Raw genomic sequence first — 915,945 nt, 5'->3', positions numbered from 1 at the left:
GTAATCGCTGGCGCTGAACCAGATACGTTGTTCGTCTTCTTCAAGGCTCAGCTCGAAAAGTGTTCCCAACAGCGCCGGATAGCGCAGCGCCAGGCGCAAAGCGTCACCGAAGGTGGCACTGGTGAGCAGTGCATAACCGAGCATGCCGTAGGCCGACACATGCATGCGTCGGCCCAGTTCCAGGCCGATATCGCGCTGCAGCGCCACCGCATTGGCGCACACGCGCATCTCCTGGTGCGTGGTGATGCGCGTGTCGGCACGGTTCAGGTCGGTACTGTCAATGCCGCTGCCGGCCAAGAGCGTCTCGGTCGGTACACCTTCGGCCTTGAACGTGTCGAGTATCAGCGAGACGGCATTGAGGGTGGTCAGGTGCGAATGCAACATGGTGGGTTCCAGCCGGGGTTGCCAGGCTGGAGCAAGTTATGTGCCGATGCCCGGGTAATCAATCGGTACCGTTGGGGAAAAACAACGCTCGGGCCTGTGCCAGGCCGATGGTACTGCGATAGAAGGCGGTTTGCTGCTCGGCATTGAGCCCGTTTACATCGTCTGTTGCGCTGCCTAGTTCACGCTCAGCCGGGGTTTTAAGGCGTGCTGAAATAAATCGATCGAGCGAAGCTTGCGCACTTCTGTAATGGAACTGGGCATACCAGAGTACGGCTTTGCTGGACTTATCGGTGACGGTGTATTCATCCAAGTAATCCTTGGTGATACTTTTGAGGCGACGCCGCTTTCCGGCTTTTTTGATTTTGATCAAATCGTGGTTTTTGAGCCATTCAAGACCGGTGAGGGTCGGTGGCTGTTGCTTGATCATTTTCGCCACATGCACATCGGCCTGTTTGTACAGTGCTCTCGCCGCATCCTCGATTTTTTTGCGCTCTGCAACCGCAGGGTGCTGGGTAACTTCCGTGGCATTGAGTTTGGTCAGTGACTCGTCGATGTCTTCAGCCGCCTGCGCCAGTAATTCTGCATGCTGGCCCAGCATATATTCGACGCCAAGAGGAGTGCGTGAGGTATCGTTTGATCTGGTGGTGACGCGTGTTTGAAAGGCGGGTAACTCGTCCAACAGTTTTTGGCCACGACTCAGGCTGGTCTCGAGCGTGAACACGGGCCGTGGTGGTTGCGATGCGCTCGGGTCGACGCGCTGGGCCCACACCCCTGGCGTTTTTTCATGGAAGGTGGCGATGATCTTGCCAGTCAAGGGGGAGAGGATGTCCACGAGGCCGGTTTCAAGCCCCACTTTGTTTACACGAGGTTCGCCGATCAGGGTGCCGTTGTAGCGCGTATGGATGAATTTCTTTTCAGACCTTGGCTGCCAAAGCGGTGCTTTTGGCTTGCTGCGAAGCTGCTCCAGCTCCGAGTGCAGGGGAGCCAATTGAGCGCTGGCGCGGCTGGCGAAACCACGAAGCGATTCACGCAGTTTGGCGAGTGGTTCGGCGAGTATCTGCTCGGGGAATTCTAGCGCGATATCCTGCAAGCGTTCATCAACGAACTTGAACTGTTCCACCAGGCTGCCCAGCGTTTGGACGCGCTCGTCCAGGCGAGATTCACTGGTCTGTTTCAAGGTGTTGTGCAGGGTCTGTACCGCAATGTCGGCAGCGTCGGTGGTCTTGACGAGCATCTGCCAGGCATCCGCCTCCGTGCCAAGAGATTGCGGCCGCAGGCACAAGGCGCGTGCCATCGTCACTTGCAGTGCTTTCAAGTTGTCGCTGCCGTAAGGCATTTTGCAGTTGAGGATCAGTTCCATGCCGGCCTCACCCAAACCCCTGGCCTGGGCAAAACGTGATTGCGCGTAGTCAAGGCGCTCAATCATGTGCCGGTTCATTTCGGACAGTTGCTTGAAGTCCTCTATATGACTCGCTTGGGGGGATGAGGCGTGGGTCTCGAGGTGGTTCAGAACTTTCTCCAGTTGTGGCGAGAAGCTGGTTAGCTGCTCTCTGATATTCGCCTCGTTGAGTTCCAACTGGGCTTTCAAATAGCCGAGGGCTCTTGACTGGTAATCCATGACGGGGGAGAAGGCATTCAAGACCACCAACTGTTGCCGTGCATCCTCATAGCTTGCGCTCAGGCCACTGAGTTTCTCCAGATACGCCTGGCGCTTGGCCTGGGCGGATGTGCTCGGTGCTTGAGACATTTCCGTGTGGGCTTTTTGCAGCTCGCGCTGACTGTCCTTTTTGGTTTGCTCGAAGGCGGTCAGTTTTTCGCGCAGCTTGTTGGATTGCTCCTGGGCATGCTCTTTGGACTTTGCTGTCCGGCTTTCGAGACCGCCGCCGCTCAAACGCAATCGCGTGTCGACGAACCACTCGCCCTTGGCGTTGTGAAGCAACGGCAGGCCGGTGCGGTTCGGCTGGTTCGGATCGATGATAACCACTGTGCGCTCACCCTCCAGCTCCACCCTGAACCAGCGCTCGCCTGCCGGTGCGTAGTAATGCTGCCCATCCCGGTAAAGGTATTGATCGGCGCCCTCTTCGGTTATGGGGCCTTCAAGATTGGCGGGTTTGTCGATTTTGAAGGTGTCCAATGCCGCCCCCAGGCTTTTTGACGTTTTTTTGACCGCGCCAAGGGTGTACAGGGAGCCACTGTGGCCAGGGGGCGAATCATGGGCGTCCGGCATAGGCAATTGCTTCACGATGGCGGGGGCGCCGGGTGTTTTCGTTTCAACCCGGACGGGTGCGGCAGTCGGGCGGTTGCGCTGAGCGGCGTGCAAGGCGAGCGCCATACCCAGATTGAGCAGCACATCGGTCAGGGCCGACCACTGCGCCTGTTGATCGTCGTGTTCATGGGCTTCGACAAAGGCTTGCAGTTGGTCGACGATCTGCCAGATCCACGCCCCCGTGCTTGCAAAACGTCCAAGGAATGGCATTGAGGCATTGAAGAGCAGCCACCCGGCCTTCTTGAATGTGGCCCAGCGACTTTCAACGTTGGAGACCGATTCACGATCAGCCAGTTCAATCAGTGCATTGGCATTGCTATTAAACAGGGTTGTGAACAAATCACCCTTAAGTATGTCTTCGCCAAGGATCACGCGGTCGCTGTATGTCCAGATTTTGGAGGGGTTTGTCAGTAAATCCCCGACCATCCACGGCGAAGGCAGTGAACCGGGAAAAACATAATTGGTGTAGTCGTCACGCACCGAGTCCGGCAGCCAGGCGACAATCGAGTCGCGTAGGGTATGGGAGTGATTGATGGTGTAAATCAGGTTGGCCGGTGATGGGAATTGCATCAATACCGGCTCGAACAGCGGGCGATACAGCAGGCAGGGGCCGGCCTCTATCCGCTGCGGACCGATCACATACATGTTTTCCACCACATCGTGACTATTGGTAAGGCGGCGTGTTGTGGTGAAGCTCAAGCGGCGCATGACGATGGCCTGGCCGCCGAAGGTGCGGTCGCTGCTCTCAGACTGCAACACGGCCAGTACATAGTGATAGCCGCGTTCGTCAATCCCGGACTCCTTGCGGATCTTGTACTGTAAAGCCAGCATGGGGAGTTGAATACGCAGGTGTTGGGTGTACAGGTTCTTGCGGCGTGCCGATTCAGCCGCGTCATCCATCAGTTTGCTACGGATCAGCGTGGGGTAGGCAGTGCCGACATCAATACGAGTGATGAGTGTTTTGATGTAGTCGATGGTCATCCACGAGGGGATGGAGTTGTGTGAGTCCATCCTTAGGGTGATATCGCTGAAGAAGGGTAGGGCGATCAGGTTTTGCAAGGCGAGTTCGCCCAGGCGCAAGGTGGTGACCTCAATTTGGCCGGGTACAGGGAACAAACCCCAGACCACCTGTGTTCTGATCTCGACGCTGAACTTGTCCAGCGCCAGGTGTTTCTCCTTGGGATGCTCCTTCTCGATCTCGATTTTCAAACGGTCCAGCGCGTACTGTTCGATAGCCGGGATATCGTCCTGGTAGGTCTGCCCAGCGTTGCGGCGGTGTAAGGCAGCGAGGTCTTTGAGATGTCGCGAATAAGACGTCCGGTCCATGTTAGAGGCCCCGGCCAGCCAGTTCGGCAGCGTAGACTGATACCAATCAAGGTCGGGGCCTCTGGTGGTGACGTGCTCGATGTTTTTTGGCGGCACACTGACGACTGCGGCCGGCGTGCCATGGGTGGCGGTCACTTCGCGAGTGCTTTGAAGCTGCAGGGCGATCAGCTTGAACGCCAGATGATCGAAGTAGTTGTCATCCGGTTCATACAGACGCCACTCCAGGCGATCGTAAGCCTCGGCTCCTTCCAGTTGAGCCGACAGGGATGCGCCCAGCTTTTCCAAGGATTCGAACTTTTCGTACCCGCTGTCCAATGAGTAGCTGAGGATCAGGGTTTGCCCCTGCGATTTCCCCACCAGCACCGCGTTGAATACCAGGTCCGTGTGCTCGGTTTTCGTACCTCTCACCACATCGACATCCAGCAGATAGGCGCGGCTTTGGAACGGGTCCTTGGCGTGGCGAGTCGCCCGGTCCGGGGTGTGGAACAGGCCGCGGGCCATCGCGCAGTCTTCTTCGGTCCAGCCGTCGACATGCTGGACATTCCAGACATTGCGCAGTGTGCTGGACGCTGCTTGCCAGCGCGGGCCGTTGCCGACGCTTTCGCTCCAGAAGTTGACTAACTGCTCCTCGTAGGCCGTGGACATGACTCTGGCCAGAATATTGATGGTGTTGGCGATTTCTACGATACGTACCGGCAGATGCACCGCAGGTTCCAGCACCGGTTCCTGAGTCAGAAAGTGTTCGCCCTCGATGCACAGGGTTGCTACCCAGGTGATGGCCTGCCTGGCGAGGAGCGTGCTGAGCGATTGGTAATGGGTGGGGCCAGGTACGATCTTTTCGTCGATGAGTTCCCAGGTCGGTGTCCCCAGCAGGGTGGTGTCCGGGTCAAGATGCAGCAGTGGATACTGCTCTTGCAGGGACTGGCGCAGCAGGTCGCGGGCGGTTTCCGCGAACGAAGGGGCGACGTTGAGCAGGAGGGCGACCAATTTGCTCGTATTTTGGTCGTCGTCCTGTGAAGTGGAGCCTGAAGCGGTCATGGGGCAGCCCTGTCTTGTCTATGAATGGGCCCGAGGCGGGTGCTCGGGGTTGCCATGCTAGAAAGGCGTCAGTCAGGGCTGGGGGTGCTTATGTAGAGGGAGGCCTTCAGCTTGGCTTGGCAAGCAGGTCCAGCTCCACCAGGCGTCGCACTTCATCGCTGGCCAGGCCTGCACCCAGCAAGGCGTGCAGCTTGCCGAACGCCGCTTCGCGGGTCATGCCGCCGCCGGACAACACACCGACGCCCCGCAACCGACTGCCGGCTTCGTAGACATCCAACTCCACACCGCCTTCATGACATTGGGTGATGGCGACTACGACCACGCCCTTATCTTGCGCATGCTGCAGGCTGGCGAGGAATTGCGGGTTGTCGCTTGGCCCGGTGCCGCTGCCGAAGCACTCCAGGATCAAGGCCTGAATACCACTGCCGATCATTGCGTCCAGTTGCGCGGCACCGATACCGGGCACCAGCGGCAGCACGCCGACATTCGCCAAGGCTTTGGGTTGACGGTAGTTCAGCGCTGCCGGCAAAGATTCGGCGCGGGCGGCGTTCTCCTGGCGTTGCAAGGCTGCAAACGGATGGCGGCCAAAGCTGCGAATTTTCGCGCAACGGGTCGGCGCCATCAGCGCGCCGTGGAAGTACAGGTGCACACCTGCGGCCAGGCCTTGGCCCAATGCCGCCAGCGCGCCGCTGACGTTTTCCCAGGCATCGCTGTCCGGCACGCCGGCCGGCAACATGGAACCGGTGAACACCACCGGTGCCGGCAGGCACAGCAGTTGGAAGCTCATGGCCGCCGCGCTGTAGGCCAGCGTGTCGGTGCCGTGCAGGATCAGCACGGCGTCGCAGCCGTCGTCCACGGCTTCGACCACCGCAGTGCGCAGGCGCTGCCAGTAGTCGGGGTTCATGTTGGCGCTGTCGATCAGCGGGGCCATTTCCCGGAAGCGCCAGGCGGGCACGGGCTGGTCGGCAAGCTGTTGGCGCATGCGCGCTTCGAAACCGGACGCCGGGGCCAGGCCATTGGCGCTGGCCTGCATGCCAATGGTGCCACCGGTGTAAAGCACCATGACGTTGTGAGCTGGTTGCATGAAAAATCTCCTGAACGAAAAACGCCGCCGGGCCCAGAGCATGCCCAAGGCCGGGCGGCGTGTCATCTAGCGGTGATCAACGTTGCGCTTGAGCGCTCAGTTCAGCTGCCGGGGCCGCTTCGGTTTTCACCGGGTTCGCTGGCCAGGCCTTGCGGTCCAGGTCCAGGTCAGGAAACTGGCTGGAATCGAACACCGGGGTCTTGATGCCCGCCGCGCGTTGGTTGTCATAGTCGTTCAGGATGCGCATGGCGATCTTGAACAGGAACGCCAGGGCGAACAGGTTGACGAACGCGAGCATGGTCATGGTGATGTCGGCGAAGGCGAACACCGTGCTCAGGTTCTCGATGGAGCCCCAGAAAATCAGCACCAGCACCAACGCGCGATAACCCATCAGCACCTTGCGGTTGTTGCCGACCAGGAAGCGCAGGTTGCTCTCGCCCAAATAGTAGTTGTACATGATCGAGGTGAACACGAACAACGCCAGGGCCACCGAGATGAACATGCGGCCCCAGTCACCCACTACCGCCGCCAGGGAGTTCTGGGTCAGGGCAATGCCGTCGCCTTCAAAACCCGGGGTGTAGAAGCCGGACAGCAGGATCAGCAACGCGGTGCAGGTGCAGATCACGAAGGTGTCGAGGAACACGCTGAATGCCTGCACCACGCCCTGGGCGATCGGGTGTTCTACCGACGCCACTGCCGCCACGTTAGGCGCACTGCCCAGGCCTGCTTCGTTGGCGAACACGCCGCGCTTTACACCCATGATGATCGCGCTGCCCACCAGGCCACCGAAGGCTTGGTCGAGGCCGAAGGCGCTCTTGACGATGGTCGCGAGCATGGCTGGCACATGGTCGAATTGCAGCACGATCACGTACAGGGTCACGGCGATGTATACCAGGGTCTTGACCGGCACCAGCAGGTCGGCGATCGAGGCGATACGCTTGATCCCGCCAATGAACACCAGGCCCAGCAACACCGCCAGCGCCAGGCCGGTGTAGGTGGTGTCGAGGCCAAAGGCATTATTCAGCGAGTGGGTAACCGCGTGGGCTTGCAGGCCGTTGAAGGCAAAACCGAAGGTCACCAGCAGCAGGAACGCCATGACCATCCCCAGCCAGCGTTTGTGCAGGCCGTGCTGGATGTAATAGGCCGGGCCGCCACGGTAGGCACCTTCTGCATCGGTGCGCTTGTACAGCTGACCCAGGGAGCACTCGATAAAGCTCGAGGACATGCCCACCAACGCGGTGACCCACATCCAGAACACGGCGCCCGGGCCACCCAGGGTCACGGCAATGCCGACGCCTGCGATGTTACCGGCGCCCACACGGCCGGCCAGGCTGAGCATCAGCGCCTGGAACGAGCTGAGTTGGCCGGAGCTGCTTTTCAGGCTGTCTTTAAACACCGAGAACATGTGGAAAAAGTGACGCAATTGAACGAAACGCGAGCGGATCGTGAAATAACCGCCGAGCCCGACAATGAGCACGATCAGTACTTTCCCTGAGAGGAAGTCGTTGATGACTTCGAGCATGGAGTGTTCCTCGCTGATTTTTCTAATGGCAAACGCAGGACGGTGCGACGCATCGCTCGGCACCAGGCAGTGCGCGACGTTCGACCCCAATCCTTTTGCGGGTGTTGTTATTCATGCGGTTTCGCGCTGTACAGGACCTCGTTACCGACGATCTCTGACACGAAGAGGGGCGGCACTATACCTAGGCGAACGTGATCCGTCTGCTCGGCCTGATTAAAGGTTTCAGCGAAGCGGTGAGAGGGGAGGTGGGTAAGCGGTGCGATATTGGATTTTTTATAGGCGTCATAAGCAACCTCAAGGCAAAAAAAAGGGCCTGAAGAACGAGCCTTCAGGCCCTCAAAAGGTGAGAGGTGTCTAGTCTCTCAACCTGGTGAGCGGTGCAACAAACACTTAGGCCTTCAGCGGGACCAAGCGTGGAGCGATCATGTTTTCGGGGCGCAGGATGTCGTCGAGCATGGCGTCGTCGAGCAAGCCTTCTTCACGCACCAGTTCCAGCACACCGCGACCGCTTTCAAGGGCGATTCGCGCAATGCGGGTGGCGTTTTCATAGCCGATGTAGGGGTTCAGCGCGGTGACCAGGCCGATGGAGTGTTCCACCAGCTCGCGGCAGCGCGCTTCGTTGGCGGTGATGCCGACGATGCAGTGTTCGCGCAGCATGTCCATGGCGCGTTGCAGCAGGCGGATCGAGTCGAAGATCTTGAAGGCGATCAGCGGCTCCATCACGTTCAGTTGCAGTTGGCCGCCTTCAGCTGCCATGGTCAGGGCCAAATCGTTGCCGATCACCTGGAAGGCCACCTGGTTGACGGCTTCCGGGATCACCGGGTTGACCTTGCCGGGCATGATCGAGCTGCCTGGCTGGCGCGCCGGCAGGTTGATCTCATTGATGCCGGTGCGTGGGCCGCTGGACAGCAGGCGCAGGTCGTTGCAGATCTTCGACAGCTTCACCGCGGTACGCTTGAGCATGCCGGAGAACAGCACGAAGGCGCCCATGTCGGAGGTGGCTTCGATCAGGTCGGCCGCCGGTACCAGCGGCTGGCCGCTGATGGTGGCCAGGCGTTGTACGGCCAGGGCCTGGTAGCGTGGGTCGGCGTTGATGCCGGTGCCGATGGCGGTGCCGCCCAGGTTCACTTCGGTGAGCAGCTCCGGCGCCAGGGTTTTCAGGCGGGCCAGGTCTTCGCTCAGGGTGGTGGCGAAGGCACGGAATTCCTGGCCGAGGGTCATCGGCACGGCGTCTTGCAGTTGGGTGCGGCCCATTTTCAACACATGCCCGAACTCGACACCTTTGGCGGCGAAGGCCTGGATCAGGCTGTCGAGGCTGGCCAGCAGCGCGTCATGGCCCAGCAGCAGACCCAGACGGATCGCGGTCGGGTAGGCGTCGTTGGTCGACTGCGCCATGTTCACATCGTTGTTGGGGTGCAGGTACTGGTACTCACCCTTCTGATGGCCCATGGCCTCCAGCGCGATGTTGGCGATCACTTCGTTGGCATTCATGTTGGTGGAAGTGCCGGCGCCGCCTTGAATCATGTCCACCACGAACTCTTCGTGGAAATCGCCGCGAATCAGGCGGGCGCACGCTTCGCTGATGGCCGCGTGCTTGGCTTCGCTGAGCTGGCCCAGTTCGCGGTTGGCGTCCGCTGCTGCTTGCTTGACCATTGCCAGACCGACCACCAATTTCGGGTAATGCGAAATCGGAACGCCCGAGAGGCGGAAGTTGTTCACCGCTCGCAGGGTCTGGATGCCGTAATACGCTTGGGCAGGTACTTCGAGTACGCCAAGCAGGTCTTTTTCGGTACGGAAAGATGCAGCAGAGGACATGACGGAAATCATCTCGATAGGGACCCGGAACTGGCCGGAACGCTGTGAATGCTAGGCTTTTGAGAGTTTTTGGGCCAATGCTGTTAAACACTGGCCTATGCACAAACGGCATAATGCCGATGTGACCCGGTTACCATGACGGGCGTGTGTGCCAAAATGGTGCATTCCCCGTGGGAGGCAGTGATGAACCTTGAGAGCAAATGGCTGGAAGACTTCAGCGCCCTGGCGGCGACGCGCAGCTTTTCCCAGGCGGCGGAGCGGCGCTTTGTCACCCAGCCGGCGTTCAGTCGACGTATTCGCAGCCTGGAAGCGGCGCTGGGGCTGACCCTGGTCAATCGCTCACGCACGCCGGTGGAGCTGACGGCGGCGGGGCAATTGTTCCTGGTCACCGCGCGCACGGTGGTCGAGCAACTCGGTGAAGTGCTGCGCCATTTGCATCATCTGGAAGGCGGCCAGGGGGAGGTCATGCAGGTGGCGGCGGCTCACTCCCTGGCATTGGGTTTTTTCCCGCGCTGGATCGCCCAACTGCGCAACGAAGGTTTGAACATCGCCACGCGGCTGGTCGCCACCAACGTCGGTGATGCCGTGCACGCCCTGCGCGAAGGCGGCTGCGACCTGATGCTGGCGTTCTACGACCCGGATGCCGCGATGCAGATGGACGCCGAGATCTTTCCCTCGCTGCACCTGGGCAACACCGAAATGCTCCCGGTGTGCGCCGCCGATGCCGACGGCAAGCCGCTGTTCGACCTGGAAGGTGAGGGCAGTGTGCCGCTGCTGGCCTACAGCGCCGGGGCGTTCCTTGGCCGCTCGGTGAATCTGCTGCTGCGCCAGCGCGCCCTGCGCTTCACCACCATCTATGAAACCGCCATGGCCGACAGCCTCAAGAGCATGGCGCTGGAAGGGCTGGGCATCGCCTGGGTGCCGCAGTTGAGCGTGCGGGCGGAACTGGCCCGTGGCGAACTGGTGGTGTGCGGCGGGTCGCAATGGCATGTGCCACTGGAGATTCGCTTGTATCGCTGCGCGTTGGTGCGCAAGGCGAATGTGCGGTTGTTGTGGCGCAAGCTCGAGAGTGGCATCGCAGTAAGCTCCTCCGCATGAGCGGAGGAAGGTCAGTGATTGTTCGAACGGATGGAAGTAAAACGGTAAAAGCGCGGTCGGTATTAATCTTTACTGGCTAGATAATTCTTAATATTTTGCCGGTTGGCGGGGCTGAAAGTGTAAGTGCTGGAACTGCTACTGTGGGGTGCCATATAGGTATAAGTCTCAATATCCTCGTACCAGCTTCCGAATAGCCACCAAGCGTCGAGGAGCTTAAGGCCACCGGCCCAGCGGCGCTTGATATGCACTTCAGAGTCGTCATGTTTGGCCCCTAATAAATGACCGATCTCATGCGCGACGACTCCTGGCGAGACCAATGATGCGATGGCGAAAGTTCCGCCTTTGGTTTCCCCATATGTGCTCGCGACGCCTAAAACTTTATCGTTTAATTTGTCGTTGGTAACGAGAACGACTTTTGTCAACTCATTGGTTTCTAAGCCGTCGTTCGTCATTTTTTCGAGAACTTGAGCGCCGACAGTTTCCCAGCGTGTTGCAGCATCATCAAAAACGTCGCCTTTGTATTCCATGCTGCTTTGGGGCTCGCCCTGCGCGAAGACGACATTGATTTTCCGCTCTGCGAAGCTTTCCAGCTCTTTTACGACTGCGTGAAAATAATCAGCGTAAATGGTTTTTCGTTTTGGCTGCGCCACGTCATCATGAATAACAGCGATAATAGTAACGTCTTTTTTGGATGTGCCTTCGATTGTCTGAGTCATCCTTTAATCCTTTCAAGGAGTTAAAAGTTATTGATAGTGAATCAGGATGCCGGTGAGTTTATTGAATGAGGTCATTCCATCTGGCGGTAATTAATTCTCGACGGTACGTCGGTTTGGCGAGCGGACGTGAGTGTCGTGCTTTGGCGTGGGTTAGAGGCTGACCTTAGAGTCAATAAATCGCTCGGTAGCAATGAATGACAGATGGTCATCCCAGGGGCTGTTTATCTGGATTATTACGGTATACTGCGCGGCCTTCGGCCGGTCCAACCGGCCTTAATTCGTACACCAAGCCACGCCGGATTTCCCGCGTGGCTTGTTGTTTTTTGACGCGCCTGCGGGCGCCCAGAGAGAAGAGGCACGACGATGAGTGCATTGGTTGGCGTGATCATGGGCTCCAAGTCCGATTGGTCCACCCTTAGCCACACCGCCGATATGCTGGAAAAACTCGGCATTCCGTACGAAGTGAAGGTGGTCTCCGCCCACCGCACTCCGGACTTGCTGTTCCAGTATGCCGATGAAGCAGAATCCCGTGGCATCGAGGTGATCATCGCCGGTGCCGGCGGTGCGGCGCACTTGCCAGGCATGTGCGCAGCCAAGACTCACCTGCCCGTGCTGGGTGTACCGGTGCAGTCATCGATGCTCTCGGGCGTGGATTCGCTGTTGTCCATCGTGCAGATGCCGGCCGGCATTCCGGTGGCAACCCTGGCGATCGGCAAGGCCGGCGCGATCAACGCCGCGTTGTTGTCCGCCAGTATTCTGGGCGCCAAGCATCCGCAGTTCCATGCGGTGCTGAAAAAATTCCGTGCTGAGCAGACAGACAGCGTGCTGGACAATCCAGACCCACGCATCGCCTGAGGGTGTTGATTGATGAAAATCGGTGTAATCGGTGGCGGCCAACTGGGCCGCATGCTGGCTCTGGCGGGTACCCCGCTGGGGATGAACTTCGCTTTCCTGGACCCGGCGCCGGACGCTTGCGCTGCGGCTCTGGGTGAACATCTGCGCGCTGACTACAGCGACCCGGATCATTTGCGCCAACTGGCCGATGAAGTCGACCTGGTGACCTTCGAATTCGAAAGCGTCCCGGCTGAAACCGTGGCCTTCCTGTCGCAATTCGTGCCGGTGTACCCGAGCGCCGAAGCCCTGCGCATCGCGCGCGACCGCTGGTTCGAAAAGAGCATGTTCAAGGACCTGGGCATTCCGACCCCGGCCTTCGCCGATATCCAGTCCCAGGCGGACCTGGACGCCGCCGTCGCCAGCATCGGCCTGCCGGCCGTACTGAAAACCCGCACCCTGGGGTATGACGGCAAGGGCCAGAAAGTGCTGCGTACCGCGGCCGATGTGGTCGGTACCTTCGCCGAGCTGGGCAGCGTCGCCTGCCTGCTGGAAGGCTTCGTGCCGTTCACCGGTGAAGTCTCGCTGATCGCCGTGCGTGCCCGTGATGGCGAAACCCGCTTCTATCCGTTGGTGCACAACACCCACGTCAACGGCATCCTGAAAGTGTCTGTGGCCAGCACTGACCACCCGCTGCAGGCCCTGGCCGAAGACTATTCGAGCCGTGTGCTCAAGCAGCTGGATTACGTCGGCGTGATGGCGTTCGAGTTCTTTGAAGTCGACGGTGGCCTCAAAGCCAACGAAATCGCCCCGCGCGTGCACAACTCCGGGCACTGGACCACCGAGGGCGCCGAGTGCAGCCAGTTCGAAAACCACCTGCGGGCGGTCGCGGGCTTGCCATTGGGCTCCACGGCCAAGGTTGGCGAGAGCGCCATGCTCAACTTCATCGGCGTGGTGCCGCCGGTTGAGCGAGTCATGGCGATCGACGATTGCCATGTGCATCACTACGGCAAGGCCTTCAAGGCAGGGCGCAAGGTGGGTCACGCCAACCTGCGCTGCAAGGACCGCGCGACCCTGCAGGCGCAGATCCTCAAGGTCGAAACGCTGATCGCCGAACAATAAGCCGCGTCGCCGCGGGAACCATTGAGGCCCGATGTCCCTCTGATTGCAGGATGCCAAAGTCTGACTAGGCTTTGGCATGACTCACACCAATCAGAGGGAAATGCCATGGGTATCATCGGAACCATCTTTATCGGCTTGATCGTCGGCCTGCTGGCGCGTTTCCTCAAGCCTGGCGACGACAGCATGGGCTGGATCATGACCATCCTGCTGGGTATCGCCGGCTCCCTGGCTGCAACCTACGGTGGCCAGGCGCTGGGGATCTACCAGGCCGGTCAAGGCGCAGGCTTTATCGGTGCGCTGGTCGGTGCGATCGTGCTGCTGGTCATCTACGGCCTGATCAAAAGAAAGTAATCAGCCGACAAAGTCCTCTGCGCTGCGCAGGCGCAGAGGGCTAGAATGCTCGGCACTTGTACTTGCCGAGCCTCTCCATGCGCCGTCTTCTGTTGACTCTCCTCTTGCTGGGCTCAGGCCTGGCCCACGCCGGCGAACTGCCGGAAACCGACTGGCTCGAGCTGATGCCGCTGTCGGATCAGAAAGCCCTCGAAGCCATGCCCGAGATCGATCACAACTCGCCCGAAGCCCAAGGCACCTTTACCGACAAGGGTGGCCTGAAGCAGAGCAAAGGCTTGCCGGCGGTGATGTATTCCACCAAGACCGTGGCGGCCATGAACGGCAAGCACATCCGTATCGGCGGCTACCCGGTGCCGTTGGAAACCGATGCCAAGGGCCGCAGCACCCTGTTCTTTCTCGTGCCGTACCCCGGCGCGTGTATCCATGTGCCGCCACCGCCGCCCAACCAACTGGTGCTGGTGCGCTATCCCAAGGGGCTGAAGCTGGATGATATCTACACGCCGCTGTGGGTGACCGGAACCTTGAAGGTGGAGAAGGTGAATAACGACCTGGCGGACGCGGCGTATGCGCTGGATGCAGGGAAGGTGCGGGTGGTGAAGGAGTCCGATCTCTAACAGCCAACACATAACAATGTGGGAGGGGGCTTGCCCCTCCCACATTGTTGATTGGGTTTACAAAGGAATGCTGGCGATGCTCACGCCCAGGGTGTGGCTTTCGCCGGGTGCCAACGCCACCACGTCGTCCAGCACATTCGCCGTCTCGATGCACAACATCCCCTGCCAGCCATCGTCGGCCATGTCATCGAAGGCCTTGGCGCGTTCGGTCCATGGGTTCCAGATCACGGTCGATTTCGACCCTTCACTGGTGAGCTGGATGCGACGCTGCCAGTCCTTGTCGAGGATGCTCAGGCGGGCCGGTGTATCGAGGTAGATACGGTCAGTCTCGGCACTGAAGTGCAGCAGGCCGGACTGGGTTTTCTCGGTCCAGCCATCGGCGGTATCGATATAGGTCGCCCCCTCCACGCCTTCGACCTGCACGTTGCGCACATCGCTGACGGCGAAGTAGGTGTGCAATGCCTGACTGAAGGTCACGGTGTCAGTGCCGCGGTTATGGCTGGTGAGGTGGATATGCAGCTGGTCGTCCAGCACCAGGCTCAACCTCAAGTCGACCTGATGAGGCCAGCCAGGAAAACCGCCTGCCGGTACGGGCAGCGCAAGGTCCACCCGCAACGCCTGGCCTTCAAGCCTGGTTGCGGCTAATTCCCACAACGCCGTCCGCACAAAACCGTGGGCGCCGGCCGGCTGATCGCTTTGGCGCATCGCCTTGACGCTCTGCGGGTTGCGCTCGAATACACCAAACCACGGCCAGCACACCGGGACGCCGGTACGAATGCCTTTGCCCTGCTTGAACACCGCCTCGGGGTTCGGCCAGATCAGCGGCTGCTCGCCATCGCGCTGGTAACTGAAGAGATGCGCGCCCTGTTGGGCCACCCTCAATTCGGCGCCGTTGTGGCGGATGCGCCAGCAGTCCAGCTCGTCGATTTTCACGGTTTCAACGTGGGGCGTCGGCATAACAAAGCTCTCTCAATGGCAGGCAATGGGCAATGGGGCAATTGACCGTGAAACCCCGATGAGGTTTAACGCGCGCGCGACGGAACCGAGCGCGTGCGGCCGCTGCCGTCGATGGCGACGAACACGAACACCGCCTCTGTCACCTTGCGCCATTCGCTGGACAGCGGGTCGTCGCTCCACACTTCGACCATCATCTGGATCGAGCTGCGGCCGATTTCCAGGGCCTGGGTATAGAAGGACAACTGCGCGCCCACCGCGACCGGGACCAGGAATGCCATGCGATCAATGGCCACGGTGGCTACACGTCCGCCGGCCACCTTACTGGCCATTGCCGTGCCGGCCAGGTCCATCTGCGCGACCAGCCAGCCACCGAAGATATCGCCAAAACCGTTGGTTTCACGTGGAAGTGCAGTGATTTGCAGGGCGAGATCGCCTTGCGGGATAGGATCTTCTTGTTCGAGTTCGATCATGCCGAGGGCCTCTGACCCGTGACGCTTCATGGGTATTTCAAGTGGATAGCCGTCTTCTGGAAAAACGTTTCAGCACCAACATACACCGCTCGATGCGTTTCTCGTAAGGCGAACTAAAGGGAAACTCTGCCAAATCGGCTGGATGGCGCCCAACAACGTTTTGGCACAGCAGCCCGTCAAGACTGGGGTTCCTGCGCTTGCACGGGCGAGTATATCGGGACGCTGGCGCGACGACGACCACCTGAGGCTCATTTGGTCGGTAAATAGACGCTGTATCGGGGCTTTTGCGCGCAACTGTTTTCATAGCGCTGTGCTTTTTCAGGCGATTTGCTATCTTGCCAGACCCGCCGCAAGTCACGGGCGTGCAGTCCTTTACGCTGATTACTATAAGAGAAGCCTTGCCATGTCCTCCGTGCCCGCAAGCAGTGCGCAACCGTCGCGCCCGCTGACCCGCAACGACTACAAAACCCTGTCGCTGTCTGCCTTGGGCGGGGCGCTGGAATTCTACGACTTCATCATTTTCGTATTTTTCGCTACCGTGGTCGGGAAACTGTTCTTCCCCGTCGACATGCCCGAATGGCTGCGCATGATGCAGACCTTCGGCATCTTCGCCGCCGGCTACCTGGCTCGCCCGCTGGGCGGCATCATCATGGCGCACTTCGGCGACCTGCTGGGCCGCAAGAAAATGTTCACCCTGAGCATCTTCATGATGGCCGTGCCGACCTTGATCATGGGGCTGCTGCCGACCTACGCGCAGATCGGCCTGTGGGCACCGCTCCTGCTGCTGCTGATGCGCGTGATCCAGGGCGCGGCGATCGGCGGCGAGGTACCGGGCGCCTCGGTATTCGTCTCCGAACATGTCCCGCCACGTCACATCGGCTACGCCTGCGGCACCCTGACCAGCGGCCTCACCGCCGGTATTTTGCTGGGATCGCTGGTAGCCACCGCGATTAATACGGCCTATACCCCGGAGCAGGTCTCCGATTACGCCTGGCGAATCCCGTTCCTGCTCGGCGGTGTGTTCGGCCTGCTGTCGGTGTACCTGCGCCGCTGGCTGCATGAAACACCGATCTTCGCCGAGATGCAGCACCGCAAGACCCTGGCCGCCGAACTGCCGTTGCGCGCGGTACTGCGTGACCACCGTGGCGCCATTGTGCTGTCGATGCTGCTGACCTGGCTGCTGTCGGCCGGCGTCGTGGTGGTCATCCTGATGACCCCGACCGTGCTGCAGACCGTCTACCACTTCAGCCCCACGGTTGCGTTGCAGGCCAACAGCCTGGCCATCGTGACCCTGAGCCTGGGTTGCATTGCCTCGGGTGCCCTGGCCGACCGTTTTGGTGCCGGGCGTGTGCTGGTCACCGGTTGCGCGTTGTTGCTGGCCACTTCCTGGACGCTGTACCACAGCCTCATGGCCCACCCGGACTGGCTCTTCCCGCTGTACGCCTTGACCGGCCTGTTTGTCGGCACCATCGGTGTGGTGCCCTACGTGATGGTCAAAGCCTTCCCGCCGGTGGTGCGTTTCAGCGGCCTGTCGTTCTCCTACAACGTGGCCTACGCCGTGTTTGGCGGGCTGACGCCATTGGCGGTGTCGCTGCTGATGAAGGAAAGCCCGATGGGCCCGGCCTACTATGTCGCTGCCCTGTGTGTGATGGGGATGGTGGTGGGCGGGTATCTGTGGAAACGTTCCCGCTAAGCTTGATCGTTCCCACGCTCCCGCGCGGGAATGCCGCCTGGGACGCTCCGCGTCCCCCCGCTGCCGCAATACGCGAGCGTTGTGCAAATCCTCCCCCCCAATAGTGGCCTTTCATCTAACTGTCACATTGCAGACATAGAGTGTTCACACGGCCTCTCGATACTTGGCCCCGATCCAACTATCCCTATCTGCTAGGAGCAAGGCATGAAACTGAAACGTTTGATGGCGGCAATGACATTTGTCGCTGCTGGCGTCGCGACCGCCAACGCGGTGGCTGCTGGCGTTGACCCGGCGATCCCGGCTTACGTCAAGACCACTGGTGTGTCGGGCAACCTGTCCAGCGTCGGTTCCGATACCCTGGCAAACCTGATGACCCTGTGGGCCGAGGGTTATAAAAAGGAATACCCGAACGTCAACATCCAGATTCAAGCGGCCGGCTCTGCCACCGCGCCACCTGCGCTGACTGAAGGCACCTCCAACCTGGGCCCGATGAGCCGCAAGATGAAGGACACCGAACTGGCGGCCTTCGAGCAGAAGTACGGCTACAAGCCAACCGCTATCCCGGTAGCCGTGGATGCCCTGGCGGTATTTGTGCACAAGGACAACCCGATCCAGCACCTGACCATGGAACAGGTCGACGCGATCTTCTCCTCGACGCGCTTGTGCGGCGCTAAAGCCGACGTGAAAACCTGGGGTGACCTGGGCGTGACCGGCGACCTGGCCAACAAGCCGGTTCAACTGTTCGGCCGTAACTCGGTATCCGGCACCTACGGCTACTTCAAGGAAGAAGCCCTGTGCAAAGGCGACTACAAGCCTAACGTGAACGAACAGCCTGGCTCGGCCTCGGTCGTGCAGTCGATCAGCTCCTCGCTGAACGGCATCGGTTACTCGGGCATCGGCTACAAGACCGCCAGCGTGAAAACCGTGGCCCTGGCCAAGAAAGGCAGCACTGAGTTCATCGAGGACAGCGAAGAAAACGCCCTGAACGGCAAATACCCGCTGTCGCGTTTCCTCTACGTTTACGTCAACAAAGCTCCGAACAAGCCTCTGGCACCGCTGGAAGCCGAGTTCGTGAAACTGGTGCTGTCCAAACAGGGCCAGGAAGTTGTCGTGAAAGACGGTTACATCCCGCTGCCAGCCAAAGTTGCCGCCAAGGCCCTGGCTGACCTGGGTCTGAAAGAAGGCAACTAAGTAGCTGGGCTGGGTAAAACCGGCCTTCTGTAGGAGCGAGCTTGCTCGCGAAAAACGATAGGGCACCGTGGTTATTCAGAAACGACGCGTTATCGTTGACGATCTTCGCGAGCAAGCTCGCTCCTACAGAAACTTCTAATTTTTTATCCGCTGCCAGCCCTGCTTCGCGGCGGATTTCCTGCGTCACTGCATTGTCATCTTTCTGTCATACAGGATCGCTAGGGTGTGCGCATGAATGATCTGGCCAATTCCACCATGACGACAACTTCTCCCCCCAAGCGCATTGATTTCAATACGCCTGAGCTGCAACGCAAGCGCCGCATTCGCGCGCTCAAAGACCGTCTGACCCGTTGGTACGTGCTGGTCGGCGGCCTCGCCGTTCTCGGCGCAATTACCCTGATTTTCTTCTTCCTCGCCTATGTGGTCGCGCCCTTGTTCCAGGGTGCTTCGCTGACCAAGGAAGAAGCGCTCACACCGGCCTGGATCCAGGACGCCGGCAAGCCGCTGATGATTTCTCTGGAAGAACAGAACCAGGTCGCCATGCGGGTTTCCGACAAGGGCCAGGCGCTGTTCTTCGATGTCACTACCGGTGCCGAACTCAAGCGTGTCGACCTGGCGCTGCCGGCAGGCGCGAGCGTAGCGTCGATTGGTGAAGACCAGCCGGGCAGCCCGCTGGTGATCCTCGGCTTGTCCAATGGCCAGTCCCTGGTGTTCCGTCACACCTATAAGGTGTCATACCCGGACGGCAAGAAAACCATCACGCCTGCGATTGAGTACCCCTACGGTGAAACGCCTATCGTGCTCGACGATACCGGCCGCCCGTTGGAGCACGTCGCCCTCAATGCCACGGATTCGTCGCTGGTGGTTGCAGGCTCGGCCGGTTCGCACTTGAACGTGCTGACCCTGAGTCGCGAAGAAAACATGATGACCGGCGAAGTCACCAGCGAGCAGAAGCGTGTCGAACTGCCGCAAATGACCGAGCCGGTGAAGGCGATCTTCATCGACCCTCGCCAGCAATGGTTGTATGTGATCAACGGTCGCGCCCTGGCCGATGTGTTCAGCCTGCGTGACAAGAGTCTCAACGGCCGCTACAAGCTGCTGGAAGACGGCAATGCCGAAGTCACCGCCAGCACCCAGCTGGTGGGCGGCATCTCGCTGATCGTCGGTAACTCCAAGGGCGGTCTGGCCCAGTGGTTCATGGCCCGTGACCCGGATGGCGAGCAGCGCCTCAAGCAGATCCGGACCTTCCAGATGGGCACTGCGCCCATTGTGGAAATCACCGCTGAAGAACGTCGCAAAGGCTTCACCGCCCTCGACGCTTCCGGCCAGTTCGGCGTGTTCCATAGCACTGCGCACCGTACCTTGCTGGTCGATCCAGTGGTTGACGGCCAAGGCGTGTTCGGCCTGTCGCCACGGGCCAACCGCGTCATCGTCGAAGCCGGTGGCAAGCTGCAACCGCTGCTGCTCGACAACCCGCACCCGGAAGTCTCGTGGAGCGCGCTGTGGAGCAAGGTCTGGTACGAGAACTACGACGAGCCCAAGTACGTCTGGCAGTCGACCGCCGCCAACACCGACTTCGAGCCCAAGATGAGCCTCGCACCGCTGACCTTCGGTACGTTGAAAGCCGCGTTCTACGCGATGCTGCTCGCCGCGCCGCTGGCCGTAGCCGCCGCGATCTACACCGCTTACTTCATGGCCCCGAGCCTGCGCCGCAAGGTCAAGCCGGTAATCGAGTTGATGGAAGCGATGCCGACCGTGATCCTCGGCTTCTTCGCCGGCCTGTTCCTGGCGCCTTATGTGGAAGGGCATCTGCCGGGGATTTTCAGCCTGCTGATGTTGTTGCCAATTGGCATTCTGGTGGCTGGCTTCGTGTTCAGCCGTTTGCCTGATTCGATCCGTCTGCGTGTGCCGGATGGCTGGGAAAGCGCGATCCTGATCCCGGTGATCCTGTTTGTGGGCTGGCTCTCGCTGTACATGAGCCCGTACCTGGAAACCTGGTTCTTCGGCGGCGACATGCGCATGTGGATTTCCCATGACCTGGGCATCACCTACGACCAGCGCAACGCCCTGGTGGTCGGTCTGGCCATGGGTTTTGCGGTCATCCCGAACATCTACTCCATCGCCGAAGACGCGGTGTTCAGTGTGCCGCGCGGCCTGACCCTGGGCTCCCTGGCCCTCGGTGCCACGCCCTGGCAGACCATGACCCGCGTAGTGATCCTGACTGCCAGCCCGGGCATCTTCTCCGCGCTGATGATCGGCATGGGCCGCGCCGTGGGCGAGACCATGATCGTGCTGATGGCCACCGGTAACACGCCGGTGATGGAGATGAACCTGTTCGAAGGCCTGCGCACCCTGGCGGCCAACGTCGCAGTGGAAATGCCCGAGTCGGAAGTGGGCGGCAGTCACTACCGCGTGCTGTTCCTCTCGGCGCTGGTGCTGCTGCTGTTCACGTTCATCATGAATACCCTCGCCGAGCTGATCCGTCAGCGTCTGCGCAAGAAATACTCGTCGCTTTAAGAAAGGTAGAAGTCTGTGAAACAGAACTCCCTGAATGGATGGTTCAAGAGCGGCGCCCCCGGGGTCTGGATCAGCGGTGGCGCGGTGTCCATCGCGGTCATCATGACCATTGGTTTGCTGGCGGTGATTGCGGTGCGCGGTCTGGGTCATTTCTGGCCGGCCGACCTGATCCAGGCCAACTACAACGTACCGGGCCAGGCCAACCATATCGTCATCGGCGAAGTGGTGCAGAAGGAAGAAGTGCCGCGCGAGCGCCTGAAAAGCGCCGGCCTGCCGGTGCCCGACGAGGGCCCGGAGTTCATGACCCGCGAGCTGATCAAGGTCGGCAATCGCGACTTGAACGGCAATGACTTCACCTGGATCGTCGGCGAATGGTTGAAGGACCAGACCAGGCCGGTGCAGTTGATGACCATCGAGCGGCGTGAATGGGGCAACTTCTACGGCACCCTGGTCAACGTCAAGCAGGATGGCAAGATCATCGCCGAAGGCGAGGCCGCGTGGCCGGAGTTGCAAGCGCGTGTGGACCGTGTCAACACGCTCGCGGCTCAGCTCAAGAGCCTGGAAAAAACCGATATCGGCGCGATCAACGCCGGGCTGGAGCGCGTTCGCCTGCACGGTCGCAAGCTGGAGCTGGAAGGCAAGCTTGACGCCGCCGCCCAGGCTGACATGGACGCCGACCGCGCCGAACTGAATGCCCGCTACCAGGACATCGAAGCGCGCCTGGCCGACCTGCACGCCCAATTCAACCGCGACGCGCTGACGGCCCGGGACGGCAACGGCAAGGAAATCGAAATCGGTATCGGCAAGGTGGTGCACGCCTACCAGCCGAACGCCATGGGCACCCTGACCAAGATCGGCTTCTACTTCAGCAAGGTCTGGGAGTTCCTGAGCGACGACCCACGGGAAGCCAACACCGAAGGCGGGATCTTCCCGGCGATCTTCGGCACCGTGATGATGACCCTGATCATGGCGATGATCGTCACCCCATTTGGCGTGCTGGCGGCGGTGTACCTGCGTGAGTACGCCAAGCAGAACACCCTGACGCGAGTTATCCGCATCGCGGTCAACAACCTGGCGGGCGTACCGGCCATCGTCTATGGCGTGTTCGGCCTGGGCTTTTTCGTGTACGTACTGGGTGGCTCGGTGGACCGGCTGTTCTTCGCCGAAGCCCTGCCGGCGCCGACCTTCGGCACGCCGGGGCTGCTCTGGGCCTCGCTGACCCTGGCGCTGCTGGCGGTGCCGGTGGTGATCGTGGCCACCGAAGAAGGCCTGGCGCGGATTCCTCGCACCGTGCGCGAAGGGTCCCTGGCACTCGGCGCGACCAAGGCGGAAACGCTGTGGAAGATCGTGCTGCCGATGGCCAGCCCGGCCATGATGACCGGCATGATCCTCGCCGTGGCCCGTGCCGCCGGTGAAGTGGCGCCGTTGATGCTGGTCGGCGTGGTGAAGCTGGCCCCGTCGCTGCCGCTGGACGGCAACTACCCGTACCTTCACCTAGACCAGAAGATCATGCACCTGGGCTTCCATATCTATGACGTCGGCTTCCAGAGCCCCAACGTTGAAGCGGCGCGACCGCTGGTCTACGCCACCGCCCTGCTGCTGGTGATGGTGATCGCCACGCTCAACCTGTCGGCGGTGTGGATTCGTAACCACCTGCGCGAGAAATACAAAGCGCTGGACAGCTGACACGATCCAATGTGGGAGGGGGCTTGCCCCCGATAGCGGTGTATCAGAAACACATGTGCAAGCTGACACACCGCCATCGGGGGCAAGCCCCCTCCCACACTGGACCGCGCCATACACAGAATTTGAGTAAGCCGCCCCCGGCGGTTCAATGAAATGAATTGGTAGCACAGGGAGCATCCCATGCAACACGAAACCCATTCCCACGGCATCAACATGTCGGCCCTGGGACGCGACAAGCAAAGCCTGAGCCTGGCCCAGGAAACCGTGGCCATCGAAGTGCCGGGCCTGAGTCTCTACTACGGCGACAAGCAGGCGCTGTTCGACGTCAGCATGAACATCCCCAAGCAACGCGTGACCGCCTTCATCGGCCCGTCCGGCTGCGGCAAGTCCACGTTGCTGCGCACGTTCAACCGCATGAACGACCTGGTGGACGGTTGCCGCGTGGAAGGTGCCATCAACCTCTACGGCACCAACATCTACCGCAAGGGCGAAGACGTGGCCGAGTTGCGTCGCCGCGTGGGCATGGTGTTCCAGAAGCCCAACCCGTTCCCCAAGACCATCTATGAAAACGTGGTCTACGGCCTGCGCATCCAGGGCATCAACAAAAAACGCATCCTCGACGAAGCGGTCGAGTGGGCGCTCAAGGGCGCAGCACTGTGGGACGAGGTCAAGGATCGCCTGCACGAATCCGCCCTCGGCTTGTCCGGCGGCCAGCAGCAACGTCTGGTGATCGCCCGTACCATCGCCGTGGAGCCTGAAGTGCTGTTGCTCGACGAACCGTGCTCGGCCCTCGACCCGATCTCGACGCTCAAGGTCGAAGAGCTGATCTACGAGCTCAAGTCCAAGTTCACCATCGTTATCGTGACCCATAACATGCAGCAGGCCGCGCGGGTGTCCGATTACACCGCCTTTATGTACATGGGCAAGCTGGTGGAGTTCGGCGATACCGATACCCTGTTCACCAATCCGGCGAAAAAGCAGACCGAAGACTACATCACCGGTCGCTACGGCTAGGAAGCCGTGGTTCTGATTGCACTGACGCTGCGGTTCTCCGCACCTTACCGGACGCTCCAAGGACGCCAACATGATTAGCAAAGAAGGCCTTACCCACCACATCTCCGCGCAGTTCAACGCCGAGCTCGAGGAAGTGCGCAGCCACCTCCTGGCGATGGGCGGCCTGGTGGAGAAGCAAGTCAACGATGCGGTCACCGCGCTGATCGAAGCCGACTCGGGCCTGGCCCAGCAAGTGCGTGAGATCGATGACCAGATCAATCAGATGGAACGCAACATCGATGAGGAATGCCTGCGCATCCTGGCCCGTCGCCAGCCCGCGGCCTCCGACCTGCGTTTGATCATCAGCATCTCCAAATCGGTGATCGACCTTGAGCGTATCGGCGACGAAGCCACCAAGATCGCCCGTCGCGCCATCCAGCTGTGCGAAGAAGGCGAAGCGCCGCGTGGTTACGTGGAGGTGCGCCATATCGGCGACCAGGTGCGCAACATGGTGCGCGATGCCCTCGACGCGTTTGCGCGGTTCGATGCGGACCTGGCGCTGTCGGTGGCCCAGTACGACAAGGTCATCGACCGCGAATACAAGACCGCCTTGCGTGAGCTGGCCACCTACATGATGGAAGATCCTCGTTCTATCTCGCGGGTCTTGAGCATCATCTGGGTGCTGCGCTCGCTGGAGCGCATCGGCGACCACGCGCGCAATATCTCGGAATTGGTGATTTACCTGGTACGCGGCACCGACGTTCGGCACATGGGCCTCAAGCGCATGAAAGCCGAAGTTGAAGGCAACGCTGATCTTATCCCTAATGTTTCAGGCGAATCTGACGATAAGTAAGGTTGCCCGAGAAATTAACGCCCGGCCATTGGTCGGGCGTTTTCGTTTGCGGCGAGCGGAATTCATTGCGGATGGGGCGTAATAAGCCCTAACGTGACTGCAGAGTTTTGGCAAAATGCCATCAGTCAGGCGTACTGCCAGCCAAGGTTTTATAGGATGAAGGGTCGATGAGTAAAGTCAGTGTGTTGGTGGTGGATGACGCCTCGTTTATTCGCGACCTGGTGAAGAAGTGCCTGCGCAACTACTTCCCGGGGATCAAGATCGAAGATGCGGTGAACGGCAAGAAGGCGCAATCCATTCTGATGCGCGAGACGTTCGACCTGGTGCTGTGCGACTGGGAAATGCCGGAGATGTCCGGGCTTGAACTGTTGACCTGGTGCCGCGAGCAGGCCCATCTGAAGGCCATGCCGTTCGTGATGGTGACCAGCCGGGGTGACAAGGAAAACGTGGTGCAGGCCATCCAGGCCGGCGTATCCGGCTACGTCAGCAAGCCGTTCACCAACGAGCAGTTGCTGAACAAGGTCAAGCAGGCCCTGCACAAGATCGGCCGCCTCGACGCGTTGATCGCCAGTGCGCCGACCAAGATGAACTCGGCCTTCGGCAACGACTCCCTGAGCGCGCTGACCGGCGGCAAACCCGAAGCCGTCAAACCGGCGCCGGCGGCGGCCCCGAGCAAAGGCCTGCTCAACAGCGCGCCTGTGGCCGCCGCCCCGGCTGCGTCGCCTGCCGGCGGCCGTGGCCAGGGCCAGTTGCGCCTGGCCGGCGGCACCCAGCAGTGCGTGATCAAGGCGCTGAGCATCAAGGAAGCGTTGTTGGTGGTGCGTCGCGGTGAGGTCCTGCCCCAGGTCCTGGAAAGCGCCGTGCTCGACCTCGAACAGGGCGAGAATGCTGAAGTGGCACGCCTCAATGGCTACCTGCACGCCATCGTTGCCTACGAGCCCAGGCCCGACAGCGACTGGCTGCAACTGACCTTCCGGTTCATCGACCAGGATGCGCAGAAGCTGGACTACATCTCCCGCCTGATCGCCCGTGGCACCGCGCAGAAGCACTTCGTGCCGGGTGCGTGATCTACAGAGCACCGCCTGACCAATGTGGGAGGGGGCTTGCCCCCGATTGCGGTCTGTCAGTCAAAAATATGCTGACTGAAGCACCGCTATCGGGGGCAAGCCCCCTCCCACAATGGTAGTCAATCCAGCATCAGCACCTTGGCCAGCACGATCTTCGGCCCTTTCATCTTCTTGATGATGATCCGCAAGCCTTCGACCTCCAGCACTTCTTCCTCTTCCGGCACCCGTTTCAAGGTGTCGTAGATCAGGCCGGCCAGGGTTTCGGCTTCGATGTGGTCCAAGTCGATGCCGAGCAGACGTTCTACCTTGAACAGCGGGGTGTCGCCACGCACCAGCAGCTTGCCCGGCTGGTAGGCGAGGATGCCGCGTTCAGCCTTGCGGTGTTCATCCTGGATATCGCCGACCAGCACTTCCAGCACGTCTTCCATGGTCAGGTAGCCAATGATCTTGCCATCGGCTTCCTCCACCAGGGCGAAGTGCGCGCCGCCTTTGCGGAACTGCTCGAGCAACTGCGACAACGGCATGTGCCGCGACACGCGCTCCAGCGGGCGGGTCAGTTCGGCCAGGTTGAACGACTCGGGGATATGGTCCAGGGCCGCCAGTTCCAGCAGCAGGTCCTTGATATGCAACAGGCCCACGAACTCGTTGCGCACGGCGTCATACACCGGGTAACGGCTGAATTTGTGGCGACGGAACAGCGCCAGGATTTCCTTGAGTGGGGCGTTGAAATCCAGGGTGACCAGGTCTTCCCGGGAGTTGGCCCAGTCCACCACTTCCAGTTCGCCCATTTCCACGGCGGAGGCGAGTACGCGCATGCCTTGGTCGCTCGGGTCCTGGCCACGGCTGGAGTGCAGGATCAGCTTGAGCTCTTCGCGGCTGTAATGGTGTTCGTGATGCGGGCCGGGCTCGCCCTGGCCGGCGATGCGCAGGATCGCGTTGGCGCTGGCGTTGAGCAGGTAGATCGCCGGGTACATCGCCCAGTAGAACAGGTACAGCGGCACGGCGGTCCACAGCGACAGCAATTCGGGTTTGCGGATGGCCCAGGATTTGGGGGCCAGCTCGCCGACCACAATGTGCAGGTAGGAAATCACGAAGAAGGCGGCAAAGAACGACACGCCCTTGATCACCTCCGGCGACTCGACGCCTACCGCGCCCAGCAACGGCTCGAGGATGTGCGCAAACGCCGGCTCACCGACCCAGCCCAGGCCCAGGGAGGCGAGGGTGATACCCAACTGGCAGGCCGACAGGTAGGCGTCGAGCTGGCTGTGCACGGTGCGCAGGATCTGCCCGCGCCAGCCGTTGGTGTGGGCGATGGCCTCGACCCGGGTCGAGCGCAGTTTGACCATGGCAAATTCCGCCGCAACGAAGAAGCCGTTGAGCAGTACCAGGACCAGTGCAAAAAGAATCATGCCGAAATCGGCGAAAAGTGTCGCGAGGGTGATGCCAGGGGAAGGGTCCATGATGGGGTTTTGCAGGTTCCGTATGTTCAATAGGGGGGGAAGCGGGCCTGAAAGGCAGGCGCAAGTCGGCCAATGTAGCGGCTGACGGGGCGCTTGCCTAGTGGCTGCTGCCGGGCGGGGCCTGGAATACATTGCCCAAATTCATGCAAAACCAATGTGGGAGGGGGCTTGCCCCCGATAGCAGGGTGTCAGTCAACACATCTGCTACTGATACACCGCTATCGGGGGCAAGCCCCCTCCCACATTCAAATTAGTGCTGTGGCTGAGTTATTCGTCATTCCCGACGAGCTGCGACCGCGTTACCTGCGCCGGCGGAAAATGGCAGGTAAAGGTACTGCCATGCCCCAGCACGCTGCTGATCTCCAGGCGTGCCCGATGGCGCAGCAGCACATGCTTGACGATCGCCAGGCCCAGCCCGGTGCCGCCGGTATTGGAGTTGCGGCTGGAATCGACGCGGTAGAAGCGTTCGGTCAGGCGTGGCAGATGCTTGGCGTCGATACCGATGCCGGAGTCCTGCACGCTCAGGTGTGCCCCCTGTTCGTCGGCCCACCAGCGGATGCGGATGTTGCCCTTGTCCTGGGTGTACTTCACCGCGTTGAACACCAAATTGGAGAACGCACTGCGCAGCTCGCCTTCGCTGCCCTTGAGCAGCACCGTCGGGTCGGCGTCCAGGGTGATCTGCTGGCCGCGTTCGCCGGAGAGCGCCTGGGCGTCGTTCTTGATGGTTTTCAACAGGCTTTGCACCGCCACCGGGTGGTTATCGGAGGGGTAATCGGTGGCCTCAAGCTTGGCCAGCAGCAGCAAGTCATTGAGCAGGGTTTGCATGCGCGAGCCTTGCTGCTGCATCTGCTGCAGGGCGCGGCTCCAACGCGGGTTGATCTCGTCGACATTGTCCAGCAGCGTCTCCAAGTAGCCGCAGATCACCGTCAACGGCGTGCGCAGCTCGTGGGAGACGTTGGCGACGAAGTCCTTGCGCATCTGTTCCAGCTGATGGATGCGGGTCACGTCGCGCACTAGCATCAAGTGCTCATTGTTGCCGTAGCGCGTCAGGTACAGCTGGATGCGCACGCGATCGTTGGTGGGCGAGGGGATTTCCAGGGCCTCTTCGTAGTTGTCCTGCTCGAAGTATTCCTTGAAGCGCGGGTGGCGCACCAGGTTAGTCACCGGCTGGCCGCTGTCCTGGGGCGTCTTGAGGCCCAGCAGGGTCTCGGCGGCGCGGTTCCACCATTCCAGGTTGCCGTCGCTATCGAGCATGATCACCGCGTCCTTGAGCGCGGCGGTGGACTCCTGTACCCGGTCGATCACCGCCTGCAGGCGCCCGCGCACCCGTTGGTCGCGGCGCTGCAAGTGGTAAATGCTGTCGAACACTTCGCCCCACAGGCCGTAGCCGTCGGGCGGTGCTTCGTCGGGTTTGTGCTGGCGCAGCCATTCATGCAGGCGCAGCAGTTGCTTGAGGGTCCAGCCCAGGTACAGCGCGATGCCGATGGCCAGGCTCCAGCCGTAATAACCACTGATCAACCCGACCAGCAGGCAACCGGTGACGAGCAGGAGCATGTGGCGAATCAGGGTGCCATGCCAGTTTTGGTTCACTTGAACATGCGTCCTTGTCAGCTGTTAAGTCAGGCTCTTGAGTCTACAACCAGCTGGCTCAGCCCTTGGTAGAAAACCGGTAGCCCGTGCCGCGCACGGTTTGTACCAGATTCTCATAGGCATCGCCCAAGGCTTTGCGCAGACGGCGGATATGCACGTCCACGGTGCGCTCCTCCACGTACACATTGCCGCCCCACACCTGGTCCAGCAGTTGGCCGCGGGTGTAGGCGCGTTCCTGGTGGGTCATGAAAAACTGCAACAGACGGTATTCGGTCGGGCCCATCTCAGCCGGCTTGCCGTCGATGGTCACGCGGTGGCTGATCGGGTCCAGGATCAGGCCGTCGACTTCGATGGGGGCTTCGCCATCGGTCGGGCCGGCTCGGCGCAGCACGGCCTTGAGGCGCGCTACCAGCTCTCGCGGGGAGAAAGGCTTGGTGATGTAGTCATCGGCGCCGACTTCCAGGCCCTGGATCTTGTTGTCCTCTTCGCCCTTGGCGGTGAGCATGATGATCGGGATATCCCCGGTCAGCTCGTCACGCTTGAGGCGCCGGGCCAGCTCGATACCGGAAGTGCCGGGCAGCATCCAGTCGAGCAGGATCAGATCCGGCTTGCGGTCGACGATAATGGCATGGGCCTGCTGGGAGTTCTCCGCCTCCAGGCAGTCGTAGCCGGCCATTTCCAACGCAACGGCGATCATCTCGCGAATGGGCGCTTCGTCGTCAACAATCAGAATGCTCCTGCCAACCATGCTCAAAAATCCTCTTTGTCATTTAACTGTCTTGCGCCGCATTAGATAACGGAATTATTGCAGTCGTGTGACAGTAATTTAGTCCCTTGGGCAATTCACGGCACTCTGGACTACCCTTTGGGTCCGAATCCTGACAACCACAAAAGGAAGGTTCCGATGACTTACAGCACGATTTCCTGGAAAGCCCTGCTGGTAACGGCTGCGTTGACGCTGCCGGGCCTGGCGTTTGCCGCAGAACCTGCGATGACGAAAGACGGGATGCTGGTGGATCACAAAGGCCTGACGCTCTACACCTTCGACAAGGACGCCGACGGCAAGTCTGCGTGCAAGGACCAGTGCGCGACCAACTGGCCGCCGCTGAAGGCGGAGTCTACGGATACCAAGGCTGGCGACTGGACAGTGATTACTCGCGACGATCAGACCAGTCAATGGGCCTACAAAGGCAAGCCGGTCTACACCTACAAGGATGACAAGAAAGCCGGTGACAAGACCGGGGATGGCAAGGGTGGGGCTTGGCATATCATCAAGCCTTGACTGCGCGGCGCTGCTGAAATCATCGGGGGCAAGCCCCCTCCCACAGTTGATGGGTGAACACCTGCAAATGTGGGAGGGGGCTTGCCCCCGATGGCGTCGCTACAGCCACCGCAACCCTCTCAGCGAACCGCGTAATCCACCACAATCCCCACAAAAATCGCCAAACCGGCCCAGTGGTTGTGCAAAAACGCCTTGAAGCACTTCATGCGGTCCCGGTCCCGGGTGTACCAGAACTCCCAGGCAAAACAGCCTGCCGCCGCCAGCAGCCCCAAGTGAAACCAGCCGCCCAGCTCGAACCGAGCCCCGGCGAGCAACAGGCACACCAGCGCCAGGCCCTGCAGGGTGAGAATGATCACACGGTCAGCATCACCGAACAGGATCGCGGTGGATTTCACGCCGATCTTCAAGTCGTCGTCGCGGTCGGTCATCGCGTAATAGGTGTCGTAACCCACCGTCCACAACAGGTTGGCGATGTACAGCAGCCACGCCTCGGCCGGCAGATGCCCGGTTTCGGCCGTGAACGCCATCGGCATGCCCCAGGAGAACGCCGCGCCCAGCACCACCTGCGGGTAATAGGTGTAGCGCTTCATGAAGGGATAGCTTGCCGCCAGTGCCAGCCCGCCAAGGGACAGCAGGATAGTGCTGGCGTTGGTCAGCAGCACCAGCAGGAAACTGATGCCCATCAGCAGCGCAAAAAACACCAGCGCCTCTTTCGAACTGATCTTGCCGCTGACCAGCGGACGTTGCTCGGTGCGCTTCACATGCCCGTCGACCTTGCGGTCGGCCCAGTCGTTGATCACGCAGCCACCGGCACGGGTCAGTACCACTCCCAGCACGAAAATCACGATATTGAGCAGCGACGGCGAGCCCTTGCCGGCGATCCACAGCGCCCATAGCGTCGGCCACAGCAGCAGGTAGATACCGATGGGCTTGTCCATGCGCGTCAGTTGAATGAAATCCCAGGCCCTGGGGTTCAGGCGATTCAGGGATTTGAGCACACGTTGGTACATCAGCGGTTCTCCGAATGGTCATGCAGCACCTGCCACACACTCGGCAGGAAGACTTCCGCCACCAGCACGCTCAGCGCCCCGCGATCGAAGCGCGAGCGGCGCGCCCACAGCCCGTCGGCCTGATCCGCAGCGGGTAGCCAATGTGCCGGGTAATGGCACACCTCGATCGGCTGACGGGTAAAGGCGCGGTCGCAGAACAACAACTCGCCCAGCGACCGGCTGCCCAGCTCATCCATATGCAAGCCGTCGCCCTGCAATGCCCCGCGTGACGCGACACTGCGGGCAAACACCCAGGGTTGGCCATGCCCGCGCAAATACACCTCGCGTACCCAGCCGACAGTGGCAGGCGGCAGGGCCAGCGCCGCGCATTCATCGTCGCGCAACGGTTGCCAGCCTTCGAGCAGCGGCGTCACGCTGAAATTGCCGGCGGACAGCCCAGTCAGCCGCCGCGTCAGCGAGCCTTCATCGAACAGCCAATCGAGGGTCAAGGGCGCAGGCATCGGGCTCAGAAGGCTCTGGGGCAGCCATCGGCAAGCATCGGAAGGGGCGATTGAGTGCGGCACGGCAAGTCAATATTGGCAGCAAAAGAGGCGGCGAGCTTACCATGGCGTCCTGAACTTTTGCCGGGCTGAACCCGCCGTTTAAGCCAATCCTACTTGCATCTGCCGGCTGCGATCAGTACAAACGCCCTGAGCCGAGCGGCAGCGCTGGTCTATCGACCGTCGGCCAAGATGCCTGGACCCTGAGGAAGTACGTAATGAAAAAGTGGCAATGTATCGTCTGTGGCCTGATCTATGACGAAAAAGATGGCTGGCCGGATGACGGAATCGCTCCGGGCACCCTGTGGCAGGACGTCCCGGAAGACTGGCTGTGCCCGGACTGCGGCGTAGGCAAAATGGATTTCGAAATGATCGAAATCGGCTAATTTGAAGTTTACGAAACGTACTACAAGGAGAAAGGAATGAACTCACCTGTCGTGATCATCGGCACAGGATTGGCCGGTTACAACGTAGCCCGGGAGTTTCGCAAGCTCGACAGCGATACCCCCTTGCTGCTGATCACCGCGGATGACGGGCGCTCCTACTCCAAGCCCATGCTCTCCACCGGTTTTGGCAAGAACAAGGAAGCCGATGGCCTGAGCATGGCCGAACCTGGCGCCATGGCCGAGCAACTCAAGGCCGAGGTGCGCACCCACACCCGTATCAGCGGCATCGACCCGGGCCATAAGCGCTTATGGATCGGCGAAGAGTCGGTGACCTACCGCGACCTGATCCTGGCTTGGGGCGCCGAAACCGTGCGTGTTCCGGTCGAGGGTGACGCCGCCGAGCTGATTTTCCCGATCAACGATCTTGAAGACTACGCGCGCTTTCGCGCCGCCGCCGCCGGCAAACGCCGCGTGCTGCTGCTCGGCGCCGGCCTGATCGGCTGCGAATTTGCCAACGACCTGATCCTGGGCGGCTATGAAGTCGATCTGGTCGCGCCGTGCGAGCAGGTCATGCCGACCCTGCTGCACCCGGCGGCTGCGGCTGCGGTGCAGACCGGACTGGAAGGCATTGGCGCGCGTTTCCACCTGGGGCCGGTACTCAATCGTCTGCAACGCAAAGGCGATGGTCTCGAAGCCCATCTGTCGGACGGCGAAGTGATCCAGTGCGACCTAGTGGTCTCCGCCATCGGCCTGCGCCCACGCATCGACCTGGCGGCGGCGGCCGGCCTGCAGATCAACCGCGGCATCATGGTGGACCGCCACCTCAAGACCTCCCACGCCAATATCTACGCCCTGGGCGACTGCGCCGAGGTCGATGGCTTGAACCTGCTGTACGTCATGCCCCTGATGACCTGCGCCCGCGCCTTGGCCCAGACCCTGGCCGGCAACGCTACGGCCGTGAGCTACGGGCCGATGCCGATCACCGTGAAAACCCCGGTCTGCCCGCTGGTGGTCTCGCCGCCGCCACGGGGTAGCGAAGGCGTATGGAGTGTCGAAGGCGAGGGCGCCGACATCAAGGCCCTGTGCCGCGACGCCAGCGGTCGCCTGCTGGGCTATGCGCTGACCGGCAGCGCCGTGATGGAAAAACTGGCGTTGAATAAGGAACTTCCGCCACTGCTGGCGTAAATGTCGGTCGTTCTGTCGGAATCAGCCTCTTCTTACCCGTAGAAAGGTCGCGGCGAGGCTGGCGGAGCGTGCGACGGCATGCCATCCTCACTCCCGTCTGCCGCAGAGTAGAGCCTGCGGCGCCTTGGCGCTGCTCCACCAGAGAGCAGCACGGACATAACAACAAAAAACCGTCAAAGAGGCTTCACATATGCGTAAACCAGAACTCGCCGCCGCCATCGCTGAAAAGGCCGATCTCACCAAGGAACAGGCCAACCGCGTCCTCAACGCCGTTCTCGAAGAAATCACCGGCGCCCTGCACCGCAAGGACAGCGTCACCCTGGTCGGCTTCGGCACTTTCCTGCAACGCCACCGCGGCGCCCGCACCGGCAAGAACCCGCAAACCGGTGAGCCGGTGAAGATCAAAGCCAGCAATACCGTTGCGTTCAAGCCGGGCAAGTCGCTTAAAGACAGCGTCAACCCATAAGTTAAGCGGTACCGTCTCGAAGGGAGGCGGGGCGGTAAAGAAGATGGGCACGCCGACTGGGTTGGGTGCCCATTTTTTAATCGCGACGGTAATGCCGGTGACCGCAACCACTGCGCCAGTCGCTTGATCAATCGCGGATCCTGAAGACAGTGGACAGGTCGCACGTTGCCGGGAAGTGGCGTGATCAGAACCCTTCCTTTGGCAGAACCTTCTTAGCCGTAGAAGTAATCGAAGAAGCGTTCGAAGTTCTCTTCACCCAGCAACGGGCTGACTTCTTTGGTCAACAATTTTACAAATTTGGGGGAAAGCTCGTCGTCATCGTTGTAAATGTCAAAAATGTCGAATTTTCCATGAACAATTTCTATAGTTTTGGCGAACGCCAAGAGGAAATCAGCCAAGGAGTCGGCAATCTTGAACGGCTCGACGACATCGTAGCTCGCCCACACCGAAGTGCCGGGAGTATCCGTGACGGCGATAACCGGTTTACCGCCGCCAATATCGTCCATGAAAACCAGATACTGGGCGGGCCAATTCCCGTTTGCCTGGGTCTTGTTCGAGTCGCCAGCCCATTTATAGCCAACTTGGCCGTCTTCCAAGCTGCTCAAGTTGAAGAAGCATATCGGCGTCAAACCGGTTTCAACTTCAACATCAACTGGCTCGCAGTTATCGTAGAAATAATCGGTCTCTGCCGAGCGCGGCAACGTCTGCGGCCATTTTGCATTGGCTTGACTGCGCTTTTCGAAGCGGCCTTCGATATCGAATTTTTTGTGGACGCGGCGCAGTTCTTTAAATGCGTTGTCGAGGGCGCTCATGTTCTTCTCCAATGGGAAATCATTTACCACGGCCGGCTTTTCTGCCAGCGATAAAGGGGTCGGATTTATTTATAGTCCCTATCCGGATTAAATAGGTCCGTCCCCTTTATTGTTGTTTATTGTTCAGTCCCCTTTATTGTTCAGACTTGGATACCTTTGGAACAGTCTACGAATCGAAGACCTTTAAGCTGGGATGCTTCGCATTGCTGCTTGAACTGCGGGGAAACAAAGATGCGTTGTGAACTTTCCTTAGCTCTCACGATATGGTGATTGCCTAAGCTAGCAGGTGGCAGACTTTGAAGAGTGGTGAATCTCAGAGGACCATCCGGCATAAAGCTGAACATGGGACCATATTGAGAGTTATTCAAATCAATACAAGGAAGTATCTGGATCACATTGAATACATAGTAACCTTCCAGCTTTTCTTCTTTTAGATAAACGTTGGCAGGAAAAAGCTGAACGTCTGTCGGGAATTTGCGCAGTACGTTGGCCATTGCCTCGCTTACAAATTCAAGCGTGTCACTTTGAAGAAGATCGAAGGACATTAAGCGAGATGCGCTGATCTTATTTTTATTTCTAAAGGTTGGAGTGGTAGCAATTGATGATTGCTCTTCTCCACTAATAAACAATAGATGGTCGGGAGATTTTTTCTGGTCGTATTTGAACCAGTAAATTTCTGAATAATTTTCACTGATTTCTAATAGGTACATATTATTTCCCGCAGCGACCTGCTTGAGTTGAGTTTTTATTCAACCGAGTACGCCCATTGCGTAATCCCGACCTTTCAGAGCTGACAACCTCCCTCACTGCCTGCGCGTACTGGGCTTTTTTCCATTTTCCAGCCTTGCCCGCGAGGGATATTTCATTGAGTTGTGCCCGAACAGCTTTGTTGTAACCCGGATGTGAGCCTTTGTGAATAGTGCGATATTTGTGCTTGCCCTCTTCACTAGGCAAGTAAATGATGTTGGAAGTTTTGTGTATGTCGAATCCAGCCTTCTTCAGAGCAGGGTGATCAGCCAGCGATTGAGGAATAATATGGTGTTTCTGGAATCCATCGATTCCAGGCATATTTTTATAGTTCCAGTTAAACAGGCCCCATGGATCAACCCATGTAATTGGATTTGGCGCATATTGGTACAGGTTTATGCCGCCCAGAAAACTGATCGGATCTGGAGTCGTGAATCTCCCTATTTCGGGGTCGTAGAACCTGAGAGTGTTGTAGTGTAGCCCCGTCTCCCGATCCAGGTACTGCCCCTGGAACCGCAGGTTCTGCTCCTCGATGTAATAAGGCTCCCGCACCTCTTCCAGCGTGTTGCCCCACACCCGATAAGTCGCCTGCCAGACGCTGTGCCCATCGGCCTCGGTCAGTTGTTCCGGCAACCCGTTCAGGTCGTTGTGGTAGTAGCGAATCTTCTGTAGCGGGCCAAGGCCGTCGACGCGGGCCAGCGGTTCGTAGCCGTCATCATCGTAAACATAGAGGCTGGTCTGGCTGTATTTATGCTCCTGCAATAACCGCAGTCCATCCCACACAAACTGCGTTTCTCCCAGCGGATACCCGTCACTGCCATGCTCGGTTTTTTCGATGCGTCGGCCCAGCGGGTCGTAGGTCATTCGCACGACGGTGCCGTCATCGTTACGCACTTCAACCAAACGGCTTTCAGCATCGTAGGTAAACCGCTGCACGCCCCGCTTGGCGCTGCGCTTTTCAATCATCCGTCCAAACGCGTCATAGCGATAACGCTTGTCCTGATACGTCAGCAGCTTGTTATGCACCACCAACCCGGCACCCGCCTGCGGGCCGTCGAGCAGGTTGGCGGCGGCGTCATAGGCAAAGGTTTCGCGCTGGCCGTGCAGGCTATCCTGGCTGGCGATGATGCGGCCGGTGGCGTCGTAGTGCAGTAATTGGCGGTGTTGCGCGGTGGGTTGCTGGTCGAGTTTGCCGATCAGGTTGTCGGCGGGGTCGTACTCGAACTGCTTTTGCGCGGCTGCGGGCATCAACGATGGTTGGCTGGCAAGGCGGCGTTGGCGGGAGCGCAGGCGGCCGCTGCGGTCGTATTCGCTGCGGGTGCTGAGCTGGCCTTGGGTGCGCAGGACTTCGCGGTGCAGGCGGTCGCGTTCGAAATCGCTGATCACCTGGCCGTCGAGGTTAATCTGGTGCAGGTGGCCGCTGCCGTAATACAGGCGATTGAGCCAGCGGCCGTCGGGCAGTTGGGTCTGGATGAGGTTGCCGAGTTCATCGTAGTGGTGTTTCAGGGTACCGGCCGCGCTCCGTTCGACAAGCAACTGGCCAAGAGCGTCGTAGGCGAAGCCCAGGGCCTGGGTATTGCCTTGCAGATCGGTGAAAGTGACCGCCGTGAGCTGGTCCACCGCATCGTAGCTGTACTCGGTGCGGCCATCGTCGGTGACTTTCGCCACCAGCCGGCCGACAGAATCACGCTCCAGCCGGTGAACAATGGGGGCGGGTGGTGCCTCGGGGACTACCGCCAGGCCATTGCCGAAAGGCGCCGCAATGGCGGTTACCGTGGTGATGTTGTCCAGCAGGTCGTAGTCGTAGCGCTTGGCGCTGCCGTCCAGGTCCTGCTGCTCGGCCAGGCGGTCGGCGGCGTCCCAGGCAAACCGATAGCGCTCACCGTTCTCGTTGATCAGTGCTTGCAGGCGCCCGTAGCTGTCGTAGCCGAACTTCACCTGCCGGCCATGGGCGTCGGTGCGCTGGCTGACCTGGCCGCGGCGGTTGTGCTGGTAGAGCGTGGTGTGCCCGGCCGGGTCGGTATACCCCAGCAGTTGACCACTGATGTCGCGCTGGTACTGCTCGATACGGCCATCCGGCAATTGAGTGCTTAGCAAGCGCCCCTGAGCGTCGTAGCTGAATTGCGTGCGCTCACCCAGTGCATCGGTGATGACTTGCAGATAACCGCGCTCGTCGTAGCTGAAACGCGTCGGGTAACCCGAACAATCGATGTGCTCGACCAATTGCCCGAACGGGTTCCAGCGCAGTTTCTTGCTTTTGCCGGTCGCGTCGATGATCTCCACGATCTGGCCATGGGCGTCATAGCGGTACCGGGTGACGTAGCCCAGCGGATCTGTTTCGGCGATGCAGTTGCCGCGCTGATCGTAGCGATACTGCCAGCTGTTGTCGGCGGCGTCGGTCTCTACCAGCGGCAGTGCCCAATGCTCCAGCCACAAGGTCGAATCGCTGCGGCCCAGTGGGTCGGTTTCGCCGATCAGGTTGCCGGACTCGTCGTAGCTGTACTCGTAGCGCCCACCCTGCGGGTCGGTGGCGCTGAGCAATTGGCGCTCCTCGTTCCATTCGAACAGCCAGGTCTGGCCGAGATTGTCGCTGTAGCGAATGATCTGGTGCTGCGTATTCCAGTGCCGGGTGCTGACGCGCTGCAATCCATCGGTGATGCGGGTAAGGCCGGCGTTCAAGTCATAGTCGAATTGATACGCGTCGCCTTCATCCGTCCAGTGCCGCACCACGCGCCACTCCAGGCCTTCAACCAAAGCCCACTCATAGAAACAACGCAACCCGGTCGGCAACTGATGCTCCACCATGCGCCGGTCGCTGTCGTAGGCGAAGCGCCGCCGCACCTGCCCGGTGGCATCACGCACCTCGGCCAGATTGCCGGCGGTGTCGTAGCCATACCCAACAAGCGCCTCACGGCGTTGATCGGGATACACCCGTTCGATGCGACTGACCTGTTCGCCGTCGCGAATCAGCTCAACCTGCACCAGGTCGAAGGTATCGCGCAGCCGTACCAGGCGTCCGGCCTCGTCATAATCAATATGGATGCGGTTGTCGTTGCGGTCCCCCAACTGAGTCAGGCGCAGTCGTGACGGGTGCGTCGTAAGTTCAAAAAGACGGTACAGGCCATCATCGCTCTCAATCAGCAACTGCCCATTGAGGTGCCGCCGCACAGCGAGCCCTTCACCGGCGCTGAACACCGCGCCGCCCAAGGGAATCGAGCCCATGTCGATAGGGCGCCCTTGCTCGTCGGTGTATACAAGCGTCTCGCCGCCGTCGGGATGAGGCCGGATTTCGACGCAGACCTCATACGGCACGCTCCAGCCCGCGCCAAACAGACTGCCGGTGCGTTCGTCGCGGCTGTTATAGAAACGTTGCCAGTCAATCGGCAAGATGCCGGGCAGCACGAAGTCCAGCTCATCGACATCGCCCAATACCTTCGCACCCGTCGCCGCATGCACCGGATTCGACGAGCCCATGGCAGCATTCGCCATCGCTCCCATCGCACTGCTGACGGCCATCGAAGTGGCACCGCCGATCAGCATGCAGGGCAACTTGCTGAAGAACTTGCCCTTGCCACCCTTGAGCATCAGTAATGCCGTCACCGCCAGCCCCACGCCCGGCGTCTTGCCGCTGCGAATCTCGCGCACCACCACCGAACCACCGCCAATGGTCACGTTCGATGAGATCAACCCGGACGAAACCACGGTCGCATCACAGGTGGTGCGGTCACCGCTGCGAACCGCCGGTTGGCCGTTGATCGTGACCTTGTCCGAACCTTCGGCCAGGAACTGCGGCGGCATCGGCGGGTGTTTCATGCACACGACCAGGTCCAGCGGCTTGGGCACGGCACCTGGCGCAGGCGTGGCGACGGTCGGACGCCACATCTGCGAGAAGAAGCTCTCAGCCATGTCCAGGTAGCTGGCCTCAGGCGCCGGCGTCGGCTCTTCCAGTTCGGTACCCGCTGGCGCAACGTGAGAGCTGATTGCGCCGGCGGCGCGGGCGGCTGGGATGCTGTTGGTGAGCGTGTTGGTGGAACCGGTGAGAATGTTGGCCTGTACCGTGGGCGGAAACAGCGCATTGCTGAAGCTGTCGCATAAATTCGTCAGGCCTTTGTCTGCGCCCGTCTTGCTCATGGCCAGACCGACAATCGTGCCCACCACTGCGCCCAACAGGAAGCAGCCCAGCCCACCGGTGGCGACGGTAATGCCGGTGGCCGCGACCACTGCGGCAGTTGCTACAGCAGTAATCGCGATATTCGCCGCCACCTCCAGCACACCGCCGAGGATGTCGGCCATCATCGAAGTGTGGGAAAGCGCATCGCCCATCCGGGCCGCCCATAACGCGTCAGACATGCAGGCAGCTCATCAAGAAATAGCGTCGAACGACAGTGAATTTTTTATCAAGGACCAATGCGCCGCCTCGGCGTCACCCAGCGTGTCCGCCTTCACGTAGCTGAGGGCAAGCATCTTGCGCGTGCCTGGAATCACCAGTGCCAATTGATACTGGAACACCTTGTCATTGCCCTTGTTGAACTGGCTGCGCAATTCGATCCCTGCCACTTCTTGAGCCGCGCCCAAACGCACATCGACACCCGGTTGATAACGTAAATCCTGCACCTGTTTTTCCAGGCGCTGGAGTTGGTCATTGAAGTTGCTGTGCAGGGTTTCACCTTCTCCCAGCAAGCTGCGGCTGACGATCAGGGAGGTGCCCAGTTCGGGGAACTTGAGAATGTTGATCGTCGCATCCTGCAATTCGCCGGCAGGCAGTTGAAACTGGAATTCATTGATTCGATACGTCATGGCAAACAGGTCTCGTCAGGAGCTTTTAGGCGTGGGGAACGCGGCTTTGATATTGGCGTCGATGCTGGCTTTCACGCCCTGGCCATCCGGGGTGGCGCCCGCGCCGCCACCATTGTTCAGGTGCAGCAGGCCGCCGGTATTGAACTCGGCATCACCGCTGGCGTAGAAGCTGATTTGCACGCCGGTGAGGTTGATCTGCCCGCTGGCATTCAACTCCAGAATGCTTTCGCCACAGACCAAGCGCAGGTTTTCGCCCACTTCAATGACATAGCTCTGGCTGATGCTGTCGGTCTTGCGCTGGCCCACCGAGAGGATGTCTTCCTGCTTGACGATGCGCAGACGGTTATTGCCGATGGTTACTGTCTCGTTGTGGCCAATACTCTTATTCCGGTCATGCCCCACCGAATGACTCTCATCCACCTCCACCACGATGTCCTGGTTACGCTCGGCATGGATGTACAACTGCTCCACCCCCTTCTTGTCCTCCATGCGGATTTCATTGAAGTTGGCCGGCGTGCCGCCTTTGCTGGATCGACTTTTCATGCCGCTCTGGGTGGCGTTTTCCGGCAGGTCGTAAGGCACGGTCTGCTCGGCGTTGTACACCCGCCCGGTGATGATCGGTCGGTCGGGGTCGCCTTCGAGGAAGCTGACGATCACTTCCTGGCCGATCCTTGGAATCTGCATCGAGCCCCAGTTCTTGCCGGCCCAGGACTGCGACACGCGAATCCAGCATGAGCTGTTTTCGTTGGATTGATCGTGACGGTCCCAGTAGAAGTGCACCTTCACGCGGCCGTATTGGTCGGTCCAGATCTCCTCGCCTTTTGGGCCGACCACCAGCGCCGTTTGCGGGCCTTTGACCACGGGCCGATGGGTGGCGGGCAGGGTGCGGTAGCTCTGTTGCGCGGGGATGCAGGTCAGGCTGCTTTCGAACTGCGCCGAGCCCGAACCGCTGCCAGTTTCCAGGCTTTCCTGCACGATGTCGTAGCGGCAGCCGACGATCAGGTATTCGCGGTTCTGGTCCTGGCGGCTGAAGCCGGTGAGGCTGAACAAATGGCCCGAACCCAGGCCGCGGGCATTGCCGGCGAACTCGATCTGTTCGTGCAGGGTTTGCAGGGCTTCGATGCGGGTGCGCGCGTAGTGTTCGCCGTCGGCGCTCTGCACGTAGGTGCCGGGATAGTCATACAGCGGGTAGTCGCCGGCGGTGTGGGGACGCGGCATGGCCGAGCGCACGTCGATGCTCGCGCTGGGCCGCTGGAAGTCATAGTCGTTGAGCTCCAGCGAGCCGGGCTGCACCTCCTGCGCCAGGTGCCAGTTATGCATGTGGTCGCGTTCGCGCTGCTGCTCGTCCTTGGGGTAATACGGAATCGAGGCGTAGCCGGGCACCGTGGTGTGGGCGCCATAGGCGTCGGCCAGTACCAGCACATGACGGTCCTGCTCGTGACGGAAGAAGTAGTAGATGCCTTCCTGTTCCATCAAGCGGCTGACGAAATCCAGGCTGGTCTCGCGGTACTGCACGCAGTATTCCCACTCGCGGTACGGCCGGCTCAGGGCGTCTTCGAAGTCGGAAAAGCCCAGGTCGCGGAACACCTGCTTGATGATCTGCGGGATGCTCAGGTTCTGGAAAATCCGGCAATCGGAGGTGCGGCTGAGCAGCCACAGCCATGGGCGCAGCGTCACCTGGTAGCTGGCGAACTGGCCTTTGTCGATGTTCTGGCTGCAGCGCGCGACGATGCCGTGGAAGTGCCGTTCGCCACCGTCGGCCAGTTGCAGGCCCACACTCATCGGCTTGCCCAGCAACTGGTTGAGGTCGATGTTGGCGTCCAGGGACGTCAGTTGCAGCTCGTAGTTGAACAGCCGTCCCAACTCTTCGCCGCCGCCCATTTCATTGAGCAACAGCACATCCGGCCCGAGGGGGCTGGTGATCTGGGCCAGGCGTGAGGCTTGGTTGAATAGCATCGGGCGTCTCTTAATGACTAAATAACTGAAGAAACCGCATTCAAATGTGGGAGGGGGCTTGCCCCCGATAGCGGTGTGTCAGTTGATGCATCAGGTGACTGATTCGCCGCCATCGGGGGCAAGCCCCCTCCCACAGTTTTAACCGCATTCCGTCAGCCAAACTGGTAGTGCAGCTCATTATCCCGACTGCTGATCCGCACCCCCGCCAGCGCCTTGCCTTCGAGCATGCGCGTGAGGAATTCACGGCTCATGTCCGGCAGCAGGCTGTTGGTGAGGAGGGTGTCGATCATGCGCCCGCCGCTTTCGGTTTCGGTGCAGCGCGAGACGATCAGGTCGACCACCGCGTCGTCGTAATCGAAGGCGACCTTGTGGGTGTTTTCCACGCGCTTTTTGATGCGGTTCAGTTGCAGGCGAGTGATGGCCTTGAGCATCTCGTCGCTCAGCGGGTAATACGGAATCGTCACCAGACGGCCGAGCAATGCCGGCGGGAAAATTTCCAGCAGCGGCTGGCGCAGGGCCTTGGCGATTTCCTCGGGCGCGGGGATGTTTGCCGGGTCCTTGCAGACACGGGAAATCAGCTCGGTACCGGCGTTGGTGGTCAGCAGGATCAACGTGTTCTTGAAGTCGATCACCCGGCCTTCGCCGTCTTCCATCACGCCCTTGTCGAACACCTGGAAGAAGATTTCATGCACGTCCGGGTGGGCTTTTTCCACCTCGTCCAGCAGCACCACGCTGTACGGTTTGCGCCGCACCGCTTCGGTCAGCACACCGCCTTCGCCGTAGCCGATATAACCCGGTGGCGCGCCCTTGAGGGTCGACACCGTGTGAGCTTCCTGGAACTCGCTCATGTTGATGGTAATCACGTTCTGCTCGCCGCCGTACATGGCTTCGGCCAGGGCCAGGGCGGTTTCGGTCTTGCCCACGCCCGAGGTGCCGGCGAGCATGAACACACCAATCGGCTTGCTCGGGTTATCGAGGCCGGCGCGGGAGGTCTGGATGCGCTTGGCGATCATCTGCAGGGCGTGGTCCTGGCCGATGATGCGTTTCTTCAGGTGCTGGTCGAGGTTGAGCACCGTCTCCAGTTCATTGCGTGCCATGCGGCCCACCGGGATGCCGGTCCAGTCGGCGACCACCGAGGCCACGGCCTGGTAATCCACGGTCGGCAGGATCAGCGGGGTTTCGCCTTGCAGTGCGCTGAGGCGCTGCTGCAGGTCGACCAGTTGCTCGCGCAAGGCGTCGTCGCCACTGTCTACGGCGCCGGCTTTCTCGCGCAACGTCGCGCGGGTAGCGAGCAGTTCGTCCACCAGGGTTTTCTCTTCCGCCCAGCGGCTTTCCAGCGTGGCGAGGCGCTCACGTTCAGCGCTCAGCAGCGCTTCGCTGTTGGTCTGGCGCGCACCAATCGCAATACCGATCGCATGCTCGCGGGCGATGATTTGCAGCTCGGTTTCCAGCGCCTCGATACGGCGGCGGCTGTCGTCCACTTCGGCCGGCACGGCATGCAGGCTGATGGCGACGCGGGCGCAGGCGGTGTCCAGCAGGCTCACGGATTTGTCCGGCAACTGGCGCGCCGGAATATAGCGGTGGGACAGCTTGACCGAGGCTTCCAGGGCTTCATCGAGGATCTGCACCTGGTGGTGTTTCTCCATGGTCGAGGCCACGCCGCGCATCATCAGCAGTGCCTTGTCTTCCGAAGGCTCGGCGACCTGCACCACCTGGAAGCGGCGGGTCAGGGCCGGGTCTTTTTCGATGTGCTTCTTGTACTCGGCCCAGGTCGTGGCGGCCACGGTACGCAAGGTGCCCCGGGCCAGCGCAGGCTTGAGCAGGTTGGCCGCGTCGCCCGTGCCGGCGGCGCCACCGGCACCGACCAGGGTGTGGGCTTCGTCGATAAACAGAATGATCGGCTTGGGCGAGGCCTGCACGTCTTCGATGACCTGGCGCAGACGCTGTTCGAACTCGCCTTTCATGCTGGCGCCGGCTTGCAGCAGGCCCACGTCGAGGCTGCGCAGTTCCACGTCCTTGAGCGCGGGTGGTACATCGCCGGCGACGATGCGCAGGGCGAAACCTTCGACCACGGCGGTCTTGCCCACCCCGGCTTCACCGGTGAGGATCGGGTTGTTCTGGCGGCGCCGCATGAGGATGTCCACCAGTTGGCGAATCTCTTCATCGCGGCCCACGATGGGGTCAAGCTTGCCGCTGCGGGCCTGTTCGGTCAGGTCGACGGTAAAGCGCTTGAGCGCCTCCTGCTTGCCCATCGCGCTGGGGGCCATGGCGCCGCTGGCTTCGCCTGGCACGCCGGCATTGAAGCCGTCGCTGGCGCTCAGGGCATTTTCCGGCGAGTCGCCGACGTACTCGTCAAAGCGCTCGCTCAGGGCTTCGGGCTTGATCTTGTCGAACTCGGCAGACAAGCCCAGCAGCGCATGGCGCAGGCTCGGCGTTTTCAGAATGCCCAGCACCAGGTAACCGGTGCGCACCTGGCTTTCGCCAAACATCAGGCTGCCATACACCCAACCGCGTTCCACCGCTTCCTCCACATGGGACGACAGGTCGGTGATCGAGGTCGAGCCGCGCGGCAGGCGGTCCAGGGCCTCGGTGAGGTCACGGGCCACGCGTGCCGGTTCCAGGTTGAACTGGCGGATGATGCGGTGCAGGTCCGAGTCCTGCAGTTGCAGCAACTGATGAAACCAGTGGGCCAGTTCCACATACGGGTTGCCCCGCAGTTTGCAGAACACGGTGGCGGCTTCGATGGCCTTGTAGGCCACGCTGTTGAGTTTGCCGAACAGTGCGGCGCGACTGATTTCACCCATGCTCTGGATTCCTTGAGGTGGTGGCGTGGTCGGCGTAATGCCGGGCCAGGATTAGGTCGTTGGCGTCATGCGCAGGTTGGCCGAGCCAGGTATTGAAACCCAGGCGAAACTGGCCGTTGAGCTGCAGCGCCGGGACTTCAGGTTGTTGCAAAACCAGGTTCAAGTCCCAGTCCAGTTCATGGCCCAGGTACTCGGCCACCCAGGCCACCAGTTCGTTGAACGGCGGATGGCCGGGCAGCATGCCCATGTAGTCGTCGAGCTTGAGCGGGCCGAGGCGAATACGGAATTTGTGCTGGCGGTCCCACACGTGGCTGCCGAGGCAGAAATCCACGCCCAGCCGGTTGGCGCTCACGCCGACGCGGCTGCGTTCGGGCAATTCCAGCCATTGGCCAACGTACTCCTCGATCGCGACCGGCAGGCCGAAGTACTCGCTGAGGATGGCCTTCAAGCCATCCGGGTAGCGGGTTTGCGCCGACAGATGGCCGCTGTAATGCAGCTTTGCGGTATCGGGGATGAGCCCTTGATTGAGCAGGCTCGGCATCCCGCGGCCACTCAGGGCGGCGAGGCGCGCGGACCAGTAGTCATCGTCCGGTCGGTCATGGCTGACCGTCGGCCGTGCTTCGGCCCAGGCCCGGTAGAACAAGGTCAGCAAGCGATGGTGGAACACATCCAGGAACTGCTTGCTGGTGCTGTCGGCGTTGTTGCGCTGGCGCTCGCGCACGTATTCGGTGATATGCAGCGGCAACGGGCCGTTGGGGCCGCCGAGGCCGAAGAAGAATTGCTCCAGCCGCGCCGGCTTGCCGTCGCCGCCGGGGTCGACCGACGCCAGGGTGGCCGGGGCGAAGGTGCAGTCTGCCTGTTGCCCCAGGCGCAGCGGGTCATCGGCCAGGCGCAGGGAATGGCCCAGGCGCGGCAGGTCCGGCGATTCGCACTCGATACGCCGCAGCGCCTGGAAGAAGTCATATTCCCAGGGCTCCTGGTGCATCGCGTCCAGGGTACTCACAGGGTCGGACGCCGTCCGGGCTTGGCTTTCCATCGCATGATCTCGCCGCGTTCGGTGGTACGGATCACCGTCTCGGTAAAGCTGTTGATCGACACGTAGCGTGCCAGGAAGCGTTCCAGCACCGCACCGAGCAGAAACACCCCGGTGCCGCGAAACGCGTTTTCATCGAATTCCAGGGTGATTTCCAGGCCACGGCCAAACACGATCGGGCCGGGCATCGGCAGGCGTCGGGTCACGGCTTTGCTGCTGACTTCACGCAAGCCTTCAATCTGCAATTGCAGCGCGGCGTCGTTGCTGTCGCCATACAGGCGCAGCAGTTCGCGCAAGGCGCCGGCACCCTGGCCCTGTTCGCTCAAGGAGAGGTAATTGAGCGATAGCTGGCTGATCAGGCGCCACGCCTTGGCATCGTGGGCATGGCTGGCGCGCGGGCGGCTGGGGCCTGCGACGCAGCGCACAGAGAGCACCGGGGCACTGTCGGCCAGGGTGAAATCGGTCTTGCCGTTGCCCACGCTCATGAACAACGGCAAGTCACGATTGGTGCACAGCGCCGTCACGCCGAGCTGGCGCAGGTCATGCCGATACGGCGCCTGGCGGCTGTCCACCAGGCTGACGAAGGTTTCGCTGCCCACATAGGTGGAGCGCGGGCCGTTGCGCCGCTGGTCGCTGGACAGCACGCGCGGTTCACGGCGTACCGTGTAATAGGCCTGGTCGCGCCCATAGCGGGAGGGATCGCGCACGGCGTAAAACGGCAAGAACGGCTGCTCCGGTCCGGTGCCGTGACCGGTGATGCCGCTCAGGGAGTGAATCTCGAAATCCATCGGCCGTGTACGGTCGGCGATCACATGGTGTTCGTTGACCCGATCCGACAAGTGAATTCGGTCCACGCGCTTGGGGAACAGGTTGATCGCCGGCGTGCAGAACGGCAGGAACTGCGCCGCGCCGACGCTGCCTTCCAGGCTGGGTTCGTGACGGTCGAACAGCACGATCAGCTCCAGCTCCTGGCCGTCGCAACGCTTGACGGCACGGCTCAGTTCGGCGAATTCGACGAACAGGAATCGATGGGGCAGGGCGAAGTATTCCTGCAATAACCGATAGCCCTGGAACGCCCGCGCCACCACCGGCATGGCCGCGTCGGCATCGTCGAAACCGCGTGAACGCAAGGCATCCTGAGGCAGGCGCTCAACCCAATCGCCACCGGGCTTGCGCGCGAACACCGCGCAGGCGTTGCCCAGCAGTTGTTCGTAGAGGCGAAACGGCTGCTCATCGGCACCGCTGAGGTACAGCGGCAGGTTATCCAGATCGAGGCTGTTGAACGGCAATTCGGCGCCGGTGCGCAGGGTCAGGCGCAGGCCGGCCTTGGCTTTCGGTTCGCTGGCGGCCAGGCGGCCGAGCACGGCGGACGGGTTGCCGAAGTACTCGGCATTGCTGACCTGCAGCGGCCACAGCGTCACCGGGTGCGCGGTGCGGTACTCGCAGCAGGTCTGGGTTTCGCGGCCCAGGGCGGCGCGCAGTACGGTGTCGCGGGGCAGCGGGAAGCCGCCGGCGAGGGAGCCTTCGTCGGGGTCGGTCTGCAATTGCACCACGGTCATCGACGGCGTCGGTGCCAGGTAGTGCGGGTAGGCGATTTCCAGCAGGTTGTGGGTGAAGGTCGGGTACTCGGCGTCGAGCTTGAGCTGCACGCGGGCCGTGAGGTAGGCAAAGCCTTCGAGCAAGCGTTCGACGTACGGGTCGGCGCAGTCCATGCCGGACAGGGTCAGCCGACTGGCGATCTTCGGGTATTCCTTGGCGAACTCGGCGGCGCTTTCGCGCACGTGGTGCAGTTCCTGGTTGTACAGCTCCAGCAGGCGCGGGTTCATGGGCGTCTCCGCTGGTCGGCATTGACCACGCGCACATGCCCGGATTCCAGGTCCAGGTCGGTTTGCAGCAACAGGCGCAACGGCACCGGCTGGGCCCACAGGTCGCCTTCGATTTCGAAACTCAGGGCGTTGTGGTTCATTTCGCCCTGGCCGACACGGGCTTTGACTCGCAGCGTGTGGCGCAGGATGCGCGGCTCGAAGGTGGCAATGGCCTGGTAGATCAGGGCTTCCAGGGCCTTGATATCGACACTGGAAACGCTGTTGCCCGCCAGTGCCGGCAGGCCGTAATTGACCACCGAGGTACCGGCCGGAGTGTGCAGCGTGGCATCGGCATCGAGCAACGACGTGGTGTTGAGCAACCACGCCAGGTCGCGCAGTACCGAGGCTTTCAATTGGGTCAGGGACAGCACGCGTTTGTCGGCGCTTTCCTTGGGATTGGTTGGGTCGTCGTCGGTCAGCCGGTCCAGCAGGGACGGTTGCAGACGGTCGCGGGAAGCGATTTCAGTTACCACCAAAGCAGCTCCACGGACGGGTTGCGGGAGGGACAAAATGTCTGCAGCCGTGGCGCAAGGCCACGGCTGCAGGGGCTATCAGCGCTTGGTGTTGGAACGGATGTTCCAGCCAAACTTGATCGCGCCGCCGTCTTTGGTGCCGTCGGCTTTCTGCGGCTGGTAGTCGACCATCACCTGGGCGAAGTTCAGGGTGACGTTTTCGGTCAGGCGGTCATCGGTGCCCGAACCGCCGGTGCTCAGCGAGGTGACCAGCACTTCTTCCAGGTTGATCACCATGTACTCGACCTGGCTTTCGCCACCGGCCTTGCGCACGGTCAGTTTGACCTTGTCGATGTGCTTGCCGCTGGCGCAGTGCATCATCAGGTTCGGCGACGCTTTGTCGACGTATTTGGTCAGCGACAGGTCCTGGATATTCACCTTGCCCGCGCCACCGCCACCGCCCACATGCATGTTGCCGGACTGGGCCATGCCCCAGCTCCAGTTCAGCACGTCGATTTCGTCCTTGTGGGCCTTGTCCATGGACTCGCCCTTGATGTCGCCGATCTTGATGAAAATATCAACAGCCATGTTTTCTCCCTGTGTGGACTCAGCCACTGTATTTGGTGATCGTTCCCACGCTCTGCGTGGTAACGCATCCTGTGTTTTTGTGTGGGAGGGGGCTTGCCCCCGATGGAATCGACGCGGTCTGACTGGTAGACCGCGTCGTCTGCATCGGGGGCAAGCCCCCTCCCACAGGAGAGCTAGTTCAACCCAGGTTTAGGCGCTCTTGGCCGAAGGCAGCTTCGATACCAAACGCAACGACACCGTCAGCCCTTCAAGCTGGTAGTGCGGGCGCAGGTAGAACTTGGAGTTGTAATACCCCGGGTTGCCTTCGACTTCTTCCACGATCACTTCGGCAGCCGCCAACGGGTGCTGGGCCTTGGTGGTCTCGGTGGAGTGCGCAGGATCGCCATCGACGTAGTTGAGGATCCAGTCCTGCAACCAGCGCTGCATCTCGTCCTTCTCTTTGAAGGAGCCGACCTTGTCGCGCACGATGCACTTGAGGTAGTGGGCGAAACGGCAGGTGGCGAACAGGTACGGCAGGCGCGCGGCCAGGTTGGCGTTGGCGGTGGCGTCCGGGTCGTCGTACTCGGCCGGTTTCTGCAGCGACTGGGCGCCGATGAACGCGGCGAAGTCGGTGTTTTTCTTGTGCAGCAGCGGCATGAAACCGTTCTTCGCCAGCTCTGCTTCACGGCGGTCGCTGATGGCGATTTCGGTCGGGCACTTCATGTCCACGCCACCGTCATCGGTAGGGAACGTGTGCGCCGGCAGGTTTTCCACTTCGCCGCCGGACTCGATGCCACGGATGCGCGAGCACCAGCCGTAGTGTTTGAACGAGCGGTTGATGTTCACCGCCATCGCGTATGCGGCGTTGGCCCAGGTGTACTTGGAGCTGTCGGCGCCGTCGGTGTTTTCTTCGAAGGCGAAGGCTTCCACCGGGTCAGTTTTGGCGCCATACGGCAGGCGCGCGAGGAAGCGCGGCATGGTCAGGCCGATGTAGCGCGAGTCTTCCGATTCACGCAGCGAACGCCAGCCGGCGTATTCCGGGGTGGTGAAGATTTTGGTCAGGTCGCGCGGGTTCGACAGTTCTTGCCACGAGCCCATGCCCATCACGGTTGGCGACGCGGCAGCGATGAACGGGGAGTGCATGGCGGCGCAGACTTTCGACAGCTCGCCCAGCAGTTCCACATCCGGCGGCGACTGGTCGAAGTAGTAGTCGCCTACCAGGCAGCCGTAAGGTTCACCGCCGAACTGGCCGTATTCTTCTTCGTACATTTTCTTGAAAATCGGGCTCTGGTCCCACGCCGTACCTTTGAATTTCTTCAGGGTCTTGTGCAAGTCCGGCTTGGAGATATTGAGCACGCGAATCTTCAGTTGCTCATCGCTCTCGGTGTTGTTGACCAAGTAGTGCAGGCCACGCCAGGCGCTTTCCAGCTGCTGGAAATCCTGATGGTGGATGATCTGGTTGACCTGGGCCGTGAGCTTGGCGTCGATGGCGGCGATGATCGATTCGATCGATTTGATCGCGTCATTGGACACCAGGTCGGTTTGCGCCAGGGCCTGTTCGGCCAGGGTGCGCACGGCGGTCTCCACGGCTTCGCGGGCGCGCTCGGTCTTGGGCTTGAATTCCTGCATCAACAGCGAGGCGAACTCGCTGGTTTCTTCGGTGGCGCCCAGGTTGGGCGCGCCTTCGCGAACGGTATTGTCAGTCATGCTTACTGCTCCCCTGCAGGCTTGGGCGCACTGGCAAGAGCCTGGAGCAGTGCCGGGTCCTTGATCGCCTTCATGATGATTTCTTCAGCGCCGGTCTTGCCGTCCATGTAGGTCAGCAGGTTGGCCAGCTGGGTGCGGGCTTCGAGCAGCTGGTTCAACGAGTCGACCTTGCGCGCCACGGCGGCAGGGCTGAAGTCGTCCATGCTTTCGAAGGTGATGTCCAGGCTCAGGTTGCCTTCGCCGGTCAGCTCATTGGGTACGTGGAACGCCACGCGTGGCTGCATGGCCTTGAGGCGCGAGTCGAAGTTGTCGACGTCCACTTCAAGGAACTTGCGGTCGGCCACGGGTGCCAGCGGCTCGGCAGGTTTGCCGGCGAGGTCGGCCATCACGCCCATGACGAAGGGCAGCTGGACCTTTTTCTCGGCGCCGTAAAGCTCGACGTCGTACTCGATCTGCACTCGAGGCGCACGGTTGCGCGCGATGAATTTCTGAGAACTTTGCTTCGCCACGTTTGCTGCTCCTGGTCGCTTGAGCGACGGTGTTGTTACTGCACGGTCCGGCGGCCTACTCGCTGTCAGGGCCGCGCAGGTTTTCAAATTGGGACATGCCGTCGGGAATCAGATTGCGCACGATGGCCGCGAAATCGGCATGCACCAGATTCTTCGCTCGGTTCAACAGCACCGGCAGCGGGCTTGAAGGCTCGTGCCGGGTGTAATACGCAAGGATTTTGTCGAGGCTGCGCAGCACATCGTCGCGGCTGGCGATGTCGCCGACCGGACGCGGGGCTGCGGGGGCAGCGGCGTAGGCCAACGAGGGGGCGTTGTCTTCACTGACGGCCTCGGGTTCGCTGCTGCTGGCGGCGCCGGGCACCGCTTGATTGAGCAATTGCAGGGCCTGCTTGAGCGGTTGCTTCAAGGCACTGAGGTCCACGCCCTGAGCGGAACCGACCTGCTCGTTGACCTGTTGTTCGATCGCTTCGCAGGCGGCGCGCGCCGCAATCAGCGCATCGCGGGTGGCCTGCAGTTGCTCCGGATCGCTGTCGAGGAACGCGGCGTTGAGTTGCTGGGCGCCGAGTTGTTCATCGGGGAAGCTTAACAGGCCGCTGGCGTTGAGCGCCGCGCGCAGCGTCACGGGGCCGAAGGTGCGTGAGCGCGTGAGGATGCTTTCACGCAGCAGGCGGATATTGGTGTCGCAGGTCAGGCCGGTGAGAGCGTTTATGCGTACGGTGGGATCGTTATCGTCGTCGGCATCCAGGCGTGGGTGCAGGTCGGCCCAGTAATCGCGCAGCAACGCATCGATCAGCGTCAGCGCTTCGGCCAGGCCGGCCACGCCCTGGAGGGCGAGGGTGCTTTGCAGCAGAAAGTGGGTGATGCGCAGGTCTTTGCTGCGCTGCAACAGGTCGAGGCTCTGTTGCTGGATGCTGCGCCACTCCGGCGGCTCGGCGGGCAGGATCGAATCGCCCATGCTGCGCTCGGGCTGGCCCTTGGCATCACGTTCCAATTGCAGAAATTGCGCGTCATATTCCATGTCTTCGCCACAGGGCGAAGTCGCGGAAACGGCGGTGAGCAGCAACGGCACATCCACTGAATTCGATCTCCCTATCAGCCCGTTAGATGCCGGGCAATGCATGCATTAGTTGCGCGGTGAACTTTGCATGTTTTCTTGGTCATAGTCTCAGCGTGCCACTACCGTGACATCACTGATGTTCAAGAAGTTGTGCATTTTTGGTGTAGTACTTATGCGTTGTCAAGGTAAGCTATTCGCCCTCTGTGACAGATGTGCGGTGTTTAACAACCTGCGCGACTGATGGGTCGAACGGTGCGCCCCGCAGAGGATTTCTGTCATGCAAGCCGGATAAGATCAGCGATCATGCTGGCAAATGCGGATTTAAACGCTCGGTCCGACGACCTGGCGCCGATATTCAGGCAAGCGTAGCCTGATCTCGACCGCGCGCGGTGTATCAGCAAGGAGGCAAGATGTCGCTGTGTTTGACTATCACTAGTTATCACAAGATTACCCCAGGGCAGTGCGCCGAAAAGTCCATGAACCAGGGCTCGATGGCGATCGGCCGCAGTTCGGAAAATGACTGGGTATTGCCCGATCCCGAACGACTTGTCTCCTCGCAACATTGCGTTATTCAGTACAAAGACGGCCGTTACTATTTAACCGACAACAGTACCAACGGTGTGGAGTTGGTCAACGCCGGCATCCGGATGCGCCGTGGTAACAGCGAGCCGCTGCAGGATGGCGAGTTGATTCGCATCGGCGATTACGAAATCCAGGCGCGCATCGATTTCAATGTGCAGGCCGTCGACAGCCAGCCGTTCGCCGGTGATTCGCCGAACAGCTTTGAGGCGTTGATGGGCGCGGTGGCGAGCCCGCCCGCGCCGACTCCGATGATCGCGCCGCAGTTTCATGGCGCTTCGTCGATGGAGACCTTGCCGGACCTGTTCGATTTCCTCAGTCCCACTGCCGTGCCACCGCCCACCGTGGCAGACCACGTGCCCTCCGAGCAACATGACTTCCGTCCGCCGGCGCCGGTTGCCGAATTGCCGGCGGTGCCCGGTGCGGTCATTCCCGAAGACTGGGACCTGCTTGGCGACGCACCCGCGCCGCTCGCCGCTGTTACGCCGCCTACCACGCCGCCCCCTGCGCCGGTGATTGCGCCGCCGCCTGTGGTCGAGCCGGCCGCGCCGCCCGCCGGTGACGCCCAGCCACACGCCGACCTCTTGCAAGCCTTCCTGCGCGGTGCCGGCCTCGATCAGTTGCGTCTGGATCGGGCCGATGCCTGCGCCCAGATGGAAAACATCGGCCGCAGCTACCGGCTGATGGTCGAAGGCCTGATCGACGTGTTGCGTGCCCGCGCCAGCCTCAAGGGCGAATTTCGCATGCAGCAAACCATGATCCGCCCGGCCGAAAACAACCCGTTGAAATTCGCCCCGAATGCCGACGAAGCGTTACTGCTGCTGCTTCGTCACGGCAACCAGGCCTTCATGGCGCCGGACGCTGCCGTGCGTGACAGCTTCGACGACCTGCGCGCGCACCAACTGGCCGTGATGGCGGGTGTGGAAGCGGCGCTCAAGCACTTGCTGCTGCGCTTTGAACCGGCGCAGCTGGAAGAGCGCATGGGCAAGCCCGGCGGCCTCTCAAGTATTTTCAACGGCTCGCGCCAGGCCCAGTACTGGCAGCAATTCACCGAGCTCTACAGCAATATTTCCCGCGAGGCCCAGGAAGATTTCCAGGACCTGTTCGGCCGCGAATTCAGCCGGGCCTACGAAGCGCACAGTGCACGACAGCGACGCTGAACCGCGTCGCAGTAATGGATAAAACGGATAGCTAAACACGTCATTGAGGACGCAGGATGATTCCCAGGTTTTTACTTGCAGCCGCCACCGCGCTGCTGCTGACGGCGTGTGCCAAAGACGCGACCAAACCCGAAACCGCCGCTGAAGCTGAAGCGGACACGGCCGCCGTCGAGCTGCATTTTCACGCGATCGCCGGGCTCAACCCTGGTGCCAGCGGGCAGCCCGCGCCAGTTCGGGTGCGTATTTTCGAGCTGAAAAACGCCGCGACGTTCGCGCGCTCCGACTACTTCGCCCTGGCTGACCGTGCGCAATCCACGCTTGGCCTGGACCTGCTGGACCAGGACGAAGTGGTGATCCAGCCCGGCCAACAACTGAGCATTCAGCGCGACCTTGACCCGGCCACCCGGCAGATCGGCCTGCTGGTGGGCTACCGCGAGCTGGACCGTGCGCAATGGCGCGCCGTTATCAACGTGCCGCCACGCCAATACAGCGAATATCAGATCAGCCTCGATGTGCGTGCCGTGCGCGCCGACGTCGTGGCTACCCCCTCCAGCCCAGCCCAATAACAAGCAATCGGAGCCCCCATGTCCTGGAACAATCGCGTGGTCTGGTCGGAAGGCATGTTCATCGGAACGCAGCACTTCCAGCAGCATGACCGTTACCTGGAAAACCTGATCGACGCCCGCAGCCGCCCTTTGTCCGCGGGTGCCTGGGGTTTTTCCGAGTTGCTGATCGACCAGGGCCTGCTCGCCCAGGGCAAGCTGGCAATCGTGTCGGCCCGTGGCCTGCTGCCTGACGGTACGCCGTTCAATATCCCCCAGGACGATCTGGCGCCGAGTCCGCTGAACATCGACGACAGCCTGCGCGACGGCCTGGTGTACCTGGCCCTGCCGCTCAAGCGTGCCGGTGCGCGTGACACGGTGGATGAAGGCGAGGCGTTGGAAGCCGCGCGTTATGTGAGCCAGGTGCGCGAAGTGCGCGACGATAACGCGCCCTTCGAAAACCGCGCGCCGGTGGCCGTGGGTTCCCGCGCCCTGCGCCTGCTGACCGCCCAGGACGGCATCAGCGACTACGCCGCCATTGGGCTGGTGCGCATCAAGGAAAAGCGCGCCGACCGCGCACTGGTGCTCGACGACACGTACATTCCGCCCGTGCTGGATGTAGCTGCGAGCAAACCGCTGACGGCCTTTCGCAGCGAACTGCTCGGCCTGCTGCACCAGCGTGGCGAAGCCCTGGCTGGCCGCGTGGTTGCGTCGGGTGCCGGTGGCGCTTCGGAGATTGCCGACTTCATGCTGCTGCAATTGGTCAACCGCGCCCAGCCGCTGATCCAGCATGTGAGCCAGTTGAGTCCGTTGCACCCGGAGCGTTTCTTCAGTGAGCTGGTGAGCCTGGCCGGTGAGTTTTCGACATTCTCCACCTCTGGCCGCCGCCCTCAGGAATACCCGCAGTACCAGCACGACGACCTGGCCCTGAGCTTCACCCCGGTCATGGCCGCCCTGCGTGAGGCGCTGTCGATGCTGATCGACAGCAAGGCCACGCCGATTCCGATTGTGGAGAAAGCCTACGGTATCCATGTGGCGATGCTGGCCGACAAGACCCTGCTCGACAGCGCCAGTTTCATCCTCGTGGTACGCGCCGACGTGCCCGGCGAAACCCTGCGCGCGCGCTTCGGCCAGCAGAGCAAAGTCGGCGCGGTGGAGCACATCCGCGACATGGTCAACCTGCAATTGCCGGGCATCGGCCTGCTGCCATTGCCGGTGGCGCCACGCCAATTGCCCTATCACGCGGGCAGCACCTATTACGAGCTGGACCGCGGCAGCGAGCACTGGCAGCAGTTGAGCAATTCCGGCGGTTTCGCCTTCCACATCGCCGGGCAGTTCCCGGGCTTGAACCTGGCCTTCTGGGCGATCCGAGGATAATCTGCGATGCATCCCAATGATGATGACCGCACTCAGTTCATGCCGCGCCCGGGCGGCCGAGCACCCGAACCTGCGCGCGCGGAACCTGCACCGTTGTCGATGCCGGCCGCGCCGATGCTCACCGGCAAAAGCCAGGGCCTCAACCCGCTGGAAAGTGCCGCCGGCCCCTTGCTGGCCTTGCTGACGCGGTTGCGCAACACCATCGCGCACCCGGCGCCGGCCAGTTTGCGCGCGCAATTGCTGGCCTATCTGCGCCAGTTCGAAGAGCGCGCCGAAGCCGCCGGCGTGGCGCGCAACGAGGTGCTGCTGGCCCGATACGCGCTGTGCACCGCCCTGGACGAAGCCGTGCTGAGTACGCCCTGGGGCAGTACCAGCGATTGGGGCAAACAGAGCTTGCTGATCACCGTGCACAACGAAGCCTGGGGCGGTGAAAAAGTCTTTCAGCTGCTCGACCATTGCCTGCAAAGCCCACGGGAGCGCCTGTACCTGCTGGAGCTGCTGTACTTGTGCATGTGCCTGGGGTTTGAGGGCCGCTACCGCGTGATAAACGACGGGCGCAGTCAATTGGAAGCCTTGCGCGAGCGCACTGCCGCCGCGATTCGCAGTGCCCGTGGCGAACACGAGCGTGAGCTGTCGCCGCACTGGCGCGGCGTGACCGTGGCGCGGGATCGCCTGACGCAATTCATGCCGCCGTGGATCGCCGTGGCGATTGGCCTGGCGCTGTTGCTGGCGCTGCTGTTTGGCCTGCGCATGAAGCTGGCCTCGGATGCGGAGCCGGTGTTCAAGAATATCCATGCCCTGGGCGAGATCCCGGTGCAGGCCATCGACCGTCCGGTGGTGCAACCGAAAGTGATCGAGCGGCCGCGCCTGGCCGGCTTTCTGGCTGAAGACATCAAGGCCGGCCGCGTGGCCGTGGAAGACAAGGTCGACCGCTCTGTGGTGACGATTCGCGGTGATGAACTGTTTGCGTCTGCCAGTTCCAGCATTGTCGACGACTACCAGCCGCTGATGCTGCGCATCGCCGACGCCATCCGCAAGGTCAAGGGCCAGGTGCGCGTCACCGGTCACAGCGACAACCGTCCGATTGCGACGTTGCGCTTCCCGTCGAACTGGGCGCTGTCCGAAGCGCGGGCCAGGTCGGTGCTGGAGATTCTGGCGGCCAAGACCGGCCAAGGTGACCGCTTCAGCGCCGAAGGCCGCAGCGACACCGAGCCGTTGGCGACCAACAGTACTGCCGAAGGCCGTGCCCGCAATCGTCGGGTTGAAATCACCGTATTGGCGGAGGGCGTCGAGTGAAGGCGTTTTTCAGTTTCATGATTCGCTGGGTGATCCCTGTGCTGGGGTTGATCGCCCTGGGCCTGATCATCTGGTTTGTCGGGCCGTTGCTCGACGTATTGGTGCCCGAGGGACGCCGCTGGGCGCTGATCATCCTGGTGTTCGCGCTGTGGATTGCCTACCGCGTGTTGCGCATCATCCAGGCCCGCCGCCAGGCCGCCGAAGTAATGCGCAGCCTGGCCGCCGAAACCCCGGCCGACCCCAACAGCGTGGCCACCGCCGAAGAGCTCTCGACCCTGCGCCAGCGCATGGACGAAGCCCTGACGCTGCTCAAGAAAGCCAAGCTCGGCGGCGACGAACGGCGCAATCTGTACGAGCTGCCGTGGTACGTGATCATCGGCCCGCCGGGTTCGGGCAAGACCACTGCACTGGTCAATTCCGGGCTGCACTTCCCGCTGGCGGCGCAATTGGGCGCCGGTGCGGTGCGCGGCGTCGGCGGCACGCGCAACTGCGACTGGTGGTTTACCGACCAGGCCGTGCTGCTCGACACCGCGGGGCGCTACACCACCCAGGACAGCAACTCCACAGTGGATAAAGCCGCGTGGCTGGGCTTTCTCGACCTGCTGAAAAAACAGCGCTCGCGTCGACCCATCGACGGCGCCTTCATCGCCATCAGCCTGTCGGACCTGCTGCTGGGCACAGACGCCGAGCGCGCCGCCCATGCCGCTGCGATTCGCCTGCGCATCCAGGAGCTGTACACCCAATTGGGCGTGCGTTTCCCGATCTACCTGATGCTGACCAAGCTCGACCTGGTGCCGGGTTTCATGGAGTTCTTCGACAACCTGAGCAAGGAAGAGCGCGCCCAGGTGTGGGGCATGACCTTTGCCCTGGACGACGGCAAGCACAGCGACAGCCCGTTGGTGCACCTGCAAAGCGAATTCGCCGGTCTGGAACAGCGCCTTAACGAACGACTGGTCGAACGCCTGCAACAGGAACGCGATCCGGCGCGGCGCGACCTGATCTACGGTTTCCCGCAGCAATTCGGCGCCTTGAAGGACTGCCTGCAGAGCTTCCTTGAGGGCGTATTCAAACCCAATGCCTTTGAAGAGCGCGTGCTGTTGCGTGGCGTGTACTTCACCAGCGGCACCCAGGAAGGCAGCCCGATTGACCGCTTGATCGGCACCATGGCCCAGAGCATGAACCTGGACCGCCAGCACCTGGCGCGCCAGAGCGGCACCGGGCGCAGTTACTTCATCGAAAAACTCTTCACCGCCGTGGCCTTTGCCGAACGTGGCCTGGTCGGGGTGAACCCGAAAGTCGAGCGCCGCCGCAAGTGGCTCGCCCGGGGTGTTCTCGCGGCCACGGTGGCCTTTGTGGTGGTGGTCAGCAGCCTGTGGTGGGTGAGTTATCGCGCCAACCAGGCGTATATCGCCCAGGTCGATCAGAAGGTCGCACCCCTGGGCCAGACCGTGCAGAACCTGAGCCCGGCGCAGCGTGACGTAGTGGCCGTGCTGCCCTTGCTCAACGCGGTCAAGCACCTGGCCGGGGATTCGCCAAGCTGGTCAGAGGGGCTGGGGCTGTACCAGGGCGACATGCTCGAAGCCGAATCTGCAAGCGTCTATCGCAAGTTGCTGATCGCGGTGTTCGCCCCGCGCCTGGTCACGCGCATCGAAGAGCAACTGCACGGCGGCGGCAACTCGGACTTCCTCTACGAAGGCCTCAAGGCCTACCTGATGCTGGCCGACAATGAGCATTACGACCCGGACTTCATCAAGGCCTGGATCGCCCTCGACTGGGACCGCAACCTGCCACGCGACCTGCCGGCCGATCAGCGCCAGGCCTTGACCGGGCACTTGCAGGCACTGTTTGACCGTCACCCACCGAATGCGCGTCTTGACCCACGCCTGATCGACGACCTGCGCCGCCAACTGCAACAACTGCCGGTGGCCCAGCGTGTCTACGACCGGGTCAAGCGCCAGAAACTGCCTGAAGGGGTACCGGACTTTCGCCTCAACGAAGCGGCCGGCCGTGATGCCGCACTGGTGTTCAGCCGCAAGAGCGGCAAGCCGTTGGGCGAGCCGTTGAGCGGGTTTTTCACCGCCAAGGGCTATCGCCAGGCGTTTTTGCTGAGCAGCCTGAACCAGACCGGCACCCTGGCTGAAGAGCAGTGGGTACTGGGCCAGGCACAGGCCGACCAGCAGAACGTGGTGAGCCTGGCCGCCGATGTGCGCCGCCTGTATTTCCAGGACTATCAGCGCCAGTGGGACGCGTTGCTCGCCGACATCGACTTTGTGCCGATCACCAGCGTGGCCCAGGCGGCCGATGTGCTGCGGGTGATTTCCGGCCCCACCTCGCCGTTGAAGAAACTGTTGGTGGCAGTGGCAAAGGAAACTGACCTGCAGGCCGAAGAGCGCCAGTTGGCCGCCAAGGGCGTGCCGGTGGAGGGCGGCGTCGACAAGCTCAAGGAGCGTCTGGGCAGCCTGCTGGGCCAGGAGCAGCCGAGCGCCAGCGCGCCCGCAGCGGCGGATGATCCGGTCACCGCGCACTTTGCCGAACTCAACAGTATCGTCAGTAAAAACGAAGGCGAGCCGGCGGCTATCGACGGACTGCTGGCGGATATGAATGCGCTGTATGTGCAGGTCAGTGCAATGGTCGGTGCCAGCGGCGATGCGTTGCTTGGCGAAGCGAAGAACCAGGCGGCGGCTGCGGCCACGCGGGTCAGCCTGAATGCCGAGCGCCAACCGCCGTTGGTGCAGGGCATGGTCAAGTCGGTGGTCAATTCCACCACCAACAGCATGATGGGCGGGGTGCGTAATCAGCTGAACGCGGCCTGGGCCAGCGAAGTGGTCAACGTGTATCGCCAGTCCCTGGCCGGGCGCTATCCGATGTCGCCTGGCAGTGCGCGGGACGCAACCCTGGATGACTTCGGCCAGTTCTTCGGCGTCGGCGGGGTGATGGATAACTATTTCCGCAAGTACCTGCAGCCCTATGTGGATACCTCGGCGCAGACCTGGCGCTGGCAGCCGGGCGCGGCGCAGAAGCTCGGTATCGCGCCGGGCGTGCTGCAGACCTTCCAGCGCGCGGCGGCTATTCGTGATGCGTTCTTCAGATCTGGCGGCACGCAACCCATCGTGCGCTTCGAACTCAAGCCGGTGTCGATGGACCCTACCATCACCCAGTTCCTGCTGGACCTCGACGGCCAGCAACTGAGCTACGACCACGGCCCGAGCCGCCCGGTGGCGATGCAATGGCCGAACCCCGGCAGCATTGGCGTGGTGCGTATTTCCATCATGCCGCCGTCGGCCAGCGGGCGTTCCGGTGTGACGCTGGACGGCCCGTGGGCCTGGTTCCGCCTGCTGGAGCAATCGGACCTCACCCCCGGCAACTCGCCGGACCGTTTCAACCTGCGCCTGCGCGTCGACGGCGCGAGCATCGCCTACGAATTGCGCGCCAACAGCGCCTTCAACCCGTTCAAGAGCCGCGTGCTCAGCGGCTTCAGCCTGCCGGAGCGGCTATGACGACGCTGGGTTTCTACGGCAAGTTGGCCAGTCGCGGTGACTTTGTCAGCCGCGCCTTGCCCCAGAGTTTTATCGGCCCCTGGGACAGCTGGCTGGCGGCGGGGCTGCTCGCCAGCCAGAACAGCCTGGGCGGTGACTGGCTCAACGCTTACCTGGTCAGCCCGCTGTGGCGCTTTGTCTTGGCGCCCGGGGTGTGCGGACCGGATGCGGCGGCGGGTGTGGTTATGCCGAGCATTGACCGGGTCGGGCGGTATTTTCCCCTGGCCGTGGTGGTGTTGCTCGATCACGACACCAACCCCGCGTCTCTGGTCGGCGGGCCGGATGCCTGGTTTGAGCAGGCCGAAGAGCTGTTGCTCAGCACCCTGGACAGTGGCGCTACCTTCGAAAGCTTCAATACCGGCCTCGACGCCCTGGGCGTTCCGGCGAGTGAGCCGCGTGCGGTCGACAGCCGCTTCGCCGGCCTGCAGCGCGTGGCCGCCACCGAGCCCCACGGGCGCATGACCGCGCTGGCCGAACAAGCCTGCGAAGGTGCCAGCCTGTGGTGGGGACGCGGTTCGCAGCGTATTTCTCCCGGTTTATTACGGTGTCAGGGCTTGCCTGCCGCCAGCGATTTTGCGCAGTTTCTGCTCGGACAAGAAGGTGTGGTGTAGATGGGGGCGACTTACAAATCCGCGAGCAAAAGCCATGTGGGCATGGTCCGCCAGGTCAACGAAGATGCGTGCCTGGAGCTGCCGGAGAACCGCCTGTGGGTGGTCGCCGATGGCATGGGCGGGCACGCGGCGGGGGATTACGTCAGCAGCCTGATCGTCGACAGCCTGCGCGCCGTCCCGGTGGGGCGCTCCCTTGACGAATACGCGGCCGCCCTGCGCAACGACCTGATCCGCATCAACGCGGCGGTACGCGAAGAAACCGCCAATCGTGGCGTGACCATGATGGGCAGCACCGTGGTGGTGCTGGCCGCGCGCGGCTTGCGCGGGATGTGCCTGTGGGCCGGCGACAGTCGCCTGTATCGCCTGCGCGACGGTGAGCTGGAAAGTCTCTCGCGCGACCACAGCTACGTGCAGGACCTGCAAGACAGCGGCCTGCTCAGCGAAGCCGATGCCCGCGTGCACCCACGGGCCAATATCGTCACCCGCGCAGTGGGCGTGGAAGCGCAACTGGACGTGGCGTCGGTGGAGCTGTTGATCGCCCCCGGCGACAGCTACCTGCTGTGCAGCGACGGCCTGACCAAGACCGTCGAGGATCATGAGATTGGCGAAGTGCTCGGCCACGACGCACCGGATGAAATCGTGCGCAGCCTGGTGCACCTGGGGCTCAATCGCGGCGCGCCGGACAACATCACCACGATCGTTGTGAAGGTCTCGTCATGAAGATCGAGATTCCGGGCTACGTTATCGAAGGCGAGATCGGCGAAGGCGCCATGGCCAACGTCTACCTGGCGACCCAGCGCTCGCTGGAGCGCAAGGTGGCGTTGAAGGTGATGGCGGCGGCCCTGGCAGCCGATCCGACGTTCTGCGAACGCTTCCTGCGCGAGGGCAAGACCCTGGCGCGCCTGTCGCACCCGCACACGGTGACCATCCATGACATCGGCAATGTCGGCGAGCTGTATTACATGGCCATGGAGTACCTGCCCAACGGTACGCTCAAAGAGCGCATTGCCGCCGGGCTGACCCCGGAGCAGGGCGTGACGCTGATCCGCCAGATTGCCTCGGCGCTCGGTTATGCCCATGCCCAGGGGCTGGTGCACCGCGATGTGAAGCCGGCGAACATCCTGTTCCGCGCCGATGGCACGGCGGTGTTGTCGGACTTCGGTATCGCCAAGTCCCTGGACGACCGCACCCAGTTCACCCAGGCCGGTTTCGCCGTGGGTACGCCGAGCTACATGAGCCCGGAACAGGCACGCGGCCAGGAGATCGATGGTCGCGCCGACCTGTATGCGCTGGGCGTGGTGCTGTACGAGATTCTGGTCGGCGAGTTGCCCTACCGCGGAACCGATGCGCTTTCGACGGCGCTCGCGCACCTGACTGAGCCGTTGCCGGAATTGCCGGTGCACCACGGCCGTTACCAGGAGGTGCTGCGCAAGCTGTTGGCCAAGGACCCGGCGGAGCGTTATCCGGATGCCGACGCATTACTGCTGGCCTTGGACAACCTGCCGGCGGACTCGTCGGAGGCCACCTTGGTACGGCCGCTGCCGATCCCGCTGAGTTTTGACCTGGCGGGCATCACGCCTGTCACCGTCGACATACCCACCGACAAACCGCAGCCGCAGCCGATAGTGCGCCAACCGGTCGTGACGCCAACGCAGCACAACGCCCCGTCCGAACAGCGCCGTGGGCCGGTGTTGGCATTGGCCGCCGTGGCGGTTGCGGTGGCACTGGCCATCGGTGGTGCCAGCTATTGGTGGTTGAGCGGTAGCGATGAGCCTGCCCAACCACCGTCTGCCGTCGTTTCCAAGGTGACGCCGCCCGTCGCCGTCGCCGAAGTGGACGGTGGTCAACGTCCGTTGCTGATGGCCGGCAAGAAAACCCTGTTCCAGCGCGTGCTCAGCAAGCCCGGCGCCAAGCTTTCCAACGAGGCGGGCAGCGCGCCGGGCAAAGCCTTGCCAGCGTTTTCCGTGCTCTACGTCTACCAACGCAAAGACATCGACGGCAGCCCTTGGGTGCGTGTCGGCGCCGCTACCGATGGGCGCAGCGACGGTTGGCTGCCGGCCGCCCAGGTCAGCGACTGGAAGCAAAGCCTGGTATTGAAATTCACCGAACGCTCGGGGCGTGCGCCGGTGATGTTCCTGCGCCAGTCCGGCGAGGTGGAAAAACTGCTGGCCGATCCGGCTGCGGCGAAAAGCGCGTTGGCCAGGGCGCAGAACAACCGCGAGGACAACCAGCAAGTCCTGGCCCTGGAACCCACCGCCAGCGCGGTGCCGCAAAACCAGTTCTACCTGTTGCCGATCTTTGATTCCAAAGAGAGCTTCGACGAAAACGGCCAGCCGGTGCAGCTGCTTAACGTGGCGTCCATCGACCCTGGCAGCAGCGCAGTCGCCAAGCCGTCGGCGCCCGCAATCAATGCCCATGCCGACGCCTTCCGTACCGCCGTGGTGCTGGTGGTCGACACCACCGTGTCGATGCAGCCCTATATCGATCAAGTGCGCGATGTGGTCCACGAGCTGCAAACACGCATCGCCGAGCGCGGCGAGTTGGACAGCGTCAGCTTCGGCCTGGTGGGCTTTCGCAACAGCATCAAGAAAACCCCCGGCCTGGAATACGTGGCCAAAACCCTGATCACCCTCGATCAGGGCCGCGATCCGCAGCGTTTCCTCGACCTGGCGCGGCAGGTCAAGGCCTCGACGGTGTCCAGCCACTCGTTCAACGAAGACGCGTTTGCCGGGGTGATGCAGGCGGTGGACGGCATGGACTGGTCCGGCTACGGCGGGCGCATCATCCTGCTGGTCTCCGATGCCGGCGCGCTGCGCAAGAACGACCCGTTCGCGGCCACCCAGATGAACGAAGCCGAAGTACGTCAGGCGGCACTGGGCAAGCAGATCAAGATCTACGCGCTGCATCTGCGCACCGATGCCGGCAAGAAAACCCATGCTGGCGCCGAAAGCCAGTACCGCGTCCTCACCGCCGACGCCAACCCGCAGATCGGCGACCTGTACACCCCCGTGCCGGGCGGCGATGTGCGCAAGCTGGGCGAGCGCGTCGATGAGATCGGCACGGTGTTTGCCAACCTTGTGCATCAGGTGCGCAGCAACACGCCGCAGCCGGTGCCGTTACTCAGTGCCGCGCCGAGCCTGGCGGACAAATCCGCAGCCGTCGGTTATGCCATGCACATGGACTTCCTTGGCCGCAAGACCGCCAGCCAGGCGCCGCAACTGGTCAGCGCCTGGACCGCCGACCGCGACCTGACCAACCCGGCGCTGCCGGCGTTCCAGGTGTGCGTGATGCTGACCAAACTGCAACTCAACGACCTGCAACAGTCGCTGAAGTTGATCGTCGATGCGGCGCGCAAGACTCAAAGCTCGCCCAAGGACTTCTTCCAGGAAATCGCCAGCGCCTCGGCCTACATGAGCCGTGACCCGCAAGCCCTGCGCAAGGGCGGCAACCTGGCCGACGGCGGCCTGTTGGGCGAGTACCTGGAGGGGCTGCCGTACCGCAGCAAATCGCTGAACATGACCCAGGACCTGTGGTTGTCGTTGAGCGTGGCCGAGCAGGAGGACTTCATCGACGAGCTGGATTCGAAAATCCGTCTCTACGAGACCTTCCACAATGACCTGGCCAACTGGGTGCGGTTCGGTGATGCCGAGCCGGGCGATGCGTTGTACCGCGTGCCGTTGTCGACGCTGCCGTGATGCTGAGCCTGAACGCGGTGCACAAGAGCCGGGGCGTCGGCAGCCAGCGCTACAGCCTGATAATTCCGGCGCTGCACCTGCGCGCGGGTGAGCAACTGGCGATTGTCGGGCCCAGCGGCTGCGGCAAGAGCACCTTGCTCGATATGCTCGCACTGGTGCTGGCGCCGGACCGGATCGGGCAGTTCGAACTCAACCGGATCGACATCGATGGGCTGTGGCGCGCCGACCGGCAAACCGATCTCGCCCAGTTGCGCAGCCGGCTTTTGGGCTATGTGCTGCAAACCGGCGGGCTGGTGGAGTTTCTCGATGTACGCGGCAATATTGCCTTGCCCCGGCAGTTGCTGGGTTTGAAGGACGACGGCAGCGTGGTGCGCCTGGCCGAGCAATTGCAAATCAGCGATCAACTGCACAAGCGTCCGGCGGCGCTGTCGGTGGGCCAGCGCCAACGCGTGAGCTGCGCCCGCGCCCTGGCCCATGCACCGCAACTGGTGTTGGCCGATGAGCCGACGGCGTCGCTCGACCCGCTCAATGCCGAGCGCGTGATGCAAGCCCTGCTGGCCCAGGCCCGGGAACACCGCGCCGCCTGTGTGATCGCCACCCATGATGAACCCCTGGCCCGCGCCAGTGGCTTGCAGGTGCGCCGCATCGGTTGCCGTCGCGATGCCGACGGCGGTGTCACCGCCACGCTCGGGGAGGCCTGCTGATGCGCATCGGCCTGATGGCGTCCCTTGCCTGGCAGGACTACCGCAACGATGCGTGGCTGTCGGCCTGCTCGGTGCTGGCGCTGGTGGCAGTCATCGCGCCGTTGCTGGTGTTATTTGGCCTGAAATTTGGACTGGTTGGCAGTTTGACCCAACGCCTGGAGACCGACCCCGCAACCCGTGAAATTATTCCGTTGGGCGGCGGTCGATTCAGCAGCGCTTTCGTCGAGCAGCTTGGCCGGCGTAGCGATGTGGCGTTTGCCATACCGCGTACGCGGCAGATTGCGGCGACCGCACAAGTGGGTGCCCTGGTTTTGGAAATGCTGCCGACCGCGCCGGGTGACCCGCTGCTGGCCGGCTCGCCGATCCCTGAGGGCCTGGACCAGATCGTGCTCAGCCATACCGCCGCCGAGAAGCTCGCGGCGCGGCCCGGCGACTGGCTGGAGACGCGCTTTGCGCGGCAACTGGCGGGGCGCGTCGAGGCCCAGCGGACGCGGGTGCAGGTGCGCGCGGTATTGCCGTTGGAGGCCTTTGCCCGTGACGGGCTGTTTGCGGACCTGGCGTTGCTGGAGGCGGTGGAAGATTATCGCGATGGCCGCGCCGTGCCGGCGCTGGGATGGGCGGGTGACACCGTGGCGGTGGGCGAGCAGCGGGTGTACCCGGCGTTTCGCTTGTATGCGCGCGGACTCACCGACGTGGAACCGCTGCGCCTGTATTTCGCCGGGCAGAATCTGCTGGTGTCGACCCAGGCGCAGACCATCGCCCAGGTGCAGTCGTTGAGTCGTAACCTGTCGGTGGTCTTCTGGATCATCTGCGGGTTGGCCTTGGCCGGTGCGTTTGCGGCGACCTTCGCCGGCGCGTTGGCGGCGGTGGCGCGCAAGCGTCGGGAGTTGTCAGTGTTGCGCCTGCTGGGGTTTTCCACCGCCGCGCTGTTGCTGTTCGTGGTGCTGCAGGCGCTGTACAGCGCGAGTGTTGCCGCGGTGCTCAGTGCCGGGTTGTATGGCCTGGCCGAGGCGGGTTTGAATCGATTATTCGTGCAGGTGCCGGGCGAATACGCCAGTCATCTGTTGGCGCGTCACTACGGCTTGGCCCTGGCTGCCGCGCTCGGCGTCAGCGCCGTGGCGGCGGCGTGTGGGGGGTGGCGAGTGGCGCGTATCCAGGCTTCTGAAGGAATCAGAGATGTTTAAGTTACTGGGCGCCTGCGTGGCGCTGAGCCTGGCCTCGCTGGCCTGGGCCGATGAGGCAAGCGACAAGCTCGACAACCCCAAGCCGTTGCCTGACGACGTGAGCCTGCCACTGCCGTGCGAAGGCCAGATGGTGTTCCGCTACGCCTATGTGTTGGCCCAGGGCACCCTGGACGACCGCGAGGTCAGCCTCGGCTATCCCTTTGCCGAAGGCGAGGCGGGCTACCAGCAGTCGTTTATCTCCGGTTACCGGCGCGACTTCATCAACGGCCAGTTCACCCTCAAGGATCTGCCGAAAGACTGGAACAAGGTCATCGCGCCGCTGATGCCGAAGACCGACGCCAAAACCCCGCTCAAGCCGATGCTCTACTTCATCGGCAAGTACGAAGTGACGGCCCGCCAGTACGCCCAGGTAATGTCCCAGGCGCAGTCCCTGGCCAGCGGCGAGCCGGCCCCGGCCTGCGATGCGCCTGAGGGCATGGCCGGGCGTCTGCCCAAAGTGAAATTGTCGCGTTTCGAGGCCGAGCGTTTCTCGGCGGTGTACAGCGCCTGGCTGATGAAATACCACCGCGAGTTGCTGCCGGTGAGCGGCCGTGGCGCCTCGGCCGACGATGGCGGCCTGGGCTTTGTGCGCTTGCCCACCGAAGTGGAGTGGGAGTACGCCGCGCGCGGTGGCCAGGCAGTGAGTCGCCAGGATTTGGAAGGGCGCCTGTTTCCACGCCGCGTCGAGGGCAGCGAAAGCGACGGGCCACTGGGCGATTACGCCGTGTTCAACCAGGTCGCCGGTGGCACCGGGCAGGCCGCGCGGCTGATGCCCATCGGCACCAAATTGCCCAACCCGATCGGTATGTTCGACGTGATCGGCAACGCTGCGGAAATGGTCCAGGAATCCTTCCAGCTGGTGCACGCCGGGCGCCGCCAGGGCACCTATGGCGGCTTCGTGGTCAAGGGCGGCAATTACCTGGAGGGCGAAGGCACGTTGTTCACCGGCATGCGCCGCGAGTACCCGCTGTTTGCCGCCGACGGCACCGAGCAAAGCAATGAGACCACCGGGTTTCGCGTGGCGATTGGCGCGCTGTCGGCGCCGCGCTCACGCTACAAGGAACTGTTTGCCCAGTGGCAGAAAGAAGGTCGCCTGGCCTCGCTGACCGACGCCATCGACGACGCCCAGGACCCGACCAAGCGCCTGGACAGCATCATTGCCGCCAGCGTCGATCCCAAGCTGCAGGCCGAACTGGGACTGGTCAACGAAGAACTCAAGCGCAATGTGTCGCTGATCGCCCAGCAACGCGAAGAAGCGGCGGGCAACCTGATCCAGTCCGCTGCGTTGGTGGCCGAGACCATCAGCAACTACAACATCCGCCTGGCCAACCTGCAGAAGAGCCGCCAGCAGGCCGTGGATAACAAGGACGCGGCCAGCGCGCAGTTATTCGACATGGCCATTGCCAATGGGCGCAGCGCGCTGGATGGCGCAGTGGCGATTTATATCGACAACCTGGCCACCGGCACGCGCTACACCGATGCGGTGATCCAGGCCCAGTTTCAACGGATCAAGGAAGAGTTGGATCGCAAGCCGGTGCTCGGCAAGAGCCTGGTGACGCGCGCAACACTGTTCGTTCGCCATGTCGGCAACTACCGCAAGCAACAGCGGGCCGACCCGGCAACGATCTTGAAGGAATTGCTCGCAGCGAGCGGTCAGCGGTCTTGATCGTTGGCTGTCCGGCGAGCTTGGAAGGGACTCAGACGGCGGTGGGCCGTGCTGGGCAAGTCAAACTTAATAGAGATCACACCTATGCTTTTTTCCCGTAAGTCGGTTTCCAAGCGTCACCTGCTGCTGATCGCGGCCGGTTTCAGCACCGTGCTGACCGGTTGCGCTACGTCGCCTGCGTCCAAGGTCGCGTCGAGCACCAAGGTCGAGTACTACCCGAACTGCTACGAGCCGGTGCAGCACCTGCGCGCCACCGATTCGAACATGACCAAGTCGGTTGTGACCGGTGCCGCTATCGGCGCGGCCGGCGGTGCATTGCTCGGCGCCCTGACCGGCGACAAGGAAAAGCGCGGCCGTAACGCGGCTATCGGCGCAGCGGGCGGTGCCCTGGCGGGCGGCGCGACGGGCTACTACACCGAGCGTCAGAAGCAGATCGCCGATGACAACCAGCGCATCGCTTCCTACTCCACCGACTTCAACAAAAGCGCCTCCGACATCGACCGCAGCACCGCCTATGCCAAGGCTTCGCAGCAGTGCTACCAGAGCGCGTTCACCAAGCTGGTGGCAGACCGCAAGGCCAAGGCCGTCAACGACACCGAAGGCCGCAAGCGCCTGGCGGAAATCGTGGCAGGCCTGAAGGAATCCAACGACCTGATCGTTGCGGTCAACGGCAAAGCCAGCGAAGACCTGAACAACTACACCCAGGCCTACGAGAAAGACCTGCAGCAAGTGGGTGTGCAGCGTAACGACGTGGTCACCGTCGCCACTGCCGACACCACACCGGTCGCGCCGCCGGCCAAAGGCAAGAAAGTCGTCAAGCCGGCGAAAAAGAAAGTGCTGCCAGTGGTGCCAAAAGAAGCGGTGACCACCGAGAAGAGCATCCAGACCGTGCAGGCCAAGCAAGCTGAAAGCAAGCAGGTCGCCAGCGCCGGCAAGGCTCAGCTCGAAGGCAGCTGCCGCGATCCAAACCTGGCCGACTGGGCGCCGGTGCCTTGCCCTAACGTTTAAGCAACATGTTGCTATAAGCGTCAAACGCCAACCGATCTCCCGCTAAAGCGCGAGATCGGTGGCGTTCTTTTTGCAAATCGTTACACTGCTGCGGCCACTCAATAATTACACCGAGGCCGTGTGCATGAAATTTCGTCTTCTCCTGTGGGTGCTGGGCCTGATGATGGGCAAAGCCAGCCGCACCAATCCCGCCTTTCAGCAGCAGCTGGGTGACAAAGACCTGGCCTTCCAGTTGCAGACCCTCGACGGCAAGGTTGCCCGTCACTTCATCGTCAAAGACCAGCGCATCACCAGCCACTCGGGCGTACACCCGACGCCGGCGTTCGCGATTGCATTCAAGGATGCCGCCTACGGCTTCGCCACGATGCAGGCGAAGAACAAGCAACTGGCGTTCATGACGGGGATTCAGGACAAGTCGATCCAGATCAAGGGCAACCCGGCGCTGGTGATCTGGTTCCAGGGGTTGACCAAGTATTTGAAGCCGAAGAAAAAGAAGTAGGCTTTCAGGGAGACCGAGCTGGATTCATCGGGGGCAAGCCCCCTCCCACATTCGCCCGCATTCCACAGTTGGAACCCGGTCAAATGTGGGAGGGGGCTTGCCCCCGATAGCGTCCTCACAGGCTACCCAGACACAACAGGTTCGGATACTCGGCGCGTGCCCGTCATCTCACGGGTTTACTTGCCCTGAGACCGTGACTACTCGATCAGCCAGCAACTGTGCCAGTTCGATTAACTGCGTAACGCCCAGCAGTTCCTCTCGTTTCGGTCCTTCAAGGTCAAAGGCCAGGTCGCAACTCAGCGCATTGGCCGAGGCGAGTGTTTCGCTGAGGTTGACCAACAGATCTTCAGTGCTGATTCCATCGGCCACGGTAAATAGCCGCATGGGGGGATTTGGGGTGGGTTTGATCATGGTGAAACTCCGGAGATATTAAAGGAGCTGCCATTGATCGCCGCGACGCGATGGGGGTGGCAGCTGTACGCAGGTTCGCGGACCGACTCTCCAGAACATCGGCATACCCGAAGGTATCCCGCGCACAGCCGCCATAGCGCCGCACAGTAGACGACAAAAAAGCGCCAACTGAAAGGACACGATGACGCTTTGGCGTCTGAAGAAATACGGGCCGCGACGCCCGACCGCTGCGTGTGCAGCGGTGTACGGAGACTAGAGACGGAGTGTCCTAGGGACAACCTCAACGCCTTGTAAGACGTTTCTGTTTTTCCCAATACCTGGCCGAACGGACAGTTGTTTGGCTTTGCGCCAGCCAAGCTGAAGAAAAAGAAGTAGGCTTTCAGGGAGACCGAGTTGGATTCATCGGGGGCAAGCCCCCTCCCACAAACGGCCATATTTCAAGGCCAGAACGCGATCAAATGTGGGAGGGGGCTTGCCCCCGATAGCGGTTTTACAGGCTACCGATTCAGCCCTGACTGAACTGGGAGGCCAGTTCGCGGAGCAGCACCTCGGCATCCAGCACCTTGCCCACCACTTCCTCAGCCTTCTCACGGCTCAAGCCCAGGCGCTCAAGCAGCGCATCCGGAATCGCCTCATCCGGCCCGGACCCAATCCCCCGGCTACGCAACAGGCGCACGGCCAGGCATACCAGGTTCGGGTATTCAGCGTACTGCCCGTCATAGGTGGGGTCGTGCTGGAAGCGCAGGGCGGTGGACAGCTCGTCCGGCATGTCCCAGTAGCGCATCAACCACGCACCGATCTGTTCGCGGCTGATACCGAGCAGGTGTTGCTCGACATAGCTGTGGCACACATGCGGGTTGACCTCCAGGTGGCGGCAGATCAGTGAGAAGTGTGGCGGGAATACGTGGGCCAGCAGCAGGTAGCCGAAGTTATGCAGCAGGCCGGCGAGGTAGGTCAGGCCGGCTTCGGGGCGCTGGGCGCGGGGCATGGCACGGGTCAGGCCTTCAATCACGGCGGCGGTGTAGATCGACTGGTGCCAGTACGGCGTGGACTGGTGCGGACGGTCCTTGGGCAGGCTCAGGGTTTTACCCAGGGCCAGGCCCAGCGCCAGGTTGATCACCAGATCGAAGCCCAGCACCCGCACGATGGCGTCTTCGACCGAGCGGATCTTGCCCGGCGAAGCGTAGTAGGGTGACGCTGCCCAGCTCACCACCTGGGCGGCCAGGGCCGGGTCGGTTTCCACTACGCCGGTGATGTCATCGATGGTGGCGTTGGGGTCGACGCGCAGTTTGATGATCTTCTGCGCGGTATCGGCCAGCGGCGGGATCTCGATGGTCGCTTCCAGGCGTTGCTGAATACGGCGGGCGGTGAAGGCCTGCATCGCCTGGGTGATTTCCTCGCGGTCATCATTGGGGCGGTCGAGGTTGGGGCGAATCTTGCTCAGTGGCTCGCCGAACTGCGCGGCGCTGGCCTTGGTCAGCATGGTCTTGAAGTGCTCGCTGGCGATTTCCAGCAGCAGCCCGGCTTCGCCCGAATGCACCAACAGGCTCGGCTCGTTGAGCAGGCTGCCTTCATACAGGCAAGGCGAACTGGTGAGCGGTGGCAGGCCCGGCAGCAGGCTCAGTTCATGCTTGCCCATTATTCGCTCGACGCGCTCCGGTGCCACAGCGGTGAGGCGGCGCCCGGTGAGTTCGGTGAGGCGGTTGAGGTCGAGCAACTGGCTCTGGGGAAACAGCACCATGAGCGCGCCGACGGCATCTTCGAGCAGTACCGCCTGGACCTTTCGCGCAGGGTTCAGGCCAGGCTGTTCGATGACTTCCGTGTAGGGAATGGCGAGCTTTGCGAGCAGCGCCCGAATGACCGGCGGGGCGGTCAGTGGGGCTGTAGCGAGGGCGACTTCTGACATGGCCTGATCCAATTTCGTACAGTCACCGAAGTATAACCAGCTTGTTACACCTGTTGGTTGACTAACTTTGGTTTGTGATCGGGTGCGCGGCCCTTGTAGGAGCGTCAGACCTGGCCGTATTGCTGTCCATGCCGCAGCCAGCGGTTGAGCAACGGGCTGACATGCTCCGGCCAGCGCTCCAGCAGGGCTTGCGCTGCGTCGCGCACGGCGGGCAGCAGGTCGGCGTCGCGCATCAGGTCGGCGACCTTGAATTGCAACAGGCCGGTCTGGCGGGTGCCGAGCATTTCACCAGGACCGCGCAACTCGAGGTCTTTTTCGGCAATGACAAAACCGTCGTTGGTTTCGCGCATGATGCCCAGCCGTTGGCGGCCGATCTGCGACAGCGGCGGGTGATACAGCAGCACGCAATGGCTGGCGGCGCTGCCCCGACCGACGCGGCCGCGCAGTTGGTGCAGTTGCGCCAGGCCCAGGCGCTCGGGGTTTTCAATGATCATCAGGCTGGCGTTTGGCACGTCCACACCCACTTCGATCACAGTGGTGGCCACCAGCAATTGCAGGTTGCCGGCCTTGAACTCGGCCATCACCGCAGCTTTTTCGGCCGGTTTCATCCGGCCATGGATCAGCCCCACCTTGAGTTCGCCCAGGGCGCTGGTGAGGTCTTCATAGGTGGTTTCGGCGGCTTGGCAGGTCAGCTCTTCGGACTCTTCGATCAGCGTACACACCCAGTACGCCTGGCGGCCTTCGGCGCAGGCGCCGCGCACCCGCTCGATCACTTCGACGCGCCGCGTGTCGGTGACCAGCACGGTGTTGACCGGCGTGCGGCCGGGCGGCAGTTCGTCGAGGATCGAGGTGTCGAGGTCAGCGTAGGCGCTCATGGCCAGTGTGCGCGGGATCGGCGTGGCGGTCATGATCAACTGGTGCGGGTTCATGCGCCCGCCGACGCCTTTCTGGCGCAGGGCCAGGCGCTGTTGCACGCCGAAGCGGTGCTGTTCGTCGATGATCACCAGCGCCAGGTTCTTGAACTGCACTTCGTCCTGGAACAATGCATGGGTGCCCACCACCATGGGCGCGCCGGCGGCGATTTGCTCCAGGGAGGCTGCGCGGTTCTTGCCCTTGAGCTTGCCGGCCAGCCACGCGACTTCCAGCCCCAGCGGCTCGAGCCAGCGTTTGAAGGTGATGAAGTGCTGTTCAGCGAGAATTTCCGTGGGTGCCATCAGCGCGACCTGGTAACCGGCTTCCAGGGCCTGCAAAGCGGCGAGGGCGGCGACCACGGTCTTGCCCGCGCCCACATCGCCCTGGATCAGGCGCAGCATCGGTTCCTGCTGGCTGAGGTCGTAGGCAATCTCGTTGCCGACGCGTTGCTGGGCGCCGGTGGGGGCAAAGCCCAGGTTGGCCAGGTATTGCGCGGGCAGGCGCGTGGCCTTGGGCATCGCCGGAGCGCGCAGCGAGCGCATGCTTTCGCGCAGGCGCTGCTGGGACAGTTGATGGGTCAGCAATTCTTCGAAGGCCAGGCGATGCTGCGCCCAGTGATGGCCGAGGGCGAGTTCGTCGACATCGGCGTCGGCCGGCGGATGGTGCAGGTAGCGAATCGCGTCGGCCAGCGGTGCCAGTTGATAGTCGCGCGCCAGCTCCAGCGGCAGCCAGTCGGGCAGGCTTTGCGGGCCGAGCATCGTCAGGGTCTGCATGCACAACTGGCGCAGGCGTTGCTGGGTGAGGCCTTCGGTCAGCGGGTAGATAGGCGTTAGGGTAGTGTCCACCGGCGGCGGTTCATCGCCGGTTATGGCACGGTACTCCGGGTGGTAGATCTCCAGGCCCGAGGCTCCCGGCCGCGCTTCGCCGTAGCAGCGCACGCGGGTGCCGCGCTTGAGGCCTTCTTTCTGCGCATTGCTGAAGTGATAGAAGCGCAGGCTCAGGCCGCCGGTACCGTCCTGCAGGCGCACCACCAGGCTGCGGCGCTTGCCCATGACCACGTCGGCGCCGCTGACAGTGCCTTCGATCACCGCGTCCTGACCAGGGCGCAAATGGCCAATGGGCACGACCCGGGTGCGATCCTGGTAGCGCAGCGGCAGGTGGAACAGCACGTCCTGAAGGTTTTCCAGGCCGACCTTGGCTAGTTTCTCGGCCATGGCTTCACCGACACCCTTGAGTGCCGTCACCGGCACCTGCGACAGCTCTGTCATACCGTTACTTAGCTCGCAGCAGGCGGTTTGGCCACCGAGCACAAGCGGATCGAGTCGGCGAGGATCTCAATCGCCTTGGGGCGCGGGAAGCTGGCGCGCCAGGCGATGGCCACGGTGCGGAAGGGCACCGGTGGCGTGAGTGGGCGTACTTCGATCACGCCGGGGGCGTAGTGATGGCTGTCTACCGCCGACAACGGCAGGATCGAAATGCCCAGGCCGGAAGCGACCATATGGCGAATGGTTTCCAGGGAACTGGATTCCACCGTGGTGTGCTTGGCGCCGTCGTTGCCCTTGGTCAGGGTCGGGCAGGCTTCCAGGACCTGGTCGCGGAAGCAGTGGCCTTCACCGAGCAGCAGCAGGCTCTTGTCGTTGAGCAGACCGGCGTCGATGCTGTCCTTTTTGGTCCACGGGTGGGAGGCCGGCATCAGGACATAGAACGGCTCATCGTAGAGCGGCAGCGTCAGCACATCCGCCTCATTGAACGGCAGGGCGATGATGATCGCATCCAGCTCGCCGTTGCGCAGTTTGTCGCGCAGGACGTGGGTGAAGTTTTCTTCGATATACAGCGGCATCTGCGGCGCGACGCGGTGCAGCTGCGGGATCAGGTGCGGGAACAGGTAGGGGCCGACGGTGTAGATGGCGCCGACTTTGAGTGGCGCGGTCAGCTGGTTCTTGCCGGCCTGGGCCAGTTCGCGAATGCTTTGCGCCTGCTCCAGCACCTTCTGGGCCTGGGCAACGATGCCTTCGCCCACGGGGGTCAGGCGCACGGCGCTTTTGCTGCGCTCGAAAATCAGTACACCGAGTTCGTCTTCAAGCTTTTTCACGCCCACCGACAGCGTCGGCTGGCTGACGTGGCAGCGCTCGGCCGCGTGGCCGAAATGCTGTTCCTGGGCGAGGGTCACGATGTAGCGTAATTCTGTAAGAGTCATAGCGGGCGTCCATGAAGTTGCGGGCCAAGCATACCGGCTGCAATCGATAGACGCACGTTATCAGAACTTTGCTGGGGATTGAGCGTGGAGTGACGGAATTTTGCTGAAGCGAGCAAGCGAATGTGGGAGGGAGCTGGCCCCTCCCACATTGCCCGGCTAGCGGCGCCGCTTGTCGATGTTGTAAACGAACGGTGCGACGAGTTCCACACTGCCGTTTTTCAACAGGTCGGCTGGCGGTTTGGGCAAGGGTTGAGCCTTGCGGATCATGTCCAGCGTTGCGCGGTCCAGGTCGGCGTTGCCGGAGCGACCCTCCAACTCATAGGACAGCACATTGCCTTCGCCATCAACCACGAAGCGCAGGCGGTTCATGCCTTCCTTGCCACGCTGTTGCGCGCCCGGCGGGTACTTCTTGTACTTCTGCAGGTGTGCCAGCAGGGTACTTTGCCAGGATGCCTGGGCGGCCATCTGTTGTGCCGATGGGCCGGGGGCGGGCTGCGCAGATTTTTGCGCAGGCGCGTTGCTCGGAGGGGTTTCGCTCGGTGGCTCCTCGGAAGGTTTTTCCTTGGGCGGCTCGGGCTTCTTCTCCACCGGCTTGGGCGGTTGAGGCTTGGGCTTGGGCTTGACCGGCTTGGGCACCTGGATCGTTGGCTTGGGCGCCTCGGCCAGTTTCGGCAGAGGCAGCTCCTCGACCGGTGGCGGCGGTGGTGCAACGACCTTGGGCGGTGCCGGAGGCGGCGGTGGCGCCGGCAAGGGTGCCAGGTCGATGACCATAGCGGCCGGCGGCAACTGGATCGCCTGGGGCGCGGACCATTGGAGCGCGATGATGATCGCGACGGCATGCACGCCCAGCACGACTGCGAGGCTGGTGCCATAACGCGTCAGTTTGTGGCGCGTTGTGATCATTTCTTGGCTGCCGTCTCAAGTCCGACCAGGCCTACCTTGAGGTAGCCGGCTGCCCGCAGGGCATCCATCACGCTCATCAGGTCGCCATAGTCCACGCCCTTGTCGGCCTGGAAGAAGATCGTCGTGTCTTTCTTGCCCTGAGTCTTGGCGTCGAGCACCGGCCCCAGGGTTTCAGCCTTGACTTCTTCTTCACCCAGGAACAGACGTTGGTCCGCCTTCACGCTGAGGAAAATCGGCTTCTCCGGCCGTGGCGCCGGCTTGGCGCTGGAAGCGGGAAGGTCAACCTTGATATCCACGGTGGCCAACGGTGCGGCCACCATGAAGATGATCAGCAGCACCAGCATCACATCGATAAACGGTGTGACGTTGATTTCGTGGTTCTCGACGAGCTCGTCGTCGCCTTGATTCAAATGCAGGCCCATGGCCGATTACCCCACTTTCACCATGTGCGGTTGCGAGCTGCGCTCGGTAGGCAAGTGATCGAGGTCGCGGCTGACCAGCAGCAGCACTTCTGCCGAGGCATCCGACACCTGGGCCTTGTAGCCGGCAATCGAACGGGCGAAGACGTTGTAGATCACCACCGCAGGAATCGCGGCAACCAGGCCCAGGGCGGTCGCCAGCAGGGCTTCGGCGATGCCGGGGGCGACCACGGCGAGGTTGGTGGTCTGGGTCTTGGCGATGCCGATAAAGCTGTTCATGATGCCCCACACGGTACCGAACAGGCCGACGAAGGGCGCAGTGGAACCGATGGTGGCCAGCACGCCGGTGCCGCTGCTCATGTTACGGCCGCAGGCGGCAACCAGGCGCTCAAGGCGGAAGCTGACACGCTCCTTGATGCCTTCTTTTTCGCGGGTGTTGGCCGACAGGCGCATTTCTTCCAGCGCGTCGTGCACCAGGGTATTGGCCAGGGTGCCCTTCTTGGTCGCGGTCTCGCTCGCTTCCTTGAGGGTGGTGGCTTTTTTCAGGTGGACGATTTCAGTGCGCAGACGACGCTTGGCGCCCAGCAGCTCGAAGCCTTTGGCGATCCAGATGGTCCAGGTAATGATGGAGGCGATGGCCAGGCCGATCATCACGGCTTTCACCACCACGTCGGCATTCTGGTACATGCCCCACGGGGACAGGTCGTGTGCCATGCCCAGGGTGTTGTCTTCTTCCAGCACGACGCCGGTTTCGTTGGCAGGCGCTGCAGCCTGGGCCGGGTCGGTAGCGGTTGGCGCGGCGGCAGGCGCAGCCGGGGTCGCGGCATTCTGCTCGGCAGCGGTTGGAGCGGCAGGTGCGGTGGCATCAGCGAAAGCGGCGGTCGGCGCCAGCAGTACGCTGAACAGCATCGCAGCAATCGCACGCCAGGCGCGGGATGGGCTGTGACGCTTGGTTGGCGAAGCGGGGTTTGTATTACGTGTCATGCTGGCCGGACCTGAGTGAAAATAATGAGTGATCGTCCTGCCAGACCCCTGCGGGTCGAGGACAAATGGGCGGTTATTATTGCAAGTAATTCTTGTTAACTAAAGTGGCACTGTTACTTTATTTCGCTTTTTACTGGCCGTTGATCCTCTCGCGCGGCTAATCTGCGCCTTTGAGAATGGAGTTTTATGATGTCTGCGCCTTCTGTTGTGATTGCCGGTTGCGGCGATGTGGGTAGTCGGCTGGCCAGCCAATTGTTGGCCGGAGGATGGGAGGTTCATGGCCTGCGCCGCGACATTTCACGCCTTCCCGAGGGCGTTATCGGCATTGCCGGCGACCTGTTCAATAAAGACTGCCCTGAGACCTGGCCGATCAGCGGGGTGGATTACCTGGTGTATTGCGCCGCAGCCACCGACCACGACGAGGCCGGCTATCGCGCCGCGTATGTGCAGGGTTTGAAGCATGTGCTGGAGTGGTTGCAGGATTACGGCCAGGCGCCCAGGCATCTGTTGTTCGTGTCCAGCAGCAGTGTGTACGGGCAGCAGAATGGCGAGTGGGTCGACGAAACCTCTGAAACCCGGGCCAAAGGTTATTCCGGCCAGGTCATGCTCGAAGCCGAGCAGGTGGCGCTCAACAGCGGCATCCCGGCAAGCGTGGTGCGATTGACCGGCATTTACGGCCCGGGCCGTGAGTGGCTGCTGACCCAGGTCCGCCAGGGCTACCGCGTGGCGATTGACCCGCCTTTATATGGCAACCGGATTCACGCGGATGACGCGGCGGGTTTACTGGCGTTTTTGCTGCGTCATGTGGAGCAGGGCGGTTCGCTGGACAAGGTCTATATCGGCGTTGACGACGCGCCCGCACCCTTGGCCGAAGTGGTGGGCTGGTTGCGTGAGTATCTGGGCGTGACAGAGTGGTCCGAGGACGCCAGTGTGCGGCGCGCGGGCAGCAAGCAATGCAGTAATGCGCGGGCCAAGGCGCTGGGTTGGGCACCGACCTATCCGACTTACCGCGAAGGGTATGCCGCCATCCTCAAGGATTGAAACACCGTCTGGAATGTGGGAGGGGGCTTGCCCCCGATATCAGGGGGTCAGCCACCGTTGTCCTGGCTGATACACCGCTATCGGGGGCAAGCCCCCTCCCACATTTAGCTGCGTATCTGGTCGGTTATTACTTTTCAAGCAACCATTGGCGAGGGCCAGGCGTGAACTGCGGCACTTCATCCGCTTGCGCTGTGTTGATCGCCTGGAAAATTTCCAGTTGCTTGCCCTTGCGCGCAAAGATCCACGGATTGCCCACGCCGTTCAGTTGCAGCCAGATGCTGTCATAACCGCCGCTCATCGAGGCGCAATCGCCTGCCAGGCACAGGGAATAGCGGTCCACTCCAGGCAGGCCGACAATCTTGCCATCAGCCTGGAACTGTACGGTGGCGCCATTGCCGACACCGTCGGTGATCTTCCAGTCCCCGCCCATGTAGGCCGCATACAGCGCCCGCTCGAAGTTGGCGCCCAGTGGCGCGCCCTCCGGAGCCGGCTCCTTGGGGCGCATGAACAGTTGCTCAGGCTCATTGTCGTTGGCCACCTGCAGCAGCTTTTTGCCTCTGCGCTTGAGTTCGGTGGCAGCGCTGCCGTAGAACTCCACGCTCCAGGCGCCGGGCTTGTCAGTCAGCAACTTGCCTTCCGCTACTTCAAAACCGTTGTAGTAGCGTGCCTGCAAGGCCTTGGTGTTGACCTCCCATTCCAGGTTCGGGCCAAAGGTCTGCAAGGCTTCGCGCAAAGGGCCGCCCTTGGCTGCCGCATCGATGGCGGCCTGGTTGATCCAGGTCCCGCTGACATCCAGATTGGCAGGGTTGCTGGCACAGCCGCTGAGCAGCAGGGCGAGCAACGAAGAGGCTACAAGCGCTTTGCGCATGACTAAATCCTTCTGAAACAAAGTCGGCGCAGCGATTGAAGCTGCGCCGGGTGTTTTTACTCGATGACCAGAATCGCGTCCATTTCAACCTGCGCGCCCTTTGGCAGGGCAGCAACGCCGATAGCGGCGCGGGCCGGGTACGGCTGTTCGAAGTACTTGCCCATGATCTCGTTGACCTTGGCGAAGTGGCTCAGGTCGGTCAGGAAGATGTTCAGCTTGACGATGTCCTTGAACGAGCCGCCAGCCGCTTCAGCCACGGACTTGAGGTTTTCGAAGACCTGTACGGTCTGTGCTTCGAAGCCTTCCACCAGTTCCATGGTCTTTGGGTCCAGCGGGATCTGGCCGGACATGTAGACGGTGTTGCCCGCCTTGATCGCCTGGGAATAAGTACCGATGGCGGCCGGGGCTTTGTCGCTGGTGATTACTGTCTTGGTCATGAATGACTCCTTGTAATGGGCGATGGCTTGTTGGCAGGGTTATGCACGCATGCGGGTGATGCGAATCACCCCGGTCAGTGCGCGCAGCTTCTTGATCACGCGGGCCAGGTGCACGCGGTCGTGCACGCTGACCACCAGCTGGACCACGCTGATGCGCCCATCGCGTTCGTCCATGCTGATTTTCTCGATATTGCCGTCGGCCGCGTTGACGCTGCTGGCCAGCAGGGCGATCAAGCCGCGCTGGTGCTCCAGCTCCACGCGCAGCTCGACGTTGAATTCGCCGGTAACATCCTTGGCCCAGGAAAGCTGGATGCATTTTTCCGGGTTGTGACGGATTTCGGTGATGTTGCGGCAGTTGTCCAGGTGCACCACCATGCCTTTGCCCGCCGACAGATGGCCGACAATCGGATCGCCCGGGATCGGTGTGCAGCATTTGGCGTAGCTGAGCACCAGGCCCTCGGTGCCGCGAATCGCCAGCGGGCCTTCCGGGCTTGGCAACTGTTCGCCCTCGCCGAGCAGGCGGCGCGCAACCACGTAGGCCATGCGGTTGCCCAGGCCGATATCTTCCAGCAGGTCTTCGATGGTTTCCTGACGGTACTCGTGGAGCATCGCTTGCACGCGCTCCTGCGGGACCTTGTCCAGGGCGCTGTCGAAACCGTTGAGCACCTTGTTCAGCAGGCGTTCGCCCAGGCTGATGGACTCGGAACGGCGCTGCAGTTTCAAGGCGTGGCGGATGTGTGTGCGCGCCTTGCCGGTGACCACGAAGTTGAGCCAGGCCGGGTTCGGGCGTGCGCCGGGTGCACTGACGATCTCGACCGTGGAACCGCTCTGCAGCGGTTCGGACAGCGGCGCGAGGCGACGATTGATCCGACAGGCGATGCAGCTGTTGCCCACGTCGGTGTGCACGGCATAGGCAAAGTCGACCGCTGTGGAGCCTTTGGGCAGCTCCATGATGCGGCCTTTGGGCGTGAACACGTAGACCTCGTCCGGGAACAGGTCGATCTTCACGCTTTCGATGAATTCCAGGGAGTTGCCGGCACGTTGCTGCATTTCCAGCACGCCCTTGACCCACTGGCGGGCGCGGGCGTGGGTGCCCTTGGGCTGCTCATCGCCGCTGGACTTGTACAGCCAATGGGCGGCGATGCCGTTGTTGGCCATCTCTTCCATTTCGCGGGTACGGATCTGGATCTCGATCGGTACGCCGTGCATGCCGAACAGCGTGGTGTGCAGCGACTGGTAGCCGTTGGCCTTGGGGATCGCGATGTAATCCTTGAAGCGGCCGGGCAGGGGTTTGTATAAATTATGTACAGCGCCCAGCACGCGGTAGCAGGTATCGACCTTGTCGACGATGATCCGGAACGCATAAACGTCCATAATCTCGTTGAAGGCCCGGCGCTTGCCGCGCATCTTCTTGTAGATGCCGTAGATGTGTTTCTGCCGTCCGCTGACTTCGCCTTCGATCTCGTCGATCGCCAGGCAATGGCTCAGGGACTCTTCGATCTTGTTGACGATTTCCTTGCGGTTGCCCCGGGCGCGCTTGACCGCCTGGTAGATGCGCGCCGAGCGCATCGGGTGCATGGCCTTGAAGCCGAGGTCTTCGAACTCGATACGAATGGCATGCATGCCCAGCCGGTTGGCGATGGGCGCGTAGATTTCCAGGGTTTCCTTGGCGATGCGCCGGCGTTTTTCGCCGGAGAGCACTTCCAGCGTGCGCATGTTGTGCAGTCGGTCGGCCAGCTTGACCAGGATCACGCGGATATCGCGGGCCATGGCCATGGCCATCTTCTGGAAGTTTTCCGCCTGGGCTTCGGCCTTGGTCTCGAAATTCATCTGGGTCAGTTTGCTGACCCCGTCGACCAGTTCGGCCACGGTTTCGCCAAATTGCGCGCTGAGCGCTTCCTTGGCGATGCCGGTGTCTTCGATCACGTCATGCAGCATCGCGGCCATCAGGCTCTGATGGTCCATGTGCATGTCGGCAAGAATGTTTGCCACCGCAAGAGGATGGGTGACATACGCCTCACCGCTGCGACGGCGTTGGCCGTCGTGGGCTTGTTCGGCGTAGAAATACGCTCGGCGGACCAGGTTGACCTGATCGGGGCCGAGGTAGGTCGATAAGCGATCGGCGAGGGCGTCTATGCTCGGCAAAGTGTGAACTCCTGCCGAAGGCTGTGACCCCGCGCCGTGCTACGTCGACCAGGCATAGGCTTAGACGGCCTCGTTGGACTCGTCCTCGAACGCTGCAAACAGCGGTTCGTCTTCAACGATTTCAGCGTTGGCGATGAACTCGTAGCTCATCAGGCCTTCGGCGATTTCGCGCAGGGCCACAACGGTAGGCTTGTCGTTTTCCCACTGGACCAGGGGCTCTTTGCCGCCAGTGGCCAGTTGACGGGCACGCTTGGTAGAGAGCATGACCAGCTCAAAGCGGTTATCCACGTGTTCTAGGCAGTCTTCAACGGTTACGCGGGCCATGGTATTCCTCGGAGCGAATGCAAGATGCGCGCTGCCCGGTTGGGCGAGCGGACTGAGCAGTTTAAAAAATCACCAGCGTTTAGGGAAGCGCTGATTTTTCTCAGGCCCTCGCAAAACCGCTACAAGTGCCAATGTAAAGCCCTTGCAGCCGTTTTGGGAAGGGCCAATCAGCCGAGCAGTTCGGCGAGTAATTTGCCGAAACGCTGCTGTTGGCGCTTTTGCTGCAGCTGATTGGCGCGGAAAATCGCCTTCAAATCGTCCAGCGCGTGGGCAAAATCGTCATTGATGATCAGGTAGTCGTAGTCGACGTAGTGGCTCATTTCGCTGACGGCTTCACGCATGCGACCTTCGATGATCTCGTCACTGTCCTGGCCGCGGTTGGTCAGGCGCTGGTGCAAGGCTTCAAGCGAGGGCGGCAGGATGAAGATCGAGCGCGCCTTGGGCATCAGCTGGCGTACCTGTTCGGCGCCCTGCCAGTCGATTTCCAGAATCAGGTCATGGCCTTCATCCAGCGTTTGCTGCAGATGGCTTTGCGAGGTGCCGTAGAGGTTGCCGAACACTTCGGCGCGCTCCAGGAAGTCACCGTGTTCGATCATCTTGACGAACTCGGTACGCTCGACGAAGTGATAGTGCACGCCGTTCACTTCACCCGGGCGCATGGCGCGGGTGGTGTGGGACACCGAGATGCGGATCTGCTCGTCAGCGTCGGTCAGGGCCTTGACCAGGCTGCTCTTGCCCGCGCCCGAGGGGGCGGAAATGATGTAAAGGGTGCCGGTACTGTGGGTCATGGAGGTTGCCTTACTCAATATTCTGTACTTGTTCGCGCATCTGCTCGATCAACACCTTGAGGTTGACCGCCGCCGTGGTGCTACGCGGGTCGAACGCCTTGGAGCCGAGTGTATTGGCTTCGCGGTTGAGTTCCTGCATCAGGAAGTCCAGGCGCCGACCGGCGGCACCGCCGGACTTGAGCACGCGGCGCACTTCGAGGATGTGGGTGCTCAGGCGATCGAGCTCTTCGGCGACGTCGCTCTTCTGGGCCAGCAGCACCATCTCCTGCTCCAGGCGCACGGGGTCGAGGTCGGCCTGCATGTCGGCGAAGCGGTCCAGGACCTTCTGGCGCTGGGTGGCGAGCATCTGCGGGACGAGTTCGCGCAGGGTGACGACGTCCGCTTCGATCGACGTCAGGCGCTCGTTGATCAGCCGGGCCAGTTCGGCGCCTTCGCGCTCGCGGCCGGCCTTGAGTTCGTTCAGACCCTGGGTGAAGAGTGCCAGCGCCTGGGCGTTCAAGGCTTGCGGGTCGGCGGCGTCGGCCACCAGCACGCCGGGCCAGGCCAGGACTTCCAGGGGGTTCAGCGCGGCGGGCTGCTTGATCAGGCCGGCAATGGTTTCGGCGGCGGCGACCAGTTGCGCGGCGCGGTCGCGGTCCACCTGCAGCGGTTTGCCGGTGGTTTCTTCAGTAAAGCGCAGGGTGCATTCCAGCTTGCCGCGGGAAATACCCTGGCGCAACGCTTCACGTACGGCGCCTTCGAGGTCGCGGAAAGACTCGGGCAGGCGTAGATGCGGCTCCAGGTAACGGCTGTTGACCGAGCGCAATTCCCAGCTGAGGGTGCCTTGGGCGCCGGCTTTTTCGACACGGGCGAAGGCGGTCATGCTGTGCACCATGGAGGTACCTCGTGTTGGAGAAATAGAGATTGGCCAGGCCGACCTGTAGGAGCGAGCTTGCTCGCGAAAAACGCAAGGGCACCGCGCTGAATCAGGAAGACCCCGTAATCGTTGACGTTTTCGCGAGCAAGCTCGCTCCTACAGTCTGGAGGCGCAGGATTGTAGCGCAGTGGGAGGGGGGCGCCCAAATACGGGCATTCGTAACCGGATTTTTTAGAAGTGCCCCGAATCGGCTGGCGGCTCTATAATGCTCGGCAGTTTTTCGTCCTCAGTACAGGAATTCCCTATGAAACGTCCAAGTGGTCGCGCTGCCGATCAGCTCCGCTCGATCCGCATCACCCGCAACTACACCAAACACGCCGAGGGGTCCGTACTGGTCGAGTTTGGTGATACCAAGGTGATCTGCACCGTCAGCGTCGAGAACGGCGTTCCGCGTTTCCTCAAGGGCCAGGGACAGGGTTGGTTGACCGCTGAGTACGGCATGCTGCCGCGCGCCACCGGCGAGCGTAACCAGCGTGAAGCCAGCCGTGGCAAGCAAGGCGGGCGTACCCTGGAAATCCAGCGTCTGATCGGCCGTTCCCTGCGCGCTGCCCTGGACATGTCCAAGCTGGGCGACGTGACCCTGTACGTCGACTGTGACGTGATCCAGGCTGATGGCGGCACCCGTACCGCGTCGATTACCGGCGCCATGGTGGCCCTGGTCGACGCACTGAAAGTGATCAAGAAGCGCGGCGGCCTCAAGGGCGGTGACCCGCTCAAGCAAATGATCGCCGCCGTCTCGGTCGGCATGTACCAGGGCGAGCCTGTGCTGGACCTGGACTACCTGGAAGACTCGGCCGCCGAGACCGACCTGAACGTGGTCATGACCAGCACCGGTGGTTTCATCGAAGTGCAGGGCACCGCCGAAGGTGCGCCATTCCAGCCGGCCGAGCTGAACGCCATGCTGGCCCTGGCCCAGAAAGGCATGACCGAAATTTTCGAACTGCAAAACGCCGCACTGGCTGACTAAGCCGGCCCTCAGGAGAAGCGCGATGAATGACAGCCAGTTACCGGTTCCGGCACCGTCCAGGGAAGTACGCCAGTTGGCGATGTTGTGTCATTTCGCGGCGTTTGCAGGGTTGGTATTCCCCTTCGGCAGTTTGTTGGGACCGTTGATCCTGTGGCAGTTCAAGAAGGACGTGGACCCGCTGATCGATGATCAGGGCAAGGAAGCCCTGAACTTCCAGATCACGGTGGCGATCGCCTGGCTGGTGTGCCTGTTGCTGGGCTTCGTGGTCATCGGCTTTTTGTTGATGACCGTGCTGGTGATTGGCGCGTTGATACTGACGATCATTGCCGGTATCAAGGCGAATAAGGGCATCGCCTACCGTTATCCGTGGACTTGGCGCCTGATCAAGTAAACGGGTTGCCCACAAAAAAACCGACATCACTGTCGGTTTTTTTGTACCTGGAGAAAGACCTCAGATGGTCAAGGTCCAGTCGTAGTCCACGATCAGCGGCGCGTGCTGCGAGAAGCGCGGCTGGCGCGGCAGGCGTGCACTGCGCACAAATCGGCGCAGACCCGGGGTCAGCAGCTGGTAGTCGAAACGCCAACCCAGGTTGAGCATTTCGGCCTGTTCGTTATCCGGCCACCAGCTGTACTGGTCGCCTTCACGGCTGACTTCGCGCAGGGCGTCGACATAGCCCATGTTGCCGACAATCTCGTCCATCCAGGCCCGTTCCGGCGCCAGGAAGCCCGGGGATTGCTGGCTGTCGCGCCAGTTCTTGATATCCAGCTTCTGTTGCGCCACGTACAGCGAGCCACAATAAATGTACTCGCGACGTTTGCGTCGCTGTTTATCCAGATAACGGGCGAAATCGTCCATTAGCTTGAATTTCTGGTTCAAGTCTTCATCGCCGTTCTGCCCCGAGGGAAGCAGCAAGGTCGCGATGCTGACCTTGTCGAAATCGGCTTGCAGGTAACGCCCGTAGCGGTCGGCTGTCTCGAAGCCGAGGCCGCTGATGACCGCCTTGGGTTGCAACCGCGAGTACAAAGCCACGCCACCTTGGGTGGGCACTTCGGCATCGCAGGCATAAAGGAAGTAGCCATCCAGTTGGAAGGCTGGGTCGTCCAGTTCAAAGGCGGAGGCGCGGGTGTCCTGCAGGCAGATGACGTCGGCATTCTGTGCTTGCAGCCAACTGAGCAAACCACGCTCGACTGCAGCCTGAATACCATTAACGTTCACACTGATGATCCGCATAAATGGCCCCAAAAATCGCGTGCGTGTATGATACACGCCGTCCACCTAATTAGCTAAATCCGTGGTATCTGAGGCTTTTTTCATGCAGGCGTATCAACGCGATTTCATTCGTTTTGCCATCGATCGCGGGGTTTTGCGCTTCGGTGAGTTCACCCTCAAGTCCGGGCGCACCAGCCCGTATTTCTTCAACGCAGGCTTGTTCAACTCCGGCTCGGCCCTGGCTCAGCTGGGGCGTTTCTACGCGGCCGCCATTGTTGAAAGCGGTATTTCCTTTGACGTGCTGTTTGGTCCGGCCTACAAGGGCATTCCCCTGGCTGCGGCGACGGCGGTGGCCCTGGCGGAACATCATGGGCAGGACCTGCCGTGGTGCTTCAACCGCAAGGAAGCCAAGGCCCATGGTGAAGGTGGCAGCCTGGTCGGAGCCCCGTTGACCGGCGATGTGCTGATCATCGATGACGTGATCACCGCCGGCACCGCGATCCGCGAAGTGATGCAGATCATCGCCTCCCAGGACGGCGCCAAGGCCGCCGGTGTGCTGATCGCGCTGAACCGCCAGGAGCGTGGCAACGGTGAGTTGTCGGCGATCCAGGAAGTGGAGCGTGATTTCGGCATTCCGGTGGTGAGCATTGTGTCGTTGAACCAGGTGTTGCAGTTCCTGGAGGATGATCCGCAGCTCAAGCAGCACCTGCCGGCGGTCAAGGCATACCGCGAGCAGTTCGGCGTCTAAACCAGAAGTATTGCAGGCGCAGTCAAATGTGGGAGGGGGCTTGCCCCCGATAGCGGTGGATCAGTGCTGGATACTCCAACTGATACGCCGCCATCGGGGGCAAGCCCCCTCCCACATTTCTTTTCAGCGTTTTTAAGGACGCTTGCGATTACTGATCAGCGTACCCACACCCGTGTCGGTGAAGATTTCCAGCAGGATCGCGTTCGGCACACGGCCATCCAGGATCAACGAGCTGCCGACGCCGCCTTGCACGGCTTCCAGTGCACAACGAATTTTCGGCAGCATGCCGCCGTAGATGGTGCCATCGGCGATCAACTCGTCCACTTGTTGTGTGGTCAAGCCGGTCAGCACCTTGCCTTCCTTGTCCATCAGGCCGGCGATGTTGGTCAGCAGCATCAGCTTTTCAGCCTTCAATGCCTCGGCCACCTTGCCCGCCACCAGGTCGGCGTTGATGTTGTACGACTCACCGTTGGCGCCCACGCCGATCGGCGCGATCACCGGGATGAAGTCACCCTTGACCAGCAGGTTGAGCAGGTCGGTGTTGATGCCGATCACTTCGCCCACCTGGCCGATATCGATGATTTCCGGCTGGGTCATTTCCGGTGTCTGGCGCGTTACGGTCAGTTTTTTCGCGCGGATCAGTTCCGCGTCCTTGCCGGTCAGGCCAATGGCGCTGCCGCCGTGGCGGTTGATCAGGTTGACGATGTCCTTGTTGACCTGGCCACCGAGTACCATCTCCACCACGTCCATGGTCTGCGCGTCAGTGACGCGCATGCCATCGATGAAGTGACTCTCGATCGACAAACGCTTGAGCAGGTCGCCGATTTGCGGCCCACCGCCGTGGACGACAACCGGGTTGATCCCCACGGCTTTCATCAGCACGATGTCGCGGGCAAAGCCGGTTTTCAGCTCGTCGCTTTCCATGGCATTGCCGCCGTACTTGATCACCAGCGTCTTGCCGACGTAGCGTCGAATGTAAGGCAACGCTTCGGACAGGACCTTGGCGGTGTTGGCAGCGGCTTCGCGTTCGAGGGTCATTCAGGGCTCCGGTAGAAAAATCAGAACGGTAATTGGAGATCAGGGGCAACACGTTTCAACTGGACGTGAAAGACGTCCTTGATGCGCTGCAACTCAGCCTCGGTATCCGCCTCGAAACGCAGCACCAGCACCGGTGTGGTGTTGGACGCACGAACCAGGCCCCAGCCTTTGGCGTAATCGACTCGCACACCATCAATGGTGGTCAGGTTGGCGCCTTCGCCCCATTGCGCATCGTGCAATGCGTCAATGATGCTGAATTTGCTCTCCTCGGTCACATGGATATTGATCTCTGGCGTAGAAATATCATTCGGGAAGGTCTGAAACAGCGCTTGCGCGGTGGATTTTTCCTTGCTGAGGATCTCCAGCAGGCGCGCAGCGCTGTAAATGCCATCGTCGAAACCGAACCAGCGCTCCTTGAAGAATACGTGACCGCTCATTTCGCCGGCCAGCAAGGCACCGGTTTCCTTCATTTTCTTTTTGATCAACGAGTGACCGGTCTTCCACATCAGCGGGCGACCGCCGTATTCCTTGATCAGCGGCGTGAGGCGACGAGTGCACTTCACGTCGAAGATGATTTCGGCGTTGGCGTTGCGCGCCACCACGTCACGGGCGAACAGCATCAGCAGGCGGTCCGGGTACACGATTTCGCCGGTTTCGGTCACCACGCCTACGCGGTCGCCGTCGCCGTCGAAGGCCAGGCCGACGTCGGCGCCCACTTCCTTGACCTTGGCGATCAGGTCCACCAGGTTTTCAGGCTTGCCGGGGTCCGGGTGGTGGTTGGGGAAGTTACCGTCGACGTCGCAGAACAGGGGAATCACTTCACAATCGAGGGCTTCGAGCAATTGCGGAGCGATCACGCCGGCCGCGCCGTTGCCGCAATCCACCACCACTTTGAGGCGGCGGGCGAGTTTGACGTCGCGGGTGATTTCGTCGGAGTAGCGCTGCAGGATGTCGACCTTGGTGATTCTGCCGGTGCCGCTGCTCAGGTCGTTGGTTTTCAGGCGAGTGTGCAGGGCCTGGATCTGTTCGTTGGCGAGGGTGTCGCCGGCGATAACGATTTTGAAGCCGTTGTAGTCCGACGGGTTGTGGCTGCCGGTCAGCATGACGCCGGACTTGCCGGCCAGGACATTGGCGGCGTAATACAGCGCAGGCGTGGGCACCAGGCCGACGTCGCTGACATGGCACCCGCTGTCCGCCAGGCCCTGGATCAGTTGCTCCACAAGCTCCGGGCCGGACAGGCGACCGTCACGACCGACCGACACGTTCGGCTCGCCCTGGGCCAGGCTCTGTGAGCCGATGGCGCGGCCGATCCAGTAGGCGGTTTCGGCGGTCAGGGTCTTGGGCACCACGCCACGAATGTCATAGGCACGGAAGATGCTGTCGGGAAAGCTCGGGGCTACGCGGGCTGCGGTACTCATCGCGGGGGGAACTCCATCTGAAAGGGGGCAAGGCTGGCCTGATGTGGCTGGCCGGCAGGCTCAAACTGAAGGGTATGACGACGTTTTCGGCAGAGAGTTCGTGGTGTAAAAATGCCATCGGCGCTTCGGTCCTGCGCTCATTCCTGCGTAACCTATTGATTTTATTTAATAAAATCCGCTGATAATTTTCGCGCATTCTTCATCCTGAAAAACCTGGCGGTGGCGTCTGGCCGGGCAATTGCGCCCGGCCCTGTTCAGCTTAGTCAGTGACTGCCGGAATGCCCAAAACCACCTGCGCCGCGCTGGGTTTCGTCGAATTCCTGCACCAGTTCGAACTGCGCCTGGACCACCGGCACCAGCACCAGTTGGGCGATACGCTCGCCGACCGCAATGTTGAACGCGGTCTGGCCGCGGTTCCAGCACGACACCATCAATTCGCCCTGGTAGTCGGAGTCGATCAGGCCCACCAGATTGCCCAGCACGATGCCGTGTTTGTGGCCCAGGCCGGAGCGCGGCAGGATCAGGGCCGCCAGGCCCGGGTCGCCGACGTAGATCGACAGGCCGGTGGGGATCAGGATCGTCTGGCCCGGCTCCAGGACCGTGTCCTGCTGGAGCATGGCGCGCAGGTCCAGGCCGGCGGAGCCTGGGGTGGCGTAGGCCGGAAGGGGGAATTGGCCACCGATGCGTGGGTCGAGGATCTTGGCTTGCAAAGCGTGCATGGACATTAAACCTGGTTCAGCCGTTGGGCGATAAAAGAGATCAGTTGGCGGGCAATCTTGCCCTTGCTGGTCTGGGCGAAAACGGTGGCGTGCAACTCGCGGTCGATCACGCTGATGGCATTTTCCTCACTGTTGAAGCCGATGCTCGGGTTGGCGACATCATTGGCAACGATCAGGTCGAGGTTTTTGTCCTTCAATTTGCGCGCGGCGTAGTCCAGCAAATGTTCGGTCTCGGCGGCGAAGCCGACGCTGAACGGACGATCCGCACGTGTGGCGATGGTGGCCAGAATGTCAGGGTTGCGCACCATTTGCAGGAGCAGACCATCGCCGCTTGTAGGGTCTTTCTTGAGCTTTTGCGGTGCAACGACTTCCGGCCGGTAGTCCGCAACCGCTGCCGAGGCGATGAACAGGTCGCACGGAATCGCCGCTTCACAGGCCGCCAGCATGTCGCGGGCGCTGACTACGTCGATTCGGGTCACACGATCGGGCGTCGGTAAATGCACCGGGCCGGTGATCAGGGTGACACGTGCGCCTGCCTCAACCGCAGCTTCAGCCAGGGCGAAGCCCATTTTTCCTGAGCTATGGTTGGTGATGTAGCGCACCGGGTCGATGTTTTCCTGGGTCGGGCCCGCGGTGATCAGTACGTGTTTGCCGGTCAGGGCCAGGTGCTGGAAGCATTCGGCGGCACACAGCGCCAGGTCGGTGGCTTCGAGCATGCGGCCCATGCCGACGTCACCGCAGGCCTGGCTGCCGGACGCCGGGCCGAAGACCTTGAGGCCACGGCTTTGCAGGAGTTGGGTGTTGGCCTGGGTGGCCGGGTCGCGCCACATGGCCTGGTTCATCGCCGGGGCAATGGCGACGGTGGCGTCGGTGGCCAGTACCAGGGTGGTCAGCAAGTCATCGGCGATGCCCTGGGCCAGGCGCGCGATCAGGTCGGCGGTCGCCGGCGCGATGAGCACCAGGTCGGCCCATTTGGCCAGTTCGATATGGCCCATGGCAGCTTCGGCCGCCGGGTCCAGCAGGTCCAGGTGAACCGGGTGGCCGGACAAGGCCTGCATGGTCAGCGGGGTGATGAACTCACTGCCACCACGGGTCATGACCACGCGCACTTCGGCGCCCTGGTCCAGGAGCCTGCGAACCAGTTCCGCGCTCTTGTAGGCGGCAATGCCGCCGCCGACGCCGAGAACGATGCGTTTCCGATACAGACGCTGCATTGGTTTGCCTTTCCAGTTCAGTGAAGCCAGTTCAGTGACGCCTGCGATGACCCCTCCCCAGGTGAAATCGCATGCAAAAAAGAGGGCCTACGATAACACAGCGTCCGCCCGGCAACAGCGGCGCATACGGCGTACATCATGGAAAGGAGGTGGGATGAGTATTCGCAATTGGCCTGCTGCCGAGCGGCCGCGAGAGAAGCTGTTGGAGTGGGGCGCGGCCAGTCTGTCCGATGCCGAATTGCTGGCGATTTTCCTGCGCACCGGCGTATCCGGCAGGAGCGCCGTGGACCTGGCGCGCCATCTGCTGGCGCAATTCGGTGGGTTGCGCCCGCTGTTGGAGGCGAGCCAGGCGCTGTTCAATCAGCAGCTGGGCCTGGGGCCGGCGAAGTTTGCCCAATTGCAGGCGGTGCTGGAAATGTCCCGGCGCCACATGGCCGAGCGCCTGCGCAACGATTCGGTGCTGGAAAGCCCGCTGGCCGTACGCGAATACCTCAAGGCGCTGCTGCGTCATGAGTCTCACGAAGTGTTTGGCTGCCTGTTTCTCGACTCCAAGCATCGGGTGCTGGGTTTCGAGGCGCTCTGCGAAGGCACCATCGATACCGCCCTGGTCTATCCCCGGCAAGTGGTCAAGCGTGCGCTGGCGTACAACGCGGCAGCGTTGATCCTGTGCCACAACCATCCTTCGGGAAGCGTGGATCCAAGTCCCGCTGATCGAAAACTGACCAAAATTCTACAAAAGGCCCTGGAAATGGTGGACGTGCGGGTGCTGGATCACATCATCGTGGGCGATGGTGATCCGTTGTCGATGGCGGAATACGGATGGATGTAGGGGGCAGTTGCAAATTTAAAGCTGCAAGCCACAAGTCGGCTTGCAGCTTGCAGCTTGCAGCTTGCAGCTTAAGGCTTGACGCTGACCTTGGAATAATCCTGCCGGCCAAACGGGCTCACCTGATAGCCCTCGATATTTTTGCGTGTCAGGGCAAACGCCGTGGGATGCGCCAGGGGCAGCCACAGGGCCTGCTGCTGGATCTGCGCCTGGGCCTGCTGGTAGAGCTTGCTGCGCACGCCCTGTTCGCTGGTGGTCTTGCCGGCGCTGATCAGCTTGTCCAGCGCAGGGTCGCAGTAGCGGGCGAAGTTGGTACCGGATTTGACGGCTGCGCAGGAAAATTGCGGGGTCAGGAAGTTGTCCGGGTCGCCATTGTCACCGGCCCAGCCCATGAAGAGCAGGTCGTGTTCGCCGGCTTTGGCGCGGCGAATCAACTCGCCCCACTCGATCACGCGGATGTCGGCCTGGATGCTGACCTTGGCCAGATCGGCCTGCAGCAACTGAGCGCCAAGATTCGGGTTGGGGTTCAGCAGGCTGCCGGTAGGGCGGGTCCAGATCGTGGTTTTGAAGCCGTCCTTGAGGCCGGCGCGGTTCAGCAGTGCCTTGGCTTTGGCAAGGTCTTGTGGATAACCCGGCAAGTCCTTGGCGTAGCTCCAAGTATTGGGTGGGTAGACACCATTGGCCGCTTCGGCGGTGCCTTCGAATACCGCCTTCAGGTAGCTGCCTTTGTCAAAGGCCAGGTTGATCGCCTGGCGTACCTCGGGCTTGTCCAGTGGCGGGTGCTGGCTGTTGATGGCGACGAAGGCTGTCATGAAGGCGGCGGTTTTTTCCACCTTCAGCGCCGGGTCTTTTTCGGCCTCGCCCACATCCAGGGGCTTGGGCGACAGGGCGATCTGGCACTCGTCGCGATGCAGTTTCTGCAGGCGCACATTGGCATCCGGCGTGATGGCGAAGATCAGATTATCCACAGTCGGTTTGCCGGCGAAGTAGTCCGGGTTGGCCTTGTAGCGCACCACCGCATCCTTCTGGAAACGCACGAAAACGAACGGGCCGGTGCCAATGGGCTGGCTGTTGAGCTTCTCCGGGGTGCCGGCCTTGAGCAGTTTGTCGGCATATTCGGCCGGGTAGATCGAGGCAAAGCCCATGCTCAGCGCGGCAAGAAACGTGGAGTCGGCGTGATCAAGGGTGAAGCGCACGGTCAGCGGGTCGAGCGCGTCGATCTTCTTGATCAGCGCCGGCAATTGCAGGGATTGCGCGTGGGGAAAGCCGCTCTGGGCAATCTTGTGCCACGGGTTGGCCGGGTCGAGCATGCGTTCGAAGCTGAAGCGCACGTCTTCGGCCGTCAGGGTGCGGCTCGGGGTGAAATACTCGGTGCGATGGAATTTCACGTTGGGGTGCAATTTGAACGTGTAGGTCAGGCCATCCGGGGAGACGTCCCAGCTGTCTGCCAGGCTCGGCACCAGCTTGCCGGCGGTAGCGTCGTAGTCCACCAGACGGTTCATCAGCACATCCGCCGAGGCGTTGGTGGTGGTCAGCGAGTTGTACTGCACCACGTCGAACCCTTCGGGGCTGGCCTCGGTGCAAACGCTTAAATTGGTGGCGGCAACGGCCATCGGAGCGATGAAAAGGGGAGCTAGCAATAGCGGGAGGGCAGCGAGGCGCATATTCGGTTTCCTGTGCAGATCGAAGGCCCATCTGCGAGTGCAGTCTGGAAAAGCCCTACCGTAGTGGCCTGTTGATTAAATGACTAGCCCATTTTTGCCTGTGCTTTTGGCCAAAATGCTGTTTTGATGGCGCCTCAGCGCGTTTCAACGTGCAGGTCAGAGTGCTTGCAGGCGCTGAAAATCATTCTGTGCGACGAGCGGTCGGCTGTTACAGCGGCCCCTCCTGGCAACGGTTCAGGCGCCAATGGCCGAGATTTACTCAGGTAAAAACACACTCGCTGTTGTTGCACCTGGGTCTTTCTGGTATAAAGCAGCGCTCTTTTCTAGGGGCCCGGTTCCTTCGCTTGTAGGTGTAGCCGGTAAGACCCTAAAGAAACGCGGCGCCTGGCGCCAAATGACTGAGAGATTAAGCGGCCAACCCATGCCGGGTTGGGCATGTGGTTTTAGAGGGCTGAGGCATGTCGAGAGTCTGTCAAGTTACCGGTAAGGGTCCGGTGACTGGGAATAACATTTCCCACGCAAATAACAAAACCCGTCGTCGTTTCCTGCCGAACCTGCAGCATCACCGCTTCTGGGTTGAAGAAGAGAAACGTTTTGTTCGCCTGCGTGTATCTGCCAAAGGCATGCGTATCATCGACAAGCGTGGCATCACTGTCGTGCTGGCCGAAATCCGCGCCGCCGGCAAGATCTAAGGAGCTCTATCATGCGTGAATTGATTCGAATGATCTCTAGCGCCGGTACTGGTCACTTCTACACTACCGACAAGAACAAGCGTACTACCCCGGACAAGCTCGAAAAGAAAATGTTCGACCCGCGCGTTCGCAAGCACGTGATCTACAAAGAAGGCAAAATCAAGTAATTGATTTCCTTCCTTGTGAAAAAAAGCCCGTATCTCACGATACGGGCTTTTTTTTGCCTGGAATGCGCTGATCAGGCTTTCTGTTCGAACACCACGTAGATCTTGCGGCACGCTTCCAGCACTTCCCAGGTGCCGCTGAAGCCGGCCGGGATGACGAAGCGGTCGCCGGCGCGCAAGGTTTTGGCATTGCCTTGGGCATCGCGCAGTACGGAAACTCCCTGCACGATCTCGCAGTATTCATGCTCGGTGTAATTGACCGTCCACTGCCCGACTTCGCCTTCCCAGACGCCCGCGTTCATTTGCCCGCAGGGGCTGTTGTAGTGGTTGTAGATCGTCTGTTCAGGGTCGCCCTTGAGGATTTTCTCGGCGGCAGGGCGATAGCGATCGGGGGCGGTATTGGCTTGGCTGAAATCGACGATGTCCTGGATGCTCATGTGCTTATCCCGTCTGGCCTGCGTTTGGAGAGGCCAAAGTCTATGTTTATTAAAATGAACATCGCAAGGGCGTTTGCCGCCGTTATGTCAAATATATTGAAACATCCCCAGCCGCTGGTTTAGGGTGGCAAGTGCCTTGAGCCGAACAGCAGGCTGGCCAGGCAAGCATTCGTGGAGGCGCCGGGATCAATCTTCCAGGCCCTTGTATCCAATAAGAGGAGCAGACTTGCATGACCACCCTGACCCGTGTCGACTGGGAACAACGCGCCAAGGACCTGAAAATCGAAGGCCGCGCGTACATCAATGGCGAGTACACCGCCGCCGTTTCCGGTGACACGTTCGAATGCATCAGCCCGGTCGATGGTCGTCTGCTCGCCACCGTGGCCAGCTGTGACGCCGCCGACGCCCAGCGTGCCGTGGAAAACGCCCGTGCCACTTTCAATTCTGGGGTCTGGTCGCGCCTGGCACCGGCCAAGCGCAAGTCCGTCATGATCCGTTTCGCCGCGCTGCTCAAGGCCAATGCCGAAGAGCTGGCGCTGCTGGAAACCCTGGACATGGGCAAGCCGATCAGCGACGCGCTGAACATCGACGTCCCCGGCGCGGCCAATGCCCTGAGCTGGAGCGGCGAGGCAATCGACAAGATCTACGATGAAGTGGCGGCCACGCCCCATGACCAACTGGGGCTGGTGACCCGTGAGCCCGTCGGCGTAGTCGGTGCGATCGTTCCGTGGAACTTCCCGCTGATGATGGCCTGCTGGAAGCTCGGCCCGGCGCTGTCGACCGGTAACTCGGTAATTCTCAAGCCGTCGGAAAAGTCCCCGCTGACCGCCATCCGTATCGCCGCCCTGGCCGTTGAAGCCGGTATTCCAAAAGGCGTGCTCAACGTGCTGCCGGGCTATGGCCACACCGTGGGTAACGCGCTGGCGGTGCACATGGACGTGGACACCCTGGTGTTTACCGGGTCCACCAAAATTGCCAAGCAGCTGTTGATCCGCTCCGGCGAATCGAACATGAAGCGCGTGTGGCTGGAAGCTGGCGGCAAGAGCCCGAACATCGTGTTTGCCGATGCGACGGACCTGCAAGCCGCGGCCAACTCCGCCGCCAGTGCCATCGCCTTCAACCAGGGTGAAGTCTGCACCGCCGGTTCGCGCCTGCTGGTGGAGCGTTCGATCAAGGACTCCTTCCTGCCGCTGGTCATCGAGGCCCTCAAGGGTTGGAAGCCTGGTAACCCGCTGGACCCTGCCACCAACGTGGGCGCGCTGGTGGACACCCAGCAGATGAACAACGTGCTCTCGTACATCGAGGCGGGCCATGCCGATGGCGCCAAGCTGGTCGTTGGTGGCAAGCGCACGCTGGAAGAAACCGGTGGCACCTACGTCGAGCCGACCATTTTCGACGTTGTGACCAACGCCATGAAAATTGCCCAGGAAGAAATCTTCGGTCCGGTACTGTCGGTAATCACCTTCGACAGCGCCGAAGAAGCCATCGCCATCGCCAACGACACCCAATATGGCCTGGCGGCGGCGGTGTGGACCGCGGATATTTCCAAGGCGCATCTGACTGCCAAGGCGCTGCGTGCCGGTAGCGTGTGGGTCAACCAGTACGACGGCGGCGACATGACCGCTCCGTTCGGGGGCTTCAAACAGTCGGGTAACGGTCGCGATAAATCGCTGCATGCGTTCGACAAATATACCGAACTGAAGGCGACCTGGATCAAGCTGTAACCCTGCTGGAAACAGCGCAGGGCAACTGTGGGAGGGGGCTTGCCCCCGATGGCGGCCTCTGGGCCGATCAGGATGTTGGATCAGATCGAGTACATATCCGTTTCTGCGGTCACGGCTGCTAATGGTTCCGCTTTTACAGCGGCTCACTTTTGAAAAGCGCAAAAGTAAGCAAAACGCTCTTGCCCCACCACTCGGCACCTCGCCTGCGTTCGGCCAGCGTGGTTTAACGGGGCGCCTGAGATCAAAAGCAGATCAAGATCAAGAGCGACTCGCTTCGCATCGTGGTTACGGTTGAGCGCTACAGAGTTGTGTAGATACCTATGGCAATCGGGGGCAAGCCCCCTCTCACATGGGGTATACCTGATTTCTAGAGCATGCGCTCCAGGCCGACACTGGTGGCGAACCAGGCATTGAACCGTCGCCACCAACTACCGGGCTCCCGGGTCAGGGTGTGCAACTGGCCGTTATCTTCGGTCTCCCACACGATCTGCCCGTCCTGCAATTTCGCCTCGTAGCTCAGCGCCGGCGCCATCCCTTGCAGCGCCAGGTTGCGTACGTGCTCCGCCAGTTCCGGGCTGTCCACCAGTACGCCGACTTCGGTGTTCCACAGCACCGAGCGCGGATCGAAATTGAACGAGCCGATAAACGATTTTTCCCGATCGAAAATCATCGCCTTGCTGTGCAGGCTGGAGTCGGAGCCGTGCAAGCTGCCGCGACGAAACAGGTGCGGCCCGCTGCTTGCGCTGGGGTCGCCGGGTTGTCGACGCAGCTCATAGAGTTTCACGCCATGCTCCAGCAGCGCCTTGCGATAGGGCGCGTAGCCGCCGTGCACGGCGGGTACATCGGTGGCTTCAAGGGAGTTGGTCAAAAGGTTCACCGACACGCCCGCATCGGCGCGGCCCGTCAGGTACACCAGCCCGGGCGGCCCGGGAACGAAGTACGCCGAAATCATGATCAGCTCACGGCTGACGCCCTCCAGCTCCGGCGCCAGTTGCGTGGTGAGGAGCAATTGCGGGTCCGGGTCGGCCCTGGCCAGCACCTTGCTCGGGGCATCCCACAGCGCCTGGTTCCAGGCCCAGATCAACTCGCGACGCCAGATATCCATGCGCGGCTGGGTCTGGTAGGTGCGCAGGCGGTTATACAGGGCGTGGTTCTGCTGGCGCGATTGAGTCAGCGAGGCCTCCAGGCGCCCACGCGCGACAGCGAGGTCGATCCTGGAAGGCATCGTTGAGACAAACTCATCAATAGGCTTGCTCAGCGCGCTGTTCCAGTATTGATCGAAACTGTGACCCAGTTGCTCGGCCACCGGCCCGACACTGAGCATGTCGATATCGGTGAAATTCAGGTTGGGTTCGGCATCGAAATACTCATCCCCCAGGTTGCGCCCGCCCACGATCGCCACGCTGTTGTCGGCCAGCCACAGTTTGTTGTGCATGCGCCGGTGTTGCAGCGAGAGGTTGAACAGGCGCCCCATGGCACGTGTCACCCCGGTGCTGCGCCCCAGGTGCAGCGGGTTGAACAGGCGAATGTCGATGTTGGGGTGGGCGGCAAGCGTCGCGATGATCTGGTCGAGCCCGTCGCTGGTGGTGTCGTCCAGCAGGATGCGCACGCGCACGCCGCGGTCGGCGGCCTTGAGCAGTTCATCCACCAGCATGCGCGTGCTGATACCGTCATGCACGATGTAGTACTGCAGGTCGAGGCTGGTCTGGGCGTTGCGGATCAGTTCGGCGCGGGCCATGAACGCTTCGCTGCTGTTGGGCAGCAGGCGAAAGCCGGAGCGGCCCTGATACGGTGCCGCCTGGGCCTGGATCGAACGGCCGAAGGAGGACTGCGCCGCCGGTAGCGCATCACTCGGCACGCGCGGTGTGTAGGCCGTCGCGCAGCCACCCAGTGCCAGTGCTCCCAACAGGAAAAGCGGTAAAAGCCGTTTAATCATCAAGGAAGCGGCATCCAGGTCAGGCGTTTGTCGGCATATGACGGCAATTGCTCGGAAAAGGTCAGTTTGCCGCTTCGGCCAGCAGGGCGTGCGCAGCGGTACCGACCTTGCGCACCGCCTCTTCAATCTGCGGCGTCGGTTTGGCAGCGTAGTTCATACGCAGGCAGTTACGGTATTTGCCGGATGCAGAAAAGATGCTGCCTACGGCCACCTGGACGCCTTGGTCCATCAGCGTACGGTTGAGCTTGAGGGTATCGAAGCCCTCCGGCAATTCTATCCACAGCATAAAACTGCCCTGGGGCCGGCTGGCCCGTGTGCCCGCGGGGAAGTAGCGGCTGACCCAGTCGAGCATCAGGTCGCGATTACGCTGGTATTGCGTGCGCATCCGGCGCAAATGCGGTTCGAAATAGCCGCCCTTGAGAAATTCCGCAATCGCAATCTGCGGCTGGGTGGCGGTCGAGCCCGTGCTGATGTATTTCATGTGCAGCACCCGGTCCAGGTAGCGCCCCGGCGCGACCCAGCCAATGCGCAGGCCGGGCGCCAGGGTCTTGGAGAACGAACTGCACAGCAGGACGCGGCCGTCTTCGTCGAAGGATTTGATCGTGCGCGGGCGAGGGTAGCTGTAGGCCAGTTCACCATACACATCGTCCTCGATGATCGCCACGTCGAAGCGCTGGGCCAGAGTCAGCAGCGCGCGCTTGCGTGCCTCCGGCATGATGTAGCCCAAGGGGTTGTTGCAGTTGGGAGTGAGCTGGATAACTTTGATCGGCCACTGTTCCAGCGCCAGTTCCAGGGCTTCAAGGCTGATGCCGGTGATGGGGTCGGTGGGGATCTCCAGGGCTTTCATGCCCAGACCCTTGAGGGTCTGCATGGCGCCGTGGAAACTTGGCGAATCCACCGCAACGATATCGCCGGGCTCGCAAATCGCGTGGATGCTGGCGGACAGCGCCTCGTGGCAGCCGGTGGTGATGACGATGTCCTCGGCCGTCAATTGACAGCCGGAATCCAATGACAGTCGCGCAATTTGCTCGCGCAACTCCATACAGCCAAGAATGTTGTCGTAATACAGCCCGGGCAGATCCTGCCGGCGACTGACACGTGCCAGGCTGCGAAGCAACGGTTTGAGAGTGGGCGACAACACATCCGGCATGCCTCGGCCCAACTGTATGGTGTCCTTGCGCGGCACGGCACGAATCAATTCCAGCACCTGGTCCCACTGGGAAATCTCTACCGGCCGCTGGGCCGGGCGACCCACCTCGGGCAGCGCCGGCAGTTCACGGCCCGCCGGCACAAAATAGCCGGACTTGGGCTTGGGCATCGCCAGGCCATTGTCTTCCAGCAATCGATAGGCTTGCTGCACGGTGCTCAGGCTGACCCCGTGTTCCACACTCAACGCGCGTACGGAAGGCAGACGGTCGCCGGGGCGATAGAAGCCTTGTTCGATGCGGGTGCCCAGCAATTCGGCAAGGTTGACGTAAAGGGTCACGGCGGTCACTCCCAGCAGACCAGTACAGATAGGGGCAAAATACAGGATTCAGCCGTGCATAGGCAGTGTCTGTATGGATTTAATAAAGGGAGGCTGAATCTGTATTGGTTTTGCTCGCTCGCTCATTCTAGTCACTCAGGCGGCAAGCTAACGAGGGATGGAAAATGAATGGCATGAGCGATGTGCGGCTGGCGTTACATAGCCAGGAACTGGAAGCCGAGCAGGAGCGGGCGCCAACTCTGCCTGGCGAAAATCGGTGGAGCCTGTTCTGGCGCCACCGTCATACACGCAAGGCCTTGCTCACGCTGACGCCAGAGCAATTGCGCGATGTGGGGCTGACGGCAGAGCAGGCACGCCATGAAGGCTTGAAGGCTTTCTGGCGCGATTGATCAGACCAGTTCCTTGAGGCGGTGCCAGAGCATCCCCAGGGCCAGCAGCGGCGAGCGCAAGTGTTTACCACCCGGGAAGGTCATGTGCGGCACTTGGGCGAACAGGTCGAAGCGCCCTTGTTGCTGGCCGCTGATGGCTTCGGCCAGCAACCGGCCTGCCAGGTGTGTGGCGTTGAGACCATGGCCTGCATAGGCCTGGGCGTAATACACATTGGGTTGATCCGCCAGGCGCCCGATCTGCGGCAACCGATTGGCGCCGATGCCGATCATGCCGCCCCACTGGAAGTCGATCTTCACGTTGGCCAATTGCGGGAACACTTGCAGCATCTTTGGCCGCATATAGGCGCCAATGTCGCTCGGGTCGCGCCCGGAATAATGGCAGGCGCCGCCGAACAACAGGCGGCTATCGGCGGACAGGCGGAAATAGTCCACCGTTACCCGCTGATCGCACACCGCCATGTTCTGCGGCAACAGGCTGGCGGCTAGCGCTTCGCTCAAGGGTTCGGTGGCGATGATGTAGCTGCCGGCGGGCAATATCTTGCCACTCAAGTGCGGGTTGAGGTCATTGAGGTAGGCGTTGCAGGCCAGCACCAGCGTGCTGGCGTGTACCTGGCCCTGGGCGGTGTGCACTTTGACCTGCGCGCCGTAGTCGATGCGCGTCACCTCGGACTGCTCGAACAGCTTCACGCCCAACTGCTGCGCGACGCCGGCTTCACCCAGGGCCAGGTTCAGCGGGTGCAGGTGCCCGGAGCCCATGTCGATCATCCCGCCCACATAGCGGTCTGAACCGATCACGCTGGCCATCTCGCCGGCTTCCAGCAGGCGTACTGGATGGCGATAACCCAGGCTGCGCAGCTCTTCGGCGTCTTCGGCGAGGCCCTGCAGGTCGCGGGGCTTGTTGGCGAGGTCGCAGTAGCCCCAGGTCAGGTCGCAGGGGATCTGGAAGCGCTCGACGCGCTCGCGCACGATCTCCACCGCTTCCAGGCCCATCAATTTCATCTGGCGCACGCCGTCGGTGCCGATCACCTTGGCGAACTGGTCAAGGCCATGGCCGACGCCGCGAATCAGCTGCCCGCCGTTACGCCCACTGGCGCCCCAACCGATCTTGCGCGCTTCCAGCAGCACGACGCTGAAGCCGCGCTCGGCCAGTTCCAGGGCGGTGTTGAGCCCGGAATATCCCCCGCCAATCACGCAGACATCGGCGCGCACCTCACCCGTCAACGCCGGGTAATCGGGGTGCGGCACGCTGCTGGCGGCGTAGTAGGACGCGGTGTGCCGGGCGCTGGCGATCATGGGGGCCTCCCTGTTTGGAAAATTTGACGCAGGATACAACGGTCGGGCGAAGCTGTCTGCGCGGGGCGTTTTGAGTCAGAATCCACGCCTATTCGCCGTTCGGTGTGTGTTTCGATGAGTTGCAACAGTCAGAAAATCAGCGCGTTGCGTCGACAGATTCCTTCGTTCGAGTGCGTTCCCGGTTGCCACGACTGCTGTGGGCCGGTCACCACGTCGCCCGAAGAAATGTCGCGCCTGCCGCGCAAGACAGCTGCGGAGCAGGCAGCGGCCATGGATGAGCTCAATTGCGTGCATCTGGGGCCCAAAGGCTGCACCGTGTATGACGAGCGCCCGCTGATCTGTCGCCTGTTCGGCACCACCAAGACCTTGCCGTGCCCCAATGGCCGGCGGCCGGTGGAACTGATTCATCCACGGGTTGAAAAGCAGATTCACGCGTACATGGCGAGTACCCGACAGGTACTGGTGTAGCGGATTTACTTGGTGAGTGTGGGAGGGGGCAAGCCCTAATGCCGTCTGTAGGAGCGAGCTTGCTCGCGAAAAACTCACAGGCACCGCGTTCATTCAGAAAGCACGCGTTATCGTTGACCTTTTTCGCGAGCAAGCTCGCTCCTACAGAGGGCGGTGTAGGCTTAGCTGAATGGCATTAGGGCAAGCCTCCTCCTACATTTGATTGAGTTGTGTCAGGTTAATCGGGGATTGGCAGGTTCAGGCTCTCTTTCACCTCTTCCATCACGATGTAGCTCTTGGATTCGCGCACATGGGGCAATTTGAGCAGAATATCGCCGAGTAATTTGCGGTACGAGGCCATCTCGGAAATCCGCGCTTTCACCAGGTAGTCGAAGTCTCCGGACACCAGGTGACACTCCAGCACATGCGGCAGCTTGAGCACCGCGCGGCGGAACTCTTCAAACGTGTCGCCGGACTTGTAATCCAGGCTGATCTCGACAAATACCAGCAAGCTTCCTTTCAAGTGCTGCGGGTTGAGCCGTGCGTTGTAGCCCATGATGATCCCTTCGCGCTCCAGACGGCGGACGCGCTCGGTACAGGGCGTCGTCGACAGCCCCACCTTCTCGCCAAGCTCCGTGAACGAAATGCGCCCATCGGTTTGCAGGATGCGCAGGATATTGCGGTCGATCTTGTCCAGCTCCCGCTTGGTCTGGGTATTTGTACGCATAGGGGATACGCCTCTGTAAAAAGCATTTGTGCCGAGAATTGTCGCCAAATATAGGCATTTATATAGTGAAATGCACTGGTGATTGTTTCTTACACTGCGCCCATCATTGCTCGAATAACACACGTCAGCGGCTCTGCCCGTGATGAGGATATAAAAATGCGCGTTCTGGTCTTGGGTAGCGGCGTCATTGGCGTGACCAGTGCCTACTATTTGGCTCGAGCCGGCTTTGAAGTCGTGGTGGTCGACCGTCAACCCGCCGCCGCCATGGAGACCAGTTTCGCCAACGCCGGCCAGGTGTCTCCAGGCTATGCGTCGCCATGGGCCGCGCCGGGCGTGCCGCTCAAGGCGATCAAGTGGCTGCTGCAACGCCATGCGCCACTGGCGATCAAGGCCACCGCCGATATCGACCAATACCTGTGGGTGGCGCAGATGCTGCGCAATTGCACCGCCAACCGATATGCGGTGAACAAGGAGCGCATGGTTCGCCTCTCCGAGTACAGCCGCGACTGCCTTGACGAGCTGCGCGCTGAAACCGGGATTGCCTACGAAGGGCGCAGCCTGGGGACCACTCAACTGTTCCGCACCCAGGCCCAGCTCGATGGCGCGGCCAAGGACATTGCCGTGTTGCAGGAGTCCGGCGTGCCCTTCGAATTGCTCGACCGTGCCGGCATCGCCCGGGTCGAGCCGGCCCTGGCCAACGTCACCGACATTCTCGCCGGTGCGCTGCGCCTGCCCAACGACCAGACGGGCGATTGCCAGATGTTCACCACGCGCCTGGCCGACATGTGCAAGCAGTTGGGCGTTGAGTTCCGTTTCGAACAAGACATCCAGCGCCTCGATTTCGCCGGCGACCGCGTCAATGGCGTGTGGATCGATGGCACGTTGGAGACCGCCGACCGCTACGTGCTGGCGCTGGGCAGTTATTCGCCCAAGCTGCTCAAGCCGCTGGGGATCAAGGCGCCCGTGTACCCGCTCAAGGGCTACTCGCTGACCGTGCCGATCACCAACCCGGCGATGGCGCCGACCTCGACCATCCTGGACGAAACCTACAAAGTCGCGATCACCCGTTTCGACAACCGCATTCGCGTCGGCGGCATGGCTGAAATAGCCGGTTTTGACCTGTCGCTCAACCCGCGTCGGCGTGAAACCCTGGAGATGATCGTCAACGACCTTTATCCTCTGGGCGGCGATTTGGCCCAAGCCAGTTTCTGGACCGGTCTGCGCCCGACCACACCCGATGGCACACCGATTGTCGGTGGCACTCCGTTCAGGAACCTGTTCCTGAATACCGGCCACGGCACCCTCGGCTGGACCATGGCATGCGGCTCCGGACGTTTGCTGGCCGACCTGATGGCGAAGAAAACGCCGCAGATCAGTGCCGAAGGCCTCGATATCTCCCGTTACGGCAATCACCAGGAGTCCGCAAAACATGTCCATCCAGCGCCAGCTCACCAATGAACGCATGAGCCAGATCGTGGTTCACAACGGTACCCTGTACCTGGCGGGCCAAGTGGGCGACGACATGAATGCCGGCATTGAGCAGCAGACCCGTGAGACCCTGGTCAACATCGAGCGTTTGCTGGACCTGGCCGGCACCGACAAGACGCGCTTGCTGTCGGTGACGATCTATTTGAAAGACATCAATGCCGATTTCGCCGGTATGAACGCGGTGTGGGACAAGTGGTTGCCAAAAGGTGTCGCCCCGGCCCGCGCCACGGTTGAAGCCAAACTGTGTGAGCCGAATATCCTGGTAGAGCTGTCCGTCGTGGCTGCGCTGCCTTAATACACATCCCTCTTGCGGTGCCGATGTTGTCGGTCGGCACCGCTTTTCTTCACTCTGCCGCCTAGAAGCCTGCCGCCATGCGTCCTGCCCGTGCCCTGATCGACCTCCAAGCCCTGCGTCACAACTACCAATTGGCCCGCGAAGTCAGCGGGGCCAAGGCCCTCGCCGTGATCAAGGCGGACGCCTACGGCCATGGCGCGGTGCGCGTAGCCCAGGCGCTGGAAGCCGAGGCCGATGGGTTTGCGGTGGCGTGCATCGAGGAGGCCCTGGAGCTGCGCGCCGCCGGGATACGTGCACCGGTACTGCTGCTGGAAGGTTTTTTCGAAGCTGACGAGCTGGCGCTGATCATCGAGCAGGACCTGTGGTGCGTAGTGCATTCACTGTGGCAACTGGAGGCGATCGAGCAGGCCACGCTGGGCAAGCCGCTGACCATCTGGCTCAAGCTCGACTCGGGCATGCACCGAGTCGGCCTGCATCCCAAGGATTTCCAGGAGGCGTACAAGCGTCTGCTGGCCAGTGGCAAGGTCGCGAAGATCGTATTGATGAGCCATTTCGCCCGTGCCGATGAGCTCGATTGCGCAAGCAGCAGCGAACAAGTGGCGGTATTCGAAGCAGCCCGTCAAGGCCTGGCGGCTGAGGTCAGCCTGCGCAATTCTCCGTCCGTACTGGGTTGGCCGAGTGTGCCCAGCGACTGGGTGCGCCCTGGCATCATGCTCTACGGCGCCACGCCCTTTGGTGATGACCAGGCGATTGCCGCACGTTTGCTGCCAGTGATGACCCTGGAGTCCAAAATCATTTGCGTACGCGAACTGCCGGCCGGTGAGCCAGTAGGCTACGGCGCCAGGTTCGTCACGCCCAAGCCGATGCGTATCGGCGTGGTGGCCATGGGGTATGCCGATGGTTACCCGCGCCACGCGCCCACTGGCACACCGGTGCTGGTCGCCGGCCAGCGCAGCCAGTTGCTGGGCCGGGTGTCCATGGACATGCTGTGCGTCGACCTGACGGATGTGCCGCAGGCGGGGCTGGGTTCCACGGTGGAGTTGTGGGGCAAGAATATCCTCGCCAGCGACGTCGCGACCGCGGCTGAAACCATCCCCTATCAGCTTTTCTGCAACCTGCGCCGGGTGCCAAGGCTCTATTTGGGCGCTTGATCGCCAGGTACGAATGCCGCTGCCCAGGATTTAGGCCCAAGTGTTGTAAATACTGAACGCTGTCGCCATGATAACGCTCAATTACAACAAAGCCTGAATCCTAGGAGGCACCTGCATTGGACGTCGGCGAACGACTGCAATCCATCCGTAAACTCAAAGGTCTTTCCCAGCGCGAGCTTGCCAAGCGCGCGGGCGTCACCAACAGCACCATTTCGATGATCGAGAAAAACAGCGTCAGCCCCTCGATCAGTTCCCTGCGCAAGGTACTGGGCGGCATTCCCATGTCCATGGTGGAATTCTTTTCCGAAGAGATCCTCCATGAAATACCCACGCAGGTCGTCTATAAAGCCAATGAGCTGATCGACATCTCCGACGGTGCCGTGACCATGAAGCTGGTAGGCCGAGCGCACCCGAGCCGGGCAATCGCGTTCCTCAATGAAATCTACCCGCCAGGCGCCGACACGGGCGAAGAAATGCTCACCCATGAAGGCGAAGAAACCGGAATCCTGGTGGAAGGGCGCCTGGAACTGGTGGTCGGTCTTGAAACTTTTGTGCTCGAAGCAGGCGATAGCTACTACTTTGAAAGTACCAAGCCCCATCGTTTTCGCAATCCGTTCGACGTGCCGGCGCGACTAATCAGCGCAGCCACACCCGCGAACTTTTAAAACAGAAGGCGCCCTGCCAGCGTTGCAGGGTTCGCGCAGCTGTAAACCGTGAGGCTGAATCTCCCTTTATTTAATAGGGTTGTTTCGGCCGGGCGGGCTAACCGCTATACTTTCGCCGCCTGCGAAACCGTGGCCGCAGGCGTGAATAGCCACCATTGAGGGTGAACGCGTGAACCTAATTATGAAAATGCTGGCTGCACCAGCAACCGTACTGGCCCTGTGGGCTGTCAGCGCCCAGGCTGCGACCAACGATGACATCGCCAAGCGCCTGGAGCCTGTGGGCCAGGTCTGTGTCCAGGGTCAGGAATGCAAGGGGATGGAGGTTGCTGTGGCGGCGGGCGGCGGCGGCGGTGCCAAGACGCCGGATGAAGTGATCGCCAAACATTGCAACGCATGCCATGGCACTGGCCTGCTGAGTGCGCCGAAAATCGGCGATGCGGCAGACTGGGGTAAACGCGCCAAAGAGCAGGGCGGCCTCGACGGGCTGCTTGCCAAGGCCATCACCGGCATCAATGCCATGCCGCCTAAAGGCACCTGCGCCGATTGCTCGGATGATGAGCTAAAGGGTGCGATCGAGAAGATGTCCGGCTTGAAATAAACTGATCTTCGTCAAAACAGCCGCTTACGGGCGGCTTTTTTGTGCCCCAGATTTGTGTTTCAACACTGTTCTTTGCAGCAAAGACCCGCCACGCTCTGTCCAACCCCTAATCATGGAATGTTCAGGAGGGTCGGATGGTGCAGTTGTGTTCAATCGAGCAAGCAGTTGACGACGTACTGGCGCGGTTGCCGGCGCATATCCACATGGGCATGCCGCTGGGGTTGGGCAAGCCCAACCTGTTCGTCAATGCGCTGTACCGGCGCATCGCCAAGTTGCCTGAGCGGGCGCTGACCATCTACACCGCGCTGAGCCTGGGTCGCCCGTCCCTGGGGGACGGGTTGCAGAAGCGCTTTCTCGAACCTTTTATCGAGCGCGTGTTTGGCGATTATCCCGAACTGGATTTCCTCGCTGACCTGCACAAGGACAGCCTGCCGAAGAATATCCGCGTGCAACAGTTCTTCATGCAGCCCGGTAGCCTGCTCCACAGCGACTCGGCGCAGCAGGATTATGTCAGCAGCAACTACAGCCATGCCGCCCGTGATATCAATGCCGCCGGCCTGAACCTGGTGGCGCAACTGGTTGCCAGCAGCGCCGAGCATCCCGACCGCCTGAGCCTGAGCTGCAACCCGGATATCACCCTAGACCTGCTCCCCATGATCGCCAAGCGCCGCGAAGCCGGGGAAACCATTCTGGTGGTTGGCCAGGTTCACACTGAATTGCCCTACATGCCCGGCGATGCGGAATTGGGCATGGACGCATTCGACTACCTGCTCGACGAAAAAGACAGCACCACGCTGTTTTCCACGCCCAACATGCCGGTGGGGTTCCAGGACCATTTTATCGGCCTGCATGCCAGTACCCTGGTTCGCGATGGCGGCACCCTGCAGATCGGCATCGGCTCCATGGGCGATGCGCTGACCGCCGCCTTGCTGGCGCGCCAGGCCGACAACGAAGCCTATCGACTGCTGCTGACCGACCTGGATGTGTACCAGTGGGCGCCCTTGATCAGTCGTGAGGGTGGCGTCGATCCGTTCGCCCGGGGCCTTTATGGTTGCAGCGAAATGTTCGTCAACGGCATGCTGGTGCTGGCGGATGCCGGCATCATCCGGCGCAAGGTGTACCCGGATGTGGCGACCCAGGAGCAAGCCAATGCCGGGCTGCTCGACGATGCGGCGCAGCCCGATGGCATCTCCATCCATGGCGGTTTCTTCCTTGGCCCGCGCAGTTTCTACCAGCGCTTGCAGGAGATGAGCCACGCCAAGCGGCTGCAATTCAACATGACCCGCATCAGCTATATCAACGAGCTGTATGGCCAGGAAGAACTCAAGCGTTTGCAGCGCCAGGATGCACGATTCGTCAACAGTGCGATCATGGTGACGTTGCTCGGTGCCGGTGTGGCCGACCAGTTGGAAGATGGCCGCGTGCTCAGTGGCGTGGGCGGGCAGTACAACTTCGTTGCCCAGGGCCACGCGCTGGAGGATGCGCGTTCGATCCTGATCCTGCGCAGCTGGCGCGAGTCGGGGGGAGAGGTCAGTTCCAATATCGTCTGGGAATATGGCCATTGCACCATTCCCCGACACCTGCGCGATATCGTCATTACCGAGTACGGCATTGCCGACTTGCGGGGTCAGACGGATGCCAAGGTGATTGAAGCGTTGCTCAATATCACTGACTCGCGCTTCCAGGACGATTTGATCGAGCAGGCGCAAAAGGCCGGCAAGCTGCCCAAGGATTTCAAGCTGGACCCGCGTTTTGCCGACAACACACCGCAACGGCTCCAGGCGATTCAGGCCAGGCACCGACGCCTGTTCCCGGAGTACCCGTTGGGCAGTGACTTTACGGACGAGGAGCGGGACCTGTTGCGGGCGCTGAACTGGCTCAAGAGCAAATTCAAGCTCACGGAGATGCTGGAACTGGGCAAGGCGGCGCTGGACGCACCGGAGCCGGAGGCGTTTCCCGAGCACCTTGAGCGGATGCGCTTGGATCAGCCGGAGGGGTTCAAGGAAGACCTGTACCAGCGCCTGTTACTCGCCGGCCTCCAGGCCACCGCACACTAAACGCCAATAGCGAGCAAATGTGGGAGGGGGCAAGCCCCCTCCCACATTTTGAGCAGCGTTGATTCAGATGAAGGTCACCACCCCACCGGCCAGCGACTTCACCCGTGCCAGCGATTCAACCCGATAACCCTGCGCATCCAGCTCGGCACGGCCGCCCTGGAACGACTTCTCGATCACAATGCCCAAGCCGGCCACGGTCGCGCCGGCCTGCTTGATGATCGAAATCAGCGCCTGGGATGCCTTGCCGTTGGCCAGGAAGTCATCGATAACCAGCACGCGGTCGCTGCTGGTCAGGTGGCGCGGGGAGATCGCCACGGTGCTTGCGGTTTTCTTGGTGAAGGAGTACACCGTCGCCGACAGCAGGTTTTCGGTGAGGGTCAGGGACTGCTGCTTGCGCGCGAAGATCACGGGCACGCCGAGGTTCAGGCCGGTCATGATCGCCGGAGCGATGCCCGAGGCTTCGATGGTGACGATCTTGGTGATGCCCGAGTCCTTGAACAGCGCGGCGAATTCGTCGCCGATCAGTTTCATCAGTGCCGGGTCGATCTGGTGGTTCAGAAAGGCGTCAACCTTGAGTACCTGATCGGAAAGCACGATGCCTTCTTCGCGAATTTTCTTGTGCAGTGCTTCCACGGAAAGCTTCCTCTGATGGCGCAACAGGCGCCGAAAGTAGATTAAAAAGTAGTCGATTCTAGCGCTTTAACATCGCGCGTATATCGGCCAGGGCGCTGTTGCCGCGAACGGCCTTCACCTCGGTCGGGGTGTCGTCGTTGCCTTCCCAGGCCAGGTCATCCGGCGGCAGCTCATCGAGGAACCGGCTGGGGGCACAATCGATGATTTCGCCGTATTGCTTACGCTTGGCGGCAAAAGTGAAGGCCAGCGTCTGACGCGCGCGGGTAATCCCCACGTAGGCCAGGCGCCGTTCTTCCTCGATGGTGTCGGCTTCGATGCTGGAGCGGTGCGGGAGAATTTCCTCTTCCATGCCCATGATGAACACGTAGGGGAATTCCAGGCCCTTGGACGCATGCAAGGTCATCATCTGCACCCCTTCGGCGCCGTCTTCCTCTTCCTGCTGGCGCTCGAGCATGTCGCGCAGCACCAGCTTGCCGATGGCGTCCTCGACGGTCATTTCACCGTCTTCGTCTTTTTCCAGGGTGTTCTTCAGGGCTTCGATCAGGAACCAGACGTTGCCCATGCGATAGTCCGCGGCCTTGTCGCTGGAACTGTTGGTGCGCAGCCAGTTTTCATAGTCGATGTCCATGACCATGCTGCGCAGCGCGCTGATCGGGTCTTCGCCGGCGCACTGCTCACGGACCTTGTCCATGAATCGCTTGAAGCGCGACAGGCGATCGGTGAAGCGCGTGTCCAGGTGTTCGCCCAAGCCGATTTCGTCGGTAGCGGCGTACATCGAGATCTTGCGTTCGGTGGCGTAGTTGCCGAGCTTTTCCAGGGTCGTCGAACCTATTTCCCGACGCGGCACGTTGATCACGCGCAGGAAGGCGTTGTCGTCATCCGGGTTCACGATCAGGCGGAAGTAGGCCATCAGGTCTTTGACTTCCTGGCGCCCGAAGAAGCTGTTGCCGCCCGACAGGCGATACGGCACCTGGTGGTGCTGCAATTTCAGTTCGATCAGCTTGGCCTGGTAGTTGCCGCGATACAGGATCGCAAAGTCGCTGTAAGGGCGGTCGGTGCGCAGGTGCAGGCTGAGGATTTCCACCGCCACGCGCTCGGCTTCGGCGTCTTCGTTGCGGCAGCGGATCACACGGATTTCGTCGCCATGACCCATCTCGCTCCACAGTTGTTTTTCAAACTCGTGGGGGTTGTTGGAAATCAGCACGTTGGCGCAGCGCAGGATACGGCTGGTGGAGCGGTAGTTCTGCTCCAGCATCACCACTTTCAGGGACGGATAGTCGTCCTTGAGCAGCATCAGGTTTTCCGGGCGGGCGCCGCGCCAGGCATAGATCGACTGGTCATCGTCACCCACCACGGTGAACTGATTGCGCGTGCCGATCAGCAGCTTCACCAGCAGGTATTGGCTGGCGTTGGTGTCCTGGTATTCGTCCACCAGCAGGTAGCGCACCTTGTTCTGCCACTTTTCCAGGATGTCCTTGTGCTCCTGGAACAGTTTGACCGGCAGCAGGATCAGGTCGTCGAAGTCCACCGCGTTGAACGCCTTGAGCGTGCGCTGGTAGTGGGTGTAGACGATGGCGGCGGTCTGTTCCTTGGGGTTGCGCGCGGCTTCCAGGGCTTCGGCGGGCAGGACCAGGTCGTTTTTCCAGGCGCCGATCATGTTCTTGATCTCGTCGACGCCGTCGTCGCCCGCGTATTCCTTCTGCATGATGTCGGTCATCAAGGCTTTGACGTCGGTCTCGTCGAAGATCGAGAAACCCGGCTTGTAGCCCAGCCGCGCATGTTCCTTGCGGATGATGTTCAGCCCCAGGTTGTGGAACGTGCACACGGTGAGGCCACGGCCTTCGCCACCCTTGAGCAGGGTGCCGACGCGCTCTTTCATTTCCCGCGCCGCCTTGTTGGTAAAGGTCATGGCGACGATGTACTGGGCGCGGATGCCGCAGTTCTGGATCAGGTGCGCGATCTTGCGGGTAATCACGCTGGTCTTGCCGGAGCCAGCACCGGCGAGCACCAATAGAGGGCCGCCGACGTAGTTCACGGCTTCTTGCTGCCGGGGATTGAGTCGGGACATACAGAGTTCAGGGAGTCGTTATTCAAAAGGGCGGGCATTTTAACAGGCTGGCAAGATTCTGCTGCCTTAGAACGACGGTGTGACGTACCACTCGATCTAAATTTGCCGGTTTTGTTACTTTGCCGCAGGATGTCGTGGGTATCGCAACTATTTTTCACAGTCTGCGTGTTTGATAACACCTATCATTGGTCATGCATTTGTTATCGTCAGGCCGCACGTCATAATGCCCGCCGCCAACGAATTTTTGCAGAGTCTAGGGAGCTAGCTTGTCTACGCCTGTCGAACCCTTGCGTTTGCTGCTGCTGGCCGATACGCCGGCGTGGGCAGCGTTGTTGCGCGAGTGCCTGGCGCCGATGGGCGATGGGGCTGTGCTGATCAGTGCACCCAGTTGGGACTCGGTGAGTCGTCTGTTCGACGACGATCACGAAGCGGTGCTCTTGACCACGCCCAACCTGCAACCCGGTCCCGGTCGTTGCAGCCTGCCGTGTGTATTGCTGCTGGAACAGGAACCACTGGTTGCGCCGCTCGGCGTCAGCGATTGGCTGATCCATTCTGCGCTGGACGCCGGTACCTTGCGCCGCTGCCTGCGCCATGTGCGCGAGCGTGGCGTGCTGGAAAACACGTTGCAGCGCCTGGCCGAACAGGATCCGCTGACCGGTATCGCCAATCGTCAGGGTTTCCAGACATTGCTGGCGGCACGGCTGGCGGAAAACGAAGGCCGCGGCCTGGCCCTCGGCCATCTGGACCTGGACAATTTCCGTCACGCCAACGATGCCCTCGGTCACCAGGCCGGTGATCGCTTGATCCTGCAGGTGGTCTCACGGCTCAAGAGCCAGCTTGAGGCCGGTGATCAACTGGCACGCCTGGGCAGCGATGAGTTCGCGCTGCTGATCGACACCCGCCGTGCGCCCCAGCGCGCCGAATGGATGGCCGAGCGCATCACCGAAGTCATGGCCGAACCTTACTGGGTGGACGGCGAGAGCCTGCTGATCGGCTGCAGTTTGGGTGTGGCGCATGCCCGGGCCCGTGCCGGGGCCGACCCGTTGATGTGGCACGCCCATATCGCCATGCAACAGGCCAAAAGCACCCAGGGCTGTACCTTTCATATCTTCAACGAACGCATCAACCGCAACGCGCGCAGCCTGGCCGACCTGGAAAGCGAGTTGCGCCGTGCCTTGCGCCGCGATGAGCTGGAGCTGCATTACCAGCCGCGCCTGGACCTGGATGACGGGCATATCGTCGGCCTCGAGGCCCTGGTGCGCTGGCGTCATGGCGAGCGTGGCCTGTTGCCGCCGAGCGAGTTCGTGCCCCTGGCCGAGCAGAGCGGCCTGATCGTGCCGTTGGGTTACTGGGTGATTTCCCGGGCCCTGCGCGACATGCAGGACCTGCGCGAACGCGGCTTGCCGGCGTTGCACATGGCGGTCAACCTGTCGTTTCGCCAGTTCCAGGACAGCCAATTGCTCTCGACACTCAGCCGGCTGATTGCCGAGCGCGGCGTGGAAGCACAATGGCTGGAGTTCGAGCTGACCGAAACCGCCGTGATGCGTCGCAGCGACCTGGTCAAACAGACCATGGACGCCCTCGGCCGCCTCGGTGTGCGGTTTTCCCTGGATGACTTTGGTACCGGTTTCTCATCGTTTGTGCACCTCAACAGCCTGCCGATTGCCTTGTTGAAGATCGACAAGAGCTTCGTCGGTGGCATGGAAGAGCGCGAAGAGAATCGCAAGCTGGTACACGCCATGATCAACCTGGCCCATAACCTCAACCTGGAAGTGGTGGCCGAAGGCGTGGAAACCCCTGAGCAGCTTGAGCTTTTGAGACTGTTTGGTTGCGATCAGGCCCAGGGTTACCTGATCAGTAAACCGTTGCCGTTGGCTGAGCTGGTGGAATATCTGACGTCCGGCCAAAGCCAGCAGGCGTTGTCGGGCTGAGTACCCAATCCAACCTGTGGGAGGGGGCTTGCGCCCGATAGCGGTGTATCAGTCCACACATCGGTGACTGACAATCAGCAATCGGGGGCAAGCCCCCTCCCACAGGTCTGACCGAGCAGGGCTTTACTCTGTCTGTACCGCCTGAAAGGCAGGCTGTATGTCCGGCTCTCGCCGAATCATCCGCTTCATCTTCGCCTCGAACGCCCAGGTCAGGCTCACCGCCGCGCACGCCAACCCCAACGCCAGGCCCCACCACACACCGGTCGGCCCCCAGCCCAGGGTGAACGCCATCAACCAGGCCGAAGGCGCGCCGATCAGCCAGTAGCAACCGAGCCCCACCAGGAACGTGGTCTTGGCGTCTTTGAGGCCACGGATGCAGCCCATGGCAATGGTCTGCACACCATCGAACAGCTCGAACCAGGCGGCGACGGCCAGCAGGCTGACGGCCAGGACGATGACGTCATGAAACGCCGGATCGTCATGGTCGAGGAACAGCCCGATCAGCGGGTCGGCAGACAGCCAGAACACCAAGGCAAACCCCAGCATCAACAGGGCACCAAAGCCGATGCCGACCCGTCCGGCCATGCGTGCCCGCAGCAACTGCCCGGCGCCATAATGCTGGCCGATACGCATGGTCACCGCGTAGGACATCCCCGCCGGAACCATGAACGCCACCGAGACGATCTGCAGGGCAATCTGGTGCGCCGCCAACTGCGTACTGCCCATGGTGCCCATGCACAGCGCCGCAAACGCGAACAGCCCGACTTCCACCGCATAGGTGCCCCCAATCGGCAGGCCCAGGCGCCACAACTCGCGCAGGTACCGGGTATTGAGGCGCAGCAGCCCGCTGCTCAGTGGATAGGCGGCGTAGGTGCGGTTGCTGCGGATGTACCACATCAGTGCCAACGCCATGCCATTGGCGACGATGGCTGTGACCAGGCCAATGCCCATCAGCCCGAGTTTGGGCAGGCCGAACATGCCTTCGATCAGCGCGTGATTGAGCAAGTAGTTGACCACCGTGCCGCACAGGCTGATGACCATCACCGGGGTGGCTTTGCCGATGGCGCTGGTGAAGCCGCGCAGTGCCATGAAACTGAGATAGCCGGGCAGGGCGAAGGGCAGCAGGGTCAGAAATTGCCCGGCGGCCTGCACGTTGGTTTCGGTCTGGCCGAACATCAGCAGCACCGGCTTAAGGTTCCACAGCAGCAGCGCCGCCGCCAGGGCCATCAACCACGCAAGCCACAGCCCGGCCTGGGTCAGGCGGGTGGCGCCATCGATGTCGCCCGCGCCGTGACGGATGGCCACCAGGGTGCCCACCGCTGCAATCACGCCGATGCAGAAAATCGCCACGAACGAATAGCTCGCCGCACCCAGGCCACCGCCGGCCAGGGCTTCGGGGCTCAGGCGCGCCATCATCAGAGTGTCGGTCAGCACCATCAGCATGTGCGCCAACTGTGAGGCAATCAGCGGCCCCGACAGCCGCAGAATGGCCCAGAGTTCGGTACGTGCCGGATGCTGCATGATCATCACTCTCGACATGTCAGGGAGGTAGAGAAGGTTGATTCTCGGCGCTTTCAGCGCATTGCACAAAAGGATAAAAGCGATCGTTCGCATGATTAAAACTCATGCTTGATTGATTCTGGTAGGGTTTGGCCATTGCGCTGTCGGAGTCATCAAATGTCTCGTCGTCTTCCCCCGCTTTATGCCCTGCGGGCATTCGAGGCCGCGTCCCGTCACCACTCCTTCACCCGCGCGGCGCAGGAGTTGTCGATTACCCAGAGTGCGGTCAGCCGGCATATCCGTACCCTCGAAGAGCATTTCGCCTGCCGGCTTTTCCAGCGCAGCGGCCGTACCTTGCAACTCACGGAGGCGGCGCGCTTGTTGCTGCCTGGCGTGCGCGAAGGCTTCGCCGCGCTGGAGCGCGCCTGTCATACCCTGAACGCCGAAGATGACATCTTGCGCATGAAGGCACCGTCCACCCTGACCATGCGCTGGCTGTTGGCGCGGTTAAGCCGCTTTCGGGCCCTGCAGCCGGGCAATGAAGTGCAGCTCACCAGCGCGTGGATGAACATCGATGAAGTGGACTTCAATCAGGAACCGTTCGATTGCGCAGTGTTGCTCAGTAACGGGCACTTTCCGGCGGACTGGGAGGCCAGCCACCTGTTCGCCGAAATGCTGATTCCGGTGGGCGCGCCCAATCTGTTGGATGACGGACCTTGGGACGTGCAGCGGCTGGCAACGGCCGAACTGCTGCACCCGACACCGGACCGGCGTGACTGGCGTTACTGGCTGGAGCGTATGGGACTCACATTGCGGGTCTCGCTCAAGGGGGGGCAGGTGTTCGACACGCTGGAGTTGGGCATGATCGCTGCCGCGCGCGGTTATGGCGTGTCCATGGGAGACCTTTTGATGGTGGCCGAGGACGTCGCCCAGAAACGCTTGAGCCTGCCATGGCCAACGGCCGTCGCCAGCGGGGAAAGTTATTACCTGGTGTGGCCGAAAACCCGCCCCGGGGGTGAGCGCTTGCGGCGCCTGGCGGAGTTTCTGCAGGGCGAGGTGCAGGCGATGGTTTTGCCCGCTGTGACACGGCTCGAATGAAAGGGTAGGCACTCTCTGGTGCAATCGTTTGCGTGATACCCCTGTGAATCGCTCAAGTATTGTAAAAGCGCGCCGAAGTAGGTGTGTTGGAATCCTCGTGAACCAACGTTTCCCACTAGATAATTCGCCGAGCAGCGCTAAGAGATCAGGATGATCCTGGCCTCGGCTCAGGAGCTGTCATGTCTCAACCTCGCGCTCGGATCGCTTCGCAGTTAGGCCTTGCATTGGCCGTAATTCTGGCTGTCGTCATCAGCGGCAGTACCGTCTTCGCTCTACGCTCCCTCGATACCGCCAACCTCGCGACCCGCGAGGAACACCTGGCCAGCGAGGCGCGTTTGCTCGCCGACCAGCTCAATACCTTCCACAGCACCTTGCGCGAGAGCACTCAGCGTTTGAGCGGGCTGTTTGAAAAGCGCTTCGGTGCAGGTTTGAGCGTGCGTGCGGACCAGCCTGTTGCCGTGGCCGGTGTGCAAACCCCAAGCCTGTACCTGGGCAGCGAGTTGCTGAACAACAACTTCGGTGAAGTGGACGAGTTCAAGGACATGTCCGGCGGCGTGGCCACGGTGTTCGTGCGCAGCGGTGATGACTTCATTCGCATCAGCACGTCCTTGACCAAGCAGGATGGCAACCGCGCCATCGGCACCGTGCTGGATCGCCAGGGCCCGGCCTACCAGCGCGTGTTCAACGGGCAGGCCTATATCGGCCGGGCAGTGTTGTTCGATCGCTCCTATATGACCCAGTACAGCCCGGTGCGTGACGCCAGCGGAAAAGTCATCGCAGTGTTGTTCATCGGCTTCGACTACACCGACGAACAAAAAGCCCAGTTCGACAACCTCAAGCGCTTTCGTATCGGCCAGACCGGCTCCTTGTCGCTGCTGGATGAACAGAAGCATTGGCTGGTGCCGCCGGCCGGCGTGCAAGCCTTGGATCAAGCGGTCCCTGTGATGCTCGACTTGGCGAAGAAACCCGGTGAAGGCCGCTTCTGGAGCGACAAGAACGAAGATTTCTACAGCGTGTCGGTCCCCTTCGAGGGCGGCCCTTGGGCGGTCGTGGCAAGTATGCCCAAGGCCGAGATTCGTGCCGTGACGTGGGACGTGGGCATGCGCCTGGTCATTGGCAGCGTGCTGGCCATGCTGTTGGCTGTGGGGGCCACGGTATGGCTGTTGCGCAGCAAGCTTGCGCCATTGAGTGACCTGGTGCGTCAGGCTGAAGCGCTCGGCGCAGGTGATCTGAGTGCGCGCCTGAATGTCTCCAGCCATGACGAAATCGGCCAGTTGGCGCGCAGCTTCAACCAGATGGGAGAGGCACTGTCGACCATGGTTTCGCACATCCGCAAGGCGGCTGAAGAGGTCAACAGCCGTGCACAGGCGCTGTCCGGTTTGTCTGGCGGCGCTTATGAGGGCATGGAGCAGCAGTCCGGCGAGATCACCAGCATGGCCGGCGCGGTGGAAGAATTCAGCGCCACCTCGCTGAATATCGCCGACAACATGGGCAACACCGAGCGTCTGGCCCAGGAAAATGCCCAGCAGACCCGCATCGGGCGTGCCTCGATGGAAGAAGCCTCGTCGTCCCTGGAACATATCGCCACCGCGCTGAACAGCACCGCTACGGTGATCAACACCTTGGGTCAGCGCTCCCAGGAAATCGGCGGTATTGTCGGCGTGATTACCTCGATTGCCGAACAGACCAACCTGCTCGCGCTCAATGCCGCCATCGAAGCGGCCCGCGCCGGTGAGCAAGGTCGCGGCTTTGCCGTGGTCGCAGACGAAGTGCGCAACCTGGCCTCGCGCACCCGCCAGGCCACCGATGAAATTTCCGGAATGATCCAGAGCATCCAGCAGGAAACCGGCAATGCCATCAGTACCATGGAGCACGGCAACGTGCTGATGCAGGAAGGCCTGTCGCGCAACGCGGATGTGGCCTCGGCCCTGGCGCGCATCGACGAACAGAGCCGCTCGGCCGGTCAGCAGTTCGCCGCTATCACCACCGCCACTCAGGAGCAGAGCAGCACTGCGACGTTGCTCAGCAGTAATTTGCAGAGCATCGCACTGGCTAACAGTGAGCAGCGTGAAGTGGTGTCGAACCTGGCGATCACCGCCAAAGAGCTGGAAACCCTGGCGGCGGGCTTGCGGCATGAGGTGGATCGCTTCCGCTGAGCCACTCAAGAGCTCGCTGCCGGGCGGTATTGCAAGGCCTCTTGCAAATGGTGGCGAGCGATGGCGTCTTGTTGTTCCAGGTCCGCCAACGTACGCGCCACCTTGAGCAAGCGATGGGCTGCGCGCAACGACAGCGTCAGCCGCTCGCAGGCGTTCTCCAGCCAGCCTTCGTCGACCTTCGCCAGCGTGCAGTACTCGCGCAGCCCCGGCAGGTCGAGGAAGGCGTTGGCACAGCCCTGGCGTCGTTGCTGGCGTTCCCGTGCGTCGGCCACCAAGGCGGCCGTTTTCGCGGTGGTGTCCTCGGTCTGCTGTGCCGGGCTCAGCGCCGTGGCTTCCCGCGCCACCGTCAGGTGCAGGTCGATCCGGTCCAGCAACGGCCCCGAGAGCTTGTTGCGATAGCGCTGTATCTGTTCCGGCGTACACCGGCAACGGCCGCTGGGTTCGCCCATATAACCGCACGGGCAGGGGTTCATCGCCGCGACCAGTTGAAAGCGCGCCGGGAAGCTCACCCGGTCACGGGCGCGGGAAATCACGATATGCCCTGATTCGAGTGGCTCACGCAGGACCTCCAGGACCTTGCGGTCAAATTCCGGTAGTTCGTCGAGGAACAACACGCCGTGGTGGGCCAGGGTGATTTCCCCCGGTTGCGGCTTCGATCCGCCGCCGACCAGCGCAGGGCCCGACGCGGAGTGATGCGGCTGGCGAAACGGCCGGTGCGGCCAATGGCTCAACGGTGCCAGGCTGACCACCGATTGAATCGCCGCGACTTCCAGCGCTTCCTGTTCACTGAGCGGTGGCAGCAACCCCGGCAGGCGGCTGGCGAGGAGTGTCTTGCCGGTGCCGGGCGGGCCGCTGAACAGGATTTAGATTACCATTGGACCCATTAGACCTTTTACAGGAAAAGAGTCCCAAAATGCCCAAAATCTGGCCATATATTCGTTTTAGTAGCGAAGAACAAAAAAGAGGTGACAGCTTACGCCGTCAGAAGGAGCTGATAGCTCGGTTTGCAGCTCGACCTGAGATAGTCGCTGAGGGCGCTCAGATAGACGAGAGCCTGAATCTAAATGACCTCGGTGTTTCGGGATATACAGGAAAAAACCTGCTAAAAGGTCGTTTTAAAGCATTTTTAGACGCGGTAGATAGTGAAGTAGTCAAGGCGGGAGACTATCTTGCTGTAGAGGCATTAAATCGCATTACACGCTTAAACCCTCTTGAAAGTCTTCCAATCATACTAAGACTTGTTCAAGAAAAGGACGTGCGAATCGCCATAACTTCTAGCTCTCAAATTTATCGGAGAGGCGACGATATTAGCGCGCTCTATATCGCTATTGGGGAGTTACAGCGCGGCTACAAAGAGTCTCAAGAAAAAGGTATGAGGGTAAAAGAAGCTTGGAATAGTAAAAAAAGACGTGCAGCAGATTTTGGAGAGATCGCAACATCTAGAGTCCCATTGTGGTTGTCAGTTGACTCTATCAAGTTAGGGAGTGGTGACATCAAGAGGGTGATAAAGGAAATAGATGCCCGTGTGGCTGTGGTCAAAGAAATATTCCGTCTGTCAGATAGCAATATTGGAGCAGTTGCTACAGCCCGAATTTTAACAGAGCGGGGTGTGCCGACATTCACAAGAGAACACGCCAGAAAAAATAGTAACTATGGCGACTTTTGGCAAGTGACGTATGTTAGAAAGATACTTTCAAATAGAGCTGTCCTAGGGAATTACCAACCTATGCAGTGGTTGGAAGTTGGCGGGAAGCGTACCAGAGTAAATCATGGCCGCGAGATAGAAGGTTATTTTCCTCAGATAATCACACGAGAACTTTTTGATCGTGTTCAGATAAAGAAGGATGCTCGGAAGATTGAGGGGCAGGGAAACAAAGGGTTGAGATTTAGTAATCTCTTCACAAAAATAGCCTTCTGCTCTGCATGTGGGGCTGTTGCTCATCACGTTAACAAGGGGAAAGACACAAAAAAAGGGGGCAGATATCTAGTTTGTTACAGAGCTAAGTACGGTTCCTGCTCGTATAAATCATGGAAGTATGAAAAAGTTGAAGCTATGATTCTCAGCTATCTTGCAGAAGCAGATATCAAAAGCATAATGCGTGATGAGGACAAAGTCGAGCTACTCGTAAATGAGCGGTATAAAATTGAAAGTGAACAAGTAGCCATTGGCGAAATGCTCGATAATTTCAAACGTGACTTTAAAGAACTGAAGGGGCGAGTTTCTAATGTTGAAAGGGAACTAGCAATCGAAAATGAAGCAAGGCTTGCGGATATTAAGTCTCAGTTGCATGCTTTGGACGCTCGTATTCTAGAGGCTATCGAGCAGCAAAAGGCGGATTTGAAAAATGAGGTCAGGGCTCTGCAAGAGTTGGATGGTGTGGCTGATGAAAATAAGGTGTTCGAAATAAGGTCTAAGATAAATGCAAGGCTGAAACTAATAGTCGAAAGCATAATTTTAAACTTTGATTTGCAGGTTGCTGAAGTGAGATTCAAGAGCGGCATTGTAAGGCATGTTCATGAGCGCGGAGTTTTTGCAAATATATTACCGCCAGCGACACCTGAGCAAAGTGCGGAAGACATGAGGGAGATTGAAGAGTGGGCTAGTTTGAGCAATGAAGAGAAAAAAGCTAAATGGGCCAATGACGATTTTAAAATCGTTCCCTTGAAGATATAGGGCTGTCCAAATTTGGTATCAGTTGAGACTGTGCGAGATCTTGAAAAGATTAAAACATATGATAGGATTAAATTAGGTAGATTAAAAATGTGAATTTTTATCAACCCGTTGATGAAATTCTCACACTTTCCTGCGGAAAGACGCTTCGCTTGAGAGTATTTCACGGGTTCCTGCCGGAACGGCAGAAGCAAAAGAAAGATAACAAACCATGAGGACTTAATGAATGATATAAAAAATACTACTATGCTATGGAAACGAATGAATTACTCTGCCCAGCGAGGCAAAGTAAAAAATACTCCCGGCCTATCTCAGTTGAAAAGCTCACTTGACCATAGCTTACGCTTAGTCATGAAGAAGGAACTTGAATTTAATTTAGACTTGTCTGACCGGAACTTCATTCTTCAAAATAACAAGATGGTTAGGCTTGACAGTTTGACGCTTGCCGCTAGGCAAGCAATTGTCGATGAGATAATGAAATCGGTTCAGAATGATATAGAAACCTACCAAGATGTGTCAAAGCTCAAAGACGACCGCTCCAAATATGCCTACAAGCTCAAAAAGCTGTTAATCAAGGAGGATGAGCCGGAAGCAATCAAAACACTTATAAAACGCATTCTGGAAGACCAGAACGGTGCGTTATTACCTTCTCTGATTGATGAAGTCGATTCTATAGGTGTTAGGCGCGCAAACGACAAGAAAAATGCAATAGGTCGGTATATAGAACTACACAACAAGATCGTTGCGGCAGACAATAACTCACTGCACAAAAGCAAAACTGTGGTTCAGGAATGTTTTTTTAAATTCCCAGCCAGAAACAATATCGGCGAAGTAAAGCCTGTTGATTACCTTCGTATAATTTACGACTTTCACAAGAAATACTTGTCAGATTACGAGATAAAAGCTTGCGTTTTTCATGGTGATGAAGTGTCTAGTTTAGAGCAGATCAATAATGGTGTGCATCCTCATATATTCATATCAGGTAAGAATTCGAAGACTGGTCAATATGATCTAGTGCAGGCCCAGCTTGATTTAGTAAATAGATACCTTAAAGGCAAAGGTGAGCCTGCCAGAGCGAACAATTCATTCAGAGCATCACAGACAATAGGTGAGTCTTATCAGCGGCTTGTTTATGAGTACGTAAATAAAAGACTAACCAATTTTGGCTATGGAATAGAAGCATCTGTACATGAGAAGACAGACGCTCATAAGAAAAAGCTTGAGGCAATAGCAAAAGATGCTCACAAGGCAAAAATAATGAGGGACTTCAATCTATTGAGTATGTCAAAGAGCGAGTTGGCAAAAGCGGAGCAGCAAAAGAATGTTCTAACAACACAACGAGATCAACTTCGTAAAGATATAGCCTCTGATGATAGACTAAGGTTGAGACTTGTGAGAAAGAACAAACGGCTAGCAGAAGAAACCAACCTGATTATTTTAAACAACTTAGCACTTGAGAAAGAGTCCAATGATGCCAAAGCCGCCATTGAGGATTTAAATAATCAGAAACTTATACTGGAGAGCCAAAATAACTCTCTACTAGAAAATATTCAAACGAATGGAAAGGCTCTAGCTGACCAAGTTTGGGCGGTAGAAAAATCTATTGCTCTACTGGCTCATACAGCTAGTGAGCAGCTAGATATGAAGCGCGTATTTGCAGAGTTCAAGAGTGAAAATTTTAGAATGCTCTGTTCCCTATCTCCGAGTGACAGGGTTTATTATATGTATAACATGCGTGAGCGTTTAGAACGGGAGCATCTTGATATTTCGAGCGACAAAATACACACTAAAACCGATAGGTTTAAGCTACATATTTTGGACGCTTGCAATAGCCTGAAGAAACTAGTACCCAAAAGAAAAGCCAAAGCAAGGTTTCCAGAAATTTAATTTTTTGCGCTTAGGTATAAGAAAATTAGATGAAGATATATAAGTATAGAATGTAGAAAAGCCCGCTTTTCAAAAGTGGGCATATATAGTTTAAAGTTAACGGTTGGCTTTTTTTCTTGAGAATTCTGATTCTGCATTGGCTCTCTTCATGAACTCATCCTTAGAGGATTTACTTATTTTATACGTGCCATGACCTGTATATCCTACAGGGTAGTAAAGCTCAGCGTTATCACCCGCCCCAATGACCTTGACGCAAATAGCTTTGTCTGGCAGGTTCGTTACAGTAAAACCCGTTGTATATTTAAAATTATCGCAAACTTTTTCCAGCACTTCAGACCTCGCTGGAATTGCCCTTTGCATTGCATAAGTGAAATACTCTTTATTGCCATATAGCTCCTTTTTCTTCTCAATAATGAACCAGCATTTCTTGTTTATGTTTTCCTTTTCGCAGCCATCGTAGACCCAAAAGCCTGCAAATCGACCAAAATCAAGATTTACATCAGCTTGTGTTACTTCAGCTTTGGCTCCGGCAGAAAAAATAACAAAACTAATTGCTATCCACTTCATTATATTTTTCATGTTTCTTCTCTTGATGGTACGACGCGGTTTTTAGAAGTTTCCATCCTTTAACATCGTCTTAGATTTTTCATCGCTTCTTCTCATGAACTCCTCCTTGGATGACTTGATAATTTTGTATGTGCCGTGTCCAGTGTATCCGATAGGATAATAAAGCTCTGCTTGATCACCTGCGCCAATGACCTTAATGCAAATGGCTTTATCTGGTAGGTTAGTAACGGTAAACCCTGTAGTATATTTAAAGTCGCCGCATATTTTTTCTAACACTTCAGCCTTTGCAGGAATGGCTTTTTGCATTGCAAAGGAAAAATATTCCTTATTGCCGTAAAGCTCTTTTTTCTTTTCAATAATGAACCAGCATTTGCCGCTGATATCTTTTTTTTCACAGCCTTCGTACACCCAAAAACCCGCAAACCTGCCGAAATCTAGATTGATATCAGCTTGCGTCGTTTCAGCTTCTGCTACGGTAGCGAACAATAAGCTGCTCAGAATCATGGAGCTGGTCATCGCTTTCATCAGGCCCGCCTTTTAAATGATCGAATCTGGATTAATATTCTTTTTTGAATGGTTGGGGTGTCGGCGATTATTTGAGTCTCATATAAAGGACTAATAGAAGAATCGCTATAGTGCTCACCAAGAACAATATCTTTCGGAACGTCTTTGGTATCCGCTGTACAAGTATCTCAAGTAATAGAATAGGGATGAATAGAAAAGCAACCCCTATAAACCGCCACCATTGATAGTTATAGCCTAGCACGCACAATGCTAAGAGCCAGATCGTACCTAGCGTGTAAGTGATAAACGATATATCGTTCTCATCTAACAGGTCGGCAGCGTTCCACGGGTTAGAAATTTTTCCGTACCGCTTTTTTCGTTCAGCTAATCGCAGGTTTGCAGCAAATGCCTCTGCATATGTATCGTGCAAATAACCGTCGTTACTTATATATTTTCCATTGACCACGGGAGGAATATTTGACACTGGAGATTATCTCTATCGTTGATCCAGTTGCCGCACTGTAGGCGGGCTATCCGCTGCCGGGTTGCGTTAACACGCCACCCACGCGAGAGAATAACCAATACCTGCGCCTGCGGTATTTGGCTGCGAGGGAAGCTCGATCCCTTTGATGATTTACTATACTAAAAATGTCTATAGATGAGCAATAGCTATACGAAAGATGATCTTCTTGACGTGGCCCTAAGGTGCAAGTATCTGATTTTTATCAGGCTTTGCTATGACTCAAACAGCCGTAAAGGCGCTTGGAAAGCGTATCAAAGCTCTTCGCTTGGATAGGAAGCAGACTCAGGCCGGTCTCGCAGAGGCCCTAGGTTGCGAACCTATGACCGTTAGCCGTTATGAGCGGGGAAGCTATGCACCTAGCATTGAAGCACTAGAGCAAATCGCAGAGGCACTAGGGTGTACGGTGGAGGCATTTTTCGCTTCGCCTCCTTCACCTGCTGTAATGCAAGGACACGACGATCTTCGTCATGCGCTCTGCGATATCGCATATCACACCTCTGATGCAGCGGTCCTCAAAGAAATTTTAGAGAGTGCTCGCACAATTTTGTCACGTAGTAGTTAACCCCTCTATTCGCTTGCTCCGATACTATCTGAGAGTTTTTTTTGATCAATTCCCCACTGGCCGGAACTCTTCCGTCTGGCTTTTTCACACATTTCGCACAGTAAAATTTGACATGTCCGATTTATGTGCAATATTTATAAGAAATAAGGTCTAAGTTGATTACTTGGATTTGCAAAGATGTAGGTTTTCTTTGCTGGTGACGTATCTGGTTGTGACTAGTTGGTACGAAACTTATTAAAAAAAGCTGACAAACGGGGGTTCTTTCTTACTCAGCGACTCGCAGGCCACGTGAAAACGTGTTGGACAGAGTGAAAGACAGTAGCAAATCATACTGTAAGTGTCCAAAGTTATAGCGTAGATTTAACGACTATGACGATAGCAAATGCTATCCAAGGCCTACCCTAGAGCTTGAGTAAATTTTTTTTTGCTTGAGGTCTAGGGTAGGCAAACTATGGATAGCATCCCTCTGGGAGCTGACGCAGTCAGCTTTGTAGAAAGCTTTTAAAAGCAGTTATTCACTATAAAATATAGTATATAACTAAGATGAAAAAACTCTCTGGTCAAAACTTTTCTGCAATATATCCTGTCTCCTCACATTTTGTGCTTTTTTACGTGCGCAGACCGAAAGATGTTGTGGAATTATATGTAATCTGAATCTTTGGTTATCGTTTCATATGAGTTCAATACGAGTATTGACCCTATACTAGCCAGTTCTAAAGTGTTTTTCTTTTCGGTAATACGAAAGTGAGTCTAAAGAAAAATCCTGCCTATATGGGCCAAAATAGCACCGATAACAGATATCTTGCCTAGTGCCTCTAACGGACTTGGTTTTTGTAGATTGATAAAAAGTGACAATCTGCTCGTTTTGGTCTAGCTTTGTAACAGCTTAGGTGCTCTGTCTTGTTTTTTTAGCCGTTTAATTTGGGGGTGATATGAGTAATCAGGCCTTGGACTTGCTTATCGAATGTGAGCTACTCAAATCGAATGGTAATGTCATAGATATTTCAAAGGTTAGTAGTGAAGAGCTTAGTAGGCGATTTTCGCACTATGTTAATGCTAGGCAACATGCACTTAACTCTGAAATTGATAAGTATTCACCGGGCTCTAAACTGAGCGCCCAATTTAGTACTTGGTCTTCAAAGTTCTCAAAGGGAAATACTTTATCATCGTTGCTGGTATACGATAAAGTTGTTTTGAATGATCCATTAGTTTCTTCCGCAGATCATATAAGCATCGAAAAACTATCCCAAGGCCTAGAGTTTTTCAGTTGGCTTCATCCTTTAATTAGAAATGATCTGGTTTCTGTATATCCCATTGATTTTTATGATAAGCCGAGTAATAGCGTTCCTCTGTGGAGTTCTGAGGACGCATTTAGATCATCAATTAGTCCCGAAATTCATGATTTCGCTCACAGTCATGCGATTCTTAAGTCTGTAATACCAGATGATCGCGGAGGAATGTTAATCCTTAAGGAGAATGCACATGTTAAGCGGCGGACGGCATTGCATGTGGGTTTCAAGGATGACGTCTTGTATTCAGGCGTTGGGCTGTTTCTCCACCAAACTATGGAAAATGTTCGAAAAGGTGAAGGTAATACACTGTTATATGACCAAACGTGGGATCAAAACGCAGTGTTAGCCGAAGAAAAGTTTCAGCGCTGGGCTTATCAAGCAACAAACCAAGCTATCATAGCTAGATTGAAGGCAATATATAATCAGACTACGTTAGCCCATAGCCTAGGCCACACTTATATCACTGAGTCTAGTTTTGAATCGACTTTACTTTCTTTGTCCAACTCTAAAAGTGCAGAGGTCATTTCTCCCTGTGTAAGATTTTTCAATGTTAATGAGCAGTTTGTTAGCATCGAATCACCCAACACAATAATAGAACTTCGAGACAAATATTCGCACGCTTTTGATAGGTTCAACGGATCGTTGATCTCAGTCAGTCAGGAATTGAACGGGGTAAGCCCTGAACAGTTTGATCGCAAATGCAAAGCTCTTTTCCACAGTGAGGTTATGCCTCAGGTTGATCAGGTTCGCAGTGCGATAGGGCAGATCAGTTCGGGGTTAGCTAAGGGAACATTAGCTTCATTTTGTGGGATAGGACTTGCGATAAGCACTGGCTCTGTCGCGCCACTTATGACTTCGTTGCTCCTGTCGGCCGCCGCCGGAGCCGTGGAGGCTATTCCTGCTGTACGCGAATATCAACTTATGAGAACTCGGCCTGCATACGTATGGCATCGACTTATAAGGTAGTGGTTAGAATATTAATCTTTCTTGTCGATGCCTAGTAATGGGTTGGCATTTTGGTTGTGGTCAAAAGCTACGGGCGTGTAGTTAGTAATGTACGGCATAATGTTTTGGCAATTTGAAATGAAATGGTTTGCCATGCCCGCGTTTTGAGTCAAAGAGTGCATTTGCATGCCGAACCAGTTGTTGTTGTAATTTTGGTGCGTGGCTGCGCTGTTATTGTTGGCATTTATATTGAAGTTCGTATTATTTGTATGCTCGGTCGACTGTCGGCGTGCTTCAATTTCAGCGAGCTTAATGCTTTTTTCTGTATTCTCTTTCTGAAGTTCTATGTCGCACTTCACCTTCAGAGCGATCAGATCTGCATGCTTAATGATAAGCTCAATGTTATCAGGATGCTTTAAGATAGCTGTTTCAAGAAACTCAATACGTTTGATAAATTCTTCGTCGCTCATGGTGGTCCTCGCCTCGGCATGCCCCGGTTACCTGAAATAGATCATAGCAAGATGAAAAAATTCCAAGCGAAAAGTTATAAAAGTCTTTGCTTATTCGAAATGTTGTCGTATGCGCCATCTATTTTGTAGCTGTTTATAATCTCCGTATAGTTCGAAGGAGATTTCAAAGCCTCTTCAAGTAAACCTTTTTTTGATAGAGATACGTACAGCGCTGCTGAATATGCTTGGCAGTTAATAGAGCGCTCGTGATTGAATTCGATATCCGTAAAGCATTCATGTTGAAGTATACTGCTCGCAATAGTCTCGTTGTTGCTAAGGGCGTTTATATATAGCCAGTCATAAAATAGCGTCTTCGGTTCAAGAGGCCAGATTTTTTGATAAAACCTAAATTCGCTAAGACGGCCGCTAGTTTTTAAGCGCTCGTCTTTTTTGGCTTCTCTGGACGTTTTATCCAAGATGTCAACAAATGGGCCGCCATGTTCGAAAACTTTACTTGCTTGAAATGCACATTCGACACTAAACTTTCTATTATACTTTTTTGTTTCAATCATTAAATTGAATGCACTAGCATTTACACCTTCCTCAGTGAGCGACTTGGAGGATATTTCTAGGATATTGTCAATATTGAGTGTTTTTGAGATATTTTGGTGCAAAGAAGTGATGCTTCTTTGCTTTTGTGCAACTGAAAACCCCGGAAACCAGTCAAAAGTTATAAAGGTGGTTTTGACGAGATATTCGGAATTCGTCACTGGTATAAATACGGGTCTTTCAGCCATAGTCACCTCTGATAGAAATACTGTGCTCGAATTTTCCATGGAAACTGAGGAAAAGCTCCAGCCATTGCCTGTAGTGCAACCAAATCTTTGATCTTGTTTTTAGAAGTAAAGTTCAAATCAGTAATGTAGTTTGGCGGTATTATACCAGAAACCATGACTTCCGCCTGCACGTCAGTAGTGTCGTAACTATTCAGTTGTAATTGTTGCCTCATCTCCTCGCCCGCGAATAATTTTTCGAGCGCTACGGCACCTCGTAACTCGTTATCAGGTGTATCTTTTATGTATCTCGTAGCAGCGTTTGTCTCAGTGAATAAGCAATCGAGTTCCCATAGAATGTTTGGGCTTAACCTAATTACAGCCCAATCATCTGCCGGATAGTTCAACCTCATAGGGTAAAACATTTTGTAATTTGGAGAAGTAATAGACAGACAAGTCCTGTCTTCACGATCATCAAATCGATGGTCGTCATTATGTAAAAACTGAATGTGGTTGTTTCGCAGTGTGGAACGTGGAATTATCCCGTTCGTAAGAATGCTAGTTAGATTAGATACTCGGGTAAAATGAATTAAGTGTTCTATTTTACGCCTTTGAGCCACTTGCTGAACCATAAAACTTTCCTTGTTGTATAAGTGTGTCCAAGTTTCGACCAGCTTCGGAAACGAGCTTCCTCGGTCTCAACCTAATCCCGGCGAAAAGGAATGTCCATAGGCCACTACTATAGTCTTAGGAAAAATGGGTCCAATGCTACCTTTAAAGAAGCAGGTTATGCGCGCCTGCCGCCGCGATCAGCAAGGCTCGCTTGGCAGCCATTTGGCCCTGGACTTCGCTGAGGTCCGGGTAAGGTTTGTTCAGATACAGCAAGCCATCCGACCGGTAGGGCTCGATCGGCACATGCCCATTCAAATGCGCCACCACCTGTAGCAAGTGATCCACTGCAATCACCGTCAACCCTGACGCCAGGCACGCCTCCTCAGCGTTTGCCCTGGGCACTATCAAGGTGCGTCCGGCTTTGCGCGCCGCCAAAGCGGCCGGCAACACGCCTTTCACCGCACGTACTTCGCCGGACAGCGCCAACTCTCCCAGGCACTCAACCTCATCGAGCATCAACGCCGGCACCTGCACGCTGGCCGCCAGGATCCCCAGGGCAATCGCCAGATCAAAACGCCCGCCGTCCTTGGGCAGGTCGGCGGGCGCGAGGTTGAGCGTGATACGCCGCGCCGGGTATTGCAGGGCCGAGTTGAGAATGGCGCTGCGTACGCGGTCCTTGCTTTCCTTTACCGCAGTTTCCGGCAAACCCACCAGCGTAAGTGACGGCAACCCATTGGCCATGTGCACTTCGACAGTGACGGCGGGGGCTTCGACGCCGACCTGGGCGCGGCTGTGGACGATGGCGAGGGACATGCTCGATCCTTGAATAGGAGGCCGCTTCCTGCGGGTTCTTCAAGGGTAGACGAGGTGGGAATAAGGATGGCGGGGAGGTTTTACAGAACGTATCCAGGCCACGAAGTGAGGAAGGGGGCAAGCCCTGATGCTAAGGCTTTTTGTAGGAGCGAGCTTGCTCGCGAAAAACGTCAACGATAACGCGTGCTTCCTGAATGAACGCGGTGCCTATGAGTTTTTCGCGAGCAAGCTCGCTCCTACAGAGGGCGGCATCAGGGCTTGCTCCCTCTCACACTCATCGGGTTTATTCGGCCGATGGGGGCGTCAGCCGCGCTTCCAGTTCCGCCACCTTCGCTTCCAGGCTCTCCAGCCGTGCACGGGTGCGGGCCAATACCACCATCTGGCTGTCGAATTCTTCACGGCTGACCAGATCGAGCTTGCTGAAGCCACTTTGCAGCAATGCCTTGAACTGGCTTTCGATTTCGTTGCGGGGCAGCGGGGTGTCGCCGCTGAACAGGCGAGAGGCGTGGCCGCTCAGGGCGTCGAGGAAGTCTTTGGGCGCGAGCATGGGAAATATTCCGGAAAACAGTTGGCCGGCAGTGTATCACGCAGCGTCTATAGTCATTTCACGCCCCTGACGCGCACGCTTTTCGCGCATGGGGATGGGCGGTCGCGCACTGTTTTGATGCGCGTTGCCGCTGCCGAAACGCCCCGCGGGTGGGCATAAGGGGACAACGGACTGATTTCAGTGATTTTTACGGAGCTGGCAAGGTTTCTGCTTAGACGATCATGACCCATGCACTGATGCAGTCGCTGTGACGAATGCAGTGCGCCGACGGATCAGGGGTACAGGTTTCGTCACCAGTGGTTCGCTGGCGTCGCCACGGTAATACGCAGGCGACGATGCGTTACAAAGCCAGGCACTGCGCTTAGACTTGAGACGGGTTTGTTTTCCTGGGGCAAGTCCACCAATTCGGGAGAGAGTTTTCATGAAGCTAGTCACTGCCATCATCAAGCCGTTCAAGTTGGACGACGTACGCGAGTCACTGTCCGAGATCGGCGTGCAGGGCATTACCGTTACTGAGGTCAAGGGCTTCGGTCGGCAGAAGGGTCATACCGAGCTGTATCGCGGCGCGGAATACGTGGTCGATTTCCTGCCGAAGGTGAAGATTGATGTCGCCATTGACGACAAGGATCTTGACCGGGTTATCGAGGCGATAACCAAGGCCGCCAACACCGGCAAGATCGGTGACGGCAAGATCTTCGTGGTCAATCTGGAACAGGCTATCCGCATCCGTACCGGCGAAACCGATACCGACGCAATCTAAGCCGCCAAACCCCAACGCCCCAGGAGAAAAACACTATGACTCTGCGTAAATTCGCAGGGCTCGGAGCCCTGTTGTCCATCGTAATGCCAAGCCTTGCACTGGCGGCGGACGAAGTGGCGGCTCCAGTCCTCAATTCCGGCGATACTGCCTGGATGCTGACCGCCACCGCACTGGTGCTGTTCATGACCATTCCTGGCCTGGCGCTGTTCTACGGCGGTATGGTCCGCTCCAAAAATATCCTGTCGGTGATGATGCAGTGCTTCGCCATCACTGGCCTGATCAGCATCCTGTGGGTTGTCTACGGCTACAGCATTGCGTTCGATACCACCGGTATGGAACAGGGCGTCGTCAACTTCAACTCCTTCTTCGGCGGCATGGGCAAGGCATTCCTGGCGGGCGTCACTCCGGCCAGCATCACCGGGCCTGCGGCGCTGTTCCCGGAAGCGGTGTTCATCACCTTCCAGATGACCTTTGCCATCATCACTCCGGCGCTGATCGTCGGTGCATTCGCCGAGCGCATGAAGTTTTCCGCGATGCTGATCTTCATGGCCATCTGGTTCACCCTGGTCTATGCGCCGATTGCGCACATGGTCTGGAGCGGCAACGGCGGCCTGATGTGGGACTGGGGCGTGCTGGATTTCGCCGGTGGCACCGTGGTGCACATCAACGCCGGTGTGGCTGGCCTGGTGGCGTGCATCGTGCTCGGCAAGCGCAAAGGCTTCCCGACCACCCCGATGGCGCCGCACAACCTGGGTTACACCCTGATCGGCGCGGCCATGCTGTGGATCGGCTGGTTCGGCTTCAACGCCGGTTCCGCTGCCGCAGCCAACGGCACGGCCGGTATGGCAATGCTGGTCACCCAGATCGCCACCGCTGCCGCTGCGCTGGGATGGATGTTCGCCGAGTGGATCACCCACGGTAAGCCCAGCGCACTGGGTATCGCCTCGGGCGTGGTGGCCGGCCTGGTCGCAATCACTCCAGCTGCCGGCACCGTGGGCCCGATGGGGGCTCTGGTCATCGGCCTGGCAGCGGGTGTGGTGTGCTTCTTCTGCGCCACTACTCTCAAACGCAAGCTGGGATACGACGATTCCCTGGACGCCTTCGGCGTGCACGGTATCGGCGGTATCCTCGGCGCGATCCTGACCGGCGTGTTCGCGGCTCCATCGATGGGTGGCTTCAATGCCGCTACCACCGACATCGCTGCACAGGTCTGGATCCAGTGCAAAGGGGTCGGCTTCACCGTGATCTACACGGCGATTGTCACCTACGTCATTCTCAAGGTACTGGACATGGTCATGGGCCTGCGCGTCACTGAAGAGGAAGAGGCGGTCGGCCTCGACCTGGCGCAACACAACGAGCGCGGTTACAACTTGTAAATACACGAAAAAAAGATGCCCGGCTTGCCGGGCATTTTTTTGCCTGGCGTTTGTCTTTGACTATAAGTTGCATGGGTTTTCCATCGACTTTGTGGTGCGATCCACACGGCACTTTCATGGGTGCGAATGTCTTACAGGCATGTGGGCGTATTCGGCACTTTGTTTTTTTCCAGAGCGCGCTAGAATGCGCGCCGATGGGCGGAGAACTGTATGTGGCAACAGACCCTGATTACGCTGCGGGCCAAGCCCCGGGGCTTTCACCTGGTGACCGACGAGTTGCTCGCCGGCTTGCCTGAATTGAAGGCCTGTCGCGTGGGCCTGTTGCATCTGTGGCTGCAGCACACCTCGGCCTCGTTGACGGTCAACGAGAATGCCGATCCGGCGGTGCGCCGTGACTTCGAACGTTTTTTCAATCTGCTGATGCCGCAAGGCCAGGCGGGATTCGAACACAACGACGAAGGTCCGGATGATCTGCCGGCGCACTTCAAGGCCAGTCTCCTGGGCTGCCAGCTGAGTTTGCCGGTGAAGGCCGGCCGCTTGGCGATGGGGACCTGGCAAGGTGTTTATCTGGGCGAGCACCGTGATCACGGCGGTGCTCGTAAAGTCCTCGCCACCTTGCACGGTGAAGGGGCATAAGCCACTGGTGATCCAGTGGATGTTGATTTTTTTCCGGCGACCTCGACAGAGGATGAAGCTGGGCTATAACTAATCTGCTTTTCGCAAGTCATGAGGTAGAACATGAGCGACGATGATCTGGAAAACGACGACCTTGAAGTAGGTGACGAAGAGGACACTGAAGACAGTCTTGAAGTGGCGGCTGATGACGTTGCTGAAGACCTCGATGACAGTGCTGCCGACGATGCCACTCCCAAGGCCAAAGGCAAGGCCAAGGCTGCTGTTTCGGTAGACGAGCTGCCCAGCGTTGAGGCCAAGAACAAAGAGCGCGATGCCCTGGCCCGAGCGATGGAAGAATTCCTCGCCAAAGGCGGCAAAGTGGTCGAGGTCGAGCCCAATGTGGTTGCGGATCCACCGAAGAAGCCGGATAACAAGTACGGCAGCCGTCCCATCTGAGGTCAGCTGACTGCTTGTAAGAAGAAGCCCGCCGTCGCTGCGGGTTTTTTCATGCCTGGTGATTTGTTCAAGCCCTTGTGGTGATCCCAATGTGGGAGGGGGCTTGCCCCCGATAGCAGTGTGTCAGCCACCAGATGTATTAGCTGATCCAGCGCAATCGGGGGCAAGCCCCCTCCCACATTGGGATCTCCAGTGTTACTGCCAACCGCGCAGCAATGCCGGCAACTCCGTCAGGCTGCGAATCTCTGCATCCGGACGCTTTGGCGCTTCCCACGCCTTGCCTGTCGGGTTAAACCACACCGCCCGTAACCCCGCCTGCTGCGCGCCGGCGATGTCATCCCCGGGATGATCGCCCACATGCACCGCCGCACTGGCGTCCACGCCGCCGCGCTGCAACGCTTCTTCAAACAACCGCGCATCCGGCTTGGCGATACCGATGTCTTCAGCGCGCAGGGCAAAGTGGAAGTAGTCGGCCAGGCCTACGCGTTGTACGTCGGCATTGCCGTTGGTGATCACCCCCAGGAGGAAGTGCTGGCGTAGCGCTTTGAGCATGGGTTCGGCTTCGGGAAAGACCGTGAGCTGGTGCCGTGCATGAATGAACGCCTCAAAACACACATCGGCCATCTCGGTCGCTTCGGGCTGCGGATAGCCGGCCTCTTCGAACGCATGCAGCAATACGCGATGGCGCAGGACGCTGATGCGGTGTTTGAGTTCAGGATGACGCTGCAGTACCTGTTGGCGCAGGCTGACGAAATGCTCCAGGGGCAAGTCGCCGACCTTGGATGCGTTGACCGCCAACCACTCGCGCATTGACGCTTCGGCACTGATGATGACAGGTACGTTGTCCCAGAGCGTGTCGTCCAGGTCGAAGGTGATCAGCTTGATGCTCATGAGTCGCCGCCCTTGATGCGTTTGGCCCGTGGATGGGCGCTGTCGTACACCGTTGCCAGGTGCTGGAAGTCGAGGTGGGTGTAGATTTGCGTGGTCTTGATATCGGCGTGGCCGAGCAGCTCCTGGACCGCGCGCAGGTCCTGGGATGACTCCAGCATATGGCTGGCAAAAGAGTGCCTGAGCATATGCGGGTGCAGGTTTTGCCCCAGTTCACGTTCGCCGGCGGCCTTCACGCGCAGCTGAATGGCCCGTGGCCCCAGGCGTCGACCTTGTTGGCTGATGAATACCGCGTCGTCTTTCGGATTGGCCAGCGCCCGTAACGGCAGCCACAGCTGCAGGGCTTCGCGAGCCTTCCTGCCGACGGGCAGCACGCGCGTCTTGCTGCCTTTACCCAGCACCTGCACCAGCCCATCGGCCAGGTCCAGTTGCTCAAGATTCAGTCCGGTCAGCTCCGACAGGCGCAGGCCCGAGGAGTAGAACAGTTCGAGGATCGCCTGGTCGCGATGGGCAAGGAAGTCATCCTCGATTGCGCCATCCAGCAGTTGCAGGGCGCGGTCGGTGTCCAGGGTCTTGGGCAGGCGTCGCTCGCCTTTGGGCGGCGACAGGCCGTTGGCCGGGTCGTGGTCGCACAGGCCCTCGCGGTTGAGGTAGTGATAGAGGCCGCGCACCGCTGACAGCAGGCGCGACAGGCTGCGCGAGGACTGGCCTTGCTGGTGCAGCCGTGCGACCAGGCTGCGCAGGCCCTGGATATCCAGGGCTTTCCAGCTGGCAACCTGCTGTTTTTCGCAATAGGCCAGGACCTTGTTCAAGTCCCGCCGGTAGGCTTGCAGGGTATGAGGCGACACCTGGCGCTCGTTGCGCAGGTGAGCGCAGTAAGCGTCCAGTTGCCGTTCCATGGCTAGCGCACCGCGCGCAGGGCAGTGGTGAAACGCGGCAGGACGCGGCCCAGCACTTCGGCGATATAGGTCAGGAACAGGGTGCCCACCGAGCTTTTATAGTGCGCCGGATCACGGCTGGCGATGGCCAGTACGCCGTGCAGGCCTTGGTGGCTGAGGGCAACCACGGCGGTAGAGCAGATCTGTTTGCGCTGTTCGGCGCCGAACAGGAAATCCAGTTCATGCTCGCGCAGCGTACCGCTGATGGTCTTGCCTTCCGAAAGCAGGCCGCCGATAGCGGTCTGTGCTTCGCCACCGCTGACCCAGCGACCCACCGGCATCGGGTTGTCGCTGAACAGGATGAGGCTGACAAATGGCACCTGGAAGTCCTGGCGCAGGCTGTCTTCCACTGCCATCACGGTTTCTTCCAGGCTGGCGGCGTCCATCAAAGTCAGGATCAGGCGACGGGTCTTTTCGAACAGGCGATCATTGTCGCGAGCGACGTCCATCAGGTGCGAAAGGCGGTGGCGCATTTCGATATTGCGCTCGCGCAGGATCTTCATCTGCCGCTCCACCAACGACACGGTATCGCCGCGTTGGTGAGGGATGCGCAAGGCCGGGAGCAATTCTTCGTGCTCGACGAAGAAGTCCGGATGAGCCTCAAGGTACGCCGCAACCGCAGCGGCCTCCAGGCTTTCACTTGAGGTGACGGGGGCGGGTACTTGAGGCTTATCGGTCATTGGCTTGGCTCACTCATAGACGGACCTGTCCTTCGTATACACGCGTGGCCGGCCCGGTCATCATCACCGGGTGGCCGGGGCCTGCCCATTCGATGGACAAGCGTCCACCCGGCAGGTCGATCAGCAGCGGCGAATCCATCCACCCCTGGCTGATCGCGGCCACGGCAGCGGCGCAGGCGCCGGTGCCGCAGGCCTGGGTTTCGCCGGCGCCGCGTTCCCACACACGCAATTGCGCGCGGGAACGGTCGATCACCTGCAGGAAGCCCACGTTGACCCGCGCCGGAAAGCGCGGGTGATGTTCGATCTTCGGCCCCAGTTCGTGCACGGGAGCATTGTTGATGTCGTTGACGCGCAGCACCGCATGGGGGTTGCCCATGGACACAGCGGCGATATCGACCGTGTTGCCGTCCACGTCCAGCGCATAACTGAGGGCCTGCTCGGGCGCCTGGAACGGAATGTCCGCCGGCACCAGGCGTGGCGCGCCCATGTTGACGCTGATCTGGCCGTCACTGCGCACATCCAGTTCGATCACGCCGCCCTTGGTTTCGACGCGAATCTGGCGCTTGGCGGTCAAACGCTTGTCCAGCACAAAGCGCGCGAAGCAGCGCGCACCGTTGCCGCACTGTTCCACTTCGGAGCCGTCGGAGTTGAAGATCCGATAACGGAAGTCCACCTCCGGGTTGGTCGGCGCTTCCACCAGCAGCAGTTGGTCGAAGCCGATACCGGTATGGCGGTCGCCCCATTGTTTGGCGTGCTTGGGCAGGATGTGCGCGTGCTGGCTGACCAGGTCGAGAACCATGAAGTCATTGCCCAGCCCGTGCATCTTGGTAAAACGCAGCAGCATGGCTTACTCCGGCAGCGGGCTTTCGCCAGCATACAACTCGGCTACCGTCTCGCGGCGACGCACTTCAAACGCTTGATCACCGTCCACCAGCACCTCTGCGGCGCGGCCGCGAGTGTTGTAGTTGGAACTCATGACAAACCCATAGGCACCGGCCGAATGCACGGCCAGCAGGTCACCTTCTTCCAGGGCCAGTTGACGATCCTTGGCCAGGAAGTCGCCGGTCTCACAGATCGGGCCGACAATGTCGTACGCGCGCGCCTGGCTGTGGCGCGGCGTCACTGCCGTGACGTTCATCCAGGCCTGGTACAGCGCCGGGCGGATCAGGTCGTTCATCGCCGCGTCGACGATGGCGAAGTCCTTGTGCTCGGTGTGCTTGAGGTACTCGACCTGGGTCAGCAGCACGCCGGCGTTGGCGACGATATAGCGGCCCGGCTCGAACATCAGCGTCAGGTCGCGCCCTTCGATACGCTCGCGCACGGCCTTGATGTAGTCGGCAATCAGCGGCGGCTCTTCATCGCGATAACGCACGCCCACACCCCCACCGAGATCGATGTGATGCAGGTAGATGCCGCAGTCGCCCAGGCGGTCGATCAGCGCCAGCAGGCGGTCGAGGGCATCCAGGAACGGCGGCAGGGTGGTCAGTTGCGAGCCGATATGGCAATCGACGCCCAGCACGTCCAGGTTCGGCAATTGCGCGGCGCGGATGTACACGTCTTCGGCGTCGGCGATGGCGATGCCGAACTTGTTCTCTTTGAGACCGGTGGAAATGTACGGGTGAGTGCCGGCGTCGACGTCCGGGTTGACGCGCAGGGAGATCGGCGCGCGAACGCCCATCTCGGCGGCCACGACCTGCAGGCGCTCCAGTTCGTCGGTGGACTCGATGTTGAAGCAATGCACGCCCACTTCCAGGGCGCGACGCATGTCTTCGCGGCTCTTGCCGACGCCGGAGAACACGATCTTGTCGGCCTGGCCGCCAGCGGCTAACACCCGTTCCAGCTCGCCACGGGACACAATGTCGAAACCGGCGCCAAGGCGCGCCAGGACATTGAGCACGCCCAGGTTGGAGTTGGCTTTGACCGCGTAGCACACCAGATGCGGCACGCCTTCGAGCGAGTCGGTGAACGAGCGGTATTGCGCTTCGATATGGGCGCGCGAATACACATAGGTCGGGGTACCAAAGCGCTGGGCAATCGCGGACAGCGCCACGCCTTCCGCGAACAGCTCGCCGTCCCGGTAGTTAAAAGCGTCCATGGGGATCCCTTAGTAAGTGTCGTGCTTGTGCGCTTTGGACGGCTTTTGCGACGACTGCGCCTGTTCGTTCGGGTCTTTGCTGTCGTCAGGCAGGTACAGCGGTCCTTTCTGACCACAGGCACTGACGAGGCAAGCAACCGCGACGAGCGCAGCAAGGGAAGAGATCAGGCGCTTCATGGCGAAATCCTTGAATATGCATTAATTGCGCCCGAGTATACCGACCACCCGCCAGCTTGCCTATGCGCTGGAATACCCGTCCGGCGGGGGTTTGCCGAGATAGTCCGGAAGCGGGCTACGCTGGTTGAGGATATTTCGTACCGCCATCTGTGATGAAATCGGTATCCTTTGCAATCGGCGGGGCGCGTCCGTATCGTGCGGCGCTTGAGCAGAACCAGACACTTTCGAGGTTGCCACAATGAGTTTGACCGAAGCCCGTTTTCACGACCTGGTGGATGCGACCCAGCAGGCGCTGGAAGATATTTTCGACGACAGCGGTTTGGACGTGGACCTGGAAAACTCGGCCGGCGTGCTGACGGTCAAGTTCGAAAACGGCACTCAGTTGATCTTCAGCCGTCAGGAACCGTTGCGGCAGTTGTGGCTGGCGGCACGTTCCGGTGGTTTTCACTTCGACTACAACGAAGAAGACAACAATTGGCAATGCGATAGCAGCGATGAGCTGCTCAGCGAGATGCTGGCGCGTCTGGTTCTGGAACAATCCGGCGCCGAGCTGGATTTCGACGAGATTTGACCGTGAGTCAGCCTGCACTCACGCGCCCGCCCAAGCCGCTGTTCAGCAATGTCAGCCCGGCGGTGCCGTCACCTTGTATCAGTTTGTGTCGCCTGGACGAGCAGAAAGTCTGCCTCGGTTGTTTCCGCCATGTGGAAGATATCCGCGAATGGCGCTCTGCCGATGATGAGCGGCGCCGAGTGATCTGTGCCGAGGCCGAGCAGCGACGGGGCCGCGTCTGAGGTCGTCTTGTTTATTTGTGACGCTGTGGTAGTGTCCGGTTACGCCTCAACTCATCGAGGCCCGTGAGAACCCCGCCTTTTCCTGGCGGGGTTTTGCTTTTTTGTGCAGAAAAAAGGAGTCTGCCTGAATCATGACCACCGCACCGTCCATCATTCTCACCCGTCTTGACGTGCAGCGCCTGGAGCAACTGATCGACCGCCTGGGCGACGAGTTTCCCGGTGTTGAAGCGTTGCAGCACGAACTCGACCGCGCCGAAGAAGTGGTTGGCCACGATGAAGTGCCTGCAAGTGTCGTGACCATGAACTCCAGCGTGCATTGCCGCGAGCAAGGCAGCGGCAAGGATTACCACCTGACCCTGGTTTACCCGAAGGACGCGAACGCCGATGAAGGCAAGATCTCGATCCTGGCACCGGTGGGCAGCGCGTTGCTCGGCCTGCAAGTGGGCCAGCATATTGACTGGCCTGCACCGGGCGGCAAGACCCTCAAGCTTGAGCTGCTGAGTGTCGAAGGCCAGCCCAAGGACGGCGGCGCTTTTCCTCTTTAAATCTGGTCCAGTGCTTGATTGAGCGCCAGCTCAAGCTCGGCCTTGTAGCGCAGGTACAGATTGCTCGGGCTTTGCACGTCGCCAAGCAGACCCGACAGATCCAGATCGGTGATGTAGCAACGGTAACGCTCGGGTTCCCGGCGCCGCCCGACGATTTCCCGGGCGACCACCGTAAACAGCTGGTCGCCAAACTCCAATTCGGAAAATTCCCGCTGATTGCAGTACAGCGTAATACCCACCTGGCCGGGCGCAGCCTTGGCGATAATCGCTTGCACGTCATAAAACGGCTTGTTGGCGGGGTTTTGCGGAGCCGGCCTTGGTTCGACAAGACGAGCGCGGGCGTTGCCCGACGGCAGCAGTTGGTAATACGAGATTTGGACTTCGCCTAGCGGTTGTTGTGTGTCCAGAGGTGACAGCGCTTCGCGGCGATAGATGATCGAGAGCAGGAAACGCTGCAGCGGTGCCAACAGGCTTTGTTCATCATGGAACGGCAAGCGCTGCTGCCAAAGGGCATTGAATTCGTCGAGTACGTACAGCTCGGCGAAACCTTCATTGACTCGGTAGAACACCTGTATGCAATCGGCTGCACCCATGGGCAGCAGCAGCGCCAGGTCGTGGTCTTCCAGGGCCATGGCGTCCAGGTGCCACGGGCTGTAGCTGGCCAGCTCTTCACTGAGGTAGGCGATCAAGGCATCCTGGGTCGGCAGCGGTACATGGGTGGCTTGGCCGGGGATCAATTCCATGACGTGATAGTGCTGCTGCACCTGGAGCAGGTAGCGGTGATTGCCCTGGCCGAGCAGCAGGTTCTGCGCCGTGTCGAATACTTCTTCCACGCGCTGGGCAATGAACTGTGCCCGGTTGTGACAGAAGCAGCGCACCCGCAACCGGGGCAAATGATCCGGCGGCAGTTGGTTGAGGTAGTCGCGCAGACAGTCGAGCAGCGCATGGGGCCCGTCGTAGCGGCTGACCATCACCTCGTTCCAGCTATTGAGGGTGACCTGGTCCAGGGTCAGTACCAGATTCTCACGTACGCCGGCATAACTCAGCGAGTCGGTACGCTCGGTGGTCATCAGAATATTCAGGTCGCGGTGATGCTTGAGCGGGTCGACGCCGACGTTGATCAGCAACAGCACTTCTTCCGGCACCGCTGAACGTAACAGGCGAGTTTCATCGACGCTGACCATGGGCAGGGCGATGGTCTGTTGCAGGCTGCCCAGCAGGTTGAACAGCTCGAACTCGGTCATGTCGCTGACGCCCGGGTGCAGCGCCAGGCGCGTGCTGCTGTCGATCACACCGTTGCGATGGCACCAGGTCAGCATTTCCAGCAGGTCGCGGCTGCGCTTGATGGGCGCGAAGTGCTCCCATTCCAGGGCCGTGAGGTTGCCGTTGTACAGGCCCCAATGGTGCTGCCCCGGCTCCTTGCGGTTGGGTGCGTGCACCAGGGTCAAGGTGTCTTCGGCCAGGTCCGGGGCAATTCCGGGATTGATGAACTCCACCTTGCCGGCCTTGCGTTCAAAGGCCGCATACAAGCGACGGCCCAGCACATTGAGGTCGCGCCGGTTGATCAGGCTGACGGTCTGTTCAGTGCGGGCGAACTGGGTGAGGAAGCGATAACTGTAGTTCAGCTCGTTGACCAGGGCGCGGCGCTCGGAGGCGACCTGACGCACTTTCCATTGGCTGCGGCTGTCCAGCAGGGCCAGTTGGCGCGGGTCCCAGTTCCATTCATGGGCCAGGCGTTCCAGCAGCAGTCGTTGCCAACTGGCGGTGCGCTGGCCGGCGCTGAGCTTGCGGTTGACCTTCAGGTACAGGCTGCGCCGTACCAGTTCCAGGCGTTCCGGTTCATTGCGGGCCTTGAGGTATTCCTCGATGCGGCGGTAGACCACGATGTAGGGGTCCAGCTCATCCAGATCCATCTGATTGGCAAACACCGCGCGCTTGAAGCGCAGGCTCAGGCACTGCACATCGGGATGCTCGCTGGCGTAGACCTCGGTCAGCAGCAGCTTGAGCACCGATTTATAGGGCGATTCGATACCCTTGAACAATTGCCACAGCCCGGCACCGATGAACTCCCCCGGAGGAATGTGCGCCAAATGGCCCAGATCCAGAGTTTCGTCGGCGCGGATGAAACGTTTGGAAATCAGCGTATGGGTGAACTCGGTGTAGCGGCTTTCTTCATACACTGGCACCAGCCACCAGATCGGCGTGCGCCCGGCCAGCCAGATGGCCGTGCGGTAGAACTCATCCAGCAGCAGATAGTGCTGAGTGGTGCCGCAATCGTCGGAGCTCAGTTGCGTGTCCCGATCACCGAGCACAAAGCGCGTCGGTTCGATCAGAAAGAAATGGGCTTCGGCGCCCATGGTCTGGGCCCAGGCTTCCAACAACTGACACTTTTTGCGCAGCTCGGCCAACTCGTCGTCATTCAGGTCGGGCGCATGGCAGACCCACACGTCCATATCGCTCTGATCCGCCTGGGCCAACGTACCCAGGCTGCCCATCAGGAACAGGCCGTGGATCGGCGTTGGCGGGTTGCCGCGACGTGCCTTGTAGGAGAACGAGCGCGTCAGGCGCTGGGCTTCAGCCAGGGCCTGGGCATCGGGTTCGAAATTTGACAGCCCGGCCGGCGTGCCACTGGATACATAGCCTGGCAGTAAAGGGTGATTGACGTGGAAAAACAGCGGCAACAGCGTCAGCACGCTTTGCTGGCGCGGCGTCAGCCCCTCGACCGCCCGGGCCATACGGCCCTCATTGAGTGCCATGAAACGCGCACGCAATTGGGCCAGCACCTTGCGGTCGATGCCTTCGTCCAGGTCGGGGCGGATTTCATGGGTGCGGGTCATGTCGAACTCGGTGGCTCGCAGGGCCCGACGTGGGCGGCCGTGTAGGAGTTTACAGACAGTAGCGTAGGAGTTTTAGAGGAAATGGAGGTTGGCGGCAGAATTTTGTGAGCTGCGCAGCAACGCCCGTGGAATCCGCAGAGGGCGGACTCCATGGGCGGGGATCAGGGGTCAGGCGGCTTCTTTGGTGGAGGCGGTGGTCAAGATAGTCAGCAGGGTCTGGGCTTGCTCGGCGGCGTCCCGGCCAAGGCTGGTCAGGTAGCCTCCGTCCGGTTGGTCGATAAGCCCTTTGGCGTGGAGGCGCCTGGCAGCGGCAACGGCAGTGGGAGCGGCGGTCTGATGGACTTTCAGACCCTCCTTGGTGCTGTCCAGGGGGAAGAGTACAAGGATTTCCAGTTCGGCAACCAACTCAGGGGTATACGACATAAGGACTCCAGACTTTCTAAAATTTATTAGAGGCTAGCAGGCCATAAGGTGAACGCACTTTGCCGAACTGTCCAGCGTGTTGCCGCGCGGCTGGATTATTACTTTTCAGGCGGCAGCTCGGGCAGTGCCCGCAGCGCGGTTTCATACCATTGGGTATCAAAGGCGCGGTCCTCATCCAGCATCGCGTCAATCTCGAATGCCAGCACGTGGGCCATGAGATTCAGGATCTCTTCTCGCTCATAACCTACCAGTGTCAGCTTGTTGAACGTGGCCTTGGCCGCCGGTGGGTTGTCGCTTTCGATCTGGTTCTCGATGGCCTGGATCAGCGTGCTTTCGGTGAATTCTTCTTCGTCATTGTCGATATCGGTCGGCTCGCTCATGGCAGGCTCCTCAAGGAAAGGGCGCCAGTCTAACGCCATTCAGGCCGCTGATGCTGCTGGCAAGGCCCAGCCTCAGCGTCTATAACGCTTGCAGCCAACCCCGCACCCGGCCTGGAGGCTTTGCGATGCTCAAGCTTTATGGATTTTCAGTCAGTAACTACTACAACATGGTCAAGCTGGCGCTGCTGGAGAAAGGGCTGCCTTTCGAAGAGGTGCCTTTTTACGCGGGACAAACGCCTGAAGCCCTGGCGGTGAGCCCACGAGGCAAAGTGCCCGTGCTGGGTGTCGAGCAAGGCTTCATCAACGAAACCAGCGTGATCCTCGAATACCTCGAGCAGACACAGGAGGGGCCTGCGCTGCTGCCAGCCGATCCGTTCCAGCGTGCCCAGGTGCTGGCGTTGTGCCGGGAAATCGAGCTGTATATCGAATTGCCGGCGCGGGCGTGCTTCGCCGAAGCCTTTTTTGGCATGACGGTGCCGGAGGCGATCAAGGAAAAATCCCGCGCTGAATTGTTGCTGGGGGTCGGTACGTTAGGCCGGCACGGTAAGTTCGCGCCCTATGTGGCGGGAGAGCACTTCACGATTGCCGATCTGTATTTCATGTACAGCTTGAATCTGGCCTGTGGGGTGGGCGAAAAACTGTTCGGGCTGGACCTGCTGGCGCAGTTGCCGCAGGCGAAGGCGTTGCTGGGGCGTTTGAACGAGATGCCCAATGCGCAAAAGGTCGAGGCGGACAGGCTGACGGCGATGCCGGGATTTCTGGCGATGATTGCAGCAAGGAAATAATCAGATGTGGGAGGACACTTCCCCCCCGATAGCATACGTATCTACACACCACCGTAGCACCCAACCGTAACCACGATGCGAAGCGAGCCGCTCTTGATCTTGATCTTGATCTGCTTGTGATCCTAGGCGCCCCGTTAAACCACGCTGGCCGAACGCAGGCTTGAATCCGTGGGTAACCCGGCAGGACGCCGGGTTAGCCGCACTGGGCCAGGGATGGCCCATTGCGGCGGCCCGCGGATTCAAGCCTTCGTTCGGGTACACCGAGCCTAAGCGAGGTGCCGAGTGGTGGGGCAAGAGCGTTTTGCTTACTTTTGCGCTTTTCAAAAGTGAGCCGCTGTAAAAGCGGAACCATTAGCAGCCGTTACCGCAGAAACGGATATGTACTCAACCCAATCCAACATCCTGGTCGGCCCCGAGGCCGCCATCGGGGGCAAGCCCCCTCCCACATTTGGATTTGTGGGGTATCAGTAAGATAGTCGCAGGCTGCCGGAAAGCTCCCTCACCACAAGTTCGGCGTCACGCCAAAGTTGTGTAGATACCTATGCCCCGATAGCAGAGTGTCAGGCAACTCATGTGCTGGCAGACCCACCGCCATCGGGGGGCAAGTCGAATCGTCGCACCGCCCCCCCACATTTTTTAGCGACTGGCGAGCAGTGCCTGGCCACGCACGACTGCGGCCTTCACCTGCGCCGGCGCAGTGCCACCGATGTGATTACGGGCATTCACCGAGCCTTCCAGGGTCAGCACGGCAAACACGTCCTGCTCGATCTGGTCGCTGAACTGGCGCAGTTCTTCCAGGCTCATTTCCGCCAGATCCTTGCCGGTGTCCACGCCGTACTTCACGGCATGGCCAACGATTTCATGGCAGTCGCGGAAGGGCAGGCCACGACGCACCAGATAGTCGGCCAGGTCGGTCGCGGTGGAGAAACCACGCAAGGCTGCCTCGCGCATGATCGCATGCTTGGGCTTGATCGCCGGAATCATGTCGGCAAACGCACGCAATGAGTCGCGCAGCGTGTCGGCGGCGTCGAACAGCGGTTCCTTGTCTTCCTGGTTGTCCTTGTTGTAGGCCAGCGGTTGGCCTTTCATCAGGGTCAGCAGGCCCATCAGTGCGCCGAATACGCGGCCGCTCTTGCCCCGTACCAGTTCGGGGACGTCGGGGTTTTTCTTTTGCGGCATGATCGAGCTGCCGGTGCAGAAACGGTCCGGCAGGTCGATGAACTGGAATTGCGCGCTGGTCCACAGCACCAGCTCTTCGGAAAAGCGCGACAGGTGCATCATCGCAATGCTGGCGGCGGCGCAGAATTCGATAGCGAAGTCGCGGTCCGACACGCCGTCCAGGGAGTTACCGCCCACGGCATCGAAGCCCAGCAACTGCGCGGTGTACTCGCGGTCGATCGGGTAGGTGGTGCCGGCCAGCGCGGCGCTGCCCAGTGGCATGCGGTTGGCGCGCTTGCGGCAATCGACCAGGCGCTCGTAATCGCGGCTGAGCATTTCGAACCAGGCCAGCAGGTGGTGGCCGAAGGTCACGGGCTGAGCGGTCTGCAGGTGAGTGAAGCCGGGCATGATGGTGTCCGCTTCGCGCTCGGCCTGTTCCAGCAAACCTTTCTGCAGGCGGGTGATTTCCGCCAGGATCAGGTCGATTTCATCGCGCAGCCACAGGCGGATATCGGTGGCCACCTGGTCGTTACGGCTGCGACCGGTGTGCAACTTCTTGCCGGTCACACCGATGCGATCGGTCAGGCGTGCCTCGATGTTCATGTGCACATCTTCCAGGTCGACGCGCCAGTCGAACGTGCCGGCTTCGATCTCGCCCCGGATGGTGGTCAGGCCATCGATGATGCTGTCGCGCTCGGCGTCGGTCAGCACGCCGACCTTGGCCAGCATGGTGGCGTGGGCGATGGAGCCCATGATGTCGTGGCGGTACAGGCGCTGGTCGAAGTTGACGGAGGCGGTGAAGCGCGCGACGAAGGCGTCGACGGGTTCACTGAAGCGGCCGCCCCAGGACTGGTTGGTCTTGTCGGTGCTCATGAATTCGCTCGTGATCTGCTTAAAAGAGGCGTGAAGGTGTGCCGCCGATAATAACAGGGTTGCTCGCGGACGCGATGCTATGGGTGGACGGCAATTTATTTGTACAAAGGATGGCTAAGTGCCTTGCCGCCGACCGCATCCAGGACGAGACTGGGAACAGGACCTTATTGAAACGATATTTGACGATTGAGCATTATCGTCTCAGCGAGCGTCTACAGTTGGACTGAGAGTGTGTGAATGCACCAAAGTCGGGTCATGCGGTCAGAGCCCAGACTATCCATTGAAAACGGGGGTATTCGGATTGTGTATCAGCAAACCCTATGACAATGCGCGAAGTTGGCCGGTCTTGGGCGCTATTGAACAGGTCCGGGTAAATTTGGGTGCCACTCCAAGGGCACTTTTTGCCGCTTGCGCCAGTCTTAGCGTGGATCGCTGTGACGTCAGTCACCGCACCTGTCTACGCTATCCTTGTGCGAGACTCACGCAGGAATCCAGCGCTATATGAATGTCCTGATCGTTGATGACGAACCCCAAGCCCGCGAGCGACTGAGCCGTCTGGTCAGTGAGATCGAGGGTTATACCGTCCTTGAGCCGAGCGCCACCAGCGGCGAAGAAGCGTTGACGCTGATCGACAGCCTCAAGCCGGATGTGGTGTTGCTCGATATCCGCATGCCGGTCCTCGATGGACTGCAAGTTGCTGCCCGCCTGAGCGAGCGTGAATCGCCACCGGCCGTGGTGCTGTGCGCGGCGGAGGAAGAGTTTTCTGCGCAGACGCTGGAAGACAGCGGTGTCAGTTTTCTCGTCAAGCCGGTGGCTGGCGACGCGTTGCTCAAGGCCTTGAAGAAGGCTGAGCGTCCCAGCCGCGCTCAGCTCGCAGCCCTGACCCAGCCTGCCGCCCAGAGTGGCAATGGCCCGCGCAGCCATATCAGCGCACGGACCCGCAAGGGTATCGAGTTGATTCCCCTCGGTCAGGTGGTCTATTTTATTGCCGACCATAAATACGTGACCTTGCGTCACGAAGCGGGTGAAGTGCTGCTCGATGAGCCGCTCAAGGCCCTCGAGGATGAATTCGGCGATCGCTTCGTGCGCATCCATCGCAATGCGCTGGTGGCCCGCGAGCGAATCGAGCGCTTGCAACGCACGCCCCTTGGGCACTTTCAGCTATTCCTGAAGGGGCTCAATGGCGATGCCTTGATCGTCAGTCGGCGCCATGTCGCCGGCGTGCGCAAGATGATGCAGCAGCTCTAGCCCCGGGGCGGTGGCGAGCCCTGCAGTCCCGATCCCGGTGCGACGTGGCCAGGGAGGCCCCGCACTTGCTGATTCAAATCAAAGCGTATTTGCCTGAGCTGTTATTATCTGCCGTATCTATTCAGTACGGATTGATCCATGTCTTCTCGCGAAATCCGCATCGCCACCCGTAAAAGCGCCCTGGCCTTATGGCAGGCCGAGTACGTCAAAGCACGTCTTGAACAGGCTCATCCTGGTCTCAGGGTGACCCTGGTGCCCATGGTCAGTCGCGGCGACAAGCTGCTGGACTCGCCGCTGTCGAAGATTGGCGGCAAGGGCCTCTTCGTCAAGGAGCTGGAAACCGCGCTGCTGGAAAATGAAGCAGACATCGCTGTGCATTCGATGAAAGACGTGCCCATGGATTTCCCGCAAGGGTTGGGTCTTTTTTGTATCTGCGAGCGCGAAGATCCACGCGACGCCTTTGTTTCCAACACTTACCCATCCCTGGATGAACTGCCCCTGGGCAGTATCGTGGGCACCTCGAGCCTGCGTCGCCAGGCCCAGTTGCTGAGCCGTCGTCCCGACCTGCAGGTCCGCTTCCTGCGCGGCAACGTCAACACGCGCCTGGCCAAACTGGATGCGGGCGAGTATGACGCGATCATCCTCGCCGCCGCCGGCCTGATCCGCCTGGGCTTCGAAGACCGCATCACCCGCGCCATCAGCGTCGAAGACAGCTTGCCCGCTGGCGGGCAGGGCGCGGTCGGCATTGAATGCCGCACCGCCGACAGCGAAATTCACGCACTGCTCAAGCCGCTTGATCACGCAGACACCGAGGTTCGCGTCACGGCCGAGCGTGCCCTGAACAAACACCTCAACGGTGGCTGCCAGGTACCGATCGCCTGCTATGCCGTGCTTGAAGGTGAAAACCTGTGGTTGCGTGGCCTGGTAGGCGACCCGGATGGCGGCACGCTGCTGACCGCCGAGGTGCGCGGCCCGCAACGCGAGGCCACGGCCCTGGGCATTCAGGTAGCGGAGGAACTGTTGGACAAGGGCGCCGGCGCCATTCTGCAAAAAGTCTATGGCGAGGCCGGCCCGCAGTGACCCAGTGGCGATTGCTGCTGACACGGCCCGCCGAAGAGTCGGCAGCCCTGGCGGCGACCTTGGCCGATGCGGGCATATTCAGCAGCGAACTGCCGTTGCTGGAGATCAAAGCCTTGCCGGTCACGCCGGAACAACAGGCTGTCTTTGCGGCGCTGCAGCGTTATTGCGCGGTGATCGTGGTGAGCAAACCGGCTGCGCGTCTTGCCTTGCAACAATTGACCGCGCCCTGGCCGCGGCTATTGTGGTTCAGCGTGGGGGCCGCCACCGCGCAGATACTGGCCGATCATGGCCTGGACGTACACTATCCGCCAACGGGTGACGACAGTGAGGCCTTGCTTCAACTACCGGCATTGCGCGAGGCTGTCGCAGTGCCGGGTGCCAGGGTGTTGATCCTGCGCGGCGAGGGCGGTCGGGAGTTGCTCGCGGAGCGTTTGCGTGAGCGAGGTGTTAGTGTCGACTACTTGGAGTTGTATCGCCGTTTTCTTCCGGCCTACGACGCAGGGGCATTGACGCAACGCATCCAGTTGGAACGCTTGAACGGCCTGGTGGTCAGCAGTGGGCAAGGTTTTCTACACTTGCAGGCCCTGGCCGGCCCCGATTGGCCTGAGGTGGCGCAGCTGCCGTTGTTCGTGCCCAGTGCGCGTGTCTACGAGATGGCGCGGGCCGCGGGCGCAGAAAAAGTTGTGGATTGTCGCGGCGCGAGTGCTGCGGCTTTGTTAGTGGCGTTAGGGAGTAATCCCGTTCCCACTCTCTGATACGCAAAGGACGGATACGTGAGCGAAACAGCCTTGCCTAAAGATGAAGCTCAGCCCGCGCTCGATGCGCCGGTCGGAACGCCGGTCGCCGCGCCACGGCGTGGCAATGGCCTGGCAGTGGTCGCTTTGCTGCTTGGCGCCGCAGGCGTTGCCGCCGGCGGCTGGGGGATCTGGCAGGTCCGTGCCCTGCAAGCCGGCAGCCAGCAGCAACTGGGCCAGGTGCAGACGCTGGATGAACAATCCCAGAGCCTCAAGCAGAGCCAGCAACAGTTGGCGGCCCGCCTGGCGCAGTTGCCTGGGGCGGACGAGCTGGAAGAGCGTCGACGCCTGGTCGCCCAGTTGCAGGGTGATCAGCAGCGCCTGAGCCAGCGCCTGGAAACCGTACTGGGCGCCAGCCGCCAGGATTGGCGCCTGGCTGAAGCGGAGCATCTGATTCGTCTGGCCAGCTTGCGTTTGTCGGCTTTGCAGGACATCAACAGTGCCCAGTCGCTGGTCCAGGGCGCCGACGAGATTCTTCGTGAGCAGAGCGACCCAGGCGCATTCGCCGCGCGTGAGCAGTTGGCCAAGAGCCTGGCGGCGTTGCGCAGTACCGAACAGCCAGACCGCACCGGGTTGTACCTGCAGTTGGCGGCGTTGCGCGACCAAGTGGTGCAACTGGCGGCTATCGCTCCGGAGTATCAGCTCACGGAGCCGGCTTCCCAGGGCCGTCCTACCAGCGATACGGGTAACCAGTTGAGCCAATGGTGGGAACAGATATCCCGTTACTTCCGTATCGACTTCAACCCTGATGACAACATTCGTCCGCTGCTGGCGGGTCAGGGGTTGAATCAGGTGCGCCTGGCCTTGAGCCTGGCGCTGGAGCAAGCACAATGGGCAGCGCTCAACGGCGAGTCGGCGGTGTATAGCCGTTCGCTGGGTGAAGCACGCAGCGTGTTGCAGGATAACTTCAACCAGAACAACCCGCAGAGCAAGGCGATGCTGGCACGTATCGCCGAGCTTGAGCCCAAGGCCGTGTCGGTGGTGACACCTGATTTGGCCGCGAGTCTCGCGTCCGTGCAGGCGTACCTCGAGCGTCGCCATCTGTCTGCGGACGAAGCCAAGGCTTCGGCTGCCAAGCCTGCGTCCCAGGAGTAGAACCGATGAAGCGTTTCTATGTGATCCTGGTGCTGGCAATTGCGATCGCCCTCGCGCTGGCGGTGGGCATTTCGAAACACACCGGCTACGTGCTGATTACCTATCCCCATTTGCTGCATTACGAGTCGAGCTTGTGGGCCACCCTGGTGGCGGTATTTGCCATCGGTCTGGCGATCTACCTGATCCGAGTCCTGTTAGGCCTGGTCAGTGTTTCCGGTGGTGTGGTCAACCCGTGGTCGCGGCGCAATCGCAGCCGTCGCGTGCAGATCGCGATCGAGCAAGGCCAGATGGACCTTGCCGAAGGCCGCTGGGCCAGTGCCGAGCGTCACCTGCACCGCGCTGCGGAGGCCGAGCGCCAACCACTGCTGTACTACCTGGGTGCGGCACGTGCGGCCAACGAGCTGGGACGTTACGAAGAGTCGGATGCTTTGCTGGAGCGCGCCCTGGCTCGCCAGCCCCAGGCGGAACTGGCCGTTGCCTTGAGCCATGCGCAACTTCAAATGGATCGTGGCGATACTGAAGGCGCCCTGACCACCCTGCAGGCGATGCATGAGCGCCATCCTCACAACGCCCAGGTTCTGCGGCAATTGCAGCGACTGCACCAGCAGCGTGGCGATTGGTCGGCGGTGATTCGCCTGTTGCCTGAACTGCGCAAGGACAAGGTGTTGCCGGCCAGCGAACTGGCGGAATTGGAGCGCCGGGCCTGGGGAGAAAACCTCAATCTGGCTGCCCAACGTGAGGAGCATAGCGAAGCCGGCTTGCAGTCCCTTGATCGCGCCTGGGAGCAGCTGACCACAGCCCAGCGCCAGGAACCACAGCTGGTATTGGCTTATGCTGATCAACTGCGTCGGCTGGGTGCCGATGCCAGAGCCGAGGAAGCGCTGCGCGGTGCGATCAAGCGCAGTTATGACAGTCATCTTATTCGGCTCTACGGCCTGCTGCGCGGCAGCGATCCGGCCCGTCAGTTGAAATTTGCCGAAGGCTGGCTGAAGGATCATTCAGGTGATGCCAGCCTGTTGCTGACCCTGGGTCGTCTCTGCCTGCAGAACAGCCTGTGGGGAAAGGCACGGGATTATCTGGAAAGCAGCCTACTGGTGCAGCGCAATCCCGAAGCCTGTGCCGAATTGGCCCGTTTACTGGCCCAATTGGGTGATACCGAACGCAGCAACCAACTGTTCCAGGAAGGCTTGGGGTTGCTCGACAACCGCCTGCTGGCCTCACCGTTGCCAGCGCCTGTGCGCGCTTGAAGTAGGAAAGAACCAATGGATTGGCTCAGACGGATCTTCTGGCCAATCCTCTAACCCTTTGTAAACGCTCGGCTTAAGTGGCTCTGTAATCAATTCTTACGTCTTGTAGGGCGATTTCCTCGGCGCCTTGACGGAATCTCCTTGTCCGTTCGCGGAATTGTCCGCTCCAAGGCGTATTGAAAGGGGTCGGGCCTTTCCTCTACCGTAGCGACCTATCTCTTGCGGTGCGGATAAACAATGTCTTTGGCCCCCTTACGCTCCTTGTTTCTCCTGGCGTTCATGGCCGGTGCGCTGACGTTGGGCGTGTCTTTCTATCTCGAATATGGTGCGCTGTTACAGCCATGCTTTTTGTGCCAGGTACAACGGTTGTTCCTGGCCGTCTTTGTACTGACCAACCTGATCGCCGCCCTGCATAACCCTGGCCGCACCGGCGTGTGCCTGTATGGGCTGGCGAACATGGGGTGCGTGTTATTTGGTGCCGTCACCGCCGGGCGCCAAGTGCTGCTGCAGAACACGCTGTCAGATCAGATGCCCAACTGCTGGCCAACCCTTGATTACATGATTGAACACCTGTCGTTCTGGCAGGCTGCCCAGTCCGTCTTCAAGGGGACTGTCGATTGCGTCGAAATCAATTGGACGCTGTTTGACCTCAGCCTTCCGGAGTGGAGCCTGCTGTTTTTCCTGGCGATGCTGATTCTGTGGGGAATACTGCTTTCCCGGTTGTTGCCTGGCCGGCGTCACCTATCGCAAAGCGAGGAAAATTCTGTTCATGTGGTAGGACGGGATTAAACGCTTGTATGAACTTTCTCTCCTGCGTACCTTGAAGCCATAGTGATGCGGGCATAATCTGGCCCGCACGCGTTATCGAAACCGCTTGTCAGACGCGACCTCGTCCGATTGCCGCTTCAACCCTGAAGCATTGCGCGGGCACGGTGCAGCAGCGTCCCCCATAGGGAAGAGAGATCATCATGTTGGAACGTTGCAAGAATGCTCGCGAACGCTGGGGTGGCGTGCACACACTGATCGATAAGTGGTTGGATGCGCGTCGCGAATTGGTTCTGGCTTTTGACGAGTTGGGGGCCGAACCTGGAGCGCTGGCCGAGAAGCGTGAGCCGTTGCAGGACTTCTGCGTTGTACTGGTGGATTACGTTTCTGCCGGTCACCTGAGTATTTACACTCAACTCACCGAGGAAGCGGAAGCTTTCGAGGACGAGCGTGGTCTTGAGTTCGCTGAGACCCTTTACCCGCGCATCGATGTGATTACCGAAAAGCTGCTGGCTTTTAACGATCTGTGCGATGAAGGCAAGTGTGTCGCGGAAAAATTCAAAGAGCTGGGTGGTCTGTTGCACGAGCGTTTCGAGCTTGAAGATTGCCTGATCGAAGTGCTGCATAACGCCCACAAAGAAGAGCCTGCTCAGGTCTGATCGGGGCAATGCGATAAAAAACGGTGCGCATGACGCACCGTTTTTTTATGCGTCAGTGGCGGGTCCCGAGTAACTCGATGTCGAAGACAAGGGGTGTGTAGGGCGCAATCAATTCGCCTGCGCCGTCCGCGCCGTAGGCTTGGGCCGAGGGTATGACCAGGCGCCATTTCGCGCCTGTGGGCATCTGCTGCAACGCACTGCGCCAGCCACTGATCACGCTGTCCAAGCGAAACCACTGGGGCTGTGCGCTCTGGTCAAACACGCTTCCATCGGGCAGCCGACCCACATATTTCACCTGCACCTCATCAGTTGCCAACGGCTTGGTGCCCGTGCCCGGCGTCAACTCGGTGAGCAGGATTCCGTCCGCCAACTCATGCACACCCTTTGCAGCTTTTTCCTTCGACAAAAATTGCTGTTCGGCGGCGAGTGCTTTTTCGCTCTGCGGCGCTGGGTTGTCGATGGCGTTCTGTGCTTCGTGCTGTGCAAGAATCTGTTCGATGCGCGCGTTGTCCAGTGCCAATGGTTTGCCCTGGTAGGCTTGTTTGAGTCCATCGATCAGGGCCTGGATCTGCAAGTCGGGGACCTCCTGGCGCAAGCGTTCACCGAGGCTGGCCCCCAGGCTGTAGGCGAGGTCATGCTGATCTTGGACAGCGGTTTTTGGCGGCGATTGCTCGTCCGCATGGGCGCTGGAAATCGCCAGGGCAAGCACTACGAAAAGGTAACGCGACATGGGTGTCCTCCCGCCTGAAGTGCGACGGATTATGCCAGCGTAAATGGCTGAGCAGTGGTGCGCTTTTCTGTTATATCGATAAGAATTTTCGTACGTTGCAACGCAACGCAAACGATACTGTCAACATGCCCTAGCGGCGGTAAGAGCAGAGGGCTAGTATGAGCCGCACCCACGTCAGCCAGGAGGTAAACCATGTCGGCCAAACAGAAGCCTGTAAATACCCCGTTGCACTTACTCCAACAATTGTCGGGCAGCCTGCTCGAACATCTGGAAAGCGCTTGTTCCCAAGCCTTGGCCGATGCGGAAAAATTGCTCGCCAAACTGGAAAAACAACGCGGCAAAGCGCAAGAAAAGCTGCACAAATCCCGCACCAAACTGCAAGACGCCGCCACTGCCGGCAAGGCCAAGGCACAAGCCAAGGCCAAAGACGCTGTTAAAGAACTTGAGGACCTGCTGGACGCCCTCAAGGATCGCCAAGCCGAAACCCGCAGCTACATTTCCCAACTCAAAAAAGACGCTCAGGAAAGCCTGAAACTGGCTCAGGGCGTTGGTCGTGTGAAGGAAGCTGTCACCAAGGCGCTGGGTACTCGTACTCCGGCTAAAGCTGTCGCAGCCAGCGCGGCCAAGAAGCCGGCGAGCAAGGCTGTTGCAGCGAAGGCACCGGCTAAAACGGCCGCCAAGCCAGCTGCTAAAACTGCTGCTGCAAAACCAGCCGCCAAGCCTGCTGCCAAAACCGCTGCTGCAAAACCAGCCGCCAAGCCAGCCGCTAAGACCGCTGCTGCCAAACCAGCCGCCAAGCCAGCCGCTAAAACCGCTGCTGCAAAACCAGCGGCCAAGCCAGCCGCTAAAACCGCTGCTGCAAAACCAGCGGCCAAGCCAGCCGCTAAAACCGCTGCTGCAAAACCAGCCGTCAAGCCAGCTGCTAAAACCGCTGCTGCAAAACCAGCGGCCAAGCCAGCCGCTAAAACCGCTGCTGCAAAACCAGCGGCCAAGCCAGCCGCTAAAACCGCTGCTGCAAAACCAGCCGTCAAGCCAGCCGCTAAAACCGCTGCTGCAAAACCAGCGGCCAAGCCAGCTGCTAAAACCGCTGCTGCGAAACCAGCCGCCAAGCCAGCTGCCAAAACTGCCGCTGCGAAACCAGCCGCCAAGCCAGCTGCTAAAACTGCTGCTGCGAAACCAGCCGCCAAGCCAGTTGCTAAAACCGCTGTTGCAAAACCAGCCGCCAAGCCAGCTGCAAAACCGGCCGCCACACCCGCTGCCAAGCCTGCTGCTGCAAAACCAGCCCCTGCAAAGCCAGCAACTCCCGTAGCACCTGCCCCCACCCCGGCAGCGTCCTCCGCTCCAACCGCATCCGTCAGCAGCACTGCTGCACCGGCAGCGCCAAGCGTCACCCCAACCAGCGCTTCCTAAGCGCGGGTGACCACGACGCGCAGCTGCTGCAGCGCGTTGTGGTCAAGGTTGGCGGCTTCGGTCGCCAGGCTTTCAAGCCATTCATGTCGGCCTGTCACCTCGTTGGTTGGCCATGTCTGTGCAAGCGCTTCCAGGCGCGTCAGCGAGGCTCGCTCGGCCTCCAGCTCCAGCGCCTTGACGTGTTCTCGTAACTCGGCCAATTGCGCATCCTGTTGTGCCATCGCCCGCCATTGCACACGCATCTCTCGCAAGGGTTCGACGACACGCGTTCGCCACGGCCGCGCAAGCTGTTGCAGCGCCGCAACGCGCTCGGGCAGCCGCGCCACGCCACGTTGCTCCAGCCACGCACCACACAACAGCAGGCACACATCCGCGCCATGCTCCTGCAACCGCAGGCAAGCAGCCTCCACACCGGGGCGGGCATAAGTCGAAAGGGCAAAGCTCCACAGGTCAGCGCACATATTCACACCCAAGCCAGCGGTCAACGAAGCTGGTAGACTCCGCCGCCATTATGATCCGACTTCAAAGCCTAACATTACAGCGTGGCCCGCAACGTCTTCTTGAAGATGCCGAGCTGACCCTGCACGCCGGTCACAAAGCCGGCCTGATCGGTGCCAATGGCGCCGGCAAATCCACGTTGTTTGCCCTGTTGCTGGGTGAGCTGACTCCGGATTCCGGGGACTGCCTGCTGCCGGCCGACTGGCGCATCGCCCATATGCGCCAGGAGATCGACACCCTGGACCGCATTGCGATCGACTACGTGCTCGATGGCGACCTGCGTCTGCGCCAGGTACAGCACGACCTCGCCGCGGCGGAAGCAGCCCAGGATGGCGCCGCCCAGGCCCGCCTGCACTCGGAACTCGACAGCGCCGACGGCTACACCGCCGATGCCCGCGCCCGCAAGATGCTGGCCGGCCTGGGTTTTACCAACGAACAGATGGATCGCCCGGTCGCCGACTTCTCCGGCGGCTGGCGCATGCGCCTGAACCTGGCCCAGGCGCTGATGTGTCCCTCGGACCTGTTGCTGCTCGACGAACCGACCAACCACTTGGACCTCGATGCGATCCTGTGGCTGGAAGACTTCCTCAAGAACTATCAGGGCACCTTGTTGCTGATTTCCCACGACCGGGATTTCCTCGACGCCGTGGTCGACAATATCGCCCATGTCGAACAGAAGAAAATCACGCTCTATCGTGGCGGCTATACCGCCTTCGAGCGCGCCCGTGCCGAGCGTCTGGCTCAGCAGCAGCAAGCGTTCGAGAAGCAACAGGCGCAGCGCGCGCACATGGAAAGCTACATCGCCCGGTTCAAGGCCCAGGCCACCAAGGCCCGCCAGGCCCAGAGCCGGATCAAGGCCCTGGAGCGCATGGAAGAGCTGTCGGCGGCCCACGTCGATTCGCCGTTCGACTTTGTGTTCCGTGAGTCGGTGAAAATCTCCAGCCCCCTGCTCGACCTGTCGGATGCGCGCCTGGGTTATGGCGACAAGACCGTCCTGGAGAAGGTCAAGCTGCAGCTCATACCCGGTGCGCGGATCGGTTTGCTGGGGCCTAACGGCGCGGGCAAGTCGACGCTGATCAAGAATCTGTCGGGCGAGCTTGAGCCTTTGGCCGGGCGCCTGACCCGTGGCGAGAACACGGTGGTGGGTTACTTCGCCCAGCATCAACTGGACTCGCTCGATGCCAAGGCCAGCCCGTTGTTGCACCTGCAGCGCCTGGCGCCGAGCGAACGCGAGCAAACCCTGCGCGACTTCCTCGGAGGCTTCGACTTCCGTGGTGCGCGCATCGACGAGCCGGTGCTGAACTTCTCCGGTGGTGAAAAAGCCCGACTGGCCCTGGCCCTGATTGCATGGGACCGTCCGAACCTGTTGCTGCTCGACGAACCGACCAACCACCTGGACCTGGAAATGCGCCTGGCGCTGACCATGGCCCTGCAGGAGTTCAGCGGTGCAGTATTGGTGGTGTCTCACGACCGCCATCTGCTCAAGAGCACCACCGATAATTTCCTGCTGGTGGCCGATGGCAAGGTCGAAGAGTTTGATGGCGACCTGGACGACTACGCCCGCTGGCTGACTGACTATCGTCTGCGCAATGCGCCGGTGAGCAACACCCCGGTCAACCCGGACAAGACCGACAAGAAAGCCCAGCGCCAGGCCGCCGCCGCACTGCGTCAGCAGTTGGCCCCGCACAAGCGCGAAGCCGACAAGCTGGAGGCCGAGCTGGGCAAGGTGCATGAGCGCCTGGCCAGAATCGAAACCAGCCTGGGCGACAGCGCCGTGTATGAGGCCGCGCGCAAGGATGAACTGCGTGACTTGCTGGCCGAACAGGCCAGGCTCAAGGTGCGCGAAGGGCAATTGGAGGAGTCCTGGATGGAAGCCCTCGAATTGCTCGAAACCCTGCAAGCGCAGCTTGAGGCGCTGTCCTGATGGAAGCGTTGCAACTGCCCTTGCCGGCGCAGTGGATTGAACCCGTGTGGATCGGCGTGCAAATCCTGCTGATCCTGCTGGCCGGCTACCTTGCCCAGCGTTTTGTCGCCAAAGGCCTGACGCGCCTGGGTGAGCGCTACCCGTTCCCGCCGCAGTTGCTGATGCCGCTGCGCGGTGGCCTGCGCTGGCTGATCATGGGCAGCGCGCTGATCTTCGTGTTGGGCCGCCTGGGTGTATCTGCCACGGTGCTGTGGACGGCGCTGTCAGGCTTTGTGGCCGTGGCGGCAGTGGCGTTCTTCGCCATGTGGTCCGTGCTGTCCAATTTGCTGTGCGCCATTTTGATCTTCACCGTGGGTCCGTTTCGCCTCGGCGATATCGTCGAACTGGTGGACACCGTCGACAAGCCCGGCGTGAAGGGGCGCGTGGTGGCGATCAATCTGCTCTATACCACGCTGATCGAGGTGCAGGAGGCCGGCACCGACAGTGCGATGGTGCAAGTGCCCAACAGCTTGTTCTTCCAGCGTTCGGTACGGCGCTGGCCTGGTACGCACGTGTTCCCTGGCGACCGCTAGAGTCGCATTTTGTAAAAATTTATAGCCAGCCTTTGGTCGCCGGAGTTAGCTTAAGGCACAACCACAAACTCCCTTTCGAGGTGTGCTATGGCACTCGACACGTGGCTGGCTTTTCTCGTGGCCAGCTGGATCATTTCCCTTTCCCCCGGCGCAGGCGCCATCGCCTCGATGTCCAGCGGCCTGCAATACGGTTTTGTACGCGGCTACTGGAACGCCATTGGCCTGCAGCTGGGCCTGGCGATGCAGATTGCCGTGGTGGCGGGCGGCCTGGGGGCGATTCTGGCGACGTCATCGACCGCGTTCTACGCGATCAAATGGTTCGGGGTGGCGTACCTGGTGTACCTGGCCATCAAGCAATGGCGCGCCTTGCCGCTGGACATGAGCGATGACGCGGCGATACGTCCGATCGGCAAGCCGCTGGCGATGATGTTCCGCGGGTTCCTGGTCAACGCCAGCAACCCCAAGGCGCTGGTGTTCATGCTCGCGGTATTGCCGCAGTTCGTGAATCCGCAGGCGCCGTTGGCGATTCAGTACCTGATCATTGGCGCGACGATGATCAGCGTCGACATGATCGTGATGGCCGGTTACACAGGGCTGGCCTCGAAAGTCCTGCGCCTGCTGCGCTCGCCCAAGCAGCAGAAGCGCGTAAACCGCACGTTCGCCGGGCTGTTCGTCGGCGCCGCCGGTTTCCTCGCCAGCCTGCATCGCGCCACGGCCTGACTGAAGAAACCGAAGCAAATGTGGGAGGGGGCTTGCCCTCGATAGCGGTGGGTCAGTTGATGAGTATATCGGCTGACCCACCGCCATCGGGGGCAAGCCCCCTCCCACATTGGTTTTGTGGCGTGACGAAATAACACCTTGAGTCAAATCCGTTAAAGCTCAACAATAGTGTTACTTCGTATTTCCACTTGAGATTCATTCATGACTGCCCCTTTCCGCTTCCTTGCGTGGCTGCTGTTGCCGGCGCTGATGTCGTGCAGCTTCAATCTATGGGCCGCGACCGCCGAAGGCGCCCCGCAGGCGCTGCATTTGCTGGATTACATCGGTGCCGACTACCCGCCGACGGTAGAGGCGGGCAAGGTGGTGGACGACTCGGAATATCGCGAGCAGGTGGAGTTTCTTGGCGTGTTGCAGGGCCTGGTGGCTGATTTGCCGGATAAACCCGAACGCGCCGAGTTGATAAAAGGCGTCGATGAGTTGCTGGCGGTAGTCACCGCCCATGCAGACGGCGCAACGGTGGCCCATCAGGCGCGTCAGCTGGGCGCCAAGCTGGCCGTGGCGTATGAAGTCAGCCAAGCCCCGGCCATCACACCGGATCCGACACGCGGCGCGCCGCTCTACGCCCAGCACTGTTCGGTCTGTCACGGGACTGCCGGCGCCGGCGATGGCCCGGCCAGCGTGGGCATGACCCCGCCGCCCGCCAACCTGCGCGATGCCACGCGCCTGGATCGCCTGAGCCTGTATGCGATCTACAATACCCTGGGCCTGGGTGTCGAAGGCACCGACATGCCGTCCTTTGCCGATCAGTTGGATGACCGTCAACGTTGGGACCTCGCCACTTACATCGCAGGTTTCACGGCGGACCCGGCTGCGGCCAAGAGCGAACAGCCGTTCAACCTTGCCGATCTGGCGCGCCAGACGCCCAACGAAGTGCTGGCGGCAGACGGCCCTGCGGCGGCGGCGACCTTCCGCGCCCAGCGTGCACAACCGCCGCAGGTCAAGCGTGGCCCGGCGCAGTTGCTCGATTACACGTCCGCCACCCTGGACAAAAGCCTGGCCGCGTTCCGTAACGGCGACCACGAACAAGCCTATGACCTGTCGGTAGCCGCTTATCTGGAAGGCTTCGAGCTGGTGGAAAGCTCTTTGGATAACGTCGACGCCAATGTGCGCAAGGACACCGAGAAGGCGCTGATGGCCTATCGGCAGTCATTGCAGGACGGCCTGCCGATCGAGCAGGTGCAACAGCGCCTGGACGTGGCCAAGGGCAAGCTCGGTGAGTCTGCCGGCTTGCTCGGCGGCGACGGCCTGAGTTGGTCGTTGAGCTACATCTCCGGCTTGCTGATCCTGCTGCGCGAAGGCCTGGAAGCGATCCTGGTGCTCGCCGCGATCCTGGCCTTCCTGCGTAACACCGGCCAGCAATCGGCGGTGCGCAGCGTCAACGTCGGCTGGGGCCTGGCGCTGTTGGCCGGCTTGGCCACCTGGGCGCTGGCGGCGTATGTGATTGATGTCAGTGGCGCCCAGCGTGAATTGCTGGAAGGCTGCACGGCGCTGTTTGCCAGCGTGATGGTGCTGTGGCTGGGCGTTTGGATGCACGATCGGCGCCACGCCGCAGCCTGGCAGGACTACATCAAGAGCAGCCTGGTGGGCGGCGGTGGGCGCTTTGGTTTTGCGCTGCTGGCATTCTTCTCGGTGTACCGCGAACTGTTCGAAGTGATCCTGTTTTACGAAACCCTGTGGCTGCAAGCCGGCCCGGCCGGGCACGACGCGGTGCTGGCGGGTGGCGCCACCGCTCTGGTGCTGCTGGTGGGCCTCGCCTGGGTAATTCTTCGCGGTTCGGCGAAGCTGCCGCTGGCGCTGTTCTTCGGCATCAACGCGGCGCTGTTGTGCGCGCTGTCGGTGGTGTTCGCCGGGCATGGCGTCAAGGCGCTGCAAGAGGCGGGCATCTTTGGTACGCGGCCGGTGGCGTTTTTTGACTTTGACTGGCTGGGTATTCATGCCGATGCGTATTCGTTGAGTGCGCAGGCCGTGGCGATACTGGCGATCGTGGTGCTGTATGGCCGCAGTCGCCTGGCTGAGAAGCAAAGGGCGGCGAGCTGACTATGCGGGTCTGGATCGACGCTGACGCCTGCCCTAGGGCGGCAAAGGACCAAGTGGTGAAGTTCGCCCTCAAGCGTCAATTCGAGGTGGTGCTGGTGGCGGGGCAGAGCCAGATCAAGCCGGGCTTTTCTTGTGTGAAACTGATCGTGGTGCCCAGCGGCCCTGACGCAGCCGATGATTATCTGGTTGAGCACGCGGTGCCTGGCGAACTGGTGATCTGCAGCGACGTGCCCTTGGCTGATCGGCTGGTGAAGAAAGGCGTCACGGCCCTTGACCCACGAGGCAAGGAGTTCAGCCCGGCGAACATGAGCGAACGCCTGGCAGTGCGTAATCTGTTTACCGATCTGCGTGAGCAAGGCCAGATGGGCGGTGGGCCACCGCCCCATGGTGAAAAAGACAAGCAGGCGTTTGCCAACGCGCTGGACCGCCTGCTTACCCGTTTGATGAAGCCCTTGTAGGAGCGAGCTTGCTCGCGAAGAACGTCAACGATAACGCGGGCACTTTGGATGAACACGGCGCTCTCAGGTTCTTCGCGAGCAAGCTCGCTCCTACAGAAAGAAAGCGTCAGTCGTTTTCGTGGGTCAGTTCCAGTACCCGGTCCACGAGTTTATTGATGCCCGACGCCACCTCACTGATGTTCTTGCCCAGCATATACGCCGGCGTACTCACCAGCTTGCGCGCGGTGTCCTCGGCGATGTCCTCGACCGTGCATTCCTGGTGGGTGGCACCCATTTTGTCCAGGGCAGCTGCAGTGTCGGCATCGTTGCCGATGGTGCAGGTCACGCCTGGGCCGTAGATTTTCGCGGCCAGGGCAGGGGAAATGCAGATCAGCCCCACAGGCTTGCCGGCTTCGGCAAAGGCTTCGGCCAATGCCAGGACTTGTGGGTTGACGCTGCAGCCGGCGCCTTCCACGGCGAAATTCGACAGGTTCTTCGCCGCGCCGAACCCTCCGGGCACGATCAGTGCGTCGAAGTCGGCAGCGTCGGCTTCACCAATATCCTTGACCGCGCCCCGGGCGATTCGCGCCGACTCGACCAACACGTTACGCGATTCGGGCATTTCTTCGCCGGTGAGGTGGTTGATCACATGCAATTGCGCAATATCCGGCGCAAAACATTCCACTTGAGCGCCGCGCTGATCCAGGCGCAGCAGGGTGATCACGCTTTCCTGGATCTCTGCGCCGTCGTACACGCCACAGCCGGAAAGGATCACTGCAATCTTTTTGCTCATGGGCATTTCTCCTGATTCATGGCGTTAAATGTCTACTAATTTGTAACCTGTTGCCAATGGGAACTCACGCCACTGCCCCTAATCTTGCTGTAACAAAAAAAGACCGGACTAGCCCATGGACTTCGTGCCTTACGCGGTACCGTTTTTCATTGCGTTGATCGTGGTTGAGCTGCTGGCCGACCGCTGGCGCGGTGCGCGCAACTATCGAGTGGCGGATGCCATCAACAGCCTCAGCACCGGGGTGCTGTCCACCACGACCGGGTTGCTGACCAAAGGTGTGGGCCTTTTGACTTATGCGTTCGCCCTCAAGCACCTGGCGCTGATCGAGTTGTCGGCCCGGAGTGCCTGGACCTGGGTGTTTGCATTCGTGTTCTACGACTTCTGCTATTACTGGCTGCATCGCATGGGCCATGAGCGCAATATCCTCTGGGCTGCGCACTCCGTGCACCACCAGAGCGAGGACTACAACCTCACCACCGCGCTGCGTCAGACCAGCACCGGCTTCTTGCTGAGCTGGATCTTCTACCTGCCCCTGGCCGTGCTCGGTGTGCCGTTGGTGGTATTCATCAGCGTGGCTTCGCTCAACCTGCTGTATCAATTCTGGGTCCATACACGTCACGTTCCCAAGCTCGGCTGGTTCGAATGGTTCTTCGTCACCCCGTCCAATCATCGGGCCCACCACGCACAGAACGCTCTCTACATGGATCGCAACTATGGCGGGGTGTTCATTTTTTGGGATCGGCTGTTCGGCACGTTCCAGGAGGAAGATGACAACGAGCCGGTGATCTTCGGTGTGACCACGCCCCTGGCCAGCTGGAACCCGCTGTGGGCGAACCTGCAGTTTTATGCGCAGCTGTGGAACGACGCCCGCCGTACTGAAAGCCACTGGGACAAGCTGCGCATCTGGTTTATGCGCACCGGCTGGCGCCCCGCAGACGTCAAAGCCAAGTATCCGCTGGCCAAGCCGGACCTGGCCCGGTTCCGCAAATTCGAGGTGCCGCTGGACAGACGGCAACAGGTTTATGTCGCGCTGCAATTCGCAGTTTACGTGGGGTTTGGCAGCTATCTGATGAATATCGGCGAAGGTCTGCCCACGGAGGCGCTGGTCCTGGGCTGGGGTGCGATGGCGTTGGGGCTGTTCACGTTGGGGGTCGCGTTGGAGAATCGCCCGTGGGCGCTGAAGGCCGAGTGGGTGCGCCTGGGGCTGAATGTGCCGTTGGTAGGGCTGGCCCCGTGGGTCGGCCTGTGGCCCGCCGGCAACCTGGGCTGGCTGGGCCTGGCGAGCTACAGCGCGCTCAGCGTGATCGGCCTCTACTGCTGCAGGGGCCGGCTTACGCGTCTGGCGTCTTAGGCGTTTCGACCGGCGCGGGTTCGGCAGCGCGCCGAGCCTTGGCCTCGGCGCATGCCTCGCGGGCGATGCGGGCATTCTTGAAGCGGCGTCGCAGCCACAGGCCAAAACCCAGCACCAGCAAGGCGCCCAGCACCCACAGCTCGTATTTCTTGACGCTGCCGAGCATGCCTTCGAGCACTGCGCCGAAGTGGTAGGCCGCAGCCCCCAGCGCTGCCGCCCATATCGCTGCACCAATACCGTTAAGGATCAGATAGCGCAGGGGCGGGTAGCCGGACAGGCCAATCGCCACGGGCATGACCGTGCGCAAACCGTAGACGAAGCGAAAGCTCAGTACCCAGATATCCGGATGCTTGCGGATATGCTCCAGCGCCTTGTCGCCCATCAATTGCCAGCGCGGTTTGCGCGCCAGCAACTTGCGGCCGTGCTTGCGCCCCATGTAGTACCAAAGCTGGTCGCCGGCGTAGCTGCCGAAGAAGGCAACGACCACTACCAGGTTGATATCCATGTATCCACGAAACGCCAGGAAGCCTGCGAGTACGAGGATGGTCTCGCCTTCGAAGAACGTGCCGAGGAAGAGGGCAAAGTAGCCGAAGTCATGCAGAAATTGTTGAAGCATGGTCTAGGGTGCTGGCGAAATGAACGCGCAGCCTACGCCTTCACGAAGATTCATGAAAGTATCGAGATGTGTCACGAAGTGAACAATTCCTGTGTCAGTGCAGAATGTGACTACAGGTCGCATCGATAAGCACAACTGTCATTCGTTCGTCATAATGGCCGCTTATAACTGCACCGCTCGCCCGTAAACGCGGGCTCAGGAGTCTGTCGTGAGCTTTACCCCCGCCAATCGGCTGTTCCCCGCCACGCGTCTGCGTCGTAACCGTCGTGATGATTTTTCGCGCCGTCTGGTACGTGAAAATGTACTGACGACGAATGATCTGATCCTGCCGGTATTCGTGCTGGACGGCGAAAATCGCCGGGAAGCGGTGGCTTCGATGCCAGGGGTGGAGCGCTTGAGCATCGATCTGCTGCTTGAAGAAGCCGCGCATTGGGTGGCGCTGGGCATTCCGGCGCTGGCGCTGTTCCCGGTAACGCCCGCTGGGCTCAAGTCACTTGACGCGGCCGAAGCCTGGAACCCGCAGGGCATCGCCCAGCGCGCCACCCGCGCCCTGCGCGAGCGTTTCCCGCAGCTTGGGGTGATCACCGACGTAGCCCTCGATCCATTCACCACCCATGGGCAGGATGGCATCCTCGATCCGTCAGGCTACGTCGAGAACGACATCACCGTCGATGCGCTGGTCAAGCAGGCCTTGTCCCACGCGGCGGCAGGCGCCCAGGTGGTGGCGCCGTCGGACATGATGGACGGCCGCATCCAGGCGATTCGCGAAGCCCTTGAATTGGCCGGTCACGTCAATGTGCGGATCATGGCCTACTCGGCCAAGTACGGCAGCGCCTATTACGGCCCCTTCCGCGATGCGGTGGGTTCGGCCCTGAACCTGGGCAAGGCCGACAAGGCTTCGTACCAGATGGACCCGGCCAACAGCCAAGAAGCCCTGCACGAAGTGGCGGCCGACCTGGCCGAAGGCGCCGATATGGTCATGGTCAAGCCAGGGATGCCTTACCTGGACATCCTTTGCCGGGTCAAAGAGGAATTCAAAGTGCCGACCTTTGTCTATCAGGTCAGCGGTGAATACGCCATGCACATGGCCGCAATCCAGAATGGTTGGTTGAGTGAAGGGGTGATCCTCGAATCCCTGACAGCCTTTAAACGTGCCGGCGCTGATGGCATTCTGACCTACTTCGCCGCCCGCGCTGCCCAATTGCTTAGAGAGCAACAAGAGCCCTCACAGGAACACTCATGAATACCGAAGGACTTACAGAAGTTGCCGTAAAAGACGCTCATCCGGTGGTTGAACAAGTCGCCGAGACCCCGCCGGAGCTGGAGCCGGCCCCGCCTGCGGTGGTTGCCGAAGCGCTGGCGCCGGCGCCGGTTGCCGTGGTCACCAACCTGGATGACAGCAGCCTGTACATCCATCGCGAGCTGTCACAACTGCAATTCAACATCCGCGTGCTGGAACAGGCGCTGGATGAGTCCTATCCATTGCTGGAACGGCTCAAATTCCTGCTGATTTTCTCGAGCAACCTGGACGAATTCTTCGAAATCCGGGTCGCCGGCCTCAAGAAGCAGATTACCTTCGCCCGTGAGCAAGCCGGGGCCGACGGCCTGCAACCGCACCAGGCCCTGGCGCGCATCAGTGAGCTGGTGCACGGCCATGTGGACCGCCAATACGCGATCCTCAACGACATCCTGCTGCCGGAACTGGAAAAACATCAGGTTCGCTTCATCCGTCGCCGTCACTGGACCACCAAGATCAAGACCTGGGTGCGCCGTTACTTCCGTGACGAGATCTCACCGATCATCACCCCGATCGGCCTCGACCCGACGCACCCATTCCCGTTGCTGGTGAACAAGAGCCTCAACTTCATCGTCGAGCTGGAAGGCATCGACGCCTTCGGCCGCGACTCGGGCCTGGCGATCATTCCGGCGCCACGTCTGTTGCCACGGATCATCAAGGTACCCGAAGAGGTTGGGGGCGCTGGGGATAACTATGTATTCCTGTCGTCGATGATCCATGCGCACGCCGATGACCTGTTTCAGGGCATGAAGGTCAAGGGCTGCTACCAGTTCCGCCTGACCCGTAACGCCGACCTGGCGCTGGACTCCGAAGACGTCGAAGACCTGGCACGTGCTCTGCGCGGCGAGCTGTTTTCGCGGCGCTACGGCGATGCGGTGCGCCTGGAAGTGGCCGACACTTGCCCCAAACACCTGTCGGACTACCTGCTCAAGCAGTTCAACCTGGCCGAATCCGAGTTGTATCAGGTCAATGGCCCGGTCAACCTGACGCGCCTGTTCAGCATCACCGGCCTGGACAGCCATCCGGAGCTGCAATACAAGCCGTTTACGCCGCAGATCCCGAAACTGCTGCAGAACAGCGAGAACATCTTCAGCGTGGTGAGCAAGCAGGACATCCTGCTGCTGCACCCCTTCGAGTCGTTCACGCCGGTGGTCGACCTGTTGCGCCAGGCCGCCAAGGACCCTCACGTGCTGGCCGTGCGCCAGACGCTGTACCGCTCAGGCGCCAACTCGGAAATCGTCGATGCGCTGGTGGATGCTGCGCGTAACGGCAAGGAAGTCACCGCAGTGATCGAGCTGCGGGCGCGCTTTGATGAGGAGTCCAACCTGCAACTGGCCAGCCGTCTGCAAGCGGCCGGTGCGGTGGTGATCTACGGCGTGGTCGGCTTCAAGACCCACGCCAAGATGATGCTGATCCTGCGCCGCGAAGCCGGTGAGATCGTGCGTTATGCCCACCTGGGCACCGGCAACTACCACGCCGGCAACGCCAAGCTCTACACCGACTACAGCTTGCTGACCTCCGACGACGCCTTGTGCGAAGATGTCGGCAAGCTGTTCAGCCAGCTCATCGGCATGGGCAAAACCTTGCGCATGAAGAAACTGCTGCATGCGCCGTTCACCCTGAAGAAGGGCATGCTCGACATGATTGCCCGCGAGACCCAGTTTGCCCTCGACGGCAAGCCGGCGCACATCATCGCCAAATTCAACTCGCTGACCGATCCGAAGATCATCCGCGCGCTGTACAAGGCCAGCCAGTCGGGCGTGCGCATCGACCTGGTGGTACGTGGCATGTGCTGCCTGCGCCCGGGCATTGTCGGCGTCTCGCATAATATCCATGTGCGCTCGATCATCGGTCGTTTCCTGGAACACACGCGGGTGTTCTACTTCCTGAATGGTGGTGAGGAACAGATGTTCCTCTCCAGTGCCGACTGGATGGAACGCAACCTCGACAAGCGTGTGGAGACCTGCTTCCCGGTGGAGGGCAAGAAGCTGATCATGCGGGTCAAGAAGGAGCTGGAAAGCTACCTGACCGACAACACCCACAGCTGGAGCCTGCAGTCGGATGGGCGGTATGTACGCAACACACCGACCGGCAACCAGAACGCGCGCAGTGCACAGGCGACGCTGCTGGAGAAGCTGGGCAGCCCGATCCTGACGGTTAACTAGAGCCCAGCGCGGTGTGAAAATGTGGGAGGGGGCTTGCCCCCGATAGCGGTGTGTCAGTCGATGAATCTGTTGACTGATACTCTGCTATCGGGGGCAAGCCCCTCCCACATTTGGTTTGCGCTGTGTTTTAGCGCAGGTTCAGGCTGAACCCAACCCGCGTCAGCCACTCCGCTTCCTGGGCGAAGTCCGCCTGGGTCAGCTGGTTTTCGTCCAGCCAGCCTTTGGGGAACATCACTTCCAGGCTGTCGCCGTCGGCGCGCAGTTTCACCTGAGGCATTTCCTGGGTGCCACGGATGTGGTGGAACAGGATCGCAAAGCGCAACAGCGCGCAGAGGCGAATCAGCTTGATGCCGTCCTGGCCGAACTCGGCGAACTTGTCCTTGGGAATATTGCGACGGTGACCGCGCACCAGCAGCGCAAGCATCTGTTGGTCTTCCCGTGAGAATCCGGCCAGATCCGAGTGCTCGATCAGGTAGGCGCCGTGCTTGTGATAGTGGTAGTGGGCGATGTCCAGGCCCACTTCGTGCACCTTGGCGGCCCAGCCCAGCAGTTCGCGCCATACGCCGTTTTGCAGGTCCCAGTCGTCGGCCACCTGGTCGAAGGCATGCAGGGCTTTGCGCTCGACGCGAGCCGCTTGCTCCAGGTCGACGTGGTAGCGCTCCATCAGCGAACTGAGGGTGCGCTCACGCACATCTTCATGATGATGGCGACCGAGCAGGTCATAGAGCACACCTTCGCGCAGGGCGCCGTCACAGTGATCCATGCGTTGCAGTTCGAGGGCGTCGAAGATCGCTTCAAGAATCGCCAGGCCGGCTGGGAAGATCGCGCGGCGGTCAGGCTTGATGCCGTCGAAGTCGATCTTCTCGGCATCCCCCAGCTTGAACAGCTTGCGTTTGAGCCACGCCAGGCCTTCGGCATTCACCTCGCCAGCGCCATGGCCGCCGGCCTTGAGCGCCAGGCCGATGGCACGGATGGTGCCCGAGGAGCCGATGGCTTCATCCCAGCTCAGGCGGTGCAGGGCGTGTTCGATACTCATGATCTCCAGCCGCGCCGCCGTGTAGGCCTGGGCGTAGCGCGCCGGGGTGATCTTGCCGTCCTTGAAATAACGCTGGGTATAGCTGACGCAGCCCATCTGCAGGCTTTCGCGCAGCAGGGGTTCGAAGCGCTGGCCAATGATGAATTCGGTGCTGCCACCGCCAATATCCGCCACCAGGCGTTTGCCCGGTGTGTCGGCCAGCGTGTGGGAAACCCCGAGGTAAATCAGGCGCGCTTCTTCGCGGCCGGAAATAACCTCTACCGGGTGCCCGAGGATTTCCTCGGCGCGATGGATGAATTCGTTGCGGTTACGGGCTTCGCGCAAGGCGTTGGTGCCCACTATTCGTACAGCGCCAGGGGGCATGCCGTTGATCAGTTGCGCAAAGCGCTTGAGGCAGTCGAGCCCACGCTGCATGGATTCTTCATTGAGTTGACGTTCGTCGTTGATCCCGGCAGCCAGTTGCACTTTCTCGCCGAGCCGCTCAAGGATGCGGATTTCACCGTTCTGGGCCTTGGCCACGACCATGTGAAAGCTGTTGGAGCCCAGGTCGATGGCTGCGATCAGGGACAGATTCTTGGCTTGGGATTGCGGCATGGTTTGGGGATCTCGGTCGATAACCTTGTCATCGTGCCACGATCGACCGCTGGAGCCAACGCGTTGTGCTTCGGTAATTTTTCTGAAGCTGTCTGCGGGGATATCTTGTGAGATATGTAGGGTGATATCCCATCATAGCTGCTGAGTAGCGACTTAGTTTTGTAGGGAGTTTTAACTCTGGTTGTAGTAAAGCCGGTTTTTGATTATTCCTACAGAATAAGTTTGGTTATTCCAGTGATTAATTTGTCTTGGCCTACCTTTAAGTTGTTATTAGGTAGCCTGAAATTTTTACTGTTCTTACAGTGGCCGTAGTTTTATCCGATTCTTTAATGTGGCGCCAAAGCGACACACTGTCATCCGGCAATTGTGCCTTGGTGTTATCTATGTGTCGTTTTGGGTATCCGGGAAGATAAGGTGTTTGGCGATGGAGCCGCCATGACGACAACAGAAAGCACCTGATAACTTTAAGTGACAGGTCGAATATGAAGAAAATTGTTGGATTGACCCTGGGTCTCGCCTGCATGGCGGCAAACATCGGTGCCCATGCTGCCACCAGCGCCGAACTGATCGTCAGGGGCGTCATCAAGCCCGCTGCCTGCAACCTCAGCATGAGCGGCGGCGGCATTATCAACTACGGCGATATTCCCTCCGGTCAACTGTCCCAGACGGCGTTCAACGCGCTTGGCGAAAAAACCACGCCTATCACCGTCAGCTGTGGCAATACGCCGGCGCAGTTCGGGCTCAAGTTTGTCGACCTGCAAGCCGGCAGCAAGGTAACGGGCATACTCGCGGCACTCGGGGGAGGTTACACCGAGGCGCAGAACTTTGGGTTGGGCACCGTGGCCGGTCGCAAGACCGGTGGTTTTGCCGTGACTCTCAAGGACCTGCGCTCGCCGAGCGCAACGCTGTCTCCGATCATGCGCGTCAGCAGTGGCGCCTGGCAAAACAGCGATGGCAAGGTTGCACAGTCGCCTAGTCAATATTCCTGGCGCAGTGGTTCATCGCCCACGCCTGCCGCGATCTCCCAGTTGACCGGGACGATCACTGTGCGAGCGGTTATCAATAAAGGCCAGGACCTGGACCTGAGCCGCGACGTTACTCTGGATGGGCGCGCAACACTTGAACTGAGTTACATCTAAGCGACATAACGACAGTCGATCAAGAGGCTTGATGTTTCTGATCGACTGTTTTTTATGCGCGGCCGGCGATCAGCAGTCAACTTTAAGGTTGTGGGGAGCACAGTGTGTCCAGTCGTTCAGTGTTAAAAAATATGCGCTTATTATTTGCAATGTTGATGCTCTGTGTTGTCGGTGTTGCGGTGGCAGATGGCATGTTGCCCGAAACCACGGTCATTGTGCTGAACGAAGAACAGGGTGAAGCGACTATAAACATCAAGAATACCGACGCGGCGCCAGCATTACTGCATTCGGTAATAGAAAATGTGCCTGAAGATATGGAACCGCTCTTGATCGTGACGCCGCCTATTGCGCGGGTGGAAGCGGGAGAGACACAACTGGTCCGCTTTATCAGCACTTTGAAGGCACCGTTGAAGACTCAGCGGTTAAAGCGCGTAACTTTTGAAGGCATCCCCCAGGCGCGTGCTGCGGGCGGTGCGACCATTGGTATCACCCTGCGGCAGAACTTGCCGCTGATCCTGCATCCCCAGGGCCTGCCCGTTCATCACACGCCCTGGGAACTGTTGAAGTGGCGGAGCACAGGGCAACGCTTGTCGGTTCACAACGACAGCGCTTATGTGGTGCGCATGGCACCACAGATCCGGTTATTGCCACAGGGAACCCTGGCTACGTTGCCACGCACCTACATCCTGCCGGGCGAAGCGCTGGCGGTGAAGGTTGAAGGCCCCCTGCAGGGACTCACCGGCATTGAGATTCAGCCGGCCACGATCTACGGCTTTTCGGTAGAAAACTACCGGGCCCCGATCACTGCCGATGGGGGTTGATCAACCCATGACCAACCTGTCGAATCACCGAACTGGAACATCTTTACGCGCCCGCCGACCCACCCTGCTCGTGGGGGTCGCGACACTCTGGAGTTTGCCTGGCGTTGTCCCGGCGTTGGAGTTGGGCGAGGGCTTTGACCTGGCGGCATTGACCACGCACGGTATTGACCCGAAAGTCTCGGACTACTTTCGCACGGCGGCGCGCTTTCGCGAGGGCAACCAGGTGGTGGGATTGCAAGTCAATGGCAACCCGCTCGGGTTGGTGGACGCGCAGTTCGATGCCAATGGGCAGTTGTGCTTTACCCCGGCGTTGCTGGAAAAAGCCGGGTTGGTAAAGCCTGATGGGGTCGTGCGCAAGGGCGCCACCGCCGACCAGGCGTGCCATGACTTCCTGGGAGCCTTCCCCACCACCATGGTGCGGCTGCGCCCGGGCAACGACGAGGTGTCGCTGGTGGTGCCCACTTCATCATTGCGCGGACCGCAGTGGGAAGCCGGCGATTTTGCCCGGGGCGGGGCGGCGGCGCTGTTCAACTATGACGTGCAAGGTTTCGACAGCCATTCGCGCGGCGGGAACAACCGGTTCGTATCGGCCTACACCGAAGCGGGTTTCAACCTGGGCGATTGGATTGTTCGCAGTCGTCAACTCTATGTCTCCGATAATGGCGTGGCGCACAATGAGCACCTGTATGCCTATGCGCAGCGGGATATCGCCGCATTGCAGTCGACGTTCCAGGCCGGCCAGCTTTCCAGCAACAACCCATTGTTTGGCGGCATCCAGTTGTCGGGTGTGCAGTTTTCCCCCGACGGCCAGTCGCGCGTGCCGGCAGGTAGCAATAATGCCGTGGTGGAGGGTTTGGCCCAGAGCCAGTCGCGCATCGAGGTGCGGCAGTCCGGTGTGTTGATCCACAGTACGCTGGTGCCCGAGGGTCCTTTCCGACTGACCGGTTTGCCGTTGCTCAATGGCACGAGCGACCTTGAGGTCAGTGTGATCGACGTGCGCGGAGCCCGACGCAGCTTTGTGGTGCCGGCGGCTTCGTTCGCCGGTGCCGTGCCGGCGGCGCCTGGTTATTACTTTTCCCTGGGCAAGGTGCGTGAAGAAACGCAGGGGGAGGGCCCTTCGCCCATTGTCGCAATGGGCAGCGGGACCTGGGCGTTGGGGCGTGACTCATCCGCCGGTTTCGGCTTGTTGAGCAGCGACGAGTACTGGTCGGCAGGTGGCACGTTGAGCAGTGTGTTTTTCCAGCGGGTATCGCTGGGCGCGCGCCATAACCTGTCCCGCGACAGCCGTAATGCCGTGTCCGGTTCACGCAGTAGCGTATCCATGAGTACCCCGGTCTCCGCTGGCATCGATCTCAACCTCAGCGCCACCAGCCAGACCCGGGGCTATCGCGAGGTGGTCGAGGCGGGCCGGCCCTTCAAGGCCGATGTGCTGGAGTCGCGCTTCAAGAATCAATACACGGCGGGCGTGACATGGGTCGACCCCACCCTGGGGGCGTTCTCCCTGGGCTATACCCGCGGCGCTCAATTCGACGGGCAATCGAGCGAACACGTATTCGCGTCCTGGAACAAGTCGTTCCGCTACGCCGATGTTGCGCTGATTGCCGACTCCCAGGTCGGCAGCACCCAGTCCCGCCGTGACGCTGCGCGGGATCGGAGCCAGCGCGACACCGTGCGCGAGGATGACTTGTCCTTGCGGTTGCAGGTCAGCGTGCCCTTGGGCGTTGATCGTCGCGTGAGCAGCTATGTCAGCCGCCGTGGGGGGCAATCCCGTGCCGGTACGGCGCTCAATGAGCGGGTCAACGAGTATGTGAATTACGAGGTGGGCGTCGAGCGCGACCTCAGTGCGAGGGAGCAATCGGTGCGCGGCCAGGTCGATCTCACGCCGCGTTACACCCGAGTCGGTCTGGGTGCCAGTCGCGACCCATTGGGCACCAGTTATAACGGGCAATTGCAAGGTGGCGTGGTCGCTCACGGAGGTGGGATTACCTTCTCGCCTTACGCGGTACAGGACACCTTTGGTATTGCGTCGGTAGGCGACATTGGTTCTGCCAAAATCGACACCCCGCAAGGCCCCGTATGGACCGACTTCACCGGCCAGGCCGTGCTTCCAGGCTTGCCTGCCTACACCAACAGCCACATCGAAGTGCAAACCCAGTCCTTGCCAAAGCGCGTTGATTTGAAGAACGGCACCCGGGTGCTCGCCGCAGGGCGCGGTTCCGTCAACACGGTGGCATTCGATGTGGTGAAAGTGCGCCGTATGCTGGTCAACGCCACGGATGATCAGGGTCGGCCATTGCCCCAGGGAGCTGCGGTGTTCGGCAAGGGCGATCGTTTTCTGACCAGCGTGGTGGGCGAGGGTACGATCTTTCTCAATGACGTGAACGACTTGCAGGACCTGAAGGTTTTACTGCCGGACTCTGCCAGTTGCCTGCTGAACATTTCACCTGGAGGCCAGCCTGACAATGACAAGTTCTTCGAAACCACTGCGGCGGTGTGCCATGGTCGGTAAGCTCACAAGCATCGGCGCGGCGCTGTTCTGTACGGTGTTGCTGGCCCAGGAGGCGCGGGCCGAAAACTGCCGGTTGTCGTTGAGCCAACCGCGTATTGATTACGGTGTCATTCGCAGGGAGGCGCTGGCCGAGAGCGCTACGGTCACGCTCGGTACGCGATCGCTGCAGCTCAACGTGTTGTGTGTCGAGCCATCGGCAATGGCGTTGCGGTTTATCGGTGCCGCCGATGGGCAAACGTTTCGCTTCGGCCAGCAGGGCCGACTGCGGTTGAGCCTCAAGCATGCACAGGTGGATGGGCGTCCCGTCGAATGGGCGATGATGAGCCAGCCTGATGGCGGCGCGGGCGGGCAGTTATTGCCCGGACAGGTCCTGGTGGCCCGTGCCGCAGGGGGACTGGTGACAGGCCAACGCTTGACGGCCCAGGTCGACATCGACACCGACCTGCCCGCCAACGCCTTGCAAGTACGCAGTCAGACGCTGTTGGAAGGGCAGGGTAGTTTTGAACTGGTCAGCCCGGCTGTTCCACGGAGCCGATGAAGTTGGCGAGCTCGGGCGTTTGCGGGTTGGCAAACACGACCTTGGGGTCGCCCACTTCATGCACCTTGCCCTGGTGCATGAACACCAGCTTGTCACCGACTTCGCGGGCGAAGCGCATTTCGTGGGTCACCATGATCAGCGTCATGCCGTCTTTGGCCAGTTGGCGCACCACACTGAGCACTTCATTGACCAGTTCCGGGTCCAGGGCCGAGGTGATTTCGTCGCACAACAGCACCTTGGGCGACATGGCCAGAGCGCGGGCAATTGCTACACGTTGCTGCTGGCCGCCAGACAGGCGGTCGGGGAAGGCATCGAACTTCTCCCCCAGACCCACGCGTTCCAGCATCTGTTTAGCCAACTGCGCTGCCTTGGCCTTGGGTACTTTCTGCACCACCTGCGGCGCGAGCATGACGTTCTCGCCCACGGTCAAATGTGGAAACAGGTTGAACTGTTGAAACACCATGCCGACCTTCTGCCGCAGGCTGCGCAGGTCGGCGCGGGCGGCGTCGAGGTATTCGCCATCGACTTCGATCACGCCGTCGTTGATCGACTCCAGGCCATTGAGGGTACGCAGCAGGGTGGATTTACCCGAGCCACTGCGGCCGATGATCGCCACCACCTGGCCTTCTTCAACGGTCAGGTCAATGCCCTTGAGCACGTGGTGATCGCCGTAATATTTATGCAGGGCAGAAATTCTAAGCAGAGGCATGCAGTCTCCTTTCCAGGTAGCGCGCACTGAGGGACAAGGGGTAGCAGAGCAGGAAGTAACCGAGGGCCACGAGGCCGTAGACCATGAAAGGTTCGAAGGTGGCGTTGGCGAGCATGCCGCCGGTCTTGGTCAGCTCGGTAAAGCCGATGATCGAGGTCACGGCGGTGCCTTTGACCACCTGCACCGAAAACCCTACGGTCGGCGCCACGGCAATACGCAGGGCTTGGGGCAGGATCACGTAGCGCAGTTGTTCAAGGGGGTTGAGCGCCAGGCTGGCCGACGCCTCCCACTGCCCATGGGCAATGGACTCCACGCAGCCGCGCCAGATCTCGGCGAGGTAGGCGCTGGTAAACAGGGTCAGGGCGATGGCTGCCGCCAGCCACGGCGAGATATCCACACCGAGCAGGGCAACGCCGAAGAACACCAGAAACAGCTGCATCAGCAGCGGCGTGCCCTGGAACAGTTCGATATAGGTGCGCGCAACGTTGCGGGCGAAGGCCTTGTTGCTGATGCGCAGGATCATCACCAGCAAACCGATCAGCCCCCCGCCGACAAACGCCACCAGCGACAGCAACAGCGTCCATTGCAGGCCGGTGAGCAGGTTGCGCACGCTGTCCCAGAAGGAAAAATCACTCATCGACTGTTCCTCATCACAAAGCGGCGGCCGATCCAGTTGAGCAGCTGGCGAATCATCAGCGCCATGCACAGGTACACCAGAGTGGTCAGGGCGTAGGTTTCAAAGGCGCGGAAATTGCGCGACTGAATGAAGTTGGCGGCAAAGCTCAGCTCTTCGGTGGCGATCTGCGAACACACCGCCGAGCCGAGCATCACGATGATGATCTGACTGCTCAAGGCCGGCCACACCTTGCCCAGTGCCGGCAGCAGCACCACATGACGGAACGCTTCGAAACGCGTCATCGCCAGTGCGGCGGCGGCTTCCAGCTGCCCTTTCGGGACGGCCTGGATGCCGGCACGGATGATCTCGGTGGAATAGGCGCCCAGGTTGATCACCATCGCCAGCACTGCGGCTTGCCACTCCGTGATCTTCAGGCCCAGGGAAGGCAGGCCGAAGAAAATGAAGAACAACTGCACCAGGAACGGCGTGTTGCGGATCAACTCGACATACACACCGAAAAACCAGGCGAACGGCTGGATCTTCCACGCCCGCACGACGGCGCCGACCGTGCCCAGGGCCACGCCGAGGATGGCGCCGATGGCCGTCAGCTCAAGGGTGAACAACGCGCCTCGCAACAGCAGGTCGGTGTTGGCCAGCACCGGCACAAAGTCAAATTGATACGCCATGGATCAACTCCGGCTTAGAGGTCGGCAGGCAGGGGCTCTTTGAGCCATTGCAGCGCGTTCTTTTCCAGGCTGCCGTCGGCCTTGGCCGCGACCAGGATCTGGTTGACCTTCTCCAGCAACGCCGGCTCGTTCTTGTTCACACCGACGTACACCGGCGAGTCCTTGAGCTTCACTTTCAGCGCCGGTACGCGCTTGGGATTGCGTTCACTGATCGCCACCATCACCACGTTGCCGCTGGCGATCAGGTCGACCTGGCCGGCCAGATAGGCGGCGATGGTCGAGTTGTTGTCTTCAAAGCGCTTGATGGTCGCCTCCTTGGGCGCGACAGCCGTCAGCTCGATGTCCTCGATGGCGCCACGGGTCACGCTGATAGTTTTGCCCTTGAGGTCGTCGGTGCTGCTGACGGCGGCGTCAGGCGGGCCGAATACGGCGAGGTAGAAAGGTGCGTAGGCCCTGGAGAAGTCGATGACTTTTTCGCGCTCGGGGTTCTTGCCCAGGCTGGAGATCACCAAGTCCACCTTGCCGGTGGTGAGGAATGGGATGCGGTTGGTGCTGTTGACCGGGGTCAACTCCAACTTGACCTTGAGTTGGTCGGCCAACAGCTTGGCGGTGTCGATGTCCAGGCCGCGGGGTTTCATGTCGGGGCCCACCGAACCGAATGGCGGGAAGTCCTGCGGCACAGCCACCTTGAGGGTGCCACGGGCGACGATATCGTCCAGACCGTTGGCCTGGGCGGGTGCCTGGCTCAGCATCAGGCTGGCAAACAGGGCAGTGAGCAGGGCGCTGTAGCGCTTGGTCATGGCAACTCTCCGAGAAGGGCGAAGGAATTTTCTGAGTTTGCTCAGTGCACAGCCCATGCCAGCCCCCTTGGAAGAGGCTGCAAGGCACGCTGCCGTTGAGGTGTGATGGTCTTACTGGTCTGAACAGTGGTTGCGCTTTTCGCACCCTTTTCGGGCGCCGTGAAAAGCGCGCGAGCCCCTTTGGGGCGTGGCTTGCCGACAGACGTGAATAGCTTTACAACTAGCCACTCAGTTGACTGGAACCTTGAGTTTTCTATGAATTCCATCGCCCAAGCCGTACCGGAGGCGGCCCTGCAGGCCATCCGCAAACTGATCAAGGAGCGGGGCTTCGGGCCGGGCGATGCATTACCTTCTCAACGCGATTTAGCAGTGCGTCTGGGCGTGAGCCGGGCGTCGTTGCGGGAGGCGTTGTCGTCCTTGAGCGCCCTGGGGGTGGTCAGTGTGCAGCCGGGCAAGGGCGTGTTCGTGCAGGTACCGCAGCCGCCGTCCGAACTCGCCTGGCCGTTTGCAGCGCAGGCCACGCCGCTGGATATCTTCCAGTTGCGTTACGCCCTTGAAGGGTTCGCAGCCGGTTTGGCGGCGGTCACCTTGACCACCGACGAACTCGACAGCCTCCAGGACAATGTCGAAGCAATGCGCAAGGTGCTTAAGGCCGGTGACTTTGAAAGCGCCGCCCGGCTGGACTTCGAGTTTCATCGGCGCATCCTGCTGGCCAGCGGCAACCAGGCGATGGTGAGTATCCTGAGCGCCAGCGCCGAGGTCTTTCTGGAAAGCCAGAAACTACCGTTCATCCGGCCGGAACGCGCCATGGAAACCTGGCAGGAACATCGCAAGATTCTGCGCGCCCTGGCCCGGCGCACCAGTGCGGCAGCGCAGAAAACCATGCAGGAACATGTACGTAATGCGGCGATGCGCACGGGTATTGCCTTCGTCACACCTGTCTCGCCGTGAGCGGGCGATATTCAAAGTCATGCGCGGCCATAGCAACACTCAATCAGAGGCGGCTTCCTGAACGGGGGAAGGGCGGCTATGATGGGCAACGTTTTTTTTGCTTACAATCCGGAGACATCCATGAGCAACGATCTTATCAAGCACGTCACCGACGCGACCTTTGAGGCCGAAGTACTCAAGGCTGCTGGCCCGGTGCTGGTTGACTACTGGGCTGAGTGGTGCGGCCCTTGCAAAATGATCGCTCCGGTCCTGGACGACATTGCAACCACTTACGAAGGCAAGCTGACCATTGCCAAGCTGAACATCGACGACAATCAGGAAACCCCGGCCAAGCATGGCGTGCGTGGTATTCCGACCCTGATGCTGTTCAAGAACGGCGAGGTTGCGGCCACTAAAGTGGGCGCACTGTCGAAGTCTCAGCTGCAAGCTTTCCTCGACGCCAACATCTAAGCGTCGTCAAAAAAGCCCCGAAAATCTCGGGGCTTTTTCGTAAAACAGGGCTAGACGCTCCGAAATTCAGGTGGTACATTCGGCCCCGCACTGGTTTCTCCACTGCCCCCTGCAAGCCGTCGCCGACGCATTCCTTTTCGATTAGTACGCGATCCTGTCGCCTTCTCTGCGGCGCGGCCTCATTAAGCCAAAAGCTTAATTTCCCCCCTCCATAAATGATTACGTCATTCCTATATGAATCTGACTGAACTCAAGCAAAAGCCGATTACCGACCTGCTCCAACTGGCCGAAGAAATGGGCATAGAAAATATGGCCCGTTCGCGCAAGCAGGACGTGATTTTCTCCCTGCTCAAGAAGCACGCGAAAAGCGGCGAGGAAATCTCCGGTGATGGCGTGCTGGAGATTCTCCAGGACGGCTTCGGCTTCCTCCGCTCCGCAGACGCTTCCTATCTTGCCGGCCCAGACGATATCTATGTCTCGCCGAGCCAGATCCGTCGCTTCAACTTGCGCACCGGCGACACCATCGTTGGCAAGATCCGACCGCCGAAGGAAGGCGAGCGTTATTTTGCCCTGCTCAAGGTCGACACGATCAACTTTGATCGTCCCGAGAACGCGAAAAACAAGATTCTCTTTGAGAACCTGACCCCGCTGTTCCCGACCGTGCGCATGAAGATGGAGGCCGGCAACGGTTCCACCGAAGACTTGACCGGTCGTGTCATCGACCTGTGCGCCCCGATCGGCAAGGGCCAGCGTGGCCTGATCGTCGCGCCGCCCAAGGCCGGTAAAACGATCATGCTGCAGAACATTGCAGCGAACATCGCGCGTAACAATCCTGAAGTTCACCTGATCGTACTGTTGATCGATGAGCGTCCGGAAGAAGTGACCGAAATGCAGCGCACCGTGCGTGGCGAAGTGGTTGCCTCGACGTTCGATGAACCACCGACCCGCCACGTGCAGGTTGCCGAAATGGTGATCGAGAAGGCCAAGCGCCTGGTCGAGCACAAGAAGGATGTGGTAATCCTGCTCGACTCCATTACCCGTCTGGCCCGTGCCTACAACACCGTGATCCCGAGCTCCGGCAAGGTGCTGACCGGTGGTGTCGATGCCCACGCCCTGGAGAAGCCAAAGCGTTTCTTCGGCGCCGCGCGGAACATCGAAGAAGGCGGTTCGCTGACCATTATCGCCACCGCGCTGGTTGAAACCGGCTCGAAGATGGACGAAGTGATCTACGAAGAGTTCAAGGGTACCGGCAACATGGAACTGCCCCTGGACCGTCGTATCGCTGAAAAGCGTGTGTTCCCGGCCATCAACATCAACCGCTCCGGCACGCGCCGCGAAGAGTTGCTGACCGCCGACGACGAACTGCAGCGCATGTGGATCCTGCGCAAGCTGCTGCACCCGATGGACGAAGTGGCCGCTATCGAGTTCCTGATCGACAAGCTGAAAACCACCAAGACCAACGACGAGTTCTTCCTGTCGATGAAACGCAAGTAATACGGCGTTTCAGGTCCGAAAAATGGCGTCCCGCCCGGGGCGCCATTTTTTTTGCGTCGAGATTCATCGTTTTTTATGGCATAAGTGTCCGTTAAGTAACAAAAATTGTATCCGCGACTACGCTCACTCCTTTCGTCACAGACTGACCACAATTCTTATGACCACTCTTGCTTACCGCAGAGACATTGACGGCCTGCGTGCCATCGCTGTCCTCGCCGTCGTGCTGTTTCACTTCGGCGTTCCTGGCCTCACCGGCGGTTTCGTTGGCGTCGATGTCTTCTTCGTCATTTCCGGCTTTTTGATCACGTCCATTATTTGGCGTGAGCGTCAGGCCGGGCGCTTCAGTTTCATCGACTTCTGGGCCCGGCGCGCACGGCGCATCCTGCCGGCGCTGTTCGTAATGATTGCGGCCACACTCGCGGTGGGCTGGTTTCTGTTGGCGCCCAAGGACTACGAAGAGTTGGGGCGGTCTGCGCACTATCAGGTGACCTTTACCTCCAACCTGTTGTTCTCGCGCCAGCATGGCTACTTCGATGCAGCTTCTGACATCAAGCCCCTGCTGCACACCTGGTCGCTGGCGGTAGAAGAGCAGTTCTACATTTTCTTCCCGCTGTTGCTCACGCTGCTTTCAGCTCGCTTGAAGCACTGGCGCCTGGCGCTGTTCGCGGTGCTGCTGGGCTCGTTTGGCATGAGCGTCTGGGCGGTTGAGCACGAGCCGCAAAAAGCCTTCTTCCTGCTGCACCTGCGTGCCTGGGAATTACTGGCCGGTGCGATGCTGGCGGTGCTGCCCAAATATCAATGGCGCGCTTCGCCTGCCCTGGCCCAGGGGGTCAGCCTGGCCTCCATGGCACTGATCCTGATCGCGGTATTCGGTTACGACGCGAAAACCCCGTTTCCCGGTCCGGCCGCGCTGTTGCCGGTGCTGGGCGTGGTCGGGTTGATCTGGGCCAACGGGCAGCAATACACCTGGGTCGGGCGCCTGTTGAGTACGCGGCTGATGGTCGGTATCGGGCTGATTTCCTATTCCTGGTACCTGTGGCATTGGCCGGTGTTTGTGTACGCCAACTATGCCGCGGTGGATGGCTTGAGTGTCCTGGAACTGGCCGGCTTGATGCTGCTTTCGTTGGTGCTGGGCTACCTGTCCTGGCGCTTCGTGGAAACGCCGTTCCGGGAAAAACGCTTGCTGGCCTCGCGTAAGGCGATTCTTGCTTCAGCCGTGGTCGGCATTCTGGGGCTTGGTTTCACTGGCTTGGCGATCCGTGAATTCGACGGTGTGCCGTCGCGCTTGTCTGAGCAGGCGTTGATTTTCGCGAAGGCAAAGAAGTGGAGCCCGGAGCTGACGGCGTGTATGGCTGACAAGGACACGCCCGATGAGCGGTTGTTCTGCCATTTCGGTCCCAAAAGTCAGTCGGTCTCGGCGCTGGTGTGGGGCGACAGTCACGCCACCGCGCTGATTCCGGCGCTCAAAGAGGGCGCTGATCGCCATGATATCAGCGTGATTGAAGCCAGCTTTGCCGGCTGCATCCCCTTGGATGGCCTTGAGAACATTGCCCGGTGTGCGCATTTCAACCATCGCGTCGAGAAGGCGATGACCGAAAAGAAAATCAGCGATGTGGTGTTGGCGGCGCGCTGGAGCCTGTATGTCTACGGGCAAATGTCGGGTGACAAAGAGCATGCGCTCAAAGACCCCAGCACCGGCGAGTACGTGCAGGCTGTGGCTGAGCAACGCTTTGCCCAGGGGATGCGCGAGCGCATTCAGGCGCTGCGCGCTGCGGGGCACAGGGTCTGGCTGGTCAAGGAGGTGCCGCTGCAGGAAATCATCGTGCCTTACCGCCTCAGTCGCCTGGCAATGATGCACCGACCGTTTGACGGCGAAGGTCTGGACGTAGCCAAGCATCTCAAGCGCCAGGCGTTTATCAGCCAATTGTTCGATGAGCTGGCGGCCGCCGACAGCGGCGTCGCGGTGCTGGACCCGGCGCCCTCGCTGTGCGGCACCGATGGCTTGTGCCGGGTCGAGCTCAACGGGCGCGCGCTGTACACCGACGATAACCACCTGTCTGAAGTGGGCGCGCGGCATATCGAGGCCTTTATGGAACCGCTGTTCAGTTCACTGCAGTCACGGGGGCTGACGGCCAATTAAGCTGCCAGCCGCCTCGAGAGCAGGTAGGATGTACGCCTATTTTACGGGTGGCATGGTTAATGAAATTCAAGGATCTTCGGGATTTCGTGCAGCAACTTGAGCAGCGCGGAGAGTTGAAACGTATCCAGATGCCGATTTCACCGGTACTGGAAATGACTGAGATTTGCGACCGTACCTTGCGTAACAAGGGCCCGGCGCTGTTGTTCGAGAACCCGACCGGCTACGACATTCCGGTGCTCGGCAACCTGTTCGGCACACCCGAGCGCGTCGCCTTCGGCATGGGCGCCGAGGCGGTCAGCGAGCTGCGCGAGATCGGCAAGCTGCTGGCTTTCCTCAAGGAGCCCGAGCCACCCAAAGGCTTGAAGGACGCCTGGTCGAAGCTGCCGATCTTCCGCAAGATCATTGCCATGGCGCCCAAGGTGGTCAAGGACGCGGTGTGCCAGGAAGTGGTCATCGAAGGCGATGACGTGGACCTGGCCATGCTCCCTGTGCAGACCTGCTGGCCCGGCGACGTCGGCCCACTGATCACCTGGGGCCTGACCGTCACCAAAGGTCCGAACAAGGACCGCCAGAACCTCGGCATTTACCGCCAGCAAGTGATCGGCCGCAACAAGGTGATCATGCGTTGGCTGAGCCACCGTGGCGGCGCCCTGGACTTTCGCGAATGGTGCGAAAAACATCCAGGCCAGCCATTCCCGGTCTCCGTGGCGCTGGGCGCCGACCCGGCCACCATCCTCGGCGCAGTGACGCCGGTGCCGGACAGCCTGTCCGAGTACGCCTTCGCCGGCCTGCTGCGCGGCAACCGCACCGAGCTGGTGAAGTGCCGCGGTAACGATCTGCAAGTGCCGGCCACCGCCGAAATCATCCTGGAAGGTGTGATTCATCCGGGCGAAATGGCCGATGAAGGGCCTTACGGCGACCACACCGGTTATTACAACGAAGTCGACAGCTTTCCGGTGTTCACCGTTGAGCGCATCACCCATCGGATCAAGCCCATCTACCACAGCACCTACACCGGTCGGCCACCGGATGAGCCGGCGATCCTTGGCGTGGCGCTGAACGAAGTGTTCGTGCCGATCCTGCAAAAGCAGTTCCCGGAAATCACCGACTTCTACCTGCCGCCGGAAGGTTGCTCGTACCGCATGGCCATCGTCACCATGAAGAAGTCGTACCCAGGCCATGCCAAGCGGGTAATGCTGGGTGTGTGGTCGTTTTTACGACAGTTCATGTATACCAAATTCGTTATCGTCACCGACGACGATATCAATGCCCGCGACTGGAACGACGTGATCTGGGCCATCACCACGCGCATGGACCCCAAGCGCGACACGGTAATGATCGACAACACGCCGATCGATTACCTCGACTTCGCTTCGCCGGTGTCGGGGCTTGGATCGAAAATGGGCCTGGATGCCACTCACAAGTGGCCGGGTGAAACCACCCGCGAGTGGGGCCGGGTAATCGTCAAGGATGACGCCGTGACGGCTCGCGTCGATGCAATCTGGAAAGAATTGGGAATAGATTGATGCGCGTAACCCTGCAACCTTCCGGCGCGGTACTGGAACTGAACCCTGGCGAACGCATCCTCGACGGTGCGCGCCGCCTGGGCTATGAATGCCCGCAGGCGTGTCGCAACGGCGTATGCCACGTGTGTGCGGCGCTGTTGGTGGAGGGCCGTGTGCAGCAGAGCGGTGAGGTGCGTGATCATGGTGAGTTCTACACCTGCATCGCCGAGCCGTTGGAAGATTGCATTGTGTTGTGGGATGGCGTGCTGGCGCCGGGGGAATTGCCGGTGCGCAAATTGTCGTGCCAGTTGAGCGAATGCGTGGAAGTCGGCGGCGATGTGTGGCGCGTGCGGCTGCTCGCGCCGGCTGGCAAGGCGGTGCGTTACCACGCCGGGCAGTACCTGATGATCGAGCGTGAGAACGGCGAGAAGTCGGCGTTTTCCCTGGCCTCGGCACCTCACTCCGGCCGCGAGCTGGAACTGCATGTGCTGGCCCGTGAGGACAGCGCACGCAACCTGTTGGACCAGCTACAGCGCAACCGCATGGCGCGGATTGAACTGCCTTTCGGTGACACCCACCTGGCCCAGTTGCCGGACGGGCCGCTGGTGCTGATCGCCGCCGGCACGGGCATGGCCCAGATGCACAGCCTGATCGAGCATTGCCGGGCTTCCGGCTTCAAGCACCCGGTGCACCTGTATTGGGGCGTGCGTCGCCCGGAAGATTTCTACGAGATCGAGCACTGGGATCAATGGCAGCAACTGCCCAACCTGTTCCTGCACAAAGTCGTCAGTGACCTGTGCGGTTGGGAAGGGCGCTGCGGCTTGCTGCATGAAGCCGTGTGCGAAGACATTACCGACCTCAAGGCCGTGCACGTGTACGCCAGCGGATCACCGGCGATGATCTACGGCACGCTGGATGCGTTGGTCGACGCCGGTATGGATGCGCACCAGATGCGCGCTGACGTATTTGCCTACGCTCCACGTCCCTGACGTAATCAACGTGTGGGAGGGGGCTTGCCCTAATGCCGCCCTCTCCCTCTGTAGGAGCGAGCTTGCTCGCTCCTACAAACAGGGCTTCCCCCTCCCACATTGATTTACGCCCGTTCAGAATCTCAGACCAGTCGTCACCATCGCTGCATTGAACCCCAGCAACACCAGTTCTGCCGCCATCGGCCCGTAATGCGTGCCCACGGACGGAATGATGACGGGCGCCACGCCATAACGGTTCAGGGGGATCTTGTCACGGTACTTGCCGCGATAACCCTGGATCGCCCCACCCGTGACCTTCAGGTACACCGGGTAATCGGCCATGTCATAGCGCTTGCCGACGTATGCGTAGTAGGCGCGTTGCCTGAACGAGTTGCGAAAGGTCGCCGCGCCATAGACCAGGCCCGACGCTTCGTTGCGCTCCAGTCCCAGCAGGTTTTGCTGGTTGTTGTGCTCGGGGTCGGGCGCGAAATGCCGGGTGTAGACGCTGGTCTGCGCGTACCAGAAGCCTTTGTCGTCGTTTGCTGGTGGGGTCTCAGCTGCCAGTGCAGTGGTGGCCTGGGCCAGGAACAGCAGGCCAGGCAAGCGGATTTTGTGCATGGGCGGCCTCGATAGTCGATTGGATGAGCGGCTAAGTGGGTCGTGATGTATGCGGCATTTTGGCGGATTGCCCGCTGCTCAGGCTGAACCTTGGCTGAAAGCGCTCGGATCGCCGTCGCGGTGGCTGATGAGCGGGTGAGGGTGCTTATGCATTCGCTTATTCTTTTAAGGTATTTATTTTATTCGATGAATATCTTTAGGCTATATGTCAACGGACTACCGACTTCATCCACAGCCACCAATCACTGACCGCTACCGCCCGCCAGCCGGATCGATCGTACGAACTCTGAGCGTTGAAGTTCTATTAATTGATTCATAGGGAGCGGTATGGGGAGCTACAGAAAACACGCGTTATACACGGCGATTTTGTCGGCCAATTTGCTGACCACCGTGGGATTCAATCCCGTTCTTGCGGATGAAACGTCCGCCGTCGATGCGCCCCAACTGGGTACGGTCATCGTGACCGGCACGCGCGCCCAGGAGCGCACCGCCAGTGCTTCGCTGTCGCCAATCGATGTGATCTCCGGCGAAACCCTGCGCAGTACCGGCTCCGACGAGCTGGGCGCGGTGCTGGCGCGCCTGATCCCATCGATCAACTTTCCACGGCCGAGCCTGGTGGATGGCGCCGAGCTGGTACGCCCGGCGCAGTTGCGCGGTTTGTCACCGGACCAGGTGTTGGTACTGGTCAACGGCAAGCGCCGTCATACCAGTGCTTTCGTCAACCTCGGCGGTGCGGTGGGTCGCGGTTCGGCACCGGCGGACCTGAATGCAATCCCACTGTCGGCGGTGGACCACATCGAAGTGCTGCGCGATGGCGCGTCGGCACGTTACGGCTCCGACGCGATCGCCGGCGTGATCAATGTGATCCTCAAGCACGACGACCAGGGCGGTTCGATCTCCACTCGGTTCGGCGGGTACAAAAAAGGTGACGGCATCCAGCGTAATGTCAGCGGCAATACGGGCCTGGCATTGGGCGAAAACGGCTTTATCAATCTGTCGGCCGAAGGTGCCGACAACGATTACACCAATCGTGCCGGCAATGATTACCGCCCAGGCAGTGTCGGTTCCACCACCTACGGCCAGCGTGTATTCCGTCAAGGCGAGCCGGCCACCAATGAGGGCAAATTCCAGTTCAACTCGGAATATTCCTTCAACGATGCCGCCGAATTCTACAGTTTCGGCGGCTACAGCAAGCGCCGCGGCGAGACGGCAGCGTTCTACCGCGCCAGCAACGCTTCCAATAATATTGCGGCACTCAACCCCAACGGCTACCTGCCGCTGATCAAAGGCAACCTGGAAGACACCTCGCTGGTGGTGGGCCTGCGCGGGCTGCTCGCCTACGACTGGCACTACGACCTGTCGGCCAACTACGGCAAGAATCAGTACGAGCTCGGCACCGAAACCATCAACACCTCCCTGGGCCTGGCGACGCCGCGCAAATTCAACAACGGCACCCTGAGCAACGAGCAGAAGCAAGTCAGCCTGGACCTGTCCCGCGAGTTTGACCTGGGCTGGCTGCCGTACCCGGTCTCCGTGGCGTTCGGCGGTGAATACTTGCATCAGGGCTATGAAATCCAGGCAGGTGAGCCCGCGTCCTACTACCAGACCGGCAGCTCTGGCCTTGGCGGGTTCCGCGATGCCGATGCGGGGACCAGTACGCGGCATAATTGGGCGCAATACCTGGATTTGGAAACCAACTTCACCGAACAACTCAGCGCCTCGGCCGCCGTGCGCCATGAGGACTACAGCGATTTTGGCTCCAACCTCAGCGGTTCGCTGTCGGCGCGTTACGACTTCACCCCGCAAGTGGCGTTGCGCGGCAGCATTTCCAATGGCTTTCGCGCGCCGTCCCTGGCCCAGCAGAACTTCGCCTATACCTCATCGCAATTGATCGGTAATACGATCCAGGAGGCCGGCACGTTCCCGGCCAACAGCCAGGTGGCGCGCCTGCTCGGTGCCGAAGACCTCAAGGCTGAAAAGTCGCGTAACTACAGCCTTGGCCTGGTGCTGGAGCCTGCCGACGACCTGACGGTGACACTGGATGTGTATCGCATCGACATACGCGACCGCATCAGCCTGTCGTCCAACCTCACGCTCAATCCGGCGACGGTGGCCTACCTGCAAGCTAACGGTGTCGGCAATATCAACTACACCACAGCGCGTTATTTCACCAACGCCACCGACACCAGCACCGACGGTGTCGACCTGGTGGCCAACTATCGCTATCAGTTCGATAACGGTATCCGCTGGAACAGCACCGTGGGCTACAACTACAACCACACCAAGGTCACCGATGTGAAGGCCAACCCGGCCGTCCTCGACAGCCTGGGCGCCAACCTGGTGCGGGTGGACCGTCGCGAGCGCATCGGCTTGCTCGGCGACACCACGCCCCAGCACAAGCTGAGCCTGGGCAACGACTTCACCTTCGGCAATTGGGCACTGCACAGCAACCTGGTGCGCTATGGTGAGTTCACCAGCTACCAGGCGGACAAGGTCAACGACCAGACCTTCAAGGCGGCCTGGGTGCTGGACCTGTCGGCGGACTACAAGCTGAAGAACTGGACCTTCACCCTGGGCGGCGACAACGTCACCGACAAATACCCCGAGAAGGTCAATGCCTACGCCAGCAGCGGCGGCAACCTGGCCTACAGCACTTTTTCGCCGTACGGTTACAGCGGCGCGTTTTATTACGGTAAAGTCGCTTACAACTGGTAGCACACAGGAGGCGCAACGCTTTTCGCCATGACCGCCATTGAAACCGATCTTTTGCAGTTGGCTTACCCTCCGCGGCTCGATCTTGGGCCGCAACTCACTCACGAACAATTAATGAGCTCGATGCAGGCCACCATGGCCCGGCATAAGGGTGGGCCGGTCTGGCTGTTTGCCTATGGTTCGCTGATCTGGCGTCCTGAATGTTCGTCGAGCGAGCGGGTGCGCGCACGGGTTCACGGTTATCACCGTGGCCTGTACCTGTGGTCCCACGAGCATCGGGGTACGCCGGAGTTGCCGGGCCTGGTGTTCGGGCTGGATCGGGGCGGTTCGTGCAGCGGGTTTGCCTACCGCTTGCCGGAAGATCAGTTGGAGGCTTCGCTGTATGCATTATGGCAACGCGAAATGCCTTACCCCTCCTACAAACCGCACTGGCTCAGTTGCCGCCTGGAAGATGGCAGTCAGGTGCAGGCGCTGGGATTTGTGCTGGAGCGGCACTTGCCCAGCTATGCTGGCAACTTGCCCGATATCGTGCTGAACCACGTTCTGCAAAGCGCTTGCGGGCGTTACGGCACCACTCGCGATTATGTCGAGCAGACCGTGAACGCCCTGCGTAGCCACGCCATGCCAGATAAAAACCTGGAGGCGCGGCTCAAGCGGTGTGCAAAGGATTGCTCGGGCAGTTAGCGCGCCGAGCTGACGCTGTTGGTGTGCCACAGCGTCGGGATCAGGAAGGCGATCGCCAGCACGCACGCGCCAATCAGCAGCACGAAACCACCGTCCCAACCGAAGTGGTCCACGGTGTAGCCCATCGCCGCGCTCGCCGCCACCGAACCGCCCAGGTAGCCGAATAGGCCGGTGAAGCCGGCCGCGGTGCCGGCGGCTTTCTTTGGTGCCAGTTCCAGCGCCTGCAGGCCGATCAGCATCACCGGGCCATAGATCAAAAAGCCGATGGATACCAGCGCAATCATGTCGACCATCGGGTTGCCCGGCGGGTTGAGCCAGTAAACCAGGGTCGCCACGGTCACCAGCGCCATGAACACGATGCCGGTCAGGCCGCGATTGCCACGAAAGATCTTGTCCGACATCCAGCCGCACAGCAGCGTGCCCGGGATACCTGCCCACTCGTAAAAGAAATACGCCCAGGACGACTTGTCGACCGTGAAATGCTTGGCTTCTTTCAGGTAGGTCGGCGCCCAGTCCAGTACGCCGTAGCGCAGCAGGTAGACGAACACGTTGGCGAGGGCGATGTACCACAGCATTTTGTTGCGCAGCACGTACTTGACGAAGATTTCCTTGGCGCTGAATTCGTCTTCGTGGCTGGCGTCGTAGCCTTCCGGGTAGTCGTTCTTGTACTGCTCGATCGGCGGCAGGCCAACCGATTGCGGCGTGTCGCGCATGGTGATGAAGGCAAACGCCGCCACTGCCAGCGCCACCGTAGCCGGCACGTAGAACGCCGCATGCCAGTCATTGAACCAGGCCATGCCGAGCAGGAACAGCGGGCCGATCAGGCCGCCGCCGACGTTGTGCGCCACGTTCCACACCGAGACCACGCCGCCGCGTTCTTTCTGCGACCACCAGTGCACCATGGTCCGCCCACTTGGCGGCCAGCCCATGCCTTGGGCCCAACCGTTGATGAACAGCAAAATGAACATCATGGTCACGCTGGACGTCGCCCAAGGCGCGAAACCGAAAATGAACATCACCCCCGCTGACACCAGCAGGCCGAAGGGCAGGAAGTAACGCGGGTTGGAGCGGTCGGACACCAGGCCCATGAGGAACTTGGACAGGCCGTAGGCAATCGCGATGGCCGACATCGCCAGGCCCAGCTCACCGCGGGTGTAGCCCTCGTCGATCAGGTAGGGCATGGCCAGGGAGAAGTTTTTGCGCAGCAGGTAATAGCCGGCGTAACCGAAGAAAATACCGGCGAAGATCTGCCAGCGCAGGCGTCGGTAGGTACTGTCTATTTTTTCTTCAGGCAGGGGCGCCTGGTGTGCGGCAGGTCGGAAGAAAGCAAACATTCAAGGGCTCCAAATTTCTTGTTTTGACTGCGGATGCGAATGTTACAGTTTCGTTACCGAAAATAGCATCGCCTCTTATCCGCAAACACAGGAAATGGGAGCAATTGCATGTTCTCTTATGAACATGTCGCGAATAGGTAAGTGTGGGTCGTTGAGGATCAAATGTGGGAGGGGGCTTGCCCCCGATGGCGGTGTATCAGGTTAGTCATTGCTGGCTGACCCACTGCTATCGGGGGCAAGCCCCCTCCCACATTTGGGCTGCATTTCACCTCGGTCAACGGGTTTGGACGACAACCTTGCCCACAGCCTTGCGCTGCCCCAGATCATTGATCGCCTGGGCCGCCTGCTCCAGCGGATACACCTGCGATACCAACGGCTTCAACTTGCCCTCGCCGTACCAGGTGAACAACTGCTGAAAGTTCGCCGCATTATCTTGCGGCTGACGCTGGGCAAACGAGCCCCAGAATACGCCCACCACCGCCGCGCCCTTGAGCAGTGCCAGGTTCACCGGCAATTCGGGGATGCGCCCACTGGCAAAGCCCACCACCAACAAGCGGCCGTTCCAGGCGATCGAACGGATCGCCTGGTCAAACAGGTCGCCACCCACCGGATCGTAGATCACATCGGCGCCGTTGCCGTCGGTGAGGCGCTTGACCTCATCCTTGAGGTTGGCTTCGCTGTAATTGATCAACTCATCGGCGCCGGCGGCCTTGGCCACCGCGAGTTTGTCGGCGCTGCTGGCCGCGGCGATCACCCGGGCGCCCATAGCCTTGCCGATTTCAACGGCGGCCAGGCCCACGCCACCGGAAGCGCCGAGCACCAGCAGGGTTTCGCCCGGTTGCAGGTTGGCCCGCTGCTTCAGCGCGTGCATCGAGGTGCCGTAGGTCATGCTGAAGGCGGCGGCGGTGTTGAAGTCCATGCTCGGTGGGATCGGCAGCACGTTATAGCCCGGCACCGCCACCTGCTCGGCAAAACTGCCCCAGCCGGTCAGGGCCATCACGCGATCACCGACTTTCAAGTGGCTGACCTTCTCCCCGACGTCACTCACCACGCCCGCCGCTTCGCCACCCGGGGAAAACGGGAAGGGCGGCTTGAACTGGTATTTACCCTCGATGATCAGGGTGTCCGGAAAATTCACCCCGGCCGCGTGCACGTCCAGCAGCACTTCGTTCTTCTTGATCGCGGGGCTGGCGATCTCTTCCAGCACCAGGGTTTCGGCGGGGCCGAAGGCTTTGCACAGCACAGCTTTCATCGGACTATTCCTTTTGGCGTCGTGGCCGATAAGTGTAGGAGGGTACGCCCGTGGGTCAACAAGCATGCCCGCGCCTGATAAGCCCCCATAAGCTTGTGCTCAGCCTTGCTAGCGTTATGCTACCCGGCAACCGAATTCGAGGAATGAACTGTGAAAGCGTGGATCCTGTTGATGCTGGCCCTGACCTTGCCGATGGCAGCCCAGGCCGAAGAAGCCAAGGAAGGCGAGGCGCCGAAGGTCAGCTACATCAGCCTGACGCCGCCGTTCGTGGGCAACTACGGCCTGGATGGCACGGCAAAACTCAAGGTATTCAAGGCCGACATCGCTCTGCGCGTGACCGGCGAAGAAGCGGCAAAGTTGGTCAAGGCCAACGACCCGTTGATCCGCAACCAACTGGTGGCACTGTTTACCCAGCAGACCAACGAAGCCATGAGCACGGTTGAAGGCAAGGAAAAGCTGCGCCAGGAAGCGTTGAAACAGACGCAGCAGGTGATGAACGATGAGACCGGCAAGCCGATGGTGGAAGACCTGTTGTTCAACAACCTGATCATTCAGTAACCCTTCAACGCAACGCCAGGACTGCCGCCCACTGTTCGGCGGTGACCGGCATCACCGAGAGTCGGCTGCCTTTTTGCACCAGAGGCAGTTCGGCCAGCGCGGCCTGCTGTTTCAGGTAGCCCAGGCCCAGCACCTTGGCAAAGGTCTGCACGTGCGCGACGTCAATTGCGCTCCACGGGTTTTTTTCCGGGGTGGCCTTGGCATCGAAGTAGTGGCTTTCTGGCTCCAGCGCGGTGGGGTCGGGATAGGCCGCCTTGACGATTTTGCCGATGCCGGCAATGCCTGGCTCGGGGCAGCTGGAGTGGTAGAAGAAGAATTCGTCGCCCACCGCCATGGTCCGCAAAAAGTTGCGCGCCTGGTAATTGCGCACCCCGTCCCAGCGGGCTTCACCGAGCGTTTCCAGGCCTTTGATCGAGAGTTCGTCGGGCTCGGATTTCATCAACCAGTAGGCCATTTTTGCGCTCCTGAAAAAGGCATTGGGCAAGTTGTCGGGCAATCCCGTGACAAACCGACAGTCGGTTGGCGTCAAGGTTTGCGTGTTGGTTCACGTTACCGCAGAATGCCGGGCTTCAAGCTTGGCGCAGCTGCAACGGACTACTTTGGAACGTTGTTGTCATCGTGTACGAGATGCCTGAAGGGGGGCAATCGATGCAACGTAAACCGGATTTACTATGGATATTGGTTATTTTGTTTGGTCTGGGTGTCGTGACCACCGGTTATGCCCAGAGCCTGTGGTCGAACAAGACCGATGCACCGGTTGAGCTTTCGCCTGTGCAGCAGCAATTCAAGCGTTAATGCGATTTTAAAGCGTCGCTGATTCCAGCGACGTTTCTGCGACATACCATTGCTTATCGGTGACAGTGCACGCCAGCGGCACGTCCCAACTCGCCTGCGCCAAGCGATCGACTTGCTGACATTCATGGGCCAGCCCCAGCAGCGTCGGCTTGCGCCACGTGTTGCGCCTGGCGAGGTAAGCCAGGCTGCGGTCATAGAAGCCGCCACCCATGCCCAACCGCCCACCCTCATTATCGAACCCCACCAGCGGCAGCAGCACCAGATCCAGCGCCCACACCTTGCGTTGGCGGTGGGTATCGGCCCGAGGCTCGAGAATGCGAAAGCGGTTGGGCAGCAACTTATCCCCAGGCCGCACGCGCTGGAACACCATTTTGGTTCTCGGCCACGCACTCAGTACCGGCAGGTAGGTGGCCTTGCCCCGGCGCTGGGCAGCGCGCAGCAGCAGGCGCGGATCGATTTCACCGTCCGTCGGTAGATACAGGGAAATATGTCTGGCCCGGCGAAACAGCGGGTGCTGTGCCAGTTGCCGGTAAAGACCTTGCGCGGCCTGACGCTGCTCGCTCGGTGTCAGAGCGCGGCGTGCTTTGCGCAACAGGCGTCGAAGTTGCGGACGGGAAAGCGGCGCAGGTTCGGTCATGGCTGTTCGGCTCATAAAACAATGCCAGTCCGAAGACTGGCATTGAGTTTGGGAATTCAGGCTCCCCGGCAGAGCCGCTGTCGACTAAGCCCTTGAACCCGAAAGTTCAAGGTGGAAGAAGCAGTAGGCTTTAAGGCTTTCCGTCTAGCGGACATGCACACCAGCCCAACGTGCAACTTCCAGGGTAGTGCGAATCGGCTCCGGGACATCGCCGACTGGCAAACACGCCAGGGAGTGAGGCGAGTATACCTTAAACAGACTCGGCAATCAGCCCTTGGGTGCGTCGGAATCGGTGGAAAGCGCCAGGTCGACGCGTTCGAGCAGGTCACGCACCTGCTCGCGGGTCGAGCCGCTGGCCTGCGCGTCAGGGCGTTCCTGCTTGTGCAGCAGGTCGTGGGTAATGTTCAGCGCAGCCATGACGGCGATGCGGTCGGCGCCGATCACTTTGCCGCTGCTGCGGATTTCACGCATCTTGCCGTCCAGGTAGCGGGCAGCGCTCACCAGGTTACTGCGCTCCTCCTGGGGGCAGATGATCGAATACTCTTTGTCGAGGATCTGCACGGTAACGCTATTGCTTGAACTCATGAGTCTTGCTCCAGGGCCTTCAGGCGCGAAATCATCGATTCGACCTTACGCCGGGCGATTTCGTTTTTTTCAATGAGGTGAGCGCGTTCCTCGCGCCAGGTCTTTTCCTGAGCTAATAGGAGTCCGTTTTGACTCTTAAGTTGCTCGACCCGATCAATTAGCAGTTCGAGTCTGGCCATCAGCGCTTGCAGGTCGGTGTCTTCCATTGGGTTCCACTGGATTTTGTCTGATGAATGGCAACTTCAGGATAAACGATCTGACGCCCTCGATAGTCTTGGTGCGTCTGCCGGTGCTAGGATACAGCGCTCCATTCTAGACATTGCGCCGTCTGGCGCCTAGCTCACCATGCCCATTCAGAACTCCCCGTACGACGCTTTTTCCAAACTGCTGAGCACCAGCGGCCATCCTTGCTCGCCTGCCGAACTGCACGGCGTGCTGTTGGGCCGCAGTTGCACCGGCGTGGGCTTCGATGCCGACAACTGGCTGGCCGATGTGGCCGAGCTGCTGGAAACCGAACCGACCGAGAACGTGCGTAACGCGCTGATCGGCCTGCAAGAGATGGTCAAGGGCGAGCTGACCGGTGATGACGTCACCGTGGTCCTGCTGCTGCCGACCGACGACGCACCGCTCGCCGAGCGCGCCGCTGCACTGGGCCAATGGTGCCAGGGCTTCCTCCACGGTTTCGGCGTGAATGCCGGCGGCCTGGAACTGAGCACCGACGCCAAGGAAGTGTTGCAGGACCTGGCAGCCATCTCCCAGGTGCAAGACGCCCTGGAAGAGTCCGAAGACGGCGAGGGCGACTATATGGAAGTCATGGAATACCTGCGCGTTGCGCCGTTGCTGCTGTTCACCGAGACCAGGAAGTCCGCTGAACCTGCGGCGCCCAAGCCGTCGCTGCACTGAAAAAGGAAGCCCATCTGCCCATGATCCATATCCCCAAAGCGGAATACACCCGTCGCCGCAAGGCGCTCATGGCGCAGATGGAACCCAACAGCATCGCGATCCTGCCGGCTGCCGCCGTGGCGATTCGCAACCGTGATGTGGAACATGTCTACCGTCAGGACAGCGACTTCCAGTACCTGAGCGGCTTCCCCGAACCGCAGGCGGTGATCGTGCTGATGCCCGGTCGCCAGCATGGCGAGTACATAATGTTCTGCCGCGAACGCAACGCCGAACGCGAATTGTGGGACGGCCTGCGCGCCGGTACCGAAGGTGCGATCCGCGATTTTGGCGCTGACGACGCGTTTCCCATTACCGATATCGACGACATCCTGCCCGGCCTGATTGAAGGCCGCGACCGGGTGTATTCGGCCATGGGCAGCAATGCCGAATTCGACCGGCATGTGATGGAGTGGATCAACGTGATCCGCTCCAAGGCGCACCTGGGCGCCCAGCCGCCGAACGAATTCGTTGCCCTGGATCACTTGCTGCACGACATGCGCCTGTATAAATCGGCGGCGGAAGTGAAGGTGATGCGCGAGGCGGCGCGAATTTCCTGCGCCGCCCATGTGCGCGCGATGCAGGCCAGCCGTGCCGGCCTGCATGAGTTCAGCCTGGAAGCCGAGTTGGATTATGAGTTCCGCAAGGGTGGCGCGAAAATGCCGGCGTATGGCTCCATCGTGGCCGCAGGACGCAACAGCTGCATCCTGCATTACCAGCAGAATGACGCGCTGCTCAAGGACGGTGACCTGGTATTGATCGATGCCGGTTGCGAGATCGACTGCTACGCCAGTGACATCACTCGCACCTGGCCGGTCAACGGCAGGTTTTCGCCCGAGCAAAAGGCGATCTACGAGATTGTGCTGGCCTCCCAGGAAGCCGCTTTCGCGCAGATCGCGCCGAACAAGCATTGGAACCAGGCGCATGAGGCGACCGTGCAGGTCATCACGGCCGGGCTGGTCAGGCTGGGGTTGCTGCAAGGCGAGGTTGACGAACTGATCGCCAGCGAAGCCTACCGCGCTTTTTATATGCATCGCGCCGGCCATTGGCTGGGCATGGATGTGCATGATGTGGGCGAGTACAAAGTCGGCGGTGAATGGCGCGTGCTGGAAGTCGGCATGGCCTTGACCGTGGAGCCGGGGATCTATATTTCACCGGATAACCAGAACGTAGCGAAGAAGTGGCGTGGCATTGGCGTACGCATCGAGGACGACGTGATAGTGACCAAGCAAGGCTGTGAAATTCTGACTGGCGCGGTGCCCAAGACGGTGGCCGAGATCGAAGCGCTGATGGCGGCTGCCCGATGAGCCGGGTCAACCTGGCGATCATCGGCGGTGGCCTGGTGGGCGCCAGCCTGGCGCTGGCGTTGCAGGCCGGGGCCAAGGCGCGAGGGTGGAAAATCGCACTGATCGAGCCCTTCGCGCCCGGCGACAGCTATCAGCCGAGCTACGATGCGCGTTCCTCGGCGCTGTCCTTTGGTGCCCGGCAGATCTATCAGCGCCTGGGCGTGTGGCAGCACATTTCCCGTCGCGCCGAGCCGATCAAGCAGATTCATGTGTCTGACCGTGGACGTTTCTCCACCGCGCGTCTGTCAGCCCTGGAAGAGGGTGTGCCGGCCCTCGGTTACGTGGTGGAAAACGCCTGGCTGGGCCAATGCCTGTGGCAAGGCCTGGATAAGGAGGTGGTCAGCTGGCGCTGCCCGGCGGAAGTCACGCGCATGGAGCCGCTGCCTGATGGCTACCGCCTGACCCTCAACGATGAAACCGTGCTCGAATGCGACCTTGCCGTACTGGCCGACGGCGGCCGCTCGGGCCTGCGCGAACAACTGGGCATCGGCGTCAAGACGCGCCCGTATAACCAGAGCGCGCTGATCGCCAACATCACCCCGAGCGAAGCCCATAATGGCGAAGCGTTCGAGCGCTTCACCGATGAAGGGCCGATGGCCTTGCTGCCGCTGCCCGACAACCGCTGCGCGCTGGTCTGGACCCGCATGGGCATGGACGCCCAGCGTCTGGCGGGCCTTGACGAGCGCAGTTTCCTCAGCGAATTGCAGGGCGTGTTCGGCTATCGCCTGGGCACGCTGAAGCAGGTAGGCGCGCGGCATCTGTATCCGCTGACGCTGGTGGAAGCGGAAGAACAGGTCCGCTCGCACCTGGTGGTCCTCGGCAATGCGGCGCACAGCCTGCACCCGATCGCCGGGCAGGGTTTCAACCTGTCCCTGCGCGACGCCAACGCCCTGGCCGAAGCCTTGCTGGCCGGGCCTGCCGTGCCGGGCGACCTGGCGACGCTGCAGCGCTACCGCGAGCGCCAGCGCCTGGACCAGCAACTGACGGTGGGTTTCTCCGACCAGGTCACGCGCCTGTTTGGCAGCGGCCAACCGTTGGTGGCGCTGGGGCGCAACATGGGCCTGCTCGGCCTGGACCTGCTGCCGCCGGCCAAGCGCTGGTTCGCCCGCCAGGCCATGGGCCTGGGTACGCGCCCCGATGCGTAAGTGGCTGATCCAGCGCCTGGGCAAGGCGCGGCTGCTGCGCTGGGTGATGACGCTCTATCCGCCCTACCTGGGCGCCGGGGTCAGTGTGCAGCAGATGAGCGCCGACTTTCGTCACGTCAAGGTGCGCATGGGCCTGGGCTGGTATAACCGCAACTATGTGGGCACCCAGTTCGGCGGCAGCCTGTATTCGATGGTCGACCCGTTCTACATGCTGATGCTGATGGAGAACCTGGGCCGCGATTATATTGTGTGGGACAAGGCCGCCAGCATCGATTTCATCTCGCCGGGCAAAGGTCCGGTGTATGCCGAGTTTTCCATCGACGACGCCCTGCTCGATGAGGTTCGTCGACAGACCGCCGATGGCGAGAAATATTTGCCTCGGCTCAAGGTCCAGATTCATGACGGCTCCGGCACCCTGGTGGCGCGGGTCGACAAAACCCTTTACGTGCGGCGCAAGCCGCCAGCGAGACAGGCTTGACTATGGACATGCGCGCAGATGTGCTGATTGTCGGGGCCGGAATGGTCGGAAGCGCCCTGGCGCTGGCGTTGCAGGGCAGTGGCCTGCAGGTGTTGCTGCTTGACGGCAGCCCGCTGAGCGTCAAGCCGTTCGAACCGGCGGCGGCGTTTGAACCGCGGGTGAGTGCGCTGTCCGCCGCGAGCCAGCGCATTCTCGAACGCCTTGGCGTGTGGGACGGCATCGTCGAGCGCCGCGCCAGTCCCTATGGCCAGATGCAAGTATGGGACGGCAGCGGCACCGGGCAGATCCACTTCTCGGCAGCCAGCGTGCATGCCGAGGTGCTGGGGCATATCGTGGAGAATCGCGTGGTCCAGGATGCCTTGCTGGACCGCCTGCATGATTGTGACCTGGGGCTGCTGGCCAATGCGCGCCTGGAGCAGATGCGCCGTTCCGGCGATGAATGGCTGCTGACCCTGGCCGATGGGCGCAAGCTGCGCGCGCCGCTGGTGGTCGCCGCTGACGGCGCCAACTCCGCGGTGCGCCGCCTGACCGGCACCCCCACCCGTGAATGGGACTACCTGCACAACGCCATCGTCACCAGCGTACGCAGCAGCCAGCCGCATCAGCGCACGGCGTGGCAACGCTTCACCGACACGGGCCCGCTGGCATTCCTGCCGCTGGTGCGTGATGGGCAGGAGGACTGGTGCTCGATTGTCTGGTCGACCACGCCGGCGGAGTCTGAGCGTTTGATGGCCCTGGACGATGAGCGCTTCTGCGGTGAGCTGGAGCGGGCCTTTGAGCGGCGCCTGGGCACGGTGGTCAGCGCCGACCCGCGCGTCTGCGTGCCGTTGCGTCAGCGTCACGCCAAACGTTACGTGGCCGAGGGCCTGGCGTTGATTGGCGATGCGGCCCACGTCATCCATCCCTTGGCGGGGCAGGGCGTTAACCTGGGCTTTCTCGATGCCGCGGTGCTGGCCGAAGTGTTGCTGGCGGCGACCGAGCGTGGCGAGCGTCTGGCGGATGTGAAGGTGCTGAGCCGCTACGAACGTCGGCGCATGCCGCATAACCTGGCGCTGATGGCGGCAATGGAGGGCTTCGAGCGCCTGTTTCAGGCCGATCAACTGCCGCTGCGCTGGTTGCGCAATGCCGGGTTGAAGATCGTCGACCAGATGCCCGAAGCCAAGGCACTGTTTGTACGCCAGGCCTTGGGCCTGACCGGCGACCTCCCGGACCTCGCCAAACTGTAAACCGAAGTGCGGCCCCCTGTGGGAGGGGCTTGCCCCCGATGAGCATAGGTATCTACACAATTTTGGTGCGACACCGCACCTGTGGCGAGGGAGCTAACGCGTATCTACCTGACGCTCCGAGGTCCAAATGTGGGAGGGGGCTTGCCCCCGATGGCGGCCTCAGGGCCGACCAGGATGTTGGATCAGACCGATTACATATCCGTTTCTGCGGTAACGGCTGCTAATGGTTCCGCTTTTACAGCGGCTCACTTTTGAAAAGCGCAAAAGTAAGCAAAACGCTCTTGCCCCACCACTCGGCACCTCGCCTAGGCTCGGTGTGCCCGAACGCAGGCTTGAATCCGTGGGCCGCCGCAATGGGCCATCCCTGGCCCAGTGCGGCTAACCCGGCGTCCTGCCGGGTTACCCACGGATTCAAGCCTGCGTTCGGCCAGCGTGGTTTAACGGGGCGCCTAGGATCAAAAGCAGATCAAGATCAAAAGCCAGATCAAGAGCGACTCGCTTCGCATCGTGGTTACGGTTGGGCGCTGCTGGGTTGTGTAGATACCTATGCCCCGATGAGGCCGCCAGCCCTCACACATACCTCAAGCCGTGCAACATCTGGTAACGCCTCCATCAAGCGTTACCAAATGTGAGTCCTTATCATTTGCGCTCTTTTTGCAAATGAGAGACCGCACCCATGTTGGCATCCAAGCGCCTCCTGACTGCCCTGGCACTCACCCTGATCGGCAGCGCCACCGCGCAGGCCGCTGACGAAGTGGTGGTCTACTCCTCGCGCATCGACGAACTGATCAAGCCGGTGTTCGACGCCTATACCCGCAAGACCGGCGTACAGGTGAAGTTCATCACCGACAAGGAAGCCCCGCTGATGCAGCGCATCAAGGCCGAGGGCGAAAATGCCACCGCTGACCTGCTGCTCACCGTCGACGCCGGCAACCTCTGGCAGGCCGAGCAGATGGGCATCCTGCAGCCGTTCACCTCCGAGGTGATCGACAAGAATATCCCGTTGCAATACCGCTCTTCGGCCCATGCGTGGACCGGTTTGAGCCTGCGCGCGCGCACCATCGCCTACTCCACCGATCGGGTAAAACCGGGCGACCTGACCACCTACGAAGCCCTGGCCGACAAACAGTGGGAAGGCCGCCTGTGCCTGCGCACGGCGAAAAAGGTCTACAACCAGTCCCTGACCGCCACGCTGATCGAGACCCACGGCGCGGCAAAGACCGAAGAAATCGTCAAAGGCTGGGTGAATAACCTGTCCACCGACGTGTTCTCCGACGATATTGCGGTGCTGGAGGCGATCAACGCCGGGCAATGCGACGTGGGTATCGTCAACACTTACTACTACGGTCGCCTGCACAAGCAGAAGCCGGACCTGGCGGTGAAGCTGTTCTGGCCGAACCAGGGCGACCGTGGCGTGCATGTGAACCTGTCGGGCATTGGCTTGACCAAACACGCGCCACACCCGGCAGCGGCCAAGGCCCTGGTGGAATGGATGACCACGCCTGAGGCGCAGAAGATCTTCGCCGACGTGAACCAGGAATTTCCGGCCAACCCGGCGGTACCGCCGTCGGCCGAAGTGGCGACCTGGGGCAAATTCGTGGCCGATACCTTGCCGGTGGAGGTGGCGGGCAAGCGTCAGGCCGAGGCGATCCGCTTGATGGACCGCGCCGGTTGGAACTGAGTTTTTAAATCGCCGCCAATCAAAATGTGGGAGGTGGCTTGCCCCCGATGACGGCGTGTCAGTCTAATCACCGGTGTCTGACACTCCCTCATCGGGGGCAAGCCACCTCCCACACTGTTTTATGTCTGCTGTCAGACAGTCCATTCCCAGGGAATTTGCTTTTGGCCCACCCCGCCCAACGCCGCTGGTACCTGCCGGTCTTCACCATCGCCGCCCTGGTGCTGCTGCCGCTGAGCGTGCTGTTGCTGTCCTGGCAAAGCATCGATCAACAAATCTGGTCCCACCTGTGGGACACCCAGATGCCTCGCTTGCTGGGCAACACCTTGACCCTGGTACTCGGCGTCGGCGTTGGCGTGACCTTGCTGGGGGTGAGCCTGGCCTGGCTGACCAGCCTCTGCGAGTTCCCGGGGCGGCGCTGGCTGGATTGGGCGTTGATGCTGCCCTTTGCGATTCCGGCCTATGTGCTGGCCTTCGTGTTTGTAGGACTGCTGGACTTTGCAGGCCCGGTGCAGACCCTGCTGCGCGAAGGGTTCGGCGCGGGGCTGCGCCTGCCCCGCGTGCGCTCCACCAGCGGCGTGATCATCGTCTTGGTGCTGGTGTTCTACCCCTATGTCTATCTGCTGGCGCGTTCGGCATTCCTGGCCCAGGGCAAGGGCTTGATGGAAGCGGCACGGGTGCTGGGCCAGTCGCCGTGGCAGGCGTTCTGGCGCGTGGCGCTGCCCATGGCGCGGCCGGCGATTGGTGCTGGTGTCGCCTTGGCCCTGATGGAAACCCTGGCGGATTTTGGTGCGGTCTCGGTGTTCAATTTCGACACATTCACCACCGCCATCTATAAAACCTGGTACGGCTTTTTCAGCCTGTCCAGCGCCGCTCAACTGGCCAGCCTGTTGTTGCTGGTGGTGATGCTGGTGCTGTATGGCGAACGGCGCGCGCGTGGAGCGAGCCGGCCCGGCAACGAGCGCCCGCGCAGCAAGGCGCTGTATCACCTGCGTGGGGTCAAGGCGGCCGCGGCCAGCGGTTGGTGTGGCCTGGTGTTCGCCTGCGCGTTTGTGATCCCGATGCTGCAACTGGTGGCCTGGTTCTGGCAGCGCGGCCGCTTCGACCTGGATGAGCGCTACACCGGCCTGATCGTGCATACGCTGTACCTGGGTGGGATAGCGGCGCTGGTGACTGTCAGCGTGGCGCTGATACTGGCGTTCGCCAACCGCCTGGCGCCGACGCGGGCGATCCGCTCCGGCATCAGCCTGGCGAATGTCGGTTATGCCTTGCCCGGGTCGGTGTTGGCGGTGTCGATCATGTTGGCCTTCAGCTATCTGGACCGCGAACTGGTGGTGCCGCTGTCGGGCTGGCTGGGCGGCGCGGGCAAGCCGTTGCTGCTGGGCAGCCTGTCGGCGCTGGTGCTGGCGTATCTGGTGCGATTCCTGGCGGTCGCCTACGGACCTCTGGAAAACAGCCTGGCGCGTATTCGCCCATCGTTGCCCGAGGCCGCACGCAGCCTGGGCGTGAGTGGGCCACAACTGTTTTGCAAGGTGTATCTGCCGCTCCTGCTGCCCGGCACCCTGAGCGCGGCGCTGCTGGTGTTTGTCGATGTGCTCAAGGAAATGCCCGCCACCTTGCTGATGCGCCCGTTTGGCTGGGACACCCTGGCGGTGCGCATCTTTGAAATGACCAGTGAAGGGGAATGGGCGCGGGCCTCGCTGCCGGCGTTGACCCTGGTGCTGGTCGGGTTGTTGCCGGTCATCGGGTTGATTCGGCGCTCCGCACGACAAATCGGCTAGGTGCCAGTCCTACAGCTTGCGGCTACAATGCGCGGCATTCGGTGTGCTCCGTCTTTCGGATCGACCTGCTGTATGTGGCTGCGGGCCTTGTCGTTCAAGGTGTTCGGCGCAAGTGGCAGCTCTGCGCACCTTCGCCAAGCCCGGAAGGAGAAACCCATGGGACAGCGTACGCCTCTGTATGACCTGCATCTCGCCCTCGGCGCGAAAATGGTCGATTTTGGCGGTTGGGATATGCCTTTGCATTACGGCTCGCAAGTTGAGGAGCACCATCAGGTGCGGCGCGACTGCGGGGTGTTCGATGTATCTCATATGACCGTGATCGATGTCACCGGCCCCCAGGCCAAGGAATGGCTCCAGCACCTGCTGGCCAATGATGTCGATCGATTGCACGGCTGCGGCCGTGCGTTGTACAGCGCCATGCTCAACGAGCAGGGCGGGGTGGTGGACGACATGATCGTCTACCGTACCGAAACCGGATACCGACTGGTGGTCAACGCCGCCACCCGTGACCAGGACATGGCCTGGATGCAGGCGCAACTGGGCAGCTATCAAGTGCAGTTGCAGGAGCGCTCCGAGCTGGCCATGCTCGCCATTCAAGGGCCCCACGCGCGGCAGAAGATCGCCGAACTGGTGACCCAGTCCCGTGGCACCCTGATCCATCAGCTCAAACCGTTCGAAGGCCAGGCCGACGGCGACTGGTTTATCGCCCGCACCGGTTACACCGGCGAAGACGGTCTGGAAATTGTCCTGCCTGCCGACCAGGCGCCGGGGTTTTTCAACGACCTGGTGGGCGCCGGTATTTCCCCCATCGGTCTCGGCGCGCGCGATACCTTGCGCCTGGAGGCCGGCATGAACCTGTATGGTCAGGATATCCACCAGCAGGTGTCGCCCCTGGCGGCCAACATGGCCTGGAGCATCGCCTGGGAACCGGCAGGGCGCAATTTTATCGGCCGCGCCGCGCTGGAAGCGGAAAAAGCGGCCGGTGTGCAGTTCAAATTGGTCGGGCTGGTCCTGGAAGAACGTGGGGTTCTGCGTGCTCACCAGGTAGTTCGTATCGCCAATGTTGGCGAAGGGGAGATCACCAGTGGTAGTTTCTCACCTACGCTTAGCAAATCCATTGCCCTGGCGCGTGTACCGACGGCGACCGCCGACCGGGCCGAAGTGGAAATCCGCGGTAAGTGGTACCCGGTTCGAGTGGTCAAGCCGACCTTCGTCCGCCATGGCAAAACCTTGATCTAACTATTTTCCGGCAGGCCACTGGCCGCTGACATTTCTTCTTGAGGACACAGACTATGAGCAATATCCCTGCCGACCTGCGTTTTGCCGAAAGTCATGAGTGGGCCCGTCTGGAAGCCGACGGCAGCGTGACCGTCGGGATCTCCGACCATGCTCAGGAAGCGTTGGGCGATGTGGTGTTTGTTGAGCTGGCCGAGGTGGGTGCCACATTTGAAGCCCAGGGCCAGGCGGGGGTGGTTGAGTCGGTGAAAGCTGCTTCGGACATCTATGCCCCGGTTGCAGGCGAGGTGATTGCGGTCAACGAAGAGTTGGGTGGGAGTCCTGAGCTGTTGAACTCCGACCCCTACGGCGCCTGGATCTTCAAGCTCAAGCCAAGCAACGCGGCTGATCTGGAGAAACTGCTGGACGCTGCCGGCTACAAAGCCGCTATCGGCGAGTAAACACAGAACCCAATGTGGGAGGGGGCTTGCCCCCGATGGCGGAGTGTCAGTCTCCTCATCAGTGGCTGACCCACCTCAATCGGGGGCAAGCCCCCTCCCACATTAAGTAATCAGCCTGCTTTCAATATCGTTTTGACCGCCGCCACAGCCCGCTCCACATCCGCTTCCGTCATCGCCGTGAACATCGGCAACGACACGATCAATCGCCCAACACGCTCCGCCACCGGGAACATCCCTTCCTTGAAACCCTGTGCCCGATACAGGCTCAGCAGGTGGATGGGCGGGTAGTGATAGCCAATGCCGACGCCAAGGGCCTGCATCTGCTCCATAAACGTAGCGCGGGCGGGCAGACCATCCTGACGCTCCGGCAATACCAGTTGGAACAGGTGCCAGTTGCTGTTTTCGAAGTCCGCCGGCGGCAGTTGCGCGCCGTACTGTTGTTCAAAATCACTGCCGAAGCATTCGAAGTAGTGGCGTGCCAGGTTCTGGCGATGGGCGGTGATCTTCTCGATGTGGGCAAATTGCCCGAGGCCGATGGCGGCGGCGATATCGGTCATGTTGAACTTGCCGCCCAGCACGTCCACATCCAGGCCATCGAAACCGCTGCGGGTCACACCTTGCAGGCGGTATTTTTCGGCCAGGCGGGCTTCTTCAGCGTTGTTCAACACCAGGCAGCCGCCTTCGGATGAGGTGATGTTCTTGTTCGCCTGGAAGCTGAACGACACGAAGTCGCCGGTAGCGCCAATGCGTTCCCCGTCCCAGCTGGACCCCAGCGCCTGGGCGGCATCCTCGACGATGCGCAGCTTGTACTTGTTGGCCAGCGCATAGAGCATCGGCATATCCAGGGGCAAGCCGGCCAGGTAGACCGGGATGATCGCCTTGGTGCGCGGGGTGATCGCCGCTTCAACCTGAGCCAGATCGATGTTGCGGGTGACCGGGTCGATATCGGCAAAGACCGGGGTGGCGCCCACCTCGAGGATGACGTTGGCCGTGGCGACCCAGGAGATCGGCGTAGTGATGACTTCATCCCCAGGCCCGATGCCGGCGATGCGCAAGGCAATCTCCATGGTGCAGGTGCCGGAGTTGAAGGTGCGCACCGGGCGGCCGCCAAAGTATTCCGACAACTGCGCTTCGAATGCCTGCACCTTCGGCCCACTGGTGATCCAGCCGGAACGCAGGACATCGCCGACCGCCGAGATCGTGGCTTCGTCAATGGTAGGTTTGGAGAACGGCAGGAAAGGCTGTTGGCTCATGACGAAGAAGGCATCCGGTAGGCGATGAGTGATGGACGTGTGAGTCCTGCATGGTTGCACGGCTCGACTGAATATAGCCTGTCGCCCGTGAACGATTCGTCATGTTGCAGGCAAAAAAATGCCGCTTGAAAAAGCGGCATTTTTTACGCTGTAGTCGTTACTCGGTAACAGCGTTCTTCGCGAGGATGGCGTTGGCCAGTTCCATGTCCGTGGCCTGCAGGCCAGGGTTGTCGGCGCGCACTTTCTGCATGGCCGCCTCCAGGTACGGGCCGCGGATGCCGCCGTCGCTGGCGACGAAGCTGCCGGCGTCGTCCTGGGCGGCGACGACCATTTTGTGGTCCTTGAAGGTCAGGTAGGTCGAGCCGGTGGTGGCGCCCGACGAGATGACATTACGCCAGAAGCTGTCGGCCATGGCTGAGCCGACAGGGAGGGAGAGCACAGCGAGGGTTGCGACAGCATATTTAAGACGCATGATGGGTGACTCCGGTGGGTTATCTGTACGTTTTGATTGTAGTTAACCTTATCCAGTTCCATCACTGACTAAACAGTTTCAACCTTTAAAACCACGCCATCCTGCCCAATCACGCGGACTTGAGAGCCTACAGGGGCATCGGTACCGGTGACCATCCATACGCCATCGCCGACCTTGACCTTGCCCCTGCCGTCCACTATCGCCTGATGCACCACGAACGTGCGCCCGACCAGCTCTGAGCCGCGCTCGTTCAAGCCGGGCTGGTCGCTGGCCTTGGCGCTGCTGCGTTGGCGTCTCCACCAGTACACGGCCGTCAATATCGACAACAGGGCAAACAGCAGCAGTTGCCACTCAAGTCCAAGGGGCGGGACAATAAACTTGATCACGCCCACGGCCGCTGCGGCGATACCCATCCACAACAGGTAGCCTCCGGCACCGAACACCTCGAGAATCAACAACACGGTGCCCAGCGCCAACCAGTCCCAGAACGAAAGATGCTGCAGGAAATCCCACATGGTGGCGACCTCAGCCTTTCTTGTTGTCGAAGGTGGCTTTGACGATCTCGCCGATACCGCCCACGGCACCAATCACCTGGCTGGCTTCCAGCGGCATCAGGATAACTTTGCTGTTGTTGGCCGATGCCAGCTTGCCCAGGGCATCGATGTATTTCTGCGCGACGAAGTAGTTCACCGCCTGGACGTTGCCGGAGGCGATCGCTTCCGAGACCACCTGGGTCGCGCGGGCTTCAGCCTCGGCCTGCCGTTCACGGGCTTCGGATTCGAGGAAGGCGGCCTGGCGGCTACCCTCGGCCTCGAGGATCTGCGCCTGTTTCTTGCCCTCGGCGGTAAGGATCGCCGAGGCTCGCAGGCCTTCGGCTTCGAGGATCTGCGCACGCTTGATCCGCTCGGCTTTCATTTGCCCGGACATGGCCGCCATCAGGTCGGCGGGCGGGCTGATGTCCTTGATTTCGATACGAGTGATCTTGATGCCCCACGGCGCCGTGGCTTCGTCGACGGTGCGCAACAGCTTTTCGTTGATACCGTCGCGCTGGCTGAGCATGGCATCCAGCTCCATGGAGCCGAGCACCGTACGGATATTGGTTTGCAGCAGGTTGCGAATGGCATGTTCGAGGTTGTTCACCTCATACGCGGCCTGGGCAGTGTTGACCACCTGGAAGAAGCACACGGCGTCAATCTGCACGGTGGCGTTGTCGGCGGTAATCACTTCCTGGGGCGGGATATCCAGCACGCTTTCCATCACGTTGATCTTGCGGCCGATGCGGTCCATGACCGGGATGATGATGTTCAGGCCGGGCTTGAGGGTATTGGTATAGCGGCCGAAACGTTCGACGGTCCACTGGTAGCCCTGGGGCACCACCTTGAAACCCATGAACAGGATGGCAATGGCCAATCCCACGAAAAGAAGCAGTACGGTTCCGATCTGCATTGCGATTCCCTATCTGATGATGTCAGTGACACGACGTTCGGTCGATTGTAACGGTGTCGTCACGGATAAGGACGGTTTCATTGCCCAATGCACAAAGGATTTGTTTCTGAATCCCCAGGGGTAACCCTGAGGACTTCCGCCAGCGTCGTCAGCCCCGCCTTCACCTTTTGCATGCCGGCCATCCGCAGGCTGTGCATGCCTTGCCCGAGTGCGGCATGGCGCAAGGCCTGAACGTCGGCGCCGGGGGTGATCAGCGCCTTGAGGGTTTCATCCAGGACCATGATCTCGTAAAGCCCGGCCCTGCCCCGATAGCCACTGTCGCGGCACTCTCCACACCCGACCGCTGCGTAGACGTCGGCCACGCCGCGTTTGCAATGGGGGCACAGCACGCGCACCAGGCGCTGTGCCATGACGCCTATCAGCGTCGCCTTGATCAAATAATGAGCGATGCCCAACTCCTGCAAGCGGCTGATGGCGCTCGGCGCATCGTTGGTGTGCAGCGTTGACAGCACCAGATGCCCGGTCAGCGCGGCCTGGATCGCCATCTCGGCGGTCTCCTGGTCGCGAATCTCGCCGATCATGATGATGTCCGGGTCCTGGCGCAGCAACGCGCGGATACCGCTGGCGAAGGTCAGATCGATGTTGTGCTGCACCTGCATCTGGTTGAATGCCGGCTCGACCATTTCGATGGGGTCCTCCACCGTGCACAGGTTGACCTCCCGGGTCGCCAGTTGCCTGAGGGTGCTGTAGAGCGTGCTGGTCTTGCCCGAGCCGGTGGGGCCGGTGACCAGAATGATGCCGTTGGCCTGTTGGGTCATGATCTGCCAGCGCTGCTGATCGTCGGCGGACAGCCCCAGTTGATCGAAATCCTTGAGCAGCACCTGGGGATCAAAAATGCGCATGACCAACTTTTCGCCGAAGGCGGTGGGCAAGGTCGACAGGCGCAGTTCCACTTCAACGCCCACCGTTTTCGTGTTGATGCGCCCATCCTGGGGCTTGCGCTTTTCCGCCACATTCATACGCCCAAGGCTTTTCAGCCGGCTGACGACAGCGGTGGTGACCTGGGGCGGAAATTGGTAGACGTCATGCAATAGCCCGTCAATGCGAAAGCGCACACGTCCCTGTTCGCGGCAGGGCTCGATATGGATATCGCTGGCCCGTTGATCAAAGGCGTACTGCAACAGCCAGTCGACGATATTGACGATATGCGCATCATCGGCATGCGGCTCGCTATCGCCGGCGCCCAGGCTGAGCCGTTCGACAGTACCGGGGGGCGCCATTTGCTGGTCGGCACCGCTGACCGATCTGGCCAGACGGTAAAATTCATTGATACAGCGCTGGAGGGTTTGGGGGTTGGCCACCACGCGCTTGATCGAGCGTTTGAGTACCTGGGACAGCCCGGCCTCCCAGCCGCTGACATGGGGCTGAGCGCTGGCAACCGTCACGCTGCGCGCATCCACAGCCACTGCAAGAATGGCGTGGCGCTGGGCGAAGGCGTGGGACATCAGCGGCACCACCGTCGCCACGTCGATCTTCAACGGGTCGATGCGTAGATAAGGCTGATCGACGTGCCGGGCCAGCCACTGCGTCAGTGTTTCCAGGCACGTTCCTTGTGCGGCGATCAATTCCAGGGGGTGCCGGGCGCTGGCGGGAGCGGACGATAGTTGCCGCGCCGTCTCTGGCGTAATCAGTTGCTGCTCGATCAATGCAGGCAGCAACTGTTGCAGTTCCAGAGGGCGATCTTGCAGGACGGGAGACATGGAGGTTCCTGGCGTCGGGGTGTAATCCCAGGCTAGCCAGCTTCTGAACATTCTCCCTGGGCGTGTATTGCAGGCTTTTGCCGAGAGGCTGCCACCACGGCGTGGGGCCGCGCGCTACCTGCCGGCCACAGCTCGACGGAACACACGCTGATCAGGTTTCGAAACTTTTCACCGATCACCTGGGCGCGATGCCAGCTCAGGCCGTCCATCACGATGTCGATATGCAGCAGGTCGTCTTGCCTGTTCACGATCACCTGGCTGGGCGTGAGAAATTGCAGCGCGAAGTAATTGAGTACCCGGCACAGCACGTCCGGTTCCGCCTCTGCGGCAATCCGATAATGGGCCTCGCACTGGAGGCTATCGACAGCCCACGCATCGGCGCGGGTGACAGGGTGGACGGTTTCGACGGCGTGCATGCTGACTCTCCAGATTCGACTGGAGAAATTTTTACATTCGCCTTGGGAGATTTCTTATCTAAGATGCGCATGAATCGCACAAAATTGAATCATATAATTCAAGATAAGCGCCATAGAAGGTATTTTTATGCACAGTGAGTTGGACGTGTATGACCGCCGTATCCTGGCCCTGCTGCAAGAGGACGCGTCGCTCTCCAGCGCGCAGATCGCCGAACAGGTCGGCCTGTCCCAGTCGCCCTGCTGGCGGCGCATCCAGCGGTTGAAGGAAGAGGGCGTGATTCGCGGCCAGGTGACGCTGCTGGACCGCAAGAAAATCGGCCTCAACACGCAGATCTTCGCCGAGGTCAAACTCAACGCCCACGGTCGATCCAACTTCACCGAGTTCACCGAGGCGATTCGTGGCTTTCCGGAAGTGCTGGAGTGTTACGTGCTGATGGGGGCGGTGGATTTTTTATTGCGCATTGTTGCGTCGGACATCGAGGCGTACGAGCGGTTTTTCTTTGACAAGTTGTCGATGGTGCCGGGGATCCAGGAGGTCAATTCGATTGTGGCTTTGTCGGAGATCAAGTCCACCACCAGCCTGCCAGTATTGCGCTGACAGAGCCGGCCTCATCGGGGGCAAGCCCCCTCCCACATTGGAATGCATTTCCCTGTGGGAGGGGGCTTGCCCCCGATGGCGGTATTACAGACGCAGTAAGGTCTTCCAGGCCCGATTCTGATACACCGCAATCGCCTGGTGCATCCGCGCATCCAGCGACTCATCGGTAATCGGCTGGTTGGCCAGGTGCGCCAGCTTGTTCAGCTCGCCGTACAAGCGGTCCAGTTCCGGAATGTCCACCACGTGGCGCGCATGGTGCAGCCAGGCCTGGATGCGTTCGATGCGCGGCAATTGCTCGGCCAGGTCTTCGGGCTGCTGCTGGTAACGCGGCAGTTGCAGGGCAACGGCGTCATCGGCCAGCAGGCGCGGTAGCCAGTTGGTGATCTGCGCTGCGCCCTGACGGTTGCCACGCACGTTGCGCGCTTCGGTCCAGGTGCGGGCCAGCAGCCAGCGCGAGGTGTTCAGGGAGAACAGGCCCCAGCGCACATCCTGCAATTCTTCAACGAACTGCTCCGGTGCGGCTTTGCGAATGTCTTCATCATCGTCACCGGCCTGGACCAGCGGGCGCCAGTCTTCCAGCAACGCATCCAGGGCACTGCGCAACTCGCTGGTGGATTGGCGCGGCGCGGCCTGGCCGAGGCTGCCGATCAGGGCGCGCAACTCGCCGAGGTTCTCGACCCAGTCCTGCAACAGACGCCAGTGTCCATTGAAGCGATATTGCTCGGCCAGGCGCTGGCTGCTGCCCAGCAGATGCCACATGATCGCAGCGAAGGCGTCGTCCAACGGCATTTCGGCTTGAATCTGCGGTGCCGGCAGGCTCAGGGAATAGCTGCTGGCGTCGTACAGGCGATAGCCACGTTCGGCCTTGCTGATGTCACACGGCATCAGCGCCAGGGTTGCCGCCAGTTCGGCGGCCAGTTCCAGCAGGGCTGCCGGTTCGCCTTCGCGCAGTTCCAGTTCCAGCTCGCAGATTTCTTCCTTCTGCTTGCCGACCACCACATGGCCCAGGTCCAGGGCGGCTTCGATCACCACCTTGGCCTTGCCGCGACCCCAGGCGATTTCGGCGCGTTCGCGCACGAAGTCGGTGGTAAAGATCGGCTTGAGGGTCTTTTTGTCCAGCTCGGCCAGTTGCTCGGGCCAGCACTCGCCGTCGAGCTTCTTCACGTCGAGCTTGGCTTTGGGCAGGTCCCAGTTGTATTCGTTGCGTTCCGACAAGCCGGCAACACTCTGGCCGCGGGTCTTGAGGGTCTGGATGATGTCGTCACCATCCTTGCGCAGGCGCAGGGCCACCTTGGCCTGGGCCAGGTCGCGTTCGGGGGTGTCGAAGTACTGATTCATCAACTCACGGCGTTCCCAGCCACTTTTGTTGCGTTTTTTCAGTAGCGGGTGCTCACGCAGCGCGGCGAGTGTTTCGCGGCTGACGCGGAGCTTGATTTCGGTTTCTTTCTGCATGGCCGGAAAATCCAGGATCGGGAGCGCAGCCGGGGAAAAGTGTGGCTGCCAAGGTCGTGCAGTGTACAGGACTGAGCCCGGCAACGTGCCGCAACGGTTTATTGTGTCGTGCAGATGGCTCTATAGTGGGGCTCATCCGGGAAGTGGGAGACCGCGTATGCCGTTACCGTCCATGAAAGAGCAGTTCGCCGCGTTGATTGCCGCGCCGTCGGTCAGTTGCACTCAAGCGTCGCTGGATCAGACCAACCGCCCGGTGATCGATCTGCTCGCCACCTGGCTGGGCGACCTGGGCTTTGCCATCGACATCCAGCACGTCAGCCCCGGCAAATTCAACCTGCTGGCCAGCTTTGGCAGCGGCCCCGGCGGCCTGGTGCTGGCCGGTCACAGCGACACGGTGCCCTACGACGCGGCATTGTGGAAAACCGATCCGCTCAAGCTGACGGAAGTCGACGGCCGCTGGGTAGGACTGGGCAGTTGCGACATGAAGGGCTTCTTCGCCCTGGTCATCGAAGCCGTGTTGCCGCTGCTGGATCAACCGTTCAAGCAACCGTTGCTGATCCTCGCCACGTGCGATGAGGAAAGCTCCATGTCCGGCGCTCGCGCATTGGCCGAAGCCGGACGCCCGCTGGGCCGCGCGGCGGTGATCGGCGAGCCGACCGGTCTCAAGCCGATCCGCCTGCACAAAGGCGTGATGATGGAGCGCATCGACATTCTTGGCCAAAGCGGCCATTCATCGGACCCGAGCCTGGGCCACAGCGCCCTCGAAGCCATGCACGACGCCATCGGCGAACTGCGCGGCCTGCGTCTGGCCTGGCAACGCGAATACCGCAACCCGCAGTTCAGCGTGCCGCAGCCGACCATGAACTTTGGCTGTATCCATGGCGGCGACAACCCCAACCGCATCTGCGGCCAATGCTCCCTGGAATTCGACCTGCGGCCGTTGCCGGGCATGGACCCGCAGGTCCTGCGCGACGCCATCCGGCAGAAGCTGCAACCCCTGGCCGAGCGTCATCAGGTCAAGATCGACTACGCGCCGCTGTTCCCCGAAGTGCCGCCGTTCGAACAGCCGGAAGACGCCGAACTGGTGCGGGTCGCAGAGCGTTTGACCGGTCATCGCGCCGAAGCGGTGGCGTTCGGCACCGAAGCGCCTTATCTTCAGCGCCTTGGTTGCGAAACCCTGGTGCTTGGCCCTGGCGATATTGCCTGTGCGCACCAGCCGGGCGAATACCTCGAAATGTCACGCTTGACGCCTACAGTGCGTCTATTGCGGGAACTGATCGAACATTACTGCCTGAAACCCGCATAAATTAACCCCTGCCTGTTCGTACATAGAAGGAGAGTGAGCGTGTCGCCAAGCCTGTTCCGACGATAACCATCAGCCCGCTGTGCGCTTTCACGATTGATCCCTTTTTGGCTGCTTTTTATTACAGGCCCAGGTGTTATGCCCGACTACGTTAATTGGCTTCGTCACGCTTCGCCCTACATCAACGCTCACCGCGACTGCACCTTTGTGGTCATGCTGCCCGGCGATGGTGTGGAACACCCGAATTTCGGCAATATCGTCCACGACCTGGTGCTGTTGCACAGCCTGGGTGTGCGACTGGTACTGGTCCACGGCTCGCGTCCGCAAATCGAAGCCCGCCTTGAAGCGCGCGGCCTGGTTCCGGCTTATCACGACGGCTTACGCATTACCGATGCGGCAACCCTGGAGTGCGTGATCGACGCGGTGGGGCACCTGCGTATCGCCATCGAAGCGCGTCTGTCCATGGACATGGCCTCATCGCCCATGCAGGGCTCGCGCCTGCGGGTGGCCAGCGGCAACCTGGTGACGGCGCGGCCAATCGGTGTGCTCAAAGGCGTGGACTATCACCACACCGGCGAAGTGCGCCGGGTCGACCGCAAAGGCATCGGCCGCCTGCTGGACGAGCGCTCCATCGTGCTGTTGTCGCCGTTGGGTTATTCGCCCACCGGTGAAATCTTCAACCTGGCCTGCGAAGACGTCGCCACCCGCGCCGCCATCGACCTGGGTGCCGACAAATTGCTGCTGTTCGGCGCCGATCTCGGTCTTATCGATGAAAACGGCCGTTTGGTGCGCGAGCTGCGGCCGCAGCAAGTGCCGGCCCACCTGCAACGTCTGGGCAGCAACTACCAGGCCGAGCTGCTCGATGCCGCCGCCGAGGCCTGCCGTGGCGGAGTAGGGCGCAGCCATATTGTCAGCTATGTCGAAGACGGCGCCTTGCTCACCGAACTGTTCACCCGCGATGGCGGCGGTACGCTGGTCGCCCAGGAGCAATTCGAACTGGTGCGCGAAGCGGCGATCGAGGACGTCGGCGGTTTGCTCGACCTGATCAGCCCGCTGGAAGAGCAGGGCATCCTGGTGCGTCGCTCGCGCGAAGTGCTGGAGCGCGAGATCGAGCAGTTCAGCGTGGTCGAGCGCGAAGGGATGATCATCGCCTGCGCGGCGCTGTATCAGATCGCGGATTCGGATGCGGGTGAACTGGCGTGCCTGGCGGTGAATCCGGAATACCGCCATGGCGCACGGGGCGATGTGTTGCTTGAGCGCATCCAGACCCGGGCCCGGGCGCAGGGTTTGAAGACCTTGTTCGTCCTCACCACCCGCACCGCCCACTGGTTCCGTGAGCGCGGCTTCGTGCCGAGCAGCGTGGACCGCCTGCCGTCGGCGCGAGCGTCGCTGTACAACTATCAGCGCAACTCGAAAATTTTCGAGAAGGCTTTGTAAACCCGGCCTGGCAAACGATACATATCTAATGTGGGAGGGGGCTTGCCCCCGATCGCGGTCTGTCAGTGACTTATTAGTTAACTGACCCACCGCTATCGGGGGCAAGCCCCCTCCCACATTGGACTGCGTTTATTCTGTGATGAATTTATCGGTCACATAGGCCGAGTAGTCCGGCAACACCGTCTCCACCTTGCCCTGCTCCTTCAAGAACTTTGCCGTCTCCCCAATCGCTTTAGCCGTGCCGCCCTTGAGCAGTGCCTCAGTCTGTTGCGCCTGGGCATCCGGAAAGGTGGTGCCTGCCAACAACTCCGGAATATCGGCGGCATTGGAACCTGTCAATTTGGCGATTTTCTGCACTGGCTCCGAATCCACCGTCCAACGGTCTTTGTGTGCGGCATAGTCGGCGAATGCGTCCAGGGTGACCTTGGCAAACTTGGCCACGACGTCCGGGTGTTTTTCAGCGAAATCCTTGCGCGCCACCCACACTTCGAAGGTGGGCGCACCCCACTGACCCACCTGCGCTGCGTCTGTCAGCGTTTTGCCGGTCTTGCGGATTTCGCCGAGGGCCGGTGACCACACGAACGCGCCGTCAATATCACCGCGTTTCCACGCGGCGGCGATTTCGGCCGGTTGCAGGTTCACGACTTTGACTTGCCGGGTGTCCAACCCCCAATGCTTGAGTGCACCCAGCAGGCTGTAGTGGGAGGTCGAGACGAACGGCGTGGCAATGGTTTTGCCGATCAGGTCGACGGGTTTGTCGATACCGCTGCCGTTACGCACCACCAGGGCTTCAGAAGCATTGATTTGTGCCGATACGATAAACGCGACAATCGGCAGATTGCGTGAAGCGGCCGCCGCGAGCGGGCTGGAGCCCAGGTTGCCGATCTGTACATCGCCGGAAGCGATGGCCGTGACCACTTCCGGACCACTGTTGAAGCGGCGCCAGTCGATCTTTTCGCCAATGGCTTTTTCGTAGAGGCCGTCGGCCTGGGGGACTTTGCTGGGATCGATGCCGGTCTGGTAGCCGACAGTCAGGTTCGCCGCGTTGACACCAAAAGAAAGTAATACCGATACAAAAACTGTAACAAATTGACGGGAGGATGTGCGTTTGGCCATGATGGCGTCGCCTTTTTGATCGTGAGTGACGTATGCAACCGAACGTCAACACTAATCGATCTAAAAAAGCACTGGTAAATACCCTTTAGGAATTAGCTTATGGACAGGTTCGTCTACTCTGACCAGTCCGTTTCACGAACGCGCTTATTCCTGAATCGTATGAAAAAGAATGAAACAATTCTTTTTGGGTGTATGAAAAACTCATTACCCTGCAGGGACCAAATCAACTGCGATTAGACGAAGGTAGTAGACACACAAGGTTACGATTGACTTGGTGGTCACTATCTGGCGCTAATCGCGCATCTGTGGATCGAGGGCGTCAGACCCGAGACCAAAGAAATACAAAAATTAGAAATGAGAGGAGCGGTACATGAAGAAGTCCACCTTGGCTGTGGCTGTAGCGTTGGGCGCAATCGCCCAGCAAGCAGGCGCTGCCGGTTTCATCGATGACAGTAAAGTAACGCTGGGTCTGCGTAACTTCTACATCAACACTGACAACCGTGACTCGGCCGCAGGTACTGCTGCCAACAAGCGCGCCGGTGTTCAAAACAAGCAGGAAGAATGGGGCCAGGGCTTTGACCTGCGCTTCATCTCCGGTTACACCCAAGGCACCGTAGGTTTTGGTCTCGACGCCATCGGCCTGCTGGGTGTTCGCCTGGATTCCGGCGGCGGCACCAATGGCGCCACGGCCAGCTCCTACGGCGGCACCGTGTTCCCGAGCAAGTCCAATGGCGAAGCCGTTGATAACTACTCGAGCCTGGGCCTGACCGCCAAAGCCAAGATATCCCAGACCGAACTGAAGCTGGGCACGCTGCAGCCCAAGCTGCCGGTAATCGTGACCAACGACGGTCGTCTGCTGCCGCAGACCTTCCAGGGTGGCCAGATCACCAGCAACGATCTCAACAAAGACCTGACACTGGTTGCCGGTCAGATCGAAAAAGCCAAAGGTCGTAACTCCAGCAACGTCGACAACCTGTCGATTTCTGGTGCCAACTCCCGTGGCGTCAACTGGCGTGACAGCAACAAGTTCTACTACGCCGGTGGTGACTACAAGATCACCAAGGATCTGACTGCCCAGTACTACTACGGCAATCTGGAAGATTTCTACAAGCAGCACTTCCTGGGCCTGACCCATAACTGGGCCATCGGTCCTGGCGTGCTGAAGTCTGACCTGCGTTACTTCAACAGCTCCGATGACGGTAAGAACGGCCATGAGTCCGCCTACTTCTCCTCGGGCAACTACAGCGGTGTCAACTCCGGTCGTGGCAAGGTTGACAACAACCTGTACAGCGGCCTGTTCCTGTACACCGTTGCCGGTCATACCTTCGGTGGTGGTTACCAGGTCAGCAACGGCAGCAGCGATTTCCCTTGGTTGAACCAGGGTGACGGCTCGTCGGCCTACATTACTACCGACATGCAAATCGCCAAGTTCGCCCGTGCTGGCGAACGTACCTGGCAGGCTCGTTACTCCTACGACTTCGCCAAGGTTGGCGTGCCTGGCTTGACCGCTGGTGTTGTGTACCTAAAAGGTACTGACATCGACACCGTCAACGGTAGCCGTGCCGAGTTTACCGGCCAGTCCGAGTGGGAACGTGACATTACTGTTGCGTACGTTGTTCCGGAAGGCGTGTTCAAAAACGTCGGCGTGGCCTGGAAAAACGCCATGTGGCGCAACGATGTTGCTGCCGCGCGCGATCAGGACGAAAACCGTGTAATCGTCAGCTACACCTACGCATTCAAGTAACTGCGTAAAACCTTGCCCGGCGCAATGCCGGGCAGGGTGTCTTGCTTTTCAAGTCGGGCTCAACCCCCGCAAGCCCTTCCTGAACCCTCTTTGTGCAGCGTCTCAAGGCCTTCTCGAACCTTGGAAACGATGGTGCTCCTCAGTGCTGATCACGTCCAATGAACAGATTTTTAATATTCCTTTATCGTCTAGATGAATCGATATTTATTCTTTTTAAATTTGCTCCGATCCATGCACAGTGGGCTCCATAAGCACTCATCAGGAGCCACACCATGAGCCTAAGACTGGGCGATATCGCCCCCGACTTCGAACAGGATTCCAGCGCCGGCAAGATTCGTTTCCACGAATGGCTGGGCGATAGCTGGGGTGTGCTGTTTTCCCATCCGGCGGACTTTACCCCGGTGTGCACCACTGAGTTGGGCTTCACCGCCAAGCTCAAGGATGAATTCGCCCAGCGCGGCGTCAAGGCTATCGCCCTGTCGGTGGACCCGGTGGACTCGCACCACAAGTGGATCGAAGATATCAACGAAACCCAGGACACCGTCGTCAACTTCCCGATCCTGGCCGATGCCGACCGCAAGGTTTCGGACCTCTACGACCTGATCCATCCCAACGCGAGTGACACCCTCACCGTGCGCTCCTTGTTCGTGATCGACCCGAACAAGAAAATCCGCCTGACCATCACCTACCCGGCCAGCACCGGCCGCAACTTCCACGAAATCCTGCGGGTGATCGACTCGCTGCAGTTGACCGACAACCATAAGGTCGCCACGCCAGCCAACTGGCAGGACGGGGATGAAGTGGTGATCGTACCGTCGCTCAAGGATGAGGAAGAGATCAAGAAACGCTTTCCGAAGGGCTATCGCGCGGTGAAGCCATACTTGCGCCTTACCCCACAACCCAACCGTTAACGAAGGTCAAACCTGGAAACAGGACCAGTGTGGGAGGGGGCTTGCCCCCGATTACGGTGCCTCAGTTACCAAATATTTAGCTGACCCACCGCTATCGGGGGCAAGCCCCCTCCCACATGTTGAGCGCATTTCAAGCAGGGGTTTTCAGGCCATTTCGATGGCCTTTTTTTTTGCGTGGCGATCTGTTTCCTGCATATGTTTTTATGGAATAAACAAATGAATAAATAAGATTTAAAGATATATAAATCTACTGCTAAGGTCTGTTCCATCTTGGCGTCATCGCTACGCAGCGAACCGCCGACACTTGCTTAAGGAATTCCCTACATGCTGGTCGTAACACTTGGAGGCAGTCCCAGTCAGCGTTCCCGCTCAGGGGTCTTGCTGGAGAAAACCCGTCAATGGCTGCAGGATCAGGGCGTGGAAGTGGTGAGTTACCAGATCCGCGACTTCCCGGCCGAAGACCTGCTGCACGCACGGTTCGACAGCCCCAAGGTCATCGACCTGTTGCAGCAAGTGGCGAATGCCGATGGCCTGGTGATCGCCACGCCGGTGTACAAGGCGTCGTTCTCCGGTGCCTTGAAGACGGTACTCGACTTGCTGCCCGAGCGCGCCCTGGCCCACAAGGTGGTGTTGCCGATGGCCACCGGCGGCAGCATCGCGCACATGCTGGCGGTGGATTACGCCCTCAAGCCGGTGTTGTCGGCGCTGAAGGCGCAGGAATTGCTCCACGGGATTTTTGCCGAAGACAGCCAGATCGCCTACGGCGAAGGCAGTGCCCAGGCGCAGTTGGTGCCGGTGCTTGAACAGCGTCTGCAGGAAGCCCTGGAGCAGTTTTACAGCGCCATGGCCCGCCGCCCGAAGCCGCTGGACCCGCATGTACTGAATGAACGCTTGTTGAGTGCTCGCTGGAGCATTTGAGCCTTACCCCAACATCTGGAAACACTCACCTTACTCAGCCGCCAACGGCCAAGCAGGTGCAGCCAATACCCCATTCGCATATTTGGAGAGAGCGCCATGCGCACTGTCATTTTGCGTCGCGGTCTGGTCGCACTGTTTGCTGCGGCTGTGTCCTTCGGCGCCATCGTTCAAGCCCACGCCGCAGACACCCTGCGGATCGGTTATCAGAAGTACGGCACGCTGGTGCTGCTCAAGGCCAAGGGCTCGCTGGAAAAGCGCCTGGCTGCTCAGGGCGTGCAGGTGCAATGGACCGAGTTCCCCGGTGGCCCGCAACTGCTTGAGGGCCTGAATGTCGGCTCCATCGACTTTGGCGTCACCGGCGAAACCCCACCGGTGTTCGCCCAGGCCGCCGGTGCGGATCTGCTTTACGTGGCCTATGAGCCACCGGCGCCGACCAGTGAAGCGATCCTGGTGCCGAAAGACTCTACGATCAAGTCGGTGGCTGAGCTCAAGGGCAAAACCGTTGTCTTGAACAAAGGCTCCAACGTGCATTACCTGCTGGTGCGTGCCCTGGAAGATGCTGGCCTCAACTACACCGACGTGAAAACCGTATTCCTGCCGCCCGCCGATGCCCGCGCCGCCTTCGAGCGCGGCAGCGTGGACGCCTGGGTGATCTGGGACCCGTACCAGGCCGCCGCCGAGAAACAGCTGCAAGCGCGCACCCTGCGCGACGGCACCGGCATTGCCGACAACCACCAGTTCTACCTGGCCACCAAGCCTTACGCCGAACAGCACCCGGAGGTGATCAAGGCGCTGGTGGAAGAAGTGCGCGCCGTGGGCGAATGGTCCAAGGCCAACCCGCAGCAAGTGACTGATCAGGTCGCGCCGCTGCTCGGCCTGCCGGCTGATATCACCCTCACCTCGGTGAAACGCCAGGGCTACGGCGCGCTGTTCCTGACGCCGGAAGTGGTCGCGGCCCAGCAGAAAATCGCCGACGCCTTCTACCAGCTCAAATTGATTCCCAAGCCCTTGAGCATCAAGGACGTGATCTGGACCCCACCCGCCGCTGTTGCCAAAGCGCCGTAATCCGACTTCTTCAGGAGACAACTCCATGAGCCTCAATATTTTCTGGTTCCTGCCTACCCACGGCGACGGTCATTACCTCGGCACCGCCGAAGGCGCTCGCGCCGTCGATCACGGTTACCTGCAACAAGTGGCACAGGCCGCCGACCGCCTGGGCTTCGGCGGGGTGCTGATCCCGACCGGGCGCTCCTGCGAAGATTCCTGGCTGGTGGCTGCCTCGCTGATCCCCGTGACCCAGCGTCTGAAATTTCTTGTCGCGCTGCGCCCCGGGATCATTTCCCCGACGGTGGCTGCGCGTCAGGCGGCGACCCTGGACCGCCTCTCCGGCGGCCGCGCGCTGTTCAACCTGGTCACCGGCGGTGACCCGGAGGAACTGGCCGGCGACGGCTTGTTCCTCAGTCACGAAGAGCGCTACCAGGCCTCGGTGGAGTTCACCCGCATCTGGCGCCGCGTGCTTGAAGGCGAAACCGTGGATTACGACGGCGAGCACATCAGCGTCAAGGGCGCCAAATTGCTCTACCCGCCGGTCCAGCAGCCACGCCCGCCGCTGTATTTTGGCGGATCGTCCGAAGCGGCCCAGGACCTGGCGGCCGAACAAGTGGAAATGGTGCTGACCTGGGGCGAACCACCGGCAGCGGTGGCGGAAAAGATCGCGCAGGTGCGGGCCAAGGCCGACAAGCTCGGGCGCACCCTGCGCTTCGGCATTCGCTTGCACGTGATCGTGCGTGAAACCAATGAGGAGGCCTGGAAAGCCGCCGATAAACTGATCTCCCACTTGGACGACGACACCATCGCCCGCGCCCAGGCGTCCCTGGCGCGCTTCGACTCGGTGGGCCAGCAGCGCATGGCGGCCTTGCACGGCGGCAGTCGCGACAACCTGGAAGTCAGCCCCAACCTGTGGGCCGGGGTCGGGCTGGTGCGCGGCGGCGCGGGCACGGCGCTGGTGGGCGATGGCCCAACGGTTGCGGCGCGGGTCAAGGAATACGCGGACCTGGGCATCGACACATTTATCTTCTCCGGTTATCCGCACCTGGAAGAGTCGTATCGGGTCGCCGAGTTGCTGTTCCCGCACCTGGATATCGAACGTCCCGAACTGCCGAAAGGCGCCGGCTATGTCAGCCCGTTCGGCGAGATGGTGGCCAACGACATCCTTCCCAAAGCTGCATCACAGAGCTGAGGGGCGCCATGAACCTTGAGAAACTCAGCCATCGCGTGGCGCCCTGGGTGCTGCCGATTCTATTGCTGGCGGTGTGGCAGTTGTCGGTGACGGCAGGGTGGTTGTCCACGCGTATTCTGCCGGCGCCCAGTGCGGTCATCGAGGCTGGCATCCACCTGGTCCGCAGCGGCGAAATCTGGACGCACCTGGCTATCAGCGGCTGGCGCGCGGGCCTGGGCTTTGTGATCGGTGGCAGCATCGGCCTGGCCCTGGGCTTTATCACCGGCCTGTCGAAGTGGGGCGAACGTTTGCTCGACAGCTCGGTGCAGATGATTCGCAACGTGCCGCACCTGGCGCTGATTCCATTGGTGATCCTGTGGTTCGGGATTGACGAGACCGCGAAGATTTTCCTGGTAGCGCTGGGCACATTGTTTCCGATCTACCTGAACACCTACCACGGCATCCGCAACGTCGACCCGGCGCTGGTGGAAATGTCGCGCAGCTACGGTTTGTCCGGCTTCAGCCTGTTCTGGCAAGTGATCCTGCCGGGCGCGTTGCCGTCGATCCTGGTGGGCGTGCGCTTTGCCCTGGGCTTCATGTGGTTGACGTTGATCGTGGCGGAAACCATCTCGGCCAGTTCCGGCATCGGTTACCTGGCGATGAATGCCCGCGAATTCCTGCAAACCGACGTGGTGGTGCTGGCGATCGTGATGTACGCGATCCTCGGCAAGCTGGCCGACCTGGCGGCGCGTGGCCTGGAACGGGTATGGCTGCGCTGGCACCCGGCGTATCAAGTGAACAAGGGAGGTGCGGCATGACGGCTCAACAACCCCCGCGCCTGCTCAAGGGTATCCCCCTGGCGGTACGCAAGTTGCGCAAGTCCTTTGGCGCTCGCGAAGTGCTCAAGGACATCGACCTGCATATTCCTGCCGGCCAGTTCGTGGCCGTGGTCGGCCGCAGCGGTTGCGGCAAAAGTACCTTGCTGCGCCTGCTGGCGGGCCTGGACAACGCCAGTGGCGGCGAACTGCTGGCGGGCTCCGCGCCGCTGCACGAGGCGATCGAAGACACGCGGCTGATGTTCCAGGAAGCGCGCCTGCTGCCGTGGAAAAAGATCATCGACAACGTCGGCCTGGGCCTCAAGGGCAACTGGCGTCCCAGGGCGTTGCAGGCGTTGGAGGCGGTAGGCCTGGCCGAGCGTGCCGATGAGTGGCCGGCGGCCTTGTCCGGTGGGCAGAAGCAGCGCGTCGCCCTGGCGCGCGCCTTGATTCACCAGCCGCGCCTGTTGCTGCTCGACGAACCGCTGGGGGCGCTGGATGCCCTGACCCGGATCGAGATGCAGCAACTGATCGAAAACCTCTGGCAAAAACACGGCTTTACCGTGCTGCTGGTCACCCATGACGTCAGTGAAGCCGTGGCGATTGCCGACCGGGTGATCCTGATCGAAGACGGCGAAATCGGCCTCGACCTGAGCATCGACCTGCCACGCCCGCGCGCCCGTGGCTCACATCGCCTGGCCGCGCTGGAGGCTGAAGTACTCAACCGCGTGCTGTCGCTGCCCGGCTCACCGCCGGAACCCGAACCTGTTTCACCGCTGCCGACGCAATTGCGTTGGGCTCAATAACCTGTACAGGAAAACCATCATGACTATTAAAGCCATCAACGTGCGTAACCAATTCAAAGGCACCATCAAGGAAATCGTGGTGGGCGACGTGTTGTCGGAGATCGACGTGCAGACGGCCTCGGGCATTGTCACGTCTGTAATCACCACGCGCTCGGTGAAAGAGCTGGAGCTGGTGATTGGCAGCGAGGTGATTGCCTTTGTGAAATCGACTGAGGTGTCGATTGCCAAGCTGTGACTGCTTCAGACCGCTATCGGGGGCCCAGCCCCCTCCCACACTTTGACTGTATTCACAGATCTAAATGTGGGAGGGGGCTTGCCCCCGATGACGCCGGCCCAGCCAACACAAGACTCAGCGCTTGGGCAAGTAAGCCGGCAGATAAAGCCCCACATACGCATCAAACACCCGCATGCCTTCCTGCGCCATGCGCGGCGTAATCTGCCCATGCTGATGCACCGAGCGCGCATACACGCGGTCACTCAATTCAAGCGCCAGGGCGAACACATCCACATCGCTCGGTAGTGTCGGCACTTCAAAGTGGCGGTTGAATACCGTCAACATCAGATCGCCCAGTTCCAGGTCATGCTGACGATCCGCCTGGGTCACTTCAGTCAACCCATGCTGGGCCAGGATCAACTGGCGCGCGGCGGCGTCATGGCTGTAGATGGCGAGCATGCGCTGCTCGACGATGCAGGACAGGTCGCGCCAGGTCTTGAGCGAGTCGTGTTCGATGGGCGCCTGGATGGCCGCGCGAAAGGCGGCGTGCACATCGGCCGTCAACGCCTCGAGCAGTGCCGGCACGCTGGCGAAAAAGTGGTACACCGACGATGGCGGGATCTGCGCCCGTTCGGCCACGCTGTAGATCGACAAACCGGCCACGCCTTCGGCCGCCAGCAAGGCGCGGGCGGCGTCCAGGATCGCGTCGATCCGCGCTTGACTGCGGGCGCGGGGTTTGCGAGGGGCGGCGGTTGTCATGGAAGTCTCCTACAAGGCAGCGGGCATTGTATGAGCAGGAATCTTCGTTGTCTGCCAGACCGCCATCGGGGGCAAGCCCCCTCCCACAGTTAGATCTGTGAATACATTCAAGTGTGGGAGGGGGCTTGCCCCCGATGAGGCCGACTCGGACTCCCTGGATAACCCCATAAAAAAACGCCACAGACCCTCAAGCCTGTGGCGTTTCTTCAACACCGCAAACGCTTACACGGTATGCAGGTACCAGTTGTACTCAAGGTCGGAGATGGAGTGTTCGAACTCCTCCAGCTCGCTTTCCTTACAGGCGACGAAGATATCGATGTATTTGGGATCGATGTACTTGGCCATCACCTCGCTGTCGTCCAACTCGCGCAGGGCATCGCGCAGGTTGTTCGGCAGGCTCTGTTCGTTCTGCTCGTAGCTGTTGCCTTCCACGGGCGCGCCCGGTTCGATCTTGTTGGTCAGGCCGTGGTGCACGCCGGCCAATACCGAAGCCATCAGCAGGTAAGGGTTGGCATCGGCCCCGGCCACGCGGTGTTCGATGCGCACCGCATCGGACGAGCCGGTCGGTACGCGAATCGCCACGGTGCGGTTGTCCAGGCCCCAGCACGGCGAATTCGGCACGTAGAACTGTGCGCCGAAACGGCGGTAGGAGTTGACGTTGGGGCACAGGAACGCCATCTGGGCGGGCAGGGTCTCGAGCACACCGCCGATCGCGTGACGCAATGCGGCGTTCTGCTCGGGATCCTCGCTGGCAAAAATGTTCTTGCCGTCCTTGTCCAGAATGGAGATGTGCACGTGCAAACCGTTGCCTGCCTGGCCGGGGTAAGGCTTGGCCATGAAGGTGGTGTCCATCTCATGGTCGTAGGCGATGTTCTTGATCAGGCGCTTGAGCAGTACCGCGTAGTCGCAGGCCTTGATCGGGTCGGCCACGTGGTGCAGGTTCACTTCGAACTGCGCCGGGGCACTTTCCTTGACGATGGCATCGGCCGGGATGCCTTGCTCCTTGGCACCTTCCAGAATGTCCTGGAGGCAATCGACGTATTCGTCGAGGTCATCGATCAGGTAGACCTGTGTCGAATGCGGGCGTTTGCCGGAGATCGGCGAGCGCGGCGGTTGAGGGCGGCCGTTCACGTTCTCCTGGTCGATCAGGTAGAACTCAAGCTCGAAGGCGGCGCAGATGGTCAGGCCCATGTCGTCGAACTTGCTCACGACTTGGCGCAGTACTTCGCGTGGATCGGCGAAGAAGGGTTCACCTTCCAGTTCGTGCATGGTCATCAGCAGTTGCGCGGTAGGGCGCTTTTGCCAGGGTTCATTGCACAGGGTGTCGGGGATTGGATAACAGATTCGGTCAGCATCGCCGATGTCCAGGCCCAGGCCGGTGCTTTCCACCGTCGAGCCGTTGATATCCAGGGCAAATAAAGAGGCAGGCAGGTTAATGCCCTTCTCGTAAACCTTGTGGAGGCTGGTGCGTTCGATGCGCTTGCCGCGCACCACACCATTCATATCCGCAATTAGAAGGTCTACGTACAGAACCTCAGGATGATCCTTAAGGAACGCGTTCGCTTCGTTAAGCTGAACGGCACGCGGGGGTACCGACATGATGCAACACCTTTGTTGTTAAAAATATCAATCATTGATCTTTTCTGGTTTCAGTCAACCCGAACGGCATGCCGAAGTCAAGCGAGGCCTTTTTTGCCCTAAAAAAGCGCCGTGACGCCTTTTTTGGGGCTTTTTGGGGCGGTTTTTTGGGTTTCAGGGGCTTGGGACCAGCAGGCTTGAGCGGGCCGTGTTGTATTTTTTACGGGGGTGTTGTGTAAAAAAATGAACAAGGCTAAGCTCGATTCAAACCCATAACAGCAATAATACCGGGGTGCTTCATGTTTCACCTGCCGCCAATCGGCGTCTGCGCCTGCATCAGCCAGGTGTTGTCCGCAGTCCGTTCGTCCCGCGTGGATGCTCACGCAGCGGCCAATATTCTTGACGGTCCGTCCGATCTCCCCATTACCCATTCCTGCGCCGCTGACCGGCCCTCATTCGCCGTGCCGATCATAATTGTGCACAAGTTTTGGCGTGAGGAATGCAACGTTGCAGCAAATGGCAGGTAAGCTCCTACCCTGAATGAACACACGACGCGGATGCTGCGTCAACCAACGCCTGGCCTTTAACGGATGCCAGGAAACCCAGCCCAGAGGCATTTATGAGTAACAACCTCGACCAGCTCACCGATTGGTTGAAAGACCACAAGATCACAGAAGTCGAATGCATGATTGGCGACCTCACTGGCATCACCCGGGGCAAGATTTCGCCGACCAACAAGTTCATCGCCGAAAAAGGCATGCGCCTGCCCGAAAGCGTTCTGTTGCAGACCGTGACCGGCGACTATGTCGAAGACGACATCTATTACGAATTGCTCGACCCGGCCGACATCGACATGATCTGCCGCCCCGACCAGAACGCGGTATTCCTGGTGCCCTGGGCCATCGAGCCGACCGCCCAGGTGATCCACGACACCTACGACAAGCAAGGCAACCCGATCGAGCTGTCGCCGCGCAACGTACTCAAGAAAGTCCTCAAGCTCTACGCCGACCGTGGCTGGCAGCCTATCGTGGCGCCGGAGATGGAGTTCTACCTGACCAAGCGCTGCGAAGACCCGGACTTCCCGCTGCAACCGCCGATTGGCCGTTCCGGTCGCCCGGAGACGGGGCGCCAGTCCTTCTCTATAGAAGCCGCCAACGAATTCGACCCGCTGTTCGAAGACGTCTATGACTGGTGCGAACTGCAGGAGCTGGACCTCGATACCTTGATCCACGAAGACGGCACCGCACAGATGGAAATCAACTTCCGTCACGGTGACGCGCTGTCCCTGGCCGACCAGATCCTGGTGTTCAAGCGCACCATGCGTGAAGCCGCGCTCAAGCACAATGTGGCCGCCACCTTCATGGCCAAGCCCATGACCGGCGAGCCCGGCAGCGCGATGCACCTGCACCAGAGCATCATCGACATCGCCACCGGCAAGAACGTCTTCTCCAACGAAGACGGGAGCATGAGCCAGCTGTTCCTCAACCATATTGGCGGCCTGCAGAAATTCATCCCCGAGTTGCTGCCTTTATTCGCCCCCAACGTGAATTCATTCCGCCGCTTCCTGCCCGACACCTCGGCGCCGGTGAACGTGGAATGGGGTGAAGAAAACCGCACCGTGGGCCTGCGCGTACCGGATGCCGGGCCGCAGAACCGCCGCGTGGAAAACCGCTTGCCGGGCGCCGACGCCAACCCGTACCTGGCCATTGCCGCCAGTTTGCTGTGCGGCTACATCGGCATGGTCGAAGGCCATAACCCGAGCGCACCCGTGGTGGGCCGTGGTTACGAGCGGCGCAACCTGCGCCTGCCGCTGACCATCGAGGACGCCCTGGAACGCATGGAAAACAGCAAGACCATCGAAAAATACCTGGGGCAGAAATTCATCACAGGCTACGTCGCGGTCAAGCGGGCCGAGCATGAAAACTTCAAGCGCGTGATCAGTTCGTGGGAGCGGGAATTCCTGCTCTTCGCCGTCTGATGCGCCGGGCGCGCCTTCACATGGCGCGCCCTTCACCGAAAATTCCAGGAGATCGGTATGTCCAGCAACAACCCGCAAACCCGTGAATGGCAAGCCTTGAGCAATGATCACCACCTCGCGCCGTTCAGCGACTTCAAGCAATTGAAAGAGAAAGGCCCAAGGATCATCACCAAAGCCCACGGCGTTTACCTGTGGGACAGCGAAGGCAACAAGATCCTCGACGGCATGGCCGGCCTGTGGTGCGTGGCGATCGGTTACGGTCGCGATGAACTGGCCGACGCCGCCGCCAAACAGATGAAAGAACTGCCGTACTACAACCTGTTCTTCCAGACTGCCCACCCGCCGGTACTCGAACTGGCCAAAGTCATTTCCGACGTCGCACCGGCCGGCATGAACCACGTGTTCTTCACCGGTTCCGGCTCCGAAGGCAACGACACCATGTTGCGCATGGTCCGCCACTACTGGGCGATCAAGGGCCAGCCGAACAAGAAAACCATCATCAGCCGCAAGAATGGCTACCACGGTTCCACCGTGGCCGGCGCCAGCCTGGGCGGCATGACCTATATGCATGAGCAGGGCGACCTGCCGATCCCGGGCATCACCCACATCGCCCAGCCGTACTGGTTCGGCGAAGGCGGCGACATGAGCCCTGAAGAATTTGGGATCTGGGCCGCCAACCAGTTGGAAGAGAAGATCCTGGAACTGGGCGTGGACAACGTCGGTGCCTTTATTGCCGAGCCGATCCAGGGCGCCGGTGGCGTGATCGTGCCGCCTGACAGCTACTGGCCGCGCATCAAGGAAATCCTCGCCAAGTACGACATCCTGTTTGTCGCCGACGAAGTCATCTGCGGCTTCGGCCGTACCGGGCAGTGGTTCGGCAGCGATTTCTACGACCTCAAGCCACACATGATGACCATCGCCAAGGGCCTGACTTCCGGCTACGTCCCCATGGGCGGCCTGATCGTGCACGACGACGTGGTGGCCGTGCTCAACGAAGGCGGCGATTTCAACCACGGGTTCACCTACTCCGGGCATCCGGTGGCGGCGGCGGTGGCCTTGGAAAACATCCGCATCCTGCGCGATGAAAAAATCGTCAGCCGCGTGCATGAAGAAACGGCACCGTATTTGCAGAAACGTCTGCGGGAACTGGCGGACCATCCACTGGTGGGTGAAGTGCGCGGTGTGGGCATGCTCGGTGCGATCGAGCTGGTGCAGGACAAGGCCACGCGCAAGCGCTACGAAGGCAAGGGCGCCGGCATGATTTGCCGAACCTTCTGCTTCGAAAACGGCCTGATCATGCGCGCCGTGGGCGATACCATGATCATTTCGCCGCCGCTGGTGATCAGCAAGGCTGAAATCGACGAGCTGGTGACCAAGGCCCGCCAGTGCCTGGACCTGACGTTGGCGGCATTGCAGGACTGAGTAGATAAATGTGGGGGCCGGTTGAAAGGGGGCCCCCGAACTTGCCAGACTGTCGTCCTGTTTTGTTGCCCTTTGGCTGGGCCCGAAACATTCACAACGTGCGGCCCAAAAAGAAAAAATCGGAGCATCACCCAATGAAGGCATTAGGTTTGAAAAACGCTGGCAAGACCCTCCTCGCCTTGTCCCTGATGGGCGCAATGGCGGGCGCGGCCCAGGCGGACAATAAAGTCCTGCACGTCTACAACTGGTCCGACTACATCGCACCGGACACCATCGCCAACTTCGAAAAGGAGTCGGGCATCAAAGTGGTGTACGACGTGTTCGACAGCAACGAGACCCTGGAAGCCAAGTTGCTGGCAGGCAAGTCCGGCTATGACATCGTCGTACCGTCGAACAACTTCCTGGCCAAGCAGATCAAGGCCGGCGTGTACCAGGAGCTGGACAAGTCCAAGCTGCCTGAGTACAGCAACCTGAACAAATCCCTGCTCAAGGCCGTGTCGGTCAGCGACCCGGACAACAAGCACGCGTTCCCGTACATGTGGGGCTCGATCGGTATCGGCTACAACCCGGAGAAGGTCAAGGCCGCGCTGGGCGTGGACAAGATCGAGTCGTGGGATGTGCTGATGAAGCCGGAAAACATCGCCAAGCTGAAAAGCTGCGGCGTGAGCTTCCTCGATTCGCCGACCGAAATGCTGCCGATTGCGCTGCATTACCTGGGCCTGCCGACCGACACTCAGAAGAAAGCCGACCTCAAGCAAGCCGAAGACCTGTTCCTGAAAATCCGTCCTTCGATTGGCTACTTCCACTCGTCCAAGTACATCTCGGACCTGGCCAACGGCAACATCTGTGTGGCCGTGGGTTACTCGGGTGACATCCAGCAGGCCAAGTCCCGCGCGGCTGAAGCCGGTGGCAAGGTCAAGGTGGCCTACGACATTCCGAAAGAAGGCGCCGGCAGTTTCTTCGACATGGTCGCCATCCCGAAAGATGCTGAAAACGTCGAAGCCGCCTACGCGTTCATGAACTACCTGCTCAAGCCGCAAGTGATGGCTTCGATCACCAACAGCGTGCGCTTCCCGAACGGTAACGAGAAAGCCACCGCACTGGTCGACAAAGACATCACCAGCGACCCTGGCATCTATCCACCAGCGGACGTGCAGGCCAAGCTCTACGCCATTGCCGACCTGCCGGCTGCAACCCAGCGTGAAATGACCCGCAGCTGGACCAAGATCAAATCGGGTAAATAAGCCCTAAAACCTGTGGGAGGGGGCTTGCCCCCGATGGCGCTGTATCAGAAACACATGCGCAAGCTGACTGACACACCGCCATCGGGGGCAAGCCCCCTCCCACAAATAAATGACAGAAAGTTTTTGCCGGATCGGTTTATCGAGGGTAAGTTGCGCGCCGGTTTGTTGCCGGGCAACAACTTGGGCCCAACTATTTAAGAGGACCTCCACTTGCCAATTTCTTTATTTCGCAAAGCCTTGCTGGTGGGTGCAGGTATCACGCTGGCTGTCAGCGTGCAGGCCGCACCGACTGTGCATGTTTATAACTGGTCGGACTACATCGGCCCCGACACCCTGGCCAATTTCGAAAAGGCCACCGGCATCAAGCCCGTGTATGACGTGTTCGATTCCAACGAAACCCTGGAAGGCAAGCTGCTCGCCGGGCGTACCGGCTACGACGTGGTGGTGCCGTCCAACCACTTCCTGGGCAAGCAGATCAAGGCCGGGGCGTTCCAGAAGCTCGACAAGTCATTGCTGACCCACTACGCCAACCTCGACCCGGCGTTGCTCAAGCGCCTTGAGAAAAACGATCCGGGCAATGCGTACGCCGTGCCGTACCTGTGGGGCACCAATGGCATCGGTTACAACGTCAACAAAGTGAAGGAGGTGCTGGGTGTCGACAAGATCGACTCCTGGGCCGTGCTGTTCGAGCCGGAAAACATGAAGAAGCTCGCCAGCTGCGGTGTTTCATTCATGGATTCGGCGGATGAAATGCTGCCCGCAGTCCTCAACTACATGGGCCTGGACCCGAACAGCACCAACCCGGCCGACTACAAGAAGGCCGAGGAGAAGTTGCTCAAAGTCCGCCCCTACGTGACCTACTTCCATTCCTCCAAATACATCTCGGACCTGGCCAACGGCAATATCTGCGTGGCCGCCGGTTTTTCCGGCGATGTGTTCCAGGCCAGGGCACGTGCCGCCGAAGCGGGCAAAGGCGTGAACATCGCCTACGCGATTCCCAAGGAAGGCGGCAACCTGTGGTTTGACGTGCTGGCGATCCCCAAGGACGCCGCCAACGTCAAGGAAGCCCACGCTTTCATCAACTATTTGCTGCAACCTGAGGTGATCGCCCAGGTCAGTGATTACGTCGGTTACGCCAACCCCAACCCCGGGTCGGACACGCTGATGGAGCAATCGATACGCACCGACGCAGCGGTTTACCCACCGCAGGCGGTACTCGACCGGACATTCGTCAACGTCGAGCTGCCCCCGAAGGTGCAACGTTTAATGACCCGTAGCTGGACCAAGGTCAAGACGGGCAAGTAAGGCTCAAACTATCCAAGTTCGCTCACCTGGGGCGAACTGCAAATTTGTTGGGAGTTTCGTAAATGGCAGTTGCCTCCGGCGCCTATAAGAAAGCCCTCGAGGGCGACCAGACACCGAAGAAGGTGCTGGTCAAAATCGACCGGGTCACGAAGAAGTTCGACGAGACGATTGCCGTGGACGATGTGTCCCTGGAAATCAAGAAAGGCGAGATCTTCGCCTTGCTCGGCGGCTCGGGTTCGGGCAAGTCCACCCTGCTGCGCATGCTGGCAGGCTTCGAACGCCCGACTGAAGGTCGCATCTACCTCGACGGTGTGGACATCACCGACATGCCGCCCTATGAGCGGCCGATCAACATGATGTTCCAGTCCTACGCCTTGTTTCCGCACATGACCGTGGCGCAGAACATTGCTTTCGGCCTGCAACAGGACAAGATCCCCAAGGCCGAAGTGGATGCCCGCGTGGCCGAGATGCTCAAGCTGGTGCAGATGAGCCAGTACGCCAAGCGCAAGCCGCACCAGCTGTCCGGTGGTCAGCGCCAGCGTGTGGCATTGGCCCGCTCCCTGGCCAAGCGTCCGAAACTGCTGCTGCTCGATGAGCCGATGGGGGCGCTGGACAAGAAGCTGCGTTCGCAGATGCAACTGGAGCTGGTGGAGATCATCGAACGCGTCGGCGTGACCTGCGTGATGGTGACCCACGACCAGGAAGAGGCCATGACCATGGCCGAGCGTATCGCGATCATGCACCTGGGCTGGATCGCCCAGATCGGTAGCCCGATCGACATCTACGAAACACCTACCAGCCGCCTGGTGTGCGAGTTCATCGGCAACGTCAATATCTTCGACACCCAGGTGGTGGACGATGCCGAGGGCCACGCGGTACTCAAGTGCCCGGACCTGGACCGCGACATTTACGTGGGCTACGGCATCGCCACCTCGGTGGAAGACAAGTCGGTGACCTACGCGATTCGCCCGGAAAAACTGCTGGTCACCACCCAGATGCCGACCTGCGAGCACAACTGGTCCAGCGGCAAGGTGCACGACATTGCCTACCTGGGCGGCCACTCGGTGTTCTACGTGGAACTGCCGAGCGGCAAGCTGGTGCAGTCCTTCGTCGCCAACGCCGAGCGCCGTGGCCAGCGGCCGACCTGGGGTGACCAGGTCTACGTATGGTGGGAAGACGACAGCGGCGTGGTACTGCGCTCATGAACATGAAGAAATTCAAGCGGCGCTTGGATCGCATAATCCCCAATGGCAAGCAGGTGGTCATCGGGATTCCCTTCCTCTGGCTGTTCCTGTTTTTCGCACTGCCGTTCTTCATCGTGTTGAAAATCAGCTTTGCCGAAGCCGATGTGGCGATCCCGCCCTACACCGAGATCTACACCTACGTTGAGCAGAAGCTGCAAGTGGTGCTGAACCTGGCCAACTACAGCTTGCTGGCGGGCGACGAGCTCTACATCGCCGCGTACCTGGGCTCGCTGAAGATGGCCTTTTTCAGCACGCTGCTGTGCCTGCTGATCGGCTACCCGATGGCCTACGCCATCGCCACCGCACGCAAGGAAATGCAAACCGTGCTGGTGCTGCTGATCATGATGCCGACCTGGACCGCGATCCTGATCCGCGTCTATGCGTGGATGGGCATCCTCAGCAACAACGGCTTGCTCAACGGCTTCCTGATGTCCATGGGGCTGATCAACGAACCGCTGCAGATCCTCAACACCAACATCGCGGTGTATATTGGCGTGGTCTATTCGTACCTGCCGTTCATGATCCTGCCGCTGTACGCCAACCTGGTCAAACACGACCAGAGCCTGCTGGAAGCGGCGTCGGACCTGGGCTCAAGCACCTTCAACAGCTTCTGGAAAATCACCGTGCCGCTGTCCAAGAACGGCATCATCGCCGGGTGCATGCTGGTGTTTATCCCGGTGGTGGGCGAGTTCGTGATTCCTGAACTGCTCGGCGGCCCGGAAACCCTGATGATCGGTAAAGTGCTGTGGCAGGAATTCTTCAACAACCGTGACTGGCCGGTGGCGTCCGCCCTGGCGGTGGTGATGCTGGCGATCCTGATCGTGCCGATCATCCTGTTCAACCGCAGCCAGGCCAAAGAGCTGGAGGGCAAGATATGAAGCGCTTTCGTTTCTCCAGCTTCATGCTGGTCGTGGGGTTGCTGTTCATTTACCTGCCGATGCTGATCCTGGTGATCTACTCGTTCAACGAGTCCAAGCTGGTGACGGTGTGGGGCGGCTGGTCGATCAAGTGGTACGTGGGCCTGCTGGACAACACCCAACTGATGGGCTCGGTGGCGCGCTCCCTGGAAATTGCCTGCTACACGGCGGTGGCGGCCGTTGCGCTGGGGACGCTGGCGGCGTTCGTGCTGACGCGCATCAGCCAGTTCAAGGGCCGCACGCTGTTTGGCGGCCTGGTCACGGCGCCGCTGGTGATGCCGGAGGTGATTACCGGCCTGTCGCTGTTGCTGCTATTCGTGGCCATGGCGCAGATGATCGGTTGGCCTCAGGAGCGTGGCATCGTCACCATCTGGATCGCCCACACGACGTTCTGCGCGGCGTATGTGGCGGTGGTGGTGTCGGCGCGCCTGCGTGAGCTGGACCTGTCGATCGAAGAAGCGGCGATGGACCTGGGCGCACGGCCGTGGAAGGTGTTCTTCCTGATCACCATCCCGATGATCGCGCCATCGCTGGCGGCGGGCGGCATGATGTCGTTCGCACTGTCCCTGGACGACCTGGTACTGGCCAGCTTCGTATCGGGCCCAGGTTCGACCACCTTGCCGATGGAAGTGTTCTCGGCGGTGCGCCTTGGGGTCAAGCCCGAGATCAACGCGGTGGCGAGCCTGATCCTGCTGGCGGTGTCGCTGGTGACCTTCCTGGTGTGGTTCTTCAGCCGCCGTGCCGAAGAACACCGCAAGAAAGCCATCCAGCAAGCCATCGAAGAAGCCGCAGCGGATGGCTGGCAGCAGCCGGACAAGCGCCGCGCCCCGGCACCGGTCTAAAGCTGATGGGGGACAATGTGGGAGGGGGCTTGCCCCCGATGGCGGAGTGTCAGGCAAAGATTAGCTGACTGATCCACCGCTATCGGGGGCAAGCCCCCTCCCACATTTGATTGCATTTCAGGCTGGTTAAGCTGACCACGGCGACTGGCGAATCACCTCGACAAAGTTCATCGGCCTGAACCCCGGCTCCTGATCCACCAGCACATCGGTCTTCACGTTGCCAAACGTGGTCTGCGGACGATGGCGCAAGCCGTCGGCGAACGCGCAGATGATGCATTCCTTGAACCCCTCACCGCGTGGATGCGCATGCACCACCGCTTCGCGCTGCACGGTGCTGAATGCGGCGTAGTCCATGCCCAGCACGTCCATCTCCACCCCGGCAGTCACCAGCGCCACGGTAGGGCGCAGATGCTGCGGTACGCCCGGCGTGGTGTGCAGGGCGATGGACAGCCACACCTGTTCGATATCGTCGTCGCTCAGCCCATACGGCTTGAGAAAGGCGGCCGCCGCGTTGGCGCCGTCCACTTCGAAACGTTCATGGTCACTGCGATGACCCTCCACCAGGCCGAGGTCGTGGAACATCGCGCCGACGTACAGCAGCTCCGGGTTGTAGGCCAGTTGCTTGCGCTCACCGCTCAAGGCGCCGAACAGGAACACCCGACGGGAGTGGTGGTAGAGCAGGTCTGACTCAATGTCGCGGATGTACTCGGTGGTGGCCCTGGCCAGGGCGCTGTCGGGGATTTTGATGCCGGCGATGGTGGTGTTCATGGTGGCTCTCCTCTGGAAAGCGTCCAGTCTGGTTACGTAACCGCGATGGAGCCATCGCAACGATGGAGCGTTCTCGGCCAATGTGCCACCACATCGTGCCAAGGCAAAATCGGCTAGGGTAAGGCCTGCGACAATCCAAATGTGGGAGGGGGCTTGCCCCCGATGAGGGAGTGTCAGTCAGCACATGTGTGACTGACCCACCGCTATCGGGGGCAAGCCCCCTCCCACAGGGTATCCGTGTTTATTCAGTTGGAAAAAGGTGTGTCGCTTATGAGCAAAACCGTCGCCATCCTGATCTTCCCCGGCGTCCAGTCACTGGATGTGAGCGGGCCGATGGATGTGTTCTGCGAGGCCAACCGCTTCCTGGCGCCTGAAGAGCACTACCGCCTGGAAGTCATTGGCCTCGGCCACGGCACTATGGCGTGCTCGAACGGTTTGTCCTTGCAGGCGCACAAGCACTACAGCGAAGCCTTGCAGCCCTACGACCTGTTGCTGGTAACCGGCGGCCCGCAACTGCCCTTCGAGGATTTCGGCCACCGGTTTGATGAGTGGCTGCGCGGTGCCGCTTCCAGGGCACAACGTTTCGGCTCGATCTGCAACGGCGCGTTCACGCTGGCCCGCGCCGGTCTGCTGGACGGTAAAACCGTCACTACCCACTGGAATGACGCCGCCAACCTGGCCCGGTTGTGTCCCTCGGCTCAGGTCGAAGCCGACCGCCTCTACGTGCAGGACGGCAACCTCTACACCTCTGCCGGGGTTACGGCGGGGATCGACCTGTCGCTGTACCTGCTGGCCCAGGACCATGGCCCGGAAGTCGCATTGAGCGTGGCCAAGCGCCTGGTCGTGTTTACCCAGCGTTCGGGCGGCCAGTCGCAGTTCAGCCCGTTCCTCACGCCCCATGCCGAAGCCACCTCGGCGGTGGCGCTGGTGCAGTTGTACGTGCTGGCGAACCTGACCGGGGATTTGAGCATTGCCGACCTGGCCAGGGCGGCCAATATGAGCGCGCGCAATTTCTCCCGGGTGTTCGCCCGTGAAGCGCGGATCACGCCGGCGGAATTTGTCGAGAGGGCACGCGTGGACGCGGCGCGGGTGATGCTTGAAAGCACTCATGCGCCGCTCAAGACCGTGGCCTATCAATGCGGGTTTCGCGATGCCCAGCACATGCGCAGTGTGTTCAACCGTCGGCTGGGCGTGACGCCGCAGCAGTTCAGGCTCAACTTTGCCGTAAATGTGGGAGGGGGCTTGCCCCCGATGGCGGAGTGTCAGCCAAAGATTAGCTGACTGATCCACTGCTATCGGGGGCAAGCCCCCTCCCACATTTGATTGCATTTCAGGCTGGTTAAGGTGACCACCTCACCCCCTCCCATATTTTGACCCAGTGATACTCGGTTATCTGGCAGGCAACAGTTTCAAGGTGCCACGGGTATTCGCCGTGATTTCTTCTTCACTGAAATGCGCCTGCTCGTACCCGCCTTCGATATAGGTTTGTGCCTGGTCGCTGTAGTGCGCATCAAACGGCACGCCGCTTTGACCCACCGGGTTGATGGTCAGGGCATGGGCGGCGTCGGCGAAGTCGATCAGGCGGCGGGTCGAAGGGCCGTAGGTCACCGGCCAGGGTGCCGGGCCGATCATGGCGGTCTGGTTGTTCGGCACTTCGTGGCTGCCCGGTGCCGCGAAGGGGCCAACGTTGAAGAGTTTGTCCAATGGCTTTTGCATGCCCAGCGGGTGGCCGTGGGTCAGGGTGTGCGCTTTGCCCCACTGCCACTGGGACGGGTCATCGCCGAAGGTGGCTTTCAGATGCGCCAGGCTGTTGTCCCAGGCCCGCTTGACCGTGTCGGCCCGCGTGCCATTCCACCAGGGCGAATCCGCGGTGGCGGCCAGGCGGGGCAGGGCGGCGTCGATCACGCGGGTGCCGAGCAGCGTTTTGAACAGGGCGTCGCCCAGTTTCGGGTGGAAGGTCGCATCGGCAAGGTTGAACAGCAACTGGTTGAACAGGGTGGCACTGGTGGAATCCAGTGGGTAGTCGCCTGTCCAGCTTGCCAGTTGCTCCACCAGCTTCAACTGCGCCGGGTCTGTGACCACCTCGCGCAACACCGGCAACAACGGCGCCAGCAGTCGCGGGCCAAAGGCGGTGGTGGTGCCCAGTTGCAGGGCCTGGCTATTGTTCACATCCCATTTCACGCGGTTGTCGCTCAACTGCGCATTCAACTGCTGGCCACGGTCGGCGAGGTTGTAATAGCCGGGGATTTCCATGCCGCTGGGCGATGCCGGCTGGGCATTGGCGGAGACCACATAGCCGCGCGCCGGGTTTTCCTCCTGAGGGTTGGCGCTGAACGGGTAGAAGCCCAATTTATCGGCCTGGGCGGTACTGCCGTCAAGGATGAACCCCGGGTTGACGCCGGCCGGGCGTATCGGCAACTGCGCCGCCGCCCACCAGCCGATATCGCCTTTGGCATTGGCCCACACGATGTTCAGGCCCGGCGCCGATACCTTGGCCGCCGCTGCGCGTGCCTTGGCCAGGGTGTCGGCGCGGTTGAGCTGGTAGAAGCCTTCGAGGATCGGGTTCTCGGTGTCGAGGAACGCCCACCACATGGCAATCGGCGTGGCACCGGCCTGTTCACCGAGCACGTCATTGACGATCGGGCCGTGGGGCGAGCGGCGCAGGACGAGCGTGACCGGGGCCTGGCCCTTGACCTGGATTTGCTGTTCGCTGCTGCTCATGTCCACCCACTCGCCGTGGTACCAGACCTGGTTGGGGTTGGCCGGGTTGACCTTCTCGGCGATCAGGTCGAGGTCGTCGTTCTGGAACATGGTCAGGCTCCAGCCGAAATCCAGGTTGTGGCCCAGGAATGCCACTGGCACCAGCGCGTTGTGATAGCCATACAACTCAAAGCCCGGCGCCGACAGCTGCGCCTCGTACCACACCGACGGCACCGAAAAGCGAATATGCGGATCGCCGGCCAATAACGGTTTGCCGCTTTTGGTACGGTTGCCGCTGATGGCCCAGGCATTGCTGCCTTCCAGTTGCGGCAAGCCGTTGTCGGCCAGGGCCTGCTCGCTCAGGCGGGCGAGGGCGCCGAGGGTGTTCCAATCGGCGGCCGCCAGGTTGAGTGCGCCTTTGGGTTGCCAGTCCAGGTCGAACACCTTGAGGTAGTCGCTGCCCAATTGGTCGCGCACGTAAGTCATCACCGGTTCGGTACGAAAGGCTGCGGCGAAGCTGTAGGCCATATACCCGGCGACACTGATGGAGTCCTCGGCGGTGAAGGGCCGCTTGGGAATGCCCAGTACGTCGAACTCTATTGGGCTGGCGTGGCTGGCCTGGTATTGATTGATCCCGTCCAGATAGGCGTGCAGGGCCTTCCAGGCGTCCGAGTCAGGGTTCATGTGCTCGACGTAGCTCAGGGCACGCTCGCGAATGCGCAGGCTGCGAAACAGCTTGTCGGTCTCCAGCAGCTTGGGACCCAGCACTTCGGCCAGTTCGCCACGGGCCAGGCGGCGCATGATTTCCATCTGGAACAACCGGTCCTGGGCATGCACATAGCCCAGCGCGCGGTACAGGTCGGCTTCGTTCTCGGCGCGGATATGCGGCACGCCACGGTCGTCGTAGCGCACGGTGACCGAGCCTTGCAGGTGCGCCAGCGTGACCGTGCCCTGGCGGCCGGGTTGCTTGCTGTAGAGGTAGCCGCCGGCGCCAAGGGCGGCCAGCACAATCAGCACCACGAGAGCCTGCAAGACACGCTTCATCGACTTTCCTTTATCCAGATGGACGGACTACGGTTGCCCAGGCCACGAACAATAGCAGCCCACCGCCAGGGTGTGCGTGGCGTTGATTTCGCGCCCGGCTTGCAGGGCCTTGAGGATCGGCTCGATAAAGCTGTTGCCGGCATTGCAGGTCAACCCTTCGCTGTACGGGCCGAAATACGCGAGCTTGCCCGTACGGTCCCAAATGCCCACGGCCGGGCTGGCCGGTACCTGGTCGGCGCCGGGAAGGGCCTCGAGGGTTTTCATTCGGCGCAGGTTGTCCGGCAGGGCGCCGTGGCTGCCGGCTTTTTGCAGGGCATAGAACTCGACGCCTTGCGGTGCGTAGTGCTCGATCAGCTCACCCAGGTGTTGCTGGTTACCGACATTGCACGGGCAGGCCGGGTCCCAGAAGTGCACCAGGCGAATCGGGCCAGGGCCGCTGAGTGCGGCGGGCAGTTGCAGCGCATCGCCGGATAATACCGCCGTGTGCTCGCTGAAGGCGCGCAGGTAACGGCCCTGGAACCAGTCATACGCGGCCCACAGCACGCCGGCGCAGATAATCAGCACCAGGCTGGCGAACAGGGCAGTGCGGTAGGGTTGTCGCATTCAGAGGTATCCTCGCGGGTCGCGTAGCTTGCCATGCTTGTCCTGACAGATGAATATCGCAGCTCGATATTCATCTTCACCGTCAGTCTGGAAGCCTTTATGCCCGTCACCTTTGACCCTGATCATCTGCGCGAAAGCTTGCAGCCCCTGATGCATGCGCAGCCGCTGTCAGCCGAGGCGCGGGTATACCAGCGGTTCTACGGGTTGGACCTGCCGGCCCGCAAGGCCGTGAGCCGCCTGGGGCGTATGGAGGTGGCCGGGTTCGAGGTGGTTGCGCAGGTGTGGTGGCCTTCGGCGCCGGTGGCAACGATGTTCATGTTCCACGGCTTCTACGACCACATGGGGCTGTATCGCCATGCCGTGGACTGGGCGTTGGAGCAGGGTTTTGTGGTGATCGCCTGCGACCTGCCGGGCCATGGCTTGTCCAGCGGCATACGGGCCAGCATCGATGATTTTGCGGTGTACCAGCACGTGGTGCAGGCCTTGTTCGCCGAAGCCGCGGCGTTGCAACTGCCGCAGCCCTGGCACCTGTTCGGGCAAAGCACCGGTGGCGCAATCGTGATTGACCACCTGCTCAACCACGGCGACGAAAGCCCGGCCCAGGGCAAGACGTTTCTACTCTCGCCCCTGGTACGTCCGCGAGCCTGGGGTTGGTCGCAGCTCAGCTATTACCTGTTGCGCCCGTTCGTCAAAGGCATCGCGCGACGTTTCAGCGATAACTCCAACGACCCGGCATTCAGGCCTTTTCTCGAAGCCGACCCGTTGCAGCCGCGCCAACTGCCCACCGCCTGGGTGGGGGCGCTGGCGTGCTGGATCAAACGCATCGAAGCCGCACCCCGCAGCGCTCGGCGGCCAGTGATCGTGCAGGGTGAGGAGGATATGACGGTGGATTGGCAGCACAATCTACGTGTGTTGCAGGACAAGTTCGATCGGCCTGAGGTGTTGATGCTCAAGCGCGGCCGGCATCATTTGGCCAATGAGATTCCCGAGATTCGCGAGGAGTACTTCAATTTTCTTACGCAGCAACTGAAGTAACGCAATCCAAATGTGGGAGGGGGCTTGCCCCCGATGGCGGTGGGTCAGGCAAACATTTTTTGCTGAACCACCGCTATCGGGGGCAAGCCCCCTCCCACACTTTTATTACTGCGCCAGGCTTGAGGTGCTCTGGCCGACAGCCAATCCCGCACGGATGGCCGCCAGCGCCGCCTGGTAATACGCCTTACCCTCCGGCGATTCGGCAAACGTCGCGAACTCTTCCAGCTCCGGGTCAGACAAATCCCGATAGACGTACAGCAGCGTGTTATTCAGATCCTTGTCGATCTGCTGCATCAAGCGCTCACGCTGCCCATTCAACATGCCCTGGGCCTGACCGCCGCCCAGCAGGCCGGGGATCATCTGGCTCAAGCTGTCCGCCGCCACGCCGGCAATCGCCAGGCTGACTTCGGCGCCCGCTTCACGCGCGGGCAGGGCCTGGGCCAGGTGGCCGATGATCAGGCTGCGGGTAGCGTCGGCCTGGATTTTCGGCAGGCCCTGGGCGTTTTTCGCCAATTGGTCGCGACGCGTGGCGAGCAGCTCGGCGGCGACAATCTTGCGGCCCAGGGGGGATTGGAAAAACGCGAGGGCCGGTTTCGGGTCCGCCAGGTGCTTGCGCAATTGCGCTTCAGCACGCTGGTCCATGGCCTGGGCCGCGAAGCGTTTGCTGCTGTTGTCCACCAGCGCCTGGTACACCGCCGGCGGCAGGCTGTTGCGGTAGCGCTGCTGTGCGGCAGTGAGGGCGTCGTTGAAGTGCGCACGTTGTTCGGCCCAGCCGGCGACTTTGTACAACTGGTCATGGCCGTCTGCCCAGGCGGGTAAAACGCAGAACATCAGCAAGGAAAAAAACAAACGACGCATAAGGACTCCTGTCAGTCGGCCACTATTGTCCGTGTCGGGCGTAGGATTTGTCGAGAAGTCCTATCAGTCACCTGACTAAAGTGTATTCGGGCGCTCGACGGCGCTGTCCGATTCACAGGCGTATGGATACTATGCGCGCCATGCAAATACCCCTCGATCACCCGCTGCTGCAACGCATTGTCGACGACCTGGCCGAAAAAGGCTGGTCGCAGCAGAACGCCTTCCTGCCCCAGGCTCTGACCCTGGAGCTGGCGGCCGAGTGCCGTAAACGTGCGGCCGAAGGTGAACTGGCCCCGGCGGCCGTGGGGCGCGGGCCGGCCCAGGAAATTCGCGAGGGGATTCGCGGCGATCATATCCAATGGCTGGAAGAGGGCGACGCCGCCGTCTGCGACACCTACATGGCCGTGATGGACAGCCTGCGCCTGGCGATGAACCGTGGCCTGTTCCTCGGCCTGGAAGACTTCGAAAGCCACTTCGCGATGTACCCGCCCGGGGCGTTCTACCTCAAGCACCTGGACCGTTTTCGCGACGATGACCGGCGCATGGTCTCGGCGGTGATCTATTTGAATGACGCCTGGCTGCCCGAGCACGGCGGTCAGTTGCGCATGTACCTCAAGGGCGGCATCGAACATGACGTGCTGCCCGCCGGTGGCAGCCTGGTGGTGTTCCTGTCGGGCGAGGTGCCCCACGAAGTCCTGCCCGCCACGCGCGAACGCCTGTCCCTGACCGGCTGGTTTCGTAGGCGCGGCAACGAGCCGTTCTGAGCAGGCAAAAGGCTCCGACCCATCCCTCAAGTCGTGCCTGGAACAAAATGTGGGAGGGGGCAAGCCCCCTCCCACAGGGGTTATCGCGTATCCCCGTCGAGCCACTTCTCTTCCAGCGCCTTTAGCCGACCATCGTCCTTCACCCGTTTCAACGCCCCGTCCAGGCTGCTCTTGAACGCAGGGTTGCCCTTCTGAAACGGAATCGCCAGTTCAGGTTTGTCGTTATACGCGGCGCTGAAATCGAAACGATCCTTCAGCTCGGCAGTCATAGCGATATGGTTGATTGCCACGTCGTATTTGCCGGTCGCCACGCCGTTCAGCAGGTCGGCATCATCGGTGGTGATAAACGAGGAGCGAACGTCCATTTCCTTGGCCAGTTGCTCACCCAGCTCCACTTCAAAGCCGGTGAGTTTGTCGCCTTCCTTGAAATTGAAGGGCGGGGTATTGGCTTCGAGGGCGATGCGCAGTTCACCGCGATCGTTGACGTCGTCGATCAGCTCGGCGTGAGCCCAGGGGCTCAGAAGGGGAAGCAACAGTAACAGGCCAGGCGAGAAGCGCATGGTCACTCCTAAGGAATTCGGATGTACGAGGCGCTGTTCAGCATCGTTTTGCTATGGTGTTGAGTGCCTTGGACAGCAATTTGCCGCGAAGTTGTCATAACCCTACAGATTTCACAGAAAAACTGGAGAAGCGAATGAAAGCCCTTTTGTCCCGTGCAACCCTGGCCAGCCTGTTGCTGGGTGCTTCGATGTTGGCGACCGCCGCTGACGGTATCCCGCGTAGCGCTCCACCTGAAGGTGCCAAGGTGTTTATCGTTTCGCCGAAAGACGGCGCCACCGTCGATAAAACCTTTACCGTGAAATTCGGCATGGAAGGCCTGAAACTGGCCCCGGCCACCGATCAGACGCCCGGCACCGGCCATCACCACCTTCTGATCGACCAGAAAGAACTGCCGGATGCAAAACTGCCGATCCCGGCCACCGACACCGTGATCCATTACGGCAAGGCCCAGACCGAGACCGAATTGACCCTGACCCCCGGCAAGCACACCTTGCAACTGGTGGCCGGCGACAAGCTGCACATGCAGTTCAACCCGACGGTTGCCTCCAAAGTCATCACGGTTAACGTCAAGTAAGCGTTGTGCAGGCGAAAAAAAGGGAGACCCGCCGGGTCTCCCTTTTTTGTGCAGCGTTTAAAGCGTTAGAACAACACGCGGCTACGAATCGTGCCGTTGATGTGCTGCAGCTTCTCTTGCGCCAGGTCCGAGTACTCGGCGTCGACGTCGATTACCACGTAGCCGACCTTCTCGTTGGTCTGCAGGAACTGGCCGGAGATGTTGATGCCGTTTTCCGCGAAGACCTTGTTGATCTCCATCATCACACCCGGAATGTTCTGGTGGATGTGCAGCAGACGGTGCTTGCCAGGGTGAGCCGGCAAGGCCACTTCCGGGAAGTTGACCGACGATACCGAGGTACCGTTGTCGCTGTACTTGACCAGCTTTTCCGAGACTTCCAGGCCGATGTTGGCCTGGGCTTCAGCGGTGGAGCCGCCGATGTGCGGGGTCAGGATCACGTTGTCCAGGCCGCGCAGCGGGCTTTCGAAGATGTCATCGTTGGAGCGTGGCTCCACCGGGAACACGTCGATGGCGGCGCCGATCAGGTGCTTGTCCTTGATCGCGTCGGCCAGGGCGTCCAGCTCGACCACGGTGCCGCGTGCGGCGTTGATCAGGATCCCGCCTTTCTTGATCGCACGGATTTCCTTCTCGCCGATCATCCACTGGGTCTCGGCGGTTTCCGGAACGTGCAGGGTGACGATGTCGGACATGCCCAGCAGCTCGGTCAGGCTCGACACTTGCGTGGCGTTGCCCAGCGGCAGCTTGGTCAGGGTGTCGTAGAAGAACACCTGCATCCCTAAGCCTTCAGCCAGTACCGACAGCTGTGTGCCGATCGAACCGTAACCGACGATCCCCAGCTTCTTGCCGCGAATTTCGAAGGAATTGGCCGCGCTCTTGATCCAGCCGCCACGGTGGCAGGAAGCGTTCTTCTCGGGGATACCGCGCAGCAGCAGGATGGCCTCGGCCAGCACCAGCTCCGCAACGGAACGGGTGTTGGAGTAGGGTGCGTTGAACACCGCGATACCGCGCTCGCGCGCCGCGTTGAGGTCGACCTGGTTGGTGCCGATGCAGAAACAGCCGACGGCCACGAGTTTCTTGGCGTGGTCGAAGATCTCTTCGGTCAGCTGAGTGCGGGAGCGAATGCCGATAAAGTGCGCGTCGGCGATCTTTTCCTTGAGCTGGGCTTCCGGCAGAGAACTGGTGATGTACTCAATGCTGGTGTACCCGGCGGCTTTCAGAACGTCGACAGCCGATGGGTGGACGCCTTCCAGAAGAAGGAACTTGATCTTGCTCTTATCGAGAGAAGTCTTGCTCATCTGCGTAAACCTGTATCCCGGAGAAAAATGGCAGGGAATCGAGCAGCGCAAGCTGACCCGGACGGCAGGAAAGCCGTCACCGCAGAAACGCCCTTGGGCTCTGTCCTGCGGGGGCGGTATGCTAGCATACGCGCCCCGCTAAACACCTATTCCTGCGACGTGAAGCGTTCTCAGGATGACCATGAATTGTTCGAGAGTTCTGTCGATGACCCATCCTGCCCTGATTGATGAGCTGAAGACCCTGGTTGAGCCCGGCAAAGTGCTGACCGACGCCGACTCCCTGGAGGCTTACGGCAAGGATTGGACCAAGCACTTCGCGCCCGCGCCGTGCGCCATCGTGTTCCCCAAGACCACCGAACAGGTGCAGGCCATCGTCCGTTGGGCCAATAGCCACAAGGTGGCGCTGGTGCCGTCCGGCGGACGTACCGGCCTGTCGGCGGCGGCTGTTGCGGCCAATGGCGAAGTAGTGGTGTCGTTCGACTACATGAACCAGATTCTCGACGTGAACCTCACCGACCGCACCGCCAAGTGCCAGCCGGGCGTGGTCACCAAGCAGTTGCAGAACGTCGCTGAAGAACACGGCCTGTACTACCCGGTGGATTTCGCATCGTCCGGTTCCAGCCAGATTGGCGGCAATATCGGCACCAATGCCGGCGGGATCAAGGTGATTCGCTACGGCATGACGCGCAACTGGGTAGCCGGGATGAAAGTGGTCACCGGCAAGGGCGATGTGCTGGAACTGAACCGCGACCTGATCAAGAACGCCACCGGCTACGACATGCGCCAGCTGTTCATCGGCGCCGAAGGCACCCTGGGCTTTGTGGTGGAAGCCACCATGCGCCTGGACCGTGCGCCGAAAAACCTCACGGCCATGGTGCTTGGCACCACCGACTTCGACTCGATCATGCCGGTACTGCATGCCTTCCAGGGCAAGCTCGACCTGACCGCGTTCGAATTCTTTTCCGACAAGGCCCTGGCCAAGGTCCTCGGCCGTGGCGATGTGCCGGCGCCGTTCGACACCGAATGCCCGTTCTACGCACTGCTGGAATTCGAAGCCACCACCGAAGAAGTCGCCAATCACGCCCTGGAAACCTTTGAGCACTGCGTCGAGCAGGGCTGGGTGCTGGACGGCGTGATGAGCCAGAGCGAAACCCAGCTGCATAACCTGTGGAAACTGCGCGAGTACATCTCCGAGACGATTTCCCACTGGACACCGTACAAGAACGATATCTCGGTCACCGTTTCCAAGGTGCCGGCGTTCCTCAGCGAAATTGACGCAATTGTCGGCGAACATTACCCGGATTTCGAAATCGTGTGGTTCGGTCACATTGGCGACGGTAACCTGCACCTGAACATCCTCAAGCCGGAAACCCTGAGCAAGGACGAGTTCTTCGCCAAGTGCGCCACCGTGAACAAGTGGGTGTTCGAGACCGTCGCCAAGTACAACGGCTCGATCTCCGCCGAACACGGCGTGGGCATGACCAAGCGCGATTACCTGACCTACAGCCGCTCGCCGGTTGAAATCGAATACATGAAAGCAGTGAAAGCCGTGTTCGACCCCAACGGGATCATGAACCCTGGCAAGATCTTCGCTGTTTAACCGCCCCTGAAGGAGTCGTTTCATGAGCTACCAGCACAAGTACGTCGACGGCACCAACATCCACTTTCCGGTAGGCAAAGTCGTGTGTATCGGGCGTAACTACGCAGAACACGCCAAGGAACTGGACAACCCGGTACCCACCGAGCCACTGCTGTTCATCAAGCCGGGCAGTTGCGTGGTGCCGCTCGAAGGCGGTTTCGCCATTCCGACCGAGCGCGGTTCGGTGCATTACGAAGCGGAGATCGCCGTGTTGATCGGCAAGCCGTTGTCGAACAAGCCAAGCCGCGAAGAAGTGCTGGACGCCATCTCCGGCTTCGCCCCGGCCCTGGACCTGACCCTGCGCGACAAACAGGCGGAGCTCAAGGTCAAGGGCCTGCCATGGGAGATCGCCAAGTCGTTCGACGGCGCTGCGGTGATCGCGCCTTTCGTGGTGAGCAGCACCTTCGCCGACGTGACCGATATCGGCATTCGCCTGACCATCAATGGCGAAGTGCGTCAGAACGGCAACAGCGCGCAGATGCTCAACCCGATCGTGCCGATGATCCAGCACATGGCCGGCTGCTTCTCGCTGCAGGCCGGTGACGTGATCCTGACCGGCACACCGGCGGGCGTCGGACCGCTGAATGTCGGTGACAAGCTGGTGCTGGAGTTGTCGGGCGTGAACCGCTTCGAAAGCGTGGTGCGCTGATTATCTGCATACATGCTGTAAAAAATGTGGGAGGGGGCTTGCCCCCGATTGCAGTGTGTCAGCCAGCAAATCTGTGGCTGACACTCCGCTATCGGGGGCAAGCCCCCTCCCACATTTGATTGTGTACATCTGCCAAAACCGGTGTTTTTGCATTTTTTTCACACGCCACCCGGATAATCCCGATCCTGTGCTATTCCCTACCGCTGACTTTCCGGAAAAAAGCGCCCCATGGCCGTGCCTCTGCCCACTTCCAAACCTACGCTTCGCTCGCGCCTGACCATGCGCTGGTATTCCTGGGTGTTCCTGGCCGGTGCGATCCTGTACGGCATCGCCTGGGCCATGCACTGGGACGATCGGGGTGTGCTGTGGGTGCTGGAGGGTTTTGAAAGCCCGGCCGAACGCCGGGAAAGTGTGTGGCTGCCGGACTATCACGTGGTCATTGACGCCAAGCTGCTGCCGGGTATGGAGAAGGATGAGGCTTCGGATCTGTCCTATAACCCCCAGACCAAAACCCTGTTTTCCGTGATGGGCAAGAACCCGTTCCTGGTGGAACTGAGCCTGCAAGGCGATGTGCTGCGCAAGATGCCACTCAATGGCTGGAACAACCCCGAAGGCCTGACCGTCATGGAAAATGGCCTGATGGCTGTGGTCGATGAGCGTCAGCACAGCCTGACCCTGATCAAGGTCGACGCGGGCACCACGGCGTTGAACAAGGCTGACTTCCCCAGCTATGACCTCGGCCCGTCCAAGGATCAGAACAAAGCCTTCGAAGCCATTACCTGGGACAAGCGCAACCAGCAACTGGTGCTGGGCGAAGAGCGCCCACCGGCGCTGTTCACCTGGAAAAGCGATGGCAGCCAGACCCTGGCAGGCGACAAGCAAAAACTGGCCAGCACCGAACTCGACATGCGCAACCTCTCGGCGCTGGCGGTTGACCCGCGTACCGGGCATCTGCTGGTGCTGTCGGCCGACTCCCACCTGTTGCTGGAGCTGGACGAGAAGGGTGAGCAAGTCAGCTTCATGACCTTGCTGGGCGGTTTCAACGGCCTCAAAGACACCATCCCGCGTGCCGAAGGTGTGACCATGGACGAGAGCGGCACCCTTTACATGGTCAGTGAACCCAACCTGTTCTATCGTTTTGAGAAGCAGAAATAACGTACGTTTACGTCAGACATTTCTTAAATAGCGGCATTCGCCAGGCATCCCGGCGCGTTTAAGTTTAAATTCAGGCGACCTTGATATCTATTCGCCAGTTTTTCTCTCTGAGCCCGCCCCGATGCGTCGACTTGCCCGCCCCAAACCCGCTTTAGTCATCCTGATTCTGATTGCCCTGGTTGCCGCCGGGGTGGTTGCGCAGCAGTTTCGCTTGTTCGAGCGTGCCTGGTTCAATTGGCAGGTGTGGCATCAGCCAGCCAATGAACGCAGCATCGGCCTGGCGGATTACCGCGTCTCCCTGGAGGGCCAGGTGATCGAAGGGCTCGACGACGATGTGTCGGCCCTCACCTACGATCCGGTGCGCAAAAGCCTGTTTACCGTCACCAATAAAAACGCCGAGCTGGTCGAGCTGTCCCTGCAGGGCAAGATCCTGCGGCGGATTCCCCTGGTGGGCTTTGGCGATGCCGAGGCGGTGGAGTTCATCAGCGACAACATCTATGTGATCAGCGACGAGCGCCAGCAGCGGCTGATCAAAGTGCATGTGGATGACGACACCCAGTTTCTCGATGCCGCCGATGCGGAGCAGATGACCCTGGGCGTGCACATCGGCAGCAACAAGGGCTTCGAGGGCCTGGCCTATGACTCGGTGGGCAAGCGCCTGTTTGTCGCCAAGGAACGCGACCCGATGGTGATTTACGAGGTCCACGGTTTTCCCCATTTCAAAGCGGAAAAAACCTACTCGGTACACGTGATCAACAACCCCAAGCGCGATGCCGGGCTGTTTGTGCGCGACCTCTCTAGCCTGCAATACGACGAGCGCAGCGGCCATTTGCTGGCGCTGTCGGATGAGTCGTTCCTGGTGCTGGAGCTGGACATCGACGGTCGCCCGCTGAGCAGTCTGTCGCTGCTCAACGGGCGCCACGGCCTGAAAAAGCGTGTGCCCCAGGCCGAAGGCATCGCTATGGACGACGAGGGCACGCTGTATCTGGTCAGTGAGCCGAACCTGTTCTACGTGTTCAAAAAGCCCTGATCAGAACATCCACTGCACGCTGTGTTACATAAATCCAGCGTGGAGCACATACCAAATGTGGGAGGGGGCTTGCCCCCGATTGCAGTGTGTCAGTCAGCCTATCGGTACTGATATACCGCTATCGGGGGCAAGCCCCCTCCTACATTGGAACTGCCACATCGGAACTGCGGTGTTCTCAAGCTTTGAGGGTTTTCACGCCTTCCGGGGTGCCCAACAACAACACATCCGCCGGGCGCGCGGCGAACAGGCCGTTGGTGACCACGCCAACGATGGCGTTGATCTGCGTCTCCAGCTCCACCGGGTGGGTGATCTGCATGTTGAATACATCGAGGATGATGTTGCCGTTATCGGTCAACACGCCTTCGCGGTACACCGGGTCGCCGCCCAGTTTCACCAGCTCGCGGGCCACGTGGCTGCGGGCCATCGGGATGACTTCCACCGGCAGCGGGAACGCGCCGAGTACCGGCACCAGCTTGCTGGCGTCGGCGATGCAAATGAAGGTCTTGGCCACCGCCGCGACGATCTTCTCGCGGGTCAGGGCTGCGCCGCCGCCCTTGATCAGGTTGAGGTGTTCATCGCTTTCGTCCGCGCCGTCGATGTAGAACTCCAGGTCGCTCACGGTGTTGAGCTCGTACACCGGAATGCCATGGCCTTTAAGGCGTGCGGCGGTCGCTTCGGAGCTGGCCACGGCGCCATCGAACGCGCCTTTGTGCAGGGCCAGCGCATCGATAAAGCAGTTGGCGGTGGAGCCGGTGCCGACCCCGACGACGCTTTTGTCGTCGAGTTTGGGAAGGATTAAATCGACGGCGGCCTGGGCCACTGCCTGTTTGAGTTGATCCTGGGTCATGCGGGCTCCGGAACGGGCGGGGAGTTATCGAGGGCGGCGAGTATACCCCAACAAACCTTGGGATTCGTGTGGTCTCCCGGCCAAAAGCCGGGTTAGACTCCGTGGTCCTGCCCAACCCCCGAAGTAGATGCCTGCCGATGCTTGAACACTACGTCAAAAAGATCCTCACCTCGCGCGTTTACGACGTTGCCGTAGAAACACCCTTGCAGACTGCCCGCCAGCTTTCCGAGCGGCTGGGCAATCAGATTTGGCTCAAGCGCGAAGACTTGCAGCCGGTGTTCTCGTTCAAGATTCGCGGCGCCTACAACAAACTGACCCAGCTCAGCGCCGAGGAACGCGCACGCGGCGTGGTCACCGCCTCGGCGGGCAACCATGCTCAGGGCCTGGCCCTGGCGGCCAAGGTGCTGGGGGTCAAGGCGACCATCGTGATGCCCAAGACCACGCCGGAAATCAAGGTCGAAGGCGTGCGCTCCCGTGGAGGCAAAGTGGTATTGCACGGCGATTCCTTCCCGGAGGCGCTGGCCTATTCGCTCAAGCTGGTCGATGAAAAAGGCTACGTCTACATTCACCCCTACGATGATCCGCACACCATTGCCGGGCAGGGCACGGTGGCGATGGAAATCCTGCGCCAGCACCCCGGGCCGCTGGATGCGATCTTCGTACCGGTGGGCGGCGGCGGGCTGATCGCCGGTATCGCGGCGTACGTGAAATACCTGCGTCCGGAGATCAGGATCATCGGCGTCGAGCCGGACGACTCCAACTGCCTGCAAGCGGCGATGGCCGCCGGTGAGCGCGTGGTGTTGCCGACCGTGGGCATCTTCGCCGATGGCGTGGCGGTGGCGCAGATCGGCCAGCACACCTTCGACATCTGCAAAGACTATGTGGATGAAGTGATCACCGTCAGCACCGATGAAATCTGTGCGGCGATCAAGGACATCTACGACGACACCCGCTCCATCACCGAGCCGGCCGGTGCGTTGGGCGTGGCCGGGATCAAGAAGTACGTCGAGACCCGCGGCGTCAGCGGCCAGACCTTCGTCGCCATCGATTCGGGCGCCAACGTCAACTTCGACCGCCTGCGCCATGTAGCCGAACGTGCCGAGCTGGGTGAAGGCCGCGAAGCCATCATCGCCGTGACCATTCCCGAGAAGCCGGGCAGCTTCAAGGCGTTCTGCGAGGCGGTGGGCAAGCGCCAGATTACCGAATTCAACTACCGCTATCACACCGGCAGCGAGGCCCACATCTTCGTCGGCGTGCAGACCCACCCGGAAAACGATCCGCGCAGTGCGTTGATCGCAAGCCTCACGGACCAGGGTTTCCCGGTGCTGGACCTGACCGAAAACGAATTGGCCAAGTTGCATATCCGCCATATGGTGGGTGGGCACGCGGCAAAGGTCAGCGACGAGCTGGTGTTTCGTTTTGAGTTCCCGGAACGGCCGGGGGCGCTGTTCAACTTTCTTAACAAACTGGGCGGGCGCTGGAACATCTCGATGTTCCACTATCGCAACCACGGTGCGGCCGATGGCCGTGTGGTCGCCGGCCTGCAAGTGCCGGCGGACGAGCGCCACCTGGTGCCGGCGGCCCTGGCGGAAATCGGCTACCCGTACTGGGATGAAAGCGAAAACCCGGCCTACCAGTTGTTCCTCGGTTGAGCGACTAAGCTGACTGAGCGGCCTTCAAGGAATCGAGACTATGGAAACGCTGACCACCCTCAAGGTTATCCACATCGCCGCCACCGTGTTGCTGCTGCTCAGCGGCCTCGGCCTGGCGGTACTGGCCTGGCGCAAGCGCAGCGCCGGGCCGGCGGTGACTGTGCAACGGCCGTGGGCATTTGTGTGGCTGCTGATGGGTATTTGCCTGCTCAGCATGCCGTTCACCGGTTGGTGGCTGGTGCACCTGACCGGCTGGCCGCTGGGGCAAACCTGGATTCTGGGCTCCAGCATTCTCTATACGGTGGCGGCGTTGGCCTGGTTCTGGTTGGTGGCGCGGCTTAATCGGTTGCGCAAGGGCGAGGGCGGCAGCCTGAATTTCACTTTGGTGCTGGCGGTGGTGAGCCTGGTGGGGTTTGTGGCGATTGCCGGGCTCATGGGGGCCAAGCCGGTTTAAGGCTTGAGACCGCGTCGGCTGCATCGGGGGCAAGCCCCCTCCCACATTTGAAATGCGTTCCAAGTGTGGGAGGGGGCTTGCCCCCGATAGCGTTATCAGCTGCGCAGCGTAATCACCGGCCAACCACGCCGTTCAGCCTCAGCCCGAAGATTGGGATCCGGATCCACCGCCACCGGGTGCGTCACCTGCTCCAGCAACGGCAAATCATTCATCGAGTCGCTATAGAAGTAGCTGTCTTGCAGGCTATACCCGGTCTCTTCCAGCCAACGGTTCAAGCGCGTCACCTTGCCTTCGCGAAAGCACGGCACATCGGTGCTGCGTCCGGTGTAGCGGCCATTTTCCATCTCGCATTCGGTGGCAATCAGGGTTTCAACGCCCAGGCGTGCGGCTATCGGCGCGGTGACGAAACGGTTGGTGGCGGTGATGATCACCAGCTTGTCGTCGGCGGCGCGGTGTTTGGCCAGCAGTTCCAGGGCCTTGGGCAAGATGATCGGCTCGATGCAGTCGCGCATATAGTCGTTATGCCATTCGTCCAGCTGAGCCATTTCGGTGCGGCCGAGGATTTCCAGGCAGAAGTTCAGGTAAGCGGCGTTGTCCAGCGTGCCGGCCAGGTAGTCCTGGTAGAACTCGTCGTTACGGGCCTTGTAGGCCACCGGGTCGAGGATCTTGCGTTCACACAGGTAATCGCCCCAGGCGTGGTCGCTGTCACCGCCGATCAGGGTGTTGTCCAAGTCGAATAAAGCCAGGCGCATTGCAGTTACTCGCTGAAAAGTCTGTAAAAAGGCGTCCAGAATACGGTCTTTTCACAAGAGTGCACATAAGGTAAGAAGCCTCGTTGCCGCTGGAGGAAGCTTTGTGGAACAATGCGACGATATGCGTTTGCGAGGTTGTTGCCGTGATCGACCCCGATGGTTTCCGTCCTAATGTCGGGATTATTCTCACGAATGATGCCGGACAGGTGCTATGGGCTCGCCGAATCAACCAAGATGCCTGGCAGTTTCCTCAAGGTGGGATCAACCCCGATGAAACCCCTGAAGACGCCTTGTACCGTGAGTTGAACGAAGAAGTCGGCCTTGAGCGCGAAGATGTGCAAATTCTGGCCTGTACCCGTGGCTGGTTGCGCTATCGTTTGCCGCAACGCCTGGTGCGTACCCACAGCCAACCGCTGTGTATCGGCCAGAAGCAGAAGTGGTTTCTCCTGCGCCTGATCTCCAATGAGCAGCGGGTGCGGATGGATTTGACCGGTAAACCGGAGTTCGATGGCTGGCGCTGGGTCAGTTATTGGTACCCGCTGGGCCAGGTGGTGACATTCAAGCGCGAGGTTTATCGTCGCGCTCTCAAAGAGCTTGCCCCGCGCCTTTTATCGCGCGACTGACGACGGAGTTCGACCCCGAGCCATGCTCAATACGCTGCGCAAGATCGTCCAGGAAGTTAACTCCGCCAAGGATCTCAAGGCGGCGTTGGGGATTATTGTGTTGCGCGTCAAGGAAGCCATGGGCAGCCAGGTCTGCTCGGTTTACCTGCTGGACCCCGAGACCAACCGTTTTGTGCTGATGGCCACGGAGGGCTTGAACAAGCGCTCCATCGGCAAAGTCAGCATGGCGCCCAATGAAGGTCTGGTGGGCCTGGTGGGGACGCGTGAAGAACCCCTGAACCTTGAAAATGCGGCCGATCACCCGCGTTATCGCTACTTTGCCGAAACCGGCGAAGAACGCTACGCCTCGTTCCTCGGTGCACCGATCATTCACCACCGCCGCGTTGTCGGCGTACTGGTCATCCAACAGAAAGAACGCCGTCAGTTCGACGAAGGTGAAGAAGCCTTCCTGGTGACCATGAGCGCCCAGCTCGCCGGGGTTATCGCCCACGCCGAGGCCACCGGCTCGATTCGCGGCCTGGGGCGCCAGGGCAAGGGCATCCAGGAAGCCAAGTTCGTCGGCGTGCCGGGTTCGCCGGGTGCCGCCGTGGGTACCGCCGTGGTCATGCTGCCACCGGCCGACCTCGACGTGGTGCCGGACAAGACCGTCGATGACATCGACGCTGAGATCAAACTGTTCAAGACCGCCCTGGAAGGCGTGCGCGCGGACATGCGCAACCTGTCGACCAAGCTGGCGACCCAGTTGCGCCCCGAAGAGCGTGCGCTGTTCGATGTCTACCAGATGATGCTGGACGACGCGTCCCTGGGTAACGAAGTCAAGACCGTGATCAAGACCGGCCAGTGGGCCCAGGGCGCACTGCGCCAGGTGGTCACCGATCACGTCAACCGTTTCGAAATGATGGACGACGCCTACCTGCGCGAGCGTGCCTCTGATGTACGCGACCTGGGTCGCCGTCTGCTCGCCTACCTGCAGGAAGACCGCACCACCAACCTGGTCTACCCCGACAACACCATCCTGATCAGCGAAGAACTGACCGCCACCATGCTCGGCGAAGTGCCTGAGGGCAAACTGGTGGGCCTGGTCTCGGTATTGGGTTCGGGCAACTCCCACGTGGCGATCCTGGCCCGTGCCATGGGCATCCCGACGGTGATGGGCCTGGTGGACCTGCCGTATTCCAAAGTGGATGGTATCGACATGATCGTCGATGGCCATCGCGGCGAAGTCTTCACCAACCCCAGCGAATTGCTGCGCAAGCAATACGCCGAAGTGGTCGAGGAAGAGAAGCAGCTGGCGTTGGGCCTGGACTCATTGCGCGAACTGCCGTGCGTGACCATCGACGGCCACCGTGTGCCGCTGCTGGTCAACACCGGTCTGCTGGCCGATGTGGCCCGTGCGCAGCAGCGCGGCGCGGAAGGGGTAGGGCTGTACCGCACCGAAGTGCCGTTTATGATCAACCAGCGTTTCCCGAGTGAGAAGGAGCAGCTGGCGATTTATCGCGAGCAACTGCAAGCCTTCCATCCGTTGCCGGTGACCATGCGCAGCCTGGATATCGGCGGCGACAAGTCACTGTCGTATTTCCCGATCAAGGAAGACAACCCCTTCCTCGGCTGGCGCGGTATTCGCGTCACCCTCGACCACCCTGAAATTTTCCTGGTGCAGACCCGCGCCATGCTCAAGGCCAGCGAAGGCCTGAACAACCTGCGTATCCTGCTGCCGATGATCTCCGGCACCCACGAGCTGGAAGAAGCCCTGCACCTGATCCACCGCGCCTGGGGCGAAGTGCGCGACGAAGGTGCCGACGTGCCGATGCCGCCGATCGGCGTGATGATCGAAATTCCGGCGGCGGTGTATCAGGCCAAGGAGCTGGCGCGGCAGGTTGACTTCCTGTCCGTGGGCTCCAACGACCTGACCCAGTACCTGCTGGCCGTGGACCGCAATAACCCTCGGGTCGCCGACCTTTACGACTACCTGCACCCGGCCGTGCTGCAAGCGCTGCAACACGTCGTGCGCGACGCCCATGCCGAAGGCAAGCCGGTGAGTATCTGCGGGGAAATGGCCGGCGACCCGGCGGCGGCGGTGCTGTTGATGGCGATGGGCTTTGACAGCCTGTCGATGAACGCCACCAACTTGCCGAAAGTGAAGTGGATGCTGCGCCAGGTTGAATTGAGCATGGCCAAGGATTTGCTGGCCGAGCTGATGACCATCGACAACCCGCAAGTTATCCACAGCTCGCTGCAATTGGCGCTGAAGAATCTGGGGCTGACCCGGATGATCAACCCGGCTTCTGCGAAAACCCTTTAGACCTGCCAATGAACATCCAATTGTGGGAGGGGGCTTGCCCCCGATAGCAGTGTGTCAGTCAGAGTATCTGGTACTGATACACCGCAATCGGGGGCAAGCCCCCTCCCACAATTGATTTTCAGTGTGTTCAGAAATTGAGTTCGACCTCGCCCAAGCGGCCACCCTGCGGCCCGAAACTGCGCTCCACCATCCGCCGCGTGCCGTCGGCGTTCACAATCAGCGCCGTACTCGCCCGTGTTCCGTAACTGGGACTGGCGATAAACACACTCGACAGCAAGCTCTCGGTCGCCAAGCCGACGCCCGTATCCGGCAGCTCGGCAAACGGTGCGGTCTGCGGATCGCTCAAAATCTCCAGCAACGCCTGCGGTTGCGGATCGTCGAGGATTTCTGCGAGGGCCGCCCTGGCCTTGAGCAACTTCGGCCAGGGCGTATCCAGCCCGGCGTTGGACAAGCCATACACTCCGGCCCTCAAGCGCGTCGGCTCGGTTTCGTTGGCGTTGTAATGCCACAGCTCCTCCGGTGTGCCCACCAGCAGGTTGAACCCGGCGTATTCAATCGAACGTCCGTTAACGTCCGCCAGATAATCGCCAACTGGAAGCGAACCGCTGAGAAAACGCGCCACCAGCTCGCCACGGGATTTACGCGACGGTGGCTGGTGCGGGTCGCGGATATTGGTCAGCGCGGCAAAGCGCCCATCGGCGTTGACCCCCAGCCAGGTGCCGCCCGCTTCCTGGTCGCGACCGGCATAGACCTGGGGTAGATCCGGCCATTGCGCCAGGGGCAGGCTGGGCCGGGCATAGAACTCATCGCGGTTGGCCGCGACGATCAGCGGCTGGGCATGGCCCGGCCGCCAGGCAAAGACAATCAGGCACATCGGGCGATCCCTTATGTGTTTTTCCTCACTCTACCCACACAACCGCAGGCGTTCCATCGCAACGAAGTTGGGCCGCGCACCTTCCATCCGTTAACATGCCGGGCCGTTGGGTGTGTATGTGAACTTCTTAATTTGATCTCGCAGCTGTAACGCAGGCTTAATCGCGCATCGGCATGGTCCGATGCGTCATGACTAAATGTTTAACGAGGAGTCGCAATGCTGCCTTACCCGCAGATCGATCCGGTGGCCCTGGCCATCGGTCCGCTGAAAATCCACTGGTACGGGTTGATGTACCTGATCGGCATCGGCGGTGCCTGGCTGCTGGCTTCCCGGCGCCTGAACCGTTTCGACCCGACCTGGACCAAGGAGAAGCTCTCCGACATGGTGTTCTGGATGTCGATGGGGGTGATTGTCGGCGGGCGCCTGGGGTATGTGCTGTTTTACGATTTGTCGGCGTATATCGCCAACCCGACGCTGATCTTCGAGGTGTGGAAGGGCGGCATGGCGTTCCATGGCGGCTTTGTCGGCGTGATGATCGCCGCCTGGTGGTTCGGCCGGCGCAACGGCAAGTCGTTCTTCCAGTTGATGGACTTCGTCGCACCGTTGGTGCCCATCGGCCTGGGCGCCGGGCGCATCGGTAACTTCATCAACGCCGAGCTGTGGGGCAAGCCCACCGACGTGCCGTGGGCCATGGTGTTCCCGCCGTTCAGCGACCCGGCGCAACTGCCGCGCCATCCGTCGCAGCTGTACCAGTTCGCCCTGGAAGGTGTGGCACTGTTCCTCATCCTCTACCTCTTTTCGCGCAAACCACGCCCAACCATGGCGGTTTCCGGGATGTTCGCGCTGTTCTACGGGATCTTCCGCTTTATCGTCGAGTTCGTGCGGGTGCCGGATGCGCAGTTGGGCTACCTGGCGTGGGGCTGGCTGACCATGGGCCAGGTCCTCAGTATTCCGATGATCCTGGCGGGCCTGGGCCTGTTGTGGTGGGCGTACAACCGTCCGCAACCGCTGAAGAACGCCGCGCTTTAAATTCGAATGCCAGGACCAGGAGGTCCTGGCTTCAACGATACGGGTAATCACATGAAGCAATACCTCGAACTCCTGCACGACGTCGTGACCAATGGCCTGACCAAGGGCGATCGTACCGGCACCGGCACCAAGGCCGTGTTCGCCCGCCAGTATCGGCATAACCTGGCCGACGGCTTCCCGCTGCTGACCACCAAGAAGCTGCACTTCAAAAGCATCGCCAACGAGCTGATCTGGATGTTGAGCGGCAATACCAACATCAAGTGGCTCAACGAAAACGGCGTGCGCATCTGGGACGAATGGGCCACCGAAGACGGCGACCTGGGCCCGGTGTACGGCGAGCAGTGGACCGCCTGGCCCACCAAGGACGGCGGCACGATCAACCAGATCGACTACATGGTTCACACGCTCAAGACCAACCCCAACAGCCGCCGCATCCTGTTCCACGGCTGGAACGTCGAATACCTGCCGGACGAAACCAGGAGCCCCCAGGAAAACGCGCGTAACGGCAAGCAAGCGCTGCCCCCGTGCCACCTGCTGTACCAGGCGTTCGTGCACGACGGCCATCTGTCGATGCAGCTGTACATCCGCAGCTCCGATGTCTTCCTCGGCCTGCCCTATAACACCGCCGCGCTGGCGTTGCTCACTCATATGCTGGCGCAGCAGTGCGACCTGATCCCCCACGAGATCATCGTCACCACCGGCGATACCCACGCCTACAGCAACCACATGGAACAGATCCGCACCCAGCTGGCGCGCACGCCGAAAAAGCTGCCGGAACTGGTGATCAAGCGTAAACCGGCATCAATCTACGACTACACGTTCGAAGACTTCGAAATCGTTGGCTATGACGCCGACCCGAGCATCAAGGCTGAAGTCGCGATCTGACAGGCGATCCTGGCCAAAATGTGGGAGGGGGCTTGCCCCCGATAGCGGTGTGTCAGTACCCAATATTCTGACTGACATACCGCTATCGGGGGCAAGCCCCCTCCCACATTTTGATCTGTGTTCACTTGAGGCTAATGGCCGTGGCTTCTGCCCACGTGCGAGGGCTCGGCCTCGCTGGCCGCAATCCCGCCGCTGACTTCCAACTGCTGCAGGATTCCACACGGCTCCCCACCCCCGCAGCGCTGGCGCAGGTCCAGCAATTGCTCCTGCAACGCCAGCAGCCCATCGATCCGCGCCTTTACATGGTGGATATGCTCATCAATCAACGCATTCACGCTTTCGCACTGGTCCTGGGGGCTGTCGCGCAGGCTGAGCAGGCTGCGGATTTCTTCCAGTGTCATGTCGAGGCTGCGGCAGTTGCGGATAAAGATCAGCCGCTCGGTATGCGCCTGGGTGTACACGCGGTAGTTGCCGTCCGTGCGCGCGGGGGGCGGCAGCAGGCCTTCCTTCTCGTAATAACGGATGGTTTCCACCGGGCAGTCGGTGAGTTTGGCCAGTTCGCCGATCTTCATCGCAGCAATCTCCAAATGGGTGCTTGACCCTATAGTGGCTACAGGGTCTTTACTTGGCAACAGGCACCTTTCCGGACGCGACACCATGAGCGATTCCCTCCACACCCCGCACAAGCACGACCACGATCACGATCACGGCGAGCACACGCTCAAGCCGGTGCATGACCACGGCGGCGCCTGCTGTTCCGGCGCTCCGGCACCTGCGCGGGTGAAACTGAGCGACGCTCCCACCGCCGGCTCGCGCCTGAGCACCTTTCGCATCGAAGCGATGGACTGCCCTACAGAACAGACGCTGATCCAGAACAAACTGGGCAAGCTTGCCGGCGTGCAGCAGTTGGAATTCAACCTGATCAACCGCATCCTCGGCGTCACCCACGATTTGCCGAGCACTGCGCCGATCATCGAGGCGATCAAATCCATCGGCATGCAGGCCGACCCGATTGAAGAAGGCACGCCTGCCGCCGCGCCGCCCGCCAAGAAGCACTGGTGGCCGCTGGCTGTGTCGGGCGTGGGCGCGTTGGGCGCCGAGGTCCTGCATTTCAGCGGCATTGCACCGACCTGGGTGATCGCCCTGGTGGCGCTGGTGTCGATCCTCAGCGGTGGCCTCACCACCTACAAAAAGGGCTGGATTGCCCTGAAAAACCTCAACCTGAACATCAATGCACTGATGAGCATCGCGGTGACCGGCGCGGTGCTGATTGGCCAGTGGCCGGAAGCGGCAATGGTGATGTTCCTGTTTACGGTGGCCGAGTTGATCGAAGCCAAGTCCCTGGACCGTGCGCGCAATGCCATCAGCGGCTTGATGCAGATGACCCCGGAACAGGCCACGGTGCGGCAGGCTGATGGTTCCTGGGTGGAACAGGAGGTCAAAAGCATCGATCTTGGCGCCATTGTGCGGGTCAAGCCCGGCGAGCGCATTGGCCTGGACGGCGAGGTGACTGCTGGTCAATCCACCATCGACCAGGCACCGATCACCGGTGAAAGCCTTCCGATTGAAAAGACCGTGGGCGATAAAGTCTTCGCCGGTACCATCAACCAGGCCGGCTCCCTGGAATACAAAGTGACCGCAGCGGCCAACAACTCCACCCTGGCGCGGATCATCCACGCGGTGGAGCAGGCCCAGGGCGCTCGGGCACCGACCCAGCGTTTTGTCGACAGCTTCTCGAAAATCTACACCCCGGCGGTGTTCCTTTTTGCCTTGGGTGTGGCGGTCATTCCGCCGCTGTTCATGGCGGGCGTCTGGTTCGACTGGATCTACCGCGCCCTGGTGTTGCTGGTGGTCGCGTGCCCGTGCGCCCTGGTGATTTCCACCCCGGTGACCATCGTCAGCGGCCTTGCGGCGGCGGCGCGCAAAGGCATCCTGATCAAGGGCGGCGTGTACCTGGAGGGCGGTTACAAGCTCGACTACCTGGCCCTGGACAAGACCGGCACCATCACCCACGGCAAGCCGGTGCAAACCGACTATGTGCCGCTGTTCGACACCGTGCAGGACAGCGCGCCGGCCCTGGCCGCGAGTCTGGCGGGGCGTTCCGACCACCCGGTGTCCCTGGCCATCGCCAACGCGGCGGTGGATAAAAACCTGCCGTCCCACGTTGTGGATAACTTCGAGGCATTGCCCGGGCGTGGTGTGCGCGGTGACATCAACGGCGAAACCTACCATCTGGGCAACCACCGTCTGGTGGAAGACCTCGGGCTGTGCTCGCCGGCGCTGGAGGAGAAACTCTTCGCCCTGGAAAAACAGGGCAAGTCCGTGGTGTTGCTGCTCGACAAGTCCGGCCCGCTGGCCTTGTTCGCGGTGGCCGACACCGTCAAGGACAGCAGCCGCGAAGCCATCCGGCAACTGCACGACCTGGGCGTCAAGACCTTGATGCTGACCGGCGATAACACCCACACCGCCCAGGCGATTGCGGCTCAGGTCGGTATTGATCAGGCCCGAGGCGACTTGTTGCCCACCGACAAGCTGCAAGCGATTGAAACGCTCTACGGCCAGGGCTACCGCGTCGGCATGGTCGGCGACGGCATCAACGACGCGCCGGCCCTGGCCCGTGCCGAAATCGGCTTCGCCATGGCTGCGGCGGGCACCGACACCGCCATCGAGACCGCCGACGTGGCATTGATGGACGATGACCTGCGCAAGATTCCCGCATTCATCCGGCTCTCCAGGCAAACGTCGAGTATCCTCAAGCAGAACATCGCCCTGGCGCTGGTGATCAAGGCGATTTTCCTGGCGGTCACGTTCCTCGGCATGGCGACCATGTGGATGGCGGTGTTCGCCGACATGGGCGTCAGCCTGCTGGTGGTGTTCAATGGCCTGCGCCTGTTGCGCAAATAGACGATGAGAGGGCGGTGTGCTGAGTGCTGAGCTGAAGGCGTTTTACAAGGTCGCCCGCCTGGGCAGCATCACCCAGGCGGCGAAAAAACTCGGCCTGAGCCAGCCCACGGTCACCACCCAGATTCGCAACCTGGAAAGCCAATACGGCGTTGAACTGTTCTACCGTGGCGGTCGCCGTCTGACGGTAAGCGATGAAGGCGCGCGGCTGTTGCCGATGGTCAAGGCGCTGTTGCAGCAGGAAGCGGATATCGAGTTTTTCCTGCGCAACAACGGTCAGGTCCAGGGCGCCTTGCGCATTGCTGCGACGGCGCCGTACTACATCCTCGATCTGGTCAAAGCCTTTCGCGAACGCCTGCCGCAAGTGGAAGTGTCGGTGGAGATCGGCAACTCCCAGCAGGTGCTCGAAGCGCTGGACGACTACCGCGTCGATGTCGCCGCCTCGTCGCAACTGCTGGAGGACGCGCGCCTGGTGCGTCGTGTGCTGGGCACTGATCCTCTGGTATTGGCGGTGCATCGCAACCATCCGTTGGCCAGGCTTGATCATGTGCCGTTGACTGCGCTGGCCGGGCATACGCTGCTGATGCGTGAAGCGGGGTCCACCACCCGCAGGCTGACGGAAGACATGCTTCAGGGCGCTGGCGTCAGCTACGGGCCGCTGCTGGAAATCGGCAGTCGTGAGTCGATCCGCGAGGCCGTGCTGCGCAATATCGGCATCAGCATCATTGCGCGGCAGGAAGTGCCCCATGATCCGCAGCTGAAGGTGCTGACCCTCGAGAATGCGCCGCAGATTCCGGAGTATCTGTACTGCCTCAAGGAGCGCAAAGGTGCGCGGCTGCCGGCGGCTTTCCTTGGCCTGGCTCAGGAAATGTCGCCAATTTAGCCTTTGTGGCTGGCTTGAGGGCCAATCAGGGGCAAGCCCCCTCCCACATTTTGACCACATTCTCATGTTGGAACTCGGTCCACTGTGGGAGGGGGCTTGCCCCCGATAGCGGTAGACCAGGCGACTCACCTCCAAGAGCCCAACCCAAATCCACCAATACCCCTATCACGCCCTTTTGCCCTTCTGCCACATCAGCGAAGTATTCCCCCCCTAGCATGGCCTTCATCCGATCGATGAGGCGCCACCATGAACACAGCCCTGACCCACCCCGGCGCACCGATGAAGGTGCGCGGTCTCCAGAAACGCTTCGGCGCCTTTACCGCGCTCGATAACGTGTCCCTGGATGTCGCCGCCGGCGAACTGGTGTGCCTGCTGGGCCCGTCCGGCTGCGGCAAGACCACCATGCTGCGCTGCATCGCCGGCCTTGAGCGCCAGGACAGCGGCGAAATTTACCTGGGTGACCGCGATGTTTCCCGGCTGCCGCCCCAGGCGCGGGACTACGGCATCCTGTTCCAGTCCTACGCGCTGTTTCCCAACCTGACCGTAGAAGCGAACATCGGCTACGGCCTTACCGGCAGCGGTCGCGATGAGGTGCGCAAGCGTGTCGGGCAGATGCTTGAACTGGTCGGCCTGCTCGGCAGCGAAAAGAAATACCCCGGCCAATTGTCCGGCGGGCAACAGCAGCGGGTAGCCCTGGCGCGTGCCCTGGCGCCGGCACCTTCGTTATTGCTGCTGGATGAACCGATGTCGGCCCTCGACGCCCAGGTTCGCGAGCATCTGTGCACCGAACTGCGCCAACTGCAACGACGCCTGGGCATCACAACGCTGATGGTTACCCACAATCAGGACGAAGCCATGCTGATGGCCGACCGTATCGCCGTGATGAACAACGGCAAGGTCGAGCAATACGCGACGCCCCAGGACATCTACGACCGCCCGGCCACGCCGTTCGTGGCGGAATTTGTCGGCCAGGGCAATTGGTTGCCGTTCAGCCGCAACAGCGCCAGCCACGCCCAGGTCGGAGGGCTGAACATGCGCCTGGCCGACGACGCCGGCATGGCCACCTCCGGTCGCCTGTTCTGCCGGCCGGAAGCCATCAGCGTGAATCCGCCGGTGCATGAAGAAAACCTGTTTGCGGCCAAGGTGCGCGAGATCACGTTTCTGGGCAACCGCTGCCGCATGAGCTTCGAACTGGCGCAGCTGCCGGGCCACGCGTTGCTGGCCGAACTTGCGCCACACGACATGCCGCGCCTGGGCAGCCAGGATATCTGGGTGGCGTTGCCGCCGCGCAGCCTGCAGGTGTTTGCCTGAGATGGCTGCGATCATGAGCGTGCCGCTGCCGCGTCAGGCGGCCCGCGCCGAGTGGGGTGACCGCTTCTTCGTGGTCGGCGGCAAATGGCTGTGGCTGGGCCTGTTGGTGGTGGCGGTGCTGCTGCCGCTGCTGGCGATCTTCTGGCGTGGCTTCAGCAGCGAAGCCGGGCAGGGCGGCGGCCTGATCGCCGCACGGGAATTGCTGACCAGCGCCAATTTCCACTGGTTGCTGGGCAATAGCCTGAAAGTCTCCCTGAGCGTAGCCGCCATCGTCGTACCGTTGGCCTATCTGTTTGCCTACGCGCTGCAACGCACCTTGATTCCCGGCAAAGTGATCTGGCGCGGCGTGTCGCTGCTGCCCTTGATGGCGCCCTCGATGTTGCCGGGCATCGCGCTGGTGTATCTGTTCGGCAACCAGGGACTGTTGCGTGGGTTGCTCTCGGACAATATCTACGGCTTCTGGGGCATTGTGCTGGGCGAAGTGATTTACACCTTCCCACACGCCCTGATGATTCTGCTGTCCGCGTTGTCGCTGGCGGACGCGCGCTTGTTCGACGCGGCCTCCAGCATGGGCGCCAGCCCCGCCCGGGCCTTTCGCAGCATCACCTGGCCGGCCACGCGCCAGGCGGTGTTCGCGGCGTTCTGCCTGGTGTTTACGTTGACGATCACCGACTTTGGCGTGCCGGTGGTGGTGGGTGGGGATTACCAGGTGCTGGCCCTGGAAGCCTACAAGGCGGTGGTTGGTCAGCAACAATTCGGGCGTGGCGCGTTGATCGGCATGGTGCTGCTGTTGCCGGCGCTGTTCAGCTTTGGTGTGGATGCGTGGTTGCGCCGTCGTCACGGTGATGCCATGAGCGGCCGTGCCCAGGTCTTTCAACCGCTGCCGTCGCGTCCAAGGGATGGCTGCTACCTGGCCATCGTGCTGCTGATCTGCGCGGCCCTGCTGCTGGTGTTCGGCATGGCGGTGTATTCCTCGCTGGTCAAATTCTGGCCCTATAACCTGTCGCTGTCGCTCAACCACTATCAGTTCGAAGACACCGCCGGCGGCGGTTGGCTGGCCTATCGCAACAGCCTGACCATGGCACTGTGCACGGCGCTGATCGGCAGTGTGCTGATCTTCACCGGTGCCTATTTGTTGGAAAAAACCAAGGACCAAAAGGGCCTGAATCTGGCCCTGTGCCTGCTCAGCTTTGTGCCGATGGCCGTGCCGGGCCTGGTGCTGGGCCTGGGCTATGTGTTCTTTTTCAACCTCGGCGGCAACCCGCTGCATGTGTTCTACGGCGGCATGGCGCTGCTGGTGGTGTGCACCATTGCTCACTATCTGACCACTGCACAAATGACCGCCACCACCGCACTGCGCCAACTGGACGCCGAATTCGAAGCCGCCGCGTTGTCCCTCAAGGCGCCGCTCTACCGCCATTACCTGAAAGTGACGGTGCCGATCTGCCTGCCCGCGCTGCTGGACATTCTGCGTTACCTGTTCGTGTCGGCAATGACCACCGTCTCCGCTGCGATCTTTCTCTACAGCCCCGACACCATCCTCGCCGCCGTCGCCGTGTTGAACATGGACGACGCCGGCAATGTGGGCGGTGCGGCGGCCATGTCGACCCTGATTCTGTTCACCTCAGGCAGCGTTTCGTTGCTGCTGGCGTGGGCTTCACGTGGCGCCTTGCGCCGCTCCCAAGCCTGGCGCCAGACCGCGCCCGGGCAATGATCCTTCAAAGGAGGTATTCCATGTTCAAGCCCCTGGCGCTGGTCGCTGCCGTACTCACTGCATTCAGCCTGAATGCCTTCGCCAAGACTGAGCTGACCGTGTACACGGCCCTCGAAGCCGAACAGTTGAAGACCTACAAAAAGGCCTTCGAACAGGCCAACCCCGACATCGAGATCAAGTGGGTGCGTGACTCCACCGGCATCATCACCGCCAAGCTGCTGGCCGAGAAAGACCGCCCGCAGGCTGACGTGGTCTGGGGCCTGGCCGCCTCCAGCCTGGCGATACTTGACCAGCAAGGCATGCTCGATACCTATGCCCCGAAAGACTTGGACAAGATCGGCAAAAACTACCGCGACGCCGCCAACCCGCCGGCCTGGGTCGGCATGGACGTGTGGGCCGCCACCATCTGCTTCAACACCGTCGAAGCCGAAAAGCAGGGCCTCACCAAACCGGTGAGCTGGCAGGACCTGACCAAGCCTGAGTACAAGGGCAAGATCGTGATGCCCAACCCGGCCTCCTCCGGCACCGGCTTCCTGGACGTGAGCGCCTGGTTGCAGACCTTCGGCGAGAAGCAGGGCTGGCAGTACATGGATGACCTGCACCAGAACATCGGCCAGTACGTGCACTCCGGCTCCAAGCCGTGCAAGTTGGCGGCATCCGGTGAGTTCCCGATCGGGATTTCGTTTGAATACCCGGCCGTGCAGTTGAAGCGCCAGGGCGCACCGCTGGACATCATCCTGCCCAAAGAGGGCCTGGGCTGGGACATCGAAGCGACGGCGGTGATCAAGGGCACGACCCATGCCGAGGCTGCGAAAAAACTGGCGGACTTCTCTGCAAGCCCGGCGGCGATGGAGCTGTACAAGGACAATTTCGCCGTGCTCGCCCAACCGGGGATCGCCAAACCGCAGACCGAATTGCCTGCCGATTACGAGCAGCGGTTGATCAAGAACGACTTTGTGTGGGCGTCGAAGCATCGCGACAGCATTCTGGCTGAGTGGCGCAAGCGTTATGACGGGAAGTCGGAGAAGGTGGCGGGTCAGTAGGATTTTCGTTAGGGCTGATGGCCTCATCGGGGGCAAGCCCCCTCCCACATTTGAACCGTGTTCGCAGATCAAGTGTGGGAGGGGGCTTGCCCCCGATGGCGGTCTTGAAAACAGGACATCACTACATGACACACCACAGCGACTTATTAATTGTCGGCGCCGGCATCCTCGGCCTCTCCCATGCCTACGCCGCCGCCAAGCGCGGCCTCAAGGTCAAGGTCTTCGAACGCAGCGCCACGCCCCTGGGCGCGTCGGTGCGTAACTTCGGCCAGGCGCTGGTCACCGGCCAACCGCCGGGGCCGATGCTCGACCTGGCAAGGGAAAGCCGCGCTATCTGGGGGCATTGGGCGCAGGTGGCCGGCCTTGCGCTCAAGCGCAATGGCTCCTACCTGTTTGCCCGTACCGAAGCCGAAGCGCATCTGCTCGAAGCCTTTTGCCGCGGGCGTGCCCGCGAGCACGGCTACAACGTCGAGCTGCTGCAAGGCGCGGCCTTGAATGACCTGTACGCCGGCCAGTTCCGTCATCACCGCGCCGCGCTGCATGGCAGGGACGACCAGCAACTCTATTCACGCGAAGCGATTCCGGCGCTGATCAACTACCTGGCGCAAGCGCTGAACGTGGAGTTTCACTTTTCCACCCTGGTGCATGATGTCGAGCCGGGCCAGTTGCACAGCACGGCTGGGCGTTTTCGCGGCGAGCAGATCATTGTGTGTTCCGGTCACGACTACCAGACCCTGCTGGCCGATTCGATGGCCGCACTCAACCCGCAAGTCTGCCGCCTGCAAATGCTGCGGGCACGGCCGGCGCATGACCTGAACCTGCAACATGCCTTGCTGACCGGCCTCAGTTGCGTGCATTACGGTGCGTTTGCCGACTTGCCCGAGGCCGCCGCAGTACAGGCGCAGATCCTGCGCGAAACGCCGCACTTGCAGGCGCACGGGATTCACCTGCTGATCAGCCCCACGCCCCATGGCGAGTTGATCATCGGCGATTCCCATGATTACGGCAGCGATGCATCGCCCTTCAACGCCGAACAGGTCGATGACTGGCTGATCGAACTGGCCGAGCAGACCCTGGGCTGCAAGATCCAGGTGGTGGAGCGTTGGCAGGGTGTGTATGGCTCGCGTGGCCCCGCGCCGTTTTCATTTGTCCAGGCGGCTGCGGGCATCAGCGCCGCGTTGATGCATACCGGTGTGGGCATGAGCGTGGGCCCGGCGATGGCCGAGCGAAATATCACCACAGTGTGGGGGCCTGAGTGATGACTCGGGAGCGCTTGCTTGCCGAGCTGTTCGGCCTGTACGAACGCCATGGCACGGCGGATTACATCGGCGAGCCGGTGTCGCAGATCGAGCACATGTCCCAGGCCGCGCAGCTCGCGATGGCCGAAGGCTTTGACGATGAAGTGGTGCTGGCGGCGTTCTTCCACGATATCGGCCACCTCTGTGGTCAGGGTGGCGAGGGCATGGGTGGGTATGGCGTGCTCAGCCATGAGCGGCTTGGCGCAGATTACCTGCGCCGTGCAGGCTTCAGCGAACGCATGGCGAAATTGGTGGAATATCACGTACAAGCCAAGCGTTACCTGACCTTCAAGCAGCCGGACTATTACGCACAGTTGAGCGAGGCCAGCCGCCGCACGCTGGCGTATCAGGGCGGTGTGATGACCGCGCAGCAAGCACAGGCGTTCGAGCAGGACCCGCTCTGTCACATCAGCCTGCGCATGCGCCATTGGGACGAACAGGCCAAGCAGATGCACGTCTCGTTGTTGGACCTTGAAGTGCTCAAGGCCAAGGCCCTGCGACTATTGGCCGATCAGGACGCGTCCAGCCGCTGAGCCAGCGCCTGGATTTGCTCCTGACGCTCGGCCTGGTTCAACTTGGGGTGTGGGTTGAGCGACGACCATTGCGGATAGGCGCGGGCCCTGTTCAGCGCGTCCGGCAGCTTGCCTTCGCGCCAGGTCTTGTCCTGGGGCGTGTCGACTTTGATGCTGTGCATGGCCGCATGGCCGCGCAGGTTCAAGGCCTTGACCAACTGGCGCTGGCGCAGGGCGAGCAGGCGTAGCACGCTGTCGTCGACGGTCAGCTCGCGCTGGCCCTTGATCTTGCCGAGCAGGCGACTGCCGTAGCTGCGTGCGGTTTGCAGGGCGCCGCCGGCAATCGCGCCGGCCAGCGCGGCAGCGCCGAGGGTCAAACCGCCGACCAGCAGGTCCACGCCAGCGCCTGCCGCCGCGCCTGCCGCAATCCCGCCACCGACGCGCACGCCGAGTTGCTTGAGGGTTTGCGGATTGAACAGGTCGTCGCCCCAGCGCCCGTCCAGCAGCGGCAAGTCACTGGCGGCGGCGTCCTGGGGGCGAAAACCAAATAGCTTGAGTAACGCTTCCACACATTTCTGTTCGCGCTGGCGCACGGCGTTGCGTAAATCACTGATGGCTTGGGGTTCATCTTCAGTCACCACACTGCGACGACAGGCAGCGCAGTCGATCAACAGTTCGGCGATCAAGCGCGCGGCGCTTTGCTGGCGGGCCTGGCGCTGGGCCTCCTGGTCGACAATCAGCCGCTCCAACTGTGGCCGTGCAGTTTCCAGCAGCAGGGCCAGGCTTTCATACAATCGGCGCTCGCCATCTTCCGGCGGCGCCACACTGTCGAAACGCACCAGCGCATGCAGGCCGAGGCGGGCCAGGGCTTCGCGCCAGTCCGGTTCGCGGTGGTCGGCGCTGCTGACGAAATTGAGCACCGGCAGCAAGGGTTTGCCGCAACTGGCCAGCACTTGCAGCTCGTCACGGTACTTGGCCAGCACCGGCTCGCGGGCATCGATCACATACAGGCCGGCGTCCGAGGCCAGCAGTTGGCGCAGTACCTTGGCTTCCTGTTCGAAGCGTTGGCGCGCCTCGCTGCCCTCCAGGAACCGCGCCAGGCGTGCCGGACCATCGAGGCGTTCGCCGGGGCGGTCCAGGCGTTCCAGGTAGTCGAGCAGGGCGATGGCATCTTCCAGGCCGGGCGTGTCGTACAACTCCAGCAAGGCTTGGCCGTCCACCGACAAGCGTGCGCCCTCCACATGCCGCGTGGTGCTGGGGCGATGGGAGACTTCGCCAAAGCCGACATCGCGGGTCAGGGTGCGCAGCAGCGAGGTCTTGCCCACATTGGTATGGCCGACCACGGCGAGCTTCAGCGGTTTAGTCATGACCGGTCTCCAGCCAGTTCAGCGGCGCGCAATCGGCGAAGGGCAGCTCAAGCTGTTGCAGCGCGCTGTGCCAGTCGCCCAGGCGCTCGGCGTCCAGTGCCTGGCCGGGCGGCGCTTGCAGCAGCCACACGCGGGTGGCGGTGGCGCTGCGTGCCAGTTCGGCGATCAGCGCCAGGCTGCCACGGTCGGGCGAGCGGCGCGGGTCGCAGACGATGGTCAGGCGCGCCGGCGGAAAACGGCTGAGTTGTTCCAGCAATTTGTTGCGTGATTCGCGGCTGTCGAGGATGCCGGCGTTCTTAACGTTGGTGGCCAGTTTGGGCGGCCAAGGGTGTTGGTCGTCGAGTTCTATGGCGACCAGCAAGGCGCCGTCGCTCTCCAGCTCGCTCACGCCGCCGCTGACCTGGTGCAGGTGTTCGGGCGCCACATCGTTGACCCCAAGGCGCTCGCTGCTGGGCATCAGGTGTTCGCGCAGTTGGGCGTAGCCGGGCAGGTTGAGGTCCAGGCGCAACGCTGCGCGCCCGCGCTTCCATTGCCACAGGCACAGCAAGGCGAGGATCAACCGCGGCAGCAGCCCGTAGACCAGCAACACGCCGACCAGCCACGCCGCCCAGGCTTGGCGGGCGCTTTCGATATTCAGCGCGGAGTCGCCGCTGGCGCGGATCATCTCCACGGTGGGCACATTGAAACCGAGCAGAGCCGGGAGTGTGCCGAGGGCCTGGGTCACGGCGACAAAGGTATCGGCACCGAGAATGGTGGTTTCCCACACAAAGCCATAGCGGCGGGTGGCGAGCAGGGTCAGCAGTATCACCAGGGCGCTGAGCAAGGCCAGCAACCACAAGCTGTTGACCAGCACACCCACCGCCCAGCGATTGAGTTTTTGCCGCTGCAACAACAGCAGCAAAGCCGGGGCCAACTGCGCGGCTTTAGCGTCACGCGCCAGTTTCTCGCTGAGCCACAACCACAGCCGGCCAAGGCTGGCGCTGTGTTCGCCGGCAAACAGCAGGCCCAGGGCCCAACTGATCAGCAAGATCAGGTCCAGACCGAGCAGGCTGCCCAAGGCCCAGAATACATTCACCGGGGCCAGGCCATTGCCCAGCGCGGCGAACGCCAAACCGGCGCCGCTGATGACGGCGGCCGCCGCCAGTAACACCAGGGCCAGGCGTGCGCCTTGCAGCCAGCGGCTGAGCGCGGCGGCCAAACCATCGCGCTCGGCCAGGTGCAGCGCACGCTGCTGGATGCGTGTGGGCAGGTCACCCCCGGCGGTGCGGGCCAACCGGTTGGCTTCCAGGTCTTCCAGGGGGCCGGCGTGTTCTTCGCGCAGGCGCACGGTTTCTGTCAGCCAAAGTCTGTGCAGCGGGTTCAGTGCAGTCACGCGCCGTCCTGTCGTGTTGATGAGGTTGGAGCATAACTGCTGGCTCGCCGCTCTGGTATTCTCGTCGGCATGAAAAAAACTCTCCCTTTAAGCCTGATCGCAGCCCTCGGTGAAAACCGCGTGATCGGCGTCGACAACAGCATGCCCTGGCATTTGCCGGGGGATTTCAAGTATTTCAAGGCCACCACCCTGGGCAAGCCGATCATCATGGGGCGCAAGACCTGGGATTCCCTGGGCCGACCGTTGCCGGGGCGGCTGAACATTGTGGTCAGTCGTCAGACCGACCTGGTGCTCGAAGGTGCGCAAGTGTTTGCGTCACTGGAGGCGGCGATAGCGCGCGCGGAGGAATGGGCCAGGGCCCAGGGCGCGGACGAGCTGATGCTGATCGGCGGCGCGCAGTTGTATGCCCAGGGGCTGGAGCAGGCGGATCGCCTGTACCTGACCCGGGTGGCGTTGAGCCCTGAAGGGGATGCGTGGTTTCCGGCGTTTGATGCGAACCAGTGGAAGCTGGTGTCGAATGTGGAGAACCCAGCCGAAGGGGATAAACCGGCTTACAACTTTGAAGTCTGGGAGAAAGCTTAAAAGCATCGGGGGCAAGCCCCCTCCCACACTTGAATGTATTCACACATCAAAATGTGGGAGGGGGCTTGCCCCCGATAGCGCTCTATCAGACCTGCGCTAACTCAGCATGCTCATCGGCATCGAGCAACGCCTTGTCCGTCTGCCCCATGATCTGACTGGTAATCGCCCCCGCCGTCATCGAGCCATTCACGTTCAGCGCCGTACGGCCCATGTCGATCAGCGGCTCCACGGAAATCAGCAACGCCACCAGTGACACCGGCAAGCCCATGGCCGGCAGCACGATCAATGCCGCGAAGGTCGCACCACCGCCCACGCCCGCCACACCGGCCGAGCTCAGGGTCACAATCGCTACCAGCGTCGCGATCCACAGCGGGTCCAGTGGGTTGATGCCGACGGTCGGCGCGACCATCACCGCCAACATCGCCGGATAGAGGCCTGCACAGCCATTCTGGCCGATGGTCGCGCCAAACGAAGCGGCGAAACCGGCAATGGACTGCGGGATTCCCAGGCGGCGGGTCTGCGCTTCAATACTCAAGGGGATCGAGGCGGCGCTGGAGCGGCTGGTGAAGGCAAAGGTCAATACCGGCCACACCTTGCGGAAGAAGCGCAGCGGATTGACCCCGGCCAGCGACAGCAACAGGCCATGCACCACAAACATCAGGCCCAGGGCCAGGTACGACACCACGACAAAACTGCCGAGCTTGATGATGTCCTGCAGGTTGGAGCTGGCGACCACCTTGGTCATCAGCGCCAGGACACCGTACGGGGTCAGCTTCATGACCAGGCGCACCAGGCGCATCACCCAGGCTTGCAGGGTGTCGATGGCGTTGAGCACCTTCTGGCCTTTTTCCACGTCGTCCTTGAGCAGTTGCAGCGCGGCAACCCCCAGGAACGCGGCGAAAATCACCACGCTGATGATCGACGTCGGCTTGGCCCGGGCCAGGTCGGCGAACGGGTTGGCCGGCACGAACGACAGCAGCAATTGCGGGATATTCAGGTCGGCGACCTTGCCCGCGTAATCGTTCTGGATCACTTGCAGGCGCGCCATTTCCTGAGTGCCAGCGACCAGCCCTTCGGCGGTCAGGCCGAACAGGTTGGTCAGGCCGATACCGATCAGCGCTGCGATCGCGGTGGTGAACAGCAGGGTGCCGATGGTCAGGAAGCTGATCTTGCCCAGAGACGAGGCGTTATGCAGGCGCGCCACGGCACTGAGGATCGAGGCGAACACCAGCGGGATCACGATCATTTGCAGCAGTTGCACATAGCCGTTGCCGACCAGGTCGAACCAGCCGATGGAGGCCTTGAGTACTGGGTGACCGGCCCCGTAGATGGCGTGCAGCACCACACCGAACACCACGCCAAGCACCAGGGCGAACAGGACCTTCTTGGCCAGGCTCCAGTTCGTGCGGCCGGTTTGTGCCAGGCCCAGCAACAGGGCCACGAACACCAGTAAGTTGAGAATCAGGGGAAGATTCATTGAAGCTCCGTTGAGAAGGCAGCCAATCGCGTGAGCCTGCGATTGCGAACCGGGAAGCCTAACAGCTTGAAATATATTGATTTAATACCGATATGGAATGGTGACTGTCGTTTTTGGAATAAGCGCTTGACGCTCTGACGTACGACCGTGGCGGGATCAGGATGCACACGGTCGGGCTCGACACGGGAACTGTCACAGGGATTTGTTAGCGTCGATGTTTTTCACTCAGGAAGAAACGCTTATGAAGCTCGCGCCGAAATTGCTTGCCGCCGCGCTTTGCCTCGGACTCACCAGCCAGGTATTCGCCGCCACCGAGTTGAAACACTGGCCGGCGCCTGCCGCCAAACAGTTGAACGAGATGATCGCCGCCAACGCCAACAAGGGTAACTTCGCGGTGTTCGACATGGACAACACCAGCTACCGCTACGACCTTGAAGAGTCCTTGCTGCCGTACATGGAAAACAAGGGCCTGATCACCCGCGACAGCCTCGATCCGTCGCTCAAGCTGATGCCGTTCAAAGACACCGCCGAGCATAAGGAAAGCCTGTTCAGTTACTACTATCGCCTCTGCGAAGTGGACGACATGGTGTGCTACCCGTGGGTGGCCCAGGTGTTTTCCGGGTTTACGCTCAAGGAACTCAAGGTCCAGGTCGACGAGTTGATGGCCTCCGGCAAACCCGTTCCCGTCAGTTATTTTGAAGGCGATACGGTGAAAAAGTCCGAGGTGCAGCCACCGAAAGTCTTCACCGGCCAGGCCGAGCTGTACAACAAGCTGATGGAGAACGGCATCGAGGTGTACGTGATGACCGCCGCCTCCGAGGAACTGGTGCGCATGGTCGCCGCCGATCCGAAGTACGGCTACAACGTCAAACCCGAGAATGTGATCGGCGTGACCACCCTGCTCAAGGACCGCAACACAGGCGAACTGACCACCGCGCGCAAACAGATTGCCGCCGGCAAGTATGACGAGAAGGCCAACCTCGGCCTGGAGCTGACGCCTTACCTGTGGACCCCGGCGACCTGGATGGCCGGCAAGCACGCGGCCATCCTGACCTATATCGACGAATGGAAAAAACCGGTGATCGTCGGCGGCGACACGCCAACCAGCGATGGCTACATGCTGTTTCATGACGTGGATGTGGCCAAGGGCGGCATTCACTTGTGGATCAACCGCAAGGACAAATACATGACCCAGCTTAATGGCATGATCGCCAAGCATGCGGCGGCGCAGGCCAAGGAAGGGTTGCCGGTAACGGCGGACAAGAACTGGGTGATCGTCAAGCCGGAAGATATCCAGTAACAGGCTGAACGCAGTAAAAAATGTGGGTCTTGGGGGTTATCTCCAGGCAAAAAAATGCCCCGCCAGGTGCGGGGCATTTTCATGGGGGGACGGTTACAGACCGTCAAGCATCGCCTTGTTACGCACAGCACCTTTATCGGCACTGGTCGCCAGCAGTGCATACGCCTTCAACGCGGTGGTCACCTTGCGTGGACGTTTCTCCACCGGTTTCCAGCCCTTCTTGTCCTGCTCGACCCGACGCGCCGCCAGTTCTTCATCGCTGACCAACAGGTTGATCGAGCGGTTCGGGATGTCGATCAGCACCTTGTCGCCATCCTGCACCAGCCCAATCGCGCCACCGGCAGCGGCTTCTGGCGACGCGTGGCCGATGGACAGGCCCGAAGTACCGCCGGAGAAACGGCCGTCGGTCAGCAACGCGCAGGCTTTGCCCAGGCCTTTGGATTTCAGGTAGGACGTCGGGTAGAGCATCTCCTGCATACCCGGGCCGCCTTTGGGGCCTTCGTAGCGGATGATCACGATGTCGCCTTCTTTCACTTCGTCGGCGAGGATGCCGCGTACCGAGCTGTCCTGGCTTTCGTAGATCTTGGCGCGGCCTTCGAAGACGTGGATGGATTCATCCACACCGGCGGTTTTCACCACGCAACCGTCGAGGGCGATGTTGCCGTACAGCACGGCCAGACCGCCTTCTTGCGAGTAGGCGTGCTCGACGCTGCGGATGCAGCCGTTTTCACGGTCGTCGTCCAGGGTGTCCCAACGGGTCGACTGGCTGAACGCGGTCTGGGTCGGGATACCCGCCGGGCCGGCTTTGAAGAAGTGATGCACCGCTTCGTCGTCAGTCTGGGTGATGTCCCACTTGGCGATGCCTTCGGCCAGGGATTTGCTGTGCACGGTCGGCAGGTCAGTGTGCAACAGGCCGCCACGGGCCAGGGAGCCGAGGATCGAGAAGATCCCGCCGGCGCGGTGCACGTCTTCCATGTGGTACTTCTGGATGTTCGGCGCGACCTTGCACAGCTGCGGCACGTGGCGTGACAGGCGGTCGATGTCGCGCAGGTCGAAGTCGATCTCGGCTTCCTGAGCGGCGGCCAGCAAATGCAGGATGGTGTTGGTGGAACCGCCCATGGCGATGTCCAGGGTCATGGCGTTCTCGAACGCCTTGAAGTTGGCGATATTGCGCGGCAGTACCGACTCATCATTCTCGGTGTAGTAACGCTTGCACAGCTCGACGATGGTGCGGCCGGCCTGCAGGAACAGCTGCTCGCGGTCGCTGTGGGTGGCCAGTGTGGAACCGTTGCCCGGCAAGGCCAGACCCAGGGCTTCCACCAGGCAGTTCATCGAGTTGGCGGTGAACATGCCGGAGCACGAACCGCAGGTCGGGCAAGCGCTGCGCTCGTATTCGGCGACTTTCTCGTCAGACGCGCTGGAATCGGCGGCGATGACCATGGCGTCGACCAGGTCCAGGCCATGGGAGGCAAGCTTGGTCTTGCCGGCTTCCATCGGGCCGCCGGAGACGAAGATCACCGGGATGTTCAGGCGCAGGGCGGCCATCAGCATGCCGGGGGTGATCTTGTCGCAGTTGGAGATGCACACAATGGCGTCGGCGCAGTGGGCGTTGACCATGTACTCCACGGAGTCGGCGATGATCTCGCGGCTCGGCAGGGAATACAGCATGCCGTCATGGCCCATGGCGATGCCGTCGTCCACGGCGATGGTGTTGAATTCCTTGGCCACGCCGCCGGCGCGTTCGATCTCGCGGGCGACCAGTTGGCCCAGGTCCTTGAGGTGGACGTGGCCGGGTACGAACTGGGTAAACGAGTTGGCAATCGCGATGATCGGCTTCTTGAAGTCGTCATCTTTCATCCCCGTGGCACGCCACAATGCGCGCGCGCCGGCCATGTTGCGGCCGTGGGTGGATGTTTTTGAGCGGTAATCAGGCATTGGAGCACTCCGGGCGGCTAATCGGTATCAAAGGGGAGTGAGCTTCTATTGACGTCTGGAACACTCAGAAAATGGCCGTGTGTCCGGAAGTTGCCACTCGCGTCGCGGGATCGCCGCGTGCTTGGGCCTCGAGCTCATAAACCCGCCGGGGGATGACTGGCGATGAATAGGGCCGATTCTACACCGCTGGCGGCTGGAGGGAATGGGCGTCTACCTGTAGGAGCGAGCTTGCTCGCGAAGATCGTCGACGATAACGCAGTGCTATCAGGTAGCCAGTGGCGTCTATTTGTTTTTCGCGAGCAAGCTCGCTCCTACAAGGTGGTCGGCGTTAGCTATTGGGCAACAAACGGCACGTAATGCTCTTGATATACCGCGTCTCGACGATTGCCGGGTGCACCGGGTGGTCCGGGCCCTGGCCGCCGCGTTCGAGCATCTGGATGTTGCGGTCCAGGTGGCGGGCGCTGGTGAGCAGGATGTTCTGCAGGTCGTCTTCGGGCAGGTGCATGGAGCACGAGGCGCTGACGAGGATGCCGTCCTTGCTGAGCAGGCGCATGGCTTGCTCGTTCAGACGGCGGTAGGCGCCTTCGCCGTTTTTCATGTCTTTTTTGCGTTTGATGAAGGCCGGTGGGTCGGCGACGATCACGTCGAAGCGTTCTTCGCTGGCTTTGAGTTCCTTGAGCGCTTCGAAGACGTCGCCTTCGATGCAGGTCATCTTCTCAGTCACGCCGTTGAGCGCGGCGTTGCGCTCCACGCCGTCGAGGGCGAAGGCCGACGCGTCGACGCAGAACACCTCACTGGCGCCGAAAGCGGCGGCTTGCACGCCCCAGCCGCCGATGTAGCTGTACAGGTCCAGAACGCGCTTGCCTTTGGCATATGGCGCCAGGCGGGCGCGGTTCATGCGGTGGTCGTAGAACCAGCCGGTTTTCTGACCCTGGATGACTGGCGCTTCGAACTTCACGCCGTTTTCTTCCAGCGCGACCCATTCCGGCACCAGGCCAAATACGGTTTCGACGTAGCGGTTGAGGCCTTCGGCGTCGCGCGCGGCGGAGTCGTTCTTGAACAGGATGCCGCTGGGCTTGAGCACCTGGGTCAGTGCGGCGATCACGTCTTCCTTATGGGCTTCCATGGTTGCCGAGGCGATCTGTACCACCAGAATGTCGCCGAAACGGTCGACCACCAGGCCCGGCAGCAGGTCGGAATCGCCATAGACCAGGCGGTAGAACGGCTTGTCGAACAGGCGATCGCGCAGGGACAGGGCGACGTTCAGGCGGTGCACCAGCAGCGACTTGTCCAACGGCAACTTGATGTCGCGCGACAGCAGGCGGGCGCAGATCAGGTTGTTCGGGCTCATGGCCACGATGCCCAGGGTCTTGCCGCCGGCTGCTTCCAGGATAGCCTGGTCGCCTGCCTGGAAGCCGTGGAGTGGGGTGGCGGCCACGTCGATTTCGTTGCTGTAGACCCACAGGTGGCCGTTGCGCAAACGACGATCGGCGTTGGCTTTGAGACGCAGGCTTGGCAGGGACATGACGTCGCTCCGGAAAAAAGAGCGGGAGTATACCGTGTTGTGCATTGCTTGGCGGCGCCGCCGGACATGTGGGAGGGGGCTTGCCCCCGATAGCGGTGGGTCAGTCAGCTCATCTTTCACTGATATACCGCAATCGGGGGCAAGCCCCCTCCCACATTTGATCGAGTTTCAATCGGGCATTTGGGTGTCGGCCCGGTCTGCATAAGGGGTAGAATCCCCACCTAGCCCAGAGTGTGTACTTATGTCCCAAGAGCTTTCCGCCGAACAGATCCAGCAGGTCCTGCAAGGCATCAGCGTGCCGCCCCAGCCGCAAATCATGGTGGATTTGCAGATGGAGCAGTACATGCCCGACCCGGACCTGGAAGTGATCGCCCGGCTGATCGCCCAGGACCCGGGCCTGTCCGGCGCGTTGCTGAAAATCGTCAACTCGCCGTATTACGGCCTGAGCAACAAGATCGCCTCGATTCAGCGCGCGGTAAACCTGCTGGGCAGCCGCTCGGTCATCAACCTGATCAATGCGCTGTCGATCAAGGGTGAGATGAGCGACGACACCATCGTCACGCTCAACCGCTTCTGGGACACGGCCCAGGATGTGGCAATGACCTGTCTGACCCTGGCCAAGCGCACCGGCTCCCAGGCGATTGACGAAGCCTACGCCCTGGGCCTGTTCCACGATTGCGGCGTGCCGCTGATGCTCAAGCGGTTCCCGAACTACATGACGGTGCTGGAGCAGGCCTACGCCAATGCCGGCCCGGATTGCCGTGTGGTCGACACCGAGAACAACGCGTTCAACACTAACCATGCCGTGGTGGGTTACTACACCGCCAAGTCCTGGCGCCTGCCGGAGCATGTCACCGACGCCATCGCCAATCACCACAACGCCCTGGCGATTTTCAGCGATGAGTCGTCGCGCAACCCCGTCCTCAAGAACCTGCTGGCGATCCTGAAAATGGCCGAGCACATCTGTTCGTCCTATCGCGTGCTGGGCAACCAGGCCGTTGACCATGAGTGGGATGCGATCAGCCATCTGGTGCTCGATTACGTGGGCCTGTCGGACTACGACTTCGAAAGCATGAAGTTGTCGATCCGCGAACTGGGCGCGCACTGAGCTTTTCTTCCCGAGGTACACATGCCTGAGTTACCAGAAGTCGAAACCACCCGGCGCGGGATTGCCCCTCACCTGGAGGGCCAGCGCGTCAGCCGAGTGGTGGTGCGTGAGCGTCGCCTGCGCTGGCCGATCCCCGAAGACCTTGATGTGCGCCTGTCCGGGCAGCGCATCGTGCTGGTGGAGCGGCGCGCCAAGTACCTGTTGATCAACGCCGAAGTGGGCACCTTGATCAGCCACCTGGGCATGTCGGGCAACCTGCGCCTGGTGGAGGTGGGCATGCCTGCGGCCAAGCATGAACATGTGGACATCGAGCTGGAATCCGGCTTGGCCCTGCGCTACACCGACCCCCGGCGTTTTGGCGCAATGCTCTGGAGCCAGGACCCGCACAACCACGAGCTGCTGATCCGCCTGGGGCCCGAGCCGTTGACCGCGCTGTTTGATGGCGAACGCTTGTTCCAGCAGTCCCGTGGACGGTCGATGGCGGTGAAGCCGTTCATCATGGATAACGCCGTGGTGGTGGGCGTGGGCAATATCTATGCGACCGAAGCGCTGTTTGCGGCGGGGATCGATCCGCGTCGTACGGCGGGCGGTATATCGCGGGCGCGCTACCTGAGGCTGGCGATCGAAATCAAGCGCGTGCTGGCTGCAGCGATCGAGCGGGGCGGTACCACCCTGCGCGATTTTATCGGCGGCGACGGGCAGCCGGGGTATTTCCAGCAGGAACTGTTCGTGTATGGCCGGGGCGGCGAGGCGTGCAAGGTCTGCGGGAGCGAGTTGCGCAATGTGCTGCTGGGGCAGCGGGCGAGTGTGTTTTGTCCCAAGTGTCAGAGCTGATTACTGTGTGAGGGATGATATCGCTATCGGGGGCAAGCCCCCTCCCACATTTTGAATGTATTCACAAATCAAAGTGTGGGAGGGGGCTGCCCCCGATGAGGCCTTAACAGGCGCTAAAGAACCTCAAGCCTTACCGGTAATCTTCCGATACTTCTCCATCAACTGCTCTTCAGTCTCGGGATGCGCCTCATCCAGCGGAATGCAATCCACCGGGCACACCTGCTGGCACTGGGGTTCGTCGTAGTGGCCGACACATTGCGTGCACAGGTTGGGATCGATCACATAGATCTCTTCACCCTGGGAAATCGCAGCGTTCGGGCACTCGGGTTCGCAGACGTCGCAATTGATGCAATCGTCGGTGATGATCAGGGACATGAAAACTCCTGCCAGGGCTGTCAGCCAGGGCATTGAAAACGAATGCGCGCAATTGTGCCGCATTGGCGCCCGCAGTGCGAGCGGGCGCCGAGTGAGCGGTCTTACTTCTTGAAGCGCAGGGTGAGCGCGTCCGCCACGGCCGGGTGCACGAACTTGGTGATATCTCCGCCTAAAGCGGCGATTTCACGCACCAACGTCGAGGAAATGAACGAATAACGTTCCGACGGCGTGAGGAACAGGCTTTCCACGTCCGGCGCCAATTGGCGGTTCATGTTGGCCAGCTGGAATTCATATTCGAAATCCGACACCGCGCGCAGGCCGCGCAGGAACACATTGGCGTTCTGCTCCTTGGCAAAGTGCGCCAGCAGTGTCGAAAAGCCCACCACTTCCACATTAGGCAGGTGCCGGGTGACTTCACGTGCCAGCTCCACGCGTTGCTCCAGGGGAAACAACGGGTTTTTCTTGGGGCTGGCGGCAACCGCGATGATCACATGGTCGAACAGGCGAGAGGCGCGTTCGACCAGATCGCCATGGCCTTTGGTAATCGGGTCGAAGGTACCTGGGTACAACACTCGGTTCATCGCGTCGTCCTGGCGGAGTCCGTTGGGGAATCGGATGGTATCGCAGCCATCCCGGTCGGCCAAGTCGACTTATGGAGATAAATGCCGTGAATCGAACGGTTTTTCACGCTGTTTTCAGACGTTCGGCCAAGGCTGACGCCAGTTGGGCGCTCAGTCCATACACCGACAACTGGGGATTTGCCCCAATGCTGGTAGGAAACAGCGAGCCGTCGTGAATCGACAGGTTGCGCAATTGGTGGTGGCGCCCAAGGCTGTCGGCCACCGCGTTTTTCGGGTCTTCGCCCATGGCGCAACCGCCCATCACATGGGCGCTGCCCAGGGTGGTCCGATGCAATTGGAGGTTCAACCCATCAATTACGCTGCGCGCCTCGGCCAAGGTGTTCACGTAGCGGGCGTCGTGGTGCAGGGGCTTGACCGAGGTGGCGCCCGCCGCGAACTGAATCTCGGCCATGCTGTGAAAGGCCCGGCGCAGGCCGTCCCAGGTATAGGGCGAGACCTGATAGTCGAGCACCGGCGTACCGTCACCGCGCAGTTCCACTGCGCCGCCAGGGCTGTCGGGGTGAAAACCGTCGCGCAACAGCGCGAGCATGGCGTGGGTATGGGGCAATCGGCTCATGTCCAAGGCATTCTGCGCCCCGTAGCCGCCAAACAAGGTACTCGCCAGCCCTGGATGTAAGGGCGGTGCTTCTAGCTTGTAGGACATTTTACCGGTAGTGCCGTCCTGCCACTGGAAATGGTCGGAATAGATCGACTGCGGCGCCCCGTAGAACGGATTGATTACCTCGTCGAACAACCCGGCGGAGAAATTCACCAGGTGCAGGAAGGTGCGTTTGCCCAGCCGTGAATGCGGGTCGGGTGCGTTAGAGCGCATCAGCAGTGCCGGGCTGTTGATGCCGCCGCCCGAGAGTACGTAATGCTTGGCCTTCACGCTGATCCTGCGCCCGGTAGGCGCCACGCAGCGTGCGTCCATGGCCACGCATTCCAGGCTGCTGATCGTATCGCCGCTGTAGTTGAGGCGCTCGGCTCGGGCCAGGTAGAGCAGCTCGCCGCCTTTGTCCAGGGTGGCGGGGATGGTGGTCACCAGCATCGACTGCTTGGCGTTGACCGGGCAACCCATGCCGCAATAACCCAGGTTGAAGCAGCCACGCACATTGCGCGGGATCACGTGCCAGCTGTAGCCGAGCTTTTCGCAGCCTTTGCGGATCACGTCGTTGTTGGCGTTCGGCGGCAGGGCCCACGGCGCAATGCCCAGGCGCTGTTCCATGGTCTCGAACCACGGCGCCATTTCGGCGCTGCTATGGCCCTTCACCGCGTATTCGCTGGCCCAGTGGGCGAGGGTGGCATCGGGGGTGCGGAAGCTGGAGGTCCAGTTGATCAGCGTGGTGCCGCCCACTGCCCGGCCCTGCAGGATGGTAATCGCACCGTCCTTGCTCATGCGCCCGATCCCTTCCTGGTACAGGCTGGCATAGGCTTCGTCTTCCAGCAGCTTGAAATCGCTGCTGGTCTTGAGTGGGCCTTCTTCGATCAGCAGCACCTTGTAGCCGGCGGCGCTGAGAATTTCCGCGGTGGTGCCGCCACCGGCGCCGCTGCCGATGATGGCCACGTCGGCTTCCAGCGTCAGGTCGCCGTCGAGGGCGGCGCCATTGTGGGTTTTCCAGCCGCGGGCCAGGCCGTCGCGGAACAGATCGGGTACGGGCATCAGAGTCGTCTCTTTTTATTGTGAGGGATGCAGATCAGATCTTCGGCGGGCCGGGGTAGCCGCAATGGGCCCAGGACTCGGGCCGGAAGTACCAGGCCATGATCACCAGCTTGAGCAGCGAGCCCTGGCCCATGCGCAGCAGGTTCAGGTAGCTGTTTTCCCAGCGGTGCAGGAAGTTGCGGATCTGCTCGCTGCCGGCGTTTTCCCAACTGCCCCAGATGCCGGTCAACGGTCCTCGGGTGATGCCCAGGCTCAACACGTCGAACAGCTGTTGGGTGAGCTTGAACATTTCCGGCGACAGGTGCTGAAGGCTGTAGTCGAGCTTTTTCAGGGTGTCTTCCAACCCGGCGCTGACGGACTGCGCGCTGGCGGCGCCTTCCAGCAGCACCGGGATGACCGCGCGCAGGAACGGCAAGTCACTGGCGCGCAACATCGCAAAGCCGCTGGCCGGCGTGCTGCTCGAGCAGCCGCTGAGGCTGGCGCCCAGCCCGGCGGTGGCCAGGAAGGCACTGGCGCACAGGCCGATTTTCAAGACGCCGCGCCGCGACAGCGCAGGTATTTCAGTCAGGCTGGGATTCATTGTCTTTATTGTCCCGGTGGTGGCGGTTTCAGCGAATAAACAGCTTCTGGATCAACGTCTGGATGGATTTTCCGTAGGGCGGGTAGATCAACTTCGCCGCGTTCAGACGCTGTTTGACCAGTACGCCCTTGGCCTTGCTGAATGTCAGGAAACCTTCGCGACCGTGGTAATGGCCCATGCCGGAGGGGCCGATGCCACCAAACGGCAGGTCATCCTGGGCCACCTGCAGCAGGGTGTCGTTCAGGCACACGCCGCCGGAGTGGGTCTCGTGGAGCACACGGTCCTGTTCGCTCTTGTTGTAGCCGAAGTAGTACAGGGCCAATGGACGCGGGCGCCGGTTGATGTAGGCAAAGGCCTCATCAATGCCGCGATAAGGCACGATCGGCAACAGCGGGCCAAAGATCTCATCCTGCATCACCGTCATCTCGTCACTCACATTCAGCAGCAGGCTGTGAGGCATGCGCCGTGCCTGGCCCTGGTCGTACAGCGCAATCAGGGTGGCGCCCTTGTCGGTGGCATCCTTGGCGTAGGCATTGAGCCTGGCCAGCTGCCGCTCGTTGATGATGGCCGTGTAGTCCGGGTTGTCGGTCAGGGTCGGATAGAATCGGCGAATCGCATCGGAGTAAGCCTTGACGAAGCCGTCCACACGATCCTCCGGTACCAGCACATAGTCGGGTGCCACGCAGGTTTGCCCGGCGTTCAACGCCTTGCCGAAGGCGATACGCTCGGCAGCATCCTTGAGCGGCACATCGGCGGAGACGATGGCTGGCGATTTGCCGCCCAGCTCCAGGGTGACCGGCGTGAGGTGTTCGGCGGCCGCACGCATCACATGCTTGCCGATGCTGGTGGCCCCGGTGAACAGCAGATGATCGAACCGCAACCTGGAAAACGCCATGCCGACGTCGGCTTCGCCCAGCACCACGCACACCAGGTCCTCGGGGAAGATTTTCGCCAGCAATGCCTTGAGCAGTTCACCAGTGGCCGGTGTGGATTCGCTGAGCTTGAGCATCACGCGGTTACCGGCGGCTAAAGCCCCGACCAGCGGACCGATGGCCAGGTACAACGGGTAGTTCCACGGCACGATGACGCCGACCACACCCAGCGGCTGGTAGATGACTTTGGCTGACGCGGGCTGAAAGGCAATGCCTACAGCGCGGCGCGAAGGTTTCATCCAGCCTTTGAGGTGTTTGCTGGTGTAGTGAATGCCATGCAGACTGGGCATCAACTCGGCGAACAGGGTTTCGTCTGCGCTGCGATGGCTGAAGTCCTGGCTGATCGCGTTGATCAGCGCCTGGCGTTCATCGCTGAGTAAATCGCGCAGGGCCTTGAGCCATTGCTGACGTTGCGCGGCCGGCGGCATCGGGTTGGCGGCATAGGCGCGACGTTGCGCTTCGAACAGGCCCTGAAGGTGATCCAGCGCCTGGGATTCTTGCAGGTAGGCAACGTTGGCAGACATGGCGCGGTCCCGATTGTTATAGGTCTGCCTGGATTTTTAGAGTCATTGCTCTAAATTGTCAAATAACATTGCAGTAACATCCGGATTTAACCTGACCGGCATAGGCCGTAAGATGCCCCATCCCGTGTTTGGAAGCTGATCCCCTATGGCACCACGAGTAAAGACCAGCGAGCGCATTGTGCAAACCAGCCTGGAGCTTTTTAACCAGCAGGGTGAGCGCAGTGTCAGCACCAACCATATCGCCGCCCATATGGAAATTTCCCCAGGCAACCTGTACTACCACTTCCCCAATAAGCAGGCGATTATCGCTGTGCTGTTCCGCGAATACGAAGCCTTGGTGGACAGTTTCCTACGCCCGCCCCAAGGGCGCGCGATGAGGGTGGAAGACAAGCGCTTCTACCTGCAGGCCGTACTGGCCGGCATGTGGCGCTACCGCTTCCTGCACCGCGACCTCGAACACTTACTGGAAAGCGACCCGGAGCTGGCCACCGGCTACCGACGGTTTTCCCAGCGCTGCCTGATCCAGGGCGGGGCGATCTACCAGGGCTTTGTCGACGCCGGCATTCTTTCGATGGACCCGGTGCAAACCGAAGCCCTGACCCTTAACGCCTGGATTATCCTCACCTCCTGGGTGCGTTTCCTGTGCACCACCAATGAGAACTCCACCCATCTGAGTGCCGAGGCGATCAAGCGGGGGGTGTATCAGGTGCTAGTGTTGGAGGCGGGGTTTGTCACACCCCAGGCCAAAGAAGTGGTGGATGCGTTGTTCAAAGAGTTTTACGTGCCGTTGAACCAGGCGCTGGAAGAAGTGAAGTAGAACCTTTCCCCTTTGTATTCACAGGAGTCAGTCATGCCGCTTGCCCAACTGATCAGCCCCCAGCAACTGGCCGAGCGCCAGACGTCGGCAGAGCTGGTGATCCTGGATTGTCGCTTTGCCCTGGAGGACCCGGATTACGGGCGGTGCAGTTATGCCGAGGGGCATATCGAAGGGGCGCAGTATGCGGACCTGGAGCGCCACCTTAGTGGCCCGGTGATCAAGGGTGTGACCGGCCGTCATCCGTTGCCTGCGGCGGACACCTTCGCCGAACAGCTGCGAGCCTGGGGCATCAGTGCCGACACCGATGTGGTGCTGTATGACGACGGCCCCGGTGCCTATGCCGCCCGTGCCTGGTGGCTGCTGACCTGGCTGGGCAAGCGTGATGGCGTGTTTATTCTAGATGGTGGCCTCAAGGCCTGGCACAGCGCCGGTTTCCCCTTGAGCCTGGATGCTCCAGTGACTGAGCCGGGCACCTTCACCGGTACGCCGGATAATCGGCTGGTGCTGGATGCCGAGCATGTGCAAAAACGCCTGGGTCAGCCCGGCCTGACCTTGATCGACGCCCGCGCCCAGCCGCGTTTTCGTGGCGAAGTAGAGCCCATCGACCCGATTGCCGGGCATATTCCCGGTGCGCAGTGCGCGGCCTTCAATGAAAACCTGGGCAGTGATGGTCGTTTCTTGCCGGCCGAGCAGCTCAGGCAGCGTTTTGCCGCGCAGTTGCAGGGGCGCCCGCCGGAAGAATTGGTGGCGTATTGCGGTTCGGGGGTAACGGCGTGCCATAACCTGTTTGCGCTGAGCTTGGCGGGGTATCCGTTGGGCAAGTTGTATGCGGGGTCGTGGAGTGAGTGGATTACGGATCCTGCTCGTGAAATTGCGACAGGCGACTAAAGGCCAGATCTGCAAACCCAATCAAAGTGTGGGAGGGGGCTTGCCCCCGATAGCGGTGTGTCAGTCAGTACATCTGTTACTGATCCACCGCCATCGGGGGCAAGCCCCCTCCCACATGTTTAACCGTGTTGTGCCAGTAACCACTGGGGGATGCGGTGTTCCAGGTAATAGGCGGGACGCTTCAGCGAACCCTCTACAAACCCCACATGCCCACCCTTGGCCAACAGCTCAAACTCCGTGCATGCCGACAGTTCACTTGCCTCAGGGAGGCTGTGGGCAAACACAAACGGATCATCGGCCGCCTGGATAATCAGCGTCGGCGTGCGGATACCACCCAGGTAATACCGGCTCGAGGCCTGGCGATAATAGTCTTCGGCACTTAAGTAACCGTGCAGCGGCGCAGTCACACGCCCATCGAAGTCCCAGAAGGTGCGCATTTTCTCCAGTGAGCCCAGCGCCTCCAGAGTTTTGAGCCCCTCGTCACGGCCATCCTGCAGAAACTGGCGTTGCTTGACGCGGATGTACGCCAGCATCTCGCGCATGAAGTGCTTCTGGTAGATCCGCGAAAACCCCAGCCCGATGCGATCCGCGCATTGGTCCAGGCGAAACGGCACCGATACCGCTGCCGCGCCTTGCAGCCCCGAAGCTGCACCGGTTTCGCCCAAATGCTTGAGCAACACATTGCCGCCCAGGGAATAGCCCACCGCATACAGGGGCGCCAAAGGTCGCTTGGTGCGCAGATGAGCAATCGCTGCGGCCAGGTCTTCGCTGGCACCTGAATGGTAGCTGCGAGCCAACAGGTTCGGCTCGCCCGAGCAGCCGCGCCAGTTCAATGCCACGCTGGCCCAGCCTTGCGCGGCGAGGACTTTTTGCAGGCCGGCGACGTAAGGCGAATTGGACGAACCGGTCAGCCCGTGCAACACCAGCACCAGCGGCGCTTGCACGTCGTGGGGGCCGTGCCAGTCGAGGTCGAGAAAGTCGCCGTCTTCCAGCCACAGACGTTCGCGTTGGCGCTCGATGTGGGTGGTCGGGCGCCACAGCGGCCCCCACAGTGTTTGCAGGTGGGGGTTGCCGAGGCCGAAGGCGGGTTTGAAGCGGTCCACAGAGGGAGTCATGAAATACTCGCTGCCGGACGAGCTTGCCATGCCCCCCGTAGGAGCGAGCTTGCTCGCGAAAAACGTTAACGATCACGCAGCGCTATCAGGCAGCCCATGCCGCCTGTTCGACCTTCGCGAGCAAGCTCGCTCCTACAGGGCGCGGTGCCACAGCGCGTAATACACCCGCCCGGATTTCTGCTCCCGGTGCAGGCGCCAGCTGCCCGGCAGGCCGAGCGTCGACGGCGCGGTCTCGCTTTCAGTGTAGATCCACGCATCCGGTGCCAGCCATTGGCGTTCTTCCAGCAACGCACACACGGTCGGCAGCAGGTTCTGGTTGAACGGCGGGTCGAGGAACACCACGTCGTATTCGCTGGCGGCCTGGGTTTCCAGGTAGCGCAAGGCATCGGCGGTCTGGACCTGGCCATTGGTGCAGCGCAAGGTACCCAAGTGTTCCTTGAGGCTGGACACCGCTACATTGCTCGCATCCAGCGCCTGTGCCTGGGCCGCGCCACGGGACAGCGCCTCCAGGAACAACGCGCCACTGCCGGCAAACGGGTCGAGTACCTTGGCGCCGCCGATGTACGGCGCCAGCCAGTTGAACAGGGTTTCGCGCACGCGATCCGGGGTCGGACGCAGGCCCACGACATCGGGGAAGCTCAGCTTGCGGCTGCCCCATTCACCGCCAATGATGCGCAGTTGGCCCACACCGTTATGCACGTTGTGGACAGGTTTTTTCGGGCGAGATGAACTGGCCATTAATGCTCCGGAACCCCGAGCGGCTGCTCGGCGGGTTTATCAGTGGGGGGCGGTAGTGGCTTTTGCGCAATCGTCGGGCCGGCGGTCACGATGACCATCTTGTCGGCGCTCAAGTGTTTGTTCATTGCAGCCTTGACCTGCTCTACGGTCAGGGCCTGGGATTGTTTCATGAAATCTTCCAGATAGCTCAGCGGCAGGTTGTAGAAACCCATGGCCCCCAACTGCCCGACGATATCGGCGTTGCTGGCGGTGGACAGCGGAAAGCTGCCGGCCAGTTCGCGCTTGGCGTCATCCAGTTCTTTCTGGGTGGGGCCGTTTTTGAGGTAGTCAGCCACCACGTCTTCAACCAGACGCAGGGTGCCGCCGCTCATTTCGGCGCGGGTCTGCAGGTTGATCATGAACGGGCCGCGCACCTGCATCGGCGAAAAACCGGAGTACACGCCGTAGGTCAGGCCGCGTTTTTCGCGCACTTCGCTCATTAGACGGGTGCCGAAGCCTCCGCCGCCGAGAATCTGGTTGCCCAGGGACAAGGCCGCGTAATCCGGGTCTGCGCGGTCAATGCCCAGTTGGGCGAACAGCAGATGGGTTTGCTTGGAGGGAAACTCGATACGGCTCAGGCCGGCCTTGGGCTCCGTCGGCTGGGCAATCTTCGCCAGCGCCGGGCCCTTGGGCAATGCTGCAGAAACCTTGGCGGTCATGGCTTCGGCTTCGGCGCGGGTCAGGTCGCCGACCACTGCGATCACCGCATTGCCCGCCGCGTAGGCTTTGGCGTGGAAGGCCTGCATCTGTTGCACGGTAATCGCCGGAACGCTTTCAGGCGTGCCTTCGCTTGGGTGGGCATACGGGTGGTCGCCGTACAGGCGCTTGAACAGCTCGATACTCGCCAGCTTGGCGGGGTTCTGTTTCTGGTATTCGAAGCCGGCCAGGATCTGGTTCTTGATGCGCGCCAGTGAATCGGCGGGGAACGTCGGCTTGCCGATCACGTCATCGAACAGCGCCAGTGCGGCCTCGCGCTTGTCGCTGTCGCTCAGGCTGCGCAGGGACACCAGGGCCATGTCGCGGTAGGCGCCATTGCCAAAGTCGGCGCCCAGGCCTTCAAAACCGCTGGCGATCTGGCTGACGTCCTTGCCCGGCACGCCTTCGTTGAGCATGGCATTGGTCATCAAGGCCAGTCCCGGCACGTTGCCGTCCTGGCTGCTGCCGGCGGCGAACAGGATGCGCACGTCGAACATCGGCAACTCATGGGCTTCGACGAACAGCACCTTGGCGCCTTCGGCGGTGGTCCAGGTCTGCACATCGAGCTTGCGGTTGGTCGGCGCTTTACCGTCCAGCTCAGCCAGCGATTGCAGCTTGCTTGCCGATTGAGCTTTGTCCAGCGCCGGGCTGGCAACCGATTCGCTCGGGCGCAGGAAGTACACGGCACTGGCCGCGCACAGGGTAACGGCGATCAGGCCGGGCAGAATCAGGCGGCTGCTTTTGCGGTCACTCATGAGCGGTCTCCTCGGGCAAAACATGGGCGACGCTCAGACGTTCCCGGGTGAAATAGGTGCGCGCAGCCTTTTGGATATCTTCCGGGGTCACGCTTTGCAGGTCAGCAAGCTCGGTGTCCATCAGCTTCCACGACAGGCCGACGGTCTCCAGCGAGCCAATGGCCGTGGCCTGGCTGGTGATGGAGTCGCGCTGGTAAACCACGCCCGCTATCACCTGGGCGCGGATGCGCTCGAGTTCTTCGGCGGTAGGCGGCTTGGCCTTGAGCTCTTCCAACAGGCGCCACAGGCCGGCTTCGGCTTGGGCGACGGTCTTTTTCTTCTGCTGGTTAGGCGTGGCGCTCAGCATGAACAGCGTGTCGCCGCGGGTATAGGCGTCGTAATTGGTGGAGGCGGCGGAGACCAGTTCTTCACCGCGCTCCAGCTGCTCGGAGATACGCGCGCTGTAGCCGCCGTCGAGCAGGGCCGAGATCAGGCGCAGGGCTTGTACCGAGCGCTTGTCTTCGGCAGTCGCAAGGCCCGGCACGTTGAAACCGAGCATGACGCTTGGCAATTGGGTTTGCACGTGCAGGGTCAGCAGGCGCTCGCCGGGCTCGGCCAGCTCCAGCGGAATCTTGGCGGGCGGGACGTCGCGCTTGGGGATCGGGCCGAAGTAGCGCTGGGCCAGGGTTTTCACCTCGTCCGGCGTGACATCGCCGACCACCACCAGGGTCGCGTTGTTCGGTACGTACCAGGCCTGGTACCAGTGGCGCAGTTCCTCGACCTTCATGCGTTCCAGGTCGGCCATCCAGCCGATGGTTGGCGTGTGATAGCCGCTGGCCGGGAAGGCCATGGCCTTGAAACGTTCAAAGGCCTTGGACATCGGGTTGTCGTCGGTGCGCAGGCGGCGCTCTTCCTTGATCACCTCGATTTCGCGGCTGAACTCATCGGCCGGCAGGCGCAGGCTGGCCATGCGGTCGGCTTCCAGCTCGAAGGCCACGCCCAGGCGGTCGCGGGCCAGCACCTGATAGTAAGCGGTGTAGTCGTCACTGGTGAACGCGTTTTCTTCGGCGCCCAGGTCGCGCAGGATCAGCGAGGCTTCGCCGGGGCCGACCTTGGCGCTGCCCTTGAACATCATGTGTTCCAGGGCGTGGGACAAACCGGTCTGGCCCGGGGTTTCGTAGCTCGAGCCCACCTTGTACCAGACCTGGGAAACCACCACCGGCGCACGATGATCTTCGCGCACGACGACCTTGAGGCCGTTGTCGAGGGTGAATTCGTGGGTGGGTTGTGGATCGGCAGCCAAAGCTGAAAGGGGCAGACAAACTGTGCTGAGCAGCAGGCCTGCGGCGCGGCGGGCTAGAGCATTCATTCGTTTTTTAACCTGTTGGACTGCCCGCTTGGTCTTAGCGTCGGCGGGCGAGGAGGTGCTAGGATACCGATCCGACTTAGGGGCGGCCACTACGGCTGTCTTGTTGAGGCCCTATTTTGGCCTTCAAAATGTTGCGCATGAACGAGCTGGCTAAAAAACAGTCTGTTACGCATCGAATTTTATTTACCGAAGCGCCCCTTGGCGCGTCGCTACCTTGAGATAGCCGTCTCCATGTTTGGTTCCAACGACGACAAGAAGACCCCAGCTGCGGCTGGCGAGAAAAAAGGCCTGTTCGGATGGCTGCGCAAAAAGCCGCAGGAAACCGTCGTCGAACAGCCGCAGGTTCAACCCGAACCTACCCCTGAGCCTATAGTAGAAGCCGAGCCGGTTGCCGAAACGCCGGCACCGGTGGTGTTGCCTATCGCGGAGCCGGTGTTGCAGCCGGTGGTCGAGGCAGAACCTGCGCCTGAACCTGAACCCGAGCACAAACCGTGGCTGGAGCTGCCGGTAGCCGAGGAGCCGGTGGCGCTTGTCGAGGATGTGCAGGCTGAACACGTGACGCCGCCCATTCCTGTGGCGCCGCCGGTAGAGGTTGTCGTCACGGCGCCCCCAGCAGTCGAAATGCCTGCTGAAGTCCCTGCTGAAGTGCCAGCTGCAGTTGCCGTGCCTGGGGTCATCGAAGAGCCCGCCGCCCCCGCCGAAACCAGTAAAACCGGCTTCTTCGCCCGCCTCAAGCAGGGCCTGAGCAAAACCAGCGCCAGTATCGGCGAAGGCATGGCCAGCCTGTTCCTCGGCAAAAAGACCATCGATGACGAGCTGCTGGAAGACATTGAAACCCGCCTGCTTACCGCAGACGTGGGCGTCGAAGCCACCGCCGTGATCATCCAGAGCCTGACCCAGAAAGTCGCGCGCAAGCAGTTGACCGACGCCGACGCGTTGTACAAGTCCCTGCAGGCCGAGCTGGCCGCCATGCTTAAACCGGTTGAAGCGCCGCTGGTGATTACGCCGAAGAAACCTTTCGTGATCCTGGTCGTGGGCGTCAACGGCGCCGGCAAGACCACCACCATCGGCAAGTTGGCCAAAAAGCTGCAGGGTGAGGGCAAGAAAGTCATGCTCGCCGCCGGCGACACCTTCCGTGCCGCTGCCGTCGAGCAGCTGCAAGTGTGGGGTGAGCGCAACAAGATCCCGGTGATCGCCCAGCACACGGGGGCCGACTCCGCTTCGGTGATCTTCGATGCCGTGCAGGCCGCCAAGGCCCGTAACATCGATGTGTTGATCGCCGACACCGCCGGTCGCCTGCACACCAAAGACAACTTGATGGAAGAGCTGAAGAAAGTCCGCCGCGTGATCGGCAAGCTCGACGCCGATGCCCCCCATGAAGTGCTGCTGGTGCTCGACGCCGGTACCGGCCAGAACGCCATCAGCCAGGCCAAGCAATTCAACCAGACGGTGCAACTGACCGGCCTGGCCTTGACCAAGCTGGACGGCACGGCCAAGGGCGGTGTGATTTTCGCCCTGGCCAAACAGTTCGGGTTGCCGATTCGTTACATCGGCGTCGGTGAAGGCATCGACGACCTGCGCACCTTTGAAGCCGAACCCTTTGTACAGGCACTGTTTGCCGAGCGGGAGCGTTCATGATTCGATTCGAACAGGTCGGTAAACGCTACGCCAACGGGCATGTGGGCTTGCATGAGCTGAGCTTTCGAGTACGGCGGGGCGAGTTTTTGTTCGTCACCGGTCACTCCGGCGCCGGTAAGAGCACCTTGTTGCGCCTGCTGCTGGCGATGGAGCGTCCCACCACCGGCAAGCTGTTGCTGGCGGGCCAGGACCTGGCCACCATCAGCAACGCGCAGATCCCGTTCCTGCGCCGCCAGATAGGCGTGGTGTTCCAGAACCACCAGTTGCTGTTCGATCGCACGGTGTTCAACAACATCGCCTTGCCCCTGCAGATCCTGGGGCTGTCCAAGGCCGAGATCGTCAAGCGGGTGGATTCGGCCCTGGAACGCGTGGCGTTGTCGGACAAGACCGACCTCTACCCCGGCGACCTGTCCACCGGCCAGCAACAGCGCGTGGGTATCGCCCGCGCCATCGTCCACCGCCCGGCCTTGCTGCTGGCGGACGAACCCACCGGTAACCTCGACCCGCGCCTGGCGGCCGAGATCATGGGGGTGTTCGAAGACATCAATCGCCTGGGCACCAGCGTATTGATCGCCAGCCACGACCTGGCCCTGATTGCCCGTATGCGTCACCGCATGCTGACCCTGCAACGCGGCCGCCTGATCGGCGACGGGGAGGCCGGCGTATGAGTGCGACACGCAGCCCTAAAGTATCCGAACGCGTGGCGCCGAAACCGGCCGACCCGCAACCAAAAAAGAAAAAACGCGACGATGACGACGGTCCGGACTTCGGCACCCTGTTGCGTGCCTGGATCGAAAGTCACCGCGCCAGCCTGCTCGACAGTCTGCGCCGCCTGGGCAAGCAGCCGATCGGCAGCTTTTTCACCTGCCTGGTGATGGCCGTGGCCCTGAGCCTGCCGATGGGCTTGTCGTTGCTGCTCAACAATGTCGAGCGCCTGGGCGGTTCCTGGCAGCGCGCGGCGCAGATTTCGCTGTACCTGAACCTGGATGCCAGCACCCAGCAAGGCGAAGCGCTGCGCGACGAAATCAAGAACATGCCGGGCGTGGCGGAGGCCGAATACATCAGCCGCGACCAGGCGCTTGAGGAGTTCCAGCAACAATCCGGCCTGGGCGAGGCGCTCAAGGAGCTGCCGCAGAACCCGTTGCCGGGCGTGGTGCTGGTGACGCCGGACGAAGTGGACAAACCGGCCCTGGAAGCCCTGCGACAGAAACTTGCAGCGATGCCCAAGGTGCAACAGGCGCAACTTGATCTAGTCTGGGTAGAGCGCCTGGCCGCGATCCTCAAGCTGGGCGACCGCTTCGTGTTCGGTTTGACGGTGCTGCTGGTGTCTGCATTACTTTTGGTGATAGGTAATACCATTCGTCTTCATATTGAAAACCGCCGCACCGAGATAGAAGTGATTAAACTGGTCGGCGGCACGGACAGCTATGTGCGTCGTCCTTTTCTGTACATGGGCGCGCTTTATGGCTTCGGTGCCGGGGTTTTGTCCTGGGGCTTGCTGGCTTTTGGCCTGGACTGGCTGAACGATGCGGTTATCGGGCTGGCCGGCTTGTACGGCAGCGATTTCGCCCTGGCTGGGGTGCCGGTGGCCGATGGCCTGAGCCTCTTGCTTGGCGCGGTGCTGTTGGGGTATATCGGTGCGTGGATTGCGGTCGCACGGCATTTACGTGAGCTGGCGCCGAAGTAGTTAATGTCAGGGTAATGTAGTTTCGTTTGTATTGACCTTGTCAGCAGTTTAGGGAACTTGTCCTACGGTTCCCCGGTCAATTTTCGCAGTGCTGAACTGCACGAGTTATGTGAGTCGGAGGTTTTTTCGTATGACCACTTCTTTGCAACCTGCTTATGCCTTGGTCCCGGGTGCGAACCTGGAAGCCTATGTGCACACGGTAAACAGCATTCCTTTGCTGACGCCCGAGCAGGAGCGTGAACTGGCCGAGAGTCTCTACTATGAGCAGGATTTGGGGGCGGCTCGGCAGATGGTGCTCGCCCACCTGCGTTTTGTCGTACATATCGCCCGTAGCTATAGCGGCTACGGCCTGGCCCAGGCTGACCTGATCCAGGAAGGCAACGTCGGCCTGATGAAGGCGGTCAAGCGCTTCAACCCGGAAATGGGTGTGCGCCTGGTGTCGTTCGCCGTGCACTGGATCAAGGCGGAAATCCACGAGTTCATCCTGCGCAACTGGCGCATTGTGAAAGTGGCGACCACCAAGGCCCAGCGCAAGCTGTTCTTCAACCTGCGCAGCCAGAAGAAACGCCTGGCGTGGCTGAACAACGAGGAAGTCCACCGCGTGGCCGAAAGCCTCGGCGTGGAGCCCCGTGAAGTGCGCGAGATGGAAAGTCGCCTGACCGGCCATGACATGGCCTTCGACCCGGCTGCCGAGGCAGACGACGACAGCGCCTTCCAATCGCCGGCCAACTACCTGGAAGACCACCGGTACGACCCGGCGCGTCAACTGGAAGATGCCGACTGGAGCGACAACTCCAATCACAACCTGCACGAAGCGCTGGAAGTGCTGGACGACCGCAGCCGTGACATTCTCTACCAGCGCTGGCTGGCGGAAGAAAAAGCCACGCTGCACGACCTGGCGCAGAAGTACAACGTGTCGGCCGAGCGGATTCGTCAGCTTGAGAAAAGCGCGATGAACAAGCTGAAGTTGTCGATCGCTGCCTAAACCTGCTGGCAGCACTGGGTCAAAATGTGGGAGGGGGCTTGCCCCCGATTGCAGAGTGTCAGTCGACATCAAAGTGACTGACCCACCGCTATCGGGGGCAAGCCCCCTCCCACAGTTGTTTTGTATTGTGTCAGTTGGACCAGGGGGGCTTGCGGGAGTTATTCAGCTCAAGCAGGTAGCCATCGCCACCGAGTTGACTCATTTGCTGACGAATCCACGCCGCCCGCCGCGCTACATAGGCGGTCGGATGGCTGGCACTCCACACCCGCGGATTAGGCAATACAGCCGCCAGGTAACTGGCCTGTTGCCGCGAAAGCCCCTTGGCGCTCACGCCAAAGTGATGCCGCGCTGCCGCCTCTGCGCCAAACACGCCCTCATCCCACTCCACGCTGTTGAGGTACACCTCAAGAATGCGCTGCTTGGGCCACAGCACTTCGATCAACCCGGTAAACCAAGCCTCCAGGCCCTTGCGCAGATAGCTGCGGCCGGCCCACAGGAACAGGTTCTTCGACACTTGCTGGCTCAACGTACTGGCGCCCCGGATCGAACCGCCACGTTCGTTGTGCACGATCGCTGCCTGGATGGCGCCAAAGTCAAAGCCCCAGTGCTGCGGGAAACGCTGGTCTTCACCGGCCATCACCGCCACTTTGAGGTCATCGGAAATCTCGTCCCATGGCACCCAGCTGCGCTGCAGGTCAATGGGCTCGCCGTCGATCCACGATTCGACCTTGCGTTCCACCATCAGCGCGGTGAACGGCGGCGGTACGACGCGAAACAGCAGCACCAGCAGCACACTGCCGATGGCGAACCATTTCACCACGTTGAGAAAGCGTTTGAAGAAGATACGCAGCATAGAGATGGCTTGGCCGAACCCGTTGAGCGGGCCATTATACAGACCCTGCCCGATGAGTCTGACTGGAGTTCCTCATGCTGCGTAGCTTTCTGATGCTGGCCGCTTTTTTCGGTTTCACCGGTGTCGCCCTGGGCGCCTTCGCCGCCCACGGCCTGAAGAACCGCCTGAGCGCCGATTACCTGGCGATCTTCCACACCGGCGTGACCTATCAACTGGTGCACGCCCTGGCCTTGTTTGGGGTGGCCCTGCTGGCCGCGCATATTCCCGGGCGACTGGTCACCTGGGCGGGCATTTCGTTTGTCGTCGGAATTTTGCTGTTCTCCGGCAGCCTGTATGTGTTGACCACGACCGGCATCAGCAAACTGGGCATCATCACCCCATTTGGCGGCCTGGCCTTCCTGCTCGGCTGGTTCTTCCTGGGCTTGACGGCGTGGCGCTTGCAGGTTTGACCGCTTGACGCCTGGAGCTGACCTTCAGGTGCCAATCGCGTTAGAATGCCGGCCCCTAAAAACGATGGCGGCCCGTGGCATGCGCATTCAGTTGAACGGCGAACCCCTTGAACTGCCCGACGGTGAAACCGTTGCGGCCCTGCTGACCCGCCTGGATTTGACCGGGCGTCGTGTCGCAGTGGAGCTCAACCTGGATATCGTCCCGCGCAGCCAGCACGCAGGCACCGCGCTCAGCGAGGGTGACCAGGTCGAAGTGGTCCACGCCATCGGCGGCGGCTAGTCGCGCCGGCGGTAACGCATTCTGCAGAACCTCACCCCATTACGAGGATTTCCCATGAGCATCGTTCGTAGCGACAAGCCCTTTGTCCTGGCCGGTCGTACCTACCAGTCCCGTCTGCTGGTTGGCACCGGCAAGTACCGCGACATGGAAGAAACCCGTCTGGCCATCGAAGCCTCGGGCGCCGAAATCGTTACCTTCGCCGTGCGCCGTACCAACCTCGGCCAAATCGCGGGCGAGCCGAACCTGCTTGAAGTCCTGTCGCCGGACCGTTACACCTTTTTGCCGAACACCGCCGGGTGCTATGACGCCATCGAGGCCGTGCGCACCTGCCGCCTGGCCCGCGAGCTGCTCGACGGTCACAACCTGGTGAAGCTGGAAGTGCTGGCCGACCAGAAAACCCTGTTCCCGAATGTGATCGAAACCCTCAAGGCTGCCGAGACTCTGGTCAAGGAAGGCTTTGACGTGATGGTCTACACCAGCGATGACCCGATCATCGCGCGCCAGCTGGCGGAAATCGGCTGTATCGCGGTGATGCCGCTGGCCGGGCTGATCGGCTCCGGCCTGGGTATCTGCAATCCGTACAACCTGCAGATCATCCTTGAAGAAGCCAGGATCCCGGTGCTGGTGGACGCGGGCGTGGGCACGGCCTCCGACGCCACCATCGCCATGGAACTGGGCTGCGACGCGGTGCTGATGAACTCGGCCATCGCCCATGCCCAGCAACCGATCATGATGGCCCAGGCCATGCACCATGCAATCGTCGCGGGCCGCCTGGCCTATCTCGCCGGGCGCATGCCGAAAAAACTCTATGCCAGCGCCTCTTCGCCGCTGGATGGTCTGATCAAGTAAGAGCTATTGATGACTGAATCAAACGAAACGCCGAACACCCTGGAAGCAGGCGACGAGTCCAAGCACCGCCGCATCAAGAGCTTCGTGATGCGCGCCGGCCGCATGACCGAAGGCCAGCAAAAGGGCCTGGAGCAAGGCACGCCGCTGTTCGTATTGCCGCTGGCCGACGCGCCGGTGGATTACGACCAGGTATTCGGCCGTTCGGCCCCGCGCTCCCTGGAAATCGGCTTTGGCATGGGGCACTCCCTGCTGGAAATGGCGGCGGCCGCGCCGGATCAGGATTTCATCGGTGTGGAAGTGCACCGCCCAGGCGTCGGTGCGTTGCTTAACGGCGTGCTGACCCAGGGCCTGACCAATCTGCGCGTCTACGATTGCGACGCGATTGAAGTGCTCAACCGCTGCATCGCCGACAACAGCCTCGACCGCCTGATGCTGTTCTTCCCCGACCCCTGGCACAAGGCCCGTCACCACAAGCGTCGCATCGTCCAGGCTTCCTTCGCGGAACTGGTGCGCAGCAAGCTGAAAGTGGGCGGCATCCTGCACATGGCCACCGACTGGGAACCCTATGCCGACTACATGCTGGAAGTGATGAACGTCGCCCCCGGCTACCGCAACCTGGCCGAAGACGGCAAATGCGTACCGCGCCCTGCGGAGCGCCCGATCACCAAGTTCGAACGCCGTGGCGAGCGATTGGGGCATGGGGTGTGGGACTTGAAGTTCGAGAAGCTGGCCTGAAACCCGCTTCCGAATTTGAAATGCAGTAAAAATGTGGGAGGGGGCTTGCCCCCGATAGCGGTGTATCAGCCAAAGATTTGGTGACTGATCCACTGCAATCGGGGGCAAGCCCCCTCCCACATTGGTATCTGTGTTGGGCTGAGGTCAGCGGCGGTCGGCGACTACGCCAATCAACACCAGCACCACCACCAACACCGGCGCCAGGCTGTAGTTATTGAACTGGCTCAGACCCCGCACAATCCACGGTGTGGCATAGATCAGCGCCGCGCCGCTGCCGATCATGCACAGCAGGGCCATCAACGGCACGCGCAACGCACCGGCGATGCTGCCCAGGCGAGCTTCGACCCAGCCCTTGATATCGGCGCCGAACAGCACCAGCAGACAGCCGACCAGGGCCAGGGAGATTTCCGACAGGTTGCTACGGCTCCAGCGGGACACGGTGGCGAGCAGGTCGAGTACCAGATCCATTTGATTTCCTTAAAAAGCGTCAGCTCAAAAACGTCTGCAACAGGTCATTGAGAAAGAGTTGCCCGCGGTCGGTCGCCGCCAGGCGTGACGGTTCGACCCGCATTAAGCCACTTTGTTCTGCCTCGCGGCGGCCTTCGTCGAGGCTCGCCAGCTCAAGGCCGGTGCGCTCGGCATAGAGCCTGGCATCGACCCCTTCGGTGAGGCGCAGGGCGTTCATCAGGAATTCGAACGGCAGCTCTTCGTTGGTCAGCTCTTTCGCCCCGGCCTGGAAGCTTTTGGCCGGGTTGAGGTAGTCCTTCGGTGCGCGGGTTTTCCAGGTGCGCACGATGCGCCCGTCGGGGTGGCTGAGCTTGCCATGGGCACCGGCGCCGATACCGATGAAATCGCCAAAGCTCCAGTAATTGAGGTTATGCCGCGCCGGCCGCCCCGGTTGGGCGTAGGCCGACACCTCATATTGCGCGTAACCGTGCTCGGCGAGCAGCGCCTGGCCGGCTTCCTGGATATCCCACAGCGTATCGTCTTCGGGCAGCGCGGGCGGCTGGTTCCAGAAGACGGTATTGGGTTCTAGGGTCAGCTGGTACCAGGACAGGTGCGTCGGCTTGAGCGCAATGGCCTGGCGCAGGTCGCTCAACGCATCGTCCAGGGATTGGTTGGGCAAGCCGTGCATCAGGTCCAGGTTGAAGTTATCGAACCCGGCCTGGCGTGCCATATCCGCTGCACGTACGGCTTCGTCGCCATTATGAATGCGACCCAGCGCCTCGAGTTTTTCCTGCTGGAAGCTCTGGATGCCGATGGACAGGCGATTGATCCCCAGCTTGCGATAAGCGACGAACTTCTCTTGCTCAAAGGTGCCCGGGTTGGCTTCCAGGGTGATTTCGATATCGCCGGCAAACGGTATGCGCGCTTGCACGCCTTCGAGCAGCCGCCCCAAGGCTGCAACGCTGAACAGGCTGGGGGTGCCGCCGCCAAAGAAGATCGAACTCAGCGCTCTGCCGTAAACGGCGTGCAGGTCCTGGTCCAGGTCCGCCAGCAAGGCGTCCACGTACTCTTCTTCCGGCAGCACGTTACTTGCGGTATGGGAGTTGAAGTCGCAATACGGGCATTTGCGCACGCACCACGGAATGTGGATGTACAGCGCCAGGGGCGGCAGCACCGGCAGAGCCGCCCGGGGTGTTTGCGCGCCACCGTGGATCAGCGGCTGCGCAGAGGTGTTCTGGGTCATTTCAGGCCCAGGCGCTGGCGCAGCAACGCCATGGCGCGGGCGCGGTGGCTGATCTGGTTCTTGTCGGCCGGGCTCAGTTCGGCGCTGGAGACGTTGCGCTCCGGTACCCAGAACAGCGGGTCATAGCCAAAGCCATGCTCACCGCTGGCCGCATGCAGAATGCGACCGTGCCACAAGCCTTCGCACAGGATCGGCAGCGGGTCATCGGCGTGCCGCACCAGCGCCAGCACGCAGACGAACTGCGCGCCACGGTCGGCATCGGGCACGTCCTTGAGGGCGTCGAGCAGCTTGGCGTTGTTAGCCGCGTCGCCCTTGCCATCGGCGTAGCGTGCCGAATAGATGCCCGGCGCGCCGCCGAGGAAATCCACCGCCAGGCCCGAATCATCCGCCAAAGCCGGCAGGCCGGAGATCCGTGCAGCGTTGCGTGCCTTGAGGATGGCGTTCTCGACGAACGACAGGCCGGTTTCCTCCGGCTCTACCTGGCTGAACTCGCCAATGGAGCGCAGTTGCACGGACTCACCGAGCATGGCCTGCAGTTCCTTGAGTTTGCCGGCGTTGTGGCTGGCCAGTACGAGTTGGGTAAGGTTCATCATTCGGCCGGGAACAGTTCTTGGTTGAATTGGAAACCATGGGCCTTGCCACCGGTTTCAACGTTGATGGTGAACGTCTTGTATTCCCGTTGCGTCACCGAGTAGGGCGCGAGGTAGCTGATGCCGCCTTTCTCTTCGATTTGCTTGAAGGTGAGGATTTCGCTCTTGCCGCCCAGGTCCTTGATGGTACCGGTTACCTGGGCTGCGACCGGGGTGACGCCCTTGATCACGGTCACATTGATCAAGCCCTTTTCCTTGCTGCGCACGATGCCGACGTTCTGGGCGGTCTCGGGTGGCAGGAAGCTGGAGGTGAAGGTGTTGTAATGAACGGTGATATCGCCGAAGTCTTTTTTGCGGTTAGCGTCGATAGCGTCCGCAGCCATGGCGTTGGCGCCCAGGCAGGCGGTCAGTAGAAAAACAGCCAGACGATTCATGAGCGTCCCTCTTGATAATGATTAGACGGCAATTTTGTGGTCGGTCAGGCCAGGACTGCTGACCCGGTAGATACCAATTTCGCCCAACAGGTTGGGCCATAGCTTACTCGCCCAGCCGTGGCGGTGCTGTTGATCGACGGCAAGGCGGTTGATGACCTTGGCTTCACGCTCGCCACACAGGGCTTCGAAGTCTTCGAAGGTGCAAAAGTGGATGTTCGGCGTGTTGTACCAGGTGTACGGCAGGAAGTCCGACACCGGCATGCGGCCCTTGGTGGCCAGGTACCAGCGGCAGCGCCAGTGACCGAAGTTGGGGAAGGTGATGATGCACTGGCGGCCGACCCGCAGCATTTCATCGAGGATACGGTCCGGGTAGTGCACCGCTTGCAGGGCCTGGGTCATCACCACGATGTCGAAGCTGTTGCTGGCAAAGTTGCCCAGGCCCTTGTCCAGGTCCTGCTCGATCACGTTGATGCCCTTGGCCACGCATTGGGCGATGTTGTCCGGGTCGTTTTCCAGGCCGTAGCCGGTGACTTGCTTGTTGTCGCGCAGCCAGCTCAGCAGCTCGCCATCACCGCAGCCCAGGTCGAGCACGCGGCTGCCGGCGGGGATCCAGTCTTGGATGATTTCCAGGTCGGCTCTCATGGCGTTCTCCCAAAGCGTAAGCAATTCATATAAGCGCGATTCGGTTCATGTAATTGCTGAACGCCTGCAGATAACGGGGGATCGGAATCAGGAAGGCGTCGTGGCCCTGCGGCGCATCGATCTCCAGGTAGCAGACGTCTTTCTTGGCGGCCATCAGGGCGTCCACCAGCTCACGGGAGCGCGCCGGCGAGAAGCGCCAGTCGGTGGTGAATGACATCACGCAGAACTTGGCCGTGGCGTGCTCGAAGGTTTTCGCCAGGTCGTCGTCATGGTTCGCGGCCGGGTCGAAGTAGTCCAGCGCCTTGGTCATCAGCAGGTAGGTGTTGGCGTCGAAACGCCCGGAAAACTCCTCGCCCTGATAACGCAGGTAGCTTTCCACCTGGAACTCGACGCTGTGGAAGTCGTAGTTGAGCTTTTCGCTCTTGAGCCCACGGCCGAATTTTTCGCCCATGGAATCATCGGACAGGTAGGTGATGTGCCCGACCATCCGTGCCAGCATCAGGCCGCGCTTGGGGATCACGCCGGCTTCCTGGAACGAACCACCGTGGAACTCGGGGTCGGTGAGGATGGCCTGGCGCGCCACTTCGTTGAAGGCAATGTTCTGCGCCGACAACTTGGGGGCCGAGGCGATAGCCAGGCAGTGGCGCACGCGATCCGGGTAGGTGATGGTCCATTGCAGGGCTTGCATGCCGCCCAGGCTGCCGCCGATCACGGCGGCCCATTGGGCGATGCCCAGCCGGTCGGCGAGGCGCGCCTGGCTGTGCACCCAGTCTTCGACGGTCAGTACCGGAAAGTCGGCGCCGAAGGGCTTGCCGGTTTCCGGGTTGAGGCTGCTGGGGCCGGTGGACCCGTTGCAGCCGCCGAGGTTGTTCAGGCTGACCACGAAGAACTTGTCTGTGTCGATGGGCTTGCCGGGGCCGATGCAGCTGTCCCACCAGCCGGGTTTGCGCTCGTCGACGCTGTGAAAGCCTGCGGCGTGATGGTGGCCGGACAAGGCGTGGCAGATCAGCACGGCGTTGCTCGCCGTGGCGTTCAGTTGGCCGTAGGTTTCGTAGATCAGGTCGTAGGCTGGCAGCGAACGGCCACAGGCCAGGGCCAGCGGTTCGCTGAAGTGCGCCACTTGGGGCACCACCAGTCCAACGGAATCGGGGGGGAAGGCAGTTGGCATCGACCCTGCTCTCGTTTAAATGAGGCGTAAGTCTAAAGAGCGGGGGACCCAGCGGCAAGCAATGGTCTGCGCGCATTCAATTCAATACACAGATGCAAAATGTGGGAGGGGGCTTGCCCCCGATTGCGGTGGGTCAGCTACAAATAAGCTGACTGATCCACTGCTATCGAGGGCAAGCCCCCTCCCACATTTTCCAGCGTAGTGTCAGATCAGGCCGAACAGCTCTTTAGGCATGAACGCATAGAACGCCAGACGCGGAATCACCCAGCTCTGAATCAGCTGGATCGCGATAAACGCGAAGATCGGCGAGATATCCAGCCCGCCCAGGTTCGGGATCAGGCGACGGAATGGTGCCAATACGGGCTCGGTGATCTGATACACCAACTCGGCACCCGGACTGCGGCTGCCCGGTGCGACCCAGGAAAGGATCACGCTGATGATCATCGACCAGAAGATGATCTTCAAAAACAGCGAGAAAATGCCGATCAGCGCCCATGGCAGCAGCAGCACCGTAAAGGCCTGGTAGCCGTTGAGCATCAGGATCACCACAAACAGCAGGATCTGCAGCAGCAGTGCCAGTACCAGCGACGACATGTCCAGCCCGAACAGGCTCGGGATCACGCGGCGCAGCGGCTTGAGCAGGGGTTGGGTGGCCTTGACCACGAACTGGCACAGCGGGTTGTAGAAGTTCGCCCGCACCAGTTGCAGGATAAAGCGCATCAGCACGATCAGCAGGTACAGGCTGCCCAGGGTCTGGATGATGAAGACGGCAGCGTCATTGATTCCGAGCATGTTTGATTACCTTGGTAAGGGACGACTATTTGCCCAGTTGTTCGGCCATCTCGGCTGAACGATGTGCCGCGGCACCCAGTGCTTTTTCCACCAGGGCTTCAAAGCCCCCGGCCTGGAACGATTCGATGGCGGCTTGCGTGGTGCCGCCCGGAGACGTTACGCGACGGCGCAGCTCGGCCGCATCCACCTCGCTGGACACCGCCATCTTCGCGGCGCCCAGGGCGGTCTGCTCGGCCAGTTGCTCGGCAACGTCGGCGGGCAGGCCCAGTTTCACCCCGGCGGCGGTCATGGCTTCGATCAACAGGAAGAAGTACGCCGGGCCACTGCCGGAAACGGCGGTGACCGCGTCCAGTTGCTGCTCCTGTTCGAGCCACAGGGCAATGCCCACGGCGGATAACAGTTGCTGGGCTTGATCACGCTGCGCGGCGCTGACCTCGGCGGTGGCGTACAAACCGCTCACGCCCTGGCGCAACAACGACGGGGTATTCGGCATGCAGCGAACGATCGGTTGGGCGCCGAGCCAGTTGTTCATGCTGGCGCAAGTGATGCCGGCAGCGATGGACACCACCAGTTGATGGGCCTGTAGGCTCGGGCGCAGGCTTTCGCACACGGCTTTCATGGCCTGGGGCTTGACCGCCAGCAGGATCACATCGACGCCTTCGATGGCCTCGGCGTTGTCGGCAAAGGTTTCAATGCCGTGTTCGGCGCTGACCCGGGCACGGGTCTCGGCGCCCGGGTCGCTGGCGCGAATCTGCGCAGCGTCCAGGCCCTTGGCCCGCAGGCCGCCGATCAGGCTGGCCGCCATGTTACCGGCGCCGATAAAGGCAATACGCATGTCTTTCATGACAGGTCCTTAGCTAAATGAACGTCAGCCATTTCACGGCTGGCCGTAGTCGCGGGCACCAAACAGCGCGGTACCGATCCGCACCCAGGTGGCGCCTTGAGCGATGGCCGACTCGAGGTCGTGGCTCATGCCCATGGAAAGTGTGTCGAGCGGCAGGGCCAGGCTGCCTTGCAGCTCGCGTACCGCGGCGAACGCCGCATCCTGCGCCGCGCGATCTTCAGTCGGTTCGGGGATCGCCATCAAGCCCCGCAGCTTCAGGCGCGGCAGGGCGCTGATAGCGTTGGCCAGGGCCGGCAGGTCGGCGGGCGTACAGCCGGACTTGCTGGCTTCGCCACTGACATTGACCTGAATGCAGATATTCAGCGCAGGCAGGTCGGCAGGGCGTTGTTCGGACAGGCGTTGTGCGATTTTCAGGCGGTCCACGGAATGCACCCAAGCGAAGTTCTCGGCGATCGCGCGAGTCTTGTTCGATTGAATGGGGCCGATGAAGTGCCAACTCAAGGGCAGGTCGGATAATTGCGCCTGTTTGCCCAGGGCTTCCTGCAGGTAGTTTTCACCAAAATCATGCATCCCTGCGGCATAGGCTTCACGTACCGCTTGCGCCGGTTTGGTCTTGCTCACGGCCAGCAGGTGGATGCCGCTTGCGTCACGCTGCACGGCGTCGGCGGCGGCGCGGATGCGCTGGCTAACCAGGCCGATGTTGTCTGCTATCGTCGACATTCAAGTTGCGCCCGTGGATATGGAGTCCGCGGCATTCTACTGGAAATGGAAAGCCCTATGGATATCACTGAATTACTGACGGCCAGCGTGCGCCGTGGCGCCTCCGACCTGCACCTGTCGGCCGGCCTGGCGCCGATGTTGCGCATTGATGGCGAGGTCTGGCCGCTGGATGGCCCGGTGCTGGCCGGGTCGCAGGTAGCGGATTTATTGAGCCCTTTGCTCAACCAGCACCAACAAAAGGATTTCGAAACATCTCTTGAAACAGACTTTGCCTTCGAACTGCCCGGCGTGGCGCGCTTTCGCGTGAATGTGTTCCAGCAGGCGCGGGGCGTGGGGGCGGTGTTTCGCACCATCCCCAGCGACATCCAGAGCCTGGAAAGCCTTGGCCTGGGTGAGGTGTTCCAGCGTATCGCGCAGCTGCCGCGCGGCCTGGTGCTGGTGACCGGGCCCACCGGCTCGGGCAAGTCCACTACTTTGGCGGCGCTGATCGATTATCTGAATCGGCATCGACGCCAGCACATCCTTACGCTGGAAGACCCCATCGAATTTATCCACCGGCCGAAAATGGCGCTGATCAACCAGCGCCAGGTGCATCGCGATACCCACAGCTTCTCGGTGGCGCTGCGCTCGGCATTGCGCGAAGACCCGGACGTCATCCTGGTGGGCGAGCTACGTGACCTGGAAACCATCCGCCTGGCGCTGACGGCCGCTGAGACGGGGCACCTGGTATTCGGCACCCTGCACACCACCTCGGCGGCAAAGACGGTAGACCGGCTGGTGGACGTGTTCCCGGGCGGGGAAAAGGCCATGGTCCGCTCGATGCTGTCGGAGTCGCTGCAGGCGGTGGTGTCCCAGGTGCTGGTCAGGAAGATCGGCGGCGGACGTGTCGCGGCTCACGAAATCATGCTGGGCACGCCGGCCATTCGTCATCTGATCCGCGAAGACAAAGTGGCGCAGATGGTCTCGGCGATCCAGACCGGCGGGGCGCTGGGGATGAAAACGCTGGATATGAGCTTGAAGGCGCTGGTGAGCGAGGGGGTAATCAGCCAAGAGGAGGCGCGGGAGAAGGCGAGGGTGCCGGCAGACCTATGAGATTCAGCAAACAATGAAACCCAATGTGGGAGGGGGCTTGCCCCCGATAGCGGTGTATCAGCCAATGAATTTGTTGACTGATACTCTGCCATCGGGGGCAAGCCCCCTCCCACATTTACTGCATTTCAGCCTGGAATCAGCGCTGCACGATCCGCAGGGTGTTGTTCTGCTCTTTGGGCAGCACCCGCTTGGCGATCACGTAGTTCTTGTCCCAGAACGGCTTTTTCAGTGTATCGATGCTCACCGACTTGCCACGACGCGGCGCGTGGATAAAGCGGTCGTTACCCAGGTAGATGGCAACGTGGTTGACCTGGCGGCTCTTGAGCTTGAAGAACAGCAAATCGCCCGGCTTCAGATCTTTGCGATCAACTTTCAAGCCGTGGCCGGCCGCCATGGCGTTGGACGTACGCGGTAAATCCACCGCCTTGACGTCGTTGAACGCATATTTTACCAGGCCGCTGCAGTCGAACCCTTTACTTGGGCTGCTGCCGCCCCAACGATAAGGAGTACCGAGCACGTTCACGGCGCGGCTGAGGACATTGCTGCTCTGCTTGGTGTTCACGGCCAGCTGGGTGGAAAGCACTTTGCCGTGGGCCTTGCTCAGTTGAGTCGGGCGGCTGACGGTGGGCTTTGCCGATTTGGCGGTGCTGGGTGTGCTATGGACTTTAGGGGTAAAACCGTTAACGTTTGGAAGACGTTGCTCACGATTGGTGGCGTGGGCGGCCAGTGGCATTAATAGGCAAATGGTTAGCCATGTCTTGATAAATGGTCGCATTAGGCGTGGCTCATATGGGTTTGCGCGCAACTTTATAACAGCTTTTTGTGCTGTTCTCAGGCCGTTTGTCGACTGAGCCTTGGGGTCAAATTCGGAAAAAACGCGACGATTAGCCGCAATTGTCCGACACAAGTCAGGTGGCATAAGGGTTTGAGGGCAGAACGATACCATTTACCGTGCGTCGGGCGCCCGTAAAAAAGTCACAAAAAAAATGAACAAATTTATCTATTGAGTGAAAAGAGGTCCTTCATGAACACCTATCAACAGGTTGCTTCGCAGCAAGACACCCACAGCAAGGTGATCGGTTACCTGCTATGGATTTTCGGTTTCACCGGCGCGCATCGCTTCTATTACGGCAAACCGGTCACCGGGACGATCTGGTTTTTCACCTTCGGCCTGCTGGGTATTGGCTGGCTGATCGACCTGTTCCTGATCCCGGCCATGGACCGTGAAGCCGACCTGCGTTTTACCGCCGGGCCGATCGAATACAACGTGGCCTGGATTCTGTTGGCGTTTCTGGGCGTGTTCGGCGTGCACCGGATGTACCAGGGCAAATGGATCACCGGCCTGATCTACTTGCTGACCGGCGGTTTGTTCCTGATTGGGGTGCTGTATGACTTCTGGACATTGAACAGCCAGGTTTCGCTCCGCAATGCCGAGCGTAATGGCGGGCGCTGATCTCCCGGCCCTATAAAGAACCAAATGTGGGAGGGGGCTTGCCCCCTCCCACATTTTTTTACCGTGCCCGCTTCAAGCCTGGTAGCTGATCCGCCCATCCATCAGTGTGTAGCGCACCGTGGCCGGCAGGCTGTGACCAATGAACGGGCAGTTTTCGCCCCTGGACAGCCAGTGTTCCCCGGCAACCGTGGAACTGGCCGGGTCGAACAGCACCAGATCCGCCGCCGAACCCACCGCCAGCTTACCCGCCGGCAGGCGCAAGGCCTCGGCCGGGCCGGCGCTCAGGCGTGCCAGCAGCGTAGGCAGGTCCAGCAGGCCATCCTCCACCAAGGTCATTGCCAGCGGCAGCAGCAACTCGACGCTGCTGATGCCGGGCTCGGTGGCGCCGAACGGTGCCAGTTTGGCATCGCGTTCGTGGGGCTGGTGATGGCTGGAGATTGCCGAGACCACGCCTGACTTCACCGCCGCACGCAAACCTTCACGATCGGCCAGGGTACGCAGCGGCGGTTGCACGTGGTACAGGCTGGAGAAGTCGATCAGCGCCTCATCGGTCAGGATCAACTGGTACAGCGCCACGTCCGCCGTCACCGGCAAGCCACGGGCCTGGGCCTGGGCGATCAGCGCGACGCCGCGGGCGCTGGTCAACTGGCTGAAATGCGCGCGTACGCCGCTTTGTTCCACCAGCAACAGGTCACGGGCCAGGGCCACGGTTTCTGCGGTTTCCGGGATGCCCGGCAAGCCGAGGAAGCTGGCCACCGCGCCTTCATGGGCCAGGCCGCCTTCAGCCAGGTCGCGGTCCTGGGAATGAAAGATCACCGTCAGGTCGAACGTGGCCGCGTATTCCAGGGCCCGGCACAGGGTGCGCGTGCTGCGAAAGCTCTCCAGGCCGTTGCTGAACGCCACGCAACCGGCGTCGCGCAAGGCGATCAGTTCAGCCAGTTGCTCGCCCTCCAGGCCTTTGCTCAGCGCGCCCACAGGGAACACTTTGCAGTTGCCCGCTTCACGGGCGCGGTCGAGGATCAGCTCGGTGACCGCCGAGGTGTCCAGGACCGGCTTGGTGTTCGGAGGGCAGCACAGGCTGGTCACGCCACCGGCGGCGGCGGCGCGGGTTTCGCTGGTGATGTTGCCTTTGCGACTGTAGCCCGGCTCACGCAGGGCGACGTTGAGGTCCACCAGCCCGGGCGCGGCGACCAGGCCTTTGGCGTCAATGCTTTCGACTGCGCTGAAGCCTGCGGGCGCGGCACCGATGGCGATAATCTTGCCGGCGTCCAGGTGAAGGTCGGTGACTTGATCCAGGCCGCTGGCCGGATCGATGACTCGGGCGCCGAGAATGCTGAGCTTCACTGGGCGTTCTCCTGCTCGAATTGACGTTGCGCGGTTTGCCCGCTCATGGCCATGGACAGCACGGCCATGCGGATGGCGATGCCGTAGGTCACCTGGTTGAGAATCACCGATTGCGGGCCGTCGGCCACCGCCGATTCGATTTCCACCCCTCGGTTGATCGGGCCCGGGTGCATCACGATGGCATCCGGCTTGGCGCCGGCCAGGCGCGCGGTGGTCAGGCCGAACAGGCGGTAAAACTCGCCCTCGCTCGGCAGCAGGCCGCCGGCCATGCGTTCGCGTTGCAGGCGCAGCATGATCACCACGTCCACATCCTTGAGGCCTTCGGCCATGTTGGTATAGACCTTCACGCCGTACTGCTCGATGCCGATGGGCAGCAGGGTTTTCGGGGCGATCACGCGGATGTCCGGGCAGCCCAGGGCTTTGAGGGCCAGCATGTTCGAGCGCGCAACCCGCGAGTGCAGGATGTCACCGACGATGGCCACCGAGAGGTTTTCAAAGCCGCCCTTGTGCCGACGGATGGTGAGCATGTCGAGCATGCCCTGGGTCGGGTGGGCGTGGCGACCGTCGCCGCCGTTGATGATTGCCACATTCGGGCACACGTGTTCGGCGATGAAGTGCGCGGCACCGGAGTCGCCGTGGCGCACCACGAACATGTCGGCGGCCATGGCTTCCAGGTTGCGCAGGGTGTCGAGCAGGGTTTCGCCTTTGCTGGCCGACGAGGTGGACACGTTCAGCGTGATCACGTCAGCCGACAGCCGCTGGGCCGCCAGTTCAAAGGTGGTGCGGGTGCGCGTGGAGTTCTCGAAGAACACGTTGCAGATGGTCTTGCCGCGCAGCAGCGGGACCTTCTTCACCGCCCGGCCACCGACTTCGAGGAACGAGTCGGCGGTGTCGAGGATTTCGGTGAGCAGTTCGCGGGGCAAACCATCGAGGGACAGGAAGTGTTGCAACTGGCCCTGAGCATTGAGCTGCAGCGGGCGCTTGGCATCTAGAGGCGTCATCGCGGGGACTCTGTACAAGGCGGTTTAAAGGGCAAGGTCTTGCAGTTCGAGTTCGAGCGGCGTGGGACCGGACAATTTTACCCGCTGGTGGGCTTCCAGGGACAGTGTCGCGCCGACCACATCCGGGCTGATCGGCAATTCGCCGGCGTCCAGGTCCAGCAGGCATACCAGCGTGATACTGGCCGGGCGGCCGTAGTCGAACAATTCATTCATGGCCGCGCGGATGGTACGACCGCTCATCAGCACGTCGTCGATCAGCACCAGGTGCTGGCCTTCGACCTCGAACGGCAGCGCCGAGGGTTGCACTTGCGGGTGCAGGCCGTTCTGGCTGAAATCGTCACGGTAGAAGGACACATCCAGCGTACCCAGGGGCGAATCACTGCCCAGCGCCTCCAGCAAGGCCTGGGCCACCCACACACCGCCGGTGCGGATGCCAATGAAGCGCGGCTCGCTGATGCCACGGTGTTCCAGGTGCGCGTTGAGGCGTAACGCCATCTGACTGATCAGTTCGGCGGGATTGGGCAGGCTCATGGTGGCTCCTCATTAAGTGTGCAGGAGCGAGCTTGCTCGCGAAAAACCTCAACGATAACGCGTGAAGCCTGGATGTACGCGGTGCCTGTGAGTTCTTCGCGAGCAAGCTCGCTCCTGCAAAAGCGGCATAGCAACAAGCCGCGTCAGTCAGGATTCAAATAAAGCGGTGTTTTCATCCAGCCAGCCCTGCAACAACAGGGCGGCGGCGATGGCATCCACGGGGTTGTCGCGGTAGCTGCCTTTCTGTCCGCCACGGTCGCGTCGCTCGCCCTTGGCTTCAAAGGTGGTCAGGCGTTCATCGTGGGTATAGAAGGGCAGGTTGTAGCGGCCGTTGAGGCGGCGGGCGAATTTTTCGGCGCGCAGGCACATGTCGCTGGGCGTGCCGTCCATGTTCAAGGGCAGGCCGACCACCACTGCATCGGGCTTCCATTCCTTGATGAGGGCTTCGACCTGGTTCCAGTCCGGCACGCCGTTCTGGGCCTTCAATGTGCACAGCTCGCGGGCCTGGCCGGTGATGACCTGGCCGACTGCCACGCCGATCTGCTTGGTGCCGTAGTCAAACCCGAGAATCAAACGCAAGGCCATCAGGCGTGCCCCGCCTGGCTGGTCAACAGGCTGAGGTTGACCCGCAGCTTGGCGGCGGCCGCTTCCAGGCGCAGTTCGCTGGCGGTGTTGAACAGGATGTCGGCGTCGAAGGGGCAGGTCAGCCAGGCATTGCTGGCCAGTTCGGCCTCCAGTTGCCCGGCTTCCCAACCGGCGTATCCCAGGGTGATCACACTTTGCTCAGGGCCGACACCGTCGGCAATCGCGAACAACACATCCTGGGATGTGGACAGGGATACGCCCTCAAGGTCCACCGTGGCCTGGAATTTCGGCCCGGTGGGGTGCAACACGAAACCGCGATCGGTCTGCACCGGGCCGCCGATGTAGATCGGCACGCCCTGGCAACTGGCGGGAGGGTCGATTTCCGGGCGCAGTTGCTCGAGGATATCGGCCAGGTTCAGCGCCTGCGGGCGGTTCACCACCAACCCCATGGCACCATTGGCCGTGTGCTCGACGATGTAGGTCAAGGTCTGCGCAAAGTTCGGGTCGGCCATGTGGGGCATGGCGATCAGGAAATGGTGCTTGAGGTAGGTCGGGCTGACATTTTTCATGTCCGCTAGTGTGGCGTTGGAGGGGCGAACTGACAAGCTGAGCGTGACCCGAATAGAGCGCCGCCTGCTTTTCTGTAGGAGCGAGGCGGGCGGCTAGCCCTTGCTCGCGAAGGTCGTTAACGATGACGCAGTGCTATCAGGTAGTCCGCGCCGCCTATGCGTTTTTCGCGAGCAAGCTCGCTCCTACAGTGAAGGAAAGTGCCACAGTCAATTGCTGGACAGCCGATCGCCCCTGGCGAATTTCCAGGTACGGATGATTTCCAGGCGGTCCACGTCGTTCAAGTCGCCGGTAAAGGGCGCAAAGGGTGCGGCCAGGCGCACGATGCGCTGGGCGGCCTGGTCCAGCAGGGGCTGGCCGGATGACTCCAGCACCTGTACTTCATAGAGCGAACCGTCGCGGTTGATCGACACCAGCAGGCGCAAATTGCCGTAGATCTGCTGGCGGCGTGCCTCTTCCGGATAGTTGAGGTTGCCGATGCGCTCGACCTTCTTGCGCCATTCATCCTTATACCAGGCGCCTTTGTCGCGCATGGTCGAGGCGGCGTTCAAGCGATAGATGCGCGGGCGTTTGGCGTAGAGCTGTTGTTCGTGGGCCAGTTCGGCTTCCAGGCTGGAAATTTCGTCGGACAGCGTCGAGCTGTCGAATGTCGGCGCAGGCTTGACGGGCTCGGGGCTGGGCTCGGTTTTGGTCTTTTCGCGCTGGGTCGGGGCTTTTTGCGGCTTGGGCGCGACGGTGGTCACGGCAGCCTTGGGCGTCGCCTGTTTGACTTCCGGCCTGGGGGCCGGCGGCGGGGTGACTTTGTTGACCTTGTTGTCCTGGAAAGGCGCCACTTCGGTGGTCTTGGGCACGGCTTTCTTGTCGAGGGTGCCACTGCCTTGCTGGTTTTCCTGGGCGAGAAAGTCGGCCTTCTCGGGCTTTTTATCGCTCTTGAAGGTGGCGAGCGTGATTTCCAGGGTCTTGGTGATCTGTTTGGGTTCGACCAGGGTGAAACCCACGCCGAGAATCAGTGCAAGGTGAACCAGCGCCGCCAGGAACAGGGTAAATCCGAGCCGATCAGCCGGGCGCACGCCGCTGTGGGAGAGTTCGGGGGGCAGATCGGACGGGAGCGTCATGACAAAAAAACCAACATCGCGCGTTTCACAGGTGGCGCATGATAACGCAATGTTGGTGTGTGTCCGGCTGTTCTATGTCACTTGGCTTGTAGCTTGCGCTCAATGGCCGCCATGAGCATTTCGCCGATGTTCGTGCCAAATGCGTTATCAATCTCGCGAATACAGGTCGGACTGGTGACGTTGATTTCGGTGAGGTTCTCACCGATTACGTCTAGTCCTACAAACAGCAGGCCTTTTTCGCGAAGGGTCGGGCCGACTTGGGCGGCGATCCAGCGATCCTTGTCCGACAGCGGTCGCGCTTCACCACGGCCACCGGCGGCCAGGTTGCCACGGGTCTCGCCGGCCGCCGGGATGCGCGCCAGGCAGTAATCCACCGGCTCGCCGTCGATCATCAGGATGCGCTTGTCGCCGTCCTTGATCGCCGGCAGGTAGGCCTGGCCCATGATCTGCTGCGTGCCCAGCGCGGTCAGGGTTTCCAGGATCACCGACAGGTTCGGATCGCCCGCCCGGTGACGGAAGATCGAGGTGCCGCCCATGCCGTCCAGCGGCTTGAGGATCACATCGCCATGTTTGGCGGCGAATTCACGCAGCACGTCGGCGCGGCGGCTGACCACGGTCGGCGGCGTGCACTGCGGGAAGAGGGTGGCGAACAGTTTTTCATTGCAGTCGCGCAGGCTTTGCGGCTTGTTGACGATCAACACACCGGCGCGCTCGGCCTGCTCCAGCAGGTAGGTGGAATACACGAATTCCATGTCGAACGGCGGGTCCTTGCGCATCAGGATCACGTCCAGATCGCTCAGGGGGCTGTCGATTTCATCCTGCAGCTCGAACCACTTCTCGGGGTTGGCGAATACCTGCAACGGACGCATCCGCGCACGGGCCTCGCCGTCGCCCTGGTAAAGGTCGCGCTGTTCCATATAGAACAGGCTCCAGCCGCGGGCCTGGGCGGCCAGGAGCATGGCCAGCGAGCTGTCCTTTTTATAGGAGATGCTGGCAATAGGGTCCATGACAATGCCGACGCGAACGCTCATGGGTTATTTCCTCTGGCAAATAGGGCGCATAAAAGTGGCGTCAGAGTGGCGCTGCGGCTGTTGCGGGTCAAGGAAAAACCACCAGGCGAGTGCCTCGATAGATTGCGCCCGGAGACTGTGCTAAAAAGACTGCCACAGCGCAGCAGCCCTTGAATTCCAAGGCCTGCGGGGCTCATCCTGTGACACATCAGGCAGTACACACCGAAAACCGATTCGCTGTGGCGATGGTAGAGCAACTATGGAACAGCATTCCAACGCCTTGAGAGTGATGGTGATCGACGATTCGAAAACGATCCGCCGCACCGCCGAGACGCTGTTGAAGAACGTGGGGTGCGAGGTCATCACGGCCATCGACGGTTTCGATGCCCTGGCGCGAATCGTGGATCATCACCCGCACATTATCTTTGTCGACATCATGATGCCGCGCCTGGATGGCTACCAGACCTGTGCGCTGGTGAAGAACAACCCGGCGTTCAAGTCGATCCCGGTGATCATGCTGTCCTCCAGGGACGGCCTGTTCGACAAGGCCAAGGGGCGTACCGTGGGGGTCGATCAGTTTTTGACCAAGCCTTTCAGCAAGGAAGAACTGCTGGGTGCGATCAAGGCCTATGTGCCTGCCTTCGCCGCAGTAGAACAAGCACACTGACGCCGCCCCCGAGGGCCGGCGCCGACCAATGTAGTGGGGAAAACCATGGCACGTGTTCTGATCGTCGACGATTCGCCGACTGAAATGTACAAACTGACCGGCATGCTGGAAAAGCATGGCCACCAGGTCTTGAAGGCCGAAAATGGCGCGGACGGCGTGGCCCTGGCCCGCCAGGAAAAGCCCGACGCAGTGTTGATGGACATTGTGATGCCGGGCCTCAATGGCTTCCAGGCCACGCGCCAGTTGTCCAAGGAGCCGGAAACCAACGGCATCCCGATCATCATCATCACCACCAAGGACCAGGAAACCGACAAGATCTGGGGCGCGCGCCAGGGTGCCAAGGATTACCTGACCAAGCCGGTGGACGAAGAAACCCTGATCGCCACGCTGAACAAGGTGCTGGCCGGTTGACGGCACGCCATCATGACCGAGTCGCAAACCGCCTTTGAGCTGCTGCTGGACATTGACCGCCGCTGCCGCCTGCTGGCCGCCGACCTGCCGTCCCAGGAAACCCGCCTGCAACGCTGGAGCGGGATCGGCTTTCGCCTGGGGCAGCACTGGTATGTGGCGCCCATGGGCGAAGTCGCCGAGGTGTTGCATGAGCCGCGCTGCACCCTGATGCCTGGAGTAAAGCCTTGGGTCAAGGGCGTGGCCAACCTGCGCGGGCGCTTGTTGCCGGTGATGGACCTGGGCGGGTTTCTCGGTCGGGAACTGTCCAAGGCGCGCAAGCAGCGGCGGGTGCTGGTGGTGGAATACAACGATCTGTTTGTCGGGTTGCTGGTGGACGAGGTGGTGGGCATGCAACATTTTGCACTCGACGCGTGGATGGCGAGTACCGCCTCCGGCGCGCCGTTTATCCAGGGCCAGTTCGATGGCGACCCGCAGTGGCAGGTCTTCAGCCCCTTCGCCCTGGCCCAGGCTCCAGGCTTCATGGATGTGGCCGCATGAGCACCGTGACCCCGCCCAAGCCCCAGGCGGCCTCGCGCAGCCGCTCGCAGATCATCGTGCTGTTTATCGCACTGATCGTGTTCATCATGCTGTTGTTCGCCAACTTCGCGTACCTCAACACCCAGTCCACCTACGACAAACAGTACATCGGCCACGCCGGCGAGCTGCGGGTACTGTCCCAGCGCATCGCCAAGAACGCCACCGAGGCCGCCGCCGGCAAGGCGGCCGCGTTCAAGCTGCTGGGCGAGGCGCGCAACGACTTTGCCCAGCGCTGGGGCTACCTGAAAAAAGGCGATCCGCAAACCGGCCTGCCGGCCGCGCCCAGCGCCGTACGCGCCGAGATGCGCGCGGTGCAGACCGACTGGGAAGCCCTGCTGAAAAACACCGACGCCATTCTCGCCAGCGAACAGACCGTACTGTCGTTGCACCAGGTGGCCGCCACCCTCGCCGAAACCGTGCCGCAACTGCAGATAGAGTCGGAAAAGGTCGTCGACATCCTGCTCCAGCGCGGCGCCCCCGCGAGCCAGGTGGCGCTGGCCCAGCGCCAGTCGCTGCTGGCCGAGCGCATCCTGGGTGCGGTCAACACCGTGCTCGCCGGCGACGAAACCGCCGTGCAGGCCGCCGACGCCTTTGGTCGCGACGCCAATCGTTTTGGCGTGGTGCTCAATGGCATGCTCAACGGCAACCCCGGCCTGCGCATCACCCAGGTCGAAGACCCTGACGCCCGTGCGCGGCTGGGGGAAATTGCCGAACTGTTCGAATTCGTCTCGGGTTCCGTGGATGAAATCCTCGAAACCTCGCCGCAGTTGTTTCAGGTACGCGCGTCGGCGAGCAATATTTTCAACCTGTCGCAAACCCTGCTCGATGAAGCCTCGCACCTGGCCACCGGTTTCGAGAACCTGGCCGGCGGGCGCAGCCTGGATACCCTCGGCGGCTATGCGCTGGGGCTGCTGGCGTTGGCCTCGATCATCCTGATCGGCCTGGTGATGGTGCGCGAGACCAACCGCCAGCTGCGCGAAACCGCCGAAAAGAACGAGCGCAACCAGAACGCGATCATGCGCCTGCTGGACGAAATCGAAGACCTGGCCGACGGCGACCTGACCGTCACGGCCTCGGTCACCGAAGACTTCACCGGCACCATTGCCGACTCGATCAACTATTCGGTGGACCAACTGCGCGACCTGGTGGCCACCATCAACCTCACCGCCGGGCAAGTCGCCGGCGCGGTGCAGGACACCCAGGCCACCGCCATGCACCTGGCCCAGGCCTCGGAGCATCAGGCCCAGCAGATTGCCGAAGCCTCCACCGCGATCAACCAGATGGCCCAGTCCATCGACCAAGTATCGGCCAACGCCGCCGAGTCCTCGGCGGTGGCGGAGCGTTCGGTGGAAATTGCCAACAAGGGCAACGAGGTGGTGCACAACACCATCCACGGAATGGACAACATCCGCGAGCAGATCCAGGACACCGCCAAGCGCATCAAGCGCCTGGGTGAATCGTCCCAGGAGATTGGCGACATCGTCAGCCTGATCGACGACATCGCCGACCAGACCAACATCCTTGCCTTGAACGCGGCTATCCAGGCGAGCATGGCCGGCGATGCCGGGCGCGGTTTTGCGGTGGTGGCCGATGAAGTGCAACGGCTGGCCGAGCGCTCCTCGGCTGCCACCCGGCAGATCGAAACCCTGGTGCGGGCGATCCAGGCCGACACCAACGAAGCGGTCATCTCCATGGAGCAGACCACCACCGAAGTGGTGCGCGGTGCGCGGCTGGCCCAGGACGCCGGAGTGGCGCTGGAAGAGATCGAAGGCGTGTCGAAAACCCTGGCGGCGCTGATCCAGAGCATTTCCAATGCGGCGCAGCAACAGACCTCGTCGGCGGGGCAGATTTCGCTGACGATGAATGTGATTCAGCAGATCACCACGCAGACGTCGTCGGGTTCCACGGCGACCGCCGAAAGCATTGGTAACCTGGCGAAAATGGCCAGCCAGTTGCGCCGGTCGGTGTCGGGGTTCACGCTCCCGCCGCCCAAGCAGGTCGAAGAGTGAAATGCACTCCAAAAATCACCACAGTCCAAATGTGGGAGGGGGCTTGCCCCCGATAGCGGTCTGACAGTCAATAAGTGGGTCGCCTGACACACCGCTATCGGGGGCAAGCCCCCTCCCACACTTAATCTCCATGTGTTTCAAGAACACCAGCAACCCATGAATTCCAAGCGGAGCAGTTATGGTTGATCGGCACGACTACGTGGCCCTCGAATGGGTCAAGGGCGACATTGCCGAAACCCTGAAGCAGGCCCGTTCGGCGCTGGACGTTTACGTTGAAACCGGCGACGCCATTGAGGCGTGCCTGGCCGGCATCCACCAGGTACATGGCGCGCTGCAGATGGTCGAGTTCTACGGCGCGGCGCTGCTGGCTGAAGAGATCGAAGCCCTGGCCCTGGCGCTGCAGGCCGGGCACGTCGGCCAGCGCGACGAAGGTATCCGCCTGCTGCAACAGGCCCTCGGCCAATTGCCGCTGTACCTGGACCGTGTGCACAGTGCCCGTCGCGACCTGCCGCTGGTGGTGTTACCGCTGCTCAACGACCTGCGCAGCGCCCGCGGTGAAAGCCTGCTGTCGGAGACCAGCCTGTTCAGTCCACAATTGTTGACCATCGCGCCGCTGCCCGATGACGCACTGACTCAACGCACACCGCCGGACCTTCACCCGCAACTGCGCCAATGGCACGCACTGCTGCAACAGGCCCTGGCCGGGTTGCTGCGCGAGGACCACGGGCCGAGCAACCTGGAAGACATGGCGCGGGTCTTCGCGCGCCTGGAAGCGCTGTGCCAGGGCGCGCCGCTGTTGCCGCTGTGGCAGGTCGCCTCAGCGCTGGTCGAAGGCATGCTGACGGGCGTGATCGCCAACAGCCCGGCACTGCGCAGCCTGCTCAAGGCCAGCGGCAAGCAACTCAAGCGCCTGCTGGCGCAGGGCATCGGCGGGATCAACCAGCCGGCGCCGGATGAATTGCTCAAGAGCCTGCTGTTCTACGTCGCCAAAGTCACTCGGCCGACGCCGCGCATGCAGAGCCTGAAGGAACGCTACGGTCTGGATGAGGCTCTGCCCGACAGTGCCGTGGTCGATGCCGAGCGTGCGCGCCTGGCCGGGCCGGACCGCAACGCCATGGGCTCGGTACTCGGCGCCTTGTGCGAGGAGCTGGTACGGGTCAAGGAACGCCTCGATCTGTTCGTGCGCAGCGACCGCCAGCACACCCAGGACCTCGACCCGTTGCTGGCGCCGCTGCGGCAGATCGCCGACACCCTGGCGGTGCTCGGTTTCGGCCAGCCGCGCAAAGTCATCATCGACCAGCTTGCCGTGGTATTGAGCCTGGTCCAGGGGCAGCGTGAACCCAGTGACGCCGTATTGATGGACGTCGCCGGGGCGTTGCTCTACGTCGAGGCCACGCTGGCCGGAATGGTCGGCACCGTCGAACCGCAAAGCCGTGAAGACAGCCGCCTGCCGACCACCGACCTGACCCAGATCCACCAATTGGTGATCCGCGAATCCTGCCAGTGCCTGCGCCAGGCCAAGGAATTGGTGATCGACTGCATCGAGGCCGACTGGGATCGCCAGCGCCTGGAATCCCTGCCTGAGCTGTTGAGCCAGGTGCGCGGCGCCCTGGCGATGATTCCACTGCCCTGCGCGGCGAGCCTGATGCGTGGGTGTACCGTTTACGTCGATGAGCAATTGATGGTCAACGATAGCGCGCCCGAGCAGGCGCAGCTGGCGCACTTTGCCGATGTGATCAGCAGCCTGGAATACTACCTGGAACGCATGCTCCAGGACCCCGACGCTGCGGGAGAAAAGGTGCTGGAACTGGCCACCCAGGCCTTGAGCGCGCTGGGCTACCTGCCGGTGGAAAAGCCCTGGCGCCAGGCATTGGCTGCGCCCGAGGGTGCCTTGGTCAGCGACACTGCGCCAAGCCAATCCCGATTCGATGCGCTGGCCAGCCCCACCTCGCGCCTCAACCCGCCGGCCCTGCAACGGCCGGGCAGTTTGCAGCCGCCCCCGCCCGATGAAGAGCCGATCGACGACGAGTTACGTGAGGTCTTCCTCGAGGAAACCGACGAAGTACTCGAGGTGCTGCACCGCTACCTGCCCGCCAGCACGGACAAAACCGCCCAGGGCGAAATGCGCCGTGCCTTCCACACCTTGAAAGGCAGCGGCCGTATGGTCCGCGCCCTGGTCGTGGCCGAGCTGGCCTGGGCCGTGGAAAACCTGCTCAATCGCGTGCTGGAGCGCAGCGTGGCGATCGGCCCCGAGGTGCGGCAGGTGCTGGACGAAGCGGTGGCGTTGCTGCCGGAGCTGATCGCCGACTTCGCCACCGGCCGACAGCGCCAGCGCGATGAGGTCGACGCCCTCGCTGCCCGCGCCCACGCCTTGGCCAGCGGCGCACAGGTAGCGGTTGCCGAACCGCACGACCCGATGCTGCTGGAGATCTTCCGCAACGAAGCCCAGAGCCATCTGGACAGCCTCAACCAGTTCCTGCAACAGGCCGCCGAACACGTGCCGCTGCAGGTTACCGATGAACTGCAACGCGCCCTGCACACCCTCAAGGGCAGCGCCTACATGGCCGGCGTGTTGCCCATGGCCGAACTGGCGCGGCCCCTCGACCACCTGACCCGCGAATACAAGGCCCATCGCCTGCCGCTGGACCTGGATGAAGTCGAGCTGTTGCTGGAAGCCGAAAGCGTGTTCCAGCGCGGGCTGCGTGAACTGGACAGCCATCCCCTGGCGCCGATCAAGGGCGCGGCGGACTTGATCAAGCGCACCCAAAGCCTGTTGGACCAACAGCTTGAAGCACTGCTCAACGGCCCCAGCACCGGCCCGCACGTCAAGCGCGATCCGCACCTGATCACCAACTTCCTGGCCCGGGGCATGGACATCCTGCTCGACGCCGAAAGCCTGCTGCGTCGCTGGCAGCAACACCCCGGCGAGCGCCAGGAGCTCACCGCGCTGCTGGACGAACTGACCACCCTGGGCGAGGGCGCGCACCTTGCCGACCTGCACCCTATCGATCAACTGTGCGAAGCCTTGCTCGACCTGTATGGCGCGGTGGAAGAGAGCAGCCTGGCGGTCAGCGAACGGTTTTTCCATGAGGCCGAGCAGGCCCATGAAGCGTTGATCACCATGCTCGACCAACTGGCAGCCGGGCAGGAAATCAGCCCGGCGCCGGCACGGGTCCAGGCCCTGCGCGAATTGCTCGATGACGCCCTCGATCCGTCCGCCACCGGCCTGATCACACGTGACGGCAACCGCGCCCCGAGCATCGCCGAGCTGGGCGCCGCGACCGAGCAACTGAGCCGGCACACGGCGATGGACGACGAGATCGTCGACATCTTCCTTGAAGAGGCCGTGGATATCCTCGACAGCGCCGGGCAGTCCCTCAAGCGCTGGTTGCTGGAGCCCGAGGGCATGGCGCCGTTGTCCTCGTTGCAGCGCGACTTGCACACCCTCAAGGGCGGCGCGCGCATGGCCGAAATCGACGCGGTGGGCGATCTGGCCCAGGAGCTGGAATGCGTCTATGAAGGCCTGGTGGACCGTCGCTACAGCTACTCCACCGAGCTGTCCCAGGCACTGATGGCCAGTCATGAACGCCTGGCTTTGCAACTTGACGAGCTGCTCGGGCAGCAGCCGTTGAGCGACAGTGTTGAGCTGGTCGCCAGGTTGCGCGAACTGCGCCAGAGCAGTCTGCCGACGGCCCCGGTTGCAGCGCCGCAACCCTCGGGCGCCGACCCCGAGCTGCTGGATATTTTCCTCGAGGAAGCTGCCGATATTCTCGACAGTTCAGGCAGTGCATTGCTGCGCTGGCAGGCCGAGCCCGGCAACCGCCAGGAGGTCGAAACCCTGCTGCGTGACCTGCACACCCTCAAGGGTGGCGCACGCATGGTCGAGATCGGCCCGATTGGCGACCTGGCCCACGAGCTGGAGTTTCTCTACGAAGGGCTGTCCGCCGGGCTGCTGGCGCCGTCGCCCGAACTGTTCGCGTTGTTGCAGGGTTGCCATGACCGCCTGGCGCAGATGATCGACGCCGTGGCGGACGGCTTGCCGGTGGGCTCGGTGGACAAGCTGATCGAGCGCATCAAGAGCCTGGTGCACCCGGGCGAAGAGCCGGTGGTGCCGGTGGCGTTGCCGGCGGGTAAGGCGGAGACGGTGGTCGATCCGGCTGCCGACATGGTGAAGATCTCCGCCGAACTGCTCGACGACCTGGTCAACCTGGCCGGCGAAACCTCGATCTTCCGTGGCCGTATCGAGCAGCAGGTCAACGATGCGCGCACCGCGCTCACAGAGGTAGAAACCACCATCGAGCGCATGCGCGATCAGCTGCGCCGCCTCGACAGCGAAACCCAGAGCGGTCTTTTCAGTCGCCAGCAGGCCGAGGCCGAGCGCCTGGGCTACGAAGAGTTCGACCCGCTGGAAATGGACCGCCATTCGCAATTGCAGCAATTGTCCCGCGCGCTGTCCGAATCCGCCTCCGACTTGCTCGACCTCAAGGAAACCCTCGAGCGCCGCAACCAGGACGCCCACGACTTGTTGCAGCAACAGGCGCGCATCAACACCCAATTGCAGGAAGGCCTGATGCGCACGCGCATGGTGCCGTTCGAGCGCATGCTGCCGCGCCTCAAGCGCATCGTGCGCCAGGTAGCCGATGAGCTGGGCAAGGACGTGGAATTCGTGATCGGCAATGCCGAGGGCGAGATGGACCGCAACGTGCTGGAGCGTATGGCGGCGCCGTTGGAACACATGCTGCGCAACGCCGTCGACCATGGCCTTGAGTCCCGCGAGGTGCGCCTGCAGGCGGGCAAGCCAGAGAAGGGCCGCATCACCTTGGACCTGACCCACGAAGGCGGCGATATCGTCTTCGACATGCGCGACGACGGCGCGGGGGTGCCCCTTGAAGCCGTGCGCCGCAAGGCGATCAAGCGCGGCCTGCTCGACCCCGATCAAGAGATCAGCGACCGCGACGTGCTGCAGTTCATCCTGCAACCGGGGTTTTCCACGGCGGAAAAGATCACCCAGATTTCCGGACGCGGCGTGGGCATGGACGTGGTGCATGAGGAAGTGCGCCAGCTCGGTGGCTCGATGGTGATCGACTCGATCCCGGGCGTGGGCGTGCATTTCAGGATTCGCCTGCCGTTTACCGTGTCGGTCAATCGGGCCCTGATGGTGCAATGCGCGGACGATCAATACGCGATTGCGCTCAATACCATTGAGGGCCTGGTGCGTGTGCTGCCCCATGAATTGGCCGGGCACTACCAGCAGGACCCGCCGCGCTATGAATACGCCGGCCAACGCTACGAACTGTTTTACCTCGGCGACCTGTTGCACACCGTCAGTCGTCCCAAGCTGCTCGGCCAGTACCAGCCGGTGCCGGTGTTGCTGATGCAGTGCAACGAGCGGCATGTGGCGGTGCATGTGGATGCCATGGCAGGGACGCGCGAGATCGTGGTCAAGGGCCTGGGGCCGCAGTTTGCCGGGGTGCAGGGCTTGTCCGGCGCGACGATCCTGGGCGATGGGCGCGTGGTGCTGATTATCGACCTGTTGGCGCACATCCGCGCGCGACCACCGGCGTTGCCGGCGCAGTCGGTGGACACGCCACTGACCCTCAACGACCCGCTGAAAAAGCGCCCGCTGCTGGTGCTGGTGGTGGACGATTCGGTCACCGTGCGCAAAGTCACCAGCCGCCTGCTGGAGCGCAACGGCATGAACGTGCTGACCGCCAAGGACGGCATCGACGCCCTTGCCCTGCTCGAAGAACACACCCCGGACCTGATGCTGCTCGACATCGAAATGCCGCGCATGGACGGTTTTGAAGTGGCGATCCAGGTGCGCAACGACCCGCGCCTGATGCGCCTGCCGATCATCATGATCACCTCGCGCACCGGCCAGAAACACCGCGACCGCGCCATGGCCATCGGCGTCAACGACTACCTCGGCAAACCGTACCAGGAGTCGGTATTGCTCGAGAGCATCGCTTATTGGAGCAAGTCCCATGCTTGACCACCGCGCGAGCCAACTCACCGGGCTGTTGCTGCCGTTGGCTGATCGTCACCTGATCCTGCCGAATGTCGCGGTGGCCGAACTGATCGACTTCCAGCGCGGCGAACCGGCCAGCGATGCACCGCCGTGGTACCTGCGCGAAGTCACCTGGCGGGATCGGCACATACCCTTGATCAGCTTCGAAGCCGTGTGCGGCGAAGCCAGCGTGACCGGCGAACGCTCCAGGATCGTGGTGTTGAACACCTTGGGCGGGCGGCCGACGCTTAAGTTCATCGCAGTGGTGATCCAGGGCATTCCGCGCTCGTACAAACTCGACAGCGAATTGAGCTACGTGGACGTACCGCTGTGCCCGCTGGAACTGGCGGCGGTGCAGGTGGGCGAGCATGTGGCGAAGGTGCCGGACCTGATGGGGCTTGAAGCGCTGCTGGCCGAGTCCGGCCTGGCTTGAGCTTGAGACCTATGAAGATCGACTGTGGGAGGGTGCTTGCCCCCGATGACAGAGTGTCAGTTGATAAATCTCTGGCTTGCCCACTGCCATCGGGGGCAAGCCCCCTCCCACATTAAAGTATCGGTGTTTGACAGACTGCGGGTGGCTTCGGAATTTTCCTGCAAGATGTCGGGCTGTGCATGAACTTCTCGGGGGCTGCTATCAAATGTGGGAGGGGGCTTGCCCCCGATAGCGGTGTATCAGCCAGAAATGTGTTAGCTGACCCACTGCTATGGGGGGTAAGCCCCTCCCACTTTCTCCATTCTCAATCAATCCGCGCAAACCGCTCAATCACCGGCTGCTCCCGATGCTCGGCCTGCCACAAGTCGTAGGCACTCTGCATCGACAACCATAACTGGGCTGTACTCACACCGGCCCGTTCCAACCGGACGGCGAGGTCCGGGCTGACCGGGGCGTGGCCATGCAAATCCTTGAAAAAGTCTCGCGGGCGAAGCCAAGACGTCGTGCCATTTCAGTAATGGTAATGCCCAAGGCAGGAATTACATCTTCAAGCAATATTTCACCTGGGTGAGGTGGGTTGTGCATACCCATATCAATACCTCTACTCAGTGGTAGTCAAGATAGTCGACCAGTTCGACCTGGTCGTCGAACATCCGAAAAATGATGCGCCAGTTACCACTTTTCGGATGGGAAAGACTAGAGAGGCGAGTTCCGAGCAACAACCTGAAAAGCCTGTCGGAGCATTCTTTGCTGCCTATCGGAAGGATGACATTGGGTGTGGCCTTCGGATTTTTCCCGCAAGATTTTGGGCCATGCATGAACTTGTGGTGAGAAGTCCGCGCGCCTAGTCTTCGTCACGTCATCGCAAAAAACGGTGACACGGACGTGCAAGTCCGACGAAACTGTTTAGGCGTACGAACGCCCAGCCAACCACGGGCGTTTTTTGTGCTCGCTGCTTTATGGCGGCTGCGCGCAGGAGGTCTTCGGACCTGCTGGGTGTCCTAAACAGGCCCGGTCTTGCACACCTGCGCACGGTCGCCACCCTCATTCGCGTGCAAGCGAACGGTGGCGCTCCTTACTGACTGTTTAGGAGTTTCATCATGATCAAACCTACCCCCAATCCACCCCTCTTCACCGTAAACCCTCACCAAAACACCGAAACCCTGCTGGTCAACGCCAGCGAAACCCTGTCCTCCCTCAACGCGCTTACCTGCACCCTGGCCTTCGATCTGGACACCTCCCAGCGCGCCATCATGCTTGGAATTCAGCAGATGGCAGAGTTGGGGCAGTTGCTGGTCGATAGAGCGCTGGAGCAAGTCAGTCCTTCGCCGGAATTTTAAAGCGGTCCCAAATAGGGACTGATCGGTCCTTGATTGGGACCGCTATCTAACAGGCGCCACTGAGCAAATGTGGGAGGGGGCTTGCCCCCGATAGCGGTGTATCAGCCACATATCTATTAGCTGACCCACCGCAATCGGGGGCAAGCCCCCTCCCACATTTTTATCTTTGTTACTCCAGGCGTAATGGTTTGCTGCCCTGCTTGATTGATAGCCTCCACATTCACTCCTAAGGTACAGCCCACGACAGCAACCCCCCGTGGAGCAACCATGACAACAACCATCACCCCCGACTCGCGCTGGACGCGGCGGCGCGACGAGAAGCAGCGGCGGCTCGGGCTGGTCAAACAGTATGCAGACGGGGCGGTGTTGCCCAGTGACAAGATCGTCGAGGCCCTTGAAGCCTTGATCCTTCCCGGCGACCGTGTGGTACTGGAGGGCAACAACCAGAAGCAGGCCGACTTCCTCTCGCGCTCCCTGGCCAAGGCCGACCCGGCCAAGCTCCACGATTTGCACATGATCATGCCCAGCGTCGGGCGTTCCGAGCACCTGGACCTGTTTGAAAAAGGCATCGCACGCAAGCTGGATTTCTCCTTTGCCGGCACCCAATCCCTGCGCATCAGCCAGTTGCTCGAAGACGGCCTGCTGGAAATCGGCGCGATCCATACCTACATCGAACTCTATGCGCGCCTGGTGGTGGACCTGATTCCCAACGTGGTGCTTTCGGCCGGCTTCATGGCCGACCGCGCCGGCAACATCTACACCGGCGCCAGCACCGAAGACACCCCCGCGCTGATCGAACCCGCTGCCTTCAGCGATGGCATCGTGATCGTGCAGGTCAACCAATTGGTGGACGACGTCACCGACTTGCCGCGCGTGGACATCCCCGCCAGTTGGGTGGATTTCGTGGTGGTGGCCGACAAGCCGTTCTATATCGAGCCGCTGTTCACCCGTGATCCGCGTCACATCAAGCCGGTACACGTGCTGATGGCGATGATGGCGATCCGTGGCATCTACGAAAAACACAATGTGCAGTCGCTCAACCACGGTATCGGCTTCAACACCGCCGCCATCGAACTGATCCTGCCCACCTACGGCGAATCCCTGGGCCTGAAGGGCAAGATCTGCCGCAACTGGACCCTCAACCCGCACCCCACGCTGATCCCGGCGATTGAAAGCGGCTGGGTGCAAAGCGTGCATTGCTTCGGCACTGAACTGGGCATGGAAAACTACATCGCCGCACGCCCGGATGTGTTCTTCACCGGCCGCGACGGCTCGATGCGCTCCAACCGCATGTTCTGCCAACTGGCCGGCCAGTACGCCGTGGACCTGTTTATCGGCGCCACCCTGCAAGTGGACGGCGACGGCCATTCCAGCACCGTGACCCGTGGCCGCCTCGCCGGTTTCGGCGGCGCGCCGAACATGGGCCACGACCCACGCGGTCGCCGCCACGGCACACCGGCCTGGCTGGACATGCGCCACGATGATGCGCCCGAAGCCTTGCTCGAACGCGGCAAAAAACTCGTCGTGCAAATGGTCGAGACCTTCCAGGAAGGCGGCAAACCGACCTTCGTCGACACCCTCGACGCGGTGGAAGTGGCGCGCAAAAGCGGCATGCCCCTGGCGCCAATCATGATCTACGGCGACGACGTCACCCACCTGCTCACCGAAGAAGGCATCGCCTACCTGTACAAGGCGCGCTCCCTGGAAGAACGCCAGGCAATGATCGCTGCCGTCGCCGGGGTCACCGCCATCGGTATGCGCCACAACCCCAAGGACACCGCCCGCATGCGCCGCGAAGGCTTGATTGCGCTGCCCGAAGACCTGGGCATTCGTCGCACCGACGCCACCCGCGAGCTGTTGGCCGCCAAGAGCGTGGCGGACCTGGTGGACTGGTCCGGCGGCCTGTACAACCCACCCGCCAAATTCAGGAGCTGGTAGATGCGCGCCCTCAAACTGCATGAAGTGAGCCTGGCCGATCGCCTGGCGGATAGGGCGGTCGATGCGCTGATCGATGAAGCCGATCTCTCACCCAAACCCGCATTGGTGGACCGGCGCGGCAACGGCGCTCACACCGATTTGCACCTGGGCCTGATGCACGCCTCGGCGCTGTCGTTGTGGCCGATGTTCAAGGAAATGGCCGAGGCCGCCCTTGAGTTCGGTGAAGTCGGTGTGCCCCTGCGTGAAGCGCTCGGCCGTATAGGTCGTGAGGGCGAGCAAGCGATGCTCATCACCACCCACGGCGTAAATACCCATCGCGGCGCGATCTGGGCCCTTGGCTTGCTCACCGCAGCAGCGGCCCTGCAACCACGAACCGTAACCCTGACCGCAGCCAAACTGGCTCTGCTCGATGATCGCTTCGCCCCGCAACCCCTGAGCCACGGCGCCCAGGTCGCCCAACGCTACGGCGCACGCGGTGCCCGCCAAGAAGCACAGTTGGGCTTCCCTTCGGTGATGCAACGCGGCCTGCCGCAACTGCACAAGAGCCGCCAGCAAAACGCCGGAGAACAGAACGCCCGCCTGGACGCCTTGCTCGCGATCATGACCGAGCTGGCCGACACCTGCGTGCTCTACCGCGCAGGCTACGACGGCCTGACTGCCATGCAACAGGGCGCCCAGGCCGTGCTTGACGCCGGCGGCAGCGCAACCCTCGCCGGTCGCCGCCAGTTGCACGCGCTGGACCAACAACTGCTGGCCCTGAATGCCTCCCCCGGCGGCGCCGCCGACCTGTTGGCCGCCTGCCTGTTTATCGACCGCCTCGACGGAGCGTTGTGATGGAGACTTTATCCTTTGAATTCCCCGCCGGGCAGCCGCCAAAAGGCCGTGCGCTGGTGGGGTGCGTCGGCTCCGGCGACCTTGAAGTGCTGCTGGAACCGGGCACCGCCGGCACGCTTACCATCCAGGTACAGACCTCGGTGAACGGCGCCGAGCAACGTTGGCAGCACCTGTTCGAACGCATTTTCCAGGAGCAGACGCCGCCGGCCCTGAACATTGATATCCACGATTTTGGCGCCACGCCCGGTGTGGTGCGTTTGCGCCTGGAGCAAGGCTTCGAGGAGATCGGCCATGACTGATTGGCTCAACAAACACAGCTTCGTTGAACTCGGTGCTCGGCAGCGCGCCAAGGCGTTGCTGGATGCCGGCACCTTTCGCGAGCTGATCGACCCGTTTCAACGCGTCATGTCGCCGTGGCTCAGCCGCCAGGGCGTGGTGCCCCAGGCGGATGACGGGGTGGTCATCGCCAAAGGCAGCGTTGCCGGTCTGCCGGTAGTGATTGCCGCCATCGAAGGTAACTTCCAGGGCGGCAGCCTCGGTGAAGTCGGCGGCGCGAAGATCGCCGGAGCGCTGGAACTGGCCGCTGAAGATAACCGCAACGGCATCCCGACCCGCGCCGTGCTGCTGCTGGAAACCGGCGGCGTACGCCTGCAGGAAGCCAACCTGGGTCTGGCCGCCATTGCCGATATCCACGCGGCGATTGTCGACCTGCGCCAGTACCAGCCGGTAATCGGCGTGGTGGCGGGCAGTGTCGGCTGCTTCGGCGGCATGTCCATCGCCGCAGGGTTGTGCAGCTATCTGGTGGTCACCCGTGAAGCGCGCCTGGGCTTGAATGGCCCGCAGGTGATCGAGCAGGAAGCCGGGTTGGCCGAATACGACTCCCGCGACCGGCCGTTTATCTGGAGCCTTACGGGTGGCGAACAGCGCTTCAACAGCGGGTTGGCCGACCGTTATGTGGCCGACGATGTGGCGCAGATCCAGCAGACCGTCAGCGCGCTGTTGCAGCAAGGCGCGCCCGAACAACAGCGTAGCCGCCGCGCTGATTTTTATCTGGCGCGCCTGGCCGAACTGGATACGACAGCGCAAATCGAGCCGGCGACGGTGCGCGCGCTGTATCAGGGAGAACGCCCATGAGAGGTTTGCAGTGGTTTAACGCGCTAAGCGCCGGCGCAACGCGGGTGCAAGGCTTGCCTGACTCGCTCAGGATCGCCGATGGCCAGTTGAACGGCCAGAGCGTGCGTTTTCTCGCCGTGGTCACCGACCCGAACAACCGCTTCCCGCGCGCACGCAATGGCGAAGTCGGTTTGCTGGAAGGCTGGGGGCTCGCCAAGGCCGTCGATGACGCTATTGCCAGGGGTGACAAACGCCCGCTGATCGCCATCGTCGATGTGCCCAGCCAAGCCTACGGTCGTCGCGAAGAAGCCCTCGGCATCCATCAAGCCCTGGCCGCCGCCGCCGACAGCTACGCCCGTGCCCGTCTCGCCGGACACCCGGTGATTGCGCTGCTGGTGGGCAAGGCCATGTCCGGCGCGTTCCTCGCTCACGGTTACCAGGCCAATCGCCTGATTGCCCTGCGCGACCCCGGCGTGATGGTGCATGCCATGGGCAAGGCCTCGGCGGCGCGGGTCACCCTGCGCAGCGTCGAAGAACTCGAAGCCCTGGCTGCCAGCGTGCCACCGATGGCGTATGACATCGACAGTTATGCCAGCCTTGGGCTGCTCTGGGAGACGCTGACGGTCAGCCAGATTGAACAACCCACGGCAGACGACGTGGCACGGGTCAGCGATTGCCTGATGAATGCGATCAAGGATATCGATACCGCCGATCTGAGCGGGCGCCTGGGGGCGTCCAATCGTGCGGCGTCCAGCCACGTACGCCAACTGTTGCGGGAGCAATGGTGAACGCTCACGACTTGCTCTGGGGCATGACCCCGGCCCATCTGCCCGCCGATGCGCCTGGCTGGGTGGTGGATGCGCTCAGCGCCGGCCATCCGGTGGTGGTGCGTCGCGCCGTCGTCGCGCCGGGCCATGTGGCGGTCGGTGTACGGGGACGTTTGCGTGAGCAGCGGTTTGCCGCGCAGATGCCGATTGCCGCGGTACAACGGCGTGTGGTCCCCGAAGCCCTGCGGGACGTGACCTCGCCACGGGATGTGCCGGCGCTGCGGGCACTTGATCAACTGCGGCCGCTGTTGGCGCATAACGACTGGGGCGTCAGCGGCAGTGCCGGATTCGAATTGGCCAGCGGCATCGAAGCATTGCATGCCGCGAGCGATCTGGATTTGATCCTGCGCACCCCCGAGCCGCTTGAGCGTCACCAGGCGCACGCGTTATTGGCGATGCTCGATAGCGCACCGTGCAGCGTCGACCTGCAACTGCAAACCTCCTTCGGCGCTGTCGCCTTGCGCGAATGGGCGGGTGCATCACGCCGGGTGCTGCTGAAAACGGCCAACGGCGCGCACCTCGTAGTCGACCCCTGGCAGGCCGTGGCATGAGCAGCCTGTTGGTGTTTCCGGGGCAGGGCGCCCAGCGAGTCGGCATGCTCCAGTCGCTGCCCGTCGACGTCCTCGACGAGGCCAGCGCTGCCCTGGGTGAAGACGTGCGCCGGCTCGATTCGGCACAGGCCCTTGAATCGACGCGCGCCGTCCAGCTTTGCCTGTTGATGGCTGGCGTGGCGCATGCGCGTCTGTTGCAGCACACACCGGACTACGTGGCGGGCCTGTCCATCGGCGCCTATCCCGCTGCCGTCATCGCCGGCGCACTGGACTTTGCCGATGCCATCAAACTCGTCAGCCTGCGCGGCGAACTGATGCAAAGCGCTTATCCACAGGGCTACGGGATGACCGCGATCATCGGCCCGCAGTTATCCACCGTCGAAACATTGCTCGCCGAAATCCACAGCCCACAGACCCCGGTGTACCTGGCCAATATCAATGCCGATAACCAGACGGTCATTGCCGGCAGCGACGCGGCGATGCAGCGTGTTGCAGAACGCATCAAGGGCAACGGCATCGCCAGGCGCCTGGCGGTCAGCGTGCCGTCCCATTGCGCCTTGCTGGACGCACCGGCCAGGGTCCTCGCCCAGGCCTTCGTCCCGCTCAAGGCGCCGCGCATCACTTACCTGAGCAGCACCCGCGCGCGGCCTATCCACAACCCTGAGCAACTGCGCGATGACCTGGCCTTCAACATGTGCCGCGTCGTCGACTGGCGCGGCACCGTGCAAAGCGCCTACGAGCGTGGTGTGCGTCTGCAGATCGAACTGCCACCGGGCGCGGTGCTCACCGGCCTTTCCCGCCGCGTCTTCGAACAAGGCACGGTGATCGCCTGCGAGGGCGCGCGCCTGGATACCTTGCAGGCCCTGCTGCAAGAGGAGGAGCGCCGCCACCGATAAAGCACGACCCAAGGCTTTCGAAGCACAACAACAACAATTTCGAACGAGCACTTTGAGGACAACAACAATGATTATTTACGGTGTGGCATTGCTGGCGATCTGCACGCTCGCGGGCGTGATCATGGGCGACATGCTCGGCGTGTTGCTGGGGGTCAAATCCAATGTGGGCGGCGTGGGCATCGCGATGATCCTGCTGATCTGCGCGCGGTTGTGGATGCAAAAGCGCGGCGGCATGACCAAGGATTGCGAGATGGGCGTGGGCTTCTGGGGCGCCATGTATATCCCCGTGGTGGTGGCGATGGCCGCGCAGCAGAACGTGGTCACCGCCTTGCACGGCGGCCCGGTGGCGGTGCTGGCGGCCATCGGTTCGGTGGTGGTGTGTGGTTGCACCATTGCCCTGATCAGCCGCACGCACAGGGGCGAGCCTTTGCCGCCCGAAGAGCCGCTGACCCTCGCTGCAGGAGGCCGCTGATATGTGGGACCTCATCGAAAAAGGTTTGCAGCACAATGGCCTGATCACCGCGTTCGCCTTTGTGGGCGTGGTGATGTGGATTTCGGTGGTGCTGTCCAAGCGCCTGACGTTCGGGCGCATCCATGGCTCGGCGATTGCCATCGTCATCGGCCTGGTGCTGGCCTGGGTAGGCGGCACCATCACGGGCGGGCAGAAGGGCCTGGCGGACCTGGCACTGTTCTCCGGTATCGGCCTGATGGGCGGCGCGATGTTGCGGGATTTCGCCATCGTTGCCACGGCGTTTGAAGTGCAGGCCACCGAGGCGCGCAAAGCCGGGATGATCGGGGTGATTGCCCTGATGCTGGGCACAATCTTGCCGTTCATCGTCGGTGCGAGCATGGCCTGGGCCTTCGGCTATCGCGATGCGGTCAGCATGACCACCATCGGCGCGGGCGCCGTGACCTACATCGTCGGCCCGGTGACCGGCGCGGCGATTGGCGCGACCTCGGATGTGATGGCGCTGTCGATTGCCACCGGGTTGATCAAGGCGATCCTGGTGATGGTCGGCACGCCGGTGGCGGCGCGCTGGATGGGCCTGGACAACCCGCGTTCGGCGATGGTGTTCGGGGGCCTGGCCGGCACCGTGAGCGGGGTGACGGCCGGGCTGGCGGCGACGGATCGCCGTTTGGTGCCGTATGGCGCGCTGACGGCGACGTTTCATACCGGGTTGGGCTGCCTGCTTGGGCCTTCGTTGCTGTACTTCATTGTGCGTGGGTTGGTGGGCTGACATTCGGAATGTGTGGGGTCTGCACTGGCCTCATCGGGGGCAAGCCCCCTCCCACATGTTGACCGCATTCTCATGGTGGAACTCGGTCAAGTGTGGGAGGGGGCTTGCCCCCGATAGCGATCTCAAGCCTGGCGATTGGCATACATCCGACACTCCGCCAACAACGCCAGCAAGTTCGGATCGCGCTCCTTGGCCTTCAGGAACACCACGCCGATATGCTGCTGCAACCGATACCTGGGCTGCAGCGGTATCAGCTTCACGCGGTTCTCGTACACCGCCGCGATCCGCCCCGGCAACAGCGCATAACCCACCCCCGAGCTGACCATGCTCAGCAGCGTGAAGATGTCATTGACCTGCATCGCCACCTTGGGCTCGAACCCCGCCTGCTTGAATACCCGGTTGCCATCCTGATGGGTGGCGAAGCCTTGGGTGAGGGTGATGAAGGTGGCGTCGCGCACATCGGCCAGGTCAATTTCCTGCTCGCGGTCGAACGGTGATTCGGCCGGAGTGGCGAGAAAAATGTCGTCGGTAAACAGCGCGATCTGTTCGCAGTCGGGGTCGTTGGCGTGCTCATCCAGGGAGATAAGGATCGCGTCCACCTCCATGTTCTTGAGCTTGTAGAGCAGGTCGAAATTGGAGCCCAGGATCAGGTCGATATTCAGTTCGCTGCGGCGGATTTTCAGGCCCATGATCAATTGCGGCACGGTCTTGACCGTCAGCGAATACAGCGAGCCGAGCTTGAAACGTTCGGCGGAGAAACCGGCGGCTTCGCGGGTCAGGCGCACGCTGTCGACCACGTCGGCCACCAGCTTCTGCGCGCGCTCTTCGAGTACGTAGGCGCTTTCCAGCGGCGTCAGGTTGCGGCCCTCGTGTTTGAACAGCGGGCAGCGCAGGGCATTTTCCAGCGAATGAATGGCGCGGTGCACGCTGACGTTGCTGGTCTGCAATTCGGCAGCGGCGCGGGCCAGGTTGCCGGTGCGCATGAATGCCAGGAAGATTTCCAGCTTTTTGAGGGTGAATTCTTCGTCGATCAACATGGCCGTGGCTCTGGTTCGCATGCCCTCGATTGTGCCCGCAAAACGGCGCGGCGTCGTCGGAACGTCATAACGCGCTTGCACTCTGATGCGCAAGGCTGGACGCTTGTCCACGTGTGCTTGGAGTTACAGGAGGTCGGTGACAGATGTACCACGGAGAACGATTCAACGCCTGGAGCCATTTGCTCGGTGCTGTCGCGGCGTGCATGGGCGCTGTGTGGATGTTGGTGGTGGCGAGCCTGGATGGCAGCCCCTGGAAGATCGTCAGCGTGGCGATTTATGGCTTTACGCTGATCGTGCTGTACAGCGCCTCGACGGTGTACCACAGCGTGCGGGGGCGGCGAAAAGAGATCATGCAGAAGGTCGATCACTTTTCGATCTACCTGTTGATCGCCGGCAGCTACACCCCGTTTTGCCTGGTGACGCTGCACGGGCCGTGGGGCTGGACGCTGTTCGGGATTGTGTGGGGGCTGGCGGTGATCGGCATTTTGCAGGAGATCAAGCCGCGCTCCGAGGCGCGCATCCTGTCGATCGTGATCTATGCGGTGATGGGCTGGATCGTGCTGGTGGCGGTCAAGCCGCTGCTCGCCGCGCTGGGCACCGCAGGGTTTATCTGGCTGGCGTCGGGCGGGGTGTTGTACACCGTGGGCATTATCTTTTTTGCGTTGGAGGACCGCCTGCGGCACTCCCATGGGATCTGGCATTTGTTTGTGATTGGCGGCAGCCTGCTGCATTTTGTGGCGATCATGCATTACGTGCTTTGAGTGTAATAGGGGGCAAGCCCTAATGTCAGTCAGTGCTCAAAGCAGCGAAGATCGAATGTGGGAGGGGGCTTGCCCCCGATAGCTTTCTGTCAGATATAAATTATCTGGCTGACACACCGCTATCGGGGGCAAGCCCCCTCCCACAGTGGGCCTGGGGTGTTCTTAGAGGCGGTCGAGCAATTCACAGGCGCGACTGCCGAAAATCTCCAGCAGCTTGGCCAGCATATGCGGCGGTGGCTCGTTGGCGCGGGTCAGGGCGTAGAGGGTGATGGGCAGCGGTGGGGTGAGCGTGCGGATCTGGGTGGTGGCCGTTGAGGCACCCAGCGCGGTGAACGGATCGATCACGGTCAGGCCGGCGCCGGATTCGACCATCGCACGCGCCAGGGAATAGGTTTGCACCGAGATCGTCACCCGTGGCGGCGGGTCGATATTTTCCAGGTAGCTGCCCAGCTTCGCCGCCAGCGGGTCGGCGCTGGACAGGCCGATCAACGGCGCTCCGGCCAGCTCGGCCAACGGCAAGGGCTGATGCCGTTCGGCATCCGGCCAATAGCCTTTGGACGCCAGCGCCACCAGTACACCGTTGGCCAGCACTTGGGTAGTCAGCCCAGGATGGCCGGAGAAGTTGAGCGTCAGTGCCAGGTCGATCTCGCGCATCAACAGCTTCTGCACCAGTTCGCGGCTATGGTCGCTGGACAGTTCGCAGGCCATGTCCGGGTAATCGCGCTTCCATTCCAGGACTGACGGCGGCAGCAGCGACAGCGCCAGCGTCGGAATCGCGCCGATGCGAATACTCTGCCCAGGTTCGCGGCGCAAGCTGTTGGCCAGGCGCCTTACGGCTTGCAGGCTCGCGGTGACTTTCTCGACTTCGCTTTCCAGTGCCAGCGCTTCGGGCGTGGGCTGCAACTTGCCGCGTACCCGCAGGAACAGCGCAAAGCCCAACTGCAATTCGGCGTGCTGCAACACCTTGGTCACCGCCGGTTGCGAGACATGCAGCAACTGCGCGGCGGCGCTGATGGAACCCGTCTGGCGGATGGCCTGGAAGATTTCGATATGACGCAAGCGCATGACGAGTCCATAACCTTTATTTATAGGTGACCCATCTTTATTCATTGTCGGTGAGCTGTCACCTGCCTCTAGGCTTGAGCCTTCTTGAATCAACGGCGGAGGTTGGCATGGCTGCACAGGTTTGCATCATCGGCGGTGGAGTGATCGGCTTGGCGAGCGCGTATGCGCTGGTGCGTGCAGGCCATGCGGTGACGGTGATCGACGCGCGCGACAGCCTGGGCAGCGAAACCAGCTTCGCCAACGGCGGGCAGTTGTCCTATCGCTATGTGGCGCCGTTGGCGGATGCCGGCGTGCCGCTGCAGGCGATTGGCTGGTTGCTGCGCGGTGACTCACCGTTGAAATTGCGCCCACGGCTCGACCCCCGGCAATGGTGCTGGATGGCAGCCTTTATGGCCGCCTGCCGGGGTTCGGTGAATAAGCGCAATGCCGCGCACTTGTTGCGCCTGGCATCCCTGAGCCAGGCAACCTTGCAGCAGTGGCGCATCGATGACCGCCTGGAAGGTTTCGATTGGCGACGCAACGGCAAGCTGGTGACGTTTCGTAATGCCAATAGCTTCGAGCATGCGCGCAGCAAGGTCACCGACATGTTGCAGCAGCAGGTGCTGTCCATGGGCGATTGCGCGCGGCTGGAGCCGGCATTGGCGGCGGGTGATTTCGTTGGCGGTATCTACACGCCGAACGAGGAGGTCGCCGATTGCCATGCCTTCTGCCAACGGCTGGCAGCGCGGCTGGAGGCTTCGGGGCGCTGCACGTTTAGGCTCGGGCGCAAGGTCACCGGGATCCGCCATGCCGACGGCGCAGTGCAGGCCATCGAGTTGGGCAGCGAAGTGATGCCGGTGGAGCAACTGGTGCTGGCGGCCGGGCATCGCAGCGCCGACTTGGGCTTGCCGGGCTTGGCGCTGGCGCTGTATCCGCTCAAGGGCTATAGCCTGAGTGTGCCGATTGGCGCGCAGCATCGGGCGCCGAACCTGAGCATCACCGATTATGACCGCAAGATCGTCTACGCGCGCATCGGTCACCAACTGCGGGTCGCCGCCATGGTGGATATCGTTGGGTTCGATAGTCGACTTGAGCCCAAACGTCTGGCCCTGATGAAGCGTCAGGCCCTGGAGACATTCCCGCTGGCCGGTGACTACACCCACGCAGTCGAATGGGCCGGCATGCGCCCGGCCACGCCGACGGGGGTGCCGCTGATCGGTGCAAGTCGCTATCGCAACCTGTGGCTGAACCTTGGCCACGGCGCCCTTGGCTTTACCTTGGCCTGCGGCAGCGGCCAGCTGCTGGCCGAACTCATCGATCAGCGCACGCCTTCCATTGATATGCAGGGCCTGACGCCCTGCGCCGCCTGAACATCAAGATCGTTCCCACGCTCCGCGTGGGAATGCATCCCTGGACGCTCCGCGTCCGCATTTAACGTCGTAACGCAGAGCGTTACAGGCGGCATTTCCACGCAGAGCGTGGGAACGATCACTGGGAGGGTTAGAAGTCGCCCCACAATTGCTGAGCCACGGACAGCGCCACCACCGGCGCGGTTTCAGTGCGCAGAACCCGTGGGCCGAGGCGGGCGGCGTGGAAGCCGGCGCCTTGGGCGGTGTCGACTTCGCCGTCGGTCAAACCGCCTTCAGGGCCGATCAGGAAGGCCAGGCTTGAAGGCTTGGCATGGCTGACCATCGGCTCGGCCACCGGGTGCAGCACCAGCTTCAAATCCGCCTCTGTCTGTTTCAACCAGTCCGCCAGCAACAGCGGCGGGTGAATCACCGGCACCGTTGAACGCCCGCATTGCTCACAGGCGCTGATCGCCACCTGGCGCCAGTGCAGCAGGCGTTTGTCGGCGCGTTCGTCCTTGAGGCGCACTTCGCAGCGCTCGCTGAAAATCGGGGTGATGGCGTTGACGCCCAGTTCGGTGGCTTTCTGGATCGCCCAATCCATGCGTTCGCCCCGGGAAAGGCCTTGCCCCAGGTGGATGTGCAGCGGCGATTCGGCCTGGCCGTTGAAGCGTTGCGTCAGTTGCACGGTGACGCGTTTTTTACCGACTTCCAGCAGGCTGCCGAGAAACTCCTGGCCGGAGCCGTCGAACAGTTGCACGGCGTCGCCTTCGCTCATGCGCAGCACGCGGCTGATGTAATGCGCCTGGGCTTCGGGCAGCTCAAGGTCGCCGAGGCTCAGCGGAGTGTCGGTGAAAAAGCGGGACAGTCTCATTTCTGTTCTCTGGAAAAATTATGCATACACACGTTCTGTCTTCCTGTAGGAGCGAGCTTGCTCGCGAAAAACGTATACCCGACGCCGTAATGTGCCTGGAATACCTTCGCGAGCAAGCTCGCTCCTACAGGGATTTTGGACACTATCCCGGATCACGGAAACCTGGGTGAAAATCCTTCGGCACGGCAACGCTGACCTTGCTGTTGGTGGCGATATCGATGCCTTCACTCGCAACCTCGGCAAGGAAATCAATCTGCTCCGGCGTAATCACATACGGCGGCAGGAAATACACCACGCTGCCCAGCGGTCGCAACAACGCGCCACGCTCCAGGGCATGCTCGAACACCTTCAGGCCTCGGCGTTCCTGCCAGGGGTAGGGGGTCTTGGTCGCCTTGTCCTGCACCATCTCAATGGCCAGCACCATGCCAGTCTGGCGCACTTCCGACACGTGCGGGTGGTCCACCAGATGGGCCGTGGCGCTGCCCATGCGCTGGGCCAGGGCCTTGTTGTTTTCGATCACGTTGTCTTCTTCGAAGATATCCAGGGTCGCCAACGCTGCCGCGCACGCCAGCGGGTTGCCGGTGTAGCTGTGGGAGTGCAGGAAGGCGCGCAGGGTCGGGTAGTCGTCGTAGAAGGCGTCGTACACGTCATCGGTGGTGACCACGGCGGCCAGCGGCAGGTAGCCGCCGGTCAGGGCCTTGGACAGGCACAGGAAGTCGGGGCGGATGCCGGCCTGTTCGCAGGCGAACATGCTGCCGGTTCGACCAAAGCCCACGGCGATTTCGTCGTGGATCAGGTGCACACCATAACGATCACAGGCTTCGCGCAGCAGCTTGAGGTACACCGGGTGATACATGCGCATGCCACCAGCGCCCTGGATCAACGGCTCGACGATCACGGCGGCGACGCTGTCGTGGTGTTCGGCCAGGGTCTGTTCCATCGCCAGGAACATGGTGCGCGAGTGCTCCTCCCAGCTCATGCCCTCGGGGCGCAAGTAGCAGTCAGGGCTCGGCACTTTGAGGGTGTCGAGTAGCAACGCCTTGTAGGTTTCGGTAAACAGCGGCACGTCGCCCACCGACATCGCCGCGATGGTTTCGCCGTGGTAGCTGTTGGTCAGGGTGACGAAGCGCTTCTTGTCCGGCAGGCCACGGTTGAGCCAGTAGTGAAAGCTCATCTTCAACGCGACTTCGATGCACGACGAACCGTTATCAGCGTAGAAGCAGCGGGTCAGGCCTGCAGGCGTCATCGCCACCAGGCGTTCGGACAGTTCGATCACCGGCTGGTGGCTGAAACCGGCAAGGATCACATGTTCGAGCTGGTCCACCTGTTCCTTGATGCGCTGGTTGATGCGCGGGTTGGCGTGGCCGAACACGTTGACCCACCAGGAGCTGACCGCATCGAGGTAGCGCTTACCTTCGAAGTCTTCCAGCCATACGCCTTCACCGCGCTTGATCGGTACAAGGGGCAGTTGCTGGTGGTCTTTCATCTGGGTGCAGGGATGCCACAGCACCGCGAGGTCGCGTTGCATCCACTGGTTATTCAAGCCCATCGGTGATCTCCTCGAAGCGGTCCTGCAACCTGCACAGGCGAAACAATCGCGCAAGCCTATGCAATGGTGGCGCGGGTCACAAGCCATTGTGGGGAAATTCGCGGTAAATGCAGGACGGTCTGTCACGTTTCCAGGGAATAGTCTTAATCCCTCGTTAATTTATGATGCATAGCCTTCAGATCGCCTTTCTCGATATTTCGAAGCGAAATTTTCCGCTTTAATTCGATAGATAAAGCGCTAGTCTTGGGCACAGTTCTTACGGGATTAAGTACATGCAGTTACGCAACTCACCGGCCCGCTATGGTTGGGTCAGCATGGTTCTGCACTGGGGCGTGGCCCTGGTGGTGTTTGGATTGTTCGCCCTGGGCCTCTGGATGGTCGGCCTCGATTACTACAGCGCCTGGCGCAAAGACGCGCCGGACCTGCACAAGAGCATTGGCATCACGCTGTTCGCCATCATGCTGGTACGTATTGTCTGGCGCCTGGTCAGCCCGCCGCCGCCGCCGTTGGCCAGCTACAGTCGCTTGACCCGCATCGGCGCTGCTTTTGGTCACGCGTTCCTGTATCTCGGGTTGTTTGCCGTGATGATTGCCGGTTACCTGATTTCCACCGCAGACGGTGTCGGTATCCCGGTGTTTGGTCTGTTTGAAATTCCTGCCGTGGTTTCCGGTCTACCGGACCAGGCAGATACCGCCGGCTGGGTGCATTTGTACCTGGCCTGGGTGCTGGTGGTGTTCGCCGGCTTGCACGGCGTGGCGGCACTGAAACACCATTTTATCGATCGTGATGCGACCCTGACGCGAATGCTGGGGCGCAAAGCCTGATGTTCAACCTCGACTCACAAGGAATAGAAAACATGTTGAAGAAGACACTCGCCGCTCTGGCAATCGGTACTGCCCTGTTGTCTGCCGGTCAGGTAATGGCTGCTGACTACAAGATCGACAAGGAAGGCCAGCACGCCTTCATCGACTGGAAAATCAGCCATCTGGGCTACAGCTACATCCACGGTACCTTCAAGGACTGGGATGGCACTTTCAGCTGGGACGCGGCCAAGCCTGAAGCCAGCAAAATCGCCGTCGACGTGAAAACCGCCAGCCTGTGGTCCAACCACGCTGAACGTGACAAGCACATCGCCAGCAAAGACTTCATCGACGTGGCCAAGTTTGCCGACGCCAAGTTCGTGTCCACCGCCGTTAAACCCACCGGCGAAAAGACCGCTGACGTGACCGGCGACCTGACCTTCCACGGCGTGACCAAGCCGGTGACCTTCAAGGCCACCTTCAACGGTGAAGGCAAGGATCCATGGGGCGGCGAACGTGCCGGCTTCAATGCCAAGACCACGATCGACCTGAACGACTTCGGCGTGAAAGGCCCAGGCCCGACTTCGCAGACTGTCGACCTGGACATCACGCTGGAAGGCGTGAAGCAGAAGTAATGCTTGGTATGTAGGAGCGAGCTTGCTCGCGAAAACGTCAACGATGACGCGTGAAACCTGGATGTACGCGGTGTCTGTAAGTTCTTCGCGAGCAAGCTCGCTCCTACAGTTTAAAAGCAAAAAAAATGCCCCGTCTCGAAAGAGGCGGGGCATTTTTTATGGCGCTTTCAAACTCAGCGGTTGCGGGTCAGCAGCGCTGGTTTCTCACCACGAGGACGGCCAGGCAGTTGATCCAACTGCTCGGGTGTCGGGAAGCGATCCGCTTTCGACTCCTTGTGGATAATCTTCGGCGCCGGGCCGCCGCGCGGGTTTTGCACTGCTGGCTCGGACGAACGTGGCTGCTCGTCACGGGCCGGGCGGCGGTTGTTGCTGCGCGAGTCTTCGCGACGGGCCTGACCGTCACGCGGTGCACCGTTACGCGGGCCGCTGCGCTTGGCCGGCGGCGTACCGGTGGTGCCGCCGCTGCTGTTGCGCGGGCCATTCTGACGAGCGCCCTGTGGCTGGCCGCCACGTGGAGCGGCTGCGCCTGCGCCTTGTGCCGGGGCACCTGGGCGACGGCCACGGCCTTGTGCAGGCTTGGCCTGTGGCACGTAGTCGACGCGGTTACCGAAGTTATCCACATCGTCGTCGAGGAATTCGTCCGGAGCACGATCGGCTGCAGCACGTGGCGGCTGGCTCGGCTGGCGCTGTTCGCGGGCCGGAGTGCCTTCACGTGGCTTCTGCTCGCGGGCCGGACGTTCGCCACGGCTGCTGGTCGCGGTTTTTTCCTTGCCTTTGTCCTTGCCCTTGTCGCGACGGCCACCGCCACCACCGCCGCCGTTCGGGCCATCGCCCTTCGGACCGCGTGGGTTGCGTGGGTTACGCACGTCCGGACGCTCGCGCGCTTCTGGCTTTTCGGCCTCCACGGTGCTGGCATCGAAGCCCATCAGGTCGCCGTCGGCGATTTTCTGCTTGGTCATGCGCTCGATGCTTTTGAGCAGTTTTTCTTCGTCCGGCGCGACCAGGGAAATGGCCTCGCCCGAACGACCGGCACGGCCTGTGCGGCCGATACGGTGCACGTAGTCTTCATCGACGTTGGGCAGCTCGAAGTTGACCACGTGCGGCAGTTGGTCGATGTCCAGGCCGCGGGCGGCGATATCGGTGGCGACCAGGATGCGTACGGAACCGGCCTTGAAGTCAGCCAGGGCCTTGGTGCGTGCGTTCTGGCTCTTGTTACCGTGGATGGCAACGGCGGTGAGGCCATGCTTGTCCAGGTACTCGGCCAGGCGGTTGGCGCCGTGCTTGGTGCGGGTGAACACCAGCACCTGTTCCCACGCGCCGTGGGTGATCAGGTGCGCCAGCAGCGAGCGCTTGTGGCTGGCGGCCAGGCGGAAGACGCGTTGTTCGATGCGCTCGACCGTGGTGTTGGGCGGCGTGACTTCGATGCGCTCCGGGTTGTGCAGCAACTTGCCGGCCAGGGCAGTGATGTCCTGGGAGAACGTTGCCGAGAACAGCAGGTTCTGACGTTTGGCCGGCAGGCGGGCGAGCACTTTTTTCACGTCATGGACAAAGCCCATGTCGAGCATGCGGTCGGCTTCGTCCAGCACGAGGATTTCCACGTGGGACAAATCGACGCTGCCCTGGCCGCACAGGTCGAGCAAACGACCCGGGCATGCCACCAGCACGTCGACACCACGGGACATGGCCTGAACCTGAGGGTTCATGCCGACGCCGCCGAAGATGCAGGCGCTGACGAACTTCAAGTCGCGGGCATACAGCTTGAAGCTGTCGTGCACTTGGGCGGCGAGTTCGCGGGTGGGGGTCAGGACCAGTACGCGTGGTTGGCGCGGGCCGTGACGCTGGGATTTGTCCGGGTGACCGTTGGGGAACAACCGCTCCAGAATCGGGAGGGCGAAACCACCGGTTTTACCGGTACCTGTCTGCGCCGCAACCATCAGGTCGCGACCTTGCAACACGGCGGGAATGGCCCGCTGTTGCACCGGAGTAGGCTCGGTATAGCCCGCTGCCTCGATGGCGCGGACTAAAGCCTCGGAGAGACCGAGGGAAGCAAAGGACATGAGTAATCCTGTTTTAGTTAGGGCTTGGCCCAAAGGGATAATCTTGCCGGGCGTGAATGGCGCTTAGGGGAGCGTAATCCCGTCCGGTCCTGCTGTGTCTGGCGGGCACTCCACCGGCTCGCGCGGGCTGCAAAGCTGCGCTGTAGCGGGGTTGGGTGCCTTTTTCAAGACCCGAGCGGCCGGGCGTAAGCCTGGCGGAAAGGCCGGAGTATAACAGAGCAATCACTGTGCGCTGCTTTCCTGCTGCTCAACGGTGTATTCGGACGCGCTGATCGGGGCTTTTTGCGCAGAGATACCGCCGTATTTGGCGCTCAAGGCGGCGTAGGCCGGTTCTTGCTTGAAGCGCCTGAGCTCGGCGGCAAAGCGCTGGACCAGCAAATCCATGCCCGCGCCACGGCGTACGGCAAGAAACTGCGGCTGGCGGCTGATTACCAACGGTGCCTGGCTGACCTTGTCTTCCAGACCCAACGCCTTGATCACATGCTGGCCCACGCGTCGGTCAGTGACCACCATGTCGATGCGCCCCAGCATGAGCTTGCCGAAGTTGGCTTCATGGCTGGGGGCGGGTTCACGGGCGAAGGCATCGGACGCACTGAATGCTTCGCCATACAGGTAGCCGGGCGAGACGCCCACGGTCAGGCCGCGCAGGTCGTCGAGGGTGTTGGCGGGGTGGGGACGTTCGTTGGCGTAGAACAGCACGAACTCGACTTGCGACAAGGGTTCGCCGGGGTAGAGCAGCATGGCGTCGCGCTCGTGGCTGTGGAAAATATCCAGTGCGCCGTCGGCATGGCCTTGTTCAAGCATGGCCAGGCAGCGCTTCCAGGGCAGGAACTGCCATTGCACATCCACACCGAGGCGCTGGAACACGATCACCGTGGTTTCATAGTCCAGGCCACGCATGTTGCCGTTGTCGTCGTAGACGTAGGGCGCCCATGGTTCGGTGACAATGCGCAATTTCTCGCCATGAGCGGCCAGGCTCAGGCAAGTCAATAGCGCAGCAATCAGCAACTTCAAAATGACAGGCATTGCCTGAGGTTACGTCGCTCCCGGCATAAAGAGAAGCTCTGGCACGCGCTTTGGCGGGCGGCCTTAGTTTGCTGGCGCGTCCATCAGGTGGGCGTGGATCGCGGCGCGCCGCTCGCCGAGAATCAGGCGCACCACCGGGTTGGCGAACCAGTGTTCGAGCTGGTGCGCGTCAATCGGACGCTTCTGGCGTTCTTCCTGGTTTTGTCGCGCCTTGTCCCACCAAACCGGGCCACAGGCCTGGTCGAACTCGTTTTCGTGTTCGTAGCAACCGTAGAGGATTTCGCGAATGAACTGCTGCTGGTGCCTGGGCAGCAGCAGGGTAATCAGCTTGTACAGCATGCGCTGCAAACGCGGCGGGCGCGGCAGGTGCGCGGAGACCTGACGGGTGTCGGCCAGGGCCAGCGCGCTGGTGGGCGCAGCGGCGTGCTTGGCGATCCAGGCCTTGACCTTGGCGCGGAACAGCTGCTTGCGGCTCCAGTAATGGTGGATCAGGTCCGGGCACTCGCGCACGTTGACGGTGCGATAGGCCGCAATGGAGAGGCAGAACTCTTCCAGGGTGTAGGCACCCTGGGCGTGGGGAAACAGCTCATCCATCAACTCGATGGAGCGGTCGAGAATGTGCGCGTCCTGCTGGGTCAGGCCCATCACGCCGGAGTTGAGGGTCATCATGTCATCGTCGGCCACGCCCATATCGAGCAGGCGCTTGTAAAGCGCGGTGTAGAGAATGCTTTCGTGGTTATCGCCGTACTTGGTGTAGAAGGCGTTGCACAGCAGGGTGCCGGGCCGCACGCGCTCGAACAGGGCCATGGGCGAGCGGTGAAAAAACGTGTCGGTGTCGATCAGCAGCGCCACCGGCGATTCCTGCAGCACCTGGCGCAGCACCACGTGCTTGGTGCGAAAGTGATAACCGTGAGGTTCGCTCCAGCGTTTGCGGGTGGCTTCGTCCAGTGGGCGCACGCTTACCGGCAGCAGGCGATAGGGTTCGGGGTTGTCGCTGAATACCTGGATGTCCACGGCCGCATCGGGAGCGTCCTGCAGGAAGGCCAACGCGCTGGCGATGCTGAATACCGCTTCCTGATGGTAGGTCTCGGCGCCGAAGACCAGGTAGACCAGCTGCGGACGGGAAGTGGAAGACACTGTATTCATGGACTGCGGGGTTCCTTGGGGTACATAAAGCAACAACGTAAAACGACAAAGGCCCTCGTCTGAACGAGGGCCTTGGCACCATCGGACAAGCCTTAGCGTGGCAGCTTGAGGTTGTTCCAGATGGCCAGGCTGGGTTCAGCCTGGTTCAGGGTATAGAAGTGCAACCCTGGCGCGCCACCTTGCAACAATTGCTCACACATCTCGGTGATGACCTGCTCACCGAACGCCTGGATGCTTTTGACGTCGTCGCCATAGGCTTCCAGCTGCTTGCGCACCCAGCGTGGAATCTCGGCACCGCAGGCGTCGGAGAAGCGCGCCAGCTTGCTGTAGTTGGTGATCGGCATGATGCCCGGCACGATCGGGATGTTCACCCCCATGGCCAGTACACGTTCGACGAAGTAGAAATAGCTGTCGGCGTTGAAGAAGTACTGGGTGATCGCGCTGTTGGCGCCGGCATTGGCCTTGCGCACGAAGTTCTTGAGATCGTCTTCGAAATTGCGCGCCTGGGGGTGCATCTCCGGATAAGCCGCCACTTCGACATGGAAGTGATCGCCGCTTTCTTCGCGGATGAAGCTCACCAGGTCGTTGGCGTAGCGCAGCTCACCGCTGGCCATGCCCATGCCGGACGGCAGGTCGCCACGCAGGGCCACAATGCGCTTGATGCCGGCGGCCTTGTATTGGGTCAGCAGGCCGCGCAGGTCGGCTTTGCTGTCGCCCACGCACGACAAGTGCGGAGCGGCGGGAACGTTGACTTCACTTTCCAGCTGCAACACGGTGTTGATCGTGCGGTCACGGGTCGAACCGCCGGCGCCGTAAGTGCAGGAGAAGAAGTCGGGGTTGTAGCTGGCCAGCACCTTGGCGGTGGCCATCAATTTTTCATGCCCAGCATCGGTCTTGGTCGGGAAGAACTCGAAGCTGTAGCGACGGTCTTGGGACATGGTAATAAACCTATAAACTCAGATACCGGAAGTCATGCACCGATTTAATGTGGGAGGGGGCTTGCCCCCGATGAGGGTGTGTCAGTCGACATATTTGTTAACTGGCATTGCGCTATCGGGGGCAAGCCCCCTCCCACATTTAAAGCCCGCTCCCCACAGGGAGAGCGGGCAGCAGGTGTATCAGTAACGATAAGCGTGCGGCTTGAACGGGCCTTCAACGGTCACGCCGATGTAGTCGGCCTGGGTCTTGGTCAGTTGGGTCACCACGCCGCCGAAGCCGCGGACCATTTCGAGAGCCACTTCTTCGTCGAGTTTCTTGGGCAATACTTCCACGGTCAGGCGCTCGGCTTTCTGGGCCGGCGACAGGTCGGCGTACTTCTGCTGGAACAGGAAGATCTGCGCCAGCACCTGGTTGGCGAACGAGCCGTCCATGATGCGGCTTGGGTGGCCGGTCGCGTTACCCAGGTTAACCAGGCGGCCTTCAGCCAGCAGGATCAGGTAATCATCGTTCTGCGGGTCGAAATCACCCGCGCCGGTACGGTGAACCTTGTGTACCTGTGGTTTCACTTCTTCCCATGCCCAGTGCTTGCGCATGAAAGCCGTGTCGATCTCGTTATCGAAGTGACCGATGTTGCAGACCACTGCGCGTTTCTTCAGGGCCTTGAGCATGTTCGCGTCACAGACATTCACGTTACCGGTAGTGGTGACGATCAGGTCGATCTTGCCCAGCAGGGCCTTGTCGATGCTTGCTTCGGTGCCGTCGTTGACGCCGTCGATGAACGGCGACACCACTTCGAAACCGTCCATGCAGGCTTGCATGGCGCAGATCGGGTCAACTTCGGACACCTTGACGATCATGCCTTCCTGGCGCAGGGACTGGGACGAACCCTTGCCCACGTCACCGTAACCGATCACCAGGGCTTGCTTGCCCGACAGCAGGTGGTCGGTGCCGCGCTTGATCGCATCGTTCAGGCTGTGACGGCAGCCGTACTTGTTGTCGTTCTTGCTCTTGGTCACCGAGTCGTTGACGTTGATGGCCGGGATTTTCAGCTCGCCCTTGGCCAGCATGTCCAGCAGACGGTGCACGCCGGTGGTGGTTTCTTCGGTCACGCCGTGGACGCGGTCGAGGATCTGCGGGTATTTCTTGTGCAGCAGCTCGGTCAGGTCGCCGCCGTCGTCGAGGATCATGTTGGCATCCCAAGGCGCGCCATCCTTGAGGATGGTTTGCTCCAGGCACCACTCGTACTCTTCTTCGGTCTCGCCTTTCCAGGCAAATACCGGGATACCGGCGGCGGCGATGGCGGCAGCGGCCTGGTCCTGAGTCGAGAAGATGTTGCACGACGACCAACGCACTTCGGCACCCAGGGCAACCAGGGTTTCGATCAGCACGGCGGTCTGGATGGTCATGTGGATGCAGCCGAGAATCTTCGCGCCCTTGAGCGGCTGCTCAGCGGCGTACTTGCGACGCAGGCCCATCAGGGCTGGCATTTCGGATTCGGCGATAAAGGTTTCGCGACGGCCCCAGGCGGCGAGGGACATGTCGGCGACTTTGTAGTCGGTGAAATCTGCAGGCGTGTTGACAGCGCTCATGAAGAGCCTCCATTCGTAGTGTGCGAATGGGCGCCGTTGTGCGTTTAGTATCCAGCTGCAAGACCAGGCCGGACAACGCCCCATCCGAGCCTGACAGGCCAAGCCTGCTGCAGCGCCCCTCGGACAGGTGGCGGGAGAACGGTATCAACTGAAGATGACCGTTTTGAAACGGGGGCGATTATAGCCGTGTATGCGGCACTTCCCAAGCCTTTCTGTCGGCGGCATGAAGATCGCTCATGGGGGTGATAGTCAACGGCTCATAGAGCTTGGCCCCGGGCTCTGCCATGATGTTGCCCATCATTTCGCAACACGCTCTGGAGTGACCATGAACTTCCACACCCGCAAATGGGTAAAACCCGAAGACCTCAACCCCAATGGCACCCTGTTCGGTGGCAGCCTGCTGCGCTGGATCGACGAAGAAGCGGCCATCTATGCCATCGTGCAACTGGGCAATCAGCGCGTGGTGACCAAGTACATTTCCGAAATCAACTTCGTCAGCGCCTCGCGCCAGGGTGACATCATCGAGCTGGGCATCACCGCCACCGAGTTCGGGCGTACCTCCATCACCCTCACCTGTGAAGTGCGCAACAAGATCACCCGCAAGAGCATCCTGACCGTAGAGAAAATGGTCTTCGTCAACCTCGGTGAAGACGGCCTGCCGGCGCCCCATGGCCGCACTGAAATCAGATACGTGAAGGATCAGTTCAAGGAAGACAGTCTGTCCGAGTGACGACGTAGCGGTGTGATTTGCTTTACCAAATCATTCCGCAGGGATCATCCTGAGGCGCTTTCATCACTACTCAGGCTCACACCTTAGGAAGAGCCTGTGTATGAAAGTGTTCAGTTCAAGTGCCCGGATTCAGCACTCGTTGGATAAAGAGGTTCAGTCTGCGGCCACGGCCAGCGCGAAGACGCCTCTGCTGGAAGGGGTGGGCGAACGCAACGTGACGCTTCGGCGCGATAACCTGGGGCGGGTCGAAGTGATTTTATCGGCTGCGCCTGCCACGAGCCTTGTGCTCAGTGGCGGCGGGGCCAAGGGCATCGCTTTTTCGGGGGTGTTGCAGGCCCTTGCGCACACCGGAAAGCTGCAAGGTATCCAACTGGCCTGCGGCTCATCCGCCGGCGCGATTTCGGCGGCCTTGATTGCCAGTGGCATGGGGGCGGAAGCATTCGATAAGTTGTCCGATAGCATTGATCTGCCGAGTCTGCTCAATAGCAGGGATGCCGTGACGGCGTGGATGCAGGACGCCAGTGCCGCATTCGGCAAACTCATCGGCCGGTTGCCTGGCGCCGTCGGCAATGTGTCCCAGCTGTTGGTGACATTGTTGCCGCGTCTGCAAACCGAAGCCTGTCCTCTCGAAGAGATGATTCGTAATGAGTCGCGCCGGTCGCTGCTTGCGCATATCGCGCAAAGCCCTCGGGAAACCCGGCTCGCTGAAGTGATGAAGATTGCCGACAAATTGAGTGCCGGCGGCGCACCGACCTTCGGTGACCTTGAGGTATTGAACCGGCATATCCCCGCGATCAAGCAACTGAGCATCACCGGCACCGGTATGTTTGCTGGCCGCCCGCAGTTGGTGGTGTTCAATGCCCGTTTGACCCCGCAGATGGACATCGCCCGAGCGGCGCATATTTCCGGCTCCTTGCCGGTGGTGTTCAAAAGTCCCGTAGAACAAGGTCATGACTTCCAGGTGTCGGGTGAAATCACCGCGTTCAAGGACGGCGGCTTATTGCTCAATACCCCGGCGCCGGGTGTGGTGCAGAGGTCATTTCCTGACAGCCCCTTGAACAAATCTGAAGCGTTGATCGTCAAGTTTGAGCCCAGCGCGAGTGAGACACCGGCGCGAAGTGGCAGCTTTCTCAGCAGCGTGGCTGATCGCATCACAGGTGTTGCGCATTCGGCCGCTGAAGCTTTCCAGGAAAAAAAGCTCGAAGCGTTTGCCGATCAAGTCGTCACGTTGCCGCTGAAGACCGAAAAAGGTGATTTTCGAGGCCTGCTCGGCGGCACCGTCAACTTCACGATGCAGGACGGGCAAAAGCAACATTTGCAGGCCAAGGCACGTCAGGCGGTAGAGACGCATCTGGAACGTCGCTGCACGGCGCTTGAGCACCATGCCTTCCAGTCACTGGATGAGGCCGTGCTGGCCATGGATGATCGATTGCTTGCCGGCGTACAACCGGCGCTGCAAAACGATCCGGCCGCTGCGGATGTGCTGACGTTTAGAAACAACGCGCAGCAGGCGTTGCACGCCTTGGATGAGGCAATCACCGAAGCGAATAAGGCACAGGACACGCTGACATTCACGGCCGGTATTTTTTCGGGCATGCGTAACCTGGACGCGTTGGCCCAACGGCCTGAACAGGTCGACTGGTTGGCGCGGCGCCTTAACGTGGCAAGCCAGCGCAACTTTCAGCAATTGCTGCAAGTGGCGGCCAGGCAGATCGCCACCGGTTCACCGCCGGCGTCCAAGGTCATCGGCCACGCGGTCGCCGAGATGGGCGTGCGCGATATCGCGATGAAAGCAGATAACTTCACCCGGGAGGTGATCTACCCTTCGTTGTTCAGGCCAGGCCAACCCGAGGCCAATGTCGAACTGCTCCATCGTACGGCGCAAGACTTGGCGTGGGCAGCCACGCCCACCGAGTTCAACCGTGTGCTCGACACCCTCGGCGACAATTACAAATCACGTAATAAACCGTGGGATAAAGCGTTCAGTTCGACCACGGTGCAGATGGTCAACGCCTGGAGGATTCCGGTTTAGTTGCCTGGCCACTGAACAGCCACGGTGGCCGCGTGTCGTAGCTACACGCCCCCCCTTGGACTCCGGATAATCATGGCCACCGACGAAGCAGGCAAAACCCCCAACCTGTCGCAGGAAGAGCAGCAGGACGTAGACAAAAACCAGCCGCCCCGCGCCGCGGTGCTGCATGAAATCATCCGTACCCAGGGCGACCAGGAGCTGGAGCGCAGCGTCGCGGCGTTGTGGTGGTCTGCGCTGGCTGCCGGCCTGACCATGGGCTTGTCTCTCATGGCCATGGGATTGCTCAACTCACGCCTGCCGGACGGCGAAGCGTTCAAGGTCATCGCCAGCTTTGGCTATTGCGCCGGTTTCCTCGCGGTGATCCTCGCGCGCCAGCAACTGTTTACCGAAAACACCCTCACCGCCGTGTTGCCGGTGATGAGCAAGCCGACCCTGGCCAATGCCGGGCGCCTGTTGCGACTGTGGGCGGTGGTGCTGGTGGGCAACCTGTGTGGCACCCTGCTGGTGGCCTACGTGATGCTGCACCTGCCGATATTCGACACCAAGACCGACATGGCCTTCCTCGAAATCGGGCGCAAGATCATGGAAAACGACGCCGGCCAGATGTTCGCCAAAGGCATCGTCTCCGGCTGGATGATCGCCACCATGGTGTGGATGATTCCGTCGATGGAAAGCGCCAAGATGTGGATCATCATCCTGATCACCTACCTGATGGCGTTGGGCGATTTCACCCACATCGTGGTGGGCTCGGCGGAAGTGTCGTACCTGGTGTTTGCCGGTGAACTGTCGTGGCATGACTTCTGGCTGGTATTTGCCGGCCCCACCCTGGCCGGCAATATCATCGGCGGCAGCTTTATCTTTGCGTTGATCAGCCATGCGCAGATTCGCAGTGAGGGCAGCTTGCCGGACAAGAAGGCTGCGGACCCGAGGCATCCGCAGCAGGTCAGCAAAGATCAGTGACGTTCTTCGGCCGTGGCCTGGGGTTCACCCTGAGTCACGCGCTTGACCAGTTTGCCAATGCTCAGGCCCTGGAGCAGGATTGATGACAGCACCACGATATAGGTGATGCTCAGCAACAGGTCGCGTTCCGGGCCCAGTGGCAATGCCAGGGCCAGCGCTACCGAGACGCCGCCGCGCAACCCGCCCCAGGTGAGGATACGGATGGTGCCGCGCGGGACCTTGCGCCAGCGCCGCAGCAGGAGGATCGCCGGGGCCACGGTCAGCAGGCGTGACAACAGGATCGCCACCGCCAGCAAGCTCGCCGCCAATACGTGCAGCCAGTTGAACGGCAACAGCAGCAGTTCCATGCCGATCAGTGCAAACAGCAGGGCGTTGAGCATGTCGTCGAGCAATTCCCAGAAGCCGTCCAGATAGCGCCGGGTCATGTCGTTCATCGCCAACTTGCGCCCCAGGTTGCCGATGATCAGCCCGGCCACCACCATCGCAATCGGCGCGGAGACGTGCAGTTCGGTGGCCATCGCCGAGCCGCCGATCACCAGCGCCAGGGTCAGCATGACTTCGATCTGGTATTGCTCAATGCTCTTGATCATCAGGTACACGAGGTAACCGATCAGCCCGCCGAATACCACGCCGCCAATCGCCTCATGGGCGAACAGCATTGCGGTGGCGCCAACGGTCGGGGTTTCACCCAACTGCGCGATACCCAGCAACACGGTAAACACCACCACCGCCGTGCCATCGTTGAACAGCGATTCGCCGACGATAGTGGTTTTCAGCGGTTTCGAAGCGTTGGCGGTACGCAGCACGCCCAATACCGCAATCGGATCGGTAGGCGAGATCAGCGCGCCAAACAGCAGGCAATACAGGAAGCTCACGTGCCAGCCGAACAGGGCGAAGATGTAGTACGCCAGGCTGCCGATCACTACGGTGGCAATCAGTACGCCAAAGGTCGCCAACAGGCCGATGGGCCAGCGGTAGCTGCGCAGGTCGCTCAAGTTGACGTGCAATGCGCCGGCGAACAGCAGGAACGAGAGCATCCAGTTCATCAGCAAATCGCCGAAGTCGATCTGGCCGATCAGTTGCTGGATACGTTCTTCCAGGCCCGGATAGCCGATAAAACTGAGGCCTTGCAGGATCAGCGAAAACAGCAGCGCGGTGACCATCACGCCGATGGTCGGCGGCAGGCCGATAAAACGGAAGTTCACATAGGTGAGCAGGGTGGTGAGGCAGATGAAGGCGGCAACAAGTTCAAGCATCCGGGGTCCTTGGGACGGGGAGGTAGAGGCGCACAGCGTGCGTTGAGACGGTGTTTAGTATAAACAAGTGCAATTACCTGAAAGAACCTTTCGGCCGGTCACGGCTCATAGCTTGTGGGTGGGGCTGATCGGCACATGGGTGATGAAGCTTTGACTGCCTTGATAAATCTTAAAAGGGAATGACTGATGACAGTGGCTTTCTGGTGTGTGTTGATCGCAATCTTCCTGCCGTACCTGTGTACGGGTGTGGCCAAGTTCAGTGGCGGCAAGTTCGGGCCGCGCCATAACCACGACCCGCGCGCGTTCCTGGACACGGTCGAAGGCGTTGCCAAGCGTGCCCACAATGCGCAACTCAACAGCTTTGAAGTGACCCCGGCTTTTGCGGCGGCGGTGATTATCGCCCACCTGGCCGGTACGGCCGAGCTGGTGACGATCAATGTGCTGGCGGTGCTGTTTATCACCAGCCGTCTGCTGTACATCATTTGCTACCTGGCGGACTGGGCGATGTTGCGTTCGCTGGTGTGGATTGTGGGGATGGCGCTGATTGCGAGTTTCTTCTTTGTCTCGATCTGAAGCCTGACGCAGAATCTTGCGGGAGGGGGCTGGCCCCAATGCCAGTCGGTTGGCGCAGATCCCCTGTGGGAGGGGGCTTGCCCCCGATGGCGGCCTCTGGGCTGGCCGGGATGTTGGGTCGGACCGAGTACATATCCGTTTCTGCGGTAACGGCTGCTTAGGGTTCCGCCCTGACGGCGGCTCACTTTTGAAAAGCGCAAAAGTAAGCAAAACGCTCTTGCCCCACCACTCGGCACCTCGCTTGGGCTCGGTGTGCCCTCTCCGGCTTGAATCCGTGGGCCGCCGCCACGCGCCATCCATGGCGCGGGGCGGCTAACCCGGCGTCCTGCCGGGTTGCCCACGGATTCAAGCCTGCGTTCGGCCAGCGTGGTTTAACGGGGCGCCTGAGATCAAAAGCAGATCAAGATCAAGATCAAGGGCGACTCGCTTCGCATCGTGGTTAGCGTTGGGTGCTACCGCGTTGTGTCGATACGTATGGCTGTCAGGTGCCAGCGGGGGCATCCGGCACGTGCGGCAGCGGCGTACCCTTGGGCCATAGCATCCAGATCTGTCCCTGCTGCTTCATGTTCCCCGCCAACTCGCCTGCTGCTTCGCCTGTGCCCCAGAACAGGTCTGCGCGTACTTCCCCGGTGATGGCGCCGCCGGTGTCCTGGGCGGCGACGGGTCTGGCGATCGGTGAGCCGTCGGGTTTGGTGGTGGACAGCCACAACAGACTCCCCAGCGGAATCACCTTGCGGTCCACCGCCACGCTGTATCCCGCCGTCAAGGGCACGTTCAGCGAGCCGCGCGGCCCTTCATTGCTGTCGGGGCGGGCGCTGAAGAACACATAGCTGGGGTTGCTCGCCAGCAGTTCGGGAATGCGTTGCGGGTGTGCCTTGGCCCAGGCGCTGATGGCGGCCATGCTCACGTCTTCCTTTTTCAGCTCGCCCTGTTCGATCAGCCAGCGACCGATAGGGCGATAGGGATAGCCGTTCTGGTCGGCATAACCCACGCGCAGTTGACGACCATCGGCCAGTTGAATACGCCCGGAGCCCTGGATCTGCAGGAACTGCAGGTCCATCGGATCGGTCAGCCAGGCTATCGGTTTGGCGGTGGAGCCCTGGTTGTTGAGGGTGCCGGCATCGTCATACGGCTTGAGCACGCGGCCCTCCAGGCGACCGCGCAGGCGTTTGCCCTTGAGTTCAGGGTAGATGGCTTCCAGGTTGACGATAATCAGATCATCCGGAACGCCGTACACCGGCACATGGGCGGTGGCGGTTTCGGTCAGGCTGCCGGGGTAGACCGGCTCGTAGTAGCCGGTGATCAGGCCGTTCGGTGTGTTGTCGGCTGAACGCAGACCGAATACATCCAGACGCTCTTTGAGAAACCCGCGAACCGCCACGGCATCGCCCGGTACGCTGGCTGCCGCTGCGCAGGTCGCTCCCCAGACCGGGTCGGCCTTGAGGCGCTGACAGGCACTGCGCCAGGATTCGAAGCCGCCGAGCAAGTCGCTGTCGGAAACGGACGGCAGCGCTTCCCAAGGAGCGCTCACGTAAGTGGCAACGGCATGGGGTTGGGCAGCTTCTTCTTTGGCGGGCGTTTTGCCCGCATCCTGGCCCACGTCGCAGCCGGTCAGCAGCGCGATCATCGGCAGAGCCCACACCAGGCGGCTCCAGGGTTTCCAATTGTCATTCATGCACGTAATTCCTGAAGCGATTGCCCGGGCTTTATCGCGTTGGGCAACCCTTATTATTAATAGGGCTATTGGTCTTTGCGGACGAGGCGGGGATACTGGCCGCCGTTTCCCGTGACCCTGAGCCACCATGACTTTTAAACATATGACGGTTGTAGTGCTGGCCTGCCTGGCCTTGTCCGCCTGCGGCGGTGTTGACCCCAATTCGCCCCTGGGCCAGCGCAAGGCGATCTTCAAGCAGATGCTCAAGACCAGCGAAGACCTGGGCGGCATGTTGCGCGGGCGTATCCCGTTCGACGGCGCCCGGTTTGCCGACGGCGCGGTCAAGCTGGACGTGTTGGCCCATGAACCCTGGCAGCATTTCCCGAGCGTACGTGAAGACGACCACACCAGTGCCAGGGACGAAGTGTGGCAAAAGCAGGCGCAATTCCAGCAACTGGCTCGCGACCTTGAAGCGGCCACCGGTGAATTGGTGACCGCAAGCCGCGTCCAGCCCTATAAGGCCGGCAGCCTTCAACCTGCGGTGCAGAAAGTCGAAGATGCCTGCAGCGCTTGCCATAAGCAGTTCCGGGACCACTGACCGGTTTTACTGGTCGAGTTCTTCCACCGCATCCTGCAACTCCTTGCGCGATTCGGCGAGCTTGTCCTTGCGCTTGTTGATCTTGTCCGCATCGCCTTTTTTCATGGCCTTGTCGAGGTCGGCCTGACGGCGGCTGACTTCGTGCTTGGCATCGAGCACCTTGTTTTCGCGCTCTTTCTTCAGCGATGCGTCAGTGCAGTTGGCGGTGACCTCGCTCAGGGCTTTTTCCAGCCCGGCCTGTTGGGCACTGTTGCCATGGGCCTTGGCCTGTTCGATCTGGGTACTGATGGCTTGGCGCTTGGCGGCGCAGCCTGTCAGTTGGGGGGCTTCGTCGGCGGCCAGCAGCGGCGTGGTCGTGAAGCTTGCGAAGGTGAGTAACGCAAGAGGGGCAAGAAATTTCATATAAGGGCTCCAAGGTAGCAATCAGAGGGCCGGGCCGGTTTCAAAAACCGTCTATGCCGGCGCCATGTAATATTTCAGCCAATGCCTGTACCTGCGGGTCGCGGAAAAAAGCGCTCAGTTGCGCTGCGCGTCCCGGGCCGATGCCGTCAGAGGCCAGCCAGGCTTGGGTGTCTTTGGCGACCAGCGTATGCCAGTCGCCCTGCAGGTTGTTGCGCGCCGCGGGCGGCACCCCCAATGCTTTGAGCCATTGTGCAAAAGGCCGTTTGCGGGCGCTGTGAATACTGTCGAGCACCCGCGTACGGGTGCGTTCGCCGAAGCCATCAATGTTAGCAAGCTCTGCCGCATCCAGGGTCAACCAATCGAGAAAGCCTGCGATTAGACCGGCCTGGATCAATACGTTCCAGGTCTCACGCCCCATATGGGGCAAGGCCAGGCCCTGGTTGCTGCTCAGCCAGGTGAGGCGCGAGAGCAGTTGCTCCTCGCAACCAGGGTCCAGTTGCCAGCAACTCAAGGCATGAAAGTCGCGAGTATCGGGCACCGGCACTTCCACCCGGGTCTTGTTGCGCAGGACCACCTCGTCGAGCCGGGGAATGACCTGGCCGGCCAGGCTGATGGACACCTGGTCGCCGGGGCGGATGTCCAGGTTCTGCCAGTTTTTCAGCGAGCCTGCGCTGACCCGCCTGATTTGCCGATCATCCAGCCACACGGGGTCCAGTTCGAGAATCGGTGTGATACGCCCGGTACGCCCGATCCTGAACTGCACCTTGCGCACCAGCGCCAACGCCTTGCTCACCGGGTACTTCCAGGCCACGGCCCAGTAGGGTGCGCTGGCTTTCCAGCGTTTGGCCGGCGCGCGCGCCGCCTGATGCAACACCACGCCATCGCTGGCGAACGGCAGCGGATGGTTGTACCAATGCAGACGCCAACGCGCGGCATCGCTGATGCTGGCGATGGACTGGCTATACCGTTGGCTGTCGGTAAACCCCCACCGCGCCAGCGTGGCCAGGCGCTCGGTGAAGCTGGCCGGGCCCTCGGGCCAGGCCCACACGAACAGCCCGATCCCGCCTGCCTCGGTGTCGCTCAATTGCCGTCGGTTCATCAAGCCAGCCACTTTACTGCGCGCGTTGAGCCCGCCCTGTGCGGACTGTACGTGGTCGTCGAGGCGCCAGTAGAGCTCGCCTTGCAGTACCGCATCGACCGGCTCCGACAGTTGCTGGACGATACCCGGGATTCTGCGGGCGCCAGCGGACCAATCGTGACCGAGCAGGCCGTCGCCGCGGCTGATGAGTTGGTGCAAGCGGCCTTTGCGATACACCAGGGTCACGGCGACACCGTCGACCTTGGGTTGAATCCAGACGTCCTGTCGGGTGCTGAGCCAATCACCCACTTCGGATGCGTCCAACAGCTTCTCCAGCCCGGTATGGGCGACCGGATGGCGGACTGTGCCACGAGCGCTTGCCAGCGGGTTGTCAGCCCTGGGTGTGGGTTGCAGCGCGCATTTGCGCCAATGGGCCAGGCGACGCCGGGCCTGGTCGTACAGTTCATCGCTGATGGGGGATTGACCCTGTCGGTGGTAGGCGTCATCCCATTGGCTGACCTGCCTGGCCAACGTGTCGATTTGCGCTCGGACATCATCGGGGCAGTCTTCGGCCCAGGCCCGGCACGCTAGAAAGCTGATCAGGAAAATCATCAACAGACGCATCGTGAGCATCCTTGCTCGGAAAGGGTGCTCAGCCTAAGTGATCGGCACGGCCACAAAAAAGCCCCGACCGAGCGGGGCTTTTTACCGGGTGTTTCTGCTTGGGTGAACAGGCCGCCCCACGGGTGCGGCGCGTCGTTGTTATCCGTCTCGGCGCCGCGCTTTTGCTGGCCCGCGTCGACTTCGGCCGTGGTTTCAACGATTTTGTTGCAACCTTTGAGAAACAAAAAAGCCCCGCCGGGCGAACCCGGCGGGGCTTTGGCGGCCGCGAGCGATTACAGGCCGGCAGCGGTCCGCAGGTCGTTGGCGCGGTCGGTTTTTTCCCAGGTGAAGGTGGTGAAGGTGTCGTCGCCGACCGTCTTCTGCGCAGGGGTACGGCCGAAGTGGCCGTAGGCAGCGGTTTCCTGGTACATCGGGTGCAGCAGGTCAAGCATGGTGGTGATCGCGTAAGGGCGCAGGTCGAAGATCTCACGCACCAACTTGACGATCTTGTCATCGCTGATCTTGCCGGTGCCGAAGGTATTCAGCGAGATCGAAGTAGGCTGGGCCACGCCAATGGCGTAGGACACCTGGATCTCGCAACGTTCGGCCAGGCCGGCGGCGACGATGTTTTTGGCCACGTAACGACCGGCGTAGGCGGCGGAACGGTCAACCTTGGAAGGGTCTTTGCCCGAAAACGCGCCACCGCCGTGGCGAGCCATGCCGCCGTAGCTGTCGACGATGATCTTGCGACCGGTCAGGCCGCAGTCGCCCACCGGGCCACCGATGATGAACTGGCCGGTCGGGTTGATGTGGAACTGGGTGTCTTTGGTGAGCAGTTCGGCCGGCAGCACGTGCTTGACGATCAGCTCCATGACGCCTTCGCGCAGGTCGGCGTAGGACACGTCCGGATTGTGCTGGGTCGACAGCACCACAGCGTCGATACCGACGACTTTGCCTCCGTCGTAACGGCAGGTCACCTGGGACTTGGCGTCCGGGCGCAGCCACGGCAGCAGGCCGGATTTGCGCGCTTCGGCCTGGCGCTGGACCAGCTGGTGAGAGAAGGTGATTGGCGCGGGCATCAGCACGTCGGTTTCGTTGCTGGCGTAGCCGAACATCAGTCCCTGGTCGCCGGCGCCTTGATCTTCAGGCTTGGCGCGGTCGACGCCCTGGTTGATGTCGGGGGACTGCTTGCCGATGATGTTCATCACGCCGCAGGTTGCGCCGTCAAAGCCCACATCGGAGCTGGTGTAGCCGATGTCGGTGATCACGTCGCGCACGATCTGTTCCAGGTCGACCCAGGCCGTGGTGGTGACTTCGCCGGCGATGATCGCCACGCCCGTTTTCACCAGAGTCTCGCACGCCACACGGGCGAACTTGTCTTCAGCAATGATGGCGTCCAGCACCGCATCAGAAATCTGGTCGGCGATTTTGTCCGGATGCCCTTCAGACACGGACTCGGAGGTGAAAAGGGAGTATTCGCTCATCTCGATGTTTTCCTGATATTTACCGATGGTGAGTGTCGCCAGCCGGTCGCTGAAAATGGCGGACCTGAATCTGGAAACCATTACGTAAACCTACATAGAGGCTTTCCCCGGGAACGAGTCCCGCAGCGGAGGCCCAACGGGCCAGATCGTCCTGTTCAAAACCCAGCCAGAGATCACCGCAGGCCTCCTTGGCCCAACTCTGGTTGTGGCTGCATAAATCCGTCACCAGCAGGCTACCGCCGGGGTGCAACAGCCCGGCCATTTGCCTGAGCGCATCGGCCGGGGCGGCGAAATGGTGCAAGACCATGTTCAGCACCACGCAATCGGCCTGCAGGTGGGTGTCACTCAGGGCGTCTGCCAGTTGCAGGCTGACATTGGCCAACGCTTCGCGCTCGCACAACTGGCGGGCCAGTTCGAGCATCGCCGGGCTGTTGTCCAGTGCCGTCACCTGCCCGAAGCGTCGCGCCAGGTCCGGCAGAAAACCGCCGTCGCCAGGGCCCACTTCCAAGGCCGTGGCCTTATCACTGAAGCTCAGCTTGTCCAACAGCGCCAGTACGCTTTCGCGGTACTGGGGCAAGCCGGCGATCAGGTCCTGCTGGGCGCGAAACTTGTCGGCGACCCGGGAGAAAAAGTCCTGGCTGGCGGCGGCGCGTTGCCCGTGTACCTGGGCAATCCGCGCTTGCACAGCGCCGGGCAGGCTCAAATTGTCGACTTCTTCGAGCAAGGCCGCGTGCAATTTGCCGCCGAGCAACTCGGTGTGGGGCAGGGCGCGGCGGTAAAAAATCGCATTGCCTTCGCGGCGGGTGGCCACCAGGTCGGCCTGGGCCAGTACCTTCAAATGATGGCTCATGCCGGACTGGCCGATGGCGAAGATCTGCGCCAGTTCCAGTACGCCGAATGAATCATTGGCCAGTGCGCGCAATACGTTCAAGCGCAACGGATCACCCGCAGCCTTGCAAAGGGCTGCCAGTTCATCGCTGTCGGCGGGAAGCAGGGAGGGCACGGGTAGGTTCATAAGGCCAGCAGTCTAGTGACGGGTGGTAATCGCTGCAAGGTCAATATCAAAAAGTTTTGATATTGATCGATAAGTGGCAATTATAAGCAGCCGCTATTGCCTTTAGACGAACCCGCACAGGAATTCTGCAAGGGATCGGCGCGCAAACTGCAGGAAAACCTGCTCAAGTGACTATCTGTCATTGCCCGCAGGCGGTGGCTGAGGGAAAATGCCGGTCCTTTTTTCCGTTTCCTTATTCAAGCCCCCAGGAGATCAGCGATGCCCAGCCGTCGTGAGCGTGCCAACGCCATTCGTGCCCTCAGCATGGATGCCGTGCAAAAAGCCAACAGCGGCCATCCCGGTGCCCCGATGGGCATGGCGGATATCGCCGAGGTACTTTGGCGTGACTACCTGAAACACAACCCGAGCAACCCGTCGTTCGCCGACCGTGACCGCTTCGTGCTGTCCAACGGCCACGGCTCGATGCTGATCTATTCGCTGCTGCACCTGTCCGGCTACGACGTCACTATCGACGACCTCAAAAGCTTCCGTCAGCTGCACAGCCGCACCCCCGGCCACCCGGAATTCGGCTACACCCCAGGCGTCGAGACCACCACCGGTCCCCTGGGCCAGGGCCTGGCCAACGCTGTCGGCTTCGCGCTGGCGGAAAAAGTCCTGGGCGCGCAGTTCAACCGCCCCGGCCATGACATCGTCGACCACCACACCTACGTGTTCCTGGGTGATGGCTGCATGATGGAAGGCATTTCCCACGAAGTCGCCTCTCTGGCCGGCACGCTGGGCCTGGGCAAGCTGATTGCCTTCTACGATGACAACGGAATCTCCATCGACGGCGAAGTCGAAGGCTGGTTCACCGATGACACCCCCAAGCGTTTCGAAGCCTACAACTGGCAGGTAATCCGCAACGTCGACGGTCACGATCCGGAAGAAATCAAGATCGCCATCGACACCGCGCGCAAGAGCGCGCAGCCGACCCTGATCTGCTGCAAGACCACCATCGGTTTCGGTTCGCCGAACAAGCAGGGCAAGGAAGACTGCCACGGCGCCCCACTGGGTGACGCGGAAATCGCCCTGACCCGTGAAGCGCTGAAGTGGACCCACGGCCCGTTTGAAATCCCGGCCGATATCTACGCCGAATGGGATGCCAAGGAAAAAGGTCTGGCCGCCGAAGCCGAGTGGGACCAGCGTTTCGCTGCCTACTCCGCCGAATTCCCGGAGCTGGCCAATGAACTGGTACGCCGCCTGGCCGGTGACCTGCCTGCCGATTTCTCGGAAAAAGCCTCGGCCTACATCGCCGAAGTCGCGGCCAAGGGCGAGACCATCGCCAGCCGTAAAGCCAGCCAGAACACCCTGAACGCCTTCGGCCCGTTGCTGCCGGAGTTGCTCGGTGGTTCGGCCGACCTGGCCGGCTCCAATCTGACCCTGTGGAAAGGCTGCAAAGGCGTGTCGGCTGAAGACGCCAGCGGTAACTACATGTACTACGGCGTGCGTGAGTTCGGCATGAGCGCCATCATGAACGGTGTGTCCCTGCACGGTGGCCTGGTGCCTTACGGCGCGACCTTCCTGATGTTCATGGAGTACGCCCGTAACGCCGTACGCATGGCCGCGCTGATGAAGAAGCGTGTGATCCATGTGTACACCCACGACTCCATCGGCCTGGGTGAAGACGGCCCGACGCACCAGCCGGTCGAGCAACTGACCAGCCTGCGTACCACGCCGAACCTGGATTGCTGGCGCCCAGCCGACGCGGTCGAATCCGCCGTGGCCTGGAAGCACGCCATCGAGCGCAAGGACGGCCCTTCGGCGCTGATCTTCTCGCGTCAGAACCTGCAACACCAGGTGCGTACCGACGCGCAGATCGCCGATATCAGCCGTGGTGGTTATGTGCTCAAGGACTGCATCGGCGAGCCGGAGCTGATCCTGATCTCCACCGGTTCCGAAGTGGGCCTGACCGTCCAGGCCTATGACAAGCTGACCGCGCAAGGTCGCAACGTTCGTGTTGTGTCCATGCCGTGCACCAGCGTGTTCGAAGCCCAGGACGCGGGCTACAAGCAATCGGTATTGCCGCTGCAGGTCAGCGCGCGCATCGCCATCGAAGCGGCCCACGCTGACTACTGGTACAAGTACGTGGGCCTGGAAGGCCGCGTGATCGGCATGACCACCTACGGTGAGTCGGCGCCGGCGCCAGCGTTGTTCGAAGAGTTCGGTTTCACCCTGGAAAACATTCTGGGTCAGGCTGAAGAGCTGCTGGAAGACTAAGTCAGTCTGCGTTGTCTGCCCTGGCGCCATCGCGGGCAAGCCCCCTCCCACATTTGGATTGCGGTCCAATGTGGGAGGGGGCTTGCCCGCGATGGCGTCAGAACATTCAACACCGAACTAACCTTGATCGAGAACCCCATGCCCCAACCGCGTCCCTACAAAGTTGCACTCAACGGCTACGGCCGCATTGGTCGTTGCGTCTTGCGTGCGCTGTTCGAGCGAGGGGCGGCGGCCGGGTTTGAAATTGTCGCGATCAACGATCTGGCCGACATGGCCAGCGTCGAATACCTGACACGCTTTGACTCCACCCACGGCCGTTTCCCCGGCGAAGTGCGGATCGAAGGTGATTGTCTGCATATTAATGGCAGCTGCGTGCAGGTCTTGCGCAGTGCCACCCCTGAAGGCATCGACTGGAAAGCACTGGGCGTCGACCTGGTGCTGGAATGTTCCGGTGTCTATAACACCCGTGCCGACGGCCAGCGTTTTCTCGACGCCGGCGCACCGCGCGTGCTGTTTTCCCAGCCGATGGCCAGCGAGGCCGATGTCGACGCCACCATCGTCTACGGCATCAACCAGGATTGCCTGACCGGCGCTGAGCTGCTGGTGTCCAATGCCTCGTGCACCACCAACTGCAGCGTGCCGTTGTTGCGCCTGCTGGATCAGGCGATCGGCATCGATTATGTGTCGATCACCACGATTCACTCGGCGATGAACGACCAGCCGGTGATCGACGCCTATCATCATGAAGACCTGCGCCGTACGCGTTCGGCATTCCAGTCGGTGATTCCGGTGTCCACCGGCCTGGCCCGCGGTATCGAGCGACTGTTGCCGGAACTTGCCGGACGAATCCAGGCCAAAGCCGTACGTGTGCCGACGGTGAATGTGTCTTGCCTGGATATCACCCTGCAAACCGTCAGCGACACCGATGCGATGGAGGTCAACCGGATCCTGCGCGACGCCGCCACCCGCGGCCCGCTCAAAGGCTTGCTGGCCTACACCGAGTTGCCCCACGCCAGTTGTGATTTCAACCACGACCCGCATTCGGCGATTGTCGATGCCAGCCAGACCCGCGTTTCCGGCCCCAGGCTGGTGAACATCCTGGCCTGGTTCGACAACGAATGGGGCTTTGCCAACCGCATGCTTGATGTGGCAGAACACTATCTGCACATCGCCGCTAAACAACCTCAACAGTAACTCAGGAACTGCGACCCATGACCGTGTTGAAGATGACCGACCTCGATCTGCAAGGTAAGCGCGTACTGATTCGCGAAGACCTCAACGTCCCAGTCAAGGACGGTGTTGTCACCAGCGATGCGCGAATCCTGGCCTCGCTGCCGACCATCAAGCTGGCCCTGGAAAAAGGCGCGGCCGTGATGGTCTGCTCCCACCTGGGCCGCCCGACCGAAGGCGAGTTTTCCGCCGAAAACAGCCTCAAGCCGGTCGCCGAGTACCTGAGCAAGGCCCTGGGTCGTGACGTGCCGTTGGTCGCAGATTACCTGGGCGGCGTGGACGTGAAAGCCGGCGACATCGTGCTGTTCGAAAACGTGCGCTTCAACAAAGGCGAGAAAAAGAACAGCGACGAACTGGCCCAGCAATACGCTGCCTTGTGCGACGTGTTCGTAATGGACGCCTTTGGCACCGCCCACCGCGCCGAAGGCTCGACCCACGGCGTGGCCAAGTTCGCCAAGGTCGCTGCGGCCGGCCCGCTGCTGGCGGCTGAGCTGGATGCGTTGGGCAAGGCCCTGGGCGCTCCGGCACAACCGATGGCCGCCATCGTCGCGGGTTCCAAGGTCTCCACCAAGCTGGACGTGCTCAACAGCCTCAGCCAGATCTGCAACCAGTTGATCGTCGGCGGCGGCATTGCCAACACCTTCCTGGCTGCAGCGGGTCACCCGGTGGGCAAGTCCCTGTACGAGCCGGACCTGCTGGACACCGCCCGCGCCATCGCCGCCAAAGTCAGCGTGCCGCTGCCGGTGGACGTGGTGGTCGCCAAGGAATTCGCTGAAAGCGCCGAAGCGACCGTCAAGCTCATCGCCGACGTGGCCGACGACGACATGATCCTGGACATCGGCCCGCAAACCGCGGCCAATTTCGCTGAACTGCTGAAAGCTTCCCAGACCATCCTTTGGAATGGCCCGGTCGGCGTATTCGAGTTCGACCAGTTCGGCAATGGCACCAAAGTGCTGGCCAAAGCTATCGCTGAAAGCTCCGCATTTTCCATCGCCGGCGGCGGTGACACCCTGGCGGCCATCGATAAATATGGCGTTGCTGAGCAGATCTCCTACATTTCCACCGGTGGCGGTGCCTTCCTCGAGTTCGTCGAGGGCAAGGTACTGCCGGCCGTGGAAGTGCTGGAAACCCGGGCCAAGGGTTAAGGCGCGCGTGATCAGGAAAAGGAGCGTTCCCATGATCAAGTCGTTGGCACTGGTGATCGCAGCGGGCCTGTTGGCCGGCTGCGGCAGCACGCCGAGTGCGGCGCCCGAGGCGGACAAAACCTCGGCACCGCTTAAAAAAAGCTGCTACCAGGCTGACTGGCAAGCCGAGACCATGCCGGTGATCAACAAGCGCATCGGCAACGAACGGCTGGAGAAATACGACTCCGCGCCCAACGGTCAGGAACAGGGTTGCCCATAACGGGTCTGATCCACTAACCCACAGCAACGGCGGCCCCCGGTCGCCCTGCGAGGATTGGCAATGAAAGGCGTTTTCGCCCTGGCAGCCCTGGCCTTGTTGGCCGGTTGCAGCAGTATGGACATGTTCGGCAAGGCCTCAGAGCCTGCCGACAAATGGACGACCTGGACCTGCGACAGCAAGGCTGAGGTCAACTGGCGCTTTGCAAATGCGGCCCGTTCCGAAGTGGATGTACGCCTCGGCGGTTCGGATCAGGTTTACCGTCTCAAGCAGGACGTGGCGGCATCGGGCGTGCTGTACAGCGACGGCCGATTGGCGTTTCACACCAAGGGTGAGGAAGGCCTGGTTTATTGGGTTGCCACGGATGATCTGATTGGGCGCGGCTGCAAGGCCAACTGAGATCTGTCATGAGATGAGATCCAAATGTGGGAGGGGGCTTGCCCCCGATTACGATGTGTCAGTCAGCACTTGGGTGTCAGGCTGACCGCTATCGGGAGCAAGCCCCCTCCCACTTGATTCGGGTTCAACTTGGAATTTGCGTCGACTACACCAGCAAAAACGATTCAGCAGCACAAGGCTCAACCCCTTGATCTGCAATAACTTGAATAGCAGCCGCCGCTACGGCAGGCTTGCACGATTAACGACCCTCGACCGGGAGAGACAACACAATGGCACTTATCAGCATGCGTCAAATGCTGGACCACGCAGCCGAATTCGGCTACGGCGTCCCAGCCTTTAACGTCAACAACCTTGAGCAAATGCGCGCCATCATGGAAGCCGCTGACAAGACCGACTCCCCAGTGATCGTCCAGGCTTCGGCCGGTGCGCGCAAATACGCCGGGGCGCCATTCCTGCGCCACCTGATCCTGGCGGCCATCGAAGAATTCCCGCACATCCCGGTGTGCATGCACCAGGACCACGGCACCAGCCCTGATGTGTGCCAGCGCTCCATCCAGCTGGGCTTCAGCTCGGTGATGATGGACGGCTCCCTGGGCGAAGACGGCAAGACCCCAACCGACTACGAGTACAACGTACGCGTGACCCAGCAAACCGTGGCCATGGCTCACGCCTGCGGCGTATCGGTTGAAGGCGAACTGGGCTGCCTGGGTTCCCTGGAAACCGGCATGGCCGGCGAAGAAGACGGCATCGGCGCCGAAGGTGTGCTCGACCACAGCCAGATGCTGACCGACCCGGAAGAAGCCGCCGACTTCGTCAAGAAGACCCAAGTGGACGCCCTGGCCATCGCCATCGGCACCAGCCACGGCGCCTACAAGTTCACCAAGCCACCTACCGGCGACGTGCTGGCCATCGACCGCATCAAGGAAATCCACAAACGCATCCCCAACACCCACCTGGTGATGCACGGCTCTTCCTCGGTACCGCAAGAGTGGCTGGCGATCATCAACCAGTACGGCGGCGACATCAAAGAAACCTACGGCGTGCCGGTTGAAGAAATTGTCGAAGGCATCAAGTACGGCGTGCGCAAGGTCAACATCGACACCGACCTGCGCCTGGCCTCCACTGGTGCAATGCGTCGCCTGATGGCGACCAACCCGAGCGAATTTGACCCGCGTAAGTTTTTCGGCGCCACTGTGACGGCGATGCGTGATGTGTGTATCGCGCGTTATGAAGCATTTGGTACCGCCGGTAATGCTTCGAAGATCAAGCCGATCTCGCTGGAGGCAATGTATCAGCGGTATTTGAAAGGTGAGTTGAACGCTAAGGTGAACTAAGCCTCAAGCGTCTAACAAAGAAGCCCGCAGCGATGCGGGCTTCTTTTTGCCTTGGGTTTGATCAGGCGGCGTGGTGCGTATCGAAACCACGGTGTTCGATCACGCGGAACACATCACTGACATCCTGCACCAGAATGCGCGCCGTATTGGCCACATGGTTCAGGTCGCGCTCGGCGAAGTCCGGCAGGCTGGAGCAGGCCATGAGGTTGAGGTGTTCAAGGGCGGCGTTGAGGCGTTCGCGCAGGCAGGCGTGGAGGTCGAGCAGGGGGGCGTTGCTGTCGATCAACAGCACGGGGTAGTCGGTGGCGGTTTCGGTGCAGGGAGTGAAACGGCGAGGCGGAAGCTGTTGGGTCATGGCAAATATTCCTCATATCTGAAAAGGACTACCGCCATTCGCTGCGAAACGAATTGGGTGGTAGCTGTGTGCGGGTTCGCAGACCGAGGATACGAGGAACCCGGCAGACCCGAAGGTCTCCCACACACAGCCACCATAAAACAGACGACGGGCGCCGAAGCGCTCATCGTTGTATTCATGATGCTTGGTTACACACGTATCGTTAGGGCTGCGAAACCCTGTCGCTGTTCAAGTCCAGCGACGGAGCGAACTATAAGCGGCCATCTGTCTGGCCGCAACGGTACTGTAGGACGAACACCGGCCTCTCAGGCCAAGCAGGACACCTGTGGGAGGGGGCTTGCCCCCGATTGCGGTGTGTCAGCATACACAGTCGGCGGCTGGCCCACCGCTATCGGGGGCAAGCCCCCTCCCACAGTGGATTCAAGCGTCTGGACCTATCGGGAATGACCCTCGCGCTCATCGGACATGGCCTACTCGCATTGAGGCCAATCCATTACTCGTGAGCAGATGCCCGTCGGCAATTGCATCAGACGTATGGTGATTGAAATGTCCGTTATAACGGACATAATCAGATTAATTTCATTAAAAGTTCTGTATAGGTGACATTTTGCTCATCACTACTCCCCCGGCTTTTGGCGAGCGGCTCAGGCAACTGCGCCGGGCGAAGCACTACAGTCAGCAGCAACTCGCGGAAAAAGCGCGGTGCAGCCGTAAGACCATCATCGACCTCGAAGCCGGGGAAAACGTAGCCATGTACACCGCCTTCAGGGTGATCACGGCGTTGGGCATGGCATTGGAAGTGGTTGACCGGCGGATCGATCTCAAATCCCTTGCCGAACTGGTAGAGCACGATGAGTAAAATCAAGCGGCTTAACATTGCCACACCTCAAGGCAATGCGGGTGAACTGTCCAAGGGGTCGCAGTTTTCCTTCGCGTACGGGTCGGCTGAGGCGTCTCGTGAGGTGTCATTGGTCATGCCTTACGACCCGACGCCTACGGTCAGTAATGTTCTGCATCCAATTTTCGATATGAATGTGCCCGAAGGCTTTCTGGCTGATCAGATCAAGCGCCGCATGGCCAAGCATATGCAGGTGGACGAAATGCGCCTGCTGTCGATCATCGGTGGCAATCAGATTGGTCGGCTGAGTTATGAAAACCCCAAAGAGGCTTCCACGCCTGTAAAGGCACAGGTCGGGTTACAGGAGATTCTGTCTGCAGATACCTCCCAGGGTGTATTCGATTTTCTGGTCGACACCTACTTCGAGTCCGGGATTTCAGGGGTGCAGCCGAAAGTATTGGTACCTGATCTGGACAAGTTGACGGGCAGCCGCAAAACCATGCTCAGCTCCGATCTGATTGTAAAGTCCGGTGCTGATGAATATGCCCATTTGGCTCAGAACGAATTCCTTTGTTTGGAAGCAGCTCGTCTCGCCGGCTTGGAAACTCCGCGTTTCTGGCTGTCCGATCGTGGCGACCTGTTTGTCATGGAGCGCTTCGATCTGACGCTGGCTGGCAGGTTGGGGTTTGAGGACATGGCGGTGTTGCTGGGCCTGAACAAAGACCCCCACGACAACTACAAGTATTCCCAAAGTTACGAGACGCTTGCGGCAGTGATCCGGGAGGTGTGTCAGCAGGGTGATGTGCTGCGTGAACTAGAGCGTTTTTTCTCGTCTGTCTGCTTGTCGGTCATGGTGCGCAATGGCGATGCTCACCTGAAAAACTTCGGTGTGCTCTACACCCATCCGGGAGCCCCTGAAACCGTGCAGTTGGCGCCTGTGTTCGATGTCACAACCACCACCGCCTATGAACACTACAATCCAAAATCCGGTCAGGCACTAGTTGATCGCACGTTGGCGATCAAGATGAACAAAACCAAGGCGTACCCTGACCGTCAGCAACTGATTGAGTTTGGTCGCAAGCACTGTGGTGTAGCCGCCCCTGGTTTGATCATCGAGCGCATTGCCGAAGCGATGTCCGAGGCGCTTAGCGCCCATCAGGCGCGAGTTGATGTTGAGCTTTTTTCCACAATGCGCAAGGAGTGGGACGCGGGTCGTGCGATGGCGTTACACGACTCGGTGGCGTCGGGTATGCGACGCAAGCCGGTGGTAAAGCCTTTACATTAAGGCTCATGGAAAACCCGCAAGAATGCGGGTTTTGGCCTTCGGGTCAGGCGGCAGGTATATCAACCCACGCTGTTCAATCACTCGGAATACAAGCAGGACAACTGTGGGAGGGGGCTTGCCCCCGATTGCGGTGTGTCAGCATACACAGTCGGCGGCTGGCCCACCGCTATCGGGTGCAAGCCCCCTCCCACAGTGGATTCAAGCGTCTGGACCTATCGGGAATGACCCTCGCGCTCATCGGACATGGCCTACTCGCATTGAGGCCAATCCGTTACTCGTGATCAATATCCAACTTGGCAAACGTCACCCGTGCGCCTTCCTTGCTGTCCCCACTGTTGTCCTGCACATACACCCCCGCCTTGAAGTACAGCGGCTTGTCGCCCCAGGCCGCGCCGATGCGATCATTCCACTCGCTGTCGGCCGCGTTTACGCTGAGCAATCCGGCCTTGTTGAGGTTGATCACATAGGTAAAGCTTTTCTCCAGGGGCACGTTGGAGGCGACTGTGATGACCCTGCTTTCGGATTCATCCGGGCGCATGCGCACTTTGGCGACGATGTTGCCGGTCTGGGTTTTCTCCTTGAATTGGTACTCCAGCTTGATCAGTGGTTTCTGGCTGTCATAGGCATGGATCTGGCCGATCACGATCTTGCCGCTGGACGGCACCTGGTTGACGGTGAGTGTGGCGCGCAGGAAGTTGTCGGCCTCTGGGTAGGTCCAGTTGCGCAGGCGCCCGTCGGCGTAGGTTTCGCGCAGTTCGCTGCGCGGGTAGATGGCGTTTTCGGTGCGGGTGCCAGTGACGGGCGTCCAGAACTGCACATCGCTGCCTTCGGCCTGGAAGTACTGGTCATTGAAGCCGCTGAGCAGCTTCGGGGTTTCGATGGTCGTGGGCGGGGAGCCGACCGGAATGCTCAGGTTCCAGGTGGAAAGGTCGATCATGGTGTTGGCCTTTTGACGAGGGGTGAACGCTTTAGCCCGAGGGCTGCACAGGTTCTTTATAGGTGGTGTTAACCAAGTTGTTAAACACTGGATGGCAATTTATTGGCGTCAGAGGAATGCCAAAAAGCCATGTTGCCCATGATACGCGGGCTGCAGGGCCTTACCGTTAGTCGGCTTCCCCGGCTTTGATGCGATGATGGCATCGAGGTGACTTCTGCTTTTTTATAACCGGGGCTAGAGTGAGGCCTCATTATTTGTCCGGTTTTAAGTACCCGAAGTGACCGGTGCAGTTCCTTAAGGAAGAGACGTAGCATGGATTGCGCTCCAAACCTCGGCGACGGTCATTCAGTTCTCCTGGTGGTCGATGACTACCCGGAAAATCTCGTCAGCATGCGTGCCGTGTTACAGCGTGAAGACTGGCGAGTGATTACCGCGACTTCCGGTTTGCAGGCCCTGGAATTGCTGCTGGAGCATGACGTCGACCTGGTGTTGCTGGACGTGCGGATGCCCGGTATGGATGGCTTCGAGGTGGCGCGCTTGATGCGCGGCAGCCAGCGCACGAGCATGACGCCAATTATCTTTCTGACGGCCGATGCCCAATCGCCCGACGCGGTGCTCCAAGGCTATGCCAGCGGTGCGATCGACTATCTGTTCAAGCCGTTCGACCCGCATATTCTCAAGCCCAAAGTGCAGACGCTGTTGGAACATCAGCGTAATCGCCGTGCCCTGCAGCGCTTGAGCCATGACCTGGAGGCCGCCCGCGCCTTCAATGCCTCGGTATTGGACAACGCCGCCGAAGGGATTCTGGTGGTGGGCGAGGGCAGTGTGATCCAGTACGCCAACCCGGCTATCTCCAGGCTGCTCAATGCCACGATGGCCGAATTGCAGGGCGAGAGTTTCCTCAGTTTCCTGCAAAAGCCTCATGTACCGGCCTGGTTGGGGTTCCCGATGTACGAGGCCTATTGCAAAGGTCAAACGTGGCGCTTGCACGACGCCATCTTGCGCACCAGTCGCGGTCAACAGGTGCCGGTGGCGTTGTCCTGCGCGCCCTTGCCCGCAGAGCAGAAGGCAATGGTGGTGACGGTGCTGGACATGTCCGAGGTGCGCCACCTGCACCAGCAGCTTGAGTTCCAGGCGGTGACGGACCCGTTGACCGGGCTGCTCAATCGTCGGGGCTTCCACCAGACGGTGGAGACCATGTTGTCGCGCAGCGAGCGCAATGAGCAGTCGCTGGTGTTGCTGTACCTGGACCTGGATGGCTTCAAGCGCGTCAACGACACCCTGGGTCACGACGCCGGCGATCGCGTGCTGCGCTGGGTGTCCGAGCAGATGCAGGCGTGCCTGCGTTCCTACGACATTCTTGGGCGCATGGGCGGGGATGAGTTCACGGCATTGTTGGAGCTGGAATTCCCGGAGCAGGCCGCGAAAATTGCGGAAAAATTGATCGAGCGGGTGTCTGTGTGCCAGCAGGTCGACGGTTTGGAGGTGATGCTCGGCGTCAGCATCGGTATCGCGATCTTTCCGGACTGCGGTTCGGACCTGAGCGGCCTGCTGCGCGCGGCGGACATCGCCATGTACGAAGCCAAGCGCGCCGGCCGTCAGCAATATCGCTATTACGACCATGAAATGAACGGTCGAGCCCGCTCGCGCCTGATGCTTGAAGACAGTGTGCGCACCGCGATTCAAAACAAGGATTTCGTCCTGGTGTACCAGCCCCAGGTGTCGCTGGTGGATGGGCGCTTGCGGGGTGTCGAGGCGTTGCTGCGCTGGCAGCACCCGAGTGTCGGTGACGTGCCGCCGGGGTTGTTCCTGCCGCTGCTGGAAGAGGCGCGGCTGATCAGCCAGTTGAGCAGCTGGATTTACCAGCAGGTCGCTGCCCAGCGCCAGGTCTGGCAAGCGTCTTTCGATGATGAGCTGGTGTTGAGCGTGAGCCTGAGCAGCAGTCAGTTCAATACGCCCAACCTGGTCGGCCAACTGCGGCAGGTCATCGAACGGCACGGTTTGCAGGGGCGGCAACTGGAGGTGGAAATCAGTGAAGACTGCCTGATGAGCAACCTTGAGGAATCGACCAAGCAGCTCACATTGTTGCGTGAGCTGGGGGTGCGTATCGCACTGGATGACTTTGGCGCGGGTCGCTGTTCCCTGGCCCACCTGCGCGACCTGGCGTTCGACACCCTCAAGCTTGACCCGCAATTGGTGGCCCGATTACCAGGCTCCGCGCGGGATGCCGCAATGGCGCGCAGCATCATCGAGCTGTGCGGGCATTTTGAGGTGCTGGTGATCGCCGAAGGCGTGCAAAGCCTCGAACAGGCGCAGTGGCTCAAGGCCAACGGGTGTTCATTCATCCAGGGCACCTGGGCGGCGGCACCGCTGATGGCCGAGGACGTCGTCGGTTGGTCGCACCCTCACGCGCTGTGAATTCGCTACACTGGCGGCCGTCCGAATCACATTGCAGCCCCCATGACCGCGTTGAAATACCTTCAGGCCTATCCCGCCGCCCTTCAGGAACAAGTGCGCCAATTGATCGCCAAGGACCAGTTGGGCGCCTACCTGGAGCAGCGTTACCCCGAGCGCCACGCCGTGCAGAGCGACAAGGCCCTGTACAGCTACGCCCTGGCCTTGAAGCAGGAACACCTGCGCAATGCACCGTCGATCGACAAGGTGCTGTTCGATAACCGCCTGGACCTGACCCACCGCGCCCTGGGTTTGCACACCACGATTTCCCGGGTGCAGGGCGGCAATCTCAAGTCCAAGAAAGAGATCCGCATCGCCTCGCTGTTCAAGGAGGCGGCCCCTGAGTTTCTGCGCATGATCGTGGTGCACGAACTGGCGCACTTCAAGGAGTCGGACCACAACAAGGCGTTCTATAAACTCTGTGAACACATGATGCCGGGCTACCACCAGGTGGAATTCGACCTGCGGGTGTACCTCACCTGGCGCGATTTGCAGGGCAAGCCCCAATTACAAGGCGATTGACCATGGATGTGAGCAAGACCAAGAGCAGCTTTTACCGTCGCCTGTATGTGGCGTACCTGATCGACAGCGGGCTGGCCAGCAGCGTCCCGGCGCTGACTGAAGTGACCGGTATGCCGCGGCGCACCGCGCAGGACACAATTGCCGCACTGGCCGACCTGGATATCGTGTGTCAGTTCGAGCAGGAAGAAGGTGCGCGCAATCATGCCGGGGGTTATCGGATTCGCGAGTGGGGGGCGATTGATCGGGGGTGGATCGAAAGGAATCTGGCGTCGGTCAAGCAGGTGTTGGGTTATCCCTGAGTGATGTGGCGTCTGGGCTGACGCCATCGGGGGCAAGCCCCCTCCCACACTTTTGATTTGTGAACACAGTCAAAATGTGGGAGGGGGCTTGCCCCCGATAAGTCCCTCAAGCCCGCCGCATACCAATATGTGGAATACCGTCCTCGAGGTACTCCTCACCCACCACCCCAAACCCATACCGCCCGTAATACCCCTGCAAATGCGCCTGGGCCGACAAAAATATCGGCGTATCCGGCCAAACCTTTTCAATCTGCTCAAGTGCCTCGATCATCATCAAATGCCCCAGCCCGGTGCCCCGCGCCGACGGCGCCACTATTACCCGGCCGATCACCACATCGCCGCCCTGTGACTCCGGGTCGAGCAGCCGCAGGTAGGCCACCAGTTCATCCGCTTTCCAGGCCATCAGGTGGTGGGTATCGCCGGACAGGTCCTGCCCGTCGATGTCCTGGTAAACACACTGTTGCTCAACCACGAACACTTCGCCGCGCAGGCGCAGGATGGCGTACAGCTGTTCCTTGCCCAGATCGTCGTGATGTCTGCAGATCCAATCGACCGTCATGAGGTGCGCTCTTGTCAAAGGCTTGGCAGGGATAGTAAGTGCGACTGGCGCTGCTGTCCAAAGCCGGTCATTTTTGTGAATGGCGTCAATTTGCCATCATTCAGTGCATGCGTGCCTGACTTCTTTGTGCAATAACCAATGCAGGCTCATTGATGAGCTACTGTTATCAGGCCATCGCCTGCCCGCCAAGGATTTTAAGCATGCCGCGATTGTCTCGTGCCGTTGCTTTGATTGCAGTGTTGTTGCTGGCTCAACCGGTATTGGCGCAGCGTTTGCGCCTGGTGGCGGACGGTTGGCCTCCGTTTACCGATGTCACCCTGGTCAACGGCGGGCTGGCCACGGATATCGTCAGCACCGCGCTGGCTCGGGCCGGGTATGCCAGCGATTTTGAACAGGTGCCCTGGGCGCGTGCGCTCAAGGGTGTAGGCGATGGCCGCTACGACGTGCTGATCAACGCCTGGTACGACGATGCCCGCACGCAGTTGGGCGAGTTTTCCGGGCAATATCTGGTCAACCGTGTGCGCTTTATCAAGCGTCGTGACGACCCTGTCGATTATCAGGATCTGCAGCAGTTGCACGGCGAAAGCATCGCAGTAGTGCGTGGTTATGCCTATTCGGTGGCGTTCGACCAGGACACACAGTTACAGAAAGTGCCGGTGCATAACTTTGCCATGGCTGTGCGGATGCTGGCGGCAAAACGTGTGCGCCTGACCCTGGAAGATGAGTTCGTGGCGCGTTACTACCTGGCACGCGAGTCGCCGAGGGTGCGCAGCGCCGTGGAATTCGTGGGTGAACCGCTGAGCGAGAACAGCCTGCATATCCTGGTCAGTCTGAAGAACCCCGAGCATGCGCAGATCGTTGCCGGCTTTGATCGGGAGATCGCCAGAATGAAGGCGGATGGCAGTTATGCGAAATTGATGAAGGCCCATGGGATGTAGCGCCTGTACGGGCCTCATCGGGGGCAAGCCCCCTCCCACATTTGACTGTATTCACACATCTGAACCTGTGGACACAGTCAGTGTGGGAGGGGGCTTGCCCCCGAAGCGGCCTAAGCCGCGCGCGTATCTTTGATCAGATGCGCCGCCAGCGTACGCAGCGGCCCCAACTGCCGACAGATCAACGCCAACTGCGTCTGCACCAGCCGCTGGCCCTCATCGATCTCATCCGGCATCTGCTCAAGCTGCGCCGCCAACGCTTCCTCGTCATCACTCTGAATCGCAATCGGCTGTTTATTGGCCAGGCCGCTGGCGATCTCGTCAATGCTCGCCGCCAGGCTGTTGCCCGCGCCTTCGATCAACTGCTCACGCACGTCGGCCGGCAGTTGAGTGTCGCGGTGCGCGCCAAGGCCCGACAGATAGCTGAGCAGGGTGTGCGACAGCACCAGGAAGCGAAAGCCTACGTCGGCCTCCTTACGAAAGTGCCCAGGCTCCATCAGCATATTCGCCAGGGTGGTGGACAGCGCTGCATCGGCGTTGTGCGCGTTGCGACGGGCCAGGCGGTAAGCCAGGTCGTCGCTCTTGCCGGCGGCGTACTGCTGCATGATCTGGCGCAGGTAAATGCTGTTGCAGGTCAGGGTGTTGGCCAGAACTTTGTTCAGGCGCCGGCCTTGCCAGTCCGGCAGGAACAGGAACACCGCCAGGCCCGCGATCAGGCTGCCGAGCAAGGTATCGAACAGGCGTGGCAGGAACAGTCCGTAGCCGTCGCCCACCTGGTTGAAACAGAACAGCACCATCAGGGTGATCGCCGCCGTGGCCAGGGTGTAGCGCGTGGTGCGGTTGATAAAGAACACAAGGCCGGCGGCGATGGCGAACATCGACTGCACCACCGGGCTTGGGAACAGGTCGAACAGCGCCCAGGCCACGGTCAGGCCGATCGCGGTGCCGATGATCCGTTGGCCGAGCTTGCGCCGCGTCGCACCGTAGTTCGGTTGGCAGACAAACAGCGTGGTGAGGATGATCCAATAACCTTGGGAGGCGTGAATGGCGTGCAGCGTGGCATAGCCGACGGTCAATGCCAGGGACAGGCGCAAGGCGTGGCGAAACAGCAGCGAGGTCGGCGTGAGCTGGGTGCGCAGGCGCGTCCACATTTCCTTGAGGTTGCGTGGGGCCCGGTCCAGCAGGTTGCTGTCGGTGGCGTCGGCCAGGGCGTCGGGGTTGCTCGCGTCGCCGAGCAGGCGGTCGAGGGTGGACAGGTTGGCGGCCAGGGCGCGCAACGAGCGCAGCAGGCCGCGCCAGGCCGGGTTGCTCTGGATGCGCAGGTGTTCCAAGGAGGCATTCAAATCGCCCAGGGCTTCGGCAAAGCTGTCGTCATAAATGAACGGCTGGCGCAGTTGGATCGACTCGGCCAGGGCCTGGCAGGCCTTGCCTTGCTGGCGCAGCAAGCGTTGGCAGCGAAACAGCACGTCGCTGTGAAAGAAGGCCTCGGCCAGGGCGTTATACGGGTAGTGGGACGAACTGGCGCGCTCGTGGATGTCCTGGGCCAGGAAGTATAGCTTCAGGTAGCGGCTGACCTTCGAGCCCGGCCGCCCGTTGCCGACGCGGTGCAGGATGATTTCCTTCGCCGCATTCAATGCCGCGACCACCCGGCCGTTCTGCTGGGCCAGTTCCAGGCGGCGTGCTTCCACATCCAGTTGGCGGATCGGTTCGAACAATGAAGATTTGAGCTTGAGATAACGTCCCAGCTCGCGGAACAACCGCGCCAGGCTCTGTTGCACCGGCTGGTTGGAAAACAGCGCCTGCCACAGCACCGACAGCACGCCGTACCAGGCCGCGCCCGCCACCAGCAGCAGCGGCTCGTGCCAGAAATCACTGACGGCACCGCCGCGCTGGTCCACGCCGATCATGGTGTAGACAGACAGGATCAACGTGGCCGAGGCAATCGCGCCATAGCGTTCACCGAGCGCGCCGAGCATGGTCAGGCCAAACGTGGCCAGGGCCAGGGAGGCCGCGAAAATCCAGGGGTAGGGAAACAACAGCTCCACCGACAGCGCGGCGATGCTGAAACACACCAGCGTCACCGCCAGGGCGTTGAGACGGCCTTGCCAACTGTCATCGGTCTCGGCCAGGGCGCTGGCGATAATGCCCAGGAACAGCGGGATCAGCAGCGTCATTTCATCCTGATACCAGCACAGCGCCATGCTGCCGGTCAGGGCGATGAATACCCGAATGCTGTAGCTGAATTTATCCAGTGCCCACAGGCGTCGCAGGGACTGCTTGAACGAGGTCGATGACATGAAGTCGGGAGTCTTCCGGGACGATGTCGCTAAATTGAGCTATCAAGGACGCCACGGCAAGGGTGGTGATCACATCCAACAGAAAATTATTCCCACACACCCATTCTCAATGTGGAATGCAGTCAATGTGGGAGGGGGCTTGCCCCCGATAGCAGTGTGTCAGCCAGCTCATCAGGTGACTGACACACCGCCATCGGGGGCAAGCCCCCTCCCACATTTGACCGAGTACATCCTTCAGACGTATTGCGCGGCTGCGTAGCCCGACGCCCAGGCCCACTGGAAATTGAACCCGCCCAGGTGACCGGTCACATCCAGCACTTCACCGATAAAGTACAACCCCGGGCTTTTCAGCGATTCCATGGTCTTGGACGACACTTCCCGCGTATCCACCCCGCCCAGCGTTACCTCGGCAGTGCGATAGCCCTCGGTGCCCGCCGGTACCAGTTGCCAGTTGCCGAGCTTCTCGGCGATCTCGGCGATTTCGGCATGGGTGTACTGCTTCATCGGCTTGGACGCGAACCAGGTGTCCGCCAGCAGGTTGGCCATCTTCTTGGTGAAAATCTCGCCCAGCAGTGTCTTCAACTCGCTGTTGGGACGCTCGGCCTGTTGCTGTTGCAGCCACGTGTGGGCGTCGTGGTCGGGCAGCAGGTTGATCGCCACGGTGTCGCCGGTTTCCCAGTAGGAGGAAATCTGCAGGATCGCCGGCCCGCTCAAGCCGCGATGGGTAAACAGGATGTTCTCGCGAAAGCTCTGGCCGTTGCAGCTGACCAGGCAATCCACCGAGGTGCCGGACAGTTCGCCGCACAGCTCCTTGAGCTGATCGGTGATGGTGAACGGCACCAGACCCGCACGGGTCGGCAGCAGTTCATGGCCGAATTGTTTGGCCACTTGATAGCCAAAACCGGTGGCGCCGAGGGTTGGAATCGACAAACCGCCGGTGGCGATCACCAGGGATTCGCACTGCAACTCACCCAGGGTGGTCTGCAACTGGTAACCGCTGTCGAGCCTGGCGATTTCTTGGATGGAGGTGTCCAGGTGCAGGCTCACGCCGGTCTGGATGCATTCATCGAGCAGCATGCCGAGGATGTCGCTGGACTTGTTGTCGCAGAACAGTTGGCCGAGTTTCTTTTCGTGGTACGGCACGCCGTGCTTGGCCACCAAGCCGATGAAATCCCACTGGGTGTAGCGCGCCAGGGCCGACTTGCAGAAGTGCGCGTTGTGCGAGAGGAAGTTGGCCGGCTCTGTGTACAGATTGGTGAAGTTGCAGCGGCCACCACCGGACATCAGGATCTTTTTGCCGGCCTTGTTCGCATGGTCGATCAGCATCACCTGGCGCCCGCGCCCGGCGGCGGTCAGTGCGCACATCAAGCCTGCGGCGCCGGCGCCAATGATCACAACTTCGGTCGAGCGCAAAACGGTGTCCTCATACAATTTTGAATTTGACTACAGACCAATGTGGGAGGGGGCTTGCCCCCGATTGCAGGGTGTCAGTCAGTACATCTGCCACTGACACACCGCCATCGGGGGCAAGCCCCCTCCCACATTTGGATCTCTGTATAGCTTGAGATTTTTACAGGATCCGCACGCGCAACGAACGGCCTTTGATCTTGCCGTCGTTCAAGCGCTGCAGCGCCTGCTTGGCGATGCCGCGTTCCACGGCCACGAAGGCCTGGAAGTCAAAGATCGCGATCTTGCCGACTTGGGCACCCGGGATGCCGGCGTCACCCGTCAGGGCGCCGAGGATGTCGCCTGGGCGCACCTTGTCCTTGCGCCCTGCGGCGATGCACAGCGTGCTCATCACCGGCAGCAGCGGGCCACCGCTCTGCGGCTTGAGGTTGTCCAGTTGATCCCAGTTCAGCGGCGACTTCTGCAGTTGCTCGATGGCCTGGGCGCGGTGCGCTTCGGACGGTGCTACCAGGCTGATGGCGAGGCCGGTCTCACCCGCGCGGCCGGTACGGCCAACACGGTGAATGTGGATTTCCGAGTCGCGGGCCAGTTCGACGTTGATCACCATGTCCAGCGAGTCGATGTCCAGGCCACGGGCGGCCACGTCGGTGGCCACCAGCACCGAGGTGCTGCGGTTGGCGAACATCGCCAGGACCTGGTCACGGTCGCGCTGTTCCAGGTCGCCGTGCAGGCCGACGGCGGAAATGCCCTTGGATGTCAGGTGATCCACGGTTTCCTGCACCTGCTGCTTGGTAAAGCAGAACGCCACGCACGACGCCGGGCGGAAATGCGCCAGCACCTTGGTCACGGCGTCCATGCGTTCTTCCGGCGAGATCTCGTAGAACCGCTGTTCGATCTGATCGTCGGAGTGAAACGCTTCGGCCTTCACTTGCTGCGGCGCGCGCATGAACTTGGACGCCAGCTGCTTGATACTCACCGGGTAAGTGGCCGAGAACAGCAGGGTCTGGCGGCGTGGCGGGGTCTTGCTGATGATGTCTTCGATGGCGTCGTAGAAACCCATGTCGAGCATGCGGTCGGCTTCGTCGAGGATCAGCGTGTTCAAGCCGTCGAGTACCAGCGAACCCTTGCGCAGGTGCTGCTGGATACGGCCCGGGGTGCCGACGATCACGTGGGCACCGTGCTCAAGGGAGGCGATCTGCGGGCCGAGGGACACGCCGCCGCACAGGGTCAGCACCTTGATGTTGTCTTCGGCGCGGGCCAGGCGACGGATTTCCTTGGCGACCTGGTCGGCCAGTTCGCGGGTCGGGCACATCACCAGGGCCTGGCACCCGAAATAGCGCGGGTTGATCGGGTTCAGCAGGCCGATACCAAAGGCGGCGGTCTTGCCGCTGCCGGTCTTGGCCTGGGCAATCAGGTCCAGCCCCTTGAGGATCACCGGCAAGCTCTGCGCCTGGATCTGCGTCATTTCGACATAACCCAGCGAGTCGAGGTTAGCCAGCATGGCGGCGGACAGGGGCAAAGTATTAAAAGCGGTGGCGATGGTGGTCACGGGACTGGCTCTGCAAAACAAAATGTCGCGCAGTGTACCAGTCTCGTGGGAATTTCCCCGCAAGTTCTAGACGAGACGCCGGTCAGTGCTCGATATCATGCTCGCGGCTGACCACACGTTTGCCGTCTTTTGGCGACAATTGCAGGAAGATCGCCGCCGCCAGCATGGCCATGATGCCCACGGTGAGGAACGTCAGCTGGAACGCGCCGAGCACCGTGTTCACCCCATCGTTGCCGGCTTCGGCTGTGAACCCACCCAGCAGTGCACCGGCGCAGGCCACGCCCAGGCTCAGGGACAGTTGCGCCACCACCGAGAGCAAACTGTTGCCGCTGCTGGCCTGGGCGTCGTCGAGGTCGATCAGGGTCACGGTGTTCATCGCCGTGAATTGCAGCGAGTTGATGGCGCCGAGCACCGCCAGCATCGCCAGCAGCAGCGGGTAAGGGGTTTGCTCGCTGACCAGGCCCATGCTCGCCAGCATGGCGCCCAGGGCCAGCGTGTTGCCGGTGAGCACCACGCGATAACCCAGGCGCTCGATCAAAGGCCGGGCGATGGACTTGGCGAACATCGCCGCCGCCGCCAGCGGCAGCATGCTCATGCCGGCCTGTGACGGCGAATAACCCAGCGCCACCTGCAACAGCAGCGGCACCAGAAAGGGCAGGGCGCCGCTGCCCAGGCGCGCGAACAGGTTGCCGAGAATACCCACGGCAAAGGTACGGGTCTTGAACAGCACCGGCGAGAACAGGGCGTTGTCGATATGCCCGGCGCGCAGCCAATACGCCGCCAGGCACGCCAGCCCGCCGAACAGCAGCAACATCACCCGCAGGTGCGGCAGGTGCAGTTCGCCCAGGCCCTCCATGGCAATGGTGATCAGCACCATGGCCGCGCCGAACAGCAGGAAGCCGAGACCATCGAAACGGGTGCGCTCGCTGCCGCGCAGGTCGGGGATGAACTTCCACACGGCGTAGCAGCCGATCATGCCCACCGGCAGGTTGATCAGGAAGATCCAGTGCCAGGTCAGGTATTGCACCATCCAGCCGCCCAGGGTCGGGCCGAGCAACGGGCCGAGCAGGCCGGGGATGGTAATGAAGCCCATGATCCGCACCAGCTCGGAACGGGGGTAGGCGCGCAGCACCACCAGGCGCCCGACCGGCAGCATCAGCGCCCCGCCCAGGCCTTGGACTACCCGCGCACCCACCAGCATGCTCAAACTGCTGGACAAGGCGCACAACAATGATCCGATGCTGAACAGCAGGATGGCGCCAAAGAAGATTTTCTTGGTGCCGAAGCGGTCGGCGATCCAGCCCGACGCGGGGATCAGCAAAGCGACGGTGAGCATGTAGGCAATGACCACGCCCTGCATGCGCAGCGGGTTTTCCGCCAGGTCCCGGGCCATGGCCGGCAGCGCCGTGTTGAGGATCGTCCCGTCCAGCGACTGCATGAAGAAGGCAATCGCGACCACCCAGGGCAGCCAGCGGGCGGTCTTGGCGTCGAGAGGGGCACGATTCGGCATGGGGACCCTTTTGTTAGCAGGCTATGTGTCGGCGATTATGCGCCATTCGTCGCTGTTTTTCCCACTAGCGGTTCGTCTATAGCCGACAACGCGGCGTGCTCGCCCACCAGAAAATCCAGCAAGGCACGATGCACCGCCAGCGCCGCCTCGCGTGATTCCAGGTCGAGCAAATGGCCGGTGTGTTCGGCCACGGCGAAACTGCTGTGCCTCACGTAATCGCCGAACAACCGGGCTTCGGCGGCCGGGGTGTATTCGTCCAGCGTACCGTTGAGGAAGTGCACCGGCGTTGCAATTTGCCGGAGCGCCGGCAAGTAGTTGCCATCGCCCAGCGCCAGGACCTGATGGATATGGAACCGCGCCTGGCGATACTCGGTGGTGGCCATGTTCGACAGGTGGCGGTGGTTGTTGCGCTTGAGGCGCGGCGACAGGTATTTGCCGACCGTCTCGTTGAGCAGATGGCCGACGGCGGATTTGTCATCGGCCTCGATCAATACCCGCACGCGCTCTACATACTCCAGCATCGCCTGGTTGAGGTTGGGCGCCAGGGCCATCACCACCGAGCTTTCGATGGACGGCGGATTATGGGCCAGCGTCAGCAATGTGGAGATGCCGCCCCACGAGGCCGAGACCAGATGGTTGACGGCAAAGCGCTCCACCAGCGCGCGCAGCATCTGTACTTCGTCGTCCTTGGTCACCAGGTCCAGGTCGGTGTTGTAGTCACGCGAATAGCCGGAAAAAGGCAGGTCGAACAGCAGCACATTGAAATGCTCGGCCAGGCATTTGCTGGTGCGGGCAAAGGAGCGTGTGGTGGACAGTGCACCGTTGACCATCAACACGGTTTTCCTGTGCGGATCGTTGCCCAGTTGCTCTACGTGGACGTTGTAGTGCTTGTACAGCTTCTCTATGACAAAACTTCCCTGGGTCATTGCAGCACTCACTGTGGTGTGGCGGTATGCCATTAACTCTTATAACGAGGTTTTTTGCGGGCGACAACAGGGCTCCCCGGGAAGAGCACGAAGAAGGGAATTGGCGGTAGGAAGGGTTGAAACCGAGCTGTCTGAAACCAACTCAGGACAATGTGGGAGGGGGCTTGCTCCCGATAGCAGTGTGTCAGTCAGTACATCTGTCACTGATACACCGTCATCGGGAGCAAGCCCCCTCCCACAGGGTTTTGTATTTACAACGTCAGGGTCAGGCGTTTGACCAGGGCGCCTGGCAGCAAATTGGACGCGGTGTTGCGCTGGCCGTACGTACTGGCTGACAACAGCAGTTCTCGCTCGGCCGTCAACGCCTCCAGCTGTGAGCCCAGCAGGCTGTACACACTGTCATCAAAGCGCATGGTGCTGACCGGTGCCTTGATCTCGCCGTCTTCCACCCAGAACGTGGCGAAGCGGGTCATGCCGGTCAGGCGCGCCGCCGGCAGGTCGGAGTAGTTCAGGTACCACAGGTTGCTGATGTACAACCCGGTGCCCAATTGCTTGAGGATATCGGCCTGGGCCAGGTCGCCGGCGGCCATCTGCAGGGCGCTGGGGGACTCGTCGCTGCCGGCGCCGTTGGCATTGAGGCCATATTCGGCGGCGCTGCGCGAGTTGACCAGTTGGCCGTCGGCGCGGCCCGCATTGATCAACCTGACATCGCTGCGCGGGTAGCCTTCGCTGGAAAAGGCCTGGCTCAGTGAACCGCTGATCTGCTCGGTCACCGTCACCAGCGGGCTCAGCTGTTGTTCGCCGGCATACAGGCGTTGCAACGAGCTGCCTTTACTGGCGATGGCCTGCGCGGAAAAACCGCCCCAGGTGATGATGCTGATGAGCTCTTCGAGTGCCGCCGGCGCGAGGTAGGCGCGGTACTGTCCGGGCGCAAGCGGGTGCAGTGGCCGGCCCAAAAATTGGAGCTGATCGCGGGCCTGCTGGACGCGTCGGGCGAACTCGGCGCTGTCCCAGCTGTGCCCGGCATAGCTGGCCTTGACCGCTTCGCCATTGGCGTGGAACAGGCTGAAGTCGAAGTTGAAGCTATTGGCCTGGTGCCAGCCGAACGCCCCGTCGGAGCTGGCAAAGCCACGGCTGATGGGGCCGGCGGCATAGAAACCGACCAGGTCCACGCCTTCGGCGGCCTGGCTGATGTCTTGCAGCACCTGGGTCAGCTCCGGCAGGGGCCGCAGTTGTTCATTGTGGCTTTCCCAGGCGTTGTGATTCAGCAACAGGTACGGGTCCGGCGGCAGCAACGGCAAGGTTTCACGCAGCTGTTGCAAGCCATCGGCCAGACGCTGGCGATCCAGATCCGGCTCGCCGGACAGGGTAATGCCCAGGTCGGCGTGGCGGCCCTCGTTGATCAGCTTGAGGTTCAGGCTGGCCTGTTGCACCTGGCCGGCCTGGCGCACCTGTGCGTGGTTGAAACGCACGAATTCTGACGCTTCATCCGCATAGCCGAGGTGAAATTGCTCCTTGTCGGTGATGGCCTGCTTGAGCCAGTCCACCAGTGCCTTGAAATTATTCATCAGGCGTCCCCCCCGAATACATCGACGTTACTGAACACACAGGCCGGTGAGGCGTGGCCCACGCGGATCACCTGGTTGGGTTCGCCTTTGCCGCAGTTGGGCGTGCCTAATACCTTGAAGGTGCTGGCATCGCCGACCGCGCTGAGTTTGCGCCAGAACTGCGCGGAAATGGCGCGATAGTTGGGGTTCTTCACCACACCCTTGAGTTCGCCGTTTTCGATCAACCGGCCCCACTCACACCCGAACTGGAACTTGTTGCGCGCATCGTCGATGGACCACGAGCGGTTGGTCGACATCAAGATGCCGTGTTCAATACCGCCCACCAGTTGCGCGAGGTTTTTATCGCCGGGCTCGATATTCAGGTTGGCCATGCGATCGATGGGTGGGCGGTTCCAGCCGCTGGCACGGCTGTTGGCGACGCCTGGCAGGTTGGCGCGAAATTGCGACAACGCGCCGCCCAACGGTTTGAGCAGCAGCCCTTCACGGATCAGGAATTGCTTGCTGGCGCGGGTGCCGTCATCGTCATGGCTGTAGCTGGCGAGCTGTTCGGGGATGTCCGGGTCGAACGTCACGTTGAGCAGTTTGGAGCCATATTGCAGGTGGCCGAAATCGCTGGCCTTCACAAAACTGGTGCCGGCGTAGTTGCGCTCGTCGCCGAGGATGCGGTCCAGCTCCAGCGGGTGGCCGATGGACTCGTGGATCTGCAGGATCATCTGGTCGGGCATCAGCAGCAGGTCACGCGGACCCTGGGGCGTGTTCGGTGCCAGCAGCAATTGCAACGCTTCGTCGGCCACGCGCGGCGCGGCGCCGGTCAGGCCGAAGCGGCTGATCACGTCAAACCCGCCTTGCTGGCCGAAGTTGCTGCCGCCGAGGGTGCGGGTCTGGCTGTCGTTACCGTCGAAGGCCGTGACATTGACGCCGGGGAACACAAAGCGCTGGGCCTGGCGCAATTGGGCGCCGGCGGTGTTGAGGTAGATCTGTTCGACGGTGGTCTGGCCCAGACTCACATCCCAGCTGACCAGGCGCTCATCCCTGGGCACGGCAGCCGACTCATCGCCGAGCAGTTGGTAGCAGTCGCTCAGGGTGGGGAAGGGCTGGTCGAAGTCGGGCGACAGGTAGTCGGCAACGTCACTGGACACCGCTTGCTCGCGCAGGTCGAGCAGGGCGTGGGGCAGGATCTGCCGGGCTTGCTGCTCGGCGCGCTCGAGGGCGGCTTGCAGGCCGGCCAGGGAAATATCGTTGGTCGCGGCGTAGGCTTCCACGCCGTTGAGGCGCACGGTGAGCATGGCGCCTTCGTCGTGGCTCAGGTGCGGCGGTTCGGCGACGTTCTTGCGTACCGACAGGTACCGGCCGGATTCGCGGACATACCGCAGGGAGAAGAATTGGGCGGTGGTGCGCAGGGCACTGAAGTGTTTCTTGAGCGTGGCGTGGTGTTCGAACATGGGGCCTTCCTTGTGGGCGGCTCAGCGCGGGCAGGCCAACAGAGTAGGCCGGGGCTGGGAGCTGATCAAGGAAAGTGTAGGCGGGAGGTTTTGCAGTGTCTGGCAGGGCCTCATCGGGGGCAAGCCCCCTCCCACACTTGACCGCGTACTTCCTTTGGAACACGGTCGAATGTGGGAGGGGGCTTGCCCCCGATGGGAGCGCCGCCGTGTTTCAGTTACTGCGCAATTTCACGCATCGGCTTGCCACGCACCGGCGCATCGCCGGCCACGTAGTAGTCGGCGGTGCTGCGCGGCAGTGGCTGGCGGCCACGGATCTTGTCGGCGATTTTTTCGGCGATCATGATCGTCGGCGCGTTCAGGTTACCGGTGGTGATGATCGGCATGATCGACGCATCCACCACACGCAAACCCTGCATGCCGTGCACGCGGCCTTCGCCGTCGACCACCGCCATCTCGTCGGTGCCCATCTTGCACGAGCAGGACGGGTGGAACGCGGTCTCGGCGTGCTCGCGGATGAACTTGTCCAGCTGCTCATCGGTTTGCACGTCGATACCTGGGCTGATTTCGCGGCCACGGTAAGGGTCGAGCGCCGGCTGCTGCATGATTTCGCGGGTCAGGCGGATGCCGTCACGAAATTCCTGCCAGTCCTGTTCGGTGGCCATGTAGTTGAAGAGGATGCTCGGGTAGTCCCGTGGGTTCTTCGACTTCAGGTGCACGCGGCCACGGCTTGGCGAACGCATGGAACCCATGTGCGCCTGGAAGCCATGCTCTTTCACACCGTTGCTGCCGTTGTAGTTAATGGCGACCGGCAGGAAGTGGTACTGGATGTTCGGCCATTCGAATTCCGGGCGCGAACGGATAAAACCGCCGGCCTCGAACTGGTTGCTGGCGCCGATACCGGTGCCGTTGAACAGCCATTCGGCACCGATGGCCGGCTGGTTGTACCAGAGCAGCGAGGGGTACAGCGACACCGGCTGGGTGCAGGCGTACTGCAGGTACAGCTCAAGGTGATCCTGCAGGTTTTCGCCGACGCCTGGCAGGTCATGGACCACCGGGATGTCGAGGCTTTCCAGCAGCCTGGCCGGGCCGACGCCGGAGCGTTGCAGCAGTTGCGGCGAGGCGATTGCACCGCTGCACACCAGGACTTCCTTGCGTGCACGAGCTTCAACGCGCTCTTCGGCGGCGCCGATCAGGTAACGCACGCCGACCGCACGCTTGCCTTCGAACAACACTTTGTCGGTGAGGGCGTGGGTGACGATGGTCAGGGTCGAACGCTTTTTAGCCGTGTCCAGGTAACCGCGTGCGGTGCTGGCGCGACGGCCATTGGGCGTGACGGTACGGTCCATCGGGCCGAAGCCTTCCTGCTGGTAGCCGTTCAAGTCTTCGGTACGCGGGTAACCGGCCTGTACGCCGGCTTCGACCATGGCGTGGAACAGCGGATTATTGCCTGCTTTGGGCGTGGTCACGCTGACCGGGCCTTCGCCGCCGTGGTAGTCGTTGGGGCCGATGTCGCGGGTTTCGGCCTTGCGGAAATACGGCAGGCAGTCCAGGTAGGTCCAGTCTTCCAGGCCCGGCAGCTTCGACCAGTTGTCGTAGTCCATGGCGTTGCCGCGGATGTAGCACATGCCGTTGATCAGCGATGAACCGCCCAGGCCCTTGCCACGCCCGCACTCCATGCGGCGGCCGTCCATATGCGGCTCTGGATCGGTTTCGTAGGCCCAGTTATAGCGGCGGCCTTGCAGCGGGAAGGCCAGGGCGGCCGGCATCTGGGTACGGAAGTCGAGACGGTAGTCCGGGCCACCGGCTTCCAGCAACAGGACGGTGACGCCTTCGTCTTCGGTCAGGCGAGTCGCCAGGGTGTTACCGGCGGAGCCGGCACCCACAATGATGTAGTCGTATTCTTGGGACATTGGATGCACCCTCTTTGAAGTGTGGTCAGGTCGGGCCTCATCGGGGGCAAGCCCCCTCCCACACTGACTGTGTTCACAAGTTCAGATGTGTAAACACAGTCAAATGTGGGAGGGGGCTTGCCCCCGATGGCGGCCTCAAAGGCAATACAAGACTCGGGTCTTAAAACACCGAGGCGTAATCACCCAACTCAACCTGTACCGATTTGATGCGCGTGAAGTTGTTCAGCGAGCTGATCCCGTTCTCACGACCCACACCCGATTGCTTGTAGCCACCCACCGGCATCTTCGCGTCGGACTCGCCCCAGGCGTTGATCCAGCAGATACCCGCTTCCAGTTGATGAATCACGCGGTGAGCGCGGTTCAGGTCCTTGGTGACCAGGCCGGCTGCCAGGCCGAAGTCGGTGTCGTTGGCGCGACGGATCACTTCTTCTTCGGTTTCATAGGTGAGGATGCTCATCACCGGGCCAAAGATTTCTTCACGCACGATGGTCATGTCGTCGGTGCAGTCCGTGAACACGGTCGGGGCCACGAACGCGCCTTTGGCCAGGTCGCCGTCGGTCAGACGATCGCCGCCGCACAGCAGGCGTGCGCCTTGCTCTTTGCCCTTGGCGATGTAGCCCAGCACGCTTTCCATGTGGGCGAAGCTGACCAGCGGGCCGAAGTTGGTGTTGTCGTCTTGCGGGTCGCCCACACGGATGCGCGCAACACGTTCAAGAATCCTGGCTTCGAACGCTGCTTGCAGATGCTTGGGCACGAACACGCGGGTGCCGTTCGTGCAGACCTGGCCGGAGCTGTAGAAGTTGGCCATCATCGCGATGTCGGCGGCGCGATCCAGGTCGGCGTCTTCGAACACGATCAGCGGCGACTTGCCGCCCAGTTCCATGGTCACTTCCTTGAGCGACGAGCTCGAAGCGCTGGCCATGACTTTCTTGCCGGTATCGGTGCCGCCGGTGAACGAGACTTTCTCGATGCGCGGGTGCTCGGTCAGCCAGGTGCCGACTTCACGGCCGCTGCCGGTCAGGACGTTGAACACACCGGCCGGAACGCCGGCTTCGGTGTAGATCTCGGCCAGTTTCAGGGTGGTCAGCGAGGTGACTTCGCTGGGCTTGAAGATCATCGCGTTACCGGCGGCCAGGGCCGGTGCGGATTTCCACAGGGCGATCTGGATCGGGTAGTTCCATGCGCCGATACCGGCGACCACGCCCAGCGGCTCGCGACGGGTGTAGACGAAGGAGGTGTCGCGCAGCGGAATCTGCTCGCCTTCGATGGCCGGCACCAGGCCCGCGTAGTATTCCAGCACGTCGGCGCCGGTGACGACGTCGACGTATTTGGTTTCGGAGAACGCCTTGCCGGTGTCCAGGGTTTCCAGGGCGGCCAGCTCATCGTTGCGCTCGCGCAGGATGTCGACGGCGCGGCGCAGGATGCGCGAACGCTCCATGGCGGTCATCGCAGCCCAGATTTTCTGGCCTTTTTCGGCGCTGACCACGGCACGTTCAACGTCATCTTTCGTTGCGCGTTGCACTTGGGCGAGAACTTCACCGTTAGCCGGGTTGATGGCTTCGAAGGTGGCATCGCTGCCAGCGTCGCTGTAGCCGCCGTCAATGTAGAGTTTTTGCAGTTCGAAACGGGCCATAAAGTCCTCGCAAGTGCATAAGTGGTTGGCGCGGTTCGGGAGTTGAGCGGTTATGTGCTCTGACTCACCTGCTTGGCCAATTGGAAATCCATGTATTCGTGAGCAATGCGTTGCGCCTGCTCCGTGTCGAAAGCGTCTCCCGACAGGGCACCGCGCAACCATAAACCGTCGATCAGGGCCGCCAGGCCTCGGGCTGCGCTGCGTGCTTCGGGCAACGGCAGCGCACGGCGGAACTGGCAACACAGGTTGGAATACAGACGTTGATCGTTGATCCGCTGCAACCTGTGCAAAGACGGGTGGTGCATGCTGGAGGCCCAGAAGGCCAGCCAGGTTTTCATTGCCGGGCCGTTGACCTGGCTGGCGTCGAAGTTGCCGGCGACGATCACCTGAAGGTGGGCGCGCGGGCTGTCATCCTTCAACGCTTGTCGACGTGTGTGGATGTTTTCCATCAGCACGCTCATCAAGTACTGCATCGTCGCTGCGATCAGGCCGTTCTTGTCCCGAAAGTAGTGACTGATGATACCGTTCGAGACGCCTGCCAAACGGGCGATCAGCGCAATGCTGGCATCTCCCATTCCGACTTGATCGATGGCCGTCATCGTGGCTTCGATCAACTGCTGGCGGCGTATGGGTTGCATACCGACCTTGGGCATGTAGCACCTCTCCTTTGGCCTGCCGACAGGCGATCCACGTCCGTCGGCTTGAAGGCCAGTCTATTTTGTTTTGATTGAACGTTCAATCAACAAAGAATAAGCTCTGCGACAAATGGTCGCTGCCTACAGAAGTTTCCTACCTGAGAGCCGCGACCTCTGACACCTGCTAAAACCCCTGAAACAGGCCGTATCAGGGCTTGGGTACCGCTTCGGCGGGGTCCAGGATTTTCGGGATGTCTTTATAACACCCGTCCGTCGACTGCCGAAAAATCGATGTCCCGGGATAACCGTTGCCTTGTGTTTCTCTCTCGCACTGCCCGGAGCATCTGCGCCATGAGTTCTGCCTCTCTTATAAAAACCCCGCCGGAAAAGGTGCGGGTCAACGGTTGGGTGTTCTACACCTCCACCGCGTTGATTCTGTTGTTGACCGCCATCCTGATCATCGCCCCGCAGGAGGCCGGGCGCATGCTCGGCGTCGCCCAGGCCTGGCTGTCGAAAAGCTTCGGTTGGTACTACATGGTGGTCATCGCCGCCTACCTGGTGTTCGTGGTCGGCCTGGCGTTTTCGTCCTATGGCAAATTGAAACTGGGCAGCAAGGACGACACCCCGGACTTCAGCTACGGCGCCTGGGCCGGCATGCTGTTCTCGTCGGGCATCGGCATTTCGCTGCTGTACTTCGGTGCCTCCGAGCCGCTGGACCACTACTTCAACCCGCCCGAAGGCGCGGCTGCCAGCAATGGCGCGGCACGCCAGGCCTTGCAACTGACCTTCCTGCACTGGGGCCTGCATGGCTGGGCGATCTATGCGCTGGTCGGCCTGGCCGTGGCGTACTTCGCGTATCGCCATAACCAGCCGCTGGCCTTGCGTTCGGCGCTGTACCCGCTGGTGGGCGAGCGCTGGGTAAAAGGCGCGGCCGGCCACGCGGTGGACGGTTTCGGCATGTTCGTGACCTTGCTTGGTCTGGTGACGAACCTGGGGATTGGCGCGATGCAGGTGTCGTCTGGGCTTGAAAACCTGTTCGGCATGGCGCACAGCAACACCAACCTGCTGATCGTGATCATCGTGATGAGCACCGTGGCGACCATCGCTGCGGTGTCGGGTGTGGAGAACGGCATTCGCCGCCTGTCCAACCTCAACATCGTCTTGTTCAGCGGCTTGCTGATCTTCGTGCTGCTGTTCGGCCCCACGCTGCACTTGCTCAACGGCCTGGTGCAGAACACCGGTGACTACCTCAACGGTATCGTGCTGAAAACCTTCGACCTGTATGTGTATGAAGGCGACGGCGCCAAGACCGAACGCTGGATGGGCCTGTGGACCCTGTTCTACTGGGCCTGGTGGATTTCCTGGGCGCCCTTCGTGGGCATGTTCATTGCGCGTATTTCCCGTGGGCGGACCGTGCGTGAACTGGTGGCCGGCGTGCTGCTGATCCCGCTGGGCTTCACCCTGGCGTGGTTGTCGATCTTCGGCAACTCGGCGCTGGACCTGGTGCTGAACCACGGCGCCGTGGAGCTGGGCAAGACCGCGCTGGAACAACCGTCCATGGCGATCTACCAGTTGCTTGAGCATTACCCGGCGTCGAAAGTCGTCATCGGTGTGTCGATCTTCGTCGGCTTCGTGCTGTTCCTGACGCCGGCGGATTCCGGCGCGGTGATGATGGCCAACCTGTCGTGCAAGGGCGGCAACGTGGATGAAGATGCGCCGCACTGGCTGCGCATCTTCTGGTCGGCGGTGATTACCCTGGTGACCATCGGCCTGCTGTTCGCCGGCAACTTCGAAGCCATGCAGACCATGGTGGTGCTGGCGGGGCTGCCGTTCTCGGTGGTGCTGATTCTGTTCATGTTCGGTTTGCACAAGGCCATGCGCCAGGACGTGGCCATCGAACAGGAGCAGGCGCAATTGGCTGAACGCGGGCGTCGCGGCTTCAGCGAGCGCTTGACCGCACTGGACCTGCAACCGAGCCAGGGCACCGTGCAACGCTTTATGGACAAGCACGTCACGCCGGCGCTTGAAGAAGCGGCGACGGCGTTGCGTGAGCAGGGTTTGCACGTGCAGACGCTGCTGGGCAAATCCAAGCGCTGCATCGGTGTGCGGATCGAGATGGAGGAGGGCAACCCGTTTGTCTACGAAGTCAGCCTGGATGCCTACTCGTCGGCGCCGGCTGACTTGCCTGAAGAAGAGCGCACGCGTTATTACCGTGCCGAGGTGTACCTGCACAACGGGCCTCAGGAATACGACCTGATGGGCTTCACCCAGGAGCAGATCACCCGGGATGTGCTCGATCAGTTTGAAAGCCATCGGCAACTCCTTGGCCGGGTCTATAGCTGATAGTTGAAGCCTGATGGTGCCTTAAATGTGGGAGGGGGCTTGCCCCCGATGGCTGTGTATCAGTAACAGGTGTACTGACTGACACACTGCCATCGGGGGCAAGCCCCCTCCCACATTTTGCTTTGCAGTGTTTGCTAGCCCAGGTTCTTGCCCAGCAGGGCATGGTAGAGCTCACTGTCGCCGAGGATGCCCACCACCTTGTTGTTGTCATGCAACACCAGCTTGTTCCCCGTCTGGTAGCGAATCTGCAACGCATCGCGCATGCCGATGTTCGAGTCCACCAGGGTCGGTACGCGGCCCAGCCCTTCCACCGCTTGCCCCGGCGTCCAGTTCTGCAGGTTCATCGCCACGCCATTCTGCCGCGCACCCTGGATGGTGTTGCCTTCGGCCAGGTCCAGCCAGGAGTCGCCGCCCGGGTCCAGGCATACCGAACCGTTCACCCGCGTGCAGTTATCCAGCGTACGCATCAGGCTGCGCCCGCACAGCACGTTCAGCGGGTTGGTGTGGGCGACGAAGGTGCGCACATAGTCGTCCGCCGGGTTCAGCACGATCTCTTCCGGCACGCTGTACTGGATGATCTTGCCGTCTTTCATGATCGCGATGCGGCTGCCCAGCTTGAGGGCCTCGTCGAGGTCGTGGCTGACGAACACGATGGTCTTGCTCAGCTTGCGTTGCAACTCCAGCAGTTCATCCTGCAGGCCTTGGCGAATCAGCGGGTCGAGGGCGGAGAAGGGTTCGTCCATCAGCAGGATATCGGCGTCCATCGCCAGCGCACGGGCCAGGCCGACGCGCTGTTGCATGCCGCCGGACAGTTCGTCCGGCTTCTTGTTGCGCCATTGGCTCAGGCCCACCAGTTCGAGTTTTTCATCGACCAGCGTGCGCCGTTCCTTTTCCGGGCGGCCCTGCATTTCCAGACCGAAGCTGATGTTTTCGCGCACCGTCAGCCAGGGCATCAGGGCGAATTTCTGGAACACCATGGCGATGCGTTTGGTGCGCATCATTTTCAGCTCGGCGGGGGTGCAGGAGGCAATGTCGATCTGGCGACCTTCATGCTCCACAAACAGTTGGCCACGGCTGACCGTATTGAGGCCGTTGATGCAGCGCAGCAGGCTGGACTTACCGGAGCCCGACAGGCCCATCAGCACACAGATCTCGCCTTTCTCGATATCCAGGCTGGCGTTTTCCACGCCGACAATCTGCCCGGTCTTTTTCAGGATTTCGTTACGGCTCATGCCCTGGTCCAGCAGCTTGAGCGCTTCGCGTGGGTCTTTGGAAAAGATCACGTCGACTTTGTCGAATCGGATAATGCTCATGCATCACCCCCTACTTTGGCATCGGGTTGTTTGCAGATACGGTCGAGCATGATGGCCAGCAATACGATTGCCAGCCCGGCCTCGAAGCCCAGGGCGATGTCCGCGGTATTCAGTGCGTTGACCACTGGCTTGCCGAGGCCATCGGCGCCGACCAGCGCCGCGATCACCACCATCGACAACGACAGCATGATGCATTGGGTAATGCCGGCGGCAATGCTCGGCATGGCGTGGGGCAGTTCAATGCGCGAGAGCAACTGGCGGCGCGAGCAGCCGAAGGCCTTGCCGGCGTCCATCAACTCTTGCGGTACATCGCGGATACCCAGGTAGGTCAGGCGGATCGGCGCGGCAATCGCGAACACCACCGTGGAAATCAACCCAGGCACCACACCCAGCCCGAAGAGGGTCAGGGTAGGGATGAGGTAGACGAAGGTCGGCACGGTCTGCATCAGATCGAGCACCGGCCGCATCATGGTGTAGAACATCGGCTTGTGTGCGGCAACAATGCCCAGCGGCACGCCGATGACCACGCAGACCAGGGTGGCGAACAGCACCTGGGCGAGGGTTTCCATGGTTTCCTGCCAGTACCCCAGGTTGAGGATCAGCAGGAAGGAGGCAATGACGAACACCGTCAGGCCCCATTTGCGTTGAATAAAGTGAGCCAGCAGCGCAATCAGACCGATCAATGCCAGCGGATTGAACCAGGTCAGCGCAAACGTCACGCCGTGGATCATCGTTTCCAGTGTCGATGCGATTGCGTCGAAGTAGTTGGCACCGTGTTGGGTCAACCAGTCGACGAAGGCAGCGATGTACTGGCCTAGTGGGATTTTCTGTTCAGTCAGCATGGTAGTGAATGTCCACATGCGAAGGGGAATACATCCCGGGGCAGCGCACCGCCCCGGGGTCAGCGGGGGTTACTTGGCGAGGTAAGCCTTGACGGCGTCGAGTCCTGGTTTGCCATCGACGGTGGTGACACCGGCGAGCCAGGTGTCGAGCACTTGCGGGTTCTTCTGCAGCCAGGCCTTGGCGGCGGCGTCGGCCTTCATCTTGTCGTCCAGGACGTTACCCATCAGGGTGCTTTCCATGTCCAGCGTGAACACCAGGTTTTTCAGCAACTGGCCGACGTTGCTGCATTCCTGGGTGTAGCCCTTGCGGGTGTTGGTGTAGATGGTGGCCTGGCCGTAGTTGGGGCCGAACGAATCGTCACCCCCGGTCAGGTACTTCATCTTGAAGCGGGTGTTCATCGGGTGCGGTTCCCAGCCCAGGAACACGATGGCCTGGTTGCGCTTTGAGGCGCGTTCAACCTGGGAGAGCATCCCGGCTTCACTGGATTCGACCACCTTGAAACCGGCGGTCTTGAGGCCGAAGGCGTCTTTGTCGATCAACGTCTGGATGGTGCGGTTGCCGTCGTTGCCCGGCTCGATGCCGTAGATCTTGCCGCCCAGCTCATCCTTGAATTTGGCGATGTCGGCGAAGTCTTTCAGGCCCTTGTCATACAGCGCCTCGGGCACCGCCAGGGTGTATTTGGCGTTCTCCAGGTTGGCACGTACGGTTTCCACCGTGCCGGCATCGCGGTACTGCTTGATGTCGTTTTCCATGGTCGGCATCCAGTTGCCGAGGAAGATGTCCATGTTCTTGCCGTCGGCCAGGGACTTGTAGGTCACTGGGACCGAAATCATCGTGGTGCGCGGCTTGTAGCCCAGGCCCTTGAGGATTTCGCTGGTGGTCGCGGTGGTGACGGTGATGTCGGTCCAGCCGACATCGGAGAAGTTGACGGTCTTGCACTGTTCCGGTTCTGCGGCGTGCGCCATGACCGGCAGACTCAGCATGGCGGCCAACAACAACGAGGGTGAACCTTTCATCGGGGTAGACTCCTGTGTTTTTTCTGGCGGCATTCGCCGCGCTTTATAAGTGCTGCTATTGGAGTGTGCGTTGGACAGCTCTGGCACGGTGCCTTGCAAACGAGTCGTGACTGATCATGTACCAGTGAAAATCTGACGCCTACAGGGGGCGTCGTATCCAGTACAGGGAGGGTCGCATCCAGTACCGATGACGTCGCTTACAGATTTTTCCAAAGGTAAAACCGCTGTTTTTACCCTTCTGCACCGCAAAAAACGCCCAAAACAGGCCATTACACGCGAGCGACGCTGGTGAGCATGGATGCGTCGGTGTGAGACGCCGTGAGCGGCCACAAAAGCTTGATGATGCGGCCATCTGGGCGATCTGAGCGTAGCACCTCGTTCAAGCCTGGCCGTGCTTATCGAGGAGTTCTACCGCAATGGCTATCAGTGTTTTCGACCTGTTCAAGATCGGCATCGGGCCTTCGAGTTCTCACACCGTCGGCCCCATGCGCGCCGCCGCGCTGTTCGTTCAAGGCTTGCGCGAGCGTGATCTGTTGGACCAGGTTCGGCGCGTCGAGGTGCAACTCTACGGCTCCTTGTCGGCCACCGGTATCGGCCATGGCAGTGACACCGCCACCATCATGGGCCTGATGGGCGAATGGCCGGACGCAATCGACCCGTCGCAGATCGGCGTGCGTATCCACACGCTGCGCGAAACCGACACCTTGTTGCTCGATGGCCGTCTGCCGGTGCCGTTCGTATGGTCACGGGACATGCGCCTGCTCGACGAAAACCTGCCGTTCCATCCCAACGCCATGACCCTGGTGGTGTGGGGGGATGACGGCGAGTTGCACCGCGACACCTACTACTCGGTGGGCGGCGGCTTTGTGGTGGATGAAGCCCAGGCGCAAAGTGGCGTGGCCGATATGGACGGCACCGTACTGCCTTACGATTTCTCCAGCGCGGCCGAGTTGCTGCAGCTGTGCAAGACCCACAACCTGCGGGTCGCCGAACTGATGCTGGCCAACGAGAAAACCTGGCGCTCCGAAGAAGAAATCCGCAGCGGCCTGATGAAACTCTGGCGTGCCATGCAGGATTGCGTGGAGCAGGGCCTCAAGCACGAAGGCATCCTGCCCGGCGGTCTCAACGTGCGCCGTCGCGCTGCCAAGCTGCACCGCAGCCTGCAGGAACTGGGCAAGCCGAATGTGATCGGTTCGACCTTGAGCGCCATGGAGTGGGTCAACCTGTTCGCCCTGGCGGTCAACGAAGAAAACGCCGCCGGTGGGCGCATGGTCACCGCACCCACCAATGGCGCGGCGGGGATTATTCCGGCCGTGCTGCATTACTTTATGAAGTTCAGTGAAGAAGTGACTGAGGCCAACGTGGTCGACTACCTGCTCGGCGCGGCGGCAGTGGGTATTCTGTGCAAGAAGAACGCCTCGATCTCCGGTGCCGAAGTCGGTTGCCAGGGCGAAGTGGGTTCCGCCTGCGCCATGGCCGCAGCGGGCCTGGCCGAAATTCTCGGCGCCACGCCGGAGCAACTGTGCAACGCTGCGGAAATCGGCCTCGAACATAACCTGGGCCTGACCTGCGACCCGGTGGGCGGGCTGGTGCAAGTGCCGTGTATCGAGCGTAATGCGATTGCGGCGGTCAAGGCGATCAATGCGGCGCAGATGGCCTTGCGCGGCGACGGCCAGCACTTTATCTCCCTGGACCGGGTGATCCGCACCATGCGCGATACCGGGGCGGATATGCACGACAAGTACAAAGAAACGTCGCGCGGCGGGTTGGCGGTCAGTGCTGTTGAGTGCTGAGACCGCGTCGCCTGCATCGGGAGCAAGCCCCCTCCCACACTTGACCGCATTCCTACAGGATGTACTCGGTCAAATGTGGGAGGGGGCTTGCTCCCGATAGCGGTGGTCCAGGCGACACTGCTCACAAAGTGAACACCCCAACCAAAACCGCCACCTTTTAGCGCGTCGCAAATAGATAAGTAGCCTGCGAACGATTTACCCCTCCGTTACCCGTCCCCCGTGCTTTGGGTGACAGACTTTTCCTACGTCCGCAAAGCGCCTTCCCACAAGTGCTACCGTTCTGCTCACGGCCCTTGAACACCCATCCTGTGCGTTATATCCCACGTTTAATGCGCGGGCTTATATAGACGCGTCAACAGGTCGTTTTCAGGATTTGTTGAATGGCCATTCAAATTTAGGCATGGCATTTGCTCTATCAATTCAAAGCCTCTGTCCTTGCAAGGGATGAGCGCAATAACAAGAGCCTCGCCTGAGGCCATCACCTGCTTTGTGTGAGGAGATACTGTGATGACGTCGTCCAACTCCGGGGGCCAACCCCAGAACCGTGCGCCTCAATCCATCGGCTTTTTGCTGCTGGACAATTTCACGCTGATTTCCCTGGCGTCGGCCGTGGAACCGCTGCGCATGGCCAACCAGCTGTCCGGTCGCGAGCTGTATCGCTGGACAACCCTGAGTGTCGACGGCAACCAGGTGTGGGCCAGCGACGGCCTGCAGATCACGCCCGATGCCGCGATGCACAAGGCCCCGGTGCTGGACACGGTGATTGTCTGCGGTGGCGTCGGCATCCAGCGCACCGTCACCCGCGAACACGTGTCGTGGCTGCAAAGCCAGGCGCGTCAGTCCCGGCGTCTGGGGGCGGTGTGCACCGGCAGTTGGGCCCTGGCCTGCGCAGGTCTGCTCGATGGTTTTGATTGCAGCGTGCACTGGGAATGCCTGGCGTCGATGCAGGAAGCGTTCCCCCGCGTAGCCATGAGCACCCGCCTGTTCACCCTCGACCGCAACCGCTTCACCAGCTCCGGCGGCACCGCGCCGTTGGACATGATGCTGCACCTGATCAGCCGCGACCACGGCCGTGAACTGTCGGCAGCCATCTCCGAGATGTTTGTGTACGAACGCATCCGTAACGAACAGGATCACCAGCGCGTGCCGCTCAAGCACATGCTCGGCACCAACCAGCCCAAGCTGCAGGAAATCGTTGCGCTGATGGAAGCCAACCTGGAAGAGCCCATCGACCTGGACGAACTGGCGGTGTACGTCGCCGTGTCGCGTCGCCAGCTGGAGCGGCTGTTCCAGAAATACCTGCACTGTTCGCCGTCGCGCTATTACCTCAAGTTGCGCTTGATCCGTGCGCGGCAGTTGCTCAAGCAGACACCGATGTCGATCATCGAAGTGGCGTCGGTGTGCGGGTTTGTGTCCACGCCGCACTTCTCCAAGTGCTACCGCGAATACTTCGGCATTCCGCCGCGGGATGAGCGCGTAGGTTCCAACACCACCCAGCAAGTGGCGATGATGCCGATTCCGCAGGCACTGGTGTTGTCACCGCTGTCGGGGCCGATGTCGGCGTTGAGCCAGGCGCGCAATGAGTCGACGTTCGCCAGCGTAAGGCTCTGACACTGGCCGCTTTAAATTTTGTAGGAGCGAGCTTGCTCGCGAAAAACTCAAGATCGCTGCGGGGTGTCTGATTACCCGCGTTATCGTTGACGATTTTCGCGAGCAAGCTCGCTCCTACAGGGAGAGTGTCTCTCAGGCGCCAGAGTTCTGCTTGAACTGCATCAAAGCCGGCAACAACTGCTTATCGATCGCCTGCCGCACCGCCGGCAGAATCGTCGCCTTGCCGGTGTACATCTGTTCCACCATGCCCTTGAGCGCCTTGGCCCGCGCTTCGCTCAAACCGCGTACCGCACACTCGCATGCCTGCTCGGCCGTGGCACCGCTGGACACTTCAAAACCCAGCGAGCGCAGTTGGCTCAGCAGGTCATCCTGGTCAATCAAATCCGCGTGCATCATGACGTTTATCCTGGTGTAGGGAACGGTGATTGAGCTGGATTCTGGTAGGCCCCCGGCCGGTGGGCAAGCGTAGAATCGAGCAATGCCTCGGATGGCTATGAACAGGTCGTTTTCGGGTTACTCAGGCTTGCAGGTAATAGGCACACTGGCGCCAGGCACGCAGCTTGATGGTTTGGTCACCCTCGGGATGCACGGCTCACACAAGGCACCTCTGCCCCGATCCAGTCACGGCTGGTTCGGGGCTTTTTTTGCCGGCAAACCGATGACCCGGCCGAGCAGGGCGGGCCGTGGCAGCTCGGCCTGTGCAGCGCTGATTGCGGTGAGCTTGTGCAGCGTGGCCTCAGTGAACGGCGTTGCGTGCGGGCCGGCCAGGTCGACATGCAGCAGCATCTGTTCGTTGCCGGCCAGCTCCTTTTCATCACCCAGCAGATGCAGGCTGTGATAGAGGTGCAGGCGCTTGGCATCAAAGGCGATCAGTTGGGTGCGCACCTCGACCTCGGCCCCCAACTTGACTTCGTGCAGGTAGTTCAAATGCAGTTCCAGGGTGAACAGCGAGTGGCCGCTGGCTTCGCGGTTATCGCTGTCCAGGCCCAGGGTGTCCATCAACGCGTCGGTGGCGTAGCTGAAGATCAGCAGGTAGAACGCATCGCGCAGGTGGCCGTTGTAGTCCACCCAGGCGGGCTGAATTCTAGTTGTGTAGGTTTTTAATGCGGACATGGGGCTGTACTCGGTAAAAATGTGGGAGGGGGCTTGCCCCCGATGGCGGTTCGTCAGTGGCAGATGGGCTGGCTGACCCACCGCTATCGGGGGCAAGCCCCCTCCCACATTGTGTTATTCAGCGAAGGTCATGCCGTGTTTGGCTTTAGTAACCTTGACGGCCTCCAGCACCGCCAGCAGGCAATCATCACGATAGCGCTCCAGCGCCGAAATGCTGTGGCTGCCCAGTTGGTCGCTGGTGCCGGCAACCACATCGTCAATCAACGTGTCGGTCAATTCGGGCGCGGGCAGATACGTCCACGGCAACTGCAATGCCGGACCGAACTGCGCCATGAAGTGGCGCATGCCCGCGTCGCCGCCCGCCAGCGTGTAGGTGAGGAAGGTGCCCATGAACGACCAGCGCAGGCCGGCGCCAAAACGAATCGCATCGTCGATTTCACCGGTGGTCGCCACGCCATCGTTGACCAGGTGCAGCGCCTCGCGCCACAGCGCTTCCAGGAGCCGGTCGGCAATAAACCCAGGCACTTCCTTGCGCACGTGCAGGGGGCGCATGCCGAGGGATTCATACACCTTGATGGCGGCCTGGATCGCCTCCGGCGCGGTGCGTTTGCCGCCCACCACTTCCACCAGGGGCAACAGGTACACCGGGTTGAAGGGGTGGCCGACCACGCAGCGTTCGGGGTGGGTCGAATCCTCATAGAATTCGCTCGGCAACAGCCCTGACGTGCTCGAGCCGATCAACGCATCCGGCTTGGCTGCCGCGCTGATCTGGCGGTGTAATTGCAACTTCAGCTCCAAGCGTTCCGGGGCGCTTTCCTGGATGAAGTCGGCGTCTTTGACGCACGCTTCGATGGTGCTGACAAAGCGCAGGCGATCCTGGGAAGCGCCCGGGGCCAAGCCTTGTTTCTCCAACGCGCCCCAGGCATTGGCGACACGTTTGCGCAGCGCCGCCTCGGCACCGGGCGCCGGGTCCCAGGCCACGACATCCAGGCCGTGGGCGAGGGCGCGGGCTACCCAGCCGCTGCCGATAACACCGCTGCCCAGGGCGGCGAAGGTTTTGATTTCTGTGATAAAGCGCATGGGTGCATTCCTAAAGAGTTTGGTGATCCCCTGTGGGAGGGGGCTTGCCCCCGATGGCGGTGCGTCAGTCGATGCATTCGTTACTGATCCACCGCTATCGGGGGCAAGCCCCCTCCCACATTTTTTATCCGCGCTTGGTCAGGCCCATCTTCACGCGGCCTTCCGCCGGAGTCATGACCCGCGCCCCCAGGCGGCTGAGGATTTCACTGGCGCGCTCCACCAGTTGGCCATTGGTGGCGAGCACGCCCTTGTCCAGCCACAGGTTGTCTTCCAGGCCGACCCGCACGTTGCCGCCCAGCAGCACCGCTTGCGCTGCCATCGGCATCTGCATGCGGCCAATGCCGAAGCCGGCCCACACCGCGTCGGCGGGCAGGTTGTCGACCATGGCTTTCATGGTGGTGGTGTCGGCCGGGGCGCCCCACGGGATGCCCAGGCACAGTTGAAACAGTGGGTTGTCGAGCAGGCCTTCCTTGATCATCTGCTTGGCGAACCACAGGTGGCCGGTGTCGAAGATTTCCAGCTCGGCCTTCACGCCCAGCGCTTGAATACGCTTGGCGCCCGCCCGCAGTTGTGCCGGGGTGGACACGTAAATGGTGTCGCCATCGCCGAAGTTCAGGGTGCCGCAGTCCAGGGTGCAGATTTCCGGCAGCAGTTCCTCCACATGTGCCAGGCGCGTCAGCGGGCCGACCAGGTCGGTGTTGGGGCCGAAGTCCATCGGGTTCTCGCCGCCACCGATCTCCAGGTCGCCGCCCATGCCGGCAGTGAGGTTGACGATGATGTCGATGTCGGCTTCACGGATGCGCTCCATCACTTCGCGGTACAGCGCCACGTCGCGGCTGAACTTGCCGGTGTGCGGGTCACGCACATGGCAGTGCACCACGGTGGCGCCGGCCCTGGCGGCTTCCACGGCGGCGGCCGCGATCTGTTTGGGGGTGACCGGTACGTGCGGGCTTCTGGCGCTGGTGTCGCCAGCACCGGTGAGTGCGCAGGTGATGATGACGTCGTGGTTCATGAGGCGGTTCCTTACAGGCGTAGTGGTGCCATTCGCGGCCTCGAATGGCCGCGAAACGGTGGTTCGGAGAAGGTTATTTGCTGGTCAGTTTCAGGTTGGCGGCAGCGGGTTTGCCATCGAACGTGGTCACGCCTTGCAGCCAGCGCGCCTGGTCTTGCGGGTGATCCTTGAGCCACTGCCGGGCCGACTCGATAGGGTCCTTGTGATCCAGCAGGGGCTGCATCATCCGGCTCTCGTCGGCGGCGGTGAAGGTCAGGTTGGTCAGCAGCTTATGCACGTTGGGGCATTGCTCGGCATAGGCCGGCGCAGTGACTGTCCACACGGTGGCCATGCCTTCGTTCGGGCCCAGGGCGTCGTCGCTGCCGGTGAGGTAGGTCATGGCGACGTTGACGTTCATCGGGTGCGGCGCCCAGCCGAAGAACACCACGGCTTGCTTGCGGCGTACTGCACGGTCGACGGCAGAGAGCATGGCTGCTTCACTGGATTCAACCAGCTGGAACTTGCCCAGGCCGAACTGGTTCTTGGCGATCATCGCCTTGATCTGAGTATTGGCGCCCGAACCCGGCTCGATGCCATAGATCTTGCCGCCCAGCTCTTTCTCGAACTTGGCGATATCGGCAAAGGTCTTCAGGCCCTTGTCCGCCAGGTAAGTGGGGACGGCGAGGGTGGCGCGGGCGTCTTCCAGGCTCGGTTTGTCGAGCACCTTGACTTGCCCTGCGTCGACGAATGGCGTGATGGTCTGGGTCATCAGCGGGTTCCAGTAGCCCAGGAACAGGTCCAGGCGCTGGTCGCGGATGCCGGCAAAGATGATTTGCTGGGAGGCGCTGGTCTGTTTGGTTTTATAGCCGAGGCCGTCGAGCAACACCTGGGCCATGGCACTGGTGGCAATCACGTCGGTCCAGTTCACCACGCCCAGGCGTACGTTCTGGCATGAAGCGGCATCCGCTGCCATGACGTGGGTGCTCAAAATAGCGCTGACGCTGAGTGCAAGCACGCTGCGGCTGATCAGTCGGTTCATGGTGGAGCCCTCGGCAGGTCGTTATTGTGGGGTCCGGCGTCTTTGTGCGCCGTGCAGCCAAGTTACGTACCTTCGCCAGCGCCGAAACGCACAGCGGCGACCGGCTCTTGCACTGCAGCGACCTGCACGCTTGAATCCGCCCTTGAACGGGAGTATCACAGTGCCACGCTGGTCGTCCCACGAGAGCGCCATCATGTCCCAGGATTTTTATTTTTTGCTGATGCCGGGGTTCTCGGCCATCGGCTTTATCTCCGCCCTTGAGCCGCTGCGCGTGGCCAATCGCTTTCGTGGCGAGTTGTACCGCTGGCATGTATTGAGCGCCGACGGCGGGGCGGTGCTGGCGAGCAACGGCATGTCGGTCAACGCCGATGCCGCGCTGGAGCCGCTTAAAAAAGGCGCGACCTTATTGGTGGTGGCCGGCTTTGAACCCTTGCAGTTCGCTACGCCTGCCCTGGCGCACTGGTTGCGTCGCCTCGACCACGACGGTGCAACCCTCGGCGCCATCGACACAGGTGCCTGCGTGCTGGCCGAGGCGGGCCTGCTCGACGGCCACCGGCTGACCCTGCACTGGGAAGCGATCGACGCCTTCAAGGAGGCCTATCCGCACCTCAGCGTGACCCAGGAACTGTTCGAGATCGACCGCCGCCGCATCACCTGCGCCGGTGGCACCGCGTCCATCGACCTGATGCTCGACCTGATCGCCCAGGCCCACGGCCCGGACCTGGCAATCCAGGTCTCCGAACAATTCGTGCTCGGCCGCATCCGCCCGCGCAAGGACCACCAGCGCATGCAAATCGCCACCCGCTACGGCATCCATAACAAGAAATTGGTGCAGGTGATCGGCGAAATGGAGCAACACACCGAACCGCCCCTGAGCACCCTGGCCCTGGCCGAGGCGATCAAGGTCACCCGGCGTCAACTGGAGCGGCTGTTTCGCCTGCACCTGAACGACACGCCCAGCAACTTCTACCTGGGCCTGCGCCTGGAAAAAGCCCGGAAACTGCTGCGCCAGAGCGGCATGAGTGTGCTGGAGGTGAGTATTGCGTGCGGGTTTGAGTCGCCGTCTTATTTCACTCGCAGCTATCGCGCAAGGTTTGCGAAATGTCCGAGGGAGGATCGGCGACGGGAGGTGGTTTGATCGTTTTTTAGTCAATTAGGTATAAAAGCGGCCGGCACCGCGGATCAAATGTGGGAGGGGGCTTGCCCCCGATAGCGGTGGGTCAGCAGCACATAAGTGACTGACACACCGCCATCGGGGGCAAGCCCCCTCCCACAGTAGATTGTGGTGTGGCTTATTTTTTCAGCAGCGCCGAACACGCCGCCTTGTAGGCCTCATGCTGATACTTGTTCAGCGTCGCCGGCAATTCAAAGCTGTGCTTCTTGTTCTGCGCATTGATCGTCTGCGGTGACAGCAGCGTCACTTCAACCCCGTCCAGCAACTGAAACACCCCTTCAATCTTGAATGTCGTCGGGCCACCGGCGAATTCGCCTTTCTTGCTGCGTTTCTTGATCGCGATACGGGTGATGGCGTTTGCCTGCACGAATGCCTTCACCTGCGCGGCGAAGGCTTTGACGTTGGCGGCCTCATCATCGTCTTCAAGGGCGATTTTCTTGGTGGCCAGGGCGACGTGGGTCAGCGCCTGGTTGTCCAGTGAAGCGAGGGCGATGATGGCTTCGCTGCCTTTGATTTCGATGCCGCAGAGGGTCATGAGTGGCCTTGGTTCAGATTGAAAGGGGTGGGGATTGTCGCTTATTCCTGCCCAATCGACTCCAAAAACTCCGACCGCTCGTCACTCATCCGCGCCAGGCAATCGTTGTGCGCAATCGCATAGGCCTTGGTCCCGGTGACCGCCGGGAAAGTGTCCACCGCGCAATCGGCGTCGCGCAGTTTTTCCCATTTTTGCTGGGCGTCCTTCAGACGGGCGGTAATGTCCGCCAGTTTGGTCTTGTCGCTGCCATAGGTCGAACCCATGCGTTCGAGCAGGCCCTGATAGTTGTCCTTGAGCAACTGCTCGGCGGTGGTTTTGTTGTAGGTGGCGCATTCCAGGGTTTGCTGGTCGTTTTCGATGCCGTCGCACGGCGTGCTATCGGTGTCTTCGGCCGCGTGGACGCCGGTTGCGATGAGTGCCAAAGCCAGGAAAATCGATTTCATTGCGCCGTCTCATATCAGGTGATGCGGGAATTCTGGCTCAAGCGTAAGACAAAGAACAGCCGCCAGTCAGACCTCTCTTAACAGCCTTTGTCGTGGATTGACGCTTTCGGCAATTCCCCTGTCGTTTTTGCACCCGGCTCCGTCGGTCCCTGGGCATATGCTGGCCCCAAAGCGCCGGCAGACGATTCGGCGCATGAATCGCCAATAAGGGGACGCCTGATGAGCCCAGCCGAGTTGCACGCCGACAGCATCGTTATCGACGGTCTGATTATTGCCAAGTGGAACCGCGACCTGTTCGAAGACATGCGCAAAGGTGGCCTGACCGCCGCCAACTGCACGGTGTCGGTGTGGGAAGGCTTCCAGGCCACGATCAATAACATTGTTGCCAGCCAGACCCTGATCCGCGAGAACAGCGACCTGGTGATCCCGGTGAAAACCACCGCCGATATCCGCAAGGCCAAGGAGCAGGGCAAGACCGGCATCATCTTCGGCTTCCAGAATGCCCACGCGTTTGAAGACCAGCTCGGCTACGTCGAGATCTTCAAGCAGCTCGGCGTCGGGGTGGTGCAGATGTGCTACAACACCCAGAACCTGGTGGGCACCGGCTGCTACGAGCGTGACGGCGGCCTGTCGGGTTTCGGGCGTGAGATTGTCGGCGAGATGAACCGCGTGGGCATCATGTGCGACCTGTCCCACGTCGGTTCCAAGACCAGCGAAGAGGTCATCCTCGAATCGAAAAAGCCGGTGTGCTACTCCCACTGCCTGCCGTCCGGGCTTAAAGAGCACCCGCGCAACAAGTCCGATGAAGAACTCAAGTTCATCGCCGACCACGGTGGTTTTGTCGGCGTGACCATGTTCGCGCCGTTCCTGGCCAAGGGCATCGACTCGACCATCGACGACTACGCCGAAGCCATCGAATACACCATGAACATCGTCGGCGAAGACGCCATCGGTATCGGCACCGACTTCACCCAGGGCCATGGCCAGGATTTCTTTGAAATGCTGACCCATGACAAGGGCTATGCCCGTCGCCTGACCAGCTTCGGCAAGATCATCAACCCGCTGGGCATCCGCACCGTGGGCGAGTTCCCCAACCTGACCGAGACCCTGCTCAAGCGCGGCCACCCCGAACGCGTGGTACGCAAGATCATGGGCGAGAACTGGGTCAACGTCTTGAAGGACGTCTGGGGCGAATAAGCCAGACACCTATCGGCAACACCACCACGAATTTTTCTGGAGTTAAGTTTCCATGGCCAAGATCGCCCCGCAATTGCCTATCGAAGTCGACAGCGAAACCGGTGTCTGGACCTCCGACGCCCTGCCCATGCTGTACGTGCCGCGCCATTTCTTCGTCAACAACCATATGGGTATCGAAGAAGTGCTGGGCGCCGACGCCTACGCCGAAATCCTCTACAAGGCCGGCTACAAATCCGCCTGGCACTGGTGTGAAAAAGAAGCCGAATGCCACGGCCTGGAAGGCGTCGCGGTGTTCGAGCATTACATGAAGCGCCTGTCGCAACGCGGCTGGGGCCTGTTCAAGATCCAGGACATCGACCTGGACAAAGGCACCGCCAGCGTCAAGCTTGAGCACTCGGCGTTCGTCTACGTGTACGGCAAGGTCGGGCGCAAAGTGGACTACATGTTCACCGGCTGGTTTGCCGGCGCCATGGACCAGATCCTGCAAGCGCGCGGCAGCAAAATCCGCACTGTGGCCGAACAAGTCTACGGAGGCTCCGAAGAGGGCCACGATGATGGCCTGTTCACCGTAAAACCGTTGTAAGCCGAGGACCGTGCCATGGCTTTCGAAGCAATGTTTGCGCCGATCCAGATCGGCAAACTGACCATCCGCAACCGCGTGCTCAGTACCGCCCACGCCGAGGTGTATGCCACCGACGGCGGCATGACCACCGACCGCTATGTGAAGTATTACGAAGAGAAAGCCAAGGGCGGTATCGGCCTGGCGATCTGCGGCGGCTCGTCGGTGGTGGCCATCGACAGCCCCCAGGAATGGTGGAGTTCGGTGAACCTGTCCACCGACCGTATCATCCCGCACTTCCAGAACCTGGCCGACGCCATGCACAAGCATGGCGCCAAGATCATGATCCAGATTACCCACATGGGCCGTCGTTCGCGTTGGGACGGCTTCAACTGGCCGACCCTGATGTCGCCGTCCGGCGTGCGTGAGCCGGTGCACCGCGCCACCTGCAAGACCATCGAGCCGGAAGAGATCTGGCGCGTGATCGGCAACTACGCCCAGGCTGCGCGCCGGGCCAAGGCCGGTGGCCTGGACGGGGTGGAACTGTCCGCCGTGCACCAGCACATGATTGACCAGTTCTGGAGCCCGCGGGTCAACAAGCGCACCGACGAATGGGGCGGCAGCTTCGAAGGCCGCATGAAGTTCGGCCTGGAAGTGCTCAAGGCCGTACGTGCCGAAGTGGGTGACGACTTCTGCGTGGGCATACGCCTGTGCGGTGACGAGTTCCACCCGGACGGCTTGTCCCACGAAGACATGAAGCAGATCGCCAAGTATTACGACGACACCGGCATGCTCGACTTCATCGGCGTGGTGGGCTCGGGGTGCGATACGCACAACACCCTGGCCAACGTGATCCCGAACATGAGTTACCCGCCGGAGCCGTTCCTGCACCTGGCGGCGGGCATCAAGGAAGTGGTCAAGGTCCCGGTGCTGCACGCGCAGAACATCAAGGACCCGAACCAGGCCACGCGCATCCTCGAAGGCGGCTATGTGGACATGGTCGGCATGACCCGTGCGCACATCGCCGACCCGCACCTGATCGCCAAGATCAAGATGGGCCAGATCGACCAGATCAAACAGTGCGTCGGCGCCAACTATTGCATCGACCGCCAGTACCAGGGCCTGGACGTGCTGTGCATCCAGAACGCCGCGACCTCCCGTGAATACATGGGCGTGCCGCATATCATCGAGAAGTCCACCGGGCCCAAGCGCAAGGTGGTCGTGGTGGGCGCAGGTCCTGCCGGTATGGAGGCTGCACGCGTTGCCGCCGAACGTGGCCACGACGTAACCCTGCTGGAGAAGAAAGAGTTTATCGGCGGGCAGATCACCACGGCATCGAAAGCGCCGCAGCGTGACCAGATTGCCGGTATCACGCGCTGGTATCAGTTGGAGCTGGCACGCTTGAAAGTCGACCTGCGCCTGGGCGTGGCGGCGGATGCCGACACCATCCTCGACCTGCGTCCGGACGTGGTGGTGCTGGCCGTCGGTGGGCATCCGTTCATCGAGCAGAACGAACACTGGGGCGCTGCCGAAGGGTTGGTGGTGAGCAGCTGGGATGTGCTCGACGGCAAAGTCGCACCCGGCAAGAACGTCCTGGTGTACGACACCATCTGCGAATTCACCGGCATGTCGGTGGCGGATTTCCTTGCGGACAAAGGCTGCCAGGTCGAGATCGTCACCGACGATATCAAGCCGGGCGTGGCCATCGGCGGTACGTCGTTCCCGACTTACTACCGCAGCATGTACCCCAAGGAAGTGATCATGACCGGCGACATGATGCTGGAAAAGGTCTACCGCGAAGGCGACAAACTGGTGGCGGTGCTGGAGAACGAATACACCGGGGCCCAGGAGGAGCGGGTGGTGGACCAGGTGGTGATCGAAAACGGCGTGCGCCCGGACGAGGAAATTTACTACGCCCTCAAGCCAGGCTCGCGCAACAAGGGCCAGATGGACGTCGAAGCCCTGTTCGCGATCAAGCCGCAGCCGTGCCTGAGCGAGACGGGTGAGGGGTACTTGCTGTTCCGCATCGGTGACTGTGTGGCCCAGCGTAATACCCACGCTGCGATCTACGACGCCCTGCGCCTGTGCAAAGACTTTTGATGAGGTGAACGCGGTCAAATGTGGGAGGGGGCTTGCCCCCGATAGCGGTGGTTCAGCGACAGCTGTATCAACTGACACTCCGCCATCGGGGGCAAGCCCCCTCCCACATTCAAGGCCAGTTTCACAGTAGGCCTGTGTGGTCTTTGGGAGCTTCACCATGTTGAACACCTTGCTGCCTATTCTCTTGTTTGCCGCCCTGGGCCTCGCGGTCCTCGGTGCCTTGCGCCGGGCAAACATGTGGCGCCGTGGCCGCGCCTCCAAGGTCGACCTGCTTGGCGGCCTCTTGGCGATGCCTAAGCGCTACATGGTCGACCTGCACCACGTGGTCGCCCGCGACAAATACATTGCCAATACCCACGTCGCTACGGCGCTGGGGTTTGTGCTGTCGGCGTTGCTGGCAATCCTGGTGCATGGGTTCGGCCTGCAAAACCGTATCCTCGGTTACGCCTTGCTGCTGGCCTCGACCTTGATGTTTGTCGGCGCCATCTTCATGTACCTGCGCCGCCGCAATCCGCCTGCCCGCCTGTCCAAAGGCCCGTGGATGCGCCTGCCGAAAAGCCTGATGGCGTTTTCGGTGAGCTTTTTCCTGGTGACCTTGCCGGTGGCCGGCATTCTGCCCGCTGACTTTGGCGGCTGGCTGCTCGCTGCGCTGCTCGGCGTGGGCGTGCTGTGGGGCGTGTCCGAAATGTTCTTCGGCATGACCTGGGGCGGGCCGATGAAACATGCTTTCGCCGGCGCCCTGCACCTGGCCTGGCACCGCCGCGCCGAACGCTTTGGTGGCGGCCGTTCCACCGGTTTGAAACCGCTGGATCTGAGCGACAAGACCGCGCCATTGGGCGTGGAAAAACCCAGGGATTTTACCTGGAACCAATTGCTCGGCTTCGACGCTTGCGTGCAGTGCGGCAAGTGCGAAGCGGCGTGCCCGGCGTTCGCGGCCGGCCAGCCGTTGAATCCGAAAAAACTCATCCAGGACATGGTGGTCGGCCTGGCCGGTGGCACCGATGCCAAATTCGCCGGCAGCCCTTACCCAGGCAAACCGATTGGTGAACACGCCGGCAACCCGCACCAGCCGATCGTCAACGGCCTGGTGGACGCCGAGACCCTGTGGTCGTGCACCACCTGCCGCGCCTGTGTGGAAGAGTGCCCGATGATGATCGAGCACGTCGACGCCATCGTCGACATGCGTCGCCACCTCACCCTGGAAATGGGCGCCACGCCGAACAAGGGCGCCGAAGTCCTGGAAAACCTGATCGCCACCGACAACCCCGGCGGCTTCGCCCCCGGCGGTCGCCTGAACTGGGCGGCGGACCTGAACCTGCCGCTGCTCAGCGACAAGGGCAGCTGCGACGTGCTGTTCTGGGTCGGTGACGGTGCCTTCGACATGCGTAACCAGCGCACCCTGCGCGCGTTCGTCAAGGTGCTCAAGGCGGCCGGTGTGGACTTCGCGGTACTCGGTCTTGAAGAGCGCGACAGTGGCGACGTGGCGCGGCGCCTGGGCGACGAAGCGACGTTCCAACTGCTCGCCTCGCGCAATATCCAGACCCTGGCCAGGTACAGTTTCAAACGCATCGTCACCTGCGACCCGCACAGTTTCCACGTGCTGAAAAACGAGTACGGCGCCTTCAACGGCAACTACCTCGTGCAGCACCACAGCACCTTCATGGCCGAGTTGATCGGCGACGGCGCGCTGAACCTGGGCCAGCACAAAGGCACCAGCGTGACCTACCACGACCCGTGCTACCTGGGCCGCTACAACGGCGAATACGAGGCGCCGCGCCAAGTGCTGCGCGCGCTGGGTATCGAGGTCAAGGAGATGCAACGTTCGGGCTTCCGTTCGCGCTGCTGCGGCGGCGGCGGCGGAGCACCGATCACGGACATTCCCGGCAAGCAGCGTATCCCGGATATGCGCATGGACGACATCCGCGAAACCGGCGCCGAGCTGGTGGCCGTGGGTTGCCCGCAGTGCACCGCAATGCTCGAAGGCGTGGTCGAACCGCGCCCGCTGATCAAGGACATCGCCGAACTGGTGGCCGACGCGTTGCTTGAAGACGCCCTGCCGGCCAAGGCACCCCCCAAACGTGAACCTGCGGAGGTGCACTGATGAGCGACATTATCCGCCGCGACCCACGGGCCGAATGGATCGCCCGCAATCGCCTGCACCCGCTGCATGCGGCGATGCAGCCGGTGCAACAGAGTTGGATGGGGCCTAACGGCGTCATCCGCAAGAATGTGCACGGTGTGGGGTTTATCGGCCCCAACGGCATCAAGCGCATCGACCGCAGCGGCGCGCAACAGGGCGGTGCGGCCAAGCGTACGGCAGCGGTGCAAGTGCAACTGCCGCTGCATCAGGTTGCGGCGCCGGCGTTCTACATCAATGTGGTGCCGGATATGGTCGGCGGCCGCTTGAGCAGCCACGACCGCGATGTGCTCGGCCTGGCCCGGCAACTGGCCGGCAGTGACGGTGCCGTATTGGCCGTGGTGTTTGGTGAACACAAGGAAAATGCATTTGCCACCGCCGGTGTCGACCGCCTGCTGGTGCTGGACGGTCACGAATTCGACGGTTATTCACCGGAGCAACGCGTCCAGGGCCTGCGGGCTGTGGATAACCAGTTCAACCCGCGTCACTGGTTGCTGCCCGACAGCCGCAGCGGTGGCGGTGAACTGGGCCGCCGTTTCGCCGCCAGCCTCAAGGAACGCCCGGCCACGCGGGTGTGGCAGATCAAAGGCGAATCGTGTATCGGTCGCGCCGGCGCCGGCCAGGAAGATTTGGCGCGGCCGCTGCCACGCCTGATTCTCGCCGCCGTCGAATGCGCCGATCCGGTCAGCGAGACGCGCCATGAAGTGTTGCCCGTGGAGTTATCCACAACCCTGGCGCGCAGCCTGCCGCGTATCGAAGACCTTGGCGCGGTGGCAGTGGACCCGGCGGCGATTCCGATGGCCGAAGCCGAATTCATTTTCTCCGGCGGTAACGGCGTGAAGGATTGGGCGCTGTTCCACCAGACCGCCGCCGCCCTGGGCGCCACCGAAGGCGCTTCACGGGTCGCGGTGGACGATGGCTTCATGGCGCGCGATCGCCAGGTCGGCGCCAGCGGCACCTGGGTCACGGCGCGGGTGTACGTGGCCGTGGGCATTTCCGGGGCGATCCAGCACCTGCAAGGCATTGGTGCCTGCGACAAGGTGGTGGCGATCAACCTCGACCCCGGCTGCGACATGATCAAGCGTGCCGACCTGTCGGTGATCGGCGAAAGCGCCGCGATTCTGCACGCCTTGATCGCTGCGGTCGAGGCCTACCGCAACGGCGCCAAGCGCGATGCAGCCTAGGGACATGACCATGACAACCAATGTAATCAGCCTGGTATCCATCGGCGCCCATCCCACTTCCGGGCGCCCGCGCCGTGCCGAACAGGATGCGCGTGCCGTCGAGCTTGGCCTGCAAATGGCTGGGGATAAGTTGCAGGTGCTGCACGCCGGCGACATCAGCGAGCCGACCTTGCGCAGCTACCTGGGCATGGGATTGGCGCAACTGCATGTGCTGGAACAGCCGGCCGGTGCCGATGCGTTGCCGGTGCTGAGCGACTATCTGCGCGACGCCGGCGCCCAAGTGGTGCTGACCGGCAGCCAGGCGGAAACCGGTGAGGGCTCGGGCATGCTGCCGTTCCTGTTGGCTGAGCAACTGGGTTGGCCGCTGATTGTGGGGCTGGCTCAAGTCGAGTCCATCGACGCCGGCGTGGCCCATGTGCTGCAGGCGTTGCCACGCGGCCAGCGACGGCGCCTGAAGGTACGCCTGCCGTTTCTGGCGACGGTGGATAACGCCGCCCCCAAGCCGCGCCAGAGTGCGTACGGCCCGGCGCAACGTGGCGAGCTTGCCGCCCACGAGGTCGAGATTGAACCGGATGAGTTATTCACAGGCGCGCTGCTGCAACCGGCCAAGCCCAGGCCCAAGCGCCTCAAGGTGATCAAGGCCAAGAGCGGCGCTGATCGTATGAAGGCAGCGACGGCCAAGGCCAGCGGGGGCGGCGGGCAAGTGCTCAAGGGCGTAAGTGCTGAAGAGGGCGCGCAAGCCATACTCAAATTGCTCATAGAAGAAGGCGTCGTACGCTGATCCCCTGTGGGAGGGGGCTTGCCCCCGATAGCTGACGGTCAGTTGATAAAGCTGTAGCTGACCCACCGCTATCGGGAGCAAGCCCCCTCCCACAGAGTTATGGTGTTTACCCACAATCACTGTTGATCCGCCTGTGGATAACCTGTTTGCGGTTGTCTGCACCCCCTGTACATCAAGCCCTGCAGCCCGCTGTACGAAAAATAACCAGCCTAACTAGCGGTTTTTCCTCGGGTTTTTCCCGGGCTGAGACACAGACTTGCCCCCAAAGTCTGTTGGCGCTTCTGTGGATAAGATGTTCGCTGTCGGCTGAAGGCCTTATAAACAGAGGCTTTGATGGCTGTGATCAAAATATGATCAATTGTCGCATTTATCCCGCTAAATACCCCTGGATCCCCCGAGATATACCGCCTTGAGGTGGTTTTCCACAGAGTGGGCAAAGTTGCCCCCAAAGTCTGTTGGTGCTTCTGTGGATAAGGTGTTCGCGTACCGCTGCAGGGCACGTAGTTCGAGGCTTTCAATGGTTTGATCAAAAAACGATCAGGAGCGTGTTAAATCCATGAATATGAATAAGTCACGGATTTTCCTGGTTTAATTTTGAGGGCGGCCGGCAGTTGCCCACAATTGCTGTGGGTGGCTTTGTGGATAAGTTGTTGGGTAACCGCTGAAGCGCCCAGCCGCAGGGGGCTTGACTATTGTTGGTCAAATTTTGAACAGCTCAGACTCTTAATGTGGGAGGGGGCTTGCCCCCGATAGCGGTGCATCAGCCCATGAAGTTGCCGGCTGAACCACTGCAATCGGGGGCAAGCCCCCTCCCATATTTTATCCACGGTGTGTCAGTTACTCGTGCGCGGCCACGCCCTTGAGGTAAGGCGCAGGCGCTGCCCCCAGGTTGTTGAGCATGCGCTCGCTGTACCAATCCACAAAATTCACCACACCGAATTCGTAGGTCTTGGAGTACGGCCCCGGCTGGTAAGCGGTGGAGTTGATGCCGCGCTGGTTTTCTTCGGCCAAGCGCCGGTCCTGGTCGTTGGTGGCGTCCCACACCTGGCGCATGCGCTCCACGTCGTAGTCCACGCCTTCCACGGCGTCCTTGTGCACGATCCACTTGGTGGTGACCATGGTTTCCTGGGCGCTGATCGGCCACACGGTGAACACGATGATGTGGTCGCCCATGCAGTGGTTCCACGAGTGGGGCAGGTGCAGGATTCGCATCGAGCCCAGATCGGGATTTTTGATCCGGCCCATCAACTTGGCGCAGCCCTGTTTGCCGTCCAGGGTCATCGATACGGTGCCCTTGAGCAGCGGCATGCGCACGATGCGGTTACGCAGGCCGAAGCTGGCGTGGGCGTAAGGAATCTTCTCGGCATCCCAGGCGGCTGCGGAGGCGGCGACGTGGTCCTTGAACGCCTGGTCGGCGCGCGGGTCGGTGACGTCGTCCCACTCCAGCAGGGTTTTCAGCAGTTCCGGGTGCGAGGCGTTGCAGTGGTAGCACTCGCGGTTGTTTTCCAGTACCAGCTTCCAGTTGGCTTTTTCGAACAAGGTGGTCTGGATCGCCACCTTGGTGTTTTCCATGTCGTAGGGTTCCATGTAATGGTTGAGCGTCGACAGGAAGTCATCGATGGCCGGCGGGTTCTCGGCCAGGCTGATGAAAATGTAGCCGCCGGCGGTCTTCACGTTCACCGGTTTGAGGCCGTACTGCTTCATGTCGAAGTCGGCGCCCATCTCGGTGCCGGCAAACAACAGGCGACCGTCCAGCTCGTAGGTCCATTGGTGGTAGTGGCACACGAGCTTGGCAACCTTGCCCTTGTCGCTGGTGCACAAGCGCGAACCACGGTGACGGCACACGTTGTGAAACGCATGCACCACGCCTTCGGCGCCACGGATCACGATGATCGGGTTCTTGCCCACTTGCAGGGTCAGGTAGTTGCCCTTGGTGGGAATTTCGCAGGTCATGCCGGCGATCAACCACTCTTTCTGGAAAATTTCCTGCATGTCGATATCGAACAGCCGCTCATCAGAGTAAAACGGCTGCGGCAGCGAATAGGTGCGCTCGCGCTCTTGCAGCATCTGCGCGGTGGCCTTGCGTGCGGGTTCCAGCGGATCGCCCAAGCTTAAGGTTGCGGTGACGTCCATCGTGTGTGTCCTCATGGCCATTCTGTGTGGCCGGCGAATAGTGGCTGATCAGGTTTGCAGCAAGGCGTAAAGAACGCATCTTTGTTGGGAGCGAGTGTGGGCCCGGCGTGGGGTCGAACCTTATCCATGGGCGACATGGCCCAATCTGATCCCGACGCGCAAGCCCCTGTCGTTGGGGGCTGGTCGCGGTAAGTATGTGAATGTCGCAGATAGGTAAATGGGCGATTCGCGCGTTACGCAGAATCGCCACCATAAGGCCGAGCCTCGGCGGTGGAGAACAACATGTCCAATAATTTCCTGAACCCGGTAACCACCCAGACCTGGGCCAATGGTCGACACATTGTCCGTTGCGTCAAAGTCATCCAGGAAACCTGGGACGTGCGCACCTTCTGTTTCATGGCCGACCAGCCGATCCTGTTCTTTTTCAAGCCGGGGCAATTCGTCACCCTGGAGCTGGAGATCGAAGGCCAGCCGATCATGCGCTCGTACACCATTTCCAGTTCGCCGTCGGTGCCCTACAGCTTCTCGGTGACCATCAAGCGCGTGCCGGGCGGCCGCGTTTCCAACTGGTTGCACGATACGCTGCATGAAGGCCAGGAGCTGGCGGTGCACGGGCCGGTCGGGCTGTTCAATGCGATCGACTTCCCGAGCCCCAAAGTGCTGTACCTGAGCGGCGGCGTCGGCATCACGCCGGTGATGTCCATGGCGCGCTGGTTCTACGACACCAACGCCAATGTCGACATGACGTTCGTGCACAGCGCCCGTTCACCCAAGGACATCATCTACCACCGCGAGCTGGAACACATGGCGTCGCGGATCGACAACTTCAGCCTGCACCTGATCTGCGAAAAGCATGGTCTTGGGGAGCCCTGGGCCGGCTACCGTGGCTACCTGAACCACAAGATGCTGGAGCTGATGGTGCCGGACTTCCTTGAGCGTGAAGTGTTCTGCTGCGGCCCCACGCCGTACATGAGCGCGGTGAAGCGCCTGCTGGAAGCCGCCGGTTTCGACATGACGCGCTATCACGAAGAGTCCTTTGGCGCGACGCCAGCGGAAGCGCGGGCCGACGCGGTAGAGCAGGCTGAACAGGCGGCGGATGCGCCGGAAGTCGACCTGGCCGATCTGCACCAAGTGGAATTCATCGCCTCCGGCAAAAGCATTCGCGTGGCGCCGGGTGAAACGGTGCATGCGGCGGCGGCCAAGCTTGGGCTGCTGATCCCCAAGGCGTGCGGCATGGGTATCTGCGGCACGTGCAAGGTGATGAAGCTGGGCGGGGAGGTCGAGATGGAGCACAACGGCGGCATCACCGAAGAGGACGAAGCCGAGGGTTATATCCTGTCGTGCTGCAGTGTGCCGAAGGGCGATGTGCGTATCGAGTTCTGACAGGCGATCGTTCCCACGCGGAGCGTGGGAACGATCGGAGTGAAGGGTTACTGGGCGTAGATGTGTACGACGAAGTGCTGGCCTGAGGCTGTCAGTTCATAGACTTTGTCGTAGATCCTCAGCGTCCTCGACGGCTCGCGGATGGTGTCGCCGACCTTTGCGTATTTCCTGAACTCGTCCCAGTCGATAATGGTGGTGCTGATGGTGTTGTCGCCTTGCACCAGGGTATTGACGTTGCTTTGATATTCCATGATTGAGCTCTCCATTGGATTTGCAGCCGACTATTCGGCAGGCAATAAACCCGGAAGGTGGCAGTTATCGCTGCGTTTTCCTTGCGGGTTCCAAGAGGCTAGACAATGAAATTCGAGTGCGCTGCTGTCAGAAATATCAAAAAACAGACTCGGCAATCGGCCAGCACGCACCGTTCTGATTTCTACTTCAAGCGTTCATCACTTCCCTGATGTCGGCCGCCAATTCTCTTACACGCTCTTCTTCGGTATCCCACGCACACATGAAGCGCGCGCCGCCTTTGCCGATGAAGGTATAGAAGCGCCAGCCCTTGGCCGTCAGGGCGGCGATAGCCGGTTCCGAGAGTTGCAGGAACACGCCGTTGGCCTGCACCGGGAACATCAGTTCCACGCCGGGAATGTCTGCCACCAGGCTGCTGAGCAATTGCGCGCAGTGGTTGGCGTGGCGAGCATGCTTGAGCCAGGCGTCGTTTTCGAGCAGGCCCACCCATGGCGCGGACAGGAAGCGCATTTTCGACGCGAGCTGGCCGGCCTGTTTGCAGCGGTAGTCGAAGTCTTCGGCCAGCTTATGGTTGAAGAACAGGATCGCTTCGCCCACGGCCATGCCGTTCTTGGTGCCGCCGAAGCACAGCACGTCCACGCCGGCCTTCCAGGTCAGGTCGGCCGGTGAGCAGCCCAGAAACGCGCAGGCGTTGGAGAAGCGCGCGCCGTCCATGTGCAGGTTCAGGCCCAGCTCTTTGCAGGTGGCGCTGATGGCGCGGATTTCTTCCGGGGTGTAGACGCTGCCGACTTCGGTGGCCTGGGTGAGGGTGACCACGCGCGGTTTCGGGTAGTGAATGTCCTGGCGCTTGAGAGCGATCTCGCGGATCGACTCCGGCGTCAGCTTGCCGTTTTCGGTGCGTGCAGTGAGCAGCTTGGAACCGTTGGAGAAAAACTCCGGCGCGCCGCACTCATCGGTCTCGACGTGGGCGGTTTCCGAGCAAATCACGCTATGGTAGCTCTGGCACAGCGAAGACAGCGCCAGGGAGTTGGCGGCGGTGCCGTTGAAGGCGAAGAACACTTCACAGTCGGTTTCGAACAGATTGCGGAAACCGTCGGCGGCGCGGTGGGTCCACTCATCATCGCCATAGGCACGTTGATGGCCCTGGTTGGCTTGTTCCATGGCGGCCCAGGCTTCCGGGCAGATGCCGGAATAGTTGTCGCTGGCGAATTGTTGGCTCTTGTCGGTCATGGCCCATTCCTGTGGTCGATGTTGGTGCGCACTTTAACCAAGATTGGGAGGGGGGCGCACGCACTGTAAATGCAAAGTCGGTGGGGAATTATGCACGGTACTGACACCTTGCCTGTCGGACATGTCCGAGATGGCGCTTTGGACCTGCTCAAGTGGCTGGCGCTGCTGAGCATGGTGCTGGATCACCTGCGCTACGTGGGCCTGAGCCTCGATGGCTTGTATGTGCCCGGGCGCCTGGCGTTCCCTTGGTTTTGCCTGGCGATTGCGGCGAATGTGCACCGGGCTCGAAACGCCCCGGTGACCGGCCACTGGCGCTACTTGGGTTGGTTGCTGCTGTTCAGCGTGATCAGCGAAGTGCCGTATCGGATGTTCATCGAAGATGCCGATACCTTGAACGTATTGCCGACCCTGGCGCTGGGCCTGCTGGTTGCCCGAGGATGGCAGCACAAGGCGGTGGTTGATCGAGGATTGGCGCTGATCGCCGTCACAGTGGCGGCCGTGTTTTCAACCCAGTTGATGTTCGGTTTCTTTGGTGTATTGCTGCCGATGGCGATGCTGCTGGTGTTTCGCCGGCCCTGGTATTTCAGCGCGGTGCCGGGTTTGGTCTGCGTCGCTGCCAATCAATGGCAGATTCTGCTCAACAGCGGCAGCCTGGTGGCGATGCTTGGGTTGGCGACGTGTCTGGTTGCGCCGTTGGCAGGGTTGGTCTTATTGCGACATGCCAAAAATGTTTCGCCACCGGCCATGCGCCGTTGGGCCTATGCCCTTTATCCAATGCACTTCCTCCTGCTGCTCCTCGTCCGCAAGATCATCGCCTGACCCCTGTGGGAGGGGGCTTGCCCCCGATTGCGGAGTGTCAGTCACCGCATGTACGAGATGATCCACCGCCATCGGGGGCAAGCCCCCTCCCACATTTGTTCTGTGTCTCTGAAGGAATGTCGTAAACGCACCTTTGCGTGGCGTGCGCAGGCATTTGGCCCGCACGCGCCAGCCCTACCATCGCATCAAAGGGCCCTGCGAGGGCCTCAACAATACGAAAAGCTGGGAGAGACGCGATGTTCAGCAAACAAGACCAGATCCAGGGATATGACGACGCACTGCTGGCGGCGATGAATGCCGAGGAACAGCGTCAGGAAGACCATATCGAGCTGATCGCGTCGGAGAACTACACCAGCAAACGTGTGATGGAAGCGCAAGGCAGCGGCCTCACCAACAAATACGCCGAAGGCTACCCAGGCAAGCGCTACTACGGTGGCTGCGAGCATGTGGACAAGGTCGAGGCCCTGGCCATCGAGCGCGCCAAGCAGCTGTTCGGTGCCGATTACGCCAACGTGCAGCCGCACTCCGGTTCGTCCGCCAACAGCGCGGTGTACCTGGCGCTGATCAATGCCGGCGACACGATCCTGGGCATGAGCCTGGCCCACGGCGGCCACCTGACTCACGGCGCCAAGGTGTCGTCCTCGGGCAAGCTGTACAACGCGGTGCAATACGGCATCAACACCGACACCGGCCTGATCGACTACGACGAAGTCGAGCGACTGGCCGTGGAGCACCAGCCGAAAATGGTCGTGGCCGGTTTCTCCGCCTATTCCAAGACCCTGGATTTCCCACGTTTCCGTCAGATTGCCGACAAGGTGGGCGCGCTGTTGTTCGTCGACATGGCCCACGTCGCCGGCCTGGTTGCCGCCGGTCTGTACCCGAACCCGCTGCCCTACGCCGACGTGGTTACCACCACCACCCACAAGACCCTGCGTGGTCCGCGTGGCGGCCTGATCCTGGCCAAAGCCAACGAAGCCATCGAGAAAAAGCTCAACGCCGCCGTATTCCCCGGCGCCCAGGGCGGCCCGCTGATGCATGTAATCGCCGGCAAGGCGGTGTGCTTCAAGGAAGCGCTGGAGCCCGGCTTCAAGGCGTATCAGCAGCAGGTGATCGACAACGCCCAGGCGATGGCCGAGGTGTTCATCAAGCGCGGCTACGATGTGGTCTCCGGCGGCACCGATAACCATTTGTTCCTGGTCAGCCTGATCCGTCAGGGCCTCACCGGCAAAGAGGCAGACGCCGCCCTCGGTCGCGCCCACATTACCGTCAACAAGAACGCCGTGCCCAATGACCCGCAGTCGCCCTTCGTGACCTCGGGCCTGCGTATCGGCACCCCGGCGGTGACCACCCGTGGTTTCAAGGTGCCGCAATGCATCGAGCTGGCCGGCTGGATCTGCGACATCCTCGACAACCTCGGCGATGCCGATGTCGAGGCCAACGTGGCCAAGCACGTGTCTGCCCTGTGCGCTGATTTCCCGGTTTATCGCTGAGCGCGGTTTTGGAGTAATGACTATGCAACGCTACTCAGGCTTCGGCCTCTTCAAGCACTCCCTCAGCCATCACGAAAACTGGCAGAAGATGTGGCGCACGCCCACCCCGAAAAAGGTCTACGACGTGGTCATCGTCGGCGGCGGCGGGCATGGTCTGGCGACCGCCTACTACCTGGCTAAAGAGCACGGCATCACCAATGTGGCCGTGGTCGAGAAAGGTTGGCTGGGCGGCGGTAACACCGCGCGCAACACCACCATCGTGCGTTCCAACTACCTGTGGGACGAGTCGGCGCACCTGTACGAACACGCGATGAAACTCTGGGAAGGTTTGTCCCAGGACCTGAACTACAACGTGATGTTCTCCCAGCGCGGCGTGTACAACCTGTGCCACACCCTGCAGGACATCCGTGATTCCGAGCGCCGCGTCAGCGCCAACCGCCTCAATGGCGTGGACGGCGAACTGCTCAATGCCAAGCAGGTGGCCGACGAGATTCCGTACCTGGACTGCTCGAAGAACACCCGCTACCCGGTGCTCGGCGCCACTGTGCAACGTCGCGGCGGCGTGGCCCGTCACGATGCCGTGGCCTGGGGCTTTGCCCGCGCCGCCGACGCACTCGGCGTGGACTTGATCCAGCAGACCGAAGTGATCGGCTTTCGCAAGGAAAACGGCGTGTGCATCGGCGTGGAAACCAACAAGGGCTTTATCGGCGCCAAGCGCGTCGGTGTAGTGACCGCCGGTAACTCCGGGCACATGGCTTCGCTGGCCGGTTTCCGCCTGCCGATCGAATCCCATCCACTGCAAGCCCTGGTATCGGAGCCGATCAAGCCGATTATCGACAGCGTGATCATGTCCAACGCCGTGCACGGTTACATCAGCCAGTCCGACAAGGGCGACCTGGTGATCGGCGCCGGTATCGACGGCTACAACGGCTACGGCCAGCGCGGCTCGTACCCGGTGATCGAACACACCATCCAGGCCATCGTCGAGATGTTCCCGGTGCTCTCACGCGTGCGCATGAACCGCCAGTGGGGCGGCATCGTCGACACCACGCCGGACGCGTGCCCGATCATCTCCAAGACCCCGGTCCCGAACATGTTCTTCAACTGCGGGTGGGGCACCGGTGGCTTCAAGGCCACGCCGGGCTCAGGCAACGTGTTTGCCGCGAGCCTGGCCAAGGGTGAAATGCACCCGCTGGCCGCACCTTTCTCCATCGACCGTTTCCACAACGGTGCGCTGATCGACGAACACGGCGCTGCGGCCGTCGCCCACTAACAGGAGAACCACCTCATGTTGCATATCTTCTGTCCTCACTGTGGCGAACTGCGCTCCGAAGAGGAATTCCACGCGTCCGGCCAAGCGCACATCCCGCGCCCGCTGGACCCGAATGCCTGCACCGACGCCGAGTGGGGCGACTACATGTTCTTTCGCGACAACCCCCGTGGCCTGCATCACGAACTGTGGATTCACGCCGCCGGTTGCCGCCAGTATTTCAACGCCACCCGCGACACTGTGACCTACGAAATTCTTGAAACCTACAAGATCGGTGAGAAGCCTCAGTTCACCGCCAAGGCCTCTGGAGAGAAGGTATGAGCCAGATCAATCGCCTGTCCAACGGTGGCCGGATCGACCGCAATAAAGTCCTGACCTTCACGTTCAACGGCCAGAGCTACAAAGGCTTTGAAGGTGACACCCTGGCCGCCGCCCTGCTGGCCAACGGCGTCGACATCATCGGCCGCAGCTTCAAATACTCGCGCCCGCGCGGCATCTTTGCCGCCGGCGCCGAAGAGCCGAACGCGGTGCTGCAGATCGGCGCCACCGAAGCCACCCAGATTCCCAACGTGCGCGCCACGCAACAGGCGCTGTACCAGGGCTTGGTCGCCACCAGCACCAACGGCTGGCCGAGCGTCAACAACGACATGATGGGCATTCTCGGCAAGGTCGGCGGCAAGCTGATGCCGCCGGGCTTTTACTACAAAACCTTCATGTACCCGCAATCGTTCTGGATGACCTACGAGAAGTACATCCGCAAGGCGGCCGGTCTTGGCCGCTCGCCGACAGAGAACGACCCGGACACCTACGACAACTTCAACCGTCATTGCGACGTACTGGTGGTCGGCGCAGGCCCTGCCGGTCTCGCCGCAGCACTGGCGGCTGCGCGCAGCGGTGCGCGGGTGATCATCGCCGATGAGCAGGAAGAGTTCGGGGGTTCGCTGCTCGATTCCCGCGAAAGCCTGGACGGCAAGCCGGCCACCGAATGGGTTGCCAGCGTCCTCGCTGAACTCAAGACACTGCCTGACGTGGTGCTGCTGCCCCGCGCCACCGTCAACGGCTACCACGACCATAACTTCCTGACCATTCACGAGCGCCTCACCGACCACCTTGGCGACCGCGCGCCGATTGGCGTGGTGCGCCAGCGTATCCACCGTGTGCGTGCCAAGCGTGTGGTGCTGGCGACCGGTGCGTGCGAGCGCCCGCTGGTGTACGGCAACAACGACGTGCCGGGCAACATGCTGGCCGGTGCGGTCTCTACCTACGTGCGTCGCTACGGCGTGGCACCGGGCAAGAAACTGGTGCTGTCGACCAACAACGATCACGCCTACCGCGTTGCACTGGACTGGCTCGACGCCGGCCTGCAAGTGGTTGCGGTGGCTGATGTGCGCCACAACCCACGCGGTGCCCTGGTTGAAGAGGCTCGCGCCAAGGGCATTCGTATCCTCACCGGCAGCGCCGTGGTCGAAGCCCGTGGCACCAAGCGTGTGAGCGCTGCGCGAGTGGCTGCGATCGATGTTAAAGCCCATAAAGTCACCAGCCCCGGCGAGTGGCTGGACTGCGACCTGGTGGCCAGCTCCGGCGGCTACAGCCCGGTGGTGCACCTGGCTTCGCACCTGGGCGGCAAGCCGACCTGGCGTGAAGATATCCTTGGTTTTGTGCCGGGCGAAGCGCCGCAAAAACGCGTGTGCGTTGGTGGTATCAATGGCGTCTACGGCCTCGGTGATTCCCTGGCCGACGGTTTTGAAGGCGGTGTGCGCGCGGCCAGCGAAGCGGGTTTCGCCCCGGTTGAAGGCGTGCTGCCAAAAGCCCTGAGCCGCCTGGAAGAGCCGACCCTGGCGCTGTTCCAGGTGCCTCATGAAAAAACCACCGCACGGGCGCCGAAGCAATTCGTCGACCTGCAGAACGACGTCACCGCCGCCGCCATCGAACTGGCGACCCGCGAAGGTTTCGAGTCGGTCGAGCACGTCAAGCGCTACACCGCGCTGGGCTTCGGTACCGATCAGGGCAAGCTGGGTAACGTCAACGGTCTGGCCATCGCGGCGCGCTCGCTGAACGTGACCATTCCGCAGATGGGCACCACCATGTTCCGCCCCAACTACACGCCGGTGACGTTCGGTGCGATAGCGGGCCGTCACTGTGGGCACATCTTCGAGCCGGTGCGCTACACCGCGCTGCAAGCCTGGCACGTGAAAAACGGCGCCGAATTCGAGGACGTCGGCCAGTGGAAACGCCCATGGTACTTCCCACGCAACGGTGAAGACCTGCACGCCGCCGTGAAGCGCGAATGCCTGGCGGTGCGCGACAGCGTCGGCCTGCTGGATGCGTCCACCCTCGGCAAAATCGACATCCAGGGCCCGGATGCCCGTGAGTTCCTTAACCGTATCTACAGCAACGCCTGGACCAAGCTTGATGTGGGCAAGGCGCGCTACGGTCTGATGTGCAAGGAAGACGGTATGGTCTTCGACGACGGCGTCACCGCCTGTCTGGCCGACAACCACTTCCTGATGACCACCACCACCGGCGGCGCCGCCCGCGTACTGCAGTGGCTGGAAATCTACCAGCAGACCGAATGGCCGGACCTCAAGGTGTATTTCACCTCGGTCACCGACCACTGGGCGACCATGACCCTGTCCGGCCCCAACAGCCGCAAGCTGCTGGCGGAAGTGACTGATATCGACCTGGACAAGGACGGCTTCCCGTTCATGACCTGGAAGGAAGGCCTGGTCGGCGGCGTTCCGGCGCGGGTGTTCCGTATCTCGTTTACCGGCGAGCTTTCGTATGAAGTCAACGTGCAGGCCGACTACGCCATGGGCGTGCTGGAAAAGATCGTCGAGGCCGGCAAAAAGTACAACCTGACCCCGTACGGCACCGAAACCATGCACGTCCTGCGTGCCGAGAAGGGCTTCATCATCGTCGGCCAGGACACTGATGGCTCGATGACCCCTGACGACCTGAACATGGGCTGGTGCGTGGGCCGTACCAAGCCGTTCTCGTGGATCGGCTGGCGTGGGATGAACCGCGAAGATTGCGTGCGTGAAGAACGCAAGCAACTGGTGGGCTTGAAGCCGATCGATCCGAATGTGTGGCTGCCGGAAGGCGCACAGTTGGTGTTCGATCCGAAGCAGACGATTCCGATGAAAATGGTCGGCCACGTGACTTCAAGCTATGCGCACAACTCCCTGGGTTATTCGTTCGCCATGGGCGTGGTGAAAGGTGGCTTGAAGCGCATCGGCGAGCGGGTTTTTTCGCCGCAGGCCGATGGCAGTGTGATCGAGGCGGAGATTGTGTCTTCGGTGTTCTTTGACCCCAAGGGTGATCGGCAGAACATTTGAGTCGCCTGCATCGGGGGCAAGCCCCCTCCCACATGTTGAACTGCATTCCCCTGTGGGAGGGGGCTTGCCCCCGATGAGGCCATCAGCCTCACAACAGAATTCAGAACAGGTGCTTTATGACAGCAGCCAATGTTTACCAACAACGCCCCACCACCGGCGCCAAAGCCGAGTCGTCGCTGCACCATGCCGACCTCGCCAGCCTGGTCGGCAAGGGCCGCAAGAACGCCGGCGTGACCGTGCGTGAAAAGAAACTCCTCGGTCACCTGACCATTCGTGGCGACGGTCATGACGCGGCCTTCGCCGCCGGCGTGCACAAGGCCCTGGGCATCGAGCTGCCCGGCGCCCTGCAAGTCATCATCAAAGGTGAAACCAGCCTGCAATGGCTCGGCCCGGATGAGTGGTTGCTGATCGTGCCGAGCGGTGAAGAATTCGCCGCCGAGCAAAACCTGCGTGCCGCGCTGGGCGATTTGCATATCCAGATCGTCAACGTCAGCGGCGGCCAGCAGATTCTTGAGCTGAGCGGCCCGAACGTGCGCGACGTGCTGATGAAGTCCACCAGCTACGACGTGCACCCTGATAACTTTCCGGTGGGCAAGGCGGTGGGCACGGTGTTCGCCAAGTCGCAACTGGTGATCCGCCACACGGCTGAAGACACTTGGGAACTGCTGATCCGTCGCAGTTTCTCGGATTACTGGTGGCTGTGGCTGCAGGACGCCTCTGCCGAATTCGGCCTGAGTGTTCAAGCCTGAGGAATGACCCATGAGCCGCGCCCCTGATACATGGATTTTGACCGCCGACTGCCCCAGCGTGCTCGGCACGGTGGACGCGGTCACCCGCTATCTGTTCGAGCAGGGCTGCTATGTCACCGAGCACCATTCGTTCGATGACCGCCTCTCGGGCCGTTTTTTTATTCGGGTGGAATTCCGTCAGCCCGATGGCTTTGACGAGCAGGGTTTCCGCGATGGCCTGGCCACGCGCGGTGAAGCGTTTGGCATGATCTTCGAGCTGACGGCGCCGAACTACCGGCCAAAAGTGGTGATCATGGTCTCCAAGGCCGATCACTGCCTTAACGATCTGCTGTACCGCCAGCGCATCGGCCAGCTGTCGATGGACGTGGTCGCGGTGGTGTCCAACCACCCCGATTTGAAACCTTTGGCCGACTGGCATCAAATTCCCTACTACCATTTCCCCCTCGACCCCAACGACAAACCGTCCCAGGAGCGTCAAGTGTGGCAAGTAGTGGAAGATACCGGCGCCGAACTGGTGATCCTTGCGCGCTACATGCAAGTGCTGTCGCCGGAGCTGTGCCGCAAGCTGGACGGCAAGGCCATCAACATTCATCACTCGTTGCTGCCCGGGTTCAAGGGCGCCAAGCCGTATCACCAGGCGTACAACAAGGGCGTGAAACTGGTCGGCGCCACGGCGCATTACATCAACAACGATCTGGATGAAGGGCCGATCATCGCCCAGGGTGTGGAAGTGGTGGACCACAGCCACTATCCCGAGGATCTGATTGCCAAGGGGCGGGATATCGAAGGGCTCACGTTGGCGCGGGCGGTGGGGTATCACATTGAGCGGCGGGTGTTTTTGAATGCCAATCGGACGGTGGTGCTCTGACTGGCGCCAATCGGGGGCAAGTCGAGTCGTCGCACCGCCCCTCCCACATTTGAAATGCGTTCCCCTGTGGGAGAGGGCTTGCCCCCGATGAGGCCCTCACCCACAACACAAGAAACAGCATCTGTACCCAAGCACTTAACGCGCTGCCCACTCAACGGGCAACGCAGTTCCATAAAAACAACAGCGAGGTGAAAGCATGTCTGGTAATCGTGGTGTCGTGTATCTCGGCAACGGCAAGGTCGAAGTACAGAAAATCGACTATCCCAAAATGCAGGACCCGCGCGGCAGGAAGATCGAGCATGGCGTCATCCTGCGCGTGGTTTCCACCAACATCTGCGGCTCCGACCAACACATGGTGCGCGGCCGCACCACTGCCCAGACCGGCCTGGTGCTGGGGCATGAAATCACTGGCGAAGTGATCGAGAAGGGCAGCGACGTCGAGAACCTGAAAATCGGCGATCTGGTGTCGGTGCCTTTCAACGTGGCCTGCGGCCGTTGCCGCTCCTGCAAGGAAATGCACACTGGCGTGTGCCTGAGTGTCAATCCGGCGCGCCCGGGCGGTGCTTACGGCTACGTTGACATGGGCGACTGGACCGGCGGCCAGGCCGAATATGCGCTGGTGCCTTACGCCGACTTCAACCTGTTGAAACTGCCGGACCGCGACAAGGCCATGGAGAAAATCCGTGACCTGACCTGCCTCTCCGACATTCTGCCCACCGGCTACCACGGCGCCGTCACGGCCGGCGTTGGCCCAGGCAGCACGGTCTACATCGCCGGTGCCGGCCCGGTCGGCCTGGCCGCTGCCGCGTCAGCACGTCTATTGGGCGCTGCGGTGGTGATTATCGGCGACGTCAACCCGATCCGCCTGGCCCACGCCAAGGCCCAGGGTTTCGAGATCGCCGACCTGTCCACCGACACGCCATTGCACGAACAGATCGCCGCGCTGCTCGGCGAGCCGGAAGTGGACTGCGCCGTCGATGCCGTCGGCTTTGAAGCCCGCGGCCACGGTCACGACGGCGTCAAGGCCGAGGCCCCGGCCACCGTGCTCAACTCGCTGATGGGCGTGGTGCGTGTGGCGGGCAAGATCGGTATTCCGGGCCTGTACGTCACTGAAGATCCAGGCGCTGTCGATGCCGCCGCGAAAATGGGCAGCCTGAGCATTCGCTTTGGTTTGGGCTGGGCCAAATCCCACAGCTTCCACACCGGGCAGACGCCAGTGATGAAGTACAACCGCCAGCTGATGCAGGCGATCATGTGGGACCGGATCAACATCGCTGAGATCGTCGGCGTGCAGGTGATCAGCCTGGATGACGCGCCGCGCGGGTATGGCGAGTTCGATGCGGGTGTGCCGAAGAAGTTTGTGATTGATCCGCATAAGTTGTTCAGTGCGGCGTAACGCTTAAGGCAAGTGAAAAAGGGCGACCCGTGGGTCGCCCTTTTTAATGTGGGAGGGGGCTTGCTCCCGATGGCGGTGTGTCAGTCAATCGATGTACGACTGATCCACCGCTATCGGGGGCAAGCCCCCTCCCACATGGGTATTGTGGTGTTTGGGGATCAGCGGGTGGCCAGTGCGCCCTGGTAGACGGTCGGGCCAGTGGGTTGTTTGCTGATGGAGCCACCTTTGGTCTCCGAGCTCACCATCAACTCAACAGGCTTGCTGATGGTTTCCTGCTGGCGCGGGTTCAGGCCGATGATGCCCTTGCCGTCTTCCGGCAACAGGCCCAGGGACACGGGCGTGCCATCCTTGGGGATCGCCCACAGCTCCAGGCTCTGGTCCGGCGCAGGTGCCGTGGCGGCAATCGGCTGCACTTCCAGGTAATCCTTGTGAGCCATGATTTGCGCCGCCGGCTGCTGGGTCGTGGTCACCAACGTCGCCGCGGACTTGACGCTGTCCTGGGTGTAGAGCGCGCCACCAATACCGGCAACCACCACGGCGCAGGCGCCGATGAACAGGCGAGGGCGGCTCCAGAACGCAGGCTTGTGCTCAATCGCTTGGGGGTGGATCGCAGTCATAAGTCTCTTCCTGACAAATTTTGTAGTCAGTTCATGGACCCGCTTATGCCCAATGGGTTCCGGAACAACCGACGGGATACCCAGTCCAACGCCTGCTTTGCACCTATCTCCTGAGGTTGTCTTGATGAAGATTTCACGCGGTTTTGCCCTTTCCTGTCTGTTGACCCTGGCCGCCGGCCCGGTGTTCGCCGCAGGTTTCAGCCTTGGCGATGCAGCCAATGCCATTTCCGGCATGCAGGGTGGCAACAACAAGGCCGCTGCCGCCGCGCCCACGTCGGAGACGGCCGACCTGCTGACGGCCTTGACCTCGCAACTGAACATCACCCCCGAGCAAGCGGTGGGCGGCACGGGCGCCATGCTGGGCCTGGCCAGGAACAAATTGAGCGGCAATGACTTCTCGCAGCTGAGTAACAGTGTGCCGGGCCTCGACAAGCTGTCGGGTAATAACGCATTGGGCAGCCTCGGTGCCTTGAGCGGGATGCTCGGCCAGACCGGCGGCAGCAAGACCAGCGGCCTGGACGGCCTGTTGGGCAATGTGAAAAGCACCAATGACTTGAACACCGCCTTCAGCGCCTTGGGCATGGACAGCGGCATGGTCGGCCAGTTTGCCCCGGTGATCCTGAAATACCTGGGCGGCGAGGGGGCCAGCAGCTCCGTGCTGGGCAAATTGGCTCAGGCCTGGGGCACCGGCAGCTAAGGTTCCTCGCGCAGTTGTTCGATGCGCGTATCCTTTTCCATCCAGAGCTGGTTGACCCAGTTCTGGACGGTCTGGCGAAACGCCGGGTCGTTCTCGTAATCCCCTTGCCACAACGCCGGGTCCAGCTCGCGGGTACGGATATCCACGATCACCTTCGGCACCGCGCCGCTGATCAGGTCCCAGAACCCCGGAATCTTTTGTTGCGGATACACCACGGTCACGTCGAGGATCGCGTCCAGTTGTTCGCCCATCGCCGCCAGCACAAATGCCACGCCGCCCGCCTTGGGCTTGAGCAGTCGCGTAAACGGTGAAGCCTGTTGCTTGTGCTTGGCCTCGTTGAACCGCGTGCCCTCCAGATAATTGACCACCGTGACCGGCTGGCGCTTGAACAGCTCGCAGGCCTCTTTGGTGATCTTCAGGTCCTGCCCGGCCAGCTCCGGGTGTTTGGCCAGGAACGCCTTGGTGTAGCGTTTCATGAACGGGTAATCCAGCGCCCACCAGGCCAGGCCGAGGAAGGGCACCCAGATCAGCTCTTTTTTCAGGAAGAATTTGAAGAACGGCGTACGCCGGTTCAGCGCCTGGATCAATGCCGGAATATCCACCCAGGACTGGTGGTTGCTGATGACCAGGTAGGAGGTGTCACCCCGCAGGTTCTCACCGCCGCGAATATCCCATTGGGTGGGAATGCACACGGCGAAGATCAGCTTGTCGATCTCGGCCCAGGTCTCGGCGATCCACATCACCGCCCAAGACGCATAGTCACGCGAGCAGCCCGGCGCCACCAGCTTGAGCAGGGCGAACACCATCAAGGGGCCGATCAGGATCAGCGTGTTGAGCAACAGCAGCAGTGTGACCAGACAGCCGGTGAGCAGGCGGCGCATAAATAACTCTTGGAATCTTGTGGGCTTGCCATCATAAGCAAGGTGAGTCTAGAGGCCAAATCGCAAATGGCCGGACGAATGTTTCACAATGTGCCGGTTATGCTCGGTCATCCAACTAAGTGCTGTGTGTGCGGTCTAGAATTCGCCCACTTCTTTCGAGGAAATCATGCCGTGAAATTGCTCCTTGCCGCGTTTGCCCTAGCTATTCCCGTCCTGGCTGCTGCGCCTGCCATGGCCGCCGAACCGACCCTCTACGGTCGCTACGAATATATCCAATTGCCGGAAATCGGCCAGACCTTCAAGGCCAAGATGGACACCGGCGCACTGACCGCCTCGCTGTCGGCGCGTGACATCGAGACTTTCACCCGTGACGGCGACGACTGGGTGCGCTTCCGCCTCGGCGGCAAGGACGCCGACAACAAAGTCTACGAACACAAGGTGTCACGCATCAGCAAGATCAAGAGCCGCGCCGACGAAGATGACGACAAGGACGAAGCCAGCGTGGCCAAGCGCCCGGTGATCGATCTGGAGATGTGCCTGGGCGACGTCAAGCGTACCGTGGAGGTCAACCTCACCGACCGCAGCAGCTTCAACTACCCGCTGCTGATCGGCGCCAAGGCCTTGCGTGAATTCGGCGCTGCGGTCAACCCGGCGCGTCGCTACACTGCCGACAAACCGGACTGCTGACGGACCCCCATGGCGCATATCCTGATTGTCGAAGACGAAGCGGCAATAGCCGACACGCTGATATTCGCCCTGCAGGGCGAGGGCTTTTCCACCACCTGGCTGACACTCGGCCAGGCGGCGCTGGAGCATCAGCGTCATACCCCGGCCGACCTGATCATCCTCGACATCGGCCTGCCCGATATCACCGGCTTTGAAACCTGCAAGCAATTGCGTCGGTTCAGCGAAGTGCCGGTGATGTTCCTCAGTGCTCGCGATGGCGAGATCGACCGCGTGGTGGGGCTGGAAATCGGCGCCGACGATTATGTGGTCAAGCCGTTCAGCCCGCGTGAAGTGGCGGCCAGGGTGCGGGCGATCCTCAAGCGTGTCGGGCCGGGTGTGGCGCCTGCTGTGTTCCAGGTGGACCTGGAGCGCATGCAGATCCACTATCGCGGCCAGCCACTCTGCCTGACGCGTCACGAATTGCGCCTGCTGCAAAGCCTGCTGGAGCAGCCCGGACGGGTGTTCAGCCGCGAGCAACTGCTGGACGCGGTGGGGGTGGCGGCGGACGCCGGCTACGCGCGCAATATCGACAGTCATATCAAAAGCCTGCGCAGCAAACTGCGTAGCGTGAAGGCGGACGCCGAGCCGATCCAGACCCATCGGGGCCTCGGCTACAGCTACAGCCCGAGCCACAGCTGATGCGCCTGGGGCTGCGGATTTTCCTGGTGTACGCGTTGTTTATCGGCCTGACCGGCTACTTCGTGCTCAACACGGTGATGAAGGAAATTCGCCCCGGCGTGCGCCAGTCCACCGAAGAAACCCTGGTGGACACCGCCAACCTGCTCGCCGAAATCCTGCGCAATGATGTGAAGAACGGCACCCTCGGCCAGAGCCATTGGCCGCAGATGCTCAAGGCTTATGGCAATCGCCAACCCGGCGCGGTGATCTGGGGGCTGCCAAAAAACCAGGTCAATCACCGCATCTACGTGACCGACGGCAACGGCACGGTGTTGCTCGACTCCACCGGCGAAGCGATGGGCCAGGACTATTCGAAATGGAACGACGTGTACCTGACCCTGCGCGGCGAATATGGCGCACGTTCCACCCGCAGCGCGCCGGATGACCCGGCTTCGTCGGTGATGCATGTAGGCGCGCCGATTCGCGACGAGGGCCGGATTATCGGCGTGGTCACCGTGGCCAAGCCGAACAGCTCATTGCAGCCCTATGTCGACCGCACCGAGCGCCGCCTGTTGTGGTACGGCGCCGGGCTGGTGATTCTCGGCCTGTTGCTCGGCGCATTGCTGTCGTGGTGGCTGAGCAATGCGCTGCGGCGGTTGACGGCCTATGCCGAGGCTGTCAGCGAAGGCCGTCGCGCCGAGTTGCCCCATTACCGGGGCGGCGAACTCAAGCAGTTGTCCACCGCTGTCGAGCACATGCGCACACAGTTGGAGGGCAAGGCCTATGTCGAACATTACGTGCACACCCTGACCCACGAACTGAAAAGCCCGTTGGCGGCGATTCGTGGCGCGGCGGAGTTGTTGCAGGGCGATATGAGCCGTGAGCAGCAGCAGCGCTTTGTCGGCAACATCGACAGCGAAAGCGCGCGCCTGCAGCAGTTGATCGAGCGTTTGTTGAACCTGGCACAGGTGGAGCAACGTCAGGGGCTGGACGAACAATCGAGTATCGCGCTGGCGGGCCTTGTCGATGAGGTCCTCAAGGCGCAATGTGCCCGGATCGAAAGCGCCGGCCTGCAGGTCGAACAGTGCATCGGCGCCGATGTGCAGGTGTTTGGCGAGCCGTTCCTGCTGCGCCAGGCCCTGGGCAACCTGCTGGACAACGCCCTGGATTTCACTCCGCCCGGCGGCGCGCTGCGGTTCAGTGCGCAGGTGCGGCACAACGACGTTCAGGTCAGCCTGTTCAACCAGGCCGCACCGATCCCCGACTACGCCTTGCCGCGCCTGAGCGAGCGTTTCTATTCCTTGCCACGCCCGGCCAGCGGGCGCAAAAGCACCGGGCTGGGCCTGAACTTTGTCGAAGAAGTGATGAAACTGCACGGCGGCGCGCTGCAGGTCGGCAACGTACCCGGTGGCGTGCAGGCGGTGCTGCATCTGCACACAGTCTCCACATTACCCACATAAAACCCCCACACAGGCTGCCCAGACTCTCCCCATCAAAACAGGGAGAGACCCATGAACCGCAGCCTGCTTTTCAAACTTGGCGCGATTGCGCTGCTGATCCTGCTGTTGCTGATTCCGTTGTTGATGATCAACGGCATCATCAGCGACCGTCAGCAACTGCGCGACGGCGTATTGATGGACATCGCCCGCAGTTCCAGCTTCGCGCAGCGCCTCACCGGACCGGTGCTGGTGGTGCCGTTTCGCAAGACGGTGCGCGAGTGGAAGCTCAATGAAAAGCTCAACAAGCGCTATGAAGAAACCCGTGAAGAGCGCGGCCGCTTGTATTTTCTGCCGGAGCATTTTGCGCTCGACGGCCAGGTGCAAACCGAACTGCGTGCGCGGGGCATCTATCAGGCGCGGTTGTTCCACGCCGACAACCGCATCAGCGGGCGTTTCGAACTGCCTGCACAACTGGGTATCACGGAGAATTTCGCCGATTACCGCTTTGAGCCGGGGTTTCTGGCCGTGGGCATCAGCGATATACGCGGCATCGAAAACGCGCTGAAGCTGGAGCTGGGCGAACAACGTCTGGAATTTTCGCCGGGCTCTCAAGTCGACTGGTTGGGCGAGGGCGTGCATGTGATGCTGCCGGAGCAGGACAGCAAGAAGCCCGCCGCTGTGGAGTTCGCTTTCGACCTGCGCCTGCAGGGCACCGAACAACTGCAAGTGGTGCCCGTGGGCAAGACCAGTCAGGTATCGCTTGCCTCCAACTGGCCGCACCCGAGTTTTATCGGCAACTTCCTGCCGACACAGCGGGCGGTCAGCGACAAGGGTTTCACTGCCAAGTGGCAGACCTCGTTTTTTGCCACCAACCTCGAACAGGCCCTGCAAACCTGTCTGGACCGTCAAGGCTGTGAGGATTTCAACAACCGCAGCTTTGGTGTGAATTTCATCGACCCGGTGGACCAGTACCTCAAGAGCGACCGCGCAATCAAATACGCGCTGCTGTTCATCGCCCTCACGTTTGCCGGCTTTTTCCTGTTTGAAGTGCTCAAGAGCCTGGCGGTGCACCCCGTCCAGTACGCGTTGGTGGGTGTGGCGCTGGCGTTCTTCTACCTGCTGTTGCTGTCGCTGTCCGAGCACCTGGGCTTCGCCCTGGCTTACCTGCTATCGGCCAGTGCCTGCGTCGTGCTGATTGGTTTCTACGTGTGCCATGTGCTGCGCAGCGTGGCCCACGGCCTGGGCTTTTCGACGGGGTTGGCGGCGTTGTATGGCTTGTTGTACGGGTTGCTGAGTGCCGAGGACTACGCGTTGCTGATGGGCTCGCTGTTGCTGTTCGGCCTGCTGGGCACGGTGATGGTGCTGACGCGCAAACTGGATTGGTATGGGGTGGGCAAGCGCAAGGTGGAGGTGGAGCAATGATTGGGCTGCGCGAAGATCAGCAAATGAAGGCCAGGATGGTCACCTTCCTCACCAACGCCACCGTCCACTGTAGGAGCGAGCTTGCTCGCGAAGAATGCAAGGACGCCGCGTTTAACCAAGTGCCCCGCGTTATCGTTGACGATTTTCGCGAGCAAGCTCGCTCCTACAGGGGGGCTGTTAAATCGGCGGTTGGGTCTGCTGCATCGAAGGCCGCTGGCTGACCTCGGTGTACCAGGCGGCCAGCTTGGGGTTATCCGCGCGCCATTGCAGGTCCGGGTGGCGGAAGTCGAGGTAGCCCAGGGCGCAGGCCACGCTGATGGCGGCGATGTCGAAGTGGCTGGCCAGTTCGGCGATGGCGCTCTGCTCCAGCTCGGCCAGTGCGCGCCGCATCTTGTTGCGCTGCTCGTCCAGCCACGGCTCCCAATGCTTCTCCACCGGGCGCATCGCGGTTTCGTAGCGCACCAGCACGGCAGCGTCCATGATCCCGTCGGCCATCGAGGCCAGGGTCAGGCGGCGCCAGCGGGCCGAGCCGTCGCGGGGGATCAGCGGGTTGCCGACGTGCTGGTGGTCGAAGTAATCGAGGATCACCCGGCTGTCATGCAACACCGAACCGTCGGCCAGGCGCAGGGCCGGGATCTTGCCGACCGGGTTGCCTTGCACCACCTCGGCGTCCGGGTTGACCGGGGTGGGCAGGCAGGCGTGCAGGGCGACGCGGTCCTGCTGACCGGTCTCGCTCAACAACACGCGGACTTTGCGTACAAAGGGTGAAGCGGGGTTGTGGAACAAGGTCATGCTGGGGGCGGACATGGGCATTCCTCGAAATAGGCTGGGGTTAGCCTAGAGGGTTGCGGGGTGGCTGGCGAGGGGGATTTTCGCTGGAGCTTAAGGCCTCATCGGGGGCAAGCCCCCTCCCACATTTTGACTGTATTCACAAATCTAAGTGTGGGAGGGGGCTTGCCCCCGATGAGGCCATCAGCCACGCCGCCTGACCAACCCCCAGGCCCCAATGCCAGCCGGTATACCCAACCCCACCCAACTCAACGAATCCCACCACCCATCCCCCAGCAACGCCGCAAACAACCCGGCGGCGCTGAGCAGGCCGATCCCCAGCGGGATGCCAAACACCTTCCAGAAATTCGACTGCCGCGGCTTCATGCCTTGCCCGCCTTGCGCCGCACGCTCCATAAGTAAATCCCGCTGACCAGCACCACGATGGTCAGCACATCCAGCACCGCCCACAGGATTTTCATCGGCATGCCGCCGTAGTCACCGAAGTGCAGCGGCTGGGACATGCCCATGGCGTCCATGTACCACGGCCGTTCGGCGATGGCGGTGACGGCCAGGGTGCCGGCGTCGATCAATACCGGTGTGAGCAGATGGGAGGTGAGGTGCGTACTGCCCTTCATGAACACGGCGTAGTGATGTTCGCTGGAGAAGCGCGTACCGGGGAAGGCGATAAAGTCCGGTTGCATGCCGGGCGCAGCCTTGGCGGCGATGCTCAGCAAATCGCTGGCCGGCGCGCGTTGGGTCAGCGGCGGGGCGTCTTTATAGGGTTCGATCAGGGCGCTGAGACTGTCCTGGCGCCAGGCGGCGATGATCAGGTCGGCGCAGGCGCTGATCACACCGGTCACACCCACCACCAGCGCCCAGGTCAGGGTGACCACGCCGATCAGGTTGTGCAGGTCGAGCCAGCGCAGGCGGGTGGATTTGTCCTGGCGCACGGTGGCGAACTTCAAGCGGCGCATGAACGGCAGGTACAGCACCGTCCCCGAGACAAGCGCCAGCACGAACAGCAAACCCATGAACGCGAGCAACAGCTTGCCGGGCAGCCCGGCGAACATGTCCACATGCAGGCGCAACAGGAACAGGGTGAGCCCGCCGTTGGCTGACGGCATCTCCACGGTTTCGCCGGTGCGCGCATCGAGCATGAAGGTATGCGACGCATTCGGCTCGGTACCGGCCGTGGCGGCCAAGATCGCGATGACACCGTTCTTGTCATCCTCGTCCCAGGCCAGGTACTGCATGGCCTCGCCGGGGCGATGGGCCTGCGCTTTGGCCACCAGTTGCTCCAGGTTGAGCTGCGGCGTATCGGCGGGCATCTGCTTGAGCTCGGGTTCGTTGCCCAGCAGGTGATCGATCTCGTGATGGAACACCAGCGGCAGGCCGGTGAGGGCGAGCAGCAGCAAGAATACGGTGCAGATCAGGCTGGTCCAGGTGTGGATGAAGGACCAGCGGCGGATGGTTTTGCTTTTCATTTTCTCGCCTTCAGACACACCAAAGCCGTCCTGGTGGACGGCCCGGTTGTTAACTCAGCCGATTACCACTGGTAGGTGGCGCTGGCGACGACGCTGCGCTGGTCGCCGAAGTAGCAGTAGGAACCGTCACAGGTGGAAATGTAGTCCTTGTTGAACAGGTTGGTCGCGTTCACTTTCACCGACGCGCCCTTGAGGCTGTTGTCCAGGCGGCCGAGGTCGTAGTGCACGGCACCGTCGAATACGGTGTAGGCGTTGGCTTTGCCGGACCAGGTGTTGGCCTGGTCGCCGTAGGTATTGCCGGTGTAGCGGGCGCCAAAGCCGATGCCGAAACCGTCGAGGGCGCCGGTATGCCAGGTGTAGTCAGTCCACAGGGAGGCTTGCTGGTTAGGCATCAATTGCAGGCGGTTGCCTTTGAAGTCGCCTTTTTGCACTTCGGATTTGGCCAGGGTATACGCCGCGATCACCTTGAGGTTTTCGGTGACGTCAGAGATGGCTTCCAGCTCCAGGCCCTTGACCTTCACTTCGCCGGTCTGGTCGGTGAGTGACACGCCACCGGACTGGAAGCTGGTGACCAGCACGTTTTTCTGGGTGAGGTCATACACCGCCGCGCTCAGCAGCGTATTCGAGCCGGGTGGCTGATACTTGATCCCCAGCTCCCACTGCTTGCCCTCCGTGGGTTTATACGACTCGGTGGGGGAGACGCTGGCGTTGCTCGCCGGTTGGAACGATTCGGCGTAGGAGATATAGGGTACGAAGCCTGAGTCGAACACATAACTCAGCGCCGCGTTGCCACTGAAGTTCTTGCTGCGGTCGGTGTTGGTCGCATCGTTTTTGTTGAAGTACGTAGTGCCCTGGTGCACCCAGTCTTCACGACCGCCCAGGGTCAGGCGCCAGTTGTCCAGGGCCATCTGGTCCTGCACGTAGAGGCCGGTCTGGATGGTTTTCTGGTTGTAGTCATAGAACGCGGTGGAACGCGCCGGACGCACGACCGGTTGGGTATTGACCGGGTTGAAGATGTTGATCGTTCCGGCGAGGCCGAAAATCGACGTGTAGGAAGTGTCGGTGCGCTGATGGTCCAGGCCCAGCAACAGGGTATGGGTGATATCCCCCGTGGCGAAATCCGCCTGGAAGTTGTTATCCACCGCGAACTGGCCAATGTCCTCGTTCACGTTGGTCGATGAGCGGCTGATATTGCCGGCCGCGTCTGCTGGCGAGAAGGCGAACGAACCCACGGTCAGTTGCTGGAAAGCCAGTTCCGACTTGGTGTAGCGCAGGTTCTGCCGGAACTGCCAAGTGTCGTTGAAGCGGTGTTCGAAGGCATAGCCCAGTGCGTAGTAAGTGCGGTCGTAATACTCGTAATCCGGATCGCCGAGGTTCTTGTGGTGCGAGATGTCCCCCAGGGGCGATTTGATCTTGGTGCCCTGGATCGGCAGGAACTGGCTGGTGGTGCCGGTATCGTCACGGGTGAACTGCGACAGGAACGTCAGTTTGGTATCGGTATCGATATTCCAGGTCAGGCTTGGCGCGATGTTGTAGCGCTTGTTGTCGATGTGATCGACCTGGGTGCCGGCATCGCGCACCACGCCGCTGAGGCCGTACAGGAACTGGCCTTCGTCATCGATCTTGCCGGTGCTGGCAAAGTTGATCTGACGGTAGTTGTCGCTGCCGTATTGCACCTGGATGGCGCTGCTCTGTTCGGCGCTGGGGCGGCGACTGACCATGTCCAGCAGGCCGCCCGGCGGGGTCTGGCCGTAAACCGAGGAGGCCGGGCCGCGCAGCAGGGCGAGGCGATCGAGGTTCCAGGTTTCGGCTTTCGGGTTGGCGTACACACCACGGGGCAGGGGCAGGCCGTCGAGGAATTGGGTGGGTTCGAAGCCACGCACGCGCATCCAGTCGTAGCGGGTGTCGCTGCCGTAGCTGGCGGACACGATGCCGGGCATGTATTTGACCGCGTCGTCGAGGTTCTGCACGTTGCGGTCCTGCATCTGCTCGCGGGTCGCCACCGAGATGGAGCGCGGCGCCTCGACCAGGGCCGTGTCAGTCTTGGTGCCGGCAGCGGTGCGCTTGGCCAGGTAACCTTCCACCGGCCCCCAGGCGCTCTCGTAATTGCCTTGACCAATAATGCTGGTCTGCGGCAACGCCACGACACCGTCCGCAATCGCCACCAAGGTAAAGGTCCCGGCGCTGCTTTGCTCAAGCTGCAGGCCGGTCCCGCGCAGGGCTTCACGCAATGCGCCCTGCGCATCGAACTGGCCCTTGACCGGTGCCGAGGTCTTGCCGGCGGCCAGCGTCGGATTGAGGGTCAGCGCGAGGCCGGCCTGGCTGGCGATCTGGTTCAGGGTGGCGGCCAGTGGCGCGGCCGGCAGGTTGTAGGCGCGCACGCTGCTGGACTGTTCGGCGGCGATCAACATGGGGCTGATCAGCGGGGCGCCGAGGGCGATGGCCACGGCTAACAGGCTGGGGCGCAACAAAGTGTCTAGCGTGCGGGACATGGGCGGCTCCTGAATGGAAATATTTCTCAATTGCCTAGGTGCCGGACGAGAATCGGAAAGTGATAGGGCGGGGTGGAAATATTTTTTGGGTAGGGCCTGAGGGCGCCATCGGGGGCAAGCCCCCTCCCACATTTGACTGTGTTCACAAATCAAAAAGTGTGGGAGGGGGCTTGCCCCCGATAGCGATCTTCAGATGCCGCAGAACCTAAGGCCTACCCTTGACGGTCACCCACCACGGCGTGTGCTGCTCGATCCGCACCGGCAGGGTCGGCAACAGCGCATTGAGCGCCAGGGTGGTGTCGTGCAGCGGGAAGCTGCCGGTGATGCGCAGGTCGGCGACGCTGTCATCCACACCCAGATGGCCGCTGCGATAACGGCCGAGTTCGGCCACCACATCGCCCAGGCGGGCGTTGTCGACCACCAGCATGCCGCGGGTCCAGGCGTCGCTGGCCGGCGGCACGGCAAGCAGCGCGCCAAGGCCGTCGCTGCGCATCAGCACTTGCTGGCCGGCCTTGAAAATCCGTTCCTGAGGCAGTGCTTCAGGCTGGGCGGCCACCGCCGATTGCAGCACGCTCAGGCGCGTGGCGTGGTCTTCGCGCCTCACGATGAACCGCGTACCCAGCGCCCGCAGGTTGCCGTCGCGGGTCTGTACAGAGAATGGACGCGCATCGTCATGGCCGGTCTCGACCAGGATTTCGCCTTCCTGCAACACAATCACGCGGCGTTTATCGTCGAAGCGCACGTCAATGGCCGTGTGGGTATTGAGACTGATCCGGGTGCCGTCAGCCAGCTCAAGGGTGCGCTGCTCACCGGTGGCGGTGCGTTGATCGGCCAGCCAATAGTGGATGGGCACATAGCGCTCACCGGCAAACAATGCCAGCCCGCACACCAGCACAATGCTCGCCAGGCCACGGCCCAGTTTGCGCATGCGCTGGCGCGCACTGTCGTGGGAGTGCAACAGCGCGGCCCGCGCGGGGCCGGAAGCTGCGCTGAAACGCTGGTCGAGCATGCCCAGCTGGCGCCAGGCGCGGGCGTGTTCTTCGTCGCTGGCCAGCCACTTGGCGAACTCTTCCTGTTCCACCACGCCGCCGTCGCCGGAATCAAGGGACAGTTGCCAGGCAATCGCGGCGTCCAGCACGCGCGCCGACACCGGCTTGCCACTGATCAGGCTCATGATGGCTCGCCATACAACGCGATGTAGCACTGGCGAATGCCCTGGGCCAGGTACTGGCGCACGCGCGGTACCGACACACCCAGGCGCTGGGCGATGTCTGCATGGCCCAGGCCGTCGAGGCGGTTATAGAGGAAGGCGGCGCGGGCTTTGCTCGACAGTTTGCCGAGCAGGCGGTCGATGGCCTTGAGGTCTTCGAGGATCAGTTGCTGTGCTTCGGGCGATGGGTGTTCGCTTTCCGGGATCAGCATCAGTTCGGTGAGGTAAGCCTGTTCCAGGGCGGCGCGGCGGAAGTAGTCGAACAGCAGACCCTTGGCAATCGCTACCAGGAAGGCGCGCGGCTCGCGGGGTTCGCGCAGGCCGTCACGGCCGAGCAGGCGCATGAAGGTGTCCTGGCTCAGGTCTTCGGCGCGGCTCGGGCAGGCCACGTTGCGCCGCAGCCAGGCCAACAGCCAGCCACGATGGTCGCGATACAACGCGCCAACAAGCTCACTGTGTGGGGTCTGGGCCGACGACAAGGCATCACCGAATAAAGTTTAAACTAACGAGAATTATTCGCGATTGTGTCAGAGCAGTGATGTGGGCGCAATTGGCGTCTGTCGGGCAATGCCACTAAAACGATGGCGCCTGTTTACGCCGTCGCCATTGGCTCAAGCGCTCCTGCAGCGCCCGGGGCGTGTCGATGTGTTGCCGGCGTGCACGGCTGAACAGGATCAGCATCAGCTCCGCCGTGGCCAGTGCATCGGCGCTGGCGTGATGGCGCTCGCCCACCTGCAAGTTGAAATGGTTGATCCACTCATCCAGACCGGCCTCACGAATGTTCGCCTCGGGGCACAGCAGCGGGGCGATATCGGCCACATCGAGAAAGGGATGGACCAGGCGGTAACCCAGGCTCTCCTTGAGCGCTCGGCCCAGCATATGTTGATCGAACGGCGCATGGAAGGCCAGCAGCGGGCTGTCGCCCACGAACGCCATGAAATCGAGCAGTGCATCCACCGGGTCGCTGCCGGCCGCGATGGCGCTGGGGCCCAGGCCATGGATCAACACGCTGGGGCTGAGTTTGCTGGCGGTGCGTTGCAGGGTGCGTTCGAACATCTGCGAGAAATCCACTGCGCCGTCCTCGATCACCACGGCGCCGATGGACAGCACCTGGTCACGGTTGAGGTGCAGGCCGCTGGTTTCCAGGTCGACCACCACCCAGCGCTGGCTGCGCAAGGGCTCATTGCCCAGTGCGGCGGGCGCGGGCAGTTGGCCCAGGCGTAGCTGCTGCGCCGCATCGAGCCGCGGTTTTTTCGCGCGCAGCCAGCTGAACAGGCTCACAGCTGATACCGCAAGGTCAGGCTGCTTTGCAGGCGCTGGGCCTGACGCAGGGATTCACGCAGGATGCGTCGGTCCAGGTGATTGAGGCTGTCGGGATCGACGCGGTTGGAATACGGCAGGTTTTCCCGGGTCTGCATCTGATGCTGCTGCATGCGGGTTTGTTGAATGAAGTGGTAAGCCTCTTCATACGCCGCGCCGTCCAGCCGCTCGATCACCTGCCGGGCGACCAACTGGCGCAGCCGCTCCAGCGTATTGTTGGCGTGGATGCCATGGGCCAGGGCCAACACACGCGCAGCGTCCACGAACGGCGTGAGGCCCTGTACCTTGAGATCCAGGGTGGCCTTTTCCCCGCTTTTGCGCGTCAGCACAAACTCGCGAAAGCGCCCTACGGGTGGGCGTTGGCGCAAGGCATTCTCGGCCAGCATGCGCTGGAACAGCCGGTTGTCCGCCACCTGATCCAGAATGCCCTGGCGCAGTTGCTCGCAACCCTGCTCATCGCCCCACACCACGCGCAGGTCGAAATAAATGCTCGAACCCAGCAGGTTTTCCGGCGTGGCTTCGCGAATGAACGCGGCAAACCGGCGGGCCCATTCGGCCCGTGACAGGCACAGTTCTGGGTTGCCGGCCATGATATTGCCCTTGCACAGGCTGAAGCCGCACAGCGCCAGGCTCTGGTTGATCTGCTGCGCCAGGGGCAGCAGGCGCTCGCGAATCTCGGCGGCTTCCACGGCGTCTCGGGCCTCGAACAGGATGCCGTTGTCCTGATCGGTGTACAGCGTCTGTTCACGGCGGCCTTCGCTGCCAAAGCACAGCCAGCTGAAAGGCACGCCGGGGTCGCCTTTTTCCGCCAGGGTCAATTCGATGACCCGGCACACGGTGTGATCGTTAAGCAAGGTAATGATGTGGGTGATCTGCGTAGACGACGCACCGTGGGCGAGCATGCGTTCGACCAACTGGCCGATCTCGCCGCGGATCGCCACCAGTTGTTCCACACGGGACGCGTTGCGGATGGTCCGCGCCAGGTGCACCAGGTCGACGCGCTGCAGGGAAAACAGGTCGCGCTCCGAGACTACGCCGCACAGGCGCTGGTCCTGCACCAGGCATACATGGGCGATATGCCGCTCGGTCATGGCGATCGCCGCGTCGAACGCGCTGTGGTCCGGGCTCAGGAAGAACGGCGCCTGGGTCATATGACCGGCGATGCCCTGACTGAAATCACCGGTGCCGTCGGCCACTACCTGGCGCAAGTCACGCAGGGTGAAGATGCCCAGCGGCGCCTTGTGTTCATCGACAATCACAATGCTGCCGACCTGCTGCTCGTGCATCAGCCGCACCGCTTCGCGCAGCGCAGTGTCCGGGCTGCAGGTGACTGGGTGGCGCATGGCCAGCTCACCCAGGCGAGTGTTCAACGAGTATTGGGTGCCGAGGGTTTCCACGGCTTTTTGCTGCACCTGCTGGTTGACCTGGTCGAGCAGGCTGCTGACGCCGCGCAAGGCGAAGTCACGAAACGGGCTGGAAAGGGCGAACAGCTTGATGAACGCCATCTTGTTCAGTTGCAGGCAAAAGGTGTCTTCGCAGGCTTTGTGCTCGGTGCGGGTGGCGCGCTCACCGAGCAGGGCGGCGAGGGGGAAACACTCGCCGGTGGTGATTTCGAATGTGGGGTCTGTGGCGTCCGGCCGCTCGCCGACCACGCGGCCCTGCTTGACGATATAAAAATGCTCGACCGGCCCGCCCGACGGTTTGAGGATGCTGTCGCCGGGGCCATAGAAACGCAGTTGGCACTGCTCCACCAGAAACGCCAGGTGCGCATTTTCCATCTGGTTGAACGGCGGGAAGCGCTGCAGGAATTGCAGGGTGCCGTGGATGTTCTGCAACACGGCGGTTTTACCCGCCTGCGTGAAAGCATCAGCTTTACTCATAACAGTGACCGCAGTTTTTTTGTCGTTATCGTGCTGCATGGTCGACTGCTGCACGGCGGGTGCCCATTGGACGTAAGTCTAGGTCGGGGACCCCTGCGCAAAACTAGGGAAAAACCTTACATGACTATCGTCCAAAACCCGTAGAACACCCACTAGGCAAACTTTCCGACGAAGTGCACATTGTTCGCCCTTCCGCAGATGTCTGACGAGTGCTGGGAGATTGATAAGAATTTTTGAGAAACGTATGTCCGACCACGATATTTTGAGTGATGCCGAGCGCGAGGCGCTGAGCGCCGTGATGCTGGAGCCTGATTTACCGCCACAACGCGTGTTGATCGTGGACGACGACAAGGATGCGCGTGAACTGTTGGCGGAAATCCTCGGGCTGGACGGTATTCGCTGCATGACGGCTGACAACGGAGAGAGCGCGTGGGCGTTGTTGAAGTCGCACAGTTCCATTGGGTTGCTGATCACCGATTTGCGCATGGCGCCGAGCGACGGTTTGGAGTTGATCCGCCAGGTGCGCGAATCGCCCCGTGCGGCGTTGCCGATCATCATCATATCGGGGGACGCCGAAGCGCCGGATGTGATTGATGCGATGCATTTGAGCGTGGTGGACTTTTTGCTCAAGCCGATTGATAGCGAGAAGTTGGCGAAGTTGGTGAAGCGGGAGTTGGGGATGGATTCCTGATTTTTGTGGTGAGTGTGTTGGCCTCATCGGGGGCAAGCCCCCTCCCACACTTGAACTTCGCCGCGGTCAAAATGTGGGAGGGGGCTTGCCCCCGATAGCGCCAGTCCAGCCACCATAGCCCCCAAATAAAAAGCCCCGATCTCACGATCAGGGCTTTTTTCATTTACAGGCCATTTTTAGCCTTGAACTCCCGACGCCTGCGGTGCAGCACCGGCTCGGTGTAACCGTTAGGCTGTTTGGTCCCTTCAATCACCAGCTCCACCGCCGCCTGGAACGCGATGTTGCTGTCGAAATCCGGCGCCAGCGGGCGGTACAGCGCGTCCCCGGCATTCTGGCGGTCCACCACCGGCGCCATGCGCTTGAGGCTTTCCATCACCTGGGCTTCATTGACGATGCCGTGGCGCAACCAGTTGGCAATGTGCTGGCTGGAGATGCGCAGGGTGGCGCGGTCTTCCATCAGGCCCACATCGTTGATGTCCGGCACCTTTGAACAACCGACGCCCTGGTCGATCCAGCGCACCACATAGCCAAGAATGCCCTGGGCATTGTTGTCCAGTTCGTTGCGGATCTCTTCTTCGGACCACTCGGTATTTTGCGCCAGAGGAATCGTCAGGATGTCATCCACCGAGGCGCGTTCACGCTTGGCCAACTCGGCCTGGCGGGCGAACACATCGACCTTGTGGTAGTGCAATGCATGCAGTACAGCCGCCGTTGGCGACGGTACCCAGGCCGTGTTGGCGCCGGCCAGTGGGTGGGCGATTTTCTGTTCGAGCATCGCGGCCATCAGGTCGGGCATTGCCCACATGCCTTTACCGATCTGTGCGCGCCCTTGCAGGCCGGTGCTCAAGCCGATATCGACGTTCCAGTTTTCGTAGGCGCCGATCCACTTCTCGGCTTTCATGGCGGCCTTGCGCACCATGGCGCCGGCTTCCATGGAGGTGTGGATTTCGTCGCCGGTGCGGTCGAGGAAGCCGGTGTTGATAAACACCACACGTTCGCTGGCCGCCTTGATGCAGGCCTTGAGGTTGACCGTGGTGCGGCGCTCCTCGTCCATGATCCCGACTTTCAGCGTGTTACGCGTAAGGTTCAGCACGTCTTCGATACGGCCGAACAGCTCGTTGGTGAACGCCGCTTCTTCGGGGCCATGCATCTTCGGTTTGACGATGTACACGGAGCCTGTACGGCTGTTCTTGCGCGAGCTGTTGCCGTTGAGGCTGTGGATCGCCGCCAGGCTGGTGAGCAGGCCGTCGAGGATGCCTTCCGGCACTTCGTTGCCGTCTTTATCGAGGATTGCGTCGATGGTCATCAAGTGGCCGACGTTGCGCACGAACAACAGCGAGCGGCCGTGCAGGGTGACGTCGTTGCCATCCACGCCGGTGTAGACGCGATCAGGGTTCATGGTGCGGGTGAAGGTCTTGCCGCCCTTGGCCACTTCTTCGGCCAGGTCGCCCTTCATCAGGCCGAGCCAGTTGCGGTAGATCACCACTTTGTCGTCGGCATCCACGGCGGCGACGGAGTCTTCGCAGTCCATGATGGTGGTCAGCGCAGCTTCCACCAGCACGTCTTTGACGCCGGCGGCGTCGGTCTGGCCGACCGGGGTGCCGGCGTCGATCTGCAGCTCGAAGTGCAGGCCGTTGTGCTTGAACAGGATCGCAATCGGCTCGGCCGCCGGGCCCTGGAACCCGATCAGCTGCGCGTCGTCACGCAGGCCGCTGTTACTGCCGCCCTTGAGGCTGACGATCAGCTTGCCGTCGACGATCTTGTAGCCGGTGGAGTCGACGTGGCTGCCGGCGCTGAGCGGCGCGGCCTCATCGAGGAAGGCGCGGGCGAAGGCAATGACCTTGTCGCCGCGCACTTTGTTGTAGCCCTTGCCCTTCTCCGCGCCGTCGGCTTCGCTGATGGCATCGGTGCCATACAGCGCGTCATACAGCGAACCCCAACGTGCATTGGAGGCATTGAGGGCGAACCGGGCGTTCATCACCGGCACCACCAGTTGGGGGCCGGCCATGCGTGCGATTTCGTCGTCGACGTTTTGGGTCGAGGCCTGGAAGTCTGCGGCTTCTGGCAGCAGGTATCCGATGTCTTGCAGGAAGGCTTTGTAGGCCACCGGGTCGTGGGCCTGGCCGGCATGGGTCTGGTGCCAGGTATCGATGCGCGCCTGGAAATCGTCGCGTTTGGCGAGCAGGGCTTTGTTCTTCGGCGCCAGGTCGTGAATGACCTTGTCGGCACCGGCCCAGAACTGGTCGGCAGTGATGCCGGTACCGGGAATGGCTTCGTTGTTCACGAAGTCGAACAGGACTTTGGCGACCTGCAGGCCACCGACTTGAACGTGTTCAGTCATTGCTTGCCTCACTCTGCGGAGCTTATGCGCTTTTTCAGATTTTCATTATGTAGTGCACGGTTGGGCATACTACATGATGACTTGCGGTTGTGAAAATTAGACTAAATACGTCGTTTAGCGACCCACTTTGGTCGGACGGTCACAGCGGAGAATCGGATGTTCTCAAAAAACTATTGGATTGTTCCAGATAAATATAAAAATGGTACACGATTTGTTTTCGAGCTACCGCGCGTCCACCTTGTAGGAGCGAGCTGGCTCGCGAAAAACCTGAGCGTACCGCTGATTTCAGTTTTTTCGCGTTATCGTTGATGACCTTCGCGAACAAGCTCGCTCCTACAGGAATCGCACCCGAGGTATTTCCCCATGGATCATCTTGTACTCACAATTATTGCCGCCGACAAACCCGGCCTGGTTGAACGCATCGCGCACACCATCGCCGCCCAGGGTGGCAACTGGCTGGAAAGCCGCATGGCCCATATGGCCGGGCAGTTTGCCGGGATTCTGCGCGTCAGCGTTCCTGCAGAGAACCGTCAGGAACTGGTGGGGGCGCTGGAGGATTTATCCACCCACGGCATTCGCGTGCTGGTGGGCGAGGGCAGTTCCGGCCAGGCATCGGCCTCCAAATCGATTGTGATGACCCTGGTGGGCAATGATCGCGCAGGCATCGTGCGGGAGATCACTGCGCTGTTGAGCAAGCAGGGTGTCAACCTGGAGCGCTTGAGCACTGACGTGCGCCCGGCTCCGATGAGCGGCGATCCGCTGTTCAACGCCGAGGCCTTGTTGCAAGTGCCGTCAAGCCTGTCCCTGGAGGCGTTGCAGGCGTCCCTGGAAACCCTGGCAGACGATCTGATGGTGGAATTGCGCAACGATGAATGAGCACCCATGAGGTTATGCATGGAAATCTTGCATGGACCTGTGGATAACCTTTGGGTCAATGTCTGCAAGCCAGGCCGGCTAAGGCTTGCAGCGCTTTGAGCGTTTTTTGATCAGTGTTTGCGCACGCTCAGCCAGATATCCACGCTGTACACCACCAGGCCCGCCCAGATAAAGGCAAAGGCGGTCAGCGTGCTGGGCGCCAGGTGTTCGCCGAACAGCAGCACGGCTTCCAGCAGCACCAGGGTGGGCGCTACGTACTGCAAAAAGCCCAGTGCGGTGTAAGGCAGATGCCGCGCGGCGGCGTTGAAACAGACCAGCGGGATCAGCGTCACCGGGCCTGCGGCCACCAGCCACCAGGCCTCGGAGGTGCTCCAGAATTCCAGCTGTGCGCTGTGGGCCGTCGGGTTGAACAGCAACCAGGCGATGGCAATCGGCACCAGCATCCAGGTTTCCACCACCAGCCCCGGCAGGGCTTTGACCGGCGCCTGTTTACGGATCAGCCCGTAGAAGCCAAAGGTCAGCGCCAGTACCAGCGATACCCACGGCAAACTGCCCACTTGCCACACCTGTTGCGCCACACCGACCGCCGCCAGAACCACGGCCACCCATTGCAGGCGGCGCAGACGTTCGCCGAGCAGCAGCATCCCCAGCAGTACGTTGACCAGCGGGTTGATGTAGTAGCCCAGGCTCGCTTCCAGCATGCGCCCGGTGTTGACCGACCACACATACGTCAGCCAGTTGGCCGCGATCAACGAACCGCTGAGGGCCAGGATCGCCAGGCGCCTGGGGTTGTCGCGCAGTTCGCGAAACCAGCCCGGGTGTTTCCACACCATCAGCAGCAAGCCACCGAACAGTGCCGACCACAGCACGCGATGCACGATGATCTCGGCGGCGGGGACACTGGCAATGGCTTTGAAATAGAGCGGGAACAGGCCCCAGGTGATATAGGCGCTCAGGCCCAGGATGTACCCCTTGCGGGGGTTGGCGGCTTGCATGCGGAATCCTTGCTCGGACAGCTGACAAAGCGCGATTGTAAGGATATTTGTCAGGCAATGGGATCTGCTTTGCTCTATGTGGGAGGGGGCTTGCCCCCGATTGCGGTGGGTCAGCTACATAAAGGTTGGCTGATACACCGCTATCGGGGGCAAGCCCCCTCCCACATAAAGCGCAGCAGTCAGAAAAGCTTCAGCGGCTCTTCGTTGAGCGCCGACAGTTGCTCACGCAACGCCAGCACCTGGTCACCCCAATAGCGCTCGCTGCCAAACCACGGGAAGCTGTGGGGAAAGGCCGGGTCGTCCCAGCGCCGCGCCAGCCAGGCGCTGTAGTGCATCAGGCGCAGGGCGCGCAAGGGTTCGATCAGGGCCAGTTCACGCGGGTCGAAGTCGTGGAACTCCTGATAGCCCTCCATCAACTCCGACAGTTGGCCCAGGCATTCCTGGCGATCCCCGGCGAGCATCATCCACAGGTCCTGTACCGCAGGGCCCATGCGACAGTCATCGAGGTCGACGATGTGGAACATCTCGTCGCGGCACATCATGTTGCCGGGGTGGCAGTCGCCGTGCATGCGGATGTTCTTGTGCGGGGTGGCCTTGTAGACCTCTTCCACACGCTTGAGCAGGTCGCGCGCCACGGACTCGTAGGCCGGCAACAGGCTCTTGGGAATGAAGTTGCCTTCGAGCAGGGTGGTCAGGGAGTCGTGACCGAAGTTCTTCACGCCCAGGGCTTCGCGGTGTTCGAACGGGCGGGTGGACCCCACCGCGTGCAAGCGACCGAGCAATTGCCCGAGGCGGTACAGCTGGTCGAGGTTGCCCGGCTCCGGCGCGCGGCCGCCACGGCGTGGAAACAGGGTGAAGCGGAAACCCTGGTGCTCGAACAGGCTTGCGCCGTTGTGGATCAGCGGGGCGACCACCGGCACGTCGCACTCAGCCAGTTCGAAGGTGAAGCGGTGTTCTTCCAGGATCGCTTCGTTGGTCCAGCGCTGGGGCCGATAGAACTTGGCGATCAGCGGTTCGGAATCTTCGATGCCCACCTGATACACGCGGTTTTCGTAGCTGTTGAGCGCCAAAATGCGCGCATCGCTGAGAAAACCGATGCTTTCGACGGCGTCGAGGACCAGGTCAGGGGTGAGTGTTTCAAACGGGTGGGCCATGCGAACTCCTGCGCGCAGCAGGTCGCCGCGTCCGGCCGGGTATGGTAACGCACCGGGGCTGAGATAGGTGGTGGCTGTGCTATTGCTATCGGGGGCAAGCCCCCTCCCACACTTGATTTGTGAATACAGTTAAATGTGGGAGGGGGCTTGCCCCCGATGAGGCCCTTTCAGGCGCCGACAACCCCACCATCATCGCGCCGGATCGCCAGCACCGACGAACGCGGCTTGCCGTTCGGCAGATGCTCCGGCCACGTCGAGCCGCCGGTTTCGCCAGGGTGCTGAATACCCACAAACAGGGTTTTCTGATCCGGCGAAAAGCTGATCCCGGTGACTTCACACGCCACCGGCCCGACCATGAAGCGACGAATCTCCCCGGTGTGCGGGTCGGCGCACAGCATCTGGTTGTTGCCCATGCCGGCGAAGTCGCCCGCGTTGCTGTAGTCGCCGTCGGTGAGAATCCACAGGCGCCCGGCCTTGTCGAAACCCAGGCCGTCCGGGCTGTTGAACATGTTTTGCGGGTTGATGTTGGACGAGCCGCCCTTCGGCGAGCCCGCGTGTACGCCGGGGTTGCCGGCGACGACGAACAGGTCCCAGGTGAAGTCCGTGGCACCGTGGTTATCGGCGTCGGCTTTCCAGCGCAGGATCTGGCCGTAGACGTTCTTCTCGCGCGGGTTGGGCCCGCCCACCGGCTGGCCGTCTTCGCCGCGCTTGGCGTTGTTGGTGAGGGTGCAGTAGACCTGGCCGTCCATGGGGCTGACCACGATCCATTCCGGGCGGTCCATGCGCGTGGCTTTCACCACGCTGGCGGCCAGGCGGGCATGGATCAGCACTTCGGCCTGGCTGGCAAAGCCTGCGCCGGCATCGATGCCGTTTTTGCCGTGGGTAAGCTCGACCCATTGGCCCTTGCCCCTGGGATGATCGGCATCGCCATTGCCCGCGTCGAAGATCGCCACGTACAAGGTGCCGTGATCGAGCAAATCCTTGTTGGCTTTCGGGTTGCCGTGGTTGATCGGATCGCGGCTGACGAACTTGTAGATGAATTCGCCGCGCTCGTCATCGCCCATGTACACCACCGCGCGTCCGTCGCGGGTCTCGGCCAGGGCCGCGTTTTCGTGCTTGAAACGGCCCAGGGCGGTGCGCTTGACCGGGGTGGATTGCGGGTCGAACGGGTCGATTTCCACCACCCAGCCGTGGCGATTGAGTTCGTTGGGGTTCTTGGCCATGTCGAAGCGCGGGTCGTGCGGATGCCAGTTGATGTCCTTGCTGGCGGCGACCGCGCCGTAGCGTTTTTGCCCGGCGTCGAAGGCTTGCTGTGGGTTGCTGCTGCCGAAACAGTCGGTGAAGTTCTCTTCGCAGGTGAGGTAGGTGCCCCACGGGGTCTTGCCGTTGGCGCAGTTCTGGAAGGTGCCCAGGGCGTGCTTGCCGGTGTTGTCGGCGCTGGTTTTCAGCCAGTCGTGGCCGGCGGCGGGGCCGCTCAGGCGGATCGGCGTGTTGCCGTGGATGCGCCGGTTGTAGCGTGAATCCTGGACGAACTGCCAGGTATCGCCCTTGCGCTGAATTTCGATCACCGACACGCCTTCGCTGGCCAGGGCCTTGCGCACGTCTTCGGCCGATTGCGGTGCGCCGCCGTGGGCGTAGAGGTAGCGGTAGTTGGTGTATTCGTTGTTGATCGCCATCAAGGCACGGTTGTCATCGCCGGGGAAGGGAAACAGGCTCATGCCGTCATTGTTGTCGCCGAACTGCTGTTCCTGGGCCTTGGCCGTGCCGTTGCCGGAGGGGTCGAAAGCCGGCGCCTGGGTGCTCAAGGGCTGGCCCCAGCTGATCAGCACCGAGGCGCTGTAGCCAGGCGGCAGGGTAATGGTGTCGCTGGTGGCAGCGGCGATGCCGGTGAAGCCCAGCAACGGGCTGGCAGACGCGGCGTTCACGGCCAGGGCGCTGCGGCTGAGCAGGTTGCCACCCAGGAACATCGCCGCGCCGCACAGGGCGCCGGCGCCGATAAAGCGGCGACGGGTAAGGCCGACCATCTGTTCGAGGTCAGTGGCTTGGTTTTCTTCCAGCAGGCTCATGTCAGGCTCCTTACGGTTTTTGCAGACACCTTAAGGAGCGGGCGTGACGAAATTGTTGCAGTTTGATGGCGGGTGCTCGCTACACCGGGGTGCCGAGCAATACCTGGCCGGGGGCGAATTGCACCTGGATCGGCCGGCCAGGCGCGGCGTCGAGTGCGCTCAGTGCGGCGGGCTGCGCCAGGGCACACAGCACCTGACCGCTGGGCAGGCCGATGCGGACTTCGCTGGGGCCGTCTTCAGCGTCGAGAATCGTCTCGATGACACCGCTCAGGCAATTGTGTCCAAGTGTTGCGGTTTGCCCGATGGCCAATAATTCCAGCCAGCCGGCCTTGATCAGGGCCACCACTTCCACCCCGGGCTCCAGTTCCAGCCGTTGCGTGCTGTCGTGCGTGATGTGCGCATCCAGGTACAGGCCACCCGCCAGTTCCAGGCGCACCGTGTCATTACGCCCGTGGCGCTCGATGGCGCTGACTTGGCCATGCAGCTGATTGCGCGCACTGGTGCGCAGCATCAGGCGGCCCAGCAAATTGAAGTCGCGGGCTGCTTCGTCGGTGGCGAGCACCTCGGCTTGCAAGGCTTGCAGGCGTTGATAAAGGCGCAGCACGCGCTCACCTTCGCTTGTCAGCCTGGCGCCGCCACCGCCTTTGCCGCCGACGCTGCGCTCCACCAATGGCGTTTGCGCCAGGTTGTTCAGTTCATCGATGGCGTCCCACGTGGCTTTGTAGCTCAACCCGGCACTTTTGGCGGCGCGGGTGATGGACCCCTGTTCGGCGATATGCGCCAGCAACGCGATGCGCTGAGGGCGGCGGATGATGTGCTGGCTGAGCGGCGAGGGCAGGGACATGGGGATACGCCTGGCTGGAATGAGCGGACGTTGCCGCCCGGCGGCCTGGGAGTCAAGTCATGTGCCGGGTTTGGGCGTGCGGGCCAGGCAATACACATCGACCTGACGCGCACCGGCCTTCATCAATAACCGCGCCAGGCTGTGGGCGGTGGCACCGGTGGTCAGCACGTCGTCCACCAGTGCCAGGTGCCGGCCCTGCACCCAGGCGCCGGGTGCCAGGGCGAAGGCATTGAGCAGGTTGCGTTTGCGTGTTTTGGCGTCGAGGTCTTGTTGCGCGATGGTTTCCTTGGGGCGTAGCAACAGGTGTTCATCGCAGGGGATGTCCAGGTCGGCACTGAGCCAGCGTGCCAGCATCACGGCCTGGTTATAGCCACGCTGGCGCAGACGCTTGGGGGGCATCGGCACCGGTAGCAGGCAATCGGGGCGGCTGAGTTCGGCATTCTCGAACCGATGTTGCAGCAGTCGTCCGAGCAAGCGCCCCAGCAGGTGCCCCAACGGCCAGCGCGCCTGATGCTTGAACCGGCTGATCAGGCTGTCCACCGGGAAGCTGTAGGTCCAGGGCGCAATCACTTGTTGATACGCAGGCGGATGTTTCTGGCATTGGCCGCACACCAAGCCGTCCATGGGCAAGGGCAGGGCGCAGATGTCACAGCGCTCCATCAGCCACGGCAGTTCGGTTTCGCAGGCGATGCACACACAATCGTCGCTTCCAGCGCGCTCATCGCAGATCAAACAGGTTTGTACGCTTTTTAACCAGATGTAAACCTGGTGTTTGTGGCTTGGTTGACAGTGCATGAATCTTCCTTAAATATGCCGAGCATCCGTGTCGTACCTGTGGGTATTGCCCTTCCCGCAGCGTTAGCCAAAGCATAATCAAGGAATCGCCCATGAGCGCCAGCACCTCTGCCACCCTGCGTCACGATTGGTCTTTGGCCGAAGTCAAAGCCCTGTTCGTGCAGCCGTTCAATGACCTGTTGTTCCAGGCGCAGACCGTGCACCGCGCGCATTTCGACGCCAATCGGGTGCAGGTCTCCACCCTGCTGTCGATCAAAACCGGCGCCTGCCCGGAAGATTGCAAATATTGTCCGCAGTCGGGTCACTACAACACCGGCCTGGAAAAAGAAAAGCTGATGGAGGTGCAGAAAGTCCTCGAAGAGGCTGCCCGCGCCAAGGCCATCGGTTCGACGCGTTTCTGCATGGGCGCCGCCTGGAAACATCCATCGGCCAAAGACATGCCCTACGTGCTGGAGATGGTCAAGGGCGTGAAGGCCATGGGCCTGGAAACCTGCATGACCCTCGGCCGTCTCGATCAGGACCAGACCGCCGCGTTGGCCCAGGCCGGCCTCGACTACTACAACCACAACCTCGATACCTCGCCGGAATTCTACGGTTCGATCATCACCACGCGTACCTACAGCGAACGCCTGCAGACCCTGGCCTATGTGCGTGAGTCGGGGATGAAGATCTGCTCCGGCGGTATTCTCGGCATGGGCGAGTCCCTCGATGACCGCGCCAACCTGCTGATCCAATTGGCCAACCTGCCGGAGCATCCGGAGTCGGTGCCGATCAACATGCTGGTCAAGGTGGCCGGTACGCCGTTGGAAAACGCCAAGGACATCGACCCGTTCGACTTCATCCGCATGCTGGCGGTGGCGCGCATTCTGATGCCGCAATCCCATGTGCGCCTGTCGGCCGGCCGTGAGGCGATGAACGAACAGATGCAGGCCCTGGCGTTCTTTGCCGGCGCCAACTCGATTTTCTACGGCGACAAGCTGCTGACCACCGCCAACCCGCAGGCGGACAAGGACATGCAACTGTTCTCGCGCCTCGGGATTCTGCCGGAGGCGCGTGAAGAGCATGCCGACGAAGTGCATCATGCGGCCATTGAACAGGCGTTGGTGGAGCAGAAGAGCAGCGAACAGTTCTACAACGCCGCCGTTTAACCCAAATGCATTCCAAATGTGGGAGGGGGCTTGCCCCCGATGACGGTAGGTCAGCCAGCACCTGTGTTGACTGAGATACAGCCATCGGGGAAGCCCCCTCCCACCTTTCGAACCGCGCACACCCTGCTGAATCGAGGCCTGCATGTCTTTCGATCTCGCCGCGCGCCTCGCTGCCCGCCGTGCCGAATACCTTTACCGTCAACGCCCCTTGCTGGAGAGCCCCCAGGGCCCGGAAGTGGTGGTGGACGGCAAGCCTCTGCTTGCGTTTTGCAACAATGACTACCTCGGCCTGGCCAACCATCCACAGGTGATAGAAGCCTGGCGCGCCGGTGCGTCCCGCTGGGGCGTGGGCGGTGGCGCGTCGCACCTGGTGGTGGGGCATGCCACGCCGCATCATGAGCTGGAAGAAGCCCTGGCCGACCTGACCGGGCGCCCGCGTGCGTTGCTGTTTACCACCGGCTACATGGCCAACCTCGGCGCGGTCACCGCCTTGGTGGGGCAGGGCGATACCGTGCTGGAAGATCGTCTGAACCATGCGTCGTTGCTGGATGCCGGTTTGTTGTCCGGCGCACGGTTTACCCGCTACCTGCATAACGACGCCGCCAGCCTGGCCAAGCGCCTGGAGAAAGCCACCGGTAACGCACTGGTGGTGACCGATGGCGTATTCAGCATGGATGGCAACCTCGCCGATCTGCCGGCACTGGCCCGCGAAGCCAGGGCCAGGGGCGCCTGGTTGATGGTGGACGACGCCCACGGCTTCGGCCCGCTGGGGGCCAATGGCGCGGGGATCGTCGAGCATTTTGGCTTGAGCCAGGAAGACGTGCCGGTGTTGGTCGGCACCTTCGGCAAAGCCTTCGGCACCGCCGGTGCCTTTGTGGCGGGCAGTGAAGAACTGATCGAAAGCCTGATTCAATTCGCCCGGCCGTACATCTACACCACCAGCCAGCCGCCGGCGCTGGCCTGCGCCACCCTCAAAAGCCTGGAGCTGCTGCGCACCGAGCATTGGCGCCGCGAGCACCTCAACGGGTTGATCCGTCAGTTCCGCCAGGGCGCCGAGCAGATCGGCCTGGCGTTGATGGACAGTTTTACGCCGATCCAACCGATCCTGATGGGCGACAGCGCACGAGCCTTGCGCCTGTCGCAGATGCTGCGCGAGCGCGGGCTGATGGTGACGGCGATCCGCCCCCCCACCGTGCCCGCCGGCAGCGCCCGTTTGCGCGTGACATTGACGGCGGCCCACAGCGCAGCCCAGGTGCAGCTATTGTTAAACGCATTGGAAGCGTGTTTCCGGTTGTTAAACATCACGGAGCCCGAGCATGCGTGATCGATTGGTATTGCTGCCCGGCTGGGGCCTTGGCGTGTCGCCGCTGGAACCGCTGGCCGCGGCGTTGTACGGCTTGAATGAACACTTGCACGTACAGATCGAACCGTTGCCGGCCCTGGACTCCAGCGACCTGAGCGAATGGCTCGACGAACTGGATGCCACGCTGCCGGACAATACCTGGCTCGGCGGCTGGTCCCTGGGCGGCATGCTCGCCTCGGAGCTGGCGGCACGCCGTGCAGAGCGTTGCTGCGGATTGCTCACCCTGGCGAGCAATCCGTGTTTTGTCGCCCATGATGGTTGGCCGCAGGCGATGCCTGCCGAAACATTCGACGCGTTCCTCGCCGGCTGCCACGCCGACTCCCAGGTCACCCTCAAGCGCTTCGGCCTGTTGTGCGCCAAGGGCGCGGCCGACCCGCGCGGGCTCTCGCGTTTGCTGGTCAGTGGCGCACCGAATACCTCGCCCAGCGTGTTGATGCCCGGCCTGGAATTGCTTGCCCAATTGGACACCCGCGCCGCCTTGCAGGCGTTTCGCGGGCCGCAACTGCACCTGTTTGCCGGTCAGGACGGGCTGGTGCCCGCCGAAGCCGCCAGTGACTTGCTGGCGCTGCTGCCCGATGTGGAAATCGGCCTGATTGAACAGGCCGGTCACGCTTTTCTTCTGGAGGACCCCCACGGTGTGGCGGGGGCCATCCAGGCTTTTTTGCATGAGTGCGTCGATGACTGATCTATCCCACCCCCACCTGCCGGGCGCCTTGCCCGACAAGCGCCAGGTGGCCGCTTCGTTCTCCCGGGCTGCGGCCAGTTATGACAGCGTGGCCGAGCTGCAGCGGGCGGTGGGGCATGCCCTGCTCGCGCAATTACCGGCGGGGCTCGCGCCACAACGCTGGCTCGACCTGGGCTGCGGCACGGGCTATTTCAGCCGTGCACTGGGTGAGCGACTGCCAGCCAGCCAGGGCATCGCGCTGGATATCGCCGAAGGCATGCTCAACCATGCGCGGCCTGCTGGCGGCGCGCAGCACTTCATCGCCGGTGATGCGGAACGCTTGCCCCTGAAGACTGGCAGCTTCGAGCTGATGTTCTCCAGCCTGGCGGTGCAGTGGTGTGCGAACTTCGACGCAGTCCTCAATGAAGCCTTTCGCGTGCTGCAACCGGGCGGCGTGCTGGCCTTTGCCAGCCTGTGCGTGGGCACGCTGGATGAGCTGCGCGAGAGCTGGCGCGCGGCGGATGGCTGGGTTCATGTCAACCGTTTTCGCACCTTCGAGGCTTATCAGCAGCTGTGCGCCGCCAGTGGTTTTCGGGTGACCCGCCTGGAACGGCGGCCCCATGTCCTGCATTACCCGGACGTGCGCAGCCTGACCCATGAGTTGAAAGCATTGGGCGCACACAACCTCAACCCGGGGCGCCCGGGAGGGTTGACGGGGCGCGCGCGGATTGCGGCGCTGGTGCAGGCCTACGAGCAGTTCCGTCAGGCCCAGGGCCTGCCGGCCACTTACCAGGTGGTGTACGCCGTACTGGAGAAACCGCTATGAACGCCGCTTATTTCATCACCGGCACCGACACCGATGTGGGCAAGACCACCATTGCCGCCGGCCTGCTGCATGCCGCGCGCCAGGCGGGTAAAACCACGGCGGCGGGAAAACCCGTGGCGTCGGGCTGCCAGGTCACGCCCAAGGGCTTGCGTAACGCCGATGCCCTGGCGCTGCTTGCCGAATGTTCGTTGCCGTTGACCTATGCCGAGGTCAACCCGGTGGCGTTGGAACCAGCGATTGCGCCGCATCTGGCGGCCCGTGAGGCGGGCGTTGCGCTGACGGTGCAATCCTTGCTCCAGCCGATGCGACAGATTCTCGAGCACAACGCGGACTTCACGTTGATCGAAGGTGCAGGGGGGTGGCGCGTGCCGCTGGCCGATCAAGCCAACCTGTCGGACCTGGCCATTGCGCTCAAGTTACCAGTGATCCTGGTGGTGGGTGTGCGTCTGGGGTGTATCAGCCATGCGTTGCTCACCGCCGAAGCAATCGCACGGGATGGATTGCCGCTGGCCGGTTGGGTGGCCAATATCATCGACCCGAAGACCTCTCGTCTGGAAGAGAACCTCGCCACCCTGGCCGAGCGTTTGCCGGCGCCCTGCCTTGGACGGGTGCCGAAACTCAAGCATGCCGGGGCAGCCGAGGTGGCCGCTTACCTGGAAATGGACCTGCTTGACTGATTTTGCCTATCGCTAAGGCAATGTGCCATTAGTGTTTTTAACGGGCCTTTCGCCAGGATGTCTGGTTCAATTGGCCTTCACGATTCTCTAAAGGCAGGCTTACGCCATGGAAATCTCTGGAAGCAGCGCGTTTTATTCGGGCCTGAGCACCATCCAGGCCGGGCAGAACCGTGTCGACCAGGCCGCTGGGAAGATCGCCAGCGCGTCGACGACCCAGCCATCGGCCGCGCAAAGCGACCGTCTGCAAGCCAATGATCGTGCTCAGGCGTCCAACTCGGCGAGCAATATGGTCGAAATGGCCCAAGGCAAGTTTCAAGTGGAGCTGGGCGCGAAAGTCGCCAAGGCTTCGGACGAAATGCTCGGTACGTTGATCGATACCTACGCCTGATTCCCCTGAGGCATGACATTTAAAATGTGGGAGGGGGCTTGCCCCCGATAGCGGTCTGTCAGCCAGCATGTTCGTAGCTGACCTGCCGCCATCGGGGGCAAGCCCCCTCCCACATTTGTTTCGTGCCCTCCAGATGAACTCCTACACTCCATAGTCATGTGGCATCACGCCACAGGATTGGCCGTGCGCGCCATTGATCCGCATCAAGACAAACGGCATCGGGCCGACGCTTGACAACCCCAGGTCGTAAACGTATGTTTCAAACACCTGTTTGACCGCCATCATCCTTTCACGCGGTTGTTCATCCCAGATACATCAGCAGAGGTTTATCGCTATGCCTGACTACAAGGCCCCCTTGCGTGATATTCGCTTCGTTCGTGACGAACTGCTCGGTTATGAAGCGCACTATCAGAGCCTGCCGGCTTGCCAGGACGCTACCCCGGACATGGTTGACGCCATTCTCGAAGAAGGCGCCAAGTTCTGTGAGCAAGTGCTGGCGCCGCTGAACCGCGTGGGTGACATCGAAGGGTGTACCTGGAGCGAGTCAGGCGTTAAAACCCCTGCCGGTTTCAAAGAAGCCTACAAACAGTTCGTCGAAGGCGGCTGGCCAAGCCTGGCCCATGACGTGGAGCACGGTGGCCAAGGCCTGCCGGAGTCCCTGGGCCTTGCCGTGAGTGAAATGGTCGGCGAAGCCAACTGGTCGTGGGGCATGTACCCAGGCCTGTCCCACGGTGCGATGAACACTATTTCCGAGCACGGCACGCCGGAGCAGCAAGAGGCCTACCTGACCAAGCTGGTGTCGGGCGAGTGGACCGGCACCATGTGCCTGACCGAGCCGCACTGCGGCACCGACCTGGGCATGCTGCGCACCAAGGCCGAACCTCAGGCTGACGGTTCCTACAAAGTCTCCGGTACCAAGATTTTCATCTCGGCCGGTGAGCACGACATGGCCGACAACATCGTCCACATCGTACTGGCGCGCCTGCCGGATGCACCGGCCGGTACCAAAGGTATCTCGCTGTTTATCGTGCCCAAATTCCTGCCCAACGCCGATGGCTCAATCGGCGAGCGCAACGCGGTGACCTGTGGCTCCCTGGAGCACAAGATGGGCATCCACGGCAACGCCACCTGCGTGATGAACTTCGACGCGGCCACCGGTTACCTGATCGGCCCGGCGAACAAAGGCCTGAACTGCATGTTCACCTTTATGAACACCGCTCGCCTGGGCACCGCGCTGCAAGGCCTGGCCCACGCCGAGATCGGTTTCCAGGGTGGCCTGAAATACGCACGCGATCGCCTGCAAATGCGCTCCCTGACCGGTCCGAAAGCGCCGGACAAGGCCGCCGACCCGATCATCGTGCACCCTGACGTGCGCCGCATGCTGCTGACCATGAAAGCCTTCGCCGAAGGCAACCGTGCGATGGTGTACTTCACCGCCAAGCAAGTGGACATCGTCAAGTACGGCACCGATGACGAAGCCAAGAAACAGGCCGACGGCCTGCTGGCCTTCATGACCCCGATCGCCAAGGCGTTCATGACCGAAGTCGGTTTCGAATCCGCCAACCACGGCGTACAGATCTACGGCGGCCACGGTTTCATCGCCGAGTGGGGCATGGAGCAGAACGTTCGCGACAGCCGCATTTCCATGCTGTACGAAGGCACCACCGGTATCCAGGCCCTCGACCTGCTCGGCCGCAAAGTGCTGATGACCCAGGGCGAAGCGCTCAAGGGTTTCACCAAGATCGTGCACAAGTTCTGCCAGGCCAACGAAGGCAACGAAGCCGTCAAGGAATTCGTTGCACCGCTGGCGGCGCTGAACAAAGAGTGGGGCGAGTTGACCATGAAGGTCGGCATGGCCGCGATGAAAGACCGTGAAGAAGTGGGTGCCGCCTCGGTGGACTACCTGATGTACTCCGGTTACGCGTGCCTGGCTTACTTCTGGGCCGACATGGCACGCCTGGCCGCCGAGAAACTGGCCGCCGGCACCAGCGAAGAGGCGTTCTACACCGCCAAGCTGCAGACCGCGCGCTTCTACTTCCAGCGCATCCTGCCGCGTACCCGTACTCATGTAGCGACCATGCTGTCGGGCGCCAAAAACCTGATGGACATGAAAGAAGAAGACTTCGGCCTGGCTTACTAAGCCTTACCGGGTGCGGAAAAACCGTTTCCTTTCGGGGAAGCGGTTTTTTTGTGCATGTAAAGGCCGCTAACCAAGCATTGAAATGCGGTGAATGTGGGAGGGGGCTTGCTCCCGATGACGGTGGGTCAGTCACTTAAGTGTCGCTCAATTACCGCCATCGGGAGCAAGCCCCCTCCCACATGCGTTCTGTGCCGATCCGAAAAATGCGCGCTGGCGCTAAGGGTTTGATCAAGCGTGCCGTTACAGTGATGGCAATGTGATACAGGGCGGACTGGTTGTGTTTAACTGGTTGTGTAGAAGCACTATGCCACTATTTTTTGCGGTCGGAGTTCTACCCCTTGTTACGCGTGTCCGCTGTACGCTTCAGTCATTTCCTACCCTCGTTGCTGCTATTGCTGGCCGGGCTCTCGGCTGCCTATCTCAAGGACCTCAACGTTTTCTTCACCTCGCTGTTCAACGTGCTGCCGACCCTGGTGCTGTTGCTCGGCGGAGCGTACTGCGCGGTGTATCGGCGCCAGCGTGAGTTGTTCCTGATGATCACGGTGTACGTCGTCTATTTCCTGCTGGACACCCAGACCGATTTCTACCGCGACAATGGCCGCGTGCGCGAAGACGCCGCTGTCGTGTTTCACCTGTGCTGCCTGCTGCTGCCGTTGCTGTTCAGCGTGTACGCGCTGTGGCAGGAAAAGACTCACCTGTTCCGTGACTTCGTCGCGCGTTGCGCGGTGCTGTTGGCCGTCGGCAGCGTGGCATTTGCGCTGGAGCAACGTTACCCACAGGGCGTGCTGGACTGGTTGGCCGAGATTCGCTGGCCGGCGCTGCATGGCGCGTGGATGAGCCTGATCCAGCTTTCATACCCGATGTTTCTGATTGGCTTTATCACCCTGGCCGCCCAGTACTGGTATCAGCCGCGCCCGCTGCACGCTGCGCAATTGGTGGGGTTGCTGGGGATGTTCTGGATGCTGCCGCAGACCTTCATCCTGCCGTTTACGCTCAACATCATGTGCAGCCAGGTGATGCTGATGATCGCTGCCGGTGTGGCGCATGAGGCGTATCAAATGGCCTTTCGCGATGAGCTGACCGGCTTGCCGGGCCGCCGCGCCCTGAACGAACGCATGCAGCGGCTGGGGCGCAACTATGTGTTGGCGATGAGCGATGTGGACCACTTCAAGCGTTTCAACGATACCCACGGCCATGACGTGGGCGACCAGGTGTTGCGCCTGGTGGCGAGCAAACTGTCCAAGGTCAGCGGCGGCGGGCGCGCCTACCGTTACGGCGGTGAAGAGTTCGCCGTGGTGTTTGCTGGCAAGAGCCTGGATGAATGCCTGCCGCACCTGGAGGCGATCCGCGAAAGCATCGCCACCTATGCGATCAAGTTGCGCAACCCGGACCGCCCCAATGACGACCATCAAGGGCGCCAGCGTCGGGCCGCCAGTGGTGCGTCCAGTGTGTCGGTGACGGTCAGCATCGGCGTGGCCGAGCGTCAGGCCGAGCAGCGTAGTCCTGAAGAAGTGCTCAAGTGCGCCGATCAGGCGCTCTACGCCGCCAAGGGCGCCGGGCGCAATTGCGTGATCGCGGCCGGGCAGAACCGTCGCGGTGCGGTGCGCATGCAAAGCGCTGCCGGTTGAGTAATGGTGCTGTATTCAGCAGCGCTACAGTGATTGTTCGCGGCGTTGGCCGGCAGTAGGTTGAGTCCATCTGCCGCCGGAGACATTGCCATGCCCGAGTACAAAGCTCCCCTGCGCGACATGCGCTTTCTGATCGATAACGTGTTCGATTTCCATGGTCACTACGCGGCCCTGGGCGCGACGGACGCCAGCCCCGACATGGTCAGTGCGATTCTCGAAGAAGGCGCGAAGTTCTGCGAAAACGTCCTCGCGCCGCTCAATCGCAGCGGCGACGAGGAGGGCTGCCATTTTGACAATGGCGTCGTGACCACGCCCAAGGGCTTCAAGCAAGCCTTCGCCCAGTACGTGGAAGGCGGATGGCACGGCGTGGCAGCGGACCCGGCCTACGGCGGCCAGGGTTTGCCGCAGTCCCTCGGGCTGGTGCTGAGCGAGATGATCGGCTCCAGCAATACGTCCTGGGGCATGTACCCGGGCCTGACCCATGGTGCAATGTCGGCGATCCACGCCCACGGCACCGACGAACAGAAAGCCACGTACCTGCACAAACTCACCGCCGGCGAGTGGACCGGCACCATGTGCCTGACCGAAGCCCACTGCGGCACCGACCTGGGTTTGATCAAGACTCGCGCGGTTCCTCAGGCCGATGGCAGTTATGCGCTCACCGGCAGCAAGATATTCATCTCGGCCGGTGAGCACGACATGAGTGCCAATATCATCCATCTGGTGCTGGCCAAGCTGCCGGATGCACCGGCGGGGACCAAAGGCATCTCGTTGTTCATCGTGCCCAAGTTTCATGCCGATTCCGGCGAACGCAACGCCGTGCAGTGCGGCTCCATCGAACACAAGATGGGCATCAAGGCCTCGGCCACCTGTGTGCTGAACTTCGACGGCGCCAGGGGTTTCCTGATTGGCGAAGCCAACAAAGGCCTCAACTGCATGTTCACCATGATGAACCACGCGCGCCTGGGCACCGGGATGCAGGGGCTGTGCAATGGCGAGGCAAGCTTTCAGGGCGCGATCAAATATGCCGGGGAGCGCCTGCAAATGCGCTCGCTGACCGGCGCCAAGGCCCCGGACAAACCCGCCGACCCGATCATCGTGCATGCCGATGTACGTCGCATGTTGCTGACCATGAAAGCCTTCAACGAAGGCAATCGTGCGCTGACCTACTTCACCGCCCAGTTGCTCGATACCGCGCACCTGGGCAGCGACGCCGCCCAGCGCCAGGAGGCCGAGGACCTGTTGGCCTTCCTCACGCCGATCTGCAAAGCCTTCATGACCGAAACCGGGCTGGAGGTGACCAACCACGGTATGCAGGTGTTCGGCGGCCATGGCTATATTCGCGAGTGGGGCATGGAGCAACTGGCGCGTGATGCGCGGATTGCGCCGATCTACGAAGGCACCAACGGCATCCAGGCGCTCGATCTGCTGGGGCGCAAGGTGCTGGGCAGCCAGGGCAAGTTGCTGCGCGGCTTTACCAGAATCGTGCATAAGTTCTGTGTCGCCAATGCCGAACATCCGCAACTCAAGGCCCATGTCGAACAGCTCAATCAGTTGAACCAGCAATGGGGCGAGCTGACGCTGAAGGTCGGTACGGCGGCGATGAGCAATCCCGACGAAGTGGGAGCGGCGGCAATGGACTACCTGATGTACAGCGGCTACATCATCCTCGCCTACCTGTGGCTACGCATGGCGATTGCGGCGCAGGCGCACGACGACCCAGGGTTTGCCCAGGCCAAGCAGGCGACGTGTGACTTTTATTTCAAGCGCCTGTTACCGCGTACCACGATGCACAGGGCTGCAGTGGAGGCGGGCAGCGAATGCCTGATGAGCCTGCCGGCGCAGGCATTCGCATTGTAAATGTGCGGCAACAGCCTGGTTCGTGACTTACAAATACTTGTCGGTCACGAACGGACCCTATGTGTCTTAAAAGTTGTTCGGGTACACTCGGAGCCTGTAAAACCGATCCTATCGAATCACTTTTCACGTTCTCACGAGGTTTGCCATGGCTGATTACAAAGCGCCGTTGCGTGATATGCGCTTCGTCCTCAACGAAGTTTTTGACGTCGCCACCACCTGGGCGCAGTTGCCTGCCCTGGCAGACACGGTTGACGCCGAAACCGTTGAAGCCATCCTCGAAGAGGCCGGCAAGGTCACCGCCAAGTCCATCGCGCCGTTAAGCCGTGGCGGCGATGAGCAAGGCTGCCGTTGGGTGGACAGTGTCGTCAGCACGCCGGACGGTTTCCCACAGGCTTACGCGACCTATGCCGAAGGTGGCTGGGTGGGCGTCGGCGGCGACCCGGCGTATGGCGGCATGGGCATGCCCAAGGCGGTGTCGGCGCAGGTCGAGGAGATGATCAATTCGTCCAGCCTGGCGTTCGGCCTGTCCCCGATGTTGACCTCGGGCGCTTGCGTGTCGATCAATACCCACGCCAGCGAGGAACTCAAGGCCACCTACCTGCCGAAGATGTATTCCGGCGAATGGGCCGGTTCCATGTGCCTGACCGAAGCCCATGCCGGTACCGACCTGGGCATGATTCGCACCAAGGCCGAGCCGCAGGCGGATGGTTCCTACACAGTCAGCGGCACCAAGATTTTCATTACCGGCGGTGAACACGACCTGACCGAAAACATCATCCACCTGGTGTTGGCCAAGCTTCCTGGCGCACCGGCGGGGCCCAAGGGCATCTCGCTGTTCCTGGTCCCCAAGTTCATGGTGAACGCCGACGGCAGCCTCGGTGCCCGCAACCCGGTGACCTGCGGCTCGATCGAACACAAGATGGGCATCCAGGCCTCCGCGACGTGCGTGATGAACTTCGACGAAGCCGTCGGCTACCTCGTCGGTGAGCCCAATCGTGGCTTGGCGGCGATGTTCACCATGATGAACTACGAGCGCCTGGGGGTGGGTATCCAGGGCCTGGCTTCCGGCGAGCGCTCCTATCAGAACGCGATTGAATATGCTCGCGATCGGGTGCAAAGCCGTTCGCCACTGGGCGCACAAGCCAAGGACAAACCGGCCGATCCGATCATCGTGCATCCGGATGTGCGCCGCATGCTGCTGACCATGAAGGCGGCGAACGAGGGCGGTCGTGCGTTCTCCACCTATGTGGCCACGCAGTTGGACATCGCCAAGTTCAGCGAAGACGCTGCTGCCCGTGAGCGCGCCGACAACCTGGTGGCGCTGCTGACGCCGGTCGCCAAGGCGTTTCTCAGCGACCTGGGCCTGGAAACCACTGTGCTCGGCCAGCAAGTGTTCGGTGGCCACGGCTACATTCGCGAGTGGGGCCAGGAGCAATTGGTGCGTGACGTGCGCATCACCCAGATCTACGAAGGCACCAACGGTATCCAGGCACTGGATTTGATGGGGCGCAAGATTGTCGGCAGCGGCGGCGCGTTCTACACCTTGTTCGCCGATGAGATCCGCCAGTTCATCGCCAGTGCCGGCGCGCAACTGGGCGAGTTCACCCGCCCGCTCGGCGCGGCGGTGGACAACCTGGACGAATTGACCGCCTGGGTGCTGGACCGTGCCAAGACCAATCCGAATGAAATCGGCGCGGCATCGGTGGAATACCTGCACGCGTTTGGATACATGGCGTATGCCTATATGTGGGCACGCATGGCCAAGGCCGCGTTGGGCAAAGAGACCGAAGACGATTTCTATGCCAGCAAGCTGGGCACGGCGCGCTTTTACTTTGCGCGCCTGTTGCCGCGTATTCATTCGTTGAGCGCGTCGGTGAAGGCCGGTAGCGAGTCGCTGTTCCTGATGGATGAAGCACTGTTCTAGGGGCGAAGCGTGCGTGTAAGCAATCTCTTACATGACGTGCTGCTAATCGTCCTCTATCGCCAAATTGGATCCACGGATAATCTACTTCACATGGACGTCGCGCAGGAAGCGCAAAGCAACAACACGGACACGTAGGATTCTGCCAGGATGGCGGAGTGAAATGGATGTCAGGGAAACAGTCTGCAAAGCCCCGCTTCGGCGGGGTTTTCTTTTGCCCGCGAAAAAGTCAGGCGCCTGCCTGCGGGGCATTCATCACGTCTTCCAGCAACGTGCGCAGCAACGCCACCGTCGCTTGCTGGCGCTGCACGTCACGGCACACCAAACCGACTTTCAACGGCACCCTGGGTTCGCTCAAGGGTTTCCATAGCAGCGACTGGCTGTTGTGTTCGTCCTGGGAACGCCCCGGCAACACAGTGGCCAACTGCGTATGAGGCAGGCTGTCGAGAATCCCCGCCATGGTATTGAGCTCGGCCTGCACCTGCGGGCGTCGGCCCAGGTTGGCCAACTGACCCTGCCAGATCTGCCGTACCTGGAATTCCTCCCCCAGCAGCAACATCGGCAACTCCGCTGCCTGTTTCAGCGAGACCTTCTTGAATTCCCGCAAGGGATGTTGCTCAGGGATGACCACCTTCAATTCGTCCTCGTACAACAACACGCCATGCAGGCCTGGTTGGCGGGGTGGCAGGTAGCTGATGCCGATGTCCAGCGAGCCGTTGAGCAGCCGCCGCTCGATCTCAAGCCCGGTCAATTCGTAGATCTGCACGACCAGGTGCGGTTGAGCCTTGCGCACCCGCTCGAGCATTTGCGGCACCAGGCTGGTGTGCACGGTTTGCAGCACACCGATGGCCAAGGTGCGCATCGCCTGGCCCTTGAAGTTACGCAACGCCTCCACGGCTTGCTGCATGCCGTCGATCAGGGGCAAGGCGTGGTTGTACAGCGTGTGTGCGGCGAGTGTGGGGAGCAGGCGCTTGCTGCTGCGTTCGAACAGGCTCACGTCGAGGTTCTGCTCCAGTTGGCGAACCTGCTGCGACAAGGCCGGCTGGGAGATCGACAGACGCTCTGCGGCACGCCCTACGTGGCCTTCCTCATACACCGCGACGAAATAACGCAGTTGCTTGAAATCCATAAGATTTTCTTATCGAAAAAGCTGGAAAATCGAAATGGCCGTTGGCCTCCGAGCGGCCTAGTCTAGCGCCTATTCGCAGGGCTTAAAGGGCCGAATCGGGCAATGACTCACGTTTTTGGTAATGGCGTTTACATAGGCAAGACAAAACACCGCGTCGCGCTGTTGGTACTCGACACCTACCCAGGTGCGGTTGCTATCGGGGCTGAACTGTGAACCTGTTCCGGCGTCCGGCGCCCAGTCTTGACGACCTGGTACTTCATGCTCCGCCTGATGATTTTTCCAGCCAATGCCTGATGCCCACCGTCGCGCGTCCCTGCGAGGTGTTTGTCCAGGGTCAAGGCGCCTGGCTTTCGGACAGTAACGGCCGTGCCTACCTGGATTTCAGCCAGGGCGGCGGCGCCAACAGCCTCGGCCACAGCCCACAAGCGGTGCGCGACGCCATCACCGAACAGATGCAAACCGTGATCAACCCAGGCATGGGCTTGTACAACCGGGCGCAGCTCGACCTGGTTGATCGCCTGTGCCATCACACCGGCAGCGATCAGGCCTACCTGCTCAACAGCGGTGCCCAGGCCTGCGAAGCCGCAATCAAACTGGCGCGCAAATGGGGCCAACTGCATCGCGGCGGCGCTTATCACATCATTACGGTGAGCAACGGCTGCCACGGCCAGAGCTTCGCCGCGATGTCGGCTTCGGCCGTTGCCTGGGAAAACCGTTTCGAGCCGCAATTGCCGGGTTTCAGTCATGTACCCTTCAACGATCTGCCGGCTCTGCACGCCGCCGTCGATGCGCATACCGTCGCCATCATGCTGGAGCCGATCCAAAGCGCCGCCGGTGTCATCCCTGCGACCGAACACTACCTCAAGGGCGTCGAGCGTCTGTGCCGCGAACTGGGCATCCTGCTGATTCTCGACGAAGTGCAAACCGGGATCGGCCGCTGCGGCAGCCTGCTCGCCGAGCAGCAATATGGCATTCGCGCCGACATCATCAGCCTTGGCAAAGGCCTGGGCGGTGGGGTGCCACTGGCGGCGTTGCTGGCGCGCGGCACTGCCTGCTGCTTCGAAACGGGCGAGCTGGACGGTACCCATCACGGCAATGCGCTGATGGCCGCCGCGGGGATCGCGGTGCTCGAGGCCGTGTTGACCGACGGCTTTCTCGAACACGTACGCGAATCCGGCCTCTACCTGGCAGAAGGCCTTGCCCGCCTGGCCTACCGTTACGAGCATGGGCAACTGCGCGGCAACGGACTGATATGGGGCCTGACGCTGTCGGACGATTGCGCGGCTGCGGTAGTAAAGGCCGCGCTGCACGAAGGCCTGATCCTCACGGCTGCGCAGCCGGATTGTCTGCGTTTCACCCCCGCCCTGAACATCAGCAAGAACCACATTGACGAAATGCTCCTGCGCCTGGCCCGTGCCTTCTCTCGGGTACGCACTGCCCAACTGCAATGTCGCAAGGGCATTGCCGTCTGACCCCATTTCCTGAACCGTCTCGCGGGATACGCGGCGCCTCCAGCCTGATTCTTTTGGCTGGGGCGTTTTTTTGCGTGCTCGTTAAAGGATGGCCCAATGCCAGAAACCACTGAACCCTCACGAAGCGCCAATGTCGATTAGCTACACGGCTCACACGAGCCGATTTTCTGGAGCTGACCCATGGACATCATTCGTATCATCATCGCCATTCTGCTGCCGCCACTGGGTGTGTTCCTGCAAGTAGGATTTGGCGGCGCATTCTGGCTGAACATCCTGCTGACCCTGTGCGGTTACTTCCCCGGCATCATTCACGCCGTGTACATCATCGCCAAGCGCTGAGGCCATCAGCCTTTTGCGATGAGGCGTGAATTGCGCTCATTGCGAAACGCCAGCTGTTCAATGGTCTGGGTGGCATGTTCGGCTTCTTCCCGCGCTTGCAGGATAATGCCGTGCTGCTCGGACTTGCTGCACACCGGGTCTGCGTTACTCGCATCCCCGGTGAGCATGAAAGCCTGGCAGCGGCAGCCGCCGAAATCCTTTTCCTTCTCATCGCATGAACGGCACGGTTCGGGCATCCAGTCGTAGCCGCGAAAGCGGTTGAAACCGAACGAGTCGTACCAGATGTGCTGCATGCTGTGGTCGCGCACATTGGGAAACTGCACCGGCATCTGTCGGGCACCATGACAGGGCAGGGCGGTACCGTCCGGCGTGACTGTCAGGAAAATACTGCCCCAGCCATTCATGCAGGCTTTCGGACGTTCTTCGTAGTAATCCGGCGTGACAAAAATCAGCTTGCACGGGTGGCCTTCGGCTTCGAGCCTGGCGCGGTATTCGTTGGTGATGCGTTCGGCGCGCACCAGTTGTTCCCGGGTCGGCAATAACCCCACACGGTTGAGCTGTGCCCAGCCGTAGAACTGGCAAGTGGCAAGCTCGACAAAGTCCGCCTCGAGCGCGATACACAGCTCGATAATGCGGTCGATCTTGTCGATGTTATGCCGGTGGGTGACGAAGTTCAGCACCATCGGATAACCGTGGGCTTTCACCGCACGGGCCATTTCGAGTTTTTGCGCGAAGGCTTTCTTCGAGCCAGCCAGCAGGTTGTTGACCTGTTCGTCGCTGGCCTGGAAGCTGATCTGGATATGGTCCAGGCCGGCCTTTTTGAAGTCGCTGATCTTCTGTTCGGTCAGGCCGATGCCGGAGGTGATCAGGTTGGTGTAGAAACCCAGCTTGCGTGCTTCACCGATCAGCTCGGCCAGGTCCTGGCGCACCAGCGGTTCACCGCCGGAAAACCCAAGCTGCGCGGCGCCCATCTCGCGGGCCTCGCGAAATACCTTGATCCACTGTTCGGTGCTCAGTTCCTTGCCCTGCTCGGCAAAATCCAGCGGGTTGGAACAGTACGGGCACTGCAGCGGGCAGCGGTAAGTCAGCTCGGCGAGCAGCCAGAGCGGCAGGCCGATAGCGGGTTTTTCAGGCAAGGGTGATCCAGTGCTCGGCACGGGCGACCTCCATGAATTGCTCGATGTCATCACCGAGTTCCGGCACGCCGGGGAATTGCTGGTCCAGCTCGGCGATGATGGCGGCCACGTCGCGCTCGCCGTCAATCAGTCCACCAATCAGCGCGGCGCTGTCGTTGAGCTTGATCATGCCTTCCGGGTAGAGCAGCACATGGCCTTTCTGTGCGGGCTCGTATTGATAGCGATAACCTGGGCGCCAGGTCGGTTTTTTGCTGCGATCAAAACTCATAGGGTGATCCCTTTATGCCAGACCCGCTCTGCGGTCACGCTGTGGTACGGCGGGCGGTTCAGTTCGTAGGCCATGCTCATGGCGTCGAGCATGCTCCACAGGATGTCCAGTTTGAACTGGAGAATTTCGAGCATGCGCTCCTGGCCTTCACGGGTGGTGTAGTGCTGCAGGGTGATCGCCAACCCGTGTTCCACATCGCGACGGGCCTGGCCCAGCCGGGTGCGGAAATATTCATAGCCGGCCGGGTCGATCCACGGGTAATGCTGCGGCCAGCTGTCGAGGCGCGACTGGTGGATCTGCGGCGCGAACAGTTCGGTCAACGAGCTGCTGGCGGCCTCTTGCCAACTGGCACGTCGGGCGAAGTTAACGTAGGCGTCTACCGCAAAGCGTACGCCGGGCAGCACCAGTTCCTGGGAGCGCAGTTGGTCGGGATCGAGGCCAACGGCCTGGCCCAGGCGCAGCCAGGCTTCGATGCCGCCGTCTTCTCCGGGCGCGCCATCGTGATCGAGCAGGCGCTGGATCCATTCACGGCGGATTTCCCGGTCCGGGCAGTTGGCCAGGATCGCGGCGTCCTTCAGGGGAATGTTCACCTGATAGTAGAAGCGGTTGGCGACCCAGCCCTGGATCTGTTCGCGGGTGGCGCGGCCGTCGTACATCGCCACATGGTACGGGTGGTGGATGTGGTAGAAGGCGCCTTTGGCGCGCAGGGCCTGTTCGAATGCTTCAGGGGTCATCGGTGTATCAGTCATCTGAGGTCTCCTACAACTCAATGCTCATGCCGTCGTAGGCTACTTCGACATTGCGCCGCACCAGCTCGGCTCGCTCGGGGGAGTCTTCATCGAGGATCGGGTTGGTGTTGTTGATGTGGATAAGCACTTTGCGCTGCTTTGGCAACTGCTCCAGCACTTCGAGCATACCGCCAGGACCGTTCTGCGCCAGGTGGCCCATTTCGCGGCCGGTGCGAGTGCCGACGCCACGGCGCTGCATTTCGTCGTCGTCCCACATCGTGCCGTCCACCAGCAGGCAGTCGCTGCCTGCCATGATCTCCAGCAGCGGCGCGTCGACCTTGCCCAGGCCCGGGGCGTAGAACAGTTTGCCGCCGGTGCGCAGGTCTTCGACGATCAGGCCGATGTTGTCGCCCGGGTGCGGGTCGAAGCGATGCGGCGAATAAGGCGGCGCCGCACTACGCAGCGGCAGCGGGGTGAAGCGCAGGTTGGGGCACGCCTTGATGGTGAAGCTGGCGTCCAGCTCGATACGGTTCCAGGCCAGGCCGCCGTTCCAGTGAGTGAGCATGGTGAACAGCGGGAAGCCGGTACTCAGGTCTTCATGGACCATATCGGTGCACCACACCTGGTGCGGGCAACCCTCGCGCAGGCTCAGCAGGCCGGTGGTGTGGTCGATCTGGCTGTCCATCAGGATGATCGCGCCGATGCCCGTGTCACGCAGGGCGCGGCCCGGTTGCATCGGCGCAAAGCCCTGCAACTGCGCGCGGATGTCCGGCGACGCATTGCACAACACCCAGTTCACACCATCGTCGGAAATCGCAATGGACGACTGGGTACGCGCCTGGGCCCGCAGGCTGCCATCACGAAAACCTGCGCAGTTCACGCAGTTGCAGTTCCACTGCGGGAAGCCACCGCCGGCGGCGGAACCTAGAATCTGGACAAACATGGTCGCTCCATCAGCAAAGCTCAAAACAAAAACGCCCCGGGCGAACCGAGGCGTTGTAGTACCCAGCGAATTAACGGCTGGCGAAGTACATGGTGACTTCGAAACCGATGCGCAGATCGGTGTAGGCAGGTTTGGACCAGGTCATATTCATACTCCTATCAAGGGATGGGGATGTTCACTACCAAGTAGTACATATAGTCCACCTCCCATGGGAGATGTTCAGATATTGCGTGTGAATATTACGCAATTCTTTTCGAGTTAGCGCTGTCTTGAAAGAAAAAGCCTGTTGCAGGGTTGGCAAGGATCAATTGGCCGAGTGCCACGCCCGTAGGGTGCACGGCCCGTTGGCGAGGCAACGCCAGCCGCCTGTGGCGTCGTTCAACTGTTGAGCAGCGCGCTGTACATCTTGCCGCGAGCAGGTTTGTATCAAATCTTGTAATTGCTCCAGGTAGCCCGATGGTCGACCCGCCAGGTGCGCGTGCCACAGCAAGTCGGCGGCTTGGGTGATGGGCAGTGACTGGACCGTGAATTGCTGCGCCAGCGCCTCGTTACCCATATCGGTGCTGCGTTCGATCAATGATGGCAGTTGTGCCAGAAAGGTCTGCACCTGTTCGACGATTTCATCCAGGGAAGCGCTGGGGGACTGCACGCCGAACAGCAGGCCGGTTTGCCCATTGAGCTGTCGGATGCCGCTGAAAACCGCGTAGCCGATTTGTAGTTCAACGCGCAGGCGCTGATAGAACGGCCCTTGCAGCAGATGACCGAGCAAGCGCCAGGCGGCTTCATCGCTCAAGGCCTGGGTGGGTGTCGGGCAGAACAGCAACAGCGCTGCTTCGCCGGAATCGGTGTTTATCTCATGCCAGAGACGCTGGTCCTGGAGATTTTCAGGCGGATACTGAAGCGGTGCAGGCTGCCCAGGCAGTCGTGCCGAGGCGGTTTTGATGGCCGCTTCACAGGCTGCCGGTAAACCTGCGCCCAGCCCATGCCAACGCGCGGTGGCCCATGAGACAGGGGTTGCCTGGGACGTTGGCTGAACACCGGCGCAGCAACCGGGCAATGCCTTGAGCAGTTCGCGGATGGCGATCATCGGTGCCGAGGGCGGTGGCGGCAGATGTTCATCGGCAGTGGTCAAGCAGTGCGCCAGCGCTTCGAGCACGGCGGGCATGGGTTCGTGGACGCCAAGCATTTTTACCTGCCAGTCATTGGCGATGGTTTCGAAACACAACTCGACACCCGCCTGAGCGGCACGCTCGCGCAGCGGCTGCAACAGGTTTTCCAGACCGGCAGGCGCGCCGCAGTCAAATCGCCAGCGCAGGTACAGCGCGCCTTCGTCAGTGTCATTGGCCAAGGCCTGGCTGAAGGTCAGCGCCGCCAGGTCCCGTCGTCCCCGTGAGCGATCCTGGGCGAATGTGCGCAAGCCACGGTGGGCGCTGGTCTGGCCGCGAATCAAGCCGGCCCGTTCTTCCTTGACGGGCGGGCGCAGGAACGGGTTATTCGGTGGAAGCTGCCACCCGCGCGTGGCAGGCCGCAGATGCAAGGCGTCGAGCATGGCCTTGAGGGCTGCGAGGCTTTGCTCCGATAACTCTTCGGCGTCGTTGCGTGCCAGCGCCAGGGCGCCCTGGACCTGCTGCTGGCGCGCAGTGAGCAAGGCGAACTCTTCGCGTAACGGCGCCCAGTCGCTGTGTGCGAAAAAACTCAGCCAGTCGTACAAGAGCGCCTCGATCTGTGTGGTCGAGTCGCTTTGGCTGTCGAGGGTAAAGTCGATATCCAGCACGGCCTGTCCGCCAAAGTGATACGGCACCGAGGCGTGCACAGCCGTCGCCAGGCGTCGATCCTTGAGTTCAGCGAGTAAGCCGCCCGGCGCCGCACTGTTGAGCCAGGTGCAGAGAAACGCCAGCGCTTCGCGCGGTGCATCACAGGTGATGACCTGGTGCAGATGATGATCGGCAGCGTGCTGATAGCCCCGCGCTTGCCCGGCCATCAGCGCCGGTGGCGCAGCCTGGGGATGCAGCGGGCCAGGGCTCAACTGCGTACTGAATTGCTGCGCCAGCGCTTCCAGGTCTTTCTGGGATTGCGGGCCGGCCAGGCTCAATGTCATCTGCCCGCTCTGATAGAAGCGCTGATGAAATTCGCGCAGCGCCTGCTGAAAGGTCTCACGTTCCACTGGCAGGCTGTCGCGATTGCCCGCATGAAAGCCGCGCAGCGGATGATCAGCGGCCAGGCCCTTCAGCAAGGCTACCTGTTGCTGCGCCTTGGCATCCTGAGACCAGGCCACGAACTCCGCATGCAGCACTTCGCGCTCGCGCAGTTGGTCGTCAATGGCCAGGCGAGGGTGCGTAAGCATGTCGGCCAAGCGCACCAGCCCTTCGTCGAAGGTCGACACCGGCAGCTCGAAAAAGAACTCGGTGACGCGCTCCCGGGTGCTGGCATTCACTTGCCCGCCATGACGCTGCACGTAGGTCATCAGCCCTTCGCCTGCGGGAAAACGCTCAGTTCCCAGAAACAACAAGTGCTCCAGAAAATGCGCCAGCCCCGGCCATGCCAACGGCGCGTCATGACTGCCCGCCGCCACGCGTAAAACGGCGGCGCAGCGCTTCAAGCGCGGCGCATGGCGCAGGCAAAGGTGCAGGCCATTGGCCAAAGTCAGGTGCAGAGGGTGAGGGTGAACCGGCGCAGGCATGGGCACTTCCGAAACGGGGCAAGTGCCTATGCTAGCAAACCCGGTGGGTCAGGGCTTGTGCAGTGCGCCGTAAAGCTCGGGGCGACGGTCCTGCAAGTAGTGATTGGCGGCGCGGGCGTCGAGGATCGCTTGCCGCTCCAGCGTGCCGACGATCAACGTCTCATCCAGGCCCGCCTGGGCGATGCGCTGACCATCCGGCGCGGCAATGCTGCTTTGGCCGCAGTAGTGAATATCACCCTCGTGCCCGCAGTAATTGGCGTAGGCCACGAAACACTGGTTCTCGAACGCCCGCGCCCGCACGGTGACGTCGGCGACAAAGTCGAACGGCACCATATTGGCGGTGGGCACCAGAATCAGTTCGGCACCGGCCAGGGCCAGGCGGCGCGTGTTTTCCGGGAACTCCAGGTCGTAGCAAATCAGGAAACCCAGCTTCCAGCCGTTCAATTCCACCAACGGGAAGTCGTCGTCACCAGCGCTGAACATCGAATGGTCCAGGTCGCCAAACAGATGCGTCTTGCGGTAGTTGCACAGGCGTGTGCCGTGGGCGTCGATCAACTGCACGGCGTTGTAGACCTGGCCATCCTCGGCACGCTCCGGATAACCGTACAGGATCGCCAACCCGGCACTTTGCGCGATGTCGGCAATGGTTTGGGCAGACTCGCCATTCTGAGCCTCGGCCAAGGCGCCTGCTGCCTCGGCGCCAATGTTGTAGCCCGTGAGGAACATCTCCGGCAACACGAGCACATCGGCTCCCGCTGCTTCGTGCGCCAGTTGCCGCAGGCGTGTGAGATTACCGGCGACATCCAGCGGCAGTGGCGGGCACTGGTACAGGGCGACACGCATGTCAGGCTCCTTATTCGGGCAGGGCGATGGGCCCGATCTCGTCAAACACATCGCCGGGCCCCGGGTTTTCCGGGTGGGTGCTGCCGCCGAAGTGGGTCATGATGCCCCACACCGCGTTCAGCGAGGTCTGCACCGCGCCTTCAACCCAGGCCGGTGTCCAGGAAACGTCGTCGCCGGCGATAAAAATCCCACGTTGCTCGGCGGGCATGTCCTTCTGCATGAAGTGCGCATACATGCGCTGGTTATACCGATAGTGGCCGGGCAACGCGCCTTTGAAGGCACCGAGGAAATGCGGGTCGGCTTCCCAGGATACCGTGATGGGGTCGCCGATAATGCGCGCCTTGATGTCGACTTTCGGGTAGATCTTGGCCAGCGCGTCGAGTGCCAGCTTGACCCGCTTGTCGATGGGCTGGGGCAGCATTTTCAGCGCGTCGCTCATCCACGAGTAGGACAGGCAGATCACGCCCGGCTTGTCGTCGCCGTTATCGAACAGATAGGTGCCACGGGTCAGGCGGTCGGTGAGGGTCATGCTCATCAGGTCGCGGCCGGTTTGCGGGTCTTTGTCTTTCCAGAACGGGCGGTCGACCATGACGAAGGTTTTCGATGACTGCATGTAACGCGTGCGGTCCAGGGCCATCCACATTTTTTGCGAGAACAGGGTTTCGTCGCATTCGATCTGGGTGGTCAGCAGCCAGCTCTGGCAGGTGGTCAACACGGCGGCGTACTCGCGGGTGTCACCGTAGGTGTCGGTGACGGCGAAACGACCGTCGGCGGCGTGGGCGATGCGCTTCACCCCCGCCCGTGGCGCGCCTCTGTGCAATGAGCTCAGACTGGTACCGGCGGGCCAGTGGGCACAGCGCTCGGGTACGTGACGCCAAATGCCCATGGGCACTTGTGCCACGCCGCCAACCACCAGGTGCTGATGGTCGTCACAGTTGGTCATCACCACGCGGAAAATTTCCAGCATCGAGTTGGGGAAGTCCGAGTCCCAGCCGCCGGTGCCGAAACCGACCTGGCCAAAAACTTCGCGATGATGGAACGACAGCTTGGCGAACGCTTTGGAGGTGGCGACGAAGTCGTAGAAGGTGCGGTCGTCCCACAGCGGCACCAGCTTATTCCACAGCGCTTTGAGGCGCGGCACGTCGCGGTCGCGGATCGCTTGCTGGATATCGCTGAACTGTGACCCTGCTTCCAGGGCATCAGCCCAGGCGTCGGCCACTTCCTGGAACAGCGCAGGCAAGTCGGACAGTTTTTGCGCGTAGTGGGTCTGGCCTTCCAGATCGATAACGGTACTGCCGGATGCCGGCGTCAGCGGGTTGGGGAAGGGTTTGGTGTCCAGGCCCAGTTTGTCCACATAGTGATAGAAGGCGGTGGACGACACTGGAAAACGCATCCCACCCAGCTCGGCGATGATGCCTTCGGCGCCTTCAAAAGCCTGGGAGCGCAGGCGACCGCCCATCTTCGAGGCCTCGTACACCACCGGCTTCAAGCCCAGCTTCATCAGTTCGTAGGCCGCCACCAGCCCCGCAATGCCGGCGCCCACGATCGCCACTTCAGCGCCGTGATTGGCGGCAGGAATGCTGCCCAGGCCGGCGGGATGCTCGATCCAGTCATCAAAGGCAAACGGAAAATCCGGGCCGAAGATAGTGATGGGTTTTTTACCGTCAGTGGGGTGGCGATGGGGCTTGGCGATGCTGCTGGACGGAATGCTCATGGCTGACCTTACTGACGACTCGGCGGGAGAGGGCCCGTTGAGTATAGGAAAAGATGGCAGCCAGTTTAGGGAGCGTCACGCTCGTTAATAAGACGCAATGTGTCGTCGGATTGCACTTATTTTAGTCATTATGACGAATTATTTGGTCAGATAGGTTGCCCGCGGTCCAATTTGTTACTGAGAATGATCGAAGTCGTGGTTTTCTCCACCCCATCGACACTGCCGATCTGATCGAGCAATTGATCCAGCTGCTCCGGCGACTCAGTGCGCAGCCACGCCACATAATCAAACTCGCCGCTCACCGCGCACAACTGCTGGACCTGAGCCATTGCACTCAACCTGCGCAGCACCTCTTTGCCCGAGCGCGGCTGCACGGTAATCCCGACATAAGCCTGCAAACCGCCATCCGCCAAGCGCTGGCCCAGACGCACGCCATAACCGGTAATCACCTGGGTTTTCTCCAGGCGCGCCAGGCGCGACGTCACCGTGGTACGCGCAATGCCGAGTTGCCGGGCAAGCATGGCCACGCTTTCGCGAGCGTTGAGCTGCAAGGCGGCGATCAGTTGGCGGTCGATCTCGTCCAGGGTGGGCAAGGGGAGAAGCTCCAGTGCGGGGGTCGTGGGCATGCATGTTACAGGCTTGGTTCGGCTTACAGAACCGCTATGCCAGACGCACGAAAGCCGCGCAATGCGCGGCTTCTTTGGGCTCAAGTGCCACCCGCAACTGTGGTTTGGCCTCTCTGGCGCCTTATCTACTTTGAACTTATCCCAGACCCCATCCCCCTAAAGATTTGCAGATAACCCTGGCCCAGGCAGACCCTGGGTTTCCCACTTACACGCAAAGGTTTGGTGAGTTATGAAGAGTGAACAAGTCGAAGGCGTTACAGAGAAGCTTGCCGGCAAGGCACAGAGCGCCGTGGGTAAATTGTTTGGTGATTCGAAGCTGGAAGCCGAAGGTGCTGGACGCCAAGCTGCCGGGCAACTGACTCAGACTTATGGCGATGCGCTGGACAGCGTATCGACTTTCGTTAAGGAAAAACCGGTTGCTGCCATCGCGATTGGTGCAGTGGCTCTGTTGGTGCTGGACCGTTTGTTGCGCCGTTGAGGTGAGTGGGGCCTCCCACGCCTCTTAACAGGCTGCCAATGGTGGGCTGCTGCATTCCGTGAACTCGTTTGTTATGGATGCTCGCGGCACGCTGGCGGGAGGCTCAAGTCTCTCAGTAATGGTTGTTACTGCCTCGTAACAAAGGGGAGCCCGCCATTGCGGGCTTAGACTCGTTTTTTAGCCGTGTCGTAAATTTCGCTGTCACGACGAGCTCCGACAGCAACGATTAGAACCTCGATTTTCTTCCCATCGACCCGGTAGACGATTCGAGTGTCGCCCGTCCGGATTCTGCGACACCCAGCCAAGCTGCCGCTTAAAGGTTTTCCGCTTTTGTCAGGCTCGCCGTTTTCAATCCTGTCTTCAATCACATCAAGGATCCGGTTTGCCGCCGCAGAACCAAGCTTATCGAAATCTTCTTCTGTATCCGGGTGGTATATGACGACCCAAACCATCGCAAATCCTTAGTCTTTTCTGGCGTACCTAGTCCGCATATCTGCGTGGGAAATAGCCTTTTGTGGGTCGAAATTTGCCAATCGATCACGTGCCGTCGCTTCAATACGAAGGTCTTCAAGCTCATCAAGCATCTCTTGGTAAGCCTGGACGTTTACGATGACTGCTGCGGGCTCATTATCTTTGAACACAACCAGATGATCGGTGGTGCGGCTCGATACCTCTTTGAGCTTCGCACTGAATCCTCGAACCATCGCGGTAACCGATACGGCCTGATCAGCTCGCTCAAGCAACGCTGCCATGACTGTTACTCCATACGAAATACACATGAAACACAGATATGCATACGATGATGCGTTAAATACTGTGCGTTTACCTGCGTAAAGTATTGCGTAGCATTTCACGCTATTCAACCATTGGTTGAATATATTTATGTACGAAAAGTGGTGTTTTCGCTTCGTGTACTCGCAATGACTTCGGAGCTCATGGGATTCCCAACAAGGTTGGTAACTGAGCGGAATGAGGGCGTAGCGGAGAAAATGACAGTGGACGCTTTTTGGACACTTTTGGCTTTATGGAGCAATAGACAGAGCAAAAAAGGGGAATTATAAAACGACAAAGGCCACGTAATACGTGGCCTTGAAGGTGGTGGGCCCACACGGACTTGAACCTTTATGTGGTGCCTAAATTGTTCGTCAGCATACTGTCCGTCCGGTCTTGATCGCTGCAAACGTCAATAAATACTAGGGAATTTAGGCGTCCATTGATCATCTTGTCGTGCTTTAATAAATACAACCCAGGTGTTGTATTTGTACGACTCATTGCTATCCAAGCCTTTAGGTATGCGCTGAGCGGACTCCGGGAGAGATTGAGCCTGTGCGGTTGGCTACCCCTGCAACGTACCGAGCCGATCCTGGTCTCTGTTGGGATGGTTGTTTTGACTGCGCCCACTAGGCTTCATGCGGAGCGCTTTTGGATCAGATTCAGCAGCAACTGTCCATCGGGCATAGGAGACATCGTGCGCAAGAAGACGACATTTTTCTGTACCGCTTTCTTGATCTCTGCAGCTGAAATCGGCTTATCCAAGATGGTGAAATCCATCAATCGCTGAAAATGGCACTCTTCGAGATAGCCGTGATGCTCACGCTTTTCAGTTTCGCCAGTACCTTGGCCGAAGGCGACGATCCCCTTGCCATTTTCGTACAAGAAGACCACGTCACCTTTCTTTATACGGTCAATGTTGTACTTCCAAGGGGCATAAAAAGCTGCTGCGCTACCCTCGCTCAGCATACGGTCATGGTCTTCCAATGAGTGACGCTTGTTCGTATTCAGAAGGTGGAAGCTCGACGGTTCGAATAACTCGATGTCTACTGCCGCTTGCTCTTTGTCATCAAGCTTCAGAGCAGCCTTGGCAGCTTCAACCCCCTTCTCGAGCAGTTTCAGCATTGTCTCCTGACGACTCAGATCGAGCTGATCAGCCAGACCTTCGATAAAGGAGTAGAGCTCCTTGGGCATGCGGATAGATGCGGACGCCAGGTCATTCTTCGTCTTCGCGGCGTTTTCGATGAGCGAAATAATGTCGTTCATGGGATGGATCTCCTGTCAGATGCTACGAAGCATTCCATGGCAATAAAATAAAAGCAATTAGTGCTTTTCTACAAAAGCACACGAAGAATCTCGAAAAATGCAACCCAGTGTTCAGCGTTCATGCCTGCTTAAACACGCCTACCCGTGAGCCTTCCATCGGACAAGTGATCCTGGGTGGGGCAAACAGCAGCCAACCGCTTTCTCTAGGTGTATATTCATACAGTAATTCGCATGCTATGCCCTGTGGGGGACGCTAGGCATAACGCTGAAAAGGTGCTTACATCAATGCTTAATGTCATGTCGCCACCAGCAAGGATGAGGATTTAACTTGGCCACTCTTACGGATAAAGAAATCGAAGCCCTGAAAATCGAGAATTTCATTTTTCACGTGGTGCATCATCGAGCCGATGATCCGATCCTTTTTGACGACACCCCCTTAAGCACCTTCGAGCCGTTCTTCATTGACCGCATCAAAGAAACCCTCAAGGGCAATAAATTCTCTTTCGCTGAAATATCTCAAGTAAAGGCCAAATTGAATAGTTGGGAAAAGGGCGAGTCGAATTTTGTCGATATCTCCAAGAGCTTGGCGCGGCAATTTCATCGCCTTGGTGATAAACGGATGAAGTCAGGCGTGTTGATTGTAATTGGTTTAATTACAGGGGCTAAGAAGTTTTATTCCTTAAACAAGTACGACTCTGAAAAAGTTGTTACATTTGAAACTAAGGGCGCCCAGGCAATACTTCAGGCGGTTACTAACAACTTTACTGAATCACCAAAAGCGCTGCAGAAATCAGCTCTTATCGATTTGGATTCCAAGGACTCAGAAGTAGTGATCATTGATAAAATGAGCCGCTCAGGAATCAGTGATTTCTTCAAAGAATTCCTGGGAGTAGAGCGCCTCCGGAACTCAAAGGAAATGACGGTAGATTTGGTTAAGGCAATCAAAAAAACTGTAAGGACACACCTGGGTGATCTGCCGCCTGCTATCACATCGAAGGTCGCTGAGAAAGTCGTTGAGATTGCGAAAAAGCGTAAAGACTTTGAAGTCGACGAATTCTTCACAGATTTTTTTGGCATCAACGGCCAAGATGAAATCCGGGCGACCTTCGACAAGGAATTGGAAAGCCTAAATTTGACTGGTGAGGTGTTCTCCTATGATGAGGAAGAGCTACCTACCAATGAGGCAAAGAAATACGTAACAAGCGAAGGCATAACCATCAATATGCCTGCGCGGGCAAAGGGAAGCTTAACTATTGAAAATGGAAAGGATGAAACTGTTATTACTATTCGTACAAGTCGCTTGCGTGAATCATGAAACAGCTAGCGCTAGAACTTCGCAACTTCTTTGAGCGACTTACGGCGTCGGGTGGTTCTGCGCAGATTGAAACTACGCATATTTTTCGAATTGATGAAGTGAGCGTTACATCTTCCGGGTTTGTTCGAGAATTGAAAGATCTTGCCCTGCGTGTTTGTTCTATGGGCATCGGAAAGATAGAGCTTTTTGGAGAAGTTTCCGACAGCATCGAGATCAAGGATTTCGATTTGGAGGATGTGGAAGATGACAGGCTAACAGTCATCTTGGAAAAGCCAACGGATGATGGCTGGTGTTATTTCCTAACTTTAAAAGGTTTCGAAAACTGGTTGAGGACAAACCAATTTTCAGCACAGAACTCACAGAAAAAAATGTGCGTGTGGGTTGCAGGTGAAACCTTTGAATTTTCCACTCATCAGTTTCTAGTGAAAGAAATGGGTGGAGATAAAAATTTACCGACTGCCACTCAACATCCTGAAAAACCTTGGAAAATGGTACGGGATCTTACCCGCTCCCTTACCCCTCCGTCGCTTGAGCCATGGCTGCTGACTGTTGAGCCAATTGCTGAAAGCGAACCTTTTACAGCCTGGAAACGCGTGGCGGTGGAAAAGCTTTCCTTTTGCTTGCCAGCCGAGATTCGCAAGGAAGATGATGAGACTCATGTAATATTTCGAGGCGGGCGCTCACTCCCCATAGCTATAGACCAGCCTATTAACTGGGCTGATATCAATTTTGAAACACTCCACGACACCTGCCAGTGGATCTACTCCACCCCTAGGGAGTGTGAAACGAAATTCCAACTTTTCAACAACCACATTGCTATCAACTGGAACAGTGGGACGACGTGGCCCTCTGGCTCAACGCCACTCTTAAAAAATAGCCTCTCGGGGGCCAAGGAAGCGTTCGCCTTTCATCTCCAGGATCAGAGCAAGGAGGCTGTCAAAAGCCTGGGAGATCTGCGCAAGGGTTTGCAGGACGAGGTTAATAAGACACAAACTGCGACAAGGGATTTAATATCAGCGCTCTGGCGTGATTTCGCGGTGGCGGGTGTTGTTTTAGCTATCAAGACTCCGATAGCGACTACAGGCGTGGCCGATACAGCTACCACGATTCTGTATCTCGGTGTCTCTGCACTTCTCATATTGAGCATAGTTATCAACACTCTATCAACCTTGAGGTTTAACAGTCTTGCTGACAGCAGTAGAGAAGGATGGCGGAAGAAGATCTACAACTTCATGTCTGCCGACGACTGGAAGCGCTTGGTTGAAAAACCTATATCGTCCGGACGCACCGTTTACTGGCTCGCTTGGACTGTGTGTTTCTGTTTATACGCAGCCATTGTTCACTACTTCCTATCGCTTGCGGCACCTAACTTTGTAGCGAATCACATCGATTATTATTTTTTCTGCGCCTGGAACTACATCGCCGCTTTTTTTTAGTAAAACTATAAATGCACCTACGGTTGAATCTTTATGGTGCAGTATTACTGCGCGGATATTTAGAAGCTATGCCAGGAACCATTAGGGGCTTGCTTCCAAATCAGAAGATAGTCTGGGTGAGGTAGGGGGCTATAGCCATCATTGTCCGCATTCCTTTGCTCAGCGTAATGTACCCAAATAGGGTCATTAAGCCTAAAAATGGTGGTTAATGTGCCGTATTAGGGACATTAGCCTGGCTCGTCACACGGGGCATATCCACAGCGCTCGGCGTCCAGACGGCGGTTAATACTCTTAGTCGCTAGGCTCATGACAAGCCCAGCGCAACGTAGCTATCGACATGAATTGCCTAATAGCCAACGCACCACGTTCATTTCTGGCTTTCGACCCAGGCACGGTCAGCGCTGCCTCTACCTTGGCACGACTTGCTTCGTACATTGCAAATGCGTTGAACTCAGAATCAAGCAGTACCAAGAGCACAGTATCAAAGGGTTGTCGTAGATCAATTGCACCCATACGGCCCGTAATCTTTTGCGGGTTCAGGATACAGCGCCCCTTGATCTGGATTCTCGCGACGCCAACTTCCAGCGTCTCTGTAGCGTCGTAACCTGCCTGCCTTGCAGGATGTAGTAACAGGCCGAGTCTAGTGGCAGCTTCGTACTCTGCGATCTCGCCTGTCACGCCCAGCGGCTTGCCGGTCAGGCGATAGAATCTACGCGCGAGCACCTTGGCCTCTTTCAAGATCTCTAGGATTTCATCCTGGATCAATGCAGCCTGCTGAGGTTCGTTGCCATGACTGAGTTCAGTCATCTGCAAACGCCTCGAGCGCAGTGAGCAGCTTGGCAAGCTCAGTCAGGTTGGCTGCAGTCACGATGTCATATTCTCCTCGACTACTCAGCCGATACACCTCTCGAGCCTTTTTGACACGTTCCAGCAGAGGGACGACTATGCCTGACGCCCTTTCCAGAAACTCGTTGATGTCAGCCCGTGTCTGAGGAATTTTGTAGCCTTTGGCCGCGCTTGTGATAATCACGTCCGAATCGCGAAGCTTGGCGATGCCGCTGGAGCGGATCCTCTGGTCGTTGATATCTCCGAAGCCGCTATCTTTTAGGTGGCCGACTATTTCTGCGGTTGGCACGTAGTCTTTGGTGACGAATTCGCTTTGGAATCTCAGGAACCTCAAGATGCTCAGCTGCAGGCGCTCATCCTCATTAGGGTGCTCACCAGCCCTTTCGCTAAAAAGGTCAGCCTGGCGGAGAGCTTCTTGGTGTACCTGGTAGTCTGCATACCCAGATTCATCCGCCGGCGGCGGCAGAAGAGACTGGTACTTGGATGGCCACTCAAGCATTCCAAGGGTCAGGCTTCGTAGAATCTTTTTGTAGGCAAGAACTGCTTCTTCCGATGCTTTCTCTTCGTAGATCTGAATCGCCCCTAGTTTCGTAGACACCTCCAAGCCTTAAAATGAGGCCCATTAGGAGGTGCCATGAGCAACCAGCGTTATCCCGAAGAATTCAAAATCCAGGCGGTCAAGCAAGTGACCGAAAAGCAGCTTCCTGTCTCGGAGGTGGCTGCACGATTGGGTGTGTCTGTGCACAGCCTCTATGCCTGGGTTAAGCGCTACACCAAGCCTCAGGAACAGCGCGTTGAGGAGGATGATCAGAGCGCTGAGGTTCGTCGTCTACGTGCCGAGCTGAAACGGGTGACGGAGGAGCGAGACATCTTAAAAAAGGCCGCCGCGTACTTTGCCAAGGAGTGCGGCTGAAGTACGCCTTTATTAAGCAGCAAGCGGGTCATTACGCGATTCGACGGCTTTGCCTGACGCTCAAGGTTCATCCCAGCGGCTACTACGCGTGGCTATCAGAACCAAAATCTGCGCGAGCCAAGGACGATCAGCGACTGCTTGGATTGATCAAACACTCCTGGCTGGAAAGCGGTGGCGTTTATGGCTATCGAAAGATCCATGATGACCTGCGAGAGGTTGGTGAGAGCTGTGGCCGTCACCGGGTGGCTAGGTTGATGCGCCTTGAAGGTTTACGTTCTCAGACTGGGTATCGACGGAGGCCTGGAAAATACGGCGGTAAGCCAGCCGTTGCCTCACCGAACTTACTGAAGCGCCAATTCGATGTCAGAGAACCCAACAAAGTTTGGGTCACAGACATTACCTACATCCGAACATATGAAGGCTGGCTGTATTTGGCCGTGGTGCTCGATCTGTTTTCACGCCAGATCATTGGTTGGTCAATGAAGTCGCAGATGACCAGCGACGTAGCCATTGATGCACTGCTGATGGCGGTTTGGAGACGTAAGCCGAAGCAAGAGGTGATGATCCACTCGGATCAAGGCAGTCAGTACAGCAGCTCAGACTGGCGAAGCTTCTTGAAAGCTAACAACCTGGTAGCCAGCATGAGTCGTCGAGGTAATTGCCACGACAACGCTGTGGCGGAGAGCTTTTTCCAGTTGCTGAAGCGGGAACGGATCAAGCGTAAAATCTACACTACACGCCAGGATGCTCGAGATGATGTGTTCGATTACATCGAGATGTTTTACAACCCAAAACGACGCCACAGTTTCAACAATCAGCTGTCACCGGTAGAGTTTGAAAAGCGTTACGCAGCGAGCCTTGAGAGTGTCTAGAAAACCCGGGGCGATTCAGTACGTTCCGTACATATGCCTAAGTGAATGGGGACTGATACCAGACACGTCCATCAAACCTGCTTTCTGGGCGTATTTCTTGAAGGTTTTGTCGCGGCTGCTTCTATCGCTAGCGAAAAAAGGCCTGGCGTCAGAATTCTGAAACACAAAATCATGGTCTACGCTAGAGTTGTATTCCAGAGCCAAATACTTTTCCAAACTTTCCCAAAATATCTTGGCGAATGGTTCAATCATGTAAGTCAGCTCCGTGTCACGGCCTTTCCATGAGAGAAGCTTATATTCGCTTTCAGTAATGCCGGGGGTCTTCCTGGCAAATGGGTCTCGAAGGAAGACTGCAAACGTATCAGCATCGATGTCGGGCATTCTGATTTGGAGCGTCTCGCTGGTACGAGCACCGGTCGCAGCGAGCAGGGCGTAGAAAGTCATGTCCCGATAAAAAGTTTTTGACCTCCTTGGCTTCGCCTGCCTAACCAAGTCAACGGATCGCTCGATGGGGTAGGCGATAGTCTTGAATCCCTGTTTGTCGTTCTTTCTGTCCCTGCGCTTCGCCTGCGGAAATAGTCGGCCTTTTTTTTCCTTTGGCAGGACGGATTTGAGTGAGTCACTGATGACTGCAGCCAGCCAAGATTTGGCCTTGTGGGCAGAGACTTCCGATTGGCTTCGGTATTCGGCACGATTGAGATAGAACGGGCTGAATAATTGGTCGGGAGCAATGCTGTTCTTGGCCTCTAACACTTTGAGGAACCAGTAGATCGATGATTCGATAGTCTGTGCGAGGGAGTTATGGCTGGTGAGTTTCTCTTTTCTAAGGCTCTCAGCCAGCGTGCTGGCAATGGGGTTTGAGGCTCCTTTGCCGAATAGCAGGTAAGCCTGGTAGCTGTAAATGATGGCCTCAGTCGTGAGCTCGACATCAACCGGGAATTGGGTGTGTGCTGCTTCGTACACATAATCAATAAACCGGCCAACGTGCTCTGCGTATAGCTTCACAGTGTTCGGAGCGTAACCCCTTCGTGCTAGCCATAGGCTGTAATGAGAAAACGGTTTGAATTCCCTGCACTCATCCGGCAAGTATGGGTCGAGCTGGAGCAGAAGATAGTTTTCCTCGCTCGTCATAGAAGCTTCGACCAAAATGAAGTTTTTCATTTCCACCGTTCCAGACATCAATAATTTCTATTGAAGCTAAGTCATGGGTCAATTAGTTTCAAGGACTATTTATCACAAGTGAAATTCGCTCATTATTATCAGTGGTGTGAAAATTAAAAGCCGTTATAAATCAGGTGGTTATCTTATGTACGATCGATTATATCGTATATTGCAACTTGACCTTGCGCTCATATTGAAAGGGGCTCATAGATTCCAGAGCTCGCCGGGCTGTAGTCCTCATAGCATCTGGATGTGCAGGATAGTTCACATTCGGCTTTTTCTTTGCTCGCAACTAATTCAGCTTTCAGATACGAAATCGGTCTCGCTGCAGGATGATAGAGGTTCATGCGCAGAGCCAAAGTCTTGAGCCTTCCAATAAGTTGCAGGTGTGTCTTATTCTCTGCAGTCGGTTCTCAGTGATCATTCTTGTTAGATTAGGGGTCGCTTTGATAGGACTTAGTTTCGCTTGCTATTGGCGGAGAAAAAATTTCTGGTATTTATATGGGTTCGGACATCCCTGAGCGTGGGCACCCCAGGCAGGTGAAGGATTGTGAGAAGTGTATCGGCGATGAGGTATCTATCCCATGAGAGAGCTCGCGTCGCGCATACCCTTCTCTGCAGTGGGAGGATCGCGTGCCTAAGACATTTACACCCTGCAAGATCATCTGGTTGCTTTGGCAAACATCGCGGTTTGAGAGCCTCAAATCGCCCGCTATCCGCTATCCGCTATCCGCTATCCGCTATCCGCAAGCGCTTGGCGAAATGTGGCTTAGCCGAGTAGAGACGACAACCGGGAGCCTGGAGGCAGTCGAGGGAAAAAACCTCAACTAGATAAGAGTTCGCTCCAAAACAGCCACGGACGCGACTGAGGCGAACTGTCCGCAGCCCTAATGGTGTCGCTCATAGATGAGCGAGCACTAGCCTAGGGAGCGTGGGATAGAAAGGGAATTTTTGAATGAAAAGCCGCACTCAAGGAATGCGGCTTTTGAATTGGTGGGCCCCCCCGGAGTCGAACCGGGCACCAACGGATTATGCGTACCACTTCAGTTTTCACTGCCTCTTTCGAGTTCGTGGTCTGGACTGTCTCTTACCTTTCGGCTCGCCCGTACAGTCTCTACACCTTCCTTGAAATCTCAAGGCTTGGCTCGGGATTACCACGCTGACGCAGAGGCTTCCCCGAATTTGAGCGATTCTACCAAGGGACAGAGTCAACTTATCCCAGGGCAACCCATTTGCTCATCACCGTGCCCTGCGAAGGGGGGAGGTTCTGAGCCGTTAAGTCCGCTGCTCTAACCAACATGAGCTAGAGGCCCGAATTTGCCGCGTGAAGCTATCAAATCCACAGTTCAAATACCACACTGTGATCCATACCACATAAGAACCGTGGACCAAAGGATTATGAGTCCTCTGCTCTGACCAACTGAGCTATAGGCCCTTGTAACTGGACGCGGATTATAGCGACGGTTTCCTCGCTGTGCCATCCGTAAAATCCCTCATCCGTGTACGAAGGAAGGTTTCGGCAAATAGCTCTGGTGGCAGGGGCAGGCTGACGATGTAGCCTTGCATCTGTTCACAGCCTTCTGCGGCGAGGAATGCTTGCTGTGCGGGGTTCTCCACGCCTTCGGCGATGATGGTGAATTGCATGCTGTGGCCGAGGGCGATGATGGCGCGCACGATGGCGGCGTCGTGGGGGTCGTCGGGCAGGCCGCGGACGAAGGATTGGTCGATCTTGAGGAAGTCCAGCGGCAGGCGCTTGAGGTAGCTGAGGGACGAATAGCCGGTACCGAAATCATCGATTGCCAGTTGTACGCCGAGTCTTTTGAGCTGGTGCAGCACCGCGAGTGCTTCTTCCGCCTGGCTCATGATGAAGTTTTCGGTGATCTCCAGTTGCAGGCAGCCGGGTTCCAGGTAGTAATCGCGCAGCAGCTGTTCGATGCGCGACAGCAGGTTGGGGTGGCGCAGCTGCGCGCCGGCGAGGTTGACGGACAATGGCCCGAAATCCTCGAAAGCGCCTTGCCAGGCATGCAGCTGTCGACACGCTTGTTCCAGTACCCAATCGCCGATTTGCAGGATCGTGCCGTTCTCTTCGGCCAGGGCGATGAAGTGTTCGGGCGGTACGTCGCCAAAGGTCGGGTGGTGCCAGCGAATCAGCGCTTCGGCGCCGATCAGTTCATGAGTGATAAGGCTGCGTTTGGGTTGGTAATACAGGCTCAGTTCTTTACGTTCGATGGCGCGGCGCAGCTCGTGCTCCAGTGCCACGCGTTCATTGGCCTGGGCCGTCAGGTCGCGGGTGTAGCATTCAACGCGGTTGCGGCCCTTGGCTTTGGAGCGGTACATCGCGGCGTCGGCGTTTTTGACCAGGGTGGCGACATCGGTGCCGTCCTGCGGATACAGGCTGGTGCCGATACTCGCGCTGATAAAGAACTCATGCTCGCCGGCCTGGAAGGGCGGCGTGAAGCAGTTCAGCAGTTTGTTCGCCAGGTATTGCGCGTCGCTGGCCTGTTGCAGTCCGGGCAGCAGGATGATGAATTCATCGCCGCCCAGGCGGGCGACGGTGTCGATATCGCGCAGTTGTTCCTTGAGGCGTACGGCAATGTCCTTGAGCAGCAGGTCACCGACCGGGTGGCCGAGGCTGTCGTTGATGTGTTTGAAGCGGTCCAGGTCGAGAAACAACACAGCGCCTTGATTCCCGCTTTCCTGCTGGCCATTGAGGGCGGCTTGCAGGCGGCTTTCAAACAGCGTGCGGTTGGGCAGGCCGGTTAACGGGTCGTGATGGGCCTGATAGTCGAGGCGCGCCTGGGCGAGCTTGAGGCTGGAGATGTCGGCAAATACCGCGACGAAGTGGGTGACCACCTGGTCGCTATTGCGCACCGCGCTGATGGTGAGCCAGCTTGGGTAGAGCTCTCCGTTCTTGCGGCGGTTGGAAATTTCGCCCTGCCAGTGTCCCTGGGTCGTCAACTGGTGCCACATCGCGGCATAGAAGGCGCTGTCGTGCAGGCCGGACGCGAGCAGGCGCGGGGTGTGGCCAAGCGCTTCGGCTTCGCTGTAGCCCGTGATTTCGCTGAACGCGCGATTGACGGCGCTGATGTTCTGCCGCGTGTCGGTGATCAAGACGCCTTCGGCGGTGCTCTCGAACACGGTGGCGGCCTGTTGCAGTTTTTCCTGCATTTGCTGGCGTTCGGTGATGTCGCGGGCGATGGTCAGCATGCAGTCCTCTTCGCCGATGGGCAGCGGGCGGCTGGACAGTTCGCAGAGGCGAATCCGGCCATCGACGTGGCGAATATGGCAGATGAAATCGCGCACAAAGCCGTCGCGCTGCAGCAATTCCAGCATGTGCTTGTGTTCATTGAGGTCGACCCAAATGCCGAGGTCCAGGGCTGATTGATCGAGCGAGGTGGCGCTGGTGTAACCGGTCAGGTGGCTGAAGCCTTCGTTTACTTCTATCAGCAGGCCATCGCTTTGACGGCTCAGCAACAAGCCATCGGGGGAGGCATGAAATGCCTTGGCAAACTTCTGTTCGGACAGCTGCAGTGCCTCTTCCGTGCGCTTGGCCTCGCTGATGTCGATCATCAAGCCGCGCAGCACCGGTTCGCGGCCGTATTGGATCAGGCTGACAATATCGCGTACCCACAGGCAACGGCCATCGGCGGTGATCACGCGATAGTCGATGCTGTGATCACGGTTGGCGCGGGTTTCACGGTAGCAATAGGTTTCGGCGTGTGTCAGGTCGGCAGGGTGAATGATGTTGCGCCAGAAGCCGGGGATCAGCCAATGGGCACGGGGGTAGCCAAGCAGTTCCTCGGCATGGGGCGACACGTAGCTGTAGGTGAAATCGCTGATGCTGGCTTCCCAGGCGATGGCGGACAGACTTTCGACCAGGCCGCGGTAGTGGTATTCGCTGCTGCGCAGTTCTTGCTCAAGCGCCACTCGGCGGGAAATTTCCGAGCTGAGCCGGCGATTGGTTCGAATCACAATGACCAGCACGGTGCTCAGCAGCAACACCGCAGGTAGGCCGTACAACAACAAATCCATCCAGAACGTGCGGTGATCGCTGAAGCTACCCACCCAATGCTGCTGGATCGCATCGGTTTCGGCCGGGCTGAGATCGGCGAGCACCTTGTCGAGGATACCCACGAGTATTTTCTCATCCCGTGGCACGCCCATTGCCAACTGATAGCGATAGGGCGTTTCGCCGCTGACGTACAAACCGTCGAGTTTCAGCTGGCGCAGGCTCCAGACACTGGACGCCAGGTCACTGACTACCGCATCCACGTCATCGGTGGCCAGGGCCTGCAGGGTGGAGCTGACGTTAGGCATCGCGACGAGATTGAGATCCGGGTGGTGGGTACGCAGTAGTTCATGGGGTGCGTAGTTTTCCACCACGGCGATTTTCAGTCCGTACAAATCCTTGAGGTTGCGTGGTTTCGCACCGCCTTCATGGGCCAGTATTACGATGGGGAAGTCGAGATAGGGGCGCGTGAAGGCCAGGAAACTCTGGCGTTCCGGCGTGGACATGATACCGGGTAGCAGGTCGAGCTGATTGTTGCGCGCTTGTTCGAGCAAGGCGGTCCAGTTCGCGGGCTCGATCAGCTTGACCCTGATGCCCAGGCGATCCTGGATCAGGCGTACGTAATCGGCGGCCAGGCCCTGGTAGCGGCCATCTTCATCGCGGTATTCAAAAGGTGGCCAGGACGCATCCACCCCAAGGCGCAGCTCCTGATGGTCCGTCAGCCAGCTACGCTCATCATCAGTGAGAGTCATCGCGCCAGCCGTTGCGGTCCAGGTCAGCAGCGACAGCAGTATCACGGTCGGCAATCTGGGCATAACGGTCTCGTTATGGCACGGGGAATGTCTCGAGTGTAGACGGGCATTGCGCGGGCGGGGCGTTGCGGGGCAGTTAATCTGTGGAAAGAAATGGCAGAAAAGCAAAACCCCCGGCCTGGGCCGGGGGTTCTGGTATCACTCGTCGAGGAAGGAGCGCAGATGCTCGCTTCGCGTCGGGTGACGCAACTTGCGCAGCGCCTTGGCTTCGATCTGACGGATCCGTTCACGGGTCACGTCGAACTGCTTACCGACTTCCTCAAGGGTGTGGTCGGTATTCATGTCGATGCCGAAACGCATGCGCAGTACCTTGGCTTCACGGGCAGTGAGGCCGGAGAGTACGTCGCGAGTCGCTTCTTTCAAGCTTTCAACAGTGGCGACATCGATGGGCGACTGCATGGTCGAGTCTTCGATGAAGTCACCCAGATGGGAGTCTTCGTCATCACCAATCGGCGTTTCCATGGAGATCGGCTCTTTAGCGATCTTCAATACCTTGCGGATTTTATCCTCAGGCATTTCCATGCGTTCGCCCAGCTCTTCCGGAGTCGGTTCGCGACCCATTTCCTGCAACATCTGCCGGGAAATACGGTTGAGCTTGTTGATGGTCTCGATCATGTGCACCGGAATACGGATGGTGCGGGCCTGGTCGGCGATCGAGCGAGTGATCGCCTGACGGATCCACCAGGTGGCATAAGTCGAGAACTTGTAGCCACGACGGTATTCGAACTTGTCCACAGCCTTCATCAGGCCGATGTTGCCTTCCTGAATCAGGTCGAGGAATTGCAGGCCGCGGTTGGTGTACTTCTTGGCGATGGAGATCACCAGACGCAAGTTGGCTTCAACCATCTCTTTCTTCGCGCGGCGGGCCTTGGCCTCACCGATCGACATGCGACGGTTGATGTCCTTGATCTCGGCGATCGTCAGGCCTGTTTCAGCCTCCAGTGCGCTCAGTTTCTGCTGGCAACGGATGATGTCCGGCTGCAGGCGACCAATGGCTTCGGCGTATTTCGCCTTGCCTTTGGCCAGGGCGTCACTCCAGGTTTCGTCAACTTCGTTGCCCGGGAACTGGCGCAGGAAGTCGGTACGCGGCATGCGCGCATCACGGACACAGAGCTGCATGATCGCACGCTCTTGTGCACGCAGACGCTCAAGGGCGCTACGAACCCGTTCAACCAGGCCTTCGAATTGCTTGGGCACCAGCTTGATCGGCATGAACAGCTCGGCCAGGGCCAACAGCTCGGCAATCGCCTGCTTGTTGCCACGACCATGCTTTTTCAGCGCCTTGCGGGTGATTTCCATTTGATCGGAAACCGCACCGAAACGCTGGGCAGCGATGACCGGGTCTGGACCGCTTTCGACTTCATCTTCTTCGTCGCTGCTGGCTTCAGCATCGTCGTCTTCGGTTTCGTCGTCCGCTTTCGGCGCTTTTGGATCTACCGGCGGCGGTATTTCGGCGGCAGGTGGCGCAATGCCGTCGTCCGGGTCGATATAACCGCTCAGGACGTCGGACAGGCGGCCACCTTCGGTGGTGACGCGAGTGTACTCGGAGAGAATGTGGTCAACCGTGCCAGGGAAGTGCGCGATTGCGCCCATCACTTCGCGGATGCCCTCTTCGATACGCTTGGCGATTTCGATTTCGCCTTCGCGTGTCAGCAACTCGACGGTACCCATTTCACGCATATACATGCGCACAGGGTCAGTCGTGCGACCGATGTCGGTCTCCACCGCAGCCAACGCGGCAGCGGCTTCTTCAGCGGCTGCCTCGTCGGTATCGGCGTCGGCCAACATAAGGGCGTCCGCATCCGGAGCACTCTCGTGTACGGGGATCCCCATGTCATTAATCATGCGGATGATGTCTTCCACCTGCTCAGGATCTGAAATATCCTCAGGCAGGTGGTCGTTGACCTCTGCGTAAGTCAGATACTTCTGCTCACGACCAAGGGTGATCAACTCTTTGATACGAGACTGCTGTTGCGCTTTTCCGGACATAACACCCTATCCACTGAAGGTCTTGGCGGGCAAAAAACAAGCCGAGGATTATACCCGAGCTATGACCTCACACGCCAGCTGAGGTCGGGTTTGATGTGCAAACGTTCTGTTTTAAAAGGTCGCGCATCTGTTTTGCTATCTGAATTTGCTCTTCAGCCGACAATCCCGGCTGTCTTGCTCTCTTAATGAGCTCATCGAGGGTCTGTGTGTGCTGACCCGCGGATAACCTATTAATGGTGTCTAAAAACTGTTGTTCAAGGTTATCGCCGTCAATTAGCCACTCCTTTTCCGCAAGTGCCTTCAACAGGCGGCCTTGTTCCGTGCCATGCCAGCGAGCCATCAGCTGGATTGAGTTTAGCTTAGGATTTTTCTGCACGGCCTCGATCAAGGCGATTAGCACTTGGGCGTAGGTGTTGCTTTCGTTGGCGAAATGGTCGGCGCTTTCAACCTTGCCCGCCAATTGCGGGTGATGGATGAGCGTGCGCAAGGCAATCAGCGTCGGCGCTTCCACGGCAACCGGAGTGCGCGGGGCGTGAGCCTCATCGCGGTCGCCGCGTTTGCCATTCTTGCTCCAGGGCTTCTTGTCCCATTTCTTGCCGCCGGCGCCGGGCTTTTTCGGCGTCCATTCCTGCTGGGGCGCATACGCCTCCTGCGGTTGGTGGAAGTCGGAATAGTCCGGCATGGCGTCGTAATCCATGCCAGGGTCGTAGGCCGGTGGAGCATCTTGCGGTGCGTTATGCACCAGCTGGCTGACGGCTTCGCCGCTCAAGCCGGTGATTTCCAGCAAGCGCATGCGCATCAGTGATTTCAGGTTGGCGCCGGGGACTTTATCGATCAGCGGCGCTGCGAGGGTGGCCATATGGGCCTTGCCTTCAAGCGAGCGCGGGTCGGCTTCTTCGGTCAGCTGCTGGAAGAAATAGTCCGCCAGCGGCTGCGCGTGTTGATTGATGCGGGCACGGAACGCGTCGGTGCCTTCGGAGCGCACCAGGGTGTCCGGGTCTTCGCCTTCGGGCAGGAACAGAAAGCGTGCGCGGCGCCCATCCTGCAGGCTCGACAGCGTAGCCTCGAGTGCGCGCCAGGCGGCGTTGCGGCCGGCCTGGTCGCCGTCGAAGCAGAACAGCACGCTGGGCACCACGCGAAACAGGCGTTTCATGTGTTCTTCGCTGGTGGCGGTACCGAGCGTTGCCACCGCATTGCGCAGGCCTTGCTGGGCCAGGGCGATCACGTCCATATAGCCTTCAACCACGATGATTTCGTCGAGGTTGCGGTTGTTCTTGCGTGCCTCAAACAGTCCGTAGAGTTCCTGGCCCTTATGGAAAACCGGGGTTTCCGGAGAGTTCAGGTACTTGGGCTTGTCGTCCCCCAGCACGCGGCCACCAAACGCGATGATGCGGCCGCGGCTGTCGCGGATGGGAAACATCACGCGGTCACGGAAGCGGTCATAGCGCTTGCCGGTCTCGGCATTTTCCACCAGCAGGCCGGCATCAATCATGGCTTTTTGCTGGAGCGTATCGCTGCTCAGGTGCTTGTACAGATTGTCCCAGCCGGGTGGTGCAAAACCGAGGCCGAAGTCCCGGGCGATTTCACCGGTGAGGCCGCGGCCCTTGAGGTAGTCGACGGCGGCCTTGCGCTGCGGATGGCTTTTAAGTGCCTGTCGATAGAAGTCGGCAGCGGCGGTCAGCAGTGGATACAGCGGCGAGTCGGTGGGCTGTCGCGGTTTGTGCGCGCGGCCACTTTCTTCGCGGGGGATCTCCATGCCGGCGGCTTTTGCCAGGTCCTCGACGGCCTGGGGGAAATCCAGGTTGTCGTGGTCCATCAGGAAGCCGAGGGCATTGCCGCCTGCACCGCAACCGAAGCAGTAATAGAACTGCTTGTCCGGGCTTACGCTGAACGACGGGGTTTTTTCTTTATGGAACGGGCAGCAGGCGGTGTAGTTCTTGCCGGCTTTTTTCAGTTGCACGCGTGAGCTGACGACATCGACGATGTCGGTGCGGTTCAGAAGGTCGTCAATAAAGCTCTGGGGAATCAGCCCGGCCATGGCGTTCTCGTCATCACTGCGTGTAAATGAGGGCCCGTGAAATGTTCAAGCGCGCGTTGGGTGCCTGATCATTATCGTCTGCATGGGATGTCAGAGAGTGTATCTGTCGAACATTCGCTGACGTTAGTTTCTATCAGTGTTCGACGAATAAAAGTTGCCCGTGAGTCCGGTCTTGACCTGCGGGCGGTCTCGGAAGCTCAGCTATGGGCACAGTCGACACAGTATGATCGCCTGCTTGAAGAATTAGGTGTGCTCGTCAGTAGCCTTGTTAGGCTCGTCAGAAGAGACGTGCACCGCTGGCAAAAGAGCCAGTCCTGACGTTTGAAGCGGTGTCTCGGTCGCGTGTGCGGCGTCGACGATGAAGCATCAAGCGATATCCGCAAATGCCAACAGCCCGGCTGAGGGCCGGGCTTGGCAGAAGCTTGCTACGAACGTCTGTGTATTAGTACAGACGAACGGCGCGGCGCTGCTCGCGCTGAACTTTCTTGGCGTGACGCTTAACAGCGGCTGCTGCTTTACGCTTACGCTCAGAAGTTGGCTTCTCGTAAAATTCGCGGCTACGAACTTCAGCCAGAACACCGGCTTTTTCGCAGGAGCGCTTGAAACGACGCAGAGCTACGTCGAAGGGTTCGTTCTCTTTTACTTTGACGGCTGGCATCCAGAGCTACCTTCTTTCATTACCGGGATCAACGTTCTCGTCGCAAAAAATTCGCGGCTGAGGTCGTCGGTTTTTAAGGGTTGCGGATGTTAACCCCTCATTGGCAGGAATGCAAAGCCTCTGATCGAAAACCGCTAGTCGGGAGGGGGAGTGGCGACTATTATGCGCGCCTTCGAATTCAGCCTCTACAAGGCGCAAACCCATGCTAGTACTGGGACTTGAAACCTCCTGCGACGAAACCGGTGTCGCACTTTACGACAGTGAACGCGGGCTCCTGGCCGATGCACTCTTCAGTCAGATCGACCTGCATCGCGCCTATGGCGGCGTGGTGCCGGAGCTTGCCAGCCGTGATCACGTCAAACGTATGCTGCCATTGATCCGCCAGGTGCTGGATGAAGCCGGCTGCGTGCCGACCGAGATCGATGCCATTGCCTATACCGCAGGTCCCGGATTGGTCGGAGCCCTGCTGGTTGGGGCTTCCTGTGCCCAGGCGCTGGCATTTGCCTGGGGCATTCCGGCCCTCGGTGTGCACCACATGGAAGGTCATTTACTGGCCCCGATGCTGGAAAAAACACCGCCGGCGTTCCCGTTCGTCGCTTTGTTGGTTTCGGGGGGGCATACGCAGCTGGTTCAGGTCGACGGCATCGGTCAATACACGTTGTTGGGCGAGTCGCTGGACGACGCCGCCGGCGAAGCCTTTGACAAGACCGCGAAGATGATGGGGCTCAATTACCCCGGCGGTCCGGAAATCGCCCGCCTCGCCGAAAAAGGTGTGGCCGGTCGTTACACGTTCCCGCGGCCGATGTGTGATCGGCCTGGTTTGATGTTCAGCTTCAGCGGCCTTAAAACCTCCGCGCTCAATACCTGGCAGCAGAGCGTCAGCGCCGGGGACGACGGCGAGCAAGCCCGTTGCGACATCGCGCTGGCGTTCCAGCAGGCCGTGGTAGAGACTTTGACCATCAAGTGCAAGCGTGCCCTGAAGCAGGCCGGCATGAAGCGTCTGGTGATTGCCGGCGGCGTCAGCGCCAACAAGGCCTTGCGCAGTTCGCTGGAGAAGATGCTTGGGGAAATGAAGGGCGATGTGTTTTACGCGCGCCCTGAGTTTTGCACCGACAATGGCGCGATGATCGCCTACGCCGGCTGCCAGCGCCTGCAGGCCGGGCAGCATGAAAGCCTGGCGATCAGCGTACAGGCGCGTTGGCCGATGGAGCAGTTGTCGCCTTTGTAGGGGGTAAGGTGGTCCCTGTTAAAAATGCCGTTCGCGCCCGGCAAACAGGTCGCGTAGATTGCCGCGGTGGCGCCAGACGATCAGCAGTGTCAGCACGCTCATCGGCAGCAGCGCCGCCGGCTCCTGCCAGGCCAGCAACGGCAGGGTGAGCGGTGTGGCGATCAGCGCCGCCAGGGAGCTGGTGCGGGTCAGGTAGAACGTCAGCAGCCAGGCGAGCACCGCCAGCAGGGCTGCCGGAGGGTAGATCCCCAGCAGCAAGCCGGCCGCGGTGGCGACACCTTTGCCGCCGCGAAAGCGGAAGTACAGGGGGAACAGGTGGCCGAGGACGGCGCAGATGCCCACCCAGGCCTGCTGTTGCAGGGTAAGGCCCGCAAGGCTGGCGATCAGTACGGGCAGCAGGCCCTTGCAGAGGTCGCCCAGCAGCGTCAGCACGGCAAGTTTCTTGCCGGCCAGGCGCAACATATTGGTGGCGCCGGCATTGCCTGAGCCACTCATTCGCGGATCGGGATTTCCCGTCAGGCGGCTGAGCAAAATGGCAAAGGACAGCGAGCCGAGCAGGTAGGCGAGAATCGCCAGTGACCAAAACATGCTAACTATTCCGGGCGAGGACGCCCTGATTCTAACGGGGCATCGCGCCCTTGTCGTGCTGCGGAGAAGAGTGCTTGGACAGAGTGTTTATCGAAGGCCTGGAAGTCGACACCGTGATCGGCGCCTACGACTGGGAGCGCGGCATCCGTCAATGCCTGCGCCTGGACCTGAGCTTTGCCTGGGACAACCGTCCGGCCGCCGCCGGTGACGACCTGAGCCTGGCGCTGGATTACGCCAGTGTGTCCGCGCGTATCCAGGCCTTTGCCGAACAGTCCCAATACCAACTGGTGGAAACCTTCGCCGAGCGCCTTGCCCAAGTGCTGATGAGTGAATTCCAGATTCCCTGGCTGCACCTCAAATTGACCAAGCCAGGCGCCGTCCCGGCCGCCAAGGGCGTGGGCGTGGAGATCGAGCGCGGATGTCGCTGACTCAGGTTTACCTTGGCCTTGGCAGTAATATCGAGCGCGAGCTCAATTTACGTGCGGGCCTTGATGCGCTGGCGAGCTTTTTGACGGACATGCGCTGTTCGGCGGTGTTCGAAAGCCAGCCGGTGGGTATCAAGAGCGGGCCGTTCTTCAATCTGGTGGTGTCGGGCTGCACCGACCTGCCGTTGATGGAGCTGGACCGCCGGTTGAAATCCATCGAGGCCGACAATGGTCGTTATGCGCCCGATCGCAAAGGCTTGCCGCTGGATATCGACGTGCTGCTGTATGGCGATCTGGTGGGTAACTTTGATGGTTTGGTGCTGCCGCGTGCGGAGATCCTCAAGAACGCATTTGTCTTGTGGCCGCTGTCGATGATGGCGCCGGATCGTGTTCACCCTGAGGTGGGCAAGACCTTGGCCGACCTATGGCGCGGTGCGCAGATTGACCAGGTGCTGGCGCCTGTCGGGTTTGAATGGCAGGGCCGGCAACTCACGGCAGACGTGCTTCTGTAGGAGCCGAGCTTGCTCGCGAAGAACGTGAACGATAACGCGGCGCTCTCAGGTTTTTCGCGAGCAAGCTCGCTCCTACAATGGGCCTTGTTGTTGCTTGTAGGCTTTGAGCGCGTTAAGCCGTTCACGCTTGAGCGCTTCGCCCAGCGCGGGGCCTTTGAAGCCTTTTTCCAGCAACGGTGCTACCTGCACCTCGCGCGCAGCCTTCGCCGCGCCACGCAAATAATCGGCCTGTGGATAAGTTCGCTGTTCAAAGCCCGTGCGACCCCGCGCATCCATCTCGCAGGCGAGCACAAACTCCTCAAAGCGTTGCGGGCGACGGTAGACGTCAAAACTCTGCAGCAATTCCAGCAGTGTCGAGGCCTTCAGCTCCAGGGCTCGATGGCCGTGGGTGTGATATTGGCCCACCAACAGCGCCAGTTCCTGGCAATCCCTTGGCACTTTGAAGCGTTCATTGACGGTCTTGATCAGCTTCAAGCCCCGATGTTCGTGGGCAATATGCTGCGGCAACTTATCCACAGGCGTCAGGCCCTTGCCCACGTCGTGCAGCAGGCAGGCCCAGCGTACGGTCAGCGGTAGCTTGTGCAAGGCCGCCTGCTCCAACACGCTCAATGTGTGCAGGCCTGTGTCGATCTCGGGATGATGGGCTGCGGGCTGCGGCACGCCGAACAGCGCATCCACCTCCGGCATCAAGGTTTTCAGCGCATTGCAGTCGCGCAGCACCTGGATGAACACCTGAGGCTGATCTTCCATCAGTGCCCGGGAAATTTCTTTCCAGCTGCGCTCCGGGGTCAGCGCCTCCAGTTCGCCGGATTCGCTGAGCTGACGCATCAGCGCAAGCGTTGGCGCGGCCACGGTGAATCCGAGGTGCGCATAACGCGCGGCGAAGCGCGCAACGCGCAGCACTCGCAAGGGATCTTCGGCGAAAGCGGGCGATACGTGACGTAAAATACGCGCGTCCAGATCGCGTTGGCCGTGGTAAGGGTCGGTCAGATTGCCCTCATCGTCTTCAGCCATGGCATTGATGGTCAGGTCGCGACGAATCAGGTCTTCTTCCAGCGTGACTTCGGGGCTGGCGTGAAATACGAAGCCGCCGTAACCCCGGCCACTTTTACGTTCGGTGCGGGCCAGGGCGTATTCATCGCCGTTTCTGGGGTCCAGGAACACGGGGAAGTCAGCGCCGACCGGTTTGAAACCTTTGGCCAGCATCTCTTCAGTGGTGGCGCCGACAACGACGCGGTCGATGTCGGTGACCTTGATGCCCAGCAGGCGATCACGCACCGCACCGCCGACTTTGTAGATTTTCATGAAAAAGCCTCCATTAGCGGCACAGGATACCGCCTGTGCCTGGCCAATGGATGCTTTGCCGTTTCAGAGATGCACGACGGCCAGGTCCAGGCGGCCGTAGTCGTTGTCGTTGTGATCGCTGCGCGGTGGGACATGGTGGGTCTTCATCACCTGGTCGCCCTGCAGGGTTTCCAAGTGGATATCGAAGCCCCACAGCCGGTGCAGGTGCTTGAGCACTTCCTCGGTGGATTCGCCCAGGGGTTTGCGATCGTGCTGCTGGTGACGCAAGGTCAGCGAGCGATCACCGCGCATATCGATGCTGTAGATCTGCACGTTGGGCTCGCGGTTGCCCAGGTTGTACTGCGCCGCCAGGGTCTCGCGGATAGTCCGATAGCCAGGCTCGTCATGGATTGCCGGGACTACCAGGTCCTCCTTGAGGTCGTCGTCCATGATGCTGAACAGCTTCAAATCGCGAATGACTTTGGGGGACAGGTACTGCAGGATGAAGCTCTCATCCTTGAAACTGCTCATGGCGAACTTGATGGTGGAGAGCCAGTCACTGCCGGCGATTTCCGGGAACCAGAGACGGTCTTCGTCGGTGGGGTGCTCGCACATGCGACGGATGTCACGGTACATCGCAAAGCCCAGTGCGTAGGGGTTGATGCCGTTGTAGTAGGGGCTATCGAACCCGGGCTGGAACACCACGCTGGTGTGGGAGGTGAGAAACTCCATCATGAAACCGTCGGTGACCAGGCCCTCGTCATACAGGTCGTTCATCAGCGTGTAGTGCCAGAAGGTCGCCCAGCCCTCATTCATCACCTGAGTCTGGCGCTGTGGATAAAAGTATTGGGCGATCTTGCGCACGATGCGCACGATTTCCCGCTGCCAGGGTTCCAGCAACGGAGCGTGCTTTTCCAGGAAATACAGGATGTTTTCCTGAGGTTCGGCGGGGAAGCGCGCATTGTCCTTGTCGCTGTTCTTGCCGGCACGCTTTGGAATGGTGCGCCACAGATCGTTGATCTGCTTCTGCAGGTGTTCCTCACGCTCCTGCTGGCGCAGGCGTTCTTCTTCGGCCGAAATCGGATAGGGGCGTTTGTAACGGTCGACGCCGTAGTTCATCAGGGCGTGGCAGGAGTCGAGCAAATCCTCTACCGCGTCAATGCCGTGGCGCTCCTCGCATTGCATGATGTACTGCTTGGCGAACACCAGGTAATCGATGATCGAACTGGCATCGGTCCAGGTGCGGAACAGGTAGTTGCCCTTGAAAAAGCTGTTATGCCCGTAGCATGCGTGGGCCACCACCAACGCCTGCATGCAGATGGTGTTTTCTTCCATCAGGTAGGCGATGCAGGGGTCGGAGTTGATCACGATCTCGTAAGCCAGGCCCATCTGGCCGCGGGTGTAGGACTTTTCGGTGCTGAGAAAGTGTTTGCCGTAGGACCAATGGTGATAGCCCAGCGGCATGCCGACGGAGGCGTAGGCATCCATCATCTGTTCGGCGGTGATCACTTCGATCTGGTTGGGGTAGGTGTCCAGTGCGTAACCCGCCGCGATGCGGCTGATTTCCCGGTCATAGGCCTGGATCAGTTCAAAGGTCCACTCGGACCCGGTGGAAATAGGTTGGCGCTTATGCTCTTTTTTGGCGGTCATGTCACTAACCTGCGCTGGAAGAGTTCACGGAAGACCGGGTAGATATCGCCGGCCGAGACCAGTTGCTGCTGGGCAAACGTGTCGGCAAAGGCTTCGCCGATGCGCTCGTATTCGAACCACAGCGCCTGGTGCTCACGAGGGGTAATTTCGACGTAGGTGTAGTACTGCACGAAAGGCATGATCTGGTTGATCAGAATATCGCGGCAGATCGGCGAGTCGTCGTTCCAGTTGTCACCGTCGGAAGCCTGGGCCGCATAGATGTTCCACTCATTGGCCGGGTAGCGCTCAGCCATGATTTCCTGCATCAACTTCAGGGCGCTGGAGACGATGGTGCCGCCGGTTTCCCGCGAGTAGAAGAATTCTTCTTCGTCCACTTCCCGGGCGCTGGTGTGATGGCGGATAAACACCACATCGATCTTGTCGTAGTTCCGCTTCAAGAACAGGTACAGCAGGATAAAGAAACGCTTGGCGATGTCCTTGGTGGCCTGAGTCATGGAGCCGGATACGTCCATCAGGCAGAACATCACGGCCTTGGAGCTGGGGTTGGGTTGTTTGACCAGCAGGTTGTATTTCAAGTCGAAAGTATCAAGGAACGGCACGCGATGAATGCGCGCGCTGAGTTTCTCGATTTCTGTCTCTATTTCCTGGATATCGCCGAAGTTGTCCGGTTCTTCGCGCTTTAAACGCGCCAACTCCTCCTTGGCGTGCTTGAGCTTTGCACGGCTGCTGCCCGACAGGGCGATACGTCTGGCGTGAGCTGAGCGCAGGGTGCGGATGATGTTGATACGGGACGGGTTGCCCTCGTTGCTGATACCGGCGCGTACGGTTTTGAAGGTGTCGGTGCCGGTCAGGTTGCGCTTGACCAGGTTGGGCAGCTCCAGGTCCTCGAACATGAATTCAAGAAATTCCTCCTGGGTGATCTGGAACACGAATTCGTCCATGCCCTCGCCGGAGTTTCCGGCCTTGCCCGCGCCCTTGCCGCCACCGCCCCCTTGAGGACGTGCAATGTGTTCACCGGTCGTGAATTCCTTGTTGCCGGGATGCACCACCGTCTGCTTGCCGCCCCGGCCGTGGTGTAGCACGGGTTCGTCGATGTCGCGTCCGGGAATGCTGATTTGTTCGCCATGTTCCATGTCAGTGATGGAACGGCGGCTGACGGCCTCTTCAACCGCCTTTTTGATGTGGTCACGGTAACGCCGCAGGAAACGCTGGCGGTTTACCGTGCTCTTGTTCTTGCCATTGAGGCGTCGGTCGATCACATAGCTCATGGGGAGCCCTCCGGGCAGCTTCACGTTACAAGCTTCAAGCCGCGAGCTGGAAGCTTAAGGACAAGCGGTCGACTGCCAGGCGTAACGCCTGGCAGTGAGCACCTGTCGCTGCCTTATTGCGATTTGCGCACCCGCAGGTACCACTCCGAGAGCAGTCGTACCTGTTTGTCGGTGTAGCCACGCTCGACCATTCGTGTGACGAAGTCGTTGTGTTTTTGCTGGTCCTCCTTGCTCGCCTTGGCGTTGAAGCTGATGACCGGCAGCAGATCCTCGGTGTTGGAGAACATTTTCTTCTCGATCACCACCCGCAGTTTCTCGTAGCTGAGCCAGGTTGGGTTCTTGCCGTTGTTGTTGGCGCGGGCGCGCAGCACGAAATTGACGATCTCGTTGCGGAAATCCTTCGGATTGCTGATGCCGGCGGGTTTCTCGATCTTCTCCAGCTCTTCGTTGAGCGCCACGCGGTTGAGAATTTCGCCGGTTTCGGGATCGCGGTATTCCTGGTCCTGAATCCAGAAGTCGGCGTACAGCACGTAGCGGTCGAAGATGTTCTGGCCGTACTCGCTGTAGGACTCCAGGTAGGCGGTCTGGATTTCCTTGCCGATGAATTCGATATAGCGCGGCGCTAGGTATTCCTTGAGGAAACGCAGATAGCGCTCGCGGGTTTCGGCCTGGAATTGTTCCTGTTCGATCTGCTGCTCCAGCACGTAGAGCAGGTGCACCGGGTTGGCGGCGATCTCGTGGGGGTCGAAGTTGAAGACCTTGGAGAGGATCTTGAACGCGAAGCGTGTCGACAGGCCGTTCATCCCTTCATCGACGCCCGCCGTGTCACGGTATTCCTGGATCGATTTGGCCTTGGGATCAGTGTCCTTGAGGTTTTCACCGTCGTACACGCGCATTTTCGAGTAGATATTGGAGTTCTCCGGCTCCTTGAGGCGCGACAGCACGGTGAACTGGGCGAGCATCTTCAGAGTGTCGGGCGCGCAATGGGCCTTGGCCAGTGAACTGTTGAACAGCAGTTTGTCGTAGATCTTGATTTCATCGCTGACCCGCAGGCAGTACGGCACCTTGACGATGTAAATACGGTCGATGAAGGCTTCGTTGTTCTTGTTGTTGCGGAAGGTGTGCCATTCCGATTCGTTTGAGTGCGCCAGCAGGATCCCGGTGAACGGAATCGCGCCCAGGCCTTCGGTACTGTTGTAGTTACCTTCCTGGGTGGCTGTGAGCAGTGGGTGCAGCACCTTGATCGGCGCCTTGAACATCTCCACGAACTCCATCAGGCCCTGGTTGGCCCGGCACAGCGCCCCCGAGTAGCTATAGGCGTCGGCGTCGTTCTGCGGGAATTCTTCGAGTTTGCGAATATCGACCTTACCCACCAGCGCCGAAATGTCCTGGTTGTTCTCGTCGCCCGGCTCGGTCTTGGCGACGCCGATCTGGTTGAGAATCGATGGATAGAGTTTCACTACGCGGAATTGGCTGATATCGCCGCCAAATTCGGACAGGCGTTTGGTGGCCCAAGGCGACATGATGGTATTGAGGTAGCGCCGTGGGATGCCGAAGTCTTCTTCGAGGATCGCACCGTCTTCGGTGGCGTTGAACAGCCCCAAAGGCGACTCGAACACCGGTGAGCCCTTGATGGCGTAGAAGGGCACCTTCTCGATCAGCTGTTTGAGTTTTTCCGCCAGGGACGACTTGCCGCCGCCAACGGGGCCGAGCAGATAGAGGATCTGTTTCTTCTCTTCCAGGCCCTGGGCCGCATGGCGGAAGTAGGAGACGATCTGGTCGATGCATTCTTCCATGCCGTGGAAGTCTTCAAAGGCCGGGTAACGCCGGATCACCTTGTTGGAGAATATTCGCGACAGGCGCGAATTGTTCGAGGTGTCTACCAACTGCGGCTCGCCAATCGCCAGCAGCAGGCGTTCGGCGGCAGACGCGTAGGTGCTGCGATCCCGTTTGCACAGCTCAAGATACTCTTGAAGCGTGAGTTCTTCCTGCTGTGTGGACTCGAAACGTTGTTGGAAGTGGCTAAAGATACTCATGACGTCGTCACCTCGCTCGATACGTGGAGCCGACGCCGGATCAATCAGTCGATGCTGGCAGCCATTGGCGTTCCCCAATGGCTGTTTTCCCCCCAGAACACCCTGAAACGCTACCGATGACCCGCGCGCCGGTGTACCGGCTCTCCCCTGATTTGGATGGCCTGCACTTAAGGATAGTTGGTAATCGGGGAGTTCAAGGCGCGATACGTAATTAGTTTGGCTGCGCCGTTCGTCAGAAACGGCGCAAGCCCAAGCGTCACGCGGGGTAGCGGGGTGTGAAAAAAATTATTGCGAATTGCCTGAAGAAATTTCCGCAGGATAGGTCGCACGCCACAGCTCAAAGCCGCCATCGAGGCTATAAACGTCGGAGAAGCCCTGGCTGACCAGATAGGCTGCGGCGCTTTGGCTGGAGTTACCGTGATAACACGCCACGATCACCGGCGCGTCGAGGTCGGCGGCACGGATGAAGTCGGCGATGTTGACGTTGTCCAGATGCCGGGCGCCGGCAATGTGGGCCGTAGCGTAAGTCGGTTGGTCACGGATATCGACGACCACGGCGCCTTGCTCGCGCAGGGCCTGGGCTTGTTCGGGAGGGATACGTTTGAATTCGCTCATGGCGGGCTCCTAGGGCTTGGCGGCGGCCGTCTGTAGGGTGGGTGCAGGGGATTCACACTGGCAACTGATACGCTCGCCGGTGTCGATGTTCATCAGGGTCATGGCGCCGCCCCACACGCAGCCGGTGTCGAGGGCGAACACGCCGGGTTCTTCGCATTTGCCTTCAAGGGCGGCCCAGTGGCCGAAGATGATCTTCGTGTCCCGGGTCTTGCGTTCCTTGTGGGCGAACCAGGGCTGGTAGCCGGGCAGGGCGGTGTCGGCGCCTTCCTTGCTCTTGAGGTCCAGCTTGCCCTGCGCCGTGCAGAAACGCATGCGCGTGAAATAGTTGGTGATCACTCTCAGGCGGGCAACGCCGGTGAGCTCGTTGTCCCACTTCACTGGCTCGTTGCCATACATGCCGTCGAGGTAGGCGGTGTACAGGTTGTCATCGGCCAGGGCGCTTTCGACTTCGGCGGCGCACTTGAGGGCTTTCTTCAAGGTCCATTGCGGTGGGATGCCGGCGTGGACCAGGGCGATGTTACGGGCCTCGTCGTAGTGCATGAGCTTTTGTCGGCGCAGCCATTCCAGCAACTCGGCCCGGTCCGGTGCTTCGAGGATCTCGCGCAGGGTGTCGCCTTTTTTCAGGCGCTCGATGTTCTGGCCGGCCGCGAGCAGGTGCAGGTCATGGTTGCCCAGCACGCAGACCAGCGAATCGCGCAGGTTATAGAGGTAGCGCAGGGTTTCCAGCGACTGCGGGCCACGGTTGACCAAGTCGCCGACCAGCCACAGTCGATCATTCACGGGGTCGAAGGCGACCTGTTCCAGCAGGCACTTGAGGGGCTCCAGGCACCCTTGCAGGTCACCGACCGCGTACGTTGCCATCAGTGCAGGGCTCCGGGCACCGCGAGGCGGAAGGGCTTGATGGTTGCGTCGAACACGTGGCCGTCGGTGGCTTTCATCTGATACGAGCCCTGCATGGTGCCGACCCTGGAGGTCATCACCGTGCCGCTGCTGTAGGTATGGCTGGCGCCGATGTCGATCAACGGTTGCTGGCCGACAACGCCCGCGCCGCGGACTTCTTCAACCTGACCATCGCCGTCGGTGATCACCCAGTGGCGCGACAGCAACTTGGCCGGCACCCGCCCGTTGTTTGTCACCGTAATGGTGTAGGCGAAGGCAAAGCGGTTGAGTTCAGGTTGCGATTGGTCCGCCAGGAAGCGGGTGACGACGCTGACGTCGATCTGGTAGCGAGGATCGGACATGCAAGAGGCCTTAAAAGCAAAAGCGGAGGACAGCAGATGCGGATCAGTCTAGGCCAAGAGGTGGGCACTAGGCCAGACATGCTGTCGGGTATGACGTGGTCCAAAATGTGGGAGGAGGCTTGCTCCCGATAGCGGTGTATCAGTCGCTGAATATATTGACTGGTCCACCGCAATCGGGGGCAAGCCCCCTCCCACATTTGTGCTTACGCCTGGTCTGCTACTGGCGCAGGCTGGATGGCAAGCTGGTCGGCCAGGCGCACGAAGGCGGCCAGGTCCAGTTGCTCGGGGCGCAGGCTGCCGTCAACGCCGGCGGCTTCGATTTCGGCGTTGCTCAACAGCGCCTTGAGTGTGTTGCGCAACGTCTTGCGGCGTTGGTTGAACGCTTCGCGCACCACGCGCTCCAGCAGTTTGTGGTCCTTGGCCGGGTGCGGCAGTACGGCATGCGGCACCAGGCGCACGATGGCCGAGTCGACCTTCGGCGGCGGGTTGAACGCGCCCGGGCCGACGTTGAACAGGTGCTCGACGCGGCAATGGTACTGAACCATGATCGACAAACGGCCCCAATCACCGCCACCGGGGCCTGCGGCCAGGCGCTCCACCACTTCTTTTTGCAGCATGAAGTGCATGTCGCGGATGATCCCGGCGTTGTTCAGCAGGTGGAAAATCAGCGGGGTGGAGATGTTGTACGGCAGGTTGCCGACAACGCGCAGGCTGTTGGGCGCAGCGTTGAGGCTGTTGAAGTCGAACTTCAGCGCGTCGCCCTGATGCAGGTTGAAGTTGGGCTTGTCGGCAAACTGCTGGTTGAGGATCGGGATCAGGTCCTTGTCCAGTTCCACCACATCCAGTTGACCGCCACTGGCGAGCAGGCCTTGGGTCAGTGCGCCCTGGCCCGGGCCGATTTCCAGCAAGCGGTCGTCGGGCTTGGCGTGGATGGAGCGCAGGATGCGGTCGATTACGCCCGCGTCGTGCAGGAAATTTTGCCCGAAGCGCTTGCGCGCCCGGTGTTGGTAATGCTCGGTCATATACGGGTCTCGGCCATCTGATAGGCGGTTTCCAGGGCCACGTGCAGGCTGCCGGTATCGATCTTGCCGCTGCCCGCCAGGTCCAGGGCAGTGCCATGGTCGACGGAGGTGCGGATGATCGGCAGGCCCAGTGTCACGTTGACTGCGGCGCCGAAGCCTTTGTATTTCAGCACGGGCAGCCCCTGGTCATGGTACATCGCCAGCACTGCGTCGCAGTGATCCAGATATTTGGGGGTAAACAGAGTGTCCGCAGGCAATGGGCCGCGCAGGTCCATGCCTTCTTGGCGCAGACGCTCTAATGTCGGTTCAATGATGTCGATTTCTTCATGGCCCAAATGGCCGCCTTCACCGGCGTGGGGGTTGAGCCCGCAGACCAGGATGCGCGGTTGGGCAATGCCGAATTTGTGTTGCAGGTCGGCGTGCAGGATGCGCGTGACGCGTTCTATGCGCGCGGCGGTGATGGCGTCGGCGATATCGCGCAGCGGCAGATGGGTGGTGACCAGCGCGACGCGAAGGCCACGAGTGGCCAGCATCATCACGACTTGTTCGGTCTGGGTGAGTTCGGCCAGGAATTCGGTATGGCCGGAGAAGGCGATACCGGATTCGTTGATCACGCCTTTATGAACGGGCGCGGTGATCATCCCGGCGAAATCGCCATCGATGCAACCTTGGCCAGCGCGGGTCAGGGTTTCCAGCACAAAGGCCGCATTGGCCTTGTCCAGTTGCCCGGCGACGACCTTGGCGTGCAGCGGGGTGTCCCACACATACAGGCTGCCTGCCGGCGCCGGCAGGTCGGGCCAGTTACCCGGCGCAACATCCAGCAGGTTGACAGCCACACCCAGCTGCGCGGCCCGCTCAAGGAGCAGGTCGCGGCTGGTAATGGCAATCAGGGGGTGTGGTTGGGGTTGCGAGGCGAGCAGCAGGCACAGGTCTGGACCAATGCCGGCCGGCTCGCCGGGTGTTACCGCGAAACGCTGGGGTTTCACTGCGCTGCCTGGTCGGTGCCTGTTTGCTCAGCGGCCGGCAGTTTGTTTTCTACGTAGGCTTCGTCACGGATCTGACGCAACCAGGTTTGCAGCTCTTCGTCGTACTTGCGGTTGCGCAGTACGGTCAAGGCTTGTTGCTCGCGGGCCTGGTTGGTGTTGTCGGTGGCGCGACGGCCAAGGACTTCCAGCACATGCCAGCCATATTGGGTCTTGAACGGCTTGGACAGTACGCCTTGCGGAGTATCGGCCATCACTTGCTGGAACTCGGGCACCAGGGCTTTCGGGTCGATCCAGTTCAGGTCGCCGCCGTTGAGGGCAGAACCCGGGTCTTCCGAAAAGCTCTTGGCCAGGGTGGCGAAGTCTTCACCGCTTTCGATGCGGTCATAGATCTTCTGCGCCAGTTCCTTGGTTTGTGCCTCGGTGCGGATTTCGCTTGGCTTGACCAGAATGTGACGAACGTGGACTTCGTCTTTGAGCGAGGTCTCGCCGCCGCGCTTGCCGAGCAGCTTGAGGATGATAAAACCGCCAGGGGTACGCGCCGGTTGGGTGATGTCACCCACGTTCATCGCACTCAGCTCACGATCGAACGGCGGTGGCAGTTGCGCGGCTTTACGCCAGCCCATGTCACCACCGTCGAGCGCGTTGTCGCTGCCGGACTGGGCAATCGCCATCTGCGCGAAATCAGCGCCCGCCTTGAGGCGATCATAGATCGCCTGGGTCTTGGCTGCGGCGGCGTTGAGCTGCTCGGCGTTGGCGCTGTCGGGTGTTGGGATCAGGATATTGGCCAGGTGCAGCTCTTCGGAAAGCTGCATCTTGCCCAGGTCCGAGGCCAGGAAGTTCTTCACTTCCTGCTCCGACACCTGCACCCGCTCCGCTACGCGACGCTGGCGCACACGGCTGATGATCATTTCACGCTTGATCTGCTCACGCGCGTCCTCATAGGACAGCCCATCGTGCGCCAGGGCTGCGCGGAACTGATCAATGCTCATGTTATTGCGTTGAGCGATGGTGCCGACGGCCTGGTTCAGTTCTTCGTCCGAAATACGGATGCCGGAGCGTTCGCCGATCTGCAATTGCAGGTTTTCGACGATGAGGCGTTCCAGCACCTGGGGTTCCAGCACGCTGGTCGGCGGCACGCCACCGCCACGCTTGGCGATGGTCTGCTGAACTTCCTTGACCCGCTGGTCCAGCTGGCTTTGCATGATCACGTCGTTATCGACGATGGCTGCGACTTTATCCAGCTGTTGCACCGCGGCATGCGCCGAGGCGGCACCCAGGAACAGCGCGCCCAGCACTAGCGGGCGCAAACACTCAGAAAGCTTTGTCTTCACGTTCACGATAACCTTCAATGCCTTTGTCGAGGAAGCTCTCTACCTTGGCGCCGGTCAGGCCGCCGAGTCCTTTGAGGACGATCTGGAAGAAGAGCCCGTGGTCACCCTTTTCGTTAAGGGGGGCGATCTGGGTATATTCGTCGTTGGAAACCCAATAACGGTTGATCACGCGCAGTTTCCAGCAGCAGTTGTCGTACTCGAAACCACCAAAGGCTTCCAGGGTACGGTTGCGTGCATAGTCATACTGCCAGCGGGTGATCAGGTTCCACTGTGGAATGATCGGCCACATCATCGAGAAGTCGTGTTGCTGGATTTTGTAGTAATCCTTCACGTAGTTCTCGTCGCCTGGTTGGCCGTAGTCGCCACCAAACTGCCATTTGCCGGTCAGCTGGTTGTAGACGATCTGATCATTGCGATAGCGATAGCCGAGGTTGACGACCTTGTTCGGGTTATCTTCCGGCTGATAGTGGAACATCGCGCTGCCGGAACGTGGGGCATGGCTTTCTGGGTCCCAGTTGTAGTCGGCCGTGGCGCGCCAATCGCGGTTGAAGCGGAATTCATATTCCAGAGCGATGGGCGAGACATCGGTACGAGCGTCGTCGCGATCAGCGGCCAGTACGCCGGGAAGTTGAACTTCGCGGTCCTTGAAGTACAGCGCTTGGCCAACGGATACGCGTTGGCGTTGGAAGCCGTTATCTTCGATCCAACGGCTGGTGACGCCCAGAGACAGTTTGTTCTCGTCGCCGATACGGTCAGACCCAGCAAAGCGGTTATCACGGAACAGAGATGCATAGCTGAATGAATACTCACCCGTATCGAAAACCGGGATATCGCTTTGGTCTTTGTTCGGTACGTAGAGATAGTAAGCGCGAGGCTCAAGTGTCTGGTTGTAGTCTTTACCGAACCAATTGGTCTTGCGGTCGAAGTAGAGACCGCTGTCTACACTGGCAATAGGTATGGCGCGGTCCTGGGAACTTTTGAATTCATCTCCAGGGGCCAGCGAATTTTTACCGATTGTATCAAGATCAAGATCGTACTTCGTGTACACGTACTTTAGCTTCGGCGTAATAAAACCGTAGGTCCAGTTCATTGGGTATTCTACGGCTGGCGCAACGTTAAGGCGTGTGCCGTTTGCACGGGTAAGGCCTCGGACGTTCGTGTCCAGGCGAGGAGACACGGCGCCGTTCTCGTCAGTAAAGTTGCCGTTCTCCAAGTCACGATCAAAGCGTACGGCTTCAGTTTCATAACTGAAGTTCAAGCCGCCCGGATGAAACGGTAATTGGCCATTCAGCGTCAGCTGCGGCAACCGGTCATACGGCGTGATCTGAGAGATTGTGGACAGCTGGTACGCCTGGACATTCAAGCGAGCCTGATACGAGTCGCCCCGATACGTGAGGGAACCCTGCTGATTCAGGAAGTCCTGGCTCTCTACACCTTCCTCAAACGACTTCAAATCCTGGAAGTAATAAGGATCGCTGATTCGGGTGTAATCCACCTGAGACGTCAGGCGCGAGTCCAACCCACCCTTATGCTGCCAGTTGAGCATATAGCGGGTTTTTTCGTAGTCGGTCTGGTTCTTGCGCTCGTCGTTATCATCATTCAGATACGCCCCACCAAACTGCCCTTCACTCGACTTGGTCAGGTAGCGGAATTCGCCTTCCATCAACAAGCCGCGCTTGGTCATGTATTGCGGGTACAACGTGGCGTCGTAGTTCGGTGCCAGGTTGAAGTAGTACGGCGTCACGAGGGTAAAGCCAGTCTCACTGCCGGTGCTGAAGCTCGGCGGCAGGAAGCCGGATTGACGACGATCGTCAATCGGGAAATAGATGTAAGGGGTGTACAGGATCGGGATGTTCTTGACCCGCAACGTCGCGTTGGTGGCCGTACCGAAACCGGTGGCCGGGTTCAACGTGATGTTGTTGCCCTTGAGCTGCCAGGCGTTGCTGTCCGGTTCGCAGGTGGTGTACGTACCGTCCTTGAGACGGATGATCGCGTTCTCGGCACGCTTGGCGTACAGCGCGTTACCGCGGATACGCGACTTGTGCATCACGTACTCGGCGTTGTCGATCTGGGCGGCGCCGGTATCGAGCTGGACCTGGGCATGGTCGCCCACGATCAGCGCACCGTTGTCGCGCAAACGCACCTTGCCGTTCAGCTCGCCTCGGTTCTCGGCCTGGTACAGGCTGGCTTCGTCGGACTCCAGCTGCATGCTGCCCTGGCGCATGACAACGTCACCGGCCAGGGTCGCGACCTGCTGTTCCTGCTCGTAACGAGAAGCCTTGGCACCGATGAAGGTCGGCGCATCGCTCTTGTTCGTCTTGTCGTTCATGCCAGGACGCGTCGGTTCGATGTAGGCGCCGCCGCAGTAAGGGCCGGTTTCGGCCAGCTGTGCTGCGGTCAGTTTCTCGCGAGGCACCCAGTCCAGGTGGCTGTAGTCTTTGCTGCGCGAACGCAGTCCACGGCCCTTGGCTTCGGTGACCAGCATGGTCTTGGGCTCGGCGTCGACGCTGCCGCCAGCCTCGCCCTGCGGCGTGCTGTTGGCCGAGCTGACGGCAGAACCGTCATGCACCGGGCGCGGTGGCAATGGGGCGGCGGCCGTCTTCGGCGCGCAATCCCAGGCACCCGAAGCAGAGACTGAGCAGTCATACTGTTCCGCGGCGACCACGAATGAAGTGGCGAAAGGTTGCAAGGCCAGCAGACTGCCGGTTACCAGCAACGGAAATTTTCTACGAAACGCGGGGGATTTCAATGCCATCTTATTAGTCCGGGCTTCCTGCGTGCCATCTGCCCGCGGTTTGGGCCGCACGCCTCTCGATGGTCTGAAAAAGATGCGTGATAATAAAGCATGCCCCGCTTGACGGCTAGCGCCGTCGGAGACCCTTGTAATGCCCGAGCACGATCTACGTTTACAACAGCTGGAAGTCTGGCTGGATGAGCAGTTGCCGATTCTCTTCAACGCTCAGGACTGGGGCCCCGTACCCCCGGCCACATTGACCGCGGCCAGCAGCGACGCGAGTTTCAGGCGTTACTTCCGGTGGGAGGGTGGGGCGCATACATTCGTCGTAATGGACGCGCCGCCGCCCCAGGAAAACTGCAAACCTTTCGTCGATATCGCGCATTTGCTCGCGAAATCGGGAATTAATGTGCCAAAAATTTATGCAGAAGATCTGCCGCGTGGCTTTCTTTTGCTCAATGACCTGGGCCGAAACACCTACCTGGACGTGATTGACGAGCAAAACGCCGATCAATTGTTCGCCGATGCCATCGATGCGTTGCTGGCGTTCCAGCAGTTGCCGATGGACGCGCCGTTGCCCAGCTACGACGTCGCCTTGCTGCGTCGCGAGCTTGAGTTGTTCCCCGAGTGGTACATACGCCGTCACCTGGGTATCGAACTGGATATTCAGCAGCAGACCCTCTGGCAGCGCGTCAGTGAACGGTTGATCGACAGCGCCCTGGCGCAGCCCAAAGTGCTGGTGCACCGCGACTATATGCCACGCAACCTGATGATCAGCGAGCCTAACCCTGGGGTGCTGGATTTCCAGGATGCGGTCTATGGCCCGGTGACCTATGACATTACCTGCCTGTTCAAGGACGCCTTCCTCAGTTGGCCCAAGGCCCGCGTGCGCGCGTGGCAGCGCGGCTATTGGGAGCGCGCCGGGCAGTTGGGCATCCCCGTGCAGGATGATTTTGAAGACTTCCTGCGTGCCAGCGACCTGATGGGTGTGCAGCGTCACCTCAAGGTTATCGGTATCTTCGCGCGGATCTGTCACCGCGATGGCAAGCCACGCTACCTGGCGGATGTGCCGCGTTTCTTTGCCTATATAGAAGCGGTGCTGGCCGACCGACCGGAGTTGAGTGACTTGGGCGAGCTGCTCAGCAGCCTGCGCCAACCGGCCGAGGCTTGCGTATGAAAGCGATGATCCTGGCGGCCGGCAAGGGCGAGCGCATGCGCCCGCTGACGCTGCATACGCCCAAACCGCTGGTGCAGGCAGGCGGCAAACGGCTGATCGAGTATCACCTTGAAGCGTTGGCCAGGGCCGGCTTCACCGAGATCGTGATCAACCATGCCTGGCTCGGTCAGCAGATCGAAAGCTACCTGGGTGACGGTGCCCAGTTCGGCGTGCGTATCCGTTATTCAGCCGAAGGCGAGCCGCTGGAAACCGGCGGCGGAATTTTCAAGGCGTTGCCGTTGCTGGGTGACGAGCCGTTCCTGGTGGTAAACGGCGATATCTGGACCGATTACGACTTCAGCCAATTGAAGCGACCGCTCCAGGGCCTGGCCCATCTGGTGATGGTCGACAACCCGGCGCATCATCCGTCCGGCGGTGACTTCTACCTGGACGACGGCGTGCTTCATGATGCGGCGCCCGGTGCCGATAACCTGACCTTCAGTGGCATTTCTGTGCTCGACCCTCAATTGTTCGCGGGTTGCAGTGCGGGTGCCTTCAAGCTGGCGCCGTTACTGCGCGCGGCGATGGCCAACGGTCGGGTGACGGGTGAACACATGAAGGGACGCTGGGTGGATGTCGGAACGCTTGAACGTCTGGCGCAGGTCGAAACCTTGCTGACAGCGGGACGATAGGATGCTGTGGCCAGGGACGCTGATCGGCGCCGGGGCTGGCTTTGCGATTGCCAGCATTCCGGGGGCTTTGTTGGGTGCATTGCTGGGGCAGGCGCTGGACCGGCGCCTGCAATTGCACAGCTGGGCGCAGTTGCGCGAACGCATGGGCGGGCGCCCCGCGTTGCGCAACGACGAATTGTTGTTCGTGCTGCTGGGGCGCCTGGCCAAAAGCAACGGTCGCATTGTGGACGGGCATATCCAGCAGGCGCGCCAGGAAATGCGCGCACTGGACATGACCGAGCCGGCCCAGCGCCGAGCCATCATGGCCTTTAATCGCGGCAAGTCCGGCACCGACCGGGTGCGCCGTTATCTGCGTGTGCTCAAGGCACAACCCCATGCCGCCGAGGGCGTTCTACGTGCCTGCTGGCGCATGGCCTGGGCGGACGGCCGGGCGGATGAGGCCGAGCGTGACCTGATCGAGTTGTGGGGCAAATGGCTGGGCTGGACGCCGCAACAAATCCGCGCGTTGGCCTCCGATTACGCGCCGGCGCGCAAGCCGTTGGTCAATCGTGCCGGGGCTTATCAGGAAGCGCTGCGGATCCTGGGAGTGACGGCGACCGCCGAGCCCTCGGCGATCAAACGCGCCTATCGACGCCTGCTCAGTCGCCACCACCCGGACAAGATTGCCGGCAGTGGCGCCAGCCCCGCGCAAGTGCGCGAGGCGACCGAGCGCACCCGTGAGTTGCATAACGCCTATGCGTTGATTCGCGAGCGACGGGACTTTCGTTGAGAGCGCCGATCAAATGTGGGAGGGGGCTTGCCCCCGATGGCGGAGTGTCAGTCAGCACATGTGGCAGCTGATACACCGCTATCGGGGGCAAGCCCCCTCCCACATTGGTTAGTCAACACTTTCGAAAAATGTGTTCAGTCGGCACTGGCCTGCGGGCTCAACCAGCCGCGCACTCGCCGATATAGCTGCTCCTGCTCGGCGGCATCATTGCCGGGCAGGGCGTGGAGTTGTACCGGCTTGTAGCCGTCATTCTTGCCGCGTTTGGCCGCCTGGAGACGGGCCAATGCGTTTTTGCCGTCCTGGGCGCCGTCCTGGTAGAACACATCCGCCGTAGGTACTTTCAGCGCTGGGGCCAATTGCTGCAGGTCCGGTTGACGAGCGGCGGGTGTCTTGCCGGCCACCATCACCAATTTCTGCACCTGGGCGGGTTGTTTCTCGCTCAGGTAACGCGCAGCCCACCATGCGCCGGTGCCGTGACCGAGCAGTGCCACACTGCGGGCGCCCTGGGTCTGGGCGAAGGCGACGGCAGCGTCGATGCGGTCGAAGATACGTTTGGCGTCGGTCTTGTCCTGTTCATCCGCGCCCGGTACCACTGCCGGGTCAGTGCCTTCGGCTTCCGCGCTGGCGGCCTGTTCGACGGGTTTGGCGACCGTGCTGCCGTCCTTGCTGCTGGTATCGACCGCCGCTTTGGGCGGCTCGATGACGCGTGGCGGCAAGGTGTCCAGATTGACGTCCGGCAATGACAGGCTGAGGGTGCCCCAGGCAGCGTCCGGCAGTTTGCGCCGCAACGGGCCGATCGCTTGCGGCCAGTCGGCATTTTCGCCGGCACTTGGCACGATAATCACCACGCCCTGGGGTTCGGCGCTGTTGGCGGGCCTCCACAGGGCCAGGAACGACTCGCTGCCGGCCTGCAATTGTTGTTGTTCCTGTTGCGCAACCTGGCGTTCGAGCGCGCGGGCTTCTGCCTCGCTGCGCTCGGGCAAGGGCTGGCGCTCGGCGGGTTTTTCCGCGACGGCTGCAGGCGCATCGGCGGCTTGAACAGAAAAGGCGCTGGTAAATAGCAGCGACAGGCACAATGCTGGCAGTGCCGAACGGTTTAGAGGTGGCATCGTTAAATCCCGGCCGGAAGATCCCAGCAGCCTAATGGGTTGATCGGTATTTGTCAGTGATGTGAGACGTGGATCATGGGTTTTCGCTTGCTGCTGGTTATCGGCTGTCTATGTGTTGCCTTGATGGCGAACGCGGCGCCTGCCCCCGTCGTGCCCCAGGCGCAACTGGATGCGCAGCAGCGTGCGTGGCTGGCGCAGCACCCGCAACTGCGGGTGGGCCTGGTGTTGCAGGCGCCTTACGCGCAATACGACCGACGGCTGCAGCGGTTGTCCGGGGCCAATGTCGAGTTGATGCAGTGGCTGGCCAGGGCGCTGGGCATCGAGCTGACCTGGCGCAACTTTCCCGATCAGCAGCAATTGGAGGCCGCCGTGCGCGACGGCGAGGTGGACATCGCCCCCGGCCTGCAGCAAACCCCGGCCGGCTTGCGCCTGTGGTTGTTCAGCGACCCTTATATGCGTGTGCCCCAGCATATCGTCGGTATTCGTGAAGGCGGCGGCGCGGTGGAGCTGGAAAAACTCGACGCACAATCGCGCATCGCGGTGCGCATGCCCAGCACGGTGGCCGAATATCTGCGCAGCACCTATCCCAACCTCAACCTGCAAGGCGTGCCCATGGAGCGCCAGGCCCTGCAGTTACTGGTGAGCCGGCAGGCCCGCTATGCGGTGGTGGATGAGGCGCAACTGGGCCGGTTGTCCGGCGAGGCGGAGTTTGCCGGGCTGGCGGTGGTCGGCGATATCGGCCTGCCGCAGTTGCTGCGGGTGGCCACGCGGCGTGAATGGCCGCAGCTGGCCGGCATCATGCAAAGCGCCTTGCGGGCGATACCCGCCCGCGACCTCGACCAATTGCACAGCCGCTGGCTGCAACCTCAGTACCCGCGTTTATCAAACGCCATGGGCGTGTGGAAAAACCTCAGCGTGCTGCTTGGGCTATTACTGCTCGCCAGCCTCGCCGCGGTGCTCTGGCAGCGCCGCCAACAACGCAACCTGGAGCACGACCTGTTGGCGGCGCGAGAGGAAAGTGCGGCGCGCGCCGCTGGCGCTGAAGCCTTGCGCCTGACGCAGTTTTCCATCGATCAAAGTACGGTCGGCATCCTGTGGGTCAATTGGGACAGTCACGTGCGTTACGCCAATCGCGCCGCCGAAACCATGCTCGGCTATGGCGCTGGCGCATTGATCGAGCGACCGCTGATCGATTTCGACCCGACATTGACCATGGACCGCTGGCTCAATCTGTGGAAGCGAGGGCGGGCCAGCGAGGAGGGCGCGCAGACCTTCGCCACCGACTGCCTGCGCGCCGACGGCAGCATCCTGCCGGCAGACGTGTCGTTGAGTTTCCTGCGCTTTGCCGACGGCGAGTACCTGGTGGTTTACCTGACTGACGTCACCGAGCGCCGCCGTTATGTGGCCGCCCTGCTGCAAAGCGAGGCACAGTTGCGCCAATTGTCAGCCCACCTGGAAACGGTGCGCGAAGAAGAAAAGGCGCGTATCGCCCGCGAAGTACACGACGAGCTTGGGCAGATGCTCACCGTGCTCAAGCTGGAAACCTCAATGTGTGAATTGGCCTATGCGCAACTCGACCCGGGCCTGAACGAGCGCTTGAACAGCATGAAGCGCCTGATAGCCCAGCTTTTTCAATTGGTCCGTGATGTCGCCACGGCGCTGCGCCCGCCGATTCTCGACGCCGGCATTGCCTCGGCCATCGAATGGCAGGCGCGACGCTTCGAAGCGCGCACGCAGATTCCCTGCCTGGTTCGCGTCCCGGAAAACCCGCCGATACTGAGCGACGCCAAGGCCATCGGCCTGTTCCGCATCCTGCAGGAGGCGCTGACCAATGTGATGCGCCATGCCCAGGCGCATACTGTGGAGCTGACGCTGGGCGTGGATGGCCCGAACCTGCGGCTGACCATCAGCGATGACGGTATCGGTTTCGTGCAGGCGCAGGGGCGAGCGGTATCGTTCGGTCTGGTCGGCATGCGCGAACGGGTACTGATCATGGGCGGGCAGTTGAGCCTGGTCAGCGAGTTGGGGGAGGGCACCACCCTGAGCGTCACGGTGCCGTTGGATGCATAACGATAAGAGGAAACCCCTGTGATCCGCGTACTGGTAGCCGAAGACCACACCATTGTCCGGGAAGGCATCAAGCAATTGATCGGCCTGGCCAAGGACCTGCTGGTGGTAGGCGAAGCGAGCAATGGCGAGCAATTGCTCGAGACCCTGCGCCATGTGCCGTGCGAGGTGGTGTTGCTGGATATCTCCATGCCCGGCGTGAATGGCCTGGAGGCTATCGCGCGTATCCGCGCGCTGAGCAACCCGCCGGCGATCCTGGTGCTGTCCATGCACGATGAGGCGCAAATGGCCGCCCGCGCCCTGAAGGTGGGTGCGGCCGGCTATGCCACCAAGGACAGCGACCCGGCATTGCTGTTGATGGCGATTCGCAAGGTCGCGGCGGGTGGGCGCTATATCGACCCGGACCTGGCAGACCGCATGGTCTTCGAAGTCGGCCTGACGGATTCGCGCCCCTTGCACTCGCTGCTGTCGGAGCGCGAGTTTTCGGTGTTCGAACGTCTGGCACAAGGCGCCAACGTCAACGACATCGCCCTGCAGTTGGCCCTGAGCAGCAAAACCATCAGCACGCACAAGGCGCGCTTGATGCAAAAGCTCAATATCACCTCCCTGGCCGAGTTGGTGAAGTACGCCATGGAACACAAGCTGCTGTAGCGGCGTATCCATTAACGACACCGCGCAAGCGCCGCCCGGCGAAGGCTTGCCGCTGCACTGTCCCATGCCCGCCATCCGTGTAGGGCGATCCCTACCCCGAACCTTCCATCCGGCTGATGGGATTCTCTCCTGGCCCCCGATTTCCGGGGCCTCGCGCCTGGACTACGCTTGTGTCACAGCGGTCCAAAACACAAAGGTGCGGGTATGAGCGAGGTGGATTCAAATGATGTGCTGGTCAGCTTTCGTGGCGTGCAGAAAAGCTACGATGGCGAAAACCTGATCGTCAAAGACCTCAACCTGGAGATTCGCAAGGGCGAGTTCCTCACCCTGCTCGGGCCGTCCGGTTCGGGCAAGACCACCAGCCTGATGATGCTGGCCGGCTTTGAAACACCCACCGCCGGCGAAATCCAGCTGGCCGGGCGCTCGATCAATAACGTGCCGCCGCACAAGCGCGACATCGGCATGGTGTTCCAGAACTATGCATTGTTCCCGCACATGACCGTGGCCGAGAACCTGGCGTTTCCCCTGTCCGTGCGTGGCTTGAGCAAGACCGACATCAGCGAACGGGTCAAGCGCGTGCTGAGCATGGTCCAGCTCGACGCGTTCGCCCAGCGCTACCCGGCGCAACTGTCCGGGGGCCAGCAACAGCGGGTAGCGTTGGCCCGCGCCTTGGTGTTCGAGCCGCAACTGGTGCTGATGGACGAACCCCTCGGCGCCCTCGACAAGCAACTGCGCGAACACATGCAGATGGAAATCAAGCATCTGCATCAGCGCCTCGGCGTGACCGTGGTGTATGTGACTCATGACCAGGGCGAAGCCTTGACCATGTCCGACCGCGTGGCGGTGTTTCACCAGGGCGAAATCCAGCAGATCGCCACGCCGCGCAGCCTGTATGAAGAGCCGAAAAATACCTTTGTGGCCAACTTCATCGGCGAAAACAACCGTCTCAATGGCCGTCTGCACAGCCACACCGGCGAGCGCTGTGTGGTGGAGTTGGCGCGTGGCGAAAAGGTCGAGGCGCTGGCGGTGAACGTCGGCTCGATCGGCGGCCCGGTGACGCTGTCGGTGCGTCCGGAGCGCGTCAGCCTCAATGGCGCAAGTGACGGTTGCATCAACCGTTTTTCCGGGCGGGTGGCAGAGTTCATCTACCTGGGCGACCACGTGCGTGTGCGCCTGGAAGTCTGCGGCAAGACCGATTTTTTCGTGAAACAACCGATCGCCGAGCTGGACCCGGCCCTGACGGTCGGCGACGTAGTACCGATTGGCTGGCAAGTCGAGCACGTTCGCGCACTCGACCCACTTCTAGAGGCGAATTGATCGCCCCCTGGCTTCACCAACCCTGCACGTGGAGAGCACAACAATGTTGAGATCCCTTAAGTATTCGGCCCTGGCTATCGGCCTGATGGGCGCGACACAGGCCATGGCAGGCCCGGACCTGACCGTCGTTTCCTTTGGCGGCGCGAACAAGGCGGCCCAGGTCAAGGCCTTCTATGCCCCGTGGGAAAGCGCGGGCAACGGCAAGATCATTGCTGGTGAATACAACGGTGAGATGGCCAAGGTCAAAGCCATGGTCGACACCAAGAGCGTGTCCTGGGACCTGGTGGAAGTGGAGTCGCCTGAACTGTCCCGTGGTTGCGACGAAGACATGTTCGAGCCCCTGGACCCAAAACTGTTCGGCAACGGCGCCGACTACGTGAAGGGGGCGATCCAGCCCTGCGGCGTGGGCTTCTTCGTGTGGTCGACCGTGCTGGCCTACAACGCCGACAAACTGGCGTCCGCACCCACCAGTTGGGCGGATTTCTGGGACACCAAAAAATTCCCTGGCAAGCGTGGCCTGCGCAAAGGCGCCAAATACACCCTGGAATTTGCGCTGATGGCCGACGGCGTGGCGCCCAAGGACGTCTATAAAGTGCTGGCCGGCAAGGATGGCCAGGACCGTGCGTTCAAGAAACTCGACGAACTCAAGCCGTCGATCCAGTGGTGGGAAGCCGGTGCACAGCCGCCGCAATACCTGGCCTCGGGTGACGTCGTGATGAGCTCGGCCTACAACGGCCGGATCGCCGCCGTGCAGAAAGAAAGCAACCTCAAAGTGGTGTGGAACGGCGGCATCTACGACTTCGACGCCTGGGCCATTCCAAAAGGCCTGGCCAAGGATCGCGCCGAAGCGGCGAAAAAATTCATCGCCTTCTCGGTGCAGCCGCAGCAGCAGAAGATCTATTCGGAAAACATCGCCTACGGCCCGGCCAACACCCAGGCCGTGCCGTTGCTGGCCAAAGACGTGCTCAAGGACATGCCGACCACGCCGGAAAATATCGCCAACCAGGTGCAGATCGATGTGAGCTTCTGGGCCGATAACGGCGAGCAGCTCGAGCAGCGCTTCAATTCCTGGGCCGCCAAGTAATCCATGTGGGAGGGGGCTTGCCCCCGATGACGGTGTGTCAGACGACGGCTGATTTGACTGATCCACCGCCATCGGGGGCAAGCCCCCTCCCACAGGGGATCTGTTGTGTTTGACAGATTGCATCCACTTTCAAGACCCGGAGTTTTCCATGGCCCTCGCCATTCCCACCCTCAAGCAGCGCCTGGCCCGTGCCGAGCGGCTCAACCGCTGGAAGGCCCAGGCCTTGATTGCGCCGCTGGTGCTGTTTTTGCTGCTGGTGTTCCTGGTGCCCATTGTTGCGCTGCTCTACAAAAGCGTCGGCAACCCGGAAGTGGTCGCAGGCCTGCCGCGCACAGTGGTGGCAGTGACGGCCTGGGACGGTCGTGGCTTGCCCGGCGAGTCGGTGTACCAGGCGCTCAGTGAGGACCTGGGCGAAGCGCGCAAAAACCAGACCCTGGGCGATCTGTCCAAGCGCTTGAACATGGAACTGGCCGGCTATCGCAGCCTGCTGACCAAAACCGCGCGGGCGCTGCCGTTTGCCGACGCGCCGGCCTCTTATAAAGCTGCGCTGGAAACCCTCGACGAACGTTGGGGCGACCCCGCGTACTGGCAGGCGATCCGACGCAATACCAGCAGCCTGACGCCTTACTACCTGCTGGCGGCCGTCGATCACCGTATCGACGACCTGGGCGAAATCGCGCCGGCCACCCCGGACCAGGCCATCTATCTGGATATCTTCGCCCGCACATTCTGGATGGGCCTGGTCATCACCGTGGTCTGCCTGCTGCTGGCCTATCCCCTGGCGTACCTGCTGGCCAACCTGCCGGCGCGTAAAAGCAACCTGCTGATGATCCTGGTATTGCTGCCGTTCTGGACCTCGATCCTGGTGCGGGTGGCGGCGTGGATCGTACTGCTGCAATCCGGCGGCCTGATCAACAGCGCCCTGATGGGCATGGGCCTGATCGATACGCCGCTGGAGTTGGTGTTCAACCGTACCGGTGTGTACATCTCCATGGTGCATATCCTGCTGCCGTTCATGATCCTGCCGATCTACAGCGTGATGAAGGGCATTTCGCCAACCTACATGCGTGCGGCGATTTCCCTGGGCTGTCACCCCTTCGCCAGCTTCTGGCGCGTGTACTTCCCGCAGACCTACGCCGGTGTCGGCGCCGGTTGCCTGTTGGTGTTTATTCTGGCGATTGGCTACTACATTACCCCGGCCTTGCTGGGCAGCCCGAACGACCAGATGGTCAGCTACTTCGTGGCCTTCTATACCAACACCAGCATCAACTGGGGCATGGCCACGGCGCTGGGCGGCTTGCTGCTGCTGGCGACGGTGCTGTTGTACCTGATCTACAACCGGCTGGTGGGCGCCAGTCGCCTGCGCCTGAGCTGAGGAGACCCTGTAATGCTGAGCCCTTATATGTCACCGGTGGAGCGGCTGTGGTTCTACAGCCTGCGGATTCTGTGTGGCCTGATCCTGCTGTTCCTGATCCTGCCGGTACTGGTGATCATCCCGCTGTCGTTCAACAGCGGCAGTTTCCTGGTGTATCCGTTGCAGGGCTTTTCGCTGCAGTGGTATCAGGACTTCTTCGCCTCGGCCGAATGGATGCGCGCCCTGCGCAACAGCATCATCGTCGCCCCGGCGGCCACGGTGCTGGCGATGGTGTTCGGCACGCTGGCGGCGATTGGCCTGACCCGTGGCAACTTCCCCGGCAAGGCATTGGTGATGGCCCTGGTGATTTCGCCGATGGTGGTGCCGGTGGTGATTATCGGCGTGGCCAGTTACCTGTTCTTTGCCCCGCTGGGTCTGGGTAACAGCTTCTTCTCGTTGATCGTGGTGCATGCGGTGCTGGGCGTGCCGTTTGTGATCATTACCGTGTCGGCGACCTTGCAGGGTTTCAACCACAATCTGGTGCGGGCCGCGGCCAGCCTGGGCGCGTCACCGTTGACCGCGTTTCGCCGGGTGACCTTGCCGCTGATCGCGCCGGGGGTGATTTCCGGGGCGCTGTTTGCCTTCGCCACCTCGTTCGATGAAGTGGTGGTGACGTTGTTTCTCGCAGGGCCGGAGCAAGCCACGTTGCCACGGCAGATGTTCAGCGGCATTCGGGAAAACCTCAGCCCGACGATTGCAGCGGCGGCGACGTTGCTGATCGGGTTTTCAGTGGTGCTGTTGCTGACGCTTGAATGGCTGCGCGGGCGGGGCGAAAAGCTGCGTACCGCACAGGTCTGAAACCCGGCACAGATCAAAATGTGGGAGGGGGCTTGCCCCCGATAGCGGTGTATCAGTGTCAGAAGTGCTGACTGACACACTGCTATCGGGGGCAAGCCCCCTCCCACATTGGTTTTGTGTTCACTCAGATAATGACCATTCAGTTGCTGAATGCTGGGCAACCCAAAATCCCGAGCTACTCTTGTGCCAGCCCATCTCTCAATAAGAGGCCGCGCACATGAGTACTTCCTCATTCAAGATCGCCCACAAACTGCTCACCGGCGCTGGCGCCATTGAGCAGCTCGCCGCCGAACTCACCCGCCTGGATGTGGATAACCCGTTGATCGTCACCGATGCCGTGCTGGTCAAGTCCGGCACGGTGGCGCTGGCGCTCGAGCATTTGGGCGGCCGCCCGTATGAAATTTTCGACCGCGTGCTGCCCGACCCGGAAATCGCCATTGTCGAAGACTGCATGCAGGCCTACCGCGATGGCGGGCACGATGGCCTGATCGGCGTGGGCGGCGGCAGTGCCATCGACATCGCCAAGAGCGTCGCCGCTTACGCCGGTTACCACGGCGCCCTGGCGGATTTGTTCGGGGTCGACCAGGTGCCGCGCAAGGGCCCGCCGTTGATCGCCATTCCCACCACGGCGGGCACCGGCTCGGAGGTGACCAACGTGGCAATCCTCTCGGACAAGGTCGCGCAGCTGAAAAAAGGCATCGTCAGCGACTACCTGCTGCCGGATGTGGCGCTGATCAGCCCGCAAATGACCCTCACTTGTCCCCGCAGCGTCACCGCCGCCAGTGGCGTCGACGCACTGGTGCATGCCATTGAATCCTACCTGTCGCTGAACGCCTCGCCGATCACCGATGCGCTGGCGATCGGCGCGATCAAGCTGATTGCCAGCGCACTGCCCAAGGTTTACGCCAACCCGGCCAACCTGCAGGCCCGTGACGACATGGCCACCGCCAGCCTGATGGCCGGCATGGCCTTCGGCAATGCCGGCGTGGGCGCGGTGCATGCGCTGGCGTATCCGTTGGGCGGCCGGTTCAACATCGCCCATGGCGTGAGCAATGCGCTGTTGCTGCCCTATGTGATGCACTGGAACAAGCTGGCCTGTGTCGAGCGGATGCGCGACATCGCCCAGGCCATGGGCGTGAATGTCAGCGGGCTGAGCGTGAATGATGCCGCCGACCAGGCTGTCGAGGCGATGACGAAACTCTGCGCCGCCGTCGAAATCCCGGCCGGCCTGCGCAGTTTCGGCGTGCCTGAGGAGGCTATCCCGGCGATGGCCACTGAAGCGGCGGGCATCGAACGCCTGATGCGCAATAACCCGCGCCAGCTCAGCGCGGCCGATATCGAGAAAATCTACCGGGCGGCGTACTAGCCGTTGAGTGAGGTCACGGTGCGCAGGGCAAAGCTGAGGTATACAATGCGCGCCATCGTGATTTAGCTCAAAAAAGGTGCGTCATGCAGCCCTTCGTCATTGCTCCATCGATTCTCTCCGCCGACTTCGCCCGCCTGGGCGAAGAAGTGGACAAGGTGTTGGCCGCCGGCGCCGACTTCGTGCACTTCGACGTCATGGACAACCACTACGTGCCCAACCTGACCATCGGCCCGATGGTCTGCGCGGCGCTGCGCAAGTACGGGATTACCGCGCCGATCGACGCACACCTGATGGTCAGCCCGGTGGACCGCATTGTCGGCGACTTCATCGACGCCGGTGCGACTTACATCTCGTTCCACCCGGAAGCCACGCTGCACGTCGACCGTACGCTGCAGTTGATCCGCGAAGGCGGCTGCAAGGCAGGCCTGGTGTTCAACCCGGCCACACCCTTGAGCGTGCTGGAGTACGTGATGGACAAGGTCGACATGGTCCTGCTGATGAGCGTCAACCCGGGTTTTGGCGGGCAGAAGTTCATCCCCGGCACCCTGAACAAACTGCGCGAAGCGCGGGCGCTGATCGACGCATCGGGCCGCGATATCCGCCTGGAAATCGACGGTGGGGTCAACGTCAACAATATTCGCGAGATCGCTGCTGCGGGTGCCGATACGTTCGTGGCCGGCTCGGCGATCTTCAATGCCCCGGATTACCAGGAAGTGATCGCCAAGATGCACGCCGAACTGGCGCTGGCGCGTCCATGAGCGGCTTTGAGCAGCTGTTCCCCGGCAAATTGCCACGGCTGGTGATGTTCGATCTGGACGGTACCTTGATCGACTCGGTGCCCGACCTGGCGGCGGCGGTGGACCAGATGCTGCTCAAACTGGGGCGCAAGCCTGCGGGGATCGAGGCGGTGCGCGAATGGGTCGGCAACGGCGCGCCGATGCTGGTGCGTCGGGCGCTGGCGGGCAATATCGACGCCGCCGGTGTGGATGAGGTGGAAGCCGAACATGCCCTGGAGCTGTTCAATGCCGCCTATGAAAGCAGCCACGAACTGACGGTGGTGTACCCCGGCGTGCGTGACACCCTCAAATGGTTGAGCAAGCAAGGCGTGGAAATGGCCTTGATCACCAACAAGCCGGAGCGCTTCGTCGCACCGCTGTTGGACCAGATGAAGATCGGCCGGTATTTTCGCTGGATCATCGGCGGCGATACCCTGCCGCAGAAAAAGCCCGACCCGGCGGCGCTGTTTTTCGTGATGAAAATGGCCAATATTCCGGCGTCCCAATCGTTGTTCGTGGGCGATTCGCGCAGCGATGTATTGGCGGCAAAAGCCGCAGGGGTGCAGTGTGTGGCCTTGAGTTACGGCTACAACCATGGCCGGCCGATTGCCGAAGAATCGCCGGCGCTGGTGATTGATGACCTGCGCCTGTTAATCCCCGGTTGCCTGGGCGCGGGCGCTGAGATAACGTTGCCCGATATTGATCCGTCCTTTTCAGGAAATCCCATCGTGGTGGTCACTCGCAAACTCTGGATGAAAGTCATCAAGGCCCTGGCCCGCTGGCGTTGGCGCGCCTGACTGATCCTGGCCGCTTTGTGCGGCACGTTTGCCTACCTGACCGATTGACCCTCACACCACGAGGCACCTGATGATCCGCGAAGAATTCCTGCGTTTGGCCGCTGCCGGCTATAACCGTATCCCCATGGCCCGCGAAACCCTGGCCGACTTCGACACGCCGCTGTCGATCTACCTGAAACTGGCCGATGAGCCGAACTCGTATCTGCTGGAGTCGGTACAGGGCGGCGAGAAGTGGGGCCGTTATTCGATCATCGGCCTGCCGTGCCGCACGGTACTGCGGGTTCATGACCATCATGTGAGCATCACCCATGATGGCGTCGAGATCGAAAGCCATGACGTAGACGATCCGCTGGCCTTCGTCGAGGCCTTCAAGGCGCGCTACAACGTGCCGACCATTGCCGGCCTGCCACGTTTCAACGGCGGCCTGGTGGGGTATTTCGGTTATGACTGCGTGCGCTACGTGGAGCAGCGCCTGGGTAAATGCCCGAATCCGGACCCGCTGGGCGTGCCGGACATCCTGCTGATGGTCTCCGATGCGGTCGTGGTGTTCGACAACCTCGCCGGCAAGATGCACGCGATTGTGCTGGCCGACCCCTCCCGGGCGGATGCCTACGAACAAGGTCAGGCCAGTCTCGAAGCACTGCTGGACAAGCTGCGCCAGCCGATCACGCCGCGTCGTGGCCTGGACCTCAGCCGTCCGCCTGCCGCTGACCCGGTGTTTCGTTCCAGCTTCACGCAGGCGGACTACGAGCGCGCAGTGGACACCATCAAGGAATACATCCTGGCCGGTGACTGCATGCAGGTGGTGCCGTCGCAACGGATGTCGATTGATTTCAAGGCGGCGCCGATTGACCTGTACCGGGCGCTGCGCTGCTTCAACCCGACGCCGTACATGTACTTCTTCAACTTCGGTGATTTCCACGTGGTGGGCAGTTCACCGGAAGTGCTGGTGCGCGTCGAAGACAACCTGATCACCGTGCGGCCCATCGCCGGTACGCGCCCGCGTGGCGCTACCGAAGAAGCGGACCTGGCGCTGGAAGAAGACCTGTTGAGCGATGACAAGGAAATCGCCGAGCACCTGATGCTGATTGATCTGGGGCGCAATGACACGGGGCGTGTCTCGGAAATCGGCTCGGTGAAGTTGACCGAGAAGATGGTCATCGAACGGTACTCCAATGTGATGCACATTGTGTCCAACGTCACCGGGGAACTGAAAGCCGGGTTGACCGCAATGGACGCACTGCGTGCCATTCTGCCGGCCGGTACCTTGTCGGGCGCGCCGAAGATTCGCGCGATGGAAATCATCGACGAACTGGAGCCGGTCAAGCGGGGCGTCTACGGCGGCGCCGTGGGGTATTTCGCCTGGAACGGCAACATGGACACCGCGATTGCGATCCGTACGGCAGTGATCAAGGATGGCGAACTGCATGTGCAGGCCGGTGGCGGCATTGTAGCGGACTCGGTGCCGGCGCTTGAATGGGAAGAAACCCTGAACAAGCGCCGCGCGATGTTCCGGGCGGTGGCGTTGGCTGAGCAAACCCCGCAGGATTGAAGCCAAATGTAGATCAACCTGTGGGAGGGGGCTTGCCCCCGATAGCGGTCTGTCAGTTCATGATGTGCTGGCTGACACATTGCTATCGGGGGCAAGCCCCCTCCCACATTGGTTTGTGTTGGTTTCAGGATTGGCTAGAAATCCAGGCTCACCCCGACACTCACCCCTTGCTGGGTCAGGTTGTCATCCTTCCTCACGTTATACGCCGCGCGTAACGCCAGTTCCTGCGTCAGCTTGTGGCTGACACCCAGGCTCAAGCGATCCGAATTGCTGCGCGGCGTATATCCGTCCAGCTTGAAGTCGATCCCCGGCACGCTGTTGAGCGCGATGTTGACCTTCTGCGTGTCGTTCTCGAACTCATGCTCATGCGCCACTTCCCCATACACCTGGGTCTGCGGGGTGATGCGGTAGCTGCCTTGCAAGCCGACGCCAAGGCGTTTGGAGTCGCGCTGCTGGTCATCAAAGGTCAGCGCAGTGGAGCGGCTGTCTTTCTCCGAGTAGCCGTTGACTTCGACGCGCGCATAATCGGCGCTGATGAAGGGCGACAGGTGCCAGTCGCTGCCTGGCGCAGCGATGTCGTAGCCCACGCGGCCGCTCAAGGCCCAGAGCCAGCCATCGGTGTCACCTTTCTCCGAGCCTTCGCTGACGCCCAGGGCGAACTTGCGCTTGAGGTTGTCAAAGTCCAGTTTGCCGCCGGTCAAGGCCGCATCGGCCCACCAGTGATTCTGCTGATACTGGGCGAACGCGGTGCCCATGTAGCTGTTGAGCTTGTAATCCGAATCGCTGGCGCCGGCTTCCAGTGTCTGGCGGTACAGGCCCGCGGCGACGCCTACGCGCCAGGCTTCGTTGAGTCGGTAGCTGCCGCCGATATTGAGGTTATAACCACTGCCATCGCCGCTCGCCGAGCTGTTCTGGTCGTCGAAATCCAGCCGTTGGCCACCGGCTGCCACGATCGCTCGCCATTGGCCGACGGCTTGCCAGTGGCCGGTGTCTGCCTGCCATTGATTGCGCAACTCATCCTGGTGGGCGCGCAATGTGCCCTGGGCCATTTCCGGCAGCAGCGTGATTTCCCACGGCGCGGCGAGCAGCGAATAGGCGTAGTCGGCAATCAGCCGTTGCCCGGCGATGGTCGGGTGGACCGAGTCGTTATAGATCAGCTTGGTCGGGTCCGGGTTGGTGCCACCGATGCCGTACACCGGATTGGCGGTGCAACTGTTGCCACTGAAGCAGGTGCCCGTGAGGTTTTGCCCGGTGGCGAGGCCGAAGCGAGCCGGATTGGCGAAGGCTTCGTTCAATAGCAAGGGAATGTTCAGCGGGATGACCTGCGCATCGATCTGCGACAAGCGCTGTACCAGGGACTGGTTGAAAACAGCGCTCAGGGCCGACGTCGCTGCCTGCTGCGGCGTGCCGTTGACGGCCGGCGTCAGGCCGATGTCGGGCAACATCCATACCATGATGTAACGCGCACCGGCTTGTTGCAGGGCCTGGGCACTGTCGGCCAATCGCCCGCCGGCGGCGACCGCTTGAGCGGGGCTGAGTACGCGCCCCTGGAGGAAGTCATTGCCGCCACCGGACAGAAAGTACAGTGCGTTCGGATCGGCCCGCCCGCCGTTTGCCGGCAGGTAACCCTGTCGACTGCGCAGCACCGTGCCGCCCCCGGCATTGCCGGGTGGGATCGCCGCGTTGGAGACGTTGGTGATGGAGTCGAGGATATTGTCGGTACGGTAGCCGCCGACCGCCCAGTTGTTTCCGTCCGGCAAGCCCTGGATCGCGCGCACCGGTGAGGTGGAGGCATTCAGGTCGTTTGGCGCTACACCCAGCTTCGCGCCGAGCAGCGTCGAAGAAACCAGACCATAGTCTCCCTGGAACGTCGGCCCGGTACGGTTGGTGAAGCGCAGGGTCGATCCGGCACTGCCGTCGGGAAACTGGCCCGCATCGGCCAGGCTGTCACCGAATACCACCATGGTTGAGTAGGGTGACGGTGCTGCGTGGGCCTGTGCGCAAGCCAGGGAAAGCAAGCCGGCGGCCAGGGGCGCGAAGAACGGGGTTCTGAACATGGAAAATTCCATTGAGTTGTTTTTGTGTCGGAACCCAAACACTAGCAAAGTATCGAGCGTTTTCTACAGCGCAAAACCGAATTTTGCTGTGGGCAGCGCATTGAGCCCAGCCCGTATTTGCGGCGCCATATTGCACGGTTGGCGAGGCTACGTTACTGTGCCTGGACGTATGAATGAGACCCTCCCCGTGTTGATCATCAGCAGACTCTTGATGCGAGTAGTCAAGGCACACGCCCGTTGGCGTTGGCGCGCCTGACATTTTTCTCCGCCGGCCTGGCCGGACCTGTACCGATTTGCCTTCTTCACCCTGTTTGACGCCCCTTGCCGCTCACCCCGGCAACCGGAACGTGCGTCCGGCAGCGGGCCAAATGCCTGGAAGGCGGTCATTTGAAATCAGTGAATTCAAGAGGTTTGAACCCACATGTTGCTGATGATTGATAACTACGATTCCTTTACCTACAACGTTGTGCAGTACCTGGGCGAGCTGGGTGCCGAGGTCAAGGTGGTGCGCAACGACGAACTGACAGTCGCCCAGATCGCTGCGCTGAACCCTGAGCGCATCGTGGTTTCGCCCGGGCCATGCACGCCGACCGAAGCGGGCATCTCCCTGGAAACCATCCAGTATTTCGCCGGCAAGCTGCCGATTCTGGGCGTGTGCCTGGGGCACCAGTCCATTGGCCAGGCCTTTGGCGGTGATGTGGTGCGCGCGCGCCAGGTGATGCACGGCAAGACCAGCCCGGTATTTCACAAGGACCTGGGTGTCTTCCAGGCGCTCAACAATCCTGTAACCGTGACCCGTTACCATTCCCTGGTGGTCAAGCGCGAAACCCTGCCCGAGTGCCTGGAACTGACGGCCTGGACCCAGCTGGAAGACGGCTCGGTCGATGAGATCATGGGCCTGCGCCACAAGACACTGAATATCGAAGGGGTGCAGTTTCACCCTGAATCGATCCTGACCGAGCAGGGCTACGAGCTGTTCGCCAATTTTCTCAAGCAGAGCGGCGGCACGCGCTAAGGACTTTCCATGGATATCAAGACTGCCCTGGGTCGTATCGTCGGCCATCTGGACCTGAGCACCGCCGAAATGAGCGATGTGATGCGCGAGATCATGACCGGTCAGTGCTCCGACGCACAGATCGGCGCCTTTATGATGGCCATGCGCATGAAGAGCGAAAGCATCGACGAAATCGTCGGCGCCGTGTCGGTAATGCGTGAACTGGCGGACAAGGTCGAACTCAAGACCCTCGACGGCGTGGTCGATGTGGTCGGCACCGGCGGCGACGGTGCGAACATTTTCAACGTATCGACGGCGTCCTCGTTCGTGGTCGCGGCAGCGGGTTGCACCGTGGCCAAGCACGGCAATCGCGCGGTGTCCGGCAAAAGTGGCAGCGCCGACCTGCTGGAAGCCGCCGGTATCTACCTGAACCTGACGCCGGTACAGGTGGCACGCTGCATTGACAGCGTCGGCATTGGCTTCATGTTTGCCCAGTCCCACCACGGCGCGATGAAACACGCCGCCGGCCCGCGCAAGGACCTTGGCCTGCGTACCCTGTTCAACATGCTCGGCCCGCTTACGAATCCGGCCGGTGTGAAACATCAGGTCGTCGGTGTCTTCAGCCAGGCGTTGTGCCGGCCGTTGGCTGAAGTGCTGCAGCGCCTGGGCAGCAAGCATGTGCTGGTGGTGCACTCCAAAGACGGCCTGGATGAATTCAGCCTGGCCGCACCGACCTTCGTGGCAGAGTTGAAGGACGACCAGGTCACTGAGTACTGGGTCGAGCCTGAGGACCTGGGCATGAAGAGCCAGAGCCTGCACGGCCTGGCGGTGGAAAGCCCGGCGGCATCGCTTGAGTTGATTCGTGATGCATTGGGGCGACGCAAGACCGAAAACGGTCAAAAAGCCGCAGAAATGATTGTGCTCAATGCGGGCGCGGCACTTTACGCAGCGGACCATGCCTATAGTCTTAAGGAAGGTGTGGCCCTGGCTCACGATGCATTGCACACCGGTCTGGCTCGCGAGAAACTCGAAGAACTCGGAGCATTCACCGCCGTATTCAAGATGGAGAATGAAGCATGAGTGTTCCCACCGTTCTGGAAAAAATCCTGGCGCGCAAGGCTCAAGAAGTTGCCGAGCGCCGTGCCCGTGTGAGCCTGGCTGAACTGGAAGCCCAGGCAAAGGCAGCCGATGCACCGCGCGGTTTTGCCAATGCCTTGATCGCCCAGGCCAAGCTCAAGCAGCCGGCTGTGATCGCTGAGATCAAGAAGGCTTCCCCGAGCAAAGGCGTTATCCGCGAGCACTTCGTGCCACATGAGATCGCCGTCAGTTATGAAAAGGGCGGGGCGACCTGCCTGTCCGTACTGACTGATATCGATTACTTCCAGGGTTCCGACTTATTCCTGCAGCAGGCACGCGCCGCGTGCAAGTTGCCGGTGATTCGCAAGGATTTCATGGTTGATCCCTACCAGATCGTCGAAGCCCGCGCGCTGGGTGCCGACTGTGTGCTGCTGATCGTTTCCGCCCTGGATGACGTGAGGATGGCCGAGCTGGCGGCTGTGGCCAAGGGTGTGGGCCTGGATGTACTGGTCGAGGTGCATGATGGCGACGAGCTGGAGCGCGCGCTGAAAATCCTCGACACCCCACTGGTGGGGGTCAACAACCGTAACTTGCATACCTTCGACGTCAGTCTGGAAACCACCCTTGATCTGCTGCCGCGTATTCCGCGTGACCGCCTGGTGATTACCGAGAGCGGCATCGTCAACCGCGCCGATGTGGAGCTGATGGAAATCAGCGAAGTGTATGCGTTCCTGGTCGGCGAGACGTTCATGCGCGCCGAGAACCCAGGGGCCGAACTGCAGCGTCTGTTCTTCCCGGAGCGTGGCGTGACGGTCAGCGGTTCGACCCTGGATTGATTCCAGCGCAGTCGGTCCGTTTTTGAAATGCAGCAAAAAAGTGTGGGAGGGGGCTTGCCCCCTCCCACATTGGTTTTGTGCTTATTCAGGTGGGTAAATGTTAATGACCAAGCCGGTTTTGATGACGGTAGAAGCAGGGCTTGCGGCCGAACAAGCGTTGCTGGCCGCCGTCTGCGCCGGTGAGCAGCAATTCGGTCTGTTGTTCTGGCAGCCCAACGATCAAGCCTTGGTCATGCCACGCCGTTTGAGCCGATTACCGGCCTTTGAAGCCGCCAGCCAGGTTTCGGCAGACGCGGGTTGGCCGGTATTGTTGCGCGAGACCGGCGGTGAGCCGGTGCCGCAGTCCGCCGCTACGGTCAATATTGCGCTGGTCTACGCCTCTCCGCGCAGTGAAGGTGATCAAGGGCGCATCGAAACCGGCTACCGACGGTTGTGCCAGCCGATTTGTGATGTATTGACCGAGTTGGGCGGCGACGCATCCATTGGCGAAATCGACGGCGCGTTCTGCGACGGTCGTTACAACGTCAATCTCAACGGTCGGAAAATGGTCGGCACCGCCCAACGTTGGCGCCAGAGCGGTGGCCGCCCGGTGGGCTTGGTGCACGGTGCCTTATTGCTGGACAACGATCGCGATGAGTTGATTATGGCGGTCAATCGTTTCAATGAAGCCTGTGGCCTGGAACAGCGGGTGCGGGCCGAGAGCCATATCGCACTGCACGAGGTCTTCACTGCGCCCGACGCGATCAGCCGGCTCGACACCTTGTACCGTCAGATGCTGGCAGGCTTGCTGCCAGGTTAACGCGTTCCGAACACCACCATCGTCTTGCCTTTGACGTGCACCAGGTTGCGCTCCTCCAGATCCTTGAGCACGCGCCCCACCATTTCCCGCGAACAACCCACGATGCGCCCGATTTCCTGGCGTGTGACTTTGATCTGCATGCCATCGGGGTGGGTCATGGCGTCAGGTTGCTTGCACAGCTCCAGCAGGCAGCGAGCGACACGGCCGGTCACATCGAAGAATGCCAGGTCGCCGACCTTGCGCGTGGTATCCCGCAGGCGCTGGGCAATCTGCCCGCTCAAGGCATACAGGATGTCCGGATCCTGTTGGGCCAGTTCGCGAAATTTCGTATAGCTGATCTCGGCCACTTCGCACTCCACCTTGGTGCGTACCCAGGCGCTGCGCTGCTGCTCCTTGCCCGCCTGCTCGAACAGTCCCAGCTCGCCAAAGAAGTCCCCGGTGTTGAGGTAGGCAATGATCATCTCGCGACCGTCTTCGTCCTCGATCAGGATGGTGACCGAGCCCTTGATAATGAAGAACAGGGTTTCGGAGCGCTCGCCCGCGCAGATGATGTTGTGCTTGGCCGGATGACGCCGGCGCTGGCAATGCATCAGCAGCTTGTCGAGGTTCTTGATCTTGGGTGTGGGAGTAAGAGCAACCATGGTTGTATCCCGAAAGACTGCGCGATGGGGTTGGATTTGTTTTTATCAGCGATACCGGCATTGACGTACGCTGTACAAAGGATGGCAATGCGCCATTGATTTGGCGCCAGCTTACCAGACACATTCTGACTCGATTAACGTATTTCACCCGCAAACGCAGTTATTGATCGTTTTCATGCAGTACACGGCTGTCCTTAGGCCCTGTGCTAAGCTGGCGACCCTTTTTTAGCAGTGGAGTCTGGGCGATGAAGGCACGCATCCAATGGGCGGGCGAAGCCATGTTCCTCGGTGAATCGGGCAGTGGCCATGTGGTGGTCATGGACGGACCGCCGGAAGCCGGTGGCCGCAACCTGGGTGTACGCCCGATGGAAATGCTGCTGCTGGGTGTCGGCGGTTGCAGCAATTTCGACGTGGTCAGTATCCTGAAAAAATCCCGTCAGGCCGTGGAAAGCTGCGAAGCCTTTCTGGAGGCCGAGCGTGCCACCGAAGATCCCAAGGTGTTTACCAGGATTCATATGCATTTTGTGGTCAAGGGCCGGGCGTTGAAGGAGGCGCAGGTCAAGCGTGCCATCGAGCTGTCGGCAGAGAAATATTGCTCGGCCTCGATCATGCTCGGCGCGGCCGGTGTAGCCATCACCCATGATTACGAAATTATCGAGTTGGGTTGATCGTAGAACGACGGGCAAAAAGAAGGGCGCTTTGATAGCGCCCTTTTTACATGATCGTTCCCACGCTCCGCGTGGGAATGCATCTCCTGACGCTCCGCGTCACCCTTGCGCAGGTACCGGGTTTTGCGCTCTTCGTGCTTTCAAATTCTATAGGTGCTTTTGGTCATGACCTTGGCCAACAGGCTCATGCCGAACCTCACCGGCGCAGGGAAGCGAAAGCCGCCGGCATCCAGCGCGCTTTCTGCGTGATGCTCTTCGTCGATGCGCATCTGCTCGAGAATGGCCCGGGACTTTTGGTCCTCGGCCGGCAGCTGTTCAAGGTGTTCGTCCAGGTGCTTGCACACCTGATGCTCGGTTGCCGCGACAAAACCCAGGCTGACCTTGTCGCTGATCAGGCCGGCAGCGGCGCCAATCCCGAACGACAAGCCATAAAACACTGGGTTCAGCACACTGGGATGACTGCCCAACTGGCGAATGCGTTGTTCGCACCAAGCCAGGTGGTCGATCTCTTCCTCGGCCGCATGCTCCATCGCCGCGCGTATCTGCGGCAACTTGGCGGTCAGGGCCTGGCCCTGGTACAACGCCTGGGCACAGACTTCGCCGGTATGGTTGATACGCATCAGGCCGGCCACGTGGCGGGTCTCGCTCTCGCTCATCTGCGCGTCCGGCTGCACGATAGCCGGTGACGGGCGGTACGGTTGGCCGCTGAATGGCAGCAGCGTACGCATGGCTGTGTCGGCTTGCAGTAACAGACGGTCAATCGGCGAGTAGTGACGTTGGGTAGTCATGCTGACCTCCGGAAAGAATCTCGGCGGCCAGTTTACCGCAAGAGAGGACGGCGCGTTTGCGCTGAGTCAATTTGCCCCGGTGCACTCAGCCCGGCGGCCAGTTCATCTGGCGCTGACCCAGCACGTGCATATGGATGTGGTACACGGTTTGCCCGCCGTCTTCGTTGCAGTTCATCACCACGCGAAAGCCTTTCTCGCAGCCTTGCTCCACCGCCAGGCGTTGGGCGGTGAACAGAATATGGCCAGCCAGGGCTTTATCGTCCTCGGTCAGGTCGTTGAGGGTGCGAATGTGCTTTTTCGGGATGACCAGAAAATGCACCGGCGCCTGCGGGGCGATATCGTGAAAAGCCAGTACCTGGTCATCTTCATAGATGATGTTCGCAGGTATTTCTCGATTGATGATCTTGGTGAACAGAGTATCCACAGCTGTTTCTCCATGGTGAACGAGAGGGTGAGTGTACTGGGGTGCTCAACGCGGGCAATAGGCCTTATTGATCGCACCGGCAATTTTTCGGGTAAGCCAGCGTGGGCTAAAGCGCGGGCTGAAGGCGAGCCAGCGATTGCGACGCCCCGGAATGATGATCGCCTTGTTCTTCTCCAGCGCACGCACGGTGAAGAGCGCGACTTCTTCGGCACTCATCAACTGCTGGCTGCGGTCGAGTTTTGCAGTGTCCATTTGCGCGGTGCCGAAGAAAGCGGTGCGCGTGGGCCCTGGGCAAAGCACCGAAACCTTGATGCCACAAGTCTTGAGCTCCTCGCGCAGGCCTTCGGAAAAATGCAGTACATAGGCTTTGCTCGCGTAGTAACTGCTCATCCACGGGCCCGGCTGGAAGGCGGCAATCGAAGCGACGTTGAGAATCTGCCCGCCGCCATGCAGCGCCATGGCATTGCCCAAGGCGTGACACATGCGGGTCAGGGCGAGAATGTTGACTTCGATCAGGTCCTGCTCGGTCATCCAGTCCTGGGCCAGGAACGGCCCACTGGTGCCGATACCGGCGCAGTTGACCAGCAGGTCGATCTGCCGCTCACCCTCTTCGAGTTCCAGCAAAAAGCCCGATAACCGCAGTGGCTCGCCCAGGTCACAGGCACGGAACAGCACCTCGACGCCGAAACGTTGAGTTAATTCGGTTGCAATGCTTTCCAACTGATCACGCTGGCGGGCCACCAGGATCAAGCTGCGGCCACGTCGGGCCAGGGCTTCGGCCAAAGCCAGGCCGATACCACTGGAGGCACCGGTGATCAGAGCGTAACGGGTCATGCCTTTCTCCATCGCAACGCCGCCGTGCCTGTGACAGAGGCATCACAGGCACCGGCGTTTCCTCACTGTTCTGGAGAGTCTACAGGTTCAGCCGCGTCGTCAGCACTTGGCGCAGCTTCTTGCTCATCGATGACGCTTTGATCGGCATCTTCATCGGTGGTGATGGAGCTGCTTTCATAGCCGCTGCCCATGTTGGCTTCGAGTTGATCCAGGTAGCCGTTCATGCCCAGGGTCACCACGACGATGAGCATCAATGGGATGAACGCCAGCCACAACGAAGCGAGGATTTTAACCGCTGTGGAGTTGCGCGGTGGAGGTGCGCCGTACTGGTTGGCGCCGGTGTTGCCTGGCAATACCAACAGCAACAGAGGGAAAATGCTGTTCACCAGCGGAACCAGGTTCAGCAGGTACAGCCAGCCAGACCAGCCCAGGTCGTGCAGGCGCTGCACGCCGATTTGCACGCTGACGACCACGAGTGCGACAAACAGCGCGAAGCCCAGCAACGAGCCGAGAATGATCGCGACCGTCGGCGAAGCAGTGGCCACGGCGAAACCCACGGTACTGATGATCCCGCCAGCTACCAGCATCGCGACGGTCAGTGCGAGCGTCCAGGCGAGGTAGCGCAGGCGGCCGATACGCCCGTGGATAGTGAAGACCTTGAGCGTGGAGTACTCCGGCAAGTCATCGCCGACGGCGGCGCGTGGTGGTGCATAAGGCGATGCAGCGGAGTTTGAATAGTCCGAGGCAGAGGAGCCTGTTTCGTGGGTTTCGGCAAGGTTGAACGCTACGGGTTGTTCGGCTTCGATGCGCGCGTCGACCCCTGCGTTTTTCAACGCGGTGAGGTAGGTTTCGGCGTCCGGACGCGAGAGGTCGCGTTTGAGCGCGACCGGGCGGCCGGTGAAGAGTTTCTCAATGGCTTCGACGTCGCTCTTGAACAGCTCGGCCAGGTTCAGCTTGGCCGTGGTGCTTTCGACACCCGGGAGCAAGGTTCCATCAAACACGATCTTGAAACGGTTGTCGCTCATGCGGGCATCCTTGGCACTTGTTTCAGGGAGGTTGTGCAGGCCGGCTCACTTGGCAGGCCTGGCATCTGGGTCAACGTGGCCAGCGCAATTGTGCTGCGTCTTCGCGTGCCTGGCGGTATTGCGCGCCCAGGCGTGCGACGAGTTCATCCACGCCGGGTAAATCAGTGATCTCACCGACGCCTTGGCCGGCAGACCATACAGTCTTCCATGCTTTGGCCTCATCGCTCAACGGTTTGAGCTTGGAGCCGAAGTTGACCTCACCTTTTCCTTGAAGGGCAGCGAGATCAAAGCCGGCATTTTCCAGGCTCTGGCGCATGAAGCTTGCGGGCACGCCGGACACAGCCGGAGTGTGCACGATGTCGGCGGCGCGCGCTGTGAGCAGCATCTCTTTATACGCATCCGGTGCATGGCTTTCGGTGGTACCGATAAAGCGTGTGCCGAGATACGCCAGGTCCGCGCCGAGCAGTTGCGCGGCGAGAATTTCCCGACCGTGGTTGAGACAGCCGGCGAGCAGCAGGGTTTTGTCGAAGAACTGGCGTATCTCGGCAATCAGCGCAAAGGGACTCCAGGTGCCGGCGTGACCCCCTGCGCCGGCGGCGACCGCGATCAATCCATCGACGCCCGCTTCAGCGGCTTTTTCGGCATGACGACGGGTGGTGACGTCGTGAAACACCAGGCCACCGTAGCTGTGCACTGCATCGACCAACTCCTTCACGGCACCAAGGCTGGTGATGACGATGGGCACTTGGTGCTCGACGCAGAGGGCCAAGTCGGCTTCAAGCCGTGGGTTGCTGTTGTGCGCGATCAGATTGACGGCATAGGGGGCGGGGTTATCCAGCTGCGCCAGGCCTGCTTCGATTTCCTCCAGCCAGGCCTTGAAGCCGCTGCTTTCGCGCTGGTTGAGTGCCGGGAAGCTGCCGACCACCCCGTTGCGGCAGCAGGCCAGCACCAGTTGCGGGTTTGAGATCAGGAACATGGGGGCAGCCACCACGGGCAGGCGCAGGCGTTGTTCAAGCAGGGCGGGCAGCGACATTGGAGGTTCCCCCGAGTAATTGAAGTTAAAACGGTTTGACCACGACCAGAATTACGATTGCCAGCAATATCAGGACCGGCACTTCATTGAACCAGCGATAAAAGACATGGCTGCGGCTGTTTTCACCACGGGCGAAGCGCTTTACCTGCGCGCCGCACATGTGGTGATAGCCGATCAACAGGACGACCAGGGTGAGCTTGGCGTGGATCCACGCGCCCGATTGGAAAATACCGGGGTTAAGCACCAGCAACCAGATGCCGAAGACCAGCGTGGCGACCATCGCCGGGCCCATGATGCCGCGATACAGCTTGCGCTCCATGACGCTGAAGCGCTCCTTGCTGACGGTGTCCTCGCTTTGGGCGTGGTAGACAAACAGGCGTGGCAGGTAGAACAGCCCGGCAAACCAGCACACGATGCTGACGATATGGAAGGCTTTGACCCATAGATAAAGCATTTTTAGTTATTCCCAGGTTCACGGTAGCGAAGATAGTAGTAGCTCAAGCGCCCGTACGTCACGTTGGCGGTTGTCGCAGGACGATACGGCCCCTATTATCGACGGCTTTCCAGTGGTTCGTTGAGGGCAGGTTTATGGTCAAGGTCGGTATCGTCGGCGGCACGGGTTACACCGGTGTCGAATTGCTGCGTCTGTTGGCTCAGCATCCGCAGGCTGAGGTGGTGGTCATCACTTCACGCTCCGAGGCGGGCCTGGCCGTGGCCGATATGTACCCGAACCTGCGAGGCCACTACGACGGCCTGGCCTTCAGCGTGCCGGACATCAAGACACTGGGTGCCTGTGACGTGGTGTTCTTCGCCACGCCTCACGGGGTCGCGCATGCATTGGCCGGTGAACTGTTGGCGGCGGGCACCAAGGTGATCGATCTGTCCGCGGACTTCCGCCTGCAGGATGCCGATGAGTGGGCCAAATGGTACGGCCAGCCTCACGGCGCGCCAGAGTTGCTGGAAGAAGCGGTGTACGGCTTGCCGGAAGTCAATCGTGAGCAGATCAGGCAGGCCCGCCTGATTGCGGTGCCGGGTTGTTATCCGACGGCGACTCAGCTGGGTTTCCTGCCGTTGCTGGAAGCAGGCCTGGCGGACGCCTCGCGTTTGATCGCGGACTGCAAGTCCGGTGTCAGCGGCGCCGGTCGCGGTGCTGCGGTAGGTTCGCTGTATTCCGAGACGTCGGAAAGCATGAAGGCGTATGCGGTCAAAGGGCATCGTCATTTGCCTGAGATCCGTCAGGGGCTGCGCCGCGCTGCGGGTAAGGACGTGGGCCTGACCTTCGTCCCGCACCTGACGCCGATGATCCGTGGGATTCACTCCACCTTGTACGCGGCGGTTGTCGATCGGTCGGTTGACCTGCAGGCATTGTTCGAAAAGCGTTATGCCAATGAGCCGTTCGTCGACGTGATGCCGGCGGGCAGCCATCCGGAAACCCGCAGTGTGCGCGGCGCCAACGTGTGCCGGATTGCGGTGCATCGTCCGCAGGACGGCGACCTGGTGGTGGTGCTGTCGGTGATCGACAACCTGGTCAAGGGCGCGTCGGGCCAGGCGGTGCAGAATATGAACATCCTGTTTGGCCTGGATGAGAAGCTCGGCCTGTCCCACGCAGGGATGCTGCCTTAAAGCAGCGGCAAGCTTCAAGTTGTCAGCGGCAAGCGTGTAGCTTAAGGCTTGAAGCTTGCCGCTGCTCCGCATAATAGTTGACCGCTTTTCTAGGAGAAGCGGATAATGCTCGCTATTACGCATATGACGGCGCTACGCCGGGAGATTATCAGCATGAGCGTTGAATCCTTCACCCCCACGGCTTTGCAATTCACCCACGGTGCTGCGCACAAGGTGAAGAGCCTGGTCGATGAAGAGGGTAATGATCGCTTGAAGCTGCGCGTATTTGTTACGGGCGGCGGTTGTTCAGGGTTTCAGTACGGTTTTACCTTCGATGAAGATGTGGCCGACGATGACACCATCGTTGAGCGCGAGGGCGTGAGCCTGGTGGTGGATCCGATGAGCTTCCAGTACCTGGCAGGGGCTGAAGTGGATTATCAGGAAGGGCTGGAAGGGTCGCGTTTCGTGATCAAGAACCCCAACGCCACGACTACCTGTGGTTGCGGGTCTTCGTTCTCGATCTGATCGAACGCCTGACCTGCACGGATAAAGAACGCCGCTTGGCTTTGATTAACCAAGCGGCGTTGTGCTGTCTGGGGATCAGGCGGGGTAGATCGCGCCCAGCACCCGCAGCCCGCGAGCACCGGTGACGCTCGGACGGTTCGCGGCGATGCCTTCCAGGCAGCAATGGGCCAGCCAGGCGAAGGCCATGGCTTCCACCCAGTCCGGGTCTACGCCATAGGTGGCTGTGCTACTGACCTGGGTGGACGGTAGCAGTGCAGCCAGTCGATTCATCAGTGTCCCGTTATGGGCGCCACCGCCGCAGACCAGCAGGGTGTCGGTCTGGTGTTGAGCGCTTTGCAGGGATTCGACGATGGTCAGGGCGGTCAGCTCGAGCAATGTGGCTTGCACATCCTCGGGAAGAAACGCCGGCAACCCGCCGAGATGGTGCTGCAGCCAGTTCAGGTTGAACACTTCTCTTCCGGTACTTTTCGGCCCTTTGGTCGCGAAAAAAGCATCGCTGAGCAGCGTGTTGAGTAACTGCGGCTGAACCTTGCCACTGGCTGCCCATTGCCCGTCACGATCAAACGGCTCGCCGCGTTGATGATCAATCCACGCGTCCAGCAAGACATTGCCCGGGCCGCAGTCAAAGCCCGATACAGGTTTGCCGGTTTCTATCAGGCTCAGGTTGCTGAAACCACCGACATTCAGCACGGCACGGTTGCCGGCACGTTCACCGAACAGCGCCTCGTGAAAGGCCGGTACCAAGGGCGCGCCCTGGCCACCTGCGGCGACGTCGCGGCTGCGGAAGTCGCTGACCACCGTGATGCCCGTCAGCTCGGCGAGCAATGCCGGGTTGCCGATCTGTACCGTAAAGCCCCGGGCGGGTTCATGGCGGATGGTCTGCCCATGGCTGCCAATCGCACGGATGTCATGAGAGGTGAGGTTTTGCCGGGCCAGCAAGGCGTGGATGCCTTGGGCGGCGAGTGTTACCCAGGACTGTTGGGCGATGGCCGAGCGGGCAATCTCATCCGCCCCGCTGGCGCACAGGCTGAGTAGCTCGGCGCGCAGCGTGGCAGGCATGGGGGTGTAGTGGGTGGCGATCAGGTTGAGCGTCGAATCCTGCTCGATGAGGGCAATGTCCAGGCCATCGAGGCTGGTCCCGGACATCACACCTATATAGCGCGGCATACCTTAACGCTTCGCCGAAGCCAGCAGGGTGGAGCGTTCCTGATCCATGCGGGCCATCAACGGTTGGCTTTGCTGCATAAAGCGCGCTCGCTCTGCCTTGGCGATGGGGTCGGCCATCGGCAGCTTCTGGCCCAGTGGATCAACGTGGACACCGTTGACCTGGAATTCATAGTGCAAGTGCGGCCCGGTGGACAGGCCAGTCGTGCCGATATAGCCGATCACTTGGCCCTGCTTCACGTTTCCACCGGTTTTCACGCCCTTGGCGAACCCTTGCATGTGGCCATACAGCGTGCGGTAGGTATTGCCGTGCTGGATGATCACCGTGTTGCCGTAACCACCGCGACGCCCGGCCAACAGGACCTTGCCGTCGCCGGCTGCCTTGATTGGCGTGCCACGCGGAGCGGCGTAGTCGACACCTTTGTGGGCGCGGATTTTGTTCAGAATTGGATGCTTGCGACCCATGGAGAAACGCGAGCTAATACGGGCGAAGTCCACCGGTGTACGGATGAACGCCTTGCGCATGCTGTTGCCGTCAGCCGTGTAGTAGCTGCTGTTGCCCTGTTTGTTGGTGTAGCGCACGGCGGTGTAGGTCTTGCCACGGTTTGTGAAGCGCGCAGAGAGAATATTGCCGGTGCCGACTACTTTGCCATTGGCGACTTTCTGTTCGTAGATCACATCGAATTCGTCACCCTGGCGTATGTCCTGGGCGAAGTCGATGTCGTAGCCAAATACGCTGGCCATGTCCATGGTCATGCTGTGGGACAGGCCGGCACGGGCGGCGGATTGCGACAGCGAGCTGTTGATCACGCCGTGTACGTAGGCAGAACGCATGACCGGCTTGGTGGTGATGCGATTGAAGGCAAAACCCTTGGCGCTTTTGCTCAGGCTGATGCTTTCCAGGTCGCTGATAGTGGTGTGCAGGTTATTCAGTTGGCCGTCGGGCGTCAGTTCGAATTCAAGCTTCTGGCCATGTTTGAGCTGGGTGAACTGCTTGGCTTGCTTATCGGTGGCGAGGACGTCATTGACGGTGGCGGCGGGCAATCCGACCTTTTCGAACAGTGTTGACAGTGTGTCACCTTTGCTCACGATCACTTCGCGATGCTGGGCGTTCTTGGGCGCGACGGCTGCGGGCTTGTCCTGAGCAGCGTTTTGAGTCTCTTGCGGGGTGTCTTCAATCTGCGCGAACGGAGACTCGGTCGGGGTATTTGTGGCTTGTTGCGCGTCGGAAGCGTCTTGATCTTGTGTCAGTTGCTCAACGGGACTTTCCAGGTCAAGGCTTAGGGATGTTCGTTTGGCTTCTACGTCACTGGAAGGGAATACCAGGAGTGCCAGGCTGAGAAGGGCGGCGATACCACTTGCGGCGAGCAGGTGGGTCTTCGGGTAAAGCGGCGGCGCTTTAGACGGTTCAGTGGTCATAAGTATTTTGACTTTGAAGATGAAATGGAAAAGATGAATGACATGATGAAGATGAAATAACTGTATAAAATATAACCAAATCATCTGTGGCGCAAGCTCGCGAATGCTGGGCTTGCGCAATGGTGTCCGTTCACAGGGCAAAACTTGTAATTAGTCCCTGATCTTGTATGGTTGGTTCCCTTTTGAATCTGAGCCTTGCGGGTCTGTTATGAAGTCGGTTGAAGAGCAGCTAGCGCTGATAAAACGTGGTGCGGAAGAACTGTTGGTCGAGGCCGAGCTGATAGAAAAGCTCAAGCGTGGCCAGCCCCTGCGTATCAAGGCAGGCTTTGACCCTACCGCGCCGGACCTGCACCTTGGCCATACCGTGCTTATTAATAAGCTGCGTCAGTTCCAGGACTTGGGGCATCAGGTCATCTTCCTTATTGGTGACTTCACCGGGATGATCGGCGACCCGAGCGGCAAGAGCGCAACGCGCCCACCGCTGACGCGCGAGCAGGTTCTCGACAATGCCGAGACCTACAAGACCCAAGTGTTCAAAATCCTTGATCCGGCCAAAACCGAGGTGGCTTTCAATTCCACCTGGATGGACCAGATGGGGCCGGCGGATTTCATTCGCCTGACGTCGCAGTACACCGTCGCACGCATGCTTGAGCGTGATGACTTCGACAAGCGCTACTCCACCAATCAGCCGATCGCGATCCATGAGTTTCTTTACCCGCTGGTCCAGGGGTATGACTCGGTGGCTTTGCGTGCGGATGTTGAGCTGGGCGGGACGGATCAGAAGTTCAACCTGTTGATGGGGCGTGAGCTGCAGCGCGCCTATGGGCAGGAAGCGCAGTGCATTCTGACCATGCCGTTGCTGGAGGGTTTGGACGGCGTCAAGAAGATGTCCAAGTCCCTGGGTAATTATGTGGGTATCCAGGAAGCGCCGGGCGTGATGTACGGCAAGCTGGTTTCCATTCCGGATTCGTTGATGTGGCGTTACTTCGAATTGCTGAGCTTTCGCTCGATGGATGAGATCAATGCGTTGCGTGCTGATGTGGAGGCGGGTGCCAACCCGCGTGATGTGAAGATCAAGCTGGCCGAAGAGATCGTGGCGCGCTTTCATGGTGAAGAGGCTGCGGCCAACGCTCACCGTGCGGCGGGCAATCGCATGAAGGATGGCGAGTTGCCGGACGACCTGCCGGAGATCGAATTGACTGCGGCTGAGGCGATGCCGATCGCGGCAGTCCTTAATAAGGCAGGGTTGGTGAAGAACTCTGCGGTGGCGCGTGACCTGCTCGGTTCGGGTGGTGTGCGCATAGATGGTGAAGTGGTCGATCGCACTTTTATATACGAGCTGGGCGCTACCCACGTTTGCCAGGCGGGGAAGAAGGCATTTGCGCGTATTACGCTCAAATCCGAATAAGTCTCTAATTAGGGGTTGACGGCGAATTATATCTCTCTATAATTCGCCCCACTTCCGGCGCAGTCGAAACGGAAAACTCCTTGGTAAACAATGAGTTAAGTAGGTTTCGACAGCAGGCCGCTTCAGTTCATCGAAGCCAAAAGGAAGTTGAAAAAGAGGTGTTGACAGCAGCGTGTAACGCTGTAGAATTCGCCTCCCGCTTACGAGAGATCGCAAGCGCAAGTGGTTGAAGTTGTTGAAGAAATCTTCGAAAACTTCTGAAAATAACCACTTGACAGCAAATGAGGCTGCTGTAGAATGCGCGCCTCGGTTGAGACGAAACATCTTAACCAACCGCTCTTTAACAACTGAATCAAGCAATTCGTGTGGGTGCTTGTGGAGTCAGACTGATAGTCAACAAGATTATCAGCATCACAAGTTACTCCGCGAGAAATCAAAGAATAACCAACGATTGCTGAGCCAAGTTTAGGGTTTCTTAAAAACCCAAAGATGTTTGAACTGAAGAGTTTGATCATGGCTCAGATTGAACGCTGGCGGCAGGCCTAACACATGCAAGTCGAGCGGTAGAGAGAAGCTTGCTTCTCTTGAGAGCGGCGGACGGGTGAGTAAAGCCTAGGAATCTGCCTGGTAGTGGGGGATAACGTCCGGAAACGGACGCTAATACCGCATACGTCCTACGGGAGAAAGCAGGGGACCTTCGGGCCTTGCGCTATCAGATGAGCCTAGGTCGGATTAGCTAGTTGGTGAGGTAATGGCTCACCAAGGCGACGATCCGTAACTGGTCTGAGAGGATGATCAGTCACACTGGAACTGAGACACGGTCCAGACTCCTACGGGAGGCAGCAGTGGGGAATATTGGACAATGGGCGAAAGCCTGATCCAGCCATGCCGCGTGTGTGAAGAAGGTCTTCGGATTGTAAAGCACTTTAAGTTGGGAGGAAGGGCAGTTACCTAATACGTGATTGTTTTGACGTTACCGACAGAATAAGCACCGGCTAACTCTGTGCCAGCAGCCGCGGTAATACAGAGGGTGCAAGCGTTAATCGGAATTACTGGGCGTAAAGCGCGCGTAGGTGGTTTGTTAAGTTGGATGTGAAATCCCCGGGCTCAACCTGGGAACTGCATTCAAAACTGACTGACTAGAGTGTGGTAGAGGGTGGTGGAATTTCCTGTGTAGCGGTGAAATGCGTAGATATAGGAAGGAACACCAGTGGCGAAGGCGACCACCTGGACCAACACTGACACTGAGGTGCGAAAGCGTGGGGAGCAAACAGGATTAGATACCCTGGTAGTCCACGCCGTAAACGATGTCAACTAGCCGTTGGGAGCCTTGAGCTCTTAGTGGCGCAGCTAACGCATTAAGTTGACCGCCTGGGGAGTACGGCCGCAAGGTTAAAACTCAAATGAATTGACGGGGGCCCGCACAAGCGGTGGAGCATGTGGTTTAATTCGAAGCAACGCGAAGAACCTTACCAGGCCTTGACATCCAATGAACTTTCTAGAGATAGATTGGTGCCTTCGGGAACATTGAGACAGGTGCTGCATGGCTGTCGTCAGCTCGTGTCGTGAGATGTTGGGTTAAGTCCCGTAACGAGCGCAACCCTTGTCCTTAGTTACCAGCACGTTATGGTGGGCACTCTAAGGAGACTGCCGGTGACAAACCGGAGGAAGGTGGGGATGACGTCAAGTCATCATGGCCCTTACGGCCTGGGCTACACACGTGCTACAATGGTCGGTACAGAGGGTTGCCAAGCCGCGAGGTGGAGCTAATCCCACAAAACCGATCGTAGTCCGGATCGCAGTCTGCAACTCGACTGCGTGAAGTCGGAATCGCTAGTAATCGCGAATCAGAATGTCGCGGTGAATACGTTCCCGGGCCTTGTACACACCGCCCGTCACACCATGGGAGTGGGTTGCACCAGAAGTAGCTAGTCTAACCTTCGGGAGGACGGTTACCACGGTGTGATTCATGACTGGGGTGAAGTCGTAACAAGGTAGCCGTAGGGGAACCTGCGGCTGGATCACCTCCTTAATCGACGACATCAGCTGCTCCATAAGTTCCCACACGAATTGCTTGATTCATTGAAGAAGACGATAGAAGCAGCTTTAAGCTCCAAGCTGATAGCTCTTAGCTAATCAGTTACGCGCTCGAAATTGGGTCTGTAGCTCAGTTGGTTAGAGCGCACCCCTGATAAGGGTGAGGTCGGCAGTTCGAATCTGCCCAGACCCACCAATTTTGTTATGGGGCCATAGCTCAGCTGGGAGAGCGCCTGCCTTGCACGCAGGAGGTCAACGGTTCGATCCCGTTTGGCTCCACCACTACTGCTTCTGTTTGTAGAAAGCTTAGAAATGAGCATTCCATCGTTGTGATGGTGAATGTTGATTTCTAGTCTTTGACTAGTTCGTTCTTTAAAAATTTGGGTATGTGATAGAAAGATAGACTGAACGTTACTTTCACTGGTAACGGCTCAGGCTAAGGTAAAATTTGTGAGTTCTCTTAACGAGAAATTCGAATTTTCGGCGAATGTTGTCTTCACAGTATAACCAGATTGCTTGGGGTTATATGGTCAAGTGAAGAAGCGCATACGGTGGATGCCTTGGCAGTCAGAGGCGATGAAAGACGTGGTAGCCTGCGAAAAGCTTCGGGGAGTCGGCAAACAGACTTTGATCCGGAGATGTCTGAATGGGGGAACCCAGCCATCATAAGATGGTTATCTTACGCTGAATACATAGGCGTAAGAGGCGAACCAGGGGAACTGAAACATCTAAGTACCCTGAGGAAAAGAAATCAACCGAGATTCCCTTAGTAGTGGCGAGCGAACGGGGACTAGCCCTTAAGTGGCTTTGAGATTAGCGGAACGCTCTGGAAAGTGCGGCCATAGTGGGTGATAGCCCTGTACGCGAAAATCTCTTAGTCATGAAATCGAGTAGGACGGAGCACGAGAAACTTTGTCTGAATATGGGGGGACCATCCTCCAAGGCTAAATACTACTGACTGACCGATAGTGAACTAGTACCGTGAGGGAAAGGCGAAAAGAACCCCGGAGAGGGGAGTGAAATAGATCCTGAAACCGTATGCGTACAAGCAGTGGGAGCCCACTTTGTTGGGTGACTGCGTACCTTTTGTATAATGGGTCAGCGACTTATTTTCAGTGGCGAGCTTAACCGAATAGGGGAGGCGTAGCGAAAGCGAGTCTTAATAGGGCGTCTAGTCGCTGGGAATAGACCCGAAACCGGGCGATCTATCCATGGGCAGGTTGAAGGTTGGGTAACACTAACTGGAGGACCGAACCGACTACCGTTGAAAAGTTAGCGGATGACCTGTGGATCGGAGTGAAAGGCTAATCAAGCTCGGAGATAGCTGGTTCTCCTCGAAAGCTATTTAGGTAGCGCCTCATGTATCACTGTAGGGGGTAGAGCACTGTTTCGGCTAGGGGGTCATCCCGACTTACCAAACCGATGCAAACTCCGAATACCTACAAGTGCCGAGCATGGGAGACACACGGCGGGTGCTAACGTCCGTCGTGAAAAGGGAAACAACCCAGACCGTCAGCTAAGGTCCCAAAGTTATGGTTAAGTGGGAAACGATGTGGGAAGGCTTAGACAGCTAGGAGGTTGGCTTAGAAGCAGCCACCCTTTAAAGAAAGCGTAATAGCTCACTAGTCGAGTCGGCCTGCGCGGAAGATGTAACGGGGCTCAAACCATACACCGAAGCTACGGGTATCACGTAAGTGATGCGGTAGAGGAGCGTTCTGTAAGCCTGTGAAGGTGAGTTGAGAAGCTTGCTGGAGGTATCAGAAGTGCGAATGCTGACATGAGTAACGACAATGGGTGTGAAAAACACCCACGCCGAAAGACCAAGGTTTCCTGCGCAACGTTAATCGACGCAGGGTTAGTCGGTCCCTAAGGCGAGGCTGAAAAGCGTAGTCGATGGAAAACAGGTTAATATTCCTGTACTTCTGGTTATTGCGATGGAGGGACGGAGAAGGCTAGGCCAGCTTGGCGTTGGTTGTCCAAGTTTAAGGTGGTAGGCTGGAATCTTAGGTAAATCCGGGATTCTAAGGCCGAGAGCTGATGACGAGTCATCTTTTAGATGACGAAGTGGTTGATGCCATGCTTCCAAGAAAAGCTTCTAAGCTTCAGGTAACCAGGAACCGTACCCCAAACCGACACAGGTGGTTGGGTAGAGAATACCAAGGCGCTTGAGAGAACTCGGGTGAAGGAACTAGGCAAAATGGCACCGTAACTTCGGGAGAAGGTGCGCCGGTGAGGGTGAAGGACTTGCTCCGTAAGCTCATGCCGGTCGAAGATACCAGGCCGCTGCGACTGTTTATTAAAAACACAGCACTCTGCAAACACGAAAGTGGACGTATAGGGTGTGACGCCTGCCCGGTGCCGGAAGGTTAATTGATGGGGTTAGCTAACGCGAAGCTCTTGATCGAAGCCCCGGTAAACGGCGGCCGTAACTATAACGGTCCTAAGGTAGCGAAATTCCTTGTCGGGTAAGTTCCGACCTGCACGAATGGCGTAACGATGGCGGCGCTGTCTCCACCCGAGACTCAGTGAAATTGAAATCGCTGTGAAGATGCAGTGTATCCGCGGCTAGACGGAAAGACCCCGTGAACCTTTACTATAGCTTTGCACTGGACTTTGAATTTGCTTGTGTAGGATAGGTGGGAGGCTTTGAAGCGTGGACGCCAGTCTGCGTGGAGCCAACCTTGAAATACCACCCTGGCAACTTTGAGGTTCTAACTCAGGTCCGTTATCCGGATCGAGGACAGTGTATGGTGGGTAGTTTGACTGGGGCGGTCTCCTCCTAAAGAGTAACGGAGGAGTACGAAGGTGCGCTCAGACCGGTCGGAAATCGGTCGTAGAGTATAAAGGCAAAAGCGCGCTTGACTGCGAGACAGACACGTCGAGCAGGTACGAAAGTAGGTCTTAGTGATCCGGTGGTTCTGTATGGAAGGGCCATCGCTCAACGGATAAAAGGTACTCCGGGGATAACAGGCTGATACCGCCCAAGAGTTCATATCGACGGCGGTGTTTGGCACCTCGATGTCGGCTCATCACATCCTGGGGCTGAAGCCGGTCCCAAGGGTATGGCTGTTCGCCATTTAAAGTGGTACGCGAGCTGGGTTTAGAACGTCGTGAGACAGTTCGGTCCCTATCTGCCGTGGACGTTTGAGATTTGAGAGGGGCTGCTCCTAGTACGAGAGGACCGGAGTGGACGAACCTCTGGTGTTCCGGTTGTCACGCCAGTGGCATTGCCGGGTAGCTATGTTCGGAATAGATAACCGCTGAAAGCATCTAAGCGGGAAACTAGCCTCAAGATGAGATCTCACTGGAACCTTGAGTTCCCTGAAGGGCCGTCGAAGACTACGACGTTGATAGGTTGGGTGTGTAAGCGCTGTGAGGCGTTGAGCTAACCAATACTAATTGCCCGTGAGGCTTGACCATATAACACCCAAGCAATTTGACTACTCTAACGAGCATCAGATTGCGGTGTGTGAAGACGAGATGAACCGAAAGTTCGACGCTCACAAAACACCGATTGCTGTCACATACCCAATTTGCTGAAGCGAGGCCATGTGGTCACGACTCAGTACCCGAATTTCTTGACGACCATAGAGCATTGGAACCACCTGATCCCATCCCGAACTCAGCAGTGAAACGATGCATCGCCGATGGTAGTGTGGGGTTTCCCCATGTGAGAGTAGGTCATCGTCAAGATTAAATTCCAGAACCCCTGTTTGCTAACGCAAACAGGGGTTTTGTTTTGGGCGCTTGAAAAGCATGAAGAGCGTTCACTGCGGCTTGGCGAAGGCGGCCTTTCTATGCAATGCCTCTTCGCATGGCTATCATGCGTGCCTTATTGTGAGGCGATACCTGCATGCTTACGCTGTTAGAACTTCTGAAAGATGGCCGATTCCATTCCGGAGAGGCGCTGGGTGCCGTCCTGGGCGTTAGTCGCAGTGCCGTGTGGAAGCAGCTTCAGCTTCTTGAGGCTGAATTGAATCTACCTATTCATAAGGTGCGTGGTAAGGGGTACCAGTTAGCGTCGCCACTGGTGTTTCTGAATGCTGAAGGGATTACGCGAAGTGCACCGTCGTTGTCCTGGCCCATCCATATCTACGACTCGATTGATTCCACCAACGCAGAGGCGTTGCGCATGGTTGATGTCGCGCGGGCTGTGCCTTTCCTGGTATTAGCTGAGCAGCAAATGGCTGGGCGCGGTAGGCGCGGCCGAAAGTGGGTCAGCCCGTTCGCCCAAAACATCTATTACAGCCTGGTACTGCGTATTGAGGATGGCCTCCGGCAACTGGAAGGGCTAAGTCTTGTTGTTGGCTTGGCGGTCATTCAGGCTCTGCGAGAGTCAGGTGTTCAGGATGCCGTCTTGAAATGGCCCAATGACGTATTGGTCGGGCGCAAGAAAATCGCGGGGATATTGCTGGAGTTGATTGGGGATCCGGCGGATATCTGTCACGTGGTAATCGGTATCGGGATCAATGTGAACATGCAGAGAGCTGCTGAGGTTGATCAGCAATGGACATCGATGCAGCTCGAGACAGGATCTGCTGCTGATCGTAATGCTCTGGTGGCCCAGGTTAGCCTGCAACTGCAGCGCTACCTCGATCGGCACAGGGTATCTGGCTTTGCGGCCCTCCAGGAGGAGTGGGAGCAAAATCATGCGTGGCAAGGGCGCGCGGTATCACTTATCGCGGGTGTGAATCGTGTTGATGGAGTGGTGCTCGGTGTTGATCGTCAAGGAGCGTTGCGCCTGGACGTAGACGGTGTCGAAAAAACATACAGCGGTGGTGAGTTAAGCCTGAGGTTGCGTGATGATTCTTGAGCTCGACTGTGGGAATAGCTTTATCAAATGGCGAGTGCTGAATATCGACAGGGTGAGCGCCTTTGCGGAGGGCGTGGTCGGTTCGAATGTGGCATTGATTGAGAGTTTGAATGCGGTGCCGGACATGGCGCTGACGCGTTGCCGACTGGTGAGTGTTCGCGCCCTGGAGGAAACGGACAAGCTGGTCGAGACATTGATTGACGCTTTTGGCATTACTGTCTCGTGTGCCACGTCGGCGGTGGAAATGGCGGGCGTTCGCAATGGCTATGAGGACTTCGAGCGGCTTGGTCTGGACCGTTGGCTGGCAATCCTTGGAGGGTACAAGCTAGCGTCCGGTCCTTGCCTGGTGTTGGATTTTGGGACGGCGGCGACTGCAGATTTCATTGATGCCGATGGCAAGCATTTGGGAGGCTTCATTTGTCCTGGCCTGCCGCTCATGCGCAACCAGCTGCGTACCCATACGCGCAAGATACGCTACGACGATGCGTCCGCTGAGCGCGCTCTGGAGCGCCTGTCGCCTGGGCGTACAACGGTCGAGGCGGTCGAGCGTGGCTGTACGCTGATGCTGAGAGGGTTTGTGCTCACCCAGATCGAGCTCGCCAGGCGTTATTGGGGGGATGACTTCACGGTATTCCTGACTGGCGGAGATGCTGACCTGGTCTTTGACGCTGTGCCGCAGGCACGGCTTGTGCCGGATCTGGTATTTATTGGCCTGGCAATGGCGTGCCCTTTGCCCTGAGGTGCTTATGCGTTGGTTGTTTCTGCTTCTACTGATTCTTAATGTCTTCTATTACATATGGCATCAGCAAGAGGCGCCGTTGCGCGCCAAGGATGTCACTCCTCTGAGTCTTTATCGTGGCTCCCAGCAGGATATAAAACTGCTGAGTGAATCTTCCGATTCGGTGGCTCGCAGGGATCGTGCGAAATCGTCCGACACGCAAAATACCTGCTTGTACATTGGCGGGTTTGCCGATCAGCGCCAGGCGCAATCCTTGGAACAGCGCCTCACGAGCCTGGATATAAAGGTCAAGGTCCAATTGCTGAGCATGCCTGAAGCAACCGGTTATTGGCTCCGAGTGTCCCCTGAAAGCAGGCGCCTGGCGGATGATCTGCCCTTTGAAAACCTTGCTAAGGAATTCAATGAGTTAAAACATAAAATAATGCTGTGCGAAGGCATTGCAACTCTCCAATAGTTTGCATAGAATGGCGCCCGCTTCGCAGTGAAGACCTTTAAGGCTTTTGATGCGAAGCAACGTCAACGCAGCTAACCTCATAATTTAAATGAGAAAATGCTTGACAGAAGGTCGGCGTGATGTAAAATGCCGGCTCGCTTAGGAGGGGTTCCCGAGCGGCCAAAGGGATCAGACTGTAAATCTGACGTCTACGACTTCGAAGGTTCGAATCCTTCCCCCTCCACCATTTTAGCGTGAGCTGCAAGCTCCGCGGGTATAGTTTAGTGGTAGAACCTCAGCCTTCCAAGCTGATGATGCGGGTTCGATTCCCGCTACCCGCTCCAAGTTTGCAGGTTGTGCAAGGTGTTTTGCTCTTGTAGCTCAGTTGGTAGAGCACACCCTTGGTAAGGGTGAGGTCAGCGGTTCAAATCCGCTCAAGAGCTCCATATAACAAGGCAGATATGAAAATATCTGCCTTTGTTTTAACAGCTGCCTCGGCTTGTATCGTGCTGTTTCTGGCGTTGGATGTCAGTGATTTCAAGTCTGTTGGGGTTGGTTGTTGTAAAGTCTTTTTCAGGCCTGCATAATGGTCGGCCTGATTTTGTTTTAGGTCAGTAGCTCAATTGGCAGAGCGACGGTCTCCAAAACCGTAGGTTGGGGGTTCGATTCCCTCCTGACCTGCCAGATTCACGTGGTGTGTCTGGCTTTCTTTTCACAGGATCTTCATAGATGACTCCTAAGGCTGAAGCTCAAAGCTCTCGTTTCGATCTGGTCAAGTGGCTCGCTGTAGTCGCCTTGGTGGTCGTAGGCGTTGTCGGCAATCAGTACTATTCTGCTTCGCCGATCCTGTACCGCGTTCTCGCTTTGCTCGCCCTTGCTGCTGTTGCCGCCTTTGTAGGTCTGCAGACTGTCAAGGGCAAGTCCTTCGCGGTCCTGGTAAAGGAAGCTCGCACTGAAATTCGTAAAGTCGTTTGGCCGACTCGCCAAGAAACCACACAGACCACATTGATTGTCGTGGCTGTTGTTCTGGTTATGGCGTTGCTGTTGTGGGGGCTCGATTCCCTGCTCGGCTGGCTTGTTTCCTTGATTGTTGGCTAAGGGTGTCCCGTGGCTAAGCGTTGGTACGTTGTGCATGCTTACTCGGGTTACGAGAAGCATGTTATGCGCTCTTTGCTGGAGCGCGTAAAGCTGGCAGGCATGGAAGATGGCTTCGGCGAAATTCTGGTTCCCACTGAAGAAGTGGTTGAAATGCGGAATGGCCAGAAGCGCAAGAGTGAACGTAAGTTCTTTCCTGGCTACGTGCTGGTGCAGATGGACATGAACGAAGGTACTTGGCACTTGGTCAAGGACACTCCTCGCGTCATGGGCTTCATTGGTGGTACTGCCGATAAGCCTGCGCCGATCACCGATAAAGAGGCGGAAGCAATTCTGCGTCGTGTTGCTGACGGTAGCGACAAGCCTAAGCCGAAGACATTGTTCGAGCCAGGCGAGGTTGTTCGTGTCACAGATGGTCCGTTTGCTGATTTCAACGGCACTGTCGAAGAAGTTAACTACGAAAAGAGCCGGATCCAAGTGGCGGTGCTCATTTTCGGTCGCTCTACTCCGGTAGAGTTGGAGTTCAGCCAGGTCGAGAAGGTCTAGCTGAGCAAGCATCCCAACCCCACAGCCTAGGCTGTGGGGTTTTGTCGTCACTGGGATAAACGCGCAAGTAACCGGGGAGCCTTTCGAGGCGCTTGAACCCGTAATTGGAGTGCCTCATGGCCAAGAAGATTACCGCTTACATCAAGCTGCAAGTGAAGGCCGCTCAGGCCAACCCTAGCCCACCCGTCGGCCCAGCTCTGGGTCAGCACGGCGTGAACATCATGGAATTCTGCAAGGCCTTCAACGCCCGTACTCAGGGTATTGAGCCAGGTCTGCCGACTCCAGTGATCATCACTGTATACAGCGACCGTAGCTTCACTTTCGAAACCAAGTCGACTCCGGCTTCGGTTCTTCTGAAGAAAGCTGCTGGTCTGACTAGCGGTTCCGCTCGTCCGAACACCGTTAAGGTTGGCACCGTAACTCGTGCTCAGCTGGAAGAAATCGCGAAAACCAAAAACGCGGATCTGACTGCAGCTGATATGGATGCAGCCGTGCGTACCATCGCCGGTTCTGCTCGTAGCATGGGCCTTAACGTGGAGGGTGTGTAATGGCTAAGCTGACCAAGCGCCAAAAGGCTATCGCCGGCAAAATCGAAGCGGGCAAGTCCTACAACTTTGTAGACGCTGCTGCCCTGCTGACCGAGCTGTCGACTGTCAAGTTCAGCGAGTCCGTTGACGTTGCTGTGAACCTGGGTGTTGACCCACGTAAATCCGACCAGGTCGTTCGTAGCGCTACTGTGCTGCCACACGGTACTGGCAAGACTGTACGTGTTGCTGTCTTCACCCAAGGCCCGGCCGCCGAAGCTGCTCTGGCCGCTGGCGCCGATCGCGTTGGTATGGACGACCTGGCTGCCGAAATGAAAGGCGGCGACCTGAACTATGACGTTGTTATTGCTTCCCCGGATGCAATGCGCGTTGTAGGTCAGTTGGGTCAGATCCTGGGTCCACGCGGCCTGATGCCTAACCCTAAAGTCGGCACCGTAACGCCAGACGTAGCTACCGCGGTTAAAAACGCCAAGGCTGGTCAGGTTCGTTATCGCACCGACAAAAACGGCATCATTCACACCTCCGTTGGCAAAGTCGGCTTTGATGCCGTCAAGCTGAAGGAAAACGTTGAAGCCCTGATCGCTGATCTGAAGCGTATCAAGCCTGCTTCCTCGAAAGGTATCTACGTCAAGCGCGTTACCCTGAGCACCACTATGGGCCCAGGTCTGGTCATCGACCAAGGCTCGCTGGACGTATAAGACACAGGTTGGCGCGAGCGATTGCGTCAATTGAAAGATTGGGGTCCCTGCCTGGCGGGGGCTATCCAAGACCGTAGGCGACGCAAGTCTTAAACCAACAAGCCTACGCAGATGGTGCTCCCGGTTCCTTACCGAATCAGACACCAAAACGACATCAGGCCTAGGCCGGATGAAACGGTAACAAGCAGGAGTTAAACCCGTGGCAATTAATCTCGAAGACAAGAAGGCCATCGTCGCTGAAGTCAACGAGGCTGCCAAAGCTGCTCTGTCCGCTGTCGTGGCTGATGCCCGTGGTGTGACAGTAAGCGCTATGACCGGACTCCGTAAAGAGGCTCGTGAAGCTGGCGTATACGTACGTGTTGTACGTAACACCCTGCTCAAGCGCGCTGTTGCTGACACTGAATACAGTGTTCTCAACGACGTGTTCACTGGCCCGACTCTGATCGCGTTCTCCAAGGACCATCCAGGCGCTGCTGCCCGTTTGTTCAAGGAGTTCGCCAAGAGTCAGGATAAGTTCGAGATCAAGGCAGCTGCGTTCGAGGGCAAGTTCCTCGCAGCTAACCAAATCGACGTACTGGCAACACTGCCGACCCGTAACGAAGCTATTTCGCAGCTGATGAGCGTGATTCAAGGCGCTACCAGCAAGCTGGCTCGTACTCTGGCTGCAGTTCGCGAGCAAAAAGAAGCTGCCGCAGCCTAAGGCTGAGCAAATTCTTTCGCGTATTTTTGTTTATTTCGATGGCCGCGTAGGCCGTCCCCCAATTCAGGAAATACAGCAATGTCTATCTCCCAAGACGATATCCTCAACGCCGTAGCTGAAATGTCGGTTCTGCAGGTTGTTGAGCTGATCAAAGCTTTCGAAGAAAAATTCGGCGTTTCCGCTGCCGCTGCTTCCGCTGGTCCAGCTGTTGCTGCTGTCGCTGCTGAAGAGCAAACCGAATTCAACGTCATGCTGCTGGAAGCTGGCGAGAAGAAAGTAAACGTGATCAAGGCAGTACGTGAACTGACCGGTCTGGGCCTGAAAGAAGCCAAGGCTGTAGTTGACGGCGCTCCTGCCCAGGTTCTGGAAGCTGTGTCGAAAGACGCTGCTGACAAAGCCAAAGCTACTCTGGAAGAAGCAGGCGCTAAAGTCGAGCTGAAGTAAGCATCGACCTTGCGTCTCCAGCCCAAGCTTTAAGCTGAAGGCTGATGGCTGGTGGCTCTTGCCACCGGCCTTTTTCCGTTCTTGGCTGTCGACTCGGTCGCCGCCATTAACGCGCTGTAGCCACCCGATGCGGTGGTGCAAACCATGGGGTTTGCAAGATTTTCTGGCTGCTCCCGTCGGGAGGGCCAAACAAGCAGGTGACCAAGCTGGGGAACGCTGATGGCTTACTCATATACTGAGAAAAAACGTATCCGCAAGGACTTTAGCAAGTTGCCGGACGTCATGGATGTCCCGTACCTTCTGGCTATCCAGCTGGATTCGTATCGTGAATTCTTGCAGGCGGGAGCGACCAAAGATCAGTTCCGCGACGTGGGCCTGCATGCGGCCTTCAAATCCGTTTTCCCGATCATCAGCTACTCCGGCAATGCTGCGCTGGAGTACGTCGGTTATCGCCTGGGCGAACCGGCATTTGATGTCAAAGAATGCGTGTTGCGCGGTGTTACGTACGCCGTACCTTTGCGGGTAAAAGTCCGTCTGATCATTTTCGACAAAGAATCGTCGAACAAAGCGATCAAGGACATCAAAGAGCAAGAAGTCTACATGGGTGAAATCCCCCTGATGACTGAGAACGGTACCTTCGTTATCAACGGTACCGAGCGCGTAATCGTTTCCCAGCTGCACCGTTCCCCGGGCGTGTTCTTTGACCACGACCGCGGCAAGACGCACAGCTCCGGTAAGCTCCTGTACTCCGCGCGGATCATTCCGTACCGCGGTTCGTGGTTGGACTTCGAGTTCGACCCGAAAGACTGCGTGTTCGTGCGTATCGACCGTCGTCGTAAGCTGCCGGCCTCGGTACTGCTGCGCGCGCTCGGCTATACCACTGAGCAAGTGCTGGACGCCTTCTACACCACCAACGTATTCAGCCTGAAGGATGAAACCCTCAAGCTGGAGCTGATCGCTTCGCGTCTGCGTGGTGAAATTGCCGTCCTGGACATCCAGGATGAAAAGGGCAAGGTCATTGTTGAAGCCGGCCGCCGTATCACCGCGCGCCACATCAACCAGATCGAAAAAGCCGGTCTCAAAGAGCTGGAAGTGCCGCTGGACTACGTCCTGGGCCGCACTACCGCCAAGGTCATCGTTCACCCGGCGACAGGCGAAATCCTGGCTGAGTGCAACACCGAGTTGAACACCGAGATCCTGGCCAAAATCGCCAAGGCTCAAGTCGTTCGCATCGAGACCCTGTACACCAACGACATCGACTGCGGTCCGTTCATCTCCGACACCCTGAAGATCGACTCCACCAGTAACCAATTGGAAGCGCTGGTCGAGATCTATCGCATGATGCGTCCTGGTGAGCCACCAACCAAAGATGCTGCCGAAACCCTGTTCAACAACCTGTTCTTCAGCCCTGAGCGTTATGACCTGTCTGCGGTCGGCCGGATGAAGTTCAACCGTCGTATCGGTCGTACCGAGATCGAAGGTTCGGGCGTGCTGTGCAAGGAAGATATCGTCGCGGTACTGAAGACCCTGGTCGACATCCGTAACGGTAAAGGCATCGTCGATGACATCGACCACCTGGGTAACCGTCGTGTTCGCTGCGTAGGCGAAATGGCCGAGAACCAGTTCCGCGTTGGCCTGGTACGTGTTGAGCGTGCGGTCAAAGAGCGCCTGTCGATGGCCGAAAGCGAAGGCCTGATGCCGCAAGACCTGATCAACGCCAAGCCAGTGGCTGCGGCGGTGAAAGAGTTCTTCGGCTCCAGCCAGCTCTCGCAGTTCATGGACCAGAACAACCCGCTCTCCGAGATCACCCACAAGCGCCGTGTTTCTGCACTGGGCCCGGGCGGTCTGACCCGTGAACGCGCAGGCTTCGAAGTCCGTGACGTACACCCGACGCACTACGGTCGTGTATGCCCGATCGAAACGCCGGAAGGTCCGAACATCGGTCTGATCAACTCCCTGGCCGCTTATGCGCGCACCAACCAGTACGGCTTCCTCGAGAGCCCGTACCGTGTGGTGAAAGAAGGCCTGGTCACCGACGAGATCGTCTTCCTGTCCGCCATCGAAGAAGCTGATCACGTGATCGCTCAGGCTTCGGCCACGATGAACGACAAGAAAGTCCTGATCGACGAGCTGGTAGCTGTTCGTCACTTGAACGAGTTCACCGTCAAGGCGCCGGAAGACGTCACCTTGATGGACGTATCGCCCAAGCAGGTAGTGTCGGTTGCAGCGTCGCTGATCCCGTTCCTGGAACACGATGACGCCAACCGTGCGTTGATGGGTTCCAACATGCAGCGTCAAGCTGTACCGACCCTGCGCGCCGACAAGCCGCTGGTAGGTACCGGCATGGAGCGTAACGTAGCCCGTGACTCCGGCGTTTGCGTCGTGGCTCGTCGTGGTGGCGTGATCGACTCCGTTGATGCCAGCCGTATCGTGGTTCGTGTTGCCGATGACGAAGTTGAAACCGGTGAAGCCGGTGTCGACATCTACAACCTGACCAAATATACCCGTTCGAACCAGAACACCTGCATCAACCAGCGTCCGCTGGTGCGTAAGGGTGACCGCGTTCAGCGTAGCGATATCATGGCCGACGGCCCGTCCACCGATATGGGTGAGCTGGCACTGGGTCAGAACATGCGCATCGCGTTCATGGCCTGGAACGGTTACAACTTCGAAGACTCCATCTGTCTGTCGGAACGAGTTGTTCAAGAAGATCGCTTTACCACGATCCACATCCAGGAACTGACCTGTGTGGCACGTGACACCAAGCTTGGGCCAGAGGAAATCACTGCAGACATCCCGAACGTGGGTGAAGCTGCACTGAACAAGCTGGACGAAGCCGGTATCGTTTACGTAGGTGCTGAAGTTGGCGCAGGCGACATTCTGGTCGGTAAGGTCACTCCGAAAGGCGAGACCCAACTGACGCCGGAAGAAAAACTGTTGCGTGCCATCTTCGGTGAAAAAGCCAGCGACGTTAAAGACACCTCCCTGCGTGTACCAACCGGTACCAAGGGTACTGTCATCGACGTACAGGTCTTCACCCGCGACGGCGTTGAACGTGATGCTCGTGCACTGTCCATCGAGAAGACCCAGCTCGACGAGATCCGCAAGGATCTGAACGAAGAGTTCCGTATCGTTGAAGGCGCGACCTTCGAACGTCTGCGTTCTGCGCTGGTAGGCCACAAGGCTGAAGGCGGCGCAGGTCTGAAGAAAGGTCAGGACATCACCGACGAAGTCCTCGACGGTCTTGAGCACGGCCAGTGGTTCAAACTGCGCATGGCTGAAGACGCTCTGAACGAGCAGCTCGAGAAGGCCCAGGCCTATATCGTTGATCGCCGCCGTCTGCTGGACGACAAGTTCGAAGACAAGAAGCGCAAACTGCAGCAGGGCGATGACCTGGCTCCGGGCGTGCTGAAAATCGTCAAGGTTTACCTGGCAATCCGTCGCCGCATCCAGCCGGGCGACAAGATGGCCGGTCGTCACGGTAACAAAGGTGTGGTCTCCGTGATCATGCCGGTTGAAGACATGCCGCACGATGCCAATGGCACCCCGGTCGACGTCGTCCTCAACCCGTTGGGCGTACCTTCGCGTATGAACGTTGGTCAGATCCTCGAAACCCACCTGGGCCTCGCGGCCAAAGGTCTGGGCGAGAAGATCAACCGTATGATCGAAGAGCAACGCAAGGTCGCTGACCTGCGTAAGTTCCTGCACGAGATCTACAACGAGATCGGCGGTCGCAACGAAGAGCTGGACACCTTCACCGACCAGGAAATCCTGGATCTGGCGAAGAACCTGCGCGGCGGCGTTCCAATGGCTACCCCGGTGTTCGACGGTGCCAAGGAAAGCGAAATCAAGGCCATGCTGAAACTGGCAGACCTGCCGGAAAGCGGCCAGATGCAGCTGTTCGATGGCCGTACCGGCAACAAGTTCGAGCGCCCGGTTACTGTTGGCTACATGTACATGCTGAAGCTGAACCACTTGGTAGACGACAAGATGCACGCTCGTTCTACCGGTTCGTACAGCCTGGTTACCCAGCAGCCGCTGGGTGGTAAGGCTCAGTTCGGTGGTCAGCGTTTCGGGGAGATGGAGGTCTGGGCACTGGAAGCATACGGTGCTGCATACACTCTGCAAGAAATGCTCACAGTGAAGTCGGACGATGTGAACGGTCGTACCAAGATGTACAAAAACATCGTGGACGGCGATCACCGTATGGAGCCGGGCATGCCCGAGTCTTTCAACGTGTTGATCAAAGAAATTCGTTCCCTCGGCATCGATATCGATCTGGAAACCGAATAACACGTGACGCGAATCGAGAGCGAGGCCGTTTGGCCCGCTCTCTGCTCCGCCAGGAGGAAAGGCCTTGAAAGACCTACTGAATTTGCTGAAAAACCAGGGTCAAGTCGAAGAGTTCGACGCCATCCGTATTGGGTTGGCATCGCCTGAGATGATCCGTTCGTGGTCGTTCGGTGAAGTTAAAAAGCCGGAAACCATCAACTACCGTACGTTCAAACCTGAGCGTGACGGCCTGTTCTGCGCCAAGATCTTTGGCCCGGTAAAGGATTACGAGTGCCTGTGCGGTAAGTACAAGCGCTTGAAGCACCGCGGTGTGATCTGCGAGAAGTGCGGCGTTGAAGTTGCACTGGCCAAGGTTCGTCGTGAGCGCATGGCGCACATCGAACTGGCTTCGCCGGTTGCCCACATCTGGTTCCTGAAATCGCTGCCGTCCCGTATCGGCTTGCTGATGGACATGACCCTGCGTGATATCGAACGCGTTCTCTACTTCGAGAGCTACGTCGTTATCGATCCAGGCATGACCACCCTTGAAAAAGGTCAGCTGCTGAACGATGAGCAGTACTTCGAAGCGCTGGAAGAGTTCGGTGACGATTTCGATGCCCGCATGGGTGCCGAAGCTGTCCGCGAACTGCTGCACGCTATCGACCTGGAGCACGAGATTGGCCGTCTGCGCGAAGAAATTCCGCAAACCAACTCCGAAACCAAGATCAAGAAGCTGTCCAAGCGTCTGAAGTTGATGGAAGCCTTCCAGGGTTCCGGCAACCTGCCAGAGTGGATGGTGCTGACCGTTCTGCCGGTTCTGCCGCCAGACCTGCGTCCGCTGGTACCGTTGGACGGTGGTCGTTTCGCGACGTCCGACCTCAACGACCTGTACCGCCGCGTGATCAACCGTAACAACCGCTTGAAGCGCCTGCTTGATCTGTCCGCTCCGGACATCATCGTGCGCAACGAAAAGCGTATGTTGCAGGAAGCCGTCGACGCCTTGCTCGACAACGGTCGTCGTGGCCGTGCTATCACCGGTTCCAACAAGCGTCCTCTGAAATCCCTGGCTGACATGATCAAGGGTAAGCAGGGTCGTTTCCGTCAGAACTTGCTCGGTAAGCGTGTTGACTACTCCGGTCGTTCGGTAATTACCGTAGGCCCGACCCTGCGTCTGCACCAGTGCGGTCTGCCCAAGAAGATGGCACTCGAGCTGTTCAAGCCGTTCATCTTCGGCAAGCTGGAAATGCGCGGTCTGGCGACCACCATCAAAGCGGCCAAGAAAATGGTCGAGCGCGAACTGCCAGAGGTTTGGGACGTTCTCGCTGAAGTGATTCGCGAACACCCGGTTCTCCTCAACCGTGCACCGACCCTTCACCGTCTGGGTATCCAGGCGTTTGAACCGGTACTGATCGAAGGTAAGGCTATCCAGCTGCACCCTCTGGTCTGTGCTGCGTACAACGCCGACTTCGACGGCGACCAAATGGCCGTGCACGTACCGCTGACACTGGAAGCCCAGTTGGAAGCGCGCGCGTTGATGATGTCGACCAACAACATTCTGTCGCCAGCCAACGGTGAGCCAATCATCGTTCCGTCGCAGGACGTTGTATTGGGTCTGTACTACATGACCCGTGAAGCGATCAACGCCAAGGGCGAAGGTCGTGTATTCGCTGACCTGCAGGAAGTTGACCGTGTGTTCCGTGCCGGCGAAGCCGCACTGCACGCCAAGGTTAAAGTGCGGATCCACGAAACCGTCAACGACCGTGACGGCGGCAGCGTGAGCAATGTTCGTATTGTCGACACTACTGTCGGCCGTGCGCTGTTGTATCAAGTTGTGCCAAAAGGTCTGTCGTACGACGTCGTCAACCTGCCGATGAAGAAAAAGGCGATCTCCAAGCTGATCAACCAGTGCTACCGCGTGGTTGGTTTGAAAGAGACCGTTATCTTCGCTGACCAGTTGATGTACACAGGTTTCGCTTACTCGACTATCTCCGGCGTTTCCATCGGCGTTAACGACTTCGTTATCCCGGATGAAAAAGCTCGCATCATCAGTGCCGCCACTGACGAAGTGAAAGAGATCGAGAGCCAGTACGCCTCCGGCCTGGTAACCCAGGGCGAGAAGTACAACAAAGTGATCGACCTTTGGTCCAAGGCCAACGACGAAGTGTCCAAGGCGATGATGGCCAACCTCTCGAAAGAGAAAGTCATCGACCGTCATGGCGTCGAAGTCGATCAAGAGTCTTTCAACTCGATGTACATGATGGCCGACTCGGGCGCACGGGGTTCTGCTGCGCAGATCCGTCAGCTCGCCGGTATGCGTGGCCTGATGGCCAAGCCGGATGGCTCCATCATCGAAACGCCGATTACCGCGAACTTCCGTGAAGGTTTGAGCGTACTTCAGTACTTCATCTCCACTCACGGTGCTCGTAAGGGTCTGGCGGATACCGCGTTGAAAACCGCTAACTCCGGTTACCTGACACGTCGTCTGGTAGACGTTGCACAAGATCTGGTTGTAACCGAGATCGATTGCGGCACCGAGCACGGCCTGCTGATGACTCCGCACATTGAAGGCGGTGACGTTGTAGAGCCACTGGGTGAGCGCGTATTGGGTCGTGTGATTGCCCGTGACGTGTTCAAGCCAGGTACCGAGGAAGTTATCGTTCCTGCCGGCACCCTGGTAGACGAGAAGTGGGTCGAGTTCATCGAACTCAACAGCATCGACGAAGTGATCGTTCGCTCGCCGATCAGCTGCGAAACCCGCTACGGCATCTGCGCCAAGTGCTACGGCCGTGACTTGGCTCGTGGTCACCAGGTGAACATCGGTGAAGCGGTCGGCGTTATCGCTGCCCAGTCCATCGGTGAGCCGGGTACCCAGTTGACCATGCGTACGTTCCACATCGGTGGTGCGGCCAGCCGGACCTCCGCAGCCGACAGTGTTCAGGTGAAGAATGGCGGTACCGTCCGCCTGCATAACCTCAAGCACGTTGAGCGAGTGGATGGCCACCTGGTTGCTGTGTCCCGTTCCGGTGAGCTGGCAATCGCTGATGACTACGGTCGTGAGCGTGAGCGTTACAAGCTGCCGTACGGTGCTGTGATTTCGGTCAAGGAAGGTGACAAGGTCGACGCTGGCGCAATCGTGGCCAAGTGGGATCCGCACACTCACCCAATCGTTACCGAAATGAAAGGTACCGTGACCTACGTGGGCATGGAAGAAGGCATCACGATCAAGCGTCAGACTGACGAATTGACCGGTATGACCAACATTGAAGTACTCGACGCCAAAGATCGTCCAGCTGCCGGCAAAGACATCCGTCCTGCCGTGAAGATGGTCGACGACAACGGCAAGGATCTGTTGCTGCCTGGCACTGACGTAATCGCTCAGTACTTCCTGCCAGCCAACGCCCTGGTCGGTGTAGCGGATGGTGCGAAGATCGCGATCGGTGATGTTATCGCGCGTATCCCGCAAGAAACGTCGAAAACTCGCGACATCACCGGTGGTCTGCCGCGTGTTGCCGACTTGTTCGAAGCGCGTCGTCCGAAAGAAGCGTCGATTCTGGCTGAAGTCAGCGGCACCATCGCGTTCGGTAAAGAGACCAAGGGCAAGCGCCGTCTGGTCATTACCCCGAACGACGGTAGCGATCCGTACGAAGAGCTGATTCCGAAGTGGCGTCACCTGAACGTCTTCGAAGGCGAACAGGTAAACCGCGGCGAAGTTATCTCCGACGGCCCGAGCGATCCACACGACATCCTGCGTCTGCTGGGTGTGAGTGCGCTGGCCAAGTACATCGTTAACGAGATCCAGGACGTTTACCGCCTGCAAGGCGTGAAGATCAACGACAAGCACATCGAGACCATCCTGCGTCAGATGTTGCGTAAAGTTGAAATCGCTGAATCCGGCGATTCCAGTTTCATCAAGGGCGACCAGATGGAACTGACTCACGTACTGGTGGAAAACGAGCGCCTGGCGAACGACGAGAAATTCGTTTCCAAGTTCACTCGCGTGCTGCTGGGTATCACCAAGGCGTCGTTGTCCACTGAGTCGTTCATCTCGGCGGCCTCCTTCCAGGAGACCACTCGTGTACTGACCGAAGCAGCGGTAACCGGCAAGCGCGATTACCTGCGCGGCCTGAAAGAAAACGTAGTCGTGGGTCGTTTGATCCCGGCCGGTACCGGTTTGGCTTACCACAGCGAGCGCAAGCGCCGCCGTGATGCTGACAAGCCGTTGCGCGTAAGCGCCAGTGAAGTGGAAGCTGCACTGACCGAAGCGCTGAACTCAAGCGGTAACTGAGTTCTGCGATAGATGAGGCCGGGCCCTGACACCCCCATTCGTCGGATCGAGGCATATATGCCCCGATTCGACGAGAGGGGAGGTCGGGGCCTTGCCTTGACTAGGGGCAAGATCCTCTTTAGACTCTTGTACCCCTAAATTTGGCGGGAATTCGTTCCTGCCATTTTGCTTTTCTTGCAAGACAATAGCGTCGCAAGACAACAGTGGAGCTAGTAGATGGCAACTATCAACCAGCTGGTACGTCAGCCGCGTAAGCGTATCGTCGAGAAATCCGACGTGCCTGCGCTGCAGAACTGCCCGCAACGTCGTGGCGTATGCACCCGTGTGTATACCACCACGCCGAAAAAACCTAACTCGGCACTGCGTAAAGTATGCCGTGTGCGCCTGACCAACGGTTTCGAGGTTTCCTCGTACATCGGCGGTGAAGGCCACAACCTGCAAGAGCACAGCGTGGTACTGATCCGCGGCGGTCGTGTAAAAGACTTGCCAGGTGTTCGTTACCACACCGTACGTGGCTCCTTGGATACTTCCGGCGTTAAAGGTCGTAACCAGGGTCGTTCGAAGTACGGTACCAAGAAGCCTAAGTAGTAGCGGCTTTTTGTAAAACTGAATCATCTTATTTTCTGAGTCGATAAGAGTAAGGTCGGAGGCGTCCCGAAAGGGCACCGATTCCGAGCGAACCTGAAGACCGTTTGAGGGCTTATCCATGCCAAGAAGACGCGTAGCAGCCAAGCGCGAAGTGCTTGACGATCCAAAATACGGAAGCCAAATTCTGGCCAAGTTCATGAACCACGTGATGGAAAGCGGCAAGAAAGCCGTTGCCGAGCGTATCGTTTATGGCGCGCTGGAAAAGGTTAAAGAACGCAAGAACAGCGACCCCCTGGAAATCTTCGAGAAAGCTCTCGACGCCATCGCTCCGCTGGTCGAAGTGAAGTCGCGCCGTGTAGGCGGTGCTACTTACCAGGTTCCGGTTGAAGTTCGTCCGTCCCGTCGTAACGCCCTGGCAATGCGCTGGTTGGTAGACTTCGCCCGTAAGCGCGGCGAGAAGTCTATGGCTCTGCGTTTGGCCGGCGAACTGTTGGACGCTGCTGAAGGTAAAGGTGCTGCTGTTAAGAAGCGTGAAGACGTGCACCGTATGGCTGAAGCCAACAAAGCTTTCTCGCACTACCGCTTCTAATTTTAGCTTCACTAATTTTGCGAGGGCTTTATGGCTCGTACTACTCCGATTAGCCGCTACCGTAACATCGGTATCGTCGCTCACGTGGATGCTGGTAAAACCACCACTACCGAGCGCGTACTGTTTTACACCGGCAAAAGTCACAAGATGGGCGAGGTGCATGACGGCGCCGCGACCACAGACTGGATGGTTCAGGAGCAGGAGCGTGGTATTACCATTACTTCTGCTGCCATTACCGCCTTCTGGAAGGGTTCCGAGAAGCAGTACAAAGATGAGCACCGCTTCAACGTAATCGATACCCCGGGCCACGTAGACTTCACCATTGAAGTTGAGCGTTCCCTGCGCGTACTCGACGGCGCTGTCGTTGTGTTCTGCGGTACCTCGGGTGTTGAGCCGCAGTCGGAAACCGTATGGCGTCAAGCCAACAAATACGGCGTTCCACGTCTTGTTTACGTAAACAAGATGGACCGTGCCGGTGCGAACTTCCTGCGCGTGATCGGTCAGATCAAGCAGCGCTTGGGTCACACCCCGGTGCCAATCCAGTTGGCTATCGGTTCCGAAGATAATTTCCAGGGTCAGATCGATCTGTTGACCATGGAAGCTGTCTACTGGAACGATGCCGACAAAGGTATGGTTCCTGTTCGCAAGCCTATCCCTGCTGAACTGCAGGAACTGGCTGACGAATGGCGCAACAACATGGTTGAAGCTGCGGCCGAAGCCAACGAAGAGCTGATGAACAAGTACCTCGAAGGTGAAGAACTCACCAACGTGGAAATCAAGGCCGCTCTGCGTCAGCGTACTATCGCTGGCGAAATCGTCCTGGCTGTTTGCGGTTCCTCGTTCAAGAACAAGGGCGTTCCCCTGGTTCTCGATGCTGTGATCGACTACCTGCCGGCACCGGTTGATATTCCTGCCATCAAGGGTACTGACCCGGATGACGAGACTATCGAGCTGGAGCGTCATGCAGACGACGCAGAACCGTTCTCCGCTCTGGCATTTAAAATTGCCACCGACCCATTCGTGGGTACCTTGACCTTCGTCCGCGTTTACTCGGGCGTGTTGAACTCCGGCGACGGCGTGATCAACTCGGTTAAAGGCAAGAAAGAGCGCGTGGGTCGTATGGTGCAAATGCACGCAAACGCCCGTGAAGAGATCAAGGAAGTACGCGCTGGTGACATCGCGGCCTTGATCGGCATGAAGGACGTCACCACCGGTGAAACCTTGTGCAACGCTGACAAGCCAATCATCCTGGTTCGCATGGACTTCCCGGAGCCGGTTATTTCGGTTGCCGTTGAGCCAAAGACCAAGGATGACCAGGAAAAAATGGGTATCGCTCTGGGCAAGCTTGCTCAGGAAGATCCATCTTTCCGCGTCAAGACTGATGAAGAGACTGGTCAAACGATCATCTCCGGCATGGGCGAGCTGCACCTGGACATCCTGGTTGACCGGATGCGCCGTGAGTTCAACGTCGAAGCCAACATCGGTAAGCCTCAGGTTTCCTATCGTGAGCGCATCACGAAGAACTGTGAAATCGAAGGCAAGTTCGTTCGTCAGTCCGGCGGTCGTGGTCAGTTCGGTCACTGCTGGATCCGTTTTGCTCCTGCTGACGAAGGTCAGGAAGGTCTGCAATTCGTGAACGAAGTAGTAGGTGGTGTTGTTCCTAAGGAATACATCCCTGCTATCCAGAAGGGTATCGAAGAGCAGATGAAGAACGGTGTTGTTGCCGGCTATCCGCTGATCGGCCTGAAAGCAACCGTTTTTGACGGTTCTTACCACGACGTCGACTCCAACGAGATGGCGTTTAAGGTGGCTGCCTCCATGGCAACCAAGCAACTGGCCCAGAAGGGCGGTGGTGAGTTGCTTGAGCCAATCATGGCGGTAGAAGTTGTTACACCTGAAGACTATATGGGTGATGTCATGGGCGACCTTAACCGTCGTCGCGGCATGATCTTGGGTATGGAAGACACGGTTTCCGGCAAAGTGATTCGCGCCGAGGTTCCGTTGGGTGAGATGTTCGGTTATGCGACCGACGTTCGCTCCATGTCCCAGGGTCGCGCAAGCTACTCTATGGAATTCAAAAAATACAACACAGCTCCGGCGCACATCGCTGAAACTGTATCCAAAAAACAAGGCTGATTCAGTCCTTTAGGCAAGGAGTTAATTGTCGTGGCTAAAGAAAAATTTGATCGTTCCCTACCGCACGTCAACGTTGGCACCATCGGTCACGTTGACCACGGTAAAACCACTCTGACTGCTGCTCTGACTCGCGTTTGCTCCGAAGTATTCGGTTCCGCAATCGTTGATTTCGATAAAATCGACAGCGCACCAGAAGAGAAAGCTCGTGGTATCACCATCAACACCGCGCACGTTGAATACAACTCGCTGATCCGTCACTACGCTCACGTTGACTGCCCAGGTCACGCTGACTATGTGAAGAACATGATCACCGGTGCTGCCCAGATGGACGGCGCAATCCTGGTTTGCTCGGCCGCTGATGGTCCGATGCCACAAACCCGTGAGCACATCCTGCTGTCCCGTCAGGTTGGCGTTCCGTACATCGTGGTTTACCTGAACAAGGCTGACCTGGTAGACGACGCTGAACTGCTGGAACTGGTTGAGATGGAAGTGCGCGACCTGCTGAGCACTTACGACTTCCCAGGTGACGACACTCCGATCATCATCGGTTCTGCTCGTATGGCTCTGGAAGGCAAAGACGATAACGAAATGGGCACCACGTCCGTTCGTAAACTGGTTGAGACTCTGGACAGCTACATCCCAGATCCAGTCCGTGTTATCGACAAGCCGTTCCTGATGCCAATCGAAGACGTATTCTCGATCTCCGGTCGCGGTACTGTTGTAACTGGTCGTATCGAGCGCGGTATCGTCAAGGTTCAGGATCCACTGGAAATCGTTGGTCTGCGTGACACTACCGTCACCACCTGCACCGGTGTTGAAATGTTCCGTAAGCTGCTCGACGAAGGTCGTGCTGGCGAGAACTGCGGCGTTCTGCTGCGTGGTACCAAGCGTGACGACGTTGAGCGTGGCCAGGTTCTGGTCAAGCCAGGTTCGGTTAAGCCGCACACCAAGTTCGAAGCTGAAGTGTACGTGCTGAGCAAAGAAGAAGGCGGCCGTCACACTCCGTTCTTCAAAGGCTACCGTCCACAGTTCTACTTCCGTACTACCGACGTAACTGGTAACTGCGAACTGCCGGAAGGCGTAGAAATGGTAATGCCAGGCGACAACATCAAAATGGTTGTCACCCTGATCAAAACCATCGCTATGGAAGACGGTCTGCGTTTCGCAATCCGTGAAGGCGGCCGTACCGTTGGTGCTGGCGTTGTAGCTAAAATCATCGAGTAATTATCTCTTCTGAGATAGCTCTGATGTTTTGAAAAGGCCCCCGCTCAGCGGGGGCCTTTTTTATTGGGTTGACACCTATCAGGGCCGTCTATAGAATTGCGCCTCCTTTTAACGGGCGTATTGCGCTCGCTGGGAATAGCAGCCGGAGTCTGAAATCCAATGCAAAATCAGCAAATCCGTATCAGGTTGAAGGCTTTTGACCATCGCCTGATCGACCAATCCACCCAGGAAATCGTGGAAACCGCGAAACGTACTGGTGCTCAAGTGCGTGGTCCAATTCCACTGCCTACCCGTAAAGAGCGGTTCACCGTTCTGGTCTCCCCGCACGTCAACAAAGACGCGCGGGACCAGTACGAGATCCGCACTCATAAGCGCGTACTGGACATCGTCCAGCCAACGGATAAAACCGTTGATGCACTTATGAAGCTTGATCTGGCGGCCGGTGTGGAAGTACAGATCAGCCTCGGCTAAGACTTGGGTCTTAGTCGTGTAACGCTCTGAAATGGGCGGCCATAGCGGGTGAAAGCCCCGTACACTCATGAGGTTTACAACATGACTATTGGTGTAGTCGGTCGTAAATGCGGTATGACCCGTATTTTCACCGAAGAAGGTGTCTCCATTCCGGTCACGGTCATTGAGATCGAACCGAATCGCGTCACCCAGTTCAAAACTGAAGAAACCGATGGCTATCGTGCAGTGCAAGTCACTGTCGGCGAGCGTCGTGCTTCGCGCGTGACTGCTGCTCAAGCAGGTCACTTCGCTAAAGCAAACGTTGCAGCTGGTCGCACCGTCATGGAGTTCCGTCTTGAAGACGGCGACTACCAGGCTGGCGATCTGATCAACGCTGAAATCTTCGCCGCTGGTCAACTGGTTGATGTGACCGGTCAGTCCAAGGGTAAAGGCTTCCAGGGTACGATCAAGCGTTGGAATTTCCGTGGTCAAGACAACACTCACGGTAACTCCGTTTCCCACCGCGTCCCGGGCTCTATTGGCCAGTGCCAGACTCCTGGTCGTGTATTCAAGGGCAAAAAAATGTCCGGTCATATGGGCGCTGAGCGCGTGACCGTGCAGTCCCTCGAAGTAGTGCGCGTCGACGCTGAACGCAATCTGTTGTTGGTCAAGGGTGCTGTTCCTGGCGCTACTGGCGGCAACCTGGTTGTACGTCCAGCGGCCAAGGCTCGCGGTTAAGGGGAAGCTGACATGCAATTAAATGTAAATGACGCTCAAGCGATCGAAGTTTCCGAACTGACATTTGGCGGCGAATTCAACGAGACGCTCGTTCACCAAGCAGTCGTGGCCTACATGGCCGGCGGCCGTCAAGGTAGCAAGCAGCAAAAGACCCGTTCCGACGTACGTGGTGGCGGTAAGCGCCCTTGGCGTCAGAAAGGCACTGGCCGTGCTCGTGCCGGTACTATCCGTAGCCCAATCTGGCGTGGCGGCGGTACCACTTTCGCAGCTCGTCCACAGGATCACTCGCAGAAGCTCAACAAGAAGATGTACCGCGCAGCACTGCGCTCCATCCTTGCTGAACTCGTGCGTACCGATCGTCTGGTCGTGGTTCAGGACTTCGCTGTTGAAAGTCCAAAAACCAAAGAACTGCTGGGCAAACTGACCAACATGAGCCTGACCGACGTTTTGATCGTGTCCGAAGCTGTTGATCAGAACCTGTACCTGGCTGCTCGCAACCTGCCACACGTTGATGTACGTGACGTGCAAGGTTCCGATCCAGTTAGTCTGATCGCATACGACAAGGTGTTGATCACCGTGTCGGCCGTGAAGAAATTCGAGGAGCTGCTGGGATGAACCAGGAACGCGTATTTAAAGTTCTGCTTGGCCCGCACGTTTCCGAAAAGGCTACGGTTCTGGCTGACAAGAAAGGCCAGTTCGTTTTCAAGGTTGCAACTGACGCAACCAAGCTGGAAATCAAGAAGGCCGTCGAAAGCCTGTTCAGCGTGAAAGTAGAGCGTGTTACTACCCTGAATGTTCTGGGTAAGAGCAAGCGCACTGCTCGCGGTCTGGGCAAGCGTAATGACTGGAAGAAGGCGGTTATCTCCCTTCAGCCAGGCCAAGATCTCGATTTCAGCAGCAGTGCTGAGTAAGGAAGGGGTGCATCATGGCAATCGTTAAATGCAAACCGACTTCCCCTGGCCGCCGTTTTGTGGTCAAGGTGGTCAACCAGGAGCTGCATAAAGGCGCTCCTCACGCACCGCTGCTCGAGAAAAAATCGAAGACTGGTGGTCGTAACAACAATGGTCGTATTACCACTCGTCACATCGGTGGTGGCCATAAGCAGCATTATCGTCTGGTCGATTTCCGTCGCAACGACAAAGATGGCATCTCCGCCACTGTCGAGCGTATTGAATACGATCCAAACCGTACTGCTCACATCGCTCTGCTGCTGTACGCAGATGGCGAGCGTCGCTACATCATCGCCCCTAAAGGCGTGAGCGCTGGCGACCAGCTGATCGCAGGTGCCCTGGCACCGATCAAGCCGGGCAACGCTCTGCAACTGCGCAACATTCCAGTTGGTAGCACCGTACACGGCATCGAATTGAAGCCAGGTAAAGGCGCGCAAATCGCTCGTTCCGCTGGTGCTTCGGCTCAGCTGATCGCTCGTGAAGGTGTCTACGTGACCCTGCGTCTGCGTTCTGGTGAGATGCGTAAAGTACTGGCTGAATGCCGTGCGACCCTGGGCGAAGTCTCGAACTCCGAGCACAGCCTGCGTTCGCTGGGTAAAGCTGGTGCCAAACGCTGGCGTGGCGTTCGCCCAACCGTTCGTGGTGTTGCCATGAACCCGGTTGACCACCCACACGGTGGTGGTGAAGGTCGTACCTCTGGTGGTCGTCATCCGGTATCGCCATGGGGCTTCCCGACTAAGGGCGCGAAGACTCGTGGTAATAAGCGTACCGACAAAATGATCGTCCGTCGTCGCAAGTAAATAGAGGGATACGACAGTGCCACGTTCTCTGAAAAAAGGTCCTTTTATTGATCTTCACCTACTGAAGAAGATCGAAGTGGCGGCGGAAAAGAACGATCGCAAACCAGTTAAGACCTGGTCGCGTCGTTCGATGATCCTGCCACAAATGGTCGGTCTGACCATCGCAGTACACAACGGTCGTCAACACGTCCCAGTTCTCGTTAACGAAGACATGGTCGGCCACAAACTGGGCGAGTTTGCCGGTACCCGCACTTATCGTGGGCACGTGGCAGACAAGAAAGCCAAGCGTTAAGGGGTTAGGAAATGGAAGTAGCCGCTAAGTTGTCGGGCGCTCGAATCTCCGCCCAGAAAGCCCGCTTGGTCGCCGACCAGATCCGCGGGAAGAAGGTGGGCGAAGCGCTCAACCTGTTGGCTTTCAGCAGTAAGAAAGCCGCCGAGATCATGAAAAAAGTGCTGGAGTCGGCCGTAGCCAACGCCGAGCATAACGAAGGCGCAGACGTTGATGACCTTAAAGTCAGCACCGTTTTCGTCAACGAAGGGCGTTCGCTGAAGCGAATCATGCCACGTGCCAAAGGCCGTGCTGATCGCATCGTCAAGCGGTCTTGCCATATCACTGTCAAGGTTGCTGACAAGTAACGGAGTCGAAGAGATGGGTCAGAAAGTACATCCCATTGGCATTCGCCTGGGAATCGTCAAGGAACACACCTCCGTCTGGTATGCAGACGGCCGGACTTATGCGGACTATTTGTTCGCTGATCTGAAGGTGCGTGAGTATCTCCAAGACAAACTAAAAAGCGCGTCCGTAAGCCGTATCGATATCCATCGCCCGGCGCAAACCGCACGTATCACCATCCACACTGCTCGTCCAGGTATTGTTATCGGGAAGAAAGGTGAAGATGTTGAGAAACTGCGTCAGGACCTGACCAAGCAAATGGGTGTGCCTGTGCACATCAATATCGAAGAGATCCGCAAGCCGGAGCTCGACGGTATGCTGGTTGCGCAGAGCGTAGCTCAGCAGCTGGAGCGTCGTGTAATGTTCCGTCGCGCTATGAAGCGCGCTGTACAGAACGCCATGCGCATTGGTGCCAAAGGCATCAAAATCCAAGTGAGCGGTCGTCTCGGCGGTGCTGAAATCGCACGTACTGAATGGTATCGCGAAGGTCGTGTGCCACTGCACACCCTGCGTGCCGACATCGACTATGCCAACTACGAAGCTCACACCACCTACGGTGTGATCGGTGTAAAGGTTTGGATCTTCAAAGGCGAAGTAATTGGTGGTCGCCAAGAAGAACTGAAACCACAAGCACCAGCGCCTCGTAAAAAAGCTGCTAAGTAAGGGGTACGCCAAATGTTGCAACCAAAGCGTACGAAGTTCCGCAAGCAGATGACAGGCCACAACCGTGGTCTGGCTCAGCGCGGTAGCAAAGTCAGCTTCGGCGAGTTCGCGCTGAAGTCTGTAGCTCGTGGTCGTCTCACCGCTCGTCAGATCGAGTCAGCGCGTCGTGCACTGACCCGTCACGTAAAACGTGGTGGCAAGATCTGGATCCGTGTATTCCCGGACAAGCCGATCTCCAAAAAACCTCTCGAGGTTCGTATGGGTAAAGGTAAGGGTAACGTGGAATACTGGGTAGCCCAGATTCAGCCAGGCAAAGTCCTGTATGAAATCGAGGGTGTAACTGAAGAGCTGGCGCGTGAGGCTTTTGCCCTGGCTGCTGCAAAGCTGCCGCTCGCCACCGCCTTTGTTAAACGGACGGTGATGTGATGAAAGCGAATGAACTTCGTGAAAAATCCGCACAGCAGCTGAACGAGCAACTGCTCGGCCTGCTGCGCGACCAGTTCAATCTGCGTATGCAGAAAGCAACTGGCCAGTTGGGGCAGTCTCATCTGCTCTCGCAAGTTAAGCGTGACATCGCTCGCGTGAAGACTGTGCTCAACCAGCAGGCAGGTAAGTGATCATGGCTGAAGCCGAAAAGACTGTCCGTACGCTGACTGGCCGTGTTGTCAGCGACAAGATGGACAAAACCATCACCGTTTTGATCGAGCGTCGCGTTAAGCACCCGATCTACGGTAAATATGTTAAGCGTTCGACTAAGCTGCACGCGCACGACGAAACCAATCAGTGCCACATCGGCGACAAAGTCACTATTCGTGAAACTCGTCCGCTGGCCAAGACCAAGTCTTGGGCACTGGTTGATGTTCTCGAACGCGCTGTGGAAGTCTAAGGACTAGGGGTCGGAGAAATTATATGATTCAGACTCAATCCATGCTCGATGTGGCCGATAACAGCGGCGCTCGCCGCGTTATGTGCATCAAGGTGCTGGGTGGCTCCCATCGTCGTTACGCTGGTATCGGTGACATCATCAAGGTTACCGTCAAGGAAGCAATTCCTCGCGGTAAAGTGAAAAAAGGCCAAGTGATGACTGCTGTTGTAGTCCGCACTCGTCACGGTGTACGCCGTGCTGATGGCTCCATTATCCGCTTTGATGGCAACGCTGCTGTTCTTCTGAACAACAAGCAAGAGCCTATCGGCACCCGTATCTTTGGGCCAGTGACCCGTGAACTTCGTACTGAGAAGTTCATGAAGATCGTCTCGCTCGCCCCAGAAGTGCTGTAAGGAGATCCGACATGCAAAAGATTCGTCGTGACGACGAGATCATCGTGATCGCCGGCAAAGACAAAGGTAAGCGCGGTAAGGTGCTTAAGGTTCTCGCTAATAACCGTCTGGTTATCGGTGGTCTGAACCTGGTCAAGCGTCATACCAAGCCTAACCCGATGTCGGGCGTGCAAGGCGGTATCGTCGAAAAAGAAGCTCCACTGGACGCTTCTAACGTCGCCATTTTCAACGGCGAAACCAACAAGGCTGACCGCGTTGGTTTCAAAGTAGAAGATGGCAAGAAAATTCGTGTCTTCAAGTCGACCCAAAAAGCGGTTGATGCTTGAACACTGCTAGGTAGAAGACCATGGCACGACTAAAAGAGATTTACTGGAAAGAAATCGCACCGAAACTTAAGGAAGAACTTAAGCTTTCGAACGTGATGGAAGTTCCACGCGTTACCAAAATCACCCTGAACATGGGTTTGGGCGAAGCGGTCGGTGACAAAAAAGTCATCGAGCACGCTGTTGCTGACCTGGAAAAGATCACCGGTCAAAAAGTCGTTGTGACTTACGCTCGGAAATCCATCGCTGGCTTTAAAGTCCGCGAAGGCTGGCCGATCGGCGTCAAAGTGACTCTGCGCCGTGAGCGTATGTACGAATTCCTGGATCGTCTGCTGTCGATCTCCCTGCCTCGGGTCCGCGACTTCCGCGGCCTGAATGCCAAGTCCTTCGATGGTCGTGGTAACTACAGCATGGGCGTGAAAGAGCAGATCATCTTCCCGGAAATCGACTACGACAAGATCGATGCTCTCCGCGGTCTGGACATCACCCTGACCACCACTGCCAAGAACGATGATGAAGGTCGCGCCCTGTTGCGTGCTTTCAAATTCCCGTTCCGCAACTGATTGGAGTAGGACCATGGCCAAGATGAGCATGAAAAACCGCGAGCTGAAACGTCAGCTCACGGTTGCCAAGTACGCCAAGAAGCGTGCAGCACTGAAAGCAATCATCGTTGATCTGAACGCAAGTCCAGAAGCGCGTTGGGAAGCTACAGTTGCTCTGCAGAAGCAGCCACGTGACGCAAGCGCTTCGCGCATGCGTAACCGCTGCCGCCTGACCGGTCGTCCACACGGCGTTTACCGCAAGTTCGGCCTCGGCCGTAACAAACTGCGTGAAGCGGCAATGCGTGGTGACGTACCAGGTCTGGTTAAAGCCAGCTGGTAAGTACTTTCAACGCCAAGGTGGTCGGTTTCGCAAGATACTGACCGCCGGTGGCCTTGAATCTGGAACAAGCCCCTTTTGGGGCTTGTTTCATTTCCGGACTGTGTCTAAAATACGCGGCTCGCCTGAGCCCGTGTTTTTTACGCTCGGAAGATTCTCGGCGACATATGTAGCCGCAAGGCTAATTTTTTTGTATTAGGAGCGTCTAGCCCATGAGTATGCAGGACCCGTTAGCGGACATGCTAACTCGTATCCGTAATGCCCAGATGGCTGAAAAGTCCGTCGTAAGCATGCCATCTTCCAAGTTGAAGGTAGCTGTTGCCAAAGTCCTGAAAGACGAAGGCTACATTGCGGGTTATCAGATCAGCAGCGAAATCAAGCCACTGCTGTCCATCGAGCTGAAGTACTTCGAAGGCCGTTCGGTCATCGAGGAAGTGAAGCGCGTTAGCCGTCCAGGCCTGCGTCAGTACAAGTCCGCTGAAGATCTGCCGAAAGTTCGTGGCGGTCTGGGCGTGTCTATCGTCTCCACCAACAAAGGTGTGATGACGGATCGTGCTGCGCGCGCTGCCGGTGTCGGCGGCGAAGTTCTTTGCACTGTGTTCTAAGGGGGGATAAGCATGTCTCGCGTCGCTAAGAACCCCGTTAAGCTGCCAGCCGGTGTCGAAGTCAAATTCGCAGGCCAACAGCTTTCGGTGAAGGGTGCCAAGGGCACTCTTGAACTGAACATCCATTCGTCCGTTGAGATCGTTGAAGAAGCTGGTGAGCTGCGTTTCGCTGCTCGCAATGGCGATCAACAAACTCGCGCAATGGCCGGTACCACGCGTGCGTTGGTAAACAACATGGTCCAAGGCGTGAGCCAAGGCTTCGAGCGTAAGCTCCAGCTGGTCGGTGTTGGTTACAAAGCGCAAGCAAAAGGCACGGTTTTGAACCTGGCCCTTGGCTTCTCGCACCCAGTGGATTACGAACTGCCGGAAGGCATCACCGCTGAGACCCCTAGCCAAACCGATATCCTGATCAAGGGCATCGATAAGCAGCTGGTAGGTCAGGTGGCCGCTGAGATCCGCGACTTCCGTCCACCAGAGCCGTACAAAGGCAAAGGTGTGCGCTACGCGGACGAAGTCGTCCGTCGTAAAGAAGCCAAGAAGAAGTAGGGCATAGCAAATGACCGACAAAAAAGTTACTCGACTGCGTCGCGCTCGCAAAGCACGCCTGAAAATGCACGAACTCGAAGTCGTGCGTCTCTGCGTGTATCGCTCGTCGCAGCACATCTACGCCCAGGTCATCTCGGCCGACGGCAACAAAGTCCTGGCAAGCGCCTCGACTTTGGATAAAGAACTGCGTGATGGTGCCACCGGCAACATCGACGCGGCCACTAAGGTTGGCCAGCTGGTCGCTACACGTGCTAAGGCCGTGGGCGTCTCGCAAGTGGCTTTCGACCGCTCTGGCTTCAAGTACCACGGCCGCGTTAAAGCGCTGGCTGATGCTGCTCGTGAAGCTGGGCTGGAGTTCTAAGTTATGTCAAATAACGACCAAAAGCGCGACGAAGGCTACATTGAGAAGCTGGTTCAAGTTAACCGCGTAGCCAAAACCGTTAAAGGCGGCCGTATCTTCACTTTCACCGCGTTGACCGTGGTAGGTGATGGTAAAGGGCGTGTTGGCTTCGGCCGTGGCAAGTCACGTGAAGTGCCTGCTGCGATCCAGAAGGCAATGGAAGCTGCTCGTCGCAATATGATCCAGGTTGATCTGAACGGCACTACCCTGCAGTACGCAATGAAGTCCGCCCATGGCGCTTCGAAGGTGTACATGCAGCCTGCTTCTGAAGGTACCGGTATCATCGCTGGCGGCGCTATGCGTGCTGTCCTCGAAGTTGCTGGCGTTCAGAACGTTCTGGCCAAGTGCTACGGCTCGACTAACCCGGTAAACGTGGTTCACGCCACTTTCAAGGGTTTGAAAGCTATGCAATCTCCTGAGTCCATCGCTGCCAAGCGTGGCCTGACTGTGAAGGAGATCTTCTGATCATGGCTACCGTTAAAGTAACGCTGATCAAAAGCATGACCGGCCGCATTCCTAACCACAAACTGTGCGTTAAGGGTTTGGGTCTGCGTCGCATCGGTCACACTGTAGAAGTCCAGGATACTCCCGAGAATCGCGGGATGATCAACAAGGCTTACTACATGCTGCGTGTAGAGGGTTAATCGATGAAACTCAATGATCTGAGTCCAGCGCCGGGTTCCCGTCGCGAAAAGCATCGTCCGGGCCGTGGTATCGGTAGCGGTTTGGGTAAGACTGGTGGCCGCGGCCACAAAGGTCAGACCTCCCGCTCCGGTGGCACCATCGCTCCAGGCTTTGAAGGCGGTCAACAGCCGCTGCATCGTCGCCTGCCCAAGTTCGGTTTCGTATCCCTGAAAGCCATGGACCGCGCAGAAGTGCGTCTGTCCGAGCTGGCTAAAGTGGACGGCGACATCGTTACTCTGCAGACCCTGAAAGATGCCAACGTGATCAACGTCAACGTACAGCGTGTGAAAATCATGCTGTCCGGTGAAGTGGCTCGCGCTGTCACTATCGGCAAGGGAATCGGCGCCACCAAAGGTGCGCGTTCGGCTATCGAAGCAGCTGGCGGCAAGTTCGAGGAATAAATGGCTAAGCAAGGTGCTCTCTCAGCGCTCGGCAAAGGCGGTATGTCTGAACTTTGGGCTCGTCTGCGTTTTCTGTTCCTGGCGATTATCGTCTACCGAATAGGCGCACACATCCCGGTTCCAGGTATCAACCCGGACCGACTCGCAGACCTGTTTCGACAGAATGAGGGGACCATTCTTAGCTTGTTCAACATGTTTTCCGGCGGCGCGCTGGAACGGATGAGCATCTTTGCACTGGGGATCATGCCGTACATTTCGGCATCGATCATCATGCAACTGATGACCGCCGTCAGCCCGCAGCTGGAGCAGTTGAAGAAGGAAGGTGAAGCTGGCCGTCGCAAGATTAGCCAGTACACCCGCTACGGCACTGTCGTCCTTGCTCTGGTTCAAGCTATCGGCATGTCCGTTGGCCTGGCAGGGCAGGGCGTTGCGTTCACTGGTGACTTTGGCTTCCATTTCGTCGCGGTATCCACGTTTGTGGCTGGTGCGATGTTCATGATGTGGCTGGGTGAGCAGATTACTGAGCGTGGTGTTGGTAACGGTATCTCGATGTTGATTTTCGCAGGTATCGTCGCCGGTCTTCCGAGAGCAATTGGGCAGTCTTTCGAGTCTGCGCGTCAGGGGGATATCAATATCTTCGCCCTGGTTGCTATCGGTTTGCTGGCAGTAGCGATTATCGGTTTTGTGGTGTTCATTGAGCGTGGTCAGCGTCGTATTGCTGTTCACTACGCCAAGCGTCAGCAGGGCCGTAAGGTGTTTGCTGCGCAGACCAGCCACTTGCCGCTGAAGGTGAATATGGCCGGCGTTATTCCGGCAATTTTCGCGAGCAGCATCTTGCTGTTTCCGGCTTCGTTGGGTACCTGGTTTGGTCAGTCTGAAAATATGGGCTGGCTGCAGGACCTCTCTCAGTCGATCGCTCCTGGTCAGCCGTTGAATATTCTGCTGTTTAGTGCAGGGATTATTTTCTTCTGCTTCTTCTATACGGCGTTGATGTTCAATCCGAAAGACGTAGCGGAAAACCTGAAGAAGTCCGGTGCCTTTATTCCGGGTATTCGTCCGGGTGAGCAGTCTGCGCGCTACATTGATGGCGTTCTGACTCGTTTGACCCTGTTCGGTGCTCTATATATGACGGCCGTCTGTTTGCTTCCCCAGTTCCTGGTGGTTGCGGCAAACGTTCCGTTCTACCTTGGCGGGACCTCGTTGCTGATCGTGGTCGTGGTTGTGATGGACTTCATGTCCCAAGTACAATCGCACCTCGTTTCGCACCAGTACGAATCCCTGATGAAGAAAGCCAACCTGAAGGGCTACGGCAGCGGCATGTTGCGCTGAGTACCCCATAAGGTTCGAGGAGTTGGTGATGAAAGTTCGTGCATCGGTGAAAAAGCTGTGCCGTAACTGCAAGATTATTCGCCGCGAAGGTGTTGTTCGAGTAATTTGCAGCGCGGAACCGCGTCACAAACAGCGCCAAGGCTGAGTGTGATCCGCTTGAAGCCCGGCAGCTAGTGCGCTGCCGGGTTGATTATTTGTTATTACAGCGATATTATCTCGCGCCCTATTTCTTGGCTTCCGGGGCGTAGGTAGCTGTCAATTGGAGTCCCACTGAATGGCCCGTATTGCAGGCGTTAACATTCCAGATAACAAGCACACTGTTATCTCGCTGACCTACATCTATGGTGTTGGTCGCACTACTGCGCAGAAAATTTGCGCAGACACTGGGGTAAACCCAGCCGCAAAGATCAAGGATCTGAGCGACGAGCAGATTGAGCTGTTGCGTGGCGAAGTGGCGAAGTTCACCACTGAAGGTGACCTGCGTCGCGAAATCAACATGAAAATCAAGCGTTTGATGGACCTCGGTTGCTACCGTGGTCTGCGTCATCGTCGTGGTCTTCCAGTGCGCGGTCAGCGTACCAAGACTAACGCGCGTACCCGTAAAGGTCCGCGTAAGCCGATCCGCAAGTAATCGCCCACGCGAATCGACAGGAAAATTATCATGGCAAAACCTGCTGCTCGTCCTCGTAAAAAAGTTAAAAAGACAGTGGTTGATGGCATCGCCCACATCCATGCTTCTTTTAACAACACAATCGTGACCATCACCGACCGTCAAGGTAACGCGCTTTCTTGGGCTACCTCCGGTGGTTCGGGTTTCCGCGGTTCCCGCAAGTCCACCCCGTTTGCTGCTCAAGTAGCTGCTGAACGTGCTGGCCAAGCTGCGCTGGAATACGGCCTGAAAAACCTCGACGTTAACGTCAAAGGTCCAGGTCCAGGTCGTGAGTCTGCTGTCCGTGCTTTGAACGGCTGTGGCTATAAGATCGCCAGCATCACCGACGTGACGCCAATCCCGCACAACGGGTGCCGTCCGCCGAAGAAGCGCCGCGTGTAATCCAGGAGATTGTAAAGAATGGCTCGTTACATTGGTCCAAAATGCAAACTCGCTCGTCGTGAAGGCACCGATCTCTTCTTGAAGAGCGGCGTGCGCGCGATCGAATCGAAGTGCAACATTGAAGCAGCACCTGGTATCCACGGCCAACGCCGCGGTCGCCAGTCCGATTACGGCACCCAACTGCGTGAAAAGCAGAAGGTCCGTCGTATCTACGGCGTTCTCGAGCGTCAGTTCAGCGGCTACTACAAAGAAGCTGCTGGCAAAAAAGGTGCAACCGGTGAAAACCTGCTGCAACTGCTCGAATGCCGTCTGGACAACGTTGTATACCGTATGGGCTTTGGTTCGACTCGCGCCGAATCCCGTCAGCTGGTATCGCACAAATCCGTCAGCGTAAACGGCCAAACCGTTAACGTACCGTCTTACCAGGTTCGTGCTGGTGACGTGGTCGCGATTCGCGAGAAAGCAAAAAACCAACTTCGCATTGTCCAAGCTCTCGATCTGTGTGCCCAACGTGGCCGCGTAGAATGGGTAGAAGTAGACACTGAGAAGAAGTCGGGCGTTTTCAAGAACGTTCCTGCTCGCAGTGATCTGTCCGCCGACATCAACGAAAGCCTGATTGTCGAGCTCTACTCCAAGTAAGGGCTAGAAAATAGGTGCATCCATGCAGATTTCGGTAAATGAGTTCCTGACACCCCGCCACATTGATGTGCAGGTTGTCAGTCCAACCCGCGCTAAAATTACTCTCGAGCCTCTCGAGCGTGGTTTTGGCCACACCCTGGGCAACGCGCTGCGCCGCATCCTGTTGTCCTCAATGCCCGGCTGTGCAGTAGTCGAGGCCGAGATTGACGGTGTGCTCCACGAGTACAGCGCCATCGAAGGTGTACAGGAAGACGTAATTGAAATCCTGTTGAACCTTAAAGGTCTGGCTATCAAGCTGCACGGCCGTGACGAAGTTACGCTGACCTTGTCGAAGAAGGGTTCGGGGGTGGTTACCGCTGCCGATATTCAGCTGGATCATGATGTCGAGATCGTTAATCCCGATCACGTAATCGCTAACCTGGCGTCTAACGGCGCCCTGAACATGAAGCTCACCGTAGCTCGTGGTCGTGGTTATGAACCGGCCGACTCGCGTCAGAGCGATGAAGACGAAAGCCGCAGCATTGGTCGCTTGCAGCTTGACTCTTCGTTCAGCCCGGTTCGCCGTATCGCATACGTGGTGGAAAACGCCCGTGTCGAGCAGCGTACTAACCTGGACAAGCTGGTTATTGATCTGGAAACCAACGGTACTCTGGATCCTGAAGAGGCTATCCGCCGCGCTGCAACCATTCTGCAACAGCAGTTGGCTGCGTTCGTCGACCTCAAGGGTGACAGCGAACCAGTGGTAATCGAGCAGGAAGACGAGATCGATCCGATCCTGCTTCGCCCGGTTGACGATCTGGAACTGACTGTACGTTCGGCTAACTGCCTTAAGGCGGAAAACATCTACTACATCGGCGACCTGATTCAGCGTACCGAAGTAGAGCTGTTGAAGACTCCGAACCTTGGCAAGAAATCCTTGACTGAAATCAAGGACGTTCTGGCCTCCCGCGGTCTGTCCCTCGGCATGCGCCTCGACAACTGGCCGCCTGCAAGTCTTAAGAAGGACGACAAGGCGACTGCCTGATCGTCGTAATCACCGAACGTGAGTTTGGTAAGGAATGAACCATGCGTCATCGTAAAAGTGGTCGTCACCTGAGCCGTACCAGCTCGCACCGCAAGGCCATGTTCCAAAACATGGCGGTGTCGCTGTTCGAGCACGAGCTGATCAAAACTACACTGCCGAAAGCTAAAGAACTGCGTCGCGTTGCTGAGCCGCTGATCACTTTGGCCAAGACAGACAGCCTGGCTAACCGCCGTCTGGCTTTCGACCGTACTCGTTCGAAAGCTATCGTTGGTAAGCTCTTCAACGACCTGGGCAAGCGTTATGCTACCCGTGAGGGTGGCTACCTGCGCATCCTCAAGTGCGGCTTCCGCACTGGCGACAACGCGCCTATGGCGTACGTCGAGTTGGTTGATCGTGCTACTGCTGGCGAAGCTGTAAGCGCCGAGTAAGACGACAGTCTGTAACGAAGAACCGGGCCTGGCGCCCGGTTTTTTGTGCGCGTAATAAAAGCGCATTAGGTCCAGGTTTCCCGGAGACGCTGGGTGAGATGGGCGTTGGCTCGGTTGGTAGTAATTTTCTATTGAAGCCTACAATTTAATAAATTTGTAGGTGTCATGTTGTTGATTGATACTCCCTCCAAGCCGATTAGCCGGCAGTTCCAAGCCAGACCTGAGGAAATTGCGCATGAGCCAGAATAAAGTCCTTACGACCGCCAGCGGTGCACCCGTTGCGGATAATCAGAATTCCCGTTCTGCCGGCCCCCGTGGCCCGCTGCTGCTCGACGACTTCCACCTGATCGAGAAGCTCGCTCACTTCAACCGTGAAAATATTCCGGAGCGCCGTGTACACGCCAAAGGTTCGGGCGCCTACGGTACGTTCACCGTCACCCGAGACATCACTCAATACACCAGCGCCAAGCTGTTCGAGTCAGTGGGTAAGCAGACCCCGACCTTCCTGCGTTTCTCTACTGTAGGTGGTGAACGCGGTTCGGCTGACACTGAGCGCGACCCACGTGGCTTCGCCTTGAAGTTCTACACCGAGGAAGGCAACTGGGACATCGTCGGCAACAATACGCCTGTGTTCTTCATCCGTGACCCGCTGAAATTCCCGGATTTCATCCACACCCAAAAGCGTCTGCCGCAGAGCAACCTGAAAAGCGCACAGATGATGTGGGACTTCTGGTCGCACTCCCCAGAGGCGCTGCACCAGGTCACCATCCTGTTCTCGGACCGTGGCATCCCGGATGGCTACCGCCACATGCACGGCTTCGGCAGCCACACCTACAGCCTGATCAATGCCAACGGCGAGCGGCACTGGGTGAAATGGCACTACAAGACCCAGCAAGGCATCAAGAACCTGGCGCCGGCTGAAGCTGCGCGCCTGGCGGGTACCGATCCTGACTATGCCCAGCGCGATCTGTTCGGCGCCATTGAACGTGGCGATTTCCCAAAATGGCGCGTTTGCATCCAGATCATGACCGAGGCTCAAGCGAACGCTCACTACGAAAACCCGTTTGACGTCACCAAGACCTGGTCGCAAAAAGAATTCCCACTGATCGAGGTGGGCGAGCTGGAACTCAACCGCAACCCGCAGAACTACTTCGCCGAAGTGGAACAGGCCGCGTTCGGCCCAAGCAATATGGTTCCAGGCGTTGGCCTGTCGCCGGACCGTATGCTGCAAGGTCGCGTCTTTGCCTACGCAGATGCTCACCGGTACCGTGTTGGCACCAATCACCAGCAACTGCCGGTGAATGCTCCACGTAACCCGGTCAACAGCTACCAGCGTGACGGTTCGATGGCCTTTGGCAGTAATGGTGGCGCTGCGCCTAACTACGAGCCAAACAGCTACGCCGATGCGCCAAAGCAGGCGCCACAGTACGCGGAGCCTGCACTGGCCTTGAGCGGCGCGGCTGATCGTTACGATCACCGCGAAGACACTGATTACTACAGCCACGCCGGTGCACTGTTCCGCTTGATGAATGACGAGCAGAAAGCGCTGCTGACCAGCAACATCGCCGGTGCGATGGGCGGTGTTTCCAGTGATGTGGTCCAGCGTCAGTTGCAGCACTTCTATAAAGCGGATCCCGCTTATGGAGAAGCAATCGCAAATGCACTGGGTGTATCGCTTAACTGACTCTAAACGATAAGCAGAACCGCCCTCATTTGGGCGGTTTTTGCGTTATTTCAGCTACTTTTCTCCGGAAATCTTCGCTTTTCTGCCGTTGATCCCGTGACCTTCAGGTCAGCATGGTTCAAACTACAGACTTTCAAGCAGGGAGATGTAGGGCGATGCAAGGTCACCCCGACGTAATCGATTACCTCAACACGTTGCTGACGGGCGAACTGGCAGCTCGTGACCAATATTTCATCCATTCGCGTATGTACGAAGACTGGGGCTTTACCGAGCTCTATGAACGTATTAACCATGAGATGGAAGAAGAGGCGCAGCACGCTGACGCACTGATGCGTCGTATCCTCATGCTCGAAGGCACGCCGCGCATGCGTCCCGACGACCTGGATGTGGGCACCACAGTGCCTGACATGCTCGCTGCCGACCTTCGTCTCGAATACAAGGTCCGTGCCGCGCTTTGCAAGGGCATTGAGCTGTGCGAGCAGCACAACGACTATGTGACTCGCGAGATCCTGCGCGTGCAGTTGAATGACACCGAAGAAGATCATACCTACTGGCTGGAAAAGCAGTTGGGTCTGATCAAGCTGATTGGCCTGGAAAACTACCTGCAATCGCAGTTCTGATTCAGGCTACGAAAAAGCCCCTGCCGCCGATGAGGTGACAGGGGCTTTTTATCGGGCCCGGTAAATCAGGCCCGGTCGCGCTCCAGCAACGGCTTCAGATAGTAGCCAGTATGGGATTGCGACATCTCGGCAACTTGCTCCGGTGTACCCACAGCAATGATCTGCCCGCCCTTGGAACCGCCTTCCGGCCCCAGGTCCACCAGCCAGTCGGCGGTCTTGATCACATCCAGATTGTGTTCAATCACCACCACCGTATTGCCGTGATCGCGCAAGCGATGCAGCACGTCCAGCAGTTGCTGAATATCCGCAAAGTGCAGGCCAGTGGTTGGCTCATCAAGGATATACAAGGTTTTGCCTGTATCCCGTTTGGACAACTCACGCGACAACTTCACCCGCTGCGCTTCACCACCCGACAGCGTGGTCGCCGACTGCCCCAGCTTGATATAAGACAGGCCGACATCCATCAATGTCTGCAGCTTGCGCGCCAACGCCGGAACCGCGTCGAAGAACACCCGAGCTTCCTCGATGGTCATCTCCAGGGTTTCGTGAATGTTCTTGCCCTTGTATTTGATTTCCAGGGTTTCACGGTTATAGCGCTTGCTCTTGCACACATCGCACGGCACATAGATATCCGGCAGGAAGTGCATCTCGACCTTGATCAAGCCATCGCCCTGGCAGGCTTCACAGCGACCGCCCTTGACGTTGAACGAGAACCGGCCCGGCCCGTAGCCGCGTGAGCGGGATTCCGGAACACCGGCGAACAACTCGCGAATCGGCGTGAACAGCCCGGTGTAAGTCGCCGGGTTGGACCGCGGCGTACGGCCAATCGGGCTCTGGTCGATGTCGACCACCTTGTCCAGATGCTCCAGGCCCTTGATGCTGTCGTGGGCCGCCGCTTCCAGGGTGGTAGCGCCGTTCAGGGCGGTGGCACTGAGTGGGAACAACGTGTTGTTGATCAGCGTCGACTTGCCCGAGCCGGAAACCCCGGTCACACAGGTCAGCAGGCCCAGGGGGATTTCCAGATCCACATTGCGCAAGTTGTTGCCACGAGCACCCTTGAGGTGCAACGCCATCTTCTTGTTGCGCGGCGTGCGCTTGGCCGGCACCGCAATTTTCACGCGGCCCGACAGGTATTTGCCGGTCAGTGAGTCCGGATGCGCCATGACTTCGGCAGGCGTGCCCTCGGCGACAATGTGTCCGCCATGCACACCCGCGCCGGGGCCGATATCGACCACGTAATCCGCCAGGCGAATGGCGTCCTCATCGTGCTCGACCACAATCACCGTGTTGCCAATATCGCGCAGGTGTTTCAGTGTACCCAGCAAGCGATCGTTGTCGCGTTGATGCAAGCCGATCGACGGCTCATCGAGGATGTACAACACGCCCACCAGTCCCGCGCCGATCTGGCTGGCCAGGCGAATCCGCTGGGCCTCGCCGCCCGACAGAGTATCGGCGCTGCGGTCCAGCGACAGATAGTCCAGGCCAACGTTGACCAGGAACTGCAGACGCTCGCGGATTTCCTTGAGGATCTTATCGGCAATCTCCCCACGGCGGCCGGTCAGCTTGAGCACACCGAAGTACTCACAGGCATCGCCGATTGGCAGGTTGGTCACCGCCGGCAACGTCTTCTCGCCAACCCACACATGCCGCGCTTCGCGGCGCAGGCGAGTGCCACGGCAATCAGGGCAAGGTTGGGTGCTGAGGAATTTCGCCAACTCTTCACGCACGCTGGCCGATTCGGTCTCGCGGTAACGGCGCTCCAGGTTCGGCACGATGCCTTCGAACGGGTGGGAGCGCTTGACGATATCGCCACGGTCGTTCAGGTACTTGAAGTCGACGTTCTGCGAACCGCTGCCGTTAAGGATGACCTTCTGCTGGTCCGCCGGCAGTTGGTTGAACGGCACTTCGAGGCTGAACTTGTAGTGCGACGCCAACGACCCCAGCATCTGGAAGTAGTAGACGTTGCGCCTGTCCCAGCCACGAATCGCCCCCTCCGCCAACGTCAGGTCGCCGTTGACCAGGCGCTTGATGTCGAAGAACTGCTTGACGCCCAGGCCGTCACAGGTCGGGCAGGCGCCGGCCGGGTTGTTGAAGGAAAACAGCTTGGGTTCCAGTTCGCTGATGGCATGGCCGCAGATCGGGCAGGCAAAGCGCGCGGAGAAGATGATTTCTTCGCCCGGCTCGTCGTCCATCGGCGCGACCAGGGCGATACCGTCGGCCAGCTTCAGTGCGGTCTCGAAGGATTCCGCCAGGCGCTGCTGCAGGTCGGCACGCACCTTGAAGCGGTCGACCACCACATCGATGGAGTGCTTCTTCTGCTTGTCGAGCTTGGGCGCTTCATCCAGCTCATAAAGCTTGCCGTTGATGCGGGCGCGCACGAAACCTTGCGCCCGCAGCTCCTCAAAGACCGACAGGTGTTCGCCCTTGCGCTCGCGGATGACGGGCGCCAGCAGCATCAGCTTGGCGCCTTCCGGCTGGGCCAGCACCAGGTCAACCATCTGGCTGACGGTCTGGGCTTCCAGCGGAATATCGTGGTCCGGGCAGCGTGGAATACCCACGCGTGCATACAGCAGACGCAGGTAATCATAGATTTCGGTAATGGTGCCCACGGTGGAGCGCGGGTTATGGGACGTCGATTTCTGCTCGATGGAAATGGCCGGCGACAAACCTTCGATGGTGTCGACGTCGGGCTTTTCCATCATGGACAGGAACTGGCGGGCATAGGCCGACAGCGATTCCACATAGCGACGCTGGCCTTCGGCATACAGCGTGTCGAACGCCAGGGACGATTTGCCCGAACCGGACAGGCCGGTGATGACGATCAGTTTGTCCCGGGGCAGGGTCAGGTCGATGTTCTTCAGGTTGTGGGTTCTAGCCCCACGAATCAGGATCTTGTCCAAGATGGCCTCGCACGGCGGGCGTAAATAATGCCGGAGTATACGGCTAAAGACTGGATGAATATACACTGTCAAAAGGCCGCTTGCAGCCTTACATGAAAGCTGCGCGGCAAAGCGCCGCATATACCCTCTCAATCGATGGGACTGGTAGAATCGCCGCCGGTTCACACGAGGTTTTTCCATGCACGATCCCCACAGCGAACGCATGAGTAGCGGCGAGACCCGAGCGGCAAGCGGTCTGGCCCTGGTGTTCGCCTTCCGTATGCTGGGCATGTTTATGGTGTTGCCGGTGCTGGCGACCTATGGAATGGATCTCGCAGGCGCGACCCCCGCATTGATCGGCCTGGCGATTGGCGCCTATGGCCTGACCCAGGCGATCTTCCAGATCCCGTTCGGCATCATTTCCGACCGGATCGGCCGTCGCCCGGTGATTTACCTGGGGCTGATCGTGTTCGCCCTGGGCAGTGTGCTCGCGGCGCAGTCGGATTCGATCTGGGGTGTGATCGCCGGACGTATCCTGCAAGGCGCCGGGGCGATTTCCGCGGCGGTGATGGCATTGCTGTCGGACCTGACCCGCGAACAGCATCGCACCAAGGCCATGGCCATGATCGGCATGACCATCGGCCTGTCGTTTGCCGTGGCGATGGTGGTCGGCCCGCTGCTGACGCGCGCCTTCGGCCTGCACGGGTTGTTCCTGGCCACCGGCGGCATGGCGTTGTTCGGTATCCTGATCGTGGCCTTTATGGTGCCGCGCTCCACCGGCACGCTGCAGCACCGTGAATCGGGTGTTGCGCGCAAGGCGCTGTTGCCCACGCTCAGGCATCCGGACCTGCTGCGCCTGGATTTAGGTATCTTCGTGTTGCACGCAATGCTGATGTGCAGCTTCGTCGCCTTGCCCCTGGCGCTGGTGGAAAAAGCCGGTTTGCCCAAGGAGCAGCACTGGTGGGTCTACCTGACCGCCCTGTTGATTTCGTTTTTCGCCATGATCCCGTTCATCATCTACGGCGAGAAAAAACGCAAAATGAAACGAGTTCTGCTCGGCGCCGTCGCGACATTGATGCTCACTGAACTATTCTTCTGGCAGTTCGGCGACAGCTTGCGGGCGCTGGTGATCGGCACGGTGGTGTTCTTCACCGCATTCAACCTGCTGGAGGCGTCATTGCCGTCGCTGATCAGCAAGGTTTCACCGGCCGGGGGCAAGGGCACGGCGATGGGCGTGTATTCCACCAGCCAGTTCCTCGGTTCGGCGCTGGGCGGGATCATGGGCGGCTGGATGTTCCAGCATGGCGGTTTGTCGGTTGTGTTCCTCGGATGCGCCGGGCTGGCTGCACTTTGGCTGGTCTTTGCTGTTACCATGCGCGAACCTCCGTATGTGACGAGCCTACGCCTGCCGTTATCGCCTGAAGCGATGCGCGAAGCCGGCTTGGCCGAGCGCCTGAAGGCCGTCGTTGGAGTAACGGACGCAGTAGTGGTCGCAGAAGAAACTGCGATTTACATCAAATTGGACACCGAATTATTGGATCGCGCGACGCTCGAGCACCTGGTCAACCCAGTGCCGACAGCGCGCCCAGCCTAGGAGAACGTTATGGCCCGTGGGGTTAACAAAGTCATATTGGTCGGTACATGCGGCCAGGATCCCGAAGTTCGCTACCTGCCTAACGGTAATGCCGTGACCAACCTGAGTCTGGCGACCAGCGAACAGTGGACCGATAAGCAGACCGGCCAGAAGGTCGAGAAAACCGAATGGCACCGTGTGTCGATGTTCGGCAAAGTGGCCGAGATCGCCGGTGAGTACCTGCGCAAAGGTTCGCAGGTCTACATCGAAGGCAAGCTGCAAACCCGCGAGTGGGAAAAAGACGGCATCAAGCGTTACACCACCGAAATCGTGGTCGATATGCAAGGCACCATGCAACTGCTGGGCGGCCGTCCACAGGGCGACCAACAGGGCCAGGGCGGCATGTCCAACTCGGCACCGCGTCCACAGCAATCGCGTCCGCAGCCAAGCCAGCAGCCTCAGCGTGAGTCGCGTCCAGCGCCACAACAGGCCGCACCGCAGCCGGCTCCGGATTTCGACAGCTTTGATGACGATATCCCGTTCTAGGCCAACTCGTCGCAACGGTTAGCCAAAAAATAAAGCCCCTGTTTATTTACCGGGGCTTTATTTTTGCCTGAAATACAGCCTGGCAATTCATGGCGCTGACGGGTGAGTCGGGGATGGCAAGACATAACAGGAGTTGAATCGTGAGCACTGATACGTCCGCTTCGGACCAAGCCCTCGAATCATATCGAGAGTCTATTCAGGATGCTGAAAAACGCGTTCAGGAGCTGCTTGAGAAGGTCCAGTGCCTGGAAAGGAACCAGGCGTCTCAATTGATCAATCTGAAATACGAGCTGAGTAAAGATATTCTCGAGCAAGCCAATGCACCGATTACCCGGGCGACGCAGGCACTCGCGTTCATCATTTCGGTGCTCGTGGTGGCGGGGTCCGCGCTGACGTATTTTATCAGCAGCAATTTGCAGACAACGTTTGAAACGCAGATGAAACAGCGTGTTGAATCGTGGCTCTCGTTGGAGAGCGAATCATCAATCGCCAGCAAGACGCTGGACGCGTACCGTACCCGCGCGTTGCTCGACTCCTACATGATCCAATTGGCCCGACGAAAAGCCCGCGGGGAGTCGATGGTGAACCTGGATTTCAAAAAGGGCGACCAAAACCGCCTCCTGACGATCATCGAATCCAGAGACGCGGATAACGCGGATTTTTTTGATGCGCTAAAACTGCTGTCTGTCGCTCGTGGCGGTTGGGCGTTCGGTGCGCGGAATGACTCTGTAAGTCAGCGCCTGAGGGCGCTCTTTCTGGATGCTGACTTCGATATCAATCGTAAACTCTACATCCTCGAAATCATGGATCGCGATGAAGGGTTGAAGCCCGTCGCAATTGGCATTCTGAAGACTGCCGAGCAGCCGCAGCCTTTCAGGTTCCAGGCCTTCAAGATGTTGCAGAATGAACGTCTGAATTCTGAAGGCGGCGCATTGGCCCACCGCTACGCGCTTGAGCAGTTGGAGGCGGCTCAGGAGCCCGATCACACTTTGGCTGTGGTGCAATATCTGGCAAAAGTCGACCCTTTCAATCCTGCACTGATGGTCTTTTTGCAGCAGCTTGAAAAACAGCCGCGAGCCGCGCGCATCACGTTGCGCACCGCAATTGCTGCTGGCTGGATCAGCTTGCTGCCACATCCTTACTTCCAGTCGATAGGCGATCTTGATCCAGCCAACCCACCGACTGATCGGGTAAAGCTTCGCCGAATGATTGCCGAGAACCTCTCCTTGGCCATGGCTGATGGGCTGGGGTTGGGCGTGCTTGAAAGTATTTCCGCAAAGCCGGGACTTTTTCTGCAATTCACACACACCTCCGGCTCGGTCGCACAGGTCGATTTTCCTCTTGAGCGGTTATTCGAAGATACGCAGTTATTGAGTGTTTTATTCAAACTGGAACAAGCGAAAGGCTTGGATACATTCGCACGCTTTTTCAATACGGTTCATCGCGATGAGGTCGTCACCAGCCTGCGTATGGTCTTGCCTGTCGAAGCCTTTGAGCCAACTCAGAGGCAAGCCTTGGGAGAGCAGGTGGAAGTCAGTTTAAAGATCTCACCTCAGGGCACTGCGTTCTATCGGTGGACGGATAAAAACGGGGATGTACATCAGCAGCCATTGTCCGGTGCCCTTGAACCCCAGAGCATCAAGGTTGTATATGAACGCGATTATTTGATCTTCAAGGCCCCTGATGACGGGTGGATGTTTTAGCCTGGCAGCTGAATTCGGTGCCGTTACTGGAATCCTGTTTTTATGGAGAACCCTCAATGACATGGTCCGCCAAGCAGTACACGATGTTCGAGCAGCAACGCACGCGTCCCGTTCGCGACCTGGTGGCAGCGATTCCCAATACCGATGTGGCCACGGCCGTCGATCTGGGCTGTGGCCCCGGCAATTCCACCCAGGTGTTGGCCGAGCGTTTTGCACAGGCCCACATTACCGGCTTGGACAGTTCCGATGACATGCTGCGCGACGCCCGCCAGCGCCTGCCGGCCTTGAGCTTCGAACTGGCGGATATCGGCGCATGGGCGCCCGCGCAGCAGTTCGACGTGATTCTCGCCAATGCGTCCCTGCAATGGCTGCCTGACCACGCCACGCTCTATCCGCGCATGGTCAACCAACTGACCCCCGGCGGCACGTTGGCGGTGCAGACGCCGGACAACCTCGACGAGCCTGCCCACCGGCTCGCCCGTGAGGTCGCAGCGCAGGGGCCATGGGCCGCGAAGATCGGCGCGGTCAAGCATAACGAGCGGCATTCGGCGAGCTATTACTTCGAACTGCTGAACCGGCATTGCAGCACCGTCGATGTCTGGCGTACCACCTACCACCACCCGTTGGCAGATCACGGGGCAGTGGTGGAGTGGTTCAAGGGTTCAGCGCTGCGGCCTTTCCTGGCGCCACTGAGCGACGACGAAAAAGCCGCTTTCCTGCAGGCGTACCAGGCACGGATCATCCAGGCTTATCCAGCCCTGGCGGATGGCACGGTACTGCTGCCATTCCCGCGCCTGTTTATCATCGCCACGCGCTGACCGCGCCGAGCGGCGGTCAAGCCACCGCCGCTTGGGCTTTCAAATAGTCTTCCGTCGACACCACACTCGCATAGCCGAAGGCCAACGCGGCCATGTACGCGCCATGCACCTGCGCGGCGGGAATCACCTGCCCATTGAATTCCTGGTCGCGGGTAGCGCACGCGTCATGAATGACCGTGACCTTGTAGCCCAAGTCCGCCGCTGCTCGCACCACGGCGTCGATGCACATATGGCTCATGCTGCCGACCACGACCACATCAGTAATGCTGCGCTGTTCCAGCAATTGGCGCAGGTTGGTCTGGCGAAAGGCATTCACGAAGTGCTTGAGCACCACCGGCTCGTTATCCCGGTTCAGCACTTTGGCATGCAAGTGCGCGCCTTCGGAGCCTGGCGTGAAGAATGGCGCATCATCGCCTGCGAACTCATGACGTACATGGATCACCGCATCCCCCGCCTGACGAAAAGCCTGCAGCACCTGCGCAGCGTTGTCCGCAGCGGCCTCCACGCCATCAAGCGGCCACTTGCCGTGGGGGAAGTAGTCGTTCTGGATATCGATCAGGATGAGTGCTTGCTTGGCCATGTGTGTTGCCTCGTAATGGGTTGATGGGCCCAGTATCTTAGCTGGCGCCGACGCCGGACATTGGCTGCACCGACAATAACAGGGGGAAAACTGACAATGGACGTGTTTGAGCTGGGCATATTGATCTACCCGGGCGCGCAATTGGCCGCCGTGCATGGCTTGACCGATTTGTTTGGTGTCGCCAATCGCATTGTCGCTGAGCACCCATCCGCGCAATTGCCGACGTTGCGGGTCAGCCATTGGCAGGTCGATAAGCAAGGCACGCCTGTGCGGGTGTTCGATACCCAGCCTGGCGCCGACCTGACCATGGCTGCCGTGCTGGTGCCTCCCTCGGTGGGCAACTTCAGTGAAGAGCAGACGCCCCCCGCGTTGCTCGAATGGCTGCGCCAGCAGCACGCGGCAGGCACGGTGCTCGCAGGCGTGTGCATCGGTTCGATCATGCTCGCGCGCAGCGGCTTGCTGAACGGGCGTCGCGCCACCGCCCACTGGTCGTCCGCCGCCAGCTTCGCCACCCGCTATCCGGCCGTACGCCTGGAGGCGGACAAACCCATCGTCGATGACGGCGACCTGATCACCACCGCCGGGCTGATGGCCTGGTCCGAGTTGGGTCTGCGCCTGGTCGAGCGTTTGCTGGGGCCGAGCATCGCCGCCGATACCGCGCGTTTTCTGGTGATTGAACACAGTGACAGCGCCAGTCAATGCGCCAGTAACTTCGCGCCGATCTTCGGGCATGGCGACGCTGCGATTCTAAAGGTTCAGCATTGGCTGCAAGCCAGCGGCGCGGTGGAGGTGTCCATCGCGGCCATGGCGCAAGAGGCGGGCCTGGAGGAACGTACTTTCCTGCGCCGCTTTCGCAGCGCCACCGGGTTGAAACCGACCGAGTACTGTCAGCACCTGCGCGTGGGCAAGGCGCGGCAACTGCTTGAGCTCACCAATGGCACCATTGACCATATTGCATGGACAGTGGGCTACCAGGACCCCGGCGCCTTTCGCACCACTTTCAAGAAAATCACGGGCCTGACCCCCAGTGACTACCGCAGCCGTTTCGGCGTGTGAATCGTGCAGAACGCCGCGTGCTGCCATAGGCATCGTGCAGAATGACGCAGGCTAACTGATATCGCATTTTCGGCAACCGATTGATTTTAAAAAGATCTTATCCAGCGCGACCTTGGCCTGATCCCTGCTACGCTCTTGCTACACACATGGCCGGATGCCAAGGGGGACGCATGACCCCGATTTTCCGTAAAAAACTGGTGCTCTCTCACTCAACACGCAGCGGCGCACCCCAGCATGAAGTGGAGACCAATCGCGCCCTGGCGCGTTGGCTGGCGCAGATACTGGGGCTCACGTTCGGCGGCAGCTATGATCCACAGAAGCACACCGACCGCGATATATACCTACTTCCCACACAAACCCTTGTGGGCCCAGCCCAGGCAAGGGCGCTCAATATCAAAGGCTCGCAGGACCTGTGGGGCGGCTACGTCGACCATGCATTTATCTGCACCAAAGCCATCACTCATGGCCTGTTAAGCCCCCACGCCAAGGCGCCCGAGGGTTGGTCGCCGCTGTTTTGCGAGCGCGTGCGCGATGTCGTCCTTGATGGCTTGAGCGTCTTTGCGCTGGAAGACGCACGGCCAGCCGCGACCCGTTTGCTCTACAGCGGGCCGATTCGCTTGAAGCCCGTAAACGCCTGCGCGGGACGCGGGCAAGAGGTGATCCGCAGCCTCGACGAATTCGATGCCCTGCTGGCGCGTCCCGAAGCCGCCGCAATGTTCAATGATGGGGTGGTGCTGGAACAAGACCTGCAGGACGTAGTCACTCACAGTGTGGGCCAAAGCTTTATCGGCGATCACGTCTTCAGTTACTGCGGAGAGCAATACCTGACCCGGGACGGGCAGGGCGAGGAGGTCTACGGCGGCTCCAAACTGCTGGTGGTGCCCGGTGGCTACGACGACTTGCTCGCTCTGGCTCTGCCGGACGATGTACGCGAAGCCGTCAGGCAAGCGCAGGTCTTCGACAAGGCTGCCGATGAAGCCTACCCCGGCTTCTATGCCTCGCGGCGCAACTACGACATCGCCCAGGGGCTGGACAGCGACGGCCAACGCCGCAGTGGCGTGCTCGAACAGTCCTGGCGCATGGGCGGGGCCAGCAGCGCGGAAGTCGCGGCGCTGCAGAGCTTCGTCAACCACCCCGGCTTGCGCGCGATCCGCGTGGCCTCGGTGGAAACCTATGTGGATCGGACGTTACCGGCAGACGCCATCGAGGTGTACCGCGGCCCGGCTGAAAACAGCGACTTTCTCCTCAAATATGTGACGGTTAACGCTTATGACGGCTAGAAGCGAGAGCATCGCAATCGACATTGATGACGAACAGATGAGCGGGACCTTCCTCAGCCCCAAATCCAAAGTGCCGGGCGTGTTGTTTGTGCACGGTTGGGGCGGCAGCCAGGAGCGCGACCTGGAGCGCGCCAAAGGCATCGCGGGGCTGGGTTGCGTGTGTCTGACCTTCGACCTGCGCGGCCATGCCGGCACGGGTATCCCGCTTTCGCGAGTGACCCGTGAAGACAACCTGCGCGACCTGTTGGCCGCCTATGACCGCCTGTTGTCTCACCCCGCCATCGACACCTCGGCGGTGGCGGTGGTGGGCACCAGCTATGGGGGCTACCTGGCGGCGATCCTCACCTCATTGCGCCCGGTGCGCTGGCTGGCGTTGCGAGTGCCTGCGCTGTACCGAGATCAGGAATGGCTCAAGCCCAAGCGTGACCTGGATAAAGCCGACCTGATGGATTACCGCAGTACGCTGGTGCAGGCCGAAACCAACCGGGCCCTGCATGCCTGCGCCAAATTCAGCGGCGATGTGCTGATCGTCGAGTCGGAGACCGACGACCACGTGCCCCACGCCACCATCATGAGTTACCGCGCGGCCTGCCAGAATACCCATTCCCTGACCCACCGCATCATCGATGGCGCCGACCATTCATTGAGCGACCCGGTGTCGCAACAGGCCTACACCTCGATCCTGGTGGACTGGATTACCGAGATGGTAGTGGGTGAACGGCTGAGCATCATTCAATCCCGCTAGTGCGCTAAGCGGGTGTCTTCTTCACCCGCAACGCCTTGGCCTTCGCTTCCACCCCCAAATACATCACCAGCGCGATCAACAACGGGCAAATGAAATAGATCGCCCGATAGGCAATCAACCCGGCCAGCAGACTGCCGCGCGACGCCTCATGCTGCAGCAGCCCGATAAACACCGCTTCCAGCACCCCAAGGCCCGCTGGAATATGCGTGAGCACCCCGGCAATCGCGCTGATCAGCAGCACCCCCAGTACCAGCGGATAATCCAGTTTCGCCGGCAACAGCGTGAAAATCACCGCCGCCATCAGCGACCAGTTCAATGCGCCCAACATCAATTGCAAGCACGCCATGCGCAGCGATGGCAGGTTGATTTCCATGCCGCGAATCGTCCACGCACGTTTTTTCGAAAACTGGCAGGCCACCAGGTAACCGAGGCTCGCCAGCACCAACAGCGCACCGATGCCTTGCAATGCCGTAGTGCTGACCTTCCAGCCCGGCGGCATGGTGACCAGGCCGCTGCTGAAGATCACGCCCGAGATCGCCATATAGCCGAACCAGTTGGTTGCCAGGCTCAGCCCCAGGATCTTGGCGATATTGCCGGTGCTCACCCCCAGTCGCGAATACAGCCGATAACGCATGGCAATGCCGCCCACCCACGCGCTCAGGTTGAGGTTGAACGCGTAACTGATGATGCCCACCGGCAGGATCTGCTTCCAGCGCAAGGGCTGGCGAATGTAGGTGCGGCCGATCAGGTCGAAGCAGGCGTACACAATAAAGCTGCACACCGTCAGCGCGCCGGCGATCAGCAGGGTGCGCACCTTGAATTCGCTCAACGTCTGCAGCACTTCGCTCCAGTCGATGCGTCGTGCAAGCAAGGTGAACAACACGATCAGCAGCACAAAGAACGCAAGGGTCAGGGGCTTCTTCCAGCGCTGGAATCGCGAGCCGTTTTTTTCAGACGTCATGGGCCGGACTCTCGATGGGTTTCAAACGCGGCTTGTGTGCCGGCAGCCAGCCGGTGAGGGCGGGGAAGTGACGCATCACGTGAAAGACCAGGAAGCCCACGGTCAGGCGCCACAACCACAGGCGCGGTTTGCGTTTTGCCGGCATGGTCTGGCAATGGTCCCTGGCGAGCGCTTCCAGGCTCTCGTACAACTGCTGATTGAACGCCCGGTCGCGAATCAGCACATTGGCTTCAAGGTTCAATGCCAGGCTCAACGGGTCCAGGTTGCTTGAGCCTACGGTGCTCCAGTCATCGTCTATCAAAGCCACCTTGCCGTGCAGCGGGCGCTGGCAGTACTCGTGAATGACCACGCCGTCCTTGAGCAGATAGTCATACAGCATGCGCGCCGCCAGCTTGGCGAGCAGCACATCCGGTTGGCCCTGCATGATCAATTGCACGTGCACGCCACGGCGCGCGGCGTTGCGGATTTCACGCAGCAGGCGGTAGCCAGGGAAGAAATACGCGTTGGCAATCACGGCGCGCGTACGCGCTTTGCTCAAGGCGTGAATATAGGCTTCTTCGATGTCATCGCGATGCTGCACGTTGTCGCGATAAATCAGGCGTACCAGACCGTTTTCGTCAGACGTTGCCCATGGCGTAGGACGTTGCTCGCGCCGCCGCCATCCACGCCGCGTGCGCACCTGGCGACCACTTTGCGCCAGGGCGAAGTGGTGCAGGTCGGCCACCGCCGGGCCAACGATTTGCACCGCATAGTCCTGCTTGGCTTCAGGGCCGAAGTCACCCAGATGGTCGGCGGAAAAGTTGATACCGCCGATGAACGCCACGCTGGCATCCACCACCACGATTTTGCGGTGCAGGCGCCGGAACCAGTTGGTGCGGATACCCAGCGTCTTCGAGGCCGGATCGAACATCTGCACCACCACCCCGGCCTCGGCCAGCTCGCGCAAAAATGCCGTGCTCAGTTCGCCGCAACCAAAGCCATCCAGGCTGGCCACCACCTTCACTCCGCGCTGCGCGGCTTCGATCAGGATGGCTTTGAGCTCAAAGCCGACCTTGTCCTCGAAGAGGATAAACGTCTCAAGCAGAATCTCGCGCTGCGCCGCGCGCATGGCCTCGAACACCTTGGGAAAGTAGGCCTCGCCATTTTCCAGCAACTCGATGCGGTTGCCGCTCTGCCAGCCGTAGTCGAGGTCGCGCGCCTTGGCATCATCCGGCGGCTGGTCGGTGGCGATATGTTCTACAGCAACGTTCATAGCTCAATCTCCACCGACAGCGGCACATGGTCAGACAAATGGGACCAGGGGCGCGTGGTCAGCACCCGGGGGTTATGCACCTTCAGATTGCGCACATAAATGCGGTCCAGCGGCAACAAGGGCAGGCGCGCGGGAAAGGTGCGTGCCGGTTTGCCTAAGGTCTGCACGAAGACTTCCTCAAGGCCGCTTTGGCTCAGGTCGGCGCGCTGGCGCCAGTCGTTGAAATCGCCGGCGACCACCACCGGTGCGTCGGCCGGGATCTCGCTGATGCGCTGCTCCAGCAAGCGCAATTGCTGCTGGCGATGCACTTCACGCAGGCCCAGGTGGATGCAGATCGCATGCACTTCCTGCCCGCTGCCCGGCAGGCGCAGGACGCAATGCAGCAGGCCGCGGTTTTCGTGGCCGCTCTGGGAGATGTCGAGGTTGTCGTGGCGGATGATCTGGAATTTCGACAGCAACGCGTTGCCGTGGTCGCCATGGGGGTAGACCGCGTTGCGCCCGTAGGCGAACTGCGGCCAGATGCTGTCGGCGAGAAACTCGTACTGCGGCATCTTCGGCCAGTCGCTGTAGCGCTGCGGATGCTGCTCGTGGGTGCCATGGATTTCCTGCAGGAACACCATGTCGGCGCCCACGCTGCGCACGGCTTCGCGCAATTCGGGCAGGATGAAACGCCGATTCAAGGCGGTGAAACCCTTGTGGATATTGACCGTCAGCACGGTAAAGCGAGTAATGGGGGCAGTGGGTGTGATGGGAATCAACTCCGGCTGGGTCATGGCAGCACTCCAGGTTCCGGCAATTGCCCCGGCGCTGTCGCCAGGTGCTTGTCCAGATCGAAGCGCTGCAACAATTGACGGGCATCGAAAGGCGCACGCACCTTGATGTCGTTATCGAAAAAGCAGAACACGTCGCGCTGTTTGCGCGCGCGTGGCTTGTGTTGCGGGTCGATCAACTGCGCATCCGCGGGCTGCTTGCCGTGCCGCCAACGCTCGATGCGCTCGCCCCAGCGCGCGAGGGCGTCGTCGGTGTAGCCACTGGCGTACAACTGCTTGTCGCCATGCAGGCGCAGGTACAGGAAGTTGGCGGTGACGTCTTCGGCATACGGCCACTTGCCAGCAGTGTCCGCCACCACCAGGGCGACCCCGTACTTGTCCAGCAACTGCACAAACTCCGGCACCGCAAAGCTTTTGTGGCGAATTTCCACCGCATGGCGCAACGGTTGCTTGCCGTAGGCCTTCATGCTCGCCTTGCCATTCAGACGTGGCTCATGCTGATGGGCGAGGGCGGCGGCCTGCAAGGTGGTGGTGGGCAGTTCGGCCAGAAAGGCTTCGAACAGGGGCGGGTCGAACTTGAAACTGGGCGGGAACTGCCAGAGGATCGGCCCAAGCTTGTCCTTGAGCTCCAGCACCCCGGACGCGAAGAAATTCGCCATGGGCTTGTGTACATCGCGCAGGCGCAGGATGTGGGTGATATAGCGCGGGGCCTTGACGCTGAACATGAACCCTTCGGGCGTGTCGGCATACCACTCGGCGTAGCGCTTGGGGGTTTGCAGCGCGTAGAACGAACCGTTGATTTCGATCGCATTGACGGCGCGTGAGGCAAACTGCAACTCGCGTTTCTGGGTCAAGCCTTCGGGGTAGAAATCGCCCCGCCAGGGCGTATAGCGCCAGCCGGAAATGCCGATGTGAATCGCCGCCATGCTTACTCCCGTTGATCCAGGGTCGATTGCCCCGCGTTTTGGGATGACTACGATCTTTGGCCGAAAGTTTCCACATTCCTACAGGCGGTAGAGGGGCAGGAGGTGGGGCAGGGGTTGGGCGAATCAGGGGAACGATCACGGCTCAAACCCGTCAGTTCCTTACAGACCCCCAGAAGGAGCCCGGTGTTTTGCTGAATTTTAAGACTGCATTACTGCTCGTCGCGCTGCTGCTATGCGGCAACGGCGCACTGCAAGCCGCGGCCACCGCGCCTGAACCCGAAGCCCCGGCCAAGCCGGAATTGCTGGTGGAGGGCGGCCTGCTCGGGGCCATCAGCTCCAGCATCGATGATGTGCAACAGAAGCTGGACCTCAATCAGAATTTCATCGACGAGTGGCGCCTGCGTGCCGACCGGGCCGCGAATGAAGTCGGGCGTCTGGTCGACCAGACGGCGGCGCGCTCGCCATGGAGCGTGGCCGGGGATTTCCTGTTGCTGTCGGCCGTATGGATCGGTGCCTTTGCAGTGCTGACGCTGGTGGGCCGCGTTATCGTGCGGCGCTTGGGCCTGCGAGGTTTTTTCCAGCGCCGGGCGCGCCTGCTGGCGGTGCTGGGGTATGTGGTGCCCTACACCCTCCCGGCCATTATCTGCCTGCCGTTGACGCTGTATGTCAGCCACTTTTTAGCCACCTCCGTGGGCCGGGCGCTGGCGCTGTGTTTTGCCTACGCCACCAGCAGCGGCATCTTCTCCACCTCGATGCTGCTGTGCGTCATCGTCATGTTCAACCTCGGCCACAAGCGCCCGGCGGTGCGGTTGATCCGCGACTATTGCCCCAAACCGCTGTTCCTGATCGGCTTTCTTGCCGCCCTCAGTGACGCGTTGACCAGCCCGCAGATCGCCCGTCAGCTCGGCGGCAATATCACCAGCAGTATCGCGGTGTTTACCGGCCTGTTCGCGACGGTGATCTTTGGCGTGCTGGTGGTGCGTCTGCGCCGTCCGGTGGCGCACCTGATCCGCAATCGGCCGCTGGCCCAGCGTCTCAAGCATCCGGCGTTGCAGCAGTCGTTGCGGGTATTTTCCGGGCTCTGGTACTGGCCGATTCTGCTGATGGTGCTGGTCTCGGCGATCAACCTGATCGGTGCCGGCGACGACAATCAAAAGGCCCTGCGCTGTGCCTTGTTCACCACCATCCTGCTGATCGGCACGGTGTTTCTCAGCACCGTGCTGCAACACCTGTTCAAGTCTCGCAGCCAAGTGGCGATCCAGCGCAGCAGCGCCTACAAGGAGCGCTTCCTCAGCCTGCTGCACGCGATATTGCGCATCGTCATGGCGGTGGCCTTTATCGAAATCCTCGGGCGTATCTGGGGCGTGTCGTTGTTCGAGTTTGCCCAGCGCAACTCGGTGGGCCGGGCGATCAGCGATTCCCTCAGCAGCATCGGCTTGATCCTGCTGATGACCTGGCTGTTCTGGGTGGTGCTCGATACGGCGATCCAGGAAGCGCTCAAACCCCCGGTGAACAAGCGCTCCAGCCGCCAGCCCAGCACCCGTGTGAAAACCATCCTGCCGCTGTTGCGCAACGCGGTGAAAATCATCCTGGTGGTGATTTGTGCCATCACCACCATGGCCAACCTGGGCATCAACGTCGCGCCGCTGCTGGCGGGTGCGGGTGTGGTCGGCCTGGCCATCGGTTTCGGCTCGCAGCAATTGGTGCAGGACGTGATCACCGGCCTGTTCATCATCATCGAAGACACCCTGTCGATCGGCGACTGGGTGGTACTCGACTCCGGCCATGCCGGCACGGTCGAGGGCCTGACCATTCGCACCCTGCGCTTGCGCGATGGCAAGGGCTTTGTGCATTCGGTGCCGTTCGGGCAGATCAAGGCGGTCACCAACCAGTCGCGCCAGTTTGCGTATGCGTTCTTTTCGGTGCAGTTCACCTACGACACCGATGTGGACAAAGCCGTGGAGCTGATCCGCGAGGCCGGCCAGTCGATCCGCGACGACGTGTTCCTCAAGTACAACCTGCAAGGGCCACTGGAGGTGTTCGGCGTCGACAAGATGGACCTCAATGGCGTGGTGCTGACGGCGCAGTTCCGTACCGTGTCGGGTGGGCAATATGCGGTGAGCCGCGCGTTTAACCAGCGTTTGAAGAAGCTTGTGGATAACTGCGACGAGGTGCATTTCGCGCAGACTTATCCACAGCAGGTTGTGTTGCCCAAGCGGGTGGGGCAGGAGCATGAGGTGGAGATGACCGAGCAGCCGCGTGCCGAATGAATGATTGGGGTGCCTGAGCTGGCGCCATCGGGGGCAAGCCCCCTCCCACATTTGAACGGTGTTCGCAGATCCAGTGTGGGAGGGGGCTTGCCCCCGATGAGGCCCTCAAACTCACCGCCTGAGCAACTTCTCCTGAATCGCCTGCTGATCCACCTCCAGCAACACCTGCTGCTTACCCCCCACCATCACCCCCGCCGGCACGCCATCCTTGTACACAATCCGATTGCCACTCACCGCCGGCACTTTGCTTCCCGGCAGCAGTGTGCCGACAAGGTTCAGCGGGTCGGCCCCGCACACTGCGATCAAGCTGCCGTCATGGGGCCGGCGCCGTACTTCACGCAGCAACGGGATCGCCTCCGGCAGTGCGAACTGTTCCCCCGCCAGGCCACTGACAAACCGCCCGCCGCGAATCTCGCCCCGCGCTTCGAGGCGGTGGTAGGTGCGCAGCAATTCGCGCCAGCTCGGCAACCAGTCCGCTTCGCGCTCCAGCAGGCGCCAGAAGACCACGCCATAGCGGCGCAGCAGGGTCATCGCGACATGTTCCAGCGTCTCGGCCGAATGCGCACCGGGCTCGCCTGGCGCGCGGCGAATCAAGGCCCAGCGCCCGGCATCGTCCATGCCGCCGATAAAGGCGCCGCGTCCACGCCGGCTGCTGCGCGCCTGGCGTTTGCTGGCGGGCGTGGTCAGGGCGCGCAGCCCGGCGAAGCTGTCGGCATTCACCAACCCCGCGCCGACCAGCTCCTGCAACGCGGTTTCCAATTCGCTGCGCAGCAGATGGGCTTCATGCACCAGCTCATCAAAAAACAACGCGCCTTGTTCGCGCAGGGCCAAATGGACTTTCTGCGCCTTGGGCGACAGCGTCGTGCTGTCGGTCTGTTCGGTCAGCCCGCTCCACAACGGCACCTGACTGCGCGGTAACAGCACGATTGGCGTGCTGCGCAAGGCAATGGCGCCGGCTTTGTGGCTCAGGCGCGTCCACACCAGTTTGCCACTGCGGCACAGGTCGTCGAGCCAGGTCGAGGCGTAATCCTTGATACGCGCACTGAGCAGGTCACTGTCCCAGGCCGAAGTGGCGGCGGCGTAGCCTTCGAACTGGGCGACTATCTGCGGCAACACCGCGCTGCCCTGGCCGCGCGTGCTGTCGGACAAGTGCTGCCAGTCGAACAGAAAACGCATGAAATCCTGCAGCGCCACCGGTTCGATCTCCCGGCGCAGGCGCTTGACTGTGTAGCGATGAATACGCGCCAGCAGGTGCCGCTCGCACCATTGCTCAGCGCTACAGCCTGGGCTGAAGTGCCCGCGCAGCACGTAGCCTTCCTGCTCCAGCCGCGCCAACCCCTGGGCCACGGTAGCGGGGAGCAGCGCCAGGGGCGCGGCAATCTCGGGCAGCGTCAATGGGCCGAAACCGCCCAGGCGCGCGCGCAGCACTTCCACCAAGGCCTCATCGGATGTCCACGGCTCATCGAAACCCGGCAGCAGCGGCAGGTTGTGCGGGTAGATTGCCTGTAAACAGCTCAAGCGTTCCACGGCCACCCACAGGCCGTTGGGCAACGGATAAGCGCGTCCGGCCTTGTGCAAAGCCCGCAGCCACTTGGCCCATTCTGGCGTGACCTCCTGCTCTGCAATACAGGCCAGGCTCATCAGCGCTTCGTGCATTTCATCCGGCCCCTGGGGCGCGGGCCAGGCCTCCTCGCGTACCCCGGCGATCGCCTCGGCATCCAGTGCGCCGAGATCGTCGGTACTCTGCGGGTCGCTCCAGCGGCGGTTGAGCACGGCCTGGGTGCGGCGTTCTTCCAGTGGCGCGTCATCGAGAAAGGTGTAGGGGCGCGCGCTGAGAATTTCGGCGGCCATCGGCGAGGGCGCGGGCAGGTCGCGGCTGACCATGCGCACGTCGCCTGCTTCCATGCGTCGCAACAGGGCCAGCCAGCCTTCGCTGTCCATGGCTTCATGCAGGCAGTCATCGAGGGTTTGTTCCACCAGCGGGTGGTCGGGCACTTCGCGCTCGCCGGCGAGGTTTTCCAGGCAGGCAATCTGGTCGGGAAACACACTGGCGATCAGGTCTTCGCTTTTCATGCGCTGGATCTGCGGCGCCACCTTGCGCCCGCCGGTGTAGCGCGGCAATGCCAGGGCCACGCCGGCGTTCCAGCGCCAGCGCACGCCGAACAGCGGCGCATCCAGCACGGCCTGGATCAGCAAATGTTCGGCGCTGTTGCTGTTGAGGTAGCGCCACACGTCATCCAGCGCGAAGCTGTGGCTGGTGGACAGCGACAGCACAATCGCATTTTCGCTGGCCGCCGCTTGCAGCTCGAAGTTGAAGGTGCGGCAAAAGCGCTTGCGCAGGGCCAGGCCCCAGGCGCGGTTGATGCGGCTGCCAAAGGGCGTGTGGATGATCAACTGGGTGCCGCCGGACGCGTCGAAAAACCGCTCCATGATCAAGGTGTCCTGCGACGGCAAGGCGCTGAGGGCCAGGCGCGTGCGGGCCAGGTAATCCAGCAGTTGCTCGGCGCTGGCGCGGCTCAGACCGAGGGTGTCGGTGAGCCACGCCTGCGCCGGTCGCAGGTCACCCGGGCTGGCGCCGAGCAGGTTGTCCAACTGCCCCTGCAAACGGGCCACGGCCGCCGACAACTCGTTGCTGCGCCCCGGCGCTTCGCCCATCCAGAACGGAATGGTCGGCGGCTGACCGTGGGCGTCCTCGACGCGCACCTTGCCGGCCTCCACCCGCAGGATGCGGTAGGACGTATTGCCGAGCTGGAAAATATCGCCGGCGATGCTTTCCACCGCAAAGTCTTCGTTGACGCTGCCGATGTTCAGGCTCTGGGGCTCGAGCAGCACGCTGTAGTCGGCGTTGTCGGGGATGGTGCCGCCGCTGGTCACGGCCGTGAGCCGAGCGCCACGGCGGCCGCGCAGGGTATGAGTCACGGCGTCCCGATGCAGATAAGCGCTGCGCATGCCCTGGCGGCCGTTGTAGCCGTCGGCGAGCATGTGCAACAGCGCCTGGTAATGGCGCTCGTCCAGCGTGGCATAGGGCGCGGCGCGGCGGACAAGCGTCAGCAGGGCAGCTTCCGACCATTCGCGCGCGCTGACTTCGGCGATGATCTGCTGGGCCAGCACGTCCAGCGGCGCCACGGGGATGTGCAGGGTGTCGAGCTCGCCACGGCGCACGCAGTCGAGGAGGGCGGCGCATTCGATCAGGTCGTCGCGGGTGGTGGCAAACAGGCGGCCCTTGGGCGTGCCGCCGACCTGGTGCCCGGAGCGGCCGACCCGTTGCAGAAACCCGTTGATCGAGCCGGGCGAACTGATCTGGCAGACCAGGTCCACATCGCCGATATCAATGCCCAGCTCCAGCGACGCGGTGGCGATCAGCACCTGCAGCGCACCGGCCTTGAGGCGTTGCTCGGCGTCCAGGCGCATTTCCTTGGCCAGGCTGCCGTGGTGGGCGGCCACCGCCGTCTTGCCCAAACGCTCGCTCAGATGCCGCGCCAAGCGTTCGGCCAGGCGCCGGGTGTTCACGAATATCAGCGTGGTGCGGTGTTCGCGCGCCAGCTCGGCGAGGCGGTCGTAGACCAGCTCCCACACATCATTGGCCATCACCGCCGAGAGCGGCACCGGCGGCACTTCGATAGCCAGGTCGCGCGGGCGGGCGTGGCCGATGTCGACAATGGCGCACTCGCGGCCGGTACCGACCAAAAACCGCGACACCGCGTCGATAGGCTTTTGCGTGGCCGACAGGCCGATGCGCGTCAGCGCCTCGGCGCACAAGGCTTGCAGGCGCTCCAGGCTTAACGCCAAGTGGCTGCCGCGCTTGCCGGCGGCAATCGCGTGGATCTCATCGACGATCACCGTGCGCGTGCTGGCGAGCATCTGTCTGCCCGAGTCCGAGCCCAGCAGCACATACAGCGATTCCGGGGTGGTGACCAGGATGTGCGGCGCACGCTTGCGCATCTGCGCGCGGTCTTTTTGCGGAGTGTCGCCGGTGCGCACTGCGGTGCGGATCACCAACGGCGGCAGGCCGGATTTTTCAAGGTGCTCGGTGATGCCGGCCAGCGGGTTTTGCAGGTTGAGTTGAATGTCGTTGGACAGCGCCTTGAGCGGCGAAATGTAGACCACCAGGGTTTCATCGGGCAGTTGGCCGCCGTTGGCCAGACCCTGGTGGACCAAGTCGTCCAGCACCGCGAGAAAGGCGGTCAGGGTCTTGCCCGAACCGGTCGGCGCGGCGATCAGCGTCGAACGGCGTTGACGGATCAGCGGCCACGCCCGGGCCTGCGCGTCGGTCACCGAGGGGAAGGTGCTGCGAAACCAGGTACTGACTGCGGGGTGGAAGCCGTCCAGTGCCCTGTCTGTTGAGTCGGGAAGGTTCATGTAGTGATTGATACCCGTCGCTCCAACAAGTTGCAAACACCTACTTTGTCCGTGACGGTTGCGCTACAAACCCGCAAAATGCAACGATTCTGGAATAAACCTACGGCAAGGCTCACGCGCCTGCCGACAACAACCATCGTTCCAAACAGACCGGGCCTGCTCAATCTATGCGAATGCGCCTTATGTTACTGGGCGGCGGGAATGCCCTCGGGCAGGCGCTGATTCGCCTCGGTGCAGAGGAAGACATCGGTTTCCTCGCCCCCAAACCGCCCCAAGACGGCTGGGATGCCGCGAGCCTCACCCAATTGCTCGACGACACCCGTCCCGATGCATTGATCAACCTCGCCTACTATTTCGACTGGTTCCAGGCCGAAGCCGTCAGCGAAACCCGCCTGGCTTCCCAGGAATTCGCCATCGAACGCCTGGCCGAACTGTGCCAGCACCACAGCATTACCCTGGTGCAACCGTCCAGCTACCGCGTGTTCGATGGTTCCCGCGCCACCGCCTACAGCGAAAAAGACGAGCCGGTGCCCCTGGGCCTGCGCGGCCAGGCGCTGTGGCGTATCGAGCAAAGCGTACGCGCCACCTGCCCGCAGCATGTGCTGCTGCGGTTTGGCTGGTTGCTGGATGACAGCGTCGACGGCACCCTCGGGCGCTTCCTGGCCCGGGCCGAACAGCCGGATGAGTTGTTGATGGCCGACGACCGTCGTGGCAACCCGACGCCGGTGGACGATGCGGCGCGGGTGATCATTTCCGTGCTCAAGCAACTCGATTGCGCGGCGCCGCTGTGGGGCACCTACCACTACGCCGGTCACGAGGCGACCACACCGCTGGCGCTGGGCCAGGCGATTATCACCGAAGCCCGCAACTTCCACGCCCTGGCCATCGAGTCGCCCACCGCCCAGGCCCACGCCGCGCGGCCGGATGCGGCGGACGAGCCACAGCACGCGGTGCTGGCCTGCAAGAAAATCCTGCATACCTTTGGCATCAAGCCAAGGGCATGGCGGGCAGGCTTGCCAGCGTTGCTCGACCGGTTCTACCGCCACTTCTGAAAACAACACAGAACCCAATGTGGGAGGGGGCTTGCCCCCGATAGCAGAGTGTCAGTCAAAGATTTATTGACTGGTCCACCGCTATCGGGGGCAAGCCCCCTCCCACATTGTTATGCCGTGTTATTTAGAACTTGTAGCCAATACCCACCATGTAGACCATCGGGTCGACATCCACATTGACCTTGGCCCGAGTGCCCTGGCCCAGCGCGTTGTTATCCACAGTCGCCTTGGTGCTGATGTCGATGTAGCGCGCCTGGGCGTTGATCATCCATTTGTCGTTGATCATGTAGTCGGCGCCGATCTGCGCGGCCCAGCCCCAGGAGTTCTCGGCCTTGAAGTTGCTGAAGCCGGCTTGCTCGGCGCGGCTGCCGACGTGTTCGTCATAGATCCAGGTGTAGTTGATACCGGCGCCCACATAGGGTTGAAAGGCGGACTGGTGGTCCAGCGGGTAGTACACGACGCTCAGGGTCGGCGGCAGGTGTTTGAGTGTGCCGAGCTTGCCGTTGGCGGCGCCGAGGGCGGTATTCTTGATCTTTACATCGTGCTCGAACGGCGTGGCGGCCAGCAGTTCGATACCGACGTGATCGGTGATCATGTAGGCGAAGTTCAAGCCCAGTTGGGTGTCGCTGCTCATGGTCGCCTTGCCGCCCAGGTTGGCGCCGGCCAATGGGCCCTGGTCAACCTTGACGCTGCTGCTGTCGGCCTTCGGGTTCACGGTGATTGCACCGGCGCGAACCAGAATGTCGCCCGCCCGGTGGGCGTGAGCGACAGGGACGACGAGGGCGAGCGCGAAGAGGGACGCGCCGAGCAGAGACTTGTTCATGGGAGCTCCAAAAGGACGTTAAAAGTTGTACGTCCAATGGTAAAGATCGTTCCGCACGATCTTTTGACTCAGCTCAATGAAAGGCTAACCACGCCGCAAAAAACTGTGGGGGGGCTTGCCCCAGTACCGGTCAGTTAGCGCAGATCCCCTGTGGGAGGGGGCTTGCCCCCGATAGCGGTGGGTCAACCAACATCAGTGTTTGCTGGGCCGACGTCGTCGCGGGCAAGCCCCCTCCCACATTTGATCTTCGGTGTGTTTGAGGGGAGGGGTTATTCCTCCAGCTCGTACATGTAGATCTTCTCGGCATCCATCTGGTAACCGGCGTCAGCCAACTCACTGGACGACGGCTTGACCTGCATCGCGCCTTCTATCCAGTACGGCTGGTACAGCTCGTCGAGTTTCACCCCAACTTCGCTTTTCACATGCACGATCTGGTTCGACGGCGGTGGCGGCACATGGATGCACGCGCCGAAATACGGCACCAGCAGGAACTCGGTGGTGCGGCCCTCTTCGCTCACTTCCAGCGGCACGATGTACCCCGGCAAACGAATGTGCCGGCCGTCGAGGCTCTGCACCACCGGCGCGTTGGGCAAGTCCTGTTTAGCGGCGGGCGCGGCCTCGACGGACAAGGCATCGGCCATGTTCGACAGGTCGTGCAGCGGTTTCATATTGGGCACTTCCGGTGGCGCATCCGGTGGGATCATTTCCTGCCACGACAAATCCCGGGGCTGCTCCTCGGCCCAGGCAGGTACGGCCACCAGCAGCAACAGGGCAAACAGGGCACGACGCATCGACAGCTTCCTCATAAACGAATGGACAGCCCATCGGCCAACGACTGGCGATAGGCACGCCAGGCGGGCACGCTGCCCATCAACAGCGCCGCCGCCAGGATACCGGCGAGCAGCGTCCATTCATATTCGCTCGGCCATGCCATCGGCAGGTCCAGGCCGTAGTTGGCCTGCAGATAGCCCCGCGATGCGGCGATGCACAGGTACAGCAAACCAAGTCCTGCCACCACGCCGGACAGCGCCAGCGCGAAGGCCTCGAAGATCAAAAGCGTGGCGATATGCCAAGGCCGTGCGCCCACCGAGCGCAGGATCGCCATCTCGCGGCGGCGTTCGTTGAGGCTGGTGAGGATCGCCGTGAGCATGCCGATCAACCCGGTCAGCACCACGAACAACGAGATCACGAACAAGGCTTTTTCGGCCGTGCCCATCATGCTCCACAGCTCTTGCAACGCCACGCCCGGCAGGATCGCCAGCATCGGTTCGCCACGGAATTCATTGATTTCCCGTTGCAGCGCGAAGGTGGAAATCTTGTTGTTCAAACCGAGCATGAACGCGGTGATGGCTTGCGGGGTCAGGTCCATATTGCGCGCCTGATCGGCGCTGATACGGCCTTTGCCCTGGGCCGGGACACCGTTGTGCCAGTCGATGTGGATCGCCTCCATGCCGCCGAGGCTGATATGCAGCGTGCGGTCCACCGGCGTGCCGGTGCGCTTGAGGATGCCGACCACGGTGAAGGGCTTGTCATCGTGCTTGACCAGGCTGACCACCGCCACGCCATGGGCCAGCACCAGCTTGTCGCCGAGCGTGTAGTGCAGGGCCTCGGCGACCTCGGCGCCGAGCACCACTTCGAACGGGTCGGTGGCAAACGCGCGGCCGCTGGCCAGTTCAAGGTTCTGTTTGCGACCGTACTGGTAATGCTCGAAGTAGGATGCGTTGGTGCCCATCACCCGGTAACCGCGATGGGAATCGCCCAGGGAAATCGGAATCGCCCATTTCACCTGGGGGTTGGCGGCGAAGTGCTCGTAGCTGTCCCAGCGGATGTTATTGGTGGCGTTGCCGATGCGAAACACCGAGTACAGCAGCAGGTTTACCGAGCCCGAGCGCGCCCCGACGATCAGGTCGGTGCCGCTGATGGTACTGGCGAAGCTGTTGCGCGCTTCAACGCGCACGCGCTCCACCGCCAGTAACAGGCAGACGGAAAGCGCGATGGCGAAGGCGGTGAGGATCGCGGTAAAGCGGCGGTTGGCCAGGCTGGCCATGGCCAGACGAAACAAATACATCTCAAACCTCTGCAGGCGTGGCGGCGCGATTGAGTTCGGCCAGCGACAGGTTGCGGTCGAACAGCGGGGCCAGGCTTTGGTCGTGGCTGACAAACAACAGGCTGGCGCCCGCTTCGCGGCATTCGGCGAACAGCAGTTGAATGAATGCTTCGCGGGCGTCGTAGTCGAGGGCCGAGGTGGGCTCGTCGGCGATCACCAGTTCCGGTTGACCGATCAGCGCACGGGCGGCGGCCACCCGTTGTTGCTGGCCGATGGACAGCGAATCGGCGCGGCGCTCGAGCAAGTCCGGGTCGTTCAGACCCAGGTGCGCGAGCAAGGTCGCTGCGGCCTGGTCGACACTGCCGTGGCGCTGGGCCGCGCGCCGGGCCCGCAGCTTGGAAAAGTGGCAAGGCAGCTCGACGTTTTCGCGTACCGACAAAAACGGCAGCAGGTTGAACTGCTGGAAGATGTAGCCGGTGTGGTCCACACGAAAACGGTCACGGGCACCGGCAGACAGTTCGGTCAGCTCCTGGCCGAGCAGGCGGATACTGCCTCGGCTGGGTTTGTGCACACCGCCAAGCAACCCGAGCAAGGTGGTTTTGCCACTGCCGCTGGGGCCCTTGAGGAACAGGGTTTGCCCCGGCTCCAGGCGGAACGCGGGGATGTCCAGCAACTGGGGGTGACCGGGCCAGTTGAAGCCCAGGTCGGACAGTTCGATCAATGCAGGGGTCATGTGAACTCAGAACTTCAGGGTGGCTGCAGTGGCGGTCGCGTCAGCACCTTGCTGGCCGCTCGGGCCGATCAGTTGTACCTGAATTTTCCGGGTGGCGGGGAAGGTCTTGAACACTTGGCTCAGGTCCAGGTTGCTCAGTGCCTCTGGCTTGGCGCAGGTGAACTGGTAGTGGGCATGGATTTCGCTGTGGTCATGATGATGTTCATGGGCGGCAGCGCCTTTGCCGTCGGTGGCGTGGTCATTGTTATCGTCATCGTCATCATCGTGATCGGCTTCGGGCTTGTCGCCGAACAGCGGGCTGTTGAGTTCCTGGGTGCTGACGACGCAACCGGCGGCCTTGGGCACGTTGAACAGTGCCAGCGGACTTTCCAGCTGTTTGCGCGCGGCGGCGACTTTGGCTTTGTCGGCGGCACTGGTCGCGACGTGTTCGAAACCCACCAGGTTCATCGCCGGGCTGTCCAGCTCAAGCTCCAGACTCTGGCCGTCCAGCACTGCATTGAGACGGCCCACACCGTGTTCGTGAGCGCCGAGGCTGCCATGCTCATGATCGTGATCTTCATGGGCGTGAGCGACAGCCAGAGGCAGCAGGGCAAACGGCAAAGCAAGCAGCAGACGGCGCATGACAGGACTCCACAGATGAAAGTTTTGTTATGTGATCTTATAACAATAGTGCCGAGAGTTTGACCGTCCGCTTGGCGTTGCGCAAGCTGCATGGGAGCATGTCCGTCAGAAAAAATGCGGGAGTAAGGACGATGTTGCGAATTCGTGGAACCGTCGGCGACCTGCCGGTGGACTTGACCCTGGAACTGGACGACGGCGATTGGGCGCGACTGGGCGCACACTTGCAGGCCGCCCCGGTGCCGGCCGAGTCGACGGCGGTACCGGTCAGGCAAAGTGAGGATCTATGGCAGAACGCCCAGGATCTGTTGCGCAACGCCGGGCAGCTCAGCGGCCTGGAGTTGCTCGATCAACTGGAAGGGTTGGCCGGCGATGCCGCCGCAGGCAAGCGCCTTCTGGTGCGCCTGCGCCACAGCACCAAAGTGAAAGTGACCAGCGGCGCAGACACGCCGCTGTACACCTGGATCGACGCTTCGTAGGAGCGAGCTCGCTCGCGAAAAACGCATAGGCGCCGCGTTCATTCAGGATGCCCGCGTTATCGTTGACGGCCTTCGCGAGCAAGCTCGCTCCTACAGGGTGAGGGTTAGTACAGCGCGGCAAACAATTTGCGGCGGTACACCGTGACCAGCGGGTGATCATTGCCCAGCAGTTCGAACACCTGCAGCAAGGTCTTGTGTGGCAGGCCCTCGCTGTAGCTGCGATTGCGCACGAACAGCTTGAGCAGGCCTTCCAGGGCGGCGTCGTATTGCTGGCGCGCCAGTTGTTGAATGCTCAACTGATAGGCCGCTTCGTCATCCTGCGGGTTCTGCGCCAGGCGGCTTTTCAGGTCGGCGCTGTCCGGCAGGTCGGCGGCCTGGCGCAGGAAGGTGATTTGCGCCTTGGCCCCGGCGAGGGCGGCCTTGTGGTCGTCGCCTTTTACGGCGTCCAGCACGGTTTGGGCTTCATCCAGTTCACCGCGCTCGGCCAGGCAACGCGCGTACAGGATCAGCGCGGCGGCGTTGGTGTTGTCCTCGCCCAGCAGCGCAACCAAAATGGCCTCGGCATCGCTGATGCGGCCCTCGGCAAACAACGCTTGTGCCTGCTCCAGCGGATCGGCTGCAGCCGGTGGCGGCATCTGCACATGGGGCTCGAGCATCGCCCGCACCGCCGACTCCGGCTGCGCGCCGGCAAACCCATCCACCGGCTGACCGTCCTTGACCAGCACCACCGTCGGCAGGCTCTGGATACCGAAACGCGCAACGATGTCCTGCTCGGCTTCGCAATCGACCTTGGCCAGCAGCAACTCACCGCGATAACTCTCGGCAATCTGCGCCAGCATCGGCATCAGCGCCTTGCACGGCGCGCACCACTCGGCCCAGAAGTCCACCAGCACAGGTTTTTCGAAAGAGTTCTGAATCACTGCCTGCTCGAAGTTGGCGGCAGTGACGTCGAAGATGTACGGCGTGGGCTCACTCATGAGGCGTCTCGAATAAAGCGGGAATGGGGGCAACTATAAGGGCTGGCGCGGTTGGCTGAAAGCATCGTGGACGCAAGATCGCTATCGCAGCCAAGCCAGCTCCCACCTTTGAAATGCATTCCCCTGTGGGAGTGGGCTTGCCCGCGATGGCCTCAAGGACGCCGCGAATGGTACAGGCTCACCTTGCGAAACTCCCACGGCTCGGCCAGGTCCGGCAGGGTCAGCGCCTCGAGGATGTCCAGCCGCTGATAATCCGGATGCTGGAAGTCGCGCACCCGCGAGTCCGCCACCAGCGCTTCGCGGGCTCGGGTCAGGAAGTGATCCAGCAGCGGCAGGTTGGCGCGATCGTAAAGCACGTCGGCCACCAGGATCAGGTCGAAACGATCGGCCTCTGCAAAGAAGTCGGTTGAATAACCCAGCTGCACGTCGTTGAGTGCGGCATTCGCCCGGCAAGCCGCCAGCGCCAGCGGATCAAGGTCGCACGCCACCACCTCCAACGCCCCAGCCTTGGCGGCCGCAATCGCGGCCACGCCGGAGCCGGTGCCGAAATCCAGCACGCGCTTGCCCGCTACCCACGCCGGGTTCGCCGCCAGATAGCGCGCCAGCGCCAGGCCGCTGGCCCAGCAGAAGCTCCAGTAGGGCGGCTCATGCAGGATGCGCCGGGTTTCTTCCTGGCTGAAGGCACGGTCCATGTTGTCAGCGTCGAGCAGCCACAACGACAGCTCGGTGCCCGGCAGCGGGCAGGGCACCAGGTGTGCGTCGCCGATCAGTTCACTCAGGGCGCTTTGCAGGTGCAGCGGTGGTGTCATGGCGCCTTGACGAGTTGCAGGGGGCCGGTGGTCTGGGTAATCGCCTGGGTGATGCGCACGGCGGGCAGGTGCAGGATCAACTGGCCGGACTGGCTGGCGCGACCGCGCAATTCAACCCGCGCACCGGCCGGGAACGCTTCGGGGTTGAAGCGCAGGCGAAAGGCCAGGGGCTTGCCGTTGCCGGTCAATACGCTGCTGGCGAGCAGTTGCTGCGGGCGCGAGCGCTCGTCGATCACCAGCAGCGCTAGCTCGACTTCGGCGCCGGCCGGCACATTGGTCAGGTTGCCGCTGATTTCCCGCTGGTAGGCGGGCAGGGGGCCGAGGTCTTCGATGCCGGGGACTTTTTTCTCTTGTGCCGGCGTTGGCTGAGGTGCGGCCGGCTTGGGGGCTTCGCTGCTGCAGGCGACCAGAAAACTGAACAGGGTGAGTAGAACGAGTGGTCGTAACTGCATGTACGGCTCCAGAAAGGACAAAATCCGTGGCTTAAAAAATAGAAACATATAAGCCTGCCTATATACCGTAAAGGCTATGGCTTGTCTTGCGACGGGGATGCGCTACCATGGCCCTCCCTATTATTTGTTGCCTGCCAACCATGCACTGTCCCTTCTGCGGTGCCAACGACACCAAGGTCATTGACTCGCGTCTGGTCGCCGAGGGCGATCAAGTGCGTCGCCGGCGCGAATGCCTGGCCTCTGGCTGCGGTGAACGTTTCACCACCTTCGAAACCGCCGAACTGGTATTGCCGCGCCTGATCAAGTCCGACGGCAGCCGCCAGCCCTTCGACGAAGAAAAACTGCGCGCCGGTATGCAGCGCGCCCTGGAAAAACGCCCGGTGAGTGTCGAGCGTCTGGAGGCGGCGCTGGCGCATATCAAGCACAAGTTGCGCGCGACCGGCGAGCGCGAGGTCAAGAGCCTGGTGGTCGGCGAACTGGTGATGGGCGAGCTGCAAAAGCTCGACGAAGTCGCCTATATCCGTTTCGCCTCGGTGTATCGACGCTTCCAGGACCTCAATGAGTTCCGCGAAGAGATCGACCGCCTGGCCCGTGAGCCTTCCAAACAATGACGTCTGAACAGGCAGTCCTCGACGCCCACTACATGGCGCGCGCCCTCGAATTGGCACGCAAGGGCCTGTACACCACCCACCCCAACCCACGGGTAGGCTGCGTGATTGTGCGTGACGGGCAGATTGTCGGCGAAGGCTGGCACGAACGCACCGGCGAGCCCCATGCCGAACCCAACGCCTTGCGCGCCGCCGGTGACAAGGCCCGTGGCGCTACGGTCTATGTCACCCTCGAGCCCTGCAGCCACCATGGTCGTACACCGCCCTGCGCCGATGCGCTGGTGACAGCCGGTGTGGCGCGCGTGGTGGCAGGCATGCAGGACCCTAACCCGGAAGTGGCCGGGCGCGGCATGCAGCGCCTGGCCCAGGCCGGCATCGAGGTTCGCAGCGGCGTACTGGAAGCTCAAGCGCGTGCGCTGAACCCGGGCTTTCTCAAGCGTATGGAACACGGCCTGCCATTTGTGCGGGTCAAGTTGGCGATGAGCCTGGACGGGCGTACCGCGATGGCCAGCGGCGAAAGCCAGTGGATCACCGGCCCCGCCGCCCGTGCCGCCGTGCAGCGCCTGCGCGCCGAAGCGAGCGTGGTGCTGACCGGCGCCGATACGGTGCTGGCCGACGGCGCCCGGCTGACCGTGCGCGCCGCCGAGCTGGGCCTGGATGCAGAAACCACCGCCCTGGCCATGTCGCGCCCGCCGTTGCGCGTGTTGATCGACGGCCGTCTGCGGGTGCCGCTCGATGCGCCGTTCTTCAAGGCGGGCCCGGCATTGGTCATCACCTGCGTAACCCCGGAAAACCAGTTCCCCCGTGGCCCCGAGTGCCTGGTGGTACCGGGTGTGGAGGGCCAGGTCGACCTGCGCTCGGCGCTGGTGGCGCTTGCCAACCGTGGCGTCAACGAAGTGCTGGTGGAAGCCGGCCCGAGCCTGGCGGGCGCGTTTGCCCAGCAGGGGCTGGTCGACGAGTACGTGATTTTCGTCGCCGGCAAGTTTCTCGGTTCCGCTGCCCGACCCTTGCTGGACTGGCCGCTTGAGAAGCTGGCCGACGCTCCCCACCTCAAGATCACTGACATGCGTGCCGTGGGCGACGACTGGCGAGTCACTGCCATTCCCGTGCCTGCGGCGAGCGTATAATTCCCGGCCCGCGCTTGAGCGTCAGCCCCCCGTTTTCAGGAGAACGACATGTTCACCGGCATTATCGAGTCCATCGGCAGCATCCGTGCAATGACCCCCAAAGGCGGCGATATTCGCCTGCTGGTTGAAACCGGCAAGCTGGATCTGGGCGACGTCAAGCTGGGCGACAGCATCGCCGTCAGCGGTGTGTGCCTGACCGTCGTCGAGTTGCCGGGCAACGGCTTCGCTGCCGATGTGAGCCGCGAGACCCTGGACTGCACCGCGATGAACGATCTTGCGGCCGGCAGCCCGGTCAACCTGGAAAAAGCCCTGACGCCCACCACGCGCCTGGGCGGCCACCTGGTCAGCGGGCATGTCGACGGCGTCGGCGAGGTCGTGGCCCGCAGCGAGAACGCGCGCGCCGTGGAGTTTCGTATCCGCGCGCCGAAAGAGCTGGCCAAGTACATCGCCCATAAAGGCTCGATCACCGTCGACGGCACCAGCCTGACCGTGAACGCCGTGAATGGCGCCGAATTCGAACTGACCATCATTCCCCACACCCTCAGCGAAACCATCATGGCCTCCTACCAGCCAGGCCGGCGGGTGAACCTGGAAGTGGACTTGCTTGCCCGTTACCTGGAGCGCCTGTTGCTGGGCGAAAAGGCCGCAGAGCCTGCATCAGGCACCATCACCGAAAGTTTTCTGGCCGCTAACGGCTACCTGAAATCCTGACCAAGGGGGTGCCGCGTGGCGCTCAATAGCATCGAAGAACTGGTTGAAGACATCCGCCAAGGCAAGATGGTCATCCTGATGGATGACGAAGATCGCGAGAACGAAGGCGACATCATCATGGCCGCCGAGGCGTGCAAGCCCGAGCACATCAACTTCATGGCCAAGCACGCCCGTGGGTTGATCTGCATGCCCATGAGCCGTGAACGCTGCGAATTGCTCAAGCTGCCGTTGATGGCGCCGCGTAATGGCTCGGGCTTCGGCACCAAGTTCACCGTATCGATTGAAGCCACCACCGGCGTCACCACCGGCATCTCCGCCGCCGACCGTGCGCGCACCGTGCAGGCCGCCGCTGCGAAAGACGCCAAGGCTGAAGACATCGTCAGCCCCGGCCACATCTTCCCGCTGATGGCCCAGCCGGGCGGCACCCTGGCGCGCGCCGGTCATACCGAAGCTGCCTGTGACCTGGCGCGCATGGCCGGGTTCGAGCCGAGCGGGGTGATCTGCGAGGTGATGAACGACGACGGCACCATGGCCCGCCGCAGTGAACTCGAAGCGTTTGCCGCCGAGCACAACCTCAAGATCGGCACCATTGCCGACCTGATTCACTACCGCATGATCCACGAACGTACCGTTCAGCGGATTGCCGAGCAGCCGCTGGACAGCGAACTGGGCCAATTCAATCTGGTGACCTACCGTGATTCAGTGGAAGGCGACGTGCACATGGCGCTGACCCTGGGCACCATTTGCGCCGAAGAGCCGACCCTGGTGCGCGTCCACAACATGGACCCGCTGCGCGACCTGCTGATGGTCAAGCAGCCCGGCCGCTGGAGCCTGCGCGCGGCCATGGCCGCGGTTTCCGAGGCGGGCAGTGGTGTGGTGCTGTTGCTTGGCCACCCGCTGGATGGCGATGTACTGCTGGCGCATATCCGCGAAACGGCCGACCACGTGCCGGTGAAAAAACCGACCACCTACAGCATCGTCGGTGCCGGTTCGCAGATCCTGCGCGACCTCGGTGTGCGCAAAATGCGCCTGATGAGCGCACCGATGAAATTTAATGCGATATCCGGATTCGACCTGGAAGTTGTAGAATACGTGCCCTCCGAATAAAGGCTGGCGATTCCTGCCCCTTGTTCGCGGTTAAATCATCACTGAGGGACGCACTTTTCGCGTCCCGGCTCTTTAAGAGATTTGTCGAATGACCCTGAAGACCATCGAAGGTACCTTCATCGCCCCCAAAGGCCGCTATGCCCTGGTGGTTGGCCGCTTCAACAGCTTCGTGGTTGAAAGCCTGGTAAGCGGTGCCGTTGACGCCCTGGTTCGCCACGGTGTGAGCGAGAGCGACATCACCCTTATCCGTGCCCCCGGCGCCTTCGAAATTCCACTGGTTGCGCAAAAGGTTGCCCAGCAGGGTGAATACGCGGCAATCATCGCCCTGGGCGCGGTCATTCGTGGCGGTACCCCGCACTTCGAATACGTGGCCGGCGAATGCACCAAGGGCCTGGCCCAGGTGTCCATGGAGTTCGGCGTGCCCGTCGCTTTCGGCGTGCTGACCGTTGATTCCATCGAGCAAGCCATCGAGCGCTCCGGTACCAAGGCCGGTAACAAAGGCGCTGAAGCTGCCCTGTCCGCCCTGGAAATGGTCAGCCTGCTGTCGCAGTTGGAGGCCAAGTGATTTCCGACGAAAGCGATCGTTTCAACCCACGCGACGAGCGTCCAGCCGACGCCGGCAAGCCTTCGAAAAGCGAAAAGCGTCGTGCTGCGCGCCAGCTGGCGACCCAGGCGCTGTACCAGCGCCACATGGCCGGCACTGCGCTGAACGAAATCGAAGCGCAATTTCGCGTCGATAACGATTTCACCTTCGCCGACCAGAGCTACTTCCACGACATCCTGCACGGTGTTCCGGCCAACCTGGACGAGATCGACAAGGCCTTGGCGCCCTGCCTGGACCTGACCCTCGAAGAGCTGGACCCGGTTGAACTGGCCGTGCTGCGCCTGTCCACCTGGGAACTGCTCAAGCGCGTCGACGTGCCGTACCGCGTGGTGATCAACGAAGGCATCGAACTGGCGAAAGTCTACGGTTCGACCGACGGCCACAAGTTCGTCAATGGCGTGCTCGACAAGCTGGCCCCGCGCCTGCGTGAAGCCGAAGTGAAGGAACACAAGCGCTAAGTCGCGCTTGGGGCCTTGATGGGTGAGTTCGAGCTGATCCGCAACTATTTCGCCGCCGCGCCCTGCGCGCAAGGCGGCGAAGGCATTGCCCTGGGGATCGGCGACGACTGCGCCTTGCTGGCGCTCCCCGCCGGGGAGCAACTGGCAGTCTCCACTGACACCTTAGTGGCCGGCGTACACTTTGCCGACCCGTGTGACCCGTTCCTGCTCGGCCAGCGCTCGCTGGCCGTGGCAGTGAGCGACCTGGCCGCCATGGGCGCCCATCCTCTCGCGTTTACCCTTGCCCTGACCACGCCGACCGTCGATGCCGACTGGTTTCAACGCTATGCCCAGGGTTTGAACGCCATGGCGCAACGCTGCGGCGTGGGCCTGGTGGGCGGCGATACCACGCGCGGGCCGCTGAGCCTGACCTTGACCGTGTTCGGTCGCGTGCCGGCCGGGCTGGCCTTGACGCGCGGCGGTGCACGGCCCGGTGATCTGTTGTGTGTCGGTGGCGAATTGGGCAACGCGGCCGGGGCCTTGCCGCTGGTGTTGGGCCAGCGCAGCGCGCAAGCGGCCATCGCCGAACCGCTGCTCGCCCACTACTGGTCACCGCAACCGCAACTGGCCTTGGGGCTGGCGCTGCGGGGCAAAGCGACGTCGGCCATGGATATCTCCGACGGGCTGCTGGCCGATTGCGGGCATATCGCCAGGGCATCGGCTGTCAGCCTGTTGATCGAGCGCGACACCTTGCCGTTGTCGGCGGCGTTGCTGGCGTTTGTCGGCCGCGACGAGGCGCACGTAGCCGCGTTGAGCGGCGGCGATGACTATGTGCTGGTGTTCACCTTGCCGCCGGCCGAACTGGCGCCGTTACGGGCGGGCGGCTGGCCGGTCCATGTAATCGGTCGGGTCCAAGCGGGGCTGGGCGTGACACTGCTCGACGCCAACGGACAAGACATCACTCCGGCCGTGCACGGCTATCAGCACTTTCATCCGCTGCCGTAGTTGGCGCTGCTGCGTTACCCTTCATATGAATATCTCCACGTAGGAAGTCATCCTTATGAGTGTGCGCTGCTGGCTGCTGATCATGCTGTGCGTCATGACCCCTGCGCTTGAGGCGGACGAAACCCGGTTGCCCGGCAAGATCGTCCTGGCCAGCGAAGAGTGGAGCAACTACACCAACAGGGATGGCAGCGGCCTGGCCTGGGACGTGTTACGCCGGGTGTTCGAACCGGCCGGCGTCGCCCTGCAAGTCCGCAGCGCGCCCTATACCCGCTCGGTCGGCTTGGCCCAGCGTGGCGAGGTGGACGGTTGGGTCGGTTCCTACCGCGACGAAGCCGAGCACGTACTTTATCCGCACTGGCACTTTGACTCCGATCATATCTACGCCCTCGGTCTGGCAACGATGCCCACGCCGAGCCTGGCGACGCTCGGTGATTACCGCCTGGCCTGGGTGCGTGGCTACAAATACGAGAAGTACCTGCCGAACGTGCGTCGGTTCAACCAGGTCGAGCGCCGCGACGGTATCCTGTCGATGCTGCAGCATGGCCATGCAGACCTCTACATCGAGTCGCTCACCGAAGCCGAGTATGTGCTCAGTCAGGCCGATGATCCGTCGCGGTTCACACTCACCCACCTCACGGAACTGCCGCTCTACGTGGGCTTTGCCGATAACGAACGTGGGCGGGCACTGAGGACCTTGTACGACCAGCGCATGGCCGTGCTGGTGAAAACCGGCGACTTGAAGCCGATTTTTCAACGCTGGAAGCAGCCGTATCCGTTCTGACCTGCATAGAACCAAGCCGAAGGCCAATCGAACCTATTGATCTTTATCAGCGATCATTCAGCTTAAGCGTCTGTAGGAACAGGCTGTTACAATGGCCGCCTCTGTGAAATCTGAAATCAGGAGCACACGGTGCCCGTCGTTTTCGTCGCCGCTTCCAAGCTGCCTACCCCCTTTGCCACGTTCTCCATGCATGGCTTTCTCGAAGAAGCCACCGGGCGCGAGCACGTTGTGCTCAGCCTGGGCGATATCGCTGATGGTGCGCCGGTGCTGGGCCGCGTGCATTCCGAATGCCTGACCGGCGACGCGCTGTTCAGCCAGCGCTGCGACTGCGGTTCGCAATTGGAAGCTGCGCTGCAGGCTATCGCCCGCGAGGGCCGTGGCGTGCTGCTGTATTTGCGTCAGGAAGGCCGTGGCATCGGCCTTTTGAACAAGATTCGCGCCTATGAATTGCAGGATGGCGGTGCCGACACCGTGGAAGCCAACGAGCGCCTGGGCTTTGCCGCCGACCAGCGTGACTACGCCATCTGCCTGCCGATGCTTGAGCATCTGGGCGTGAAGTCGCTGCGCCTGATGACCAACAACCCGCGCAAGGTCAAAGCCTTGACCGAAATGGGCATCACCGTCGCCGAGCGAGTGCCACTGCATACCGGGCACAACCCGCACAACAAACTGTACCTGGCCACCAAAGCCAGCAAGCTCGACCATATGATGGGCAACGAGCATCAGGGCGAGGTCGACCGCGCGTGACCCGCGGCCAGGTAAAGCGGCGACTGTCCTTCAACTGGTGGCAGTACCTGGCCCTGGCGTTGCTCCCGTTGTTTGTGATCAACCTGGTGTTCGGCCGCGCCGAGTCCTTGCTTCCCGTACTGGCCATGCCGTTCTTTATTGCCGGCGTGGCCTCGATGTTTCTCAGCCTGCGTTATTTTCACGGCTATAAACATGCGTTGATCGCCACGTCCAAGGCCCTCGATACTGCCGAAGAACCTGCCGCCTGGATCACCCTGGCGGCGCGTCGACGTACAGCCTTGCTGGTGGCGGCGCTGCCGGCCTGGATCGGCGCGTTGGCGGTGTTCGTCGGTCTGGAAGCGGTGCCGCTGTGCTTGCTGGCGCTGTCGACGACGGTGTTGTTTTACCTCTATCGCATTCCGCGTCAATTGGGATGAAACGCTACTGGCTGGCGTTGTTGCTCGGGTTCAGCGTTCAGGTGTTGGCCGCCGAGCGCGTTGTCAGTCTGGCGCCGTCGCTGTCTGAAATCGTTGTCGAACTGGGCGCTGCCGACCTCTTGGTGGGTGTGCTCGATGGCGGCGAGCGGCCGTCGGCCCTTGCGCAGGTGCCATCGGTCGGGCGTTACGGCCAGTTGGACATGGAGCGCCTGCTCAGCCTCAATCCCGACCTGATCCTGCTCTGGCCCGGCAGCGTCGGCCCGGCTCAGCGCGAGCAATTGCAGCGCCTGAATATCCCGGTGTACGTTGCCGAACCCCATGACCTTGAACAATTGACCCGCCAGGTCCAGGCCATTGCCGAGCAATTGGGGCGTGCCGACGCCGGCCTGGCCTTGGCCGATCAACTGCGCCAGCGCCTCGCCGAACTGCGCCAGCGCTATCGGCGCGCCGAGCCGTTGCGCGTGTTTTACCAGGTCTGGAACCAGCCGCTGTACACCGTGGGCGGCGAGCAGATCATCAGTGATGCGTTGAAGGTGTGCGGGGCGCGCAATGTGTTCGACGACCTCAAGCTGCCGGCGCCGCAGGTGAGTATTGAGTCAGTGTTGCAGCGTGATCCGCAACTGATCCTGGTGGGCGATCAGGCGCAGCGGGAGGCCTGGAAGGTCTGGCCGAGCCTGTTCGAGCGCGTGCGGTTGGTACCGGACAAGGGCCTGGAGCGGCCCAGTGGGCAGATGCTGGAAGCGGTGGCGCGGTTGTGTCAGGTGATTGCGCCTAGCCTCTGACATCGTTATCGCAGGCCAGCCAGCTCCCACAGGGGAATGCATTTCAAATGTGGGAGGGGGCTTGCCCCCGATGGCGGCCTCGGGGCCGACCAGTATGCTGGATTGGACCGGGTACATATCCGTTTCTGCGGTAACGGCTGCTATGGGTTCCGCTTTTACAGCGGCTCACTTTTGAAAAGCGCAAAAGTAAGCAAAACGCTCTTGCCCCACCACTCGGCACCTCGCTTAGGCTCGGTGTGCCCGAACGCAGACTTGAATCCGTGGGCCGCCGCCACGCGCCATCCATGGCGCGGGGCGGCTAACCCGGCGTCCTGCCGGGTTACCCACGGATTCAAGCCTGCGTTCGGCCAGCGTGGTTTAACGGGGCGCCTGAGATCAAAAGCAGATCAAGATCAAGATCAGGAGCGGCTCGCTTCGCATCGTGGTTAGGGTTGGGGGGACTGGAGTTGTGTTGGCAGCTATGCTGCGATGACGCCGGTTCAGGCAACTCAAATCTCGGGTGTCCAGGTCACCCCGAGCATCCACGTCCGGGCTGCTTCGCGATAATTCTGATACCCCTCGAGGTAGCTGTACTTCGCCCGCGCATAAGCCTTGTCCAGCACGTTATCGACCTTCAACGACAACGAAACCTCGCGGTTCAACGCCCAACTGCTGCGCAGCCCCAGCAAAGCATAGCCGCCCAGGCGATGACGATTGGCTTCGTCATCGTAGCTGCTGCTGATCGCCTGCCAGCTCGCGCCCACACCGACCTTATCGAACTGCCGATCCAGGTCCAGGTTCAACGTGCGCCGTGCGCGGCGCGCCAGGGTATGGCCGCTGTCGCGATCACGCGGGTCGATCAACGACACGCCCAGGTTGCCTTGCCAGCCAAACAACTCCTGCTTGAGCGCTGCTTCAACACCATTGATTCGCGCCGACGCCACATTCTGCGGCTTGCCGCCGTCGAGGATGATCGCATCACTCAGGTCGGTGCGGTACAGCGAGGCTTCCAGGCGTGTGCTGTCCGCCAGTTGGCTGCGCCATTGCACCTCGTAGCTTTTTGACGTCTCAGGCTGCAGGTTGGGGTTGCTGTATTGCGTGTCGGGGTAATAGAGGTCGTTGAAGGTCGGCGCACGGAAGCCTTCGCTGTAGCTGAACAAAACGTCGTTGTCAGGGTTGATCGGCACTGTCAGCGTGCCGCTCCAGCTGTTCTGGCCGCCGAACTGCTGGTTCTGGTCGCGGCGCAGGCCCAGTTCGGTGGAAAACCATTCACCGTGAAAGCGATGCTGCACGAAGGCGGCACGGTTCCAGCGACTGTCTTCGGTAAACGCGGTGGAACCGTGGAAGCGGTCTTCGTACCAGTCGCCGCCGACGATCAGGCTGTTGCGCTCGTTCAGCGTCAGGTCGTTCTGCCAGTTGACCGAGTCGCGGTAGGTATTGAACACGCTGAAATCATCGCTGAGGGTATCGCGCTTGGTGTCGCGGTTTTCGCTGTGGCCCAGCTCCAGGCGCGACTGCCAGCCTTCGCTGAGGGTGGCGTCGACATAGCCGCTGGCACTGCTGACGGTGTAATCGGTGTAGGGTTTCTGGCCGAAGCTTTGCCCGGTGGCGAAGTCGTAGCGCCCGAAGCTGTTGTCGTACTCCGACTTGCCGCGGTTATCCAAAAGGTTGAAGCCCAGCTCCAGCGCATCGCTGAACGAGTGGCTGAGGTTCAGGCTCAGGGACTGATTGCGGTAGGCGTCGTGGTCGCCGTCGCTGGGAAACGACTGATGGCTCGAGTTGATACCGGCCGTTTCATCCAGGCTGGCGCCCAGGTTGAAGCGCGTCTGTTCATCGCCGCCCGACAGGCCGACGCTGCGCTCCCAGGTCTGGTGGCTGCCAAAGCCCAGCTTCACCCGGGGTTGCAAGCCTTGCTCGGCGTTGCGTCGGGTAAACACCTGGATCACCCCGCCGATCGCATCGCTGCCGTAAATCACCGAACGTGAGCCGCGCAGCACTTCCACGCGCTCAATCTGGTCGACGTTGAGGTATTGCAGACCGCTGTCGCCGGAGGTGGTATTGGCGATGCGCTGGCCGTCCACCAGCACCAGACTCTGCGCCGATTTTGTACCGCGAATGTAGATGCCCGGCAGACTGCCACGTCCTCCGGTGGGCGCCACTTGCACCCCGGGCACGCGACTGAGCAGGTCGGTAACGCTGTCGGGCTGCAGGCGGTCGATATCGGCGCGGGTGAAGACGGTGTTGGCGGCGCTGCTGTCATTGCGCGCCTGCACCTGACGGTTGGCGCTGATGACCACGTCGGAGAGTTTCAAGGCCTGATCGCGGGTGTCGGCGAGCAGATCGGCGCAGGGTAGCAGCAGGGCAAGGCTCAGGCGTTTCATGGGCTGTCCATAGCGTTTGAAGGGTGTACACATCAAAATGTGGGAGGGGGCTTGCCCCCGATTGCAGTGTGTCAGTCAGAACATCTGGTACTGATACACCGCTATCGGGGGCAAGCCCCCTCCCACATTTAGTCCCGGTTTCTACAGGGCCAGAAGCGCCAAACGCTGGCGCACCGAAGCCTCGATACCGGCCTCATCCAACCCGCATTCAGCCAGCATCTGCGCCGGCTTGGCGTGTTCGACGTACATATCCGGCAAGCCCAGGTGCAGCACCGACTTGAGGATATTCTCCCGTGCCAGGAATTCACTGACCGCCGCACCGGCGCCGCCCATGATGGCGTTTTCTTCGACCGTCACCAGCAGTTCGTGACTACCGGCAATCTCGCGCACCAAGGCTTCATCCAGTGGTTTGACGAAGCGCATGTCGACCACGGTGGCATCGAGTTTCTCCGCAACTTTCAAGGCTTCGGCCAGTTGCACGCCGAACACCAGGAAGGCCGTCTTGCTGCCCTGGCGACGCAGGAGGCCCTTGCCGATTTCAATCGGCTCCAGGTCTTTCTCGATCACCGCATTCGGGCCATTGCCGCGCGGATAGCGCACGGCGGCGGGGCCGTTGTACAGGTGGCCGGTGCTGAGCATCTTGCGCAATTCGTTCTCGTCGCTCGGCGTCATGACCAGCATGCCGGGGATGCAGCGCAGGTAGGACAGGTCGAAACTGCCCGCATGGGTCGGGCCGTCTTCGCCGACGAGGCCGGCGCGGTCAATGGCGAACAGTACGTCGAGGTTCTGCACCGCCACGTCATGCACCAACTGGTCATAACCGCGTTGCAGGAAGGTCGAGTAAATCGCGACCACCGGCTTGGCGCCTTCACACGCCATGCCCGCGGCGAACGTCACCGCGTGCTGCTCGGCAATCGCCACGTCGAAATAGCGCAGCGGGAAACGTTCGCTGAAGGTCACCAGGTCGGAGCCTTCCTTCATCGCCGGGGTAATGCCTACCAGGCGCGGGTCGGCGGTGGCCATGTCGCACAGCCATTCGCCGAACACGCCGGAATATTTCGGCCCGCTGGCCTTTTTCGGCGCGGCGGCGGGGGCGTCCAGGGGCTCGAGCTTGGTGATCGCGTGGTAACCGATAGGGTCGACTTCCGCCGGGGCGAAGCCTTTGCCCTTCTTGGTGACGATATGCAGGAACTGCGGGCCCTTGAGGTCACGCATATTGCGCAGCGTGGCGATCAGGGTGGGCAGGTCGTGGCCGTCGATCGGGCCGATGTAGTTCCAGCCCAACTCTTCGAACAAGGTGCCGGGCACCAGCATGCCCTTGGCATATTCTTCGGTGCGACGGGCAATTTCCCACGCGCCGGGCAGACGCGACAGCACTTTCTTGCTGCCTTCGCGCATGCTGGCGTAGGTGCGGCTGGAGAGGATTTTCGCCAGGTAATTGGACAAACCACCGACATTGCGCGAAATCGACATGTCGTTGTCGTTGAGGATCACCAACATGTTGGCATCCACTTCCGGCGCATGGTTCAGCGCTTCGAAGGCCATGCCCGCGGTCAGCGCGCCATCACCGATCACCGCGATCGCCTTGCGCTCACTGCCTTGCAGGCGGGCGGCAATCGCCATGCCCAGCGCTGCACTGATGGAGGTGCTGGAGTGGCCGACGCCAAAGGTGTCGTACTCGCTCTCCGAACGCCGTGGAAAGGCGGCGATACCGTCCTTCTGGCGCAGGCTGGCCATGCGCTCGCGACGCCCGGTAAGGATTTTATGCGGATATGCCTGGTGGCCCACGTCCCACACCAGCCGGTCGTCCGGGGTGTCGAATACGTAGTGCAGGGCGATGGTCAGCTCGATCACGCCCAGCCCGGCACCGAAATGCCCACCGGTCTGGCCGACCGTGTAGAGCAATTCCAGGCGCAGTTCATCGGCCAGGGTTTCCAGCTCGGCTTCACCCAGTCGACGCAGGCCGTCCGGCGTGGCAGCACGGTCGAGCAGGGGCGTGGACGGGCGCTTGCGGGGAATCTCTTGGAACGTCGTGGGCATCAGGCGAATCGTTATAGGTATAGAAGAGGCGGCAGTTTACCTCAAGCATTGCAAACTGCCCACGCAGAGGGGCGAACTTGGCCGATTTGCGGCGCTTATGGCCGCACCTGTCAGTGGCGACGTTCGACGATATACCGGGCCAGATCACGCAACGGCTCAGCCGCCGCGTCGAAAGGTCGCAGGGCGTCCAGGGCTTGATCGCGCAGCTCCAGGGCGTAGGCCTTGGCGGCCGCAAGCCCGATCAGCGCAGGATAGGTCGGCTTGTCCCGCGCAATATCGGCGCCCTGGCGTTTGCCGAGGGTGGCAGTGTCGCTTTCCACGTCGAGGATATCGTCCTGCACCTGGAAGGCCAGGCCGACAGCCCGTGAATAGGTTTGCAGCGCCGCCAGTTGCGCCGCTTCAGCCCGGCCACTGGCCAGGGCGCCCAGTTGCACGGCGGCTTCGATCAGCGCGCCGGTCTTGTGACGATGCATGTGTTCCAGGGCTTGTTGATCCAACTTGAGGCTGACCGAACCCATGTCGATCGCCTGCCCGCCGACCATCCCGGCCGGGCCTGCGGCCAGGGCCAGGGCGGTGACCATGCGCAGGCGGGTCTCGGCGTTGACGCTGCTCAGCGCCGGGTCCAGCAATGCGCTGAACGCCAGGCTCTGCAGGCCATCACCGGCCAGGATCGCATAGGCTTCATCAAAGGCTTTATGGGTGGTCGGCTGGCCGCGACGCAGATCGTCGTCGTCCATCGCCGGCAGATCGTCATGTACCAGGGAATAGGCGTGAATCAGCTCTACCGCACAGGCCGCGCCGTTGGCCTGCTCGGCTGGCGCACCCAGCGCTTCACACGCGGCATACGCCAGCAAAGGGCGCACACGCTTGCCACCGTTCATCACGCTGTAGCGCATGGCGGCGTAAAGCCGCTTCATTTCCGGGCTCGGCGCAACAAACAAGGGCTCCAGCGCCGCATTTACCCGGGCTTGGCTACTGGCCTGATACGCATCGATCATTCGGGTTGTTCCGCATCGAAAGGTTCTTCGGCCAACTCCCCGTCGCGCTCAAGCAACACCTGAACTTTTTGCTCAGCCTGCGCCAACGCGCTCTGGCAGTCACGCGTCAGGCCGATGCCTTGCTCAAACGCCGTCAACGAGTCTTCCAGCGACAACTCGCCGTTCTCCAGACGCTCGACCAGGGTTTGCAGGTCGGCGAGGGATTGTTCGAAATCGAGTGCAACTTTTTTGCGGGCCATGGCGGCAATTCCGGTAGACGGTAAACCGGCGCGACACTAGCAGACATGGGGGATTGGGGCAAATGAGTGGGGGCTTACTCGCCTGCTGTATTAATCTGATAACGCGTGCTGCGACCGCCTCCGGGCAGACGGATCAGGCAGTTTTTTTCCAGCAGGTCAGCCAGGTGCCGCGTGGCTGTTGCCTTGGATACCTTGGCCACCGCCTGATACTGCGCGGCGCTGATGCCCTGTTCGAAACCCCTTTCACCGCCGTCGAGCAGGCGGTCGAGCACCTTGGTCTGTTCGGCAGACAAAGCAGCGCCGCGGTGGTGGTCCCAGAATCGCGTCTTGCTCAACACACGATCTATCCTCGCCATTGCCTCTTGCAGGCTGCGCAACAACGTTCTCAGAAACCACTCGAGCCAATCCGTGATATCGAGCGTGGCCTTTTGGCTGGACTCCAATGCGTTGTAATAGCCCTGGCGGTCCTCAAGGATACTGGCTGACATCGCATAAAAGCGTATCGCATGATGGTCGCCCTGGGCCAAGGCCAAGTCAGTGATGGCGCGTGTCAGGCGACCATTGCCGTCATCGAACGGGTGAAGCGTGATAAACCAGAAATGCGCAACGCCGGCACGTATGAAGGGGTCCAGTTCCGCTTGACTGCGGCTCAGTTCGAACCACTCAAGAAAGTCATCGAGCGCCTGCTTCAGCCCCGCGCGTGGCGGCGCCTCAAAATGCACGGTAGGCCGGTCAAGACGGCCCGATACTACCTGCATCTGCTCATCCCCCCGCAGCCCCCCGACAGTTATCTCTCGCGTGAAAACGCTCGCTTGCGAAGATGGAAACAGCAAATGGTGCCAATGCATCAGACGCGAATAGGTGAACGGTTTGGCGAATTGCTCGGTGGCATCCATCATCAGATCAGCGAGGCCTTCGCTACGGCGGCTTACCTGATCGGCTTTCGTGGCCTCCAAGCCTAACCGTCGCGCCAGGGAGGACCGCACCGAGCCGACATTCAGTTGCTCGCCTTCAATAGCGGAGGAGGTCAGGATGTTTTGCAGCAGCGCGTCCAGCTCGTTCTGCGCGCTGGCTACCTGACCAGCGGAGCCGAGCATGCCCAGGAGTTTGCCCTGCGAGTGACTGCATTCGCGCAGCAAAGCAGCCAAGCGTCCGGGCTGCCAGTGGAAATGGGGCCAATCGAGGTGTTGCCAGATCCAGCGGGGGTGATCCATGGAAGGAGTACCTAGGTACTGAGTCGAATGTAGGGGTTATTCGGCTCATATGGTGAGCCGATTGTGCTGGTCATTCGGCTCACTGTCGAGGGGGCAAGCCGATGATTGGATGTTTGAGTGTCTAAAATTTTTTAGATATTAGTTGGGTAAAGATGAATGGCGGTAGCTCTGACATCAACGAAGCCGAGCTCGTGCGGCACTGGCTGGTCTAGCTCTACGAGGATTACTGAATCCCCTATCTTTAGTACTGCACAGCCGTCTGTACCGTTAATAAGCTCGCCAGTTATTATCTGTATGCCATCATTTACGGTGATTTTTGGCGTTGTGTCAGAAGAAAGATAAATATTTTCCTTCCAGGAAAATACTTCATCCAATTCTAATTCCACATCCAAAACATCACCGATGTTGGGTTTGGTGCCATGCCAGAAAGCTATGCCATTTCCAAAAAGCGAGCTGAACTCCACACATAAAGTGTCTTGGACGGAAAAAACGTCAGTCGTTCGTATTTTCATTTCACTTCTTCGTTAATGGGACCCGTACAACAGTATTGTCTATATTCATCGTGTTGGTCTTCAGTTCAAGTGTCCATGTTTCCTCATGATAATGATGCTTGCTTGGCTTGCTGTTCATTTCATGAGCGCCGTAACGGATGCTTCTTTTTGCATCGCTGGAAACAATTCTGTCTTTATCAGGTTTGCCTGTTCGTGGGTTGGTATTCGTATGAGGGGGAGGTCCCAAAAACTCTTCCCATTTATGAACGGTTTCTTCCGGATTTACAGGTTTACTGGCATAGGTCTCCTTGTGGTAGCCAATATCAGGTCGCGCATTTGGGCTCTTAGGTGTGGGTGTGCTGTATTCATTAGCCTGCGGCAGTGCCTCTGGACCTTCATGACTACTCTGCTGGCACTTGTTTTCACCTGGACAATTGTTCAGACCTAGAGGGTCTACCCAGCCTGTAGGGTTGGGCACGTACTGGTACGCATTGATCCCACCCGCCAGCTTTACCGGGTCCGGCGTCAGGTAACGACCAATATCCGGATTGTAGTAGCGATGGCGGTTGTAGTGCAGGCCACTTTCCTGGTCGTAGTACTGGCCTTGGAAGCGCAGCGGGTTGTCGATTTTGCCGACGTCGAGGCGGCTGATTTCGCCGTAGGCGCGGTGGTACGCGGACCAGACGATTTCACCGTCGGGCGTGGTGAGTTCCTGCGGTGTGCCGAGGTGGTCGAGTTGGTAGTGGTAGGGCTTTACGTCTTCCGGCCCGAAGCCTTCCAGCAGTGCCAGCGGACGGAAGCTGTCGGGTTCGTAGAGGTAGCTGCGATGACGTTCCGCATGGTGTTCGGCGATCAGCTTGTCGCCTTGCCAGAAGAACTCTGTGGTTTTCTCTTCTATGGTTTTGCTGATACGTCGACCAAACGGGTCATAGCGATAGCTTGCGGTTTGGCCGTTGGGCTTGGTGACGCCGATCAGCCGGTGCTGGCAGTCGTAGCGGTATTCGGTGACGAGTGAATGACCTTTGCCGCGCCGTTCTCTTATTAGATTTCCAAAAGCGTCATAGTCGTAATGGTGATCGCCTTGGATCATCAGGCGATTGCCCGCCACGATGTCCGGCCCCGGCCTGTCTTGCATAAGCAAATTGCCGGCGGGGTTGTGGCCGAAACGCTCCTGCACGTCTTGCGAGTGATCGGCGCGGGTCAGGCGGTTTAGCGGGTCGTAGCGGTAACGGTGTTCGCCTTTGCGGGTGTCGAGCAGGCGGGTGAGGTTGCCGGCTTTGTCGTAGTCGTATTGGCGTTGGTAAAGGTGGTTTCCTTGCTGGGTAACGGCGTGGGCGTGCAGGCGGTTTTGGTCGTCGTAGTGGTAGTGGCTGAGCAGCTTGCCTTGTTGGCGTTGGTGTTCGCGACCGGCGTTGAATAGATGCGAGGTGAGCACGTTACCGTTGAGTTCGACGGTGGCCAGGTGGCCGCCTTTGTCATGGTTGAAGGTGAGGCGGTTGTTGTCCGGCAGGCGTAAATGTTGAAGTTGCCCGCAGGCATCGTAGCCGTAGCGCAAGGTGCCCCAGCCCTGGTGCTCAGCAGTGAGGCGGTTTTGTTTGTCGTACTCGTAAGCCAGCGCCCAGTGGCCGTCTTCGACGCTGAGGAGGTTGCCTTGGCGGTCGTAGGTGTAGTCGACCGTATTGCCATCGGGGAGGGTTTTTCTTACAAGACGACCGGCATGATCGCGCTCGTAACGGGTAACGAGCTGACTGCCATCGTCGCCATGTTCGGTCTTTTCCAGCAGGTTGCCGTTGAGGTCGTAGGCATAGGCGGTGCGTTGGCCGTCGAAGCCGGTTTCCTGTCGGATCAGGCCGTTGGGGTGGTAGTCCAGTTGATAGGTTTCACCGACTTCGTTTTCGATTTCAGTCAGCAAAAGGCGGGCATTGTCGTAGCGATACTTGACCTGGGTACCATCGGCGTTGATGCGGCGGCTGATCAGGTGCAGGCCGTCGGCGTATTCGTAGCGGGTGAGGTGGCCGAGTTCATCGCGTTCGGCGATGATTTTTCCGTAGGGGTTGTAGCTGAATTCCCGATAGGTACTGTCGGATTGGGTCAGTTTCAGCAGGCGTCCTACCGCGTCCCATTGATACTGAGTCAGCGCGCCAAGCTCATCCTCACGCGACAATTGCCGGCCCAGATCGTCATAGCGATAACGCTTGATCCCGCCATTGGGCAGCTGTTCTTCAACAAGCTGCCCGCGCTCATTCCACACCAGCCGATGACAACTGTGGTAGGGATACCAGACCCCAGTCAGTTGCCCCCGCTTGTCGTAGCTGTAATCCGTCGCGTTGCCCTCCGGGTCAATCCTGCGGATGACATCGCCTTGCTCATTACGCTCGTATTTCCAGACCGCCTCACCACGCCGTACAACCCGTACGAAACCATTGTCATGCTCGTAGGACGTCGGCTCATCCTCCCCCGGAAACAGCGCGATCAAGCGTCCGGCGTCGTCGTACTGATACGCCGTCACCGCGCCCAGCGGGTCCTGCTCGACGGTCAGTCGGCCCTTGTCGTCGTAGGATTTGAAATGCCGGGCGCCGTCGGGATCGATGCGCTGTACCAGTCGCGCCCGGTCGTCATGGACATACACTTCCTGGCTGCCATCGGCGTTGTGCACGTTGACGCTGCCGTCATCGCCCCATACATACCGTGTGTCCATCTGCGAAAAACTGGCCCAGTGCCGGACACAGCGTGCGGCTTTACCAGATCTTTCCCACGCCCAAAAGAAACTCGCCCCACCGGCCAACTGCCGCTCAAGAATGACGTGCTGTTCGTCGTACCGATAAACCTCGCGTTCACCGACCGCATTGGTCGCCGATACCAGTCGTCCGGCGTCGTCGTAGGCGTAGGAAACGATGTTCTGCTCGGTCACCCACACGAAGGGTTCATGGCCTTTGGCGCGATGCACCTGGTAGTCCACCGCCACGATGCGGTCGAATTCATACCGCAACAAAAGCGAACGGCCTGCACCGTTATCCAGTCGCTCAATACGCCCCAACTGATCCCGGACAATGCGCAGCCGGTTGTCATACGCATCGCTGATCGCCGTCAGCACGCCGTCGCAAAAGTGATAAAACCGAGAAGCCTGGGCCAGCACCAACTCGTCAGGAACCGAGCCCAAATAAATCGCCGCTTCCGCCAGGCTGTTGGTAATCGCCGGCCGAGCAGCCGTCGGCAAGGGCAGGGTGGTCGAGCGATTCTCATGGTCGGTCCACACCACCGAATCGGCTGAAACCACAAGCCTGTGCGCCAGCGCGTGACTCCAGCCAAACCCCAGCCCGCAATCCACTTCCACCGCACTGGTGCGGTACAAACGCGTCCACTCGAACGGCAAGATGCCATCCAGCGCGCCATCGGTCAGGGTCAGCAGTTCCTCGCCGGTGACCATCGACACCGGGCAACCGTGGGTAACGGTTTTATCCGCAGAGGCAGCAGTATCTCCAGCCGGATTTTTAGCCGAGGTAGGCGCATCATCTACATGCTCTTTATGCAGCAGCACCGCGTTCTGCCGAGCCTTCCAGCGCATCTGCAGGGTGCCCTGCTTCAGCCCACCGACCACCCCTCGAACCGCCACCGCTTTATAGCGATCCACCGCCTGCATAAACTTGGTCAGAATCGCCAGCATGCTCTGTATGAAGCCAACCGCAGCATCAACAATCCGAGCGCCATACTTGCCCAGCCGCAAGCTCAAATACGCCACACCCGCCGCCGGTAAGGCGATGGTCAGTACCGCGCCAATCACCAGATCAATCAGCAGCGACACGATCAACCCTGCAGCTACTTGCGCGATCTGGCCCGGCGGCAATGCGTCCAGCCAGACCAGCGCGGTGCGCACCAGAAGAAACAGTGCCGCCTCATCACTGGCCAGCAACATCGCGTGTTCCATGATTTTGGGTGCATCGCTGGCGATTTGCGCCAACTTGGCTGCTTGGGCTCCCAAGTGCTCTACGTACTGCAACGGATCTTCAAGGATCGACTGCACCAGCTTTATGCTGTCCCACACCTCATGGATCGCCGCCCAACTGCCCGCCAGTACGCCGCTGCCAATTGCACTGGCCGTGGATTGCTGCCAATGCGGCTTGAAGTCCTTCCACTGATCGCGTAGCCATTGCTCCAGATCTGCTTTCAGCCCGGCATAAGAGGCAAACAGGGCATCCACTTGCTGCGCTGAAACACCGCCTTGAACCCGAACCTGATAGCGTCCGCCAGCGGCGCAATAGTGCGAACCCTCGCCGTGTTCATCGAGCATGATCACGGCTGAACTGCCGTCATCCAGGCGCGTCACCTCAACAGGGATGTCGCCAATCGGTACGTCATACAGCGACTCGAACCTGCTCTGGATCTTAAGCACGCCTCCCACCGGGCAACGAGCCACGGTAGAAAAATCCGCGTCGGTATGGCTCACCGACTGCTGCGAATCCCCGGCCCGCAACACCCGGTCCATCCCCAGCAACGACGGCATATCCGCAGCATGGCTCACCGAATTCAGTGCTCGGGAATACCAGGCACCCATTTGCTGGCGATAAATCGTCAGGCTCTGATGGAAAGTATCCAGCTCATATTCGATCGAGGTGATGTGGGCAGCGTGGGTCATCCATGACGTCTCGGCAGAAGGCAAGGCGTCGGAGTCTGCCGCAGCGAAAGGCGGCTGGATGAGCGGTTTGAAAAATCAGATTGCGCTTACAAAAGGCGGGCAATTTTCGATGTCGACGTTTGCCCCCGGATCACTTCAGATAGCGACGCTGCTGATTGACGAACAGTGCCTTGAGCGCCTTTCAGCTGGGTTTTAAACGCATTCAAACTGGCTTCCATCCGCTGCAACTCGGCGATTTGCGCGGCTAATGTTGAGGCGGTTGTAGATTGGAGTGTTCACGGTTGAATTCTTTTTTATTTGGGCTGGTTGGGCGTTGTGTTCAACATGGGTACAGATTAATGGGTGGTTGATGGAGGATAAATCGGGGTGGAGGGAGTCTTACTGCCTACTATTAGGTGGACAATAAAAGGCGGACAAAGTAATCCCCGAAGCGGTACCATGGTTTAATATTCATCCTATAAATACCCTTATAGGGATATATTTTTCATGAAAATAAACCGCCTTCTCGCAAATTGGCCATCGGGCACGATCGCCACCCAGGCGTGGCTTCACGAGCAGGGCGTCGGCCCCAACCTGATTCAGAAATATCAGCAAACAGGCTGGGTAGAGCGTGTGGGTCACGGCGCCTGGAAACGCAGCGGTGACAGTATCGACTGGCACAGCGGTGTATTCGCGTTGCAACAGGACGCAACAGTGCAAATCTGGCCGGGCGGCGCGACGGCGTTGAGCCTGGCCGGTTACAGCCATTACCTGACGTTTGGAAAAGAAACCGTTGATTTATTTGGCACCTCAGGCGCCGTTCTCCCCGGTTGGTTTCGCAAGCATGAATGGGAAGCGCAGATTAACTTCCATCCGGGCGCGCTCTTCACAGGGCTGGAAGATATGGCGTTACAAGTTTTCCAAATACCTTACCGCCAATTCGCGCTAAAAATCTCCACCCCGGAACGTGCGGTGCTCGAGCTTATTCACCAAAGCGCCGACGAGATGCTGTTCAGCGGTGTGGCCGATGTGATGAACGGTCTTGCCACGTTGAGCCCCAGGCGCCTGCAGAAGCTGCTTGAAGCGTGCAACTCCATCCGCGTCAAACGTGTGTTCTTTGTGCTGGCGCGCAATGCGGCTCATACCTGGTATGAGCGAATAGACCGTTCCAGCATTGATCCAGGCAAGGGCAAGCGGCAAATCATCCGGGGCGGTCGACTCGATAAAGAGTTCCTTATTACCGTTCCGGAGCGTTTTGCCAATGCCACTTGATCCACGTTATGCCGCTCAGGTTCGTCTGCTGGTGCAGGTCATTCCTTACGTGGCGGCAGAACGATGTTGCCGTCCCATGGCTGAATTGCTGGCACCCCGCTGGAAGCCATTGGCGGGCGTGTTTCAGGCTGAATTCGCCGGCATGACGCGAGAGCCGGTTACACTTGGCCAGTTGGAAGCGGCGAGGGAGGCGTTGTTAACGGCGATCCGCCAACAATTCGATGAACAGGATGGCGCCTTCCTGATCTCGATCAAACAGGGAAAGCCGGACTGGACGACGCTGAACCTGCCGGGAATAGATCGCTTGCCTGCCGTGCAATGGAAGTTGCATAACGTCAGGCAGATGCCGGCTGCAAAACGGATGGAAGCAGTGGCGAAGCTGGAAGCGGTGGTTGAGCAGTTGTTGGCTGGCTAAGGCATTTCATGAAACAAGCCTGCTTTTAAGGGCAGGCTTGTCATCAGGTTCGGTTCGCTTACTTCTGCTGCGCCGTCAACGCCGCATACCCATTCATCAAATTGCGATAGTTGGGAATACGCTGGGACAACAGATTTCCCAAGCCTTCGATATCGTTACGCCAGTCGCGGTGCAGCTCACACGCCACCGAGAACCAGTTCATCAACTGCGCACCGGCCTGGGTCATCCGGCTCCACGCCGCCTGCTGCACCGTGGTATTGAACGTGCCCGACGCATCCGTCACCACAAACACCTCGAATCCTTCCGCCAGCGCCGACAAGGTCGGGAACGCCACGCACACATCCGTCACTACACCGGCAATGATGATCTGCTTACGCCCGGTGGCCTTGATCGCCTTGACGAAGTCTTCGTTGTCCCACGCATTGATCTGGCCTGGGCGAGCGATATACGGCGCGTCCGGGAACATCTCCTTCAACTCCGGCACCAGCGGGCCGTTGGGGCCTTGTTCGAAACTGGTGGTGAGGATGGTCGGCAGGTTGAAGAACTTGGCCAGGTCGGCGAGGGCCAGCACGTTGTTCTTGAACTCGTTGGGGGAGAAGTCCTGCACCAGAGAGATCAGGCCGGTCTGGTGGTCGACCAGCAGCACGATGGCGTCGTCTTTGTTGAGGTGGTTGTAGGTTGGAGTGCTCATGGTTGAATCCTTTTTTGTTTAGGTTGGTGGGCGTTGTGTTCAACATGGGCATAGATTAATGGGTGGGAAGTAAGGGATAAATCGGCTGTGATGAGTCTTACTGTCAACTCGAACAGGACGATGGTTAGTGCAGCAGTCTGTTGCACAAAATCAATGTGGAGAGCGATGGGGGATTTGACTTTGAATGGCCAGCAGGTCCTATCCCTTTCATTTGCAGGACGTTTCCGAGAGAATCCCAACCGCATTGCGCCAGCGGGAATGGGTGACTAGGCTGCGGATTGTCACTGCACATTCAGTGACCGGGTTTAGTCGCCCGGATTCGATTGGCGCATAAGCAATTCATGAGTCAGGCACCCCATCGCCTGCATCTTATGGTGGCTGTGCGCAGGGCACCTCCGGGTGCGCCGGGTTTCCAATCGACCGGTCGACTAACCTGCGTACAGCTGCCGCCTTTTGTTTAGTCGCCGAAAGTGGCAGCTCCAAATTATCGATTGGAGTTTTGCTATGGATAACGTTTGTTCGGATTCGCCGTCATCAGCTGTGACCAACCCATTTTCCGTCAATGAAGAACTGAGCTTCGAGGACGCCTGGGTGCAGGTGGCTGAGCTGCTGCATTGTGCGCTGGCCACGTCGCAGGTGCTCGGCGAGCCAGTGGCTGCGCCGCAAAGGGCGGTGATGCATTTGGTGGAGATGGCCAGGATGGTGGCCGATCGGGCTGTGGCGTGTTTGCAGGCCCCATGACGCGCAAGGCCGGCAAATCGCTAGGCGGCCTCTTTTGATCATTCAATTGTCCAGCGGCTGTTGGACAATTGAGCCGAGATTGGCGGGCATTAAAAAGCCGGCTTATGGCCGGCTTCTCTGTGACTGCCTCAGCTTGTTTTTGACAAACCTCACCAGCCTTCAAATCGCTCAGCCCACATTGCGTCGGGCTGAATAGTAGGGGCATCTGCGGGAACTCCTCCGCATCGCCTGGCAGGGTAATAGCTTAAAACCATTCCCTGCCAAATGTGCGGCGCATGATACCCACATTCACCTCAGTTGCCCACCTCCGGTTCCGGTTCAGCGCCTTCCCAGCCCAGCAGGTGGTCATCCAGCGGGACGGGTGGGCGGCGGTTGTTGAGGGTGGACCACCAGAATACCCAGCCGACGATTTGGAAGTTCTGCTCGAAGCGTTCGTCGTAGGTGAGGTATTCGTCCGGGTGTTCGCCGGCGTTGTGGCTGCGCATGCGCAGGCCTCCGCCGGGGCGGTTGTAGAGGTATTTGATGCGCAGCATGCCGTCGTGTTCGACGGCGTAGATTTCGCCATCGATGATTTGGGTGCGGCCTCGGTCGATGGCGAGGGTGGCGCCTTGCTGGATAATGTCGATCATGCTGTTGTCGACCATGTAGGCGCCCACGGCGCGGTCGGGTTTTACGTTGAGGGTCTGGAGGGTGTGTTGGGTGACGCGGATGCGTTCGGTTGAGGTGAATGTGGGGTGGAGGGGGATCTCCACGTCGTTGTTGTCCGGGCGGCAGGCGGGGCCTGTGAGGTATTTGCCGATGTCTTCGCGGGCGGGTGCAATCCTTGCGGTGGGGGCTTCCAACAGGTAGTTGGCGGGCGGGTGTTTGGGGCCGCGGCCGTCGCTTAGCCAGCGACTGGAGACGCACAGCAGTTCTGCGATCTCGTTGAGTCGGCCCATGGGGACGCCGCGTTTGAACCAGTTGTTCACGTGCTGAGGCGTGACGCCGCGGTTCTTGGCGAAGTCGGAGGCGGAAAGATGAACTTCCCGTAGTAGCGCTTTTAAACGATCACCTGATGTATTCATGAACACAGAGTTTACTGGCCGGGAAAACCATTCAAATAAACCATGCGTTGATTTGCGCGTGTAGGTTTTTGCTTAGTTGTAGCTTTATTCTTCAGGGTTGCTGGTTAGTTGAACGTCTAAACTTAAGCGCTGAACTTGATGTTTATTTTTCCCACAAAAAAGCCCCGAATAATCGGGGCTTTTTGATTGCCGTGGCAATGAGGCGCGGGTATCAGCCTTTGTAGGCGGCAACCGACTTCATGATCTCGGCGCGGGCGGCTTCTGCGTCGCCCCAACCGTCGATCTTCACCCATTTGCCTTTTTCGAGGTCTTTGTAGTTCTCGAAGAAGTGCTTGATTTGTTCCAGCAGCAGGGGCGGCAGGTCGGTGTATTCCTTCACGTCGACGTACAGCTGGGACAGCTTGTCGTGTGGCACTGCGATGACTTTGGCATCGCCGCCGCCGTCGTCGGTCATGTTCAGGATGCCGACCGGGCGAGCGCGGATGACCGAGCCTGGGGTGACCGGGTAAGGGGTCACGACCAGCACGTCGAGGGGGTCACCGTCGTCGGCCAGGGTGTTGGGGATGAAACCGTAGTTGGCCGGGTAGAACATCGGGGTGGCCATGAAACGGTCAACGAACAGGCAGTCGCTGTCTTTGTCGATTTCGTATTTGATCGGCGCGTGGTTGGCCGGAATTTCGATGGCGACGTAGATGTCGTTCGGCAGGTCTTTGCCAGCCGGAATCTTGCTGTAGCTCATTGGGCGTTGCCCCCGTTAGTTGGCCATGTGACATGGCCGGATTGGCCTAAAAGTGGCGGCGATTATAGGCATATTCTGACGCCGATGCCATGCGCCAAGCGTCGTACGGTCATTCGCCCTGCGGCTGGTAGCGCGGGTCGCGGGCTTGCAGTTGGGTCAGGCGGGCCAGGGGATCCTGGCGGTAAAAGCGGCTGAGTTGGGCGTACACCTGTGGATAACTATTGACCAGCAAGTCCGGGGCACTGAAGAAATATTCGCTGGTGACGGCAAAGAATTCCGCCGGGTTTTCGGCGGCGTAGGGGTCGATCTCGGTTTCAGCGTCGGGGTTGGCGTCCAGTTGGCGATTGAGGTCGTCAAAGGCGCTCTGCATCACGCTGGCCCAGTCCTGCACGCGCATGTCGTTGTGCAGCGGTGGCAGGCCGTTGGCGTCGCCGTTGAGCATGTCCAGTTTGTGCGCCAGCTCGTGGATGACCAGGTTGTAGCCTTCCCATTGACCGCTGGCCAGTACCCCGGGCCAGGCGAGTATGACCGGGCCCTGCTGCCAGGCTTCGCCGCTGTGTTCGCCGTCCCACTCGTGTTCCACGCCGCTGGCATCGCGATGGCGCTGCGGGCTGAGAAAGTCGTCGGGGTACAGCACGATTTCATGGAAGCCCTGATACCAGTCGAGGTCGCCCAGGTTCATCAGCGGCAGTTGCGCCTGGGCGGCGAGCAGCAGGCGTTGTTCCTGGTGCAGTTCGACGCCGGGCAGGGCGGTGAGGTGTTTTTCGGCGAGGAACAGCACACAGGCTTCGCGCAGCCACTGGTCTTGCTCGGCTGTGAGGCCGTCGAGGAAGGTCAGGTGGTGGCGCACCCGCTGCCAGGTGTCATCGGCAATCGGGTGCTTGGCCAGCAGGCGCCGGCGACGCCAGGCGCTGAGGGACCACATGGGCAATCAGTGTGGGTTGGCTTCGGAGGAGGTGCGGCCAAAGCGGCTGCGCACCACGCCGATGATCATTGGCACCAGGGACAGCAGGATGATGAACACGACGAGCAACGACAGGTTCTTCTTGATGAACGGCACGTTGCCGAAGAAATAGCCCAGGGTCACCAGGCCGCCGACCCAAAGGATGGTGCCGAGCACGCTGAACCCGAAGAAGCGCGGGTAGGGCATTTTCGCGATGCCGGCGACGAACGGCGCGAAGGTGCGCAGGATCGGCAGGAAGCGCGCCAGGGTCACGGTTTTGCCGCCGTGCTTGTCGTAGAAGTCGTGTGTTTTCTGCAGGTAATCGCGACGGAAGATTTTCGAGTTCGGGTTGCTGAACAAGCGTTCGCCCACTGTTCGCCCGATCACGTAATTGGTGCTGTCGCCGAGGATGGCCGCCAGCATCAGCAGGCCGCCCAGCAATACCGGGTCCATGCCGCCGCCTGCGGCAACGGCACCGGCGATGAACAGCAAAGAATCGCCCGGCAAGAACGGCATGACCACCAGGCCGGTCTCGCAGAAAATCACCAGGAACAGAATGGCGTAGATCCACGGACCGTAATTGGTTACCAGCATGTCGAGGTAAACATCGAGATGCAGGATAAGGTCAAGCGGGTTGAAATCCATGGATGGCACCTGTGTGAATGGCCCGGCTCAGCAGGCCAGTGCGGGAACGACGGGAAATAAGGCTACACGTGTATGTCGAGATTCTTACAACCCTGAGAGGTGCGCATTATACGGATTGAATGGTGAAAAGCGTGTGGCTTTTGTAGCGGGGAGTGTCGTGAAAGTGTGAAGCGGTGGGGCTCGGTTTGAAAATGTGGGGGGACTTGCTCCCGATGGCGGTGGGGCAGTGACATGCCTATTGGCTGGCACACCGCTATCGGGGGCAAGCCCCCTCCCACAGGGGACTGCCGCGCTCAGTCCTCGCTGATCGGCAGCACGTAGTTCTTGAATTCGGTGTCTTCGCGAAAGCCGATGGACTCATAGGTCTTCTGCGCCACGTCATTATCGCTGCTGGTCGATACCCGCAGCCGCACCGCGTGGGTTTCCTTGGCCATTTTCTTCGCTGTGCGCATCAGGTTATCGGCGACCAGTTGCCGGCGCGCGTCCTCTGCCACATAGATGTCGTTGAGGATCCACACCCGTTTGAGCGACAGCGAAGAGAAGCTTGGATAGAGCTGGCAGAACCCCAGCAGCCGCTTGTCATCATCATCGGCCAGTGCCAGGTAGATCACCGATTCCTTGCGGCGCAGGCGCTTTTCCAGGAAGGCCCGCGACGAGTCCGGGAACGGCAGGGCCCCATAGAATTCGCGGTATTTGACGAACAGCGGGGTGAGCAGGTCCAGGTGTTCCAGGGTCGCTTGAGTAATCCGCATGCCAGGCCTCAACTTCCAAATGGGTATGACCACGCGCGCGGTCGTCGCTTGATGCTGCCTAAAGCCACGAAAAAGCGCAATCGTGCGGCGATCAGTCTACGGGTGGGCTGAGCAGGAAATTACCCTTCATCAAGTCCGGGTCATCTGATTCAATTGTCTGCAACTGCGCCTCGTCCTTGAGATTGACCCCGGACAATTGCCGGCGGCAGGCCTCGCGCATCAGGTACAGCAGGCGATGGGCCGCCATGCCGTAACTCAGGCCTTCCAGGCGCACATTGGAGATGCAGTTGCGGTAGGCGTCGGTGAGGCCGACCTTGGGGTTGTAAGTGAAATACAGCCCCAGGCTGTCCGGCGAACTGAGCCCCGGCCGTTCGCCGATCAGGATCACCACCATTTTGGCGCCGAGCAGTTGCCCGATCTCGTCGGCCACTGCCACGCGGCCCTGCTTTACCAGGATCACCGGTGACAAGGACCAGCCTTCAGCGTGGGTCTGTTCTTCCAGGCGTGTCAGAAAGGGCGCGGTGTGTTTATGCACGGCCAGCGCCGACAGGCCATCGGCTACTACGATCGCCAGGTCCATCCCATTCGGATGGGCTGCCGCATAGTCGCGCAGGGTCTGGGCCGATTCATCGCTCAAGCGGCGTCCAAGATCGGGGCGTTGCAGGTACGTATGCCGGTCGGTGGCGGCGCTGTGCAGCAACAGGCTGTCGCGGCCGCGTTCGGCACATTGGCGGCTCAGCGCTTCATGATCGAAGGGCAGGTGCACCGCGTCCCGCGCCTGGGCGTGGGCGAACTGGAAGTCCAGTTGGGCGTTGGTCGGAATGCTGGTGCCGGTGCGGCCCAGGGCAATGCGCGCCGGGGTCAGGCGGCGCAGTTGCAGCCATGGGTTGTCAGGCAATTCTGGTTGCACGGTCGGCTCCTTCATCCCAATTGCGCCAGAGCGTGGCGAAACGCCGGTGGCAGGCTGTTACCAAAGTGCACCTTGCCACCTTCCTGCGTAAAGATGCCCATTTTCGCCAGCCATTGTTCGAACTCCGGCGCCGGTTTCAACCCCAGTGTCTGGCGCGCGTACAGCGCGTCGTGGAAGGAGGTGGTCTGGTAATTGAGCATAATGTCGTCGGAGCCGGGGATGCCCATGATGAAATTGATCCCGGCCACGCCGAGCAGGGTCAGCAGGGTGTCCATGTCGTCCTGGTCGGCTTCGGCGTGGTTGGTGTAGCAGATGTCGCAACCCATCGGCACGCCGAGCAACTTGCCGCAGAAGTGGTCTTCGAGACCGGCACGGATGATCTGTTTGCCGTTGTACAGGTACTCGGGGCCGATAAAGCCGACCACGGTGTTGACCAGAAACGGTTTGAAGTGCCGGGCCACCGCGTAGGCGCGGGTTTCACAGGTTTGCTGGTCGACGCCAAAGTGCGCGTTGGCCGACAAGGCGCTGCCCTGGCCGGTTTCGAAATACATCAGGTTCTGGCCCAGGGTGCCGCGATTGAGGCTCAGGCCGGCGTCGTAACCTTCCTGCAGCAGGCTCAGGCTGATGCCGAAGCTGGCGTTGGCCGCCTCGGTGCCGGCGATCGACTGGAACACCAGGTCCAGCGGCACGCCACGGTTGATCGCCTCGATGGAGGTGGTGACGTGGGTCAGCACGCAGGCCTGGGTGGGGATGTCGTAGCGCTGAATGATGGCGTCGAGCATCTCGAGCATGGCGCAGATTGAGGCGATGCTGTCGGTGGCCGGGTTGATGCCGATCATTGCATCGCCGTTGCCGTAGAGCAGGCCGTCGAGAATGCTGGCGGCGATGCCCGCCGGTTCGTCGGTGGGGTGGTTGGGCTGCAGGCGCGTGGACAGGCGCCCGCGCAGGCCCAGGGTGCCGCGAAACCGGGTGACCACGCGGATCTTCTGCGCCACCAGTACCAGGTCCTGCACGCGCATGATCTTGGACACGGCGGCGGCCATTTCCGGTGTCAGCCCCGGTGCCAATAAACGCAGGGACTGTTCGTCGGCCGCGTCGCTGAGCAGCCAGTCGCGCAGGCCGCCGACGGTGAGGTGGCTGACCGGTGCAAACGCCTGTTTATCGTGGGTGTCGATGATCAATCGGGTGACTTCATCGCTCTCGTAAGGAATCAGCGCCTCCTGCAGGAAGTGCTTGAGCGGGATATTCGCCAGCGCCATCTGCGCGGCCACCCGTTCGCCGTCATTTTGTGCGGCAACACCGGCGAGGAAATCCCCGGAACGCGCCGGGCTGGCCTTGGCCATCATATCCTTGAGGCTGTCGAAGCGGTAGGTGTGTGCACCCACCGCGTGGGAAAAGCTTGCCATACAGTGTCTCCTGAATGACGCGGGCGGACCTGGAAACGCCGCCCGCGTCGAGGTTTTCGGCAATCAGTGCAAGGCGGCCTCTGCGGCCTGGATCGCCGCAAACTCTTCTTCCGGCGTGCCTGCTACCAAGTGATGCCGGCTGTAGAAAGCAAAGTAAGCAATTAATACTCCATAGATGATCGCAGCGCCAATCACCACCCGTGGATCCACCAGGAAGCCCGCCACCACGGCCACGCAGGCCAGTACCAGCGCCACGCCCGAGGTAAAGATGCCGCCCGGCGTGCGGTACGGGCGATCCATTTTGGGGCGACGGATGCGCAGGGTGATGTGGGCGGCCATCATCAACACGTAGGAAATGGTCGCGCCGAACACCGCCACCAGAATCAGCAGATCGCCCTGGCCGGTCAGCGACAGGCCAAAGCCGATAATCCCTGGAATCACCAACGCCAATACCGGTGCCTTGCTCTTGTTGGTCTCGGACAGTTTGCGCGGCAGGTAGCCGGCGCGGGACAAGGCGAATATCTGCCGCGAATAGGCATAGATGATCGAGAAGAAGCTGGCGATCAAGCCGGCCAGACCTACCAGGTTGACGAAACCGCCCATCCAAGTCGAACCGCCGTAGGCCAGGGCCAGGGCTTCCACCAGCGGGTTGCCGGATTTGATCAACGCGTAAGTGCCGGCGCCGCCGGGTGCGATCACCAGAATCAACAGGGCAAAACTGGTCAGCACTACAATCGCGCCGATCAGCCCGCGTGGCAGGTCGCGCTTGGGGTTCTTGGTTTCTTCCGCAGCCAGGGGCACGCCCTCTACCGCGAGGAAAAACCAGATCGCATAGGGGATCGCCGCCCACACGCCAACGTAGCCGAACGGCAGGAAGCTGCTGGCGCCCTTGGCGTCGCTCAGCGGGATATCCAGCAGGTTGGCGACGTTGAAGTGCGGCACCATCGATACCAGGAACACACCCAGCGCGATGGCCGCGATGGCGGTAATTACGAACATCAACTTCAACGCTTCACCGACGCCAAAGATGTGGATGCCGATAAAGATGATGTAGAACGCCAAATAGATCATCCAGCCGCCAATACCGAACAGCGACTCGCAATACGCGCCGATAAATACCGCGATGGCGGCGGGGGCGATGGCGTATTCGATCAGGATCGCCGTGCCCGTCAGGAACCCGCCCCAGGGGCCGAACGCGCTGCGGGCAAAGCCGTAGCCACCGCCGGCGGTGGGGATCATTGAGGACAGTTCGGCCAGGGAAAAGCACATGCACAGGTACATGGTGGCCATCAGCAGTGTGGCGAGAAACATCCCGCCCCAACCGCCCTGGGCCAGGCCGAAGTTCCAGCCGGCGTAGTCGCCGGAGATGACATAGGCGACGCCGAGGCCAACCAGTAACACCCAGCCGGCGGCGCCTTTTTTAAGTTCGCGTTGTTGGAAGTATTGGGAGTCGACTTTTTCGAAGTCGACGGAAGAATTTATGGGTTCGCTGGGCATGGGAAGTACCTTTCATTCTTATTGTTTTAACTCGGCCTCTGTGTGCCGAATGCGCATCGCAAATACTTATGCAGATCCAAAATGTGGGAGGGGGCTTGCCCCCGATGGCGGTGTATCAATCAATTCAGTGTTGGCTGATCCACTGCAATCGGGGGCAAGCCCCCTCCCACCTTTGATTGCATTGCAAAGGTGGGAGGGTGTTGTAGGTTAGAAGAAACCCAGCGGATTAATGTCGTAGCTCACCAGCAAGTTTTTGGTCTGCTGGTAGTGATCCAACATCATCTTGTGCGTCTCGCGCCCTACACCGGACTTCTTGTAACCGCCAAACGCGGCATGGGCCGGGTACAGGTGGTAGCAGTTGGTCCACACGCGGCCGGCCTTGATCGCGCGGCCCATGCGGTAGGCGCGGTTGATGTCGCGGGTCCACAAGCCGGCGCCCAGGCCGAACTCGGTGTCGTTGGCAATCGCCAGGGCTTCGGCTTCGTCCTTGAAGGTGGTGATGCTCACCACCGGGCCGAAGATTTCTTCCTGGAACACACGCATTTCGTTGGTGCCCTTGAGCAGGGTCGGCTGGATGTAATAGCCGGTAGCCAGGTCACCACTGAGCTTCTCCACCTTGCCGCCGGTGAGCAGTTGCGCGCCTTCGCCCTTGGCGATTTCCAGGTAGGACAGGATCTTGTCGAACTGCTGCTCGGACGCCTGGGCGCCGACCATGGTGTCGGTGTCCAGCGGGTCGCCCCGTTTGATCGACTCGACTTTCTTCATGACCACTTTCATGAAGTCGTCGTAGATCGACTCTTCAACCAGCGCGCGGGACGGGCAGGTGCACACTTCGCCCTGGTTGAAGAACGCCAGCACCAGGCCTTCGGCGGCTTTTTCGATGAATTGCGGCTCGGCTTTCATGATGTCGGCGAAGAAAATGTTCGGCGACTTGCCGCCCAGCTCAACGGTAGACGGAATGATGTTCTCGGCCGCCGCATGCATGATGTGCGAACCCACTGGCGTTGAGCCGGTGAACGCGATCTTGGCGATGCGCTTGCTGGTGGCCAGGGCTTCGCCAGCTTCTTTGCCGAAGCCGTGCACGACGTTGAGTACGCCTGGCGGCAGCAGGTCGCCGATCAGCTCCATCAGCACGTTGATGCCCAGCGGCGTTTGCTCGGCCGGCTTGAGTACCACGCAGTTGCCGGCGGCCAGGGCCGGGGCGAGTTTCCAGGCGGCCATCAGCAAGGGGAAGTTCCACGGGATGATCTGGCCGACCACGCCCAGCGGCTCGTGGAAGTGATAGGCAGCGGTGAGTTCGTTGATTTCGGCGCTGCTGCCTTCCTGGGCGCGAATGCAACCGGCGAAGTAGCGGAAGTGGTCGGCGGCCAGCGGGATGTCGGCGTTAAGGGTTTCGCGCACGGCCTTGCCGTTGTCCCAGGTCTCGGTAATGGCCAGCAGTTCAAGGTTCTGTTCGATGCGATCGGCGATTTTCAGCAGTACCAGCGAGCGGTCCTGGGCGCTGGTTTTGCCCCAGGCGTCAGCGGCGGCATGGGCGGCGTCCAGCGCCTTGTCGATGTCCTTGGCGGTGGAGCGCGGGAACTCGGCGATGGGCTTGCCGTTGACCGGCGAAGTGTTGGTGAAGTAATTGCCATCGACCGGCGCAACAAATTCGCCACCGATGTAGTTGCCGTACTTGGCCTTGAACAAAACGATGGCGCCTTCAGTACCGGGGTGTGCATAACGCATGGTGGGCATCTCCTGCTTTTATGTTTATCGGAGTACAGCGCGGCAAGCGCTTTATAAAGCCTAGAGCAAAGGTCGGGCCACTGGGTGCGGGCCAGGTAAATCAAGGGGTTGGTTTTGTTTACAAGGCATGACTGTGGCCGGATCGACACAGGCGGGTGACAGTGTGTGCCATAAACGGTACAGCCAGTGACCGATGGGTCGGCGCGGGATTGCAATGACCGGGTGCCTGGGGGATGCTGGGCGTTCTCACGCAGGGAGAATAATAAGAACATGCACAACGATCATTTCAGTCGCCATGCCCAGCAGGTGCTCACCGTCACCCGTGGGCAAGAGCCGCCTCACGGGCCGGGCAGCGACCCGTCCATTGCCCGCTCCTGGTTGCGTTGCCTGGAGGACTACCACCTCGACCCTGCGCTGACCGTCGCTCCCACCGTGCTTGAGCATGACCGCTTGCTGGAAAGCCGCGAACGCCTGCGCCAGGTCTTGCACATCGCCGGCACCGAAATGAACAGTCTGCACCAGCAGCTCTCGGGCGCGGGCCACGCCGTGCTGCTCACCGATGCGCGTGGGGTGATCCTCAACTGCGTCACCGCGCCCTCCGAACGCAGGATTTTCGAGCGTGCCGGGCTGTGGTTGGGCGCTGATTGGAGCGAAGCCTGCGAAGGCACCAATGGCATCGGCACCTGCCTGGTCGAGCGCCAATCCCTGACTATCCACCGTGACGAGCACTTTCGCGGTCGCCATACCGGGCTGACCTGTTCGGCGAGCCCGGTGTTCGACCCCCATGGTGAGTTGCTGGCGGTATTGGATGTGTCGTCGGCCCGCGAAGCCGTGTCGCGCCAGAGTCAGTTCCACACCATGGCGTTGGTCAACCTGTCGGCCAAGATGATTGAAAGCTGCTACTTTTTGCGCCACTTCGAACAGCACTGGTTGTTGCGCTTTCATCTGCAGGCGGAGTCGGTCGGGTTGTTCAGTGAAGGGCTGTTGGCGTTTGATGGCGAAGGGCGCATCTGTGCGCTCAACCAGAGCGCACTGAACCTGTTGGGGCAGTTGCGTGGCGGCTTGTTGGGCCAGCCGGTGGAAGCGGTTTTCGACTGTTCCCTGGATCAGTTGCTGGGGCGCGCCAGCGCCAACCCCACGGCCGGCTGGCCGTTGCGTACCCGCGATGGCCGCCAGTTGTTCGCGGCGTTACGCGGGCAGGGGCGCCCGGCCCCGGCGCCCAGCGCCGAGCCGACTGTTCCCGGCCGTTCGCGCTTGCCCGGCGTCTGCCTGGATGACCCGGCGCTGAGGCTGGCTTTCAGCCAGTCTGTGCGGGTGTTCGAACGTGATGTGCCGTTACTGGTCAATGGTGAAACCGGCTCGGGCAAGGAAGCCTTTGCCAAGGCGGTCCATCTGGCCAGCCAGCGTGCCGACAAACCCTTCGTTGCCCTCAACTGCGCCGCTATCCCGGAAAACCTGATCGAGAGCGAATTGTTCGGCTATCGCGGCGGCAGTTTTACCGGCGCGCGCAAGGAGGGCATGCAAGGCAAGCTGCAGCAGGCCGATGGCGGCACGCTGTTTCTGGACGAGATCGGCGACATGCCTCTGGCCTTGCAGACGCGACTGCTCAGGGTGCTGGAAGACCGCCTGGTGGTGCCGATCGGTGGTGAACCCCGAGCCGTAAATGTCAGGATTATCAGTGCTACCCACCGCAACCTAATGGCCCGGGTAGAGGACGGCGGCTTCCGCGAGGATTTGTATTATCGGCTCAATGGCCTGGAAGTTGCGCTACCGGCGTTGCGTCAGCGCACTGACAAATCACAGCTGCTGGACCTGCTGCTGGCACAGGAAGCCGGTGATCAGGCTGTCTACCTGGAGCCGGCTGCGCGCGACGCGTTGTTGGCGTTTGCCTGGCCGGGCAACGTCCGACAGTTGCGTACGGTATTGCGCACGCTGGTCGCGCTGTGCGAAAACGGAAAGGTCGCTGCGGAAAATTTACCGCCGATGATCCGTCACACACCTACCCATGACGCTCCATCAAGTGTTTCTTCGCTGTCCCCCTTTGAAGAAGCCGAGCGGTCAACCCTGCTGGCCGCGCTGGAGCAACAGCACTGGCATATGAGCCATGCGGCAACGCACTTGGGCGTCAGCCGTAATACGTTGTATCGCAAGTTGCGCAAGTATGAAATTTCACGAGGTTCGGTAGTTTAGCCTACAGTGGTTTTGAAGTTTTACAGGTGCCTTGGTTAATAAGTAAATGGGGGTGTGTAAGTTGTTGGGTTCAGCAATATTATGTCGATTTTAAATGTCGCGTATTTTTCATGTTTGTTCCACTTATTGAGTACATTGAAGCTTCGGTTGTTTAGAAGCTTGAACACTGTATTCAGGGTGGATGATGAGTATTCCAATGACGTATGCGTGCCCAATAAAAGCGTCCTTCAGTTCACTGGCTGAACAAGGCGAAGTCCATGCAAGTCACCTGGGCGGCGCCGCGATTGATAAAGACTGTCCCGCGACTCAAGCAAGTGAAACGCCTTCGACAAGTCGCGCCGAGGCCGATGCCGAGGTCGCCAGCTCATTCGCCTCATTATTGCTCGACGGCAGTTATAGAACGTCAGTCCGGCCACCCGATGTGCAGGTCCCACCGCACTCGACGGTAGCGCGCTGGTATGCCCAACTGGACAGTGCATTTAAAAGCGAAGGGTTTTCAGCCTGGGCTAACAAGCAGGGGCTGGATACGCGCTATCTGACGCTGATTCCTGCGCGCGGGGAAATAAAAGGTTATGTAGACGGTCGGCCCAAAACCTTTTATCTGTCAGACGATTCAGGCTGGTCTGATGTCTCCCGCACGCTCCTGGCCCTGGGCAGGGTATTTGCCCCCGAACACGGTCAAGCGGTGCGATACCCAGGGAGCGGACAGGGCGGCGTGTCGATGACGCTGGTCGCGCAATTCTACAAGGAGCCTGATCTTTTTGACGGCGGCCAAGCCAGCGTTCGCCGCAAACAGTTCACGGATAATCCCGGCTTCAATCTGGATGAGCGTCACCTGTCGACCCACTCCGACCCCGCGCTGGCGGCGCATCGGCAGGCGCTGGGCGATGAGGCCAATCGGCACAGGCTGATGAGCGCATTGAACGCCTTGGTCGATGATGCTGAGGGGCGTGTCGATCTGGAGCAGAGCAACGTGCCCATCGATCCTCGCTCTGCATTGTTTGATCGAGAGCCGGGCAAAACGTTGAGCCTTGCCCGGATGCTCAAGCTGGAAGGCTACAAAATGCCCGCGAACAGTGCCCAGGCTCATGCGTTGGCTTCGGCACTGTCCTTTGACCTGGCACACAGGGCGCCGGGCGTTGACTCAGGTGGCGTAAGGCACATCGGGCAGGGGCTGTCGTCTACTTCGCTGCGCAAGATGGGAAAGCTTGTAAAAGCGCAGATCGCGCCAGGTACGGCGAACGTGCCTGGAACGGACAGCCTCTTGAGTCGCTTGATCAGTCATCTTCCAGCCAACCTCAGAAAGGCCATGGCTGATTATCCGTCAATCGCCCTCGACCAGCTCCTGCGCACACCCGAGGCACTGCGGCTGGGCAAGTTGATCCGGGAGGTGCTCAAGGTTATCGACACACCCACGAGCGCGATTGAAAGTCTTGGCGTAGCGCTGGTCCAGGAACTCGATCCTGGCTTGGGCAAGTCGCGGTTCAACCTGGCGGGCTGCAACCTGTATAGCGTGGATAACGCGGGCGCGTCTTCGGCAGAGATCGTCAAACGCTTTACGGCGCACCTCACCGGCCGGGTTGGCAACGAGGCCGCCGCTGTCGCCGCACGCGTTTTATTATCGGCAGCAGCCCCTGAGTTTGTAGTGAAAGACATCCCGCCTAATTTGGTCTACGGCTCACACACCTGGACCAATTTTTGTATAGAGGTGTCTCGCATAGAGCAGCAAGTGCCTGGCGCGGCCGCAAACATGACCTTCAGCCAAGTGATGGCTTTCGGTAATACGCCACCGGTGTCCACCGAGGATGAGGATCAACTGAAGTTCGCCGCGCGCGATGCGATCATTGCCTGGGGCATCGCCAACCGCGTTATCGACATCAGCCCGGCGCACACTTATTCGGATGTGCAGGCCGAGCAGGCGCAACAGGCACTCAACAAGCAGCAAAAAGAACTTCGTTGGGCGAGTAACGCCATGAAAACACCGCCGACGACACGCCGGGAATTGGCGCTGGCAGAGTTGAAACGGGTATTTCCGGACGTGGACCCGACGCTCGAGGTGATGCAGCAGGCCTCCGTGAAGCATAAGCCGATATCGTTGCTGGATATTTATATGACGGGGCCCATTCAACCGGACTATTGGATATCCAAGGATGAGCAGCGTTTTCCCTATGAGCGTTTGAAGTCGCGTCTGTCTGAATTGACCCCTGACATCAATAAAGTATTTAAAGCGAAATTTCAGGAGTATCGCAAGGTCCAGGAAAGTGCCTGGGCTATCCAGTTCAAATATCAGCTGTCACTGCTGCCCATGGCGGACAGGGTGCGTATCAGCCAATCGGACGTCAGTTTTTTTGAGGTGTCCCGCGCCTATACCAAGAGCGGGCCCTGTACCTCGGGGTTGTTCACCCCCAGGGAATGCCTGCCTCCAACGCCCACGGCGCAGGAACTTGAAGCGCTCAAGGGCAGGCACGGCTTGCTGATGAAAGTGGTGGAGCCTGACGGCACTGTCAGCGCCTACAGTTACTTTCCCGCCGAAGGCAAGATCGTTAAGGAAGACGGCTTTCCGGGCGGGCGGATCGACCTGGATGATCGCTCTTATTTTGGCGGGGGGAGCGAAGGTTACATTCCGGGTTTGCCGCATACCTACAAGCAATATGGGCTAACGGATAAAACGCGCGACTCGCCTGCACCCGATGGGAAAAACCAGGGTGACTACTTTTCTGATAAATCAGCGGCACTCGCGCACCTGGCGGGTGGTTATTTCACCAAGGACTACCGTGGCCCGCAGAAGGAAGCGGCGGGCGTCACCGAGATTGAAAAAGGGCGTGCTTACGACGAAGAGCTGAAGGGTTTTTTTCTGAGCCTGGTGCCTTTTTATGACGGTGTTCAAGACGCTATCAAAGGTGATGTCGGCGGGGCGATATTCAATCTCGGGTTCGACATTCTAGGCTTTGTCATTCCCGGTGCGAATGCCGCGCGCAAAGCCGCCAAGGCGGGCAGAGGTGTGCTGAATATAATTAAAAGCGCTGTCGTGGCGGGTGTTGGCGCGTCCGTAGGCTATACCGACTCAGTCGATATTGCGAAGAACTTAAATAAAGGTGCACGCGCCGGTTATAAGGATACGAAGTACCTGGTTGAAAAGGGTCATGATGTGTTGTCACGTTTAAGAGGCCATTACGGAAGTTATGATGTCACTAAAATCTATAAGGAGGGCGATGTTGTAAAAGGTTTTTTTTACGCAGCTGAGGACAATGTATGGCGACCTGCCGTGGCCGTCTTCAAGAAAGGCGCCTGGTATGCCTATAACGTTGTCACTAAAACGCCGTTCGGTGTTCAGTTGGCACAATTTGGCGCGGTGAGTGCATTGCAACGCTGATACACGGATGTGTTCAGATAGTCAGGGTTTCCATTATTTAATATTCATTCGACAGGGACCGTGAATGGTTTGTATCTATCCCAACTAAGGTGAATGACGATGAAACGTTCAACAACAATAACAACGGCGTTACTTCCTGTCCGCACTTCGATTGTATTCAAAGGGCGTATCAATCATGAAAAATCGTATCGAACGATAAAGTGTTCAAAAGTAGGTGAGGTCATTGGCGGCCTTCTGAGGGGCGCTTCCAGAGAGAGTATGCCGAGCCCGACACGGGTTGACGCGCCCAACCTCGCAGGCACAACACGCGGTGGCGTGGAGACAGGCCACCAAAAGTTCGATCAAGGCTTTGTGGACGCCAAAGTGAACGGGTTCGACGGCCCAGGGCACGCCAGTGGCACCCGGCAGGCGGGAGACGCCGCCTCAGGCGCCGGGCAAACGCCCGAAATGGCCGCGTATGTCGAAAAACAACGAAAAGCCTGGCAAGCCTCCAGGGATGCGCACATCCGCGACCAGCTGTTCGGCCAGCCCAGTCCGGGCCGTGTCAATGGGCAGGATGTCGAGCCTTTTTCTGCGCGAACCCTTGAAGAGAATGCCAAGACGGCGGTCAAGGCCAAAGAGACTGCGCTGCCGCCGACCAACAGGACCCTGCTCAAGACCGCAGCGATCACGACGGCGATCAGCGTACCTGTGACGTCGATCGGCATGGTCGTTGTCGGGAGTGTCAACGAAGCGCTCAAGCCATTGATCAATCCGGCGCCTGCACCCGTGACACCGGAAAGCATCGAAGAAGGGCGGCTCGTCGATTACGCGCAGAGCGCAACTTTCCTGTTGGTGAACACCTTGTCGAAACTGCGTGGAGAGCAGCTTGTCGAGCCGAACCTGCAATGGGTGATGCAAACCAGGGACGAGCGCCTCGACTCGCTTGAGGCCATGATTGGCTATGTCGAGAGGGAGTTGGGTAAGGAGGCCAAGGTCCGGAAAATTGATTTTCAACCGGCGTCCACGGGGCCTGAAAAAGACGACATCAAGGAGCGTGTGATAGATTTGGAGAGCCGCATGGCAGCGCTTTCTGCCTTGCTGGGCGCCATCAGCAGCGTCCCCTCACCTGAGTCCAGTACTGAGGTGTTGCCGATAGAACATGCTCCGCGGCGGTTGGCGGCTATCCAATAGCCCTGGGCGGCCGGCGCCACGTCAACCCAGCCTGCGCGCCCGTCGTATCCCCGCGACGGGCGTTTCGCCTTAAGCTAATGCGTGCGAACTTTCCCACCCTACGCTAACCTGCCTCGATGTTTACGAGGTCAACTATGCACATTCATATTCTGGGTATCTGCGGCACGTTCATGGGTTCGATGGCGGTTCTGGCCAAAGAGCTGGGCCATCATGTTACTGGCTCCGATGCCAATGTTTATCCACCGATGAGCACGCAATTGCAGGCGCAAGGAATTGAACTGACCCAGGGTTACGATCCTTCGCAGTTCGACCCGGTGCCGGACCTGGTGGTGATTGGCAATGCGATGTCGCGTGGCAACCCGGCGGTCGAATACGTGCTGAACAAGGGCTTGCCTTACGTCTCCGGTCCCCAGTGGCTGGCTGATCACGTGCTGCAGGGCCGCTGGGTATTGGCTGTCGCCGGCACCCACGGCAAGACCACCACCAGCAGCATGCTGGCCTGGGTGCTGGAGCACGCGGGCATGAGCCCGGGCTTCCTGATCGGCGGCGTGCCGCAGAATTTCTCGGTGTCGGCGCGGCTGGGCGACACGCCGTTTTTCGTGATTGAGGCCGATGAATACGACAGCGCCTTTTTCGACAAGCGCTCCAAGTTCGTCCACTACCGTCCGCGCACGGCGATCCTGAACAACCTGGAATTCGATCATGCCGACATCTTCCCTGATCTGGCGGCCATTGAGCGGCAATTCCACCATCTGGTGCGCACCATTCCCAGCGAAGGCCTGGTGATCCATCCGACCACCGAGCCTGCTTTGCAGCGTGTGATCGACATGGGCTGCTGGACCCCGGTGCAAACCACTGGCGTCGGCGGGCAATGGCAGGTCAAGTTGCTCAGTGACGACGGTTCCCAATTTGAAGTGCTGTTCGAAGGCGAAGCCCAAGGCGTGGTCGACTGGGGCATGACCGGTCAGCATAACGTCGCCAATGCCCTGGTGACCCTGGCGGCCGCGCGGCATGTGGGCGTGACGCCGGCCGTAGGTATCGCCGCATTGAGCGCATTCAAGAGTGTGAAGCGGCGCATGGAAAAGGTTGCCGACGTGAACGGGATTACCATCTACGACGACTTTGCCCACCACCCCACGGCGATTGCCACCACCCTGGATGGCCTGCGCAAACGCGTCGGTGATGCGCAAATCATTGCCATCGTTGAGCCGCGCTCCAATTCCATGAAGCTGGGGGCGCACCGCGATGGCCTGCCCGAAAGCGTGAATGATGCCGACCAAGTGGTGTGGTACGCACCCGCCAACCTCGGCTGGGACCTGCCGGCTATCGCCGCACTGTGCACCGTGCCTTCGAAGGTATGCGACTCGCTGGAGGGCATCATCGAGCACGTCAAACACCTGGCCAAGCCGGGCACGCACGTGGTGATCATGAGCAATGGCGGCTTCGGCGGCTTGCACGGCAAGCTGGCTGAGGCGCTCCAGTGAGCGGCCCGGAACGTATCACCCTGGCGATGACCGGTGCGTCCGGTGCGCCGTATGGCCTGCGCCTGCTCGATTGCCTGGTGCGTGAAGACCGTGAAGTGCACTTCCTGATCTCCAAGGCGGCGCAGTTGGTGCTGGCGACCGAGACCGACGTGGAGCTGCCGGCCAAAGTGCAGATGATGCAAGCCTTCCTCACCGAATACACCGGTGCGGCGGCGGGGCAGATCAAGGTGTACGGCAAAGAGGACTGGATGTCGCCGGTCGCTTCCGGCTCTGGTGCACCGGCGGCGATGGTGGTGGTGCCATGCTCCACCGGCACCCTGTCGGCGATTGCCACCGGGGCGTGCAACAACTTGATCGAGCGCGCGGCGGACGTCACCTTGAAAGAGCGGCGCCAGTTGATTCTGGTGCCACGCGAGGCGCCTTATTCCAGCATTCACCTGGAGCACATGCTCAAGTTGTCGAACATGGGTGTGACCATTTTGCCGGCGTCGCCAGGCTTCTATCACCAGCCGCAAACCATCGATGACCTGGTGGACTTTGTGGTGGCGCGTATTCTCAACCTGCTGAACATCCCCCAGGACATGCTGCCGCGCTGGGGCGAGCATCACTTGAGTGGCGATGAATAAGGCGCTTTGGGTTGTGCTGGTGCTGCAGCTGACCGGCTGCGCCACCGCACGCACGCTGGATGCGGCGCAACCGGGCGCGCCAGTGGTGTACGCCGGGACCCGGCTGGATATGTACGCGATCAACGGCGGCTGCTGTGCCAAGGACAGGTTTGGCGCCGAGGCCCCCACCTATCCCCATATCGACCTGCCCGCCAGTGCGTTGCTCGATACGCTGCTGTTGCCACTGTCGTTGTTGACCGTGCTGGGCGTCGGCTTCAACGCCACCGGCGGCCTATAGCAAACCTGAAATGTGCCAGTCTGCAGGAGCGAGCTTGCTCGCGAAAAACGTCAACGATAACGCGTGCTTTCTTAATGAACGCGGTGCCTGTGAGTTTCTCGCGAGCAAGCTCGCTCCTACAGACTGGCATTAGGCAAGCCCCCTCCCACATGGGGTTCAGTTTTTGCCGTTATCTATTTACCGAGCTTGCGCAGCTCGTCCGACTCTACTACCCGCACGCCATCCTGTTCTTCCAGAGCCAGGCGCCATAGCGCGCGGGCCAGCTCGCACACTTCGATACCGTGATACTTGCCCGGAATCAACCGAGACAACGGCCCGGCCAGTTGTTCGGCCAGGCGCGGTTCGAGTCGTTCGCCCAACAACAACGATGGCCGCGCGATGGTCAGTTGCGGCCAATCCTGGGCTCTCAATGCCTGTTCCATTTCCCCTTTGACCCGGTTGTAGAACACCGAGGATTTCGGGTCGGCGCCAATCGCGCTGATCACGATCAGGTGCCGTGCGCCCAGTTCCCGAGCGCGCTTGGCGAAGGCCACCACCATATCCAGGTCGACCGCACGAAACGCCGCTTCGGAACCGGCCTTCTTGATCGTGGTACCCAAACAGCAGAAGGCGATATCCACCCGGCCGCTCAGTTGAGGCAGGAACGCTGCAGGGTCGCCTACCGGGTTTTCCAGGCGTGGGTGTTCAGCCAGTGGTTTGCGGCTGGGTGCCAGGACGCGGGTGACGGTGGGTTCGTTGAGCAGGCGGTCCAGCAAGTGTTCGCCGGTGAGGCCGGAAGCACCGGCCAGTAAGATATGCTGCGGTGTCAGGTACATGGTGTTTCCCCCTTGTTACACGTTACAGCTTAGTTGCCTTTGGCTTCCTTGCTATTCATTGAGACGCTTTCTAGCGCCTTTCGTGCCTGCTGTTTACGTAATAGTTGCCAGTGGGCGATCACGCCCTTGGGGGCCCAGATCTGCGGTTCGGAGGCTTCGAAATTGTCCGCCTGTTCGCGTTCGGCCACGTGCAGTTGTGCCAGTTTGAAGGCCTGTTGCAAATCGTCCGTTTGGTTGAAAGCCTGTGCGAAAAGGGCATCACCGAAGTAGGTAAAGTCTGCTTCTTCCGAGCAGCCGAACGACACGCGATCCGCGCGTGAGGCGGTCATGATCAGTGTGCGCTCATCTTTCAATGCCGGGATGAAGCCGCCGGAGTAGCAGGCGGAAATCACGATGATCTTGTCGCGGTTTTTCAGTGGCGCGAGCACCGCCGCCAGTTCATCGGCCGGCAGGTCGGCCAGTTCCATGCGCGGCTGGTCAAGCACCAGTTCGTGTTCGTGGGTGCCGTGGCTGGTCATGTAGATGAACACCAGGTCTTCCGGCCCGCTGCGCTCGGCGAGGGTTTGCACGGCCCGGCGCAGGTTTTCGCGGGTGGCCATGGGCCGGTCGGCGATATGGTCGCGGTGGTTGACCAGGCGAATCTGCCCATGGGCACCGAAGCGGGTGGCGAGCATGTTGCTGACGTAATCGGCTTCGCGCAGGAACACGCTTTGCTTACCGTCGCCGGCCAGCGCCAGGGTGTACAGCTCGACGGCAGGCGTGGACGCGGGGACGGCGGCGAGGGCTTCGGCCAGCAGTTGGCCCTGGCCCAATACGCCGATTTCCAGTGGGTCGGGCAGCAGCTTGCCCTCGGCGTCGCGTACGCGCATGCCGTTGACCCAGGTACCGGCCTGTACCGTACCGTCGGTCAGCACCAGCGTGCCGCGACCCTGGTAGCTGTCGCTGTCAAAGCCGCCGATATAGAAGCTGCCATCGGTAAGGTTCAGGCGACCTTCGCCGCTGAAGCGCCAGTCGCTGAACTGGCCGACGTAATGGCTGCCATCGACGCCGATCAGTTCGCCTTTGCCGCTCAGGGCGCCTTCCTTGAACTGGCCGATCCAGACGTCGCCGTCGGCGTTTTCATAGCGTCCCTTGCCGTTGAGCTGGTTCTGTTGGAACTGGCCGACGTAGATATCGCCATCCGCGCTGTTGAACGTGCCGTTGCCTTCCAACTGGCCATCGACGAAGTGGCCGCTGAACTGATTGCCGCTGTCGTCGTTGCGCTGGCCTTCGCCATTGGGTTTGCCGTGGGCGAATTGGCCCTGGTATTGGCTGCCGTCGGCCAGCTCCAGGCGCCCGAGGCCGGAATACTGGTCGTCCTTGAATTCGCCGCGATAGGTCATCTGCCCCTCTTTGAGGGTGCCTTCGCCGTTGCGTCGACCGTTCTTGAACCCGCCCACGTAACTGCTGCCCGCCGTGGTCAGGCTGCCCTGGCCATCGAACAGGCCTTGCTTGAATTGACCTTTGTAGACTTCGCCGTTGCTGCCATGCCATTCGCCCTGACCATGCCACTGGCCTTTATGGAACTCGCCGGCGTACCAACTGCCGTTGGGGTAGTCGACGCGCCCCTGGCCTTGCAGCAAGCCGTCGACCACATCGCCCCGGTAGCGGCCGCCATCGGGCAGGCGCGCATCGGGCGGCAACAGCGATTCGCCATCTCCGCAAGCGGTGAGCAACAGGGCAAGGGCAAGGGGAGCGAGTGGGCGCATAGCGGGATCCGGATAATTGAGCGCCGAGTATGCCGCAGCTGCGCGTTTCATACATAAATTTACATACACTGTGGCAAGGTTTGTTGCCTCGCCACAGGCAACGTCCTACACGAAGCAGAGTGACAATGACTCAGCGATGTAAGCCGGTTTTTCCTGACCTTCGATTTCCAGGGTGGCGGTGGCCTTAAATAGCCATTGGCCAGGTTTTTTCTCGTGGACGTCGGTGAGGGTGACATTCAGGCGCACCCTGGAGTCGACCTTCACCGGCTGTATGAAGCGCACACTGTCCAGGCCGTAGTTGATGGCCATCTTCAGGCCCTCGGGCATGATCAGGATGTCCTCCATCAGCTTGGGCATCAGCGACAGCGACAGGAACCCATGGGCGATGGTGCTGCCGAACGGGGTTTGCGCGGCTTTGGCCGGGTCGACGTGGATAAACTGATGATCGCCGGTGGCCTCTGCGAACAGGTTGATGCGCGCCTGGTCGATGGTGAGCCATTCGGAACGTCCCAGTTCCTTGCCGACATAATCGTTGAGCTGCGCTACGGGTACATAGGGCATTGCGTTTCTCCTGGGTTCATCATTTTTATCCCCGCTGACGAGGGGTTTTTTATGGGATACAGAGAACCAATGTAGATCATCATGGGCAATCGGCCCGGTCAACCCAACATGCTTTTGGCGAATGCCTGAGCATAGGGCGGGCGTGCTTATAATGCGCACGAACTTTGAGGGGGCAGAGAGGATGTTGTTACGTGGCCTGACCTGGCTGGTGCTGTTTCAATTGATCGGCACTGCGCTCAACCATCTGCTGTTGCCGGTATTGCCGGGGCCGATCATCGGCCTGCTGCTGATGCTCGGCTTCCTGATCTGGCGCGGCGAAGTCAGCGAGCCGCTGAGCCTGGCGGCCGGCAGCCTGCTGCGCTATTTGCCGTTGCTGCTGGTGCCGCCGGCCGTGGGCGTGATGGTGTATGCCAGGGACATCGTTGCCGACTTCTGGGCTATCGTCGGCGCGCTGGTGCTGTCGCTGGTCGTCGCGATGGGGGTTGTCGGCGTGCTGATGGAGCGGTTGGTCCGGCGCAAGGAGAAGGAACAATGATGTTCGACTGGCAGGGCGCCTGGACGGCCGTCATTCATCACCCGTTGTTCGGTATCGGCATCACCCTGGGCGCGTATCAGTTGGTACTGGCGGCGTTCGAGAAAACCCGCTGGATCTTCCTGCAGCCGGTGCTGGTCTCCATGTTGCTGGTGATTGGCGTGTTGCTGATCTGCGGCCTGGACTACACCGAATACCGCAAAAGCACCGAGATCATGGGCATTCTGCTGGGGCCGGCGACGGTGGCCCTGGCGGTGCCGCTTTATTTGAACCTGCGACGGATTCGCCAATTGTTCTGGCCGATTTTTACTACGCTGGTGGTAGGTGGGGTGTTGGCCACCGGCCTGTGCGTGTGGTTGGGCTGGTGGTTCGGTGCCGAACACCGGGTGCTGATGACCATGGCGCCCAAGTCGGTGACGTCGCCGATTGCGATGCTGGTGGCCGAGCAGATCGGTGGGGTGGCGGCATTGGCTGCGGTGTTCGTGCTGATCACCGGGGTGGCCGGCGCGATGATCGGCCCGGCGTTCCTGTCGCGCCTGGGTGTCTACAGCCCCGAGGCGCGCGGCATGGCCTTGGGCATGACGGCCCACGCGGTCGGCACCTCGGTGGCCCTGCAGGAAAGCGAAGAATGCGGCGCCTTTGCGGCGCTGGCCATGAGTTTGATGGGTGTGGCCACGGCAGTGTTCCTGCCGCTGGCCGTGTCCGTGATCGTTTAAACCGGGTTTAAGGAAACCTTTATGAGTCTGGCGCTGTTTCCACTCAACACCGTGCTGTTTCCTGGCTGCACCCTCGATTTGCAACTGTTCGAGGCGCGTTACCTGGACATGATCAGTCGCTGCATGAAAAAGGGCGAAAGCTTCGGCGTGGTGTGCATCCTTGATGGCAAGGAAGTCGGCCTGGCTCCGGATGGCTATGCGCTGATCGGCTGCGAGGCGCTGATCCGCGACTTCAAGCAGCAGGATAACGGCCTGCTGGGGATTCGCGTCGAGGGCGGGCGGCGTTTTCGCGTGCACGATGCCGAGGTCCAGAAGGACCAGCTGCTGGTTGCCCAGGTGCAATGGCTGGACGAACTGCCGGACCAGCCGCTGGAAGAGGAAGATGCCGACCTGCTGGCGTTGCTGCAGGCATTGGCCGAGCATCCGATGGTCGCTTCGCTGGACATGGACGCCCACGCCGAGGGCCAGCAGGCCCTGAGTAATCAGCTGGCGTATCTGCTGCCGTTCACCGAGGCGGATAAGGTCGACCTGCTGCAGCTGGACGATCCGCAGCAACGGCTGGATGCGATCCAGATGTTGCTGGATGAATTGCAGGGTGAGCTGTTCACCTGAGATTCGGAATGCTCTGACGCGGGTATCAGACTTTGTTGCGTCGCTTTCATGGACGTGGCCTGCACTATTTTCCGATCACACCCCCAATGATCGGAGATGACCATGATTCAGCTGACACCCTCGGAACAGGTCGCCTGGGACGCGTATTTCGTCAGCGTCACCACGCAGTTGCTCCAGCACGATCCCACGCGGGGCGCGGAATACATCGCCGAGCGCGCCGCCGACATTGCCGATGAAATGCTGCTGGAACGACGCGAGCGGTGTGTTGAACGTCGCAGCGCGTCGGTGGATTGGATCGGTCCGGCCAAGGGTCAGTAGGCGTACCTGAGCAACGCGTGGGAGGTGCCGGTAAACGCGATAAAGCCGAGCACCGCCACCACCACGGGCAAGACCAGCCACCAGGCTTTTTGCGTCATCGGCGGCAACGGGCTGCGGTATTGAATGAGGGTGAGGCTCAATGCGCACACGCTCATCGCCAGGAGCGTGCCGGCCAGGATATCCGTGGGCCAGTGAGCGCCCAGGTACACCCGCGACAACGCAATGAACGCCGCAGGTATGCACCCCAGCAGCAGCCAGGTCAGGCGCAGCCGCGTGGGTTGGCCTCGGCCGGCCAGTACCGCCAGGGCCAGAAAGAACGCAAAGGCGCCGGAGGCATGGCCGCTGGGCATGCTGAAACTGGTGAGCGGGTCGGTCAGGATTTCAGGGCGGCCACGGGCGAAGAAGAGCTTGGTGCCGGTATTGATCACGGCGGCGCCCGCCAGCGTGGCGCCGACGAAGATGGCATGACGCCACTGTCGCGCCAGCAACAACAGGCCGGTAAACACCGCGCTGGCGACGAACATTTTTTTGAATTCGCCCAGTTGGGTGATCCGTACCATTACCTCGTCGAGCCACGGGCTGCGATGTTCCTGCACCAGTGCGCTCAGGCCCTGGTCGAAATCGTTGAGATGCGGGTAGCCGATAAACAGTGCGACCAGCAACGTCAGGCTGGCGCAGCCGATCCACAGGGTGGCGCGACGATGGCCGCGCAGGCTGCTGTTCAAGCTCAGCCCCAGCAGTGCCGCCAGGCAGGCCGCGACAATCGCCGCTTCCGGCCAGAAACCTTCGGGCAGGGGCAAGCGGAACGCCGCACCGGCAGCCCAGCCCGGCAACAGATACGCCACTGACCAGCCTGCCGCCGCGATAACGCTGACGATCGCAAAGCGCGGGAACGGCATGTCGCACATGCCGGCGACCATCGGCAGCATGGGCCGCAACGGGCCAATGAAACGTCCGACCAGCAGGCTGGCGATGCCATACTTATGGAAGTAGGTTTCCGCACCGTTCATCCACTCGGGATGATGGCGCAGGCCGGGCAGGCGCCGGATATTCTGGTGGAAATGCCGGCCCAGGTAGTAGGACACCCCGTCGCCCAGTAAACCGCCGAGGAAGCCCAGCAACAGGGTTTCGCTCAACGATAGCGCGCCGCTGCCGGCCAGCGCGGCGATGGCAAACAGCAGCACCGTGCCCGGCACGATCAACCCGGCGATGGCCAGGCATTCCACGCACGCGACGATAAACACCGCCACTGCCAGCCATTGTGGGTTAAGGGTCAGCCAGCCGGTGATGCTATCGAGCCATTGGCCCATACAATCCACTCCATCAAGTGTGGGAGGGGGCGCTTGCCCCCGATGGCAATGTGTCAGGGAAACATTCATCCACTGTCACACCGCCATCGGGGGCAAGCCCCCTCCCACATTAAAATCTCTGTGCGACAGGTATCGATTCCAGCCGGTTCAGTCTGTTCAAATCAAAAAATAATCGCGGCCTTCGACCTGCCCGCGCCGCAGCGGGTTCCGTGTGCAATAAGGCGCATAGCCAGCATCGACGAAGCGGTACATCAAGTGTTCATCGCGCCCACTGGGAATGCCCAGCCGTGTGGTCTGGATAATCTGCGTGGGCACCTGGCCCACGTCCTCGACATACAGCAATTCCTGATCGAAGCGCTTGGCATCCCACATCGGCACCTTCAGGCCGAGTGCCTTGCACAGCAGCGTCTGGCCCGCGCAGAGTTTCTGCGAAGGACGCGGGCTGCCGTCGGGGTTGGGGTTGTTCAACAGCATTTGCGCCAGGCTCGCCGGCCCGGACCTCTCATCGACCCAGGGATAGGCCGATTTGATCAGCACGGCATTGCCCGGGCCATGGGCGCTGAAGTTCAGCGAATCACCGCCACGGGCGTAGTACATGTAGATGTGCCCACCATCCAGAAACAAAGCCTTACGTTTTTCTGTGTAGCCGAGTGAGGCGTGACTGCCTTTTTCGGCCACGTAATAGGCTTCGGTTTCGATAATCCGCGCTGAAAGCCAGGTTTCGCCGACACGATGACGAATGACTTTTCCGAGCAGTTCTTGCGCGAGCAACTGGGCGTCGCGGTCGAAGAAGCTGTCGGGGAGGGCGCTTGCGGGGCGTTCGGGCGTGATTGTGGGCATAACGTTCAGGGTTATTACGGCTAAATGTGACGGAATCATAACAACTCTCACCTTAATTACCGCTGAACCCCAGGTTTTTACAGTTCATTTCGACCATCCGCCCCTCACCGCTGTCAGTCAGGCGGCGTCACAGCTATAATCTGCCGCTTTCCTCTTTGCCAAGACTTCCTGACCCATGACTGAGTCCGTTCTTGACTACATGACCCGCCTGGGTCGCGCTGCCCGTCAGGCCTCGCGGTTGATCGCCCGTGCGAGCACCGTGCAGAAGAACCGTGCCCTGCTGGCCGCCGCCGATGCTCTGGATGCTGCGCGCTCCGAGTTGGCCGCCGCCAACGAACAGGACCTGGCCAACGGCCGCGCCAATGGCCTGGAGCCGGCCCTGCTGGACCGCCTGGCACTGACCCCGGCGCGTATCGACGACATGATCGAAGGCTTGCGTCAGGTGGCCAAGTTGCCTGACCCCATCGGTGAAATTCGCGATATGCGTTACCTGCCGTCCGGCATCCAGGTCGGCAAGATGCGCGTGCCCCTGGGCGTGATCGGCATCATCTACGAGTCGCGCCCCAACGTGACCATCGACGCCGCGAGCCTGTGCCTCAAGTCGGGCAACGCCACCATCCTGCGTGGCGGTTCCGAGGCGATCCATTCCAACCGCGCCATCGCGGCCTGCATCCAGCAAGGCCTGGCCGTGGCCGAGTTGCCCGCCGAAGTGGTGCAAGTGGTGGAAACCACTGACCGCGCCGCCGTCGGTGCGCTGATCACCATGCCGGAATTCGTCGACGTGATCGTGCCGCGCGGTGGCAAGGGCCTGATCGAGCGCGTCAGCCGCGACGCCAAGGTGCCTGTCATCAAGCACCTGGACGGCGTGTGCCACGTATACATCGATATCGCCGCCGATATCGACAAGGCGATCCGCATCGCCGACAACGCCAAGACCCACCGCTACGCGCCGTGCAACACCATGGAAACCCTGTTGGTGCACGCCGGCATTGCCGAGCGCGTGCTGCCGCCGCTGGCGGCCATCTACCGCGACAAGGCTGTGGAGTTGCGCGGTTGCGAGCGTACCCGTGCGCTGCTGGGTGCGGACGTGATCGAAGCCACCGAGCAGGACTGGTACACCGAATACACCGCGCCGATCCTGTCGATCCGCATTGTCGACAACTTGGACCAGGCCATCGAACACATCAACACCTACGGCTCCAAGCACACCGACGCCATCGTCTCCGAGCATTTCAGCGATGCCCGGCGTTTCCTCACTGAAGTGGATTCCGCTTCGGTGATGATTAACGCCTCGACGCGCTTTGCCGATGGTTTCGAGTACGGCCTGGGGGCGGAAATCGGCATTTCCACCGACAAGCTCCACGCACGCGGCCCGGTCGGCCTGGAAGGCCTGACCAGCGAGAAGTACGTGGTGTTCGGCGACGGTCATGTGCGCACTTGATGGCTAAACGCATCGGGCTGCTCGGCGGTACTTTCGACCCCGTGCACATCGGCCATTTGCGCAGTGCCCTGGAAGTCGCGGATGCCCTGGCGTTGGACGAGTTGCGCCTGATGCCCAATTTCCGGCCGCCCCACCGCGATACGCCGCAGGTGTCCGCGCAGCAGCGCCTGGAAATGGTGCGCGTTGCGGTGGAGGGCATAGCACCGCTGGTGATGGACGATCGCGAGCTCAAGCGCGATAAACCGTCCTACACTGTCGACACCCTGGAACTGATGCGCGCCGAGTTGGCCGCCGATGACCAGGTGTTTCTGCTTTTGGGCTGGGACGCATTTTGCGGCCTGCCCTCTTGGCACCGCTGGGAGGAACTCCTCCAGCATTGCCACATCCTGGTTCTGCAACGCCCGGATGCCGACAGCGAACCGCCGGATGCCTTGCGCAACCTGCTGGCCGCGCGGTCGGTAAGTGACCCCTTGGCCCTGACCGGGCCGAACGGGAATATTGCATTCGTCTGGCAGACCCCGCTTGCGGTGTCCGCCACCCAGATCCGTCAACTGCTGGCCAGCGGTAAGTCGGTACGTTTCCTGGTGCCTGACGCGGTCCTGGCCTACATCGATGCGCACGGGCTTTACCGTGCGTCGAACTGAAAAGGCGCGCTTGAATGCACGAAAAATCGTGCAGCGAGCGCCCGAACATACGAGCAAAACGAGTTTTATATGACGAACAAAGACGTAAGCAAAGTTAAGCGCAAAGGCACCTTCAAAAGCGCACCGCTGCCGGTAGAAGCCCACGTTGGCCCGGAACTGGCCGGTGAAGAGCTGGTAAAAGTCGCCGTGGCGGCCCTGGAAGACGTCAAAGCCCAGGACATCCAGGTGCTGGACGTACGCGACAAGCAGAGCATCACCGACTTCATGATCATCGCCACCGGTACCTCCAACCGTCAGATCGGCGCGATGCTGGACAAGGTTCGTGAAGCCGTCAAAGCCCAGGGCGTAAAGCCGCTGGGTGAAGAAGGCAAGGGCGACAGCGACTGGGTGCTGCTGGACATGGACGACGTGATCGTGCACATGATGACCTCCAACGCCCGCCAGTTCTACGACCTGGAGCGTCTGTGGAAAGGCGCCGAGCAGAGCCGTGCCGCCGATGGCAAGCACCACAGCCCGGAAGTGGGCCACGCGCACTTCGACAAGCTCAACAAAGACCAGGAATAAGGAACGGCTGTGCGCCTGCGTCTGATCGCTGTCGGTTCACGCATGCCCAAGTGGGTGGAAGAGGGCTGGCACGAGTATGCCAAGCGTCTGCCTGCCGAGCTGTCTCTTGAACTGGTGGAAATACCGCTCAATACCCGGGGCAAGAACGCCGACGTGGCGCGCTTTATCCGTCAGGAAGGCGAAGCCATGTTGGCCAAGGTCGGCCCCAACGAGCGCATCGTCACCCTCGAAGTGCACGGCAAGCCCTGGAGCACCGAGCAACTGGCGGTGGAACTGGACCGCTGGCGCCTGGACTCGCGCACCGTCAACTTCATGGTCGGCGGCCCCGAAGGGCTGGCGCCGGAAGTCTGTGCGCGGGCCGATCAGCGCTGGTCGCTGTCGGCGCTCACGCTGCCGCACCCGTTGGTAAGGATTCTGATCGGTGAACAGCTGTATCGCGCCTGGACAGTTCTGTCCGGGCACCCTTATCACAAATAATCTGCGCCATAGCCGATGACCCAGCCGATCCGCATCAAGGACCACGAGAAGGACGCACGTCTTGTACGCGCGCGCGTGGTATTTGGCGCGATCATGGTGGTGGCATTGATTGGTGTGCTGATCGCCCGTCTGTATTACCTGCAGGTGATCCAGTACGAGTATCACTCCACCTTGTCGGAAAACAATCGGGTGCATGTGCAGCCGATCCCGCCGACCCGTGGGCTGATTTTCGACCGCAATGGCGTGGTAGTGGCGGATAACCGGCCCAGTTTCAGCCTGAGCATGACCCGCGAGCGTTCCGGCGACTGGCAGCAAGTGCTCGATGTGATTGTCGAAGTGCTGCAGCTGACGCCGGAAGACCGGGTCATTTTCGAGAAACGCATGAAGCAGGGGCGCCGGCCTTTCGAGCCGGTGCCGATTCTGTTCGAGTTGAACGAAGAACAGATCGCGCGGATCGCGGTGAACCAGTTCCGCCTGCCGGGCGTGGAAGTGGTAGCGCAGTTGGTGCGGCATTACCCGCAGGGGCCGCACTTTGCCCACTCGGTCGGCTATATGGGGCGCATCAACGAGAAAGAGCTCAAAAGCCTCGATCCGGTCAATTACAGCGGCACCCATCACATCGGCAAAACCGGCATCGAGCGTTTCTACGAGCCCGAACTGCACGGCCAGGTGGGTTACGAAGAAGTCGAGACCAACGCCCGTGGCCGCGTGCTGCGCGTGCTCAAGCGCACCGACCCCTTGCCGGGCAAGGACATCGTGCTGAGCCTGGACATCAAGTTGCAGGAAGCCGCCGAAATGGCGCTGGGCGGTCGTCGCGGTGCGGTGGTGGCGCTGGACCCGAAGACCGGCGAAGTTCTGGCCATGGTCAGCCAGCCGAGTTTCGACCCCAACCTGTTCGTGACCGGCATCAGCTTCAAGGCCTACGCCGAATTGCGCGACTCCATCGACCGGCCGCTGTTCAACCGAGTGCTGCGCGGCCTGTATCCGCCGGGGTCGACCATCAAGCCGGCGGTGGCGATTGCCGGCCTGGATTCGGGGGTGGTCACCGCCTCGAGCCGGGTCTATGACCCCGGCTATTACATGCTGCCCAACTACGATCACAAATACCGTAACTGGAACCGCTCCGGTGACGGCTATGTCGACCTGGACACCGCCATCATGCGCTCCAACGACACCTATTTTTATGACCTGGCCCACAAGCTGGGGATCGATCGCCTGGCGGCCTACATGGGCAAGTTCGGCCTCGGCCAGAAAGTCTCCCTGGACATGTTCGAAGAGTCTCCCGGCCTGATGCCCTCGCGTGAATGGAAGCGCGCGACGCGTCGCCAGGCATGGTTCCCCGGCGAAACCCTGATCCTCGGCATCGGCCAGGGCTACATGCAGGCCACCCCGCTGCAACTGGCCCAGGCAACTGCGCTGGTGGCGAACAAGGGCGTGTGGAACCGGCCGCACCTGGCCAGGACCATCGAAGGCGAGAAACCGCTGGATGAGAACCCGATCCCCGACATCGTGCTGCGCGACCCTTCCGACTGGGCCAAGGTCAATCACGGCATGCAGCAGGTGATGCACGGCGCTCGCGGCACCGCACGCAAGGCGGCGCTCGGCGCGCAATATCGCATCGCCGGCAAGAGCGGGACCGCGCAGGTGGTCGCGATCAAGCAGGGTGAAAAATATGACCGCTCCAAGGTGCAGGAGCGTCACCGCGACCACGCCTTGTTTGTCGGCTTTGCCCCTGCCGATGACCCGAAAATCGTGGTGGCGGTGATGGTGGAGAACGGCGAGTCCGGCTCCGGTGTGGCTGCGCCTGTGGTGCGCCAGATCATGGACGCCTGGCTGCTGGCCCCCGACGGCAAGCTCAAGCCCGAATATGGCGGCCCCCCTTCCAGCCCCGAGGTTACGGCCCGTGAAGAGTAACTTTGACCGCATCCTCTCCAGTGAGGATGTGATGCGTCGCCGTGCGACGTTGCTGCAACGCATGCACATTGACGGCCCGTTGCTGGTGCTGCTGCTGATACTGGCGGCCGGCAGCCTGTTCGTGCTGTATTCGGCCAGCGGCAAGAACTGGGACCTGCTGATCAAGCAAGCGTCGTCGTTCGGCCTGGGCCTGTTGTCGATGGTGGTGATCGCCCAGCTCGAGCCGCGCTTCATGGCGCGCTGGGTGCCGCTGGGCTATGTCGCCGGGGTGCTGCTGCTGGTGGTGGTGGACGTGATGGGTCACAACGCCATGGGCGCGACCCGCTGGATCAACATCCCGGGGGTGATTCGCTTCCAGCCGTCGGAATTCATGAAGATCCTGATGCCGGCCACCATCGCCTGGTACCTGTCCAAGCGCACCTTGCCGCCCCAGCTCAAGCATGTGGGGATCAGCCTGATCCTGATCGGCGTGCCGTTCATTCTGATCGTGCGCCAGCCGGACCTCGGCACCTCGTTGCTGATCCTGGCGGGGGGCGCGTTCGTACTGTTCATGGGCGGCCTGCGCTGGCGCTGGATTCTCAGCGTGCTGGCCGCTGCCGTGCCGGTGGCGGTGGCCATGTGGTTCTTCTTTATGCACGACTACCAGAAGCAGCGGATCCTGACGTTCCTCGACCCCGAAAGCGACCCGCTGGGTACCGGCTGGAACATCATCCAGTCAAAGGCCGCCATCGGTTCCGGCGGCGTGTTCGGCAAGGGCTGGCTGCTGGGGACCCAATCGCACCTGGACTTTCTGCCCGAAAGCCACACCGACTTCATTATCGCGGTGATGGGTGAAGAGTTCGGCCTGGTAGGCATCTGCGCGCTGCTGCTGATCTATCTGCTGTTGATCGGGCGCGGGCTGGTGATTACCGCGCAGGCGCAGACGCTGTTCGGCAAGTTGCTGGCCGGCAGTCTGACCATGACGTTTTTTGTTTACGTTTTCGTCAACATCGGTATGGTCAGTGGCCTGTTGCCGGTGGTTGGGGTGCCGTTGCCATTCATTAGCTACGGCGGAACTTCGCTGGTGACATTGCTGTCAGCGTTTGGGGTTTTGATGTCGATTCATACGCATCGCAAATGGATCGCTCAGGTTTGAATAAGGTGAAGATGTCAATGCAAGTAATGCGCGGCTGGGCTACTCGGCATGCGTCCTGGATGGGCCTGATTGGGCTGCTGGGCGCAACGCAGGAGGTGCGGGCCGGTGACTACGATGGCTCACCCCAGGTCGCCGAATTCGTCGGTGAGATGACCCGCGACTACGGTTTCGCCGGTGAACAGCTGATGGGCGTGTTCCGCGAAGCCCGCAAAAAGCAGGCGATCCTCGACGCCATCTCGCGCCCCGCCGAGCGGGTCAAGCAGTGGAAGGAATATCGTCCGATGTTCCTCACCGACGCCCGCGTGGCCCGGGGCGTGGACTTCTGGCGCCAGCACGAGGCGGTACTGGCCCGCGCCGAGCAGGAATATGGCGTGCCGGCCCAGGTCATCGTCGCGATCATCGGCATTGAAACCTTTTACGGGCGCAACACCGGCAGTTACCGGGTGATCGACGCGTTGTCGACCCTGGGCTTCGATTACCCGCCGCGTGCCGAGTTCTTCCGCAAGGAGCTGCGCGAATTCCTGCTGCTGGCCCGCGAAGAACAGGTCGACCCCATGACCCTCAAGGGTTCGTACGCCGGGGCGATGGGCTTGCCGCAGTTCATGCCGAGCAGCTTTCGCGCCTACGCGGTGGATTTCGACGGCGACGGGCATATCAATATCTGGAGCAACCCCGACGATGCCATCGGCAGTGTGGCCAGCTACTTCAAGCGCCACGGCTGGGTCGGCGGAGAACCTGTGGTTGTGCGCGCCGATGTGACGGGCGAGCGCGCCGATGAAGGCCTGACCCAGGGTATCGACCCGGTGAAGACCGTCGGGGAGTTGCGAGCGCTGGGCTGGTCGAGTCAGAATGCGCCACGCGATGATATGCCGGTGACGGCGTTCCGCCTTGAAGGTGAAAATGGCCCGGAATACTGGATGGGCCTGAAGAATTTCTACGCAATCACGCGTTATAACCGCAGTGTGATGTACGCCATGGCCGTGCATCAGCTGTCAGACGAGCTGGTTCAAGCACGGGGCAACAAGTAATGCGGGTATCGCCGTTCAAAAAACCGCTCAAGCTGGTGGCGTTCGCCGCGTTGTCCCTGCTGATCGCCAGTTGCTCCACGACACCGAATCGAGCGCCGGCCAAGAAGGCCAGCGGTGCGGTGGTTCGCGCCCAGCCGGGCCTGGACATCAACCGTGCGCACAAGGACGGCGCGCCGTGGTGGGACGTGGATGTATCCAAGATCCCGGATGCCACGCCAACCCTGCACTCCGGCCCCTACAAGGCCAACCCCTATACCGTGCTGGGCAAGAATTACTTCCCGCTGCAGGAATCCAAGACCTACGTGCAGTCGGGCACGGCGTCCTGGTACGGCACCAAGTTCCACGGCCAGAACACCGCCAACGGCGAAGTGTATGACCTGTACGGCATGAGTGCGGCGCACAAGACCCTGCCGCTGCCCAGCTACGTGCGCGTGACCAACCTGGACAACAACCGCACCGTGATTCTGCGGGTCAACGACCGTGGGCCGTTCTATTCGGACCGGATCATCGACCTCTCCTATGCCGCTGCGAAGAAACTCGGTTACGCCGAAGTCGGCACCGCCCGGGTGAAAGTCGAAGGCATCGACCCGGCGCAGTACTGGGCCCAGCGTGGCAAGCCGGCGCCGTTGATGCTCAACGAGCCGCAAACCGCGCAACCGCAAGTGACGGCCTCGACCGGCAAGATCGAACAATGGACGCCGCCGCCGGCGCAGCATGCCCCGGACACCGTGGTCGTGCCCCATGCGGCGCCCGGTGCTTCCAAGGTGGGCGGGCAGTACCTGCAGGTGGGCGCTTTCGCCAACCCGGATGCGGCGGAACTGTTAAGGTCCAAGCTGAGCGGCATGGTCAGTGCGCCGGTGTTCATCAGCTCCATCGTGCGTAACCAGCAGACCCTGCACCGTGTGCGCATGGGGCCGATCGGTTCGCCGAGCGAGGTTGCGCAAGTGCAGAACAGCGTACGCCTGGCCAACCTGGGGCAACCCAGCGTAGTGACCGCGGAATAAGGCAATACAGAATTGAAGGTTCAGGCGCGTGCCTGAGCCCTGGTTGTTGGCTCGTTGAACAATAAAAACCCAGGGGCAAGGGGTGAGCGGGCAACCGAACACGTGACAGTCTGGAAGCGGGCTGTCTGAATAGTTTTGCCCGCGAGGGCAAGTTTCCATAAGCAATTTCGAGAGACGGATGAACATCACCACCTTAGCCAAACGTACGTGCCTGCTTATCTCGCTGATCATCACCCCGGCCGCCTGGGCGGTTGAGATGGTGCCGGCTTCCCCGCAACTGGCCGCCAAGGCCTGGGTCCTCATGGATGCCGCCAGTGGCAACGTGCTGGTCGAAAACGGTGGTGACGTGCGCCTGCCGCCTGCCAGCCTGACCAAGCTGATGACTGCCTACATCGCGACCCTGGAAATCCGTCGCGGCCAGATCGGTGAAAATGACCCGGTGACCGTCAGCGAGAACGCCTGGCGCACCGGTGGCTCGCGCATGTTCATCAAGGTCGGCTCGCAAGTCACGGTAAGCGACCTGCTGCATGGCATCATCATCCAGTCCGGCAACGACGCCAGCGTGGCCCTGGCCGAGCACATCGCCGGCAGCGAAGACGCGTTCGCCGACATGATGAACAAGACGGCCAGCGACCTGGGCATGACCAACAGCCACTTCATGAACCCGACCGGCCTGCCGAACCCGGAGCATTATTCGTCGGCTCACGACATGGCGATCCTGGCCCGCGCGATCATCCGTGTCGACCCGGTGCACTACGCCATCTACTCCCAGAAGGAATTCTTCTGGAACAACATCAAGCAACCTAACCGCAACCTGTTGCTGTGGCGCGACAAGACCGTCGACGGCCTGAAAACCGGCCACACCGACGAAGCCGGCTATTGCATGGTGTCGTCCGCCGTACGTGATGGCCAGCGCCTGATCGCCGTGGTCTTCGGCACCAACAGCGAGCAGGCCCGTGCGGCCGAAACGCAAAAACTGCTGACCTACGGCTTCCGCTTCTTCGAAACCCAGACCTTCTACCAGAAGGGCACCGAGCTGGCGACCGCGCCGGTCTGGAAGGGCGCCACCTCCCAGGTCAAGGCCGGCCTGGCTGATGACTTGACTCTGACCATGCCTAAAGGCCAGCTGAAAAAGCTCGCCGCCAGCATGACCCTGAACCCGCAACTGGTTGCGCCAATCGCCAAGGGTGATGTGATCGGCAAGGTTGAAGTGAAGCTGGATGACAAGGTGGTGCACAGCGCCGACCTGATCGCACTGGACGCTGTCGACGAAGGTGGTATCTTCCGCCGCGTGTGGGATAGCATCCGTCTATTCTTCTACGGCTTGTTCAACTGATTGTGTGCACCTGCAAAGCCCCGCGTTGATCCGACGCGGGGTTTTGCCGTCGCCACGGCTTACCGCTTACGAGGCCGTTCTGCCATGACCGATAAAGAAGTAAAGGCGCCAAAGATCGAATTCCCGGTGACGGATTACCCCATCAAGGTGATCAGCGATACCGGCGTAGGTCGCAAAGACACGATTCTCGAGATTGTGCGCAAACACGCGACCATCAACGACAACCGCGTGGACGAGCGTTCCAGCTCCACGGGTAAATACACGACGATCCAGTTGCACATCGTTGCGACGGATCAGGACCAGCTCTACAACATCAACAGCGAACTGCGGGCCACCGGCTTCGTGCACATGGTGCTGTGATGTCGCACGTCCTGGGCTTTCGCGAGCTCGGCCGGATGGACTACGAGCCCGTCTGGCATGCCATGCAGCGCTTCACCAACGAGCGCGGCACCTCGGCACCGGATGAAGTCTGGCTGGTCGAGCACCCGCCGGTATTCACCCAGGGCCAGGCCGGCAAGGCCGAGCATCTGCTGCTGCCGGGTGATATTGCGGTGGTGCAGGTCGACCGAGGGGGGCAAGTGACTTACCATGGGCCTGGCCAACTGGTCGCGTATCTGTTGCTGGATGTGCGCAAGCTGGGCTTTGGCGTGCGTGATCTGGTCAGCCGCATGGAGGCTTGCCTGATCGAGCTGCTGGCCAGTTACGGCGTGACCGCTGCGGCCAAGCCCGATGCACCGGGTGTGTATGTGGAGGGCGCGAAAATCGCTTCCCTCGGGCTGCGCATTCGGCACGGTTGTTCCTTTCATGGCCTGGCCCTGAATGTGGACATGGACCTGGCCCCGTTCCAGCGGATCAACCCGTGCGGTTATGCTGGCCTTGCGATGACCCAGTTGAGCGACCATGCAACACCCATAGAATTTGCCGAGGTAAGTGCCCGGCTGCGCGCGCAGCTCGTCAAACACCTCGACTATGCTGAGCAGACGACCCTGACGGGCGGAATCGATTGATATGACTACTGATGTTGTGCAAACCATGATCCCGACGCTGGACATCACCGAGCGTCCAGCCCCGGCCCCACGTGCCAAGGTGGAAGCCGGCGTCAAGCTGCGCGGCGCCGAGAAGGTTGCACGCATCCCGGTGAAGATCATTCCGACCACCGAACTGCCGAAAAAGCCTGACTGGATTCGCGTGCGTATCCCGGTCTCGCCGGAAGTCGACCGTATCAAGGCCCTGCTGCGCAAACACAAGCTGCACAGCGTGTGCGAAGAAGCGTCCTGCCCGAACCTGGGTGAGTGCTTCTCCGGCGGTACCGCCACCTTCATGATCATGGGCGACATCTGCACCCGTCGTTGCCCGTTCTGCGACGTGGGCCACGGGCGGCCGAAGCCGCTGGACGTCAACGAGCCGCAAAGCCTGGCCATCGCCATCGCCGACCTGAAACTCAAATACGTAGTGATTACCTCGGTGGACCGTGACGACTTGCGTGACGGCGGTGCCCAGCACTTTGCCGACTGCATTCGCGAAATCCGCAAACTGTCCCCCAACGTAATGCTCGAAACCCTGGTGCCCGACTACCGTGGACGCATGGACGTGGCGCTGGAAATCACCGCCGCCGAGCCGCCGGATGTGTTCAACCACAACCTGGAAACCGTGCCGCGCCTGTACAAGGCCGCGCGTCCGGGGTCGGATTACCAGTGGTCGCTGACCCTGCTGCAGAAATTCAAGCAAATGATGCCGCACATCCCGACCAAGTCCGGCCTTATGCTGGGCCTGGGCGAAACCGACGAAGAAGTCATCGAAGTCATGAAGCGCATGCGCGAGCATGACATCGACATGCTGACCCTGGGCCAATACCTGCAACCGTCCCGCAGCCACTTGCCGGTGCAGCGCTTCGTGCACCCGGACACCTTCGCCTGGTTCGCCGAGGAAGGTTACAAGATGGGCTTCAAGAACGTGGCGTCGGGCCCGTTGGTGCGTTCTTCGTACCACGCCGATGAGCAGGCCAAGCTGGTCAAGGCAAGCCTGGTTTCTTAATAAAGGTTTGTGTAACACCGCAGGTCCAATGTGGGAGGGGGCTTGCCCCCGATTGCGGTGTGACAGTCAATACATGCGTGACTGATACATTGCCATCGGGGGCAAGCCCCCTCCCACATTTCGTTATGCGTCATCTCAGGGAGAATTGTGCATGACTGCCCCCGTACCCGCCTTGCGCCTCGAAGGCACCATCGGCCTGATCGCCCCGGCCGGCCCAGCCGCGCTGGACGTCGAAAAAGCCGGGCAATGGATGCGCACCCGTGGCTATGAACTGCGGATTTTCCCCGGTGTGTACGAACGCGACGGCTACCTGGCCGGCAGCGATCAAGTGCGCCTGCGCGACCTTCACGCCGCCTTCGCCGACCCGGAAATCGATGCCATCTTCTGCCTGCGCGGCGGCTACGGTACGCCACGTCTGCTCGACGCGCTGGACTTCGACCTGCTGCGCGCCAACCCCAAGCCCTTCGTCGGCTATAGCGACATCACCGCCTTGCACCTGGCGATCAACCGCTACGCCGGCTTCGTCACCTTCCACGGGCCGATGCTCAATGCAGACCTGCTCGGCGGCAAGCAACCACCTACCGAGTCATCGCTGTTCAGCCTGTTGCGTGGCCAATTGGGCGCCGGCAGTGTGCTCAAGCATCCGGTGGCCTACCCCTTGACCACGATCGAGCCAGGCATCGCCTGCGGGCGCTTGCTGGGCGGTAACTTGTCGATGATCGCGGCGGTGATGGGCACCGCTTATGAAATTGACGCTGAAGGCATCATCCTGTTTATCGAGGACGTCAACGAGCCGCTCTATCGCATCGACCGCTTGCTGACGCACCTGCGCCTGGCGGGCAAGCTCGACCAGGTTGCGGGGGTGTTGGTGGGGGATGTGTCGGGTGTGGATAACGGGGCGCTGGAGCGGCTGTTGAAACAGACCTTCGAGCCGCTGTGCATTCCGGTGCTGGCTGGCTGGCGCAGTGGGCATTGCGATCCGAACCTGACGCTGCCGATGGGCGCATTGGTGCGGTTGGATGCGGGGCAGCAGCGGGTGGTGCTGGAGCAGGATGTAGTCTGTAAATAGTGGTCGCCTGCCAGACCCTATCGGGGGCAAGCCCCCTCCCACAATTGGACCCTGTACACCCTTAGGAATGCAGTCAAATGTGGGAGGGGGCTTGCCCCCGATGGCGCCAGTCGCCATAAGCCAATCTATCGGCTTTGCAGCGCCTCCAGCAACTTCACCGTCGGATACCCATCCGCCGGCCAGCCCAGCGCTTGCTGCGCCGCCCGAATCGCCTTGCGCGTGTTGGCGCCGATGATCCCGTCGGCGTTGCCCGCGTCATAACCTTTGGCGCTGAGCGCCGTCTGCAGGTCGATACGCTGCGAGCGGCTCAGGGGCAGCTCATCCTTTGGCCAGCTCCCGCGAATCACCCCGCCGCCACCAAAGCGCTCCGACAGCAGGCCAACGGCCAGTGCATAGGACGACGAATTGTTGTACTTGAGGATCGCACGGAAGTTATCCAGCACCAGGAACGCCGGGCCACGGTAGCCGGCCGGCAGCAGCAGGGCGGCGGACAGTTGCTCGACGTTGGCCGGCAGGCTCGCGCCGGGCGGCAGTTGGATACCCAGTTTCAGCCATTCGGCGACGGTCTTGCGAATGCCACCATCGGCCAGGGAATAGTCGAAGCTCGATGGCAGTTGCTGCACCTCAACGCCCCACGGCTGGCCTTTCTGCCAACCGGAGCTTTGCAGGTAATGGGCAGTGGAGGCGAGGGCGTCACCCGGACTGTTCCAGATATCGCGGCGACCGTCACCGTCGAAGTCCACGGCGTAGGCGTTGTAGACGGTCGGGATGAATTGGGTCTGGCCCATCGCGCCGGCCCAGGAGCCTTTCATCTGGTCGACCTGGATATCGCCATGCTGGATGATCTGCAACGCCGCCAGCAACTGCGCCTGCGCAAATGCGTGACGACGGCCCTCATAAGCCAGGGTCGCCAGGGAACGGATCACTGAATTATTGCCCTGGAACTGGCCAAAGTTGCTTTCCATGCCCCATACCGCGACCAGTGCCTGGCGATCAACACCATAACGCGCCTCGATGCGCTGCAGGATATCGGCGTACTTGATCAGTGAAGCCTGGCCATTACGCACGCGCAGCGGCGACAGGGCGCCATCGATGTATTCCCACACCGGCCGGGAGAACTCCGGCTGGCTGCGATCGGCGCGGATCACCGCCATATCGGGGGTGACGCCGGCAAAGGCATTATCGAAGACGTCGGCAGCGATCCCGGCCTGCAAGGCTTGGGCACGAAAACCAGCCTGCCATTCGGCAAAGGTCTGGGTCGGTTGGATATCGAGATTGTCCACCGCCAGCGGTGCAACTACAGCAGGTGCGATAGCCGGTGCCGTCTGGAGCTTGGGCAGCGGTTGAGCATCTGCGGCGGTAGGTTTTTCCGCGCAGGCGACAAGCAGAATGAGGCTGGAGGCAGCGATCAATTGGCGTAGGTGCCAACGACGAGAAAGACTAGAGGGCATGCACAGGTCCAGGGATTACAAATCAGGTGCTGACCTTATCATGCCAGAGGGGCGCTTGCCTTCAGGCAGCCAAAAAGTAAGAAGCCTCCCAGCTGTTAGACTGGAAGGCTTCGCGGCGGTAGCTGCCTTTGCCCTTGCCGGCGCGTTCCTGACGGCTGCGGAACAGAGGCTGGGCGATGATGGATTTGGCCTTGTTGGGGCCATGCTTGGATGGCTTTTTGCTCATGGTGGCTTCTCTCGTTTGGGTGTGGAATGGAGCGGTGCAAATCATCTGCCGAAGTGGCCCGGCTGTAAAGCCCGGCGACAACCCCTGTAGGAGCGAGCTTGCTCGCGAAAAACTCACAGGCGCCGCGTTCATTCAGGAAATACGCGTTATCGTTGACGTTTTTCGCGAGCAAGCTCGCTCCTACATTGGATTCAGGGTGTTTTTGGAAGCAGGGTTATTCGGCTGGCAGGGTGAGGCGCTGGCCGGCCATCAATAGCGACAAACGGCTCAGGCTCATCCACGGCGAGCCGGCCGCCTGGCCCTTGATCTGCGCGTCGATGCGCTGCGCTTCCAGCAACAGTTGCGCCCAGCGTTGCGCCGAGTGCCGTTGCAGGGCTTTGCTCATCAGCGGTTTGCGCTTGTCCCACACCGGCGGCCTGGCCTGGCTGAAGCATTTGTCCAGCGGTGTGCCCTGGCTGTATTGCAAGGCGATATTTGCCAGTACTCGCAGCTCCCGCGCCAGGGCCCAGAGGATCACCGGCGGTTCCACTCCTTCGCCACGCAAGCCTTCAAGCATACGCAGTGCGTGGGCGGGTTCACCGTTGAGGATCGCATCGACCAGGCCGAACACATCAAAGCGAGCGCTATCGGCCACTGCGCCTTGTACGGTTTCGACGGTGATCTGCCCGTCCTCGGCCATCAGCTTGAGCTTTTCGATCTCCTGGGCGGCGGCAAGCAAGTTGCCCTCGACCCGGGCGGCGATCAGCTCTACGGCATCTTGTGTCGCCGCCAACCCCGATTGTGACAGGCGCTGACGAATCCACTGCGGCAACTGGTTGCTGTCCACTGGCCAGATCTGGATGAACTGGGTTTGCGCACCTTCTACCAGTGCCTTGCCCCACTTGGTTTTCTGCGCGCTGCCGTCGAGCTTGGGCAGGCTGATCAGCAGTACGGTGTCTTCGGCAGGGCGCGAGCAGTATTCCATCAAGGCCGCGGCGCCTTTGTCTCCCGGCTTGCCCGAAGGCAGGCGCAGTTCCAGCAGACGCTTTTCGGCAAACAGCGACATGCTCGCGCCGGCTTGCAGCAGGGTACCCCAGTCGAAACTGGCGTCAGCACTGAACACCTGACGCTCATCGAAACCTTGCTGGCGCGCCGCCGAGCGAATGGCATCGGCCGCTTCCTGGCACAGCAACGGGTCATCGCCGCTGACAATATAGACAGGCGCGAGGCCACCTTGCAGGTGTTTGGCGAGTTGGGCAGGGGCGAGTTTCATAGGCAGGGCGAACGGGGCGCCAGGAACGCCCCGTTTGGCTTACTCGACTGGGACTTCAACAGGCGACTGTTTCGGCGTGTTGTCTTCATACTCTTGCGCAGCCTTCAGGGCATCGGCGTCAGCCTTGGCCTTGTTGTCGGCGATCTGCTGCAGCTCCGCGAGTTTTTCCGGGGTCAGCAGTTGCAGGCGAGTCATCATGCGCTGGATCAGCTCACGACGCATTTCCTTGCGCACTTGGATGGTCTCCGAGTCCGAACCCACCAGGTTGTTGCCGTCGTGGCTCACGACTTTCTGCACCTGGATCTTGTCGCCCATCAGCGGCAGGTTATCGCGGCCCTGTATTTCGAAGTTGAGGGTGGTGGCCAACTCGATATCGGACGCCCGACCGGCACTGGCGTAGCTGATGTTGCGCTGGGTTTCGCGCTCATCGACCAGGTTCAGTTTGTAGGTGGCCCCGGTATAGACGTGCACGCCGCTGTTTTCCAGGCTCTGGCGCAGCTGAGTCACGGTTTCGCCGTAGGCGTTGCGTGCGCTGACGTCGAGTTCCTTGAGCGACAATTCATTGGTGCCGGTGCCGCGCAGCTGGAAGCCGCAAGCGCTCAACAGAACGGCCAGGCCCATTACCAGCAGATTGCGTTTGATCATGTTGTTGCTCCCCTTGAAACCAGGCGGGCCGTATCGAGGCCCTGAAGGTTTAGTTCGGCGCAGGGCTCAAGCCCTGCGCCCGATCCGATTTAGCTGGCGACGATATTGACCAGTTTTCCAGGCACTACGATCACTTTGCGGATCGTCAGGCCTTCGGTAAAGCGCAGCACGTTCTCGTTGCAGCGTGCAGCCGCTTCGACGTCTTCACGGCTGGCGCTGGCCGGCATGTCGATCTGGCCGCGCAATTTGCCATTGACCTGGATCACCAGCTGCAGCGTGTCCTGGACCAGCGCGCTGTCATCCTGCACCGGCCAGCGGGCGTCGATGACGGCGCCGCTGTGGCCCAGGCGGTTCCACAGTTCGTGGCTGATATGCGGCGTGATCGGTGCCAGCAGCAGGGTAACCGTTTCCAGACCTTCCTGGATCAATGCGCGATCCTGTTCCGAGGCCTGCGGGGCTTTTTCCAGCACGTTCATCAATGTCATCACCTGGGCGATGGCGGTGTTGAACTTGTGGTTCTGCCCTACGTCCTGGCTGGCCTGGCGGATTGCCAGGTGGGTGCTGCGACGAATGGCCTTCTGCTCGTCATTCAAGGCCGCGACGTCCAGCTTGCCCGGCAAGCCCTGGCTGACATGGGCATGGGCCAGGCGCCAGACGCGCTTGAGGAAGCGGTGCGAGCCTTCGACGCCGGAGTCGGACCATTCGGCGCTCATGTCGGGCGGCGAGGCGAACATCATGAACAGGCGGCAGGTGTCGGCGCCGAACTGATCGATCATCGATTGCGGATCGACGCCGTTGTTCTTCGACTTGGCCATCTTCTCGGTGCCGCCGATTTCCACCGGCAAGCCGTCGGATTTGAGCTTGGCGCTGATGACTTTCGCTTTGCTGTCACGCTCGAGCTCGACGTCCGCCGGGTTGAACCAGGTGTAGGCGCCATTGGCTTCGCGGCGGTAGTAGGTCTCGGCGATGACCATGCCTTGGGTCAGCAGGTTCTTGAACGGCTCGTCGGAGCTGACCAGGCCTTCGTCGCGCATCAGCTTGTGGAAGAAGCGCGCGTAGAGCAGGTGCAGGATGGCGTGTTCGATACCGCCGATGTACTGATCTACCGGCAACCAGTGGTCGGCTGCGGATTTTTCCACCAGGCCACCTTCATAGTGCGGCGAGGCGTAGCGGGCGTAGTACCACGAGGACTCCACGAAGGTGTCCATGGTGTCGGTTTCACGCTTGGCAGGCTGGCCGCATTTGGGGCAGCTGCATTCGTAGAACTCGGGCATGCGCGCCAGTGGCGAACCGGCGCCGTCCGGTACGACGTCTTCGGGCAGGACCACCGGCAGTTGCTCTTCTGGTACTGGCACGTCGCCACAGGTTTCGCAGTGGATGATCGGGATCGGGCAGCCCCAGTAGCGTTGACGGCTGATGCCCCAGTCGCGCAGGCGGAACTGGGTGCGCGAGGCGCCGAGATTTTTCTTGATCAGGGCAACTTCGATGGCGTCGAAAGCGCCCTGGAAGTCCAGGCCGTCGAACTCGCCGGAGTTGATCAGCTCGCCGTGCTCGCCATAGGCGTCCTGCCACGGGGCCGGGCTGGTGTCGCCCGCGCTGGTGCGCACCACCGACTTGATCGGCAGGTCGTACTTGGTGGCGAATTCGAAGTCGCGTTCGTCGTGGGCCGGGACTGCCATTACAGCGCCATCGCCGTAATGCATCAGCACATAGTTGGCGACCCAGACCGGCAATTTCTCGCCCGTCAGCGGGTGCTCGACGAACAGCCCGGTCGGCAGGCCTTTTTTCTCCTGGGTGGCGACGTCGGCTTCAGCCACGCTGCCGCCCTTGCATTCGGCGATGAACGCTTGCAGCTCAGGGTTGTTCTGTGCAGCCTGGGTGGCGAGCGGGTGTTCGGCGGCCACGGCGACATAGGTCGCGCCCATCAGGGTGTCCGGACGGGTGGTGAAGACTTTGAGTGCGCCCGCTTCGCCGATGGAGTCGACGTTGTACGGGAACTGCACTTCCATGCCCTTGGATTTGCCGATCCAGTTGCGCTGCATGGTCTTGACCTGTTCAGGCCAGCCCGGCAAATCGTCGAGGCTCGACAAGAGTTCGTCCGCGTAGGCGGTGATCTTGAAGTAGTACATCGGGATTTCGCGTTTTTCGATCAGCGCGCCGGAACGCCAGCCGCGGCCGTCGATCACCTGTTCGTTGGCCAGTACGGTCTGGTCAATCGGATCCCAGTTCACGGTGCCGCTTTTTTTGTAGATCACGCCTTTTTCGAACAGGCGAGTGAACAGCCATTGTTCCCAGCGGTAGTAATCCGGCTTGCAGGTGGTCACTTCGCGGGACCAGTCCACCGCCAGGCCCAGGCTGCGCAGCTGGGTCTTCATGTAGGCGATGTTTTCGTAGGTCCACTTGGCGGGCGCCACGTTGTTTTTCATCGCGGCGTTTTCCGCCGGCATGCCGAAAGCGTCCCAACCCATGGGTTGCAGAACGTTCTTGCCGAGCATGCGCTGGTAGCGGGAAATCACGTCGCCGATGGTGTAGTTACGCACGTGCCCCATGTGTAGCTTGCCGCTGGGGTAAGGGAACATCGATAGGCAATAGAACGTCTCCTTGCCTGGCTGTTCGCTGACTTCAAAGGACTTTTGCTCGTCCCAGAAGGTTTGTGCGGCATTTTCTATTTCACGGGGCTGATATTGTTCGTGCATGGCTACTTTTGAACTGGATAGGGGTGGCCTAATCCTCTTCGGTGCAACGTTCAGGTTGATCGACACCGGAAAGCGGCGCGTCCGTGCCCAAACCCTGCGGGAAGTGGAGTTACAGGAAGCGCCGTAGCATACATGACCCCACTCTATCGAGGGAAACCCTGATTGCGCCGGCCAGGCCGTCTGTCGCGGCACCGGGCAGGTGCAGCCACGGGGGCTACGCTGTTTATTGGGGAGCAAGTATTTCTTCAATGAGGTGAGGGGATGGCTGAATCGCAGCGAACTTTGACGAAACCGCAGTTATACGAAGGACTGATCGACCGTTTGGGTCGGGCATTGGATGCCGCAAGAACCGCAGGCCGATTGCGTGATGAACGGCCTCTGGAGCTGGAGTTGCGAGGCTTGAGCCAGGCAGAGCTTGAACTGATCAAGCGCTATCTGGAATTGCACCACCAACGCGCCGCCCATGGGCCGGCATCCCCGCCGGCCCACGAGTCGCCTCGTTCGGCCAAGGTAGTGTGGCTGAAGGATCTGGCGGCCGGTCGCAGCCCGGAAAATGTCCGGTCGATACGGTGCAAGTGACCCCGCGTTATCCGTTGATGTTTACAAAATATGCTCGTAAGGATTGTTGCTGAACCCCGTTGCATCTAGGCTTCGGGCATCTTTGGAGATGCCCGATGCCTTTTCGTTATTTCATTAAACAATTGTTGTTGCCGCCCGGTATTTTCCTGCTGCTGCTGGCGCTTGCCTGGTGGTTTCGTCGCAGTCGTCCGCGCCTGGCCGGGTGTTGTTTTGCCTTGGGATTGGGCGGGATGTGGTTGATCAGCCTGCCGGTGATGGTGCAGTGGGGCGCACGCGCCCTGGAGACAGCACCGCCTCTGGCCCGCGAGGACTGGGCAAACCTGGCCCAGCGCGCCGACGCGATTGTGGTGCTGGGCTCCGGTCGTGAGCGCGGCGACATTGCGTGGGGCTCCGACCAGCCCACCGGCATCGGTTTGGAGCGTGAACGTTACGCAGCGCGTCTGGCCAAGGCGTCCGGGTTGCCGGTGTTGACCAGCGGCGGCCTGCACTACGGCACGCCGCCCAGCGAGGCAGAGCTGATGGCGGTGTCGATGCAGGATGACTTCGGCGTCACGGTGCGCTGGAAGGAAGAGCGCAGCCGCACCACTTGGGAAAATGCGCAGATGAGCGCCGAGATACTGTTGCCCCAAGGCATCAAGCGCGTGGTGGTGGTGACCCAGGCCTGGCATATGCCGCGTTCGGTGTGGAGCTTTGAGAAGGCCGGCTTCACTGTGGTGCCCGGGCCAGTGGGGTTTCTGGGCGTGGATCACGGTCGGCCGCTCGGCGGGTGGATGCCGGAGGTCAAGTCGGTGTGGCAGAGCGGGCAGTTGATCAATGAGGCGGTGGGGCAGGTGGGGTATAGGTTGTTCTACAGGTAACACCGCAGGACAAATGTGGGAGGGGGCTTGCCCCCGATAGCGGAGTGTCAGTCAGCACATTTGATACTGATACACCGCAATCGGGGGCAAGCCCCCTCCCACATTGGTTGTGTGTTGCCTGTCAGAAGGTTTTAGCCATTCGAGCGGCCAGCAGCGCCCAGCCGAACAGCAGCAGGCACAGGATGATCAACGGCCACGACCGCCATTGCAGGTAAGGCGTCAGGTTGTGCATCGGCACCACCTCCCCATACAGAATGCCGCGCTCGAATTGCGGGATCTGTGCGGTGATCTGCCCAAACGGGTTGATCAGGCCGGTCACACCGTTGTTGGTGGCGCGGATCATCCAGCGGCCGGCTTCAAGCGCACGCATCTGCGCCATCTGCAGATGCTGCAGCGGGCCGATCGAGCGGCCGAACCAGGTATCGTTGCTGATCGTCAGCAGCAGGTCGCTCTGGGCCGACAGGCCGGCGGCGAACTCCGGGTACACCACTTCATAACAGATGAACGGCGCAATCTGATAACCCTTGGCCTGGAGCATGGGCTGGTCGGAAGGGCCGCGGGCGAAGTCCGACATCGGCAAATCGAAGAAGGCGATCAGCCCGCGCAGCATATCCTGCAGCGGCACGTACTCACCGAACGGCACCAGCTTCTGCTTGAGGTAGGTGCCTTCACCTTCGCCGACCACGGTGATGCCATTGAAGTAGCGCTTCTCGTGGCGCACTTCCTCGCGAATCGGTACGCCGGTGATCAGTGCAGTATTACGCTCGGCGGCGAACTTGCCCATCATGGTCAGGTAACCTTCGACCGACTCCTTGAGTACCGGTACGGCGGTTTCCGGCCACACCAGCAGGTCGACGCGTTTGGAACTCAAACTCATGTCGCGGTACAGCGCCAGTTGCGCGTTGAGCTGCTCGGGGTCCCACTTCATGCTTTGTTCGACGTTGCCCTGGATCGCGGCCACGCTCAGGGGCGGGCCGGAGGGCGAGGTCCAGGCATGATGCTTGAGCGCCAGGCCGATGGCCCACGGTGCGACGAGCAGCACCAGGCCGGCCGCGATAAAGCTGTTGCGCCGGCTCGCCAGCAGGCGCGGCAGGTTGCACAGCAGGGCGGCGGTCAACGCCAGCGCGAACGAAATCAGCCACATCCCGCCTAAGGGCGCGAGGCCGGTCAGCGGGCCGTCGAGTTGACTGTAGCCCGAATACAGCCACGGAAAACCGGTGAGGAACCAGCCGCGAAAAGCTTCCTGGCCGACCCACAATGCCGCGAACGTCAGCGCATCGGCCAATGGCGCTTCATTGCGGCGCAGCCAGCGTGCCCACAGCCAGGCGGGCAAGGCGAAGAACCAGGCGATGGCGGCGGTGAACAGCAGCATCAGGAACCCCGCCAGCAGCACCGAAGCGCCGCCGAAGTGGTGGATGCTGTAGTAGATCCAGCTGGTGCCGGCGCCAAACAGGCCGAAACCGAAACACCAGCCGCGGCCCAGGGCCTGGCGGGGTGTGAGTTCACGCAGGCCGATATAGAACAGACCGGCCGCCACCAGCGCCAGCGGCCAGATATCGAACGGCGCCAGCGCCAGGGTAGTGATGGCGCCGGCCACCACGGCCAGCAGGTTACCGGGCCAGCCGGGTGCGATCAGACGGCGCATTTCAGTCCTTAACCCTCAACGGGCGATAGGGGTCAAACGGATCAGGTGGATACGACGGCTGTCCGCGTTGAGGATGCGGAACCGATACGCGCCGATCTCGGTGGTTTCGTTACGCTTGGGCAGGTGCCCGAATGCACTCATCACCAGGCCGCCGACGGTGTCGAATTCATCGTCGGAAAACTCGCTGTCGAAGAACTCGTTGAAGTTCTCGATGGGCGTCAAGGCCTTGATCAGGAAGTCACCGCTGGGCAGTGGCTTGATGTAGCTGTCTTCTTCGACGTCGTGCTCGTCTTCGATGTCGCCGACGATCTGCTCCAGGACGTCTTCGATGGTCACCAGGCCAGCCACGCCGCCGTATTCATCGATCACAATGGCCATGTGATTGTGGTTGGCGCGGAACTCGCGCAGCAGCACGTTCAGGCGCTTGGATTCAGGCACGAAGGTGGCTGGACGCAGCAGGTCCTTGATGTTGAAGCTATCGCCGTTCTCCTTGAGGATCAGCGGCAACAGGTCCTTGGCCAACAGGACGCCCATGACGTCGTCATGGCTTTCGCCGATCACCGGGTAGCGCGAGTGCGCGGAGTCGATTACGGCCGGGAGGAATTCCCGCGGGGTCTGGGTCGCCCTGATGCTGATCATCTGCGAGCGCGGCACCATGATGTCGCGTACTTGCAGGTCAGCCACCTGAATGGCGCCTTCGACGATGGCCAGCGCTTCGCTGTCCAGCAACTTGTTCTGGTGGGCCTCGCGCAGCAGCTCCAGCAGCTCCTGGCGGTTTTTCGGCTCGTGGGCAAAAGCCTGGGTCAGTTTACCCAGCCATGACTTTTGCCCGTTGCTCGATCGGTCTTCGCTCATAGCGATTACTCTAAATCCTTTGATATGACAGTTGAGTGTTGATCAGTTTTCGTCGTCTGCGTAGGGGTCGCGGTGCCCCAATTCAGCAAGCAACGTTCGTTCCAGTGCTTCCATTTCCTCGGCTTCGTCATCGTCTATATGGTCGTAGCCCAAGAGATGCAAGCAGCCGTGGATGACTAGATGGGCCCAGTGGGCCTCAAGTTCCTTGCCTTGTTCGCGCGCTTCGCGTTCCACCACTTCGACGCAGATCACCAGGTCGCCCAGCAGCGGGATATCCAGTAATTCGTCGGGTACGTCGGCGGGGAAGGACAGCACGTTGGTCGCGTAGTCTTTCTGGCGCCAGGTGTGGTTCAGCTCGCGGCCTTCGGGCTCATCCACCAGACGAATGGTCAGTTCCGAGTCGGCAGTGCGCTGGCGCAGGGCCAGGGCGCACCATTGACGAAACTGTGCTTCGCCGGGGGCGGGCGCCTCGGTGGCCCGCTGCAGGTCAAGCTCAAGCATCGCGGCGCGTGTCCTGGGCCGGTGCGTCGTCCTTGTGGTCGAAACGCTCATAGGCTTCTACGATGCGCTGCACCAGCGGATGACGGACCACGTCCTTGGGCATGAAGTGCGTGAAGCTGATACCCGGTACGTCCTTTAGCACCTCGATCACCTGCGCCAGCCCCGACTTGGTGCCCTTGGGCAGGTCGACCTGGGTGACGTCACCGGTAATCACGGCCGTGGAGCCGAAACCGATACGGGTGAGGAACATCTTCATTTGCTCGACCGTGGTGTTCTGGCTTTCGTCGAGGATGATGAAGCTGTTGTTCAAGGTGCGACCGCGCATGTAGGCCAGCGGGGCGATTTCGATCACCTGGCGCTCGATCAGCTTGGCGACGTATTCAAAGCCGAGCATCTCGTACAGCGCGTCGTAGAGCGGGCGCAGGTACGGGTCGATCTTCTGGGCCAGGTCGCCGGGCAGGAAGCCGAGTTTTTCACCCGCTTCGACCGCCGGGCGCACCAGCAGGATGCGGCGAACCTGTTCGCGCTCCAGGGCATCCACCGCACAGGCCACGGCCAGGTAGGTCTTGCCGGTACCGGCCGGGCCGATGCCGAAGTTGATGTCGTTGCCGAGGATTTCCTTGACGTACTTCTGCTGATTCAAGCCGCGCGGGCGAATCATGCCTTTTTTGGTACGCAGGGCCACGCTGGCTTCGGCCACGGGGTTGTTGGCCAGGTCTTCCACGGCGGATTCCTGCAGGTACAGGTGCACCGTTTCCGGCGACAGCTCACTGCCCTTGGTTTCGCGGTAGAGGCGCCGCAGCAGGTTTTCCGCAGACGTGGTGTGTTGGGGTTCACCAATAAGCTCGAACTGATTGCCGCGGTTGCGGATCTCGATGCTCAGGCGTTGTTCGATCAGGCGCAGGTGCTCGTCGAACTGTCCGCACAGGTTGGCGAAACGGCGAGCCTCAAACGGCTCGAGGAGAAAACGATGGGGTTCTACTGTAGGTGCGTTCAAGGTCGCTTTTAGCCGCCCTTTGGCTGTTGAGGTGAAACAGAGAATAACGCCAGTGGCGCGGGTACGAAAGCACTTACGTCATCGGAATGTTGCATGGATCCAATGTGGGAGGGGGCTTGCCCCCGATAGCGCAGTGTCAGCCAGCACATTTGGTACTGAGACACCGCAATCGGGGGCAAGCCCCCTCCCACATTAGTTCTGCCCTTGCCTGGGCAGCCGGGGGTTGTCAGTTGATCAACGAACCGCGCAGCGAGTGCGGTTGCGCCGCATCGATGTGCACATCGGCAAACTGGCCGATCAGGGTCGGGTTGTCGCAGCGGAAGTTGACGATGCGATTGTTCTCGGTACGGCCCTGCAATTCGCCAGGGTCCTTCTTCGAGTAGTCGGTCACCAGGATGCGCTGGATCGAACCGACCATTTGTCGGCTGATCTCGAAACCCTGCTCATTCAGGCGATGTTGCAGCGCATTCAAGCGTTCTTTTTTCAACGCTTCCGGGGTTTCGTCCGGCAGGTCGGCCGCTGGGGTGCCCGGGCGCTGGCTGTAGACGAACGAGTAGGAGAAGTCGAAACCGACGTCCTCGATCAGCTTCATGGTCTGCTCGAAGTCTTTCTCGGTCTCGCCGGGGAAGCCGACGATAAAGTCCGAGCTGATGCAGATACCTGGCACTGCAGCGCGCAATTTACGCAGCTTGGATTTGTACTCCAGGGCCGTGTGGTTGCGTTTCATTGCCGACAGGATGCGATCCGAGCCCGACTGCACCGGCAAATGCAGGTGTTTGACCAGCTCCGGCACCTCGGCGTGGGCCTGGATCAGGCTGTCGGAAAACTCCAGCGGGTGCGACGTGGTGTAGCGGATGCGCTCGATGCCATCGACGGCGGCGACTACGCGGATCAACTCCGCGAGGTCAGCCAGGCGCCCATCGTCGGTCTGGCCCCGGTAACCGTTGACGTTCTGGCCCAGCAGGGTGACTTCACGCACGCCGTTTTCGGCCAAGTGGATGATTTCCGACAGCACATCGTCAAACGGCCGGCTGACTTCTTCGCCACGGGTGTAGGGCACTACACAGAAGGTGCAGTACTTGCTGCAGCCTTCCATCACCGACACATAGGCACTTGGCCCGTCGATGCGCGGCTCGGGCAAATGGTCGAATTTTTCGATTTCAGGGAACGACACGTCCACTTGCGGCAACTTGGTGATGCGCGCGGCGTCGATCATTTCCGGCAGGCGGTGCAGGGTCTGCGGGCCGAAGACCACGTCGACATAGGGCGCGCGGTCGCGGATCGCGGCGCCTTCCTGGCTGGCCACGCAACCGCCGACGGCGATCACCATGTCCGGGTTGGCCAGCTTCAATTCGCGCCAGCGGCCCAGCTGCGAGTACACACGGTCCTGGGCCCGCTCGCGGATCGAGCAGGTATTGAGCAGGATCACGTCGGCATCTTCGGCGCGGGCGGTGACTTCCAGGGCCTGGTGTTCGCCCAGCAGATCGACCATGCGCGAGCTGTCGTACTCGTTCATCTGGCAACCGTGGGTTTCGATGTAAAGCTTCTTGGCCATGGGGATCGTCAACTGGTGGTAAAGAACCGCGCATTATAGGGGGCATGCCCATTGGTTCCTAGCGCTGTGCATCGGGTGCCATGCTATAGTTCGCGCCCTCTTTTATATCCGCGATGTGTTGCTCGCCCGCCATGACCAAACGTGAAGCTCCAATCTACAAGGTGATTTTCCTCAACCAGGGCCAGGTGTTCGAAATGTACGCCAAGCAGATCTATCAAAGTGATCTGTGGGGCTTCCTGGAGGTGGAAGAGTTCGTCTTTGGCGAGCGTACCCAATTGGTCGTCGACCCGGGCGAAGAAAAGCTCAAGGCCCAGTTCGAAGGCGTGGTGCGCAGCTTTGTGCCGATGCATTCGATCGTGCGCATTGATGAAGTCGAGCGCCTGGGCACGCCGAAGATCAGCGAGGCGCGGGGCACCAGCAATGTGATGCCGTTTCCGATGCCGATGCCGGAGAAGTGACGCTCAATTAATTTGTAGGGCGTTTCCGAAATTGCCCTCTTCTGGATAGACATTTTGTTTGAAAGATAGCAAATTTTGTTTATTCGGAGAGGGCGCCATGAATCTATTAATAATAAGAAAACCTTTAAATAAACCTCGAAGTTTCCCCGTTTCAATTCCCTTGAATCACGCCATTCAATAGCACCGAGTTTTATCACGCCGTCATTAACGAACCTTACTGTTCGGGAGTAGCCCTGTGCGCGATCCTCGCTATGACATTCTGTTTGAGCCGGTACAAATAGGCCCGGTTCGCACCCGTAATCGCTTTTATCAAGTTCCCCACTGCAATGGCATGGGCCATGTGCACCCGTCGGCCATGGCTCGCATGCGCGGGATTAAGGCCGAGGGCGGCTGGGGGGTGGTGTGCACCGAAGAGTGTGAAATCAGCCCGCTGAGCGAGTTCTCGCCTTATATAGAGGCGCGCTTATGGGATGAACGCGATATCCCGGCGCTGGCGAAAATGTGTGAGGCGGTGCACCAGCACGGTTCGTTGGCCGGCGTCGAGCTGGCGTTCAATGGTTACTCCGCGCCTAACCGCTACAGCCGCGAAATTCCCTGGGCGCCGTCCAATACGCCAGTGCGCAGTTATGACCCGGTGCAGGCCCGGGCCATGAGCCGTGCCGATATCCAGCAGTTGCGCGCCTTGCATCGGGCGGCGGCCCTGCGCGCACGGGAGGCCGGCTTTGACATCATTTATGTGTATGCCGGGCACGACCTGAGCGTCCCGTTCCATTTCCTCACGCCGCGTAACAACCGGCGCACGGATGAGTACGGCGGAGTGCTGGAAAATCGCGTGCGACTGCTGCGCGAACTGATTGAGGACACCCGCGATGCAGTGGGCGACCGCTGTGCCGTGGCGGTCCGCCTGGCGGTGGACGAGCAGATGGCCGGCGGCCTCAGTCGCGAAGGCGAAGGCGCCGAGGTGTTCTCGATGCTGGCGGACCTGCCGGACCTGTGGGACATCAATGTCGCCGACTGGTCCAACGACAGCGTGACCGCTCGCTTTGCCGGCGAAGGCTACCAGGAGGCTTTTCTGGTGGGGCTCAAGGCGCTGACCCGCAAGCCGGTGGTCGGCGTCGGGCGCTTCACTTCGCCGGATACCATGGTGTCCCTGGTACGCCGTGGCGTGCTCGATCTGATTGGAGCGGCCCGGCCTTCGATTGCCGATCCGTTCCTGCCGAAGAAGATTGAAACAGGGCGCGCCGAGGAAATTCGCGAATGTATCGGCTGCAACGTGTGCGTCAGCGGCGACCACACCAGTACGCCGTTGCGCTGCACGCAGAACCCGACCATGGGCGAGGAGTGGCGGCGTGGCTGGCATCCCGAGTCGGTCGAGCGTGCGCACCGGCCCGGCAGGGCGCTGGTGGTCGGCGCCGGGCCCGCAGGGCTTGAGTGCGCGCGGATACTCGGCACGCGCGGGATGGACGTGGCGCTGGTCGACAGCCTGCGCAATCTGGGCGGACGGGTAGCGCTGGAAGCCCGGCTGCCTGGGTTGGCGAGTTGGGCGCGGGTCGTCGATTATCGACTGGACGCCTTGAGCCGCCTGCCCTCGGTGGAGATTTATCGGGAAAGTCAGCTGCAGGCCGAGGATGTGCTGGATTTCGCCGCCGAGCATGTCTTTATCGCCACCGGTTCACATTGGCGGCGGGACGGCCTGGGGCGCGCCCTGCGCCAGGCATTGCCGGGCCTGGAGTGTCTGCCAGTGCTGACGCCGGATGAGGTGATAGCGGGTGTGCTGCCGGCTTCGCCGGTGCTGCTGTTCGATGATGACCACTACTACATGGGCAGCGTGCTGGCCGAGCACCTGGTGGCGCGAGGCGTGCAGGTCATCTTCGTCACTCCGGCGGCGGATGTGGCGGCCTGGACGCACAACACCCTCGAGCAGCATCGTATTCAGCGTCGTCTGTTGGAGTTGAATGTCACGATCATCCCATCCCACACGCTGGTCCGGGCGATGCCGGAGGGGGTGATGGCGGGGTGTGTCTACACCGGGCGCACACGGTTCATCGGCGCCGCATCCCTGCTGCTGGTGACCTCCCGAGCGCCTGAACAGGCGTTGTATCAGGCATTGAATAACGCCCCCGAACGGTTGCAGGCGGCGGGTATCGGCACGCTGGCGCTGGTCGGTGATTGCGTGGCGCCCGGCACGATTGCCGCAGCGGTGTATTCAGGGCATCGAAGCGCCCGCGAGTTCGACGCGCCGGCTGGGTCGTTAGTGGTTAAGCGAGAAATACCATTTATTGAGGTGCAGTAAGTTCAGCTGTTTCATCTATAACAAGGAATACAATAATGAAAAAAATACTCCTGCTGTTAATCACCACGTTTTTATTCAATACATCGCTTCTGGCCAAAGACTATGAAGTGATCCGTTTCGCTGCCGATCCCAACTACGCGCCCTTTGCTTATAAAGACAGTACGGGAACGTTGACCGGTTTTGAAATTGATATCGGTCATGCTATCTGCGCGCAGTTGAAGGTGCGCTGCCAATGGGTTGAAAGCGACTTCGACGCAATGATCCCCAGCCTGAGCGCTGGCAAGATCGACGCAATCCTGGCTTCAATGACCATCACTGCCGCGCGGCAAAAGGTTATCGATTTTTCCTCGGAAGTCTTTTCCAGCCCTACCGCCATGGTATTCCGTCCTGGTACCGAGCTTTCCACAGGCACGGCCGTCGGCTATCTGCAGGGCAGCACCCAGGAGGTGTATGCCCTTAAGGTGCTCGCCGGCCAAGGCATCAAGGTGGTGGCTTACGCCGATCAGGAGCAGGTGTATGCCGACCTGCAGACAGGCCGTTTGCAGGCTTCGCTGCAAGATGCGCAGCAAGCGCAAAGCGGGTTCCTGCGTTCGCCCCAGGGCGCCGGGTTCGTGCTGGGGCCGATCATCGAGAGCGAGCTGATGCCGTCCAAGAGCGGCATTGGCATCGCCAAGGGCAACCAGGGGCTCAAGGCGCTGCTGGATAAGGCGCTGGCGGCCCTCCACGCCGATGGCACCTACGCCCGCCTGCAGGAGCAGTATTTTCCCGGCGTGAACATGTTCAGCGGCCAATAACTGCCCTCAAGGCCAACGAGGGCAAAACATGCTACCGACCTTCTCCCAATTCGTCGCGACCCTGGGCGTCTTTGCGCCGATGTTACTGCATGGCGTCTGGATCACCCTGCAACTGGCGCTGTTGTCGTTGCTGCTGGGGCTTGTCCTCGGCCTGCTCGGTGCCGGCGCCAAGCTGTCCGGGGTACGCACGTGGCGTTTGTGCGCGCAGCTCTACACCACGTTGATACGCGGTGTGCCGGACCTGTTGCTGATGCTGTTGATTTTCTACGGGCTGCAAACCGGCTTGAGCCGTCTGACCGCCGGGTTGGGCTGGGCGTACATCGACATTGACCCTTTCAGCGCGGGCGTGCTGACACTGGGGTTTATCTACGGCGCCTATTTCACCGAAACCTTTCGCGGCGCCTTGCTGGCTGTACCGCGCGGCCAGTTCCAGGCGGCCAAGGCCCTTGGTTTGACCTTCCGCCAGAGCTTCGTGCATGTGATCTTCCCGCAAATGATGCGGTTCGCCTTGCCGGGATTGGGCAATAACTGGATGGTCCTGCTCAAGGCCACCGCGCTGGTGTCGATCATCGGCTTGGCGGACCTGGTAAAGGTCGCCCAGGTGGCGGGCAAAAGCAGCCAGCAACTGCTGGCCTTCCTGCTGCTGGCGGCGCTGGTGTACCTGCTGCTCAGCAGTGCTTCAAACCTGGTACTGGGTTGGCTGGAGCGTCGTTACGCCGGCGGCGTGCAGGAGCCGTCGCGATGATGGAACTCATCCAGGAGTACTGGCGACCGTTGATTTATTCCGACGGTTACCAGATCACCGGCCTGGCCATGACCCTGTGGCTGACCAGCGCGTCGTTAGGCCTGGGCCTGCTGCTGGCGTTGCCGTTGTCCATCGCCAGGACATCCGCCCACCGCTGGCTGCGCTGGCCGGTGCAGGGCTATACCTACCTGTTTCGTGGCACGCCGCTGTATATCCAGTTGCTGATTTTCTACACCGGTATCTACAGCCTGGCCGCCGTGCGCGAACAGCCGTTGCTCGATGCGTTTTTCCGTGAAGCACTCAACTGCACCCTGCTCGCATTCGCGCTGAATACCGCCGCCTACACCACAGAGATCCTGGCGGGCGCCATTCGCGCAATGCCTCGCGGGGAAATCGAGGCCGCGCGGTCCCTGGGTTTTGACGGTTGGAAACTGTACGTGCACCTGATCATGCCTTCGGCCCTGCGCAGATCATTGCCGTACTACAGCAATGAAGTGATTTTCATGCTGCATTCCACCACCCTGGCGTTCACGGCCACGGTGCCGGACATCCTCAAAGTCGCGCGGGATGCCAATGCCGCCACCTTTCTTACCTTCCAATCCTTCGGCCTGGCCGCCGTCCTTTACCTGAGCATTACGTTTGCCCTGGTCGGCCTGTTTCGCCTGGCTGAACGGCGTTGGCTGGGTTTTCTCGAGGCGGGCCGATAGGGGGCGTCATGCACACTCAAAATCACAGGTTGTTGGCCGCTCTACCCGGCACGACACGGCAGGTCCATAGTTTTCATTACGGCCCGGCCGATGCGCCGGGCAAGGTGTATATCCAGGCGTCCCTGCATGCCGATGAACTGCCGGGGATGCTGGTGTGCTGGCATCTGAAACAGCGACTGGCGCATCTGGACGCGGCCGGGGCGCTGCGCTGGGAGGTGGTGCTGGTGCCGGTGGCCAATCCGCTGGGGCTGGAACAGGTGTTGATGGACGTGCCGCAGGGGCGCTTCGATAACGACAGCCGAGAGAACTTCAATCGCTTCTTTATCGATGTCAGCCAGCAGGTCGCGGATCAGGTGCAGGACGTGCTGACCGCAGACCCTGCGCATAATCTGCAACTGATCCGTTCGACCCTGCGGCAAACCCTTGCCGACGAGGTGCCGGCGACGCAACTGCAGTCAATGCGCTTGATCCTGCAAGCATTAGCCTGTGACGCCGATGTAGTGCTGGACCTGCACTGTGATTTCGAGGCCGTACAGCATCTGTACCTGGCGCCGCACGCCTGGCCGCAGGTGGAGCCGCTGGCGCGGTACCTCGGCGTCCGAGCCTGCTTTATGAGCGAAGACGCGGGCGGGCACTCGTTCGACGATTGCTACACCCTGTTCTGGGCGCAGATGCAGGCGCGGTTCCCGGGACGATTGGCGCCGCCGGGATTTGCCGCGACCGTGGAGCTGCGCGGTGTGGCCGATGTGGAGGATGGGCTGGCTCGCCAGGACTGTCAGGCACTGATCAACTACCTGACGCTGCGCGGCGCGATTGATGGCCAGGCGCCGCCACCGCCGGCGTTGCTGAACCCGCCCACACCCTTGGCCGGGGTTGAGCCGGTGGTGAGTCCGGTGGGAGGCTTGATTGTATTTGCCGCTCAGGTCGGCGACTACCTGAAAGCAGGACAGACGCTGGCGCACATCATCGATCCAGTCACTGATCGCGTAACCCCGGTGGCGTGTGCACGTGAAGGGCTGTTATATGTGCGCTCAGTGCGCCGAATGGCGAGCGCCGGCATGACCATCGCCCATGTGGCGGGGCCTGCGGCGTATCGGCAGGGCTATCTGTTATCGCCGTGATCAGGGCAGGGGGGAGAAGGGTGAGCGCCCATCGGCACTCTGCAGTTCCTGCAGGTAATTGCGGAAGATCTGCCCCAGCACCTGGGTGGCCACTTCCAGTTCATCGCGCTGCATGTGCTCGGCGACTTCGTCGGCGGTGTCCAAGGCGTCTTCGGCGCCGTTGACCGCCGCCATTTTCAGCACGATGTAGGCCTGGACGTTATTGGCCGGCACACCTTCGCCACGGAAGAACATGTTGCCGAGCTGGAATTGCGCCTGTGCATGGCCTTGCAGCGAAGCTTTTTCGAAGTAGCTCAACGCTTTGTTGAGATCGACGGCCGGGTTCTTACTGTCGTGGAAGTATTCGCCCAACTCGTATTGCGCTTGCGCATCCCCTTCGTCAGCCTGTTTCTGGCACGCGCTCAGGGCTTCGGCCTGGGTGTCGGGCTGGGTATTAAGGGTGCAACGACCCATCGCTGGAATTAACAACGAGTTGCCGCCTGCTTGTGCATGCGCCAGCAGCGGCTGAAGGAGCAACAGGCAGCCCAGAACCAGGGTGCGGCCGGTGCGTTTCATGGGAATCGACTTACCTCTGACGGGGCGCGCGGACCCTCGGGGAGTCCAATAAGCGCGCATTATGAAATAAGCAGGCCTCTGCTTACAAAGTCTTTACTCGTTTTTCTGCTGCTTGGGCAAGTTATCTGCCGGATTGCAGGGCAATTCTCGAAAAAACCGGGAAATCTCTGTAGGCAAAGTAGCAAATCTGACGCCGCCACGGGCAGCGTCAGAGGGTTGCCGTCACTTATTTCAGGGCCGCGAAGGCGCGCTCGGCAGCATCCAGGGTCAGCTTCAGCTCGGCTTCGCCATGGGCGATCGACGTGAAGCCGGCTTCAAAGGCACTCGGTGCCAGGTACACGCCGCCTTCGAGCATCAGGTGGAAGAAGCGCTTGAACAGGTCGGCATCGCTGCCCATGACGTCATCGAAGGTGACGATGTCGTCGGCACCGCTGAAGTACAGGCCAAACATGCCGCCGGCCTGGGTGGTGACGAACGGGATACCGGCGGCGTCGGCACGCACTTGCAGGCCGTCCAGCAGGCGGGTGGTGTAGTCGGTCAGCTCGGTATGGAAGCCCGGACGGCTGATCAGGCGCAGGGTGGTCAGGCCGGCCGCCATCGCCAGCGGGTTACCGGACAGCGTGCCGGCCTGGTACACCGGGCCCAGTGGAGCGATGTGCTGCATGATCTCGCGCTTGCCGCCGAAGCAGCCCACCGGCATGCCGCCGCCGATGATCTTGCCGAAGGTGCTCAGGTCCGGCGTGACGCCGTAGTGCGCCTGGGCGCCACCGAGGGCGACGCGGAAACCGGTCATCACTTCATCGAAAATCAGCACCACGCCGTGTTTGTCGCACTGCTCGCGCAGACCTTCAAGGAAACCCGGGGCCGGCGGGACGCAATTCATGTTGCCGGCGACCGGCTCGACGATGATGCAGGCCACCTCCTGACCGACGTCGGCGAGCATCTGCGCGACGGCGTCAATGTCGTTGAATGGCAGGGTCAGGGTGTGTTTGGCGAACGCCGCCGGCACGCCGGCCGAACTCGGTACGCCCTGGGTCAGGGCGCCGGAACCGGCTTTTACCAACAGGCTGTCGGAGTGGCCGTGGTAGCAACCTTCGAACTTGATGATGCTGTCGCGGCCGGTGAAACCACGGGCCAGGCGGATTGCGCTCATGGTGGCTTCGGTGCCCGAGCTGACCATGCGCACCATTTCCATCGACGGCACGATCGAGCAGACCAGGTCGGCCATCTCGGTTTCCATCGCGGTCGGAGCACCGTAGGACAAACCGTGCTGCAGTTGCTGGCGAACGGCGTCCAGCACCTCCGGATGGCTGTGACCGAGGATCATCGGGCCCCAGGAGCCGACGTAGTCGACGTAGCGCTTGTCATCTTCGTCGGTGACATAGGCGCCTTCGGCATGCTTGAAGAACAATGGCGTGCCGCCCACGCTCTTGAACGCACGCACGGGGGAGTTCACACCGCCGGGGATGTGTTTCTGGGCATTGGCAAACAGGGTTTCGGAACGGGACATGATGGAAGTCTCTCTGAAATCAAATCTTAAGAAGGGCGTTGAAAGCACGGGCACGGCGCGTGACTTCCTGGGTGCTGTCGGCGCCGAACAGGCCGTGCACCACGGCGAGCAGGTCGGCCCCGTGGGCCACCAGCGGTTCGGCGTTTTCCAGGGTGACGCCGCCGATCACGCAGATCGGCAGGTGCAGGCGTGTGCGCGCCTCGGCCAGCATGTCAACGGTGGCGGCCGGGGCGCCGGGTTTGGTCGTGGAATTGAAGAAGCGCCCGAAGGCGACGTAGCTGGCGCCTTCCCTGGCTGCCTGTTCGGCCAGTTCGATCTGACTATGGCAGGTGGCGCCGATGATCGCCCTGGAGCCGAGCAGCGCCCGGGCCGGGGTCAGTGGGCCGTCGGTCTGCCCCAGATGCACGCCCACGCCCAGGCGCGCGGCCAGTTCGGCGTCATCGTTGATGATCAATTGGGTCGTATAGCGCGAGCACAGTTCTCGCAGTTTCTCCGCTTCACGCAGGCGCCGAGCTTCGTCGCTGCTCTTGTCGCGGTATTGCAGCAATGTCACGCCGCCGTCCAATGCCGCTTCGACGTAGGCGAGGAATTTGCCGGCCAACAGTTGGCTGTCGGTGATGGCGTAAAGGCCACGTAGTTTCATCGGGCAGGCCTCTCGGTATTAAGAGCAGAAATCCAGCGGCAGACGGCGAGGCACGAACTGGCCCTGGCCGAGTCGTTCGGCGTCACGCAGGGTGCGCCAGGTGTAGTCGAGCGCTGTCTGCACGGCGCTCACCAACCCTTCGCCCTGGGCGATTCGCCCGGCAAGGGTGCTGGCCAGCGTGCACCCCGAGCCGTGATAGCTGCCGGGCAAGCGCTGGCACGTAAAGGTATGGCGGCTGCCGTCGCGGCTGTACAGGCGATTGTGCACTTGCTGCTCATCGCCGTGGCCGCCGGTGATCAGCAGGTGCTTGACGTAGGGCAACAGCTTCTCGGCGCATGCGTCGGCACTGCCGTCGGGCAGTTCGGCGAGAATGCGCGCTTCAGGCAGGTTGGGCGTGGCGATCAGCGCCAGGGGCAACAGCCGCTCGCGCATCGCATAGCCGACGTCATCCCTGCCCAGGCTGCCGCCGCCGCCGGCACGCAGCACCGGGTCGCACACCACCGGCAGGTGCGGGTGCGCCTGCAGCAGTTCGACCACCGTGTCGACCATGGCGGTAGAACCCAGCATGCCCAGCTTGACCGCCGCGACTTCGGAGTCGCCGAGCACGGCGTTGGCCTGGGCCAGCACCCACTCGCGGTCGAGCACACGAAAGTCACTGACATTGACGGTGTTCTGCACGGTCAGCGCGGTGACGGCCGTAGCGGCGTGGCAGCCCTGGGCGAGCAGGGCTTCGATATCGGCCTGCAAGCCGGCGCCACCACTGGGATCATGGCCGGAGAGACAGAGAACAACGGGGCGAGAGCTGTAGATATTCATGGTGCGCGAGCTTACCACCAAACGCTTTTTGCGTGGCCGTCCGGCGATAGCTGAATGTTGCCCTGCACCGAGACGTTTCGGGCGGCTGACAATTGTCATCAAATGCGCTGAAAGCCACGTCCCAGGGCCGTCCGAAAATACTTCCAATGGTGTCTAATGGCCTTTACCGGCTATGCTAGAGTTCATTCAAACAACTTTCTGTATTGCCGGTATACGTCTTCTCAAAAGGAATAGGGGAGCTTTTTGCCATAACCGGCCAGGCCACGCTGGGGCTCTATGCGCTATTTGCTGATTTTATTATTGTGCGGGCTGCCGCTGTTGGCGGGCGCCGTCGAGTTCAATCAGAGCACCCGAAGCCTGCCATTGGGCCGGGTCATGCAAGTGCTCGAAGACCCAACCGGCGCCCTCACCATTGCCGACGTCAGCTCGCCGGCCTACGCCGCCCAATTCAAGACCCATGACAAACCCACCCTCAATGCCGGTTATTCGCGCTCGGTGTTCTGGCTGAAGGTCAACCTGCATTACACCGCCGTTGACCCGCGCTCCCCGCGCAGCTGGTTTCTGGAACTGGCTTACCCGCCGCTCAATCGCCTGGATCTGTACCAGAACGACGGCACCGGCAATTATCGCCTCACCACCCGCACCGGCAGCGCGTTACCGTTTTCCAGCCGCGAGGTGCGCCAGAGCAACTACCTGTTCAAGCTCAACTTCGTGCCCGACCAGCGGCAGACGGTCTACCTGCGCTTGCAAAGCCAGGGCTCGATCCAGGCGCCGTTGACCCTCTGGGCCGGCACCGCCTATATGGAAGAACAGCCGCTGCGCCTGTATGTGCTGGGCGCGATCTACGGCGTGTTGCTGGGCATGCTGATTTACAACCTGTTCATTTATTTGAGCGTGCGCGACACCAGCTACCTTTATTACATCCTCTACATCGCCTCGTTCGGCCTGTACCAATTGTCGGTCAATGGCGTCGCCGTGGAGTATTTCTGGCCGAACAACCCGTGGTGGGCGAATGCGGCGGTGCCATTTCTGATCGGCGCGGCCGCCTTGTTCGGCAGCCTGTTCGCGCGAAGTTTCCTGCACACGGCGCAACACAGCCGCTGGCTCGACCGCATCCTGCTGGCGCTGGCGGGCTGTGGCGGGCTGGTCATGGCGCTGGCGCTGCTGACCAGCTACGCAGTGGCCCTGCGCCTGGCCACCGGCCTGGCATTGGTATTCACCGTGACCATCTTCGTGACCGCGATCAAAGCCTGGTATTGCGGCCAGCGCATGGCGCGCTATTTCATCATTGCCTGGTCGGCGTTTTTACTCGGAGGCGTGGTCAATACGCTGATGGTACTGGGCTACTTGCCCAACGTCTTTCTCACGATGTATGCCAGCCAGATCGGCTCGGCCATTGAAGTCGCGCTGTTGTCCCTGGCCCTGGCCGACCGCATCAACGGCATGCGCGAGCAGCAGGCGCAGATCCTGTTCGACGCCAGCCAGAAGCTCGAAGTGCTCAACCAGCAACTGGCCCGCAGCAACCGGCTCAAGGATGAATTCCTCGCCACCTTGACCCATGAATTACGCACGCCAATGAACGGGGTGATCGGCTCCCTTGAATTGATGCAGACCGAATCCCTGGGCGACGACCTGGCGCAGTACCAGCAAACCGCCGCCGGTTCGGCGCGGGACATGATGCGCATGGTCAACGGCATTCTCACCCTGACCGAATTGCAGGCCGGCCGCCTGATTGCGCGACCGCAGGTGTTCGGCCTGCGCGGCGCGCTGGAAACCTTGCGCCAACAGTTCGCCCCCAGCGCCCAGGCCAAGGGCCTGGAGTTTTCCATTGATGTCGCCGATGCCGTGCCGGACCGCGTGATCGGCGACGCCGACAAACTGATCCAATGCCTGGATTGCCTGCTGGACAACGCCTTCAAGTTCACCCACCACGGCGCCGTGCGCTTGCGCGTGGTGGGCGTCCCCCAAGCCGATGGCGGCTTGCGCCTGAGCTTTATCGTCACCGACACCGGTATCGGCTTCGCCTTTCTCGACGAAGCCACGCTGTACCAACGCTTCTTCCAGCTCGACGGGTCAATGACCCGGGAATACGGCGGGCTAGGCATCGGCCTGGCGATTTGTCGGCAGTTGATCGAGCTGGTGGGCGGGCGTCTCACCCATCATTCGGAGCCGCGCAAGGGCAGTCGTTTCCAGCTGGAAGTGGACGTCAAGCCGATGCCGCCCGAGCCCAAGCCGGCTGTTCAGTCGCTGCCCGCACAACGAGCGCCGCAGGACTGCACGGTGCTGCTGGTGGACGACAACAGCGTGGTGCAACTGGCGGTGCGGGGCATGCTGCTCAAACTGGGCTACCGTGTCAAAGCGGTCGACGGCGGCCCGGCTGCACTGGCGGCTTTGCAAGAGCACAGGTTTGAGGCGGTGGTGCTGGATGTGCCTGAGGGCGGCTTCTCTTTGTGCTGTCAGATTCGTGCCTTGCCGGGCTGCGGTGAGTTACCGGTGATTGGCATGAGTACTGCGCTCACTGTCACAGACCGTGAGCGCTGCCATGGCATCGGCATGAGCGAGCACCTGGCCAAGCCGGTACGTTTCGAAGCTTTGCAGGCGACACTGGAGCGTCTTGTACTGTGTCCGCAAGAGGGCGAAAGCGCCGTGCATTCGGCGCGTATGCCACTTTTTTAAGACCGGTGACGGTGCTTAACTGAAATCAAGGCCTCGATGATGTGGCCTTTTTCCAGGAGGCCCGTCATGAACCTGCACCGGTTTGCCGAAACCCACGACGTCACCAACCAGCCACCGTCCCTGGACGGGACCAACCTGTACCGTATCGACTTGCCCCTGCAAGAGTGGGCGCGTCGCTTTGGCGCCGGCTGGGCCGAGTCGCGTATCGATGCCTATGGTGCGTTGGCCGGCGGGCCGTTGATGGAGGCCGGCTTCCTGGCCAATCAGAACAAGCCGGTGTTCAGCAGCCATGACCGTTATGGTCACCGGATTGACTTGGTGGAGTTTCACCCCGCCTACCACGAACTGATGCGCACCGCCGTCGAACATGGGCTGCCGTCGCTGCCGTGGACCGATCCGCAATCCGGCGCCCACGTGGCCCGCGCCGCCATGACCTATCTGCACACCCAGGCCGAAGCCGGCAGCGGCTGCCCGCTGACCATGACCTTCGCATGCGTCCCGGCCCTGCAGTTGCAGCCAGACCTGGCTGAGCTGTGGCTGCCGAAGATCCTCTCGACCCAATACGACCCGCGCAACCTCGGCATTGCCCACAAAGGCGGTGCCACAATCGGCATGGCCATGACCGAAAAACAGGGTGGCACTGATGTGCGCGCCAATACGACCCGCGCCTACCCGGTGGGCGCGGGCGGCCCGGGGCAGGCCTACGAACTGGTCGGCCACAAATGGTTCTGCTCGGCGCCGATGTGTGACGGCTTCCTCACCCTGGCCCAGACCGACAAGGGCCTGACCTGTTTCCTGCTGCCCCGGCATCGCCCGGATGACACACGCAACGAGTTCTACATCCAGCGTTTGAAAAACAAACTCGGCAACTGCTCCAACGCCTCCAGTGAAGTGGAGTTCCGTGGCGCCCTGGCCTGGATGATCGGTGAAGAGGGACGCGGCGTGCCGACCATTATCGAGATGGTCGCCATGACCCGCTTCGATTGCATGGTCGGTTCCAGCGCGCTGATGCGCCAGGCATTGACCCAGGCCAGCCATCACTGCGCCCATCGTTCGGTCGGTGGCCGCGTGCTGAGCGAACAACCACTGATGCAGAACGTGCTCGCCGACCTGGCCCTGGAAAGCGAAGCGGCCCTGGCCTTGAGCCTGCGCATGGGGCGGGCGCTGGATCACCTGGGCAATGAACAGGAGGCCAAATTCGCCCGGCTGGTGACGGCGGTGGGCAAGTATTGGATCTGCAAGCGGGCGCCGGCCATGATCAATGAAGCCGCCGAATGCATGGGCGGCGCCGGCTATGTCGAGGACAGCATCCTGCCGCGTCTGTACCGTGAGGCACCGGTGAATTCGACGTGGGAAGGTTCCGGCAACGTGCAATGCCTGGACGTGCTGCGGGCACTGTCCAAGGAACCCGGTGTGCTGGAGGCGTTGTTCGTCGAGCTGGGCGACGGACATGGCGACCGGCAATTGGCGCGACACATCGAGCGGTTGAAGTCAGCGTTTATGGACACCCAGGATATCCAATACCGCGCCCGTCAGCTCACCGAGGACATCGCCCTGGCGTTGCAGGCCAAGCTGCTGCTGGAGGCCGGTAATGCGGCGGTCAGCGATGGGTTTGTGGCCAGTCGGTTGGGTGAGTCGTCGGGCCGGGTCTACGGCGCCTTGCCGCGTGGGGTGGATGTGGAAGCGCTGGTCGCCCGTTCAACCCCGCCATTTCCTTGAATAAACGCGGTCAAGTGTGGGAGGGGGCTTGCCCCCGATAGCGGTGTGTCAGCCAATACATCTGGTGGCTGATACTCCGCTATCGGGGGCAAGCCCCCTCCCACATTTTAAAGAGCATTCCAACTCTGGTGTTTCAGTGAGGCAGGGATACAGGCAAGATAAAGGCCTGCAAGTCCAGAACACAGGATGCTTACCGTGACCGAAGCTTTTGTTGTCGTTCAAACCGCTGAAGAGGCCGTGGATCGGCTGGCGGCCCTGCATGAGCGTGCGACTGGCGCGCTCAATCAAGCCCTCAAGCAATACCTCAAGGATCGCGTCGAACCCGACGCTGAACAACGCGCGCAGTTTCGCTACCCGGAACTGCGCCTGACCTACCACTGCCATGGCGAAGTCCCACAGACCACCCGGGCCTATGCCAAGGTGCAATTGCCAGGTACCTACAGCGTTACCGTTACCCATCCGGCGGCGTTCCGTAAGTACCTGCTGGAGCAACTGGTGCCGCTGATGCACGACTTCACCGTGACGGTGGAAGTGGGCGTCAGCCAGCAGAACATTCCGTACCCGTACGTGGTGGAGCAGGGCGACGAACTGGCCGGTTCCGGCGTGACCGCCGCGACCCTGGCCCGCGTGTTCCCCAGCACCGACTTGTCCGCCGCCACCGATGGCATCGCCGACGGTCTCTATGACTGGGAGAACACCGACCCGCTGCCCCTGGCCCTGTTCGACGCGGCGCGTGTGGACTTCTCCCTGCGCCGCCTGGTGCACTACACCGGCAGCGACTGGCGCCATGTGCAGCCGTGGATTCTGTTGACCAACTACCATCGCTACGTTGACCAGTTCATCCTGCATGGCCTGGAGCAACTGCGCAGCGACCCACGCTTCATCCGCATGGTGCTGCCGGGCAACGTGGTGATCGACAAGAGCATGGACCATGGCGAAGCGTCGGCGATTGCCGCGGGCGTGGTCTGGCACCGCTACCAGATGCCGGCCTATCACTTGCAGGCCACTGATGGCCATGGCGTGACCCTGGTGAATATCGGCGTGGGCCCGTCCAACGCCAAGAACATCACCGACCACCTGGCCGTGCTGCGCCCGCATTGCTGGCTGATGATCGGGCACTGCGGCGGCCTGCGCCAATCCCAGACCATCGGCGACTACGTACTGGCCCACGCCTATATGCGTCGCGATGGGATTCTCGACCGCGTGGTTCCGCCGAACATCCCGATCCCGGCCCTGGCCGAGGTGCAACTGGCGCTTCAGCAAGCGGCGGCGAACGTCACCGGCGAAAAAGGTGAAGAGCTGAAAAAACGCCTGCGCACCGGTACCGTATTGACCTACGACGACCGCAACTGGGAACTGCGCTGGGCCCAGGAACGACCGTTGATCAACCTGTCCCGCGCCGTGGCGGTGGACATGGAAAGCGGCACCATCGCCGCTCAGGGCTACCGTTTGCGGGTGCCGTACGGCACGTTGTTGTGTGTGTCGGACAAACCCTTGCACAGTGAGATCAAGCTGCCGGGCTCGGCCAACGCGTTCTACGAGCGCGCCGTCAGCCAGCACTTGAAGATCGGCATCGAAGCCGTCGACCTGCTGCGCACCGAACTCAACTCGCTGCACTCGCGCAAACTGCGCAGCTTCGACGAGCCGCCGTTCCGCTAAGCGGTGGGGATGGTCATTTAGCGGTCAGGCCACTAGCATTGTGGGTCCTGACCGTTAGATGTTCCCTTGCCATGTCCCGTCCCACCCGTCCCGATGCGCGCCGCCCCGGCGTGAAACCCCCGCATGCAGGCCCGCGCCGTGTCGCCAAGGCGCCGCCGGCCGAGCCAAAACTGATCCTGTTCAACAAGCCTTTCGATGTGCTGACCCAGTTCAGTGACGAAGGCGGGCGCGCGACCCTCAAGGATTTCATCGATATCCCCGGCATCTACCCGGCCGGCCGCCTGGACCGTGACAGCGAAGGCCTGTTGTTGCTGACCAATGATGGCCAGTTGCAGGCGCGCATTGCCGATCCCAAACACAAGCTGGCAAAAACCTACTGGGTGCAAGTCGAAGGCGAACCGACCGAAGCACAACTGCAACGCTTGCGCGACGGTGTGGAGCTTAATGACGGCATGACCTTGCCCGCCGAGGCGCGGCAGTTGGAAGAACCTGAATTATGGCCGCGCAACCCGCCCGTGCGTTTTCGCAAAAGCGTGCCGACTCATTGGTTGGAGTTGGTGATACGTGAAGGGCGCAATCGCCAGGTGCGGCGCATGACCGCGGCGGTGGGCTTGCCGACGTTGCGCCTGGTGCGCGTGCGGATTGGTGACTGGTCTATCGACGGCCTCGATCAAGGCCAGTGGAAGGCCGTACCGGCACGTTTATAAGGCGCCGGACTCGATCAGCCCGATCACCACGCTCTTGATGATGAACGCGGCCACGCCCAGGCCCAGCACAAAAAACAGAATGAACGAGCCAAAGCGCCCGGCCTTGGATTTCTTCGCCAGGTCCCAGACGATAAAGCCCATGAAAATAATCAGGACAGTGACCAGGCCGGTCATCATCCATTCTTCGAACAGGGCGGGGTCGATGTTGTTCATGGGGCTTCCTACAAAGGCAGGCCGGAAGTATACGGCAGCGTCACCGGCACAACATTGACCTGGGTCGAAGCACAATCCAAATGTGGGAGGGGGCTTGCCCCCGATAGCTGAGTGTCAGTCAGTATATTTATCAACTGACCCACCGCTATCGGGGGCAAGCCCCCTCCCACATTTGATTTTCATTGATCTTAAGTGCGCAGGTGGGTCAATGGCAGTTCGGTGCTGTTGAGCACCTGGTTCAGCACAAAGCTGGAGCGCACGCTGGTCACGCCTTCAATCCGGGTCAGATGCCCGAGCAGCAGCTTCTGATAATGGTCCATGTCCGGCACCACCACCTTCAACTGATAGTCGGCGTCCATCCCGGTCACCAGGCTGCATTCCAGCACTTGCGGCAGCGTACGGATGGCCGCTTCGAAATTCTCGAAACGTTCCGGCGTATGCCGGTCCATGCCGATCAGCACATAGGCGGTGAGGCTCAGACCGAGCATCTTGCGGTCGAGCAACGCAACCTGGCGGGCGATATAGCCGTCGTCTTCCAACTGCTTGACCCGGCGCGAGCAGGGCGAAGGCGACAGGCCGATACGCTCGGCCAGCTCCTGGTTGGAGATCCGCGCGTCACGCTGCAATTCCGCCAAAATACTCAGGTCGTATCGGTCAAGCTTGCTCATTGGGTTAGCCTTTGTCGTAACTATTGCGGTGAATTATCCATGAAGGGTTAAAAATTGCGCAAGCACTGTTTATTGACGCAATCTTCGCAATCATCCGTCGAGCTGGTGCCTGTATCTTTATCAACAGAATCACCGCCTGGACAACAGTCCACTGCAGAGCGCCCAATCAGGCCCGCTGCGGCCGCCACCCCAGCAGGGTTGAGCCGGCCTCCAGGCTGCACACTGTCCACCAGACGGCGTGAGGTGAGCCAACGTCAAAAGCGTTGAGCCAGGACGAAATTCTCAAGGGGTGGCCGACGGGTCACCCCTTTTCTTTTGCGTTCAAGAAAATAGTGCTCGCGACTGATAACCTGTCTCAGAACCGGGCGAGGCTTTCCCAGTCTCATGAACAAGCCCTAACCCGCAGTGAGGAAAAGCATGAAGCGCATCTGGCGTATGGCAGGTGTTGGTTTGCTGGTGGTCAGCGTAGGCACGCAGGTAATGGCCGACGAGCGCGATAACTCACCGGGCCAGGGGCCGCGGCCACAGGGCGGTGGCCAGCATGAGCGGGGGCCGGAAGGCGCAGGTCGCCCTGAGAGTAACCAGCCGCGTCCGCAGGCCCCGCAGGTTGATCGCGGCGGCCACAATGGCGGCGGTCAATGGCAAGGACGGCCGCCGCTGAATGAGCCGGGGCGGCCGCAACCGCAGCCGTCGAATAACCTGCCGATCCAGGGCCGGCCCGATACCGTGCGCCAGACCCAGGAACCGCGCCAGGGTTACTACCGCGACATCCCCCGGCGCAACGACGACAACCGGCACTGGGAGGCTGGCGGTCCGGGTTCGCGCCCCGGCTACAATGGTCACCCCAATGATAACCGTTGGCCTGGCCGCCCCGACGGGCATGGCAATGGCTGGGGCCCGGGCCCGCAGTATCGCCCAGGCTACATCGTCGACCGTTTCCCGGAGCGCAATTACCGCGTGCCCTATCGCGGCCAGGATTACTTTTTCTCCGGGGGTTACTGGTACCGTCCGCAAGGCCCGCGTTATGTGGTGGTGAGGCCGCCGTATGGCATTCGGGTGCAGTATTTGCCGGACTACGCGCGTGAAGTCTGGGTGGGCGGTTCGCTATTGTTTCTGGCGGCTGGCGCCTACTACGCCTACGAACAGAACACTCAGCAATACGTGGTGGTGGAACCGCCAGCGCAAGTGCCTGCGCCCCCGCCTGCGCCGCAAGGCAACGGCTATAACGTGGTGGCCTACCCCGCCAATGGGCAGTCGCCGGCTCAGGTTCAGCAGGACGGTTACGATTGTTACCGCTGGGCCGCGCAGCAAAGCGGCTTCGACCCGCAGGCCGCCACCTACGCCCCCGACCCTGCCGTTGTGCAAACCTACCGTCAGGCCCAGGGCAACTGCCTGAGCAGTCGTGGCTATCAGGTCCAGTATTAGGCTCTGGCGCCGGTGACCACTTCCAGCGGGTCGGCGTGCACCAGCACCTCGGCCTTCGGGTAGGCCCGGTGAATGGCATCGGCGGCCTGGTCGCTGATGCCGTGGGCCACGGACAACGTCAATTCCCCCGGCAATTCCAGATGCAACTGCACGAACCAGTGGTTGCCGGACACCCGCGTGCGCAAGTCATGGGCACCCAGTACGCCGGGTACGCTACGGGCCAGGTCCAGCATATGCTGGCTGATATCGGCCGGCAGTTCCTCGTCCATCAACACGGCAAAGCTTTCCCGGGCAATCTGGATCGCACTCCACAGAATGTAGGCGGCGATGCCCAGGCCGAACCAGGCGTCCACTTGATTAAAGCCAAAACCGGCGAGCACCAAGGCCACCAGGATGCTGCCGTTGAGCATCAGGTCGGAGCGATAATGCAGCGAATCGGCGCGCACCGCGTTGGAGCCGGTTTCGCGGATCACCCGATGTTGCAGCATCAACAACGCCACGGTCAGCACCAGTGAGAACACGATCACGCCGATGCTCAGCCAGGGCGCGCCCACGGGTTCCGGCTGCTGCAGGCGTTGATAGGCCTGCAAGGCGATCAACACCGCGCTGCCACCGATAAACAGCGCCTGGGCCATCCCCGACAGCGACTCCGCCTTGCCGTGACCATAACGGTGATCGTCATCGGCGGGGCGCAGGGCGTAGTGCACCGCCAGCAGATTGAGGAGCGAGGTGACGCCATCGAGCAGCGAGTCGGTCAACCCGGCGAGCATGGCCACCGAGCCACTGAACCACCAGGCGATGGCCTTGGTGACAATCAGCACGCAGGCCACGCCCACCGAGGCGCGGGTGGCCAGGCGCAGAAGCCTGGCGTGTTCGGGACTGCTGGTCATGGGCTGTCCTTATGCGGCGGGTTGCAGGCCCAGGGATGCCAGTTGTTGCACGCTGCCCTTGAACTGGATCAGGCGCGGGTCGTCCAGCGGCAAGGTGCGGCCGGTTTCTTTCTGAATGATGCTTTGCAGCTTGACGTTATCGACCTTGCCGTCGGCGCCGAGGGCTTCGTGCAGTTTTTCCGGCGCGACCTGGGCGGTCTTGCCCGGTTCGAAGTAGATCGCGCCCGTGGCGAAGTCGACGCCGAACGCGATCAGGCCCGGGATCACGTAGAACAACAGGCCGACCGCATCGAGCACGGCAATCGCCGGGTCGATCTTGCCGTCGATCTGGCCGCGCCGATCCGGATAGAAAATCGAACCGCAGGCGGTGAGTTGGCTCAGCAGGGTGACGGCCAAGACGCCGCCGATGACACGGGAAGCGATACGCATGAAAAAGTCTCCTGAACATAGTAAGGGTGACTATAAGCCAGATGTGCCAGACGCCGATGATCCAATCTGGGAGCTGGCTTGCCTGCGATAGCGGTGTGACAGTCACCGCTGTCTTCCCTGAAGCGCCGCCATCGCAGGCAAGCCAGCTCCCACACTCGACTGCATTCACAGTCTGGACATTGGGTGTTTTTAAGACCCGCGTCAGCCTCCGGCAGTTCGCCGTTATACTCGCCGCTCTGCTTTGGAGCCAGTATGAATTCGTTGCCGATTGATGATGTTTTACCTGCCCTGCGTGACGCCTTGGCGATTCGCCATGAAGCCGTGCTGGAAGCGCCGCCCGGCGCCGGTAAAACCACCCGCGTGCCCTTGGCCTTGTTGAACGAGCCCTGGCTGGCCGGGCAGACCATCCTGATGCTCGAACCCCGGCGCCTCGCCGCGCGGGCCGCTGCCGAACGCCTGGCCAGCGAGCTGGGTGAAAAGGTCGGTGAAACGGTCGGCTATCGCATCCGCCTCGACAGCAAGGTCGGACCCAGCACGCGCATCGAAGTGGTCACCGAAGGCATCCTCACTCGCCGCTTGCAGGACGACCCGGCGCTGGATGGCGTGGGCCTGCTGATCTTTGACGAATTTCACGAGCGCAGCCTCGATGCCGACCTGGCGCTGGCCCTGAGCCTCAACGGGCGCGACCTGTTTCGCGATGACCAGCCACTGAAAATCCTGTTGATGTCCGCCACCCTCGAAGGCGAGCGCCTGGCGGGTCTGCTGGACAATGCGCCGATCCTGCGCAGCGAAGGGCGCATGTTTGCGGTACAGATGCGCTGGGGGCGGCCATACCAGGCCGGGGAATTCATCGAGCCGCGGGTGGTGAACACGATTCTTGAAGCCCTGCATGACGAAACCGGCAGCGTGCTGGTGTTCCTGCCGGGGCAGGCGGAGATTCGCCGGGTCCATCAGCAACTGTCCGACGCCTTGGGTCATCAGCCCGATGTGCTGCTGTGTCCGCTGCACGGCGAGCTCGACCTCAATGCCCAGCGCGCCGCCATCGACCCCGCGCCGGCCGGCAAGCGCAAAGTGGTGCTGGCCACCAACATTGCCGAGACCAGCCTGACCATCAACGGCGTGCGCGTGGTGATCGATGCCGGGTTGGCGCGGGTGCCGCGTTTCGACCCGGGCAGCGGCATGACCCGCCTCGACACCCAGCGCATCTCCCGCGCCAGCGCCACCCAGCGCGCCGGTCGGGCAGGGCGGTTGGAGCCAGGCGTGTGTTATCGGTTGTGGTCCGAAGTCCAGCATGACGGGCTGGCCGCCTACGGCAGTGCGGAAATCCTCGCCGCCGACCTTGCCGGCCTGGCCTTGCAACTGGCGCGCTGGGGTGTCACCCCCGCGCAACTGGTATGGCTCGATGTGCCCCCGACCGCCGCCTACGCCCAGGCTCAGGATTTGCTGGTGCGCCTCGGCGCCTTGAATGACGACAAGCTCACCGCCCATGGCCAGCAGATGGCCGAATTGCCGGCCCATCCGCGTATCGCCCACTTGCTGTTGCGCGGGCAGGACCTGGGGCTCGCGGCGATGGCGTGTGATGTCGCGGCCTTGTTGGGCGAGCGCGATATCCTGCGCGGCGGCGGTGCCGACTTGCACAGTCGCCTGGCGCTGGTGTCCGGCGAGGAGCGTGCGCGCGGCACCCAGGGCGGAGTGCAGCGGGCCAGGCAGTTGGCGCGCCAGTATCGCGGCTATCTGCGAGGCAAGGCCACCCAACCGGTGGCCGATCCCGACCATCCACGCTGGCTCGGCGCCCTGCTGGCACTGGCCTATCCGGACCGCATCGCCCAGCAGCGTCGCCCTGGTGGCGCCGAATACCGGCTGGCCAATGGGCGCGCCGCATTGTTTGCCGAAGCCGACAGTTTGATGAAACAAGCCTGGCTGGTGATCGCCGACCTGGGCAGCCGTCAGGGCCAGCGCGAAGAACGCATCTACCTGGCGGCGGATTTCGACCCGGCGCTGTTCGACACGGTGCTGGCCGAACAAGTGCGCAATGTCGACCAACTCGACTGGGACGAGCGCGAAGGCGTATTGCGTGCCGAACGCCAGCGCAAGGTCGGTGAGCTGGTGCTCAGCCGTGAACCGCTGACCGGACTTGACGAGGCCGCGCGCAGTCAGGCGCTGGTCAACCTAGTGCGACGCAAAGGCCTGGAGCTGTTGCCCTGGACCCCGGAACTGCGCCAATGGCAGGCGCGCGTGCTGCTGCTGCGCCAGCTGGATGCCGGCAACACCAGCGAATGGCCCGACGTCAGCGACAGCGCTTTGCTGGCCGGCCTGGAGCACTGGCTGATGCCCTACCTGGGCAAAGTCTCGCGCCTGAGCCATTTCGCCAACCTGGATATTTCCAGCTACCTGCACAACCTGCTGCCCTGGCCGCTGCCCCAACGCCTGGAAGAACTGGCGCCCCAGCATGTGAAAGTGCCGTCGGGCTCGTCGGTGCGCCTTGACTACAGCGAACAGCCGCCGATCCTGGCGGTGCGCCTGCAGGAGCTGTTCGGGCTGGCGGATACACCACGCATTGCCGGCGGGCGCCAAGTGGTCAAGCTGCACCTGCTGTCGCCGGCGCGGCGGCCGGTGCAGGTCACGCAGGACCTGGCCAACTTCTGGCGCAGTACCTATGCCGAGGTGAAGAAGGATTTGAAGGGACGTTACCCCAAGCATTACTGGCCGGATGACCCCCTGGTGGCCGAAGCGACCGCCAGGATCAAACCCCGAAAGTAGCCACAATGGAAATCCCCTGTGGGAGGGGGCTTGCCCCCGATAGCGGTGTACCAGTAACAGCTGTACCGGCTGACACACTGCCATCGGGGGCAAGCCCCCTCCCACATTTTATTGCGCGCGGGCAGCCAAGCATTACTGGCCGGATGCGACCGCCAGGATCAAACCCCGAAAGTAGCCACAATGGACATCCCCTGTGGGAGGGGGCTTGCCCCCGATAGCGGTGTACCAGTAACAGCTGTACTGACTGACACACTGCCATCGGGGGCAAGCCCCCTCCCACATTTTATTGCGCGCGGGCAGCCAAGCATTACTGGCCGGATGCGACCGCCAGGATCAAACCCCGAAAGTAGCCACAATGGACATCCCCTGTGGGAGGGGGCTTGCCCCCGATAGCGGTGTATCAGTAACAGCTGTACCGGCTGACACACTGCCATCGGGGGCAAGCCCCCTCCCACATTTTATTACGCGGTGGGCAGCCAAGCATTACTGGCCGGATGCGACCGCCAGGATCAAACCCCGAAAGTAGCCACAATGGAAATCCCCTGTGGGAGGGGGCTTGCCCCCGATAGCGGTGTTTCAGTAACAGCTGTACTGACTGACACACTGCTATCGGGGGCAAGCCCCCTCCCACATTTTATTGCGCGCGGGCAGCCAAGCATTACTGGCCGGATGCGACCGCCAGGATCAAACCCCGAAAGTAGCCACAATGGAAATCCCCTGTGGGAGGGGGCTTGCCCCCGATAGCGGTGTATCAGTAACAGCTGTACTGACTGACACACTGCCATCGGGAGCAAGCCCCACATTTTATTGCGCGGCGGGCAGCAGGAAGCGGGCGATGACCGGTAAATGGTTGGATATGCGCAAAGTATCTTCCTGCCTGACCTTGGCCTCGACCCGCTTGATCCGCGCGCTGTAGAACAGGTAGTCCAGCGTCCGATCCGGCCCCTCAAGGCTTGGGTCATTGGGGAAGTGCGTCAGCCATTGCTTGCGGTCGATGCCGCTGGATTCACTGTTGCTCGGGATCATCGGGTATTTGTCCCACAACAGGTGCAACTCACTGTCCGGCGAATACTGGCCGCGTTTTTGCGCATCCAGGCGCAGGAATTGGCCCAGCGGCAGCAGATTGAAATCCCCGCCGATCAACCAGGGCGTGCCACGGCCTTCGAGTTTATCCAGTAACTTCACGGTGGCCTCCACTTGTTCCTGCACCGCACTGCGCCCAGGCATGCCGCCGTCCAGGCGCGTGTTGAGCACCGCCAGTTGCCCACCGTCGCTCAGGGGCAGGTACGTCAGCAACAAAGCGGGCTTGGGCTGGAACTGGCGGCTGATGAAATTGGCATCCGCCGTGGGCAATTGCAGGCGCTCGGCGTGTTCGATCTGGTAGCGGCTGAGGGTGGCCAGCTTGCGCCCGACGCTGCCGAAGATGGGCAGGCTGGGCACAAAGTCGGCTTTCCAGTCGAATGCCTGGGTGCTGCACGGGTAGAGGTCGACCAGCCGCTCCTGCAACAGCGCGAGTTGATCCTGGTAGTGGGAGGGCTTGGCGCCTTCGTCGATTTCCTGCAACAGCAGGATGTCGGGCTGTTCGTCGCGGATCACCCGCGCCACTTCGTCAAGGCTGAAGGCCATGTCCTCAACCGTGGGCCGTTCGTCCGGGCCGCTGCCGTCGGGGGTGTCGTACCAGAACACGTAGTTCTTACCGGCCAGGTACTGCACGTTCCAGGTCATCACCTTGAGCGCCTGCCCCGGCAGCAGGGTCGGCGCACGCGGCGCCACGCAACTGACCGGCAGGGTCTCCTTGTCGGCCGGGCGCCAGGTCAGGCTGTAGATCAGTGCCGCCAACAGGCCTGCAATCAGAAGCAGGCTCAACAGGGTGATGCGCAATAAACGGGTCATCGGCTCGGCTTATGTGCGTTCCAGAAGTGGCAGGGAGCATATCACCGCGCGTCGGCGTCGCCACCGATCAACATGAATAAACGGAACAGCACCACACTGGTAAACAGTTGCAGGAAACTGTGGGCGCTGTCCATCAGCAGCCCCAGCAGCGGCGCGGGTTCGGGATACGCCGCCACGCTGGCGCCCTTGAGCAGCCACAGCGGCGTCATTACGCACAGCAGGCACACCAGGATGCGCCAGAAATGCCCACGGGTCAGGCGCAGGCTTTCCTTCATCGCTTCGAGCGCCGACATGCCGCGCAATACCAGCAAGTACTCGGCAAACGCCAGCACCACCATCAGCCACAGGCCCGGCAGGAAGTACAGCGACAGCCCGAGCAGAATCAGCAGTGTGCTCATCGCGGTCAACAGGGCGAAGCGCGGCCACATGGCCAGGGCCAGGGCCCACACATCCCGGGTACGTGGCGATTCACCGCGGGTGCGGGCGTCGAGGAACAGGATCAGAGCGCCGGTGTACAACGGATACACCAGTAACCCCACCACCACGCTGTAACCGCTAAAGGCCTCCGGGCCCAGCATGTGGTCGAGCACCTGTTGCAACAGGGCTTCGAGGATCACCAGCGGCAGGCACAGCTGGACGATGGCGCCCAGGTTGCGCAGGGTAAAGCGCAAGGAGTCGCGCAGCACGTCTAACGGATTCATCAGAGTCATCACAGGCCGAAAAGCAGGGACACACTTTAACCGATAGCCGGCCTGGGCAAGCAAACGTAAACCTTGAGTAAAGACCATTGAAACAATTGGTAACAGCCCCATAACTAGGACGTACCTTGCCTGATGTCAGGCGGGACCCTGATTTTTACCGGCAATCTAACGAGGTCGCCATGAACAGCGAAGAACAAACCCTGATCGATGGACTGTTTTCACGGTTGCAGCAAGCCGAGACGGACTCAGCCCCCCGCGACGCCCAGGCCGAAGCGCGGATCAAGGAACACATGACTCGCCAACCGGCCGCCGGCTACTACATGACCCAGTCGCTCCTGGTGCAGGAACACGCGCTGCAAAGCCTGGATGCGCAGAACAAGCAGCAGGCCCAGCAGATCCAGCAATTGCAGGAAGAATTGCAGCGCGCCAAATCCGCGCAACCGGCCCCGGCCAGCGGCGGTGGTGGTGGCTTCCTGTCGAGCATCTTTGGCGGCGGTTCGCGCGAGGCGCAGCCTGCGCCGGGTAATTCGGGCGGCGGCTGGCGTGAACCGGCGCGGCCATCGTTCAACGCGCCGGCGCCGCAGCAGAATTATCAACAGCCGCCACAACCGGCCGCCGTCGCACCAGCCGGCAGCGGATTCCTCGGTGGGGCCATGAAGACCGCGGCCGGCGTGGCCGGTGGTGTATTGCTCGCCGAGGGCATCAGCAGCCTGTTTCATCACAACCAGCAGCCGCAGGTGGTGGAAGAGATCATCGAACAACCGGCGCCGGCCAGTGATCAAGGTGGCTGGGGCAACGATGACCAGAAGTTCGCCGGGAATGACAGCTGGGGCAGCAACAACGCGGACAGCGTCGCCGACAGCGATTATGTCGACGATTCCTCCGCCTTTGGCGACGACGATTCCTTCGTCTGACTCACCAGGGCCGGGGCGCCAAGGCGCCCCGGTCTGATTTTTCCCGGAAACCTCCCCATGGCTGGCATACTGGCAACCTTTCCGGGCGCTGGCGCCTGACGGTCAGTGAGGAAGTGCGGTGAAGAAAATTGCAGTGTTCGCCGATGTGCAAAACCTCTATTACACCGTTCGCCAGGCCTACGGCTGCCACTTCAACTACGCGGCGCTGTGGGCTGATATCAGCGCCCATGGGCAGATCGTCGAGGCGTACGCCTACGCCATCGACCGTGGCGACAGCAAACAGCAGCAGTTCCAGCAGATCCTGCGCAACTTGGGCTTTACGGTAAAACTCAAGCCTTACATCCAGCGCAGCGACGGTTCGGCCAAGGGCGACTGGGACGTGGGCATCACCCTCGACATCATGGACGCCGCCGACCATGTCGACGAAGTGGTGCTGGCTTCCGGCGACGGGGATTTCGACATGCTGCTCGAGCGCATCATTCACAAGCATGGCGTGCAAGCGGTGGCCTACGGCGTGCCCGGGCTGACGGCCAACTCGCTGATACGCGCCGCCAGCCGCTACGTACCGATCGAAGGCGCGTTGCTGCTCAAATAAGCGCGGCGGCTCAATACATTGTTGAACGGAGTTGGAGCAGGTTTGGAACGTATAGCGGTCATCGACTTTGAAACCACCGGCATCACCCCAAGCAGCCACTGCCGGGCCACGGAAATTGGTGTGGTCATCCTTGAGCGCGGGCACATTGTCGACCGCTACCAGAGCCTGATGAATGCCGGCGTGCGCGTGCCCGGTTTCATCGAACAACTCACCGGCATCAGCAACGCCATGCTGCGCAACGCGCCACCGGCCGAGCGGGTGATGAACGAGGTCAATGAGTTCGTCGGCACTACGCCGCTGATGGCGCACAACGCCGCGTTCGACCAGAAGTTCTGGGACTTTGAACTGGGCCTGATCCGCCGCACCCGCCTGCAGAAATTCGCCTGCTCCCTGCTGCTGGCCCGCCGCCTCATGCCGGCGGCGCCCAATCACAAGCTCGGCACCCTCAACAGCTACGCGCAACTGCCCCACACCGGCCAGGCCCACCGGGCGCTGGCGGATGCTGAGATGGCCGCCAACCTGACGGCGCACCTGGCGCGGGAACTGCGCCAGACCCACGGCCTGCGCGAACTGTCCCACGATTTGCTTTGCACCTTGCAGAAAGTGCCTGCCGCGAAGATCAATGAGCACCTGAAGAAACATCGCGGGTTCTGAGCCTGGGCGCGGTTTCAAGACCACTGAATTTCCAAATGTGGGAGGGGGCTTGCCCCCGATAGCGGTGGGTCAGCTACAGATAAGCTGGCTGGTACACCGCAATCGGGGGCAAGCCCCCTCCCACATTGGGTGATGCGTCGCCTATCGAGGTTGCGCACACTCCAACGCCTGATCCACCACCCCCTTCGCCATCTCCACCAAATGCATCACCGCCCGCTGCGGCGCCTTCATGACTTCACCCGACGCATGCGCGGTCTCCACCGCGCAATGCAGCAAATCCGCCGCATGGGCCAGGGCGTCTTCGAAGCTCAGGTTGTCATTCAGGATAAAAATGGGCGCATCCGGGGCGGATGCCTTGAGGTAGTAATCGATGGCACGACGGTGGAGCAGAGCGTCTTCGCTGAGGAAGTCGGGTTTGGACTTGGGTGGGTCGGGGGTGACTTTGACCATGGTGAAACTCCTTGCTGGAAGAAGTCGACACCGTTCGCTTGCACGCGAATTAGGGTGGCAACTGTGCGTAGGTGTGCAAGACCGGGGCAAGGATCCAAACCCAGCAGGCCCGAAGGCCTCCCACGCACAGCCGCCATAACAGGCATATCGGCTGTAGGTTTATTTATGATCTTGCTTGCCGTCGGACTTGCACGTCCGGTCACCGAACATTCGATGACAGGGCGAGACTAGCCACCGAATCCGACGGAAACAAGGCCGTGGGATTCTCTCGGAAACGTCCCGCAAATGAAAGAGATTGGTCTTGCGATGAAGCTAATGACGCCATCGGGGGCAAGCCCCCTCCCACATTTTGACTGGGTTCACAAATCAAAGTGTGGGAGGGGGCTTGCCCCCGATGGCGGCGGGTCAGCCACCACTTTTCCCATTGGCTTCCAACTGCCCCAACGGCACCCGCCGCTCTATAGCGCTGGACAAAATAATCGACGTCTTGCTGAACCCGAACTTCGCCACCCGATTAATCAGGTCTTCCAGCTCCGGCATGGTGCCCACTGCTGCTTGCATGATCACGCACGGATCACCGGTGACCCGGTGGCATTCGGTCAGTTCGGGAATTTGCGCCAGGGCGTCGTAGACTTTCTGGCTGCCGTGATTGGTCAGCCGCAATTCAATCACGCATTGAATCGGCAGGCCGACTTTGGACAAGTCGACCTTGGCCTGGTAACCGGTAATCACCCCGCTGGCCTCCAGCTTGGCCACGCGCTCGGCCACGGCGGGGGCGGAGAGGTTCACCGTGCGGGCCAGTTGGGCGTAGGAAGCGCGGCCGTCTTTGAGCAGGGCACTGAGGAGCATGCGGTCGTATTTGTCCATGATAAGGCTCCGGTTGCGCGTGGCTTTCGAAAGCACGGGTTATAGCCTTCATAACCATGCTTTGAAAAGTGTATGGGCGCTTTAAACAGGTTTTGTAACTTATGTTTATGCGCCTTCGTTTCTAGAATAAGCCTCCCAACTCCTGCCATAGAGCCGCCTCATGCCTGGCCCACGTCGTTTTCCCTTACCGTTGATCGCCGCCTTTTTTGCGTTGTATGTGATCTGGGGTTCCACTTACCTGGTGATTCGCATCGGCGTGGAGTATTGGCCACCGCTGCTGCTGGCGGGGATTCGGTTTTGCACCGCGGGCGCGTTGATGTACGGCTACCTGCGGTGGCGCGGGGTGCCTGCGCCGACGTGGCCGCAGTGGAAGGCGGCCGGGATGATCGGCATCTTGTTGCTCACCGTCGGCAATGGCGGCGTCAGCGTGGCGGAACATATGGGCGTGTCGTCCGGTGTAGCCGCATTGGCGGTGGCGACCGTGCCGTTGTTCACCCTGCTGTGTGGTTTTTTCTGGGGCGCGCGTAATACGCGGCTGGAATGGGCCGGGGTGATTCTGGGGATCATCGGTATTGCGATGCTCAACATGGGCAGCACCCTGCAATCGAGCCCACTGGGGGCGGTGTTGCTGTTGATGGCGGCGGCTTCCTGGGCCTTCGGCTCGGTGTGGAGTCGCCACTTGCCGCTGCCCCAGGGCGCCATGGCCAGTGCCGCGGAAATGCTGGTGGCCGGCGTGGCGCTGCTGATCGTCAGCACACTGTCCGGCGAGCACCTGCAGGCCATGCCGCCGTTGGAAGGCTGGCTGGCCCTGGCCTACTTGACGGTGTTTGGTTCGATCATCGCCTTCAACGCCTACATGTACCTGCTCAAGCACGTGCGCCCGGCGGCGGCGACCAGCTATGCCTATGTGAACCCGGCGGTGGCGGTGTTGCTGGGGATTGTGTTCGTCGGCGAGAGCATCGGTGTGGAAGAGGCCCTGGCGATGCTGGTGATCATCAGCGCCGTGCTGTTGATCAGCCTGCCCCAGTGGCGCAAGCCCAAGCCGGAAATAAGGTAAACTGCCGCGCATTACGCCCATGCGCTGAATTTTTCCTACGGTAAACACATGACTTTCGCCACCCTTGGCCTGATCGAACCCTTGCTGCGCGCCCTTGAGACGCTTGGCTACCAGACCCCGACGCCGGTGCAGGCGCAAGCCATTCCGGCGGTGCTGGCCGGTCGCGACCTGATGGCCGCCGCCCAGACCGGCACCGGCAAGACCGCCGGCTTTGCCTTGCCGCTGCTGCAACTGCTGACGATGGAAGGGCCGAAAGTCGCCGCCAACTCGGCGCGTGCGCTGATCCTGTGCCCCACCCGTGAACTGGCCGAGCAGGTTCACGCCAGCGTCGCCGAATACGCCCAGCACCTGCCGCTGACCACGTATGCGGTGTACGGCGGCGTGAGCATCAACCCGCAGATGATGAAGCTGCGCAAGGGTGTCGACATCCTGGTCGCCACCCCTGGCCGCCTGATCGACCTGTTCCGCCAGAACGCGCTGAAACTCAATCAGCTGCAAACCCTGGTGCTGGATGAAGCCGACCGCATGCTCGACCTGGGCTTCTCCGAAGAACTGGCGAACATCTACCGCATGCTGCCGAAGAAACGCCAGACCCTGCTGTTCTCCGCCACGTTCTCCGATGACATCCGCCTGCTCGCCGGGCAGATGCTCAATGACCCGCTGAGTATCGAAGTCAGCCCGCGCAACGTCGCCGCCAACACCGTGCAGCAGTGGGTGGTGCCGGTGGATAAAAAGCGCAAGCCGGAACTGTTCGTGCACCTGATGCGCAAGGGCCGCTGGAAGCAGGTGCTGGTATTCGCCAAGACGCGTAACGGCGTGGACGCGCTGGTGGACAAGTTGCAGGGCCTGGGCGTCAATGCCGACGGCATCCATGGCGACAAACCCCAGGCGACCCGCCAACGCGCACTGGACCGCTTCAAGGCCAGCGAAGTGCAGATCCTGGTGGCCACCGACGTGGCGGCCCGTGGCCTGGATATCGAAGACCTGCCGCTGGTGGTCAACTTCGACCTGCCGATCGTCGCCGAAGACTACATCCACCGTATCGGCCGTACCGGCCGTGCGGGCAACACCGGCGAGGCGATTTCGCTGGTGTGTGCCGATGAAGTGAACATGCTCTCGGCGATCGAGATGCTTACGCGCCAGACCCTCACCCGCAAGATGGAGCCGGATTTCGTACCCGAGCACCGCGTGCCGGATACCGATGCCAGTGGGCAGGTGGTGAAGAAGCCGAAAAAGCCGAAGAAGCCCAAGACATCGGGCGGCGGCGGTAAGCGCAATTTGGGTAAGTGGGTGGACAGTGGTGACGCGGCGCTGGTGGAGCCGTCGATCAAGCCTGTGCGCAAGGTGCCGGTGTTTAATACAGGGCCGCGTAAGAAGAAGTGATTTTGCGGTGGGGCTGATGGCCTCATCGGGGGCAAGCCCCCTCCCACACTTGACTGTATTCACAAATCAAAATGTGGGAGGGGGCTTGCCCCCGATGGCGGCCTTGAATCCACCCCACCTCTCAGCGCTTAAGCCACTCCACCATCCCCAGCCCAGCCGCCCTGCCACTGGCAAAACACCCCGTCAGCAGATACCCCCCGGTCGGCGCCTCCCAATCCAGCATTTCCCCGGCACAAAACACCCCAGGCAATTGCTTGAGCATCAGCCGCCCATCCAGCGCTTCAAACGGCACACCCCCTGCGGTGCTGATGGCTTCGTCGATGGGCCGCGTCTTGACCAATGTCAGCGGCAACGCCTTGATCTCTACCGCCAACTGCGCCGGATCATTGAAATGTTCAGCCGGCGCCAGCTCACGCAACAGCGCCGCCTTGACCCCATCCAACCCCAACTGACTGTGCAAATGCTTGCTCATCGACCGCGACCCACGCGGCTTGGCCAGCGCAGCCTGCACCTTGTCCAGCGGCTTGCTCGGCAGCAGATCGATATGCACGGTGGCGACGCCATCACGGTTGATCGCCTCGCGAATCGGCGCCGATAAGGCGTAAATCAAACTGCCTTCGATGCCGGTAGCGGTGATCACGCATTCGCCCAGCCGAGGCTTGTCATCTCCAAGCCCAATGGCGACGTTTTTCAACGGCGCTCCTGCGAATTTGCTGACCATCAACTCGCTCCAGGCCGACACTTCGAACCCGCAGTTGCTCGGTTGCAGGCGCACGTAAGGCACGCCTTGGCCTTCCAGCAGACTCAGCCAGGCCCCATCGGAGCCCAGGCGGGACCAACTGCCGCCGCCCAGGGCCAGCAGCACCGCATCGCTGTGGACAACTTTTTCGCCTTCGGGGCTGTGGATAAGCACCTCACCCTCGGCATTCCAGCCCACCCAGCGATGTCGGGTGTGGATAACCACGCCTTGTTCGCGCAGGCGCTTGAGCCAGGCACGCAGCAGCGGCGCGGCTTTCATGTCCGTAGGAAATACGCGGCCTGAGGTGCCGACAAAGGTTTGAATGCCCAGGCCGTGAATCCACTCGCATAACGCCTCGGCCCCGAAGCTGCGCAGCAACGGCGCCATGTGCGGCGCGCGTTCGGCATAGCGCGCAAGGAACGCCGGGTAGGCTTCGGAGTGGGTGATGTTCATGCCGCCCACGCCGGCCAGCAGGAACTTGCGCCCCACCGAAGGCATGCCGTCGTACAGCGCCACCCGCACGCCCGCCTGGCTCAAGACTTCGGCGGCCATCAGCCCGGCAGGGCCGCCGCCGATAATGGAGACAGAGGGGGGAGAAGACTGAGGCATGGGCAAGGCTACGGTGGTGTGAATAGGCCGAGCATTCTACCCGACGACGGCACGGCTGCCTGATCAAAAAATGTACAGTTTCCTACACGCCATACAGTTACTTGCTTGCAGACCGTTACGCTCAAGTTATCCACAGGTGGTTCCACAGGCATTGTGGGTAACGCACACACTTCAATGACAACCTGATGACGTCCACACCCGCTGCGCACTGTGATGCAGGATGCCGTGGCGGCGCGCCAGGGCAGGGCGGTCCTTGCTATAGCCGCCACCGATCACGCCCATGACCGGAATATCGCGGCCCAGGCAGTGACGCATCACGCTTTCATCGCGCGCGGCAACGCCGGCATCTGTCAGCTTGAGGTAACCGAGGGCGTCGTCCTTGTGTACATCCACGCCCGCGTCGTACAGCACCAGATCCGGCTGGTAGAGCGGCAGCAGGTAATTGAGCGCGTCATCGACTACCTTGAGGTAGTCGATATCGCCCATGCCCATCGGCAGCGGAATGTCCCAGTCGCTCTGGGCCTTGCGCGCCGGAAAGTTCTTTTCACAGTGCAGCGATACGGTGATGGCATCCGGCGTGTCATGCAGGATGCGCGCGGTGCCGTCGCCCTGGTGTACATCGCAATCAAAGATCAGCACCCGATTGACCCGGCCGCTGGCCAGCAGGTAATGGCTGATCACCGCCAGGTCATTGAAGATGCAAAAGCCCGCCGGGTAATCGTAATGGGCGTGATGGGTGCCGCCGGCAAGGTGGCAGGCCAGACCGTGTTCCAGCGCCTGCTCCGCCGCCAGGATCGAGCCGCCCACCGCGCGTACGGTGCGGCGCGCCAGGGCCTCGCTCCACGGCAGGCCGAGGCGCCGTTGGTCCTCGCGAGACAACTCGCCGCTCATATAGCGTTCGATATACCCGCGGTCATGGGCCAGGCCCAGAATCTCCCCCGGGCACAGTTGCGGGCGCAGCAACTGGCTGTCCTCGGTCAGGCCGCTGTCCACCAAGTGGTCGCGCAACAGGCGAAATTTGTCCATGGGGAACCGGTGGTCCGCCGGGAATTCGGGGCTGTAGTCATCGTGGTAGATCAATGGCAAAGGCATGGGATTTTCTGACGGGAATCTGCGTCGGATCTTACCAGCGCTGTACACTCACGCACATGGCAAGGGAGGGGGGAACCATGGAGCCGATACTGGAATTGGAAAGTGCACGCCTGGTCATGCGCCCATGGCGTGACAGCGACCTGCAGGCCTTCGCGCAGATGTGCAACGACCCGCAGGTGATGCGCTATTTCCCGGCCAGGTTGAGCCACCTGGAAAGCGCCGCACTGATTGGGCGGATTCGCGGCCATTTTGCCGAATATGGTTTTGGCTTCTGGGCTTTGCAGCGCAAGGACACCGGCGAATTCATCGGCCTGACCGGGCTGCAGAACGTCAGTTTTGAAGCGGGCTTCACCCCGGCGGTGGAAATTGGCTGGCGCCTGGCCCGCGAACATTGGGGCCTGGGTTACGCCAGCGAGGCGGCATGGACCGCATTGCGTTGTGGTTTTGATCGCTTGAGCCTGGATGAAATCGTCGCCTTCACCACCGAAGCCAATTTGCCTTCACAAAAAGTCATGCAGGCCATCGGTATGCATTACGATCCGCAGGCAGATTTTCAACACCCCAAAGTCGCAGCCGGTGACCCGCTGCGCCCACATGTTTTGTACCGCATCACCCGCGCCCAATGGTTGGACACGCTGCACGGGTAGGCGCGAGCTTGCTCGCGAAGAACGCAAGTGCGCCGTGGAGTATCAGGAACCCCGCGTCACCATTGACGACCTTCGCGAGCAAGCTCGCTCCTACAGGTGAAGGTAGATGCTGTTTTGCTCTGAGGAGAGTGTGAATGAGCCAAGTATTGGAAGATCTGGTGGACTTGCTGACCCTGGAGCCGATCGAGGAAAACCTCTTTCGCGGCCGCAGCCAGGACCTGGGTTTTCGCCAACTGTTCGGTGGCCAGGTGCTCGGCCAGTCGCTGTCGGCGGCCAGCCAGACGGTAGAAGAAGCGCGTCACGTCCATTCCCTGCACGGGTATTTCCTGCGCCCGGGAGACGCGGCATTGCCGGTGGTGTATTCGGTGGACCGCGTGCGCGATGGCGGCAGTTTCAGTACGCGCCGCGTCACCGCGATTCAGAAGGGCCACCCGATTTTCACCTGCACGACCTCGTTCCAGTACGACGAAGAAGGCTTCGAGCACCAGACCACCATGCCCGTGGTGGTCGGCCCGGAGAACCTGCCCTCGGAGCTTGAACTGACTCAGCAGCGCGCGCACCTGATCCCCGAGCATATGCGCGACAAGCTGCTGTGCCCCAAGCCTATCGAAGTGCGCCCGGTCACCGAAAAAGACCCGTTCAACCCGCAGCCGTCCGACCCGGTCAAGTACGTGTGGTTTCGCGCCGACGGCGCCCTGGCCGATGCGCCGGCATTGCATAAATACCTGCTGGCCTACGCTTCGGACTTCGGCCTGTTGACCACCTCGCTGCTGCCCCACGGCAAAACCGTGTGGCAGAAAGACATGCAGGTCGCCAGCCTCGACCACGCGCTGTGGTTTCACGCCGACCTGCGCGCCGATGACTGGTTGCTGTACGCCATGGACAGCCCCTGGGCCGGCAATTCCCGTGGGTTTTCCCGCGGCAGCGTGTACAACCGCGCCGGGCAACTGGTGGCCTCGGTGACCCAGGAAGGCTTGATTCGCCATCGCAAGGACTGGGCATGAGCCTGGCCGACGTCCGGCATTGGGTGTTCGACATGGATGGCACCCTCACGGTGGCGGTGCATGATTTCGCGGCCATCCGGGTGGCCCTGGAGATTCCCGCCGAAGACGATATCCTCACCCACCTTGCCGCGCTGCCGACGGATATCGCGGCGGCCAAGCATGCGTGGCTGCTGGAGCACGAGCGCGAGCTGGCACTGGGCTCGGTGGCGGCACAAGGTGCGGTTGAACTGGTGCGCGAGCTGGCCGCACGCGGTTATCGCCTTGGGATTCTGACGCGCAATGCCCAGGAGCTGGCGCATATCACCCTGGAGGCGATCGGCCTGGCGGACTGCTTTGCCATTGAGGATGTGCTGGGGCGTGAGGACGCGCCGCCCAAGCCTGACCCGGGTGGCTTGTTGAAACTGGCGGAGGCTTGGAATGTGGCACCCAGCGAGATGGTGATGGTGGGGGATTATCGTTTTGACCTGGACTGTGGCCGGGCAGCGGGCACCAGGACCGTGTTGGTGAACCTGCCGGAAAACCCGTGGCCTGAGTTGGCGGATTGGCATGCCGAGGACTGTTCGGTATTGCGCCGAATGATCCAACCCAGGCAATAGAGATCAACTGTGGGAGGAGGCTTGCCCCCGATAGCGGTCTGTCAGCTAAGCATGTGCTGGCTGACCCACCGCCATCGGGGGCAAGCCCCCTCCCACATGTTTGATCCGGTTTCTTCAGTTATTGTGGGAACAACACTTTCTGTCCCTGCGGCGAAGTAAACATTCTTTCTCCGTCGGTATTGCGCCAGATGATCCAGCCCAGGCAATAGCGATCAACTGTGGGAGGGGGCTTGCCCCCGATAGCGGTCTGTCAGCTAAGCATGTGCTGGCTGACCCACCGCCATCGGGGGCAAGCCCCCTCCCACATGTTTGATCCGGTTTCTTCAGTTATTGTGGGAACAACACTTTCTGTCCCTGCGGCGAAGTAAACATTCTTTCTCCGTCGGTATTGCGCCAGATGATCCAGTCCAGGCAATAGCGATCGACTGTGGGAGGGGGCTTGCCCCCGATAGCGGTCTGTCAGCTAAGCATGTGCTGGCTGACCCACCGCCATCGGGGGCAAGCCCCCTCCCACATGTTTGATCCGGTTTCTTCAGTTATTGTGGGAACAACACTTTCTGTCCCTGCGGCGAAGTAAACATTCTTTCTCCGTCGGTATTGCGCCAGATGATCCAGTCCAGGCAATAGCGATCAACTGTGGGAGGGGGCTTGCCCCCGATAGCGGTCTGTCAGCTAAGCATGTGCTGGCTGACCCACCGCCATCGGGGGCAAGCCCCCTCCCACATGTTTGATCCGGTTTCTTCAGTTATTGTGGGAACAACACTTTCTGTCCCTGCGGCGAAGTAAACATTCTTTCTCCGTCGGTATTGCGCCAGATGATCCAGCCCAGGCAATAGCGATCAACTGTGGGAGGGGGCTTGCCCCCGATAGCGGTCTGTCAGCTAAGCATGTGCTGGCTGACCCACCGCCATCGGGGGCAAGCCCCCTCCCACATGTTTGATCCGGTTTCTTCAGTTATTGTGGGAACAACACTTTCTGTCCCTGCGGCGAAGTAAACATTCTTTCTCCGTCGGTATTGCGCCAGATGATCCAGTCCAGGCAATAGCGATCGACTGTGGGAGGGGGCTTGCCCCCGATAGCGGTCTTTCAGCTAAGCATGTGCTGGCTGACCCACCGCCATCGGGGGCAAGCCCCCTCCCACATGTTTGATCCGGTTTCTTCAGTTATTGTGGGAACAACACTTTCTGTCCCTGCGGCGAAGTAAACATTCTTTCTCCGTCGGTATTGCGCCAGATGATCCAGTCCAGGCAATAGCGATCGACTGTGGGAGGGGGCTTGCCCCCGATAGCGGTCTTTCAGCTAAGCATGTGCTGGCTGACCCACCGCCATCGGGGGCAAGCCCCCTCCCACATGTTGATCCGGTTTCTTCAGTGATTATTGTGGAAACAACACCTTTTGCCCCTGCGGCGAGGTAAACATCTTGTCCCCGTCATGCCCAACCCCTGGCACTTCCACCAGCCTGTGACCCAGCTGCGGATGCCGCTGCCTGAGGTAGTCAACATAGTTGTGCCCGCGAATCAGCCGATACGCGCCCTGGGTTTCGGCTTCGCAGCTTTTATCCAGCGCAGGGTGGTTGGGGTCGGTGTCCTGCTCGCCCAGCAGGTAGGTGATGTCGCGCGACACGTAGGTTTGCTCCAGTTGCTGGGCACCCTGGTGGCCGACGTAATCCGGCAGCTTTTGCATGCCATATTTCCAGTCGTTGAAACCTGGGCAACTGGCTGCATCGAACGGCACCGGCCGCTGCGGGCTGAAGTAGGCGTAGGACGAGGGGTTGGCGACCACGTACCGCAGGCTGATGCCTTCGGTTTGCAGCAAGGGGTGATCGTGGCCGGTGAGGGCGAAGCGTTGTACCACTTGGCCACCACCTGAATGCCCGGCGATGACGATTTCTTTCAGCGCCGGGAACAGCGTGCGGTTGCCCAGGTGCTTGATGATCTGGTCGAGGGCGGCGTAGGAACTGATATGGCCGGGGCCTGTCGAGGGTTCGCCGGCCATCCAGTCGTTAGCCTTCCACTGCAATACCTGATCGCCCAAATGGTTACGCTTCACGTCCGCTTGATTGAGAAACTGCGGCGCGATCACCAGCGTATCGCCGCCCACCCCGGCATGGTTGGCGGCGTCGATGCCGCTTTGCAGGTAGGTCTGTGCATTGCGCAGGCGGCCATGCACGATGATCAGCGCACGCGTGACCTTGGGCAGCGGCTGGCGCCAATCCTGGCTCAAGCCGAGGCTGAGGTCGCCGGCCTCCAGATGAAAACGATCGGGGCTGACCACCTTGACGCCGTGTTCGGCCGCCAGGGTGCAACACGACACCAAAACACCCAGCAGCAAACCCAATCGTTTATTCATTTAGAGACTCTTGGCATTAAAGGTATCGCACTGGGATATCTGCCCTTGGGCGAAGCCGGTCTTGAACCAGCGCACGCGCTGGGCCGAGGTGCCGTGGGTAAACGAGTCCGGCACCACGCGTCCCTGGCCCTGTTGCTGCAGGCGGTCATCGCCGATGGCGTTGGCGGCGTTCAGGGCTTCTTCGATATCGCCGGGCTCCAGCCAGTTCAGGCGTTTTTGTGCGCGGTTGGCCCACACGCCGGCAAAGCAGTCGGCCTGCAGTTCCTGGCGTACCAGCAGGCCACCGTCGCCTTGCATGGGGCGACCTTGCTCGCGCGCAGCCTGGATCTTGGACGAGATACCGAGCAGCGTTTGCACGTGATGCCCGACTTCGTGGGCGATCACATACGCCTGGGCGAAATCGCCGGCGGCCTGGAAGCGTTGCGACATTTCCCGGAAGAAATCCAGGTCCAGGTACACCTGCTGATCCGCCGGGCAATAGAACGGGCCGCTGGCCGAGGTGGCGCCACCGCAGGCGGAGTTCACGCGGCCACGGAACAGGATCAGTTTCGGGTTCTTGTAGGCCAGGCCGTTTTCCTGGAATACCTGGCCCCAGGTGTCTTCGGTATCGCCCAGCACCGCGCGCACGAAGTCGGCCTGCTCATCGTTGGCCGGCGGCGCCTGGCGCGACTGTGGCTGTGTGCTGACCGACGGCGCCTGTTCCATCTGGCCGGTCAACTGGCCGAGGATCTGCATCGGGTCCTGGCCGGTGAGCCAGCCGATGCCGACGATCAGCACGATAGCGGTCAGGCTCAGGCCCTTGCCGCCACCGAAGCGCATACCACCGCCACCGCCGCCGCTGTCATCGCGGGCATCGACCACGTTGTCGCTGCGTCGGCCTTTTTTCCATAGCATGGGGCAATCCTCTTGTTAACGGTCCGGCAAAAATATGGAGTGAGTATGGTCGTAGTTAGCGGCAATAGCCTTCGCCGGCAGCCACAATCAGGCAGTCTTTTTTATCTGCCAGCCACTTCAGGCCCGTGGCGGCACCGTCCCCGGCGCGCAGCACCTGGGGGCCGTCGGGGCGAGTGAAGGCGATGCCTTCGTCGGTTGCCTGGCCCTTGAACGTGCCGGAAGCATCGGCATCCAGGCCATATTGCATGGTCAGGATGTAGTGGCCACGGCCGATGCTGTCATCCTTGGCGATGTTCAGGTTCAAGCCTTCGACGCCGATCCACTTGCCCACCCATTTATCGGTGGGCGGGGTCTCGGGCACCAGGGTTGCTTGCACGGAGGCGGGTGCAGGCTTTGGCGCTTCCTTGGGGGCCTTGTCACAGGCAGAGAGCAGGGCGAGGGCAGACAGCGCAAACAGGATTTTTTTCATATCGGCAGGGCCTTGATTAAAAAGTGTGCAACACCGGGGCGTGCGTGCAGCGTTGGACTCAAATCCGCTGATTTAGTGCGCTGTTCGCCCGGTGTTTGGTTATGCTCTTGGGGCAGACACAGGCCCGGCTGCTAGATTACTAGGTTGAGTGCTATCGCGTTCCGCTCGCCATACAAGAGAAATCAATGACTGTCAGTACCCCGCTTTCCGGCGTCAACCATCCCTTCAAAGGCATCCTGCTGATTGTGCTGGCGACGTTTCTGTTCTCCAGCCACGACGCCTTGTCCAAATACCTGGCCGGGTTCTACCCGATCGTGATGGTGGTGTGGGCGCGTTACATGGTGCACACCTTGTTGATGGCGGGGATTTTCCTGCCGCAATCGGGCCTGCGCGTGCTGCGCAGCAAACGCCCGGGCATGCAGGTGGTGCGGGCGTTGTGCCTGTTGGGCACCAGCCTGTTTTTCACCACGGCGCTGCATTACATCCCGTTGGCGGAAGCCACGGCGGTGAACTTCCTCGCACCGATCCTGGTGACGGCGCTCTCGGTGCCCTTGCTCGGCGAGCACGTCACACGTGGCCAATGGCTGGCGGTGATCTGCGGGTTTGTCGGCGTGGTGATCATCATCCATCCGGGCGGTGAGTTGTTCACACCGGCGGTGCTGTTGCCGCTGTGCTCGGCGCTGTTCTTCTGTTTCTACCAACTGCTCACGCGCATTCTCAGCCAATACGACAGCCCCACCACCAGCAATTTTTTCGCCGGCCTGTGCAACACTTTGGTGATGAGTGCGATGGTGCCGTTCTTCTGGCAGATACCCACCCTGTGGCATGGCGTGATGATGCTGGCGCTGGGCACCTGCGGGATGACTGCGCATTTGATGCTCACCCAGGCGTTTCGCTTCGCGGCGCCGGCCTTGCTGGCGCCGTTCGGCTATTGCCAGATTGTGTTTGCGGGTTTGTTGGGCTGGCTGGTGTTCAGCCATACCCCCGACATGACCACGGTGGTCGGTATCGGGGTGATCTGCATGAGCGGGTTGGCCGCTGCCTGGCAGCAGCGGCGACGTTGATTACAGGTCGACCTTCGGAATCTTGCGCGGCGCCATGAAGTACATCCAGGTCAGCGCAATGAAATACATTGCCGGGATCAGGGTGAACAACACGGTGTAGTTGTTGTTGGTCACGGTGAGGATATGGCCGACGATCTGGGTCATGAACATGCCGCCGATGGCCGCGCACATGCCGCCGAAACCGAACACCGTGCTCATCATGTGCTTGGGCGTGTAGTCCATTACCAGGCTCCAGATGTTGGCGGTCCAGGCCTGGTGCGCGCCGATGGCCAGGGAGATGGCGAACACCGCGACCCACAACTGGCTGGAGCCGGCCGCCATGATCACGCCGACGATGCAGCAGGCGAACAACAGCATCGACAGCAGCCGCGCCTTGATCGAGTTCATCCCGCGCCCGATCAGGAACGAGGACAGGATGCCGCCGCCCACACTGCCGAAGTCGGCGGTGAGGTAGATGATGATCAGCGGAATGCCCATCTGCGTCACATTGATGCCCAGGTTGTATTGCTGGTTCAGGAACGGCGGCAGCCAATACAGGTAGAACCAGAACACCGGCGCGGTCAGTGCGTAGGCGATGGCAAAGGCCCAGGTGCCGCGCATGCGCAGGATGCGGCTGAAGGGTACGCCAGGTTGTTCCGGCTCGGCGTGCTGTTGCACGTAGTCCAATTCGGATTGTTTGACGGTCGGGTGCTCTTCCGGGTTGTAATACTTCAGCCCCCAGAACACCAGCCAGATCAAGCCCAGCGAAGCCATGCACAGGAACGCGGCCTGCCAGCCCCACACGTGCAGGATCAACGGCAGCAGCATGGGCGTCATCATGGCGCCGACGTTGGTACCGGCGTTGAAAATGCCTGTAGCCACTGCGCGCTCACCGGCGGGGAACCAAAGGCGCGTGGTTTTCACACAGGCAGGGTAGTTGGCCGCTTCGGTGAGCCCGAGGATAAACCGGCAGACCATGAACCCGACGGCCGAGGTCGCCAGGCCGTGGGCACCGGTGGCCAGGCTCCACAGCAGCACGGCGCAGAAAAACACGCGCTTGACGCCCACCCGGTCGATCAACCGGCCCTGCAGCACAAAGCCGATGGCGTAGCCGACCTGGAACCAGAAGTTGATGTTGGCGTAGTCCATCGCCGTCCAGCTCATTTCCTTGGCCAGAATCGGTTGCATCACGCCCAGGGCGGCGCGGTCGATGTAGTTGAGGGTGGTGGCGAAGAACACCAGGGCCAGCATGCCCCAGCGGGTTTTACCCACGGCCAGGGCGCCGCGGATCTTGTCGCCGATGCCGGCGTGCGGGGTGCCGGGGCGCGTGGCCAGGGCGGGATTTTGCAGAGGCATGAGGTCGTACCCGTTTTTGAAATTTTTATGGTGAGATCTGGGTCTTAGTGCAAGGTCGATGGTGCGCAGTGGTTAAAAAGTCGTCAATTCGCCAAAGGGGCATAGTGTTCGATAATCGCACCAAAAACTAACCGGTTCGTACATTTTAATTGCCGCGTGTAGGCTGGGGGCGAATAATTTGCCATAAACAACAATTGCCGGGAGTGACCCATGCAACGTTCCATCGCTACCGTGTCGTTGAGCGGCACCCTGCCGGAAAAGCTCGAAGCCATTGCCGCCGCCGGGTTTGATGGCGTTGAGATTTTCGAGAACGACCTATTGTATTACGACGGCAGCCCGCGCGAAGTTAGACAGATGTGCGCCGACCTCGGTATTGCCATCACCCTGTTCCAGCCGTTCCGCGACTTTGAAGGCTGCCGCCGTGACCGCCTGGCCCGTAACCTGGAGCGCGCCGAGCGCAAGTTCGACCTGATGCAGGAGCTGGGCACCGACCTGGTGCTGGTGTGCAGCAACGCCTCGGCCGATTGCGTGGGCGATGAACGCATCCTGCTCGACGACCTCAGCCTGCTGGCCGAACACGCGGGCCGCCGTGGCTTGAGAATCGGCTACGAAGCGCTGGCCTGGGGCAAGCATGTGAACACCTGGCAACAGGTTTGGAACCTGGTGCGCCAGGTGAATCACCCAAGCCTGGGCGTGCTGCTCGACAGTTTCCACACCTTGTCCCTCAAGGGCGATCCGAGTGCCATCGCCGAGATCCCCGGCGACAAAATCTTCTTCGTACAAATGGCCGACGCGCCGATCCTGGCCATGGATGTGCTCGAGTGGAGCCGGCATTTCCGCTGCTTCCCCGGCCAGGGCGAATTCGACCTGGCAGGTTTTCTTGCGCCGATCATCCAGAGTGGCTACACCGGGCCGTTGTCCCTGGAGATTTTCAACGACGGCTTTCGCGCCGCACCGACGCGGGCCAACGCGGCGGACGGTTTGCGCTCGTTGCTGTACCTGGAAGAAAAAACCCGTCAGCGCCTGGCAGCACAACAACCTGCCGCGCCCGTGGATATCCTGTTTGAGACGCCGGCGGCCAGCGAATACGACGGCATCGAATTCCTTGAATTTGCCGTGGATGAAAGCCTTGGCGCCAAACTCACGCACTGGTTGGAGCGCCTGGGCTTCGCCAATGCCGGCCAGCATCGCTCCAAGAATGTGAGCCTGTTGCGCCAGGGCGATATCAACCTGATCCTCAATTGCGAGCCCTATTCCTTTGCCCACAACTTTTTCGAGGCCCATGGGCCGTCGTTGTGCGCGATGGCGATGCGGGTCAAAGACAGTGCCAAGGCATTGGAGCGAGCGGTGGCCTACAAGGGCCAGCCCTATCGCGGACTGGTGGGGCCCAACGAACTGGAGCTGGCCGCCGTGCGTGCGCCGGATGGCAGCCTGATCTACCTGGTGGACCAAAGCGAAGGCGGGCTCTACGACACCGATTTCAACCTGCAGCCTGCGACTGCCGCCAGCGGTGGCTTGCTGCGCATCGACCACATGGCCATGGCCCTGCCGGCCGACAGCCTCGACAGCTGGGTGCTGTTCTACAAGAGCCTGCTGGATTTTGAAGCCGACGACGAAGTGGTGCTGCCCGATCCCTACGGCCTGGTCAAAAGCCGCGCATTGCGCAGCCGCTGCAGTTCGATCCGCCTGCCGCTGAATATTTCCGAGAACCGCAATACGGCCATTTCCCACGCGCTATCGAGCTATCGCGGCTCGGGCGTGCACCACATTGCCTTCGATTGCGCGGATATTTTCGCCGAAGTGCGCCGGGCCAAGGAGGCCGGGGTGCCGTTGTTGGACATCCCGCTCAATTACTACGACGACCTGGCCGCACGCTTTGATTTCGACGATGAGTTTCTCAGCGAACTGGCGTACTACAACGTGCTGTACGACCGTGACGCCCAGGGCGGTGAGCTGTTTCACGTCTACACCGAAGCCTTCGAGGGCCGGTTTTTCTTTGAGATCATCCAGCGCAAGAACGGCTATGCCGGCTATGGCGCGGCCAACGTGGCCGTGCGTCTGGCGGCAATGGCCAAGTCGCGCAGCGGTGCGGTGCGCCAGGCACGTTTATAACGGCGGTTGGGGTGCTTCCTTCGGGGAGCGCCTCGGCCCATAATCGGGCCTGCATAAAAACGCCGTGAGCGCACCATGACCCTGACTCCCGACCTCTCTGCCGTGTCAGATGCACCGCGCAAGAGTCGCAAGAACAATCCGGAAAAGACCCGCGAGAATATTCTCCAGGAAGCCGTTGTCGAGTTTGTTCAGCAAGGCCTGTCCGGCGCCCGCGTGGACGCCATTGCCGAGCGCATCCACACCTCCAAGCGCATGATCTATTACTACTTCGGCAGCAAGGAGCAGCTCTACGTCGAGGTGCTGGAGAAGCTCTACGGCGACATCCGCAACACCGAAACCCGCATGAACCTCACGGCCCTGGAACCTCGCGAAGCGATTCGCCGGCTGGTGGAGTTCACCTTCGACCACCATGACCAGAACGTGGATTTCGTGCGCATCGTCAGCATCGAAAATATCCACAACGCCGAGTATGTGAAACGCACCAGTACGATCAAGGACATGAACAGCAAAATCCTCGAGAGCCTCGGTGAGACCTTGCGTCGCGGCGCTGAGATGGGACTGTTTCGTGAAGGGTTGGAGCCGCTGGACGTCCACCTGTTGATCAACTCATTCAGTTTTTACCGCGTATCCAACCGCCATACGTTCAGCGAGATTTTTCAGATCGAACTGTCGGATGAGGCGATCAAGCAGCGGCATCGCGCGATGATCTGCGAGTCGGTGTTGCGTTACCTTCAGGCTTGAGAACACGTGATTTCAGGGCTGAGTGCAATCAATGTGGGAGGGGGCTTGCCCCCGATTGCGGCCTGTCAGATGAGCATGTGCCACTGATACACCGCTATCGGGGGCAAGCCCCCTCCCACATTTTGCTCCGGTTTCTACTGCTGGCTATTCATGCTCTGGAAGTGCGCCAGCATTCGGTCTGCATCCGCCGTCAGGCCGCAGAACAGCTCAAACGCCTTCACTGCCTGAAACACCGCCATATTGCCGCCATCCAGGGTGCGGCAACCCAGGGTACGGGCGGCACGCAGCAATTGGGTTTCCAACGGGAAATACACGATTTCCGCCACCCACAGCCCGGCGTGTAGCCACTCGGCCGGCACGGGTGTGCCGGGCAGCTTGGCCATGCCCATCGGGGTGGTATTGACCAACCCCTGCGCCTCGGCCATGGCGTTGGCCAAGTGGCTGCCGACCTGGGCGCGCCCGTCGCCAAAACTCCGGGCGAGGTTATCCACAAGCTCGCGCGCACGGGCGGTGTCCACGTCGAAAATGCTCAGTTGCTCCACGCCCTCGGCCAGCAGCGCGTGCGCCACTGCCGCGCCCGCACCGCCGGCGCCCATCTGCACCACGCGTTGGCGTGGCACATCATTGAAGTTGCGTCGGAAACCTTCGGCGAAGCCCAGGCAATCGGTGTTATGGCCGATGCGCTTGCCGCCTTTGAACACCACCGTGTTAACCGCGCCGATGCCCCTGGCCTCGTCGGACAGTTCATCCAGCAACGGCAGGATCGCCTGCTTGCACGGGTAGGTAATGTTCAGGCCGGTGAAGTGCATCTGTTCAGCGGCACGCAGCAGATCGGACAGGGCGTGGCTGTCCAGGCCCAGCGCCTCCAGATCGATCAGGCGATACAGATAGCGCAAACCCTGGGCGTCACCTTCCTGTTCATGCAGGGCGGGCGTGCGGGAGGCCTGGATGCCGGTGCCGATCAGGCCGGCGAGAACACGGGGTTTCATCACGCGCATCCTTTCAACGAGTGGCTGAAATGCTCCAGGGCCAAGTGGTAGCCATGGCTGCCAAACCCGGCCAATACCGCCTTGGCGATGGGCGAGACAAAGGAGTGATGGCGAAACGCTTCACGGGCATGCACGTTGGATAAATGCACCTCGATCACCGGGACTTCGCTGGCCACCAGCGCGTCGCGAATCGCCACCGAGGTGTGGGTCCAGGCCGCCGGATTGATCACGATCCCGGCGCAACGGGCACGGGCGGCGTGAATCCAGTCGAGCAGTTCACCTTCATGGTTGGTTTGACGAAACTCGATGCTCAGCCCGAGTTTTTCAGCGCTGCGGCCACACAGGGCGGCGATGTCAGCCAGGGTTTCGTGACCGTAAGTGGCCGGCTCGCGGGTGCCGAGCAGGTTGAGATTGGGGCCGTTGAGCACCAGCACGATAGGCGGCATAGAGGGGTCTCCACAGTTTTTATTGGTTGTGGAGATAAAATGTACTGAATGGTTAATTTGGTCAATGAACGACGGAGGTTGTGTTCGATTATCGAACTTTAATCACCTGTACAGGGAGGATCTCGTGTGGGAGGCGGCAAGCGCGGCCCCCACACACTGGTAACAGCGTCGCATGGCAGGCTTAGCGACGAGTCAGCAACACACCCGATTCCATATGATGCGTCCACGGGAACTGGTCAAACATCGCGCATTGAGTAATGCGATGCGTGTCATGCAGTTGCGCAATGTTCGCCGCCAGCGTCTCCGGGTTGCAGGAGATATACAGGATGTTGTCGAAACGCCGGGTCAGTTCGCAGGTGTCCGGGTCCATGCCGGCGCGGGGCGGGTCGACGAATACGCTGCCGAATTCGTAGCTTTTCAGGTCGATGCCGTGCAGGCGGCGGAACGGTCGCACTTCATTCAGCGCCTCGGTAAGTTCTTCGGCGGAAAGGCGCACCAGGGTGACGTTATCCACGGCATTTTCATCGAGGTTGCTCAGGGCCGCATTGACCGACGTCTTGCTGATTTCGGTGGCCAGCACCTTGCGCACGCGGGTTGCCAGCGGCAGGGTGAAATTGCCGTTGCCGCAGTACAGCTCCAGCAAGTCGTCCGGGCGATCGCCCAGGGCGTCGTACGCCCAGTTGAGCATCTTGCGGTTCACCGTGCCGTTGGGCTGGGTGAAGGCGCCTTCGGGTTGGCGGTAGCTGAACGTGCGGCCGCCGACCTCGAGTTTTTCCACCACGTAGTCGCGGCCGATGACATCGCGCTTGCCCTTGGAGCGACCAATGATGCTCACGTCCAGCTCGGCCGCCAACTGGTTGGCGGCGGCGTGCCAGTGTTCGTCCAGCGGGCGGTGATAGCACAGGGTGATCATCGCGTCGCCGGCCAGGGTGGTCAGGAACTCCACCTGGAACAGCTTGTGGCTCAGGGCGGCGCTGGCTTGCCAGGCGGCCTTGAGCTGCGGCATCAATTGGTTGATGCGCTGGCTGGCAATGGGAAATTCTTCAATGAGGATCGGCGTGCGCTTGTCATCCTGGGCGAACATGGCGTAGTGGCGATCCCCGCCTTCGCGCCACAGGCGGAACTCGGCGCGCAGGCGAAAGTTCTGCAGCGGCGAGTCGAAGACCTGCGGTTCGGGCGCGTCGAAGGGGGCCAGCAGGTCACGCAAACGCGTGACCTTGTCTTGCAGTTGAACGGTGTAGTGTGCGGCGTCGAAAGTCATGCGTTGAACCAGCCCAGCTTGATCACGAACAGGATCGACAGAATCACCAGTGCCGGGTTCAGCTCACGGTAGCGGCCCGAAAGCAGCTTGATGGCGGTCCAGGCGATGAAACCGAAGGCGATGCCGTTGGCGATGGAGTAAGTGAAGGGCATCGCCAGGGCGGTGATCACCACCGGCGCTGCCACGGTAATGTCATCCCAGTCGATTTCGGCCAGGCCGGACGTCATCAACACCGCCACGAACAGCAGCGCCGGCGCGGTGGCGAAGGCCGGTACGCTGGCCGCCAGGGGCGAGAAGAACAGTGCCAGCAGGAACAGGATCGCGACCACGATGGCGGTCAAGCCGGTACGGCCACCGGCGCTCACGCCGGCGGCGGATTCGATGTAGCTGGTGGTGGTCGAGGTGCCCAGCAGCGAGCCGGCCATGGCCGCCGTACTGTCGGCGATCAGCGCACGGCCCATTTTCGGCATATGGCCGTCCTTGCCCATCAGGCCGGCGCGCTTGGCGACGCCGATCAGGGTGCCGGAGTTGTCGAACAGGTCGACGAACAGGAACGCAAAGATCACGCTGACCAGGCCGATATCCAGCGCGCCCTTGATGTCCAGTTGCAGGAAGGTGGGGGCCAGTGACGGTGGCATGGAGGTCACGCCGCCGAACGGGGTGACGCCCAGCAGGATCGAGACAATGGTCACCGCCAGGATGCCGATCAACACGGCACCGCGCACTGCCAGGGCTTCCAGCGCGACGATCAGCACGAAGCCCAGGGTCGCCAGGATCGGCGCCGGTTGTTTCAGATCGCCCAGGCCCACCAGCGTGGCCGGATTGGCGACCACGATACCGGCGTTGTGCAGGGCGATCAGCGCCAGGAACAGGCCGATACCGGCAGCAATCGCCGAGCGCAGGGGCAGGGGAATACTGTTGATGATCCACTCACGGATACGGAAGATCGACAGCAGGAAGAACAGCACCGCCGAAATGAATACCGCCCCCAGCGCAACCTGCCAGGTGTGGCCCATGTGCAGCACCACGGTATAGGTAAAGAAGGCGTTCAGGCCCATGCCCGGCGCCAGCGCAATCGGGTAGTTGGCGATCAGGCCCATCACGGTGGAACCGATGGCCGCCGCCAGGCAGGTCGCGACAAACACTGCGCCTTTGTCCATGCCGGTTTCGCCGAGGATGCTCGGGTTGACGAACAGGATGTAGGCCATGGCCAGGAATGTGGTGATACCCGCGAGAATCTCGGTGCGCACATTGGTGTTGTGGGCTTTGAGTTGAAACAGCTTTTCCAGCATGCCGGCTCCCTGTGACGCTATCTTGCGTCGTGATTTGTTGACCTCTAAGTCAAAGCACAAACTGCGCCAAGCGCCTGTGGCTTCAGAGAGGATCGGAAAAAGCGGCGCATCATACCAGCAGCCGAGGCTGTGTGGCGCATGGCCTTGAGGCATACTGCAGCGACGTTCAACAGTGGGTCATCGACAGCATGAAAAAAGCCAACGTGTGGAGTCTAGCGCTGATCGCCAGTATCAGCCTGTGGCTGGGTGCAGCACCGGCGTGGGGCGCGACTGCACCGGCCTTGAGCGAGGTGCGGGTGTTCAAGGTCGAGTCGCCCACTTGCACGGAAACCATCCCGGAGCGCGTCACCGTTACTCAAATGTGTACACATCGCGGGGCAACCAAGGTTTCGGTGATGGAAGTGGGCCTGGGTAACAACCCGGTCGGGCGCTTCAACGGTGCGGTGCTCAATGGCCAGCGCACGGCGGTGTGCCAGGTCGGCAACATCAGCCAGGCGTGCAATGGCGCGGGCACGCTGATGGGCTATATCTATGTGTTCGACCTGAATGTCGAGGGCCCGGGGGACTTCATCTACAGCAATTCGTCGATCAACCCGCCGCAAAATACGTTGACCGCAACACTCAATATCCACTGATCAATCATCTTGAACGCTCAAAACCCCGGGAAGTCGTACCTCTGAGACGGCGATTTTCCTGAACGCCGCGGATGTACACCAACCCGTGAGGTGTTTATGAGCGCGACCCCCAATGGCGCGGCGGCCCAGCCGTACGTTGCCCACCCGATACGCTTGACCGTCAATGGCCAGGATCGCCAATTGAGTGTGCTGCCCTGGACCACCTTGCTGGACCTGCTGCGCGAACAACTGGACCTGGTTGGCAGCAAAAAGGGCTGCGACCACGGCCAATGCGGTGCCTGCACCGTGTTGCGTGACGGCAAACGCGTAAACGCCTGCCTGACCCTGGCCGTGATGTGCGACGGCGCCGAGCTGACCACCATCGAAGGCCTGGCCGACGGCGACCAATTGCATCCGATGCAGCAAGCCTTTATCAAGCACGATGCCTTCCAGTGCGGCTACTGCACCCCCGGCCAGATCTGCTCGGCGGTCGGCCTGGCCAACGAAGGCCGCGCCCACGACACTGCGCAGATCCAGGAGTTGATGAGCGGCAACCTGTGCCGCTGCGGTGCCTACAGCAATATCCGCGACGCCATCGAAGACGCGCTGCCGGCGTGCGGCAACCGCGGAGGTGAGCAATGAATCCCTTCCAGTACAGCAAACCGGCCGATGTGCACGAGGCGGTGCACCTGAGCAGCGCGGCGTCACGCTTCATTGCCGGCGGAACCAACCTGCTGGACCTGATGAAAGAGAACATCAGCCGCCCCGAACACTTGATTGATATCACCGGATTGCCGCTGCGCGCCATCGAAGAAACCGCCGAGGGCGGCCTACTCATTGGCGCGCTGGTGAGCAATGCCGACCTGGCCTGGCACCCGCTGATCGAGCAGCGTTATCCATTGCTGTCCCAGGCCATCCTTGCCGGGGCCTCACCGCAACTGCGCAACATGGCCAGTACCGGTGGCAACCTGCTGCAACGCACCCGTTGCTACTATTTCTATGACGCCACGGTGCCGTGCAACAAGCGTGAGCCCGGCAGCGGCTGCCCGGCGCGCACCGGCTTGAATCGCATCCACGCCATCCTTGGCGCCAGCGCGCAATGCGTCGCCACGCACCCCTCGGACATGTGCGTGGCCCTGGCAGCGCTGGAGGCGCGGGTGCATGTGCAAGGGCGCGGCGGGGCGCGGGTTATCGAGTTTGCCGACTTCCACCGCCTGCCGGGTGATGCGCCGCAACGGGACAACCAATTGGCCGATGACGAACTGATCACCGCCGTGGAATTGCCCGCCGATAACCTGGCTCGCCACAGTCATTACCTGAAGATCCGCGACCGCGCGTCCTACGCGTTTGCGCTGGTGTCGGTTGCCGCTGCCCTGGAGCTGGACGGCGACGAGATCATCGACGCCCGCCTGGCCCTTGGCGGTGTGGCCCACAAACCCTGGCGTGACCGTGCGGTGGAAGCGTCGCTGATCGGCCGCACCGTCAGCCGCGAAACCTTCAGTAACGCCGCCGATGCCCTGCTGCAAGATGCCGAGCCGCTGCAACACAACGGCTTCAAGATCAAGCTGGCGCGCCGCGCAATCATTCGAGCACTGAGCGACGCTGCGGTCGCGGGAGAACAGCCATGAGTGCCATCGGCAAACCCCTGGACCGTGTCGACGGTCTGCTCAAAGTCACCGGCCAGGCGCGCTACGCCGGTGAATTTCCCGAGGACGGCCTGCTGCATGGCAGTGTGGTATCGAGCACCATCGCCAAAGGCCGGGTCATCCGGATCGATGCCTCCAGGGCCCTCGCGCTGCCGGGCGTGGTGCAAGTGATTGATCACCTCAATCGCCCCAGGATCGCCAGCTACGACGATGCCTTCGCCGATGCGGATGCCGCCGACGGCTCACCGTTTCGCCCGCTGTACAACGACCGCGTGCTCTACAGCGGGCAGCCGCTGGCGCTGGTGATCGCCGATAACCTGGAGCTGGCCAGGCATGCCGGCTCGCTGGTGGAGATTGAGTACGCGCCCGAAGACTTCGAAACGGACCTGATCACCCAGCAGGAATCGGCCCACCCTTCGCCGCAGACCCCGCCCGGCCCGCGTGGCAATTTCCAGGCCGAATGGGCCGGCGCCGCCATCAGCCTCGATCTGCACTACAGCACGCCCATCGAACACCATAACCCGATGGAACCCCACGCCAGCACCGTGCTGTACCAGCCGGACGGCACGCTGCATATCCACGACAAGACCCAGGGGCCGCAGAACTGCCAGGCCTACGTGCAGAAAGTGTTTGGCCTGGATAAAAGCCAGGTGCGCATCTTTGCCGCGTTTGTCGGCGGTGCCTTTGGTTCAGGCCTGCGCCCGCAGTACCAATTGCCGCTGGCGGTCATGGCATCGCTGGCATTGAAGCGCTCGGTACGCGTCACCCTGACCCGGCAACAGATGTTCACCTTCGGCTACCGCCCGCGCACCTTGCAGCGCTTGCAGATGGGCGCCGCGGCCAACGGGCGCCTGCTGGCGCTGGGGCATACCGCGATCGGCCAGACCTCGCGCTTCGAGGATTTCAGCGAACACGTGGTGGAATGGAGCGGCATGCTCTACCACTGCGATAACGTGCAGTTGACCTACAAGTTGGTACCGCTGGACGTATTCACCCCACTGGACATGCGTGCTCCAGGCGCGGCCCTGGGTGTGATCGGCCTGGAATGCGCCATGGACGAACTGGCCTGTGCCCTGGCCATCGATCCGGTGCAACTGCGCCTGATCAACTACGCCGAGCGTAACCAGAACGAGGACAAACCCTGGTCGAGCAAAGCCCTGCGCGAGTGTTACAGCGAAGGCGCCGAGCGTTTCGGCTGGAGCCAGCGCAACCCCGAACCGCGCAGCATGCGTGACGGCCGCCAGTTGATCGGCTGGGGCATGGCCGGCGGGGTGTGGGAAGCCATGCAGATGAAAGCCAGCGCCAAGGCGCGCATCGACAGCGACGGCAAACTCACCGTCAGCAGCGCCACCACCGATATCGGTACCGGCACCTACACCGTGATGACCCAGATCGCGGCCCAGGCCAGCGGCGTGGCGATGGACAATATCAGCTTCCTGCTGGGCGATTCGTCCTTGCCCACGGCGCCCTTGCAGGGCGGCTCGTTTACCGTGTCGTCCGTCGGGACTGCCGTGCAGCAGGCCTGTGAAGCGCTCAATGCGAAACTGCTGGAAACCGCGCGGCAGGTCTACCCGGTGTTCAAGGACGCCGAGTCCGTGCGTTTCGAAGAGGGCCAGTTGCATACTGGCGATGTGAGTGTGTCGTTGGCCCAGTTGGTCAAGGACAGCGGTGAAAACGCGCTGGAGGCGCAGGTAGACAGCGAGCCCGACAAGAAACGCGAGGGCTATGCCAGCGCCACCCATTCGGCGGTGTTCGTCGAAGTGCGCGTGGACGAGGACCTCGGCACCATCAAGGTCAGCCGCGTGGTCAGCGCCGTTGCGGCTGGGCGTGTGGTCAACCCGAAAATGGCACGCAGCCAGATCCTCGGCGGGGTGGTGTGGGGCATTGGCATGGCACTGCATGAAGAGACCCAGGTCGATCATCAACTGGGGCGCTACATGAACCACAGCCTGGCCGAATACCACATCCCGGTGAATGCCGATATTGGCGAGATTGATGTGCTGTTTGTCGAAGAGCACGACGAGGTCGTCAATGCCCTGGGGTCCAAGGGCGTGGGGGAGATCGGCATTGTCGGGGTTGCGGCGGCGGTGGCCAATGCCATCTATCACGCCACCGGCAAACGGGTCCGGGAGTTTCCGATTACCCTGGACAAGGTGCTCTGAGGCGGTCTGGCAAACACTGAAGACCTGAGTGTGGGAGGGGGCTTGCCCCCGATGACGGCTTATCAGTCGACTCTGATGTGACTGATCTACCGCTATCGGGGGCAAGCCCCCTCCCACATTTACCCTGTTCAGGCTCGGGTTATGGGGTGGGTTTCAGCCCGGGCTCTTCCACCGGCGCATGCATACGATCGCGATTGGCCAGGGTCGGGAACAGCTTGATCCACACCCCGGTCACCACCAGCGTACCAATCCCGCCCATGACCACTGCGGGCACCGTGCCGAACCAGTGCGCGGTGATCCCCGACTCGAACTCACCCAGTTGATTGGACGCGCCGATAAACAGGCCGTTGACCGCACTCACCCGGCCGCGCATCTCATCCGGCGTTTCCAACTGCACGAACGAAGCCCGGATCACCATGCTGATCATGTCCGCCGCGCCGAGCACCACCAGCACCGCCAGGGAGAACCAGAACGAGGTCGATAGCCCGAACGCGATGGTCGCTACGCCGAACACACCGACCGCCGTGAACATCACGCGACCGACTTTGCGGTCCACTGAAAAACGCGCCAGCCACAGTGACATCAGCAACGCCCCCACCGCCGGTGCCGAGCGCAGCAGGCCCAGGCCCCAGGGGCCGGTCAACAGGATGTCCTTGGCGAACACCGGCAATAGGGCGGTGGCGCCGCCCAGCAGTACGGCGAACAGGTCCAGGGAGATGGCGCCGAGGATGTCCGGCCGGCTGCGGATAAAGCGAATCCCGGCCAGCAACGAGTCAAGGGTGGCCTTGCCTTTGTTCAGCGGCGTCTGGCGGGCGGGGAGGTTCAGGGTCAGCCCGCAGGCGATCAGGTACAGCACCACGGTCGGGCCGTACACCCACACGCTGCCGAACGCGTAGAGCAAGCCGCCGAGGGCCGGGGCGACGATGGTCGCCAATTGCTGGGCCGATTGCGACGACGCCACGGCCCGGGGGAACAGTGCGCTGGGTACGATACTGGGCAGCATTGCCTGGGTGGTGGGCATTTCGAATGAACGTGCGGCGCCCAGCAGGAAAGCCAGAATGAAGATCATCTCGCGGGTCACGTTGCCCGTCAGCCCGCCGATGGCCAGGGACAGGGCAATCAGCGCCTGGACGGTCTGGCAGATGGCGGCGACCTTGCGTCGCTCATAGCGATCAGCCACGTGCCCGGTGTGCAGCATGAACAGCACACGCGGCACGAACTCCACCAGGCCGACCAATCCCAGGTCCAGCACATTGCCGGTCAGTTGGTAGAGGTTCCAGCCGATGGCCACGGTCAGCATCTGGAAGCCGCTGGCGGTAAAGATCCGCGCCAGCCAGAACGCGATGAAAGGGCGGTGGTGACGTAACAGCAACGCAGGTTCGCTAGGCATTGGGCGTACAGGTCGGGGGCCGAAGGGGACATCGAGATTAGCATTATGTTGTAACAAAGAGTTGCAATAACTCGGGTGAGGCAAGCTGTCACGCGGCAAAAGACCACACAACCGGACAGCGCAAATGGGACTACTCTTTCAACGATGCTTGATCCAGATCAAAACCTGCCAGGGGATTGTTCTGGCGGTCGAAAGGCCAGACTCCCTGCGTGACGGGTAAAAAAAGAAACGAATTGAAATTCACCACACTCCATATCCGTGGGGGCAGTGGGTGCAGGCTCCCAGCCCGCAGCCGGTATTACCTGACAGAGGAAGACTTATGTTCGGTTTGGAGGCGCTAGATCTCGCCCGAATTCAATTTGCGTTCACCATCTCGTTTCACATCCTGTTCCCGGCGATCACCATCGGCCTGGCCAGTTACCTTGCGGTGCTGGAGGGCTTGTGGCTCAAGACCCGCAATGACACCTACCGTGACCTCTACCATTTCTGGTCGAAGATCTTTGCCGTCAACTTCGGCATGGGCGTGGTTTCGGGCCTGGTCATGGCTTACCAGTTCGGCACCAACTGGAGCCGTTTTTCAGACTTCGCCGGCGCCGTCACCGGGCCGCTGCTGACGTACGAAGTGCTCACCGCCTTCTTCCTCGAAGCCGGTTTCCTGGGGGTGATGCTGTTTGGCTGGAACAAGGTAGGGCGCAACCTGCACTTCTTCTCCACCGTGATGGTGGCGATCGGTACGCTGATCTCGACGTTCTGGATTCTCTCCTCCAACAGCTGGATGCAGACGCCCCAAGGCTTTGAAATCGTCGATGGCCGCGTGATCCCGACCGATTGGTTCGCCGTGGTCTTCAACCCTTCATTCCCTTACCGCCTGGCGCATATGGCCACTGCCGCTTTCGTGGCCACGGCGTTCTTCGTCGGTTCGTCGGCGGCCTGGCACCTGCTGCGCGGCAAGGACAACCCGGCGATCCGCAAGATGCTCTCGATGGCAATGTGGATGGCCTTGATCGTCGCGCCGATCCAGGCGGTGATCGGCGACTTCCATGGCCTGAACACCTTGAAGCATCAACCGGCCAAAATCGCCGCGATTGAAGGTCACTGGGAAAACATCGGCAATGAGCCCACGCCGCTGATCCTGTTCGGCTGGCCGGACATGAAGGCGGAAAAAACCAAGTACGCGGTGGAAATCCCTTACCTGGGCAGCCTGATCCTGACCCACTCGCTGGATAAACAGGTGCCGGCGCTCAAGGACTTCCCGCCTGAAGACCGGCCTAATTCGACCGTGGTGTTCTGGTCGTTCCGGGTCATGGTCGGCCTGGGTTTCCTGATGATCTTCACGGGCTTGTTCAGCCTGTGGCTGCGCCGCGGCGACAAGATGTACACGTCCAAGCCGTTCCTGTACCTGGCGTTGTGGATGGGCCCTTCAGGGTTGATCGCGATTCTCGCCGGCTGGTTCACCACCGAAATCGGCCGCCAGCCGTGGGTGGTCTACGGGCTGATGCGCACGGCGGATGCCTCTTCCGGGCATAGCCTGGCGCAGATGACTATCACCCTGGTGCTGTTCGTGGTGGTGTACTTCGCGCTGTTCGGCGCGGGCCTGGGTTACATGATGCGTCTGGTGCGCAAAGGGCCTGTGGTTTACCAGGTCACCGAGCCGACCCAGGGTGGACCTGGCCAGAAACGTACCCCGGCGCGTCCGTTGTCCGCTGCCGATGATGGCACCGATAACGACCACGACGACATCCAGCACAAGGGGCATTGAGATGGGCATTGATCTTCCGCTGATCTGGGCCGTGATCATTATCTTCGGCATCATGATGTACGTGGTGATGGACGGCTTCGACCTGGGCATCGGCATCCTGTTTCCGTTTGTGAAGGGCAAGACCGACCGCGACGTCATGATGAACACCGTGGCGCCCGTGTGGGACGGTAACGAAACCTGGCTGGTATTGGGCGGCGCGGGCTTGTTCGGTGCATTCCCGCTGGCCTACTCGGTGGTGTTGTCGGCGTTGTACCTGCCGCTGATCCTGATGTTGATCGGGCTGATCTTTCGTGGCGTGGCCTTCGAGTTCCGCTTCAAGGCCAAGGACCACAAGCGCCACCTGTGGGACAAGGCGTTTATCGGCGGCTCGCTGACGGCCACGTTCTTCCAGGGCGTGGCGCTGGGGGCGTTTATCGATGGCATTCCGGTGGTGAATCGCCAGTTCGCCGGCGGCTCGCTGGACTGGCTGACCCCGTTCACCATGTTCTGCGGCGTGGCCTTGATCGTGGCGTATGCCTTGCTCGGCTGCACCTGGCTGATCATGAAGACCGAAGGCAAGTTGCAGGAACAGATGCACAACCTGGCGCGCCCGCTGGCCTTCGTGGTGTTGGCGGTGATCGGTATCGTCAGCCTCTGGACGCCGCTGACCCACGCCGAAATCGCCTCGCGCTGGTTCACCCTGCCGAACCTGTTCTGGTTCCTGCCCGTGCCGCTGCTGGTGCTGGTGACGATGTACGGGTTGTTCCGCGCCGTGGCACGCCGGGCGCACTACACGCCCTTCCTGCTGACGCTGGTATTGATCTTCCTGGGTTACAGCGGCCTGGGGATCAGCCTGTGGCCGAACATCATTCCACCGTCAGTCTCGATCTGGGACGCCGCCGCGCCGCCGCAAAGCCAGGGCTTCATGCTGGTGGGCACCTTGTTCATTATTCCGTTCATCCTGGGCTACACCTTCTGGAGCTACTACGTGTTCCGCGGCAAGGTCACCCATGAAGACGGTTATCACTAGGAGGATCGCAGCATGGCGGGCAAACCTTCGTTGCACGATATCGAACAGGCCGAGAAACAGCCGCTGTGGCGGCGCCTTGGATGGCTGGCGATGATCTGGACCGGCAGTGTGCTGGCCTTGTTCATCGTCGCCAGCCTGATGCGCATGTTCATGAACGCGGCCGGGCTGACGACCCACTGACATCCCGATCCGGGCTTTGCGGCCCGGTTTTCAGCCCTGCTCTTCTTATGGAAGGGCAGGGTTTTTTTATTTGCGCGCCTTGAGAATGACGAACTTGGGCGTGGCTGCCACTTGTTCGACGCCGCGAAACAGGCGCGCCAATTTGCTGTGATAACCCAGGTGACGGTTACCGACGATATACAACGCTCCACCCACCACCAGCGCCTCCCGCGCCTGCTGGAACATGCGCCAGGCGAGGAAGTCGCCCACCACCTGCTGCTGGTGGAAAGGCGGGTTGCACAGCACCACGTCCAACGACTGCGGGTCCTGGCCGGCCAGGCCGTCGTCAGCGCGCACGATGACATCACGTCCGCCCAGCGCGGCCTGCCAGTTTTCGGCAGCTGACTGCACCGCCATGAAGGACTCGTCCACCAGGGTGTAGTGCGCGTCGGGATTTTGCAGCGCGCTGGCAATTGCCAATACGCCGTTGCCGCAGCCAAGGTCGGCCACGCGGGCGCCGCCCAGGTTGTTCGGCAGGTGCGGCAGGAACGCGCGCGTGCCGATGTCCAGGCCTTCGCGGCAGAACACGTTGGCATGGTTGAGCAGTTCGATGGCCGGGGTATCCAGCGAGTAGCGGGTAGGGTAGGGCGATACGGGCGCGGGGCGCTGTGCGACGGTGGCGATCAGCAGCCGGGCCTTCTTTGCCGCGAGCGTGGCATGCATCGGCCCGATATAACGCTCCAGCAGTTCACCGGCGGCGCGCGGCAAGTGTTTGACCATGGCCCCGGCGATCACTTCGGCGCCCGGTGCCAGTTGTCCCTGCAACCGGATCAACTGCTCTTCCAGCAGCGCCAGGGTCTTCGGCACACGCAGCAACACCCGATCGAACGGCCCGACCGGCACTTGGCTGGCCGGTACGAACGTTACCGCATCAAAGGCTTTACCGTTGCGCACCAGGTTTTTTCCCAGGCCTTGGGCGGCGAGGAACGAGTCCCCGCTGGAGGTCACCTGCACCTGGCCTGCAAGGCTGGCCGCGAGGGCGCCGAAGCTGTCATTGAGTACCAGCACACGGGTTTCCGCAGGGGGTTGCTGGCCGGCGAGGTGGTTGAGCAGGTATTCGTCGGCGGCATCGAAGGCTTGCAGCGGATCATTGTGTTGCTCGGGCTGACGGATCAAATCGAGCTGGGCGAAGGGGCTGTCAAGCAGGGGCATGGCGGGGGAGGCTCTGGGTAATCGACGGAACCGTCTGAGTGAACGGCGAGGCAGCCTGTGAAAGGGCTGAATCAACACTCAGAATGGGCCGCAAATGGTACTTTTTTTTCAATGCGATGACATGCGATGTTTCGTGTCCGGTTCAAAACAGCCCTGCTTTGGAGGCGCTGAGCACGGCCTGGATCTTATTGTGAACCCCAAGCTTCTTGAACGTACTGCTGATATGAAAGCCCACCGTACGCTCGGACAGGCAGAGAATGGCCGCGATCTCGGAAGCGGTCTTGCCCATGGCGGACCACTTGAGGACCTCCGTCTCCCGTGCGGTCAATTTGCTGGACGTGTTGACATGGGCTTTGTCGGCGTATGTTTTTGCAACCACTGCATGCATCGCATGGCAGAGCCACAACACCTGCCCGGCCTTTTCGTAAAGCTCTTCGGGGCTGACCTCGCCTTTGCCACGCGTCAGCGTGAGCATGCTGAACACACCCTGGAAATCATGGACCGCCTGACTCCAGCCCAAGTGCACCCCAAACGACTGGGCCAACTCCCACAACTGGGGGGTACTGCTAAACGTTTTCGGGTCCCAGACAATGGGCAGGACACTGTTCTTGCAGTGAGATACAACAGGGTCTATTTCGAAGAAATGCGCTCGTTTGTAAATATTTCTCCATTCACTCGGATGGTTATCAAGATGTATGGGGTCTGTTTGGCTGCTTGGGGCTTGAGAACTCATCGTAAATGAGCAATGTTGGAATCCTAATTCATACGTGTGATTGACGACCATTTCAAACACGCTGGTGATTTCGCTCTCGCCTTCAAGCTTGGGCAGCCGTGTATTGCGCCATTTGACCATCGATTACTCTCCATAGGTTTTTCGTGTGACTTGGGTACGTCCTCATCCCAATGTGACTTGAATGGAAAGTGTAGGATAAGTCTTACTTGTGGGGCTGAAAAAAAATTCATTGACTGCCTTGGGTCAGGCTGTAACAGAGTGGACAAGGGCTGGGCGTTAGTCGGAATTATGAATGAGAGCTCAGTTTTTCAATAGTTTATGGGTGATATCAAAGTGATGTCATGTGTATGTTCCGCATCATGTTGTTGCGTATTCCAAGGTATTCATAGCGAAATGTTTAGTTCAGTACCGGGCGCTATGTGTGACTGATTGTTACCGGCCTGGCGGGGCCGCCGACTCGGTTGACGGTAATGCCATTACCAATCACCGGTGTTTGCGCGGTGCGCTTTGAGAGACACTACGGCCCTGTGCAAAACGGAGCCCCCCATGACGGCCAGTGCTGAGAAATTTACCCGCCAGACCTTGCTCGACGTGCAATCGCTGACCCCCAGCCTTTTCACCCTGCGCACCATGCGTGATGCCGGCTTTCGCTTTACCGCCGGCCAATTCGTGCGTCTGGGCGTCACCAAGGCGGATGGCAGTACCGTGTGGCGCGCTTATTCCATCGTGTCTTCGCCGTTTGACGAATACCTCGATTTCTTTTCCATCGTGGTGCCAGGCGGCGAGTTCACCAGTGAGTTGAGCCGCCTGAAAGTCGGCGACAACTTGCTGGTGGAGCGCCAGGCCACGGGCTTTCTGACGCTGAACCGCTTTGTGGACGGGCGTGATCTGTGGCTGCTGGGCACCGGCACCGGGGTGGCACCGTTCCTGTCGATCCTGCAGGATTTCGAGGTGTGGGAGAAATTTGAACGTATCGTTCTGGTGTACAGCGCACGCGAGGCCAGGGAACTGGCCTACCAGACGCTGATCAAGGACCTGGGCGAGCGCGAATACCTGGCCGAATATGCCCACAAGCTGATCTACATCCCTATCGTCACCCGCGAGCGGCATCCGGGCGCGTTGAACGGGCGTATCACCACCTTGATCGAGAACGGTGAGCTGGAGCGAGCGGCTGGCATCGAATTGACGGCGCAACACTCCCGCGTGCTGATTTGCGGCAACCCGCAGATGGTCGATGACACGCGCCAGTTGCTCAAGCAGCGCGACATGCAACTGAGCCTGAGCCGACGCCCGGGCCAGGTGGCGGTGGAAAACTACTGGTAAAAGAAAGGCGCCTCACGAGGCGCCTTTTTGCATCTGCCGGTCAGAGCGGTTTGTCGTTCTGTGCCTTGAGCAGGTCGCGAATCTCGCCCAGCAGCACTTCCTGCTTGGTCGGCGTCGGCGGCAGGCTCGGGGCTACGGCCTCTTCGCGCTTGAGGCGGTTGATCGCCTTTACACCCATGAAGATGGCGAAGGCGACGATCAAAAAGTCGACCACGCTCTGGATGAACTTGCCGTATGCCAGCACCACGGCGGGTGCATCGCCTTGCGCGGCTTTAAGCGTGATTGCCAGGTCGCCGAAGTCTACGCCACCGATCAACAGGCCGAGGGGCGGCATCACCACGTCGCCTACAAACGAGGAAACAATTTTGCCGAACGCGGCGCCGATGATAATACCAACGGCCATGTCGACCACATTACCTTTGACCGCGAAGGCCTTGAACTCACTGATCACGCCCATAAGTTATTCCTTGTTACAGATGAGAAGGGTGGAGGTCAGTGTAAGTCAGTCGTAGCGGGCTCGCGCGACACAACCTTTAACACTGTTGGTTTTTATCGACACATTAAAACGCAATTAGTTTGCAAAGTGCCACCAATCGCGCGCGGAATAGGCCTAATTTCAGCGGGTTACCACATTTTTTTCTCAATCGGGCCTGTGGGGTTTTTCTATTTATCTTCTGACCCGCAGGTCACTAGCCTCTGGCAAGCACAACTGAATGTGCACTAAAAAAACCAGAGGAAACCTTGATGAACCATTCAATCAATCGCAGGCCCGTGTCGGCACGCCAAGCCTTGGCGTTGGTGACCGCCAGCCTGCTGACCCTCTCCGTGCAAGCCGCCAACCTGACCCGTGACAACGGCGCCGCCGTTGGCGATAACCAGAACTCGCAGACGGCCGGCGCCAATGGCCCCGTGCTGCTGCAGGACGTTCAATTGATTCAGAAGCTGCAGCGCTTCGACCGCGAACGTATCCCCGAGCGCGTGGTGCATGCCCGTGGCACGGGCGCCCATGGCACCTTCACCGTGACCGACAACCTCAGCGACCTGACCAAGGCCAAGGTATTTGCCGCCGGTGAAGCCACGCCGGTATTCGTGCGCTTCTCGGCCGTGGTCCACGGAAACCATTCCCCGGAAACCCTGCGCGACCCACGGGGCTTCGCCACCAAGTTCTATACCGCCGAAGGCAACTGGGACCTGGTCGGTAATAACTTCCCGACGTTCTTCATTCGCGATGCCATCAAGTTCCCGGACATGGTCCACGCGTTCAAACCGGACCCGCGCACTAACCTGGACGATGACTCGCGTCGTTTCGACTTCTTCTCCCATGTTCCCGAGTCCACGCGCACACTGACCGAGTTGTACTCGGACTCCGGCACACCGGCCAGTTACCGGGAGATGGACGGCAACGGCGTACATGCCTACAAGTTGATCAACGCCAAGGGTGAAGTGCACTACGTCAAGTTTCACTGGAAGAGCCTGCAAGGCATCAAGAACCTTGACCCCAAGCAAGTCACCGAAGTGCAAGGGCGTGACTACAGCCATATGACCAATGACCTGGTCACCCATATCAACAAGGGCGACTTCCCCAAGTGGGACCTGTATGTGCAGGTGTTGAAACCTGAAGACTTGGCCAAGTTCGATTTCGACCCACTGGACGCCACCAAGATCTGGCCGAATGTGCCGGAGCGCAAAGTCGGGCAAATGGTGCTCAATCGCAACCCGGCCAATGTTTTCCAGGAGACCGAACAAGTGGCGATGGCCCCGGCCAACCTGGTGCCGGGTATCGAGCCGTCGGAAGACCGCCTGCTGCAAGGTCGGGTGTTCTCCTACGCCGACACGCAAATGTACCGATTGGGCGCCAATGCCCTGCAACTGCCGATCAACGCCCCACGGGTCACCGTCAACAACGGCAACCAGGACGGCGCGTTGAACTTCGGCAAGACCACCACCGGCGTGAACTATCAGCCAAGCCGCCTGTTGCCACGGGAAGAGCCACAAGCTGCGCGCTACAGCCAGTCGCCGCTGTCGGGCAGCACCCAGCAGGCGAAGATTCAGCGTGAGCAGAACTTCAAGCAGGCCGGTGACTTGTATCGCTCCTACAGCAAGAAAGAACGTCAGGACCTGATCGACAACTTCGGCGGCTCGCTGGCGACCACCGATGATGAAAGCAAGCACATCATCCTGTCGTTCCTCTACAAGGCCGACCCGGAGTACGGCACCGGTGTGGCCAAGGTGGCCAAGGGTGACTTGGCGCGTGTGAAAGCACTGGCTGACAAACTGAGCGATTAACCACGCCCTCCTGTAGGAGCGAGCTTGCTCGCGAAGAACTCAAAGGCAGCGCATTCATCCAGGATGCACGCGTTATCGTTGACGTTTTTCGCGAGCAAGCGCGCTCCTGCAAGGGGATCTTTTTAAAGGATCTTGATCATGCGTACGTTCATATGGGCACTGCTGGCCTGCTGTTCGTTCAGTGTGCTGGCCGAACAACCCCTATCCAATGACCCTGGTGCGCTCAAGGCGCAGCTTCAGGACTATTATTTCGACGCCGCCCGTCGTGGCGACCTCGACATGCTCAACACTTTCATTGAGTCGGGCTACGCCCTGAATACCCAGGACGACAAGGGCTACACCGCCTTGATCCTCGCCGCCTATCACGGCCAGAGTGCCTACGTTGAGCGCCTGTTGGCCGCCGGCGCCGACGCCTGCGTGCAGGACAAGCGCGGCAACACCGCGCTGATGGGCGCGATTTTCAAAGGCGAACTGCAAATCGCCCAGCGCTTGCTGGCCACCGACTGCAACCCCGACCAACGCAACGGCGCGGGGCAGACGGCCGCCATGTACGCCGGGCTATTCAAACGCGTGGAATTGTTAAGCGAATTGAAGGCCAAGGGCGCCGACCTGAACGCCGAAGACCCCATCGGCAACAGCGCTTCACGCTTGGCCAACGGTGAAATCCGGACCCCGACGCCGCGCTGAGCTATCATCGCGGTTTTTCGGTTGGAGGTTCTTCAATGGCAAAGGCCAAGCGCATGTACGGCTGCACCGAGTGCGGCGCGACCTTTCCCAAATGGGCGGGCCAGTGCGGCGAGTGCGGTGCGTGGAACACCCTGACTGAAACCATGATTGAAAGCGGTGGCGCCGCAGCGCCCACCGGCCGTGCCGGCTGGACCGGGCAACAAGCGCAGATCAAGACCCTGGCCGAAGTCAGCGTCGAAGAGATCCCGCGTTTCTCCACGGCCTCCGGCGAGCTGGACCGGGTATTGGGCGGTGGCCTGGTGGACGGCTCGGTTGTGCTGATCGGCGGCGACCCCGGCATCGGTAAATCCACGATCCTGCTGCAAACCCTGTGCAGCATCGCCAGCCGCATGCCGGCGCTGTACGTCACCGGGGAAGAGTCCCAGCAACAAGTGGCCATGCGCGCCCGTCGTCTGGGCCTGCCCCAGGACCAACTGCGGGTCATGACCGAAACCTGCATCGAAAGCATCATCGCCACGGCGCGCATCGAAAAGCCCAAGGTCATGGTGATCGACTCGATCCAGACGATTTTCACCGAGCAACTGCAATCGGCGCCCGGCGGCGTATCCCAGGTGCGTGAAAGCGCGGCGCTGTTGGTGCGCTATGCCAAGCAGAGCGGCACGGCGATCTTCCTGGTCGGCCACGTGACCAAGGAGGGCGCGCTGGCCGGGCCGCGAGTGCTGGAACACATGGTGGATACCGTGCTGTATTTCGAAGGTGAATCCGATGGCCGCCTGCGGTTGCTGCGGGCGGTGAAGAACCGTTTTGGCGCGGTGAACGAGTTGGGTGTGTTTGCCATGACTGACAGGGGGCTGAAAGAAGTCTCCAACCCCTCGGCGATCTTTCTCACCCGCGCCCAGGAAGAAGTCCCGGGCAGCGTCGTGATGGCGACATGGGAAGGCACTCGCCCGATGCTGGTGGAAGTCCAGGCGCTGGTGGATGACAGCCATTTGGCCAACCCGCGCCGGGTCACCCTCGGCCTGGATCAGAACCGCCTGGCCATGCTGTTGGCGGTATTGCACCGCCATGGCGGCATTCCGACTCACGATCAGGACGTCTTCCTTAACGTGGTGGGCGGGGTCAAGGTGCTGGAGACCGCGTCCGACCTGGCGTTGATGGCGGCGGTGATGTCCAGCCTGCGCAATCGGCCGTTGCCCCATGACTTGCTGGTGTTTGGCGAGGTGGGGTTGTCGGGCGAAGTGCGCCCGGTGCCCAGTGGCCAGGAGCGCTTGAAAGAGGCGGCCAAGCATGGCTTCAAGCGGGCGATCGTGCCCAAGGGCAATGCGCCGAAGGAAATGCCGCCAGGATTGCAGGTGATTGGGGTCACGCGCCTGGAACAGGCGCTGGATGCGCTGTTCGAGTAATCACCAACACCGCACAACCCATGTGGGAGGGGGCTTGCCCCCGATGACGGCAGGTCAGTCGATCTATCAGCGCCTGACACACTGCTATCGGGGGCAAGCCCCCTCCCACATTTTGACCTGTGTTGGATTCCAGGTTTCCAGCAATGCAGCCACCGCGGCGCCATCACCCAGCCTTTATTTCTGCTTTTTTTGCATCGGCAGGGCTCTAGACCAAGGAAGGGGGTGGCCTTTAAGGCCAACAGCGCTAAACTCGGGCTGGCTGTCCTTTCTGTCCACCCTGGCTGGAATATAAAAATGAAAAATAATAATAGCCTGCTACGCCATCTCCCCTGGCTGGTGCTGGCAATCGTAGGAGCGTGCGCCCTCGGCGTAGTGGCCTTGCGCCGCGGCGAGGCGATCAACGCCTTGTGGATTGTGGTCGCTGCGGTGGCCATCTACCTGGTCGCGTACCGGTATTACAGCCTGTTCATCGCCAATAACGTGATGCAACTGGACCCACGGCGAGCAACCCCCGCAGTGGTCAACAACGACGGTCTGGACTACGTGCCGACCAATAAACACATCCTTTTCGGTCACCACTTTGCGGCGATTGCCGGCGCGGGCCCTCTGGTCGGCCCGGTATTGGCGGCGCAAATGGGTTACCTGCCCGGCACGCTCTGGCTGATTGCCGGTGTGGTGCTGGCCGGTGCGGTGCAGGATTTCATGATTCTGTTCCTGTCCACCCGGCGTAACGGCCGTTCCCTGGGCGACATGGTCCGCGAAGAAATGGGCCGCATTCCCGGGACCATTGCGCTGTTCGGCTGCTTCCTGATCATGATCATCATCCTCGCGGTGCTGGCGCTGATCGTGGTCAAGGCCCTGGCCGAGAGCCCGTGGGGCATCTTCACGGTGATGGCGACCATCCCGATCGCGATGTTCATGGGCATTTACATGCGTTACATCCGCCCGGGCCGCATTGGCGAGATTTCGATCATCGGCGTGCTGTTGCTGCTGGGTTCGATCTGGCTGGGCGGGCAGATCGCCGCTGACCCGGTGTGGGCCAAGGCCTTCACCTTTACCGGCATCCAGATCACCTGGATGCTGATCGGCTACGGTTTTGTTGCCGCAGTATTGCCGGTATGGCTGATCCTGGCCCCGCGTGACTACCTGTCGACGTTCCTGAAAATCGGCACCATCATCGCGCTGGCGATTGGCATCCTGGTCACCATGCCTGACCTGAAAATGCCGGCGCTTACCCAGTTCATCGACGGCACCGGCCCGGTGTGGAAGGGCGGCCTGTTCCCGTTCCTGTTCATCACCATTGCCTGCGGCGCGGTCTCCGGTTTCCATGCGCTGATCTCCTCGGGCACCACGCCCAAGCTGCTGGCCAATGAAAGCCATGCGCGCTACATCGGTTACGGCGGCATGCTGATGGAGTCGTTCGTGGCCATCATGGCGATGGTTGCCGCGTCGGTGATCGAGCCTGGCGTGTACTTCGCCATGAACAGCCCGGCGGCGATTGTCGGTAGCGACGTGGTGACCGTGGCGCAGACTGTCAGCAGCTGGGGCTTTGCAATCACCCCCGAGGCGCTGTCGGCCGTGGCCCATGACATCGGTGAAACCACCATCCTGGCCCGTGCCGGTGGTGCACCGACCCTGGCGGTGGGTATCGCGCAGATTCTGCACAGCGTACTGCCGGGTGAAAACACCATGGCGTTCTGGTACCACTTTGCGATCCTGTTCGAAGCGCTGTTCATCCTGACGGCGGTCGACGCCGGTACCCGTGCCGGCCGTTTCATGCTGCAGGACCTGCTCGGCTCCTTCGTGCCGTCGCTCAAGCGCACCGAATCCTGGACCGCCAACCTCATCGCCACCGCCGGTTGTGTGGCAATGTGGGGTTACCTGCTGTACCAGGGCGTGATCGACCCACTGGGCGGCATCAACACCTTGTGGCCGCTGTTCGGTATCTCCAACCAGATGCTGGCCGGGATCGCGCTGATGCTCGCCACGGTTGTGCTGATCAAAATGAAGCGTCAGCGCTACATTTGGGTGACCCTGGTGCCGGCCGTCTGGCTGTTGATCTGCACCACCACGGCGGGCTTTATCAAGCTGTTCGACGCCAACCCGGCAATCGGCTTCCTGTCGCTGGCGAAGAAATACAGCGATGCCCTGGCCAATGGCCAGATCCTCGCCCCGGCCAAGAGCATCGACCAGATGCAGCACGTGATCTACAACGCCTACACCAACGCAACGCTGACGGCGCTGTTCCTGTTCGTGGTGTTCAGCATCCTGTTCTATGCGCTCAAGGTCGGCATTGCCGCCTGGGGCAACAAAGAGCGTACGGATAAAGAAGCGCCGTTCCAGGCCGTACCGGACGCATAACCGAGGATTGCACCCATGTTCAATGACATCAGTCGCCTCGGTAAATACCTCGGTCAGGCCGCGCGCCTGATGGTCGGCATGCCCGACTACGACACGTACGTCGAGCATATGCAAACCAAGCACCCGGACAAGCCGATGATGGACTACAAGGCGTTCTTCCGCGAACGCCAGGAGGCCCGTTACGGCGGCAAGGGTGGGCCCAAGTGCTGCTGACCCGGCACTCGGGCCAGTAGTGATTCCATGTGGGAGGGGGCTTGCCCCCGATAGCGGTGTATCAGCGACACATCAGTGCCTGACACACCGCCATCGGGGGCAAGCCCCCTCCCACATTTGTTTTATGTTCCTTCAGATATAAGGAGAACTGTCTGTGTCCTCTCCCATTCCGGTCACCGTGCTCAGCGGCTTTCTCGGCGCCGGCAAGACCACCTTGCTGCGCCATCTGCTCAAGGCCGAACACGGCTTGAAAATCGCCGTGATCGAAAACGAATTCAGTGATGCCGGCATCGATACCCAACTGTTGGGCGCAGAGCCGGTACAGGTCATGACCCTCTCCAACGGCTGCGTGTGCTGCACCATCCATACCGATTTGACCAAGGCGCTGTACTTGCTGCTCGAGCGGCTGGACAGCGGCGAAATCGCCTTCGACCGTCTGGTGATCGAGTGCACCGGCCTGGCCGATCCCGCGCCGGTGGCCCAGACCTTTTTCATCGACGAAGAACTGCGCGAGCGCTATATCCTCGACGGCATCATCACCCTGGTGGACGCGGCCCACGCCGAGCAACACCTGACCCAGACCATCGCACAGGCCCAGATCGGCTTTGCCGACCGCCTGCTGGTGAGCAAGCGCGACCTGGTGGACGAAGCCTCCTTCAACGCCCTCAGCGAACGCCTGACCCGCATCAATCGCCGCGCACCGATCCGGGTGTTGGAGCATGGCAAGATCGACCTGGCCGAGTTACTGGATGTGCGCGGCTTCAACCTCAACGCCGGCATGAGCCTGCGCCCGGTCAGCGCTGCGCCATCGGTCGATCGTATTTCCAGCCTGGTACTGCGCACCGACCAGCCGCTGGATATCGACCGCCTCAGTGAGTTCATGAACGAGCTGCTGGAAGACCATGGCAAGCAACTGCTGCGCTACAAGGGCGTGCTGAACATTGCCGGAGAGGATCGGCGCATGGTGTTTCAGGGCGTGCTGAAGCTCTACGGCTTCGATTGGGACACCGAGTGGGCCGAAGGTGAGACGCGGGAAAGTGTGATTGTGTTTATTGCCGATGAATTGCCGGAAGACAAGATTCGAGAAGGGTTTGCCAGGGTCTACCAACCCACCTGACTTGAAATGCAACCAAATGTGGGAGGGGCTTGCCCCCGATAGCTGAGTGTCAGTCACCACAGGCAGCGACTGATAGATTGCCATCGGGGGCAAGCCCCCTCCCACACTTGACCGCATTTCAAATTGGAATAAAAAAGCCCGGCTCAAGAGCCGGGCTTTTCATTCAAGCAACTGCAATCAGGCGCCGTACACCGGCAGCTTCTTGCAGATGGCCTTGACCTTCTCACGTACCGCGTCGATCACGGCTTCGTTGTTCAGGTCCGCCAGGATGTCGCAGATCCAGCCGGCCAGTTCCTTGCACTCGGCTTCCTTGAAGCCACGGGTGGTCACAGCCGGCGTGCCGAAGCGCAGGCCGGAGGTGACGAACGGTGAACGTGGGTCGTTCGGCACGGAGTTCTTGTTCACGGTGATGAAGGCTTTGCCCAGGGCAGCGTCAGCATCTTTACCGGAAATGTCCTGCTTGATCAGCGACAGCAGGAACAGGTGGTTCTCGGTACCGCCGGACACCACGTCAAAACCGCGCTCGATGAACACGCCGGCCATGGCCTTGGCGTTCTTGACCACTTGTTGCTGGTAGGTCTTGAACTCAGGTTGCAGCGCTTCCTTGAAGCAGATCGCCTTGGCCGCGATCACGTGTTCCAGCGGGCCACCCTGGGCGCCCGGGAATACGGCGGAGTTGAGCTTCTTCTCGATCTCGGCATTGGCGCGCGCCAGGATCAGGCCGCCACGTGGACCGCGCAGGGTCTTGTGGGTAGTGGTGGTGACCACATCGGCGTAAGGCACCGGGTTCGGGTAGACGCCAGCAGCGACCAGACCGGCCACGTGCGCCATGTCGACGAACAGGTAAGCACCGACCTTGTCAGCGATTTCGCGGAAGCGCGGGAAATCCAGGATCTGCGAGTAGGCAGAGAAACCGGCCACGATCATTTTTGGCTTGTGCTCGACCGCCAGGCGCTCGACTTCGTCGTAGTCGATCAGGCCATTGGCATCGATACCGTATTGAACGGCGTTGTACAGCTTGCCGGAGGAGGACACGCTGGCGCCGTGGGTCAGGTGGCCGCCGTGGGCCAGGCTCATGCCCAGGATGGTGTCGCCACCTTGCAGCAGGGCCAGGTACACCGCGCTGTTGGCCTGGGAACCTGCGTGCGGCTGGACGTTGGCGTAATCGGCGCCGAACAGTTCTTTGGCACGGTCGATGGCCAACTGCTCAACCACGTCTACATACTCGCAACCACCGTAGTAGCGCTTGCCTGGGTAGCCTTCGGCGTACTTGTTGGTCAGTACCGAGCCTTGAGCCTCCATCACCGCAGGGCTGGTGTAGTTTTCCGAAGCGATCAGCTCGATGTGCTCTTCCTGGCGCACGGCTTCTTGCTCCATGGCGGCGAAGAGATCGGCGTCGTACTTGGCAATAGTCAAATCACGGCTGAACATGGCGGTCCTCAAGGATCGGGGGCAGAAAAGGAGGGCATTCTAACCCAATGGGTTTTGGATGGCATATGAAAGGACATCATGTCGCGGACAAGTGGGGCTCATCTGGGTGTGGGTGGTGACTGTGCCGGCCTCATCGGGGGCAAGCCCCCTCCCACATTTTGATCTGCGAACACATTCAAGTGTGGGAGGGGGCTTGCCCCCGATGAGGCCAGTGGCCTCACCACACATCTCAGTCAAACATGAACAGCGCATCATTGCTGAACTGCGCCTCGAACCGATTCGCCGGCATCGGCCGCCCGAACAGGTAGCCCTGCACTTCATCGCAGCCATGCTCGCGCAGGAAGTCCAACTGCTCGTGGGTTTCCACGCCCTCGGCGATCACCGCCAGGTTCAGGCTGTGGGCCATGGCGATGATGGCGCGGGCGATCTGCGCATCCTGCTCGCCGGAGGGCAGGCCGTCGACGAAGGTGCGGTCGATCTTCAGGACGTCGATGGGGAATTGCTTGAGGTAATTGAGCGATGAATAACCGGTGCCGAAGTCGTCGACCGCAATGCTCAGCCCCAGGTTTTTCAGGCTGGCGAGGATCTGCATGGCTTCGTTGACTTCGCGCATCAGGATACTTTCGGTCAGCTCCAGCTCCAGGCACGCCGGTGGCAGGCCGGTGTCCTTGAGGATGGTGGCGATGCGCGTGCCCAACTGCCCGTCGGAGAACTGTCGCGCCGAGATGTTGACCGAGACTTTCGGCACTCGCACTTTGTTCTGGTGCCAGGTCTTGAGCTGGCGACAGGCTTCGCTGATCACCCAGTCGCCCACATCCACCACCAGACCCAGCTCTTCGAGCACCGGAATGAAATCCCCCGGCGGCACCAGGCCGCGGCGTGGATGACGCCAGCGCAGCAGGGCTTCGGCGCCGGTCAGGCGTTTGCCGTCGCCGCTGAACTGCGGCTGGTAATAGAGCACGAATTCGTCCTGTTCCAGGGCGTGGCGCAGGTCGCTTTCCAGTTCCAGGCGCTCCAGGGCGCTGGCGTTCATGTCGGCCTGGTAGAACTGGAAGTTGTTCTTGCCGCGCTCCTTGGCGTGGTACATCGCCGTGTCGGCGTTTTTCATCAGCTGGCTCAGCTCGTTACCGTCCTGGGGACTCAGGGCGATGCCGATGCTGGCGGTGACGAAGAACTCACGGCCTTCGAGCACGAACGGCTTCACCAGGCTGGCCAGTATCTGTTCGGCCACAGTGATGGCACGGTTCAGCGCCATTTCGCGGTTGATACGCGGTTGCAGCAGCAGGGTGAACTCGTCGCCGCCCATCCGTGCCACGGTGTCGTCTTCGGCCACGCAACCGAGCAGGCGCGTGGCCATTTCCTTGAGCATACGGTCGCCCGCGGCATGGCCCAGGGAGTCGTTGATCGGCTTGAAGCGGTCGAGGTCGAGGAACATCAGCACCACCCACGATTTCTGCCGCTCGGCCGATTGCAACGCGGTGTGCAGGCGGTCCTGGAACAGCGTGCGGTTGGGCAGGTGGGTCAAGGCGTCGTAGTAGGCCAGGCGGTGGATGCGCTGTTCGCTGGCCTTGCGCTCGCTGATATCGCTGAAGAAACACACGTAGCTGGCCAGGTCGCCTTCATCATCGAACACTGCCGTGATACCGACCCAGGCCGGGTAGTGCTCGCCATTGCGGCGCTTGAGCCACACTTCACCTTCCCAGGTGCTGTGCTGGTGCAATTGCTTGAGCACGTAGCGCAGGTGGGCTTCCTGCTGTTCGTCGACGGTGAGCATGTTCGGCAACTGGTCGAGTACATCGCTGACGGCGTAACCGCTGACCCGACTGAAGGCTTCGTTGGCCTGTACGATATAGCCGGCCGGGTCGGTGATCAGGATCGCCGAGGTGGAGTGTTCGAACACCGTGGCCGCCATGCGCAGGTCTTTTTCCGCGCGGCGTTGCTGGCTGATATCACGGCCGACGCCGAGGATGCCTTCAAACGCGCCATGTTCGTCCCACACCAGCACCACGCGCAGCTCGATCGGCACTTTGCGCCCATCGGCGCGCAGGCAGTCGAACAGGAACAGTTGGGTCTGCACCTCATCGCGCAGGCTGTTCAGCGCCTCGGGATTACCCACGGCACGGCTGACCTGTTCCATCAGGCCATACATGCCGGTGAGCTGCTGCGGGTTGGCAATGATCGACTGCCAGCCGTTCTTGAACACCCAGTCCACGTCATACCCCAGCACGGCGTTGACCGATGGGCTGACGTAGTTGAGGGCCAGTCGGCTGTCGGTGGAACAGATCACGTCACTGATGCTTTCGGCCAGCATGCGGTAGCGTTGTTCGCTGTCGCGCAGGGATTCGCTGGCCTCGATCTGGTCGGTGATGTCCTTGGCCACGCCGATGATCCGTGTGACCGCCGCCGAGGTGTCCGTGGCCAGGGCCTGTTCGCGAATGTCGAAGCGTCGCCACTGGTTGTTGCGGTGACGAAAGCGCAGCTGGCAGTGCAGTTGGGTCGTATAACCCACCTCGCGTTGCTGTTGACGCGCGTCCTGATAATGCTCGGCGTCTTCGGGATGCAGCAGGATTTCCCAGAAGTACTCGCCCATTTTCTGCAGTTCGGCCCTGTTGTAGCCGAGGGTATGGCCCAGGTGATGGTTGCTGAAGATCATGCGCTGGCTGACCACGTCCTGCACATACAGGTGGTCCGGCACGGTGCGTACCACATCCGACCAGAAACTCTCGCGCTCGACCAGCGACAGCTCGATCAGCTTGCGGCTGGTGATATCGCTGATGCTGAGGATGACCGCCCTGATGTCATCCTGCTGTTCCGGCAGACGCATGACCAGCCACAGGTATTGTTCGTTGCCCATCACATCGTTGAGCTGGATTTCCAGCTCCAGTTGTTTTTGCCGGGTCAGTACGGCTTCCAGCACCTGGTGGCCGATCGAGGTGGCATTGTGCGGGCCATCGTCAATCAGGCGCTCCCAGGCCTGCTCGCAGGAGCTGACGCCCAACAGGCGCACCGCCATCTGGTTGATCTCGGTGACGCGCAACTCCTTGAGCAGCTTGCGCCGCTCGGCGGGGTTGGCCTGCATCCAGGCGTGCAATTGTTCGCTGTCCTGCACCTGGGTCTTGTCGCAGAACGCCTTCACGCCCGACAGATCGAGTACGCACAAGGCCACGCCGGTGCCTTCGAAAATATCCTGGTAACGTCGGCGGCCCTCATTCACCTGGCGCTGGCGCCGGCGCATGTTCAGCAGCACGATCACCGGGATCAGCGAAAATGCCAGGCCCAGCAGGCATTTGCCGATAAAGGCCGGCAGCAGTTGTTCGAGCACCGCGCTGCGGTCGAACAGCCCGTGCAGTTGCCAGTCACTTTTGCTCAAGGGTGTGACCAGCACACTTTTATTCAACTCGTCCGGGGTCAACGCAGTGGCCCAGGGTGCTGGCATGCCGCTGTCGCGGCTGACCACGCGGTGGTTCAGGCGGTTCTCGATCGCCCACATCGGGCGCTGGCCCTGGGCATCCTGGCGCGTCAGGTTGGCCAGGTAAGTAGGCGTCAGGCGCAGCGCCCAGTACAGTTTCGAGCCACCGCTGGGCTGGTGCAGCAACAGATAGATGACGGTGCCATCGCTGTCGTTGCTCAGGTAATAGGCTTGGGCGTGACTGCGCTTGACCAGTTCTTCGAGCAGGGCACTGTCCTGGCTGTCGTTGGCGGTGTCGCTGATCAAGGCGCCACTGGGGGCGAGCAGGGCGAAGCTGCGCAGTTCGGGAAATGAGCGCTGCAACGTGCGCATCAGGGCCAGTTGTTGTTCGACGTTGCGCGGCGGCTCGACCATCGGCAGCAGATTCAAGGCGATCTGTGCGCTGAGGGCCATATTCTGGCTGATCTGTTCGGCCAGGTCGGCGCTGTAGTCGATGGTGTATTGCTGTTGGTTTTTCTGGTTTTGCTGCAATTGGTCGAGCAGTTGCCAGAACAATAACGCGAGCAACACCAGCACAAGCGTTGCCAACGCGCCTTTGAAGGTGCCGTGCAGGGGGGCTCCGGGCGCTAGATGAGCGGCGCGCAAGGGCGTGGGCGGCGTGACTTTGGACAAGCTGTGATCCTGCGGTTGGCTGGACTGGCGCGCGACGTGCACTATAAGCCGGACGCCCGGAGGGCGGCTAGCATGCCTTGAGTTGTGGCAAAGTGCCAGTCCCGCCTGGCTGGACTGCCCCAGCGCATTCAGGTAGCTTTGCCGGTTACGCGGGGGCGTTCCAGCCCCAGATATTCAGGCTTTTTTTCGCTCGCCGGCATTGATGATAGTCAACGGCCCGCGCGGCGCATGGCCTGGCACGGGCTTCGTCCGCTTAATTCATCAGTCACTGACGCTAGGTTCACCATGGCTCAATACGTCTTCACCATGCATCGGCTGGGAAAAGTTGTTCCGCCGAAGCGGGAAATCCTGAAAAACATTTCGCTGTCCTTTTTTCCAGGCGCCAAGATCGGCGTGCTCGGCCTCAACGGTTCGGGTAAATCCACGCTGCTGAAAATCATGGCCGGCGTCGACACCGAGTTCGAAGGCGAAGCCCGCCCGATGCCGGAGCTGAACATCGGCTACCTGCCCCAGGAGCCGATCCTGGACCCGACCAAGACCGTGCGTGAAGTGGTCGAAGAGGCCGTCAGCGTGATCAAGGACGCCCAGGCGCGCCTGGACGAGGTCTACGCCGCCTACGCCGAGCCGGATGCCGACTTCGACAAGCTGGCCGCCGAACAGGCCAAGCTCGAAGCCATCCTGCAGGCCGGCGACGGTCATAACCTGGAGCGCCAGCTCGAAGTCGCCGCCGACGCCCTGCGCCTGCCGGCCTGGGACGCCAAGGTCGAGTTCCTGTCCGGTGGCGAGAAGCGCCGCGTGGCCCTGTGCCGCCTGCTGCTGTCGGCTCCCGACATGCTGCTGCTCGACGAACCGACCAACCACCTGGACGCCGATTCCGTCGCCTGGCTGGAGCACTTCCTGCACGATTTCCCAGGCACCGTGGTAGCGATCACGCACGACCGTTACTTCCTCGACAACGTCGCCGGCTGGATCCTCGAACTCGACCGTGGCGCCGGTATCCCTTACGAGGGCAACTACTCCGGTTGGCTGGAAGCCAAGTCCGACCGTCTGGCCGCCGAATCCAAGCAGCAATCGGCCCATGAAAAAGCCATGAAGGAAGAACTGGAGTGGGTGCGCAAAGGCGCCAAGGCCCGTCAGTCCAAATCCAAGGCCCGTCTGCAACGCTTTGAAGAAATGCAGTCGCAGGAATTCCAGAAGCGCAGCGAGACCAACGAGATCTACATCCCGGCCGGTCCGCGCCTGGGTGACAAGGTCATCGAGTTCAAGAACGTTTCCAAAGGCTATGGCGACCGCGTGCTGATCGACAACCTGTCGTTCTCCATGCCAAAAGGCGCGATCGTCGGCGTTATCGGCGGTAACGGTGCGGGTAAATCCACGCTGTTCCGCATGCTGATGGGCAAGGAAACCCCGGATTCGGGCAGCATCGAGATCGGCGAAACCGTGCAACTGGCCTGTGTGGACCAGAGCCGTGAAGACCTCGATGGCAGCAAGACGGTATTCCAGCAGATTTCCGACGGCTCCGACCAGATCCGTATCGGCAACTATGAAATCCCGGCGCGTACCTACGTGGGTCGCTTCAACTTCAAGGGCGGCGACCAGCAGAAGTTCGTCAAGGACCTGTCCGGTGGTGAGCGTGGCCGCCTGCACCTGGCCCTGACCTTGAAAGAGGGCGGCAACGTGTTGCTGCTCGACGAACCGTCCAACGACCTTGACGTTGAAACCCTGCGTTCCCTGGAAGAAGCCCTGCTGGACTTCCCGGGCGCCGCCATTGTGATCTCTCACGATCGGTGGTTCCTTGACCGCGTGGCGACTCACATCCTGGCTTACGAGGATGATTCGCAAGCGGTGTTCTTCGAAGGTAACTACACCGAGTACGAAGCGGACCGTAAAAAGCGCCTGGGCGAAGCCGCTGCCCAACCGCACCGGGTACGCCACAAGAAACTGGCCTGATTCGGCAACGGGCGCAGCTTCGGCCGCGCCTGTACGCAGCAGCCTGTAGAAAAATACCCCTCGCGTAGGGTAATGCTGTTCAGTTAAGCGTACATCGCCCTCTGTAGGAGCGAGCTTGTTCGCGAAAAACGTCAACGATAACGCGTGTTTCCTGATTGAACGCGGCGCCTGTGGTTTTTCGCGAGCAAGCTCGCTCCTACAAAAACTGAACGGCATTACCCTCGCGCAGAGGTATTTTTTTGCCCGGATTAAGCCAGCGCCGGCCGGCCTTGCAGCATTTCACCGACCACCCCCATGAACGCCTCGACCAGCAGCGAGCGTGATTGCGAGCGCGTGAGGATCAGCAGGTGCACCCAGGCTTCGGGGTCTGCCAACGGTCGGTAGACCACGCCTTGCCTGGCCAGGGTGCGGGTGCACTGGGGCACCAGCGAGACACCCTGGCCTGCCGCCACCAGGGCGATGATCGAGGTGATCTGGCGCCCTGCGGGGCCCGGGCGCAGCGCCAGGCCGTGGCGTTGATACAGCTGCTCGATGGAACCGTTGAGGCCCGAACCGTAATCGCTGGGAAACAGAATCAACGGGAACTCACTGAGCTGGGCGAGGGTGACTTCGTCCTGGCCCGCTAATGGGTTGTCGCTGCAAAGCGCTGCGACCAGGGGTTCCTGCCCCAGCGACAACACCTCGACGTCGGTTTGCCCGGGCTCCGGCAGCAGGCGGCTCATGCCGATGTCGATGCGACCATCCAGCACGTGCGCATGCAGGCTACCGGAAGCGCTCTCCACCAGGGTCAGTTGCACCTCGGGAAAACGCTGGGCGAAGGCTCGCAGGGTTTGGCTGAACAGCTCCGACAGCGCGATGGAGCTGGCATAGCCCACCACCAGTTGGCCGGTGGCGCCAGCGGCCAGCTTGGCGGCAATGTCCTGCGCGAGCCGGGCGTGCTCCAGCGCGGCGCGGGCATAGGGTAGAAAGTGCCGGCCCTGGGCGGTCAGGGTGACGGTGCGGCTGGTGCGGTCGAACAGACGAAAGCCGAGCTCGGTTTCCAGGGCCGAGATCTGCCGCGTCAGGGGCGGCTGGGCGAGGTGCAGGCGCTGCGCCGCGCGACCGAAGTGCAGCTCTTCGGCGACCGTCAGGAAGTAACGTAACTTGCGTAAATCAAGCATTCTGTTTCCTGGGTATTGATCGGTCCGAATTCGGTATTGGTGTTCGCCACGCTGGGCATTCTATAAAGATCCTCGACAATAAGACGAGAGGTCCCATGAACCCGCGCTTGCATCACGCCCGCCTTGCCGTGTTTCTGTGTGGCTGTGCGGCGTTCCTCAATCTCTACGCGACCCAGAGCATCCTGCCTGTGTTTGCCCAAAGCTTCCAGGTGAGCGCCCGGCAGGCCGGGTGGAGCATTACCGTGACCACCCTGGCGGTGGCGCTGACTGCGCCGTTTGTCGGGCGCCTGACCGGACGTTTCGAGCAACGCAACGTGATTGTCGCGGCCGCCTTGCTGCTGGCGCTGCCGACGCTGCTGACGGCCTATGTGGACAGTTTTGCCGAGCTGCTGGTATGGCGGTTTATCGAGGGTATGTTGATCCCGGTGGTGTTCGCCACCAGCGTGGCCTATATCGGCGACCGCTGGCGTGCAGCGACCGTCACCGAGATCACCAGCCTGTACGTCGCAGGTACGGTACTCGGCGGGTTTGCCGGGCGCTTTGTCTCCGGGGTCATGACCCAATATGTCGGCTGGCGGGAAGCCTTCGAGCTGCTGGCGGTGATCAGCCTGGCGGTCGGCCTGCTGATCCTGTTGCTGCTGCCGGCCAATCCAGTGGCACGTCCCAACCTTGCGGTCGTGGGCGCACGCGGGGTGCGCCGGCTTTTGCGCAAACCCCTGCTGGCGGCCTATGGCGTCGGTTTCTGCGTGCTGTTCTCGCAAGTCGCCACCTTTACCTATGCCGGGCTGTATCTCAGCCAGGCACCGTTCAACCTGGGCGCCGCCGCCTTGGGGACACTGTATGCCGTGTTCCTGCTGGCGCTGGTGGTGATTCCCATAGCCGGGCGCTTGAGCAAATCGCGACCGCAATCGCAGTTACTGAGCGCCGCCGTGGCCCTCGGGCTCTGCGGGTCGGCCCTGACCTTGTTGCCGTCCCTGTGGCTGATCGTGCTGGGACTGGCCCTGAGCTCGACCGGCGTATTCCTGGCCCAGGCCTGCGCCAATGCCTACATCGCCACCACGGCCGGGCAGGACAAATCCGGCGCCGTGGGCCTGTACCTGACCGGCTATTACCTGGGCGGCAGCGCCGGCGCCGTGGCCCCGGCGCTGCTCTGGGAGCAGTGGGGCTGGCCGGGCTGCCTGGCATTGATCGCAGGCTTTCAGGTGTTGTCGCTGGTGATCGCCCTGCTGGGCTGGAAACCGGTAAACACCCAGGCGCTGATCGCCGGCCAACGCGGCAAACCGGTTTGATTTCGTCACTGCGATAGCCTTTCATTGATTGGTGCGTGTGTCGGGTTGAAATCCCCGTTTCAGGGCAAAAAGCGCTGTTTATTTATACAAATGCACCATTTAAATTCATAAAGGCGACATTTTGCCCTGTCACGGTGCGAAACGAATTGATAAAGTCCGGCTCAATCTCTGTTTAACAACAATCATTTTGCCGAGACTTTTCATGAGCGAATCCGTCGAATCCTTCCTTGCCCGCCTCAAGAAACGCGACCCCGACCAACCGGAATTCCATCAGGCCGTGGAGGAAGTCCTACGCAGTCTGTGGCCGTTTCTTGAAGCCAACCCCCACTACCTGACCTCGGGCATTCTGGAGCGCATGTGCGAGCCGGAACGCGCGATCACCTTTCGGGTGTCCTGGGTGGATGATCATGGCAAGGTCCAGGTCAATCGCGGTTTTCGTATCCAGATGAACAGTGCCATCGGCCCGTACAAGGGCGGTTTGCGCTTTCACCCCTCGGTGAACCTGGGCGTGCTGAAATTCCTCGCCTTCGAGCAGACCTTCAAGAACTCCCTGACCTCGTTGCCCATGGGCGGCGGCAAAGGCGGTTCGGACTTCGATCCCAAGCGCAAGAGCGACGCCGAAGTGATGCGCTTCTGCCAGGCCTTCATGAGCGAGCTGTACCGTCATATCGGTGCGGACGTGGACGTACCGGCCGGCGATATCGGCGTGGGCGCACGGGAAATCGGCTTCCTGTTCGGTCAGTACAAACGCCTGGCTAATCAATTCACCTCGGTCCTGACCGGCAAAGGCATGACCTATGGCGGCAGCCTGATCCGTCCAGAAGCTACTGGGTTTGGCTGTGTGTATTTCGCCGAGGAAATGCTCAAGCGCCAGGGCCAGCGGGTCGAAGGCAAACGTGTGGCGATCTCGGGTTCCGGCAACGTGGCGCAGTACGCTGCGCGCAAAGTGATGGACCTGGGTGGCAAGGTGGTTTCCCTGTCGGACTCCGAAGGTACGCTGTACGCCGAGAGCGGTTTGACCGAGGAGCAATGGTCGGCCCTGCTGGCGCTGAAAAACGTGCAGCGTGGCCGTATCAGCGAACTGGCCGAGCGTTTCGGCCTGGAGTTTCGCCAAGGTCAAACACCCTGGGCGCTGGCGTGCGATATCGCGCTGCCCTGTGCCACCCAGAACGAACTCGACGCAGAGGCTGCCCGCACGCTGTTGCGCAATGGCTGCATCTGCGTGGCCGAAGGCGCCAACATGCCGACCACGCTCGAGGCGGTGGATATCTTTATCGACGCGGGCATTCTGTTCGCGCCGGGCAAGGCCTCCAATGCCGGCGGCGTGGCCGTCAGTGGCCTGGAGATGTCGCAGAACGCCATGCGCCTGCTATGGACCGCGGGTGAAGTGGACAGCAAGCTGCACACCATCATGCAATCGATCCACCATGCTTGCGTGCATTACGGCGAAGAAAATGGCCGGGTCAACTATGTAAAGGGCGCGAACATCGCAGGCTTCGTCAAAGTTGCCGACGCGATGCTGGCCCAGGGCATCGTCTAAGCCTCGGGTTCGATGCGCAGCACTTCGATCAACTGATCGCCGACCGGGCGCTTCCACAGCACCTCGTCACCCACCTGGGCGCCCAGCAAGGCGCGGCCCAGGGGCGAACCCCAATTGATCAGGCCCGCGTTGGCGTCGGCCTGGTCTTCGCCGACCAACTGGATGCGCTGCTGCTCGTCCTGCTCATTGGCGAAGGTCACCCAACTGCCGATTTGCACCTTGTCGGTGGACGTGGCCGGCGGCACAACCTGGGCGCTTTGCGCGCGCTGGTTGAAGTAGCGTAAATCCCGCTCCAGGTCGGCCTGGCGTTGCTTGTCTGCCTGCTCGCCTTTAGTGGATTCGGTGCTGTATTCCAGTTGCAACTGCGTAACCTTGGCCTGCAGTTGCGCCAGCCCTTGCGCAGTCAAACGGTTGGGCTGCGCGCTGACCTGACGCTCCACCGGCTGGTCGGCCTGGGCGGCAGCGTTGTCTTCATTTACAAAAGCTCGGCTCATGACATTCTCCTTCAATGGAGTTTGGGCCATGCTCACCGCCGGATCGTTCCCACGCTCTGCGTGGGAATGCAGCCTATGACGCTCCGCGTCATGATGACGTCATTGCGAGCGATATGCCTTGGCCGCATCGCGGTCTTTCTCCTGCTGCCACTCGTGCTCGCGATCGTTCCTGCGGTTGTCCTGGTACTCGCGCAATTCCTCGTTCTCGCGCATGGCTTTGCACTGGCGAAAACCGTCCTCCCAGCCTTCGGCGTATTGCCGGTCTTTCAAATAGCGCGGCACGTTCTTGCGAAACTCCCCGGTGATCACCCCGGCGGCCTGGCGCCCGCTGCTGCAACCGTCGTCAAAGCCATCGGCGAAGGCGGGCGGATAACCCTTGGCCAGCAACTCCTGATGGGTAGTTTGGCAGCCCGCTAACCACAGCGCCGTACTCAGCACTACCGCATATCGCCACATGGCGTACTCCCTGGCCGGTTTACGGCTGATAGGGAGAGTCTAGAAGGGGATTTGTAAGCTGTATGTGAAAGGCGTGTAAGAGGGATGTGCAGGATTTTTAGCCAAGCACACCACCAACTGTGGGAGGGGGCTTGCCCCCGATGGCGGTGTGTCAGCCAGCTTTGCAGTGACTGACACTCTGCTATCGGGGGCAAGCCCCCTCCCACATTTGATTTTCATCAGGCTTTAATCAGTAGTGATACCACTTCACTTCGAGCATCACTTCATTGACCGGCGTCGACAGGTGGCTGTATTCGCGCTGGGCGCTCAGGCGCAGGCCGAGGTTGCGGGACAGTTCCCATTGCTGGTTGAGGCTGATGCTGCGTCGCACTTCGCCATTGGTGAAGAAATCGCCCTTGGCCTCCAGGCTCAGGTTGCCCAGCGGGTTCTTCCACAGCACGCCGGTGTTGAAGCCGGCGGCAGGGGAGATGGCTTCGCTGAAGTCATTGTTGTGTTCCACACGCACGGTGCCGAGGGCGAAGCCGAGCATGTCGTCCGAGAGTTGCCAGGTGCCGCCGGCGCCGCCGTTGACGTGGGCGACCAGGGTTTCGTCGTCGTGTTTGCCCGGTACCCGTTCCAGGCCGCCGGTGACTTGCCAGGACCACGGTTGCAACAGGGCGTTGCGCGGGGTCAGGGAGCGGATGGTGGCCAGGTCCAGTTGCTGCAATTGCCAGTGGTTGCCTTCGTACTGGCGCAGTTTCATCTGCAGGATTTCGATTTGTGCGCCCAGGGGGAAACCTTCGGCGTTGTCGTTGAGGTCGTGATAGGCCATGCGCAGGCCGTACTCGCCGAAGGCTTTGTCGCCGCGGGTGCCGATGCCGGCCTGCCAGGTGCGCGACTCGTGGCCGTTTTCCGGCAAGCCGGGCGGGGTGATCTTCAGGTCGGGCGCCGGGTTCTGGTTGATCGCGCGCAGCAATTCGAAGCTGCGCTGGGAGCGTGCGGTGTCGCGTTCCAGGCCGTTGGCGCGGTAGCGGCCAAGGCGATAGGCAGCGTCCACCACCAGCGCCTGGCGCTCGCGCGGCAGTGCCTTGAAGGCGGGCTCCTGCAACTGTTTCTGGTCATCGCTGATCTTCAGTACCCATTGCTGCTCATCGCTGTCGAGCGGCTTGGCGCGTTCGAGCAGCTCGCGTTCACGGGACGGACGATAGTCGATCTTCTCCACCAGACCCGCGTCCTTTACCGCTTTGACGGTATCGGTCGGGATCGCAGTGAGCGGGAATTGCTCGGTCAGGCGCAGGCCGGGGCGCGCGACTTGCAGCAGTTCCAGCAGTCGATAGGAGCAGTTTTCATCGAAGAAGAAGTAGTCGAACTTGATCTGCTTGAGCTCCCACACGTGCTCGACCATGCGCTTGGTCTCGACTTCGGTGAGGTTCAGGCGGTATTCCCACAGGTCACGGTTTTCCAGGCTGCGGTATTCGGAGAGTTTTTCCTGATAGGGCACCAGGGCGAACAGGCCGGGGTAGCCGCCCATCAGGCCTTTCCAGGCATACAGAATGCTGTTGTCCGAGCCTTCGATATAGGCGCCGAAGTTGATCGCGTAGCTGAGCAGGGCGGTGTTGTTGCTCTGCACGTCGGCCTGGTCGATGCGCAGCAAAGTGTGGCCGAACATCGACGAGGGGCTGTTGAGGTACGCCGCCGGGAAAATCATCACCGCGCTGTGGGGCGCGACGTCCGAGAACCACTGTTTGAATTCTTTGCAGTCCACGGCAGGCAGGTCGGTCAGTTGCAACTGATCCTTGAGCCAGCGGGTGCGTGCGGGGTAGACGCATTGGGCATGTTTTTCGCCCAAGCCGGCCGGTGCGTAGAGCGCGTCCACAGTGGCCTTGAGTTCGGCGTCCGGATGATGCGCCCCGTCAGCGGCGAGAAAGAATTTCTTGTCGCTGACATAGCTGCGCCAGCCATTGATCTTGCCGGCCTCGTAATGCCCCAGCGAAAGCCAGAACGGATCATTGGCCAGTTGCTGCAAACGTTGATCGTCGAGGTGCGGGGCCGCGTGCAGCGGGGCGCAGGCGAAGAGAGCCAGGCAAGCGAGGCGTTTGAGCATGGGGGCTACTTAAGTCGGACTGAAAAAAAGACCCAAGGGGGACAGGTCGAAAAAACAAAACCCGCGCCTCGAAAGACGCGGGTGGGTCGAGCTTAAGCCTGGGTAGCGTATTTCGCCAGACGGGCATCGCTTTTCAGTACGGCAATGGTGTTGTTGTGCACGTCGTCAGCAGTCACGTCAGCCTTGCTGAAGATCTGCTGGAAGTGCTCGTGGGTCACGGCCGCGAAGTGCTCGCGATCTTCCGGAGCAACACCCAGTACCACCGCGTAGGTGGTCAGTGCTTCGCCGTTGCCTTTGGCCATGTCTTCGGACAGCTCGTTCATCATGCCATTCATGGCAATCCAGGACTTGCCGCCATAGGTCAGGGCGCTGTTGGTGCTGCAACCGTTGGTGCCCGAGGTCATGCCGAAGGTGGCGTTACCCGAGGTGCCGTTGGTGGTGGAAGCGAGGAAATGAGCAGGAGTACCGCGCTGGCCTTCAAACAACATGTTGCCCCAACCGCAGTTCGGGCCACCTGGTGCTTCTGCCATTGCATTGAGGGAGACGACGGTGAAGAGAGTACCAAGAAGGATCCGTTTCATAGCTTTGTTCTCTTTGTGTGCAAACCAATGGACAAGGGTTCAGGCGCTTCGCAGCACCCTAGGGGCCAGTTATTAGTCCAACCCGCGCAGTTTGGAGTTTAGGCACGTTCCATGGGTTCCGTGAGTTTTTATAAAACATTCAGTCTTGAACGTTTTTTTTGTGCGGCGCGCGCCGTGGCTATGCTTTCCCAACAGCGCGCCTTGCCAGAGCGCGCAACCGAGAGCCAGAATGCCCCCATCTGCCCCGCCTGATGTAAGGAAGCCCGATGCCTGATCCTGTTGCTGCCAGCTTGCGTCTAGCGCCCGAAGCGCTGACTCGCCCTTTCTCCGCTGAACAGTTCAGCTTCTCGACCACCAATGATTTGGAGCCCTTTCGCGGTGTGCTTGGCCAGGAACGTGCGGTTGAAGCCTTGCAGTTCGGTGTGGCCATGCCACGCCCCGGTTACAACGTGTTTGTCATGGGCGAGCCCGGTACCGGTCGCTTTTCATTCGTCAAACGTTACCTGAAGGCTGAAGGCAAACGCCTGCAAACCCCGTCGGACTGGGTCTATGTAAATAATTTCGACGAACCGCGCGAACCGCGCGCGCTGGAATTGCCAGGCGGCGGCGCTGCAGCGTTTATCACCGATATCAACGCGCTGGTCGACAATCTGGTGGCGACCTTCCCGGCCGTGTTTGAACACCCGACGTACCAACAGCGCAAAAGCGCCATCGACCGTGCATTCAACCAGCGCTACGACAAGGCCCTGGACGTGATCGAGCGCCTGGCCCTGGAAAAAGACGTGGCGCTGTACCGCGACAGCTCCAACATTGCCTTCACGCCGATGCTTGACGGCAAGGCGCTGGACGAAGCGGAGTTCTCGCAGTTGCCGGAAGCCGATCGTGAGCGCTTTCACACCGATATTTCCGAGCTGGAAGAACGCCTCAACGAAGAGTTGGCGAGCCTGCCGCAATGGAAGCGTGAGTCAAACAACCAACTGCGCCAGTTCAACGAAGAAACCATCACCCTGGCCCTGCAGCCGTTGCTTGCGCCACTGTCGGAAAAGTACGCGGAAAACGCCGCCGTCTGCGGTTACCTGCAGGCCGTGCAGGTGTATCTGCTCAAAACCGTGGTCGAGCAATTGGTCGACGACGCCAAGACCGATGCCCAGGCGCGCAAGCTGCTCGAGGAGCAATACTGCCCGAGCCTGGTGGTGGGTCATTCGGTCAACGGCGGTGCGCCGGTGGTGTTTGAACCGCACCCGACCTACGACAACCTGTTCGGCCGTATCGAATACAGCACCGACCAGGGTGCGCTTTACACCACGTATCGCCAACTGCGTCCGGGGGCGTTGCACCGTGCCAACGGTGGCTTCCTGATTCTTGAAGCGGAAAAAATGCTCAGCGAGCCGTTTGTATGGGATGCGCTCAAGCGGTCCCTGCAATCGCGCAAGTTGAAGATGGAGTCCCCGCTGGGCGAACTCGGCCGCCTGGCGACCGTGACCCTCAACCCGCAGATGATTCCGTTGCAGGTCAAGGTGATCATCATCGGGTCGCGCCAGTTGTACTACGCGTTGCAGGACGCCGATCCGGACTTCCAGGAAATGTTCCGCGTACTGGTGGACTTCGACGAAGACATCCCGATGGTCGACGAAAGCCTGGAGCAGTTCGCCCAGTTGCTCAAGACCCGCACCTCGGAAGAAGGCATGGCGCCGCTGACGTCGGATGCGGTGGCGCGGTTGGCGACTTACAGTGCACGCCTGGCGGAACATCAGGGCCGTTTGTCGGCGCGCATCGGCGACTTGTTCCAACTGGTCAGCGAAGCGGACTTTATTCGTCACCTGGCGGGCGATGAAATGACCGATGCCGGGCATATCGAGCGCGCGCTCAAGGCCAAGGCCACGCGCACCGGCCGCGTGTCGGCGCGGATTCTCGACGACATGCTCGCCGGGGTCATCCTCATCGACACCGCCGGCGCCGCCGTCGGCAAGTGCAACGGGCTGACGGTGCTGGAGGTGGGGGATTCGGCGTTTGGCGTACCCGCGCGGATTTCCGCCACGGTGTACCCGGGCGGCAGCGGCATTGTCGACATCGAACGTGAGGTCAACCTCGGCCAGCCGATTCACTCCAAGGGCGTGATGATCCTCACCGGTTATCTGGGCAGCCGTTACGCGCAGGAATTCCCGCTGGCGATCTCGGCCAGCATCGCGCTGGAACAGTCCTACGGTTACGTGGACGGCGACAGTGCTTCCCTGGGCGAGGCCTGCACCTTGATCTCGGCGTTGTCGAAGACGCCGCTCAAGCAGTGCTTTGCCATCACCGGCTCGATCAACCAGTTTGGCGAAGTGCAGGCCGTGGGTGGGGTCAACGAGAAGATCGAAGGCTTCTTCCGCCTGTGCGAAGCGCGCGGGTTGACGGGTGAACAGGGCGCGATCATTCCCAAGGCCAACGTGGCCACGCTGATGCTCGATGAAAAGGTCTTGCAGGCCGTGCGCGCAGGGCAATTCCATATTTATGCGGTGCGCCAGGCGGATGAGGCGTTGAGCCTGCTGGTGGGCGAGGATGCCGGTGAGCCGGATGCGGAAGGGCAGTTTCCGGAAGGCACGGTCAATGCGCGGGTGGTGGAGCGCTTAAGGGCAATTGCCGAGATGATCAGCGAGGAAGACTTGAAGGAGGCAGAGAAAGAGCTGGCGCAGCAGGCTTTAGCGGAGGCCAAACCGACCTGATCCCTGAAGCTTGATGGGATTAAAACTGTGGGAGGGGGCTTGCCCCCGATAGCAGTGTGTCAGTCTCAATATTTTTGACTGATGCACCGCCATCGGGGGCAAGTCGAGTCGTCGCACCGCCCCTCCCACAGTTTGATCTGTTTTTGTCATTAAATTGACAGGTGGCTGGAGAGAATGTCCGTTGGTCTCTACGAGCTTGGTTTGTCGCGTTTTTCTTCTATTCTCAATATCAGGGATATCCGCAGGAGTCGCAGGATAGAAACAGCCTCGCCTGTGCGCTGGGGCTGAACACCGATCTACCGAGGGTCGCCGCCATGCCGCGCAACCTTTGCCTTACCCGCCAGTGCCTGGGCCTGGCAACTCGTATCGAATGCTCCATTCGCCCCCTTGCCGGGGAGAACGGGCTGTGGACGTTGTTATTTGCCGCCGGCATGTCGGGCGAGCAGCCTTCCACCGTCAAGTCTCAAGGCCCGTTTCACGGGCCGTTCGTGGCGGAAACCATGTTGGGTTCCATTGTCGACAGCCTGACCCTGCACGGTTACGAGCAGTTGGACGAGCCGCAGATCTGGTGCCTGCACCTGCAAGCCCATCTGCGCCAACTCAACGGCGGCCAGGAGCGATTGGCCCTGTAATTCCGGGCTATTTGCTTTCCGGTTTGTCCAGCTTGACCTCAAAGCCATATTGCACGGTGTTGAGGTCGGTGCGCTGGTAGCTTTCCAGGGTGGTCGGCTGGCCGTAGAAATAATGCACATCAAACAACGCCGTACCGTATTCCTCGGCGCGGTGGCTCACGCCGAGAATTTCCTTGAGGTAGTTGCCGCTCGCGTCCCTGGCGTAGAAGCGCCAGCTGTCGGCGGGAAACGCTTGCTGGTCGACGATCAGCGCGTTGTCCTTGAGCGATAGACCCTTGGGTAGTTTGCCGACGTCAATCGAGGCCTTTTCGATGGTGGCGAGAAACAAGGGTACCGAGCCGACCACAAACGCCGGGGTTTCCGGGAACAGGTTGAGGTCATAGGTCAGCGTACCGCTGGCCGCGTTCAGCTCGTAGGCCTCGGTCGGCAACTCGATGGGTTCGCCGCGCTCGCCCTTATCGTCTGCGGTGAAAAAGGTGATCGGCGCGGCGCTGTTATTGCGCTCGGCGCCGACCAGGTCGTCATTGAAGGTGAAAGGGTGATCGAACACGATTTTCGCGGCACTGGCGTCTTCGGTCGATTGGCTGATGGTGACGCTGTTTTTCAACTGATCTTCAGTCATTGACGCGTCTTTGAGCCAGCTGGCGGCGGCGTCGTCATACACCGTGACCGGCATCGGCAAGGGCTGCACGCTCTGTTGCAGGCTGTTTTTGTCGAAGCGCATCACCGGCAGGTCCAGCGCCTTGCGGGTCACCGTGGCCTTGGAAAAATCCAGTACGTTGACCTGCAGGGTATCGATCACACCGTTGAAATACACTTTGGCGTAATGGCTGTTCTGGGTGTGGTCGAAGGCTTTTTGCGCGTCGGTGAGCTGTTTATCCAACGCTTCAGACCAGGCCTTCTGCTGTTGCAACTGCGCCAGCTGCTTCTCATAGAACGCCACTTGTGCAGCGCTTTCGTTGATTGAACCTGAGCGGGTGAGAAATTGCCCGGTGTTGTCCCGGGCCTGTACCAGCAGCGGATTGGGCGAGTCGTCGCCCAGCTCGGCGGCCAGCGGCTGGCTGTTGGTCAGTTCGATTTCGGCGTAATTCTTGTCCAGCGACACCAGCTTGAGGCTGATATTGCCCTCGGTGCGTGAATGGCCGACGTCCTTTTTTGACAGGTCGAAGGTCAGCACTCTGCCCGGCGCGGCGACTTCAATTGTGCCTTTAAGGCTGACGGGCTGCGGCTGGCTCTTGTTTTCCGTCTCGATGCCCTCGATGAACGGGTAGGTCACCGTCAGGTCGTCGGGATTGGTCAGGTTGGAGCTGCTGGGGCTGAGCTGGATGCCGGGGTCGGTTTCCGACCACTCCGGCTGGAAGGGAATGACTTTGTTATTGCTCAAGGTCACCGACTCCCACTCCAGGCCATGGGGGAAGGGGAATTGCTCGGGAGGGTTGAACGTGAACGGGAAGACCGGCTGCAAATCCGTCAGGTAGTCGGAATGCGAAGCCCTGCGCAGGACGAACAGGCCGTTGATATAGGTGTCCACCAGGGCCTGGGGGCTGGGGTAATGCTTGAGCAAGACCAGGCTGTCTTCGCCGTATTCGGCCTCGATGGGCTTGGTGTCGAGCTTGATCCGCGCACGTTCCAGCAACAGCAGCGAACCGCCAAGGTCGGCGATGACGTCGCGCAGCTTGGGGTCCTGGATGCCGTCCAGGGACTGTTCGAACTTGCTGGTTTTCTCTTCGAGGGTGGCCTGCTTCTGCTCTTCTTTGGGAGAGCAGCCGCTGGTCATCAGCAACGCCGCGCACAGGCCTAGACTGGCCAAAGGGGATCGCACATCCATTATCTGAGTTTTCCTGTCCGACATCATCGAGCCGAGTGAATGGTCTCGACACTAGCAGAAAAATCCTCTTACAGATGCCACTTGGCGCAGTTTTCTCGCGGTGACAGGCGCCGGGTAGCCACTGGTATACTCGGCGCCATTTTTAGCCAAGCTGTGTGGGATTCAATGGAACGCTTTATCGAAAACACGATGTATGCCGCGCGCTGGCTGCTGGCGCCGATCTATCTGGGTTTATCCCTGGGGTTGCTGATCCTGGCGATCAAGTTTTTCCAGGAAATCATTCACGTGATTCCGAATATTTTTTCCTTGCTGGAATCGGAAGTGATCCTGCTGCTGCTGTCGCTGATCGACATGGCCCTGGTCGGTGGCCTGCTGGTGATGGTGATGATTTCCGGCTACGAGAACTTCGTCTCGCAGCTGGATATCGATGAAAACAAGGAAAAGCTCAACTGGCTGGGCACCATGGACTCTTCGTCGCTGAAGATGAAAGTGGCAGCCTCCATCGTGGCGATTTCCTCCATCCACCTGCTGCGCATCTTCATGGACGCCAAGAACGTCGATCCGCAACACCTGATGTGGTACGTGATCATCCATATGACCTTCGTGGTCTCGGCGTTTGCCATGGGTTACCTGGACAAGCTGACCAAGCACTGATGACGCGCGCCCGCCTTACTGCTCGACGAAGTAGTAGGGCTGGCGGTTGATCTTCATTTGCTTGACCACGGTGACTTTCTGACTGAGCCGGTCGGTCTGATCCAGCAGCGCGACATTGCCGGGTTTGGCGCTGAGAAAGGCGTGCAATTGGGCCTCGGTCTGCAGAATCGGCAAATAGGCCTGCAGATAGAACACACTGGCGCCGGCGATTCGCTCATTGGGTTGGAACAGCGCCACCTCTTTACCTTCGTCCTGCAGTGTCTGCACCTGACTGATCACCGGCACGAATGACTGGCGCACATCGGCTTTGGGGGCGAACCAGAAGGCGGCGGTGAGGTAGCAGGCGATGGCCAGTGTGAATACACCGCCGATGATCTGTCGGTGGTAGCGGTAGAGTGCCGGTTTGTGTTGTTTGACCCACTCCAGCAGCACCCGCGCGTATTCCGCCGCCAGTACGGCGGCGGCCGGAGTCAATGCCATCAAATAGACGGTGCGTTTGCTCGAGGCCAGGGTCAGCAGGGTGAACTGCGCCACCAGCCACACGCTGAAAAACAGGCGGTAGCGGTTGCGCACCAGGCTTTTGCGAAAGTGCCACAGGCCCAGGTACACCAAGATGTTCCATGGCAGGAAGGCCTCAGGCAGTTTAACGAGGTAGTAATAGAACGGCTCGTAATGCCCGGCTTCCACAAACGAGCCGCTGAAGCGCCCGACACTGTTGGTCCACAGCACGTCACCGACAGCCTGCATACCGCCGCGCTGAAACAGAAACCCCAGCCAGATCAGCAGCGGCACCAACGCCAACAGCGTGAACAGCGCCGGCTTGAGCCAGTCGCCGATACGCAGGCGCTTATCCATCAGGCTGGTGCACGCCAGGTAGACAAAAATCACAATCCCCGGCATCGCCAGGCCCAGCACACCTTTGCTCAGCGTGGCGATGACCATCCCCGCCGTGAACAGTGCCCACGCCCAGGCGCTGGAACCCTGGCGCTCGGACTCGGGGCGCATTGCCTGATAGAACCCCAGCAACGCTGCAGTCACGCCCAGAGCGAGCAACGAATCCTCACCCACTCCTCGCACATTGCCCCAATAGCTGGCCATGGTCGCCAGAATCAACGCGGCGCTGAACGCCAGCGTTGTGGGCCGCCCGAACCGGCGCAACATTCCGTAGAGCAGCATCACGCTGAAAAACCCGGCAAACGCCGACGCCAGGCGCACGGCCCCGGTGCTCGCGCCAAACAGACGAATCGCCCCGGCGTCCAGCCAAAGACTCAGTGGCGGTTTCTCCAGGAAAGGCTCACGAAACAGACGCGGCACCACCCAGTCATTGTCCAGGTGCATGGCCATCGCAATCCCCGAGACGCGGGCCTCGGTGGAGCCTTGCAGTTCATGGTTGCCAAGGGCGAAGAAAAACAGCAGGCCAACGAGCAGGAGCAGCAGGGGAACGGGACGCGTCATTGAGTGGCTACCGGGCAGGGGACCGCTCGGGGGAGCGGGCATGGCTGCCGGCTAGTATAGGGAGGGGTTTCTTAACGGTTCGTGAACGAGTGTAGGGTTTTTGTGTGGTCAGGCGGCGAGAGCTTTACGTACCTGACACGCTAATCCGCGCCCTCGGCAGCAAATAATCTCTTGGCCTGCGCAAAGCACTTCTCTGCAATGGCCGAGCGCGGTTCGGTCTTGCGCATCACCATGCCCAGTGGCGCGAGCACGCTGGCGTCCGGCAGGTTGATGAACGCGAGGTTTTCAATCGGGCTTTCCAGGCCGCTGTCCAGCGGCATGATTGCGCAGCAAAAGCCTTCGTGGATCGCCTGGAACAGCTGATAGGTTGAGTCGCTTTCGAGCATGGGCTGGGGGGCGAGGCCGCGGCTGCGGAAACTCAGGTCAATGGACTTTCGATAGTGCATGCCCGTGCTGATCATCCCCAGGGGCAATTGCGCGGCGTCCTCCCAGCTCATTTCGCTGCCTTCGAAGTGGAAGTGACGGGTGTCGTACAGCAGGCCGACACGGGTCTCGCCCAGTTCGAAAAAATCCAGGTAGTTGGCGTTAACGTGGTCCAGGTAACACACACCCAGATCCAGTTGATTGGTGCCCAGCGCTTCGATGATGTTGTCCGAGCTCATCGAAGTCAGGCTGAACTTGAGCTCGGGAAAGGTGTGGGACAGGCTCTGGATATAGCTGATCGGGTTGAACCCGCTGAGCGGCACCAGGCCCAGGCGCAAGTTACCCACCAACTGGCCGCGACACGCGGCCGCCTCGGCGAACAACCCGTCATGGGCGGCGAGCAAGGTCCTGGCCCACGCCAGCACACGCTCACCGGCCTCGGTAAAGCCTTCGAAACGCTGGCCCCGGGTGACCAACTCCAGGCCCAACTCCTCCTCCAGATTGCGCAGGCGCATCGACAACGTCGGCTGGGTGATATGGCAGCGCGCAGCCGCCTGGCCGAAGTGACGGGTCTGCTCCAGCGCAATCAGGAATTTGAGTTGTTTTATGTCCATCAAGGTGCCTGCCAGGGAAGAAGTGAAAGGTCTGTCAGAGTGGAATCACCTATTCCTAAGAACTGGCCAACGCACTCGATAACCGGTCGCCAGACAATGCTGGATAGCCCGATCAGCCTTGACGATTAGACAGGCATTTTTCAGTTCAGTACACAGTCGATGGCTTGAAGGACGGGCAGCAGCCCTGCCGTGCGCAGGATGGTATGGGGTTGAAACCGGGTCGATCAGCCGCCCGTCATGTTCATGAAGCGCACCACCTGCACCTCATCGTCGAGGGTGAAGTTGTGCCGATACGGCTTGAGTTTCATCGACTCGATAATGGCGCTCTCCAAGCGTTTCGGTTCGCCCGGATAGCGCCGCAGCACCGCCTTGAGGTCGACCGAATGCTCATTGCCCAGGCACAACAGCAGCCGGCCTTCAACCGTCAGGCGCACACGATTGCAGGTCGCGCAGAAATTGTGACTGTGGGGCGAAATAAAGCCCAGGCGAATATGCGGCGCCTCGGCCAGACGCCAGTAACGCGAAGGCCCCTGGGTCGATTCCGCAGAGTCGATCAAGGTATAGCGTTCAGCGATACGCTCACGCACCTGCGCACTTGAATAGAACGCCTCGGCACGGCTGTGTTCGCTGATCACGCCCAATGGCATTTCTTCGATAAAGGATATATCCAGACCACGGTCGATGGCGAAAGCCACCAAGTCGTTGACCTCATGGTCATTGCGACCCTTCATCACCACGCAATTGAGCTTGGTGTGCTCAAACCCCGCAGCATTCGCGGCATCGATACCGGCGATCACCTTGGCCAAGTCACCGGTGCGCGTCAGTTCACGAAAGCGCGTTGGGTCCAGGCTGTCGAGGCTGATATTCAAGCGTTTGAGCCCCGCATCGAACAACGGAGCGGCCAGCTTGCCCAACTGCGAACCGTTGGTGGTCATGCACAACTCGCGCAGACCGGGAAGCGCGGCGATGCGTCGGCACAGCTCCACCACGCCCTGACGAACCAAGGGCTCGCCGCCGGTCAGCCGGATCTTGCGGGTGCCCAGCGCGACGAAACTGTGTGCCAGTTGATACAGCTCTTCCAGCGACAGAATCTGCTGGCGCGGCAGGAACTCCATGTCCTCGGCCATGCAATACACACAACGGAAATCGCAACGGTCAGTGACGGACATCCTGAGGTAGTCGACCCGGCGCGAAAAGCTATCCATCAGGATTTGATCGGTCATGAGAAACCTCGGCGGCGGCGTCGGGCGCATAACCCTGGCGCTTTAATGGGCGCGTTATCTACGCGAGGCTAGAGTTGTTTTGAGCGTACGTCTAATCAGTATTAGCAACTGGGTGATCGACGGGGTCTATGGGGTGTGGCTGATAGTTTTTAGGGGCGCGCGGTGGTGGGTGATGAAGGGCTTGGTCAGTCAAAGTTCGACTCCGTCCTGCGACGAGGGCGCCTCGCTCGCCGCAGGTACGGAGTGATCGTGCTGTCGGTTTCTATAGGTTCTCGCCAGTTGTCTGCGTAGTGAATACCTGAGTTTCCAGCATCCGCTCCAGCAACAACTCACCCAGCACGACCAGTTGCTGAGCCGCCAGCAGCTTGTGGCGGTGTGAGCCTTCGAGTTCAAAGGCCAGATCGGTGGTCATGACGTTCAGGGAGGCGAGGGTTTCACTGGCTTGGACCAGCAGGGTTTCGGCGGGGATGCCTGGGGCGAGGGTGAACAGGGTTGTTGGGGGATTGGGGGTGATCTTTTTCATGATGAAGCTCCCACACTGTTTAAGGAGCCGCCGCCCCCTGCTGTCAAACAGGATTGGGTGGCAGCTGTACGCGGGTTGACAGACCGGAAGTGTAGGAACCCGGCGCACCCGAAGATGCCCCACGCACAGCCACCATGAACGAGGCGGAACGCGTAGAGCATGCCGTCTTGCCAAGGGGTGTGAAAGGTTACACTTTTCGGCCTGTCAAAGCCGATCGCTGATGAGCAGCGACGTGGAAAAGTTAGCGTGGTGGAGGGGGTTGTGCCAGTTCATTGAAGGCGCGATATGTTGAAGGAAAATTCTGAAGGCCCGCTTGCTGGGATTAAGTGCGCGACACGGTCGCCTGAGTTCAAGTCAGCAACACCTACGCACCGCATCCTTGAACGCAAAAGCCGGATAAGGAGGCTGGGCTGAGGCAGCTGAAAAGTTTTAGTGGTGCAGCGCGTAACCGTTTCGCCCCAGAGTTGCTGACAAATGTATCCTTGCAGTGCGAAGCAGCAATCAGTCCGATTATTTTCAGCCTGTAGCACGTGAGGGCTGCTACGTTCTTTTGAAGGAGCATTTATTTATTTTACAGTTCTTTAATATTCAGGTGGCACCATGTTAATTATTTTTTTTGGCTCGGATTTGGGTTGGTGCTGACGCTTGCTGCAGTGGCCGGAGCATCAATGATCAATCAAGATTCGGCGGCGATGTGCAGCGTAAGCACCTACAGGTAATTGTGCTGCCAATTATCATATGTGCAGTGATTTTTTGACTCCAGTGTTGATGAGGTATTTTGGCTTTAATTAAGCACGTCCCCTATCAACATGGCTACGAAATCCGAATGAAGCCCTTTGAAATCCCGAGATCAAGCGCCAGCAACACCAGGCGACGAATTGAAGGGGTCAGCGTCGCGGCATATATAGAGTACCTGGCTCCAAATCTAGAGGAAGATGCTCACTGCCTTTGCGGAACATCGCCGCCATTGCCTCAAGCCACTCAGCGACCTCGGCCGCAGCTTTGGGTCGACTGATTGGCGCATATGACATGACGTGATCTTCAAGCAAGTCCTGTACATGTAGATCAATACCTATGGCATGCAGGAGTTCTACCAATGGCGAGTCATGAGCAACTCCTTTCTCAATCGCAGCGTCAACAAAACCCAGCGTATGAAGCTGGATAAAAGGACGCGCCCCTGCTTCCGAGTCATCAGGGTCCTGCACTTCGAATGTCGCTTTGATTTTTCCCGAAAGCATATTTTTTCAGGTTTCGGTTGTGGTTAAAGTGGATTATTTTAATGCTTGCGCGATAACTTAAAGATTGCAGGCTCACCGTTATGAGGGACAATGGCAGAAATGACGTATTTCTTTATCGACTCCCTCCCTGCTTCGGAGAGTAAGTAGTATCCTCCCCGCGCCTTCTTGAGATCCCGTTCGCGATCAAGACATCCGTATCTCGATAAGGAGAAAAGTTATCGATGATGTCTTTGATCTGCTTGTAAATCCTAGGGTAGATTTGAATTTCTGGATCCCCTCTATGTCTGAAAGTGTCTCATCCTATTCCGGTTTGTTAGGGGGATCACTTAAGTAAGGGGACAGTTTCAGGCAGTGAGTTCCTAAAAGCCCTAGCGTACATGGGGTGCACGCTGTCCCGGCCAAAATTTCTGCATTGTCCAATGCGTCACTTTAAATTACTCCTGAATCAGCCCTTATAAATCAGTGATGATTTGCGGATCAGCTCGTCTTTATCATCGCCTTTGAGATCTACAATAAGAAATTGATGGACTTTTCGAGAGGCGGAGTATTGACTAAGATCCAGCATATACGCTTCAAAAAGTTCCCCGGCAGCACCCTTTTTTAACGTAACGCGTGACTTGACTGGATGCACAAGGCGCAAGTCAATAAGCTGATTTAACGAATCGCGCACTGGACCTTTGAGATCTTGAGAAACTAAAAATACGTTACACTTTGATCTGGTTGTGCAGAACTCAACGAGTTTTGTGAAGTCTTGGGTAAGAATTTCACGATCCTCGTCGGTATCAAGTTTGAATTCTTCGCGTTTGAATGAATCGTAATCACCAGTAGCCAGATTTATATCCTCGGCTCCAATCTTTGGGCCACGATGGTTGTCAGGTCCGCGCTCTCTAGCTTGAGCAATAGCTCCTGCGAAAATGCCTATAAAATCTCTAACCACCCCACCTGACGCAATGATCAATCGATCAATAGCTGTCGGATTAAGTAAGTCTTTTATGGTTAATGGTGGTGTTTCTAACATTAGATTTGACAAGATCTTGCGGAGGAAGGCATGCAGCGTCTCAAATTTCTCCAATGAAATGTCTAAGTTGATTTCTTTTGCATCGTCACCTAGTTTCATTCCCATAGGTGGATCGGAGTGCTGATACCACTGGCTGCGATGCTTAATTGTGCCGATTTTCAGCCACATTCCGTTGCCTTTACCAACTCGATGAAAGTAGTCGATAACCTTGGGTTGATCGGAGCGCCTTATATGATATAGGTCATCTAAGATCAGAAACGCCGGTCCATCTGACAGACGTGATAGTCCGGTAAAGAATTTTTGGAACCGAAGAATGTTTTGATGCAGGTATTCAACTTTGTGTGAAACATAAGTTGATTGTAGTTCAGTCGCTTGAGAGGAATTACTTGAAGTTCGTCCATCAACTTTTGCTTTAGTTCCCGATATGCCACCCTCTATGGATGCGCCGATCTCCGTGTCATTCTTGTTGCTGGTTTTAGTAGTTGACTGCTGATTGGCAGTCTCCGGGTTGCGTAACTGTGTTTCAAGATCCGTTATGATTCCCTGCAGCTCCGTAGATAACTCGGCCGTTTTTTTCTTGTTAAAAGGAGGTCTATTGGGCGAAGTGCCGAAAAGTCTTTTCCAAAACGTCGACTTACTGGATGGAGCAGTCGCTGCTTGGTCAAGCCAGCTCTTAAACTCTTCCAGGCTTTTAATCAGTACGCTAATCAAAACATCGGGATATGAGTGCCCTTTGAACGTTTCCATATCGACGAACGCGATCGGGCGTCTATCCACAGTCAAATCCGCCGCTGCCTTTCGAAGCAAGCTAGACTTGCCTGACCCTCGACGTCCAAAAACTATATTATGTTGTTTGGCCTTAGCCTTTGCCAGCACCCCAGGCGCCGGTTCGATAAAGCGGTGGGCTCCTTCAGGCGTCGCACGCATCACTTCCTCACACAAGATCAAAAGCGAGTCGACAGCTTCCAAATCGAGTTGAGTTTCAAGCATTTTCTTCGCCATACCGAATCCCTTTTTTTCCCACGTAGGTGAGTGTGTGACTTCCTGATTCTATCAATTTGCTGTCATCAAGCTGCAGTTCTGGAGCCAAAACAGTCCATTTGGGCACAAAAAAGGCACTTTCGCTAATCGCTAAGTGCCTGATTTATATAGCTTATTTGGTGGAGCCGGGGGGATTTGAACCCCCGTCCGCCAGTACTCCGCTGTCGGTACTACATGCGTAGCCGTTTCTATTAAGTTAACCCTCAGCGACCCGAAGGGCAGGGTGCTTTGGGCGAGTTGTGTAAGTTTTAGCCGCTTCGTCCACAACGTACTGCACGGCGATTCTGTTCTATATGACAATCACTTTGGGTTTACAGACATCCCCTGGTGATTGCTGGACCCGAAGGTACCAGAAGCTCAGGGCTAAGGCTGCTTACGCAGCGAGAGCGAATTCCTGGCCGTAGTTTTCGTCATTGGCAACTATAAGAAGTTGCAACAGTGGATTTACGAGTTCTGTTACCAACTCGGCATGCACCTAAAGTTTCGCGACCGGCGTCGAATCCTAAACGGCCCCGTGCTTGTAACTCGTTGTTTCTAGTGAGTGACAAGCTTGTGCAGTGTACGCCAAACCTTCACGAAAGGCCAACCCGAAGGTCGGCCCTCTCGCTTACTGACCGCCTTTCTCGCTGTTCTGCAGGTCTTGCAGGGCCTTGGAGGTGATTTCGATGCACTTCTTGTCATCACCTGCCGCATGGGCGGCCTTGGCTTGGGCGACGGCGGTGTCGATTTCGCCGCTTTTACCACTGGTGTCGGTGGACAGCAGGGCTTTACCGTTGTTGATTTTGTCCAGGTTGATCTGGCACAGGTCTTTATCACCGGCTGCAAAAGCAGGGGATGCCAGCATCGCAGCGGTAATGAACAAGCCAGCAAGAGCGGAACGCTTCATAGGGTATCTCCTTGCGCAAAGGGCTCGACGCTGCTGGCGTTGAGGGGCTGCCAGCGACATCACTGATGAGCCTCGTTTGTCGAGGCCTATGCAGATGACTACGCCGGCGCGCAGGGGTTCTGTTTTATTTTGCAGGCTTAATGGGCGCGGGCCTGGGTGACGCGGTCGACGAGGTAGACCAGCCCGTGATAATCGATGCCGCCGTGCTGGCTCAGGCCGATCTCGCAGGTGCGGCTGGTGGAGATGCCTTCGCTGCAGTGTTGCACCGCGTCCTTGAGGCTGCGCAGTGAGTGAGCGTTGAGTTCCGGGGTGGTGAAGCCTTTGTCGCCGGCGAAGCCGCAGCAGTGAATGCCTTCGGGGATGACGACGGTCCTGGCGCAGCGTCGGGCGAGGTCGATCAGCGCCTGGCTTTCACCCAGGTGCTGGGTGCTGCAGGTGACGTGGACGGCAATGGGCGCTTCCTGCGGCGTGAAGTCGAGGCGGTCCATGAGGTGGGTGCGGATGAAACGTACGGGGTCGTAGAGGTCCAGTCGTGTCTCGCCCAGGTCTTGCGTCAAGCGCAGGGTGCACGGGCTGGTGTCGCAGTAGATCGGGTCGAGGCCGCCACGGCTGGCGTGGAGCAGGGCGCCGATCAGTTCCTGGCGCTTGTGTTCGGCCTGTTCGGCATAACCCTTGGAGGCGAAGGGTTGGCCGCAGCACAGGTTGTCCTGGTGGTCGGGGAAGACCACTTGGTAACCGGCTTTTTCCAGCAGGCCACGGGTTTTGTCGTACAGCGACATTTGCTCTTTATCCCCCGCCGCCGGGCCCATGGCGCGTGAGACGCACGCCGCCAGGTAGACCACCCGGGGTCGCTCGTCGGTGACGGCGGGGCTGAAGCGAATGGCTTTTTCCGGTTGTGGCATGGCGTTGGTCCACTGCGGGACTTGCCCTTTGGACAGCCGGGTGACGGTGGCCGATAACTTCGCCAGGCGTGGGGCGCCCAGCAGCATGCGCGCGCCGTTGGCGACATGCAGTGTAAAACGCGCGCCTTGCAGTGCGGTGGCGAAATGGGTGGCGAGCCAGTCGGCGGTTTTCGTACGGTCGGCGTCGCGGCTGCGCAGCTTTTTCATCAGGTCGCCGGTATTGATGCCTACAGGGCAGCGTTGGGCGCAGAGCCCGGTCGCGGCGCAGGTGTCGATGCCTTGGTAGTGGAAGGCCGCTTCCAATTCGGTGGTGTCGACGCCGGCGCGTTGTTTGGCCTGGATATCGCGCCAGATCACGATGCGCTGGCGCGGGCTCAAGGTCAGGCCTTTCGACGGGCATACCGGCTCGCAGAACCCGCATTCGATGCACTTATCCACAAGCTCGTCGGCGGCGGGCAGGGGCTTGAGGTGTTTGAGGTGAATCTGCGGGTCGTCGCTGAGCACCACGTCCGGGTTGAGGATGCCGTTGGGGTCGAGCAGGCGCTTGAGCTGCCACATCAGTTGATAGGCATCGCTGCCCCATTCCAGTTCGACGAACGGCGCCATATTGCGACCGGTGCCGTGTTCGGCTTTCAACGAGCCACCGAACTCAACCGCCACCAGCTGTGCAACGTCGTCCATGAACGCTTGATAGCGTGCGACTTCTTCCGCGCTGTTGAAGCCTTGGGTGAAGACGAAGTGCAGATTGCCTTCCAAGGCGTGTCCGAAAAGGATGGCTTCGTCGTAGTGGTGTTTGTCGAACAGCTCGATCAAACGGTTGACGCCAATCGCCAGCTGCTCGACCGGGAAGGTGACGTCCTCGATGATCACGGTGGTGCCGGTTTTGCGTACGGCGCCTACGGCAGGGAAGGTGTCCTTGCGAATCGCCCAGAGCCGGGCGTTTTCCAGTGGGTCTTCGGTGAAGTCGACCTGTTTCTCCACCGCAAAAGCGGCGAGTGAGGCCATGATCAGCGCCAGTTGTTCATGCAGTAATGAAGGAGAAGCGGCGCGGGATTCGATCAGCAGCGCGCAGGCATTTTCCGACAGTTGCTGTACGAACGCCGGCATGCCCGGTTTGTTCTGTACCGAGCGCAGGCTGCGCCGGTCCAGCAGCTCAACGGCCGACACCGGCTGGGTTTTCAGCACGGTGACCGCGTTGCAGCAGGTCTCGACGTCCGGGAATACGATGAGTGCCGAGGCTTTGTGCGGGTGATCGATCACCGTGTCGTAGGTCACGGCGCTGATAAACCCCAGCGTGCCCTCGGACCCCACCAGCAAATGGCTGAGGATATCCAGCGGGTCATCGAAATCCACCAGGGCATTCAGCGACAGGCCGGTGGTATTTTTCAGACGGTATTTGTGGCGGATTTTTGCCGCCAGTTCGGCGTTTGCCCGCGTCTCGCGGCCCAGTGTGGCCAGACGTTCCAGCAGTGCGCCATGGGTGTGGCGGAAGGCCTGGATGCTGGCGGGGTCTTCGGTGTCGAGGCGGCTGCCATCGGCCAGGACCAGACGAATGCCTGCCAGGGTGTGGTAGGTATTTTGCGCCGTCCCGCAGCACATGCCACTGGCGTTGTTGGCAACGATGCCGCCGATCTTGCAGGCGTTGATCGACGCCGGGTCCGGCCCGATCTTGCGCCCGAATGGCGCCAGCCAGGCGTTGGCCTGAGCGCCGATGACGCCGGGTTGCAGGCGGATCTGCAGGCCTTGTGCGCGAATTTCGCGGCCATTCCACTGATCACCCAGCACGATCAGTACCGAGTCGCTGATGGCCTGGCCGGACAAGCTGGTGCCCGCCGCGCGGAAGGTCACGGCGACGCGGTCGCGCTGGGCCAGTTGCAGCAGCGTGACGACTTCGTCCTCCGACTCGACGCGTATCACCAGCTGTGGGATCAATCGGTAAAAACTGGCGTCGGTGCCGAAGGCGAGGGTGGAAAGTGGATCGTCAAAACGACGATCCTTCGGGATCAGTTGTGCGACGTCGCTCAGGAATGCGGCAGGCAGGCTCATCGGTCCTCCAGAAATAGCTGACGCCGGAACCGTTGTCCGGCGTCGATTCTTACCCTATTGCGTGCAGGTCTCAGTGCACCAGCATACCGGTGAACCAATACGCCTGTGCCAGGGTGATCAGCCCGACGATCGTGGCGAAGAACAGGCTGTGTTTAAGGGTAAAGCGGAACAGGTCGGATTCCTTGCCGACCAGGCCGGTCGCGGCACAGGCCACGGCGATCGATTGCGGCGAAATCATTTTGCCGGTCACGCCGCCACTGGTATTCGCCGCCACCAGCAAGGTGTCGTTGACGCCGATCTGGTGGGCGGTGGTGGCCTGCAACGAGCTGAACAGTGCATTGGACGAGGTGTCCGAGCCTGTCAGGAAAACGCCGAGCCAGCCGAGGAACGGTGAGAAAAACGGGAAGGCCGCGCCGGTGCCGGCCAGCACCAGGGCCATGGTCGAGGACATGCCCGAGTAGTTGGTGACAAAGGCGAAGGCCAACACCATGCCGATGGACAGGATCGGCCAGCGCAGCTCGTAGAAGGTCTCTTTTAAAGTGGTAAGACCAGTTTTTGCGTCTATTTTCAATACCACCATCGAGATCAGCGCGGAGAAGAAAATCGCGGTGCCGGTTGCTGAAATCGGGTCCAGCTTGAATACCGCCGGTATGGCGGTGGGGTTGGTGACGATCGGCGCGACTTTGATTACCAGTTGGTCGAGGTGCGGGATCGCAAAGTTGAACACCCAGCTGTACATCGAGCCGCCGGCGGCGAACATCGCCTTGAAGGACTTGAGGGTCCAGATGGTCACCAGCACGGTGAGGATCAGGAAGGGCGACCACGCCTTGAAAATCTGCCCCAGGCTGTACGGCGAAACCAGGGTGTTGCGCGGCAAACCGAAGCCGCCGGCGCTGGCGGTAACTGCTGTGCTCGAGGTGGCGCCGGCAATCTGCGCGCCGGCGCTGCGTTTGGGTTGCCAGACTTTCAGGAATAAGGTCAGGGCGATCAGGCTGGCCAGTGCCGAGGTGATGTCGGGCAGTTCAGGGCCGATGAAGTTGGACGTGAAGTACTGAGTGACGGCAAAGCTCAGGCCGGCCACCAGGGCTGCGGGCCAGGTTTCGCGAACGCCGCGCAGGCCGTCCATCATGAACACCAGCCAGAACGGCACGAACAGTGACAGCAGGGGCAGCTGGCGACCGGTCATGGCGCCGATCTTGAAGGCGTCGATGCCGGTGACCTGGCCCGCCACAATGATCGGGATACCCAGCGCACCGAAGGCGACCGGGGCGGTGTTGGCAATCAGGCACAGGCCGGCGGCATAGAGCGGGTTGAAACCCAGGCCGACCAGCAGCGCGGCGGTAATTGCCACGGGCGCACCGAAACCGGCCGCCCCTTCGAGGAAGGCGCCGAAGCAGAAGCCGATCAGCAGTACCTGCAAGCGCTGGTCGTCGGTAATCGACAGGACCGAGCTGCGGATCACTTCGAATTGGCCGCTCTTGACCGTCAATTTGTAGAGAAATACCGCCGCCACGATGATCCATGCAATCGGCCACAAGCCATAGGCGAAGCCGTAGCCGGCGGCTGCCAGGGCCATGTCCACCGGCATCTGGAAGGCGAAAATCGCCACCAGGATTGACAGCGCCAGCGTGATGCTGCCGGCCACGTGCCCCTTGAGGCGGAATACAGCCAGGGCCAGGAAGAAAAATACGATGGGTATAACGGCGGCGAGTGCGGATGCACCGAGACTGCCAAGAGGGCTGTAGAGCTGTTGCCAGGTTTGCATATGGGGTGGCCCCTGATTGTTGTTGTTTGTACGCTTTGGATAATTGGTAATACCAATTTACAGTCGCTGTGGGCTAGATTAAGAGGCTTGGCAGGGGTGTGTCAATTTGCCGCCCAGGAAACTTTGGTCGTACGAGTGGGTGTGCGGCGTTCTGATCGGGATAATCCGAGGCGTTCTGATAGGTGTCGGGAGCGCGGCGATAGGCCAGAATAGAGAGCCCGGCGCGTGGTCGGGATGGTGGAGAGCGGGTTATGGGGTTTGATCAGGTGCGTCAGCGCCGTTTGTCTGACGATATTGTCGAGCAGCTCGAGGGCATGATCCTTGAGGGCACGTTGAAGTCGGGCGAGCGCTTGCCGGCCGAGCGCGCATTGGCTGAACAATTTGGCGTGTCGCGCCCGTCGCTGCGCGAAGCGATTCAGAAGCTGGCGGCCAAAGGGTTGTTGGTCAGTCGTCAGGGCGGTGGCAACTATGTGGTGGAATCCCTGGGGTCAACCTTCAGTGACCCTTTGTTGCATCTGCTGGAAAACAATCCTGAAGCGCAGCGGGACTTGCTGGAATTTCGCCAGACGCTTGAGGCTTCCTGTGCTTATTACGCGGCATTGCGGGCAACGGAAGTGGACCGTGAGCGGCTGACGGCGGCGTTCGAGGCGTTGCAGGATTGCTACGCGCGCGTCGATGAGGTGAGTCGAGTGGAGGAGGGCGCGGCAGATGCGCGGTTTCACCTGGCCATTGCCGAGGCCAGTCATAACGCCGTGCTGCTGCACACCATTCGCGGGCTGTTCGATCTGCTCAAGCGCAACGTGGTGACTAACATTGGCGGCATGTATCAACAGCGCACCGAGACCCGCGACATGCTGATCAGCCAGCATCGCGATCTGTACCTGGCAATTATTGAAGGGCGGGCCGAGCAGGCGCGGGAGATCTCAACGCGTCACCTGCTGTATGTGCAGGAAGTGCTGGAGGAGGTTCGTCAGGAGGTTCAGCGCGTGGCTCGGGCGGAGCGACGTAAAGGCATGTAGCCTCGGGCGAGTGGCCCGAAGCTGCATCGTCACAAGGTTAGTCTTCCTTGCCTTTGTTACGCACTGCGCGATGCAATTCGCGATTGGAGTCGCGCTCGCGTTCGGTATCGCGTTTGTCGTATTCCTTCTTGCCCTTGCCCAGCGCAATTTCGCACTTGACCAGGTGCTTGCTCCAGTACCAGGACAAGCAGATGCAGGCGTAGCCTTTCTGCTGTACTGCTGCGGCGAGTTTTTCCAGCTCGCGGGCATTGAGCAGCAGCTTGCGCGTGCGCACCGGGTCGGCAATTACATGAGTGCTCGCGGTGGTCAGCGGGGTGATATGACTGCCCAGCAGCCACGCCTCGCCATCCTTGAGCAGCACATAGCTGTCGACCAGCTGCAGCTTGCTGGCACGCAGACTTTTTACTTCCCAGCCGGCCAGGACCAGACCAGCCTCGAACCGATGCTCGATGAAGTAATCGTGTCGCGCCTTTTTATTTTGCGCGATGGTCCCTGTTGGGTGTTTCTTTTGTTTAGCCATAGGGGCGGCATTATAGGGAGTTGCGAGCGTGTCGGCTACGGTCAACCTGCGTGCTTGAGCGTGTTGGACGAATCCCGGACAATGCGGGCAGTTCTCTGGTTTTTTTCTCTCGCGGATCTGGCTGTTGTTTCGCGATGTTTGCCCGCTCAGCTGTGGAAATAACGCTCACATGACGACGCATATTCAACGTTCGGCCCTGCTGCCGTATCCCGCACAGGCGCTCTATGACCTGGTCAACGACGTCGCGCGTTACCCGGAATTCCTGCCGTGGTGCTCCACTGCCGAGGTTTTGGAGGGCGATGACGGGTACATGGTTGCCAGCGTCGGCGTAGCCAAGGGTGGGCTTAGCCAGCATTTTGTTACGCGCAATGTGCTGGTGCCTGGAAAATCCATCGAGATGAATCTGCAGGAAGGCCCGTTCACCCAGTTGCATGGGGTGTGGGTATTCAAGGCGCTGACGGACAAGGCCTGCAAGATCAGCCTGGATCTGTCGTTCGATTACGCAGGGCCGATCATTCGCGCGACATTGGGGCCTTTGTTCAATCAGGCGGCGAATACGCTGGTGGATGCGTTCTGCCAGCGGGCCAAGCAACTGCATGGTTGAGATTGAAGTGGTGCATGCCGCCGTTGATCGCCAGGTTTTATTGCAGGTGAAGGTTCCGGCGGGCACGAGCCTGAGGGCGGCGGTGCAAATGTCGGGAATGGCTGAGCAGTTTCCGCAATGGATGCTGGCTGACTGCCCGCTTGGGATCTTCGGCAAGGTGGTGGCGGACGCCGATGTGCATGTTGTGCAGCCAGGTGATCGAATTGAGATCTACCGGCCGTTGCTGGCAGATCCGAAGGAAATACGTAGGCAGCGTGCGGCCAGGGCGGCGAAGACCAGGCAGCAAAACTCATAAATCCTTCAGACAACAAAAAGCCCGGCATGCCGGGCTTTTTGTTGAGTGTTGCTTTGTTACTGCGGGCTGGTGTCCAGAGGCTGTGGCGTCGGGACAGGCACGGTTTCCACGCCATCGACGTCTTTCTGGATCTGGTCCAGCAAGGAGCCTGGCTTGGCCGGCACCTCGGATTTCGGCTTCTCGGCTTCCTGCGCAGGGGCGGTCACGCTGGTGCCGCTGTCCTTGCCCAACAGCGCTTCATCGCGGCTTACGCCAGGCATGAAGTCGCCGGACAGGCTGACAAGCTGGTCATTGCCATTGAAAATGACACTGACGCGCTCCTGCTGGCGCTCACCGCCGCCAGGCTGGAGGCTGTAGAGATAATCCCAGCGATCGGCATGGAAAGTGTCGGTCAGCAGGGGATTGCCCATGATAAACCTTACTTGCCGTCGGGTCATTCCCGGACGTAACTGGTCTATCATGTCCTGCGTGACGACATTGCCCTGCTGGATGTCGATTTTGTAAACCCCGGGGAATGAACAACCGGCGAGTGCGAGCAGTCCCACAAAGGTGAAACTGGTTAGCAAGAGCTTGGTGTTTTGCATCGGTGGGCGACTTCCACTATCTTGGCTGGGACAACGTAAACGCCGATCATACCCGTATTAAGAGAAGCTGCGAAGCAGCATCCGCGAGAAAGCTAACCATGGTTGAAAATAGCGAACTACGCAAAGCCGGTCTCAAAGTGACTCTGCCCCGAGTCAAGATTCTACAAATGCTCGATTCTGCTGAGCAACGCCACATGAGTGCCGAGGACGTTTACAAGGCGCTGATGGAGTCTAATGAGGACGTCGGCCTGGCCACGGTTTACCGTGTCCTGACCCAGTTTGAAGCCGCAGGGCTGGTGGTTCGTCATAATTTCGACGGCGGTCATGCAGTGTTTGAATTGGCCGACGGCGGGCATCACGACCACATGGTTGACCTGGATACCAATGAGGTTATCGAGTTCACCAGCCCTGAGATCGAAGCGCTGCAGCATAAGATCGCTGAGGAGCATGGCTTCGATTTGGTCGACCATAATCTGGTGCTGTACATCCGTAAGAAAAAGTAAAAAACGACGCAGATTTGCTCTGCGCAACGATCGAAGGCGACCCTAGGGTCGCCTTCGTGCTTTATATAAGAGGGAAAATGCTCGCTCAGGCCTTCGCTGCTACGACCATCTTCTTCGCGTGCGCCAGGGACTCCTTGGTCAAATCAATACCGCCGAGCATCCGCGCCACTTCTTCCACGCGCTCCGACTTGTTCAGCTTGGACACGGCCGTGCGCGTCGCATCGCTGCCCCGCACTTTGTGCACGAACAAATGCTGATGCCCCTGGGCCGCCACTTGCGGTAAGTGGGTCACCGTCAGCACCTGGCCACGATCGCCCAGGCGGCGCAACAACTGGCCAACAATCTCGGCAGTCGGCCCGCCAATGCCCACGTCCACTTCATCGAATACCAGAGTCGGTACGCGCGAGGTTTGCGCCGTGATGACCTGGATCGCCAGGCTGATCCGTGACAGCTCGCCGCCGGAGGCGACTTTGGCCAAGGCTTTGAGCGGTTGCCCCGGGTTGGCGCTGACCAGCAGTTCTACCTGTTCCAGTCCGTGGGGTTGCAGTTCATGGCTGGTATTGGCGTGCAGCTGGATGGTGAAGCGGCCACCGGGCATGCCCAGGCGCTGGATTTCCTGTTCCACGGCACCGGCCAGACGGGTAGCGGCCTGTTGGCGAAGGTCGCTCAGCTCACGAGCCTTTTCCTGATAATGGCGGGCGAAGGAGGCGAGTTCTTCGCCGAGGCGCTCGATCGACTCGTCGTTCGCGTTCAGGGTCTCGATTTCATCCAGCAGCTTTTGTTGCATTGCCGCCACTTCGGTTGGCTGGATTCGATGTTTGCGCGCCAGGGTGTAGATGGTGTCCAGGCGCTCTTCTATTACCTGCAGGCGCGCCGGGTCGGCATCGAAATGATCGAGGAAGCGGTTCAGCTCGCCGACCGCTTCCTCCACCTGGATCTGCGCGCTGGTCAGCAGGGTAGTGGCTTCACTCAGTGAGCCGGAGGCGTTAGTCACGCTGGACAGGCGATTGAGGCTGGCGGTCAGTGCGTTAAGCACATTGCCGGAATCACTTTCGCTGCATTGCTCGATCACCTGGCGACAGATGCCCAGCAGTGTCTCGGCGTTGGTCAGGTTCTTGTGTTCCTGTTCAAGCTGTTCCAGTTCGGTCTCGCCCAGGCCCAGGCTTTCAAGCTCTTCGAGTTGATAGCTGAGCAATTGGTGGCGAGCGCGTTGCTCGTCGCCGGAATTGGAAAGGCGTTCCAGTTCCTGGCGCGTCTGGCGCCAGCGTTGGGCGGCCAGGTGAACCTGGCGGGCAAGTTCGGTGGCACCGGCGTACTCATCCAGCAGGCGGCGATGGGTATCGGTTTTCAGCAGGGACTGGTGCTCATGCTGGCTGTGGATATCAATCAACAGTTCACCCAGGGCTTTCAAATCGCCAAGGGGGCAGGGCGTGCCGTTGATATAGCCACGTGAGCGTCCTTCGGCGGTGATCACTCGGCGCAGGATGCACGGGCCTTCGTTATTGAGGTCGCGCTCGGCCAGCCAGGCCTCGGCCTCGGGAATATCCGCCAGATCGAATGTGGCCAGGATGTCGGCCTTGTCGGCGCCGGGGCGCACCACGCCACTGTCGGCGCGGTCCCCGAGCGTCAGGCCCAGGGCGTCGAGCATGATCGACTTGCCGGCGCCGGTCTCGCCTGTGATTACGCTCATGCCGCGATCCAGTTCGAGATCCAGATGTTCAACGATGGCGTAGTTATGTACGGACAGGTGCACGAGCATGACGGCCGCTCCCAGGCTTTAGGTCTGGTTATTTATACAGTGTTTTGTTCTGAGCTGACAATCCTGACGCTTAGCTCGATTTGCTTGATCGCTCGTTTTTTTTAGCTCAATAAGGAATGTAGAGGCGGGAAATAATCCGAGACATACGAAAGACTTTTGGTAACCCCTGCACCCTTGAACCTGAAAATTGTGGCCCCATATACCGGAACAGAAGCGCGAGTTGAGTTCGCGCATGATTTTGAAAGGAGAAATCTATGGCTGACGAACAGACGCAGGATACGCAAACGCCAGACGCCAATTCGGCCGCCGGTGATGAGCTGGGGACTCGTGTGCAAGTGCTCGAAGAGCAATTGGCCGCAGCGCAGGATCAGTCGTTGCGTGTTGCCGCCGATCTGCAGAACGTCCGCCGCCGTGCCGAGCAGGACGTAGAAAAAGCTCACAAATTCGCATTGGAAAAATTCGCCAACGACCTGCTGCCGATTATCGATAGCCTGGAGCGTGGCCTTGAACTGTCCAATCCGGATGACGAAAACATCCGCCCCATGCGTGAGGGGATCGAACTGACCCTGAAAATGTTCCAGGACACCCTGAAGCGTTATCAGCTGGAAGCCATCGATCCGCAAGGCGGTGAGCCGTTCAACGCAGAGCACCACCAGGCGATGGCGATGCAGGAGAGCCATGACCTGGAGCCCAACAGCGTATTGAAGGTATTCCAGAAGGGCTATCTGCTCAACGGGCGCTTGCTGCGCCCGGCAATGGTGGTGGTGAGCAAGGCTCCCGCCCCCGTTTCGCCTTCTATTGATGAGCAGGCTTGAAATCCGCCGCAAGGCCCCCATTTATAAGTCAAGCGATTAAGTGCTACCGCAGTTAGCCACAACTGCTGCGGCAACCAAATTCAAGTTTCGGGAGAGTCAAACATGGGCAAGATTATCGGTATCGACCTGGGGACCACCAACTCGTGCGTCTCGGTCATGGAAAACGGCAAGGCCAAAGTTATCGAAAACGCTGAAGGCGCGCGTACCACGCCGTCGATCATCGCTTACGCCAACGACGGCGAGATTCTGGTCGGTCAGTCGGCCAAGCGTCAGGCCGTTACCAACCCGCACAACACCCTGTACGCGGTAAAGCGTCTGATCGGTCGCAAGTTCGACGAGGAAGTCGTACAGAAAGACATCAAGATGGTGCCTTACAAAATCGCCAAGGCCGACAACGGTGACGCCTGGGTTGAAGTGAACGGCAACAAGATGTCCGCACCGCAGATCTCGGCTGAAGTCTTGAAAAAGATGAAGAAGACTGCCGAAGACTACCTCGGTGAGACCGTGACCGAAGCGGTGATCACCGTTCCGGCCTACTTCAACGACAGCCAGCGCCAGGCGACCAAAGACGCCGGCCGCATCGCGGGCCTGGATGTAAAACGTATCATCAACGAACCTACCGCAGCGGCCCTGGCCTACGGTATGGACAAGGCCAAAGGCGACCACACCGTGATCGTTTATGACCTGGGTGGTGGTACTTTCGACGTCTCCGTTATTGAGATCGCTGAAGTTGACGGCGAGCACCAGTTCGAAGTGTTGGCCACCAACGGCGACACGTTCCTGGGTGGTGAAGATTTCGACATCCGTCTGATCGACTACCTCGTTGACGAATTCAAGAAAGAAAGCGGCATGAACCTCAAGGGTGACCCGCTGGCGATGCAGCGCCTGAAAGAAGCCGCTGAGAAAGCCAAGATCGAACTGTCCTCGAGCATGTCCACCGACGTGAACCTGCCGTACATCACCGCAGACGCTACCGGCCCTAAACACTTGAACGTGAAGATATCTCGCGCCAAGTTGGAAGCGCTGGTTGAAGACCTGGTTCAACGCACCATCGAACCTTGCCGCATTGCGCTGAAAGACGCCGGTATCGACGTGGGCTCGATCAACGACGTGATCCTGGTCGGTGGCCAGACTCGTATGCCGCTGGTGCAGCAGAAAGTTACCGAGTTCTTCGGTAAAGAAGCACGTAAAGACGTGAACCCGGACGAAGCGGTTGCCATGGGTGCTGCCATCCAGGGCGCAGTATTGGCCGGTGACGTGAAGGACGTGTTGCTGCTGGACGTCAGCCCGCTGACCCTGGGTATCGAAACCATGGGCGGCGTGATGACCGCGCTGATCGAGAAAAACACCACGATTCCTACCAAGAAATCTCAGGTGTTCTCGACTGCCGACGACAACCAGGGCGCTGTGACCATTCACGTGCTGCAAGGCGAGCGTAAGCAGGCCGCCCAGAACAAATCCCTGGGCAAGTTCGACCTGGCCGAGATTCCACCAGCACCACGTGGTGTGCCGCAGATCGAAGTGACCTTCGACATCGACGCCAACGGCATTCTGCACGTTGGTGCGAAAGACAAAGCGACCGGCAAAGAGCAGAAGATCACCATCAAGGCCAACTCCGGCCTGTCTGATGAAGAAATTCAACAGATGATTCGTGATGCTGAAGCCAACGCTGATGAGGACGCCAAGTTTGCCGAGTTGGCCGGTGCCCGTAACCAGGGTGACGCGCTGGTTCACTCGACACGCAAAATGGTCGCTGACGCTGGCGACAAAGTGACTGCCGAAGAGAAAGCTGCGATCGAGGCTGCCGTGGTTGCCCTGGAAGCCGCCGTTAAGGGCAACGACAAGGCTGCTATCGAGAGCAAAATCGAGGAGCTGTCGAAAGTCTCCGCGCCGGTCGCTCAGAAAATGTATGCCGAACAAGGTCAGCCAGCTGATGCTGCAGCGCAACAGGCAGAGCCTGAAGCCAAGCACGACGACGTTGTCGATGCCGAGTTCGAAGAAGTCAAAGACAACAAGTAATTGGGTTGTCCGGTTGACCGCTTTCAAGCGGTGACTGGTAGGATGTCGCCGCGCGGGAGCTTGCTCCCGCGTTGGCGTGTCTGGGGTATGCGAATTTTTACAGTATGCGACAGCGTTCGGGTGCTGGCGGTGTGGCCGGGAATGCTCCTGCTTTCCGAGCAGTAAATACCGCGTTTTTAGTCGGGTGGCCGGCTAAAAGTAGTAATGACCAGGATCGTTGAATTGACGTGAGTTGGGTCCGGGCCTGCATTGGGGCTCAACGAGTTTGGCGAGGCTCAGGAGGGTCTGGCTGAACGTCCTTAAGAGTGCAAAGACTTATGGCAAAGCGTGACTATTACGAAGTATTGGGTGTGGAGCGCGGGGCTAGCGAGGCGGACCTGAAAAAGGCTTACCGTCGCCTGGCGATGAAGCACCACCCGGACCGTAATCCGGATAGCAAAGAATCCGAAGAAATGTTCAAAGAGGCCAATGAGGCCTACGAATGTCTGTCTGATCCCAACAAGCGTGCAGCCTACGACCAGTATGGGCATGCCGGCGTCGACCCGAGCATGGGCGGCGGCGGTGCCGGTTTTGGTGGCCAGAACTTCTCCGATATTTTCGGTGACGTGTTCAGTGATTTCTTTGGTGGCGGCCGTGGTGGTCAGCGTGGCGGGGCCCAGCGTGGCAGCGACTTGCGCTACACCCTGGAGCTGAACCTGGAAGAAGCCGTGCGCGGCACCAGCGTCAATATCCGTGTACCGACGCTGGTCAACTGCAAGCCGTGCGATGGCTCGGGTGCCAAGAAGGGCTCTTCGCCCATCACCTGCCCGACCTGCGGCGGTATCGGCCAGGTCCGCATGCAGCAGGGCTTCTTCTCGGTGCAGCAAACCTGCCCGCGTTGCCATGGCCAGGGCAAGATCATTTCCGACCCGTGCGATTCCTGCCATGGCGAAGGTCGCGTCGAAGAGTACAAGACGCTGTCGGTGAAAGTGCCGGCGGGCGTGGATACCGGCGACCGCATTCGTCTGTCGGGTGAAGGGGAAGCTGGTACTCAGGGTGGGCCTACGGGTGACCTGTACGTGGTGATCAATGTGCGCGAGCACTCGATCTTCCAGCGTGATGGCAAGCATCTGTTCTGTGAAGTGCCGATCAGCTTTGTCGACGCTGCCCTGGGTGGTGAGTTGGAAATTCCGACGCTGGACGGTCGGGTCAAGCTCAAGATTCCAGAGGGTACGCAGACCGGCAAGCAGTTCCGTATCCGTGGCAAAGGCGTTGCGCCGGTGCGCGGTGGCGGGGCCGGCGACCTGATGTGTCGCGTGGCGGTGGAAACGCCGGTCAACCTGAATCGTCGTCAGCGTGAGCTGCTTGAAGAGTTCCGCAGTTCATTGGAAGGTGATGACTCCCACTCGCCAAAAACCACGGGCTTTTTCGATGGTGTGAAGCGCTTCTTCGGCGACCTGTAAGGAATTGAGTATGCGACGTATAGCCGTAATGGGCGCTGCCGGGCGCATGGGCAAGACGCTGGTCGAAGCCGTGCAGCAGCGCTCGCCGGCGTCCGGGCTGACCGCGGCGATCGTGCGTCCGGGCAGCACGTTGATCGGTGCGGATGCCGGTGAGTTGGCCTCACTGGGCCGTATCGGCGTCTCGTTGTCCGGTCATCTGGCGCAGGTGGCCGACGAGTTCGACGTGTTGATCGATTTCACGCTGCCGGAGGTGATGCTGGAAAACCTGGCGTTCTGTCGCAAGGCAGGCAAGGCGATGGTGATCGGTACCACCGGTTTGACGGTTGAGCAGAAGCAGTTGCTGGCTCAGGCGGGCAAGGATATCCCGATCGTCTTTGCGGCGAACTTCAGCGTAGGCGTGAATCTGTCCCTCAAGCTGCTGGATATGGCCGCTCGCGTATTGGGTGATGAGGCGGATATCGAGATTATCGAAACCCATCATCGCCATAAGATCGATGCGCCGTCCGGGACTGCCTTGCGGATGGGCGAGGCCATTGCCGATGCGTTGGGGCGTGACCTGTCCAAAGTGGCGGTGTATGGCCGTGAAGGGCACACCGGTGCCCGTGCGCGCGACACCATTGGTTTTGCCACCGTACGCGGTGGTGATGTGGTCGGCGATCACACTGTGCTGTTTGCCACTGAGGGCGAACGCCTGGAAATCACGCACAAGGCCTCGAGTCGCATGACGTTTGCCAAGGGTGCGGTGCGCGCTGCGCTCTGGCTGGAAGGGCGCGAGCCTGGCCTGTACGACATGCGTGACGTGCTCGACTTGCACTAATCGGTAGCTTAAACAGGGCCTCAAGCTTATGCTTGGGCCCCGTTTTACCCGCTAAGCGACGCCCTGTCGCATTCCCCTGCCTTTCAGGCTCATTAGCGGTGGACCAAAAAAGCCTTTTTCTGTAAGCTACAGCTTTAGTGTGTCCACTAAAAGCGCGCAGAATAATTCAGTGAAGAAGCGGGGTGACGTGTCCATACGTCACTCCGCTTTTTTGCAACCTGCGATCGCCCTTTCAGGCTTTATTTACGGGAGGTCTTCTTGACTAAGCCAGCCATACTCGCCCTTGCTGATGGCAGCATTTTTCGCGGCGAAGCCATTGGAGCCGACGGTCAAACCGTTGGTGAGGTGGTGTTCAACACCGCCATGACCGGCTATCAGGAAATCCTTACCGATCCTTCCTACGCCCAACAGATCGTTACCCTGACCTATCCGCACATCGGCAACACCGGTACTACACCGGAAGACGCCGAGTCTGATCGTGTCTGGTCGGCCGGTCTGGTGATTCGTGACCTGCCACTGGTTGCGAGCAACTGGCGTAACACAATGTCGCTGTCCGATTACCTGAAAGCCAACAACGTTGTGGCGATCGCCGGTATCGATACGCGCCGCCTCACGCGCATCCTGCGTGAAAAAGGCTCGCAGAACGGCTGCATCATGGTCGGTGAGAATATCTCCGAAGAGGCCGCGATTGCCGCAGCGCAAGGGTTCCCTGGCCTGAAGGGCATGGACCTGGCGAAAGTCGTCAGCGTCAAAGAGAAGTACGAATGGCGCTCCACTGTCTGGGACCTGAAGACCGACAGCCACGCGACTATCGAGGCCGCCGACTTGCCTTATCACGTTGTGGCCTACGACTACGGCGTGAAGTACAACATCCTGCGCATGCTGGTTGAGCGTGGCTGCCGCGTGACCGTGGTGCCGGCGCAAACCCCGGCCAGCGATGTACTCGCCCTGCAACCGGACGGCGTGTTCCTGTCCAACGGCCCTGGTGACCCGGAGCCATGCGACTACGCGATCCAGGCGATCAAGGACGTGCTGGAAACCGAGATCCCGGTATTCGGTATCTGCCTGGGCCACCAGTTGCTGGCCCTGGCCTCGGGCGCCAAGACCCTGAAAATGGGCCACGGTCACCACGGTGCCAACCACCCCGTGCAGGACCTGGACACTGGCGTTGTCATGATCACCAGCCAGAACCACGGTTTTGCGGTGGATGAAGCGAGCCTGCCTTCGAACGTGCGCGCCATTCACAAGTCGCTGTTCGACGGTTCCCTGCAAGGCATCGAGCGCACCGACAAGAGCGCGTTCAGCTTCCAGGGGCACCCTGAAGCCAGCCCGGGCCCGAACGACGTAGCGCCGCTGTTCGACCGTTTCATCAATGAGATGGCCAAGCGACGCTGACTGAGCGGCCTGCGGGTGGCCCCGAACTTCGGTGGCCCCCGCAGGTTCTTCAAAGAATGTTCAAGACGGCTTGCCGACTGACCTGCGGATTTGAGTGACAAACCCATGCCAAAACGTACAGACATAAAAAGCATCCTGATTCTCGGCGCTGGCCCGATCGTGATCGGCCAGGCCTGCGAATTCGACTACTCCGGCGCCCAGGCCTGTAAAGCCCTGCGCGAGGAGGGTTACCGCGTCATCCTGGTGAACTCCAACCCGGCCACCATCATGACCGACCCGGCCATGGCCGATGCCACCTACATCGAACCGATCAAATGGCAGACCGTTGCCAAGATCATCGAGAAAGAGCGTCCGGACGCGCTGTTGCCAACCATGGGCGGCCAGACCGCATTGAACTGCGCCCTGGACCTGGAGCGCGAAGGCGTCCTGGAGAAGTTCGGCGTCGAGATGATTGGTGCCAACGCCGACACCATCGACAAGGCTGAAGACCGTTCGCGTTTCGACAAGGCGATGAAGTCCATCGGCCTTGATTGCCCGCGCTCCGGTATCGCCCACAGCATGGAAGAGGCCAACGCGGTTCTCGAAAAGCTGGGCTTCCCGTGCATTATCCGTCCGTCCTTCACCATGGGCGGCACCGGTGGTGGCATCGCCTACAACCGTGAAGAGTTCGAAGAAATCTGCGCCCGTGGCCTGGACCTGTCGCCGACCAAAGAGCTGCTGATCGACGAATCCCTGATCGGCTGGAAAGAATACGAGATGGAGGTTGTCCGCGATAAGAAGGACAACTGCATCATCGTCTGCTCCATCGAAAACTTCGACCCGATGGGTGTGCACACCGGTGACTCGATCACCGTTGCGCCGGCGCAGACCCTGACGGACAAGGAATACCAGATCATGCGTAACGCCTCGTTGGCGGTACTGCGTGAAATCGGCGTTGAAACCGGTGGTTCCAACGTTCAGTTCGGCATCTGCCCGGATACCGGCCGCATGGTCGTGATCGAGATGAACCCGCGTGTATCGCGTTCTTCGGCGCTGGCATCGAAAGCCACCGGCTTCCCGATTGCGCGTATCGCGGCCAAGCTGGCGATCGGTTACACCCTGGACGAGTTGCAGAATGAAATCACCGGCGGCGCCATGCCGGCGTCTTTCGAGCCGTCTATCGACTACGTCGTGACCAAGCTACCGCGCTTTGCCTTCGAGAAATTCGCCAAGGCCGATGCGCGCCTGACCACTCAGATGAAGTCGGTCGGTGAAGTCATGGCCATCGGCCGCACGTTCCAGGAATCCCTGCAGAAAGCCCTGCGCGGCCTGGAAGTCGGTGTATGCGGCCTGGACGAGAAGCTCGACCTGAGCAACCCGGAAAGCATGAGCATCCTCAAGCGCGAGCTGACCGTACCGGGCGCCGAGCGTATCTGGTACGTGGCTGACGCCTTCCGTGCCGGCCTGAGCGTCGAAGATATCTTCGGCATGAACATGATCGACCCGTGGTTCCTGGTGCAGATCGAAGACCTGATCAAGGAAGAAGAGAAGGTCAAGACCCTCGGCCTGTCGTCCATCGACCGCGACCTGATGTTCCGCCTCAAGCGCAAAGGCTTCTCCGATCAGCGTCTGGCCAAGCTGCTGGGTGTGACCGAGAAAAACCTGCGTACTCATCGCCACAAGCTGGATATCTTCCCGGTCTACAAGCGCGTTGACACCTGCGCCGCCGAGTTCGCCACCGACACTGCGTACATGTACTCCACCTATGAGGAAGAGTGCGAAGCCGCGCCGTCGGATCGCGACAAGATCATCATCCTCGGTGGCGGCCCGAACCGTATCGGCCAGGGCATCGAGTTTGACTATTGCTGCGTACACGCCGCCCTCGCCCTGCGCGAAGATGGGTACGAGACCATCATGGTCAACTGCAACCCGGAAACGGTTTCCACTGACTACGACACCTCCGACCGTCTGTACTTCGAGCCGGTGACACTGGAAGACGTACTGGAAATCTGCCGCGTCGAGAAACCCAAAGGCGTGATCGTCCAGTACGGCGGCCAAACCCCGCTGAAACTGGCGCGTGCCCTGGAAGCCGCTGGCGTGCCGATCATCGGTACCAGCCCGGATGCCATCGACCGTGCAGAAGACCGTGAGCGCTTCCAGCAGATGGTCGAGCGCCTGAACCTGCGTCAGCCGCCGAACGCCACCGTGCGCAGCGAAGACGAGGCCATCCGTGCAGCCAGCAAGATCGGTTACCCGCTGGTGGTGCGTCCGTCCTACGTACTGGGTGGTCGCGCGATGGAAATCGTCTACGAAGAAGAAGAGCTCAAGCGCTACCTGCGTGACGCGGTGAAAGTCTCCAACGACAGCCCGGTGCTGCTCGACCACTTCCTCAACTGCGCCATCGAAATGGACGTGGACGCGGTGTGCGACGGTACCGACGTGGTGATCGGCGCGATCATGCAGCACATCGAACAGGCGGGCGTTCACTCCGGTGACTCCGCGTGCTCGCTGCCGCCGTACTCGCTGCCGGCGCACATCCAGGACGAGATGCGCGAACAGGTCAAGAAAATGGCCCTGGAACTGGGTGTGGTCGGCCTGATGAACGTGCAGTTGGCGCTGCAGGGCGAAGACATCTACGTCATCGAAGTCAACCCGCGCGCTTCGCGTACCGTGCCGTTCGTGTCCAAGTGCATCGGAGTGTCCCTGGCCATGATCGCTGCGCGCGTGATGGCCGGTAAGACCCTGAAGGAAATCGGCTTCACCAAGGAAATCATTCCGAACTTCTACAGCGTGAAAGAGGCGGTGTTCCCATTCGCCAAATTCCCTGGCGTGGACCCGATCCTGGGCCCGGAAATGAAGTCCACCGGTGAAGTGATGGGCGTGGGCGACACCTTCGGCGAAGCCTTCGCCAAGGCCCAGATGGGCGCCAGCGAAGTGCTGCCGACCGGCGGTACTGCGTTTATCAGCGTGCGCGATGACGACAAGCCACTGGTTGCGGGTGTGGCCCGTGATCTGATCAACTTGGGCTTTGAAGTCGTGGCTACCGCCGGGACCGCCAAGCTGATCGAAGCTGCCGGCCTGAAAGTACGCCGCGTGAACAAAGTGACGGAGGGCCGTCCGCACGTGGTCGACATGATCAAGAATGACGAAGTCACCCTGATCATCAACACCACCGAAGGTCGCCAGTCGATCGCGGACTCCTACTCCATTCGTCGTAATGCCTTGCAGCACAAGATCTACTGCACCACCACCATTGCTGCTGGCGAAGCCATCTGCGAAGCGCTCAAGTTCGGTCCGGAAAAGACCGTGCGTCGCTTGCAGGATCTACACGCAGGATTGAAGGCATGAGCATAACCAAATACCCGATGACCGTTCAGGGCGCTCGCGCCCTGGAAGAGGAGCACGCCCACCTGACCAAAGTCGTACGTCCAAAGCTGAGCCAGGACATCGGTACGGCCCGCGAGTTGGGTGACTTGAAGGAAAACGCCGAATACCACGCTGCTCGCGAGCAGCAGGGTATGGTCGAGGCGCGGATCCGTGATATCGAAGGCCGCATGCAGAATGCGGTGATCATCGACGTCACGACCATCCCGCATACCGGCAAGGTGATTTTTGGCACCACGGTGGAAATCGCCAACGTCGAGACCGATGAGCGCGTTGTTTATCACATCGTGGGCGAAGACGAGGCTGACTTCAAACTCGGCAAGATCTCCGTCGGTTCACCGCTTGCCCGTGCCTTGATTGCCAAGGAAGAAGGGGACGTGGTGTCTGTGAAAACCCCCGGCGGCGTGATCGAGTACGAGATTGTTGAAGTTCGCCACATCTGAAAGACGGCGCCCGCTTCGTGCGGGCGCCATGCTTTGGCAGCTCTCCCAGATGCTTTGGGTGGGTGGCCTGTGGTTGTTGCACATTGGCGTGCTGCCAGCGCTGGGTTTGATTGGCCTGGCACCGCTGCTGATCGATGAGATCGACGAATTGCTCAGTGCGCTGCTGGTGGCTTTTGCGGCGGCGTGCGTGACCCTCCAGGCATTAGTGCTGGTCAAGACTGAAGGCTTGGGGAGTTTGTGGCGGGATATTCGCGGCCAACTGCTATTGATGGCGCTGTATGCGTGCGCAATGTATTGCGTCGTGCATGTCTGGCTGCCGCAAGCGTTGCGCTGGCAGCTATTCAGCTATCTTGTGCTAGGGTTCTCCGGCCTGGTGCTGGTTATACAGCCCGCACCGGGATGGAGTGGCGGGGCGCGAGAAGCACGCCCCTGACCCTTGTCATCATTTGAAGCGATGAACGTTCGACAGTTGCTTGTTGACGCTGAAATTCTTGCGATACAGCAGCGCCATCTTGCCGATAACCTGAACCAGGTCCGCCTTGCCCACCTTGCACAATTCTGCAACGGCGGCCAGGCGCGCTTCGCGATCAAGGATATTGACCTTGATCTTGATCAGTTCATGATCATTGAGTGCGCGTTCGAATTCGGCTAACACACCTTCAGTCAAACCGTTGTCTGCCACAATCAGAACTGGTTTCAGATGGTGGCCAATGGATTTGTACTGTTTCTTCTGCTCTTGAGTGAGCGGCATAATCTGACCCCTGCGTCTGATCTTGTAAAAAGCGGCGGCCAGTTTACCCGAGCGAGTCCGGGACCGCCCAGTTAATCACGACCCGTTTTATTTTCGAGGTGGCCCGTGGCCCGTTCCAAAACCAGCCTTAAGTGGCTACAAGAGCATTTCAACGATCCTTACGTCAAAAAGGCGCAGAAGGACGGCTACCGTTCCCGGGCCAGCTACAAATTGCTGGAGATCCAGGACAAGGACAAATTGATCCGTCCCGGCATGAGCGTTATTGACCTGGGCGCGGCCCCGGGTGGCTGGTCCCAAGTGACCAGTCGTCTGATTGGTGGGCAGGGCCGCTTGATCGCTTCAGACATCCTGGAGATGGACAGCATCCCGGATGTGACCTTTGTTCATGGCGACTTCACCCAGGACAGCGTGCTCGCAGAGATTCTTGAGGCGGTGGGAAATTCGCAGGTAGACCTTGTGATTTCCGACATGGCCCCCAATATGAGTGGATTACCGGCCGTCGATATGCCGCGTGCCATGTTCCTGTGTGAACTGGCGCTGGACCTGGCGGGTCGGGTACTGCGTCCTGGTGGTGATTTCCTGGTGAAAGTCTTCCAGGGCGAAGGGTTTGACGAGTACCACAAGAACATCCGCAAGCTGTTCGACAAGGTGCAAACACGCAAGCCCGACTCTTCCCGGGACAGGTCCCGGGAGCAATACCTGCTCTGTCGCGGCTTTCGCGGCGTTGAAGGCGCGGCGAGCGAAGAGCGTTTTTGAGAGATTCGAGGAAGGCGATAGGTTTTTTTATATCGCTTTCGTCATGAAGCTTTACGATTATTGTGTAGTCAAAGTTTCACAAAGGGTTACAGACGGCGCCTGCCAGTGGTGTAGGTAATGTAGTAAGTTAGGCCGGTGAATATCATGCGAAGCGCGCGCCATTAGCGGAGCTTGCTTCAGAGGGTAGTTAATTGAACGATATGGCAAAGAATCTGATCCTGTGGTTGATCATCGCGGCTGTCCTGGTGACGGTGATGAACAACTTCTCCAGCCCTAACGAGCCGCAGACCCTCAACTATTCCGACTTCATCCAGCAAGTTAAGGATGGCAAGGTCGAGCGCGTGGCGGTTGATGGCTACGTGATTACCGGCAAGCGTATTGATGGCGACAGCTTCAAGACCATTCGTCCGGCCATTCAGGACAACGGTCTGATCGGCGACCTGGTGGACAACAAGGTCGTTGTGGAAGGCAAGCAGCCTGAGCAGCAGAGCATCTGGACCCAGCTCCTGGTAGCCAGCTTCCCGATCCTGGTGATTATCGCCGTGTTCATGTTCTTCATGCGCCAGATGCAAGGGGGTGCCGGAGGCAAGGGCGGGCCGATGAGCTTCGGCAAGAGCAAGGCACGCCTGCTCTCCGAGGACCAGGTGAAAACCACCCTGGCGGATGTCGCCGGTTGCGACGAAGCCAAGGAAGAAGTCGGTGAGCTGGTCGAGTTCCTGCGTGATCCGGGCAAGTTCCAGCGCCTGGGCGGACGCATTCCTCGTGGCGTACTGATGGTCGGTCCGCCGGGTACCGGTAAAACCTTGCTGGCCAAGGCGATTGCCGGCGAAGCCAAGGTGCCGTTCTTCACCATTTCCGGTTCTGACTTTGTCGAGATGTTCGTCGGTGTCGGTGCCAGCCGTGTTCGCGATATGTTCGAACAGGCCAAGAAACACGCGCCATGCATCATCTTCATCGACGAAATCGATGCCGTGGGTCGCCATCGTGGCGCCGGCATGGGTGGCGGTCATGACGAGCGTGAGCAGACCCTCAACCAGCTGCTGGTGGAGATGGACGGTTTCGAGATGAATGACGGCATCATCGTCATCGCTGCAACCAACCGTCCTGACGTACTGGACCCTGCGCTGCTGCGTCCTGGCCGTTTCGACCGCCAGGTGGTGGTAGGCTTGCCGGACATCCGCGGTCGCGAACAGATCCTCAAGGTCCACATGCGTAAAGTGCCAATGGGCGACGACGTGGCCCCGGCCGTGATTGCCCGTGGTACGCCAGGCTTCTCCGGTGCTGATTTGGCCAACCTGGTCAACGAGGCTTCGTTGTTCGCAGCCCGTACCGGCAAGCGCATCGTTGAAATGAAAGAGTTCGAGTTGGCCAAGGACAAGATCATGATGGGCGCAGAGCGCAAATCCATGGTCATGTCCGAGAAGGAAAAGCAGAACACTGCGTATCACGAAGCGGGTCACGCCATCGTGGGTCGAGTTGTGCCTGAGCATGACCCGGTCTACAAGGTCTCGATCATTCCACGTGGTCGTGCCTTGGGCGTGACGATGTTCCTGCCGGAAGAGGATCGTTACAGCCTCTCCAAGCGCGCGCTGATCAGCCAGATCTGTTCGCTGTACGGCGGTCGGATTGCGGAAGAGATGACGTTGGGCTTCGACGGTGTCACCACCGGCGCTTCCAACGACATCATGCGCGCCAGCCAGATCGCCCGGAATATGGTGACCAAGTGGGGCCTGTCGGAGAAGCTCGGTCCGTTGATGTATGCCGAGGAAGAAGGCGAAGTATTCCTGGGGCGTGGCGGTGGCGGTCAAAGTGCCAGTTTTTCGGGCGAGACAGCCAAGCTGATCGACTCCGAGGTGCGCAGCATCATTGACCAGTGCTACGGCACGGCCAAGCAGATCCTCACCGACAATCGCGACAAGCTGGACGCGATGGCTGATGCGCTGATGAAATACGAGACTATCGATGCCGATCAGATCGACGACATCATGGCGGGGCGTACGCCTCGTGAGCCTCGCGATTGGGAAGGTGGTTCAGGTACCTCGGGCACTCCGCCAGTGGTGCAGAATGAACGTCCTGAAGCTCCGATCGGCGGCCCGGCGGCTGACCATTAAGGTTTGAAATGATTTCTGCGTCCTCCTCCACCCGGTTGCCTTGCGGCAACCGGGTTCTTGATTTGGCCCATACACATGTCATGGGCATTCTTAATGTCACCCCAGACTCGTTTTCCGATGGTGGCCGCTTCAGCCAGCAGGATGCAGCCTTGCGTCATGCAGAGGCGATGGTGGCTGCCGGCGCGACGTTGATTGATGTCGGCGGCGAGTCTACTCGGCCGGGTGCTCGCGTTGTTTCTCCTGTGGAGGAGCTGGAGCGGGTGGCGCCGATTGTCGAGCGCATTGCGCGCGAGCTGGATGTGATCATCTCGGTGGACACGTCAACGCCGGCGGTGATGCGGGAAACTGCGCGCCTGGGAGCGGGCCTGATTAATGATGTGCGTTCGTTGCAGCGCGACGGTGCCCTCGACGCCGCTGCGGCGACCGGCCTGCCCGTGTGTCTGATGCATATGCTGGGAGAACCCGGCAATATGCAGGATAATCCGCACTACGACGACCTGGTTGGCGAGGTCAGTCGCTTCCTCGCTGACCGAGTCGCCCAGTGCGCGTCAGTGGGCATTGGCGCTGAAAAGATCATTCTCGATCCCGGGTTTGGCTTCGCCAAGACCCTGCAGCATAATTTAAGCCTGTTCAAGCATATGCAAGCCCTGCACGCCCTTGGTCGGCCTCTTCTGGTCGGTGTTTCGCGCAAGAGCATGATAGGGCAGGCCCTGAATCGCCCGGTGGGTGAGCGGCTGTATGGCGGCCTCGCGCTGGCTGCGCTTGCCATGACCAAGGGCGCTCGTATTTTGCGTGTGCATGATGTCGCCGAGACGGTGGACGTGGTGCGCATGATTGCCGCTGTAGAATCAGCCGAATAAGAATGATGGAGCACTCATGACTAAGAAATATTTTGGCACCGACGGTATTCGTGGTCGGGTCGGTGAATACCCGATTACCCCAGATTTCATGCTCAAGCTGGGTTGGGCGGCAGGCATGGCGTTCCGCAGCATGGGCGCGTGCCGCATCCTGGTGGGCAAGGACACGCGTATTTCGGGCTACATGTTTGAATCCGCGCTGGAGGCCGGGTTGTCCGCCGCGGGTGCCGACGTGATGCTGCTGGGCCCCATGCCTACACCGGCGATCGCCTACCTGACGCGTACCTTTCATGCGCAGGCCGGTATCGTGATCAGTGCCTCGCACAATCCGCACGATGACAATGGCATCAAGTTTTTCTCGGGGCAGGGCACCAAGTTGCCGGACGAGATCGAGCTGATGATCGAAGAGCTGCTGGATGCGCCGATGACGGTGGTCGAGTCCAGCAAGCTGGGCAAGGTGTCGCGTATCAACGATGCCTCCGGTCGCTACATCGAATTCTGTAAAAGCAGCGTGCCGAGCAGCACCAATTTCGCCGGGCTGAAGATCGTCGTCGATTGTGCCCATGGTGCGACGTACAAGGTGGCGCCGAGTGTCTTCAAGGAGCTCGGTGCGCAGGTCACTGTGCTGTCGGCTCAGCCCAACGGGTTGAACATCAACGACAACTGCGGTTCCACGCACATGGAGCAGTTGCAGGCGGCGGTTCTGGCGGAGCATGCGGACCTGGGCATCGCCTTTGACGGCGATGGCGACCGCGTGTTGATGGTGGATCACACCGGCATGGTCGTGGATGGTGATGATTTGCTGTTCATCATTGCCCGCGACTTGCATGAGCGTAACAAGCTGCAAGGGGGGGTCGTCGGTACGCTGATGAGTAACCTGGGGCTTGAATTGGCGTTGGCTGAACTGGGGATTCCCTTCATTCGCGCCAATGTCGGTGACCGTTACGTGATCGCCGAGTTGCTGGAGCGCAATTGGCTGATTGGTGGTGAAAACTCGGGGCATGTCGTTTGCTTCCAGCACACCACCACGGGCGACGCAATCATCGCCGCGCTGCAGGTGTTGCTGGCCTTGCGTCGCCGCGAAGAGAGCCTGGCGCAGGCGCGACAGGCGCTGCGCAAGTGTCCGCAGGTGCTGCTCAATGTGCGTTTCGGCGGTGGCGAAAATCCAATCGAGCACCCCTCTGTCAAGGAAGCGTGCGAGCGTGTAACCCAGGCAATGGCTGGGCGTGGGCGGGTGTTGTTGCGCAAGTCCGGCACAGAGCCTCTGGTGCGTGTCATGGTCGAAGGCGAGGACGAAACGCAGGTTCGCGGCCATGCCGAAGACCTGGCAAAACTGGTAACTGAAGTTTGCGCCTGAATTCGGCTTGCCAGTGATGGTGTGGTTGGGTAACATCTGCGCCCACTTTGACCGACGGGGTACAGCATGCGTCGCACGATGGTAGCTGGTAACTGGAAGATGCACGGTACCCGCGCCAGTGTCGCTGAGCTGATCAATGGCCTTCGTCACCTGGCCTTGCCTGGCGATGTGGATGTTGCGGTTTTCCCGCCTTTCCTGCATGTCGGCCAAGTGGTTGATGGCTTGAAAGGTCAGTCGATTCAGGTTGGTGCGCAGAATTGCGCGGTGGAACCCGCCCAAGGTGCGTTGACCGGTGAGATTGCGCCGAGTCAGTTGGTTGATGCCGGTTGTGCCTATGTGCTTGTTGGGCACTCCGAGCGCCGCCAGTTGATGGGTGAAAGCGATCAGATGCTCAATCGCAAGTTCGCAGCGGCACAGGCTTGTGGCTTGATCCCGGTGTTGTGCATAGGGGAAACCCTTGAGCAGCGCGAGTCGGGCAAGACGCTTGAAGTTGTCTCGCGTCAGCTGGGCAGCATCATCGAGGAACTGGGTGTTGGTGCGTTTGCAAAGGCAGTAATCGCTTACGAGCCGGTCTGGGCCATTGGTACCGGGCTGACTGCTACACCGCAACAGGCGCAGGATGTGCACGCCGCCATCCGCGCGCAGTTGGCGGCAGAAAATTCTGAAGTCGCACAAGGTGTGCGGCTTCTATACGGCGGCAGCGTGAAGGCGGCCAATGCGGTCGAACTGTTCGGCATGCCGGATATCGATGGGGGGCTCATTGGTGGAGCTTCCCTGAATGCAGATGAGTTCGGTGCGATCTGTCGCGCCGCGGGAAACTGAAAAAATGCTGGAAACAGTCGTAGTCGTTTTTCATCTGTTGGCTGCCCTGGGCGTAGTTGCCCTGGTTTTGTTGCAACAGGGTAAAGGTGCGGATGCTGGTGCGTCTTTCGGTGCAGGTGCTTCAAATACTGTGTTCGGAAGCCAAGGTTCCTCTACCTTTCTTAGTAAGTTTACTGCTATACTTGCCGCCGGTTTCTTCATAACCAGCTTGGGGTTAGGTTACTTTGCTAAAGAGAAGGCTCATGTGCTGACTCAAGTAGGTTTGCCAAACCCAGCAGTGTTGGAAGTACCAAAAGCAAAACCGGCTTCTGATGATGTCCCGGTGCTTCAAGAGCAAAAGTCGGCTACTCCAGCGACTGACGTGCCTCCAGCTCAAGAGCAGAAGTAAGAAGGTTGTAAACGCTGTATTGCCGAGGTGGTGGAATTGGTAGACACGCAACCTTGAGGTGGTTGTGCCCATAGGGTGTAGGGGTTCGAGTCCCCTTCTCGGTACCAATTATCAGGAGAGCCCGCTGTTGCGGGCTTTCTTGTAGGTGGAAGGTTACATTGACCCTGTAAGGGATCGGTCGTATACTTCCGCCCCAGCTTTGTCGCGGGGTGGAGCAGTCTGGTAGCTCGTCGGGCTCATAACCCGAAGGTCGTCGGTTCAAATCCGGCCCCCGCAACCAGTTTTAGCGGAGCCCCTTTTAAGGGGCTTTTTGTTAGCTGGACACTTTCAACGCCGCTGTTCGACGGCGTTTCAAGGATGGGCGTTTCGCCCATTTTTTTATTTTGCACAGCATGCACATACATGCACGAGGGGGTTCAGGTGTCGAGCAAGCTAGAAGAGTTGCAGGCCTTGCTGGCCCCGGTGGTCGTGGCCCTAGGCTATGAATGCTGGGGTATTGAGTTTTCGGCTCAAGGTCGCCACTCAATGTTGCGCGTTTATATCGATAAAGAGGGCGGCGTGCTGGTGGACGATTGTGCAATTGTCAGCCGTCAGATCAGCGGTGTCCTGGATGTTGAAGATCCGATTTCCGTTGAATACACCCTTGAAGTTTCCTCGCCAGGCATGGAACGCCCACTGTTCACTATTGATCAGTTTGCAAAATTTGCCGGTGAACAAGTGAAGATCAAGCTGCGCTCCCCGTTCGAAGGGCGACGCAACTTTCAGGGCCTTCTGCGCGGTGTAGAAGAGCAGGATGTCGTGGTGCAGGTAGAAGACCATGAGTTCCTGTTGCCGATCGATATGATCGACAAGGCCAACATTATTCCCAGTTTTGACTGAGACGCGGATCCCGCGGATCCAATGGCTTGCGAAAGGCGAGGCGTACGATGAGCAAAGAAGTACTGCTGGTTGTTGAGTCGGTATCCAATGAAAAGGGCGTACCGGCAAACGTGATTTTTGAAGCGCTGGAGCTGGCCCTGGCCACTGCTACCAAAAAGCGTTTTGAAGATGAAGTTGATCTGCGTGTGGAAATCAACCGCCACACCGGTGCCTATGAGACTTTCCGTCGCTGGACGGTCGTCGAAGAAGCCGATCTTGATGATCCGGCGATTGAAACCTGGCCGAGCAAGGTTGCGCAAACGCACCCTGGCGCCAACGTCGGTGATGTCGTCGAAGAAAAGATCGAATCGATCGAGTTCGGCCGTATCGCTGCACAGACCGCCAAGCAGGTCATCGTGCAGAAGGTTCGCGAAGCCGAGCGTGCTCAAGTCGTTGACGCCTATCGCGAACGCCTGGGTGAAATCATCTCCGGTACCGTGAAAAAAGTAACCCGCGACAACGTGATCGTCGACCTGGGCAACAACGCCGAAGCGTTGCTGGCCCGTGAAGACATCATCTCTCGCGAAACCTTCCGTGTCGGCGTGCGCTTGCGTGCGCTGCTCAAGGAAATCCGCACCGAGAACCGCGGCCCTCAGTTGATCCTGTCGCGTACCGCGCCGGAAATGCTGATCGAGCTGTTCCGTATCGAAGTGCCGGAAATTGCCGAAGGCCTGATCGAAGTCATGGCTGCGTCCCGCGACCCGGGTTCGCGCGCCAAGATCGCGGTCCGTTCCAAGGACAAACGCATCGACCCGCAGGGCGCTTGCATTGGTATGCGCGGTTCGCGCGTCCAGGCAGTGTCGGGAGAATTGGGCGGTGAGCGTGTGGACATCGTCCTGTGGGACGATAACCCGGCGCAGTTCGTGATCAACGCCATGTCGCCGGCTGAAGTGGCGGCAATTATCGTTGACGAAGATGCCCATGCAATGGACATCGCCGTTGGCGCAGACAATCTGGCTCAGGCCATTGGTCGTGGTGGTCAGAACGTGCGTCTGGCCAGCCAACTGACCGGTTGGACCCTGAACGTGATGACCGAATCGGACATCCAGGCTAAGCAGCAAGCTGAAACCGGTGACATCCTGCGCAACTTTATCGAAGAGCTGGAAGTCGATGAAGATCTGGCGCAGGTGCTGGTAGATGAAGGCTTCACCAGCCTGGAAGAGATTGCCTACGTACCGTTGGAAGAAATGCTCAACATCGACGGCTTTGACGAAGACACCGTCAACGAGCTTCGCGCTCGGGCCAAGGATCGTTTGTTGACTAAAGCCATCGCTACTGAGGAAAAGCTGGCAGACGCCCATCCGGCCGAAGACCTGCTCTCGCTTGAGGGTATGGACAAGGATTTGGCGATGGAACTGGCGGTGCGCGGCGTAATTACCCGCGAAGACCTGGCCGAGCAGTCTATTGACGATCTGCTCGACATCGACGGCATTGACGAAGATCGTGCCGGCAAGTTGATCATGGCCGCCCGAGCCCATTGGTTCGAGTAATTAGGCGCGGCCTGAGGAGAGAAGTGCATGACGCAAGTCACGGTGAAACAACTGGCCGATGAGGTCAAAACACCGGTAGAGCGCCTGTTGCAGCAGATGCGTGAGGCAGGTCTGCCGCACACCGCCGCCGAGGAACATGTGAGCGACAGTGAGAAGCAGTCTTTGCTGACTCACTTGAAAAGCAGCCACAAGGCGAAAGTGGAAGAACCGCGCAAGATTACATTGCAGCGCAAAACTACCAGCACCCTGCGTGTTGCAGGTAGCAAGAGCATCAGCGTTGAAGTACGCAAGAAGAAAGTCTTCGTACAGCGCAGCCCGGAAGAAATCGAAGCCGAGCGCAAACGCGAGCTGGATGAACGTCGCGCAGTAGAAAATGCTGCTCGTCAGAAGGCTGAAGAAGAAGCCAAGCGTCGCGCCGAAGAAGAAGCGCGTCGCCAGCCTGCTGCTGCGCAACCTGCCAGCACTGAAGCGGTCGCCGCTCCTGTTGAAGCGGTGCGTGAGGCTGCCCCGGTGGCTGCCGCACCTGCTCCTGCAGCAGATCGCAAGCGCGACGAACCTCGTCGTCCGGACAAACCACGTGCCGACGATAACAATCGTCGCGGTGGTGGCGGTGATGGCGAGCGTAAAAACGCTCCGCATCGCGCCTCGGTCAAAGAGAAAGCGCCTGCGCCACGCGTTGCCCCACGTACCACCGACGAAGAAAGCGACAGCTTCCGTCGTGGTGGTCGCGGCAAGGCCAAGCTGAAAAAGCGCAATGCCCACGGTTTCCAGAGCCCAACCGGCCCTGTCGTGCGTGATGTGCAGATCGGCGAGACCATCACTGTTGGCGATCTTGCCAATCAGATGTCGGTCAAGGCGGCTGAAATCATCAAGTTCATGTTCAAACTGGGTACCCCAGCGACCATCAACCAGGTGCTTGATCAGGAAACTGCTCAACTGGTAGCCGAAGAGCTGGGCCACAAAGTTACCCTGGTCAGCGACACCGCCCTGGAAGATTCCCTGGCCGAGTCCCTGAAGTTTGAAGGTGAGACGTTCTCCCGTGCGCCAGTAGTGACCGTAATGGGTCACGTTGACCACGGTAAGACGTCGCTGCTCGACTACATCCGTCGTGCCAAGGTAGCGGCTGGCGAAGCCGGTGGTATCACCCAGCACATCGGTGCGTACCACGTTGAAACCGAGCGCGGCATGGTCACCTTCCTCGACACCCCGGGTCACGCCGCGTTTACCGCAATGCGTGCCCGTGGTGCCAAGGCGACCGACATCGTGATCCTGGTGGTTGCAGCGGATGACGGCGTAATGCCGCAGACCATTGAAGCTGTCCAGCACGCCAAGGCCGCCGGTGTTCCACTGGTGGTTGCAGTGAACAAGATCGACAAGCCGGGCGCCGATCTCGATCGCATCCGTAGCGAGCTGTCGGTTCACGGCGTGACGTCCGAAGAGTGGGGCGGTGATACGCCGTTCGTTTCGGTCTCGGCCAAAGTCGGTACCGGTGTGGACGAACTGCTCGAAGCGGTGCTGCTGCAAGCCGAAGTACTCGAACTGAAAGCAACCCCATCGGCCCCAGGCCGCGGTGTTGTGGTTGAATCGCGTCTCGACAAGGGTCGTGGCCCGGTTGCTACCGTACTGGTTCAAGACGGTACCCTGCGCCAAGGCGACATGGTGCTGGTCGGTTCGAACTATGGCCGCGTGCGTGCCATGCTCGACGAGAACGGCAAGCCAATCAAGGAAGCCGGTCCATCCATCCCTGTCGAGATCCTCGGCCTGGACGGTACCCCGGACGCTGGCGACGAGATGAGCGTGGTTGCCGACGAGAAGAAAGCCCGTGAAGTGGCTCTGTTCCGTCAAGGCAAGTTCCGCGAAGTCAAACTGGCTCGTGCTCACGCCGGCAAGCTGGAAAACATCTTCGAGAACATGGGCCAGGCAGAGAAGAAGACGCTCAACATCGTCCTCAAATCTGACGTACGTGGTTCCCTCGAAGCGTTGAACGGCGCCTTGAACGGCCTGGGTAACGACGAAGTGCAAGTGCGCGTTGTCGGTGGCGGTGTCGGTGGTATCACCGAATCCGACGCCAACCTGGCACTGGCTTCCAACGCTGTACTGTTCGGCTTCAACGTGCGTGCCGATGCCGGCGCTCGCAAGATCGTCGAGCAGGAAGGCCTGGACATGCGTTACTACAACGTCATCTACGACATCATCGAAGACGTCAAGAAGGCCCTTACCGGCATGCTTGGCAGCGACGTCCGGGAGAACATCCTGGGTATCGCCGAGGTGCGTGACGTGTTCCGCTCGCCGAAATTCGGCGCGATCGCCGGTTGCATGGTTATCGAAGGTACTGTGTACCGTAACCGTCCAATCCGTGTACTGCGTGAAGACATCGTTATCTTCGAAGGCGAGCTGGAATCCCTGCGCCGCTTCAAGGATGACGCTTCCGAAGTACGTGCCGGCATGGAATGCGGTATCGGCGTCAAGAGCTACAACGACGTCAAGCCTGGCGACAAGATCGAAGTCTACGAGAAGGTTCAGGTTGCTCGCAGCCTCTAACTCGCGCACTTCCGGAGCCACGCCGCGTGTGGGCATGCAGATGCCCCGCGCAGCGTACGGACTCTAAACGCAACGCCCGGTCTGGCTTTTGTCAGGCCGGGCGTTTGCCGCTTTCAGACCCCACGGGTTTCACCGTGTGGCAGTAACAGGTAACAAGACATGGCAAAAGAATACAGCCGTACCCAGCGTATCGGCGATCAGATGCAGCGCGAGCTGGCTCAACTGATCCGCCGCGAAGTCAAAGACCCGCGCGTTGGCCTGGTCACCATCACTGCCGTTGAAGTGAGCCGTGACGTGGGTCACGCCAAGATCTTCATCACCGTGATGGGCCAGGACAACAGCGAAGAAATCGCGCAAAGCATCAAGGTGCTCAACGCCGCCGCAGGCTTCCTGCGCATGCAGTTGGCCCGTGAAATGAAGTTGCGCAGCGTTCCCCAGTTGCACTTCCACTACGACGAAAGCGTCGTGCGTGGCGCGCACCTGTCGGCATTGATCGAGCGCGCCGTGGCTGAAGACAGCCAGCATCCGTCCACACCTGAAGACGCCAAGGAGTAAGCGGTGGCTCAGGTCAAACGTATCCGCCGTAACGTCAGTGGCATCATTCTGCTCGACAAACCCATTGGCTTTACCTCCAATGCCGCGTTGCAGAAGGTCCGCTGGCTGCTCAATGCCGAGAAGGCCGGGCACACCGGCAGCCTCGATCCCCTGGCCACCGGCGTACTGCCGCTGTGCTTTGGCGAGGCGACCAAGTTCTCGCAATACCTGCTCGATTCCGACAAGGGTTATGAAACCTTGATGCAACTGGGCAAGACCACCACCACGGCCGATGCTGAAGGTGATGTCCTGCAGGTTCGCGATGTGACCGTTGGTCGTGCCGATATTGAAGCCGCCTTACCCGCTTTCCGTGGGCAAATCAGCCAGATACCGCCGATGTACTCGGCGCTCAAGCGTGATGGCCAGCCTCTTTACAAGCTGGCGCGTGCCGGTGAAGTGGTGGAGCGCGAACCGCGTTCTGTTACTATTGCCCGGCTGGAATTGCTCGCCTGTGAAGGTGACACGGCCCGATTGGCGGTGGACTGCAGCAAAGGCACCTATATCCGTACCCTGGTGGAAGATATTGGTGAGCAACTGGGCTGTGGCGCATACGTTGCCGAACTGCGACGTACACAGGCCGGCCCTTTCACCCTGGCCCAGACGGTCACGCTGGAAGAGCTCGAAGCGGTACATGCCGAAGGCGGCAATGAGGCGGTTGATCGCTTCCTGATGCCATCGGACAGCGGTTTGCTGGATTGGCCATTGCTGCACTTTTCGGAGCACAGCGCGTTCTACTGGCTCAACGGCCAGCCGGTACGCGCCCCGGATGCCCCGAAATTCGGCATGGTGCGAGTACAGGATCATAACGGTCGCTTTATCGGTATCGGTGAAGTGAGCGAAGACGGGCGCATCGCGCCGCGTCGACTGATTCGGTCAGAATGACCGAACGAGTGTGGCTGTTAACAGGCATGGTCAACACTCATTTTTAGATACAGGGATTTGTCCCTGGCCTGTTGAAACCGCCCTTTGGGTGGTTTCCTGAAAAAAGGATTGCCTCATGGCTCTCGACGTTCAAGAAAAAGCACAAATCGTAGCTGACTATCAGCAAGCTGTTGGTGACACTGGTTCGCCAGAAGTGCAAGTTGCACTGCTGACCCACAACATCAACAAACTGCAAGGTCACTTCAAGGCCAACGGTAAAGATCACCACTCCCGTCGTGGTCTGATCCGCATGGTAAACCAGCGCCGCAAGCTGCTGGACTACCTGAAAGGCAAGGATCTGGGTCGTTATCAGGCTCTGATCGGTCGCCTGGGTCTGCGTCGCTAATCAGCGATTGCGCTAGAGGTTGGTTGTCTGCCGTGTGTCAGTGGGATTCCCGCTGGCCCATGGCAGGCTCCCAGCCTCAAGTTTTATCTGGATACACGTTTTACCCTGGACAAGGGTTGGGCCGATTCCCGACGTTGCCCAAGAATTTCGCAAGAAGACAAGTTCCCCAAGAGCCACAAAGAAGGTAGGACACCGTGAACCCGGTTATCAAAAAATTCCAGTTCGGTCAGTCGACCGTTACCCTCGAGACAGGCCGTATCGCCCGTCAAGCCTCCGGCGCAGTGCTGGTTACCGTTGACGACGACGTTACCGTACTGGTGACCGTGGTTGGCGCCAAGACCGCTGACCCGAGCAAAGGCTTTTTCCCTCTGTCCGTTCACTACCAGGAAAAAACTTACGCTGCCGGTAAGATCCCTGGCGGTTTCTTCAAGCGCGAAGGCCGTCCTTCCGAGAAAGAAACCCTGACTTCCCGACTGATCGACCGTCCGATCCGTCCGCTGTTCCCGGAAGGCTTCATGAACGAAGTGCAGGTTGTCTGCACCGTCGTTTCCACCAGCAAGAAAACCGATCCGGACATCGCTGCGATGATCGGTACTTCGGCTGCCCTGGCTATCTCGGGTATACCGTTTGATGGCCCGATCGGCGCCGCCCGTGTTGCGTTCCACGAAAGCACCGGCTACCTGCTGAACCCGACTTACGAGCAACAAAAAGCATCGAGCCTGGACATGGTCGTTGCCGGTACCTCGGAAGCCGTATTGATGGTTGAATCGGAAGCCAAAGAGCTGACCGAAGACCAGATGCTGGGCGCCGTGCTGTTTGCCCACGACGAGTTCCAGGTGGTGATCAACGCCGTCAAGGAACTGGCTGCCGAAGCTGCCAAGCCAACCTGGACCTGGGCTCCACAACCAGAAGCCACTGCGCTGCTGGGCGCTATCCGTGCCGAGTTCGGCGACGCGATCTCCCAGGCTTACGCCATCACCGTCAAGGCCGACCGTTACGCTCGCCTGGGCGAGCTGAAGGATCAGGTTGTCGCCAAGCTGTCCGGTGAAGAAGGCCAGCCTTCTTCCAGCGAAGTCAAAGCGGCTTTCGGTGAAATCGAATACCGCACCGTTCGCGAAAACATCGTTAACGGCAAGCCACGGATCGACGGCCGCGACACGCGTACCGTGCGTCCGCTGAACATCGAAGTCGGTGTTCTGCCGAAAACTCACGGTTCGGCGCTGTTCACCCGTGGTGAAACCCAGGCCCTGGTAGTCGCGACCCTGGGCACCGCCCGTGACGCGCAACTGCTGGACACCCTGGAAGGCGAGAAAAAAGACCCGTTCATGCTGCACTACAACTTCCCTCCGTTCTCGGTGGGCGAGTGTGGTCGCATGGGCGGTGCTGGTCGTCGTGAAATCGGTCACGGCCGTCTGGCCCGTCGTTCGATCGCCGCGATGCTGCCGGCTGCCGACGTGTTCCCGTACACCATCCGTGTTGTGTCGGAAATCACCGAATCCAACGGTTCCAGTTCCATGGCTTCCGTTTGCGGCGCTTCCCTGGCACTGATGGACGCGGGTGTGCCGATGAAGGCGCCGGTTGCCGGTATCGCCATGGGCCTGGTTAAAGAAGGCGAGAAGTTCGCCATCCTGACCGACATCCTGGGTGACGAAGACCACCTGGGCGACATGGACTTCAAGGTAGCCGGTACCGCCAAAGGCGTAACCGCGCTGCAGATGGACATCAAGATCAAGGGCATCACCGAAGAGATCATGGAAATCGCCCTGGGCCAAGCCCTGGAAGCGCGCCTGAACATCCTCGGCCAGATGAACCAGATCATTGGTCAGTCGCGTACCGAGCTGTCGGAAAACGCTCCGACCATGATCGCGATGAAAATCGACACCGACAAAATCCGTGATGTCATCGGTAAAGGCGGCGCGACCATCCGTGCGATCTGTGAAGAAACCAAGGCTTCGATCGATATCGAAGACGACGGTTCGATCAAGATCTTCGGCGAAACCAAGGAAGCGGCTGAAGCTGCACGTCAGCGCGTTCTGGGTATCACCGCTGAAGCCGAGATCGGCAAGATCTACGTCGGTAAGGTTGAGCGTATCGTCGACTTCGGCGCATTCGTCAACATCCTGCCGGGCAAGGACGGTCTGGTGCACATCTCCATGCTGAGCGACGCTCGCGTTGAGAAAGTGACCGACATTTTGAAAGAAGGCCAGGAAGTGGAAGTGCTGGTATTGGACGTGGACAACCGCGGCCGTATCAAACTGTCCATCAAGGACGTAGCAGCAGCCAAGGCGTCGGGCGTTTAATTACCCGCAAGCGTCACGCTGAAAAAAGGACTCTTCGGAGTCCTTTTTTTATGAGCGTGAGAAAAGGGAGCAGAATCAGCTGTTTAACCCTGTGCAAAAGCCGCAACTTGCATGCAGGCACGATGAGCTTCATGCAAGTTGCACGATTTCGAAAATGAGCGCTTTTTATAACCTATTGTTTTATAAGGGTTTTTATATTTTTTGCGACTTGGCACACTGCCTGCAATATCCCTGTTAGCGCTTCAGTACCAAGATTTATGTACTGCAGTCTTTTAATAAAACAGGAGTTACTCGTATGAAGAAGTTCGCTCTCGCTACTGCTACCGCTCTGACTCTGGCCATGGGTGCTAACGTAGCCTTTGCTCAGACTTCCCAAGCCCCTATGACTCTGGCGGCCGGCGAAGCCACCCAGGCTAAGGAAAGCGTTTCGGATACTTGGATCACCACCAAAGTCAAAGCTGACCTGCTGACTGAAAAAGGCATTCCAGGTTCGGACATCAAGGTTGAAACCAACAAAGGTGTGGTTTCCCTGTCCTCCGAAGTAGCTGTTTCGGACTCGCAGAAAGCGACTGCCGTAGCGATTACCAAGAAAATCAAAGGTGTAACCGCAGTTTCTGCTGACGGCCTGCTGGCTGGCGGCGCTACCAAGGCTGACGGTATCGACAAAACCAAAGGCGCTGCCCATAACGCTGGCGAAGCGACTAGCGATACCTGGATCACCACCAAAGTAAAAGCTGACCTGGTTACCGAGAAAGGTATCCCTGGCACCGACATCAAAGTTGAAACCAACAAAGGTGTTGTGTCCCTGTCGTCCACAGCGGCTGTGACTGCTGCGCAGAAAGAAACTGCTGTAGCGATCGCCAAGAAAATCAAAGGCGTTAAAGCTGTATCGGCCGATGGCCTGAAAGCAGAGTAACGCTGCAAGTTTCGTTTGAACTGAATGGCGGCGGCTTAGGGTGAGTCAGATATCCACCCACAGCACCTCTGGAGTTCATGCGACCGACCACAGGGATGTGGTCATTACAGGCCCCGGCACTTGTGTCGGGGCCTGTTTTATTGTGGGAGGGTGCTTGCTCCAGATGGCGGTGTATCAGTCAATCTATCACTGACTGACCTACCGCAATCGGGGGCAAGCCCCCTCCCACATTGGGTTACTCGGCATCCAGATGCATTGGCGCCAGCGCCCGAGCATCTTTCTCCGCCTGCCCCTGCTGAACAACACGGGCGAGGAGCAAAAATGTGGGAGGGGGCTTGCCCCCGATAGCGGTGTATCAGTCAACATCTCTCTGACTGACCTACTGCAATCGGGAGCAAGCCCCCTCCCATATTTGGTTACTCGGCATCCAGATGCATCGGCGTCACCACCCGACCATCTTTTTCCGCCTGTCCCAGCTGCGCATCGATGAAGTACACGCGGTCGTCTTCCAGTTGAGCCTTGTCCACCAGGTAATCCTTGATGGTGCTGGCCCGGTCCTGGCCGAGCTGGCGCAGCAGCACGTCACTGCCGCTCCAGAATTTGATCACACCGTCCTTGAGCCTGGCCGCGCGCTCGTCGTCGCCCAGATTTTTCCATTCGGCCGGGGGTTGCTGTTTCAGGCGGGTGCGGTAAATACCTTCCAGCAAAGGCGCCTTTTCCTTCTCGGGCACGACCAGCAATGACGCCTGGGCCGGGACTTTATCGCCGCGACGCTGCAGGATTTTGTAGTAGTTGTATTGGTACTCACGCTCCAGTCGTTGCGCGGCCAGGAACGGGCCGTCACTGCCGGCCGCTGCGGTGCCTTCGATTTCCAGGCGCAGGGCAGGGCGTTCCTTGAGTGCCTTGGCCAGCGTGTTAAGAGCTCCTTCGGCGTTTTTATCCAGTTCACTGGAGCCCGCCGCAAACGACACACTCCCCAGGTCTTGCGAACCGCCGCCGGTGACCAGCCCGCCAATGAACTTGAAGGGCGCTGTCGCGGCGCGCACCACGAGGTTGCGCAAGGTCTGCCACACAATCGGCATAACACTGAATTGCGGGTTGTTCAGGTCACCGCTTACCGGCAGCTCGATGGAAATCTTGCCGTCGCTGTCCTTGAGCAAGGCCACCGCCAGGCGAATCGGCAAGTCCACCGCATCGGCGCTGTCGACTTTCTCGCCCAGTTGCAGCTGCTCGACCACCACCTTGTTTTCAGCCTTCAACTGGCCTTTGGTGATCATGTAATGCAGGTCCAGGTTCAAACGGCCTTTGCGGATTCGGAAACCTGCGAATTTGCCCGAGTACGGCGTCAGGGTGGTCAACTCGACACGTTTGAAGCTGGTCGCGATGTCCAGCGCGGCCATAGGGTCAAACGGGTTCACGCTGCCCTTGATGGTCACTGGCGCATAGCGGTCCACCTTGCCCTTGATGTCGACGCTGGCCGGTTTGGCCTGGCGACTGTCGATGGTGCCGATCTGGCCGTTGAGTTGTTGAATGGCGGTAGCGAAGTTGGGCGTAAGGCTGAAGTCGGCGAAATTGGCCGAGCCGTCGTTGATCGCGACCTGTCCGACGTGGATACCCAACGGCTTGTCTTTGCTCGCAGCCGGCTTGGCTGCCGATTTGTTCCCGCTGTCGGCAGGCTGCGGGATCAGCAGGTCGTCGATATTGGTGGTGCGGTCCTCGTTGATCATGAAGCGCGCATAGGGTTGCAGCAGGTTGACCTTGTCGATCGACAGGCTGTCGCCATGCTGGTAATTGACGCCTTCCAGCACCAGGCGCTGCCATTTGAGGAAGTCACGGGACTTGAGGGTGTCGAGCGTGTGCAACTGATCCACTTGCGCGCGACCGGTGACTTGCAGGGCCAGCGGCTCGGTACTCTTGAGGTTGACATCCAGGTTGCTGCCCAGCATGCCGCTGCGCAGTTCCAGACGGATGAACGGGCTGATATAGGATTGAGCGACGCGCAGGTCGATGTCCTGGGTGTTCACTTTCAGCCTGGCGCTGACCGGATTGAGGTTGACCTCGCCGGCTGCCTGGATCTTGCCTTGCTTGCCCAGGCCGCTGTCGACCTTCAAGGTAAAAGGGCGCTGGTTGAGGCTGTCGAAGTTCTGCACATCGACGTTCAACGGGCCCAGATCCACGGCTACCGCAGGCTTGGCCTGGCGGTCAGCCAGGTGCACCTGATAGTTGCGCAGTTGCACATCCTTGAGCAGCACTTGCCAGGGTTTGTTCGGCGCTGCCGGTGGCGCTTCAGGTGAGTCGGCAGTCGCGGGCGCAGAGGCCGGTTCCGGCGCCTTGGCCGGTTTGCCGGGTTGGCTGGCGAACAGCTTCTGCCAGTCCAGTTGCCCATCAGCCTCGCGGGCCGCCCAGGTTTCGAGTTTGTTGCTGCGGATCTTGCCGATCACTACCTGTTGCTTGGCCAGGTCCACCGTGGTCTCGCTGACGTCCAGACGCTCCAGGCGTGCCAATGGCCGGCCATCCGGCGCTTTGATCGCAAAGGGCGCAATACTGGCGGTGGTGTTGGTCAGGTTCAGCTCGGTCTCTTTGGCCAGGCTGAATTTATAGTTGGTGCTGAAATTGAGCACACCGTCCTCAAGCACCAGCGGCACGGCATCGCGCACATACGGCCACCAGGCTTTCATTTGACCGTCAGTGACTTTCAGCGAGCCTTCGGAGGTGATCGGCACCAGGCTGAAGTTGCCTTTCCAGTCGATCTGCCCGCCCTGGGGGCCAGCGGCCACCAAGGTCATGTCGGCGTTATCTTCCGGCAAGGTGCTGAGATTTTTCAGCTCGAAGTCGAGTTTGTCGTAGAGAAATTCGATGGGTTCGCTGGGGCGCAGGTCCCGAAAGTGTACATAGCCGCCCGCCAGCCTGATGCTGTCGATACGCAGCGGGAAAGGCTTGGCGTCGGGATCGGCAGGGGTTGGCTCGCTTGGGGGCAATTTGAACAATTGCGCCAGGTTCAACTGGCCGGACTTGTCGAAGAGCAATTCGGTCCTGGGCTGTTCGAGTTGAACATCGGCCAGGTGCAGGGCGCGGGTCCAGAGACTGTCGATCTGCAGGTTGGCATAGAGGCGCTCGAAACCCAGCTGTTCCTTGCCCGGCTCACCGATCTTCAGGCCCCATAGCGTCAGCTCCAGGCTGAACGGGTTGAGTTCGATACGCTCGATACGCGCCGGCGCCGTTGCGTAATGGGCCAACTGCTGGTTGGCAATACGAAGGGCGATGCCGGGCAGAATCAGAAAGCCCAGCACGCTATACACAGCAAGTGCGGTCAACAAGGCGCCTATGGCGCGGATCAATCCTTTGGGCATGGGTGACAGCCATCTATGTCGAACAGGAGTGCCTTGGAGTATGGCACGTGATTTCGGTTCCGAAGAACCGCCAGGCCTGGGAAACTTCCTACAATTGCAGGATCAGGGTCTTCAGCGGCGGTTGCTGGTCTTTCGACGGAAAGTCCGCTCCCGGTGCCATGATCTGCCAGTCGCGTACGGGACGACCGGCTTTTTCCGCGCAACGCAGTACCTGTTCGCGCCAGTCATCCATGCTCACTTTCGCCAGGTTGTTGCAGCAAATGAGCACACCATTATCGGCGGTTGCCAACAGCGCGGGCTTGAGCAGGCTTTGGTAGTCGCGCAACAGGTCGACAGTGCCGAAGGCGCTTTTGGCCCAGGCGGGGGGATCCAGCAGGACCAGGTCATACTGGCGCTGTTCCAGGCGCGGATAGCTCGGCAGTTTCTGGCCACGACGCTGAGTGACAGGGAGGCCAGCCAATTGGCGAATCGCCGGGAAGTAATCGGACTGTACGAACGTCATGGTCGGCAACTGCGGGTTAAGCAGACCGTTCTCGCGCCCCACGGCGAGGTTGCCCTCGGCAAAGTCCAGGTTGCAGACTTCACGTGCGCCACCGGCTGCCGCGCTCAAGCCTACGCCACAGGTGTAGGCGAACAGGTTGAGCACGCTTTTACCGGCGCTGTGGTCCTTGACCCAGCCCCGGGTGTTGCGCAGGTCAAGGAACAGCAGCGGGTCCTGCCCGGCATGCCGCCCACGCACTCGGTAGTTGAGGCCCCATTCGTGACCGACCAGGTCTTCCAGCGCGGCAGGCTCGGCGCGGTAAACGCTGTCTTCGCGGTCGATCCGTGAGTTGCCACGGGAGCGGTCGTTGTACACCAGCAGCAGCTCCAGGCCCATGTATTGATTGATCAGTTGGTGCAGGTCCAGCAGATCGGCGTTTTGCAGGGATTGGTGGAAGCTTTGCACCAGCAATTGCGGGCCGTAGCGATCGATCGTCAGGCCACCGGCGCCTTCCTGGCTGCCGTGGAACAGCCGGTAGCAATCGGTGCCCTGGGCATGCAGTTCACTGATCAGGTCTTGGCGATGGTCGAGGGCGGCGCGCAGCGCCTGGTTCAAGGAAGTCATGGAGCGCGCCTTGCTTGCGGGGGAATGAGGACAGTGCGGGCGCGCAGTTTAACAGCCCCGGCCTGAACAGGCCGGGGGTTATTTCGAGGCTAGCGGTTCAGGCGTTGATCAGCCGCGGTGACGACCGCGGAAGTAGTTGATCAGGCCCTGGGTCGAAGCATCTTCGGCCGAGGTTTCTTCGGCGCCGGTCAAGCGGTTGTAGACGCCTTTGCCCAGTTCCTTGCCCAGCTCGACACCCCATTGGTCGAAGGCGTTGATGCCCCAGATGACGCTCTGGACGAACACCTTGTGTTCGTACATGGCGACCAGCGCGCCCAGGCGGCGCGGGCTGATGCGTTCGACCACGATCGTGTTGCTCGGACGGTTGCCCGGGATCACCTTGTGGGGCGCCAGTTTCTGCACGTCGGCCTCAGGGATGCCCTTATCGCGCAGCTCCGCTTCGGCTTCGGCGCGTGTCTTGCCGAGCATCAGCGCCTGGCTCTGGGACAGGCAGTTGGCATATAGCCACTGGTGGTGGTCGGAGACCGGGTTGAAACTGACGATCGGCACGATGAAGTCGGCCGGGATCAGTTGGGTACCCTGGTGCAGCAACTGGTGATAAGCATGCTGGCCGTTGCAACCCACGCCGCCCCAGATGACCGGGCCGGTATCGGTGGCGACCGGCGTGCCGTCCTGGCGCACGCTCTTGCCGTTGGACTCCATGTCCAACTGCTGCAAATGCTTGGTGATGTTACGCAGGTAATGGTCGTACGGCAGGATCGCATGGCTCTGCGAACCCCAGAAATTGCCGTACCACACGCCCAGCAGGCCCAGCAGCACGGGCATGTTGTCTTCGAATGGCGCGTTCTGGAAATGCTGGTCCATGGTGTAGGCACCGGACAGCAGCTCCTTGAAGTTGGACATGCCGATCGCCAGGGCGATGGGCAAGCCGATTGCGGACCACAGCGAGTAACGACCACCGACCCAGTCCCACATCGGGAAGATGTTTTCTTCGCGAATGCCGAACGCGACGGCCGCCGCGTTGTTGCTCGACACGGCGATGAAGTGGCGGTACAGCTCGGCTTCCGAGCCACCCTGGGCCAGGTACCAGGCGCGGGCGGCCTGGGCGTTTTTCAGGGTTTCGAGGGTGTTGAAGGATTTCGACGAGACGATAAACAGCGTGGTCTCGGCGCGCAGCTTCATGGTCAGTTCGTGGAACTCGCTGCCGTCGATGTTCGCCAGGTAATGGCAGCGTACGCCCTTATGGGCGTAGGACAGCAGCGCTTCGGAGACCAGCTCCGGGCCGAGGAACGAACCACCGATGCCGATGTTCACCACGTCGGTGATCGGCTTCTCGGTGTAGCCACGCCACAGGCCGTCGTGGATACGGCCGACCAGGTCAGTGATCTGGTTCAGCACCTTGTGCACGTCGGGCATGATGTTCACGCCGTTGACCGACAACTTGTCGCCCACCGGGCGACGCAGGGCGGTGTGCAGCGCCGGACGGCCTTCGGAGGAGTTGACCGGCTCGCCGGCATACAGCGCGTTGATCGCGTCTTTAAGGCCGACTTCGTTGGCCAGGCCCACCAGCAGGTCGCGGGTTTCACGGGTGATCAGGTTTTTCGAGTAATCGAGGAAAAGCCCGCAGCTGCTCAGGGTGAATTCGGAGAAACGCTGGGGGTCGGCATTAAAGGCCTCGCGCATGCTGAAATCCTGCATGGCTTGGCGATGTTGATCGAGCGCGTGCCAGGCGGGCAGCGCGGTAACGTCATGAGGGGTGCGGTAGTACGCCATCGCTGCGGGTTTCCTTTTATTACGGGGACTGCCTTTAGGACACTTCAAAGCCCGAAACCTCCAGTCTTTTAACACGCGAGGGGTTTCGGACAGCGCTAACCAGGAGCGCAGGGCGATTACATTAAACCTAGCGTGTCGATATGTCTTGGCTTTGTCTGCGCTGATGCCGGTACTTTTTTATACCGGCATAGCGATGAAGGCAATCGGCGGGGTGTGGAGCAGGGTCAGTTGAGGTTCAGGTGCAGGTTGTCGATCAGGCGTGTCGTGCCCAGATAGGCCGCTACCAGGATCACGATATCCCGGTCCTCGGGCGTGGCCGGACGCAAGTGCACGCCTTGACGCACTTCCAGGTAGTCCATGCGCAAGCCGGCGGCTTCGATCTGCCGGATGTGCTCGGCGCGCAGTGTGGCGAAATCCCGCTCACCGCTTTTGATGGCGGCGGCCATCTGGCTGAGGCTGCGGTACAGCACGGGGGCAATCGCGCGTTGCTCCTGGGTGAGATAACCGTTGCGCGATGACAGCGCCAGGCCATCCGCGGCACGTACGGTCGGCTCGCCGATGATCTGGATCGGCATGTTCAGGTCATGCACCATGGCGCGGATCACCGCCAGTTGCTGATAGTCCTTCTGGCCAAATACGGCCATATCCGGCTGGACCATGTTGAACAGCTTGCTGACCACCGTGGCGACGCCTTCGAAATGCCCTGGGCGGCTGGCCCCGCACAGGCCTTCGGACAACTGGGGGACGCTGACGCGGGTCTGGCCGGCCATGCCGTCGGGGTAGATCTCCTCGACCGTGGGCGCGAAGAGCAGGTTGCAGCCGGCTTGCAGCAGCATTTCCTGGTCGGCGGCCAGGGTGCGCGGGTATTTGTCCAGGTCTTCGCCGGCGCCGAATTGCAACGGGTTGACGAAAATGCTCGCCACGACGAAGTCCGATTGCTGCGCGGCCTTGCTCACCAGGGTGGCGTGGCCACTGTGCAGGTTGCCCATGGTCGGCACGAAGCCGATGCGCTTGCCGGCACTGCGCGCGTGGGTCACGGCGGCGCGCAGTTCACGTAGGGTTTTAACGGTGTTCATGCAGAAAATCCGTGTTCGGTGCCGGGAAAGGTCACGGCTTTGACTTCGCTGACGTAAGCGCTCAGTGCGGCGTGAATGCTCGCCTGGCCGGCCATGAAGTTCTTCACGAACTTGGGCACGTGGCCGCTGATCGACAAGCCGAGCATGTCGTGCAGCACCAGCACCTGGCCGTCGGTGGCGGCGCCGGCACCGATGCCGATCACCGGTATCTTGACGGCCTGGGTGATTTCGGCGGCCAGTTCACTGGGCACGCACTCCAGCAGAATCATCGCGGCGCCGGCTTGTTCCAGGGCGATGGCATCGGCACGCATCTGGCGTGCCTGGGCTTCATTGCGGCCCTGTACCTTGTAGCCGCCGAGCAGGTTGACCGACTGCGGCGTCAGGCCCATGTGCGCGCATACCGGGACGCCGCGCTCGGCCAGCAGGCGGATCGACTCGGCGAGCCATACGGCGCCTTCGACCTTGATCATGTGCGCACCCGCCTGCATCAGTTTGCCGGCGTTCTGGAAGGTCTGTTCGAGGGTGGCGTACCCCATGAACGGCAGGTCGGCGATGATAAACGCACCGTCATTGCCACGCTTGACGCTGGCGGTGTGGTACGCGAGTTCGTCGGTGGTGACGGGGAGCGTGCTGTCATTCCCTTGAAGTACCATGCCCAGGGAGTCGCCTACCAGCAACACCTCGACCCCGGCCTGACAGCTGGCGTGGGCGAAGGTAGCGTCGTAGCAGGTCAGCATGGTGATTTTTTCACCTTTGAGCTTGAGGCTCTGCAAGGTGGTCAGGGTAATGTCTGGCATGAAAAGGGTCCTCGTTCAGGCGCTTGGAAACAGCGAGTAACGCGCGTGAGTCTTCGTTTATACAGGCGCACTGTCTTGAGAGCAGTGCTTATAAGGCCTGGATTGCGCCCTTCAGCGCCGGGCTGGCGGCAGCGGGACGCCTATAGTCGTGAGGAGGACACGGGAAGTCAATTGGATGTGTTACCGCATTGTTACGATGACGGTGTTACCGCTGTTACTGACGCGACTGTAGGAGCGAGCTTGCTCGCGAAGAACGCTTAGGCACCGCGTTTAATCAGGCTGTGCGCGTTATCGTTGACGATGTTCGCGAGCAAGCTCGCTCCTACAGAGGTAAGCGTTCCAGGCCGACAAACGGGCAGTCCGCCAGTAAGTCGCGCAGGGTTGGGCCATCAGGTAATGACAGGTTCGCAGGTGCCAGTTCGGCCAGCGGATAAAGCACAAACGCCCGCAGGTGCATCTGGTAATGCGGCACCTTGAGGCGCGGCTCGTCGATCAGGCGGTCACCGAACAGCAGGATATCCAGGTCCAGCGTGCGAGGCCCCCAACGCTCGAGGCGTTGGCGGCCCTGGTCGTTTTCGATGGTTTGCAGCGCATCGAGCAGGTCGAGTGGCGCAAGGTCGCTGTCCAGGGCTGCCACCGCATTGGTATAGCGCGGTTGGCCCGGGAGCAGGGAGTCACTTTGATAGAAGGCGGATACACCGGCGAGGGTGGTGCCGGGCAATTGCGCCAAGGCGTCGATCGCGCTGCGCAATTGCTGTTGCGGGGCAGCCAGGTTGCTGCCCATGCCGATGTAGATACGTTCCACGTTTATTCGCCTGTTGCGCCTGAGGCATCGGCGGCGCTGCGTTTGCGCTTGCTGGAGCTGCGGCGGCGCTTTTTCGGCCCGTCGCCGGTGCTGTCGCCTTTGCTGCCGAGTTCACGAATCATCTCGCGGCGCTGACTGTCATTAGCGTCCTGGTAGTCGGTCCACCATTCACCCAGGCCGTCGGTCTGCTCGCCGGCGCTTTCGCGCAGCAACAGGAAGTCGTAGCCGGCGCGAAAGCGTGGGTTGTCCAGCAACAGGTCGGCGCGTTTGCCGCTGCGGCGCGGCAGGCGCTCCTGCATGTCCCAGATCTCGCGGATCGGCAGGGTGAAGCGCTTCGGAATGGCGATGCGCTGGCACTGTTCGCTGATCAACTCGTGGGCGGCTTCCTGCATGGCAGGGATCGGCGGCATGCCGCGGTCCTGCAAGCGCAGTACACGCTTGGGCAGGGCCGGCCACAACAGCGCGGCAAACAGGAAGGCCGGAGTGACCGGCTTGTTCTGTTTGATGCGCAAGTCGGTATTGATCAAGGCTTCGCTGATCAGGGTGTGGGTGTACGTCGGGTTGTGCTCCAGGGCCTCGGCGCTGGCCGGGAACAGCGGATCGAACAGTTGCAGGTCGACGAGCATTTCAAAGGTGTCGGCCGCATAGCCCGAGAGGAACAGCTTGAGCACTTCTTCGAACAGGCGTGCCGACGGAATCTCCCGCAGCATCGGTGCCAGTTCGCGAATCGGTGCGGCCGTGTGTTTCTCGATGCCGAAGTTCAGCTTGGCGGCGAACCGCACCGCACGCAGCATGCGCACCGGGTCTTCCTGGTAGCGCTGCGTCGGCTCGCCGATCAGGCGGATCAGGTTGTTGCGGATGTCGTGTACGCCGTTGGCGTAATCGAGAATGCGCTCGCTGACCGGATCGTAATACAGGGCATTGATGGTGAAGTCGCGGCGTTGCGCGTCTTCTTCCAGGGTGCCGTAGACATTGTCGCGCAGGATGCGTCCGCTCTCGTTGCGGGAAGACTGATTGGTGTCTTCCTCTTCATCGTTTTGCGGATGGCCGGCGCGGAACGTTGCGACCTCGATGATTTCGCGACCGAAGTGGATATGCACCAGCTTGAAGCGGCGCCCGATGATCCGCGCATTGCGAAACTCGGCACGCACCTGTTCAGGCGTGGCGCTGGTGGCGACGTCGAAATCCTTCGGCGTGATATTGAGCAGCATGTCGCGTACGCAACCGCCCACCAGGTAGGCCTGGTAGCCGGCGTTCTGCAAACGTTCGACGATGTTCACTGCGTAACGGCTGAATTGAGCGCGCTGCAATGAATGCTGATTGCTGTTAAGCACTTCAGGCGTGCTGCGAATGTGTTGCGTACGACGCAAGGGGGAACGGAATGACTGGAACAACTTCTTCAGCATGGGATGCACTGTTTGAAGGAATGTTCGGCCATAACGAAGAATGACCGCATGATGGGCCGGGATTCTAGCATTTAGTCAGGGGATGGTGTAGGAACAAGCTGCGGGCGTTGCGCCAAAAGCGTTTGAGGGGCAATCCAGGGGCAATCTGTCGGAAACTACAAGGGGAGCCGAAGCTCCCCCAGAAGTAGTTGCGTGCTCTATTTTTATTATTGGTTTCGGGCTTCTTGTTTTTGTTGATCGCCCTCGTCATGAAGCTTCACCTTCATGACACTCCCAATCGGGAGCAAGAGCAAACGGATTGCTTTGGTCGCTGTGTTGCTGATCTACGATCCAACCAGTTCAGGCTCTGCCTTAGGACAGTTTTTGTTGTTCTCGGCCTGGTTGCGGGGCAAGCCCCAAATGCAACGCCTCTCCAAAAGAATCAGTTAGCTGCGCCTCCGCCGTGTTGTTTTTGTTATGCGTGAGTCGATTCGTCTTATTTTTATTGTCTTGTACAAAGCTTGTTATTGTTTTTGTACTAAGCATATAGCAGGGTGCGTGCCAACTTTAGCGTTGGCCAGTAAAACCGGGGGTTTGAGGCTGATTCGGGTTTTTGAGGGAGCAAAAAAAGCCGGGGCTTCGTTACCGTAAGCCCCGGCTTTTGTTACGCGAAATATCCGCGGTAACAGTTTTTTCACATCTGCACGTGTTACCTGTGGCGCGGCCCCTCAACTTTCGCTGGCGACGCCGGTCTTGCGCCGTGGAATGCCCAGGCGCTGGCGACGTTCCCACAGGCACTTGCGGCTCACGCCCAGCTTGCGTGCCAGTTCGGTCTCGGTCATGTGGTCCTGGTGCTCGAGGACGAAGTGCTGGAAATAGTCTTCCAGGGACAAATCTTCCGTCGGCTCGTGGCTGGTATTGCTGCCCGCGCCCTGTTGCGGCGCCAGGCCGATGAAGTCGTCGTCGTCCAGATCGCTGAGTTCGACATCGATGCCCAGCAGCTCGGCGGATATTTCCGGGCTTTCCGACAGGATGACCGCACGCTCGACGGCGTTTTCCAGTTCGCGCACGTTGCCCGGCCATGAGTAATGCCGGATCACCTGCTCCGCGTCGGGCGCAAATTTCAGGTCGGTGCGGTTGATGCGCGCGCTCTGGCGCAGCAGAAACGCCTGGGCGATTTCGTTGACGTCGGCGCCCCGCTCACGCAGTGCCGGTAGCTTGAGCGCAATCACGTGCAAGCGGTAATACAAGTCTTCGCGAAATTGGCCGATCTTGGCCAGGCTCTTGAGGTCACGGTGCGTCGCGGCGATCAGGCGTACATCGACCTTTTGCGATTGCACCGACCCGACCCGGCGAATCTCGCCTTCCTGCAACACACGCAGCAAGCGTGCCTGTGCTTCCAGGGGCAGTTCGCCGATCTCGTCGAGGAACAGCGTGCCGCCGTCGGCCGCTTCGACCAGGCCCGCGCGCCCGGCGCTGGCACCGGTGAACGCGCCTTTTTCGTGGCCGAACAATTCGGACTCGATCAAGGATTCGGGGATCGCCGCGCAGTTCACCGAAATCATCGGTGCCTTGGCTCGCTTGGACAGGTTATGCAGGGCGCGGGCCACCAGTTCCTTGCCGGTGCCCGACTCGCCCTGGATCAATACATTGGAGTCGGTCGGCGCGACCTTGCGGATCTTGCTGTAAAGATCCTGCATGGGCGGGCAGGAACCAATGATGCCGATCTCGCCGTTACTGTTGTCGACGCCCGGTTTGTCGGCGGCTTTGCCTGCCGGACGTTGTTCGACCGGGGCACTGCTGACCGACTGACGGTCACGCAGGATGCGGGCCACTGCCTGAAGAATCTCGTCGTGGTCAAAAGGCTTGGCGATGTAGTCCACCGCGCCCATCTTCATCGAGTCCACCGCCGAGCGCAGGCTGGCGTAGCTGGTCATGATCAGCACCGGCGTGCCCTGGCCCAGCTTGATCAATTCGGTACCCGGTGCGCCCGGCAGGCGCAGGTCGCTGACGATCAGGTCGAACGTGGGAATGCTGAACCGCTCCTGGGCTTCCTGCACCGAGCCGGCTTCGCTGACCTGGTACTGATTACGTTCAAGCAGGCGACGCAAGGCAGAGCGGATAATGGTTTCGTCTTCGACGATCAAAATGTGCGGCATTGATTCAATTCTCTCGACGGTCTCAGTTCACAGCGGACGTCGCTTCGACATGACGCGGCAAGGTCACCCGAATACGGGTGCCGCGTTGGCTTTCGGTGTCAGCCGGGCTGTCGATGGTGATTTGTCCATAATGCTCTTCAACGATGGAATAGACCAGTGCAAGGCCCAGACCGGTACCTTCACCCGGGTCCTTGGTGGTGAAGAAAGGTTCGAACAATCGGTCCATGATGTTCTGTGGAATGCCGCTGCCTTCGTCTTCCACGATCAGGTCGACCGTGTGCTCGAAAGCCTCGCTCTTGACGCGTACCGCACTGTGCGGCGGGGAGGCGTCGCGGGCGTTGGACAGCAGGTTGATCAGGACCTGGGCCAGGCGTTGCGAGTCGCCATCGACCCAATGGTCCGGATCGCACAAGTTAAAGAACTGTACTTCGAAATTGCGCCGGTTCAAGGCCAGCAGCCCAATGGCGTCCTGCGCCACTTCGGCCAGGCACACCGCTTCGTCCTGATTCTGGTGGGCGCCGGAGTGGGCAAAGCTCATCAGTGACTGCACGATGCGCGACACGCGCTTGGTCTGCTCGAGGATTTGCCCGCTGATCTCGGTGATTTCACCGTCCTCCTCGCGTTCTTCGCGCAGGTTCTGCGCCAGGCAGGCGATGCCGGTGATCGGGTTGCCGATCTCGTGAGCCACGCCGGCGGCCAGGCGACCGATGCTGGCCAGGCGCTCGGAGTGCACCAGCTTGTCTTCGAGCATCTGCGTGTCGGTGAGGTCTTCGACCAGTAACACCAGGCCGCTGTTACCGGGGGCCAGGGGCTCGTCAATGGCGGCCTTGTGCAGGTTCAGCCAACGGGTCTGGCCGTCGAGCGCCAGGTGCTGTTTGTGCAAATGCTCGTCGGGCAGGTTGATAAAACCCTGCAACAATTCTTTCCAGGGATCGCCCAGGGTATTGAGGCGAGAGCCGACCACGCGTTGCGCGGCAATACCGGTGAGCTCTTCCATGGCCTTGTTCCACATCAGGATTTCCTGGTCCTTGGCCAGGGAACACACGCCCATCGGCAGTTCCTGCAGGGTCTGGCGGTGATAACGGCGCAGGGCATCGAGCTCGGCGGCCAGGCCGGTGAGGCGCGAGTGGTAGTCCTCGAGCCGGCTTTCGATGAAGTGGATGTCTTCGGTCACGTAGTTCTCGCCGCCCGCCTTGTAGGGCAGGAAGGTTTCCACCATGTCCTGGGACACGCTGGGGCCCATCAACCCCGACAGGTTGGCTTCGATACGGTCACGCAAACGCCGCAGGGCATAGGGGCGGCGCTCGTCGAACGGCAGGTACAAATCGCGCAAGGCCTGCTCGACTTCCTTTTGCGCGGCCTTGGCGCCGAGTGGCTTGGCCAGTTGCGTGGCGAATTCCTGGGGCGAGGCCGCATGCAGCTCGCGGCGTTGCGGGCGGCGCACGTTGTCCACCGCGCAGGCTTCGGCGGCGCTGATTTCTTCGGGGCTGGCATTGGTGAACAGCGAGATCAGCGTGAACATCAGCACGTTGGCGGCCAGCGAGGCGATTGCGGCCATGTGCCAGCTGGTGTCGTCCAGCACGTAAATCATGTTCAGCAAGGGGATATAGAACCCCTGCAGGTTGCCGACCAGCGGTAGCAGCATGGTGACCAGCCACACCAGGATGCCCGCCAGCAACCCGGCGATGAAGCCTCGGCGGTTGGCGGTGGGCCAGTACAGCACCGACAGCACGCCCGGCAGGAACTGCAAGGTGGCGACAAAGGCCACGATGCCGAGGTTGGCCAGGTCCTGTCCGGCGCCCAGCAGCAGGTAAAAGGCGTAGCCGGCCATGATGATCGCGACGATCAGCGCGCGACGCGTCCACTTCAACCAGCGGTAGATATTGCCTTCGGCCGGTGGCTGGTACAGCGGCAGCACCAGATGGTTAAGCGCCATGCCGGAGAGGGCCAGCGTGGTGACAATGATCAGGCCGCTGGCCGCGGACAAACCGCCGACGTACGCCAGCAGCGCCAGGGCCGGGCTGTTGGCCGCGATACCGATGCCGAGGGTGAAATACTCGGGGTTGGTGGTGGCCCCCAGTTTCAGGCCGGCCCAGAGGATCAGCGGCACCGCCAGGCTCATCAACAGCAGGAACAGGGGCAAACCCCAGCTGGCGCTGACCAGCGAGCGTGGATTGAGGTTCTCGGTGAAGGTCATGTGGTACATGTGCGGCATCACGATCGCCGACGCGAAGAACACCAGCAGCAGCGTTCGCCATGGGCCCTCCTGCAGCGGCGTGTGCAGCGCGGCCAGGGCGGTCTGGTTTTGCAGCAACCACAATTCCAACTGTTGCGGGCCGTCGAACACGCCGTAAAGCGCGTAAAGGCCGACACCGCCGATGGCAATCAATTTGATGACCGACTCGAAGGCAATCGCGAACACCAGGCCTTGGTGTTTTTCGCGGGTGGCGATATGGCGTGAGCCGAAAAAAATCGTGAACAGGCTGATCAAGGCGCAGAAGGCCAGGGCAACGCGATGTTGCACGGGCTCGCGGGTCAGGATGCTGATGGAGTCGGCCACCGCCTGGATCTGCAGGGCCAGCAACGGCAGCACGCCGATCAACATGAAGATCGTGGTGAGCGCACCGGCCCAGGTGCTGCGAAAGCGAAAGGCAAACAGGTCCGCCAGGGAGGACAACTGATAGGTACGGGTGATTTTCAGGATCGGGTACAGCAGCACCGGTGCCAGCAGGAACGCACCGGACACCCCGAGGTAGCTGGAAAGGAACCCGTAGCCGTATTGATAGGCCAGGCCCACCGTACCGTAGAACGCCCAGGCGCTGGCGTACACGCCCAGGGACAAGGTGTAGGTCAAGGGATGGCGAATGATCGCCCGCGGAATCATTCCGCGCTCACTGATCCAGGCGACGCCGAACAACGCCGCCAGGTAGGCGGCGCTGATCAGCAGCATCTGGGTGAGGCTAAAGCTCATCGGCATCTTTTTGGCTCTGCAGGATGAAAGTCACGACGATCAGGATCAGCCACAGCAGATAAGGCCGGTACCAGGCGCCCGTGGCGTCGATCCACCAGTCCATGATGGCGGGGGAAAACAGGTAGATCCCGACGACCAGCAGCAGGACCAATCGATAGATGTACATGTTGGCCTCTGATTAAAAAACTGCGGCGATGGTAACGGATGCCCGGCAAGCTGCAAGCGCCTTCAGCGCAATTGCGCCTCGGCCAGCGTGAGTGTGCGCGGGATCAGTGTGGCATCCCACTGCTGGATGCCCCAATCCAGCAATTCCCTGGGGCTCGCGTAAAGCAGTTCATCGCCGGCCGGCTGACCGAGGGCGCGCAGTGCTCTGAGCAGCAACGGCGTGGCCTGGTCCGCGGTCAGCGGTGGCGAGCGGTACGACTTGCCCAGTTTGTTACCGTCCGGCTGGACGATCAGCGGCACATGCAGGTAGCGCGGCTGGCGCAGGCCGAGCAGTTCCTGCAGGTAGAGCTGGCGTGGCGTGGAGTCGAGCAGGTCGGCGCCGCGCACGATGTCGGTAACCCCTTGCCAGGCGTCATCCAGGACCACGGCCAATTGGTAGGCGTACAGGCCGTCGCGGCGGCGGATGATGAAGTCGCCCGCATCACGCCCCAGGTGCTGTCGGAATGAGCCCTGTACCCGGTCGGTGAAATGATATTCAAGCTCGGGTACGCGCAGACGGATAGCGGCATCTTGCTGGTCGTGGCCGGCGTTGCGGCAGAGTCCGGGGTAAATCCCGTTGTAGGGCTCCAGCTGCTTGCGCGAGCAGGTGCAGGCGTAGGCCAGGCCGTGGTTGAACAAATCGTTCAGTACCTTGGCGTAGGCCTCGTGCCGCTCGCTTTGCCGGAGCAGTTCGCCGTCCCACTCAAAGCCATAGCGCTCAAGGGCATGCAGGATTGCCGCCTGGGCGCCGGGTTCTTCCCGGGGCGGATCGAGGTCTTCCATGCGCATCAGCCAGCGCCCCTGGTTGGCGCGGGCGTCGAGGTAGGAGGCGAGGGCGGCGACCAGGGAGCCGAAGTGCAAATGGCCGCTGGGCGTGGGGGCGAAACGCCCGATGTAGGTAGAGGCAGTCATGGGCCGGATACTACTGGAAAATCGGTAAACGCCAGACACAAAAATGGGGCGTTCGCACGCCCCATTCCTTCAGCTCGGCAGGTATTACTTGCCGACCTGTTTTTCCTTGATTTCGGCCAAGGTCTTGCAGTCTACACAGAGGTCCGCGGTAGGGCGGGCTTCCAGGCGACGAATACCAATCTCGACGCCGCAGGATTCGCACCAGCCGTATTCTTCGTCTTTGATCAGTTGCAGGGTCTTGTCGATCTTCTTGATCAACTTGCGCTCGCGATCGCGGGCGCGCAGTTCGAGGGCGAACTCTTCTTCCTGGCTCGCACGGTCGGCCGGGTCAGGGAAGTTGGCTGCTTCGTCCTTCATGTGGTCAACGGTACGGTCAACCTCCTGCATCAAGTCCTGTTTCCACTTGTTCAGGATCTTGGTGAAGTGCAAGCGCATGGGCTCGCCCATGTACTCCTCACCTTTCTTCTCTACGTAAGGTTCGAAGCCGCTGATGCTTTGCTTTTCTTGGGTGGACATGAATAGACCGCCTCTCACTCTTCTAATCCATTGCGCAGGATTGCAACGTCACCGACACCTGCCGGCCCTGCGGCTGCAAGCGGGCGAACTTACCAGATAGATTCGGGGTGCGCCACTCCCGGTTGTCGAGCCTGTCGCGCCGGGGTTGCAAACTGCAGGGCCCCGTCGTGGCTGGGTATGTCTTGTCTCGAATGTTGATTTTAGTCGTTTTGCCGGCGCTTGCCCGTACCGTCAAGTCGGTAGGGCAGGCAATAGAGCATGTTTTAACGCCAGGGTTCGGTAGAATCCGGATTTTGTCCTCACCGTCTAAGGAAGGCTAATGGCTCAGCCCTACAGTGCGCGCAGTCGCGCCATCGAACCTTTTCATGTCATGGCGTTACTGGCGCGGGCCAATGAGCTGCAATCAGCCGGCCGCGACGTGATCCATCTGGAAATCGGCGAGCCGGACTTTACCACTGCCGAACCGATTATCCAGGCTGGCCAGGCGGCCCTGGCCAACGGCAAGACGCGCTACACCGCCGCCCGTGGGCTGCCCGAGTTGCGTGACGCGATCAGCGGTTTCTACCAGCAGCGCTATGGGTTGAACATTGATCCGCAGCGCATTCTGATCACGCCCGGTGGCTCCGGCGCGTTGTTACTCGCCACCAGCCTGCTGGTGGATCCGGGCAAGCACTGGCTGTTGGCGGATCCAGGCTACCCCTGCAACCGGCATTTTTTGCGCCTGGTGGAGGGCGCGGCGCAGTTGGTGCCGGTGGGGCCACAGGTGCGTTACCAATTGACCGCCGAGCTGGTGGCCGAACACTGGAACCAGGACAGCGTGGGCGCGCTGGTTGCCTCCCCGGCCAACCCTACCGGGACGATGCTCACTCGGGACGAACTGGCCGGGCTGTCGAGTGCCGTCAAGGCGCGTGACGGCCACTTGGTGGTGGACGAGATCTATCACGGCCTCACCTACGGCGCAGACGCCGCGAGCGTGCTGGAAGTCGATGACGATGCTTTTGTCCTGAATAGTTTTTCGAAGTATTTCGGCATGACCGGCTGGCGCCTTGGCTGGCTGGTGGCACCCCCTGAAGCAGTGGGTGAATTGGAGAAGCTGGCGCAGAACCTCTACATCAGTGCGCCGAGCATGGCCCAGCATGCGGCCCTGGCCTGTTTCAGCGCGCAAACCCTGAGCATTCTGGAAGAGCGTCGCGCCGAATTCGGCCGACGTCGTGACTTCCTGCTGCCGGCCCTGCGCGAGTTGGGCTTCAGGATCGCGGTGGAACCGGAAGGAGCGTTCTATCTTTATGCCGATATCAGCGCGTTCGGCGGTGATGCCTTCGCGTTCTGCCGGCATTTCCTGGAAACAGAATATGTGGCGTTTACCCCCGGGCTGGACTTCGGGCGTTATCAGGCGGGTCATCACGTGCGGTTTGCCTACACGCAAAACCTTGATCGACTACAGGAAGCGGTGGAGCGGATTGCCCGTGGCTTGCGGAGCTGGCAAGGCTGATGCGTTTTCATCCTCCTCTCGAAGAAGGGCGGCTGATCCGCCGCTACAAGCGCTTTCTCACCGATATCGAAACTGTCACCGGCGAGTTGCTCACCATCCACTGTCCGAACACCGGTTCGATGCTTAATTGCATGGTCGAAGGTGGCCAGGTCTGGTTCAGCCGTTCCGCCGACCCCAAGCGCAAGTTGCCGGGCACCTGGGAAATCGCCGAAACGCCCCAGGGCCGACTGGCGTGCGTCAACACGGCACGCGCCAATCAGTTGGTCGAGGAGGCATTGCTTGCAGGCGTCATCACTGAGCTCAATGGTTTCACTGCGTTGAAGCGAGAGGTGCCTTACGGTCAGGAAAAAAGCCGGATCGATTTTCGCCTGGACTACCCCCAAGGGGCGGCGTTTGTCGAGGTTAAAAGTGTCACATTGGGCTTTGATGGCAGCTCTGTGGCGGCATTCCCTGATGCGGTGACCCAGCGCGGCGCCAAGCACCTGCGGGAGCTGGCTTACTTGGCGCGTGAAGGTGTGCGGGCGGTGCAGTTGTATTGCGTCAACCTCTCGGGGATCGATGCGGTACGCCCGGCGGTGGAAATTGATGCGGGTTATGCCGCTGCGTTGCGTGAGGCCAAGGCGGCTGGGGTCGAGGTGCTGGCGTACGGTGTGCGGGTCACGCCTGGAGAGATCTACGTCGAGCGGCCGTTGAAGGTGCTGTTGGGTGACTAGAGCTCCACCCACAGGCCCTGTTCATCTTCGCGACCGGGCAGCGCGGTGAGGCTTTGGCCCGCGCAGGGGCCGGCGATGCATTCGCCGCTTTCGATCAGGAACAGCGCCCCGTGGGTGGCGCATTGAATCAGGCTGGCGCTTGAATCGAGGAAGCGGTGCGGTTGCCATTCCAGCGGGATGCCGCGATGGGGGCAACGGTTGAGATAGACGTAGGCAACTCCTTCGCGCCTCACGGCCAACAGTTTGCAGCCGTCGATATCAAAACCGAGGCTGCTATCGGGTGCAAGGGCCTCGGAGGGGCAGAGAAACTTCATTTCAGTCCTTAAGTGCCTTGACGTTCAAATGCAAACAATTATCAAATGCTGCTTCGCCCGTCAGCTGATCGGGTGCTCAATACGATGCGGGACAGGGTGTATCTGTCACATTGACGAGTGCTTGAGCGGCCCTGCCTTAAAGGAAACCCTGTTATGCGCTTGAGTGCCAGCGTTATTGCGCTTGTTGCCGGATTGCTGGTCAGCCACGCGGCCCAAGCCCTGGAGCTGCCGCAACGCTGGGTCAGCGCCGGTGGTGCGTTATCGGAATGGGTGACGGCATTAGGGGGCGAGTCGAAACTGGTCGGCGTGGACACGACAAGCCAGCATCCGGCGTCACTCAAGGCATTGCCAAGCATCGGTTATCAGCGCCAATTGTCGGCCGAAGGCATTCTCAGCCTGCGCCCACAGCTGCTGGTGGGCACTGAGGAGATGGGCCCACCGCCAGTGCTGGCGCAAATCCGCAGCGCCGGGGTGCAGGTAGAAATGTTCTCGGCACAGCCGGATTTGGCGAGCCTGAAAACCAACCTGGCGCATTTGGGTAAGCTGCTGGACAGCGAGGCCAGGGCCAGCCAATTGTTCAGCGGCTATGAGCAGTCTCTGGACCGACAGAAAGCCTGGGTGGCCAAGGCCCAGGTGACGCAAAAAGCACCGGGCGTGTTGCTGTTGCTCGGGCACGCCGGCGGCAAGCCGTTGATCGCCGGTCAGGACACCGCCGCTGACTGGATAGTGCAGCAGGCCGGCGGCCATAACCTGGCGACTCACAGTGGTTACAAACTGTTCTCGGTGGAGTCGCTGGCCGGGTTGAGTCCCGATGTGCTGGTATTTGCTGATCGAGCACTCAGCGGTGAAGCGGCCCGTGTGGCGTTGTTCAAGGAAAATCCTATCCTCGCGTCCACGCCAGCGGCCAAGAGCGGCCGGGTGATTGAGTTGGACCCGACGCTGCTGGTGGGCGGGCTCGGGCCACGCTTGCCGCAGAGCCTGGCGCAGTTGTCGGCCGGGTTTTACCCGTCCAGCGCGCAACCCGCCCCATGACGACATTGGTTAAACCGAAAACGCTGTTTATCGGGCTGGCGCTGTTGTCTCTGGTAGCGATCTGGCTCTCATTGGCCCTGGGCCCGGTCAGCCTGCCGTTGTTCGACACACTCAGGGCCGCATTGCGATTGATAGGGGTGCCGATCAGTGCCCAAGGGCTCGAACAGGCCGAGTTGATCCTGGGGCAGATTCGTTTGCCGCGCACGTTACTGGGCCTGGCCGTCGGGGGTGTGCTCGCATTGTCGGGCGTGGCGATGCAGGGGTTGTTTCGCAACCCGCTGGCTGATCCTGGCTTGGTGGGTGTGTCCAGTGGCGCGGCATTGGGGGCTGCGGTGGCCATTGTCGCAGGCTCGTTTTTTGGCGGGTTGCCGGACGCATTCGGGCCGTATCTATTATCGATCTGCGCGTTTCTGGGCGGCCTGGGCGTCACCGCGCTGGTGTATCGATTGGGACGGCGCAACGGCCAGACCAACGTCGCGACGATGCTGCTTGCCGGCATTGCGCTGACGGCGCTCGCCGGTTCCACGGTGGGGCTGTTTACCTACCTGGCAGACGACGCCACCTTGCGTACCCTGACATTCTGGAACCTGGGCAGCCTCAACGGTGCCAGCTATTCGCGATTATGGCCGTTGCTGCTGGTCAGTGCGGGCGTGGCGCTGTGGCTGCCGCGCCGAGCGAAGGCCTTGAATGCGCTGTTGCTGGGTGAGTCCGAGGCCAGTCATCTGGGTATCGATGTTGAAAAGCTCAAGCGTGAACTGGTGTTCTGTACGGCGTTGGGCGTCGGCGCAGCGGTGGCTGCGGCGGGCATGATCGGCTTTGTCGGATTGGTGGTGCCGCATCTGGTGCGGTTGCTGGCAGGGCCGGATCACCGGGTGTTGCTGCCGGCTTCGGTGCTGGCGGGCGCGAGTTTGCTGCTGTTTGCCGATCTGGTGGCGCGCCTGGCGTTGGCGCCGGCGGAATTGCCGATCGGTATCGTCACCGCGTTTATCGGCGCGCCTTTTTTTCTCTATTTATTGTTGCGGGGGCGCGCCTGATGCTGCGGGTGGAAGCGTTGCACATCCGTCGCGCAGGCAAGACCGTGTTGGCGGAGGTGACCCTGGACCTGCTGCCGGGCCAAGTGCTGGGCGTATTGGGCCCCAACGGTGCGGGTAAAAGCACCTTGTTGAGTGCGCTGTGCGGTGAATTGTTGCCTGATCAGGGCAAAGTCTGGCTGGGTGCGCAGGAATTGAAGCGTTTGAGCGGCGCGCAACGCGCTCAACGCCTGGCAGTCCTGCCCCAGACCTCCACCCTGGATTTCGCTTTCCGTGTCGAGGAAGTGGTAGGCATGGGACGTTTGCCCCATCAGACCGGTCGCGTACGTGATGAGGAGATTATCCGCGCGGCGCTGCATGCGGCAGATGCAGGGCACCTGAGCGGGCGCAGTTACCTGGCCTTGTCGGGCGGGGAGCGTCAACGGGTGCACCTGGCTCGTGTATTGGCGCAATTATGGCCGGGCGAGGCGGGGCAGACGTTGTTGCTGGATGAACCGACGTCGATGCTCGATCCGTTGCACCAGCATACGACCCTGCAGGCGATCCGCAGTTTTGCCGATCGTGGCGCGGCGGTGCTGGTGATCCTGCATGACCTGAACCTGGCTGCGCGTTACTGTGACCGTATCCTGTTGCTGGACGGCGGACGCCCGCATGCCCTGGACACACCGGCACAGGTGCTGCGACCCGAGCCGCTCAAGGCGGTGTTTGGTCTGGATGTGTTGGTGCAGTCGCATCCGGAGCGTGGTCATCCGTTGATCATTGCGCGCTGAGCCCAGCTTTTTACAGGCAAAAAAAGACCCGGCAAGAGCCGGGTCAAATAACCGTGATTAGCCTGATGAGGAGATAATCTGAGAGTCCGAACCAATGGTCTTTCAGTTATCGGCTGATCTCGCGACCAGTTGTGATAATCATAACGATTCTCATTTGAGAGTCAACAATTGTTTTATCCATTCCCGTATTTTTCTCCAACTGCCCTTCCGCAGACCTAAATCTTCTTGCGCGTCGAGAGCGCATCGAACTGACGGTTCAGCGCTTCTTTGCGTTCTGCGGGAATGTCGTTCCAATGCACATCCATCAATGCGCCTTCAATGGCATACAGCAGGACTTTCGATGCTCGGAACCCGCGAGTGCGCACGGCGCGGTAAGCATCGACCGCCCCCAGGCGGCGTAAGTCGGATGCGCTGTGGATGCCCACCGCATGCAGCCATTGCGCCGACGTCTTGCCAAGATTTTTCAGGTGCTGCAGCTCATCGTTCATCAAGCCTCCTTGCGACGGCCGAAGGGTGCGGTGGGTATCGTGACCAGGCAAGCCTGAAAATGAGTGTAGCGCTCAGTAGGAAAAGTGTGATTTTTTGCTCGGGAACGGCTCAAAAGCTTATAAGAACGCCGCCATATCTCAGGCAGGGTAAAGCGCCCGGCACGCCTGTCGCGCGGCCGGGAGCCGAAGTCTTGAGGTTATTTGGTGCGGTAACGCAGGCGTGTGCCGAAATTGACCGACATCAGGATCTCGTCAGCCGTCAGGTCGGAGGAGAAGTAAGTGCCGGAAATCTGCGCGTGGGCCAGGCTGGCGCCTTCCAGTGAACACTCACGTAAATCCAGCCCGCGCAGGTCGGCGGAGCGGAAGTAGGCGTCGGTGAAGTCGATACCTGCGGTGTTCAGTTCGCGCAGGTCCAACCCTCGGAAGTCGCCGCCACGCATGTCGATAACCCCGTCACCGGGGCGTTCCTGATTGAAGCCGCGGATGTCGTCCTTGTGCAGGAGCGCGTAGAGCGGGGTATCAAGTAGCTTGGGATGACTCATGACGGCGACTCCTGTTGGTATTATGGCGCCATTATAGTGCCACTATCGCAGAGTCGTGCGCCAACGTGGCGACACGACCAAGAAATATTTCTTACAGGCCGGGCAAGCGCTGACGAATATGCGCAACCAACGCATCGAACGTCCCGCTTTCGTTGGTCTCGACGCGCTTGCTCAACAGCAGCTCCTGCGCTGTCAGCGGGTCACGATTGGCTTGCTGCTGTTCGATAACCACCAACGTTGCGTCGGACGGATCGTTTTTATCTGCCTGACGTTGTGCCAGCCAACTGGCGATGACGGCCTGGGGCGCATTGCAATCCAGAATCAGGAACGGAGCCCCGGTGGCTTCGGCAACCCGGGCCGCCGCGTCGCGTTGTTCGCGTTTGAGGAAGGTGGCATCCAGCACCACCGGGAAACCGGCGCGAAGCACGGTGTCGGCAATTTCGTTCAGCCGCGTGTACGTTGCAGCACTGGCGTCATGGTTATAGATGCCGGCCTGCGGTGTATTTTCCACAGGCTGCTCGCCAAACAGGCGCTTGCGCTCCACGTCCGAGCGCAGGCGAACAGCGCCTAATGCCTCGACCAGGCGCAGGGCGACATGGCTTTTGCCCACGGCCGAAACACCATGGGTGATTGCCAGGAAGCGCGAAGGAATCGTGCTGTAGCTTTCAGCCAGATTGGCGTAGTTGCGGTACTGGCGCAGGGTGGTGGCGCGTTGCACCGGGTCGGCTTCGCTCGGCATGCTGAACAGCGCAACTTTGGCCCGGACCAGAGCGCGATACGCCTTGTAGAAATTGAGCAACTCCAGGCCCTGATAATCGCCGGTCAGCTCCAGGTACTGGCTGATAAATCGTCGCGCCAGGCATTTGAGGCCACGGTCTTCCAGGTCCATCGCCAGGAACGCGGTGTCGGCATACACGTCGGTAAAGCGGAACGGCTCGTTGAACTCGATGCAGTCGAAGATCACCACATGGCCGTCGATCAGCGTGGCGTTGCCCAGGTGAATGTCACCATGGCATTCGCGGGTGAAGCCATTGAGCTTGCGCTGTTGCAGCAGCGGCTTGAGGCGTTCGAAGCTGCTTTCGGCCCAGGCTTGCAGGGCTTCCAGTTGAGTCAGGTCGGCCTTGTCACTGAGGAATGGGCGGATCTGTTCGAAGTTCTGGCGTACCGGTGCCATCACTTCATCCGGGGTGCCGGCGGGGTGTTCCTGTGGGACTTTGGGGGCGTTGATGTGGAAGTGCGCAATCTGCCTGGCCATTTCGTCAATGTGCGCGCTGGTCAGTTCGCCGTTGGCTTGCAAGGTGCTCAGCATCTGGCTCTGCGGGAACTGGCGCATTTTCAGCGCGTATTCGATGACCGGGCCGTCGCCAGCCAGTTGCGGTGCGTCGGCAGTGCCGGTAATTGGCAACACTTCAAGATACAAATCTTCGGTCAGGCGCTGGTTGAGGCGCAGTTCTTCGTTGCAGAAGTGGCCGCGTTTTTCCAGATCGGTGAAGTCCAGGAACCCGAAGTTCATCGGTTTCTTCAATTTATAAGCGTAAGGACCGGTCAGGATTACCCAGGAAATATGGGTTTCAATAACGTGAAATGCTTCCACCGGATGCGGGTACAACGCCGGGTTTTGCAGGGCTGCGATCAGGGACTGGCTCACGGGCGATCCTTCAAAGTCTGGGAGAAATCATGGCAGGCATTATGGCCGCTACGGGCGGTCGTGCAAACCGCTGTCCGGCTCATGTTGATCATCAATAAAGTGCGTATAATCCGCCGCCATGACTCGAACCCGATCTCCCCGTTCCCGTAAAAAACCTCCTTCGCGCAGCCTGCGCCCGTGGCTGGGCTGGGCGCTCAAGCTCGGCCTGGTTGGCCTTGTGGCGCTCGCCGGCGTTGCGGTGTATCTCGACGCCGTGGTCCAGGAGAAGTTCTCCGGCAAGCGCTGGACCATCCCGGCCAAGGTGTATGCACGCCCGCTGGAATTGTTCGCCGGCCAGAAACTGAGCAAGGACGACTTCCTCACCGAACTCGATGCGCTGGGCTATCGACGCGAACCCGTGAGCAACGGCCCGGGCGCGGCGGCGGTCAGTGGCAATACCGTCGACCTGAACACCCGTGGCTTCCAGTTCTACGAAGGCCTGGAAAAAGCCCAGCCGGTACGCGTGCGCTTTTCCGGCGATTACGTGGCCGAGCTGTCGTCGCTCAACGGCGCCAAGCTGCCGGTCGTGCGTCTCGAACCGCTGATGATTGGCGGCATCTACCCGAAGAACCTTGAAGACCGCATCCTGATCAAGCTCGATCAGGCGCCTCCGTATCTGCTGGAAACCCTGGTCGCTGTCGAAGACCGCGACTTCTATAGCCACTGGGGCGTTTCGCCGAAGTCGATTGCCCGCGCGGTTTGGGTCAATACCTCCGGCGGCAGGATGACCCAGGGCGGGAGTACGCTCACCCAGCAGTTGGTGAAAAACTTCTACCTGACCAACGAGCGCAGCCTGACGCGCAAACTCACCGAAGCCATGATGGCCATGCTTCTGGAGTTGCATTACAGCAAGCAGGAAATCCTCGAGGCGTACCTCAACGAGGTCTTCGTCGGCCAGGATGGTCAGCGCGCGGTGCATGGTTTCGGCCTGGCCAGCCAGTTTTTCTTCGGGCAACCGCTGTCCGAATTGAAATTGCATCAGGTTGCCTTGCTGGTGGGGATGGTGAAGGGGCCGTCCTATTACAACCCGCGGCGCAACCCGGAGCGTGCGCTTGAGCGCCGTAACCTGGTGCTCGATGTTCTGGAACAGCAGGGCGTTGCCACTGCCGAACAGGTCGCTGCGGCGAAGAAAATGCCGCTGGGCGTCACCACCCGCGGCAAGCTGGCGGACAGCTCGTTCCCCGGCTTTATCGACCTGGTCAAACGTCAGTTGCGCGAAGACTACCGCGACGAAGACTTGACCGAAGAAGGCCTGCGCATCTTCACCAGCTTTGACCCTATTCTGCAGATGAAGGCCGAGGCGTCGGTCAATGACACCTTCAAACGCCTGACCGGCCGTAAAGGCTCTGATGAGGTCGAGGCCGCCATGGTCGTGACTAACCCGGAAACCGGTGAAGTCCAGGCCATGATCGGCAGCCGTCAGGCCAGTTTCGCCGGTTTCAACCGTGCCCTGGATGCCGTGCGGCCGATCGGTTCGCTGGTCAAGCCGGCGGTTTACCTGACCGCCCTGGAAAAGCCGAGCAAGTACACGCTCACCAGTTGGCTGTCGGACGATCCGCTGTCGATCAAAGGCGCCGATGGCCAGGTGTGGACGCCGAAGAACTTCGACCGCCGCTCCCACGGCACCGTGTTCCTGTATCAGGGGCTCGCGCATTCCTACAATATCTCGACATCGCGCCTGGGACTTGAGGTCGGTGTGCCGAATGTGCTGAAGACACTGGCGCGATTGGGCATAGAACGGGAGTTCCCGGCGTTCCCGTCAATGCTGCTGGGGGCGGCAGCCATGAGTCCGATGGAAGTGGCCACCATGTACCAGACCCTGGCCAACGGTGGATTCAATACCCCGATGCGCGGTATTCGCAGTGTGCTGACCGCCGAGGGCGAACCGCTCAAGCGCTACCCGTTCCAGATCCAGCAGCGTTTCGACGCGGGGTCCATCTACCTGATCCAGAACGCCATGCAACGCGTGATGCGTGAAGGTACCGGGCGCTCGGTCTACAGCGTGCTGCCGTCGAACCTGACGCTGGCGGGCAAGACCGGCACCAGTAACGACTCGCGCGACAGTTGGTTCGCAGGTTTCGGCCAGGACGTACTGGCCGTGGTGTGGCTGGGCCGTGACGACAATGGCAAGACGCCGTTCACCGGTGCGACCGGTGCGCTGCAGGTCTGGACCAGCTTCATGCGTAAAGCTGACCCGTTGCCGCTCAACATGCCGCAGCCGGACAATATCGTGCAGGCCTGGATTGATCCGCACACAGGCCAGGGTTCGGATGCCAACTGCCCGGGGGCGGTGCAGATGCCGTATATTCGCGGCAGCGAGCCACCACCCGGTGCCGCCTGCGGGGGCAGTGCCCCGGCTGATGCGGAGTCGGTGATGGATTGGGTCAAGGGCTGGATGAATTAAGCAAAGAGGGTTTCAAGTGAACAAGTTGTGGATTCCAGCGATTACAGTTCTGGCTTTGCTCGGCGGTTGCTCCAGCGTGCAACGCGGCTCTATTCCGGTGGTGGACGCGAGTACGGGCGTCTCCAATAGCGAGCGGATTTCGGCCAAGGGCGGGTTTCGTCAAACCGTGACCAACCGTCCGGCGCAGGCCAAGCCGCAGGCAATGCCGCAGGACTCGGGCGTGGTGGTGATGGTACCCGGCAGTGGTGCTGCTACCGCAGCACCGATCAGCGCCGAGCCCTGGACTCCAGGGCCAAGCGCTTCGGGTCCGGTCGATGCCACGCCGATCCAGACCTCGCCGGTCAACCAGGGCACGTACAACATGCCGTCGACGCCGAGCGGCATTCCTTCGTCATCCAGTGCGGGCGGCCTGTCCGCTGACGAGCAACTGGACGGCCCTGTATTGGCGCTGCTCACCACCGCTCAGCAACAGCAGGCCGGTGGCGACCTCAATGGCGCTTCGTCGAGCCTGGAGCGTGCCCAGCGCGTTGCGCCTCGCGAACCGCAAGTGCTCTATCGCCTGGCCCAGGTGCGCATGGCCCAGGGGGATGCACCGCAAGCCGAGCAGTTCGCTCGCCGCGGTTTGAGCATGGCCAACGGTCGTCCGGACCTGCAAGCCAGCCTGTGGGCGCTGATCGGCGACGCGCGTGCCGCCCAGGGTGACGCCGCCGGCGCTGCCCAGGCTCGGGCGAAAGCCAAGGTCAGCCTCTGATGGATGAACGTTTTCCGGCGATTGCCGAACAGTTGTTGCTGATCGAGCGAGAGCTGCGCGTGCAGGGCTGGTGGGATGAAGTGCCCCCCAGCGCCGAAGCGCTCGGCAGCGTCGAGCCGTTTTCGGTCGATACACTGGATTTCCACCAGTGGCTGCAATGGATTTTCCTGGTCCGTATGAAGCAGATCCTCGAACAGGACCTGCCTTTGCCCAATGCTTCCGGGATTCTGGAGATGGCCGAGATGGTCTATGCCGACCGTCCTCGGGAGAGCCTTGGCTTGCGCAATGCGCTGAAAAAGTTCGACCAATTGATCGCTGGCGCTCGTTAATTGCCTGACTGCCGGTTTTTCCGGCAGTCTTGCGCATATTTCTACCGCTTGACGACATTCAGGCGAGTTTTATCCCTCCTCAAAGCCCTTTCTCCTGCGTTCTCATGCGCTTAGTTGGAAAAAAGCGCAATTATTGCTTGACTTGAAGGGCCTGAAACAGAAGAATCCAAAGTCCGCTGTATCGGGACTGCCAGAAGCAGGCCCGCTCAGCAGATCATGAGGCGCACATCCGCGCCGACCTGTAACACCCGCAACGCGTTACCTCGCGCTGGGTGGGAAAAGCCCGCAACACTTGGGACGATCCCAATACTTGCTCAGTCAGTGCTGACGTAGTCGGCGACCACCGTCGCTCATGCTCTGTTGAGAAGTAAACCTATTAAGACCCGTCGGTTTTTAACGGACGGTATTCTGGCGTTTTAGAGGTGAACAACGTGGAGCTTTTATCTGGCGGTGAGATGCTCGTCCGCTTTTTGCGTGACGAAGGCGTCGACTATATCTACGGGTACCCAGGTGGTGCTCTGCTGCATGTCTACGACGCACTGTTCAAGGAACCGGCTGTTACCCACATCCTGGTTCGCCACGAGCAGGCCGCGACCCATATGGCTGACGGCTACGCCCGTGCCACCGGTAAAGCCGGCGTGGTACTGGTAACGTCCGGCCCGGGCGCAACCAATGCCATAACCGGCATCGCGACTGCCTATATGGACTCCATTCCGATGGTGATCATTTCCGGCCAGGTCGCCAGCACCATGGTCGGCACCGACGCGTTCCAGGAAACCGACATGATCGGTATCTCCCGGCCGATCGTGAAACACAGCTTCATGATCAAGCACGCGTCGGAAATTCCGGAAGTCATGAAAAAGGCGTTCTACCTCGCACAATCCGGTCGCCCGGGTCCTGTCGTGGTGGATATTCCCAAGGACATGACCAACCCGGCCGAGAAATTCGAATACATCTTCCCGAAGAAAGCCAAGCTGCGCTCCTACAGCCCGGCCGTGCGCGGGCACTCGGGGCAAATCCGCAAGGCGGCCGAAATGCTCCTGGCGGCCAAGCGCCCTGTGCTGTACTCCGGTGGTGGCGTGATTCTGGGGGGCGGTTCCGCGCCGCTGACCGAATTGGCCAAGCTGCTCAACCTGCCGGTGACCAATACCTTGATGGGCCTTGGCGCATTCCCGGGTTCGGACCGTCAGTTCGTCGGCATGCTCGGCATGCACGGCAGCTACACCGCCAACCTGACCATGCACCACGCCGATGTGATCCTGGCCGTGGGCGCACGCTTCGATGACCGCGTGATCAACGGCGCGAGCAAGTTTTGCCCGAATGCCAAGATCATCCATATCGACATCGACCCGGCGTCCATTTCCAAGACCATCAAGGCGGACGTGCCGATCGTGGGGCCTGTTGAAAGCGTCTTGACTGAAATGGTCGCTGCGCTCAAGGACATCGGCGAAACGCCGAACAAGGAGTCCGTTGCCAGCTGGTGGAAGCAGATCGACGAATGGCGTGGCGACCGCGGCCTGTTCCCTTACGACAAGGGCGACGGCAGCATCATCAAGCCCCAAACCGTGATCGAGACCCTGTGCGAAGTGACCAAGGGCGATGCCTTTGTGACCTCCGACGTGGGCCAGCACCAGATGTTCGCCGCGCAGTACTACACATTCGACAAGCCTAACCGTTGGATCAACTCCGGTGGCCTGGGCACGATGGGCTTTGGTTTCCCTGCGGCCATGGGTGTGAAACTGAGCTTTCCGGAGGCTGACGTTGCCTGTGTCACCGGTGAAGGCAGTATCCAGATGAACATCCAGGAACTGTCGACGTGCCTGCAGTACGGTCTTCCCGTGAAGATCGTCTGCCTGAACAACGGCGTGCTGGGCATGGTTCGTCAGTGGCAGGACATGAGCTACGGCAGCCGTCACTCCCATTCCTACATGGAATCGTTGCCCGATTTCGTCAAATTGGTTGAAGCCTATGGCCACGTCGGCATGCGCATCACCGATTTGAAAGATCTGAAGCCGAAGATGGAAGAGGCGTTCGCCATGAAGGATCGCCTGGTGTTCATCGATATTCAGGTGGATACCAGCGAGCACGTCTACCCGATGCAGATCAAAGACGGCTCTATGCGCGACATGTGGCTGAACAAGACGGAGCGTACTTAATCATGCGGCACATTATCTCCCTGCTTCTGGAGAACGAACCCGGCGCTCTGTCCCGTGTTGTCGGCCTGTTTTCGCAACGCAACTACAACATCGAAAACCTGACCGTGGCCCCAACCGAAGACCCGACCCTGTCGCGCCTGACGTTGACCACCGTGGGCCACGATGAGGTGATCGAGCAGATCACCAAGAACCTCAACAAGCTGATCGAAGTGGTCAAGCTGGTCGACCTGTCGGAAAGTGCCCACATCGAGCGCGAGCTGATGTTGGTCAAGGTCAAGGCCACGGGCGCCCAGCGTGCCGAGATCAAGCGCACTACCGATATTTATCGCGGGCAGATCGTCGATGTGAGCGCCAGCGTTTATACCGTTCAACTGACCGGTACAAGCGACAAGCTGGACAGCTTCATCCAGTCGATCGGGACGGCCTCGATTCTGGAAACCGTACGCAGTGGTGTCACCGGGATTGCCCGTGGCGACAAAGTACTCAGCATCTAACCCAATTAGCGAATGGCCTTACGGCCTGGATATATAGAGGAACCTCATGAAAGTTTATTACGATAAAGATTGTGACCTGTCGATCATCCAGGGCAAGAAAGTCGCCATCATCGGTTACGGCTCCCAGGGCCATGCTCAAGCGTGCAACCTGAAAGATTCCGGCGTTGACGTGACCGTTGGCCTGCGCAAAGGCTCGGCTACCGTTGCCAAGGCTGAAGCCCACGGCCTGAAAGTGACTGACGTGGCTTCCGCCGTTGCGGCCGCCGACCTGGTCATGATCCTGACCCCGGACGAATTCCAGTCCGCGCTGTACAAGAATGAAATCGAGCCGAACATCAAGAAGGGCGCCACCCTGGCCTTCTCCCACGGCTTCGCGATCCACTACAACCAGGTTGTACCGCGCGCTGACCTCGACGTGATCATGATCGCGCCAAAGGCTCCAGGCCACACCGTACGTTCCGAGTTCGTCAAGGGCGGCGGTATTCCTGACCTGATCGCGATCTACCAGGACGCTTCGGGCAACGCCAAGAACGTTGCGCTGTCCTACGCGGCCGGTGTTGGCGGCGGTCGTACCGGCATCATCGAAACCACTTTCAAGGACGAGACCGAAACCGACCTGTTCGGCGAACAAGCCGTACTGTGCGGTGGTACCGTTGAACTGGTGAAAGCCGGTTTCGAAACCCTGGTTGAAGCGGGCTACGCGCCGGAAATGGCCTACTTCGAATGCCTGCACGAACTGAAGCTGATCGTTGACCTCATGTACGAGGGCGGTATCGCCAACATGAACTACTCGATCTCCAACAACGCCGAATACGGCGAGTACGTGACCGGCCCGGAAGTGATCAACGCCGAATCCCGTCAGGCCATGCGCAACGCCCTGAAACGTATTCAGGACGGCGAATACGCCAAAATGTTCATCAGCGAAGGCGCCACCGGCTACCCTTCGATGACCGCCAAGCGTCGTAACAACGCCGCCCACGGTATCGAAGTCATCGGCGAGCAACTGCGCTCCATGATGCCGTGGATCGGTGCCAACAAGATCGTCGACAAAGCCAAGAACTAAGTCGTACGTATCAAGGGAAAACGCGGCTTAGGCCGCGTTTTTTCGTTTGGGTAAGCGGGTTCTGGTATAAAGCTGCATCGTTGCGGGCGAACACTCGCCGCAAGTATCTGTCGAATTTTTTTCACACCGTTGCAAGGTAAAGTCCATGAGCGAACGTCCCGAAGAGCCAAACCAGGCTTCCGACGCCGAAAGCATGCTGCCGATCGATGAACATGTCGAAGAAGGGCATGACGCGGAAGGCCGCAAGGTCCGGCATCGTGGCATCTATCTGCTGCCCAACCTGTTTACGACGGCGAACCTGTTTGCCGGCTTTTACTCCATCATCAACTCGATGAGCGCCCAGAGCGCGTTGGCGGCAGGTGATGCCGTGAGTGCCAGCAAGTACTTCGGTTTTGCTGCCATCGCCATTTTCGTCGCCATGGTGCTTGATGGCCTGGATGGTCGTGTGGCGCGCATGACCAATACCCAAAGCGCCTTCGGTGCCGAGTACGACTCTTTGTCGGACATGGTCGCCTTCGGAGTTGCCCCTGCGTTGCTGGCGTTTGCCTGGGCGCTGGGTGATATGGGCAAGGTCGGCTGGATGGTTGCCTTTATCTACGTTGCGGGAGCGGCGTTGCGTCTTGCGCGCTTCAACACTCAGGTCGGCACTGCCGACAAGCGTTACTTCATTGGCCTGGCCAGTCCTGCTGCCGCGGGCGTGGTGGCGGGTATCGTCTGGGCGTTCAGTGACTACGGCATACAGGGTTCGAAGATGTCGTTCCTGGTAGCGCTGATGGTTGCTGCGGCCGGCATGTTGATGGTCAGCAACATCAAGTACAACAGCTTCAAGGAGCTGGACCTCAAGGGGCGTGTACCTTTCGTAGCGATTCTTGTTGTGGTGCTGGTGTTTGCGGTGGTGTTCAGCGATCCGCCGCGCATTCTATTGTTGGCCTTCCTGGTCTACGCCGCTTCTGGGCCGGTCCAGTACCTGCTGCATCTTCGTCGGGACAAAACATTGCCTTAATGTAATTTCCCCCATACTCCGCAGTCTATTGGTGCACCTGTCCTCCAATGCTGCGGAGTTGCCATGTTAATCAAATTGCCCAAAGCGTCCGATTGCCACGAATCGGATGTCACCCCTGAGTCCTTCTATCTCTCTCGCCGCAGCTTGCTCGGTGGCGCGCTGGCCGGTATTGCCGCCAGCAGCCTGCCCCGTTGGGCCAGTGCAGAGGAGGCCGCACGCTATGCCGATGTCGAGCCGGGCAGGGCGCCTGACTGGTTTGCGCAAAAGCTCCCCGGCACCAAATGGCAGGCAGTGACCGTCAAAGACGAGGCCATCACGCCGTTCAAGGACGCAACCCACTACAACAACTTCTATGAATTTGGCACGGACAAGGGCGACCCGGCGGCAAATGCCGGTTCACTCAAGACCCAACCCTGGAGCGTTGTGATCGATGGTGAGGTGGCCAAGCCTGGGCGCTACGCACTTGAAGACTTCATGAAGCCTTACCAGTTGGAAGAGCGCATCTACCGTCTGCGGTGCGTCGAGGCGTGGTCGATGGTTATTCCCTGGATCGGCTTCCCCATTTCCGCCTTGCTCAAGCAGGTTGAGCCCACCTCCAAAGCGAAGTTCATCCGCTTCGAAACGCTGCAGGATCCAAAAAGCATGCCGGGTCAGCGCTCCAGTTTCGGCTTGATCGACTGGCCTTATATAGAAGGGCTGCGCCTGGACGAGGCGATGAATCCATTGGCGATCCTTGCCGTTGGTATGTATGGGCGAGAGTTGCCTAACCAGAACGGTGCACCGTTGCGGTTGGTCGTGCCATGGAAATACGGCTTCAAGAGTGTGAAGTCGATTGTGCGCATCAGTCTTGTCAGCGAACAGCCGAAAACGACCTGGCAGAGTATTGCCGCCGATGAGTATGGCTTCTATGCGAACGTGAACCCGACGGTTGACCATCCGCGCTGGACCCAGGCGCGGGAACGTCGTTTGCCGAGCGGTCTTTTCAGCCCGAACGTGCGCGAGACCCAGATGTTCAATGGCTACTCCGATGAGGTCGCCTCTTTATATACGGGCCTCGACCTGCGGAAGAACTATTGATGCGCTATCCGCTCTGGCGCATTGGCGTCTTTATAGCTGTCGCGGTATGGCCGTTGTTCTGGCTATATGAGGCCTGGAGTGTTGCCCTCGGGCCCGACCCTGGGAAGGTGCTGGTGGATCGCCTCGGCCTGGGCACCTTGATTCTGTTGCTGATCACGCTTGGCATGACTCCGCTTCAGAAACTGAGCGGTTGGGCGGGGTGGATTGCGGTACGCCGGCAATTGGGGTTGTGGTGCTTTGCCTATGTGGTGCTGCATCTGGCGGCTTATTGCGTATTCGTCCTCGGGCTTGACTGGTCGCAGCTGGGCGTGGAGCTGCGTAAGCGCCCGTACATCATTGTTGGCACGTTGGGGTTTGTGGGCTTGCTGGTTTTGGCTGCGACCTCCAATCGTTATAGCCAGCGACGGTTGGGGAGCCGCTGGAAGAAGCTGCATCGCTTGGTGTACGTGATTCTGGGGCTGGGTTTGCTGCATATGCTCTGGATAGTCCGGGCTGATTTGAAGGAGTGGGCTGTCTACGCTTCCATTGGTGCGCTGCTTCTTCTATTGCGGGTGCCACCGGTGATGCGCCGAATCCCTCGCCTTATTGCTAAAAAACCGTCTTCTGCAACAAAACTGTAATTAGCCCTTGACGGCAGATTCTGTGCGCCTATAATTCGCCCCACTTCCGGCGCAGTCGAAACGGAAAACTCCTTGGTAAACAATGAGTTAAGTAGTTTTCGACAGCAGGCCGCTTCAGTTCATCGAAGCCAAAAGGAAGTTGAAAAAGAGGTGTTGACAGCAGCGTGTAACGCTGTAGAATTCGCCTCCCGCTTACGAGAGATCGCAAGCGCAAGTGGTTGAAGTTGTTGAAGAATTCTTCGAAAACTTCTGAAAATAACCACTTGACAGCAAATGAGGCTGCTGTAGAATGCGCGCCTCGGTTGAGACGAAACATCTTAACCAACCGCTCTTTAACAACTGAATCAAGCAATTCGTGTGGGTGCTTGTGGAGTCAGACTGATAGTCAACAAGATTATCAGCATCACAAGTTACTCCGCGAGAAATCAAAGAATAACCAACGATTGCTGAGCCAAGTTTAGGGTTTCTTAAAAACCCAAAGATGTTTGAACTGAAGAGTTTGATCATGGCTCAGATTGAACGCTGGCGGCAGGCCTGACACATGCAAGTCGAGCGGTAGAGAGAAGCTTGCTTCTCTTGAGAGCGGCGGACGGGTGAGTAAAGCCTAGGAATCTGCCTGGTAGTGGGGGATAACGTCCGGAAACGGACGCTAATACCGCATACGTCCTACGGGAGAAAGCAGGGGACCTTCGGGCCTTGCGCTATCAGATGAGCCTAGGTCGGATTAGCTAGTTGGTGAGGTAATGGCTCACCAAGGCGACGATCCGTAACTGGTCTGAGAGGATGATCAGTCACACTGGAACTGAGACACGGTCCAGACTCCTACGGGAGGCAGCAGTGGGGAATATTGGACAATGGGCGAAAGCCTGATCCAGCCATGCCGCGTGTGTGAAGAAGGTCTTCGGATTGTAAAGCACTTTAAGTTGGGAGGAAGGGCAGTTACTTAATACGTGATTGTTTTGACGTTACCGACAGAATAAGCACCGGCTAACTCTGTGCCAGCAGCCGCGGTAATACAGAGGGTGCAAGCGTTAATCGGAATTACTGGGCGTAAAGCGCGCGTAGGTGGTTTGTTAAGTTGGATGTGAAATCCCCGGGCTCAACCTGGGAACTGCATTCAAAACTGACTGACTAGAGTGTGGTAGAGGGTGGTGGAATTTCCTGTGTAGCGGTGAAATGCGTAGATATAGGAAGGAACACCAGTGGCGAAGGCGACCACCTGGACCAACACTGACACTGAGGTGCGAAAGCGTGGGGAGCAAACAGGATTAGATACCCTGGTAGTCCACGCCGTAAACGATGTCAACTAGCCGTTGGGAGCCTTGAGCTCTTAGTGGCGCAGCTAACGCATTAAGTTGACCGCCTGGGGAGTACGGCCGCAAGGTTAAAACTCAAATGAATTGACGGGGGCCCGCACAAGCGGTGGAGCATGTGGTTTAATTCGAAGCAACGCGAAGAACCTTACCAGGCCTTGACATCCAATGAACTTTCTAGAGATAGATTGGTGCCTTCGGGAACATTGAGACAGGTGCTGCATGGCTGTCGTCAGCTCGTGTCGTGAGATGTTGGGTTAAGTCCCGTAACGAGCGCAACCCTTGTCCTTAGTTACCAGCACGTTATGGTGGGCACTCTAAGGAGACTGCCGGTGACAAACCGGAGGAAGGTGGGGATGACGTCAAGTCATCATGGCCCTTACGGCCTGGGCTACACACGTGCTACAATGGTCGGTACAGAGGGTTGCCAAGCCGCGAGGTGGAGCTAATCCCACAAAACCGATCGTAGTCCGGATCGCAGTCTGCAACTCGACTGCGTGAAGTCGGAATCGCTAGTAATCGCGAATCAGAATGTCGCGGTGAATACGTTCCCGGGCCTTGTACACACCGCCCGTCACACCATGGGAGTGGGTTGCACCAGAAGTAGCTAGTCTAACCTTCGGGAGGACGGTTACCACGGTGTGATTCATGACTGGGGTGAAGTCGTAACAAGGTAGCCGTAGGGGAACCTGCGGCTGGATCACCTCCTTAATCGACGACATCAGCTGCTCCATAAGTTCCCACACGAATTGCTTGATTCATTGAAGAAGACGATAGAAGCAGCTTTAAGCTCCAAGCTGATAGCTCTTAGCTAATCAGTTACGCGCTCGAAATTGGGTCTGTAGCTCAGTTGGTTAGAGCGCACCCCTGATAAGGGTGAGGTCGGCAGTTCGAATCTGCCCAGACCCACCAATTTTGTTATGGGGCCATAGCTCAGCTGGGAGAGCGCCTGCCTTGCACGCAGGAGGTCAACGGTTCGATCCCGTTTGGCTCCACCATTAACTGCTTCTGCTGTTAGAGTTTAGAAATGAATATTCTGAAGTGAATATTGATTTCTAGTCTTTGATTAGATCGTTCTTTAAAAATTTGGGTATGTGATAGAAAGATAGACTGAACGTTACTTTCACTGGTAACGGCTCAGGCTAAGGTAAAATTTGTGAGTTCTCTTAACGAGAAATTCGAATTTTCGGCGAATGTTGTCTTCACAGTATAACCAGATTGCTTGGGGTTATATGGTCAAGTGAAGAAGCGCATACGGTGGATGCCTTGGCAGTCAGAGGCGATGAAAGACGTGGTAGCCTGCGAAAAGCTTCGGGGAGTCGGCAAACAGACTTTGATCCGGAGATGTCTGAATGGGGGAACCCAGCCATCATAAGATGGTTATCTTACGCTGAATACATAGGCGTAAGAGGCGAACCAGGGGAACTGAAACATCTAAGTACCCTGAGGAAAAGAAATCAACCGAGATTCCCTTAGTAGTGGCGAGCGAACGGGGACTAGCCCTTAAGTGGCTTTGAGATTAGCGGAACGCTCTGGAAAGTGCGGCCATAGTGGGTGATAGCCCTGTACGCGAAAATCTCTTAGTCATGAAATCGAGTAGGACGGAGCACGAGAAACTTTGTCTGAATATGGGGGGACCATCCTCCAAGGCTAAATACTACTGACTGACCGATAGTGAACTAGTACCGTGAGGGAAAGGCGAAAAGAACCCCGGAGAGGGGAGTGAAATAGATCCTGAAACCGTATGCGTACAAGCAGTGGGAGCCCACTTTGTTGGGTGACTGCGTACCTTTTGTATAATGGGTCAGCGACTTATTTTCAGTGGCGAGCTTAACCGAATAGGGGAGGCGTAGCGAAAGCGAGTCTTAATAGGGCGTCTAGTCGCTGGGAATAGACCCGAAACCGGGCGATCTATCCATGGGCAGGTTGAAGGTTGGGTAACACTAACTGGAGGACCGAACCGACTACCGTTGAAAAGTTAGCGGATGACCTGTGGATCGGAGTGAAAGGCTAATCAAGCTCGGAGATAGCTGGTTCTCCTCGAAAGCTATTTAGGTAGCGCCTCATGTATCACTGTAGGGGGTAGAGCACTGTTTCGGCTAGGGGGTCATCCCGACTTACCAAACCGATGCAAACTCCGAATACCTACAAGTGCCGAGCATGGGAGACACACGGCGGGTGCTAACGTCCGTCGTGAAAAGGGAAACAACCCAGACCGTCAGCTAAGGTCCCAAAGTTATGGTTAAGTGGGAAACGATGTGGGAAGGCTTAGACAGCTAGGAGGTTGGCTTAGAAGCAGCCACCCTTTAAAGAAAGCGTAATAGCTCACTAGTCGAGTCGGCCTGCGCGGAAGATGTAACGGGGCTCAAACCATACACCGAAGCTACGGGTATCACGTAAGTGATGCGGTAGAGGAGCGTTCTGTAAGCCTGTGAAGGTGAGTTGAGAAGCTTGCTGGAGGTATCAGAAGTGCGAATGCTGACATGAGTAACGACAATGGGTGTGAAAAACACCCACGCCGAAAGACCAAGGTTTCCTGCGCAACGTTAATCGACGCAGGGTTAGTCGGTCCCTAAGGCGAGGCTGAAAAGCGTAGTCGATGGAAAACAGGTTAATATTCCTGTACTTCTGGTTATTGCGATGGAGGGACGGAGAAGGCTAGGCCAGCTTGGCGTTGGTTGTCCAAGTTTAAGGTGGTAGGCTGGAATCTTAGGTAAATCCGGGATTCTAAGGCCGAGAGCTGATGACGAGTCATCTTTTAGATGACGAAGTGGTTGATGCCATGCTTCCAAGAAAAGCTTCTAAGCTTCAGGTAACCAGGAACCGTACCCCAAACCGACACAGGTGGTTGGGTAGAGAATACCAAGGCGCTTGAGAGAACTCGGGTGAAGGAACTAGGCAAAATGGCACCGTAACTTCGGGAGAAGGTGCGCCGGTGAGGGTGAAGGACTTGCTCCGTAAGCTCATGCCGGTCGAAGATACCAGGCCGCTGCGACTGTTTATTAAAAACACAGCACTCTGCAAACACGAAAGTGGACGTATAGGGTGTGACGCCTGCCCGGTGCCGGAAGGTTAATTGATGGGGTTAGCTAACGCGAAGCTCTTGATCGAAGCCCCGGTAAACGGCGGCCGTAACTATAACGGTCCTAAGGTAGCGAAATTCCTTGTCGGGTAAGTTCCGACCTGCACGAATGGCGTAACGATGGCGGCGCTGTCTCCACCCGAGACTCAGTGAAATTGAAATCGCTGTGAAGATGCAGTGTATCCGCGGCTAGACGGAAAGACCCCGTGAACCTTTACTATAGCTTTGCACTGGACTTTGAATTTGCTTGTGTAGGATAGGTGGGAGGCTTTGAAGCGTGGACGCCAGTCTGCGTGGAGCCAACCTTGAAATACCACCCTGGCAACTTTGAGGTTCTAACTCAGGTCCGTTATCCGGATCGAGGACAGTGTATGGTGGGTAGTTTGACTGGGGCGGTCTCCTCCTAAAGAGTAACGGAGGAGTACGAAGGTGCGCTCAGACCGGTCGGAAATCGGTCGTAGAGTATAAAGGCAAAAGCGCGCTTGACTGCGAGACAGACACGTCGAGCAGGTACGAAAGTAGGTCTTAGTGATCCGGTGGTTCTGTATGGAAGGGCCATCGCTCAACGGATAAAAGGTACTCCGGGGATAACAGGCTGATACCGCCCAAGAGTTCATATCGACGGCGGTGTTTGGCACCTCGATGTCGGCTCATCACATCCTGGGGCTGAAGCCGGTCCCAAGGGTATGGCTGTTCGCCATTTAAAGTGGTACGCGAGCTGGGTTTAGAACGTCGTGAGACAGTTCGGTCCCTATCTGCCGTGGACGTTTGAGATTTGAGAGGGGCTGCTCCTAGTACGAGAGGACCGGAGTGGACGAACCTCTGGTGTTCCGGTTGTCACGCCAGTGGCATTGCCGGGTAGCTATGTTCGGAATAGATAACCGCTGAAAGCATCTAAGCGGGAAACTAGCCTCAAGATGAGATCTCACTGGAACCTTGAGTTCCCTGAAGGGCCGTCGAAGACTACGACGTTGATAGGTTGGGTGTGTAAGCGCTGTGAGGCGTTGAGCTAACCAATACTAATTGCCCGTGAGGCTTGACCATATAACACCCAAGCAATTTGACTACTCTAACGAGCATCAGATTGCGGTGTGTGAAGACGAGATGAACCGAAAGTTCGACGCTCACAAAACACCGAAACTATCACATACCCAATTTGCTGAAGCGAGGCCGTCTGGTCACGACTCAGTACCCGAATTTCTTGACGACCATAGAGCATTGGAACCACCTGATCCCATCCCGAACTCAGCAGTGAAACGATGCATCGCCGATGGTAGTGTGGGGTTTCCCCATGTGAGAGTAGGTCATCGTCAAGATTAAATTCCGAAACCCCAATTGCGAAAGCAGTTGGGGTTTTGTTTTGGGCGCTTGAAAAGTATCAAGGCGCTCATTGCAATGGTCTTCAGTGCTAAAGTCCAAGCCTCGATTTTTGCTTTTCCAAGGAAACCGTTATGCCGGGTGCGACGTCCCTCAGCGCAGGATTCATGGTGGTTCACGGTAACCGCCTGGACGAGTTGCGCAGCCTGGTAGTCAGCTGGATGCGTCGTTATCCCCTGGCGCCCTTGGAAAATGAAATCGCTCTGGTCCAAAGCAATGGCATCGCTCAATGGCTCAAGCTTGCCCTGGCCGAAGATCCGCAGGAAGACGACATGGGGGGCTGTGGCATTGCCGCGGCAATCGATGTGCAATTGCCCGGCAGTTTCATGTGGCAGCTCTATCGCATGGTGCTGGGTCGTGACGAAATCCCCCCCAAGTCTCTGCTGGATAAGGCCCCGCTGACATGGCGACTCATGCGTCTGCTCCCGGAGCTTATCGATCAGCCCCATTTCGAGCCGTTGCAACGCTTCCTGACCCACGACACCGACCTGCGCAAACGCTACCAGCTTGCCGAGCGGCTGGCCGACTTGTTCGACCAATACCAAGTGTATCGCGCCGATTGGCTGGAAGACTGGGCGGCGGGGCGCCATCAATTACGCAACGGCCGTGGCGAATCCAAACCCCTCAACCCCGCCAACTGTTGGCAGGCTGAATTATGGCGCGCGTTGCTGCTCGACGTCGGGGCGCAGGGCATGGCCGAGAGCCGTGCCGGCGTTCATCAGCGGTTTATCGAACGCATCAACACACTCGAGCAAGCGCCGCCCGGCTTGCCTTCCCGCGTGATTGTTTTCGGCATTTCATCGCTGCCCGCCCAGGCGCTCGAAGCACTGGCGGGCCTGGCTCGTTTCAGCCAAGTGTTGCTGTGCGTGCACAACCCTTGCCGCCATCATTGGTCGGACATCGTGGCCGACAAAGACCTGCTGCGTAACGAATACAAGCGCCAGGCGCGCAAAGCGGGCATGCCCGTCACCATTGATCCTCACACCTTGCACCAGCACGCTCACCCGCTGCTCGCCGCCTGGGGCAAGCAGGGGCGTGACTACATCAGCTTGTTGGACAGTTATGACGACCCCAACAGCTACCGCGCCGCCTTCCGTGATGGTCGTATCGACCTGTTCAGCGAGAGCCAACCCACCACGCTGCTCAACCAGCTTCAGGACGACATCCTGGAGTTGCGCCCACTCGATGAAACCCGAGAGTTCTGGCCGGCGGTCGATCTGACACGCGACGCATCCATTCGCTTTCACATCGCCCACAGCGCCCAACGCGAAGTAGAGATTCTCCACGACCAATTACTCCAACGTTTCAGCGCCGACCCCACGTTGCGCCCTCGGGACATCATCGTCATGGTCCCCGACGTCGACAGCTACGCACCGCACATTCGCGCGGTGTTCGGTCAACTGGAAAGAAATGACCCACGCTTCATTCCGTTCACCCTGACAGACCAGGGGCAACGTGGTCGTGACCCGCTGTTGATCGCGGTCGAGCACTTGCTCAAACTCCCCGACAGCCGTTTCCCGGTCAGCGAAATTCTCGACCTGTTGGATGTCCCGGCCCTGCGCGAACGTTTCGCCATCAATGAGCGCGACCTGCCTACGCTGCATCGCTGGATTGAAGGCGCGGGCATCCGCTGGGGTCTCAACGCCGAACAGCGTGCGGGCCTGGGGCTACCCGCAGAGCTGGAGCAGAACAGCTGGCGATTCGGCCTGCGGCGGATGCTGCTTGGCTACGCCGTCGGCACGGGTGTGGCGTGCGAAGGCATCGAGCCCTACGACGAGATCGGTGGGCTTGATGCGGCGCTGATTGGTCCACTGGTCTCCTTGCTCGATGCCTTGAATGACGCGCATCAGGCGCTGTCGCAACCCGCACCTCCCCACGTGTGGGGCGAGCGTCTGCAACGCTTGATGCAACTGTTTTTCCTGCCCGGCAGCGAGCACGATGACTACCTGCTTGGCCAGCTTGAACAGTTAAGAGAGACGTGGCTGGAAACCTGTGAATCCGTCGGCCTGCAGGATGAATTACCGCTCACCGTGGTCCGTGAGGCCTGGTTGGCCGGGCTTGACCAGGGCCGCCTGTCCCAGCGCTTCCTGGCGGGCGCGGTCAATTTTTGCACCTTGATGCCCATGCGCGCGATCCCGTTCAAACTGGTCTGCCTGCTCGGCATGAATGACGGCGACTACCCGCGTGCCCAGCCGCCACTGGACTTTGACCTGATGGGCAGCGACTACCGTCCCGGTGATCGTTCACGCCGTGAAGACGATCGCTACCTGCTGCTCGAAGCCCTGCTGTCCGCGCGCGACCAGCTCTATATCAGTTGGGTCGGCCGCAGCATCCGCGACAACAGCGATCGCCCGGCCTCGGTGCTGATCGGCCAACTGCGTGACCACCTCGCCAGTGGCTGGCATAACGCCCAAAGCGCCGAACCCCTCATCGACGCAATGACCCAGGAACACCCGCTCCAACCGTTCAGCGCCCGCTACTTCCATGAAGGCGACCCGCTGTTCAGTTACGCTCGCGAATGGCAGTTGCTGCATGAGGCCCCGACCGCACTGGTGCACGACCACGCGCTGGCACCGCACCATCAGGAAGAGCCCCTGAGCCTCGGCCAGTTACAGGATTTCCTGCGCAATCCTGTCAGGCATTTCTTCAGCCAACGCCTGAAAGTGTTCTTCGAAGCCGCCGAAGTACCGTTGGCCGACGAAGAACCCTTCGTGCTCGACGCACTGCAACGCTACACCCTCAGCGACAGTCTGCTCAACGCAGCACTGGCCCGGCCCGACCAGCTTGATCAGGCCCTCAACGCCCAAGCCTTGCGCCTGCAGGGCAGTGGTTTGCTGCCGATGGTCGGCTTCGGTGAATGCCTGCGCAACGAGCTGATCGAGCCATTGCCGGACCTGTTGCAGCGCTATCAGCACCTCCTGGCGCTCTGGCCAACGCCGCACATTGGTGCGCAACCGATCAGCTTCGCGTACCAGGGCATTCAGCTCGAAGGCTGGATCAGCGGCCTGCATCGGCGCGGTGATGGCGGTTTGTTAAGCGTGACCACCATCCCCAACAGCATCGGCTCGATCAAGACGCGCAAGTGGCACCGCCTGATTCGCCCCTGGGTCAATCATGTGGTCGCCTGTGCCTGTGGCGTGCCGTTGAGCACCGGCCTGGTGGCCAGTGACGACACCTTGCTGCTGGCCCCGTTGGACACTGCCACCGCTCAGAGCCTCCTCGGTGACTTGCTGCTCGCGTGGCACACCGGCATGAGCAAACCGCTGCCCGTCGCGGTAAAGACCGCCTTTGCCTGGCTCGGCCAGACCGATCCGGCCAAAGCTCACGCCGCTGCCAGCAAAGCCTACGAGGGCGACGGTATCACCACCGATGGCGAACGCCGCGAAACGCCTGCGCTCACTCGCCAGTTCCCCAACTACGCCACGCTGGTCGCCAGCGAAGAGTTCGAAGGCTGGTGCGAAACCTTGTATCGCCCCCTGCTCAACGCCCCCTGGCGTTCATTGTCCAGCGAGGAGGCCGGCGCATGACCAGTAAACCTTTGGCCCTGGCCTTTCCGCTCAAAGGCAGCCAGCTGATTGAAGCCAGCGCCGGCACCGGAAAAACCTTCACGATTTCGGCCCTGTACCTGCGCCTGGTGCTCGGCAACGGTGGCGATGAGTCCGGTTTCGGCCGTGAACTGCTACCGCCGCAAATCCTCGTGGTGACCTTCACCGACGCCGCCACCAAGGAGCTGCGTGAACGTATCCGTATCCGTCTGGCGGAGGCCGCGCGGTTTTTCCGTGACGAAATCGAGCAGCCCGACGCCTTGATCGCCGACCTGCGTCACCAATACCCCAGTGAACAATGGCCCGCCTGCGCCAATCGGCTGGACATCGCCGCGCAGTGGATGGACGAGGCAGCGGTCTCGACGATTCACAGTTGGTGCCAGCGCATGCTGCGCGAACATGCGTTCGACAGCGGCAGCCTGTTTACCCAGACCCTTGAAACCGACCACAGCGACTTGCTCGGTGAAGTGCTGCGCGACTACTGGCGCCTGTTCTGCTACCCGATGCATGACGACGCGCTCAACTGGGTGCGCAACAACTGGGGCGGCCCGGCCGCGTTGATGCCACGGGTGCGCGCGCTGTTCGGCAGTGAGCGGCCGGCCGAAGACAGCCGCGAGCCCGCCGAAATAATCGCTGCCTGCCTGCAAGAGCGTCGCGAGGCACTGACCAGCATCAAGGCCCCCTGGCAACAATGGGCCGTCGAGCTGCGTGATCTGTGCCTGCAAGCTGTGGCCGCCAAAGCGGTCGATGGACGCAAAATGCAGGCGCGTTATTTCGAGCCCTGGTTTGAAAAAATCAGTGCCTGGGCCGCCGACGAAACCCTGGAACAACTGGATATCGGTACCGGCTTTACCCGGCTGACTCCCGAGGGTATGGCCGAAGCCTGGAAAGGCGAGCCGCCACGGCATCCCGGCATCGACGCCATGGCCGGTCTGAAAGCGGCCCTTGACGCACTGCCCACCCCGGACGCCGCGGTGTTGCAACACGCCGCCGCCTGGGTGGGCAAGCGCTTCGAAGAAGAGAAGCGGCGTCGCGCTGAAATGGGCTTCGACGACATGCTGATCCGCCTCAACGCCGCGCTCCAGGCCGACGGCGGCGAGCGCCTGGCCAGCGTGATCCGCGAGCAATTCCCGGTGGCCTTGATCGATGAATTCCAGGACACCGACCCGGTGCAATACAGCATCTTCGACAGCATTTACCGTATCGAAGAAAACCACCTGGACAGCGGCCTGTTCCTGATCGGCGACCCCAAGCAGGCGATCTACGCCTTCCGGGGCGCGGATATCTACACCTACCTGCGCGCTCGGCAATCCACCACCGGTCGCCACCACACGTTGGGCACCAACTTCCGCTCCAGCCACGCGATGGTCGAAGCGGTAAACCACCTGTTCCAGCGCGCGGAAACCGGCCGCGGCGCGTTCCTGTTTCGTGAGCCCGACGGCCGTAACCCGGTGCCGTTCCACTCGGTGTTGTCCCAGGGCCGCAAAGAACAGCTGCAGGTCGACGGCCAGACGCTGCCGGCAATGAACCTTTGGCATTTAGCCACCGACCAACCGATTTCCAATGTGCTGTATCGCCAGCAACTGGCGGCTGCTTGCGCCACGCAGATCGTCGAATTGCTCACGGGTGGGCAGCAGGGCAGCGCAGGCTTTGCAACGGATGACACCTTCAAAGGCGTGCTGCCGTCAGACATCGCCATCCTCGTGCGAGACGGCAAGGAAGCCCAGGCCGTGCGCGCCGAGTTGGCGGCACGGGGCGTGCGCAGCGTGTACCTGTCGGACAAGGACTCGGTCTTCGCCGCCCAGGAAGCCCACGATCTGCTGGCCTGGCTCAAGGCCTGCGCCGAGCCGGACGTCGAGCGCCCGCTGCGCGCGGCCCTGGCCTGTGTCACCTTGAACCTGTCACTGACGGAACTGGAGCGTCTGAACCAGGATGAACTGGCGTGGGAAAGCCGCGTGATGCAGTTCCGGGGCTACCGCTCGATCTGGCGTTCCCAAGGCGTGCTGCCGATGCTGCGTCGCCTGCTGCATGACTTCAAGCTGCCGCAAACCCTGATCGCCCGCAGCGATGGCGAACGTGTGCTGACCAACCTGCTGCACCTCAGTGAGCTGCTGCAACAGGCCGCATCGGAACTGGACGGCGAACAGGCACTGATTCGCCATCTTGCCGAGCACCTGGCGCTGTCGGGCCAGGCCGTTGAAGAACAGATCCTGCGCCTGGAAAGTGACGAGCAATTGGTCAAGGTGGTGACGATCCACAAATCCAAGGGCCTGGAATACGACCTGGTGTTCCTGCCCTTCATCTGCTCGGCCAAACCGGTGGACGGCACGCGCTTGCCGCTGCACTACCACGACGCGCAGGGCAAATCCCACGTCAGCCTGCGGCCCACGGCTGAGTTGATCGCCCAGGCCGATGATGAGCGCCTGGCCGAAGACCTGCGCTTGCTGTACGTCGCCTTGACCCGCGCCAAATACGCCTGCTGGCTGGGCATCGCCGACCTCAAGCGTGGCAACAGCGGCAGCTCCGTGCTGCACCTGTCGGCGCTGGGCTATCTGCTGGGCGCCGGTGCGCCGCTGGGTGAGTCCGCCGGCCTGGCGCGCTGGTTGCTGGATGTGCAGCAGGGCTGCCCGGCCATCAGCTATGCCCAAGTGCCGCCAGCGCAAGACATCGTGTTCCACCCCCCGCGCAACGAAGCGACCTTGCTGGCTCCGCTCTTGCCCAAACGCAAGGCGGCGGAGAACTGGTGGATTGCGTCCTACAGCGCCTTGCGCATTGGCGACAGCATGAGCGCCGCCAGTCTCGAAGCGCCTGAAAGCCCGCAGGCGCAGAAACTGTTCGATGACGAACGCCTTGATCCCGACGCACCGCGCGAAGTGGTGGCGTCCGGCGGCGATATTCATCGATTCCCACGCGGTCCGAATCCAGGCACTTTCCTTCACGGCTTGTTGGAGTGGGCCGGTGAAGAAGCATTCAACGTCAGCCTCGAGGCCATTGAAAAAGCCGTCGGGGCGCGTTGCAATCGACGCAATTGGGAAGGCTGGATCGTCACCCTCAGCGCTTGGCTTGGCCACTTGTTGCACGCGCCGCTGCCCCTGTACGACGACCGGGTCAGCCTCAGCGCGCTGCAGCACTACCAGATCGAAATGGAGTTCTGGTTCGCCAGCCATAAAGTCGACGTGCTCGCCCTCGACAAATTGGTGTGCCAGTACACCCACCACGGCGTCTCACGCGTGGCGGCCGAGCCGGTGTTGCTCAACGGCATGTTCAAAGGCTTTATCGACCTGACCTTCGAGCACGATGGCCGTTATTACGTGGCTGACTACAAATCCAACTGGCTCGGGCCTGACGATTCGGCCTACACCATGGAAGCCATGGAACAGTCGATCCTCGAGCATCGGTACGACTTGCAATACGTACTTTACCTGCTGGCCCTGCATCGCCAACTCAAGGCGCGCCTGCCTGATTACGACTACGAACGCCACGTCGGCGGCGCCCTCTACCTGTTCCTGCGCGGAACGCAGTCGGTGACCCAGGGCGCGTACTTCACCCGGCCGCCGCGTGAGCTGATCGAAGGGCTGGACCTGTTGTTCCAGGGCAAGCCTGTCCCGCCAAAAGCCGAGCCCGCCTGGGAACAAGGAGTGCTGCTATGAGCCTGTCGCCGCTGCTGCTGGAGGAACTGTCGCCGCTCAGTCGCGCCGCCGACCTGGTGCAACTGCTGGAGCGCTGGGTCGACCGTGGCTGGTTGCGGGCCCTGGACAGAGCCTTCGTCGGCTTCCTGCACGAGCTTGATCCACAGGCCGATCCCCTGGTGCTGCTGGCGGCGGCATTGACCAGTCACCAATTGGGTCACGGCCACGTATGCCTCGACCTGTTCGAAACCCTGCAGGCGCCGGACTTTGCCCTGTCGCTGCCGCCCGAAGGCGACCTGCAGACCGGCGCGATGCTGCTGCCGTCGCAATTGCTCGAGGGGCTGGACGGCGCCCACTGGTGTCATGTCCTGGCCACCAGCCGTTTGGTCGCGCCGGCGTTCGATGACAGTGAGTCGGCGCGGAGCCGCCCGTTGGTGCTGTCCGGAACACGCCTCTATCTGCGCCGCTACTGGGCTTATGAACGGCGCATCGACAGTGCCTTGCGCCTGCGGCTGGCCAGCCACGAAAGCGTCGCCGCCGATTTGCCGCAACGCCTGAACGGTTTGTTCGATCAACCGGCGCCCGATGGCGTGATCGACTGGCAAAAACTCGCCTGTGCCCTGGCCACCCGGGGCGCATTCAGTATCGTCACCGGCGGCCCCGGCACCGGCAAGACCACCACCGTGGTGCGCCTGCTCGCGCTGTTGCAGGCGCCTGCCGTGGAAAGCGGCAATCCCCTGCGCATCCGCCTGGCCGCGCCCACCGGTAAAGCCGCCGCGCGTCTTACCGAATCCATCAGCCAGCAAGTGCTGTCGCTGAAAGTGCCCGACAGCGTGCGCGAAAAAATCCCGACCCAGGTCACCACGGTTCACCGGTTGCTGGGCAGCCGCCCGGGCACTCGGCACTTCCGTCATCACGTCGGCAACCCGTTACCGCTGGATGTGCTGGTGGTGGACGAAGCGTCGATGATCGATCTGGAAATGATGGCCAACCTGCTCGACGCTTTGCCGCCCCATGCTCGCCTGGTGCTGCTGGGTGACAAGGACCAGCTTGCGTCGGTGGAGGCGGGCGCGGTGCTTGGTGACCTGTGTCGCGATGCCGAGGCCGGCTGGTACAGCCCGGCCACGCGCCAATGGCTGCAGGCGGTCAGCGCCGAAGACCTCGGCAACAGCGGCTTGCAGGAAGACCTCGACGGCAGTCATCCGCTGGCCCAGCAGGTGGTGATGCTGCGCTACTCGCGTCGCTTCGGCGAGGGCAGCGGCATCGGCCAGCTGGCGCGCTGGGTCAACCAGCAGAACGCTGAGCAAGCGCGCATGTTGCTGGCCGCACGCAGTCATGACGACCTGTTCTGTCTCAGCCTCAAGGGCGAGCATGATCAGGCGCTTGAGCGCCTGGTGCTGGACGGGCAGGGCGAAGGTGCCCAGGGCTATCGCTTCTACCTGAACCTGCTGCAATCGGCGCGTCCTGCGCCGCAGACCCCGCGTGACGATCACGCCTGGACCCACTGGGCGCAACAACTGCTGCAAGCCTTCGACGCGTTCCAGTTGCTCTGCGCCGTACGCAAAGGTCCCTGGGGCGTCGAAGGGCTGAACCTGCGCATCACCGCCGCCCTGCGCAAGGTGCGGCTGATCGAGGGCGACGAGCAGTGGTATGAAGGGCGTCCGGTGCTGATGACCCGTAACGACTACGGCCTGGGCCTGATGAACGGTGATATCGGTATCGCCTTGAAATTGCCCGAAAGCGACGGTGGCCCTCAGGTGTTGCGCGTGGCCTTCCCGCGCAATGACGGCCAGGGCGGTGTGCGTTTCGTACTGCCCAGCCGGCTCAACGACGTGGAAACCGTCTATGCCATGACCGTGCACAAATCCCAGGGCTCGGAGTTCACCCACACCGCGCTGATTCTGCCGGACGCGTTGAACCCGGTGCTGACCAAAGAACTGATCTACACCGGTATCACCCGCGCCAAACGCTGGTTCAGCCTGATCGAACCCCGTGCCGGCGTCTTTGAGGAAGCCGTACGGCGCCGGGTCAAACGCTTGAGCGGGCTGATGCTGGAGCTGGACGCCACGCCCGAAGAAGCTGACTGAACGGTCATGGGATATTTCTAGTTCAGATGTCTGATTTTTCTGAAAAAATACGTAACCCCACTGAAGCCTCGCTCCGTGGGGTTTTTGGCTGCTGTGCTATCGTTGCGGCATCACCCTGAAATTTCTTGAGAGAATTGCTGCATGAATGTGGCTGTCTCGCTCATAGAGCGCAGTTTGAGCTGGAGACGCCTGTTGCAGGTAGCGTTGCTATGCCTGCTCGCTCCGCAGGTCTGGGCTCAAACACCCAGCCTGGCCGAGCATCGCGCGCAGGCGGTCACCCAGGTTGTGCTGGGGATTCTCAGTTATGCCCGTTGGCCGGTGGAGCCTGCGCAACTGCGCTTGTGCATCGTCGGGCCCACCCAGTACACCGACGACCTGATCAAGGGCACCACTCAGGCGACCGGCCGTCCAGTGACGGTGCGACGCCTGCTGGCCAACCATCCCGATATCGTCAGTGCCTGCGACGCCGTCTACATCGGCAAACTCAGCGCTGACGAGCGCACCGCGTTGTTTGCCTCATTGATCGGCCATCCGGTGCTCAGCATCAGCGAAGGCGGCGACCAATGCACCGTGGGCAGCCTGTTCTGCCTGCGGGTGAGTGATGCGCAAGTGTCGTTTGAGGTGAACCTGGATTCCGTTGCCCGCAGCGGCGTACGCATTCACCCCAGCGTGCTGCAACTGTCGCGCCGTCGAGCGCCGACGCCATGAGGCCGGCCAAGACGCGACCGACCCTGAGGTCGGTCATCGGCAGAGGGCACATGATCCTGGCCCTGGTGGCGGTGGCGCTGGCCAGTGTGTCCCTGACCCTGCTCGGCGTGCTGGCGCTGCGGGTGTATGCCGAACACAACCTGCACTTGATCGCACGCTCGATCAATTACACCGTGGAAGCGGCCGTGGTGTTCGACGACAGCGCTGCCGCCACTGAGGCCTTGAGCCTGATCGCTTCGACCGAAGAGGTGGCCCAGGCCGAAGTCTTCGATGCCAGTGGCAAGCTGCTGGCGCAATGGGTGCGGCCGAACAACGGGATGTTGTCGCGGGTTGAACTTGAACTGGCGCATGCCTTGCTCGAGCAACCCATCAGCCAGCCGATCCTTCATCAGGGGCAAACGGTCGGCAGTATCCACCTGACCGGTCATGGCGGCAGCCTGTTGCGCTTCTTGCTCAGCGGGTTGGCGGGCATTGTGATCTGCACCGCGCTCAGCGCCTGGGTGGCGCTGCACCTGGCGCGGCGTCTGTTGAACGGCATCACCGGGCCGCTGCAAAGCCTCGCCGCCGTGGCCCACGCCGCCCGCAGCGAACGCGACTTCAACCGCCGCGTGCCCCCGGCCCAGATTGCCGAACTCGACAGCCTGGGCAGCGACTTCAATGCCCTGTTGGGCGAGATGGAGGCCTGGCAAAATCATCTGCAAAGCGAAAACGAAACCCTCGCGCACCAGGCCAGCCACGACAGCCTCACCGGCCTGCCCAACCGTGCATTCTTCGAAGGCCGGTTGATTCGAGCCTTGCGCAGCGCCGCCAAGGTCAACGAACGGGTAGGCGTGCTGTTTCTCGACAGTGATCGTTTCAAGGACATCAACGACAACTTCGGCCACGCCGCCGGCGATGCCGTACTGGTGGCCGTTGCCGAGCGCGTGCGCGCACAGCTGCGCGAAGATGACCTGGTGGCCCGCCTGGGCGGCGACGAATTCGCCGTCCTGCTGGCGCCGCTGCACAAAATCGAAGATGCGCAACGCATCGCCGACAAGATCAATGCCAGCATGGACGCGCCGATCCCACTGCCGGACGACACCCTGGTATTGACCTCGCTGAGTATCGGCATCGCCATTTATCCCGACCATGGCGCCACGCCCGGCACCTTGCTCAACGCCGCCGATGCGGCGATGTACCAGGCCAAACGGCTGTCGTCGGGCGGCCAGCAAACGGCGGAGTCGGAGCGCCCCGTCGTCAACGATCAACACAGGAGTTAACCCCTTGTTCTCTCACTCACGTGTGCTATTCATCACCCTGCTTCTCGCCTGCCTGGCCCTCGGCGGCTGCCAGACCGCACCGCCCAAAGGCCTGAGCCCGGCGCAAGTGGCCGTGCTCAAACAGCAGGGTTTCGAGTTGACTGACGATGGCTGGGCCTTCGGCTTGTCTGGCAAAGTGCTGTTTGGCAGTGACGTCGAAACCCTCAACAAGCCCAGCACCGACATCGTCGAACGCATCGGCAAGGCCCTGGTGGGCGCAGGCATCGAACGCGTACGCGTCGACGGCCACACCGACGCGTCGGGCAAGGAACTCTACAACCAGGCCTTGTCCCTGCGCCGTGCTGAAAGTGTGGGCAAGGTGTTGAGCAGCGTGGGCATGAAACAACAGAACATCCAACTACGCGGCCTGGGCAGCAGCGAGCCGGTGGCGGAAAATACAACGGCGGCGGGGCGCACCGAAAATCGACGCGTGTCGATTGTAGTCATCGCGGACTAAGGCCCTTCACCCGCCTCAACTTGAAATACGATCCAATGTGGGAGGGGGCTTGCCCCCGATAGCAGTGTGTAGCCCATAGATTTGGTAACTGACACTCCGCCATCGGGGGCAAGCCCCCTCCCACATTTGTGCAGCGGTGTGCTTAAGACTGTGTTCGCTCAACGGCTCGGCGTCATCGCCTGCGTCAAGTCATCCACCACCGCCTTGCCCATCTCACACAGATAATGCGCGGCCCACCCGTATTGCGCTCTCAACCTGAAATGCAATCCATTGTGGGAGGGGGCTTGCCCCCGATAGCAGTGTGTCAGCCAATACATCTGGTAACTGACACTCCGCCACCGGGGGCAAGTCGAATCGTCGCACCGCCCCTCCCACAGTTGTCCGCGCGGCGCATTCAGTCTGCAAAGCGCATCTCCCGCGTCTCCCCCATCAACAACCCCTGATTCTGCTCCGTCACCTCCCGGATGTAATCCCACAACAATGTAATCCGCTTCAACTTCCTCAAATCCTCCCGGCAATACATCCAGAACTGCCGCGTAAGCGCAATCTGCTCCCCCAGCACCGGCAGCAGTCGCGGATCCTGCGCCGCCAAAAAGCACGGCAATATCGCCATCGACCGCCCCTGCTGCGCCGCGACGTACTGCGCAATCACACTGGTACTGCGCAGGCTGGCGCTGGCGCCCGGTACTACGTTCGCCAGGTACAGCAACTCCGAGCTGAACGCCAGGTCATCCACATAGCTGATAAACGGATGCTCGGCCAAATCCGCCGGGCGTTGGATCGGCGGGTGTTGGTCGAGGTAGTCCTGTGTGGCGTACAGCTGCAGTTTGTAATCGCACAGTTTGCAGCACACGTACGGGCCGTGTTCCGGGCGTTCCAGGGCGATGACGATGTCGGCTTCGCGCTTGGACAGGCTGATGAAGTGCGGCAGGGGCAGGATGTCCACCGAGATCGCCGGGTAGGTGTCGACGAAGTGGCTCAGTTGCGGGGTGACGAAGAAGCTGCCGAAGCCTTCGGTGCAGCCCATGCGCACATGCCCGGATAATGCCACGCCGGAGCCGGAGACTTGTTCGCACGCCATGTGCAGGGTGCTTTCGATGGATTCGGCGTAACCCAGCAAACGCTGGCCCTCAGCGGTCAGGACAAAACCGTTGGTCCGGGATTTTTCGAACAGCAGGGTGCCGAGCGACACCTCCAGCGAGCTGATGCGCCGCGACACGGTGGTGTAGTCCACCGCCAGGCGCTTGGCGGCGACACTGGCCTTGCGGGTGCGGGCCACTTCGAGAAAAAACTTCAGGTCATCCCAGTTCAGGGAGCCCAGCGATGTGATGTTTTTTTGCATATTGGACCGGCTTTTATGTGCGTTCTTATTAGAGATTTGCACATCTATACTCCAAAAACAGCCCGAACGCCTCCTTCTTCAAGGCGATTCAACTCCTGCATAACAACAAGATTCCGGAGACCCTCATGAACGCATCTGCCGATATTTCCGTACAACAGGTCAAGTTGCTGATCAACGGCGAGTGGGTCGAGTCCAAGACCACCGAATGGCAAGACATCGTCAACCCGGCCACCCAGCAAGTGCTGGCCCGCGTCCCGTTCGCCACGGCCGATGAGGTCAACGCCGCCATCGACGCCGCCCATCGCGCCTTCCAGACCTGGAAGCTGACGCCGATCGGCGCGCGCATGCGCATCATGCTCAAGCTGCAAGCCTTGATCCGCGAACGTTCCAAGCGCATTGCCGTGGTCCTCAGCAACGAGCAGGGTAAAACCATTGCCGATGCCGAGGGCGATATTTTCCGTGGCCTGGAAGTGGTGGAGCACGCCTGTTCCATCGGCACCCTGCAAATGGGCGAATTCGCTGAAAACGTCGCCGGTGGCGTGGATACCTACACGCTGCGCCAACCCATCGGCGTGTGCGCCGGCATCACCCCGTTCAACTTCCCGGCGATGATTCCGCTGTGGATGTTCCCGATGGCGATCGCGTGCGGGAATACCTTCGTCCTGAAGCCGTCTGAGCAAGACCCGCTGTCGACCATGCTGCTGGTGGAGCTGGCGCTGGAAGCCGGTGTGCCGGCCGGCGTGCTTAACGTGGTGCACGGCGGCAAGGACGTGGTGGATGCGCTGTGCACCCACAAAGACATCAAGGCCGTGTCCTTCGTCGGCTCGACCGCCGTGGGCACCCACGTCTATGACCTGGCCGGCAAGCACGGCAAGCGTGTGCAATCGATGATGGGCGCCAAGAACCACGCCGTGGTGCTGCCGGACGCCAACCGCGAACACACCCTCAATGCCTTGGTCGGTGCCGGTTTCGGCGCGGCGGGCCAGCGCTGCATGGCCACCTCGGTGGTGGTGCTGGTGGGGGCGTCGAAACAATGGCTGCCGGACCTCAAGGCGCTGGCGCAAAAGCTCAAGGTCAACGCCGGCAGCGAGGCCGGTACGGATGTGGGCCCGGTGATCTCCAAGCGCGCCAAGGCACGCATCCTGGAGCTGATCGAAAGCGGCGTGAAAGAAGGCGCCACGCTGGAGCTGGACGGCCGCGACATCAAGGTGCCGGGCTTCGAGCAAGGCAACTTTGTCGGCCCGACCCTGTTTTCGGGCGTGACCACCGACATGCGCATCTACACCGAGGAAATCTTCGGCCCGGTGCTGGTGGTGCTGGAGGTCGACACCCTCGATGAGGCCATTGCGCTGGTCAACGCCAACCCGTTCGGCAACGGCACCGGCCTGTTCACCCAGAGCGGCGCGGCGGCGCGCAAGTTCCAGAGTGAAATCGATGTAGGCCAGGTCGGCATCAACATTCCGATCCCGGTGCCGGTGCCGTTTTTCAGCTTCACCGGCTCCCGTGGTTCCAAACTCGGCGATCTCGGCCCGTACGGCAAGCAGGTGGTGCAGTTCTACACCCAGACCAAGACCGTCACCAGCCGCTGGTTCGATGACGACACGGTCAACGATGGCGTCAACACCACCATCAACCTGCGCTGAAACCTGGGAGACGACCATGAAGATTGCATTTATCGGCCTGGGCAACATGGGCGCGCCCATGGCCCGCAACCTGATCAAGGCCGGGCACGCGCTGAACCTGTTCGACCTGAACCAGACCGTGCTCAAGGAACTGGCCGAGTTGGGCGGCCATATCAGCGAGTCCCCGCGTGACGCGGCCCAGGGCGCTGAATTGGTGATTACCATGCTGCCGGCCGCCGCCCATGTGCGCAGCGTGTGGCTGAATGAAGACGGTGTGCTCGCCGGCATCGGCAACGGCATCCTCGCCGTGGATTGCAGCACCATTGACCCGCAGACCGCCCGCGATGTTGCGGCCGCCGCCGCCCGGCAAGGCGTAGTGATGGCCGACGCCCCGGTGTCCGGCGGCACCGGCGGGGCGCAAGCCGGCACGCTGACCTTCATGGTCGGCGCTACGCCTGAACTGTTCGCCACCCTGCAACCGGTGCTGGCGCAGATGGGCCGCAACATCGTGCACTGCGGCGAGGTGGGCACCGGGCAAATCGCCAAGATCTGCAACAACCTTCTGCTGGGCATCAGCATGGTCGGCGTCAGTGAGGCGATGGCCCTGGGCGATGCGCTGGGTATCGACACGCAAGTGCTGGCCGGGATCATCAACAGCTCAACCGGGCGTTGCTGGAGTTCGGACACCTACAATCCATGGCCGGGCGTGATTGAAACTGCGCCGTCGTCGCGCGGTTATACCGGCGGTTTTGGCGCCGACCTGATGCTCAAGGACCTGGGCCTGGCCACCGAAGCGGCGCGCCAGGCAAAACAGCCGGTGATCCTCGGTGCAGTGGCCCAGCAGTTGTATCAATCGATGAGCCAGCGTGGGGAAGGGGGCAAGGACTTTTCGGCGATCATTAACAGCTATCGCAAGCCTGAATGATGGGGTGAGTGGAGTTGAGGCAATAAGGTCTACTGTAGGAGCGAGCTTGCTCTCGAAGAACTCACAGACGCCGTGTGAATCCAGGAAACACGCGTTATCGTTGACGTTTTTCGCGAGCAAGCTCGCTCCTACAAACGATGTCGGGCGAGCCCGTTCACCGTAGGAAAGCCGCTTGCTGTAGAGATGGCTCAAGCAAACACAAAATACTTACGCACCGTCTCCACCACCTCCCACGTCCCCTTCATCCCCGGCTCCACCACAAAGATATCCCCAGCCCGCAGGTGAATCGGCGCCATGCCTTCCGGCGTGATGATGCAATAGCCTTCCTGGAAGTGGCAGTACTCCCATTTCACGTAGTCCACGTACCACTTGCCCGGCGTGCAGATCCAGGTGCCCATGATCTTGCTGCCGTCTTCGCTGGTGTAGGCGTTGAGGTTGACGGTGTGCGGGTCGCCTTCGAGCTTTTCCCATTTGCAGGCATCCAGGACCGGCAAGGGGTGGGTGTCGCGCAGAACGGTGATGGGCTTGGACATGATGACTCCGAGGCAAGGGAATAAGAGTCGAACCCTATAGCGTCGCAGCGGGGGCTGGTGGTCTGGACTCGACATCGGTATGCCCAGAAGCGCAGTCCAATACGAAGCGCGGTCAATGTGGGAGGGGGCTTGCCCCCGATAGCAGTGGGCCAGTCAATCAGAAGTTGGCTGACACGCCGCCATCGGGGGCAAGCCTCCTCCCACATTGATTGCCGGTGGCCGCACCGCTGTGTTCAGAGGCGTTTCTGCGCGTAAATCAGGGGTTTTCTCGCAGTAACTGCGAAAGAATTCCCCGTTCACGCCAGAATTCGCAAGAAAATTCACGTCCGGCCCTCGTATCATTCACCCAGGAATGAGTGAGAGCCGTTAAATGAACCCAATAAAAACGTGGTGGGATATCAGCCCGCCCTTGAGTGCGGCAACCCCGACCTGGCCGGGCGATACGCCGTTCCAGGAAGAGCGCGTTTGGCAGTTCGGGCCGGAGTGCCCGGTGAATGTGGGGCGTGTGACGCTGTCGCCGCACACCGGCGCCCATGTGGATGCGCCGCTGCATTACAGCGCCGATGGCGCGCCAATTGGCGAGGTGTCGTTGGACGTGTACATGGGCCCGTGCCGAGTGTTGCACTGCCTGGGCAGTGGTGCCCTGGTGCAACCGCATCAACTGCAGGGGCGTGTGGATAACCTGCCCGAACGCGTGCTGCTGCGCACTTATCCACAAGCCCCCCTGACGCAATGGGATTCAGACTTCACCGCCATCGCCCCGCAAACCATTGATCTGCTCGCCAGCCTCGGCGTGCGCCTGATCGGGATCGACACGCCGTCCCTGGACCCGCAACAGTCCAAGACCATGGACTCGCACAACGCCGTGGCGCGCCATGGCATGGCGATCCTCGAAGGCATCGTGCTCGACGACGTACCGGAGGGCGACTACGAACTGATCGCGCTGCCGCTGCGTTTTGCCCACCTGGACGCCAGCCCGGTCCGTGCAATCCTGCGCCCGCTTTTGGAGCACACGCGATGAGCCAGTGTCCCTTCTCCTCAGACTATAAGCCTGCCGATTACCAATCCCCGGAAGAATGGCACAACGCCGAGCTGAACTTCTCCGAGTCCATGAGCTATGGCGACTATCTGGACCTGGGCAAAGTGCTCAGCGCCCAGCATCCGCTGTCGCCGGACCACAACGAAATGCTGTTCATCATCCAGCACCAGACCTCGGAGCTGTGGATGAAACTGATGCTGCACGAACTCAAGGCCGCCCGCGAACATGTGCGCCTGGGCGAGTTGCCGCCGGCGTTCAAGATGCTGGCGCGGGTTTCGCGGATCTTCGATCAATTGGTGCATGCCTGGGCGGTGCTGGCGACCATGACACCGTCGGAATACACGGCGATTCGTCCGTTCCTCGGGCAGTCGTCGGGGTTCCAGTCGTTCCAGTACCGCGAGATTGAGTTCATCCTCGGCAACAAGAGTCCGGCGCTGTTACGGCCCCATGCCCATCGCCCGGAGCTGTTGCAGCAATTGCAGGTGGCGATTGCCACGCCGTCGCTGTATGACGAAGCGATCAACCTGATGCTCAAGGCGGGTCTGGCGATAGATCCGAAACGGGCCGAGCGCGACCCGACGGCGGCAACGGTGCACGATGAGTCGGTAGAAGCGGCCTGGCGCGAGGTGTATCGCGACCCGAGTCGTTACTGGGATTTGTATCAATTGGCCGAGAAGTTTATCGACCTGGAAGATTCATTCCGCCAGTGGCGCTTCCGGCATGTCACCACGGTGGAGCGCATCATCGGCTTCCAACCGGGTACCGGTGGCACCGAAGGCGTGGGGTATTTGCGCAAGATGCTCGACACGGTGCTGTTCCCCGAACTGTGGCGAGTGCGTTCCACCCTCTAAACAAAAGCCCCGGATTACCGGGGCTTTTCATTTGGAATGCCGTTAAAAATGTGGGAGGGGGCTTGCCCCCGATAGTGGTGGGCCAGTAGCCATATCAGTGGCTGACACACTGCAATCGGGGGCAAGCCCCTCCCACATGGGTTACCGCGCTGTCACGACCTTCGCGTTTCGGACTCGCAACCGATACGCCACATAAATAATCCCCACCCACACCGGCATCGCATACACCGACTCACGAATTCCCGGAATCGCCAGCATCACGCTGATGATCATCAGCATGAACGCCAGGCACAGGTAGTTGCTGAACGGGAACCAGAAGGTTTTGAACGACGGCGTCACGCCTTGCTCGCCCATGGCCTTGCGGAACTTGATGTGGGTGATGCTGATCAGCGCCCAGTTGATCATCAGCGAGGCAACCACCAATGCAAACAGCAATTCCAGGGCACTCTGCGGCGCGACGTAGTTGACCACCACGCACAGCAGGGTCACCAGCGCCGAAATCGCCAGCGCCCGCAATGGCACGCCTTGCTTGTTGAGCTTCATCAGCGCCTTGGGCGCGTCGCCCTGCTCGGCCAGGCCGAACAGCATGCGGCTGTTGCAGTACACGCCACTGTTGTACACCGACAGCGCCGCGGTCAGCACCACGAAGTTGAGGATGTGCGCCGCGATGTCATTGCCGATCAGCGAGAAAATCTGCACGAACGGACTGCCGCTGTAGGGATCGCCCGACGCGCCGAGGGTTTGCAGCAGTTGATCCCACGGGTACAGCGACAGCAGCACGGTGAGGGCACCGACGTAGAAAATCAGGATCCGGTACACCACTTGGTTGATCGCCTTCGGGATCACCTTGCGCGGCTCGCTGGCCTCGGCGGCGGTGATGCCCACCAGCTCCAGGCCACCGAACGAGAACATGATGAATGCCATCGACATCAACAGCCCCATGCCACCGTTCGGGAAGAAACCGCCGTGGCTCCACAGGTTGCTGACCGACGCCTGCGGGCCGCCGGTACCGCTGAACAGCAGGTAGCAGCCGAGCACGATCATGCCGACAATCGCCACCACCTTGATGATCGCGAACCAGAACTCCGCTTCACCGAAGAACTTCACGTTCAGGGTGTTGATCAGGTTGACCGCGACGAAGAACACCAGCGCGCTGACCCAGGTCGGGATTTGTGGCCACCAGAACTGGATGTATTTGCCCACGGCCGTCAGTTCGGCCATGCCCACCAGTACGTAGAGCACCCAGTAGTTCCAGCCTGCGAGAAAGCCTGCGTAGCCGCCCCAGTATTTATGCGCAAAGTGGCTGAAGGAGCCGGCCACCGGCTCTTCGACGATCATCTCGCCGAGCTGGCGCATGATCAGGAAGGCGATGAAACCGGCTATCGCGTAACCCAGGATCATCGACGGCCCCGCCGACTTGAGCACTCCGGCTGAGCCGAGGAACAACCCCGTGCCGATCGCCCCTCCCAACGCGATCAGTTGAATGTGCCGGTTCTTCAGGCCGCGCTTGAGGCCCACCGGGTTTACCATGTCATCCGCCATTAACATTCCCTTCTACTTGTTTTTCTTAAGGGTGAGTGCAGGCGCATCAGCCCCTCAGAAGTGCTGAGGGTCAGATATTACTCTGCGTAAACTTTTCGTAATACAGCTGGACGCCATCAAGTGCCTGATCCGCCAGCCATTGTTGGATCGATTCGACCATCGGCGGCGGGCCGCACACGTACATATCCACCGATCTGTTGCGCAAACCGGCCAGGTCGAAATGCTCGGTGAGGTAGCCGCGCTTGCCCGTCCATTGCGCTGAGGCGTCGCTGAGGACTTCGGTGTAGCGAAAGTCGGCGATCTTCGATGCGTAACTGCGGATGCGCGCCGCTTCGCACAAGTCCTCTGCGCCGCGCACGCCGTAATAGAGGTGCACGGGGTGTTCGCAGCCGCTGGCCGCCAACTGATCGAGCATGCCCAGCAACGCCGACAACCCAGTGCCGCCAGCGACCAGCACCAGCGGTTGGGTGACGTGCCGCAGGTAGAACGCTCCCAGCGGCGCCTCCATCAATACCTCGTCACCCACCTGGCAGCGCTCGCGCAGGTAGTTGCTCATTGCCCCGTCGGGCAGCAGGCGCACCAGAAACTGCAACTGGTTGCCCGGCAGGTTGGCGAAAGAGTAGGAACGCCAGTTGTCAGTGCCGGGTACCGACAACCGTGCATATTGGCCGGGCAGAAAATCCAGCGGTGTGTCCACCTGCAACTGCAGGATTGCCGTACTGGCCGACACCAACTGCATGTCGCTTACCGTTCCGCGCACCTGCATCGGCCCCGGCGCATTGCACAGGCTTGAATCGAAGTCGAAGTAGAAGGTCGCATCGGACTTCACTCGCGTCTGGCAACTGAGCATTTTGCGCTGTTGCAGGTCGAGGCCGGACAGCGCTTCCTCGTCGACATAGTCCTGGGTGTAATCGCCGGATTCGCAGCGTCCCTGGCAGGTGCCGCACACGCCTTCGCGGCAGTCCAGAGGGATCTTGATGCCGTTGCGCAGGGCGGCATCCAGCAGGATTTCATGGGCGCCCACCGGGAAAAACAGGGTCTTGCCATCGGCAAAACTGAAGGCCACTTTGTGGTTCATTCACATGACTCCGTGGATAGGTATGAACCTTGTAGGAGCGAGCTTGCTCGCGAAAAACGTCAACGATGACGCCGGCAGCCGGGATGCACGCGGTGTACTTGAGTTTTCGCGAGCAAGCTCGCTCCTACGGGGGAATGTGCCACCGTCACAGGTGGTAGAAATCCAGCACCGAGTTGATGGTGTCGTTGAACAGCACCGCGTGCTTGCGGGTGATCACCCAGCTGTCGCCCGCAGGCTTGAGACGGTAAGTCGCGTACCCATAAAACTGCTCGGACGTTGCCAGCCGATAGAACAAGGTGTGCCAGTTCAGCTTCACCTCCAGCGTGCCGTCGGCCTGTTCGGCGATGCGCACGTTATTGATCAAGTGCAGCGTGCGCGGCATTGGCGTGGCCGAGGCCGCCTTGCCGGTGCGCAGGCGGAAGACGCGGTCCTCCAGCCCGGAGCGGTTGGCGTAATAGATCAACGACATCTCGCGCTTGGGGTCCTGGGTGTAGACGTGTTCCGAGTCCCATTGCGGCAAGTGAAATTCACTCACTGGGTCGAACAGTTGCACATAGGCATCCCAGTCCTGGGCGTCGCACAGTTCGGATTTACGGTAGAAGAATTGTTCGATCCGGTACTGCAACTGGGCATTCATCACTTCACCTCCCGCAGTTGCAGTGCCTGCCGGTCCAGGCCGTCGAGCAGGAATCGCTGCCAGTTGCGGTGCTGGTTGACGTACAGGCCTTCGTGGGTGAATTCAGTGCCGGTCATGGCGGGCTGAATGCCGATGGCTTCGCTGTTCGGGGTCGGCCCGGTCGCCCAGCGATGGCTGCCGCGCGAGATGTCACTCCAGCGCTCCAGCCGGCCCTGGAAACCGCGCTGGGCCTCGCGAAACTCCACCAGGTCATCCGGCGTGCCCATGCCCGAGACGTTAAAGAAATCTTCGAACTGGCGAATACGGTTCTCGCGGTCGGCGTCGGACTCGTTCTTCACCCCCAGGCACTGGCTGATGATCTCGGTCTTGTTCCACGCCAGTGGGCGGATGATGCGCAGTTGGGAACTGATCTGGTCGAGAAAAAACAGGCTCGGGTAGATATTCAGGTTGCGCAGGCGGTGCATCATCCATTCGGCTTTCTGCTGGCCGTGTTCGGCCACCAGGCGCGGCATGATGGTGGCGTAGCCGGAGCGCACGCTGGGGTTGGGCATGTCGCTGAACAGCAGACTGTGGCCGTTGTTGAAGGCAAACCAGCCGTCGTCGGTGTTGGCGTCGCCGGCGCCGAGCTTGCTGTAGTCCAGGGTAGTGCCGGCACTTGCGCCATTTTCGCTATTGACCTGCTGGCGGTGCTGCACCGTGGCCACATAGTTGTAGTGCACGGTGCTGACGTGATATCCGTCCAGGCCGTTTTCGTTCTGCAGTTTCCAGTTGCCGTCGTAGGTGTAGGCGGACTTGCCCGGCAGCACCTCCAACTCACCCGTGGCGGACTGCGCCACCATCATGTCGAAGAACACTTTGGCGTCACCCAGGAAGTCTTCCAGACTGTCGGTGCCGTTCACGTCGAGGCTGATGAATACGAAGCCTTTGTAGCTGTCGATGCGCGCCTTTTTCAGGCCGCGCGTGGCTTTGTCGAAACCTTCCGGGTATTCACCCGGCGCCTTGACCTTCACCAACCGGCCATCGCTCTTGTAGCACCAAGCGTGGAATGGGCAGGTAAAAGTCGATTGGTTGCCCTTGCCCACACGGGTGAGGGTGGTACCGCGATGCTGGCAGGCATTGATCAGCGCGTTGAGCCGGCCTTCGCCGTCGCGGGTGATGATCATCGGCTGGCGCCCGGCGCGCATCGTCACAAAGTCATGGTGATTGGCCAGTTCACTTTCGTGGCAGGCGTAGATCCAGTTCTTCTCGAAGATCAGTTCCATCTCCAGATCGAACAGTTCGGGCTCGGTGAACATGTCGCGGGCGATGCGGAACACTTCGTCCGCCGGGCGAAAGTCCAGGCAACTGTCGATAAAGGTTTTCCACTGTTCGACGTTTCTTGCACCACTCATGGGAGGCACCTTTTTGATCGGGCTAATCGGTGATGCATTAGAGGCAGCGGGGCAGGGCGTGGGCTATCCGCTTAATGGGGGAAGGCAGGCCGGATAATTGGGCAGCAAATACCCAACCCGGTGCGGATCGGTGACGGGATGCGCTACCGTCTGGCAGGGCAACGGCCTGAAAAGCCGGCGTCTTATCCACATAGTCGGCGGTTGCTATCCACCTGGTAGCAATTTCGCCAGCGTGGCGCATTACTTGCTGTCCAACCCTAACGACGCGCCGTCAGAGCGCGCAAACGCCTAACCGCCGTGGGTGCACCTGATGAGCAGCCAAACGATTCAACGCTTCGACCTGGAAGGCGCGCGTAGCTGGATGTCCGGCATCTGCGGGCCCCATCGCCTGGCCACCGCCACACCCGAACGCCTGCGTTTTCACCACAGCGCCAACATGTTCAAGTCCCGTGCGACCACCCTGGGTGTGATCGAATACGGCACTGATGTGACCATCGACATCGAAGATGCCGAGCACTTCAGCAGTTACAGCCTTAGCCTGCCCCTGGTGGGCGAGCAGGAGTTGAGCAAGAACGGCGAACGGCTGAGTTCCAACCCCGACCAAGGCGTCATCATCTCGCCCAACGAGCATCAGGTGCTGGCGATTTCCGGTGACTGCCGCAAGTTGCAGGTGGTGATCACCCGCGCGGCAATGAGTGAGTCCCTGGAAGGTTTGCTGCAACGGCCGATCGAGGCGCCGTTGCGCTTTGAGTCGGTGATGGACGCGGTGGACGGCGCTTCGGCGTCGTGGTGGCGCATGGCGCGTTACTGCATTGCCGAACTGGAACACGGCAGTGAGTTGTATGAGCAGGCCGCGTTTACCCGTGACCTGGAAAGCTCGTTGATCAAGGGGCTGATCCTGGCCCAGCCGAACAATTATTCCGAAGAACTGCGCGACGTACTGGGCGTGAAACTGCCCCACTATTTGATCCGTGCGCGCAAGTTTATCCACGATAACGCCCGCGAAGCCGTGCATCTGGAAGACCTGGAAGCGGCTGCCGGAGTGTCGCGGTTCAAGCTGTTCGATGCCTTTCGCAAATATTTTGCACTGTCGCCGATGGCTTATCTGAAGAAGTACCGGCTGAGCGCCGTGCGCCAGGAGATGCTCGAGCATGGCGCCACACGGACCATCTCCGAGATCGCCCTGGGCTGGGGCTTCACCCACTTGGGGCGGTTTTCGGCGGAGTATCGCAAAGTGTTCGATGAATCCCCCAGCCAAACCTTACAGCGCAAGCGCTTGCGGACTCTTTGAACCCGATGGAGATCAAAATGTGGGAGGGGGCTTGCCCCCGATAGCAGTGTGTCAGTCAACACATCCATTGACTGAGCCACAGCAATCGGGGGCAAGCCCCCTCCCACATTGGAATTGCAGTGTATGGACGGTTTCAGAGCAGCTCTTCAACCAATTGCAGGCAATGACTGAGCCCTGGCGACTGATCATTCACCCGCCGGCTGAGAATGATCGGCGAGGTCGCGGTGGCTTCCACGATTGGCGTGTAGCCGATATCCGCCCGGTGCAGCACCTGCACCGACGCCGGCACCAGCGTCACGCCCATGCCGGCGCCCACCAGGCCGATGGCGGTCTGCAACTCGTTGGTCCACTGCGCCACCTTGAGGCTCAAGCCGTGGGCGTCGAACAAGGCGATGACATGGTCGGCATAACTGGGGCGCGGATTGCCGGGGTACAGTACAAAGGGTTCGGCGGCCAACTGGGCGAGGGTGGCGGGGGCGCCCAGCAACGGATGACCGCTGGGCAGCACCGCCACCAGCCGGTCCTGCACCAGCACACGCTGGACGATGGCCGGGTCGTCGAGGGGGATCCGCCCGAAACCCACATCAATGCGCCCGGCCTTGAGCGCCTCGACCTGCTGCAAGGTGGTCATCTCCGACAATCCCAATTCCAGCTCCAGCGCCTCATGGTTGCGCAGTCGCCGAATCAATTCCGGCAGCACGCCGTACAAGGTCGACGGCGCAAAGCCGATGCCCAGCCAGGTCTTCTCGCCCAGGCCGATGCGTCGGGTGTTGTCGCAGACCTTGCCCAACTGTTCGAGCAGCACATTGGCGTGCTCATAGAAGAACCGCCCGGCCTCGGTCAGCCGCAACGGCCGGCCGCGCTCGAGCAATACCACGCCCAATTCGTCTTCCAGTTGCTGGATCTGCCGGCTCAACGGCGGCTGGGCGATGTGCAGGCGCTCGGCGGCGCGGGTGAAGTTGAGGGTCTGTCCCAGCACCTGGAAATAGCGCAGGTGACGCAGTTCCATATTGGCTCCTTTAATACCTTCAAGGTATCGAACCAGACCAATTCTATATTGGAACCTGACAATCATGCAGAACAGAATCGACGCAAACCTATAAAGAACCCAACGGGTATTGCCATGTCGATTTGCCCCATCGTGTCGATCGAGACGGTCATCGTCGACCTTCCCACCATTCGCCCGCACAAGTTGGCGATGCATACGATGCAACACCAGACCCTGGTGATCATCCGCCTGCGTTGCGCCGATGGCATCGAGGGCATCGGTGAGTCCACCACCATCGGTGGCCTGAGCTATGGCAATGAAAGCCCCGAGAGCATCAAGGTCAACATTGACCAGCACTTCGCGCCGCTGCTGATCGGCCAGGACGCCAGCAATATCAACGCCGCCATGGTGCGTCTGGAGCGCAGCATTCGCGGCAACACCTTTGCCAAATCGGGCATCGAGAGCGCGTTGCTCGACGCCCTCGGCAAGCGCCTGAATCTACCGGTCAGCGAACTGCTCGGTGGCCGTGTGCGCGATGCCTTGCCGGTGGCCTGGACCCTGGCCAGCGGCAACACCGCACAGGACATAGCCGAGGCCGAGAAGATGCTCGACCTGCGCCGCCATCGCCTCTTCAAATTGAAAATCGGCGCCGGTGAGGTCGACCGTGACCTGGCCCACGTGATCGCGATCAAGCGCGCGCTGGGGGATCGCGCCAGTGTGCGGGTCGACGTCAACCAGGCCTGGGACGAGGCCGTGGCCCTGCGTGCCTGCCGCGTGCTGGCGGACAACGGTATCGACCTGATCGAACAGCCGATCTCGCGCAACAACCGCGGCGGCATGGTGCGGCTGAACCTGTCGAGCCCGGCGCCGATCATGGCCGACGAATCGATTGAATGCGTCGAGGATGCGTTCAACCTGGCCCGCGAAGGCGCGGCCTCGGTGTTCGCTCTCAAGATCGCCAAGAACGGTGGCCCGCGTGCGGTGTTGCGCACGGCGGCGATAGCGCAAGCGGCAGGCATCGGCCTCTACGGCGGCACCATGCTCGAAGGCGGCATCGGCACCCTGGCTTCGGCACACGCCTTTGTCACGCTTGACACGCTGGCGTGGGGCACCGAACTGTTCGGCCCGTTGCTGCTCACCGAAGACATACTCACCGAGCCGCCGGTGTACCGTGATTTCCACCTGCATGTCTCCACCGCACCGGGCCTGGGCCTGGCGATCGACGAAGAGCGCCTGGCGTTCCTGCGGCGTGACAAACACTAAGAGGCGCCTGCCATGTTGTTCCACGTAAAGATGACCGTGAACCTGCCGCTCGACATGCCCGCCGAGCGCGCCGCCAGTCTCAAGGCCGAAGAGAAGGCCCTGGCGCAGCGCCTGCAACAACAAGGTAAATGGCGCCACCTGTGGCGCATCGCCGGGCACTACGCCAACTACAGCGTGTTCGATGTCGAGAGCGTGCAGGCGCTGCACGACCTGCTGATGCAGCTGCCGTTGTTCCCCTATATGGCCATCGAAGTGAATGCGCTGTGTCGGCATCCGTCGTCGATCCATGCCGACGACCGCTGAGCCTGTTTCGCACCCAATAATTACAAGATGAGGATTGCACCATGTCCATTCGACTGTCCCAGACTGCCCACGCCCAGCAGTTTCTCGAAGACGCCAGCGGTCACCGCAGCGAAGGCGGCGACCCGCGCACCAAGGCGCTGATCTATCGGATCCTGCGCGACACCGTGAACATCATCGAAGACCTGGAAGTGACCCCGCAAGAGTTCTGGAAGGCGGTCAACTACCTCAACGAGTTGGGAAAAAACCAGGAAGCCGGCCTGCTCGCCGCCGGGTTGGGCCTGGAGCATTACCTGGACCTGTTGATGGACGCCGCCGACATCGAGGCCGGCAAATCCGGTGGCACGCCGCGCACCATCGAAGGTCCGCTGTATGTGGCCGGTGCACCGCTGTGCAAATACGAAGCGCGCTTGGACGATGGCAACGACGATGCCGTGCCGCTGTTCATGCGCGGGCAGGTGCGCGACACCCAGGGCAAGCCGTTGGCAGGGGCGATTGTCGATGTGTGGCAGGCCAACACCGGCGGCACCTATTCGTGGTTTGACCCGACGCAATCGGAGTTCAACCTGCGCCGCCGCATCGAGACCGACGAGCAGGGCAACTATCGTTTTCGCAGCATCGTGCCGTCCGGCTACGGCTGCCCGCCGACCGGTCCGACCCAGCAGTTGCTCGATCAGTTGGGGCGGCACGGGCAGCGTCCGGCGCACATTCACTTCTTCATCTCGGCGCCTGGCCATCGGCACCTGACCACCCAGATCAACCTGTCGGATGACCCGTACCTGCACGATGATTTTGCCTATGCCACACGGGATGAATTGATCGCCGAAATCCGCTTCAGTGACGATCCGCAACTGGCACAGGAGTTCGGCGTGCAGGGGCGGTTTGCGCAGATTGATTTTGACTTTGAGTTGCAGCCCGCCACAGCGCCGATTGAGCAGCAGCGCATGCAGCGAGTGCGAGCCCTGGAAGACTGATCAACGCGGGCAAAAAATGTGGGAGGGGGCTTGCCCCCGATAGCGGTGGATCAGTCAGTAAATAGGTAACTGACCCACTGCAATCGGGGGCAAGCCCCCTCCCACATTTGAATGGTGTTGCAGGTGCTATTTGCGCACCACCAGATCCAGCACCTCATCCCGATCCTTGATCTTCTGCAGCACAATTTCCGAACGGATATCCATCACCCCCGCCGTGCGGTTCAGGTGGTTCACGATAAAGTCCGAAAAATGCTTGAGGTTGCGCGCCTGCACCCGCAGCACATAGTTGCTGGCGCCGGTGATCACATAGGCACTGGCCACCTCCGGCCAGCCCTGTACTTTCTTGATGAACGTCTCATGCCAGTCTTCCACATCCTGGCGCAAGGACAGGTGCACGATGGCCTCAAGCTCAATGCCCAACTGCTCGGCATTGAGCACCGCCCGATAGCCGCTGATCACGCCTTCGCTTTCCAGCAGGCGCAAACGGCGCAGGCAGGCCGAGGGCGACAACGCGACTTTTTCCGCCAGTTCCTGGTTGCTGATACGGCCATCCTGTTGCAGGAAATGCAGGAGGCGCAGGTCGGTGGCGTCAAGAAGCATGGTTTGAATAAATCCGCGTGTTTGGGAGTTAAATTCGAATTTCCTACAGCTTAAATAGCGCTTCACCTACCACTTTGCACGAAAATTCTCTGAAAGTTCGTTCATTATTTGGTTCATCCTCTCTTATAAAAACCAGGACAGACCATGACCACCCGAAGCCATTGCCAAGCCCTCGACGCCCAAGACCCGCTGGCGCCGTTGCGCGATCAGTTCGCCTTGCCCGAGGGCGTCATCTACCTTGACGGCAATTCCCTCGGCGCACGTCCGCGGGCCTCGTTGGCGCGGGCGCAACAGGTGATCGCCCAAGAGTGGGGCAACGGCCTGATTCGCAGCTGGAACAGCGCCGGTTGGGCGGACCTGTCCCTGCGCCTGGGCAACCGCCTGGCACCGCTGATCGGCGCCGGCGATGGCGAAGTGGCGGTTACCGATACCACGTCGATCAACCTGTTCAAGGTGCTCAGCGCTGCCCTGAGCGTACAGCGCGAGCGTGCGCCGACGCGCAAGGTGATCGTCAGCGAAGCGAGCAATTTTCCCACCGACCTGTACATCGCCGAGGGCCTCGCCGAGCTGCTGCAACAGGGTTACGCCTTGCGGCTGGTCAACAGCCCGGATGAACTGCCCAAAGCCATCGACGAGGATGTGGCCGTGGTGATGCTCACCCACGTCAACTACAAGACCGGCTATATGTATGACATGCACGCACTCACCGCCTTGAGCCATGAGTGCGGCGCGTTGAGCCTCTGGGACCTGGCGCATTCGGCCGGTGCGGTGCCCATCGACCTGCACGCCGCCGGGGCCGATTATGCGATTGGCTGCACCTACAAATACCTCAATGGCGGCCCGGGCTCCCAGGCGTTCGTGTGGGTCAGCCCGGCGTTGGTGGACCTGGTGCGCCAGCCGCTGTCGGGCTGGTTCGGGCATACCCGTCAATTTGCGATGGAATCGAACTACGCGCCGAGTGCCGGCATCGCCCGCTACCTGTGCGGCACCCAGCCGATCACCTCGCTGGCCATGGTGGAATGCGGGCTGGAGATATTTGAACAGACGGATATGGCCAGCCTGCGCGCTAAATCCCTGGCGTTGACCGATCTGTTTATCGAGCGGGTCGAAGCACGCTGCGCCGTCCATGGCTTGCAGCTGATCACCCCGCGTGAACACGCCAGGCGCGGCAGCCATGTCAGCTTCGAACACCCTGAGGGTTATGCGGTGATCCAGGCGCTGATCGCCCGGGGCGTGATCGGTGACTACCGTGAGCCGCGCATCATGCGGTTCGGTTTTACCCCGCTGTACACCAGCTTCACCGAAGTGTGGGATGCGGTGGAAATCCTCGGTGACATTCTCGACAACAGCACTTGGGACCAGCCGCAATTCAAGGTGCGCAACAGCGTGACCTAAGAGCACCACAAAACCAATATGGGAGGGGAGTCAGTTAAGGCTTTTTGTAGGAGCGAGCTTGCTCGCGGAAAACTCACAGGCACCGCGTTCATTCAGGAAGCACGCGTTATCGTTGACATTTTTCGCGAGCAAGCTCGCTCCTACAGCGGGCCAGGTACGCTTAACGGACTGGCATCAGGACTCGCCATCTGTGACAACAGCAGCAATCACAATAATAAAGGGGCACGCCACGTGACCACGCCAGACAACGGCTTTGCAGAAATCACCCACCGCGAACTGGGCCTCAGGCGCCAGCTCACTTCCGGGCAAATGAGCATGATCGCCATCGGCGGCGCCATTGGCACCGGGCTGTTCATGGGCAGCGCCTACGCCATTGGCTATGCCGGGCCCAGTGTATTGCTCAGCTACGCCATCGGTGCGTTGATCACCTTGATCCTGATGGGCTGCCTGGCGGAGATGACGGTGGCGCATTCCACCTCCGGCTCCTTTGGTGCCTATGCCGAGTTTTATATCAGCCCGCTGGCCGGGTTCCTGGTGCGTTATGCCTACTGGGCGGCGATAGTGCTGGCCGTCGGAGCCGAGGTGACGGCGGTGGCGATGTACATGAAGTACTGGTTCACCAACGTGCCGGAGTGGGTGTGGATCGTGTCGTTCTCCAGCGTGTTGATCCTGCTCAATGCGATCAGCGTGAAGACGTTCGGCAACTTCGAATACTGGTTTTCCACCATCAAGATCAGCGCCATCGTCGGCTTCATCATCCTGGCGGTGTACGTGGTGTTCGGCTCGGGCAACCCGGCGTATGGCGTGCAGAACTACACCGCCCATGAGGGGTTTTTTCCCCATGGGTTGAGCGGCATGTGGATCGCGGTGATCGTGTCGATCTTCAGTTACTTGAGTGTGGAGATGATCGCAGTGGCTGCCGGTGAAGCGGCCGACCCGGAGCGGGCGGTGAAGAAAGCCTTTCGCGCGACGATTGTGCGTCTGGTGGTGTTCTACCTGCTGACCCTGGCCCTGATGCTCGCCATCGTGCCGTGGAACCAGGCCGGTCAGGTCCAGAGCCCGTTCGTTACGGTGATGCAGACCCTCGGCATTCCCGGTGCCACCGGGGTGATGAACTTCGTGATTCTGATCGCGGCGCTGTCGGCGATGAACAGCCAGCTCTACATCACCACGCGCATGATGTTCAGCCTGTCCCGCGCGGGCTTTGCGCCCAAGTCCATGGGCGCGTTAAGCAAGAGCGGCATCCCGCTCAATGCGTTGCTGCTGTCCAGCTCCGGTATCGCGTTGGCGACCCTGCTCAACCTGGTGTACCCGCAAAGCGCGTTCACGCTGATGATGGCGATCTCGATGTTCGGGGCAATTTTCACCTGGTTCATGATCTTCCTTACGCACCTGTTTTTCCGGCGCTACCGCAAGCGTCATGGCGGGCCGAAGCTGTCCTTCGAGCTGCGCCTTTATCCTTACAGCACCTTGCTGGGGCTGGTACTGATGGGCGCGGTGATGATCACCACGTATTTCACTGACGCGTTCAGGATGACCCTGGTGTTTGGCGTGCCGTTCCTGCTGATCCTGAGCGCGGTGTATTACGGGTTTTTCCGCAAGGGCAGGGCCAAGGCATCGAACAAGGCCCTGGCATAACCCGGCAGTTGTTCGAATGAGCGCGCGCAGAGCAGCAGTCGGCGGCAGGCCCATTGCTCCTTGAGCGGCTGGGCCTTGATGCGATCTTCCCGCGGCCAGCGGTCCAGGGCGGCCTGGGGCACGATGCCCAGGCCCGCGCCCCGGGCGACCATGCGGATCACCCCATCGAAACCCTCGGCGCGAATGCGCGTTTGCAGACGATAGCCTGCGTGCAGGGCCTGTTCCTCCAGATACACCGCCAGCGCGCTATTGGCTGCCAGGCCAACGTAGTCGTATTGCAGGCTGTCGATGAAATTCGCGGTCTTCAGCGGATGGTCGAGGGGCATGAGCAGCACCAGCGGATCGTCGCGAAACGCCAGTGTCTGCAAGCCGTGGGTATCCACTGCATCGGAGATAATTCCCAGGTCGGCCGTGCCTTGGCGCAGGGCCTGGATAATACGCAGGCTGGGCAACTCCTGCAGGTCGATATCGAGGTTGGGATGTTCGCGCAGAAAGTCCGCCAGCAGTTCCGGCAGGTATTCGCTCAGCGCGGTGGTATTGCACAGCAGGCGCACCTGGCCTTTGACACCGTTGGCGTATTCCGCCAAGTCTTGTTGCAGGTGCTCGGCCTGTTGCAGCAGCAGGCGGGCGTGACGGCCCAGGGCTTTGCCGGCAGGTGTCGGCATGACGCCACGGCGGCCACGCTCCAGCAGTTCGATGCCCATCGAAGCTTCCATCGCCCGAATGCGCGCGCTGGCGGCGGCCAGGGATAAATGGCTGCGGGCGGCACCGGCGGTGATATTGCCGGTGTCGAGGATGTGCAGGTAGAGGCGCAGGTCGATCAGGTCAAAGTGCATGGCTCAAGATTTCCTCTGCCTCATCCAAAACAAGAGGCTGCCTCAGTATATGGCGAATTTTCAACGGCTCGGCAAAACTGCACACTTTCTGCATGATGACGTTCCTGACGTTTTACCAAACCCTCGGCCCAGCCCTGACTTTACTGGTTATCGGCACTTTCCTGCTGGCCGGTACGGTCAAGGGCGTGGTTGGTCTTGGCCTGCCCACGGTGGCCATGGGCATGCTCGGCCTGGCTATGTTACCGGCACAGGCTGCGGCGCTACTGATCATCCCTTCGACGGTCACCAACCTCTGGCAGCTGGCGTTGGGTGGTCACCTGAGTACCTTGCTCAAGCGCCTGTGGCCGATGTTGCTGATGATTGTTCTGGGCGCCGGGCTGGGCACGCTGTGGCTGGGTATGGACGGTGGACCGTGGGTAGTTCGCGCGTTGGGCGCGGCGTTACTTGTGTATGCGCTGAGTGGGTTATTTCTGCCGCCCTTCAAGGTATCCCCCCGAACCGAGCGCTGGCTGGGCCCATTCTGCGGAGTGATCACCGGCATCATCACGGCGGCCACCGGCGTGTTCGTGATTCCCGCAGTGCCGTACCTGCAAGCATTAGGTTTGAGCCGCGATCAACTGGTACAGGCGCTGGGGCTGTCGTTCAGTGTATCGACCCTGGCGTTGGCCGGCGGGCTCGCCTGGCGCGGCGCGCTCGGTGGCGGTGAAATCGGCGCATCGTTGTTGGCGCTGGTGCCGGCGTTGCTGGGGATGTGGTTGGGCCAGGTGGTGCGCCAGCGCATCAGTGCGCTGTGGTTCAAGCGGGGATTTTTCAGCGGCATGGCGCTATTGGGAGGCCATTTGTTGCTGAGTGGTCAATAATGAGCCCGACCCGATAATCAGGATAGCCCGTGAAAGCCCGATCCGATGAACTACAGATCTTTGTCAGCGTGATCGAGTGCGGCTCGATCTCCGCCGCCGCCGAGCAGGTCGGGCAGACGCCGTCGGCGGTCAGCCGCACCTTGTCGCGACTGGAGGCCAAGCTCGACACCACCCTGATCAACCGAACCACGCGGCGCATGGACCTGACCGAGGAGGGCCGGTACTTCTTCGAGCAGGCCAAGGTGATCCTGGCGCAGATGCAGGCGCTGGAAGAACGCCTGTCGTCACGCCAGAAAAAACCGGCCGGGCGGCTGCGCATCAATGCGGCAGTGCCGTTCATGCTGCACGGGATCATGCCGTACGTCGGCGAGTTTCGTGGCCTGTACCCGGACATCCAACTGGAGCTCAACAGCGACGACCTGATCATCGACCTGCTGGAACAAAGCACCGACATTGCCATTCGTATCGGCACTCTGGCCGACTCCACCCTGCATGCCCGCGCCCTGGGCAGCACGCCGCTGCACATCCTGGCCAGCGCCGACTACCTCAAGCGCCACGGCACACCGACCACCGTCGCCGAATTGGCCGAGCATACGTTGCTTGGCTTCACCCAAACCGACACCCTCAACCATTGGCCGCTGCGCCATGCCCAAGGCGACCGTTGGTTGATCCAGCCGGGCGTTGCCGCGTCCAGCGGTGAAACCGTGCGCCATTTGGCATTGGCGGGGCAGGGCATTTGCTGCCTGTCCAACTTCATGACCCACGAAGACATCGAGGCCGGGCGCCTGGTACCGCTGCTGGAAGCATTCAATAGTGGCTATCGCCAGCCGATCCATGCGGTGTACTACCGCAACTCCCAACTGGCGTTGCGTATCCAGTGCTTCCTGGACTTTATCCAGGCCAAGTTGGCGCGTTATGCCCGCTGATTCGTGACTGCCGCGCAAGAGTGAATTGGTCAACACGGGGTTATTCGACGCCAGGGGCTGCCGGATACTGGGCTCATCACTTACCCAGTCAGGAGCACTCTCCATGAATGTATTCGTTACCGGCGCAGCCGGTTTTATCGGCGGCTCCATCGCCACCGGTCTGGTCAAGGCCGGGCACGCCGTCACCGGTCTGGTGCGCAGCGCCGAGCAAGCCGCTGAAATGACCGCACTGGGCATCACCCCAGTGATCGGCACCCTCGATGACGTCGCCGTATTGACCGAGCAGGCGCAGCACGCCGATGCGGTGATCAATGCCGCCAGCAGCGACCATCGCGCGGCCGTCGAAACGCTGGTGGCGGCCTTGAAAGGCTCCAACAAGCCGTTCCTGCACACCAGCGGTTCGAGCATCGTCGGCGACGCGTCGGGCGGCAAGGCCAGTGATGTCATTTACTTCGAGGACAATCTGCCGCAGCCGACCGCCGACAAGGCCGCTCGCGTGGCGATCGATAACCTGATCCTGGCCGCGGCCAAGGAGGGTGTAAATTCGGCGGTAATCTGTAACACCCTGATCTACGGCCACAGCCTGGGCGTGAAACGCGACAGCGTGCAATTGCCGCGCTTGCTCAAACAGGCTCGCAAGAGTGGTGTGGTGCGCCATGTGGGGCCGGGGCGGAACATCTGGTCCAACGTGCATATCGAAGACGTGGTCGCGCTGTATCTGCTGGCGCTGACCAGAAATGTACCGGGCACGTTCTATTTCGTGGAGAGCGGCGAAGCGGCCTTTATCGACATGACCACGGCGATTGCCCAAGCGCTGAATCTGGGCGAGCCACAGGACTGGCCATTGGCCGAGGCTGAGGCCGAGTGGGGGTATGAAATGGCCAACTACGGCCTGGGCTCCAACAGCCGAGTGCGCGGCCAGCATGCCCGTGAACGGCTGGGCTGGGCGCCGAAGCGTACGTCGGTGGTGGAGTGGATTCGCAACGAAATGGTGTGATGTTCGCTTGATAACGAGGTGAGGCCATCGGGGGCAAGCCCCGTCCCACATTTGACCGAGTACAGCCGCTGCGACGCGGTCCAGTGTGGGAGGGGGGCTTGCCCCCGATTGGCTGCGCCTCGGTCCCGGAGGCTAGCCCCGCCCCGCTCAATTCCGTACCATTCCCCGCCTCATCCCCCGCAACTCCCTGGTATTCCATGAAGCTCACCCGTCTGCGCGCCGACGCCCTGGCCGGTCTCACCACGTCATTTGCATTGTTGCCCGAATGCATCGCCTTCGCCCTGGTGGCCCATCTCAACCCGTTGATGGGGCTTTACGGTGCCTTCATCATCTGCACGCTCACCGCGTTGTTCGGCGGCCGGCCCGGCATGGTGTCCGGCGCGGCCGGTTCCATGGCGGTGGTGATCGTGGCGCTGGTGGTGCAACACGGCGTGGAGTATCTGCTGGCGACCGTGTTGCTGGGCGGCTTGATCATGCTCGCGTTCGGCCTGCTGCGCCTGGGCAAGCTGGTGCGCATGGTGCCGCACCCGGTGATGCTGGGGTTCGTCAATGGCCTGGCGATTATCATTGCGCTGGCGCAGTTGGAACACTTCAAACGTGGCGAAACCTGGCTCAGCGGTACACCGCTGTACGTGATGGTCGCGCTGGTCGCGGTCACCATGGCCATCGTCTACCTGCTGCCACGCCTGACCCGCGCCGTGCCGCCGGCCCTGGTGGCGATCCTCGGCGTGGGCCTGGCCGTGTACCTGCTCGGCCTGCCCACCCGCACCCTCGGCGATATGGCGCACATCGCCGGCGGCCTGCCGACCTTCGCGCTGCCGCAGATCCCCTGGACCCTGGAAACCCTCGGCATCATCGCGCCCTATGCATTCCTGATGGCAATGGTCGGCCTGCTGGAAACCCTGCTGACCCTCAACCTCACCGACGAAATCACCGAAACCCGTGGCTACCCCGACCGCGAAAGCGTAGCCCTGGGCGCTGCGAATATGGTCTCGGGCCTGTTCGGCGGCATGGGCGGTTGCGCGATGATCGGGCAAACCGTGATCAACCTCAGTTCCGGTGGGCGCGGGCGTTTCTCCGGGGTGTTTGCCGGGGTGATGATCCTGCTGTTCATTCTGTTTCTGTCGCCGCTGATCGAGCGGATTCCGCTGGCGGCCCTGGTGGGAGTGATGTTCGTGGTGTCCCAGCAGACGTTCGCCTGGGCGTCGTTGCGGGTGATCAACAAGGTCCCGCTCAATGACGTGCTGGTGATCATCGCGGTGACGGTCATCACCGTGTTCACCGACCTGGCGACCGCTGTGTTGTGCGGTATCGTCATCGCCGCGCTGAATTTTGCCTGGCAGCAGGCGCGTGAGCTGTATGCCGATGAGCACCTGGAAGCCGACGGCAGCAAACTGTATCGCCTGCACGGCACCTTGTTCTTTGCTTCGACCACGCCGTTCCTGAATCAATTCGACCCGGCCAACGACCCGGCCCAGGTCACGCTCGATTGTCGTCACCTGAGCTTTGTCGACTATTCAGCGATTGCCGCGCTGATGACCCTGCGCGAGCGCTACAGCAAAGCGGGCAAGCATTTGCGCGTGCTGCACTTGTCGGAGCGCTGCAAGAAGCTGCTCAAGCGCGCCAGGGTTCAGCACGACTGACCTGCAGCAGCCTATGGCCCGACCAGGTCTTCGAGTTCCTGCGCACGGGTCTGGGTCATGTCCAGCACACAGCCGGAACCGTTGACCTGATCAATGGTGCCGCCGGTGGCGCTGCCCGCAAAGGCGCAGTTAGCGTCACGGTACTTGATCCACAGGCGCTGCAGATCCTGCAGCTGTTGCTTGCGGTTGCCTTCCTGGGCGGCCAGTGCGGTCTTATAAGCCTTGTTCAATCGTGCATCCTGCACCTTGGCTTCCTTGACATTGCAGCCGACCATATCGGCGGTGGTCTGGGCGCCGTCCATGCATTTTGTCAGCGCCGGGTTGTCGGCGGCGGCAGCAGTGCCGCCCACAGCCAGAAGCAGGGCGCCGACGGCGAGTGTGGTGCGAATCATCAGTGTTTGTCCTGGCATCAATGGATGTGCAGTGTATGACTCAACCGCGCTCGTTGAGTTTCCAGCCTTTATCCGAAGGTCATGTAAGAACACCCCCTGAATTTTCATGCGGCGGCGTCGGGCATATCCCACCGCGACAGCGCTTATCCCTGCGCGGTAATTACTTTCATAAAATTTGAAAACCCTCTTCGGTAATGATTTATGAGTTTCACAACGTATTCGACGTGACCCTTTCCGAGGAGTACCGCATGGCCGCATTACCGGGCTTCGGGCTGTTGGCATACGCTGCCATCGCCATCATTGCTTTGATCGTGCTGATCGCACGTTACCGTCTTAACCCGTTTATCGTCATCACGCTGGTGTCCATTGGCCTGGCGCTGATGGCCGGGATGCCGGCGGACACCATCATGGGGTCTTACGAGGCGGGCGTCGGCAAGACCCTGGGGCATATCGCCCTGGTGGTGGCGCTGGGCACCATGCTCGGCAAGATGATGGCCGAGTCCGGTGGCGCGGAGCAGGTGGCCCGTACGTTGATCAACCGTTTCGGCGAGCGTAATGCCCATTGGGCCATGGTCTGCATCGCGTTCCTGGTGGGGTTGCCGCTGTTTTTCGAGGTGGGCTTTGTATTGCTGGTGCCGATCGCCTTCACCGTGGCGCGGCGCGTGGGCGTGTCGATCCTGATGGTCGGCCTGCCGATGGTCGCCGGCCTGTCGGTGGTGCATGCGCTGGTGCCGCCGCACCCGGCGGCGATGATGGCGGTGCTGGCGTATAACGCTTCGGTCGGGCAGACCGTGCTGTATGCGATCCTGATCGGTATTCCGACGGCGATCATCGCCGGCCCGGTCTACGCCAAATTTATCGTGCCGCACATTCACCTGCCGGCGGAAAACCCGCTGGAGCGCCAGTTTATCGAGCGCGAACCGCGTACCCGTTTGCCGAGCTTCGCGCTGACCATGGGCACCCTCCTGTTGCCGGTCGTGCTGATGATGATCGGCGGTTGGGCCAATGTGATTTCTACACCTGGCAGCGGCTTCAACCAGTTCCTGTTATTTATCGGCAACTCGGTGATCGCGTTGCTGGTGGCGACCCTGGTGAGTTTCTGGACGCTGGGCCTGGCCCAGGGCTTCAACCGTGAGTCGATCCTCAAGTTCACCAATGAATGCCTGGCGCCCACGGCAAGCATCACGCTGCTGGTAGGGGCGGGCGGTGGCTTGAACCGAATCCTGGTGGATGCCGGCGTCACTCACGAAATTCTCGGCCTGGCCCATGCGTTCCAGCTGTCGCCACTGGTGATGGGCTGGTTGTTCGCCGCGCTGATGCGTATCGCCACGGGCTCGGCCACGGTGGCCATGACCACGGCGTCCGGTGTGGTGGCGCCGGTCGCTTTGGGCATGGGTTATCCCCACCCTGAATTGCTGGTCTTGGCGACCGGTGCAGGTTCAGTGATCTTTTCCCACGTCAACGACGGCGGCTTCTGGCTGATCAAGGAATACTTCAATATGACGGTGATCCAGACCTTCAAGACCTGGACCGTGCTGGAAACCCTGATTTCGGTGGTGGCCTTCGGTCTGACCTACGGTCTGTCCTGCCTTTTGTAAACGGGAGCCCCATGGACATCCTCTACCAGATCCGCGCCCGGCAGGACTCTTTCAGCGCCGGCGAAGGGCGTATCGCCAGGCTGATGCTCGACGATGTGGGCTTTGCCGCGTCGGCCAGCCTGGAAGCGCTGTCGCAACGGGCCGAGGTCAGTACCGCCACCTTGTCGCGCTTTGCGCGCAGTGTCGGTTGCCGCGACTTGCGCGACCTGCGCCTGCAGTTGGCTCAGGCCAGTGGTGTGGGCAGCCGCTTTCTGGACCCGGCGGGGTTGCCGGAACAGTCGGCGTTTCATCGGCAGATCCTCGGTGATATCGAGGCGACGCTGCGCCAGCATCTGTCTGGCTTCAATCAACACAGCTTTGTCGATGCGGTGAGCGTGTTGGGCAAGGCACGGATGATTCACGCGTTCGGTATGGGCGGCCCGTCGAGCCTGGGCAGCGATGAGTTGCAGGTGCGGCTGGTGCGCCTGGGCTATCCGATTGCGGCCTGCCATGACCCGGTGATGATGCGGGTGACGGCCGCGACCCTGGGGCCGGAGCAGGCGCTGATCGTTTGCTCGCTGACCGGCCTTACGCCTGAGTTGCTGGATGTGGTGAGGTTGGCGCGCAACTACGATGCGCGCATTGTCGCGATCACCCTGGCCGATTCCCCCCTGGCCGAGTTGGCCGATGTGCTGCTGCCGTTGCAACCGGCTGAAACCAGTTTTATCTATAAACCGACGGCTGCGCGCTACGGCATGCTGCTGGCCATCGACCTGCTGGCCACCGAGTTGGCCCTGGCCATGCCTGATGCCAATCAGGAACGCCTGCGCCGGATCAAACTGGCCCTGGACGATTATCGCGGCGGCCCTGACAGCCTGCCGCTTGGAGACTGAAATGAAGTACGACACGCTGATTCGCCAGGCGCTGATCATTGATGGCAGTAACACGCCTGGTTACCTCGCCGATGTGGGCGTGCGCGACGGGCGTATCGAGACGATCGGCGACCTGGCGGCGGCGGTGGCCGTGCATGAAGTTGACGCCACCGGCTACGTACTGGCGCCGGGCTTTGTCGATGTGCACACCCATGACGACACGGTCGTGATCCGCCACCCGCAGATGCTGCCCAAGCTCAGCCAGGGCGTGACCACGGTGATTGTCGGCAACTGTGGCATCAGCGCTTCACCTGTGAGCCTGCGAGGCAATCCACCCGATCCGATGAACCTGCTGGGCAATGCCGAGGCCTTTGCCTACCCGCGTTTCGTCGACTATCGCGCGGCGGTTGAACGCGTTCGGCCCGCAGTCAATGTCGCCGCGCTGATCGGCCACACGGCACTGCGCAGCAATCATATGGACGACCTGCACCGCACGGCCACGGCGCATGAAATCGCGGCCATGCGCATGCAACTGCAGGAGAGCCTCGAGGCCGGTGCCCTGGGCTTGTCCACCGGCCTGGCCTACGCCAGTGCATTCAATGCAGAGACCGATGAGGTGCTGCAACTGAGCGAAGAGCTGACGGCTTATGGCGCGGTGTACGCCACGCATTTGCGCAGTGAGTTCGAGCCGGTATTGGACGCGATGGACGAAGCGTTCCTGATCGGTCGACATGCCAGGGCACCGGTGATTATTTCTCACCTCAAGTGCGCCGGTGCGGGAAACTGGGGGCGCAGCCCGCACCTGTTGGCGTCGCTTGAAGCGGCGGCGAAAACCCATCCGGTGGGCTGCGACTGCTATCCCTACGCGGCGAGCTCTTCGACGCTGGATCTCAAGCAGGTCACCGACGCGTTTCGCATCACCATCACCTGGTCCACGCCCCATCCTGAAATGGGCGGGCGCGACTTGCAGGACATTGCCGGAGAGTGGGGCGTTGCGCTGATGGACGCCGCCCGTCGCCTGCAACCGGCGGGGGCGGTTTATTACGGCATGGATGAGGCGGACGTGCGACGCATTCTTGCCCACCCGTTGATCATGGTCGGCTCTGACGGGTTGCCCGAAGACCCGTTTCCCCATCCCCGGTTGTGGGGCGCGTTCCCACGGGTGCTGGGACATTTCAGCCGCGATGTCGGATTGTTTCCGTTACACACGGCGATACACAAGATGACCGGGCTGTCGGCGGCGCGTTTCGGCCTGGCTCAACGCGGTGAAATTCACGAGGGATTCTGGGCCGACCTGGTGCTCTTCGATCCTGCGCGTGTGCGTGACATGGCCGATTTCAAGGCGCCTCAACGTGCGGCCGAAGGGATTGAGGGCGTATGGATCAACGGCGTCTTGAGCTACAGCGAAGGGCAGGCGAACGCACAGCGGGCCGGGCGCTTTCTGGCGCGCAGCGGTGATTTGCGCCGGGGGTTTCAGACCGGAGCGCGGGATGCGGTATGACGGTGACCGACCCGGCAGCGTGTCTGAATATGGCCAATGAGCGCTTACAAAAAGCCGATTGAGTGCCAGGAGCGGCGCCCTAACATGTGTGGGTCTTGTTATGGAGAGCCTGCATGAACACTCAGTCTGTAAATCCCAGCCTACTCGCCAATCGGGCCAGCAATGCCGTCATTCCACCCACCTTCATGGCGCCTGGTGCAACGGCGAATGGGAGCGTCGATGCGATCTCGGCGTTCCCTTTTCCCCGCGACACAATCAAAGGCTGGATCCAGGAAAAGGTCTGGAACCTGACGAATCAATGGATCGACCCCGACAAGGTTTACCTGCATCAGTTTGCTCCTGCCAACAGTACCCATACCGGCAGTGCCGTGACCGGTTGGGAGCATCGCGGAACTCCCGAATCATCCATGACGCTGACCGATGCCGTGGCCAGTGATTTTTTTTCGGCCGAACGCTACGGCACGGCCGGCAAGGCTCAGGCGCTGGCGCATTTCGTGTCGTCGAACACCAGCCCGTTTTCGTTGCTGGACAGCGAAAGTGTGCCGGATTTTTTCAGCCGGCTGGGCAAGTTCATTTTCGACCGGACGGGGCCGGGTTACCTCTACTCGAAAATACATGACGATGTTCCCGCCGCCGTGGAGACCTGGCGTGATCTGGACGCCGTCTACGGCCTGTACCTGGATGGCCCGGAAAAAGGTACGTACGACGCCGGCAACCAACTGCGCATGAAGCCCAGCGAGTTGCTGAACCTGGTGCGTGAGGGGGACCTGCAGAAAAAGGTAATGACCAAGCTGGACAGTTTTTGGACGCAGCACGGCGACGAGTGGCGGGTGCTGGCCAAGCAACAGTTCGTGATGGAGGCCCGTGCCGCGCGTGCCCTCAATCAACAAGACCCCGGCCGGGGCCTGAGCCCGCAGGCGTATGCCGAGGTAATGAAAGCGGCAGCATCAGGTGTGCCGCTCGAGGGGCCGGTGTCCGGGGCCCAGTTGCAGGCGCAGACCACGCCGGACCCGAACACCAAGGTGTTTGGCTTGGACATCAATGGCTATCAGTCCAATGACATCCTGCGCTTCGTCTCCAAAAGCGGCACCGAAACGCTCTATGTCCCCGGCGCAAAGCCCGCGATCCAGACGTTCAAGGACCGAGCCGCCGTGGACCAGTGGGTGCTCGAACAAAGCAGGGACCCCGCCAAAGCCAAGGCGCTGGAGGAACATTTCTCGCTGCGTGATCGTCAGCAGGGCGTGTTCGGCGCCCTGAGTGCCGACGGCGTGGACGCTACCCTGACCAAGCTGGGGGCGGGTACCCAGGCGGCCAATGACAGAGTGATCAATACCCGCAATTATCCCATCGGCGGTGACGTATTTTCCTTCATGGCCAGCCAGACACGCCAGCGCATCGACAAGGATGCGGACACCGAAATGAAATCCAACGCCGAAGTGCGCAAGGACGACGCACTGGCCCTGTTGCAAGCCGGTAATGCCGTATTCTCCATCCCCATGGCCTTGCTCGGGCCTATTGGTCTGGCGCTTGGCGCCGCCTCTTACACGGCGCAGGTCGGCATGGAAATCGACCAGGCCGTTGAGGGTGACACCCAGGCCGAGCGCAAGAGCGGGCTGCATTCGGCGGTGATGGATGTTGCGACCATGGCTTTTTTTCATGCCCTCGGCAAGGCCGGCCCGTCCACGGCCGATCCGGCTGTCGAGTCCGGCGCTCAACCGACGACGGGGGACAAGCCTTTTTTCAACTATCGCCGCGTGAACGGGCAGATCGGTGTACTGATGAGTCCGAACCAGCCTCCACGGTTACCCGAAACACCGGGCGGCCCATTGAATCCTGCGTGGGACCCCTCCATGGAGATTTATCTGCAAGCGGGGTCCAAGCGTCCCTCGGTGCAGCCCCGTTATGAGATCGTCGAGGAGGCTGCGCCCGCGGCGAAGAAACCCAAAGTCGAGGACTCGGAACACGAACTGTCGGACAATGAGGAGTCGCCGTCTTCGGTGGCTTCCAATGCCACGTCCTCCGGAGATTACGAACCGTACGACGACAGCAGCGTGCTCAAGGTCAATCCGTTCAAGGACGGCGTCACGCTGCCTGCCGGTGGGTATTTCAACAGTCGCGGGATGATCGAGCGCACCGACATACCCAAGTTGTACCGCGTCGAAAAGGCTGATCGCGTAGAGCGGCGCGGCGACCCGGAAGATGATGGTTTTCGCGACTCCAATTTCTTTTCCGGTCCGGAAAAAATGATGGAGGGCAATGTCGTGGTGGCCTCTCGCTCGAAAGCGGCGGCGATGCACTTTGGCGACACCGAGTTCGACGGCAAGTACCACCTTTACGAAATCGACAGCCGGGGCGTTCCCGTTGTTTCGTTCAACGAAAATATCGAGGCCAATCCGCAGTTCGTCGAAGCGCGTCAATGCGTGGCACCTGGCACCCTTGAGCGGATGCGCAAAGCGGGCAATCTGGATGAGTTCGCGAACGACTCCTACAAGTTCGATGAGGTGCATGTGGACAATGACCAACTGTCGAGCGGCAGGATCCGCAGAATTCCCCGGTATTGAACCGGTTCACTTTGCGCGCTTGCCGGGCTAGGGTATCGGTTCACCCACACCGATTGCCCGATGCCTGGAGAGTCACATGCACTTAGGAAAAGTCACCCCCATCCTGCGGATTTTCGATGAGGCCAAGGCGCTGGAGTTCTATGTCGACTTCCTGGGGTTCAACGTCGACTGGCAGCATCGCTTCGAGGCCAATTTTCCGTTGTACCTGCAAGTGTCGCTGGGAGAGTGCGTGCTGCATTTGTCCGAGCATCATGGCGATGCGTCGCCGGGCGCCGCGGTGCAGATCCAGGCGCAAGGGGTGGATGCGTACCAGCAGCAATTGCAGGCCAAGGACTATCGTTATGCCAAGCCTGGGGTTGAGCAAACGCCTTGGGGCTCGCGGGAGATGAGTATCAAGGACCCGTTTGGGAACCGGGTGGTGTTTGTCGAGGAAGGCGAGGGCTGAGGTAAATCGCAGGCAATAAAAAACCGCCTTAGTAGGGCGGTTTTTTTGCAATCCAGTTAGTGGCTGGATCGCGATCTCAAAGATGCATTGACCTGCAGACGGATATTAACCCTGGTCTAATCATCACGCAAGATTGAACGATGTCCCGCCCCCGGTTCTTTATAGGAATCTATAGCGAAGATCTCTGGCGCAAAATTTTGCAATAGATCCCGCAAACAATACTGAATATTTGCCTACCGCTTGTCACACCTTACCGCAGAGTTTTGAGTAGGCTTCCCTTCGTTCCAGGTTTGTCGCTTTTTGGGTGCACCGGGTACGCGCGCGATTTTTGGACCGACCGCCACGGGCTAGTAATCCGTGCCGGATTCAAGCGGGAGGCCCATCAACCCGGCCGCCTCAAAGATGCATTGACCTGCATCCGAAGGCCCACATGTTCCGGTAAGTGTGCTGGAGGTAAGGCCTGACTCACGGAGGGCCGAGTATGTCTAAGTTTGCACGACGTGCGTGGAACCTCGTAGTGAATGTCGTGCATGTTTATCATGTGTGGAAATTCCTGCGAGACAGCTTCGATGACCTTTAAGGTCAAATGAAGTGGAGCCGCTTTGGTTTAGACCGAGGCGGCTTTTTGTTTTTCACACCCGGAAATGACTGACCATCTGCTGCAACTGACTACCCAACCGCGCCAGTTCCACGCTCGACTTGGCCGTCTCCTCACTGGCCGTAGCGGTCTGCTCGGACACATCGCGCACATTCACAATGCTGCGGCTGATCTCTTCAGCCACGGCGCTCTGCTGTTCAGCGGCCGCCGCAATCTGCTGATTCATCGACTGGATGTTCGACACGGTACGGGTGATGTTTTCCAAGGACACACCGGCTTTGCGCGTGAGGTCCACGCTGCTGTCGGTGAGGCTGCGGCTGTTGTTCATCACGTTGGCCACTTGCTGGGTGCCGTTCTGCAAGCCGGCCACCAGGCCTTCGATTTCCTCGGTGGATTTCTGCGTACGCTGGGCCAGGCCACGCACTTCGTCGGCCACCACGGCGAACCCACGACCGGCTTCACCGGCACGGGCGGCTTCAATCGCCGCGTTGAGGGCCAGCAGGTTGGTCTGTTCGGCCACGGCCTTGATCACGTCCATCACGCTGCCGATCTTGTTGCTTTCTTGCTGCAGGTGGGCCATGGCGTCGGTGGAGCGTGCCACTTCGGCAGCCAGGCGTTCAATCTGGGCAATGGCCTCGGCCACCACTTTGTCGCCCGCACGCGCCTGACCATCAGCATCGGCGGCGGCCAGGGAGGCCTGCTCGGCATTGCGCGCTACTTCCTGCACGGTGGCAGTCATTTCATGCATCGCCGTAGCGACCTGGTCGGTCTCGATTTTCTGGCTGTTGACGCCGGCGCTGGTCTGCTCGGTAACGGCTGAAAGCTCCTCGGCGGCGCTGGCGATCTGGGTCACGCCGTCACGAATCCCGCTGATCAGTTCACGCAAGGTGATGCCCATGCGCTGGATGCCCTGTTGCAGCACGCCCAGTTCATCACGGCGGGTGACCTGGATGGTGTGGCTCAGGTCGCCGGAAGCAATGCGTTCGACGACAGCCAGGGTGTCTTGCAACGGTCGGGTGATCTGGCGGGTAATGACCCAGGCCGCGATGATGCCCACCAGCAGGGCCAATAATGTGCTGATCAATTGCAGGCTGCGCGCTTGGGCGCTTTCGGCGTCGCGGCGTTCCAGCTGGATGTCGTAGAGCTTGTCGCTGATGGTGACGATATCGGCGCCCTGGGTGGTCATTTCGGCGCGGGCGGCCACGATGTTGGCGTTGGCGGCTTTATAGCTTTGTACCGCGCTGCGATAGGCACCCAGTGCGGTTTCCAGCGCGCTCAGCGCGGCCTGTTGGCTGCTGCCGAAGACGGCATTGAGGCTTTTCAGGCCGGCGATGGTTTTTTCGATTTGTGCGGCGGCACGGGCTTCGTTTTCTGCGTTGACGTTGTTGGTGTAACCACGCACTTCGTAGCGCGCCAGCAGGAACTCTTCCTTGGCATTGGACACGGCCTGGAACTGTGCGAAACGTTCCGGGCTGTCGGGCATCTGCTGCACGCTAGTGTCCAGTGCATTGATTTGTGCGTTGGCGATGTCGGCCTTGTCGCCCATGACCTGGCGTGCAGCGTTGCCGTTGCGATAGGCCTCGCGCATTTTGTTCAACGACTGCTGATACGCCGTAATGACGGCTTTCTGTTGATTGAGCAGCTTGACGTTTTCAGGGCTCTTGAAGCTGTCCAGCAGCTTTTGTTGCTGGGCGGCAAAGGCGTCAAGGCTGGTTTGCACGTTCTGCGCCACCTCTTCATCGCCGTTGGCCAGCATATATTGCAGGCGCACAATACGCAGTTTGGTCAGTGAGGCGTTGAGCTGAGTGATGTCGCTCATCCAGTTGCTGCGATCAATCAGGCCGCCCAGGCTGGTCCAGCCGGTGAGTGCCAGGATCGAGGTGAGGACAAGCACCAGGCCGAAGCCCAGGCCCAGTTTGAGGTTGACGCTGATGTTACCGAACCAGCTGTTCATCTAATGCTCCGCAAGAGTGATGTCTGTTCGCTGGACGATGTTGTTTTGTTGGAGCCAGCCAAAGTGTGTAGCGCTGTATCGGCGGCAGGGTGTGAATCTGAAATACTTTTATCGGCGCAGTGAAAAAACGTTGCAGGTGCGGTAATGGAAGCGGGGTGTGCGGGGCTCATCACGCGTCGGACTTGTGTGCTAGTCTGCGGGCCCTTTTAGTTTTGGATGGCGCAGTAAATAGCGTTGTCCTACAGCGGAGCCTTTTCATGTCCGAAGTTAATCTGTCCACCGACGAAACCCGCGTCAGCTACGGTATCGGCCGTCAGTTGGGCGACCAACTGCGCGACAACCCGCCACCGGGCGTAAGCCTGGACGCGATCCTGGCCGGCCTGACCGATGCGTTCGCAGGCAAGCCAAGCCGTGTTGACCAAGAGCAAATGGCGGCCAGCTTCAAGGTGATCCGCGAGATCATGCAAGCCGAAGCCGCTGCCAAGGCTGAA

Annotated in this window: 814 protein-coding genes, 10 tRNA genes, 6 rRNA genes, 2 other RNA genes, 10 pseudogenes and 1 riboswitch (2 of these 843 cut by a window edge); of the genes and pseudogenes, 476 read left to right on the top strand and 366 right to left on the bottom strand. The window is 60.5% G+C overall.

Going from position 1 to position 915,945, the window contains the following annotated elements; translation table 11 throughout:
* From BOP93_RS26805 to aspA, 5 genes are all read right to left on the bottom strand, one after another.
* A protein-coding gene (locus BOP93_RS26805) for an AraC family transcriptional regulator (protein WP_104505177.1) crosses the window boundary here: on the bottom strand, nt 1-384 show its 5' end (the start). The gene continues 609 nt to the left of window position 1, outside the view; 384 of the gene's 993 nt are visible here — the first part of the coding sequence; its start codon is at nt 382-384; its stop codon lies off the left edge, out of view.
* A 58-nt stretch (nt 385-442) separates the two neighbouring features.
* Nucleotides 443-5,014, bottom strand: a complete 4,572-nt coding sequence (locus BOP93_RS26800; RefSeq protein ID WP_237140385.1) for a hypothetical protein — start codon at nt 5,012-5,014, stop codon at nt 443-445.
* 106 nt (nt 5,015-5,120) lie between these two features.
* Nucleotides 5,121-6,098, bottom strand: a complete 978-nt coding sequence (locus BOP93_RS26795) for an asparaginase (RefSeq protein ID WP_104505176.1) — start codon at nt 6,096-6,098, stop codon at nt 5,121-5,123.
* Between the two features lie 76 nt (nt 6,099-6,174).
* Nucleotides 6,175-7,620: an alanine/glycine:cation symporter family protein gene (locus BOP93_RS26790; protein WP_104505175.1), complete on the bottom strand. Its 1,446-nt coding sequence runs from the start codon at nt 7,618-7,620 to the stop codon at nt 6,175-6,177.
* A 390-nt stretch (nt 7,621-8,010) separates the two neighbouring features.
* Complete coding sequence (gene aspA, locus BOP93_RS26785) at nt 8,011-9,435, bottom strand: aspartate ammonia-lyase (protein ID WP_032884466.1); 1,425 nt, start codon at nt 9,433-9,435, stop codon at nt 8,011-8,013.
* Nucleotides 9,436-9,618: 183 nt separating this feature from the next.
* Here aspA and BOP93_RS26780 point away from each other — a divergent pair, with 183 nt between their 5' ends.
* Complete coding sequence (locus BOP93_RS26780; protein ID WP_104505174.1) at nt 9,619-10,533, top strand: LysR substrate-binding domain-containing protein; 915 nt, start codon at nt 9,619-9,621, stop codon at nt 10,531-10,533.
* Nucleotides 10,534-10,595: 62 nt separating this feature from the next.
* Here BOP93_RS26780 and BOP93_RS26775 read toward each other — a convergent pair whose 3' ends face one another.
* On the bottom strand, nt 10,596-11,249 hold the full coding sequence (locus BOP93_RS26775) for a reprolysin-like metallopeptidase (protein ID WP_104505173.1): 654 nt from the start codon (nt 11,247-11,249) through the stop codon (nt 10,596-10,598).
* A gap of 363 nt (nt 11,250-11,612) precedes the next feature.
* Here BOP93_RS26775 and purE point away from each other — a divergent pair, with 363 nt between their 5' ends.
* From purE to BOP93_RS26755, 4 genes are all read left to right on the top strand, one after another.
* Nucleotides 11,613-12,104, top strand: coding sequence for a 5-(carboxyamino)imidazole ribonucleotide mutase (gene purE, locus BOP93_RS26770; RefSeq protein WP_003195648.1), 492 nt, complete (start codon nt 11,613-11,615; stop codon nt 12,102-12,104).
* A gap of 12 nt (nt 12,105-12,116) precedes the next feature.
* Nucleotides 12,117-13,202 carry a 5-(carboxyamino)imidazole ribonucleotide synthase gene (locus BOP93_RS26765; protein ID WP_104505172.1) on the top strand — a complete coding sequence of 362 codons (1,086 nt, stop codon included), beginning with the start codon at nt 12,117-12,119 and terminating at the stop codon, nt 13,200-13,202.
* Between the two features lie 105 nt (nt 13,203-13,307).
* Nucleotides 13,308-13,553 carry a GlsB/YeaQ/YmgE family stress response membrane protein gene (locus BOP93_RS26760; protein WP_057006311.1) on the top strand — a complete coding sequence of 82 codons (246 nt, stop codon included), beginning with the start codon at nt 13,308-13,310 and terminating at the stop codon, nt 13,551-13,553.
* 77 nt (nt 13,554-13,630) lie between these two features.
* Nucleotides 13,631-14,167, top strand: a complete 537-nt coding sequence (locus BOP93_RS26755; protein WP_104505171.1) for a DUF3299 domain-containing protein — start codon at nt 13,631-13,633, stop codon at nt 14,165-14,167.
* A 57-nt stretch (nt 14,168-14,224) separates the two neighbouring features.
* Here the strand turns inward: BOP93_RS26755 and BOP93_RS26750 are convergent, their stop codons facing one another.
* Both BOP93_RS26750 and BOP93_RS26745 read right to left on the bottom strand, forming a co-directional pair.
* Nucleotides 14,225-15,124 (bottom strand): D-hexose-6-phosphate mutarotase, encoded by a 900-nt coding sequence (locus BOP93_RS26750; protein WP_104505170.1) that lies wholly within the window; start codon nt 15,122-15,124, stop codon nt 14,225-14,227.
* A 65-nt stretch (nt 15,125-15,189) separates the two neighbouring features.
* A complete protein-coding gene (locus BOP93_RS26745) occupies nt 15,190-15,594 on the bottom strand; it encodes an acyl-CoA thioesterase (protein ID WP_003176975.1) in 405 nt (134 codons plus the stop codon).
* A gap of 403 nt (nt 15,595-15,997) precedes the next feature.
* Between BOP93_RS26745 and BOP93_RS26740 the strand changes: the two genes are divergently transcribed.
* From BOP93_RS26740 to BOP93_RS26710, 7 genes are all read left to right on the top strand, one after another.
* A complete protein-coding gene (locus BOP93_RS26740; protein WP_104505169.1) occupies nt 15,998-17,287 on the top strand; it encodes an MFS transporter in 1,290 nt (429 codons plus the stop codon).
* 204 nt (nt 17,288-17,491) lie between these two features.
* Complete coding sequence (locus BOP93_RS26735) at nt 17,492-18,478, top strand: phosphate ABC transporter substrate-binding protein PstS (protein WP_065883793.1); 987 nt, start codon at nt 17,492-17,494, stop codon at nt 18,476-18,478.
* A 483-nt stretch (nt 18,479-18,961) separates the two neighbouring features.
* Nucleotides 18,962-20,995: an ABC transporter permease subunit gene (locus BOP93_RS26730; protein WP_205885835.1), complete on the top strand. Its 2,034-nt coding sequence runs from the start codon at nt 18,962-18,964 to the stop codon at nt 20,993-20,995.
* A 15-nt stretch (nt 20,996-21,010) separates the two neighbouring features.
* Nucleotides 21,011-22,681, top strand: a complete 1,671-nt coding sequence (pstA, locus tag BOP93_RS26725) for a phosphate ABC transporter permease PstA (protein ID WP_104505167.1) — start codon at nt 21,011-21,013, stop codon at nt 22,679-22,681.
* A gap of 180 nt (nt 22,682-22,861) precedes the next feature.
* Nucleotides 22,862-23,695: a phosphate ABC transporter ATP-binding protein PstB gene (gene pstB / locus BOP93_RS26720; protein ID WP_065883786.1), complete on the top strand. Its 834-nt coding sequence runs from the start codon at nt 22,862-22,864 to the stop codon at nt 23,693-23,695.
* Between the two features lie 70 nt (nt 23,696-23,765).
* Nucleotides 23,766-24,527: a phosphate signaling complex protein PhoU gene (phoU, locus tag BOP93_RS26715; protein ID WP_104505166.1), complete on the top strand. Its 762-nt coding sequence runs from the start codon at nt 23,766-23,768 to the stop codon at nt 24,525-24,527.
* 167 nt (nt 24,528-24,694) lie between these two features.
* Nucleotides 24,695-25,594 carry a response regulator gene (locus tag BOP93_RS26710; RefSeq protein ID WP_104505165.1) on the top strand — a complete coding sequence of 300 codons (900 nt, stop codon included), beginning with the start codon at nt 24,695-24,697 and terminating at the stop codon, nt 25,592-25,594.
* A 119-nt stretch (nt 25,595-25,713) separates the two neighbouring features.
* Here the strand turns inward: BOP93_RS26710 and BOP93_RS26705 are convergent, their stop codons facing one another.
* The 3 genes from BOP93_RS26705 to phoB form a co-directional block, all read right to left on the bottom strand.
* Entirely contained in the window at nt 25,714-27,054 is a 1,341-nt protein-coding gene (locus BOP93_RS26705) for a hemolysin family protein (RefSeq protein WP_065893029.1), read from the bottom strand.
* A gap of 267 nt (nt 27,055-27,321) precedes the next feature.
* Nucleotides 27,322-28,608, bottom strand: coding sequence for a phosphate regulon sensor histidine kinase PhoR (phoR, locus tag BOP93_RS26700; RefSeq protein ID WP_237140443.1), 1,287 nt, complete (start codon nt 28,606-28,608; stop codon nt 27,322-27,324).
* Nucleotides 28,609-28,702: 94 nt separating this feature from the next.
* On the bottom strand, nt 28,703-29,392 hold the full coding sequence (gene phoB, locus BOP93_RS26695; protein ID WP_003195617.1) for a phosphate regulon transcriptional regulator PhoB: 690 nt from the start codon (nt 29,390-29,392) through the stop codon (nt 28,703-28,705).
* A 156-nt stretch (nt 29,393-29,548) separates the two neighbouring features.
* On the opposite strand from phoB, the gene BOP93_RS26690 reads away from it, so the two are divergent.
* Nucleotides 29,549-29,926 carry a COG4315 family predicted lipoprotein gene (locus BOP93_RS26690; protein ID WP_065883778.1) on the top strand — a complete coding sequence of 126 codons (378 nt, stop codon included), beginning with the start codon at nt 29,549-29,551 and terminating at the stop codon, nt 29,924-29,926.
* A gap of 119 nt (nt 29,927-30,045) precedes the next feature.
* On the opposite strand, the gene ubiA is transcribed toward BOP93_RS26690, so the two are convergent.
* Both ubiA and BOP93_RS26680 read right to left on the bottom strand, forming a co-directional pair.
* On the bottom strand, nt 30,046-30,936 hold the full coding sequence (ubiA, locus tag BOP93_RS26685; protein WP_065953272.1) for a 4-hydroxybenzoate octaprenyltransferase: 891 nt from the start codon (nt 30,934-30,936) through the stop codon (nt 30,046-30,048).
* On the bottom strand, nt 30,936-31,499 hold the full coding sequence (locus tag BOP93_RS26680; protein WP_104505164.1) for a chorismate--pyruvate lyase family protein: 564 nt from the start codon (nt 31,497-31,499) through the stop codon (nt 30,936-30,938). The genes ubiA and BOP93_RS26680 overlap by 1 nt, the downstream gene beginning before the upstream one ends.
* Before the next feature lie 194 nt (nt 31,500-31,693).
* Between BOP93_RS26680 and BOP93_RS26675 the strand changes: the two genes are divergently transcribed.
* The 3 genes from BOP93_RS26675 to BOP93_RS26665 all read left to right on the top strand — a co-directional run bounded on the left by BOP93_RS26675 (nt 31,694) and on the right by BOP93_RS26665 (nt 33,512).
* The gene (locus BOP93_RS26675) at nt 31,694-31,861 is read left to right on the top strand and encodes a rubredoxin (RefSeq protein WP_017476746.1); all 168 of its coding nucleotides are present in this window, start codon (nt 31,694-31,696) and stop codon (nt 31,859-31,861) included.
* 36 nt (nt 31,862-31,897) lie between these two features.
* Nucleotides 31,898-33,046 carry an NAD(P)/FAD-dependent oxidoreductase gene (locus BOP93_RS26670; protein ID WP_104505163.1) on the top strand — a complete coding sequence of 383 codons (1,149 nt, stop codon included), beginning with the start codon at nt 31,898-31,900 and terminating at the stop codon, nt 33,044-33,046.
* Between the two features lie 190 nt (nt 33,047-33,236).
* Complete coding sequence (locus BOP93_RS26665; RefSeq protein ID WP_003213368.1) at nt 33,237-33,512, top strand: HU family DNA-binding protein; 276 nt, start codon at nt 33,237-33,239, stop codon at nt 33,510-33,512.
* A 212-nt stretch (nt 33,513-33,724) separates the two neighbouring features.
* Here the strand turns inward: BOP93_RS26665 and BOP93_RS26660 are convergent, their stop codons facing one another.
* From BOP93_RS26660 to tssA, 13 genes are all read right to left on the bottom strand, one after another.
* Nucleotides 33,725-34,324, bottom strand: a complete 600-nt coding sequence (locus BOP93_RS26660) for a hypothetical protein (protein WP_104505162.1) — start codon at nt 34,322-34,324, stop codon at nt 33,725-33,727.
* 140 nt (nt 34,325-34,464) lie between these two features.
* Entirely contained in the window at nt 34,465-35,034 is a 570-nt protein-coding gene (locus BOP93_RS26655; protein WP_104505161.1) for an imm11 family protein, read from the bottom strand.
* Nucleotide 35,035: 1 nt separating this feature from the next.
* Nucleotides 35,036-39,421, bottom strand: a complete 4,386-nt coding sequence (locus BOP93_RS26650) for an RHS repeat-associated core domain-containing protein (protein ID WP_104505160.1) — start codon at nt 39,419-39,421, stop codon at nt 35,036-35,038.
* A 12-nt stretch (nt 39,422-39,433) separates the two neighbouring features.
* On the bottom strand, nt 39,434-39,868 hold the full coding sequence (locus BOP93_RS26645) for a DcrB-related protein (RefSeq protein WP_104505159.1): 435 nt from the start codon (nt 39,866-39,868) through the stop codon (nt 39,434-39,436).
* 15 nt (nt 39,869-39,883) lie between these two features.
* Nucleotides 39,884-41,824 carry a type VI secretion system Vgr family protein gene (locus BOP93_RS26640; protein WP_104505158.1) on the bottom strand — a complete coding sequence of 647 codons (1,941 nt, stop codon included), beginning with the start codon at nt 41,822-41,824 and terminating at the stop codon, nt 39,884-39,886.
* A gap of 152 nt (nt 41,825-41,976) precedes the next feature.
* The gene (gene tssH / locus BOP93_RS26635) at nt 41,977-44,628 is read right to left on the bottom strand and encodes a type VI secretion system ATPase TssH (RefSeq protein WP_065883766.1); all 2,652 of its coding nucleotides are present in this window, start codon (nt 44,626-44,628) and stop codon (nt 41,977-41,979) included.
* Nucleotides 44,621-45,664: a type VI secretion system baseplate subunit TssG gene (tssG, locus tag BOP93_RS26630; RefSeq protein ID WP_065883763.1), complete on the bottom strand. Its 1,044-nt coding sequence runs from the start codon at nt 45,662-45,664 to the stop codon at nt 44,621-44,623. Before tssG ends, tssH begins: the two co-directional genes overlap by 8 nt.
* Nucleotides 45,628-47,487 carry a type VI secretion system baseplate subunit TssF gene (gene tssF / locus BOP93_RS26625; RefSeq protein ID WP_065933705.1) on the bottom strand — a complete coding sequence of 620 codons (1,860 nt, stop codon included), beginning with the start codon at nt 47,485-47,487 and terminating at the stop codon, nt 45,628-45,630. The genes tssG and tssF overlap by 37 nt, the downstream gene beginning before the upstream one ends.
* Entirely contained in the window at nt 47,484-47,999 is a 516-nt protein-coding gene (gene tssE / locus BOP93_RS26620; RefSeq protein WP_042945974.1) for a type VI secretion system baseplate subunit TssE, read from the bottom strand. Before tssE ends, tssF begins: the two co-directional genes overlap by 4 nt.
* Before the next feature lie 78 nt (nt 48,000-48,077).
* Nucleotides 48,078-48,566 carry an Hcp family type VI secretion system effector gene (locus BOP93_RS26615; RefSeq protein ID WP_005792512.1) on the bottom strand — a complete coding sequence of 163 codons (489 nt, stop codon included), beginning with the start codon at nt 48,564-48,566 and terminating at the stop codon, nt 48,078-48,080.
* Nucleotides 48,567-48,755: 189 nt separating this feature from the next.
* Nucleotides 48,756-50,252: a type VI secretion system contractile sheath large subunit gene (tssC, locus tag BOP93_RS26610; RefSeq protein WP_104505157.1), complete on the bottom strand. Its 1,497-nt coding sequence runs from the start codon at nt 50,250-50,252 to the stop codon at nt 48,756-48,758.
* A gap of 2 nt (nt 50,253-50,254) precedes the next feature.
* The gene (tssB, locus tag BOP93_RS26605; RefSeq protein ID WP_003195557.1) at nt 50,255-50,761 is read right to left on the bottom strand and encodes a type VI secretion system contractile sheath small subunit; all 507 of its coding nucleotides are present in this window, start codon (nt 50,759-50,761) and stop codon (nt 50,255-50,257) included.
* A 55-nt stretch (nt 50,762-50,816) separates the two neighbouring features.
* On the bottom strand, nt 50,817-51,836 hold the full coding sequence (tssA, locus tag BOP93_RS26600; protein ID WP_104505156.1) for a type VI secretion system protein TssA: 1,020 nt from the start codon (nt 51,834-51,836) through the stop codon (nt 50,817-50,819).
* A gap of 392 nt (nt 51,837-52,228) precedes the next feature.
* Here tssA and tagH point away from each other — a divergent pair, with 392 nt between their 5' ends.
* From tagH to BOP93_RS26535, 13 genes are all read left to right on the top strand, one after another.
* Nucleotides 52,229-53,557, top strand: a complete 1,329-nt coding sequence (gene tagH, locus BOP93_RS26595) for a type VI secretion system-associated FHA domain protein TagH (protein ID WP_104505155.1) — start codon at nt 52,229-52,231, stop codon at nt 53,555-53,557.
* Between the two features lie 56 nt (nt 53,558-53,613).
* Nucleotides 53,614-54,123, top strand: a complete 510-nt coding sequence (gene tssJ, locus BOP93_RS26590) for a type VI secretion system lipoprotein TssJ (protein ID WP_065934110.1) — start codon at nt 53,614-53,616, stop codon at nt 54,121-54,123.
* 18 nt (nt 54,124-54,141) lie between these two features.
* On the top strand, nt 54,142-55,476 hold the full coding sequence (gene tssK / locus BOP93_RS26585) for a type VI secretion system baseplate subunit TssK (RefSeq protein WP_065893988.1): 1,335 nt from the start codon (nt 54,142-54,144) through the stop codon (nt 55,474-55,476).
* A 6-nt stretch (nt 55,477-55,482) separates the two neighbouring features.
* Nucleotides 55,483-56,772 carry a DotU family type VI secretion system protein gene (locus tag BOP93_RS26580; protein WP_104505154.1) on the top strand — a complete coding sequence of 430 codons (1,290 nt, stop codon included), beginning with the start codon at nt 55,483-55,485 and terminating at the stop codon, nt 56,770-56,772.
* The gene (tssM, locus tag BOP93_RS26575) at nt 56,769-60,269 is read left to right on the top strand and encodes a type VI secretion system membrane subunit TssM (RefSeq protein WP_104505153.1); all 3,501 of its coding nucleotides are present in this window, start codon (nt 56,769-56,771) and stop codon (nt 60,267-60,269) included. Before BOP93_RS26580 ends, tssM begins: the two co-directional genes overlap by 4 nt.
* Nucleotides 60,266-60,919 (top strand): type VI secretion system-associated protein TagF, encoded by a 654-nt coding sequence (tagF, locus tag BOP93_RS26570; RefSeq protein WP_104505152.1) that lies wholly within the window; start codon nt 60,266-60,268, stop codon nt 60,917-60,919. The genes tssM and tagF overlap by 4 nt, the downstream gene beginning before the upstream one ends.
* The gene (locus BOP93_RS26565; protein WP_104505151.1) at nt 60,920-61,639 is read left to right on the top strand and encodes a PP2C family protein-serine/threonine phosphatase; all 720 of its coding nucleotides are present in this window, start codon (nt 60,920-60,922) and stop codon (nt 61,637-61,639) included.
* A complete protein-coding gene (locus BOP93_RS26560) occupies nt 61,636-64,614 on the top strand; it encodes a serine/threonine-protein kinase (RefSeq protein WP_104505150.1) in 2,979 nt (992 codons plus the stop codon). The genes BOP93_RS26565 and BOP93_RS26560 overlap by 4 nt, the downstream gene beginning before the upstream one ends.
* The gene (locus BOP93_RS26555) at nt 64,614-65,318 is read left to right on the top strand and encodes an ABC transporter ATP-binding protein (protein WP_104505149.1); all 705 of its coding nucleotides are present in this window, start codon (nt 64,614-64,616) and stop codon (nt 65,316-65,318) included. Before BOP93_RS26560 ends, BOP93_RS26555 begins: the two co-directional genes overlap by 1 nt.
* Nucleotides 65,318-66,502, top strand: a complete 1,185-nt coding sequence (locus tag BOP93_RS26550) for an ABC transporter permease (RefSeq protein WP_104505148.1) — start codon at nt 65,318-65,320, stop codon at nt 66,500-66,502. The genes BOP93_RS26555 and BOP93_RS26550 overlap by 1 nt, the downstream gene beginning before the upstream one ends.
* The gene (locus BOP93_RS26545) at nt 66,495-68,207 is read left to right on the top strand and encodes a formylglycine-generating enzyme family protein (RefSeq protein WP_104505147.1); all 1,713 of its coding nucleotides are present in this window, start codon (nt 66,495-66,497) and stop codon (nt 68,205-68,207) included. Before BOP93_RS26550 ends, BOP93_RS26545 begins: the two co-directional genes overlap by 8 nt.
* A gap of 84 nt (nt 68,208-68,291) precedes the next feature.
* Nucleotides 68,292-69,215 carry a type VI secretion system-associated lipoprotein TagQ gene (gene tagQ / locus BOP93_RS26540; RefSeq protein WP_104505146.1) on the top strand — a complete coding sequence of 308 codons (924 nt, stop codon included), beginning with the start codon at nt 68,292-68,294 and terminating at the stop codon, nt 69,213-69,215.
* A gap of 124 nt (nt 69,216-69,339) precedes the next feature.
* Nucleotides 69,340-69,714 (top strand): hypothetical protein, encoded by a 375-nt coding sequence (locus tag BOP93_RS26535; RefSeq protein ID WP_057723695.1) that lies wholly within the window; start codon nt 69,340-69,342, stop codon nt 69,712-69,714.
* 168 nt (nt 69,715-69,882) lie between these two features.
* Here the strand turns inward: BOP93_RS26535 and BOP93_RS26530 are convergent, their stop codons facing one another.
* The 7 genes from BOP93_RS26530 to exbB form a co-directional block, all read right to left on the bottom strand.
* Nucleotides 69,883-70,125, bottom strand: a complete 243-nt coding sequence (locus tag BOP93_RS26530; protein ID WP_065886934.1) for a DUF6124 family protein — start codon at nt 70,123-70,125, stop codon at nt 69,883-69,885.
* A gap of 505 nt (nt 70,126-70,630) precedes the next feature.
* Nucleotides 70,631-72,031 (bottom strand): aminoacyl-tRNA deacylase and HDOD domain-containing protein, encoded by a 1,401-nt coding sequence (locus tag BOP93_RS26520; protein ID WP_104505144.1) that lies wholly within the window; start codon nt 72,029-72,031, stop codon nt 70,631-70,633.
* 104 nt (nt 72,032-72,135) lie between these two features.
* Entirely contained in the window at nt 72,136-74,211 is a 2,076-nt protein-coding gene (recG, locus tag BOP93_RS26515) for an ATP-dependent DNA helicase RecG (RefSeq protein WP_065886936.1), read from the bottom strand.
* Between the two features lie 8 nt (nt 74,212-74,219).
* On the bottom strand, nt 74,220-75,140 hold the full coding sequence (locus tag BOP93_RS26510) for a hydrogen peroxide-inducible genes activator (protein WP_057723306.1): 921 nt from the start codon (nt 75,138-75,140) through the stop codon (nt 74,220-74,222).
* A 156-nt stretch (nt 75,141-75,296) separates the two neighbouring features.
* Entirely contained in the window at nt 75,297-76,043 is a 747-nt protein-coding gene (locus BOP93_RS26505; protein ID WP_065886937.1) for an energy transducer TonB family protein, read from the bottom strand.
* Nucleotides 76,040-76,465 (bottom strand): TonB system transport protein ExbD, encoded by a 426-nt coding sequence (gene exbD, locus BOP93_RS26500; protein ID WP_003195519.1) that lies wholly within the window; start codon nt 76,463-76,465, stop codon nt 76,040-76,042. Before exbD ends, BOP93_RS26505 begins: the two co-directional genes overlap by 4 nt.
* Nucleotides 76,466-76,471: 6 nt before the next feature.
* A complete protein-coding gene (gene exbB, locus BOP93_RS26495; RefSeq protein ID WP_104505143.1) occupies nt 76,472-77,446 on the bottom strand; it encodes a tonB-system energizer ExbB in 975 nt (324 codons plus the stop codon).
* Nucleotides 77,447-77,635: 189 nt separating this feature from the next.
* On the opposite strand from exbB, the gene BOP93_RS26490 reads away from it, so the two are divergent.
* The gene (locus BOP93_RS26490; protein ID WP_104505142.1) at nt 77,636-78,487 is read left to right on the top strand and encodes an SDR family oxidoreductase; all 852 of its coding nucleotides are present in this window, start codon (nt 77,636-77,638) and stop codon (nt 78,485-78,487) included.
* A gap of 127 nt (nt 78,488-78,614) precedes the next feature.
* On the opposite strand, the gene BOP93_RS26485 is transcribed toward BOP93_RS26490, so the two are convergent.
* The 6 genes from BOP93_RS26485 to BOP93_RS26460 all read right to left on the bottom strand — a co-directional run bounded on the left by BOP93_RS26485 (nt 78,615) and on the right by BOP93_RS26460 (nt 83,923).
* Nucleotides 78,615-79,355 (bottom strand): hypothetical protein, encoded by a 741-nt coding sequence (locus BOP93_RS26485; protein WP_104505141.1) that lies wholly within the window; start codon nt 79,353-79,355, stop codon nt 78,615-78,617.
* 56 nt (nt 79,356-79,411) lie between these two features.
* Entirely contained in the window at nt 79,412-79,792 is a 381-nt protein-coding gene (locus BOP93_RS26480) for a RidA family protein (RefSeq protein ID WP_003176922.1), read from the bottom strand.
* A 39-nt stretch (nt 79,793-79,831) separates the two neighbouring features.
* Entirely contained in the window at nt 79,832-81,937 is a 2,106-nt protein-coding gene (gene spoT / locus BOP93_RS26475; protein WP_104505140.1) for a bifunctional GTP diphosphokinase/guanosine-3',5'-bis pyrophosphate 3'-pyrophosphohydrolase, read from the bottom strand.
* A gap of 60 nt (nt 81,938-81,997) precedes the next feature.
* On the bottom strand, nt 81,998-82,261 hold the full coding sequence (rpoZ, locus tag BOP93_RS26470; protein WP_003176920.1) for a DNA-directed RNA polymerase subunit omega: 264 nt from the start codon (nt 82,259-82,261) through the stop codon (nt 81,998-82,000).
* A gap of 167 nt (nt 82,262-82,428) precedes the next feature.
* Nucleotides 82,429-83,049 (bottom strand): guanylate kinase, encoded by a 621-nt coding sequence (gmk, locus tag BOP93_RS26465; RefSeq protein WP_003213284.1) that lies wholly within the window; start codon nt 83,047-83,049, stop codon nt 82,429-82,431.
* A 10-nt stretch (nt 83,050-83,059) separates the two neighbouring features.
* On the bottom strand, nt 83,060-83,923 hold the full coding sequence (locus BOP93_RS26460) for a YicC/YloC family endoribonuclease (protein ID WP_104505139.1): 864 nt from the start codon (nt 83,921-83,923) through the stop codon (nt 83,060-83,062).
* A gap of 286 nt (nt 83,924-84,209) precedes the next feature.
* Here BOP93_RS26460 and rph point away from each other — a divergent pair, with 286 nt between their 5' ends.
* Both rph and BOP93_RS26445 read left to right on the top strand, forming a co-directional pair.
* Nucleotides 84,210-84,932, top strand: a complete 723-nt coding sequence (rph, locus tag BOP93_RS26450; RefSeq protein WP_016975928.1) for a ribonuclease PH — start codon at nt 84,210-84,212, stop codon at nt 84,930-84,932.
* Between the two features lie 22 nt (nt 84,933-84,954).
* Nucleotides 84,955-85,323 carry a DUF4870 domain-containing protein gene (locus BOP93_RS26445; RefSeq protein WP_057723312.1) on the top strand — a complete coding sequence of 123 codons (369 nt, stop codon included), beginning with the start codon at nt 84,955-84,957 and terminating at the stop codon, nt 85,321-85,323.
* A gap of 60 nt (nt 85,324-85,383) precedes the next feature.
* Here the strand turns inward: BOP93_RS26445 and BOP93_RS26440 are convergent, their stop codons facing one another.
* Nucleotides 85,384-86,163: an exodeoxyribonuclease III gene (locus BOP93_RS26440; protein ID WP_003195493.1), complete on the bottom strand. Its 780-nt coding sequence runs from the start codon at nt 86,161-86,163 to the stop codon at nt 85,384-85,386.
* A gap of 82 nt (nt 86,164-86,245) precedes the next feature.
* Between BOP93_RS26440 and pyrE the strand changes: the two genes are divergently transcribed.
* On the top strand, nt 86,246-86,890 hold the full coding sequence (pyrE, locus tag BOP93_RS26435; RefSeq protein WP_057723313.1) for an orotate phosphoribosyltransferase: 645 nt from the start codon (nt 86,246-86,248) through the stop codon (nt 86,888-86,890).
* 132 nt (nt 86,891-87,022) lie between these two features.
* Here the strand turns inward: pyrE and argB are convergent, their stop codons facing one another.
* The 4 genes and pseudogenes from argB to coaBC form a co-directional block, all read right to left on the bottom strand.
* A complete protein-coding gene (argB, locus tag BOP93_RS26430; RefSeq protein WP_015886532.1) occupies nt 87,023-87,928 on the bottom strand; it encodes an acetylglutamate kinase in 906 nt (301 codons plus the stop codon).
* A 20-nt stretch (nt 87,929-87,948) separates the two neighbouring features.
* Nucleotides 87,949-89,352 (bottom strand): annotated as a pseudogene (locus BOP93_RS26425) (phosphomannomutase/phosphoglucomutase); the annotation flags it as partial.
* A gap of 257 nt (nt 89,353-89,609) precedes the next feature.
* On the bottom strand, nt 89,610-90,065 hold the full coding sequence (gene dut, locus BOP93_RS26415; RefSeq protein WP_104505357.1) for a dUTP diphosphatase: 456 nt from the start codon (nt 90,063-90,065) through the stop codon (nt 89,610-89,612).
* A 5-nt stretch (nt 90,066-90,070) separates the two neighbouring features.
* The gene (gene coaBC / locus BOP93_RS26410) at nt 90,071-91,279 is read right to left on the bottom strand and encodes a bifunctional phosphopantothenoylcysteine decarboxylase/phosphopantothenate--cysteine ligase CoaBC (RefSeq protein ID WP_010207499.1); all 1,209 of its coding nucleotides are present in this window, start codon (nt 91,277-91,279) and stop codon (nt 90,071-90,073) included.
* A 154-nt stretch (nt 91,280-91,433) separates the two neighbouring features.
* On the opposite strand from coaBC, the gene radC reads away from it, so the two are divergent.
* Entirely contained in the window at nt 91,434-92,108 is a 675-nt protein-coding gene (gene radC / locus BOP93_RS26405) for a RadC family protein (RefSeq protein ID WP_065893972.1), read from the top strand.
* Between the two features lie 68 nt (nt 92,109-92,176).
* On the opposite strand, the gene BOP93_RS26400 is transcribed toward radC, so the two are convergent.
* The gene (locus BOP93_RS26400) at nt 92,177-93,769 is read right to left on the bottom strand and encodes an ABC transporter substrate-binding protein (protein ID WP_104505136.1); all 1,593 of its coding nucleotides are present in this window, start codon (nt 93,767-93,769) and stop codon (nt 92,177-92,179) included.
* A gap of 458 nt (nt 93,770-94,227) precedes the next feature.
* On the opposite strand from BOP93_RS26400, the gene rpmB reads away from it, so the two are divergent.
* Nucleotides 94,228-94,461, top strand: a complete 234-nt coding sequence (gene rpmB / locus BOP93_RS26395; RefSeq protein ID WP_003176907.1) for a 50S ribosomal protein L28 — start codon at nt 94,228-94,230, stop codon at nt 94,459-94,461.
* Nucleotides 94,462-94,472: 11 nt separating this feature from the next.
* On the top strand, nt 94,473-94,628 hold the full coding sequence (gene rpmG, locus BOP93_RS26390) for a 50S ribosomal protein L33 (RefSeq protein WP_003176906.1): 156 nt from the start codon (nt 94,473-94,475) through the stop codon (nt 94,626-94,628).
* Between the two features lie 71 nt (nt 94,629-94,699).
* Here the strand turns inward: rpmG and BOP93_RS26385 are convergent, their stop codons facing one another.
* A complete protein-coding gene (locus BOP93_RS26385; protein ID WP_065886947.1) occupies nt 94,700-95,062 on the bottom strand; it encodes a cupin domain-containing protein in 363 nt (120 codons plus the stop codon).
* A gap of 230 nt (nt 95,063-95,292) precedes the next feature.
* Between BOP93_RS26385 and BOP93_RS26380 the strand changes: the two genes are divergently transcribed.
* The gene (locus BOP93_RS26380) at nt 95,293-96,786 is read left to right on the top strand and encodes an aldehyde dehydrogenase (protein WP_104505135.1); all 1,494 of its coding nucleotides are present in this window, start codon (nt 95,293-95,295) and stop codon (nt 96,784-96,786) included.
* A gap of 367 nt (nt 96,787-97,153) precedes the next feature.
* On the opposite strand, the gene BOP93_RS26370 is transcribed toward BOP93_RS26380, so the two are convergent.
* Both BOP93_RS26370 and BOP93_RS26365 read right to left on the bottom strand, forming a co-directional pair.
* Nucleotides 97,154-98,722 carry a phospholipase D family protein gene (locus tag BOP93_RS26370; protein ID WP_104505133.1) on the bottom strand — a complete coding sequence of 523 codons (1,569 nt, stop codon included), beginning with the start codon at nt 98,720-98,722 and terminating at the stop codon, nt 97,154-97,156.
* A gap of 61 nt (nt 98,723-98,783) precedes the next feature.
* On the bottom strand, nt 98,784-100,208 hold the full coding sequence (locus tag BOP93_RS26365; RefSeq protein WP_104505356.1) for a PLP-dependent aminotransferase family protein: 1,425 nt from the start codon (nt 100,206-100,208) through the stop codon (nt 98,784-98,786).
* Between the two features lie 164 nt (nt 100,209-100,372).
* Here BOP93_RS26365 and BOP93_RS26360 point away from each other — a divergent pair, with 164 nt between their 5' ends.
* Nucleotides 100,373-100,597 carry a DUF1127 domain-containing protein gene (locus BOP93_RS26360; RefSeq protein ID WP_104505132.1) on the top strand — a complete coding sequence of 75 codons (225 nt, stop codon included), beginning with the start codon at nt 100,373-100,375 and terminating at the stop codon, nt 100,595-100,597.
* Here the strand turns inward: BOP93_RS26360 and BOP93_RS26355 are convergent, their stop codons facing one another.
* Nucleotides 100,598-101,890 (bottom strand): NAD(P)/FAD-dependent oxidoreductase, encoded by a 1,293-nt coding sequence (locus BOP93_RS26355; protein ID WP_104505131.1) that lies wholly within the window; start codon nt 101,888-101,890, stop codon nt 100,598-100,600.
* Between the two features lie 114 nt (nt 101,891-102,004).
* Here BOP93_RS26355 and BOP93_RS26350 point away from each other — a divergent pair, with 114 nt between their 5' ends.
* A complete protein-coding gene (locus BOP93_RS26350; RefSeq protein WP_104505130.1) occupies nt 102,005-102,358 on the top strand; it encodes a YkgJ family cysteine cluster protein in 354 nt (117 codons plus the stop codon).
* A 217-nt stretch (nt 102,359-102,575) separates the two neighbouring features.
* Here the strand turns inward: BOP93_RS26350 and BOP93_RS26345 are convergent, their stop codons facing one another.
* Nucleotides 102,576-103,064 (bottom strand): Lrp/AsnC ligand binding domain-containing protein, encoded by a 489-nt coding sequence (locus tag BOP93_RS26345; RefSeq protein ID WP_003176896.1) that lies wholly within the window; start codon nt 103,062-103,064, stop codon nt 102,576-102,578.
* Between the two features lie 156 nt (nt 103,065-103,220).
* Here BOP93_RS26345 and dadA point away from each other — a divergent pair, with 156 nt between their 5' ends.
* The 6 genes from dadA (at nt 103,221) to BOP93_RS26315 (ending at nt 109,318) form a co-directional block, all read left to right on the top strand.
* On the top strand, nt 103,221-104,522 hold the full coding sequence (gene dadA, locus BOP93_RS26340) for a D-amino acid dehydrogenase (RefSeq protein ID WP_104505129.1): 1,302 nt from the start codon (nt 103,221-103,223) through the stop codon (nt 104,520-104,522).
* Nucleotides 104,494-104,847: a RidA family protein gene (locus tag BOP93_RS26335; protein ID WP_104505128.1), complete on the top strand. Its 354-nt coding sequence runs from the start codon at nt 104,494-104,496 to the stop codon at nt 104,845-104,847. Before dadA ends, BOP93_RS26335 begins: the two co-directional genes overlap by 29 nt.
* 77 nt (nt 104,848-104,924) lie before the next feature.
* Entirely contained in the window at nt 104,925-105,998 is a 1,074-nt protein-coding gene (gene alr / locus BOP93_RS26330) for an alanine racemase (RefSeq protein WP_104505127.1), read from the top strand.
* A 116-nt stretch (nt 105,999-106,114) separates the two neighbouring features.
* Nucleotides 106,115-106,663: a cupin domain-containing protein gene (locus tag BOP93_RS26325; RefSeq protein ID WP_104505126.1), complete on the top strand. Its 549-nt coding sequence runs from the start codon at nt 106,115-106,117 to the stop codon at nt 106,661-106,663.
* Between the two features lie 181 nt (nt 106,664-106,844).
* Complete coding sequence (locus BOP93_RS26320) at nt 106,845-107,261, top strand: c-type cytochrome (RefSeq protein WP_065886959.1); 417 nt, start codon at nt 106,845-106,847, stop codon at nt 107,259-107,261.
* Between the two features lie 134 nt (nt 107,262-107,395).
* Nucleotides 107,396-109,318 (top strand): acetyl-CoA hydrolase/transferase C-terminal domain-containing protein, encoded by a 1,923-nt coding sequence (locus tag BOP93_RS26315; RefSeq protein WP_104505125.1) that lies wholly within the window; start codon nt 107,396-107,398, stop codon nt 109,316-109,318.
* Between the two features lie 63 nt (nt 109,319-109,381).
* Here BOP93_RS26315 and BOP93_RS26310 read toward each other — a convergent pair whose 3' ends face one another.
* A complete protein-coding gene (locus BOP93_RS26310; protein WP_104505124.1) occupies nt 109,382-109,951 on the bottom strand; it encodes a xanthine phosphoribosyltransferase in 570 nt (189 codons plus the stop codon).
* A gap of 58 nt (nt 109,952-110,009) precedes the next feature.
* The gene (gene rep / locus BOP93_RS26305; RefSeq protein WP_065893961.1) at nt 110,010-112,019 is read right to left on the bottom strand and encodes a DNA helicase Rep; all 2,010 of its coding nucleotides are present in this window, start codon (nt 112,017-112,019) and stop codon (nt 110,010-110,012) included.
* A 266-nt stretch (nt 112,020-112,285) separates the two neighbouring features.
* Between rep and BOP93_RS26300 the strand changes: the two genes are divergently transcribed.
* Complete coding sequence (locus tag BOP93_RS26300) at nt 112,286-113,950, top strand: putative bifunctional diguanylate cyclase/phosphodiesterase (protein WP_104505123.1); 1,665 nt, start codon at nt 112,286-112,288, stop codon at nt 113,948-113,950.
* A gap of 123 nt (nt 113,951-114,073) precedes the next feature.
* Here the strand turns inward: BOP93_RS26300 and BOP93_RS26295 are convergent, their stop codons facing one another.
* Nucleotides 114,074-115,477 (bottom strand): NorM family multidrug efflux MATE transporter, encoded by a 1,404-nt coding sequence (locus BOP93_RS26295; RefSeq protein WP_104505122.1) that lies wholly within the window; start codon nt 115,475-115,477, stop codon nt 114,074-114,076.
* Between the two features lie 150 nt (nt 115,478-115,627).
* Between BOP93_RS26295 and BOP93_RS26290 the strand changes: the two genes are divergently transcribed.
* Nucleotides 115,628-116,548, top strand: a complete 921-nt coding sequence (locus BOP93_RS26290) for a LysR substrate-binding domain-containing protein (RefSeq protein WP_104505121.1) — start codon at nt 115,628-115,630, stop codon at nt 116,546-116,548.
* 179 nt (nt 116,549-116,727) lie between these two features.
* Entirely contained in the window at nt 116,728-118,704 is a 1,977-nt protein-coding gene (locus tag BOP93_RS26285) for a methyl-accepting chemotaxis protein (RefSeq protein WP_104505120.1), read from the top strand.
* A 5-nt stretch (nt 118,705-118,709) separates the two neighbouring features.
* On the opposite strand, the pseudogene BOP93_RS26280 reads toward BOP93_RS26285, so the two are convergent.
* A pseudogene (locus tag BOP93_RS26280) lies at nt 118,710-119,567 on the bottom strand (YifB family Mg chelatase-like AAA ATPase); the annotation flags it as partial.
* Nucleotides 119,568-119,617: 50 nt separating this feature from the next.
* Between BOP93_RS26280 and BOP93_RS26275 the strand changes: the two are divergent.
* Both BOP93_RS26275 and BOP93_RS26270 read left to right on the top strand, forming a co-directional pair.
* The gene (locus BOP93_RS26275; RefSeq protein ID WP_104505119.1) at nt 119,618-121,378 is read left to right on the top strand and encodes a recombinase family protein; all 1,761 of its coding nucleotides are present in this window, start codon (nt 119,618-119,620) and stop codon (nt 121,376-121,378) included.
* A 219-nt stretch (nt 121,379-121,597) separates the two neighbouring features.
* On the top strand, nt 121,598-123,262 hold the full coding sequence (locus BOP93_RS26270; RefSeq protein WP_104505118.1) for a hypothetical protein: 1,665 nt from the start codon (nt 121,598-121,600) through the stop codon (nt 123,260-123,262).
* Between the two features lie 96 nt (nt 123,263-123,358).
* Here BOP93_RS26270 and BOP93_RS26265 read toward each other — a convergent pair whose 3' ends face one another.
* Entirely contained in the window at nt 123,359-123,841 is a 483-nt protein-coding gene (locus BOP93_RS26265) for a hypothetical protein (RefSeq protein ID WP_104505117.1), read from the bottom strand.
* Between the two features lie 30 nt (nt 123,842-123,871).
* Nucleotides 123,872-124,354, bottom strand: coding sequence for a hypothetical protein (locus BOP93_RS26260; RefSeq protein ID WP_104505116.1), 483 nt, complete (start codon nt 124,352-124,354; stop codon nt 123,872-123,874).
* Between the two features lie 716 nt (nt 124,355-125,070).
* Between BOP93_RS26260 and BOP93_RS28360 the strand changes: the two genes are divergently transcribed.
* Complete coding sequence (locus BOP93_RS28360; RefSeq protein WP_104505114.1) at nt 125,071-125,418, top strand: helix-turn-helix domain-containing protein; 348 nt, start codon at nt 125,071-125,073, stop codon at nt 125,416-125,418.
* Between the two features lie 932 nt (nt 125,419-126,350).
* Complete coding sequence (locus tag BOP93_RS27525; protein ID WP_157943542.1) at nt 126,351-127,676, top strand: hypothetical protein; 1,326 nt, start codon at nt 126,351-126,353, stop codon at nt 127,674-127,676.
* An 11-nt stretch (nt 127,677-127,687) separates the two neighbouring features.
* Here BOP93_RS27525 and BOP93_RS26245 read toward each other — a convergent pair whose 3' ends face one another.
* The 5 genes and pseudogenes from BOP93_RS26245 to BOP93_RS26225 all read right to left on the bottom strand — a co-directional run bounded on the left by BOP93_RS26245 (nt 127,688) and on the right by BOP93_RS26225 (nt 130,849).
* Entirely contained in the window at nt 127,688-128,125 is a 438-nt protein-coding gene (locus tag BOP93_RS26245) for a hypothetical protein (RefSeq protein WP_104505113.1), read from the bottom strand.
* Nucleotides 128,126-128,199: 74 nt separating this feature from the next.
* Nucleotides 128,200-128,901 carry a DarT1-associated NADAR antitoxin family protein gene (locus tag BOP93_RS26240; RefSeq protein WP_054081199.1) on the bottom strand — a complete coding sequence of 234 codons (702 nt, stop codon included), beginning with the start codon at nt 128,899-128,901 and terminating at the stop codon, nt 128,200-128,202.
* A 2-nt stretch (nt 128,902-128,903) separates the two neighbouring features.
* Nucleotides 128,904-129,509 carry a DarT ssDNA thymidine ADP-ribosyltransferase family protein gene (locus tag BOP93_RS26235; RefSeq protein WP_104505112.1) on the bottom strand — a complete coding sequence of 202 codons (606 nt, stop codon included), beginning with the start codon at nt 129,507-129,509 and terminating at the stop codon, nt 128,904-128,906.
* Nucleotides 129,510-129,654: 145 nt separating this feature from the next.
* Nucleotides 129,655-130,302 (bottom strand): annotated as a pseudogene (locus BOP93_RS26230) (magnesium chelatase domain-containing protein); the annotation flags it as partial.
* A gap of 283 nt (nt 130,303-130,585) precedes the next feature.
* Complete coding sequence (locus BOP93_RS26225; RefSeq protein WP_003195432.1) at nt 130,586-130,849, bottom strand: accessory factor UbiK family protein; 264 nt, start codon at nt 130,847-130,849, stop codon at nt 130,586-130,588.
* 421 nt (nt 130,850-131,270) lie between these two features.
* Between BOP93_RS26225 and glnK the strand changes: the two genes are divergently transcribed.
* The 4 genes from glnK (at nt 131,271) to sutA (ending at nt 134,056) form a co-directional block, all read left to right on the top strand.
* The gene (gene glnK / locus BOP93_RS26220; protein WP_002555808.1) at nt 131,271-131,609 is read left to right on the top strand and encodes a P-II family nitrogen regulator; all 339 of its coding nucleotides are present in this window, start codon (nt 131,271-131,273) and stop codon (nt 131,607-131,609) included.
* Between the two features lie 35 nt (nt 131,610-131,644).
* Complete coding sequence (locus BOP93_RS26215) at nt 131,645-132,985, top strand: ammonium transporter (RefSeq protein WP_104505111.1); 1,341 nt, start codon at nt 131,645-131,647, stop codon at nt 132,983-132,985.
* 210 nt (nt 132,986-133,195) lie between these two features.
* Nucleotides 133,196-133,621, top strand: coding sequence for a secondary thiamine-phosphate synthase enzyme YjbQ (locus BOP93_RS26210; protein ID WP_104505110.1), 426 nt, complete (start codon nt 133,196-133,198; stop codon nt 133,619-133,621).
* Nucleotides 133,622-133,723: 102 nt separating this feature from the next.
* The gene (sutA, locus tag BOP93_RS26205) at nt 133,724-134,056 is read left to right on the top strand and encodes a transcriptional regulator SutA (RefSeq protein WP_104505109.1); all 333 of its coding nucleotides are present in this window, start codon (nt 133,724-133,726) and stop codon (nt 134,054-134,056) included.
* 195 nt (nt 134,057-134,251) lie between these two features.
* Here the strand turns inward: sutA and BOP93_RS26200 are convergent, their stop codons facing one another.
* Genes BOP93_RS26200 through lptM form a run of 6 tightly spaced genes read right to left on the bottom strand, consistent with a single transcriptional unit; the run spans nt 134,252 to nt 138,834 of the window.
* A complete protein-coding gene (locus BOP93_RS26200) occupies nt 134,252-134,947 on the bottom strand; it encodes an HAD family hydrolase (RefSeq protein WP_104505108.1) in 696 nt (231 codons plus the stop codon).
* Nucleotides 134,944-135,843 (bottom strand): tyrosine recombinase XerC, encoded by a 900-nt coding sequence (xerC, locus tag BOP93_RS26195; protein ID WP_065886970.1) that lies wholly within the window; start codon nt 135,841-135,843, stop codon nt 134,944-134,946. The genes BOP93_RS26200 and xerC overlap by 4 nt, the downstream gene beginning before the upstream one ends.
* A 2-nt stretch (nt 135,844-135,845) precedes the next feature.
* Nucleotides 135,846-136,562, bottom strand: coding sequence for a DUF484 family protein (locus tag BOP93_RS26190; RefSeq protein WP_104505107.1), 717 nt, complete (start codon nt 136,560-136,562; stop codon nt 135,846-135,848).
* Nucleotides 136,563-136,575: 13 nt separating this feature from the next.
* A complete protein-coding gene (gene dapF / locus BOP93_RS26185; protein ID WP_104505106.1) occupies nt 136,576-137,406 on the bottom strand; it encodes a diaminopimelate epimerase in 831 nt (276 codons plus the stop codon).
* A gap of 3 nt (nt 137,407-137,409) precedes the next feature.
* A complete protein-coding gene (lysA, locus tag BOP93_RS26180) occupies nt 137,410-138,657 on the bottom strand; it encodes a diaminopimelate decarboxylase (RefSeq protein ID WP_104505105.1) in 1,248 nt (415 codons plus the stop codon).
* Between the two features lie 9 nt (nt 138,658-138,666).
* Nucleotides 138,667-138,834 (bottom strand): LPS translocon maturation chaperone LptM, encoded by a 168-nt coding sequence (gene lptM, locus BOP93_RS26175; protein ID WP_003195417.1) that lies wholly within the window; start codon nt 138,832-138,834, stop codon nt 138,667-138,669.
* Nucleotides 138,835-139,072: 238 nt separating this feature from the next.
* Here lptM and cyaY point away from each other — a divergent pair, with 238 nt between their 5' ends.
* The 3 genes from cyaY (at nt 139,073) to rnk (ending at nt 140,171) form a co-directional block, all read left to right on the top strand.
* Complete coding sequence (gene cyaY, locus BOP93_RS26170; RefSeq protein ID WP_065886973.1) at nt 139,073-139,405, top strand: iron donor protein CyaY; 333 nt, start codon at nt 139,073-139,075, stop codon at nt 139,403-139,405.
* A 2-nt stretch (nt 139,406-139,407) separates the two neighbouring features.
* Entirely contained in the window at nt 139,408-139,626 is a 219-nt protein-coding gene (locus tag BOP93_RS26165; RefSeq protein WP_104505355.1) for a DUF1289 domain-containing protein, read from the top strand.
* 131 nt (nt 139,627-139,757) lie between these two features.
* Complete coding sequence (rnk, locus tag BOP93_RS26160; RefSeq protein WP_076952006.1) at nt 139,758-140,171, top strand: nucleoside diphosphate kinase regulator; 414 nt, start codon at nt 139,758-139,760, stop codon at nt 140,169-140,171.
* On the opposite strand, the gene BOP93_RS26155 is transcribed toward rnk, so the two are convergent.
* The 3 genes from BOP93_RS26155 to BOP93_RS26145 form a co-directional block, all read right to left on the bottom strand.
* Nucleotides 140,168-143,008, bottom strand: coding sequence for a class I adenylate cyclase (locus tag BOP93_RS26155; protein WP_104505104.1), 2,841 nt, complete (start codon nt 143,006-143,008; stop codon nt 140,168-140,170). The genes rnk and BOP93_RS26155 overlap by 4 nt on opposite strands.
* Nucleotides 143,009-143,176: 168 nt before the next feature.
* Nucleotides 143,177-143,431: a TIGR02647 family protein gene (locus BOP93_RS26150; protein WP_065886976.1), complete on the bottom strand. Its 255-nt coding sequence runs from the start codon at nt 143,429-143,431 to the stop codon at nt 143,177-143,179.
* 98 nt (nt 143,432-143,529) lie between these two features.
* Nucleotides 143,530-143,811 carry a hypothetical protein gene (locus BOP93_RS26145; protein WP_104505103.1) on the bottom strand — a complete coding sequence of 94 codons (282 nt, stop codon included), beginning with the start codon at nt 143,809-143,811 and terminating at the stop codon, nt 143,530-143,532.
* Nucleotides 143,812-143,936: 125 nt separating this feature from the next.
* Here BOP93_RS26145 and BOP93_RS26140 point away from each other — a divergent pair, with 125 nt between their 5' ends.
* Entirely contained in the window at nt 143,937-144,596 is a 660-nt protein-coding gene (locus BOP93_RS26140; protein WP_104505102.1) for a glutathione S-transferase family protein, read from the top strand.
* Between the two features lie 636 nt (nt 144,597-145,232).
* Here BOP93_RS26140 and argH read toward each other — a convergent pair.
* Nucleotides 145,233-146,627 (bottom strand): argininosuccinate lyase, encoded by a 1,395-nt coding sequence (argH, locus tag BOP93_RS26130; RefSeq protein ID WP_104505101.1) that lies wholly within the window; start codon nt 146,625-146,627, stop codon nt 145,233-145,235.
* A gap of 501 nt (nt 146,628-147,128) precedes the next feature.
* Here argH and BOP93_RS26120 point away from each other — a divergent pair.
* From BOP93_RS26120 to rsd, 7 genes are all read left to right on the top strand, one after another.
* Nucleotides 147,129-147,875 carry a LytR/AlgR family response regulator transcription factor gene (locus BOP93_RS26120; RefSeq protein ID WP_104505099.1) on the top strand — a complete coding sequence of 249 codons (747 nt, stop codon included), beginning with the start codon at nt 147,129-147,131 and terminating at the stop codon, nt 147,873-147,875.
* A gap of 138 nt (nt 147,876-148,013) precedes the next feature.
* Complete coding sequence (gene hemC / locus BOP93_RS26115; RefSeq protein WP_104505098.1) at nt 148,014-148,955, top strand: hydroxymethylbilane synthase; 942 nt, start codon at nt 148,014-148,016, stop codon at nt 148,953-148,955.
* Nucleotides 148,952-149,710, top strand: a complete 759-nt coding sequence (locus BOP93_RS27955; RefSeq protein WP_237140384.1) for a uroporphyrinogen-III synthase — start codon at nt 148,952-148,954, stop codon at nt 149,708-149,710. The genes hemC and BOP93_RS27955 overlap by 4 nt, the downstream gene beginning before the upstream one ends.
* A gap of 18 nt (nt 149,711-149,728) precedes the next feature.
* Nucleotides 149,729-150,844: a uroporphyrinogen-III C-methyltransferase gene (locus tag BOP93_RS27950; protein ID WP_237140383.1), complete on the top strand. Its 1,116-nt coding sequence runs from the start codon at nt 149,729-149,731 to the stop codon at nt 150,842-150,844.
* Nucleotides 150,845-150,849: 5 nt separating this feature from the next.
* Nucleotides 150,850-152,091, top strand: coding sequence for a heme biosynthesis protein HemY (locus BOP93_RS26105; RefSeq protein ID WP_104505097.1), 1,242 nt, complete (start codon nt 150,850-150,852; stop codon nt 152,089-152,091).
* Nucleotides 152,092-152,328: 237 nt separating this feature from the next.
* Entirely contained in the window at nt 152,329-152,880 is a 552-nt protein-coding gene (locus BOP93_RS26100; RefSeq protein WP_104505096.1) for a disulfide bond formation protein B, read from the top strand.
* A gap of 179 nt (nt 152,881-153,059) precedes the next feature.
* Nucleotides 153,060-153,515, top strand: a complete 456-nt coding sequence (rsd, locus tag BOP93_RS26095) for a sigma D regulator (RefSeq protein ID WP_104505095.1) — start codon at nt 153,060-153,062, stop codon at nt 153,513-153,515.
* A gap of 52 nt (nt 153,516-153,567) precedes the next feature.
* Here rsd and BOP93_RS26090 read toward each other — a convergent pair whose 3' ends face one another.
* The gene (locus BOP93_RS26090) at nt 153,568-154,245 is read right to left on the bottom strand and encodes an FKBP-type peptidyl-prolyl cis-trans isomerase (RefSeq protein ID WP_104505094.1); all 678 of its coding nucleotides are present in this window, start codon (nt 154,243-154,245) and stop codon (nt 153,568-153,570) included.
* 192 nt (nt 154,246-154,437) lie between these two features.
* Between BOP93_RS26090 and BOP93_RS26085 the strand changes: the two genes are divergently transcribed.
* The gene (locus tag BOP93_RS26085) at nt 154,438-155,655 is read left to right on the top strand and encodes an AlgP family protein (RefSeq protein ID WP_104505093.1); all 1,218 of its coding nucleotides are present in this window, start codon (nt 154,438-154,440) and stop codon (nt 155,653-155,655) included.
* On the opposite strand, the gene BOP93_RS26080 is transcribed toward BOP93_RS26085, so the two are convergent.
* The gene (locus BOP93_RS26080; protein ID WP_167400621.1) at nt 155,652-156,116 is read right to left on the bottom strand and encodes a TIGR02444 family protein; all 465 of its coding nucleotides are present in this window, start codon (nt 156,114-156,116) and stop codon (nt 155,652-155,654) included. The two genes, BOP93_RS26085 and BOP93_RS26080, sit on opposite strands and share 4 nt — an antisense overlap.
* 50 nt (nt 156,117-156,166) lie before the next feature.
* Between BOP93_RS26080 and BOP93_RS26075 the strand changes: the two genes are divergently transcribed.
* The 5 genes from BOP93_RS26075 to BOP93_RS26055 all read left to right on the top strand — a co-directional run bounded on the left by BOP93_RS26075 (nt 156,167) and on the right by BOP93_RS26055 (nt 161,924).
* The gene (locus BOP93_RS26075) at nt 156,167-158,077 is read left to right on the top strand and encodes an ATP-binding cassette domain-containing protein (protein ID WP_104505091.1); all 1,911 of its coding nucleotides are present in this window, start codon (nt 156,167-156,169) and stop codon (nt 158,075-158,077) included.
* Entirely contained in the window at nt 158,077-158,649 is a 573-nt protein-coding gene (locus BOP93_RS26070; protein ID WP_057723361.1) for a mechanosensitive ion channel family protein, read from the top strand. The genes BOP93_RS26075 and BOP93_RS26070 overlap by 1 nt, the downstream gene beginning before the upstream one ends.
* An 87-nt stretch (nt 158,650-158,736) precedes the next feature.
* The gene (locus BOP93_RS26065; protein WP_104505090.1) at nt 158,737-159,369 is read left to right on the top strand and encodes a LysE family transporter; all 633 of its coding nucleotides are present in this window, start codon (nt 158,737-158,739) and stop codon (nt 159,367-159,369) included.
* Between the two features lie 201 nt (nt 159,370-159,570).
* Nucleotides 159,571-161,466: an FTR1 family protein gene (locus tag BOP93_RS26060; RefSeq protein WP_104505089.1), complete on the top strand. Its 1,896-nt coding sequence runs from the start codon at nt 159,571-159,573 to the stop codon at nt 161,464-161,466.
* A 2-nt stretch (nt 161,467-161,468) separates the two neighbouring features.
* Nucleotides 161,469-161,924 carry a YaiI/YqxD family protein gene (locus BOP93_RS26055; RefSeq protein ID WP_065886995.1) on the top strand — a complete coding sequence of 152 codons (456 nt, stop codon included), beginning with the start codon at nt 161,469-161,471 and terminating at the stop codon, nt 161,922-161,924.
* A 106-nt stretch (nt 161,925-162,030) separates the two neighbouring features.
* Here BOP93_RS26055 and elbB read toward each other — a convergent pair whose 3' ends face one another.
* On the bottom strand, nt 162,031-162,696 hold the full coding sequence (elbB, locus tag BOP93_RS26050; protein ID WP_104505088.1) for an isoprenoid biosynthesis glyoxalase ElbB: 666 nt from the start codon (nt 162,694-162,696) through the stop codon (nt 162,031-162,033).
* Nucleotides 162,697-162,811: 115 nt separating this feature from the next.
* On the opposite strand from elbB, the gene BOP93_RS26045 reads away from it, so the two are divergent.
* Entirely contained in the window at nt 162,812-164,047 is a 1,236-nt protein-coding gene (locus BOP93_RS26045) for a sterol desaturase family protein (RefSeq protein ID WP_104505087.1), read from the top strand.
* Here BOP93_RS26045 and BOP93_RS26040 read toward each other — a convergent pair.
* The gene (locus BOP93_RS26040) at nt 164,028-164,663 is read right to left on the bottom strand and encodes a DedA family protein (protein WP_065886998.1); all 636 of its coding nucleotides are present in this window, start codon (nt 164,661-164,663) and stop codon (nt 164,028-164,030) included. The genes BOP93_RS26045 and BOP93_RS26040 overlap by 20 nt on opposite strands.
* 208 nt (nt 164,664-164,871) lie before the next feature.
* On the opposite strand from BOP93_RS26040, the gene hemB reads away from it, so the two are divergent.
* Both hemB and ppk1 read left to right on the top strand, forming a co-directional pair.
* Entirely contained in the window at nt 164,872-165,906 is a 1,035-nt protein-coding gene (hemB, locus tag BOP93_RS26035) for a porphobilinogen synthase (RefSeq protein WP_104505086.1), read from the top strand.
* Nucleotides 165,903-168,125 carry a polyphosphate kinase 1 gene (ppk1, locus tag BOP93_RS26030; protein WP_104505085.1) on the top strand — a complete coding sequence of 741 codons (2,223 nt, stop codon included), beginning with the start codon at nt 165,903-165,905 and terminating at the stop codon, nt 168,123-168,125. The genes hemB and ppk1 overlap by 4 nt, the downstream gene beginning before the upstream one ends.
* Before the next feature lie 127 nt (nt 168,126-168,252).
* Here ppk1 and ppx read toward each other — a convergent pair whose 3' ends face one another.
* Nucleotides 168,253-169,755 (bottom strand): exopolyphosphatase, encoded by a 1,503-nt coding sequence (gene ppx, locus BOP93_RS26025; protein WP_104505084.1) that lies wholly within the window; start codon nt 169,753-169,755, stop codon nt 168,253-168,255.
* 482 nt (nt 169,756-170,237) lie between these two features.
* Between ppx and BOP93_RS26020 the strand changes: the two genes are divergently transcribed.
* The 4 genes from BOP93_RS26020 to BOP93_RS26005 all read left to right on the top strand — a co-directional run bounded on the left by BOP93_RS26020 (nt 170,238) and on the right by BOP93_RS26005 (nt 174,762).
* Complete coding sequence (locus BOP93_RS26020; RefSeq protein WP_065893910.1) at nt 170,238-170,894, top strand: DUF1120 domain-containing protein; 657 nt, start codon at nt 170,238-170,240, stop codon at nt 170,892-170,894.
* Between the two features lie 131 nt (nt 170,895-171,025).
* Nucleotides 171,026-171,715 carry a fimbria/pilus chaperone family protein gene (locus tag BOP93_RS26015; protein ID WP_104505083.1) on the top strand — a complete coding sequence of 230 codons (690 nt, stop codon included), beginning with the start codon at nt 171,026-171,028 and terminating at the stop codon, nt 171,713-171,715.
* A gap of 7 nt (nt 171,716-171,722) precedes the next feature.
* Nucleotides 171,723-174,224 (top strand): fimbria/pilus outer membrane usher protein, encoded by a 2,502-nt coding sequence (locus BOP93_RS26010; protein ID WP_104505082.1) that lies wholly within the window; start codon nt 171,723-171,725, stop codon nt 174,222-174,224.
* A complete protein-coding gene (locus BOP93_RS26005) occupies nt 174,214-174,762 on the top strand; it encodes a hypothetical protein (protein WP_104505081.1) in 549 nt (182 codons plus the stop codon). Before BOP93_RS26010 ends, BOP93_RS26005 begins: the two co-directional genes overlap by 11 nt.
* Here BOP93_RS26005 and BOP93_RS26000 read toward each other — a convergent pair.
* The 4 genes from BOP93_RS26000 to BOP93_RS25985 are packed head-to-tail and all read right to left on the bottom strand — an operon-like array spanning nt 174,734 to nt 177,573.
* Nucleotides 174,734-175,471, bottom strand: a complete 738-nt coding sequence (locus tag BOP93_RS26000; protein ID WP_065887006.1) for an amino acid ABC transporter ATP-binding protein — start codon at nt 175,469-175,471, stop codon at nt 174,734-174,736. The genes BOP93_RS26005 and BOP93_RS26000 overlap by 29 nt on opposite strands.
* Complete coding sequence (locus tag BOP93_RS25995; protein ID WP_104505080.1) at nt 175,458-176,108, bottom strand: amino acid ABC transporter permease; 651 nt, start codon at nt 176,106-176,108, stop codon at nt 175,458-175,460. The genes BOP93_RS26000 and BOP93_RS25995 overlap by 14 nt, the downstream gene beginning before the upstream one ends.
* A complete protein-coding gene (locus BOP93_RS25990; RefSeq protein WP_104505079.1) occupies nt 176,105-176,773 on the bottom strand; it encodes an amino acid ABC transporter permease in 669 nt (222 codons plus the stop codon). The genes BOP93_RS25995 and BOP93_RS25990 overlap by 4 nt, the downstream gene beginning before the upstream one ends.
* Nucleotides 176,774-176,787: 14 nt before the next feature.
* Nucleotides 176,788-177,573, bottom strand: coding sequence for a transporter substrate-binding domain-containing protein (locus BOP93_RS25985; RefSeq protein WP_065887009.1), 786 nt, complete (start codon nt 177,571-177,573; stop codon nt 176,788-176,790).
* Between the two features lie 255 nt (nt 177,574-177,828).
* Here BOP93_RS25985 and BOP93_RS25980 point away from each other — a divergent pair, with 255 nt between their 5' ends.
* The 6 genes from BOP93_RS25980 to BOP93_RS25955 all read left to right on the top strand — a co-directional run bounded on the left by BOP93_RS25980 (nt 177,829) and on the right by BOP93_RS25955 (nt 185,102).
* Nucleotides 177,829-178,524 carry a FadR/GntR family transcriptional regulator gene (locus tag BOP93_RS25980; protein WP_104505078.1) on the top strand — a complete coding sequence of 232 codons (696 nt, stop codon included), beginning with the start codon at nt 177,829-177,831 and terminating at the stop codon, nt 178,522-178,524.
* A gap of 120 nt (nt 178,525-178,644) precedes the next feature.
* Nucleotides 178,645-178,974: a thioredoxin TrxA gene (gene trxA / locus BOP93_RS25975; RefSeq protein ID WP_104505077.1), complete on the top strand. Its 330-nt coding sequence runs from the start codon at nt 178,645-178,647 to the stop codon at nt 178,972-178,974.
* Between the two features lie 234 nt (nt 178,975-179,208).
* A complete protein-coding gene (gene rho, locus BOP93_RS25970; protein ID WP_003176825.1) occupies nt 179,209-180,468 on the top strand; it encodes a transcription termination factor Rho in 1,260 nt (419 codons plus the stop codon).
* A 157-nt stretch (nt 180,469-180,625) separates the two neighbouring features.
* Entirely contained in the window at nt 180,626-182,608 is a 1,983-nt protein-coding gene (locus BOP93_RS25965) for an acyltransferase family protein (protein ID WP_104505076.1), read from the top strand.
* Nucleotides 182,609-182,667: 59 nt separating this feature from the next.
* Nucleotides 182,668-184,134: a 4-hydroxy-3-polyprenylbenzoate decarboxylase gene (gene ubiD, locus BOP93_RS25960; protein WP_065887012.1), complete on the top strand. Its 1,467-nt coding sequence runs from the start codon at nt 182,668-182,670 to the stop codon at nt 184,132-184,134.
* Complete coding sequence (locus BOP93_RS25955; protein WP_104505075.1) at nt 184,134-185,102, top strand: CDP-6-deoxy-delta-3,4-glucoseen reductase; 969 nt, start codon at nt 184,134-184,136, stop codon at nt 185,100-185,102. The genes ubiD and BOP93_RS25955 overlap by 1 nt, the downstream gene beginning before the upstream one ends.
* A gap of 114 nt (nt 185,103-185,216) precedes the next feature.
* Here the strand turns inward: BOP93_RS25955 and BOP93_RS25950 are convergent, their stop codons facing one another.
* Nucleotides 185,217-185,699, bottom strand: a complete 483-nt coding sequence (locus BOP93_RS25950; protein ID WP_104505074.1) for a sn-glycerol-3-phosphate transporter — start codon at nt 185,697-185,699, stop codon at nt 185,217-185,219.
* A gap of 327 nt (nt 185,700-186,026) precedes the next feature.
* On the opposite strand from BOP93_RS25950, the gene BOP93_RS25945 reads away from it, so the two are divergent.
* Complete coding sequence (locus BOP93_RS25945) at nt 186,027-188,414, top strand: TonB-dependent receptor plug domain-containing protein (protein WP_104505073.1); 2,388 nt, start codon at nt 186,027-186,029, stop codon at nt 188,412-188,414.
* A gap of 27 nt (nt 188,415-188,441) precedes the next feature.
* A complete protein-coding gene (locus BOP93_RS25940; RefSeq protein ID WP_057723381.1) occupies nt 188,442-189,095 on the top strand; it encodes a gamma-glutamylcyclotransferase in 654 nt (217 codons plus the stop codon).
* Here the strand turns inward: BOP93_RS25940 and glpT are convergent.
* Together glpT and BOP93_RS25930 are read right to left on the bottom strand one after the other, a co-directional pair.
* Entirely contained in the window at nt 189,092-190,429 is a 1,338-nt protein-coding gene (glpT, locus tag BOP93_RS25935; protein ID WP_065887017.1) for a glycerol-3-phosphate transporter, read from the bottom strand. The two genes, BOP93_RS25940 and glpT, sit on opposite strands and share 4 nt — an antisense overlap.
* A 274-nt stretch (nt 190,430-190,703) precedes the next feature.
* Nucleotides 190,704-191,681 carry an NADPH:quinone oxidoreductase family protein gene (locus tag BOP93_RS25930; RefSeq protein ID WP_104505072.1) on the bottom strand — a complete coding sequence of 326 codons (978 nt, stop codon included), beginning with the start codon at nt 191,679-191,681 and terminating at the stop codon, nt 190,704-190,706.
* A gap of 150 nt (nt 191,682-191,831) precedes the next feature.
* Here BOP93_RS25930 and BOP93_RS25925 point away from each other — a divergent pair, with 150 nt between their 5' ends.
* A complete protein-coding gene (locus BOP93_RS25925; RefSeq protein WP_104505071.1) occupies nt 191,832-192,239 on the top strand; it encodes a flagellar basal body-associated protein FliL in 408 nt (135 codons plus the stop codon).
* A gap of 4 nt (nt 192,240-192,243) precedes the next feature.
* Here the strand turns inward: BOP93_RS25925 and BOP93_RS25920 are convergent, their stop codons facing one another.
* Nucleotides 192,244-192,693 (bottom strand): EVE domain-containing protein, encoded by a 450-nt coding sequence (locus tag BOP93_RS25920; RefSeq protein WP_104505070.1) that lies wholly within the window; start codon nt 192,691-192,693, stop codon nt 192,244-192,246.
* Between the two features lie 194 nt (nt 192,694-192,887).
* On the opposite strand from BOP93_RS25920, the gene BOP93_RS27660 reads away from it, so the two are divergent.
* Nucleotides 192,888-193,034: a hypothetical protein gene (locus BOP93_RS27660; RefSeq protein ID WP_015886446.1), complete on the top strand. Its 147-nt coding sequence runs from the start codon at nt 192,888-192,890 to the stop codon at nt 193,032-193,034.
* A gap of 7 nt (nt 193,035-193,041) precedes the next feature.
* Here the strand turns inward: BOP93_RS27660 and BOP93_RS25915 are convergent, their stop codons facing one another.
* The 4 genes from BOP93_RS25915 to BOP93_RS25900 all read right to left on the bottom strand — a co-directional run bounded on the left by BOP93_RS25915 (nt 193,042) and on the right by BOP93_RS25900 (nt 194,462).
* On the bottom strand, nt 193,042-193,671 hold the full coding sequence (locus tag BOP93_RS25915; RefSeq protein WP_104505069.1) for a 5-formyltetrahydrofolate cyclo-ligase: 630 nt from the start codon (nt 193,669-193,671) through the stop codon (nt 193,042-193,044).
* 58 nt (nt 193,672-193,729) lie between these two features.
* A non-coding RNA gene (ssrS, locus tag BOP93_RS25910) (6S RNA) lies at nt 193,730-193,908 on the bottom strand.
* A gap of 30 nt (nt 193,909-193,938) precedes the next feature.
* Nucleotides 193,939-194,256 carry a cell division protein ZapA gene (locus BOP93_RS25905; protein WP_065887022.1) on the bottom strand — a complete coding sequence of 106 codons (318 nt, stop codon included), beginning with the start codon at nt 194,254-194,256 and terminating at the stop codon, nt 193,939-193,941.
* Nucleotides 194,253-194,462 carry a TIGR02449 family protein gene (locus BOP93_RS25900; protein ID WP_003177365.1) on the bottom strand — a complete coding sequence of 70 codons (210 nt, stop codon included), beginning with the start codon at nt 194,460-194,462 and terminating at the stop codon, nt 194,253-194,255. Before BOP93_RS25900 ends, BOP93_RS25905 begins: the two co-directional genes overlap by 4 nt.
* Nucleotides 194,463-194,601: 139 nt before the next feature.
* On the opposite strand from BOP93_RS25900, the gene BOP93_RS25895 reads away from it, so the two are divergent.
* From BOP93_RS25895 to gcvH, 9 genes are all read left to right on the top strand, one after another.
* The gene (locus tag BOP93_RS25895) at nt 194,602-195,159 is read left to right on the top strand and encodes a YecA family protein (protein ID WP_057723388.1); all 558 of its coding nucleotides are present in this window, start codon (nt 194,602-194,604) and stop codon (nt 195,157-195,159) included.
* 20 nt (nt 195,160-195,179) lie between these two features.
* Nucleotides 195,180-196,502, top strand: coding sequence for a Xaa-Pro aminopeptidase (gene pepP, locus BOP93_RS25890; RefSeq protein ID WP_065887023.1), 1,323 nt, complete (start codon nt 195,180-195,182; stop codon nt 196,500-196,502).
* Nucleotides 196,499-197,686 carry a 2-octaprenyl-6-methoxyphenyl hydroxylase gene (gene ubiH, locus BOP93_RS25885; RefSeq protein WP_104505068.1) on the top strand — a complete coding sequence of 396 codons (1,188 nt, stop codon included), beginning with the start codon at nt 196,499-196,501 and terminating at the stop codon, nt 197,684-197,686. The genes pepP and ubiH overlap by 4 nt, the downstream gene beginning before the upstream one ends.
* The gene (locus tag BOP93_RS25880; RefSeq protein ID WP_065887025.1) at nt 197,679-198,164 is read left to right on the top strand and encodes a DUF4442 domain-containing protein; all 486 of its coding nucleotides are present in this window, start codon (nt 197,679-197,681) and stop codon (nt 198,162-198,164) included. Before ubiH ends, BOP93_RS25880 begins: the two co-directional genes overlap by 8 nt.
* Nucleotides 198,165-198,172: 8 nt before the next feature.
* Entirely contained in the window at nt 198,173-199,390 is a 1,218-nt protein-coding gene (locus BOP93_RS25875; RefSeq protein ID WP_167400629.1) for a 2-octaprenyl-3-methyl-6-methoxy-1,4-benzoquinol hydroxylase, read from the top strand.
* A gap of 676 nt (nt 199,391-200,066) precedes the next feature.
* The gene (locus BOP93_RS25865; RefSeq protein WP_065887027.1) at nt 200,067-201,071 is read left to right on the top strand and encodes an extracellular solute-binding protein; all 1,005 of its coding nucleotides are present in this window, start codon (nt 200,067-200,069) and stop codon (nt 201,069-201,071) included.
* 161 nt (nt 201,072-201,232) lie between these two features.
* Nucleotides 201,233-202,849, top strand: coding sequence for an ABC transporter permease (locus BOP93_RS25860; protein ID WP_104505066.1), 1,617 nt, complete (start codon nt 201,233-201,235; stop codon nt 202,847-202,849).
* Between the two features lie 156 nt (nt 202,850-203,005).
* Nucleotides 203,006-204,088 carry a glycine cleavage system aminomethyltransferase GcvT gene (gcvT, locus tag BOP93_RS25855; protein ID WP_065897672.1) on the top strand — a complete coding sequence of 361 codons (1,083 nt, stop codon included), beginning with the start codon at nt 203,006-203,008 and terminating at the stop codon, nt 204,086-204,088.
* A gap of 53 nt (nt 204,089-204,141) precedes the next feature.
* The gene (gene gcvH, locus BOP93_RS25850; RefSeq protein ID WP_104505065.1) at nt 204,142-204,525 is read left to right on the top strand and encodes a glycine cleavage system protein GcvH; all 384 of its coding nucleotides are present in this window, start codon (nt 204,142-204,144) and stop codon (nt 204,523-204,525) included.
* A gap of 110 nt (nt 204,526-204,635) precedes the next feature.
* Here gcvH and BOP93_RS25845 read toward each other — a convergent pair whose 3' ends face one another.
* The 6 genes from BOP93_RS25845 to BOP93_RS25820 all read right to left on the bottom strand — a co-directional run bounded on the left by BOP93_RS25845 (nt 204,636) and on the right by BOP93_RS25820 (nt 209,872).
* Nucleotides 204,636-205,778 carry a DegT/DnrJ/EryC1/StrS family aminotransferase gene (locus tag BOP93_RS25845; protein WP_104505064.1) on the bottom strand — a complete coding sequence of 381 codons (1,143 nt, stop codon included), beginning with the start codon at nt 205,776-205,778 and terminating at the stop codon, nt 204,636-204,638.
* A gap of 157 nt (nt 205,779-205,935) precedes the next feature.
* A complete protein-coding gene (locus tag BOP93_RS25840) occupies nt 205,936-206,250 on the bottom strand; it encodes a DUF2388 domain-containing protein (RefSeq protein ID WP_057723397.1) in 315 nt (104 codons plus the stop codon).
* A gap of 68 nt (nt 206,251-206,318) precedes the next feature.
* The gene (locus BOP93_RS25835) at nt 206,319-206,765 is read right to left on the bottom strand and encodes an NfeD family protein (protein ID WP_104505063.1); all 447 of its coding nucleotides are present in this window, start codon (nt 206,763-206,765) and stop codon (nt 206,319-206,321) included.
* Between the two features lie 10 nt (nt 206,766-206,775).
* The gene (locus BOP93_RS25830; protein WP_003176797.1) at nt 206,776-207,696 is read right to left on the bottom strand and encodes an SPFH domain-containing protein; all 921 of its coding nucleotides are present in this window, start codon (nt 207,694-207,696) and stop codon (nt 206,776-206,778) included.
* A gap of 77 nt (nt 207,697-207,773) precedes the next feature.
* Nucleotides 207,774-209,456, bottom strand: coding sequence for a GspE/PulE family protein (locus tag BOP93_RS25825; RefSeq protein WP_104505062.1), 1,683 nt, complete (start codon nt 209,454-209,456; stop codon nt 207,774-207,776).
* Between the two features lie 32 nt (nt 209,457-209,488).
* A complete protein-coding gene (locus BOP93_RS25820; RefSeq protein ID WP_104505061.1) occupies nt 209,489-209,872 on the bottom strand; it encodes a hypothetical protein in 384 nt (127 codons plus the stop codon).
* A gap of 127 nt (nt 209,873-209,999) precedes the next feature.
* Here BOP93_RS25820 and BOP93_RS25815 point away from each other — a divergent pair, with 127 nt between their 5' ends.
* On the top strand, nt 210,000-210,470 hold the full coding sequence (locus tag BOP93_RS25815) for an Lrp/AsnC family transcriptional regulator (protein WP_043046970.1): 471 nt from the start codon (nt 210,000-210,002) through the stop codon (nt 210,468-210,470).
* An 84-nt stretch (nt 210,471-210,554) separates the two neighbouring features.
* On the opposite strand, the gene BOP93_RS25810 is transcribed toward BOP93_RS25815, so the two are convergent.
* Entirely contained in the window at nt 210,555-211,922 is a 1,368-nt protein-coding gene (locus tag BOP93_RS25810) for an inorganic triphosphatase (protein WP_104505060.1), read from the bottom strand.
* A 157-nt stretch (nt 211,923-212,079) separates the two neighbouring features.
* Here BOP93_RS25810 and argE point away from each other — a divergent pair, with 157 nt between their 5' ends.
* The gene (gene argE / locus BOP93_RS25805) at nt 212,080-213,228 is read left to right on the top strand and encodes an acetylornithine deacetylase (RefSeq protein ID WP_104505059.1); all 1,149 of its coding nucleotides are present in this window, start codon (nt 212,080-212,082) and stop codon (nt 213,226-213,228) included.
* Nucleotides 213,229-213,363: 135 nt separating this feature from the next.
* The gene (argA, locus tag BOP93_RS25800) at nt 213,364-214,662 is read left to right on the top strand and encodes an amino-acid N-acetyltransferase (RefSeq protein ID WP_104505058.1); all 1,299 of its coding nucleotides are present in this window, start codon (nt 213,364-213,366) and stop codon (nt 214,660-214,662) included.
* Nucleotides 214,663-214,791: 129 nt separating this feature from the next.
* On the opposite strand, the gene tauA is transcribed toward argA, so the two are convergent.
* A complete protein-coding gene (tauA, locus tag BOP93_RS25795; RefSeq protein WP_104505057.1) occupies nt 214,792-215,778 on the bottom strand; it encodes a taurine ABC transporter substrate-binding protein in 987 nt (328 codons plus the stop codon).
* 370 nt (nt 215,779-216,148) lie between these two features.
* Between tauA and BOP93_RS25790 the strand changes: the two genes are divergently transcribed.
* The 8 genes from BOP93_RS25790 (at nt 216,149) to BOP93_RS25755 (ending at nt 223,425) form a co-directional block, all read left to right on the top strand.
* A complete protein-coding gene (locus tag BOP93_RS25790; protein WP_057723405.1) occupies nt 216,149-217,522 on the top strand; it encodes an OprD family porin in 1,374 nt (457 codons plus the stop codon).
* A 272-nt stretch (nt 217,523-217,794) separates the two neighbouring features.
* Complete coding sequence (locus BOP93_RS25785; protein ID WP_104505056.1) at nt 217,795-218,433, top strand: peroxiredoxin; 639 nt, start codon at nt 217,795-217,797, stop codon at nt 218,431-218,433.
* A gap of 324 nt (nt 218,434-218,757) precedes the next feature.
* Nucleotides 218,758-219,351: an NADPH-dependent FMN reductase gene (gene ssuE, locus BOP93_RS25780; RefSeq protein WP_057723407.1), complete on the top strand. Its 594-nt coding sequence runs from the start codon at nt 218,758-218,760 to the stop codon at nt 219,349-219,351.
* A gap of 96 nt (nt 219,352-219,447) precedes the next feature.
* Nucleotides 219,448-220,416 (top strand): sulfonate ABC transporter substrate-binding protein, encoded by a 969-nt coding sequence (locus BOP93_RS25775; protein ID WP_104505055.1) that lies wholly within the window; start codon nt 219,448-219,450, stop codon nt 220,414-220,416.
* 25 nt (nt 220,417-220,441) lie between these two features.
* A complete protein-coding gene (gene ssuD / locus BOP93_RS25770; protein WP_065887042.1) occupies nt 220,442-221,590 on the top strand; it encodes an FMNH2-dependent alkanesulfonate monooxygenase in 1,149 nt (382 codons plus the stop codon).
* Nucleotides 221,591-221,598: 8 nt separating this feature from the next.
* Nucleotides 221,599-222,387: an aliphatic sulfonate ABC transporter permease SsuC gene (gene ssuC / locus BOP93_RS25765; protein ID WP_057723410.1), complete on the top strand. Its 789-nt coding sequence runs from the start codon at nt 221,599-221,601 to the stop codon at nt 222,385-222,387.
* Nucleotides 222,384-223,190 (top strand): aliphatic sulfonates ABC transporter ATP-binding protein, encoded by an 807-nt coding sequence (gene ssuB / locus BOP93_RS25760; protein WP_065887044.1) that lies wholly within the window; start codon nt 222,384-222,386, stop codon nt 223,188-223,190. Before ssuC ends, ssuB begins: the two co-directional genes overlap by 4 nt.
* Nucleotides 223,191-223,209: 19 nt before the next feature.
* Nucleotides 223,210-223,425, top strand: a complete 216-nt coding sequence (locus BOP93_RS25755) for a TOBE domain-containing protein (protein WP_003176783.1) — start codon at nt 223,210-223,212, stop codon at nt 223,423-223,425.
* A 114-nt stretch (nt 223,426-223,539) separates the two neighbouring features.
* Here BOP93_RS25755 and BOP93_RS25750 read toward each other — a convergent pair whose 3' ends face one another.
* Together BOP93_RS25750 and BOP93_RS25745 are read right to left on the bottom strand one after the other, a co-directional pair.
* Nucleotides 223,540-224,163 (bottom strand): TetR/AcrR family transcriptional regulator, encoded by a 624-nt coding sequence (locus tag BOP93_RS25750; protein WP_104505054.1) that lies wholly within the window; start codon nt 224,161-224,163, stop codon nt 223,540-223,542.
* A 222-nt stretch (nt 224,164-224,385) separates the two neighbouring features.
* A complete protein-coding gene (locus tag BOP93_RS25745; RefSeq protein ID WP_003176781.1) occupies nt 224,386-225,762 on the bottom strand; it encodes a glutamine synthetase family protein in 1,377 nt (458 codons plus the stop codon).
* Nucleotides 225,763-226,360: 598 nt separating this feature from the next.
* Between BOP93_RS25745 and BOP93_RS25735 the strand changes: the two genes are divergently transcribed.
* From BOP93_RS25735 to BOP93_RS25705, 7 genes are all read left to right on the top strand, one after another.
* On the top strand, nt 226,361-227,719 hold the full coding sequence (locus BOP93_RS25735) for a glutamine synthetase family protein (RefSeq protein ID WP_057723413.1): 1,359 nt from the start codon (nt 226,361-226,363) through the stop codon (nt 227,717-227,719).
* Between the two features lie 57 nt (nt 227,720-227,776).
* Nucleotides 227,777-229,141 (top strand): aspartate aminotransferase family protein, encoded by a 1,365-nt coding sequence (locus BOP93_RS25730; RefSeq protein ID WP_065887047.1) that lies wholly within the window; start codon nt 227,777-227,779, stop codon nt 229,139-229,141.
* A gap of 149 nt (nt 229,142-229,290) precedes the next feature.
* Complete coding sequence (locus BOP93_RS25725; RefSeq protein WP_104505354.1) at nt 229,291-230,385, top strand: polyamine ABC transporter substrate-binding protein; 1,095 nt, start codon at nt 229,291-229,293, stop codon at nt 230,383-230,385.
* A 210-nt stretch (nt 230,386-230,595) separates the two neighbouring features.
* Nucleotides 230,596-231,690 (top strand): polyamine ABC transporter substrate-binding protein, encoded by a 1,095-nt coding sequence (locus BOP93_RS25720; protein ID WP_104505053.1) that lies wholly within the window; start codon nt 230,596-230,598, stop codon nt 231,688-231,690.
* A 62-nt stretch (nt 231,691-231,752) separates the two neighbouring features.
* Complete coding sequence (locus BOP93_RS25715; RefSeq protein ID WP_057723416.1) at nt 231,753-232,895, top strand: ABC transporter ATP-binding protein; 1,143 nt, start codon at nt 231,753-231,755, stop codon at nt 232,893-232,895.
* A complete protein-coding gene (locus BOP93_RS25710) occupies nt 232,892-233,812 on the top strand; it encodes an ABC transporter permease subunit (protein ID WP_065887049.1) in 921 nt (306 codons plus the stop codon). Before BOP93_RS25715 ends, BOP93_RS25710 begins: the two co-directional genes overlap by 4 nt.
* Entirely contained in the window at nt 233,809-234,693 is an 885-nt protein-coding gene (locus BOP93_RS25705; RefSeq protein WP_057723417.1) for an ABC transporter permease subunit, read from the top strand. Before BOP93_RS25710 ends, BOP93_RS25705 begins: the two co-directional genes overlap by 4 nt.
* A gap of 126 nt (nt 234,694-234,819) precedes the next feature.
* Here BOP93_RS25705 and BOP93_RS25700 read toward each other — a convergent pair whose 3' ends face one another.
* Nucleotides 234,820-235,461 carry an HD domain-containing protein gene (locus BOP93_RS25700; RefSeq protein WP_104505052.1) on the bottom strand — a complete coding sequence of 214 codons (642 nt, stop codon included), beginning with the start codon at nt 235,459-235,461 and terminating at the stop codon, nt 234,820-234,822.
* Between the two features lie 270 nt (nt 235,462-235,731).
* On the opposite strand from BOP93_RS25700, the gene BOP93_RS25695 reads away from it, so the two are divergent.
* On the top strand, nt 235,732-236,742 hold the full coding sequence (locus BOP93_RS25695; RefSeq protein WP_104505051.1) for a GlxA family transcriptional regulator: 1,011 nt from the start codon (nt 235,732-235,734) through the stop codon (nt 236,740-236,742).
* Nucleotides 236,743-236,850: 108 nt separating this feature from the next.
* Here the strand turns inward: BOP93_RS25695 and BOP93_RS25690 are convergent, their stop codons facing one another.
* Nucleotides 236,851-239,205: a penicillin acylase family protein gene (locus tag BOP93_RS25690; RefSeq protein WP_104505050.1), complete on the bottom strand. Its 2,355-nt coding sequence runs from the start codon at nt 239,203-239,205 to the stop codon at nt 236,851-236,853.
* 27 nt (nt 239,206-239,232) lie between these two features.
* Complete coding sequence (locus tag BOP93_RS25685) at nt 239,233-239,808, bottom strand: DUF6436 domain-containing protein (protein ID WP_104505049.1); 576 nt, start codon at nt 239,806-239,808, stop codon at nt 239,233-239,235.
* A 99-nt stretch (nt 239,809-239,907) separates the two neighbouring features.
* On the opposite strand from BOP93_RS25685, the gene BOP93_RS25680 reads away from it, so the two are divergent.
* Nucleotides 239,908-240,843, top strand: coding sequence for an alpha/beta hydrolase (locus tag BOP93_RS25680; RefSeq protein ID WP_104505353.1), 936 nt, complete (start codon nt 239,908-239,910; stop codon nt 240,841-240,843).
* 105 nt (nt 240,844-240,948) lie between these two features.
* Here BOP93_RS25680 and BOP93_RS25675 read toward each other — a convergent pair whose 3' ends face one another.
* Nucleotides 240,949-241,701, bottom strand: a complete 753-nt coding sequence (locus tag BOP93_RS25675; RefSeq protein ID WP_065893877.1) for a DUF2059 domain-containing protein — start codon at nt 241,699-241,701, stop codon at nt 240,949-240,951.
* A 131-nt stretch (nt 241,702-241,832) separates the two neighbouring features.
* Between BOP93_RS25675 and BOP93_RS25670 the strand changes: the two genes are divergently transcribed.
* Nucleotides 241,833-242,465, top strand: coding sequence for a 2OG-Fe(II) oxygenase (locus BOP93_RS25670; RefSeq protein WP_104505048.1), 633 nt, complete (start codon nt 241,833-241,835; stop codon nt 242,463-242,465).
* 80 nt (nt 242,466-242,545) lie between these two features.
* Here BOP93_RS25670 and BOP93_RS25665 read toward each other — a convergent pair whose 3' ends face one another.
* A complete protein-coding gene (locus BOP93_RS25665) occupies nt 242,546-243,025 on the bottom strand; it encodes a transporter substrate-binding domain-containing protein (RefSeq protein ID WP_065936948.1) in 480 nt (159 codons plus the stop codon).
* Nucleotides 243,026-243,159: 134 nt separating this feature from the next.
* Here BOP93_RS25665 and BOP93_RS25660 point away from each other — a divergent pair, with 134 nt between their 5' ends.
* Complete coding sequence (locus tag BOP93_RS25660) at nt 243,160-243,600, top strand: DUF4399 domain-containing protein (protein WP_065887058.1); 441 nt, start codon at nt 243,160-243,162, stop codon at nt 243,598-243,600.
* Between the two features lie 65 nt (nt 243,601-243,665).
* Here BOP93_RS25660 and serA read toward each other — a convergent pair whose 3' ends face one another.
* Nucleotides 243,666-244,895, bottom strand: a complete 1,230-nt coding sequence (gene serA, locus BOP93_RS25655) for a phosphoglycerate dehydrogenase (protein ID WP_003176761.1) — start codon at nt 244,893-244,895, stop codon at nt 243,666-243,668.
* Between the two features lie 205 nt (nt 244,896-245,100).
* Between serA and BOP93_RS25645 the strand changes: the two genes are divergently transcribed.
* The 4 genes from BOP93_RS25645 (at nt 245,101) to BOP93_RS25630 (ending at nt 249,368) form a co-directional block, all read left to right on the top strand.
* A complete protein-coding gene (locus BOP93_RS25645; protein WP_104505047.1) occupies nt 245,101-246,495 on the top strand; it encodes an FAD-binding oxidoreductase in 1,395 nt (464 codons plus the stop codon).
* 22 nt (nt 246,496-246,517) lie between these two features.
* Nucleotides 246,518-247,183 carry a fumarylacetoacetate hydrolase family protein gene (locus BOP93_RS25640; RefSeq protein ID WP_104505046.1) on the top strand — a complete coding sequence of 222 codons (666 nt, stop codon included), beginning with the start codon at nt 246,518-246,520 and terminating at the stop codon, nt 247,181-247,183.
* A 228-nt stretch (nt 247,184-247,411) separates the two neighbouring features.
* Nucleotides 247,412-248,338, top strand: coding sequence for an SdiA-regulated domain-containing protein (locus BOP93_RS25635; RefSeq protein ID WP_104505045.1), 927 nt, complete (start codon nt 247,412-247,414; stop codon nt 248,336-248,338).
* A 121-nt stretch (nt 248,339-248,459) separates the two neighbouring features.
* Nucleotides 248,460-249,368 (top strand): SdiA-regulated domain-containing protein, encoded by a 909-nt coding sequence (locus tag BOP93_RS25630; RefSeq protein WP_104505044.1) that lies wholly within the window; start codon nt 248,460-248,462, stop codon nt 249,366-249,368.
* A gap of 175 nt (nt 249,369-249,543) precedes the next feature.
* Here BOP93_RS25630 and rpiA read toward each other — a convergent pair whose 3' ends face one another.
* A complete protein-coding gene (gene rpiA / locus BOP93_RS25625) occupies nt 249,544-250,215 on the bottom strand; it encodes a ribose-5-phosphate isomerase RpiA (protein ID WP_104505043.1) in 672 nt (223 codons plus the stop codon).
* A 137-nt stretch (nt 250,216-250,352) separates the two neighbouring features.
* Here rpiA and ilvA point away from each other — a divergent pair, with 137 nt between their 5' ends.
* Both ilvA and BOP93_RS25615 read left to right on the top strand, forming a co-directional pair.
* Entirely contained in the window at nt 250,353-251,867 is a 1,515-nt protein-coding gene (gene ilvA, locus BOP93_RS25620) for a threonine ammonia-lyase, biosynthetic (RefSeq protein ID WP_065934185.1), read from the top strand.
* A 40-nt stretch (nt 251,868-251,907) separates the two neighbouring features.
* Nucleotides 251,908-252,321: a DUF2269 family protein gene (locus BOP93_RS25615; RefSeq protein ID WP_104505042.1), complete on the top strand. Its 414-nt coding sequence runs from the start codon at nt 251,908-251,910 to the stop codon at nt 252,319-252,321.
* 95 nt (nt 252,322-252,416) lie between these two features.
* Here BOP93_RS25615 and BOP93_RS25610 read toward each other — a convergent pair whose 3' ends face one another.
* Nucleotides 252,417-253,073, bottom strand: a complete 657-nt coding sequence (locus BOP93_RS25610) for an HAD family hydrolase (protein ID WP_104505041.1) — start codon at nt 253,071-253,073, stop codon at nt 252,417-252,419.
* A 143-nt stretch (nt 253,074-253,216) separates the two neighbouring features.
* Here BOP93_RS25610 and BOP93_RS25605 point away from each other — a divergent pair, with 143 nt between their 5' ends.
* Both BOP93_RS25605 and ptsP read left to right on the top strand, forming a co-directional pair.
* Nucleotides 253,217-253,696, top strand: a complete 480-nt coding sequence (locus BOP93_RS25605) for an RNA pyrophosphohydrolase (protein ID WP_053128161.1) — start codon at nt 253,217-253,219, stop codon at nt 253,694-253,696.
* Nucleotides 253,697-253,718: 22 nt separating this feature from the next.
* Nucleotides 253,719-255,998 (top strand): phosphoenolpyruvate--protein phosphotransferase, encoded by a 2,280-nt coding sequence (gene ptsP / locus BOP93_RS25600; protein ID WP_065887067.1) that lies wholly within the window; start codon nt 253,719-253,721, stop codon nt 255,996-255,998.
* 127 nt (nt 255,999-256,125) lie between these two features.
* Here the strand turns inward: ptsP and BOP93_RS25595 are convergent, their stop codons facing one another.
* Entirely contained in the window at nt 256,126-256,872 is a 747-nt protein-coding gene (locus BOP93_RS25595) for an NRDE family protein (RefSeq protein ID WP_104505040.1), read from the bottom strand.
* Nucleotides 256,873-257,088: 216 nt separating this feature from the next.
* Here BOP93_RS25595 and lgt point away from each other — a divergent pair, with 216 nt between their 5' ends.
* A complete protein-coding gene (gene lgt, locus BOP93_RS25590) occupies nt 257,089-257,901 on the top strand; it encodes a prolipoprotein diacylglyceryl transferase (RefSeq protein WP_065887069.1) in 813 nt (270 codons plus the stop codon).
* 51 nt (nt 257,902-257,952) lie between these two features.
* Nucleotides 257,953-258,786, top strand: a complete 834-nt coding sequence (locus tag BOP93_RS25585) for a thymidylate synthase (RefSeq protein WP_104505039.1) — start codon at nt 257,953-257,955, stop codon at nt 258,784-258,786.
* Between the two features lie 131 nt (nt 258,787-258,917).
* On the opposite strand, the gene cadR is transcribed toward BOP93_RS25585, so the two are convergent.
* The gene (gene cadR, locus BOP93_RS25580; RefSeq protein ID WP_065893866.1) at nt 258,918-259,358 is read right to left on the bottom strand and encodes a Cd(II)/Pb(II)-responsive transcriptional regulator; all 441 of its coding nucleotides are present in this window, start codon (nt 259,356-259,358) and stop codon (nt 258,918-258,920) included.
* Nucleotides 259,359-259,443: 85 nt separating this feature from the next.
* Here cadR and BOP93_RS25575 point away from each other — a divergent pair, with 85 nt between their 5' ends.
* The 7 genes from BOP93_RS25575 to BOP93_RS25540 all read left to right on the top strand — a co-directional run bounded on the left by BOP93_RS25575 (nt 259,444) and on the right by BOP93_RS25540 (nt 268,469).
* The gene (locus tag BOP93_RS25575; protein WP_104505038.1) at nt 259,444-261,690 is read left to right on the top strand and encodes a heavy metal translocating P-type ATPase; all 2,247 of its coding nucleotides are present in this window, start codon (nt 259,444-259,446) and stop codon (nt 261,688-261,690) included.
* A 16-nt stretch (nt 261,691-261,706) separates the two neighbouring features.
* Nucleotides 261,707-262,570, top strand: coding sequence for a LysR family transcriptional regulator (locus tag BOP93_RS25570; protein WP_065887073.1), 864 nt, complete (start codon nt 261,707-261,709; stop codon nt 262,568-262,570).
* A 246-nt stretch (nt 262,571-262,816) separates the two neighbouring features.
* Nucleotides 262,817-263,881 carry a putative 2-aminoethylphosphonate ABC transporter ATP-binding protein gene (locus BOP93_RS25560; protein ID WP_104505036.1) on the top strand — a complete coding sequence of 355 codons (1,065 nt, stop codon included), beginning with the start codon at nt 262,817-262,819 and terminating at the stop codon, nt 263,879-263,881.
* A 1-nt stretch (nt 263,882) separates the two neighbouring features.
* Nucleotides 263,883-265,595, top strand: coding sequence for a putative 2-aminoethylphosphonate ABC transporter permease subunit (locus BOP93_RS25555; protein ID WP_104505035.1), 1,713 nt, complete (start codon nt 263,883-263,885; stop codon nt 265,593-265,595).
* A gap of 20 nt (nt 265,596-265,615) precedes the next feature.
* On the top strand, nt 265,616-266,638 hold the full coding sequence (locus BOP93_RS25550; protein WP_104505034.1) for a putative 2-aminoethylphosphonate ABC transporter substrate-binding protein: 1,023 nt from the start codon (nt 265,616-265,618) through the stop codon (nt 266,636-266,638).
* A 125-nt stretch (nt 266,639-266,763) separates the two neighbouring features.
* Nucleotides 266,764-267,897, top strand: coding sequence for a TIGR03364 family FAD-dependent oxidoreductase (locus BOP93_RS25545; protein ID WP_104505033.1), 1,134 nt, complete (start codon nt 266,764-266,766; stop codon nt 267,895-267,897).
* A complete protein-coding gene (locus tag BOP93_RS25540) occupies nt 267,897-268,469 on the top strand; it encodes a phosphonate degradation HD-domain oxygenase (RefSeq protein ID WP_065934196.1) in 573 nt (190 codons plus the stop codon). Before BOP93_RS25545 ends, BOP93_RS25540 begins: the two co-directional genes overlap by 1 nt.
* Here the strand turns inward: BOP93_RS25540 and BOP93_RS25535 are convergent.
* Both BOP93_RS25535 and BOP93_RS25530 read right to left on the bottom strand, forming a co-directional pair.
* Nucleotides 268,448-269,815, bottom strand: coding sequence for a GTPase/DUF3482 domain-containing protein (locus BOP93_RS25535; protein WP_104505032.1), 1,368 nt, complete (start codon nt 269,813-269,815; stop codon nt 268,448-268,450). The two genes, BOP93_RS25540 and BOP93_RS25535, sit on opposite strands and share 22 nt — an antisense overlap.
* Nucleotides 269,808-271,187 (bottom strand): DUF2868 domain-containing protein, encoded by a 1,380-nt coding sequence (locus BOP93_RS25530; RefSeq protein ID WP_104505031.1) that lies wholly within the window; start codon nt 271,185-271,187, stop codon nt 269,808-269,810. Before BOP93_RS25530 ends, BOP93_RS25535 begins: the two co-directional genes overlap by 8 nt.
* 69 nt (nt 271,188-271,256) lie before the next feature.
* Here BOP93_RS25530 and BOP93_RS25525 point away from each other — a divergent pair, with 69 nt between their 5' ends.
* Entirely contained in the window at nt 271,257-271,769 is a 513-nt protein-coding gene (locus BOP93_RS25525; RefSeq protein ID WP_104505030.1) for a dihydrofolate reductase, read from the top strand.
* Between the two features lie 85 nt (nt 271,770-271,854).
* On the opposite strand, the gene BOP93_RS25520 is transcribed toward BOP93_RS25525, so the two are convergent.
* On the bottom strand, nt 271,855-273,246 hold the full coding sequence (locus BOP93_RS25520; protein ID WP_065891596.1) for an L-cystine transporter: 1,392 nt from the start codon (nt 273,244-273,246) through the stop codon (nt 271,855-271,857).
* Nucleotides 273,247-273,487: 241 nt separating this feature from the next.
* Here BOP93_RS25520 and BOP93_RS25515 point away from each other — a divergent pair, with 241 nt between their 5' ends.
* Nucleotides 273,488-274,546 carry a phosphorylcholine phosphatase gene (locus tag BOP93_RS25515; RefSeq protein WP_104505029.1) on the top strand — a complete coding sequence of 353 codons (1,059 nt, stop codon included), beginning with the start codon at nt 273,488-273,490 and terminating at the stop codon, nt 274,544-274,546.
* A 93-nt stretch (nt 274,547-274,639) separates the two neighbouring features.
* Here the strand turns inward: BOP93_RS25515 and ilvD are convergent, their stop codons facing one another.
* Entirely contained in the window at nt 274,640-276,481 is a 1,842-nt protein-coding gene (gene ilvD, locus BOP93_RS25510; RefSeq protein WP_065885327.1) for a dihydroxy-acid dehydratase, read from the bottom strand.
* Between the two features lie 328 nt (nt 276,482-276,809).
* Nucleotides 276,810-278,006: a class I SAM-dependent rRNA methyltransferase gene (locus tag BOP93_RS25505; RefSeq protein ID WP_104505028.1), complete on the bottom strand. Its 1,197-nt coding sequence runs from the start codon at nt 278,004-278,006 to the stop codon at nt 276,810-276,812.
* Nucleotides 278,007-278,301: 295 nt separating this feature from the next.
* Here BOP93_RS25505 and BOP93_RS25500 point away from each other — a divergent pair, with 295 nt between their 5' ends.
* Both BOP93_RS25500 and mutM read left to right on the top strand, forming a co-directional pair.
* The gene (locus BOP93_RS25500; RefSeq protein WP_205885831.1) at nt 278,302-279,114 is read left to right on the top strand and encodes an HDOD domain-containing protein; all 813 of its coding nucleotides are present in this window, start codon (nt 278,302-278,304) and stop codon (nt 279,112-279,114) included.
* Between the two features lie 21 nt (nt 279,115-279,135).
* Complete coding sequence (mutM, locus tag BOP93_RS25495) at nt 279,136-279,948, top strand: bifunctional DNA-formamidopyrimidine glycosylase/DNA-(apurinic or apyrimidinic site) lyase (protein WP_104505026.1); 813 nt, start codon at nt 279,136-279,138, stop codon at nt 279,946-279,948.
* Nucleotides 279,949-280,071: 123 nt separating this feature from the next.
* Here the strand turns inward: mutM and BOP93_RS25490 are convergent, their stop codons facing one another.
* The 5 genes and pseudogenes from BOP93_RS25490 to BOP93_RS25470 form a co-directional block, all read right to left on the bottom strand.
* Complete coding sequence (locus tag BOP93_RS25490; protein ID WP_003195146.1) at nt 280,072-280,323, bottom strand: YfhL family 4Fe-4S dicluster ferredoxin; 252 nt, start codon at nt 280,321-280,323, stop codon at nt 280,072-280,074.
* Between the two features lie 101 nt (nt 280,324-280,424).
* Nucleotides 280,425-280,904: a pantetheine-phosphate adenylyltransferase gene (gene coaD / locus BOP93_RS25485; protein ID WP_003234650.1), complete on the bottom strand. Its 480-nt coding sequence runs from the start codon at nt 280,902-280,904 to the stop codon at nt 280,425-280,427.
* Nucleotides 280,905-281,007: 103 nt separating this feature from the next.
* Nucleotides 281,008-282,603: a GMC family oxidoreductase gene (locus tag BOP93_RS25480; protein ID WP_104505025.1), complete on the bottom strand. Its 1,596-nt coding sequence runs from the start codon at nt 282,601-282,603 to the stop codon at nt 281,008-281,010.
* A 34-nt stretch (nt 282,604-282,637) separates the two neighbouring features.
* Nucleotides 282,638-283,183: a twin-arginine translocation pathway signal protein gene (locus BOP93_RS25475; RefSeq protein WP_104505024.1), complete on the bottom strand. Its 546-nt coding sequence runs from the start codon at nt 283,181-283,183 to the stop codon at nt 282,638-282,640.
* 28 nt (nt 283,184-283,211) lie between these two features.
* Nucleotides 283,212-284,651: pseudogene (locus BOP93_RS25470) on the bottom strand (coniferyl aldehyde dehydrogenase); the annotation flags it as partial.
* Nucleotides 284,652-284,784: 133 nt separating this feature from the next.
* Between BOP93_RS25470 and BOP93_RS25465 the strand changes: the two are divergent.
* Both BOP93_RS25465 and BOP93_RS25460 read left to right on the top strand, forming a co-directional pair.
* Nucleotides 284,785-285,456 carry a TetR/AcrR family transcriptional regulator gene (locus BOP93_RS25465; RefSeq protein WP_104505022.1) on the top strand — a complete coding sequence of 224 codons (672 nt, stop codon included), beginning with the start codon at nt 284,785-284,787 and terminating at the stop codon, nt 285,454-285,456.
* A 33-nt stretch (nt 285,457-285,489) separates the two neighbouring features.
* Nucleotides 285,490-286,344, top strand: coding sequence for a sulfurtransferase (locus BOP93_RS25460; protein ID WP_104505021.1), 855 nt, complete (start codon nt 285,490-285,492; stop codon nt 286,342-286,344).
* A 119-nt stretch (nt 286,345-286,463) separates the two neighbouring features.
* Here BOP93_RS25460 and BOP93_RS25455 read toward each other — a convergent pair whose 3' ends face one another.
* From BOP93_RS25455 to BOP93_RS25440, 4 genes are all read right to left on the bottom strand, one after another.
* Complete coding sequence (locus tag BOP93_RS25455) at nt 286,464-287,459, bottom strand: hydrolase (RefSeq protein WP_104505020.1); 996 nt, start codon at nt 287,457-287,459, stop codon at nt 286,464-286,466.
* Between the two features lie 132 nt (nt 287,460-287,591).
* Complete coding sequence (gene rsmD, locus BOP93_RS25450; protein ID WP_057723500.1) at nt 287,592-288,197, bottom strand: 16S rRNA (guanine(966)-N(2))-methyltransferase RsmD; 606 nt, start codon at nt 288,195-288,197, stop codon at nt 287,592-287,594.
* Complete coding sequence (locus tag BOP93_RS25445; protein ID WP_065934208.1) at nt 288,197-289,687, bottom strand: M16 family metallopeptidase; 1,491 nt, start codon at nt 289,685-289,687, stop codon at nt 288,197-288,199. The genes rsmD and BOP93_RS25445 overlap by 1 nt, the downstream gene beginning before the upstream one ends.
* The gene (locus BOP93_RS25440) at nt 289,680-291,035 is read right to left on the bottom strand and encodes a M16 family metallopeptidase (RefSeq protein WP_065885340.1); all 1,356 of its coding nucleotides are present in this window, start codon (nt 291,033-291,035) and stop codon (nt 289,680-289,682) included. The genes BOP93_RS25445 and BOP93_RS25440 overlap by 8 nt, the downstream gene beginning before the upstream one ends.
* A gap of 231 nt (nt 291,036-291,266) precedes the next feature.
* Here BOP93_RS25440 and ftsY point away from each other — a divergent pair, with 231 nt between their 5' ends.
* From ftsY to rpoH, 4 genes are all read left to right on the top strand, one after another.
* Nucleotides 291,267-292,673, top strand: a complete 1,407-nt coding sequence (gene ftsY, locus BOP93_RS25435) for a signal recognition particle-docking protein FtsY (protein WP_104505019.1) — start codon at nt 291,267-291,269, stop codon at nt 292,671-292,673.
* On the top strand, nt 292,670-293,341 hold the full coding sequence (ftsE, locus tag BOP93_RS25430; protein ID WP_003213784.1) for a cell division ATP-binding protein FtsE: 672 nt from the start codon (nt 292,670-292,672) through the stop codon (nt 293,339-293,341). Before ftsY ends, ftsE begins: the two co-directional genes overlap by 4 nt.
* Nucleotides 293,338-294,360 (top strand): permease-like cell division protein FtsX, encoded by a 1,023-nt coding sequence (gene ftsX / locus BOP93_RS25425; RefSeq protein WP_104505018.1) that lies wholly within the window; start codon nt 293,338-293,340, stop codon nt 294,358-294,360. The genes ftsE and ftsX overlap by 4 nt, the downstream gene beginning before the upstream one ends.
* 130 nt (nt 294,361-294,490) lie before the next feature.
* Nucleotides 294,491-295,345 (top strand): RNA polymerase sigma factor RpoH, encoded by an 855-nt coding sequence (gene rpoH, locus BOP93_RS25420; RefSeq protein WP_003176698.1) that lies wholly within the window; start codon nt 294,491-294,493, stop codon nt 295,343-295,345.
* Nucleotides 295,346-295,475: 130 nt separating this feature from the next.
* Here the strand turns inward: rpoH and mtgA are convergent, their stop codons facing one another.
* The gene (mtgA, locus tag BOP93_RS25415; protein ID WP_104505017.1) at nt 295,476-296,198 is read right to left on the bottom strand and encodes a monofunctional biosynthetic peptidoglycan transglycosylase; all 723 of its coding nucleotides are present in this window, start codon (nt 296,196-296,198) and stop codon (nt 295,476-295,478) included.
* A gap of 74 nt (nt 296,199-296,272) precedes the next feature.
* On the opposite strand from mtgA, the gene BOP93_RS25410 reads away from it, so the two are divergent.
* The 4 genes from BOP93_RS25410 to trmB all read left to right on the top strand — a co-directional run bounded on the left by BOP93_RS25410 (nt 296,273) and on the right by trmB (nt 298,511).
* The gene (locus tag BOP93_RS25410; RefSeq protein WP_065885344.1) at nt 296,273-296,647 is read left to right on the top strand and encodes a DUF423 domain-containing protein; all 375 of its coding nucleotides are present in this window, start codon (nt 296,273-296,275) and stop codon (nt 296,645-296,647) included.
* A gap of 79 nt (nt 296,648-296,726) precedes the next feature.
* A complete protein-coding gene (gene thiS, locus BOP93_RS25405; protein WP_104505352.1) occupies nt 296,727-296,927 on the top strand; it encodes a sulfur carrier protein ThiS in 201 nt (66 codons plus the stop codon).
* Nucleotides 296,928-296,981: 54 nt separating this feature from the next.
* Complete coding sequence (locus BOP93_RS25400) at nt 296,982-297,776, top strand: thiazole synthase (protein ID WP_065891579.1); 795 nt, start codon at nt 296,982-296,984, stop codon at nt 297,774-297,776.
* Between the two features lie 9 nt (nt 297,777-297,785).
* On the top strand, nt 297,786-298,511 hold the full coding sequence (gene trmB, locus BOP93_RS25395; protein WP_065885346.1) for a tRNA (guanosine(46)-N7)-methyltransferase TrmB: 726 nt from the start codon (nt 297,786-297,788) through the stop codon (nt 298,509-298,511).
* Nucleotides 298,512-298,655: 144 nt separating this feature from the next.
* Here the strand turns inward: trmB and BOP93_RS25390 are convergent, their stop codons facing one another.
* The 9 genes from BOP93_RS25390 to BOP93_RS25350 form a co-directional block, all read right to left on the bottom strand.
* Nucleotides 298,656-298,979: a DUF3392 domain-containing protein gene (locus tag BOP93_RS25390; protein WP_003176691.1), complete on the bottom strand. Its 324-nt coding sequence runs from the start codon at nt 298,977-298,979 to the stop codon at nt 298,656-298,658.
* A 19-nt stretch (nt 298,980-298,998) separates the two neighbouring features.
* Nucleotides 298,999-300,201: a radical SAM family heme chaperone HemW gene (gene hemW / locus BOP93_RS25385; RefSeq protein WP_104505016.1), complete on the bottom strand. Its 1,203-nt coding sequence runs from the start codon at nt 300,199-300,201 to the stop codon at nt 298,999-299,001.
* Nucleotides 300,198-300,794: an RdgB/HAM1 family non-canonical purine NTP pyrophosphatase gene (rdgB, locus tag BOP93_RS25380; RefSeq protein WP_065891577.1), complete on the bottom strand. Its 597-nt coding sequence runs from the start codon at nt 300,792-300,794 to the stop codon at nt 300,198-300,200. The genes hemW and rdgB overlap by 4 nt, the downstream gene beginning before the upstream one ends.
* Nucleotides 300,791-301,225, bottom strand: a complete 435-nt coding sequence (locus BOP93_RS25375) for a DUF4426 domain-containing protein (protein WP_065891576.1) — start codon at nt 301,223-301,225, stop codon at nt 300,791-300,793. Before BOP93_RS25375 ends, rdgB begins: the two co-directional genes overlap by 4 nt.
* 21 nt (nt 301,226-301,246) lie before the next feature.
* Nucleotides 301,247-301,867, bottom strand: coding sequence for a methionine biosynthesis protein MetW (gene metW, locus BOP93_RS25370; protein WP_016972957.1), 621 nt, complete (start codon nt 301,865-301,867; stop codon nt 301,247-301,249).
* Nucleotides 301,868-301,892: 25 nt separating this feature from the next.
* The gene (gene metX / locus BOP93_RS25365) at nt 301,893-303,035 is read right to left on the bottom strand and encodes a homoserine O-succinyltransferase MetX (protein ID WP_065885349.1); all 1,143 of its coding nucleotides are present in this window, start codon (nt 303,033-303,035) and stop codon (nt 301,893-301,895) included.
* Nucleotides 303,036-303,239: 204 nt separating this feature from the next.
* Nucleotides 303,240-303,827: a YggT family protein gene (locus tag BOP93_RS25360; protein WP_057723513.1), complete on the bottom strand. Its 588-nt coding sequence runs from the start codon at nt 303,825-303,827 to the stop codon at nt 303,240-303,242.
* Between the two features lie 25 nt (nt 303,828-303,852).
* Complete coding sequence (proC, locus tag BOP93_RS25355; RefSeq protein ID WP_065885350.1) at nt 303,853-304,671, bottom strand: pyrroline-5-carboxylate reductase; 819 nt, start codon at nt 304,669-304,671, stop codon at nt 303,853-303,855.
* Between the two features lie 33 nt (nt 304,672-304,704).
* Nucleotides 304,705-305,391 carry a YggS family pyridoxal phosphate-dependent enzyme gene (locus tag BOP93_RS25350; RefSeq protein ID WP_104505015.1) on the bottom strand — a complete coding sequence of 229 codons (687 nt, stop codon included), beginning with the start codon at nt 305,389-305,391 and terminating at the stop codon, nt 304,705-304,707.
* A 57-nt stretch (nt 305,392-305,448) separates the two neighbouring features.
* Between BOP93_RS25350 and BOP93_RS25345 the strand changes: the two genes are divergently transcribed.
* Complete coding sequence (locus tag BOP93_RS25345) at nt 305,449-306,483, top strand: type IV pilus twitching motility protein PilT (RefSeq protein ID WP_104505014.1); 1,035 nt, start codon at nt 305,449-305,451, stop codon at nt 306,481-306,483.
* A 136-nt stretch (nt 306,484-306,619) separates the two neighbouring features.
* Here the strand turns inward: BOP93_RS25345 and BOP93_RS25340 are convergent, their stop codons facing one another.
* Nucleotides 306,620-307,258 (bottom strand): C40 family peptidase, encoded by a 639-nt coding sequence (locus tag BOP93_RS25340; protein WP_065885353.1) that lies wholly within the window; start codon nt 307,256-307,258, stop codon nt 306,620-306,622.
* Nucleotides 307,259-307,507: 249 nt separating this feature from the next.
* Between BOP93_RS25340 and BOP93_RS25335 the strand changes: the two genes are divergently transcribed.
* On the top strand, nt 307,508-307,936 hold the full coding sequence (locus tag BOP93_RS25335) for an NINE protein (RefSeq protein WP_065896144.1): 429 nt from the start codon (nt 307,508-307,510) through the stop codon (nt 307,934-307,936).
* Nucleotides 307,937-308,008: 72 nt separating this feature from the next.
* Here BOP93_RS25335 and BOP93_RS25330 read toward each other — a convergent pair whose 3' ends face one another.
* The 7 genes from BOP93_RS25330 to gshB form a co-directional block, all read right to left on the bottom strand.
* Nucleotides 308,009-309,280, bottom strand: coding sequence for a dihydroorotase (locus tag BOP93_RS25330; RefSeq protein WP_065891572.1), 1,272 nt, complete (start codon nt 309,278-309,280; stop codon nt 308,009-308,011).
* Entirely contained in the window at nt 309,277-310,281 is a 1,005-nt protein-coding gene (locus tag BOP93_RS25325) for an aspartate carbamoyltransferase catalytic subunit (RefSeq protein ID WP_057723520.1), read from the bottom strand. Before BOP93_RS25325 ends, BOP93_RS25330 begins: the two co-directional genes overlap by 4 nt.
* 24 nt (nt 310,282-310,305) lie before the next feature.
* A complete protein-coding gene (pyrR, locus tag BOP93_RS25320) occupies nt 310,306-310,812 on the bottom strand; it encodes a bifunctional pyr operon transcriptional regulator/uracil phosphoribosyltransferase PyrR (protein WP_065891571.1) in 507 nt (168 codons plus the stop codon).
* A gap of 147 nt (nt 310,813-310,959) precedes the next feature.
* A complete protein-coding gene (ruvX, locus tag BOP93_RS25315; protein WP_003195067.1) occupies nt 310,960-311,397 on the bottom strand; it encodes a Holliday junction resolvase RuvX in 438 nt (145 codons plus the stop codon).
* Nucleotides 311,397-311,966, bottom strand: coding sequence for a YqgE/AlgH family protein (locus BOP93_RS25310; RefSeq protein WP_065885358.1), 570 nt, complete (start codon nt 311,964-311,966; stop codon nt 311,397-311,399). Before BOP93_RS25310 ends, ruvX begins: the two co-directional genes overlap by 1 nt.
* 207 nt (nt 311,967-312,173) lie before the next feature.
* Nucleotides 312,174-313,079, bottom strand: coding sequence for an energy transducer TonB (locus BOP93_RS25305; protein ID WP_104505013.1), 906 nt, complete (start codon nt 313,077-313,079; stop codon nt 312,174-312,176).
* 77 nt (nt 313,080-313,156) lie between these two features.
* Nucleotides 313,157-314,110, bottom strand: a complete 954-nt coding sequence (gene gshB / locus BOP93_RS25300) for a glutathione synthase (protein ID WP_065896145.1) — start codon at nt 314,108-314,110, stop codon at nt 313,157-313,159.
* 238 nt (nt 314,111-314,348) lie between these two features.
* Between gshB and pilG the strand changes: the two genes are divergently transcribed.
* The 6 genes from pilG (at nt 314,349) to BOP93_RS25270 (ending at nt 324,192) form a co-directional block, all read left to right on the top strand.
* On the top strand, nt 314,349-314,756 hold the full coding sequence (pilG, locus tag BOP93_RS25295; protein ID WP_065885361.1) for a twitching motility response regulator PilG: 408 nt from the start codon (nt 314,349-314,351) through the stop codon (nt 314,754-314,756).
* Between the two features lie 45 nt (nt 314,757-314,801).
* Nucleotides 314,802-315,167 carry a twitching motility response regulator PilH gene (gene pilH / locus BOP93_RS25290; protein WP_014720320.1) on the top strand — a complete coding sequence of 122 codons (366 nt, stop codon included), beginning with the start codon at nt 314,802-314,804 and terminating at the stop codon, nt 315,165-315,167.
* Nucleotides 315,168-315,179: 12 nt separating this feature from the next.
* Nucleotides 315,180-315,704 carry a chemotaxis protein CheW gene (locus tag BOP93_RS25285; protein WP_065885362.1) on the top strand — a complete coding sequence of 175 codons (525 nt, stop codon included), beginning with the start codon at nt 315,180-315,182 and terminating at the stop codon, nt 315,702-315,704.
* Nucleotides 315,701-317,752: a methyl-accepting chemotaxis protein gene (locus BOP93_RS25280; protein WP_104505012.1), complete on the top strand. Its 2,052-nt coding sequence runs from the start codon at nt 315,701-315,703 to the stop codon at nt 317,750-317,752. Before BOP93_RS25285 ends, BOP93_RS25280 begins: the two co-directional genes overlap by 4 nt.
* A 178-nt stretch (nt 317,753-317,930) precedes the next feature.
* The gene (locus BOP93_RS25275) at nt 317,931-323,744 is read left to right on the top strand and encodes an Hpt domain-containing protein (RefSeq protein WP_104505011.1); all 5,814 of its coding nucleotides are present in this window, start codon (nt 317,931-317,933) and stop codon (nt 323,742-323,744) included.
* Nucleotides 323,737-324,192, top strand: coding sequence for a chemotaxis protein CheW (locus BOP93_RS25270; protein ID WP_104505010.1), 456 nt, complete (start codon nt 323,737-323,739; stop codon nt 324,190-324,192). The genes BOP93_RS25275 and BOP93_RS25270 overlap by 8 nt, the downstream gene beginning before the upstream one ends.
* A gap of 304 nt (nt 324,193-324,496) precedes the next feature.
* On the opposite strand, the pseudogene BOP93_RS25265 reads toward BOP93_RS25270, so the two are convergent.
* Nucleotides 324,497-324,783 (bottom strand): annotated as a pseudogene (locus BOP93_RS25265) (HigA family addiction module antitoxin).
* Between the two features lie 509 nt (nt 324,784-325,292).
* On the opposite strand from BOP93_RS25265, the gene BOP93_RS25255 reads away from it, so the two are divergent.
* From BOP93_RS25255 to madM, 10 genes are all read left to right on the top strand, one after another.
* Nucleotides 325,293-325,532, top strand: coding sequence for a DUF6124 family protein (locus tag BOP93_RS25255; protein ID WP_065885367.1), 240 nt, complete (start codon nt 325,293-325,295; stop codon nt 325,530-325,532).
* A gap of 267 nt (nt 325,533-325,799) precedes the next feature.
* The gene (gene mdcA, locus BOP93_RS25250; protein WP_065885368.1) at nt 325,800-327,470 is read left to right on the top strand and encodes a malonate decarboxylase subunit alpha; all 1,671 of its coding nucleotides are present in this window, start codon (nt 325,800-325,802) and stop codon (nt 327,468-327,470) included.
* Nucleotides 327,471-328,304 (top strand): triphosphoribosyl-dephospho-CoA synthase, encoded by an 834-nt coding sequence (locus tag BOP93_RS25245; RefSeq protein WP_104505009.1) that lies wholly within the window; start codon nt 327,471-327,473, stop codon nt 328,302-328,304.
* Nucleotides 328,304-328,603, top strand: a complete 300-nt coding sequence (locus BOP93_RS25240) for a malonate decarboxylase subunit delta (RefSeq protein WP_032884109.1) — start codon at nt 328,304-328,306, stop codon at nt 328,601-328,603. Before BOP93_RS25245 ends, BOP93_RS25240 begins: the two co-directional genes overlap by 1 nt.
* Complete coding sequence (locus tag BOP93_RS25235; protein WP_104505008.1) at nt 328,596-329,438, top strand: biotin-independent malonate decarboxylase subunit beta; 843 nt, start codon at nt 328,596-328,598, stop codon at nt 329,436-329,438. The genes BOP93_RS25240 and BOP93_RS25235 overlap by 8 nt, the downstream gene beginning before the upstream one ends.
* Entirely contained in the window at nt 329,435-330,205 is a 771-nt protein-coding gene (mdcE, locus tag BOP93_RS25230) for a biotin-independent malonate decarboxylase subunit gamma (RefSeq protein ID WP_104505007.1), read from the top strand. The genes BOP93_RS25235 and mdcE overlap by 4 nt, the downstream gene beginning before the upstream one ends.
* On the top strand, nt 330,199-330,795 hold the full coding sequence (locus BOP93_RS25225) for a malonate decarboxylase holo-ACP synthase (protein ID WP_104505006.1): 597 nt from the start codon (nt 330,199-330,201) through the stop codon (nt 330,793-330,795). Before mdcE ends, BOP93_RS25225 begins: the two co-directional genes overlap by 7 nt.
* Nucleotides 330,792-331,691 (top strand): malonate decarboxylase subunit epsilon, encoded by a 900-nt coding sequence (gene mdcH / locus BOP93_RS25220; RefSeq protein ID WP_104505005.1) that lies wholly within the window; start codon nt 330,792-330,794, stop codon nt 331,689-331,691. Before BOP93_RS25225 ends, mdcH begins: the two co-directional genes overlap by 4 nt.
* A 67-nt stretch (nt 331,692-331,758) precedes the next feature.
* Nucleotides 331,759-332,163: a malonate transporter subunit MadL gene (gene madL, locus BOP93_RS25215; RefSeq protein ID WP_104505004.1), complete on the top strand. Its 405-nt coding sequence runs from the start codon at nt 331,759-331,761 to the stop codon at nt 332,161-332,163.
* 1 nt (nt 332,164) lies between these two features.
* On the top strand, nt 332,165-332,929 hold the full coding sequence (madM, locus tag BOP93_RS25210; RefSeq protein WP_104505003.1) for a malonate transporter subunit MadM: 765 nt from the start codon (nt 332,165-332,167) through the stop codon (nt 332,927-332,929).
* Nucleotides 332,930-333,051: 122 nt separating this feature from the next.
* Here madM and BOP93_RS25205 read toward each other — a convergent pair whose 3' ends face one another.
* A complete protein-coding gene (locus BOP93_RS25205; protein ID WP_065891557.1) occupies nt 333,052-333,966 on the bottom strand; it encodes a LysR family transcriptional regulator in 915 nt (304 codons plus the stop codon).
* Between the two features lie 143 nt (nt 333,967-334,109).
* Here BOP93_RS25205 and trhA point away from each other — a divergent pair, with 143 nt between their 5' ends.
* Complete coding sequence (trhA, locus tag BOP93_RS25200) at nt 334,110-334,727, top strand: PAQR family membrane homeostasis protein TrhA (protein WP_065895755.1); 618 nt, start codon at nt 334,110-334,112, stop codon at nt 334,725-334,727.
* 162 nt (nt 334,728-334,889) lie between these two features.
* Here trhA and BOP93_RS25195 read toward each other — a convergent pair whose 3' ends face one another.
* Nucleotides 334,890-335,792, bottom strand: coding sequence for a LysR family transcriptional regulator (locus BOP93_RS25195; RefSeq protein ID WP_104505002.1), 903 nt, complete (start codon nt 335,790-335,792; stop codon nt 334,890-334,892).
* Nucleotides 335,793-335,899: 107 nt separating this feature from the next.
* Here BOP93_RS25195 and BOP93_RS25190 point away from each other — a divergent pair, with 107 nt between their 5' ends.
* Nucleotides 335,900-337,141 carry a D-amino acid dehydrogenase gene (locus BOP93_RS25190; protein ID WP_104505001.1) on the top strand — a complete coding sequence of 414 codons (1,242 nt, stop codon included), beginning with the start codon at nt 335,900-335,902 and terminating at the stop codon, nt 337,139-337,141.
* A gap of 130 nt (nt 337,142-337,271) precedes the next feature.
* Here the strand turns inward: BOP93_RS25190 and BOP93_RS25180 are convergent, their stop codons facing one another.
* Nucleotides 337,272-337,991: a 16S rRNA (uracil(1498)-N(3))-methyltransferase gene (locus BOP93_RS25180; protein WP_104504999.1), complete on the bottom strand. Its 720-nt coding sequence runs from the start codon at nt 337,989-337,991 to the stop codon at nt 337,272-337,274.
* Nucleotides 337,992-338,133: 142 nt separating this feature from the next.
* Nucleotides 338,134-339,540 (bottom strand): adenosylmethionine--8-amino-7-oxononanoate transaminase, encoded by a 1,407-nt coding sequence (locus tag BOP93_RS25175; RefSeq protein ID WP_104504998.1) that lies wholly within the window; start codon nt 339,538-339,540, stop codon nt 338,134-338,136.
* Between the two features lie 272 nt (nt 339,541-339,812).
* Here BOP93_RS25175 and BOP93_RS25170 point away from each other — a divergent pair, with 272 nt between their 5' ends.
* Nucleotides 339,813-340,364, top strand: a complete 552-nt coding sequence (locus BOP93_RS25170) for a cytochrome b (protein WP_005792225.1) — start codon at nt 339,813-339,815, stop codon at nt 340,362-340,364.
* 32 nt (nt 340,365-340,396) lie between these two features.
* The gene (locus BOP93_RS25165) at nt 340,397-340,975 is read left to right on the top strand and encodes a YceI family protein (RefSeq protein WP_104504997.1); all 579 of its coding nucleotides are present in this window, start codon (nt 340,397-340,399) and stop codon (nt 340,973-340,975) included.
* Between the two features lie 173 nt (nt 340,976-341,148).
* Here BOP93_RS25165 and BOP93_RS25160 read toward each other — a convergent pair whose 3' ends face one another.
* The 5 genes from BOP93_RS25160 to ahcY all read right to left on the bottom strand — a co-directional run bounded on the left by BOP93_RS25160 (nt 341,149) and on the right by ahcY (nt 347,732).
* Nucleotides 341,149-343,032 (bottom strand): DEAD/DEAH box helicase, encoded by a 1,884-nt coding sequence (locus tag BOP93_RS25160; RefSeq protein ID WP_065885386.1) that lies wholly within the window; start codon nt 343,030-343,032, stop codon nt 341,149-341,151.
* 222 nt (nt 343,033-343,254) lie between these two features.
* On the bottom strand, nt 343,255-344,058 hold the full coding sequence (locus BOP93_RS25155; protein ID WP_104504996.1) for a substrate-binding periplasmic protein: 804 nt from the start codon (nt 344,056-344,058) through the stop codon (nt 343,255-343,257).
* Nucleotides 344,059-344,121: 63 nt separating this feature from the next.
* Nucleotides 344,122-345,204, bottom strand: a complete 1,083-nt coding sequence (locus BOP93_RS25150) for a hypothetical protein (RefSeq protein WP_104504995.1) — start codon at nt 345,202-345,204, stop codon at nt 344,122-344,124.
* Nucleotides 345,205-345,296: 92 nt separating this feature from the next.
* Nucleotides 345,297-346,142, bottom strand: a complete 846-nt coding sequence (gene metF / locus BOP93_RS25145) for a methylenetetrahydrofolate reductase [NAD(P)H] (protein WP_104504994.1) — start codon at nt 346,140-346,142, stop codon at nt 345,297-345,299.
* 180 nt (nt 346,143-346,322) lie between these two features.
* Complete coding sequence (ahcY, locus tag BOP93_RS25140; RefSeq protein ID WP_104504993.1) at nt 346,323-347,732, bottom strand: adenosylhomocysteinase; 1,410 nt, start codon at nt 347,730-347,732, stop codon at nt 346,323-346,325.
* A 21-nt stretch (nt 347,733-347,753) separates the two neighbouring features.
* Nucleotides 347,754-347,859: riboswitch (S-adenosyl-L-homocysteine riboswitch) on the bottom strand.
* Between the two features lie 198 nt (nt 347,860-348,057).
* Between ahcY and BOP93_RS25135 the strand changes: the two genes are divergently transcribed.
* The 3 genes from BOP93_RS25135 (at nt 348,058) to BOP93_RS25125 (ending at nt 351,454) form a co-directional block, all read left to right on the top strand.
* Nucleotides 348,058-348,462: an acyl-CoA thioesterase gene (locus tag BOP93_RS25135; protein WP_065885391.1), complete on the top strand. Its 405-nt coding sequence runs from the start codon at nt 348,058-348,060 to the stop codon at nt 348,460-348,462.
* Nucleotides 348,463-348,562: 100 nt separating this feature from the next.
* The gene (locus tag BOP93_RS25130; protein WP_104504992.1) at nt 348,563-350,494 is read left to right on the top strand and encodes a patatin-like phospholipase family protein; all 1,932 of its coding nucleotides are present in this window, start codon (nt 348,563-348,565) and stop codon (nt 350,492-350,494) included.
* Nucleotides 350,495-350,566: 72 nt separating this feature from the next.
* Entirely contained in the window at nt 350,567-351,454 is an 888-nt protein-coding gene (locus BOP93_RS25125; RefSeq protein WP_104504991.1) for a formate/nitrite transporter family protein, read from the top strand.
* On the opposite strand, the gene BOP93_RS25120 is transcribed toward BOP93_RS25125, so the two are convergent.
* The gene (locus BOP93_RS25120; RefSeq protein WP_104504990.1) at nt 351,448-352,710 is read right to left on the bottom strand and encodes a cation:proton antiporter; all 1,263 of its coding nucleotides are present in this window, start codon (nt 352,708-352,710) and stop codon (nt 351,448-351,450) included. The two genes, BOP93_RS25125 and BOP93_RS25120, sit on opposite strands and share 7 nt — an antisense overlap.
* A gap of 186 nt (nt 352,711-352,896) precedes the next feature.
* Between BOP93_RS25120 and BOP93_RS25115 the strand changes: the two genes are divergently transcribed.
* A complete protein-coding gene (locus BOP93_RS25115; RefSeq protein WP_065885395.1) occupies nt 352,897-353,283 on the top strand; it encodes an MAPEG family protein in 387 nt (128 codons plus the stop codon).
* A 481-nt stretch (nt 353,284-353,764) separates the two neighbouring features.
* Here BOP93_RS25115 and mltA read toward each other — a convergent pair whose 3' ends face one another.
* Complete coding sequence (gene mltA / locus BOP93_RS25105) at nt 353,765-354,958, bottom strand: murein transglycosylase A (protein ID WP_104504989.1); 1,194 nt, start codon at nt 354,956-354,958, stop codon at nt 353,765-353,767.
* A 127-nt stretch (nt 354,959-355,085) separates the two neighbouring features.
* Here mltA and BOP93_RS25100 point away from each other — a divergent pair, with 127 nt between their 5' ends.
* On the top strand, nt 355,086-355,535 hold the full coding sequence (locus BOP93_RS25100) for a c-type cytochrome (protein WP_065892425.1): 450 nt from the start codon (nt 355,086-355,088) through the stop codon (nt 355,533-355,535).
* 6 nt (nt 355,536-355,541) lie between these two features.
* On the opposite strand, the gene BOP93_RS25095 is transcribed toward BOP93_RS25100, so the two are convergent.
* From BOP93_RS25095 to BOP93_RS25080, 4 genes are all read right to left on the bottom strand, one after another.
* Nucleotides 355,542-355,937 carry a DUF1090 domain-containing protein gene (locus BOP93_RS25095; RefSeq protein WP_065892426.1) on the bottom strand — a complete coding sequence of 132 codons (396 nt, stop codon included), beginning with the start codon at nt 355,935-355,937 and terminating at the stop codon, nt 355,542-355,544.
* 40 nt (nt 355,938-355,977) lie between these two features.
* Nucleotides 355,978-357,639, bottom strand: coding sequence for an NAD-dependent DNA ligase LigB (ligB, locus tag BOP93_RS25090; RefSeq protein ID WP_065934241.1), 1,662 nt, complete (start codon nt 357,637-357,639; stop codon nt 355,978-355,980).
* A 272-nt stretch (nt 357,640-357,911) separates the two neighbouring features.
* Nucleotides 357,912-359,102, bottom strand: a complete 1,191-nt coding sequence (gene metK / locus BOP93_RS25085) for a methionine adenosyltransferase (RefSeq protein ID WP_104504988.1) — start codon at nt 359,100-359,102, stop codon at nt 357,912-357,914.
* A 19-nt stretch (nt 359,103-359,121) separates the two neighbouring features.
* Nucleotides 359,122-360,117 (bottom strand): ArsR/SmtB family transcription factor, encoded by a 996-nt coding sequence (locus tag BOP93_RS25080; protein ID WP_104504987.1) that lies wholly within the window; start codon nt 360,115-360,117, stop codon nt 359,122-359,124.
* Between the two features lie 258 nt (nt 360,118-360,375).
* On the opposite strand from BOP93_RS25080, the gene tkt reads away from it, so the two are divergent.
* The 6 genes from tkt to fba all read left to right on the top strand — a co-directional run bounded on the left by tkt (nt 360,376) and on the right by fba (nt 366,737).
* Nucleotides 360,376-362,373 (top strand): transketolase, encoded by a 1,998-nt coding sequence (gene tkt / locus BOP93_RS25075; RefSeq protein ID WP_104504986.1) that lies wholly within the window; start codon nt 360,376-360,378, stop codon nt 362,371-362,373.
* A 138-nt stretch (nt 362,374-362,511) separates the two neighbouring features.
* Entirely contained in the window at nt 362,512-363,567 is a 1,056-nt protein-coding gene (epd, locus tag BOP93_RS25070; protein WP_104504985.1) for an erythrose-4-phosphate dehydrogenase, read from the top strand.
* 17 nt (nt 363,568-363,584) lie between these two features.
* The gene (locus tag BOP93_RS25065) at nt 363,585-364,748 is read left to right on the top strand and encodes a phosphoglycerate kinase (RefSeq protein WP_104504984.1); all 1,164 of its coding nucleotides are present in this window, start codon (nt 363,585-363,587) and stop codon (nt 364,746-364,748) included.
* A gap of 31 nt (nt 364,749-364,779) precedes the next feature.
* Nucleotides 364,780-365,007, top strand: coding sequence for a hypothetical protein (locus BOP93_RS25060; protein WP_104504983.1), 228 nt, complete (start codon nt 364,780-364,782; stop codon nt 365,005-365,007).
* A 60-nt stretch (nt 365,008-365,067) separates the two neighbouring features.
* Entirely contained in the window at nt 365,068-365,403 is a 336-nt protein-coding gene (locus tag BOP93_RS25055; protein ID WP_104504982.1) for an MliC family protein, read from the top strand.
* Between the two features lie 269 nt (nt 365,404-365,672).
* On the top strand, nt 365,673-366,737 hold the full coding sequence (fba, locus tag BOP93_RS25050; protein WP_003177554.1) for a class II fructose-bisphosphate aldolase: 1,065 nt from the start codon (nt 365,673-365,675) through the stop codon (nt 366,735-366,737).
* Nucleotides 366,738-366,798: 61 nt separating this feature from the next.
* Here the strand turns inward: fba and BOP93_RS25045 are convergent, their stop codons facing one another.
* Nucleotides 366,799-367,092 carry a fructose-bisphosphate aldolase gene (locus BOP93_RS25045; protein WP_104504981.1) on the bottom strand — a complete coding sequence of 98 codons (294 nt, stop codon included), beginning with the start codon at nt 367,090-367,092 and terminating at the stop codon, nt 366,799-366,801.
* A 607-nt stretch (nt 367,093-367,699) separates the two neighbouring features.
* Here BOP93_RS25045 and BOP93_RS25040 point away from each other — a divergent pair.
* Nucleotides 367,700-367,951, top strand: a complete 252-nt coding sequence (locus BOP93_RS25040) for a helix-turn-helix transcriptional regulator (RefSeq protein WP_056782961.1) — start codon at nt 367,700-367,702, stop codon at nt 367,949-367,951.
* On the top strand, nt 367,944-369,215 hold the full coding sequence (locus tag BOP93_RS25035; protein ID WP_104504980.1) for a type II toxin-antitoxin system HipA family toxin: 1,272 nt from the start codon (nt 367,944-367,946) through the stop codon (nt 369,213-369,215). Before BOP93_RS25040 ends, BOP93_RS25035 begins: the two co-directional genes overlap by 8 nt.
* 271 nt (nt 369,216-369,486) lie before the next feature.
* Here BOP93_RS25035 and BOP93_RS25030 read toward each other — a convergent pair whose 3' ends face one another.
* Nucleotides 369,487-370,152, bottom strand: coding sequence for a polysaccharide lyase family 7 protein (locus BOP93_RS25030; protein ID WP_104504979.1), 666 nt, complete (start codon nt 370,150-370,152; stop codon nt 369,487-369,489).
* Nucleotides 370,153-370,464: 312 nt separating this feature from the next.
* Between BOP93_RS25030 and BOP93_RS25025 the strand changes: the two genes are divergently transcribed.
* The 3 genes from BOP93_RS25025 to BOP93_RS25015 are packed head-to-tail and all read left to right on the top strand — an operon-like array spanning nt 370,465 to nt 373,427.
* Nucleotides 370,465-372,570 (top strand): putative bifunctional diguanylate cyclase/phosphodiesterase, encoded by a 2,106-nt coding sequence (locus BOP93_RS25025; RefSeq protein ID WP_104504978.1) that lies wholly within the window; start codon nt 370,465-370,467, stop codon nt 372,568-372,570.
* Nucleotides 372,571-372,612: 42 nt separating this feature from the next.
* Nucleotides 372,613-373,128, top strand: a complete 516-nt coding sequence (locus BOP93_RS25020) for a M48 metallopeptidase family protein (RefSeq protein WP_065885410.1) — start codon at nt 372,613-372,615, stop codon at nt 373,126-373,128.
* Nucleotides 373,129-373,130: 2 nt separating this feature from the next.
* Nucleotides 373,131-373,427 (top strand): winged helix-turn-helix domain-containing protein, encoded by a 297-nt coding sequence (locus BOP93_RS25015; RefSeq protein WP_104504977.1) that lies wholly within the window; start codon nt 373,131-373,133, stop codon nt 373,425-373,427.
* Between the two features lie 106 nt (nt 373,428-373,533).
* Here BOP93_RS25015 and BOP93_RS25010 read toward each other — a convergent pair whose 3' ends face one another.
* Nucleotides 373,534-373,986: a GNAT family N-acetyltransferase gene (locus tag BOP93_RS25010; protein WP_104504976.1), complete on the bottom strand. Its 453-nt coding sequence runs from the start codon at nt 373,984-373,986 to the stop codon at nt 373,534-373,536.
* 200 nt (nt 373,987-374,186) lie between these two features.
* On the opposite strand from BOP93_RS25010, the gene BOP93_RS25005 reads away from it, so the two are divergent.
* Nucleotides 374,187-374,924 (top strand): substrate-binding periplasmic protein, encoded by a 738-nt coding sequence (locus BOP93_RS25005; RefSeq protein WP_104504975.1) that lies wholly within the window; start codon nt 374,187-374,189, stop codon nt 374,922-374,924.
* Nucleotides 374,925-375,015: 91 nt separating this feature from the next.
* Here the strand turns inward: BOP93_RS25005 and yccS are convergent.
* From yccS to betI, 10 genes and pseudogenes are all read right to left on the bottom strand, one after another.
* Nucleotides 375,016-377,218 (bottom strand): annotated as a pseudogene (yccS, locus tag BOP93_RS25000) (YccS family putative transporter); the annotation flags it as partial.
* A gap of 234 nt (nt 377,219-377,452) precedes the next feature.
* Nucleotides 377,453-378,631 carry an NAD(P)/FAD-dependent oxidoreductase gene (locus BOP93_RS24995; RefSeq protein WP_104504973.1) on the bottom strand — a complete coding sequence of 393 codons (1,179 nt, stop codon included), beginning with the start codon at nt 378,629-378,631 and terminating at the stop codon, nt 377,453-377,455.
* 157 nt (nt 378,632-378,788) lie between these two features.
* Nucleotides 378,789-380,126, bottom strand: coding sequence for an ATP-dependent RNA helicase DbpA (dbpA, locus tag BOP93_RS24990; RefSeq protein ID WP_237140442.1), 1,338 nt, complete (start codon nt 380,124-380,126; stop codon nt 378,789-378,791).
* Between the two features lie 130 nt (nt 380,127-380,256).
* Nucleotides 380,257-381,684 (bottom strand): multidrug transporter subunit MdtD, encoded by a 1,428-nt coding sequence (gene mdtD / locus BOP93_RS24985; RefSeq protein WP_104504971.1) that lies wholly within the window; start codon nt 381,682-381,684, stop codon nt 380,257-380,259.
* A 35-nt stretch (nt 381,685-381,719) separates the two neighbouring features.
* The gene (locus tag BOP93_RS24980) at nt 381,720-382,610 is read right to left on the bottom strand and encodes an alpha/beta fold hydrolase (protein WP_104504970.1); all 891 of its coding nucleotides are present in this window, start codon (nt 382,608-382,610) and stop codon (nt 381,720-381,722) included.
* A 251-nt stretch (nt 382,611-382,861) separates the two neighbouring features.
* On the bottom strand, nt 382,862-384,178 hold the full coding sequence (locus BOP93_RS24975) for a TldD/PmbA family protein (protein ID WP_104504969.1): 1,317 nt from the start codon (nt 384,176-384,178) through the stop codon (nt 382,862-382,864).
* The gene (locus tag BOP93_RS24970) at nt 384,178-385,620 is read right to left on the bottom strand and encodes a TldD/PmbA family protein (protein WP_104504968.1); all 1,443 of its coding nucleotides are present in this window, start codon (nt 385,618-385,620) and stop codon (nt 384,178-384,180) included. The genes BOP93_RS24975 and BOP93_RS24970 overlap by 1 nt, the downstream gene beginning before the upstream one ends.
* A gap of 215 nt (nt 385,621-385,835) precedes the next feature.
* A complete protein-coding gene (betA, locus tag BOP93_RS24965; RefSeq protein WP_104504967.1) occupies nt 385,836-387,530 on the bottom strand; it encodes a choline dehydrogenase in 1,695 nt (564 codons plus the stop codon).
* 160 nt (nt 387,531-387,690) lie between these two features.
* Nucleotides 387,691-389,163: a betaine-aldehyde dehydrogenase gene (gene betB / locus BOP93_RS24960; RefSeq protein WP_104504966.1), complete on the bottom strand. Its 1,473-nt coding sequence runs from the start codon at nt 389,161-389,163 to the stop codon at nt 387,691-387,693.
* A 50-nt stretch (nt 389,164-389,213) separates the two neighbouring features.
* Complete coding sequence (gene betI, locus BOP93_RS24955; RefSeq protein ID WP_104504965.1) at nt 389,214-389,816, bottom strand: transcriptional regulator BetI; 603 nt, start codon at nt 389,814-389,816, stop codon at nt 389,214-389,216.
* A 390-nt stretch (nt 389,817-390,206) separates the two neighbouring features.
* On the opposite strand from betI, the gene BOP93_RS24950 reads away from it, so the two are divergent.
* A complete protein-coding gene (locus BOP93_RS24950) occupies nt 390,207-392,141 on the top strand; it encodes a BCCT family transporter (protein WP_237140441.1) in 1,935 nt (644 codons plus the stop codon).
* 134 nt (nt 392,142-392,275) lie between these two features.
* Here the strand turns inward: BOP93_RS24950 and choV are convergent, their stop codons facing one another.
* The 3 genes from choV to BOP93_RS24935 all read right to left on the bottom strand — a co-directional run bounded on the left by choV (nt 392,276) and on the right by BOP93_RS24935 (nt 395,313).
* On the bottom strand, nt 392,276-393,454 hold the full coding sequence (choV, locus tag BOP93_RS24945; RefSeq protein ID WP_104504964.1) for a choline ABC transporter ATP-binding protein: 1,179 nt from the start codon (nt 393,452-393,454) through the stop codon (nt 392,276-392,278).
* On the bottom strand, nt 393,451-394,296 hold the full coding sequence (gene choW, locus BOP93_RS24940; protein WP_003194913.1) for a choline ABC transporter permease subunit: 846 nt from the start codon (nt 394,294-394,296) through the stop codon (nt 393,451-393,453). The genes choV and choW overlap by 4 nt, the downstream gene beginning before the upstream one ends.
* 69 nt (nt 394,297-394,365) lie before the next feature.
* Complete coding sequence (locus tag BOP93_RS24935; protein WP_104504963.1) at nt 394,366-395,313, bottom strand: choline ABC transporter substrate-binding protein; 948 nt, start codon at nt 395,311-395,313, stop codon at nt 394,366-394,368.
* 416 nt (nt 395,314-395,729) lie between these two features.
* Between BOP93_RS24935 and BOP93_RS24930 the strand changes: the two genes are divergently transcribed.
* Together BOP93_RS24930 and BOP93_RS24925 are read left to right on the top strand one after the other, a co-directional pair.
* A complete protein-coding gene (locus tag BOP93_RS24930; RefSeq protein WP_065937083.1) occupies nt 395,730-397,106 on the top strand; it encodes an L-serine ammonia-lyase in 1,377 nt (458 codons plus the stop codon).
* Between the two features lie 507 nt (nt 397,107-397,613).
* Nucleotides 397,614-398,717 carry a GlxA family transcriptional regulator gene (locus tag BOP93_RS24925; protein ID WP_065885427.1) on the top strand — a complete coding sequence of 368 codons (1,104 nt, stop codon included), beginning with the start codon at nt 397,614-397,616 and terminating at the stop codon, nt 398,715-398,717.
* 132 nt (nt 398,718-398,849) lie between these two features.
* On the opposite strand, the gene BOP93_RS24920 is transcribed toward BOP93_RS24925, so the two are convergent.
* The 5 genes from BOP93_RS24920 to BOP93_RS24900 form a co-directional block, all read right to left on the bottom strand.
* The gene (locus tag BOP93_RS24920; protein WP_065892447.1) at nt 398,850-399,113 is read right to left on the bottom strand and encodes a hypothetical protein; all 264 of its coding nucleotides are present in this window, start codon (nt 399,111-399,113) and stop codon (nt 398,850-398,852) included.
* Between the two features lie 225 nt (nt 399,114-399,338).
* Nucleotides 399,339-399,830 carry a thioesterase family protein gene (locus BOP93_RS24915; protein WP_065896295.1) on the bottom strand — a complete coding sequence of 164 codons (492 nt, stop codon included), beginning with the start codon at nt 399,828-399,830 and terminating at the stop codon, nt 399,339-399,341.
* Nucleotides 399,831-399,944: 114 nt separating this feature from the next.
* Nucleotides 399,945-400,910: an L-carnitine dehydrogenase gene (locus tag BOP93_RS24910; RefSeq protein WP_104504962.1), complete on the bottom strand. Its 966-nt coding sequence runs from the start codon at nt 400,908-400,910 to the stop codon at nt 399,945-399,947.
* Nucleotides 400,911-401,034: 124 nt separating this feature from the next.
* Nucleotides 401,035-401,922 carry a 3-keto-5-aminohexanoate cleavage protein gene (locus BOP93_RS24905; protein WP_104504961.1) on the bottom strand — a complete coding sequence of 296 codons (888 nt, stop codon included), beginning with the start codon at nt 401,920-401,922 and terminating at the stop codon, nt 401,035-401,037.
* A gap of 73 nt (nt 401,923-401,995) precedes the next feature.
* Nucleotides 401,996-402,940, bottom strand: coding sequence for a choline ABC transporter substrate-binding protein (locus BOP93_RS24900; RefSeq protein WP_104504960.1), 945 nt, complete (start codon nt 402,938-402,940; stop codon nt 401,996-401,998).
* 193 nt (nt 402,941-403,133) lie between these two features.
* Here BOP93_RS24900 and BOP93_RS24895 point away from each other — a divergent pair, with 193 nt between their 5' ends.
* The gene (locus BOP93_RS24895; protein WP_162303225.1) at nt 403,134-404,078 is read left to right on the top strand and encodes a GlxA family transcriptional regulator; all 945 of its coding nucleotides are present in this window, start codon (nt 403,134-403,136) and stop codon (nt 404,076-404,078) included.
* A 154-nt stretch (nt 404,079-404,232) separates the two neighbouring features.
* Here BOP93_RS24895 and BOP93_RS24890 read toward each other — a convergent pair whose 3' ends face one another.
* On the bottom strand, nt 404,233-404,649 hold the full coding sequence (locus BOP93_RS24890; RefSeq protein WP_104504958.1) for a DUF3010 family protein: 417 nt from the start codon (nt 404,647-404,649) through the stop codon (nt 404,233-404,235).
* A 41-nt stretch (nt 404,650-404,690) separates the two neighbouring features.
* On the bottom strand, nt 404,691-405,092 hold the full coding sequence (locus BOP93_RS24885) for a lysozyme inhibitor LprI family protein (protein WP_065885435.1): 402 nt from the start codon (nt 405,090-405,092) through the stop codon (nt 404,691-404,693).
* A 219-nt stretch (nt 405,093-405,311) separates the two neighbouring features.
* Between BOP93_RS24885 and BOP93_RS24880 the strand changes: the two genes are divergently transcribed.
* The 6 genes from BOP93_RS24880 (at nt 405,312) to BOP93_RS24855 (ending at nt 413,050) form a co-directional block, all read left to right on the top strand.
* Complete coding sequence (locus tag BOP93_RS24880) at nt 405,312-406,289, top strand: dipeptidase (RefSeq protein ID WP_065885436.1); 978 nt, start codon at nt 405,312-405,314, stop codon at nt 406,287-406,289.
* A gap of 52 nt (nt 406,290-406,341) precedes the next feature.
* Nucleotides 406,342-406,872, top strand: coding sequence for a DUF5943 domain-containing protein (locus tag BOP93_RS24875; protein ID WP_008033249.1), 531 nt, complete (start codon nt 406,342-406,344; stop codon nt 406,870-406,872).
* A gap of 15 nt (nt 406,873-406,887) precedes the next feature.
* Nucleotides 406,888-408,948 (top strand): dimethylglycine demethylation protein DgcA, encoded by a 2,061-nt coding sequence (gene dgcA / locus BOP93_RS24870; RefSeq protein ID WP_065896290.1) that lies wholly within the window; start codon nt 406,888-406,890, stop codon nt 408,946-408,948.
* A gap of 157 nt (nt 408,949-409,105) precedes the next feature.
* Nucleotides 409,106-411,049 carry a dimethylglycine demethylation protein DgcB gene (gene dgcB, locus BOP93_RS24865; protein WP_104504957.1) on the top strand — a complete coding sequence of 648 codons (1,944 nt, stop codon included), beginning with the start codon at nt 409,106-409,108 and terminating at the stop codon, nt 411,047-411,049.
* Entirely contained in the window at nt 411,049-412,269 is a 1,221-nt protein-coding gene (locus tag BOP93_RS24860; RefSeq protein WP_104504956.1) for an electron transfer flavoprotein subunit alpha/FixB family protein, read from the top strand. The genes dgcB and BOP93_RS24860 overlap by 1 nt, the downstream gene beginning before the upstream one ends.
* A 10-nt stretch (nt 412,270-412,279) precedes the next feature.
* Nucleotides 412,280-413,050 carry an electron transfer flavoprotein subunit beta gene (locus BOP93_RS24855; protein WP_104504955.1) on the top strand — a complete coding sequence of 257 codons (771 nt, stop codon included), beginning with the start codon at nt 412,280-412,282 and terminating at the stop codon, nt 413,048-413,050.
* An 837-nt stretch (nt 413,051-413,887) separates the two neighbouring features.
* Here the strand turns inward: BOP93_RS24855 and gbcA are convergent.
* Nucleotides 413,888-415,183: a glycine-betaine demethylase subunit GbcA gene (gbcA, locus tag BOP93_RS24850; protein WP_104504954.1), complete on the bottom strand. Its 1,296-nt coding sequence runs from the start codon at nt 415,181-415,183 to the stop codon at nt 413,888-413,890.
* A 282-nt stretch (nt 415,184-415,465) separates the two neighbouring features.
* On the opposite strand from gbcA, the gene gbcB reads away from it, so the two are divergent.
* Entirely contained in the window at nt 415,466-416,566 is a 1,101-nt protein-coding gene (gene gbcB, locus BOP93_RS24840) for a glycine-betaine demethylase subunit GbcB (RefSeq protein ID WP_065885442.1), read from the top strand.
* Between the two features lie 47 nt (nt 416,567-416,613).
* Here the strand turns inward: gbcB and BOP93_RS24835 are convergent, their stop codons facing one another.
* Together BOP93_RS24835 and BOP93_RS24830 are read right to left on the bottom strand one after the other, a co-directional pair.
* Complete coding sequence (locus BOP93_RS24835) at nt 416,614-416,817, bottom strand: hypothetical protein (protein ID WP_104504953.1); 204 nt, start codon at nt 416,815-416,817, stop codon at nt 416,614-416,616.
* Nucleotides 416,818-417,004: 187 nt separating this feature from the next.
* A complete protein-coding gene (locus BOP93_RS24830) occupies nt 417,005-418,045 on the bottom strand; it encodes a threonine aldolase family protein (protein ID WP_057723604.1) in 1,041 nt (346 codons plus the stop codon).
* A 90-nt stretch (nt 418,046-418,135) separates the two neighbouring features.
* Here BOP93_RS24830 and BOP93_RS24825 point away from each other — a divergent pair, with 90 nt between their 5' ends.
* From BOP93_RS24825 to fdhA, 8 genes are all read left to right on the top strand, one after another.
* Nucleotides 418,136-418,864, top strand: coding sequence for a TraX family protein (locus BOP93_RS24825; RefSeq protein WP_104504952.1), 729 nt, complete (start codon nt 418,136-418,138; stop codon nt 418,862-418,864).
* Between the two features lie 236 nt (nt 418,865-419,100).
* Entirely contained in the window at nt 419,101-420,354 is a 1,254-nt protein-coding gene (gene glyA / locus BOP93_RS24820; protein ID WP_065892462.1) for a serine hydroxymethyltransferase, read from the top strand.
* Nucleotides 420,355-420,376: 22 nt separating this feature from the next.
* The gene (locus BOP93_RS24815) at nt 420,377-421,627 is read left to right on the top strand and encodes a sarcosine oxidase subunit beta (protein WP_010207084.1); all 1,251 of its coding nucleotides are present in this window, start codon (nt 420,377-420,379) and stop codon (nt 421,625-421,627) included.
* 15 nt (nt 421,628-421,642) lie between these two features.
* Entirely contained in the window at nt 421,643-421,945 is a 303-nt protein-coding gene (locus BOP93_RS24810) for a sarcosine oxidase subunit delta (protein WP_065885450.1), read from the top strand.
* Nucleotides 421,942-424,959, top strand: coding sequence for a sarcosine oxidase subunit alpha (locus BOP93_RS24805; RefSeq protein WP_104504951.1), 3,018 nt, complete (start codon nt 421,942-421,944; stop codon nt 424,957-424,959). The genes BOP93_RS24810 and BOP93_RS24805 overlap by 4 nt, the downstream gene beginning before the upstream one ends.
* Nucleotides 424,960-425,075: 116 nt before the next feature.
* The gene (locus BOP93_RS24800; protein ID WP_104504950.1) at nt 425,076-425,708 is read left to right on the top strand and encodes a sarcosine oxidase subunit gamma; all 633 of its coding nucleotides are present in this window, start codon (nt 425,076-425,078) and stop codon (nt 425,706-425,708) included.
* 10 nt (nt 425,709-425,718) lie between these two features.
* Nucleotides 425,719-426,576, top strand: a complete 858-nt coding sequence (gene purU / locus BOP93_RS24795; protein WP_016977808.1) for a formyltetrahydrofolate deformylase — start codon at nt 425,719-425,721, stop codon at nt 426,574-426,576.
* A gap of 196 nt (nt 426,577-426,772) precedes the next feature.
* Nucleotides 426,773-427,972: a formaldehyde dehydrogenase, glutathione-independent gene (gene fdhA, locus BOP93_RS24790; RefSeq protein WP_065885453.1), complete on the top strand. Its 1,200-nt coding sequence runs from the start codon at nt 426,773-426,775 to the stop codon at nt 427,970-427,972.
* Nucleotides 427,973-428,130: 158 nt separating this feature from the next.
* Here fdhA and BOP93_RS24785 read toward each other — a convergent pair whose 3' ends face one another.
* Nucleotides 428,131-428,589 carry an anti-sigma factor domain-containing protein gene (locus BOP93_RS24785; RefSeq protein WP_338134203.1) on the bottom strand — a complete coding sequence of 153 codons (459 nt, stop codon included), beginning with the start codon at nt 428,587-428,589 and terminating at the stop codon, nt 428,131-428,133.
* A gap of 124 nt (nt 428,590-428,713) precedes the next feature.
* Between BOP93_RS24785 and BOP93_RS24780 the strand changes: the two genes are divergently transcribed.
* On the top strand, nt 428,714-429,286 hold the full coding sequence (locus BOP93_RS24780) for a DUF2780 domain-containing protein (protein ID WP_104504949.1): 573 nt from the start codon (nt 428,714-428,716) through the stop codon (nt 429,284-429,286).
* Here BOP93_RS24780 and BOP93_RS24775 read toward each other — a convergent pair.
* On the bottom strand, nt 429,283-430,167 hold the full coding sequence (locus BOP93_RS24775) for an acyltransferase (RefSeq protein ID WP_104504948.1): 885 nt from the start codon (nt 430,165-430,167) through the stop codon (nt 429,283-429,285). The genes BOP93_RS24780 and BOP93_RS24775 overlap by 4 nt on opposite strands.
* A gap of 231 nt (nt 430,168-430,398) precedes the next feature.
* On the opposite strand from BOP93_RS24775, the gene BOP93_RS24770 reads away from it, so the two are divergent.
* The 4 genes from BOP93_RS24770 to creD are packed head-to-tail and all read left to right on the top strand — an operon-like array spanning nt 430,399 to nt 434,372.
* On the top strand, nt 430,399-430,854 hold the full coding sequence (locus BOP93_RS24770; RefSeq protein WP_057723615.1) for an ATP-dependent zinc protease family protein: 456 nt from the start codon (nt 430,399-430,401) through the stop codon (nt 430,852-430,854).
* A gap of 9 nt (nt 430,855-430,863) precedes the next feature.
* On the top strand, nt 430,864-431,532 hold the full coding sequence (gene creB / locus BOP93_RS24765; protein WP_104504947.1) for a two-component system response regulator CreB: 669 nt from the start codon (nt 430,864-430,866) through the stop codon (nt 431,530-431,532).
* A complete protein-coding gene (gene creC / locus BOP93_RS24760; protein ID WP_104504946.1) occupies nt 431,532-432,971 on the top strand; it encodes a two-component system sensor histidine kinase CreC in 1,440 nt (479 codons plus the stop codon). Before creB ends, creC begins: the two co-directional genes overlap by 1 nt.
* A 51-nt stretch (nt 432,972-433,022) precedes the next feature.
* Complete coding sequence (gene creD, locus BOP93_RS24755; protein WP_104504945.1) at nt 433,023-434,372, top strand: cell envelope integrity protein CreD; 1,350 nt, start codon at nt 433,023-433,025, stop codon at nt 434,370-434,372.
* A gap of 65 nt (nt 434,373-434,437) precedes the next feature.
* Here creD and BOP93_RS27940 read toward each other — a convergent pair.
* The 9 genes and pseudogenes from BOP93_RS27940 to BOP93_RS24715 form a co-directional block, all read right to left on the bottom strand.
* A pseudogene (locus tag BOP93_RS27940) lies at nt 434,438-434,527 on the bottom strand (outer membrane lipoprotein carrier protein LolA); the annotation flags it as partial.
* 22 nt (nt 434,528-434,549) lie between these two features.
* Complete coding sequence (locus tag BOP93_RS24750) at nt 434,550-435,179, bottom strand: glutathione S-transferase family protein (RefSeq protein WP_104504944.1); 630 nt, start codon at nt 435,177-435,179, stop codon at nt 434,550-434,552.
* A gap of 165 nt (nt 435,180-435,344) precedes the next feature.
* Nucleotides 435,345-435,527, bottom strand: a complete 183-nt coding sequence (locus BOP93_RS24745; RefSeq protein ID WP_065894115.1) for a hypothetical protein — start codon at nt 435,525-435,527, stop codon at nt 435,345-435,347.
* Entirely contained in the window at nt 435,524-436,627 is a 1,104-nt protein-coding gene (locus BOP93_RS24740) for a PepSY-associated TM helix domain-containing protein (RefSeq protein WP_104504943.1), read from the bottom strand. The genes BOP93_RS24745 and BOP93_RS24740 overlap by 4 nt, the downstream gene beginning before the upstream one ends.
* Before the next feature lie 62 nt (nt 436,628-436,689).
* Nucleotides 436,690-439,119, bottom strand: coding sequence for a TonB-dependent siderophore receptor (locus BOP93_RS24735; protein ID WP_104504942.1), 2,430 nt, complete (start codon nt 439,117-439,119; stop codon nt 436,690-436,692).
* A 205-nt stretch (nt 439,120-439,324) separates the two neighbouring features.
* Nucleotides 439,325-440,293, bottom strand: a complete 969-nt coding sequence (locus BOP93_RS24730; protein WP_104504941.1) for a FecR domain-containing protein — start codon at nt 440,291-440,293, stop codon at nt 439,325-439,327.
* Nucleotides 440,290-440,808 (bottom strand): RNA polymerase sigma factor, encoded by a 519-nt coding sequence (locus tag BOP93_RS24725; protein WP_057723624.1) that lies wholly within the window; start codon nt 440,806-440,808, stop codon nt 440,290-440,292. The genes BOP93_RS24730 and BOP93_RS24725 overlap by 4 nt, the downstream gene beginning before the upstream one ends.
* Before the next feature lie 94 nt (nt 440,809-440,902).
* Nucleotides 440,903-441,610: a 3'-5' exonuclease gene (locus BOP93_RS24720; RefSeq protein ID WP_104504940.1), complete on the bottom strand. Its 708-nt coding sequence runs from the start codon at nt 441,608-441,610 to the stop codon at nt 440,903-440,905.
* A complete protein-coding gene (locus BOP93_RS24715) occupies nt 441,607-443,529 on the bottom strand; it encodes a putative nucleotidyltransferase substrate binding domain-containing protein (protein WP_205885782.1) in 1,923 nt (640 codons plus the stop codon). Before BOP93_RS24715 ends, BOP93_RS24720 begins: the two co-directional genes overlap by 4 nt.
* Before the next feature lie 244 nt (nt 443,530-443,773).
* Between BOP93_RS24715 and BOP93_RS24710 the strand changes: the two genes are divergently transcribed.
* Entirely contained in the window at nt 443,774-444,220 is a 447-nt protein-coding gene (locus BOP93_RS24710) for a response regulator (RefSeq protein WP_065894120.1), read from the top strand.
* A gap of 163 nt (nt 444,221-444,383) precedes the next feature.
* Here the strand turns inward: BOP93_RS24710 and BOP93_RS24705 are convergent, their stop codons facing one another.
* Complete coding sequence (locus BOP93_RS24705; RefSeq protein ID WP_065896276.1) at nt 444,384-446,561, bottom strand: malate synthase G; 2,178 nt, start codon at nt 446,559-446,561, stop codon at nt 444,384-444,386.
* Nucleotides 446,562-446,924: 363 nt separating this feature from the next.
* Between BOP93_RS24705 and BOP93_RS24700 the strand changes: the two genes are divergently transcribed.
* The gene (locus tag BOP93_RS24700; protein WP_065934284.1) at nt 446,925-447,437 is read left to right on the top strand and encodes a glycine cleavage system protein R; all 513 of its coding nucleotides are present in this window, start codon (nt 446,925-446,927) and stop codon (nt 447,435-447,437) included.
* Between the two features lie 110 nt (nt 447,438-447,547).
* Here the strand turns inward: BOP93_RS24700 and rarD are convergent, their stop codons facing one another.
* The 5 genes from rarD to BOP93_RS24675 form a co-directional block, all read right to left on the bottom strand.
* Nucleotides 447,548-448,432 (bottom strand): EamA family transporter RarD, encoded by an 885-nt coding sequence (gene rarD, locus BOP93_RS24695; RefSeq protein ID WP_104504938.1) that lies wholly within the window; start codon nt 448,430-448,432, stop codon nt 447,548-447,550.
* Between the two features lie 179 nt (nt 448,433-448,611).
* Nucleotides 448,612-449,586 carry a serine/threonine protein kinase gene (locus tag BOP93_RS24690; RefSeq protein ID WP_104504937.1) on the bottom strand — a complete coding sequence of 325 codons (975 nt, stop codon included), beginning with the start codon at nt 449,584-449,586 and terminating at the stop codon, nt 448,612-448,614.
* Between the two features lie 167 nt (nt 449,587-449,753).
* Nucleotides 449,754-451,652 carry a PhoX family protein gene (locus tag BOP93_RS24685; protein ID WP_104504936.1) on the bottom strand — a complete coding sequence of 633 codons (1,899 nt, stop codon included), beginning with the start codon at nt 451,650-451,652 and terminating at the stop codon, nt 449,754-449,756.
* Nucleotides 451,653-451,731: 79 nt separating this feature from the next.
* Nucleotides 451,732-452,496: a TOBE domain-containing protein gene (locus tag BOP93_RS24680; RefSeq protein ID WP_104504935.1), complete on the bottom strand. Its 765-nt coding sequence runs from the start codon at nt 452,494-452,496 to the stop codon at nt 451,732-451,734.
* 57 nt (nt 452,497-452,553) lie between these two features.
* Nucleotides 452,554-453,291: a ComF family protein gene (locus tag BOP93_RS24675; protein WP_104504934.1), complete on the bottom strand. Its 738-nt coding sequence runs from the start codon at nt 453,289-453,291 to the stop codon at nt 452,554-452,556.
* Nucleotides 453,292-453,383: 92 nt separating this feature from the next.
* Here BOP93_RS24675 and bioB point away from each other — a divergent pair, with 92 nt between their 5' ends.
* The 10 genes from bioB to BOP93_RS24625 all read left to right on the top strand — a co-directional run bounded on the left by bioB (nt 453,384) and on the right by BOP93_RS24625 (nt 465,909).
* The gene (gene bioB / locus BOP93_RS24670) at nt 453,384-454,439 is read left to right on the top strand and encodes a biotin synthase BioB (protein ID WP_104504933.1); all 1,056 of its coding nucleotides are present in this window, start codon (nt 453,384-453,386) and stop codon (nt 454,437-454,439) included.
* 142 nt (nt 454,440-454,581) lie between these two features.
* Nucleotides 454,582-455,763, top strand: a complete 1,182-nt coding sequence (gene bioF / locus BOP93_RS24665; protein ID WP_104504932.1) for an 8-amino-7-oxononanoate synthase — start codon at nt 454,582-454,584, stop codon at nt 455,761-455,763.
* Nucleotides 455,756-456,487, top strand: a complete 732-nt coding sequence (locus BOP93_RS24660) for an alpha/beta fold hydrolase (protein WP_065894128.1) — start codon at nt 455,756-455,758, stop codon at nt 456,485-456,487. Before bioF ends, BOP93_RS24660 begins: the two co-directional genes overlap by 8 nt.
* On the top strand, nt 456,480-457,292 hold the full coding sequence (bioC, locus tag BOP93_RS24655) for a malonyl-ACP O-methyltransferase BioC (RefSeq protein ID WP_065885474.1): 813 nt from the start codon (nt 456,480-456,482) through the stop codon (nt 457,290-457,292). The genes BOP93_RS24660 and bioC overlap by 8 nt, the downstream gene beginning before the upstream one ends.
* Nucleotides 457,289-457,969: a dethiobiotin synthase gene (gene bioD, locus BOP93_RS24650; protein ID WP_104504931.1), complete on the top strand. Its 681-nt coding sequence runs from the start codon at nt 457,289-457,291 to the stop codon at nt 457,967-457,969. Before bioC ends, bioD begins: the two co-directional genes overlap by 4 nt.
* A gap of 106 nt (nt 457,970-458,075) precedes the next feature.
* Nucleotides 458,076-458,357: a pyrroloquinoline quinone biosynthesis protein PqqE gene (locus BOP93_RS24645; RefSeq protein WP_065894133.1), complete on the top strand. Its 282-nt coding sequence runs from the start codon at nt 458,076-458,078 to the stop codon at nt 458,355-458,357.
* Nucleotides 458,358-458,691: 334 nt separating this feature from the next.
* Complete coding sequence (locus BOP93_RS24640; RefSeq protein ID WP_104504930.1) at nt 458,692-460,497, top strand: phenylacyl-CoA dehydrogenase; 1,806 nt, start codon at nt 458,692-458,694, stop codon at nt 460,495-460,497.
* Between the two features lie 338 nt (nt 460,498-460,835).
* Nucleotides 460,836-462,125, top strand: a complete 1,290-nt coding sequence (locus BOP93_RS24635; protein ID WP_104504929.1) for a GGDEF domain-containing protein — start codon at nt 460,836-460,838, stop codon at nt 462,123-462,125.
* Nucleotides 462,126-462,215: 90 nt separating this feature from the next.
* On the top strand, nt 462,216-463,985 hold the full coding sequence (locus BOP93_RS24630; RefSeq protein WP_104504928.1) for an acyl-CoA dehydrogenase C-terminal domain-containing protein: 1,770 nt from the start codon (nt 462,216-462,218) through the stop codon (nt 463,983-463,985).
* Nucleotides 463,986-464,130: 145 nt separating this feature from the next.
* The gene (locus BOP93_RS24625; RefSeq protein ID WP_104504927.1) at nt 464,131-465,909 is read left to right on the top strand and encodes an acyl-CoA dehydrogenase C-terminal domain-containing protein; all 1,779 of its coding nucleotides are present in this window, start codon (nt 464,131-464,133) and stop codon (nt 465,907-465,909) included.
* A 226-nt stretch (nt 465,910-466,135) separates the two neighbouring features.
* Here BOP93_RS24625 and BOP93_RS24620 read toward each other — a convergent pair whose 3' ends face one another.
* Nucleotides 466,136-467,035 (bottom strand): LysR family transcriptional regulator, encoded by a 900-nt coding sequence (locus BOP93_RS24620; RefSeq protein ID WP_065885481.1) that lies wholly within the window; start codon nt 467,033-467,035, stop codon nt 466,136-466,138.
* Between the two features lie 209 nt (nt 467,036-467,244).
* Here BOP93_RS24620 and BOP93_RS24615 point away from each other — a divergent pair, with 209 nt between their 5' ends.
* Both BOP93_RS24615 and BOP93_RS24610 read left to right on the top strand, forming a co-directional pair.
* Nucleotides 467,245-468,507, top strand: coding sequence for an aspartate aminotransferase family protein (locus BOP93_RS24615; protein WP_104504926.1), 1,263 nt, complete (start codon nt 467,245-467,247; stop codon nt 468,505-468,507).
* 180 nt (nt 468,508-468,687) lie between these two features.
* The gene (locus BOP93_RS24610; RefSeq protein WP_003194776.1) at nt 468,688-468,846 is read left to right on the top strand and encodes a YqaE/Pmp3 family membrane protein; all 159 of its coding nucleotides are present in this window, start codon (nt 468,688-468,690) and stop codon (nt 468,844-468,846) included.
* 5 nt (nt 468,847-468,851) lie between these two features.
* Here BOP93_RS24610 and pqqE read toward each other — a convergent pair whose 3' ends face one another.
* From pqqE to BOP93_RS24565, 9 genes are all read right to left on the bottom strand, one after another.
* The gene (gene pqqE, locus BOP93_RS24605; RefSeq protein WP_065894145.1) at nt 468,852-470,033 is read right to left on the bottom strand and encodes a pyrroloquinoline quinone biosynthesis protein PqqE; all 1,182 of its coding nucleotides are present in this window, start codon (nt 470,031-470,033) and stop codon (nt 468,852-468,854) included.
* Nucleotides 469,975-470,250, bottom strand: coding sequence for a pyrroloquinoline quinone biosynthesis peptide chaperone PqqD (gene pqqD / locus BOP93_RS24600; protein WP_065885486.1), 276 nt, complete (start codon nt 470,248-470,250; stop codon nt 469,975-469,977). Before pqqD ends, pqqE begins: the two co-directional genes overlap by 59 nt.
* Complete coding sequence (gene pqqC / locus BOP93_RS24595) at nt 470,247-470,999, bottom strand: pyrroloquinoline-quinone synthase PqqC (RefSeq protein ID WP_065885487.1); 753 nt, start codon at nt 470,997-470,999, stop codon at nt 470,247-470,249. Before pqqC ends, pqqD begins: the two co-directional genes overlap by 4 nt.
* 10 nt (nt 471,000-471,009) lie before the next feature.
* Nucleotides 471,010-471,921: a pyrroloquinoline quinone biosynthesis protein PqqB gene (gene pqqB, locus BOP93_RS24590; RefSeq protein WP_104504925.1), complete on the bottom strand. Its 912-nt coding sequence runs from the start codon at nt 471,919-471,921 to the stop codon at nt 471,010-471,012.
* A 70-nt stretch (nt 471,922-471,991) separates the two neighbouring features.
* Nucleotides 471,992-472,066 (bottom strand): pyrroloquinoline quinone precursor peptide PqqA, encoded by a 75-nt coding sequence (pqqA, locus tag BOP93_RS24585; RefSeq protein ID WP_003194766.1) that lies wholly within the window; start codon nt 472,064-472,066, stop codon nt 471,992-471,994.
* A 159-nt stretch (nt 472,067-472,225) separates the two neighbouring features.
* Nucleotides 472,226-474,601: a pyrroloquinoline quinone biosynthesis protein PqqF gene (gene pqqF, locus BOP93_RS24580; RefSeq protein ID WP_104504924.1), complete on the bottom strand. Its 2,376-nt coding sequence runs from the start codon at nt 474,599-474,601 to the stop codon at nt 472,226-472,228.
* Nucleotides 474,602-474,649: 48 nt separating this feature from the next.
* Complete coding sequence (locus BOP93_RS24575; protein ID WP_104504923.1) at nt 474,650-475,444, bottom strand: carbon-nitrogen hydrolase family protein; 795 nt, start codon at nt 475,442-475,444, stop codon at nt 474,650-474,652.
* 10 nt (nt 475,445-475,454) lie between these two features.
* Nucleotides 475,455-477,137 (bottom strand): flavin monoamine oxidase family protein, encoded by a 1,683-nt coding sequence (locus BOP93_RS24570; protein WP_104505350.1) that lies wholly within the window; start codon nt 477,135-477,137, stop codon nt 475,455-475,457.
* Nucleotides 477,138-477,304: 167 nt separating this feature from the next.
* Nucleotides 477,305-477,751 carry an Lrp/AsnC family transcriptional regulator gene (locus tag BOP93_RS24565; protein WP_065885491.1) on the bottom strand — a complete coding sequence of 149 codons (447 nt, stop codon included), beginning with the start codon at nt 477,749-477,751 and terminating at the stop codon, nt 477,305-477,307.
* A 262-nt stretch (nt 477,752-478,013) separates the two neighbouring features.
* Between BOP93_RS24565 and BOP93_RS24560 the strand changes: the two genes are divergently transcribed.
* Nucleotides 478,014-478,262, top strand: a complete 249-nt coding sequence (locus BOP93_RS24560) for a CsbD family protein (RefSeq protein WP_065885492.1) — start codon at nt 478,014-478,016, stop codon at nt 478,260-478,262.
* Between the two features lie 164 nt (nt 478,263-478,426).
* Here BOP93_RS24560 and BOP93_RS24555 read toward each other — a convergent pair whose 3' ends face one another.
* The 3 genes from BOP93_RS24555 to BOP93_RS24545 form a co-directional block, all read right to left on the bottom strand.
* Nucleotides 478,427-478,714 carry a type II toxin-antitoxin system RelE family toxin gene (locus BOP93_RS24555; RefSeq protein ID WP_065894155.1) on the bottom strand — a complete coding sequence of 96 codons (288 nt, stop codon included), beginning with the start codon at nt 478,712-478,714 and terminating at the stop codon, nt 478,427-478,429.
* 9 nt (nt 478,715-478,723) lie between these two features.
* Nucleotides 478,724-479,014: a Phd-YefM gene (locus BOP93_RS24550; protein WP_065894157.1), complete on the bottom strand. Its 291-nt coding sequence runs from the start codon at nt 479,012-479,014 to the stop codon at nt 478,724-478,726.
* A gap of 655 nt (nt 479,015-479,669) precedes the next feature.
* Complete coding sequence (locus BOP93_RS24545) at nt 479,670-480,299, bottom strand: hypothetical protein (protein ID WP_104504922.1); 630 nt, start codon at nt 480,297-480,299, stop codon at nt 479,670-479,672.
* Nucleotides 480,300-480,627: 328 nt separating this feature from the next.
* Here BOP93_RS24545 and BOP93_RS24540 point away from each other — a divergent pair, with 328 nt between their 5' ends.
* Together BOP93_RS24540 and BOP93_RS24535 are read left to right on the top strand one after the other, a co-directional pair.
* Entirely contained in the window at nt 480,628-481,614 is a 987-nt protein-coding gene (locus tag BOP93_RS24540; RefSeq protein WP_104504921.1) for a nucleoid-associated protein, read from the top strand.
* On the top strand, nt 481,611-483,050 hold the full coding sequence (locus tag BOP93_RS24535) for a hypothetical protein (protein WP_104504920.1): 1,440 nt from the start codon (nt 481,611-481,613) through the stop codon (nt 483,048-483,050). Before BOP93_RS24540 ends, BOP93_RS24535 begins: the two co-directional genes overlap by 4 nt.
* A 291-nt stretch (nt 483,051-483,341) precedes the next feature.
* Here the strand turns inward: BOP93_RS24535 and BOP93_RS24530 are convergent, their stop codons facing one another.
* Entirely contained in the window at nt 483,342-483,857 is a 516-nt protein-coding gene (locus tag BOP93_RS24530; protein WP_104504919.1) for a hypothetical protein, read from the bottom strand.
* Nucleotides 483,850-484,494, bottom strand: a complete 645-nt coding sequence (locus tag BOP93_RS24525) for a hypothetical protein (protein WP_237140381.1) — start codon at nt 484,492-484,494, stop codon at nt 483,850-483,852. Before BOP93_RS24525 ends, BOP93_RS24530 begins: the two co-directional genes overlap by 8 nt.
* 36 nt (nt 484,495-484,530) lie before the next feature.
* On the opposite strand from BOP93_RS24525, the gene BOP93_RS24520 reads away from it, so the two are divergent.
* Nucleotides 484,531-485,681, top strand: a protein-coding gene (locus tag BOP93_RS24520) for an IS3 family transposase (protein ID WP_104502081.1) whose coding sequence is annotated in 2 segments (ribosomal slippage) — nt 484,531-484,765 and nt 484,765-485,681 — 1,152 coding nt in all. Because the reading frame shifts where the segments join, the coding sequence is not laid out codon by codon here.
* A 15-nt stretch (nt 485,682-485,696) separates the two neighbouring features.
* On the opposite strand, the gene BOP93_RS24515 is transcribed toward BOP93_RS24520, so the two are convergent.
* The 5 genes from BOP93_RS24515 to rpsU all read right to left on the bottom strand — a co-directional run bounded on the left by BOP93_RS24515 (nt 485,697) and on the right by rpsU (nt 496,348).
* On the bottom strand, nt 485,697-486,842 hold the full coding sequence (locus tag BOP93_RS24515; protein ID WP_237140380.1) for a site-specific integrase: 1,146 nt from the start codon (nt 486,840-486,842) through the stop codon (nt 485,697-485,699).
* A 1,452-nt stretch (nt 486,843-488,294) separates the two neighbouring features.
* Nucleotides 488,295-491,666: a bifunctional diguanylate cyclase/phosphodiesterase gene (locus BOP93_RS24510; protein WP_104504918.1), complete on the bottom strand. Its 3,372-nt coding sequence runs from the start codon at nt 491,664-491,666 to the stop codon at nt 488,295-488,297.
* A gap of 135 nt (nt 491,667-491,801) precedes the next feature.
* Nucleotides 491,802-493,652 (bottom strand): RNA polymerase sigma factor RpoD, encoded by a 1,851-nt coding sequence (gene rpoD, locus BOP93_RS24505; protein ID WP_104504917.1) that lies wholly within the window; start codon nt 493,650-493,652, stop codon nt 491,802-491,804.
* A gap of 67 nt (nt 493,653-493,719) precedes the next feature.
* Entirely contained in the window at nt 493,720-495,690 is a 1,971-nt protein-coding gene (gene dnaG / locus BOP93_RS24500; protein ID WP_104504916.1) for a DNA primase, read from the bottom strand.
* A gap of 442 nt (nt 495,691-496,132) precedes the next feature.
* Entirely contained in the window at nt 496,133-496,348 is a 216-nt protein-coding gene (gene rpsU / locus BOP93_RS24495; RefSeq protein WP_002551877.1) for a 30S ribosomal protein S21, read from the bottom strand.
* 202 nt (nt 496,349-496,550) lie between these two features.
* On the opposite strand from rpsU, the gene tsaD reads away from it, so the two are divergent.
* A complete protein-coding gene (tsaD, locus tag BOP93_RS24490; RefSeq protein ID WP_065885497.1) occupies nt 496,551-497,576 on the top strand; it encodes a tRNA (adenosine(37)-N6)-threonylcarbamoyltransferase complex transferase subunit TsaD in 1,026 nt (341 codons plus the stop codon).
* An 18-nt stretch (nt 497,577-497,594) separates the two neighbouring features.
* Here the strand turns inward: tsaD and plsY are convergent, their stop codons facing one another.
* Entirely contained in the window at nt 497,595-498,164 is a 570-nt protein-coding gene (plsY, locus tag BOP93_RS24485; protein WP_104504915.1) for a glycerol-3-phosphate 1-O-acyltransferase PlsY, read from the bottom strand.
* A 74-nt stretch (nt 498,165-498,238) separates the two neighbouring features.
* Between plsY and folB the strand changes: the two genes are divergently transcribed.
* Nucleotides 498,239-498,592 carry a dihydroneopterin aldolase gene (folB, locus tag BOP93_RS24480; protein ID WP_065894165.1) on the top strand — a complete coding sequence of 118 codons (354 nt, stop codon included), beginning with the start codon at nt 498,239-498,241 and terminating at the stop codon, nt 498,590-498,592.
* Nucleotides 498,583-499,101 carry a 2-amino-4-hydroxy-6-hydroxymethyldihydropteridine diphosphokinase gene (gene folK / locus BOP93_RS24475; RefSeq protein ID WP_104504914.1) on the top strand — a complete coding sequence of 173 codons (519 nt, stop codon included), beginning with the start codon at nt 498,583-498,585 and terminating at the stop codon, nt 499,099-499,101. Before folB ends, folK (BOP93_RS24475) begins: the two co-directional genes overlap by 10 nt.
* A gap of 72 nt (nt 499,102-499,173) precedes the next feature.
* Here folK (BOP93_RS24475) and BOP93_RS24470 read toward each other — a convergent pair whose 3' ends face one another.
* The 11 genes from BOP93_RS24470 to BOP93_RS24415 form a co-directional block, all read right to left on the bottom strand.
* The gene (locus tag BOP93_RS24470; RefSeq protein ID WP_104504913.1) at nt 499,174-500,406 is read right to left on the bottom strand and encodes a multifunctional CCA addition/repair protein; all 1,233 of its coding nucleotides are present in this window, start codon (nt 500,404-500,406) and stop codon (nt 499,174-499,176) included.
* Nucleotides 500,407-500,469: 63 nt separating this feature from the next.
* Nucleotides 500,470-502,035 (bottom strand): SpoVR family protein, encoded by a 1,566-nt coding sequence (locus tag BOP93_RS24465; protein WP_104504912.1) that lies wholly within the window; start codon nt 502,033-502,035, stop codon nt 500,470-500,472.
* Entirely contained in the window at nt 502,032-503,303 is a 1,272-nt protein-coding gene (locus tag BOP93_RS24460) for a YeaH/YhbH family protein (protein ID WP_104504911.1), read from the bottom strand. The genes BOP93_RS24465 and BOP93_RS24460 overlap by 4 nt, the downstream gene beginning before the upstream one ends.
* 113 nt (nt 503,304-503,416) lie before the next feature.
* Nucleotides 503,417-505,339 (bottom strand): PrkA family serine protein kinase, encoded by a 1,923-nt coding sequence (locus tag BOP93_RS24455; RefSeq protein WP_065885503.1) that lies wholly within the window; start codon nt 505,337-505,339, stop codon nt 503,417-503,419.
* Between the two features lie 285 nt (nt 505,340-505,624).
* Nucleotides 505,625-505,954 (bottom strand): thiosulfate sulfurtransferase GlpE, encoded by a 330-nt coding sequence (gene glpE, locus BOP93_RS24450; RefSeq protein ID WP_104504910.1) that lies wholly within the window; start codon nt 505,952-505,954, stop codon nt 505,625-505,627.
* A gap of 9 nt (nt 505,955-505,963) precedes the next feature.
* Nucleotides 505,964-506,815, bottom strand: a complete 852-nt coding sequence (locus BOP93_RS24445) for a symmetrical bis(5'-nucleosyl)-tetraphosphatase (protein WP_065937061.1) — start codon at nt 506,813-506,815, stop codon at nt 505,964-505,966.
* Complete coding sequence (gene apaG / locus BOP93_RS24440; protein WP_104504909.1) at nt 506,815-507,195, bottom strand: Co2+/Mg2+ efflux protein ApaG; 381 nt, start codon at nt 507,193-507,195, stop codon at nt 506,815-506,817. The genes BOP93_RS24445 and apaG overlap by 1 nt, the downstream gene beginning before the upstream one ends.
* Nucleotides 507,196-507,398: 203 nt before the next feature.
* Nucleotides 507,399-508,217, bottom strand: a complete 819-nt coding sequence (gene rsmA / locus BOP93_RS24430; protein ID WP_057723670.1) for a 16S rRNA (adenine(1518)-N(6)/adenine(1519)-N(6))-dimethyltransferase RsmA — start codon at nt 508,215-508,217, stop codon at nt 507,399-507,401.
* Nucleotides 508,214-509,203, bottom strand: a complete 990-nt coding sequence (pdxA, locus tag BOP93_RS24425) for a 4-hydroxythreonine-4-phosphate dehydrogenase PdxA (protein WP_104504907.1) — start codon at nt 509,201-509,203, stop codon at nt 508,214-508,216. Before pdxA ends, rsmA begins: the two co-directional genes overlap by 4 nt.
* Nucleotides 509,200-510,534: a peptidylprolyl isomerase gene (locus BOP93_RS24420; RefSeq protein ID WP_104505349.1), complete on the bottom strand. Its 1,335-nt coding sequence runs from the start codon at nt 510,532-510,534 to the stop codon at nt 509,200-509,202. Before BOP93_RS24420 ends, pdxA begins: the two co-directional genes overlap by 4 nt.
* Nucleotides 510,515-513,289, bottom strand: coding sequence for an LPS-assembly protein LptD (locus BOP93_RS24415; protein WP_104504906.1), 2,775 nt, complete (start codon nt 513,287-513,289; stop codon nt 510,515-510,517). The genes BOP93_RS24420 and BOP93_RS24415 overlap by 20 nt, the downstream gene beginning before the upstream one ends.
* Nucleotides 513,290-513,419: 130 nt before the next feature.
* Between BOP93_RS24415 and BOP93_RS24410 the strand changes: the two genes are divergently transcribed.
* Genes BOP93_RS24410 through BOP93_RS24400 form a run of 3 tightly spaced genes read left to right on the top strand, consistent with a single transcriptional unit; the run spans nt 513,420 to nt 515,885 of the window.
* A complete protein-coding gene (locus BOP93_RS24410) occupies nt 513,420-514,445 on the top strand; it encodes an aminoglycoside phosphotransferase family protein (RefSeq protein WP_104504905.1) in 1,026 nt (341 codons plus the stop codon).
* Nucleotides 514,442-515,116 carry an N-acetylmuramate alpha-1-phosphate uridylyltransferase MurU gene (gene murU / locus BOP93_RS24405; protein WP_104504904.1) on the top strand — a complete coding sequence of 225 codons (675 nt, stop codon included), beginning with the start codon at nt 514,442-514,444 and terminating at the stop codon, nt 515,114-515,116. The genes BOP93_RS24410 and murU overlap by 4 nt, the downstream gene beginning before the upstream one ends.
* Nucleotide 515,117: 1 nt before the next feature.
* Nucleotides 515,118-515,885: a TerB family tellurite resistance protein gene (locus tag BOP93_RS24400; protein ID WP_104504903.1), complete on the top strand. Its 768-nt coding sequence runs from the start codon at nt 515,118-515,120 to the stop codon at nt 515,883-515,885.
* A 134-nt stretch (nt 515,886-516,019) separates the two neighbouring features.
* Here the strand turns inward: BOP93_RS24400 and BOP93_RS24395 are convergent, their stop codons facing one another.
* A complete protein-coding gene (locus tag BOP93_RS24395) occupies nt 516,020-516,994 on the bottom strand; it encodes an alpha/beta hydrolase family protein (protein ID WP_104504902.1) in 975 nt (324 codons plus the stop codon).
* A 75-nt stretch (nt 516,995-517,069) separates the two neighbouring features.
* Here BOP93_RS24395 and BOP93_RS24390 point away from each other — a divergent pair, with 75 nt between their 5' ends.
* The 10 genes from BOP93_RS24390 (at nt 517,070) to trpE (ending at nt 528,816) form a co-directional block, all read left to right on the top strand.
* Nucleotides 517,070-519,064 carry a sensor histidine kinase gene (locus tag BOP93_RS24390; RefSeq protein ID WP_104504901.1) on the top strand — a complete coding sequence of 665 codons (1,995 nt, stop codon included), beginning with the start codon at nt 517,070-517,072 and terminating at the stop codon, nt 519,062-519,064.
* A gap of 18 nt (nt 519,065-519,082) precedes the next feature.
* Nucleotides 519,083-519,712 (top strand): response regulator, encoded by a 630-nt coding sequence (locus BOP93_RS24385; RefSeq protein ID WP_057723679.1) that lies wholly within the window; start codon nt 519,083-519,085, stop codon nt 519,710-519,712.
* Between the two features lie 204 nt (nt 519,713-519,916).
* Nucleotides 519,917-521,029, top strand: a complete 1,113-nt coding sequence (locus tag BOP93_RS24380; RefSeq protein ID WP_104504900.1) for an ABC transporter ATP-binding protein — start codon at nt 519,917-519,919, stop codon at nt 521,027-521,029.
* Nucleotides 521,030-521,072: 43 nt separating this feature from the next.
* Nucleotides 521,073-522,113, top strand: a complete 1,041-nt coding sequence (locus BOP93_RS24375; protein ID WP_065894189.1) for an ABC transporter substrate-binding protein — start codon at nt 521,073-521,075, stop codon at nt 522,111-522,113.
* A gap of 148 nt (nt 522,114-522,261) precedes the next feature.
* Entirely contained in the window at nt 522,262-523,488 is a 1,227-nt protein-coding gene (locus BOP93_RS24370) for an ABC transporter permease (protein WP_104504899.1), read from the top strand.
* Between the two features lie 12 nt (nt 523,489-523,500).
* The gene (locus BOP93_RS24365) at nt 523,501-524,325 is read left to right on the top strand and encodes an ABC transporter permease (protein ID WP_065885518.1); all 825 of its coding nucleotides are present in this window, start codon (nt 523,501-523,503) and stop codon (nt 524,323-524,325) included.
* A 217-nt stretch (nt 524,326-524,542) separates the two neighbouring features.
* Entirely contained in the window at nt 524,543-525,691 is a 1,149-nt protein-coding gene (locus BOP93_RS24360; RefSeq protein ID WP_065885519.1) for an iron-containing alcohol dehydrogenase, read from the top strand.
* A gap of 83 nt (nt 525,692-525,774) precedes the next feature.
* On the top strand, nt 525,775-526,449 hold the full coding sequence (rpe, locus tag BOP93_RS24355; RefSeq protein WP_104504898.1) for a ribulose-phosphate 3-epimerase: 675 nt from the start codon (nt 525,775-525,777) through the stop codon (nt 526,447-526,449).
* Entirely contained in the window at nt 526,446-527,264 is an 819-nt protein-coding gene (locus BOP93_RS24350; protein ID WP_065885521.1) for a phosphoglycolate phosphatase, read from the top strand. The genes rpe and BOP93_RS24350 overlap by 4 nt, the downstream gene beginning before the upstream one ends.
* Nucleotides 527,265-527,334: 70 nt before the next feature.
* Nucleotides 527,335-528,816, top strand: coding sequence for an anthranilate synthase component I (gene trpE, locus BOP93_RS24345; RefSeq protein WP_065885522.1), 1,482 nt, complete (start codon nt 527,335-527,337; stop codon nt 528,814-528,816).
* Between the two features lie 134 nt (nt 528,817-528,950).
* On the opposite strand, the gene estP is transcribed toward trpE, so the two are convergent.
* Nucleotides 528,951-530,873, bottom strand: a complete 1,923-nt coding sequence (gene estP / locus BOP93_RS24335; RefSeq protein WP_104504896.1) for an esterase EstP — start codon at nt 530,871-530,873, stop codon at nt 528,951-528,953.
* A gap of 421 nt (nt 530,874-531,294) precedes the next feature.
* Here estP and BOP93_RS24325 point away from each other — a divergent pair, with 421 nt between their 5' ends.
* The 4 genes from BOP93_RS24325 to BOP93_RS24310 all read left to right on the top strand — a co-directional run bounded on the left by BOP93_RS24325 (nt 531,295) and on the right by BOP93_RS24310 (nt 534,579).
* The gene (locus BOP93_RS24325; RefSeq protein ID WP_065894201.1) at nt 531,295-531,888 is read left to right on the top strand and encodes an aminodeoxychorismate/anthranilate synthase component II; all 594 of its coding nucleotides are present in this window, start codon (nt 531,295-531,297) and stop codon (nt 531,886-531,888) included.
* Between the two features lie 9 nt (nt 531,889-531,897).
* On the top strand, nt 531,898-532,947 hold the full coding sequence (gene trpD, locus BOP93_RS24320) for an anthranilate phosphoribosyltransferase (RefSeq protein ID WP_065885525.1): 1,050 nt from the start codon (nt 531,898-531,900) through the stop codon (nt 532,945-532,947).
* Nucleotides 532,944-533,780, top strand: coding sequence for an indole-3-glycerol phosphate synthase TrpC (trpC, locus tag BOP93_RS24315; protein WP_104504894.1), 837 nt, complete (start codon nt 532,944-532,946; stop codon nt 533,778-533,780). The genes trpD and trpC overlap by 4 nt, the downstream gene beginning before the upstream one ends.
* A 103-nt stretch (nt 533,781-533,883) precedes the next feature.
* Entirely contained in the window at nt 533,884-534,579 is a 696-nt protein-coding gene (locus BOP93_RS24310; RefSeq protein WP_104504893.1) for a lipoate--protein ligase family protein, read from the top strand.
* Here the strand turns inward: BOP93_RS24310 and crp are convergent.
* On the bottom strand, nt 534,576-535,220 hold the full coding sequence (gene crp / locus BOP93_RS24305) for a cAMP-activated global transcriptional regulator CRP (protein WP_057723693.1): 645 nt from the start codon (nt 535,218-535,220) through the stop codon (nt 534,576-534,578). The two genes, BOP93_RS24310 and crp, sit on opposite strands and share 4 nt — an antisense overlap.
* A 245-nt stretch (nt 535,221-535,465) precedes the next feature.
* On the opposite strand from crp, the gene BOP93_RS24300 reads away from it, so the two are divergent.
* The gene (locus tag BOP93_RS24300; RefSeq protein ID WP_003210947.1) at nt 535,466-535,888 is read left to right on the top strand and encodes an OsmC family protein; all 423 of its coding nucleotides are present in this window, start codon (nt 535,466-535,468) and stop codon (nt 535,886-535,888) included.
* A 140-nt stretch (nt 535,889-536,028) separates the two neighbouring features.
* Here the strand turns inward: BOP93_RS24300 and coq7 are convergent, their stop codons facing one another.
* The 6 genes from coq7 to hemJ form a co-directional block, all read right to left on the bottom strand.
* On the bottom strand, nt 536,029-536,676 hold the full coding sequence (gene coq7 / locus BOP93_RS24295) for a 2-polyprenyl-3-methyl-6-methoxy-1,4-benzoquinone monooxygenase (protein ID WP_104504892.1): 648 nt from the start codon (nt 536,674-536,676) through the stop codon (nt 536,029-536,031).
* A gap of 85 nt (nt 536,677-536,761) precedes the next feature.
* The gene (locus BOP93_RS24290) at nt 536,762-537,100 is read right to left on the bottom strand and encodes a histidine triad nucleotide-binding protein (RefSeq protein WP_104504891.1); all 339 of its coding nucleotides are present in this window, start codon (nt 537,098-537,100) and stop codon (nt 536,762-536,764) included.
* A gap of 45 nt (nt 537,101-537,145) precedes the next feature.
* Nucleotides 537,146-537,934 (bottom strand): SDR family NAD(P)-dependent oxidoreductase, encoded by a 789-nt coding sequence (locus BOP93_RS24285; RefSeq protein WP_104504890.1) that lies wholly within the window; start codon nt 537,932-537,934, stop codon nt 537,146-537,148.
* Nucleotides 537,935-537,996: 62 nt separating this feature from the next.
* Entirely contained in the window at nt 537,997-538,959 is a 963-nt protein-coding gene (locus BOP93_RS24280; protein ID WP_104504889.1) for a DUF805 domain-containing protein, read from the bottom strand.
* A 70-nt stretch (nt 538,960-539,029) separates the two neighbouring features.
* A complete protein-coding gene (locus BOP93_RS24275) occupies nt 539,030-539,992 on the bottom strand; it encodes an NAD(P)H-dependent flavin oxidoreductase (RefSeq protein ID WP_104504888.1) in 963 nt (320 codons plus the stop codon).
* 25 nt (nt 539,993-540,017) lie between these two features.
* The gene (hemJ, locus tag BOP93_RS24270; protein ID WP_065894214.1) at nt 540,018-540,446 is read right to left on the bottom strand and encodes a protoporphyrinogen oxidase HemJ; all 429 of its coding nucleotides are present in this window, start codon (nt 540,444-540,446) and stop codon (nt 540,018-540,020) included.
* Nucleotides 540,447-540,580: 134 nt separating this feature from the next.
* Here hemJ and argC point away from each other — a divergent pair, with 134 nt between their 5' ends.
* Both argC and erpA read left to right on the top strand, forming a co-directional pair.
* Nucleotides 540,581-541,615 carry an N-acetyl-gamma-glutamyl-phosphate reductase gene (gene argC, locus BOP93_RS24265; RefSeq protein WP_104504887.1) on the top strand — a complete coding sequence of 345 codons (1,035 nt, stop codon included), beginning with the start codon at nt 540,581-540,583 and terminating at the stop codon, nt 541,613-541,615.
* A gap of 153 nt (nt 541,616-541,768) precedes the next feature.
* Nucleotides 541,769-542,119: an iron-sulfur cluster insertion protein ErpA gene (erpA, locus tag BOP93_RS24260; RefSeq protein WP_003176443.1), complete on the top strand. Its 351-nt coding sequence runs from the start codon at nt 541,769-541,771 to the stop codon at nt 542,117-542,119.
* Between the two features lie 75 nt (nt 542,120-542,194).
* Here erpA and BOP93_RS24255 read toward each other — a convergent pair whose 3' ends face one another.
* Both BOP93_RS24255 and BOP93_RS24250 read right to left on the bottom strand, forming a co-directional pair.
* Nucleotides 542,195-543,286, bottom strand: coding sequence for an anhydro-N-acetylmuramic acid kinase (locus BOP93_RS24255; protein ID WP_104504886.1), 1,092 nt, complete (start codon nt 543,284-543,286; stop codon nt 542,195-542,197).
* Between the two features lie 3 nt (nt 543,287-543,289).
* A complete protein-coding gene (locus BOP93_RS24250) occupies nt 543,290-544,702 on the bottom strand; it encodes a peptidoglycan DD-metalloendopeptidase family protein (RefSeq protein ID WP_104504885.1) in 1,413 nt (470 codons plus the stop codon).
* 208 nt (nt 544,703-544,910) lie between these two features.
* Between BOP93_RS24250 and tyrS the strand changes: the two genes are divergently transcribed.
* From tyrS to bfr, 55 genes are all read left to right on the top strand, one after another.
* The gene (gene tyrS / locus BOP93_RS24240) at nt 544,911-546,110 is read left to right on the top strand and encodes a tyrosine--tRNA ligase (RefSeq protein WP_065885537.1); all 1,200 of its coding nucleotides are present in this window, start codon (nt 544,911-544,913) and stop codon (nt 546,108-546,110) included.
* Nucleotides 546,111-546,605: 495 nt separating this feature from the next.
* Nucleotides 546,606-548,142 (top strand): 16S ribosomal RNA (locus tag BOP93_RS24235).
* Nucleotides 548,143-548,266: 124 nt separating this feature from the next.
* Nucleotides 548,267-548,343, top strand: a tRNA-Ile gene (locus BOP93_RS24230).
* A 10-nt stretch (nt 548,344-548,353) separates the two neighbouring features.
* Nucleotides 548,354-548,429: transfer RNA gene (locus BOP93_RS24225), tRNA-Ala, on the top strand.
* 246 nt (nt 548,430-548,675) lie between these two features.
* Nucleotides 548,676-551,567: ribosomal RNA gene (locus BOP93_RS24220) — 23S ribosomal RNA — on the top strand.
* A 157-nt stretch (nt 551,568-551,724) separates the two neighbouring features.
* Nucleotides 551,725-551,840, top strand: a 5S ribosomal RNA gene (rrf, locus tag BOP93_RS24215).
* Together the 16S, 23S and 5S rRNA genes with 2 tRNA genes alongside form the textbook arrangement of a ribosomal RNA operon.
* Before the next feature lie 160 nt (nt 551,841-552,000).
* Nucleotides 552,001-552,960 carry a bifunctional biotin--[acetyl-CoA-carboxylase] ligase/biotin operon repressor BirA gene (birA, locus tag BOP93_RS24210; RefSeq protein WP_104504884.1) on the top strand — a complete coding sequence of 320 codons (960 nt, stop codon included), beginning with the start codon at nt 552,001-552,003 and terminating at the stop codon, nt 552,958-552,960.
* Nucleotides 552,950-553,699 carry a pantothenate kinase gene (locus BOP93_RS24205; RefSeq protein ID WP_104504883.1) on the top strand — a complete coding sequence of 250 codons (750 nt, stop codon included), beginning with the start codon at nt 552,950-552,952 and terminating at the stop codon, nt 553,697-553,699. The genes birA and BOP93_RS24205 overlap by 11 nt, the downstream gene beginning before the upstream one ends.
* A 7-nt stretch (nt 553,700-553,706) precedes the next feature.
* Complete coding sequence (locus BOP93_RS24200; protein WP_104504882.1) at nt 553,707-554,153, top strand: hypothetical protein; 447 nt, start codon at nt 553,707-553,709, stop codon at nt 554,151-554,153.
* 141 nt (nt 554,154-554,294) lie between these two features.
* Nucleotides 554,295-554,379 (top strand) — tRNA-Tyr (locus BOP93_RS24195).
* A 23-nt stretch (nt 554,380-554,402) separates the two neighbouring features.
* Nucleotides 554,403-554,476: transfer RNA gene (locus BOP93_RS24190), tRNA-Gly, on the top strand.
* Between the two features lie 26 nt (nt 554,477-554,502).
* Nucleotides 554,503-554,578, top strand: a tRNA-Thr gene (locus tag BOP93_RS24185).
* 162 nt (nt 554,579-554,740) lie between these two features.
* Nucleotides 554,741-554,816, top strand: a tRNA-Trp gene (locus tag BOP93_RS24180).
* Nucleotides 554,817-554,861: 45 nt separating this feature from the next.
* Nucleotides 554,862-555,230, top strand: coding sequence for a preprotein translocase subunit SecE (secE, locus tag BOP93_RS24175; protein WP_083356520.1), 369 nt, complete (start codon nt 554,862-554,864; stop codon nt 555,228-555,230).
* A gap of 9 nt (nt 555,231-555,239) precedes the next feature.
* Nucleotides 555,240-555,773, top strand: a complete 534-nt coding sequence (gene nusG / locus BOP93_RS24170) for a transcription termination/antitermination protein NusG (RefSeq protein WP_003176436.1) — start codon at nt 555,240-555,242, stop codon at nt 555,771-555,773.
* A gap of 116 nt (nt 555,774-555,889) precedes the next feature.
* A complete protein-coding gene (gene rplK / locus BOP93_RS24165) occupies nt 555,890-556,321 on the top strand; it encodes a 50S ribosomal protein L11 (RefSeq protein WP_003210097.1) in 432 nt (143 codons plus the stop codon).
* Nucleotides 556,321-557,016: a 50S ribosomal protein L1 gene (rplA, locus tag BOP93_RS24160; RefSeq protein ID WP_003176434.1), complete on the top strand. Its 696-nt coding sequence runs from the start codon at nt 556,321-556,323 to the stop codon at nt 557,014-557,016. The genes rplK and rplA overlap by 1 nt, the downstream gene beginning before the upstream one ends.
* Nucleotides 557,017-557,215: 199 nt before the next feature.
* On the top strand, nt 557,216-557,716 hold the full coding sequence (gene rplJ, locus BOP93_RS24155) for a 50S ribosomal protein L10 (RefSeq protein ID WP_056861893.1): 501 nt from the start codon (nt 557,216-557,218) through the stop codon (nt 557,714-557,716).
* A gap of 78 nt (nt 557,717-557,794) precedes the next feature.
* Nucleotides 557,795-558,160: a 50S ribosomal protein L7/L12 gene (gene rplL, locus BOP93_RS24150; RefSeq protein WP_003176432.1), complete on the top strand. Its 366-nt coding sequence runs from the start codon at nt 557,795-557,797 to the stop codon at nt 558,158-558,160.
* 219 nt (nt 558,161-558,379) lie between these two features.
* Nucleotides 558,380-562,453: a DNA-directed RNA polymerase subunit beta gene (rpoB, locus tag BOP93_RS24145; protein WP_076952598.1), complete on the top strand. Its 4,074-nt coding sequence runs from the start codon at nt 558,380-558,382 to the stop codon at nt 562,451-562,453.
* Between the two features lie 64 nt (nt 562,454-562,517).
* Entirely contained in the window at nt 562,518-566,717 is a 4,200-nt protein-coding gene (gene rpoC, locus BOP93_RS24140) for a DNA-directed RNA polymerase subunit beta' (RefSeq protein ID WP_065888415.1), read from the top strand.
* Nucleotides 566,718-566,933: 216 nt separating this feature from the next.
* A complete protein-coding gene (gene rpsL / locus BOP93_RS24135; RefSeq protein ID WP_002555494.1) occupies nt 566,934-567,305 on the top strand; it encodes a 30S ribosomal protein S12 in 372 nt (123 codons plus the stop codon).
* A 118-nt stretch (nt 567,306-567,423) separates the two neighbouring features.
* The gene (rpsG, locus tag BOP93_RS24130; RefSeq protein WP_002555493.1) at nt 567,424-567,894 is read left to right on the top strand and encodes a 30S ribosomal protein S7; all 471 of its coding nucleotides are present in this window, start codon (nt 567,424-567,426) and stop codon (nt 567,892-567,894) included.
* A 30-nt stretch (nt 567,895-567,924) separates the two neighbouring features.
* Complete coding sequence (gene fusA / locus BOP93_RS24125; protein WP_015886136.1) at nt 567,925-570,030, top strand: elongation factor G; 2,106 nt, start codon at nt 567,925-567,927, stop codon at nt 570,028-570,030.
* A gap of 30 nt (nt 570,031-570,060) precedes the next feature.
* Nucleotides 570,061-571,254, top strand: coding sequence for an elongation factor Tu (gene tuf / locus BOP93_RS24120; protein ID WP_003176426.1), 1,194 nt, complete (start codon nt 570,061-570,063; stop codon nt 571,252-571,254).
* A gap of 159 nt (nt 571,255-571,413) precedes the next feature.
* The gene (gene rpsJ, locus BOP93_RS24115; RefSeq protein WP_003186070.1) at nt 571,414-571,725 is read left to right on the top strand and encodes a 30S ribosomal protein S10; all 312 of its coding nucleotides are present in this window, start codon (nt 571,414-571,416) and stop codon (nt 571,723-571,725) included.
* An 81-nt stretch (nt 571,726-571,806) separates the two neighbouring features.
* The gene (gene rplC / locus BOP93_RS24110) at nt 571,807-572,442 is read left to right on the top strand and encodes a 50S ribosomal protein L3 (protein WP_003194649.1); all 636 of its coding nucleotides are present in this window, start codon (nt 571,807-571,809) and stop codon (nt 572,440-572,442) included.
* 12 nt (nt 572,443-572,454) lie between these two features.
* Nucleotides 572,455-573,057: a 50S ribosomal protein L4 gene (gene rplD / locus BOP93_RS24105; RefSeq protein ID WP_057014518.1), complete on the top strand. Its 603-nt coding sequence runs from the start codon at nt 572,455-572,457 to the stop codon at nt 573,055-573,057.
* Nucleotides 573,054-573,353, top strand: coding sequence for a 50S ribosomal protein L23 (gene rplW / locus BOP93_RS24100; RefSeq protein ID WP_002555488.1), 300 nt, complete (start codon nt 573,054-573,056; stop codon nt 573,351-573,353). The genes rplD and rplW overlap by 4 nt, the downstream gene beginning before the upstream one ends.
* A 14-nt stretch (nt 573,354-573,367) precedes the next feature.
* A complete protein-coding gene (gene rplB / locus BOP93_RS24095; RefSeq protein WP_003176423.1) occupies nt 573,368-574,192 on the top strand; it encodes a 50S ribosomal protein L2 in 825 nt (274 codons plus the stop codon).
* Between the two features lie 16 nt (nt 574,193-574,208).
* Nucleotides 574,209-574,484: a 30S ribosomal protein S19 gene (gene rpsS / locus BOP93_RS24090; protein ID WP_002555486.1), complete on the top strand. Its 276-nt coding sequence runs from the start codon at nt 574,209-574,211 to the stop codon at nt 574,482-574,484.
* 11 nt (nt 574,485-574,495) lie between these two features.
* On the top strand, nt 574,496-574,828 hold the full coding sequence (gene rplV / locus BOP93_RS24085; protein WP_003103908.1) for a 50S ribosomal protein L22: 333 nt from the start codon (nt 574,496-574,498) through the stop codon (nt 574,826-574,828).
* A gap of 13 nt (nt 574,829-574,841) precedes the next feature.
* Complete coding sequence (gene rpsC, locus BOP93_RS24080) at nt 574,842-575,528, top strand: 30S ribosomal protein S3 (RefSeq protein WP_003176422.1); 687 nt, start codon at nt 574,842-574,844, stop codon at nt 575,526-575,528.
* A gap of 12 nt (nt 575,529-575,540) precedes the next feature.
* Complete coding sequence (gene rplP / locus BOP93_RS24075; protein ID WP_003232424.1) at nt 575,541-575,954, top strand: 50S ribosomal protein L16; 414 nt, start codon at nt 575,541-575,543, stop codon at nt 575,952-575,954.
* Nucleotides 575,954-576,145 carry a 50S ribosomal protein L29 gene (gene rpmC / locus BOP93_RS24070; protein WP_002555481.1) on the top strand — a complete coding sequence of 64 codons (192 nt, stop codon included), beginning with the start codon at nt 575,954-575,956 and terminating at the stop codon, nt 576,143-576,145. Before rplP ends, rpmC begins: the two co-directional genes overlap by 1 nt.
* A 2-nt stretch (nt 576,146-576,147) precedes the next feature.
* Nucleotides 576,148-576,414: a 30S ribosomal protein S17 gene (rpsQ, locus tag BOP93_RS24065; protein ID WP_003176419.1), complete on the top strand. Its 267-nt coding sequence runs from the start codon at nt 576,148-576,150 to the stop codon at nt 576,412-576,414.
* Nucleotides 576,415-576,437: 23 nt separating this feature from the next.
* Complete coding sequence (rplN, locus tag BOP93_RS24060) at nt 576,438-576,806, top strand: 50S ribosomal protein L14 (RefSeq protein WP_002555479.1); 369 nt, start codon at nt 576,438-576,440, stop codon at nt 576,804-576,806.
* 11 nt (nt 576,807-576,817) lie between these two features.
* Entirely contained in the window at nt 576,818-577,132 is a 315-nt protein-coding gene (gene rplX, locus BOP93_RS24055) for a 50S ribosomal protein L24 (RefSeq protein WP_003176416.1), read from the top strand.
* A 20-nt stretch (nt 577,133-577,152) separates the two neighbouring features.
* Nucleotides 577,153-577,692: a 50S ribosomal protein L5 gene (rplE, locus tag BOP93_RS24050; RefSeq protein ID WP_003176415.1), complete on the top strand. Its 540-nt coding sequence runs from the start codon at nt 577,153-577,155 to the stop codon at nt 577,690-577,692.
* Nucleotides 577,693-577,705: 13 nt separating this feature from the next.
* A complete protein-coding gene (rpsN, locus tag BOP93_RS24045; RefSeq protein WP_003176414.1) occupies nt 577,706-578,011 on the top strand; it encodes a 30S ribosomal protein S14 in 306 nt (101 codons plus the stop codon).
* A gap of 209 nt (nt 578,012-578,220) precedes the next feature.
* Complete coding sequence (rpsH, locus tag BOP93_RS24040) at nt 578,221-578,613, top strand: 30S ribosomal protein S8 (protein WP_003176413.1); 393 nt, start codon at nt 578,221-578,223, stop codon at nt 578,611-578,613.
* Between the two features lie 12 nt (nt 578,614-578,625).
* Nucleotides 578,626-579,159, top strand: a complete 534-nt coding sequence (rplF, locus tag BOP93_RS24035) for a 50S ribosomal protein L6 (RefSeq protein WP_003176412.1) — start codon at nt 578,626-578,628, stop codon at nt 579,157-579,159.
* 10 nt (nt 579,160-579,169) lie between these two features.
* On the top strand, nt 579,170-579,520 hold the full coding sequence (gene rplR, locus BOP93_RS24030) for a 50S ribosomal protein L18 (protein ID WP_017135964.1): 351 nt from the start codon (nt 579,170-579,172) through the stop codon (nt 579,518-579,520).
* Between the two features lie 3 nt (nt 579,521-579,523).
* Nucleotides 579,524-580,024 (top strand): 30S ribosomal protein S5, encoded by a 501-nt coding sequence (gene rpsE, locus BOP93_RS24025; protein WP_003176409.1) that lies wholly within the window; start codon nt 579,524-579,526, stop codon nt 580,022-580,024.
* A 2-nt stretch (nt 580,025-580,026) separates the two neighbouring features.
* The gene (gene rpmD / locus BOP93_RS24020) at nt 580,027-580,203 is read left to right on the top strand and encodes a 50S ribosomal protein L30 (RefSeq protein ID WP_003176408.1); all 177 of its coding nucleotides are present in this window, start codon (nt 580,027-580,029) and stop codon (nt 580,201-580,203) included.
* A gap of 3 nt (nt 580,204-580,206) precedes the next feature.
* Complete coding sequence (gene rplO / locus BOP93_RS24015; RefSeq protein WP_060755285.1) at nt 580,207-580,644, top strand: 50S ribosomal protein L15; 438 nt, start codon at nt 580,207-580,209, stop codon at nt 580,642-580,644.
* Nucleotides 580,645-581,973: a preprotein translocase subunit SecY gene (gene secY / locus BOP93_RS24010; protein ID WP_003194637.1), complete on the top strand. Its 1,329-nt coding sequence runs from the start codon at nt 580,645-580,647 to the stop codon at nt 581,971-581,973.
* Nucleotides 581,974-582,001: 28 nt separating this feature from the next.
* Nucleotides 582,002-582,118 (top strand): 50S ribosomal protein L36, encoded by a 117-nt coding sequence (rpmJ, locus tag BOP93_RS24005; protein WP_002555468.1) that lies wholly within the window; start codon nt 582,002-582,004, stop codon nt 582,116-582,118.
* Between the two features lie 129 nt (nt 582,119-582,247).
* Complete coding sequence (rpsM, locus tag BOP93_RS24000) at nt 582,248-582,604, top strand: 30S ribosomal protein S13 (protein ID WP_003210063.1); 357 nt, start codon at nt 582,248-582,250, stop codon at nt 582,602-582,604.
* Nucleotides 582,605-582,634: 30 nt separating this feature from the next.
* Complete coding sequence (rpsK, locus tag BOP93_RS23995; protein WP_002555466.1) at nt 582,635-583,024, top strand: 30S ribosomal protein S11; 390 nt, start codon at nt 582,635-582,637, stop codon at nt 583,022-583,024.
* 18 nt (nt 583,025-583,042) lie between these two features.
* A complete protein-coding gene (gene rpsD, locus BOP93_RS23990) occupies nt 583,043-583,663 on the top strand; it encodes a 30S ribosomal protein S4 (RefSeq protein ID WP_003210056.1) in 621 nt (206 codons plus the stop codon).
* Nucleotides 583,664-583,685: 22 nt separating this feature from the next.
* Nucleotides 583,686-584,687, top strand: coding sequence for a DNA-directed RNA polymerase subunit alpha (locus tag BOP93_RS23985; protein ID WP_003176403.1), 1,002 nt, complete (start codon nt 583,686-583,688; stop codon nt 584,685-584,687).
* A 41-nt stretch (nt 584,688-584,728) separates the two neighbouring features.
* Entirely contained in the window at nt 584,729-585,115 is a 387-nt protein-coding gene (gene rplQ / locus BOP93_RS23980; protein ID WP_007918448.1) for a 50S ribosomal protein L17, read from the top strand.
* Nucleotides 585,116-585,350: 235 nt separating this feature from the next.
* Nucleotides 585,351-586,799: a catalase gene (locus tag BOP93_RS23975; RefSeq protein ID WP_104504881.1), complete on the top strand. Its 1,449-nt coding sequence runs from the start codon at nt 585,351-585,353 to the stop codon at nt 586,797-586,799.
* 155 nt (nt 586,800-586,954) lie between these two features.
* On the top strand, nt 586,955-587,419 hold the full coding sequence (gene bfr, locus BOP93_RS23970) for a bacterioferritin (RefSeq protein ID WP_003176400.1): 465 nt from the start codon (nt 586,955-586,957) through the stop codon (nt 587,417-587,419).
* Between the two features lie 65 nt (nt 587,420-587,484).
* Here bfr and uvrA read toward each other — a convergent pair whose 3' ends face one another.
* Nucleotides 587,485-590,319 carry an excinuclease ABC subunit UvrA gene (gene uvrA / locus BOP93_RS23965; protein ID WP_065888412.1) on the bottom strand — a complete coding sequence of 945 codons (2,835 nt, stop codon included), beginning with the start codon at nt 590,317-590,319 and terminating at the stop codon, nt 587,485-587,487.
* 178 nt (nt 590,320-590,497) lie between these two features.
* Here uvrA and BOP93_RS23960 point away from each other — a divergent pair, with 178 nt between their 5' ends.
* From BOP93_RS23960 to tam, 4 genes are all read left to right on the top strand, one after another.
* Nucleotides 590,498-591,892, top strand: a complete 1,395-nt coding sequence (locus tag BOP93_RS23960; protein WP_104504880.1) for an MFS transporter — start codon at nt 590,498-590,500, stop codon at nt 591,890-591,892.
* A gap of 9 nt (nt 591,893-591,901) precedes the next feature.
* Nucleotides 591,902-592,417, top strand: coding sequence for a single-stranded DNA-binding protein (locus tag BOP93_RS23955; protein ID WP_003232445.1), 516 nt, complete (start codon nt 591,902-591,904; stop codon nt 592,415-592,417).
* Between the two features lie 140 nt (nt 592,418-592,557).
* Nucleotides 592,558-594,120 (top strand): hypothetical protein, encoded by a 1,563-nt coding sequence (locus BOP93_RS23950; protein ID WP_104504879.1) that lies wholly within the window; start codon nt 592,558-592,560, stop codon nt 594,118-594,120.
* A gap of 56 nt (nt 594,121-594,176) precedes the next feature.
* Nucleotides 594,177-594,938, top strand: coding sequence for a trans-aconitate 2-methyltransferase (gene tam / locus BOP93_RS23945; RefSeq protein WP_104504878.1), 762 nt, complete (start codon nt 594,177-594,179; stop codon nt 594,936-594,938).
* A gap of 16 nt (nt 594,939-594,954) precedes the next feature.
* Here the strand turns inward: tam and BOP93_RS23940 are convergent, their stop codons facing one another.
* The gene (locus tag BOP93_RS23940) at nt 594,955-595,518 is read right to left on the bottom strand and encodes a cysteine hydrolase family protein (protein WP_104504877.1); all 564 of its coding nucleotides are present in this window, start codon (nt 595,516-595,518) and stop codon (nt 594,955-594,957) included.
* A 96-nt stretch (nt 595,519-595,614) separates the two neighbouring features.
* Between BOP93_RS23940 and BOP93_RS23935 the strand changes: the two genes are divergently transcribed.
* The 3 genes from BOP93_RS23935 (at nt 595,615) to BOP93_RS23925 (ending at nt 598,599) form a co-directional block, all read left to right on the top strand.
* Nucleotides 595,615-596,574, top strand: coding sequence for a GlxA family transcriptional regulator (locus BOP93_RS23935; protein ID WP_104504876.1), 960 nt, complete (start codon nt 595,615-595,617; stop codon nt 596,572-596,574).
* Nucleotides 596,575-596,744: 170 nt separating this feature from the next.
* The gene (locus BOP93_RS23930) at nt 596,745-597,854 is read left to right on the top strand and encodes a DUF3182 family protein (protein ID WP_104504875.1); all 1,110 of its coding nucleotides are present in this window, start codon (nt 596,745-596,747) and stop codon (nt 597,852-597,854) included.
* On the top strand, nt 597,844-598,599 hold the full coding sequence (locus BOP93_RS23925) for an alpha/beta hydrolase family protein (RefSeq protein ID WP_065891609.1): 756 nt from the start codon (nt 597,844-597,846) through the stop codon (nt 598,597-598,599). The genes BOP93_RS23930 and BOP93_RS23925 overlap by 11 nt, the downstream gene beginning before the upstream one ends.
* 4 nt (nt 598,600-598,603) lie before the next feature.
* Here BOP93_RS23925 and BOP93_RS23920 read toward each other — a convergent pair whose 3' ends face one another.
* Genes BOP93_RS23920 through BOP93_RS23905 form a run of 4 tightly spaced genes read right to left on the bottom strand, consistent with a single transcriptional unit; the run spans nt 598,604 to nt 602,508 of the window.
* Nucleotides 598,604-599,560, bottom strand: coding sequence for a lysylphosphatidylglycerol synthase domain-containing protein (locus BOP93_RS23920; RefSeq protein WP_065888406.1), 957 nt, complete (start codon nt 599,558-599,560; stop codon nt 598,604-598,606).
* Nucleotides 599,550-600,812 carry a cardiolipin synthase ClsB gene (clsB, locus tag BOP93_RS23915; protein ID WP_104504874.1) on the bottom strand — a complete coding sequence of 421 codons (1,263 nt, stop codon included), beginning with the start codon at nt 600,810-600,812 and terminating at the stop codon, nt 599,550-599,552. The genes BOP93_RS23920 and clsB overlap by 11 nt, the downstream gene beginning before the upstream one ends.
* Nucleotides 600,809-601,585, bottom strand: a complete 777-nt coding sequence (locus tag BOP93_RS23910; protein WP_065891611.1) for an endonuclease/exonuclease/phosphatase family protein — start codon at nt 601,583-601,585, stop codon at nt 600,809-600,811. Before BOP93_RS23910 ends, clsB begins: the two co-directional genes overlap by 4 nt.
* Complete coding sequence (locus BOP93_RS23905) at nt 601,582-602,508, bottom strand: DUF72 domain-containing protein (RefSeq protein WP_104504873.1); 927 nt, start codon at nt 602,506-602,508, stop codon at nt 601,582-601,584. Before BOP93_RS23905 ends, BOP93_RS23910 begins: the two co-directional genes overlap by 4 nt.
* Before the next feature lie 188 nt (nt 602,509-602,696).
* Between BOP93_RS23905 and BOP93_RS23900 the strand changes: the two genes are divergently transcribed.
* Nucleotides 602,697-604,778, top strand: a complete 2,082-nt coding sequence (locus BOP93_RS23900) for a mechanosensitive ion channel family protein (RefSeq protein WP_104504872.1) — start codon at nt 602,697-602,699, stop codon at nt 604,776-604,778.
* Between the two features lie 111 nt (nt 604,779-604,889).
* On the opposite strand, the gene BOP93_RS23895 is transcribed toward BOP93_RS23900, so the two are convergent.
* Complete coding sequence (locus tag BOP93_RS23895; RefSeq protein WP_104504871.1) at nt 604,890-609,137, bottom strand: DEAD/DEAH box helicase; 4,248 nt, start codon at nt 609,135-609,137, stop codon at nt 604,890-604,892.
* A gap of 167 nt (nt 609,138-609,304) precedes the next feature.
* On the opposite strand from BOP93_RS23895, the gene BOP93_RS23890 reads away from it, so the two are divergent.
* Entirely contained in the window at nt 609,305-610,189 is an 885-nt protein-coding gene (locus BOP93_RS23890) for a sugar nucleotide-binding protein (protein WP_083203146.1), read from the top strand.
* A 124-nt stretch (nt 610,190-610,313) separates the two neighbouring features.
* Here the strand turns inward: BOP93_RS23890 and BOP93_RS23885 are convergent, their stop codons facing one another.
* The 5 genes from BOP93_RS23885 to BOP93_RS23865 form a co-directional block, all read right to left on the bottom strand.
* Nucleotides 610,314-611,012 carry an OmpW/AlkL family protein gene (locus tag BOP93_RS23885; protein WP_104504870.1) on the bottom strand — a complete coding sequence of 233 codons (699 nt, stop codon included), beginning with the start codon at nt 611,010-611,012 and terminating at the stop codon, nt 610,314-610,316.
* Between the two features lie 269 nt (nt 611,013-611,281).
* The gene (locus BOP93_RS23880) at nt 611,282-611,803 is read right to left on the bottom strand and encodes a DUF3299 domain-containing protein (RefSeq protein ID WP_065932513.1); all 522 of its coding nucleotides are present in this window, start codon (nt 611,801-611,803) and stop codon (nt 611,282-611,284) included.
* Between the two features lie 11 nt (nt 611,804-611,814).
* Nucleotides 611,815-613,080 (bottom strand): ABC transporter permease, encoded by a 1,266-nt coding sequence (locus tag BOP93_RS23875; RefSeq protein WP_104504869.1) that lies wholly within the window; start codon nt 613,078-613,080, stop codon nt 611,815-611,817.
* Between the two features lies 1 nt (nt 613,081).
* Nucleotides 613,082-613,792, bottom strand: coding sequence for an ABC transporter ATP-binding protein (locus tag BOP93_RS23870; RefSeq protein ID WP_065891618.1), 711 nt, complete (start codon nt 613,790-613,792; stop codon nt 613,082-613,084).
* Nucleotides 613,793-613,798: 6 nt separating this feature from the next.
* Entirely contained in the window at nt 613,799-614,413 is a 615-nt protein-coding gene (locus tag BOP93_RS23865; RefSeq protein ID WP_065935544.1) for a DUF2796 domain-containing protein, read from the bottom strand.
* A 131-nt stretch (nt 614,414-614,544) separates the two neighbouring features.
* On the opposite strand from BOP93_RS23865, the gene BOP93_RS23860 reads away from it, so the two are divergent.
* Complete coding sequence (locus BOP93_RS23860) at nt 614,545-614,889, top strand: hypothetical protein (RefSeq protein WP_065895967.1); 345 nt, start codon at nt 614,545-614,547, stop codon at nt 614,887-614,889.
* A gap of 104 nt (nt 614,890-614,993) precedes the next feature.
* Here the strand turns inward: BOP93_RS23860 and trxA (BOP93_RS23855) are convergent, their stop codons facing one another.
* From trxA (BOP93_RS23855) to BOP93_RS23845, 3 genes are all read right to left on the bottom strand, one after another.
* Nucleotides 614,994-615,866 carry a thioredoxin gene (gene trxA, locus BOP93_RS23855; RefSeq protein ID WP_104504868.1) on the bottom strand — a complete coding sequence of 291 codons (873 nt, stop codon included), beginning with the start codon at nt 615,864-615,866 and terminating at the stop codon, nt 614,994-614,996.
* 152 nt (nt 615,867-616,018) lie between these two features.
* Nucleotides 616,019-616,675: a class I SAM-dependent methyltransferase gene (locus tag BOP93_RS23850; protein WP_104504867.1), complete on the bottom strand. Its 657-nt coding sequence runs from the start codon at nt 616,673-616,675 to the stop codon at nt 616,019-616,021.
* The gene (locus tag BOP93_RS23845) at nt 616,672-617,127 is read right to left on the bottom strand and encodes a YbaY family lipoprotein (RefSeq protein WP_065891623.1); all 456 of its coding nucleotides are present in this window, start codon (nt 617,125-617,127) and stop codon (nt 616,672-616,674) included. The genes BOP93_RS23850 and BOP93_RS23845 overlap by 4 nt, the downstream gene beginning before the upstream one ends.
* A 140-nt stretch (nt 617,128-617,267) precedes the next feature.
* Here BOP93_RS23845 and nrdR point away from each other — a divergent pair, with 140 nt between their 5' ends.
* The 11 genes from nrdR (at nt 617,268) to BOP93_RS23790 (ending at nt 625,452) form a co-directional block, all read left to right on the top strand.
* On the top strand, nt 617,268-617,738 hold the full coding sequence (nrdR, locus tag BOP93_RS23840; RefSeq protein WP_065888389.1) for a transcriptional regulator NrdR: 471 nt from the start codon (nt 617,268-617,270) through the stop codon (nt 617,736-617,738).
* The gene (ribD, locus tag BOP93_RS23835; protein WP_065888388.1) at nt 617,735-618,862 is read left to right on the top strand and encodes a bifunctional diaminohydroxyphosphoribosylaminopyrimidine deaminase/5-amino-6-(5-phosphoribosylamino)uracil reductase RibD; all 1,128 of its coding nucleotides are present in this window, start codon (nt 617,735-617,737) and stop codon (nt 618,860-618,862) included. The genes nrdR and ribD overlap by 4 nt, the downstream gene beginning before the upstream one ends.
* Before the next feature lie 48 nt (nt 618,863-618,910).
* Complete coding sequence (locus tag BOP93_RS23830; RefSeq protein ID WP_065888387.1) at nt 618,911-619,573, top strand: riboflavin synthase; 663 nt, start codon at nt 618,911-618,913, stop codon at nt 619,571-619,573.
* 15 nt (nt 619,574-619,588) lie between these two features.
* Complete coding sequence (gene ribBA, locus BOP93_RS23825) at nt 619,589-620,680, top strand: bifunctional 3,4-dihydroxy-2-butanone-4-phosphate synthase/GTP cyclohydrolase II (RefSeq protein ID WP_065949068.1); 1,092 nt, start codon at nt 619,589-619,591, stop codon at nt 620,678-620,680.
* Nucleotides 620,681-620,768: 88 nt separating this feature from the next.
* Complete coding sequence (gene ribH / locus BOP93_RS23820) at nt 620,769-621,245, top strand: 6,7-dimethyl-8-ribityllumazine synthase (protein WP_003194576.1); 477 nt, start codon at nt 620,769-620,771, stop codon at nt 621,243-621,245.
* Nucleotides 621,242-621,742 carry a transcription antitermination factor NusB gene (nusB, locus tag BOP93_RS23815; RefSeq protein WP_065888385.1) on the top strand — a complete coding sequence of 167 codons (501 nt, stop codon included), beginning with the start codon at nt 621,242-621,244 and terminating at the stop codon, nt 621,740-621,742. The genes ribH and nusB overlap by 4 nt, the downstream gene beginning before the upstream one ends.
* 18 nt (nt 621,743-621,760) lie before the next feature.
* Complete coding sequence (thiL, locus tag BOP93_RS23810) at nt 621,761-622,726, top strand: thiamine-phosphate kinase (protein ID WP_104504866.1); 966 nt, start codon at nt 621,761-621,763, stop codon at nt 622,724-622,726.
* A gap of 55 nt (nt 622,727-622,781) precedes the next feature.
* On the top strand, nt 622,782-623,507 hold the full coding sequence (locus tag BOP93_RS23805) for a substrate-binding periplasmic protein (RefSeq protein ID WP_104504865.1): 726 nt from the start codon (nt 622,782-622,784) through the stop codon (nt 623,505-623,507).
* A 129-nt stretch (nt 623,508-623,636) separates the two neighbouring features.
* Nucleotides 623,637-624,254, top strand: coding sequence for a GTP cyclohydrolase II (gene ribA / locus BOP93_RS23800; protein WP_104504864.1), 618 nt, complete (start codon nt 623,637-623,639; stop codon nt 624,252-624,254).
* Nucleotides 624,251-624,670 carry a nuclear fragile X mental retardation-interacting protein 1 gene (locus BOP93_RS23795; RefSeq protein ID WP_104504863.1) on the top strand — a complete coding sequence of 140 codons (420 nt, stop codon included), beginning with the start codon at nt 624,251-624,253 and terminating at the stop codon, nt 624,668-624,670. Before ribA ends, BOP93_RS23795 begins: the two co-directional genes overlap by 4 nt.
* The gene (locus BOP93_RS23790) at nt 624,667-625,452 is read left to right on the top strand and encodes a cobalamin-binding protein (protein WP_065896352.1); all 786 of its coding nucleotides are present in this window, start codon (nt 624,667-624,669) and stop codon (nt 625,450-625,452) included. The genes BOP93_RS23795 and BOP93_RS23790 overlap by 4 nt, the downstream gene beginning before the upstream one ends.
* Nucleotides 625,453-625,940: 488 nt before the next feature.
* On the opposite strand, the gene BOP93_RS23780 is transcribed toward BOP93_RS23790, so the two are convergent.
* From BOP93_RS23780 to BOP93_RS23750, 7 genes are all read right to left on the bottom strand, one after another.
* Entirely contained in the window at nt 625,941-627,812 is a 1,872-nt protein-coding gene (locus BOP93_RS23780; protein ID WP_104504862.1) for a TonB-dependent receptor domain-containing protein, read from the bottom strand.
* A gap of 141 nt (nt 627,813-627,953) precedes the next feature.
* Nucleotides 627,954-629,852, bottom strand: a complete 1,899-nt coding sequence (gene dxs / locus BOP93_RS23775) for a 1-deoxy-D-xylulose-5-phosphate synthase (protein ID WP_104504861.1) — start codon at nt 629,850-629,852, stop codon at nt 627,954-627,956.
* A 110-nt stretch (nt 629,853-629,962) separates the two neighbouring features.
* On the bottom strand, nt 629,963-630,850 hold the full coding sequence (locus tag BOP93_RS23770; RefSeq protein WP_104504860.1) for a polyprenyl synthetase family protein: 888 nt from the start codon (nt 630,848-630,850) through the stop codon (nt 629,963-629,965).
* Nucleotides 630,847-631,089, bottom strand: coding sequence for an exodeoxyribonuclease VII small subunit (locus BOP93_RS23765; RefSeq protein ID WP_003176346.1), 243 nt, complete (start codon nt 631,087-631,089; stop codon nt 630,847-630,849). The genes BOP93_RS23770 and BOP93_RS23765 overlap by 4 nt, the downstream gene beginning before the upstream one ends.
* 74 nt (nt 631,090-631,163) lie before the next feature.
* Nucleotides 631,164-632,303, bottom strand: a complete 1,140-nt coding sequence (locus BOP93_RS23760) for a Fic family protein (protein ID WP_104504859.1) — start codon at nt 632,301-632,303, stop codon at nt 631,164-631,166.
* 131 nt (nt 632,304-632,434) lie between these two features.
* A complete protein-coding gene (locus tag BOP93_RS23755) occupies nt 632,435-632,815 on the bottom strand; it encodes a hypothetical protein (protein ID WP_104504858.1) in 381 nt (126 codons plus the stop codon).
* A 1-nt stretch (nt 632,816) separates the two neighbouring features.
* Nucleotides 632,817-637,427, bottom strand: coding sequence for an RHS repeat-associated core domain-containing protein (locus tag BOP93_RS23750; RefSeq protein ID WP_104504857.1), 4,611 nt, complete (start codon nt 637,425-637,427; stop codon nt 632,817-632,819).
* Between the two features lie 486 nt (nt 637,428-637,913).
* On the opposite strand from BOP93_RS23750, the gene BOP93_RS23745 reads away from it, so the two are divergent.
* Together BOP93_RS23745 and BOP93_RS23740 are read left to right on the top strand one after the other, a co-directional pair.
* Complete coding sequence (locus BOP93_RS23745) at nt 637,914-638,678, top strand: type IV toxin-antitoxin system AbiEi family antitoxin (protein WP_104504856.1); 765 nt, start codon at nt 637,914-637,916, stop codon at nt 638,676-638,678.
* Nucleotides 638,668-639,093 (top strand): hypothetical protein, encoded by a 426-nt coding sequence (locus BOP93_RS23740; protein WP_104504855.1) that lies wholly within the window; start codon nt 638,668-638,670, stop codon nt 639,091-639,093. The genes BOP93_RS23745 and BOP93_RS23740 overlap by 11 nt, the downstream gene beginning before the upstream one ends.
* Before the next feature lie 58 nt (nt 639,094-639,151).
* Here BOP93_RS23740 and ycaC read toward each other — a convergent pair whose 3' ends face one another.
* A complete protein-coding gene (gene ycaC / locus BOP93_RS23735) occupies nt 639,152-639,784 on the bottom strand; it encodes an isochorismate family cysteine hydrolase YcaC (protein WP_104504854.1) in 633 nt (210 codons plus the stop codon).
* Between the two features lie 504 nt (nt 639,785-640,288).
* On the opposite strand from ycaC, the gene BOP93_RS23730 reads away from it, so the two are divergent.
* The gene (locus tag BOP93_RS23730) at nt 640,289-640,525 is read left to right on the top strand and encodes a hypothetical protein (protein ID WP_104504853.1); all 237 of its coding nucleotides are present in this window, start codon (nt 640,289-640,291) and stop codon (nt 640,523-640,525) included.
* A gap of 293 nt (nt 640,526-640,818) precedes the next feature.
* On the opposite strand, the gene BOP93_RS23720 is transcribed toward BOP93_RS23730, so the two are convergent.
* From BOP93_RS23720 to exaC, 9 genes are all read right to left on the bottom strand, one after another.
* Nucleotides 640,819-641,589 carry a LexA family transcriptional regulator gene (locus tag BOP93_RS23720; protein WP_104504852.1) on the bottom strand — a complete coding sequence of 257 codons (771 nt, stop codon included), beginning with the start codon at nt 641,587-641,589 and terminating at the stop codon, nt 640,819-640,821.
* 211 nt (nt 641,590-641,800) lie between these two features.
* On the bottom strand, nt 641,801-642,328 hold the full coding sequence (ppa, locus tag BOP93_RS23715; RefSeq protein WP_049711351.1) for an inorganic diphosphatase: 528 nt from the start codon (nt 642,326-642,328) through the stop codon (nt 641,801-641,803).
* A 109-nt stretch (nt 642,329-642,437) separates the two neighbouring features.
* Nucleotides 642,438-643,253, bottom strand: a complete 816-nt coding sequence (locus tag BOP93_RS23710; RefSeq protein ID WP_104504851.1) for a zinc-dependent peptidase — start codon at nt 643,251-643,253, stop codon at nt 642,438-642,440.
* Nucleotides 643,254-643,259: 6 nt separating this feature from the next.
* Nucleotides 643,260-643,916, bottom strand: coding sequence for a DedA family protein (locus BOP93_RS23705; protein ID WP_104504850.1), 657 nt, complete (start codon nt 643,914-643,916; stop codon nt 643,260-643,262).
* Between the two features lie 293 nt (nt 643,917-644,209).
* Entirely contained in the window at nt 644,210-644,668 is a 459-nt protein-coding gene (locus BOP93_RS23700) for a GNAT family N-acetyltransferase (protein ID WP_056861944.1), read from the bottom strand.
* A gap of 91 nt (nt 644,669-644,759) precedes the next feature.
* Nucleotides 644,760-645,593 carry an ethanolamine ammonia-lyase subunit EutC gene (gene eutC / locus BOP93_RS23695; protein WP_104504849.1) on the bottom strand — a complete coding sequence of 278 codons (834 nt, stop codon included), beginning with the start codon at nt 645,591-645,593 and terminating at the stop codon, nt 644,760-644,762.
* Nucleotides 645,590-646,984, bottom strand: coding sequence for an ethanolamine ammonia-lyase subunit EutB (locus BOP93_RS23690; protein WP_104504848.1), 1,395 nt, complete (start codon nt 646,982-646,984; stop codon nt 645,590-645,592). The genes eutC and BOP93_RS23690 overlap by 4 nt, the downstream gene beginning before the upstream one ends.
* Before the next feature lie 63 nt (nt 646,985-647,047).
* Complete coding sequence (eat, locus tag BOP93_RS23685; protein ID WP_104504847.1) at nt 647,048-648,481, bottom strand: ethanolamine permease; 1,434 nt, start codon at nt 648,479-648,481, stop codon at nt 647,048-647,050.
* 207 nt (nt 648,482-648,688) lie between these two features.
* Nucleotides 648,689-650,209, bottom strand: a complete 1,521-nt coding sequence (gene exaC, locus BOP93_RS23680) for an acetaldehyde dehydrogenase ExaC (protein ID WP_104504846.1) — start codon at nt 650,207-650,209, stop codon at nt 648,689-648,691.
* A 270-nt stretch (nt 650,210-650,479) separates the two neighbouring features.
* Between exaC and BOP93_RS23675 the strand changes: the two genes are divergently transcribed.
* From BOP93_RS23675 to BOP93_RS23650, 6 genes are all read left to right on the top strand, one after another.
* Entirely contained in the window at nt 650,480-652,399 is a 1,920-nt protein-coding gene (locus BOP93_RS23675; protein WP_104504845.1) for a sigma-54-dependent Fis family transcriptional regulator, read from the top strand.
* Between the two features lie 196 nt (nt 652,400-652,595).
* Complete coding sequence (locus BOP93_RS23670) at nt 652,596-655,772, top strand: hypothetical protein (protein ID WP_104504844.1); 3,177 nt, start codon at nt 652,596-652,598, stop codon at nt 655,770-655,772.
* Between the two features lie 99 nt (nt 655,773-655,871).
* Nucleotides 655,872-656,945, top strand: a complete 1,074-nt coding sequence (locus BOP93_RS23665; RefSeq protein ID WP_157943541.1) for a hypothetical protein — start codon at nt 655,872-655,874, stop codon at nt 656,943-656,945.
* Nucleotides 656,946-657,079: 134 nt separating this feature from the next.
* Nucleotides 657,080-658,429 (top strand): UDP-N-acetylmuramate:L-alanyl-gamma-D-glutamyl-meso-diaminopimelate ligase, encoded by a 1,350-nt coding sequence (gene mpl, locus BOP93_RS23660; RefSeq protein ID WP_104504842.1) that lies wholly within the window; start codon nt 657,080-657,082, stop codon nt 658,427-658,429.
* Nucleotides 658,426-659,055: a flavin prenyltransferase UbiX gene (gene ubiX / locus BOP93_RS23655; protein WP_083208103.1), complete on the top strand. Its 630-nt coding sequence runs from the start codon at nt 658,426-658,428 to the stop codon at nt 659,053-659,055. The genes mpl and ubiX overlap by 4 nt, the downstream gene beginning before the upstream one ends.
* Nucleotides 659,048-659,332 (top strand): YceK/YidQ family lipoprotein, encoded by a 285-nt coding sequence (locus BOP93_RS23650; RefSeq protein WP_104504841.1) that lies wholly within the window; start codon nt 659,048-659,050, stop codon nt 659,330-659,332. The genes ubiX and BOP93_RS23650 overlap by 8 nt, the downstream gene beginning before the upstream one ends.
* 173 nt (nt 659,333-659,505) lie before the next feature.
* Here the strand turns inward: BOP93_RS23650 and BOP93_RS23645 are convergent, their stop codons facing one another.
* The 3 genes from BOP93_RS23645 to BOP93_RS23635 all read right to left on the bottom strand — a co-directional run bounded on the left by BOP93_RS23645 (nt 659,506) and on the right by BOP93_RS23635 (nt 662,456).
* Nucleotides 659,506-660,147 carry an oxidoreductase gene (locus BOP93_RS23645; RefSeq protein WP_104504840.1) on the bottom strand — a complete coding sequence of 214 codons (642 nt, stop codon included), beginning with the start codon at nt 660,145-660,147 and terminating at the stop codon, nt 659,506-659,508.
* 29 nt (nt 660,148-660,176) lie between these two features.
* Nucleotides 660,177-661,895: a C13 family peptidase gene (locus BOP93_RS23640; protein ID WP_104504839.1), complete on the bottom strand. Its 1,719-nt coding sequence runs from the start codon at nt 661,893-661,895 to the stop codon at nt 660,177-660,179.
* Between the two features lie 105 nt (nt 661,896-662,000).
* On the bottom strand, nt 662,001-662,456 hold the full coding sequence (locus BOP93_RS23635) for a MaoC family dehydratase (protein WP_065886830.1): 456 nt from the start codon (nt 662,454-662,456) through the stop codon (nt 662,001-662,003).
* A 181-nt stretch (nt 662,457-662,637) separates the two neighbouring features.
* Here BOP93_RS23635 and BOP93_RS23630 point away from each other — a divergent pair, with 181 nt between their 5' ends.
* The 4 genes from BOP93_RS23630 to BOP93_RS23615 all read left to right on the top strand — a co-directional run bounded on the left by BOP93_RS23630 (nt 662,638) and on the right by BOP93_RS23615 (nt 664,634).
* Nucleotides 662,638-662,991: a CidA/LrgA family protein gene (locus BOP93_RS23630; protein WP_104504838.1), complete on the top strand. Its 354-nt coding sequence runs from the start codon at nt 662,638-662,640 to the stop codon at nt 662,989-662,991.
* Entirely contained in the window at nt 662,988-663,704 is a 717-nt protein-coding gene (locus BOP93_RS23625) for an LrgB family protein (protein ID WP_104504837.1), read from the top strand. Before BOP93_RS23630 ends, BOP93_RS23625 begins: the two co-directional genes overlap by 4 nt.
* Before the next feature lie 21 nt (nt 663,705-663,725).
* Nucleotides 663,726-664,316 (top strand): LON peptidase substrate-binding domain-containing protein, encoded by a 591-nt coding sequence (locus BOP93_RS23620; protein WP_104504836.1) that lies wholly within the window; start codon nt 663,726-663,728, stop codon nt 664,314-664,316.
* 102 nt (nt 664,317-664,418) lie between these two features.
* On the top strand, nt 664,419-664,634 hold the full coding sequence (locus BOP93_RS23615) for a hypothetical protein (RefSeq protein WP_104505348.1): 216 nt from the start codon (nt 664,419-664,421) through the stop codon (nt 664,632-664,634).
* On the opposite strand, the gene BOP93_RS23610 is transcribed toward BOP93_RS23615, so the two are convergent.
* Nucleotides 664,628-665,944, bottom strand: a complete 1,317-nt coding sequence (locus BOP93_RS23610) for a bifunctional DedA family/phosphatase PAP2 family protein (RefSeq protein ID WP_104504835.1) — start codon at nt 665,942-665,944, stop codon at nt 664,628-664,630. The two genes, BOP93_RS23615 and BOP93_RS23610, sit on opposite strands and share 7 nt — an antisense overlap.
* 156 nt (nt 665,945-666,100) lie before the next feature.
* Nucleotides 666,101-666,784: a DNA-3-methyladenine glycosylase gene (locus BOP93_RS23605; protein WP_104504834.1), complete on the bottom strand. Its 684-nt coding sequence runs from the start codon at nt 666,782-666,784 to the stop codon at nt 666,101-666,103.
* Nucleotides 666,785-666,959: 175 nt separating this feature from the next.
* On the opposite strand from BOP93_RS23605, the gene BOP93_RS23600 reads away from it, so the two are divergent.
* The 13 genes from BOP93_RS23600 to BOP93_RS23540 all read left to right on the top strand — a co-directional run bounded on the left by BOP93_RS23600 (nt 666,960) and on the right by BOP93_RS23540 (nt 679,430).
* Nucleotides 666,960-668,225 (top strand): glutamate-5-semialdehyde dehydrogenase, encoded by a 1,266-nt coding sequence (locus tag BOP93_RS23600; RefSeq protein WP_104504833.1) that lies wholly within the window; start codon nt 666,960-666,962, stop codon nt 668,223-668,225.
* A complete protein-coding gene (gene nadD / locus BOP93_RS23595) occupies nt 668,225-668,869 on the top strand; it encodes a nicotinate-nucleotide adenylyltransferase (protein WP_104504832.1) in 645 nt (214 codons plus the stop codon). The genes BOP93_RS23600 and nadD overlap by 1 nt, the downstream gene beginning before the upstream one ends.
* A gap of 69 nt (nt 668,870-668,938) precedes the next feature.
* A complete protein-coding gene (gene rsfS / locus BOP93_RS23590; protein ID WP_003176298.1) occupies nt 668,939-669,433 on the top strand; it encodes a ribosome silencing factor in 495 nt (164 codons plus the stop codon).
* 9 nt (nt 669,434-669,442) lie between these two features.
* Nucleotides 669,443-669,910, top strand: coding sequence for a 23S rRNA (pseudouridine(1915)-N(3))-methyltransferase RlmH (gene rlmH, locus BOP93_RS23585; protein WP_003176297.1), 468 nt, complete (start codon nt 669,443-669,445; stop codon nt 669,908-669,910).
* Nucleotides 669,911-669,925: 15 nt separating this feature from the next.
* The gene (mrdA, locus tag BOP93_RS23580; RefSeq protein WP_104504831.1) at nt 669,926-671,824 is read left to right on the top strand and encodes a penicillin-binding protein 2; all 1,899 of its coding nucleotides are present in this window, start codon (nt 669,926-669,928) and stop codon (nt 671,822-671,824) included.
* 31 nt (nt 671,825-671,855) lie between these two features.
* A complete protein-coding gene (gene rodA / locus BOP93_RS23575; RefSeq protein ID WP_057724897.1) occupies nt 671,856-672,959 on the top strand; it encodes a rod shape-determining protein RodA in 1,104 nt (367 codons plus the stop codon).
* 17 nt (nt 672,960-672,976) lie between these two features.
* Nucleotides 672,977-673,987, top strand: coding sequence for a lytic murein transglycosylase B (mltB, locus tag BOP93_RS23570; protein ID WP_104504830.1), 1,011 nt, complete (start codon nt 672,977-672,979; stop codon nt 673,985-673,987).
* Nucleotides 673,987-674,991, top strand: a complete 1,005-nt coding sequence (locus tag BOP93_RS23565; RefSeq protein WP_104504829.1) for a septal ring lytic transglycosylase RlpA family protein — start codon at nt 673,987-673,989, stop codon at nt 674,989-674,991. Before mltB ends, BOP93_RS23565 begins: the two co-directional genes overlap by 1 nt.
* Nucleotides 674,992-675,169: 178 nt before the next feature.
* Nucleotides 675,170-676,327: a D-alanyl-D-alanine carboxypeptidase family protein gene (locus tag BOP93_RS23560; protein WP_104504828.1), complete on the top strand. Its 1,158-nt coding sequence runs from the start codon at nt 675,170-675,172 to the stop codon at nt 676,325-676,327.
* Nucleotides 676,328-676,411: 84 nt separating this feature from the next.
* The gene (locus BOP93_RS23555; protein ID WP_065886843.1) at nt 676,412-676,687 is read left to right on the top strand and encodes a DUF493 domain-containing protein; all 276 of its coding nucleotides are present in this window, start codon (nt 676,412-676,414) and stop codon (nt 676,685-676,687) included.
* Nucleotides 676,687-677,334: a lipoyl(octanoyl) transferase LipB gene (gene lipB, locus BOP93_RS23550; protein WP_065895171.1), complete on the top strand. Its 648-nt coding sequence runs from the start codon at nt 676,687-676,689 to the stop codon at nt 677,332-677,334. The genes BOP93_RS23555 and lipB overlap by 1 nt, the downstream gene beginning before the upstream one ends.
* Before the next feature lie 25 nt (nt 677,335-677,359).
* Nucleotides 677,360-678,361, top strand: a complete 1,002-nt coding sequence (lipA, locus tag BOP93_RS23545; RefSeq protein ID WP_162276339.1) for a lipoyl synthase — start codon at nt 677,360-677,362, stop codon at nt 678,359-678,361.
* 151 nt (nt 678,362-678,512) lie between these two features.
* Entirely contained in the window at nt 678,513-679,430 is a 918-nt protein-coding gene (locus tag BOP93_RS23540; protein WP_104504827.1) for a S66 peptidase family protein, read from the top strand.
* Between the two features lie 125 nt (nt 679,431-679,555).
* Here BOP93_RS23540 and BOP93_RS23535 read toward each other — a convergent pair whose 3' ends face one another.
* From BOP93_RS23535 to leuS, 5 genes are all read right to left on the bottom strand, one after another.
* Nucleotides 679,556-680,881, bottom strand: a complete 1,326-nt coding sequence (locus BOP93_RS23535) for a lytic murein transglycosylase (protein ID WP_104504826.1) — start codon at nt 680,879-680,881, stop codon at nt 679,556-679,558.
* A gap of 61 nt (nt 680,882-680,942) precedes the next feature.
* Nucleotides 680,943-681,107 (bottom strand): alternative ribosome rescue factor ArfA, encoded by a 165-nt coding sequence (arfA, locus tag BOP93_RS23530; protein WP_003176285.1) that lies wholly within the window; start codon nt 681,105-681,107, stop codon nt 680,943-680,945.
* 214 nt (nt 681,108-681,321) lie between these two features.
* Entirely contained in the window at nt 681,322-682,359 is a 1,038-nt protein-coding gene (gene holA, locus BOP93_RS23525) for a DNA polymerase III subunit delta (RefSeq protein ID WP_104504825.1), read from the bottom strand.
* Between the two features lie 39 nt (nt 682,360-682,398).
* A complete protein-coding gene (gene lptE, locus BOP93_RS23520; protein ID WP_104504824.1) occupies nt 682,399-683,004 on the bottom strand; it encodes an LPS assembly lipoprotein LptE in 606 nt (201 codons plus the stop codon).
* A gap of 89 nt (nt 683,005-683,093) precedes the next feature.
* A complete protein-coding gene (gene leuS, locus BOP93_RS23515) occupies nt 683,094-685,700 on the bottom strand; it encodes a leucine--tRNA ligase (RefSeq protein ID WP_104504823.1) in 2,607 nt (868 codons plus the stop codon).
* Nucleotides 685,701-685,961: 261 nt separating this feature from the next.
* Here leuS and BOP93_RS23510 point away from each other — a divergent pair, with 261 nt between their 5' ends.
* Nucleotides 685,962-686,279: a hypothetical protein gene (locus tag BOP93_RS23510; RefSeq protein WP_065952067.1), complete on the top strand. Its 318-nt coding sequence runs from the start codon at nt 685,962-685,964 to the stop codon at nt 686,277-686,279.
* Between the two features lie 95 nt (nt 686,280-686,374).
* A complete protein-coding gene (locus tag BOP93_RS23505; RefSeq protein WP_065886851.1) occupies nt 686,375-687,136 on the top strand; it encodes a YdcF family protein in 762 nt (253 codons plus the stop codon).
* A gap of 121 nt (nt 687,137-687,257) precedes the next feature.
* On the opposite strand, the gene lnt is transcribed toward BOP93_RS23505, so the two are convergent.
* The 5 genes from lnt to miaB all read right to left on the bottom strand — a co-directional run bounded on the left by lnt (nt 687,258) and on the right by miaB (nt 692,689).
* Complete coding sequence (lnt, locus tag BOP93_RS23500; protein ID WP_104504822.1) at nt 687,258-688,781, bottom strand: apolipoprotein N-acyltransferase; 1,524 nt, start codon at nt 688,779-688,781, stop codon at nt 687,258-687,260.
* 15 nt (nt 688,782-688,796) lie between these two features.
* The gene (locus BOP93_RS23495) at nt 688,797-689,636 is read right to left on the bottom strand and encodes an HlyC/CorC family transporter (RefSeq protein ID WP_057724910.1); all 840 of its coding nucleotides are present in this window, start codon (nt 689,634-689,636) and stop codon (nt 688,797-688,799) included.
* A 42-nt stretch (nt 689,637-689,678) separates the two neighbouring features.
* Entirely contained in the window at nt 689,679-690,137 is a 459-nt protein-coding gene (gene ybeY / locus BOP93_RS23490; protein ID WP_065886854.1) for an rRNA maturation RNase YbeY, read from the bottom strand.
* Complete coding sequence (locus BOP93_RS23485) at nt 690,130-691,134, bottom strand: PhoH family protein (RefSeq protein ID WP_065886855.1); 1,005 nt, start codon at nt 691,132-691,134, stop codon at nt 690,130-690,132. Before BOP93_RS23485 ends, ybeY begins: the two co-directional genes overlap by 8 nt.
* Before the next feature lie 226 nt (nt 691,135-691,360).
* Complete coding sequence (gene miaB, locus BOP93_RS23480) at nt 691,361-692,689, bottom strand: tRNA (N6-isopentenyl adenosine(37)-C2)-methylthiotransferase MiaB (protein WP_104504821.1); 1,329 nt, start codon at nt 692,687-692,689, stop codon at nt 691,361-691,363.
* A gap of 131 nt (nt 692,690-692,820) precedes the next feature.
* Between miaB and BOP93_RS23475 the strand changes: the two genes are divergently transcribed.
* From BOP93_RS23475 to BOP93_RS23450, 6 genes are all read left to right on the top strand, one after another.
* Nucleotides 692,821-693,147, top strand: coding sequence for a DUF1820 family protein (locus BOP93_RS23475; RefSeq protein ID WP_003194436.1), 327 nt, complete (start codon nt 692,821-692,823; stop codon nt 693,145-693,147).
* A 235-nt stretch (nt 693,148-693,382) separates the two neighbouring features.
* The gene (locus BOP93_RS23470) at nt 693,383-695,440 is read left to right on the top strand and encodes an FAD-dependent oxidoreductase (RefSeq protein WP_104504820.1); all 2,058 of its coding nucleotides are present in this window, start codon (nt 693,383-693,385) and stop codon (nt 695,438-695,440) included.
* A 35-nt stretch (nt 695,441-695,475) separates the two neighbouring features.
* On the top strand, nt 695,476-696,234 hold the full coding sequence (locus tag BOP93_RS23465; protein ID WP_104504819.1) for a transporter substrate-binding domain-containing protein: 759 nt from the start codon (nt 695,476-695,478) through the stop codon (nt 696,232-696,234).
* A 28-nt stretch (nt 696,235-696,262) separates the two neighbouring features.
* Nucleotides 696,263-696,979 carry an ABC transporter permease gene (locus tag BOP93_RS23460; RefSeq protein ID WP_104504818.1) on the top strand — a complete coding sequence of 239 codons (717 nt, stop codon included), beginning with the start codon at nt 696,263-696,265 and terminating at the stop codon, nt 696,977-696,979.
* The gene (hisM, locus tag BOP93_RS23455; RefSeq protein WP_104504817.1) at nt 696,976-697,686 is read left to right on the top strand and encodes a histidine ABC transporter permease HisM; all 711 of its coding nucleotides are present in this window, start codon (nt 696,976-696,978) and stop codon (nt 697,684-697,686) included. Before BOP93_RS23460 ends, hisM begins: the two co-directional genes overlap by 4 nt.
* Before the next feature lie 8 nt (nt 697,687-697,694).
* Nucleotides 697,695-698,807, top strand: coding sequence for a succinylglutamate desuccinylase/aspartoacylase family protein (locus BOP93_RS23450; RefSeq protein WP_104504816.1), 1,113 nt, complete (start codon nt 697,695-697,697; stop codon nt 698,805-698,807).
* On the opposite strand, the gene BOP93_RS23445 is transcribed toward BOP93_RS23450, so the two are convergent.
* The 4 genes from BOP93_RS23445 to BOP93_RS23430 form a co-directional block, all read right to left on the bottom strand.
* The gene (locus tag BOP93_RS23445) at nt 698,808-699,362 is read right to left on the bottom strand and encodes a tetratricopeptide repeat protein (protein WP_065886862.1); all 555 of its coding nucleotides are present in this window, start codon (nt 699,360-699,362) and stop codon (nt 698,808-698,810) included. It lies immediately after the preceding gene.
* Between the two features lie 226 nt (nt 699,363-699,588).
* A complete protein-coding gene (gene hemL / locus BOP93_RS23440) occupies nt 699,589-700,872 on the bottom strand; it encodes a glutamate-1-semialdehyde 2,1-aminomutase (RefSeq protein WP_104504815.1) in 1,284 nt (427 codons plus the stop codon).
* A gap of 19 nt (nt 700,873-700,891) precedes the next feature.
* Nucleotides 700,892-701,515 (bottom strand): thiamine phosphate synthase, encoded by a 624-nt coding sequence (gene thiE / locus BOP93_RS23435; RefSeq protein WP_104504814.1) that lies wholly within the window; start codon nt 701,513-701,515, stop codon nt 700,892-700,894.
* An 18-nt stretch (nt 701,516-701,533) separates the two neighbouring features.
* Complete coding sequence (locus tag BOP93_RS23430; protein WP_104504813.1) at nt 701,534-702,331, bottom strand: hydroxymethylpyrimidine/phosphomethylpyrimidine kinase; 798 nt, start codon at nt 702,329-702,331, stop codon at nt 701,534-701,536.
* A 276-nt stretch (nt 702,332-702,607) separates the two neighbouring features.
* Here BOP93_RS23430 and BOP93_RS23425 point away from each other — a divergent pair, with 276 nt between their 5' ends.
* From BOP93_RS23425 to BOP93_RS23410, 4 genes are all read left to right on the top strand, one after another.
* Nucleotides 702,608-705,007 (top strand): hybrid sensor histidine kinase/response regulator, encoded by a 2,400-nt coding sequence (locus tag BOP93_RS23425; RefSeq protein WP_104504812.1) that lies wholly within the window; start codon nt 702,608-702,610, stop codon nt 705,005-705,007.
* A 66-nt stretch (nt 705,008-705,073) separates the two neighbouring features.
* Nucleotides 705,074-706,726 (top strand): acyl-CoA dehydrogenase family protein, encoded by a 1,653-nt coding sequence (locus BOP93_RS23420; protein ID WP_104504811.1) that lies wholly within the window; start codon nt 705,074-705,076, stop codon nt 706,724-706,726.
* 186 nt (nt 706,727-706,912) lie between these two features.
* Complete coding sequence (gene amn / locus BOP93_RS23415; RefSeq protein ID WP_162303223.1) at nt 706,913-708,385, top strand: AMP nucleosidase; 1,473 nt, start codon at nt 706,913-706,915, stop codon at nt 708,383-708,385.
* 71 nt (nt 708,386-708,456) lie between these two features.
* Nucleotides 708,457-709,092 carry a pseudouridine synthase gene (locus BOP93_RS23410; RefSeq protein WP_104504810.1) on the top strand — a complete coding sequence of 212 codons (636 nt, stop codon included), beginning with the start codon at nt 708,457-708,459 and terminating at the stop codon, nt 709,090-709,092.
* Here BOP93_RS23410 and BOP93_RS23405 read toward each other — a convergent pair.
* Nucleotides 709,087-709,296, bottom strand: coding sequence for a DUF2788 domain-containing protein (locus tag BOP93_RS23405; protein ID WP_032884769.1), 210 nt, complete (start codon nt 709,294-709,296; stop codon nt 709,087-709,089). The genes BOP93_RS23410 and BOP93_RS23405 overlap by 6 nt on opposite strands.
* A gap of 197 nt (nt 709,297-709,493) precedes the next feature.
* Nucleotides 709,494-709,973 (bottom strand): Lrp/AsnC family transcriptional regulator, encoded by a 480-nt coding sequence (locus tag BOP93_RS23400; RefSeq protein ID WP_003194418.1) that lies wholly within the window; start codon nt 709,971-709,973, stop codon nt 709,494-709,496.
* Between the two features lie 417 nt (nt 709,974-710,390).
* Between BOP93_RS23400 and BOP93_RS23395 the strand changes: the two genes are divergently transcribed.
* Complete coding sequence (locus BOP93_RS23395) at nt 710,391-711,398, top strand: DUF6515 family protein (protein WP_104504809.1); 1,008 nt, start codon at nt 710,391-710,393, stop codon at nt 711,396-711,398.
* Here BOP93_RS23395 and BOP93_RS23390 read toward each other — a convergent pair.
* Nucleotides 711,395-712,288, bottom strand: coding sequence for a cation diffusion facilitator family transporter (locus BOP93_RS23390; protein ID WP_104504808.1), 894 nt, complete (start codon nt 712,286-712,288; stop codon nt 711,395-711,397). The two genes, BOP93_RS23395 and BOP93_RS23390, sit on opposite strands and share 4 nt — an antisense overlap.
* 9 nt (nt 712,289-712,297) lie before the next feature.
* Nucleotides 712,298-712,717, bottom strand: coding sequence for a polyribonucleotide nucleotidyltransferase (locus BOP93_RS23385; RefSeq protein ID WP_104504807.1), 420 nt, complete (start codon nt 712,715-712,717; stop codon nt 712,298-712,300).
* A gap of 252 nt (nt 712,718-712,969) precedes the next feature.
* Between BOP93_RS23385 and hrpB the strand changes: the two genes are divergently transcribed.
* Complete coding sequence (gene hrpB / locus BOP93_RS23380) at nt 712,970-715,477, top strand: ATP-dependent helicase HrpB (protein ID WP_104504806.1); 2,508 nt, start codon at nt 712,970-712,972, stop codon at nt 715,475-715,477.
* An 804-nt stretch (nt 715,478-716,281) separates the two neighbouring features.
* Here hrpB and BOP93_RS23375 read toward each other — a convergent pair.
* Complete coding sequence (locus BOP93_RS23375; protein WP_065886873.1) at nt 716,282-717,370, bottom strand: endonuclease/exonuclease/phosphatase family protein; 1,089 nt, start codon at nt 717,368-717,370, stop codon at nt 716,282-716,284.
* A gap of 41 nt (nt 717,371-717,411) precedes the next feature.
* Nucleotides 717,412-718,071 carry a YciC family protein gene (locus BOP93_RS23370; RefSeq protein ID WP_104504805.1) on the bottom strand — a complete coding sequence of 220 codons (660 nt, stop codon included), beginning with the start codon at nt 718,069-718,071 and terminating at the stop codon, nt 717,412-717,414.
* A gap of 179 nt (nt 718,072-718,250) precedes the next feature.
* Here BOP93_RS23370 and BOP93_RS23365 point away from each other — a divergent pair, with 179 nt between their 5' ends.
* The 3 genes from BOP93_RS23365 (at nt 718,251) to BOP93_RS23355 (ending at nt 720,234) form a co-directional block, all read left to right on the top strand.
* Entirely contained in the window at nt 718,251-718,985 is a 735-nt protein-coding gene (locus BOP93_RS23365) for a DUF2076 domain-containing protein (protein WP_104504804.1), read from the top strand.
* A 118-nt stretch (nt 718,986-719,103) separates the two neighbouring features.
* Nucleotides 719,104-719,580: an NYN domain-containing protein gene (locus BOP93_RS23360; RefSeq protein ID WP_057724933.1), complete on the top strand. Its 477-nt coding sequence runs from the start codon at nt 719,104-719,106 to the stop codon at nt 719,578-719,580.
* A 42-nt stretch (nt 719,581-719,622) separates the two neighbouring features.
* Entirely contained in the window at nt 719,623-720,234 is a 612-nt protein-coding gene (locus BOP93_RS23355; RefSeq protein ID WP_057724934.1) for a 3'-5' exonuclease, read from the top strand.
* A gap of 141 nt (nt 720,235-720,375) precedes the next feature.
* On the opposite strand, the gene BOP93_RS23350 is transcribed toward BOP93_RS23355, so the two are convergent.
* Together BOP93_RS23350 and BOP93_RS23345 are read right to left on the bottom strand one after the other, a co-directional pair.
* The gene (locus BOP93_RS23350; RefSeq protein WP_104504803.1) at nt 720,376-720,684 is read right to left on the bottom strand and encodes a DUF6124 family protein; all 309 of its coding nucleotides are present in this window, start codon (nt 720,682-720,684) and stop codon (nt 720,376-720,378) included.
* A gap of 405 nt (nt 720,685-721,089) precedes the next feature.
* Nucleotides 721,090-721,551, bottom strand: coding sequence for an Lrp/AsnC family transcriptional regulator (locus BOP93_RS23345; RefSeq protein ID WP_104504802.1), 462 nt, complete (start codon nt 721,549-721,551; stop codon nt 721,090-721,092).
* Between the two features lie 160 nt (nt 721,552-721,711).
* Between BOP93_RS23345 and yedA the strand changes: the two genes are divergently transcribed.
* Together yedA and BOP93_RS23335 are read left to right on the top strand one after the other, a co-directional pair.
* Complete coding sequence (yedA, locus tag BOP93_RS23340) at nt 721,712-722,608, top strand: drug/metabolite exporter YedA (RefSeq protein ID WP_104504801.1); 897 nt, start codon at nt 721,712-721,714, stop codon at nt 722,606-722,608.
* Between the two features lie 48 nt (nt 722,609-722,656).
* The gene (locus BOP93_RS23335; protein ID WP_104504800.1) at nt 722,657-723,991 is read left to right on the top strand and encodes a DEAD/DEAH box helicase; all 1,335 of its coding nucleotides are present in this window, start codon (nt 722,657-722,659) and stop codon (nt 723,989-723,991) included.
* 121 nt (nt 723,992-724,112) lie between these two features.
* Here BOP93_RS23335 and BOP93_RS23330 read toward each other — a convergent pair whose 3' ends face one another.
* Nucleotides 724,113-725,339: a TIGR03862 family flavoprotein gene (locus BOP93_RS23330; protein WP_104504799.1), complete on the bottom strand. Its 1,227-nt coding sequence runs from the start codon at nt 725,337-725,339 to the stop codon at nt 724,113-724,115.
* A gap of 171 nt (nt 725,340-725,510) precedes the next feature.
* Entirely contained in the window at nt 725,511-726,431 is a 921-nt protein-coding gene (locus BOP93_RS23325; RefSeq protein WP_104504798.1) for a histone deacetylase family protein, read from the bottom strand.
* 77 nt (nt 726,432-726,508) lie between these two features.
* On the opposite strand from BOP93_RS23325, the gene BOP93_RS23320 reads away from it, so the two are divergent.
* From BOP93_RS23320 to BOP93_RS23310, 3 genes are all read left to right on the top strand, one after another.
* Complete coding sequence (locus BOP93_RS23320; protein ID WP_104504797.1) at nt 726,509-727,078, top strand: GNAT family N-acetyltransferase; 570 nt, start codon at nt 726,509-726,511, stop codon at nt 727,076-727,078.
* Between the two features lie 134 nt (nt 727,079-727,212).
* Entirely contained in the window at nt 727,213-728,082 is an 870-nt protein-coding gene (gene tesB, locus BOP93_RS23315; RefSeq protein ID WP_065895199.1) for an acyl-CoA thioesterase II, read from the top strand.
* Nucleotides 728,079-728,678: an HAD family hydrolase gene (locus BOP93_RS23310; protein ID WP_104504796.1), complete on the top strand. Its 600-nt coding sequence runs from the start codon at nt 728,079-728,081 to the stop codon at nt 728,676-728,678. Before tesB ends, BOP93_RS23310 begins: the two co-directional genes overlap by 4 nt.
* Before the next feature lie 1,374 nt (nt 728,679-730,052).
* Here BOP93_RS23310 and BOP93_RS23305 read toward each other — a convergent pair.
* Genes BOP93_RS23305 through BOP93_RS23295 form a run of 3 tightly spaced genes read right to left on the bottom strand, consistent with a single transcriptional unit; the run spans nt 730,053 to nt 732,390 of the window.
* Nucleotides 730,053-731,027, bottom strand: coding sequence for an alpha/beta hydrolase (locus BOP93_RS23305; protein WP_104504795.1), 975 nt, complete (start codon nt 731,025-731,027; stop codon nt 730,053-730,055).
* The gene (gene ypfJ / locus BOP93_RS23300) at nt 731,028-731,921 is read right to left on the bottom strand and encodes a KPN_02809 family neutral zinc metallopeptidase (RefSeq protein ID WP_104504794.1); all 894 of its coding nucleotides are present in this window, start codon (nt 731,919-731,921) and stop codon (nt 731,028-731,030) included.
* A gap of 55 nt (nt 731,922-731,976) precedes the next feature.
* Nucleotides 731,977-732,390: a lipoprotein gene (locus BOP93_RS23295; RefSeq protein WP_065886890.1), complete on the bottom strand. Its 414-nt coding sequence runs from the start codon at nt 732,388-732,390 to the stop codon at nt 731,977-731,979.
* A gap of 185 nt (nt 732,391-732,575) precedes the next feature.
* Here BOP93_RS23295 and BOP93_RS23290 point away from each other — a divergent pair, with 185 nt between their 5' ends.
* Nucleotides 732,576-733,454, top strand: coding sequence for a DMT family transporter (locus tag BOP93_RS23290; RefSeq protein ID WP_065886891.1), 879 nt, complete (start codon nt 732,576-732,578; stop codon nt 733,452-733,454).
* Here the strand turns inward: BOP93_RS23290 and BOP93_RS23285 are convergent, their stop codons facing one another.
* Complete coding sequence (locus BOP93_RS23285; protein ID WP_065886892.1) at nt 733,455-734,789, bottom strand: MFS transporter; 1,335 nt, start codon at nt 734,787-734,789, stop codon at nt 733,455-733,457.
* A gap of 210 nt (nt 734,790-734,999) precedes the next feature.
* Here BOP93_RS23285 and quiC point away from each other — a divergent pair, with 210 nt between their 5' ends.
* Both quiC and BOP93_RS23275 read left to right on the top strand, forming a co-directional pair.
* Nucleotides 735,000-736,901 carry a 3-dehydroshikimate dehydratase QuiC gene (gene quiC, locus BOP93_RS23280; protein ID WP_104504793.1) on the top strand — a complete coding sequence of 634 codons (1,902 nt, stop codon included), beginning with the start codon at nt 735,000-735,002 and terminating at the stop codon, nt 736,899-736,901.
* Between the two features lie 75 nt (nt 736,902-736,976).
* Nucleotides 736,977-737,642 (top strand): TetR/AcrR family transcriptional regulator, encoded by a 666-nt coding sequence (locus BOP93_RS23275; protein WP_065933063.1) that lies wholly within the window; start codon nt 736,977-736,979, stop codon nt 737,640-737,642.
* Between the two features lie 134 nt (nt 737,643-737,776).
* On the opposite strand, the gene BOP93_RS23270 is transcribed toward BOP93_RS23275, so the two are convergent.
* The 4 genes from BOP93_RS23270 to BOP93_RS23255 all read right to left on the bottom strand — a co-directional run bounded on the left by BOP93_RS23270 (nt 737,777) and on the right by BOP93_RS23255 (nt 741,630).
* A complete protein-coding gene (locus BOP93_RS23270; RefSeq protein WP_162303222.1) occupies nt 737,777-738,634 on the bottom strand; it encodes a shikimate dehydrogenase in 858 nt (285 codons plus the stop codon).
* Nucleotides 738,631-739,077, bottom strand: coding sequence for a type II 3-dehydroquinate dehydratase (aroQ, locus tag BOP93_RS23265; protein ID WP_065895204.1), 447 nt, complete (start codon nt 739,075-739,077; stop codon nt 738,631-738,633). The genes BOP93_RS23270 and aroQ overlap by 4 nt, the downstream gene beginning before the upstream one ends.
* Nucleotides 739,078-739,258: 181 nt before the next feature.
* Nucleotides 739,259-740,338, bottom strand: coding sequence for a tRNA (uridine(54)-C5)-methyltransferase TrmA (gene trmA / locus BOP93_RS23260; RefSeq protein WP_104504791.1), 1,080 nt, complete (start codon nt 740,336-740,338; stop codon nt 739,259-739,261).
* Nucleotides 740,335-741,630, bottom strand: coding sequence for an NCS2 family permease (locus BOP93_RS23255; protein ID WP_034117796.1), 1,296 nt, complete (start codon nt 741,628-741,630; stop codon nt 740,335-740,337). The genes trmA and BOP93_RS23255 overlap by 4 nt, the downstream gene beginning before the upstream one ends.
* A 188-nt stretch (nt 741,631-741,818) precedes the next feature.
* Here BOP93_RS23255 and BOP93_RS23250 point away from each other — a divergent pair, with 188 nt between their 5' ends.
* The 4 genes from BOP93_RS23250 (at nt 741,819) to BOP93_RS23235 (ending at nt 746,052) form a co-directional block, all read left to right on the top strand.
* Nucleotides 741,819-742,265: a DUF4879 domain-containing protein gene (locus tag BOP93_RS23250; protein ID WP_104505347.1), complete on the top strand. Its 447-nt coding sequence runs from the start codon at nt 741,819-741,821 to the stop codon at nt 742,263-742,265.
* A gap of 96 nt (nt 742,266-742,361) precedes the next feature.
* On the top strand, nt 742,362-742,886 hold the full coding sequence (locus BOP93_RS23245; protein WP_104504790.1) for a (2Fe-2S)-binding protein: 525 nt from the start codon (nt 742,362-742,364) through the stop codon (nt 742,884-742,886).
* Complete coding sequence (locus BOP93_RS23240) at nt 742,883-743,872, top strand: FAD binding domain-containing protein (RefSeq protein ID WP_065895207.1); 990 nt, start codon at nt 742,883-742,885, stop codon at nt 743,870-743,872. Before BOP93_RS23245 ends, BOP93_RS23240 begins: the two co-directional genes overlap by 4 nt.
* Nucleotides 743,869-746,052 (top strand): xanthine dehydrogenase family protein molybdopterin-binding subunit, encoded by a 2,184-nt coding sequence (locus tag BOP93_RS23235; protein ID WP_104504789.1) that lies wholly within the window; start codon nt 743,869-743,871, stop codon nt 746,050-746,052. The genes BOP93_RS23240 and BOP93_RS23235 overlap by 4 nt, the downstream gene beginning before the upstream one ends.
* A 139-nt stretch (nt 746,053-746,191) precedes the next feature.
* Here the strand turns inward: BOP93_RS23235 and BOP93_RS23230 are convergent, their stop codons facing one another.
* The gene (locus BOP93_RS23230) at nt 746,192-747,442 is read right to left on the bottom strand and encodes an MFS transporter (protein ID WP_104504788.1); all 1,251 of its coding nucleotides are present in this window, start codon (nt 747,440-747,442) and stop codon (nt 746,192-746,194) included.
* A gap of 319 nt (nt 747,443-747,761) precedes the next feature.
* On the opposite strand from BOP93_RS23230, the gene BOP93_RS23225 reads away from it, so the two are divergent.
* The 3 genes from BOP93_RS23225 to BOP93_RS23215 are packed head-to-tail and all read left to right on the top strand — an operon-like array spanning nt 747,762 to nt 750,390.
* On the top strand, nt 747,762-749,201 hold the full coding sequence (locus tag BOP93_RS23225) for a cytochrome ubiquinol oxidase subunit I (RefSeq protein ID WP_065897633.1): 1,440 nt from the start codon (nt 747,762-747,764) through the stop codon (nt 749,199-749,201).
* A 1-nt stretch (nt 749,202) separates the two neighbouring features.
* The gene (gene cydB, locus BOP93_RS23220; RefSeq protein ID WP_065886905.1) at nt 749,203-750,210 is read left to right on the top strand and encodes a cytochrome d ubiquinol oxidase subunit II; all 1,008 of its coding nucleotides are present in this window, start codon (nt 749,203-749,205) and stop codon (nt 750,208-750,210) included.
* Nucleotides 750,211-750,222: 12 nt separating this feature from the next.
* Complete coding sequence (locus BOP93_RS23215; RefSeq protein WP_065886906.1) at nt 750,223-750,390, top strand: DUF2474 domain-containing protein; 168 nt, start codon at nt 750,223-750,225, stop codon at nt 750,388-750,390.
* 66 nt (nt 750,391-750,456) lie between these two features.
* Here the strand turns inward: BOP93_RS23215 and BOP93_RS23210 are convergent, their stop codons facing one another.
* Both BOP93_RS23210 and BOP93_RS23205 read right to left on the bottom strand, forming a co-directional pair.
* A complete protein-coding gene (locus BOP93_RS23210) occupies nt 750,457-751,581 on the bottom strand; it encodes a methyltransferase (RefSeq protein WP_104504787.1) in 1,125 nt (374 codons plus the stop codon).
* A 142-nt stretch (nt 751,582-751,723) separates the two neighbouring features.
* Entirely contained in the window at nt 751,724-752,434 is a 711-nt protein-coding gene (locus BOP93_RS23205) for a helix-turn-helix transcriptional regulator (RefSeq protein ID WP_104504786.1), read from the bottom strand.
* A gap of 426 nt (nt 752,435-752,860) precedes the next feature.
* On the opposite strand from BOP93_RS23205, the gene BOP93_RS23200 reads away from it, so the two are divergent.
* Nucleotides 752,861-753,637 carry a ferredoxin--NADP reductase gene (locus BOP93_RS23200; protein WP_104504785.1) on the top strand — a complete coding sequence of 259 codons (777 nt, stop codon included), beginning with the start codon at nt 752,861-752,863 and terminating at the stop codon, nt 753,635-753,637.
* A 40-nt stretch (nt 753,638-753,677) separates the two neighbouring features.
* Here the strand turns inward: BOP93_RS23200 and mscL are convergent, their stop codons facing one another.
* A complete protein-coding gene (mscL, locus tag BOP93_RS23195; RefSeq protein WP_065886910.1) occupies nt 753,678-754,094 on the bottom strand; it encodes a large-conductance mechanosensitive channel protein MscL in 417 nt (138 codons plus the stop codon).
* Between the two features lie 287 nt (nt 754,095-754,381).
* Here mscL and katB point away from each other — a divergent pair, with 287 nt between their 5' ends.
* The 6 genes from katB (at nt 754,382) to yjiA (ending at nt 761,704) form a co-directional block, all read left to right on the top strand.
* Nucleotides 754,382-755,923 (top strand): catalase KatB, encoded by a 1,542-nt coding sequence (katB, locus tag BOP93_RS23190; protein ID WP_104504784.1) that lies wholly within the window; start codon nt 754,382-754,384, stop codon nt 755,921-755,923.
* 138 nt (nt 755,924-756,061) lie between these two features.
* Nucleotides 756,062-756,610, top strand: coding sequence for an ankyrin repeat domain-containing protein (locus BOP93_RS23185; RefSeq protein ID WP_104504783.1), 549 nt, complete (start codon nt 756,062-756,064; stop codon nt 756,608-756,610).
* A gap of 35 nt (nt 756,611-756,645) precedes the next feature.
* Nucleotides 756,646-758,013 carry a DNA repair protein RadA gene (gene radA / locus BOP93_RS23180; RefSeq protein WP_032884669.1) on the top strand — a complete coding sequence of 456 codons (1,368 nt, stop codon included), beginning with the start codon at nt 756,646-756,648 and terminating at the stop codon, nt 758,011-758,013.
* Nucleotides 758,014-758,307: 294 nt separating this feature from the next.
* The gene (locus tag BOP93_RS23175) at nt 758,308-760,374 is read left to right on the top strand and encodes a carbon starvation CstA family protein (RefSeq protein ID WP_065886913.1); all 2,067 of its coding nucleotides are present in this window, start codon (nt 758,308-758,310) and stop codon (nt 760,372-760,374) included.
* 15 nt (nt 760,375-760,389) lie between these two features.
* Nucleotides 760,390-760,587, top strand: a complete 198-nt coding sequence (locus BOP93_RS23170; protein ID WP_003176208.1) for a YbdD/YjiX family protein — start codon at nt 760,390-760,392, stop codon at nt 760,585-760,587.
* Nucleotides 760,588-760,741: 154 nt separating this feature from the next.
* Complete coding sequence (yjiA, locus tag BOP93_RS23165) at nt 760,742-761,704, top strand: GTPase (RefSeq protein ID WP_104504782.1); 963 nt, start codon at nt 760,742-760,744, stop codon at nt 761,702-761,704.
* 177 nt (nt 761,705-761,881) lie between these two features.
* Here the strand turns inward: yjiA and glyA (BOP93_RS23160) are convergent, their stop codons facing one another.
* Nucleotides 761,882-763,135, bottom strand: coding sequence for a serine hydroxymethyltransferase (gene glyA, locus BOP93_RS23160; RefSeq protein ID WP_057724972.1), 1,254 nt, complete (start codon nt 763,133-763,135; stop codon nt 761,882-761,884).
* Nucleotides 763,136-763,364: 229 nt separating this feature from the next.
* Nucleotides 763,365-767,216, bottom strand: coding sequence for a sensor domain-containing protein (locus tag BOP93_RS23155; protein ID WP_104505346.1), 3,852 nt, complete (start codon nt 767,214-767,216; stop codon nt 763,365-763,367).
* 285 nt (nt 767,217-767,501) lie between these two features.
* Between BOP93_RS23155 and ettA the strand changes: the two genes are divergently transcribed.
* Complete coding sequence (gene ettA / locus BOP93_RS23150; protein ID WP_065886915.1) at nt 767,502-769,166, top strand: energy-dependent translational throttle protein EttA; 1,665 nt, start codon at nt 767,502-767,504, stop codon at nt 769,164-769,166.
* 248 nt (nt 769,167-769,414) lie between these two features.
* Here ettA and BOP93_RS23145 read toward each other — a convergent pair whose 3' ends face one another.
* The gene (locus BOP93_RS23145; RefSeq protein ID WP_065895219.1) at nt 769,415-770,326 is read right to left on the bottom strand and encodes a LysR family transcriptional regulator; all 912 of its coding nucleotides are present in this window, start codon (nt 770,324-770,326) and stop codon (nt 769,415-769,417) included.
* A 95-nt stretch (nt 770,327-770,421) separates the two neighbouring features.
* On the opposite strand from BOP93_RS23145, the gene BOP93_RS23140 reads away from it, so the two are divergent.
* Nucleotides 770,422-771,615: an MFS transporter gene (locus tag BOP93_RS23140; protein ID WP_104504781.1), complete on the top strand. Its 1,194-nt coding sequence runs from the start codon at nt 770,422-770,424 to the stop codon at nt 771,613-771,615.
* Between the two features lie 202 nt (nt 771,616-771,817).
* Complete coding sequence (gdhA, locus tag BOP93_RS23135) at nt 771,818-773,155, top strand: NADP-specific glutamate dehydrogenase (protein WP_104504780.1); 1,338 nt, start codon at nt 771,818-771,820, stop codon at nt 773,153-773,155.
* Here the strand turns inward: gdhA and BOP93_RS23130 are convergent.
* The 4 genes from BOP93_RS23130 to BOP93_RS23115 form a co-directional block, all read right to left on the bottom strand.
* A complete protein-coding gene (locus BOP93_RS23130; protein ID WP_104504779.1) occupies nt 773,152-773,649 on the bottom strand; it encodes a GreA/GreB family elongation factor in 498 nt (165 codons plus the stop codon). The two genes, gdhA and BOP93_RS23130, sit on opposite strands and share 4 nt — an antisense overlap.
* A gap of 99 nt (nt 773,650-773,748) precedes the next feature.
* A complete protein-coding gene (locus BOP93_RS23125; RefSeq protein ID WP_065937347.1) occupies nt 773,749-774,105 on the bottom strand; it encodes a hypothetical protein in 357 nt (118 codons plus the stop codon).
* Between the two features lie 229 nt (nt 774,106-774,334).
* The gene (locus tag BOP93_RS23120) at nt 774,335-776,188 is read right to left on the bottom strand and encodes a DUF4105 domain-containing protein (RefSeq protein WP_104504778.1); all 1,854 of its coding nucleotides are present in this window, start codon (nt 776,186-776,188) and stop codon (nt 774,335-774,337) included.
* 92 nt (nt 776,189-776,280) lie between these two features.
* The gene (locus BOP93_RS23115) at nt 776,281-776,769 is read right to left on the bottom strand and encodes a DUF3015 domain-containing protein (protein ID WP_015885974.1); all 489 of its coding nucleotides are present in this window, start codon (nt 776,767-776,769) and stop codon (nt 776,281-776,283) included.
* Nucleotides 776,770-777,035: 266 nt separating this feature from the next.
* On the opposite strand from BOP93_RS23115, the gene BOP93_RS23110 reads away from it, so the two are divergent.
* The gene (locus tag BOP93_RS23110; protein WP_065883862.1) at nt 777,036-779,474 is read left to right on the top strand and encodes a Lon protease family protein; all 2,439 of its coding nucleotides are present in this window, start codon (nt 777,036-777,038) and stop codon (nt 779,472-779,474) included.
* A gap of 314 nt (nt 779,475-779,788) precedes the next feature.
* Nucleotides 779,789-780,106 carry a hypothetical protein gene (locus BOP93_RS23105; protein ID WP_065897618.1) on the top strand — a complete coding sequence of 106 codons (318 nt, stop codon included), beginning with the start codon at nt 779,789-779,791 and terminating at the stop codon, nt 780,104-780,106.
* A gap of 7 nt (nt 780,107-780,113) precedes the next feature.
* Here the strand turns inward: BOP93_RS23105 and BOP93_RS23100 are convergent, their stop codons facing one another.
* Entirely contained in the window at nt 780,114-781,934 is a 1,821-nt protein-coding gene (locus BOP93_RS23100; protein WP_104504777.1) for a hypothetical protein, read from the bottom strand.
* A 165-nt stretch (nt 781,935-782,099) separates the two neighbouring features.
* Between BOP93_RS23100 and BOP93_RS23095 the strand changes: the two genes are divergently transcribed.
* Nucleotides 782,100-782,588: a TIGR00645 family protein gene (locus BOP93_RS23095; RefSeq protein WP_057724985.1), complete on the top strand. Its 489-nt coding sequence runs from the start codon at nt 782,100-782,102 to the stop codon at nt 782,586-782,588.
* A 15-nt stretch (nt 782,589-782,603) separates the two neighbouring features.
* Here BOP93_RS23095 and BOP93_RS23090 read toward each other — a convergent pair whose 3' ends face one another.
* From BOP93_RS23090 to BOP93_RS23045, 10 genes are all read right to left on the bottom strand, one after another.
* Nucleotides 782,604-784,043 (bottom strand): ArnT family glycosyltransferase, encoded by a 1,440-nt coding sequence (locus BOP93_RS23090; RefSeq protein WP_104504776.1) that lies wholly within the window; start codon nt 784,041-784,043, stop codon nt 782,604-782,606.
* A 140-nt stretch (nt 784,044-784,183) separates the two neighbouring features.
* Nucleotides 784,184-785,080: a LysR family transcriptional regulator gene (locus tag BOP93_RS23085; protein ID WP_104504775.1), complete on the bottom strand. Its 897-nt coding sequence runs from the start codon at nt 785,078-785,080 to the stop codon at nt 784,184-784,186.
* A gap of 224 nt (nt 785,081-785,304) precedes the next feature.
* The gene (gene moaA / locus BOP93_RS23080) at nt 785,305-786,303 is read right to left on the bottom strand and encodes a GTP 3',8-cyclase MoaA (protein WP_065932706.1); all 999 of its coding nucleotides are present in this window, start codon (nt 786,301-786,303) and stop codon (nt 785,305-785,307) included.
* 262 nt (nt 786,304-786,565) lie between these two features.
* Nucleotides 786,566-786,826 (bottom strand): DUF6124 family protein, encoded by a 261-nt coding sequence (locus tag BOP93_RS23075; protein ID WP_104504774.1) that lies wholly within the window; start codon nt 786,824-786,826, stop codon nt 786,566-786,568.
* 887 nt (nt 786,827-787,713) lie between these two features.
* On the bottom strand, nt 787,714-788,064 hold the full coding sequence (locus BOP93_RS23070; protein WP_104504773.1) for a hypothetical protein: 351 nt from the start codon (nt 788,062-788,064) through the stop codon (nt 787,714-787,716).
* A gap of 445 nt (nt 788,065-788,509) precedes the next feature.
* A complete protein-coding gene (locus BOP93_RS23065) occupies nt 788,510-790,084 on the bottom strand; it encodes a hypothetical protein (RefSeq protein ID WP_104504772.1) in 1,575 nt (524 codons plus the stop codon).
* Nucleotides 790,085-790,240: 156 nt separating this feature from the next.
* Nucleotides 790,241-790,637: a transfer-messenger RNA gene (gene ssrA / locus BOP93_RS23060) on the bottom strand.
* A gap of 93 nt (nt 790,638-790,730) precedes the next feature.
* Nucleotides 790,731-791,009, bottom strand: coding sequence for a hypothetical protein (locus BOP93_RS23055; protein WP_065883919.1), 279 nt, complete (start codon nt 791,007-791,009; stop codon nt 790,731-790,733).
* Between the two features lie 137 nt (nt 791,010-791,146).
* The gene (locus tag BOP93_RS23050; protein WP_104504771.1) at nt 791,147-793,957 is read right to left on the bottom strand and encodes an FAD-binding and (Fe-S)-binding domain-containing protein; all 2,811 of its coding nucleotides are present in this window, start codon (nt 793,955-793,957) and stop codon (nt 791,147-791,149) included.
* A 70-nt stretch (nt 793,958-794,027) separates the two neighbouring features.
* The gene (locus BOP93_RS23045; RefSeq protein ID WP_104504770.1) at nt 794,028-795,722 is read right to left on the bottom strand and encodes a lactate permease LctP family transporter; all 1,695 of its coding nucleotides are present in this window, start codon (nt 795,720-795,722) and stop codon (nt 794,028-794,030) included.
* A gap of 251 nt (nt 795,723-795,973) precedes the next feature.
* Between BOP93_RS23045 and BOP93_RS23040 the strand changes: the two genes are divergently transcribed.
* Nucleotides 795,974-796,741: a GntR family transcriptional regulator gene (locus tag BOP93_RS23040; RefSeq protein ID WP_057725002.1), complete on the top strand. Its 768-nt coding sequence runs from the start codon at nt 795,974-795,976 to the stop codon at nt 796,739-796,741.
* A gap of 37 nt (nt 796,742-796,778) precedes the next feature.
* Here the strand turns inward: BOP93_RS23040 and smpB are convergent, their stop codons facing one another.
* On the bottom strand, nt 796,779-797,261 hold the full coding sequence (smpB, locus tag BOP93_RS23035; protein WP_003235073.1) for an SsrA-binding protein SmpB: 483 nt from the start codon (nt 797,259-797,261) through the stop codon (nt 796,779-796,781).
* 169 nt (nt 797,262-797,430) lie between these two features.
* Between smpB and BOP93_RS23030 the strand changes: the two genes are divergently transcribed.
* Nucleotides 797,431-797,865 carry a type II toxin-antitoxin system RatA family toxin gene (locus BOP93_RS23030; protein ID WP_104504769.1) on the top strand — a complete coding sequence of 145 codons (435 nt, stop codon included), beginning with the start codon at nt 797,431-797,433 and terminating at the stop codon, nt 797,863-797,865.
* Nucleotides 797,858-798,160 carry an RnfH family protein gene (locus tag BOP93_RS23025; RefSeq protein ID WP_104504768.1) on the top strand — a complete coding sequence of 101 codons (303 nt, stop codon included), beginning with the start codon at nt 797,858-797,860 and terminating at the stop codon, nt 798,158-798,160. The genes BOP93_RS23030 and BOP93_RS23025 overlap by 8 nt, the downstream gene beginning before the upstream one ends.
* Nucleotides 798,161-798,216: 56 nt before the next feature.
* Here BOP93_RS23025 and BOP93_RS23020 read toward each other — a convergent pair whose 3' ends face one another.
* A complete protein-coding gene (locus BOP93_RS23020) occupies nt 798,217-798,744 on the bottom strand; it encodes an outer membrane protein assembly factor BamE (RefSeq protein WP_057725005.1) in 528 nt (175 codons plus the stop codon).
* Between the two features lie 98 nt (nt 798,745-798,842).
* Here BOP93_RS23020 and fur point away from each other — a divergent pair, with 98 nt between their 5' ends.
* Nucleotides 798,843-799,247 carry a ferric iron uptake transcriptional regulator gene (fur, locus tag BOP93_RS23015; protein ID WP_003194220.1) on the top strand — a complete coding sequence of 135 codons (405 nt, stop codon included), beginning with the start codon at nt 798,843-798,845 and terminating at the stop codon, nt 799,245-799,247.
* An 85-nt stretch (nt 799,248-799,332) separates the two neighbouring features.
* On the opposite strand, the gene recN is transcribed toward fur, so the two are convergent.
* Entirely contained in the window at nt 799,333-801,006 is a 1,674-nt protein-coding gene (gene recN / locus BOP93_RS23010) for a DNA repair protein RecN (RefSeq protein WP_065883929.1), read from the bottom strand.
* A 254-nt stretch (nt 801,007-801,260) separates the two neighbouring features.
* On the opposite strand from recN, the gene grpE reads away from it, so the two are divergent.
* The 8 genes from grpE (at nt 801,261) to BOP93_RS22970 (ending at nt 811,733) form a co-directional block, all read left to right on the top strand.
* Nucleotides 801,261-801,821 (top strand): nucleotide exchange factor GrpE, encoded by a 561-nt coding sequence (gene grpE / locus BOP93_RS23005; RefSeq protein ID WP_057725007.1) that lies wholly within the window; start codon nt 801,261-801,263, stop codon nt 801,819-801,821.
* Between the two features lie 102 nt (nt 801,822-801,923).
* Nucleotides 801,924-803,840, top strand: a complete 1,917-nt coding sequence (gene dnaK, locus BOP93_RS23000; protein WP_104504767.1) for a molecular chaperone DnaK — start codon at nt 801,924-801,926, stop codon at nt 803,838-803,840.
* Nucleotides 803,841-804,157: 317 nt separating this feature from the next.
* Nucleotides 804,158-805,282, top strand: coding sequence for a molecular chaperone DnaJ (dnaJ, locus tag BOP93_RS22995; RefSeq protein ID WP_065883934.1), 1,125 nt, complete (start codon nt 804,158-804,160; stop codon nt 805,280-805,282).
* Nucleotides 805,283-805,292: 10 nt separating this feature from the next.
* Nucleotides 805,293-806,099 carry a 4-hydroxy-tetrahydrodipicolinate reductase gene (gene dapB, locus BOP93_RS22990; RefSeq protein WP_057725010.1) on the top strand — a complete coding sequence of 269 codons (807 nt, stop codon included), beginning with the start codon at nt 805,293-805,295 and terminating at the stop codon, nt 806,097-806,099.
* 258 nt (nt 806,100-806,357) lie between these two features.
* Entirely contained in the window at nt 806,358-807,494 is a 1,137-nt protein-coding gene (gene carA, locus BOP93_RS22985) for a glutamine-hydrolyzing carbamoyl-phosphate synthase small subunit (RefSeq protein ID WP_057725011.1), read from the top strand.
* Between the two features lie 105 nt (nt 807,495-807,599).
* Complete coding sequence (gene carB / locus BOP93_RS22980; RefSeq protein WP_065892261.1) at nt 807,600-810,821, top strand: carbamoyl-phosphate synthase large subunit; 3,222 nt, start codon at nt 807,600-807,602, stop codon at nt 810,819-810,821.
* 2 nt (nt 810,822-810,823) lie between these two features.
* A complete protein-coding gene (greA, locus tag BOP93_RS22975; protein ID WP_057725061.1) occupies nt 810,824-811,300 on the top strand; it encodes a transcription elongation factor GreA in 477 nt (158 codons plus the stop codon).
* Between the two features lie 28 nt (nt 811,301-811,328).
* Nucleotides 811,329-811,733, top strand: coding sequence for an MFS transporter (locus BOP93_RS22970; protein WP_104504766.1), 405 nt, complete (start codon nt 811,329-811,331; stop codon nt 811,731-811,733).
* Between the two features lie 9 nt (nt 811,734-811,742).
* On the opposite strand, the gene BOP93_RS22965 is transcribed toward BOP93_RS22970, so the two are convergent.
* A complete protein-coding gene (locus BOP93_RS22965; protein ID WP_003176146.1) occupies nt 811,743-812,051 on the bottom strand; it encodes a YhbY family RNA-binding protein in 309 nt (102 codons plus the stop codon).
* A gap of 105 nt (nt 812,052-812,156) precedes the next feature.
* On the opposite strand from BOP93_RS22965, the gene rlmE reads away from it, so the two are divergent.
* The 16 genes from rlmE to BOP93_RS22885 all read left to right on the top strand — a co-directional run bounded on the left by rlmE (nt 812,157) and on the right by BOP93_RS22885 (nt 828,368).
* Complete coding sequence (gene rlmE, locus BOP93_RS22960; RefSeq protein ID WP_003235041.1) at nt 812,157-812,807, top strand: 23S rRNA (uridine(2552)-2'-O)-methyltransferase RlmE; 651 nt, start codon at nt 812,157-812,159, stop codon at nt 812,805-812,807.
* Nucleotides 812,808-813,007: 200 nt separating this feature from the next.
* Nucleotides 813,008-814,918 (top strand): ATP-dependent zinc metalloprotease FtsH, encoded by a 1,911-nt coding sequence (gene ftsH, locus BOP93_RS22955; RefSeq protein WP_057725015.1) that lies wholly within the window; start codon nt 813,008-813,010, stop codon nt 814,916-814,918.
* A gap of 8 nt (nt 814,919-814,926) precedes the next feature.
* Complete coding sequence (folP, locus tag BOP93_RS22950; RefSeq protein ID WP_065892265.1) at nt 814,927-815,778, top strand: dihydropteroate synthase; 852 nt, start codon at nt 814,927-814,929, stop codon at nt 815,776-815,778.
* Between the two features lie 16 nt (nt 815,779-815,794).
* Nucleotides 815,795-817,132 (top strand): phosphoglucosamine mutase, encoded by a 1,338-nt coding sequence (gene glmM / locus BOP93_RS22945; RefSeq protein WP_065883941.1) that lies wholly within the window; start codon nt 815,795-815,797, stop codon nt 817,130-817,132.
* Nucleotides 817,133-817,198: 66 nt separating this feature from the next.
* Complete coding sequence (tpiA, locus tag BOP93_RS22940; RefSeq protein ID WP_057725018.1) at nt 817,199-817,954, top strand: triose-phosphate isomerase; 756 nt, start codon at nt 817,199-817,201, stop codon at nt 817,952-817,954.
* A 4-nt stretch (nt 817,955-817,958) separates the two neighbouring features.
* The gene (gene secG, locus BOP93_RS22935) at nt 817,959-818,342 is read left to right on the top strand and encodes a preprotein translocase subunit SecG (RefSeq protein WP_010206600.1); all 384 of its coding nucleotides are present in this window, start codon (nt 817,959-817,961) and stop codon (nt 818,340-818,342) included.
* 21 nt (nt 818,343-818,363) lie between these two features.
* A tRNA-Leu gene (locus BOP93_RS22930) sits at nt 818,364-818,449 on the top strand.
* A gap of 96 nt (nt 818,450-818,545) precedes the next feature.
* A tRNA-Met gene (locus BOP93_RS22925) sits at nt 818,546-818,622 on the top strand.
* Between the two features lie 140 nt (nt 818,623-818,762).
* Nucleotides 818,763-819,221: a ribosome maturation factor RimP gene (gene rimP, locus BOP93_RS22920; protein WP_003235029.1), complete on the top strand. Its 459-nt coding sequence runs from the start codon at nt 818,763-818,765 to the stop codon at nt 819,219-819,221.
* Between the two features lie 47 nt (nt 819,222-819,268).
* Nucleotides 819,269-820,750 carry a transcription termination factor NusA gene (gene nusA, locus BOP93_RS22915; protein ID WP_057725019.1) on the top strand — a complete coding sequence of 494 codons (1,482 nt, stop codon included), beginning with the start codon at nt 819,269-819,271 and terminating at the stop codon, nt 820,748-820,750.
* A 27-nt stretch (nt 820,751-820,777) separates the two neighbouring features.
* Entirely contained in the window at nt 820,778-823,291 is a 2,514-nt protein-coding gene (gene infB / locus BOP93_RS22910; RefSeq protein ID WP_104504765.1) for a translation initiation factor IF-2, read from the top strand.
* A 159-nt stretch (nt 823,292-823,450) separates the two neighbouring features.
* A complete protein-coding gene (rbfA, locus tag BOP93_RS22905; protein ID WP_065883945.1) occupies nt 823,451-823,846 on the top strand; it encodes a 30S ribosome-binding factor RbfA in 396 nt (131 codons plus the stop codon).
* Nucleotides 823,847-823,849: 3 nt separating this feature from the next.
* Nucleotides 823,850-824,767, top strand: coding sequence for a tRNA pseudouridine(55) synthase TruB (truB, locus tag BOP93_RS22900; RefSeq protein ID WP_003176136.1), 918 nt, complete (start codon nt 823,850-823,852; stop codon nt 824,765-824,767).
* A 115-nt stretch (nt 824,768-824,882) separates the two neighbouring features.
* The gene (gene rpsO, locus BOP93_RS22895) at nt 824,883-825,152 is read left to right on the top strand and encodes a 30S ribosomal protein S15 (protein ID WP_003176135.1); all 270 of its coding nucleotides are present in this window, start codon (nt 824,883-824,885) and stop codon (nt 825,150-825,152) included.
* A gap of 194 nt (nt 825,153-825,346) precedes the next feature.
* Nucleotides 825,347-827,452 carry a polyribonucleotide nucleotidyltransferase gene (gene pnp, locus BOP93_RS22890; protein ID WP_049711495.1) on the top strand — a complete coding sequence of 702 codons (2,106 nt, stop codon included), beginning with the start codon at nt 825,347-825,349 and terminating at the stop codon, nt 827,450-827,452.
* A gap of 295 nt (nt 827,453-827,747) precedes the next feature.
* Entirely contained in the window at nt 827,748-828,368 is a 621-nt protein-coding gene (locus BOP93_RS22885; protein ID WP_104504764.1) for a BON domain-containing protein, read from the top strand.
* 416 nt (nt 828,369-828,784) lie between these two features.
* Here the strand turns inward: BOP93_RS22885 and BOP93_RS22880 are convergent, their stop codons facing one another.
* The 12 genes from BOP93_RS22880 to dksA form a co-directional block, all read right to left on the bottom strand.
* Complete coding sequence (locus BOP93_RS22880) at nt 828,785-831,718, bottom strand: DUF748 domain-containing protein (RefSeq protein ID WP_104504763.1); 2,934 nt, start codon at nt 831,716-831,718, stop codon at nt 828,785-828,787.
* An 88-nt stretch (nt 831,719-831,806) separates the two neighbouring features.
* On the bottom strand, nt 831,807-832,823 hold the full coding sequence (locus BOP93_RS22875; protein WP_065932691.1) for a class I SAM-dependent rRNA methyltransferase: 1,017 nt from the start codon (nt 832,821-832,823) through the stop codon (nt 831,807-831,809).
* A gap of 108 nt (nt 832,824-832,931) precedes the next feature.
* Nucleotides 832,932-834,596 (bottom strand): glucose-6-phosphate isomerase, encoded by a 1,665-nt coding sequence (pgi, locus tag BOP93_RS22870; protein WP_065883953.1) that lies wholly within the window; start codon nt 834,594-834,596, stop codon nt 832,932-832,934.
* Nucleotides 834,597-834,820: 224 nt separating this feature from the next.
* Nucleotides 834,821-835,672, bottom strand: coding sequence for a pantoate--beta-alanine ligase (gene panC / locus BOP93_RS22865; RefSeq protein WP_104504762.1), 852 nt, complete (start codon nt 835,670-835,672; stop codon nt 834,821-834,823).
* Nucleotides 835,669-836,469, bottom strand: a complete 801-nt coding sequence (gene panB, locus BOP93_RS22860) for a 3-methyl-2-oxobutanoate hydroxymethyltransferase (protein WP_104504761.1) — start codon at nt 836,467-836,469, stop codon at nt 835,669-835,671. The genes panC and panB overlap by 4 nt, the downstream gene beginning before the upstream one ends.
* Nucleotides 836,470-836,791: 322 nt before the next feature.
* Nucleotides 836,792-837,274, bottom strand: coding sequence for a 2-amino-4-hydroxy-6-hydroxymethyldihydropteridine diphosphokinase (gene folK / locus BOP93_RS22855; protein WP_104504760.1), 483 nt, complete (start codon nt 837,272-837,274; stop codon nt 836,792-836,794).
* A gap of 2 nt (nt 837,275-837,276) precedes the next feature.
* A complete protein-coding gene (locus tag BOP93_RS22850) occupies nt 837,277-838,680 on the bottom strand; it encodes a polynucleotide adenylyltransferase PcnB (RefSeq protein ID WP_104504759.1) in 1,404 nt (467 codons plus the stop codon).
* 707 nt (nt 838,681-839,387) lie between these two features.
* Nucleotides 839,388-840,818 (bottom strand): sigma-54-dependent transcriptional regulator, encoded by a 1,431-nt coding sequence (locus BOP93_RS22840; protein WP_104504758.1) that lies wholly within the window; start codon nt 840,816-840,818, stop codon nt 839,388-839,390.
* Between the two features lie 22 nt (nt 840,819-840,840).
* Nucleotides 840,841-843,795: a sensor histidine kinase gene (locus tag BOP93_RS22835; protein WP_162303221.1), complete on the bottom strand. Its 2,955-nt coding sequence runs from the start codon at nt 843,793-843,795 to the stop codon at nt 840,841-840,843.
* Nucleotides 843,779-843,955, bottom strand: coding sequence for a hypothetical protein (locus tag BOP93_RS22830; RefSeq protein WP_003176118.1), 177 nt, complete (start codon nt 843,953-843,955; stop codon nt 843,779-843,781). Before BOP93_RS22830 ends, BOP93_RS22835 begins: the two co-directional genes overlap by 17 nt.
* A 62-nt stretch (nt 843,956-844,017) precedes the next feature.
* Nucleotides 844,018-844,905, bottom strand: a complete 888-nt coding sequence (gene gluQRS / locus BOP93_RS22825; protein WP_104504757.1) for a tRNA glutamyl-Q(34) synthetase GluQRS — start codon at nt 844,903-844,905, stop codon at nt 844,018-844,020.
* A gap of 84 nt (nt 844,906-844,989) precedes the next feature.
* Entirely contained in the window at nt 844,990-845,421 is a 432-nt protein-coding gene (dksA, locus tag BOP93_RS22820) for an RNA polymerase-binding protein DksA (RefSeq protein ID WP_065883968.1), read from the bottom strand.
* Between the two features lie 319 nt (nt 845,422-845,740).
* Here dksA and BOP93_RS22815 point away from each other — a divergent pair, with 319 nt between their 5' ends.
* Together BOP93_RS22815 and sfsA are read left to right on the top strand one after the other, a co-directional pair.
* On the top strand, nt 845,741-846,913 hold the full coding sequence (locus BOP93_RS22815; RefSeq protein ID WP_104504756.1) for a pyridoxal phosphate-dependent aminotransferase: 1,173 nt from the start codon (nt 845,741-845,743) through the stop codon (nt 846,911-846,913).
* Nucleotides 846,913-847,626: a DNA/RNA nuclease SfsA gene (gene sfsA, locus BOP93_RS22810; protein WP_104504755.1), complete on the top strand. Its 714-nt coding sequence runs from the start codon at nt 846,913-846,915 to the stop codon at nt 847,624-847,626. Before BOP93_RS22815 ends, sfsA begins: the two co-directional genes overlap by 1 nt.
* Here the strand turns inward: sfsA and BOP93_RS22805 are convergent.
* Complete coding sequence (locus tag BOP93_RS22805; RefSeq protein WP_104504754.1) at nt 847,623-847,940, bottom strand: Rieske (2Fe-2S) protein; 318 nt, start codon at nt 847,938-847,940, stop codon at nt 847,623-847,625. The genes sfsA and BOP93_RS22805 overlap by 4 nt on opposite strands.
* 153 nt (nt 847,941-848,093) lie before the next feature.
* Between BOP93_RS22805 and BOP93_RS22800 the strand changes: the two genes are divergently transcribed.
* Genes BOP93_RS22800 through BOP93_RS22790 form a run of 3 tightly spaced genes read left to right on the top strand, consistent with a single transcriptional unit; the run spans nt 848,094 to nt 850,773 of the window.
* Nucleotides 848,094-848,972, top strand: coding sequence for a heme/hemin ABC transporter substrate-binding protein (locus BOP93_RS22800; RefSeq protein ID WP_104504753.1), 879 nt, complete (start codon nt 848,094-848,096; stop codon nt 848,970-848,972).
* A gap of 50 nt (nt 848,973-849,022) precedes the next feature.
* Nucleotides 849,023-850,006, top strand: coding sequence for a FecCD family ABC transporter permease (locus tag BOP93_RS22795; protein WP_205885828.1), 984 nt, complete (start codon nt 849,023-849,025; stop codon nt 850,004-850,006).
* Nucleotides 850,006-850,773, top strand: a complete 768-nt coding sequence (locus BOP93_RS22790) for a heme ABC transporter ATP-binding protein (protein WP_104504751.1) — start codon at nt 850,006-850,008, stop codon at nt 850,771-850,773. The genes BOP93_RS22795 and BOP93_RS22790 overlap by 1 nt, the downstream gene beginning before the upstream one ends.
* A 215-nt stretch (nt 850,774-850,988) precedes the next feature.
* Here BOP93_RS22790 and BOP93_RS22785 read toward each other — a convergent pair whose 3' ends face one another.
* The 3 genes from BOP93_RS22785 to BOP93_RS22775 form a co-directional block, all read right to left on the bottom strand.
* Complete coding sequence (locus BOP93_RS22785; protein ID WP_065883985.1) at nt 850,989-851,261, bottom strand: TfoX/Sxy family protein; 273 nt, start codon at nt 851,259-851,261, stop codon at nt 850,989-850,991.
* A gap of 197 nt (nt 851,262-851,458) precedes the next feature.
* Nucleotides 851,459-851,803 (bottom strand): pentapeptide repeat-containing protein, encoded by a 345-nt coding sequence (locus BOP93_RS22780; protein WP_065883988.1) that lies wholly within the window; start codon nt 851,801-851,803, stop codon nt 851,459-851,461.
* A 91-nt stretch (nt 851,804-851,894) separates the two neighbouring features.
* The gene (locus BOP93_RS22775) at nt 851,895-853,451 is read right to left on the bottom strand and encodes an AAA family ATPase (protein ID WP_104504750.1); all 1,557 of its coding nucleotides are present in this window, start codon (nt 853,449-853,451) and stop codon (nt 851,895-851,897) included.
* Between the two features lie 118 nt (nt 853,452-853,569).
* Here BOP93_RS22775 and mrcB point away from each other — a divergent pair, with 118 nt between their 5' ends.
* The 20 genes from mrcB (at nt 853,570) to BOP93_RS22675 (ending at nt 880,883) form a co-directional block, all read left to right on the top strand.
* Entirely contained in the window at nt 853,570-855,894 is a 2,325-nt protein-coding gene (gene mrcB, locus BOP93_RS22770) for a penicillin-binding protein 1B (RefSeq protein WP_065892291.1), read from the top strand.
* Between the two features lie 16 nt (nt 855,895-855,910).
* Entirely contained in the window at nt 855,911-856,645 is a 735-nt protein-coding gene (locus BOP93_RS22765; RefSeq protein ID WP_104504749.1) for a tetratricopeptide repeat protein, read from the top strand.
* Nucleotides 856,645-856,974, top strand: coding sequence for a YqcC family protein (locus BOP93_RS22760; RefSeq protein ID WP_104504748.1), 330 nt, complete (start codon nt 856,645-856,647; stop codon nt 856,972-856,974). Before BOP93_RS22765 ends, BOP93_RS22760 begins: the two co-directional genes overlap by 1 nt.
* Nucleotides 856,975-857,405: 431 nt before the next feature.
* Nucleotides 857,406-859,130 (top strand): acetolactate synthase 3 large subunit, encoded by a 1,725-nt coding sequence (locus tag BOP93_RS22755; RefSeq protein ID WP_065884006.1) that lies wholly within the window; start codon nt 857,406-857,408, stop codon nt 859,128-859,130.
* Between the two features lie 2 nt (nt 859,131-859,132).
* Complete coding sequence (gene ilvN / locus BOP93_RS22750) at nt 859,133-859,624, top strand: acetolactate synthase small subunit (RefSeq protein WP_104504747.1); 492 nt, start codon at nt 859,133-859,135, stop codon at nt 859,622-859,624.
* A gap of 46 nt (nt 859,625-859,670) precedes the next feature.
* Nucleotides 859,671-860,687, top strand: coding sequence for a ketol-acid reductoisomerase (gene ilvC, locus BOP93_RS22745; protein ID WP_003176099.1), 1,017 nt, complete (start codon nt 859,671-859,673; stop codon nt 860,685-860,687).
* 145 nt (nt 860,688-860,832) lie between these two features.
* Nucleotides 860,833-861,690, top strand: a complete 858-nt coding sequence (pssA, locus tag BOP93_RS22740) for a CDP-diacylglycerol--serine O-phosphatidyltransferase (protein ID WP_065883999.1) — start codon at nt 860,833-860,835, stop codon at nt 861,688-861,690.
* A 63-nt stretch (nt 861,691-861,753) separates the two neighbouring features.
* The gene (gene msrP / locus BOP93_RS22735; protein ID WP_104504746.1) at nt 861,754-862,767 is read left to right on the top strand and encodes a protein-methionine-sulfoxide reductase catalytic subunit MsrP; all 1,014 of its coding nucleotides are present in this window, start codon (nt 861,754-861,756) and stop codon (nt 862,765-862,767) included.
* Complete coding sequence (gene msrQ, locus BOP93_RS22730; RefSeq protein WP_104504745.1) at nt 862,767-863,387, top strand: protein-methionine-sulfoxide reductase heme-binding subunit MsrQ; 621 nt, start codon at nt 862,767-862,769, stop codon at nt 863,385-863,387. Before msrP ends, msrQ begins: the two co-directional genes overlap by 1 nt.
* Nucleotides 863,388-863,874: 487 nt before the next feature.
* Nucleotides 863,875-865,411 (top strand): 16S ribosomal RNA (locus BOP93_RS22725).
* A 124-nt stretch (nt 865,412-865,535) separates the two neighbouring features.
* Nucleotides 865,536-865,612: transfer RNA gene (locus BOP93_RS22720), tRNA-Ile, on the top strand.
* A 10-nt stretch (nt 865,613-865,622) separates the two neighbouring features.
* Nucleotides 865,623-865,698, top strand: a tRNA-Ala gene (locus tag BOP93_RS22715).
* Between the two features lie 236 nt (nt 865,699-865,934).
* Nucleotides 865,935-868,826, top strand: a 23S ribosomal RNA gene (locus tag BOP93_RS22710).
* A gap of 156 nt (nt 868,827-868,982) precedes the next feature.
* Nucleotides 868,983-869,098: ribosomal RNA gene (gene rrf, locus BOP93_RS22705) — 5S ribosomal RNA — on the top strand.
* Nucleotides 869,099-869,233: 135 nt separating this feature from the next.
* Complete coding sequence (gene recC, locus BOP93_RS22700; protein WP_104504744.1) at nt 869,234-872,686, top strand: exodeoxyribonuclease V subunit gamma; 3,453 nt, start codon at nt 869,234-869,236, stop codon at nt 872,684-872,686.
* Nucleotides 872,683-876,354: an exodeoxyribonuclease V subunit beta gene (recB, locus tag BOP93_RS22695; RefSeq protein WP_104504743.1), complete on the top strand. Its 3,672-nt coding sequence runs from the start codon at nt 872,683-872,685 to the stop codon at nt 876,352-876,354. The genes recC and recB overlap by 4 nt, the downstream gene beginning before the upstream one ends.
* Complete coding sequence (recD, locus tag BOP93_RS22690) at nt 876,351-878,420, top strand: exodeoxyribonuclease V subunit alpha (protein WP_104504742.1); 2,070 nt, start codon at nt 876,351-876,353, stop codon at nt 878,418-878,420. The genes recB and recD overlap by 4 nt, the downstream gene beginning before the upstream one ends.
* Nucleotides 878,421-878,561: 141 nt before the next feature.
* The gene (locus tag BOP93_RS22685; RefSeq protein WP_104504741.1) at nt 878,562-879,128 is read left to right on the top strand and encodes a YfiR family protein; all 567 of its coding nucleotides are present in this window, start codon (nt 878,562-878,564) and stop codon (nt 879,126-879,128) included.
* Nucleotides 879,125-880,387, top strand: coding sequence for a diguanylate cyclase domain-containing protein (locus tag BOP93_RS22680; RefSeq protein ID WP_104504740.1), 1,263 nt, complete (start codon nt 879,125-879,127; stop codon nt 880,385-880,387). Before BOP93_RS22685 ends, BOP93_RS22680 begins: the two co-directional genes overlap by 4 nt.
* A gap of 4 nt (nt 880,388-880,391) precedes the next feature.
* Nucleotides 880,392-880,883, top strand: coding sequence for an OmpA family protein (locus BOP93_RS22675; RefSeq protein WP_104504739.1), 492 nt, complete (start codon nt 880,392-880,394; stop codon nt 880,881-880,883).
* Between the two features lie 158 nt (nt 880,884-881,041).
* Here BOP93_RS22675 and BOP93_RS22670 read toward each other — a convergent pair.
* Together BOP93_RS22670 and BOP93_RS22665 are read right to left on the bottom strand one after the other, a co-directional pair.
* Nucleotides 881,042-881,128: pseudogene (locus BOP93_RS22670) on the bottom strand (DUF3077 domain-containing protein); the annotation flags it as partial.
* Nucleotides 881,129-881,277: 149 nt separating this feature from the next.
* On the bottom strand, nt 881,278-882,225 hold the full coding sequence (locus BOP93_RS22665) for a LysR family transcriptional regulator (protein WP_104504738.1): 948 nt from the start codon (nt 882,223-882,225) through the stop codon (nt 881,278-881,280).
* Between the two features lie 125 nt (nt 882,226-882,350).
* Here BOP93_RS22665 and BOP93_RS22660 point away from each other — a divergent pair, with 125 nt between their 5' ends.
* Both BOP93_RS22660 and mmsB read left to right on the top strand, forming a co-directional pair.
* On the top strand, nt 882,351-883,868 hold the full coding sequence (locus BOP93_RS22660; protein ID WP_104504737.1) for a CoA-acylating methylmalonate-semialdehyde dehydrogenase: 1,518 nt from the start codon (nt 882,351-882,353) through the stop codon (nt 883,866-883,868).
* 16 nt (nt 883,869-883,884) lie between these two features.
* Nucleotides 883,885-884,772, top strand: coding sequence for a 3-hydroxyisobutyrate dehydrogenase (mmsB, locus tag BOP93_RS22655; protein ID WP_104504736.1), 888 nt, complete (start codon nt 883,885-883,887; stop codon nt 884,770-884,772).
* A 188-nt stretch (nt 884,773-884,960) separates the two neighbouring features.
* On the opposite strand, the gene BOP93_RS22650 is transcribed toward mmsB, so the two are convergent.
* Nucleotides 884,961-885,305: a cupin domain-containing protein gene (locus tag BOP93_RS22650; RefSeq protein WP_104504735.1), complete on the bottom strand. Its 345-nt coding sequence runs from the start codon at nt 885,303-885,305 to the stop codon at nt 884,961-884,963.
* Between the two features lie 370 nt (nt 885,306-885,675).
* Here BOP93_RS22650 and kynB point away from each other — a divergent pair, with 370 nt between their 5' ends.
* Nucleotides 885,676-886,326, top strand: coding sequence for an arylformamidase (gene kynB, locus BOP93_RS22645; protein ID WP_104504734.1), 651 nt, complete (start codon nt 885,676-885,678; stop codon nt 886,324-886,326).
* On the top strand, nt 886,323-887,195 hold the full coding sequence (kynA, locus tag BOP93_RS22640) for a tryptophan 2,3-dioxygenase (protein ID WP_104504733.1): 873 nt from the start codon (nt 886,323-886,325) through the stop codon (nt 887,193-887,195). The genes kynB and kynA overlap by 4 nt, the downstream gene beginning before the upstream one ends.
* A 141-nt stretch (nt 887,196-887,336) precedes the next feature.
* Here the strand turns inward: kynA and BOP93_RS22635 are convergent, their stop codons facing one another.
* From BOP93_RS22635 to antA, 4 genes are all read right to left on the bottom strand, one after another.
* A complete protein-coding gene (locus BOP93_RS22635; RefSeq protein ID WP_104504732.1) occupies nt 887,337-888,737 on the bottom strand; it encodes an amino acid permease in 1,401 nt (466 codons plus the stop codon).
* 70 nt (nt 888,738-888,807) lie between these two features.
* Complete coding sequence (gene antC, locus BOP93_RS22630; protein WP_104504731.1) at nt 888,808-889,815, bottom strand: anthranilate 1,2-dioxygenase electron transfer component AntC; 1,008 nt, start codon at nt 889,813-889,815, stop codon at nt 888,808-888,810.
* A gap of 145 nt (nt 889,816-889,960) precedes the next feature.
* The gene (gene antB / locus BOP93_RS22625) at nt 889,961-890,452 is read right to left on the bottom strand and encodes an anthranilate 1,2-dioxygenase small subunit (protein WP_104504730.1); all 492 of its coding nucleotides are present in this window, start codon (nt 890,450-890,452) and stop codon (nt 889,961-889,963) included.
* Nucleotides 890,452-891,843 carry an anthranilate 1,2-dioxygenase large subunit gene (gene antA, locus BOP93_RS22620; RefSeq protein WP_104504729.1) on the bottom strand — a complete coding sequence of 464 codons (1,392 nt, stop codon included), beginning with the start codon at nt 891,841-891,843 and terminating at the stop codon, nt 890,452-890,454. The genes antB and antA overlap by 1 nt, the downstream gene beginning before the upstream one ends.
* Before the next feature lie 310 nt (nt 891,844-892,153).
* Here antA and BOP93_RS22615 point away from each other — a divergent pair, with 310 nt between their 5' ends.
* The gene (locus BOP93_RS22615) at nt 892,154-893,134 is read left to right on the top strand and encodes an AraC family transcriptional regulator (protein WP_104504728.1); all 981 of its coding nucleotides are present in this window, start codon (nt 892,154-892,156) and stop codon (nt 893,132-893,134) included.
* 133 nt (nt 893,135-893,267) lie between these two features.
* On the opposite strand, the gene BOP93_RS22610 is transcribed toward BOP93_RS22615, so the two are convergent.
* Entirely contained in the window at nt 893,268-894,143 is an 876-nt protein-coding gene (locus tag BOP93_RS22610; RefSeq protein WP_104504727.1) for a LysR family transcriptional regulator, read from the bottom strand.
* Nucleotides 894,144-894,257: 114 nt separating this feature from the next.
* On the opposite strand from BOP93_RS22610, the gene BOP93_RS22605 reads away from it, so the two are divergent.
* From BOP93_RS22605 to catA, 3 genes are read left to right on the top strand one after another with little or no spacing between them, the layout of a single operon-like run.
* Complete coding sequence (locus BOP93_RS22605) at nt 894,258-895,385, top strand: muconate cycloisomerase family protein (protein WP_104504726.1); 1,128 nt, start codon at nt 894,258-894,260, stop codon at nt 895,383-895,385.
* 12 nt (nt 895,386-895,397) lie between these two features.
* The gene (catC, locus tag BOP93_RS22600) at nt 895,398-895,688 is read left to right on the top strand and encodes a muconolactone Delta-isomerase (protein WP_104504725.1); all 291 of its coding nucleotides are present in this window, start codon (nt 895,398-895,400) and stop codon (nt 895,686-895,688) included.
* 41 nt (nt 895,689-895,729) lie between these two features.
* Nucleotides 895,730-896,659: a catechol 1,2-dioxygenase gene (gene catA / locus BOP93_RS22595; RefSeq protein ID WP_104504724.1), complete on the top strand. Its 930-nt coding sequence runs from the start codon at nt 895,730-895,732 to the stop codon at nt 896,657-896,659.
* Nucleotides 896,660-896,785: 126 nt separating this feature from the next.
* Here catA and BOP93_RS22590 read toward each other — a convergent pair whose 3' ends face one another.
* Nucleotides 896,786-897,259 carry an Lrp/AsnC family transcriptional regulator gene (locus BOP93_RS22590; protein WP_104504723.1) on the bottom strand — a complete coding sequence of 158 codons (474 nt, stop codon included), beginning with the start codon at nt 897,257-897,259 and terminating at the stop codon, nt 896,786-896,788.
* A 144-nt stretch (nt 897,260-897,403) separates the two neighbouring features.
* Here BOP93_RS22590 and kynU point away from each other — a divergent pair, with 144 nt between their 5' ends.
* Nucleotides 897,404-898,654, top strand: coding sequence for a kynureninase (kynU, locus tag BOP93_RS22585; protein WP_104504722.1), 1,251 nt, complete (start codon nt 897,404-897,406; stop codon nt 898,652-898,654).
* A gap of 231 nt (nt 898,655-898,885) precedes the next feature.
* Nucleotides 898,886-900,292 (top strand): amino acid permease, encoded by a 1,407-nt coding sequence (locus BOP93_RS22580; protein WP_104504721.1) that lies wholly within the window; start codon nt 898,886-898,888, stop codon nt 900,290-900,292.
* Here the strand turns inward: BOP93_RS22580 and BOP93_RS22575 are convergent.
* Nucleotides 900,238-901,128, bottom strand: coding sequence for a LysR substrate-binding domain-containing protein (locus BOP93_RS22575; RefSeq protein ID WP_104504720.1), 891 nt, complete (start codon nt 901,126-901,128; stop codon nt 900,238-900,240). The genes BOP93_RS22580 and BOP93_RS22575 overlap by 55 nt on opposite strands.
* A gap of 92 nt (nt 901,129-901,220) precedes the next feature.
* Between BOP93_RS22575 and BOP93_RS22570 the strand changes: the two genes are divergently transcribed.
* The 4 genes from BOP93_RS22570 to BOP93_RS22555 all read left to right on the top strand — a co-directional run bounded on the left by BOP93_RS22570 (nt 901,221) and on the right by BOP93_RS22555 (nt 905,554).
* Nucleotides 901,221-901,988: a sulfite exporter TauE/SafE family protein gene (locus BOP93_RS22570; protein WP_104504719.1), complete on the top strand. Its 768-nt coding sequence runs from the start codon at nt 901,221-901,223 to the stop codon at nt 901,986-901,988.
* A 29-nt stretch (nt 901,989-902,017) separates the two neighbouring features.
* Nucleotides 902,018-902,914: a LysR family transcriptional regulator gene (locus tag BOP93_RS22565; RefSeq protein WP_104504718.1), complete on the top strand. Its 897-nt coding sequence runs from the start codon at nt 902,018-902,020 to the stop codon at nt 902,912-902,914.
* Between the two features lie 103 nt (nt 902,915-903,017).
* The gene (locus tag BOP93_RS22560) at nt 903,018-903,911 is read left to right on the top strand and encodes an NAD-dependent epimerase/dehydratase family protein (RefSeq protein ID WP_104504717.1); all 894 of its coding nucleotides are present in this window, start codon (nt 903,018-903,020) and stop codon (nt 903,909-903,911) included.
* A gap of 197 nt (nt 903,912-904,108) precedes the next feature.
* Nucleotides 904,109-905,554 carry a SulP family inorganic anion transporter gene (locus BOP93_RS22555; protein WP_104504716.1) on the top strand — a complete coding sequence of 482 codons (1,446 nt, stop codon included), beginning with the start codon at nt 904,109-904,111 and terminating at the stop codon, nt 905,552-905,554.
* 11 nt (nt 905,555-905,565) lie between these two features.
* Here the strand turns inward: BOP93_RS22555 and BOP93_RS22550 are convergent, their stop codons facing one another.
* On the bottom strand, nt 905,566-905,946 hold the full coding sequence (locus BOP93_RS22550; RefSeq protein ID WP_057724037.1) for a lysozyme inhibitor LprI family protein: 381 nt from the start codon (nt 905,944-905,946) through the stop codon (nt 905,566-905,568).
* Between the two features lie 194 nt (nt 905,947-906,140).
* Here BOP93_RS22550 and BOP93_RS22545 point away from each other — a divergent pair, with 194 nt between their 5' ends.
* From BOP93_RS22545 to BOP93_RS22525, 5 genes are all read left to right on the top strand, one after another.
* On the top strand, nt 906,141-907,544 hold the full coding sequence (locus tag BOP93_RS22545; protein ID WP_104504715.1) for a gluconate:H+ symporter: 1,404 nt from the start codon (nt 906,141-906,143) through the stop codon (nt 907,542-907,544).
* Nucleotides 907,545-907,555: 11 nt separating this feature from the next.
* Nucleotides 907,556-908,416, top strand: coding sequence for a MurR/RpiR family transcriptional regulator (locus BOP93_RS22540; RefSeq protein WP_104504714.1), 861 nt, complete (start codon nt 907,556-907,558; stop codon nt 908,414-908,416).
* A 1-nt stretch (nt 908,417) separates the two neighbouring features.
* Nucleotides 908,418-909,896, top strand: a complete 1,479-nt coding sequence (locus BOP93_RS22535; RefSeq protein ID WP_104504713.1) for an N-acyl-D-amino-acid deacylase family protein — start codon at nt 908,418-908,420, stop codon at nt 909,894-909,896.
* 113 nt (nt 909,897-910,009) lie between these two features.
* Nucleotides 910,010-912,457 (top strand): dermonecrotic toxin domain-containing protein, encoded by a 2,448-nt coding sequence (locus BOP93_RS22530; RefSeq protein WP_104504712.1) that lies wholly within the window; start codon nt 910,010-910,012, stop codon nt 912,455-912,457.
* Between the two features lie 76 nt (nt 912,458-912,533).
* On the top strand, nt 912,534-912,902 hold the full coding sequence (locus tag BOP93_RS22525) for a glyoxalase superfamily protein (RefSeq protein ID WP_104504711.1): 369 nt from the start codon (nt 912,534-912,536) through the stop codon (nt 912,900-912,902).
* Between the two features lie 632 nt (nt 912,903-913,534).
* Here BOP93_RS22525 and BOP93_RS28355 read toward each other — a convergent pair.
* Nucleotides 913,535-914,128, bottom strand: a pseudogene (locus BOP93_RS28355) (methyl-accepting chemotaxis protein); the annotation flags it as partial.
* 312 nt (nt 914,129-914,440) lie between these two features.
* Nucleotides 914,441-915,454, bottom strand: a pseudogene (locus BOP93_RS28350) (methyl-accepting chemotaxis protein); the annotation flags it as partial.
* 257 nt (nt 915,455-915,711) lie between these two features.
* Here BOP93_RS28350 and BOP93_RS22515 point away from each other — a divergent pair.
* A protein-coding gene (locus tag BOP93_RS22515) for an FKBP-type peptidyl-prolyl cis-trans isomerase (protein WP_003176055.1) crosses the window boundary here: on the top strand, nt 915,712-915,945 show its 5' portion. 384 nt of this gene lie beyond the right edge of the window; the window shows 234 of its 618 coding nt (coding positions 1-234); it begins with the start codon at nt 915,712-915,714; its stop codon lies off the right edge, out of view.

The organism is Pseudomonas orientalis (genome assembly GCF_002934065.1).
In the GTDB taxonomy this organism is placed as follows: domain Bacteria; phylum Pseudomonadota; class Gammaproteobacteria; order Pseudomonadales; family Pseudomonadaceae; genus Aquipseudomonas; species Aquipseudomonas orientalis_A.
Note: the sequence above shows the minus strand (reverse complement) of the source record. Positions and strands in the feature narration are given on the sequence as shown.

Bases quoted from the DNA above. Each gene is read 5' to 3' on its own strand.
- BOP93_RS26800 (WP_237140385.1), bottom strand. From the start codon at position 5,014: ATGACCGCTTCAGGCTCCACTTCACAGGACGACGACCAAAATACGAGC.
- BOP93_RS26795 (WP_104505176.1), bottom strand. From the start codon at position 6,098: ATGCAACCAGCTCACAACGTCATGGTGCTTTACACCGGTGGCACCATT.
- BOP93_RS26790 (WP_104505175.1), bottom strand. From the start codon at position 7,620: ATGCTCGAAGTCATCAACGACTTCCTCTCAGGGAAAGTACTGATCGTG.
- aspA (WP_032884466.1), bottom strand. From the start codon at position 9,435: ATGTCCTCTGCTGCATCTTTCCGTACCGAAAAAGACCTGCTTGGCGTA.
- BOP93_RS26780 (WP_104505174.1), top strand. From the start codon at position 9,619: ATGAACCTTGAGAGCAAATGGCTGGAAGACTTCAGCGCCCTGGCGGCG.
- BOP93_RS26775 (WP_104505173.1), bottom strand. From the start codon at position 11,249: ATGACTCAGACAATCGAAGGCACATCCAAAAAAGACGTTACTATTATC.
- purE (WP_003195648.1), top strand. From the start codon at position 11,613: ATGAGTGCATTGGTTGGCGTGATCATGGGCTCCAAGTCCGATTGGTCC.
- BOP93_RS26765 (WP_104505172.1), top strand. From the start codon at position 12,117: ATGAAAATCGGTGTAATCGGTGGCGGCCAACTGGGCCGCATGCTGGCT.
- BOP93_RS26760 (WP_057006311.1), top strand. From the start codon at position 13,308: ATGGGTATCATCGGAACCATCTTTATCGGCTTGATCGTCGGCCTGCTG.
- BOP93_RS26755 (WP_104505171.1), top strand. From the start codon at position 13,631: ATGCGCCGTCTTCTGTTGACTCTCCTCTTGCTGGGCTCAGGCCTGGCC.
- BOP93_RS26750 (WP_104505170.1), bottom strand. From the start codon at position 15,124: ATGCCGACGCCCCACGTTGAAACCGTGAAAATCGACGAGCTGGACTGC.
- BOP93_RS26745 (WP_003176975.1), bottom strand. From the start codon at position 15,594: ATGATCGAACTCGAACAAGAAGATCCTATCCCGCAAGGCGATCTCGCC.
- BOP93_RS26740 (WP_104505169.1), top strand. From the start codon at position 15,998: ATGTCCTCCGTGCCCGCAAGCAGTGCGCAACCGTCGCGCCCGCTGACC.
- BOP93_RS26735 (WP_065883793.1), top strand. From the start codon at position 17,492: ATGAAACTGAAACGTTTGATGGCGGCAATGACATTTGTCGCTGCTGGC.
- pstB (WP_065883786.1), top strand. From the start codon at position 22,862: ATGCAACACGAAACCCATTCCCACGGCATCAACATGTCGGCCCTGGGA.
- phoU (WP_104505166.1), top strand. From the start codon at position 23,766: ATGATTAGCAAAGAAGGCCTTACCCACCACATCTCCGCGCAGTTCAAC.
- BOP93_RS26710 (WP_104505165.1), top strand. From the start codon at position 24,695: ATGAGTAAAGTCAGTGTGTTGGTGGTGGATGACGCCTCGTTTATTCGC.
- BOP93_RS26705 (WP_065893029.1), bottom strand. From the start codon at position 27,054: ATGGACCCTTCCCCTGGCATCACCCTCGCGACACTTTTCGCCGATTTC.
- phoR (WP_237140443.1), bottom strand. From the start codon at position 28,608: ATGCTCCTGCTCGTCACCGGTTGCCTGCTGGTCGGGTTGATCAGTGGT.
- phoB (WP_003195617.1), bottom strand. From the start codon at position 29,392: ATGGTTGGCAGGAGCATTCTGATTGTTGACGACGAAGCGCCCATTCGC.
- BOP93_RS26690 (WP_065883778.1), top strand. From the start codon at position 29,549: ATGACTTACAGCACGATTTCCTGGAAAGCCCTGCTGGTAACGGCTGCG.
- ubiA (WP_065953272.1), bottom strand. From the start codon at position 30,936: ATGTACCAACGTGTGCTCAAATCCCTGAATCGCCTGAACCCCAGGGCC.
- BOP93_RS26675 (WP_017476746.1), top strand. From the start codon at position 31,694: ATGAAAAAGTGGCAATGTATCGTCTGTGGCCTGATCTATGACGAAAAA.
- BOP93_RS26670 (WP_104505163.1), top strand. From the start codon at position 31,898: ATGAACTCACCTGTCGTGATCATCGGCACAGGATTGGCCGGTTACAAC.
- BOP93_RS26665 (WP_003213368.1), top strand. From the start codon at position 33,237: ATGCGTAAACCAGAACTCGCCGCCGCCATCGCTGAAAAGGCCGATCTC.
- BOP93_RS26660 (WP_104505162.1), bottom strand. From the start codon at position 34,324: ATGAGCGCCCTCGACAACGCATTTAAAGAACTGCGCCGCGTCCACAAA.
- BOP93_RS26655 (WP_104505161.1), bottom strand. From the start codon at position 35,034: ATGTACCTATTAGAAATCAGTGAAAATTATTCAGAAATTTACTGGTTC.
- BOP93_RS26650 (WP_104505160.1), bottom strand. From the start codon at position 39,421: ATGTCTGACGCGTTATGGGCGGCCCGGATGGGCGATGCGCTTTCCCAC.
- BOP93_RS26645 (WP_104505159.1), bottom strand. From the start codon at position 39,868: ATGACGTATCGAATCAATGAATTCCAGTTTCAACTGCCTGCCGGCGAA.
- BOP93_RS26640 (WP_104505158.1), bottom strand. From the start codon at position 41,824: ATGCTATTCAACCAAGCCTCACGCCTGGCCCAGATCACCAGCCCCCTC.
- tssH (WP_065883766.1), bottom strand. From the start codon at position 44,628: ATGGGTGAAATCAGTCGCGCCGCACTGTTCGGCAAACTCAACAGCGTG.
- tssG (WP_065883763.1), bottom strand. From the start codon at position 45,664: ATGGAAAGCCAAGCCCGGACGGCGTCCGACCCTGTGAGTACCCTGGAC.
- tssF (WP_065933705.1), bottom strand. From the start codon at position 47,487: ATGAACCCGCGCCTGCTGGAGCTGTACAACCAGGAACTGCACCACGTG.
- BOP93_RS26615 (WP_005792512.1), bottom strand. From the start codon at position 48,566: ATGGCTGTTGATATTTTCATCAAGATCGGCGACATCAAGGGCGAGTCC.
- tssC (WP_104505157.1), bottom strand. From the start codon at position 50,252: ATGACTGACAATACCGTTCGCGAAGGCGCGCCCAACCTGGGCGCCACC.
- tagH (WP_104505155.1), top strand. From the start codon at position 52,229: ATGTCGCTGTGTTTGACTATCACTAGTTATCACAAGATTACCCCAGGG.
- tssJ (WP_065934110.1), top strand. From the start codon at position 53,614: ATGATTCCCAGGTTTTTACTTGCAGCCGCCACCGCGCTGCTGCTGACG.
- tssK (WP_065893988.1), top strand. From the start codon at position 54,142: ATGTCCTGGAACAATCGCGTGGTCTGGTCGGAAGGCATGTTCATCGGA.
- BOP93_RS26580 (WP_104505154.1), top strand. From the start codon at position 55,483: ATGCATCCCAATGATGATGACCGCACTCAGTTCATGCCGCGCCCGGGC.
- tagF (WP_104505152.1), top strand. From the start codon at position 60,266: ATGACGACGCTGGGTTTCTACGGCAAGTTGGCCAGTCGCGGTGACTTT.
- BOP93_RS26565 (WP_104505151.1), top strand. From the start codon at position 60,920: ATGGGGGCGACTTACAAATCCGCGAGCAAAAGCCATGTGGGCATGGTC.
- BOP93_RS26560 (WP_104505150.1), top strand. From the start codon at position 61,636: ATGAAGATCGAGATTCCGGGCTACGTTATCGAAGGCGAGATCGGCGAA.
- BOP93_RS26555 (WP_104505149.1), top strand. From the start codon at position 64,614: ATGCTGAGCCTGAACGCGGTGCACAAGAGCCGGGGCGTCGGCAGCCAG.
- BOP93_RS26550 (WP_104505148.1), top strand. From the start codon at position 65,318: ATGCGCATCGGCCTGATGGCGTCCCTTGCCTGGCAGGACTACCGCAAC.
- BOP93_RS26545 (WP_104505147.1), top strand. From the start codon at position 66,495: ATGTTTAAGTTACTGGGCGCCTGCGTGGCGCTGAGCCTGGCCTCGCTG.
- tagQ (WP_104505146.1), top strand. From the start codon at position 68,292: ATGCTTTTTTCCCGTAAGTCGGTTTCCAAGCGTCACCTGCTGCTGATC.
- BOP93_RS26535 (WP_057723695.1), top strand. From the start codon at position 69,340: ATGAAATTTCGTCTTCTCCTGTGGGTGCTGGGCCTGATGATGGGCAAA.
- BOP93_RS26530 (WP_065886934.1), bottom strand. From the start codon at position 70,125: ATGATCAAACCCACCCCAAATCCCCCCATGCGGCTATTTACCGTGGCC.
- BOP93_RS26520 (WP_104505144.1), bottom strand. From the start codon at position 72,031: ATGTCAGAAGTCGCCCTCGCTACAGCCCCACTGACCGCCCCGCCGGTC.
- recG (WP_065886936.1), bottom strand. From the start codon at position 74,211: ATGACAGAGCTGTCGCAGGTGCCGGTGACGGCACTCAAGGGTGTCGGT.
- BOP93_RS26510 (WP_057723306.1), bottom strand. From the start codon at position 75,140: ATGACTCTTACAGAATTACGCTACATCGTGACCCTCGCCCAGGAACAG.
- BOP93_RS26505 (WP_065886937.1), bottom strand. From the start codon at position 76,043: ATGATCACAACGCGCCACAAACTGACGCGTTATGGCACCAGCCTCGCA.
- exbD (WP_003195519.1), bottom strand. From the start codon at position 76,465: ATGGGCCTGCATTTGAATCAAGGCGACGACGAGCTCGTCGAGAACCAC.
- exbB (WP_104505143.1), bottom strand. From the start codon at position 77,446: ATGACACGTAATACAAACCCCGCTTCGCCAACCAAGCGTCACAGCCCA.
- BOP93_RS26490 (WP_104505142.1), top strand. From the start codon at position 77,636: ATGTCTGCGCCTTCTGTTGTGATTGCCGGTTGCGGCGATGTGGGTAGT.
- BOP93_RS26485 (WP_104505141.1), bottom strand. From the start codon at position 79,355: ATGCGCAAAGCGCTTGTAGCCTCTTCGTTGCTCGCCCTGCTGCTCAGC.
- BOP93_RS26480 (WP_003176922.1), bottom strand. From the start codon at position 79,792: ATGACCAAGACAGTAATCACCAGCGACAAAGCCCCGGCCGCCATCGGT.
- rpoZ (WP_003176920.1), bottom strand. From the start codon at position 82,261: ATGGCCCGCGTAACCGTTGAAGACTGCCTAGAACACGTGGATAACCGC.
- gmk (WP_003213284.1), bottom strand. From the start codon at position 83,049: ATGACCCACAGTACCGGCACCCTTTACATCATTTCCGCCCCCTCGGGC.
- BOP93_RS26460 (WP_104505139.1), bottom strand. From the start codon at position 83,923: ATGGTGCACAGCATGACCGCCTTCGCCCGTGTCGAAAAAGCCGGCGCC.
- rph (WP_016975928.1), top strand. From the start codon at position 84,210: ATGAAACGTCCAAGTGGTCGCGCTGCCGATCAGCTCCGCTCGATCCGC.
- BOP93_RS26445 (WP_057723312.1), top strand. From the start codon at position 84,955: ATGAATGACAGCCAGTTACCGGTTCCGGCACCGTCCAGGGAAGTACGC.
- BOP93_RS26440 (WP_003195493.1), bottom strand. From the start codon at position 86,163: ATGCGGATCATCAGTGTGAACGTTAATGGTATTCAGGCTGCAGTCGAG.
- pyrE (WP_057723313.1), top strand. From the start codon at position 86,246: ATGCAGGCGTATCAACGCGATTTCATTCGTTTTGCCATCGATCGCGGG.
- argB (WP_015886532.1), bottom strand. From the start codon at position 87,928: ATGACCCTCGAACGCGAAGCCGCTGCCAACACCGCCAAGGTCCTGTCC.
- dut (WP_104505357.1), bottom strand. From the start codon at position 90,065: ATGCACGCTTTGCAAGCCAAGATCCTCGACCCACGCATCGGTGGCCAA.
- coaBC (WP_010207499.1), bottom strand. From the start codon at position 91,279: ATGCAGCGTCTGTATCGGAAACGCATCGTTCTCGGCGTCGGCGGCGGC.
- radC (WP_065893972.1), top strand. From the start codon at position 91,434: ATGAGTATTCGCAATTGGCCTGCTGCCGAGCGGCCGCGAGAGAAGCTG.
- BOP93_RS26400 (WP_104505136.1), bottom strand. From the start codon at position 93,769: ATGCGCCTCGCTGCCCTCCCGCTATTGCTAGCTCCCCTTTTCATCGCT.
- rpmB (WP_003176907.1), top strand. From the start codon at position 94,228: ATGTCGAGAGTCTGTCAAGTTACCGGTAAGGGTCCGGTGACTGGGAAT.
- rpmG (WP_003176906.1), top strand. From the start codon at position 94,473: ATGCGTGAATTGATTCGAATGATCTCTAGCGCCGGTACTGGTCACTTC.
- BOP93_RS26385 (WP_065886947.1), bottom strand. From the start codon at position 95,062: ATGAGCATCCAGGACATCGTCGATTTCAGCCAAGCCAATACCGCCCCC.
- BOP93_RS26380 (WP_104505135.1), top strand. From the start codon at position 95,293: ATGACCACCCTGACCCGTGTCGACTGGGAACAACGCGCCAAGGACCTG.
- BOP93_RS26370 (WP_104505133.1), bottom strand. From the start codon at position 98,722: ATGATTAAACGGCTTTTACCGCTTTTCCTGTTGGGAGCACTGGCACTG.
- BOP93_RS26360 (WP_104505132.1), top strand. From the start codon at position 100,373: ATGAATGGCATGAGCGATGTGCGGCTGGCGTTACATAGCCAGGAACTG.
- BOP93_RS26355 (WP_104505131.1), bottom strand. From the start codon at position 101,890: ATGATCGCCAGCGCCCGGCACACCGCGTCCTACTACGCCGCCAGCAGC.
- BOP93_RS26350 (WP_104505130.1), top strand. From the start codon at position 102,005: ATGAGTTGCAACAGTCAGAAAATCAGCGCGTTGCGTCGACAGATTCCT.
- BOP93_RS26345 (WP_003176896.1), bottom strand. From the start codon at position 103,064: ATGCGTACAAATACCCAGACCAAGCGGGAGCTGGACAAGATCGACCGC.
- dadA (WP_104505129.1), top strand. From the start codon at position 103,221: ATGCGCGTTCTGGTCTTGGGTAGCGGCGTCATTGGCGTGACCAGTGCC.
- BOP93_RS26335 (WP_104505128.1), top strand. From the start codon at position 104,494: ATGTCCATCCAGCGCCAGCTCACCAATGAACGCATGAGCCAGATCGTG.
- alr (WP_104505127.1), top strand. From the start codon at position 104,925: ATGCGTCCTGCCCGTGCCCTGATCGACCTCCAAGCCCTGCGTCACAAC.
- BOP93_RS26320 (WP_065886959.1), top strand. From the start codon at position 106,845: ATGAAAATGCTGGCTGCACCAGCAACCGTACTGGCCCTGTGGGCTGTC.
- BOP93_RS26315 (WP_104505125.1), top strand. From the start codon at position 107,396: ATGGTGCAGTTGTGTTCAATCGAGCAAGCAGTTGACGACGTACTGGCG.
- rep (WP_065893961.1), bottom strand. From the start codon at position 112,019: ATGTCCCGACTCAATCCCCGGCAGCAAGAAGCCGTGAACTACGTCGGC.
- BOP93_RS26295 (WP_104505122.1), bottom strand. From the start codon at position 115,477: ATGATCATGCAGCATCCGGCACGTACCGAACTCTGGGCCATTCTGCGG.
- BOP93_RS26290 (WP_104505121.1), top strand. From the start codon at position 115,628: ATGTCTCGTCGTCTTCCCCCGCTTTATGCCCTGCGGGCATTCGAGGCC.
- BOP93_RS26285 (WP_104505120.1), top strand. From the start codon at position 116,728: ATGTCTCAACCTCGCGCTCGGATCGCTTCGCAGTTAGGCCTTGCATTG.
- BOP93_RS26275 (WP_104505119.1), top strand. From the start codon at position 119,618: ATGCCCAAAATCTGGCCATATATTCGTTTTAGTAGCGAAGAACAAAAA.
- BOP93_RS26270 (WP_104505118.1), top strand. From the start codon at position 121,598: ATGAATGATATAAAAAATACTACTATGCTATGGAAACGAATGAATTAC.
- BOP93_RS26265 (WP_104505117.1), bottom strand. From the start codon at position 123,841: ATGAAAAATATAATGAAGTGGATAGCAATTAGTTTTGTTATTTTTTCT.
- BOP93_RS26260 (WP_104505116.1), bottom strand. From the start codon at position 124,354: ATGAAAGCGATGACCAGCTCCATGATTCTGAGCAGCTTATTGTTCGCT.
- BOP93_RS28360 (WP_104505114.1), top strand. From the start codon at position 125,071: ATGACTCAAACAGCCGTAAAGGCGCTTGGAAAGCGTATCAAAGCTCTT.
- BOP93_RS27525 (WP_157943542.1), top strand. From the start codon at position 126,351: ATGAGTAATCAGGCCTTGGACTTGCTTATCGAATGTGAGCTACTCAAA.
- BOP93_RS26245 (WP_104505113.1), bottom strand. From the start codon at position 128,125: ATGAGCGACGAAGAATTTATCAAACGTATTGAGTTTCTTGAAACAGCT.
- BOP93_RS26240 (WP_054081199.1), bottom strand. From the start codon at position 128,901: ATGGCTGAAAGACCCGTATTTATACCAGTGACGAATTCCGAATATCTC.
- BOP93_RS26235 (WP_104505112.1), bottom strand. From the start codon at position 129,509: ATGGTTCAGCAAGTGGCTCAAAGGCGTAAAATAGAACACTTAATTCAT.
- BOP93_RS26225 (WP_003195432.1), bottom strand. From the start codon at position 130,849: ATGCTCGCGCCCAAAGACTTCCTCGACGCCCTGAGCGGCCACGCCTCT.
- glnK (WP_002555808.1), top strand. From the start codon at position 131,271: ATGAAGCTAGTCACTGCCATCATCAAGCCGTTCAAGTTGGACGACGTA.
- BOP93_RS26215 (WP_104505111.1), top strand. From the start codon at position 131,645: ATGACTCTGCGTAAATTCGCAGGGCTCGGAGCCCTGTTGTCCATCGTA.
- BOP93_RS26210 (WP_104505110.1), top strand. From the start codon at position 133,196: ATGTGGCAACAGACCCTGATTACGCTGCGGGCCAAGCCCCGGGGCTTT.
- sutA (WP_104505109.1), top strand. From the start codon at position 133,724: ATGAGCGACGATGATCTGGAAAACGACGACCTTGAAGTAGGTGACGAA.
- BOP93_RS26200 (WP_104505108.1), bottom strand. From the start codon at position 134,947: ATGAGCATCAAGCTGATCACCTTCGACCTGGACGACACGCTCTGGGAC.
- xerC (WP_065886970.1), bottom strand. From the start codon at position 135,843: ATGGAACGGCAACTGGACGCTTACTGCGCTCACCTGCGCAACGAGCGC.
- BOP93_RS26190 (WP_104505107.1), bottom strand. From the start codon at position 136,562: ATGACCGATAAGCCTCAAGTACCCGCCCCCGTCACCTCAAGTGAAAGC.
- dapF (WP_104505106.1), bottom strand. From the start codon at position 137,406: ATGCTGCTGCGTTTTACCAAGATGCACGGGCTGGGCAATGACTTCATG.
- lysA (WP_104505105.1), bottom strand. From the start codon at position 138,657: ATGGACGCTTTTAACTACCGGGACGGCGAGCTGTTCGCGGAAGGCGTG.
- lptM (WP_003195417.1), bottom strand. From the start codon at position 138,834: ATGAAGCGCCTGATCTCTTCCCTTGCTGCGCTCGTCGCGGTTGCTTGC.
- cyaY (WP_065886973.1), top strand. From the start codon at position 139,073: ATGAGTTTGACCGAAGCCCGTTTTCACGACCTGGTGGATGCGACCCAG.
- rnk (WP_076952006.1), top strand. From the start codon at position 139,758: ATGACCACCGCACCGTCCATCATTCTCACCCGTCTTGACGTGCAGCGC.
- BOP93_RS26155 (WP_104505104.1), bottom strand. From the start codon at position 143,008: ATGACCCGCACCCATGAAATCCGCCCCGACCTGGACGAAGGCATCGAC.
- BOP93_RS26150 (WP_065886976.1), bottom strand. From the start codon at position 143,431: ATGTCGTATACCCCTGAGTTGGTTGCCGAACTGGAAATCCTTGTACTC.
- BOP93_RS26145 (WP_104505103.1), bottom strand. From the start codon at position 143,811: ATGAGCGAGCCGACCGATATCGACAATGACGAAGAAGAATTCACCGAA.
- BOP93_RS26140 (WP_104505102.1), top strand. From the start codon at position 143,937: ATGCTCAAGCTTTATGGATTTTCAGTCAGTAACTACTACAACATGGTC.
- argH (WP_104505101.1), bottom strand. From the start codon at position 146,627: ATGAGCACCGACAAGACCAACCAGTCCTGGGGCGGCCGCTTCAGTGAA.
- BOP93_RS26120 (WP_104505099.1), top strand. From the start codon at position 147,129: ATGAATGTCCTGATCGTTGATGACGAACCCCAAGCCCGCGAGCGACTG.
- hemC (WP_104505098.1), top strand. From the start codon at position 148,014: ATGTCTTCTCGCGAAATCCGCATCGCCACCCGTAAAAGCGCCCTGGCC.
- BOP93_RS26105 (WP_104505097.1), top strand. From the start codon at position 150,850: ATGAAGCGTTTCTATGTGATCCTGGTGCTGGCAATTGCGATCGCCCTC.
- BOP93_RS26100 (WP_104505096.1), top strand. From the start codon at position 152,329: ATGTCTTTGGCCCCCTTACGCTCCTTGTTTCTCCTGGCGTTCATGGCC.
- rsd (WP_104505095.1), top strand. From the start codon at position 153,060: ATGTTGGAACGTTGCAAGAATGCTCGCGAACGCTGGGGTGGCGTGCAC.
- BOP93_RS26090 (WP_104505094.1), bottom strand. From the start codon at position 154,245: ATGTCGCGTTACCTTTTCGTAGTGCTTGCCCTGGCGATTTCCAGCGCC.
- BOP93_RS26085 (WP_104505093.1), top strand. From the start codon at position 154,438: ATGTCGGCCAAACAGAAGCCTGTAAATACCCCGTTGCACTTACTCCAA.
- BOP93_RS26080 (WP_167400621.1), bottom strand. From the start codon at position 156,116: ATGTGCGCTGACCTGTGGAGCTTTGCCCTTTCGACTTATGCCCGCCCC.
- BOP93_RS26075 (WP_104505091.1), top strand. From the start codon at position 156,167: ATGATCCGACTTCAAAGCCTAACATTACAGCGTGGCCCGCAACGTCTT.
- BOP93_RS26070 (WP_057723361.1), top strand. From the start codon at position 158,077: ATGGAAGCGTTGCAACTGCCCTTGCCGGCGCAGTGGATTGAACCCGTG.
- BOP93_RS26065 (WP_104505090.1), top strand. From the start codon at position 158,737: ATGGCACTCGACACGTGGCTGGCTTTTCTCGTGGCCAGCTGGATCATT.
- BOP93_RS26060 (WP_104505089.1), top strand. From the start codon at position 159,571: ATGACTGCCCCTTTCCGCTTCCTTGCGTGGCTGCTGTTGCCGGCGCTG.
- BOP93_RS26055 (WP_065886995.1), top strand. From the start codon at position 161,469: ATGCGGGTCTGGATCGACGCTGACGCCTGCCCTAGGGCGGCAAAGGAC.
- elbB (WP_104505088.1), bottom strand. From the start codon at position 162,696: ATGAGCAAAAAGATTGCAGTGATCCTTTCCGGCTGTGGCGTGTACGAC.
- BOP93_RS26045 (WP_104505087.1), top strand. From the start codon at position 162,812: ATGGACTTCGTGCCTTACGCGGTACCGTTTTTCATTGCGTTGATCGTG.
- BOP93_RS26040 (WP_065886998.1), bottom strand. From the start codon at position 164,663: ATGCTTCAACAATTTCTGCATGACTTCGGCTACTTTGCCCTCTTCCTC.
- ppk1 (WP_104505085.1), top strand. From the start codon at position 165,903: ATGAATACCGAAGGACTTACAGAAGTTGCCGTAAAAGACGCTCATCCG.
- ppx (WP_104505084.1), bottom strand. From the start codon at position 169,755: ATGCCGCAATCCCAAGCCAAGAATCTGTCCCTGATCGCAGCCATCGAC.
- BOP93_RS26020 (WP_065893910.1), top strand. From the start codon at position 170,238: ATGAAGAAAATTGTTGGATTGACCCTGGGTCTCGCCTGCATGGCGGCA.
- BOP93_RS26015 (WP_104505083.1), top strand. From the start codon at position 171,026: ATGCGCTTATTATTTGCAATGTTGATGCTCTGTGTTGTCGGTGTTGCG.
- BOP93_RS26010 (WP_104505082.1), top strand. From the start codon at position 171,723: ATGACCAACCTGTCGAATCACCGAACTGGAACATCTTTACGCGCCCGC.
- BOP93_RS26005 (WP_104505081.1), top strand. From the start codon at position 174,214: ATGGTCGGTAAGCTCACAAGCATCGGCGCGGCGCTGTTCTGTACGGTG.
- BOP93_RS26000 (WP_065887006.1), bottom strand. From the start codon at position 175,471: ATGCCTCTGCTTAGAATTTCTGCCCTGCATAAATATTACGGCGATCAC.
- BOP93_RS25995 (WP_104505080.1), bottom strand. From the start codon at position 176,108: ATGAGTGATTTTTCCTTCTGGGACAGCGTGCGCAACCTGCTCACCGGC.
- BOP93_RS25990 (WP_104505079.1), bottom strand. From the start codon at position 176,773: ATGGCGTATCAATTTGACTTTGTGCCGGTGCTGGCCAACACCGACCTG.
- BOP93_RS25985 (WP_065887009.1), bottom strand. From the start codon at position 177,573: ATGACCAAGCGCTACAGCGCCCTGCTCACTGCCCTGTTTGCCAGCCTG.
- BOP93_RS25980 (WP_104505078.1), top strand. From the start codon at position 177,829: ATGAATTCCATCGCCCAAGCCGTACCGGAGGCGGCCCTGCAGGCCATC.
- trxA (WP_104505077.1), top strand. From the start codon at position 178,645: ATGAGCAACGATCTTATCAAGCACGTCACCGACGCGACCTTTGAGGCC.
- rho (WP_003176825.1), top strand. From the start codon at position 179,209: ATGAATCTGACTGAACTCAAGCAAAAGCCGATTACCGACCTGCTCCAA.
- BOP93_RS25965 (WP_104505076.1), top strand. From the start codon at position 180,626: ATGACCACTCTTGCTTACCGCAGAGACATTGACGGCCTGCGTGCCATC.
- ubiD (WP_065887012.1), top strand. From the start codon at position 182,668: ATGAAATTCAAGGATCTTCGGGATTTCGTGCAGCAACTTGAGCAGCGC.
- BOP93_RS25955 (WP_104505075.1), top strand. From the start codon at position 184,134: ATGCGCGTAACCCTGCAACCTTCCGGCGCGGTACTGGAACTGAACCCT.
- BOP93_RS25950 (WP_104505074.1), bottom strand. From the start codon at position 185,699: ATGCACAAAATCCGCTTGCCTGGCCTGCTGTTCCTGGCCCAGGCCACC.
- BOP93_RS25945 (WP_104505073.1), top strand. From the start codon at position 186,027: ATGGGGAGCTACAGAAAACACGCGTTATACACGGCGATTTTGTCGGCC.
- BOP93_RS25940 (WP_057723381.1), top strand. From the start codon at position 188,442: ATGACCGCCATTGAAACCGATCTTTTGCAGTTGGCTTACCCTCCGCGG.
- glpT (WP_065887017.1), bottom strand. From the start codon at position 190,429: ATGTTTGCTTTCTTCCGACCTGCCGCACACCAGGCGCCCCTGCCTGAA.
- BOP93_RS25930 (WP_104505072.1), bottom strand. From the start codon at position 191,681: ATGAAAGCTGTGCTGTGCAAAGCCTTCGGCCCCGCCGAAACCCTGGTG.
- BOP93_RS25920 (WP_104505070.1), bottom strand. From the start codon at position 192,693: ATGGCCTACTGGTTGATGAAATCCGAGCCCGACGAACTCTCGATCAAA.
- BOP93_RS27660 (WP_015886446.1), top strand. From the start codon at position 192,888: ATGCAACGTAAACCGGATTTACTATGGATATTGGTTATTTTGTTTGGT.
- BOP93_RS25915 (WP_104505069.1), bottom strand. From the start codon at position 193,671: ATGACCGAACCTGCGCCGCTTTCCCGTCCGCAACTTCGACGCCTGTTG.
- BOP93_RS25905 (WP_065887022.1), bottom strand. From the start codon at position 194,256: ATGAGTTCAAGCAATAGCGTTACCGTGCAGATCCTCGACAAAGAGTAT.
- BOP93_RS25900 (WP_003177365.1), bottom strand. From the start codon at position 194,462: ATGGAAGACACCGACCTGCAAGCGCTGATGGCCAGACTCGAACTGCTA.
- BOP93_RS25895 (WP_057723388.1), top strand. From the start codon at position 194,602: ATGCCCATTCAGAACTCCCCGTACGACGCTTTTTCCAAACTGCTGAGC.
- pepP (WP_065887023.1), top strand. From the start codon at position 195,180: ATGATCCATATCCCCAAAGCGGAATACACCCGTCGCCGCAAGGCGCTC.
- ubiH (WP_104505068.1), top strand. From the start codon at position 196,499: ATGAGCCGGGTCAACCTGGCGATCATCGGCGGTGGCCTGGTGGGCGCC.
- BOP93_RS25880 (WP_065887025.1), top strand. From the start codon at position 197,679: ATGCGTAAGTGGCTGATCCAGCGCCTGGGCAAGGCGCGGCTGCTGCGC.
- BOP93_RS25875 (WP_167400629.1), top strand. From the start codon at position 198,173: ATGCGCGCAGATGTGCTGATTGTCGGGGCCGGAATGGTCGGAAGCGCC.
- BOP93_RS25865 (WP_065887027.1), top strand. From the start codon at position 200,067: ATGTTGGCATCCAAGCGCCTCCTGACTGCCCTGGCACTCACCCTGATC.
- gcvT (WP_065897672.1), top strand. From the start codon at position 203,006: ATGGGACAGCGTACGCCTCTGTATGACCTGCATCTCGCCCTCGGCGCG.
- gcvH (WP_104505065.1), top strand. From the start codon at position 204,142: ATGAGCAATATCCCTGCCGACCTGCGTTTTGCCGAAAGTCATGAGTGG.
- BOP93_RS25845 (WP_104505064.1), bottom strand. From the start codon at position 205,778: ATGAGCCAACAGCCTTTCCTGCCGTTCTCCAAACCTACCATTGACGAA.
- BOP93_RS25840 (WP_057723397.1), bottom strand. From the start codon at position 206,250: ATGCGTCTTAAATATGCTGTCGCAACCCTCGCTGTGCTCTCCCTCCCT.
- BOP93_RS25835 (WP_104505063.1), bottom strand. From the start codon at position 206,765: ATGTGGGATTTCCTGCAGCATCTTTCGTTCTGGGACTGGTTGGCGCTG.
- BOP93_RS25830 (WP_003176797.1), bottom strand. From the start codon at position 207,696: ATGCAGATCGGAACCGTACTGCTTCTTTTCGTGGGATTGGCCATTGCC.
- BOP93_RS25825 (WP_104505062.1), bottom strand. From the start codon at position 209,456: ATGTCTCCCGTCCTGCAAGATCGCCCTCTGGAACTGCAACAGTTGCTG.
- BOP93_RS25820 (WP_104505061.1), bottom strand. From the start codon at position 209,872: ATGCACGCCGTCGAAACCGTCCACCCTGTCACCCGCGCCGATGCGTGG.
- BOP93_RS25815 (WP_043046970.1), top strand. From the start codon at position 210,000: ATGCACAGTGAGTTGGACGTGTATGACCGCCGTATCCTGGCCCTGCTG.
- BOP93_RS25810 (WP_104505060.1), bottom strand. From the start codon at position 211,922: ATGCAGAAAGAAACCGAAATCAAGCTCCGCGTCAGCCGCGAAACACTC.
- argE (WP_104505059.1), top strand. From the start codon at position 212,080: ATGCCGTTACCGTCCATGAAAGAGCAGTTCGCCGCGTTGATTGCCGCG.
- argA (WP_104505058.1), top strand. From the start codon at position 213,364: ATGCCCGACTACGTTAATTGGCTTCGTCACGCTTCGCCCTACATCAAC.
- tauA (WP_104505057.1), bottom strand. From the start codon at position 215,778: ATGGCCAAACGCACATCCTCCCGTCAATTTGTTACAGTTTTTGTATCG.
- BOP93_RS25790 (WP_057723405.1), top strand. From the start codon at position 216,149: ATGAAGAAGTCCACCTTGGCTGTGGCTGTAGCGTTGGGCGCAATCGCC.
- BOP93_RS25785 (WP_104505056.1), top strand. From the start codon at position 217,795: ATGAGCCTAAGACTGGGCGATATCGCCCCCGACTTCGAACAGGATTCC.
- ssuE (WP_057723407.1), top strand. From the start codon at position 218,758: ATGCTGGTCGTAACACTTGGAGGCAGTCCCAGTCAGCGTTCCCGCTCA.
- BOP93_RS25775 (WP_104505055.1), top strand. From the start codon at position 219,448: ATGCGCACTGTCATTTTGCGTCGCGGTCTGGTCGCACTGTTTGCTGCG.
- ssuD (WP_065887042.1), top strand. From the start codon at position 220,442: ATGAGCCTCAATATTTTCTGGTTCCTGCCTACCCACGGCGACGGTCAT.
- ssuC (WP_057723410.1), top strand. From the start codon at position 221,599: ATGAACCTTGAGAAACTCAGCCATCGCGTGGCGCCCTGGGTGCTGCCG.
- ssuB (WP_065887044.1), top strand. From the start codon at position 222,384: ATGACGGCTCAACAACCCCCGCGCCTGCTCAAGGGTATCCCCCTGGCG.
- BOP93_RS25755 (WP_003176783.1), top strand. From the start codon at position 223,210: ATGACTATTAAAGCCATCAACGTGCGTAACCAATTCAAAGGCACCATC.
- BOP93_RS25750 (WP_104505054.1), bottom strand. From the start codon at position 224,163: ATGACAACCGCCGCCCCTCGCAAACCCCGCGCCCGCAGTCAAGCGCGG.
- BOP93_RS25745 (WP_003176781.1), bottom strand. From the start codon at position 225,762: ATGTCGGTACCCCCGCGTGCCGTTCAGCTTAACGAAGCGAACGCGTTC.
- BOP93_RS25735 (WP_057723413.1), top strand. From the start codon at position 226,361: ATGAGTAACAACCTCGACCAGCTCACCGATTGGTTGAAAGACCACAAG.
- BOP93_RS25730 (WP_065887047.1), top strand. From the start codon at position 227,777: ATGTCCAGCAACAACCCGCAAACCCGTGAATGGCAAGCCTTGAGCAAT.
- BOP93_RS25715 (WP_057723416.1), top strand. From the start codon at position 231,753: ATGGCAGTTGCCTCCGGCGCCTATAAGAAAGCCCTCGAGGGCGACCAG.
- BOP93_RS25710 (WP_065887049.1), top strand. From the start codon at position 232,892: ATGAACATGAAGAAATTCAAGCGGCGCTTGGATCGCATAATCCCCAAT.
- BOP93_RS25705 (WP_057723417.1), top strand. From the start codon at position 233,809: ATGAAGCGCTTTCGTTTCTCCAGCTTCATGCTGGTCGTGGGGTTGCTG.
- BOP93_RS25700 (WP_104505052.1), bottom strand. From the start codon at position 235,461: ATGAACACCACCATCGCCGGCATCAAAATCCCCGACAGCGCCCTGGCC.
- BOP93_RS25695 (WP_104505051.1), top strand. From the start codon at position 235,732: ATGAGCAAAACCGTCGCCATCCTGATCTTCCCCGGCGTCCAGTCACTG.
- BOP93_RS25690 (WP_104505050.1), bottom strand. From the start codon at position 239,205: ATGAAGCGTGTCTTGCAGGCTCTCGTGGTGCTGATTGTGCTGGCCGCC.
- BOP93_RS25685 (WP_104505049.1), bottom strand. From the start codon at position 239,808: ATGCGACAACCCTACCGCACTGCCCTGTTCGCCAGCCTGGTGCTGATT.
- BOP93_RS25680 (WP_104505353.1), top strand. From the start codon at position 239,908: ATGCCCGTCACCTTTGACCCTGATCATCTGCGCGAAAGCTTGCAGCCC.
- BOP93_RS25675 (WP_065893877.1), bottom strand. From the start codon at position 241,701: ATGCGTCGTTTGTTTTTTTCCTTGCTGATGTTCTGCGTTTTACCCGCC.
- BOP93_RS25670 (WP_104505048.1), top strand. From the start codon at position 241,833: ATGCGCGCCATGCAAATACCCCTCGATCACCCGCTGCTGCAACGCATT.
- BOP93_RS25665 (WP_065936948.1), bottom strand. From the start codon at position 243,025: ATGCGCTTCTCGCCTGGCCTGTTACTGTTGCTTCCCCTTCTGAGCCCC.
- BOP93_RS25660 (WP_065887058.1), top strand. From the start codon at position 243,160: ATGAAAGCCCTTTTGTCCCGTGCAACCCTGGCCAGCCTGTTGCTGGGT.
- serA (WP_003176761.1), bottom strand. From the start codon at position 244,895: ATGAGCAAGACTTCTCTCGATAAGAGCAAGATCAAGTTCCTTCTTCTG.
- BOP93_RS25645 (WP_104505047.1), top strand. From the start codon at position 245,101: ATGACCCATCCTGCCCTGATTGATGAGCTGAAGACCCTGGTTGAGCCC.
- BOP93_RS25640 (WP_104505046.1), top strand. From the start codon at position 246,518: ATGAGCTACCAGCACAAGTACGTCGACGGCACCAACATCCACTTTCCG.
- BOP93_RS25635 (WP_104505045.1), top strand. From the start codon at position 247,412: ATGGCCGTGCCTCTGCCCACTTCCAAACCTACGCTTCGCTCGCGCCTG.
- BOP93_RS25630 (WP_104505044.1), top strand. From the start codon at position 248,460: ATGCGTCGACTTGCCCGCCCCAAACCCGCTTTAGTCATCCTGATTCTG.
- rpiA (WP_104505043.1), bottom strand. From the start codon at position 250,215: ATGACCCAGGATCAACTCAAACAGGCAGTGGCCCAGGCCGCCGTCGAT.
- ilvA (WP_065934185.1), top strand. From the start codon at position 250,353: ATGCTTGAACACTACGTCAAAAAGATCCTCACCTCGCGCGTTTACGAC.
- BOP93_RS25615 (WP_104505042.1), top strand. From the start codon at position 251,908: ATGGAAACGCTGACCACCCTCAAGGTTATCCACATCGCCGCCACCGTG.
- BOP93_RS25610 (WP_104505041.1), bottom strand. From the start codon at position 253,073: ATGCGCCTGGCTTTATTCGACTTGGACAACACCCTGATCGGCGGTGAC.
- ptsP (WP_065887067.1), top strand. From the start codon at position 253,719: ATGCTCAATACGCTGCGCAAGATCGTCCAGGAAGTTAACTCCGCCAAG.
- BOP93_RS25595 (WP_104505040.1), bottom strand. From the start codon at position 256,872: ATGTGCCTGATTGTCTTTGCCTGGCGGCCGGGCCATGCCCAGCCGCTG.
- lgt (WP_065887069.1), top strand. From the start codon at position 257,089: ATGCTGCCTTACCCGCAGATCGATCCGGTGGCCCTGGCCATCGGTCCG.
- BOP93_RS25585 (WP_104505039.1), top strand. From the start codon at position 257,953: ATGAAGCAATACCTCGAACTCCTGCACGACGTCGTGACCAATGGCCTG.
- cadR (WP_065893866.1), bottom strand. From the start codon at position 259,358: ATGAAGATCGGCGAACTGGCCAAACTCACCGACTGCCCGGTGGAAACC.
- BOP93_RS25575 (WP_104505038.1), top strand. From the start codon at position 259,444: ATGAGCGATTCCCTCCACACCCCGCACAAGCACGACCACGATCACGAT.
- BOP93_RS25560 (WP_104505036.1), top strand. From the start codon at position 262,817: ATGAACACAGCCCTGACCCACCCCGGCGCACCGATGAAGGTGCGCGGT.
- BOP93_RS25555 (WP_104505035.1), top strand. From the start codon at position 263,883: ATGGCTGCGATCATGAGCGTGCCGCTGCCGCGTCAGGCGGCCCGCGCC.
- BOP93_RS25550 (WP_104505034.1), top strand. From the start codon at position 265,616: ATGTTCAAGCCCCTGGCGCTGGTCGCTGCCGTACTCACTGCATTCAGC.
- BOP93_RS25545 (WP_104505033.1), top strand. From the start codon at position 266,764: ATGACACACCACAGCGACTTATTAATTGTCGGCGCCGGCATCCTCGGC.
- BOP93_RS25540 (WP_065934196.1), top strand. From the start codon at position 267,897: ATGACTCGGGAGCGCTTGCTTGCCGAGCTGTTCGGCCTGTACGAACGC.
- BOP93_RS25535 (WP_104505032.1), bottom strand. From the start codon at position 269,815: ATGACTAAACCGCTGAAGCTCGCCGTGGTCGGCCATACCAATGTGGGC.
- BOP93_RS25525 (WP_104505030.1), top strand. From the start codon at position 271,257: ATGAAAAAAACTCTCCCTTTAAGCCTGATCGCAGCCCTCGGTGAAAAC.
- BOP93_RS25520 (WP_065891596.1), bottom strand. From the start codon at position 273,246: ATGAATCTTCCCCTGATTCTCAACTTACTGGTGTTCGTGGCCCTGTTG.
- BOP93_RS25515 (WP_104505029.1), top strand. From the start codon at position 273,488: ATGAAGCTCGCGCCGAAATTGCTTGCCGCCGCGCTTTGCCTCGGACTC.
- ilvD (WP_065885327.1), bottom strand. From the start codon at position 276,481: ATGCCTGATTACCGCTCAAAAACATCCACCCACGGCCGCAACATGGCC.
- BOP93_RS25505 (WP_104505028.1), bottom strand. From the start codon at position 278,006: ATGTCCCTGCCAAGCCTGCGTCTCAAAGCCAACGCCGATCGTCGTTTG.
- mutM (WP_104505026.1), top strand. From the start codon at position 279,136: ATGCCTGAGTTACCAGAAGTCGAAACCACCCGGCGCGGGATTGCCCCT.
- BOP93_RS25490 (WP_003195146.1), bottom strand. From the start codon at position 280,323: ATGTCCCTGATCATCACCGACGATTGCATCAATTGCGACGTCTGCGAA.
- coaD (WP_003234650.1), bottom strand. From the start codon at position 280,904: ATGAACCGAGTGTTGTACCCAGGTACCTTCGACCCGATTACCAAAGGC.
- BOP93_RS25480 (WP_104505025.1), bottom strand. From the start codon at position 282,603: ATGCCCGTACCCGATCTGTTCCGCGACGGCCTGGCCCGCGGCTGGAAA.
- BOP93_RS25475 (WP_104505024.1), bottom strand. From the start codon at position 283,183: ATGAATCCCAGCCTGACTGAAATACCTGCGCTGTCGCGGCGCGGCGTC.
- BOP93_RS25465 (WP_104505022.1), top strand. From the start codon at position 284,785: ATGGCACCACGAGTAAAGACCAGCGAGCGCATTGTGCAAACCAGCCTG.
- BOP93_RS25460 (WP_104505021.1), top strand. From the start codon at position 285,490: ATGCCGCTTGCCCAACTGATCAGCCCCCAGCAACTGGCCGAGCGCCAG.
- BOP93_RS25455 (WP_104505020.1), bottom strand. From the start codon at position 287,459: ATGACTCCCTCTGTGGACCGCTTCAAACCCGCCTTCGGCCTCGGCAAC.
- rsmD (WP_057723500.1), bottom strand. From the start codon at position 288,197: ATGGCCAGTTCATCTCGCCCGAAAAAACCTGTCCACAACGTGCATAAC.
- BOP93_RS25445 (WP_065934208.1), bottom strand. From the start codon at position 289,687: ATGAGTGACCGCAAAAGCAGCCGCCTGATTCTGCCCGGCCTGATCGCC.
- BOP93_RS25440 (WP_065885340.1), bottom strand. From the start codon at position 291,035: ATGAATGCTCTAGCCCGCCGCGCCGCAGGCCTGCTGCTCAGCACAGTT.
- ftsY (WP_104505019.1), top strand. From the start codon at position 291,267: ATGTTTGGTTCCAACGACGACAAGAAGACCCCAGCTGCGGCTGGCGAG.
- ftsE (WP_003213784.1), top strand. From the start codon at position 292,670: ATGATTCGATTCGAACAGGTCGGTAAACGCTACGCCAACGGGCATGTG.
- ftsX (WP_104505018.1), top strand. From the start codon at position 293,338: ATGAGTGCGACACGCAGCCCTAAAGTATCCGAACGCGTGGCGCCGAAA.
- rpoH (WP_003176698.1), top strand. From the start codon at position 294,491: ATGACCACTTCTTTGCAACCTGCTTATGCCTTGGTCCCGGGTGCGAAC.
- mtgA (WP_104505017.1), bottom strand. From the start codon at position 296,198: ATGCTGCGTATCTTCTTCAAACGCTTTCTCAACGTGGTGAAATGGTTC.
- BOP93_RS25410 (WP_065885344.1), top strand. From the start codon at position 296,273: ATGCTGCGTAGCTTTCTGATGCTGGCCGCTTTTTTCGGTTTCACCGGT.
- thiS (WP_104505352.1), top strand. From the start codon at position 296,727: ATGCGCATTCAGTTGAACGGCGAACCCCTTGAACTGCCCGACGGTGAA.
- BOP93_RS25400 (WP_065891579.1), top strand. From the start codon at position 296,982: ATGAGCATCGTTCGTAGCGACAAGCCCTTTGTCCTGGCCGGTCGTACC.
- trmB (WP_065885346.1), top strand. From the start codon at position 297,786: ATGACTGAATCAAACGAAACGCCGAACACCCTGGAAGCAGGCGACGAG.
- BOP93_RS25390 (WP_003176691.1), bottom strand. From the start codon at position 298,979: ATGGATCTGGTACTCGACCTGCTCGCCACCGTGTCCCGCTGGAGCCGT.
- hemW (WP_104505016.1), bottom strand. From the start codon at position 300,201: ATGACCCAGAACACCTCTGCGCAGCCGCTGATCCACGGTGGCGCGCAA.
- rdgB (WP_065891577.1), bottom strand. From the start codon at position 300,794: ATGATGAACCTTACCCAACTCGTACTGGCCAGCCACAACGCCGGCAAA.
- BOP93_RS25375 (WP_065891576.1), bottom strand. From the start codon at position 301,225: ATGAATCGTCTGGCTGTTTTTCTACTGACCGCCTGCCTGGGCGCCAAC.
- metW (WP_016972957.1), bottom strand. From the start codon at position 301,867: ATGAGAGCCGACCTGGAAATCATCCAAGACTGGATCCCCGCCGGCAGC.
- metX (WP_065885349.1), bottom strand. From the start codon at position 303,035: ATGCCAACTGCCTTCCCCCCCGATTCCGTTGGACTGGTGGTGCCCCAA.
- BOP93_RS25360 (WP_057723513.1), bottom strand. From the start codon at position 303,827: ATGCTCGGAATCAATGACGCTGCCGTCTTCATCATCCAGACCCTGGGC.
- proC (WP_065885350.1), bottom strand. From the start codon at position 304,671: ATGAAAGACATGCGTATTGCCTTTATCGGCGCCGGTAACATGGCGGCC.
- BOP93_RS25350 (WP_104505015.1), bottom strand. From the start codon at position 305,391: ATGTCGACGATAGCAGACAACATCGGCCTGGTTAGCCAGCGCATCCGC.
- BOP93_RS25345 (WP_104505014.1), top strand. From the start codon at position 305,449: ATGGATATCACTGAATTACTGACGGCCAGCGTGCGCCGTGGCGCCTCC.
- BOP93_RS25340 (WP_065885353.1), bottom strand. From the start codon at position 307,258: ATGCGACCATTTATCAAGACATGGCTAACCATTTGCCTATTAATGCCA.
- BOP93_RS25335 (WP_065896144.1), top strand. From the start codon at position 307,508: ATGAACACCTATCAACAGGTTGCTTCGCAGCAAGACACCCACAGCAAG.
- BOP93_RS25325 (WP_057723520.1), bottom strand. From the start codon at position 310,281: ATGACGCCTCTAGATGCCAAGCGCCCGCTGCAGCTCAATGCTCAGGGC.
- pyrR (WP_065891571.1), bottom strand. From the start codon at position 310,812: ATGAGCCTGCCCAATCCCGCCGAACTGATCAGTCAGATGGCGTTACGC.
- ruvX (WP_003195067.1), bottom strand. From the start codon at position 311,397: ATGGCCTTGCGTTTGATTCTCGGGTTTGACTACGGCACCAAGCAGATC.
- BOP93_RS25310 (WP_065885358.1), bottom strand. From the start codon at position 311,966: ATGAAAAATGTCAGCCCGACCTACCTCAAGCACCATTTCCTGATCGCC.
- BOP93_RS25305 (WP_104505013.1), bottom strand. From the start codon at position 313,079: ATGACGCTCCCGTCCGATCTGCCCCCCGAACTCTCCCACAGCGGCGTG.
- gshB (WP_065896145.1), bottom strand. From the start codon at position 314,110: ATGAGCGTTCGCGTCGGCATTGTCATGGACCCTATTGCCAGCATCTCC.
- pilG (WP_065885361.1), top strand. From the start codon at position 314,349: ATGGAACAGCATTCCAACGCCTTGAGAGTGATGGTGATCGACGATTCG.
- pilH (WP_014720320.1), top strand. From the start codon at position 314,802: ATGGCACGTGTTCTGATCGTCGACGATTCGCCGACTGAAATGTACAAA.
- BOP93_RS25285 (WP_065885362.1), top strand. From the start codon at position 315,180: ATGACCGAGTCGCAAACCGCCTTTGAGCTGCTGCTGGACATTGACCGC.
- BOP93_RS25280 (WP_104505012.1), top strand. From the start codon at position 315,701: ATGAGCACCGTGACCCCGCCCAAGCCCCAGGCGGCCTCGCGCAGCCGC.
- BOP93_RS25275 (WP_104505011.1), top strand. From the start codon at position 317,931: ATGGTTGATCGGCACGACTACGTGGCCCTCGAATGGGTCAAGGGCGAC.
- BOP93_RS25270 (WP_104505010.1), top strand. From the start codon at position 323,737: ATGCTTGACCACCGCGCGAGCCAACTCACCGGGCTGTTGCTGCCGTTG.
- BOP93_RS25255 (WP_065885367.1), top strand. From the start codon at position 325,293: ATGATCAAACCTACCCCCAATCCACCCCTCTTCACCGTAAACCCTCAC.
- mdcA (WP_065885368.1), top strand. From the start codon at position 325,800: ATGACAACAACCATCACCCCCGACTCGCGCTGGACGCGGCGGCGCGAC.
- BOP93_RS25245 (WP_104505009.1), top strand. From the start codon at position 327,471: ATGCGCGCCCTCAAACTGCATGAAGTGAGCCTGGCCGATCGCCTGGCG.
- BOP93_RS25240 (WP_032884109.1), top strand. From the start codon at position 328,304: ATGGAGACTTTATCCTTTGAATTCCCCGCCGGGCAGCCGCCAAAAGGC.
- BOP93_RS25235 (WP_104505008.1), top strand. From the start codon at position 328,596: ATGACTGATTGGCTCAACAAACACAGCTTCGTTGAACTCGGTGCTCGG.
- mdcE (WP_104505007.1), top strand. From the start codon at position 329,435: ATGAGAGGTTTGCAGTGGTTTAACGCGCTAAGCGCCGGCGCAACGCGG.
- BOP93_RS25225 (WP_104505006.1), top strand. From the start codon at position 330,199: ATGGTGAACGCTCACGACTTGCTCTGGGGCATGACCCCGGCCCATCTG.
- mdcH (WP_104505005.1), top strand. From the start codon at position 330,792: ATGAGCAGCCTGTTGGTGTTTCCGGGGCAGGGCGCCCAGCGAGTCGGC.
- madL (WP_104505004.1), top strand. From the start codon at position 331,759: ATGATTATTTACGGTGTGGCATTGCTGGCGATCTGCACGCTCGCGGGC.
- madM (WP_104505003.1), top strand. From the start codon at position 332,165: ATGTGGGACCTCATCGAAAAAGGTTTGCAGCACAATGGCCTGATCACC.
- BOP93_RS25205 (WP_065891557.1), bottom strand. From the start codon at position 333,966: ATGTTGATCGACGAAGAATTCACCCTCAAAAAGCTGGAAATCTTCCTG.
- trhA (WP_065895755.1), top strand. From the start codon at position 334,110: ATGTACCACGGAGAACGATTCAACGCCTGGAGCCATTTGCTCGGTGCT.
- BOP93_RS25195 (WP_104505002.1), bottom strand. From the start codon at position 335,792: ATGCGCTTGCGTCATATCGAAATCTTCCAGGCCATCCGCCAGACGGGT.
- BOP93_RS25190 (WP_104505001.1), top strand. From the start codon at position 335,900: ATGGCTGCACAGGTTTGCATCATCGGCGGTGGAGTGATCGGCTTGGCG.
- BOP93_RS25180 (WP_104504999.1), bottom strand. From the start codon at position 337,991: ATGAGACTGTCCCGCTTTTTCACCGACACTCCGCTGAGCCTCGGCGAC.
- BOP93_RS25175 (WP_104504998.1), bottom strand. From the start codon at position 339,540: ATGGGCTTGAATAACCAGTGGATGCAACGCGACCTCGCGGTGCTGTGG.
- BOP93_RS25170 (WP_005792225.1), top strand. From the start codon at position 339,813: ATGCAGTTACGCAACTCACCGGCCCGCTATGGTTGGGTCAGCATGGTT.
- BOP93_RS25165 (WP_104504997.1), top strand. From the start codon at position 340,397: ATGTTGAAGAAGACACTCGCCGCTCTGGCAATCGGTACTGCCCTGTTG.
- BOP93_RS25160 (WP_065885386.1), bottom strand. From the start codon at position 343,032: ATGTCCTTTGCTTCCCTCGGTCTCTCCGAGGCTTTAGTCCGCGCCATC.
- BOP93_RS25155 (WP_104504996.1), bottom strand. From the start codon at position 344,058: ATGCCTGTCATTTTGAAGTTGCTGATTGCTGCGCTATTGACTTGCCTG.
- BOP93_RS25150 (WP_104504995.1), bottom strand. From the start codon at position 345,204: ATGAATACAGTGTCTTCCACTTCCCGTCCGCAGCTGGTCTACCTGGTC.
- metF (WP_104504994.1), bottom strand. From the start codon at position 346,142: ATGTCCCAAGACCGTCGCTACAGCTTCGAGTTCTTCCCGACCAAGACC.
- ahcY (WP_104504993.1), bottom strand. From the start codon at position 347,732: ATGAGCGCTGTCAACACGCCTGCAGATTTCACCGACTACAAAGTCGCC.
- BOP93_RS25135 (WP_065885391.1), top strand. From the start codon at position 348,058: ATGAACTTCCACACCCGCAAATGGGTAAAACCCGAAGACCTCAACCCC.
- BOP93_RS25130 (WP_104504992.1), top strand. From the start codon at position 348,563: ATGAAAGTGTTCAGTTCAAGTGCCCGGATTCAGCACTCGTTGGATAAA.
- BOP93_RS25125 (WP_104504991.1), top strand. From the start codon at position 350,567: ATGGCCACCGACGAAGCAGGCAAAACCCCCAACCTGTCGCAGGAAGAG.
- BOP93_RS25120 (WP_104504990.1), bottom strand. From the start codon at position 352,710: ATGCTTGAACTTGTTGCCGCCTTCATCTGCCTCACCACCCTGCTCACC.
- BOP93_RS25115 (WP_065885395.1), top strand. From the start codon at position 352,897: ATGACAGTGGCTTTCTGGTGTGTGTTGATCGCAATCTTCCTGCCGTAC.
- mltA (WP_104504989.1), bottom strand. From the start codon at position 354,958: ATGAATGACAATTGGAAACCCTGGAGCCGCCTGGTGTGGGCTCTGCCG.
- BOP93_RS25100 (WP_065892425.1), top strand. From the start codon at position 355,086: ATGACTTTTAAACATATGACGGTTGTAGTGCTGGCCTGCCTGGCCTTG.
- BOP93_RS25095 (WP_065892426.1), bottom strand. From the start codon at position 355,937: ATGAAATTTCTTGCCCCTCTTGCGTTACTCACCTTCGCAAGCTTCACG.
- ligB (WP_065934241.1), bottom strand. From the start codon at position 357,639: ATGCGTCTGTTGATGATTTTCCTGATCAGCTTTCTAGCGTGCCGGGCC.
- metK (WP_104504988.1), bottom strand. From the start codon at position 359,102: ATGAGCGAATACTCCCTTTTCACCTCCGAGTCCGTGTCTGAAGGGCAT.
- BOP93_RS25080 (WP_104504987.1), bottom strand. From the start codon at position 360,117: ATGAACCTACCCGTGCCCTCCCTGCTTCCCGCCGACAGCGATGAACTG.
- tkt (WP_104504986.1), top strand. From the start codon at position 360,376: ATGCCCAGCCGTCGTGAGCGTGCCAACGCCATTCGTGCCCTCAGCATG.
- epd (WP_104504985.1), top strand. From the start codon at position 362,512: ATGCCCCAACCGCGTCCCTACAAAGTTGCACTCAACGGCTACGGCCGC.
- BOP93_RS25065 (WP_104504984.1), top strand. From the start codon at position 363,585: ATGACCGTGTTGAAGATGACCGACCTCGATCTGCAAGGTAAGCGCGTA.
- BOP93_RS25060 (WP_104504983.1), top strand. From the start codon at position 364,780: ATGATCAAGTCGTTGGCACTGGTGATCGCAGCGGGCCTGTTGGCCGGC.
- BOP93_RS25055 (WP_104504982.1), top strand. From the start codon at position 365,068: ATGAAAGGCGTTTTCGCCCTGGCAGCCCTGGCCTTGTTGGCCGGTTGC.
- fba (WP_003177554.1), top strand. From the start codon at position 365,673: ATGGCACTTATCAGCATGCGTCAAATGCTGGACCACGCAGCCGAATTC.
- BOP93_RS25045 (WP_104504981.1), bottom strand. From the start codon at position 367,092: ATGACCCAACAGCTTCCGCCTCGCCGTTTCACTCCCTGCACCGAAACC.
- BOP93_RS25035 (WP_104504980.1), top strand. From the start codon at position 367,944: ATGAGTAAAATCAAGCGGCTTAACATTGCCACACCTCAAGGCAATGCG.
- BOP93_RS25030 (WP_104504979.1), bottom strand. From the start codon at position 370,152: ATGATCGACCTTTCCACCTGGAACCTGAGCATTCCGGTCGGCTCCCCG.
- BOP93_RS25025 (WP_104504978.1), top strand. From the start codon at position 370,465: ATGGATTGCGCTCCAAACCTCGGCGACGGTCATTCAGTTCTCCTGGTG.
- BOP93_RS25020 (WP_065885410.1), top strand. From the start codon at position 372,613: ATGACCGCGTTGAAATACCTTCAGGCCTATCCCGCCGCCCTTCAGGAA.
- BOP93_RS25015 (WP_104504977.1), top strand. From the start codon at position 373,131: ATGGATGTGAGCAAGACCAAGAGCAGCTTTTACCGTCGCCTGTATGTG.
- BOP93_RS25010 (WP_104504976.1), bottom strand. From the start codon at position 373,986: ATGACGGTCGATTGGATCTGCAGACATCACGACGATCTGGGCAAGGAA.
- BOP93_RS25005 (WP_104504975.1), top strand. From the start codon at position 374,187: ATGCCGCGATTGTCTCGTGCCGTTGCTTTGATTGCAGTGTTGTTGCTG.
- dbpA (WP_237140442.1), bottom strand. From the start codon at position 380,126: ATGCTGGCTAACCTCGACTCGCTGGGTTATGTCGAAATGACGCAGATC.
- mdtD (WP_104504971.1), bottom strand. From the start codon at position 381,684: ATGCCGAATCGTGCCCCTCTCGACGCCAAGACCGCCCGCTGGCTGCCC.
- BOP93_RS24980 (WP_104504970.1), bottom strand. From the start codon at position 382,610: ATGACCCAGGGAAGTTTTGTCATAGAGAAGCTGTACAAGCACTACAAC.
- BOP93_RS24975 (WP_104504969.1), bottom strand. From the start codon at position 384,178: ATGAATAATTTCAAGGCACTGGTGGACTGGCTCAAGCAGGCCATCACC.
- BOP93_RS24970 (WP_104504968.1), bottom strand. From the start codon at position 385,620: ATGTTCGAACACCACGCCACGCTCAAGAAACACTTCAGTGCCCTGCGC.
- betA (WP_104504967.1), bottom strand. From the start codon at position 387,530: ATGTCCCAAGAATACGACTACATCATTGTGGGTGCCGGCTCCGCCGGT.
- betB (WP_104504966.1), bottom strand. From the start codon at position 389,163: ATGGCCCGTTTCGAACTGCAAAAACTCTACATTGACGGCGGCTACAGC.
- betI (WP_104504965.1), bottom strand. From the start codon at position 389,816: ATGCCCAAGGTCGGTATGCAACCCATACGCCGCCAGCAGTTGATCGAA.
- choV (WP_104504964.1), bottom strand. From the start codon at position 393,454: ATGAGCATTATCCGATTCGACAAAGTCGACGTGATCTTTTCCAAAGAC.
- choW (WP_003194913.1), bottom strand. From the start codon at position 394,296: ATGCTGACTGAACAGAAAATCCCACTAGGCCAGTACATCGCTGCCTTC.
- BOP93_RS24935 (WP_104504963.1), bottom strand. From the start codon at position 395,313: ATGAAAGGTTCACCCTCGTTGTTGTTGGCCGCCATGCTGAGTCTGCCG.
- BOP93_RS24930 (WP_065937083.1), top strand. From the start codon at position 395,730: ATGGCTATCAGTGTTTTCGACCTGTTCAAGATCGGCATCGGGCCTTCG.
- BOP93_RS24925 (WP_065885427.1), top strand. From the start codon at position 397,614: ATGACGTCGTCCAACTCCGGGGGCCAACCCCAGAACCGTGCGCCTCAA.
- BOP93_RS24920 (WP_065892447.1), bottom strand. From the start codon at position 399,113: ATGATGCACGCGGATTTGATTGACCAGGATGACCTGCTGAGCCAACTG.
- BOP93_RS24915 (WP_065896295.1), bottom strand. From the start codon at position 399,830: ATGTCCGCATTAAAAACCTACACAACTAGAATTCAGCCCGCCTGGGTG.
- BOP93_RS24910 (WP_104504962.1), bottom strand. From the start codon at position 400,910: ATGCGCTTTATCACAGAAATCAAAACCTTCGCCGCCCTGGGCAGCGGT.
- BOP93_RS24905 (WP_104504961.1), bottom strand. From the start codon at position 401,922: ATGAACCACGACGTCATCATCACCTGCGCACTCACCGGTGCTGGCGAC.
- BOP93_RS24900 (WP_104504960.1), bottom strand. From the start codon at position 402,940: ATGAACCGACTGATCAGCCGCAGCGTGCTTGCACTCAGCGTCAGCGCT.
- BOP93_RS24895 (WP_162303225.1), top strand. From the start codon at position 403,134: ATGTCCCAGGATTTTTATTTTTTGCTGATGCCGGGGTTCTCGGCCATC.
- BOP93_RS24890 (WP_104504958.1), bottom strand. From the start codon at position 404,649: ATGACCCTCTGCGGCATCGAAATCAAAGGCAGCGAAGCCATCATCGCC.
- BOP93_RS24885 (WP_065885435.1), bottom strand. From the start codon at position 405,092: ATGAAATCGATTTTCCTGGCTTTGGCACTCATCGCAACCGGCGTCCAC.
- BOP93_RS24880 (WP_065885436.1), top strand. From the start codon at position 405,312: ATGAGCCCAGCCGAGTTGCACGCCGACAGCATCGTTATCGACGGTCTG.
- BOP93_RS24875 (WP_008033249.1), top strand. From the start codon at position 406,342: ATGGCCAAGATCGCCCCGCAATTGCCTATCGAAGTCGACAGCGAAACC.
- dgcA (WP_065896290.1), top strand. From the start codon at position 406,888: ATGGCTTTCGAAGCAATGTTTGCGCCGATCCAGATCGGCAAACTGACC.
- dgcB (WP_104504957.1), top strand. From the start codon at position 409,106: ATGTTGAACACCTTGCTGCCTATTCTCTTGTTTGCCGCCCTGGGCCTC.
- BOP93_RS24860 (WP_104504956.1), top strand. From the start codon at position 411,049: ATGAGCGACATTATCCGCCGCGACCCACGGGCCGAATGGATCGCCCGC.
- BOP93_RS24855 (WP_104504955.1), top strand. From the start codon at position 412,280: ATGACAACCAATGTAATCAGCCTGGTATCCATCGGCGCCCATCCCACT.
- gbcA (WP_104504954.1), bottom strand. From the start codon at position 415,183: ATGGACGTCACCGCAACCTTAAGCTTGGGCGATCCGCTGGAACCCGCA.
- gbcB (WP_065885442.1), top strand. From the start codon at position 415,466: ATGTCCAATAATTTCCTGAACCCGGTAACCACCCAGACCTGGGCCAAT.
- BOP93_RS24835 (WP_104504953.1), bottom strand. From the start codon at position 416,817: ATGGAATATCAAAGCAACGTCAATACCCTGGTGCAAGGCGACAACACC.
- BOP93_RS24830 (WP_057723604.1), bottom strand. From the start codon at position 418,045: ATGACCGACAAGAGCCAACAATTCGCCAGCGACAACTATTCCGGCATC.
- BOP93_RS24825 (WP_104504952.1), top strand. From the start codon at position 418,136: ATGCACGGTACTGACACCTTGCCTGTCGGACATGTCCGAGATGGCGCT.
- glyA (WP_065892462.1), top strand. From the start codon at position 419,101: ATGTTCAGCAAACAAGACCAGATCCAGGGATATGACGACGCACTGCTG.
- BOP93_RS24815 (WP_010207084.1), top strand. From the start codon at position 420,377: ATGCAACGCTACTCAGGCTTCGGCCTCTTCAAGCACTCCCTCAGCCAT.
- BOP93_RS24810 (WP_065885450.1), top strand. From the start codon at position 421,643: ATGTTGCATATCTTCTGTCCTCACTGTGGCGAACTGCGCTCCGAAGAG.
- BOP93_RS24805 (WP_104504951.1), top strand. From the start codon at position 421,942: ATGAGCCAGATCAATCGCCTGTCCAACGGTGGCCGGATCGACCGCAAT.
- BOP93_RS24800 (WP_104504950.1), top strand. From the start codon at position 425,076: ATGACAGCAGCCAATGTTTACCAACAACGCCCCACCACCGGCGCCAAA.
- purU (WP_016977808.1), top strand. From the start codon at position 425,719: ATGAGCCGCGCCCCTGATACATGGATTTTGACCGCCGACTGCCCCAGC.
- fdhA (WP_065885453.1), top strand. From the start codon at position 426,773: ATGTCTGGTAATCGTGGTGTCGTGTATCTCGGCAACGGCAAGGTCGAA.
- BOP93_RS24785 (WP_338134203.1), bottom strand. From the start codon at position 428,589: ATGACTGCGATCCACCCCCAAGCGATTGAGCACAAGCCTGCGTTCTGG.
- BOP93_RS24780 (WP_104504949.1), top strand. From the start codon at position 428,714: ATGAAGATTTCACGCGGTTTTGCCCTTTCCTGTCTGTTGACCCTGGCC.
- BOP93_RS24775 (WP_104504948.1), bottom strand. From the start codon at position 430,167: ATGCGCCGCCTGCTCACCGGCTGTCTGGTCACACTGCTGCTGTTGCTC.
- BOP93_RS24770 (WP_057723615.1), top strand. From the start codon at position 430,399: ATGGCCGCCGAACCGACCCTCTACGGTCGCTACGAATATATCCAATTG.
- creB (WP_104504947.1), top strand. From the start codon at position 430,864: ATGGCGCATATCCTGATTGTCGAAGACGAAGCGGCAATAGCCGACACG.
- creC (WP_104504946.1), top strand. From the start codon at position 431,532: ATGCGCCTGGGGCTGCGGATTTTCCTGGTGTACGCGTTGTTTATCGGC.
- creD (WP_104504945.1), top strand. From the start codon at position 433,023: ATGAACCGCAGCCTGCTTTTCAAACTTGGCGCGATTGCGCTGCTGATC.
- BOP93_RS24750 (WP_104504944.1), bottom strand. From the start codon at position 435,179: ATGTCCGCCCCCAGCATGACCTTGTTCCACAACCCCGCTTCACCCTTT.
- BOP93_RS24745 (WP_065894115.1), bottom strand. From the start codon at position 435,527: ATGAAGCCGCGGCAGTCGAATTTCTGGAAGGTGTTTGGCATCCCGCTG.
- BOP93_RS24740 (WP_104504943.1), bottom strand. From the start codon at position 436,627: ATGAAAAGCAAAACCATCCGCCGCTGGTCCTTCATCCACACCTGGACC.
- BOP93_RS24735 (WP_104504942.1), bottom strand. From the start codon at position 439,119: ATGTCCCGCACGCTAGACACTTTGTTGCGCCCCAGCCTGTTAGCCGTG.
- BOP93_RS24730 (WP_104504941.1), bottom strand. From the start codon at position 440,293: ATGAGCCTGATCAGTGGCAAGCCGGTGTCGGCGCGCGTGCTGGACGCC.
- BOP93_RS24715 (WP_205885782.1), bottom strand. From the start codon at position 443,529: ATGAGTAAAGCTGATGCTTTCACGCAGGCGGGTAAAACCGCCGTGTTG.
- BOP93_RS24710 (WP_065894120.1), top strand. From the start codon at position 443,774: ATGTCCGACCACGATATTTTGAGTGATGCCGAGCGCGAGGCGCTGAGC.
- BOP93_RS24705 (WP_065896276.1), bottom strand. From the start codon at position 446,561: ATGACTGAACACGTTCAAGTCGGTGGCCTGCAGGTCGCCAAAGTCCTG.
- BOP93_RS24700 (WP_065934284.1), top strand. From the start codon at position 446,925: ATGGATCATCTTGTACTCACAATTATTGCCGCCGACAAACCCGGCCTG.
- rarD (WP_104504938.1), bottom strand. From the start codon at position 448,432: ATGCAAGCCGCCAACCCCCGCAAGGGGTACATCCTGGGCCTGAGCGCC.
- BOP93_RS24690 (WP_104504937.1), bottom strand. From the start codon at position 449,586: ATGGCCCACCCGTTTGAAACACTCACCCCTGACCTGGTCCTCGACGCC.
- BOP93_RS24685 (WP_104504936.1), bottom strand. From the start codon at position 451,652: ATGAGCCTGCTGGAAGAAAACCAAGCCACTGACCTCGAACAGATGGTC.
- BOP93_RS24680 (WP_104504935.1), bottom strand. From the start codon at position 452,496: ATGTCCCTGCCCTCGCCGCTCAGCCAGCACATCATCCGCCGCCCTCAG.
- BOP93_RS24675 (WP_104504934.1), bottom strand. From the start codon at position 453,291: ATGCACTGTCAACCAAGCCACAAACACCAGGTTTACATCTGGTTAAAA.
- bioB (WP_104504933.1), top strand. From the start codon at position 453,384: ATGAGCGCCAGCACCTCTGCCACCCTGCGTCACGATTGGTCTTTGGCC.
- bioF (WP_104504932.1), top strand. From the start codon at position 454,582: ATGTCTTTCGATCTCGCCGCGCGCCTCGCTGCCCGCCGTGCCGAATAC.
- BOP93_RS24660 (WP_065894128.1), top strand. From the start codon at position 455,756: ATGCGTGATCGATTGGTATTGCTGCCCGGCTGGGGCCTTGGCGTGTCG.
- bioC (WP_065885474.1), top strand. From the start codon at position 456,480: ATGACTGATCTATCCCACCCCCACCTGCCGGGCGCCTTGCCCGACAAG.
- bioD (WP_104504931.1), top strand. From the start codon at position 457,289: ATGAACGCCGCTTATTTCATCACCGGCACCGACACCGATGTGGGCAAG.
- BOP93_RS24645 (WP_065894133.1), top strand. From the start codon at position 458,076: ATGGAAATCTCTGGAAGCAGCGCGTTTTATTCGGGCCTGAGCACCATC.
- BOP93_RS24640 (WP_104504930.1), top strand. From the start codon at position 458,692: ATGCCTGACTACAAGGCCCCCTTGCGTGATATTCGCTTCGTTCGTGAC.
- BOP93_RS24630 (WP_104504928.1), top strand. From the start codon at position 462,216: ATGCCCGAGTACAAAGCTCCCCTGCGCGACATGCGCTTTCTGATCGAT.
- BOP93_RS24625 (WP_104504927.1), top strand. From the start codon at position 464,131: ATGGCTGATTACAAAGCGCCGTTGCGTGATATGCGCTTCGTCCTCAAC.
- BOP93_RS24620 (WP_065885481.1), bottom strand. From the start codon at position 467,035: ATGGATTTCAAGCAACTGCGTTATTTCGTCGCGGTGTATGAGGAAGGC.
- BOP93_RS24610 (WP_003194776.1), top strand. From the start codon at position 468,688: ATGGACATCATTCGTATCATCATCGCCATTCTGCTGCCGCCACTGGGT.
- pqqE (WP_065894145.1), bottom strand. From the start codon at position 470,033: ATGACATCGAGCAATTCATGGAGGTCGCCCGTGCCGAGCACTGGATCA.
- pqqD (WP_065885486.1), bottom strand. From the start codon at position 470,250: ATGAGTTTTGATCGCAGCAAAAAACCGACCTGGCGCCCAGGTTATCGC.
- pqqC (WP_065885487.1), bottom strand. From the start codon at position 470,999: ATGACTGATACACCGATGACCCCTGAAGCATTCGAACAGGCCCTGCGC.
- pqqB (WP_104504925.1), bottom strand. From the start codon at position 471,921: ATGTTTGTCCAGATTCTAGGTTCCGCCGCCGGCGGTGGCTTCCCGCAG.
- pqqF (WP_104504924.1), bottom strand. From the start codon at position 474,601: ATGCCTGCGCCGGTTCACCCTCACCCTCTGCACCTGACTTTGGCCAAT.
- BOP93_RS24575 (WP_104504923.1), bottom strand. From the start codon at position 475,444: ATGCGTGTCGCCCTGTACCAGTGCCCGCCACTGCCGCTGGATGTCGCC.
- BOP93_RS24560 (WP_065885492.1), top strand. From the start codon at position 478,014: ATGAAGAGTGAACAAGTCGAAGGCGTTACAGAGAAGCTTGCCGGCAAG.
- BOP93_RS24555 (WP_065894155.1), bottom strand. From the start codon at position 478,714: ATGGTTTGGGTCGTCATATACCACCCGGATACAGAAGAAGATTTCGAT.
- BOP93_RS24550 (WP_065894157.1), bottom strand. From the start codon at position 479,014: ATGGCAGCGTTGCTTGAGCGAGCTGATCAGGCCGTATCGGTTACCGCG.
- BOP93_RS24545 (WP_104504922.1), bottom strand. From the start codon at position 480,299: ATGAACGACATTATTTCGCTCATCGAAAACGCCGCGAAGACGAAGAAT.
- BOP93_RS24535 (WP_104504920.1), top strand. From the start codon at position 481,611: ATGAAACAGCTAGCGCTAGAACTTCGCAACTTCTTTGAGCGACTTACG.
- BOP93_RS24530 (WP_104504919.1), bottom strand. From the start codon at position 483,857: ATGACTGAACTCAGTCATGGCAACGAACCTCAGCAGGCTGCATTGATC.
- BOP93_RS24515 (WP_237140380.1), bottom strand. From the start codon at position 486,842: ATGAAAAACTTCATTTTGGTCGAAGCTTCTATGACGAGCGAGGAAAAC.
- BOP93_RS24510 (WP_104504918.1), bottom strand. From the start codon at position 491,666: ATGCCCAGATTGCCGACCGTGATACTGCTGTCGCTGCTGACCTGGACC.
- rpoD (WP_104504917.1), bottom strand. From the start codon at position 493,652: ATGTCCGGAAAAGCGCAACAGCAGTCTCGTATCAAAGAGTTGATCACC.
- dnaG (WP_104504916.1), bottom strand. From the start codon at position 495,690: ATGGCCGGGCTGATTCCCCAGAGCTTTATTGACGACCTTCTGAACCGC.
- rpsU (WP_002551877.1), bottom strand. From the start codon at position 496,348: ATGCCAGCCGTCAAAGTAAAAGAGAACGAACCCTTCGACGTAGCTCTG.
- tsaD (WP_065885497.1), top strand. From the start codon at position 496,551: ATGCTAGTACTGGGACTTGAAACCTCCTGCGACGAAACCGGTGTCGCA.
- plsY (WP_104504915.1), bottom strand. From the start codon at position 498,164: ATGTTTTGGTCACTGGCGATTCTCGCCTACCTGCTCGGCTCGCTGTCC.
- folK (WP_104504914.1), top strand. From the start codon at position 498,583: ATGTCGCTGACTCAGGTTTACCTTGGCCTTGGCAGTAATATCGAGCGC.
- BOP93_RS24470 (WP_104504913.1), bottom strand. From the start codon at position 500,406: ATGAAAATCTACAAAGTCGGCGGTGCGGTGCGTGATCGCCTGCTGGGC.
- BOP93_RS24465 (WP_104504912.1), bottom strand. From the start codon at position 502,035: ATGACCGCCAAAAAAGAGCATAAGCGCCAACCTATTTCCACCGGGTCC.
- BOP93_RS24460 (WP_104504911.1), bottom strand. From the start codon at position 503,303: ATGAGCTATGTGATCGACCGACGCCTCAATGGCAAGAACAAGAGCACG.
- BOP93_RS24455 (WP_065885503.1), bottom strand. From the start codon at position 505,339: ATGAGTATCTTTAGCCACTTCCAACAACGTTTCGAGTCCACACAGCAG.
- glpE (WP_104504910.1), bottom strand. From the start codon at position 505,954: ATGAGCGAATTCAAACGTATCCCTCCCGAACAAGCCCAGGCCCTGCGC.
- BOP93_RS24445 (WP_065937061.1), bottom strand. From the start codon at position 506,815: ATGGCAACGTACGCGGTCGGTGACCTGCAAGGGTGCCTGGAGCCCCTC.
- apaG (WP_104504909.1), bottom strand. From the start codon at position 507,195: ATGTCCGATCCTCGCTACCAGATCGACGTCAGCGTCGTCACCCGCTTC.
- rsmA (WP_057723670.1), bottom strand. From the start codon at position 508,217: ATGACCGAGCATTACCAACACCGGGCGCGCAAGCGCTTCGGGCAAAAT.
- BOP93_RS24415 (WP_104504906.1), bottom strand. From the start codon at position 513,289: ATGGCATTGAAATCCCCCGCGTTTCGTAGAAAATTTCCGTTGCTGGTA.
- BOP93_RS24410 (WP_104504905.1), top strand. From the start codon at position 513,420: ATGCCCGAGCACGATCTACGTTTACAACAGCTGGAAGTCTGGCTGGAT.
- murU (WP_104504904.1), top strand. From the start codon at position 514,442: ATGAAAGCGATGATCCTGGCGGCCGGCAAGGGCGAGCGCATGCGCCCG.
- BOP93_RS24400 (WP_104504903.1), top strand. From the start codon at position 515,118: ATGCTGTGGCCAGGGACGCTGATCGGCGCCGGGGCTGGCTTTGCGATT.
- BOP93_RS24395 (WP_104504902.1), bottom strand. From the start codon at position 516,994: ATGCCACCTCTAAACCGTTCGGCACTGCCAGCATTGTGCCTGTCGCTG.
- BOP93_RS24390 (WP_104504901.1), top strand. From the start codon at position 517,070: ATGGGTTTTCGCTTGCTGCTGGTTATCGGCTGTCTATGTGTTGCCTTG.
- BOP93_RS24380 (WP_104504900.1), top strand. From the start codon at position 519,917: ATGAGCGAGGTGGATTCAAATGATGTGCTGGTCAGCTTTCGTGGCGTG.
- BOP93_RS24375 (WP_065894189.1), top strand. From the start codon at position 521,073: ATGTTGAGATCCCTTAAGTATTCGGCCCTGGCTATCGGCCTGATGGGC.
- BOP93_RS24370 (WP_104504899.1), top strand. From the start codon at position 522,262: ATGGCCCTCGCCATTCCCACCCTCAAGCAGCGCCTGGCCCGTGCCGAG.
- BOP93_RS24365 (WP_065885518.1), top strand. From the start codon at position 523,501: ATGCTGAGCCCTTATATGTCACCGGTGGAGCGGCTGTGGTTCTACAGC.
- BOP93_RS24360 (WP_065885519.1), top strand. From the start codon at position 524,543: ATGAGTACTTCCTCATTCAAGATCGCCCACAAACTGCTCACCGGCGCT.
- rpe (WP_104504898.1), top strand. From the start codon at position 525,775: ATGCAGCCCTTCGTCATTGCTCCATCGATTCTCTCCGCCGACTTCGCC.
- BOP93_RS24350 (WP_065885521.1), top strand. From the start codon at position 526,446: ATGAGCGGCTTTGAGCAGCTGTTCCCCGGCAAATTGCCACGGCTGGTG.
- trpE (WP_065885522.1), top strand. From the start codon at position 527,335: ATGATCCGCGAAGAATTCCTGCGTTTGGCCGCTGCCGGCTATAACCGT.
- estP (WP_104504896.1), bottom strand. From the start codon at position 530,873: ATGTTCAGAACCCCGTTCTTCGCGCCCCTGGCCGCCGGCTTGCTTTCC.
- BOP93_RS24325 (WP_065894201.1), top strand. From the start codon at position 531,295: ATGTTGCTGATGATTGATAACTACGATTCCTTTACCTACAACGTTGTG.
- trpD (WP_065885525.1), top strand. From the start codon at position 531,898: ATGGATATCAAGACTGCCCTGGGTCGTATCGTCGGCCATCTGGACCTG.
- trpC (WP_104504894.1), top strand. From the start codon at position 532,944: ATGAGTGTTCCCACCGTTCTGGAAAAAATCCTGGCGCGCAAGGCTCAA.
- BOP93_RS24310 (WP_104504893.1), top strand. From the start codon at position 533,884: ATGACCAAGCCGGTTTTGATGACGGTAGAAGCAGGGCTTGCGGCCGAA.
- crp (WP_057723693.1), bottom strand. From the start codon at position 535,220: ATGGTTGCTCTTACTCCCACACCCAAGATCAAGAACCTCGACAAGCTG.
- BOP93_RS24300 (WP_003210947.1), top strand. From the start codon at position 535,466: ATGAAGGCACGCATCCAATGGGCGGGCGAAGCCATGTTCCTCGGTGAA.
- coq7 (WP_104504892.1), bottom strand. From the start codon at position 536,676: ATGACTACCCAACGTCACTACTCGCCGATTGACCGTCTGTTACTGCAA.
- BOP93_RS24285 (WP_104504890.1), bottom strand. From the start codon at position 537,934: ATGACCCGTTACGCTCTGATCACCGGTGCCTCCAGTGGTATCGGCCTG.
- BOP93_RS24280 (WP_104504889.1), bottom strand. From the start codon at position 538,959: ATGAGCGACAACCGTTTCAAGATCGTGTTTGATGGAACCTTGCTCCCG.
- BOP93_RS24275 (WP_104504888.1), bottom strand. From the start codon at position 539,992: ATGTCGCTGCCCGCCCTGCTTGAACAACGCCTGCGCCTGCCCGTGGTG.
- hemJ (WP_065894214.1), bottom strand. From the start codon at position 540,446: ATGCTTTATCTATGGGTCAAAGCCTTCCATATCGTCAGCATCGTGTGC.
- argC (WP_104504887.1), top strand. From the start codon at position 540,581: ATGGTCAAGGTCGGTATCGTCGGCGGCACGGGTTACACCGGTGTCGAA.
- erpA (WP_003176443.1), top strand. From the start codon at position 541,769: ATGAGCGTTGAATCCTTCACCCCCACGGCTTTGCAATTCACCCACGGT.
- BOP93_RS24255 (WP_104504886.1), bottom strand. From the start codon at position 543,286: ATGCCGCGCTATATAGGTGTGATGTCCGGGACCAGCCTCGATGGCCTG.
- BOP93_RS24250 (WP_104504885.1), bottom strand. From the start codon at position 544,702: ATGACCACTGAACCGTCTAAAGCGCCGCCGCTTTACCCGAAGACCCAC.
- tyrS (WP_065885537.1), top strand. From the start codon at position 544,911: ATGAAGTCGGTTGAAGAGCAGCTAGCGCTGATAAAACGTGGTGCGGAA.
- birA (WP_104504884.1), top strand. From the start codon at position 552,001: ATGCTTACGCTGTTAGAACTTCTGAAAGATGGCCGATTCCATTCCGGA.
- BOP93_RS24205 (WP_104504883.1), top strand. From the start codon at position 552,950: ATGATTCTTGAGCTCGACTGTGGGAATAGCTTTATCAAATGGCGAGTG.
- BOP93_RS24200 (WP_104504882.1), top strand. From the start codon at position 553,707: ATGCGTTGGTTGTTTCTGCTTCTACTGATTCTTAATGTCTTCTATTAC.
- secE (WP_083356520.1), top strand. From the start codon at position 554,862: ATGACTCCTAAGGCTGAAGCTCAAAGCTCTCGTTTCGATCTGGTCAAG.
- rplK (WP_003210097.1), top strand. From the start codon at position 555,890: ATGGCCAAGAAGATTACCGCTTACATCAAGCTGCAAGTGAAGGCCGCT.
- rplA (WP_003176434.1), top strand. From the start codon at position 556,321: ATGGCTAAGCTGACCAAGCGCCAAAAGGCTATCGCCGGCAAAATCGAA.
- rplL (WP_003176432.1), top strand. From the start codon at position 557,795: ATGTCTATCTCCCAAGACGATATCCTCAACGCCGTAGCTGAAATGTCG.
- rpoB (WP_076952598.1), top strand. From the start codon at position 558,380: ATGGCTTACTCATATACTGAGAAAAAACGTATCCGCAAGGACTTTAGC.
- rpsL (WP_002555494.1), top strand. From the start codon at position 566,934: ATGGCAACTATCAACCAGCTGGTACGTCAGCCGCGTAAGCGTATCGTC.
- rpsG (WP_002555493.1), top strand. From the start codon at position 567,424: ATGCCAAGAAGACGCGTAGCAGCCAAGCGCGAAGTGCTTGACGATCCA.
- fusA (WP_015886136.1), top strand. From the start codon at position 567,925: ATGGCTCGTACTACTCCGATTAGCCGCTACCGTAACATCGGTATCGTC.
- rpsJ (WP_003186070.1), top strand. From the start codon at position 571,414: ATGCAAAATCAGCAAATCCGTATCAGGTTGAAGGCTTTTGACCATCGC.
- rplC (WP_003194649.1), top strand. From the start codon at position 571,807: ATGACTATTGGTGTAGTCGGTCGTAAATGCGGTATGACCCGTATTTTC.
- rplD (WP_057014518.1), top strand. From the start codon at position 572,455: ATGCAATTAAATGTAAATGACGCTCAAGCGATCGAAGTTTCCGAACTG.
- rplW (WP_002555488.1), top strand. From the start codon at position 573,054: ATGAACCAGGAACGCGTATTTAAAGTTCTGCTTGGCCCGCACGTTTCC.
- rplB (WP_003176423.1), top strand. From the start codon at position 573,368: ATGGCAATCGTTAAATGCAAACCGACTTCCCCTGGCCGCCGTTTTGTG.
- rplV (WP_003103908.1), top strand. From the start codon at position 574,496: ATGGAAGTAGCCGCTAAGTTGTCGGGCGCTCGAATCTCCGCCCAGAAA.
- rpsC (WP_003176422.1), top strand. From the start codon at position 574,842: ATGGGTCAGAAAGTACATCCCATTGGCATTCGCCTGGGAATCGTCAAG.
- rplP (WP_003232424.1), top strand. From the start codon at position 575,541: ATGTTGCAACCAAAGCGTACGAAGTTCCGCAAGCAGATGACAGGCCAC.
- rpmC (WP_002555481.1), top strand. From the start codon at position 575,954: ATGAAAGCGAATGAACTTCGTGAAAAATCCGCACAGCAGCTGAACGAG.
- rpsQ (WP_003176419.1), top strand. From the start codon at position 576,148: ATGGCTGAAGCCGAAAAGACTGTCCGTACGCTGACTGGCCGTGTTGTC.
- rplN (WP_002555479.1), top strand. From the start codon at position 576,438: ATGATTCAGACTCAATCCATGCTCGATGTGGCCGATAACAGCGGCGCT.
- rplX (WP_003176416.1), top strand. From the start codon at position 576,818: ATGCAAAAGATTCGTCGTGACGACGAGATCATCGTGATCGCCGGCAAA.
- rplE (WP_003176415.1), top strand. From the start codon at position 577,153: ATGGCACGACTAAAAGAGATTTACTGGAAAGAAATCGCACCGAAACTT.
- rpsN (WP_003176414.1), top strand. From the start codon at position 577,706: ATGGCCAAGATGAGCATGAAAAACCGCGAGCTGAAACGTCAGCTCACG.
- rpsH (WP_003176413.1), top strand. From the start codon at position 578,221: ATGAGTATGCAGGACCCGTTAGCGGACATGCTAACTCGTATCCGTAAT.
- rplF (WP_003176412.1), top strand. From the start codon at position 578,626: ATGTCTCGCGTCGCTAAGAACCCCGTTAAGCTGCCAGCCGGTGTCGAA.
- rplR (WP_017135964.1), top strand. From the start codon at position 579,170: ATGACCGACAAAAAAGTTACTCGACTGCGTCGCGCTCGCAAAGCACGC.
- rpsE (WP_003176409.1), top strand. From the start codon at position 579,524: ATGTCAAATAACGACCAAAAGCGCGACGAAGGCTACATTGAGAAGCTG.
- rpmD (WP_003176408.1), top strand. From the start codon at position 580,027: ATGGCTACCGTTAAAGTAACGCTGATCAAAAGCATGACCGGCCGCATT.
- rplO (WP_060755285.1), top strand. From the start codon at position 580,207: ATGAAACTCAATGATCTGAGTCCAGCGCCGGGTTCCCGTCGCGAAAAG.
- secY (WP_003194637.1), top strand. From the start codon at position 580,645: ATGGCTAAGCAAGGTGCTCTCTCAGCGCTCGGCAAAGGCGGTATGTCT.
- rpmJ (WP_002555468.1), top strand. From the start codon at position 582,002: ATGAAAGTTCGTGCATCGGTGAAAAAGCTGTGCCGTAACTGCAAGATT.
- rpsM (WP_003210063.1), top strand. From the start codon at position 582,248: ATGGCCCGTATTGCAGGCGTTAACATTCCAGATAACAAGCACACTGTT.
- rpsK (WP_002555466.1), top strand. From the start codon at position 582,635: ATGGCAAAACCTGCTGCTCGTCCTCGTAAAAAAGTTAAAAAGACAGTG.
- rpsD (WP_003210056.1), top strand. From the start codon at position 583,043: ATGGCTCGTTACATTGGTCCAAAATGCAAACTCGCTCGTCGTGAAGGC.
- BOP93_RS23985 (WP_003176403.1), top strand. From the start codon at position 583,686: ATGCAGATTTCGGTAAATGAGTTCCTGACACCCCGCCACATTGATGTG.
- rplQ (WP_007918448.1), top strand. From the start codon at position 584,729: ATGCGTCATCGTAAAAGTGGTCGTCACCTGAGCCGTACCAGCTCGCAC.
- BOP93_RS23975 (WP_104504881.1), top strand. From the start codon at position 585,351: ATGAGCCAGAATAAAGTCCTTACGACCGCCAGCGGTGCACCCGTTGCG.
- bfr (WP_003176400.1), top strand. From the start codon at position 586,955: ATGCAAGGTCACCCCGACGTAATCGATTACCTCAACACGTTGCTGACG.
- BOP93_RS23960 (WP_104504880.1), top strand. From the start codon at position 590,498: ATGCACGATCCCCACAGCGAACGCATGAGTAGCGGCGAGACCCGAGCG.
- BOP93_RS23955 (WP_003232445.1), top strand. From the start codon at position 591,902: ATGGCCCGTGGGGTTAACAAAGTCATATTGGTCGGTACATGCGGCCAG.
- tam (WP_104504878.1), top strand. From the start codon at position 594,177: ATGACATGGTCCGCCAAGCAGTACACGATGTTCGAGCAGCAACGCACG.
- BOP93_RS23940 (WP_104504877.1), bottom strand. From the start codon at position 595,518: ATGGCCAAGCAAGCACTCATCCTGATCGATATCCAGAACGACTACTTC.
- BOP93_RS23935 (WP_104504876.1), top strand. From the start codon at position 595,615: ATGGACGTGTTTGAGCTGGGCATATTGATCTACCCGGGCGCGCAATTG.
- BOP93_RS23930 (WP_104504875.1), top strand. From the start codon at position 596,745: ATGACCCCGATTTTCCGTAAAAAACTGGTGCTCTCTCACTCAACACGC.
- BOP93_RS23925 (WP_065891609.1), top strand. From the start codon at position 597,844: ATGACGGCTAGAAGCGAGAGCATCGCAATCGACATTGATGACGAACAG.
- BOP93_RS23920 (WP_065888406.1), bottom strand. From the start codon at position 599,560: ATGACGTCTGAAAAAAACGGCTCGCGATTCCAGCGCTGGAAGAAGCCC.
- clsB (WP_104504874.1), bottom strand. From the start codon at position 600,812: ATGAACGTTGCTGTAGAACATATCGCCACCGACCAGCCGCCGGATGAT.
- BOP93_RS23910 (WP_065891611.1), bottom strand. From the start codon at position 601,585: ATGACCCAGCCGGAGTTGATTCCCATCACACCCACTGCCCCCATTACT.
- BOP93_RS23905 (WP_104504873.1), bottom strand. From the start codon at position 602,508: ATGGCGGCGATTCACATCGGCATTTCCGGCTGGCGCTATACGCCCTGG.
- BOP93_RS23895 (WP_104504871.1), bottom strand. From the start codon at position 609,137: ATGAACCTTCCCGACTCAACAGACAGGGCACTGGACGGCTTCCACCCC.
- BOP93_RS23890 (WP_083203146.1), top strand. From the start codon at position 609,305: ATGCGAATGCGCCTTATGTTACTGGGCGGCGGGAATGCCCTCGGGCAG.
- BOP93_RS23885 (WP_104504870.1), bottom strand. From the start codon at position 611,012: ATGAACAAGTCTCTGCTCGGCGCGTCCCTCTTCGCGCTCGCCCTCGTC.
- BOP93_RS23880 (WP_065932513.1), bottom strand. From the start codon at position 611,803: ATGCGTCGTGCCCTGTTTGCCCTGTTGCTGCTGGTGGCCGTACCTGCC.
- BOP93_RS23875 (WP_104504869.1), bottom strand. From the start codon at position 613,080: ATGTATTTGTTTCGTCTGGCCATGGCCAGCCTGGCCAACCGCCGCTTT.
- BOP93_RS23870 (WP_065891618.1), bottom strand. From the start codon at position 613,792: ATGACCCCTGCATTGATCGAACTGTCCGACCTGGGCTTCAACTGGCCC.
- BOP93_RS23865 (WP_065935544.1), bottom strand. From the start codon at position 614,413: ATGCGCCGTCTGCTGCTTGCTTTGCCGTTTGCCCTGCTGCCTCTGGCT.
- BOP93_RS23860 (WP_065895967.1), top strand. From the start codon at position 614,545: ATGTTGCGAATTCGTGGAACCGTCGGCGACCTGCCGGTGGACTTGACC.
- trxA (WP_104504868.1), bottom strand. From the start codon at position 615,866: ATGAGTGAGCCCACGCCGTACATCTTCGACGTCACTGCCGCCAACTTC.
- BOP93_RS23850 (WP_104504867.1), bottom strand. From the start codon at position 616,675: ATGACACCACCGCTGCACCTGCAAAGCGCCCTGAGTGAACTGATCGGC.
- BOP93_RS23845 (WP_065891623.1), bottom strand. From the start codon at position 617,127: ATGCAGTTACGACCACTCGTTCTACTCACCCTGTTCAGTTTTCTGGTC.
- nrdR (WP_065888389.1), top strand. From the start codon at position 617,268: ATGCACTGTCCCTTCTGCGGTGCCAACGACACCAAGGTCATTGACTCG.
- ribD (WP_065888388.1), top strand. From the start codon at position 617,735: ATGACGTCTGAACAGGCAGTCCTCGACGCCCACTACATGGCGCGCGCC.
- BOP93_RS23830 (WP_065888387.1), top strand. From the start codon at position 618,911: ATGTTCACCGGCATTATCGAGTCCATCGGCAGCATCCGTGCAATGACC.
- ribH (WP_003194576.1), top strand. From the start codon at position 620,769: ATGACCCTGAAGACCATCGAAGGTACCTTCATCGCCCCCAAAGGCCGC.
- thiL (WP_104504866.1), top strand. From the start codon at position 621,761: ATGGGTGAGTTCGAGCTGATCCGCAACTATTTCGCCGCCGCGCCCTGC.
- BOP93_RS23805 (WP_104504865.1), top strand. From the start codon at position 622,782: ATGAGTGTGCGCTGCTGGCTGCTGATCATGCTGTGCGTCATGACCCCT.
- BOP93_RS23790 (WP_065896352.1), top strand. From the start codon at position 624,667: ATGAAACGCTACTGGCTGGCGTTGTTGCTCGGGTTCAGCGTTCAGGTG.
- BOP93_RS23780 (WP_104504862.1), bottom strand. From the start codon at position 627,812: ATGAAACGCCTGAGCCTTGCCCTGCTGCTACCCTGCGCCGATCTGCTC.
- dxs (WP_104504861.1), bottom strand. From the start codon at position 629,852: ATGCCCACGACGTTCCAAGAGATTCCCCGCAAGCGCCCGTCCACGCCC.
- BOP93_RS23770 (WP_104504860.1), bottom strand. From the start codon at position 630,850: ATGATCGATGCGTATCAGGCCAGTAGCCAAGCCCGGGTAAATGCGGCG.
- BOP93_RS23765 (WP_003176346.1), bottom strand. From the start codon at position 631,089: ATGGCCCGCAAAAAAGTTGCACTCGATTTCGAACAATCCCTCGCCGAC.
- BOP93_RS23760 (WP_104504859.1), bottom strand. From the start codon at position 632,303: ATGGATCACCCCCGCTGGATCTGGCAACACCTCGATTGGCCCCATTTC.
- BOP93_RS23755 (WP_104504858.1), bottom strand. From the start codon at position 632,815: ATGAAAATACGAACGACTGACGTTTTTTCCGTCCAAGACACTTTATGT.
- BOP93_RS23750 (WP_104504857.1), bottom strand. From the start codon at position 637,427: ATGACCCACGCTGCCCACATCACCTCGATCGAATATGAGCTGGATACT.
- BOP93_RS23745 (WP_104504856.1), top strand. From the start codon at position 637,914: ATGAAAATAAACCGCCTTCTCGCAAATTGGCCATCGGGCACGATCGCC.
- BOP93_RS23740 (WP_104504855.1), top strand. From the start codon at position 638,668: ATGCCACTTGATCCACGTTATGCCGCTCAGGTTCGTCTGCTGGTGCAG.
- ycaC (WP_104504854.1), bottom strand. From the start codon at position 639,784: ATGAGCACTCCAACCTACAACCACCTCAACAAAGACGACGCCATCGTG.
- BOP93_RS23730 (WP_104504853.1), top strand. From the start codon at position 640,289: ATGGATAACGTTTGTTCGGATTCGCCGTCATCAGCTGTGACCAACCCA.
- BOP93_RS23720 (WP_104504852.1), bottom strand. From the start codon at position 641,589: ATGAATACATCAGGTGATCGTTTAAAAGCGCTACTACGGGAAGTTCAT.
- ppa (WP_049711351.1), bottom strand. From the start codon at position 642,328: ATGAGCTACAGCAAGATTCCGGCTGGCAAAGACCTGCCGAACGACATC.
- BOP93_RS23710 (WP_104504851.1), bottom strand. From the start codon at position 643,253: ATGTGGTCCCTCAGCGCCTGGCGTCGCCGGCGCCTGCTGGCCAAGCAC.
- BOP93_RS23705 (WP_104504850.1), bottom strand. From the start codon at position 643,916: ATGGATTTCAACCCGCTTGACCTTATCCTGCATCTCGATGTTTACCTC.
- BOP93_RS23700 (WP_056861944.1), bottom strand. From the start codon at position 644,668: ATGCGGATTACTCAAGCGACCCTGGAACACCTGGACCTGCTCACCCCG.
- eutC (WP_104504849.1), bottom strand. From the start codon at position 645,593: ATGAAGGAGCCGACCGTGCAACCAGAATTGCCTGACAACCCATGGCTG.
- BOP93_RS23690 (WP_104504848.1), bottom strand. From the start codon at position 646,984: ATGGCAAGCTTTTCCCACGCGGTGGGTGCACACACCTACCGCTTCGAC.
- eat (WP_104504847.1), bottom strand. From the start codon at position 648,481: ATGCCCAGCGAACCCATAAATTCTTCCGTCGACTTCGAAAAAGTCGAC.
- exaC (WP_104504846.1), bottom strand. From the start codon at position 650,209: ATGCGTTATGCACACCCCGGTACTGAAGGCGCCATCGTTTTGTTCAAG.
- BOP93_RS23675 (WP_104504845.1), top strand. From the start codon at position 650,480: ATGCACAACGATCATTTCAGTCGCCATGCCCAGCAGGTGCTCACCGTC.
- BOP93_RS23670 (WP_104504844.1), top strand. From the start codon at position 652,596: ATGACGTATGCGTGCCCAATAAAAGCGTCCTTCAGTTCACTGGCTGAA.
- BOP93_RS23665 (WP_157943541.1), top strand. From the start codon at position 655,872: ATGAAACGTTCAACAACAATAACAACGGCGTTACTTCCTGTCCGCACT.
- mpl (WP_104504842.1), top strand. From the start codon at position 657,080: ATGCACATTCATATTCTGGGTATCTGCGGCACGTTCATGGGTTCGATG.
- BOP93_RS23650 (WP_104504841.1), top strand. From the start codon at position 659,048: ATGAATAAGGCGCTTTGGGTTGTGCTGGTGCTGCAGCTGACCGGCTGC.
- BOP93_RS23645 (WP_104504840.1), bottom strand. From the start codon at position 660,147: ATGTACCTGACACCGCAGCATATCTTACTGGCCGGTGCTTCCGGCCTC.
- BOP93_RS23640 (WP_104504839.1), bottom strand. From the start codon at position 661,895: ATGCGCCCACTCGCTCCCCTTGCCCTTGCCCTGTTGCTCACCGCTTGC.
- BOP93_RS23635 (WP_065886830.1), bottom strand. From the start codon at position 662,456: ATGCCCTATGTACCCGTAGCGCAGCTCAACGATTATGTCGGCAAGGAA.
- BOP93_RS23630 (WP_104504838.1), top strand. From the start codon at position 662,638: ATGTTGTTACGTGGCCTGACCTGGCTGGTGCTGTTTCAATTGATCGGC.
- BOP93_RS23625 (WP_104504837.1), top strand. From the start codon at position 662,988: ATGATGTTCGACTGGCAGGGCGCCTGGACGGCCGTCATTCATCACCCG.
- BOP93_RS23620 (WP_104504836.1), top strand. From the start codon at position 663,726: ATGAGTCTGGCGCTGTTTCCACTCAACACCGTGCTGTTTCCTGGCTGC.
- BOP93_RS23615 (WP_104505348.1), top strand. From the start codon at position 664,419: ATGATTCAGCTGACACCCTCGGAACAGGTCGCCTGGGACGCGTATTTC.
- BOP93_RS23610 (WP_104504835.1), bottom strand. From the start codon at position 665,944: ATGGGCCAATGGCTCGATAGCATCACCGGCTGGCTGACCCTTAACCCA.
- BOP93_RS23605 (WP_104504834.1), bottom strand. From the start codon at position 666,784: ATGCCCACAATCACGCCCGAACGCCCCGCAAGCGCCCTCCCCGACAGC.
- BOP93_RS23600 (WP_104504833.1), top strand. From the start codon at position 666,960: ATGACTGAGTCCGTTCTTGACTACATGACCCGCCTGGGTCGCGCTGCC.
- nadD (WP_104504832.1), top strand. From the start codon at position 668,225: ATGGCTAAACGCATCGGGCTGCTCGGCGGTACTTTCGACCCCGTGCAC.
- rsfS (WP_003176298.1), top strand. From the start codon at position 668,939: ATGACGAACAAAGACGTAAGCAAAGTTAAGCGCAAAGGCACCTTCAAA.
- mrdA (WP_104504831.1), top strand. From the start codon at position 669,926: ATGACCCAGCCGATCCGCATCAAGGACCACGAGAAGGACGCACGTCTT.
- rodA (WP_057724897.1), top strand. From the start codon at position 671,856: ATGCGTCGCCGTGCGACGTTGCTGCAACGCATGCACATTGACGGCCCG.
- mltB (WP_104504830.1), top strand. From the start codon at position 672,977: ATGCAAGTAATGCGCGGCTGGGCTACTCGGCATGCGTCCTGGATGGGC.
- BOP93_RS23565 (WP_104504829.1), top strand. From the start codon at position 673,987: ATGCGGGTATCGCCGTTCAAAAAACCGCTCAAGCTGGTGGCGTTCGCC.
- BOP93_RS23560 (WP_104504828.1), top strand. From the start codon at position 675,170: ATGAACATCACCACCTTAGCCAAACGTACGTGCCTGCTTATCTCGCTG.
- BOP93_RS23555 (WP_065886843.1), top strand. From the start codon at position 676,412: ATGACCGATAAAGAAGTAAAGGCGCCAAAGATCGAATTCCCGGTGACG.
- lipB (WP_065895171.1), top strand. From the start codon at position 676,687: ATGTCGCACGTCCTGGGCTTTCGCGAGCTCGGCCGGATGGACTACGAG.
- lipA (WP_162276339.1), top strand. From the start codon at position 677,360: ATGATCCCGACGCTGGACATCACCGAGCGTCCAGCCCCGGCCCCACGT.
- BOP93_RS23540 (WP_104504827.1), top strand. From the start codon at position 678,513: ATGACTGCCCCCGTACCCGCCTTGCGCCTCGAAGGCACCATCGGCCTG.
- BOP93_RS23535 (WP_104504826.1), bottom strand. From the start codon at position 680,881: ATGCCCTCTAGTCTTTCTCGTCGTTGGCACCTACGCCAATTGATCGCT.
- arfA (WP_003176285.1), bottom strand. From the start codon at position 681,107: ATGAGCAAAAAGCCATCCAAGCATGGCCCCAACAAGGCCAAATCCATC.
- holA (WP_104504825.1), bottom strand. From the start codon at position 682,359: ATGAAACTCGCCCCTGCCCAACTCGCCAAACACCTGCAAGGTGGCCTC.
- lptE (WP_104504824.1), bottom strand. From the start codon at position 683,004: ATGATCAAACGCAATCTGCTGGTAATGGGCCTGGCCGTTCTGTTGAGC.
- leuS (WP_104504823.1), bottom strand. From the start codon at position 685,700: ATGCACGAACAATATCAGCCCCGTGAAATAGAAAATGCCGCACAAACC.
- BOP93_RS23510 (WP_065952067.1), top strand. From the start codon at position 685,962: ATGGCTGAATCGCAGCGAACTTTGACGAAACCGCAGTTATACGAAGGA.
- BOP93_RS23505 (WP_065886851.1), top strand. From the start codon at position 686,375: ATGCCTTTTCGTTATTTCATTAAACAATTGTTGTTGCCGCCCGGTATT.
- lnt (WP_104504822.1), bottom strand. From the start codon at position 688,781: ATGCGCCGTCTGATCGCACCCGGCTGGCCCGGTAACCTGCTGGCCGTG.
- BOP93_RS23495 (WP_057724910.1), bottom strand. From the start codon at position 689,636: ATGAGCGAAGACCGATCGAGCAACGGGCAAAAGTCATGGCTGGGTAAA.
- ybeY (WP_065886854.1), bottom strand. From the start codon at position 690,137: ATGCTTGAGCTTGACCTGCAGCGGGCCACCGAGGCGCCCGCCCCCGGC.
- miaB (WP_104504821.1), bottom strand. From the start codon at position 692,689: ATGGCCAAGAAGCTTTACATCGAAACCCACGGTTGCCAGATGAACGAG.
- BOP93_RS23475 (WP_003194436.1), top strand. From the start codon at position 692,821: ATGACCAAACGTGAAGCTCCAATCTACAAGGTGATTTTCCTCAACCAG.
- BOP93_RS23465 (WP_104504819.1), top strand. From the start codon at position 695,476: ATGAAAAAAATACTCCTGCTGTTAATCACCACGTTTTTATTCAATACA.
- BOP93_RS23460 (WP_104504818.1), top strand. From the start codon at position 696,263: ATGCTACCGACCTTCTCCCAATTCGTCGCGACCCTGGGCGTCTTTGCG.
- hisM (WP_104504817.1), top strand. From the start codon at position 696,976: ATGATGGAACTCATCCAGGAGTACTGGCGACCGTTGATTTATTCCGAC.
- BOP93_RS23450 (WP_104504816.1), top strand. From the start codon at position 697,695: ATGCACACTCAAAATCACAGGTTGTTGGCCGCTCTACCCGGCACGACA.
- BOP93_RS23445 (WP_065886862.1), bottom strand. From the start codon at position 699,362: ATGAAACGCACCGGCCGCACCCTGGTTCTGGGCTGCCTGTTGCTCCTT.
- hemL (WP_104504815.1), bottom strand. From the start codon at position 700,872: ATGTCCCGTTCCGAAACCCTGTTTGCCAATGCCCAGAAACACATCCCC.
- thiE (WP_104504814.1), bottom strand. From the start codon at position 701,515: ATGAAACTACGTGGCCTTTACGCCATCACCGACAGCCAACTGTTGGCC.
- BOP93_RS23430 (WP_104504813.1), bottom strand. From the start codon at position 702,331: ATGAATATCTACAGCTCTCGCCCCGTTGTTCTCTGTCTCTCCGGCCAT.
- BOP93_RS23425 (WP_104504812.1), top strand. From the start codon at position 702,608: ATGCGCTATTTGCTGATTTTATTATTGTGCGGGCTGCCGCTGTTGGCG.
- BOP93_RS23420 (WP_104504811.1), top strand. From the start codon at position 705,074: ATGAACCTGCACCGGTTTGCCGAAACCCACGACGTCACCAACCAGCCA.
- amn (WP_162303223.1), top strand. From the start codon at position 706,913: ATGCTTACCGTGACCGAAGCTTTTGTTGTCGTTCAAACCGCTGAAGAG.
- BOP93_RS23410 (WP_104504810.1), top strand. From the start codon at position 708,457: ATGTCCCGTCCCACCCGTCCCGATGCGCGCCGCCCCGGCGTGAAACCC.
- BOP93_RS23400 (WP_003194418.1), bottom strand. From the start codon at position 709,973: ATGAGCAAGCTTGACCGATACGACCTGAGTATTTTGGCGGAATTGCAG.
- BOP93_RS23395 (WP_104504809.1), top strand. From the start codon at position 710,391: ATGAAGCGCATCTGGCGTATGGCAGGTGTTGGTTTGCTGGTGGTCAGC.
- BOP93_RS23390 (WP_104504808.1), bottom strand. From the start codon at position 712,288: ATGACCAGCAGTCCCGAACACGCCAGGCTTCTGCGCCTGGCCACCCGC.
- BOP93_RS23385 (WP_104504807.1), bottom strand. From the start codon at position 712,717: ATGCGTATCGCTTCCCGTGTCATCGGCGGCGTCTTGGCCGTCACCCTG.
- hrpB (WP_104504806.1), top strand. From the start codon at position 712,970: ATGAATTCGTTGCCGATTGATGATGTTTTACCTGCCCTGCGTGACGCC.
- BOP93_RS23375 (WP_065886873.1), bottom strand. From the start codon at position 717,370: ATGACCCGTTTATTGCGCATCACCCTGTTGAGCCTGCTTCTGATTGCA.
- BOP93_RS23370 (WP_104504805.1), bottom strand. From the start codon at position 718,071: ATGAATCCGTTAGACGTGCTGCGCGACTCCTTGCGCTTTACCCTGCGC.
- BOP93_RS23365 (WP_104504804.1), top strand. From the start codon at position 718,251: ATGAACAGCGAAGAACAAACCCTGATCGATGGACTGTTTTCACGGTTG.
- BOP93_RS23350 (WP_104504803.1), bottom strand. From the start codon at position 720,684: ATGGTCAAAGTCACCCCCGACCCACCCAAGTCCAAACCCGACTTCCTC.
- BOP93_RS23345 (WP_104504802.1), bottom strand. From the start codon at position 721,551: ATGGACAAATACGACCGCATGCTCCTCAGTGCCCTGCTCAAAGACGGC.
- yedA (WP_104504801.1), top strand. From the start codon at position 721,712: ATGCCTGGCCCACGTCGTTTTCCCTTACCGTTGATCGCCGCCTTTTTT.
- BOP93_RS23335 (WP_104504800.1), top strand. From the start codon at position 722,657: ATGACTTTCGCCACCCTTGGCCTGATCGAACCCTTGCTGCGCGCCCTT.
- BOP93_RS23330 (WP_104504799.1), bottom strand. From the start codon at position 725,339: ATGCCTCAGTCTTCTCCCCCCTCTGTCTCCATTATCGGCGGCGGCCCT.
- BOP93_RS23325 (WP_104504798.1), bottom strand. From the start codon at position 726,431: ATGCCTTTGCCATTGATCTACCACGATGACTACAGCCCCGAATTCCCG.
- BOP93_RS23320 (WP_104504797.1), top strand. From the start codon at position 726,509: ATGGAGCCGATACTGGAATTGGAAAGTGCACGCCTGGTCATGCGCCCA.
- tesB (WP_065895199.1), top strand. From the start codon at position 727,213: ATGAGCCAAGTATTGGAAGATCTGGTGGACTTGCTGACCCTGGAGCCG.
- BOP93_RS23310 (WP_104504796.1), top strand. From the start codon at position 728,079: ATGAGCCTGGCCGACGTCCGGCATTGGGTGTTCGACATGGATGGCACC.
- BOP93_RS23305 (WP_104504795.1), bottom strand. From the start codon at position 731,027: ATGAATAAACGATTGGGTTTGCTGCTGGGTGTTTTGGTGTCGTGTTGC.
- ypfJ (WP_104504794.1), bottom strand. From the start codon at position 731,921: ATGCTATGGAAAAAAGGCCGACGCAGCGACAACGTGGTCGATGCCCGC.
- BOP93_RS23295 (WP_065886890.1), bottom strand. From the start codon at position 732,390: ATGAAAAAAATCCTGTTTGCGCTGTCTGCCCTCGCCCTGCTCTCTGCC.
- BOP93_RS23290 (WP_065886891.1), top strand. From the start codon at position 732,576: ATGACTGTCAGTACCCCGCTTTCCGGCGTCAACCATCCCTTCAAAGGC.
- BOP93_RS23285 (WP_065886892.1), bottom strand. From the start codon at position 734,789: ATGCCTCTGCAAAATCCCGCCCTGGCCACGCGCCCCGGCACCCCGCAC.
- quiC (WP_104504793.1), top strand. From the start codon at position 735,000: ATGCAACGTTCCATCGCTACCGTGTCGTTGAGCGGCACCCTGCCGGAA.
- BOP93_RS23275 (WP_065933063.1), top strand. From the start codon at position 736,977: ATGACCCTGACTCCCGACCTCTCTGCCGTGTCAGATGCACCGCGCAAG.
- aroQ (WP_065895204.1), bottom strand. From the start codon at position 739,077: ATGCCGCCTATCGTGCTGGTGCTCAACGGCCCCAATCTCAACCTGCTC.
- trmA (WP_104504791.1), bottom strand. From the start codon at position 740,338: ATGACTTTCGACGCCGCACACTACACCGTTCAACTGCAAGACAAGGTC.
- BOP93_RS23255 (WP_034117796.1), bottom strand. From the start codon at position 741,630: ATGCTGGAAAAGCTGTTTCAACTCAAAGCCCACAACACCAATGTGCGC.
- BOP93_RS23250 (WP_104505347.1), top strand. From the start codon at position 741,819: ATGAAAAAAGCCAACGTGTGGAGTCTAGCGCTGATCGCCAGTATCAGC.
- BOP93_RS23245 (WP_104504790.1), top strand. From the start codon at position 742,362: ATGAGCGCGACCCCCAATGGCGCGGCGGCCCAGCCGTACGTTGCCCAC.
- BOP93_RS23240 (WP_065895207.1), top strand. From the start codon at position 742,883: ATGAATCCCTTCCAGTACAGCAAACCGGCCGATGTGCACGAGGCGGTG.
- BOP93_RS23235 (WP_104504789.1), top strand. From the start codon at position 743,869: ATGAGTGCCATCGGCAAACCCCTGGACCGTGTCGACGGTCTGCTCAAA.
- BOP93_RS23230 (WP_104504788.1), bottom strand. From the start codon at position 747,442: ATGCCTAGCGAACCTGCGTTGCTGTTACGTCACCACCGCCCTTTCATC.
- BOP93_RS23225 (WP_065897633.1), top strand. From the start codon at position 747,762: ATGTTCGGTTTGGAGGCGCTAGATCTCGCCCGAATTCAATTTGCGTTC.
- cydB (WP_065886905.1), top strand. From the start codon at position 749,203: ATGGGCATTGATCTTCCGCTGATCTGGGCCGTGATCATTATCTTCGGC.
- BOP93_RS23215 (WP_065886906.1), top strand. From the start codon at position 750,223: ATGGCGGGCAAACCTTCGTTGCACGATATCGAACAGGCCGAGAAACAG.
- BOP93_RS23210 (WP_104504787.1), bottom strand. From the start codon at position 751,581: ATGCCCCTGCTTGACAGCCCCTTCGCCCAGCTCGATTTGATCCGTCAG.
- BOP93_RS23205 (WP_104504786.1), bottom strand. From the start codon at position 752,434: ATGGTCAAATGGCGCAATACACGGCTGCCCAAGCTTGAAGGCGAGAGC.
- BOP93_RS23200 (WP_104504785.1), top strand. From the start codon at position 752,861: ATGACGGCCAGTGCTGAGAAATTTACCCGCCAGACCTTGCTCGACGTG.
- mscL (WP_065886910.1), bottom strand. From the start codon at position 754,094: ATGGGCGTGATCAGTGAGTTCAAGGCCTTCGCGGTCAAAGGTAATGTG.
- katB (WP_104504784.1), top strand. From the start codon at position 754,382: ATGAACCATTCAATCAATCGCAGGCCCGTGTCGGCACGCCAAGCCTTG.
- BOP93_RS23185 (WP_104504783.1), top strand. From the start codon at position 756,062: ATGCGTACGTTCATATGGGCACTGCTGGCCTGCTGTTCGTTCAGTGTG.
- radA (WP_032884669.1), top strand. From the start codon at position 756,646: ATGGCAAAGGCCAAGCGCATGTACGGCTGCACCGAGTGCGGCGCGACC.
- BOP93_RS23175 (WP_065886913.1), top strand. From the start codon at position 758,308: ATGAAAAATAATAATAGCCTGCTACGCCATCTCCCCTGGCTGGTGCTG.
- BOP93_RS23170 (WP_003176208.1), top strand. From the start codon at position 760,390: ATGTTCAATGACATCAGTCGCCTCGGTAAATACCTCGGTCAGGCCGCG.
- glyA (WP_057724972.1), bottom strand. From the start codon at position 763,135: ATGTTCAGCCGTGATTTGACTATTGCCAAGTACGACGCCGATCTCTTC.
- ettA (WP_065886915.1), top strand. From the start codon at position 767,502: ATGGCTCAATACGTCTTCACCATGCATCGGCTGGGAAAAGTTGTTCCG.
- BOP93_RS23145 (WP_065895219.1), bottom strand. From the start codon at position 770,326: ATGCTTGATTTACGCAAGTTACGTTACTTCCTGACGGTCGCCGAAGAG.
- BOP93_RS23140 (WP_104504781.1), top strand. From the start codon at position 770,422: ATGAACCCGCGCTTGCATCACGCCCGCCTTGCCGTGTTTCTGTGTGGC.
- gdhA (WP_104504780.1), top strand. From the start codon at position 771,818: ATGAGCGAATCCGTCGAATCCTTCCTTGCCCGCCTCAAGAAACGCGAC.
- BOP93_RS23130 (WP_104504779.1), bottom strand. From the start codon at position 773,649: ATGAGCCGAGCTTTTGTAAATGAAGACAACGCTGCCGCCCAGGCCGAC.
- BOP93_RS23125 (WP_065937347.1), bottom strand. From the start codon at position 774,105: ATGTGGCGATATGCGGTAGTGCTGAGTACGGCGCTGTGGTTAGCGGGC.
- BOP93_RS23120 (WP_104504778.1), bottom strand. From the start codon at position 776,188: ATGCTCAAACGCCTCGCTTGCCTGGCTCTCTTCGCCTGCGCCCCGCTG.
- BOP93_RS23115 (WP_015885974.1), bottom strand. From the start codon at position 776,769: ATGAAACGGATCCTTCTTGGTACTCTCTTCACCGTCGTCTCCCTCAAT.
- BOP93_RS23110 (WP_065883862.1), top strand. From the start codon at position 777,036: ATGCCTGATCCTGTTGCTGCCAGCTTGCGTCTAGCGCCCGAAGCGCTG.
- BOP93_RS23105 (WP_065897618.1), top strand. From the start codon at position 779,789: ATGCCGCGCAACCTTTGCCTTACCCGCCAGTGCCTGGGCCTGGCAACT.
- BOP93_RS23100 (WP_104504777.1), bottom strand. From the start codon at position 781,934: ATGGATGTGCGATCCCCTTTGGCCAGTCTAGGCCTGTGCGCGGCGTTG.
- BOP93_RS23095 (WP_057724985.1), top strand. From the start codon at position 782,100: ATGGAACGCTTTATCGAAAACACGATGTATGCCGCGCGCTGGCTGCTG.
- BOP93_RS23090 (WP_104504776.1), bottom strand. From the start codon at position 784,043: ATGACGCGTCCCGTTCCCCTGCTGCTCCTGCTCGTTGGCCTGCTGTTT.
- BOP93_RS23085 (WP_104504775.1), bottom strand. From the start codon at position 785,080: ATGGACATAAAACAACTCAAATTCCTGATTGCGCTGGAGCAGACCCGT.
- moaA (WP_065932706.1), bottom strand. From the start codon at position 786,303: ATGACCGATCAAATCCTGATGGATAGCTTTTCGCGCCGGGTCGACTAC.
- BOP93_RS23075 (WP_104504774.1), bottom strand. From the start codon at position 786,826: ATGAAAAAGATCACCCCCAATCCCCCAACAACCCTGTTCACCCTCGCC.
- BOP93_RS23070 (WP_104504773.1), bottom strand. From the start codon at position 788,064: ATGCTTTCGGGAAAAATCAAAGCGACATTCGAAGTGCAGGACCCTGAT.
- BOP93_RS23065 (WP_104504772.1), bottom strand. From the start codon at position 790,084: ATGGCGAAGAAAATGCTTGAAACTCAACTCGATTTGGAAGCTGTCGAC.
- BOP93_RS23055 (WP_065883919.1), bottom strand. From the start codon at position 791,009: ATGAAGCGTTCCGCTCTTGCTGGCTTGTTCATTACCGCTGCGATGCTG.
- BOP93_RS23050 (WP_104504771.1), bottom strand. From the start codon at position 793,957: ATGAGCCTGCCTGCCGCATTCCTGAGCGACGTCGCACAACTGATCCCG.
- BOP93_RS23045 (WP_104504770.1), bottom strand. From the start codon at position 795,722: ATGCAAACCTGGCAACAGCTCTACAGCCCTCTTGGCAGTCTCGGTGCA.
- BOP93_RS23040 (WP_057725002.1), top strand. From the start codon at position 795,974: ATGGGGTTTGATCAGGTGCGTCAGCGCCGTTTGTCTGACGATATTGTC.
- smpB (WP_003235073.1), bottom strand. From the start codon at position 797,261: ATGGCTAAACAAAAGAAACACCCAACAGGGACCATCGCGCAAAATAAA.
- BOP93_RS23030 (WP_104504769.1), top strand. From the start codon at position 797,431: ATGACGACGCATATTCAACGTTCGGCCCTGCTGCCGTATCCCGCACAG.
- BOP93_RS23025 (WP_104504768.1), top strand. From the start codon at position 797,858: ATGGTTGAGATTGAAGTGGTGCATGCCGCCGTTGATCGCCAGGTTTTA.
- BOP93_RS23020 (WP_057725005.1), bottom strand. From the start codon at position 798,744: ATGCAAAACACCAAGCTCTTGCTAACCAGTTTCACCTTTGTGGGACTG.
- fur (WP_003194220.1), top strand. From the start codon at position 798,843: ATGGTTGAAAATAGCGAACTACGCAAAGCCGGTCTCAAAGTGACTCTG.
- recN (WP_065883929.1), bottom strand. From the start codon at position 801,006: ATGCTCGTGCACCTGTCCGTACATAACTACGCCATCGTTGAACATCTG.
- grpE (WP_057725007.1), top strand. From the start codon at position 801,261: ATGGCTGACGAACAGACGCAGGATACGCAAACGCCAGACGCCAATTCG.
- dnaK (WP_104504767.1), top strand. From the start codon at position 801,924: ATGGGCAAGATTATCGGTATCGACCTGGGGACCACCAACTCGTGCGTC.
- dnaJ (WP_065883934.1), top strand. From the start codon at position 804,158: ATGGCAAAGCGTGACTATTACGAAGTATTGGGTGTGGAGCGCGGGGCT.
- dapB (WP_057725010.1), top strand. From the start codon at position 805,293: ATGCGACGTATAGCCGTAATGGGCGCTGCCGGGCGCATGGGCAAGACG.
- carB (WP_065892261.1), top strand. From the start codon at position 807,600: ATGCCAAAACGTACAGACATAAAAAGCATCCTGATTCTCGGCGCTGGC.
- BOP93_RS22970 (WP_104504766.1), top strand. From the start codon at position 811,329: ATGCTTTGGCAGCTCTCCCAGATGCTTTGGGTGGGTGGCCTGTGGTTG.
- BOP93_RS22965 (WP_003176146.1), bottom strand. From the start codon at position 812,051: ATGCCGCTCACTCAAGAGCAGAAGAAACAGTACAAATCCATTGGCCAC.
- ftsH (WP_057725015.1), top strand. From the start codon at position 813,008: ATGGCAAAGAATCTGATCCTGTGGTTGATCATCGCGGCTGTCCTGGTG.
- folP (WP_065892265.1), top strand. From the start codon at position 814,927: ATGATTTCTGCGTCCTCCTCCACCCGGTTGCCTTGCGGCAACCGGGTT.
- glmM (WP_065883941.1), top strand. From the start codon at position 815,795: ATGACTAAGAAATATTTTGGCACCGACGGTATTCGTGGTCGGGTCGGT.
- tpiA (WP_057725018.1), top strand. From the start codon at position 817,199: ATGCGTCGCACGATGGTAGCTGGTAACTGGAAGATGCACGGTACCCGC.
- secG (WP_010206600.1), top strand. From the start codon at position 817,959: ATGCTGGAAACAGTCGTAGTCGTTTTTCATCTGTTGGCTGCCCTGGGC.
- nusA (WP_057725019.1), top strand. From the start codon at position 819,269: ATGAGCAAAGAAGTACTGCTGGTTGTTGAGTCGGTATCCAATGAAAAG.
- infB (WP_104504765.1), top strand. From the start codon at position 820,778: ATGACGCAAGTCACGGTGAAACAACTGGCCGATGAGGTCAAAACACCG.
- rbfA (WP_065883945.1), top strand. From the start codon at position 823,451: ATGGCAAAAGAATACAGCCGTACCCAGCGTATCGGCGATCAGATGCAG.
- rpsO (WP_003176135.1), top strand. From the start codon at position 824,883: ATGGCTCTCGACGTTCAAGAAAAAGCACAAATCGTAGCTGACTATCAG.
- BOP93_RS22885 (WP_104504764.1), top strand. From the start codon at position 827,748: ATGAAGAAGTTCGCTCTCGCTACTGCTACCGCTCTGACTCTGGCCATG.
- BOP93_RS22880 (WP_104504763.1), bottom strand. From the start codon at position 831,718: ATGCCCAAAGGATTGATCCGCGCCATAGGCGCCTTGTTGACCGCACTT.
- BOP93_RS22875 (WP_065932691.1), bottom strand. From the start codon at position 832,823: ATGACTTCCTTGAACCAGGCGCTGCGCGCCGCCCTCGACCATCGCCAA.
- pgi (WP_065883953.1), bottom strand. From the start codon at position 834,596: ATGGCGTACTACCGCACCCCTCATGACGTTACCGCGCTGCCCGCCTGG.
- panC (WP_104504762.1), bottom strand. From the start codon at position 835,672: ATGAACACCGTTAAAACCCTACGTGAACTGCGCGCCGCCGTGACCCAC.
- panB (WP_104504761.1), bottom strand. From the start codon at position 836,469: ATGCCAGACATTACCCTGACCACCTTGCAGAGCCTCAAGCTCAAAGGT.
- BOP93_RS22850 (WP_104504759.1), bottom strand. From the start codon at position 838,680: ATGCTGAAGAAGTTGTTCCAGTCATTCCGTTCCCCCTTGCGTCGTACG.
- BOP93_RS22840 (WP_104504758.1), bottom strand. From the start codon at position 840,818: ATGCCGCACATTTTGATCGTCGAAGACGAAACCATTATCCGCTCTGCC.
- BOP93_RS22835 (WP_162303221.1), bottom strand. From the start codon at position 843,795: ATGCCGATGAGCTTTAGCCTCACCCAGATGCTGCTGATCAGCGCCGCC.
- BOP93_RS22830 (WP_003176118.1), bottom strand. From the start codon at position 843,955: ATGTACATCTATCGATTGGTCCTGCTGCTGGTCGTCGGGATCTACCTG.
- gluQRS (WP_104504757.1), bottom strand. From the start codon at position 844,905: ATGACTGCCTCTACCTACATCGGGCGTTTCGCCCCCACGCCCAGCGGC.
- dksA (WP_065883968.1), bottom strand. From the start codon at position 845,421: ATGTCCACCCAAGAAAAGCAAAGCATCAGCGGCTTCGAACCTTACGTA.
- BOP93_RS22815 (WP_104504756.1), top strand. From the start codon at position 845,741: ATGGCTCAGCCCTACAGTGCGCGCAGTCGCGCCATCGAACCTTTTCAT.
- sfsA (WP_104504755.1), top strand. From the start codon at position 846,913: ATGCGTTTTCATCCTCCTCTCGAAGAAGGGCGGCTGATCCGCCGCTAC.
- BOP93_RS22805 (WP_104504754.1), bottom strand. From the start codon at position 847,940: ATGAAGTTTCTCTGCCCCTCCGAGGCCCTTGCACCCGATAGCAGCCTC.
- BOP93_RS22800 (WP_104504753.1), top strand. From the start codon at position 848,094: ATGCGCTTGAGTGCCAGCGTTATTGCGCTTGTTGCCGGATTGCTGGTC.
- BOP93_RS22790 (WP_104504751.1), top strand. From the start codon at position 850,006: ATGCTGCGGGTGGAAGCGTTGCACATCCGTCGCGCAGGCAAGACCGTG.
- BOP93_RS22785 (WP_065883985.1), bottom strand. From the start codon at position 851,261: ATGAACGATGAGCTGCAGCACCTGAAAAATCTTGGCAAGACGTCGGCG.
- BOP93_RS22780 (WP_065883988.1), bottom strand. From the start codon at position 851,803: ATGAGTCATCCCAAGCTACTTGATACCCCGCTCTACGCGCTCCTGCAC.
- mrcB (WP_065892291.1), top strand. From the start codon at position 853,570: ATGACTCGAACCCGATCTCCCCGTTCCCGTAAAAAACCTCCTTCGCGC.
- BOP93_RS22760 (WP_104504748.1), top strand. From the start codon at position 856,645: ATGGATGAACGTTTTCCGGCGATTGCCGAACAGTTGTTGCTGATCGAG.
- ilvN (WP_104504747.1), top strand. From the start codon at position 859,133: ATGCGGCACATTATCTCCCTGCTTCTGGAGAACGAACCCGGCGCTCTG.
- ilvC (WP_003176099.1), top strand. From the start codon at position 859,671: ATGAAAGTTTATTACGATAAAGATTGTGACCTGTCGATCATCCAGGGC.
- pssA (WP_065883999.1), top strand. From the start codon at position 860,833: ATGAGCGAACGTCCCGAAGAGCCAAACCAGGCTTCCGACGCCGAAAGC.
- msrP (WP_104504746.1), top strand. From the start codon at position 861,754: ATGTTAATCAAATTGCCCAAAGCGTCCGATTGCCACGAATCGGATGTC.
- msrQ (WP_104504745.1), top strand. From the start codon at position 862,767: ATGCGCTATCCGCTCTGGCGCATTGGCGTCTTTATAGCTGTCGCGGTA.
- recC (WP_104504744.1), top strand. From the start codon at position 869,234: ATGCCGGGTGCGACGTCCCTCAGCGCAGGATTCATGGTGGTTCACGGT.
- recB (WP_104504743.1), top strand. From the start codon at position 872,683: ATGACCAGTAAACCTTTGGCCCTGGCCTTTCCGCTCAAAGGCAGCCAG.
- recD (WP_104504742.1), top strand. From the start codon at position 876,351: ATGAGCCTGTCGCCGCTGCTGCTGGAGGAACTGTCGCCGCTCAGTCGC.
- BOP93_RS22685 (WP_104504741.1), top strand. From the start codon at position 878,562: ATGAATGTGGCTGTCTCGCTCATAGAGCGCAGTTTGAGCTGGAGACGC.
- BOP93_RS22680 (WP_104504740.1), top strand. From the start codon at position 879,125: ATGAGGCCGGCCAAGACGCGACCGACCCTGAGGTCGGTCATCGGCAGA.
- BOP93_RS22665 (WP_104504738.1), bottom strand. From the start codon at position 882,225: ATGCAAAAAAACATCACATCGCTGGGCTCCCTGAACTGGGATGACCTG.
- BOP93_RS22660 (WP_104504737.1), top strand. From the start codon at position 882,351: ATGAACGCATCTGCCGATATTTCCGTACAACAGGTCAAGTTGCTGATC.
- mmsB (WP_104504736.1), top strand. From the start codon at position 883,885: ATGAAGATTGCATTTATCGGCCTGGGCAACATGGGCGCGCCCATGGCC.
- BOP93_RS22650 (WP_104504735.1), bottom strand. From the start codon at position 885,305: ATGTCCAAGCCCATCACCGTTCTGCGCGACACCCACCCCTTGCCGGTC.
- kynB (WP_104504734.1), top strand. From the start codon at position 885,676: ATGAACCCAATAAAAACGTGGTGGGATATCAGCCCGCCCTTGAGTGCG.
- kynA (WP_104504733.1), top strand. From the start codon at position 886,323: ATGAGCCAGTGTCCCTTCTCCTCAGACTATAAGCCTGCCGATTACCAA.
- BOP93_RS22635 (WP_104504732.1), bottom strand. From the start codon at position 888,737: ATGGCGGATGACATGGTAAACCCGGTGGGCCTCAAGCGCGGCCTGAAG.
- antC (WP_104504731.1), bottom strand. From the start codon at position 889,815: ATGAACCACAAAGTGGCCTTCAGTTTTGCCGATGGCAAGACCCTGTTT.
- antB (WP_104504730.1), bottom strand. From the start codon at position 890,452: ATGAATGCCCAGTTGCAGTACCGGATCGAACAATTCTTCTACCGTAAA.
- antA (WP_104504729.1), bottom strand. From the start codon at position 891,843: ATGAGTGGTGCAAGAAACGTCGAACAGTGGAAAACCTTTATCGACAGT.
- BOP93_RS22615 (WP_104504728.1), top strand. From the start codon at position 892,154: ATGAGCAGCCAAACGATTCAACGCTTCGACCTGGAAGGCGCGCGTAGC.
- BOP93_RS22610 (WP_104504727.1), bottom strand. From the start codon at position 894,143: ATGGAACTGCGTCACCTGCGCTATTTCCAGGTGCTGGGACAGACCCTC.
- BOP93_RS22605 (WP_104504726.1), top strand. From the start codon at position 894,258: ATGTCGATTTGCCCCATCGTGTCGATCGAGACGGTCATCGTCGACCTT.
- catC (WP_104504725.1), top strand. From the start codon at position 895,398: ATGTTGTTCCACGTAAAGATGACCGTGAACCTGCCGCTCGACATGCCC.
- catA (WP_104504724.1), top strand. From the start codon at position 895,730: ATGTCCATTCGACTGTCCCAGACTGCCCACGCCCAGCAGTTTCTCGAA.
- BOP93_RS22590 (WP_104504723.1), bottom strand. From the start codon at position 897,259: ATGCTTCTTGACGCCACCGACCTGCGCCTCCTGCATTTCCTGCAACAG.
- kynU (WP_104504722.1), top strand. From the start codon at position 897,404: ATGACCACCCGAAGCCATTGCCAAGCCCTCGACGCCCAAGACCCGCTG.
- BOP93_RS22575 (WP_104504720.1), bottom strand. From the start codon at position 901,128: ATGCACTTTGACCTGATCGACCTGCGCCTCTACCTGCACATCCTCGAC.
- BOP93_RS22570 (WP_104504719.1), top strand. From the start codon at position 901,221: ATGATGACGTTCCTGACGTTTTACCAAACCCTCGGCCCAGCCCTGACT.
- BOP93_RS22560 (WP_104504717.1), top strand. From the start codon at position 903,018: ATGAATGTATTCGTTACCGGCGCAGCCGGTTTTATCGGCGGCTCCATC.
- BOP93_RS22555 (WP_104504716.1), top strand. From the start codon at position 904,109: ATGAAGCTCACCCGTCTGCGCGCCGACGCCCTGGCCGGTCTCACCACG.
- BOP93_RS22550 (WP_057724037.1), bottom strand. From the start codon at position 905,946: ATGATTCGCACCACACTCGCCGTCGGCGCCCTGCTTCTGGCTGTGGGC.
- BOP93_RS22545 (WP_104504715.1), top strand. From the start codon at position 906,141: ATGATTTATGAGTTTCACAACGTATTCGACGTGACCCTTTCCGAGGAG.
- BOP93_RS22540 (WP_104504714.1), top strand. From the start codon at position 907,556: ATGGACATCCTCTACCAGATCCGCGCCCGGCAGGACTCTTTCAGCGCC.
- BOP93_RS22535 (WP_104504713.1), top strand. From the start codon at position 908,418: ATGAAGTACGACACGCTGATTCGCCAGGCGCTGATCATTGATGGCAGT.
- BOP93_RS22530 (WP_104504712.1), top strand. From the start codon at position 910,010: ATGAACACTCAGTCTGTAAATCCCAGCCTACTCGCCAATCGGGCCAGC.
- BOP93_RS22525 (WP_104504711.1), top strand. From the start codon at position 912,534: ATGCACTTAGGAAAAGTCACCCCCATCCTGCGGATTTTCGATGAGGCC.